General features: G+C 64.2%; 835 protein-coding genes, 12 tRNA genes, 3 other RNA genes, 3 pseudogenes and 2 riboswitches (2 of these 855 cut by a window edge). Of the genes and pseudogenes, 492 read left to right on the top strand and 361 right to left on the bottom strand.

Annotation, left to right across the window (positions count from 1 at the left end; translation table 11 throughout):
* Positions 1-401: the start of an exodeoxyribonuclease I gene (gene sbcB, locus AM586_RS21600; protein WP_197416529.1), read on the bottom strand. It extends 1054 nt beyond the left edge of the window; the window shows 401 of its 1455 coding nt (coding positions 1-401); its start codon is at positions 399-401; its stop codon lies beyond the left edge, outside the window.
* A gap of 85 nt (positions 402-486) precedes the next feature.
* Complete coding sequence (locus tag AM586_RS21605) at positions 487-1446, bottom strand: GGDEF domain-containing protein (protein WP_109370501.1); 960 nt, start codon at positions 1444-1446, stop codon at positions 487-489.
* Between the two features lie 114 nt (positions 1447-1560).
* Here AM586_RS21605 and AM586_RS21610 point away from each other — a divergent pair, with 114 nt between their 5' ends.
* On the top strand, positions 1561-2367 hold the full coding sequence (locus tag AM586_RS21610; protein WP_047827164.1) for a helical backbone metal receptor: 807 nt from the start codon (positions 1561-1563) through the stop codon (positions 2365-2367).
* Between the two features lie 3 nt (positions 2368-2370).
* Here AM586_RS21610 and AM586_RS21615 read toward each other — a convergent pair whose 3' ends face one another.
* From AM586_RS21615 to AM586_RS21635, 5 genes are all read right to left on the bottom strand, one after another.
* Positions 2371-2754: an HPF/RaiA family ribosome-associated protein gene (locus AM586_RS21615; protein ID WP_047827132.1), complete on the bottom strand. Its 384-nt coding sequence runs from the start codon at positions 2752-2754 to the stop codon at positions 2371-2373.
* 76 nt (positions 2755-2830) lie between these two features.
* Positions 2831-3514: a DUF1345 domain-containing protein gene (locus AM586_RS21620; RefSeq protein WP_082439436.1), complete on the bottom strand. Its 684-nt coding sequence runs from the start codon at positions 3512-3514 to the stop codon at positions 2831-2833.
* Positions 3511-4773 (bottom strand): MFS transporter, encoded by a 1263-nt coding sequence (locus AM586_RS21625; protein WP_047827131.1) that lies wholly within the window; start codon positions 4771-4773, stop codon positions 3511-3513. The genes AM586_RS21620 and AM586_RS21625 overlap by 4 nt, the downstream gene beginning before the upstream one ends.
* A 54-nt stretch (positions 4774-4827) precedes the next feature.
* Positions 4828-5565 carry a class I SAM-dependent methyltransferase gene (locus tag AM586_RS21630; RefSeq protein WP_047827130.1) on the bottom strand — a complete coding sequence of 246 codons (738 nt, stop codon included), beginning with the start codon at positions 5563-5565 and terminating at the stop codon, positions 4828-4830.
* 45 nt (positions 5566-5610) lie between these two features.
* Positions 5611-6639 (bottom strand): CDP-6-deoxy-delta-3,4-glucoseen reductase, encoded by a 1029-nt coding sequence (locus AM586_RS21635; RefSeq protein WP_047827129.1) that lies wholly within the window; start codon positions 6637-6639, stop codon positions 5611-5613.
* 11 nt (positions 6640-6650) lie between these two features.
* On the opposite strand from AM586_RS21635, the gene AM586_RS21640 reads away from it, so the two are divergent.
* Both AM586_RS21640 and AM586_RS21645 read left to right on the top strand, forming a co-directional pair.
* Complete coding sequence (locus AM586_RS21640) at positions 6651-7556, top strand: NAD-dependent epimerase/dehydratase family protein (RefSeq protein WP_047827128.1); 906 nt, start codon at positions 6651-6653, stop codon at positions 7554-7556.
* Between the two features lie 158 nt (positions 7557-7714).
* Positions 7715-7990, top strand: a complete 276-nt coding sequence (locus AM586_RS21645) for a hypothetical protein (RefSeq protein WP_047827127.1) — start codon at positions 7715-7717, stop codon at positions 7988-7990.
* A 12-nt stretch (positions 7991-8002) separates the two neighbouring features.
* On the opposite strand, the gene AM586_RS21650 is transcribed toward AM586_RS21645, so the two are convergent.
* From AM586_RS21650 to AM586_RS21665, 5 genes are all read right to left on the bottom strand, one after another.
* Positions 8003-8584, bottom strand: a complete 582-nt coding sequence (locus tag AM586_RS21650; protein WP_109370593.1) for a glycine-rich domain-containing protein-like — start codon at positions 8582-8584, stop codon at positions 8003-8005.
* A 196-nt stretch (positions 8585-8780) separates the two neighbouring features.
* Positions 8781-9296, bottom strand: coding sequence for a hypothetical protein (locus AM586_RS21655; protein ID WP_052234528.1), 516 nt, complete (start codon positions 9294-9296; stop codon positions 8781-8783).
* Between the two features lie 66 nt (positions 9297-9362).
* Entirely contained in the window at positions 9363-9521 is a 159-nt protein-coding gene (locus AM586_RS28945) for a hypothetical protein (RefSeq protein ID WP_229411312.1), read from the bottom strand.
* Between the two features lie 276 nt (positions 9522-9797).
* Positions 9798-11576, bottom strand: coding sequence for a CHASE domain-containing protein (locus tag AM586_RS21660; RefSeq protein WP_047827126.1), 1779 nt, complete (start codon positions 11574-11576; stop codon positions 9798-9800).
* 246 nt (positions 11577-11822) lie between these two features.
* Positions 11823-13580, bottom strand: coding sequence for a glutamine--tRNA ligase/YqeY domain fusion protein (locus tag AM586_RS21665; protein WP_047827125.1), 1758 nt, complete (start codon positions 13578-13580; stop codon positions 11823-11825).
* Positions 13581-13769: 189 nt separating this feature from the next.
* Here AM586_RS21665 and AM586_RS21670 point away from each other — a divergent pair, with 189 nt between their 5' ends.
* The 5 genes from AM586_RS21670 to AM586_RS21690 are packed head-to-tail and all read left to right on the top strand — an operon-like array spanning position 13770 to position 17504.
* Positions 13770-14060: a DnaJ domain-containing protein gene (locus tag AM586_RS21670; protein ID WP_047827124.1), complete on the top strand. Its 291-nt coding sequence runs from the start codon at positions 13770-13772 to the stop codon at positions 14058-14060.
* Between the two features lie 19 nt (positions 14061-14079).
* Positions 14080-14607: a hypothetical protein gene (locus AM586_RS21675; protein ID WP_047827123.1), complete on the top strand. Its 528-nt coding sequence runs from the start codon at positions 14080-14082 to the stop codon at positions 14605-14607.
* A complete protein-coding gene (locus tag AM586_RS21680) occupies positions 14604-15386 on the top strand; it encodes a hypothetical protein (RefSeq protein WP_047827122.1) in 783 nt (260 codons plus the stop codon). The genes AM586_RS21675 and AM586_RS21680 overlap by 4 nt, the downstream gene beginning before the upstream one ends.
* A gap of 17 nt (positions 15387-15403) precedes the next feature.
* A complete protein-coding gene (locus AM586_RS21685; protein ID WP_047827121.1) occupies positions 15404-16288 on the top strand; it encodes a hypothetical protein in 885 nt (294 codons plus the stop codon).
* A gap of 1 nt (position 16289) precedes the next feature.
* Positions 16290-17504, top strand: a complete 1215-nt coding sequence (locus AM586_RS21690) for an MFS transporter (RefSeq protein WP_047827120.1) — start codon at positions 16290-16292, stop codon at positions 17502-17504.
* A 105-nt stretch (positions 17505-17609) separates the two neighbouring features.
* Here AM586_RS21690 and AM586_RS29110 read toward each other — a convergent pair whose 3' ends face one another.
* The 3 genes from AM586_RS29110 to AM586_RS21700 form a co-directional block, all read right to left on the bottom strand.
* Entirely contained in the window at positions 17610-17732 is a 123-nt protein-coding gene (locus tag AM586_RS29110; RefSeq protein ID WP_257791526.1) for a hypothetical protein, read from the bottom strand.
* 630 nt (positions 17733-18362) lie between these two features.
* Positions 18363-18635, bottom strand: coding sequence for a hypothetical protein (locus AM586_RS21695; RefSeq protein ID WP_047827119.1), 273 nt, complete (start codon positions 18633-18635; stop codon positions 18363-18365).
* A gap of 260 nt (positions 18636-18895) precedes the next feature.
* Positions 18896-19501 (bottom strand): hypothetical protein, encoded by a 606-nt coding sequence (locus AM586_RS21700; RefSeq protein ID WP_052234526.1) that lies wholly within the window; start codon positions 19499-19501, stop codon positions 18896-18898.
* Between the two features lie 320 nt (positions 19502-19821).
* Here AM586_RS21700 and AM586_RS21705 point away from each other — a divergent pair, with 320 nt between their 5' ends.
* Entirely contained in the window at positions 19822-20145 is a 324-nt protein-coding gene (locus tag AM586_RS21705; RefSeq protein ID WP_047827118.1) for a hypothetical protein, read from the top strand.
* Between the two features lie 105 nt (positions 20146-20250).
* Here the strand turns inward: AM586_RS21705 and AM586_RS21710 are convergent, their stop codons facing one another.
* The 3 genes from AM586_RS21710 to AM586_RS21720 form a co-directional block, all read right to left on the bottom strand.
* Positions 20251-21471 (bottom strand): CaiB/BaiF CoA-transferase family protein, encoded by a 1221-nt coding sequence (locus tag AM586_RS21710; RefSeq protein ID WP_047827117.1) that lies wholly within the window; start codon positions 21469-21471, stop codon positions 20251-20253.
* A 46-nt stretch (positions 21472-21517) separates the two neighbouring features.
* The gene (locus AM586_RS21715; RefSeq protein ID WP_047827116.1) at positions 21518-23284 is read right to left on the bottom strand and encodes a cation:proton antiporter; all 1767 of its coding nucleotides are present in this window, start codon (positions 23282-23284) and stop codon (positions 21518-21520) included.
* Between the two features lie 148 nt (positions 23285-23432).
* Positions 23433-24887, bottom strand: a complete 1455-nt coding sequence (locus AM586_RS21720) for a PLP-dependent aminotransferase family protein (protein ID WP_047827115.1) — start codon at positions 24885-24887, stop codon at positions 23433-23435.
* An 86-nt stretch (positions 24888-24973) separates the two neighbouring features.
* On the opposite strand from AM586_RS21720, the gene AM586_RS21725 reads away from it, so the two are divergent.
* The 12 genes from AM586_RS21725 to AM586_RS21780 all read left to right on the top strand — a co-directional run bounded on the left by AM586_RS21725 (position 24974) and on the right by AM586_RS21780 (position 32938).
* Positions 24974-25786, top strand: a complete 813-nt coding sequence (locus AM586_RS21725; protein ID WP_082439439.1) for an NIPSNAP family protein — start codon at positions 24974-24976, stop codon at positions 25784-25786.
* A 98-nt stretch (positions 25787-25884) separates the two neighbouring features.
* Positions 25885-26469 (top strand): tetratricopeptide repeat protein, encoded by a 585-nt coding sequence (locus tag AM586_RS21730; protein ID WP_047827113.1) that lies wholly within the window; start codon positions 25885-25887, stop codon positions 26467-26469.
* Between the two features lie 42 nt (positions 26470-26511).
* Positions 26512-27924, top strand: coding sequence for an amino acid permease (locus AM586_RS21735; RefSeq protein ID WP_047827112.1), 1413 nt, complete (start codon positions 26512-26514; stop codon positions 27922-27924).
* A 7-nt stretch (positions 27925-27931) separates the two neighbouring features.
* Positions 27932-28327 (top strand): VOC family protein, encoded by a 396-nt coding sequence (locus AM586_RS21740; RefSeq protein ID WP_047827111.1) that lies wholly within the window; start codon positions 27932-27934, stop codon positions 28325-28327.
* Between the two features lie 13 nt (positions 28328-28340).
* On the top strand, positions 28341-28988 hold the full coding sequence (locus tag AM586_RS21745; RefSeq protein WP_047827110.1) for a dihydrofolate reductase family protein: 648 nt from the start codon (positions 28341-28343) through the stop codon (positions 28986-28988).
* Between the two features lie 55 nt (positions 28989-29043).
* Entirely contained in the window at positions 29044-29601 is a 558-nt protein-coding gene (locus tag AM586_RS21750; RefSeq protein ID WP_047827109.1) for a dihydrofolate reductase family protein, read from the top strand.
* Between the two features lie 403 nt (positions 29602-30004).
* Positions 30005-30529, top strand: coding sequence for a hypothetical protein (locus AM586_RS21755; protein WP_047827108.1), 525 nt, complete (start codon positions 30005-30007; stop codon positions 30527-30529).
* A gap of 191 nt (positions 30530-30720) precedes the next feature.
* On the top strand, positions 30721-31083 hold the full coding sequence (locus AM586_RS21760) for a DUF2489 domain-containing protein (protein ID WP_197416528.1): 363 nt from the start codon (positions 30721-30723) through the stop codon (positions 31081-31083).
* An 81-nt stretch (positions 31084-31164) separates the two neighbouring features.
* Positions 31165-31413 carry a hypothetical protein gene (locus tag AM586_RS21765; protein WP_060566712.1) on the top strand — a complete coding sequence of 83 codons (249 nt, stop codon included), beginning with the start codon at positions 31165-31167 and terminating at the stop codon, positions 31411-31413.
* A 100-nt stretch (positions 31414-31513) separates the two neighbouring features.
* Complete coding sequence (locus AM586_RS21770) at positions 31514-31786, top strand: hypothetical protein (RefSeq protein ID WP_162600571.1); 273 nt, start codon at positions 31514-31516, stop codon at positions 31784-31786.
* A gap of 218 nt (positions 31787-32004) precedes the next feature.
* Positions 32005-32277: a hypothetical protein gene (locus AM586_RS21775; RefSeq protein ID WP_047827106.1), complete on the top strand. Its 273-nt coding sequence runs from the start codon at positions 32005-32007 to the stop codon at positions 32275-32277.
* Positions 32278-32296: 19 nt separating this feature from the next.
* Entirely contained in the window at positions 32297-32938 is a 642-nt protein-coding gene (locus tag AM586_RS21780; RefSeq protein WP_047827105.1) for an alpha/beta fold hydrolase, read from the top strand.
* On the opposite strand, the gene AM586_RS21785 is transcribed toward AM586_RS21780, so the two are convergent.
* On the bottom strand, positions 32939-35263 hold the full coding sequence (locus AM586_RS21785; RefSeq protein ID WP_047827104.1) for a family 1 glycosylhydrolase: 2325 nt from the start codon (positions 35261-35263) through the stop codon (positions 32939-32941). It lies immediately after the preceding gene.
* Positions 35264-35302: 39 nt separating this feature from the next.
* On the opposite strand from AM586_RS21785, the gene AM586_RS28300 reads away from it, so the two are divergent.
* The 3 genes from AM586_RS28300 (at position 35303) to AM586_RS21795 (ending at position 37776) form a co-directional block, all read left to right on the top strand.
* A complete protein-coding gene (locus AM586_RS28300; protein ID WP_156328288.1) occupies positions 35303-35551 on the top strand; it encodes a hypothetical protein in 249 nt (82 codons plus the stop codon).
* Positions 35548-36588 carry a tryptophan--tRNA ligase gene (gene trpS, locus AM586_RS21790; RefSeq protein WP_047827103.1) on the top strand — a complete coding sequence of 347 codons (1041 nt, stop codon included), beginning with the start codon at positions 35548-35550 and terminating at the stop codon, positions 36586-36588. The genes AM586_RS28300 and trpS overlap by 4 nt, the downstream gene beginning before the upstream one ends.
* Positions 36589-36726: 138 nt before the next feature.
* Positions 36727-37776, top strand: coding sequence for a serine endopeptidase (locus tag AM586_RS21795; protein WP_047827102.1), 1050 nt, complete (start codon positions 36727-36729; stop codon positions 37774-37776).
* On the opposite strand, the gene AM586_RS21800 is transcribed toward AM586_RS21795, so the two are convergent.
* The 3 genes from AM586_RS21800 to AM586_RS21810 all read right to left on the bottom strand — a co-directional run bounded on the left by AM586_RS21800 (position 37760) and on the right by AM586_RS21810 (position 39967).
* Positions 37760-38881, bottom strand: coding sequence for a HAMP domain-containing sensor histidine kinase (locus AM586_RS21800; RefSeq protein ID WP_082439440.1), 1122 nt, complete (start codon positions 38879-38881; stop codon positions 37760-37762). The genes AM586_RS21795 and AM586_RS21800 overlap by 17 nt on opposite strands.
* Before the next feature lie 107 nt (positions 38882-38988).
* Positions 38989-39438, bottom strand: a complete 450-nt coding sequence (locus AM586_RS21805) for a DUF3597 domain-containing protein (protein WP_047827100.1) — start codon at positions 39436-39438, stop codon at positions 38989-38991.
* Positions 39439-39451: 13 nt separating this feature from the next.
* Positions 39452-39967 (bottom strand): hypothetical protein, encoded by a 516-nt coding sequence (locus tag AM586_RS21810; RefSeq protein ID WP_052234525.1) that lies wholly within the window; start codon positions 39965-39967, stop codon positions 39452-39454.
* A gap of 169 nt (positions 39968-40136) precedes the next feature.
* Between AM586_RS21810 and AM586_RS21815 the strand changes: the two genes are divergently transcribed.
* A complete protein-coding gene (locus AM586_RS21815) occupies positions 40137-41102 on the top strand; it encodes an alpha/beta fold hydrolase (RefSeq protein ID WP_052234524.1) in 966 nt (321 codons plus the stop codon).
* Here AM586_RS21815 and AM586_RS21820 read toward each other — a convergent pair.
* Positions 41062-41745, bottom strand: coding sequence for a cupin domain-containing protein (locus AM586_RS21820; protein WP_047827099.1), 684 nt, complete (start codon positions 41743-41745; stop codon positions 41062-41064). The two genes, AM586_RS21815 and AM586_RS21820, sit on opposite strands and share 41 nt — an antisense overlap.
* Positions 41746-41800: 55 nt before the next feature.
* Here AM586_RS21820 and AM586_RS21825 point away from each other — a divergent pair, with 55 nt between their 5' ends.
* The 9 genes from AM586_RS21825 (at position 41801) to AM586_RS28645 (ending at position 51178) form a co-directional block, all read left to right on the top strand.
* Entirely contained in the window at positions 41801-42148 is a 348-nt protein-coding gene (locus tag AM586_RS21825; RefSeq protein ID WP_109370503.1) for a DUF1294 domain-containing protein, read from the top strand.
* 13 nt (positions 42149-42161) lie between these two features.
* The gene (gene ugpQ, locus AM586_RS21830; RefSeq protein ID WP_047827098.1) at positions 42162-42923 is read left to right on the top strand and encodes a glycerophosphodiester phosphodiesterase; all 762 of its coding nucleotides are present in this window, start codon (positions 42162-42164) and stop codon (positions 42921-42923) included.
* 77 nt (positions 42924-43000) lie between these two features.
* Positions 43001-43231 (top strand): flagellin, encoded by a 231-nt coding sequence (locus AM586_RS28640; protein WP_047827097.1) that lies wholly within the window; start codon positions 43001-43003, stop codon positions 43229-43231.
* A gap of 80 nt (positions 43232-43311) precedes the next feature.
* Entirely contained in the window at positions 43312-45933 is a 2622-nt protein-coding gene (gene alaS, locus AM586_RS21840) for an alanine--tRNA ligase (RefSeq protein ID WP_047827096.1), read from the top strand.
* A 225-nt stretch (positions 45934-46158) separates the two neighbouring features.
* Positions 46159-46386 (top strand): sulfurtransferase TusA family protein, encoded by a 228-nt coding sequence (locus AM586_RS21845; RefSeq protein ID WP_047827157.1) that lies wholly within the window; start codon positions 46159-46161, stop codon positions 46384-46386.
* A gap of 206 nt (positions 46387-46592) precedes the next feature.
* A complete protein-coding gene (locus AM586_RS21850; protein WP_060566716.1) occupies positions 46593-47342 on the top strand; it encodes an electron transfer flavoprotein subunit beta/FixA family protein in 750 nt (249 codons plus the stop codon).
* 13 nt (positions 47343-47355) lie between these two features.
* Complete coding sequence (locus AM586_RS21855; RefSeq protein ID WP_060566718.1) at positions 47356-48294, top strand: electron transfer flavoprotein subunit alpha/FixB family protein; 939 nt, start codon at positions 47356-47358, stop codon at positions 48292-48294.
* Positions 48295-48410: 116 nt separating this feature from the next.
* Entirely contained in the window at positions 48411-50213 is a 1803-nt protein-coding gene (locus AM586_RS21860; protein WP_060566720.1) for an acyl-CoA dehydrogenase, read from the top strand.
* A 278-nt stretch (positions 50214-50491) separates the two neighbouring features.
* On the top strand, positions 50492-51178 hold the full coding sequence (locus AM586_RS28645; protein ID WP_052234013.1) for a hypothetical protein: 687 nt from the start codon (positions 50492-50494) through the stop codon (positions 51176-51178).
* A gap of 21 nt (positions 51179-51199) precedes the next feature.
* Here AM586_RS28645 and AM586_RS21875 read toward each other — a convergent pair whose 3' ends face one another.
* Positions 51200-51613, bottom strand: a complete 414-nt coding sequence (locus tag AM586_RS21875) for a TM2 domain-containing protein (RefSeq protein ID WP_047825702.1) — start codon at positions 51611-51613, stop codon at positions 51200-51202.
* 245 nt (positions 51614-51858) lie between these two features.
* Here AM586_RS21875 and rpsP point away from each other — a divergent pair, with 245 nt between their 5' ends.
* The 10 genes from rpsP to AM586_RS21925 all read left to right on the top strand — a co-directional run bounded on the left by rpsP (position 51859) and on the right by AM586_RS21925 (position 60692).
* A complete protein-coding gene (gene rpsP, locus AM586_RS21880) occupies positions 51859-52107 on the top strand; it encodes a 30S ribosomal protein S16 (protein WP_047825634.1) in 249 nt (82 codons plus the stop codon).
* 29 nt (positions 52108-52136) lie between these two features.
* On the top strand, positions 52137-52694 hold the full coding sequence (gene rimM / locus AM586_RS21885) for a ribosome maturation factor RimM (RefSeq protein WP_047825635.1): 558 nt from the start codon (positions 52137-52139) through the stop codon (positions 52692-52694).
* A gap of 26 nt (positions 52695-52720) precedes the next feature.
* Complete coding sequence (gene trmD, locus AM586_RS21890; RefSeq protein WP_047825636.1) at positions 52721-53482, top strand: tRNA (guanosine(37)-N1)-methyltransferase TrmD; 762 nt, start codon at positions 52721-52723, stop codon at positions 53480-53482.
* Between the two features lie 110 nt (positions 53483-53592).
* The gene (rplS, locus tag AM586_RS21895; protein ID WP_047825637.1) at positions 53593-53973 is read left to right on the top strand and encodes a 50S ribosomal protein L19; all 381 of its coding nucleotides are present in this window, start codon (positions 53593-53595) and stop codon (positions 53971-53973) included.
* A 34-nt stretch (positions 53974-54007) separates the two neighbouring features.
* Positions 54008-54700, top strand: coding sequence for a CoA pyrophosphatase (locus tag AM586_RS21900; protein WP_047825638.1), 693 nt, complete (start codon positions 54008-54010; stop codon positions 54698-54700).
* Between the two features lie 195 nt (positions 54701-54895).
* A complete protein-coding gene (locus AM586_RS21905; protein WP_047825639.1) occupies positions 54896-55855 on the top strand; it encodes a CobD/CbiB family protein in 960 nt (319 codons plus the stop codon).
* Positions 55856-55974: 119 nt separating this feature from the next.
* On the top strand, positions 55975-56325 hold the full coding sequence (locus AM586_RS21910) for a DUF3579 domain-containing protein (protein ID WP_047825640.1): 351 nt from the start codon (positions 55975-55977) through the stop codon (positions 56323-56325).
* Between the two features lie 53 nt (positions 56326-56378).
* Positions 56379-56828 carry a CBS domain-containing protein gene (locus AM586_RS21915; protein ID WP_047825703.1) on the top strand — a complete coding sequence of 150 codons (450 nt, stop codon included), beginning with the start codon at positions 56379-56381 and terminating at the stop codon, positions 56826-56828.
* 154 nt (positions 56829-56982) lie between these two features.
* Positions 56983-59760, top strand: coding sequence for a pitrilysin family protein (locus AM586_RS21920; protein ID WP_047825641.1), 2778 nt, complete (start codon positions 56983-56985; stop codon positions 59758-59760).
* Between the two features lie 140 nt (positions 59761-59900).
* Positions 59901-60692 carry an SDR family oxidoreductase gene (locus AM586_RS21925; protein WP_082439441.1) on the top strand — a complete coding sequence of 264 codons (792 nt, stop codon included), beginning with the start codon at positions 59901-59903 and terminating at the stop codon, positions 60690-60692.
* A 31-nt stretch (positions 60693-60723) separates the two neighbouring features.
* Here AM586_RS21925 and AM586_RS21930 read toward each other — a convergent pair whose 3' ends face one another.
* The 11 genes from AM586_RS21930 to AM586_RS21975 form a co-directional block, all read right to left on the bottom strand.
* The gene (locus AM586_RS21930) at positions 60724-61464 is read right to left on the bottom strand and encodes a GntR family transcriptional regulator (protein ID WP_047825642.1); all 741 of its coding nucleotides are present in this window, start codon (positions 61462-61464) and stop codon (positions 60724-60726) included.
* A gap of 74 nt (positions 61465-61538) precedes the next feature.
* Positions 61539-62606 carry a flavodoxin family protein gene (locus tag AM586_RS21935; protein ID WP_047825643.1) on the bottom strand — a complete coding sequence of 356 codons (1068 nt, stop codon included), beginning with the start codon at positions 62604-62606 and terminating at the stop codon, positions 61539-61541.
* 143 nt (positions 62607-62749) lie between these two features.
* Complete coding sequence (locus tag AM586_RS21940) at positions 62750-64054, bottom strand: tetratricopeptide repeat protein (RefSeq protein ID WP_047825644.1); 1305 nt, start codon at positions 64052-64054, stop codon at positions 62750-62752.
* 156 nt (positions 64055-64210) lie between these two features.
* Positions 64211-65689, bottom strand: a complete 1479-nt coding sequence (gene nagZ / locus AM586_RS21945) for a beta-N-acetylhexosaminidase (RefSeq protein WP_047825645.1) — start codon at positions 65687-65689, stop codon at positions 64211-64213.
* Positions 65690-65720: 31 nt separating this feature from the next.
* Complete coding sequence (locus tag AM586_RS21950) at positions 65721-66743, bottom strand: SIS domain-containing protein (protein ID WP_197416468.1); 1023 nt, start codon at positions 66741-66743, stop codon at positions 65721-65723.
* Positions 66744-66756: 13 nt separating this feature from the next.
* On the bottom strand, positions 66757-67860 hold the full coding sequence (nagA, locus tag AM586_RS21955; protein ID WP_047825646.1) for an N-acetylglucosamine-6-phosphate deacetylase: 1104 nt from the start codon (positions 67858-67860) through the stop codon (positions 66757-66759).
* Positions 67857-68771, bottom strand: a complete 915-nt coding sequence (locus tag AM586_RS21960) for a BadF/BadG/BcrA/BcrD ATPase family protein (protein WP_047825647.1) — start codon at positions 68769-68771, stop codon at positions 67857-67859. Before AM586_RS21960 ends, nagA begins: the two co-directional genes overlap by 4 nt.
* 177 nt (positions 68772-68948) lie before the next feature.
* Complete coding sequence (locus AM586_RS28310; protein ID WP_156328230.1) at positions 68949-69086, bottom strand: hypothetical protein; 138 nt, start codon at positions 69084-69086, stop codon at positions 68949-68951.
* 63 nt (positions 69087-69149) lie between these two features.
* Entirely contained in the window at positions 69150-70217 is a 1068-nt protein-coding gene (locus AM586_RS21965) for an AI-2E family transporter (protein ID WP_047825648.1), read from the bottom strand.
* Positions 70218-70247: 30 nt separating this feature from the next.
* Positions 70248-71117 carry a protease HtpX gene (gene htpX, locus AM586_RS21970; RefSeq protein ID WP_047825649.1) on the bottom strand — a complete coding sequence of 290 codons (870 nt, stop codon included), beginning with the start codon at positions 71115-71117 and terminating at the stop codon, positions 70248-70250.
* 113 nt (positions 71118-71230) lie between these two features.
* Positions 71231-71551 carry a Dabb family protein gene (locus tag AM586_RS21975; RefSeq protein ID WP_082439443.1) on the bottom strand — a complete coding sequence of 107 codons (321 nt, stop codon included), beginning with the start codon at positions 71549-71551 and terminating at the stop codon, positions 71231-71233.
* Between the two features lie 182 nt (positions 71552-71733).
* Here AM586_RS21975 and AM586_RS21980 point away from each other — a divergent pair, with 182 nt between their 5' ends.
* Positions 71734-73761, top strand: coding sequence for an acyltransferase family protein (locus AM586_RS21980; protein WP_047825650.1), 2028 nt, complete (start codon positions 71734-71736; stop codon positions 73759-73761).
* A 33-nt stretch (positions 73762-73794) separates the two neighbouring features.
* On the opposite strand, the gene AM586_RS21985 is transcribed toward AM586_RS21980, so the two are convergent.
* The 3 genes from AM586_RS21985 to AM586_RS21995 all read right to left on the bottom strand — a co-directional run bounded on the left by AM586_RS21985 (position 73795) and on the right by AM586_RS21995 (position 77580).
* Complete coding sequence (locus AM586_RS21985) at positions 73795-74178, bottom strand: GFA family protein (protein ID WP_047825651.1); 384 nt, start codon at positions 74176-74178, stop codon at positions 73795-73797.
* 2 nt (positions 74179-74180) lie between these two features.
* Positions 74181-76145: a CocE/NonD family hydrolase gene (locus AM586_RS21990; protein WP_047825652.1), complete on the bottom strand. Its 1965-nt coding sequence runs from the start codon at positions 76143-76145 to the stop codon at positions 74181-74183.
* A 67-nt stretch (positions 76146-76212) separates the two neighbouring features.
* Positions 76213-77580 carry a GIN domain-containing protein gene (locus AM586_RS21995; RefSeq protein WP_047825653.1) on the bottom strand — a complete coding sequence of 456 codons (1368 nt, stop codon included), beginning with the start codon at positions 77578-77580 and terminating at the stop codon, positions 76213-76215.
* A 151-nt stretch (positions 77581-77731) separates the two neighbouring features.
* Here AM586_RS21995 and AM586_RS22000 point away from each other — a divergent pair, with 151 nt between their 5' ends.
* From AM586_RS22000 to AM586_RS22040, 9 genes are all read left to right on the top strand, one after another.
* Positions 77732-78556, top strand: coding sequence for a metal-dependent hydrolase (locus tag AM586_RS22000; RefSeq protein WP_047825654.1), 825 nt, complete (start codon positions 77732-77734; stop codon positions 78554-78556).
* A gap of 38 nt (positions 78557-78594) precedes the next feature.
* Positions 78595-78780: a hypothetical protein gene (locus AM586_RS22005; protein ID WP_047825655.1), complete on the top strand. Its 186-nt coding sequence runs from the start codon at positions 78595-78597 to the stop codon at positions 78778-78780.
* The gene (locus AM586_RS22010; RefSeq protein WP_047825656.1) at positions 78762-79283 is read left to right on the top strand and encodes a hypothetical protein; all 522 of its coding nucleotides are present in this window, start codon (positions 78762-78764) and stop codon (positions 79281-79283) included. The genes AM586_RS22005 and AM586_RS22010 overlap by 19 nt, the downstream gene beginning before the upstream one ends.
* A 13-nt stretch (positions 79284-79296) precedes the next feature.
* A complete protein-coding gene (locus tag AM586_RS22015) occupies positions 79297-80928 on the top strand; it encodes an ExeA family protein (protein ID WP_047825657.1) in 1632 nt (543 codons plus the stop codon).
* The gene (locus AM586_RS22020; RefSeq protein ID WP_047825658.1) at positions 80929-81723 is read left to right on the top strand and encodes a general secretion pathway protein GspB; all 795 of its coding nucleotides are present in this window, start codon (positions 80929-80931) and stop codon (positions 81721-81723) included.
* Complete coding sequence (gene mobB, locus AM586_RS22025; protein WP_229411196.1) at positions 81710-82288, top strand: molybdopterin-guanine dinucleotide biosynthesis protein B; 579 nt, start codon at positions 81710-81712, stop codon at positions 82286-82288. Before AM586_RS22020 ends, mobB begins: the two co-directional genes overlap by 14 nt.
* 41 nt (positions 82289-82329) lie before the next feature.
* On the top strand, positions 82330-82521 hold the full coding sequence (locus tag AM586_RS22030; protein ID WP_047825659.1) for a YjfB family protein: 192 nt from the start codon (positions 82330-82332) through the stop codon (positions 82519-82521).
* 199 nt (positions 82522-82720) lie between these two features.
* Positions 82721-83053 carry a DUF2282 domain-containing protein gene (locus AM586_RS22035; RefSeq protein ID WP_047825660.1) on the top strand — a complete coding sequence of 111 codons (333 nt, stop codon included), beginning with the start codon at positions 82721-82723 and terminating at the stop codon, positions 83051-83053.
* Between the two features lie 4 nt (positions 83054-83057).
* Positions 83058-84731, top strand: a complete 1674-nt coding sequence (locus AM586_RS22040; RefSeq protein ID WP_047825661.1) for a DUF692 family multinuclear iron-containing protein — start codon at positions 83058-83060, stop codon at positions 84729-84731.
* A gap of 21 nt (positions 84732-84752) precedes the next feature.
* On the opposite strand, the gene AM586_RS22045 is transcribed toward AM586_RS22040, so the two are convergent.
* The 3 genes from AM586_RS22045 to fumC form a co-directional block, all read right to left on the bottom strand.
* Positions 84753-85043 carry a DUF883 domain-containing protein gene (locus AM586_RS22045; RefSeq protein WP_047825662.1) on the bottom strand — a complete coding sequence of 97 codons (291 nt, stop codon included), beginning with the start codon at positions 85041-85043 and terminating at the stop codon, positions 84753-84755.
* A gap of 166 nt (positions 85044-85209) precedes the next feature.
* Positions 85210-85422 (bottom strand): RNA-binding S4 domain-containing protein, encoded by a 213-nt coding sequence (locus AM586_RS22050; protein ID WP_047825663.1) that lies wholly within the window; start codon positions 85420-85422, stop codon positions 85210-85212.
* Positions 85423-85613: 191 nt separating this feature from the next.
* The gene (gene fumC, locus AM586_RS22055) at positions 85614-87008 is read right to left on the bottom strand and encodes a class II fumarate hydratase (RefSeq protein WP_047825664.1); all 1395 of its coding nucleotides are present in this window, start codon (positions 87006-87008) and stop codon (positions 85614-85616) included.
* Positions 87009-87207: 199 nt separating this feature from the next.
* On the opposite strand from fumC, the gene AM586_RS22060 reads away from it, so the two are divergent.
* The 3 genes from AM586_RS22060 to AM586_RS22070 all read left to right on the top strand — a co-directional run bounded on the left by AM586_RS22060 (position 87208) and on the right by AM586_RS22070 (position 89519).
* Positions 87208-88356, top strand: coding sequence for a hypothetical protein (locus tag AM586_RS22060; protein ID WP_060566722.1), 1149 nt, complete (start codon positions 87208-87210; stop codon positions 88354-88356).
* A gap of 366 nt (positions 88357-88722) precedes the next feature.
* Positions 88723-89103 (top strand): helix-turn-helix domain-containing protein, encoded by a 381-nt coding sequence (locus tag AM586_RS22065; RefSeq protein WP_047825666.1) that lies wholly within the window; start codon positions 88723-88725, stop codon positions 89101-89103.
* Between the two features lie 98 nt (positions 89104-89201).
* Complete coding sequence (locus tag AM586_RS22070; RefSeq protein WP_047825667.1) at positions 89202-89519, top strand: multidrug efflux SMR transporter; 318 nt, start codon at positions 89202-89204, stop codon at positions 89517-89519.
* Here AM586_RS22070 and AM586_RS22075 read toward each other — a convergent pair.
* A complete protein-coding gene (locus tag AM586_RS22075) occupies positions 89516-89956 on the bottom strand; it encodes a GNAT family N-acetyltransferase (protein WP_047825668.1) in 441 nt (146 codons plus the stop codon). The two genes, AM586_RS22070 and AM586_RS22075, sit on opposite strands and share 4 nt — an antisense overlap.
* Positions 89957-90026: 70 nt before the next feature.
* Positions 90027-90308 (bottom strand): flagellar protein FliT, encoded by a 282-nt coding sequence (locus tag AM586_RS22080; protein WP_047825669.1) that lies wholly within the window; start codon positions 90306-90308, stop codon positions 90027-90029.
* 324 nt (positions 90309-90632) lie between these two features.
* On the opposite strand from AM586_RS22080, the gene AM586_RS22085 reads away from it, so the two are divergent.
* The 5 genes from AM586_RS22085 to AM586_RS22105 all read left to right on the top strand — a co-directional run bounded on the left by AM586_RS22085 (position 90633) and on the right by AM586_RS22105 (position 97134).
* The gene (locus tag AM586_RS22085; protein ID WP_047825670.1) at positions 90633-93248 is read left to right on the top strand and encodes a M1 family metallopeptidase; all 2616 of its coding nucleotides are present in this window, start codon (positions 90633-90635) and stop codon (positions 93246-93248) included.
* Positions 93249-93294: 46 nt separating this feature from the next.
* Entirely contained in the window at positions 93295-95349 is a 2055-nt protein-coding gene (locus AM586_RS22090; protein WP_047825671.1) for a M13 family metallopeptidase, read from the top strand.
* A 148-nt stretch (positions 95350-95497) separates the two neighbouring features.
* Positions 95498-96118 carry a bifunctional 2-polyprenyl-6-hydroxyphenol methylase/3-demethylubiquinol 3-O-methyltransferase UbiG gene (locus tag AM586_RS22095; protein WP_047825708.1) on the top strand — a complete coding sequence of 207 codons (621 nt, stop codon included), beginning with the start codon at positions 95498-95500 and terminating at the stop codon, positions 96116-96118.
* Between the two features lie 177 nt (positions 96119-96295).
* Positions 96296-96475, top strand: coding sequence for a CsbD family protein (locus tag AM586_RS22100; protein ID WP_047825672.1), 180 nt, complete (start codon positions 96296-96298; stop codon positions 96473-96475).
* 110 nt (positions 96476-96585) lie between these two features.
* The gene (locus tag AM586_RS22105) at positions 96586-97134 is read left to right on the top strand and encodes a DUF2939 domain-containing protein (RefSeq protein WP_052234014.1); all 549 of its coding nucleotides are present in this window, start codon (positions 96586-96588) and stop codon (positions 97132-97134) included.
* A 21-nt stretch (positions 97135-97155) separates the two neighbouring features.
* Here AM586_RS22105 and AM586_RS22110 read toward each other — a convergent pair whose 3' ends face one another.
* The gene (locus tag AM586_RS22110; protein WP_047825673.1) at positions 97156-97623 is read right to left on the bottom strand and encodes a hypothetical protein; all 468 of its coding nucleotides are present in this window, start codon (positions 97621-97623) and stop codon (positions 97156-97158) included.
* 28 nt (positions 97624-97651) lie between these two features.
* On the bottom strand, positions 97652-98761 hold the full coding sequence (locus AM586_RS22115) for an AI-2E family transporter (RefSeq protein WP_052234015.1): 1110 nt from the start codon (positions 98759-98761) through the stop codon (positions 97652-97654).
* Between the two features lie 123 nt (positions 98762-98884).
* Between AM586_RS22115 and AM586_RS22120 the strand changes: the two genes are divergently transcribed.
* Positions 98885-99064, top strand: a complete 180-nt coding sequence (locus AM586_RS22120; protein WP_047825675.1) for a CsbD family protein — start codon at positions 98885-98887, stop codon at positions 99062-99064.
* 102 nt (positions 99065-99166) lie between these two features.
* On the opposite strand, the gene AM586_RS22125 is transcribed toward AM586_RS22120, so the two are convergent.
* Entirely contained in the window at positions 99167-101386 is a 2220-nt protein-coding gene (locus AM586_RS22125; protein ID WP_047825676.1) for a S9 family peptidase, read from the bottom strand.
* Positions 101387-101566: 180 nt separating this feature from the next.
* Here AM586_RS22125 and AM586_RS22130 point away from each other — a divergent pair, with 180 nt between their 5' ends.
* Together AM586_RS22130 and AM586_RS22135 are read left to right on the top strand one after the other, a co-directional pair.
* The gene (locus AM586_RS22130; RefSeq protein WP_047825677.1) at positions 101567-101839 is read left to right on the top strand and encodes a hypothetical protein; all 273 of its coding nucleotides are present in this window, start codon (positions 101567-101569) and stop codon (positions 101837-101839) included.
* Between the two features lie 7 nt (positions 101840-101846).
* On the top strand, positions 101847-102521 hold the full coding sequence (locus AM586_RS22135) for a hypothetical protein (RefSeq protein ID WP_047825678.1): 675 nt from the start codon (positions 101847-101849) through the stop codon (positions 102519-102521).
* Position 102522: 1 nt separating this feature from the next.
* On the opposite strand, the gene AM586_RS22140 is transcribed toward AM586_RS22135, so the two are convergent.
* Both AM586_RS22140 and AM586_RS22145 read right to left on the bottom strand, forming a co-directional pair.
* Entirely contained in the window at positions 102523-103932 is a 1410-nt protein-coding gene (locus tag AM586_RS22140; protein ID WP_047825679.1) for an MATE family efflux transporter, read from the bottom strand.
* Between the two features lie 68 nt (positions 103933-104000).
* Positions 104001-104909: a c-type cytochrome gene (locus AM586_RS22145; RefSeq protein WP_307164661.1), complete on the bottom strand. Its 909-nt coding sequence runs from the start codon at positions 104907-104909 to the stop codon at positions 104001-104003.
* 369 nt (positions 104910-105278) lie between these two features.
* Here AM586_RS22145 and AM586_RS22150 point away from each other — a divergent pair, with 369 nt between their 5' ends.
* From AM586_RS22150 to AM586_RS22175, 6 genes are all read left to right on the top strand, one after another.
* Positions 105279-105989: a PEP-CTERM sorting domain-containing protein gene (locus AM586_RS22150; protein WP_047825680.1), complete on the top strand. Its 711-nt coding sequence runs from the start codon at positions 105279-105281 to the stop codon at positions 105987-105989.
* A gap of 121 nt (positions 105990-106110) precedes the next feature.
* Positions 106111-107043, top strand: a complete 933-nt coding sequence (locus tag AM586_RS22155) for a DnaJ C-terminal domain-containing protein (RefSeq protein WP_047825681.1) — start codon at positions 106111-106113, stop codon at positions 107041-107043.
* 3 nt (positions 107044-107046) lie between these two features.
* Entirely contained in the window at positions 107047-107358 is a 312-nt protein-coding gene (locus AM586_RS22160; RefSeq protein WP_047825682.1) for a chaperone modulator CbpM, read from the top strand.
* 38 nt (positions 107359-107396) lie between these two features.
* The gene (locus AM586_RS22165; protein WP_047825683.1) at positions 107397-108698 is read left to right on the top strand and encodes an Nramp family divalent metal transporter; all 1302 of its coding nucleotides are present in this window, start codon (positions 107397-107399) and stop codon (positions 108696-108698) included.
* A 113-nt stretch (positions 108699-108811) separates the two neighbouring features.
* Positions 108812-109381: a type 1 glutamine amidotransferase domain-containing protein gene (locus AM586_RS22170; RefSeq protein ID WP_047825684.1), complete on the top strand. Its 570-nt coding sequence runs from the start codon at positions 108812-108814 to the stop codon at positions 109379-109381.
* Positions 109382-109399: 18 nt separating this feature from the next.
* Positions 109400-109993, top strand: coding sequence for a type 1 glutamine amidotransferase domain-containing protein (locus AM586_RS22175; protein WP_047825685.1), 594 nt, complete (start codon positions 109400-109402; stop codon positions 109991-109993).
* Between the two features lie 79 nt (positions 109994-110072).
* On the opposite strand, the gene AM586_RS22180 is transcribed toward AM586_RS22175, so the two are convergent.
* From AM586_RS22180 to AM586_RS22190, 4 genes are read right to left on the bottom strand one after another with little or no spacing between them, the layout of a single operon-like run.
* Complete coding sequence (locus tag AM586_RS22180) at positions 110073-111125, bottom strand: lysozyme inhibitor LprI family protein (protein WP_109370506.1); 1053 nt, start codon at positions 111123-111125, stop codon at positions 110073-110075.
* On the bottom strand, positions 111122-111436 hold the full coding sequence (locus AM586_RS22185; protein ID WP_082439446.1) for a lysozyme: 315 nt from the start codon (positions 111434-111436) through the stop codon (positions 111122-111124). The genes AM586_RS22180 and AM586_RS22185 overlap by 4 nt, the downstream gene beginning before the upstream one ends.
* Before the next feature lie 6 nt (positions 111437-111442).
* Positions 111443-111619 carry a hypothetical protein gene (locus AM586_RS28315; protein ID WP_156328232.1) on the bottom strand — a complete coding sequence of 59 codons (177 nt, stop codon included), beginning with the start codon at positions 111617-111619 and terminating at the stop codon, positions 111443-111445.
* 23 nt (positions 111620-111642) lie between these two features.
* Positions 111643-112137, bottom strand: coding sequence for a type VI secretion system tube protein Hcp (locus tag AM586_RS22190; protein ID WP_047825687.1), 495 nt, complete (start codon positions 112135-112137; stop codon positions 111643-111645).
* Between the two features lie 403 nt (positions 112138-112540).
* On the opposite strand from AM586_RS22190, the gene AM586_RS22195 reads away from it, so the two are divergent.
* Positions 112541-114583 carry a S9 family peptidase gene (locus AM586_RS22195; RefSeq protein ID WP_047825688.1) on the top strand — a complete coding sequence of 681 codons (2043 nt, stop codon included), beginning with the start codon at positions 112541-112543 and terminating at the stop codon, positions 114581-114583.
* Between the two features lie 2778 nt (positions 114584-117361).
* Entirely contained in the window at positions 117362-117715 is a 354-nt protein-coding gene (locus AM586_RS22215; RefSeq protein ID WP_047825691.1) for a helix-turn-helix domain-containing protein, read from the top strand.
* 360 nt (positions 117716-118075) lie between these two features.
* On the opposite strand, the gene AM586_RS22220 is transcribed toward AM586_RS22215, so the two are convergent.
* A complete protein-coding gene (locus AM586_RS22220) occupies positions 118076-118528 on the bottom strand; it encodes a response regulator (RefSeq protein WP_082439448.1) in 453 nt (150 codons plus the stop codon).
* Positions 118529-118725: 197 nt separating this feature from the next.
* On the opposite strand from AM586_RS22220, the gene AM586_RS22225 reads away from it, so the two are divergent.
* Positions 118726-119031 (top strand): hypothetical protein, encoded by a 306-nt coding sequence (locus AM586_RS22225; RefSeq protein WP_109370507.1) that lies wholly within the window; start codon positions 118726-118728, stop codon positions 119029-119031.
* Between the two features lie 269 nt (positions 119032-119300).
* Here AM586_RS22225 and AM586_RS22230 read toward each other — a convergent pair whose 3' ends face one another.
* On the bottom strand, positions 119301-120599 hold the full coding sequence (locus AM586_RS22230) for a type II toxin-antitoxin system HipA family toxin (protein ID WP_047825693.1): 1299 nt from the start codon (positions 120597-120599) through the stop codon (positions 119301-119303).
* Positions 120596-120940 carry a helix-turn-helix domain-containing protein gene (locus tag AM586_RS22235; RefSeq protein WP_082439449.1) on the bottom strand — a complete coding sequence of 115 codons (345 nt, stop codon included), beginning with the start codon at positions 120938-120940 and terminating at the stop codon, positions 120596-120598. The genes AM586_RS22230 and AM586_RS22235 overlap by 4 nt, the downstream gene beginning before the upstream one ends.
* A gap of 507 nt (positions 120941-121447) precedes the next feature.
* On the opposite strand from AM586_RS22235, the gene AM586_RS22240 reads away from it, so the two are divergent.
* Positions 121448-123034 (top strand): methyl-accepting chemotaxis protein, encoded by a 1587-nt coding sequence (locus AM586_RS22240; protein WP_082439835.1) that lies wholly within the window; start codon positions 121448-121450, stop codon positions 123032-123034.
* Between the two features lie 47 nt (positions 123035-123081).
* Here AM586_RS22240 and AM586_RS22245 read toward each other — a convergent pair whose 3' ends face one another.
* On the bottom strand, positions 123082-124251 hold the full coding sequence (locus tag AM586_RS22245; protein WP_082439450.1) for a sensor histidine kinase KdpD: 1170 nt from the start codon (positions 124249-124251) through the stop codon (positions 123082-123084).
* A gap of 326 nt (positions 124252-124577) precedes the next feature.
* Between AM586_RS22245 and AM586_RS22250 the strand changes: the two genes are divergently transcribed.
* A complete protein-coding gene (locus tag AM586_RS22250; RefSeq protein WP_162600572.1) occupies positions 124578-124934 on the top strand; it encodes a response regulator in 357 nt (118 codons plus the stop codon).
* Positions 124935-125428: 494 nt separating this feature from the next.
* On the opposite strand, the gene AM586_RS22255 is transcribed toward AM586_RS22250, so the two are convergent.
* From AM586_RS22255 to AM586_RS22275, 6 genes are read right to left on the bottom strand one after another with little or no spacing between them, the layout of a single operon-like run.
* The gene (locus AM586_RS22255; protein WP_082439452.1) at positions 125429-126238 is read right to left on the bottom strand and encodes a cytochrome c; all 810 of its coding nucleotides are present in this window, start codon (positions 126236-126238) and stop codon (positions 125429-125431) included.
* Positions 126238-127857 carry a cbb3-type cytochrome c oxidase subunit I gene (locus AM586_RS22260; protein WP_047825711.1) on the bottom strand — a complete coding sequence of 540 codons (1620 nt, stop codon included), beginning with the start codon at positions 127855-127857 and terminating at the stop codon, positions 126238-126240. Before AM586_RS22260 ends, AM586_RS22255 begins: the two co-directional genes overlap by 1 nt.
* Positions 127844-128431 carry a cytochrome c oxidase subunit II gene (locus AM586_RS22265; protein WP_047825712.1) on the bottom strand — a complete coding sequence of 196 codons (588 nt, stop codon included), beginning with the start codon at positions 128429-128431 and terminating at the stop codon, positions 127844-127846. Before AM586_RS22265 ends, AM586_RS22260 begins: the two co-directional genes overlap by 14 nt.
* A complete protein-coding gene (locus AM586_RS28650; RefSeq protein ID WP_197416472.1) occupies positions 128428-128598 on the bottom strand; it encodes a hypothetical protein in 171 nt (56 codons plus the stop codon). Before AM586_RS28650 ends, AM586_RS22265 begins: the two co-directional genes overlap by 4 nt.
* 3 nt (positions 128599-128601) lie before the next feature.
* Positions 128602-129885, bottom strand: coding sequence for a cytochrome c (locus AM586_RS22270; protein WP_082439453.1), 1284 nt, complete (start codon positions 129883-129885; stop codon positions 128602-128604).
* A 5-nt stretch (positions 129886-129890) separates the two neighbouring features.
* Positions 129891-130583, bottom strand: a complete 693-nt coding sequence (locus AM586_RS22275) for a c-type cytochrome (RefSeq protein ID WP_109370508.1) — start codon at positions 130581-130583, stop codon at positions 129891-129893.
* Positions 130584-131350: 767 nt separating this feature from the next.
* Here AM586_RS22275 and AM586_RS22280 point away from each other — a divergent pair.
* Positions 131351-134731 (top strand): PAS domain S-box protein, encoded by a 3381-nt coding sequence (locus tag AM586_RS22280; protein ID WP_162600573.1) that lies wholly within the window; start codon positions 131351-131353, stop codon positions 134729-134731.
* 126 nt (positions 134732-134857) lie between these two features.
* Here the strand turns inward: AM586_RS22280 and AM586_RS22285 are convergent, their stop codons facing one another.
* Complete coding sequence (locus tag AM586_RS22285) at positions 134858-136357, bottom strand: sensor domain-containing diguanylate cyclase (protein WP_082439455.1); 1500 nt, start codon at positions 136355-136357, stop codon at positions 134858-134860.
* Positions 136358-136866: 509 nt separating this feature from the next.
* Between AM586_RS22285 and AM586_RS22290 the strand changes: the two genes are divergently transcribed.
* The 4 genes from AM586_RS22290 to AM586_RS22305 all read left to right on the top strand — a co-directional run bounded on the left by AM586_RS22290 (position 136867) and on the right by AM586_RS22305 (position 141942).
* Complete coding sequence (locus AM586_RS22290) at positions 136867-137241, top strand: transposase (protein ID WP_047824938.1); 375 nt, start codon at positions 136867-136869, stop codon at positions 137239-137241.
* Positions 137238-137585: an IS66 family insertion sequence element accessory protein TnpB gene (gene tnpB, locus AM586_RS22295; RefSeq protein ID WP_047824939.1), complete on the top strand. Its 348-nt coding sequence runs from the start codon at positions 137238-137240 to the stop codon at positions 137583-137585. Before AM586_RS22290 ends, tnpB begins: the two co-directional genes overlap by 4 nt.
* Positions 137586-137614: 29 nt before the next feature.
* Complete coding sequence (locus AM586_RS22300) at positions 137615-139159, top strand: IS66 family transposase (RefSeq protein WP_047824940.1); 1545 nt, start codon at positions 137615-137617, stop codon at positions 139157-139159.
* Positions 139160-139272: 113 nt separating this feature from the next.
* Positions 139273-141942, top strand: coding sequence for a PAS domain S-box protein (locus AM586_RS22305; RefSeq protein ID WP_082439456.1), 2670 nt, complete (start codon positions 139273-139275; stop codon positions 141940-141942).
* Positions 141943-142032: 90 nt separating this feature from the next.
* Here the strand turns inward: AM586_RS22305 and AM586_RS29295 are convergent, their stop codons facing one another.
* From AM586_RS29295 to AM586_RS22335, 7 genes are all read right to left on the bottom strand, one after another.
* A complete protein-coding gene (locus AM586_RS29295) occupies positions 142033-142371 on the bottom strand; it encodes a GGDEF domain-containing protein (protein ID WP_082439457.1) in 339 nt (112 codons plus the stop codon).
* Between the two features lie 200 nt (positions 142372-142571).
* Positions 142572-142793 carry a hypothetical protein gene (locus AM586_RS22315; protein WP_060566725.1) on the bottom strand — a complete coding sequence of 74 codons (222 nt, stop codon included), beginning with the start codon at positions 142791-142793 and terminating at the stop codon, positions 142572-142574.
* A gap of 153 nt (positions 142794-142946) precedes the next feature.
* On the bottom strand, positions 142947-144146 hold the full coding sequence (locus AM586_RS22320) for a globin domain-containing protein (RefSeq protein WP_047824943.1): 1200 nt from the start codon (positions 144144-144146) through the stop codon (positions 142947-142949).
* A 66-nt stretch (positions 144147-144212) separates the two neighbouring features.
* Complete coding sequence (locus AM586_RS22325) at positions 144213-144686, bottom strand: Rrf2 family transcriptional regulator (RefSeq protein ID WP_047824944.1); 474 nt, start codon at positions 144684-144686, stop codon at positions 144213-144215.
* Between the two features lie 376 nt (positions 144687-145062).
* Positions 145063-145284 (bottom strand): hypothetical protein, encoded by a 222-nt coding sequence (locus tag AM586_RS22330; RefSeq protein ID WP_047824945.1) that lies wholly within the window; start codon positions 145282-145284, stop codon positions 145063-145065.
* A gap of 606 nt (positions 145285-145890) precedes the next feature.
* A complete protein-coding gene (locus AM586_RS29300; protein ID WP_373887936.1) occupies positions 145891-146271 on the bottom strand; it encodes a RepB family plasmid replication initiator protein in 381 nt (126 codons plus the stop codon).
* Between the two features lie 273 nt (positions 146272-146544).
* Positions 146545-146721 (bottom strand): hypothetical protein, encoded by a 177-nt coding sequence (locus tag AM586_RS22335; protein WP_156328200.1) that lies wholly within the window; start codon positions 146719-146721, stop codon positions 146545-146547.
* A 446-nt stretch (positions 146722-147167) separates the two neighbouring features.
* On the opposite strand from AM586_RS22335, the gene AM586_RS22340 reads away from it, so the two are divergent.
* Positions 147168-147458, top strand: a complete 291-nt coding sequence (locus AM586_RS22340; protein ID WP_082439458.1) for a helix-turn-helix domain-containing protein — start codon at positions 147168-147170, stop codon at positions 147456-147458.
* 956 nt (positions 147459-148414) lie between these two features.
* On the opposite strand, the gene AM586_RS22345 is transcribed toward AM586_RS22340, so the two are convergent.
* Positions 148415-148777: a hypothetical protein gene (locus tag AM586_RS22345; protein ID WP_082439459.1), complete on the bottom strand. Its 363-nt coding sequence runs from the start codon at positions 148775-148777 to the stop codon at positions 148415-148417.
* 1174 nt (positions 148778-149951) lie between these two features.
* On the opposite strand from AM586_RS22345, the gene AM586_RS22350 reads away from it, so the two are divergent.
* Positions 149952-153314, top strand: coding sequence for a PAS domain S-box protein (locus AM586_RS22350; protein ID WP_082439460.1), 3363 nt, complete (start codon positions 149952-149954; stop codon positions 153312-153314).
* A gap of 368 nt (positions 153315-153682) precedes the next feature.
* Here the strand turns inward: AM586_RS22350 and AM586_RS22355 are convergent, their stop codons facing one another.
* Positions 153683-155398 (bottom strand): diguanylate cyclase, encoded by a 1716-nt coding sequence (locus AM586_RS22355; RefSeq protein WP_082439461.1) that lies wholly within the window; start codon positions 155396-155398, stop codon positions 153683-153685.
* 446 nt (positions 155399-155844) lie between these two features.
* Between AM586_RS22355 and AM586_RS22360 the strand changes: the two genes are divergently transcribed.
* Positions 155845-158676: a PAS domain S-box protein gene (locus AM586_RS22360; RefSeq protein WP_257791527.1), complete on the top strand. Its 2832-nt coding sequence runs from the start codon at positions 155845-155847 to the stop codon at positions 158674-158676.
* Between the two features lie 221 nt (positions 158677-158897).
* On the opposite strand, the gene AM586_RS22365 is transcribed toward AM586_RS22360, so the two are convergent.
* Positions 158898-160190 (bottom strand): NRAMP family divalent metal transporter, encoded by a 1293-nt coding sequence (locus AM586_RS22365; protein ID WP_047824948.1) that lies wholly within the window; start codon positions 160188-160190, stop codon positions 158898-158900.
* A gap of 745 nt (positions 160191-160935) precedes the next feature.
* Here AM586_RS22365 and mscL point away from each other — a divergent pair.
* Entirely contained in the window at positions 160936-161343 is a 408-nt protein-coding gene (gene mscL, locus AM586_RS22370; RefSeq protein ID WP_060566731.1) for a large conductance mechanosensitive channel protein MscL, read from the top strand.
* Positions 161344-161931: 588 nt separating this feature from the next.
* Here mscL and AM586_RS22375 read toward each other — a convergent pair.
* The 7 genes from AM586_RS22375 to AM586_RS22400 form a co-directional block, all read right to left on the bottom strand.
* Positions 161932-162741 (bottom strand): c-type cytochrome, encoded by an 810-nt coding sequence (locus tag AM586_RS22375; protein WP_047824949.1) that lies wholly within the window; start codon positions 162739-162741, stop codon positions 161932-161934.
* A complete protein-coding gene (locus AM586_RS22380) occupies positions 162741-164360 on the bottom strand; it encodes a cbb3-type cytochrome c oxidase subunit I (RefSeq protein ID WP_047824950.1) in 1620 nt (539 codons plus the stop codon). The genes AM586_RS22375 and AM586_RS22380 overlap by 1 nt, the downstream gene beginning before the upstream one ends.
* Positions 164347-164934 carry a cytochrome c oxidase subunit II gene (locus AM586_RS22385; RefSeq protein ID WP_047824951.1) on the bottom strand — a complete coding sequence of 196 codons (588 nt, stop codon included), beginning with the start codon at positions 164932-164934 and terminating at the stop codon, positions 164347-164349. The genes AM586_RS22380 and AM586_RS22385 overlap by 14 nt, the downstream gene beginning before the upstream one ends.
* The gene (locus tag AM586_RS28655) at positions 164931-165104 is read right to left on the bottom strand and encodes a hypothetical protein (protein ID WP_197416438.1); all 174 of its coding nucleotides are present in this window, start codon (positions 165102-165104) and stop codon (positions 164931-164933) included. Before AM586_RS28655 ends, AM586_RS22385 begins: the two co-directional genes overlap by 4 nt.
* Before the next feature lie 4 nt (positions 165105-165108).
* Positions 165109-166392 (bottom strand): cytochrome c, encoded by a 1284-nt coding sequence (locus AM586_RS22390; protein WP_060566733.1) that lies wholly within the window; start codon positions 166390-166392, stop codon positions 165109-165111.
* 5 nt (positions 166393-166397) lie between these two features.
* On the bottom strand, positions 166398-167159 hold the full coding sequence (locus tag AM586_RS22395) for a c-type cytochrome (RefSeq protein ID WP_082439462.1): 762 nt from the start codon (positions 167157-167159) through the stop codon (positions 166398-166400).
* Between the two features lie 631 nt (positions 167160-167790).
* Positions 167791-168057: a DUF1971 domain-containing protein gene (locus tag AM586_RS22400; protein WP_229412961.1), complete on the bottom strand. Its 267-nt coding sequence runs from the start codon at positions 168055-168057 to the stop codon at positions 167791-167793.
* Between the two features lie 607 nt (positions 168058-168664).
* On the opposite strand from AM586_RS22400, the gene AM586_RS22405 reads away from it, so the two are divergent.
* A complete protein-coding gene (locus AM586_RS22405; protein ID WP_162600575.1) occupies positions 168665-170362 on the top strand; it encodes a diguanylate cyclase domain-containing protein in 1698 nt (565 codons plus the stop codon).
* A 139-nt stretch (positions 170363-170501) separates the two neighbouring features.
* On the opposite strand, the gene AM586_RS22410 is transcribed toward AM586_RS22405, so the two are convergent.
* From AM586_RS22410 to AM586_RS28325, 7 genes are all read right to left on the bottom strand, one after another.
* Positions 170502-170798, bottom strand: coding sequence for an H-NS family nucleoid-associated regulatory protein (locus AM586_RS22410; protein WP_082439465.1), 297 nt, complete (start codon positions 170796-170798; stop codon positions 170502-170504).
* Positions 170799-172363: 1565 nt separating this feature from the next.
* Positions 172364-172864 carry a Mov34/MPN/PAD-1 family protein gene (locus tag AM586_RS22420; protein WP_082439467.1) on the bottom strand — a complete coding sequence of 167 codons (501 nt, stop codon included), beginning with the start codon at positions 172862-172864 and terminating at the stop codon, positions 172364-172366.
* Entirely contained in the window at positions 172854-174638 is a 1785-nt protein-coding gene (locus AM586_RS22425) for a ThiF family adenylyltransferase (protein ID WP_307719644.1), read from the bottom strand. The genes AM586_RS22420 and AM586_RS22425 overlap by 11 nt, the downstream gene beginning before the upstream one ends.
* Before the next feature lie 6 nt (positions 174639-174644).
* Positions 174645-175850, bottom strand: coding sequence for a nucleotidyltransferase (locus AM586_RS22430; protein ID WP_047823406.1), 1206 nt, complete (start codon positions 175848-175850; stop codon positions 174645-174647).
* Between the two features lie 8 nt (positions 175851-175858).
* Entirely contained in the window at positions 175859-177490 is a 1632-nt protein-coding gene (locus AM586_RS22435; RefSeq protein ID WP_162600577.1) for an SAVED domain-containing protein, read from the bottom strand.
* A gap of 362 nt (positions 177491-177852) precedes the next feature.
* Positions 177853-178917, bottom strand: a complete 1065-nt coding sequence (locus tag AM586_RS28320; RefSeq protein WP_156328124.1) for a nucleotidyltransferase — start codon at positions 178915-178917, stop codon at positions 177853-177855.
* A 120-nt stretch (positions 178918-179037) separates the two neighbouring features.
* Positions 179038-179670 (bottom strand): hypothetical protein, encoded by a 633-nt coding sequence (locus AM586_RS28325; RefSeq protein WP_156328123.1) that lies wholly within the window; start codon positions 179668-179670, stop codon positions 179038-179040.
* 551 nt (positions 179671-180221) lie between these two features.
* Here AM586_RS28325 and zorA point away from each other — a divergent pair.
* The 9 genes from zorA to AM586_RS28335 all read left to right on the top strand — a co-directional run bounded on the left by zorA (position 180222) and on the right by AM586_RS28335 (position 195830).
* Positions 180222-182225 carry an anti-phage ZorAB system protein ZorA gene (zorA, locus tag AM586_RS22445; protein WP_047823403.1) on the top strand — a complete coding sequence of 668 codons (2004 nt, stop codon included), beginning with the start codon at positions 180222-180224 and terminating at the stop codon, positions 182223-182225.
* A 1-nt stretch (position 182226) separates the two neighbouring features.
* On the top strand, positions 182227-182931 hold the full coding sequence (locus AM586_RS22450) for an OmpA family protein (RefSeq protein ID WP_047823401.1): 705 nt from the start codon (positions 182227-182229) through the stop codon (positions 182929-182931).
* Positions 182925-184661 (top strand): EH signature domain-containing protein, encoded by a 1737-nt coding sequence (locus AM586_RS22455; protein ID WP_047823400.1) that lies wholly within the window; start codon positions 182925-182927, stop codon positions 184659-184661. The genes AM586_RS22450 and AM586_RS22455 overlap by 7 nt, the downstream gene beginning before the upstream one ends.
* The gene (locus AM586_RS22460; RefSeq protein ID WP_060566735.1) at positions 184661-188515 is read left to right on the top strand and encodes an SNF2-related protein; all 3855 of its coding nucleotides are present in this window, start codon (positions 184661-184663) and stop codon (positions 188513-188515) included. The genes AM586_RS22455 and AM586_RS22460 overlap by 1 nt, the downstream gene beginning before the upstream one ends.
* Before the next feature lie 395 nt (positions 188516-188910).
* A complete protein-coding gene (gene rmuC / locus AM586_RS22465; RefSeq protein ID WP_229411076.1) occupies positions 188911-191040 on the top strand; it encodes a DNA recombination protein RmuC in 2130 nt (709 codons plus the stop codon).
* A gap of 368 nt (positions 191041-191408) precedes the next feature.
* Positions 191409-192011 carry a hypothetical protein gene (locus AM586_RS22470; RefSeq protein WP_162600578.1) on the top strand — a complete coding sequence of 201 codons (603 nt, stop codon included), beginning with the start codon at positions 191409-191411 and terminating at the stop codon, positions 192009-192011.
* A 365-nt stretch (positions 192012-192376) separates the two neighbouring features.
* Positions 192377-192961 carry a hypothetical protein gene (locus AM586_RS22475; RefSeq protein WP_197416390.1) on the top strand — a complete coding sequence of 195 codons (585 nt, stop codon included), beginning with the start codon at positions 192377-192379 and terminating at the stop codon, positions 192959-192961.
* Positions 192962-193129: 168 nt separating this feature from the next.
* Positions 193130-194596: a hypothetical protein gene (locus AM586_RS28330; RefSeq protein ID WP_162600579.1), complete on the top strand. Its 1467-nt coding sequence runs from the start codon at positions 193130-193132 to the stop codon at positions 194594-194596.
* Positions 194597-195458: 862 nt separating this feature from the next.
* The gene (locus AM586_RS28335; RefSeq protein WP_156328119.1) at positions 195459-195830 is read left to right on the top strand and encodes a hypothetical protein; all 372 of its coding nucleotides are present in this window, start codon (positions 195459-195461) and stop codon (positions 195828-195830) included.
* 88 nt (positions 195831-195918) lie between these two features.
* Here AM586_RS28335 and ssrA (AM586_RS22490) read toward each other — a convergent pair.
* From ssrA (AM586_RS22490) to ssrA (AM586_RS22515), 7 genes are all read right to left on the bottom strand, one after another.
* Positions 195919-196277: a transfer-messenger RNA gene (gene ssrA / locus AM586_RS22490) on the bottom strand.
* A gap of 74 nt (positions 196278-196351) precedes the next feature.
* The gene (locus AM586_RS22495; protein WP_156328118.1) at positions 196352-198466 is read right to left on the bottom strand and encodes an AAA family ATPase; all 2115 of its coding nucleotides are present in this window, start codon (positions 198464-198466) and stop codon (positions 196352-196354) included.
* A 128-nt stretch (positions 198467-198594) separates the two neighbouring features.
* The gene (locus AM586_RS22500; RefSeq protein ID WP_052233372.1) at positions 198595-199047 is read right to left on the bottom strand and encodes a VPA1267 family protein; all 453 of its coding nucleotides are present in this window, start codon (positions 199045-199047) and stop codon (positions 198595-198597) included.
* A 3-nt stretch (positions 199048-199050) separates the two neighbouring features.
* Positions 199051-199524, bottom strand: coding sequence for a hypothetical protein (locus AM586_RS28340; RefSeq protein WP_156328117.1), 474 nt, complete (start codon positions 199522-199524; stop codon positions 199051-199053).
* Between the two features lie 145 nt (positions 199525-199669).
* Positions 199670-202405 carry a hypothetical protein gene (locus tag AM586_RS28955; RefSeq protein ID WP_229412938.1) on the bottom strand — a complete coding sequence of 912 codons (2736 nt, stop codon included), beginning with the start codon at positions 202403-202405 and terminating at the stop codon, positions 199670-199672.
* A gap of 601 nt (positions 202406-203006) precedes the next feature.
* Entirely contained in the window at positions 203007-204470 is a 1464-nt protein-coding gene (locus AM586_RS22510) for a tyrosine-type recombinase/integrase (RefSeq protein WP_082439470.1), read from the bottom strand.
* A gap of 1347 nt (positions 204471-205817) precedes the next feature.
* Positions 205818-206146: a transfer-messenger RNA gene (gene ssrA / locus AM586_RS22515) on the bottom strand.
* Between the two features lie 170 nt (positions 206147-206316).
* On the opposite strand from ssrA (AM586_RS22515), the gene AM586_RS22520 reads away from it, so the two are divergent.
* The gene (locus AM586_RS22520) at positions 206317-207168 is read left to right on the top strand and encodes a class I SAM-dependent methyltransferase (RefSeq protein WP_047823388.1); all 852 of its coding nucleotides are present in this window, start codon (positions 206317-206319) and stop codon (positions 207166-207168) included.
* A gap of 59 nt (positions 207169-207227) precedes the next feature.
* Here the strand turns inward: AM586_RS22520 and AM586_RS22525 are convergent, their stop codons facing one another.
* From AM586_RS22525 to ompA, 4 genes are all read right to left on the bottom strand, one after another.
* Positions 207228-207857 (bottom strand): glycine zipper 2TM domain-containing protein, encoded by a 630-nt coding sequence (locus AM586_RS22525; protein ID WP_047823387.1) that lies wholly within the window; start codon positions 207855-207857, stop codon positions 207228-207230.
* Positions 207858-207962: 105 nt separating this feature from the next.
* Entirely contained in the window at positions 207963-208661 is a 699-nt protein-coding gene (locus AM586_RS22530) for an HAD family hydrolase (RefSeq protein WP_047823384.1), read from the bottom strand.
* Positions 208662-208694: 33 nt separating this feature from the next.
* Positions 208695-209411 (bottom strand): bifunctional 2-polyprenyl-6-hydroxyphenol methylase/3-demethylubiquinol 3-O-methyltransferase UbiG, encoded by a 717-nt coding sequence (gene ubiG / locus AM586_RS22535; protein WP_047823382.1) that lies wholly within the window; start codon positions 209409-209411, stop codon positions 208695-208697.
* Positions 209412-209552: 141 nt separating this feature from the next.
* Positions 209553-210266 carry an outer membrane protein OmpA gene (gene ompA, locus AM586_RS22540; RefSeq protein WP_047823380.1) on the bottom strand — a complete coding sequence of 238 codons (714 nt, stop codon included), beginning with the start codon at positions 210264-210266 and terminating at the stop codon, positions 209553-209555.
* Positions 210267-210686: 420 nt separating this feature from the next.
* On the opposite strand from ompA, the gene gyrA reads away from it, so the two are divergent.
* The 16 genes from gyrA to cysM all read left to right on the top strand — a co-directional run bounded on the left by gyrA (position 210687) and on the right by cysM (position 228191).
* A complete protein-coding gene (gyrA, locus tag AM586_RS22545; RefSeq protein WP_047823378.1) occupies positions 210687-213302 on the top strand; it encodes a DNA gyrase subunit A in 2616 nt (871 codons plus the stop codon).
* A gap of 206 nt (positions 213303-213508) precedes the next feature.
* Positions 213509-214057, top strand: coding sequence for a DUF2059 domain-containing protein (locus AM586_RS22550; RefSeq protein ID WP_047823376.1), 549 nt, complete (start codon positions 213509-213511; stop codon positions 214055-214057).
* An 18-nt stretch (positions 214058-214075) separates the two neighbouring features.
* Positions 214076-215164 carry a 3-phosphoserine/phosphohydroxythreonine transaminase gene (serC, locus tag AM586_RS22555; RefSeq protein WP_047823437.1) on the top strand — a complete coding sequence of 363 codons (1089 nt, stop codon included), beginning with the start codon at positions 214076-214078 and terminating at the stop codon, positions 215162-215164.
* Positions 215165-215219: 55 nt separating this feature from the next.
* Positions 215220-216290, top strand: a complete 1071-nt coding sequence (pheA, locus tag AM586_RS22560) for a prephenate dehydratase (protein WP_047823374.1) — start codon at positions 215220-215222, stop codon at positions 216288-216290.
* Positions 216291-216320: 30 nt separating this feature from the next.
* A complete protein-coding gene (gene hisC / locus AM586_RS22565; protein WP_047823373.1) occupies positions 216321-217424 on the top strand; it encodes a histidinol-phosphate transaminase in 1104 nt (367 codons plus the stop codon).
* A complete protein-coding gene (locus AM586_RS22570; protein WP_047823371.1) occupies positions 217425-218333 on the top strand; it encodes a prephenate dehydrogenase/arogenate dehydrogenase family protein in 909 nt (302 codons plus the stop codon).
* Between the two features lie 3 nt (positions 218334-218336).
* Positions 218337-219668 (top strand): 3-phosphoshikimate 1-carboxyvinyltransferase, encoded by a 1332-nt coding sequence (gene aroA, locus AM586_RS22575; protein ID WP_047823369.1) that lies wholly within the window; start codon positions 218337-218339, stop codon positions 219666-219668.
* A gap of 4 nt (positions 219669-219672) precedes the next feature.
* Positions 219673-220335: a (d)CMP kinase gene (gene cmk / locus AM586_RS22580; RefSeq protein WP_047823367.1), complete on the top strand. Its 663-nt coding sequence runs from the start codon at positions 219673-219675 to the stop codon at positions 220333-220335.
* Between the two features lie 91 nt (positions 220336-220426).
* Positions 220427-222133: a 30S ribosomal protein S1 gene (gene rpsA, locus AM586_RS22585; RefSeq protein ID WP_082439472.1), complete on the top strand. Its 1707-nt coding sequence runs from the start codon at positions 220427-220429 to the stop codon at positions 222131-222133.
* Positions 222134-222162: 29 nt separating this feature from the next.
* Entirely contained in the window at positions 222163-222468 is a 306-nt protein-coding gene (locus tag AM586_RS22590) for an integration host factor subunit beta (RefSeq protein WP_008446215.1), read from the top strand.
* A gap of 228 nt (positions 222469-222696) precedes the next feature.
* On the top strand, positions 222697-222999 hold the full coding sequence (locus AM586_RS22595) for a lipopolysaccharide assembly LapA domain-containing protein (RefSeq protein ID WP_047823361.1): 303 nt from the start codon (positions 222697-222699) through the stop codon (positions 222997-222999).
* Between the two features lie 28 nt (positions 223000-223027).
* Positions 223028-224203 carry a lipopolysaccharide assembly protein LapB gene (gene lapB / locus AM586_RS22600; RefSeq protein ID WP_047823359.1) on the top strand — a complete coding sequence of 392 codons (1176 nt, stop codon included), beginning with the start codon at positions 223028-223030 and terminating at the stop codon, positions 224201-224203.
* 12 nt (positions 224204-224215) lie between these two features.
* Positions 224216-225598: a UDP-glucose/GDP-mannose dehydrogenase family protein gene (locus AM586_RS22605; RefSeq protein ID WP_047823357.1), complete on the top strand. Its 1383-nt coding sequence runs from the start codon at positions 224216-224218 to the stop codon at positions 225596-225598.
* 8 nt (positions 225599-225606) lie between these two features.
* Positions 225607-226611 carry a D-glycero-beta-D-manno-heptose-7-phosphate kinase gene (rfaE1, locus tag AM586_RS22610; protein ID WP_052233370.1) on the top strand — a complete coding sequence of 335 codons (1005 nt, stop codon included), beginning with the start codon at positions 225607-225609 and terminating at the stop codon, positions 226609-226611.
* Positions 226612-226716: 105 nt separating this feature from the next.
* Entirely contained in the window at positions 226717-227109 is a 393-nt protein-coding gene (locus tag AM586_RS22615) for a helix-hairpin-helix domain-containing protein (protein WP_047823355.1), read from the top strand.
* Between the two features lie 179 nt (positions 227110-227288).
* A complete protein-coding gene (gene cysM, locus AM586_RS22620; protein ID WP_047823353.1) occupies positions 227289-228191 on the top strand; it encodes a cysteine synthase CysM in 903 nt (300 codons plus the stop codon).
* A gap of 157 nt (positions 228192-228348) precedes the next feature.
* Here cysM and AM586_RS22625 read toward each other — a convergent pair whose 3' ends face one another.
* From AM586_RS22625 to AM586_RS22645, 5 genes are all read right to left on the bottom strand, one after another.
* On the bottom strand, positions 228349-228693 hold the full coding sequence (locus tag AM586_RS22625; RefSeq protein WP_082439473.1) for a hypothetical protein: 345 nt from the start codon (positions 228691-228693) through the stop codon (positions 228349-228351).
* A gap of 448 nt (positions 228694-229141) precedes the next feature.
* Positions 229142-230290, bottom strand: coding sequence for a lytic murein transglycosylase B (gene mltB, locus AM586_RS22630; RefSeq protein WP_047823351.1), 1149 nt, complete (start codon positions 230288-230290; stop codon positions 229142-229144).
* Positions 230287-232320, bottom strand: a complete 2034-nt coding sequence (locus AM586_RS22635) for a DUF3488 and transglutaminase-like domain-containing protein (RefSeq protein WP_047823349.1) — start codon at positions 232318-232320, stop codon at positions 230287-230289. Before AM586_RS22635 ends, mltB begins: the two co-directional genes overlap by 4 nt.
* Positions 232317-233345 (bottom strand): DUF58 domain-containing protein, encoded by a 1029-nt coding sequence (locus AM586_RS22640; RefSeq protein WP_052233369.1) that lies wholly within the window; start codon positions 233343-233345, stop codon positions 232317-232319. Before AM586_RS22640 ends, AM586_RS22635 begins: the two co-directional genes overlap by 4 nt.
* A gap of 16 nt (positions 233346-233361) precedes the next feature.
* The gene (locus AM586_RS22645; protein WP_047823428.1) at positions 233362-234282 is read right to left on the bottom strand and encodes a MoxR family ATPase; all 921 of its coding nucleotides are present in this window, start codon (positions 234280-234282) and stop codon (positions 233362-233364) included.
* Between the two features lie 118 nt (positions 234283-234400).
* On the opposite strand from AM586_RS22645, the gene AM586_RS22650 reads away from it, so the two are divergent.
* From AM586_RS22650 to ylqF, 5 genes are all read left to right on the top strand, one after another.
* Positions 234401-235330 carry a histone deacetylase family protein gene (locus tag AM586_RS22650; RefSeq protein WP_047823348.1) on the top strand — a complete coding sequence of 310 codons (930 nt, stop codon included), beginning with the start codon at positions 234401-234403 and terminating at the stop codon, positions 235328-235330.
* A gap of 68 nt (positions 235331-235398) precedes the next feature.
* Positions 235399-236283 (top strand): hypothetical protein, encoded by an 885-nt coding sequence (locus AM586_RS22655; RefSeq protein WP_109370512.1) that lies wholly within the window; start codon positions 235399-235401, stop codon positions 236281-236283.
* Positions 236258-237577: a hypothetical protein gene (locus AM586_RS22660; protein WP_047823346.1), complete on the top strand. Its 1320-nt coding sequence runs from the start codon at positions 236258-236260 to the stop codon at positions 237575-237577. Before AM586_RS22655 ends, AM586_RS22660 begins: the two co-directional genes overlap by 26 nt.
* Positions 237578-237586: 9 nt before the next feature.
* The gene (locus AM586_RS22665; protein ID WP_156328114.1) at positions 237587-238204 is read left to right on the top strand and encodes a hypothetical protein; all 618 of its coding nucleotides are present in this window, start codon (positions 237587-237589) and stop codon (positions 238202-238204) included.
* A gap of 30 nt (positions 238205-238234) precedes the next feature.
* Positions 238235-239182, top strand: coding sequence for a ribosome biogenesis GTPase YlqF (ylqF, locus tag AM586_RS22670; RefSeq protein WP_082439477.1), 948 nt, complete (start codon positions 238235-238237; stop codon positions 239180-239182).
* 140 nt (positions 239183-239322) lie between these two features.
* Here ylqF and AM586_RS22675 read toward each other — a convergent pair whose 3' ends face one another.
* The 3 genes from AM586_RS22675 to AM586_RS22685 all read right to left on the bottom strand — a co-directional run bounded on the left by AM586_RS22675 (position 239323) and on the right by AM586_RS22685 (position 243376).
* Complete coding sequence (locus tag AM586_RS22675) at positions 239323-240135, bottom strand: class III extradiol ring-cleavage dioxygenase (RefSeq protein ID WP_047823341.1); 813 nt, start codon at positions 240133-240135, stop codon at positions 239323-239325.
* An 86-nt stretch (positions 240136-240221) separates the two neighbouring features.
* Positions 240222-241154 (bottom strand): hypothetical protein, encoded by a 933-nt coding sequence (locus AM586_RS22680; protein ID WP_156328113.1) that lies wholly within the window; start codon positions 241152-241154, stop codon positions 240222-240224.
* The gene (locus AM586_RS22685; RefSeq protein ID WP_082439478.1) at positions 241151-243376 is read right to left on the bottom strand and encodes a M1 family metallopeptidase; all 2226 of its coding nucleotides are present in this window, start codon (positions 243374-243376) and stop codon (positions 241151-241153) included. The genes AM586_RS22680 and AM586_RS22685 overlap by 4 nt, the downstream gene beginning before the upstream one ends.
* A 127-nt stretch (positions 243377-243503) precedes the next feature.
* Positions 243504-243737, top strand: a riboswitch (cobalamin riboswitch).
* Between the two features lie 77 nt (positions 243738-243814).
* Here AM586_RS22685 and AM586_RS22690 point away from each other — a divergent pair.
* The 4 genes from AM586_RS22690 (at position 243815) to AM586_RS22705 (ending at position 247709) form a co-directional block, all read left to right on the top strand.
* A complete protein-coding gene (locus AM586_RS22690; protein ID WP_047823340.1) occupies positions 243815-245779 on the top strand; it encodes a TonB-dependent receptor in 1965 nt (654 codons plus the stop codon).
* 115 nt (positions 245780-245894) lie between these two features.
* A complete protein-coding gene (locus AM586_RS22695; protein ID WP_047823338.1) occupies positions 245895-246557 on the top strand; it encodes a thiol:disulfide interchange protein DsbA/DsbL in 663 nt (220 codons plus the stop codon).
* The gene (locus AM586_RS22700; protein WP_047823336.1) at positions 246554-246895 is read left to right on the top strand and encodes a hypothetical protein; all 342 of its coding nucleotides are present in this window, start codon (positions 246554-246556) and stop codon (positions 246893-246895) included. The genes AM586_RS22695 and AM586_RS22700 overlap by 4 nt, the downstream gene beginning before the upstream one ends.
* Positions 246896-247034: 139 nt before the next feature.
* Positions 247035-247709, top strand: coding sequence for a thiol:disulfide interchange protein DsbA/DsbL (locus tag AM586_RS22705; RefSeq protein ID WP_047823334.1), 675 nt, complete (start codon positions 247035-247037; stop codon positions 247707-247709).
* Positions 247710-247715: 6 nt separating this feature from the next.
* Here the strand turns inward: AM586_RS22705 and AM586_RS22710 are convergent, their stop codons facing one another.
* The gene (locus AM586_RS22710; RefSeq protein ID WP_047823332.1) at positions 247716-249032 is read right to left on the bottom strand and encodes an ATP-binding protein; all 1317 of its coding nucleotides are present in this window, start codon (positions 249030-249032) and stop codon (positions 247716-247718) included.
* 314 nt (positions 249033-249346) lie between these two features.
* On the opposite strand from AM586_RS22710, the gene AM586_RS22715 reads away from it, so the two are divergent.
* Genes AM586_RS22715 through AM586_RS22725 form a run of 3 tightly spaced genes read left to right on the top strand, consistent with a single transcriptional unit; the run spans position 249347 to position 251665 of the window.
* The gene (locus tag AM586_RS22715; protein ID WP_047823330.1) at positions 249347-250216 is read left to right on the top strand and encodes a MipA/OmpV family protein; all 870 of its coding nucleotides are present in this window, start codon (positions 249347-249349) and stop codon (positions 250214-250216) included.
* A gap of 2 nt (positions 250217-250218) precedes the next feature.
* Positions 250219-250899, top strand: a complete 681-nt coding sequence (locus tag AM586_RS22720; RefSeq protein WP_047823329.1) for a hypothetical protein — start codon at positions 250219-250221, stop codon at positions 250897-250899.
* Positions 250900-250918: 19 nt separating this feature from the next.
* Positions 250919-251665 (top strand): SDR family oxidoreductase, encoded by a 747-nt coding sequence (locus AM586_RS22725; protein WP_109370514.1) that lies wholly within the window; start codon positions 250919-250921, stop codon positions 251663-251665.
* A gap of 115 nt (positions 251666-251780) precedes the next feature.
* Here AM586_RS22725 and AM586_RS22730 read toward each other — a convergent pair whose 3' ends face one another.
* From AM586_RS22730 to AM586_RS22740, 3 genes are all read right to left on the bottom strand, one after another.
* Complete coding sequence (locus tag AM586_RS22730; protein ID WP_047823325.1) at positions 251781-252467, bottom strand: response regulator transcription factor; 687 nt, start codon at positions 252465-252467, stop codon at positions 251781-251783.
* Positions 252468-252576: 109 nt separating this feature from the next.
* Positions 252577-253989: an aminotransferase class V-fold PLP-dependent enzyme gene (locus AM586_RS22735; protein ID WP_229411073.1), complete on the bottom strand. Its 1413-nt coding sequence runs from the start codon at positions 253987-253989 to the stop codon at positions 252577-252579.
* A 107-nt stretch (positions 253990-254096) separates the two neighbouring features.
* A complete protein-coding gene (locus AM586_RS22740; RefSeq protein ID WP_047823418.1) occupies positions 254097-254537 on the bottom strand; it encodes a Rid family detoxifying hydrolase in 441 nt (146 codons plus the stop codon).
* 298 nt (positions 254538-254835) lie between these two features.
* Between AM586_RS22740 and AM586_RS22745 the strand changes: the two genes are divergently transcribed.
* The 3 genes from AM586_RS22745 to AM586_RS22755 all read left to right on the top strand — a co-directional run bounded on the left by AM586_RS22745 (position 254836) and on the right by AM586_RS22755 (position 258272).
* Positions 254836-255642 carry a DUF2092 domain-containing protein gene (locus AM586_RS22745; RefSeq protein ID WP_082439480.1) on the top strand — a complete coding sequence of 269 codons (807 nt, stop codon included), beginning with the start codon at positions 254836-254838 and terminating at the stop codon, positions 255640-255642.
* Positions 255639-255851 carry a hypothetical protein gene (locus AM586_RS22750; protein ID WP_047823322.1) on the top strand — a complete coding sequence of 71 codons (213 nt, stop codon included), beginning with the start codon at positions 255639-255641 and terminating at the stop codon, positions 255849-255851. Before AM586_RS22745 ends, AM586_RS22750 begins: the two co-directional genes overlap by 4 nt.
* Positions 255852-256040: 189 nt before the next feature.
* Positions 256041-258272: a heparinase II/III family protein gene (locus tag AM586_RS22755; RefSeq protein ID WP_047823320.1), complete on the top strand. Its 2232-nt coding sequence runs from the start codon at positions 256041-256043 to the stop codon at positions 258270-258272.
* A gap of 69 nt (positions 258273-258341) precedes the next feature.
* Here the strand turns inward: AM586_RS22755 and AM586_RS22760 are convergent, their stop codons facing one another.
* From AM586_RS22760 to AM586_RS28355, 3 genes are all read right to left on the bottom strand, one after another.
* Positions 258342-258920, bottom strand: a complete 579-nt coding sequence (locus AM586_RS22760; RefSeq protein ID WP_047823318.1) for a superoxide dismutase — start codon at positions 258918-258920, stop codon at positions 258342-258344.
* Between the two features lie 95 nt (positions 258921-259015).
* Positions 259016-260377 carry an exodeoxyribonuclease VII large subunit gene (gene xseA / locus AM586_RS22765; RefSeq protein ID WP_060566736.1) on the bottom strand — a complete coding sequence of 454 codons (1362 nt, stop codon included), beginning with the start codon at positions 260375-260377 and terminating at the stop codon, positions 259016-259018.
* Positions 260378-261165: 788 nt separating this feature from the next.
* Complete coding sequence (locus tag AM586_RS28355; RefSeq protein WP_162600582.1) at positions 261166-261444, bottom strand: hypothetical protein; 279 nt, start codon at positions 261442-261444, stop codon at positions 261166-261168.
* 188 nt (positions 261445-261632) lie between these two features.
* On the opposite strand from AM586_RS28355, the gene AM586_RS22770 reads away from it, so the two are divergent.
* From AM586_RS22770 to AM586_RS22800, 7 genes are all read left to right on the top strand, one after another.
* The gene (locus tag AM586_RS22770) at positions 261633-262238 is read left to right on the top strand and encodes a MotA/TolQ/ExbB proton channel family protein (RefSeq protein WP_047823316.1); all 606 of its coding nucleotides are present in this window, start codon (positions 261633-261635) and stop codon (positions 262236-262238) included.
* Complete coding sequence (locus tag AM586_RS22775; RefSeq protein WP_047823314.1) at positions 262238-262690, top strand: biopolymer transporter ExbD; 453 nt, start codon at positions 262238-262240, stop codon at positions 262688-262690. The genes AM586_RS22770 and AM586_RS22775 overlap by 1 nt, the downstream gene beginning before the upstream one ends.
* Positions 262691-262791: 101 nt before the next feature.
* Positions 262792-263838: a tetraacyldisaccharide 4'-kinase gene (gene lpxK / locus AM586_RS22780; protein ID WP_047823312.1), complete on the top strand. Its 1047-nt coding sequence runs from the start codon at positions 262792-262794 to the stop codon at positions 263836-263838.
* A complete protein-coding gene (locus AM586_RS22785) occupies positions 263819-263992 on the top strand; it encodes a Trm112 family protein (protein ID WP_082439481.1) in 174 nt (57 codons plus the stop codon). The genes lpxK and AM586_RS22785 overlap by 20 nt, the downstream gene beginning before the upstream one ends.
* A 7-nt stretch (positions 263993-263999) precedes the next feature.
* Positions 264000-264752, top strand: coding sequence for a 3-deoxy-manno-octulosonate cytidylyltransferase (kdsB, locus tag AM586_RS22790; RefSeq protein ID WP_047823311.1), 753 nt, complete (start codon positions 264000-264002; stop codon positions 264750-264752).
* A 148-nt stretch (positions 264753-264900) separates the two neighbouring features.
* Complete coding sequence (gene adk / locus AM586_RS22795; protein WP_047823308.1) at positions 264901-265557, top strand: adenylate kinase; 657 nt, start codon at positions 264901-264903, stop codon at positions 265555-265557.
* 159 nt (positions 265558-265716) lie between these two features.
* Positions 265717-267921, top strand: a complete 2205-nt coding sequence (locus AM586_RS22800; RefSeq protein ID WP_047823306.1) for a sodium-translocating pyrophosphatase — start codon at positions 265717-265719, stop codon at positions 267919-267921.
* Here AM586_RS22800 and AM586_RS22805 read toward each other — a convergent pair.
* Positions 267845-268351 carry a thioredoxin domain-containing protein gene (locus AM586_RS22805; protein ID WP_082439482.1) on the bottom strand — a complete coding sequence of 169 codons (507 nt, stop codon included), beginning with the start codon at positions 268349-268351 and terminating at the stop codon, positions 267845-267847. The two genes, AM586_RS22800 and AM586_RS22805, sit on opposite strands and share 77 nt — an antisense overlap.
* 196 nt (positions 268352-268547) lie before the next feature.
* Entirely contained in the window at positions 268548-269846 is a 1299-nt protein-coding gene (locus AM586_RS22810) for an acetyl-CoA hydrolase/transferase family protein (RefSeq protein ID WP_047823304.1), read from the bottom strand.
* Positions 269847-270039: 193 nt separating this feature from the next.
* Between AM586_RS22810 and AM586_RS22815 the strand changes: the two genes are divergently transcribed.
* From AM586_RS22815 to AM586_RS22840, 6 genes are all read left to right on the top strand, one after another.
* Complete coding sequence (locus AM586_RS22815) at positions 270040-270870, top strand: hypothetical protein (RefSeq protein ID WP_047823303.1); 831 nt, start codon at positions 270040-270042, stop codon at positions 270868-270870.
* Positions 270871-270968: 98 nt separating this feature from the next.
* A complete protein-coding gene (locus AM586_RS22820) occupies positions 270969-271736 on the top strand; it encodes a 3-hydroxyacyl-CoA dehydrogenase (protein ID WP_047823301.1) in 768 nt (255 codons plus the stop codon).
* Between the two features lie 118 nt (positions 271737-271854).
* Positions 271855-273642, top strand: a complete 1788-nt coding sequence (locus AM586_RS22825) for a gamma-glutamyltransferase family protein (RefSeq protein ID WP_047823299.1) — start codon at positions 271855-271857, stop codon at positions 273640-273642.
* 117 nt (positions 273643-273759) lie between these two features.
* The gene (locus tag AM586_RS22830) at positions 273760-278025 is read left to right on the top strand and encodes a two-component regulator propeller domain-containing protein (RefSeq protein WP_109370597.1); all 4266 of its coding nucleotides are present in this window, start codon (positions 273760-273762) and stop codon (positions 278023-278025) included.
* Positions 278026-278089: 64 nt separating this feature from the next.
* Positions 278090-278812 carry a response regulator gene (locus AM586_RS22835; protein WP_047823295.1) on the top strand — a complete coding sequence of 241 codons (723 nt, stop codon included), beginning with the start codon at positions 278090-278092 and terminating at the stop codon, positions 278810-278812.
* An 82-nt stretch (positions 278813-278894) separates the two neighbouring features.
* A complete protein-coding gene (locus tag AM586_RS22840; protein ID WP_162600583.1) occupies positions 278895-280991 on the top strand; it encodes a PAS domain-containing sensor histidine kinase in 2097 nt (698 codons plus the stop codon).
* Positions 280992-280998: 7 nt separating this feature from the next.
* On the opposite strand, the gene AM586_RS28360 is transcribed toward AM586_RS22840, so the two are convergent.
* Together AM586_RS28360 and AM586_RS28960 are read right to left on the bottom strand one after the other, a co-directional pair.
* Positions 280999-281199: a hypothetical protein gene (locus tag AM586_RS28360; protein WP_162600584.1), complete on the bottom strand. Its 201-nt coding sequence runs from the start codon at positions 281197-281199 to the stop codon at positions 280999-281001.
* Between the two features lie 64 nt (positions 281200-281263).
* Complete coding sequence (locus AM586_RS28960; RefSeq protein WP_047823291.1) at positions 281264-281512, bottom strand: hypothetical protein; 249 nt, start codon at positions 281510-281512, stop codon at positions 281264-281266.
* Positions 281513-281643: 131 nt separating this feature from the next.
* On the opposite strand from AM586_RS28960, the gene AM586_RS28965 reads away from it, so the two are divergent.
* Positions 281644-281856 carry a hypothetical protein gene (locus tag AM586_RS28965; RefSeq protein WP_229411069.1) on the top strand — a complete coding sequence of 71 codons (213 nt, stop codon included), beginning with the start codon at positions 281644-281646 and terminating at the stop codon, positions 281854-281856.
* Position 281857: 1 nt separating this feature from the next.
* Here AM586_RS28965 and AM586_RS22850 read toward each other — a convergent pair.
* Positions 281858-281932, bottom strand: a tRNA-Arg gene (locus AM586_RS22850).
* A 178-nt stretch (positions 281933-282110) separates the two neighbouring features.
* On the opposite strand from AM586_RS22850, the gene AM586_RS22855 reads away from it, so the two are divergent.
* The 37 genes from AM586_RS22855 to AM586_RS23035 all read left to right on the top strand — a co-directional run bounded on the left by AM586_RS22855 (position 282111) and on the right by AM586_RS23035 (position 329038).
* The gene (locus AM586_RS22855; protein ID WP_047823287.1) at positions 282111-284039 is read left to right on the top strand and encodes an ATP-binding cassette domain-containing protein; all 1929 of its coding nucleotides are present in this window, start codon (positions 282111-282113) and stop codon (positions 284037-284039) included.
* A 47-nt stretch (positions 284040-284086) separates the two neighbouring features.
* Positions 284087-284812 carry a CAAX prenyl protease-related protein gene (locus AM586_RS22860; protein WP_082439484.1) on the top strand — a complete coding sequence of 242 codons (726 nt, stop codon included), beginning with the start codon at positions 284087-284089 and terminating at the stop codon, positions 284810-284812.
* Between the two features lie 39 nt (positions 284813-284851).
* Positions 284852-286051: an XrtB/PEP-CTERM-associated polysaccharide biosynthesis outer membrane protein EpsL gene (gene epsL / locus AM586_RS22865; protein WP_047823285.1), complete on the top strand. Its 1200-nt coding sequence runs from the start codon at positions 284852-284854 to the stop codon at positions 286049-286051.
* A gap of 20 nt (positions 286052-286071) precedes the next feature.
* Positions 286072-287451, top strand: coding sequence for an undecaprenyl-phosphate glucose phosphotransferase (locus AM586_RS22870; RefSeq protein ID WP_047823282.1), 1380 nt, complete (start codon positions 286072-286074; stop codon positions 287449-287451).
* A 177-nt stretch (positions 287452-287628) separates the two neighbouring features.
* Positions 287629-288744 (top strand): GDP-mannose 4,6-dehydratase, encoded by a 1116-nt coding sequence (gene gmd / locus AM586_RS22875; protein WP_047823280.1) that lies wholly within the window; start codon positions 287629-287631, stop codon positions 288742-288744.
* 3 nt (positions 288745-288747) lie between these two features.
* Complete coding sequence (locus AM586_RS22880) at positions 288748-289728, top strand: GDP-L-fucose synthase (RefSeq protein ID WP_047823278.1); 981 nt, start codon at positions 288748-288750, stop codon at positions 289726-289728.
* Positions 289729-289891: 163 nt separating this feature from the next.
* A complete protein-coding gene (locus tag AM586_RS22885; RefSeq protein WP_229411068.1) occupies positions 289892-290944 on the top strand; it encodes an EpsD family peptidyl-prolyl cis-trans isomerase in 1053 nt (350 codons plus the stop codon).
* A 33-nt stretch (positions 290945-290977) separates the two neighbouring features.
* Positions 290978-291766 (top strand): polysaccharide export protein EpsE, encoded by a 789-nt coding sequence (epsE, locus tag AM586_RS22890; RefSeq protein ID WP_047823274.1) that lies wholly within the window; start codon positions 290978-290980, stop codon positions 291764-291766.
* A gap of 218 nt (positions 291767-291984) precedes the next feature.
* Positions 291985-293394, top strand: a complete 1410-nt coding sequence (gene epsF, locus AM586_RS22895) for a chain length determinant protein EpsF (protein WP_047823273.1) — start codon at positions 291985-291987, stop codon at positions 293392-293394.
* 40 nt (positions 293395-293434) lie between these two features.
* Complete coding sequence (gene epsG, locus AM586_RS22900) at positions 293435-294304, top strand: chain length determinant protein tyrosine kinase EpsG (RefSeq protein WP_047823270.1); 870 nt, start codon at positions 293435-293437, stop codon at positions 294302-294304.
* A 1-nt stretch (position 294305) separates the two neighbouring features.
* Positions 294306-295211: an exosortase B gene (gene xrtB / locus AM586_RS22905; protein WP_047823269.1), complete on the top strand. Its 906-nt coding sequence runs from the start codon at positions 294306-294308 to the stop codon at positions 295209-295211.
* Entirely contained in the window at positions 295208-295915 is a 708-nt protein-coding gene (epsI, locus tag AM586_RS22910) for an exosortase-associated protein EpsI, B-type (RefSeq protein ID WP_047823267.1), read from the top strand. Before xrtB ends, epsI begins: the two co-directional genes overlap by 4 nt.
* A 9-nt stretch (positions 295916-295924) precedes the next feature.
* Positions 295925-297391 (top strand): O-antigen ligase, encoded by a 1467-nt coding sequence (locus tag AM586_RS22915; RefSeq protein ID WP_047823265.1) that lies wholly within the window; start codon positions 295925-295927, stop codon positions 297389-297391.
* Entirely contained in the window at positions 297388-298917 is a 1530-nt protein-coding gene (locus AM586_RS22920) for an oligosaccharide flippase family protein (protein ID WP_047823261.1), read from the top strand. The genes AM586_RS22915 and AM586_RS22920 overlap by 4 nt, the downstream gene beginning before the upstream one ends.
* Entirely contained in the window at positions 298914-300125 is a 1212-nt protein-coding gene (locus AM586_RS22925; protein WP_082439485.1) for a glycosyltransferase family 4 protein, read from the top strand. Before AM586_RS22920 ends, AM586_RS22925 begins: the two co-directional genes overlap by 4 nt.
* Positions 300115-300885: a glycosyltransferase family 2 protein gene (locus AM586_RS22930; protein WP_082439486.1), complete on the top strand. Its 771-nt coding sequence runs from the start codon at positions 300115-300117 to the stop codon at positions 300883-300885. Before AM586_RS22925 ends, AM586_RS22930 begins: the two co-directional genes overlap by 11 nt.
* Before the next feature lie 349 nt (positions 300886-301234).
* Complete coding sequence (locus AM586_RS22935) at positions 301235-303466, top strand: heparinase II/III family protein (RefSeq protein WP_047823259.1); 2232 nt, start codon at positions 301235-301237, stop codon at positions 303464-303466.
* A gap of 134 nt (positions 303467-303600) precedes the next feature.
* Positions 303601-304455: a beta-1,6-N-acetylglucosaminyltransferase gene (locus tag AM586_RS22940; protein ID WP_047823257.1), complete on the top strand. Its 855-nt coding sequence runs from the start codon at positions 303601-303603 to the stop codon at positions 304453-304455.
* A gap of 59 nt (positions 304456-304514) precedes the next feature.
* Positions 304515-305756, top strand: a complete 1242-nt coding sequence (locus tag AM586_RS22945) for a glycosyltransferase (protein WP_047823255.1) — start codon at positions 304515-304517, stop codon at positions 305754-305756.
* A 9-nt stretch (positions 305757-305765) separates the two neighbouring features.
* On the top strand, positions 305766-307091 hold the full coding sequence (locus AM586_RS22950) for a phenylacetate--CoA ligase family protein (protein WP_047823253.1): 1326 nt from the start codon (positions 305766-305768) through the stop codon (positions 307089-307091).
* Positions 307092-307202: 111 nt separating this feature from the next.
* Complete coding sequence (locus AM586_RS22955) at positions 307203-308249, top strand: glycosyltransferase family 4 protein (protein ID WP_047823251.1); 1047 nt, start codon at positions 307203-307205, stop codon at positions 308247-308249.
* A complete protein-coding gene (locus AM586_RS22960) occupies positions 308249-310219 on the top strand; it encodes an alginate lyase family protein (protein WP_047823413.1) in 1971 nt (656 codons plus the stop codon). Before AM586_RS22955 ends, AM586_RS22960 begins: the two co-directional genes overlap by 1 nt.
* Before the next feature lie 53 nt (positions 310220-310272).
* A complete protein-coding gene (gene wecB / locus AM586_RS22965; protein ID WP_047823249.1) occupies positions 310273-311388 on the top strand; it encodes a non-hydrolyzing UDP-N-acetylglucosamine 2-epimerase in 1116 nt (371 codons plus the stop codon).
* A gap of 12 nt (positions 311389-311400) precedes the next feature.
* Positions 311401-312165 carry a WecB/TagA/CpsF family glycosyltransferase gene (locus AM586_RS22970; RefSeq protein ID WP_047823247.1) on the top strand — a complete coding sequence of 255 codons (765 nt, stop codon included), beginning with the start codon at positions 311401-311403 and terminating at the stop codon, positions 312163-312165.
* Between the two features lie 115 nt (positions 312166-312280).
* Positions 312281-313279, top strand: coding sequence for a UDP-glucose 4-epimerase GalE (gene galE, locus AM586_RS22975; RefSeq protein ID WP_047823246.1), 999 nt, complete (start codon positions 312281-312283; stop codon positions 313277-313279).
* A 16-nt stretch (positions 313280-313295) separates the two neighbouring features.
* Positions 313296-314462, top strand: coding sequence for a sugar phosphate nucleotidyltransferase (locus tag AM586_RS22980; RefSeq protein WP_047823243.1), 1167 nt, complete (start codon positions 313296-313298; stop codon positions 314460-314462).
* Complete coding sequence (locus tag AM586_RS22985; protein ID WP_047823239.1) at positions 314459-315877, top strand: mannose-1-phosphate guanylyltransferase/mannose-6-phosphate isomerase; 1419 nt, start codon at positions 314459-314461, stop codon at positions 315875-315877. Before AM586_RS22980 ends, AM586_RS22985 begins: the two co-directional genes overlap by 4 nt.
* 166 nt (positions 315878-316043) lie before the next feature.
* The gene (locus AM586_RS22990; RefSeq protein ID WP_047823238.1) at positions 316044-316757 is read left to right on the top strand and encodes a PEP_CTERM-anchored TLD domain-containing protein; all 714 of its coding nucleotides are present in this window, start codon (positions 316044-316046) and stop codon (positions 316755-316757) included.
* Positions 316758-316803: 46 nt separating this feature from the next.
* Positions 316804-317832: a TIGR03790 family protein gene (locus tag AM586_RS22995; RefSeq protein ID WP_082439487.1), complete on the top strand. Its 1029-nt coding sequence runs from the start codon at positions 316804-316806 to the stop codon at positions 317830-317832.
* 115 nt (positions 317833-317947) lie between these two features.
* Positions 317948-320944 (top strand): ExeM/NucH family extracellular endonuclease, encoded by a 2997-nt coding sequence (locus AM586_RS23000; protein WP_047823234.1) that lies wholly within the window; start codon positions 317948-317950, stop codon positions 320942-320944.
* A gap of 16 nt (positions 320945-320960) precedes the next feature.
* Positions 320961-321548, top strand: a complete 588-nt coding sequence (locus tag AM586_RS23005) for an NF038129 family PEP-CTERM protein (protein ID WP_047823232.1) — start codon at positions 320961-320963, stop codon at positions 321546-321548.
* A 195-nt stretch (positions 321549-321743) separates the two neighbouring features.
* Positions 321744-324005 (top strand): formate C-acetyltransferase, encoded by a 2262-nt coding sequence (gene pflB / locus AM586_RS23010; protein ID WP_047823230.1) that lies wholly within the window; start codon positions 321744-321746, stop codon positions 324003-324005.
* A 13-nt stretch (positions 324006-324018) separates the two neighbouring features.
* Complete coding sequence (pflA, locus tag AM586_RS23015; protein ID WP_082439488.1) at positions 324019-324891, top strand: pyruvate formate-lyase-activating protein; 873 nt, start codon at positions 324019-324021, stop codon at positions 324889-324891.
* Between the two features lie 17 nt (positions 324892-324908).
* On the top strand, positions 324909-326492 hold the full coding sequence (locus tag AM586_RS23020; protein ID WP_047823229.1) for an aspartate:alanine exchanger family transporter: 1584 nt from the start codon (positions 324909-324911) through the stop codon (positions 326490-326492).
* Positions 326493-326515: 23 nt separating this feature from the next.
* Complete coding sequence (locus AM586_RS23025; RefSeq protein ID WP_047823227.1) at positions 326516-327355, top strand: formate/nitrite transporter family protein; 840 nt, start codon at positions 326516-326518, stop codon at positions 327353-327355.
* Between the two features lie 211 nt (positions 327356-327566).
* Complete coding sequence (locus AM586_RS23030; protein WP_047823226.1) at positions 327567-328262, top strand: winged helix-turn-helix domain-containing protein; 696 nt, start codon at positions 327567-327569, stop codon at positions 328260-328262.
* Between the two features lie 8 nt (positions 328263-328270).
* The gene (locus AM586_RS23035) at positions 328271-329038 is read left to right on the top strand and encodes a LuxR C-terminal-related transcriptional regulator (protein WP_047823225.1); all 768 of its coding nucleotides are present in this window, start codon (positions 328271-328273) and stop codon (positions 329036-329038) included.
* A gap of 1 nt (position 329039) precedes the next feature.
* Here AM586_RS23035 and AM586_RS23040 read toward each other — a convergent pair whose 3' ends face one another.
* Both AM586_RS23040 and AM586_RS28660 read right to left on the bottom strand, forming a co-directional pair.
* Entirely contained in the window at positions 329040-329348 is a 309-nt protein-coding gene (locus tag AM586_RS23040; protein WP_047823224.1) for a hypothetical protein, read from the bottom strand.
* Between the two features lie 330 nt (positions 329349-329678).
* Complete coding sequence (locus tag AM586_RS28660) at positions 329679-330434, bottom strand: NF038120 family PEP-CTERM protein (RefSeq protein WP_197416389.1); 756 nt, start codon at positions 330432-330434, stop codon at positions 329679-329681.
* A gap of 288 nt (positions 330435-330722) precedes the next feature.
* On the opposite strand from AM586_RS28660, the gene AM586_RS23050 reads away from it, so the two are divergent.
* Positions 330723-331139, top strand: coding sequence for a hypothetical protein (locus tag AM586_RS23050; protein WP_156328111.1), 417 nt, complete (start codon positions 330723-330725; stop codon positions 331137-331139).
* An 85-nt stretch (positions 331140-331224) separates the two neighbouring features.
* Here the strand turns inward: AM586_RS23050 and AM586_RS23055 are convergent, their stop codons facing one another.
* Both AM586_RS23055 and AM586_RS23060 read right to left on the bottom strand, forming a co-directional pair.
* Positions 331225-334392, bottom strand: a complete 3168-nt coding sequence (locus AM586_RS23055; RefSeq protein WP_047823221.1) for a S8 family serine peptidase — start codon at positions 334390-334392, stop codon at positions 331225-331227.
* A 42-nt stretch (positions 334393-334434) separates the two neighbouring features.
* Positions 334435-335196: an NF038120 family PEP-CTERM protein gene (locus AM586_RS23060; RefSeq protein WP_082439490.1), complete on the bottom strand. Its 762-nt coding sequence runs from the start codon at positions 335194-335196 to the stop codon at positions 334435-334437.
* 395 nt (positions 335197-335591) lie between these two features.
* Here AM586_RS23060 and gspG point away from each other — a divergent pair, with 395 nt between their 5' ends.
* The 11 genes from gspG to AM586_RS23115 are packed head-to-tail and all read left to right on the top strand — an operon-like array spanning position 335592 to position 345114.
* Positions 335592-336044, top strand: coding sequence for a type II secretion system major pseudopilin GspG (gspG, locus tag AM586_RS23065; RefSeq protein ID WP_229412939.1), 453 nt, complete (start codon positions 335592-335594; stop codon positions 336042-336044).
* 12 nt (positions 336045-336056) lie between these two features.
* Positions 336057-337250, top strand: a complete 1194-nt coding sequence (locus tag AM586_RS23070) for a type II secretion system F family protein (protein ID WP_047823166.1) — start codon at positions 336057-336059, stop codon at positions 337248-337250.
* 17 nt (positions 337251-337267) lie between these two features.
* Complete coding sequence (locus AM586_RS23075) at positions 337268-338953, top strand: GspE/PulE family protein (protein WP_197416388.1); 1686 nt, start codon at positions 337268-337270, stop codon at positions 338951-338953.
* Positions 338946-339767 carry a hypothetical protein gene (locus tag AM586_RS23080; RefSeq protein WP_197416386.1) on the top strand — a complete coding sequence of 274 codons (822 nt, stop codon included), beginning with the start codon at positions 338946-338948 and terminating at the stop codon, positions 339765-339767. The genes AM586_RS23075 and AM586_RS23080 overlap by 8 nt, the downstream gene beginning before the upstream one ends.
* Positions 339764-340315 (top strand): PilN domain-containing protein, encoded by a 552-nt coding sequence (locus tag AM586_RS23085; protein ID WP_047823162.1) that lies wholly within the window; start codon positions 339764-339766, stop codon positions 340313-340315. The genes AM586_RS23080 and AM586_RS23085 overlap by 4 nt, the downstream gene beginning before the upstream one ends.
* Positions 340312-340914, top strand: a complete 603-nt coding sequence (locus AM586_RS23090) for a hypothetical protein (RefSeq protein ID WP_047823161.1) — start codon at positions 340312-340314, stop codon at positions 340912-340914. The genes AM586_RS23085 and AM586_RS23090 overlap by 4 nt, the downstream gene beginning before the upstream one ends.
* Positions 340911-341480 (top strand): hypothetical protein, encoded by a 570-nt coding sequence (locus AM586_RS23095; RefSeq protein ID WP_052233359.1) that lies wholly within the window; start codon positions 340911-340913, stop codon positions 341478-341480. The genes AM586_RS23090 and AM586_RS23095 overlap by 4 nt, the downstream gene beginning before the upstream one ends.
* Positions 341480-343510: a secretin N-terminal domain-containing protein gene (locus AM586_RS23100; protein WP_060566742.1), complete on the top strand. Its 2031-nt coding sequence runs from the start codon at positions 341480-341482 to the stop codon at positions 343508-343510. Before AM586_RS23095 ends, AM586_RS23100 begins: the two co-directional genes overlap by 1 nt.
* Positions 343507-343983, top strand: a complete 477-nt coding sequence (locus AM586_RS23105; RefSeq protein ID WP_047823212.1) for a type II secretion system protein — start codon at positions 343507-343509, stop codon at positions 343981-343983. The genes AM586_RS23100 and AM586_RS23105 overlap by 4 nt, the downstream gene beginning before the upstream one ends.
* Before the next feature lie 4 nt (positions 343984-343987).
* Positions 343988-344362 carry a type II secretion system protein gene (locus AM586_RS23110; protein ID WP_047823160.1) on the top strand — a complete coding sequence of 125 codons (375 nt, stop codon included), beginning with the start codon at positions 343988-343990 and terminating at the stop codon, positions 344360-344362.
* Positions 344356-345114, top strand: a complete 759-nt coding sequence (locus AM586_RS23115; RefSeq protein ID WP_047823159.1) for a type II secretion system protein — start codon at positions 344356-344358, stop codon at positions 345112-345114. Before AM586_RS23110 ends, AM586_RS23115 begins: the two co-directional genes overlap by 7 nt.
* 19 nt (positions 345115-345133) lie before the next feature.
* Here AM586_RS23115 and murJ read toward each other — a convergent pair whose 3' ends face one another.
* Positions 345134-346678, bottom strand: coding sequence for a murein biosynthesis integral membrane protein MurJ (murJ, locus tag AM586_RS23120; protein ID WP_047823158.1), 1545 nt, complete (start codon positions 346676-346678; stop codon positions 345134-345136).
* 200 nt (positions 346679-346878) lie between these two features.
* On the opposite strand from murJ, the gene rpsT reads away from it, so the two are divergent.
* Positions 346879-347145, top strand: a complete 267-nt coding sequence (gene rpsT, locus AM586_RS23125) for a 30S ribosomal protein S20 (RefSeq protein ID WP_047823157.1) — start codon at positions 346879-346881, stop codon at positions 347143-347145.
* A 128-nt stretch (positions 347146-347273) separates the two neighbouring features.
* Here the strand turns inward: rpsT and AM586_RS23130 are convergent, their stop codons facing one another.
* Both AM586_RS23130 and AM586_RS23135 read right to left on the bottom strand, forming a co-directional pair.
* Positions 347274-347432 (bottom strand): hypothetical protein, encoded by a 159-nt coding sequence (locus AM586_RS23130; RefSeq protein WP_373887921.1) that lies wholly within the window; start codon positions 347430-347432, stop codon positions 347274-347276.
* Positions 347433-347581: 149 nt separating this feature from the next.
* A complete protein-coding gene (locus tag AM586_RS23135; protein ID WP_047823155.1) occupies positions 347582-348160 on the bottom strand; it encodes a pseudouridine synthase in 579 nt (192 codons plus the stop codon).
* 95 nt (positions 348161-348255) lie between these two features.
* Between AM586_RS23135 and icd the strand changes: the two genes are divergently transcribed.
* On the top strand, positions 348256-349515 hold the full coding sequence (gene icd / locus AM586_RS23140) for an NADP-dependent isocitrate dehydrogenase (protein ID WP_047823154.1): 1260 nt from the start codon (positions 348256-348258) through the stop codon (positions 349513-349515).
* A 75-nt stretch (positions 349516-349590) separates the two neighbouring features.
* Here the strand turns inward: icd and AM586_RS23145 are convergent, their stop codons facing one another.
* On the bottom strand, positions 349591-349794 hold the full coding sequence (locus tag AM586_RS23145) for a cold-shock protein (protein ID WP_060566744.1): 204 nt from the start codon (positions 349792-349794) through the stop codon (positions 349591-349593).
* 341 nt (positions 349795-350135) lie between these two features.
* Between AM586_RS23145 and clpS the strand changes: the two genes are divergently transcribed.
* From clpS to AM586_RS23175, 6 genes are all read left to right on the top strand, one after another.
* Positions 350136-350438 carry an ATP-dependent Clp protease adapter ClpS gene (gene clpS, locus AM586_RS23150; protein WP_027864722.1) on the top strand — a complete coding sequence of 101 codons (303 nt, stop codon included), beginning with the start codon at positions 350136-350138 and terminating at the stop codon, positions 350436-350438.
* Positions 350435-352735 carry an ATP-dependent Clp protease ATP-binding subunit ClpA gene (gene clpA / locus AM586_RS23155; RefSeq protein ID WP_047823152.1) on the top strand — a complete coding sequence of 767 codons (2301 nt, stop codon included), beginning with the start codon at positions 350435-350437 and terminating at the stop codon, positions 352733-352735. Before clpS ends, clpA begins: the two co-directional genes overlap by 4 nt.
* A 190-nt stretch (positions 352736-352925) precedes the next feature.
* On the top strand, positions 352926-354350 hold the full coding sequence (locus AM586_RS23160) for a TolC family protein (protein ID WP_229411065.1): 1425 nt from the start codon (positions 352926-352928) through the stop codon (positions 354348-354350).
* A 5-nt stretch (positions 354351-354355) separates the two neighbouring features.
* Positions 354356-355345, top strand: coding sequence for an HlyD family secretion protein (locus AM586_RS23165; RefSeq protein WP_047823150.1), 990 nt, complete (start codon positions 354356-354358; stop codon positions 355343-355345).
* 4 nt (positions 355346-355349) lie between these two features.
* Positions 355350-356537 (top strand): ABC transporter permease, encoded by a 1188-nt coding sequence (locus tag AM586_RS23170; protein ID WP_052233355.1) that lies wholly within the window; start codon positions 355350-355352, stop codon positions 356535-356537.
* Positions 356534-357682, top strand: a complete 1149-nt coding sequence (locus AM586_RS23175) for an ABC transporter permease (RefSeq protein WP_047823148.1) — start codon at positions 356534-356536, stop codon at positions 357680-357682. Before AM586_RS23170 ends, AM586_RS23175 begins: the two co-directional genes overlap by 4 nt.
* Here the strand turns inward: AM586_RS23175 and AM586_RS23180 are convergent.
* From AM586_RS23180 to AM586_RS23190, 3 genes are all read right to left on the bottom strand, one after another.
* Positions 357671-358351: a type 1 glutamine amidotransferase domain-containing protein gene (locus AM586_RS23180; protein WP_047823146.1), complete on the bottom strand. Its 681-nt coding sequence runs from the start codon at positions 358349-358351 to the stop codon at positions 357671-357673. The genes AM586_RS23175 and AM586_RS23180 overlap by 12 nt on opposite strands.
* 37 nt (positions 358352-358388) lie before the next feature.
* Entirely contained in the window at positions 358389-359423 is a 1035-nt protein-coding gene (locus AM586_RS23185; RefSeq protein WP_047823145.1) for an NADP-dependent oxidoreductase, read from the bottom strand.
* Between the two features lie 90 nt (positions 359424-359513).
* Positions 359514-360104, bottom strand: coding sequence for a TetR/AcrR family transcriptional regulator (locus AM586_RS23190; RefSeq protein WP_047823143.1), 591 nt, complete (start codon positions 360102-360104; stop codon positions 359514-359516).
* A gap of 113 nt (positions 360105-360217) precedes the next feature.
* On the opposite strand from AM586_RS23190, the gene AM586_RS23195 reads away from it, so the two are divergent.
* The gene (locus AM586_RS23195) at positions 360218-361789 is read left to right on the top strand and encodes a methyl-accepting chemotaxis protein (protein ID WP_047823141.1); all 1572 of its coding nucleotides are present in this window, start codon (positions 360218-360220) and stop codon (positions 361787-361789) included.
* Positions 361790-361794: 5 nt separating this feature from the next.
* On the opposite strand, the gene AM586_RS23200 is transcribed toward AM586_RS23195, so the two are convergent.
* The 3 genes and pseudogenes from AM586_RS23200 to prpR form a co-directional block, all read right to left on the bottom strand.
* On the bottom strand, positions 361795-362970 hold the full coding sequence (locus AM586_RS23200; protein ID WP_047823206.1) for a PLP-dependent aspartate aminotransferase family protein: 1176 nt from the start codon (positions 362968-362970) through the stop codon (positions 361795-361797).
* A 10-nt stretch (positions 362971-362980) separates the two neighbouring features.
* A pseudogene (locus AM586_RS23205) lies at positions 362981-364365 on the bottom strand (pyridoxal-phosphate dependent enzyme).
* Between the two features lie 96 nt (positions 364366-364461).
* Positions 364462-366096 carry a propionate catabolism operon regulatory protein PrpR gene (gene prpR / locus AM586_RS23210; protein WP_060566746.1) on the bottom strand — a complete coding sequence of 545 codons (1635 nt, stop codon included), beginning with the start codon at positions 366094-366096 and terminating at the stop codon, positions 364462-364464.
* Positions 366097-366232: 136 nt separating this feature from the next.
* On the opposite strand from prpR, the gene AM586_RS23215 reads away from it, so the two are divergent.
* Both AM586_RS23215 and AM586_RS23220 read left to right on the top strand, forming a co-directional pair.
* Complete coding sequence (locus AM586_RS23215; RefSeq protein ID WP_047823138.1) at positions 366233-366589, top strand: DUF485 domain-containing protein; 357 nt, start codon at positions 366233-366235, stop codon at positions 366587-366589.
* Between the two features lie 5 nt (positions 366590-366594).
* Positions 366595-368247 (top strand): cation acetate symporter, encoded by a 1653-nt coding sequence (locus AM586_RS23220; RefSeq protein WP_373887922.1) that lies wholly within the window; start codon positions 366595-366597, stop codon positions 368245-368247.
* A 130-nt stretch (positions 368248-368377) separates the two neighbouring features.
* Here the strand turns inward: AM586_RS23220 and AM586_RS23225 are convergent, their stop codons facing one another.
* Positions 368378-369997 (bottom strand): M20/M25/M40 family metallo-hydrolase, encoded by a 1620-nt coding sequence (locus AM586_RS23225; protein ID WP_082439491.1) that lies wholly within the window; start codon positions 369995-369997, stop codon positions 368378-368380.
* 271 nt (positions 369998-370268) lie between these two features.
* Here AM586_RS23225 and prpB point away from each other — a divergent pair, with 271 nt between their 5' ends.
* From prpB to AM586_RS23260, 6 genes are all read left to right on the top strand, one after another.
* On the top strand, positions 370269-371159 hold the full coding sequence (gene prpB, locus AM586_RS23230) for a methylisocitrate lyase (RefSeq protein ID WP_047823135.1): 891 nt from the start codon (positions 370269-370271) through the stop codon (positions 371157-371159).
* 24 nt (positions 371160-371183) lie between these two features.
* Positions 371184-372350, top strand: a complete 1167-nt coding sequence (gene prpC, locus AM586_RS23235) for a 2-methylcitrate synthase (RefSeq protein WP_047823133.1) — start codon at positions 371184-371186, stop codon at positions 372348-372350.
* The gene (locus AM586_RS23240; RefSeq protein WP_047823131.1) at positions 372350-372895 is read left to right on the top strand and encodes a GNAT family N-acetyltransferase; all 546 of its coding nucleotides are present in this window, start codon (positions 372350-372352) and stop codon (positions 372893-372895) included. The genes prpC and AM586_RS23240 overlap by 1 nt, the downstream gene beginning before the upstream one ends.
* The gene (gene acnD / locus AM586_RS23245; RefSeq protein WP_047823129.1) at positions 372892-375492 is read left to right on the top strand and encodes a Fe/S-dependent 2-methylisocitrate dehydratase AcnD; all 2601 of its coding nucleotides are present in this window, start codon (positions 372892-372894) and stop codon (positions 375490-375492) included. The genes AM586_RS23240 and acnD overlap by 4 nt, the downstream gene beginning before the upstream one ends.
* A 109-nt stretch (positions 375493-375601) precedes the next feature.
* The gene (gene prpF / locus AM586_RS23255; RefSeq protein ID WP_047823128.1) at positions 375602-376798 is read left to right on the top strand and encodes a 2-methylaconitate cis-trans isomerase PrpF; all 1197 of its coding nucleotides are present in this window, start codon (positions 375602-375604) and stop codon (positions 376796-376798) included.
* 134 nt (positions 376799-376932) lie between these two features.
* Positions 376933-379821: an EAL domain-containing protein gene (locus tag AM586_RS23260; RefSeq protein ID WP_082439492.1), complete on the top strand. Its 2889-nt coding sequence runs from the start codon at positions 376933-376935 to the stop codon at positions 379819-379821.
* Here the strand turns inward: AM586_RS23260 and xth are convergent.
* Positions 379802-380566, bottom strand: a complete 765-nt coding sequence (gene xth / locus AM586_RS23265) for an exodeoxyribonuclease III (RefSeq protein ID WP_047823126.1) — start codon at positions 380564-380566, stop codon at positions 379802-379804. The genes AM586_RS23260 and xth overlap by 20 nt on opposite strands.
* A gap of 466 nt (positions 380567-381032) precedes the next feature.
* On the opposite strand from xth, the gene AM586_RS23270 reads away from it, so the two are divergent.
* From AM586_RS23270 to AM586_RS23280, 3 genes are read left to right on the top strand one after another with little or no spacing between them, the layout of a single operon-like run.
* Positions 381033-381398 carry a hypothetical protein gene (locus AM586_RS23270; protein ID WP_047823124.1) on the top strand — a complete coding sequence of 122 codons (366 nt, stop codon included), beginning with the start codon at positions 381033-381035 and terminating at the stop codon, positions 381396-381398.
* A complete protein-coding gene (locus AM586_RS23275; RefSeq protein ID WP_047823122.1) occupies positions 381398-381601 on the top strand; it encodes a DUF1653 domain-containing protein in 204 nt (67 codons plus the stop codon). The genes AM586_RS23270 and AM586_RS23275 overlap by 1 nt, the downstream gene beginning before the upstream one ends.
* 7 nt (positions 381602-381608) lie before the next feature.
* Positions 381609-382061 carry a hypothetical protein gene (locus AM586_RS23280; RefSeq protein ID WP_229411064.1) on the top strand — a complete coding sequence of 151 codons (453 nt, stop codon included), beginning with the start codon at positions 381609-381611 and terminating at the stop codon, positions 382059-382061.
* A gap of 88 nt (positions 382062-382149) precedes the next feature.
* On the opposite strand, the gene AM586_RS23285 is transcribed toward AM586_RS23280, so the two are convergent.
* Positions 382150-383646: a leucyl aminopeptidase gene (locus tag AM586_RS23285; RefSeq protein WP_047823120.1), complete on the bottom strand. Its 1497-nt coding sequence runs from the start codon at positions 383644-383646 to the stop codon at positions 382150-382152.
* A gap of 71 nt (positions 383647-383717) precedes the next feature.
* On the opposite strand from AM586_RS23285, the gene lptF reads away from it, so the two are divergent.
* The 4 genes from lptF to AM586_RS23305 all read left to right on the top strand — a co-directional run bounded on the left by lptF (position 383718) and on the right by AM586_RS23305 (position 389894).
* The gene (gene lptF / locus AM586_RS23290; protein WP_047823118.1) at positions 383718-384866 is read left to right on the top strand and encodes an LPS export ABC transporter permease LptF; all 1149 of its coding nucleotides are present in this window, start codon (positions 383718-383720) and stop codon (positions 384864-384866) included.
* A complete protein-coding gene (lptG, locus tag AM586_RS23295; protein WP_047823115.1) occupies positions 384863-386047 on the top strand; it encodes an LPS export ABC transporter permease LptG in 1185 nt (394 codons plus the stop codon). The genes lptF and lptG overlap by 4 nt, the downstream gene beginning before the upstream one ends.
* 10 nt (positions 386048-386057) lie before the next feature.
* A complete protein-coding gene (locus tag AM586_RS23300) occupies positions 386058-386429 on the top strand; it encodes a sirohydrochlorin chelatase (protein ID WP_047823114.1) in 372 nt (123 codons plus the stop codon).
* Positions 386430-386636: 207 nt separating this feature from the next.
* A complete protein-coding gene (locus AM586_RS23305) occupies positions 386637-389894 on the top strand; it encodes a DUF4214 domain-containing protein (protein ID WP_052233353.1) in 3258 nt (1085 codons plus the stop codon).
* Between the two features lie 10 nt (positions 389895-389904).
* Here AM586_RS23305 and cobA read toward each other — a convergent pair whose 3' ends face one another.
* The 6 genes from cobA to AM586_RS23335 form a co-directional block, all read right to left on the bottom strand.
* On the bottom strand, positions 389905-390630 hold the full coding sequence (gene cobA, locus AM586_RS23310) for a uroporphyrinogen-III C-methyltransferase (RefSeq protein ID WP_047823111.1): 726 nt from the start codon (positions 390628-390630) through the stop codon (positions 389905-389907).
* Positions 390631-390800: 170 nt separating this feature from the next.
* Entirely contained in the window at positions 390801-392135 is a 1335-nt protein-coding gene (locus tag AM586_RS23315; protein ID WP_047823109.1) for a sulfate adenylyltransferase subunit 1, read from the bottom strand.
* The gene (gene cysD, locus AM586_RS23320; RefSeq protein ID WP_047823107.1) at positions 392135-393085 is read right to left on the bottom strand and encodes a sulfate adenylyltransferase subunit CysD; all 951 of its coding nucleotides are present in this window, start codon (positions 393083-393085) and stop codon (positions 392135-392137) included. The genes AM586_RS23315 and cysD overlap by 1 nt, the downstream gene beginning before the upstream one ends.
* Positions 393086-393126: 41 nt before the next feature.
* Positions 393127-393843, bottom strand: coding sequence for a phosphoadenylyl-sulfate reductase (locus AM586_RS23325; RefSeq protein WP_047823105.1), 717 nt, complete (start codon positions 393841-393843; stop codon positions 393127-393129).
* A gap of 9 nt (positions 393844-393852) precedes the next feature.
* Entirely contained in the window at positions 393853-394419 is a 567-nt protein-coding gene (locus AM586_RS23330) for a DUF934 domain-containing protein (protein WP_047823104.1), read from the bottom strand.
* The gene (locus tag AM586_RS23335) at positions 394412-396115 is read right to left on the bottom strand and encodes a nitrite/sulfite reductase (protein WP_047823102.1); all 1704 of its coding nucleotides are present in this window, start codon (positions 396113-396115) and stop codon (positions 394412-394414) included. Before AM586_RS23335 ends, AM586_RS23330 begins: the two co-directional genes overlap by 8 nt.
* Before the next feature lie 181 nt (positions 396116-396296).
* Here AM586_RS23335 and AM586_RS23340 point away from each other — a divergent pair, with 181 nt between their 5' ends.
* From AM586_RS23340 to AM586_RS23350, 3 genes are all read left to right on the top strand, one after another.
* Positions 396297-397238 (top strand): CysB family HTH-type transcriptional regulator, encoded by a 942-nt coding sequence (locus AM586_RS23340; protein ID WP_047823100.1) that lies wholly within the window; start codon positions 396297-396299, stop codon positions 397236-397238.
* A gap of 16 nt (positions 397239-397254) precedes the next feature.
* Entirely contained in the window at positions 397255-397779 is a 525-nt protein-coding gene (locus tag AM586_RS23345) for a hypothetical protein (RefSeq protein WP_052233352.1), read from the top strand.
* Positions 397780-398046: 267 nt separating this feature from the next.
* Positions 398047-400485: a PAS domain-containing protein gene (locus AM586_RS23350; RefSeq protein WP_052233351.1), complete on the top strand. Its 2439-nt coding sequence runs from the start codon at positions 398047-398049 to the stop codon at positions 400483-400485.
* A 9-nt stretch (positions 400486-400494) separates the two neighbouring features.
* On the opposite strand, the gene AM586_RS23355 is transcribed toward AM586_RS23350, so the two are convergent.
* The 6 genes from AM586_RS23355 to AM586_RS23380 all read right to left on the bottom strand — a co-directional run bounded on the left by AM586_RS23355 (position 400495) and on the right by AM586_RS23380 (position 406408).
* Positions 400495-400779: a hypothetical protein gene (locus AM586_RS23355; protein ID WP_052233361.1), complete on the bottom strand. Its 285-nt coding sequence runs from the start codon at positions 400777-400779 to the stop codon at positions 400495-400497.
* Between the two features lie 97 nt (positions 400780-400876).
* Positions 400877-401749 (bottom strand): endonuclease/exonuclease/phosphatase family protein, encoded by an 873-nt coding sequence (locus AM586_RS23360; RefSeq protein WP_047823096.1) that lies wholly within the window; start codon positions 401747-401749, stop codon positions 400877-400879.
* A gap of 81 nt (positions 401750-401830) precedes the next feature.
* The gene (locus tag AM586_RS23365) at positions 401831-402865 is read right to left on the bottom strand and encodes a porin (protein WP_047823095.1); all 1035 of its coding nucleotides are present in this window, start codon (positions 402863-402865) and stop codon (positions 401831-401833) included.
* A gap of 87 nt (positions 402866-402952) precedes the next feature.
* Positions 402953-404107, bottom strand: a complete 1155-nt coding sequence (locus tag AM586_RS23370) for a PAS domain-containing sensor histidine kinase (RefSeq protein WP_082439494.1) — start codon at positions 404105-404107, stop codon at positions 402953-402955.
* A gap of 75 nt (positions 404108-404182) precedes the next feature.
* A complete protein-coding gene (locus AM586_RS23375; RefSeq protein ID WP_047823093.1) occupies positions 404183-404962 on the bottom strand; it encodes a LytTR family DNA-binding domain-containing protein in 780 nt (259 codons plus the stop codon).
* A gap of 57 nt (positions 404963-405019) precedes the next feature.
* Positions 405020-406408, bottom strand: coding sequence for a sensor histidine kinase (locus AM586_RS23380; RefSeq protein ID WP_047823192.1), 1389 nt, complete (start codon positions 406406-406408; stop codon positions 405020-405022).
* A gap of 273 nt (positions 406409-406681) precedes the next feature.
* On the opposite strand from AM586_RS23380, the gene AM586_RS23385 reads away from it, so the two are divergent.
* A complete protein-coding gene (locus AM586_RS23385) occupies positions 406682-407635 on the top strand; it encodes an exopolyphosphatase (protein ID WP_047823091.1) in 954 nt (317 codons plus the stop codon).
* 9 nt (positions 407636-407644) lie between these two features.
* On the opposite strand, the gene AM586_RS23390 is transcribed toward AM586_RS23385, so the two are convergent.
* The 3 genes from AM586_RS23390 to AM586_RS23400 all read right to left on the bottom strand — a co-directional run bounded on the left by AM586_RS23390 (position 407645) and on the right by AM586_RS23400 (position 411974).
* A complete protein-coding gene (locus tag AM586_RS23390; protein ID WP_047823089.1) occupies positions 407645-410038 on the bottom strand; it encodes a bifunctional diguanylate cyclase/phosphodiesterase in 2394 nt (797 codons plus the stop codon).
* A 64-nt stretch (positions 410039-410102) separates the two neighbouring features.
* Positions 410103-411368 (bottom strand): nitronate monooxygenase, encoded by a 1266-nt coding sequence (locus AM586_RS23395; RefSeq protein ID WP_047823087.1) that lies wholly within the window; start codon positions 411366-411368, stop codon positions 410103-410105.
* Between the two features lie 120 nt (positions 411369-411488).
* The gene (locus AM586_RS23400; RefSeq protein WP_047823084.1) at positions 411489-411974 is read right to left on the bottom strand and encodes a YajQ family cyclic di-GMP-binding protein; all 486 of its coding nucleotides are present in this window, start codon (positions 411972-411974) and stop codon (positions 411489-411491) included.
* 120 nt (positions 411975-412094) lie between these two features.
* Here AM586_RS23400 and murB point away from each other — a divergent pair, with 120 nt between their 5' ends.
* Positions 412095-413123 carry a UDP-N-acetylmuramate dehydrogenase gene (gene murB, locus AM586_RS23405; protein ID WP_047823082.1) on the top strand — a complete coding sequence of 343 codons (1029 nt, stop codon included), beginning with the start codon at positions 412095-412097 and terminating at the stop codon, positions 413121-413123.
* Between the two features lie 25 nt (positions 413124-413148).
* Here murB and udk read toward each other — a convergent pair whose 3' ends face one another.
* From udk to AM586_RS23470, 13 genes are all read right to left on the bottom strand, one after another.
* Positions 413149-413790 (bottom strand): uridine kinase, encoded by a 642-nt coding sequence (gene udk, locus AM586_RS23410; RefSeq protein WP_047823080.1) that lies wholly within the window; start codon positions 413788-413790, stop codon positions 413149-413151.
* 47 nt (positions 413791-413837) lie between these two features.
* The gene (locus tag AM586_RS23415) at positions 413838-414869 is read right to left on the bottom strand and encodes a diguanylate cyclase (protein ID WP_307163105.1); all 1032 of its coding nucleotides are present in this window, start codon (positions 414867-414869) and stop codon (positions 413838-413840) included.
* 12 nt (positions 414870-414881) lie between these two features.
* Entirely contained in the window at positions 414882-415874 is a 993-nt protein-coding gene (gene cheB, locus AM586_RS23420; protein ID WP_047823078.1) for a chemotaxis-specific protein-glutamate methyltransferase CheB, read from the bottom strand.
* The gene (locus tag AM586_RS23425) at positions 415871-418207 is read right to left on the bottom strand and encodes a hybrid sensor histidine kinase/response regulator (RefSeq protein ID WP_047823077.1); all 2337 of its coding nucleotides are present in this window, start codon (positions 418205-418207) and stop codon (positions 415871-415873) included. Before AM586_RS23425 ends, cheB begins: the two co-directional genes overlap by 4 nt.
* Positions 418204-418854 (bottom strand): chemotaxis protein CheW, encoded by a 651-nt coding sequence (locus AM586_RS23430; RefSeq protein WP_047823075.1) that lies wholly within the window; start codon positions 418852-418854, stop codon positions 418204-418206. Before AM586_RS23430 ends, AM586_RS23425 begins: the two co-directional genes overlap by 4 nt.
* Positions 418851-420065: a CheR family methyltransferase gene (locus AM586_RS23435; RefSeq protein ID WP_047823073.1), complete on the bottom strand. Its 1215-nt coding sequence runs from the start codon at positions 420063-420065 to the stop codon at positions 418851-418853. The genes AM586_RS23430 and AM586_RS23435 overlap by 4 nt, the downstream gene beginning before the upstream one ends.
* Positions 420062-420517, bottom strand: coding sequence for a chemotaxis protein CheW (locus tag AM586_RS23440; RefSeq protein WP_047823072.1), 456 nt, complete (start codon positions 420515-420517; stop codon positions 420062-420064). The genes AM586_RS23435 and AM586_RS23440 overlap by 4 nt, the downstream gene beginning before the upstream one ends.
* Before the next feature lie 8 nt (positions 420518-420525).
* Positions 420526-422334 carry a methyl-accepting chemotaxis protein gene (locus tag AM586_RS23445; protein WP_047823070.1) on the bottom strand — a complete coding sequence of 603 codons (1809 nt, stop codon included), beginning with the start codon at positions 422332-422334 and terminating at the stop codon, positions 420526-420528.
* Positions 422335-422592: 258 nt separating this feature from the next.
* The gene (locus AM586_RS23450; RefSeq protein WP_047823068.1) at positions 422593-423825 is read right to left on the bottom strand and encodes an argininosuccinate synthase; all 1233 of its coding nucleotides are present in this window, start codon (positions 423823-423825) and stop codon (positions 422593-422595) included.
* A gap of 94 nt (positions 423826-423919) precedes the next feature.
* Positions 423920-424846, bottom strand: coding sequence for an ornithine carbamoyltransferase (gene argF, locus AM586_RS23455; protein ID WP_047823065.1), 927 nt, complete (start codon positions 424844-424846; stop codon positions 423920-423922).
* A 40-nt stretch (positions 424847-424886) separates the two neighbouring features.
* A complete protein-coding gene (gene rsgA, locus AM586_RS23460; RefSeq protein ID WP_047823063.1) occupies positions 424887-425795 on the bottom strand; it encodes a ribosome small subunit-dependent GTPase A in 909 nt (302 codons plus the stop codon).
* Complete coding sequence (locus tag AM586_RS23465; RefSeq protein WP_047823062.1) at positions 425792-426136, bottom strand: 4a-hydroxytetrahydrobiopterin dehydratase; 345 nt, start codon at positions 426134-426136, stop codon at positions 425792-425794. The genes rsgA and AM586_RS23465 overlap by 4 nt, the downstream gene beginning before the upstream one ends.
* Positions 426133-427422: a M48 family metallopeptidase gene (locus AM586_RS23470; RefSeq protein ID WP_047823059.1), complete on the bottom strand. Its 1290-nt coding sequence runs from the start codon at positions 427420-427422 to the stop codon at positions 426133-426135. The genes AM586_RS23465 and AM586_RS23470 overlap by 4 nt, the downstream gene beginning before the upstream one ends.
* Before the next feature lie 146 nt (positions 427423-427568).
* On the opposite strand from AM586_RS23470, the gene orn reads away from it, so the two are divergent.
* Positions 427569-428147, top strand: coding sequence for an oligoribonuclease (gene orn / locus AM586_RS23475; protein WP_082439495.1), 579 nt, complete (start codon positions 427569-427571; stop codon positions 428145-428147).
* An 80-nt stretch (positions 428148-428227) separates the two neighbouring features.
* Positions 428228-430717, top strand: a complete 2490-nt coding sequence (locus AM586_RS23480) for an ATP-binding protein (protein WP_052233350.1) — start codon at positions 428228-428230, stop codon at positions 430715-430717.
* Here AM586_RS23480 and AM586_RS23485 read toward each other — a convergent pair.
* The 3 genes from AM586_RS23485 to AM586_RS23495 form a co-directional block, all read right to left on the bottom strand.
* Positions 430695-431657 (bottom strand): MBL fold metallo-hydrolase, encoded by a 963-nt coding sequence (locus tag AM586_RS23485; RefSeq protein WP_047823056.1) that lies wholly within the window; start codon positions 431655-431657, stop codon positions 430695-430697. The two genes, AM586_RS23480 and AM586_RS23485, sit on opposite strands and share 23 nt — an antisense overlap.
* Before the next feature lie 93 nt (positions 431658-431750).
* Entirely contained in the window at positions 431751-433511 is a 1761-nt protein-coding gene (locus AM586_RS23490; RefSeq protein WP_047823053.1) for a chloride channel protein, read from the bottom strand.
* An 8-nt stretch (positions 433512-433519) separates the two neighbouring features.
* Positions 433520-433864: a MarR family winged helix-turn-helix transcriptional regulator gene (locus AM586_RS23495; RefSeq protein ID WP_082439496.1), complete on the bottom strand. Its 345-nt coding sequence runs from the start codon at positions 433862-433864 to the stop codon at positions 433520-433522.
* Between the two features lie 126 nt (positions 433865-433990).
* On the opposite strand from AM586_RS23495, the gene AM586_RS23500 reads away from it, so the two are divergent.
* From AM586_RS23500 to AM586_RS23515, 4 genes are all read left to right on the top strand, one after another.
* The gene (locus AM586_RS23500) at positions 433991-435157 is read left to right on the top strand and encodes an HPP family protein (protein WP_307163093.1); all 1167 of its coding nucleotides are present in this window, start codon (positions 433991-433993) and stop codon (positions 435155-435157) included.
* A gap of 120 nt (positions 435158-435277) precedes the next feature.
* Positions 435278-435958, top strand: coding sequence for an RNA polymerase sigma factor (locus AM586_RS23505; RefSeq protein ID WP_047823049.1), 681 nt, complete (start codon positions 435278-435280; stop codon positions 435956-435958).
* A gap of 80 nt (positions 435959-436038) precedes the next feature.
* The gene (locus tag AM586_RS23510) at positions 436039-436560 is read left to right on the top strand and encodes a DUF4142 domain-containing protein (protein WP_047823189.1); all 522 of its coding nucleotides are present in this window, start codon (positions 436039-436041) and stop codon (positions 436558-436560) included.
* Positions 436557-436913, top strand: a complete 357-nt coding sequence (locus tag AM586_RS23515; RefSeq protein WP_047823047.1) for a cupredoxin family copper-binding protein — start codon at positions 436557-436559, stop codon at positions 436911-436913. Before AM586_RS23510 ends, AM586_RS23515 begins: the two co-directional genes overlap by 4 nt.
* On the opposite strand, the gene AM586_RS23520 is transcribed toward AM586_RS23515, so the two are convergent.
* Both AM586_RS23520 and AM586_RS23525 read right to left on the bottom strand, forming a co-directional pair.
* Positions 436882-437571, bottom strand: a complete 690-nt coding sequence (locus AM586_RS23520) for a UPF0149 family protein (protein ID WP_047823045.1) — start codon at positions 437569-437571, stop codon at positions 436882-436884. The two genes, AM586_RS23515 and AM586_RS23520, sit on opposite strands and share 32 nt — an antisense overlap.
* Before the next feature lie 168 nt (positions 437572-437739).
* A complete protein-coding gene (locus AM586_RS23525; RefSeq protein WP_197416385.1) occupies positions 437740-438777 on the bottom strand; it encodes an alpha/beta hydrolase in 1038 nt (345 codons plus the stop codon).
* 249 nt (positions 438778-439026) lie between these two features.
* On the opposite strand from AM586_RS23525, the gene AM586_RS23530 reads away from it, so the two are divergent.
* Both AM586_RS23530 and AM586_RS23535 read left to right on the top strand, forming a co-directional pair.
* A complete protein-coding gene (locus AM586_RS23530; protein ID WP_047823043.1) occupies positions 439027-440019 on the top strand; it encodes a serine/threonine protein kinase in 993 nt (330 codons plus the stop codon).
* Positions 440020-440126: 107 nt separating this feature from the next.
* Complete coding sequence (locus tag AM586_RS23535) at positions 440127-442445, top strand: hypothetical protein (RefSeq protein ID WP_047823041.1); 2319 nt, start codon at positions 440127-440129, stop codon at positions 442443-442445.
* A gap of 15 nt (positions 442446-442460) precedes the next feature.
* Here the strand turns inward: AM586_RS23535 and AM586_RS23540 are convergent, their stop codons facing one another.
* From AM586_RS23540 to AM586_RS23555, 4 genes are all read right to left on the bottom strand, one after another.
* Positions 442461-443435, bottom strand: coding sequence for a PHB depolymerase family esterase (locus AM586_RS23540; protein ID WP_052233348.1), 975 nt, complete (start codon positions 443433-443435; stop codon positions 442461-442463).
* A 31-nt stretch (positions 443436-443466) separates the two neighbouring features.
* The gene (locus tag AM586_RS23545) at positions 443467-443874 is read right to left on the bottom strand and encodes a hypothetical protein (protein WP_047823037.1); all 408 of its coding nucleotides are present in this window, start codon (positions 443872-443874) and stop codon (positions 443467-443469) included.
* A 74-nt stretch (positions 443875-443948) separates the two neighbouring features.
* The gene (locus AM586_RS23550; RefSeq protein WP_047823035.1) at positions 443949-444524 is read right to left on the bottom strand and encodes a TerD family protein; all 576 of its coding nucleotides are present in this window, start codon (positions 444522-444524) and stop codon (positions 443949-443951) included.
* Between the two features lie 23 nt (positions 444525-444547).
* Entirely contained in the window at positions 444548-445588 is a 1041-nt protein-coding gene (locus tag AM586_RS23555) for a DUF475 domain-containing protein (RefSeq protein ID WP_047823033.1), read from the bottom strand.
* Between the two features lie 124 nt (positions 445589-445712).
* On the opposite strand from AM586_RS23555, the gene AM586_RS23560 reads away from it, so the two are divergent.
* The 3 genes from AM586_RS23560 (at position 445713) to AM586_RS23570 (ending at position 450774) form a co-directional block, all read left to right on the top strand.
* Positions 445713-446132 carry a divergent PAP2 family protein gene (locus AM586_RS23560; RefSeq protein WP_047823031.1) on the top strand — a complete coding sequence of 140 codons (420 nt, stop codon included), beginning with the start codon at positions 445713-445715 and terminating at the stop codon, positions 446130-446132.
* Positions 446133-446400: 268 nt separating this feature from the next.
* Positions 446401-447561, top strand: coding sequence for an efflux RND transporter periplasmic adaptor subunit (locus tag AM586_RS23565; RefSeq protein ID WP_047823030.1), 1161 nt, complete (start codon positions 446401-446403; stop codon positions 447559-447561).
* 12 nt (positions 447562-447573) lie between these two features.
* Positions 447574-450774 carry an efflux RND transporter permease subunit gene (locus AM586_RS23570; protein ID WP_047823028.1) on the top strand — a complete coding sequence of 1067 codons (3201 nt, stop codon included), beginning with the start codon at positions 447574-447576 and terminating at the stop codon, positions 450772-450774.
* 156 nt (positions 450775-450930) lie between these two features.
* Here AM586_RS23570 and AM586_RS28365 read toward each other — a convergent pair whose 3' ends face one another.
* The 3 genes from AM586_RS28365 to AM586_RS23585 all read right to left on the bottom strand — a co-directional run bounded on the left by AM586_RS28365 (position 450931) and on the right by AM586_RS23585 (position 453323).
* A complete protein-coding gene (locus AM586_RS28365; RefSeq protein ID WP_047823026.1) occupies positions 450931-451335 on the bottom strand; it encodes a hypothetical protein in 405 nt (134 codons plus the stop codon).
* Between the two features lie 229 nt (positions 451336-451564).
* Positions 451565-452545, bottom strand: a complete 981-nt coding sequence (locus AM586_RS23580) for an NAD(P)H-hydrate dehydratase (protein ID WP_082439497.1) — start codon at positions 452543-452545, stop codon at positions 451565-451567.
* A 13-nt stretch (positions 452546-452558) separates the two neighbouring features.
* Complete coding sequence (locus tag AM586_RS23585) at positions 452559-453323, bottom strand: histidine phosphatase family protein (RefSeq protein WP_047823024.1); 765 nt, start codon at positions 453321-453323, stop codon at positions 452559-452561.
* Positions 453324-453556: 233 nt separating this feature from the next.
* On the opposite strand from AM586_RS23585, the gene AM586_RS28370 reads away from it, so the two are divergent.
* The gene (locus AM586_RS28370; protein ID WP_156328109.1) at positions 453557-453763 is read left to right on the top strand and encodes a hypothetical protein; all 207 of its coding nucleotides are present in this window, start codon (positions 453557-453559) and stop codon (positions 453761-453763) included.
* Here the strand turns inward: AM586_RS28370 and AM586_RS23590 are convergent.
* On the bottom strand, positions 453732-455132 hold the full coding sequence (locus tag AM586_RS23590; protein ID WP_047823022.1) for an L-cystine transporter: 1401 nt from the start codon (positions 455130-455132) through the stop codon (positions 453732-453734). The two genes, AM586_RS28370 and AM586_RS23590, sit on opposite strands and share 32 nt — an antisense overlap.
* A 185-nt stretch (positions 455133-455317) precedes the next feature.
* The gene (locus tag AM586_RS23595) at positions 455318-456331 is read right to left on the bottom strand and encodes a 5'-nucleotidase (RefSeq protein ID WP_047823020.1); all 1014 of its coding nucleotides are present in this window, start codon (positions 456329-456331) and stop codon (positions 455318-455320) included.
* Between the two features lie 244 nt (positions 456332-456575).
* Here AM586_RS23595 and AM586_RS23600 point away from each other — a divergent pair, with 244 nt between their 5' ends.
* Positions 456576-457154, top strand: a complete 579-nt coding sequence (locus AM586_RS23600; protein WP_052233347.1) for a hypothetical protein — start codon at positions 456576-456578, stop codon at positions 457152-457154.
* A 57-nt stretch (positions 457155-457211) separates the two neighbouring features.
* Here the strand turns inward: AM586_RS23600 and AM586_RS23605 are convergent.
* The 9 genes from AM586_RS23605 to AM586_RS23645 all read right to left on the bottom strand — a co-directional run bounded on the left by AM586_RS23605 (position 457212) and on the right by AM586_RS23645 (position 463714).
* Positions 457212-457287: transfer RNA gene (locus AM586_RS23605), tRNA-Lys, on the bottom strand.
* A 57-nt stretch (positions 457288-457344) separates the two neighbouring features.
* Positions 457345-458106 carry a tol-pal system protein YbgF gene (gene ybgF, locus AM586_RS23610; RefSeq protein WP_047823018.1) on the bottom strand — a complete coding sequence of 254 codons (762 nt, stop codon included), beginning with the start codon at positions 458104-458106 and terminating at the stop codon, positions 457345-457347.
* A gap of 116 nt (positions 458107-458222) precedes the next feature.
* Positions 458223-458747, bottom strand: a complete 525-nt coding sequence (gene pal, locus AM586_RS23615) for a peptidoglycan-associated lipoprotein Pal (RefSeq protein ID WP_047823016.1) — start codon at positions 458745-458747, stop codon at positions 458223-458225.
* A gap of 25 nt (positions 458748-458772) precedes the next feature.
* Positions 458773-460044, bottom strand: a complete 1272-nt coding sequence (tolB, locus tag AM586_RS23620) for a Tol-Pal system beta propeller repeat protein TolB (RefSeq protein WP_047823014.1) — start codon at positions 460042-460044, stop codon at positions 458773-458775.
* A gap of 32 nt (positions 460045-460076) precedes the next feature.
* Positions 460077-461096, bottom strand: coding sequence for a cell envelope integrity protein TolA (gene tolA, locus AM586_RS23625; RefSeq protein ID WP_047823179.1), 1020 nt, complete (start codon positions 461094-461096; stop codon positions 460077-460079).
* Between the two features lie 17 nt (positions 461097-461113).
* Complete coding sequence (locus AM586_RS23630) at positions 461114-461542, bottom strand: biopolymer transporter ExbD (protein ID WP_047823013.1); 429 nt, start codon at positions 461540-461542, stop codon at positions 461114-461116.
* 26 nt (positions 461543-461568) lie between these two features.
* Positions 461569-462252 (bottom strand): protein TolQ, encoded by a 684-nt coding sequence (tolQ, locus tag AM586_RS23635; protein WP_047823011.1) that lies wholly within the window; start codon positions 462250-462252, stop codon positions 461569-461571.
* 23 nt (positions 462253-462275) lie between these two features.
* Complete coding sequence (gene ybgC / locus AM586_RS23640; protein ID WP_047823009.1) at positions 462276-462680, bottom strand: tol-pal system-associated acyl-CoA thioesterase; 405 nt, start codon at positions 462678-462680, stop codon at positions 462276-462278.
* Positions 462681-462961: 281 nt separating this feature from the next.
* Positions 462962-463714 carry an SDR family oxidoreductase gene (locus tag AM586_RS23645; RefSeq protein ID WP_047823007.1) on the bottom strand — a complete coding sequence of 251 codons (753 nt, stop codon included), beginning with the start codon at positions 463712-463714 and terminating at the stop codon, positions 462962-462964.
* A gap of 152 nt (positions 463715-463866) precedes the next feature.
* Positions 463867-463966, top strand: a riboswitch (ZMP/ZTP riboswitch).
* 96 nt (positions 463967-464062) lie between these two features.
* On the opposite strand from AM586_RS23645, the gene glyA reads away from it, so the two are divergent.
* The 10 genes from glyA (at position 464063) to AM586_RS23695 (ending at position 473050) form a co-directional block, all read left to right on the top strand.
* The gene (gene glyA / locus AM586_RS23650) at positions 464063-465310 is read left to right on the top strand and encodes a serine hydroxymethyltransferase (RefSeq protein ID WP_047823005.1); all 1248 of its coding nucleotides are present in this window, start codon (positions 464063-464065) and stop codon (positions 465308-465310) included.
* 27 nt (positions 465311-465337) lie between these two features.
* Positions 465338-465808: a transcriptional regulator NrdR gene (gene nrdR, locus AM586_RS23655; RefSeq protein ID WP_047823003.1), complete on the top strand. Its 471-nt coding sequence runs from the start codon at positions 465338-465340 to the stop codon at positions 465806-465808.
* 90 nt (positions 465809-465898) lie between these two features.
* Positions 465899-466447 carry a type IV pilus modification protein PilV gene (pilV, locus tag AM586_RS23660; protein WP_047823001.1) on the top strand — a complete coding sequence of 183 codons (549 nt, stop codon included), beginning with the start codon at positions 465899-465901 and terminating at the stop codon, positions 466445-466447.
* On the top strand, positions 466444-467397 hold the full coding sequence (locus AM586_RS23665; protein ID WP_047823000.1) for a PilW family protein: 954 nt from the start codon (positions 466444-466446) through the stop codon (positions 467395-467397). Before pilV ends, AM586_RS23665 begins: the two co-directional genes overlap by 4 nt.
* A complete protein-coding gene (locus AM586_RS23670) occupies positions 467394-468101 on the top strand; it encodes a PilX N-terminal domain-containing pilus assembly protein (RefSeq protein WP_052233346.1) in 708 nt (235 codons plus the stop codon). The genes AM586_RS23665 and AM586_RS23670 overlap by 4 nt, the downstream gene beginning before the upstream one ends.
* 30 nt (positions 468102-468131) lie before the next feature.
* Positions 468132-468560, top strand: a complete 429-nt coding sequence (locus AM586_RS23675) for a type IV pilin protein (protein WP_229411062.1) — start codon at positions 468132-468134, stop codon at positions 468558-468560.
* Positions 468557-469156, top strand: a complete 600-nt coding sequence (locus AM586_RS23680; protein ID WP_047822995.1) for a GspH/FimT family pseudopilin — start codon at positions 468557-468559, stop codon at positions 469154-469156. Before AM586_RS23675 ends, AM586_RS23680 begins: the two co-directional genes overlap by 4 nt.
* Before the next feature lie 49 nt (positions 469157-469205).
* Positions 469206-470285 (top strand): bifunctional diaminohydroxyphosphoribosylaminopyrimidine deaminase/5-amino-6-(5-phosphoribosylamino)uracil reductase RibD, encoded by a 1080-nt coding sequence (ribD, locus tag AM586_RS23685; RefSeq protein WP_197416387.1) that lies wholly within the window; start codon positions 469206-469208, stop codon positions 470283-470285.
* A gap of 2 nt (positions 470286-470287) precedes the next feature.
* Complete coding sequence (locus AM586_RS23690; protein WP_047822991.1) at positions 470288-470917, top strand: riboflavin synthase; 630 nt, start codon at positions 470288-470290, stop codon at positions 470915-470917.
* A 168-nt stretch (positions 470918-471085) separates the two neighbouring features.
* On the top strand, positions 471086-473050 hold the full coding sequence (locus tag AM586_RS23695) for a S9 family peptidase (RefSeq protein ID WP_109370518.1): 1965 nt from the start codon (positions 471086-471088) through the stop codon (positions 473048-473050).
* A gap of 59 nt (positions 473051-473109) precedes the next feature.
* On the opposite strand, the gene AM586_RS23700 is transcribed toward AM586_RS23695, so the two are convergent.
* Positions 473110-475983, bottom strand: coding sequence for a pitrilysin family protein (locus AM586_RS23700; protein ID WP_052233345.1), 2874 nt, complete (start codon positions 475981-475983; stop codon positions 473110-473112).
* 243 nt (positions 475984-476226) lie between these two features.
* Between AM586_RS23700 and ribBA the strand changes: the two genes are divergently transcribed.
* The 3 genes from ribBA (at position 476227) to nusB (ending at position 478387) form a co-directional block, all read left to right on the top strand.
* On the top strand, positions 476227-477333 hold the full coding sequence (ribBA, locus tag AM586_RS23705) for a bifunctional 3,4-dihydroxy-2-butanone-4-phosphate synthase/GTP cyclohydrolase II (RefSeq protein ID WP_047822990.1): 1107 nt from the start codon (positions 476227-476229) through the stop codon (positions 477331-477333).
* A gap of 87 nt (positions 477334-477420) precedes the next feature.
* Positions 477421-477900, top strand: coding sequence for a 6,7-dimethyl-8-ribityllumazine synthase (gene ribH / locus AM586_RS23710; protein ID WP_047822987.1), 480 nt, complete (start codon positions 477421-477423; stop codon positions 477898-477900).
* 16 nt (positions 477901-477916) lie between these two features.
* Entirely contained in the window at positions 477917-478387 is a 471-nt protein-coding gene (nusB, locus tag AM586_RS23715; protein ID WP_047822986.1) for a transcription antitermination factor NusB, read from the top strand.
* A 178-nt stretch (positions 478388-478565) separates the two neighbouring features.
* Here the strand turns inward: nusB and AM586_RS23720 are convergent, their stop codons facing one another.
* Positions 478566-479423, bottom strand: a complete 858-nt coding sequence (locus AM586_RS23720) for a transglycosylase SLT domain-containing protein (protein ID WP_047823170.1) — start codon at positions 479421-479423, stop codon at positions 478566-478568.
* Between the two features lie 513 nt (positions 479424-479936).
* Between AM586_RS23720 and ubiD the strand changes: the two genes are divergently transcribed.
* From ubiD to AM586_RS23760, 8 genes are all read left to right on the top strand, one after another.
* The gene (gene ubiD / locus AM586_RS23725) at positions 479937-481421 is read left to right on the top strand and encodes a 4-hydroxy-3-polyprenylbenzoate decarboxylase (RefSeq protein ID WP_082439498.1); all 1485 of its coding nucleotides are present in this window, start codon (positions 479937-479939) and stop codon (positions 481419-481421) included.
* Positions 481422-481541: 120 nt separating this feature from the next.
* An RNA gene (gene ffs, locus AM586_RS23730) (signal recognition particle sRNA small type) lies at positions 481542-481640 on the top strand.
* A gap of 112 nt (positions 481641-481752) precedes the next feature.
* Positions 481753-483981 (top strand): DNA polymerase III subunit gamma/tau, encoded by a 2229-nt coding sequence (locus tag AM586_RS23735; RefSeq protein WP_060566749.1) that lies wholly within the window; start codon positions 481753-481755, stop codon positions 483979-483981.
* Positions 483982-484021: 40 nt separating this feature from the next.
* Positions 484022-484348 (top strand): YbaB/EbfC family nucleoid-associated protein, encoded by a 327-nt coding sequence (locus tag AM586_RS23740; RefSeq protein ID WP_047822982.1) that lies wholly within the window; start codon positions 484022-484024, stop codon positions 484346-484348.
* A complete protein-coding gene (locus tag AM586_RS23745; RefSeq protein WP_047822981.1) occupies positions 484348-484638 on the top strand; it encodes a YciI family protein in 291 nt (96 codons plus the stop codon). Before AM586_RS23740 ends, AM586_RS23745 begins: the two co-directional genes overlap by 1 nt.
* A 12-nt stretch (positions 484639-484650) precedes the next feature.
* A complete protein-coding gene (gene recR / locus AM586_RS23750; RefSeq protein WP_047822979.1) occupies positions 484651-485241 on the top strand; it encodes a recombination mediator RecR in 591 nt (196 codons plus the stop codon).
* A gap of 141 nt (positions 485242-485382) precedes the next feature.
* The gene (locus AM586_RS23755) at positions 485383-486552 is read left to right on the top strand and encodes a glycosyltransferase (RefSeq protein WP_047822977.1); all 1170 of its coding nucleotides are present in this window, start codon (positions 485383-485385) and stop codon (positions 486550-486552) included.
* Positions 486539-487417 carry a DUF2334 domain-containing protein gene (locus AM586_RS23760; RefSeq protein ID WP_229411060.1) on the top strand — a complete coding sequence of 293 codons (879 nt, stop codon included), beginning with the start codon at positions 486539-486541 and terminating at the stop codon, positions 487415-487417. Before AM586_RS23755 ends, AM586_RS23760 begins: the two co-directional genes overlap by 14 nt.
* On the opposite strand, the gene AM586_RS23765 is transcribed toward AM586_RS23760, so the two are convergent.
* Positions 487326-487628 (bottom strand): hypothetical protein, encoded by a 303-nt coding sequence (locus tag AM586_RS23765; RefSeq protein WP_082439499.1) that lies wholly within the window; start codon positions 487626-487628, stop codon positions 487326-487328. The two genes, AM586_RS23760 and AM586_RS23765, sit on opposite strands and share 92 nt — an antisense overlap.
* 173 nt (positions 487629-487801) lie before the next feature.
* Here AM586_RS23765 and AM586_RS23770 point away from each other — a divergent pair, with 173 nt between their 5' ends.
* Complete coding sequence (locus AM586_RS23770) at positions 487802-490252, top strand: penicillin acylase family protein (RefSeq protein ID WP_047822973.1); 2451 nt, start codon at positions 487802-487804, stop codon at positions 490250-490252.
* On the opposite strand, the gene AM586_RS23775 is transcribed toward AM586_RS23770, so the two are convergent.
* From AM586_RS23775 to AM586_RS23790, 4 genes are all read right to left on the bottom strand, one after another.
* Complete coding sequence (locus tag AM586_RS23775) at positions 490215-492389, bottom strand: bifunctional diguanylate cyclase/phosphodiesterase (RefSeq protein WP_047822970.1); 2175 nt, start codon at positions 492387-492389, stop codon at positions 490215-490217. The genes AM586_RS23770 and AM586_RS23775 overlap by 38 nt on opposite strands.
* 1 nt (position 492390) lies before the next feature.
* On the bottom strand, positions 492391-495222 hold the full coding sequence (locus AM586_RS23780; protein ID WP_047823168.1) for a response regulator: 2832 nt from the start codon (positions 495220-495222) through the stop codon (positions 492391-492393).
* A gap of 207 nt (positions 495223-495429) precedes the next feature.
* Complete coding sequence (locus tag AM586_RS23785; RefSeq protein WP_036165641.1) at positions 495430-495627, bottom strand: YbdD/YjiX family protein; 198 nt, start codon at positions 495625-495627, stop codon at positions 495430-495432.
* 2 nt (positions 495628-495629) lie between these two features.
* Positions 495630-497696 (bottom strand): carbon starvation CstA family protein, encoded by a 2067-nt coding sequence (locus AM586_RS23790; RefSeq protein ID WP_060566751.1) that lies wholly within the window; start codon positions 497694-497696, stop codon positions 495630-495632.
* A 197-nt stretch (positions 497697-497893) separates the two neighbouring features.
* Here AM586_RS23790 and AM586_RS23795 point away from each other — a divergent pair, with 197 nt between their 5' ends.
* The 8 genes from AM586_RS23795 to AM586_RS29305 all read left to right on the top strand — a co-directional run bounded on the left by AM586_RS23795 (position 497894) and on the right by AM586_RS29305 (position 504767).
* Positions 497894-499264 carry a cache domain-containing protein gene (locus AM586_RS23795; protein WP_047826354.1) on the top strand — a complete coding sequence of 457 codons (1371 nt, stop codon included), beginning with the start codon at positions 497894-497896 and terminating at the stop codon, positions 499262-499264.
* Positions 499257-499886, top strand: coding sequence for a response regulator transcription factor (locus AM586_RS23800; protein WP_047826355.1), 630 nt, complete (start codon positions 499257-499259; stop codon positions 499884-499886). Before AM586_RS23795 ends, AM586_RS23800 begins: the two co-directional genes overlap by 8 nt.
* Before the next feature lie 106 nt (positions 499887-499992).
* Positions 499993-501189: an HDOD domain-containing protein gene (locus tag AM586_RS23805; RefSeq protein WP_047826356.1), complete on the top strand. Its 1197-nt coding sequence runs from the start codon at positions 499993-499995 to the stop codon at positions 501187-501189.
* A complete protein-coding gene (locus tag AM586_RS23810) occupies positions 501182-503215 on the top strand; it encodes a bifunctional diguanylate cyclase/phosphodiesterase (RefSeq protein ID WP_047826357.1) in 2034 nt (677 codons plus the stop codon). The genes AM586_RS23805 and AM586_RS23810 overlap by 8 nt, the downstream gene beginning before the upstream one ends.
* 115 nt (positions 503216-503330) lie before the next feature.
* Positions 503331-503420: transfer RNA gene (locus tag AM586_RS23815), tRNA-Ser, on the top strand.
* A complete protein-coding gene (locus AM586_RS23820) occupies positions 503393-504058 on the top strand; it encodes a lysozyme (RefSeq protein WP_082439500.1) in 666 nt (221 codons plus the stop codon). Before AM586_RS23815 ends, AM586_RS23820 begins: the two co-directional genes overlap by 28 nt.
* Positions 504055-504495 (top strand): hypothetical protein, encoded by a 441-nt coding sequence (locus tag AM586_RS28970; protein ID WP_047826359.1) that lies wholly within the window; start codon positions 504055-504057, stop codon positions 504493-504495. The genes AM586_RS23820 and AM586_RS28970 overlap by 4 nt, the downstream gene beginning before the upstream one ends.
* 65 nt (positions 504496-504560) lie before the next feature.
* Positions 504561-504767 carry a PEP-CTERM sorting domain-containing protein gene (locus AM586_RS29305; protein WP_162600585.1) on the top strand — a complete coding sequence of 69 codons (207 nt, stop codon included), beginning with the start codon at positions 504561-504563 and terminating at the stop codon, positions 504765-504767.
* Here the strand turns inward: AM586_RS29305 and AM586_RS23830 are convergent.
* From AM586_RS23830 to AM586_RS23840, 3 genes are all read right to left on the bottom strand, one after another.
* Positions 504721-506232 carry an amidase gene (locus tag AM586_RS23830; protein ID WP_047826360.1) on the bottom strand — a complete coding sequence of 504 codons (1512 nt, stop codon included), beginning with the start codon at positions 506230-506232 and terminating at the stop codon, positions 504721-504723. The two genes, AM586_RS29305 and AM586_RS23830, sit on opposite strands and share 47 nt — an antisense overlap.
* A 71-nt stretch (positions 506233-506303) precedes the next feature.
* Positions 506304-508415 carry a TonB-dependent siderophore receptor gene (locus tag AM586_RS23835; protein ID WP_052234435.1) on the bottom strand — a complete coding sequence of 704 codons (2112 nt, stop codon included), beginning with the start codon at positions 508413-508415 and terminating at the stop codon, positions 506304-506306.
* Between the two features lie 121 nt (positions 508416-508536).
* Positions 508537-509877 (bottom strand): alpha-amylase family glycosyl hydrolase, encoded by a 1341-nt coding sequence (locus AM586_RS23840; RefSeq protein ID WP_047826361.1) that lies wholly within the window; start codon positions 509875-509877, stop codon positions 508537-508539.
* 208 nt (positions 509878-510085) lie between these two features.
* On the opposite strand from AM586_RS23840, the gene AM586_RS23845 reads away from it, so the two are divergent.
* Both AM586_RS23845 and AM586_RS23850 read left to right on the top strand, forming a co-directional pair.
* Complete coding sequence (locus tag AM586_RS23845; RefSeq protein ID WP_052234436.1) at positions 510086-511084, top strand: porin; 999 nt, start codon at positions 510086-510088, stop codon at positions 511082-511084.
* A 50-nt stretch (positions 511085-511134) separates the two neighbouring features.
* Complete coding sequence (locus tag AM586_RS23850) at positions 511135-511572, top strand: hypothetical protein (protein WP_047826362.1); 438 nt, start codon at positions 511135-511137, stop codon at positions 511570-511572.
* Between the two features lie 105 nt (positions 511573-511677).
* Here AM586_RS23850 and AM586_RS23855 read toward each other — a convergent pair whose 3' ends face one another.
* The 4 genes from AM586_RS23855 to AM586_RS23870 form a co-directional block, all read right to left on the bottom strand.
* Positions 511678-512718 carry an SDR family oxidoreductase gene (locus AM586_RS23855; protein WP_047826363.1) on the bottom strand — a complete coding sequence of 347 codons (1041 nt, stop codon included), beginning with the start codon at positions 512716-512718 and terminating at the stop codon, positions 511678-511680.
* Between the two features lie 17 nt (positions 512719-512735).
* Positions 512736-513788, bottom strand: coding sequence for an SDR family oxidoreductase (locus AM586_RS23860; protein ID WP_047826364.1), 1053 nt, complete (start codon positions 513786-513788; stop codon positions 512736-512738).
* 64 nt (positions 513789-513852) lie between these two features.
* Positions 513853-514857, bottom strand: coding sequence for a sulfate ABC transporter substrate-binding protein (locus AM586_RS23865; RefSeq protein ID WP_060566753.1), 1005 nt, complete (start codon positions 514855-514857; stop codon positions 513853-513855).
* Positions 514858-514961: 104 nt separating this feature from the next.
* A complete protein-coding gene (locus AM586_RS23870; protein ID WP_060566755.1) occupies positions 514962-515174 on the bottom strand; it encodes a hypothetical protein in 213 nt (70 codons plus the stop codon).
* 152 nt (positions 515175-515326) lie between these two features.
* Here AM586_RS23870 and AM586_RS23875 point away from each other — a divergent pair, with 152 nt between their 5' ends.
* The 3 genes from AM586_RS23875 to AM586_RS23885 are packed head-to-tail and all read left to right on the top strand — an operon-like array spanning position 515327 to position 517825.
* Positions 515327-516058, top strand: coding sequence for a phosphatase PAP2 family protein (locus AM586_RS23875; protein WP_047825564.1), 732 nt, complete (start codon positions 515327-515329; stop codon positions 516056-516058).
* On the top strand, positions 516055-517011 hold the full coding sequence (locus tag AM586_RS23880) for a diacylglycerol kinase family protein (RefSeq protein WP_047825563.1): 957 nt from the start codon (positions 516055-516057) through the stop codon (positions 517009-517011). Before AM586_RS23875 ends, AM586_RS23880 begins: the two co-directional genes overlap by 4 nt.
* Positions 516986-517825, top strand: a complete 840-nt coding sequence (locus tag AM586_RS23885) for a metallophosphoesterase (protein WP_047825562.1) — start codon at positions 516986-516988, stop codon at positions 517823-517825. Before AM586_RS23880 ends, AM586_RS23885 begins: the two co-directional genes overlap by 26 nt.
* Positions 517826-517895: 70 nt before the next feature.
* On the opposite strand, the gene cls is transcribed toward AM586_RS23885, so the two are convergent.
* Both cls and AM586_RS23895 read right to left on the bottom strand, forming a co-directional pair.
* The gene (gene cls / locus AM586_RS23890; protein WP_047825561.1) at positions 517896-519278 is read right to left on the bottom strand and encodes a cardiolipin synthase; all 1383 of its coding nucleotides are present in this window, start codon (positions 519276-519278) and stop codon (positions 517896-517898) included.
* A complete protein-coding gene (locus AM586_RS23895; RefSeq protein ID WP_047825560.1) occupies positions 519275-521377 on the bottom strand; it encodes a site-specific recombinase in 2103 nt (700 codons plus the stop codon). Before AM586_RS23895 ends, cls begins: the two co-directional genes overlap by 4 nt.
* A gap of 171 nt (positions 521378-521548) precedes the next feature.
* Between AM586_RS23895 and AM586_RS23900 the strand changes: the two genes are divergently transcribed.
* Complete coding sequence (locus tag AM586_RS23900) at positions 521549-522385, top strand: branched-chain amino acid aminotransferase (protein WP_047825559.1); 837 nt, start codon at positions 521549-521551, stop codon at positions 522383-522385.
* A 91-nt stretch (positions 522386-522476) separates the two neighbouring features.
* Here the strand turns inward: AM586_RS23900 and AM586_RS23905 are convergent, their stop codons facing one another.
* The 6 genes from AM586_RS23905 to AM586_RS23930 form a co-directional block, all read right to left on the bottom strand.
* On the bottom strand, positions 522477-523037 hold the full coding sequence (locus AM586_RS23905; protein WP_047825558.1) for a DUF3617 domain-containing protein: 561 nt from the start codon (positions 523035-523037) through the stop codon (positions 522477-522479).
* A 26-nt stretch (positions 523038-523063) separates the two neighbouring features.
* The gene (locus AM586_RS23910; protein ID WP_047825557.1) at positions 523064-523657 is read right to left on the bottom strand and encodes an NUDIX domain-containing protein; all 594 of its coding nucleotides are present in this window, start codon (positions 523655-523657) and stop codon (positions 523064-523066) included.
* A 99-nt stretch (positions 523658-523756) separates the two neighbouring features.
* A complete protein-coding gene (locus AM586_RS23915) occupies positions 523757-524428 on the bottom strand; it encodes an OmpA family protein (protein WP_047825556.1) in 672 nt (223 codons plus the stop codon).
* Positions 524429-524532: 104 nt separating this feature from the next.
* A complete protein-coding gene (locus AM586_RS23920; protein WP_109370519.1) occupies positions 524533-524679 on the bottom strand; it encodes a lmo0937 family membrane protein in 147 nt (48 codons plus the stop codon).
* Positions 524680-524769: 90 nt separating this feature from the next.
* Positions 524770-524997 carry a hypothetical protein gene (locus AM586_RS23925; protein ID WP_047825555.1) on the bottom strand — a complete coding sequence of 76 codons (228 nt, stop codon included), beginning with the start codon at positions 524995-524997 and terminating at the stop codon, positions 524770-524772.
* 187 nt (positions 524998-525184) lie between these two features.
* Complete coding sequence (locus AM586_RS23930; RefSeq protein ID WP_047825554.1) at positions 525185-525991, bottom strand: glycine zipper 2TM domain-containing protein; 807 nt, start codon at positions 525989-525991, stop codon at positions 525185-525187.
* A gap of 175 nt (positions 525992-526166) precedes the next feature.
* Here AM586_RS23930 and AM586_RS23935 point away from each other — a divergent pair, with 175 nt between their 5' ends.
* Positions 526167-526910 (top strand): Crp/Fnr family transcriptional regulator, encoded by a 744-nt coding sequence (locus AM586_RS23935; RefSeq protein WP_047825553.1) that lies wholly within the window; start codon positions 526167-526169, stop codon positions 526908-526910.
* 97 nt (positions 526911-527007) lie between these two features.
* Here the strand turns inward: AM586_RS23935 and AM586_RS23940 are convergent, their stop codons facing one another.
* The 3 genes from AM586_RS23940 to AM586_RS23950 all read right to left on the bottom strand — a co-directional run bounded on the left by AM586_RS23940 (position 527008) and on the right by AM586_RS23950 (position 529793).
* Complete coding sequence (locus AM586_RS23940; protein ID WP_047825552.1) at positions 527008-527229, bottom strand: glycine zipper 2TM domain-containing protein; 222 nt, start codon at positions 527227-527229, stop codon at positions 527008-527010.
* Positions 527230-527265: 36 nt separating this feature from the next.
* Entirely contained in the window at positions 527266-527577 is a 312-nt protein-coding gene (locus tag AM586_RS23945; protein ID WP_047825551.1) for a BON domain-containing protein, read from the bottom strand.
* A gap of 89 nt (positions 527578-527666) precedes the next feature.
* Positions 527667-529793, bottom strand: coding sequence for an AsmA family protein (locus AM586_RS23950; RefSeq protein WP_082439503.1), 2127 nt, complete (start codon positions 529791-529793; stop codon positions 527667-527669).
* 187 nt (positions 529794-529980) lie between these two features.
* Between AM586_RS23950 and AM586_RS23955 the strand changes: the two genes are divergently transcribed.
* The 6 genes from AM586_RS23955 to AM586_RS23980 all read left to right on the top strand — a co-directional run bounded on the left by AM586_RS23955 (position 529981) and on the right by AM586_RS23980 (position 533104).
* The gene (locus AM586_RS23955; protein WP_229411190.1) at positions 529981-530373 is read left to right on the top strand and encodes a DUF4398 domain-containing protein; all 393 of its coding nucleotides are present in this window, start codon (positions 529981-529983) and stop codon (positions 530371-530373) included.
* Positions 530374-530423: 50 nt separating this feature from the next.
* On the top strand, positions 530424-531347 hold the full coding sequence (locus AM586_RS23960; RefSeq protein WP_047825550.1) for an OmpA family protein: 924 nt from the start codon (positions 530424-530426) through the stop codon (positions 531345-531347).
* Positions 531348-531384: 37 nt separating this feature from the next.
* Positions 531385-531921 (top strand): bacterioferritin, encoded by a 537-nt coding sequence (locus tag AM586_RS23965; RefSeq protein ID WP_047825549.1) that lies wholly within the window; start codon positions 531385-531387, stop codon positions 531919-531921.
* Between the two features lie 99 nt (positions 531922-532020).
* A complete protein-coding gene (locus tag AM586_RS23970) occupies positions 532021-532320 on the top strand; it encodes a YqjD family protein (protein WP_047825590.1) in 300 nt (99 codons plus the stop codon).
* A gap of 17 nt (positions 532321-532337) precedes the next feature.
* A complete protein-coding gene (locus tag AM586_RS23975; protein ID WP_047825548.1) occupies positions 532338-532724 on the top strand; it encodes a phage holin family protein in 387 nt (128 codons plus the stop codon).
* Between the two features lie 26 nt (positions 532725-532750).
* Positions 532751-533104: a hypothetical protein gene (locus AM586_RS23980; protein WP_047825547.1), complete on the top strand. Its 354-nt coding sequence runs from the start codon at positions 532751-532753 to the stop codon at positions 533102-533104.
* Between the two features lie 165 nt (positions 533105-533269).
* Here AM586_RS23980 and AM586_RS23985 read toward each other — a convergent pair whose 3' ends face one another.
* Both AM586_RS23985 and AM586_RS23990 read right to left on the bottom strand, forming a co-directional pair.
* A complete protein-coding gene (locus AM586_RS23985) occupies positions 533270-533680 on the bottom strand; it encodes a hypothetical protein (protein WP_047825546.1) in 411 nt (136 codons plus the stop codon).
* A 79-nt stretch (positions 533681-533759) separates the two neighbouring features.
* Complete coding sequence (locus AM586_RS23990; protein WP_047825545.1) at positions 533760-534281, bottom strand: glycine zipper 2TM domain-containing protein; 522 nt, start codon at positions 534279-534281, stop codon at positions 533760-533762.
* Between the two features lie 194 nt (positions 534282-534475).
* Here AM586_RS23990 and AM586_RS23995 point away from each other — a divergent pair, with 194 nt between their 5' ends.
* The 3 genes from AM586_RS23995 (at position 534476) to AM586_RS24005 (ending at position 536851) form a co-directional block, all read left to right on the top strand.
* Positions 534476-535024, top strand: coding sequence for a hypothetical protein (locus AM586_RS23995; RefSeq protein ID WP_047825544.1), 549 nt, complete (start codon positions 534476-534478; stop codon positions 535022-535024).
* A gap of 76 nt (positions 535025-535100) precedes the next feature.
* A complete protein-coding gene (locus AM586_RS24000; RefSeq protein ID WP_060566757.1) occupies positions 535101-535415 on the top strand; it encodes a BON domain-containing protein in 315 nt (104 codons plus the stop codon).
* Positions 535416-535570: 155 nt separating this feature from the next.
* Positions 535571-536851 (top strand): AI-2E family transporter, encoded by a 1281-nt coding sequence (locus AM586_RS24005; RefSeq protein WP_082439506.1) that lies wholly within the window; start codon positions 535571-535573, stop codon positions 536849-536851.
* A gap of 21 nt (positions 536852-536872) precedes the next feature.
* On the opposite strand, the gene AM586_RS24010 is transcribed toward AM586_RS24005, so the two are convergent.
* Positions 536873-537895 carry a YihY/virulence factor BrkB family protein gene (locus tag AM586_RS24010; protein WP_082439507.1) on the bottom strand — a complete coding sequence of 341 codons (1023 nt, stop codon included), beginning with the start codon at positions 537893-537895 and terminating at the stop codon, positions 536873-536875.
* Between the two features lie 84 nt (positions 537896-537979).
* Complete coding sequence (locus AM586_RS24015; protein WP_047825543.1) at positions 537980-539008, bottom strand: OmpA family protein; 1029 nt, start codon at positions 539006-539008, stop codon at positions 537980-537982.
* 609 nt (positions 539009-539617) lie between these two features.
* Here AM586_RS24015 and AM586_RS24020 point away from each other — a divergent pair.
* From AM586_RS24020 to phbB, 5 genes are all read left to right on the top strand, one after another.
* The gene (locus AM586_RS24020) at positions 539618-540223 is read left to right on the top strand and encodes a winged helix-turn-helix domain-containing protein (protein ID WP_047825542.1); all 606 of its coding nucleotides are present in this window, start codon (positions 539618-539620) and stop codon (positions 540221-540223) included.
* Between the two features lie 197 nt (positions 540224-540420).
* A complete protein-coding gene (locus tag AM586_RS24025) occupies positions 540421-541182 on the top strand; it encodes a glutathione peroxidase (RefSeq protein ID WP_047825541.1) in 762 nt (253 codons plus the stop codon).
* Positions 541182-542057, top strand: a complete 876-nt coding sequence (locus tag AM586_RS24030; RefSeq protein WP_047825540.1) for a zinc-dependent peptidase — start codon at positions 541182-541184, stop codon at positions 542055-542057. The genes AM586_RS24025 and AM586_RS24030 overlap by 1 nt, the downstream gene beginning before the upstream one ends.
* Positions 542058-542148: 91 nt before the next feature.
* Positions 542149-542703 carry a glycine zipper domain-containing protein gene (locus AM586_RS24035; RefSeq protein WP_047825539.1) on the top strand — a complete coding sequence of 185 codons (555 nt, stop codon included), beginning with the start codon at positions 542149-542151 and terminating at the stop codon, positions 542701-542703.
* Between the two features lie 137 nt (positions 542704-542840).
* Positions 542841-543599: an acetoacetyl-CoA reductase gene (gene phbB, locus AM586_RS24040; RefSeq protein WP_082439508.1), complete on the top strand. Its 759-nt coding sequence runs from the start codon at positions 542841-542843 to the stop codon at positions 543597-543599.
* A 13-nt stretch (positions 543600-543612) separates the two neighbouring features.
* Here the strand turns inward: phbB and AM586_RS24045 are convergent, their stop codons facing one another.
* The 8 genes from AM586_RS24045 to AM586_RS24080 form a co-directional block, all read right to left on the bottom strand.
* Positions 543613-543996, bottom strand: a complete 384-nt coding sequence (locus tag AM586_RS24045) for a TraR/DksA C4-type zinc finger protein (RefSeq protein ID WP_047825537.1) — start codon at positions 543994-543996, stop codon at positions 543613-543615.
* Positions 543997-544067: 71 nt separating this feature from the next.
* A complete protein-coding gene (locus AM586_RS24050) occupies positions 544068-544568 on the bottom strand; it encodes a hypothetical protein (protein WP_047825536.1) in 501 nt (166 codons plus the stop codon).
* A gap of 21 nt (positions 544569-544589) precedes the next feature.
* A complete protein-coding gene (locus AM586_RS24055) occupies positions 544590-545453 on the bottom strand; it encodes a hypothetical protein (RefSeq protein ID WP_047825535.1) in 864 nt (287 codons plus the stop codon).
* A gap of 93 nt (positions 545454-545546) precedes the next feature.
* The gene (otnI, locus tag AM586_RS24060; RefSeq protein ID WP_047825534.1) at positions 545547-546323 is read right to left on the bottom strand and encodes a 2-oxo-tetronate isomerase; all 777 of its coding nucleotides are present in this window, start codon (positions 546321-546323) and stop codon (positions 545547-545549) included.
* 98 nt (positions 546324-546421) lie between these two features.
* The gene (locus AM586_RS24065; protein WP_047825533.1) at positions 546422-547753 is read right to left on the bottom strand and encodes an MFS transporter; all 1332 of its coding nucleotides are present in this window, start codon (positions 547751-547753) and stop codon (positions 546422-546424) included.
* Positions 547750-548184: a MarR family winged helix-turn-helix transcriptional regulator gene (locus AM586_RS24070; protein WP_047825532.1), complete on the bottom strand. Its 435-nt coding sequence runs from the start codon at positions 548182-548184 to the stop codon at positions 547750-547752. The genes AM586_RS24065 and AM586_RS24070 overlap by 4 nt, the downstream gene beginning before the upstream one ends.
* Positions 548185-548356: 172 nt before the next feature.
* Positions 548357-549838 (bottom strand): DEAD/DEAH box helicase, encoded by a 1482-nt coding sequence (locus tag AM586_RS24075; RefSeq protein WP_047825531.1) that lies wholly within the window; start codon positions 549836-549838, stop codon positions 548357-548359.
* Between the two features lie 317 nt (positions 549839-550155).
* Positions 550156-550935 (bottom strand): inositol monophosphatase family protein, encoded by a 780-nt coding sequence (locus tag AM586_RS24080; RefSeq protein WP_047825530.1) that lies wholly within the window; start codon positions 550933-550935, stop codon positions 550156-550158.
* Positions 550936-551117: 182 nt separating this feature from the next.
* Here AM586_RS24080 and AM586_RS24085 point away from each other — a divergent pair, with 182 nt between their 5' ends.
* From AM586_RS24085 to AM586_RS24115, 7 genes are all read left to right on the top strand, one after another.
* Positions 551118-551876: an RNA methyltransferase gene (locus tag AM586_RS24085; RefSeq protein ID WP_047825529.1), complete on the top strand. Its 759-nt coding sequence runs from the start codon at positions 551118-551120 to the stop codon at positions 551874-551876.
* A gap of 256 nt (positions 551877-552132) precedes the next feature.
* On the top strand, positions 552133-552654 hold the full coding sequence (locus AM586_RS24090) for a twin-arginine translocation signal domain-containing protein (RefSeq protein ID WP_047825528.1): 522 nt from the start codon (positions 552133-552135) through the stop codon (positions 552652-552654).
* A complete protein-coding gene (locus AM586_RS24095) occupies positions 552651-554303 on the top strand; it encodes a GMC family oxidoreductase (RefSeq protein WP_047825527.1) in 1653 nt (550 codons plus the stop codon). Before AM586_RS24090 ends, AM586_RS24095 begins: the two co-directional genes overlap by 4 nt.
* 7 nt (positions 554304-554310) lie before the next feature.
* Complete coding sequence (locus AM586_RS24100) at positions 554311-555240, top strand: triacylglycerol lipase (RefSeq protein ID WP_047825526.1); 930 nt, start codon at positions 554311-554313, stop codon at positions 555238-555240.
* Positions 555241-555289: 49 nt separating this feature from the next.
* The gene (locus tag AM586_RS24105; RefSeq protein ID WP_047825525.1) at positions 555290-556042 is read left to right on the top strand and encodes a response regulator; all 753 of its coding nucleotides are present in this window, start codon (positions 555290-555292) and stop codon (positions 556040-556042) included.
* Between the two features lie 84 nt (positions 556043-556126).
* Positions 556127-556807, top strand: coding sequence for a TetR/AcrR family transcriptional regulator (locus AM586_RS24110; RefSeq protein WP_047825524.1), 681 nt, complete (start codon positions 556127-556129; stop codon positions 556805-556807).
* Positions 556804-557370, top strand: coding sequence for a TIGR00730 family Rossman fold protein (locus AM586_RS24115; protein WP_047825523.1), 567 nt, complete (start codon positions 556804-556806; stop codon positions 557368-557370). Before AM586_RS24110 ends, AM586_RS24115 begins: the two co-directional genes overlap by 4 nt.
* A 3-nt stretch (positions 557371-557373) precedes the next feature.
* Here AM586_RS24115 and AM586_RS24120 read toward each other — a convergent pair whose 3' ends face one another.
* Both AM586_RS24120 and AM586_RS24125 read right to left on the bottom strand, forming a co-directional pair.
* Positions 557374-558495 (bottom strand): diguanylate cyclase, encoded by a 1122-nt coding sequence (locus AM586_RS24120; RefSeq protein WP_047825522.1) that lies wholly within the window; start codon positions 558493-558495, stop codon positions 557374-557376.
* Positions 558492-561209: an EAL domain-containing protein gene (locus AM586_RS24125; RefSeq protein WP_109370520.1), complete on the bottom strand. Its 2718-nt coding sequence runs from the start codon at positions 561207-561209 to the stop codon at positions 558492-558494. The genes AM586_RS24120 and AM586_RS24125 overlap by 4 nt, the downstream gene beginning before the upstream one ends.
* A 289-nt stretch (positions 561210-561498) precedes the next feature.
* Here AM586_RS24125 and AM586_RS24130 point away from each other — a divergent pair, with 289 nt between their 5' ends.
* Together AM586_RS24130 and AM586_RS24135 are read left to right on the top strand one after the other, a co-directional pair.
* The gene (locus AM586_RS24130; RefSeq protein WP_052234009.1) at positions 561499-561912 is read left to right on the top strand and encodes a DUF2946 family protein; all 414 of its coding nucleotides are present in this window, start codon (positions 561499-561501) and stop codon (positions 561910-561912) included.
* A 61-nt stretch (positions 561913-561973) separates the two neighbouring features.
* Positions 561974-564292 (top strand): TonB-dependent receptor, encoded by a 2319-nt coding sequence (locus tag AM586_RS24135; protein WP_109370521.1) that lies wholly within the window; start codon positions 561974-561976, stop codon positions 564290-564292.
* Positions 564293-564321: 29 nt separating this feature from the next.
* On the opposite strand, the gene AM586_RS24140 is transcribed toward AM586_RS24135, so the two are convergent.
* Positions 564322-567018: a PAS domain S-box protein gene (locus tag AM586_RS24140; protein WP_052234005.1), complete on the bottom strand. Its 2697-nt coding sequence runs from the start codon at positions 567016-567018 to the stop codon at positions 564322-564324.
* Positions 567019-567280: 262 nt separating this feature from the next.
* Between AM586_RS24140 and AM586_RS24145 the strand changes: the two genes are divergently transcribed.
* From AM586_RS24145 to AM586_RS24215, 15 genes are all read left to right on the top strand, one after another.
* The gene (locus AM586_RS24145) at positions 567281-569659 is read left to right on the top strand and encodes a DUF3141 domain-containing protein (RefSeq protein WP_047825520.1); all 2379 of its coding nucleotides are present in this window, start codon (positions 567281-567283) and stop codon (positions 569657-569659) included.
* Positions 569660-569678: 19 nt separating this feature from the next.
* Positions 569679-570614: a phosphate acetyltransferase gene (locus AM586_RS24150; protein WP_047825519.1), complete on the top strand. Its 936-nt coding sequence runs from the start codon at positions 569679-569681 to the stop codon at positions 570612-570614.
* A 4-nt stretch (positions 570615-570618) separates the two neighbouring features.
* Complete coding sequence (locus tag AM586_RS24155; RefSeq protein WP_047825518.1) at positions 570619-571824, top strand: acetate/propionate family kinase; 1206 nt, start codon at positions 570619-570621, stop codon at positions 571822-571824.
* Positions 571821-572465: a CoA transferase subunit A gene (locus AM586_RS24160; RefSeq protein ID WP_047825517.1), complete on the top strand. Its 645-nt coding sequence runs from the start codon at positions 571821-571823 to the stop codon at positions 572463-572465. Before AM586_RS24155 ends, AM586_RS24160 begins: the two co-directional genes overlap by 4 nt.
* Before the next feature lie 9 nt (positions 572466-572474).
* Positions 572475-573143 (top strand): 3-oxoacid CoA-transferase subunit B, encoded by a 669-nt coding sequence (locus AM586_RS24165; RefSeq protein ID WP_047825516.1) that lies wholly within the window; start codon positions 572475-572477, stop codon positions 573141-573143.
* Entirely contained in the window at positions 573140-573922 is a 783-nt protein-coding gene (gene fabI, locus AM586_RS24170; protein WP_047825515.1) for an enoyl-ACP reductase FabI, read from the top strand. Before AM586_RS24165 ends, fabI begins: the two co-directional genes overlap by 4 nt.
* Positions 573923-573935: 13 nt before the next feature.
* A complete protein-coding gene (locus AM586_RS24175; protein ID WP_047825514.1) occupies positions 573936-574208 on the top strand; it encodes a hypothetical protein in 273 nt (90 codons plus the stop codon).
* On the top strand, positions 574205-575266 hold the full coding sequence (locus AM586_RS24180; RefSeq protein ID WP_156328225.1) for a hypothetical protein: 1062 nt from the start codon (positions 574205-574207) through the stop codon (positions 575264-575266). Before AM586_RS24175 ends, AM586_RS24180 begins: the two co-directional genes overlap by 4 nt.
* A 9-nt stretch (positions 575267-575275) precedes the next feature.
* Positions 575276-576142 carry a F0F1 ATP synthase subunit gamma gene (gene atpG / locus AM586_RS24185; protein ID WP_047825512.1) on the top strand — a complete coding sequence of 289 codons (867 nt, stop codon included), beginning with the start codon at positions 575276-575278 and terminating at the stop codon, positions 576140-576142.
* 25 nt (positions 576143-576167) lie between these two features.
* Positions 576168-576587: a F0F1 ATP synthase subunit epsilon gene (locus tag AM586_RS24190; protein ID WP_373995238.1), complete on the top strand. Its 420-nt coding sequence runs from the start codon at positions 576168-576170 to the stop codon at positions 576585-576587.
* 37 nt (positions 576588-576624) lie between these two features.
* Entirely contained in the window at positions 576625-576987 is a 363-nt protein-coding gene (locus AM586_RS24195) for a hypothetical protein (RefSeq protein WP_109370522.1), read from the top strand.
* 126 nt (positions 576988-577113) lie between these two features.
* Positions 577114-578301, top strand: coding sequence for an efflux RND transporter periplasmic adaptor subunit (locus tag AM586_RS24200; RefSeq protein ID WP_047825509.1), 1188 nt, complete (start codon positions 577114-577116; stop codon positions 578299-578301).
* Entirely contained in the window at positions 578298-581525 is a 3228-nt protein-coding gene (locus tag AM586_RS24205) for an efflux RND transporter permease subunit (protein ID WP_047825508.1), read from the top strand. The genes AM586_RS24200 and AM586_RS24205 overlap by 4 nt, the downstream gene beginning before the upstream one ends.
* 3 nt (positions 581526-581528) lie before the next feature.
* The gene (locus AM586_RS24210; protein ID WP_047825507.1) at positions 581529-582950 is read left to right on the top strand and encodes an efflux transporter outer membrane subunit; all 1422 of its coding nucleotides are present in this window, start codon (positions 581529-581531) and stop codon (positions 582948-582950) included.
* A gap of 13 nt (positions 582951-582963) precedes the next feature.
* On the top strand, positions 582964-585312 hold the full coding sequence (locus tag AM586_RS24215) for a hypothetical protein (protein ID WP_156328224.1): 2349 nt from the start codon (positions 582964-582966) through the stop codon (positions 585310-585312).
* Here the strand turns inward: AM586_RS24215 and AM586_RS24220 are convergent.
* Positions 585309-586691: an MFS transporter gene (locus AM586_RS24220; protein ID WP_052234003.1), complete on the bottom strand. Its 1383-nt coding sequence runs from the start codon at positions 586689-586691 to the stop codon at positions 585309-585311. The two genes, AM586_RS24215 and AM586_RS24220, sit on opposite strands and share 4 nt — an antisense overlap.
* Before the next feature lie 98 nt (positions 586692-586789).
* On the bottom strand, positions 586790-587743 hold the full coding sequence (locus AM586_RS24225; RefSeq protein WP_047825505.1) for a 2-hydroxyacid dehydrogenase: 954 nt from the start codon (positions 587741-587743) through the stop codon (positions 586790-586792).
* Positions 587744-587966: 223 nt separating this feature from the next.
* On the opposite strand from AM586_RS24225, the gene AM586_RS24230 reads away from it, so the two are divergent.
* Entirely contained in the window at positions 587967-588860 is an 894-nt protein-coding gene (locus AM586_RS24230) for a LysR family transcriptional regulator (protein ID WP_047825504.1), read from the top strand.
* Positions 588861-588888: 28 nt separating this feature from the next.
* Here the strand turns inward: AM586_RS24230 and AM586_RS24235 are convergent, their stop codons facing one another.
* Positions 588889-589356, bottom strand: a complete 468-nt coding sequence (locus AM586_RS24235; protein WP_047825503.1) for a glycine zipper domain-containing protein — start codon at positions 589354-589356, stop codon at positions 588889-588891.
* Positions 589357-589570: 214 nt separating this feature from the next.
* Between AM586_RS24235 and AM586_RS28980 the strand changes: the two are divergent.
* The 3 genes and pseudogenes from AM586_RS28980 to AM586_RS24245 form a co-directional block, all read left to right on the top strand.
* Positions 589571-590203 (top strand): annotated as a pseudogene (locus AM586_RS28980) (patatin-like phospholipase family protein); the annotation flags it as partial.
* A gap of 754 nt (positions 590204-590957) precedes the next feature.
* Positions 590958-591776 carry a hypothetical protein gene (locus AM586_RS28985; RefSeq protein ID WP_229411193.1) on the top strand — a complete coding sequence of 273 codons (819 nt, stop codon included), beginning with the start codon at positions 590958-590960 and terminating at the stop codon, positions 591774-591776.
* A gap of 98 nt (positions 591777-591874) precedes the next feature.
* Positions 591875-593074, top strand: coding sequence for an AI-2E family transporter (locus AM586_RS24245; protein ID WP_156328223.1), 1200 nt, complete (start codon positions 591875-591877; stop codon positions 593072-593074).
* A gap of 4 nt (positions 593075-593078) precedes the next feature.
* Here the strand turns inward: AM586_RS24245 and AM586_RS24250 are convergent, their stop codons facing one another.
* Positions 593079-593774 carry a lipid-binding SYLF domain-containing protein gene (locus tag AM586_RS24250; protein ID WP_047825502.1) on the bottom strand — a complete coding sequence of 232 codons (696 nt, stop codon included), beginning with the start codon at positions 593772-593774 and terminating at the stop codon, positions 593079-593081.
* 252 nt (positions 593775-594026) lie between these two features.
* On the opposite strand from AM586_RS24250, the gene AM586_RS24255 reads away from it, so the two are divergent.
* A complete protein-coding gene (locus AM586_RS24255; RefSeq protein WP_082439510.1) occupies positions 594027-594881 on the top strand; it encodes a sensor histidine kinase in 855 nt (284 codons plus the stop codon).
* Positions 594874-595533: a response regulator transcription factor gene (locus tag AM586_RS24260; RefSeq protein WP_047825501.1), complete on the top strand. Its 660-nt coding sequence runs from the start codon at positions 594874-594876 to the stop codon at positions 595531-595533. The genes AM586_RS24255 and AM586_RS24260 overlap by 8 nt, the downstream gene beginning before the upstream one ends.
* A 154-nt stretch (positions 595534-595687) precedes the next feature.
* Here AM586_RS24260 and AM586_RS24265 read toward each other — a convergent pair whose 3' ends face one another.
* Positions 595688-596020, bottom strand: a complete 333-nt coding sequence (locus AM586_RS24265; RefSeq protein ID WP_047825500.1) for a KGG domain-containing protein — start codon at positions 596018-596020, stop codon at positions 595688-595690.
* A gap of 145 nt (positions 596021-596165) precedes the next feature.
* Positions 596166-597194 (bottom strand): NADP-dependent oxidoreductase, encoded by a 1029-nt coding sequence (locus AM586_RS24270; protein ID WP_047825499.1) that lies wholly within the window; start codon positions 597192-597194, stop codon positions 596166-596168.
* Positions 597195-597327: 133 nt separating this feature from the next.
* Here AM586_RS24270 and purU point away from each other — a divergent pair, with 133 nt between their 5' ends.
* The 3 genes from purU to AM586_RS24285 are packed head-to-tail and all read left to right on the top strand — an operon-like array spanning position 597328 to position 599234.
* A complete protein-coding gene (purU, locus tag AM586_RS24275; protein ID WP_047825498.1) occupies positions 597328-598197 on the top strand; it encodes a formyltetrahydrofolate deformylase in 870 nt (289 codons plus the stop codon).
* Positions 598198-598229: 32 nt separating this feature from the next.
* Entirely contained in the window at positions 598230-598778 is a 549-nt protein-coding gene (locus tag AM586_RS24280) for a YaeQ family protein (RefSeq protein ID WP_047825497.1), read from the top strand.
* A gap of 15 nt (positions 598779-598793) precedes the next feature.
* Positions 598794-599234, top strand: coding sequence for a copper chaperone PCu(A)C (locus tag AM586_RS24285; protein WP_047825496.1), 441 nt, complete (start codon positions 598794-598796; stop codon positions 599232-599234).
* 27 nt (positions 599235-599261) lie between these two features.
* Here AM586_RS24285 and AM586_RS24290 read toward each other — a convergent pair whose 3' ends face one another.
* Positions 599262-600041, bottom strand: coding sequence for a head GIN domain-containing protein (locus AM586_RS24290; RefSeq protein ID WP_047825495.1), 780 nt, complete (start codon positions 600039-600041; stop codon positions 599262-599264).
* A 256-nt stretch (positions 600042-600297) separates the two neighbouring features.
* On the opposite strand from AM586_RS24290, the gene AM586_RS24295 reads away from it, so the two are divergent.
* On the top strand, positions 600298-601419 hold the full coding sequence (locus AM586_RS24295) for a type IV pilus twitching motility protein PilT (protein ID WP_047825494.1): 1122 nt from the start codon (positions 600298-600300) through the stop codon (positions 601417-601419).
* Between the two features lie 105 nt (positions 601420-601524).
* Here the strand turns inward: AM586_RS24295 and AM586_RS24300 are convergent, their stop codons facing one another.
* The 6 genes from AM586_RS24300 to AM586_RS24325 all read right to left on the bottom strand — a co-directional run bounded on the left by AM586_RS24300 (position 601525) and on the right by AM586_RS24325 (position 606327).
* Positions 601525-602379 carry a PEP-CTERM sorting domain-containing protein gene (locus AM586_RS24300; protein WP_082439511.1) on the bottom strand — a complete coding sequence of 285 codons (855 nt, stop codon included), beginning with the start codon at positions 602377-602379 and terminating at the stop codon, positions 601525-601527.
* Positions 602380-602560: 181 nt separating this feature from the next.
* Positions 602561-603826 carry a c-type cytochrome gene (locus AM586_RS24305; protein WP_047825492.1) on the bottom strand — a complete coding sequence of 422 codons (1266 nt, stop codon included), beginning with the start codon at positions 603824-603826 and terminating at the stop codon, positions 602561-602563.
* Positions 603823-604563 (bottom strand): cytochrome C, encoded by a 741-nt coding sequence (locus AM586_RS24310; protein WP_082439840.1) that lies wholly within the window; start codon positions 604561-604563, stop codon positions 603823-603825. The genes AM586_RS24305 and AM586_RS24310 overlap by 4 nt, the downstream gene beginning before the upstream one ends.
* A 61-nt stretch (positions 604564-604624) precedes the next feature.
* Entirely contained in the window at positions 604625-605026 is a 402-nt protein-coding gene (locus AM586_RS24315; RefSeq protein ID WP_047825491.1) for a c-type cytochrome, read from the bottom strand.
* A 26-nt stretch (positions 605027-605052) separates the two neighbouring features.
* On the bottom strand, positions 605053-605748 hold the full coding sequence (locus AM586_RS24320) for a 3'-5' exonuclease (RefSeq protein ID WP_082439512.1): 696 nt from the start codon (positions 605746-605748) through the stop codon (positions 605053-605055).
* Between the two features lie 18 nt (positions 605749-605766).
* Entirely contained in the window at positions 605767-606327 is a 561-nt protein-coding gene (locus AM586_RS24325; protein WP_047825490.1) for a ProQ/FINO family protein, read from the bottom strand.
* 602 nt (positions 606328-606929) lie between these two features.
* Between AM586_RS24325 and rpoD the strand changes: the two genes are divergently transcribed.
* From rpoD to AM586_RS24345, 4 genes are all read left to right on the top strand, one after another.
* Entirely contained in the window at positions 606930-609674 is a 2745-nt protein-coding gene (rpoD, locus tag AM586_RS24330; RefSeq protein WP_047825489.1) for an RNA polymerase sigma factor RpoD, read from the top strand.
* 150 nt (positions 609675-609824) lie between these two features.
* Positions 609825-610637 carry a transporter gene (locus tag AM586_RS24335; RefSeq protein ID WP_082439513.1) on the top strand — a complete coding sequence of 271 codons (813 nt, stop codon included), beginning with the start codon at positions 609825-609827 and terminating at the stop codon, positions 610635-610637.
* 61 nt (positions 610638-610698) lie between these two features.
* Complete coding sequence (locus AM586_RS24340; protein ID WP_047825488.1) at positions 610699-611436, top strand: hypothetical protein; 738 nt, start codon at positions 610699-610701, stop codon at positions 611434-611436.
* 115 nt (positions 611437-611551) lie between these two features.
* Positions 611552-613054, top strand: a complete 1503-nt coding sequence (locus tag AM586_RS24345; protein WP_162600586.1) for an aryl-sulfate sulfotransferase — start codon at positions 611552-611554, stop codon at positions 613052-613054.
* Between the two features lie 4 nt (positions 613055-613058).
* On the opposite strand, the gene ppc is transcribed toward AM586_RS24345, so the two are convergent.
* A complete protein-coding gene (ppc, locus tag AM586_RS24350; protein WP_047825487.1) occupies positions 613059-615893 on the bottom strand; it encodes a phosphoenolpyruvate carboxylase in 2835 nt (944 codons plus the stop codon).
* Between the two features lie 168 nt (positions 615894-616061).
* On the opposite strand from ppc, the gene hemC reads away from it, so the two are divergent.
* From hemC to ppa, 5 genes are all read left to right on the top strand, one after another.
* Entirely contained in the window at positions 616062-617054 is a 993-nt protein-coding gene (gene hemC, locus AM586_RS24355; RefSeq protein WP_257791528.1) for a hydroxymethylbilane synthase, read from the top strand.
* Positions 617054-617836 (top strand): uroporphyrinogen-III synthase, encoded by a 783-nt coding sequence (locus AM586_RS24360; RefSeq protein ID WP_047825485.1) that lies wholly within the window; start codon positions 617054-617056, stop codon positions 617834-617836. Before hemC ends, AM586_RS24360 begins: the two co-directional genes overlap by 1 nt.
* Complete coding sequence (locus AM586_RS24365) at positions 617833-619023, top strand: uroporphyrinogen-III C-methyltransferase (RefSeq protein ID WP_047825484.1); 1191 nt, start codon at positions 617833-617835, stop codon at positions 619021-619023. Before AM586_RS24360 ends, AM586_RS24365 begins: the two co-directional genes overlap by 4 nt.
* 11 nt (positions 619024-619034) lie before the next feature.
* On the top strand, positions 619035-620231 hold the full coding sequence (locus AM586_RS24370; RefSeq protein WP_082439516.1) for a heme biosynthesis protein HemY: 1197 nt from the start codon (positions 619035-619037) through the stop codon (positions 620229-620231).
* Positions 620232-620312: 81 nt separating this feature from the next.
* Entirely contained in the window at positions 620313-620849 is a 537-nt protein-coding gene (gene ppa, locus AM586_RS24375) for an inorganic diphosphatase (RefSeq protein WP_047825483.1), read from the top strand.
* An 80-nt stretch (positions 620850-620929) separates the two neighbouring features.
* Here ppa and AM586_RS24380 read toward each other — a convergent pair whose 3' ends face one another.
* The 10 genes from AM586_RS24380 to AM586_RS24425 form a co-directional block, all read right to left on the bottom strand.
* Positions 620930-622417, bottom strand: a complete 1488-nt coding sequence (locus AM586_RS24380) for a PA domain-containing protein (RefSeq protein WP_082439517.1) — start codon at positions 622415-622417, stop codon at positions 620930-620932.
* Complete coding sequence (locus AM586_RS24385; protein WP_047825482.1) at positions 622404-622832, bottom strand: post-PEP-CTERM-1 domain-containing protein; 429 nt, start codon at positions 622830-622832, stop codon at positions 622404-622406. The genes AM586_RS24380 and AM586_RS24385 overlap by 14 nt, the downstream gene beginning before the upstream one ends.
* A 12-nt stretch (positions 622833-622844) precedes the next feature.
* Positions 622845-623507: a choice-of-anchor J family PEP-CTERM protein gene (locus tag AM586_RS24390; protein ID WP_197416465.1), complete on the bottom strand. Its 663-nt coding sequence runs from the start codon at positions 623505-623507 to the stop codon at positions 622845-622847.
* 227 nt (positions 623508-623734) lie between these two features.
* Positions 623735-624832: a branched-chain amino acid ABC transporter permease gene (locus tag AM586_RS24395; protein ID WP_047825481.1), complete on the bottom strand. Its 1098-nt coding sequence runs from the start codon at positions 624830-624832 to the stop codon at positions 623735-623737.
* 2 nt (positions 624833-624834) lie between these two features.
* Positions 624835-625857: a branched-chain amino acid ABC transporter permease gene (locus tag AM586_RS24400; RefSeq protein WP_047825480.1), complete on the bottom strand. Its 1023-nt coding sequence runs from the start codon at positions 625855-625857 to the stop codon at positions 624835-624837.
* Positions 625854-626588 (bottom strand): ABC transporter ATP-binding protein, encoded by a 735-nt coding sequence (locus tag AM586_RS24405; RefSeq protein ID WP_047825573.1) that lies wholly within the window; start codon positions 626586-626588, stop codon positions 625854-625856. Before AM586_RS24405 ends, AM586_RS24400 begins: the two co-directional genes overlap by 4 nt.
* A gap of 34 nt (positions 626589-626622) precedes the next feature.
* A complete protein-coding gene (locus AM586_RS24410; RefSeq protein ID WP_047825479.1) occupies positions 626623-627393 on the bottom strand; it encodes an ABC transporter ATP-binding protein in 771 nt (256 codons plus the stop codon).
* 1 nt (position 627394) lies between these two features.
* Positions 627395-628597: a substrate-binding domain-containing protein gene (locus AM586_RS24415; protein ID WP_047825478.1), complete on the bottom strand. Its 1203-nt coding sequence runs from the start codon at positions 628595-628597 to the stop codon at positions 627395-627397.
* Positions 628598-628629: 32 nt separating this feature from the next.
* A complete protein-coding gene (locus AM586_RS24420; protein ID WP_047825477.1) occupies positions 628630-629517 on the bottom strand; it encodes an alpha/beta fold hydrolase in 888 nt (295 codons plus the stop codon).
* A gap of 97 nt (positions 629518-629614) precedes the next feature.
* Entirely contained in the window at positions 629615-631981 is a 2367-nt protein-coding gene (locus AM586_RS24425) for a TonB-dependent receptor (protein WP_052234000.1), read from the bottom strand.
* A 270-nt stretch (positions 631982-632251) separates the two neighbouring features.
* Between AM586_RS24425 and AM586_RS24430 the strand changes: the two genes are divergently transcribed.
* From AM586_RS24430 to AM586_RS24500, 15 genes are all read left to right on the top strand, one after another.
* Complete coding sequence (locus tag AM586_RS24430) at positions 632252-633172, top strand: LysR family transcriptional regulator (RefSeq protein WP_047825476.1); 921 nt, start codon at positions 632252-632254, stop codon at positions 633170-633172.
* Positions 633172-633684, top strand: coding sequence for an N-acetyltransferase (locus tag AM586_RS24435; RefSeq protein ID WP_047825475.1), 513 nt, complete (start codon positions 633172-633174; stop codon positions 633682-633684). Before AM586_RS24430 ends, AM586_RS24435 begins: the two co-directional genes overlap by 1 nt.
* Positions 633685-633744: 60 nt before the next feature.
* Positions 633745-635988: a bifunctional diguanylate cyclase/phosphodiesterase gene (locus AM586_RS24440; protein ID WP_082439518.1), complete on the top strand. Its 2244-nt coding sequence runs from the start codon at positions 633745-633747 to the stop codon at positions 635986-635988.
* A 116-nt stretch (positions 635989-636104) separates the two neighbouring features.
* Complete coding sequence (locus AM586_RS24445) at positions 636105-636755, top strand: cytochrome c3 family protein (RefSeq protein ID WP_047825474.1); 651 nt, start codon at positions 636105-636107, stop codon at positions 636753-636755.
* Entirely contained in the window at positions 636752-639604 is a 2853-nt protein-coding gene (locus AM586_RS24450; protein ID WP_109370523.1) for a 4Fe-4S dicluster domain-containing protein, read from the top strand. The genes AM586_RS24445 and AM586_RS24450 overlap by 4 nt, the downstream gene beginning before the upstream one ends.
* Positions 639601-641001, top strand: a complete 1401-nt coding sequence (gene nrfD / locus AM586_RS24455; RefSeq protein WP_047825473.1) for an NrfD/PsrC family molybdoenzyme membrane anchor subunit — start codon at positions 639601-639603, stop codon at positions 640999-641001. The genes AM586_RS24450 and nrfD overlap by 4 nt, the downstream gene beginning before the upstream one ends.
* Positions 640998-641543, top strand: coding sequence for a DUF3341 domain-containing protein (locus AM586_RS24460; RefSeq protein WP_197416464.1), 546 nt, complete (start codon positions 640998-641000; stop codon positions 641541-641543). Before nrfD ends, AM586_RS24460 begins: the two co-directional genes overlap by 4 nt.
* Complete coding sequence (locus AM586_RS24465; RefSeq protein ID WP_047825472.1) at positions 641540-642163, top strand: cytochrome c; 624 nt, start codon at positions 641540-641542, stop codon at positions 642161-642163. Before AM586_RS24460 ends, AM586_RS24465 begins: the two co-directional genes overlap by 4 nt.
* Complete coding sequence (locus AM586_RS24470; protein ID WP_047825471.1) at positions 642160-643188, top strand: hypothetical protein; 1029 nt, start codon at positions 642160-642162, stop codon at positions 643186-643188. Before AM586_RS24465 ends, AM586_RS24470 begins: the two co-directional genes overlap by 4 nt.
* On the top strand, positions 643175-643507 hold the full coding sequence (locus AM586_RS24475; protein ID WP_052233998.1) for a hypothetical protein: 333 nt from the start codon (positions 643175-643177) through the stop codon (positions 643505-643507). Before AM586_RS24470 ends, AM586_RS24475 begins: the two co-directional genes overlap by 14 nt.
* On the top strand, positions 643504-644337 hold the full coding sequence (locus tag AM586_RS24480) for an SCO family protein (protein ID WP_047825470.1): 834 nt from the start codon (positions 643504-643506) through the stop codon (positions 644335-644337). Before AM586_RS24475 ends, AM586_RS24480 begins: the two co-directional genes overlap by 4 nt.
* On the top strand, positions 644334-645284 hold the full coding sequence (coxB, locus tag AM586_RS24485; RefSeq protein ID WP_047825469.1) for a cytochrome c oxidase subunit II: 951 nt from the start codon (positions 644334-644336) through the stop codon (positions 645282-645284). The genes AM586_RS24480 and coxB overlap by 4 nt, the downstream gene beginning before the upstream one ends.
* Entirely contained in the window at positions 645259-646884 is a 1626-nt protein-coding gene (ctaD, locus tag AM586_RS24490; protein ID WP_047825468.1) for a cytochrome c oxidase subunit I, read from the top strand. Before coxB ends, ctaD begins: the two co-directional genes overlap by 26 nt.
* Entirely contained in the window at positions 646881-647543 is a 663-nt protein-coding gene (locus tag AM586_RS24495; protein WP_047825467.1) for a cytochrome c oxidase subunit 3 family protein, read from the top strand. The genes ctaD and AM586_RS24495 overlap by 4 nt, the downstream gene beginning before the upstream one ends.
* A 1-nt stretch (position 647544) precedes the next feature.
* Positions 647545-647871 carry a cytochrome C oxidase subunit IV family protein gene (locus AM586_RS24500; RefSeq protein ID WP_047825466.1) on the top strand — a complete coding sequence of 109 codons (327 nt, stop codon included), beginning with the start codon at positions 647545-647547 and terminating at the stop codon, positions 647869-647871.
* On the opposite strand, the gene AM586_RS24505 is transcribed toward AM586_RS24500, so the two are convergent.
* From AM586_RS24505 to AM586_RS24540, 8 genes are all read right to left on the bottom strand, one after another.
* On the bottom strand, positions 647863-649062 hold the full coding sequence (locus AM586_RS24505) for a family 1 glycosylhydrolase (protein WP_052233997.1): 1200 nt from the start codon (positions 649060-649062) through the stop codon (positions 647863-647865). The two genes, AM586_RS24500 and AM586_RS24505, sit on opposite strands and share 9 nt — an antisense overlap.
* Positions 649059-650219: an alpha-hydroxy acid oxidase gene (locus AM586_RS24510; protein WP_047825465.1), complete on the bottom strand. Its 1161-nt coding sequence runs from the start codon at positions 650217-650219 to the stop codon at positions 649059-649061. The genes AM586_RS24505 and AM586_RS24510 overlap by 4 nt, the downstream gene beginning before the upstream one ends.
* A 12-nt stretch (positions 650220-650231) precedes the next feature.
* On the bottom strand, positions 650232-651863 hold the full coding sequence (locus AM586_RS24515; protein ID WP_047825464.1) for a GMC family oxidoreductase: 1632 nt from the start codon (positions 651861-651863) through the stop codon (positions 650232-650234).
* Positions 651863-652477, bottom strand: coding sequence for a gluconate 2-dehydrogenase subunit 3 family protein (locus AM586_RS24520; RefSeq protein WP_047825463.1), 615 nt, complete (start codon positions 652475-652477; stop codon positions 651863-651865). The genes AM586_RS24515 and AM586_RS24520 overlap by 1 nt, the downstream gene beginning before the upstream one ends.
* Entirely contained in the window at positions 652474-653220 is a 747-nt protein-coding gene (locus tag AM586_RS24525; protein WP_060567162.1) for a hypothetical protein, read from the bottom strand. The genes AM586_RS24520 and AM586_RS24525 overlap by 4 nt, the downstream gene beginning before the upstream one ends.
* A 197-nt stretch (positions 653221-653417) precedes the next feature.
* On the bottom strand, positions 653418-655202 hold the full coding sequence (locus AM586_RS24530) for a thiamine pyrophosphate-requiring protein (protein WP_047825462.1): 1785 nt from the start codon (positions 655200-655202) through the stop codon (positions 653418-653420).
* Entirely contained in the window at positions 655199-656200 is a 1002-nt protein-coding gene (locus tag AM586_RS24535) for an SDR family oxidoreductase (protein WP_047825461.1), read from the bottom strand. The genes AM586_RS24530 and AM586_RS24535 overlap by 4 nt, the downstream gene beginning before the upstream one ends.
* A gap of 66 nt (positions 656201-656266) precedes the next feature.
* A complete protein-coding gene (locus AM586_RS24540; protein WP_047825460.1) occupies positions 656267-657418 on the bottom strand; it encodes a GNAT family N-acetyltransferase in 1152 nt (383 codons plus the stop codon).
* A 32-nt stretch (positions 657419-657450) separates the two neighbouring features.
* Here AM586_RS24540 and AM586_RS24545 point away from each other — a divergent pair, with 32 nt between their 5' ends.
* From AM586_RS24545 to AM586_RS24555, 3 genes are all read left to right on the top strand, one after another.
* Positions 657451-659532: an NAD(+) synthase gene (locus AM586_RS24545; protein WP_047825459.1), complete on the top strand. Its 2082-nt coding sequence runs from the start codon at positions 657451-657453 to the stop codon at positions 659530-659532.
* A 31-nt stretch (positions 659533-659563) separates the two neighbouring features.
* Positions 659564-659902, top strand: coding sequence for a P-II family nitrogen regulator (locus AM586_RS24550; protein WP_060566761.1), 339 nt, complete (start codon positions 659564-659566; stop codon positions 659900-659902).
* 102 nt (positions 659903-660004) lie between these two features.
* Positions 660005-660358, top strand: a complete 354-nt coding sequence (locus tag AM586_RS24555; RefSeq protein ID WP_060566763.1) for a response regulator — start codon at positions 660005-660007, stop codon at positions 660356-660358.
* Here AM586_RS24555 and AM586_RS24560 read toward each other — a convergent pair.
* From AM586_RS24560 to trxB, 4 genes are all read right to left on the bottom strand, one after another.
* Positions 660355-660960, bottom strand: a complete 606-nt coding sequence (locus tag AM586_RS24560) for a trimeric intracellular cation channel family protein (RefSeq protein WP_047825455.1) — start codon at positions 660958-660960, stop codon at positions 660355-660357. The genes AM586_RS24555 and AM586_RS24560 overlap by 4 nt on opposite strands.
* Positions 660961-661022: 62 nt before the next feature.
* Positions 661023-663236: an ATP-binding protein gene (locus AM586_RS24565; RefSeq protein ID WP_229411189.1), complete on the bottom strand. Its 2214-nt coding sequence runs from the start codon at positions 663234-663236 to the stop codon at positions 661023-661025.
* Positions 663237-663390: 154 nt separating this feature from the next.
* Positions 663391-664062, bottom strand: a complete 672-nt coding sequence (locus tag AM586_RS24570) for a Smr/MutS family protein (RefSeq protein ID WP_047825453.1) — start codon at positions 664060-664062, stop codon at positions 663391-663393.
* A 105-nt stretch (positions 664063-664167) separates the two neighbouring features.
* Entirely contained in the window at positions 664168-665121 is a 954-nt protein-coding gene (gene trxB, locus AM586_RS24575; RefSeq protein WP_047825452.1) for a thioredoxin-disulfide reductase, read from the bottom strand.
* Positions 665122-665308: 187 nt separating this feature from the next.
* On the opposite strand from trxB, the gene AM586_RS24580 reads away from it, so the two are divergent.
* The 6 genes from AM586_RS24580 (at position 665309) to AM586_RS28385 (ending at position 672054) form a co-directional block, all read left to right on the top strand.
* The gene (locus AM586_RS24580) at positions 665309-667987 is read left to right on the top strand and encodes a DNA translocase FtsK (RefSeq protein ID WP_047825451.1); all 2679 of its coding nucleotides are present in this window, start codon (positions 665309-665311) and stop codon (positions 667985-667987) included.
* A gap of 10 nt (positions 667988-667997) precedes the next feature.
* Positions 667998-668636 (top strand): outer membrane lipoprotein chaperone LolA, encoded by a 639-nt coding sequence (lolA, locus tag AM586_RS24585; protein WP_047825450.1) that lies wholly within the window; start codon positions 667998-668000, stop codon positions 668634-668636.
* A gap of 13 nt (positions 668637-668649) precedes the next feature.
* Entirely contained in the window at positions 668650-669264 is a 615-nt protein-coding gene (locus tag AM586_RS24590; RefSeq protein WP_082439521.1) for an energy transducer TonB, read from the top strand.
* Between the two features lie 70 nt (positions 669265-669334).
* Positions 669335-669808 carry an AAA family ATPase gene (locus tag AM586_RS24595; protein ID WP_082439842.1) on the top strand — a complete coding sequence of 158 codons (474 nt, stop codon included), beginning with the start codon at positions 669335-669337 and terminating at the stop codon, positions 669806-669808.
* On the top strand, positions 669801-671108 hold the full coding sequence (locus tag AM586_RS24600; protein WP_082439522.1) for a replication-associated recombination protein A: 1308 nt from the start codon (positions 669801-669803) through the stop codon (positions 671106-671108). Before AM586_RS24595 ends, AM586_RS24600 begins: the two co-directional genes overlap by 8 nt.
* Positions 671109-671133: 25 nt before the next feature.
* Entirely contained in the window at positions 671134-672054 is a 921-nt protein-coding gene (locus tag AM586_RS28385) for a hypothetical protein (RefSeq protein WP_162600587.1), read from the top strand.
* A gap of 249 nt (positions 672055-672303) precedes the next feature.
* Here AM586_RS28385 and AM586_RS24605 read toward each other — a convergent pair whose 3' ends face one another.
* Positions 672304-673152 (bottom strand): hypothetical protein, encoded by an 849-nt coding sequence (locus tag AM586_RS24605; protein ID WP_060566765.1) that lies wholly within the window; start codon positions 673150-673152, stop codon positions 672304-672306.
* Between the two features lie 838 nt (positions 673153-673990).
* Here AM586_RS24605 and AM586_RS24615 point away from each other — a divergent pair.
* The 9 genes from AM586_RS24615 (at position 673991) to AM586_RS24645 (ending at position 686132) form a co-directional block, all read left to right on the top strand.
* Positions 673991-674812, top strand: coding sequence for a DUF4365 domain-containing protein (locus tag AM586_RS24615; RefSeq protein ID WP_060566767.1), 822 nt, complete (start codon positions 673991-673993; stop codon positions 674810-674812).
* A 133-nt stretch (positions 674813-674945) separates the two neighbouring features.
* Positions 674946-675689 carry a hypothetical protein gene (locus AM586_RS28390; RefSeq protein WP_162600588.1) on the top strand — a complete coding sequence of 248 codons (744 nt, stop codon included), beginning with the start codon at positions 674946-674948 and terminating at the stop codon, positions 675687-675689.
* A gap of 639 nt (positions 675690-676328) precedes the next feature.
* On the top strand, positions 676329-676532 hold the full coding sequence (locus tag AM586_RS28395; protein ID WP_162600589.1) for a hypothetical protein: 204 nt from the start codon (positions 676329-676331) through the stop codon (positions 676530-676532).
* 87 nt (positions 676533-676619) lie between these two features.
* A complete protein-coding gene (locus AM586_RS28400; protein ID WP_162600590.1) occupies positions 676620-678557 on the top strand; it encodes a primase-helicase family protein in 1938 nt (645 codons plus the stop codon).
* A gap of 242 nt (positions 678558-678799) precedes the next feature.
* Positions 678800-681451 carry a DNA methyltransferase gene (locus tag AM586_RS24625; protein WP_060566771.1) on the top strand — a complete coding sequence of 884 codons (2652 nt, stop codon included), beginning with the start codon at positions 678800-678802 and terminating at the stop codon, positions 681449-681451.
* Between the two features lies 1 nt (position 681452).
* Positions 681453-683372 (top strand): DEAD/DEAH box helicase, encoded by a 1920-nt coding sequence (locus AM586_RS24630; RefSeq protein ID WP_047825448.1) that lies wholly within the window; start codon positions 681453-681455, stop codon positions 683370-683372.
* Position 683373: 1 nt separating this feature from the next.
* Complete coding sequence (locus tag AM586_RS24635) at positions 683374-684639, top strand: GIY-YIG nuclease family protein (RefSeq protein ID WP_047825447.1); 1266 nt, start codon at positions 683374-683376, stop codon at positions 684637-684639.
* Positions 684640-684696: 57 nt separating this feature from the next.
* On the top strand, positions 684697-685278 hold the full coding sequence (locus AM586_RS24640) for a hypothetical protein (RefSeq protein ID WP_204116200.1): 582 nt from the start codon (positions 684697-684699) through the stop codon (positions 685276-685278).
* Positions 685278-686132: an abortive infection family protein gene (locus AM586_RS24645; protein ID WP_047825446.1), complete on the top strand. Its 855-nt coding sequence runs from the start codon at positions 685278-685280 to the stop codon at positions 686130-686132. Before AM586_RS24640 ends, AM586_RS24645 begins: the two co-directional genes overlap by 1 nt.
* A gap of 3 nt (positions 686133-686135) precedes the next feature.
* Here AM586_RS24645 and AM586_RS24650 read toward each other — a convergent pair whose 3' ends face one another.
* Positions 686136-687179 (bottom strand): ArdC family protein, encoded by a 1044-nt coding sequence (locus tag AM586_RS24650; protein WP_082439524.1) that lies wholly within the window; start codon positions 687177-687179, stop codon positions 686136-686138.
* A gap of 192 nt (positions 687180-687371) precedes the next feature.
* A complete protein-coding gene (locus AM586_RS28405; RefSeq protein WP_162600591.1) occupies positions 687372-687830 on the bottom strand; it encodes a hypothetical protein in 459 nt (152 codons plus the stop codon).
* 179 nt (positions 687831-688009) lie between these two features.
* Between AM586_RS28405 and AM586_RS24655 the strand changes: the two genes are divergently transcribed.
* The 10 genes from AM586_RS24655 to AM586_RS24675 all read left to right on the top strand — a co-directional run bounded on the left by AM586_RS24655 (position 688010) and on the right by AM586_RS24675 (position 696460).
* Positions 688010-688471: a hypothetical protein gene (locus AM586_RS24655; protein WP_060566775.1), complete on the top strand. Its 462-nt coding sequence runs from the start codon at positions 688010-688012 to the stop codon at positions 688469-688471.
* A 150-nt stretch (positions 688472-688621) separates the two neighbouring features.
* A complete protein-coding gene (locus AM586_RS28410; RefSeq protein WP_162600592.1) occupies positions 688622-688765 on the top strand; it encodes a hypothetical protein in 144 nt (47 codons plus the stop codon).
* A gap of 52 nt (positions 688766-688817) precedes the next feature.
* Positions 688818-691133 carry a DotA/TraY family protein gene (locus AM586_RS24660; protein WP_082439525.1) on the top strand — a complete coding sequence of 772 codons (2316 nt, stop codon included), beginning with the start codon at positions 688818-688820 and terminating at the stop codon, positions 691131-691133.
* A 111-nt stretch (positions 691134-691244) separates the two neighbouring features.
* A complete protein-coding gene (locus AM586_RS28415; protein ID WP_162600593.1) occupies positions 691245-691430 on the top strand; it encodes a hypothetical protein in 186 nt (61 codons plus the stop codon).
* A 132-nt stretch (positions 691431-691562) separates the two neighbouring features.
* Positions 691563-691715 carry a hypothetical protein gene (locus AM586_RS28420; RefSeq protein WP_162600594.1) on the top strand — a complete coding sequence of 51 codons (153 nt, stop codon included), beginning with the start codon at positions 691563-691565 and terminating at the stop codon, positions 691713-691715.
* Positions 691716-691880: 165 nt separating this feature from the next.
* Positions 691881-692063: a hypothetical protein gene (locus AM586_RS28425; RefSeq protein ID WP_162600595.1), complete on the top strand. Its 183-nt coding sequence runs from the start codon at positions 691881-691883 to the stop codon at positions 692061-692063.
* A gap of 139 nt (positions 692064-692202) precedes the next feature.
* Positions 692203-694566 (top strand): type IV secretion system DNA-binding domain-containing protein, encoded by a 2364-nt coding sequence (locus AM586_RS24665; protein ID WP_082439526.1) that lies wholly within the window; start codon positions 692203-692205, stop codon positions 694564-694566.
* 152 nt (positions 694567-694718) lie between these two features.
* Positions 694719-694904 carry a toxin-antitoxin system HicB family antitoxin gene (locus AM586_RS28430; RefSeq protein WP_162600596.1) on the top strand — a complete coding sequence of 62 codons (186 nt, stop codon included), beginning with the start codon at positions 694719-694721 and terminating at the stop codon, positions 694902-694904.
* A 276-nt stretch (positions 694905-695180) separates the two neighbouring features.
* On the top strand, positions 695181-696089 hold the full coding sequence (locus AM586_RS24670) for a hypothetical protein (protein ID WP_060566777.1): 909 nt from the start codon (positions 695181-695183) through the stop codon (positions 696087-696089).
* An 11-nt stretch (positions 696090-696100) separates the two neighbouring features.
* The gene (locus AM586_RS24675) at positions 696101-696460 is read left to right on the top strand and encodes a hypothetical protein (RefSeq protein WP_060566780.1); all 360 of its coding nucleotides are present in this window, start codon (positions 696101-696103) and stop codon (positions 696458-696460) included.
* Positions 696461-696577: 117 nt separating this feature from the next.
* Here AM586_RS24675 and AM586_RS24680 read toward each other — a convergent pair whose 3' ends face one another.
* Genes AM586_RS24680 through AM586_RS28435 form a run of 3 tightly spaced genes read right to left on the bottom strand, consistent with a single transcriptional unit; the run spans position 696578 to position 697799 of the window.
* On the bottom strand, positions 696578-697252 hold the full coding sequence (locus AM586_RS24680) for a hypothetical protein (RefSeq protein WP_060566782.1): 675 nt from the start codon (positions 697250-697252) through the stop codon (positions 696578-696580).
* Positions 697252-697503, bottom strand: coding sequence for a hypothetical protein (locus tag AM586_RS24685; RefSeq protein ID WP_060566784.1), 252 nt, complete (start codon positions 697501-697503; stop codon positions 697252-697254). Before AM586_RS24685 ends, AM586_RS24680 begins: the two co-directional genes overlap by 1 nt.
* On the bottom strand, positions 697500-697799 hold the full coding sequence (locus tag AM586_RS28435; protein WP_162600597.1) for a hypothetical protein: 300 nt from the start codon (positions 697797-697799) through the stop codon (positions 697500-697502). The genes AM586_RS24685 and AM586_RS28435 overlap by 4 nt, the downstream gene beginning before the upstream one ends.
* 405 nt (positions 697800-698204) lie before the next feature.
* Between AM586_RS28435 and AM586_RS24690 the strand changes: the two genes are divergently transcribed.
* The 7 genes from AM586_RS24690 to AM586_RS24710 all read left to right on the top strand — a co-directional run bounded on the left by AM586_RS24690 (position 698205) and on the right by AM586_RS24710 (position 704158).
* Positions 698205-698612, top strand: a complete 408-nt coding sequence (locus AM586_RS24690; protein ID WP_060566786.1) for a hypothetical protein — start codon at positions 698205-698207, stop codon at positions 698610-698612.
* Positions 698613-698616: 4 nt separating this feature from the next.
* Positions 698617-698931: a hypothetical protein gene (locus AM586_RS28440; RefSeq protein WP_162600598.1), complete on the top strand. Its 315-nt coding sequence runs from the start codon at positions 698617-698619 to the stop codon at positions 698929-698931.
* Positions 698928-699158 (top strand): hypothetical protein, encoded by a 231-nt coding sequence (locus tag AM586_RS24695; protein ID WP_060566788.1) that lies wholly within the window; start codon positions 698928-698930, stop codon positions 699156-699158. The genes AM586_RS28440 and AM586_RS24695 overlap by 4 nt, the downstream gene beginning before the upstream one ends.
* 1 nt (position 699159) lies before the next feature.
* Positions 699160-699336 (top strand): hypothetical protein, encoded by a 177-nt coding sequence (locus AM586_RS28445; protein WP_162600599.1) that lies wholly within the window; start codon positions 699160-699162, stop codon positions 699334-699336.
* Positions 699337-699386: 50 nt separating this feature from the next.
* Positions 699387-702716 (top strand): AAA family ATPase, encoded by a 3330-nt coding sequence (locus AM586_RS24700; protein ID WP_162600600.1) that lies wholly within the window; start codon positions 699387-699389, stop codon positions 702714-702716.
* Between the two features lie 111 nt (positions 702717-702827).
* Positions 702828-703163 (top strand): hypothetical protein, encoded by a 336-nt coding sequence (locus AM586_RS28450; protein WP_162600601.1) that lies wholly within the window; start codon positions 702828-702830, stop codon positions 703161-703163.
* 209 nt (positions 703164-703372) lie between these two features.
* Positions 703373-704158, top strand: a complete 786-nt coding sequence (locus AM586_RS24710; RefSeq protein WP_162600602.1) for a hypothetical protein — start codon at positions 703373-703375, stop codon at positions 704156-704158.
* Here AM586_RS24710 and AM586_RS28455 read toward each other — a convergent pair.
* A complete protein-coding gene (locus AM586_RS28455; protein ID WP_162600603.1) occupies positions 704155-705009 on the bottom strand; it encodes a hypothetical protein in 855 nt (284 codons plus the stop codon). The two genes, AM586_RS24710 and AM586_RS28455, sit on opposite strands and share 4 nt — an antisense overlap.
* 411 nt (positions 705010-705420) lie before the next feature.
* On the opposite strand from AM586_RS28455, the gene AM586_RS24715 reads away from it, so the two are divergent.
* Positions 705421-705969 (top strand): hypothetical protein, encoded by a 549-nt coding sequence (locus AM586_RS24715; RefSeq protein ID WP_109370525.1) that lies wholly within the window; start codon positions 705421-705423, stop codon positions 705967-705969.
* Positions 705970-705982: 13 nt separating this feature from the next.
* Positions 705983-706843, top strand: a complete 861-nt coding sequence (locus tag AM586_RS24720) for a hypothetical protein (RefSeq protein WP_162600604.1) — start codon at positions 705983-705985, stop codon at positions 706841-706843.
* Between the two features lie 185 nt (positions 706844-707028).
* Here the strand turns inward: AM586_RS24720 and AM586_RS28460 are convergent, their stop codons facing one another.
* On the bottom strand, positions 707029-707352 hold the full coding sequence (locus tag AM586_RS28460; protein ID WP_162600605.1) for a hypothetical protein: 324 nt from the start codon (positions 707350-707352) through the stop codon (positions 707029-707031).
* A 104-nt stretch (positions 707353-707456) separates the two neighbouring features.
* Positions 707457-708728 carry a site-specific integrase gene (locus tag AM586_RS24725; RefSeq protein WP_082439528.1) on the bottom strand — a complete coding sequence of 424 codons (1272 nt, stop codon included), beginning with the start codon at positions 708726-708728 and terminating at the stop codon, positions 707457-707459.
* Between the two features lie 153 nt (positions 708729-708881).
* Here AM586_RS24725 and AM586_RS24730 point away from each other — a divergent pair.
* The 7 genes and pseudogenes from AM586_RS24730 to AM586_RS24760 all read left to right on the top strand — a co-directional run.
* Positions 708882-709853, top strand: a pseudogene (locus AM586_RS24730) (replication-associated recombination protein A); the annotation flags it as partial.
* Positions 709854-710028: 175 nt separating this feature from the next.
* Positions 710029-710229, top strand: coding sequence for a hypothetical protein (locus tag AM586_RS24735; RefSeq protein WP_047826463.1), 201 nt, complete (start codon positions 710029-710031; stop codon positions 710227-710229).
* Positions 710230-710336: 107 nt separating this feature from the next.
* Complete coding sequence (gene serS / locus AM586_RS24740; RefSeq protein ID WP_047826464.1) at positions 710337-711632, top strand: serine--tRNA ligase; 1296 nt, start codon at positions 710337-710339, stop codon at positions 711630-711632.
* A gap of 80 nt (positions 711633-711712) precedes the next feature.
* Positions 711713-711802: transfer RNA gene (locus AM586_RS24745), tRNA-Ser, on the top strand.
* A gap of 166 nt (positions 711803-711968) precedes the next feature.
* The gene (locus tag AM586_RS24750; RefSeq protein WP_052234442.1) at positions 711969-717668 is read left to right on the top strand and encodes an AAA family ATPase; all 5700 of its coding nucleotides are present in this window, start codon (positions 711969-711971) and stop codon (positions 717666-717668) included.
* 25 nt (positions 717669-717693) lie between these two features.
* Complete coding sequence (locus AM586_RS24755; RefSeq protein WP_052234443.1) at positions 717694-718053, top strand: response regulator; 360 nt, start codon at positions 717694-717696, stop codon at positions 718051-718053.
* 65 nt (positions 718054-718118) lie between these two features.
* Positions 718119-718208: transfer RNA gene (locus AM586_RS24760), tRNA-Ser, on the top strand.
* Between the two features lie 143 nt (positions 718209-718351).
* On the opposite strand, the gene AM586_RS29200 is transcribed toward AM586_RS24760, so the two are convergent.
* Positions 718352-719965, bottom strand: coding sequence for a methyl-accepting chemotaxis protein (locus tag AM586_RS29200; protein ID WP_047826465.1), 1614 nt, complete (start codon positions 719963-719965; stop codon positions 718352-718354).
* A gap of 92 nt (positions 719966-720057) precedes the next feature.
* A complete protein-coding gene (locus AM586_RS24770) occupies positions 720058-721032 on the bottom strand; it encodes a class I SAM-dependent methyltransferase (protein ID WP_047826466.1) in 975 nt (324 codons plus the stop codon).
* A gap of 190 nt (positions 721033-721222) precedes the next feature.
* Between AM586_RS24770 and AM586_RS24775 the strand changes: the two genes are divergently transcribed.
* From AM586_RS24775 to AM586_RS24795, 5 genes are all read left to right on the top strand, one after another.
* Positions 721223-721408, top strand: coding sequence for a hypothetical protein (locus AM586_RS24775; RefSeq protein WP_047826467.1), 186 nt, complete (start codon positions 721223-721225; stop codon positions 721406-721408).
* 15 nt (positions 721409-721423) lie between these two features.
* Positions 721424-722293 carry a neutral zinc metallopeptidase gene (locus AM586_RS24780; RefSeq protein ID WP_047826468.1) on the top strand — a complete coding sequence of 290 codons (870 nt, stop codon included), beginning with the start codon at positions 721424-721426 and terminating at the stop codon, positions 722291-722293.
* Positions 722294-722633: 340 nt separating this feature from the next.
* Positions 722634-723818 carry a zinc-dependent alcohol dehydrogenase gene (locus AM586_RS24785; protein WP_047826469.1) on the top strand — a complete coding sequence of 395 codons (1185 nt, stop codon included), beginning with the start codon at positions 722634-722636 and terminating at the stop codon, positions 723816-723818.
* Between the two features lie 9 nt (positions 723819-723827).
* On the top strand, positions 723828-724403 hold the full coding sequence (locus AM586_RS24790; RefSeq protein WP_052234444.1) for a hypothetical protein: 576 nt from the start codon (positions 723828-723830) through the stop codon (positions 724401-724403).
* Between the two features lie 171 nt (positions 724404-724574).
* Positions 724575-726380 carry a M4 family metallopeptidase gene (locus AM586_RS24795; RefSeq protein ID WP_047826470.1) on the top strand — a complete coding sequence of 602 codons (1806 nt, stop codon included), beginning with the start codon at positions 724575-724577 and terminating at the stop codon, positions 726378-726380.
* Between the two features lie 9 nt (positions 726381-726389).
* Here the strand turns inward: AM586_RS24795 and AM586_RS24800 are convergent, their stop codons facing one another.
* Positions 726390-727133 carry a M23 family metallopeptidase gene (locus tag AM586_RS24800; RefSeq protein ID WP_047826471.1) on the bottom strand — a complete coding sequence of 248 codons (744 nt, stop codon included), beginning with the start codon at positions 727131-727133 and terminating at the stop codon, positions 726390-726392.
* A 27-nt stretch (positions 727134-727160) separates the two neighbouring features.
* A complete protein-coding gene (locus AM586_RS24805; protein WP_307165409.1) occupies positions 727161-728390 on the bottom strand; it encodes a L,D-transpeptidase family protein in 1230 nt (409 codons plus the stop codon).
* A gap of 125 nt (positions 728391-728515) precedes the next feature.
* Between AM586_RS24805 and AM586_RS24815 the strand changes: the two genes are divergently transcribed.
* On the top strand, positions 728516-728812 hold the full coding sequence (locus AM586_RS24815; protein WP_047826472.1) for a 2Fe-2S iron-sulfur cluster binding domain-containing protein: 297 nt from the start codon (positions 728516-728518) through the stop codon (positions 728810-728812).
* A gap of 15 nt (positions 728813-728827) precedes the next feature.
* On the opposite strand, the gene AM586_RS24820 is transcribed toward AM586_RS24815, so the two are convergent.
* On the bottom strand, positions 728828-729727 hold the full coding sequence (locus AM586_RS24820) for an alpha/beta hydrolase (protein ID WP_047826473.1): 900 nt from the start codon (positions 729725-729727) through the stop codon (positions 728828-728830).
* Positions 729728-729876: 149 nt separating this feature from the next.
* Here AM586_RS24820 and AM586_RS24825 point away from each other — a divergent pair, with 149 nt between their 5' ends.
* Together AM586_RS24825 and AM586_RS24830 are read left to right on the top strand one after the other, a co-directional pair.
* Positions 729877-730059, top strand: coding sequence for a hypothetical protein (locus tag AM586_RS24825; RefSeq protein ID WP_047826474.1), 183 nt, complete (start codon positions 729877-729879; stop codon positions 730057-730059).
* Positions 730056-730253, top strand: coding sequence for a hypothetical protein (locus tag AM586_RS24830; RefSeq protein ID WP_047826475.1), 198 nt, complete (start codon positions 730056-730058; stop codon positions 730251-730253). Before AM586_RS24825 ends, AM586_RS24830 begins: the two co-directional genes overlap by 4 nt.
* A gap of 21 nt (positions 730254-730274) precedes the next feature.
* Here the strand turns inward: AM586_RS24830 and AM586_RS24835 are convergent, their stop codons facing one another.
* Positions 730275-730481 carry a hypothetical protein gene (locus tag AM586_RS24835; protein ID WP_047826476.1) on the bottom strand — a complete coding sequence of 69 codons (207 nt, stop codon included), beginning with the start codon at positions 730479-730481 and terminating at the stop codon, positions 730275-730277.
* A 198-nt stretch (positions 730482-730679) separates the two neighbouring features.
* On the opposite strand from AM586_RS24835, the gene AM586_RS28675 reads away from it, so the two are divergent.
* The gene (locus tag AM586_RS28675) at positions 730680-730817 is read left to right on the top strand and encodes a hypothetical protein (RefSeq protein WP_197416509.1); all 138 of its coding nucleotides are present in this window, start codon (positions 730680-730682) and stop codon (positions 730815-730817) included.
* A gap of 59 nt (positions 730818-730876) precedes the next feature.
* On the top strand, positions 730877-731248 hold the full coding sequence (locus AM586_RS24840; RefSeq protein WP_047826477.1) for a hypothetical protein: 372 nt from the start codon (positions 730877-730879) through the stop codon (positions 731246-731248).
* On the opposite strand, the gene AM586_RS24845 is transcribed toward AM586_RS24840, so the two are convergent.
* The 3 genes from AM586_RS24845 to AM586_RS24855 form a co-directional block, all read right to left on the bottom strand.
* A complete protein-coding gene (locus tag AM586_RS24845; protein WP_047826478.1) occupies positions 731249-731464 on the bottom strand; it encodes a hypothetical protein in 216 nt (71 codons plus the stop codon).
* 140 nt (positions 731465-731604) lie between these two features.
* Positions 731605-734448 (bottom strand): EAL domain-containing protein, encoded by a 2844-nt coding sequence (locus tag AM586_RS24850; RefSeq protein ID WP_047826479.1) that lies wholly within the window; start codon positions 734446-734448, stop codon positions 731605-731607.
* 117 nt (positions 734449-734565) lie between these two features.
* Positions 734566-735300, bottom strand: a complete 735-nt coding sequence (locus tag AM586_RS24855) for a fused MFS/spermidine synthase (RefSeq protein WP_047826480.1) — start codon at positions 735298-735300, stop codon at positions 734566-734568.
* Positions 735301-735398: 98 nt separating this feature from the next.
* Here AM586_RS24855 and AM586_RS24860 point away from each other — a divergent pair, with 98 nt between their 5' ends.
* From AM586_RS24860 to AM586_RS29000, 4 genes are all read left to right on the top strand, one after another.
* Positions 735399-735674, top strand: coding sequence for a hypothetical protein (locus AM586_RS24860; RefSeq protein ID WP_047826481.1), 276 nt, complete (start codon positions 735399-735401; stop codon positions 735672-735674).
* Between the two features lie 7 nt (positions 735675-735681).
* Positions 735682-736854 (top strand): GGDEF domain-containing protein, encoded by a 1173-nt coding sequence (locus AM586_RS24865; RefSeq protein WP_047826482.1) that lies wholly within the window; start codon positions 735682-735684, stop codon positions 736852-736854.
* A gap of 75 nt (positions 736855-736929) precedes the next feature.
* Entirely contained in the window at positions 736930-737880 is a 951-nt protein-coding gene (locus AM586_RS24870; RefSeq protein WP_047826483.1) for a hypothetical protein, read from the top strand.
* A gap of 93 nt (positions 737881-737973) precedes the next feature.
* Complete coding sequence (locus AM586_RS29000) at positions 737974-738585, top strand: hypothetical protein (RefSeq protein WP_082439531.1); 612 nt, start codon at positions 737974-737976, stop codon at positions 738583-738585.
* A 20-nt stretch (positions 738586-738605) separates the two neighbouring features.
* On the opposite strand, the gene AM586_RS24880 is transcribed toward AM586_RS29000, so the two are convergent.
* The gene (locus AM586_RS24880) at positions 738606-738920 is read right to left on the bottom strand and encodes a hypothetical protein (protein ID WP_047826485.1); all 315 of its coding nucleotides are present in this window, start codon (positions 738918-738920) and stop codon (positions 738606-738608) included.
* A gap of 196 nt (positions 738921-739116) precedes the next feature.
* Entirely contained in the window at positions 739117-739764 is a 648-nt protein-coding gene (locus AM586_RS24885; RefSeq protein WP_047826486.1) for an ABC transporter ATP-binding protein, read from the bottom strand.
* Between the two features lie 89 nt (positions 739765-739853).
* Here AM586_RS24885 and egtD point away from each other — a divergent pair, with 89 nt between their 5' ends.
* Genes egtD through AM586_RS24900 form a run of 3 tightly spaced genes read left to right on the top strand, consistent with a single transcriptional unit; the run spans position 739854 to position 743036 of the window.
* On the top strand, positions 739854-740861 hold the full coding sequence (gene egtD / locus AM586_RS24890; RefSeq protein ID WP_082439532.1) for an L-histidine N(alpha)-methyltransferase: 1008 nt from the start codon (positions 739854-739856) through the stop codon (positions 740859-740861).
* Between the two features lie 19 nt (positions 740862-740880).
* Positions 740881-742104 (top strand): ergothioneine biosynthesis protein EgtB, encoded by a 1224-nt coding sequence (egtB, locus tag AM586_RS24895; RefSeq protein WP_047826487.1) that lies wholly within the window; start codon positions 740881-740883, stop codon positions 742102-742104.
* A complete protein-coding gene (locus AM586_RS24900) occupies positions 742101-743036 on the top strand; it encodes a YihY/virulence factor BrkB family protein (RefSeq protein WP_047826488.1) in 936 nt (311 codons plus the stop codon). The genes egtB and AM586_RS24900 overlap by 4 nt, the downstream gene beginning before the upstream one ends.
* Before the next feature lie 10 nt (positions 743037-743046).
* On the opposite strand, the gene AM586_RS24905 is transcribed toward AM586_RS24900, so the two are convergent.
* Together AM586_RS24905 and leuA are read right to left on the bottom strand one after the other, a co-directional pair.
* Entirely contained in the window at positions 743047-743925 is an 879-nt protein-coding gene (locus AM586_RS24905; RefSeq protein ID WP_082439533.1) for a cupin-like domain-containing protein, read from the bottom strand.
* Entirely contained in the window at positions 743925-745613 is a 1689-nt protein-coding gene (gene leuA / locus AM586_RS24910; protein ID WP_047826489.1) for a 2-isopropylmalate synthase, read from the bottom strand. Before leuA ends, AM586_RS24905 begins: the two co-directional genes overlap by 1 nt.
* Before the next feature lie 534 nt (positions 745614-746147).
* Between leuA and AM586_RS24915 the strand changes: the two genes are divergently transcribed.
* Both AM586_RS24915 and AM586_RS24920 read left to right on the top strand, forming a co-directional pair.
* A complete protein-coding gene (locus tag AM586_RS24915) occupies positions 746148-746330 on the top strand; it encodes a hypothetical protein (protein WP_047826490.1) in 183 nt (60 codons plus the stop codon).
* Between the two features lie 18 nt (positions 746331-746348).
* Positions 746349-746993 (top strand): DUF1906 domain-containing protein, encoded by a 645-nt coding sequence (locus AM586_RS24920; protein WP_047826491.1) that lies wholly within the window; start codon positions 746349-746351, stop codon positions 746991-746993.
* 4 nt (positions 746994-746997) lie between these two features.
* Here the strand turns inward: AM586_RS24920 and selD are convergent, their stop codons facing one another.
* Together selD and senB are read right to left on the bottom strand one after the other, a co-directional pair.
* The gene (gene selD / locus AM586_RS24925) at positions 746998-748050 is read right to left on the bottom strand and encodes a selenide, water dikinase SelD (RefSeq protein ID WP_047826492.1); all 1053 of its coding nucleotides are present in this window, start codon (positions 748048-748050) and stop codon (positions 746998-747000) included.
* 10 nt (positions 748051-748060) lie between these two features.
* Positions 748061-749029: a selenoneine biosynthesis selenosugar synthase SenB gene (gene senB / locus AM586_RS24930; protein ID WP_047826493.1), complete on the bottom strand. Its 969-nt coding sequence runs from the start codon at positions 749027-749029 to the stop codon at positions 748061-748063.
* Between the two features lie 21 nt (positions 749030-749050).
* Here senB and senA point away from each other — a divergent pair, with 21 nt between their 5' ends.
* On the top strand, positions 749051-750295 hold the full coding sequence (gene senA, locus AM586_RS24935) for a selenoneine synthase SenA (RefSeq protein WP_197416510.1): 1245 nt from the start codon (positions 749051-749053) through the stop codon (positions 750293-750295).
* 54 nt (positions 750296-750349) lie between these two features.
* Here senA and AM586_RS24940 read toward each other — a convergent pair whose 3' ends face one another.
* Positions 750350-751903, bottom strand: coding sequence for a DEAD/DEAH box helicase (locus AM586_RS24940; protein WP_060566799.1), 1554 nt, complete (start codon positions 751901-751903; stop codon positions 750350-750352).
* A 391-nt stretch (positions 751904-752294) separates the two neighbouring features.
* The gene (locus tag AM586_RS24945; RefSeq protein WP_047822152.1) at positions 752295-753659 is read right to left on the bottom strand and encodes a transglycosylase SLT domain-containing protein; all 1365 of its coding nucleotides are present in this window, start codon (positions 753657-753659) and stop codon (positions 752295-752297) included.
* 438 nt (positions 753660-754097) lie between these two features.
* Here AM586_RS24945 and AM586_RS24950 point away from each other — a divergent pair, with 438 nt between their 5' ends.
* Both AM586_RS24950 and AM586_RS24955 read left to right on the top strand, forming a co-directional pair.
* Positions 754098-754667, top strand: coding sequence for a DUF1415 domain-containing protein (locus AM586_RS24950; RefSeq protein ID WP_060566801.1), 570 nt, complete (start codon positions 754098-754100; stop codon positions 754665-754667).
* Entirely contained in the window at positions 754648-754884 is a 237-nt protein-coding gene (locus AM586_RS24955) for a DUF1289 domain-containing protein (RefSeq protein ID WP_047822154.1), read from the top strand. Before AM586_RS24950 ends, AM586_RS24955 begins: the two co-directional genes overlap by 20 nt.
* Before the next feature lie 90 nt (positions 754885-754974).
* Here AM586_RS24955 and AM586_RS24960 read toward each other — a convergent pair whose 3' ends face one another.
* Positions 754975-755484: a DUF1993 family protein gene (locus AM586_RS24960; protein WP_047822155.1), complete on the bottom strand. Its 510-nt coding sequence runs from the start codon at positions 755482-755484 to the stop codon at positions 754975-754977.
* Between the two features lie 236 nt (positions 755485-755720).
* On the opposite strand from AM586_RS24960, the gene AM586_RS24965 reads away from it, so the two are divergent.
* Together AM586_RS24965 and AM586_RS24970 are read left to right on the top strand one after the other, a co-directional pair.
* Positions 755721-758885, top strand: coding sequence for an EAL domain-containing protein (locus AM586_RS24965; RefSeq protein ID WP_109370527.1), 3165 nt, complete (start codon positions 755721-755723; stop codon positions 758883-758885).
* Positions 758886-758958: 73 nt separating this feature from the next.
* On the top strand, positions 758959-761160 hold the full coding sequence (locus AM586_RS24970) for a xanthine dehydrogenase family protein molybdopterin-binding subunit (protein ID WP_047822205.1): 2202 nt from the start codon (positions 758959-758961) through the stop codon (positions 761158-761160).
* Here the strand turns inward: AM586_RS24970 and AM586_RS24975 are convergent.
* On the bottom strand, positions 761157-761585 hold the full coding sequence (locus AM586_RS24975) for a thioredoxin family protein (protein WP_047822207.1): 429 nt from the start codon (positions 761583-761585) through the stop codon (positions 761157-761159). The two genes, AM586_RS24970 and AM586_RS24975, sit on opposite strands and share 4 nt — an antisense overlap.
* 52 nt (positions 761586-761637) lie before the next feature.
* Here AM586_RS24975 and tsaB point away from each other — a divergent pair, with 52 nt between their 5' ends.
* From tsaB to AM586_RS24995, 4 genes are read left to right on the top strand one after another with little or no spacing between them, the layout of a single operon-like run.
* On the top strand, positions 761638-762372 hold the full coding sequence (tsaB, locus tag AM586_RS24980) for a tRNA (adenosine(37)-N6)-threonylcarbamoyltransferase complex dimerization subunit type 1 TsaB (protein ID WP_047822159.1): 735 nt from the start codon (positions 761638-761640) through the stop codon (positions 762370-762372).
* On the top strand, positions 762372-762860 hold the full coding sequence (gene rimI, locus AM586_RS24985; RefSeq protein WP_047822161.1) for a ribosomal protein S18-alanine N-acetyltransferase: 489 nt from the start codon (positions 762372-762374) through the stop codon (positions 762858-762860). Before tsaB ends, rimI begins: the two co-directional genes overlap by 1 nt.
* On the top strand, positions 762857-763885 hold the full coding sequence (locus tag AM586_RS24990) for a uracil-DNA glycosylase (protein ID WP_060566802.1): 1029 nt from the start codon (positions 762857-762859) through the stop codon (positions 763883-763885). The genes rimI and AM586_RS24990 overlap by 4 nt, the downstream gene beginning before the upstream one ends.
* Complete coding sequence (locus AM586_RS24995) at positions 763857-764837, top strand: DUF1853 family protein (protein ID WP_047822163.1); 981 nt, start codon at positions 763857-763859, stop codon at positions 764835-764837. The genes AM586_RS24990 and AM586_RS24995 overlap by 29 nt, the downstream gene beginning before the upstream one ends.
* 93 nt (positions 764838-764930) lie before the next feature.
* Here the strand turns inward: AM586_RS24995 and lplT are convergent, their stop codons facing one another.
* Positions 764931-766193 (bottom strand): lysophospholipid transporter LplT, encoded by a 1263-nt coding sequence (gene lplT / locus AM586_RS25000; protein ID WP_047822165.1) that lies wholly within the window; start codon positions 766191-766193, stop codon positions 764931-764933.
* A gap of 151 nt (positions 766194-766344) precedes the next feature.
* Here lplT and alr point away from each other — a divergent pair, with 151 nt between their 5' ends.
* The 16 genes from alr (at position 766345) to AM586_RS25080 (ending at position 783447) form a co-directional block, all read left to right on the top strand.
* Positions 766345-767451, top strand: coding sequence for an alanine racemase (gene alr, locus AM586_RS25005; RefSeq protein WP_047822167.1), 1107 nt, complete (start codon positions 766345-766347; stop codon positions 767449-767451).
* 15 nt (positions 767452-767466) lie between these two features.
* Positions 767467-768846, top strand: a complete 1380-nt coding sequence (radA, locus tag AM586_RS25010; protein ID WP_047822169.1) for a DNA repair protein RadA — start codon at positions 767467-767469, stop codon at positions 768844-768846.
* A gap of 84 nt (positions 768847-768930) precedes the next feature.
* Entirely contained in the window at positions 768931-769248 is a 318-nt protein-coding gene (locus AM586_RS25015; RefSeq protein ID WP_082439535.1) for a PilZ domain-containing protein, read from the top strand.
* Positions 769249-769759: 511 nt separating this feature from the next.
* Positions 769760-770803, top strand: a complete 1044-nt coding sequence (gene pstS, locus AM586_RS25020) for a phosphate ABC transporter substrate-binding protein PstS (RefSeq protein WP_047822171.1) — start codon at positions 769760-769762, stop codon at positions 770801-770803.
* Positions 770804-770951: 148 nt separating this feature from the next.
* Complete coding sequence (gene pstC, locus AM586_RS25025; protein WP_229411040.1) at positions 770952-771884, top strand: phosphate ABC transporter permease subunit PstC; 933 nt, start codon at positions 770952-770954, stop codon at positions 771882-771884.
* Positions 771884-772738 carry a phosphate ABC transporter permease PstA gene (pstA, locus tag AM586_RS25030; RefSeq protein WP_047822173.1) on the top strand — a complete coding sequence of 285 codons (855 nt, stop codon included), beginning with the start codon at positions 771884-771886 and terminating at the stop codon, positions 772736-772738. The genes pstC and pstA overlap by 1 nt, the downstream gene beginning before the upstream one ends.
* A gap of 23 nt (positions 772739-772761) precedes the next feature.
* A complete protein-coding gene (pstB, locus tag AM586_RS25035) occupies positions 772762-773556 on the top strand; it encodes a phosphate ABC transporter ATP-binding protein PstB (protein WP_373887914.1) in 795 nt (264 codons plus the stop codon).
* Positions 773557-773593: 37 nt separating this feature from the next.
* Positions 773594-774295: a phosphate signaling complex protein PhoU gene (gene phoU / locus AM586_RS25040; RefSeq protein ID WP_047822177.1), complete on the top strand. Its 702-nt coding sequence runs from the start codon at positions 773594-773596 to the stop codon at positions 774293-774295.
* Between the two features lie 4 nt (positions 774296-774299).
* A complete protein-coding gene (locus tag AM586_RS25045; RefSeq protein ID WP_047822179.1) occupies positions 774300-774992 on the top strand; it encodes a response regulator in 693 nt (230 codons plus the stop codon).
* Between the two features lie 63 nt (positions 774993-775055).
* Positions 775056-776348, top strand: a complete 1293-nt coding sequence (gene phoR, locus AM586_RS25050; RefSeq protein WP_047822181.1) for a phosphate regulon sensor histidine kinase PhoR — start codon at positions 775056-775058, stop codon at positions 776346-776348.
* A gap of 66 nt (positions 776349-776414) precedes the next feature.
* The gene (locus AM586_RS25055) at positions 776415-777338 is read left to right on the top strand and encodes a patatin-like phospholipase family protein (RefSeq protein ID WP_047822215.1); all 924 of its coding nucleotides are present in this window, start codon (positions 776415-776417) and stop codon (positions 777336-777338) included.
* A 42-nt stretch (positions 777339-777380) separates the two neighbouring features.
* Positions 777381-777788 (top strand): heme-binding protein, encoded by a 408-nt coding sequence (locus AM586_RS25060; protein ID WP_047822183.1) that lies wholly within the window; start codon positions 777381-777383, stop codon positions 777786-777788.
* Positions 777789-777958: 170 nt separating this feature from the next.
* The gene (carA, locus tag AM586_RS25065; RefSeq protein ID WP_373887915.1) at positions 777959-779188 is read left to right on the top strand and encodes a glutamine-hydrolyzing carbamoyl-phosphate synthase small subunit; all 1230 of its coding nucleotides are present in this window, start codon (positions 777959-777961) and stop codon (positions 779186-779188) included.
* Positions 779189-782419: a carbamoyl-phosphate synthase large subunit gene (gene carB, locus AM586_RS25070; RefSeq protein WP_047822186.1), complete on the top strand. Its 3231-nt coding sequence runs from the start codon at positions 779189-779191 to the stop codon at positions 782417-782419.
* Between the two features lie 99 nt (positions 782420-782518).
* Positions 782519-782992, top strand: a complete 474-nt coding sequence (gene greA, locus AM586_RS25075) for a transcription elongation factor GreA (protein ID WP_047822188.1) — start codon at positions 782519-782521, stop codon at positions 782990-782992.
* Positions 782993-783006: 14 nt separating this feature from the next.
* Positions 783007-783447, top strand: a complete 441-nt coding sequence (locus AM586_RS25080) for a DUF4149 domain-containing protein (protein WP_047822190.1) — start codon at positions 783007-783009, stop codon at positions 783445-783447.
* Positions 783448-783532: 85 nt separating this feature from the next.
* On the opposite strand, the gene yhbY is transcribed toward AM586_RS25080, so the two are convergent.
* A complete protein-coding gene (gene yhbY / locus AM586_RS25085) occupies positions 783533-784000 on the bottom strand; it encodes a ribosome assembly RNA-binding protein YhbY (RefSeq protein WP_047822192.1) in 468 nt (155 codons plus the stop codon).
* Between the two features lie 46 nt (positions 784001-784046).
* Here yhbY and AM586_RS25090 point away from each other — a divergent pair, with 46 nt between their 5' ends.
* From AM586_RS25090 to AM586_RS25120, 7 genes are all read left to right on the top strand, one after another.
* Entirely contained in the window at positions 784047-784685 is a 639-nt protein-coding gene (locus AM586_RS25090) for an RlmE family RNA methyltransferase (RefSeq protein ID WP_060566804.1), read from the top strand.
* Positions 784686-784944: 259 nt separating this feature from the next.
* The gene (gene ftsH / locus AM586_RS25095; RefSeq protein WP_060566806.1) at positions 784945-786828 is read left to right on the top strand and encodes an ATP-dependent zinc metalloprotease FtsH; all 1884 of its coding nucleotides are present in this window, start codon (positions 784945-784947) and stop codon (positions 786826-786828) included.
* Between the two features lie 82 nt (positions 786829-786910).
* Entirely contained in the window at positions 786911-787750 is an 840-nt protein-coding gene (gene folP / locus AM586_RS25100; RefSeq protein WP_047822221.1) for a dihydropteroate synthase, read from the top strand.
* Positions 787751-787765: 15 nt separating this feature from the next.
* Positions 787766-789106: a phosphoglucosamine mutase gene (gene glmM / locus AM586_RS25105; RefSeq protein WP_047822223.1), complete on the top strand. Its 1341-nt coding sequence runs from the start codon at positions 787766-787768 to the stop codon at positions 789104-789106.
* A gap of 48 nt (positions 789107-789154) precedes the next feature.
* Positions 789155-789231: transfer RNA gene (locus tag AM586_RS25110), tRNA-Pro, on the top strand.
* 66 nt (positions 789232-789297) lie between these two features.
* A tRNA-Arg gene (locus AM586_RS25115) sits at positions 789298-789374 on the top strand.
* Positions 789375-789466: 92 nt separating this feature from the next.
* A complete protein-coding gene (locus tag AM586_RS25120) occupies positions 789467-790444 on the top strand; it encodes an MBL fold metallo-hydrolase (RefSeq protein ID WP_082439537.1) in 978 nt (325 codons plus the stop codon).
* A 3-nt stretch (positions 790445-790447) separates the two neighbouring features.
* On the opposite strand, the gene AM586_RS25125 is transcribed toward AM586_RS25120, so the two are convergent.
* A complete protein-coding gene (locus AM586_RS25125; RefSeq protein ID WP_047822225.1) occupies positions 790448-791749 on the bottom strand; it encodes a family 1 glycosylhydrolase in 1302 nt (433 codons plus the stop codon).
* 136 nt (positions 791750-791885) lie between these two features.
* Here AM586_RS25125 and AM586_RS25130 point away from each other — a divergent pair, with 136 nt between their 5' ends.
* From AM586_RS25130 to AM586_RS25140, 3 genes are all read left to right on the top strand, one after another.
* The gene (locus AM586_RS25130; protein ID WP_052233284.1) at positions 791886-793745 is read left to right on the top strand and encodes a TonB C-terminal domain-containing protein; all 1860 of its coding nucleotides are present in this window, start codon (positions 791886-791888) and stop codon (positions 793743-793745) included.
* A gap of 284 nt (positions 793746-794029) precedes the next feature.
* Positions 794030-795004 carry a polysaccharide biosynthesis/export family protein gene (locus AM586_RS25135; protein ID WP_229411041.1) on the top strand — a complete coding sequence of 325 codons (975 nt, stop codon included), beginning with the start codon at positions 794030-794032 and terminating at the stop codon, positions 795002-795004.
* Between the two features lie 23 nt (positions 795005-795027).
* The gene (locus AM586_RS25140; protein ID WP_047822232.1) at positions 795028-797313 is read left to right on the top strand and encodes a polysaccharide biosynthesis tyrosine autokinase; all 2286 of its coding nucleotides are present in this window, start codon (positions 795028-795030) and stop codon (positions 797311-797313) included.
* A 194-nt stretch (positions 797314-797507) separates the two neighbouring features.
* On the opposite strand, the gene AM586_RS25145 is transcribed toward AM586_RS25140, so the two are convergent.
* Entirely contained in the window at positions 797508-798779 is a 1272-nt protein-coding gene (locus AM586_RS25145) for an acyltransferase (RefSeq protein ID WP_162600606.1), read from the bottom strand.
* A gap of 308 nt (positions 798780-799087) precedes the next feature.
* On the opposite strand from AM586_RS25145, the gene AM586_RS25150 reads away from it, so the two are divergent.
* From AM586_RS25150 to AM586_RS25175, 6 genes are read left to right on the top strand one after another with little or no spacing between them, the layout of a single operon-like run.
* Entirely contained in the window at positions 799088-800638 is a 1551-nt protein-coding gene (locus AM586_RS25150; protein WP_229412941.1) for a lipopolysaccharide biosynthesis protein, read from the top strand.
* Between the two features lie 33 nt (positions 800639-800671).
* Positions 800672-801877 carry an O-antigen ligase family protein gene (locus AM586_RS25155; RefSeq protein ID WP_162600607.1) on the top strand — a complete coding sequence of 402 codons (1206 nt, stop codon included), beginning with the start codon at positions 800672-800674 and terminating at the stop codon, positions 801875-801877.
* Positions 801878-801892: 15 nt separating this feature from the next.
* The gene (locus AM586_RS25160; protein WP_047822237.1) at positions 801893-803122 is read left to right on the top strand and encodes a glycosyltransferase family 4 protein; all 1230 of its coding nucleotides are present in this window, start codon (positions 801893-801895) and stop codon (positions 803120-803122) included.
* Positions 803123-803144: 22 nt separating this feature from the next.
* The gene (locus tag AM586_RS25165; protein WP_047822239.1) at positions 803145-803741 is read left to right on the top strand and encodes a sugar transferase; all 597 of its coding nucleotides are present in this window, start codon (positions 803145-803147) and stop codon (positions 803739-803741) included.
* Positions 803742-803747: 6 nt separating this feature from the next.
* A complete protein-coding gene (locus AM586_RS25170; RefSeq protein ID WP_047822241.1) occupies positions 803748-804923 on the top strand; it encodes a DegT/DnrJ/EryC1/StrS aminotransferase family protein in 1176 nt (391 codons plus the stop codon).
* A gap of 21 nt (positions 804924-804944) precedes the next feature.
* Positions 804945-805586 (top strand): phosphatase PAP2 family protein, encoded by a 642-nt coding sequence (locus AM586_RS25175; RefSeq protein ID WP_156328088.1) that lies wholly within the window; start codon positions 804945-804947, stop codon positions 805584-805586.
* On the opposite strand, the gene AM586_RS25180 is transcribed toward AM586_RS25175, so the two are convergent.
* The 12 genes from AM586_RS25180 to AM586_RS25235 form a co-directional block, all read right to left on the bottom strand.
* Positions 805583-806713 (bottom strand): right-handed parallel beta-helix repeat-containing protein, encoded by a 1131-nt coding sequence (locus AM586_RS25180; RefSeq protein WP_052233287.1) that lies wholly within the window; start codon positions 806711-806713, stop codon positions 805583-805585. The genes AM586_RS25175 and AM586_RS25180 overlap by 4 nt on opposite strands.
* A 136-nt stretch (positions 806714-806849) precedes the next feature.
* Complete coding sequence (locus AM586_RS25185; RefSeq protein WP_052233288.1) at positions 806850-809084, bottom strand: right-handed parallel beta-helix repeat-containing protein; 2235 nt, start codon at positions 809082-809084, stop codon at positions 806850-806852.
* A gap of 382 nt (positions 809085-809466) precedes the next feature.
* The gene (locus AM586_RS25190; protein ID WP_156328089.1) at positions 809467-810576 is read right to left on the bottom strand and encodes a choice-of-anchor Q domain-containing protein; all 1110 of its coding nucleotides are present in this window, start codon (positions 810574-810576) and stop codon (positions 809467-809469) included.
* Between the two features lie 397 nt (positions 810577-810973).
* On the bottom strand, positions 810974-812083 hold the full coding sequence (gene wecB, locus AM586_RS25195; protein ID WP_047822243.1) for a non-hydrolyzing UDP-N-acetylglucosamine 2-epimerase: 1110 nt from the start codon (positions 812081-812083) through the stop codon (positions 810974-810976).
* A gap of 14 nt (positions 812084-812097) precedes the next feature.
* Positions 812098-812877 carry a hypothetical protein gene (locus tag AM586_RS25200; RefSeq protein WP_060566811.1) on the bottom strand — a complete coding sequence of 260 codons (780 nt, stop codon included), beginning with the start codon at positions 812875-812877 and terminating at the stop codon, positions 812098-812100.
* The gene (locus AM586_RS25205; RefSeq protein ID WP_060566813.1) at positions 812874-813569 is read right to left on the bottom strand and encodes a hypothetical protein; all 696 of its coding nucleotides are present in this window, start codon (positions 813567-813569) and stop codon (positions 812874-812876) included. The genes AM586_RS25200 and AM586_RS25205 overlap by 4 nt, the downstream gene beginning before the upstream one ends.
* A complete protein-coding gene (locus AM586_RS25210; RefSeq protein ID WP_047822245.1) occupies positions 813541-814671 on the bottom strand; it encodes a glycosyltransferase family 4 protein in 1131 nt (376 codons plus the stop codon). Before AM586_RS25210 ends, AM586_RS25205 begins: the two co-directional genes overlap by 29 nt.
* A gap of 92 nt (positions 814672-814763) precedes the next feature.
* Complete coding sequence (locus AM586_RS25215) at positions 814764-815894, bottom strand: DegT/DnrJ/EryC1/StrS aminotransferase family protein (protein WP_047822247.1); 1131 nt, start codon at positions 815892-815894, stop codon at positions 814764-814766.
* Between the two features lie 7 nt (positions 815895-815901).
* On the bottom strand, positions 815902-816504 hold the full coding sequence (locus tag AM586_RS25220; protein WP_047822250.1) for an acyltransferase: 603 nt from the start codon (positions 816502-816504) through the stop codon (positions 815902-815904).
* A gap of 1 nt (position 816505) precedes the next feature.
* Positions 816506-817567, bottom strand: coding sequence for a Gfo/Idh/MocA family protein (locus AM586_RS25225; protein ID WP_047822252.1), 1062 nt, complete (start codon positions 817565-817567; stop codon positions 816506-816508).
* Between the two features lie 11 nt (positions 817568-817578).
* On the bottom strand, positions 817579-818907 hold the full coding sequence (locus AM586_RS25230) for a nucleotide sugar dehydrogenase (protein ID WP_047822254.1): 1329 nt from the start codon (positions 818905-818907) through the stop codon (positions 817579-817581).
* Positions 818908-818967: 60 nt separating this feature from the next.
* Entirely contained in the window at positions 818968-820809 is a 1842-nt protein-coding gene (locus AM586_RS25235) for a nucleoside-diphosphate sugar epimerase/dehydratase (RefSeq protein ID WP_257791539.1), read from the bottom strand.
* On the opposite strand from AM586_RS25235, the gene AM586_RS29005 reads away from it, so the two are divergent.
* A complete protein-coding gene (locus tag AM586_RS29005; protein WP_229411044.1) occupies positions 820771-820929 on the top strand; it encodes a hypothetical protein in 159 nt (52 codons plus the stop codon). The two genes, AM586_RS25235 and AM586_RS29005, sit on opposite strands and share 39 nt — an antisense overlap.
* 482 nt (positions 820930-821411) lie before the next feature.
* On the opposite strand, the gene AM586_RS25240 is transcribed toward AM586_RS29005, so the two are convergent.
* Positions 821412-822359 (bottom strand): N-acetylmuramoyl-L-alanine amidase-like domain-containing protein, encoded by a 948-nt coding sequence (locus tag AM586_RS25240; RefSeq protein WP_047822258.1) that lies wholly within the window; start codon positions 822357-822359, stop codon positions 821412-821414.
* A 226-nt stretch (positions 822360-822585) separates the two neighbouring features.
* Here AM586_RS25240 and AM586_RS25245 point away from each other — a divergent pair, with 226 nt between their 5' ends.
* The 7 genes from AM586_RS25245 (at position 822586) to AM586_RS25265 (ending at position 829272) form a co-directional block, all read left to right on the top strand.
* On the top strand, positions 822586-825543 hold the full coding sequence (locus AM586_RS25245) for a TonB-dependent receptor (RefSeq protein WP_047822260.1): 2958 nt from the start codon (positions 822586-822588) through the stop codon (positions 825541-825543).
* Positions 825544-825790: 247 nt separating this feature from the next.
* The gene (locus tag AM586_RS28680; protein WP_204116201.1) at positions 825791-825952 is read left to right on the top strand and encodes a hypothetical protein; all 162 of its coding nucleotides are present in this window, start codon (positions 825791-825793) and stop codon (positions 825950-825952) included.
* A 33-nt stretch (positions 825953-825985) separates the two neighbouring features.
* Positions 825986-826162 carry a hypothetical protein gene (locus AM586_RS28685; RefSeq protein WP_197416372.1) on the top strand — a complete coding sequence of 59 codons (177 nt, stop codon included), beginning with the start codon at positions 825986-825988 and terminating at the stop codon, positions 826160-826162.
* Between the two features lie 167 nt (positions 826163-826329).
* Positions 826330-826701 carry a LiaI-LiaF-like domain-containing protein gene (locus tag AM586_RS25250; protein WP_047822262.1) on the top strand — a complete coding sequence of 124 codons (372 nt, stop codon included), beginning with the start codon at positions 826330-826332 and terminating at the stop codon, positions 826699-826701.
* Complete coding sequence (locus AM586_RS25255) at positions 826691-827416, top strand: LiaI-LiaF-like domain-containing protein (protein ID WP_047822264.1); 726 nt, start codon at positions 826691-826693, stop codon at positions 827414-827416. Before AM586_RS25250 ends, AM586_RS25255 begins: the two co-directional genes overlap by 11 nt.
* Before the next feature lie 13 nt (positions 827417-827429).
* Positions 827430-828509, top strand: coding sequence for a sensor histidine kinase (locus AM586_RS25260; protein WP_047822266.1), 1080 nt, complete (start codon positions 827430-827432; stop codon positions 828507-828509).
* A 4-nt stretch (positions 828510-828513) separates the two neighbouring features.
* Positions 828514-829272 (top strand): LytTR family DNA-binding domain-containing protein, encoded by a 759-nt coding sequence (locus tag AM586_RS25265; RefSeq protein WP_047822269.1) that lies wholly within the window; start codon positions 828514-828516, stop codon positions 829270-829272.
* Here AM586_RS25265 and AM586_RS25270 read toward each other — a convergent pair.
* The 3 genes from AM586_RS25270 to AM586_RS25280 form a co-directional block, all read right to left on the bottom strand.
* Entirely contained in the window at positions 829253-831514 is a 2262-nt protein-coding gene (locus tag AM586_RS25270; protein WP_047822271.1) for an ATP-dependent DNA helicase, read from the bottom strand. The two genes, AM586_RS25265 and AM586_RS25270, sit on opposite strands and share 20 nt — an antisense overlap.
* A complete protein-coding gene (locus AM586_RS25275; protein WP_047822272.1) occupies positions 831514-833184 on the bottom strand; it encodes a VRR-NUC domain-containing protein in 1671 nt (556 codons plus the stop codon). The genes AM586_RS25270 and AM586_RS25275 overlap by 1 nt, the downstream gene beginning before the upstream one ends.
* A 105-nt stretch (positions 833185-833289) precedes the next feature.
* Positions 833290-834012, bottom strand: a complete 723-nt coding sequence (locus AM586_RS25280; protein ID WP_156328094.1) for a hypothetical protein — start codon at positions 834010-834012, stop codon at positions 833290-833292.
* A 56-nt stretch (positions 834013-834068) separates the two neighbouring features.
* Between AM586_RS25280 and AM586_RS25285 the strand changes: the two genes are divergently transcribed.
* The 4 genes from AM586_RS25285 (at position 834069) to AM586_RS25300 (ending at position 840485) form a co-directional block, all read left to right on the top strand.
* Positions 834069-834920, top strand: a complete 852-nt coding sequence (locus AM586_RS25285) for a M15 family metallopeptidase (RefSeq protein ID WP_082439541.1) — start codon at positions 834069-834071, stop codon at positions 834918-834920.
* Between the two features lie 86 nt (positions 834921-835006).
* Entirely contained in the window at positions 835007-838744 is a 3738-nt protein-coding gene (gene tssM, locus AM586_RS25290; RefSeq protein ID WP_047822276.1) for a type VI secretion system membrane subunit TssM, read from the top strand.
* Positions 838741-839706 (top strand): type VI secretion system-associated protein TagF, encoded by a 966-nt coding sequence (tagF, locus tag AM586_RS25295; protein ID WP_047822278.1) that lies wholly within the window; start codon positions 838741-838743, stop codon positions 839704-839706. The genes tssM and tagF overlap by 4 nt, the downstream gene beginning before the upstream one ends.
* Before the next feature lie 14 nt (positions 839707-839720).
* Positions 839721-840485, top strand: coding sequence for an OmpA family protein (locus AM586_RS25300; RefSeq protein WP_052233294.1), 765 nt, complete (start codon positions 839721-839723; stop codon positions 840483-840485).
* Positions 840486-840515: 30 nt separating this feature from the next.
* Here AM586_RS25300 and icmH read toward each other — a convergent pair whose 3' ends face one another.
* From icmH to tssJ, 3 genes are read right to left on the bottom strand one after another with little or no spacing between them, the layout of a single operon-like run.
* Positions 840516-841286: a type IVB secretion system protein IcmH/DotU gene (icmH, locus tag AM586_RS25305; RefSeq protein ID WP_047822279.1), complete on the bottom strand. Its 771-nt coding sequence runs from the start codon at positions 841284-841286 to the stop codon at positions 840516-840518.
* Positions 841283-842629: a type VI secretion system baseplate subunit TssK gene (gene tssK / locus AM586_RS25310; protein WP_047822281.1), complete on the bottom strand. Its 1347-nt coding sequence runs from the start codon at positions 842627-842629 to the stop codon at positions 841283-841285. The genes icmH and tssK overlap by 4 nt, the downstream gene beginning before the upstream one ends.
* 54 nt (positions 842630-842683) lie before the next feature.
* Positions 842684-843268, bottom strand: a complete 585-nt coding sequence (gene tssJ, locus AM586_RS25315; RefSeq protein WP_047822283.1) for a type VI secretion system lipoprotein TssJ — start codon at positions 843266-843268, stop codon at positions 842684-842686.
* Between the two features lie 191 nt (positions 843269-843459).
* On the opposite strand from tssJ, the gene AM586_RS25320 reads away from it, so the two are divergent.
* The 6 genes from AM586_RS25320 to tssA all read left to right on the top strand — a co-directional run bounded on the left by AM586_RS25320 (position 843460) and on the right by tssA (position 850358).
* Positions 843460-844038 (top strand): M48 family metallopeptidase, encoded by a 579-nt coding sequence (locus AM586_RS25320; RefSeq protein WP_047822285.1) that lies wholly within the window; start codon positions 843460-843462, stop codon positions 844036-844038.
* A gap of 18 nt (positions 844039-844056) precedes the next feature.
* Complete coding sequence (tssB, locus tag AM586_RS25325) at positions 844057-844575, top strand: type VI secretion system contractile sheath small subunit (protein ID WP_047822287.1); 519 nt, start codon at positions 844057-844059, stop codon at positions 844573-844575.
* 1 nt (position 844576) lies between these two features.
* Positions 844577-846067, top strand: a complete 1491-nt coding sequence (gene tssC, locus AM586_RS25330; protein ID WP_047822289.1) for a type VI secretion system contractile sheath large subunit — start codon at positions 844577-844579, stop codon at positions 846065-846067.
* 32 nt (positions 846068-846099) lie between these two features.
* On the top strand, positions 846100-846591 hold the full coding sequence (locus tag AM586_RS25335; RefSeq protein ID WP_047822291.1) for a type VI secretion system tube protein Hcp: 492 nt from the start codon (positions 846100-846102) through the stop codon (positions 846589-846591).
* A gap of 94 nt (positions 846592-846685) precedes the next feature.
* On the top strand, positions 846686-849334 hold the full coding sequence (tssH, locus tag AM586_RS25340; protein ID WP_047822293.1) for a type VI secretion system ATPase TssH: 2649 nt from the start codon (positions 846686-846688) through the stop codon (positions 849332-849334).
* Between the two features lie 10 nt (positions 849335-849344).
* Positions 849345-850358: a type VI secretion system protein TssA gene (gene tssA, locus AM586_RS25345; RefSeq protein ID WP_047822295.1), complete on the top strand. Its 1014-nt coding sequence runs from the start codon at positions 849345-849347 to the stop codon at positions 850356-850358.
* A gap of 43 nt (positions 850359-850401) precedes the next feature.
* On the opposite strand, the gene AM586_RS25350 is transcribed toward tssA, so the two are convergent.
* Positions 850402-850956, bottom strand: coding sequence for a phasin family protein (locus AM586_RS25350; protein WP_047822296.1), 555 nt, complete (start codon positions 850954-850956; stop codon positions 850402-850404).
* A gap of 55 nt (positions 850957-851011) precedes the next feature.
* Positions 851012-851215 carry a hypothetical protein gene (locus AM586_RS25355; RefSeq protein WP_047822297.1) on the bottom strand — a complete coding sequence of 68 codons (204 nt, stop codon included), beginning with the start codon at positions 851213-851215 and terminating at the stop codon, positions 851012-851014.
* 121 nt (positions 851216-851336) lie between these two features.
* Here AM586_RS25355 and cueR point away from each other — a divergent pair, with 121 nt between their 5' ends.
* Entirely contained in the window at positions 851337-851729 is a 393-nt protein-coding gene (gene cueR, locus AM586_RS25360) for a Cu(I)-responsive transcriptional regulator (RefSeq protein WP_197416373.1), read from the top strand.
* A 165-nt stretch (positions 851730-851894) separates the two neighbouring features.
* On the opposite strand, the gene AM586_RS25365 is transcribed toward cueR, so the two are convergent.
* The 4 genes from AM586_RS25365 to AM586_RS25380 form a co-directional block, all read right to left on the bottom strand.
* A tRNA-Leu gene (locus tag AM586_RS25365) sits at positions 851895-851979 on the bottom strand.
* Between the two features lie 39 nt (positions 851980-852018).
* Positions 852019-852103 (bottom strand) — tRNA-Leu (locus tag AM586_RS25370).
* Between the two features lie 46 nt (positions 852104-852149).
* A tRNA-Leu gene (locus tag AM586_RS25375) sits at positions 852150-852234 on the bottom strand.
* A 36-nt stretch (positions 852235-852270) separates the two neighbouring features.
* Positions 852271-852355: transfer RNA gene (locus AM586_RS25380), tRNA-Leu, on the bottom strand.
* 375 nt (positions 852356-852730) lie between these two features.
* On the opposite strand from AM586_RS25380, the gene rnr reads away from it, so the two are divergent.
* The 4 genes from rnr to AM586_RS25400 all read left to right on the top strand — a co-directional run bounded on the left by rnr (position 852731) and on the right by AM586_RS25400 (position 857626).
* Positions 852731-855337 carry a ribonuclease R gene (gene rnr, locus AM586_RS25385; protein ID WP_047822299.1) on the top strand — a complete coding sequence of 869 codons (2607 nt, stop codon included), beginning with the start codon at positions 852731-852733 and terminating at the stop codon, positions 855335-855337.
* A 3-nt stretch (positions 855338-855340) separates the two neighbouring features.
* A complete protein-coding gene (gene rlmB / locus AM586_RS25390; protein ID WP_047822301.1) occupies positions 855341-856087 on the top strand; it encodes a 23S rRNA (guanosine(2251)-2'-O)-methyltransferase RlmB in 747 nt (248 codons plus the stop codon).
* Between the two features lie 78 nt (positions 856088-856165).
* A complete protein-coding gene (gene cysE / locus AM586_RS25395) occupies positions 856166-856906 on the top strand; it encodes a serine O-acetyltransferase (protein ID WP_047822303.1) in 741 nt (246 codons plus the stop codon).
* Between the two features lie 33 nt (positions 856907-856939).
* A complete protein-coding gene (locus AM586_RS25400) occupies positions 856940-857626 on the top strand; it encodes a YceH family protein (protein ID WP_047822305.1) in 687 nt (228 codons plus the stop codon).
* 6 nt (positions 857627-857632) lie between these two features.
* Here AM586_RS25400 and AM586_RS25405 read toward each other — a convergent pair whose 3' ends face one another.
* The 7 genes from AM586_RS25405 to AM586_RS25435 all read right to left on the bottom strand — a co-directional run bounded on the left by AM586_RS25405 (position 857633) and on the right by AM586_RS25435 (position 862811).
* Entirely contained in the window at positions 857633-858454 is an 822-nt protein-coding gene (locus AM586_RS25405; protein WP_052233295.1) for a hypothetical protein, read from the bottom strand.
* Between the two features lie 7 nt (positions 858455-858461).
* Positions 858462-859451 (bottom strand): hypothetical protein, encoded by a 990-nt coding sequence (locus AM586_RS25410; RefSeq protein WP_047822307.1) that lies wholly within the window; start codon positions 859449-859451, stop codon positions 858462-858464.
* Positions 859448-860320 carry an ABC transporter ATP-binding protein gene (locus AM586_RS25415; protein ID WP_047822309.1) on the bottom strand — a complete coding sequence of 291 codons (873 nt, stop codon included), beginning with the start codon at positions 860318-860320 and terminating at the stop codon, positions 859448-859450. The genes AM586_RS25410 and AM586_RS25415 overlap by 4 nt, the downstream gene beginning before the upstream one ends.
* Positions 860317-860694: a GntR family transcriptional regulator gene (locus tag AM586_RS25420; protein ID WP_047822311.1), complete on the bottom strand. Its 378-nt coding sequence runs from the start codon at positions 860692-860694 to the stop codon at positions 860317-860319. Before AM586_RS25420 ends, AM586_RS25415 begins: the two co-directional genes overlap by 4 nt.
* 170 nt (positions 860695-860864) lie before the next feature.
* A complete protein-coding gene (locus AM586_RS25425) occupies positions 860865-861632 on the bottom strand; it encodes a UDP-2,3-diacylglucosamine diphosphatase (protein WP_047822312.1) in 768 nt (255 codons plus the stop codon).
* A gap of 53 nt (positions 861633-861685) precedes the next feature.
* Positions 861686-862177 carry a peptidylprolyl isomerase gene (locus tag AM586_RS25430; RefSeq protein ID WP_047822314.1) on the bottom strand — a complete coding sequence of 164 codons (492 nt, stop codon included), beginning with the start codon at positions 862175-862177 and terminating at the stop codon, positions 861686-861688.
* Positions 862178-862214: 37 nt separating this feature from the next.
* Positions 862215-862811 carry a peptidylprolyl isomerase gene (locus AM586_RS25435; protein WP_109370603.1) on the bottom strand — a complete coding sequence of 199 codons (597 nt, stop codon included), beginning with the start codon at positions 862809-862811 and terminating at the stop codon, positions 862215-862217.
* A gap of 260 nt (positions 862812-863071) precedes the next feature.
* Here AM586_RS25435 and cysS point away from each other — a divergent pair, with 260 nt between their 5' ends.
* The 10 genes from cysS to AM586_RS25485 all read left to right on the top strand — a co-directional run bounded on the left by cysS (position 863072) and on the right by AM586_RS25485 (position 873280).
* A complete protein-coding gene (gene cysS, locus AM586_RS25440; RefSeq protein WP_047822316.1) occupies positions 863072-864469 on the top strand; it encodes a cysteine--tRNA ligase in 1398 nt (465 codons plus the stop codon).
* Positions 864470-864480: 11 nt separating this feature from the next.
* Complete coding sequence (locus AM586_RS25445) at positions 864481-865116, top strand: DNA-3-methyladenine glycosylase (RefSeq protein ID WP_047822317.1); 636 nt, start codon at positions 864481-864483, stop codon at positions 865114-865116.
* 73 nt (positions 865117-865189) lie between these two features.
* Positions 865190-866167, top strand: a complete 978-nt coding sequence (locus AM586_RS25450) for an acetyl-CoA carboxylase carboxyltransferase subunit alpha (protein ID WP_047822318.1) — start codon at positions 865190-865192, stop codon at positions 866165-866167.
* Positions 866164-867591: a tRNA lysidine(34) synthetase TilS gene (gene tilS, locus AM586_RS25455; RefSeq protein WP_047822319.1), complete on the top strand. Its 1428-nt coding sequence runs from the start codon at positions 866164-866166 to the stop codon at positions 867589-867591. Before AM586_RS25450 ends, tilS begins: the two co-directional genes overlap by 4 nt.
* Positions 867592-867741: 150 nt before the next feature.
* Positions 867742-868989, top strand: a complete 1248-nt coding sequence (locus AM586_RS25460) for an aspartate kinase (protein ID WP_047822321.1) — start codon at positions 867742-867744, stop codon at positions 868987-868989.
* 101 nt (positions 868990-869090) lie between these two features.
* Positions 869091-869184, top strand: a tRNA-Ser gene (locus tag AM586_RS25465).
* A 226-nt stretch (positions 869185-869410) separates the two neighbouring features.
* A complete protein-coding gene (locus AM586_RS25470; RefSeq protein ID WP_047822324.1) occupies positions 869411-869734 on the top strand; it encodes a zinc-binding dehydrogenase in 324 nt (107 codons plus the stop codon).
* A complete protein-coding gene (locus AM586_RS25475) occupies positions 869731-870750 on the top strand; it encodes an LLM class flavin-dependent oxidoreductase (protein ID WP_047822326.1) in 1020 nt (339 codons plus the stop codon). The genes AM586_RS25470 and AM586_RS25475 overlap by 4 nt, the downstream gene beginning before the upstream one ends.
* Before the next feature lie 186 nt (positions 870751-870936).
* Positions 870937-872367, top strand: a complete 1431-nt coding sequence (locus tag AM586_RS25480; protein WP_047822328.1) for an aldehyde dehydrogenase family protein — start codon at positions 870937-870939, stop codon at positions 872365-872367.
* Positions 872351-873280, top strand: a complete 930-nt coding sequence (locus AM586_RS25485; RefSeq protein ID WP_162600608.1) for an AraC family transcriptional regulator — start codon at positions 872351-872353, stop codon at positions 873278-873280. The genes AM586_RS25480 and AM586_RS25485 overlap by 17 nt, the downstream gene beginning before the upstream one ends.
* Positions 873281-873343: 63 nt before the next feature.
* On the opposite strand, the gene AM586_RS25490 is transcribed toward AM586_RS25485, so the two are convergent.
* The 6 genes from AM586_RS25490 to AM586_RS25515 form a co-directional block, all read right to left on the bottom strand.
* A complete protein-coding gene (locus AM586_RS25490) occupies positions 873344-874528 on the bottom strand; it encodes an EAL domain-containing protein (protein ID WP_052233297.1) in 1185 nt (394 codons plus the stop codon).
* Entirely contained in the window at positions 874512-874829 is a 318-nt protein-coding gene (locus AM586_RS25495) for a hypothetical protein (protein WP_047822657.1), read from the bottom strand. Before AM586_RS25495 ends, AM586_RS25490 begins: the two co-directional genes overlap by 17 nt.
* Before the next feature lie 4 nt (positions 874830-874833).
* A complete protein-coding gene (locus AM586_RS25500) occupies positions 874834-875577 on the bottom strand; it encodes an SDR family NAD(P)-dependent oxidoreductase (RefSeq protein ID WP_047822332.1) in 744 nt (247 codons plus the stop codon).
* 99 nt (positions 875578-875676) lie between these two features.
* Complete coding sequence (locus AM586_RS25505; RefSeq protein ID WP_047822334.1) at positions 875677-875877, bottom strand: DUF4148 domain-containing protein; 201 nt, start codon at positions 875875-875877, stop codon at positions 875677-875679.
* Positions 875878-875933: 56 nt separating this feature from the next.
* On the bottom strand, positions 875934-876419 hold the full coding sequence (locus AM586_RS25510; protein WP_047822336.1) for a nuclear transport factor 2 family protein: 486 nt from the start codon (positions 876417-876419) through the stop codon (positions 875934-875936).
* Positions 876420-876430: 11 nt separating this feature from the next.
* The gene (locus AM586_RS25515) at positions 876431-877432 is read right to left on the bottom strand and encodes a zinc-dependent alcohol dehydrogenase family protein (protein WP_047822338.1); all 1002 of its coding nucleotides are present in this window, start codon (positions 877430-877432) and stop codon (positions 876431-876433) included.
* A 143-nt stretch (positions 877433-877575) separates the two neighbouring features.
* Here AM586_RS25515 and AM586_RS25520 point away from each other — a divergent pair, with 143 nt between their 5' ends.
* Positions 877576-878502, top strand: coding sequence for a LysR family transcriptional regulator (locus tag AM586_RS25520; RefSeq protein WP_047822340.1), 927 nt, complete (start codon positions 877576-877578; stop codon positions 878500-878502).
* On the opposite strand, the gene AM586_RS25525 is transcribed toward AM586_RS25520, so the two are convergent.
* Entirely contained in the window at positions 878423-879715 is a 1293-nt protein-coding gene (locus AM586_RS25525) for an EAL domain-containing protein (RefSeq protein ID WP_052233299.1), read from the bottom strand. The genes AM586_RS25520 and AM586_RS25525 overlap by 80 nt on opposite strands.
* Positions 879716-879822: 107 nt before the next feature.
* A complete protein-coding gene (locus tag AM586_RS25530) occupies positions 879823-880359 on the bottom strand; it encodes a carboxymuconolactone decarboxylase family protein (RefSeq protein WP_047822342.1) in 537 nt (178 codons plus the stop codon).
* 139 nt (positions 880360-880498) lie between these two features.
* On the opposite strand from AM586_RS25530, the gene AM586_RS25535 reads away from it, so the two are divergent.
* Positions 880499-881443: an AraC family transcriptional regulator gene (locus tag AM586_RS25535; protein ID WP_047822344.1), complete on the top strand. Its 945-nt coding sequence runs from the start codon at positions 880499-880501 to the stop codon at positions 881441-881443.
* Between the two features lie 96 nt (positions 881444-881539).
* On the opposite strand, the gene AM586_RS25540 is transcribed toward AM586_RS25535, so the two are convergent.
* Entirely contained in the window at positions 881540-882481 is a 942-nt protein-coding gene (locus AM586_RS25540; RefSeq protein WP_047822660.1) for a pyridoxamine 5'-phosphate oxidase family protein, read from the bottom strand.
* Between the two features lie 128 nt (positions 882482-882609).
* On the opposite strand from AM586_RS25540, the gene AM586_RS25545 reads away from it, so the two are divergent.
* Positions 882610-883494, top strand: a complete 885-nt coding sequence (locus AM586_RS25545) for a LysR family transcriptional regulator (RefSeq protein WP_047822346.1) — start codon at positions 882610-882612, stop codon at positions 883492-883494.
* A gap of 7 nt (positions 883495-883501) precedes the next feature.
* Here the strand turns inward: AM586_RS25545 and AM586_RS25550 are convergent, their stop codons facing one another.
* Positions 883502-884299, bottom strand: coding sequence for an alpha/beta fold hydrolase (locus tag AM586_RS25550; RefSeq protein ID WP_047822348.1), 798 nt, complete (start codon positions 884297-884299; stop codon positions 883502-883504).
* 260 nt (positions 884300-884559) lie between these two features.
* On the opposite strand from AM586_RS25550, the gene AM586_RS25555 reads away from it, so the two are divergent.
* From AM586_RS25555 to AM586_RS25565, 3 genes are read left to right on the top strand one after another with little or no spacing between them, the layout of a single operon-like run.
* Entirely contained in the window at positions 884560-884934 is a 375-nt protein-coding gene (locus AM586_RS25555; protein WP_047822350.1) for a DsrE family protein, read from the top strand.
* Positions 884935-884941: 7 nt separating this feature from the next.
* Positions 884942-885421: a nuclear transport factor 2 family protein gene (locus AM586_RS25560; protein ID WP_047822352.1), complete on the top strand. Its 480-nt coding sequence runs from the start codon at positions 884942-884944 to the stop codon at positions 885419-885421.
* 12 nt (positions 885422-885433) lie between these two features.
* A complete protein-coding gene (locus AM586_RS25565) occupies positions 885434-886267 on the top strand; it encodes an SDR family NAD(P)-dependent oxidoreductase (protein ID WP_047822354.1) in 834 nt (277 codons plus the stop codon).
* A gap of 108 nt (positions 886268-886375) precedes the next feature.
* On the opposite strand, the gene AM586_RS25570 is transcribed toward AM586_RS25565, so the two are convergent.
* The 8 genes from AM586_RS25570 to AM586_RS25605 all read right to left on the bottom strand — a co-directional run bounded on the left by AM586_RS25570 (position 886376) and on the right by AM586_RS25605 (position 890753).
* Positions 886376-886966, bottom strand: coding sequence for a cytochrome b (locus AM586_RS25570; RefSeq protein ID WP_047822356.1), 591 nt, complete (start codon positions 886964-886966; stop codon positions 886376-886378).
* 28 nt (positions 886967-886994) lie between these two features.
* Positions 886995-887684 carry a VIT family protein gene (locus tag AM586_RS25575; protein WP_047822358.1) on the bottom strand — a complete coding sequence of 230 codons (690 nt, stop codon included), beginning with the start codon at positions 887682-887684 and terminating at the stop codon, positions 886995-886997.
* Between the two features lie 106 nt (positions 887685-887790).
* On the bottom strand, positions 887791-888540 hold the full coding sequence (locus AM586_RS25580) for an MBL fold metallo-hydrolase (protein WP_047822360.1): 750 nt from the start codon (positions 888538-888540) through the stop codon (positions 887791-887793).
* Between the two features lie 19 nt (positions 888541-888559).
* A complete protein-coding gene (locus AM586_RS25585) occupies positions 888560-888721 on the bottom strand; it encodes a hypothetical protein (protein ID WP_269467310.1) in 162 nt (53 codons plus the stop codon).
* A 40-nt stretch (positions 888722-888761) separates the two neighbouring features.
* The gene (locus tag AM586_RS25590) at positions 888762-889562 is read right to left on the bottom strand and encodes a sulfite exporter TauE/SafE family protein (protein ID WP_047822362.1); all 801 of its coding nucleotides are present in this window, start codon (positions 889560-889562) and stop codon (positions 888762-888764) included.
* 13 nt (positions 889563-889575) lie between these two features.
* Complete coding sequence (locus AM586_RS25595; RefSeq protein WP_047822364.1) at positions 889576-890013, bottom strand: DUF6691 family protein; 438 nt, start codon at positions 890011-890013, stop codon at positions 889576-889578.
* Between the two features lie 13 nt (positions 890014-890026).
* Positions 890027-890458 (bottom strand): YeeE/YedE family protein, encoded by a 432-nt coding sequence (locus AM586_RS25600; protein WP_047822366.1) that lies wholly within the window; start codon positions 890456-890458, stop codon positions 890027-890029.
* A gap of 10 nt (positions 890459-890468) precedes the next feature.
* Positions 890469-890753 carry a helix-turn-helix transcriptional regulator gene (locus AM586_RS25605; protein ID WP_052233316.1) on the bottom strand — a complete coding sequence of 95 codons (285 nt, stop codon included), beginning with the start codon at positions 890751-890753 and terminating at the stop codon, positions 890469-890471.
* 117 nt (positions 890754-890870) lie between these two features.
* On the opposite strand from AM586_RS25605, the gene AM586_RS25610 reads away from it, so the two are divergent.
* Both AM586_RS25610 and AM586_RS25615 read left to right on the top strand, forming a co-directional pair.
* On the top strand, positions 890871-891500 hold the full coding sequence (locus tag AM586_RS25610; protein WP_373887916.1) for a class I SAM-dependent methyltransferase: 630 nt from the start codon (positions 890871-890873) through the stop codon (positions 891498-891500).
* 37 nt (positions 891501-891537) lie between these two features.
* A complete protein-coding gene (locus tag AM586_RS25615; RefSeq protein ID WP_047822370.1) occupies positions 891538-891930 on the top strand; it encodes a DUF302 domain-containing protein in 393 nt (130 codons plus the stop codon).
* A gap of 56 nt (positions 891931-891986) precedes the next feature.
* Here AM586_RS25615 and AM586_RS25620 read toward each other — a convergent pair whose 3' ends face one another.
* From AM586_RS25620 to AM586_RS25635, 4 genes are read right to left on the bottom strand one after another with little or no spacing between them, the layout of a single operon-like run.
* Positions 891987-893204 carry a DUF1624 domain-containing protein gene (locus AM586_RS25620; RefSeq protein ID WP_082439545.1) on the bottom strand — a complete coding sequence of 406 codons (1218 nt, stop codon included), beginning with the start codon at positions 893202-893204 and terminating at the stop codon, positions 891987-891989.
* Between the two features lie 16 nt (positions 893205-893220).
* Positions 893221-894216: a M14 family metallopeptidase gene (locus AM586_RS25625; protein ID WP_047822372.1), complete on the bottom strand. Its 996-nt coding sequence runs from the start codon at positions 894214-894216 to the stop codon at positions 893221-893223.
* 10 nt (positions 894217-894226) lie between these two features.
* Complete coding sequence (locus tag AM586_RS25630) at positions 894227-894613, bottom strand: RidA family protein (RefSeq protein ID WP_047822374.1); 387 nt, start codon at positions 894611-894613, stop codon at positions 894227-894229.
* Positions 894613-895725, bottom strand: a complete 1113-nt coding sequence (locus AM586_RS25635) for a DSD1 family PLP-dependent enzyme (protein WP_229411045.1) — start codon at positions 895723-895725, stop codon at positions 894613-894615. Before AM586_RS25635 ends, AM586_RS25630 begins: the two co-directional genes overlap by 1 nt.
* Positions 895726-895843: 118 nt before the next feature.
* Between AM586_RS25635 and AM586_RS25640 the strand changes: the two genes are divergently transcribed.
* Positions 895844-896752, top strand: a complete 909-nt coding sequence (locus AM586_RS25640) for a LysR family transcriptional regulator (RefSeq protein ID WP_047822377.1) — start codon at positions 895844-895846, stop codon at positions 896750-896752.
* A gap of 25 nt (positions 896753-896777) precedes the next feature.
* On the opposite strand, the gene AM586_RS25645 is transcribed toward AM586_RS25640, so the two are convergent.
* The gene (locus AM586_RS25645; protein WP_047822379.1) at positions 896778-897446 is read right to left on the bottom strand and encodes a haloacid dehalogenase type II; all 669 of its coding nucleotides are present in this window, start codon (positions 897444-897446) and stop codon (positions 896778-896780) included.
* 330 nt (positions 897447-897776) lie between these two features.
* Here AM586_RS25645 and AM586_RS25650 point away from each other — a divergent pair, with 330 nt between their 5' ends.
* Together AM586_RS25650 and AM586_RS25655 are read left to right on the top strand one after the other, a co-directional pair.
* Positions 897777-899252 carry an aldehyde dehydrogenase gene (locus AM586_RS25650; RefSeq protein WP_047822381.1) on the top strand — a complete coding sequence of 492 codons (1476 nt, stop codon included), beginning with the start codon at positions 897777-897779 and terminating at the stop codon, positions 899250-899252.
* A 45-nt stretch (positions 899253-899297) separates the two neighbouring features.
* Positions 899298-899651, top strand: a complete 354-nt coding sequence (locus AM586_RS25655) for a cupin domain-containing protein (protein WP_047822383.1) — start codon at positions 899298-899300, stop codon at positions 899649-899651.
* 43 nt (positions 899652-899694) lie between these two features.
* On the opposite strand, the gene AM586_RS25660 is transcribed toward AM586_RS25655, so the two are convergent.
* Genes AM586_RS25660 through AM586_RS25695 form a run of 8 tightly spaced genes read right to left on the bottom strand, consistent with a single transcriptional unit; the run spans position 899695 to position 908135 of the window.
* On the bottom strand, positions 899695-900858 hold the full coding sequence (locus AM586_RS25660) for an FAD-binding oxidoreductase (protein WP_047822385.1): 1164 nt from the start codon (positions 900856-900858) through the stop codon (positions 899695-899697).
* Complete coding sequence (locus tag AM586_RS25665) at positions 900855-902231, bottom strand: NAD(P)/FAD-dependent oxidoreductase (protein WP_047822387.1); 1377 nt, start codon at positions 902229-902231, stop codon at positions 900855-900857. The genes AM586_RS25660 and AM586_RS25665 overlap by 4 nt, the downstream gene beginning before the upstream one ends.
* Positions 902225-902521: a (2Fe-2S)-binding protein gene (locus AM586_RS25670; protein WP_047822389.1), complete on the bottom strand. Its 297-nt coding sequence runs from the start codon at positions 902519-902521 to the stop codon at positions 902225-902227. The genes AM586_RS25665 and AM586_RS25670 overlap by 7 nt, the downstream gene beginning before the upstream one ends.
* Positions 902518-904353: an ABC transporter ATP-binding protein gene (locus tag AM586_RS25675; RefSeq protein ID WP_047822391.1), complete on the bottom strand. Its 1836-nt coding sequence runs from the start codon at positions 904351-904353 to the stop codon at positions 902518-902520. The genes AM586_RS25670 and AM586_RS25675 overlap by 4 nt, the downstream gene beginning before the upstream one ends.
* A 1-nt stretch (position 904354) precedes the next feature.
* Positions 904355-905194, bottom strand: coding sequence for an ABC transporter permease (locus AM586_RS25680; RefSeq protein WP_047822395.1), 840 nt, complete (start codon positions 905192-905194; stop codon positions 904355-904357).
* Positions 905191-906147, bottom strand: a complete 957-nt coding sequence (locus tag AM586_RS25685) for an ABC transporter permease (RefSeq protein WP_047822397.1) — start codon at positions 906145-906147, stop codon at positions 905191-905193. The genes AM586_RS25680 and AM586_RS25685 overlap by 4 nt, the downstream gene beginning before the upstream one ends.
* Before the next feature lie 10 nt (positions 906148-906157).
* Positions 906158-907432 carry an FAD-binding oxidoreductase gene (locus AM586_RS25690; RefSeq protein ID WP_047822399.1) on the bottom strand — a complete coding sequence of 425 codons (1275 nt, stop codon included), beginning with the start codon at positions 907430-907432 and terminating at the stop codon, positions 906158-906160.
* 34 nt (positions 907433-907466) lie between these two features.
* Positions 907467-908135: a haloacid dehalogenase type II gene (locus AM586_RS25695; protein WP_047822401.1), complete on the bottom strand. Its 669-nt coding sequence runs from the start codon at positions 908133-908135 to the stop codon at positions 907467-907469.
* A gap of 724 nt (positions 908136-908859) precedes the next feature.
* Here AM586_RS25695 and AM586_RS25700 point away from each other — a divergent pair.
* The 3 genes from AM586_RS25700 (at position 908860) to AM586_RS25710 (ending at position 912236) form a co-directional block, all read left to right on the top strand.
* A complete protein-coding gene (locus tag AM586_RS25700) occupies positions 908860-911016 on the top strand; it encodes a TonB-dependent siderophore receptor (protein WP_060566814.1) in 2157 nt (718 codons plus the stop codon).
* A gap of 34 nt (positions 911017-911050) precedes the next feature.
* A complete protein-coding gene (locus AM586_RS25705; protein ID WP_047822405.1) occupies positions 911051-911794 on the top strand; it encodes a DUF4198 domain-containing protein in 744 nt (247 codons plus the stop codon).
* 67 nt (positions 911795-911861) lie between these two features.
* Positions 911862-912236, top strand: coding sequence for a hypothetical protein (locus tag AM586_RS25710; RefSeq protein ID WP_047822407.1), 375 nt, complete (start codon positions 911862-911864; stop codon positions 912234-912236).
* Positions 912237-912300: 64 nt separating this feature from the next.
* Here the strand turns inward: AM586_RS25710 and AM586_RS29215 are convergent, their stop codons facing one another.
* The 4 genes in view from AM586_RS29215 to AM586_RS25730 are tightly spaced (at most 19 nt apart) and all read right to left on the bottom strand, a layout consistent with a single transcriptional unit that may run on beyond the window.
* Positions 912301-914301, bottom strand: a complete 2001-nt coding sequence (locus AM586_RS29215) for a PepSY domain-containing protein (RefSeq protein ID WP_082439546.1) — start codon at positions 914299-914301, stop codon at positions 912301-912303.
* Positions 914301-914882, bottom strand: a complete 582-nt coding sequence (locus tag AM586_RS25720) for a hypothetical protein (RefSeq protein ID WP_052233301.1) — start codon at positions 914880-914882, stop codon at positions 914301-914303. Before AM586_RS25720 ends, AM586_RS29215 begins: the two co-directional genes overlap by 1 nt.
* 10 nt (positions 914883-914892) lie before the next feature.
* Positions 914893-915594 (bottom strand): HupE/UreJ family protein, encoded by a 702-nt coding sequence (locus tag AM586_RS25725; RefSeq protein WP_047822409.1) that lies wholly within the window; start codon positions 915592-915594, stop codon positions 914893-914895.
* A gap of 19 nt (positions 915595-915613) precedes the next feature.
* Positions 915614-915824: the 3' end of an ABC transporter substrate-binding protein gene (locus AM586_RS25730; RefSeq protein WP_047822410.1), read on the bottom strand. It continues 1370 nt past the right edge of the window; only the last 211 of its 1581 coding nucleotides appear in the window; its start codon lies off the right edge, out of view — the gene reads right to left on this strand; it ends in the stop codon at positions 915614-915616.

Genomic DNA, 915824 nt, shown 5'->3' on the forward strand with positions numbered 1-915824 from the left:
TCCAGCAGATCCCAGCGGCCGCAGCCGTTCTGCCATTCGCGCGCGTACGGGTCGATCATGTTACGCCAGAACAGGAAGCGCGTGACCTCGTCGTCGAAGCGGATGGTGTTGTAGCCGACCCCGACCGTACCCGGCTCGCTGAAGGCTTCGCAGACGCGCTTCGCGAACTCGTGTTCCGGCACGCCGTGCGCCAGGCAATGCTGGGGCGTGATGCCGGTGATCAGGCAGGCCTGCGGGTCCGGCAGGTAGTCGGGCGCCGGCTGGCAGTACAGCATGACCGGCTCGCCGATCTCGTTCAGCTCGGCATCCGTGCGGATTGCCGCGAACTGGGCCGGGCGGTCGCGCCGCGGGACCGCGCCGAAGGTTTCGTAGTCGTGCCAGAGGAAGGTGTGGTTGCTCACGGGGTTACTCATGAATTGCGACGTGTCATTCTAACGTGCCGGTGTGTTCCTTCCCAGCCCGGCCGCAAGCGGCGGCAGGGAACCTTCAGGTGCAGATACGGTCCCGGCCGGCTTCCTTGGCGCGGTACAGGGCCGCGTCGGCGGCCGCGACCAGCGCGCGTTCGTCCTGGCCGCGCGCCAGGCTGGCGACGCCGAAGGAACCGGTAATGTGGGGCAGGGCGATGCGCAGGTCGTCGAAGACCACCGCCTCGCGCAGGCGCCCGCACAGGCGCTCGGCGACCATCACCGCCAGCAGGCGGTTGGTGTTCGGCAGGATCGCCATCAGCTCCTCGCCGCCGTAGCGCACCGCGAAGTCGGAGGGGCGCAGGGCGTTGCGGATCACGGCGGCGGCGGTGGCCAGGGCGGTGTCGCCGGCCATGTGGCCGTGGGTATCGTTGAAGCGCTTGAAGTGGTCGAGGTCGATCATCACCAGCGACAGCGGGCTGCCGTCCTGGCGGCTGCGCGCGACCAGCTTGGGCAGCATGTCGTTCAGCCAGGCTCGGTTGTAGAGCCCGGTCAGGCCGTCGTTCATCGACAGCTGGCGGTAGAACTCGCCCAGCTTCTGGCGCCGCCGCAGCAGGGCGTTGGCGGCGCGGATGCGAAAGGACAGCAGGCGCAGCAGGTTGCGCGCGACGCCGTTGGCTTCGTCGATCAGGCGCCACAGCACGTCGGGCTCGATCACCAGCAGCTCGCTCTCTTCGAGCGCCGTGATGGCGTCGAGGTTGGCGGCATCGTCCAGTACCGACTGCTCGCCCACGCTCTCGCCGGGCAGGATGCGCTGGATCTCGCCGGCGCCCGCCGCGGTGGCCGGCTGCACGCCGAGGGCGCCGGACAGCACGATGTAGAGGCGGGCCCGCAGGCCGTCCTCGACCGGCTCGCCTGCCGTCACCCGGACGATCGGACAGGCGGCCAGCAGCGCCGCCACGGCCGGGGTGTCGGCGTCGCGGAACAACTGCAGGTCGCGGATCGCGTAGCGGGAAGCGCCGAAGGCGCCGATCATGTTCAAGTGCTGCCTCGGGTGGTCGGTAAAGACAAGTCTGACAAGCTCGGAATCATAACCTATTGCAATTCCAACGCGAGACCTGGCGCTGGATAAACAACAATGTGTTTCAATAGCGGCATGAATCCTTCCGATCCCCTCATCGACGCGCTCGGACAGCGCCATGCGCCGGCCCCGGACGCCCGCATCGTCTGCCTGGTGCCCTCGATTACCGAACTGCTGTGCGAGCTCGGCCTGGCCGGCCAACTGGTCGGGCGCACCGGCTTCTGCATCCACCCGAAGGACGTGGTCGCCGCCATTCCCAAGGTGGGCGGCACCAAGGACGTCAACATCGAGAAGATCCGCAAGCTGGCGCCGACCCATGTGGTGCTCAACATCGACGAGAACGAAAAGCCGACCGCGGAGCGCCTGGCCGGGTTCGTGCCGAACGTGGTGGTCACGCATCCGAACACGCCGCGCGACAACCTGGCGCTGGCGCGCCTGATGGGCGGGATCTTCGGCGCCGAAGCCGCGGCCGAGCGCTGGTGCGAGGCCTTCGAAGCCGAGTATGCGGCCCTGCATGCGCTGGCCCGCGGACCGCAGCGCACCGTGCTGTACTGCATCTGGCAGGATCCGTGGATGACGGTGTCGAACGAGACCTATATCGCCAGCATGCTGGCCGAGCTGGGCTGGAAGCTGCCGGTGCTGGGGGAAGAGCGCTATCCGCGCTTCGAATGGTCGCAGGCGCTGGTGGACGGGCTCGATGCGGTATTGCTGTCGACCGAGCCCTACCGCTTCACGGAGGCGCATGCCGATGCGCTCGAAAAGCAGATCGGCATTCCCGTGTTCCTGGTCGACGGCGAAATGATGTCGTGGTACGGCAGCCGCGCCCTCGAGGGCCTGCGCTACCTGCGCAGGCTGAGAGCAATGCTCGAAGGCGGGGAATAAGCCCTACTGGTTGTCCGTCAGGCCCTTGTAGGACTCGGCGGGGACGTCTTCGTCCATCGGCAGCGGCTCGCGCTTGTTCTTGTCGTTGAGGCGGCCCAGGGCGCTGTCCAGTGCGCGCTTGAGCTTGCTGGCGGCGCCGTTGATCGACAGGTGCAGGTCGGCGGCATGGGCATGCACGACCACCGGCTCGTAGCCGGCCACGCGCGCTTCCATCATGCAGTAGTTGTCGCCGTCTTCGTGCTTCTGGCCGTTCTGGTTGCTCAGGTGGACGTCGACGCGGCGGACCTGCTCGAAACGGCCGATGCTCGATTCGACGACATCGCGCACGCGTTCGTCGAGGCCCTGGTGGCGGTCGATGGTGTTGTCGGTATTAACGTTAATTTCCATAAATTGCTCCAATAGTTGACACTGTTGAAACGATCTTACACCGTCCCGCGAATTCGCCGCGCCCAGATGAAAGCGTTCACGAGTTCACCAGGCTGGCCGCGATGTTCACCGACAGCCCCAGGATCAGCACGTTGAAGAAAAACGCCAGTACCGAATGGCCGACCACCAGCTTGCGCATCGTGCGCGAGGTCACGGACACGTCCGAGGTCTGGACCGCGACCGCGATCGTGAACGAGAAGTACAGGAAATCCCAGTAATCCGGTTCCAGCCCCTCGTCGGGGAAGCGCAGCGGTCGCTGCTTGTCGGACGCGCGGTAGTACAGGTGCGCATAGTGGAAGCAGAACAGCACGCCGACCAACAGCCAGGAGCCGATCACGGTCAGGCCGGTGAAGGCATAGTGCAGCGCGACCTGCTTGGCCGGCATATGGCCCATGCGCGCCAGTTCGGAAACGATGGCGTACAGGCTCAGCAGGGTGCCGACGATCAGGATGAACAGCACCACGCCGGCATTTTCGTCCTCCCTGCCGGCGATCGCCCGCACCTTGCGATGGTCGGCCCGCATCATCATCCAGCCCATGCCGATCAGGTAGCTCCAGACCCCCGCATTCCAGCCGACCAGGGCGCGCCGCATCCACGGGTGGGAATCCGGCCACAGCACGCCGACGGCGACGCCGAGCGCGATCGCCATCGTCAGGTGGGGACGGTTGCGGATGATGTGGTGCAGCATGCGCTTGTCCTGCCAGAAGGGTGTCTTGCTCATCGTCCGGCCTTTTGCGCGGCGACTTCCGCTTCGTGGTGCGGGAACCGGTCCATGCGCGACAGCACCGGGAACAGCTTCATCCAGGTGCCGGTGACGACCAGGGTGGCGGCGCCGCCGAAGACGATCGCGCGCACCAGGCCGAACCAGCTTGCGGTCAGGCCGGATTCGAATTCGCCCAGTTCGTTCGAAGCGCCGATGAAGACGGAGTTGACGGCGCTGACCCGGCCGCGGATCTCGTCCGGGGTCTCGTACTGCACCAGCAGGTGGCGGATGTAGACGCTGACCATGTCGCCGGTGCCGAGCAGGAACAGGGCGACCAGGGCGACGCCGAAGCTGTGGGACAGGCCCATGGTGACGGTGGCCGCGCCGAACAGCGCGACGCCGCCGAACATCCAGGCGCCGACATTGCGCGTGATCGGCCAGAACGCCAGTGCGATCGAGCACAGCGCCGCGCCCGCGCCCGGGGCCGTGCGCAGCAGGCCGAGGCTGGTCGGGCCGGCGGCAAGCACGTCGTGGGCGTAGGCGGGCAGCAGGGCGGTGGCGCCGCCGAACAGCACGGCGAACAGGTCGAGCGAGATCGCACCCAGCACGATCGGGCGGGTCCAGACGAAGCGCAGGCCCTCGAGCAGGGTATGCCAGCTCACCGGCGCTTTATTCATCGCCTGCGGCGCGCTCGTGGTGCCTTTCATCAGCAGCACGGACAGGGCCAGCAGCGTGCTCGACACGGCGTACACGACGTTCGGCCCGAACACGTACAGCAGGCCGCCCAGCACCGGGCCGAGGATGATCGCCACCTGCATGTTCGAGGAACTCAGCGCGACCGCCTGCGAGAACTCCTGGGTCGACACCAGGTTGCGCAGCACGGCCTGCTGGGCCGGCATCATGAAGGCGCGCGCGCTGCCGTACAGCACCAGGATGGCGTACACCGGCCACACGACCGTGCTGCCGGACAGGGTGAAGCCCACCAGCAGCAGGCTGCACAGCAGCTGCGTGCAGAGGCACAGCAGGACGATGGTGCGGCGGTTGTGGGTGTCGGCGACATGGCCGGCCCACAGGATCAGCACCAGGAAGGGCGCGAACTGGGCCAGGCCGATCAGGCCGAGGTCGAACAGGCTGTGGGTGATCTGGTAGACCTGCCAGCCGACCGCCACGCTCTGCATCTGGACGGCCAGGGTGCCCAGGAAGCGGGCGGACAAATAGAAGGAGAGATTACGGTTGCGCAGGACGCCAAGGCGGCCTGTGGGGGAAATCAGCGGCATAAGGTGGAAAGAGAAATTGCCGTCGTCCCCGCGCAGGCGGGGACGACGTCGATATTATTTTTTGAATCTCAAGGCGAACTTGTCGTCCGGCGTATCCATCTTGAAGAAGGGCTGCTCGCGCGGATCCGAGGCCACGTGCAGGTAGTCGCTGCGGGAATCGAGCTTGAAGCCGGCCTTCGTGACTTCCTGGACCACCGTGTCCTCGTCGATGCGGTGCAGGGTCTTGGTGGCCGACAGCCCGCTGCCCTTCTTGGCCGCGTTGTCGATGATGACCAGCAGGCCGCCGGGCTTGAGCGCGTCGTACAGGCGCTTGTTCATCGCCGCGCGGTCGGCCGGGGTGTTCGCGATGTCGTGGTAGGACATGTTGATGGTGATGAGGTCGAGCGGCGGCGTGCCTTTCGGGATCGGATCCGTGAAGTCGGCGACCACCGCGTGCAGGTTGGGTAGGGTGGCCCCGCCCACGCGCTCCTGCAGCTTGGGGTTCGGCTTCGGGTTCTGCGCCCACACTTCGCCCTTGCTGCCGACCGCCGCCGTCAGCAGCGACGCGGTGGCGCCGCCGCCGGACGCGATGTCGAAGGCCTTCATGCCGGGCCGCACTTCCGCAAAGGCGAGGAACTCGGCCGGCTTGCGCTTGGCGTCGGTCTTGCGGTCGTCGTCGGTGCGGATCGGGCTGGCGATCGCGGCCTGGTAGCCGGCGCCGGCCGGCTGGCCGGCGGCCTGCGCGAAGCCGCCGGCCAGCAGCGCGGCGGACAATGCGGAAAAGGCGAGGGCGGAGCGAAGCGAAGTACGCATGGTTGGACCCTTCATCGAAGTTGAGACATCATCGGAACGGCGCTCTCAGGACTGCGCCAGGTCGGCCTCCGTCGTGAATGCGTCGGCATAGAACTCATCGGGCGGCAGGCCGCATTGCGCCACGTAGTCGCGGCGCGCCGAGTCGACCATGACCGGCGCACCGCAAGCATACACCTGGTAGCCCGACAGGTCGGGAATATCCTGCATCACGGCCGCGTGCACGTAGCCGCTGCGGCCGCTCCAGTTGTCCTCCGGCAGGGCGTCCGAGATCACCGGCACGTAGCGGAAGTGCGGCAGCTCGCGCGCCCACTGTTCGCACAGTTCGTGCATGTACAGGTCCTGCGGACGGCGGCCGCCCCAGTACAGGTGGACCGGACGTTCCGACTTCAGGTGGATCATGTGCTCGACCAGGGCCTTGACCGGCGCGAAGCCGGTGCCCGAGGCCAGCAGGACGATCGGCTTGTTCGATTCTTCGCGCAGGAAGAAGGTGCCGAGCGGGCCTTCGAAGCGCAGGATGTCGCGTTCCTTCATGGTCGAGAACACGTGGTCGGTGAACAGGCCGCCCGGCAGGTGGCGGATGTGCAGTTCCAGCGGGCCGCTGAACGAAGGCGCGTTGGCGATGCTGTAGGCGCGGCGCTTGCCGTCCTTCAGCATGAACTCGACGTACTGGCCGGCGCGGTAGGCGAGGGCTTCGTTGGCGGGCAGCTGCAGGCTGAGGATGGCGACGTCCGGCGCGGCGCGGCGGATGCCGGTCACCCGGGTCGGCATCTTGCGCACCGGGTAGTCGGTGCTGCCGCCGACTTCACGCGCCTCGATCGTCAGGTCGCCCTCGGGGACGGCGCAGCACATCAGTGCATAGCCCTGCAGCTTTTCCTGCTCGGACAGGGCGCGCGGCTGGTGCGGCTTGTGCTGGTAGCTGCCCTCGACGACCTTGCCCTTGCAGGAGCCGCAGGCGCCGTTCTTGCAGCCGTAGGGCAGGCCGATGCCGGAGCGGATCGCCGCCGCGAGCACGGTTTCGTCCTGCTCGCATTCGTAGTGGTGGCCGCTGGGCTGGACAGTGATCTGGAACGTCATACAATCCTCGGATGAATACTCAAAATAATGTTAGGTTCAGCAAGCCGCGCCTCCTGATCGTGGGCTGCGGCGATGTCGGCATGCGCCTGCTGCCGCAGGTCACCAAGCGCTTTCGCGTGTTCGCGCTCACCAGCCAGCCGGCGCGCTGCGCGGAACTGCGGGCGGCCGGTGCGATTCCGGTCGTGGCCGATCTCGACCGGCCGGAGACGCTCCGGCGGCTGGGCCGCCTTGCGCCCCGGGTGCTACACCTGGCGCCGCCGCCGAAGGAGGGGGCACTCGATTTGCGCACGCGCAATTTGACCGCCATTCTACCCGAGGGGGCGCGTGTGGTTTATATCAGCACCACGGGCGTCTACGGCGACCGGCAGGGCGCCCTGATCGACGAGACCGCGCCGCGCGCGCCGCGCAATGCCCGCGCCCGGCGCCGCGTCGATGCCGAGCAGGTGCTGCGCGCCTGGGCGGTCGCCGCCGGCGGCAAGGTCGCGATCCTGCGCGCGCCCGGCATCTATGCGCAGGACCGCCTGCCGCTCGAGCGCCTGCGCCAGGGCACGCCCGCGCTGGCGCCGCAGGACGACGTCTACACCAACCACATCCACGCCGACGACCTGGCGCGCCTGGCGCTGCTGGCCCTGTTCCGCGCCCGGCCGGGACGCGCCTACAACGCCAGCGACGATACGCACATGAAGATGGGCGACTACTTCGACCTGGTGGCCGACGCCTTCGGCCTGCCGCGCGCCCCGCGCCTGCCGCGCGCCGAGCTGGCGCGGATCGTGTCGCCGGTCCAGCTGTCCTTCATGTCGGAATCGCGGCGGCTCGGCAACCGCCGCATCAAGGATGAGCTGCGCGCCAGACTGCGGCATCCGCGGGTCGAGGAGGCGGTGAGGGCGATGGCGCAGGCGCAGGCATCGGCGGAATAGAGGGGCTTGAGCAAACGATAACAGGTCCGTGTATGATTCGGGGTTGCTACTCTGCAGCCATATAAATACTACAAATACCCCAAAACTAGCCTTATTTTTCACGATCCCAAGAGGAATGTGAAGAATAAGTCACGGATTGTTAATTTCGAAGGAAGACCATGCCCATCAGAAGGATGCCGGAGGGTGCCGTCTATGACCCCAACCGGGTTCTCGACGCCATCATCAACAAACTCATGCTGAAAAACGACGCCGCCCTGTCGCGCGTGCTCGAAGTCGCGCCGCCGGTGATCAGCAAGATCCGCCACAACACGCTGCCGATCGGCGCCACCATCCTGCTGCGCATGCATGAGGTATCGGATTTCAGCATCCGCGAATTGCGGGCGCTGATGGTGCGGACCGATGCGCGGGAGGATGCGAGGGCCTTGACGGCCTGAGCTTGCCGCAGCTTAACAAGCCCTGACGGCGGCTTCCGGCGCGGCGCAGGACGGGGTCCGGAGCTCGATCGGCGCCTCGGGGCCGGCGCAATAGGCCGTGCGATTCTTGATGGCGGCCTTGGCGCCGCCGCAAAAGGCGGCCTGGGCCTTGACGGCCGCCTCGGGGCCGGCGCAATAGGCTGCCGGGGTCGCGCGCTCGGCCGCGCAATCGACGCAGGCTTCGCCGAAGCTTGCTTCGTACAGGATACGCGTGCGTTCGCCGCTGTCGAGGCGGACCTGCGCATCCTGTTCGCCGTCGCCCATGCCGACGTAGGGATAGTGATGCAGGAAATAGCCGAAAGCCCGCTCGCAGTCCTTGGCGTATTTCATCGTATCGAGAATGTGGTAATGCCAGAAGGTATCCACGTCGACCTGTGGCGCCAGGGTCTCGTTCGGGTACATCTTCATCAGGCACAGGAAGCGCCGGTATTCCAGTTCGACCGCATCCGCTTTTTGCTGGCTCCACCCTTCGCCGGACTCTACATGCATCAGCTTGTGCTTGATCCGGTCGAGATTCAGTTCGGTTTCTGTTATTTCTTTCAGCAAGCCTCTCATTTCTTGCGAATCCTCATCCATTTCATGATTCATTTGCACTGCTCATTGTTGTTGAGCAGCAAGTAAAACATTGACATAAAGCAATATAGGTGAATCAAGAGCAGACACGCACCTAGTCGAATAAATAGTTGTAATAAAAGTCCGTCCCGGGACGGGGACGGACCATGGGAAGGCTTGCCGCCGTGACGGCGCGTGCTCAGGCTGCCACAGCCTTGTCGCTGGCCAGGCCGTTGCGGTAGTCCCCATTCCGGCTTTCCGGGCCGGCGCAGTAGGCGGTGTTGGCGCTGATGCTGCCGGCACGGCCATGGACCTTGTTTTCCGGACCGGCGCAGTAGGCGACCTTGGCGCTGATGGTGCCGGCACGGGCGTAGGCCGGGCTCTCCGGACCGGCGCAGTAGGCGGTATTGGCGCTGAGGCCGCCGGCACGGGCGTAGAACTTGCTCTCAGGACCGGCACAATAAGCCATGTTGGGGCTGACAATGCCGGCACGGGCGAAGATCTTGCCCTCGGGGCCGGCGCAGTAGGCCACCTGGCCGGCAACTGCAGCTACCGTGACCGGGTAGGATTCGCCGAAGGTGTCCTCGTAAAGCGTGCGCATGCGCTCGCCGCTGTCGATCCGGAACTGTTCATCGTTCGCCCCGCGCAGGCCGACATAGGGGTAGTGATGCAGGAAGTAGCCGAACAGGCGGTGGCAATCCTCCGCGTACTTCACGGTATCGAGGATATGGTAGTGCCAGAAAGTGTCGACGTCTTCCAGCGGGGCGGTATTTTCGTTCGGCTAGAGTTTCATCAGGCAAAGGAAGCGGCGGTACTCCTTTTCGACCAGGTCCGCCTTTCCTTCACTCCAGCCTTCGCCGGACTCGACGTGCATCAGTTTCGTTTTGATGGGATCAAGATCAAGCTCGAATACTGCATTAAACAAGTCGTTCGCATTCATGGTAGTCCTCATCATGTAATAGTTTTGAACTGCTTCCCTAGTATTTGCATTCGGACAACTCGTGAGTCATGTGCGGCCACATCCGATTACCCGCTCTTCAGTGCTGGCGATATACCTCATTTCTCGGTTTTCCCTACAGGAGGTCGAGAATTTTTCGTTGATGTACATTGCCTGTACTCAATGTAGTTTAGGCATTGCGAGGAGGAGTTGCGATTGCTCAAAAAGTCGGAGCATATTGCAAAAAACGACACAAACTCTGCTTGCTAGACTTGATTTCTAGATAACAGCAGAATTGGATGGATGGTGGTGCTGGATGCCTGGCGGGTTTTCTGGCGTCGTATAGATCGGCGCCGACACCGTGACCTTGGTGCCGCCTTCCGGTTCGTTGACCACGGTGCAGGTGCCGCCGAGGATGATGATGCGTTCCTCGATGCCGACCAGGCCGAACGAGCCGTGTTTGTTGCGTCCGCCTGGAGGCAGGCCGCAGCCATTGTCCTTGACGGTGAGCGTCAGCCAGCCGTCGTTGAGCTGCAGATGGACCACCGCCCTGGTCGCGTCGGCATGGCGGACGATATTGGTCAGCGATTCCTGGAGGATGCGGAAGAAGGCAGTCGCAGTGCTGTCGGATACCGAGATATCGCCATGGTCGTCGTGTACCTCGCACTGGATGCCCGTGCGCTGCTGGAACTGGTTGACCTGCCATTCGACCGCGGCGGACAGGCCCAGGTCGAGCACGGTCGGGCGCAGGTCGTTGATGATCTGGCGTACGCTTTTTATCGTGGCATCGATTTGCTGCAGGGTGGCCTGGACGCGTTTGTGCAGGTGGCCGTGGGCGGGCCTGGTGCGCCCTGCAAGCAGTTCGGCGTCGATACGCAGCGCCAGCAGGCTCTGCCCAAGGTCGTCGTGGATCTCGCGCGCGATCCGTTTGCGTTCCAGTTCCTTGATCTGGTACGCATGGTCGGCCAGGCGGCGCAGCTTCTGGTGCGACAGCTGCAGCTTGTGCTGGCTTTCGCGCAGCTCGGTGGTCATTTCCTGGGCCAGCGCGAGCGCGGCGCGGCGGGACGACGTCAACATGTGCAGCAGGGCGTACAGCATCATCGAGCCGAGAAAGCCGAAGGCCAGCATCAGTCTCGGATAGTAGCGGTCGCCGCCCGTGTAGAGCTCGTCCTTGGGGACGCTGAATACCGTTTTCCAGGGACGGCCGTTGAAATCGAGCGGCAGGGTCGTGGTAAATATCTCGCTGCCCGCGGCGAGCGGTGGCGCAGGAATGCCGGCGCTGCCCTGGCTATCGAACAGGGTCACTCTCTTGGGCGGGGCCGGGCGTCCCGTGCCGTCGAAGCGTGGACCCATGTCGTACAGCGTCATGCGCATGCGCGACACCGGCAGCTCGTCCAGGACGCCGTGGAGCAGCCTCGGCAGGCTGAAGGCGATGCCCAGGGAGCCGACGTAGGCGGCGCGGCGCTGTTCGACCGTCTCGACTGGCGCACCTTTCCGATAGATCGGCATGCGCATTCCCAAATGCGCGTTGTTCGGCCCGGACAGCGCAGGAATCCGTGAGCCGGAAGCGGACAAGGATCCATCGTCGCGCGCAGCGGCCAACTGCTTCGTGAAATAGGGATTCGCCATCAGGTCGGTGCCGTAATGGCCGGGACTGGACAAGTCGGGCTCGATGTACGCGACGATCAGGTAGGACGGGCGCTCGCCCGGCGGCGAGATGTTGATCGGGGTTTGCGGACCAACATAGTCCAGCAACTCCTTTCGCAGCTTGTCGACAAAGACCTTGCTGTTGCTGTTCGGGACATACAGCGCCAGATTGATGGAATCGACTGCGGGATAGTTCTTGCTCAACTCCACGCCACTTACGAAGCCGTGAAGGTGGTCATGGGTAATTTCTGCGCTCTGCAACAAACTGCCGGTCGCCCGCAACAGGTCGGTATACGATTTGATCCGCACGCCGATGACGCTTTGTGCATATTTGGCGTGATTGAGGAAGCGTTCCTGCGCATCCGACTCGATCGTGCGCATCGTGTTCACATAGAGCAGGCCGCCCACCATGGCTGACGCCAGTGTGCCTGTCCAGAATGAAATCCGGGTAACCGAAAAAGCGTCTTTCAGTACCGTCACCATGCCAGCTCCCCGATGCTTTGCCCAGCCTCATGCCGGCTTTTGCGTTTTATCAGAGCAACTTACTTATTTCGCATCGACAGCGAACCTAGCAGGTTTGAGAGTTGTCTGTTTGGCTGGCATAAAAAAAGACCGGCAAAGGCGCCGGTCTTTCGATCGAGGAAGCGCTGCGAGCCCTTACTTGCCCCAGCTATCCTTCAGCGTGGTCACACGGTTGAACACCGGCTTGCCCGGCTGCGAATCGACGCGGTCGGCCACGAAATAGCCGTGGCGCTCGAACTGGAAGCGCTGGTCGGGCTCGGCCGCCTTCAGGCCCGGCTCGAGGAAGGCGGTGACGGTTTCCAGCGCGTTCGGATTCAGCAGTTCCTTGAAGTCGCGACCGCCGGCGTCCGGGTTCGGGTCGCTGAACAGGCGGTCGTACAGGCGCACCTCGGCGGCAAAGCCGTGCGAGGCGCTGACCCAGGTGATGTTGCCCTTGACCTTGTAGTTGTCGGCGCCCGGGGTGCCCGATTTCGAGTCTTCGAAATAGTTCACGTGGACCGCGGTCACCTTGCCGTCGGCGTCCTTGTCATAGCCCGTGCACTCGACCACGAAGCCGTACTTCAGGCGCACGCGCGCACCCGGCTTGCCGTCGACAGGCGGCGTGAAGCGGTGGTAGCCCTTGGTCGGGGTTTCCATGAAGTCTTCCTGCTCGATCCACAGTTCTTTCGTGAACGGGAAGGAGCGGGCGCCCATCTCCGGGTGGTGCGGATGGACCGGGGCGCTGCATTCCACCAGTCCGCCTTCCGGGAAATTGTCGACGATCAGCTTCAGCGGACGCAGCACCGCGATCGCGCGCGGGGCCTTCGGGTCGAGGTCGTCGCGCAGCGCGCCTTCCAGCGTGCTCATGTCGATCCAGCCGTCGGCCTTGCTGACGCCGATGCGTTCGCAGAACAGCTGGATCGATTCCGGCGTGTAGCCGCGGCGGCGCAGGCCGACGATGGTGGGCATGCGCGGGTCGTCCCAGCCGCTGACGATGTTCTCGTCGACCAGCTGGCGCAGCTTGCGCTTGGACATCACCACATAGGTCAGGTTCAGGCGCGAGAATTCGTACTGGCGCGGCACCGGACGCTGGAAGAAGCCGCCTTCGGCCAGGGTATCGACCAGCCAGTCGTAGAACGGGCGGTGATCCTGGAATTCCAGCGTGCACAGCGAATGGGTAATGTTTTCCAGCGCATCCGAGATCGGGTGCGTGTAGTCGTACATCGGGTAGATGCACCATGCGTCGCCGGTGCGGTGGTGGTGCGCGTGGCGGATGCGGTACAGGGCCGGGTCGCGGTTGGTCATGATGGGCGAGGACATCGCATCCTCGCTCATCTTGGCGCGCAGCACGTGTTCGCCGTCCTTGTACTTGCCGGCCTTCATGTCACGCAAGATTTGCAGCGATTCTTCGACCGGGCGGTTGCGGAACGGCGAGTTGGTGCCCGGCGTACCGAAGTTGCCGCGATTGCGCGACATGTCCTCGGCGCTCTGGCTGTCGACGTAGGCCTTGCCCTCCTTGATCAGGTACTCGGCCATCTCGTACAGCTTGTCGAAGTAGTCGCTGGCGTAGTGCAGGTGCTCCTGGCCGCCTTGCTCCCAGGAGAAGCCCAGCCACTTGACGCTGTCCATGATGGTGTCGACGTATTCCTGGTCTTCCTTTTCCGGATTGGTATCGTCGAAGCGCAGGTTGCAGCGGCCCTGGTAGTCGCGCGCCAGGCCGAAGTTCAGGCAGATCGACTTCGCATGGCCCACATGCAGGTAGCCGTTCGGCTCCGGCGGGAAGCGGGTGATCACCGAAGGCAGGCCTTCGCGCTGGTGGGCGCCCGATGCAAGGTCGGATTCGACGATCGCGCGCACAAAATTCGACGACGGCGCAGGCGTTGCTGCCGCCGCGGAGTTCTTTTCGTTGCTCATGAAGATGTGTTCTGGATGGGTAAGATTGCAGGCATTTTACCGTAGCTATGTGGTCAAGCGCACGGTTTGACGAGGAGGGCCTTGGGCATACTGGGAGATATTGCCTCGCTGGCCTGCCTGTCAAGATGGCGGTTTCTATAGGATAATCTCGGTTTGCATTTTTTCGGGCACCCGCCGGAGAGTTCCAAAGTGGAAAATTTATACGCGATCCTCGGCGTCGCGCCGAATGCGACGGACGACGACATCAAGAAAGTCTATCGCTCGCTGGCGATGCGCTACCACCCGGACCGCAACCAGGCTCCGGGCGCCGAAGCGCGCTTCAAGGCCGTCTCCAAGGCCTACGAGGTCCTGTCGGACCCGGTCAAGCGCGCCGAATATAACCAGAGCGTCAACCACCGCATCGTGCTGGATGCCGAAGGCGAGGCCTTCGAGCTGTGGCGCTCGGTGTTCGCGCTGAACGGCGTGAACTTGCCGCATTAATTTACAGATTGAAGCAACCATGAAAAAAGTACACCCGGAATTCGCCTTCCAGTCGCGCGAACTGGAAGGGCAGATCGAAGGCACGCTGGGCGATCCGCCGAATCGCAAGAATTACAACATGATGGTGCAGGCGCTGGTGTCGGAGTACGCCAACGGCGATGGCCTGGACGACGTCAACATGATGGCCTTCGCCCTGGTCGACCGCATCCGCTTCAGCGACCCGAAGGGCCTGATCCGCGAAGCCATGGATTATGAAAGCGACGACCCGGCCAAGGTCTTCGCGATGGCGAACTGCGACGGCGCCGATGGTAACGATGAGGAAGGCAAGGCGATGTACGCCGCGGTCTGCGAGAATCACCCGGAACTGGCGCGCCAGGCGATCGTCACCGCGTTCCTGTACAAGAACCAGGCGCGCTGGGAAGACGACGACCAGTCGCTCGACCAGCTGGCGCGCGACGACGAGGGCGACGACGATGAACTCGACGAAACCGCGGCCGGCGATGACTTCATGCAGATCTTCGACCAGGAAGGGGGTGACCGCGAATGAGCGACGATACCAAATCGAACCTGCCCGCACTGACCCGGCAGGTCAATGAACTCGTGCTGGCCGGCTCGCTGCAGCATGCCGAAGAGGCCCTGTCGAAAGCCGCCGACGAGCACGGCGACTATGCCGTGGCCGAGGTGCTGTCGACCCTGCCGCCGCAGGTGACGGCCCTGCACCTGGCCGGCTTCGACGGCGCCAAGACCTCGCTGGCGACGCTGCTGGTGCCGCCCAAGGCCTGGGCCGAAAGCCTGGCCTACCTGGCCGCCACTTGGCCGGACGACATGATCGAGGACGATCCCGAACGGATCGCCGAGAACCTGTTCAACCACATCCACGGCGTGGTCTACGCCACCGACGACGAAGACCGCCGCCACGAGCTGCTGAGCGAGGCGTCGAGCTCCGACTGGGGCGCGACCGCCTTCGCCATCGTCTGGTCGCTGGCGCCGAAGGAGATCCTCGAAGTGGCCGGCGAGATCGCCAGCAAGGGCCGCTACGTGACCGGCCAGACCACCTCCGACAGCGACATCGTGCCGCTGGCGATCGACCTGGCCAGGGCCAGCGAGGATGGCTGGGAGCGTTCGCTGCTGGAGCTGTTCCCGGAATTCCGCAACAGCGCCGACCTGGCCGACGTCCAGCTGCCGGAAGACGAGGACGAAGAAAGCGAGTTCCCGCACCGGACCACCCGCGAACTGCTGTACCGCCTGCGCAAGCAGGTGCCGTCGGTGCGCAGCACGCCCAAGCGCAGCAGCCGCCGCAGCATGGGCACGGACATCTTCTCGTGAGCGGGGGCGCCCCAGCGATGCTGCCTGCGATCGTCATCGAGAAGCTGCCGCGCCTGATCCGCGCGATCAGGCACCTGCCCGGCACGGCCACGCCGGACGAAGCGGTGGGCCTGGCCGACGAACTGGCCGGGATCACCGCGATGGTGGCCGAGAAGTTCACCAACGACCGCACCGCCGAAGGCATCCAGCGCGCGCAGTTGCTGACCATCGGCGGCGTGTCGCTGGGCCTGGAGTACCTGCTCGAGGACGAAACCGACGACGAGGTCGGCGACAAGGCCGCGGCCGGGATCCTGGTCTCGGAAGGTCCGGAACTCGTGTTCCAGCAGGGCTTCCGCCTGATCCGCGAACTGGCCGCGCTGCCGGAAGACACCCTGGTCGGCGAATACGACACCGACCCGGTGTACTCCCAGCGCCGCCTGAAGGAACTGTTCGTCGACATCTGCACCGCCGATCCGGGCGAGACCTGGTCGGGCTACGAACGCTACCTGGGCCAGCTCAAGCAGCGCCAGGGCGTGCAGGCGATCGTGCGCGCGGCCCAGTGGCTGCGCCGCCATCACGTCGAGGGCCCGGTCCAGGATCCGGACCTGAACGCCGAGGGCGTGATCGCGCTGGCGATCGTGTTCGCGATCGAAGGGGGAGGGCGGATCGTGGCGCGCACCGGCCACAAGGAGTTCGAGCGCTTCGTGAAGGCGGTGCGCAAGAACAAGCCGAACCATGAGACCGGCTGGGCCGAGCTGCTGGAGAACATCCCGGCGCCGCACCATGCCATCATCGCCGAGCGCATCGCCACCTATCGCAACAGCATGCTGCTGGAGCACATCGGCGGGAGCATGCCGCTCAAGCAGCTGTTCGTCGAGCTGGAAAACTTTGCGGGTTCGGAGATCGACGCCGAGTATCCGTAGCGTGGGCACGTCCCATCCCCCGATCGCCGCCGGCAGCCCCGAATTCAGGCGCATCAACCGCGCCATGGTGTTCGGCGGCTTCTCGACTTTCGCTCTCCTGTACTGCGTGCAGCCGCTGATGCCGCTGCTGGCCCGCGATTTCAGGCTCACGCCGGCGCAGAGCAGCCTGGCGGTGTCGATGGCCACCGGCGCGCTCGCGGTATCGCTGCTGGCGTCCAGCGTGTTGTCGGAGCGTTATGGCCGCAAGCCGCTGATGGCCGGCTCGATGTTCTGCGGCGGCGTGCTGACCCTGCTGGCGGCGTTCGCCCACGGCTATGGCCAGCTGCTGGTCCTGCGTGCGCTGCTCGGGCTGCTGCTGGGCGGGATGCCGGCGCTGGCCATGGCCTACCTGAGCGAGGAGATCGCCGCTCCCTCGCTGGGCCACTCGATGGGCCTGTACATCGGCGGCAGCGCCTTCGGCGGCATGAGCGGACGGGTGCTGGCCTCCGTGATCAGCGACTTCTACGACTGGCGCATCGCGCTCGGGATCATGGGCGCGGCGGGGCTGTACGCGGCCTGGGAGTTCAAGCGCAGCCTGCCGGCTTCCCGAAACTTCCGCGGCGGCCAAGGGGGCTGGCGCGCGCTGTTCAGCGGCACGGCCAGACACATGGGCGATGCCGGGCTGCCCTGGCTGTTCTCGCTCGCCTTCCTGCTGATGGGCGCCTTCATCAGCATGTACAACTACATCGGCTACCGCCTGCTGGCGCCAGCCTACGGCCTGAGCCAGAGCGCGGTCGGGGCGCTGTCGATCCTGTACCTGCTGGGCATCTTCAGCTCGGTCTGGGCCGGCAAGCTGGCCGACCGCCTGGGCCGGCGCAACGTCCTGTGGCTGGTCATGCTGGTGATGCTCGGCGGCCTGCTGCTGACCCTGGCCGGTCCGGTGCTGCTCATCGTGCTCGGCATGGGACTGTTCACCTTCGGCTTCTTCGCCTCGCATTCCGTGTGCAGCAGCTGGGTCGGACGGCGCGCGCGGCCGCCGCAGGCGCTGGCGTCGGCGCTCTACCTGTTCTTTTATTACCTGGGGTCGAGCGTGGTCGGCTGGCTGTCGGGCATCGTCCTCGCCCACGCCGGCTGGCCGGGCTTCGTCGGCACGCTCGGCGCGATCCTGCTGGCGGCGCTGGCGGTGGCCTTGAAGCTGCGCGGCCTGGCGCCGCTGGAACCGGCCCGCGCTGCCTGAGCTGCTCCGCTCGTTCGCAATCGGCCAGAAACAAAAAGCCCCGGGCCATTGCGGCGCCGGGGATCGGGGTCACCCGGCAGCGGCTGCCGGGAACGTCTTCAGGTTTTAACCGTGCACCGGGACAGGGGTGCCCACCACTGCGACGGTGGCAGCCGTCGCCAGCGTGATCGTTCCGGTGGTCGGATCGACATGCAGCACCGGCGCGGTCGTGCCAAAATTTTCCACCACGATGCTGTTGTTTGCGGCAATCTGGGCACGCCAAGCTATTGCTCGGTACTCGCGTATGGGTTCCCGATTCCATTCCTTGCCGATAGTCAGGCTACCTCGCCAGTCGGCTCAGTGGCCAGAGACCTTCTTTCGATAGCGATAGGTATGGATGAGCTCCTGTGGCCACGACTTGGTCTTGCGGTCTTGCTCTGGATGGTCGCGGTATCAATCAGCGCATCGGCGTGGCGGCGTTGGACGCGCGGACGAAAAAGCGCTACCAGTACGTCGTAGGGGAGATAAATAATGGGGCGGGCCACGCAGGACAGACTACGAGACAGCGTCTCGCTCAGCGCGATCCGACTGTCATCGACGCAGCGCTCATTGCATCGATGGGCAAGTCGATTCCAAAGATGGTACACGAGCGTCGAGGGCGGCGTCGCTCAAAGGCCCTGCTCGGGAGCGCTGCCAGCAGTGAGAGGAGGCCACACGATGACAACGAAGATGGCGCGCTGTCGTAAGCGAAGCCGCTCTTGCGCGACCTCTTCTCCGACAGCCCTAGCGCAAACAGGAAGATCAAAGCCGAGGCAGATCGTACCAGGTATTCGTGAATGCCGGTCTGCCGCGTGGCTTCGTCTTGCTGCGGATTCGGCGCTATTGCGCTGCCGTGAGCTTGAGTCCGGACCGCAGTGCCTGAGAAGCTTCCTGTTGGCGTTTGCGCTGGTCAGATACCTGCTCGATTCCCTTCTTTGTCACTTCTTCCAGGAAAGCGATACGAGCCCGGTAGTAATCTGCACGTAACTGCATTTCCATTAGATGTTGCTCGGACTGATACAACTCCATGCGCAGGTCGTTGAGCGACCGTTTTGCGTGTTTCTCAGGCGTAGGAGCGTTATGAGAAATCAAGTTTGCAACCCACCGTAGCATGATGAAGCCCTCCTGTCGTCAGGTGCTCTGCTGCTGGTATCAAACGGAAATCACGCCACTGCCACACAAGGGCACAATCCGATTTCCAGCTAGACACAGTCTATCAAACATATGTGCAACACCTCTGCACGGTTCGCAATATGTTGTTAAAAAGACACTCGAACCCTGTCCGCCCTCGATTTTTCACGGGCCACCGGCTTTAAGGAGGGGATGATGCGATTGCTGCGCAACGGCAGCATGCGGCCGGGCGCGGACCTGTCTTACTGCGTTTCGGTGCTGTCCCGGGAAGTCCAGCGACGGATCAGCTGCTCGGCAGGGCCGTAGCGGTCGGCAAGCGAAATAATGCCCTTTGCCAGCGACAAGACGATGAGAATGCCGGTCGTGTCGCCAACGATCATCGCCGTCAGTCCAGTCCAGTCCACACGCCCGGTCAACACCCACAGGAACGTGTGGTGAAAGACAGGACTCATGAACCCGCACAGCACGCCGGTGAAGAGCAGCCGGTGTGCGGTCAGGCCCTTGAGCCGCGGCTCCAGGACGAACCAGTGCTTGACCAGCAGGGATGCGAGATACGGCCCCAGTGAGCCCGACAAGGCTCCGCTCCATATGCGAAAGTCGCTATGGAACGCGAAGTGGAAGTTGTTGAGATAGATGCCTGCCAGGAGCAGGCCTTCGAAACCGGCGAGCCCGAAAAACATCGTTGAAAGCAGGCGGATACCGGCCGGAATAAACACCCAGGTGATCCCGACGCTCTGGTCGATCTGGGAAAATACCAGTTCATTGATCCAGTTGAGGCCAAGGAAAGCAAACAGTGTGATGCCGACTTTTCCAAGATGCCTTGCCGGCGCTGTTTCCAATATCTTCATCTTGCTGGGTGAACGGCTTATATTTCGTAATGACACCGATATTGTAACCGTGCGCCCGTCGCTCGCAGTCGGACGACAGCTGAAATGCCTTGCGATGACAACGGTATGGCGCTGCCGCGCGCTTGTTTTTCGTCCCTTTGCGAAGATGCCTGAATTCGGTAAATTTTTTCTTTGAAAACAGCGCCGTAGAGTCTATAAATACACAAATCCGTCATATTTCATGGCCGGGTTTGCCAACTCAGCCGTCCCGTTCGTGCGCCATGGCCCGGTCATCAGGGCTACCATGCAGGTCCTGTTCCAACAACTGCAAGGAGTACGTCATGTTGCAAGCACGCGAAATCCAGCAGCGCTTTTCCCACATCCAGCAAACCATTCAACAGGCCGAGCAGGCCTGCCGTTCGCATGACGCGCCGGACGACCTGAAGAACTGTATCGAGAAGATGGCCCGCGAATCCCAGCAGGCCCAGCAGGTCATGCAGTCGAGCGACCAGCAGCGCATGGTCGAATGCGTCGACAACCTGGAGTCGATGGGCGACGAAGCCAAGCGCATCAGCCGCTCGGCTTCGAGCATGTCGCCGGAGCTGGAAACGGCGGTGACCAAGGTCCACGCCGAACTCTCCAACCTGAAGCACCAGCTACACTGATAAGGGCCTCGTAAACCTACTGCGCGTTGCAGTGGCGGTCTGCGATGCTGCGCTTCTCGACCGCCACTGCGGCCGCTCGCTACGGTTTCCGAGACCCTCGATACGCTAAAGGATCTTCTTTACTTTCAAGGCGGCGATTTCTTCGCTGCTCTTGCCCAGGATCTCGGCCAGCACCTCGTCGGTATGCTGGCCGAGCAGCGGCGGCGCCTTGTCGCTCGTGGCCGGCGTCGCCGACATCCGCATCGGGCTGCGCACCAGCTTCACCTCGCCGGCGGTCGGGTGGGGCAGGGCGATCTCGATGCCGCGCGCCTTGACCTGCTCGTTCGCGAACACCTCGTCCAGGTTGTTGATCGGCCCGCAGGGCACGCCCACGTCTTCCAGCATCGCGATCCACTCGTCGCGTCCACGTTCCCGCACCATCCCGGCCAGCAGCGGCACCAGCACCTCGCGGTTCTTCACGCGCAGCGGGTTGGTGGCGAAGCGCTCGTCTTCCGCCAGCTCGGGACGGCCGCCCGCTTCCACGAATTTCCGGTACTGGCCGTCGTTGCCGGCGGCGACGATGATGTGGCCGTCCGCGCAGGCGAAGGTCTGGTAGGGCACGATGTTGGCGTGCGCATTGCCCCAGCGTTTAGGCCGCTTGCCGCTGTTCAGGTAGTTGCTGCCGACGTTCGCCAGCATCGCCACCTGGGTGTCGAGCAGGGACATGTCGATGTACTGGCCTTCGCCCGTACGGTCGCGGTGGGTCAGCGCGGCCAGCACGGCGATGCTCGCGTACATCCCGGTCATCAGGTCGGTCAGGGCCACGCCGGCCTTCTGCGGGCCGCCGCCCGGCAGCTCGTCGCGTTCGCCCGTGACCGACATCAGGCCGCCCATGCCCTGGATCAGGAAGTCGTAGCCGGCGCGGTGCGCATAAGGGCCGTCCTGGCCGAAGCCGGTGATCGAGCAGTACACGATGTCCGGCTTGACGGCCTTCAGGGACTCGTAATCCAGGCCGTAGCGTTTCAGCTGGCCAACCTTGAAGTTCTCCAGCACGACGTCGCAGTGGCGCGCCAGTTCGCGCAGCAGCGCCTGGCCGTCCGGGCTGGCGATATCGACCGTGACCGAGCGCTTGCCGCGGTTCGCCGACAGGTAATAGGCCGATTCGCCGGTCGCCTTGCCCTCGGCATCCGGCGCGTAGGGCGGACCCCAGGCGCGGGTATCGTCGCCGCTGTCGGGGCGCTCGATCTTGATCACGTCGGCGCCGAGGTCGGCCAGGTTCTGCGAGCACCAGGGCCCGGCCAGCACGCGCGAGAGGTCGAGCACGCGGATATGACTCAGTGATGCCATCTTGTCTCCATGGATGTTTGTTATCGACCGGATTATATCCAGCAAACTACGGGCTGACGCCCGGCGCCGTCAGCGCCTGCGCAAACTGGTCGCGCTCGCGGTCGACGATGTTGTCGACCAGGCGCTCGTCCAGGCCCATCGATTCCAGCACGAAGGCCGACAACTGCAGGCTGGCCTCCAGCGTCTCCGGCACCACCACGCTGGCGCCGGCCAGCTTCAGGGCGCGCGCATGCTTCTCGTCGCGCGAGCGCGCGAACAGGCGCGCGTGCGGGAACTCGCGCCGGATCCCGCGCACCGCCTGCAGGGCCGAGGACGGGTGGTCCATGGTCAGCACGATGACGGGGGCCTCGTCGGCGTGCACGCGGCGCAGCAGCTCCGGGCGCGAGGCATTGCCGAAGTAAACGGGGATACCCTCGGCATGCAGCTTCGACACCAGCTTGGCGTCGTTCTCGAAGGCGACGTAGGGGATGCCCTGGCTTGCGAGCAGCTTGGCCAGTTGCTGGCCGACGCGGCCGAAGCCGGCGATGATCACGCGTCCGCGCGCGTCTTCGAGCTCGGCCTGCGCCTGCTGCGTTTCCTGTTCGCGCGCCTGGCTTTCGGCACGCTCGCCGATCGTGCGCCCGATCCGCGCCAGCAGCGGCGTCAGGAACAGCGACAGGCCGACCGCCAGCATGACGCGTCCGCCCAGGCCAGGATCGAGCAGCTTCGAGCCGACCGCATAGCCGATCACGATGAAGGCGAATTCGCCGCCCTGGCCCAGCAGCAGCGCGCCCTCGACGGCGCGACCCCAGGGCAGGCCGCCCAGGCGCAGCACCGGCGCGATCACGAGCGCCTTGAGCAGCACCAGCAGGGCGACCGCGCAGGCCAGCCACAGCGGCGCGTGGACGATCTGCAGCGGGTCCATGCCCATCCCGACCGTCATGAAGAACAGGCCCATCAGCAGGCCCTTGAAGGGCTCGACCATCAGCTCGACCTCATGCTTGAACTCGGTCTCGGCCAGCAGCAGGCCGGCGATCAGGGCGCCCAGCGCCATCGACAATCCGGCCATTTGCGACAGGCTGGCGATGCCGAAGGTCGACAGCAGGATCAGGGCCATGAACACGTCCGGCTGGCGGTGCCGGGCGAAGGCGCGGAACAGCGGATGGACCACGCGTCCGCCGACCAGGTAGATCAGGGCGATCGCCAGCGCCGCCTTGCCCATCGCCAGCAGCGCGATGAGGGCCACGTTCCCGCCGCCGCCGCTTCCGTTCCCACCCAGGGCGCCGATCAGGATCAGGATCGGCACCACGGCCAGGTCTTGCAGCATCAGCACCGCGAACGCCGCCTGGCCCAGCGGCGTGCCGGTGGTCTGGCGCTCGCTCAGGAGCTGCATCACGACCGCGGTGGAAGACAGCGACAGCACCAGGCCCAGCACCATCGACGCCGCCATCGACTGCCCCAGCAGCAGGAACACCGCGCCGCCGATCAGCAGCGCGCACAGCGCCACCGACGCCGAGCCGGCGCCGAACACCCAGCGCCGCATCGCCCACAGGCGTGCCGCCGACAGCTCCAGGCCGATCATGAACATCAGGAACAGCACCCCGAGTTCGGCCAGCATGGCGACGTCTTCGTTGTTGGGGAAGGTCAGCCAGGCCAGTATCGGCACGTCCCGCGCCATGCGCCCCAGGCCGAAGGGCCCGAACAGCGTGCCGACCGCCAGGAAGCCCAGCACCTGGTTGATGCGCAGGCGCTGCAAGGTCGGAATCAGGATCCCGGCGAGGCTGAGGAACAGCAGGATTTCGCGCAGAAAGGGGAAGGGGTGTTGCTCTTGCACGGGATACGGCCTTTCATGGAAGACAATCCGGACGATTGTATAACGTGCATCGGCGTGACCGGAACAAGCCTTGCCTGCCGTGCTGGCGATGGTCGTCGGGCGCTGAACCGGGCAGTCGAAGGCAGCGGCTTGTGAACCGCTTCCAGCTTCAGCGTCGGTATGCGATTTCCGAGAGTCGTTTGACGGCGCCGTCGATGCTCTCGGCCGGCACCTGGCTGTAGCCAAGCAGAAGACCATTCCACCCGGTCTTTCGCAAGCCGGTTTCATGCCTGGTCATGCAATGCACGGCGATGCCGGCAGCATGGGCAGCGTCGCTGATCCGGTCGTCGCGCCAGTCCGGATCGGCAAACCGGAGCGACAAGTGCATGCCCGTGCCCGCGCCGTGGACGGTCGCCGCGTCGCCGAAGTGCCGGCCCAGCGCATCGACCAGGGCATCGCGCCGCTCGCGGTACAGGCGCCGCATCCGGCGCAGGTGCTGTACGAACTGCCCATCGCCCAGGAAGGCCGCCAGCGCGCGCTGTTCCGGGACACGCCCATGCATGGGCAGGCGGGCCAGCGCCGGACGCGCGGCCTCGGCCAGGCCGGGCGGCAGCACCATGAATCCGGTGCGCATGGCCGGGAACATGGTCTTGCTGAAGGTCCCGAGATAAATCACCGGCGCGGATGGGATGAGGCCTTGCATTGCCGGCAGCGGCGGGCCGTCGTGCCTGAACTCGCTGTCGTAATCGTCTTCGATGATCAGGGCGCCGGCGCGGACCGCACTGTCCAGGAGCGCAAGCCGGCGGCGCATGCCCAGCACCCCGCCGCTCGGGTACTGGTGCGACGGGCAGGCATAGATGAGCCGGGGCGGGGTGCGTCGCCAGTCGTCGGCGTTCGGGGCGATACCCTCGTCGTCCACCGCAATGCCCACCGTGCGCAACTGGCCGCCGCGGAACGCCGACAAGGCCCCGAGGTAGCCGGGATTCTCGATCCATGCCGTGTCGCCGGCATCGGTGAACAGCTGGACGCACAACTCCAGGCTCGCCTGGGTGCCATTCGTGACCACGACTTGCGCGGCGTCGCAGCGCACGCCGCGCGCAGCCTGCAGGTAGTCCGCGATCGCCTTGCGCAGGACCGGCAGGCCGGCAGGGTCGCAGTAATCGAACTCGAATGGACCGGTATCGCGCCAGGCGCGGTCCAGCGCGCGGCGCCAGGCCGCCATCGGAAAGGCGTCCAGCGCCGGCACGCCGAGGGCGAAGGCGCTGGCCAGCACGCCGGGCAGCGCCATGCCGCTCAGGGCCTGCGCGCGGCGGGACAGGATCGACGACCGCCGGTCGGCGCTGCTGTCATTGGGCGCGGCGACAGCCACCTGCGCCACCACCGTGCCGCCCCTGGACGTGAACAGGAAGCCTTCCGCCATCAGTTGTTCATAGGCGTACAGGACCGTGTTGCGGGCGATCCCCAGCTCGCGCGCCAAGGCCCTCGTGGACAGCAGGCGGTGGCCGGCCGCCAGGCGTCCACCGAGGATGGCCGCGCGGAGGCTGGCATGGACCGTGCGCTGGCGCGGCCAGCCACTGACGTCATGGTGGCGCTCGAAATCGGCGATCAGCAGACGATAGTCCACATGTAGTCCTATCAAATGAGCATCGGCTGGCTCTTACGTGGTGCCAGTACGCTGATTATAGTCTGCCAATACCACCTGGAGCAGACATGAAAATGAAACCTGGTCGCCGAGTCCTGGCACTATCCGCCATGCTGGCGGCACAAGCGCCGAATGCCGCGGCAGCGCCGCCGGCGTCCGCATGCTGCCCGGTGCTCGAGCTGCGCCAATACGTCACCTATCCCGGCACCCGCGACACGCTGATCCACCTGTTCGAAGAGCGCTTCATCGAGTCGCAGGAGGCGGTCGGCATCAAGGTGGTCGGCCAGTTCCGCGACGTGAACGATCCGGACCACTTCACGTGGGTGCGCGGTTTCACGGGAATGGAGGCGCGCAGGAAGGCCCTCGGCGACTTCTATTACGGCGCCTTGTGGGGCGCCAACCGCGATGCCGCGAATGCCACGCTGTATGACAACGACAATGTCCTGCTGTTGCGGCCGGCCGCGCCAGGCGCGGGTTTCGGCTACGACCCGGGCCGGCGGCCAGCCCTCGACGCCAGGGCGCCCGACAGTTTCATCGTCGCCCAGATCTACTATTTCAAGGACCAGGTCACGCCTGACTTCACGCGCTTCTTCGACCGCGATCTCATGCCGATGTTCGAGCGCCATGGCGCCCGGGTGCTGGCGCGACTGGTGTCGGAAAAGAGCGTCAACACCTTCGAGCGTCTGCCGGTGCGGGAAGATGTCAACGTATTCGTCTGGTTCGCCGGCTTTCCCGACCGCGCCGCCTACGACAGCTATCTCGGCAGCCTGGGCCAGGATGCGCGCTGGCGCGGCGAATGGTTCGCTCGGTTGCGCAAGTCCCTCGCGCGGCCGCCCGAGCTGCTGATGCTGGCGCCGACGAGCAGGTCCTTGCTGCGCTGAGGCGTACCTGATTTTTCATGGCATGTCGAAATCCGTTTCCTCGTTCGTCGATAAGGAATCGAGCCACTCACCGGCTTACCCCATCATCCGACAGGACTATGAAAACGCAGATTGCAGCAATATTGCTTGGGCTTGGCCTGCATGGGGCCGCGAACGCGGGTTTCGCCGAAGGTGCGCGGGCCTATCGCGACCACGATTACGCCTTGACCCTGAAGGAAATCACGCCGCTTGCCTCAGCCGGCAACGCGGAGGCGGAGCATTTGCTGGGCCTGATGTACTACATGGGCCGCGGCGTGCAGCGCGATGTCAAGCTGGCCTTCGAATGGCACCACAAGGCGGCGCTCCAGGGCTTGCCTGCCGCCGAGTACGTGATCGCTGCGATGTACTACACAGGCAATGCCGTGCCCCGGGACGAGAAGCTGGCGGTGTCGTGGTTCCGCAAGGCCGCCGGGCATGGCCAGCCGGATGCCCAGTACGCTCTTGGCCTCATGTATCGCTACCATGTCGCCGGGGTGCCGGAAGATGCGGTCATCGCTTACATGCTGTGGAATCTTGCCGCCGCCAGCGGCCAGCGCAACGCCGCCGAGCAGCGCGACGACCTGGCGCTGCGGATGAGCGGGCGGCAAATCCAGGAGGCACAAGAACTGTCCCGCAATTGGCGACCGGGCATGCCCTTGCCATGACGCGGCATTCCAACGCATTTCCCACTTCGCCAGCGAGCGCACATGAGCTTATTCAGAACTAAGAACCTCGACCATTTGATGGCCACGAGCCGCAAGCCGGGAGGCCTGAAGAAGGTGCTGGGTCCATTCGACCTGATACTGATGGGGATCGGCGCGGTGATCGGGACCGGCATCTTCGTCCTGACGGGAACCGGCGCCGTCACGGCCGGGCCCGCACTGACGCTGTCCTTCGTCATCGCCGGCATCTGTTGCGGACTGGCGGCCCTGTGCTATGCGGAGTTCGCCTCCACCGTCCCGGTGGCGGGATCGATCTATACCTACAGCTATGTCACGATGGGCGAACTGGTCGCCTGGATCATCGGCTGGGACCTGTTGCTCGAATACGGCCTGGCAACGTCCGCGGTGGCGGTGGGTTGGTCCGGCTATTTCCAGTCCCTCATGACGAGCTTCGGCTGGTCCTTGCCGGAAGCGCTGCGCGGCGCGCCCGGGGCGGTGCCGGGGCTGCAGACCTGGTTCAACCTGCCTGCCTTCTGCATCATGATGGTGCTCACGGCGATGCTGTCGCTGGGAGTGCGGGAATCTGCGCGCGTGAACAACATCATGGTGATCATCAAACTGGGCGTCGTCCTGCTGTTCATTGCCGTTGGCGCCCGCCATGTCCAGCCGTCGAACTGGCATCCCTTCATGCCCCATGGTGCGGGCGGCACCCTGAGCGCCGCCGCACTCATGTTTTTTGCCTTCATCGGCTTCGACTCGGTCACCTCGGCCGCCGAGGAGGTGAAGCGTCCCGAGCGGGACCTCCCGATTGGCCTCATCGGCACGCTGGCGACGTGCACGATCATGTATATCGTCGTGACCGCCATCATGACCGGCATCGTTCCTTACGCAAAATTCCTCGGTATCGACCACCCGGTATCGCTGGCGCTGCAATACGCGAACGAGACCTGGTTCGCGGCCTTCGTGGACCTCGGCGCCATCCTCGGCATGACGACCGTGATCCTGGTGATGGCCTACGGCCAGACCCGCATCCTGTTCGCCATGTCGCGCGACGGCTTGCTGCCGCATAAGCTGTCCGAGATCCACCCGCGATTCGGCACGCCTTTCTTCGCCACCTGGATCGTCGGGATCATTTTCGGTTTGTTGAGCGCAGTCGTACCGCTTGGCGTACTCGGCGAACTGGTCAACATGGGGACGCTTGCGGCATTCTGCCTGGTATCGGTGGCCGTCATCGTGCTGCGCAAAAAGCGCCCCGACCTGCACCGCGCCTTCCGCTGTCCTGGCGTGCCTCTGGTGCCGGTGCTCGCGATCGTATTCTGCGCCGTGCTGATGGCCTTCCTGAGCAAGACCACCTGGGCTGCATTCCTGGCCTGGCTGGCGCTTGGCCTGGTAGTGTATTTTACGTATGCGCGACCGCGCTCTTTGTTGAACCAACCCGGCAACCAGGCGAGAAATTGAAAACGATATGAAAGTCACCGTCTCGATCGACGTGCCGTCCATTGAAGAAGGCCTGAAGTTTTTCGGCGACGTTTTTGGCTTTGTCGAAACCTCCCGGCCCCATCCCGGCTATGCGATGCTCAACGCCGGCGAATCGACGCTCGGCCTCCTCGCCAAGCCGGCGGGAACCCATCCTGCGAAAGGAAGCAGCGAGGTGCGCAGATACGAGCGGCACTGGACACCGGTGCATATCGATTTTCGTGTCGAGGATTTCGAGGCAACGCTCGCCAAAGCCCTGGCCGCCGGCGCGATATCCGAACAGGTGCACCGCGTGCCCGGCTATCCGCCTGTCGCCTTCTGCAGCGACCCGTTCGGGCATGGTTTCTGTATCGTCGGGCTTCGAAAGCTGGATGTCCCTCAATAATCAAGGAGATAGAATGTCCGAATTAAAAGTAAGAAGCTTTGCCGTGTCGCTCGATGGCTTTGGCGCGGGTCCGAACCAGAGCCTGGAGAATCCCATGGGGGAGGGCGGCGGCGGGCTGCACCAGTGGTTTCGCGGCACCCGTACTTTCCAGCGAATGATAGGCAACGAAGGAAAAGGCGAGGATGGTCCGGACGACGACTTTGCCGCCCGCGGCTTCGAGAACGTCGGGGCCTGGATCCTGGGCAGGAACATGTTTGGCCCGGTTCGCGGGGCATGGCTGGACGACGAGTGGAAAGGCTGGTGGGGCGATGAGCCCCCGTACCACGTTCCGGTCTTCGTGTTGACCCACCATCCCCGTCCGCCATTGGAGATGAAGGGCGGCACGACCTTCCATTTCGTCACCGACGGCATCGAGTCCGCGTACGAGCAAGCGCACCACGCCGCCAAGGGCAAGGACATGCGCCTGGGCGGCGGCGTCGCAACCGTGCGCGAATACCTGCAGGCCGGCCTGGTCGACGAGATGCATCTGGCGATCGCACCGGTGCTGCTGGGATCCGGCGAAAACCTGTTCACGGGCCTCGACCTTCGGGCCCTGGGTTTCCGCTGTGTCGAGCATGTGCCGACGCAAGCCGCGACGCATATCGTGCTGCGCAAGGACTGAGCCTTCCGCCAGCGGCGCATGGCATATTCATGGCATAGACGAGGCGAAAGGTGTTATGGGACTCCTGACTTTCAGTATCAACGTCAGCTTGGACGGCTGTATCGACCATGAAGTGGGCATCGCCGACGACGAGACCCACGCCTTCTTTACCCACCTCATGGACGAAGCCGGGGCGATGCTATGGGGCCGCCTTACTTACGAAATGATGGAGCGTTACTGGCCAGCGGTCGCCTGCGGCGCCGTGGACGCGCCGCCGGCAATGCGGGAGTGGGCCGTCAAGCTGGAGGCCAAGCCAAAGTACGTGGTGTCGTCGACACGAACGGACTTCCCATGGACCAACAGCCACCACATCGCCGGCGATTTACGCTCGGGCGTCCAAAAGCTCAAGGACGCAACCCCGAACGGCGTGCTGCTCGGCAGCGGCAAACTGGCGACCGCATTGGAGCGGCTGGATTTGATTGACGAGTACCGGTTTCTCGTCCACCCCAGGCTTGCCGGCCACGGCCCGACCCTGTACGGGAGCGGACTGCCCGGCACGCGACGGCTCGCGTTGATCTCCGCGCAGCCGCTCCACAATGGCACGGTCGCCATGCACTACCGGCGCGCACCCTGAGGGCTGTTTTGATCGGAGCGCTTCCAACCCGGGCCGGTCATTAGCCTATGCCATCGCCTACAAGGATATCGTCGACTTGCTTGCTGCAAAGCTGTCGCAAGAACAGCTTGAATGGGCTAAGGCCTCTGCAGCCGCTATCGTTGCGGCGAGGGCGAAGAAAATGGCATCGAGCAGTCGATAAGAATAGGGCCCCGAACATGTTTTCCTGATCGGATCGGTGGCACTCGCTTAGGTAAGTCAGCAGCCCGCCAAGAGCATACGTTCGTGCTTCCGCTCGCCTACCAGGCGATCCACGCGCGGTTTGGCGTGGATGATGGGCGTGATAATCCACGTATTTTGACCGGGTTGCGTTGCTGTATTCTGGGCAGGATAAACTCGACTACGGCTTTGGAAAGGAAACGAAATGGGTGCTCGCGGCGCGGTGATCATGGCCTTCTTCGGTGCGGTGTTCGCTGCGCTGACAATGCGATTGCAGTGGCAGCTCGGGGCCACCATGCTGGCTTTGCCTTTCATCGTCTTCCTGACCATCGGGGCGGCCGCCATCCATGCAATGGGCCTTCAGGGCAATGGCATCGTCCTTTCCGAGCGAACCAAAAAGGCGCTGATGTGGAGCAGCATTGGTGAGGGAATCGGCATCTTTCTCGCATCGAACATCGTCACCAACATGCATCGTCCCGACCTGCTGCTGCCAGCCATTGCGCTTGTCGTCGGCCTGCATTTCCTCCCGATCGCCCACGCTGCATCGTTTCGCGCTTTTTATTTGCTCGGCGCATTCCTGCTGCTGTCCGCTGCCATCGGCTTCCTGGTGGCCGCGCCGGCGGGCGGCGGCATTGCCGGCATCGCGGCAGCCCTGGGCCTGTGGTTCGCGTCGACCGCAGCCATCAGTCGAGAACGGCAGGCGAAACGTGCGTCGGTGGTATGCGGTTAATGCACCGCAGTCGAAATTGAACTAGTTCGGCAGCTTGTTTACGGCCAGAAGAGCAGACGTTCGACCTAAACCGTTGCCGACATACTGTGCGGCTAACCTGAACAACGATCGTGACTCGAGTGACTCAATACGCTACTCATGAGGAATATGCTCGGTCAGTACGCCTACAGGTCGTTTCAACAGCACAGGCGATGCTCGACGGACAGTTGAGCTTTCTGATCGGTTCACGACGCCTGGCTGCTCTGCGTTATGAAGCTGATGCAGCTGCCGACGACGCAGACTTTATGATTTTCGTTGCTATCGACTCAGAAACCGATGCGTTACCGCTTGGTGCCGTTCGAGAGCACTGGGATCAAGATGCCTTAGCCCGGCTTGAGCCGGAGATTGAAGAGGCTGAACACTGGGCCGCTACTGCCGGTGCCGATGCGTGCAGATCGCTGATTACGAGGTTTGGCGAGCAAGACCCGAATTGGCGAGCAAGACCCGAACACATGAACGTCTGCTGCGAGTCGAGTCCTGACGTTCAGCAACCGGCGCCATCCAGGCAAGAATGATCATTGCTCCCACCATGTTTTCCTGATGGCGCTTCACGCGCCGTAGAATGCTGGTTTGCTCTACAAATATGGAGTTTTACCATGGAAACAATCGACCAGCGTTACCTCGTCCAGCAAAACAAGCGAACTGGCGATGGCAAGACGGCGCCCGTCTTTGCCAGAGTCATGCGCAGCAAGGAAGGGAAGTTCGAAGGCGTGTCATTTATTAAAAATAAAGAGAAAGCAACTGTCATGACCGCCGCTGAAGCTCAGGAAGTGGTCACGTGGGCCGCAAAGAAAAAAGAAAATGCCCACCAGTATGAAACTAAAGTTATTTGTGTGGGCCAGTAGTGGCATGTAGATTCTTGTTGGGTCTGAGCGTTCATGGTCGGCCGGGTTCGGCCAAAAGCAGACCTGAGCGCGAGTCCCTTTTCTACCTGGAATGCAAATCGTGAAGCAGATTCTCCCCTACATCAGCGTTGGGCTAGACGACGAAAACCGGTGCATTGTCGTTGTTGAAGACTACGAGCTTTTTGACTTCCTTGACGACTTTCTTGGCGATGAATGCGATTTGCAGTATGAGTTTCTAGGGAGAAAAGAACGACAAGGGGGCCAAATTATCACCATGTACTTCCCGCTTTCTGTCACACCTGAGGTCATTGAACGAAACTTGTTGAAGCTGTCCCCTGAAGAGATCGAGCGAATCTACAGGCTCAACAATTAAGACGCTCGCACAGCCGTGCCTACTGCCGCTTCGGTCAGTTGCAGCCGTTCGTAACACTGCTGACTTTCTCATCGTGACAAGCGGCTATTCTCAGCCGACCGAGCAGCAGGACGCTTCCCATAGAACCTTGTCCCATTGAACCGGCATTAACTAGGGAACATTTATTGTTCTCGGTAGCGCCATTGGCGGCGCGCCGGCAGCTGGGATGGAGGTTCAACATGCGTACGACAATGGCATTAACGCTGGTCCTGCTCGTGGGCGGCTGTACAACGCAAGCGGAGCGGGCGGCGCAGCAAGAGCGCGAAGTGGACGACATGATCGCAGTGTACGGCCCGGCATGCGAACGTTTGGGAAATACGCGGGACTCGGAACAGTGGCGCTCGTGTATCCTTTCCATGGACACCAAGAACGCGATCGAGCGCTATCGGACTTCGCCAACGACAACGACCTGCTTCGGCCATCGCGGTTTCTTCAACTGTTCTACCTTCTGAAGGCGGCTATATTCCATCGATGCAAAGCCCATCCCGACTTCTTTTCCTCCCTGGCGCCCTCGGCCGTACGGAATTCTGGCGCCCCGCTGCCGACCTGCTGAGCTGCCCGGCCCAGAAAGAGCATGTCGCCTGGCCCGGCTTCGGCGGCATCCCGCCCGATCCGGCCATCCAGAACCTCGACGACCTGGCCGAAAGGCTGGTGACCGCCATCGACCGGCCCGTCGCCCTGATCGCCCAGTCGATGGGCGGGGTGGTCGCCATGCTGGCGGCGCTGCGCAAGCCGGAGCTGGTCACGCACCTGGTGCTGTCGGCGACATCGGGCGGGATGCGCATGGACGACCTCGATGCGGAAGACTGGCGGCCGGCCGTCCGGGCGGAGCATCCCGGCTTGCCGGACTGGTTCATCCGGCATCGGGAAGACCTGACGCCGAAGTGTTCTGCGCTGCGCATCCCGACGCTGCTGCTGTGGGGCGACGCGGACCCGATCAGCCCCGTGAAGGCCGGCCGGCGCCTGGCGGCCGTGCTGCCGCGGGCGGCATTGCACGTCATCCCGGGCGGCGGGCACGATGTCGCCTGTGCTTTCGCGAGCCGGGTGGCGCCGCTCATCGATCGGCACCTCAGCGATCGGCACCTCAGCGACCGCCAGCTGTCCGCGCACTGATCAGAAGCGCTGTACCTGGAAGGCCTCCGCCGGCGTTTCTTCCATCTGGCGCTGTTCGCCGGCCAGCGGCTGGCGCGTTTCCATCGACTTGATCAGCTCTTCCATCTCCGGATCGCCCTGCTTGCGCAGCTCGAGGTAGCGGGCCAGGGCGTTGTCCAGCGCCGGCAGCAGGATGCTGCGCTCGCTGCTCAGGGCCGCGCAAGCCGGGCGCGCCGCCGTGAAGCCGCAGCCTGCTGCCGGTTTCGCCTCCAGGCGGCTGGCGTCGATGCCGGCTGCCTCGGCGGCCTTGCGCGCCAGCTCCGCCCAGCTCACGCTGCCGGCGTTGTTCAGGTGCCAGATGCCGGACTCGCCGTCGATGGCGAGGTCGAGGCAGGCGTGCACCAGGTCCGGCACATAGGTCGGCGAGACCCTCAGGTCGCTGGCCGCCGTGAACGCCTCGCCGCGTTCGAGCGCCTGCAGGGCGAGCGTCACGAAGTTGTGCTTGTCCCAGGGGCCGAAGAAGGCGCTGGTGCGCACTACCAGCGCACCGGGATGCTTGTCCAGCACGCGCTGCTCGGCTTCCGCCTTGCTGCGGCCGTACACGTTCAGCGGCGCGACGGCGCTGCTCTCGACATACGGGCTGTGCTGCGCGCCGTCGAACACCAGGTCGCTGGAGAAGGTCGTCAGGTGGACGCCGTGGCGGGCGCAGGCGGCGGCCAGGATCGCCGGGCCGATCGCGTTCTCGCGCATGCAGCGCTCGACGTCGTTCTCGGCCTCGTCCACGCGCACGTAGCCGGCGGTATTGATCACCGCCCAGGGCTTGTGCTGCGCCAGCGCGCGCTCGACCGAGTCGGCGTCGGTGATGTCCATCTCCCGGCGCGACAGCAGGCGGAAGGCCAGGTGGCGCTTGCGGCACAGGTGGGCGAAGGCGCGGCCCAGGGTGCCGCTGGCGCCCGTGATCAGGATCGGGCGGCTGGCGGTGCCGACCAGGGTGTGGCCGTCGGCCGTGATCGAGGTGACGGCGGCGGGCGTCGCCACCGGCGGGCACAGGAAGCGCCCCGGACGGCGCCACCAGCCCTGGCCGCGCAGCACCGGATGCGACAGCGGGCTGCCCGACGAGAGCTCGCGCATCATGCGCGCCAGCGCGGTCGGGCGCGGCTCGGGCGCACGCACGTCGAAGGGGCCGGGCTCGTAGTAGCCGCGGTTCTGGGTCACCAGGCTGTTCCAGTCGAAGGAGCCGAGCAGCGACCACACCGTGACCGCGCGCAGGTCGACCCCGTTGCTGCGCACTTCCTTGGCCGCTTCCCAGATCTCCAGCAGCCAGCGCAGCTGGTCTTCGCGGTTGGCGTCGATGTGGGCTTCGGTGACGGCCAGCGGAATGCGGTAGCGTTCCCAGACTTCGGACAGCAGCGGGGCGATGCCGGCGGTCGGCGTCGCCAGCGCGCGCGAGGCTTCGATGTCGGCGCAGGGAATGCCGTCGGCCGTGCCGCGATGGTGCGGCGGGTAGCGGTCCGGGCGGTGATCGAGCCAGCGCTCGCTGGTCACGTAGTAGTTGACGCCGATGATGTCGGGCGGGCAGGGGTTGTCGCGGAACCACAGGAACTCGTCGTCGGCGATGCCGGTGCCGGTCAGGTAGCTCCACAGCGGGTGCTCGGGGCCGACCATGCCGCACAGCAGGTCCCAGGCCAGCCAGCGGCGCTCGTTGTAGAACTCGGCGACATGGGCCAGTTCCGGCGTGCTGTAGGTCTTGCCGAGGTCGTCCGTCTGCACCAGCTTGGCGTCCGGGTTGACGGCGCGGATCGCGCGCATCGACAGCACCACCGCGCGGCACTGGTTCAGCAGGGCCTGGATGAAGGTGCGGTCGTCGCGTCCATGCGGATACCAGACGCCGTACAGGCCGGCGAAGCGGGCCGTGGTGCAGGGTTCGTTGACCGGCGTGTAGTACTCGAGCCAGGGGTAGCGGGCGGCCACGGCGCCGGCATACTCGGCCAGCTGGTCGGCAAAGGCCGGATCGACCAGGCTGGTGTGGCGCGGACCGCTGCCGTGGTGGATCAGGCCGGCGATCGGGGTGACGCCGGCCTCGCGCAGGGCGTTCAGGCGCTCGTCGGACCAGGTCCAGTCGGCGCGCTCGATGCCGTCCGGGGCGGTGCGCTCCCAGATCACGGGGTAGCGGATCGCGCGGATGCCGAGCGAAGCAAAACGGTCGATGTCGGCCGGGCGGGTCGCGTGGCCGTTGCGATCGAGCTGGTGGAAATAGTCATCGCGGACGCGATTGACGGTGCATTCGAGACCGCCCCAGAGTTCAAGTGGTCGGTGTTGGCTGTTCGTGCTCTTCGTAGAATCCATAATTCACCAATCTATTAATTTTATGACAACAAAAAATTCATGGCGGTCCCTGCCAGTCCATATGTCGGGGAGCATCGGCGTGTGTTCGCGGTTGACAGCGATGCGGCAACCTGCAACCATGCCATCCATGAATTTTTCGAATACACATTTCATCCTCGTTTCCTGGTGGCGCCGCTAGCAGCGCGCGGCCGGAGAGTTGAATGTGAATCACTAAGCGCCGCCTCGATTCAGGCGGCGTTTTTGTTGGCGCGGCAGGATCGGGGCAAGGATAAAAAAGGAATCCCATGAGCCTGCAAACCCCCGTCAGTACCGCTTCGCCTGCCAACGCCGTCATCCTGACCGGCGACCGTCCTACCGGACCGCTGCACCTCGGCCACTTCGTCGGTAGCCTGCGCAATCGGGTAACTTATCAGGATCAATATCGCCAGTTCATCATGCTCGCGGACGCCCAGGCGCTCACCGACAACATGGATGACATAGGTAAGGTACACCGGAACGTCATCGAGGTGGCGCTCGATTACCTTGCCGTAGGGATTGATCCGGCCAAGTCGACCATCCTGATCCAGTCGCAGATCCCGGAACTGGCCGAGCTGACCTTCTATTACCTGAACCTGGTGACGGTCGCGCGCCTGGAGCGCAACCCGACGGTGAAGGCGGAAATCGTGCAGCGCGGCTTTGAGCGCGACATCCCGGCCGGCTTCCTGACCTATCCCGCCAGCCAGGCCGCCGACATCACCGCCTTCAAGGCCGGCATCGTGCCGGTCGGCGACGACCAGATCCCGATGATCGAGCAGTGCAACGAGATCGTGCGCAAGTTCAACCGCACCTACGGCGGGGACAAGGACATCCTGGTCGAGTGCAAGGCGATCGTGCCGAAAGTGGGCCGCCTGCCGGGCATCGACGGCCGCGCCAAGATGAGCAAGTCGCTGGGCAACACCATCAACCTGGGCGCCAGCGCCGACGAGATCCGCGCCGCCGTCAAGCAGGTCTACACCGACCCGCTGCACCTGAAGGTGTCCGATCCCGGCCACCTGGAAGGCAACGTCGCCTTCATCTACCTCGACGCCTTCGACACCGACAAGGAAGGCCTGGCCGAGATGAAGGCCCACTACGTGCGCGGCGGCCTGGGCGACTCGGTCGTCAAGAAGCGCCTGGAAGGCATCCTGCAGGAGATGCTGGCGCCGATCCGCGCGCGCCGCGAGGAATTCGCCAAGGACCGCGGCCAGGTCCTGCAGATCCTGAAGGAAGGCACCGGCAAGGCGCGCGAAGTGGCGGCCCAGACGATGGACGAGGTGCGCAAGGCGCTGGGTCTCAGTTACTTCTGATCCGCTTCCGGGCGCCAGGCGGTAGCGCGATCCGCTACCCCCGGTAGCGCCGGGCGGTCGGCCCGGCTTTGTCCTGGCACACATTCTCCGCCGATGGCAATCTGCATTGGTCGCCATCAAGGCAAAGGAGATCCTGCCATGAACAAGGGTGTGCGCTTGACCGAAACCTGGATGCACCGCGCGCTGTGGCTGGTCGCGCTCATCTTCGCCGGTTTCTTGATCGGTCTCGGCGGAAAGGTGATCGACAGCCTCGGCGGACTCGATCCGGCGCCGACTGCACTGGCCATGATCGATCCGGACGCCGCCGCGCAATACCGCGCCGAGATGGCGCGCGCCAGCAAGGCGGCGCAGGAGGCCGACGAGGCGCTCGAACAGGCCCGGCACCGGCACGAGGCGGCCCAGGCCAACACGCGCAGCGCGCGCGCAAGTTTCGACAACTGGATCGCGACCCGCCAGGCCACCGTGCGTCCCGAGCAGGATGCCGAGCTGGTCGCGCGTACCCGCGCGCTCGACGGCCTGGCGCGCGAAGAACGCGCCGCGCTGGCCGCGGTGGAGGCGCAGCAGCAGGCCCGGCTGGATGCCGACCAGGCCGCGCAGAAGGCGCAGCGGGATCATGCGGCGCTGCTGGTGCCGGCGCAGGGCCAGGCCGAGGAGGCCGCGCGCCGCGCCGAACTGCACGTGTTCCTGTACCGGCTGGCGCTGACCCTGCCGCTGCTGGCAGGCGCGGGCTGCTTGTTCAAGTACAAGCGTAACGGCGCCTACTGGCCCTTCGCCTGGGGTTTCATCCTCTTTGCGCTGGTCGCCTTCTTCTTCGAGCTGCTGCCCTACCTGCCCAGCTACGGCGGCTATGTGCGCTACGTGGTCGGCATCGTGCTGACGGTGCTGTGCGGACGCTGGGCGATCCTGTGGCTGCAGGCTTACCTGGCGCGCCAGAAAACCATCGAGACGCTGCCGGAACCGCAGCGCAAGACCGGGATGCGCTACGACCTCGTGCTGGCGCGCATCGGCAAGGGCGTGTGTCCGTCCTGCGAGCGCGGCACCAACTACCAGGACGCGACCCTGTCCCATTGCCCGCACTGCGGCTTCTGCCTGTTCGACCGCTGTCCGGCCTGCTCGGTGCGCAAGAACGCGCTGATGCGCTTCTGCTTCTCCTGCGGCACGCCTGCCAACGTCAGCTTGGCGGATTGAATGCGCGCCCGTCGATCGGGATGTCGATGGTAAAGGTAGTGCCGGACTGGGCCGAGCTGTCGAGCACCACGGTGCCGCCGTGGCGCTTCGCGACTTCCTGAACGAAGGGCAGGCCGATGCCCCAGCCGATCTTGTCGGTGTGCTGGCCGCGGTTCAGGTATTCGAAGATGTTCTTGCGCTGCTCGTCCGGGATCGGATTGCCGCAGTTGTGGACCGATAGGATCACGCGGCCGTGGGTCTGGGCCACGTTCAGGCGGACCTGCTGTCCGTCGCCGTACTTGGCCGCGTTCGAGGCCAGGTTCTCGAGGGCGCGCCGCAGCGCGCTTTCGTCCCACCAGCCGACCACGGACTCGCCGCCGGCTTCGCAATGGGCCGGCGTCGTGTCGTTCACGTGCTCGGCGACTTCGCGCGCCAGCTGCAAGGCGTCCAGCGACACCATGGCCAGGGGCGGGCTCTGCGCCGCCGGCTTGCTGATGGCGTCGAGCTGTTCCTGGATCATCTGTTCCAGGCGCAGGCCGTTTTCCAGGATCTTCTGGAGGATCTTTGTCGACTTGCCCGGATCGGTCGCCAGCAGCAGTTCCGCCCCCGAAACGATCACCGACAGGGGACTGCGCATATCGTGCGTGAGCGAGGCGGCGACGCGTTGGCGGAAGGCCCGCTGCAGGGCGGTGAATTCTTCGATGGCGTCGCGGATCGCCTGGTCGAAGGACGAGCCGATGATGCCGGCTTCCTCGGCCGTGAAGCGGATGCCGTGGCGCCCGGCGACGTGCAGCAGGGCGTCGCGCAGCAACTGGTATTCGTAGACGATTTCGACGGCCTTGTATTCCGTCGTGCGCGCGCGTTCGCTGCCATGGCCGGTGGCGGCGGTCGAATCGCTGGCCGCGTTTTCCCTGTCGAATCCCGGGCTCAGCGCTTCCGCGATATTCCCGTAGAACAAGGGTAGGGTATCGAGCAGGACCGGATGGCTGACCTCATCCGCACCCGGAATCAGGCTGCGGACACGTTTTTCCCATTCTGCAAAAACTTCGTCGCGGATGGACAGCACTTTCCTGGATTGTTCGGATAGGTCCTTGGTGCTGGATTGTTGGTTTGTCGAAAGCATCATCACTTTGTGCGGCGGGCCGATGTCTCGATCTTAACAAAATTGCTTCATGCGGGGCGTGCCGTTGCCATCCCGGCGTGGCGACGCGCCCCCTAGCGCCCGGGCGCCGCTCAATCCTGCAGGTCGGCCGGCACCTTGCCGCCGTTCTGGGCCAGCTTGGTCATCACCTGCTTGTGCAGCCAGATGTTCATGCTGGCCGAATCGTTGGTGTCGCCGGTGTAGTGCAGCTCGGCCGCCAGGTCCTTGCGCGCCTGCAGGCTGCTGTCCAGGTTCAGCAGCTTCAGCAGGTCGACGATCGAGGTGCGCCAGTTCAGCTGCTGGCCCGACTGCTTCTGCATGTTCGTCAGGACCTCTTCGACGTCGACCTGCTGGTTCAGGGTGGCGGCGGGAGCGGCGGCGGCGCCGGCCGTGCCCGTCGTCCCGGCGGAGGGCGCCGGCGCCTGTGGGGCAGCAGCCGGCGCCTGGGCCGGGGCTTGCGGCGCGGGCGTGGCCTGCGCTTGCGTATTGGCCGGATGATGGCCTGGGAAGATCTTGTGGAAAATGTCGCCGAGGATACCCATATCGTTCTCCTTGTTAGTTGTTACGTTGCATGCCCTGCGCCATATGGCCCAGCGCGATCGCGAGCGCGGCGCCGCCCAGGGCTTTCACCAGGGTCGGATGCTGCGAATAGAAATTGCCCATCTGGTCGACGACGCCCGGGTTCTGCTGTTCCGCGTGGGCGGCGATCTCGCGCACCTGGTCGGGCGACACCTGCGATGCCTGTTCCGGCGTCACGCGGTTCTGGCCGCCGCCGAGGATGTTGCCGAGGGCGCCGCCGGCCACCGAGGACAGCAGTTGCGGGCCGAGGCTGGCGATCAGCTGGTTGAGCATGCCGGCGCGCTGGTCCGGGTTGCTGTTGCCGAACAGATTGGCTGCCATCTGCGGGAACGGCGGGGTCTGGTCCGAGCGCAGCGCCTGGGTCACGCCACGCGCCACCTCTTCACGCGGCGCCTGTTGCGCCACCCGGTCGAAGTCGTCCTCCGCCTGTGCATGGTTGGCGTTGGCGCCGCCCAGGTATTGCTGCAGCAGGTTGCCTAAATCGAAACCCATGATTTCCTCCGATGTTGGGACAGTCGAAGGACGAGCGTAGGCCCTTCGGCCGGATTCCTCCGTACGTTCATTAACGGACAGTGCGGACAGTCCGGACAGCAGGGGGGCTTCGCCGGCATGCTGATCCTCTCTATAATTACGTAATTACAACAACAAAGAGACCCGAGAGATGATGCGTTCCAGCCTGATCCTGGCAGCGGCCCTGATGGCCGGCGCCTGCCTTCCCGCCGCCCGTGCGGCTTCCCTGCAGCCCGGCGAGCACCAGGCCGTGGTCAACGGCGTGCGCCTCTGGTACAAGGTCGCCGGGCAGGCGCCCGCCGGCACGCCGCCGCTGCTGTTCCTGCATGGCGGGCCGGGCTACAACAGCTACAGCTTCGAGGCCCAGGCCGGCAAGGCGCTGGAAGGCAAGCTGCAGATGATCTACCTGGACCAGCGCGGCAGCGGTCGTTCCGAGCGTCCGTGGACCGGCGACTACTCGCTGCCGCTCATGGTCGAGGACATCGAAGCGCTGCGCAGGCAGCTCGGGGTGCCGAAGCTGGCGCTGATGGGCCATTCCTTCGGCGGCGCGCTGGCGCTCGAGTATGCCGCCGCCTATCCGCAGCACGTGGCGAAGCTGGTGCTGGTCAGCGCCGCCTCGAGTATCCCGGATGCCTGTGCGGCGCGCGTCGCCTTCCTCGCGCAGCGCTACCCGGCCGAGCTGGCGAAGGCGCGCGCCGCCGCCGTCGAGCGCAAGGAAACCCCCGACGAATGCTTCTTCGCTTTCAATGCCGTGCCCGACGAGATCCGCGAACGCGTCAACGACGAGACCATGTTCCCGGACATGAAGCGGGTCGCGGAACAGCGCGCCGTCGATGCGAAGAGCGGCCTGCGCAATACCGGCGAGCTGGGCGGGACCCTGTGGAACAATGGTTTCCTGTCTTACCGCTTCGGCCGCTTCGAGCGCCTGACGATGCCGGTCCTGGTGCTGGCCGGCGCCGAAGATCATGCGATCGGCCTGCCGGCCCAGCGCGCCCTGGGCCAGGCGCTGCCGAAGGCGAAGCTGGTCGAGTATGCCGGCGCCGGCCATTTTCCCTACCTGGACGCGCCGCAGCGCTTCAGCGCGGACGTGACGGACTTTGTGCGGTCTGCGCGCTGAGGTGCCCGGTCTTCAGATAGACGGTCGCGCCCTGCGGACCGGCGCGTAGGTCCGGACCGTCTCCGGGCGGCAGCCGGATCCAGGCGCCGCGCCCGCAAGCACGCTCGCCGGCGGCGATCCCGCCGTCCAGCACCAGCAGTTCGGCGCCGTCCGCAGCCCCGTCCGGGACGGCCTGGCCCGGGGACAGGCGCTGCAGGCAGACCTGCTCGGCAGGGCTCGAAAACAGCGGACACACCATGCGCTCGCCGCGGCGCTGCCAGGAAGCGGGATCGCGGGTGTCGATCCGCACGGTCCGGTCCTCTCCCTGCGCCATCTGGCGCAGCTTGACGAAGATCAGCGCGCCTTCCTCGCTGGACGGCTGGTGCGAGGAATCCGGCGGGTTGCGCAGATACCAGCCCGCCGGGAAGTCACCGTATTCGTCGGAAAAGGTGCCGGACAGGACCAGGATCTCTTCGCCGTCCGGATGCGCATGGCGCGGGAAGCGCGAATCCGGCGCGTAGCGCACGATGCTGGTCGCGCGCGCCTGCTCCTCGCCGATCCGGTCCAGCATCATCCGTTCGACGCCGCCCTGGGGCGAGGCGACCCAGCGGTACTGGTCGGGCGTGACGATGACGGGCTGCGAGAAATCCGCGTTGATGTGCATGGGCGCTCCTGTTTTCCAAGTGGACACGTATTGCGGCAGGACGTAAGCTGCCGCCATGCTCCCGTACCTGCCGATCCTCCTGTCTTCCATTTTATACGCCGGCGCCACCATCGCCCGGCAGCTGCCGCCGGCGGTCGGCGCAGTCTACCTGCTGCTGAGCGTGCTGTGCTTCGCCAGCTATGCGCTCGACAAATCGGCGGCGCGGCGCGGCGCCCGGCGCACGCCCGAGAGCCGGCTGCTGGTGCTGGGCCTGGTGGGCGGCTGGCCGGGCGCCGTGCTGGCCCAGCAGTGGCTGCGCCACAAGACCGTCAAGCAGCCGTTCAGGAAGCTGTTCTGGCTGACGGTGGCGGCGAACCTGGCGGCGCAGGTGGCGCTTGTCCTGTGGCTGTACCAAGGCAGATAGGAGAGAAGTCGATATGTGGCCCTACCCGAAAGTCCTGGCCCACCGCGGCGGCGGCACCCTGGCGCCGGAAAACACCATGGCCGGCCTGCGCTGCGGCATGCAGGCGGGCTTTCGCGCGATCGAGTACGACGTCATGCTGGCGCGCGACGGCGTGCCGGTCGTGATGCACGATCCCTTCCTGGGCCGCACCGTCGCCGGCTCCGGCCATGTCTACGACTACGACGCGCTGGAGCTGGCCGGAATGGACGCCGGCGGCTGGTTCGGCCGCGCCTTCGAGGGCGAGCCGGTGCCGCTGTTCGTCGAGTTCGCGCAGGTCTGCCGCGCGCATGGAATATGGATGAACATCGAGCTCAAGCCGGCGCCGGGCCATGAGAGCGAAACCGGCCGCGTGGTCGCGCGCATCGCCGCCGCCATGTTCGCCGACGAGATCGCGGCCGGGCGACGGGAAGCGGCGCCGCTGCTGTCCTCGTTCAGCCAGCAGGCGCTCGAAGCCGCGCGCGAGGCGGCGCCGCAACTGCCGCGCGCGTGCCTGATGAGCGAACTGCCGCCCGACTGGGAGCGCCGCGCGCGCGCGGTGGAGGCGGTCGCGATCCACGCCAACCACCGCCACCTGACGCCGCGCCTGGCGGCGCAGGTCAAGGCGGCCGGCTTCGGCCTGTTCTGCTACACCGTCAACGAGCCGGCCCGCGCCCGCGAACTGCTGGGCTGGGGCGTGGACGCTTTCTGCACGGACCGGATCGACCTGATCGGCCCGGATTTCAGCGCTGCCGCTTAAATAAACACCCATCGACCTTCAGATTCGTAAGAGCTTGTCGTTAAGGACAGACTACTGCCCTTCGGCCCACGAGCTCCATGTCCCTGTCGATCAATAACAATTCATTATCGCTGAACGCCCAGCGGCGGCTCGCCGAGCATACGGCCGACGTGTCGCAGGCGATCGCGAAGATGAATTCGGGCGCGCGCATCGACGGCACCAGTTCCACGGTCAAGCTCACGCGCGCCCAGATCCTGCAGCAGGCGGCATCGGCCATGCTGACGCAGGCGAACGGGCAGGCGAGTGCGGTGCTGGCCCTTTTACGCTAATTCGCAATCCCAATTCCTTGCGACAGCTACGCTATAATCATTTTTTTATATAGCATGCTGCCTTCACTCGCCCCTACGACATGAAATCCACCGAAATACGCGAAAAGTTCCTCAAGTTCTTTGAGTCCAAAGGCCACACGATCGTCCGCTCCAGCCCGCTCGTGCCGGGCAATGACCCGACGATGTTGTTGACCAACAGCGGCATGGTGCAGTTCAAGGACGTGTTCCTGGGGCTGGATACGCGCCCGTACAAGCGCGCCACCACCGTGCAGCGCTGCGTGCGCGCCGGCGGCAAGCACAACGACCTGGAAAACGTCGGCTACACCGCGCGCCACCATACCTTCTTCGAGATGCTGGGTAACTTCAGCTTCGGCGACTACTTCAAGCGCGACGCCATCCACTTCGCCTGGGAGCTGCTGACCAAGGTCTACGCGCTGCCCGCCGAGAAGCTGACCATCACCGTCTACTTCGAAGACGACGAAGCCTACGACATCTGGGCCAACGAGATCGGCGTGCCGAAAGAGCGCATCATCCGCATCGGCGACAACAAGGGCGCCCGCTACGCCTCCGACAACTTCTGGCAGATGGCCGACACCGGCCCCTGCGGCCCCTGCACCGAGATCTTCTACGACCACGGCGCCGACATCTGGGGCGGTCCTCCGGGATCGAAGGAAGAAGACGGCGACCGCTTCATCGAGATCTGGAACCTGGTGTTCATGCAGTTCAACCGCGATGAGAAGGGTGTCCTGACCCCGCTGCCGAAACCCTCGATCGACACCGGCATGGGCCTCGAGCGCCTGGCCGCGGTGCTGCAGCACGTGCATTCGAACTACGAGATCGACCTGTTCCAGGCACTGATCAAGGCGGCCGCACGCGAGACCGGCGCGACCGACCTCGAGTCGAAGTCGCTGCGCGTGATCGCCGACCACATCCGCGCCGCGTCCTTCCTGATCGTCGACGGCATCATCCCGAGCAGCGAAGGCCACGGCTACGTCCTGCGCCGCATCATCCGCCGCGCGCTGCGCCACGGTCACAAGCTGGGCCAGACCAAACCCTTCTTCTACAAGCTGGTCGAAGACCTCGACATCGAGATGGGCGGCGCCTATCCGGAACTGCGCGAAGCCAAGCAGCGCGTGATGCAGGTGCTGAAGGCCGAGGAAGAGCGTTTCGGCGAGACCCTGGAAAACGGCATGAAGATCCTGGAAGCCCAGCTGGCCAAGGATCCGCAGAACCTGGACGGCGCCACCGCCTTCACCCTGTACGACACCTACGGCTTCCCGCTGGACCTGACCGCGGACATCTGCCGCGAGCGCAACGTCACGCTGGACGAGGCAGGCTTCGCCGCCGCCATGGAGCAGCAGAAGAAGACGGCGCGCGCCGCCGGCAAGTTCAAGATGGCCGCCAACGTCGAGTACGCGGGCGAGAAGAACAAGTTCGTCGGCTACGATTCGCTGGTCCACAACACCCACGTGCTGGCGCTGTACGCCGACGGCGTCTCGGTCCAGGAGCTGAAGGCCGGCCAGGACGGCATCGTGGTGCTGGACACGACCCCGTTCTACGCCGAATCCGGCGGCCAGGTGGGCGACAAGGGCGTGATCAAGGCCGCAGGTGGTAACAAAGCGGGTCTGTTCGAAGTCGAAGACACGCTGAAGATCCAGGCCGACGTGTTCGGCCACCATGGCGTCCTGCAGTCGGGCTCCCTGAAGGTCGGCGACACGGTCGACGCGCAGGTCGACGAAGCCAAGCGCGCGCGCACCATCCGCAACCACTCGGCGACCCACCTGATGCACAAGGCCCTGCGCGAAGTGCTGGGCGGCCACGTGCAGCAGAAGGGCTCGCTGGTCGATCCGGACAAGACCCGCTTCGACTTCGCCCACAACGCGCCCCTGAGCGCCGAGGAAATCGCCCGCGTCGAGCAGATCGTCAACGCCGAGATCCTGCAGAACCACCCGACCAAGGCCCAGCACATGTCGATGGACGACGCCATCAAGCATGGCGCGATGGCCCTGTTCGGCGAGAAGTACGGCGACACCGTGCGCGTGCTGGACATCGGTTCGTCGAAGGAACTGTGCGGCGGCGTGCACGTCACCCGCACCGGCGACATCGGCCTGTTCAAGATCGTCGCGGAAGGCGGCGTCGCTGCCGGCATTCGCCGCATCGAGGCGGTGACGGGCGAGGGCGCGCTGGCATGGGTGCAGGCGACCGCTCGCCGCCTGCAGGAAGCCGCGGCCAGCCTGAAGACCGGCCCGGACGAACTGCCGTCGCGTATCGCCCAGGTCCAGGACCAGGTGAAATCGCTGGAGAAGGAAGTCAACGCCCTGAAATCGAAGCTGGCTGCGGGGCAGGGCGATGAGCTGGCCGGCCAGGCCGTCGACGTGAATGGCGTGAAGGTGCTGGCCGCCACCATGGACGGCGCCGATGTTGCTGCGCTGCGTGAGACGATGGACAAGCTGAAGGACAAGCTGAAGACTGCCGCCATCGTGCTGGCCTCGGTGGCTGACGGCAAGGTCAGCCTGATCGCTGGCGTCACCAAGGATGCCACCGGCAAGGTCAAGGCCGGCGAGCTGGTCAACTTTGTCGCCCAGCAGGTCGGCGGCAAGGGCGGCGGCCGCCCGGACATGGCCCAGGCCGGCGGTACCGATGCCGCCGCGCTGCCGCAGGCGCTGGCCGGTGTGGCTGGCTGGGTCGGCGAGCGCGTGTAAAGGCCTAGGGTAGGGCGGTAAATCAGTCTCCGGACTGATTTACCGTCTACCCGATTTGAGTAGGCATGAATTAATTGCTGTCAACATATTGCTGTTGTTACAACGCAACATGGATACCAAACTTTGGTGCGGCGCGTCATAATCCCGCAATTGGAGTACTATGCGGGCATCTGCCCCTACATCCGCAGGCAAATGATGAGCGAAACCATACTCGATACCGGCACGATCGAAATCCAGAAGGATCTCGATGCGCGAGGCTTGAACTGCCCTCTGCCGATTCTGAAGGCCAAGAAGGCCCTTGCCGAACTGGCGAGCGGCGAAGTGCTGCGCATCGTCGCGACCGACACCGGTTCGGTGCGCGACTTCCAGGCCTTCGCCAAGCAGACCGGCAATGCGCTGCTGGCGCATACCCACATCAACGGCGAATTCACCTTCTGGCTTCGCCGCAAGTAAGACCGACGACACCGATTGCCATGAACGGGGCAGGCAAGAGCAGCCCCGTTTTTTCTCAAGCCGACAAATCAAGCTTTCTTCAGAATTAGTAACTTCCCTCTAAGCTAAAAACGCACGATCGTGCTTTAATTCTGTGTTGAAGCAGTTTTGCTCTTATAATTCGGATCATTTTTAGTCAGTCTCATTCCATTTTCCAAAGGCCCACTATGAAAGTCCTGGTACCCGTCAAACGCGTGGTCGACTACAACGTCAAGGTCCGCGTCAAGTCCGACGGCAGCGGCGTCGATATCGCCAACGTCAAAATGTCGATGAACCCGTTCGATGAGATCGCGCTGGAAGAGGCGACCCGCCTGAAGGAAGCCGGCAAGGTTACCGAGATCGTGGCCGTGACCTGCGGCGTGACCCAGGCCCAGGAAACCCTGCGTACCGGCATGGCGATCGGCGCCGATCGCGGCATCCTGGTCGAGACCGGCGCCGAGATCGAGCCGCTGGGTGTGGCCAAGGTACTGAAGGCCCTGGCCGACAAGGAGCAGCCGCAGCTGATCATCCTGGGCAAGCAGGCGATCGACGACGATTCGAACCAGACCGGCCAGATGCTGGCGGCCCTGCTGGGCTGGCCGCAGGCGACCTTCGCCTCGAAGGTCGTGCTGGAAGACGGCAAGGTCACCGTGACCCGCGAAGTGGACGGCGGCCTGGAAACCGTGGCCCTGAGCCTGCCGGCCATCGTCACCACCGACCTGCGCCTGAACGAACCGCGCTACGTGACGCTGCCGAACATCATGAAGGCCAAGAAGAAGCCGCTCGAGACCATCAAGCCGGAAGAGCTGGGTGTGGACGTGACCCCGCGCCTGAAGACGCTGAAAGTGTCGGAGCCGGCCAAGCGTTCGGCCGGCATCATCGTGCCGGACGTGGCGACCCTGGTGTCGAAACTGCGCACCGAAGCCAAAGTCATCTAATTAAAGGATTATCATGGTCGCACTCGTTATTGCTGAACACGACAACGCCTCGCTGAAGGCCGTCACCCTGAACACCGTCACCGCCGCTTCGCAATGCGGTGGTGAAGTGCACATCCTGGTCGCCGGCGCCGGCGCCGGCTGCGGCGCCGTCGCGGAAGCGGCCGCCAAGGTCGCGGGCGTCTCGAAAGTGCTGGTCGCCGACGCGCCGCAGTTCGCCGATGGCCTGGCCGAGAACGTCGCCGAGCAGATCCTGGCAGTCGCCGCCCCGTACTCGCACATCCTGGCCCCGGCTTCGGCCTTCGGCAAGAACGTGCTGCCGCGCGTGGCCGCCAAGCTGGACGTGGCCCAGATCTCGGAAATCACCAGGGTCGATGCGCCGGACACCTTCGAGCGTCCGATCTACGCGGGTAACGCCATCGCCACCGTGCAGTCGGGCGACAAGGTCAAGGTCATCACCGTGCGCGGCACCGGTTTCGATGCCGCGGCTGCCGAAGGCGGTTCCGCTGCGGTCGAGAGCGTGGCGGCCGTCGCCGATTCGGGCAAGTCGAGCTTCGTGGGCCGCGAGCTGGCCAAGTCGGACCGTCCGGAACTGACCGGCGCCAAGATCGTCGTCTCCGGCGGCCGCGGCATGGGCTCGGGCGACAACTTCAAGATCCTGGAGCCGCTGGCCGACAAGCTGGGCGCCGCCATGGGCGCCTCGCGCGCGGCAGTCGACGCCGGCTACGTGCCGAACGATTGGCAGGTCGGCCAGACCGGCAAGATCGTCGCCCCGACCCTGTACATCGCGGTCGGCATCTCGGGCGCGATCCAGCATCTGGCCGGCATGAAGGACTCGAAGACCATCGTCGCTATCAACAAGGATCCGGAAGCGCCGATCTTCTCGGTGGCCGACTACGGCCTGGTCGGCGACCTGTTCGAAGTCGTGCCGGCGCTGGTGAAAGAGCTGGGCTAAATCTATCGCACCCGCACGGGCGGGAATCCATACCGGGCTTTACCGCCACATGGGTTCTCGCCTTTTTTGCAAGCGACGTTTGACGTTTACGTAAACGAAAGAACTAGGAGACTACGGTGAGCTATAACGCCCCCCTGAAAGACATGCTGTTCGTCGTGAACGAACTGGCCAACCTGGCCGAGATCAACCAGCTGCCCGGCTGCGAAGACGCGACCCCGGACACCGTCGAAGCGGTGCTGGAAGAGAGCGCGAAATTCTGCGGCGGCGTGGTCGCGCCGCTGAACCATGCGGGCGACAAGGAGCCCAGCTTCTGGAAGGACGGCAGCGTCACCACCTCGAAGGGTTTCCGCGAAGCCTTCAACGCCTTCGCCGAAGCCGGCTGGCAGGGCGTGCAGCACCCGGCGGAGTACGGCGGCCAGGGCCTGCCGAAGCTGGTCGCCACGCCCTGCGTGGAGATGCTGCACGGCGCCAACCTGGCGTTCGCGCTGGTCGCCCTGCTGACCGACGGCGCCATCGAGGCGCTGCTGACCGCCGGCACCGAGGAGCAGAAGGCCCGCTTCATCGAGCCGCTCATCAGCGGCAAGTGGACCGGCACCATGAACCTCACCGAGCCGCAGGCCGGCTCCGACCTGGCCGCCGTGCGCACCCGCGCCGTGCCGCAGGGCGACGGCACCTACAAGATCCACGGCACCAAGATCTTCATCACCTACGGCGAGCACGACATGGCCGAGAACATCGTCCACCTGGTCCTGGCGCGTACGCCGGACGCGCCCCCGGGCGTGAAGGGGATCTCGCTGTTCATCGTGCCGAAGTTCCTGGTCAACGCCGATGGCTCGCTGGGCGAGCGGAACGACGTGCACTGCGTCTCGATCGAGCACAAGCTGGGCATCAAGGCCAGCCCCACGGCGGTCCTGCAGTTCGGCGACCACGGCGGTGCGATCGGCACCCTGGTGGGCGAAGAGAACCGCGGCCTCGAATACATGTTCATCATGATGAACGCGGCCCGCTTCGGCGTCGGCATGCAGGGCGTCGGCCTGGCCGAGCATGCCTACCAGCAGGCGGTCGCGTTCGCGAAGGAGCGCGTCCAGTCGCGCGCCGTGGAAGGCTCGAGCGGCCCGGTCGCGATCATCAACCACCCGGACGTGCGCCGCATGCTGATGTCGATGCGTGCGCAGACCGAGGCGGCGCGCGCGCTGGCTTATGTGGGCGCGGCCCACAGCGACCTGGCCCACAGCCATCCCGACGAAGCCACCCGTAAAGCCCAGCTGGCGATCTACGAATACCTGGTCCCGATTATCAAGGGCTGGTCGACCGAGATGTCCGAGAACGTCGCGCGCGACGGCGTGCAGGTGCATGGCGGCATGGGCTTCATCGAGGAAACCGGCGCCGCCCAGCACTACCGCGACGCCAAGATCCTGACCATCTACGAGGGCACGACCGCGATCCAGGCCAACGACCTGGTCGGCCGCAAGACCGTGCGCGACGGCGGCGCGATCGCCAAATCGATCATCGCCCAGGTGCGTGCGACGGAAAGTGCGCTGGCCGAGCAGCAGAGTGCGGCCCATGGCGCCGATTTCGCGGCGATCCGTTCGCAGCTGGCGGCCGGCAGCACGGCGCTGGAGCAGGTGGTGGAGTTCGTGGTCGCCAACACCAGGAGCGATCCGCGCGCCGTGTTCGCCGGCAGCGTGCCCTACCTGAAGCTGGCCGGCATCGTGCTGGGCGGCTGGCAAATGGCGCGCGCGGCCCTGGTGGCGCAGCGCAAGCTGGATGCGGGCGAGGGCGACGCCGCCTTCTACCGCGCCAAGATCGCCACCTCGCGCTTCTTCGCCGACCATATCCTGTCGCAGGCTACCGGCCTGCGCCATGCGATCGTCGAAGGCAGCGCCGGCGTGCTGGCGCTGGAGATCGAGCAGTTCTGAACGCTGCGTCCGGCGCATGCGTTCACACGGGCGGCCCATCGGGCCGCTTTTTCATTTCCAGACGCCGCGCCGCGGCTTTCACCTATCGATTCTCGTCAAAATTGTTGTGCTGCGCAGACCCTCATGCGCGTATCCCGCAGCACTTGAGCCTTCTTAAACTTCCGGTTGATGCACGCCGCATAAAATCGTCCAGTCCGTACCGATTCTACGTTTCCCACGCATGGCCTAACAACGAAGGAGTGACCATGTTCACCATGAAGCCAGGAAGAGTGTTACAGATGACGATCAGCCTTGCGCTGCTGTCCGCGCTGGGCGCCTGCGGTGGCGGCAGCGGCGACACATCCCATTCGCCCCCGCCCGTGGCCCAGGATCCGCCGCCCACCACGACCCCCGCACCGCCGACCACACCGCCGGCCGATCCTTCGCCGCCGCCGCCGCCGCCGACCGACCCGGCGCCGCCCGAGCTGCGCCTGGCGGCGGGCTATACCGAGGTCCAGGCGGCCGAGGGACTGAGCACCCCCTACTGGCCGGACTGGAACTATACCGGGACCGATCCGATCGACGGCGTGACCTGCGCCACCAGCGAGGCCTATCACATCCATGCGATGATCTCGATCTACCGGAACGGCACGCGCCTGGCGCTGCCGAAGAACATCGGCCGCAGCGCCTGCAACTACGACCTCCACACCCACGACGGCACCGGCGTGATCCACGTCGAAACCGCCACCCCCAAGGCCTTCACGCTCGGGCAGTTCTTCTCCGTATGGGGGCAGACCCTGAACCCGGGCGAAGTGGCCGGGCTGGTCGGCGCGCCGACCTTCTACGTGGTCCAGAACGAGCAGATCACGAAAATCACGGAGAACCCCGACGACATTCCCCTCGAAGGCCACAAGGAGATCGTGATCGTGGTCGGCACGCCGCCCACCGAGATCCCGCGCTACAACTGGGGCGCCAGCGGGCTGTGACGGCGCCGGCGTGCCGGGTCTTCAGCCGTAGGCGCCGCCCGTGTAGAGCAGGTCGAACAGGCGCGAAATCGTCGCGATCACGGTGGTGGCGCCGACCAGCACGGTCAGCACCAGCAGCACCGCGAGCACCCAGTTCGAGCGCGACGGGCGGGCGGATGCCGGCTTGAACCTGGCATCCCATTGCTCGTCCGGCGTCAGGCCGATGACCAGCGCCTCGATGAAACCGGCGCTGCAGGAAATCAGGAGCGGCAGCAGCACCCAGAAGGGATTCGGCGCATGGCCCAGGCTGTAGACCAGGCCGGCTGCCGGCAGGCTGCAGACATGCAGCAGGCCGAGCCGGTCGACGCTGCCTTTCAGGTAGAAGCGGTGCACACCGAGGCCGCCGAGCAGGAAGGCGAGGGCGGTGGCGAGGGTCTTGTTCTTGTGGGGCGACATCGAGGCCAAGGCTTGCCGTTGTAAAAAGGAAAGATTGAAGTATCGTCCAAAACGGCTGGCAGCGCCACCAGCGCCTCGGCGGGGATCAGCCGATGGTAGCGCTGGCGGGAAAAATAAGCGATAATGCTGGATTCGGCCGGTCTGCGCGCCGGGTATTTGTTTTTTATACAAACGCTTGCTGAGGCACGGCGCGGCGCGCTATAATCGTCGGCTTTCTCCGTCCAGCACAATTTTTTGGAAATATTATGGTCGTTATTCGTTTAGCTCGTGGTGGTGCCAAGAAGCGCCCGTTCTACAACATCGTTGCAACCGATTCGCGCAACCGTCGCGATGGCCGTTTCATCGAGCGCATCGGCTTCTACAATCCGATGGCTTCGGGCAAAGAAGTCGGCCTGAACATCACCGCTGACCGTCTGGCCTACTGGCAAGGCGTTGGCGCGCAACTGTCGCCGACCGTTGCTCGTCTGGTCGCTGGCCAGCAAGTCGCTGCTTAAGTCTCGCGAGTAGCAAAGGTTTTACTGGTTTGACCGATTCGGCAGCAGCAGGGGACCAAGTTCCCGACGACCTGGTTCAGGTCGGACATATCACCGGCGCCTACGGGATCCGGGGCGGCATCCGTGTTTCGCCGTATTCGGCGGATGCCGATGCGCTGCTGAACGTGAAAACCTGGTGGCTCGACAAGCCGGCGCTGCGACCCGTCCAGGTGCGCAGCGCGAAGTACCATAGTGGCGATGTCACTGCCACGCTGGTCGATGTCTCCGACCGCAGCATGGCCGAGGCGCTCAAGGGCGCGGCGGTGCAGGTGTCGCGGGCGGACTTTCCGGAATTACCGGAAGATGAATATTACTGGTCGGACCTGATCGGCCTCGATACCGTGAACCTGCAGGGCGAAGCCCTCGGGAAGGTCGCCGACATGATGAGCAACGGTCCGCAATCGATCCTGCGCATCGTTCCTCCCCTTGACCCGAATGCGCCCGACGCCAAGCCTGACGAACGCCTGATCCCCTTCGTGGACCAGTACGTCAAGAGCGTCGACCTGAAGGCAAGACTGATTACCCTGGACTGGGGCCTGGATTATTGACCCCATCCTACTGAAGCGAGGTCCCGATGCAGTTTGACGTCGTGAGCTTGTTTCCCGAGATGTTTGCCGCACTCACGCAGTCGGGCGTGACCCGGCGTGCGCATGAGCAGGGCTTGTGGAATCTGTCGGTCTGGAATCCGCGCGATTTCACGCAGGACCGCCACCGCACCGTCGACGATCGCCCCTATGGCGGCGGTCCCGGCATGGTGATGCTGGCCAGGCCCCTCGAAGCGACGATCGCTGCGGCCAAGCAGCGCCAGGTGGACCTCGGTCTGCCGGCCCCGCGCGTGGTGTTCATGTCGCCGCAGGGCAAGCCGCTGACGCACGAACGCGTGATGGCGCTGAAGAACGAGCCTGGACTGGTCGTGTTGTGTGGACGCTACGAAGCGGTCGACCAGCGCCTGCTGGACCGCTGCGTCGACGAGGAGATTTCCCTCGGCGATTTCGTGCTGTCCGGCGGCGAGTTGCCGGCGATGGCGCTGATGGATGCCGTGGTGCGGCAGTTGCCGGGCGTGCTGGGCGACGATGCCTCGGCGGTCGAAGACAGCTTCGTCAACGGCTTGCTGGATTCGCCGCATTACACGCGTCCGGAAGTCTATGAAGGCGAGGCGGTGCCGTCGGTGCTGATGGGCGGGAACCACGCCGAGATCATGAAGTGGCGCCGCCAGCGCATGCTGGAAGCGACCGCGAAGAAACGGCCCGATCTGCTGGACAAGGCGCGCAGCGCCGGTCAGCTGAGCAAGGCCGATGAAAAGTTTCTGGCAAGCCTGGAGCGGGCGGCCGACTGAGATTTGCACCATGTTGGTGTAAAGGCGGGGGTAACAGCCCGCATGTTTTAATTCCATCCTCTACTGGGCAATAGTACAGCGCCAGCAAGATGGTCATTGGAGTGTTAAAAATGGATCTGATCCAGCAACTCGAGCAAGAAGAAATTGCGCGCCTCGGCCGCAATATCCCTGATTTCGCACCGGGCGACACCGTTGTCGTCAGCGTCAACGTCGTCGAAGGCAACCGCAAGCGCGCCCAGGCATACGAAGGCGTGGTCATCTCGCGTCGTAACCGCGGCCTGAACTCGAACTTCATCGTTCGTAAGATCTCGTCGGGCGAAGGCGTCGAGCGTACCTTCCAGCTGTACTCGCCGCTGATCGCTTCGATCGAAGTGAAGCGTCGTGGTGATGTGCGCCGTGCGAAGCTGTACTACCTGCGTGAGCGTTCGGGCAAATCGGCACGTATCAAAGAGAAACTGCCGACCCGCAAGACCGCCGCTGCCGCTAAGTAATAGCGCTAGTAGCATGGAAAAGGCATCCGCTTGGATGCCTTTTTCTTTTCTGGAGTCCGTTTTGGTAAAACTGCATCTCGATCCCCAGCGTTTGCCCGTCGATGCGATCGCCGGCGAAGCCGCCTTGCCGCCCGAGCGCCTGCAGGCCGCCTGGCTGCGCCGGCGCCTGGCCCATCCGCCCGCCTGGGAGCCCGAGCTGCCGCAAGACTTGCGCGAGCGCCTGCCAAAGCTGCGCCGCGCCGCGGTGCTGGTGCCGATCGTCCAGCGCCCCGAAGGCCTGACGATCCTGCTGACCCAGCGCACCGCCCACCTGAACAATCACGCCGGCCAGGTCAGCTTCCCCGGCGGCAGCGCCGAAGAGCTGGATTCCTCGGCGATCGAAACCGCCCTCCGTGAAACCGAGGAAGAGATCGGTCTGAACCGCCGCCACGTCGAGATCGTCGGCGTGCTGCCCGACCACATCACCGCATCGAGCTACCTGGTCACGCCGGTGGTCGGCCTGGTTACGCCGCCCTTCGACCTGGTGGCCGAATCGAACGAGGTCGCCGAGATCTTCGAAGTGCCGCTGGCCTTCCTGATGAACGGCTTGCACCACCAGCGCATGTCCTTCGACCTGCCGGAAGGGACAGGGCGGCGCAGCTTCTACGCCATGCCCTACGAGCGCTTCTTCATCTGGGGCGCGACGGCAGGGATGCTGCGAAACCTGTTTCACTTGTTGAGAGCCTAATAATTGAATAAAACGGTCCTCTGCGCTATCGTAGCGGGCAATGAACTGTGGCAACAACAAAGGGCTTCGCAAAACCGTAGCGAGCGGCAGCGATGTTGGCCGAGAAACGCAGCTGTACGGGTAGTACAGCGAGCGTCGCAGGCCGACAGTGCAACGCGCAGCAGGTTTGGCGAAGCCCTACGACAAGGACCGTGAATGACATTCTTTTCCATTCTGTGCGCACTGCTCATCGAGCAGTTGAAACCCCTGCGCGCAGATAACCAGATCTACGCCGAGATCAAGCGCTTCGCCATGCGCATCGAGTCCTGGTTCAATGCGGGCCAGGTGAGCCATGGCCGGCTGGGCTGGTTCCTGATGATGGGCAGCCTGATGCTGCCGACGGCGGTCGTGTACTGGGTGCTGATGTACTACGGTTTCGTGTTCGCGGCCTTTGCCTGGAACATCCTGATCGTCTACCTGACCCTCGGTTTCCGCCATTACAGTCATTACTTCACCTCGATCCAGTTCGCCCTGAACGCCGGCGACGAGGCGACCGCGCGCACCCTGCTGGCCGAGTGGACCAAAACCGACACGATCGGCATGGACGGCACCGAGATCGCCCGCCTGGCGGTCGAGAAATCGCTGATCACCACCCACCGCAACGTCTTCGGCGTGTTCTTCTGGTTCCTGATGCCGCTGGGTCCGGCCTGCGCCGTGATGTATCGCGTGTCCGAATACCTGGCGCGCGCCTGGAACGAGCCGGATCACATGCGCAACGAAGCCTTCGGCCAGTTCGCCGCGCGCGCCTTCTACTGGATCGACTGGATTCCGGTGCGCCTGACGGCGATCGCCTTCGCCGTGGTCGGCAATTTCGAGGATGCGATCTACGCCTGGCGCAACTTCGCCGGCCGCTGGGCCGACGAGTCGAAGGGCATCATCCTGGCGGCCGGCGGCGGCGCCATGGGCGTGCGTCTCGGTTCGCCGCTGGAAACCGCGCCGCGCGTCACGCCGCTGGATGCGGCCACCGCCGACCTTGCCGACAGCGAGGCCGACGTGCTGCCGGGCGAGGAGCCGAATGTGCGCGCACTCCAGAGCACCGTCGGCCTGGTCTGGCGCGCGCTGTTATTATGGATGCTGCTCCTGCTCCTGCTTTCCGGCGCGGTATTGCTGGGTTGATCACTCCCGGAGAAGGACGAGTCGCAGGCTGATCCAGTAAGGGCTCGTCCGCAGGTCTTCTATAAGATATAATACTGGGGTTGTTCTCATCCACGCCTCATGTTTCAGTAAGCAGCACTATGGCCGATTTACCGCAAACCGGGAAAGAACTCGCCGATGAATTCTTCATTCTCGGCCTTACGAGCAAGGGTCGGCAGTTCCGTCCAAGCGACTGGGCCGAGCGTCTGTGCGGAGTCATGTCCTGCTTCCGCCCGGCGGGCAGCGGCGGACCCAACGCCCACCTGAAGTTTTCCCCCTACGTCCACCCGACCGTCGTCAACGGCGTCAAGTCCGTGGTGGTCAACAATGCCCTCAAAAATGTCGAGCCCCTGGCTTACCACTTCGTGGTGAATTTCGCCAAGGACAACGACCTGCAAGTGGTCGACGCCTGCTACGTTCCGCCGCCGGGCGAAAAGAAACCGGTCCCCTGATCTTCCATCGCAGCTTGGCTTGTCTATACTGAAAGCTGCAAATGGAGGACGCCATGGAAGTTGGCAAGCTCAGCACCACGGATACCATCTGCTGCTCCCGCGATGAAAGCGTGCAGGGCGCAGCTTTTCTCATGCGCAAACACCATGTCGGTGACCTGATCGTGGTCGAAGAGCCGGACGGCGAACGCATTCCCGTCGGCATCGTCACCGACCGCGACATCGTGGTGTCCGTCATCGCGCTCGGCCTCGATCCGCTCGGCCTGCAGGTGGGCGACATCATGAGCGACGACCTGCTCACGGCGGGCGAGAACGACGACGTCTACGCCACCATCGAGCGCATGCGCCTGCGCGGCATCCGGCGCGTGCCGGTCGTGTCCGACAGCGGGGCACTGGTCGGCATCGTCAGCGCCGACGATCTCCTGACCTTCCTGGCCGAGGAGATGGAAGAGCTGTCGCGGATCAGTCCCTACCAGCAGAAGCACGAAAGGCGGGCCCGGCAGTAAATCCCGGCGCGGCCGCGCGCATTTCCTATTAATTGCAACTAACCGACATAAGCTTGCAGGTTGACAAGCGGTAAGCCAGCCCTAAGCCAGCCTCTGTTACCATGCTGCGCTATCGTGCAAGTTTGCACGGCAGATACGACAGAATTGGGGTGATATGAGCTCGAGCTTCCTGCAGCGCGGCGCGGCCGCATACGTGATCGTCGGCGGCCTCGCCGCAAGCATGGCCGTCCCGGCCTGGTCCCAGCGGGCGCCGGGCGCGCCGAATGCCCCGGCCGCCTTGCCCAAGGGCGTGGTGCAGGGTCCCGCGGTCGAGGGCATCACCGAATACCGCCTGCCGAACGGTCTCAAAGTGCTGCTGTTCCCGGATTCCTCGCGCCCGACCGTGACCGTCAACGTCACTTACCTGGTCGGCTCGCGCCACGAGAACTACGGCGAGACCGGCATGGCCCACCTGCTCGAACACCTGATGTTCAAGGGCACGCCGAAACATCGCGACATCACCGCCCAGTTCTCCAGCCGCGGCATGCAGTTCAACGGCACCACCGCGCTGGACCGCACCAACTACTACGAGGTGTTCCAGGCCTCGCCGGAAAACCTGCAGTGGGCGCTGGAAATGGAAGCCGACCGCATGACCCACTCCTTCATCGCCCAGAAGGACCTCGATTCCGAGATGACGGTCGTGCGCAACGAGTACGAGGAGGGCGAGAACTCGCCGTCCTCGGTGCTGATGAAGCGCATGCAGAGCGTCGCCTACGACTGGCACGCCTATGGCCGCGCCACGATCGGCAACAAGAGCGACATCGAGAACGTCCGCATCAAGAACCTGCAGGACTTCTATCACACCTACTACCAGCCGGATAATGCCGTGCTGCTGGTGGCCGGCAAGTTCGACCCGGCCCAGACCCTGCGCTCGATCGGCAAGCTGTTCGGCGCGATCCCGAAGCCGAAGCGCAGCCTGCCCGAGTTCTGGACCGTCGAGCCGACCCAGGACGGCGACCGCAGCTTCACGGTGCGGCGCCACGGCGACGTGCAGATCGTGGCGGTGGCCTACCACGTGCCTTCCGGCCTGCACGACGACAGCGACGTGCTGAGCTTTTCCTCGACCATCCTGGGCGACGTGCCGACCGGCCGCCTGCACAAGCTGCTGGTCGAGACCGGCAAGGCCAGCCAGGTCTTCTCCTTCGGCCAGACCGGCTATGCGCCCGGCCTGCAGTACTTCGGGGCGGTGGTCAAGAAGGGCCAGGACATCGAGCCGGTGCGCGCCGCCCTCACCGAGGCGGTCGAGAGCTTCGCCCAGCATCCGCCGACGGCCGAGGAAATGGAGCGCACCCGGCGCAGCTACCTGAACGGCTTCGAGCGCAGCCTGAACGATCCGCAGCAGGTCGGCGTTGCGCTGTCCGACACCATCGCGCTGGGCGACTGGCGCCTGTTCTTTGTCGGGCGCGACAAGGTCGCGAAGATCACGGCGGCGCAGGTTGCCGAAGCGTCGGCCCGCTACTTCAAGCGCGACAACCGCATCACCGGCGTCTTCCTTCCCGACGAGAATCCGCAGCGCGCCGTGGTCCCGCCGGCCCCCAGCGTGGAAAGCCTGCTGAAGGACTTCAAGCCGCAAGCCTCGAACCTGAGCGCCGAGGACTTCGAGCCGACCCAGGCCAACATCATGAAGCGCACCACGCTCACCACGGCGGGCGGCGTCAAGCTGGCCCTGCTGCCGAAGAAGAACCGCGGCCAGACTGTCACGGTCGACCTGCGCCAGCATTTCGGCGATGAGCAGAACCTGTTCGGCAAGGGCGCGGTGCCGGGTCTGACGGCGGCCATGCTGATGCGCGGCGCCGACGGCTACGACCGCGTGCAGCTCGCCGACGCCTTCGACAAGCTGAAGGTGGCCGGCGGCCTGACCCATTTCCAGACCACGCGCGAGAACCTGGCGGAAGCCCTGAAACTGGTCGCCCACGTGCTGAAGGCGCCGAGCTTCCCGGCCGCCGAGTTCGAGCAGCTGCGCCAGCAGTCGCTGGTGGCGCTCGAAGCCAGCCGCGGCGAACCGCCGAACATCGCCTCGCGCGCGCTGAACGAGCATTTCGACATTTATCCGAAAGGCGACATCCGCCACGAGACCACGCTGGACGAGGACATCGCCGACCTGAAGAGCGCGACCCTGGACCAGGTCAAGGCCTTCCACCACGACTACTACGGCAGCAACCCGGCCGAACTGTCCATCGTCGGCGACTTCGACGCCAAGGAAATCGTGCCCCTGGTCGACAATCTGTTCGGTGCTTGGCGCGCGCCGATGCACGTGTCGCCGGTGCTGCGCAAGCATGCGGAGATCGCGCCCATACATGAGATGTTGAACACGCCCGATAAAGAGAACGGGTTCTACACCGCGCGTATGAATCTGGACCTGAACATCGACGACCCGGACTATCCGGCGCTGATGCTGGCCGATTACATCTTCGGCGGCGGCGGCGGCCTGAAGTCGCGCCTGCTCGACCGCATCCGCCAGAAGGAGGGTCTGTCCTATGGCGGCGGCACCCAGCTGGTGGCGGGCGACATGGACCGCGCCGGCATGTTCGCGATCAGCGCCATTGCCGCGCCGCAGAACCTGGCCAAGGTCGACGTCGCCGTGCGCGAGGAACTGGCGCGCGCGCTGAAGGATGGATTCACGGCAGCGGAACTCGCCGGGGCCAAATCCGGTCTCATGCAGCAGAGGATCCAGAACCGCGCCGACGACGGTGCGCTGGCGGCCGGCTGGACCTCCTACCTGTACCGTGGCAAAACCTATGAATGGTCGGCCGAGTTCGAACAACGCCTGATGGCGGTCACGCTGCCGCAGCTGAACGCGGCCTTCCACAAGGCCATCGATCCGGCCAAATTGTCGGTCGTGATGGCCGGCGATCAAGCCAAGGCCAAGGCCCGGATGAAGCCTGCGCCTTGAATGCAACACTCAGCAGTTCATATTTGAAGAAATGGCTGAGAAACTTGGTTAATGCCCGGTGCGGGCGCTATGATGTTGCTTATCGGAAGTATTGCTAAGAAGCAGCAAACATTGCGCTTGGAACTTGTAAAGGAAGCATCATGAAGGGCATGACCAAACCGCAGCCGAGCGGGATTTCCTACGCCGGCAAGGTGGTGCTGGTAACGGGCGCCGCCAGCGGCATCGGGCGCGCGATCGCGTTGGCATTCGGGCGCGCGGGCGCATGCGTGGTCGTCGCCGACACCTCGGTCGACGGCGGGCACATGACGGCCGCGCTGATCGTCGAGGCGGGCGGCAAGGCTTTGTTTGTTAAAACAAATGTAACGGCCGCAAGCGAGGTCGAAGCGCTGATCGACAAGGCGGTCTCGCACTACGGCCGTATCGACGTCGCCGTGAACGGCGCCGGCATCGAGGAAGAATCGTTGCCGCTGGCCGAGGGTGAGGACACGCAGTTCGACCGCATCATGAACGTCAACGTCAAGGGCGTCTGGCTGTGCATGAAGAGCCAGCTGCGCCAGATGCTGAACCAGGAAGGCGGCGGCGTGATCTGCAACGTGGCCGATGCCGGCGGCCTGGTGGCGGCGCCGAACCGCGCCATCTACGCGGCCTCCAAGCATGCCGTGGTCGGCATGACCAAGACCGCGGCCGTGGAATACGCCAAGTCGGGCATCCGCGTGAACAGCCTGTGCCCGGGCGCCGTGAAGACCCCGATGCTGGCCCGCATGCTCGAGCGGGAGCCGGGGCGCGACAAGAAACTGAAGGCCGTCCACCCGATGGGCCGCATCGCCGAACCGGCCGAGGTCGCCAGCGCGGCCCTGTGGCTGTGCTCGGAGCACGCGTCCTTCGTCACCGGCCACCAGCTGGCCATCGACGGCGGCCTTACCGCCATGTAAAGCGCGTGGGCTCTCCGAGCCCACGCGGCATTTACGCCGCGCTGAGCTCGGCCACGAAGTCGTACATATCGCCGCGGAAGTAGGAGCGGCAGAATTCCACCGCCTGCCCATCCGGCAGGAAGCCCAGCCGCTCCACGCACAGCCCGGCATCTCCTTCCTTCGATTGCAGCAGCTTGGCCTGCTCGGCGTTCAGCAGCAGCGCCGACAGCCGCTGCAGCGCCCGCACCGGGCGCTTGCCGGCCGCTTCCAGCGCTTCGTACATCGAGGCGTCGACCGCATCCAGCGAGGGCAGGGCGGACGCCGCGATGGTCGCGTATTCCAGGCACATCGGCATGTCGTCGGCATAGCGGATGCGGTTGAAGCGGTACACCGCCGCGCCCGGCGACAGGCGCAGGCGCAGCGCCTCTTCCGGCGTCACCGTTCCTTCCGAACGCTTGAGCCAGACGCTGCGCGGCGTCCTGCCGCGCGAGCGCATGTCCTCGGAGAAGGAGGTCAGCTTGGCGAAATTCTTTTCGATGCGCCGGTTGATGAAGTTGCCCGAGCCCGGGCGGCGCACGAGGAGCCCTTCCTCGACCAGGCCGTCGATCGCCTTGCGTACCGTGATGCGCGAGATGTCCAGCTCGGACGCCAGCTGGCGCTCGGCCGGCAGGGCTTCGGCGGGGCCGTAGACGCCGCGGTCGATCGCTTCGCGCAGGGCGCGCTGCAACTGCTGGTAGAGCGGCAGGTTGCTGGTGGCGGAGAGGTGATGCATTAACTGCGCGAGAGAAGACATGCGGCGAAGCGCATAACGCTTTAAAGGTGAGTGACCCGCCGATAATACCAAAAAAAGACCGCTTGCCAGGCCGTCTATTTGGGCCGCGGATTGGACAGCCCGCGGTTCGGCTGGATCAGCTTGCCCGAGCGGATATCCCGCACCGCCGCTCCCACCGAGCGCGCCACGTTGCGCACCTCTTCCTGGAAGGCGGTGTCGCGGTCCAGGGTCTCGTGGCTCTGCGCATACGATTCGTAGTAGCCGACGAAGCGGTCGAGTTGCGACGTCGGGCTGGCCGAGATCAGGCCCATCCAGTCCAGCCAGTCGGACAGCGAACGGCGCGTCCCTTCGATGCCGGCCACGTCGCCATGCACCACCAGGCCGTAGGCGCGCCCGGCCAGGTGCTTCGGGTAGCTCCAGTCCTGTTCCAGCGCCTTGGCTTCTTCGGCTTGCTTGCCGTGGGTCGAGCTGGGGTCGGGGTTGCCGCCGTCGGCGCAGACCAGGCGGTCGATCATCAGCTTGAGCACGGCCGGCGCCTGGTACCAGTAGACCGGGGTGAGGATGATGACCGCGTGCGCCGACACCCACTTCTCGTAGATCTCGTTCATCCAATCATTGTTCTGGTGCAGCGAATGGTTCGGATAGCAGCTGCAGGGCCAGTGGCACAGCGGCATCGCGGTCGACACGCAAGCCTTGCAGGGGTGGATGTGGCGGTCGAAATCCGAAATGATGCGGGAGAGGTCGAGCAGGTCGGTGTCGAAGCCTTCTTCAAGCAGGACTTCCTCGCATAGCTTGCTCAGGCGCCAGGTCTTGGAAACCTCGCCGGGACAGCTGCCGTCGTTGCGGGCGGCGCCGTTGATCAGGAGGATGCGGCTGAGCGTGGCCGGATCCTTCTGCTTCGCTTCGGCGGCCAGCAGGCGGTCGCGCGCTTCCTTCCACTCGACGGACAGGTCGTAGTCCGGGTCGGCGAATCCGGGCCCGGCCTTCACCGTCACCGGCGCCTTGTGCGAGCCGACATAGGCCTGCCAGGCTATTTCCTCGACGGAAGCCAGTTCATGGCCGACGTTCTCGTAGAGCGGGTCGAAGAAATTGCGGGAGAAGCGCAGGCGGAATTCGTCGCGGTTGAGCTTGGCGGGCGCCTGGCCCTTGCGTACGGTAGTCATAGCGGCCTTTTCGGAGGATGTGCCGCCCGATTATGGAGCGGCAATCGCACGGGGCCGGTACGCCAGCTAACAAAGCCATGAAAAAGGCGGTGCGGCCCAGGGGACCGCACCGCCTTTGGCAATGCAATAGCGTCGCGACGCGCTTACTTGGCGCTGGAGCCGCCCGGATTCGGGTGGTTGGCCAGCACGATGAAGTACTTGGCGATGTCGGACAGGCCGCCGCCCGCTTTCACGGACTGGAAGGTGGCGATCGCCTTGTCCTTCTGGCCGGCGCGAAGGTAAGCCATGCCCAGGCGCAGCCTGGCTTCGTCGGGCGCCTTCAGGCCGCCCTTGGCGATACCCTGGTCGATGAAGCCGATGCCCTTGTCGAACTGGTCCATGGTCACGTAAGCCCAGCCCAGGTTGACCAGGCCGGCGCCGGTCTTCGACTTGGCGGCCGAGGCTTCGCCGGACGCGATGTTCTTGGCGTCGTTGGCGGCTTCCTTGGTGGCGCGGTCGCGCAGCTGGCGGTGCTGGGCGGCCGAGCTGCCGGTGCCCAGTGCGCCGGCGGCAAAGCCGGCGTCCACGACCTTCTTGGCTTCGGTCGGGAAGCCATCCTTCAGCGCCAGTTCGGCCAGCTCGGTGTACATCTCCGGGGTCATGACCTTCACGGCTGCGAATTCGAGGCGCAGCACGTCGTTGATGTTGGCTTCCTGGAAGCCCGGCTTGCGCACGATGCCGCGGTTGATCGTGTCCATCCAGTAATCGTCGTTCGGATAGTAGGTGATCAGCTGCTCGAGGCCGTACAGGTAGGCGTTGTCATCCTTGACGCGGTTGGCGGCCGAGGCGAACAGGCGCAGGTCTTCCAGCGCCGGGGTCTTGCCGGCCTTTTGCGCGGCTTCCAGTTGCGGACGCAGCAGCTTCAATGCGTTCGCGAAATCGTTGCTCAGGTAGTAGGAGCGCACCAGCGGGCCGTTGGCGGCGTCCGAATTCGGATTCTCGGCCTGGAAGCGCTTGAACCATTCGATCGCCTTCGGATAGTTCTTGGCGTTGTAGTACATGCCGGCCAGGGCCTGGGTGAATTGCGGCTTGTCGGCTTCCGGCAGCTTGCCCGAGGCCAGGATCGCTTCCAGGGCGGCGATCGAGTTCTGTTCGTTGCCGCTCGCGGTGGCCAGCGACAGCTTCATGCGGTTCAGCACATAGGTTTCATACGGGGTCTTGTCCGGGAAAGCTTCGGCCTGGGTGACGCGGTTCTGCACTTCCGTGTAGTTCTTCGCATCCATCAGCGGCTTGATCTGTGCAGGGTCGAGCAGCTTGAACAATTCCGGGCGGACCGTATCCGGCTTCGGCTGGGCGGCGGCCGGGGCATTCTTGTCTTGCGCGTAGGCGCTGTGCACCAGGGCCGGCGCAGCGTTCAGGCCGATGGCGGCCAGCATCAGGGCAAGGCGGGCAAAACGGAATTGGGACATGAATAATCCTTCTCTTTAATGATTGCTAACTCGGACAAAGCGTGCATTGTCCCACAAACTACAACATCGGGCCGGACAATTGTGCCGCAGTCGAGGCCGTGGGAAACGCGTCGTTACAATGCGTTACTGCACCTGCATTCCAGCAATTTCACGTGATCAAAATCCGGGTACCGGACACCGGCCTTCGGCCTCGATCTCGCCCGCCAGCCAGGCATTCACGGCGTCCAGCGCCGGCGGTGCGAAGCCATACGTCATCAGGGCAGGCGCGGCGAAGTCGAGCGCCTGGTAGGGGTTCCACAGCGCGAGGTGGAGATCGGGCTTCCAGGTGTCGCGCGCATGCGGGCCATAGCGGCGGCGCGAGGTCGAGGCCAGCACCGTGAAGCGGCCGTCCCGGGGCAGCGCGTTCCAGTCGAAGGTTTCGGGATCGGCAAAGGTCACCAGCTCGACCTCGTACAGCCTGCCGAGCGAGGCCGCGATGCGGGCCGCCGGCACGCCCGCTTCCGAGACGCCGTCGCTGACCACGTCCTGGCGCGCCAGCAGGCGGATCTTGCTGCCGGGCGCAGGGCGATGCGGATTGCCGCGCGCGGTGAGGGCGCGGCGCCAGGCGCGCGCCATCAGGGCGCGGTCTTCCTGTTCGGTGGCGTACGGGGTGCCGGCGGCCGGATGCGCCTGCGCCAGCTTGTCCAGGCGCTCGATGCGGGCGTGCACGCCGTCGAGCGGCAGGCTGCCGTCGGCGATCGCGGCGGCGATGGCGTCGAGCGTCGCTTCCTGCGTCTCGCGGCTGCCGATCGCCATCACCATGTCGGCGCCCGCCGCCAGGGCGTTGACGGCCGCTTCGCCCGCGCCGTAGCGGTGCGCGATCGCATGCATGTCCATGCCGTCGGTGATGATCACGCCCTGGTAGCCCATCCGCCCGCGCAGCAGGTCGGTCAGGATCGCGCGCGACATGGTCGCCGGCCTGTCCGGATCGAGCGCGGGGTAGACGATGTGGGCCGTCATCACGGCCGGCGCATGCGGGGCGCAAGCGCGGAAGGGCGCGAACTCGAAGCGTTCCAGCTCGGCCAGGTCTTTGTCGACGGTCGGCAGGTCGCGGTGCGAATCGACGTGGGTGTCGCCGTGGCCGGGGAAGTGCTTGACGCAGCAGGCCACGCCTTCCGCTTCGCTGCCTTCCATCCAGGCCATCGCCAGTTCGGCCGCGCGCACCGGGTCGGCGCCGAAGGAGCGCTCGGCGATGACGGGGTTGCGCGGATTGTTGTTCAGGTCCAGCACCGGCGCGAAGTTCCAGTTGAAGCCCATGGCCTTCACGGCGCGGGCGACGGCGGCGCCGACTTCCTTCGCCAATCCGGTATCGTCGGCCGCGCCCAGGGCCATCGCGGACGGCGGCGGCGGCACCCACAGCGAGCGCACCACGGCGCCGCCTTCCTGGTCGAGCGCGAGCAGCGCCTGCGGGCCCATGGCCTCTGCCAGAGCGTCGGTGAAGCGGGTCAGCTGGGCCGCATCCGTCATGTTCTGGCGGAACAGGCAGGCGCCACGGATGGCGTTCTCGCGGATGAAGGCGGCGGTGCCGGCGTCGAGTTCGGTGCCGAACAGCCGGATCATGATCAGCTGGCCGGCGAGTTTCCGGAATTCGTTCATATGATTTGTTCGCTCAGTTTGCTCGGTTTGCTCAGTTTGTTCTGGTGACCTTGCTGAGGTGGCGCGGCTGGTCCGGATTCAGGCCGCGCGCCTTCGACAGATGCGCGGCCATCACGTAGAAGGCCTGGATCGCGACGATCGGGTCGAGATCGGGCGTGCTTGCCGTCGGCAGGTCGAGGTCGCGGCCCGGCACGTCGCGCGGCGCGGCCAGCAGCACGCGTGCGCCGCGTCCGCGCATCTCGTCGGCCAGCGCCACCAGGCCGGCCTGGGCCGGGCCGCGGGTCGCGAAGATCAGCAGCGGATAGCCTTCCTCGATCAGGGCCATCGGGCCGTGCTTGATCTCGGCGCCGGAGAAGGCTTCCGCCTGCAGGGCCGAGGTCTCCTTGAATTTCAGGGCCGCTTCCAGCGCCACCGGAAAGCTGATGCCGCGCCCGACCACCATGATGTTGCGGGCCGGGGCCAGCACATCGATCGCCTTCGACCAGTCGCATTCGGCAGCGCCTTGCAGCGCATCGGGCAGGGCGCGCAGGCCGTCGCGCAGTTCGTCGCGCATCTTGCCCTCGTCCTGCCACTCGGCCACCAGGCGTGCGCCGGCGGTCAGGCTGGTGATGAAGCTCTTGGTCGCGGCCACGCTCTGCTCCTTGCCGGCGTGCAGGGGCATCGCCCATTCGGCCGCCTGCGCAAGAGGGGACGATACGTCGTTGACCAGCGCGACCGTGGTGGCGCCGCCGTCGCGGAAGTAGCGGATCGGCTCGACCACGTCGGGGCTCTGGCCCGACTGCGAGATCGACACGGCCAGCGTGTCCCGGGTCTGCAGCGGCGACTTGTACAGGGTCACCAGCGACATCGGCAGCGAGGTCACCAGGCGGCCGAGGCGCGCCATGGTCAGATAGGCGAAGTAGCTGGACGCGTGGTCCGAGCTGCCGCGCGCCACCGTCACCACGTTGTTGAAGCTGGCCGCGCGCAATTGGCGGCCGAGTTCCGCATAGCGTTCGACGTCGTTCGACAGTTGCAGCGCGACGCAATGGGCGGCGGACTTGGCTTCTTCCAGCATCAGCGAGGTGGATTCAGAGCTCACACAATTCTCCTTCGATATAGACAGCTTTAATGCATAGGTTGCGGTCGAGGACGACCAGGTCGGCAAAGCTGCCGGGCGCCAGGCGTCCGCGGCGGCTTTCGCCAAGATAATCGGCGGCATTCGTGGACACGCGGCGCGACGCGTCTTCGATCGACAGGCCGATCGAGACGAGATTGCGCAGCGCCTGGTCCATGGTCAGCGTGCTGCCGGCCAGGGTGCCGTCCGCCAGGCGCACGCCGCCCATGCATTTGTGGACCACCTGGCGCCCCAGCATGTACTGGCCGTCCGGCATGCCGGCGGCGGCGGTCGAATCGGTCACGCAGAACAGTTGCGGGATGCTGCGCAGCGCGACCTTGATGGCGCCGGGGTGCACATGCAGCAGGTCGGGGATGATCTCGGCGAACTGCGAGTGGGCCAGCGCGGCGCCGGCCATGCCGGGTTCGCGGTGGTGCAGGCCGGGCATGGCGTTGAACAGGTGGGTGAAGCCGGCCGCGCCGTGCTCCAGCGCCTTCACGCCGTCTTCGTAGGAGCCGTTGGTGTGGCCGATCTGCACGCGGATGCCGGCGTCGGCCATCTGGCGCACCAGGGCCAGGTGGCCGTCGAGTTCGGGCGCCACGGTAATCAAGCGCATCGGCGCCTGGGCATTGAAGCGATTCACTTCCGCCATCGAGGCTTCGCGCGCGAAGGGCGGCTGGGCGCCCAGCTTGCCCGCGTTGATGTAGGGGCCCTCGAGGTGCACGCCGAGGATGCGGGCTTCGTTCTTGCCGCGTTTGCGGCAAGCCGCGCCGATGGCGTCCAGGGCGCGCTCGATGTCCTCGACGGGGGCGGTCATGGTGGTGGCCAGCAGGCTGGTGGTGCCATGCTTCGCGTGCAGGCCCGCGATCACGTGCGGGGCGTCGCCGCCTTCCATCATGTCGCGTCCGGCGCCGCCGTGCACGTGCAGGTCGATGAAGCCGGGCAGGACGTAGTCGTCGCTGTTGGCGGACGGGTCGGCGGGCTGGCCGTCGATGGCGGCGATGGTGTTCGGCTCCGAGTCCGCGAGGCGGATGGCGCCGCGGATCCAGCCGCCGGGAGTGAGGATGTTGCCTTTCATTGGCTGTGGTTCCTTGCAGTGTGAAGCGCGATCATTTGGAGAGCGCCGGCCGCCGAATCGCCCTGCGGCGGCGTGATGCGGGCCAGCAGGCCGGCGGGCAGGAAGTCGCGCAGGGCGGCGCCCAGGCCGCCGCACAGGGCCAGCGGCAGTGCGCCGTCGGGGTCGAGGGCCCGGGCGATGCCGGCAACTTCGTCGCCCGCGTCGAGCAGGATGGCGCGCGCCACCGGATCGTCCGCCTCAGTGCTCCCATGTTGCAGCACCAGCGGCGCCAGGCTGGCGTAGGCGGTCTGGGTGGCGCGGCCGAGCCAGGCCTGGATCGCGTCGCGGCTGGCGTCCCGGTGGCCGCCGCAGGCCTCGATGATGGTATCGGCGAAGGCGCTGCGTTCGCGCCGGCCGTCCAGCACCTGTTCGATGTGCTTGACGGCGCGCAGGCCGATCCAGCCGCCGCTGGCTTCGTCGCCGGCCGGGAAGCCCCAGCCGCCGACTTCGCGCCGGCTGCCGTCCGCGCGCAGCACTTCGCCGACGCTGCCGGTGCCGATCGCGACGATGGCGCCGGGCGCGCCGCCGTGGGCGCCCATCAGGGTCGTGAAGCCGTCGGTTTCCAGCCGGAGCGCGGCATAGCCGGGATTGGCGGCCGTGAATTCCGCAGCCCACTGCTTGTTGTGCACGCCCGCCAGGCCGAGGCCGATGGCCATGCGGCCGAGGGGAGCCTGGGGCGCGCCGCAGGCCGCGAAGGCCGCGGCGACAGCCTGCTGGACGGCGTCCCAGGCGCGGGCGATGCCCAGGCCCAGGCCGGAGGGGCCGCCGGCGCCCTGGGCGATCTGGACGCCGTCGGCGCGCGCGAGACGCACGCGGGTGCCGCTGCCGCCGCCGTCGACGCCGATGAAATAGTCGATCAATGAATCAGTCATGTTGATGCCCGGACCGGAAAGTCAGGGCACTATAGGAGCGGCTGATAAGCCTGTCAACAGGTATTTAATTGGTATTTGAAAGTACCGGTGACGAATCGACTTGCATGTGGCTAAAAGTTCGCTAAGTGACTGATCCATAAGAAAGTCACTGGTATGGAAAGTGGTATTGTCGATGTCTCACTTTTCGTTCATCTTTTCGCTGATCGACTTCATGGACTTGCGCGCCGGTTCCGCATGGAAGAAGCGGCGGGCATCGCCATCCCGATCGCCGAAAAAGCGCATGCGCTGCCCGATGAACTTGCCGACCGCGGCCATGCCGCCCGGGAAGCACGGTCGCGGATGACGCGCCGGCGGCGCTTGAGAGAGCTTGAGAGTGCTCTAAACGTGCGGTACTGAATCCGGCGCCTTGACGGGCGCCGCATGCTCGCCCGCGCGCAGCCAGCCGAACAGGATCGCCATCATGAACGGGCCGACGAAGAGGCCGATCACGCCCATGGTGGAGACGCCGCCGAGCAGGCCGAACAGCACGGCCAGGAAAGGCAGGTTGACGCGGTGGCCGATCAGCTTGGGGCGGATGAACTTGTCGACCATGAACAGCTCGATCGCGCCCCAGCTGAACAGGCCGAGGGCGGCGCCCGAGTGGCCTTGTCCCAGCAGCAGCAGCGACACCAGCGTGAACGACAGCGGGGCGCCGCCCGGCACCAGGGCCATGTAGCCGGTGATCACGCCCAGCAGGGCCGGCGCCGGCGCTCCCGCCAGCGTGTAGGCGATGCCGAGCACCACGCCTTCGAGGACGGCGACCGAGCACAGGCCCAGCGCGGTGCCGCGCACCGACAGCGGGAACACCCAGCGCAGGGTGGGATAGTGGGCGGGCAGCAGGCGCTCGCCGGCGCGGTCGACGTAGCGCACGACGGACGGGCCGTGCACGTAGAGCATGAACAGGGTGAGGAGGGCCAGGAACAGGTACAGGGCATTCGCCAGGATGTTCGAGCCCCAGGTGCGCGCCGCGCCGGTCAGGTGCGGCATGATGTCGCCGACCGTGCTGCGCGCCAGGATGCTGATGCCGCCCGGCTGGGCCAGGTGCTCGTTCCACCACTTGGCCGCCGGCTCGGCGACCAGCGGCAGGCGCTCCAGCCAGGCCGGCACCGGCACGCCTTCCGCGTTCAGGTGGACCAGCAGGTGCTGCACGCCCGCCAGCTCGCTGCTGAGGGAATTGAACAGCAGGATCGACGGTCCGGCGAAAGCCCCCACCAGCAGCGCGACCAGGAAGGCGGCGCTGAGCGGCCGCGGCCAGCCGCGCCGCAGCAGGCGCTCGTGCAGCGGCCAGGTGATCACCGCCAGCAGGCCGGCCCAGGCGAGGGAGCCCAGGAAATGCTGGAGCACGAACGCGAGTCCGATCGCAAACAGCAGGGGCAGCGCGGACTGCGCGAAGGGCGAATACCGCATGTGGTTCCTGGTCTCCTTATCGAGCCCGTCTTACGCGCGCTGCAGGGCTGCGATACGCTCTTCGCAGGACGGGTGGGTGCTGAACAGGGACAGCATACCACCGCCGGCGATACCCGAGGCAGCCATGTTCCGCGGCAGTTCGCCCTGTTCGATGCCGCCGAGGCGGCGCAGGGCCGCGATCATCGGACGCGGGCTGCCCAGGATGCTGGCCGAGCCGCGGTCGGCGCGGAACTCGCGCTGGCGCGAGAACCAGGCCACGATGATGCTGGCCACCAGGCCGAACAGCAGGTCGCAGACCACCGAGGTGATGGTGAAGGCGATGCCCGGGCCGCTGCCCTGTTCGTCGCGGCGCAGGAAGCTGTCGACGAAGTAGGCGACCACGCGCGCCAGGAACACCACGAAGGTATTCACCACGCCCTGGATCAGGGTCAGCGTGACCATGTCGCCGTTGGCGATGTGGGCCACCTCGTGCGCCAGCACGCCTTCGACTTCTTCATGCGTCATCGATTGCAGCAGGCCGGTCGACACCGCCACCAGCGACGCGTTTTTGGTCGCGCCGGTGGCGAAGGCATTCGGCGCGCCCTCGTAGATGGCGACTTCCGGCATCGCGATGCCGGCGCGCTGCGCCTGCGAGGCGACGGTATTCATCAGCCAGGCCTCGGTCGAGTTGGACGGCTGCCGGATCACGCGCGCGCCGGTCGACCATTTGGCGATCGGCTTCGACATCCACAGCGAGATGAAGGCGCCGCCGAAGCCCATCAGGGCCGCGAAGCCGAGCAGGGCGCCCAGGTTCAGGCCATTGGCGCTCAGGTAGCGGTTGACGCCCAGCAGGCTGGCCGAGACGCCCAGCACCAGCATGATTGCCACGTTCGTGGCGAGAAAAAGGAAGATGCGTTTCATGATTGCTTACCCCATGGAGGTTATGTTTCCAGGGCGTAAGCATACGGCAGGCGGGTGCTCGAAAAAAGCGCAGTTTATGGAATGATGACTTCGAAAAAATCGAAGGAAATCGATTACTGCGCCCAGTAGTCCAGCACCAGCGAGCGCTCCAGGCAGGCGCCCAGGGTGTCGACGAAAGCCTGGTGCGCCGCATGCAGCAGGTAGGCGTTGCGGTCTTCTTCGCTGCTGAAGCTCAGCGTGAAGCAGTGCGTGAATCCCTGGTTCAGGCCTTCCGGACTCACGTTGGTGCCCCATTCGTAGCTGGTGATGCCGGGAATCAGGTGCTTCAGCCTGCCGAAGGCGGCGACGATGTCGTCGATCTGTTCGACGGTGGCATTTTCCTTGAACGCAAACAGGACGACGTGGCGCAGGGTGGTGGAGGTAGGCAGGCTCATGGTTCGGTCGTGGCAAGGGACAGTTATCTTATTTATCTTACACGCGCTGAAAAAATCCTGAGACACGTCATGCCTTTGTCGCGCCTGGCTTACAAAAAGTTGATGCGCACAATTGACAGTTTGTTTGACACATCATAATCGTTGAGCAAGACTGGCACGATGCGTCAAGTGGAGGTGAGTCGATGGATGTTCGCCGAGACAGCAATGGATTTCTCCAGACAAACGCCGCACACACGATTGCCTACCGACCGGATATCGACGGCCTGCGCGCCGTCGCCGTCGGCCTGGTGGTCCTGTTCCACGCCTGGCCCAAGTGGCTGCGCTCCGGCTTCATCGGGGTCGACGTCTTCTTCGTCATCTCCGGTTTCCTGATCACCTCGATCATCCTGAAGGACCTGCGGCAGCGCCAGTTCAGCATCCGCGGCTTCTACGTACGCCGGATCCGGCGGATCTTCCCGGCCCTGATCACCGTCGTGCTCGCGGTGCTGGCCTTCGGCTGGTACGTGCTGCTGCAGCAGGAGTTCGCCCAGCTCGGCAAGCACGTCGCGGCGGCGGCGGCCTTCCTGTCCAATCTGGTGCTGTGGAGCGAGGCCGGCTACTGGGACAACGAATCCGTCACCAAGCCGCTGCTGCATCTGTGGTCGCTGGGCGTCGAAGAGCAGTTCTACCTGGTCTGGCCGATCATGCTGGCGCTGTGCTTCCGCGTGCGCTTCGGCATCCTGGCCTTCCTGGCGCTGACCCTGGCCGGCTCCTTCCTGTATGGCCTCTACGCCACCTTCAACCATCCGGCCGAAGCCTATTTTTCGCCGGTGACGCGGTTCTGGGAACTGGCTTCCGGCGGCCTGGTGGCGTATGCGATGAGCAAGCGGAACCCGCTGCTTCCCAAGCCCTTATTGGTATCGGCGCTCGGCCTGGCGCTGCTGGTGCTGGGCGCGGTCCTGATCAAGGGGCAGGCCGATTTTCCCGGCGCCTGGGCCCTGCTGCCGGTACTGGGGACCTGCGCCCTGATCGCCGCCGGCAACGAGTCCTTCATCAACCGCCGCCTGCTCGGCAACCGGCTGATGGTGAAGATCGGCCTGGTGAGCTATCCCTTCTACCTGTGGCACTGGCCGATGCTGTCCTTCGGCTACATCATCGAAGGCGAGAAGCCGCAGCCGGCCATGAAGGCGGCGCTGGTGCTGGCGGCGCTGGCGCTGGCCTTCCTGACTTACCACCTGGTCGAACGGCCGGTGCAGAAGGCGCCCAACAAGCGCCGCGCGATCCAGGGCCTGGTGACGGCGATGGCCTGCTTCGGCGTGCTCGGCATCATGGTCCGGGGCGGCGTGCTGCACGAGCGCATGCAGTCCGACGGCGTGGCCCGCTACATGGCCGCGTTGAATGATCTCGGCTTTCCGGATCCGGCGATGAAGCCGCTGCGCTATAACGGTTCGCTGTTCCAGCAGCTCATCGGGCATGGCAGCGGCACCACGGTGCTGATCGGCGACTCGGTGATGGAGCAGTACGCGCCGCTGGTCTCGGAAGGCTTGCGCGAGGCCCGCTTCGACCGCAGGAAGGTGATCTTCGCCACCCAGGGCGGCTGCATGCCGGTCGAGGGCGCGGTGCGCCTGCCGCGCCTGCGCTATCCGACCTGCACCACCTCGGTCGGCGACGCCTACCGGCTGGCCGCCGCGAAGGAGGTCGACACGGTCGTGATCGCGGCCTCGTGGTACGGCTATTTCGCGGACTGGCAGATCGACGTCCAGATGCCGGTCGGCGGCCAGCTGCAGACCTTCCCCGCGAAATCCGCGCATGAAGCGGCCTACGTCACGCTGCAGCAGTCGATCGCGCGCCTGGCCGGCGCCGGCAAGCGCGTGTTCCTGATCCTGCAGCCGCCATCCGGCAACCTGTTCGACCCGCGCTCGATGATCAGCGGCTCGCGCTTCGGCGAGATGAAGCCGCGCACCGACATGGAGCCCTTCAGCGTCGAGCGCTTCTACCGCGACAACGCGGAACCGCGCCAGCGCCTGCTGGCGATCGCCCGGGCCACCGGCGCCACGCCCATCGACCCGGTCGACACCATCTGCAAGAACGGCATCTGCCCGACCGTGAACACGGCGGGCGAACCGATCTACACCGACCCGGTCCACATGCGGCCCTTCTATGTGCGGAGCAAGGTCCACTACCTGGATCCGGCGCTGAACGGCACGGAAAAGAGCATTGCGCTGCGCTAGGGCGTACGGATGTCCGCCGGCGGCGTGTCCCGGCTAATTGCCCCAGTTATCGTTGCGGCCGTCGAGATAACTGAGCGGCGCGGCCGCCAGCACCTCCGCCGCCACGTCGTCGAGGCAGGCCACGCTGACCGCCACGTAGGATCCCCAGCGCGGCGATGCGCCCTTGCCGAAAGTGCGCACGCCGCAGGTCGCGCAGAAGAAGTGCTGCTCCGTGCGCGTATTGCAGCGGTACTCGGACAGCGCGGCTTCGCCCTGCAGCAGGCGGAACGCGCTGCCCGGCACGATCGCCGCCCAGTTGCGCTGCTTGGTGCAGAGCGTGCAATTGCAGCGGATCGTGCCCTGCGACAGGTCGATGTCGGCCTCGAAGCGCACCGCGCCGCAATGGCAGCTGCCGTGGTAGCGCGCGGGGCCGGCCATGCTCAGCGCGCCGTCGCGGCAGGCGTTTCCACGACCGGCAGCTCGACGAAGCTGCTGTGGTACACCCGCTGCGTCGCCTTTTTGTAGTCTTCCGGTCTGGCGAAGAAGATGTTCTCGACGTAGGTCTGCGGATTGCGGTCGTACAGCGGGAACCAGCTCGACTGCACCTGCACCATGATGCGGTGGCCCGGCAGGAAGACGTGGTTGGCGGTCGGCAGGCCGAAGCGGTAGGACAGCGGCTTGTTGGCGGCCAGGGCTTTCGGCTTGTCGTAGCCTTCGCGGTAGCGGCCGCGGAAGATGTCGCCCGAGATCATCAGCTGGTAGCCGCCCATCGCCGGCTGGCTGCCGACCTGGTCAGGGTAGACGTCGATCAGCTTCACCACCCAGTCCGAATCGGTGCCGCTGGTCGAGGCGACCAGGTTGGCGACCGGCTCGCCGCTGATCCTGACCGGGGCGGTGAGCACATCCGAGACGAAGGTCGCGACGTCGGTGCGGCCCGAGGCTTCGCGCTGGTCGTCGACCATCCAGCGCGGCCAGCTCTGGCCCTTGGCTTCGTCGTAGCCGTAGGGCGGAATCGGGCGCTGGCGGAAGGGCACCGGTTTCGCGGGATCGGAGACGTATTCGTCGTAGGCCTTCGGCTCCGCGGCGCCGCCCAGCACGGCTTTCTGATTGGCCGCCAGGCGCAGCGCCACCGGCCGCGCCGCGCGCGGCCAGGCGTCGAGATTGCGCCACTGGTTGGTGCCGGTTTCAAACGCCGTCACGGTCGGGATGTCGGGCGTGGCTTCGTTGCCCTTCAGGTAGCGGTCGAGGAAGGGCCGCAGCACCGCCTGGCGCCAGTACAGGGCGGTGTCGCTGCCGAACTTCAGGGCGCCCAGGGAGCTGCCGTCGCCGATCGCGCCGCCGTGGTTCCAGGGGCCCAGCGACAGGTGCACCAGGTTGTTCCTGTCGTTCGGCTTGATCGCCTTGTAGACGGCGACCGGGCCGTAGATGTCCTCGGCGTCCCACAGGCTGTGCACCAGCAGGGTCGGCACCGTGACCGGCTGCTTCGCCAGGATCTTGTCCATCGCCTGTTCCTGCCAGAAGGCGTCGTAGGCCGGATGCTGCACCAGCTTGCGCCAGAAGCCGCTCTGTTCCAGGCCGCGCTGGCGCCCCAGTTCACCGGCGGAGCCCGCGCGCATGTACATGTCGTAGTCGTCGTAATTGGTGGAGTACCACTTGGCGGTGTTCCCGCGCGTGACCACCTGCTCCAGGATGTAGGAGAGATTGATTTGGCGGAACGCGCCGTGGTGGAACCAGTCGTCGCCCATCCAGCCGTCGACCATCGGGTTCATCGGCACCGCGGCCTTCAGCGCCGGATGCGGGTTCACCAGCGCCATCAGGGGCAGGAAGCCGTCATACGAGATGCCGATGATGCCAACCCGGCCGTTGGTCTCGGGGATGTTCTTGACCAGCCACTCGATGGTGTCCCAGGTGTCGGTCGAGTGGTCGACCGGGGTCGGGTTCAGCGGGCCGTGCAGCGGGCGGTTCATCACGTAGTCGCCTTCCGAGCCGTACTTGCCGCGCACGTCCTGGACCACGCGGATATAGCCGCCCTGGACGATCACGTCGGCGGCGTTGTCGTAGCCGGTCAGGATGGATTCCAGGTCCGAGCTCTCGGCGTGGCTGGTCAGGCTGGCCGCGTCGTAGGGCGTGCGGGTCAGCAGGATCGGCGCCTTGTTTCCTCCACTCGTCGCGCCTTTCGGCACGATGATGACGGTGTTCAGGCGGGTGCCGTCGCGCATCGGGATCATCACGCTGCGCTTGACGTAGTTGAACCCTGCGTTAGGGGCCGTGAATTCGGCCGGGGTCTCCGAAGGCAGGGCGGGATATTGCCGGGCCGGCGCCGGCGCCGGCGCGGTCTGGGCGTGCGCCAGGCCGGCGACGGCCAGCGCACAGGCGAGGGCGAGGCGGGTGCTTGGTGACTGCATGGCTATCCTTGTTCTTGTCATGACTTATCACATTAGCACAAGGATTTTGCTTCGCCCGCAGTTTGCTTCAGTTTGCTTTCTGGTACGAGCCGCTGCGGTCGACCAGCAACAGCTGGCCGCGCGCGATGGCGCCGTCCTTGCCGACCACGTTGACCGCCGCGCTGCCCGGTCCGTACACCGAGATGTCGGTCTGGTCCGCGCTCAGGCGGCGGCCTTCGAGGCTGCCGGAACCGCTGATGCGGGCGCTCACCTGGGCCACGCTGCCGTCGATGCGGGCGTTGCCGGGGCCGTCCAGCTTGAGCAGCAGGCGCTTGCCGGACATGCTGGCCTGCAACCCGCCGGAGCCGTGCAGTTCGGCGTCGAGGGTGTCGGCGACGTTCTGCAGCCTGACGCCGCCCGGGCCATGGCTGCGCACGACGGCCTTGTTCACTTTCAGGCTGCCGCCGTTCAGGTCGCCCGAACCGTTCACTTCCAGAGTCAGCTCGCCGATGCTGCCGGACAGGTCGGCGTTGCCGGGGCCGTCCAGGCGCAGCTGCGTGCTGGCCGTCTGCAGGCCGCGCGCGCTCAGGTCGCCGGAGCCGTGGACTTCGGCGTCGAACTTGCGCAGGTTCCCGGCAATGCAGGCATTGCCCGGCCCGCGCTGCACGCTGCGCGCGCCTTCGACCAGCAGGTCGCAGCCTTCGAAGTCGCCCGAGCCGCTGCTTTCCAGGTTCAGTTCGCGGCTGGTGCCGGACAGTTTCAGGTCGCCGGGGCCGCGCATCCGCACCGTCACGCGCGCCGTGCGCAGGCCGTCCGCGCTCAGGTCGCCCGAGCCGTCCATCTGCGCGGCCAGCTGGCCGGACAGGGCGGCCAGGCGGACGTCGCCGGGGCCGTGCATGTTGACGTCGGCGTCGGCGGACTGCAGACGGCGCAGGTCGAGGTCGCCGCTGCCGCTGCTTTCGATTGCCAGCTGGCGCACCGCGCCGCTTGCGTGCAGGTCGCCGGGACCGGTGCTGGACAGGGCCAGGCGCTCGCCGCCGGCCTGGTCGAGCTCGACGTCGCCGCTGCCGCTCATCCGCAGGCTCTTCAGGCCGGCGGCGCCGATGGTGACGGTGGGGAGCTCACGCTCCTTGTGAAAGTGGAAGCCGAAGCTGAAGCTGAAGCCGTTCCTCTGCCGCGGGCGCACGCTCAAGGTGCTGCCGCGCACCACGACTTCCAGCTCGTCGAGTTGCTTGCGCTCGCCCGAGACCTGCACCGCCTGCCGCGCCTGGGCGTCGATCACGACGTGGTAGGGGCCGGCCAGCTCGATCGCGTCGAAGGCGCCGACCTGGCGCTGTTCGGTGACGACATTCGCGCCCTGGGCCTGTTGTTGCGGCTGGGCGAAGCTGGCGCGGCTGGCGATCGTGGCGCAGGCGAGGGCGGCGGCGAGGGCGGTGAGCCTGATGGCGGTCTTCATGGTGTCCTTGTTCTCGTTGTTGTCGCTATGGAGCCTGAACGATAGGGCAAGCCCGGCGTGTCTGCATGCGGAAACCGACGGACATGCGAAAACGCGGGATCAAGTGCAAAAGACGGGGGGCGAACGGTCGAGGCGGGTGTATATTGACAGCATGTCCACGCTGACCGTCCGCAAGCCGAACGTCGACCTCTCCAGGGGCTTCGCGCGCCACTGGCTGGACGGCGACGTGTATCGCACCGCCTTCATGAACGCGCTGTCGATGAGCTTTCCGCTCGGCGAACAGATGTTCATCGACAGCGTGCGCGCGGCGCCGCCGGAAGCGATCCGCGACCCCCTGCTGAGCGCCGAGGTGAAGGACTTCGTCGGCCAGGAAGCCAGCCACCGCTTCGTCCACCAGCAATACAACGCCGAACTGGCGCGCCAGGGTTTCGACTACACGCTGGAGCCGGAGATCCGCGGCCGCATCGAACTGGTCGCGCGGCTGCCGGCGCTCGACCGCCTGGCCATCACCTGCGCCTTCGAGCACTATACGGCGATGCTGGCCGATTACCTGCTGCGCCACCCGGAATGGCTGGACGGCGCCGACCCGCAGATGCGCACCCTGTGGTCCTGGCACGCGGCCGAGGAAACCGAACACAAGGCGGTCGCCTTCGACGTCTACCGGGCCGCCGGCGGCGGCTACTGGAAGCGGGTGCTCTGGTACCTGCATGTCAGCCTGGTCTTTTTCTGGGACAGCGGCCGCCAGACCATCCACAACCTGCGGCGCGACCGCGCGCTCTGGCGCGGGCGCACCTGGGCCGGCGCGGCGCGCGCCTGGTTCGGACGCAGGGGCCTGGCCTGGCATCTCTTGAAGCCCGGCCTGGACTACCTGTCGCCGCGCTTCCACCCCTGGCAGCACGACAATCGCGCCCTCCTGCAGATGTGGCTGGAGCGCAATGGCGATGCCGTCCGCGAGATCGGCAGCACGCCGGCCTGAAAATGTCATAATGGACGGCTCGTGCAAGGAGAAAAATCGTGATTCGCTATCTGGGCACTCGCAAGAATGCGGAAGGTGCCGCCGTTTATGTATTCATCGTCAACGGCATGGAAAAGGAAGTGCGCGAGCACGCCCTCAAGCAGCATCCCGGCTGCTACGACGCGCTGCCGGCGTCGGTGAAGGCGAAGATCGCCGCCAACCGCGCATGGCTGTCGAAGCTGTGACGGCGCCGCGCAGGCGCGCGCCATTGCGCGCCTGGCTGCCGGCGCTGATCCTGGCATCCGCCTGCGGCGCGGCCTGCGCCCAGGCCCAGGACAAGCAGCCCTCCACCTTCGGCGCCGTGATCGGCAGCGCGCTGCTGTGCCGCGACCAGATCGACAACAAGTACTTCCATTCCTGGCTGTCGACCCATTTCGGCGCGCCCTACAAGCACGAGGGCGGGGCGTTCTGGTTCCGCACCGGCGAGGCCACGCTGTGGGGCGCGCCCGTCACCGAGGTGATGGTCAGCGACGACACCAGTGAACTCGTGTTCCTGGCCGCGGTGGCCGAGGTGCCGCCGGACCAGCTCGAGCAGTCGATCCGCAGTGCGGTGGGGGTGCGCTACCCGGCGGCCGACGCCTCGCCCTATCCATTGCGCATATCCGCACCCGGCAGCACGATCGCCTACTACAATAGCAAAAGCAAAATATACTGCGCGAAGTTCAAACCGCCGCCGCAGCGCCGCTAGGGTATCTCTTGGTATGTACACCGATTACTTCAACCTGAAGCAACAGCCGTTCTCGATCGCGCCCGACCCGCGCTACCTCTTCATGAGCGAGCGCCACCGCGAGGCGCTGGCCCACCTGCTGTACGGGATCGGCAGCGGCGGCGGCTTCGTGCTGCTGACCGGCGAGATCGGCGCCGGCAAGACCACCGTGTGCCGCTGCTTCATCGAACAGGTCCCCGACAACTGCCGCCTGGCCTATATCTTCAATCCCAAGCTGACCGTCGAGGAACTGCTGCTGACGATCTGCGACGAATTCCGCGTCAAGCTGCCGCCTGCCTCCGCCGGCACGCTGGGCGTCAAGGGCTATGTCGACGCCATCAACGGCTATCTGCTGGACAGCCACGCCCAGGGCAACAACAACGTGCTGGTGATCGACGAGGCGCAGAACCTGTCGCCCCAGGTGCTGGAGCAGCTGCGCCTGCTGACCAACCTGGAGACCAGCGAGCGCAAGCTGCTGCAGATCATCCTGATCGGCCAGCCCGAGCTGCGCGCCATGCTGGCCCAGCCCGAGCTGGAGCAGCTGGCCCAGCGCGTGATCGCGCGCTACCACCTGGGCCCACTGTCCGCATCCGAGACCGGCGCCTACGTCGCGCACCGCCTGACGGTGGCGGGCGCGCATCCGGGCAACCCGATCCCGGGTTCGCTGGCGCCGCTGATCCACCGTCTCACGAACGGGGTACCGCGCCGCATCAACCTGCTGTGCGACCGCGCGCTGCTCGGCGCCTATGTCGAGAACAGCCGCGAGGTGACGCCGAAGATCCTGCGCCGCGCGGCCCAGGAAGTGTTCGCCGGCGAGGGACCGGCGCCAGGCGGACGCGCCGCGGCGCCGCTGCGCTGGCCGCTGGTGGCGGGCGGCGTGCTGGCCGGGGCCGCGATCAGCGCCGCGGCCTGGCAGGTGGTGCCGCATGCATCGGCGCCAGGGCCTGCCGTCGCGGTGACCGCCGCCGGCCCCCGTACGCAGCCGGCGGCTGCGCCATCGAAGCCGGCCGCGCCCGCAGCGGCGCCCGCCAAACCCCTGCTGCTGGCAACCCAGACCGAAGCCCTGCGCGAGCTCGGCACGCTGTGGGGGCAGCAGTTGCCGACCCAGGAACCCTGCCAGGGTGCGCCGAAGCTTAATTTGCGCTGCTACCAGGGCCGTGGCGGCCTGTACGAACTGCGCCTGCTCGACCGTCCGGCCATCGTCGCCCTGCACGACGGCCAGAAGCTCGGCTACGCGGTGCTCACCGCGGTCGACGAGAACAGCGCGACGCTGAGCGTCAACGGCCAGCGCCAGAAGGTCAGCCTGGGCGCGCTGGCGGCCCGCTTCGACGGCGAATACACGACCCTGTGGAAGGTGCCGCGCGCCTTCCGCGAGGAAGTCCATCCCGGCGACACCGGCGCGGACGTCGACTGGATCGCCGGCCGCCTGGCGGAATTGAACAAGCGGGAGGCGCCGCCCATCGCACAGCCGCTCGACGACGCCACGCGCCGCCTGCTGCGCGCCTTCCAGTCGAACCAGAACCTGAAGGCGGACGGCGTGGCCGGACCGCGCACCTACATGCGCCTGAACCAGCTGAGCGGGGTCGACGAACCGCGCCTGCTCGCCGCCAACGGGACGGGAAAATAAATGTCATACATCCTCGAAGCCCTCAAGAAAGCGCAGGCCGAACGCCAGCTGGGCAACGCGCCCACCATCCACGCGCCGCAGCCGGCGCAGGCAGCCGCACCGGGCGTCGCCGCCAGCCGCAAGCCGCTGCTGATCGGCCTGGGCGCGGGCGCACTGGTGGTCGCGGCCGGCGCGTTGTTCGTGTGGCAGCGCGGGCCGTCGCCGGCCGCGCCGGCAAGCGCGCAGCCGGCCAATGCGGCGCTCGTACCGGCCGCGCCGGCCGCCGGTCCGGCCGGGGTGCCCGCGTCGCCGGCGCGCGCCACCTCGCCGGGCGCCACCTCGCCGGGCGCCGCAGGCGCCGCGTCGACGACGCTGGAAGTGAGCGCGCCGCCAGCCCCGCCGCCGCCAGCACCGCATCCTGCCCAGGTGGCCGGCGCGCCCGCGCATCCCGCAGCCGCCGCAACTGGCAGGGCAGGGGCCGATGCCCTCGCTTCCGCCGCGCCGCCGCGTGCGCCGGCCACCGCACCGGCAATGCCGGCAGCGCCCGCGGCGGCGCGCGCGCCGGTGGCTGCTCCGGCCCCGGAAGACAGCCTGCCTTTCCTGCAGCAACTGCCGGACGCGGTCCAGCGCGAAGTGCCGCGCGTCAGCTTCGGCGGCTATATGTATTCGGCCAACCCGGCCGACCGCCTGCTGCTGATCGACAAGGCGCTGCGCCACGAAGGCGAGGAGGTCGCGCCCGGACTGTTCCTGGAAAAGCTGCTGCCGAAGGCGGCCGTGATGAATTACCGCGGGGTGCGCTATCGTGTCGCCTACTGACGCGGGCGGCGCGGTGCGCAGGCCGGCGCAGGGCCAGGTGCTGGGCGTGATCGGCTGGTCCGGCAGCGGCAAGACCACGCTGCTGGAATACCTGGTCGGCCAGCTCGCGGCGGACGGACTGCGCGTCAACATCATCAAGCACAGTCACCACGACATCGTGCTCGAACCGCCCCACAAGGACAGCGCGCGCCTGCGCACGGCCGGCGCGGGCGAGGTCTTGATCGCCTCTCCCTACCGCTTCGCGATCCAGCACGAGCTGCGCGGCGCGCCGGAGCCGACGCTCGAGGAGCACCTGGCGCGCCTGGCGCCGGCGGACCTGACCCTGGTCGAGGGCTATAAATGGGCGGCGATTCCCAAGCTCGAAGTGTTCCGTCCGGAACTCGGGCGCGCGCCCTTGTATCCGGACGATGCCTACGTGGCCGCGGTGGCCTCCAGCGTTTCCACACCGCCCGGCCTGGCTGCCGGCCTGGCCTGGCTCGACCTGAACGAGCCGGCGGCGGTTTTGCGGTGGATCAAGCGTCGCCTGGCGGACACGTCCTCAAGTTCCGGCCAGGCTTGCCGTTAAAACGGGATAAGCCGCATCAGGCCCTCACACAGGAGATCGTCATGGACGTCATGGGAATTGCCAAACTCGCCACCAGCATCGCCGACACCGGAATCCGGCAAGACGTCGGCATCGCCATGCTCAAGAAGGCACAGGACCTCCAGGCCGCAACCGCCACCCAGCTGCTGGACGCGGTGCCGCCGGCCCAGAACCTGCCGGCGCACCTGGGCAAGAACGTCAACACCACCGCCTGACACCCGCCCGGCCAGGGCGCCGTCAAAAAAACTGGCGAGCACGTCAACAGAATCGCTGTGCGGCGCGTTATCAAGTCCACGTACCCGGCGCGAGGGCAGGCCCATACAAAAGACCCGCTCTTGCCGCCACCATCGCTGCCACGCGCAGCCGCACAAGGCCGTCCCCGCCGGCGTACGCATTTCGAAGGAGATCCCACCAATGAATAAACGACAGGCACTCGTTGCCGCCGCGCTCGCGAGCGTGTGCGCCGCAAATGCATCGGCCCATGGCCAGATGGACATGCAAGCCAAGGGCGAGCAGGAAAAATGCTATGGCGTGGCGAAAGCCGGCCAGAACGATTGCGGCACCGCCACCCACGGCTGCGCCGGCCAGGCTGCGGTCGACAACGACCCGGCCGAATGGCGCAATGTTGCCAAAGGCAGCTGCGAAAAAGCCGGCGGCAAGCTGGACGCGCGGCAGCAGCAGCAGCAGCAGCAGGACAAGCAGGCTCGGCAGACTCGGCAGACCCAGCAGGCCAAACAGGGCAAGTAAGACCGTGGCGCAGGCGCATCCGGCATATCCGGTGCAAGGCGTCGGCATCGGCCTGCGCGTACCCCACTACCGCCAGCTGCTGGAGCAGCGCCCCGCGCTCGGCTGGCTTGAAGTCCACACCGAAAATTACCTGGCCCGTTCGGGCTGGGACTGGCATGTGCTGACATCGCTGCGGCGCGACTATCCGCTCAGCCTGCACGGCGTCGGCCTGGGCCTGGGCTCGGTCCACGGCTTTTCGGAGGCGCACCTGGCGCGCGTGCGCGAGCTGGCCGCGGCGATCGAACCGGCGCTCGTGTCCGAGCACCTGAGCTGGGGTGCGCTGCGCGACCGCCAGCTGAGCGACCTGCTGCCGCTACAGCTGGACGCGGCCAGCCTCGGCCTGGTCGCGGCCCGCGTCGAGCGGGTGCAGGACGTGCTGAAGCGCCGCATCCTGGTCGAAAACGTCTCCACTTACCTGCGCTTTGCCAGCGACGCCATGAGCGAAGCCGAATTCCTGGCCGCGCTGGCGCGCCGCACCGGCTGCGGCATCCTGCTCGACGTCAACAATCTCTACGTCAACCAATGCAACCACGGCGAGGATGCGATCGCAGCCCTCGACGCGCTGGCGGGCCTGCCGCCGGGGACGGTCGGCGAGCTGCACCTGGGCGGCCATCTCGTCACCGATCTTGCCGTCATCGACCACCACGGCGACCGCATCGCACCGCCCGTGTGGGCGCTGTACCGCGAGGCGCTGGTGCGCTTCGGCGCGGTGCCGGCGCTGGTCGAGTGGGATACCGATGTGCCGGCGCTCGATGTGCTGCTGGGCGAGGCGAGGGAAGCGCAAGGCATCGCGGCGGCAGTGGCGCCGGTTGGCATGCCGGCGCCGCCGGCTGCCATGCCGGCCTTGCAGCCGCTGGACACCCGCGCGCTGGACGAGCTTCAGCAGGCTTTCGGCGCGGCCCTGGCGGACCCCGCCCGGGATGCGCTGCTGGCGCCCGGGCTCAGGGGCGATGCCGGCCGCCTTGGCATCTACCGCGGCAACCTCGCGAGCGCCTCGCGGCGCGCGCTGGCGTCGGCGTATCCGGTGCTGCGCGCTCTGCTGGGCGACAGCCTGTTCGATGCGCTGGCGCGCGCCTACGGACGCGCCCATCCGGCCCGGGATCCGGACCTGAACCGCTTCGGCGACGGCTTCGCGGACTTCCTCCCGGACGAGGCCGGGCGCCCATGGCTGCCGGATCTCGCGCGGCTCGAATGGGCTGTCCACACTGCCTGGTATGCACCCGATGCGCCGGCATCGCTGGACGGCGGCCTGCTGGCCGTGCTGGCCCGCCTGAGCCCGCAGCAGTTCGAGGCCAGCCGCGCCGTCCTGCATCCTTCGCTGCGCCTGCTGGCCTCAGGCTGGGCCGTGGCGGCGCTGTGGCTGTCGCGCCAGCCGGACGGGCCGGCGGCGCCGCCGGCGATGCGGCAGGATAGTCACGCCCTGGTGCTGCGTGCGCGCTGGCAGGCGAGCGTGCGCGAGATCGGCCCGGCGGAATACGCGGCGCTGCTGCGGCTGGGGCAGGGAGAAGGTTTCGGCGCCGCCTTCGATGCGGCTTTCGACGTGGATGAGGAGGCGCCGATCGCGGCCTGGCTGGACGACTGGCTGAAGCGTGGCGTGGTGACGGGAATAGTCGAGGACACCGGCCCGCCTGCAGCATGAGGCAGGGCCGGCGCGGACCCCTCAGTGATAGCGGAAGGCGCGCAGGAGGCGTTCTTCGCCGGTCTGGTCGTGGTGCAGTTCGTTGGCGGCCCGGGTCGCTTCGATCATCCGGGATAGTTGTTCCTCCTCGAAACGGGCCAGTTCTTCATTGGCCGCATTCAGCGCCATGGCCAGCTTGGCGCGTGCACTCTGGTACACCACACCGGTGTAATGGTCGGTGTTCTTGAGCAGTTCTTCCGCGTTTTCGATAACGAGACGCAGGTCGCCGATGAGCCGCTGCTGCGTCACGGAGCTTGGGTCTGGGGTATCCATCTTCCTCACCTTTAGCCGTAGTACGTCTTCAATATAGAGAAGGAGGACTGCCCAAGTTTGTCTGCGCGCAAACGTCACCCCTACAGCCGGGGACGGCTAATCCGGTGCGCCCGGCAGGCGCGCCCAGCAGGACGCGCCGTTTATTCATGAGCTGGCAGGAACTTTTTTAGCGGACATTGATCCGCACATCGCCCACGCTCACGACCTGGCCGGCACGGATCTTCGCAGTCTTGCGCAGTTCCTTCTTGCCGTCGACCGACACCGCACCGCTGGCGACCATGATCTTGCCGGCGCCGCCGCTGTCGACAAAGCCGACGAGCTTGAGCAGTTGGTTGAGTTCGATGAACTCCGATGTCAGTTCAAAAGTTGTTGTTTGCATTCTATCCTCGGTTAAAAATGGGCGGCGTACTGTTGAGCCCGCTCCCTGAATGTGTCGCCCCGCCCTAAAGCGTCGCCCCCGCCCTAAAGCGTCGTCCCCGCGCAGGCGGGGACCCAAGTGCTGCATGCGTCACGTCGGCGCCGGCAAACTTGGATCCCCGCCTGCGCGGGGACGACGGGTACTGCCTGGTCTCAGCCCGGATCCGGCCGCGTCATTTCGATCGGCACGATCCACTGGTCGAATTGTTCCTCGTTGACGAAGCCGGACTGCAGCGCCGCCTGGCGCAGGGTCAAGCCTTCGTGCTGGGCAGTCTTGGCGATCTGCGCGGCGCGATCATACCCGATATGCGGGGCCAGGGCGGTCACCAGCATCAGCGACTGTTCCATCAGCTCGCCGATGCGCTTGCGGTTCGGCTCGATGCCCCGGGCGCAGTGCTCGTCGAAGGAACGCATACCGTCGGCCAGCAGGCGCGCGCTCTGCAGGAAGTTATGGGCAATCATCGGCTTGAACACGTTCAGCTCGAAATTGCCCTGCGAGCCGCCGACGGTGAGGGCGACGTCGTTGCCGAACACCTGGCAGCACAGCATCGTCATCGCCTCGCACTGGGTCGGATTGACCTTGCCCGGCATGATCGAGCTGCCCGGCTCGTTCTCGGGAATGGTGATCTCGCCGAGGCCGGAGCGCGGGCCGGAGGCCATCCAGCGCACATCGTTGGCGATCTTCATCAGGGCCGTCGCCAGGGTCTTGAAGACGCCGTGCGCCAGCACCATGGCGTCGTGGCCGGCCAGGGCCATGAACTTGTTCGGCGCACTCTTGAACTGCAGTCCGGTACGTGAGGAAATCTCGGCCGCGATCCGGTTCGCGAATTCCGGGTGCGCATTCAGGCCGGTGCCGACCGCGGTGCCGCCGGCCGCCAGCAGCAGCAGGCCGGGCAGGGCGGCCTTGAGCGCCTGCTCGGCGAATTCGAGCTGGGCGACATAGCCGGAGAATTCCTGGCCGAGCGTCAGCGGGGTCGCGTCCTGCAGGTGGGTGCGGCCGATCTTGACGATGCCGGCGAAATCGCGCGACTTCAGCTCCAGCGTGCCGCGCAACTTGGCCAGCGCCGGCAGCACGTCCTTGGCGACGGCGATGGCGGCCGCCACGTGCATCGCGGTCGGGAACATGTCGTTCGAGGACTGGCCCATGTTGACGTGGTCGTTCGGGTGCAGCAGGCGGCCTTCGCCGCGCTCGCCGCCCATCAGCTCGGAACCGCGGTTGGCCAGCACCTCGTTCATGTTCATATTGCTTTGCGTGCCGGAACCGGTCTGCCAGACCGACAGCGGGAATTCGCCGGGATGCCGTCCCTCCAGCACCTCGTCGGCGGCGCGCATGATGGCGTCGGCCTTGTCCTGCGGCAGCTTGCCGAGCGAGCGGTTGACGGCGGCGGCGGCGCGCTTCACCTGGGCCAGCGCGGCAACCAGCTCCGGCGCCATCTTCTCGGTCGAAATGTGGAAGTGATGCAGCGAGCGCTGGGTCTGCGCGCCCCACAACTGGGCACTCGGCACGTCGATCGGGCCGAAGCTGTCCTTCTCGATCCTGTTTTCCATAGACAGTCCTGACTTTTTGTTAGTAGGGAAACATCAAAGAGCGGCTAACAAAAGTTCCAGGGCAAGGCGTACTGTCGAAGACAGTACGCTGCTACGGCGAGACGGTGCAACGCAGCCATGGGGCTTTTGTTAGGTGCTCTTCTAAAGAGTGTACCGCAATGGCCGTTAATGACGTTCAGGCTTCGAATTCCTCACGCTTATGCTCCGCTCCTCCCGCCATCTGCTGTCCATGCTGCTCCTTTCCAGTGCCCTTGGCGCCGTCCATGCCGCCGAACTGGGCGAGGCGCGGGTGGCGTCCCACATCGGGCAGCCGCTCGTGGCCGACATCGAGCTGGTGATGATCGACGACCCGGCAAGCAGGGTGTCCGCGCGCGTGGCCAGCCGCGAGGTCTACAATGGCGCCGGCATCGCCGTGCCGCCGGCGCTGGCGGGCGCGAACCTGTCGGTGATGCAGCGCGACGGCCGCCAGTTCCTGCACGTGACCTCGCTGCGGCCGGTCGACGCCGACCACCTGCACCTGTACCTGGAACTCATCGACAAGGGCCAGCGGACGGTACGCCTGGCAACCCTGTGGCTGACGCCGGATCCGAATCCGGCGCCGGCGCCTGTCCCGGCGCCGCCCCTGGTGACGCAGGCCGAGCCGCCACCGGCGCCTGTCCAGGCCGCAGCGCCCGTGCCGCCACCCAAGGCCATCGTCGTACCGGCGCCGCGGCCGCCCGCGGAACGCAAGGCCGAGGCTGTCCACGCGGAACCGCACACCACCAGGGCCGCGCCTGCGCCCCGGCCCCTGCCCATCCGCGCGCCACAAGCCGGCGCGCCGGCGGCCTGCGCGCTGCAGGCCGAGCAGGCCAAGGTCTGCGCCGCCCTCGACGGCAAGAACGCCGCGCTCAAGGCGCAGATCGGCGTGCTGGAATGGAAAGTCAAATCGCTGCAGACGGCCCTGGGCGCAGCGCCGGGCGTGCCTGCTCCCGCGCCTGGCCCGGCGGCCCAGGCGACCCAGGCGGCCCAGGCGACCCAGGCATCCCCGCTGGCCCCGGCTGCCGAGCCCGCCCACGAGCCGCCCAAGCCAAAACCCATCAGCGCCATCAAGCCGCTGGTGCCGCACAAGCCGAAGGCGCCGCCCGAGCCGGAGGCCGGTGCGCCCTGGGGCTGGATCGGCGCCGGGGCGGCAGTGCTGCTGGCGCTGTCGGGCGCCTTCCTGCTGCTGCGCCGCCGCGCGCGGACCGTGCGGAATGTCGACATCCCGCCCGCGCCGCGCCTGGTCGACAGTCTGCGCCGGCGCTTCGCCGCCCGCTCGAAACCGGCTGCCGCGGACGCGCCGGAAGCGGCCGAGCCGACGCTCGAATAGTCGCGCACAAACTCGTCTACACAAGTTCAGGAATTGCGTTATACTGACTCGCATGTGATCTAAATGATCACGAAAACGGCTCAGGATCCGGCGCAGCCACCACCGATAGCGTGGCGCGAAAACCGGATGATCGTTGAGGAAACGCCTGTACCCGGAAGCGGTTTTCCTGCCTGCAGTGGCAGGTGAACGCCGGATGCAACCGGCAAGAGGCGACGCCAGGGGATGCCTGGTGCTCGCTCTCTGCAATACCCCGAAACCCGCCCGGATTTTCCGTAGCGGGTTTTTTCTTGCCTGCGCACGCTTAGACAGGCGAACGGCCGGGTTCGTTCATATGGCTTAGGATGTCATTATTGGCAAGGAGAGATAATGAACAACGTCCCCCCAGGCCACGCGCTGCGTGGCGACGTGTTTTCCGAAAGCTGCCCTTCGCGCGAGGTGCTCAAGCATGTGACCAGCCGCTGGGGCATGTTGCTGCTGGTGGCCCTCGGCGACGGCGCCCAGCGCTTCGGCGAACTGCGCCGCAAGGTCGGCGGCATCAGCGAAAAGATGCTGGCCCAGACCCTGGTCTGGCTGGAGCAGGACGGCTTCGTACAGCGCATCGCCCACCCGATGGCGCCGCCACGGGTCGAGTACCGCTTGACGCCGCTGGGAGAAGAGATCAGCGGCAAGATGCGCGATCTGGCGGAGTGGCTCGAAGAAAACCTGGGGCCGGTGCTGGCAGCGCAGCGCAGGCCCCTGGCCGGCTGAGCGGCCGGTCGGGGTATCGGCTAGAATAGCCGCAGAAGGACGACCTTCCCCCTGTCGGGAACACATGCGGGACGGCCCGGCTTGTTGGAGAAGCCGCCATGGCCTGGATCCTGCTGATTGTTGCCGGTCTGTTCGAAATCGTGTGGGCGTATGCGATGAAGCGCTCGGACGGGTTCACCCATCTCACGTATTCCCTGATTACCATCGTCACGATGATGGCGAGCTTCGGCTTGCTGTCCCTGGCGATGCGATCCCTGCCTTTGGGCACCGCCTATACCATCTGGACCGGGATCGGCGCCGTTGGCGCCTTTGTCGTCGGCATCGCCTTCCTGGGCGAGCAGTTCAGCCTGCTTCGCCTGTGCGCCGCCGTCCTGATCGTCGGCGGGCTGGTGCTGATGAAGCTGTCGAGCCCTTAAGCCGGATGCGCGTCAAGGAATCTGATGAGTGCGTAACGTGCACCGCCAGGCGGGAAATCGGCGATCCGGCTCGCCACCGTATAGCCGAGTTTCTCGTAGAACGGAAGGGCCTGAAAACTCAGGGTTTCGAGAAACACCCTTGGGCATTGGCGACGCAATGCCTCTTCTTCGGCGCGGCGCATCAAGACGGTGCCGTAGCCTCGTCCCCGAAGCGCCTCGGCCATCCACAGGGCCTGCACCTGCAGCCAGCCAAGATAGGTGGCGCCGACCAGTCCCCCGACGACCTGCTGTTCCTTGTCGCGGACGATCAGGACGAGGTAGTTCGGCGTATCGCCATTTGCTTTCGACTCGTTGTACTCAGTCAGTCCCTTGATGACCGCGCCCATGTCGCCGTGCTTCAGTTCGGTCTGGAGTTCGATCGCGAATTCGTCGTGCATCACATGCTCCTTGGCAACAAAAAACCCCTGGAACGCGAGTTGCAGGGGTTTTCATGGGGAAGGGGAGGGCTCAGTGCGCGCTCATCGCCCGTTCGAGCTGGCCGTGCCACGGCTCGGTCACGTCGCGCACGGCGCGATCGTTGGCCATGATCTGCTTGAGCAGGTCGATCTTGCGCAGGCGCTGCGCGCCTTCCAGGGCCGGCACGCCCGACTTGGTGGCGCTTGCCTGCAGGGCGCATTGCGTTTCCAGGCGGGCCACACCATCGAAGTCGCCGTCACGGGCGGCAACCGCCATGCGGCCGCTGAGGGCGGCGATGTTTTCGTACATGGCGAGGACTTCGTTAGGCGTCATAGTGCACCAGCGCATATAAATTCCGGCCGAATTGCCGGGTATCTGGGTCGTTATCGGCGCCGCTTTTAGGAACTTTAGGGTTTTCAAAAGATTTTTTTCAAAATTTTTTCGATGACAAGATTCTGCCCGTTTCCTGTTTGACGCAGCGCACGGAGCAGATGGCCCAAACACGACCTATTCCCCGGATAGTGCAATCCAGCCCGGCTTTTTGCACCCTGTCGCAATCCTGTCATATTTGCCATCCCGGCCGCTTATAGTGCAGGCTGGATCGGTGCGCCACAGCAGCGCCGACGATAACAAGACAGAGAGAAGGGAGAAAAGTCCATGAGACGATTCCAGGCGCTCGGCGCAAGCGCGCTTGCCATTGCCGCCATCGGCGTTCATGCCGAGGCACCATATTCTTTTGACAAGACGCCGGGCAAGCTGCCCAAGGACGTCATTCCGGTCGAGTACCAGGCCCACCTGGCGCCGGACCTCGACGCGAATACCTTCCGCGGCGACGAGACGATCGAGATCGAGGTCCTAAAGCCGACCTCGACCATTATGCTGAACGCGGCCGCGCTCGAGATCGACAGCGCCAGCCTGACGGGGAAGGGCATCAAGGCGCTCAAGCTGGCGCCGGTCCTGGACGACCGGCAGGAAACCCTGCGCTTCACCCTGCCGACCCAGCTGGCGCCGGGCCGCTACCGTCTCGCGCTGGTTTTTCGCGGCCGGATCAACCGCGAAGGGCGCGGCCTGTTCTACGTAAACTACCAAGCGGGCAAGGCCGACAAGAAGCTGATCGCCACCACGATGGAGCCGACCGACGCCCGCCGCATGTTGCCGACCTGGGACGAGCCGTCCTTCCGCGCGAAGTTCCGCCTGTCGGTGGACCTGCCGGCCGGCCTCAAGGCTTACTCGAATACCCCGGTCGACAGCCTGGCGCTGCTTGCCGGCGGCAAGCAGCGCATCAGCTTCAAGCCGACCCCGAAGATGCCGAGCTACCTGGTGGTGCTGGCGGCCGGCGAGTTCGAGCGCATCAGCACGAAGCAGGACGGGGTCGAGATCGGCGTCGTCACCACCGAGGGCAAGAAGGAGAAGGGCGCCTTCGCCCTGAGCGCCAGCCGCGAGCTGCTGCACTTCTATAACAATTACTTCGGCGTTTCCTACCCGCTCGCCAAGCTCGACCAGATCGCGATCCCGAACGGCTTCAACGGCGCGATGGAGAACTGGGGCGGCATCGTCTACAACGAAACGGCCCTGCTGTACGATCCGAAGACCAGCCCGGAGCACGTCAGGCAGATGACCTTCTCGGTGAACGCCCACGAGATGGCGCACCAGTGGTTCGGCAACCTGGTGACCATGGCCTGGTGGGACAACCTGTGGCTGAACGAGGGTTTCGCTTCCTGGATGGCGTCCAAGGCCACCGACCACTTCCATCCGGAGTGGCGGCCCTACCTGGCCAACATCGGCGACCGCGAGCGCGTGATGAACCTCGACGCGCGCAAGACCACGCACCCGATCCAGACCCCGGTCGAGACCGAAGCCCAGGCCGCCGACGCCTTCGACGACATCACCTACGAAAAGGGCCAGGCCTTCCTGCGCATGCTCGAGGCCTACCTCGGCGAGGACGCCTTCCGCAAGGGCATCCGCGCCTACATGGCGAAGCACCAGTATTCGAACACCACATCGAGCGACCTGTGGACGGCGCTCGAGCAGGCGTCCGGCAAGCCGGTCGGCAAGCTGGCCTCGGACTGGACCACCCAGCCGGGCTTCCCGCTCATCAAGGTCGAGCAGGCCTGCGAGGACGGCAAGCGCCGGGTGACCCTCAGCCAGCAGCAGTTCCGCCTGGACGAGCCGGCCCTTGATAAGCGGCTGTGGAACGTGCCGCTGCAGGTCGGCATCGTGAACGGCAAGGCGCTGACCACGCTGCTGAGCGGCGCCTCTGCCCGCGTGACGCTGCCCGGCTGCGAAGGCACGCTGGTGGTCGACCCGCACAGCGTCGGCTACTTCCGCATCCAGTACGACCGCGCCAGCTTCGACGCCCTGGCCGGCCAGGCCGCGCGCCTGCCGGACGCCACCCGCCTGAAGCTGCTGAACGACACCTGGACCCTGGTCACGGCCGGCAGCATGCCGCTCGACGCCTGGCTGAAGCTGGCCGGCGGCCTGCGCGACGAGCCGCGCCTGGCGGTCTGGGAAGCGATCCTGTCCGACCTGAACTTCCTGGACTCGCTGGCGCGCGGCGAACCGGAGCGCCCGCAGCTGCGCCGCTTCATCGCCGGCTTCGCCAGGCCGAAACTTGCCAGCCTCGGCTGGGAGGAGAAAGCCGCTGAAAGCGCCGAGGACGCCCAGCTGCGTGCGCTGCTGGCCGGTTTCATGGCGCGCAATGGCGACGACGAGGCGATCGCCCAGGCGCGCCGCCGCTTCCAGCGCTGGATGACGGATCCTGCCGCGGTCAGTCCGGCGATGATCGGCTTCGTGACCTCGGCGGCCGGCCGCTACGCCGACGCCCCGACCTTCGCCGCCATCGCCCAGCGCCTGGCCGCGACCCAGGACAACGAGGAGCGCTCGCGCCTGACCGGCGCCCTGGTCCAGGTGCAGGATCCGGCGCTGGCCGGCAAGGTCCTGCAGATGGCGCTGGCGCCATCCACGCCGCCGACCATGGTCGCGCGCATCGTGCAGGGCGTGGGCCGCGAGCACCCCGACCAGGCCTGGAACTTCGCCGTCGCCAACCGCGAACAGCTGATGAAGACCCAGGATTCGGTCAACCGCAACCGCGCCTTCCCGGGCATCGTCGCCGCCTCGTCGAACGCCCAGGACGCCCAGCGCATGGAAGACTTCGTCCGCCAGAACTTCGAAGCCGACGCGCAGGTCGAAGCGCAGCGGGTCGCCAGCGGCATCCGTGTGCGCGCGGCCCAGAAGGCGCGCCTGCTGCCGCAGGTGCGCGAGGCGCTCAAATGAACACCAGGTACTACAATAAGACGATCACTCACCAAGAAGGGAAATCATGAAGACCAGCTGGACCCCAATAAAGACTGCGATCGTGCTCGCCCTGTGCGGCGCCACCCTCATGTCGATGCCGAGCCAGGCGCAGCAGGCGACCGCGCCGAAGGCAGAATCCCAGGCCGCGGCCAGCGCCGCCCTGCGCCCCGGCGACGATTTCTTCGCCTACGCCAACGGCGACTGGCTGTCGAAGACCGAGATCCCGGCCGACCGCAGCTCCTGGGGCGCAATGGGCGCGCTGGCGGAAGAGACCAACCAGCGCATCGTCAAGATGATCGAGGACCTGGCCGGCGAGAAGAACCTGAGCGTTGAAGCGCGCAAGGTGTCGGACTACTACCGTACCTACATGAACGAGGCCGCCATCGAAGGCAAGGGCGTCACCCCGATCAAGCCGATGCTGGCGAAGATCGACGCCATCAAGGACAAGGCCGGCCTCGTGCGCGCGCTGGGCGAATCGATCCGCGCCGACGTCGACCCGCTGAACAACACCAATTTCTTTACCGAGAACGTGTTCGGCCTGTGGGTCGCGCAGGGCCTGCACGACACCAGCCGCCACATGCCCTACCTCCTGCAGGGCGGCCTGGGCATGCCGGACCGCGCCTACTACCTGGACAGCAGCGAACGCATGGCCGGCCTGCGCACCAAGTACCAGCAGCACATCGCGACGATGCTGAAACTCGCCGGCTACAACGATGCCGAGGCGCGCGCCGCCAAGGTGTTCGCGCTCGAAGTCGACATCGCGAATACCCACGCTACCCGCGCCGACTCGGCCGACGTGCTGAAGGCCGACAATACCTGGACCGTGAAGGACTTCGCCAGCAAGGCCCCGGGCATGGACTGGAACGCCTTCTTCAAGGCCGCGCGCCTGGGCGACCAGCAGAAGTTCATTGTCTGGCATCCGTCGGCGGTGGTGGGCGAGGCGGCGCTGGTGCAGAAGACCGACCTGGCCACCTGGAAGGATTACCTGGCCTTCCACCGCATCAACCAGATGGCCAACGTGCTGCCGAAGGCCTTCGCCGACCAGCGCTTCGACTTCTACGGCAAGTCGCTGAGCGGCACCCCGCAGCAGTCGGTGCGCTGGAAGCGCGCGCTGGGCGCGACCAACGGGGCGATGGACGAGGCGGTCGGCAAGATCTACGTGGCCAAGTACTTCCCGGCCGAGAACAAGGCGCGCCTGCAGCAGATGGTCGGCAATATCGTGGACGCCTTCGGCAAGCGCGTCGACAAGCTGGACTGGATGGCGCCGGCCACCCGCGCCCAGGCCAAGGAAAAGCTGCGCACCCTGTACGTGGGCGTGGGCTATCCGGACAAGTGGAAGTCCTACGAGGGCCTGAAGGTCGTGCCTGATGATGCCTTCGGCAATGCCGTGCGCGCCGACGAGTTCCACACCGCCCAGCAGATCGCCAAGCTGCACCGCAAGCCGGACCGCACCGAATGGTCGATGCCGCCGCAGCTGGTCAACGCCGTCAACCTGCCGCTGCAGAACGCGCTGAACTTCCCGGCCGCGATCCTGCAGCCGCCGTTCTTCGATCCGAAGGCCTCGGACGCCACCAACTACGGCGCGATCGGCGCCATCATCGGCCACGAGATCAGCCACAGCTTCGACGACCAGGGCTCGCAGTTCGACGCCCAGGGCCGCCTGCGCGACTGGTGGACCAAGCAGGACATGGAGCACTTCAAGCAGGCGTCTGGCAAGCTGGTGGCGCAGTACAACGAGTACAAGCCTTTCCCGGATCTCGCCGTCAACGGCCAGCTGACCCTGTCGGAAAACCTGGCCGACCTGGCCGGCCTGGCCGCGTCCTACGATGCCTACAAGGCTGCCGGCGGCACCAAGGCGGGCGAGGAGGGCGACCGCCAGTTCTTCATGGGCTATGCGCACAGCTGGCGCAACAAGGCGCGCGAGGCGGCCGAACGCCGCGGCATCCTGACCGACGGCCACGCGCCGCCGCAGTACCGCACCGCCACCGTGCGCAACCTGGACGCCTGGTACAAGGCCTTCGATGTGCAGCCGGGCCAGAAGCTCTACCTGGCGCCGGAAGACCGTGTACGCGTGTGGTAAGGGCGTGGTAAAAGTTTGTAGAAGGTAAGGGACACCGGTGCTAAGGATGTCAGGCCTAGAATCAATGGCCTGGCATTACTTACCGCAGGTGCTCATGAAGCAGGAATATCTCGACATCAGGCGGCGCATCGTGCGCCGGCATCCGTATATGGGACAGGACTTCGAATTCCGCGAAATAGCGGAGCGTACGCTTCATCACTACGACGTTAACGCGCCGCGCTTCTTCGCCGGCACCATCGACCACGACGTCAGCCAGAACATCGCCGCGCTGCTGGAGGCGATCGAGGCCGAGCCGCCCTTCACCATCCTCGACCTCGGCTGCGGCCCCGGACGCGACCTGAAGACCTTCAGGAACATGGGCCACCGCGCCATCGGCCTGGACGGCAGCGCGAAATTCGTGGAAATGGCGGCCAGCTACAGCGGCTGCGAAGTGTGGCTGCAGAACTTCCTCGACCTCGAACTGCCGGACGGCCTGTTCGACGGTATCTACGCCAACGCCTCGCTGTTCCACGTGCCGCGCAGCCTGCTGCCCAAGGTGCTGGGCGAACTTCACGAGGCCCTCAAGCCGGGCGGCGTGCTGTTCAGTTCCAATCCGCGCGGCAACAACGAAGAGGGCTGGAATGGCCCGCGCTGGGGCAGCTTCCACGATTATCCGGCCTGGGAAGGCTTTCTGGTCGAGGCCGGTTTCATGCCGATCCGCCACTATTATCGCCCCGAGGGCCTGCCGCGCGAGCAACAGCCGTGGCTGGCCAGTGTTTGGCGAAAATGATTCCGCTACGTTAATCGGCGAACAGAGTGAGGCTCATAATCGGCCCAAGATGGAACTGTGCCGCTCGACAACCGAGTGGTATCGACGGGACCTCGACACCGCCACCAGTCTCGGCGGTCCACCGGATGGGATGCGCAGCGGGTCGAGGGTTCGTTAACCTATTGAAAGGAGGTGTCCATGAACGAGGACCAGATCAAAGGCAAGGCCAAAGACATTGGCGGCAAGATTCAAGAAGGTGTCGGCAAAGCCGTTGGCAGCAGCGAGCAACAAGCCAAAGGCCTGAACAAACAGGTTGAAGGCAAGGTGCAGGAAAAGGTCGGCGACGCGAAAGATATCGTCGGCAAGGGTAACCGCTGATCTGCATTGCCTAGGCGTTTATCCTCCAAAACAGCCGCCTCCGGGCGGCTGTTTTCTTTTGGCAGGCCAGGCGCTATATTGGTGTCGTTACTATGAAGAATGCTCGGTCAATGAACACATTACAAAAACGGATACTCGCCGCGGCGGCGCTTGTCGTCGCCGCAGGCGTCGCGGCCTATTGGTACTGGTCGCCGTATCTGGTCGTGCGCGAACTGCGCGATGCCGCGATGGCGGCCGACGCCGGGCGCTTCAACGCCCATGTCGATTTCCCGAAACTGCGCGAAAGCCTGAAAGGGCAATTCTCGGCGCGCATCGACAAGGGCGTCGGCGCCGAGGGCGCGGTGAATGCCTTCGGCGGCATGCTGGCGCATGTGCTGGTGGACAAGATGATCGATGTCGCGGTGCGTCCCGAAACCATCATGTTCGCCATGCGGGAAGGAAGGTTCAAGATCGAACGCAGCGGCGAGCAGGACGGCGAAGAGCGCCAGGAAGCGACGCATGAGAAGACCGTCTGGCGTACCGAGCGCAAGGGCGTCGACACCGTGCTCTTCCACGTCCAGGACGCGGACAGCGGCGCCGGCAAGGACAGGATGGCGCTAGTGATGCAGCGCCAGGGCTTCGCCAACTGGAAGCTCACCGATATCCGGCTGCCCGACTGAAGAGCGCCTGGCGCGCCTGTATCATTCCTGCTGCGTCGACAGCGCCACGATCGCCGCGCCCGCGGCGACGATCAGCGCATCTTCGATCAGTCCGCTGCGGGTCTGGCCGATCCGCGCCATGGCCTGCTTGCGGGCCGCCAGCGTCAGGTAGGCCAGCGGCACGGCGGTGGCGACCGCCACCGCTGCACCGGTCTTTTCCTGTCCGCGCGGCGCCAGCGCGGCGCCGGCGATCCCGGCGCTCATCACGCGCGCCAGCAGCCCCAGGAAGACGGTGCGGTCGGGCGCGCTCTTCATCTTGTCCCCGAACAGTTCTCCGGCCCCCATGGCGAGCGCGCCGTATTTGAACACCGGGCGATCCAGCAGGAAGAGCTCGCCCGGCGTATGGCGGTCCGCGAGGCGCGCCGTCGCGATGGTGGCCATGGGCGTCATCGATCGTGCGCTGGCGACGGCGCCGATCAGGGCGGAAGGGAGGAAGCTGCGAATATTCATTGGTCTGGTCCTTATCGAGATTGTCCTGCTAGCCGCTTGGCGCCGCGCCCTCTTTCTCCGTGGGACGGTCGCCGAGAATATCTTGCACGTACAGCATCTTCACCAGCAGGATCAGGCTCGCCGTCAGCGGCGTCGCCAGTGCGATGCCGGCGAAGCCGAAGATGGTGCCGAAGACGAGCTGCATCACGATGATCAGGGCCGGCGGCAGCGATACCGCCCAGGAATCGATCATCGGCTGCATGACGTAGCCGTGCACCATCTGGATGCCGAGGAAGAGCAGGATCGTGTACAGGCCGAGTTGCGGATCGACCGAGAAGGCGACCAGCACCGCCGGCACGCCTGCCATGATGGGGCCGAGGTAGGGAATGAAGTCGAGCAGGCCGGCGATGATGCCGAGGATCAGCGCCAGCGGCACGCCGAGCAGGCTCAGCCCGATCGAGGTCGCGACGCCGGCGATCAGCATCGAGCACGAGGTGCCGAGCAGCCAGCGCGCCAGCGTGCTGCCGATCTCGTGCAGCACCTGGCCGGCGCGTTCGCGCTTGCGCGGCGGCACCAGCGTGATGAAGCCGTCGATATAGCGGCGCGGCGACATCGCGAAATAGATGCCGACGAACAGGATGATGGCGACGTTGCCGATCGCACCGAGCACGCCGCCGAAGAACAGGCCGGCGTCCGGCACCATCCTGCCGAGGTAGTGCAAGAGTTGCTTGGGCTGCGGCAATTCGCTGGCGAGGCGCCTGAGCAGGGGATGCTGCGCCACCATCTGCTGCAGGCGCTGCAGCGAGGCCGGGATCTCCTTCGCCAGCTGGCTCGACTGTTCGGATATCTGCGGCGCCATCGCCCAGCCGCCCAGCCCGATCACGAGCAGCAGCACGACGACGACAATGGCCAGGCCCAGCTTGCGGTTGATGTGGAAGCGGCGGCACAGGATGGCGCTCAGCTCATACAGCAGGATGGAAAACAGTATGCAGGCGAACACCAGCAGCAGGGCATTGGCCGCATAGTAAATGCCGGCAAGCAGGGCAAGGAACAGGGCGGCGATCCCGTCGACCAGGGCGAAGCGGCGCATCAGGCGACGATGTGCGGGCGTCGGCGGGGCGGCGTCAACGGGCGGCGGGGCGGACTCTTTTTCGGTCATGGCAATGCTAGCCTAGCCGTGTCGCGTTCGGACCGGCGCGCGGCTGAGCTATGTGCGTGCGCGAACGGAGCCCCTAGTCAAGCTTTCTTATCATTGAGTCACAGTCAACGAAAGGAGAGCACCATGAACTCGAATCAAGTCGAAGGCAAACTGCAAGACATCGGTGGCAAGATCCAGGAAGAAGCTGGCAAGCTGGTCGGCAGCAATGAGCAGCAGGTCAAGGGCCTGAAGAACCAGGTCGAAGGCAAGACCCAGGAAAAGCTGGGCGATGCACAGCAAAAGCTGAACGACGCGACCGAATAAGTAGGGTGGGCACAAGCTGCCCACGCGAATGTTCACCAAACAAAAACAGCCGCTTTCGAGCGGCTGTTTTTGTTGAAGGTGGGCACGGAGTGCCCACCTACCTTACTTGGCGCTGGCCCCGCCGAGGTTCTTCTTGAAGAAGGCCTCGATCATCCCGTACACGTGGCGCTGGCCCGCGCGCGAGGAGATGCCGTGCTTGGCGCCCGGGTAGGTCATCAGTTCGAAGCGCACGTTGCGGTTCACCAGGGCGTCGATCAGGCGGGTCGAGTTGGTGAACAGGACGTTGTCGTCGGCCATGCCGTGCACCAGCAGCAGCGGCGACTTCAGGCCGTCCAGGTGGGCGAACACGCCGCTCTGCTGGTAGCCTTCCGGATTCTGCTTCGGACCGCCGCCCAGGAACTGCTCGGTGTAGTGGGTGTCGTACAGCGACCAGTCGGTCACCGGCGCCACCGACACGCCCATCGCGATCTTGTCCGAGCCAGCTTCCAGCAGGCGCAGGGTCATGTAGCCGCCGTAGCTCCAGCCGAACACGCCGACGCGCTTCGGATCGATGAACTTCTGCTTGGCCAGCCAGTCGATGCCGGTCAGCTGGTCTTCGACTTCGTGCTTGCCGAGTTCGCCGTAGATGACGTCAGTAAAGGCGCGCTCGCGGCGCGAGGAGCCGCGGTTATCCAGCGTGAACACGACGAAGCCCTGCTGCGCCATGTACTGCTTGAACAGGTTGCCCCAGCCGCGGGTGACCTGCTGCGAATGCGGGCCGCCGTACACGAACAGGAAGACCGGATAGCGCTTGGCCGGATTGAAATTGGCCGGCTTGATCATCGAATACGCCATCGTCTGGCCGTCGTGGGCCTTGATGCTGCCGAATTCGGTCGGCAGGTGGCTGCTGACGTACTTGGCGTACGGATGATCCTTGTTCAGCTCGTTATGCTCGAGCCACTCGACCATCGAACCGTCGGCATTGCGGATCGACACTTGCGGCGGGGTCTTCGGATCGGAGAACGTGTCGACGAAGATCTTGCCGTTCTTGGCGAAGGTGTCGTTGTGCCAGCCATCGGTCTTGGTGATGCGCACCGGCGTGTCGGCATTGCTGCCGTCCAGGTTCAGCGCGTAAGTCTGCTTGTCGATCACCGCATCCTTGTTCGAAGCGATGTAAACCTTGCCTGCGTCTTCGTCGACGGCCAGGATCTCGTCGACGCCCCATTCGCCCTTCGAGATCGGGTGCAACTCCTTGCCGTTCATGTCGAACAGGTAGAGGTGGTTGCGGCCGCTGCGCTCGGAGGCCCAGATGAAGGCCGGGCGGTTCTTCAGGAAGGTCAGGTCGTCGTGGATGCTGACCCAGGTCTTCGAGGTTTCGGTCAGCAGGGTGCGCTGCGCCAGGCTGGCGGCGTCGACGGCGACCAGGTCGAGGCGCTTCTGGTCGCGCGACTGGCGCTGGTAGACCAGGGTCTTGCCGTCCGCGGCCCAGTCGGCGCGGACCAGGTAGATGTCCTTGTCGGCGCCGAGGTCGACCTTCTTCTGCGCGCCCGAGGCCGGATCGACGATCATCAGGTCGACCAGCACGTTCGGGTCGCCGGCGGCCGGATAGCGCTGGTCGATGACTTCGGTACGGTCGGCGAAGATCTCGAAGCGGCGCGCGACCGGCACCGGGGCTTCGTCGTAGCGTTTGTAGGCGATCGCGGAATCGTCCGGCGCCCAGTAGTAACCGGTGCGCTGGCCCATTTCTTCCTGGGCGACGAATTCGGCTTCGCCGTTGTGGATGGTGCCCTTGCCGTCCGTGGTCAGCTGGCGCTCCTTGCCGGTCGACAGGTCGATGACAACCAGGTTCTGGTCGCGCACGAAGGAGACGTAGCGGCCCTTCGGCGAGATCTTCGGATCGCCGACGTTGCCCGAGGCGACCTTGCGCGCATTGTCCGGATTGGCGACGTCGACCAGGTACAGGTCGCCGGCGATCGGCACCAGGATCTGCTTGCCGCTGGGCGCCCAGCTGTAGCTGATGATGCCGGACAGGCTGGCGGTACGCGCACGTTCGCGGCGTGCCTTTTCTTCCAGCGACAGGTTCTCGGTGGGAACGAGCTTCTTGGAGTCGACCAGGCGGTGCGTGGTCTTGTCCTTCATATTGTATTCCCACAGGTCCAGCTGGAACTGGTTGTCGGCGCGGCCGCGCAGGAAGGTCACGCGTTCGCCATCGGGCGACACACGCACGTTGCGGACGCCAGGACCGGACAACGCCGGGTCGGCGTAGATGCGGTCCAGGGTCAGGCGTTCCGCGGATGCGGGAACGGCCGACAGGGCGGCCAGGAGGCAGAGAAGAAGGCGCATGGATTGTCTCGCGGGTAAAAATTAATTTTATGCAACGGCGAGACGATACCAGAGTCGGGGGTGAAAAGCTGTAATTACTGCTTGAATCCTCAAGAGAATTGGAGAGATTTGGGCGCATATTCCCACAGTAGAATCATCGGACTTGCCATCGGGAACTGGCATCCACTGCGAAGGAGTGATATGAGCAACGCATCGGGATTAAAGAACGAAATTGAAGCGGCGATCGAGGACTGGGAGGAAGAAGCCGACGCCGCTTTGGGAAGGACGACCCTCACCAAGGAACAGGAAATCGAACAGGCAGAGGAGATCTGGCGTAGTCACCGTCAGGACATCGAGGATTATCTCCGCCGCATCAGCCGCGAAACGGCGGACGTAAACGACGACCTGAGCCAGGAAGAAAAGGACGAAATCCTCGCCAAGGTGAAAGATCTACTCGAGCGCTATCGCCACTGAGCAAAGCATGAATTCACCGCACATTCCTATCGAATGGCTGTATATCGGCGCAGCCGGCGAACATTATGTGATGTCCGAATGCTTTCGCCACAATATGGAAGCGTTCAAGCTGCCGATCGACCGCGGCTTCGACCTCGTCGTTACCCATGCCTATCGGCACATGCGCGCGCAATCGACGCAGGCATCGGCCGAGGCAAGCCCTTCCGTCGATATGCCATTCTATATGCAGGTCAAGAGTCGCCAGGTCGTGCTGACGACGCCGGAAAAAGGCGATGCAAGGCCGGCCTGGGAGGGTACGTTCATCATCAAGACAACCGACCTCGAGCTGATCTGCAGAACGCCGAATGCGATGCTGGTGTGCGTACTGTTTATCGAAAATCGCGGCGAAATGCTTTTAAGCCGTACGGCCCTGGCGTGGTGGATGTCGAGTGCCTACGTAGAGACCCTGAAGAGGAAAAAGCATTTTATTCCGTCGAACGACGGTAATTGTGTCGAACTGCCGGTGCGGTATGTGGAACCGGCAGCCAATACCTCGTATAACCAGAACCCGTATGTCACCTTGCGCAGGCAGAACTACTCTACGGACGCGAAGGTCGGTGATCTGGCGAATGGCACCCTGCTCGACAAGGGATTTTTTGACTTGAGACTACTGGGCACGCCGCAGAGCTACGCGCCCTCGTAGCTCAACGCGGCGTCACCGCCTCGCGCACCCGCAGCTTCGCCAGCCTGTTGAGCGACCACGCCAGCAGCACCGCCGCCACGGTCAGCCCTAGCACCAGGCCGATCCAGAAACCGGTGGCCTGCATCGGCGCGCCCGGGGACCACGGGAACCAGCCGGGCGCCAGGCCCAGGATCCAGCCGACCGGCAAGGCCACGCCCCAGAAGGCGATCATCTGGATCACCATCGGCGAGCGCGTGACCTTGTAGCCGCGGATCGCCGAGGCGGCCGCGACCTGGGTCGAGTCGGACAGCTGGAACACCGCCGCGAACAGCAGCAGCATCGCGCAGGTCGCCTGCACCGCGGCGTCCGAGGTGTACATGGCCGCGACCTGCCAGCGGAACAGGGCGATGAAGGCGGCCGACAGCAGGCCGAAGGACATGCACAGGCCGGTGCCGGTCCAGGCCACGAAGCGCGCCCGCACGGGATTGCCTTCGCCGATCGCCTGGCCGACGCGGGTGAGGGTGCCGATCCCGAAGCTGAGCGGCACCATGAACACCAGCGAGATGAAATTCAGCGCGATCTGGTGCGCCGACACCTGCACCACGCCGAAGCGCGCCACCAGCAGGCTGACGACGCCGAAGGCGCTGACCTCGGCGAAATGGGTCACGCCGATCGGCAGGCCGAGGCGCAGCATGCTGCCGATCTCGCTCCAGTTCGGACCTTCCCAGCGCGTGAACGGGTAGGTCGCGCGGTAGGCGGCGGAAACCCTGATCCAGCCGACCATCGCCGCCAGCATCAGCCAGACGCCGCTGGCGGTCGAGACCGCGCAGCCCAGCGCGCCGAGCTTCGGAAAGCCGAACTGCCCGAACACCAGGATCCAGTTGAGCGCCACGTTGTAGGCCAGGCCGCAGATGGCGATGATCATGATCGGCTTGGTCTGGTTGATGCTGGTCGTGTAGCCGTACAGCGCGCGGTAGCAGCCGAAGGCCGGCATGCCCAGGCTGATGATGTGCAGGAAGGTCTTGGCGCGGTCGGCCACCGCCTGTTCCAGGCCGATGTGGTCGAACAGCAGCGCGCAGGCGTTCGCCGCCAGGCAGCCGGCCACGCCGACGATCAGGCCCATCCACAGCGATTCGCGCACCGAATGCGAGATCCTGTCGAAGCGCCCGGCGCCCATTTCGTGGGCGACCACCGAGTTCACCGCCATCATGATGCCCATCACGGTGACGAGGATGATCGACCAGACCGAGGTGCCGAGCGAGACCGCGGCCAGCTCGGCGGCGCTGACGTGGCCCGTCATCGCCACGTCGGCCACGCCCATGCCGACGGTCGCCAGCTGGCCCACCAGCATCGGCCACGACAGGCGCCAGAGGGTGGCGATCTCGGTGCGGATGGGGGTAGGGGAATGCGTGGCGGTAATAATGGACGTCATGACTCGGTGTGCGAACGAAACCGATCATTCTACTGTAGGGTGGGCTCTCCGAGCCCACCAGGCGCGTGTCAGTGCCGTCCCGCCTCGCGCGGCGGCACCGTCTTCAGGTAGGCGTACAGGGCCAGCACATCGGTATCGTTCATCTGCTTGAGCGAACCGAAGGGCATGACCGGGCTGATCGCCTTGCCGTCCGGGCGGTGACCACTGCGCAGCATGGCCATGAACAGTTCCGGGGTCGGGTAGCGGACCATGGCGCTGCCCTTGCCGGGCGTCAGGTTGGCGGCCGCGGGCCAGGACGAAGGCGTGCCGGGAATCCGTCCGCCGCTGAGGGCCGCGCCATGGCAGCCGACGCAGGCGTTCGCGACATAGGCGCCGTAAGCGGGCGTGACGGCGGCCGCGACCGGGCGCAGCGGCGCCTGCGCATGGTCGATCTTCTCGGATGCATCCTGGATCACGCCGAAGGCATACAGGGCTTTCACCTGGGCCGGCACGTCGATCACGGCCTTGTTGCCGGGCACGGGACGCATCTGCTGGAGGAAGGCGACCAGGGCCGCCATGTCTTCGTCGCTCAGGCGGCTGTAGTCCTCGCTGGGCATCATCATGACCGGGTTGCCGTTCGGCTTGACGCCGTGGCGCACGGTGCGCACCCAGTCGATGATCTGGTAGGCGGCCGTGGTGCCGTTCGGACCGGTGGTGATGTTGGGTGCGACCACGTACATGCTGCCGTCCCGGACGACGGTCTTGCCGGCGCCGTCGCCGCCATGGCATTCGGCGCAGCCGCGCGTGTTGTACAGGTAGCGTCCGTGTTCAATGCGCGTGGGATCGGGCGCCACATCCAGCGCCCGCACCTGCAGCACGACATTGCGCGCCATCTTGCGCTCGCCGAGCGCCTTGCCGACCACGGTCGCCGCCACGCCCAGCAGGGCGAGCGTCACCAAGCCGATACTGGTCCGTTTGACCCATTTGCTCATGCTCATGTGCCTTGACTCCCCGGTAAATACTCCTTGCATTGCCAATTTAGCACTGCTCAGCAGTATTGCCTAGCTGGTCGAACGACGGGGACCATGCGCTACCCATTCCGGGCAAGACGAAGCGGGGCGGGATGTGCGGGATCAGCAGTCGTACGCAGCGTGCCGGAACGCTGCGGCGATTGTGGCCTGTGCTTGTTAAAGATCCTGCGTGAATTTTCTCCGGTAACAATATTCACCGATTGTAACTATCGGTGTCGAAATAATTTACACGTGAAGTAGGGTTCGACAATACATCCCCATGTAATCAGTAACTTGCATTCAGGCATGTTTATTGCTTTACTGAAATGACAACATCGACTGAAAGGCTCACCCTACATGAAATTGAAACAGATTGTCTCGGCAACGCTTCTGGCAAGCGCTGCATTCGCGGGAGCTGCGCAGGCCTCGCCCACCTGGACGCTGACTGCCGAGGGCCGCATCGCGGAGGGACTGGATTACGCGGGGTATTTTGGCCAGGCCGGGCAGACCCTGAATGGCATTGCATATAAACAGACCATTACGGTCAGCGTCGACCCATCCGAATATGGCAGCGTCAGCAGCAGCGAATGGCAGACCACCCTGAGCGGAAGTTTTCCCGGATTCACGGAATCGGTAACGATCAATGGCAAGACGCTCAGCTATTCGATTACGCAAGCGATTAATGCCCAGGAGGTCATCGCCAACGCCGCGTCGGCGCATGGCGATTATTATGGCGATCAAATCTACAGCTTTCAATACGGTAACGACGACCAGAACAACCAGGTAACGGGCGTCATCCAGGCCTTTACTTATTATCGCCAGTGGGCTTTCGTACCGACGACCGACTTCGGGCAGAAGATCGTCGCCAATGGATCGATCGTGAATACGTATTCTTCGATGAATGTCGTTGCTGACGGGCACGCCGGTCTCTATTTCTATGCCTATCCCACCCTGGTCACGGTCAACGCCGACGACGCCTCCTCGAACGTCCCCGAGCCTGCCTCCATTGCGCTGTTCGGTGCAGGCTTGCTGGGCCTGGCCGCGCTGCGCCGCCGTAAAACGTGCTGAGCCAGCGCGTTTGTAGTAAAAAGGACCGGCAGCGATGCCGGTCTTTTTTTCGTGATTGAAAAGCAAGCGTTCGCCGCCACATGATGGGTAATTGAACATCACACCCTCGGGAGCTACGCTCGTGGAATACAAGGACTATTACCAAACCCTCGGTGTCGAACGGAGCGCGTCCGCCGGCGACATCAAGAAGGCTTACCGCAAGCTGGTCCGGCAATACCACCCGGACGTCAGCAAGCACAAGGACGCGACCGAGAAGACCAAGGAACTCAACGAGGCCTACGAGGTGCTGGGCGACGCCGAAAAACGCGCCGCCTACGATGCGCTCGGCCAGGCGCCGCGCCAGGGCCAGGGCTTCCAGCCGCCGCCCGACTGGGGCCGCCAGTACGGGCAGCACGACTTCGGCGATGGCCAGAGCGCGGAAGACATCTTCGCCGACCTGTTCGCCCACATGGGGCGGGGACGGCGTGGTGGCATGGGCGCCGGCGCCGGCGGGGGCATGGGCGGCGGCTTCCAGATGCGCGGCGAGGACATCCACGCCGCCATCGCGATCGACCTGCGCGACGCCTACCAAGGCGCTACGCGTACCATCAGCCTGCGCGCCGGCCAGCAGGAAAAGACCCTGAGCGTGAACATTCCGAAGGGCGTGACGCCGGGCCAGCAACTGCGCCTGACCGGCCAGGGCCATCCGGGCATGGGCGGCGCCGGACCGGGCGACCTGTATCTGGAAATCCAGTTCAACCAGGATCCGCGCTACCGCGTCGAAGGCAGCAGCGTGTACCAGAACGTGCCGGTGGCGCCGTGGGAAGCCGCGCTCGGCGCCAGCATCTCGGTGCCGACGCCGTCCGGCACGGTCGAGGTGGCGGTGCCGCCGGGTTCGCAGAGTGGGCGCAAGCTGCGTCTGAGGGGCAGGGGCATCCCGGCCTCGCAGCCTGGCGACCTGTACCTGATTTTGGACGTGGTGCTGCCGCCGGCCACCAGCGACCGTGCGCGCGAACTCTATGAGCAGATGGCGCGCGACCTTGCATTCAATCCACGCGAACGCATAGGAGCCTGAGCGATGCATGAGATGACGAGCCTGAGTGGGGTGCTGCTGGACGAAGCCGCCCTGACCCTCGAGGAACTGGCGCGCGCCTGCAATGTCGAACCGGACTGGGTCGTGCGGCGGGTGCAAGCGGGCATCCTCGGCGGCCAGCCCGCGGTGCAGATCACGGAATGGCGCTTCCGCAGCGGCGACCTGCTGCGCGCGCGCCGCCTGCTGCGCGTCGAACGCGATTTCGACGCCAACGAAGACGTGGCCGCGCTGGTGGTCGACCTCGGCGACGAGGTGCGCCGCCTGCGTGCCCGGCTGCACGTCCTGGGACTGGACTGAAGGAACTCTGGCCGGCGCGGCCGCTCATCAAAGAGCCCATGCTCAAACGCACAGACACCGCCACGGTCCCGCTCTTTCCCGACAACGCGCCCTTGTGGAAGAAGGTCCTGCGCTTTTCGGGGCCGGGCTTGCTGGTGTCGGTCGGCTACATGGACCCGGGCAACTGGGCGACCGCCATCCAGGGCGGCTCGCAGTTCGGCTATGGCCTGCTGTTCGTGGTGGTGCTGTCGAGCCTGGCCGCGATCGTGCTGCAATGCCTGAGCATGCGCCTGGGTATCGTCACCGGCAAGGACCTCGCCGTGCATTGCCGGGAACAATATTCCCCCGCCACCTCCAGGGCAATGTGGCTGTTCGCAGAACTGTCGATCGTCGCCTGCGACCTGGCCGAGGTGCTGGGCTGCGCGCTGGCCTTCAACCTGCTGCTCGGGGTGCCGCTGCCGGCCGGCGTCGCCCTGACGGCGCTCGATACCGTCATCGTCCTGTCGCTGAGAGGCAGGGGCTTTCGCCAGCTGGAGGCGATCGTGCTCGGGCTGATCGCCACGATTGCCGTCTGCCTGTTCTGGGAACTGGTGCTGGTCAAGCCGGACTGGCAAGCGGTGGCGGCAGGCGTCCTGCCTTCGCTGCATACGCTGGCCGAGCGCGATGCGCTGTACCTCGCTGTCGGCATCCTCGGCGCCACCGTGATGCCGCATAACCTGTACCTGCATTCCTCGGTCGTGCAGAGCAGCGTGCCGCAGCGCGATTTGCGCGAGGATCCGGAGAGGATGGCGGAAGCGATCGGTCTGTCGCGCATCGACACCATCGTCTCGCTGATGCTGGCCCTGTTCATCAACGGCGCCATCCTGGTGCTGGCCGCGGCCGCGTTCTACAGGCCGGGCGGCGGTGACGTGATGGAAATCGAGCAGGCCTACAAGCTGCTGGCGCCGGTTGCCGGCACGGCCCTGGCCGCCATCCTGTTCGGCCTGGCGCTGCTGGCCGCGGGCCAGAGCTCGACCTTTACTGGCACCATCGCCGGCCAGGTCATCCTCGAAGGTTTCCTCGAGCTCAGGATCCCGCAATGGCAGCGCCGCCTGATCACGCGTGCGCTGGCGCTCGGCCCGGCCATGGTCGGCGTGCTGACCCTGGGTGAGCATGCGATCGGCAGGATGCTGGTGGCCAGCCAGGTCGTGCTGAGCCTGCAACTGCCTTTTGCGATGTACCCGCTGATCCGCCTTACCGGCCGGCCGGACCTGATGGAACGATTCGCGAATCGCTGGTGGACTTCGTTGTTGTCCTGGTTCCTGTTTGCCGTGATCTCCGGCGCGAACCTGTGGATGGTATGGCAGGCCGTGTCTGGCTGAGGCCTCGGCTGGAGCCAGACATGCCGGCGGGCACGCGCGCGCCGCACCGTGGCGGGCAAAACTACAATCGTCCTCCTACAGCGATCGCTTTCTATCGATACCAAGGAGCTTACATGCAACAGAATTCCCAGCAACAAGGGGGCCGTGCCCTGCAGGGCAAACGCGTCGCCATCCTGATGACGGACGGTGTGGAGCAGGTCGAATACACCGGCCCGCGCAGCTTCCTCGAGGAGCAGGGCGCCCAGGTGACCCTGGTGTCGCCGAAGCCGAGCGGCGAGGAGATCCAGGGCTTCAATCACATGGACCTGGGCGACAAGTTCAAGGTCGAGATGAACGTGGTTGACGCGCGTCCGGGCGATTTCGACGCGCTGGTGCTGCCGGGCGGCGTCGCCAATCCCGACCAGCTGCGCCTGTCGACGGAAGCGATCAGCTTCATTCGCGAATTCGGCCGCGAGAACAAGCCGATTGCCGCCATCTGCCATGGTCCCTGGACCCTGATCGACGCCGACCTCGTCACCGGTAAGCGCATGACCAGCTGGCCGACGCTGCAGATCGACCTCCAGAACGCCGGCGCCGAGTGGACCGACGAGCAGGTGGTCGTCGACGGCAAACTCGTCACCAGCCGCAAGCCGGACGATATCCCCGCCTTCAACCAGGCCATCCTGAGCGAACTGGTGCATTGAAGCCGTACTGGAGGTCATATGGAACAAGTTGAGCAAGCCGGCAGGCCGCTGCAGGGCAAGCGCGTCGCCATGCTGATGACGGATGGCGTGGAGCAGATCGAATACACCAGCCCGCGCGCTTTCCTGGAAGAGCGCGGCGCGACCGTGGTGCTGCTGTCGCCGAAGAATGCCGGCGAAGAAGTGCAGGGTTTCAATCACCTGCAGCCGGGCGACAAATTCAGGGTCGAGATGAACGTGCGCGACGCCAACCCGACCGATTTCGATGCCCTGGTGCTGCCGGGCGGCGTGGCCAATCCGGACAATCTGCGCATGAGCCGCGAAGCGATCGACTTCATCCGCGGCTTCGACGTCGAGGACAAGCCGGTCGGCGCGATCTGCCACGGTCCCTGGACCCTGATCGACGCCGGCATCGCCACCGCCAAGCACCTGACCAGCTGGCCGAGCCTGAAGCGCGATCTGACCAATGCCGGGGCCGAGTGGACCGATGACGAGGTGGTGGTCGATGCGCGCCTGGTTACCAGTCGCAAGCCGGATGATTTACCGGCGTTTAACGATGCGCTGGCGAAGGAGTTGATGATGACGGCGGGGGAGGATCCGGGGCCGACGTCGTAGGGGAAGGCTAGGAGAGGCCAGGCTGCGGCCTGGTCTTTGGCTTCACATCGATATTCCGAGATCATGGCGTCTCGGAGATTTATTCCCTGTACGAAAGCAGCTCTTTTAGCATTCCAATGCGTTTTTTCGTAAAGTATGCCTTCCAAGCATACGCGGGAACAGAGGGATATTTCGTCGAGCCGAATCTCACCCAATCGTCTCGGTAAGCCAGCCAGGCTTGCTGGGTTCTTTGAATATCCTTCATTTTTACCGTATCGAACTCCGGATCTTTCGTCTGCTTCAGTTGCAGGTACACCCGGTTCAACTCGCGGTCCAGCTTTGTATAACCATCATTCGAAAACGCCGGAAGGTTTCCAGCTTCAAAATCCTGAAGTGACTTGAGTAAGTCTTCTTTCTGTGTTTCAGCTTCTTCCAGAACCTCGGCACTGCGCGCGGTTCCGCTTAGATCAACTTCCAATTCACTCCGCGCCGTAATGAAGGCTTCTGCTTGCTTTTTCAGCTTTTGAAAAGCGGCTCGTTCCTTAATATTCCAGTTTGACGTTAGTGATGCGAACTGCTGTGCACGCGTCTGATCGGCAAGGCCAGACTGTATCTTGGCGCAATAGCCTTGCATAAAACCGCTGGTGATGTCATCGCAGATATCGATTTTTGGGTTAGCCCCTTCCTTGCCGGATTCCATATTGGCCAGGTGCTGCATGCGGCCAACGGTTTCCATCACGGCAGCGTCGGTGTCGCAAGCAGCTTTCTTCGCAATCTTGTAATTCCGAGCGATACCTTGCCCGTTCGCGTACAACATCATCAAAACGCCATAGTTTGGAGATTTTTCCTGGCTTTGAGTGCTGTATGCACAATAACGGGCCTTTACGTAGTCTATTTTGGTCTCGATACCGTAATAGAAACGCTCCGCCTCGCAATTCTTGAGCCCCTTTTCTTGCGCGACGCTTGGCTTGTCCGACGCAGGAAAGTTAAATTTATCGAACCTACTGCATTGACCTTGAATTGCTGGGTCCCGGTTTATTACAGCATTTTTCTGATCGGCCAGATTGGGGTTTTCGTTTGCCTGGGCCGTCGCTAGAAAGCAGGACAGTGCGAACACCATGGAGCGCGAAAGGCATTTTGAAAAAAAACTCATTGTACTGCGCTCCTGAGTGGCTCGTTCGTCACGTTCCTGAACGGCGCACTTTCATCAGCCCTGCGCGCGAACAAGCCGTCAGCCTGTCCTTTTTTCGTCTGGCCGGATGCTGTGGTACGGCTCGAAATCTCCGCCGCCGCAGCTGAGAGATTTCCACTGTTGATTAGCTCGAAAGCTTTGTGAGCGCCACGTGGCCCGCGATTAAAGGTATAGCTGACCAGTGCGTCGAACTGCTCCTGAGTCAGCGGAACCTTCACATTTCTGTTTACCGCGTTCTCGGCAGTGTGAACGTCCGCATCGAAGTTGCGCATGATTTCTTACTCGGTCACTTTCCGAGCTGATTCTTCAGGCGTGCATGGCTTACTATGCACCTTGTGGCCATAGCCCATCGTACAGTTACCTTTTCCTTTTCCGAGATCGTCGTAATAGCGCACCATCTTTTTCTCGCGATTCATCAAGCGTAGCTTGCCGATGCTGCTCAAATACATGGGCATGATGTTCTCCTTTTCTGCGCTGATCAGACTGCGATTTTGTTCGATGCAAGATCCCAACCACCCATGGTATTGCCTGCCGCACCGCCGCCGATCTTTTGTTGGGTGTAAGTGCATTTAATCTTGGAATATTTCAGGCCGACGCTCTCGGCCAGAAGGTGGCCAGATTGGATCACGGCAGCTACATGGCCGATCAGAACGTTTTCAAGTTGTACGTCGAAGTACTTCACCCGTGTGCCTTGCCCATCTGCGCGGAAAAATTCGATTTTCACCTTACGAATAGTTTTGCCCATTGAGCAAGTCTGCATCAGGATCGGGGACGATAGGTCGGCATGCTTGAGAAAAGTAAGTTCCTCGAATTCGGCCCTCTCGGCAGTATGACCACCAGCTGACGAGGCCGTGGCACTCTTTGGCTGGACGACGCCCCAGTCCAGATGAAGAGCCTCGATCCACCCCGTGTGTTTGTCGTCGCTGGAGTCGCCTTTGATACCTTCGATTTGCACATATACGTCGATGGTCATAACTCGATTCTCCAATGATTGATTGAAGGAACTGCGAGAAGGAAGGGCTACTCAGTGGATGGCTTGGTCAGCACCTTTGCCAGCGTCACCGCGACGTTGAGTGCTACGGTATGCGATCCAAGCTCGCGGTACGATTCGCTTCTGCATGAAATGTGCTTGGGAAAATAAGGATGGGGCAACTTGCCATTGTTACGCGCTTGGGGGCGCTGCAAAATGGCATGGGTCAAGTCAACAAGTGTGTTTGGGTCAATAAAACGAGCAGAATGCGACTTGGTTTCGCAGTGTCATTTCTGCTGGCGGAGGAAAGCCGACGCCTCAAGAAGTTGTATGTATCAAATTTGACTATATTTCAAAACTGAAAGTAGTTACGATGGGCTTACTTCAACCACTCATGAGGTAAGCCATGCGCCGTTCCGCCTTCGCAGCACTGACCATCCTGAGCCTCTCCCACGCCGCCTTCGCGCAAACTGCGCCGGCGCCATCCACCGAAACGCCGCTGATCGAGCGCGCCAAACTGTTCGGCAATCCGAGCAAGATGGCGGGCAATGTCAGCCCGGACGGCAAGTGGCTGTCCTGGATCGCACCGCGTGACGGCGTGCTGAACGTCTGGGTGGCGCCGATCGACAGGCCGGGCAATGCGAAACCGCTCACAGCTGAAAAGACGCGTCCGATCCGCGCGGCCTTCTGGGCGCCCGATTCGAAATCGCTGCTGTTTATCAACGACAAGGGCGGCGACGAGAACTTCCTGCTGTACGGCGTCGACATTGCCAGCGGCAAGCAGACTTTGCTGACGCCGTTCGAGAAGACGCGCGTCAAGATCATCAACATCAGCCGGCATGTGAAGGACCGCATCCTGGTGGGCATCAATAACCGCGATCCGCGCTGGCACGACGTCTACAGCCTCGACCTGGCGAGCGGCAAGCTGAGCCTCGTGTACAAGAACGAGGACGACTATGCCGACTTTGTCTCGGACGAGCAGTTGAACCTGCGCGCAGGCGCCAAGTCGCGCCCCGACGGCGGTTCCGACTACTACCGCATGGTTGATGGCAAGGTCGAGGACAAGCCTTTCGTGCAGGTCGGCCTGGACGATTCGCTGACGACGTCGCCGCTGGGCTTCACCACCGACGGCAAGACCCTGTACTGGAACGACTCGCGCGGGCGCGACACGGCCGCGCTGGTGGCCCAGGATTTCGCGACCGGCGCGACCAAGGTCGTGGCCCAGGATCCGCGCGCCGACATCGCGTCCGGCCTGTTCGACGTGCGCACCGGCCGCATCCAGGCCTACGAAGTGGAGTACCTGAAGCACGAATACGTCCCGCTCGACGCCTCGATCGCGGCCGACCTGAAGCACCTGAAGCAGTCGCTCAAGGGCGACTTCCAGGTGCGCGCGCGCAGCGACCAGGACGACAAGTGGATCGTCGAGGACGATCCGGTATCAAGTCCGGTCTCGGACTGGCTGTACGACCGCAAGACCAAGAAGCTGACCCGGCTGTTCGTCGGCCGGCCCGAACTCGAAAGCGCGCCGCTGGTGCCGATGTTCGCCGAGGAGATCAGGTCGCGCGATGGCCTGAACCTGGTCTCTTACCTGTCGCTGCCGAAGAGCGCCGACCCGAAGGGCAGGGGCAAGCCGTCGCAGCCGGTGCCGATGGTGCTGTTCGTGCACGGCGGCCCGTGGGGGCGTGACAGCTTCGGTTCCAACCGCACGCACCAATGGCTGGCCAACCGCGGCTATGCGGTGCTGTCGGTGAACTACCGCGGCTCGACCGGCTTCGGCAAGAACTTCATCTCGAAGGGCGACCTGCAGTGGGGCCGCAAGATGCACGACGACCTGCTCGACGCGGTCGACTGGGCGGTCAAGAACGGCATCACCACGCGCGACAAGGTCGCCATCATGGGCGGCTCCTACGGCGGCTATGCGACGCTGGCCGGCATGACCTTCACACCCTCGACCTTCGCCTGCGGCGTGGACATCGTCGGCCCCTCGAACCTGTTCACGCTGCTGCAGACCATCCCGCCGTACTGGGAGGCGATGAAGCAGCAGTTCTACAAGCGCATGGGCGACCCGACCACCGAGGAGGGCCGCGCGCTGCTGAAGGAGCGTTCGCCGCTCAACTTCGCCGACAAGATCAGCAAGCCGCTGCTGATCGGCCAGGGCGCGAACGACCCGCGCGTGAACGTGCGCGAGTCCGACCAGATCGTCGCGGCGATGGACGCCAAGCACATTCCCGTGACCTACGTCGTGTTCCCGGACGAGGGCCACGGCTTCGCGCGGCCGGTCAACAACATCGCCTTCAATGCGGTCGCCGAGAACTTCCTGGCGCCCTGCCTGGGCGGGCGCGCGGAGCCGATCGGGGATGCGCTGCAGCCTTCGACGGCCCAGGTCAAGCAGGGCGCGGAATATGTGCCCGGGCTGAAGGAGGCGGTGGCAACAGTCAGCATGAAGTGATTGGGGAGGTAAGGCACAGTCGCTGCGCGACTGCTTGGTCGGGCGAATCGGGAGGCCTTGCGCTTGCAAGCGCAAGGCCGCTCGCGGGCTTGCCGCGGTGCGGCTCGAAATCCCCGCTCGCCCCGCGTCCGTGCCGGACGCGGATTCGATGCCCATCTGCTCGGGCAAGCATTCAAAACAAAAGCCCCACTGGCTTGCGCCAGCAGGGCTTTTGTTTTGAATACTGGTGGAGGCGAAAGGCAAAAAATCGCTATGCGATTTTCCTTAGTCAGGCGAATCGGAGAGCCCTTGCGCTTGCAAGCGCAAGGTCGCTACGCCGGCTCGCCGCAGTGCGGCCGCTCGCCACATGTGGCTCGCCCCCGGCTCCGCCCCGCGTCCGTGCCGGACGCGGATTCGATCCTGTCTGCTCATGCAAGTATTCAAAAACAAAGCCCCACCGGCTTGCGCCGGCAGGGCTTTATTTTTGAATACTGGTGGAGGCGGCGGGAATCGAACTCTTATCTCAGGATTTCCACTCTGATTATGCTGTGAGTGAGTGAGTTAGAGAATGAAACGCCAACATGCACACACGTGCGCCTTTATTCGTTACGCGTACATGAGGGATGCGGAGATAACACTGACGAAATTTCGTTGTCACAATAGTTATCGCCAGTTGCAAGTGGCAGTTGAAGTTGGCACATATCGCTATCCAGCCTACTCATGCGCTTGACTGCCTGTTGCTCTAACCAGTTCTCCACTTCATTCGCGCGCCATCTCAGCATCTTGCTCCCAGCGAAATGCATCTTCGGCGGAAGTTCGCATGGGGCGACACGTAACTTCTTCCTAATCGTCTCCGGCCGCTGCCCCAAGATTTCCCCAAGCTCATCAATATCGAGATATTTTGTCATCAAACTACTCCATGAGAGCCACCGGACATCCCGAAAGCATTGTGGAGCGCCGGTGAGCTACTGGTGTAGAGATGACAGTTATTCGTAGCGTCACTGCTCACATGGCGGCAGTGCCAGGTGCTTCAACAGGGCCTCTGTCTACCAACGAGGAGGTTGTTTAGCTGCACAGCCCTGACCTTTGGGGACGTCAAAAAAGCTGAAGAAACATATAAATTCGCTCGCTAGACAGGTTTCTGGCCAACCTCGGAGCACAGAATGCGGAATTTGACAGACCTCCCACTCGTCTCATGTCAAATCGAATTTTTAGACGGGCATGCCGACATTGCATCGTTCCTAGCTGGTGCGGTGCGTGCTAGCTGGAAGTACGAGGAGATGTTTGCTGCCGTCTTGAAAGCAATTGAGGAAAGTTATCAGTTCGAGGACGTTGGGGATGTGCTTTTAGACTACTGCACATATGAGAGCTGGGCATAAAGCTCCTTACAGCCGTAGAGATACCGATTCAGCGGCATCACCCGGTGCAGGGTAGTCTCGTTCTTGCGGCGGGTAACGGGTTACGTGCCAGCGACATTTACGTCGCGCGTTCCCGTTCTTATAGCGGAATTTGAAACTCCCGAGCAGTAGCGCTTTTCGCTACTGGAGACGACACCTTTGCCATCGTGCCGCTGCATTTGTGGTGACATCGGCGACGATGCCGCAGAAAGCTATCGGTACGGAGAGCACAGTAGGTATGGTTGAAATTAGGCCGTGTGTGACTGAAGCTTCCGTTGGCGCGGCATGAGCTCACTGTCGCCGCGACCGTAGCCACCATGGTCGGTATGGGCATAGATGGAGGAGCTGCCGGTGCGGCGTGGGTTGCTGCAATTGTCGTCCTGATGGGCTCGCTTATCGCTAACGAGCGCAGCCTGGCATGTGTCTTAGCCACCGCGAAGAAGCGAGACCTGAAGAGGGCTGGATATTAAGCTTTTCAGCGGTCGTGGAAGAACCAGTCGACATTTTATGGGGTAGGTACAGTCTCGCTCTAGCCTTCCCAATAGTCTTCGGGTAGCAGGATTAGATTGAGAGCGAATTGTGTGAGCATTCTTTGCTCATCCTTTGACATGCCCTGCGTGGCTTTTTCAAAGGCATCAGCGACTGTCCTTGCGTCTAGGCTGTCCTTCGGTAATAGAGAATACTCTCGGCGCGCTGTCACCGCAGCGGTAAAAAAGCAATATGACGCCAGAAATAGGTTTGAAAGCATAGTTGCTAGTAATGTGCATAATGGCAGCGCAGCACTTGAATATTTTGCACTTTAACGATTGACTGTCTGGATTTTGCCGCCATAGCGCATCGTATTTAGACGTGCGTTGTAAGGTCTTGCCACATGTAAGGGCAAACCTCGAACGTGATGCTTGTGCCTGTAATAAAAACCGAATTGAAGACTGCCCAAGAGCCAGTTAAGAGTTCCTTCTTCTTTCCCGTCGAGTCGTCAACTACACGTGTGGACGCCGTAGCCCTACGTGCCTTGGATACCAACGTCACAAGGTTTGTTCGCGGCGTTGTCGTCGGAAGTCCGACCAGGTCGCAGAACTCCGGTAGCGACATGCTCTGCTCACGCTGCGTCTGATTTTTTTCAGCATACGCAATTGCCGCTTTAACCGCACGGGCGGCCTTTGGAGCCAATCCCGCCAGGTGGAGGCGAACTTCAGTAGTTTTCATTGTCTAATCCGCTGTTTATGGGAGCGCAAGGGTGAGCATCGCGAGGCCGCGTTGAGAGACCACCTAAGCCCTTGTTTCGATAAGGCCTCATGTACCCACGCACGTGGGTCCAGTAGTGTGTTCGGGCGATGCTGGCGTAGAAGGATTCTACGTATTTCGTAGAGAGAGCTCAAGGCATAACTGCGAATATCGTAGGATGACAAGAAATAAAGAGCCCCAAAATCTCTTTGGAAGGCGGCTTAGGCACGTTCGTCAGGCTCGAGGGATGGCACAGGACCGACTTGGCGTGGCGATTGGCCTCGATGAAGCAGTAGCGAGTGCCCGGATGAGTCGTTACGAAACAGGCACGCACGACCCAGCCTACAACACGGCGGTGCGCATAGCGAAGGAGCTAGGCGTAGAAGTGGCATACTTTTACACCGATGATGATGACCTCGCTGAACTCATCTTCAAGTGGCAAGGGCTTACGCCATCAGAACAACAGGAATTACTCAAGATAGCCCGAAAGCACGGGCCGCAGTCGTCTGCAGAGCGAGACGTATTTTCCTAGATGTCGAGCTTTTCTAAACCTATTGCCGAGGACTGGCACTGGCCCGCGCGGCCCTCTACAGCGTGAGTCCGGCAGACATCCGATGAAGGAGCCTGGTCGACAGTCCGTTACGCATCTTGGTCTGCCCTCGACTAAATTTGAATCTTGGACGGTCGGCAGCTTGAGGACGGTGCGAGCTAGCTACGTCATGGAGTTCACGACGTAGCACTGCCTCTCAAATACTGCGGGAGAATTTTGACGGGGTCTGGCAGAGCAGGTGAGTCTTCAATCACGAACTCGACGTACCTGGACACACTGTTGGGCTGATGACTAGCGCACGACTGCAGGCTGGGGGTACGTCATAGCGAATAAGGTAGTGCTTTAGTGGCAGCTTCTGTTAGCACATACGTCACCGTATGCACGCTCAACATTCAAAGCTAGTAGCCTCCGCCCCTTCACGGCGGCAATTGGTTCAAGGACGCTGAGAACTCGTTCCATCCTCGCTGGCTTAAGCAGGTAAGAAGCAAAGCCTGCTTTGAGTGCTTCGATTTCCATACCTTTTCGGTAAGTAGCGGTGTGAGCTAGGAGCACGACGTTTTCAGCACCAGCATGCGAGCGAAGCTGACTAGCCAGTTTGAAACCATCGACATCTCCAAGGACGAGTTCAGTCAATACCACGTCAGGCATTGATACCTTTACGCCTGCCATTGCTTCCGCACCATTTCGCGCCGCCTCGACTGTGCAACCCATCAGCTCAAACAAGGTAGCCATGACTGAGCGCAGGTCGTCATCAGGGTCGACTATGAGTAGCCGTAACGCAATCTTCTGACTCATGATTGTTGATAATCTTGAATTATCGAAAACGCTTCATTGTACGTCTAAAACAGGCAACCTTTTTGTATATATATTGTAAATACAGACAAGGATGGGCGTGTGATTGTTCAGATGTGTCGCTCTACAGTACCAGTGTTGCCACTTTCATGTGTTACTGATACTGTATATATATACAGTATTTGAGATAAGGTGATGCAATGGCAGAAGACATAGGACACTCGTCCATCCCGAAGGACTTTCCCCGCGCCAACCTGATTGATGAAGTTCTCGTGAACTACCAACTTTGTGAGGAGCTCGTTCGCCACGTTGTAGATGAGGTACGTAAAGAGCAACTCCAGAGCCCGCTGTTGGCTACACCCGAAATCGTAGCCATGCATCTCGAGACAGCTCGCAACTTCGGATGGGAAGGTTTTCCAGGCGAAATCGAGTGGATATTCCGAAACGTGGTACGAGAGTTAGGCTGTGATATGCCTGAGCTTCTGGTTACGCAAGCAAGTACCTGATACAGTGTTTACAGGAGAGAGAGGAGCCGGCGTGGACATTATCTTCATCGTCATAGCAGCTGCTGTCTTGGGTTTCGCAGTCGGTCGCATCAAAGGCCTTGCACGATTCAACCGTCGGCGTGCGTGGAGAGACACCGAATACAGATGAGAAATTACGTCCAGGTGCTTCGTTTGTGTCGGAGCTACTTGGACGCCGGGGATGTGGTGTTACGAGCCTAAGCTGCCTCGTAGCGATGTCGACTAAAGGAGCGAAAATCTGGCTTCTCGAGCTAGGCCAGCGCGACTCCGCCCGCAAGTCGCTCGCTAACCGCACGCGCCATGTCGTCGGGTGCTCCCTTGAGGAGTTCAGGCCAGTCAGCCTTGGCGTTGGCCACCACGCCTTTGGCGACCTGGAGGACGCGTTGAGGGCGCTCGACCTTGGCTTTGGCAAGCAGAGCTTCAAGGTCACTCCAAGAGAAGGCCCGCACCGTCTTATCGATGGTGCGGTTGATTGCATAGTCCTGTGGCGGTACCCCCTCAAAGAAGGCGGTCACACAGACGGGGTCATAAAGCGGCGCTAGCACTGCTTGCCTACCGTCCGGATAGCACACTGCCCAGTTCTTGAGGTGTGCGTCGGTGTTACCCATCAGAATAAACGTCACGAAGCGGTTGATGAATTCCTGCACGTCTAACGTCGGCCGCGCGGAAAGGTTCTGGATAACGCGCAGCATGGCTGAGTAATCTGCTTCGAGGCCCTTGCCATATTTTTGGTTGGGGTCGTACCCTAGGACTTGGGCGAATTCTTCCATATGAACCCGCTGGCCACCGTGACTGCGGTCGAATCGCTCGACCGCCAAGATGTCGTGGAATGGTACGTTTTCCGGCAACTCAGCATCTTCCCGAGAAATTACGGAGGCATTGGCGCATGTCAGGCCGACCGCCTTGCAGAGCTGGAACCCCATGAATTCGTTCGCCACTAGGTCGGGATGTCGGGCGGTCGGCAGCTTGAGGATGTGCGAGCTGGCTCGGCCATGGCGGTTCACAACGTAGCGCTGCTGTTCGAGTACCGCAGAGAATTTGGTGACGATGCCTGGCAGAGCTGATGCGTCTTCGAGGGGAGGCTCGACGGACCCGAGTTCAAGCACGTCCAATCCGAATTCTGTGTGCCAGTCGCGTACGACGTCGGGAATGGTCTCGTTAGCAAGAACGGGTTCGACCTCAATCGCCCCCAGCAGGTCGCGCCCCGCAGCCGCTAACAATTCGAACTCATCGTCTGTAGTACAGCCGCGCTGCGCCGCCAGGCGGTCGCGGTTGCCTCCTTCGGGCAGCAGGTTCTGGAAGTAGGCCGGCCACTTGCCTCCACCGCGAGACAAGCGAACATCCCGAGCTGCAGTAAGGATTTCCTTGGTAGCCGATTCGTTTGCACCGATATAGCTCAACGACAGTATCTGGTGGTTCTCATCCTTGACATAGTTCTCGGTGAACGTCACTCGCAAGATATCGCCGTACTGGGACAAGTATCCGATGAGCTTTCTGCCGCTCGTTGGTGAGTGCAGAAATAGACGAAGGCACCGAATAGATGAGGTCACTGGTTTCGTTTAGACCGTCTTGATGTCGGCAGGAAGTCCTCTGGCTTCAGAAGCTCATCGACTATCGAAAGTGGCGCAGCAAGACCTGGCGGTTGGCCAAGAAACCGACCGCCGGAGCGTACGAAGCTTTCGAGTTCCGGGCGCAGCGCTTTCGGCACAAGCATCAAGTCCATCCCTAACGCACGTGCGAGCACCTGGACTGTGGAAAGGCGGGGGTCAATCCTGCCAGCTTCTGTGCGCTGAACCGTCATTCGCGTCACCGTGGCTCGCTCGGCCAAAGCCTCATGTGTCAAGCCAGCGGCTTTCCTCGCAAGCCGAAGTTCATTCAATACATTGCTCATTATAGTACTCATTTACGCCAAATTGAGTAGAGAGATTAGCACAAGGGGGCACGTTCAAAGTACACGCGATTTCGACTGTTTCTGCAGGATGTTTATGCTTCCATAAGGATGAAAACCCTGGCGGCAGGCCGGAAGATTCACTCGCATCGGCGCTGCAGAGTCTGCGACATTGACCCCGGTCACTGCCGGGTCACTAGCAGGCAAAGTTCCTTGGTCCCTGTTACAGCAACATGAGTCGCTGCACAGTGAGTCTCGACCCAAGAGTGGATGACAGAGATATCATGAAAAGGGCGACACGCACATGAGCCAGGAAGATGCGGACCGACGACTCCGCAGTCAGGTCAATGACAACGCAATGGGTGAAAAAATTGACAAATTTGGTGAACTTAACAGTTGCTTAGTTGAATTTTGCACATTGACGGCAATAAACCACACGGAAATTCAATTAAATTGACGACTGGCAACTTCAGTCTGATACTTGCGCTAGGAAAATTTTTGGGAGTGGTCGTGAGCTTTTTAGACTCGTTATCGTTGAGGAAGAAACTGAACCTCGGCTTCGGTATCATCGTCGTTTTACTTATAGTTTTAGCAAGTTTCTCAGTGACAAGAGTCGTCGGCATTGGCTCTGCGCTTCGGGCACAAAGGGACGTAGCAGAGAAGAAGCTCGTAGCTTTATATGTAGCGCGCGAAGCTCTTGACCAAACCGGTATTGCAGCGAGAAACGCTTATGTGTACAAGGCAGATGCAGATGCCAGTCGCGAGCTGACAATCCTCGACAGCCAAAAGCTTATCTATCTTGAACAGTTAACCAAACTGGATAAGGAATTTGGCGACGACGCGCAGTATGCGAAAGTTCGCAACGGTATGAAGACTATGGCAAGGGAGCTCGAGCGACCCCGGCAGTATCGGGAAAGTGGACAAATGGATGAATTTGCTCGTTTCCTTGTTGATGATTGTTCGCCACTTCGTCGTCGCATCGTCGCCGACATCGCTGTGCTTCTCAACTCGGTAGAGAAACAAAATAATGCTGCTAGCGACCTTGCGCTGGCGCATGAGCACTCAGCAATCATCTTGATTGGCACAGTTAGTGGCGCAACCCTTTTTATTGCTATCCTAGTAGCCTCAATGATTTCTCGCGCATTGTATCGGCAGCTCGGTGGAGACCCGGCCGGTGCAGTGAGGGCTGCTGTTAGTATTGCTCAGGGCGACCTGCAGGCCGATGTTGAGGCAGCGGGTGCTCATCCCAGGAGCCTCATGTCTGCAATGAAGACGATGCATGATAATTTGCACGTCATCGTGTCCAAAGTCCGTGGGGGCTCAGAGAACATCAACGTAGCCTCTTCCGAGATTGCGTCAGGCAACCTGGACCTTTCAAGCCGAACCGAAGCACAAGCCGCAGCTTTAGAGAATGTGTCAGCTTCGATGAAGGCGCTACTCAACTCTGTCAGTCAAAATGCTTCCGATGCGGATAGTGCATGCGCTATCGCTGCAAATGCCACTGCTGTGTCTGAAGAAGGCGGAAGAGTAGTCGCCAAAGTTGTTCAGACAATGGCTGAGATTAATGCATCATCACAAAACATCGCCGAAATCGTAAGTGTCATCGATAGCATTGCATTTCAAACGAATATTCTCGCATTGAATGCAGCTGTTGAGGCCGCTCGAGCTGGCGAGCAAGGGCGTGGGTTTGCGGTTGTAGCGTCTGAGGTTAGAAATCTTGCGCAGAGGTCAGCTGCTGCAGCCAGGGAAGTCAAAGTTCTCATCGCTGACTCTGTTCAAAAGGTCAGCGATGGAACTACCCTCGTTGAACTGGCCGGCTCGACGATGAACTCTGTAGTTGCTGAGATTCAACGTGTCTCGGGACTTATGTCACACATTAGTCTAGCTGCCAAGGAGCAGAACACCGATATCGCGAATATCGACAAAGCGATTTCCGGATTGGATGACATGACACAACAAAATGCAGCCCTAGTTGAGCAGGCTGCTGCTGCTGCTCAAGCACTGCAGCAACAGGCCACAGAGCTAAGCGCTACTGTTCGAGTATTCAAAGTCAGTCGCGCTGACAAGATTATCAGCACTAAAATACTGACAGCTTAACGGCACTGATAATATCGGCGTAGGGGTCATGTGCCTGGTCCAGTAGACTAATTCTGGACCATCTTTTCGCTATGAGGCTCCCGGAGATTACCTTTATCTTGAACGTTTTTTGCTGCGATATCTCGGCAGTCGATAGGGACGTCGATGGTAAACGTAGTACCTTTGTCTGTACTGCTATCGACAATTATTGAACCGCCGTGGCTTTCTACCACCGCCCGCGCCATCGAAAGCCCAAGGCCCCATCCTCTAACTTCGCCCTCATGCCAGCGCTGAAAAGTAGCAAAAATCTCTTTCTGATGCTCCTTCGGAATCGGCTCACCTTCGTTATGAACCGAAAGCGCCAGACGCGAATTCTTCACTTGAAAAGAAACTTCGATATCTCCGCCGGGAACCCCATACTTCTCAGCATTTGATAAAAGATTTTCTAACACTCGCTTCATCTGGTCGCGTGACCAGAACCCAGTTATAGAATTACCTTGAATCACTGCTCTATTGTGTGTTAAGTCTTCAGCAACCTCCTTAACTAACTCACACATATCGAACTTAGTTATTTTTAGGGTGTCGAAAACGCGATTATTGAATGCGGCTGTATCCAAAAGAGAATCGACCATTTTCCCGACCTCTATCAGCTTGCTGCACACCCGTCGATTCAGGTCTGCTGTTTCTTGCTCTGCCGTCCTCATCTGGATAACCTGCGCGGCACTTAGTGCAACCTGTATTGGGTTGCGAATGTCGTGAGAGATTCCGGCAACAAAAATCTCATAATTTTCACGCTGCTTATTAACATAACCATCGCTTGCTTCCGCAATACCTCTGTCAAATGACTCATCTAACGTTAGTATTTCCTGACGCGTCAGATGAATACCTTTGTGGAAGCTCATGTCAACAATTAAACGTTTTAGAATATACAATTCTTGCAAAACATTTGAAATAGTAAAGTTAGTTCCACCTGCTCGTTCACGGCCGTGTACATAAGATATGTTCGTACCTTCTGTCGCAAAAGAACGAGTGTTCGACCCAGATAACGACTCCATAACGTTATCATAAAAAACATGAACAGTGTCCTGTAGTGCTGAATCACTTAATTCAGTCGCAACGGAAATCCGTTTTCGGACCTGCACCTGCCACTCATTCATTATCTCTGCTTTAAGAGCTGAAAATGCCTTAGCAGGACTATTAAAGGCGCTTGCACCTTTATCACCGTAATTTCCGCTCATAACCTTTCCTTTTGGATGCGTCGCGAAAAACCCTGATTTTTATTCTAGGGATATGCGTAACGTAGTCCTTTTCCTACTGTAGCAGCAGTCGCGCACTTACCCTAGGAATAAATTTAAGAATCTTATTCTGATAAAATCCATACATTAACAATCTGATGATTCTTGGGCTCTTAGCTTATGGACGAGAAAACGAAGAAATTATTAAGAAAGGTTTTATTTTTTAAAATTACACTAACTCAGCGTTTTTAGATTGCTCAATGATAACGTACTCTTTAGATGCTATCGATTCTATACGTAAAGAAAATGCTTCCAAACATGTTCTAGTGGTGGATGATAATATCCCTTTGGCTGACACTATGAGTATGTTGCTGGAGAGCATGGGGTGTAATGTTGAGACGGCATATCATCCAGACGTTGCACTGTCGAAGTCTCAAGAAAAAACTTTTGATTTCTTTGTTCTCGATATTGGTCTGCCAGATATGAACGGTTATGAGTTAGTTGAAGCTTTGCGAAAAAACAAGAAAAATGAAACGGCAACATTTTTGGCTTTCTCAGCATATGGAGACAAAGCTTATTCTGAGAAATCACTAGCCTCGGGTTTCAAACACCACTTTGTCAAACCGGCAGATATCAACGAAGTCATAAAGGCCATTACGGCAGGCTCAAAAGTTTGCCTGAAGTAAGAAATTATTCCAAATTGCAATTTCATTGCAAAGCCGTACCTTCATTGCATATGAGAAAAAACAACTGCTGGTTCGGAATTGATGATTTTGCCGATAACCGGCTTTAGAAACGAGTGTACATCAGAAATTGGCAGAATTGATATGTGGGCAGCGTGACATATTCGGCATTTTAAAGATGGGATATGTCAGCTTTGCCATATAAAAAGCCTGACTTATGATTGTCCCGACACTTTCAATGAATAGACACGAGTGCCAAGGTAACCCAAGATTTTCCCGAGACTCAACTTGCCTTAGCACGTGGCATCGTGTCTGGGTGCAGGTATAGCAGTGACAGTAATGTCGTCAGAGGTGGGACGCTCTTCGTCAGCCGACGAGGGGGTGTCGCGTTTTGGTAAGGTGATGGCTTAAACGGTGACTAGTAACAATCGTATGTGCGCTTACCATCGAACCCTATGGCGAGGAGTGGTAAACGGTCTCTCATGCAGCTCTTAGCACTAGTCGCGACCTGGCGCAGCTTTGCGAGCATAGAAAGTCGCAACGGCGTCGATTTCCTGAGGTGTCATCGCTCGTGCAACGTTGCGCATTTGTAGCTCTCCGTCGTTTCTACGTTCGCCACGTTTAAAGAGTGCCAACTGCTGAATTAGATACTCTTTCGGCATACCTTCGAGCCACGGGGCGCCAAGCTTCTGGTCAACTCCACCGTGACAGGAAATACAAGGTGCGATGTTACGCATGGGGTCGCCATTGCGAACAAGAACTGGAAGAGCCTCATCGTAAGTCGTTGGAGCAGTCCTAGCCTTAGGGAGACTCGCGTAATAAGCAGAGAGGTCCTTAATGTTCTGGTCAGATAAGTTCTGTGCTAGAGCGGTCATGATGGGATTGGCACGCTTGCCGCTCTTATAGTCTACAAGCTGCTTACTGACCACTTCCGGGTACTGGCCAGCCAGGTTTGGTGCGTCCGACCGACTGAGACCCTGCGCACCATGACACATCGTGCAGTTGAGGGCTAACGTCGCGCCACGGCCGATGGAGTCTGATGGCGCCTGCTTAGCCATCTCAGGCAGTAGCACGACGTTTGTAGCGACAACTGGCCCAGCGCGCTCACCGCTAGAGTTCGTCCACGATGTCGGGACACCGGCAGCACGGCAAATGCTGTCCCAGATGCCAGCCGCGCGGTAGTCGCGTTGTGCGGAAGGAAGCAAAACAAATGCTATCAACAGCGAAAATAGAGTAAGTGCGATAAGCCCGAGAATGCTCACTCGAGCAAGCCGGTTGGTTTGTGCGGAAGTGTCATGTTCACGCATTAGCGTTCTCCAATCGGTATAACAGGCACATATGCGTTAGGCGTCGCAGCCAGCTGTGCGATTGGGTATCCATAGTTGACTACAGTAAGAGCAATCATCATTGCTACCCACAGACCAAAGCCGTTTAAAGCTCGAGGTGTCTTCGTGTGAGGATGCACTGCCTTACTAAACAAGAACGGAGAAACCGGTGCTGCCTGCTTCTTCGCGAAAGCCAAAATGTAGAGGAACAACGCAGCGGAAATTACAAGTAGTAATCCGCCAATGGTCGAAATGGTTACAGTGATTGCTTGTGGGTGGAGCGCCGGGTTCGTGTAGTCGTAGTAGGCCATGCGGCGAGGAGCGCCGAGCAAGCCGACCAGGTGCCACGGCATGGTCAATACCATCATGCCGACGAACCAAAGGGTCAGCTGCGTTCTAATGAGCGATACAGACAGCGGCGCGGAGTTGCGTAGTTGCGGCCATAGTTCATATGCAGCCATGAAATACATACTCACGATGGCGCCGGCGAAAATCAGGTGGAAGTGTCCTGTTACCCATTGGGTGTTATGAATGGTTTCGTTCAACTGGTAGCTCATGTTGATGAGCCCGCCAGCGCCACCGAAGCCAAGCATGATGAATGCGTAAGTCACCGCCAACATCATTGGGTTAGACCATGGTAGCGACTTTACCCAGCCAAATGGTCCAATCCCGCCACGCAGTCGTCCAACCACCTCCGCTGTCGCCACAATGGTGAAGACAGTCAGCAGAGTAGGAATCGAGACCATAGCGGTCATGGCGGCATGCACGAACTTAAAGCCTGAGCCAACCTGCGGGTCCGCAAAAAGATGGTGGATACCGATAGGCATTGAGAATACCAAGAAGAGTGCGAACGCCACACGGCCCATGGTGTCGCTGTACAACCGCCCGCCAATCGCACGTGGAAACATCGTGTAGAACACAATGTATGCCGGCATGAGCCAGAAGTAGACGATTGCGTGAAGAGTCCAGGAGAACAAAACCCGAGCTAGACCTGCGTTGATGGTGTCGGTCAGCCCTAGTGACGCTGGTAGGACGAGAATCAGGATTTCGCTTGCAGCTCCCACCGACGTCCAAGCCCAAAGATATGCCCCGGCGACGTTACCGTACATCGCCAGCGGTACTGTCTCGCCAGGGTTAGCCTTTTTCCAAGCCCGCAGATTTATGGACATAAGCGCGACCCAAATCCAGGAGCCGACGACAACGAGCACGATGCCGAGATAGTAGAAGGGACTTGCAATCATCGGCGGGTAGAAAGTGTAGAGTACTGACGACTTACCTGACGCAGTCGTTGCCGCAGCCATCAACGTACCTGATATAACGAGCCAGAAGCCAATCCAGGCCCACCGTAGCCCTATCAGTGGACGCTTCAACGTAATCTCAGTAATCGCGTAGCCAAACCCCATAGCCACTAGCGTTGGGAGCACATAGCCCATCACAGTGCCGTGTGCCGTCACGGACCTGTAATAGTGCTCAGGGTTGTTGACCCAAGCATGAAGAGGGCTGCGAATGTACATCTGCCATTCGCCTAGAACGATTGCAGCAAAAAACGCTACGAACGCGACCCAGAAGTGGGCTAAGACTAGTTTTCTAGCGTTGTACACAGTTCAGCCTTTCAGATGCTTTGACCTTAGCAAGAAACTCTTCTTGAGGGATAACTTGGACGCGAGCCCACATGGCCTCGTGTCCAATGCCGCAGTACTCATGGCACGGCATTAACTGTTCTCCCTCCTTGGGAAAGGTCGTTGTGAACGTCGAGACAAACCCAGGGATTAGCATAGTGTTCGCATTCGTGCGGCCAACGACAAACCCGTGAATTGCATCGGTGCTCGTGCCGCGGAAGGTAACCGGTTGGCCTGCCGGGACTACGATGCACTGCGGAGAGAATGAGTACTGTTGCGCGATGAGGCGCACAACCACACGACCATCATTTTCGAGGGATGTCCCCAGGTTACTTTCGACGAACTCGCCTTTGATATGCAGTGTTTTTACGTCGACGCTCTCCACGCGAGACGGCGGCATTGCTGCCCAGTGCAGCCCGGTGAAAATCATCATCGCCAAGAGTGAAGCAATGATGAGGACGACGATGATTGCCCATCGACGTTCTGCAGCATTTGCAACGCTCTCTGAAAGATGGTGTGTATCAGAGGACGGTCCAGGTTGAGTCGGTGGTGTCATTGCACTGCGCCTCTAGGCAAATAAACGAACACATAAAAGAGATAGAAAATCGCAGTGACGATGAACGTCGCGACGCCGGCTACGGCAAATGCTCCTGAAGGCCCGCGCGCAACAATCTCGTCTATTTTTCTTTGCTCAGTTTCGTCGTCTTCGTAAGGAGTTTGCATGGCTTATTCCGGTAGGAGTCTGCGCAAATCGTTCACTTGGCTTGGATTCACTGGAGTGCCGTTATTGCCCCAAGCAACGCGAATATAGGTGACCGCGGCAGCGACTTCGTTGTCATTGAGGATGTGCGAGAACGGGGGCATGCCATGCGGACGTGGGTTCTTACGCGTACCAGGCGGGTAGCCACCGTTCAGTACCATGCGAATCGAGTTAACCGGTGACTCCATGGTGATGGACTGGTTGCCGGATAACGGGGGATACGAGGGCGCCTGGCCTTGTCCTTCGGCACCGTGACATACCGCGCATTGGGCTGCATAGACACGTCGACCAACTTCCATAATCTCTGGAGATACGAGTCGCGCCTGGCTCGACGGCGGCGGCGTGCTGTCCTTTTGCGGTAAGGCCTTCAGGTAGACGGCCATTGCTTTAGCGTCTTCATCCGTCAGGTATTGGAGGCTGTTGTACACGACCTCAGCCATTGGTCCATAGACGGTCCCCCGGTGAGAAACACCAACTTGCAGGAGGTCCGCGATGTCCTGGATTTTCCAGTCTCCGAGGCCGGCTTCTCTGTTCGACGTCAGTGAGGGCGCGTACCAGTTCTGGTTTGGAATCATCCCGCCTTCGAACGCTTTAGATTCACTTGAGCCGCCAAGCGCGTTCACAGCCGTATGACACATCGCACAGTGGCCCAGACCTTTGACCAGATATGCGCCACGGTTCCACTCTGCGGATTGACTATGGTCAGGCTTGTACTCGCCCTCTTTGAAGTAAAGGGTTCGCCAACCTAGGAGAAGTTCACGGTTGTTGTAGGGGAATCGGAGCTCGTGTTCGCGGTTCTTCTGCTTAACCGGCGTAACCGACATCAGGTAGGCAAAAATCGCATCGGAATCTGTCCTGGTCACCTGTGTGTAAGAGGCGAAAGGCATCGCAGGATAAAGCAAAGTCCCATCCTTTGAAACGCCCGTATGCATCATTCGATAGAAGTCGTCTGGCGTCCATTGACCAATGCCCGTCTCATCGTCAGGTGTAATGTTCGGAACGTAGAGATTGCCAAAAGGCGTTGGCATTGCCCGCCCACCCGCAAACGCAGGACCATTTGGCATGGTATGGCATGCGACACAGTCGCCAGCCCGGGCCAAGTATTCGCCCCGACTGATGATGTCATTCGAGGCAGGATGTGGAGAATCCTTTCCATGGGGTAGCGCACCAGGACGAAGGAGGTATAGCGCTGCTATCACTAGCAGGCCGAGGACAATTGCGGCTATAGAAACACGGGCACTTGTACGCATACGATTTACCGTTGGCTACCGCAGGCGAGCGGCATTCGAACAAGGTTTGAGGGCTCAGGTGAAGCATCGCTAGGCGGCGTCTGATGAGCCAGCCAAGCGGCGACCGCGGTGATGTCGGTATCGGAAAGGCGTGATGCAATCCGCTTCATGCAATCAGGCTCTGCAGCACGACGCTCGCCGACTCGCCATCTTGTGAGCTGGCCAACAACATACGCCGGCCGCAGGCCAGCCAGACCTGGTATGCCTGGCTGCATGCCGGTCAGATTCTTACCGTGACACGCGATGCATGCCGGGATACCTTTTGACGAGTCCCCAGCTGTCGCAAGCGTTTGGCCGCGTTGGATGACCGCAGGGTCTACCGGAGTAGCTGCTTGGTTACTAAATGCTGGTCGCTGAGCCGCAAAGTGAGCAGCAATCTCCTTCAGGTACGAGTCTGGCAGGTAGGCCACCAGGTAGTTCATAGGGGGATAACTTCTAGTGCCATCGCGGAAAGCAACGAGTTGGTTGTAGAGGTATCCCGCCGGCTTACCGGCAATCCTCGGAAAATACCCGTTACCTGTACCTTGACCTTGCTGGCCATGACAAGTCACGCAACCTTGAACTCGAGCTTCGATTGATTCGAGCTTCTTAAACGCCGGGATAGCTTCATTACCTTGCGCAGCTTGTGCGTAAGCAGCAGCACTTCCAAAAACCATCATTATCCCAACTACTAAATTTCTCGCTTTCTGTAGCGTTAGAATGGTCCTGCTCAAATGTAAAGTCATAAAGATACCTTACGTTATAGCTCAAACTTTATTTAATATTTCGAAGCATAAAGCGGATTCTAATCAAGCTTTCCGTCGATAAAACCCCGATGACAAAAGCTATCCTAAGGACGACGTTCTCAAGCTAAAGACCGTTTTAAAGACTCTGTAGTCCTGTTTATAGGAAACTAAGTAGATATAAAATCGACATGACTTTAAGATACCATGAGTCTGAGACATACAGAGCACGATAGTAGAATCAAATCTGTCAAATAAATGCTCGGTTTTTGTTCGGTGGGTTCAAATATTCTTACTCTAATTTTGACTGTCACCACGACCCACATGGAAAAAGACGTGAATAAATTCGTCAAATTTGGGGCGGCGTTAAAAGGCTAAAACTCATTCGTATACCGCTTACCGGAGGAGGGGGCTCAACACCCCGCGGCCGAGAAGGTGCGAAGCGTCAAGCGGGATACCATGGACGCGCACTGGGCAGCTGCTAGAGGTGAGGTAGGGACAGGCAAATCCGTCCGAAGTCTGGCTGGGGTCCTGCCAGGCCCAGGCAGTAAGGCTTTGCAGGTGCCGACCTCTCGGCCTCAATCGAGGTTCGAACGACACAAATGAGGTGGAAGGCCGGAGGTACATACGGGCACAGCATGTTGCGTTGTATACTGTCCGGCCAGCGTGCCTCTGCGCTTATTTGTGCCGTCATAAAGCTCTCGATGATGAACGATTCGTCTTTGACCCGTCCTGTTTTCTCGGCGGATGTAGTTGACTTGCTTGGCTATCAACGCGAGGCATTCCAACAAGTTGACGCTGGTTCTACGGTTGTCCAAGTGTTGGGTGATTTTGCTCTGAAGTGCGAAGGACTAGCGGACGCCAAAGTACACCTCACTTTCCTTCTGCAAAGCGCTTCGTCTCAACGGCTACAGCATGTAGCTTTGCAGACGCTGCCGGCACAGTATCGTGGAGCTATCGAAGACAGTACTGGTCATGCAACGCCTGTGTTACCTGAGCCGTTTGGACAGGAGCGCGAGGAAAGGCATTTGGTTGATATCGCACAGGAGTCACAGTGGCCTGAATGGCGAGCAATCGCACTTACCAATGGCTTACGCGCCATCTGGTCAGCTCCCATCCTGCTTGGCACTGGCCAAGTTGCGGGCGGTGTAGTTTGCTACTTTGAGCAGCCAAGAGTCTTGGATGCCCATGACTACGGGATGCTTGCCCTGATTGCGCAAACTGCAGCGCTAGTACTAGACCGTCACACAGTCGCGCACTCAATGTTGGCCGCGCAGGACCGGCACCGCCAAATCTTCAATAGCGCGACTGACTTCGCTATTGTCGCGACAGACCTTCAGGGAGTGGTAACTGACTGGAACGAAGGTGCACATCGTATCTTGGGCTGGACCGAGGAGGAAGCATTAGGTTTTAGGCTGCATCGTATCTTCACTCCGGAGGACGTGGCGTGCGGTCGCCCGGAAATCGAGATGCAGACTACCTTGCAAGAGGGTTTCTCGCCTGACGAACGCTGGCATTTGCGTAAGTCGGGAGAGCGCTTCTGGGCGGTTGGTCAGATGACGCCGTTGAAAGCAGCTACTGGTGAGGTCGTCGGATTTCTGAAGGTGCTGCGTGACCGAACCGACCAAAAGCTCAACGAGACACGAAAAGAAATACATGCTGCTAGTCTTGAAACGCAAGTGGTTGAACGCACTCGCGAGCGCGACCTTATCTGGAAAAACTCTCTCGACTTGCTGTTAGAAATTCACTTCGATGGAGTCATCCACGCAATCAATCCTGCTTGGACAACAACGCTAGGCTATGGTGAGAGTGACCTTCTGGGACACTATTTTGAGCCCTTCGTTCATCCCGACGATGTTCAGGCAACAGTCGGTGCCATTGCTGCCGCAAGCAAAGGTCCGCTCGAAAGTTTTGAAGTTAGGTTGCGGCACCAGGACGGCTCATATCGTTGGTTTGCTTGGCATGCAGCTCCAGAGGCCGGGATGGTCTATGCAAACGGCCGCGACATCACTTACCTGAAGAAGCAAGAGGAGCAGCTTACCCAAGCTAATGAAGCTAGGCTCCAGCTTGCGCTAGACGCGGGCAGGATGGGTGTATGGGAATGGAACCTGGACTCTGACGAAATCATCTGGCTTCATGGCGCGGCAGGAGTGCATGGCTTGCCGGCATCCGAAGGACCTCTGCCAATGCCACTAGCTGGCTATCTGGATTACGTGCATCCAGAAGACCAGCTGGTACTTGCGGACATCATGACCAAAGCTTTGCAAACGGCCCAAAATGCGCATGCAGAGTACCGAGTAACTTGGCCTGACGGCAGCATTCACTGGCTTGAGGCACGAGGCTTCATGATAGTGAATGAACAGAGCGAAGCAGTTCACATGGTCGGCGTGAGCACGGATATTACCGAACGGAAGCGAACGGAAGCTGACCTTCAGTTCCTTGCCGATGCAAGCGCTGAATTAGCTGGGCTGATTGACCCGAACCAAACGCTGCAACGTCTGGCATACCTTGCAGTACCTCATTTTGCTGACTGGTGTACCGCGTTTCTGCTCCAGCAAGACGGGTCGATTAAGCAGGTCGCGCTGGCCCATGTGGACCCACAGAAGGTAGAGCTCGCAAAACGGCTTCACAAGCAGTTTCCTCCTGAGGTGCATGCACCACGTGGCGTATGGAACGTGATTCGGAACGGCCAAGTCGAGTACGCTCGAGAAATCACTACAGAGATGGTCGAGGCAAATACGCCTCAACCTGAAAAGCTAGCCTTACTGAAGTCGTTGGGCTTAAGGTCGTACGTTACGGCGCCGCTTCGTGTACACGGTAAGGTCATTGGCGCTGTATCTTTTATCGCCGCAGAGTCGGGTAGGCTATATGACGACAACGACATCAAGTTGGCGGAGGACCTGGCGCATCGGGCCGCTATTGCCATTGATAACGCACAGCTCTATCGCACCCTAGAGCAGTCTGATAAAGGTAAAAGCGTATTCCTGGCTACGCTGTCGCACGAGCTGCGTAACCCGTTGGCTGCTATCACTAACGGGTTGAGCTTGATGCGGCTCGTGATAGACGACAAAAAGCGTGTTGAGCAAACAATGACGTTAATGAATCGTCAGGCCACCCAGCTTACGCGACTAGTAGATGACCTGATGGACGTATCAAGAATTGCCACAGGCAAAGTTGTCCTACAAAAGCAAATCGTCAATCTGGCCAACGTTATAACTGACGCTGTTGAAAGTACTCGCCAAGAAGTAGAAGCGAACAGGCACACATTATCTCTGCATCTTCCAGGTGAGGCGTCAGAGCTGTTTGCTGACCCGGCACGACTGCTGCAGGTATTCGCTAATCTGCTGAGCAATGCAGCAAGATACACCAACGCCGGTGGGCAGATTGACGTTACGCTCGAGCGAAGCAACGGTGAGTACTTGGTACGAGTTCGCGATACAGGTATCGGCATCGAAGCTGAGATGCTCCCCAAAGTGTTCAATCTCTTCACTCAAGTAGTTCATCCCGCGCAGCGTAGCCAAGGCGGCTTGGGTATCGGATTGTCGCTGGTCGATGGCCTAGTCAAACTGCACGAAGGGAAAGTTGAAGCATTCAGTGCCGGCTTAGGTCAAGGTAGTGAGTTCGTAGTGCACTTACCTTGCGAAGCAAATAGCAGTACTGAGGCTGAATCTGTCGGTACTGAAACTCCGTCGCTTTCAACGCGAAAGAAGTTTCTGGTGGTAGATGATAACCAGGATGCCGCAGTCACCTTAGCTGAACTTCTACGCACGTTGGACCAAGATGTCGAGCTAGCGTATGACGGTTTGTCGGCCGTATCAACGGCAGAGGCTCTACAACCTGACATCGTCATCTTAGACATCGGTCTGCCTGGAATCGATGGCTATGAGGCAGCACGCAGAATTCTGGCGAACCCAGCAAATAACCGACCAATCCTGATAGCGCTGACTGGGTGGGGGGAAGAGGGTGATAAAAAGCAGGCGGCCGAAGCTGGATTCGACGCACACTTGCTGAAGCCAGTTGAGTTCACGAGACTAACTAAACTTTTACAGACATTTGAGAGCAACCAATCGGTCAAAGGTGCTTGAGCGTCCTCGAGGCAAAAAAAGCCCAGCGAGGACCACTGGGCTAATGTGCCAGTTAAGGGTGTCACCTAAGTGACGGCACATCTTCAGTATAGTAGAGGAACCTGCCGTACACGATTGGGACAGCAACTATATTGCGTTATCAGCATGAGATAGGGGATGCGCAGAAACTACTTTGTTCCTGCCACTTGCTTTGGCTGCGTAGAGCGCAGTGTCTGCTGATGTCACTAGTTCGTCTACACTTTGTACATGGACGCCTTCTGTGCTGCTCACACCAAAGCTAGCTGTGACGACCGAGCTAGCTTCGGAGTAGCCGTGAGGAATGTGGAGGGCTTCAACCTGGCGCCGCATCCTGTCTGCGATTGAGACAGCCGCCTCACGACCACAATCAAGCACGGCAACAAATTCTTCACCACCGTAGCGCGCTAACAAGTCCTCCCCACGCTGTAGACAACCCTGGATAGCTTGCGCAATCTGGCGCAAGCAATCGTCCCCAGCTTGATGTCCATAATGGTCGTTGAATTGCTTAAAGCAGTCGATGTCCATAAGCACAATTGATAGCGGTGCGCTAGTACGAAGGTGCTTACTCCAGTCACGTTTAAGGGTACTGTCAAACAGACGGCGGTTGCCTATGCCTGTCAACGAGTCTGTGAACGCTAGGTCATCCAGGTAACTGTTTTCAGCGCGGAGAACGGATTGTTCAGCGATAGGGCGATAGGCGGCAAACAGCGCGCTCCATATGAGCACTAAGACTCCCGCAATAATCGTAAGGTGGCGCAGCGTTCGTGCGCGCCATGGCGCAAATGCGGACTTCTTTTCAACACCTGCAAAAATCACTAGGTCAAGGTCTGGCAAGGCGCGGTACGCGGCTAGTCGCTGTTTTTTGTCCAGTGGGGACAAGGACTCAAAAGTTCCTGCAGGCGACTTCGGCAGGAGCGTTGTAAAGACCTTACTTGTAGAGTTCACCTTGCCGACGTGCTCAGCCATCCCTGGATGGCGCGCAACTAAGCCTGCATTGCTTTTATAAACCGCGACGGCCGGCTCAACCGAAAAGCCAAACAACGAAAAGAACGATGTCAGCTGAGTGGTTTCCATCCCAACCACCACCACTGCGAGAAAACTGCCTTCAGAGTCGTAGACTGGTTTTGACACACTAAAGAGGATAGGAGACCCGGGCAAACGTGACACCATCGCCATGTCGATATAGCGCTTTCGTGTATCACGAGCGCGCTGGAAAAGAGCCCGGTCCGAAACATCATAAGTTGCTTCTCTGTCGGTAGTTTGCGTTACGACTTTTCCGTCCGAGTCCACAATCCAAATGGCACGGCACCCAATCAAAGTAAGGCAGTAGCCGCGGAGTACCTTCCATACTTCTGGTTGACGAATACCTCCTACTGAGCGCGAAACCCGGAGCAAGTTCGATGCGGCATCGAGACTATGGTCCACATAGGTAACAGTGTCGCGGGTTTGCCGCTCGACCACTCGCGTAATGTCCGCAGCTGTCCCGTAGCTACGTTCCTCGGTATCACGGTAATCCAAAAAGATTTCGAGGGACGTGGCGAGGACGACCACGGCAGTAATTAGTAGCGCAAGGAACGTTGCCTTGAACTTAAGCGAGTGTCCTGTCATCGGATGTCACGTTGGTATGGCATGGTTTCGCTCCTACTTCAAATTCCAATCGAATGAGCCAGCTCTCCATTGTAGTAGCGGTATGCCAGGTCACGAAGCTACTGAGCCTATCAAGTCACAGAGCTGTGCAGTATTGAGGACATGACGTTGGTTTATCAATAAAGCTAAACAAGTGCGCACGAGGTATGAACAGTGGGTAGGCGGACAACATGGTTCACAGCACTCTTACCAGCGTAGAGATAAAAGCAAGGTAGGAAAATTGAGATTTTGCTATTCTCGTTGGCTGAGCACAACAAGAACTTTAGCAGCCTTCACAACAAATCAGTTGCCTGTCGGAACTGAATGATACGATGTCCTAGCGCCTTGTTCGCCCTATATTTGCGCAGATTGTATTGTTGGGAAGTGGCGACTATGCGGAAAGTGAAGAGTAAGCGCCCTCCCAGCACCGTCTGTACGTAGCTGATCCACTCTGCGAAAGTAGTTCCCGTTATTTTTTGACGGGAGCTACTATGGACACTGTTGGCGAGTCAGGCAACCGTAAAGGACGCCCAAATTATCCTGTCGACTTCAAGCGCCGGCTGGCGACGTCGGCGTGCGAGCCCGGTGTATCGGTATCGAAGCTGGCGCAGCAACATGGGCTCAACGTGAACATGTTGTTCAAGTGGCGCCGCGACCTGCGCGCTGGCCTGATGGCCGAAGCAGGCCCCCAGTCGACGCATTTGGTGCCCGTGGTGGTGCAGCGCACGCCGCTACTTCCCGTACTTCCGAGTGCCACGGCGCCGGCACGCCCTATCGAGATCGTCATCGCTGACGCCGTTGTCCGCGTCAGCGCCGGGACCGATGTCGCGCTGCTTCAGCTGGTCCTCCAGAGTCTACGCACATGATCGGCCTGCCCGCCGGTACCAAAATCTGGCTTGCCGCCGGCATTACCGACATGCGTGCCGGGATGAATGGGCTGGCAGCCAAAGTCGAAACGGCGTTATCCGAAGATCCATACTGCGGCCATGTATTCGTGTTTCGCGGTCGACGTGGCGACATGCTCAAGGTGTTATGGTGGTCCGGCGATGGCCTGTGTTTGCTGGCGAAGCGACTCGAGCGAGGCCGCTTCGTCTGGCCGCAGGCGAACAGTGGCAGTGTCTCTCTGAGCCAGGCCCAGTTGTCGATGCTGCTCGAAGGGATCGATTGGCGCCGGCCGGAACGCACCTGGCGGCCGACGTCAGCCTTGTAAACGTGCGCACCCTCGCGTAAACTCAGTCCATGCTGACCGCCGCTGAACTCCCCAACGACATCGATGCCCTGAAGGCGTTGCTGTTGGCACGCGACGAACAGATTATCGGCCTGCAAGCACAGCTGAACACGCGCGCCGCCGAAATCGAGCATCTGAAATTGTGGATCGCCAAGCTGCGGCGCATGCAGTTCGGACGCAAGTCGGAGAAGCTCGATCATCAGATCGAACAACTGGAATTGCAGCTTGAGGACTTGCAGGCAGACGATGCAGAGGCGGAACGGGAAATGCCGGCCGCCGATCGCGCACCGCGCCAGCGTGCGCCGCGCAAGCCGCTGCCTGAACATCTGCCGCGCGACGAAAAAGTGTATCTGCCGGCGACGACAGATTGCCCTGCCTGTGGCGGTAACCTCAACCAGCTTGGCGAGGACGTGGCCGAGCAGCTCGAATTCGTGCCGGCGAGTTTCCGCGTGATCCGCCATGTGCGCCCGAAGTTGGCCTGCAGCTGCTGCGATGCCATCGTCCAGGCCCCAGCGCCGAGCCGTCCGATCGAGCGCGGCATCGCGGGACCTGGTTTGCTGGCACATGTGCTGGTGGCCAAATTCGCCGACCACCTGCCGCTGTATCGCCAATCCGTGATCTATGCACGCGAAGGCGTCGATCTGGACCGCGCACTTCTGGCGAGCTGGGTCGGTGCCGCCAGCGCACTGCTGCGTCCACTGGTCAACGCGATCCGCAAGCATGTGCTGGCGACGCAGAAACTGCACGCTGACGATACGCCGGTGCCGGTGCTCGCGCCGGGCAACGGAAAAACCAAGACCGGGCGGCTATGGACTTATGTGCGGGACAACCGGCCAGCCGGTGACCTGACGCCACCGGCGGTCTGGTTCGCTTACTCACCAGACCGCAAAGGCATCCATCCGCAGACGCACTTGGCCGCCTTCGAGGGCGTACTGCAGGCCGACGCTTACGCCGGCTTCAACGCCTTGTACGAAAGCGGCGGAATCGACGAAGCGGCATGCTGGGCGCACGCGCGCCGCAAGTTCCACGATCTGCACGTGGCGCGCCCATCGCCGCTGACGACAGAGGCGTTGCGCCGGATCGCCGAACTGTATCTGATCGAGGCCGAGATCCGCGGCAAACCACCCGACGAGCGCCGGTCGGTGCGACAAACGCGCGCGCGCCCGTTACTTGACGACCTGGAACAATGGCTGCGCGCCTCGCTTGAAAAACTCTCGCGCAAATCCGATACGTCGGCAGCCATCCTGTACGCCCTGAACCTGTGGCCAGCACTGCTGCGTTATTGCGACAACGGCGCCATCGAAATCGACAACTCGGCTGCCGAACGCGCGCTGCGTGGCGTGGCTATCGGCCGACGAAACTACCTGTTCGCTGGCGCCGACAGCGGCGGCGAACGTGCTGCCGCCATCTACTCACTGATCGGCACGGCCAAGCTGAACGGAGTCGACCCCGAAGCCTGGTTGCGTCATGTGCTGACGCAGATCGCCGACCATCCCGTCAACCGTGTTGACGAACTACTGCCCTGGAATTGCCCTCAGCAGATCAGCCCTGCTTGAACAACACGTCGCTTCCCAGCGAGGTGAAGTCATCATCGATCAAATCGGTATGCTTCTCAAGACGGTGGTGGGGCGACGCTTACAGTGAAGATACTGTGACTCATCCTAGGTTCATGAACGAAGAGGCGCGCCTCACAGCTCTACAGGCACTGGATGTGCTTGATACGTCAGCTGAAGAAAGATTTGACAGATTTACGCGCCTTGCATCCAAGTGTTTTGATGTGCCAATTTCTTTGGTATCTCTGGTTGACGCAAACCGACAATGGTTCAAGTCGCGGCATGGCCTTGACGTAGAGGAAACTGCACGCTCGATTGCTTTTTGCAGTCATACAGTCGCGTCAGGCGATATGTTTGTTGTTGAAGATGCCACAGCAGACCCGAGGTTCACTAACAACGAGCTTGTGACTGGAGAGCCGCGTATCCGGTTTTACGCTGGCCAAGCTGTCTATAGCGACGGTCAGCCAGTCGGAACCTTATGTGTTATCGACCGGGTTGCAAGAACGTTCACAGATGAGGAGCGCACCCACCTACGTGACTTGGCTAAATTGGTCGAGGCCGAGCTCGTTCTTGCCAAAGCCAAGACAGCACGCCTGATTGCTGAGCAAGCACTGAAAGCACTTAACACGGACCTTGAGCGCCGTGTCAGCATGCGTACAGCCGAACTCGAAGACAAAGTTACTGAACTTTCGCGTGAAATTGCTCGTCGCCAAACAGTGGAGTGCACGCTGCGCCAAACCGAAGACTGGAATCGCACTATCGTAGCGACTTCATACAGTGGCTTCGTTGGAACCGACGAAGACGGATTTATTATCGAGTGGAACGATTCGGCAGAGCGCATCTTTGGTTGGAGTCGCGAAGACGCCATAGGCCAACGATTGTCACAATTGATTGTCCCGCCTCATCTCAGACGTGCCAAAGAAGAGGGCATCCAACGTTTGCTGGAGAGTGGCAAAGAAGTGGTCTTTGACCGAAAGATTGAGTTGCCAGCCTTGACGGCAAGTGGGAGGCAAATAACTGTCGAGATGACAATCAGCGCCTACAGTTGGCAAGGTAATCGTTGTTTCGGTGCGTTCTTGAATGACGTCTCCGAGCGTATTCGTACCCAACAGGAGCTTGAAGAAAAGCGAGAACTGCTTGACGCCGTGCTTGAGTCCATCGATGTTGGCGTGGTTGCTTGCGACGCCGTAGGTAATCTTACGGTATTCAACCGAACAGCACGTGTTTTCCATGGCCTCGACGTTAAGGCGATTTCGCCGGTGGAGTGGCCAAAATACTATTCTCTTTATCATGCGAACGGCAAAACGCCGTTGGATATGGATGAGGTACCTCTCGTTCGAGTACTAAGGGGGGAAGCAGTGCGCGATGATGCAATGGTTATCGCACCCCCTGGGCTCGAACGAAGGAACGTTTTAGCAAGCGGAAGACCTTTGCGTGGCGCGTCCGGTCGGATGCTAGGGGCGGTTGTCGCGATGAAGGACATCACTGAACTGAGCGCTTCGCGAGCACAGCTAGCAGATAGCGAACGTAGGTTGCGCGCTGTCACCGAGAACTTGCCAGTAATGTTGGGTAAACTTAACGCAGCGGGGAAATTCGTACTACTTAACCGGCATGCTTTGGAAGGTTTTGGCAAGCGTGCTGACGAGCTCATCGGGCAGGACATCGCGTGCGCGTACAGAGAAAACGATTTCGAGAAAATCAAACCTTACATCGCTCGCGTCCGAGCTGGAGAGCAGGTCAATTTTGAGCATGTAGCGCAAGTCAAAGGCCGTGACCGGTACTACGACTGCTGCTTTGTCCCGCAGCGCCTATCCAGTGGCAAGCACGATGGCTTCTTTGCCATGGCTTATGACGTTACAGCTCGCAGGTTAAGTGAGATTCGTCTAGCGGAAAGCGAAGAACGGTTACGAACCATTACTGACAACCTTCCTGTTTTAATCGCACATATCGATAGTGAGCGATGTTATCTCTTCGCCAATGCAATTCACTCTGCCTGGCTCGGCCAGGAACCTAAGACTATCTTGGGTAAAACCATGGAGGAGGCCTTCGGTAACGCTCACTATGAGCAGCAGAGGGAAGCATTTGAGCAAGCATGGCGCGGCAATGTTGCGCAGTGCGAACACGAAATCGTGCGTAACAAACGTACGCGTATCGTGCACTCCATCTTCCTGCCTCAAGTGCGAAATGGCGTCGTTATCGGGGTTTACGTGTTAACGAATGACGCTACCACATCGCGTTTGCATGAACGCAGCCTGCACGCATTAGCACATACCGATACGTTGACCAACCTGCCGAATCGCCGGCACTTCGAAAGTGCGCTTAGTGCTGCAACTGGGCAAAGAGAGCACTCAAATCGTTATGCGGCGGTGCTCTATCTGGACGTCGACGACTTCAAGCAAATCAACGACCATCATGGACATGCGATGGGCGATGCCGTCCTTGTCGAGTTCGCAAAGCGTTTGCAGTCTGCTGTACGAGGCTCAGACTTAGTTGCACGTCTAGCGGGTGATGAGTTCACTGTGCTGCTCACAGAGGTGAGTAATATCGTCGACGTTGAACAGGTCGCTCAAAAAATCCTGTCAGCAGTTCGCGAGCCGTTCGCGCTATTAGGACAAACCCTGAATTTGACGACGACAATTGGCGCAGCCGTAGGTGACATCGCTGCACCCACGCCTCGAAGCTTAGTTGAGGCAGCTGACTCTGCGCTGTACGCAGCTAAGAAGGCCGGCAAGGATAGATATTGCGTCAATAGCCTGGCCGGACACCTCGCCATGGTCAACAACTAGAAGGCACCTATCAATGCTCGGTCGGCCGCTTTAAGCAACTCGTTGCTTGCTGAGCCGTGGGAAGGCCAGCAGCAACGCCAAACGAAACACTCACACCTGTGATGCGTTTGCCAAAGTGATTAATTGTGATGTCGGAAAGGGCACGACGAATCGTGTCCGCACATTTGGCCGCGGCCGTCGCTGTGCATTCAGTAGAAGGAGCGCCAGTTCCTCGCCGCCATAGCGGCATGCGATGTCGCTAGTGCGAAGTCGGCTAAGCAGCTGCTTTGCAGTCGCCTTAAGAGCTAGGTCGCCTGCGTCGTGTTCATAAGTGTCATCGATGCGCTTGAAATGGTCCAGGTCGACCATGACGACAGCGCACGAGGTTTGGCTCCGCTTAATGCGAACTAACTCGCGTTTGAGCGGTTCGTCGAAGTACCGTCGGTGTATAGGCCCGTTAAGGCATCAACGGTAGATTGCTGCTTTAACGTTTCCCGTAGGGTTACGTTGCTAGCCGCCAGGGATAGCTGTTCTGCGAGCGCCACGACCGTAGTCCCTTCAAGCGCGGAGTTCTCTTGACCAGCTTCTGCTGTAATGACCTCAACCCGATGACGTCCCCTTGCTGAGAATCATTCATTACTACTGCAAAACTACATGCCAAGCTTATTCATAAGTGCAAAGGTGAAAAATACCAACCCTGAGAGGGATGCCAGAAAGATTGCAGTCAACTTGCTGGCCATCACGACCATTTCGCGCTTCTTTTTGCCTTTCTTAATCTCTTTATCGTAATGCCACTTAATTGCAAAGAACATACCTGTGCCCAATATGAGAGCCTTGATTAAGCCAAAAGCCCAAGGAAACCAATCTAACATTTTTAATATTCCAACTCAATGATAAAACATCTGTTGTGACGCATTGCCTCAATAACCTGCTATATCCAAACGATGCGGATAGCAAATGCAAGCACCACATCACACCAAAGTAAGACGCCAATAGCGCCACGCGAAAACGTGGCGCTTAGGACGTTAGCGCAGGTAATTCAGAAGTTCAGGCCCGAACACCTCGCGATGCAAGCGTGTAGGCGGTACTCCCATCTCAATAAGGGAACGCCACTGCTCTTGCATGAATTCGACGGGGCCGCAAAGGTACACGTTCGCTTCATCCAAAGGCCATTTCGGCAGCTTCGAGATGTCCATTCGACCTGGATAGTCCGTAGAGATGTCGTCGCTCGTTAAATTCTCGAGGAAATTCACTACGTGGAGATTAGGCATGACGCTTTGAGCTCGTGCAATGTCCGGACGATGCGCATAGTGTGCGGTCGAGCGAGCTGCATGAGCAAACACTACTTGACGATTTGGATGTACTTGCGAAATCCGGTTGAGGACCGAAATCATGGGCGTGATGCCGACGCCTGCCGACAAGAGAACAATAGGTGCCGTTGATTCGGCGTCTGGGGTAAAGTCGCCAAACGGGTGCGTCACCCGAACGACGCTGCCGACGACTACGTTGTCGTGCAACCAGTTCGATACTTGTCCGGCCGGATTGAGAGCGCTGCCTTGCTCCCGCTTGACGGAAATGCGTAGCGTGCGACCGGTAGGGGCGTCCGACAAGCTGTACTGGCGAAGCTGTGTTGGCCCGTTTTCAAAATTCACGGAGACGCTGACGTACTGTCCCGGTTTGAAAGGCGGAGCAGCTTCTCCTGGCATAGCTTCCAGAACAAACGCCTTGATATCGGCACTTTCGTCACAGATGTCGATGACCCGCATGTTCTGCAGTTGACCTGGTTCGATGCCGGCCTGGGCATACATTTCTTTCTCGGCGCTTATCAGGGCCAACGCAAGTTCACAGTAGGCCTCGTCCCAAGCGGAAATCAGTGGTGGCGTCGCTGCGTCGCCCAGAACCTCTTTGATTGCGCCCAGCAAGTGTCGCCCAACGATAGGGTAGTGTTCAGCCTTGATGCCGACAGAGACGTGTTTATGCACTATACGGCTGACTACAGGTCCTAGAGCTGCAGCGTTGTCAATATTGGCGGCGTACGCGAAAACCGCTGACGCGAGCGACTGTTGCTGCACGCCGCTAGCTTGGTTCCCCATGTTGAACAGGTTAGTCAACTCTGGGTGTTCTGCAAACATATTGCTGTAAAAAGTGCGGGTAATAGTGAGGCCATGCTCACGCAGCACAGGTACGCTGGCATCGATATAGGGACGAGCAACTGCAGAAACCATTCTTTTCTCCAAATGTGCATTTTAAATGCATAATAAAAAGCAGCAAAACGCTCTTGGTAAGCGTATTTACTTCACTACAAAGTCACCATGAGCCAGAGGCTCCAAGAACTTACGATGCATAACAATAATCTGTTCACCGACAACACCACCGCTTACATCTGCTAACACGTACTGGTCCATTGCATCGTAAAACGCGCGCAGTCCGGTTGCCAGCGCCCCTCTTAAGAAGCAGTGTTTGCTCAGTTGGCATTGTTGCGCTTCGCAGTCGACCAACTCGGCGTCGCCTTCAAGCTGCCGCAACACGCTCCCCAACCGGAGAGTCGTAGGGTCAGCAAGTAGCAGCAGTCCCCCATTGCGACCTCGAAGCGCCTGAATCCACCCACAACGCGCTAACTGACCAACCACCTTCACCATGTGATTGAGTGGAATGTCAAACTGCCTGGAGATTTCTGCGGCCGTGACCAAGGCCCGGTGTTTATCGGCGCCAGCAAGATAGATGAGGACACGTAAACCGATGTCGGAGAAGCGAGTGATACGCATGATGCTCTTTTGATGTTCAACAGCATCATTCTACCAAACAAGCATTTGAAATGCATATTAAAATTTTCGTTGTGCTGAACGTCCTTCGACTTCTTGCATAGAATCCCGATTCATCCATCTCCGGAGCGATGCCGTCAGGCCGCCTGTAGGGCGGCCGGGACCGCGATTCAAACGATGTTGTAGTGCGCCACCAAGCAGGTGGCGCTTTGCGCTAGGGACGGAAAGTGGCGTACGAGGTTGAGGAGACGGTGATGGGGCAGCGCGGCATGGCTTGTTGGATGAGGAAGGCCAACCAATAGATAACCGCTCATGGCCGGTTGCTGCCCTACCGCAGTCGGGGGCTGCCCCACCCGAGCATTCGTAGGTCGATGTTGGATTACGCCTTGCGGCATTTCAATGCATGAACAAAGCGCTCGTGGTTCGCTTGGAACTCATCGTCGCTATCGTGCTTAGCGAGAAACGCAGTGTAGAGAAGCTCGCGCTCGGGGAGCCGGTCACCACCACTTGGGAGCGCCACTCCAAGGTCATCAGCCATCCACTTGTAGACATCGGATGTATCTCCACCATGCTGGCACGCGGTGTAGATGAACTTGCCCATACGTAGGTACTCATTTTTTATTGTCATGCAAACCTCTCTCTCTGCGAGTCCTTAGATTGCTGTTCTTGGTCGATAGCAAACACCGAAGCGCTCAGTATGGGGATGGGGCGCGGTAAGAGCAACCAAGATAGTGTCGTTAGCTGTTATTGATGTCATCCAGCACCAGCGCCGTCTATTCTTGAGCTGCGGGCGGCACTGGCCAGCTAAGTACTGCGGCCACGCGTCGAATTACCCACCGCGCTTCTTCCTCAGAAGTCCACCTCGTAGCAATTAACCGAGGGAGGTACTGCTCGAGAATCTCGAGTTCTGACATATGTGCGCGTTTGCCAGCTTTTGATTCCAGGGACTTTGCACACAAATGCTTGACCAGGTCTTCACAAGTTTGCCAGCGCTCCCAAACCTCAGGCGGCGTACACCCCGGGCTGTAGAAGCGGCCGTTGTATTGCGTCATCAGTAATTTAGGCTGTGCTCCACCGACTGCGCCGTAGTGCACAGGGCGAGGGAAGTCTGATGGCACTTGCGCGTAGTCGTCTTCGCCTGGCGACGTCAGTTTTGTCGGCTCGTGGCTACTCATGGAAGATAGCCTTCGTTTGAAATCATTATGGTTTACCTAACCCACTCTGCTTCAAAACGCCGTTTGACGTTTTCCCACATGTTAGGTGACACCCGAAACGATATTCTTGTGTTGGTTATAAAGATTTCTTCGAAGACTGGCCAGCTACCGATGAGAAGCTCTTTCTTTGTTGGCCCGTCGTCGTCAATGGTACGTAACGACGATATCGTTCTGCGTACCTTTGACACCAATGACACGAGTTCCGCGCGTTCTGTTGTTGTCGGAAGTCCTGTCAGCTTATAGAACTCACGGAAAGACATCGTTAGTTGACGGCGCTCGCTATGCTCTTCGGCATAGGCGACCGCGGCCTCGAGCACCCTGACAGCGGTTGGCGACATTCCAGCTCGGTGATGGGTAATCTTTGTAATCATCATTTTTCTAGTCCACGGTTACGGCAGTGCAAGAAGCTGTGGCCACGCTCATTTCTATTCGTTTCCAGTGTATTGGTCGTAGCAACGGTTAAGTCACCATCGATAGGACTGGAATATCGTGGCAGGCTAGTTAGTTCAGTCGGCGCCCTGCGACTCCTTCGGTATGAGGCAGAGTATGTCGAGGTTCGGGACGCGAAGCTTTGGTGGACATCGCGGCCTGCAATAAAGCCTGCTCGACGTCCGCGTGAGGGGATGCGTTTTCCGACTTAGACGGCATCAAAAATTTTGCGCATCGCCTATGTTGTTCGTTAAGCGGCAGATGTCAGGAAGCGGCCACGACAACGTCTCAGCGACTTTGGTAAAAGACCACTTGAGCTGAAGTTCGGTCCCATAGCGGCCGGCGCCGGCAATGGCACGCTCGTAGTATTGGAGGATGATGTCGTGCTCCGTCATATGGGCGCGTTTGCCACTTTTCGACTCGCGGCACCTGTCTACCATGAAGTCCACCAAGCCCAGGCTGTACTGCCAGTCTCTCCAGCGAACATTAGGCGTGTTACCCGGGCTGTAGAACCTCCCTTCGAACGACGTTAGCCTTAGCTTTGGATGTACTCCGGGGAGAGCGCCAGGGGTTGGTGAGTACGGATAATCCGCGGGAACTTCGTCGTAGTTTGGCATGGGCAACAGGTGTGGAAAGGGCTCTGGCGGACAGTTCAGGCGTCAGTGGTTGTGATTTCTTGGACGTCGTTCTCGGTTAGTCTGGATGGCACAAAATTTGAAATCATGCCAGCACGGCCTAATTTTTACGAATCGTAAACAGTGTAATACTAAACAGTGTAATTTCAAACAGTGTCATGTATGGGATTGTAGACGTAAACCGTGCAGTGCCTGATGCTGAGCGGATGTCGAAAAATAAATCCACTAGCTCTTTGAGGGCGAGGTTTGCCCACAACATACGAGTATGCAGAGTCCAGAAAGGCCTCTCGCAAGAGCAGCTTGCAGCTTTGGCTGGGTTCAGCCGCACCTTCGTGAGTGACGTCGAGAGACAGGTGAGGAACTGCTCGATTGATAACATTGAGCGACTCGCAGAAGCTCTGGAGATTGATGTCTCCGAGTTCTTTCTGCCAGTTAGGGAAGACAGTGAGTCGCCAACGAACCTGCCGAAGGGGCCTCGCAACCGGCGCAGCGAGTAGACCGTTACCGCCGCGGCGACGTTGGCGTAACGGGCATTTTTCGCAGGCGCCTGGTGTAGGCGCAGCGCCAAAAATTCAAAATTTGCACACTGCCTTTATGCGGAAGGCTTAGAGTTTTTGCTCCCGGAGCTCGCACAGCGAGGTGGCAAATGAAGCAGGACGATAACAATGAAAAAGGGTAGCGCAACCCGGGCAACTGGACCTGTCGGGGCAGCTCGGTCTCTACTGTAGCAAGCGAGACTCCGGACTGATTGTCGCCAAAGCGGTATCGTTGATGGGGCTCACAATCAACTTTGCCCACACGGGCTGCTACTAAGCTTGTCCCGAGTCCTGATACCTTGGCTGCACGATGCCTCGCTTCTTGGTCGGCGTGCCGGGCTTCTTTGTCGGCTCAGCTAAATCTGCGGTCCCAGAATGTTCTGTCGCATTAGCTCGCGAATCGTAAGTCAGCCCTTTCCGATTTCATCCGAACGAACTTGTTCCCTCAGCGACTGAGAGTAGGTAGTGATGGCACTTGGTCACCACTGCTTAACGATGGTAACCCTGGCTACTCAGCAGGGGTCGACACGGAAGTGGTCAGGGTTGTCACGGAGTTGCAGGTGACGGTCCTTGGCCGCGTGCACTGGACGGTAGCCAGCCTTGCACGCAGCATCCTTTGTTTCCTTCTGCGTTTTTTACTCAGCGACATCCTTCCCATCGGCGACAACGGCATGATGGGTGGTCGAAGCGTACTTATCGGTACTCTTCGGGCGATGTTCGATGTAGGCAGCCGGCATTGGAGTTCTTCAAGAAGACCACGGATTGCGGCTAGCTCTACCTTGGGGTGCACGCCGAAACGATACAGCAAGCTGCTGAATTTTACGGATACCGGTGAGCAAGGCCACAAGTCGGCGTAACTGGAGCGAAGAGACGGCCGGCTCAACAGGCCGGCCGTTTACGGACTACCGTCAACCTTCTTATTTAGCGCAAGACTTCCCCTTCATGCCGTGGAAGCCCTTTGCTTTTGCATCGGCTTCTGCCATGTACTCGCCCTTCTTGGTCTTCCCATAGTACTTGTCGCCTTCGCAGTGATAAACCTTGCTCGATTCGTTGACCCAAACTTTACCGTTACCGCCACCAGGGGCTTGTTCCATCTGCGACGTGCTCGTCTTGCTGGCTTTGGCGGAATTCGCTTTTGTAGAGCTGGCTTTCGCAGAGCTAGTAGGCGCCGCAGTTGGAGTGGCAGTTGAAGGAGCAACCGGATTCGGGACAGTCGTCTGGGCGAACACTGCAGTTGTCATCGCGAGAGTTAGGACGACACTTAGCAAAGGCTTTTTCATGTTGATTCCAGTAGAAGTACACGAATATACGTGCCTGCCAGGTTAACGTTAGAAGTGTCATTTAGTTGACGCCGAAGGTAACGGCGAACGAAGCGGGGCGAACTCCTGTGGCTCTTTTGCGGGCTGCACGGAACGTTCTCGATTGCGGGCGGCATGGCCGAGAAGTCAGCTTCCGGCCCTTTGCCTTACTTGTGCTTGGGGTTACATCCGGCATCTGGGCGAATTCTTCCACGTCAGCCCGTTGGCCGCCTGAGTCTCGACTGCCAGGATATCGTCGAATGGAAAATTTTCCGGCAGCTCGGCATCTTCCTGTGAAGTCAAAGGGTTATTGGCGCAAGTCAGCCACCTGCTTTGGAGAGCTTGACCTCCTTCGATTCGTTGGCCACACGTATTGTCGTCAGGCGTGCTACCGAAGTCTCACGGGGTACCAGAGGGCCAGTGCCTAGAAGACGAGAACGCCCAGCCGCATCGTCGTGGCCACCAACCTTTATCGACCGGCCTGCAACCAGTAATAGGGGGTGGCTTCTCCAACTTAGCCACAAGATGTCGCTTTTCTATATCGTCACTTCAACGTGCACTCCGACCTGTCGAAGTGCAAACAAAGTATATGATTGGCAACTTATGTTATAATTATTTTACTTAAAAGGAAGGCCTAGCGCACATTGTCACGCGTGCGCGGCCATTGTCACCGCGATGTCATAATTGTACTTATGAGACAACTTTCGGAAGCCCGTCGCTCGCGCGGTTTGAAGCGTATGAGCATCGCCATTGACCGTGGGGTCGAAGGTCGTGCGGGCGTACAGGGAGACCGTGCGCTCCGCTGGGTTGCGCTTTGGGCCGTTGTCGCAGGAATACGCAACCCGTCATCGATTCGGCAACGTGGAAAAGCAATTGTCCAGGTTGACGAGGCTGAATTGGAGGATTGACGGCGTTCCTAACGTCTTCGCCGGCGGTATTGTCCGTCTCCTTTCGTTTTGGATTTCCCTGCCGTTCTGGCACCGTATGTCCTTCCGTCGCGACCATCGTCGGGCATGGTCACACCGACTTCCCCTGTTGGTCATCGCATATCGTCGCGCAATATCTCCATACCGTAACTACGCTGCTTGGTCGCGCCAGCTATACTGCATAGCATGGAATCGCCGCACGTAACCGCTGCAGGAACAGCATTTTTATCATGAGTAGCCAGTCTCCGGCAGACTCCGTTTTCCCGACGGACGTCACTGCGTTATTTGATTGCCAGCGTGAGGCGCTACGGCAGGTCGAAACTGGTGTCCAAATTGCCCAAGTACTCAGCACCTTCGCACGAACGTGTGAAGACCTGGCGCGTACGGAAGTACACATCTCATTCCTCCTACAGGACGTTGGGCGGCGACGTCTGAAACACTTGGCTGCACCGAGCGTGCCTGCGCCTTACCTAGCTGCTGCAGACGGCGTTGACGAGTGCACGATATCAGCTTTGCCTGAACCCATTGGACGCCAAAGTAAGCCATGGTATCTAAATGATATTGCGTCCGAATCTCGATGGCCAGAATGGCGCTCGATTGCGCTCTTCAATGGGATACGTGCCCTCTGGTCATGGCCTGTTCTCGGCACGGCTAACGAACTCGCTGGCGCGCTTGTTTGCTATCTCCCGAAACCGGCAGTTGCGAGCCGCGGCGATATTGCAATGCTTGCTCAGATGGCGCAAACCGCCGCCCTGATACTGGACCGGCAGGACGCCGCACACTCGAGGATGGCCGCGCAGCACCGCGGCCGCCAAATCTTCGACAGCGCAACTGATTTCGCCATCATCGCCACGGACCTTCACGGGACAGTCACAGACTGGAATGAAGGAGCACACCGCGTGCTTGGCTGGACTGAGTCAGAAGCCCTGGGATTCAGGCTACACCGAATCTTTACCCCCGAAGATGTCGCGTCGAGGCAGCCCGAATTCGAATTGCAGGCTGCACTTCTCAATGGATTTGCGCCCGACGAACGTTGGCATCTGCGCAAGTCAGGTGAGCGTTTCTGGGCCGTCGGCCAGATGACACCGCTCAAAACGGCGAGTGGTGAGGCGATTGGCTTCGTGAAGGTCATGCACGACAGAACCAAGCAGAAGCTTGCTGAAACGCGAAAGGAGGCGTTCACCACCGGCTTGGAAACCCAAGTCGCCGAGCGCACTCGTGAGCGTGACCGTATTTGGAAAAATTCTCTCGACCTGCTCCTCGAAATCGGGTCCGATGGCGTCATACATGCGGTCAACCCTGCCTGGACACCGACCCTTGGGTATGCGGAAGATGAACTGGTCACCCACTATTTTGAGCCATTCGTGCATCCGGACGACGTTGAAGCTACCGTCGATGCCCTTGCACGAGCAACCAAGGAGCCAGTTGACCATTTTGAGGTCAGGCTGCTTCATAAGAACGGTTCATATCGTTGGATTGCCTGGCGCGCTGCGCACGAGGACGGAGTCGTCTATGCGAACGGCCGCGATATCACTATCGAGAGAATACAGGAAGAGAAACTCAACCAGGCCAACGAAGCCAGGCTGCAGCTAGCCATGGACGCTGGAGGAATGGGCGTATGGGAATGGGACATGCGCTCGGACCAAATGATATGGTTACACGGCGCAGCGGCCGTGCACGGCCTAACACCATCGGAAGGTCCCGTGCCAATGCCTTTGGCTGGCTATTTGGCTTACGTACATACGGCCGACCAGCAAGCACTCGCAGACATCATGACCCAAGCTTTGCATGCCGGTCAAAATGCCCGAGCTGAGTACCGCGTTATCTGGCCGGATGGCAGTCTACATTGGATAGAAGCGCGCGGTTTCATGGTCCTTGACGAGGGTGGGGCGCCGATGCATATGGTCGGCATTAGTACGGACATCACGCAGCGCAAGCGCACTGAAGTCGACCTCAAGTTTCTAGCAGATGCGAGCGCTGAACTGGCGGAGCTAGTTGACCCTGAGCGGACATTAGAGCGTTTGGCATACTTAGCAGTACCCCATTTTGCTGATTGGTGTCAGGCTGATTTGCTGCAGGCAGATGGCACGTTAAAGCGAGTCGCGATAGCTCATGTGGACCCCAACAAAGTGGAGTTGGCACGGGAATTCAACAGGAAATTTGCCGCCGACCCAGATGCTTCGCGCGGGATATGGAATGCGATTCGCACAGGTAACTCAAGTTTTGCGCGTGAAATCACCGATGAGATGCTTGCGCAGAGTGTTCACGACCCCGAACGACGCGCCGCCATGAAAGCAGTCGGACTACGGTCCTATATCATTGCACCATTGCGTGTACATGGAAAGGTGCTTGGCGCGGTGTCTTTCATTACAGCAGAGTCAGGCAGACTGTACGATGCCGACGACGTCAAACTAGCTGAGGACTTAGCACATAGGGCGGCGGTCGCGATTGACAACGCGAATCTGTACCGGGCTCTGGACCATTCGGATAAAGCCAAGAGCGTGTTCCTCGCGACGCTATCGCACGAGCTGCGTAACCCGCTTGCCGCGATGACGAACGGGCTTAGCCTGATGCGCCTTGTTATTGACGACAAAAAACGCGTTGAGCAAACGATGAAGCTTGTTAATCGACAAGCTGTCCAACTCACGCGGCTGGTTGATGACTTAATAGACCTGTCCCGGATTGCTACGGGCAAAATCGAGCTGCAAAAGCAAACTGTCAACTTGGCTGCAGTCCTGGCTGATGCCGTTGACGCCACGCGACAGGAAGTCGAAGCGAACAAACACACGTTGTCGGTGCATGTTCCAGAGCAGCCTGCCGAGCTCGCGGCTGACTCAGCGCGACTCATACAGATATTTTCAAATCTGCTGACCAACGCAGCAAAATACACCGACGCTGGCGGGCGAATTGATGTGGTGCTCGAGGACACGCCAGACGAGTTTCTGGTGCGTATTCGCGATACCGGTATAGGCATCGCGGCCGATATGCTCCCGCAAGTGTTCAAAGTTTTTACGCAGGTCGTTCATCCGGTGCAGCGTGGCCAGGGCGGGCTGGGTATCGGCTTATCGCTGGTCGAAGGTCTGGTCAACTTGCACGGGGGACGCGTAGAAGCGTTTAGCGCTGGGTTGGGACAGGGCAGTGAATTTGTCGTTCACCTGCCGCGTACGCCTGTGAGCGGGGCTGAACAGAGTGAGAAGCCCGACACATCGGTCCCATCCGAAATGCCTGCCTTGGCTCGTCGGAAAATTCTCGTGGTGGATGACAATGAGGACGCGGCCGTTATGCTGGCGGACCTGTTGCGTACGCTAAACCAAGACGTTGACGTCGCGCACGACGGACTGTCCGCAGTGACGGCGGCAATTGCTATGCGGCCCGATGTCGTTCTGCTGGATATCGGTCTACCAGGGATTGACGGTTATGAGGCAGCACGCAGAATCCTGGGGCACTCTCCCGGTTACCGCCCAGTTGTGATTGCGCTAACCGGTTGGGGCGAGGAGAGTGATAGGCAACAGGCTCACGATGCGGGATTCGCTCACCACTTATTGAAGCCAATCGAGTTCACCAAGCTGACCGACATCCTACGTAAATCCTAAAATCGTTTGTAGTCAGCGACCTATGCGTAGGCAGCAAGACGACGCTATGTGCCTACGAAACGGTGGATGCGGCTTCCGATGCGCATTTGGCAGCAGTCGTCGCCAGCACGAAGTCGACATCGGTCAGCCCGCATGTTAATGCGTCCGTTCTCGAGCAACGTGGAAGCGGTAAGGGCGTTACCATACTTGAAGTGCAGGGTCATTCCGGAGCTGGTAGAGCCTTTCGTGCATAAAAAGTGGCGACCGCACAGTGTCCACACGAGTCATCGCATGGGCGATTTTCGGCATCCGTGGTTCGCTATCGTTCCTGCGCTCACCGCGTTTGAACATCGCGATGCCGTTGCAAACGTACAAATGCGCGGTTGTTCTCAGCCGTCCATCGAAATCGATTCTAATGTCTCGTTAGCGGAGCCAGCAATGGTGACACGGTTCCTTCCAGCTCTCTTGGCTGAATAAAGCGCCTTGTCCGCTGCTTTCACCAGCTCGCTACTGTCTGAGCCGTGCGTTGGCCAGGCTGCGACGCCGAAAGAGGCGGTGACTCCCGCAATGCGTTGGCCGAGATGGTCGAACTCGATGTCGCTTAGCGCTCGACGAATGCCTTCTGCGCACTTAGCTGCTGCTTCAGCTTCACATTCTGGCAAAAGGAGCACTAACTCTTCACCACCATATCGACATGCGACATCGCTGGCACGAAGTCGACTGAACAATTGTTTTGCTGCAGCTTTTAAGACCAGGTCGCCGGCGTCATGGCCGTACGAGTCATTGATGCGCTTGAAGTGGTCTAAGTCAACCATAATCACTGAACAAGAACTCCGAGTGCGCTTCGCGCGCGCCAGCTCTCGTTTCAGTGACTCGTCAAAGTATCTCCTGTTATAAAGCCCAGTCAATGCATCGACTGTAGACTGCTGCTTCAGTGTTTCGCGCAAACTAACGTTACTGATGGCCAAAGAGAGCTGCTCCGCTAGCGCTGTCATCAACTCATTGTCGAGCGGCAAACTATTATGGTCCGGTTCTGCTATCACCATAAGGCCGATGACGTCCCCCTGCGAAATCATCGGTATGCAAACTTGAGTACGTTGTGTACCTAGGTTAGCTTTATCATGCTCACAGCAGAGGTCGTCCCCGTGAGTCGCTCGGTGTACCTTGCCCAAACGAAGTCCCCAACAGTCATGTCGATATAAAGCATTGTCAGTACTACGAACGCTTCCCCAGTGGGTCTGGGCTTCTAGCAAGTCTCGAGAGTGTCGATACAGGTATATGGTTCCCGAACTCCCAGGCAAAAGTTTCTTGAGGAAAATTGGCAGCACTGTACCAAGCTCGGCTGGCGAGCCGACACTGTCGAGCGCTTGAAGTAGCTGCGCTGTGGTGGCGAGACGTTGGGCCCTCAGCGCGGATTGTTCTGCGTATAGGGCATTGCTATCAGCAAGTGTCCTAGCTTGTTCGGCCGCTTCCGAGCGCTTCTTGAGACTGTTCGCAGCAATCAGGATGGATGCACATACAAGAACGAGACTGAACAAACTGGCGCCAACGCTAAGCGCGGCGTTATACCCTAGGGATGCAGTGATATCTTCCTGCAGCACAGCTCTACGCTTTGAAAGTGAACTCAGTTGTCGACTTAAGAGTGCGCGCAGCTCGTCCATTAAGAGCTTGCCATGCCTGTTTTCGACAATATCAATGGCTTCCTTAGCTCGACCTGCGCGCTTGAGCGCGACGGTCTCGCCCAACTCTGCAAGTTTGGCCTTGCTAAGTTCTGAAATCTTGGTTGCTAGAACTTTTTCGCTGGAGGAGGAGGCTACCCGCTCTATCTCGTCCAGTGCCGCCGGAAGTCCTTCAACGCCTGTGTTGTAAGGCTCAAGAAAACTCTCATCGCTGCTAAGTAAGAAGCCGCGCTGTCCAGTCTCCGCATCCTTTAATAAGCTCAGAACCCTGTTGAACGCAAGTTCCTTCGCCGCGACTTCTCGCAGTATGCCCGTGGTTTTATTCGCATCGCGGCTACTCAAACAAGGCAATACTGCCAAGCAGATAAGGACGAAAATCGTTAAAGCCCCGGAAACCTTAAGGCTAGAGTCCAGTCGAGAAATCATGAGTTACGACGGCTGCGAAAAGGGAGCGAAGCATATCTCACTAAATGTAACGAAAGGTTGTCCGCGCGCAACATGGCAGCTTCATAGTCTCGCGGCCCCCTAGACATGACTGTTTTCATAACAAATGGCCGCTACTGCGGGGAGCTCGGCGCCGCGTTCGGCAACAGTCTGGCATTAATTTGTACAGATATCACGACAAAACCGAGCAATTTTTGCTAGACTTAATTGTAGTGTGGAAATTCACGCTTATTTGTGAAAACGGCAACGACAAATTTATAAAGTAGACGTCCGAGCCTGTGACACAATTTCTCGTTTAATAAGTCGCATTCCGTATTGTTTTCTCTGCAATTTCACCCGTATTGCCCGACGGTGGTCGGTAGAGGCCCCCCTACGGAATGTTGCTGGTATCGTACCTTTTCCGGTCGCCTTCTATGCCGCTCCACTCTATGGCGGGCCCTGTCCCGTGCACGACTTCTCCGACGTCTCACCACAATGAGGTTGTAGAGCAGCTATCTCAACTCGCGGACGAGAGTAAAGCCCTCGTCGAAAACTCCCTTGATATTATTGCATTGGTCGACGAGTTCGGAAATATCTTACGAATCAACTCAGCTGCCCAAGAAGTGCTTGGATACGCACCAAGTGATTTGATGGGCATGAAGTATTCGGCGTTGCTACATCCGAATGACCGAGAAACTGTCGCAGAAGTGGATGCTGGGTTGCGCGTCGGAGCCGATATTGTGCGCGAACTGGAGACTCGCTGGATACGGGCTGATGGCGAAACTATTTTCTTGTCGCTTTCCGTTCGATGGTCAGAACAAAAGCGCGTTATGTACGTAACTGCACGGGACATCACCGAGAAAATTAAAGTGCAGCAGGAGCTGCAGAAGTCGAAAGACCAGTTAAACGTAATGTTGGAAAGCGTCGGGGACGCGTTTTTTGCTGTCGATTATCAATGGACTGTTACCTACGCTAATCGAAAGGCAGCGGCATTGGTCAATACTATGCCCGAAGAAGCTATTGGACGAAATCTCCTAGAGGTTGCTCCCAGTCTTCAGCATTCTCCGGCGCTTGCCAATTACCAGCGCGCTATGTCAACTGGGAAGCCCGAATTTTTTGAGGTTTTCTGGGAGCCGACTTCATCCTGGTTCGACGCCCGCGCTTATCCGAGCGAAGACGGGCTTTCGGTGTATTTTTACGACATCACACCTTGGCGAGAAGCAGAAAAGGCGTTGCGAAAAAATGAGCAAAGGTTTAAAGGTCTGTTCGACCAAGCTGGCGATGCCATCATTATTACCGATGTCCACACAAAAATCGTGGACGCAAATCGTCGTGCCTGCGAGGGATTGGGGTACTCGCATGAAGAACTACTCCAGTTAAGTACCGTAGACATTGACGCCGACTTCCGCTCTTACAACGATGTAGTTAGCACGCTTCAAACTGACCAAACGCAGCTCATCCGTGGTCTTAAGCGTCGCAAAGACGGAAGCACGTTTTCGGCCGAGGTGCAAATCTCACGGTTCGAAGAGGACGAGAATGTATTTTTTCAAGCTATCGTCCGCGATGTTACAGAACGCGAAGAGGCGCAGCGGCGAAGCCAGGAAAGTGAACAACGCCTGCGGGACATCATTGAGATGACGCCCGCCAGCTATGTCCTCTCCGATGGCACCGGCCAGATTACGGATGTGAACCCTGCACTTTGCACGGCTTCCGGCTATGCCAGGGATGAACTTATAGGACGGCACTTGGCACAGCTTTTCGCCTTTTGTCCTTGGCACGGTGTCGCGTTTGAGCGAAACGGACCAGTGTCCGCGCATGGCATGGAAGTAGTCATTAAAAACAAGGCTGGTGACGACATACATGTTCTGTTCAATGGCAGCATCAAACGTGACGCAGAAGGCTACGCGCAGTCCCTAACGGGCTTTATGACCGATATCACTGCGCGCAAGCAAGTAGAGCAGCGCTTGGAGAAACTTGCGACGCGCGACACTCTCACCGATTTGCCAAACCGAGCATTCCTTGATGAGCGGCTTCAACAGCTGCTCGAGGTTAGCCCGCCAGGTGCGAGCGTTGCTGTGCTATTTATTGACCTTGACCGTTTCAAGGAGGTCAACGACTCTTTGGGGCATAACGCTGGTGATGTACTGATACGCGAGGTTTCCTGCAGGCTGCGCAACGTGCTCCGTCCAAGCGACATAGTAGCGCGCCTTGGCGGCGATGAGTTTGTTGTGGTCGCGCACTGCTCGCAAGGAAGGGCGTCTGCGGCCAGCATCGGGCAGAAGCTCTTGGGGACTCTTTCCAAGCCTCTCGATATCGGCGGACAGGAAATCTTTGCTAGTGCGTCTATTGGCATCAGTATGTTTCCCCAAGACGGGAATACGAAGGAGCTGTTGTTCCAGACTGCGGATATCGCGATGTATCAAGCGAAGGGAGCTGGCGGAAGCGCATGCCGATTCTTCGAACCGCAGATGAGCGTCGTGGCCAAGAAGAAAATGTCACTTGAGCTTTCGATGCGCGGCGCTATCGAGCGTAAGGAGTTTGAGGTTTATTTTCAACCGCGAGTTCATCTGGCCAGCATGTCCGTGGTTGGTATGGAGGCGTTGCTACGCTGGAATCACCCCGAACTAGGCTTGGTGTCTCCGGCAGAGTTCATACCGGTCGCCGAAGAAAGAGGTCATATCAACGAACTCGGGCGCTGGGTTCTTCAGGAAGCATGTGCCTACACAAGTTCGATGCGAGAAAAATTTGCGTACCCCTTGTGTGTCTCCGTCAACGTCTCAGCGCGCCAGCTGAGGTCTAGTGAATTTGTTGACCAAGTGGCCGATGTATTGGAACGTAGCGGTCTTCCACCCAGTCTTCTTGAACTAGAAATCACCGAGAGCTCGTTGATTGAGGACATCGAAGGCTCGGCTACCGTTCTGCGGGAGTTGAAAAATCTGGGACTTAAGCTGGCGGTGGATGACTTCGGAACTGGCTACTCGAGTTTGGCATACCTGCGCCGCTTCCCCATTGATGTCCTTAAACTCGACCGCTCGTTTGTTATGCAAAGCCAAGACGGTATGACAAGCTTTGACTTCATCAAGGCGTTCGTTGATATGGCCCATGCGCTTAAGCTCTCCGTCGTGGCGGAAGGCATCGAGACCTCTGATGCATTGGACTTCTTGCGTAGTGCTGCTTGCAACGAAGTGCAAGGTTACTTCATTGCACGGCCAATGCCTCTCGCTGCCTTCACGGAATATCTCAGCAGCCTGGAGGGCGCCGGGTGTGTTCGGAAAAATTGAGGTTGAGTCTCCTGATACATTTTATTACAACTGTTAGTTGTGCTACTGTGTCTGCTGCAGGATAATTGACTCTCTCCTCTAGTTTTCTCCAAATATTTAACCCGTCTTATTGACGGGTTTTTTTTGCCCAAATCTAGGCTGATGGATTTGGCTTACTGTCACCCGTTTTGTCGCGAACTCGGCATCTCCCCACTTATATCTGTCGCGACGTATTTTCGAGTCTATCCCGTAACAAACATTGCAATGACCGCGCTCGCCATTATTACGGTGCTGAGCCAGCCGAGTACTTTGAGGCGACGGTGCACCACTAAGTTACCCATAATGTCCGTCCGGGCTGCCATCAACATCATCACTGCCATAATCGGTACGGAGATGACACCGTTTATGACCGCGCTCCAGTACAGTGCCTTAATCGGGTCAAATGGGGCAAAGACGAGAGCAACGCCTATGAGCGTTGCCACGACAATGATGGCGTAAAATCGCGGTGCTATTGCTGGCTTGTGCTCCAGGCTGTTTTTCCAATTGAACGTACCCGCGATGGCATATGCGGCAGAGCCGGCCAAAACAGGTATCGCGAGTAATCCGGTGCCAATGATTCCAAGAGCAAAAAGTAAAAAGGCGAAATTTCCTGCGATAGGGCGTAATGCTAACGCAGCCTGAGACGAGGACTGTATATCCGAAATCCCATGCGTGTTCAACGTCACGGCCGTAGTCAGCATAATGAAAAACGCTACCAAGTTCGAAAATCCCATGCCGATGTAGGTGTCAACCTTAATGCGTCTGAAGCCTGCGCGTACTTCTGTAGGCGCATGTTTAAGGGCGTGCGCCTCGGGGTCGGCACGTAGGTCTTCCACTTCTTGCGAAGCCTGCCAAAAAAACAAATAAGGGCTTATTGTCGTGCCGAAGACGGCAACCACGGTAGTGATGTACTCAGGCTTCCACGGAAGTGCCGGGAATACTAAAATCTTTGTCAAGGACTGCGCCCACGGAACATGAACAACGAACACAGTTCCGACATACGCGAGCAACGCGAGCGTAAGCCATTTCAGAACCCGCACGTAACGAGTGTATGGGATGAACACCTGTAGCAGTACCGAGACCACACCGAATCCTATCGCATACAGGTGCGCGGGTCCGCCCAATACGAGCTTAACTGCATCGCCCATTGCCGCAACGTCAGCCGCAATATTAATGATATTTGCGACTAACAGTAAGCCGACAATCAGGTAGAGCAGTGGCGCAGGGTAGTGGCGCCGGATGTTCGTGGCCAGTCCATGCCCTGTAACGCGTCCGATTCTGGCACTCACGATTTGGATGCCAACCATCAAGGGGTACGTGAAAAGCACTGTCCAAAGCATCCCGAAGCCAAACTGGGCCCCGGCCTGAGAATACGTGGCGATTCCACTTGGGTCATCATCAGCTGCGCCCGTTATTAGCCCAGGCCCAAGCTTTTTCGCCCAAGATTTTTCGATATTTGTTGAGGAGACGGGCTCTTGAACCGGTGCGCTTTGCATAATCTAATTTTCCGAAGTCGCCTGCTGAACCTGTGCACGGCAGGATGCATCATTTAATGAGGAACTCGTCCTTGCTCTTCCTGTCAAGCCACTGCGGTGCAAGCCCTCATCCAGTCTATGGTTGAACGGAGTCGGGGCACGATTCGGGTTGCATGGTGCCTTGCTTCGTGCTCGGTTTGTCGGACTTCGTTGTTGGCTCCTCTAAGTCCGCAGCACTCAGATTGTACCGTTGCAGTAGCAGTTGCCAGCAGAAATCCTACCGGCCGGGCCAAGGATGTCCGTCAAGCACCGAGCCCGGTCCTAAGCATATCCCAGCGCCCCAAGGCAGCGTTAACGGTAGGAAGCCAACATGCGGACGCTTGCTCTTCGATTTTGGTCAGTGGCCTGGAATTAGTATCTCTAACAAAACCCCTACTTACCAGCAGAGCAACACGGCTGTAAACTGAGCCTTGCGAACGGCCGGGTTCGACCCAAAGGGACCTACCCGTTGTTGAGTTCCAGAACCTTCCCGTCGTGCCCATCATTAGGGCTTGAGAGTGTCTATGCTTGTCGTGGCGATTCAGCCTTGGCTTTCTTGCCAACCTTCATACCTTAGTCAGCCAATCTGCGCGGCTTGGGTGCACTGGATTCTCCTCGGTGGGGTCATCCTCGCTAGTGCTCAACTAGACGGCGGATTGGCAGAAAGATTTCTGCCAGCTTAAAATGTTTTTGAGGTATTCTTGAAATTTAGGCAACGGAGAAGAAAATGGGCATGCTGACTGAATTTAAAGAGTTTGCTACCAAGGGGAATGTGATGGACCTTGCGGTTGGGGTCATCATTGGGGCGGCATTCAGTAAAATCGTCGATTCGCTCGTGCAAGACATTATTATGCCTATCGTCGGCAAGATTTTTGGCGGCCTCGACTTCGGAAGTTATTATCTTCCGTTAAACGGTCAGGCATGGGGACTGCCTCTGACCGAAGCAAAAAAGGCAGGCGCAGTCTTGGCATATGGCAATTTTCTAACGGTTCTACTAAATTTTATCATCCTCGCATTTATCATCTTCCAGATGGTCCGTATGGTAAATCGACTGCGTAAGCCCGCTCCAGTTGTTGTTGCTACTACGGAAGACGTCATCCTACTGCGCGAAATCCGAGACGCGTTACGGCGATAAGTTAGCTGGAGTCGTTCATGATGCGATTAGTCTACTGGAGCTATTGTCGCTGGGGAATTTCGTTACATAGTGCGGCGGAATCAGACGTCTGCTTCTGGCCCGAACCCGGCCGTTCGCAATGTTCAGTGTACGGCCCATATTGCTCTGCTGGCAAGTTGGGGTTTTGATAGACGCACTTAGTCGCATTCCATAACTAGATGGGCCCTTTCGCTGGGCCGGGGACGTCTAGTTATCGTCTAATGATGAAAGCCGCTTTGATTGCATTGAGAAATTGCGGCGCAGAGCGACAACCAAGCCGCTCGTGATGCGGGAGTCGACCACATTGCAGATGCCAGTCGAGTTCGCCTGGCGGACCGGGCTTGCGTAAATGCGCGAAGCATTTGCGTTAGCAAATTGTAGCGTCAAGTACCAACGGCGACGCACGTGGCGCATCGGACGGTAGACGGCGCGTTCGAAGCCAAAGTTCTGAATCGATAGCAATTTCTGCCATCATGAAGCAGACACATTGGCATAGCCGGGGACTATGTCGGCCCATCCTCATCTCAGGGGCATGACCTATGGGCTAGAGGCTTATTTCAGGCTACTTCATCATTCCCGAGCCGGCAGCGCCTTACGTGCGTAAAACGTCGCGACCGCATCGATTTCCGCAGGAGTCATCGCATGGGCGATGTTGCGCATCTGTAATTCGCTGTCGTTGCGACGCTCACCGTCTTTGAACAACGTGAGTTCCTGAACGAGGTAGTCCTTCGGCATCCCTTCAAGCCACGGCGCGCCGAGTTTTTGGTCAACTCCGCCGTGGCATGAAATGCATGGAACGATGTTTCGCATAGGGTCACCGACTCGAACGAGGGCGGGCAATGACTCATCGTAGGTCGTAGGAGCAGTACGGGCCTTCGGAAGGCTGGCGTAATATGCGCCGAGGTCCCTGATGTTCTGTTCAGACAGGTTTTGCGATAGCGCCGCCATAATCGAGCTTGCCCGCTTCCCGCTCTTGTAGTCCATTAATTGCTTTTCGATAACCTCGGGGTACTGGCCCGCGAGATTCGGAGCGTTCGACCTGCTGAGGCCTTGAGCACCGTGACACATTGTGCAGTTTAGGGCCAGGGTGGCGCCGCGGCCGACGGACTCGGACGACGCCGTTTTCGCCATCTCGGGCGACAACACAACGTTTGTGGCCACAACCGGAGCGGGACCGCTGCTGCCCGAGCGCCCCCAGGAACTCGGAACGCCCGCAGCACGACATATGCTGTCCCAAATCCCCACCGTCCTGTAATCCTTCTGCGCAGACGGTAGCCAGATAAACGCAATCGCAACAGAAACCAGTGTCAACACGATGAGGCCGAGAATACTCATCCGTGCCAGACGATTTGTCGAGACATCCTTGCCGGTTTCGCGCATCACCGCTCTCCAATCGGAATGATAGGCACTGACGCGTTTGGCGTTGCCGCCAATTGTGCGATTGGGTATCCGTAGTTCACGACCGTCAGTGCAATCATCATCGCGACCCACAGGCCCAAGCTGTTCAAAGAAGCAGGCGTTTTGGTATGCGGGTGTACGGCTTTGCTGAACGAGTATGGGGCGACTGGCGCTGATTGCGTGCGTGCGGTCGCAAGAACGTAGATAAACAGGGCTGCAGAGATAACCAACAATAGGCCGCCGAATGTGGACATGGTTACCGTGATGGCTTGGGGATGCAGCGCTGGGTTCGTATAGTCATAATACGCCATGCGCCGGGGGGCGCCGAGCAGGCCGACGAGGTGCCATGGCATTGTGAGGACCATCATGCCGACAAACCAGAGTGTCAGCTGGGCGCGGATGAGGCCTGCGGACAATGGCGCCGAATTCTTCAGCTGGGGCCACATCTCGTACGCTGCCATGAAGTACATGATGACGATGGCACCCGCGAAAATCAGGTGGAAGTGTCCGGTGACCCACTGCGTGTTGTGGATGGTTTCGTTCAGCTGATAACTCATGTTAATGAGGCCGCCAGCGCCGCCGAAGCCGAGCATGATAAACGCGTAGGTCACTGCGAGCATCATCGGGTTTGACCAGGGCAGGGACTTGACCCAGCCAAACGGGCCGGTACCTCCGCGCAAGCGTCCAACTACCTCTGCAGAAGCTACGATGGTGAACACGGTCAGGAAGGTCGGAATCGACACCATGGCCGTCATAGCCGCGTGCACGAATTTGAAACCAGACCCGACCTGCGGGTCGGCGAAAAGGTGATGGATACCGATAGGCATGGAGAACACGAGGAACAGGGCAAAAGCGATGCGCCCCATCGTATCGCTGTAGAGCCGGCCACCAATCGCTTTCGGGAAGATGGTGTAGAACACAATGTACGCGGGCACCAGCCAGAAATACACGATGGCGTGAAGTGTCCAGGAGAACAGAACTCGCGCCAAGCCAGCATTGATAGTGTCTGTAAGCCCGAGCGAGGCCGGCAGGATGAGCACCAGGATTTCGCTGGCAGCGCCGACTGACGTCCAAGCCCAAAGATAGGCCCCGGCTACGTTGCCATACATCGCGAGCGGAACCGTTTCACCCGCGTTTGCTTTCTTCCAGGCGCGCAGGTTGATGGACATCAGGGCAACCCAAATCCAGGAACCGACCACCACCAGGACAATGCCGAGGTAATAGAAGGGGCTCGCTATCATCGGCGGATAGAACGTGTACAGTACTGACGACTTACCAGCTGCGGTGGTTGCCGCGGCCATCAGAGTCCCAACGATGACGAGCCAGAACCCTGCCCAAGCCCAGCGCAGTCCAATCAAAGGGCGCTTCAACGTAATCTCGGTAATCGCGTATCCGAACCCCATCGCCACGAGGGTAGGGAGCACGTAGCCCATGACGGTACCGTGCGCCGTCACAGACCGATAGTAGTGCTCCGGATTGTTCACCCAGGCATGCAACGGGCTGCGAATGTACATCTGCCATTCGCCCAGGAGAATTGCGACGAAAAACGCCACAAACGCGACCCAAAAGTGGGCCAAGACCAGTTTTCTAGCGTGGAACACAGTTCAGCCTTTCGGACGCTTTAGCTTTAGCGAAGAATTCTTCTGGGGAGATGACCTGGACATGCGCCCACATCGCTTCGTGGCCGATTCCGCAGTACTCATGGCAGGGCATCAGCTGTTCGCCAGTTTTTGGGAAGCTTGTCGTGAACGTCGAAACGAACCCAGGCACTAGCATCGTGTTCGCATTCGTGCGGCCGATAACAAACCCGTGAATTGCGTCGGTGCTCGTGCCTCGGAACGTAACCTGTGTCCCGGCGGGAACGACGATACACTGGGGCGAGAACGAGTACTGTTGCGCTATCAGGCGCACGACAACACGGCCATCTTTTTCGACAGTCGTGCCGAGATTGCTTTCAACAAATTCCCCCTTGATGTGCAGGGTTCGGACGTCGACGCTCTCTACTCGTGAGGGCGGCATTGCTGCCCAGTGGAGCCCGGTGAATATCATCATCGCCAACAGCGACAAAATGATGAGAATGACGATGATTGCCCACCTACGCTCCGCGGCATTCGCGACATCCTCAGAAATCTGATGATTATCAGCGGAGCTTCCTGGCTGAATTGGTGACGTCATTGCACCGCGCCTCTTGGTAAGTAGACAAAAACGTAAAACAGATAGAACATTGCGACGACAATGAATGTCGCCACGCCGGCAACTGCAAATGCTCCGGAGGGCCCGCCGGCCACTATCTCGTCGATGCGCCTTTGTTCCGCGTCCTCATCACTTTCATATGGTGTTTGCATGTTTTTATTCCGGTAAAATCTTCCGCAAATCGTTCACTTGAGTTGGTTTCACTGGCGTTCCGTTATTGCCCCAGGCGACACGAATGTAAGTCACCACTGCGGCTACGTCGTCGTCATTCAAAATGTGCGAAAAGGGCGGCATACCATATGGGCGCGGATTCTTTAGTGTGCCCGGCGCGTAGCCGCCGTTCAACACCATGCGTATAGAGTTGACAGGAGATTCCATCGTAATCGACTGATTCCCTGCCAGCGGCGGATACGAAGCTCCTTGGCCTTTGCCTTCGGCCCCGTGACATACAGCGCATTGGCCTGCATAGACTTTTCGGCCGGCTTCGATGACTTCGGGGCTGACAAGCCTCGCCTGACTGGTCGGCAGCGGGGCGCTGTCCCGTTGTGGTAAGGCCTTCAAATAGACAGCCATCGCTTTCGCGTCCTCGTCAGTCAGATATTGCAAGCTGTTATAGACAACCTCCGCCATCGGTCCGTAAGTGGTCCCGTGATGAGACGTACCCACTTGGAGTAAGTCAGCGATGTCTTGCTCTTTCCATTCGCCCAAGCCTGCTTCTCTGTTGGAGGTCAAAGAGGGCGCGTACCAGTTCTGGTTCGGAATCATGCCGCCTTCGAAGGCTTTCGATTCGCTCGACCCTCCTAGCGCATTCACAGCAGTGTGGCACATGGCGCAATGACCGAGCCCCTTAACGAGATACGCGCCACGGTTCCACTCGACGGACTGGCTTGGGTCTGCTTTGTACTCACCTTCCTTAAAGTACAGGGTCCGCCAACCGAGGAGAAGCTCCCGATTGTTGTACGGGAACCGCAGTTCATGCTCTCGGTTCTTCTGCTTTACGGGCGGAACCGACATGAGGTAAGCAAAAATTGCGTCGGAGTCCGCTCGGGTAACTTGGGTGTACGATGCAAAAGGCATTGCTGGATACAGGAGCGTACCGTCCCGGGAGATGCCTGTATGCATCATTCGATAGAATTCCGCAGCGTTCCAACGGCCGATGCCGGTGTCGTCGTCGGGCGTAATGTTGGGCACGTAGAGATTCCCGAACGGTGTTGGCATCGCCCTGCCGCCAGCGAACATTGGGCCGTTTGCGGCTGTATGGCATGCAACGCAGTCGCCGGCACGGGCGAGATATTCGCCTCGGCTGATGATGTCGTTGCCCACGGCGCGCGACGCGACCTTTTCCTTAGGGAGGAATCCAGGGTGAAGGAAATACAGCCCTCCTGCTGCAAGGAGGCCCAGGACTACTACTGCTGATGCGATTCGAGTTTTTGTCTGCATACAATTTACCGTTGGCTACCGCACGCGAGAGGCATCCGAACCAAGTTTGACGGCTCAGGCGAAGCCTCCTTTGGAGGAGTCTGCTGGGACAGCCAAGCGGCGACCGCCGTAATATCTGTATCCGAAAGACGCGATGCAATCCTCTTCATGCAATCGGGCTCGGCGGCACGCCGTTCGCCGACCCTCCACCTTGTCAGCTGGCCGACAACGTATGCAGGACGCAATCCGGCTAGACCAGGAATTCCGGGTTGCATACCGGTCAGCTGCGCACCATGGCAGGCGATGCAAGCTGGAACCCCCTTGGCTGCGTCTCCTGCAGTAGCGAGAGTCTGGCCACGAGCAGTGACTGCTGGGTCCACAGGCACAGTTGACCGAGGGCTGAAGGCAGGACGCTGCGCAGCAAAGTGAGCAGCGATTTCCTTTAGATAGGAATCAGGCAGATACGCAACCAAGTAATTCATCGGAGGGTAGCTTCTTGTCCCGTCACGGAACGCGACAAGCTGATTGTAGAGGTAACCCGCCGGTTTCCCGGCAATCCTAGGAAAATACCCGTTGCCTGTACCTTGGCCCTGTTGGCCATGGCAGGTGACACAACCTTGGACTCGTGCTTCGATGGAGTCCAGCTTCTTAAATGATGGGACGGCGGCCGGATTCGTTGACACTGTCTGTGCATAAGCCAAGGGGCCACTTAGCAATAGCGTAAGCCCGACAATTAGCGCGTTAGCCCGTCTTAAAATCGCGGTAACCCTACCCGAAGGTGAAATCATAAGTTGTGCCTTACGTATTCCAGTTTATGCTTCGTTAATCAGACAAAAATACTGCTTCGCGACGGCCTGCGTTCTGGTTATCAATGACATCGCGGGGGAGCGAGAGAATAATAGCAGATTACCCATGATGCCAGCAAGGTCAATAAATAAACGCCATATCAATGTTCTTCCATAACGCTGCTCAGCTTGTGGCTACAAGTTAAATGTGAAGGATTCAGAATTGAATATTTACAGTACGACCCAAGTACCATTCTTTTACATAGTCATGCTGATTTGTGAAATCGCAGTGAATTAAAGATACCATCCACGCCTTCAACACGGAGCACGATAGTAATCCTCAAATTCAACAAAAGGTGAAGGGTATGTTAAAGAAATGTGCGCTCAAATGCGTCAAATCGAAAGCGGTTGCGTTGTCCTGCGCTGAGTCAATGCGCGATGCGAGTTGCCCGAGTGAAGCCGCTTCGGGAGAAGTCCAGCTCGACTTGATTGCAAGCTTGGTGCCTGGACCTTGCGGCCAAGATGGCGGATGCGCCGCATAGAAATGCGCATTTGTCTGCATCCGGATGGATTGTCCGCGGCAGCCTAGGCGGTACCGAGACCCTGCTGCGAAGCATCAGTGCGGCCGCTCAGGTCACCGATAAAAGTCGACGCGGAACCTTACCGGGCCGGATACCTCAACAAAGTGTTTCATCTGGGGTTCAATTATTCCCTCGTCTCCAGCGCTCAGCAGACGCTGTTCGGGAGCAGGCTCGGTAATGTGGTACTCAAGTGAGCCTTCAAGAACCATAATCTTCGCCCAGACCCCTGCAGCCGTAGTGTGGTCACGCTGAAGCGCTGCCGGAACGCTTGTTTCGCTAAAGACAGGAGTACTTTTATAAAAAGCAACGGATGAGGGCATTGACTTCACGATACCTCCTTGAGTAAGTACATTTAGAACCCTAAAGAGGGTAGGATGCACGAGTGGTCGATGCGCACAAGCAAAGCTTTTCCGGGCACTCTTTGACGGTTAGCTCACGTTGTAGACTCGGCACCGTGTCGGCGCGCCGATGTCCCAGCGGCAGGATGACAGATTTCAGATGCCTTTTCATCAAACGTTGCATTGCTTGGTTACCAAATTCACACTCAGCAAGCTTCTTGTTTGGGCTCAACAACGACTGATTTCCCGAGTTTAGGGTGCCCACGAACTGACGACAATCGGAGATATTCTATGACCGACTTCACCATGTCGTATCCCAAAGCGTCCGCTGCCTTGCTCGCGGCGCCGAGGTCCGCTTTCCGAGCCGAACAGCACTGCCAGTCTGTATCGTTGCCTCCGACTTCCAGACAGGTAGTCTGGTAGCTCTGCCGGGCTTAAGCGTCGCATAATCGTCGACCTAAGCTTGGGCGAAGGGTATCGTTAAGAGGGCAATCAAAGCTTGGCAATTTTGTTTGGGCTTCTAAGTTCTTATGTGCGCACTTTTTTGGCGGCGCAAGGTTTCCACTGCCGGCTAGACTCTAACATCTGCTTGGACCACAAAACTACAGCGGTGGATTTCGCTGTGTTAAATTTGCCTAACAAGATGCCAGCATTCTTGAATACTAAATGTCTGAAATTTCGCATCACGCGACTTGTTGTCGTGGTCGCTTTTGCGGCCGCGAGTCTGGTCGCTCTTTTGTGTCTGTATCTTGTCGAATACAAGATGAAGTCGGTTGTAGGAGGCCAAGAATATAGCTTGGCCGAAAGCGCTGCGGCGCTTATTGGTCGCGACATCGGTGATAAACGTGCTCTGCTTCGCTCTATTGCTGAGGAGATTCAAGCTGGCGGACGGAGCAACGCACATTTGATTCGGCATATTTTAAAACTGCATCCTAGTTTGAAAGAAGAATTCTTCAACGTTGTTGTTTTCGACGCTCGAGGTAAGCTTATTGCTAACATCTCTGACGAGCGCACAATCGGTACCTTCACTGCGGCAAGTCAAGAATACTTTTCCAATACTGTCGCAAGTCGCAAAGGTATCGTCTCACGAGCATTTCGTAGTGCGCTTTCCGGTAAGCCAATTGTGTTGATTACTGAACCTATCGTCGACAGCACCGGTAGAGTCACCTTCGTGTTGGCAGGGGGCATAAACCTCCAGAGTCCGAGGCTGCTCGGCCAACTTAACACGTTTAGGCCAGGAAAAAGCGGTTACTTTTTTATTATTGACAAGGATGGGACCGTAATCCAGCATCCTAATCAAAACCGAATTCTCGTAAATGTGTTCAAAGAGCCAGGAGGCGCGATGCCTACCACAGCGGCGGCTTTGAAAGGATTCGAAGGCTGGATAGAAGCGCGTACAAAGGACGGGCGCCCAGCATTTTTAGCATACAAGCAGATACCAATTACCGGTTGGGTTTTCGGGGTCGCTTACCCGACGGACGAAGCGTTTGCTGCATTGTCAGACGCACGCGTGAGCGTCTGGATTGTGTCGAGCATTGTCGCAGCTTTGGCTGGACTCACCGGACTTCTGGCAACGATACGTCTGCTGCGCCCTCTTGGTCGATTGCAAGGTAGTGTTAACGCGATTGCCGAAGGAAAGGCAAAAATTGAGGTGCTTGACATTCAACGAAAAGACGAAGTTGGAGACCTCAGCAGAGCCTTTTTTTCGCTCTCCCAACAGCGGCAAAATGCTGAAGCAAAGCTTGCAAACCTAGCGCTCACTGATTCGCTCACGGGACTTGGTAACCGGCGAATGTTTGAGAACGTTCTGTCCTCAGCTTTAGAACGGGCCGAGCGCACGGGGCAACCTATGGCGCTGGCTTACTTGGACATTGACCACTTCAAGTCCATCAACGATTCCCTAGGCCACGCTATTGGGGACCAAGTCCTTGTCGAGTTTGCGCGACGGCTCAATTCGATAGTAAGAGCCTCTGATACGCCCGCCCGCTTAGCCGGAGACGAGTTCGTCATCCTCTTTGAGGCAATGTCTACCGACACACAGCCTGAAGAGCTTGGGAACCGAATACTTCAGTGCATGGAGCCGCAGTTTGAGTGCGACGGTCGTCATATAGCCGTAACCATCAGTATTGGAATCGCAGTCCGAGCTAATTGTAATGTGTCAGCAGCCGTCTTTTTGAGGGAGGCTGACGAGGCCTTATATACAGCAAAGAACGCAGGACGTAACCGGTATGCAGTAGCTCACACCACGTACGTCAGTGAGAGCCAGCCACTGACGTACGGCGGATGAGGCGTAGCCACTTCCGGACCGCCTGTCTGTAACCTGCAAAGCGACCCTCACGTAGTGAAGTCCCGCGTGAAGCGTGAAATTCCCGCTTTAGCGGACTGAGCTTTGTCGCATTGCGGCTTCTTGAAGGTAGCGAACTAAATCACTTGATGAGAAAGTCTTCCCGGTTTTTCCCGTCGAGCCACCGCGGAGCGCGACCCCGTCCGGTCCAGGTCTGTCCAGATGCAGGGTCGCGATACTTCGCTTCTACCGTGCCTGGCTTCTTGCTTGGATTGCCGGACTTCTTTGTTGACTCAGCTAAGTCGGTCGCACTGAGATTGTGCTGTTGCATCAATTCCCGCACTTGGCGACGGGCCTCTTCGATTTCATCTTTACGAGCTGTCTCGGCTAAAGCCTGCAGCTTCGCAATTTGCTCTTGGTATTCCTGATAAGTCGGCATAACGATATTCCCGTGATTAAGAAGAGCCGGCAATTTAACATACGCCGTGCAACGCTCAACAGGAAAGTCTCGCTGGGCGCCAAGGATTTGCCGAACTGTGCGCCGATGCAGCACTATGTCGCTGAAGAGGTCAAGTCTGTCGCAGTTCGAGGGGCAGAAGACGGTCGGTGAGTTAGCGCTGAATTCGTATGCGACGCGTGGAGGGGGTAGCGCAGTCTTGGTTCGACGTCCCGCCAGCCGTCTGTGCCGAACGGTTAAAGTTTCGCCCTGCCGCCGGTTCGGCACCCTGGCCGCATGCCAAGGGGACACTACTTCTGTGGTTTGTCCAGTCTCAGGAAGACTGAACCATCGCGTCCGGTACCTGGACGACGGGCAGCTCGGATTCCGGCCTGGGTAGAACAGCTTTTTAACGCCGGCCGCGCCAGCCCCGGCCGCCGCCATATCGGCCATAAAATCCAAAGTCCAGGGAGACCGGTGGTCCCACGTACGCCGGACCGGCATAGCCATACGGAGGGTAATAGGGAGCGACGGTTGGCCCGTAAGCCGCGTAAGGAGGGCTGTAGACTACGCAGCCCGACAACGCGCAACTTGCCACTGCCGAAAGTACGAGAAGTTTCGCCGCACGGTTTTTGCGAGTATTCATGTCGGCACCCCCGAATGCACTTCCTGCTTACATTTTAGGCCGGGCGCCGCCGTTTGCAACTTCCCTTTTCGTCGCGTCGCAGCCCTCGGCGTCCCGAAGTCAAACCCTCTCGTCGACCTCACCCATGTGCCCGGCGTGCTCAGCTGAGCGTGCGATTAAAATGGGTAGAAATTTAACATTAGGCTCGACTTCGGTCCGCAAAGTATCGCTCGCCGAGGTACGCCAAGTAGGCAGCGTTCGAGGAGTCGTGACTGTCCATAAGTCGTTCGAAGATTTCTTGGTAGCTTCCCCAGTGAAAACGAAAGTCATCTGCCACCAACTCAGCGAATCCTCTCACTTCAGCGAAATGCACTTCTGATTCGAGCCCTGGACAGTCAAAAAACAGATAGTAGAGTTCAAAAGAGCCGGGATGCTGTGTTGCTAGGCCTAGCGCGTGCTTAAGCAGTTGGGAGCGTCGAGGTATTGGAACTTAGTCCGCCCTGCATGTAGCTCCTGAGCTAAGTTCTGGCATGCAGGCAGTCCTTTGGTCGACCAGAGCCCGGCCCCGCCATCGAAGTATTGCGGCTTGAACAATTCCTTGTTCGGAGATTTCCGCGTGAGCCATTCGGTAAATTTGCTCTCAACGCCTATGACCAGACCGGAGTCAAATCGGAACACGATGTCCAGATTCGGCGGATTTCCGTCGAGGCCGGTCGACCGAGGCGCCTGAACTCGTAGTGAATCGACAGGTGCTTGTCAGACAATTCAACGACATCGTTGGTCTACGCGGGCCGGAAGACGCCGTATTTCAGGTCGCATTTATTTCCCGCAGGGTGCCATACAATGAGGCAGTTTCATTCATCCGGTTCGCATCTTTCATGGTCGCCACCGCAGCCAACTCAACAGCTAGGTGAAATAAAGAGCCCGTGCCGGTCATTTGGATTCAGCAGTCCATGTACCGAGAGCTCGTAGAGTTCGCAAGGTGTAGTTCTTCTCCATTGTCCACCCAGACTCTGAACGCGTTAGGCGGTAGCTGGGTGCCCACGATTACGAAAACGATTCCAGATAACGCGGGTCTTGCAGCGATTGCATAGTCGCGTGCGAGACGTCGGTCTTCTCCTGAGGGAGATGGGTAAGGTTCCGGGTGGGTGTGCCAGATGCCAACGCAATGCAGGCCGTGCCTGAACAGCTCAACACGCTCGGCGTATGCGGCTTTCGGGGCAAACTTTACTCGTCCGCGGCAAGTATGTCGTGGCTTCAATAGGGTCGCATGTTCAACAACGACTGATGAGCTAGTAAGGTCGCGAGTGTAGAGCTGCCCAACAGCCTCGCAAGACAGTAGTTTGGTCTGCGCATTCGCACACATCAACGCAGTCGCTTCTGGCGCAAATTCCAGGACCCAGTGTGCGCCCTCAAGTCGAAACCTCATGCCCTCATGCATCATGGAGCACTTCTATAAGTGGGCGTGTCAGCATGACGCCATCACGTGCACCACCGTCTTGTGGAACGATAGCTGTTGTCGTAATCGGGACGGCGAGTGAATCGAAGAATGCTTGAGAGCGCACTGAACTCCAAACCATGGACCTAGCCAAGCCCTTATCTAGGACATCCAGGATACGTTCTGCAGAGAAGCCAGCAGCCTGCAGGATGTCCGCGCTTCCATATGGGTGAAATCCCTCGCCACAGGCTGGAAGGTTCACACGCATCTGCGCCGCGGAGTAGTCTGCCACATTGACTCGGGTGCCTGCTGGGTCACTGGCCGGCCAAGGCTCACTCGCCACTGTCGCAACGACATGTGTCGCTGCACAATGGGGTTCGACCCATGCATGAATGACAGGGGTATTCCCGAGAAGCGCATTCCGTACATGAGCTAGGAAAATGCGCACTGACGACTCAGCTGTTACGTCAACGACGAGGTCGTATTTGCCTGGTCTGCAGTTCTCGGCACACCATGCGCGGGCGTCGCCAGGATATCCACGCACCTTAATTCCAGGTATCTCTTTCTTGATGCGGGCTGCTAATTCCGAGGCTTTGCCCTTGAGGATAGATGACATCCCAAGCAGGTGGCGAGAAACGTTTTCGGGCCCGAGGACCTGTGCGTCGACGATGTCGATTGTGCCTACACCTGCGCGCGCGAGCACATCGATAATGGGGCTACCAAGCGAGCCTACGCCAAGCACAAGAACACGCTTTTCCTGGCGCCTTGTGAACGTTGAAGTGCCATAGTCCCGTGTCAACGACCAGGTCGGGTCGACCCGAATGAGTTTGACAGGAGCTGCGTGCGGCAGCGTTACCAGCGAGACCATGGACGGCGAAATCTGGTAGCCGTACAGCTCGTTGCCATGGCATAGCACGACAAGCAGCGGTTTAGTTGCGACTGCAATCTTCCCGCCCTTTGAGCGCTTTAGTGTGTCTTCTGAATCAGTCACCCATCCTTTGTCGGAGAGCCAGTCTGCAATTGAATGCTGTGACGCCGTAACAGCGCGAACCAGCTGTTCCAAGTCGAGGAAGCTCTGCGGCCAAGTGAGCGGGCTCCAGCGGAAGTCCTCCGGAATCCTGACAAACACTGCGCTACCTTTGACAAGGGTTCCAGAGCTGAAGCCATGTCGATTCGCTAGTTCGACAGGGTCCAGGGCCCTTAGGGTGACTACCTGGGTTTGAATGCGCCGCTCACGACTTCCCTTCGGAACAAATGCCGCGATTGCGCCTTCGGCCCAGCTATCGACCTTGTCCATACTGACCAGGGTTGTGCGAGGACGTGGGCGTGCTCGAGGAGATTTTTGTCTTTGGTCGCAGAACCGGTTCCAGTACGACAGGCGTTCAGCGTGCAGCTCCTTTTCCCGCCACTCTGCGTTAGATGAGCGTTGAAGGAGTTCGGTCTTGAACCGTGTGATTGCCCTGACGACGGCTGCTATAGGCTGCTCGAAGTCTGCTGGCTGGCATTCCTCATCGAGACAAACTCTCCCGTCCTCTTCAACGTGCGGTAACTGCAAGCATAGCTCGGCCGCTACATGAAGTTCGCAAGGCACTGCCGGGAAGAGTGCACCTATACGCAGGCGAGCACGTTCGATAGGGTAACCCTGCTCTCGCAGGTCCAGCTCCCAGTCAAGCGTCTTCGAAGTGCTACTACGCTTGAGCTTTGTCGCGAACGAGCTTGCAGCGCCGTCGAGCCATGCCTCGACGGCATGCACTGCATCAGGAAAACGAAAGACCGACACCCAGACTTAACCCAGTGTGTCTGAAGAGCCAGGTTTGATAGGCGCCAACGGATTCGATAGGGGTCCGGCGCTGGCGAGCAATCCGTCCAGGACGTTAGCCTTCGGCCGGCTTGCTTTCCATGCTTCGACACCTACGTTGCCGAGGACTTCACGAATGTCGGCCTCAGGCGCGGTTTTAACACCGTTGTGAAGCAGCTTATCGAGGTCGCCTTCAAGCCGGGCATGCCAGCGTTTGAACTCAGCAGCCCGCGCACCTCCATCGCTATTCCAACGGTCTGCGAAGTTCTCGAGCGGCAGCATAGGGTTAGGTATCAGATACTTGCTGCCATCGTGACCAATATACTTAGGCATCATCTCGACAAGCTTGAGCACCACTTCAAGCGGCGAGCGGAAGCCTGCTCGCTGTGTGCGGATGAGCTCCCCATAGGCGCGCGTGACTAGGGTGACGACAATTATCGAGATAGGTTGGGCTGCTTTGCGCTTTTCGTCGGCGAACCAGTACATATTGTCCCGGTGGAGCTTCATCAGCTGGACTGTACGGCGCAGGATATCGTCGAGGCCAATAGGTTCATCAGGTAGAGGCTCAACGTTTGAACGTGCGACTACGCCTTCGCTCTTTTGAAGCGGCATCGCGAAGATAAAGCGCTGCTCAGCATGCTTGCAAAACCACTCGGCAAATTCGCCGGGGTTTGTAGGTGCCCAGCGGGTTTCAGGGTCGCGAACTCGCAAGGTGCCGCCAGCGTAGCTGATGCCTCGAACCGCAGGAGTCACGTCGAAGTAGAACGGCTTCCCAGGGTAGCCTAGACGCCAACAGCGGCGCTTTTCTTCACGCTTGCCCGTGACCTCTTCGTTGCCGTCGAGCGCTTCGCCAAACTTGTGAAACATCGTTTCTGGGGGCAGGGCGTTGTACCCGGGCCCAGCCAGCTCGACAAAGATGTCGATATCAAATTTGACTGGGTAGCGCGGGCTGATGGTGGTCTGCGTGCGCATGGACCCTTGTGCCGAGACGATGACGTCATGGCGCGGCAAGCTCAGCTTTTCAGCAATAGAGTCACCAAGGACTTCGTACTCCTCTTCTGCGTCAGCCCTATCTTTTGCATTAAGTTCGAGTCGTCGCAACAGTGAGCTGATGAGCAGCTCCCATTGTTGCTCTTCTTGGCGTGTAATGAGCGAATCGACGATTCGCTTCGACAAAGTTAGCGATGTAGTCATGATAGCTTTCAGGTTTGCAGGGACACCGACAGGTCTTGGCCTACCGTACGGACTGTTTGCGACGAAATTTCGATAGTTGGGGCAAAGGGGCCGTTACCTGGCAGAGCCTCATAGCAAACGAACGTCGCATGATGACGGGCCTGCATCTTCTGGCCAACAAGTACTACTGCAGCGGCTGGCGCACCAACGTAGAGATGGACTTTCTTGATATTCCAAACGTCCTGGACGCACCGTAACGCCTGGTCTACAGCGGCGCCGAACAACGTCAAATCTGAAGGGTGACGGATAGTCGAGTGGCCAAAGTTCTCGACCGAGATTTCGATAGTAGGCAGTATCAAGTTGCCGTTCTCTGCTGAGACGGGCGCGAGCCTAGCTGCTGCGACAGGGAAAGTAAGCGACACGATGAGGTTCGCTTCGTCTTCGCTACCGGTATGGCCCTTCAACGTCTTGACCTCGAACTTTTCCTGGGTCGGCACTACGGCATCCGTTGGCCATGCCCATCGTGTGCCGCTCGGCTCGCTCATCTTGTTCCGGTGGGGCTGGAATACGTAGGTGCCAGCCATGTCGCCGAGGAGTCGGCCCGCGAGCAGCATTACGGACGTGCCATGAAATGGGAACACAGCCAGACGAGGACGCGGAACCCCGCCAGTGCGCACTCCGTTGAGCTTGGCTTGCAGATTAGGGACATCGAATTTCAATGTCGCGAAGACTGCGCTCCAGTAGCTCAGCTTGTGTGGTGCATGATGCTGGCGCCCGAATTCGAAGTATGACTCGGGGTTCTTGCTTGACCGGCGCAAGCCACTCGCCCAGAGAGCCTCATCCATATCACGGTCGCTGATGTGCGCGACCTGACCAGTCACATTACCCAAGAAGTAGACAACGTCGACCTCCGGGTAACGGAGGGTTCCCAGCAGGCGCTTGACCTCACGGATGGACTCTGTGCGCATTTGGCGCAATTGCTCAACGGTGTATTTTTTCGGGTCAACTTTATCGATAAGGCGATGGCACTCATCGCACAAGAGAAGGAAATTCGACGGGTCATTGACGAGTCGCGGGGACTCTAAGAGGTCGCCACGAGGTCCATCAGCAGAGGCGGCAACGATGTGAGCAAAATAGCTGAAAGTGCCTTTCCCGCCAGTCGCTGCATGCTGACCAAGGTCTGTTCCGCAACCTGGAAATTGGCAGTGGTATGCAGCAAGGTACGCGACTTCCCTCTTTACATCAGAAGAGACATGCCCTAGACGGCCAGTGACCTGGTCGGCGGTTTTTGCCCAGCTAGCGATGAGCGCCTTTTTTACTAGAGCAGGGGCCGCAGTAGACAGGTCGACGAATTGCGGCTCAGCTAACGTAGTCGAGTCCCAGAAGACGCGTCTCGTACGGACGTTTGAACTTACGGCATTAATGCATTCTTCATCAAACTCGCCGGCGGCGACTGCACTCCACGAGGACGTGGCTGCAGCCCTTGCAAACATCGCCACCTTGAACTTGTTTGCAACAAACAGTATTTCACTACCGCCACTGAGCGTCTTACGAAACTCGGCGGCCAGCTCATCATCAGATATCGACGGGATAACTATATGTGCCGAAATCCCGGCGGTAGATGGCGTTGTCGCCACCAAAGCAATTTGCAAAGTTTCCATCGTTAGTCCTCGCCCCCTTATCAAATAAGCAGCGTCGTGACACATCCTTGTAAGACAATATCCTACAGCAATTCGAGTTTCCAGACAGCATGGGTGTCGACTTTTTCCTAGATGCAAGAAAAATAAGGTTCATGTATGGCCAGGCCAGCTCAGCTGGCTTATTCCGCGCTGACTACGGCGAGATTGCGAACGCTGTGGAACGAAGCAGCGACGCACGCTTAAGCAAGGGGTTGGGCTGGCGTACCACGGTATATCGGCCGTTTCGAAGGCCGATGCGGTGCAGCCAGACATCGCAATGATGGACATTCGGCCGCCTGGGATTGATGGCTATGAGGCTGCACACAGGATTTTGGCGAAATCTCCTAGGGGGCGCCATCCGGTATTGATTGCGCTGGCAGGTGCTCTGCGTCGAGGTCTATGAAATCCTTGTCAAAGTGGCCGCCTAGGATAGCTAGGCAGTCCTCAAGTTTTGTTTTGTTGTATGCATCTTTCAGCCCTTGGTGGAGTTCGCTTAGCATCGTATGAAAGTGAAGCATCTGCGCTTTCGTCAGACGCCCCATGACGTCCACCTTGGGCTCTACTGGTAGCTTCACCTGAAGGCGCTTGTGCCAACCTTCGGCTGTTTTCACAGTAGTGAAGCGGTCGAGCATCGCCCCTGTCCAGTTACGTAAGGCAAGCAGGTCACACGGCGCACCACTAAGCACATTATGGTAGGGCTCGAACCATCGATAAGCAGCGACCGTCAAAGCTATGCTCAAAGGCGCCCCAGTCGCAAACTTCAAGTCTCGCCATCGTTTGATATAACGTATGCAACGTCGATACTGACGAAGCTCAGCGCCGCTAAACCGCTTACACAAGGCCTTCGTCAGACCCTGAGGGTTAGACGTTTCCCAGAATCTGTACTCAACGGCTGAATGCTCCTTCCCTTTGGCGATGTCGAGCAGACCATCAGTTCGTTTGACATATACCGCTAGGTCGACGTGGTACTGAGGCTCGTTGCGAAGGGAATAGTGAACTGTAACGCACGCTCTCCGGATGCTGACCTTTCGTGCATTTTGCTTTAAGGCGTTTCGTACTGCAGTCTTTAAAGCAAGCGGGTCGCTGTATTGAGAGCGAGTGCAATCAAAAATAAGTCCGACATCAATATCATAATCGCCATCGGGCGGAATGGTGCCGGTATGCATGGCATAGCTGCCTTGCTGGAAGGTTTCGAATGAAGGGACGTCTGTGCCCAAATTCTTGCGCAACGCTTCTAGCACGACGTCCCGCTTCTCCCTTAAATTCGCCTTCTCATCGTCTTCGCTAAGGCGAACGCGGTCATGGAATGCTTCAAATCGAGTCTGCAGAGCAGGCAGCTTGGCGCGCCGGCCGTCAATGAGCCAAGCAGCGCTGAGCGCGAGCACTGCCGCTTGAATGAGTTCTTCCACGCTACGCTAAGCCCGACGTATTTCTGAGTGCTCTGGTTAGAACCTTGTAGCAATAATTGTGTTGGACCAGATGAGTAATAGTACGCTGGCAAATAACATAAGTCGACGGAATATGGAATTTCATTTTGGAAGTCCGAGTTCGCTCAAGGCAATTCGGTGCATCGGAGGGGTGTTAAATAATCCCAGATAATAGATTCCATCGGAGGTAAGTAAATTATTTCGGTCTTGAGCAATAGCCGGGTTGCGGCTTTTAATTATTTCTATTGTTCTTTTATTGCGCTCGACCAGCGCAGCCTGAACGATGTCCGTTTCCCAATCATCATCTGAAATATCTTCGTCAAATGGACCAGCGTCCCCGGGTTGGAGTAGCTCCTGCACAATTTCATTCAAGTTTGCATATTGATATATTTTTGCTAGGGTTTCACGCGAGCGATTTAGTGGCTCGTTGGTTACTCGTCTCAGAGCTTTCGCATATGTATAGAACCAATCTTTACTCACTGGACGGAAGCGTCCAAGAATTCTTGTCGCAATGTGCTCGAGCCGAATTTTCTCTACAGATAGAGAAACATTCTTAGCATCCGCCGATATGGAGGATGGAGCGACCGTAGTGATGGTAGGGGAGGGCGATGAGGTTGACGAAGCAGAAGTACCTGCGACGTGGCTTGGCATTAGCGGAGACGTCGGGGTATCGAGACCGGGTTTAGTATCGCGGTCGATTGACTTCTTAGGCAACTTCAGCTGTGGGCGTGACATGGCGAACCTCCAAAAGTAGGGAAGATTCGTCCGGTTTCGACAGCTAATTTCTCGGGTTCAGTTGCGAGAATTCGGTTGGGACGTAGAGCGCAAGAACGGATTTTTATTGACTTGTTTACCAGACCGATGGAATCGGTTGAACGGGAGGCGGCCGCCAAATTCTAGCGCTGGGAAGATTCTATCTTAGACGAAAATACAGAGCAAGGCGAGTCGGGGATGGAACAACCCATGTGTCATCGGTGACAGCTCCGCTTCGATTTTTGGTGACGCCACTGTGCTGTTGGGTGACGTCCGCCGTAAGTGCGTCATCGCCGACTCCTTGCCGCCTCAAGACGACTAATGCCAGTTTATACGTAAACACGTCATACCTCGCTGTGAACGTGTGCTACTAGGACGTCCATAGCACTGTTGTGTCGGGTACATCTCATGTAGGCATAAGTGTCAATTTGGCATAAGATGTTGAACTGTGCGCAATAAAATTACTTCAGGCCGTGTTCAATGGCGGTTGCGTCACTTTTGTCTAACAGTTGAGTTACAAGCAAGGAGAGAACGTGAACTCTATCAGCGCAGCTCTTGCGCATATCAATCCCTCGCTCGCTGCAGTGCACGGGTTCCCGTTATATATCTTCTTGATTGTGGTGTTCCTGACGTTGCTGTTCATCCTTGGCTACCTCGTCATGGGTATCAAGGTCTGGACGCAAATTCGCTCGGTTCTGCATGCGACGCAAGCTCTCCACAAAGCAAATCCTTCTCCTGACCCGAAGGCAGTCGGCAAGGCGTTCCGTTGGGAGCCCTTTAAGCACCTTTGGGCTGAGTATGATGACACCCTCCATGAGCTGCGCAAAGCCGGGTCTGGAGAGAATGCGCTTATAGAGGTCCGGGCTACGGTGCCGGCCGACTCGATTTTTACCCGCGACGTACTTGTCGACAGTCGGCTCTTTGACGAGTTCACCAGGCACTTACCGGGCGTCCTTACCGGACTTGGCATTATCGGTACTTTTGCTGGCCTTCTAGACGGTTTGCAGCAGTTCAGACCTACGCCTATCGAGGAGGCGGTGAAAGGGCTGGGGCCGCTGCTTATGGGCGTGCAGCACGCATTTGTCGCCTCGGGTACCGCTATTGCCTGCGCAATGCTCGTCGTCTTTGTAAGCCGACTGACACTCGCGTATTTCTATCGCTTGGTTGAGAAGCTTACGCACACCATCGACAGCATGTACTCGACTGGAGCAGGGGAGGAGTATCTCTCTCGCCTGGTCAAGTCTTCCGAGCAAAGTGCGGCAAGTACCGCTCAGTTGAAGGATGCGCTGGTAGAGGACTTCCGCTTGATGATGACAAACCTCGTCGAGCGGCAAATCCAAGCCCAGGAGGCTACTACGGTCGCCCTTGGTAATCACATTGGCGAAGCCATCTCTACCGCAATCGCAGAGCCGATGAAGCGTGTTTCGGAAGCGATGGAAACCACCTCCCGCGGTAACGGCGAACAGGTCAATTCCATGCTGGAGGCACTCTTGACGGGCTTCATGGCCAAGCTCGAGGACACTTTTGGCGGTCAGATGCGCGGCATCAACGAACAAATGCAGCGCTCGATGGACTCGATGACAGCCGTCCAGGCGTCCCTGCAGTCTCTGCTTTCCGATATCAAGCAAACTAACGAACAGGCGGCCACTCAGATGAGCGGCACGCTGGAAGACGCCATGCGCAAGGCAGCTGACAATCAACAGCTGATGACCGACCAAATGCGCGAGTTCGTGCAAGAGTTCAGGCGCCTCGTGACAGAGGAGCAGGCCAAATCCAAACAACTGATGGATGAGGCAGTAATGAAAGTGCTGTCGGAAGTAGCTGCTGCGATGGACAATATGGAGGGTGTCCGAAAGACTGCGGCGGCAGAGGAGGCTGGGCGCAGTGAACGCCTAGCCAGCCAGACAGACCACTTAGTAGGCGGTCTTGCATCTCAAGTTGAAGCACTTCTTGGCACGGTCTCTGAGCAGGTGACTAAGACGCAGAGGAACATTGATGTTCTCAGTGATGTTTCGCTTCGTGCTATCGACGGTATGAACAATGGCGCGCTAACTATGGGCGCAGCCGCTCAAAAGTTCGAAACCGCCGGTACGTCGGTAACGAACGTATTGGACCGTTCTACCAACATCGCCGAGTCGTTAGGTTCGGTAGCCCAAACACTACAGGTTGCCTCGACCGCCGTTCAGCGTGGTTTTGAGCAATATGACTCGACGAGGCGAACTGTCGATACACAAGTTGCTGCCCTGATGGGCCTCATCGAGTCCGTGAAAAAGGAAGCAGGCGTTTCTCAGCAGCTAGTTGAAAGTATCAAAACCAGTGCGGAAGCGATGCGCCGTTCAGAAGAGGAAGCCCGAGCGCACTTGGACCAGGTCAATCAAGCTCTTGTCAAAGCGTTCAGTGATTTTGGTAACTCGCTGGTTAGCCAAGTGAAGTCGACCATCGCCGAAACCGACCGTCACCTGGCACAAGGAACCGGACACCTGAACGGTGTCGTGCAGGAGCTTGCCAACGCAGTTCAGAGAATGAAGAGAGCGTGAAATGCTAGCCCGAGTTTTGCTCAGAAGGTCGGGAAAGCATGAGGGAGAGAGCCCATTTTGGATTTCGTTCTCCGACCTTATGTCTGCGCTGATGGTCTTGTTCCTTGTCGTGATGGCGGTAACTCTTGTTGCCGTCACACAGAGCATTGATGCATCTACGAAGGCGAACATTGAGCGCACAGCAGCAATCAGCAAAATCATGGCGATGATTGCTAATGACCCTAAGAGTGCGGGCGTTGGCGTTGACCAGCAAAACTACCGAATCGACCTCGGTAAGCAGGTTCGCTTCGACAGTGGCAGCTATACGATTAACCCTGAAGCTGGGCAGTTCCTTCGTAACTACATTCCCACGCTCTTGAAAGCGAAGGACACCCCAGAAGGGCAGCGGTGGATTAAGAGCATTGTCGTCGAAGGTTTTACGGACGAGGACGGTACCTACCTCTACAACCTTCAGCTTAGCCTGGACCGTAGCCGCGGAGTCGTTTGCTCTCTCTTCCAGAACACAGCTGGCGGCACGGCCCTCTCAGCAGAACAGCTCCGTAAGGTACAAGAGCTTTTCCTAGTCGGCGGCTATTCGTTCAACTCCATCAAGAAGGACAAAGCCGAGAGCCGCCGCGTCGAGTTCAAAGTTGATTTCTGGGGTATCGGAGAGAAGCCCCCATCTGCTCAGAGTGTCCTTATCACTAAGGGATTTGGGACATGCTAGCCAGCATTGCACTTGAGAGCCTATCTCGTGACTTAGCTAAAGCCATCGGGACATTAGGCCTCGCTGACGTAAAGTTTGGTGTTCCCGACTTGGTCGAGAAGCCAGCTAAGCAAGCTGAAGAGATATTCCAAGGCTACGCGAAGGCCAAGCCCAGCAAAGAGGATGCGTACGCAGCTGCTCTAGCATTCTTGCGAGGCACCAAGCTAGACGAATGGCAGCGCGACATGGTGGCGTCTGCTCTCTGTGTTCCTGTGCGCGAACAGTCAGGCGCTACAGTAGTCGGCGCTCAAGAGCGGTTCCTCAATCTCTTGGAGACCTACAGGGACGAAGCAAAATGCGGCGACTTGTGGCGGCTTACATGGCATGGGCTGCTTTACTCCTATTTCAATTTCGACCTTGACGCTGCGAAAAGCGCCTCGGTTCACACTGGCTGGGAAGCGTTGCGCGACTTCCTTGCAGAGACCTGGCCATTCGTTGATAAGCAAACTGAAGGAAACCTTGTCCCAGCCTGGGTTAGTGTGATACGTCAAGAGGTGGAACTGCTCAGTAAGCAGCCGGTTGATAAGTACGCGAATGCGTTCTTGCGAGGAGACACCAGCGGCATAGATAGGTTAGCGTCAGACCTTGGGATTCCACCATCCAGTTGGTTCTGGCACGCGCTGGTCCTTAGTGCGGTCAAACAGGCGACGACCGAGAGTGACACCAAGTTCCGTGAACGACTGCCTCAGTTGCTTGACCTCATTCGAAGCAAACCAGGCTTCCGTGATGAAGCGCTCGAATTCATTCTCAATCGCTATCACGCCTGTCAAGGCGCACCTGCCGACGAGCGCCTTCGCGACTTCGTTTGCCAGCCTACTGTTTGGAAGAATCCGAAACTCAAAGCTGCCGGCATCGCTACGGCTTGGAATCGAGTGCCTGAAGCCGTTTGGAAGATGGTACTTGCCTGGGTCAATGAGCAAAACCTCAAAGACTTCTTCGATATTTTGGCCGCACGTAACAAGGCCGATGAGGGGCGCCTAGCGTTCTGGTCCAAGTACCTTAAACAGATTTCGTGGACGCGCTTGCTGTTCGGTGCCGACACAATGGCGTTGCAAAAGGCGAATGCGGAGGTGAGGAATCTGATAGCCCGCGAAGAGGGCTCTTACGCACAACTGACTGGCAAGCCAGAGGTTGATGCATTCATGATGCAACTCGGGCCATACGTCGTGATTGAATTTAGCAAGAAGCCAAACGCTTGCTATGTGTATGAAGCTGACCAGCTTCCCTTCGAGCCGTATGACCGCTACTACGATGGTGGAACATCAGACCTCGCTGCAGGATACCGCTCCGACGTCAACTACGCTCTTCGAATCGTGCATCGCGTTGGTTGGGACGACCGAGCCGAGATTGACCTGCGCCAGCTTGGCATACAACCGGATGCCCGTAGTGGGACCAACACCTTTCGCACAACTGCTGCCAAGGCCGAGTCTACAAAAACTTCATATGACAAGCCTGGCCGGCCCTCGATATCGGCCGCTTCGAAAATGCATGGCGGGCCAGACCTCGCGATAGTGAAAGCGATTGTGAGCCGGTTCAATCGCGCCATTGTCGACGATAGACGAAACTTACCTAACGGCGGTCGCCTTTGGGTTGCTGACCCTCTTCAGCGCACACAACTCAGCGCAGAGCTCGAACGCATGGGCTTCAAGTGGTCTGACAGACGCCTAGCCTGGTACTTCCCTGAAAATTAATGAGCATCTTCAACATCTTTAAACGTGCAGCGTCGAATACATCGGCCGCTCCAGTTCTGAAAACACTTTGGTCAGCGGATGGCGTGCGAGTCGAGTTTTCGGACCCATTGCCCGAGCCGACTCAGGATGCCTTGTTAGACGCTTTGTCTGCTGCTAGCGCGGAGGAGTCTGTCCTAGGCGCTTATCTTGCTCAGCTTGTCTCCGATGAGCAATGTAAGCTGCAACGCGATGCTGCTATCGTACGTTGGGAAGACATCTACCAGCTTCAAACCTCGGCTGAGCACGTCGGCGCTCTCGCGTTACTCGACCTGCCTCCGGTAGGCCCTCTGCGACCAATCATCGATTCGACAGGAACGCTATCGGGTCGAGACTTCGAACTGGAGGTCACAGGCTGGACTGATGGGAGTAAGCAACTGCGCGTCACTGAGCTAATCGGTGGTATCGCGACGGTGGACGGCAGACCGCAGATGCTCACTCGAGCAGCTTGGCGAACAGCATCGGAAATCGCAACATTTAGAAGTCGGGATGACGGTGAGCGGTCACAGAATCATCATGAACTTGCTTGGGCCCGTATTCGAAGATTCGCAGACGAAGCCCAAGCGCTGTACGCGAACCCTTATCTCGAAACCACCCTTGTTCTAAGCCCCGAGACCTTGCGTCTTCCGCAGTCAAAAGCCGAGACGCCATTTGGGAAAGTGTTGACGGTCGCTCCAACTTTTGATGGTGCTCCCGACGGTTGGCTAACTGCGTTTGATGGCTTTAACTCTGTGCAACCTCACTACGACTTGACGCGAGGTGCGGGACGGGTGCGTGTAGTCATATCCGAACCGGTTCGCAAAGTCCTTGAGGTCATCAAGCGGGAGATGCCAGGGCGCCGGGTGGCCGGTTCAAAGGCAGAGAAGTTTGTACACAATCCTTTCGCCTTCTTGGGTGACGCCGCCCATGAGGTATTCAGAGAGGACGAATTCGAAGCCGATAGAGCTGAAGCTGGTGCGGTTGAAGCCATCTTTAGCCTGGTAACGCGTACTTCCAACGCCAGGGTCGATAGTGTTGACCTCTTGGTCACTGAGCACTATGCCAATGGAGCTGCTTCCACTGATTGCGAAGTTTTCAATACGCCTGAGGAGCTTGAAGAATTCCTCTCCGCGTTAAAGCGTGCGCTCGAAGACGATTTGCAAAAACTCAAGTGGGGCGAGTACGACCTGACCATCGACGGACATTGTACTGTCCAGTTAGAGCAAGGAGAGCAAGTTGCCCACGTCTGGCGCATGCAGCCGGCCGAGCGCATCGACTTCAATGATGTCTACGAAATGGAGGGGTATAGCTCGCGTATCGAAGGAATTGGGCCTGCCAGACCCATCTATGTGCCGGTCTTTCAGAAGGACAAAACGGAGGAGGAGAAGGAGGGTGTTTGGCTCCCTTCTGACTTGACTCCTATGGTTCGGGTTACGTTGCAGGACCATGAAGGTCAGGTAGTGATTCCTTTGACCAAAGAATGGGTCAAGACCTTTGACCAGCAAGTTGAGCGAGCAGAGCTAGATGGAAGCCCTAGTGTTAGCAATCCGAGCTTACCAACAGCGATTGCAACACCGCAGGCGCGCCAGCTCGTTGATAGCTTCAAGAGCATGGTCGATGCGCAGGAGCGTGTTCGAGGTGACGTCGCGGGTGCACCAAAAGACAAAAAAGGGCCGCGTCAGACGCTGCTGGTCAAGACAAATTTCTACGACGTCGATTACGTGGAAGAGCGGCGCACGTCCTTAGCCTTACCGGCGGGTTGGAGTGCCAAACTCCCGCGGTGCCTACGCCCGTCCATCAAGCTGAAGCAGCACCAGCTTTACGGCATTGCTTGGTTCCAGCATCTTGTTTCGAAAGCCCCTACTGAGTGTCGTGGCGCTCTTCTGGCGGACGATATGGGGTTGGGTAAGACAGTCCAACTTTTGTCAGTTCTGGCTTGGTATTACGAACACAATCCCAACGCTGCACCGTCCATCATTTTCGCCCCGAAGAGCCTCCTCGAGAACTGGGAAGGTGAGTCAAAGAAGTTCTTCAATGACTCGTTCCCAGAAGTTCTTGTTCTCTACGGAGACAAGTTAAAGGAGCGGAAGCAGCCACTTGGGCTAATCGACGAAGGGCTTCGTGATAAGGGAATCGTCGACCTGTTGAGGCCAGGTTGGGCCAGCACCGCCAAGGTCATCATCACAACGTATGAAATGTTGACCTCCTATGAGTTTTCGTTAGCCAAGCAGCCATTTGCTTTTCTCATCTGCGACGAGGCCCAACGTATTAAAACTCCGGGCACTTTAGTGACCTTGGCTGCCAAAAAGCTCAAGGCGGACTTTCGTATCGCATGTACAGGAACCCCCGTTGAGAACTCCCTTGCTGACCTATGGTGTCTCTTTGACCTGGTACAGCCTGGCTTGCTCGGGGCGCTCGAAGAGTTCGGGAAAAAGTACCGGAGGCCTATCGAATGTGATACGGAGGAGCAAAGAGATGCTCTTCAACGTCTACAGTCATTGATTGCGCCGCAAACCCTGAGGCGCACGAAAGCAGACATCGCGAGCGAGCTGAAGGCGAAGCTTTTCGCGTTCACATCAGTTAAAGAACAGGGACTCAGTTTCAAGGCGCTTCTGGAAGAGACCGAGCGGCTTGAGATTCCTATGACTGAGCACCAGCGGATACTGTACAAGGGCGGCCTCAAGAAGCTACAAGACGCAAACGCTGAATCGAACAGCAAAAAGCGAGCGCAACTGTCGTTTGGAGCACTGCACTTGATGAAGGCGGTATGCGCCGAGCCCTACTGTCTACCAGGTACGAAGTTCTTGATGGACAAGTCAGGGTTTGACGTCCACCTCAAGAACTCCCCTAAGATGAAGTGGCTTTTGGACCGGTTGGCTGCGGTTAAGGCTGCTGGCGAAAAGGCTATTGTGTTCACTGAACTTCGGGAAGTGCAGGCAGCCCTGTACTACTTCCTCAACAAGACATTCGGTATCAAACCTTCTATTATCAACGGCGACAAGCAGGGAAGGCAGGCTTACATTGATAAGTTCACTGCTTCGCAAGGGTTCGATGTCATCATTTTGTCGACTCTCGCAGCTGGCGCAGGACTCAATATCACGGCAGCTAACCACGTCTTCCACTTTACGCGTGCTTGGAATCCATCGAAAGAGGCGCAGGCTACTGACCGGGCTTTCCGCATCGGGCAGCAAAAAGACGTTTTTGTGTACTGCCCGACTATCGTTGCTGATGACTTCAACACTTTCGAAGTGCGCCTCGACCAAATCTTGAAACGCAAGGCTGGGCTCGCGGGAGCGACGCTTGACGACGGCGGGCTCTCGGCAATGCTCAATGGTTCCGGAGGCGACGTCGGCTTTGCAGACCTGGTAGACAACATCGGCATTGGCGAGCGGGTAGTAAAGCACTACTTGACGATGGACGACGTCGACCGTATGGATGGCGCTGGCTTTGAGGTGTTCTGTTGTCTCCTATGGCAGAAGCTTGGCTTCCAGGCCCGTATCACGGAAAAACGCCGAGGGGACGGGGGCGTTGATGTCGTCGCAATTAAAGGGCGCAAGGGCGAGCTACTTCAGTGCAAGAGCTCCAAGGCGTCTAGTATCGGCTGGGAGGCAATCAAGGATGTTACTGGTGGGGCTGCTGGTTACCAAGTCAGGTACCCCAACACCTTATTCACGCGCGTGGCCGTGACCAATCAGATGTTCACGCAGGGAGCCATGACGCACGCAGTCGAGAATAAGGTCCAGGTCGTGACGCGCGCAAGTTTAGAAGAGTTACTTGGCCTATATCCAACGACAAACCATGAGTTCGACGAAGCTCTTCAGGCTTGGGCGATGAACTAAGTTTCATCGTACACACCATCGGTGACAACTAACGGCAGAATTGCGGCTTTGAAGTGCCCGGTGGGCTCCGGATTAATCAACATGGCCTCGATGTTATGGACAAAGCGCAGCGCAATGGAGCATAGCTAGAGACACGGTAGTCGGTCGAGCCGCTACAACCCTGCCATGCTCACCACGGTTAAGCGCAGGCGAGAGCGCGACTGGTCTCGCGAGTCGAAACCGCTCTCACTCATGGCTCACTCGCGAACACTTAAGATGCTTTTTGTCGTGCGACAGAGGCCATGCCTCTGAAGCGTAACTGTCGCCTTGTAACCGTCTAAATATACATGTCCTAAACGAAATTTTCGCAGTAGAATGATTTCAAACAGACAACTCATTCATGTGGAAATATCGTGATGAATCTAACTTCTCAAGCATTCCCACTGGTGGCCTTATTACTCGGCGCTTGCCTGATGTGGCTATTGATGGCTAACCGAATTAAGTCTGCATGTCTGGCTGCTGTGGCGACAGCGACAACGGGACTGCAAGTTGAAATGGCACAGGCGGCCGAAAAAGCTCGTTCGGCAACGGCTGAACTAGAGGCAGCTAGACAAGATGCACGTCAGAAGACACAGTCATTGGCCGTCCTCCAAGGTACTCTCGATGAGCTGAGCGATGAGCAGGCGCGACTCACCGAACGGATTTCCCGGCTACCTGTAGTCGAGGCTGAGCTACGGTCGGCAGCGGAACAACTGAAGACAAGCCTTGATGAGAATCGTCGACTGTCAAGTAGCGAAGCGCAAAAGGCTCAATCTATCGAGTCATTGCGAGAGCGTTTTGAGGCACTTCAACTTGCCCATAGCTCACTGGAGCAGCAATGTCGCGAGGCAACAGCTCAGTTGCGGGAATCATTACAGCGTCGTGCTACGTTAGAAGAGCAGGTATTCCGTATTCCTGACCTAGAGGTTAAGTTGCAAGATGCGTCCAAACAGCTCGCCGAGCTCAATAGCGAACTCCGGACTTCTGTTGAACGCCGAGCCGCACTTGAAGAGCAAGCGGCTCGTTTGCCAGTTTTGGAATCCAAGCTTATTGAGGCAGAAAAGCAAGCTAGCCTTGTCAACACTCAGCTGCGAGATGCCGTGGAACGCCGTGCTGCACTCGAGGAGCAGACAACTCGACTACCAGGATTGGAAAACCAGCTGCAGGATGCAGTTCGGCAGCTCGGCGAAACCAATGCGCAGTTGACAGACCTTAGGGAAGCGAGTGCGCGCGACAACGGAAAGCTTCGAGCCGAGTTGGACGCTGAACGTACGACCTCTTCGCGGGTGGTGGACGAGTTAGGGGTAGCGAAAACATCGCTTACCGAGGCAGAGGCTAGGGTGAACGAGTTAACTGACCAGCTTACCCATCTTCGAACCCAGGCAGAGGCCGAACAAAGGAACTCTGCCGAGAAGCTTGAGCTTCTTCTACAGGCGAAGACTTCGCTCTCTGACCAGTTTAAGACCCTGGCCAACGATATTTTGGAAGAGAAGTCGAAGCGCTTCGCCGAGCAGAACCGAGAAGGTATAAGTCTACTGCTCGAGCCATTGAAAACAAAGCTGACAGAATTCCAGGGCAAAGTCGAAGAAGTCTACATCAATGAGGGTAAGGACCGTTCTGCTCTCTCGGCACAAGTACATCGCCTTGTCGAACTAAACCAGTCCCTGAGCCAAGATGCGAAGAATCTGACACTCGCATTGAAAGGCTCTGCCAAGACTCAGGGCAACTGGGGTGAGCTGATTCTGGAACGCGTCCTTGAAGCATCTGGACTGCGCAAGGGGCACGAATATCACGTGCAGGACAGTCAGCTGCGAGAGGACGGTTCCCGAGGGCAGGCCGATGTCATCATTGACCTTCCTGAGGAAAGAAAAATCGTTGTGGACGCGAAGGTCTCCTTGGTCGCTTACGAAAGGTTCACGACTGCAGACAATGACGAGGCGCGCACGTTAGCGCTGAAGCAGCATCTAGATTCCGTACGCTCGCACATTAAGGGACTGTCGGAAAAGCGCTACCACACGATGTATGGGTTGAAATCGCTCGATTTCGTTCTCGCGTTTGTCCCCGTAGAGCCTGCTTTCATGACGGCCGTGACGAACGACGATAGCCTTTTCATGGATGCTTGGAATCGCAACGTACTGCTTGTTAGTCCGTCGACGCTGCTGTTTGTGGTGCGGACGGTGGCTCACCTGTGGCGCCAAGAAGCGCAGAGTAAAAACGCTCAAGAAATTGCAAAACGTGGCGGGGACCTGTATGACAAGCTCTGCGGCTTTGTGGAGGACCTGGAGACGGTCGGCAATCGCTTGAGTCAAGCCCAGAAGGCGTATGACCTGGCACATGGGAAGCTCGCTGGCGGCCGGGGCAATGTCATCAGGCAGGCTGAGATGCTTCGTGACTTAGGAGTGAAGCCGACCAAGACGTTGCCAGCCACGACTTTAGCAATGTCTGCGGACGATACACAGCACCAAGGAAATAATGTGGTTTCGTTGCCTCCAGTTGTGGCAACCTAAGAATTTAGAAGCAAGTTCGCACCAGAGAGCACTCGTTTTTCTGAAGGTGATGTATCGGCCGGATTTCGCGGCCCTATATCGTCATGTCGAGCATAGTTCAAAAAGAGCTTTACGATGAAGTTCCATGATGTATGGCGGTCTATTCCGTCAGCTCTGTTCTCATTCGAGATTGATAGGAAGCAGATTACGAGCGGCTGTAAGCCCGTCATTAACCTTCCTTGCAAACAGCGCTGAGCGTCTTTAGATATTTTTTATTTAACCGCTTAATTTTGAGCATGCGAAATCACGGACGCTGCAGTAAATCGTTTCATGCTACCATTAAAAAATATAAAAAACTTATAGATTACATTGACCGAAATTGAGGATATATGAAAAATAGAATTGTTGTAGTGGCTGCAATGCTGTGTTCCCCGTTTATTGCCGGATGCGAGCATATGATGGAGACTATGGTCGCCCATTATAATATGGGTGATAAGACGCTTAATCACATTGCGCTAGGGAATGCGATGGTGAACGTGTGCTTAGCCAATAAAGCTGTCGATAAAAACATAGCCTATGCATATAGCAATGTGAGCGCTCAACTTCTCGATATTAGTGTTTTGGATAGAGACCAATACAAGCAGATTTACCAAACAAACTTTGACCGTTTGACCGCTGAAGGCGGAGACATAAAGACCAACTGTTCTCAGCTTGAACAATACCTTCCAAAGGTGACCCAGGACTATGCGAACTCGTATATGAACATCGCGAGCGACCTTTCCTTGGCGCGTGCCCAAGAGCGGCAACAGATGGCGGCAATGATGAGTAACTTCGGCACCAATTGGAGTAAACCAATAGCGCCTATTACTTACACATGGCCAAATATTTCTTACGCCAATACTCAGCCATCCGGCGAAAACTACTTGGTCAAAACCAGTAATGGGTTACTTAAATGTCGCGTAACAAACAAAAATTATGTTTTCTGCATCTAACTCGTTTTCACATATAGATGTGGACGCTGCCAAAAGTAGAGGCAGTTCAGAGAATTTCGAGGGCGGATTTCAAGTTTGCGCACAACAACTAGAGTGTGAATTGCGCAGGTCAAATAAAGCGCCCTGGCTTTGTCAAATTTACTCGCGCATCAAAATATACGATTAGCTTTTTGCGTCACATGACAGTCTGACGCTATCAGTAATAAGGGTGGCTCGGTAGTGAGAACAATGCCGACAACTGCACAAATGACGGTACTTAGTCTACTGTTCGCTGAATACGGATAACACGATTGACTTCAATCACACTACAAAACTGTATCGACCCATGGGGCAGACTGTGCGCGGTCCCTAACCGCGGGACGCTCATGGGAAACCGCGGCATCCTCCACAACGACGAAAACAGAATCGTCAGGCCATGGGCACATAAAGCTTGGGTGACTTGCCTTCTTAAGTTCAAAGGAATCAAGCGTTCAAAGCCGTTTTCTCAAGGGAACTACTCAGAGCTTTTCTTCCTAGACGAAGCGACCGCTTTCGCAGCGGGGCATCGGCCGTGCGCGTACTGCCAGCGGGCCCGTCACTTAGAGTTTAAGGACGCGTGGTTACGCGCGAACGTAGAGCCAGAACATCGCACCTCGACCTCGATGCCTGATATTGACAAAATCCTGCACGCTGAGCGCGCGATTTCTGGTGGTGGCAAAGAGACGTACGATGCGCCGCTGTCTGAGCTGCCTCAAGGCGCGATTTTCGAGCATGAGGAAGTCGCTTACCTCGTTTCATCTAGGGGCTGTTTGCCATGGTCGTTTAGTGGTTACGGCATGCCCAAAATCATTGACTCGGCTTCAGTCGTGAAAGTGCTTACACCACGTTCGATATTGCAAGCCTTCGCCATAGGGTTCGTGCCAGCTGCTCACCCGTCCGCGAGCGTCATAGTTGATAGCGAGCGCCGGTAGGCGGTCGACACCATGTTCATGATTGGTTTGGTAAAAAAGGAGCCGAGGAGTTCGAGGGGGACATCTGGCGGCACGGCTTGGAAGTGTTCTGTGAACAGGCCGACTTCATCATTACTTGGGCTCGTCGCTAATCACATCGCTGTGTTGGAGTAATAACGTAGAATAACCATGACGAAATCACCGCCAAAGTCAACAATAAAAATTAAGCCCTCTGTTGTGACGCCCGCTGGCAATAGCTTCACCTATTTTCTCCCTAAGTCATCTTCAAGCCAAACTGTACATGTGAAAACGGCCGGGAAAAACGGCGTATTGGAATATAGGAAACCACATTCGTTTATTAAGGCAAACTTCAATAAAGTAAATAAATTAAAGATACACGTTACGGGTTCGTTGCCTCCCCAGCGTATTCTCCGTGGTGTCGACATAATATGCGCAGCACTTGAGGGAGGATACGGGCGGCATAATCTGTGGACATCTGGTTTGGCAATGAAGCCAGCAGAGGCGAGTGATTTGGCCCGTTATCTGCTAAGTCGTCTTGCCCTAGTTACATCGTGCCTTTTAAGAAATGCAAATCACGCCTTAACTATTAAGCCCGTTTATGCCCATGTAGAGACTTCTGAAAAAGCGGCGTTATCATTTATCATTGGTGGTATTGGTTCGTACATTGCCGCTCAGAATTGGTTGAGAACAGGCGGAGACCGTTTAGACCTCTTTCTGCATGCCGGCATTTACACTAAAGCTGTCAACGGAATTGGCCCACTAGTAAATTACTCATCAACCTCTAAGAAATCGCCAGACTATTTAGTTTATTCAGAAAAAAAGGATTGGCATGTCTTCGAGAGTAAAGGCGGCTCAATAGATGACCGTTGGCTTAGGATTGTCCAGGGACTGGCGCAGTTAGCTAATTTGCCGCCGATTTTTTGGGTCGGCGATTCTCCAAAAGATGTTAAAACTGCAGTATGCGTCCATACTAGCGTTGACGCTAATAAGGCGCTACAGATTACTATAGTTGACCCGCCTTCTAAAAACGATGAGGAGAAGGAATCTGCCTCAATTGGATTAATCGAAAATGTTTGCAAACTTTTGCTAGTACTTGAAGCCATTGACCAGTTCCGGGGGCTTATAGATAATTCGCGCATCAGGCACGCCCAATTTGGGAGCCTTACTTGGATGCTGGGCGATAGTGTCGTATTTGAAGAGTTAGTCGTGGGCCTTCCTAACCGCTATTTTGATAACGAGCTGCGAATCCGAAGGGCGATTGGAATTTATCTTGCCGCCGCTGAAGTTTATTCCGGCTCAGAGAACGTAAACGAATTCGTAGAGAAATTTCGGGAGAAGCTTATTGCGATGCGCCGTTTAAGCGGCGATATCAGCTCCGTAAGAGTTGGTTGGTTAATATCATCATATGTATCCAGAATCCGTGAATTCTTCGATAAACCAAATTTTCTTCTGAAAACTTCGTTACTTCTTAGAATGGAGAGAATCTCCGAATCTTTGATAATTTCGAATGAAGAAAAATCCATGATTCCATCAAGGCCGACGCGTGCGACCTTGTTTACCTCTGGAGGAATGCTTATCTCTCAAAGAATTCCTCCCGATGCTCCAAAAGAAGATGTGTCTTATTCAAATAGATAGATTAGCCAGCCCATAGAGAGCTAGTTTAGCGCAAAGGCTATATAGGCTATGACAATGTGTACAGTGGTGGCGAATTGAAAATGTCGCGCGTTGAGATTTTAATGATATGTAGCAGTGGCGCCGTCGAAGCGTTTTGGCGACTCGACTGATGCGAGGATGACCTCGTAACGGGTATGGTGCAATGAGGCTAAAGCACAGAGTTCGCTACTCAATCATCTGATGGGTTCCTGGCTTTGCTGCGTATGGTTTCCCGAAGTCTCGCGCTGCCAGCTTTGCGCTACCGGCGTATGTGTCGAGTTGGCTCAAGCGCCACAAACCAGGGGCATTTCTGTGTGCTCTGCTGAACTAGCAGCCCATGAGGTTCTTTTCGGCCAGCGCCTTGGTCCAGGATGTAAGGCGTCTGGGTAGTGAAGTACGGCCGGTCGACAGGGGTAAGAAATTACAACTATGTTGCGGGAAATATCTGTACTACGTAGTTTTGGCAAAAAGTTTCAAAGCGCCTCGCGCTGAACGATAGGCCAAAAGCGGGACTGAACAGATGCCGGGACCGCGTATCCCTCTTTAAGGAACATTCAGTGACTTCAACCACTCTACAAAATCGAGTCGACCCATGGGGCAGTTTATGCTCGGTCCCAGTTAGGGGGCGCTGATGGGAAACCGCGGTATCCTTCACGACGAGGGAAACAGAATCGTCAGGCCATGGGCGCACAAGGCATGGGTAACGTGCCTCCTTGAATTCAAGGGCATCAAGCGGCCGAGACCATTTTCACCTGGAACGTACTCAGAGCTCTTTTTCATTGACGAGGCAACAGCCTTCGCAGCCGGCCACAGGCCATGTGCGTATTGTCAACGGGCTCGGCACTTGGCGTTCAAGGATGCATGGTTACGCGCGAACGTACCGCAAGACCTTCGCGCGTCCACAAAAATGCCCGACATTGACAACGTCCTTCATGCCGAGCGTGCGATTTATGGTGGCGGCAAAAAGACGTACGATGCGCCGCTGGCCGAGCTGCCTTGTGGCGTGATTTTCGAGCATGAGGAAGTCGCTTACCTTGTGTCCGCCCAAGGATTTCTGCCATGGTCGTTTGCTGGCTATGGTGAGCCGCAAAGTATTGACCCAGCTACCGTTGTGAAAGTGCTCACCCCACGTTCGATTATTCGGGCCTTTGCCGAAGGACTCATCCCGACTGTTCACTCGTCTGGCGGCATCGGAAGCGACACAAACCGCCAATAACCGCGGTCTGGCGGCTGAACGGGGAAATCTGCTACCGGAGTATCAGAAAAGGAAAAGCCCACACGAGGCGGGCTTTCAAAAATATGCGGAATGGAGGCGGAGGGAATCGAACCCTCGTCCGCAAGCACTCTACAGACAGTTCTACATACTTAGCACTATCTTTTAATTTAACCAGCACAACGGGGATGTGCACCCTTTGTACTAGCGAGTTACCTTAAATTTCGGAAGCAACCAAGTAACCCGGTTGAGTCCTAGCCTCTGTAAATGACTCTACTTGCCTTGCGGCCCACCCCAGAGGCGAGGTAGTGTAGAGCTAGCAGCAATTAAGCTGCGAGTGCGTACGAGTTATCGTTTGCAGTTATTGATTTCTGGATGTATTTACGAGGTAACCAGTCCTCGGTATGCCCTGCGCTGCTTTGCAACCCACGTCGAAGCCAGGTCGCCCCCACTGAACCTTCAGTATAGCACTCTTTGAGCGGCTTAGTGTGTCGGCCCATTTCCGCGCCGTGCCAAAGGCAACGTTAGGAGAGTGCGGCACAGACATGAGCGTCTAGCTCTACACGACGCAGCTGCGCCTGCGGCACGGCCGCAACCGCGGCCTTCACTGCCTCAACATTTCCAACAAGAATGACCTGCCGCTGCGCTCGCGTGACCGCTGTGTAGACAAGAGTTCGGTCAAGCGACCGGTGTCCCGTCAGTGCGACAACAACGCGAGGCCACTGCGAGCCCTGCGCCTTATGTACCGTAATTGCATACCCTAGTTGTAAGTCGTCAAGCATGTCTTCAACGATAGGTCTTCGTTCCCCGTCATCCCAGTCAATCCAGCCAATAACCAAGTCAGCGGCAAGTTGGGTGCCAACCTTGCCGTAGCTTATTTGCTCAATTTTTGCAATTACACCAAGTGACCCGTTCTGCAGGCCGCGGTCCCTAATGTTTCGGGTGCATAGCACCGGGTCGCTGAGACGGAAGCCAGTGTGGACGTATGTGCCGTGTTGCCTGCTCCAGACCATCAACGCGTCATCTGTCGAGGCAAGTGTGTTTTGGCAGAGTGTATTTAGCCATCCTGTGCCGGCCGGGCCATTTCGTTTAGTACATAAAACTTGGGTATTCGTAGGGTCATCGCGATACAAGCCGACAACTATCTCAGCAATGGAATCCTTGCCCTCATAAGCATCTGCCGAGCAAGGGATGAATGCAATTGGCTCGTCAGGATTCTCAGTGAGATTAGGCCAGTGTCCCTCACGGATAGCCGAGGCAGCTAGACCAATGTCCCCGCCATAGCGCTTAACTGTCTGTAATTGCACTTTCGGTATTGGTGGCATCTGTGCAAGAACGTGTAAAACGAGCCCGGGCCCAACGGGCATCAATTGGGCAGGGTCGCCTACTAATAGCAGTCGGGGTGCTGGACCGATAAGTTCGCATAAGCCGTTCATCGTAATAATGTCGACCATGCTTGCCTCATCGATAACGATAAGACTGCCACCGTCGAGCGACCCAGATTTCGGATTTCGAAGGAAGCTTGCAAGAGTCGTTGCGGAGCGACCTGTAGCTTCTTGCATACGCTTAGCAGCACGCCCAGCCAGTGCGAGTTGCACGACTTGCACGCCAACAGCGTCAAGGACATGATATAGAGCTCTAAGCGTGGTGGTTTTGCCAACGCCGGCGCCACCGATAATAAGGCCGAAACGTGAAGTCACCCCGAGGTGAACCGCCTCGTTTTGTTCTTTGTTAAGCACGATGCGTTCTACTCGCTCGTACGCCGCTATTAAGCGATTGATGTAAGCGCTACTAGGCAATTCGGGAGCAACTTCTTTGGCTGTGCGAACGCGCACGGCTACCGCACTCGCCACTTGTCGTTCCATTACCAGAGGGCCCAAGGCTTGAATCCCTTGGGGGCTTACTACAAAGCTTCCATTCGTCAATCCTTGAGACAGCGCTTCTGAAACCAACTTGCGCCATCGGAATGACGATGTCTGAGAACCTAGAATCGTCTTTAGGAAACCCATTACTGTAGTTATGGACCCGGCGGTATGGCCAGCTGTGAACATCCGGTAGCATGCTTCTTCAATGGCGCCTTGTAGCCGCCGAGGGTCATCGGCGTTGAGGCCAAAGTGGACGCGCGCGAGAGCATCGACACGCTCCCAACTAGCGCAAAAACTCAGGAGTCGGTAAGGGTCCTCGTCCAGTTTTTGAACGGTCTCCTCAGCATAAAACTCAAGCACCTTTCGACCTAACTTTAAGTCGAATCCTTTTGCCTGTAACCACTGCAATGTCTGGCTGTCTCCGTGCTGAGCCCAAGCCTTGACTGCCTGAGCGGCACTTTCTGATGTTAGAATAGTGGCCAGAGTAGAACTATCACGAGTATCGAGCAGGTGGTAAAGCTTGTCGCCAAACGTTTCCCAAAGTTTCCGCGCTTTTACGGGACCGATACCGGAAAAATCTGGGTTGTCAGCGATAAAATTAATTATGTGCTCGCCTGACGGCCGCAAAAGGGTGCAGCTTGTCGCCTCGAACTGGTACTCCAGAATTCGGTAGCCATTAACTTCCGTAATGCGTTCCTGTACACGTCCCGATATCGACCACCACTGTCCAGGATGGACCCGTATGTCGCGAATGGCACTTGAAGTAGCCTTCACGACATAGTACGAGGGCGCGTCTGAGACTTGGTCCGTCTCACTTATCGGTTTGGCGCTGAAAATACACCCGCCGAAACCGTTGGGGTTTTGGCTCCGAACAGCGGTGACCCTAAGGGTTCGCTCAACTTTCAACGGGGTAGCCTCCCGGCGTGAGCGAGCGCGTCCTGGAGCACGCTGAATTTGATGAGGGCCCGTTTAAGCTCGACAACTTCAGCTTTAAGCGTAGCATTCTCGTGCTCCAGCCGCCGGATATACTCTGCTTCATGTGTCTCGCGAACGCGCGTAGGCTGCCGCATTAAAGTGACCGCGGCGCCAACGGTATCAAGGCGGACGGCGGATGGCAGCACCCCGCGTAGGCGCAAAGTGCTCTCAAGCTCCCGTAGCGCAAGTTTGATACGGGGGTTTTGGTCAAGGGCTGACTTGGCGAAGTTGCACTGCGCTGCAATCTCCGTGCGTGACAACACACTACGGTTCGTCATGGCACGGAAATCGTCGTCCGTCTTACTCGCTATCCATGCAATAAATGAACGGAAATTTTGCTCGGCGACTTGTCGACCGTTAGCCATCAGCGCCACCTGCATTAATCATTTCTCCTGTTCCTTTAATGTGCGCAGTGCCGCAATGAACGGTCGTAAGCGTTGACCCGACACAACGGTACGGCGACCGGGCGCCGCTGCAAGGTCGCGAATTTCGCACCGCTCAAGGTCGACTTCGAACATTTCGCCGTCGGCATTGACCCGTTCGAGCACCTGGCGCATTGTCCAAACGGTGTCTGCAAACGCGGCATGTGCGGTTGATTCACTCATATGCACCTCTTGCAGCTTGGCTTGCTTTGCCTTGTGGATGTTGGCTCGACTCATCCTAGCAATCTCCTCGCGTAGCCGTCCCATTTCCATTTCCGCGTCAATAAGTTTAGCGCGCAATAACTCAGGGGGCGCATCAGCATCAGAAACGAAAGTCGAACCACCAGCTTGCGATGCAAGGAACTCTAACAACATGCGGTGATAAAAGGGATTCCGCAGTAGAGTGGTACGGTGAAGCTTTGTGCGGTCAGACATGTCAGATACGAGTGTTGACTTGTCAGGGTAGGGCATTTTTCGCCGACGGGCCCAGTCTAGCGCCGTACGAAGAATCTCCACCGCGCTCTGCTGCTTAGAGGCCCTAAAGGATTTAAAGTTGTCTGTGCCTTTAGGAACCCCCATGCTAACCTACCAGCAACGACAAATCGCGCGCCTCTGACAGGACAGCCGTGCTCGGCAGTGAATCGATTGCCTCTGCAAGTTCAGTAAGGGTGAGGTTTTTTGCTTTCGCGTATGGTTTGATAAGCGATGCAAAGACAGACAGCTCAGTATGCGGTCGTAAATCGAGAAAAGCAGCCTCTTCCAAACGGCCTTGGCGAGCTAGTATCAGTCGAGCGTATCGAGTTGCTTTCGCCCTGACTTCAGCTGATTCTAAGGATGGGTAGGCATTAGAGTCTGCGATTCGCTGCAGGAAGAATTCGCTTTCAGAGCTGCTGCGTGACACCAGCTGGAGCTGCTTGCGGACTAAGTCGGGCTTGTCAACGTGGTATTCAGCGCTTGGTAGGCCCAATTTATGCAGACGAACCCGAAGAATCTCGGCCGATAACCTCCAACCCAAGAGTTCCTTTGTATCCAGTTGCATCTCACGATGGAGGGCGTCTATTTCCTCTTGGGCCGCACCTTGTTTGATTAGCAGTTTTTGCCTTAGGGCGGCTGTTCGGATACGCTCAAGGAGCTCATTCTGCTTTGCTTCAATTGCCGTAAGGTTGTCTACACACTTTGCTGCTAATGGGCAGATACCACATCGATACAGGCCTCCCGCGTTCGCGACAACTTCCTTTGGACACTGATTGCCCACAGGACAAATGTGTGTCGAGTGCCACCGGATAACGCTTGCTGGGCTTTGCCTCAAAAGTTCCAAGGTCGAGGTATCTCCGTCAAGCTCGGAAAGTGACCAAAGGCAAACACCGGAAATGAAGCCGTAGTCCGACATCGCCTGCTCTCTACTCTTGTCAAATGCCTGTCGAACTGAACTATCTTGCTTTTCGGGATGAAGATAAACTTGCGAGTTCTTGTCCGGGTCGTATATGCCCACGCCCATCATCTCATTGTCAATCTCCTTCAGCTTGGAAGCCAACCGCTTTTGCTGAGGTATCTGGTAAGTACACGTTACGACTGTGCTACCGTGTCCTATTTGGTCGGCTATCTCGGATACTTCAAGGTCTCCGTCTCTCAGTGTAGCGTATGTGGCCCGGCAGGCATGAGGTGTATGTATCGCAGTGAAGCGGTCAAATGGAGAGCCCGTAGGGGCCGCGTTCTCTCGCTCGGCTAAGAGAACAAGCGCGTCCATTTCACCAGTCCTGTCGACCCCGTCTCTTGTGTTGTAGAACAGTTGAAACCCATGGAGAAATTCAACCCACCGCATGCTGTAATTGGTGTCGGAGACGGGCTTTGGGCTCCGGTCCGAGCGAAAGAGTGGCAGCATAGGCGCGAAGCGCGTGTGTTCACGGTCTTCGTATTGGATTTCACGATTCACGTAGCTATCGATAACAGAATCTTGAAAATACTTTTCACTCAGCATTGCACGGCGTACTCGCCATGATACGAGATTGTCCCATGGCTCATGTGTCTTATCTGTATTAATGTATAACGAATGATAATTTTGACTTAAGGGAGAGCCATATAGGCTAGTTAGGGAACTGACAGGCGAAGCAATGCTATCGAACGTCCTCCGGTCGAGCCACTGTATAGACTGCCCACGAAGACCGGTCTCAACCATCGCAATGAACAATCGAATTACTGTGAGATGAGGAAATTGTAACGTAACGTTGCGTTGCTTGCCGCTATTAATTCTGACGCCGCTCACATAAAGACCCGCGGTATCATCTGGATTTGCTTGAAGCGTGCGCCTGGTTATTAAGTAAATCCCCGGTAGCCAGTCGACGCGGTATTGGCGGCCGCGGTACCAAAAGATAGGAACGTAGCCCCAAGAACCCGTCTCGTAACCTTCACTTGTAGCGCGAGTTTTTTGAAAAATGTTTTTCTCATAAGCTTGTTGCTGAAGGTATTCGCCAAAAGCCTCAACCGCCTGAGCGTAATGGATTAGAAAAGGAAATACGTCCTCTGTGAAAGGCACCTTATTCGTTTTCCCGCGTCGAGAGGAAACCTCATTGTCGAAGTCGCTACGAATTGGGTTCTGCATCCTTGCGGTAACGAAGTCTTGGTTTTCCTCGAAGTAAGTGATAACAAAGTTAAAAAATTTCTGCAGGATTATGCGGACAATGTTGCGAGAATCCGGTGTGGGACGTCGCAATTTCATCAGGTCATTGAATGTTTTAGGCAGGATACCAAGTTGTTCTTCTTCCTCACTGTGAAACCGCGTGCGGTCGACAAAGTAGTATCGCAAGAAGTCTTTAGGGGACGCTGGAAAGCTGATGTTTGTTTCAGGATTCTTTTCAAGCCACCATGGTAGGTATAAAAGCAGATAGTCGGCAAACAAATGCAGGGTGGAACGGACCTGGCCGTCTGTCTCGTAGTCCAGTTTACGGCGCCCAAGGAAGGCTTGAAACGCAATAAACCAGCATTTCCCAAGCACAGCAACGTGAATTTTTTTACGTCCTGGATAGTTTACGGGCTTCTCTATCCACCGGTCTGGACGGAACCCCTTGACATTAGACCCTGCCGTTAGGGCCGCAAAGTAGGCTTCCGGTGCGCTGGCATCATCACGGTCCGCGATGTCCAACAGATTTTGAACAAATGGTGGAAATGGGCGATTCTCTTTCGACTTCGCCGCACGGACATTTTCGAGAACGCGCCGGCGCTCGACATGCGTGTGGAGCTCAATGCGTTCACGTTCATGTCCATGGACCCGCATTCCTTGCAGATTCTTTGGGTTGGACATAAACTCTGAAAAATCCATGGACTTATCCGATTCTGATACGCGCCAAATTAGATATCCATGGCGTACGTCTCGGCTAAGCGAGCTTCCTTCAGCTAGTTCAAGTCCCCTCAACATCATGTACTCCGGGCTACTGAACGTAAATTTAGCTTCACGCGACTTAGCGTTATTCAGCCAACTGTGCAGTCGCTCGAATGCATAGATATCGAACTGCCCAGCACTTCTGCAGTCCGTGGCAAGTAAAAGATGTAGATGGTGGTCTTTGCGTAGCCAGCGCGGCTTCAAACTCGATACATAGCCATCGACAGAGGCGAGCAGCCCAGGCACCGAAAATGGGTAGTCACATGGTGCAATCTGCCGTAGAGGAGGGCATATAGCGGGTAGCATAACCGCCCCCTCGTAGGCCAAGCTTAGGAGGACCGCTGCAGCCCCAGTTGCCTCATCATCTCGGTGTGACAGCGTAAGCTGAAAAAGGCTCGCAAGACAACCGTCGAGGGCCTCGTTAGTCCCGCTTCTAACTGGAGGGAGCACCGCATCAGTATACTGCCGAGCGTTGGCTAAGGCGCGGTTGAAGACGGACATGAGGTCCGGTCTGCTAATGACAGTTGGCGTAACGGAAAGGTTAATTTGCATTTTTTTCCGATTGGAGAGCGGGAGCAGGCAATTGGGGTGTCTGACCAGGCAACGAAACGATACCTTGGATGTATTGGTGGTCGTGCGCTAAAAGCTTTTCGCGGAGTCGGCTAGCATGCGGCTTCGCGTATTTGCGTGTTGAGCCAATATGCTTTTGGCCAAGCAGTGCTTGAACGTCTACCTCGGATAAACCAGGCCGCTCCTGACCTGGAACATTAAAATCGTTTAGCATGTGCCGTGCATAAGCGTGTCTTAGTGAATGCGCTGTCCACACATAATTCCTGTTGATTGCCGGGCCGGGAATGCGGGCACGCTTGACTGCCGATTTAAAGGAATCGTTGAGTGTTTCGTCCGTCGCTTTGTGAAGAGGGCGCCCATGGTAGGTGGCGAAGAGATATTGAAATACGAAGTCGTTGCCGTCCATTGGCAGCCGGTATTCTTCCCTCCGATATCGGCTAAGGTATTCGAAGAACCAGTTGCGATATGGTAGTCGCATATAGGTCTGCGAAACACTTCGACCCTTGAAGCGGAGTTGGCGCACGTCAGTCGGGACGAGTCGGCCGTAGCGCTGCTGGTTTGGGTCGAGCACGTAAACCTCTCGTGCAGCAAAATCGACGTCACACCACCGCAAGTTGAGTGCCTCCGAACGCCGAATGCCGCTCGCAAGCAATAGGGTCCAGAGCGCTCGGTCGCGCCATGAGGTTGTGCTCTGCAGTAGCGCAGGAAAGTAATCTTCAGGGAAATCAAGCGAATCGACGTCCACTTGGCTTTTCTGCCTACTGCTCTGTTTCAGACCTTTTGGACGTGTTAGCTTGTTGCCTCGAAAGCGGATGACACCCCCTAGCATTGTTGAATGCTTGAGGTGCCAGACTTCTTCAACACTAAATGCGCTTATCCCGTCAACTGCTTGCAACAGTGGTCGATAGTCCCACTCTGCCGCGTTAACGAGGCTTGCGTCAATGCCTCCTTTTAAAACAGCAATTTCCTTAGCCTCTTGCTCTAGCATTGCACAAACACGAAGGAACATATTTAGCGGTGCTAATGTGTTGTCCCAACTGCCTGATGATAAGGGCTCAATGCCGAGCCGCTTAGCCACGTTGCGCAGCGCCAGCTCGCTAGCTTGGTCGCCTTCCGCATAGCATGCGTTCGCTCCTTCGCCAACGGAAAGGGATATGTTCTCCCCGCTGCGAAGCAAAGCTAAATAATGGTCTATGGCTTTGTTAAGGACAGCGCGACTAACCGGCGGGCCACCTAGTACTTCAACTTCGTAAAGGTAGTCAATAAATCTTGCGACTACGGTGGTATAACGTAACTGAGTAGCGTAGGCAAGGCCCGTGAGCTTTCGGCAGAATTCGGAAAACACAGAAATCGGAACTCCCGCTCTGTCTTTTAGTTCCCAAGTAAGGGTGCCAGACCAAGTTACCTGCTTCTTCCGAACATTCTTCAGTGCCATAAATTCATCCTTTGATTCCTGTTGGCAGAGTCAAGCCGGTCGTTCTTCTTGACTAAGGCGACAATCCTGCTGCCCCGTTACGCAACGCGCTTGAGCTGTCAACCGATGTGTGCCCCAGCTATTTGTGCGCACTGGAGTGACTCTCGGGAACTAATTCCAATTCGGCAAAACTGCCCATTTAAGTTTCTCACTGTCAACTATCTCCTCTTAGCGTCGAGTGTATTGCAGACACAAGCAAAAATCAATATTTTCTTTTAAATTCAATGACTTACACTCATGCTGCACTAATCAACACTGTCAGTTATCGCTACACTAATCAACACTGTCAGTCATCAAATGGTTGCGGCCGCTTCTCAGTAAAGACAATGGGCAAAGAGATTCTCAGGTAGGCCGCCAAGGGGTGAGTGGCAAATGGCTAGCGCGGTCACCCTTGTGGTACGGGAACTCGCTTGAAAGGGGGCTGCGATGTACTGGTGTGGGGCGCTCGAATGCGGCAATAAAGCTGGGAAGGCAGGCTGATTCGCGGGATGGACCGCTGAGCTCGCAACACTGACGACGCTAGTCTTGCGGAGACTCCGCCAGACGAAAACTCGTTTTCCAAGCTATGCGACCGGCGGGATTAGGGACTTTTGCGTCGCTAGCGGGAGTACTAAGGAGGCAGAACCGTTAACGGCAAGTGCGTTATCGAGTGATGAGTACCGACGCCTTGCCGCTGCAGCGTCGGCAAATGCCACCAAGTGCAACCGCGGCGCGCTGGCAAAATCGCGGTTTTGGGAGCAGTCAGCGCCGGCGCCCGGATAGATTCGTATGCCTTGCGAGAACGGCGCGTCGCTGCGTCTAACATATGCGCCAGATTGCTGGGCAAGGACGCGCACCGTAGTGGATAGCGGAGCCGGAGGGCGTGATGAATAGAAGTCGTAAGAATAACGGGGCGGCAAAATGCTCGCGTTCCTCCACATGACGAGGCTGGGCGACAGGGCAGGAAGATTGGAATGTTCTTAGTGTCCTCGCTCAGATGTGGAACCCACGCAAGCCCATAGCGACCCAACAGCAGAGCGCGGCCGAACACGCGGAGTTTGCGACGAAGTCGGTTCGGGGCGTCTACAGTCGAGGGCTCACTCGCGCGGTTATTCTAGACCGATGATTCGGGATACATTTGCGAGGTTCGTCAGAGCGCAAAGACGCTTCCAACCAAAAGGTAAGCGAAGCAAGCCCACAAACTCTCAAGTACAGAACGCGGCAGATAACGATGCACACCTACACAAGTGACCGTGTGGCAGCTTTAAAGCAGGGAAAGATGAGGAAGGAGAGAAATAAGTATGCACACTTCTCGGTCCTGAGATAAGAACCCGCGTCCGCAAGCACTCTACAGACAGTTCTACATACTTAGCACTATCTTTTAATTTAACCAGCACAACGGGGATGTGCACCCTGTGTACTAGCGAGTCACCTTAAATTTCGGAAGCAACCAAGTGACCCAGTTGATTCCTAGCCTCTGTAAATGACTCTACTTGCCTTGCGGCTCACCCCAGAGGCGAGGTGATGTAGAGCTAGCAGCGATTAGGCTGCGAGTGCGTACGAGTTATCGTTTGCAGTTATTGATTTCTGGATGTATTTACGAGGTAACCAGTCCTCGGTATGCCCTGCGCTGCTTTGCAACCCACGTCGAAACCAGGTCGCCCCCCAACGAAGAAAGCTCATTGTACTGCAAACTGCGGCGGTGTGCAGCGATCCGCATCTCTCGAAATTGCAAGCGGATGTTAGCTTTCGATAGATTTCAGTTGTCAAACAAGGACTATCATGCAAAGTTGCTGGAGATATCCCAATGAAGACCAACGGAGATCATATGAGTTGTATCGTCTGCGGCACCGCTCAAACCGCCGGCCTGGCCGGATGGCATGCGTCCTGTCACGCATGTGGGTACGAAAGTGCTGCCCTGCAAGGTGCGATCAATGAGCAGCCGGAAGGTAGCCCGGTCGACGAGGATGAGCGCGAGCTGGGCCTGAAGGCGCTGCGCCAGGAGAATTTCCGGGATATCGTCGAGCTCGCGCGCGGGCTGGCCCGGCCGGGCGCGCGCCGCCTGCTCGACGTCGGCTGCGCCCATGGCTGGTTCCTGGAGACTGCCCGCGAGCGCTTCGAGGTGCTCGGCATCGAGCCGGATGCCGTGGTCGGCGGACGCACCGCGGCGCGTGGGCTGCCGGTGCGCCCGGGCTATTTCCCGGATGCGCTCGAAGCCGGCGAGACCTTCGACATCATCGTCTTCAACGACGTCATCGAACATATTCCCGACATCCGCTCCGCGCTCGACGCCTGTCATGCGCGCCTGGAGCAGGGCGGCCTGCTGATCCTGAACCTGCCGAACAGCGCCGGCTTCTTCTACCGGCTGTCGAAGGCGTTTGCCAAACTGGGCTGGCGCAGTCCCTTCGAACGCCTGTGGCAGAAGGACTTGCCTTCGCCCCACGTCCATTATTTCCGTCCCGCCAACCTCGAGCGCCTGGTGGGCAGGCATGGCTTCCAGCGCGTCCATTCGGGCGAGCTGCCGTCGCTGCGCGCCAAGGGCCTGCTGGAGCGGATCCGCTGCGCGGGCAATATTTCCGGTCCCTCGCTCTACCTGCAATATGCCGCCGTGTTGTGTGTGATTCCCTTGCTGCGCCTGTTCCCGAGCGACATCATCGTCAGCGTCTTCCGCAAGCCCTGAGAACGTAAAAAAGCCGCAGCGCCTGGGGCGGCTGCGGCTTCCGTATAAAGCAGAACGGCTTAGCGGTTGGTATTGATCATCTGGTTGCCCAGCATGCCGCCGCCGATGATGCCGGCCACGGTGGCCAGTTTCTTGCCGTTGCCGCCGCCGACCTGGTTACCGATCAGGCCGCCGATCACGGCGCCGGTGCCGATGCCGATGTAGTTCGGCTGCGGGGCCGGACGCGGCGCCGGTGCGTAGTAGGCCGGCTCTTCATGGCGGGCATAGCTCGTGTGCACGGTGCGCGGACGCGGCGTTGCCTGTTTCACCGGCACTTCCTTGATCACGGTTTCCTTGATGACCACCGGCGCCGGGGCAGGAGCGGCTGCCGGAGCCTGCGCATACATTGCCGCGGCCGGCTGGGCATAGGCGCCCTGGACCGGTTGACCGTAAGCGACCGGCTGCGCCTGCATAGGCTGGCCGTAAGCGTTGACCGGAGCGGCGACCGGGGCCGCGGCGCCCGGATAGGCGGGGGCGTAGCCGTTCTGCGAAGTCATCAGTGCCGCGGCTTGCGGCGACGGCGCGCTGTTCGAGCTCGGCAGGATGCCGGTGATCGCGGCGGCGCCGACCAGGCTGACGACGATGACCGATGCGGCGGCGGCTGCCATCAGCGGGTGGATGCGGTTGGTGGTGGTCTTGATGGCTTCCATGTTCTCTGCTCCTCAGGTGTTGCGTTGTCCGATGGGAGTAGATTACTGGGGAGCATTGTGTAGAGATAGACCGATCCCTGTATCAATCGTAAAGATGTGTAACGTTCAGGCCGAGGCCGCCGCTTTCTCGATCAGTCCGCGCAGCACCTGCAGCAGGTGCTGCGGCGTCTCCAGCAGATAATCGGCGCCCCAGGTGGCCGGCGGGATCTCGCCGCAATAACCCCAGCCGCAGGCCACCGTGACCATGCGGGCGGCGCGGCCGGCTTCGACGTCGCGCAGGTCGTCGCCGACGTACCAGCAATGCTCGGGCGCCAGGCCCAGCCGGCGCGCGCCTTCAAGCAGCGGGGCAGGGTGGGGCTTGGCGTGGGCAGTGGTGTCGCCGGACACCACGCAGCCGGCGTGCGCCAGGCCGATCTGCGGAATCAGCGGATCGGTAAAGCGCATCGGCTTGTTGGTGACCACGCCCCAGGCCATGCCGGCGTCCTCGATGCCCTTCAGCAGTTCGGGCACGCCGTCGAACAGCGTGCTGTGCACCGCCATCGCCGACTGGTAGCGGTCGAACCACTGCAGGCGCAGTTCTTCATAGCCGTCGTCGCCCGGCGCAAGGCCGAAGGCGGCGCCAATCATGCCGCGCGCGCCGGCCGAGGCGGTTGGGCGCAGCACCTCGTAGGGCGTCGGCGCAAGGCCGCGCTCGGTGCGCAGCCAGTTGACGGCGGCGGCGAGATCGGGGGCGGTGTCGGCCAGCGTGCCGTCGAGGTCGAACAGGACGGCGCGCGGCGCAGGCAGGCGGGAGGGAAAGCTCATGCGGTTTCTGTGGGTACGGGTTGCAGCGCGAACTTACAAGGGCCTGGTGCAGGCCACCATGTAGTTCACGTCGGTGTCCTGGTTCAGCGAGTAGATCTTGGTAAGCGGATTGTAGCTCAGGCCCTTCATGCCTTCGAGCTGCAGGCCGGCGGCGCGGATGAAGCCGGAGAGTTCGGCCGGGGTGATGAACTTGGCATAGTCATGGGTGCCGCGCGGCAGCATGCGCAGGACGTACTCCGCGCCGATCACCGCGAACAGATAGGACTTCGGATTGCGGTTCAGGGTCGAGAAGAATACATGGCCGCCCGGTTTCACGAGCGTCGCCGCGGCGCGCACGATGGCGGCCGGATCGGGAACGTGCTCGAGCATTTCCATGCAGGTGACGACGTCGAACTGGCCCGCTTCCTCGGCGGCCATGTCTTCAGCCGCGATGAGCTTGTAGCGGACCTCGACGCCGGATTCGAGGCTGTGCAGGTCGGCCACCTTCAGGGCCTTCTTCGACAGGTCGATGCCGGTCACCTTGGCGCCCTTGCGCGCCATCGATTCGGACAGCACGCCGCCGCCGCAGCCGATGTCGATCACGTTCTTGCCGGCCAGCGGCACGCGCGAGTTGATCCATTCCAGGCGCAGCGGATTGATTTCGTGCAGCGGGCGGAATTCGGACGTTGGATCCCACCAGCGGTGGGCCAGTTCGCTGAACTTCTGGATTTCCAGGGGGTCGGCGTTGGCCGTCTTTTCTTGCGTAGTCATAGGTCGGAATAATAGCGGAAATGCCGCAGCGCGACGGTTGGATGCTGAGAAAAAATTCGATCCCGCCTTCGCGGGGACGACGAATAAAAAAACCCCGCCGAAGCGGGGCTTTATCTGGCAATCAGCTCGCCCAGTGGCAGATTACTGCTGCTGGGTGCTGCGGGTACCGACCACTTCGATTTCCACGCGGCGGTTCTTGGCGCGGCCGGCGGCAGTCTTGTTGTCGGCCACAGGCTGCTTCTCGCCCTTGCCTTCGGTGTAGATGCGGTTCGATTCCACGCCCTTGCTCTGCAGGTAGGCCTTGACGGCTTCTGCGCGGCGGACCGACAGCTTCTGGTTGTAGGCATCGGTGCCGATCGAGTCGGTGTGGCCGACGGCGATGATGACTTCCAGGTTGATGTCCTTCAGCTTCGAGACCAGGTCGTCCAGCGATGCCTTGCCGGCCGGCTTCAGCACGGCTTTGTCGAAGTCGAAGAAGGCGTCAGCCGAGTAGCTCACTTTTTCCGAGGTCGGGACCGGAGCCGGAGCCGGTGCCGGGGCAGGCGCCGGAGCAGGCGCTTCGACCGGCGGCGGCGGCGGAGCGACGCACTTGCCGTTTTCCAGTTTCTCCGGCGGCACGCACAGCGGTGCGTCGCAACCCGGGACTGCATCGGCCGGGGTCCAGTAGCCGGTGCGCCAGCACAGGCCGAAAGGATTGCGCGCAATCACGCCGCGAGCATCCTGCACGTAAGCGCTGTAGGGCTTCGGAGCCTGGATGTCGGTCGTCAGCGGCGCATACGGCGGTGCGCTTTGTGCAAAAGCACTGCCGGCCATCGCTGCCGAAGCTGCGAGCATGAGGGTTGCTAATTTTTTCATATTTTTTTCTTCCTTTCGGTAAATTCTTTCGCGCTGCGAAATTGCGCCAACACAGATATAAGCCAGCGCATGGGCAGAATACTAACATTTCAAACTGACGCGCCCGTTTCGCATTGTGAAACAAGCAATTAACTTCTCGGCCATTTTGCCACATACGCTACATCTGCACGACCGCAGCAGGCCCCATTTGCAATGCATGGGATTTGTCGCGTTGTTTCTGCGCAACAACGTGTTGTGAGCGGCTCGCAAGCTTGACGAAAGTTTATGACAGGCATGTGTCAAATTACTAATCGTGCACATGTCAAGCGTGCTGGACTTGCTTTCAAAATGCACTGCTGATATAGCGCGCGTGGTAAAATCGAACGCTTGGAAACTTAAAACTGGTGGCCCGCACAGGCCCCGAAAACAGCCGACTCGCCAATGGATCAATTCGCAAAAGAAACAATTCCAATTTCTCTGGAAGAAGAAATGCGCAAGAGCTACCTCGATTACGCGATGAGCGTGATCGTGGGCCGTGCTCTGCCGGATGCGCGCGACGGTCTCAAGCCGGTGCACCGCCGCGTGCTGTTCGCGATGCATGAGATGAACAACGTGTGGAACCGTCCTTACCTGAAGTGCGCGCGTGTGGTCGGCGAAACCATGGGTAAATTCCACCCGCACGGCGACGCGTCGATCTACGACACCCTGGTGCGCATGGCGCAGGACTTCTCGCTGCGCTACACGCTGGTGGACGGGCAGGGCAACTTCGGTTCCATCGACGGCGACAGCGCCGCGGCGATGCGTTACACCGAGTGCCGCCTCGACAAGATCTCCCAGGAACTGCTGGCCGACATCGACAAGGACACGGTCGACTTCCAGCCGAACTATGACGGCAAGGAAAAAGAGCCGACGGTCCTGCCGACCCGCATCCCGAACCTGCTGGTGAACGGTTCCTCGGGCATCGCGGTCGGCATGGCCACCAATATCCCGCCGCACAACCTGTCCGAAGTCATCAACGGCGCGCTGCACGTGCTGCGCAACCCGGACTGCACGATCGACGAACTGATCGAGCTGATCCCGGCGCCGGACTTCCCGACCGCCGGCATCATCTACGGCGTGTCCGGCGTGCGCGACGGCTATCGCACCGGCCGCGGCCGCGTGGTGATGCGCGCCAAGACCCACTTCGAGGAATACGGCAAGGACGGCGGCCGCGTGGCCATCATCGTCGACGAGCTGCCCTACCAGGTGAACAAGAAGTCGCTGCTCGAGCGTATCGCCGAGAACGTGCGCGACAAGAAACTGGAAGGTATCTCCGACATCCGCGACGAGTCCGACAAGTCGGGCATGCGCGTGGTGATCGAGCTGAAGCGCGGCGAAGTGCCGGAAGTGGTGCTGAACAATCTGTACAAGCAGACCCAGCTGCAAGACACCTTCGGCATGAACATGGTGGCGCTGGTCAACGGCCAGCCCAAGCTGCTGAACCTGAAGCAGATGCTGGAGTGCTTCCTGTCGCACCGCCGCGAAGTGGTCACCCGCCGCACCGTGTTCGAACTGCGCAAGGCGCGCGAGCGCGGCCACATGCTGGAAGGCCTGGCCGTTGCACTGGCGAACATCGACGACTTCATCGCCATCATCAAGGCTGCGCCGACCCCGCCGGTCGCGAAGACCGAGCTGATGCAGCGCGCCTGGGATTCGTCCCTGGTGCGCGAGATGCTGATGCGTACCGAAACCGGCGCCGCCGGCGGCATCGACGCCTTCCGTCCGGAGCACCTGCCGAAGCACTACGGCATGCAGCAGGACGGCCTGTACAAGCTGTCCGACGAGCAGGCCCAGGAAATCCTGCAGATGCGCCTGCAGCGCCTGACCGGCCTCGAGCAGGACAAGATCGTCAACGAGTACAAGGACGTGATGGCGCAGATCGCCGACCTGCTCGACATCCTGGCCCGTCCGGAACGCGTCACCGCGATCATCGTCGACGAAATGGCGCAGATCAAGGCCGATTACACCGAGAACGGCAAGGACAGCCGCCGCTCGGCCATCGAGCACAATGCCAGCGACCTGGAAACCGAAGACCTGATCACCCCGCAGGACATGGTGGTGACCCTGTCGCACACCGGTTACATGAAGTCGCAGCCGATCTCGGAATACCGTGCCCAGAAGCGCGGCGGCCGCGGCAAGCAGGCGATGGCGACCAAGGACGAGGACTGGATCGACCAGCTGTTCATCGCCAACACCCACGACTACATGCTGTGCTTCAGCAACCGCGGCCGGATGTACTGGCTGAAGGTGTGGGAAGTGCCGCAGGGCTCGCGCAACTCGCGCGGCAAGCCGATCGTGAACATGTTCCCGCTGCAGGACGGCGAGAAGATCACGGTGATCCTGCCGCTGTCGGGCGAGAACTCGAGCTTCCCGGAAGATCACTACGTCTTCATGTCCACCAGCCTGGGCACCGTCAAGAAGACCCCGCTGCGCGACTTCAGCAATCCGCGCAAGGCCGGCATCATCGCGGTCGACCTGGACGACGGCGATTTCCTGATCGGCGCCGCGCTCACCGACGGCAAGCACGACGTGATGCTGTTCTCGGACGCCGGCAAGGCCGTGCGCTTCGACGAGAACGACGTGCGCCCGATGGGCCGTACCGCGCGCGGCGTGCGCGGCATGAACCTGGAAGAGGGCCAGAACGTGATCGCGCTGCTGGTCGCCGAGAACGAGCAGCAGTCGGTCCTGACGGCCACCGAGAACGGCTTCGGCAAGCGTACTCCGATCACCGAGTACACCCGCCACGGCCGCGGCACCAAGGGCATGATCGCGATCCAGACCACCGAGCGCAACGGCAAGGTGGTGGCTGCGACCCTGGTCGACGAGACCGACGAGATCATGCTGATCACGACCGGCGGCGTGCTGATCCGTACCCGCGTGTCCGAGATCCGCGAGATGGGCCGCGCGACCCAGGGCGTGACCCTGATCGCCGTCGAGGACGGCACCAAGCTGTCCGGCCTGCAGCGCGTGGTCGAGAGCGATGTCGACGAGGTCGAGCTGGAGCCGGCGCCGGAGTAATTCTCGCGGTTGCAACTGAAACCCTCCGGGACGGCCCGTGCAGCGATGCACGGGCCGTTTTTCTTTCGGTGGACATGCTGCATTGCGGCGAAAAATCGGGATGCATAAGGATTTTTTGCAAGTTTCGTGCGAAAATCGTGTTTGCCTGTCACCGATGTATGGGCGGCAACACTTGCGCCCGCGGTTCGACATCTTGGAATTTTTTCGTGAAAACACCTTTCGCCGCCATCGTTTCCGTCCTCCTGTTCTTCCCGGCCATCGGGGTCGTACAGGCGGCGCCTGCCGCTGCACCGGCCGCGGTCGAGGCGACCCGGCAGATGCTGGATGCGATGCACGTGCGCGCATTGATGGCCCAGTCCATGAAGCAGGCCGAGGAGCTGATGCCGGCCCAGATGCGGGAGACGGTGTCGCGCATGCTCCAGGCCGACGCCACCATGAACAACGAGCAGAAGACGCGGGCGCTGCAAAAATTCGACGCCGAACTGCCGGAACTGGTCGCCAAGATGCACGTGCTGTTCTCGGACCCGACGCTGGTCGACGACATGCTGGCCGAGATCGAGCCCCTGTATGCGAACAGCTTCACGGTCGACGAACTGCACCAGCTGACCGCTTTCTACCGGTCGCCGCTGGGCCGCAAGATGATGGCGAACATGCCCAAGCTGATGGCGCAAAGTACGGAAATCAGCAACCGCGTGATGATGCCGCGGATTCAGAAGCTCATGAGCCAGACCATGCAAGACGTGGTCGGTCAATAATCATTGGACGAGGTGCGCGTGACCCAGGTTTTTAATTTCTCCGCCGGCCCAGCCGTTCTCCCGAAAGAAGTCCTGCAGCAGGCCGCCAGCGAAATGCTCGACTGGCACGGCAGCGGCATGTCGGTCATGGAGATGAGCCACCGCGGCCCCGAATTCATCTCGATCTACAAGCAGGCCGAAGCCGACCTGCGCGAGCTGCTGCAGGTTCCCGCCAACTACAAGATCCTGTTCATGCAGGGCGGCGGGCTGGGCGAGAATTCGCTGGTGCCCCTGAACCTGGCGGGACGCAAGCCCCAGCCGGCCACCATCGACTTCGTGCAGACCGGTTCGTGGTCGAGCAAGTCGATCAAGGAAGCGCGCCGTTACGCCAAGGTGAACGTCGCCGCATCCGGCGAAGCGAGCGGCTTCACCACCGTGCCGCCGCAGGAAAGCTGGAAGCTGAGCGCTGACGCCGCCTACCTGCACGTCTGCACCAACGAAACCATCGACGGCGTCGAATTCAACTTCGTGCCGACGGTGCAGGGCAATACGCCGCTGGTCGCCGACATGTCCTCGCACATCCTGTCGCGGCAGATCGACGTCTCGAAGTATGGCGTGATCTTTGCCGGCGCCCAGAAGAACATCGGCCCGGCCGGCCTGACCCTGGTGATCGTGCGCGACGACCTGCTGGACAGCGCGCTGCCGATCTGCCCCGGCGTCTTCAACTGGCGCGCGGTGGCCGATGCCGACTCGATGCTGAACACGCCGCCGACCTACGCCATCTACATCGCCGGCCTGGTATTCGCGCACCTGAAAAAGCTGGGCGGGGTGGCCGAGATGGAGCGCCGCAATATCGAAAAAGCGCGCCTGCTGTACGAGACGCTGGATGCCGACGATTTCTACCGGAATCGCGTGGCGCCCGAATGCCGTTCGCGCATGAACATACCCTTCTACCTGCGCGACGAATCCCTGAACGACCAATTCCTGGCCGGCGCCAAGGCGCGCGGGCTGCTGCAACTGAAGGGCCACAAGTCCGTCGGCGGTATGCGGGCATCGATCTACAACGCGATGCCGATCGAGGGCGTGCAAGCCCTGGTCGATTATTTGAACGAGTTTGCGGGGCGGTAGGGCGGGCACGGGGTGCCCACCCTACGGGCGCGAACTCACCATTCATGAGCAGACAATGACAGACAAGTTGAAACCCCTGCGCGACCAGATCGATTCGATCGACGCGCAAATCCTCGAACTCCTGAGCCGCCGCGGCAAGGTGGCCCAGGAAGTCGGCCACGTGAAGGCCGAGACCAACGCGCCGGTGTTCCGCCCCGAGCGTGAGGCGCAGGTCCTGCGCAAGGTCGCCGACAACAATCCCGGCCCGCTGAAGGACAAGGACGTCCAGACCATCTTCCGCGAGATCATGTCGTCCTGCCGCGCGCTGGAGAAGCGCGTCACGGTCGCCTATCTCGGCCCCACCGGCACCTTCAGCGAGCAGGCCGTGTTCCAGCACTTCGGCAGCGCGGTGGAGGGCATGCCCTGCGTGTCGATCGACGAAGTGTTCCGCGCCACCGAGGCCGGTACCGCCGACTACGGCGTGGTGCCGGTCGAGAACTCGTCGGAAGGCGCGATCAACCGCACCCTCGACCTGATGCTCGCCACCACCGCCATCATCAGCGGCGAAGTCTCGATCCCGGTCCACCACAGCCTGATGTCGAAGACCGGCAGCATGGACGGCGTGACGGTGGTCTGCGCGCATTCGCAGGCGCTGGCCCAGTGCCAGGCCTGGCTGAACCTGCACCATCCGCACATCGAACGCCGCGCCGTCGCCTCCAACGCCGAAGCGGCGGTGCTGGCCAGCCAGGATCCGACCGTCGCCGCGATCGCCAGCGAGATGGCGGGCGAGCAGTACAAGCTGGGCGTGGTCCAGGCCCACATCCAGGACGACCCGCACAACCGCACGCGCTTCGCCGTGATCGGGCGCCAGGCCGCCGGCCCGTCCGGCCAGGACCGCACCTCGCTGGTGCTGGCGGTGCCGAACAAGGCCGGCGCCGTCTACAAGCTGCTGGCGCCGCTCGCAGTCCACGGCGTGTCGATGACGCGCTTCGAATCGCGCCCGGCGCGCATCGGCACCTGGGAGTACTACTTCTACGTCGACGTCGAAGGCCACCACCAGGATGCCGCGGTCGCGCGCGCGCTCGAGGAGCTGAAGGCGAACGCCGCCTTCTTCAAAGTTCTCGGCTCCTACCCGGTCGGCCTGTGATCCCTTATCTATTAGTTATCGAGAGTCTCCATGTCGCAATTCGGTCCTGAATACGTCCGCGCCATCGCCCCTTACCAGGCAGGCAAACCCATCTCCGAAGTCGCCCGCGAGTTCGGCCTGGATGAAGCCAGCATCGTCAAGCTGGCGTCCAACGAAAACCCGTTCGGCATGCCCGAATCGGCGAAGAAGGCGATGCTCGACGCCGCCGCGGAACTGGGCCGCTATCCGGACGCCAACGGCTTCGAGCTGAAAGCCGCGCTGGCCAAGCGCTACGATGTGCCGGCCGAGTGGATCACCCTCGGCAACGGCTCCAACGACATCCTCGAGATCGCCGCCCATGCCTTCGTCCAGCAGGGCCAGGCCGTGGTCTACTCGCAGTACTCCTTCGCCGTGTATGCGCTGGCAACCCAGGGCGTGGGCGCGCGCGGCATCGTGGTGCCGGCCAGGGATTACGGCCACGACCTCGACGCGATGGCGGCCGCGATCGACGCGGATACGAAACTCGTGTTCATCGCCAACCCGAACAACCCGACCGGCACCTTCATTCCGGCGGCCGAGATCGAGGCCTTCCTGGCCAAAGTGCCGGCCAGCGTGATCGTGGTGCTGGACGAGGCCTACAACGAATACCTGGAGCAGCAAGACCAGTTCGAGTCGACCCAGTGGGTGCGCAAGTTCCCGAACCTGATCGTCTCGCGCACCTTCTCGAAGGCCTACGGCCTGGCCGGCCTGCGCGTCGGCTTCGCGATCGCCCAGCCGGCGGTGACCGACCTGATGAACCGCATCCGCCAGCCCTTCAACGTGAATTCGCTGGCCCAGGCCGCGGCCATCGCGGCCCTGAACGACAAGGACTTCCTGCGGAAGGGCTTTGAAAACAACCGCGCCGGCTACCGGCAGCTGACCGCCGCCTTCGACGCGCTCAAGCTCCAGTACGTGCCCTCGCACGGCAACTTCGTGCTGGTCAAGGTCGGCGAGGACGACGGCGCGGGCAGCCGCGTCAACATCGCACTGCTGAAGCAGGGCGTGATCGTGCGCCCGGTCGGCGCCTACGGTCTGCCGCAGTGGCTGCGCATCTCGATCGGGCTGCCGGAGGAGAACGCCAGGTTCATCGAGGCGCTCGGTAAGGCGCTGGCCTGAATGTTCGATAAAGTCGTCATCGTCGGCGTCGGCCTGATCGGCGGCTCCTTCGCGCTCGGCCTGAAGGCGGCCGGCGCGGCGCGCGAGATCGTCGGGCTGGAGCGCTCGGCGCAGGCGCTGGCAAGGGCGCGCCAGCTCGGCATCGTCGATACCGTCAGCGAGCATCCGGAAGAAGCCCTGCGCGGCGCCGACCTGGTGCTGCTCGCGGCGCCGGTGGCGCAGACCGCCGGCATCCTCGCGGCGCTGCTGCCATGGCTGGAACCGCACACCATCGTCACCGACGCAGGCAGCACCAAGTCGGACGTGGTCGCCAGCGCGCGTGCGGTGCTGAAGGAGCGCATCCACCAGTTCGTGCCCGGCCATCCGATTGCCGGACGCGAATCGAACGGCCCGGACGCCGCCATCCCGGACCTCTACCGCGGCAAGAAGGCGGTGCTGACCCCGCTGCCGGAAAACCCGCCGGCCGCCGTCGACCGGGTGGCGGCCGCCTGGCGCCAGTGCGGCGCCATCATCCACCTCCTCACGCCGGGCGAGCACGACAAGGTCTTCGCCGCCGTCAGCCACCTGCCGCATCTGCTGGCCTATGCGCTGGTGGACGACATCGCCAACAAGCCGCATGCCGACCTGCTGTTCCAGTATGCGGCCAGCGGCTTTCGCGACTTCACCCGCATCGCCGGCTCCTCGCCCGAGATGTGGCGCGACATCAGCCTGGCGAACCGCGATGCGCTGCTCGGTGAGCTCGATGCCTATCTGGCACAATTGAATGGACTGCGCGAATGCCTGGCATGCTCCGACGCGGCCGGGCTCGAAGCCGTGTACGGCAACGCCCAGCGCGCCCGGCGCGCATGGATCGAAACGATCGAAACCGCCGAAAAACCGCCCAGTCCGGATCAGGAATCAGGAAAGTAATCTATGACGCTGTCCAAACACTACCCCGAACACCTCGACCTCGAGCCGGTCATGCACGTCGAAGGCACGGTTCGCCTGCCGGGCTCGAAGAGCATCTCGAATCGCACGCTGCTGCTGGCTGCGCTCAGCGAAGGCGCCACCACCATCCACGACCTGCTGGCCTCGGACGACACCCAGGTGATGCTGGAAGCGCTCAAGTCGCTCGGCATCCGCTGGGAACAGCGCGATGAGCGCACCCATGTCGTGCACGGCACCGGCGGCACGCTCCCCGTGCAGCAGGCCGACCTCTACATGGGCAATGCCGGCACCGCGATCCGTCCGCTGACCGCGGCCCTGGCCGTGATCGGCGGCGACTATACCCTGCACGGCGTGCAGCGCATGCACGAGCGCCCGATCGGCGACCTGGTCGACGCCCTGAACGCCGTCGGCGCCCGCATCGAGTACACCGGCAACCCGGGCTATCCGCCGCTGCGGATCGGCCGCGGCCAGCTGAGCGCGTCGCGCATGTCGGTGCGCGGCAACGTGTCGAGCCAGTTCCTGACCGCGCTCCTGATGGCCGCGCCCCTGATGGCCAGGGACCAGCCGGTGACGATCGAGGTGGAGGGTGAGCTGATCTCCAAGCCGTATATCGAGATCACGCTGAACCTGATGCGCCGCTTCGGCGTGACGGTCGAACAGGACGGCTGGTCGTCCTTCACCGTGCGGCCGGGCCAGCGTTATCGCAGCCCGGGCAGCATCCACGTCGAAGGCGACGCCTCGTCGGCGTCCTACTTCCTGGCGGCCGGCGCGATCGCCGGCGGGCCGGTGCGGGTCGAGGGCGTGGGCCGCGACAGCATCCAGGGCGACGTGCGCTTCGCCGACGCGCTGGAGCAGATGGGCGCCACCATCGTCAAGGGCGACAGCTGGATCGAAGCGCGTTCGAACGGCGTGCTGCGCGCCATCGACGCCGACTTCAACCACATCCCGGACGCCGCCATGACGATCGCCGTGGCCGCGCTGTACGCCGACGGCGTCAGCACGCTGCGCAATATCGCCAGCTGGCGCGTGAAGGAAACCGACCGCCTGGCCGCGATGGCGACCGAGTTGCGCAAGGTGGGCGCCATCGTGGAAGAGGGCGAGGATTACATCCGCATCACCCCGCCGGCGCAGCTGTCGCCGGCCACCATCGACACCTACGACGATCACCGGATGGCGATGTGCTTCTCGCTGGCCTCGCTGGACGGCAAGGCGCGGCGCGGCAACGCCATGCGCATCAACGACCCGAAATGCGTGGCCAAGACTTTCCCGGATTACTTCGAAACATTTGCAGGGATCGCCAAGAACGATTTATCCTGATTACATGCCACATTCCAATATTCCCGTCATCACCATCGACGGCCCGACCGCGTCCGGCAAGGGCACGGTGGCGCACCGTGTCGCCGACCACCTGGGCTTCCACCTGCTCGATTCCGGCGCGCTGTACCGGCTGACCGCGCTGTCGGCGCTGCGCCGCGGCACCATCCTGTCGGACGAGCATGCGGTGGCCAAGGTGGCCGAACACCTGCCGGCGCGCTTCAACGGCGGCCACATCTACCTGGGCACGGAAGACGTCAGCCACGCCATCCGCGCCGAGGAAGTCGGCAATATGGCGTCGAAGATCGCGGCGCTGCCGGCCGTGCGCCAGGCGCTTTTCGGGCTGCAGCTGGGCTTTCGGCAGACGCCGGGCCTGGTAGCCGACGGGCGCGATATGGGCACCGTGATCTTCCCCGCCGCCAAGTTAAAAGTCTTCCTGACTGCAAGCGTTGAGGCACGTGCGCAACGCCGGTATAAGCAATTGATTGACAAAGGGTTTTCTGCTAATATGGACGATCTGCTGGCGGATTTGCAGTCCCGCGATGCGCGCGATACACAGCGCGCCGTGGCGCCGCTGGTGCCGGCAGAGGGTGCGCATCTCCTCGATACCTCGCACATGACCGTGGATGACGCGGTCGCGCAGGTGCTCGCGTGGTGGTCGCACAGCTAGTGGTGCCCGCGGCGCAAGCGGCGGGTGTGTTTCAACCTGACCCAGTTCAGATGGCATATCGCCGTTCTGCTGGCTAACCTTTCAAAAACTCATGGCTACTGCAGCAAATCAAGATACCGGCATGGAAAGCTTCGCAGCACTCTTCGAAGAGTCGCTGTCGCGTCAAGACATGCGTTCGGGCGAAGTCATTTCGGCCGAAGTCGTTCGTCTGGATCACAACTTCGTGATCGTCAACGCCGGCCTGAAATCGGAAGCTTTCATCCCCGTCGAAGAATTCAAGAATGACCAGGGCGAACTGGAAGTCCAGATTGGCGACTTCGTTTCCGTGGCCATCGAATCGCTGGAAAACGGTTTCGGCGATACCATCCTGTCGCGCGACAAGGCCAAGCGCCTGGCATCGTGGCTGGCTCTGGAAAAAGCAATGGAGTCGGGCGAGATCGTCACCGGCACCGTCAATGGCAAAGTCAAGGGCGGCCTGACCGTCCTGACCAACGGCATCCGCGCATTCCTGCCGGGTTCGCTGGTCGACACCCGTCCGGTCAAGGACACCACCCCGTTCGAAGGCAAGACCCTCGAATTCAAGGTCATCAAGCTGGACCGCAAGCGTAACAACGTCGTGCTGTCGCGTCGCGCCGTCATCGAAGCATCGATGGGCGAAGAGCGTGCGAAGCTGATGGAAACGCTGAAGGAAGGCACCGTGGTCACCGGCGTCGTCAAGAACATCACCGACTACGGTGCGTTCGTCGACCTGGGCGGCATCGACGGCCTGCTGCACATCACCGACCTGGCATGGCGTCGTGTGCGTCACCCGTCGGAAGTCCTGACCGTCGGCCAGGAAATCACCGCCAAGGTCCTGAAGTACGATCAGGAAAAGAACCGCGTCTCGCTGGGCGTCAAGCAACTGGGCGACGATCCGTGGACCGGCCTGTCGCGTCGCTACCCGCAAGGCACCCGCCTGTTCGGCAAGGTCACCAACCTGACCGACTACGGTGCGTTCGTGGAAGTCGAGCAGGGCATCGAAGGCCTGGTGCACGTCTCCGAGATGGACTGGACCAACAAGAACGTGGCTCCGAACAAGGTTGTCCAGCTGGGCGACGAAGTCGAAGTCATGGTCCTGGAAATCGACGAAGAGCGTCGCCGTATCTCGCTGGGCATGAAGCAGTGCAAGGCGAATCCGTGGGACGACTTCGGCATGACCCACAAGAAGGGCGACAAGGTCAAGGGTTCGATCAAGTCGATCACCGACTTCGGCGTGTTCATCGGCCTGCCGGGCAACATCGACGGCCTGGTGCACCTGTCGGACCTGTCCTGGACCGAAGCCGGCGAAGAAGCCGTGCGCAAGTTCAAGAAGGGCGACGAGCTGGAAGCCGTGGTTCTGGCAATCGACGTCGAGCGCGAGCGTGTCTCGCTGGGCGTGAAGCAGCTGGAAGGCGACCCGTTCAACAACTACGCTTCGCTGAACGACAAGGGCACCCTGGTCACCGGCACCGTGAAATCGGTTGAGCCGAAAGGCGCCGTGATCGCGCTGAACGACGAAGTCGAAGGCTACCTGCGCGCTTCGGAAATCTCGCGTGACCGCGTGGAAGATGCCGGCACCCACCTGAAAGTGGGCGACAAGGTCGAAGCCCTGGTCATCAACATCGATCGCAAGGCTCGCAGCATCCAGCTGTCGATCAAGGCGAAAGACAATGCCGACACCCAGGAAGCCATGCAGAAGCTGGCTTCGGACAACAGCGCTGCTTCCGGCACCACCTCGCTGGGCGCACTGCTGAAGGCCAAGTTCGACAACAAGAACTAAGCAAGGGTTATTAACCTGGGACCACGCAGATGACCAAGTCCGAGCTGATCAACCGCCTGGCTGAGCGCTATTCGCAGCTGGTGGCAAAAGATGCGGAATATGCTGTCAAGACCATCCTCGATGCGATGACCAACGCCCTGGCGACCGGCCAGCGCATCGAGATCCGCGGTTTCGGCAGCTTCGCGCTGAACAGCCGGCCGCCCCGCATCGGACGCAATCCGAAGTCCGGCGACAAGGTGATGGTGCCCGAAAAACGGGTGCCCCACTTCAAGCCGGGCAAGCAGTTGCGCGAACGGGTCGACGCGATGGTCGGGCAACCGATCATCGAAGACTGAGTCGTCTGCCGTCCGGCAGGCAGAAACGGCGTCCTTCACGGGATGCCGTTTTTTTTCGCCGATACGTCGTCCCCGCGAAGGCGAGGACCCAGGTTTGTTCGCATTTCGATAACTTACGCAAAACTTGGGTTCGCGCCTGCGCGGGAACGACGGGGTCTGCCTTTTGAAAACTCCTCCCAAATATGCGACACTTCGCCTTTGACGTGTTTCCTGACAGGACCTAATGAGATGAAGATTGTTTCCACCATCCTCGGATGCATCCTGTTCGTCCTCTTTTTCGGCTTCGCCCTGAAGAACACCGATCCGGTGGACCTGCATTTTTTCCTGGGCTATGAATTGCGCGGCCCCCTGGTGCTGATGCTGCTGGCCTTTTTCATCGCCGGCGCCTTCCTCGGCATCCTGGCGGTGACGCCGACCGTGTTCCGCCACCGCCGCGAAAGTTCCCAGCACAAGAACACCATCCAGGCCCTGCAGAGCGCCGCCGGCACTGCCGCCAGCGCCCCGCAACCCGACAGCGTCACGCCCCGCTGAGCTGTCCTCATAACAGAACAAGAATCACATGGAATTTGAAATCTGGTGGCTGCTCGGCATCCCCGTCTTTTTTGCCCTCGGCTGGATCGCCGCCCGCGTCGACATCAAGCAACTCGTCTCCGAATCGCGCAGCCTGCCACGCGGCTACTTCAAGGGCCTGAACTTCCTCCTCAACGAGCAGCCCGACAAGGCGATCGACGCCTTCATCGAAATCGTCAAGCTCGACCCGGAAACGGCCGAGATGCACTTTGCGCTCGGTAACCTGTTCCGCCGCCGCGGCGAGACCGAACGCGCGATCCGCGTCCACCAGAACCTGCTGTCGCGCCCGGACCTGCCGATCGAGCAGCAGGTGCACGCCCAGTACGAACTCGGCATGGACTACCTGAAGGCCGGCCTGCTGGACCGCGCCGAGGAAACCTTCAACCTGCTGGTCGATACCCAATACGGCGTGCAGGCCCGGCGTGCGCTGCTGGAGATCTTCCAGCGCGAAAAGGAATGGCGCCGCGCGATCGCCGCCGCCGAAGGCCTGCAGGAATCCGGCGCCGGCGCCCAGCACAAGGAAATCGCCCAGTTCTATTGCGAGCTGGCCCAGGACGCCCTGGTCCACATGCAGCCGGCCGATGCGATGCAGCTGCTGGACAAGGCGCTGCAGGCCGACCGCAAGAGCGTGCGCGCCACCATGCTGTACGGCGACGCCCAGACCGCCCAGGGCGACATCGAAGGCGCCCTGAAGACCTGGCGCCGCGTCGAGCAGCAGAGCGTGCCCCACGTGGCGCTGGTCGCCGCACGGCTGATGGACGGCTACCGCAAGGTCGGCCGGCCGCAGGAAGGCGTGAACCTGCTGCGTTCCTACCTGCAGGAAGCGTCATCCATTGATCTGATCGAGGTGGTGTTCAAGGCCGTCATCGAACTGAACGGCGTCGACGCTGCCAAACAGCTGGTGGTCGAGGAATTGCGCCGCAACCCGACCTTGCTGGGCCTGGACAAGCTGCTCGAGGCGCGCCTGATGGATGCGCCAGCAAATGTCTGGGAAGAATTGTCCATGGTGAAAAACCTGGTCCACGGATACACGCAGAAGCTGGCGCGCTACCAGTGCAGCCACTGCGGTTTCAAGGCGCGCCAGTATTATTGGCAATGCCCGGGATGCAGCAAATGGGAAACCTATCCCCCGCGCCGTACCGAAGAACTGAATGTCATGAATTGATGAATTAAGCATATGAAAATTACGATTATCGGCACCGGCTACGTCGGTCTCGTCACCGGCGCCTGCCTCGCTGAACTCGGCAACGATGTGTTCTGCCTCGACGTCGACCAGCGCAAGATCGACCTGCTCAACAACGGCGGCATCCCGATCCACGAACCGGGCCTGGAAGAGATCGTCGCGCGCAACCGCGCCGCCGGCCGCCTGCATTTCTCGACCGACGTCGCCGCCAGTGTGGCCCACGGCCAGCTGCAGTTCATCGCGGTCGGCACCCCGCCGGACGAGGACGGCTCGGCCGACCTGCAGTACGTGCTGGCCGCCGCGCGCAGTATCGGCCGTCACATGGACGGCTTCAAGGTCATCATCGACAAGTCGACCGTGCCGGTCGGCACCGCCGACCGCGTGGCCGCCGCCATCAGGGAAGAGCTCGGCACGCGCGGCGCGCAGAGCGAGTTCACGGTGGTGTCGAATCCGGAATTCCTGAAGGAGGGCGCGGCGGTCGAGGACTTCATGCGTCCGGACCGCATCGTCATCGGCCATGACGACAGCCCAAGCGGCCAGCGCGCGCGCGAGCTCATGAAGCTGCTGTACGCGCCGTTCAACCGCAACCACGAGCGCACCTACTGGATGGACGTGCGCTCGGCCGAGTTCACCAAGTACGCGGCCAACGCCATGCTGGCGACCCGTATCTCGTTCATGAACGAGCTGGCCAACCTGGCGGACAAGGTGGGCGCCGACATCGAGGCGGTGCGCCACGGCATCGGTTCCGACCCGCGCATCGGCCACAGCTTCCTGTATGCCGGCGCCGGCTATGGCGGCTCCTGCTTCCCCAAGGACGTGCAGGCGATCGAACGCACCGCGCGCCAGTACGGCCAGGACCTGCTGATCCTGAGTGCCGTGGAGGCCGTCAACGAGCGCCAGAAGCATGTGCTGGGCCGTAAGGTCGTGGCGCGCTTCGGCGAAGACCTGTCCGGCAAGCGTTTCGCGGTCTGGGGCCTGGCCTTCAAGCCGAACACCGACGACATGCGCGAAGCGCCGTCGCGCGTGCTGCTGGCCGAGCTGATCGGGCGCGGCGCCACCGTCGCCGTGCACGATCCGGTGGCGATGGAGGAAGCGCGCCGGGTGCTGGCGCTCGATTTCGGCGGTGATGCGCTGGGCGAAGAGAAGCTGGCGCGCATCGAATTCAAGGATGCGCCGATGGACGCGCTCGACGGCGCCGAGGCGCTGGTGATCGTCACCGAGTGGAAGGCCTTCCGGAGCCCCGACTTCGAGCAGATCAAGTCGCTCCTGCGCAACCCGGTCATCATCGACGGCCGCAACCTCTATGAACCGGCCCTGATGACCGGCCTGGGCGTCGAATACCACGGGATCGGCCGTTCGGTCCTGACCAGCAAGTGAGGTCGACGATGCACCAGGACATCCCAAGCCGCCTGCTGCCGACCGACAGCTACCGCCAGGCCGAAGCACCGGCCCTGGAGACCGTCCGCCTGCTGGTGGTCGGCGACGTCATGCTCGACCGCTACTGGTTCGGCGACGTCGCGCGCATCTCGCCGGAAGCCCCGGTCCCGGTGGTGCGCATCGAGCGCCGCGAAGCCCGCCTGGGCGGCGCCGCCAACGTGGCGCGCAACGCCGCCGCGCTGGGCGCCCACTGCGGCCTGCTGGGCGTGGTCGGCAACGACGAGGCCGGCGACGAGGTCGAGCAGATCCTGCGCGAATCCAGCATCGACAGCTACCTGAAGCGGGACGAGCAGATCTCCACCATCGTCAAGCTGCGCGTGATCGGCCGCCAGCAGCAGATGGTGCGCATCGACTTCGAGGAAGCGCCCAGCGAGACCACGCTGCGCGACAAGCTGACCCAGTTCAAGGCCGTGCTGCCGGACTACGACGTCATCATCTTCTCCGACTACAACAAGGGCAGCCTGGTCAACGTGGCGGAGATGATCCGCATGGCGCGCGACGCCGGCAAGACCGTCATGGTCGACCCGAAAGGCGACGACTTCACGCCTTACCGCGGCGCCACCATCCTGACCCCGAACAAGTCGGAACTCAAGCGCATCGTCGGCGCCTGGAAGACCGAGGAGCAGCTCACCGAAAAGGCCCAGAACCTGCGCGAAGAGCTGGGCCTGACGGCGCTGCTGCTGACCCGTTCGGAAGAGGGCATGAGCCTGTACACGGCCGACGAGGTGCTGCACGTGCACGCGGACGCGCGCGAGGTGTTCGACGTTTCCGGCGCGGGCGATACCGTGATCGCGACCATGGCCGCGATGCTGGGCGCGGGCGCACCGCTGGCCGAAGCGCTGGCCACCGCCAACCGGGCCGGCGGCATCGTTGTCGGCAAGCTGGGCACCGCCACCGTCACCCGCGACGAGCTGTTCGCGCAGCGCCGCCGCACCGACGACTCTCATTCTTGAGCTTGATCTTTTGTAAGCGCCCGGCGTCAACGCCGGGCGTGCTGGTCCGTTAATACATACGGGCGGCGCCTGCCGCCTCATAAGTCAACCAACGGAGATTACAAAATGATCAAGAAACTGTTTCTCGCAATCGCTGCGCTGGCGGCGTCGATGAGCATGGCCTTCGCCCAGGTCGACGTCAACAAGGCCGATGCCGCGGCGCTGGATTCGGTGAAGGGCGTCGGTCCCGCCATGTCGAAGACCATCCTCGACGAACGCAAGAAAGGCGAGTTCAAGGACTGGGCCGACTTCCAGAAGCGCGTGAAGGGCGTGGGCGAGAAGCGCGCCGCCAAGCTGTCCGAAGCCGGCCTGCAGGTGAACGGCAAATCGATGGAAGGTGCGCCGATGGCTGCCGCTTCCGGCGCCGCCAAGGCCAAGACCGACGAGAAGGCCGCCAAGCCGGCCAAGGCCTCGAAGACGGCTGCGAAGCCTGAGGCAGGCGCTAAAGCCGCCAGCTGACAGCTAGGGTGGGCTCTCCGGGCCCACGCGAAGGCAGGCTCGGCTGAACGTCTGCGTGGGCACGTGGTGCCCACCCTACATTGCTTCGAATCATGGCTTCTGCGGCCTCCTCAATACGCCACTCTTGATCTCGGATTAGAATGGCATTTTTGAGATCGCAAGAAAGCAGAAGCAAACCCATGGCATACAAGACCATCCAGGACACGATCGGCAACACTCCGCTGGTACAGCTGGTCCGCATTCCGGGCGCGGACGCCGCGGCCCGCAACAACGTCATCCTCGGCAAGCTCGAAGGCAACAACCCGGCCGGTTCGGTGAAGGACCGCGCTGCCATGTCGATGCTGCGCGGGGCCGAGGAGCGCGGCCAGATCAAGCCGGGCGATACCCTGATCGAAGCGACCAGCGGCAACACCGGCATTGCGCTGGCGATGGCGGCCGCCATTCGCGGCTACAAGATGCTCCTGATCATGCCGGACAATCTGTCGATCGAACGCCGCCAGAGCATGGCCGCCTACGGCGCCCAGATCATCCTGACCCCGAAGACCGGCGGCATGGAATATGCGCGCGATCTCGCCGAGTCGATGCAGAAGGACGGCAAGGGCATCATCCTGGACCAGTTCGCCAACGAGGACAATCCGCGCGCCCACTACGAGACCACCGGTCCCGAGATCTGGCGCGATACCGAAGGCCGCGTCACCCACTTCGTCAGCGCCATGGGCACCACCGGCACCATCATGGGCGTGTCGCACTACCTGAAGGAAAAGAACGAAGCGATCCGCATCGTCGGCGCCCAGCCGGAAGAGGGCTCGTCGATCCCGGGCATCCGCAAATGGCCGGAAGCCTATATGCCGAAAATCTTCGACAAGGCGCGCGTCGACCAGGTCGAAAGCGTGAGCCAGGCTGCGGCGGAACAGATGGCGCGCCGACTGGCGGCCGAAGAGGGAATTTTCTGCGGTATTTCCGCGGCCGGGGCCTGCGAAATCGCGTTGCGCATTTCGCAGACCGTGGAGAATGCGACGATTGTGTTCGTCGTCTGCGACCGCGGCGATCGTTATCTGTCGACGGGCGTGTTCCCCGCCTGAATGTCACGCTTCAAAGCGTGTTTCTCCTGCTCCCGGCGCGAAGGCTTGGCGCTGGGTGTCTCCCCTCACGAGGAAGAATCGGTACTGCTGCTGTCGGTGTAGCTGATGCTCACGGTGCGGCGGCAGGTTCTGCCGCCGTCCGACCTTGCGCCCACGGTTATTCCGCGCCGGCGCCGGCGTTGTTGTCCTTGTCTTTCGGCTTGAACTGCTTGTCGCTGATGCGGAATTTCGCACGGCGGTCGCCCATCAGGTAGCGCAGGTCGCGGATCGACAGGTCGCTGACTTCGTGCATGCGGATCAGCAGCGAAGCGCCGACCGGCAGGCGGTGGTGGCGGATCTTCGAAATGACCGGCGGCGCCACTTCCAGAGCGCGCGACAGGGCGGCGTCGTTCTTCAGGCGCAGGTTCTCGATCAGGGTGTCGAGCAGGCGGTTCGGGTTGTACTGCAGCAGTTCGTCATTCTCCGAATCGCTGTTCATATCAATGCCGACTTGGTTCGTCATGATGTCACTATTCCTATTTTTGGGTTGAAGGAGCTCGCTGGCGACTTTGTTTCCCAACAAGGTTTCGAAAATTTCTACTAAATTATACAACTAATTTCCAATTTAGTACTTAAGAGCAATAAGTATCAGTCGTGCTTGCTCAGTTCGTTGTCCTGTCGCAACAATAGCCCCAATGCAATTCTCTCACAAACTCACTGAAAAATTAATTGCTTTTTATTTAAACTTAAGTGTAAAGCAATTCTCGATGCGCTGCCGCACGTTTCCAAAAAGAATAATAAAAGACCAAGAATGGTGGGGGTATCGAGATGAAATGCCTGTTTCCTCGAAGAACTAACATGAGGAAATGAAGATACCCTGGGGGAGTATCCGCTTATCAGTACTGCATTAACTCAGCAGTAATATTTCCGCAGCGTTACAAAGAGATACAAAGTTTCTACCCTGGCAAGGCTCAGGATTCCCGTGCGAGGCGCACCGCGCGTCCCAGCTCGACCACTGACATGGCATAGAAATAACTTCGATTGTATTTAGTAATAGCAAAGAAGTTAGTGTTTGCCACCCAGTACTCGGTCGGGTCGGCGCCGTTCTGCAGGTCGATCAAGCCGTAAAGACGCTGTTCCGGCAGGGGCGTGCGGGTGACGACACCGGCATTCTGCAGCTCGGCCGGTTGCCAGCGCGCCTCGAGGCCGCCCAGCAGCGCTTGCCAGGCCAGGCTGGGCGCGACGTCGGCCGGGAACACCGAGGGGCCGGTGGCATTGCGGTCCCAGCCGTGCGCGACCAGGAAGTTGGCCACGCTGGCGATCGCGTCGGCAGCCGAGTTGCGCAGGTCGACGATGCCGTCGCCGTCGAAGTCGACGCCGTATTTCAGGACATTGCCGGGCATGAACTGGGTCATGCCGACCGCGCCGGCAAAGGAGCCCTGCAGCGAGAACGGATCGATGTTTTCCTTGCGCGCCAGCAGCAGGGTATGTTCCAGCTCGCCGCGGAAGAAGGCCATGCGGTCGAGGCGGTTCGGCGCTTCCGGATAGGCGAAGGCAAGGGTGGTCAGCACGTCCATCACGCGGAAGCGCCCGGTGTCGCGGCCATAGATGGTCTCGACGCCGATGATGCCGACCAGGATTTCGGCCGGCACGCCGTACAGCGCCTCGGCGCGCGCCAGTTCGGCCGCGTTCTCGTTCCAGAAGCGGACCCCGGCATTGATGCGGATCGGTTCGATGAAGCGTGCGCTGTAGGCCTGCCAGTTCTTCGGCTTGCCCGGCGGCGCCGGCTTCACCAGCTGGACGGCGGAATCGATGAAGCGGGTTTTGACCACCATCTCGTCCAGTGCGGCGCGGTCGAAGCCGTTCCGGCTCACCATCTCGTCTTCGAAATCGCGCACCGCCTGCCATTCGCCGAAATTGACCTGTTCGCCGTCGTAGTCGATGCGCGGGCGCGCAGGCGCCGCCGCGGCCAGCACAGGCTTGGTCCTGGCTTTTTTGGCAAGTCTGGACGTCTTGGCGGATTTGGCGCTGGCGTGGTGGGTCGAGCTGGCGGCAATGGCGTGGGAGGCTTGCCCAGCGCCGAGGGCGAAGGCAAGCAGCAGCGGTACAAAGGATTTCATCGAACTCGGGACAGCAACTCTTTCAGGATGGTCGGCAGGCCGGCCGCGTAGGACTGCGGCTGCGCCGGCGGTGCATAGCGCCAGGCACTGTAGCGGCGCAGGAATTCGGCCGCGGCGGCCTTCGGTTCGGGGGCAAGGGCGGCGCCGGTGACACGCGCGGCGTAGGCCGTCGGTCCTTCGTCCGGTGCACGCGGCAAGCCCAGTTGGCCGAGGCGCTGGCACAAGGCCGAGTATAGCCTATCGACCGGGTCGACCCGCCGTTGCCGCGACAATTTTCCTGCCAGCAGCAACACCGCGCAGGCCAGCGCGAACAGGCCCGCGCTGCGCCAGCTGAACACATGGTCCTGCAGGGTTTCCATCAATGCATGCTGGCGCTGCGGGGTGTAGTTCAGCACCCACTGGTTCCAGCCGTTGTTGGCGGCGCCGATCGCATAGCGGACCCTGGCCAGCAGCGAACCCGGATCCGGCTGCATCAGGCGGCCCAGGCCTTCGAGGCCGAAGGGCGCCGGGGCCGGCAGCGCGCGCGCCAGGCTGCGCTGCACGCGGTCGGGCGCCACCGCGGCGGTCGGATCGACCCGCACCCAGCCCAGCCGCGCCAGCCAGACTTCGCTCCACGCGTGGGCGTCGGACTGGCGCACCGTGAAGTAGCCGTCGATCGGATTCAGTTCGCCGCCCTGGTAGCCGGTCACCACGCGCGCCGGGATCCCGGCCGCCCGCATCAGGAACACGAAGGCGCCGGCATAGTGCTCGCAGAAGCCGGCGCGGGTGGTGTACAGGAATTCGTCGACCGCGTCCTCCCCCAGCAGCGGCGGCTCCAGCGTGTAGGCGTAGCCGCCGGTGGAGAACTGGCGCAGTACCGCCCGCACGCGCTGCAGCGGGTCCGGATAGTCGCGGCGCAGTTGCTGGCCGGCCGCCAGCGCCTTCGGATTGCGGCCGTAGGGCAGCAGCAGCCACTGGTAGGCGTCCTCCAGGCTGTCGCCGGCCTGCAGCCGGAAGTCGACGTAGGAAGCGAGCTCGTAGCGGATCCGCTCGCGCACCGGACTGGAGGCCTGCAGTTCGAGCTCGTGGCTGATGCCGGCCGCGCCGCCCGACAATTGCGGCAGGGCGCGCGGCATCTCGAGCGCGAACAGCCAGCGCGTGTTGGACGGCTCCATCGTGATCTGGTAGCGCAGCGGCTCGCCCTGCACCGACAGCGAGACCGGCTGCACGGCCCGGTGGCCCCGGTAAGGGTGCGGGCCCAGGCGGGTCCAGGTGCGGCCGTCGTAGGCGCCCAGCACCGGGCCGCGCCAGTACAGCTGCGGCTGGGCCGGCGGCGCACCGATGAACTTCACGCGGAAGGCCGGATCGTCGGATTGCGCCAGGTTCGAGAACTGGCCCGGCGCCATGCTGTCGGACAGGCCGGTGCGGGCGCCGTGGGCATCGTCGGGCATGCCCCACAGTGGCCCGTCCACGCGCGGGAACAGCACGAAGCCCAGGGCCGCCAGCGGCGCCGCCAGCGCCAGGATCTTCGCGCCCATCAGCAGGCGCGTGCGTAGCGGCGGCACGGCGCCGGTCAGCTGGAAGGACAGCTGGGTGGTCAGCAGGGCCACGATCGAGACCAGCATCAGGAGCGCGGTGCCGATGCCCTGCGAGTAGAAGAAATTCGTCAGCACCAGGAAGAAGCACAGGAACACCACCACGAACAGGTCGCGCCGCGCGTGCATCTCCAGCATCTTGAAGGCCACCAGCAGCACCAGCATGGCGACCCCGGCGTCGCGCCCGAGCACCGTGTGGTAGGTCTGCAGCACGCCCGCCATCGCGGCCACCGCCAGCGGCACCAGCACCAGGTTGGCCGGCATGCGCCGTCCCAGCAGGGTCAGGGCGGCGCGCCAGACCAGGGTCGCGCTGCACAGCAGCGTCACCCACAGCGGCAGGTGGGCGGTATGCGGCAGCAGCACCAGCACGGTACTGGCGAGCAGCAGCAGGGTGTCCTGCTTGTCGCGCGACAGCGGCATGCTGGAGCGCGGCCCGGATGTCGCGGCGGCGCTCATCGACGCTCGTCCGCGCTGCCGTACAGCGCCAGGGCTTCGAGGCAGGCCGCCTGGTGGGCCGGGCCGAGCGCGGCGTCGATCCTGCGCGCACCGACACGCAGCGCATAGGGCAGGGCGCGCAGCTCCGCTTCCAGTACCCAGCGCGCCAGGCGCGACAGCTTCAGCTCGAGGTCGAGCCGCGGCGGCAGCGCGTCCAGGTCGAGCACCAGCTCGTCGAGCGCGCCGCCTTCGAACTGCTTGGTCACCAGCTGGCCGCCGAGCGAGGGATCGAGGCGCGCGATGTGGCGCCAGGCCAGCTGGCGCAGCGGGTCGCCGGGCTGGTAGCTGCGCACGCCGGCGAAATCGTCGTTGCCGGCGCTGCCGAAGCCGTCCGGGCTCGGATAGCCGCTGACCGGCAGCGGCGGCGCGTCCTGTTCGGGGAAGGGATAGACCAGCGCGCGGCTGTCCGGCTGCCAGTAGCTCCAGGCATTGAACAGGCCGAGCGGAAAGCGGGTCGCCAGGCGCACGCGCGGCGCCTTCATCCAGCCGCGCCTGGTGCTGGCGCCCGACAGGACCACGGTGGCGTTCGCGCCCGCCGCCACGTCGACCGCATGGCGCGGGTCCTTCGCCGTATCGACGTCGACCCAGACCGCGAACCGGTCGAGCCGGGTGCGGTTGGCCAGCAGCAGTTCGAACGGCGCTTCCTCGCCCGCGAACACGGCGCCGGCGCGGCCCGGGCGCAGGTGCAGGTGGGCCAGGTTGCGGTAGGTGGCCAGCATGTCGACCACGCCGCAGGCGGCGGCCACGAAGGTCAGGCCGAAGCCCAGGCCCAGGCTGTAGTTGACCGAGCCGACCAGCAGCGCCAGCAGCAGGGCCGCGAAGCCGAGGCCGGCGCGGGTCGGCAGGATGTAGACGCGGCGCTGGTTCAGTTCCACTTCGCCGCGGTCGCGCGCGGTGGTGCGCTCGCGCCAGGTGCTGCGCCGGCCGCGCAGCCAGCCGAACACGCGGACGCCGAGCGGGAGCCTGGTCACGGCTGCGGTCGTCATCGCCAGACGCGCCGACTCATACCGGCACCGACTTCTGCAGCTGCAGCACCAGGTCGCGGCTGGCGCCGCCGCCGCCGATCGCCGACTTCAGCGGCCGCAGGCGGTGCGCGCAGACCGGCACCAGCAGGGTCTGGATGTCTTCCGGGATCACGTGGTCGCGGCCCTCCAGCGCGGCCCAGGCGCGCGCCGCCTGCAGCAGCGCCAGGGTGGCGCGCGGCGACAGCCCTTCGGCGAACAGCTTGCCGGAGCGCGATTCCTGGGCGAGCGCCTGCAGGTAGTCGATCAGCGCGCCCGAAGCGTGGATCGCGCGCAGCGAGCGCTGCGCATCCAGCAGTTCTTCCGGGCGCATCACCGGCTGCAGGGTCTTCAGCATGGCGCGCCGGTCCTCGCCCATCAGCAGCGCGCGCTCGGCGCTGGCGTCGGGATAGCCGAGCGACAGGCACATCAGGAAGCGGTCGAGCTGGGATTCGGGCAGCGGGAAGGTGCCGATCTGGTGCGCCGGGTTCTGGGTCGCGATCACGAAGAAGGGTTCGGGAAGCAGCCGCGTGACGCCGTCGGCCGTGACCTGGCGCTCCTCCATCGCTTCCAGCAGCCCGGACTGGGTCTTGGGCGTGGCGCGGTTGATCTCGTCGGCCAGCAGCACCTGGGTGAAGATGGGGCCGGGATGGAACACGAAGCCGTTCTTCTCGCGCTCGTACACCGAGATGCCGGCGACATCGGCCGGCAGCAGGTCGCTGGTGAACTGCACGCGGTTGAACTGCAGGCCCAGGGTCAGGGCCAGCGCATGCGCCAGCGTGGTCTTGCCGACCCCGGGCACGTCGTCGATCAGCAGGTGGCCGCCGGCCAGCAGGCAGGTGAGGGCGAGCCGGACCTGCTGGTCCTTGCCCACCACGATCTGGCCGACCTGGCGTGCGGCGGAGTGTAATTGTTTGAACATGGATGGCTTCTTCTCGTCGGCCCAAGGCGCATGGTAGATTAGCGCCATCGGCAATCTATTCGGCATTTCGATTCTATGCGAGAACGCCGATCCATGTGATACGGATGAGCGCAGCATAATGAGCACAGCAATCTACAGCCACCCTGACTGTTCCATGCACGAGATGGGAGACTGGCATCCCGAGACGCCGGCGCGCCTGCAGGCGATCGAGGACCAGCTGATCCTGGCGCGCCTGGACGGCCTGGTCGAGCGCCGCGACGGCGCACCGGCCGGCGAGGCGGCGATCCTGCGCAACCACAGCCAGGGTGCCATCGACCTGGTGCGCGGCAACCTGCCCGGCGCCGGCGAGCACTACCCGCTCGACGGCGACACCCTGCTGTGCCAGCACAGCTACCGCGCCGCCTTGCGCGCCGCCGGCCTGGCGCTCGCCGCCACCGACGACGTGATCGCGGGGGCCGTCGACAATGCCTTCTGCGCGATCCGCCCGCCGGGCCACCATGCGCTCCCCGGCGAGCCGATGGGCTTCTGCCTGTTCAACAACGTCGCCATCGCCGCCCGCCACGCGCTCGAGGTGCACGGCCTGGAGCGGGTCGCCATCGTCGACTTCGACGTCCACCACGGCAACGGCACCGACGAATCCTTCCGCGGCGACCCGCGCGTGCTGATGGCCAGCTTCTTCCAGCATCCCTTTTATCCGTACACCGAACCGACCCCGGTCACGGCCACCAGCGTCAACATTCCGGTGCCGGCCTACAGCGGCGGCGACGTGGTGCGCAAGCTGGTGCTGGAGCAGTGGCTGCCGGCCCTGCATGCGCACCGCCCGCAGATGATCTTCATCTCGGCCGGCTTCGACGCCCACAAGGAAGACGACCTGGGCGGCATGGCCCTGGTCGAAGCCGATTACGCCTGGATTACCCACCGGCTGGTCGAGGTCGCGCGCCAGCATGCCAAGGGGCGCATCGTCAGCTGCCTGGAAGGCGGCTACAACCTGTCGGCCCTGGGCCGCAGCGTCGCCGTGCACGTGAAGGCGCTCGCTGAGCTGGATTAAGTCCGGCGCAGGAACCCTGCATAACGCGGCCATATCTAACCTCCACGACAAACAGGACTGGAGGGGATATGAGACTGCTGCGCACCGTCGTTGCGCTGTGCCTGCTCGCGTTCACCGGACTGGCATCGGCCGCCAACTACACCCTGTGGATCAACGGCCGCAACGGCGGCGGCACGATTGGCAACTACGACAGTTTCACCTACTGGGGCCCGGCCTCGGCGCCGGCGGGCGTCAACAAGAAGGCCGTCAACTGGGACGGCCGCAGCAGCATCGCCAGCCAGAGCTACCTGGTCCGCAACGCCCTCGACTGCTTCTGCACCGGCAACAACTGGTGCTATATCGCGACCCACAGCGCCGGCGACCTGCTGCTCGGCTACACCCTGGCCAACTACGGCGGCTCGGCGCGCATGAAGAAGAATGCCGTGCCGAGCCCGGTCGGCATGTGCGGCGACCTGGCCGGCAGCGCGGGCGGGGCCCAGACCGGCTGGAACATCAAGTGGGTGCGCGCCGCCGCCAGCTCCAGCGGCGGTTCGGAACTGGCCGACATCGGCGCCTGGACCACCTCGGAGGCGCTGGTGCAGGACGTGCGGGTGGCGACCGCGCGCGCCATGTACAACCACAACGACACCCGCAACATCTGGTTCTACATGTATGCCGGCGCCAACGGCACGCTGTATTCCTTCATCCTGCCGGGCCAGGACGACGAGGTCGAGGCCTATCACAGCGCGGGCGGCGTCGCCGGCAATTCGGGTCGGACCCTGTGCAACCCGGGCGACTGGTTCTGCAACGACCTGACCCTGGGCGCCGGACCGAACCATGGCGGCAGCACCAAATGGGCCTTCCATGCGGTCGCCTTCCGCGACGACGGCGAGAACTACCGCCACTACACGAATGGGAACTGGAGCGGCATCGTATCGGTGGTCCGAAATGCGATGGTGGACAGTGCGCGCTAAAAAACCACCGCAACAGCGGCGCCAGCCCGGCAAGCCCAGGTCCGCGCCGCGGCCCTGGTTGCGCCTTCCTGTGATCCGGCTGGCGCTGCCGGCTTTTACGCTCGCCGGGCTGGCCGCCCTGGTCTGGAGCCTGGTGGAGCACGGCGGCCCGGCGCCCGTCGCCAGCGCGGCCCCGGCCCCGGCGCCGCCGGGCCAGCCCTTCTTCCACCCGGTGAACGAGCAGGGCCTGCCGGCGGTCGACGAGCGCAAGGAGCGCCGCCGCCAGCTGGTCAGCAACTACCAGCTGGCCGACCATACCTACTGCAGTTACCGCGACGGCAGCCAGTACCCGACCGGATCGCGGCCGATGTCGGAAAACGCCGACCAGAACACCCCGAACGCCCCGGTCACCGAGATGAACCCGATGCGCCTGCAGGGCGGTGGCGCCGACCGCAGCGTGCAGCTGCAGACCTCGCAGTCGCGCGTCTACATGGCCGCCAGCGAGGCGGTGGCCTTCTCGCTGCGCGCGGTCGATGCCGCCGGCCAGGTGCGGCCGCTGGTGATCACGCGCGCCGTCGCGCAGGGCATCACCTACAAGGGCACGCGCCAGACGCCGCAGGTGAGCATTGCCTTCGCCGACGACGGCGGTGGCGCCGATCCGGTGCCGAACGACGGCGCCTTCGCCGGCGTGCTGGCGCCCGCCCAGACCGGCCTGGCCGGCTTCAAGGGCACCATCCGCACCCAGGTCAGCTACAACGTGAACGGCAAGAACGGCGTGGTTGCCTTCGACGTGATCTACACGCCCGAGCTGCCGGCAGTCTGGACCGGCCAGATCCGCGAAGCGGTCGAGAACGGCTCGCTGGACTTCTACCTGAAAGCCGAGGTGCGCATGCCGGGGCGCTACATCGTCAGCGGCCGGGTCGACGATACGCGCGGCAGGCCCTTCGCCCTGCTGACGTTCAACGACGTGCTCGGTCCCGGTCCCAACGAGCTCAGGCTGACCATGTTCGGCAAGCTGATGCGCGACCAGGACGCGGCCCTGCCGCTGACCCTGCGCGACGTCGACGGCTACCTGCTGAAGGAAAACACGGATCCCGACCGCGCCCTGATGCCTCGCCTGGAAGGCAAGGTATTCACGAGCAAGAAGCACCCGCTGGAGGGCTTTTCGGACGCCGAATGGCAGAGCGAGGAAAGGACGCGCTACCTCACCGAATTCGCCAGGGATCTGAAACTGGCGAGCGGCGAGCTGCAGGCTTTCGACCCCGGCCAGCCGCTGCCGCCGAGCGAGTGCGGGCAAAAGCCGCTTGCGCGTTAGAATGTGCGAATGGCAGATTCGATGTATAGCTACGACAAGCAGGCCCTGTTGGCCGCCCTGGCGGCATTCCCGCAGGCGGAGCGGCTGGCCTGCGCCACGGCGGCCGCGACCCGCCTGATGCCCGCATCCGAGCGCTTCGCCAGCCTCCTGGCCCCGCAGACCCAGGGCCGGGCGCGCGAGATCGTCGCCGAACTGTGGCAATGCATCCTGGCGAACGATCCGGACCAGCAGCCTTGGCCGGCGGTGCTGGACGAAGTCATGGGCATGATCCCCAGGGAAGACGTGGAGGGCGGCCTGCTGACCCTCATGGCCGAGGACGCGCTGGCTTCGCTGGCCTACGCGATCCGCTGCCTGCTGGTGGACGATGCCGGCCAGGCCGAAGCGGCGGTGGGGCGCGAATACGACGCGACCGACCAGGCCGCCATCCAGCTCACCGGGGTGGTGCCGAATACCCCGAAAAAGGAAGCCCGGCTGCTGGCCCACCCGCTGATCCAGCGCGCACTCGGGCGCCAGCGCCAGGACCTGATCCTGCTGCGGCGCGGCGACATTGCGGAGCTGCTGCGCCAGGCTGTGGCGAACCCGACCTTTACCGAACAGGAGCTGACGGCCTTCTCCAGCGTAAAATAGCGGCTTGTACGCACAATATTGAGAGTAAGCATGTCGATTCAATGGTTCCCGGGCCACATGGCCGCAGCCCGCAAGCAGGCCGCGGAGCAGATGGAAAACACCGATGTGGTCATCGAGGTCCTGGACGCGCGCCTGCCGCAGGCGAGCAGCAACCCGATGGTCGAGGAGCTGCGCAAGTTCCGCAACAAACCCTGCCTGAAGGTCCTGAACAAGACCGACCTGGCCGACCCCGTCGCGACCGCCGCCTGGGCCGCCTGGTATGACGCCCAGGACGGCGTGACGGCCTATCCGATGACGACCAAGAAACCGTCCGACGTGGCCCGCATCCCGGAACTGTGCAAGACCCTGGCCCCGCACCGCGGGGTGCCGACCAAGCCGCTGCGCATCATGATCATGGGTATCCCGAACGTCGGCAAGTCGACCCTGATGAATGCGCTGCTGAAGAAGCGCGTGGCGAAAGTCGGCGACGAGCCGGCCGTCACCAAGGCCCAGCAGAAGATCTACCTGGACAAGTTCACGGTGCTGGTCGACACCCCCGGCATGCTGTGGCCGAAGATCGCGATGGAAAGCGACGGCCTGATGCTGGCCGCCAGCCACGCGGTCGGCACCAACGCCGTGATCGAGGAAGAAGTGGCCGAGTTCCTGGGGACGCTGCTGCTGGAGCGCTACCCGCAGCTCCTCACGGCCCGCTACGGTTTCAAGACCGAGGGCATGGACGGCTTCGGCGTGATCGAGGGCGTGGCCGCGCGCCGTGGCTTCCGCGTGCGCGGCGGCGACTACGACTACGAAAAAGCCTCCCACGTGTTCCTGCAGGACTACCGCCAGGGCGCGCTGGGCCGCATCAGCCTGGAGACCCCGGCCACGCGCGCCGAGGCGCTGGAAAAGCACCGCATCGACATGGAAGAAAAGGCGCGCATCGCCGCCGAGAAGGCGGCGAAAAAAGCCGAAGAGGCCGCGCGCGGCAAGCGCGGTACCTGAAGGGACCTCGAGCAAGCTACTGCGTGTTGCATTTCCGGTCTGCGATGCTCGCTGTACCGTAAGTACAGCTGCGCTTCCCGACCGGAACTGCCGCCGCTCGCTACGCTTGCTCGAGGCCCCGTTACTTGGGCGGATTGCCCTTAGGCGGCTTGTCCGAACCGGAAGCTCGATACCGTCAAGGCGCCGAAGAAGCTCTCCTCGTGGTACACGCAGGCCGCCGGTTCCTGCTCGGCCGCCCCCAGCGCCACCCACAGCGGCACCAGGTGGTCCTCGCGCGGATGCGCGTGGCGCGCGAAGGGCGCTTCGCTCCAGTGCAGCAGCGCCTGTTCGCGGTCGGGCGGCGACAGTTCCAGCAGCACGTGCTGCAGCCAGGTGTCGAAGGCGTGCGAAGCGAGCGCGCCGCCGGGGCCGAACTGGCGCAGGTTGTGGAAGGACAGGCCGCTGCCGACGATCAGCACGCCTTCGTCGCGCAGCGGCGCCAGTGCGCGGCCGGCGGCCAGGTGCACGGCCGGGTCATAGCCCTGGCGGATCGACAATTGCACCACCGGCATGTCGGCTTCCGGATAGACCGGGTAGAGCATCGAGAAGGTGCCGTGGTCGAGACCGCGCTCGGGGTCCAGGCCGGCCGGCCGGCCGGCGGCGTTCAGCAGTTGCGCCACGCGGGCGGCCAGTTCCGGCTCGCCCGGGGCCGGATAGTTGATCTGGTAGGTGTGCGGCGGGAAGCCGCCGTAGTCGTAGATCATGCCGGGCGCCGCGCCGCTCGAGACCATGAACTGCCCGGTCTCCCAATGGCTGGTCACCACCAGCACGGCCTTCGGCCTTGCCCCCACCTGGCGTTTGATGTCGACCAGCGAGGCTTCCAGCCTGTCGTAGGTGGCGCCGTACTGGTCCTTCATCCATGGCCACGGGCCGCCGCCGTGCGAGACGAAATAGGTGGGCAGGCGGGTGGACATGGCGGCTCCTTGGCGGGACAGTGAAAAAGCCATGGTAACCCAGTCGTCGTTCCCGCGCAGGCGGAAACGACGGTGCCGGCGTTCGCTTACTGCGGCCTTGCCCTCACCAGCGCCATCATCGCAAACAGCCGCGCGCTGCGCATCCAGCCCAGCACCAGTACCGCCGCCTGGGTCAGCAGGAAGGCGGCCGCGGTGCCGCCTGCGCCCAGCGCCGGGACGTGCAGGCGCGCCAGCGCCAGCAGGGCCGCCAGCAGCAGGCCGATCCCGGTCACCGCCACGTACACGCCCAGCAGCGAGAACGGACGGCGCAGCATCAGGCGCACGCCGCCCCACCAGGCCACGATGGCCGAGCGGCGCCGGCGTTCGTTGGCGAGCAGGGCGCGGCCGGCGTCGATGGTGGCGTGTACCAGCGCGAACACCACCGCCGAGACGATCAACGCCAGGTGCGAGGCGCGGTCGGCATCGCTTTCCAGGATCGCGGCATCGACCGTCTTGCCGGCCAGCTTGAAGGCGACGCCGGCCACGACACCCACGACCACCAGCGGCACCGCGCTCCACACCAGCATGCGGAACATGCGCGCATATTCCTGGGCGCCGCCGGCCAGCAGGTCGATGAAGCCGGGGCGGCGGGTGGCGCGCGCGGCGTGGATGCTCATCCCGGCCAGCAGCGGCGACAGCAGCAGCGTCAGCGCCAGCGCGACCATGCCGCCGGCGCCGATGGCGGGCGAGAAGCGCTCGCGGACGCTGCCCGCCAGGTCGGCGATGGCGAGCATGTCGAGCTTGTCCGCCAGCTGGGCCGCGTGGGCCGAGTGGTCGAGGTTCACGCTCAGCATCTGCCATACCGGCAGGCTGGCGACGAGGGTCGGCAGCAGCAGCAGCACGGCCCACCACAGCATCAGGCGCCACTGCAGCGCGGCGCGCATGGCGCCCAGCAGGGGGCGCAGGCCGTGGCGGCGGCGCGCGCTGGTGTTCTGCGGCGCCAGGGAAGGAGGGGCGAGGGTCTGGTCGGTGCTCATCATACGGTCGCGATCAGGGTGAGGAGGTATTCGATGAAGGCCGCGGCGTCCATGGTCCAGCGGCGCGAGGCGCTGGCGTCCGGCTCGATGGTGCGGCTGTCGTCCAGCTTGCTGACGTCGAGGTAGTGCAGGCGCTGCGGGTCGAGCTCGGCCGAGACGGCGCGCGCCGGCCTGGTCCAGCTGAACTTGCGCCAGCTTTCACTGGCGTCCCAGCGCACCGTTTCCGTGCTGCCGTCGGCGAATTTCACGACCAGGGTCTGCGGCACCGCGGCGCCGTAGCGGCGCAGCAGGACTTCGGTGCGGAAGGGGTAGGGGCCCGTGCCTTCCTTCGCCTTCGGATGCGCCTTCTTCCAGGCCTCGCGCTCCTTCTCGACGCGCTTGTCGAGGTCGGCCTGCTTGTCCTCGACCCAGTTGCTGCCGACCTGGCGCGTGCCCGGCAGCGGCAGCTGTTCGCGGCTGGTGAAGTCGGCGACGCGGTCGTCGACCTTGGTGGCCGCATACACCTGCTGGGCGAACACGGCTTCGACCGCGGCGCGCTGGCCGCTGACCTCGGCCAGGGTCTCGCGCAGGTCGGCGGTGCTCGGATGGCGGAACTTCCAGCGCCGGTAGTATTCCTTGAAGGCGCGCTCGATCGGCTCCTTGCCGATGCGCGCTTCGAGGTCGCGCATCAGGATCGCGGTGCGGCTGTAGACCGGGCCGATGCCCTGCAGGCGGTCGTAGGCGTTCTGGCCCGGCGCGTCGGCGGCGTCGCCGCGCGGTGTGCCGCTGCGCTCGGCGGCGAAGGGCTGGAAGCCCGGCGCGAAGCCGAGCCGGCGGGTAAGCGGCGTGCCGGCGAACACCTGCTGGCCGCGGTCGCGCAGCATGCGCAGGTCCCAGTATTCGTTCAGGCCCTCGTCCAGCATCGGCTCTTCGAACTCGTTATTCGCCAGCAGGCCGTAGAAGTAGCCGTGCCCGAATTCGTGGATGGTGACGAAGTCCAGCAGGTACTGGTTCGCGGTGCCCGGCTCGACCTGCGCATAGCCTTCGGCGGTGAAGAAGGTCGGGTATTCCATGCCGCCGGCTTCTTCCGCGTTGTGCGGCGGGATCACGACCGTCAGCGTTTTATACGGGTAGGGGCCGAGCGTGTTCGAAAAATAGGTCAGCGAATCCTTGGCCGCCTTCATCGCCGGCGCGGCGCTGGCCGCATACTCGGGCGGATACAGCACGGTGACGGTGACGGTCGGGCTGCCCGGGCCGGTCCACGTCTCGACCATCGGCTTGGCGGAGCGCTTGTCGGCGGTCCAGGCGAAGTCGTGGACGTCGCCCTGCACGTAGCGGTGGGTCAGCATGCCGTCCTTCTCGGCGGGCGGGCCCTGCGGCTCGCCGGTGGCGCCGACCGTGTACGCTTTCGGCGCCGTGATGCGCACGTCGTAGCTGCCGAAGTCGGCGTAGAACTCGGAGTTCAGGTGCATCTCGTGCGCGTTCCAGCGAGGCGCGGCGGCGCCGCGTTCGCCCGGCAGTTCCAGCACGCCGATCTTCGGGAACCACTGGCCGACCAGGTGGAAGCTGCCGAAGTAGCCGGTGCGCGCCATCACCCGCGGCAGCTGGGTGTGGAAGTCGATGTCGAAGGTGGTCGAGGCGCCCGGCGCGACCGCGGCCGGCAGGTCGAAGCGCACCACCGTGTGGTCGGTGGCCGGGCCGTTGTCGGGATGGACGAAGCTCCAGGGCACGGTGGCGTCGCCCTGGGTGACGCTGCGCAGGGCGATATGGCCCCATTCGCCTTGCTTGATGTCGACGCCGGAACGGAATGCGCTGTCGCGCAGCCGCTTCTCGGTGAAGAAGGTGCTGCCCGTGCCCTCGAAGGCGTTCATGTAGAGGTGCAGGTAGACGCTCCTGACCGGCACGCTGCTGCGGTTGCGCCAGGTGAGTTTTTCGCGGCCCGTCACCGTGTGCTTGACCGGGTCGAGGGTGGCGTCGATGTCGTAGTGGACCACGCGGTCCGACAGGGTCGCTTCCGACCCGGTGCGGGCCCCGCCCCAGGCGCCGGGGCTGCTCGGCACGCTGACCGCCGCCGCGTCGGCAGCCGCCAGCGCAATGCCGTCGAGGGAAGGCGCCGGCTTGCCGGCTGCGGTCGCGCCGGCTGGCGCCGGAGCCGGTTCGGCGAGCAGGTCGGCGGTGAGCGCCGCTCCCGCCGCCAGCAGGGCGGCGAGGGCGCCCGTTCGCAATACGGTGGAACCCAATCTCATGCAAACACCCCCCGGAAGTCAGAGTTGAATTTTGTTAAGTTGTATTTGTGGTCACACTATATTCGAAAACACTGTCATAAAGTTCACATATCGCCACAAAATCGGCAAGGAATGTTGCTTGATGGGTTTATAATTTGCCGGTTCTGGTGCCCGCACGCGCTTCTTCGCGTGCAGTTAAACGGGAAACACGGAGCGCAGGTGCCTACGGCGCCGCGCCAACGTGTGCTGCCCCCGCAACGGTAAACAAGCGCCGCCTTCATGGCGGCTGGCCACCCCGATAACCACTTCGCGCTCGCGCCCAGGAAGGTGGGGAAGGTCGGTCTTGTTAGCCCGGATACCGGCCAGGACAGGGGGAAGACGGCTTCGTGCCGCGCTTCCGTAACGAGAGCCGGCATGCGGGGACGCGCGCCGGCCTAACGATCGAACAATGAATAATCGATGAATTCCAAAGAGACGACCGCGCTCGCGCTGTCCTGCGCCATTGCCTTATCCATTCCTTTTGCCGCCCACGCCGACGAGGCGCCAAGCACCGTCGTCATCACCGGCTCGCGCTTCCCCAGCGTCGAGTCGCTGGAGCCGATCGGCGCCACCGTCATCACCCGCGACGAGATCCGCCAGGCCGGCGTCAACGACGTCAACCAGGCGATCCGCAAGATCGGCGGCGTGTTCGGCCGCCAGAGCCTGGATGCCTCGCCCGACTTCGCGCTCGACCTGCGCGGTTTCGGCACGAATGGCGCGCAGAACATGGTGGTCATGGTCGACGGCGTGCGCCTGAACGAAAACGAACTGTCCGGCCCGCTGCTGTCGACCATCCCGATCGACACGGTCGAGCGCATCGAGATCATCCGCGGCGGCAGCAGCGTGCTGTACGGCGAGGGCGCGACCGGCGGCGTGATCCAGATCGTCACCCGCAAGGAAGCGCTGCGCAGCCAGGCGGCGACCCTCTCGGCTCGCCCACACGGCTCGGTGTTCGGCGAGGCCGGCCAGTTCCGCGAGCGCGACCTGCGGGCTTCGCTCTCCCACGTGGCCGGCGCCCTCAGCTTCGATGCCGCCGTGGCGCGCCAGGACAATGGCAACTACCGCGACAACAGCGACTTCACGCAGAACAGCGTGACGGCCGGCCTGCAGCTGGCCTACACGGGCGGCCGCGCCGGCGTGCGCGTGGAAAGCGCGCGCCAGGATTCGCGCCTGCCGGGTTCGCTGACCCTGGCCCAGTTCCGCGCCGATCCGACCCAGACCCAGACCCCGAACGATTTCGGCTCGCTCGACACCGACCGCGTGAACGCCTTCGCCGAATACCGCCTGGGCGCGGTCGACCTGGCCGCCGAGCTGTCGCACCGCGAGCGCGACGCCGAGTCGAACTATTATTTCGGTTCCAGCGCTTCGGTGACGAAGTACAAGGGCCGCCAGAACCAGTTCTCGCCGCGCGCGCGCTGGCTGAGCGACGCCGGCGCGGGCATGCTCAACGAGCTGGTCGCCGGTATCGACGTGATCGACTGGAAGCGCAAGACCACCGCCGATTACTCGCTGGCCGACGCCAGCCAGAAATCCAGGGCCATCTACGTGCGCGACGAGCTGCGCTTCGACCCGGCCCACGACGGCCGCGTGGCGCTGGGTGCGCGCCGCGAGCTCTTCGACAAGGACTATGTCGACGCCATCATGGGCGGTACGCCGGACAATGGTTCGCAGGGCCAGAACGCCTGGGAGGCGCAGGGCAGCTACCGCGTGCTGCCGCAGCTGACCCTGACCGGGCGCGCGGGGCAGAGCTACCGCGTGGCGAACGTCGACGAGAACAGCTTCCGCACCAGCCTGAGCCTGCTGAAGGTGCAGACCTCGCACGACCTCGAACTCGGCGCCAGCTGGGGCAGTGAAGGGCGCAAGCTGACGGCGCGCGTGTTCCGCCACAAGCTGGACAACGAGATCTTCTACGACCCGACGGCTTTTGCCAACACCAACCTCGACCCGACCCGCCGGCAGGGCTTCGAAATCGATGCCGAGGCCATGCTGGCCCCAGGCTGGCGCGTCACCGCCCATCTGCAGCACGTGAACGCGAGCTTTACGGACGGCCCGAACGCCGGCCGCGAGATGGTGCTGGTGCCGAAGAACGTGCTGACGGCGCGCCTGGCCTGGCTGCCGGGCAATGGCCAGAGCGCCGACTTGGGCGCGCAGTGGGTCGACCGCCAGCGCAATGGCAGCGACTTCGACAACAGCTGCGCCGCGCGCATGCCGTCCTATGCGAGCTTCGACGCGCGCTACGCCGTGAAGCTGGGCGCGTGGGAAGTCGCCGTGAACGGCCTGAACCTGGCCGACCGCCACTACTACAGCTACGCCTACGGCTGCCAGTCGGGCATCTACCCGAGCGACGGCCGCCAGCTGAAGCTGTCGGCACGCTACGATTTCTGATCCCGGTGCTGTAACAAGCGGTAAGCATTGCAAAAAATAAGCCGGGCCTAAGGCTCGCGGCTGAAAAAGTGGTAATCTCGCGGTCGTTTGCACAACCAATTCGAGAAGGATTCTTATGCGTTCCCTGCGTTTTGCCCTGCTTGCCGCCAGCCTCGTCGTCAGCACCGCCTTTGCTTCGCCGGCCGATCCGAAGAACGGCGTCGACTACGTGACGCTCGCTCAGCCGCAGCCTGTGCAGGCTACCGGCAAGAAGGTCGAGGTGATCGAGTTCTTCATGTACCACTGCCCGCACTGCAACGCGCTGGAACCGCAGTTTGAACAGTGGGTCAAAAAGCAGGGCGACAACATCGTCCTGAAGCGCATCCACCTGACCTTCAGCGGCCCCAACGATCCGGAAGCCCATCTGTACCTGACGCTGGAAGCGCTGGGCAAGGTCGATGAGATGCATGCGAAAGTGTTCAAGGCTATTCACGTGGACCGTATCCGCATGAAGGACGACGCCACCGTCATCGACTGGGTCTCGAAGAACGGCATCGACCGCACCACCTTCGTCAACGCCTGGAATTCCTTCGGCGTGATGACCAAGCTGCGCCGCCTGCCGCAAATCATCGACGCCTACAAGGTCGACGGTGCGCCGACCATCGTCATCGACGGCAAGTACCAGACCTCGCCGGCGACGGTTTACAATTCGGTCAAGACGAATAACGAACCCCAGCTGTTCCAGGCAACCCTGCAGGTGATGGACGCGCTGGTCGCAAAGGCTGCCAAAACGAAATGAGTGATGCCGAAGGCAAGATCCTGAAGATCTATGACAAGTCCAAGCCGGAAGACGAGGACTTGCACGACACCAGCTTTTACCTCCACTGGGCCTGGGCCATCGTGGCGGTGCTGGTCGGCATGGTCTTCTGGCTCTGTATCGCGCTGGTCAATGCTGAAAACCAGCGCAATGCCCTGATGACGAACAAGTGCGCGGACCCGCTGTTCAAGGGCGAGGTCGACCGGCGTTGCCTGCTGACCGTCCACTCGCGCGACCACTGGTGGGAACACCTGTGGTACGGCGTATCGCACATCAAGCCGGAGGCACCGCCAGCCCCGGCCGCCGTGCGCCGCCACTGAAAATCATACACTCTGGTATCGACTCGTATCCCGCCACCCCGGCGGGATTTTTTTTGCGCCTAAGTTTCCTATAAGGCAATCTTTTCCTCAAAGAATGTTAAGCTTGGGATTATCGTTCGACATCCACGAGGAATTGCCCATGCGTCTACTGCGCCTTGCCGCCGCTGCCTGCCTGCTCGCCGGCGCCGCGACCGCCATCCCTGCCTTCGCTTCGCCAACCAGTCCGCAAGCCGGCGTCGACTACACGGTCCTTGCCCAGCCCCAGCCGGTACAGGCGGCCGGCAAGAAGGTCGAGGTGATCGAGTTCTTCATGTACCACTGCCCGGTGTGCAACGGGCTGGAGCCCGGCTTCGAGGAGTGGGTCAAGAAGCAGGGCGACCGCATCCAGGTGCGCCGCGTCCACATGCCCTACACCGGCGCCAACGATCCGGAAGCGCACCTGTTCCTGACCCTGGAAGCGCTGGGCAAGCTCGACGAGATGCACGGCAAGGTCTTCGACGCCGTGCACAAGCAGCACATCCGCCTGAACAAGGACGAGGCGATCATCGACTGGGTCTCGAAAAACGGCATCGACCGCACGAGCTTCCTGAATGCCTGGAACTCCTTCGGCGTGCAGACCCGCATGCGCCAGCTGGGCAAGCTGATCGAGGCCTACCGGATCGACTCGGTGCCGACCCTGGTCATCGATGGCCGCTTCGTGACCTCGCCGGGGCTGGCCCACGACAGCATCAAGACCAACAATCCGCAGGAAATGTTCCAGGCGACGCTGCAGATCGCCGACGCCCTGGTCGCCAAGGCGGCGGCGTCGAAGTAAGCCGGTTCAGCCCGCGATCACGCCATCCGGCAGGCTGATCGCGAAGCGTGCCCCGCCCAGCGGCGAGCGCTCCACGCGCAGGATGCCGCCATGCAGCATGACCGCCTTGCGCGCGATCGACAGCCCGAGCCCGAAACCGCCGGTGGCGCGGTCGCGGCTGCGGTCGAGCCGGTAGAAGGGTTCGAAGATGCGCTCGCGCTCTTCTTCGGGGATGCCGGGGCCGTCGTCGTCGACCAGGATTTCGAGCAGGCCGCCGTCGCGGTAGGCGCTCAGCGCCACCGTCCCGGCCGCGTATTTCTGGGCATTGCGCAGCAGGTTGCCGACCGCGCGCGCGAGCAGGCGGCGGTCGCCGTCGACGCTGCCCAGCATGGTCCCGAGTTCGACGTGCAGCGCGGCCGGGCGCGGATGCAGTCCGTCGGCGCATTCGCGCAGCACCGGCTCGACCTCGAACAGGGCGCGCTGCGGCTCGCTGGCGTTGTCCAGCTTGCTCATCGACAGCAGTTCGTTGACCAGCTCGTTCAGCTCGGCCAGATCGCCATCCATTGCCGCGATCCGCTTCGAGAGGGCCGGGTCGTTGGCCCGTTCGCTTAGCAGTTCCAGCGCGAATTCGAGCCGCGCGATCGGCGTGCGCAGTTCGTGCGAGACCGAATGCAGCAGGTTCTTCTGCGATTCCAGCAAGCCCTGGATGCGTTCGGCCATCGCATTGATGCGCTGGGCCAGCGGGTAGGCCGCGTCGGACGGTTTCATGACGGCGCGCGCCGACAGCTTGCCCGCGCCGAATTCGTCGGTTACCCGGGCCAGCATCTGCAGACCTTGCCAGTGCGAGCGCGACCACAGCGCGATCGGCACCAGCAGCGCCAGCGCCACCACCACATAGCGCACCACTTCCATCAGCAGCGCCTGGCCGAGGTCGACCGGCAGGCGGGAGGCGCGGATCGCGTCTTCATTGCTGCCGATATAGCGCTCGCCGCCGAGGTCGACGCGCCGGAAAAAGGTCTTGCGGCCGGGATCGAGCACGATCTCGCCGCGCTCGAAGGCCGCCTGGGCGCCGCGCGGCAGGGCGCTGCGGGCTTCGTCGAGCGGGATCAGGTCGAAGTGGACCGTCGAGACCTCGCGCACCTTGTTCAGGCGCCCCAGCCACTCGTCGGCCGGGGCCTGGTCCACGTAGTGTTCGAGCAGGAAGATCTGGGCCGATGCCTGGCGCCGCGCGATATCGTCCAGCGGGTCGCCGAACAGGCGCGCGAAGACGAAATACACGACGAAGGTCGCTGCCGTGATCGACAGCATGACCAGGATGAAGAAGCGGAAGAACAGGCGGTTCACGCCGCCGCTCCGGCGGGATCGTGGTGACTGCCGGTTACGTAAAGAATATTCAACTTGCTCATCATTCGAATTGTATAGGAGCAACCATCTTAAAGTTCGTGTTTTACAAATTGACGACAAAAGCGGTACATGTCGAGGAGGAATCTCTTGCCAAGCCTGCGTACGATGGGTACTCATCAGGTTTTTCCGTTTGGCCCACCTGATGCGCGAGTGAGGGTGGGCCTTTTTTATTCGCAGCAGAGAGGGAGAGAGAGTTAGGAAGTGAGAAGACAAGCACGTAGAATATTGTCTTCCCGAATCTTTTTACTCAGCATATGAAGAAGCTTCTTCCCCTCGTCCTGAGCACCGGCGCACTGGCCGCTTCGCTGGCCGGCGCCCTGGCGCAGGCCCAGACGCCGGCTGTCAATCCGATGCCGGACGGCAGCCGCGACATGTACGTGGGCCTGGGCGTGCAGTCGGCGCCGCGCTACGAGGGAACGGGAAGCCGCAAGCTGACGGCATTGCCGGTGCTTCAGGTTGAATGGAGCAACGGCATGTTCATTTCCGGGATGAGCGCGGGCATGCACCTGTCGAATTCGCCGACCGTCGAGTACGGACCGCTGCTGGCGGTCCAGCCTGGCCGCGACGGGTCCGGCACCGGCCCGATCATCGGCGGTATCAATGGTTTCGCAGGAATGGGGCCGATCATCGGCGAGAAGACGATGCTGGCCGCCCAGGGCCTGACAGGCATCGATGAGATCGGTGCCCGCCTGCAGGCCGGCGCCTTCTACAATGCCTACCTGAATCCGCAATGGCGCCTGACCTCGAGCCTGCTGTTCGGCGCGGGCCGGGACCATGACGGCGCGCGCCTCGAGCTGGGCGTGCAGCGCCTGGCGCTGGCCGCGGGCGAGCGCCACCGGGTGTCGCTGATGGCCGGCCTGGGCATCGTCAACCACCAGTACAACGCATCGTATTTCGGCGTCAGCGCGGCGGAAGCCGGGCGCAGCCGCTTTGCCGCCTACGCGCCGGGCCGCGGCCTGCAGGACGTGCATCTTGGCGCCCGCTGGAACTGGAGCCTGACGCCGTCCTGGATGCTGACGTCGAGCCTGCAGGCCAAGCGCCTGCTGGGCGACGCCAGCCATAGCCCGCTGACCGAGCGGTCCACCAACCTGACGGTTTCGACCGCCATCGCTTATCGATTCTGACGATGCGTCCTGTCCGACAATTCATCGCATCCCTTGCCCTGCTGCTGACGGCCGCTTCGGCCGGCGCGCAGGTGCGCAGCGGGGACGCCGTGAGTTACCGGGACGCCTACCGGGCCATGGTCGTGTTCGAGAAATACGGCGGTCCGAAGAACCTGCTGGTCAGCGAGCTGCAGGTGCTGCCCAGCGAGCGCGGCGCCCTGGCCGACGGACTGCAACTGGCCTTGACCGGCAAGTCGACCCAGCTGAACCTGCCGCTCGATCCGCTGGGCCGCACCGTGTTCCCGCTGCAGAAGGCCGCCTACGACGAGAACGCGACCCTGTCGCTGAGCAGCAGGAGCGGATTCACGCTGCGTCCGCAGGTCTCGATCGCCGTGCGCGCCGATGGCGTGTACGAGCTGGCCGAGCTGCGCGCCGCCTGTGCCCAGGCGCTGGCCTTCCTGCGCTACGTCGACGCCTCCCAGCGCGCGCGCCAGTGCGCCGCGGTGCGCTTCGTATTCCTGAAGCGCACCGAGGGCGGGGCGCGCCTGCGCCGGCCGGACGTCCCCGAGCAGGTGCTGCCCTTCACCGCCGGCGACGCCGACGAAGGCCTCCCCGCCGTCGTCTGGCGCTTCGGGACCGGCGCCGAGCGCGGCCAGGTCGTCACCATCCACCCGGCGCTGGCGATTCTTCCCATCTTCGACTAGCCGCGCTATTCTTGAGCGCATGACGAAGACCATCCTGATTACCGGCGCCGGCCGCGGCATCGGCGCCGCCTGCGCCATGCTGGCCGCCGAGCGCGGCTACGCAGTCTGCATCAACTACCGCAGCGACGCGGCGGCCGCGAACGCCGTCGTGCGCGCGATCCTTGACGCCGGCGGCGCCGCCTTCGCGCTGCAGGCCGACGTCGCCCGCGAAGAAGAGGTGCTGCGCATGTTCGCCGAAGTCGACGCGCGCTGCGGCCGCCTGGACGCGCTGGTCAACAACGCCGGCATCCTGGCGCGCCAGATGCGCGTCGAGCAGATGGATGCGGCCCGCATCGAGCGCATCCTCGCCACCAACGTCACCGGCAGCTTCCTGTGCGCGCGCGAAGCCGTGCTGCGCATGTCGACCAGGCGTGGCGGCAGCGGCGGCGCGATCGTCAACGTCTCCTCGCGCGCCGCGGTGCTGGGATCGGCCGGGGAGTACGTCGACTACGCGGCATCCAAGGCCGCGCTGGACGTGCTGACGATCGGGCTGGCGAAAGAGGTGGCGGACGAGGGCATCCGCGTGAACGGCGTGCGGCCCGGCCTGATCGACACGGACATGCACGCCAGCGGCGGCGAGCCGGGGCGCGTCGGGCGTCTGAAAACCTCCGTGCCGATGGCGCGGGGCGGCGAAGCGGAGGAGGTCGCGCGGGCGGTGCTGTGGCTGCTGTCCGATGAAGCGTCCTATACGACCGGCAGCTTCATCGATGTGTCGGGCGGGCGCTGAAGAAAGCTTCCATGGCGGCGTTGCACCGTCTCGCCGTACTAGCGTACTGTCTTCGACGGTGCGTCGGGTGGCCGCATCCCTTGCCCTGGAACTTTCTTCAACGCCCGGGCGCTGATCAATTCCAGGCCGAAGGCGAGAACAGGTAACCCTCGCCCCACACCGTCTTGATCTTTTCCGACAGGTTGTCGTCGAACTTCTTGCGCAGCTTGGAGATGCAGTTGTCGATGCTGCGGTCGAGGCCGTCGAACTCGATGCCGCGCATCTTCTTGAGCAGTTCGTCGCGCGACAGCACCCGGCCGGCCGCCTCGGCCAGCACCAGCAGCAGCTTGTATTCGGTATTGCTGAGGACGCAGGGCTGGCCGCGCCAGCTGACGCTGCGGTCGCTGGTCATGATGCGCAAGGCGCCGAATTCCAGCGCGCGGCTGTCCGACGCCGCCTTGGCCTGGGTGCGGCGCAGCAGGGCGCGCAGGCGGGCCAGCAGCACACGCGGCTGGACCGGCTTGTTGACGAAGTCGTCGGCGCCCTGTTCGAGGCCCGAGACTTCGTCGTAGGTGTCTTCGCGCGCGGTCAGGATCAGGATCGGCACTCCGGACTGCTCGCGGATCTGGCGGCAGACCACCATGCCGTCCATGCCGGGCAGCATCAGGTCGAGCACGACGATGTCGGGCTGCTTCTCCTTGAAATGCTCGAGCGCGGTGTCGCCGCGAGTAGCGAGCTCGACCGAGAATTCATAGCCGGACAGGTATTCCGTGACCAGTTCCGCCAGGCGCGGATCGTCTTCGACCAACAGTACGCGATACATGATAGATGTGCTCCTTCGCCCGACATTGTATAAGAGTAAATATCGAAGGAGCACATTTGCCGACGACGGCTGACAAACTGATACAGATTTAAGACAAATCCGCCGTGGCTCAGCCCATCTTCCGGCTCAAGTCCCACATGGCGTCGACCAGGCGGTCGATGTCGGTGGCGCTGGTCCACAGGTGGGTCGAGATCCGGATGACGTAGTGGTCGCTGGGCGCGCCGATCACCGGCACGTTCACGTTGCGGATCACGAAGCCGGGGCTGTAGTCGCTCAGCATGCGGCTGACGAACTGGCCCGACTTGACGCTGTCGAGCACGTCGGTCTCCTTGATGAAGGGGTTGAACGAGCTCACCGCGGACACCAGCTTCGGATCGTCCTTCGGCGAATACAGGCGCTCGACGCCCCACTTCTCGGCGATCTTTTCCTTCAGGTAGGCCGACAGTGCCAGGTCGTAGGTTTCGATCTTCTTGCGGCCGATCTGGTCCCACATCTGGCAGCTCGAGACCAGCGAGTGGAACATCGGCGTGTGCAGGCTGCCGCACGAGGTGATGGTCGAGCCGATGTCGTAGGCCGGCGTGCGGGTCGCGCCGCGCTGGTGCGCCGTCCAGCTGCTGGTATGGATCGGGAACCAGTTCGGCAGCGGCAGCGGGTTCGACGGACGCAGCTTGTTGCGCACGATCAGGATGCCGGTCGAGCCGGGGCCGCATTGCCATTTGTGGCCGGCGCCCGACATGAAGTCCATGCCGAGCTGGGCGTAGTCGTAGGCCATCATGCCGGGCAGGTGGGCGCCGTCGACGATGCTGATCAGCTCGTGCTGCCTGACCACGTTCATCAGGTCGGCGATCGGCAGCATGGTGCCGGTCTTGTAGGTCGGGGCCGAGAACATCATCGCGCGCACGCGCTTGCCCTGCGCCTTCAATTCCTTGATGCGGGTGTCGAACAGCGTGACATAGGTGGCGGCGTTCTGGTTGTTTCCGACTGGCAGCGGGATGCGCGAGACTTCGATCCCGTAGCGCGCGGTCGCGATCGCCAGCGGGGTCTCGCCGCCGCCATGCTCGTGGTTGGTGGTGACGATCACGTCGCCCGGGTTCCAGTCGATGCCGAGGACCGCGTGGCACATGCCGGACGAGGTGTTGGCCGAGAACGCCAGCTCGTCCGGATCGACGCCGAAGCCCGGCGCCACCTGCGTGCGTTCGGCCAGCAGGTTGCTGTAGCCGTTGCCGGATTCGGCCGCCTTGGCACGGTTTTCGGTGTCGAACAGGTCGAGCGCCACTTTCGGCATCGACCCTGCCGTGCCGACGTTCATGAAGCGCTTGGCCGGGTTCAGGATGAACATGTCCCTGACGTTGGTCCAGAAGGCCTCGTCGGCCAGCAATTGCGCCCGCAGTTCGTCGATCGGGCTGCTGGCGTGGCTGTGGCTGCACGCGGCGAGCGGGCCGAGGGCGGCCAGCGCCGCGCCCGAGCCGATGATCCGCATGAAGTCGCGCCTGCTCGGGCTCCAGTGCTTCGGAATATCCATCACGTCGTTCGACGACGGGGTGTCGATGTCTGCCGTGCTGCGATTCTGCATCCTGGTCTCCTCATCGATGGGGTGGCTTACTTGCGCTTACTTGCGCTGACTGGCGCTTACTTGCGTCCGGCGATGATCGCGATCTCGATCTTAGCGTCGCGTGGAATGCGGGCGACCTCGAGCGTCGCGCGGGCCGGCGGATCCTTCTTGAAGTACTGGCCATACACGGCGTTCATCGCCGCGAACTCGTTCAGGTCCTTCATGTAGACGGTGCTCGACAGGACGTCGTCATAGCTCAGGCCCTGCGAGGCCAGCCCCGCGCCGACGTAGTCGAGCACATGCCTGGTCTGCTCCTCGATGGTGGCGCCCTCGATCGCGCTGCCTTCCTTGTTCAGGGAAATGAGGCCGGAAAAATAGATGAGATTGCCGTACCCGATCATCTGGGAATATGGACCGATTGCCGGGTAGATCTTGTCGGTCGAAAGCGCCATCTTGTGCGGCGGCGGGGACGCACAGCCGCCCAGCACGATTGCACTGGCGCCAATGCACAAAGCCATCAATAAGCGTTTCTTGTCCACGGGTTCTCCTCGGTAAAGGGAAAGCGCTTCATTAAACGCTTTCTTGAAGGCAGCAAAAGGGGGGATCCATCGTTTATTGGCGGGTGTCAATTTTTACGGCGGAGGAAGTTGCTATTCGCCCCGATTTAGTGCGCCGAGCGGTTCCGTCCAAGGAGAGGGCATTTGAGACGCATCAGCAGGCATCCGTGTTGTTTCCGTACTCGCCTTGGCCTGTGTTCCTGCTGAACTACGCTGCAAGGACTGCGAGACCGCAGCGTGGCAGCAATGGGAGGCTGGTATGACTTTCCCGCATCAAATGAAGGCTCGCCGCGCCGCGGCCGGGGCGGTGCTGCTGGGCGCCGCGCTGGCGCAGACGGCGGCCCATGCCGACGAAGCCGATGCCAGGCGGCTGCTGAAGACGATGTCCGACTACCTGGCCGCGCAAAAAGCGATTTCCTTCGAGTTCGACTCGCGTCTCGACATCGTCAGTACCGAGCAGCAGAAGATCACCCTGGCCGCTTCGGGGAGCGTGATCCTGAACCGGCCGGACAAGCTGCACGTCACCCGGCGCGGCGGCTTTGCGAACATGGAGATGAGTTTCGACGGCAAGACCGCGACCCTGCTCGGCAAGAATTCGAAGCTGTACGCGCAGGTCGAGGCGGCCGGCACGATCGACCAGCTGGTGGACGTGCTGCGCGACAAATACCATCGCCCGGTGCCGGGCGCGGACCTGCTGATGTCCGATCCGTACAAGGAGTGGATGCCCGAGGTCACCGAGGTCAAGGATCTCGGCAGCGGCGTGATCCGCGGCGTGGAATGCGACCATCTCGCCTTCCGCACGCGCGAGGTCGACTGGCAGATCTGGATTGCCCAGGGGCCGAATCCCTATCCCTGTCGCTACAGCATCAACAGCAGGAAAGTCGTCGGGGCGCCGGAATACAGCCTCGACATCCGGGACTGGAAGACCGGCGCCCAGGTTGCCGCCGACCCCTTCAAGCTGAGCATCCCGGCCGGGGCCCAGAAACTCACGCCGGAAAAAGTCCAGGAGCTGAGCGACATTCCGAGCGTCTTCAAGGCCGCCGGCGCGGCGAAAGGCAAGCCATGAAGATCCTGAAACGCATCGGTCCGGCCCTGGCGGCCGTGGTGGCCCTGGGGCTGGCCTTCGAGGCGGCCGAGCGCGCCGGCATCCGGCATGTGCCGAGCTTCGTGGCCCCGGCCAAGGCTGTGGTAGGTCGCCCGCTGACCCCGGTCAGCTATGCGGGCGTGGCCCGGCGGACGGCACGGCGCTGCGCCGCCGGCGTCTATTATTGTTGAGAGCCGGACCAGGCCGGCAAACCCGGGATTGCCATCGTCACCGCTGATGCACGGGTCATGGACCAGGCGGGAAGGGCTGCGTGCGCTGCCCGCTTGTGATCCCGCTTTATTACCGTTTAGTCAGCGAGCGCGGAGCCGATGCGTGAATGCAGTACCATTTGCTTCGACCGGCATCCGCGGAGCATCGGCATGACATTGCATCGGAAAGGAATCCTTGTCGCGGCGGCCTTCTCGTCGCTGCTGTGGCCACTCGGGGCGCACGCCGACTGGGCGCAGTCAAGCGACCCGCTCGTCGTGCGGGCGAACCCGTCCAGCGGCGAGGCCCAGCTGCAGAACCCGCCCACCTTCACCTGGGCCCGTCACCCGGGCGGGGCGGCCCATTACGACATCGAGATAACGCGGGAGGGCGGGGCGCCGGTCACGGCGACCGTCGACCGCAACTGGTACCTGCCGACCAGGTCCCTGGTGCAGGGCAGGTACACATGGCGCGTGCGTCCGGCCGGTTCGAACGACTGGTCGACCCCGCGTGCGTTCTCGATCACCGGCAAGTCGACCGTGTTCGAGGTGCCGGACAATGCCACGCTGCGTGCGCGCATCCTGGCCAGGGCGCGGCCGCGTTCGCTGTCGCCCTCGTTCGCGCCGTATGCCGGATGGGGCGCCGCGAAGAAGAAGGACCTGGACCCGTACGTGAGCCGCCTGGCCAACGAAGTCAAGCTGCAGATCGGGGCCTTGCCCGACCTCGACGACCAACGCTGGCCGCTCGTGATGTCCAGGCCGATGACGGCGGCGATGGCCGCCCAGCAGCGGGATGTAGCGCACCGTACCGACGAAGCGTCGCGCCAGCTGGAAGCGGCAGCCCTCCTGTGGCGCCTGAAGAAGGATCCGGTGTACCTGAAGGAGGCCTTCAGGCGTGGCGACCAGCTGGCTGCGCTGAGTGCTTCCGGCGCGACCAGCTACACCAACCAGGACCAGGCCACGCGCCAGATCGCGCTGTCGCTGCTGAAGGCGGTCGACCTGCTGGCCGGCGACCTGGACGCCGGCCGCAAGGAACGGTGGCTGAACATCGCGAACGTGCGCGCCAGGGAAATGTTCAAGGACCTGTCCGCCGACCGGGGGCGCCTGGACCAGAACCCCCTGGATTCGCACGGCGTGACGCTGCAGGGCTACATGGCGCTGATCTCGACGCTGGCGCTGGGCGAACTGCCGGATGCGCAGAAGTGGTTCGACTTCAGCTTCCGCGCCCACGCCAGTACGCCGGAGCCCTGGTCGGGGCAGGAAGGCGGCTATGCCAACGGCACCGCCTACGCCGAATACACGGCCGGCTACATGATCGCGCTCTGGGATCCGATCCTGCAGGCGACCGGCGTGAACCTGTATGCCAAGCCGTGGACGGTCGGCTTCATGGACTTCATCATCGACTTCGTCCCGCCGGGCGCGTCGGTGCATGCCTTCGGCGACGGTTCCGAGACCAGGCCCGACTTCCGCGTGCTGCGCGCGCTGGCGAACCGCATGGTGTCGCCGCGCGCGGCCTGGTATGCGGGCAAGCTGACGGCGAACGAGGATGCGCTGTCCACCCTCGAAGGGCCGTACCCGATGCCGGTGACCGGCACCAGGCGCAAGATCCAGCCGGCCAACGCGGCCTGGTTCCCGGGCATCGGCTGGGTGGCGATGCACAAGAACATCGGCTCGCGCGGGGACGCGTCCTTCTACTTCAAGTCCAGCCCCTACGGCTCCTTCAACCACAGCCACGGCGACCAGAACGGCCTGCTGCTGTCGGTGGGCGGCCAGCCGCTGCTGGTCAAGGCCGGCTGGTACGACTGGTACGGCTCGCCGCGCTGGACCGACTGGTACCACCAGACCAGGTCGCAGAACGCGATCACCTTCGACGGCGGCAAGGGCCAGCTGGTGGACGGCTACCGCGAACAGCTGCTGCGCAATGGCCGGATCACCGAATTCGCGGTGCGGCCGGCGTATGACTATGCGGAGGGCGACGCCACCCCGGCCTACGGCGGCCAGCTGACCCAGGCCCGCCGCCAGATCGTGTACCTGCACCGGGCGAACGCGATGGTGGTGCACGACAAGCTGTCGGCAACCATACCGCACACCTACGAGTTCAATGTGCACGCCCCGAGCGTGATGAAGGTCGAGAGCCCCTCGAGCGTGAAGATTGCGGCGGGCGGCCAGTCGGTCTGCCTGCGCGACCTGAACGGCAATGCCCCCTTCGCGAAATGGGACGGCCCGGCGCCGAAGAAGGGCGTGACGGAAGACCACGGCGCGTTCTACCTGAAGAACGGCGGCCGGTCGATGGCGGAATTCCTGGTGCTGCTGGATGTCGGCTGCAAGCGGCCGCGCGTGAGCGTCGACAATGCGGGAGGGCGGCGCACGGTGACGGTCGGGGGACAGACCTTCGAGTTCGATTGAATTGCGCGCCTGAATGGAAACGGCCCGCACGAGGCGGGCCGTCGAATGCTCAAGCGTGTTCCGGGAAGATTACGCGAAGTTCTGGTTCACGAAGTCCCAGTTGACGATGTTCCACCACGACTCGACGAACTTCGGACGGGCGTTGCGGTAGTCGATGTAGTAGGCGTGCTCCCAGACGTCGACGGTCAGCAGGGCCTTGTTCTCGGTGGTCAGCGGGGTGCCGGCGTTCGAGGTGTTGACGATGTCGACGCTGCCGTCGGTCTTCTTCACCAGCCAGGTCCAGCCCGAACCGAAGTTGCCCACGGCCGACTTCTGGAACTCTTCCTTGAACTTGTCGAACGAGCCCCACTTGGCGTTGATGGCGTCGGCCACCGGACCGGTCGGCGCGCCGCCGCCGTTCGGCTTCATGCAGTTCCAGAAGAAGGTGTGGTTCCACACCTGGGCGGAATTGTTGAACACGCCGCCCTGCGATTTCTTGATGATTTCTTCCAGGGGCATGTTTTCGAACTCGGTGCCCTTGATCAGGTTGTTCAGGTTCGTGACGTAAGCCTGGTGATGCTTACCGTAGTGGAATTCCAGCGTTTCAGCCGACATGGTCGGCTGGAGGGCATCCTTGGCGTACGGCAGCGGCGGCAGAGTATGTTCCATGTCTTATTCCTTGATTGGTTGGAAACGGGTCGTTCTTCCGAAACGGTCGTGTATTTTAATCCGGATGCGTAAAGCTTGCATGTTTGGCTTTCGTTTCATTCAAGCAAATCCTGTACGCTCGCCACGCCGACTTCGGCGCTGCCCTGGGCCAGCCGCACCACGATGGTATCGCGCGGCTTGATCTGGCCGGGCGCGTGCAGCACCTTGCCCTTGGTATTGCTGACGATCGCATAGCCGCGCTCGAGCGTGCGCTGCGGGTTCAGCAGCTCCAGTTGGGCGCCCAGGGCGGCGAGCGCCTCGCGCTGCTGGCGCAGCTTGCCGGTCATGCTGGCCGCCAGCTGGCGGCGCTCGGAGGCCAGCAGGGTGCGCAGCGAACGCACATCCGGCAGGTGGCGCGCCCAGCGCTGCTGCAGCTGGGCCAGCAGCACGCCGTTGCGGTTGACCGGCGCGCGCACCGCATGCGTCAGACTGCTGGCCATGGCCAGGAGTTTCACGCGCTGGTGGGCGATCCGGTCCGAAGGGCTGATCATCCGGCGGCTGAAGCTGTCGAGGCTCTGGTTGGCCTCGGACAGGATGCGTTCCATCGCGCGGCGCAGGTCGTCGGCATCCGCTTCGAGTGAGCTCATCCAATCGTCGCGGGCGGTGGCGGCCAGCTCGGCGGCGGCGGTCGGGGTGGCGGCGCGCAGGTCGGCGGCAAAGTCGGCGATCGTGAAGTCGGTCTCGTGGCCCACGCCCGAGATCACCGGCATCGACGCGGCATTGATCGCGCGCGCCACCACCTCTTCGTTAAAGCTCCACAAGTCCTCGATCGACCCGCCGCCGCGGCAGACCAGCAGCACGTCGACTTCGCGCCGCCGCGATGCGGTGGCGATGGCCTCGGCGATCTTCTCGGCCGCGCCCTGGCCCTGCACCGGGGCCGGATAGAGCACCACGCGCACGTGCGGGGCGCGGCGCCGCAGCGCGGTAAGCACGTCGCGCAGGGCCGCCGCCTGCAGGCTGGTGACGATGCCGATGGCGCGCGTGAACAGCGGCAGCGGGCGCTTGCGCTCCTGGTCGAACAGGCCTTCATTGCCGAGCCGTTCCTTGAGGCGCATGAAGGCTTCGTACAGGGCGCCGACGCCGGCCCGGCGGATCGCCTCGACGTTGATCTGGTAGTCGCCGCGCGCGCCGTACAGGGTGACCAGGGCGCGCACCTCGACCTTGTCGCCCTCGCGCGGCGTGAAGCCGGCGTACTGGGCGCGGCCGCGGAACATCACGGCGCGCACCTGGGCGGCATCGTCCTTCAGCGTGAAGTACCAGTGGCCGGACGCGGCGCGGGTGAAGTTCGAGATCTCGCCGCCGATCCACACCAGCGGAAACGAGCGTTCCAGCAGGCGCGCGACCTGCTGGTTGAGCGCGGTGACGGTAAGGACGGGCGGGGCGGCGTAGGCCGGATCGGTGTCGGGCGGGGTCAGCATATGGATGAGCTAAATTGAACTGTCCACAAAAGCATGGCACCGCTTGGGTACCAAAAAATCTGCGGTAATACAACAAATAATTTTTGTAAACGATTGATTTTTAATGATTATTCTTGCTGCCTGATTTCGATGCAGAAACAAAATTTCCTTATGGATCAAAGGCTTGTCGCTGCCCGGCGGTACTTGGCCACAATCTTATCCACAGAATCTGTGAGGAAGTGGACAAGTGGGCGGGCTATCCAGGCTGCGCAATAAACAGGCATGCACTTGTTTTCTTAAGGCAATCAAGCACTTAGGCGAGAGTTCCGGGCCTTGCTCACATCGTTTTCCACAGTTTATGTGCAGAGATGGGATAAGCCGGGCTTACTGGGCGCTGCCTAAAAATGCTGCAGAGGTAATTTTTCCTTTAAATTCAAATACTTTGATGCCGATCAAGGGCCTTGCTCACAATCTTTTCCACAAAATTTGTGAAGAAGAGCCTGCTTATCCTTTCCGGCCGGCGTCCACTCGTCCAGCACCGGCAGCCGAGAGCGTAGGAGAGGGTAAGGTCCCGGAAGACAGGGATGCGACTATACCAGCCTCGCGCACGCTTACGCCCCTGCGCGCGGCGGACAATCCGAAGAGGGTTTGCTTAAATAATGGGCGTGCACGCCTTTTTCTTTTGAATTCAATGGTTTAGCGTTTTCCCGCCGGCTTTGCGCACATTGTTTTCCACAGTTTGTGTGCAAAGCCGGACTGAACTGGGGGTAACTCCCCCTGCCTAAAAAACGGGCGTGGTGAATTTTCCCTTATGAATCAAAGGCTTTGACCTTGCCGCATGCGCTTGCGCACAATTTTGTCCACAAAAAATGTGCAGAAGCGAACTGGGCCGAAGCAGTAGAAACCACCCGCATGGCTGCTAAAATTTTCATCGGGAAAATTTCCCTGATTAGAATCAATGGCTTACCTTGTGGAAAGGGTATTTCGCACAAATTTATCCACAGAAATTGTGGGCAAGTATGGCCCGCGAGGACTTGGTTTGTTGCGTTCAGGAAAACCGTTCTTGGACCTGCTTCGTTTTTACGCATGGCAAAATATCCCTTAAGAATCAATGAGCTTTCCTACAGTCAAGGCTCTTGCGCACACTTTTATCCACAGAAAGTGTGCAGAACTCTACTTGCCGCAACGACGGCAACAAGTTACATTGCGCAATTCGTTCACGTATAGTTTTTCTATACACACACGTATTGTTTTTTCTTTCCTTCAGGAGTTCCTTTTGCTCGCCATTCTTCAAGCCGCCGGCTGGCCCATCTGGCTGTTGCTGATTGCCTCGATCATCGCCCTGGCACTGATCGTCGAACGCCTGATCTACCTGCGCCGGGAAAAAATCCTGCCGCGCCAGTTGCTCAACGAGGTCATCCAGGTCTACCGCAGCGGTAAGGTCACGCCGGACATCATCGACAAGCTGGAGACCAACTCGCCGCTGGGCGCCGTGCTGGCTGCGGCCCTGCGCAATGTCGACGCCCCGCGCGACGTGATGAAGGAATCGATCGAAGAGGCGGGCAGGGGCGTGGCCCACGTGCTGGAACGTTTCCTGACCACGCTGGGCACGATCGCCTCGCTGGCGCCGCTGATGGGCCTGTTCGGCACCGTGGTCGGCATGATCGAGATCTTCGGCGCCCAGAACGCCAGCGGCACCAATCCGGCCCAGCTGGCGCACGGCATCTCGGTGGCCCTGTATAACACCGGCTTCGGCCTGGCGATCGCGATGCCGGCCCTGGTGTTCTACCGCCACTTCCGCGCCCTGGTCGACAGCTTCATCATGGACATGGAGCTGCAGGCCGTGAAATTCGTCGACGTCGTCCACGGTGCGCGCAAATGATGGACTTTCGCCGCGGCCGCAAGCGCGAGGATCCGGAAATCAACCTGATCCCGTTCATCGACGTGCTGCTGGTGGTGCTGATCTTCCTGATGGTAACCACCACCTACAGCAAGTTCACCGAGCTGCAGATCACCCTGCCGACCGCCGACGCCGAGAAGGCGATCGACAAGCCTTTCGAGATCAATGTCACCGTCGACGCCAAGGGCAACTACACGGTGAATAATGTGCCGGTGTCCTTCCACGGTGTGGCCGGCCTGGCCGACGACCTGAAGCGCGCGGCCGCCACCGGCCCGGACGGCAAGCCGCTGGCGACGCCGGCCAAGGACCCGGTGATCATCGTCAACGCCGACCAGTTCGCCATGCACCAGATGGTGATCAATGTGCTGGAAGCGGCGCGTCTGGCCGGGTATGAGAAGCTGACGTTTGCGGCGCAGAGCGGCGGGCAGAAGTAAGTAATGACGCGTCGTTCCCGGCACTGCCGGAAACGACTTCCCGCGTTCGCGGGAACGACGTTTACGAGCCAACGCTTCTTTTACGCGCTAACGCTTTTCACATGGCATCCTCCCTCGAATCGACCCTCACCCGCGCCTGGCTGCGCCGCGGCCCCCTGGCCGTGGCCCTGTGGCCCTTGTCGCTGCCCTTCCGCGGCCTGGCGGCGCTGCGCCGGCTGCTGTTCCGCGCCGGTGTGCTGAAGTCGGAGCGGCTGCCGGTGCCCGTCATCGTGGTCGGCAATATCTTCATCGGCGGTACGGGCAAGACCCCGCTGACGATCTGGCTGGTCGAGCAGCTGCGCGCCGCCGGCTTGCGGCCGGGCGTGATTTCGCGCGGCCATGGCGGCGATGCCGATGCCGATGCCGGCCCGCGCGAAGTGCTGCCCGGATCGGGCGCGCGCGAGGTCGGCGACGAGCCGCTGCTGATCGCCGCCCGCACCGGCTGCCCGGTGGTGGTCGGCCGCCGCCGTGCGCAAGCGGGGCGCTGCCTGCTCGAACGCCATCCCGAGGTCGACGTGCTGGTGACCGACGACGGCCTCCAGCATTACGCGCTGCAGCGCGACGTCGAGCTGGTGCTGTTCGACGGCCGCGGGGTCGGCAACGGCTGGACCCTGCCGGCCGGGCCGCTGCGCGAAGCGCCTTCGCGCCGGCGCGATTTCACGGTCGTGAACACGCCCGCGCTGACGCCGCTGCTGGCCGCGGCGGTCGGCGGCCGCCCTTACCAGATGACGCTGGCCGGCGGCGTCGCCGAGCAGCTGTGCGATCCGGCGCGCCGCCTGCCGCTGGCCGAGCTGGCCGGCATGCCCGGCAAGCGCATCGTGGCCGCCGCCGGCATCGGCAATCCGGGACGCTTCTTCGCCATGCTGAAGGCGGCCGGACTCGGGATCCGCGAGCTGGCGCTGCCGGACCACCATGACTTCCTGGACGACCCTTTCCGGGGCCTGGACGCCGACCTCATCCTGATTACCGAGAAGGATGCAGTAAAATGTCGGCAACTTGAACATCTGAACAACGACCCGCGCCTGTGGGTCGTCCCGGTCACCGCGCAAATCGACCCTGCGCTGGCCGCTCAAATCGTGGAGAAATGTCGTGGACGCCCGACTGCTTGATATCCTGGTCTGCCCCCTGTGCAAGGGACCGCTCGAATATGACAAGAAAGCGCAGGAACTGATCTGCCGCCCGGACCGCCTGGCCTATCCGATCCGCGACGGAATCCCGATCATGTGGGCCGACCAGGCCCGCAAGGTCGAGCCGGCGCTCTGATCCTGTCATGAGCTTTACCGTCATCATCCCGGCGCGCCTGGCCTCGACCCGGCTGCCGAACAAGCCGCTGGCCGACCTCGGCGGCAAGCCCATGGTGGTGCGCGTGGCCGAGCGGGCGCAAGAGTCCGGCGCGGCCCGCATCGTGGTCGCCACCGACCACGCCGACATCCTCGCCGCCTGCGCCGCCCACGGCATCGAAGCCTGCATGACCCGTGCCGACCATCCGTCCGGCACCGACCGCATCGCCGAAGTGGCGCGCACCCTCGCCCTGCCCGACGACGCCGTGGTGGTCAACCTGCAGGGCGACGAGCCGCTGATCGACCCGGCCCTGCTGTCCGCCTGCGCGGCCCGCATCGGCCGGGACGTGCCGATGGCCACCTGCGCCCATCCGCTGCACGATGCGCTCGATGCCTTCAACCCGAACGTGGTCAAGGTCGTGCTGGACAAGCTCGGGCGCGCCCTGTACTTCTCGCGCGCCACCATTCCCTGGCACCGCGACGCCTTCGCGCAGAGCCGCGACCAGTTGCCGGCCGGCTATGTGCCGCTGCGCCACATCGGTTTGTATGCTTACAGCAACGTTTTCTTGCAGAAATATCCTGCACTGGAAGCGTCGCCGCTGGAGACGATCGAAGCGCTGGAACAGCTTCGCGTGCTCTGGCATGGCGTCCCGATCGCGGTGCACGTCACCGACAGCGCCCCAGCCGCCGGGGTCGATACGCCGGAAGACCTCGAACGGGTGCGCTCTTACTTCGCATCTTGATCCTGGTGGAAACACCGTTGTGGCTGCTCTGCGCCACCTCAAGCAAGCCCTTCGATCGCTCCCTCCCAGTGGCGTTTAGTGCTGCTTTTGTGGTAACTTCCGGATATAGCTAGTTAAATATGCATCAACACCTTTTAGGAAACCCTTCATGCGTCTCATTCTGTTAGGAGCCCCCGGAGCCGGCAAAGGCACTCAGGCAAATTTCATTAAAGAAAAATACAACATTCCCCAGATCTCTACCGGCGACATGCTGCGTGCGGCCATCAAGGCCGGCACCGAGCTGGGCCTGGCGGCGAAGAAGGTGATGGACGCGGGCCAGCTGGTGTCGGACGACATCATCATCGGCCTGGTGAAGGAGCGCCTGAAGGAAGCGGATTGCGCCAACGGCTACCTGTTCGACGGCTTCCCGCGCACGATCGCGCAGGCCGACGCCATGAAGGAAAGCGGCGTCAACATCGACTACGTGCTGGAAATCGACGTGCCGGACGAGATGATCGTCGAGCGCATGACCGGCCGCCGCACCCACCAGCCGTCGGGCCGCGTCTACCACGTCAAGTTCAACCCGCCGAAGACCGAGGGTCTCGACGACGTCACCGGCGAGCCGCTGGTGCAGCGCGACGACGACCAGGAAGAGACCGTCAAGAAGCGCCTGGCCGTGTACCACAACCAGACCGAAGTACTGCTCGGCTACTACAACAAGTGGGCGCAGTCCGGCCTGCCGGGCGCGCCGAAGTACCGCAAGATCTCGGGCGTGGGCCCGGTGGATCAGGTACGCGAAGCCGCGTTCGCCGCATTGGCTGGCTGAGCCGGCCGGGTAATCGAGTTTGCCGGGCGCGCGCCCATCGCGCCGCCCGATGGCTCCGGATGACATGTCGCCATCCGTCCAGTTTTCAGGATCAAAGTTTCGCAGTACGCAGCACCATGTGCAGCTTGTTACTTGATCGAAGGACGAGGAGGGGACGATATGGCATCCACACAGCTGGGCTTCGCCGTCGCATGCGGCGTCATCGCGGTACTTTACGGGCTGTGGTCGCGCAGCTGGGTCCTGCAGCAGGATCCCGGCAACGGCCGCATGCAGGAAATCTCGCTGGCCATCCAGCAGGGCGCGTCGGCCTACCTGGCGCGCCAGTACCGCACCATCGGCATCGTCGGCGTGATCCTGCTGATCGCCATTTTCTTTCTTCTCGGCGGACTGACCGCGGCCGGCTTCCTGGCCGGGGCGGTGCTGTCCGGCGCCTGCGGCTTCATCGGCATGAACGTCTCGGTGCGCGCCAACGTCCGCACCGCGCAGGCCGCCTCCCGCGGGCTGGATGCGGCCCTGCACGTGGCCTTCCGCGGCGGCGCCATCACCGGCATGCTGGTGGTCGGGCTGGGGCTGCTCGGCGTGTCGCTGTTCTACTGGTTCCTGGTGGGGCGCGCGGACGCCGCGCTGTCGCTGCATGACACCATCCAGCCACTGGTCGGCCTGGCCTTCGGCGCCTCCCTGATCTCGATCTTCGCGCGCCTGGGCGGCGGCATCTTCACCAAGGGCGCCGACGTCGGCGCCGACCTGGTCGGCAAGGTCGAGGCCGGCATCCCCGAGGACGACCCGCGCAATCCCGCCGTCATCGCCGACAACGTGGGCGACAACGTCGGCGACTGCGCCGGCATGGCGGCCGACCTGTTCGAGACCTATGTCGTGACCCTGGTCGCCACCATGCTGCTGGGCGCCCTGATGGCGCCCGGCGTTGCCGGGGCCGTCACGGACAGCACCGCCGTCGTCTACCCGATGCTGCTGGGCGCGGTGTCGATCATCGCCTCGATCGTCGGCTGCTCGCTGGTCAAGAACCGTCCCGGGCACAAGATCATGTCGGCCCTGTACACGGGGCTGTGGTGGTCGGCCGGGCTGTCGCTGATCGGCTTCGCCCTGGTCACCTGGCTGGTCTGGGCCGACGATCCCATGCGCTGGCGCATGCTGGGCTGCGCCGTGGTCGGGATCGTGCTGACCGGCTCGATGGTCTACATCACCGAGTACTACACCGGCACCGAGTTCCGTCCGGTGCAGCACATCGCCCAGGCCTCGACCACCGGCCACGGCACCAACATCATCGCCGGCCTGGGGGTGTCGATGAAGGCGACCGCGTATCCGGTGCTGGCGGTCTGCGCCGCGATCCTGCTGGCCTTTGCGATGGCCGGGCTGTACGGCATCGCGATCGCGGCCACCGCCATGCTGTCGATGGCCGGCATCATCGTCGCGCTGGATGCCTACGGGCCGATCACCGACAACGCCGGCGGCATCGCCGAGATGAGCGGCCTGCCGGACAGCGTGCGCGCCGTCACCGACCCCCTGGACGCGGTCGGCAACACCACCAAGGCCGTGACCAAGGGCTATGCGATCGGCTCGGCCGGCCTCGCCGCGCTGGTGCTGTTCGCCGACTACACGCATGCGCTGGAGGCGGGCGGCACCCGCATCAGCTTCGATCTCTCGAACCCGATGGTGATCGTCGGCCTGTTCATCGGCGGCCTGGTGCCCTACCTGTTCGGGGCGCTGGCGATGGAAGCGGTGGGACGGGCGGCCGGCGCGGTGGTGATCGAGGTGCGGCGCCAGTTCCGCGACATCGTCGGCATCATGGACGGCAGCGGCAAGCCGGAATACGACAAGGCCGTCGACATGCTGACCGCCTCGGCGATCCGCGAGATGGTGGTGCCTTCCCTGCTGCCGGTGGTGGTGCCGGTCGCGGTCGGTATGCTGCTGGGCCCGGTGGCGCTGGGCGGCATGCTGATGGGGACCATCGTGACCGGCCTGTTCGTGGCGATCTCGATGACCACCGGCGGCGGCGCCTGGGACAACGCCAAGAAATACATCGAGGACAGCCACTACGGCGGCAAGGGCTCGGATGCGCACAAGGCGGCCGTCACCGGCGACACGGTCGGCGACCCCTACAAGGACACGGCCGGGCCGGCGGTAAACCCGCTGATCAAGATCATCAACATCGTCGCGCTGCTGCTGGTGCCCCTGCTGCCGGCGGGCGGCGGCTGGCTCGCGGTGACCGCGCCGCAGATGACGGGAACGGAGATGATGCGGCCGGCCGCCACCGTGGCCGCGCGGAGCCTCAGCGCCCCAACGCCTCCGTCAGTGCCTGCCGCAGCGACTCCCGGTCCGAATCTCCCCGGTAGCGTACGCCATTGATGAAGAAGGTCGGCGTCCTGGTGGCGCCGTCGTGGCGGGCGCGCTCGCGGTCCTGCTGCACGCGCGGGCGGTGGCGCCGCTCCATGAGCTCGGCGCGGAAGCGTTCGAGGTCGAGATCCACGCTTTCGGCCAGCACGGCCAGGTCCGGCTCGTCCATGACCTGGCGCTGCTGTTCGTACAGCATGTCGTGCATGTCCCAGAACTTGCCTTCGCCGGCGGCGGCCTCGGCCGCTTCCGCCGCCGGCTCGGCCAGCGGGTGAAGCTCCGCCAGCGGCAGGTGGCGGAAGACCAGGCGAATCCCACCCAGCTCGTCCGCCAACTCCGTCAGCGCGCTGTGGGCCCGCGCGCAATAGGGGCACTGGAAGTCGCCATACTCGATCAGGGTCAGCGCCGCATCCTGCGGGCCGCGTACGTGTTCATCGGGGCCGATCTAGTCCACACGATCCATGAAATTCTCCTGTGTTCGCGAAGGGGGCCATCATGGCATGTGGCCGGGATCGCCGCCGCGAGTTTCGGAGAGGAATCAATGAGCTTATAAAAACCGCTCAGGGTAAGGCGCATCGGCGAAGACAGTACGTTAGTACGACGAGACGATGCAACGCCGCCATGAGCGGTTTTTAGGAGCTCTAAAATACGCACATCTTGTCGGCTTCCTCGCGCAGCCAGGGCCGGAAGTCCGGGTGTGCGATCGCAATCAGCGCCTGGGCGCGCTGCTTGGCCGACTTGCCGCGCAACTGGGCCACGCCCCATTCCGTCACCACGTAGTTGACGTCGTTCTTGCTGGTGGTCGCGTGGGTGCCGGGCGAGAGCGTCGGGACGATGCGCGAGACCGTGCCGTCCTTGGCGGTCGACGGCAGCACGATGAAGGACTTGCCGCCGCGCGAACGGTTGGCCGCGCGCACGAAGTCGACCTGGCCGCCGGTGCCGGAATAGGGCAGGTGGCCGATGCTCTCGCTGCCGCACTGGCCCAGCAGGTCGACCTGCAGGCTGGCGTTGATCGACACCAGCCTGTCGTTCTGGCCGGCCACGTAGGGGTCGTTGGTGAAATTCGACGGGTGCATCTCCAGCATCGGGTTCTGGTGCATGAATTCGTACAGCTTGCGCGAGCCGAGCGCGAAGGTGGCGACCATCTTTCCCGGCAGCAGCGTCTTCCTGCTGTTGTTGACCGCGCCGGATTCGACCAGCTTCAGGATGCCGTCGCCGATCATCTCGGTATGGATGCCGAGGTCGCGCTTGCCGGTCAGTTGCATCACCACCGCATCCGGGATGCCGCCGTAGCCGATCTGCAGGGTCGAGCCGTCCTCGATGTGCTCGGCCACCAGGGCGCCGATGGCTTCCTGCACCGGGCCGATCTTCGGCAGGCCGACTTCCATGATCGGCTCCTCGCTTTCGATCAGGGCCGTCACCTGCGACAGGTGGACGTGGCACTGACCGTGGGTGAAGGGCACGTTCGGGTTCACCTCCAGCACCACCACGCGCGCCTTGGCGACCGCGGCCATCGTGTAGTCGGTGCCGAGGCTGAGGGCGAACCAGCCGTGCGGGCTCATCGGCGAAGCCATGGCGAACACGACGTCGGCCGGCATCAGGCCGCGCTCGATCAGCGCCGGGATCTCGGAAAAGTAATTCGGGATGAAGTCGCACCAGCCGCCCTGGCCACCCGGGCGGGAGGCGCCGCCGAAGAACAATGAGGCATGGCGTACGTGTTCGTGGCATGCGCGCTCGAAGTAGCCGTACTTGCGCATCGCCAGGATCTGCGCGACCTTGATATCGGAAAAGCGCTGGTGCTGCTCCGACAGCGCGTGCAGCAGGCCAGGGGGCTCGCCGACCCCGGTCGGGACGATGATCATGTCACCGTCGAGCAAGTGATCGAGGGCGTCGAGGGCGCTGCCGCGTTTCGACTGGTACATCTGCTGCAGGTTCTGCATTGCCGTCTCCTGTCGTTATCGTCGTCTTGATGCGGTACTCTTGTTCAGCATAGCAAACTACGCGCAAAAGCTGACAGGGAGTTGACGCCCTTTCGACCAGGGCGCCGGACAGGGCTGGCGAATGGTGACAGGCGCGCGCCGGTCCCGATAAGCGCAGCCGATAATGGGCTCATCATGTCAGACGAGGTGGGCCATGAACACGATCGGATCATTCGGCGCCCTGGCGCTGTCGGCGCTGCTCGCCGGCACGGTTTCGGCAGCCCAGGCGCGGCAGGCGCCAATGCAGCCGCAAGCCCAGCCGCAGGTGCAGACGCCGGAGCAGACCCGGCAGGCGCAGGAAGCGCGCGAGCAGGCTGAATCCTTCCTGCGCAGGGAGGAGGGCGCCGCCACCGGGCGCCAGAACCGGAGCACCGACCGGGCCAACCAGGATGCCGGCGTGGCCGACGAAGCGGCCGGCCACAGCGATGCCGCCCGGCCCGCGCGCAGCACCGACCCGAACGCGGGCGCCGCGCCAAACACCATGCGCCCCGCCGGCGGCACCCCGGCGCCCAGCTACGGCCCGGTGCTGAACCCGCGCCAGCGCCAGGCCGGCGACCCGGCGCGCAAGGACCCGGCCGAAGTCCGCGACGAAACCGACACCCTGACGCGCGAAGCCCAGCCGCGCTCGCAACAATCGTCGCCGCCGCAGCAGCCGCCACCGCAGCAGCAGCCACAGCAAAAGCAGCAGAAGCAGGCGAAGCAGGCCCGGCGCCGGCATGAAGCCTGGCAGGCGAGCGGACCGCTGGCGCCGCGTCCGCCGGGCGGCGGCGAGCCGGCGGCCATCGGCTACGGCGCGGTGCCGGTCCCGGCGCCGGCCCAGGCGCCGCAGCCGGTGGTGCCGAGTTCGGCGCCCCTGAATTCCTGCGTCGGCGGCGCCTGCCGCGACGCTGCCGGCGGCACCTACAACCTGGGCCCGAGCGGCAGCGGCGTCAACCGCAGCGGCCGCCCCTGCACCCGCGTCGGCACGACCGTCCAGTGTTTATAAACATGGTGTTTGGCGCCGAAGCTCGCTACAATCCGGGAGTTGACGTTTACGTAAACGTTACCTGAGGTCGATTGAGAATTCCTGGAGGAGAGACAGCAATGCAAATTCAGAACAATGTATTCATCGTGACGGGCGGCGCGTCCGGCCTGGGCGCGGCCACCGCGCGCATGATCGTGGACGCCGGCGGCATGGCCGTGCTGGCCGACGTGCAGGTAGAGGCTGGCGAGAAACTGGCCGCCGAGCTGGGCGCCGGCAAGGCGCGTTTCGTGAAATGCGACGTCACCTCAGAGGCAGACGGCCTGGCGGTGGTCGATGCCGCCGCCTCGATGGGCGCCATCCGCGGCCTGATCAACTGCGCCGGCGTGGCGCCGGCCATCAAGACCGTCGGCAAGGACGGCCCGCACCCGCTCGACGCCTTCCAGCGCGCGATCAACATCAACCTGGTCGGCACCTTCAACATGTGCCGCCTGGCGGCCGACGCGATGGGCAAGCTCGACGCGCTGGAGTATGGCGAGCGCGGCGTCATCATCAATACCGCCTCGGTCGCGGCCTTCGACGGCCAGATCGGCCAGGCCGCCTACGGCGCGTCGAAGGCCGGCGTGGCCGGCATGACCCTGCCGATGGCGCGCGACCTGTCGCGCAGCGGTGTGCGCGTGATGACCATCGCGCCGGGCATCTTCGAAACCCCGATGCTGATGGGCATGCCCCAGGAAGTGCGCGATGCGCTGGGCAAGATGGTGCCGTTCCCGCCGCGCCTCGGCATGCCGTCCGAATACGCGCACCTGGCCAAAACCATCATCGAAAACACCATGCTCAACGGCGAGACGATCCGCCTGGATGGCGCGATCCGCATGCAGCCAAAATAATGGGCTGAAATCAGGTTTCGTGAGCAACTTGCTCATTTGATGTAGGATGCTCCGTGATATCGGGCGTGCAGGTCGGTAACAACGATGGCTGCACGCCCTGTTTTTTTCCGGAGATCCGATGAAGTTGACACTGCCGTTTTCCCTTTCCCTGCTTGCGGCCGTCCTGGCCGCCGCACAAGTCCCCGTCTTCGCCCAGGATGTCCTCCAGAAGGCGCCCGAAGCCGCCACCGGCTACACGGAAAAGGCCGGCTGGGCCGCCCGCAAGTACATGGTGGCGGCCGCCAATCCGCTGGCGGTCGAAGCGGGTTACGAGATGCTGAAGCAGGGCGGCACTGCGATCGACGCCGGCATCGCGACCCAGCTGGTGCTGACCCTGGTCGAGCCGCAATCGTCCGGCATCGGCGGCGGCGCCTTCCTGATGTACTACGACGGCAAGAAGGTGCAGGCCTTCGACGGCCGCGAGACCGCGCCCTCGAAAGCCGACGAGCACCTGTTCCAGCACCCGGACGGCAGCCCGCTGTCGCGCACCGAGGGCATCGTCGGCGGCCGTTCGACCGGCGCGCCGGGCGTGCTGCGCATGCTGGAACTGGCGCACCGCCAGCACGGCAAGCTGCCCTGGAAGACCCTGTTCGGGCCGGCGATCCGCCTGTCCGAGAACGGCTTCGCGGTCAGCCCGCGCCTGAACGGCCTGCTGGCCTGGGACCCCTACATCCGCAGGGACCCGACCGCACGCGCCTACTTCTATGGACCGGACGGCAAGCCCTGGCCGGTCGGCCACATCCTGAAGAACCCGGCGCTGGCGCGCACCCTGCGCGAAATCGCCGAGGGCGGCGCCGACGTCTTCTACACCGGCCACATCGCGCGCGACATCGAAGCCAAGGTCAAGGGCCACCCGACCAATCCGGGCCTCCTGAGCGCCGCCGACATCGCCGCCTACCAGGCCAAGCAGCGCGATCCGGTCTGCAACGATTACCGTGCCTGGACCGTGTGCGGAATGCCGCCGCCGTCCTCGGGCGGCATCGCGGTGGCCCAGATGCTGGGCATGTTCGAGACCCGCGACATGAAGGCGCTGGCGCCGACCAACGGCATCCCGAATGCGGATGCGGTGCACGTGTTCTCGGAAGTCGGGCGCCTGGCCTATGCCGACCGCGACCGCTACGCCGCCGACACCGACTTCGTGCCGCTGCCCGGCCGCGGCATCCCGGCCCTGCTGGACAAGGACTACCTCGGCAAGCGCGCCGGCCTGATCGGGCCGCGCTCGATGGGCAAGGCCGAGGCCGGTCACCCGCCGGGCGTCGAGACCGCCTGGAACTGGGGCCAGGACAATTCGATCGAAGCCCATTCGACCTCGCACATCGTGGCCGTCGACGGCTACGGCGCCGGCCTGTCGATGACCACCAGCGTCGAAGATGCCTTCGGCTCGCGCCAGATGGTCGACGGTTTCATCCTGAACAACCAGCTGACCGACTTCTCCTTCGATTCGCGCGACGCCAATGGCCCGGTCGCCAACCGCGTCGAGGCAGGCAAGCGTCCGCGCAGCGCGATGAGCCCGACCATCGTGTTCGACAAGAAGAGCGGCCGCTTCGTCGAGGCGATCGGTTCGCCGGGCGGCCCCTTGATCATCAACTACGTGGCAAAAGTCCTGGTCGGCACCCTCGACTGGGGCTTGAACATGCAGCAGGCGATCGCGCTGCCGAACTTCGGCAGCCGCAACGGACCGACCGAGCTGGAAGCGGGGCGTTTCCCGCAATCGGAAATCGAGCAACTGAAGGCGCGCGGCCACGCGATCCGCATCGGCGAGCAGAATTCCGGCCTGCACGGCATCGAGCGCATGGACATCCACGGCGTGCCGCTGTGGTTCGGCGGCGCCGATCCGCGTCGCGAAGGTGTGGCAAAAGGCGACTAAAACGATAGCAAAAGTGTATTTATTCCACATGGGAAGGGCAGACTTTGCTACCCTTGCCTTGTGGATATTAAACATGACTTAGCCAGGCGCCCAATGCGGCGCCTGTGGGCGTTTCTGATGCTGTCGCTGTTGCTGGCGCTGGCCTGCCTGCCCGGCGGGCCGGCGGCGGCGGCGCCGACCCCGACCCTGCGCTTCGAACACCTGTCGGTGGAGGACGGCCTGGCCCAGGAGTCGGTGCTGGCGATCGTCCAGGACCTCGACGGCTTCATGTGGTTCGGCACCCAGTCGGGCCTGTCGCGCTACGACGGTTACCGCTTCACCAATTACCGCAACGTGGTCGGCGATCCGCAGTCGCTGGTCAACAACTGGGTGCGCGTGCTCCACGTCGACCGCAAGGGCCGGCTGTGGATCGGCACCGACGGCGGCCTCGCCCTCTACCATCCGGAGAGCGGCAGCTTCTCGAATTTCCAGCCCGACGAGCCGGCCAAGCGCGGCAACGGCAACCGCCACATCAGCGCCATCGCCGACGACGGCAAGGAAGGCCTGTGGCTGGCCACCGGCGACGGCCTGCAGCACTTCGACATTGCCAGTGGACGCTTCGCCACCTGGCACCACGTGCCGGGCGTGGCGGACAGCCTGGCCTCCGACAAGCTGTCCTCGCTGGCGCTGGACGCCAGGGGCCGGCTGTGGATCGGCACCTGGAACGGCCTGGACAGCCTCGACGCCGACCTGATGCGCTTCACCCACCACCGTTCTCCCCAGGGCGGCAAGTTCGATGTGATCCAGAGCCTGCTGCTCGACGCCAGCCAGCGCCTGTGGATCGGCAGCATGGGCGGGCTGGAGCGCCGCGACCACGGCGGCGCCGACGCCCCGGTCTCCTTCGACGCGGCGGACGGCATGCCGCCGGGCGAGATCGGCACGCTGTACCAGGACGCCCAGCGCCAGGTCTGGGTCGGCACCCACGACCGCGGCCTGTACCGCTGGATGCCGGCGGCCGGGCGCTTCGAGCACCATCCGCACCGCATCACCGACAATTTCAGTCTCGGCGACAACCAGGTCTCGGCGCTGTACGGCGACCGCGTCGGCACCTTCTGGGCCGGCACCTGGTACGGCGGCGTGTCGCGCGCCGATCTCGGCGGCGGCGGCTTCGCGCGCATCGTGCGCGGCCCCGACCTGCCGATCACCCTGAACGACAACAAGGTGCGCGGCATCGCCTGGGATGGCGCCGGCAAGCTGTGGCTGGCCACTAACGGCGGCCTGCACCATTTCGATCCGTCGACCCGGGAGGAAAAAACCTGGCGCCTGGCCGCGGGCGATGCCGCGACCTCGGGCGATGCGATGGCGACCGCGGTCGCGACGGATCACGACGGCTCCCTGTGGATCGGGGTCCGCAACGGCCTGCTCCACCTGGATCCGAAGAGCGGACGCCTGACGCGGCGGGTGCTGGTGCAGGGCGACGTCGATGCGAATTTCGTGCGCAACCTGATGGTGGCGCGCGACGGCAATCTGTGGATCGCCAGCCGCGGCGGCCTGCACCAGCTGGACCCGAAGACCGGCAAGCTGACCACTTACCAGCACGACCCGGCGGTGGGCGCCAGCCTGGCCGACAACGTGGTGCGGCCGATGCTGGAAGACCGCCAGGGCCGGCTGTGGATCGGCACCTTCGACGGCCTCGACCTGCTCGACCGCGCGACCGGCAGGTTCCGCCACTTCCGCCACGACCCGAACGACGCCACCAGCCTCAGCCACGACGAAGTCCACTACCTGATGGAAGACCGGCGCGGTGTCCTGTGGGTCGGCACCGCGGTCGGCCTGAACAAGATGATGGTGGGCAGCGACGGCACCCCGCGCTTCCAGCGCTACACCAGCCACGACGGCATGAGCGACGACGCGGTGGCGGCGATGCTGGAAGACCAGGACGGCCAGATCTGGGTCAGCACCTCCAGCAATATCGCGCGCCTCGACCCCGTCAGCGGCAGCTGGCGCAACTACGACGCCGCCGACGGCACCATCGAGGGTGCGTATTTCGACGCCTCGGCGCTGCGCGCGCCCGACGGCACCCTTTACTTCGGCGGCAACAACGGCATCACCGCCTTCCACCCGCGCGCGCTGCACGACAACCTGATCGCGCCGCGCGCCGTGATCACCGGCCTGCAGATCTTCGGCGAGCCGGTGCAGAAGCGCCATCCGGGCCTGGTGAGCTGGCCGATCGAGCGCGCCGGCGGGATCACGCTGCCGGCCTCGGATTCCGTGTTCTCGCTGGAGTTCTCGGCGCTGCACTTCGCGGCGCCGCTGCGCAACCGCTTCGCCTACCGCCTGGCCGGCTTCGACCAGGACTGGATCTCCGCCGACGCCAACAAGCGCTTCGCCACCTACACCAACCTCGATCCGGGCACCTATGTGTTCCAGGTGCGCGCCGCCAACAAGGACGGGGTCTGGAGCGACGCCCCGGCCAGCTTCGAGATCACGGTGCTGCCGCCGTACTGGAAGACCTGGTGGTTCCGCGGCCTGGTCGTACTGCTGGTGGCCGGGATCGGCTACGGAACCTTCCGCATCCGCGTCGGCGGGCTGCGGCGCCAGAAGGAACTGCTCGAACACCAGGTCAGTGCGCGCACCGAGCGCATCGAGCAGCAGAACCGCCTGCTCGAGCACCAGACCGCCGAGCTGCGCGAGCAGCAGCGCCAGGTGCGCCGCCGTACCGACGAGCTGGCGCGCGCCAACGGCGCCCTGCAGGAAAACGAAGAGCGCCTGTACCTGGCCAAGCAGCGCGCCGAGGACGCCACGCGCCAGAAGTCCGAGTTCCTGGCGAACATGAGCCACGAGATGCGCACGCCGCTGGCCGGCGTGATCGGCATGCTCGGCTTCGCCCTGCGCGACGCCCAGCTGCGCGACTCGACCCGCGAGCAGATCCTGCGCGGCCAGGCCAACGCCCAGTCGCTGCTGGCGATCATCAACGACCTGCTGGACTTCTCGAAGATCGAGGCCGGCAAGCTGACCATCGAGAACATCGACTTCGCCCTCGACGAAGCCATCGGCCACGTGGTGACGCTGTTCGAGGAGCAGGCCGGTGCGCACAGCGTCGGCTTCGCGGTCCACCTGGACCCGGACCTGCCGCGCTTCGTGGTGGGCGACCCGACCCGCCTGCGCCAGATCCTGGTCAACCTGGTCGGCAACGCCTTCAAGTTCACCGAGACCGGCACCGTCAGTGTGCGCGTCGAACGCCGGCCCGACGACCAGGTCGACGTCCAGAAGCGCAATATGATCCGCTTCTCGGTCGAGGACACCGGCATCGGCATCGAGCCGGACGCGCTGCCGCGCCTGTTCCAGAAATTCGAGCAGGCCGACGCCAGCACCACGCGGCGCTACGGCGGCACCGGGCTGGGACTGGCGATCTGCCGCCAGCTGGTCGAGCTGATGGGCGGCGCGATCGGCGCGGCCAGCACGCCGGGGCAGGGGTCGACCTTCAGTTTCCTGCTGCCGCTGGCCGACGGCGTGCAGCCGCCGGTGGTGGCGCAGGTGCCGCGCGAGCCGCACACCCACCGCCTGCGCGTGCTGTGCGCCGAAGACTACCCGACCAACCAGATCATCGTGCGCATGATGCTGGAAGACCTGGGCCACCAGGTCGACGTGGTCGAGAACGGCCAGCTCGCGGTGGCCGCCTGCGCGCGCGCCCGCTACGACCTGATCCTGATGGACGGCCGCATGCCGGAGATGGACGGCGCCACCGCCACCCGCCTGATCCGCGCCGGCGGGCCGCTCGAGGCGCCGGTGCTGGACCAGCACCTGATGATCGTTGCGCTCACGGCCAACGCCAGCGAGGAAGACCGCTCGCGCTACCTGGCCTGCGGCATGGACGCCTTCCTCACCAAGCCGATCGAAGAGGTCCAGCTGCACTTCCACCTGAGCCGCGCGATCGAGCGCCAGCTGCAGCGCGGCGTCGAACTGCAGCCGATGGCGCCGCTCGCGCCGCACGACCCGGCCGCCACCCCCAGCACGGCGGAGCTGGACGCCATGTTCGGCGTGTCCACGGGCGCGCAGGGCGAGCCGCAGACGCAGCCGCAGCCGGTGCAGGCGCCAGGCTACGGCCCGAAATACGGCCGCCGCGCCAGCGACCTGCAGGGCAAGATGCGCGCCGCCTTCGCCGCCGACCTGCCGCGCCGCCGCAGCGAGCTCGACGCGGCCCTGGAAGCCGGCGATCCGGAAGCCTGCGGCCGCCTGCTGCACGGCATGCGCGGCAGCGCCGGCTACCTGGGCGAGGCCGAACTGCACCAGCTGTGCACCGAGCTCGAGCGCGATGCCGACGGCGGCCGCCTGGAGCGCGTGCGGGCCCGCCTGCCGGACCTGCTGGGCCTGCTGGCACGTTTCGAAGAAACCACGGCTTGAATCGTGCGCCCTCCAGCCATATGTATAATTTGCTTCACAACAACACTGTGAAGGCGGAGGCGCGATGAAGGTCCTGGTGGTCGACGACGACGTGGTGTCGCGCATGATGCTGATGCACATGATCGACAGCACCGGCAGCTACGACGTGCTGGAAGCCGAGGACGGCGAGGACGCCTGGCGCCAGCTCGATGCCGGCGCCCGTCCGGCGATGCTGTTCTGCGACCTGCGCATGCCGCGCCTGTCCGGCATGGAGCTGCTGGCGCGGGCCAAGGCCGACGAACGCTTCGCCGGCCTGCCTTTCGTGCTGGTCTCGGCGGCCGCCGACGGCGCCACCATGGAACAGGCGCTCGGCCTGGGCGCGGCCGGCTACATCGTCAAGCCTTTCGACTGCGGCAAGGTGCGCGATTACCTGTTCAGCCTGGCCAGGGGTGGCGACGGGTCGAACGAGGGCCGGGACGAGAGCCCGGACGCGACCATGCGCCGGCTCGGCATCGACGCCGCCCGCCTGCTGCTCTACCTGGGCGGTCTGCAGCGCCAGCTGGCGGGCGCCGGCGCCGATATCGAGCGCCTGCTGGGCGCCGGCCAGATGGAGGCCGCCCGCGCCCAGCTCGAACGCCTGGCCGAAGGCTGCCGCACGCTCGGCCTGATGCAGGCTGCCGCGGCGCTCGAGACCCGGGCCGCCCTGCCGCTGGCGGCTGTCGGCGCCGAGCTTGAGCTCGAGCTCGAGGCCGCCTGCGCTGCGGTCCTGCGCCGGACCGACGCGGCGCGCCGGCTGGCGCCCCTGTAAGGCGCGTCACCGCACAGAGTGGGCCGACGGGCTGTGCCAATTGCGCGCCGCCCGGCAAATGTTTCTCATTACAATAATGTCGATGAGTGCAATTTTTTTACGGACGGGCGGCCAGATGGGAGAGCGCATCGCGGCGCACGACTGGTCCGCTACGCCCCTCGGACCGATCGACGGCTGGCCTGCGGCCTTGCGTACGGCGCTGGGCATCGTCCTGAATTCCAAGTTCCCGAACTTCCTGTGCTGGGGGCTGGAATTCATCAGCTTCCATAACGACGCCTATACGCCGCTGCTCGGCGCGAAGACCGCGCTCGGCCGTCCGTTCCGCGAAGTCTGGAGCGAGGCCTGGGACACGGTCGGGCCGATTGCCGAGCGCGCCTGGGCCGGCGAAGCGAGCTATTTCGAAGACCTGCCGGTGACGACCGAGCGCTACGGCTATCCGGAGCAGCAGAACTACAGTTTCTCGTACAGCCCGGTGCGCGACGAGCACGGCGTCGTGGCCGGCATCCTGTGCACGGTCTTCGAGACCACCGGCAAGGTCCAGGCGATCGACAGGATGCGGCACCTGAACCAAAGCCTGAGCCACCAGGTCGCCTCGCACGCGCTCGACCGCGACCGGCTGTGGCGTATCTCGCCGGACGTGATGGCGGCCGCCTCGCTGGTGACCGGACGCTTCCTGACCGTCAACCCGGCCTTCACCGAGCACTTCGGCTGGAGCGCCGAGGAAGCGACCATCCGTCCCTTCATGGAAATGGTGCATCCGGACGACCGCGACGACGTGGCGCGTCACCTGCTGATCCTGGCCGAAGGCACGCCGCTGGTCGGCTACGAGACCCGGGTGCTGCACAAGGACGGCTCGCATCGGTGGGTGCAGTGGACGATCTCGCCGGAAGGGGAGCTGCTGTACGGCGTGGCGCGCGACATCACCGCCGAGAAGCACCAGGCCGACGCCCTGCGCCAGGCCGAGGATGCGCTGCGCCAGTCGCAGAAGATGGAAGCGGTGGGCCAGCTGACCGGCGGCCTGGCGCACGACTTCAACAATATGCTGGCCGGCGTCGCCGGTCACCTCGAATTGATGAAGCTGCGCCTGCGCATGGGCCAGACTGGCGACCTGCCGGCGCGCATCGACGCCGCGCTCGGCGTGACCCAGCGCGCGGCGGCGCTGACGCACCGCCTGCTGGCCTTCTCGCGGCGCCAGGCGCTCGACCCGAAGCCGACCAGCGTGAACGCCCTGGTGATGTCGATGAGCGACCTGGTCAAGCGTTCGGCCGGGCCGTCGATCACCCTGCGCACGCGCCTGCAGGCGGCGCTGTGGACCACGCTGTGCGACCCCAACCAGCTCGAGAGCGCGCTGCTGAACCTGGCCAACAATGCGCGCGACGCCATGCCGGAAGGCGGCGTGATCGTCATCGAAACCGAGAACGCCGTCATTGCACCGCTGCAGGCCGGCCGCTACGGCGACCTCAAACCCGGCGAGTACGTGCTGGTGACGGTGCGCGACAGCGGCGCCGGCATGCCGCCGGACGTGCTGGCGCGCGCCTTCGATCCCTTCTTCACGACCAAGCCGATGGGGCAGGGCACGGGCCTCGGCCTGTCGATGGTGTACGGCTTCGCGCGCCAGTCGGGCGGCCAGGTGCGGATCGATTCGGCGCCGGGACAGGGCACCGAGGTGCGCATGCTGCTGCCGCGCCTGGTCGCCGAAGCGCCGCAAGCGCAGCTCGCCGACGGCGAAGCGCCGCTGCCGGCCTTGAGCCGCAAGGGCATGGTGCTGGTGGTCGACGACGAGGCCGACATCCGCACCGTGATGGCCGAGGTCCTGCGCCTGCAGGGCTATACGGTGCTGGAAGCGGCCGATGCGCCGCAGGCCTTGCGCCAGTTGCAGGAGCGCGGCCGCGTCGGCCGCCCGGACATGCTGGTCACCGACGTCGGCCTGCCGAACGGCATGAACGGCCGCCAACTGGCCGACCAGGTCAGGATGCTGTGGCCGCAGATCCCGGTGCTGCTGGTGACCGGCTACGCGGAAAGCACGGTAATGCGCAACGAAACCCTGCCGGCGCAGATGGAGCTGCTGACCAAGCCCTTCGCCATGGCCGCGCTGGTCGACAAGGTCGGCATGATGCTGGCGCCGGCGCCGGCCGGCGCGGGCGCGAACAGCGGTGCGGCCGACGAAGTGCCGGCCTGATCGGTGCTTACTGCTGCTTTGGCGGCGGGGCCGGATCGAGTTTCCTGCGACCAGATGACGCCGGCGATCTTCCAGCCGGCTTCGGTGCGCACGTTGGAAAAGGTTTCTTCCCGGATTGGTCCGCCGGTATGCCGGTCCAGGTGACGTCCGGCTTCAGGAACAGTTTCAGGAAGGCGTCCTTGTCCTTCGTGATGGCTGCTCTTTTCATCACGACTCCTGAGGCGGAAACAGATGAGTAGAGGAAAACATACTCCCGGCATGTTCACCGAAACTCACCCCGCGCCGGCCGGGCGCAGCATCTTGTTCTCGGGGCCGATGGTGCGCGCGCTGCTGGACGGGACCAAGACCCAGACGCGGCGGGCGCTGCGCCCTTCGGAGGATGCGGCGCTGGATGTGGCGCATAAGCGCTTCGGCCAGCCCGGCGACAGGCTGTGGGTACGCGAGACCTTCTTTGCCTTCGGCCGCTGGGAGACCCGCTTCAATGCGGCCAGGGAACGCGACGAACGGTATTTCGTCGACATGACGCTCGCCGCCGGCCTGCGCTGGCGCTACGAAGCGGACCAGGGCCCGGGCGCAGATCCGCACGCCCGGCGCGAAGCCGGCCTGGCACAAGCGGCCAGCGCTGTTCATGCCGCGCGCGGCGAGCCGGCTCGTGCTGCAGATCGTCGCGCTGCGGGTCGAGCGGCTGCAGGACATCAGCGCCGCGGACGCGCTGGCGGAAGGAATCGCGCCCGGGACGGTGGACGATCCGGTGCTGGCTTATCGCGGCGTGTGGGAGCGGATCAACGGGGCGGGCAGCTGGGAGGAGAATCCGCTGGTGTGGGTGCTGCAGTTCGCTGCACCGGTCTGCGGCAAAATCGGCTGATTGGTCCCCCCGACAGGAATCGAACCTGTATCCCACGCTTAGGAGGCATGTGTACTATCCATTGTACTACGGGGAGGACTCAGCGGTTCGGCGAGCAGTCCCTGCAAAGCAGGCCGGGATCGTGAACCGACCGCAATTATAGCTGATGATTAGGACAATATTGGAAGTCTTGGCGCGCCAGTCGGTACAATGCGCCTTTCTTTCACTGTTTACTCACCCGCGCGCCTTGATGGGCGGCGGGCACGCACACGATCATGGCTGTCATTTCCCTCTCCTCCGCGCAACTGGCTTTCGGCCACGTGGCGCTGCTCGACCATGCGGATTTTTCCTTCGAAGCCGGCGAGCGCGTCGGCCTCATCGGCCGTAACGGCACCGGCAAGTCCTCGCTGCTGAAGATCATCTCCGGCCGCTCGAAACTCGACGATGGCCTGCTGGTCATGCAGCAGGGCCTGAAGATCGCCTATGTCGAGCAGGAGCCGACCTTCGATCCGGCCATGACCGTGTTCGACGCGGTCGCCGGCGGCATGGGCGAGCAGAAGGCCATGCTGGCCGAGTACGAGGCGCTGACCGGACAGTTCGGGCAGGGCGATGACGACGCGCTCATGGAGCGCATGCATGAGCTGCAGGTCAAGCTCGACGCGACCGACGCCTGGAGCCTCGATAACAAGGTCGAGACCACGCTCGGCCGCCTCGGCCTGAACGGCGATGCGCAGATGGGCACGCTGTCGGGCGGGATGCAGAAGCGCGTCGCGCTGGCGGTGGCGCTGGTGTCGGGGCCGGACGTGCTGCTGCTCGACGAACCGACCAACCACCTCGACTTCAGCTCGATCCAGTGGCTGGAAGGCCTGCTGCGCGAATTCCGCGGCTCGGTGCTGTTCATCACCCACGACCGCCGCTTCCTCGACAACGTCGCCACCCGCATCGTCGAACTCGACCGCGGACGCCTGCTGTCCTTCCCGGGCAACTTCAGCAAATACCAGGAGCGCAAGAAGGAGCTGCTGGCGATCGAGGAAATCGAGAACGCCAAGTTCGACAAGGTGCTGGCCCAGGAAGAGGTCTGGATCCGCAAGGGCGTGCAGGCGCGCCGTACCCGCGACGAAGGCCGGGTGCGCCGACTCGAAGCGCTGCGCCTGGAGCGCGCCGCGCGCCGCGACCAGCAGGGCCAGGTCAGGCTCGACGTCGGGTCCGGCGAGCGCTCGGGCAAGATCGTGGCGGAACTGGAGAACGTGTCCAAGTCCTACGGCGACAAGCTCATCATCGAAGACTTCAGCGGCATCGTGCTGCGCGGCGACAAGGTCGGCCTGATCGGCCCGAACGGCGCCGGCAAGACGACCTTGCTGAGGATCATCCTCGGCGAGGAGACGGCCGACAGCGGCATGGTCAAGCTCGGCACGAAACTGAACGTCGCCTACTTCGACCAGATGCGCGCCCAGCTGAACGAAGAGGCGTCGCTGGCCGACACGATTTCCCCGGGCAGCGACTGGGTCGAGGTCAACGGCCAGCGCAAGCACGTGATGAGCTACCTGGGCGACTTCCTGTTCGCGCCGGAGCGCGCCCGCTCGCCGGTCAAGTCGCTGTCCGGCGGCGAACGTAACCGCCTGCTGCTGGCGCGCCTGTTCGCCAAGCCGGCCAATTGCCTGGTGCTGGACGAGCCGACCAACGACCTCGACATCGACACGCTGGAACTGCTGGAAGAACTGCTGGCCGAATACAGCGGCACGGTGTTCCTGGTCAGCCACGACCGTACCTTCCTCGACAACGTCGTCACCGAGGTGATCGTTTCCGAAGGGCAGGGGATGTGGCGCGAATACGTCGGTGGCTACAGCGACTGGGAGCGCGTGAAAAACGAGGCGGCCAAGGCGCCGGCGGCCGCGCCGGCCCAGCCTGTAAAAGCGAACTCGGCCAAAGCGACCGAAATGTCATCCAGCGCACAGAACGCGTCTGGCAAGAAGGTAAAGTTGAGCTACAAGGAACAGCGAGAGCTGGAGGAGCTTCCTCAACTCATTGCCAGCCTTGAAGACGAGCAGTCGGCGATCACGGCCCAGCTGAACGCGCCAGACTTTTACAAGACCAATCCCGCAGATGCGCGCAGAATAAACGCACGACATGCGGAGATCGAGGAATTGCTGCTTGATACCCTGGAACGCTGGGAACGCCTCGAGGCCCGCGCCAGGGGGGAGTAGCATGGCTCGCTAGAGAGTGCAGGCCAGGCGCCTGCTGATGGAGAGACATGACCGAACATGACGAACGCATCGCTTCACCCGCCGCGGCAACGCTACCGGCCGATGCGCCAATGTTCAACCATGCGGCCTGGGTGCGCATCCTGCCGTTTGCGGCCTACCTGTTCTTCATCGTCCTCGGCGACGTCCTCGAACGCGTGGGCGTCGCCCCCTCCATCCTGCTCTGGCTGTATCCCGCCAAGATCGCAGCCGTCGCGCTGCTGCTGGCGCTGTTCTGGCGCCACTACACCGAACTCAGGCCTTTCCGCCTTTCCTCCTCGCAAGCCGTAATCGCGCTCGCCACCGGCGTGCTGGTGCTGGTCCTGTGGGTCAGCCTGAACGCCGACTGGATGATCTTCGGCAACCCTTCCGGCTTCGACCCGCGCAACCAGGGCCAGATCGACTGGCTGCTGGTGGCGATCCGCATCGCCGGTGCGGCCCTGGTCGTGCCCGTAATGGAAGAATTGTTCTGGCGCTCCTTCCTGATGCGCTGGATAGTCGCACCCGATTTCGAGTCCGTTGAGCCATCTCAATTGGGTCTCAAAAGCTTCATCATCACCGTCCTGCTGTTTGGCGTCGAGCATAACCAGTGGTTGGCCGGCATCGTCGCGGGTGCGGCTTATGCCCTGCTGTACATGCGCCACCGCACGCTGTGGTCGCCGATCCTCGCGCATGCCGTCACCAACGGCCTGCTCGGGATCTGGGTTGTCCGGACAGGCAACTGGTCGTACTGGTAAATCCGCCAAGCGCGTTTAACTTTAAGAAGACGAATAATCATGTTGAATTCCCGCGTGCGTCCCCTTGCCCTTCTGATACTCTCCGCCTTCGCCGCCATGCCGGCCGGCGCCGGGCCCTCCGATGCGCTGCACGTGTACGGCGGCGTCGCCTACGGCCACGACGACAACCTGCTGCGCATCCCCGACGGCCAGCCCGCCTTCGACAACACGCGCGCCGATTCCTGGTGGACGCGCGAAGCCGGCCTGCTCTTCGATAAGACCTACAGCCGCCAGCGCATCACGCTCGTCGCCAAACTGTCGAAGACGAACTTCGACCACTTCAAGCAGCTCGACTACGACGGCAAGGATCTGCAGGCAAACTGGGGCTGGCAGCTGGGCAATCATCTGGAGGGCAGGATCGGTACCTCCTATCAGCAGGTGCTGGCGCCGTACACCGATTTCCAGAGCAGCGAGCGCAACCTGCGGAAGACCCGCAGCGAATATGCGGAAGGCGCGTGGCGCTTCCATTCGGCCTGGCGCGCGCGCGCGGGCTTCCAGCGCGACAAGTACACCTACGAAGCGCTCAGCAACCGCTTCAACAACCGCACCGAGGATGCTTCCGAGCTCGAGCTCGACTACCTGGCCCGCAGCGGCAGCACGGTCGGCCTGGTGGCGCGGCACGTGAAGGGGAGCTATCCCTACCCGCGCCCGATCGGTCCGTTCAACGTCAACTCCGGCTTCAACCAGGACGAGCTGAAGGCGCGCGTGAAATGGCTGGCCACCGGCTCGACCACGATCGACGCCCTGGTCGGTTACACGCGCCGCGAGCAGCCTTCGTTCGGCACGGGCAAGACCAGCGGTGCGGCCGGCAAGATCAACGCCACCTACCAGCCGCGCGGCAAGATGACCTATACGGCCTCGGTCTGGCGCGACTTCGCTCCGCTCGAGAGCACCACGGTGAGCTATACCCTGAACAAGGGCGCCAGCGTCGGCGCCCAGTGGGATGCGACGGCCAAGATCAAGGTCAACGCCGACGCCGTTTATGAACGACGCAGCTACAGCGCGCGCCAGGACTTCGCCGGTTCCGACGACCTGCGCGATTCGATCCGCACGGCGACCCTGCGCGCCACCTGGCAGGTGCGCCCGACGGTCCAGGTGCAGGGCGGGGTAGCGCACCAGCAGCGCAGCGGTTCTGTGAGCCTCGGGACGGGCAGCTTCAAGTCGAACAGCGTGACGCTGACGGCCAACGCCCAGTTCTGAGGCCGTACTTTCAGGTTCCTATGACGGTCAATGACATACCACTGATATCGTTTTTCCAGCGGGTGCTCGATCCCCTGATCATCATGGGAACGCTGTACCTGTCCGCACTGCTGTATCACGAACCCTTCTCGGGCTACATGCTGGTGCTGATGATCCTGGCCTTCTTCATCTCGTCGGCCGTGTACCAGCACATCGACCCCTACCGCACCTGGCGCAGCGGGCGCATGTGGGCGTATGCGCGCGACACCATCTTCGGCTGGGGCGTGACGCTCGCGGTGCTGTGGTTCCTCGGCTCATCCAGCGGCCTGAAGTACTACTACGACGGCCGCGTGCTGATGGGCTGGGCGATCGCCACGCCGGCCATCCTGCTGAGCAGCCACATCGCGGCGCGCCTGGCCAATTCGCCCGGCAGGAGCAAGGAGGTGCGCTCGGTGGTGGTGGTCGGCGTGAACGACGTCGGACTGAAGTTCGCGCGCGTGGTCGAAAAGCACCCGAACCTGTTCATGGCGGTGCGCGGCTTCTTCGATGACCGCACCGACGACCGCATTCCGGCAAGCATGCATTACCCGATGCTCGGCAAGACCGAGGAGCTGGCCCAGTACGTGCGCCAGCACGGCATCAAGATGATCTTCATCAGCCAGCCGATCTCGGCCCAGCCACGCATCCGCAAGCTGATCGACGAACTGCAGGACACCACGGCCTCGGTCTATTTCCTGCCCGATGTCTATATCTTCGACCTGATGCAGGCACGCTTCGACAACGTCGGCGGCATGCCGGTGATTGCCATCTGCGAGACCCCGTTCATGGGCCTGAACAGCACCATCAAGCGCGCCTCCGACATCGTGCTGGCCTCGCTGATCCTGCTGATGCTGGCGCCGCTGATGCTGGTGGTGGCGGCCGCCGTGAAGGTGAGTTCGCCAGGCCCGGTGATCTTCCGCCAGCGCCGCTACGGCCTGTATGGCGACGAAATCATCGTCTACAAATTCCGTTCGATGTCGGTGATGGAAAACGGCGCCACCGTCACCCAGGCGCAGAAGAACGACGGCCGCGTGACCAGGATCGGCGGCTTCCTGCGCCGCACCTCGCTCGACGAATTGCCGCAGTTCATCAACGTGCTGCAGGGGCGCATGAGCATCGTCGGTCCGCGCCCGCATGCGGTGGCGCACAACGAGCAATACCGCAAGGTCATCAAGGGATACATGCTGCGCCATAAGGTCAAGCCGGGGATCACCGGCTGGGCGCAGGTCAATGGCCTGCGTGGTGAAACCGCCACGCTGGACAAGATGGAAGCGCGGGTCCAGTACGACCTCGATTACCTGCGCAACTGGTCGCTGTGGCTTGACCTCTGGATCGTGCTCAAGACTGTGAAGGTGGTGCTGACGCGGGAGAACGCATTTTAAAAGGGAAACAGTCTTGAGATCCCTCTGGGGATTTCATCTTAAGGACGACTTAAAGGGGCGCATTCAATCGGATCGGCGCTTGCGGGGCTGGTTGGGCTGCGTAGAATAATTGATGAGATTGCAATATTTTAAGGGGCAGGCCATGATCGGCCTGCTACCTGAAAGGCAAGCAAGAACATGAAAAAAGCGCTGATCACAGGAGTGACCGGACAGGACGGCTCGTATCTTGCCGAACTGCTGCTCTCGAAAGGCTATGAGGTACATGGGATCAAGCGGCGCGCTTCGCTGTTCAACACCGGGCGCATCGATCACATCTACCAGGATCCCCACGTCGAGAACAAGAATTTCTTCCTGCATTACGGCGACCTTTCCGATACCTCGAACCTGAATCGCATCATGGGCGAAGTCAGGCCGGACGAGGTCTACAACCTGGGCGCCATGAGCCATGTGGCGGTGTCCTTCGAGTCGCCGGAATACACGGCCGACGTCGACGGCCTCGGCACGCTGCGCCTGCTGGAGGCGATCCGCTTCCTGGGCCTGGAAAAGACGACCCGCTTCTACCAGGCCTCGACGTCCGAGCTGTACGGGCTGGTGCAGGAGAGCCCGCAGCGCGAGACCACGCCTTTCTATCCGCGCAGCCCGTATGCGGTCGCCAAGCTGTACGCCTACTGGATCACGGTGAATTACCGCGAAGCCTACGGCATGTACGCCTGCAACGGCATCCTGTTCAACCACGAATCGCCGCGCCGCGGCGAGACCTTTGTCACGCGCAAGATCACGCGCGGCCTGGCCAACATCGCCCAGGGCCTGGAGCAGCAACTATTCCTCGGCAACCTGGATGCGCTGCGCGACTGGGGCCATGCGCGCGACTACGTCGAGATGCAATGGCTGATGCTGCAGCAGGACAAGCCGGAAGATTATGTGATCGCTACCGGCCGCCAGTACTCGGTGCGCACCTTCGTCGAGCTTGCCGCGCGCGAGCTGGGCATGGAGATCGCCTGGCAGGGCGAGGGCGTCTACGAGCGCGGCGTGATCGCTTCCGTGACGGGCGATAAGGCACCCGGGGTTGTGATAGGGCAACCGATCGTCGCGATCGATCCCCAATACTTCCGCCCGACGGAGGTCGATACGCTGCTGGGGGATCCGGGCAAGGCGCGCGAGCGCCTGGGCTGGGAGCCCCGCACCCCTTTCGAAGCGATGGTGCAGGAAATGGTGGCATGCGACCTGGACACGGCGCGCCGCCACAAGCTGCTGGCATCGCATGGTTACAACGTTGCAATTTCAATGGAGTAAGCGTTGAATACTCAGCCTCGCATCTACGTCGCCGGCCATAACGGTCTGGTCGGCTCGGCCATCGTGCGCATCCTGCGCGCCCAGGGCCATACCAATATCGTCACCCGCAGCCACCAGGAACTGGAGCTCACCGACCAGGCGCAGGTGCGCGAATTCTTCCGCGCCGAACACATCGACCAGGTCTACCTGGCGGCCGCCAAGGTGGGCGGCATCCACGCCAACAACACCTATCCGGCGGACTTCATCTACGACAACATGATGGTCCAGGCCAACGTCGTGCACGAGGCAAGGGCCAATGGCGTGCAGAAGCTGCTGTTCCTGGGCTCGTCCTGCATCTATCCGCGCATGGCGCCGCAGCCGATCAAGGAAGAGTACCTGATGAGCGGCATGCTGGAGCCGACCAACGAGCCCTATGCCATGGCCAAGATCGCCGGCATCAAGCTGTGCGAAAGCTACAACCGCCAGTACGGGACCGACTACCGCAGCGTGATGCCGACCAATCTCTACGGTCCCGGCGACAACTATCACCCGGAAAACAGCCACGTGATCCCGGCCCTGATGCGGCGCTTCCACGAGGCAAAGCTGGCGAATGCGCCGGAAGTCGTGATCTGGGGCAGCGGCAAGCCGATGCGCGAGTTCCTGTACGTCGACGACATGGCCGCCGCCTGCGTCCACGTGATGAACCTCGACCACGATACCTACGCCAGGTACACCGACCCGATGCATTCGCACATCAACGTCGGCACCGGCGAGGACGTCACCATCGCCGAGCTGGCGCGCCTGGTCGGCGAGACCGTCGGCTACCGCGGACGCATCGGTTTCGACACCAGCAAGCCGGACGGTACGCCGCGCAAGCTGCTGGACGTCTCGAAGCTGAAGCAGCTCGGCTGGCAGGCCAGCACGCCGCTGCAGGAAGGCTTGCAGCGGGCCTACGCCGCCTTCGTCGAGCTGGTGGAAGCCGGCCAGAACAGGGCGGCGGCGTGAGCCGGGCTCCAGGCGGGGACGCACGCAAGGCTAAGGCTGAGTGTTAGCCGACGTACAGAATCCCAAGCGTGCGGCACCCAGAATGCATCAGTAGCAGACTGAACCTTAGGAGGTTTCGATCTCCCGGCATAAAAAGAGTTCCCACTAACCCAAGGAAACTATCTTGAACACATACCACCTGGCTGCCATGAAAACGACATCTTCTCCCTCTACCCCGAAGCGCGTGCTGTGCGCCGCGCTGATCCTGGTTGCGGCAACCTTGAGCGCGTGCGGCGACAAGGCGAAGGAAAAAAAACCGGGGCAGGCGCTGGCCAGCGTCAACGGCGAAGAAGTCACGGTGCTGCAGTTGAACGAGGAACTGCAGCGCGCCGGCGTCACGGCGGCCCAGCAGGACACGGCCAGCAAGCAGCTGCTCCAAGTCCTGATCGACCGCCAACTGCTGCAAGAGGCGGCGGCCAAGGAAAACCTCGACCGTGACCCCAAGGTCATGCAGGCGATCGACCGCGCCAAGTCGCTGATCATCGCCCAGGCCTACCTGCAAAAGCGTATGGGCAACCCGGGCAAGCCGACCTCGGCGGAGGTGGAAGATTACTTCAACAAGCATCCGGAATTCTTTTCGAACCGTAAGCAGTTCAGCATGAGCGAAATCGTGATCGGCGCCAACGATCTCACGCCGGAAGTGCGCAGCGCGGCCGACAGCGCGAAGTCGCTGGAAGAGGTTGCGGTCTGGCTGGACGCCCACAAGGTCAAGTATGGCCGTACCCAGATCACCCGCAGCACCGCGGACGTGCCGCCGCAGCTCTCGTCCAAGCTGCTGGGCATGCCGAAAGGCCAGTTGTTCGTGGTCAAGGAGGGACCGCGCGCGATGTTCATCGCCGTGAACGAAGTCAAGGATGCGCCGGTGACGCTGGCGGTCGCTTCCCCGCAGATCGAGCAGTTCCTGATGAACAAGAAAAACAAGGAGATGGCTGCGGCAGAACTGCAGCGCCTGCGCGCCAGCGCCAAGATCGAGTACCTGAACAAGTCGATGATGCCCGATCCGAAATCCGCACCGACGCTGCCGGCCGGCGGCGCCCCGACCAGTGCGGTGGCGGGCGCCGAGGCGCCGGTCGCCGGAACGCCGAACGCGGCCGGCGCCACCCAGGCGCCTGCGGCCGCTGCCGACGGCAGCACCGACAAGGCAGCGCTCGACCGTGGCGTCGCCGGGCTGAAGTGACACGTTCAACATTGATAAAAAGAGGGAACAGAAATGAAACGACTCGTACACTGGATGATCGCAGCAACCCTGGCGCTGGCCGCCGGATTCACCAGCGCCGCCGAGGTGGTGCTCGGCCCGGGCGATGTGGTCAAGGCCTCGGTTTACGGCAGCCCGGACCTGGCCACCGAAACCCGCGTTTCGGAAGCCGGCAGCATGACTTTCCCGTTGCTGGGCGAGGTCCAGGTGGGCGGCCTGACCACGCAGCAGGCCGAAAAGAAGATCGGCGGCCTGCTGGAGAAGGGCGGTTACCTGAAGAAGGCCCAGGTCAACCTCCTGATCACCACGCTGGCCAGCCAGCAGGTGTCGGTGCTGGGCCAGGTTAACCGGCCGGGCCGCTATCCGGTGGAAGGCAAGCGCAAGGTGCTCGATTTGCTGGCCATTGCCGGCGGCGTCAATGCAGACGGAAGCGACATGGTCAGCCTGGTGCGCACCCGCAACGGCCAGACCACCCGCGAAACCATCGATATCGTCGACATGGTGCGCAAGGGCGAGCTGAACCGCGATTATGAAGTCGCCGGCGGCGACATCATCTTCGTCGAACGCGCCCCGCGCGCCTACATCACGGGCGAAGTCAACCGTCCGGGTCCGTTCCGCGTCGAGCGTGCGATGACCGTGCAGCAGGCCGTGTCGGCCGGTGGCGGCCTGACCCAGCGCGGCACCCAGCGTGGCCTGCGCGTTACCCGCAAGGATGCGAACGGCGTCGCCCATACGATCGACGTGAAGAACGACGACCTCGTGCAGATGGACGATGTCATCACCGTCAAGGAATCCTGGTTCTGAGGGGGCGTCGATAAACCTACTGCGCGGGCACATTTTGGGTCTGCGATGCTCGCCGTACCGTAAGTACGGCTGCGCTTCTCGACCCAAACTGAGCCCGCTCGCTACGGTTTCTCGAAGCCCCGATACGCTGGTGGTGTGCGGATAGTTTTTTGTTTCTAAGTTTTTGGGTAATTGTTTAGCTGGGTTTTTTGTTCCACCCGTTTTGAAAAAGGTTCAACATGAACGTCCATCAATTCCTGCTGATCTTGCTTGCACGGAAGAAGATCATCCTGTCGACCCTCCTGGTGACGGTCGCACTGGCCCTGGGTTGGAGTCTGATCCAGAGCAAGACCTACAAGGCGACGGCCTCCGTTCTGTTGAACTACAAGGGTGTGGATCCGCTCACCGGCCTGACCATGCCGGGCCAGCTGCTGCCGGGCTACATGGCTACCCAGATCGACATCATCAGCAGCAAGAACGTGGCGCTGCGCGTGGTCGATGCGCTGCACCTGGCCAGCAGCCCGGCCGTGATCCAGCAGTTCAACGAGGCCAATGAAGGGCGCGGCTCGGTTCGCGACTGGCTGGCCGACCTGCTGCTGAAGAAGCTCGAGATCGTGCCGTCGCGCGAATCCTCGGTGGTCGAGATCAGTTTCAAAGGCGCCGATCCGGCATTCTCGGCGGCGGTCGCCAACGCCTTCGCCGACGAGTACGAAAAGATCACCGTGCAGCTGAAAACCCAGCCGGCCAAGAAGGCATCGTCGTATTTCAATGAACAGACGAAGCAGCTGCGCGACAACCTCGAAGCGGCCCAGGCCCGCCTGTCCAAGTACCAGCAGGAAAAAGGCATCGTCAGCCTCGACAACAACCGCGTGGACGTCGAACTGCAGCGCCTGAACGAGCTGTCGGCCCAGCTGGTCCAGGCCCAGGCCGCCGCGATGGAAGGCAATTCGCGCCAGGCCGCGGCCGGCTCCGCCCTGAGCTCGCCTGACGTCGCCAACAACGCCCTGATCCAGCAGATGCGCGCCAACCTGGCGACCGCCGAAGGCAAGTTCGCCGATACCTCGCAGCGCTACGGCAAGAATCACCCGCAATACATGGCCGCCAAGGCCGAGCTGGACAAGGTGCGCGGCGAGCTGAACGCCGCCCTCGGCACCGTCTCGCGCAGCGTCGGCGCGAATGCCCAGGTGATGCGCCAGCGCGAATCCGAGCTGCGCGAAGCCGTGGCCCAGCAAAAGGCCAAGGTACTGGAGCTGAACCGCGCCCGCGACGAACTCGGCGTCCTGCTGAAGGACCTCGACAGCGCCCAGCGCGCCTTCGACGCCGCCTCGCAGCGCTTCTCGCAGACCCGCATCGAAGCCCAGTCCGAGCAGTCCGACATCTCGCTGCTGAACCCGGCCGTGCCGCCGACCCAGCCGTCCGGTCCGCGCGTGCTGCTCAATACCCTGGTCGGCATTCTGGCCGGCACCGTGCTGGGCGTTGGCCTGGCCCTGCTGCTGGAACTGCTGAACCGTCCGGTGCGCTCGCCGAGCGACGTCAAGGACATGCTGGGCATCCCGGTGCTCGGCACCATCGAATGGAAGCCGGCGCGCGCGCGCGCGGGCGGCATCCGTTCCCTGATGACGCCACGCCGCCTGTTGCGCCTGAACTGATGCGCTGAATCGAAGCCCCAGAATTGATCGAGGACCGACCATGAATTCACCGATGCTATCCGCCGTTCCCGCCGACCATGCCGCCGAAATGAGCATGGGCGCGCTCCTGCTCGATTCCGGCAAGCTCAATCCGGAAGATGCCGAACGCGTGCTGCGCATGCAGAAGGAAACCGGGATCCGCTTCGGCGAAGCGGCCGTACGCCTCGGCCTGGTGAGCGAGGACGATATCCAGCAGGTGCTCGCGCGCCAGTTCTCGTATCCCTACCTGCAGAAAGGGCAGGCCGGCCTGTCGCCCAAGCTGATCGCCGCCTACGAGCCGTTCTCGCCGCAGGTCGAATCGCTGCGCGCGATCCGCAGCCAGCTGATGCTGCGCTGGTTCGCGCGCGGCCGCCGCGCCCTGGCGATCGTCGGCGTCGACCAGGACGATGGCGCCGCGCTGTTCGCCGCCAACCTGGCGATCGTGTTCTCCCAGCTCGGCGAGCAGACCCTGCTGGTGGACGCCAACCTGCGCGCCCCGCGCCAGCAGGATGCGTTCGCGATCAAGCCGCGCCAGGGCCTGTCCGACCTGCTGGCCGGGCGCGCCGACCTCGACGTGATCGCGCGCGTGCCGGCCTTCGTCGACCTGTCGGTCATGCCGTCCGGGACCCTGCCGCCGAATCCGCAGGAGCTGCTGGCGCGCGAAGGCTTCCGCAACCTCAACACCATGCTCGAGAGCCGCTACGACGTCGTGCTGTACGACGTGCCGCCGTTCCAGGCCGGGGTCGATGCGATCGCGGTCGCCAGCCGCGCCGGCGGCGCGCTGCTGGTCACGCGCAAGAACTACACCCGTATCTCGCACATCGGCCGCACCGCCGAGCACCTCGTCGATGCCGGCTGCGAGATCCTCGGTTCGGTGGTGATGGAGTTCTGAGATGAACACGCTGGCCATGCGTTCGATGCGATCGATCCGCGCCGCGCTGCCCGAATGGTGGCCGGTGCTGGCGGGACTGGCCGTGCTGTTCGCGCCGACCTTCTACGACCTGTTCACCGGCCCCTGGGTCGGCGAAGAGCAGGGCCATGGCCCGATCATCTTCGGCCTGGCGCTGTGGCTGATCTACCGCAAGTGGCCCGAGATGCTGGACGCGACCACGCCGCCGCGCACGAACTGGCTCGGCTGGCCCATCTTCGTCATCGGCCTGCTGGCCCACATGCTGGGCCGCTCGCAGAAAATCCTGATGCTGGAAGTCCTGTCGATCATCCTGGTGATGATGGCGGTGCTGCTGGTCAAGCGCGGCGGACGCTCGCTGCGGGTGCTGTGGTTTCCCTTCTTCTTCATGATTTTCATGGTGCCGCTGCCCAGCGAATTCGTGGCCGCGGTGACGATGCCGATGAAGATGGCCGTGTCCTGGGCCACCGAACACGTCCTGTTCGCCTTCGGCTACCCGATCAGCCGTTCCGGCGTGATCCTGCAGATCGGCCAGTACCAGCTGCTGGTGGCGGACGCCTGCGCCGGCCTGCAGACCCTGCTGACGCTGGAAGCGCTGGGCCTGTTCTACCTGAACCTGATGCGCCATCCTTCGGCCTTCCGCAACATCGGCCTGGCCCTGTTCATCGTCCCGATCTCGTTCTCGGCCAACGTGATCCGCGTGGTTGTGCTGACCCTGATCACCTATTACTTCGGCGACGCGGCGGGGCAGGGCTTCCTGCACGGTTTCGCCGGCATGGTGCTGTTCGTCACCGCGCTGACGCTGATCCTGGCGATCGACTCGGCCCTGCAGTGGTATATCCGCCGCAGGGAAGCCGCCGGCGCGCCGCTGCGGACCAAGGAGGCCGCATGAACCGCAGCCTGTTCACCCCCCGGTTCATGGCCAGCGTGGTGCTGGGCGTGGCGATGGCCGGCACCACGGCCCTGACCGGCGCCCTGACGCCGACCCAGAAGGTGTCCGATGCCAGGTCGAATTTCAGCCTCGAGACGATGATCCCGAAGAGCTTCGCCGGCTGGACCGTCGACACCAGCGTGGTGCCGCTGACGCCGGACCCGACCCAGAAGGAGCTGATCGCGGCGCTCTATGACCAGACCCTGTCGCGCACCTACGTGAACGCCCAGGGACAGCGCGTGATGCTGTCGATCGCCTACGGCGGCGACCAGAGCAAGCAGCTGCAACTGCACCTGCCCGAGGTCTGCTACGTGGCGCAGGGCTTCGACATGGTCAAGGACCACCGTGACGAGCTGGCGACCGGCTTCGGCAAGCTGCCGGTCAAGCGCCTGGTGGCGCGCCAGAACGCGCGCAACGAACCGATCACCTACTGGATCACGATCGGCGACAAGGCCGTGATGTCGGGACTCGACCAGAAACTGCAGCGCTTCATGTACGGCCTGTCGGGCCGGATTCCGGACGGCATGCTGGTGCGCGTCTCCACCATCGAGGCGGACGAGACGAGCGCCTATAAAGTCCAGGACCGCTTCGTCAAGCAGATGCTCTCCGCCGTCGACCCGCAGGCCAGGAGCCGGCTGCTGGGCGCGGCCACCAGCCACGGATAAGGCGCGCCGATGCAGAACCTCATCCTCTACGTCTATACCTCGCTGCCCTTCATCGTCGTCGCGCTGCTGTGCGTGCTGGCGGTGATCGGCGCCGGCGTCGGCATGGTGCGCCCGCGCTGGCTGGCCTATGCCTACATGCTGGTGTACTTCTTCAAGAACTCGACCAACTACGGCTCGCTGGCGACCATGGGCACGCCCGGCATCTACACCCGCGGCTCGGGCGTGCTGCTGTTCTGGATGATGTTCGCATTCTGGTGCTGCGCCCGCGTGTCGGCCAACTTCCAGCGCTACCCGACTCCGGCCTGCAACCTGCGGCCCTGGTTCCTGGGCTGGATGCTGCTGCTGGGCGGCCACGTCGCGGTCGGCCTGTTCATGGACATCAAGCTGGCCGATATCCTGGCCGTGTCCGGCTTCTCCAACATCGTCTGGATGGCGCCGCTGGTCTCGCTGATGGTGCTGTCCTTCCGCACCCGCGAGGATGCGATCGAGCTGTCGCGCTTCATCATGCTGGCCGGCCTCGGACGGGCAATGTTCGGCCTGGTGCGCTGGGCCGTGTTCAAGGGCGACCCGAACAATGTATACGCCAACATGAATGCGATCAAGATCAAGCTGACCTTCTTCGACATCAACGACAGCCTGCTGTGCACCATCGCCTTCGCGATCGCCGCCGTCCACCTGTTCCAGGTCGTGAAGGCCCAGCGCTCGAGCTTCTGGCGCCTGGTCGAATGGGCAACCCTGGGCGCGACCGCGATATGCGTGGTGCTGTCCTACCGCCGCAGCGCCTGGATCGGCTTCGTGCTGGCGGGTCTGATCATCATGATGCGCTTCCCGATGCAGCGCCGCATCCAGTTGCTGGTGCTCGGCACCCCGGTGGTCGGCGCCGGCCTGCTGGTCGCGGCCTTCCGGCGCCTGGGCCAGACCAAGGGCGCCGGCCACGGCCTGTCCAGCCTGTTCTTCGACATGCAGTCGAAGCGCTTCGGCAGCGAGAGCGAGCGCGTGATGGAGCTGAAGTTCGCGCTGGCCGACTTCTTCTCGCATCCGCTGACCGGCATCGGCACCTGGGGCCGCTACTCGGGCTACCAGCAGATTTCCTGGCAGGCCGGCCAGGACGGCGGCCTGTTCCTGCATAGCGGGGTGCTGCACATCGCCCTGAAGGCCGGCCTGCCGGGCCTGATCCTGCTGGGCGGGACGATCTGGGCCTTCTGCGCCTTCACGCGCCGGGCCCTGCGCTCGGTGCCGCCGGAGCTGCTCGGCCTGGCGACCGCCGGTGCGGCCGGGCTGGCCTTCATGCTGCCCGACCTGCTGGTCGGCACGCCTTTCCCGCAGGTGCGCACGACCCAGATGCTGGCGATCTGCCTGGCCCTGCCTTACGTGGCGATGGCGGTATGCCGCGAGCAGTCGTCGGCCGAGGCGATCGTGGAGAAGAGAAAGCGCGGCCACGTCAACCTGGTGCCGGCGCACGCCTCGCTTTCATGAACCTGAGCCTGCTCCGCAACGCCTTCTCCAACCTGCTCGGCGCCGTCATCCCCGCGCTGGTGGCGCTGGGCACCGTGCCGCTGGTGGTCAAGGGCCTGGGCGACGCAAGCTACGGCGTGTATTCGCTGGTCACCGCCATCGTCGGCTATTTCGCCGTCATCGACATCAACGTCACCGCCGGCTCGGTCAAGTACATCGCCGGCTTCAACGCAAATCGGGAGAACTGCGAGGCCCAGGACCGCATCAACGAGACCGTGTTCTTCGGCCTGTCGGTGTACGCGCTGCTGGGCGTACTGGGCGGCCTGGGCCTGTTCTTCGGCGCGCGGCTGCTCGTGACCCGCGTGTTCTCGGTGCCGCCGCAGCTGGTGGGGGAGGCGGTCGCCACCCTCAAGCTGGCGGCGCTCGGCTTCTTCCTCGGCCAGCTGCAGAGTTATCTGAACAGCATCCCGCAATCGCTGATGCGCTACGACATCGCCAGCCGCATCGAGATGGTGTTCGGGACTGGCGTGCCGCTGCTGACGGTGGCGGTGCTGATGATGGGCTACGGCCTGTTCGAAGTGATCCTGCTGCGCGTAATCACGAGCGCCGTCAACTGCGTGGTGCTGTGGCGCTGCATCCGGCGCCTGCTGCCCGGGCTGGCCTGGCGCAAGCCGGGCGCGACGATCCGGCGCGAGCTGCTGGGCTTTTCCGCCTATTCTTTCCTGTCCCGCTTCGCCACGCTCTCGTATGCCTATGCCGACAAGCTGATCATTGGCGCCCTGGTCGGCGTGACCGGCCTGGCCTATTTTACGGTCGCCTCGACCCTGGCGAACCGGATCCTGAGCCTGACCTACCGCCTGTCCGGGGTGTTCTTCCCGGCCGCCAGCGCACTGGCCGCGCGCGGCGAGCTGGAACGCTTGCGCACGCTGTACCTGAAGGCCAGCCGCTATGTCGTGTTCATCAACGCCTCGGTGCTGGTACTGGTGGCCGTGTTCTCCTACCAGATCCTGTACTACTGGATGAACCCGCAATTCGCGCGCGCCGGCCAGGTGGTGCTGGCGGTGATGGCGCTGTCGCAGTTCATCGATTCGCTCACCAGCCTGCCGTCCCTGGTGAACGACGGCATGGGCCATCCGCGCTTTTCCGGCATGTTCGCGCTGGCGCGGGCCGCCTTCGGCCTGGTCGTGGTCTACCTGGGCGTGGACGGCTGGGGCATCGCCGGCGCGGCCTGGGCCCACCTGATCGCCTCGGTGCTGCTGACCTGCGCCTTCCTGGTCGCCGTGCACGGCCGCACGGTGCCGGCGCGGCTCGGCGACCTGGCGCGCCAGGCTTATCTGCCGAGCGTGTTCGGGGTCGGCCTGGTGGCCGTCGTCGCCAACGCGGGCAACCGCCTGTTCGACGGCGGTCCGCTCGACCTGGTGCTGCTGGTGCTGCTGACGATGGCGCTGCTGTTCGCCTGGGGCATGCTGTTCGTGATCGAGAAGGGCGACAAGGATCTGGCCTGGTCCCGCGTGAAAGGTCTATTGTCGATGAGGAAAACGGTTTGAAGATTCTGATGGTTTCGGAGGATTTGCCGGGCACGCAGATCGGCGGCCTAGGCAAGCATGTGGTCACCCTGTCGAACGCCTTGCTGGAGCAGGGCCACGAGGTCGACATCATGGGGCGCAGCGACCGCTTGCATGCGGACAGCGCCTCCGAGATCGGCTTTCGCGGGCGCCTGCTGCCCGGCTTCGGCTTCGAGCGTCCGGGCTGGAAGGAATCCCAGCTCGGCTTTTTCAACCCGGTCAAGCGTCCCTGGTTCGCGCGCCGCGTGGCGCGCGCCCTCCTGCGCGTGGCCGGCAAGTACGACGTGGTGCACTATCACGGCCACCTGCCGATGGCGGGACGCTATGTGCCGGACGGCGTGAACTTCGTGCAGAGCCGCCACGACCAGGGCAGCGAATGCGTGACCCACCTGCGCTTCAGGCAGGAGCACGTGTGCGAGACGCGCGACGTGCGCGACTGCGCGGCCTGTATCCATCCGGCGCCGAACGGACTGCGCCGCACGGTGTCGGGGCTCGCGGTGCGGCGCTACCGTTCCGAAACCGCCGAGTCCTTCGCGCGCCACAAGACGGTGTTCGTGTCCGATTTCCTGCGCCGCGCCTTCCTGCGCGCGGTGCCGGATGCCGACCTGTCGCGCGCGCGCGTGATCCACAACTTCATCCGGTATTCCCACCTGCGCGAGCATGCGGCGGCGCCGCACGAGGTGCGCACGGGGGAGGTGATGCTGGTCGGGCGCATCGATTCCGGCAAGGGCTTCGGCGAATTCCTGGCCCAGGTCCAGGGCTGGCTGCCGCAGCATGCGCGCGTGACCATCATCGGCGACGGCCCGCTGCGCCCCGCGCTGGAGGCGAAATATGCCGGACCGCAGGTGCGCTTCCTCGGCTGGCAGCCCTACGACGAGGTGATCCGCCTGTCGGCGCGCAGCCACGTGCTGGTCGTGCCCTCGGTCTGCGAGGAAGCCTGTTCCACCACGGTGCTGGAAGCACTGGCGCTGGGCAAGCCCTGCCTGGCGCTGGCGCGCGGCGGCACGCCGGAACTGGCGACCTACCAATACTACGACGGCCAGCTTGGGCTGGCCCAAACCATGCCGCGCCTGGTGGAGCGGCTGGTCGAGCTGCTGGGACGTGCGCCAGTGACGGTGCCGCTCCCGGCTTCCTTCCCGATGGACGTGTCGAGCGCCATTCCACGCATACTGGACTTCTATGCAGAATAATACGAGCACCAAGCCTACCTTCTCGATCGTCACCTGCACCTGGAACAGCGCCGCCACCCTGGCCGACACCCTGGCCTCGGTGCAGCGCCAGACCTGCCAGGATGTCGAACACATTTTCGTCGACGGCGGCTCCACCGACGGCACCCTCGAGATGATCGCCGCCTACCCGGGCCGCAAGCGCGTCCTGCGCGACGTCGGCGGCGGCATCAGCCGCGCCATGAACCAGGGCATCGAAGCGGCCACCGGCGAATATGTGGCGCACCTGCATTCGGACGATTACTATGCCAGCGACGACGTGCTGGCCACCGTCGCCGAACGCTTCGCCAGCGAGCGCGTGGACTGGGTGTTCGGCAGCGTGCAGGTGCTGAAGGACGGCGAACTGATTCCGCCTTATCCGGTGCTGCCCTTCACTTACCGCTCCTTCGCCGCCGGACATGCCTCGGTGCCGCATCCGGCCGTGTTTATCCGCCGCAGCGCCTTTGGCCGGGTCGGGATGTTCGACGAAAAGCTGAAATATGCGATGGACATCGATCTCTGGCTGCGGCTGGGCCAGATCGCCCGCCCGGCGACCGTCGACCGTCCGCTGACCATCTTCCGCGACCATGCGGGCAGCGTGTCCTCGGCCAACAAGATCAAGGCGCGCCAGGAAGAATTCGAAGTGCGCAAACGCTATATGAGCCGGGCGCCGCTGGCCTTCGGGATCTACTGCCTGCGCTACATGAAGCGGATGCGGGCCTTGCGCGCAGAAGCGGCACACTGAGCGTCGCATTGACTGAAACTGTTGGTGACAAGTTGTGGTCGATCCGGCAAGTTTGCCGGATTGCTCTCTGAGTTTCCAAACTATCTTTTCAGTTAAAAAACAAACTTTGTATTCTTGTAAATATTGGCATTGAGGAGACGTCCTTACACGCGTTGGATTTTCGCGATGCACGGGAAAAAATCTTTGATTTCTAAGGGAAATTTTCCGCAAATCAATTGATGTGCGGTACTATTATTCGGAACAGATCAGCGCTTCTCACTCACAAAAAGCGCGCTTTACCGAATTCGCCTGGCGCCATGCCGACGGGTCACCCCTTGTAAGTCTTGGTTAATATTCTCGGAGCTCCCACATGAAATTTCATCGGAAAGGAATCGTCCTCGCGGTCGCCCTGACGTCGCTGTTTTGTTCGTTCAGCGCGCGCGCCGACTGGGCGCAATCCACCGATCCCCTGGTTGTCCAGCCCGCCCCGGCCAATGGCCAGGTGCAGGCGCAAAACCCGCCCGGCTTCGCCTGGGCACGCTACCCCAGCGGTCCCGCCAGCTACGTGATCGAGATCACGCCCGCCGGCGGTGCACCGGTGACGGCGACCGTCGACCGTAACTGGTACCTGCCGACCAAGGCCCTGGCCCTCGGCAATTACACCTGGCGCGTGCGCCCGGCCGGCGGATCCGACTGGTCGACCCCGCGTTCGTTCTCGATCACCAGCAAGTCGACCGTGTTCGAGGTGCCGGACAACGCCACCCTGCGTGCGCGTATCTCGGCCAAGCCGCGTCCGCGCTCGCTGCCGTCGTCGACCACGCCGTACTCGACCTGGAACACGGCCAAGAAGACCGAACTCGAGCCCTACCTGAGCCGGCTGACCAACGAGGTCAAGCTGCAGATGGGCGTGCTGCCCAACCTCAGCGATGCGCGCTGGCCGATCGCGATCTCCGCGCCGCTGACCGCGCAGATGGCCGCGCAGCAGACCGACGTGCGCAACAAGATCAACGAAGCCACCCGCCAGATGGAAGCCGCGGCCCTGCTGTGGCGCATCCGCAAGGATCCGGTCTTCCTGAACGAAGCGATCAAGCGCGGCGACCAGCTCGCTTCGCTGACCCCGACCGGCCCGACCAGCTACGCCAACCAGGACCAGGCCACCCGCCAGATCGCGCTGTCGCTGATCAAGACCATCGACATGCTGCCGGGCGACCTCGACGCGACGCGCCGTAACCGCTGGCTCGACATCGTGCGCGTGCGCACCAACGAGATGTTCAGCAACCTGGCCGGCGACAACGGCCGTCTCGATCAGTACCCGTTCGATTCGCACGGCAACACCCTGATGATCTTCATGTCGCTGATCTCGAGCCTGGCGCTGGACGACATTCCGGATGCCCAGAAGTGGTTCGACTTCTGCTTCCGCGCCTACGTCAACACCCCGTCGCCGTGGGCCGGACCGGAAGGCGGCTACGCCAACGGCACCGCCTATGCCGAGTACGCGGCCGGCTACATGGTCGCGCTGTGGGATTCGATCAACCAGGCGAGCGGCGTGAACATGTACGCCAAGCCCTGGACCCTGGGCTTCCTCGACTTCGCCATGATGCTGACCCCGCCGGGCGCGAAGGTCCATGCCTTCGGCGACGGCTCCGACACCAAGCCGGACCCGCGCGTGTTCCACGCCTTCGCCCAGCGCATGGTCAATCCGCGCGCGAACTGGTACCAGTCCCAGCTGCCGGGCATCGAGGACGGCATGTCCGTGCTCGAGGCGCCGTACCCGATGCCGATCGCCGGCAACACGGTGTTCACCCCGCCGTCGAATGAAGCGTATTACCCGAGCACGGGCTGGGTCGCGATCCACAGCGACATCGGCAACCCCAACCGCACCTCGTTCTACTTCAAGTCGAGCCCCTACGGTTCCTTCAACCACAGCCATGGCGACCAGAACGGCTTCCTGCTGTCGTCCGGCGGCCAGCCGCTGCTGGTCAAGGCCGGCTGGTACGACTGGTACGGTTCGCCGTACTGGACCGACTGGTACCACCAGACCAAGTCGCAGAACGCAGTCACCTTCGACGGCGGCAAGGGCCAGCTGGTCGACGGCTACCGTGAGCAGCTGCAGCGCAACGGCAAGATCACCGGCTGGGCGGTGAATGCGAACTACGACTACGCGGAAGGCGATGCGACCCCGTCCTACGGCGGTCAGCTGACGATGGCCAAGCGCCAGACCTGGTACCTGAAGGCCCAGAATGCGATCCTGGTGCGCGACAAGCTGTCGGCCGTGGTCCCGCACACCTACGAGTTCAACGTCCACGCCCCGGTGGCGTTCACGGTGGAGAGCCCGTCGAGCGTGAAGGTCGCGATCAACGGCCAGTCGGTCTGCCTGCGCGACCTGAACGGCAATGCGCCTTTCGCGACCTGGACCGGTCCGGCCCCGAAGGCCGGCGTGACCGAAGCCCATGGCGCCTTCTACCTGAAGAACGACGGCAAGTCGGTCGGCGAGTTCCTGGTGCTGATGGACGTCGGCTGCAAGCGTCCGACCGTCAAGGTCGCGGCAAGCGGCACCGGCCGCACCGTTACCATCGGCAGCCAGAGCATCACGATCAACTAAGTCAACTAAGCATCGGCTCAGCCTGGCGTCAGCCGGGCAGTCCGCCCGCCGTGCTACACTCGGCGCGCGGCCGAAGTCCTTCGCAGGCAGGCGCCGCGAAGGACTTTTTTTTCGCTGCGCACCAACAGGCATGCATGAAACAGGTATTCCTCATCGCCGCCCACAAGGATCCCGCCCAGCTGAACGCGCTGGTCGAGCAGCTGCGCGATGACGATTTCCTGATCTACGTGCACCTCGACGCCAAGGGCGCCATCGATCCCGCCGAGGTGCATCCCGCCGCGCGCCTGATTCATGAGCGCGTCGCCGTGCACTGGGGCTGCTTCAGCCAGGTGCAGGCGACCCTCAACTCGCTCGCGCAGATCGTGGTCGAGGCGCCCGAATTCGACAAGGTGCTGTTCCTCAGCGCCCAGGACTTCCCGCTGCTGTCCAACAGCGCGCTGAAGGCGGCGCTGGCGGAACTGCGCGAAAACGAACTGCTGGATACCGTGGCGATCGGCCGCGAAGCCGGCCAGTGGGCGGCCGACTACCGCTACCAGTACTTCTACCGCGATGAAGCGGGCAGGCCGGCGCGCCTGGCCTGCTCGCTGGCGAACCGCGCGATGCGCGCCTGCGGCCTCAGGCGCCGCCTGCCGGCCGGCCTGCAGCCCTACGGCGGTTCCTCGTGGTGGGCGCTGTCGCGCGACTGCGTGCGCGAGCTCCTGGCGCGCGTCCGGCGCGAGCCCGGCATCCTGCGTTTCTTCCGCAGCGTGTCCTGCCCGGACGAGATGTTCTTCCAGACCCTGGTGATGAATTCCCGCTTCAGGGACCGGGTGCTGTCCGAGAACTTCCGCTACATCCAGTGGCCGGAGCAGGGCGCGCGCAACCCCAAGATCCTCGACGAGCACGACTTCGAACGCATCGCCGCCTCGACCGCGCATTTCTGCCGCAAGATCGACAGCCGGGCGAGCGCGGGGCTGCTGCCGCGGCTGCTGGCATTGCGCGGTTCCTGATCGCGTACTGTTGGCTTTTGCGTGGGCATGGTATGCCCACCCTACGTTATCATCGGCCCATGCCAAGCCAAGCCCCTGTACCGAAGCTGTCGATCGCCTTCATCGTCCGCGATCCCCTGCCACCCATCCGCGCCGACGTGCTGACCCTGTTCGGCGCCGAGATGCCGCGCTACGGCGTGTACACGGAACTGGTGGGGCAGGGCGGGGCCGATGCGCCCGGTTCGCCCTGGGCGGCCGGCGGCATGCATGTGGTGGGCAGCCTGCGCTCGCGTTTCGCCAGCGTCTGCTCGCCGCTGTGGGATTTCCTCGGCCTGTGCCGCGCGCTGCGCGAACAGCGGCCGGACTGCCTGCAGGTGCGCGACAAGATCGCCAGCGGCGTCCTCGGCCGCATCATGGCCGCGCTGCTGCGCGTGCCCTTCGTTTACTGGATGTCCTTCCCCATCGTCGAAGGTTTCGAAGTCCGCCGCGACGACATCGCGCGCCAGGAGCGCAGCCTGAAGGGCCGCCTGAAGTGGGCCGCGCACGCGCTGCGCGCCCGGGCCTCGCGCCTGGCGATCTACAAGCTGGTGCTGCCGGGCGCACGCCACATCTTCGTGCAAAGCGATGCGATGGCCGACTGGCTGGCCGCCAAGGGCTTCGACCGCGCGCGCATGACGGCGGTGCCGATGGGCGTCGACGCCGCGCTGTTCGACCGCGCGAGCGTGGCCCCGGTCGATGACGCGCGCCTGGACGGCAGAAGGGTGGTGCTCTACCTGGGGCGCATCGCGCAGTCGCGCAAGTCCGACTTCCTGCTGGACGTGGCCGCCGAACTGCGCCAGGCCGTGCCGGACGTGCTGCTGGTGATCGCCGGCGATGCGCCGTCCGACGACGAGATGGCCTGGATGCGGCGCGAGATCCGCGCCCGCGGGCTCGACGCACACGTGCTGCTGACCGGCTGGCTGCCCCAGCGCACCGCGCTCGGCTATGCGGTGCGGGCCGAGGTCGGGCTGTCGCCGATCCCGCGCGGCACCCTGTTCGACGTCTCCTCGCCGACCAAGCTGGTCGAATACCTGGCGCTGAGCATTCCCAGCGTGGCCAACGACATCCCCGACCAGCGCCTCGTCATCGAAGAGAGCGGCGCGGGCCTGTGCGTGCCGATGGAAGCCCGCGCTTTCGCCGACGCCACGCTGGCTTTGCTGAACGATACGGAACTGGCCCGGCAGTTTGCGATGCGTGGCCCAACGTACGTAAAAACCCATCGGACATATGATATTCTGGGTCGAAATGTTGCAAGAATTTACAAAAAAATCCTGACGGAGTAGCTCTTAACGATGTGGACCCGCTCGCTCAAGTTTTCCCTGCGTTCGCTCGGGCGTGAGCTGGTCCGTAACCTCTGGGGGCGCCTCTTCGTCTACCCCGCCCTGGCCGGCAACGAGTACTCGCGCCACAAGCTGGCGCGCTACGTCGAGCGGCGCGCCGCAAAAGTCGGCGTAGCGCTCGACGGCGATCCCTTCAGCCTGCCGCACCTGGCGCCCGGCACGCCGCTGCTCACGAAACAGGAGCTGCGCCAGCATCCCGAGCGCCTGCTGCGTCCGCGCCGCTTCGGTTCCCTGATCCGCACCACCATCAAGACCAGCGGCACCTCGGGCACGCCGCTGAGCATCGTCCAGTCGCTCGGCAATATGGTGCGGGAAGAGGGCTTCGTCTACCGGCAATTGCGCTGGATCGGCTGGCAGCATGGCCAGCCGCGCGCCTGGATCCGCGGCGACATCGTCTGCGCCGACCATCCGCCGGACGGCCGTTACTGGTGTCGCGACTGGGTCGGCAATATGCTGATGATGTCCTCGTACCACTTGTCCAATGAAAGCATCGGCGCCTATATCGCCGCGCTGGAAGCCTTCGAGCCGGTCGTGATCCACGCCTACCCGTCCTCGATCGCGGCGCTGGCGGCCTGGCTGAACGCGCGCGGACGGCGCTACGGCGGCCGTGCGCTGAAGGGCGTGATGACCTCGTCCGAAACGATGGAGCCGGAAGTGCGCGCGGCGGTCGAGCAGGCGTTCGGCGTGCGCGTGTTCGACTGGTACGGCCAGTCCGAGCGGGTGGCCGCGATCGGCACCTGCGAACACGGCAGCTACCACGTGCTGACCGACTACAGCGGCGTCGCGCTGCTCGAAACGGAGAACGCCAAGGCCTGGGAACTGGTCGGCACCGGCCTGAACAACCTGGCGATGCCGCTGGTGCATTACCGCACCGGTGATACGGTGGAGCCCGGCGACGGCGCGCCCTGCGCCTGCGGCCGCGTGTTCCCGACCATCAAGGCCGTGCTGGGACGCCAGGAAAAAGTCATCACCTTGCCGGACGGCCGCATGATCGGGCGCCTGGACCGCATCTTCCAGGGCCATGACAAGCACCTGGTCGAGGGCCAGGTGTCGTACCGCGGCAACGGTCGTTTCGTGCTGCGGGTGGTGACCGCCGAGGGCTGGAGCGAGGCCGACAGCCGCGCCATGGTCGACAAATTCCTGCTGCGCGTCCCCGGCGTCGAGGTAAGGGTGGAGCAGGTCGGCGCGATTCCGCGCGGCCCGCGGGGCAAATTCGAGTTCGTCGTTGTCGAAAAGGAAGGCGAACTGTGCGCACCACCGGAAATTCATGATGTATGATCGAAACATTGCCCGTTTAATAAGAGCGTGTATTTTGTTACAACAGCAGGCGACAAAACAGGGAACGGCGATGGAGAACGGCGAGTGAAAGCGCGGGCGCCACGGATTCTCATGGTCGGCACCGCACTCGAAGGCAAGGGCGGGGTGGCGGCAGTGGTTTCCGGGTTGCGCCAGCATGGTTTGTTCGAACGCGAGCGGGTGCGCTATGTCGCCACCCACCGCGAAGGCCCGGCCGCCGTCAAGGCGAAGGGCGCGCTGTCCGGCTTCTGGCACACCCTGCTGGCCTGCTTCGGCCAGCATCCGGCCGTGGTGCACGTGCATGCGGCCTCGCGCGCCAGCTTCGTGCGCAAGTCGATCGTGCTGCTGATCGCCCGCCTGGCGGGCTGCAAGACGATTTTTCACCTGCATGGCGGCGGTTTCCGCCAGTTTGCGACCGTCGAGGCCGGCAGCCTGATGCGGCGCTGGATCCGCCACACACTGGAAGCCAGCTCGGTCGTGATCACGCTGTCGAACGGCTGGGCCGATTTCGTGCACGGCTTTGCGCCGAAGGCGAAGGTGGCGGTGGTGCCGAATTCGGTGCCGCTGCCGGCGCCGTCCGGCGTTCCGGAAGAGCCGCAGCGCATCCTGTTCCTCGGCCGGCTGGAAGCGGCCAAGGGCGTGTTCGAGCTGCTCGGCGCGGGCGCCCGGCTGGCGCCGCGTTTCCCGGCGCTGCGGCTGGTGTTCGGCGGCGAGGGCGACGCCGGCGCGGTGCGCGCGCGGGCGGCCGAGCTGGGCATCGCCGACCGCATCGAATTGCCCGGCTGGCTCGGCCCCGGGGAGCGCGATGCGCAACTGGCGCGCGCCGCCGTGTTCTGCCTGCCCTCGCATGCCGAGGGCTTGCCGATGTCGATGCTGGAAGCGATGGCGGCGGGCAGGGCGGTGGTCGCCAGCAGCGTGGGCGGGATTCCGGAAACCATCGTCGACGGCGACAACGGCCTGCTGGCGCCGCCGCGCGACGAACGGGCTTTGGCAGCAAAGCTGGAACAGGTACTGGGCGATGGCGCCCTGCGCACACGGCTGGCGTGCCGTGCGCGTGCAACGATTGAGCAACATTACTCAACCGAGGTGGTGTGCGGGCAGTTGTCCGCGCTCTACCGTGAATTGGCGGGGACACAATGATGAGCGAAGCGACAGGCGTGACGTGGCTGGTGAACCGTTTGCGCTGCATGTCGGTGGCCGAGGTCGGCTACCGGATCCAGCAGGCGGCGGCGAAGGGGGTGGCGAAACGGGTCAGGCCGCGCGCCGCGCCGCCCTTGCCGCGCGCCCGCACCTTCAACGTGCCCGGCGCGCCCGCCCTGTCCAGCGCCGAACGCGAACTGCTCCTGGCCGATGCCGACAGCATCTGCGCCGGCCACGTGGTCCTGTTCGCCGAACGCCGCTTCGACGTCGGCATGCCGCCGCTCTGGAACCGCGATCCGGAAAGCGGCGTCACCGGTCCCTCGGTGTATGCCGGCGACATCGCCATCACCAACCGCGAGCTGGTCGGCGACATCAAGCACGTCTGGGAGCTGAACCGCCACCTGCACCTGGTGCGCCTGGCCCAGGCCTGGTCCATCACCAACGACGTCGCCTGGCTGCACGCACTGCACCAGCAGCTGCGCAGCTGGCTCGACCAGTGCCCGCCGCTGACCGGCCCCAACTGGAGCAGCTCGCTGGAGCTGGGCATCCGCCTGATCAACTGGAGCCTGGTCTGGCAGATGATCGGCGGCGAAAACAGCGGCCTGTTCGCCGGCGAGGACGGCGAGCGCCTGCGCGCCGACTGGCTCGATTCGATCCACGCCCACTGCAGTGCGATCGCGCGGCATCTTTCGCGGCACTCCTCGGCCAACAACCACCTGATCGGCGAACTGGCCGGCCTGTATGTCGGCGCCTCGGTCTGGCCCTGCTGGAAGTCGTCCGGCGCCTGGCTCGAACAGGCCCGGCGCGAACTCGAACACGAGGTCCAGGCCCAGTTCTCGCGCGATGGCGTGAACCGCGAGCAGGCCTTTGCCTACCACATCTTCTCGAGCGAATTCCTGTTCGTCGCCGGCCTGGTCGGGCAGGCTTGCGGCCATCCGTTCTCGCGCGCCTACTGGACCAGCCTGCAGCGCGCATTGCGATTCCTGCGCTCGCTGCGCGACGTCGGCGGCAACGTGCCGATGGTGGGCGACGCCGACGACGGCATCGTGTTCCGCCTGGATGCGCCGGGCAGCGACCGCGCGGCCCAGCTGCTGGCCCTGGGCGACGCCGTGCTGCGGCGCCACGAGAGCAGCTATGTGCCCGAACATCCCGGCGTGCGCTGGCTGCTGCACGCGTTGCCGGGCAAGCGCCCGGAAGCCGATCCGCACGAATCCGAGACCGGCTGGGCCTTCCCGGACGGCGGCTACCTGCTGTTCGGCTCCCACTTCGGCGAAGCCAACGAGATCAAGGGCATGGTCGATTGCGGCCCGCTCGGCTATCTCGGGATCGCCGCCCACGGCCATGCGGACGCGCTGGCGCTGAACCTCTCGCTCGGCGGCGAGGAATGCCTGGTCGACCCCGGCACCTATTCCTACTGGCAGGAGCACAAGTGGCGCGACTATTTCCGCGGCACCTCGGCCCACAACACGGTGCGTATCGACGGCCTCGACCAGTCGGTCTCGGGCGGGCGCTTCATGTGGCTGAAAAAGGCCCGGGCCAGCATCGAGCGCATGCCGCAGTCGCCGCACGAATTCGATTTCCGCGGTTCGCACGACGGCTACGAGCGCCTGGCCGATCCGGTACGCCACATGCGCAGTGTGCGCTTCGACGCCGCCACCTCGAGCCTGGTGGTGCGTGATGAGTTTGCTGCCAAGAAACATCATCAGGTCGAGCTGTTCTGGCATTTCGCGCCCGGCCTGTCGGTGCGCCTGGACAGCTCGGGCCTGCATGTGCGCGGCAAGCGCTTCGCCCTGCAGATGCACGCCCACGGCGCCGACCTCAAGCTGGAACTGGTGCGCGCCAACGAGAATCCGCCGCTCGGCTGGTACTCGCGCTGCTATGAATCGAAGCAGCCTTGCGACGTGCTGAAGATCAGCACCGTATCGTCCGCCGTCCCAGTCGAGTGCAGGTTTACAATAACGTTTTTTTAATACCCCGCTGTTCAAATTGTTGTTTGCATACTAATTACTAGGGAACTTGTTTCATGCTTATTTATCTGGTTGCAGGTGCTCGGCCCAACTTCATGAAGATCGCGCCGATCGTGCGCGCGCTGCAGGCGCAAACGCCTAAAACCCTGTCGTACAAGATCATCCACACCGGCCAGCACTACGACCGCGAAATGAACGATGTGTTCTTCGAAGAACTCGGCATTCCGCAACCCGACGTCTTCATGGCCGCCGGCGGCGGCAGCCATGCCCAGCAGACCGCCAAGATCATGGTCGGCTTCGAGGAGCTGTGCATGAACGAGCGCCCGGCCGCCGTGCTGGTGGTGGGCGACGTGAATTCCACGCTGGCCTGCTCGATCGTCGCCAAGAAGCTGAACATCCCGGTCGCCCACGTCGAGGCCGGCCTGCGCTCGGGCGACATGAGCATGCCGGAGGAAATCAACCGCCTCGTCACCGACAGCATCTCGGACTGGTTCTTCGTCACCGAACCGGCCGCACTGGAACACCTGCGCCGCGAAGGCAAGCCGGAATCCGCGGTCCACTACGTCGGCCACGTGATGGTCGACAACGTGCTGTACCAGGCCGACAAGCTGGCCCACGCCGATACCTCGGGCTTCGAGACCAGCGCTTTCAAGCAGGCGCGCCAGGATGCGGGCCAGCGCTACGGCGTGGTCACGCTGCACCGCCCCAGCAACGTCGACGATGCCGAGGCCTTCACCCGCATCGCCGGCGCGCTCAAGGAGATCTCGAACGAGCTGCCGCTGATCTTCCCGGTGCACCCGCGCACCCGCGCCAACCTCGACAAGTTCGGCATCGAACTCGGCCCGAACATCACGCTGGCCGGCCCGCAGGCCTACATGGCTTTCCTGAACCTGTGGAAGGACGCCGCCGTGGTGCTGACCGACAGCGGCGGCCTGCAGGAAGAGACCACCGCGCTGGGCGTGCCCTGCGTGACGATCCGCGAAAACACCGAGCGCCCCGTCACCGTCGACGAGGGCTCGAACGTGCTGGCCGGCACCGATCCGGCCGCCATCATGCTGGAGGCGCGCAAGGTCCTGCGCGGCGAAGGCAAGCAGGGCCGCCGGCCGCACCTGTGGGACGGCAAGGCGGCCGAACGTATCGTCGAGATCCTGGCGAAGGAACTCATGGAATAAAAGGATGAAAAGATGAACCAGCGGGCGAATGAGCGCATCACACTGATGGGGTGCTCCATCGACAACCTGTCGATGGAGGAAACATTGCAGACCATCGAGGGTTTCATCCATACAGGGAGGCCCCATCAGCATGTGGTGGTGAACGTCGACAAGCTGGTCAAGGCCAGCCGCGATCCGGAACTGCGCCGGATCATCAACGACTGTGCGCTCATCAACGTCGACGGCATGCCGGTCGTGTGGGCGTCGCGCCTGCTCGGCAAGCCGCTGAAGGAACGCGTCGCCGGCGTCGACCTGTTCGAGGCGCTGATGCGCCGGGCAGGAGAGAAGGGCTGGCGCGTGTTCCTGCTGGGAGCGAAGGAAGAAGTGGTCAGCCAGGTGGCCTCCACCTACCAGCGCAAGTATCCGCGGCTGGTGCTGGCGGGCTACCGCAACGGCTACTGGAAAGGCGAGGCGGAAGAAGCGCAGGTCGTGGAACAGATCCGCGAGGCGCGGCCCGACCTGCTGTTCGTGGCGATCAGTTCGCCGAAAAAAGAGCAGTTCCTCGGCCGCTACCAGGCCGAGATGCAGATTCCGTTCGCGATGGGCGTGGGCGGCACCTTCGACGTGGCGATCGGTCATGTGAAGCGTGCGCCGGTGTGGATGCAGAAGTCGGGCCTGGAATGGTTCTACCGTTTCCTGCAGGAGCCGCGCCGTATGTTCAGAAGGTATTTTATTGAAGACATGGCGTTCGTCTGGCTCTTCATCAAGGAAGCTGCTGGCGGACGCCGCAAGGCTTGACCAGGACAGGGATCACGGCGGCCACAGAAGCCGCCGCACGAATAAAACGAAGGCGCCGGCCGGGCAGCAGAGCTCGGCATGGCGACAGGCATAACTTTTACGAAAGCACAAATCAATGAAGATTCTGGTTACCGGCGGTATGGGTTACATCGGTTCGCACACCGTGGTCGAGCTGCAGAACGCCGGCCATGACGTGGTCGTGGTCGACAACCTGTCCAACGCCAACCGTTCCGTGCAGGAGCGGGTGACTCGCATCACGGGGAAGGCTTTCGATTTCGTCGAGGCCGACATCCGCGACCGTGCGGCGATGGAAGCCGCGTTCGGCGCGCACAAGGTCGACGCCGTGATCCACTTTGCCGGCCTGAAGGCGGTCGGCGAATCGGTGGCGCAGCCGCTGCGCTACTACGACAACAACGTCTCCGGCAGCGTGGTGCTGTTCGAGACCATGGCCAAGTTCGGCTGCAAGACGCTGGTGTTCTCGTCGTCCGCCACCGTGTACGGCGACCCGGCCTCGGTGCCGATCCGCGAGGACTTCCCGCTGTCGGCCACCAATCCCTACGGCCGCAGCAAGCTGATGATCGAAGACATCCTGCGCGACCTGTTCAAGGCCGAGCCGGACTGGCGCATCGCGCTGCTGCGCTATTTCAACCCGGTCGGCGCCCATGAAAGCGGGCTGATCGGCGAGGAGCCGAACGGCATCCCGAACAACCTGGTGCCCTACATCGCCCAGGTGGCCAACGGCCAGCGCGAGAAGCTGTCCGTGTATGGCGGCGACTACCCGACCCCGGACGGCACCGGCATGCGCGACTACATCCACGTGGTCGACCTGTCGGTCGGCCACGTCAAGACCCTCGACAAGCTGGTCCAGGGTCCGGGACTGCATACCTATAACCTCGGCACCGGCAATGGCAACAGCGTGCTGGAAATGGTCCATGCCTTCGAAAAGGCCTGCGGCAAGCCGATTCCCTACCAGATCGTAGACCGTCGCCCCGGCGACATTGCGAAGTGCTACGCCGATCCGACCCGCGCGCGCGAGGAACTCGGTTGGACGGCGCAGCGTGACATCGCGCAAATGTGCGCCGACTCCTGGCGCTACCAAACTACCCCAAAATAAGCATGAGGACCGAACCATGAAAGCGATGATTCTTGCAGCAGGCAAAGGCACCCGCGTACGTCCGCTGACCTATGACCTGCCGAAACCCATGATCCCCGTGCTGGGCAAGCCTGTAATGGCTTACCTGATCGAGCACCTGCGCAAGCACGGTATTACCGAGATCATGGTCAACGTCAGCCACCTGCATGAAAAGATCGAGGAGTACTTCGGCGAGGGCGAGCAGTTCGGCGTCCAGATCGGCTACTCCTTCGAGGGCTATACCAAGGAAGACGGCGAAGTCGTGGCCGTGCCGATCGGCTCGGCCGGCGGCATGAAGAAGATCCAGGAATTCGGCGGCTTCTTCGACGACACCACCATCGTCCTGTGCGGCGACGCCCTGATCGACCTCGACCTGAAAGCCGCGCTGATGGAGCACCGCCGCAAGGGCGCGATGGCGACCGTGATCACCAAGGAAGTGCCGTGGGACAAAGTGTCGAGCTATGGCGTGGTGGTGACCGACCAGGAAGGCCGCATCACCCAGTTCCAGGAAAAACCGAAGCAGGAAGAGGCGCTGTCGAACTTCATCAGCACCGGCATCTACATCTTCGAGCCGGAAGTCATCGACCTGATCCCGTCGGGCGTGGAGTTCGACATCGGCTCGCAACTGTTCCCGCTGCTGGCCGAGAAGGGCATGCCCTTCTACGCCCAGGGCCGGCCGTTCAACTGGCTGGACATCGGCAGCGTGTCGGACTACTGGGAAGTGCTGCAGAACGTGCTGACCGGTGAAGTCAACCACATGGACGTGCCGGGCATCCAGATCGAGCCGGGCCTGTGGGTCGGCCTGAACACCAGCATCGACTGGAACGGCACCACGATCAAGGGCCCGGTCTACATCGGCTCGGGCGTCAAGATCGAGGCCGGCGCCACCATCGTCGGCCCGACCTGGATCGGGCATGGCAGCCACATCTGCGAAGGGGCCGAAGTCGTCCGCAGCGTGCTTTTCGAATATACTCGTGTTCTTAACGATGTGACATTGCACGAAACAATTGTGTTCAAGGACTACAGCATCGACCGTGCCGGAGAAATGAAGCATTCCTCCGAATACAGCTCGGACGAATGGCTGAATGCCCGCGACCGCCGCCGCAGCCGCCGCAAGGACGGCGCGGAAGAGACAGATCCCACATTAGAGAAAATTAGCGCATGAAAATTTATCCAGTCATCCTCTCCGGCGGCGCCGGTACCCGCCTGTGGCCGCTCTCGCGCGCCCTGATGCCCAAGCAGCTCTTGCCGCTGGTCACTGACAAGACCATGCTGCAGGAGACCGCCCTGCGGGTCCGCGGCTGGCCGGGGTTGATGGCGCCGCTGGTCGTCTGCGGCAACGAGCACCGTTTCCTGGTCGCCGAACAGATGCGCGAGGTGGGCATCACCCCGAGCGGCATCCTGCTCGAGCCGGTCGGCCGCAACACGGCCCCGGCCGTAGCGGCGGCGGCCCGCCACCTGCTGGCCGAGGATCCCGACGCCATCATGCTGGTGCTGCCGGCCGACCATGTGATCGAAAAGAACGAAGCCTTCCGCCTGGCGGTCGAGCGCGCGTTCCGCCTGGTGCAGGAAGGTTCGCTGGCCACCTTCGGCATCGTGCCAAGCGCGCCGGAAACCGGCTACGGCTACATCCGCCGCGGCGAGCCGCTGCCGGGCTGCGACGATTGCTACAAGATCGAGCGCTTCGTCGAGAAGCCCGACCGCAACACCGCCGAAGGCTTCGTCGCCGACGGTGGCTTCTACTGGAACAGCGGCATGTTCATGTTCCGCGCCGACCGCTTCCTGGCCGAGATCGGGCAGCATGCGCCCGAGATCGCGCAGGCCGCGGAAAAGGCGATGCACAACGCCTACCGCGACCTCGACTTCTGCCGCCTGGACGAAGCCGCGTTCACGGCCTGCCCGTCGGACTCGATCGACTACGCGGTCATGGAACACACCCGTGACGGCGTGGTCGTGTCGGCGGACATCGGCTGGAGCGACGTCGGTTCCTGGTCGGCCCTGGCCGACGTGCAGCAGGCCGACGCCCACGGCAACGTGCAGCGCGGCGACGTCTACCTCGACGGCGTCAGCAACTCGCTGGTGCGCGCCGAGAGCCGCATCGTGGCCGTGGTCGGGGTCAAGGACCTGGTCGTGGTCGAAACCGCGGATGCGGTGCTGGTGGCGCACAAGGACCAGGTCCAGCGCGTCAAGAACATCGTCGACCACCTGAAGGTCCAGGAGCGCACCGAGCACCTGTACCACACCCGGGTCTATCGTCCGTGGGGCTTCTACGAAGGCATCGATGCGGGCGACCGTTTCCAGGTCAAGCGCATCTGCGTCAAGCCGGGCGAGAAGCTGTCGCTGCAGATGCACCACCACCGCGCCGAGCACTGGGTGGTGGTATCGGGCACCGCGCGCGTGACCTGCGGCGACAGCGTCAAGCTGCTGGCGGAGAACGAGTCGACCTATATCCCGATCGGCATGACCCACCGCCTGGAAAACCCGGGCAAGCTGCCGCTGCACCTGATCGAAGTGCAGTCGGGTAGTTACCTGGGCGAAGACGACATCGTGCGCTTCGAGGACGTCTATCAGCGTGCCTGAGGGCGCCTGACCGGCAGGATCGTTCGCGTCACTTGGCAGGACTGAGTGGCACTTCACGCCGCCCGCGCGCCAGCGCCGGCGGCGTTCTCTTTTCCTCAGGCCTACCGTGCGTTCCTCATCATGCAACGGGCATACAATCAGCGTCTCGAATCGATGGGGGGCTCCCATGAAGACGGTCGTTGCAGCAGGCAGCATCCTACTCGTCCTTGCCGGCGGAGCGGCCCGCGCCGGCGATATCATCGGCGGCTCCAGCCTGCTGGACGACAGTCGCCAGGCCCAGCTCGAGCGCTGGCTCGGCCAGGGCGAGTTCAACCTCAACAACGTGTACACGCTGCGTCCGGGCGATACCTCGGTCAGCTTCCACAAGGGGGCGGACGGCAAGGGCGCCACCTTCACCATCCTGGAAGTCACCAACACGGCCGGCCAGTCCTTCCTGGTGGGCGGCTACAACCCGCAGAGCTGGTCGTCGACCGATGGCTGGCACGAGACCCAGCGCGACTTCCAGCGCACCGCCTTCCTGTTCAACTTCACCACGCCGGCGGTCTACCGCCAGGTGCTGAGCGACTTCGAGCTGCCCAGCCAGGGCCAGCGCCAGACCTTCAACGACATCCTGTTCGGCCCCGTGTTCGGTTCCGGCCCCGACCTGCTGGTCAATGACGACCTCAGCAAGGCACTGTCCTGGCAACTGAGCTATGGCAACCCGGCCAACGAAGGCATGAGCATCATCGACGGCAGCCTGGGCGGCCAGGCCGTGACCGTGAACGCGATGGAAATCTTCGCGATCGCACCTGTGCCCGAGCCCGCTTCCTGGGCGATGCTGCTGGCCGGGGCAGGAATGCTCGGCGGCCTCCAGCGCTGGCGCTCGCGCAAGCGCGGCTAAGCCAAACGTAAGTTGTCCGCATTACAAGTTGTGGCATCATGAGGGGATGAGATCGATCCGACGCTGCCTCCTGACCCTCCTGATGCTGGCCGCCGCCAGCGCCCATGCCCAGTTCAGCACCGCCCCCAGCCTGCAGCCGGCACAGCTGGCCATCGTCATCAATGACGCCGAACCGAACAGCGTCAAGATCGGCGAGTACTACCGCAAGCGGCGCGGCATTCCCGCCGCCAATGTGGTGCATGTCAGCATCCCCGACAAACCGCATGAGATCAGCTTCGAGCGCTTCCAGGAGCTGAGGGAAGCGATCGACAAGAAGCTCGGACCGGACATCCAGGCCGTGCTGATGATCTGGACCGCGCCCTACAAGGTCGAGTGCAATTCGATCACCGCGGCCTACACCCTGGGCTTCGACCCCTCCCAGTGCATCAAGACCTGCGCCAGCGGACGCTCCAGTCCCTATTTCAACTCGAGTTCCTCGCGCCCCTATACCGATCTCAAGCTGCGCCTGTCGATGCTGCTGCCGACCGAGTCGGTGGCGGAGGCCAAGGCCCTGATCGACCGCGGCGCATCAAGCGGTTTCCGTACCGTACCGGCCACCGCCTACTACCTGGTGACCTCGGAAAAGGCGCGCAACTCGCGCGCGCTGTTCTTCCCGCCGCCGGGCCGCATCGAGGCCAGGAAGCTCAGCACCAGGACCATGCAGGCCGACGCGCTGGAAGGGGCGAAGGACATCATCATCTACGAGACCGGCATGGCCCAGGTCGACAAGCTGGACACCCTGCATTTCCTGCCCGGCGCCCTGGCCGACCATCTGACCTCGCTCGGCGGCGACCTGCTGGGGGAAGGGCAGATGAGCAGCCTGCGCTGGCTGGAAGCGGGCGCGACCGCCAGCTACGGCTCGGTCAGCGAACCCTGTAATTACTGGCAGAAATTCCCGAACCCGACCGTGCTGCTCAAGCATTACGTGCAGGGCAACAGCGCGATCGAAGCTTACTGGAAGAGCGTGGCCTGGCCCACCCAGGGCCTGTTCATCGGCGAACCGCTGGCGGCGCCTTATCGCAAACGGCCGCGCTAATTCATCATTGGTCCGTACGGACTAATCCGTGGTCATGATGTTGTCAATTTGTGCATTTAATATGCTTTTGTTAAATGCACCATTGACACTTTTTAGTTCCCTTCCAGGACCTTCCATGACCCATCGTGATTCCCATTCCATTCCCGTGCGCCTGACGGTGCTGGCCGCATTGATGGCCGGCCTGTGCGCCCCGGCGCTGGCCGCCGACACCGGCACCGCCGTCGTGATCAGCCAGCTGTATGGCGGCGGCGGCAACACCGGCGCAACGCACAAGAACGACTTCATCGAGCTGTTCAACCGCAGCAATGCCGCGGTCGACCTCGGCAGCTGGAGCGTGCAGTACGCCTCGGCGACCGGCACCAGCTGGCAGGTCACGCGCCTGACCGGCGTCATCCAGCCGGGCCAGTATTACCTGGTGCAGGAAGCCGCCGGCAGCGGCGCCGGCGCGGACATGCCCCAGGCGGACGCCAGCGGCAGCATCTCGATGAGCGCCACGAACGGCAAGGTGGCCCTGGTGAGCAGCCAGACCGCGCTGTCCGGCAGCAGCCCGACCTCGACCACCCTGGTCGACCTGGTCGGTTTCGGCACCGCCAACGGTTTCGAGGGCAGCGCCCCGACCGCGGTCCTGTCCAACGGCACCGGTGCGGTGCGCAAGGAAAGCGGCTGCACCGACAACAACGACAATGCCGGCGACTTCACCGTCGGCACCGTAAGCCCGCGCACCAGCGCCAGCCCCCTGCATTCGTGCAGCGGCGCCCCGATAGCCCAGCCGATCGTGCTGAACTGCCCGGCCAGCATCGCGGGCAAGGCCGGCGCGGCGTTCTCGGGCCTGCTCCAGGCCAGCGACCAGGACAGTATCGTCGACAGCGCCCGCATCACCAGCGGCGCCATCGCCGGCATCGACCTGACCGGCTTCGCCGCCGCCGGCGGCGTGGGCGCCAGCGCCTCGGTCAGCCTGTCCGTCGATGCCGGCGTGGCAAGCGGGAATTATCCGGTCGTGGTCACCTTCGGCAACGGCGATGGCCAGAGCGCCAGCTGCACGGTCAACGTCGCCGTCGCCGGCGAGCGCAGCATTGCGCAGATCCAGGGCAGCGGCGCCACCAGCCCGTACGCCGGCACGGTGCAGACCACCACCGGCGTCATCACCAAGAAGCTCGGCAACGGCTTCTATATCCAGGATCCGGACGGCGACAACGATCCGAGCACCCCGGAAGCCATCTACGTGTTCGGCGCCAGCACCAGCGCCAACGTGGGCGACCTGGTGCGCGTGACCGGTACCGTGACCGAATACACCCCGAGCGGCGCCCCGCGTTCCTTCACCGAACTGACCAACGTCGGCAACGTCACCGGGCTCGGCGCCGGCCGCGCCGTCCAGGTCACCAACATCGTGCTGGGCGCCGAAGACCTGCGCCGCTACGAAGGCATGCTGGTGCGCTTCGGCGGTACCCTGACCGTGAACGGCAACGCCTACCTGGGCGACCGCGGCGAACTGGTGCTGGGCAACGGCCGCCTCGAGACCCCGACCAACCGCTATCGCGCGGGCAGTCCTGAGGCGATCGCCCTGGCGGCCGCCAACCGGCAGAACATGGTGGTGCTGGACGATAACGGCTTCACCACCCCGGCCCACATCCCCTACCTGTTCCAGGACAGCACCGTGCGCGCCGGCGACAGCGTCAACGACCTGGTCGGCGTGCTCGACTTCGGCGCGATCGGCGGCAGCAGCGGCTGGTACAAGCTGCAGCCGACCGAGGAGCCGGTCTTCAGCCGCACCAACCCGCGCGAAGAGGCGCCGACCGTCGCGCCGGGCAACGTGCGCGTCGCCAGCGCCAACGTGCTGAACTTCTTCACCACCTTCACCAACGGCACCGACGCCTGGGGCCGCAGCGGCCGCGGCTGCACGATCGGCAGCAGCACCAGCGCCGGCAACTGCCGCGGCGCCGACAACATGACCGAGTTCGTGCGCCAGCGCGACAAGATCGTGGCCGAGCTGAAGGCGATGGATGCCGACGCCGTCGGCCTGATGGAGATCGAGAACAACGGCGACACCACGGTGTCCTACCTGGTCGACGCATTGAATGCGGCCACGGCCCCGGGCACCTACGCCTACGTGCCGAAGCCGCCCGCAACCGGCACCGACGCGATCCGCGTGGCGATGATCTACAAACCGGCCGTCCTGACCCCGATCGGCGGCGCGCTGTCCGACGGCGATGCGATCAACAACCGTCCGCCGATGGCGCAGGTGTTCAAGGCCAACGCCAACGGCGCCAGGTTCTCGCTGATCGTGAACCACCTGAAATCGAAGGGCAGCTGTGGCGGCGGCGCCGGCAATACCGACAGCGGCGACGGCCAGGGCTGCTGGAACGCGACCCGCATCCAGCAGGCCCAACGCCTGGCCACTTACTTCATCCCGGCGGTGGTGCAGGCGGCCGGCGGCGACACCGACGTGCTGGCGGTGGGCGACTTCAATTCCTACGGCCATGAAGACCCGATCGCCTACCTGACCAGCGAGACCGGCCCGAACCTGGTCAACGAACTGGAGCGTTTCGTGCGCCCGAACGGCATCCCGTATTCCTACCAGTTCGACGGCATGAGCGGCTACCTCGACCATGCGCTGGCCAGCCAGTCGCTGAATGCGCAGGTGGCCGGGGTGACCGAATGGCATAACAACGCCGACGAACCGGATGCGATCGACTACAACCTGGGCGACACCGCCGACGACCCCTACGTGAAGAACGCCTTCCGCGCCTCGGACCACGACCCGGTGGTGGTCAGCCTGAACCTGGCGCCGGCCTTCGCCGACGTGAGCGGCAGCGTGAAGGCGACGCTGTCGGCCCTGACGCTCAACCGTATCACCGGCAAGTCCACCGGCAGCGTGTCGTTCACGAATACCAGCGGCGCCACGATCAGCGGTCCGCTGCAGGCTGTCCTGGAAGGCTTGCCCGCGGCGGTCACGGTCGACAACAAGAGCGGCAGCTTTGCCGGTTCGCCCTACATCACGCTGCCGGCGACCTCGCTGGCGCCGGGCGCGACCGTCACCGTGTCGGCGACGTTCAGCAATCCGAACAAGCTCAACATCACCTTTACGCCGAAGCTCTACACCGGCACTTTTTGATTAAGAGATATCCATCATGAAGAATCTGACATCCCTGTTCTCGCACGCCTTCCTGGCCGCGGCGCTGCTGACCGGCGCCGGCATGGCCAGCGCCGCCGCGGTCTACCACGTCGACATCAAGACTTCCGGTTTCGACACCACCGGCAGCGATACCGGCTACCTGGACATGTATTTCGCGCCCTTCGGCAGCGTCGATCCCGTGACCGCGACCGTGACCGGGCTGAAGGGCGACTTCACCGGCGGCCCGATGTCGTCGGGGGTCACGATCGGGTCGAACGGCGCGCTGAGCTTTGCCAATGACTTCAGCACCGACTACCTGCGGACGTTCAAGCTGGGCAGCGACATCAGCTTCGACATCAGCTTCGACGGCCTGCCGTCGGCGACCGGTACGGCCGGCTTCTCCGCCGACATCATCAATGCCGACTATTCGGCTTACCTGTCGAACGCCGTCACGTTCACGCTGACCTCGGACGGGGTCGGCGTGGCGTCCGACGCGGCGATCACCAGCGTCGGGCAAGCCGCCGCCGTCCCGGAACCCTCGGCCGCGGCCCTGGTCCTGATCGGCCTTGCCATGGCCGGCGCCGTCGCCCGCCGCCGCGCATGATCCGCTTGCGCTAAGTTTCAAGGCTCGACGCGAGCCGCCTGTCCGCAAGGGCAGGCGGCTTTTTTCTTTCCGACTCTTCCGCATCGGCCATTGACTGGATAGGTCCAAGGTCCAATTGGATTGCCCGGTGCAATTTCTATCCTTAATTGGATGACGATCGCCCGCAGGCGATCGAAACGAACGGAAGAGGCAATCATGAACATCAGACTGGACCACGAGCTGTTGGGGCAGGAGAGCTCCGGAGCATGGCGCGCCTTCCTGCCCGGCATCTGGCAGGGCCGGGTCAACCTGCGCGACTTCATTCAACACAACTACACGCCCTACGAGGGGGATGGCGCTTTTCTGTCCGGTCCCACGGAACGCACCAGCGCCCTGTGGCGAAGCCTGGCGCCGCTGCTCGCCGAAGAGCGCGAGAAGGGCGTGCTCGACGTGTCGCAGGTGCCGTCCGCCATCCTCGCGCACGGGCCCGGCTACATCGACCGCGACCAGGAGATCATCGTCGGCCTGCAGACCGAAGCGCCGCTCAAGCGCGCCATCATGCCCTTCGGCGGCTGGCGCGTGGTCGAGAACAGCCTGAAGGCCTATGGCTACACGCCCGACCCGCGGCTGGGCGAGATCTTTACCAAATACCGCAAGACCCACAACGACGGCGTGTTCGACGCCTATACGCCGGCGATCCGCAGGGCGCGCGCATCGAGCATCGTGACCGGCCTGCCGGACGCCTATGGCCGCGGGCGCATCATCGGCGACTACCGCCGCGTGGCGCTGTACGGCGTCGACTTCCTGATCGAAGACAAGATTCAGGAAAAGGCCGAGCTGGACGAGCGCCACTCGACCGAGGAGGTGATCCGGCTGCGCGAGGAACTCTCCGAGCAGATCCGCTCGCTGCAGGAACTGAAGGAGATGGCGGCGCGCTACGGCAGCGACATCGCGCAGCCGGCCAATGACGCGCGCGAGGCGGTGCAGTGGACCTATTTCGCCTACCTGGCGGCGATCAAGCAGCAGAACGGCGCGGCGATGTCGGCCGGGCGCCTCTCTTCGTTCTGGGACATCTACTTCGAGCGCGACCTGCGCGAAGGGAAGCTGCGCGAGGAACAGGCCCAGGAGATCATCGACGACCTCGTCATCAAGTGGCGGCTGGTGCGCTTCCTGCGCGCGCCGGAATACAACGCGCTGTTCTCGGGCGATCCGGTATGGGTCACCGAGGCGCTGGGCGGCATGGGCGAGGATGGGCGCACGCTGGTGACCAAAACCGCCTTCCGCATGCTGAACACCCTGTACAACCTGGGGCCGGCGCCGGAACCGAACCTGACCGTGTTCTGGTCGCCGCGCCTGCCCGATGGCTTCAAGCGCTTCGCCATCAAGACCTCGATCGACACCAGTTCGATCCAGTACGAGTCGGACGACCTGATGCGGCCCAAGTGGGGCGACGATTGCGCGATCGCCTGCTGCGTCTCGGCCATGCGGATCGGCAAGCAGATGCAGTTCTTCGGCGCCCGCGTCAACCTGCCCAAGACCCTTCTGTACGCGCTCAATGGCGGCCGTGACGAGATCAGCGGCGAGCAGGTCGGGCCGCCGCTGGCGCCGATCATGGGCGAGGTGCTGCGCTACGACGAGGTGGTCGAGCGCCTCGACACGATGATGGAATGGCTGGCCGAGACCTACGTCAACGCCCTGAACATCATCCACTACATGCACGACAAGTACTGCTACGAAGCGATCGAGATGGCCCTGCACGACCGCGACGTGCTGCGCACCCTGGCCTGCGGCATCGCCGGCCTGTCGCATGCCGCCGACAGCCTGTCCGCCATCAGGTACGCGCAGGCGAAGCCGGTGCGCGACGAGCGCGGCATCATCGTCGACTTCGAGACGAACGGCGACTTTCCCTGCTTCGGCAACAACGACGAGCGCGCGGATGCGCTGGCCAAGATGCTGGTCTCGAGCATGATGAACAAGATCCGCAGCTACCCGAGCTACCGCAGCGCGGTGCACACCCAGTCGGTGCTGACGATCACCTCGAACGTCGTGTACGGCAAGAGCACCGGCAGCACGCCGGACGGCCGCAAGCGCGGCGAACCGTTTGCGCCGGGCGCCAACCCCTCCAACGGCCGCGACACGCACGGCATCCTGGCCGCGCTGCTGTCGGTGGCGAAGATTCCCTACGACGATGCCGAAGACGGCATTTCGCTGACCCTGTCCGTGGTGCCGTCGGCGCTGGGCAGCGAGAACGAGCGGATCGACCGCGGCATCGGCGCGCTCGACGCCTACTTCACGAGCGGCGGCTTCCACGTGAACGTGAACGTGCTCAGCCGCGAAACGCTGCAGGACGCGATGGAACACCCGGAAAAGTATCCGCAGCTGACGGTACGGGTGTCCGGCTATGCGGTCAACTTCATCAAGCTGACCCGCGAGCAGCAGCTCGACGTGATCAACCGCACCTTCCACGGCAAGATGTGAAGAGGGGACCGTCATGAGCCACTCCCTCTCCGGCAGCCGCTACGAACTGCACGTCACCCACCAGGGGGCGAGCGAGCAGAAGATGCATGCGTATTACGAGGTGCTGCCGGGCGATACCGAAGAAGCCGCGCCGGCCGCCGGCGCCGACCTGGCGACCGGGCTGACCGGCTACGTGCACTCCTGGGAAGTCGGCAGCACGGTCGACGGCCCCGGCCTGCGCTTTGTCGCCTTCCTGACCGGTTGCCTGCTGCGCTGCCAGTACTGCCACAACCCGGACACCTGGCACAAGCTGAACGGCCGGCCGGTCACGGTCGGCCGGCTCATGCACGAAATCGCCAAGTATGCGCAGGTGCTGAAGATCAGCCACGGCGGCGTGACCCTGTCCGGCGGCGAACCGATGGTGCAGTACGCCTTCATGATGGAAATCTTCAGGCGCTGCAAGACGCTCGGCCTGCACACCTGCGTCGATACCGCGGGGCGCCTGGGCGCGCGCCTGACGGACGAGGACCTGATGCAGATCGACCTGAACCTCCTCGACATCAAGTCCGGCGATCCGGACGTGTACCGGACCGTCACCGGCCACCCGCTGCAGCCGACGCTGGACTATGCGCGGCGCCTGTCCGACCTGCGCCGGCCGATGTGGATCCGCTTCGTGCTCGCGCCCGGACTCACGGACGGCTGGGACAACGTCGAAAAGCTGGCCGACATCTGCGCCGGCCTGGCAAGCGTGGAGCGGATCGAGATCCTGCGCTTTCACCAGATGGGCAAGGAGAAATGGCACCGTCTCGGCATTCCTTATCCGCTCGAGAACATGGAGCCGCCCGAGCCCGAGCTCGCCGAGCGCGTGCGCGGGCAGTTCCGCAGCCGTGGCTTGACCGTGTACTGAGCGGGGGAGGAGGCATCATGGAATTCGTCAAGGGTTTGCTGGAACAGCAGCCGCTGATGGCGCTGTTCCTGACGATCGCGATCGGCTACCTGGTCGGCGAGATCAACATCAGGGGCTTTTCGCTGGGCGCGGGCGCGGTGCTGTTCGTCGCCCTCGCGGTAGGCTGGTTCGCGCCCAGGTCGGCGCCGGCGCCGATGGTCGGCACCTTCGGCCTGGCGGTCTTCCTGTACGCCGTCGGCATCCAGTACGGCAAGCAGTTCTTCGCCGGGCTGACCAGTCCGGACGGCATCAAGGCCAACATCATGTCGCTGGTCGGGGTGCTGCTGTCCGGCGTAGTGAGCCTGCTGTACATCCGCCTGTTCACGCTGCCGCCGGGGCACGCGCTCGGGCTGTTCGCCGGCGCCGGCACCAGCACCGCCACGATGCAGGCGGCGATCCTCACGCTGGGCAACAATGACGCGGCAGTCGGCTATTCGGTCGCCTATCCCTTCGGCGTGGCCGGCCCGATCCTGGCGCTGTACCTCACCTTCATCATCATGAAACCGACGATCGAGGTGGCCAGCACCAGCATGGAACTGCTCGAGATCGCACTGCGCAATCCGGAATTCGTCGGCAAGCGCCTGGGCGAGGTGATGGACACGCTGCCGGCCGGCGTGAAGATCGTGGCGCTGCGCCACGAGCACCATAACTTCGCCGCCTCGCGCGACATGTTCATCGCCGAGGACGACGTGGTGCTGGCGGTCGGGCCGGACCGCGACGCCCTCGACAAGCTGCGCCACGACCTGGGCGAGGCCGCGCCGGGCCGCATCGCGAAGGACCGCAGCGACATCGATTACCTGCGCGTGTTCGCCTCGAAGCCGAGCGTGGTGGGGCGTGCGCTGGGCGACCTCGACATGCCGGGCGGGAAGGGGCTGGTGGTGCAGGTGCGGCGCGGCGACGTCGACCTGCTGCCCCAGCCCGACCTGGTGCTGGAGTACGGCGACCGGGTCGGCGTGTTCGCGAATCGCGGCGAGTTCACGGCCCTGCGCAAGTACTTCGGCGACTCGATCAAGGCGACCGCGGAATTCAGCTATATCTCGATCGGCCTCGGCATGGCGCTGGGCTTCCTGCTCGGCGCGATCAGCGTCACGCTGCCGGGCATCGGCAAACTGAGCTTCGGGCTGGCGGGCGTGCTGATCGTCGGACTGGTGCTTGGCAAGCTGCGCCGCACCGGCAAGGTGCACTGGACCATGCCGCTGTCGGCCAACGTCGTACTGCGCAACCTCGGCCTGACCCTGTTCCTGGCGCAGGTCGGGATGTCCTCGGGGCCGAAGTTCGCCGCGACCGTGTCGGCCACCGGCTTCCTGATGCTGGGCCTGGCCTGCGTCACGGTGGCGACGCTGGTGCTGCCGGTGCTCCTGATCGGCTTGTTCCTGTTCAAGATGCCCTACGACCAGGTCGCGGGCATCGTCGCCGGGGCGACCGGCAATCCGGCCATCCTGGCCTATGCGGGCAAGCTGGCGCCGACCGAGAAGCCGGACGTCGGCTACGCAATGATCTTCCCGGGCATGACGATCGTGAAGATCCTGTTCGTGAACATCGTGCCGGCCCTGCTGTTATGACGGCCGCCGGCAAGGAGGCAGGCATGGGAAGCTTCGGGAAGGCGACGCTGGGCGAGACCGACGTGTTCGGCTCCAACGCCTTCGCGCCGCAGGAGATCGCGGAGCGCGTGCAGGGCGTCGGCGTCAAGAAGGCGCGCCTGCCGCTGTTGTCGCAGCTGATCCTGTCCGTGCTGGGCGGCGCCTTCATCGGGATGGGCGCGCTGTGCTACGTGCTGATCCATTCCGACCCCGGCCTCGGCTTCGCCGCCAGGCAGGCGGGGGCGGCGCTGTCCTTCTGCCTCGGCATGCTGCTGGTCGTGGTCGCCGGCGCCGAGCTGTTCACGGGGAATAACCTGATCGTGATGGCGCGCGCCCAGGGTTCCATCGGCAGCGGCGAGGTGGTGCGCAACTGGCTCATCGTGTTTGCCGGGAACCTGGTCGGCACGGTGGGGCTCGCGCTGCTGGTGGTGCTGTCGCGGCATCCCGACATGAATGGCGGCGCGATCGGGCGGGATTACCTGCAGATCGCCGCGGCCAAGGCCGCGCTGCCCTTCATGCCGGCCCTGTGGCGCGGCGTCCTGTGCAATGCCCTGGTCTGCCTGGCGATCTGGATGAGCTATGCGGGGCGCAGCGTCATCGACAAGGCGGTGGCGATCGTCTTCCCGATCGCTGCCTTCGTCGCCGCCGGTTTCGAGCACAGCATCGCCAACCTGTACTACTTTGCGATGGCCCTGCTGCTGGCGCCCGAGAGCGCGATGCCGCTGCTCGGCGGCATGCTGCGGAATATCGTGGCGGTGGTGATCGGGAATGTGATCGGTGGCAGCGTGCTGGTCGGGCTGGTTTACTACCTCATCTACATCCGCCCTCCAGGCCGCCTTAAATAGCTTTTTTGTATCCTTTTCACCACTCCTGCATAGACCGCAAAGGCCTGCCCGATTCGCATGGGGGCCGCTTCCCTCTGGCGTTCCCGCGGTTTTTCCATTTATTCGGCAAAGCTATCAATCCCCAAGGCAAATCATATTGTTCAGTCGGTCTTGCATGGTGCATATTAAAATTATCGTTGTCCCGCAGATATAAGCACTCCATACCAAGCCCATGGCTGCACACATTCTCGTGGTCGACCCCGATCCCGCCGTCCGTGAATTGCTCGCGCTGAACCTGAGCAGCGCCGGCCACGCGGCCGCCAGTTGCCTGGATGCCGAATCGGCCCTGGTCATGATCGACGACCGCCTGCCCGAGATGCTGCTGCTGGAATGGGACCTGCCCGGACAATCCGGCGAGGCCCTGATCCGCCGCCTGCGCGCTTCTGCACGCACGCGCGAGCTGCCGATCATCATGGTGTCCGGCCGGGCAGGGGAGCACGACAAGATCCTGGCGCTGGAATCGGGCGCCGACGACTACCTCACCAAGCCCTTCAACCCGCGCGAACTGCTGGCGCGCATGAACGCGGTGCTGCGCCGGCGCATTCCGCAGGTCTCCAGCGACACCGTGCAGATGGCCGGCCTGCGCCTCGATCCCGGCACCCAGCGCGTGATCGCCGGCTCGCGCCAGCTGGCGCTGGGGCCGGTCGAATTCCGCTTGCTGAATTTCCTGATGCAGCATCCCGAGCGCGTGCATACCCGTTCCCAGTTGCTGGACAAGGTCTGGGGCCGCCACGCCGTGCTCGACGAGCGTACCGTCGACACCCACGTTGGCCGCCTGCGCAGCGCCCTGCAGCCCAGCGGCCACCAGGAACACATCGAAACCGTGCGCGGCACCGGCTACCGCTTCGTGGCCTGCCACTCCATGTGAGCCTCTGCATGGACGCGGTCGTCATCCTCAGTCGCCAGGAGCAGGAATACCTGTTGCGCGCGGTCGAATCGGGATTGCGGGTGGACAGCATGCGCCAGTTCTTTCTGTGGACCCAGGGCCAGGTGCAGGCGCTGCTGCCGCACCAGGTCATGGCGGCGCTGCATTTCTCTCCCGCCGGCGCCCTGCGCAGGCTGGAATGCCTGCACGCGACCGTGCTGCCGCCGCATGCCGAAATCCTGCTGACCGACCGCCGCGACGGCCTGGCCCTGCGGATTGCCCGCCACTGCATGCGCGCCGGACGGCTGCCGGCGCTGGCCGAACTCGGGACGGACGGGGCGGGAGGACAAGGCGGGGCGCTGGCCGGTTTCGACGCGGATCTGCGCGCGGCCGGCTTCGACAGCGTGCTGGTGCATGGCACCGGGCCCTTGGCCGAGGGAGCGAGCGTATTCGTGCTGTTCGGGCTACCGATACGGCCCGGACCGCGGCATGCCTATTTTCTGGAATTGCTGCTGGCGCATCTGCACCTGGCCTTGCTGCGCCTGCCGGCGGCCGAGACTGGTGCGGCAAGCCTGCCGCCGCGGCCGCTGAGCGCGCGCGAAACCGAGATCGTCGGCTGCTTGCGCGAAGGGAAGAACAATGAAGAGATGGCGCAGATCCTGGGGATCAGCGCGCTGACCGTCAAGAATCACCTGCAGCGGATCTACCGCCTGCTCGGCGTCGGCAATCGCGCACACGCATTGGCGCGCTGCCTGGAGTTGCGCCTGCTGGAGGGCTGAATCAGGAATTGGTGGTGCCGGCTGCCTGGTCGGCGGCGGCGCGGCGCATTGCATCGTAGCGATAGGCTTCGGCGTTGGCGTCGATGACGCGCAGGCCCTTGCAGCCATCGGCGGCGCAATCCGGCGCCGGCATCGAGGCGGACACCTGAGCCGACACCTGGGCAGGCGCCTGAGCGACCACCTGGGCAGCGCTGCTCGACTGTATCGCCGACGCGGTCAGGGTCGGCTGGTCGGCCTGGCCACCGCCACAGGCAGCGAGGACGGCAGCGAGGGCGAGGGCGGAGACGGAGCGGATGGCGTGAAGTTTCATGGGGCGGAAAGGGGCGCGTTCAACAGATGAGCTATTGTAGGCAGGAAATTTTCCGCAACTCAACAGTTTTTTAGTTTATTTAGTGCAAATATTGAAAAAATGAAATAGTTTTGTTTGGAAATAAGCGGAGTTGAACGATGATCGTAGGAAATATCCTGAGGGAAATTATTGATGCGTCTGTGCAACGTCGTGCTTGTGCTACGTTTGCGTAAGGACATCTATATAAATTGCATAAACAATTTCACATGCGCGGGAAGATGTGTTAGCGCATCTGCATGCAAAAACGGCGCAGTCCGCAGACTGCGCCGTTCTTTTTTGCCTGAACGATATTCAGGCGCGCTTGCGCTTGCGGGCGCCCAGGCCCAGCAGGCCCAGTCCGAGCAGCGATGCAGTCGCGGGCTCGGGCACGTTGCTTGGCGGCGGCACGTCGGACAGCGCGATATTGTCCAGCCCGATCTGGCCATTGCCGTTGTCCAGGCCCGTGCAGTTGCCGCCGGCATCGCAGCGCAAACTGGCGATGGCGATCTCGACAAAGCTTTCCTGCGCAAATGCGGCGCCATCGCCCAGGTTGGCATTCAAAACGTCGAAGTGCTGAAAGTCCGTGTTGTTCGACAGGTTGAACTGGATGCTCGTGAACGTTCCGTCGGCACGGAAACCGAACACCTGGACGGCGGCGGGGGTGGCGGGGTACTCGGTGCCGGCCATGGCGATGAAGCTGGCGTCGAGGCCGCTGAAGCTGAAGGCCGCGCCCGTGTTCGCGGTGATGTCGACGAAGCCGGTATTGAACAGGTCCAGGTAGGTGGTCGGATCATTGGTCGGGCAGATGTTGCCGGCGCCGCAGCTGGCGGGGTCGCTGCCGTTGATGAAGCGGCCAATCAGGACCGTACCTTGGGGCAATGGGTCGTCCGGACTGAGGAAGGTGGCGGTATAGCCGGCTTCCTGGATGGCGTCCTGGTTGAATACCTGGCCGCTATTGCCGTCGAAAGTGATGACAGCTGCCTGGGCCGCGCCGGCCGTCGCCAGTGCAAGCGTGGCAGCGCCCAGCATACGCCTGAGTGCACCGCCGCGAAGTGTGGTCCTGATCATATGGGTTGCCTTTTCGTTGGAAGATGCGCGGGATGCGCGAATTGCGGGATACTGCTGTGCTGCCGGTGCTGCTAAAAAGTTATCATGGAGTATATCAATTAAGATAATGTTTGTGCGGAAACGCACACACAGGGGGACATCCGGCAGGGCATTGGTTTCGGCAAATGATATTTGCAGAAATTTCAAATTATTCATTGATTATTTGATATTGTACACACGCGGCCTGAGCTTCCACTGCCCATCCGTGCACGCTTGACGCTGCCATGCGCCAGGGCGCATGATGGACCGATGCGAACACTTCTCCTTTTATTGCTGGCCGCTTGCGCCGCCTGCACCACCAGCGCCGCGCCGCAGGCCGGCAAGGCGTCGGCCGTGCCGGCGGTCTCCCGGGACGCGCAGGGCGGCGACACGCTGGCGCGCATCCGCGCCCTGGTCGGCACGCCAGGCTGCTCTTCGGATGATCAGTGCCATACGCTGGCGATCGGCCACCGCGCCTGCGGTGGTCCGGAGAGCTACCTGGCCTGGTCTTCGGAAAAGACCCCGCAGGCTGAACTCCAGGCCCTGGGTGAACGCTACAAGGAAGAGCGGCGCGCCGCCGATGCGGCTTCGGGCATGGCGTCGACCTGCCAGTTCATGGCGGATCCCGGCGCGGTCTGCCGCGCCGGCACTTGCCAGCTGGGCGCGGGCGGGCCGCAGGCGCGCTGAGCTCGACACATCAATAAAAAAGCCGCGGCCCGAAGGCACGCGGCTTTTTTTGCGCCCGGCGGGTTCGCCGGGCCGGTCCTGAGTATTAAATACCCGAGTCTTGCTGGACCACGGCGCGCTGCACCGGCTCGCCCAGCGGGATCGGGTTGTTGGTCTCGACCTGGAACACGGTGGTCGCACCGACGACGCCGGTCGCGTCCTGCTGCAGCTGGACGGCGCCCAGGAAGCGCTTGCCGGTCGCCAGGCCCGACCAGCCAGCGGCGACGGTGGCGGCGCTGCCCTGGTAGACCTTGGCCGGCACGCCGACGCGGAAGCTGCCGGCCTTGTCGGCGGTGGTCACGACGGCCGACGACAGCTTGTAGCTCGACGACACCTTGTTCGGCGTCGTGAAGCCGACCACGCACACCTTGTAGGTGCCTGCTGCCGGTGCGTTCAGCGCCACCAGTTCGTTGGCGCCTTCGTTGCCCGAGTAGGCGACCAGGTTGCCGGCCGGGTTCAGCACGGCGAGGTCGAGGTCGGTCGCGCCGGTGCCGGCGTCGGTGTCACGGTCGAACAATTCCCACTGCGCCAGCAAGGTGCCGGCGGGGACGGTCACCGAGGTCACCTTCACGCCGGCGATGGCGTTGCGGCAGGCGGTCTGTACGGCGGCAGTGCTGTTCACCGTGCTGAGGACTGCCTGGGCGACGACGTCGTCGCTGCGGGTGATTTCCTTCATGCCGGACAGCGCCTTGACGGTGCCGGTGAAGCCGGTCTGGATCGAGTACGACTTGCTGGCCGCGGTCTTCGGCACCGAGATCAGGCCCGGCGCGATGAACGGCGTGCCGGAACGCGCCACCACCGGGATGCGGACGGTGTGCTTGCTGCCGGCCAGCGTCAGCGAGCCGAACTGCCAGGTGTTGAAGGCCGAGTTGGTGCGGGTCAGGGTCACCGTGAAGGTGGCGCTGGCGCCCGGTGCGACCGTCAGCGAGGCCGGCGACACGGCGACCGAGAAGCCCGGCACCGTCGACGTCGCGGCGTAGGTTTCGGCTTCGGCGCCGACGTTGGTCACCTTGCGGGTCACGACGGTGCTGCCCAGCACGTTACCGACCGAGATCGACGGCAGGTTCAGGTTGTAGCCGGCGATCTGGCCGCCCGCGCAGTTTGCGCCCGACACGCCCAGGCCGCACAGGTAGCGCTGGTAGTCTGCCGCTGCGATATCGAACACCAGGCCCGGATCCATCGCGCCGTTCGGGTTGATGTGGCCGGCGCCCTGGCCGAACGGCAGGATGCCGCGGGTGTCGCCGGCCGGGATGGTATCGGCGAAGGTGTCGGTGGCGCTGGTCATCAGCGCCGATTTGATCATCGCCGGGGTCCAGGTCGGGTTCAGCTGGTGCAGCAGGGCGGCGATGCCGGCCACGTGTGGCGCGGCCATCGAGGTGCCCTGGTAGGAAGCCCAGGCGCTGACCGGGGCGGCGGTGCCGTTGACGACATCGGCGCGCTGGGCCGCGGTCATTTCCGGGGTCACGGCGGCGATGATGTCGACGCCGGGCGCAGCCAGGTCGGGCTTGAGCTGGTTGCCGTCGTAGCGGTTCGGGCCGCGCGAGGAGAACGAGGCCACCACCGGCGCCTTCACGGCCGAGGTGCCGGTGACGAACTTGGTCATCGAGGCGCTTGCGCCCTGGCTGGCGGCGTAGGTCTTGATGATGGCGCCGTCGGCCGCGCTCACGTGCACGGTCGGGACCGCGTGCACTTCGGCGATCAGGCCCGCGCCGTTGTCGATCTCGACCATGCCGACGCCGCCGGCTTCCTTGACGGCCTTGCTCTTGTCGAGGCGGTCGTTGGTGCCGCGGGTGCAGGTCACGATCTTGCCGGCGACCTTGGCCGGATCCAGCGAGGGCTTGGCGACCGGCCAGTCGGCGCTGGTCCAGGTCGAGCTGTAGCACAGCGAGGACGAGTTCGCGCTGGCGGTGGCCAGGGCCGCCTGCTCCGAGGTGATCATCGGCGCCGCCGGCAGCGGGGTGGTGATCATCGAGGCGCCGGTGAACTTGCGGCCGTCGCCCAGCAGGACGTCGGACTGCAGCTCGCGGTTGTGGGTCGAGGCGGCGATGGTGGCTTCCCATGGGCTGATGTGGGCCACGCTGTTGGACGGGCCGTCATTGCCGGCCGATGCCGAAACGAACACGCCGGCGTTCGAGGCGTGCAGGAAGGCCTGCTCGACCAGGTCGGTGACCGCGGTGCCGCCGCTGATCGAGTAGTTGATGACGTTCACGCCGTCGACCACGGCCTTTTCGATTGCCGCGACGCTGTCGCCGGTGAAGCAGCTGTTCTTGCCGCCGGTCGGGTCGGTGGCGTCGTTGTAGGTCCAGCACACCTTGTACATGGCGATGCGGGCGCGCGGCGCCATGCCCGACACCGGGCCGAGGCTGACGCCGCTGACGATCGATTCCGCCCCGGCGTTGCCGGCCGCGGTGCTCGAGGTGTGGGTGCCGTGGCCGCCATGGCCGACGGTGCCGCCGATCGAATCGCGCGGCGAGCGGAATTCGGTCCAGTGGGTGGTGTATTGCGGCAGGCTCTTGAAGGTGGCGTCGAAATACTGCGCGCCGATCAGCTTGTTGTTGCAGTTGGCGGCGGTGAAGCCTTCGCCGGTCTGGCAGCTGCCTTTCCAGGTCGAGGGCGGCGCGTCATACGCCAGGCTGCCGTTGTTGTCGAAGGTCGGTTTGCCGTTGGCGTCGACGCGGTCGGCATAGGCCGGATTTTCCGGCCACACGCCACCGTCGACGATGCCGACCACGATGCCTTCGCCGGCAGCGCTGCGGCCGCCCAGCTTGGCCCACAGGCCGTCGTCCTTGTCCAGGCCCAGGAAATGCGAGGTGTAGGTCGTGTCCATCTTGCGCGGGGTGTCCGGGGTCACCGAGGCGACGTCGGTGCGGGCCTGCAGGGCGCGCACTTCGTCGTCGGTCAGCATCGCGGCAAAGCCGTTCAGCACCACGCTGTAGGTGTAGGTCACCGGCGCGTTGGCGACCACGGCCTGCACGCTCGACTGCTTCCCGGCCAGGTAGTCGCTGTACTGGACCACGGCGTTCGAGCTCAGTTCGAGGCGCTGGCCCGGCTCGGGCTTGGTGGCGGCGAGGCCGTCGATACCGCCTTCGTAGGATGCTACCGGCTTGTCGGCCAGCTGCACGATGTAGGGACGGCGCAGGTCATCTGCCTGGGCGCTGGCCAGCATGCCGGCCAGCAGCAGCGCGACGGCTGCGGAAAGGGGACGCATCTTCATTCGGTTTTTCCTCTCTTTATCGTTGTTCTTGTGGAGCGCGGTTCAGGACTTGCGGCGGCGTGCGGCGGCCAGGCCCAGCAGGCCCAGGGCGGCGAGGGCGGCGGTGGCCGGTTCCGGCACGTCGGTGGTGGTGATGTTGTCGATGCCGAACTGGCCGCGGTCGGTGGCGAAGGCCTGGCAGCTGCCCCCGGTATTGCAGGCGAAGCCGTAGAACAGGGCTTCCTTCAGCACGGTGTTGGCGAACACGCCGCTGGTGTTGAAGGTGTTCAGCTGGAAGTTCTTGGCCTGGACCGCGTTGTCGAACCAGAAGTCCTGGGTAATGCTGGTGCCGGCGGTGGTGATGCCGAGGATGCGCACCAGGCCGACCGGGTTGGGGTAGCTGCCCATGGCGGCGTTGGTGCCGATGAAACCGGCGTCGAAGGACTTGATCTTGAAGCCCGCGCCCGCCGTGAACATCATGTCGAGGTAGGTGTCGTTCAGGGCGCCGAAATAGGCGCCGGACTTGTTGCCCGGGCAGATCTGCGACGAGGTATCGCAGCTCGATCCGTCGCCGTCGTACACCATGCCGACCAGGCTGCCGTATCCGTCGCCCGGCAGGTTCGCGAAGAAGCCGATGTCGTAGCCGGCCTCCTGCCACAGGTCGCCGCCGAATACCATGCCCGGGCCGAAGTTCTGCGGGTCGTCGAAGGTGATGACGCCGGCCTGCGCGGGGGCCGCGGCCGCGACGGCGAGCACGGCCGCACCGAGGAATTTCTGAAGGCCGCGAGGTGCGGCGGGAACGACGGAATGTGTGGTCCGATTCATGAGATCTGCCTTTTTCGTTATGGTTGAATCGCGTCCCGCCCGGCGGCTGGACGCAGGCTTTGATACACCGTGTTTATTTACCCGGTTGCAATTAAATATAGCAACGGAAACAATTTTTGTGACAAAAAAATCAACGATTTAAACATGGTTTTTTTGGTGCACTGTGGAATTTAATTCGGTTTCCCCTAGTAAATCCTTGTCCAGGAACGAAATGACATTTGTTCAAAATCCGCTACAGATTTGCGACATGTCGATCGCTTTCTAATGAATGGGAACACACTCATCTGTTCGTCTATCGCTGGCTTGTTTTAATTCAAAAAAAGAAATTGTCTATGCGCTAATGGGCGTGGTAGCCTAGCAGCGCTATGCTTTCCAAAAGGCACAAAGGAGTGGGAATGGTTTCAGAGCTGTACCGGGGCATGACAGGTGGTGCACGCAGCGTTCGCAGCGCGGGTTTCACCCTGCTCGAACTGCTGGTGGTGATCGTCATCATCGGTCTGCTGGCGGCCTATGTCGGTCCCAAGTATTTCTCGCAGCTCGGCAAGTCCGAAGTCACCGTCGCGCGCGCCCAGATCGAAGCCTTCGAGAAGTCGCTCGACACCTTCCGCCTCGACGTGGGCCGCTATCCGACCACGGAAGAAGGCCTGAATGCCCTGATGACGGCGCCGCCCACGGCCGCCGGCAAATGGAACGGCCCCTACCTGAAGAAGGGCGTGCCGCTCGACCCCTGGGGGCATGCTTACCAATACCGCGCCCCCGGCAGCAAGGGCGAGTATGAGATTCTCTCGCTGGGCAAGGACGGCCAGCCCGGCGGCGCCGGCGAAGCCGCCGACATCAGCTCGCAGTAAAGCGCTTCCACCGTGCAGTTCGCGGTTCGCACCCTCGCTCCCGACATGAGCATCGCCCGTGTGGTGGTCGACGCCTCGGATGAGGCGGATGCGCGGCGCCAGGTCGAGGCGCGCGGACTCTATGTCAGCGCGGTCGAACCGGTGCGCGGCGCAGGGCTGCGCTTCCATGGGCGTCGCGGCGGCAAGCTGTCGCTGGTGCTGTTCAGCCAGGAGCTGCTGGCGCTGCTGACCGCGGGCCTCGGCATCGTCGAAGGCCTGGAGGCCCTGCTCGAAAAGGAAGCCAGCCCCGCCACCCGCGCCGTGCTGGAGCGCCTGCTGGCCGGCCTGCGCGAAGGCAAGCGCTTCTCCGGCGTGCTGGCCGAGCAGCCGGGCCTGTTCCCGCCGCTCTACGTCGGCATCGTGCGCGCCGCCGAAGGCACCAGCGACCTGCCGCGCGCGCTCGAACGCTATATCGAATACCAGCAGCGCATCGACACCGTGCGCGCCAAGATCGTCAGCGCCTCGATCTATCCTTCGATCCTGCTGGTGGTCGGCGGCGGCGTCTCGATCTTCCTGATCTCCTATGTGGTGCCGCGCTTCGCCGAGGTGTACCAGGGGGCAGGGCGCAACCTGCCGTGGATGTCGCGCGTGATGCTCGAATGGGGCCAGTTCGCGGGCCGCCACGCGGGCGGCCTGCTGCTGTCCTTCGCCGCCGCGATCTTGCTGGCCGGCTGGGGCATCCGCCGCGTGCTGCGCCGGGGCGGGGCGGCGCGCCTGCTGGCGAAGCTGCCCGGCATCGGCGAACGCGCCCGCGTCTACGAGCTGTCGCGCCTGTACCTGACCCTTGGCATGCTCAACGAAGGCGGCATCACCCTGGTGAGCGCGATCGGGACCGTGCAGGGCATGGTCTCGCCCGGCCTCGCCGCCGGCCTGCGCGCGGCCAAGGGCGCGATCGAATCCGGGCGCCCGCTGTCCGACGCCTTCGAGGCCAACGGCCTGACCACGCCGATCTCGTTGCGCATGCTGCGAGTGGGCGAGCGCACCGGCGACATGGGCCCGATGCTGACCCGCTCGGCCGCCTTCTACGACGGCGAGATCGGGCGCTGGATCGACCGCTTCACGCGCACCTTCGAGCCGCTGCTGATGGCCGCGATTGGCCTGGTGGTCGGCGCCATCGTCGTGCTGCTGTACATGCCGATCTTCGACCTTGCCGGAGACATGTCGTGAGCGCGCCGCTGTACGACATGCTGGATCCTGCGCTGCTGGCGCGCGCACGCGCGCAGAGCCGCCAGTCGCAACGCTCGCTGGTCGAGGAACTGCAGGCCCTGTCCGGCCAGGAACCGCGCCAGATCGTGCGCCAGCTGGCCGAGCCCTTCGGCCTGACGGTGATGGAGACGGTCGAGATGTTCGGCCAGCAGCCGGCCTTCGACCTGCTGCCGCTGGCGCTGGCGCTGGCCCGCCATTGCGTGCTGCTGCGCGACCCCCAGGGACTGCTGACCGGCGTGATCGCCGACCCCTTCGACCTGGATCTGCAAACCTGGCTGGCGGCGCAGGCCGGCGCTACCTCCGCGCGGCCGCTGCACCTGCGCCTGGCGCTGGCCGGCGACATCCAGGCCTATCTGGGCAAGCAGGAGGAGTCGGCGCGCGCGGTCGACAGCCTGGTCGGCGACGGCGGCGCAGCCGGACTCGATCCGCGGCGCGACGGCAGGACCGCGTCGGTGCTGTCCTTCGCCTCCGTTTCGGAAGGCGCCAGCCCGGCCGTCAAGCTGGTCAACTCGACTTTGTACGATGCGCTGAAGGCGGGCGCCTCCGACATCCACCTGGAGAGTACGGCCGGCGGCCTGGCGGTCAAGTACCGCGTCGACGGCGTGCTGGATCACGCGGCCTCGGTCGGCGGCATCGAACTGGCGGAGCACATCATCTCGCGCCTGAAGGTGCTGGCGGAGCTCGATATCGCCGAGCGCCGCGTGCCGCAGGACGGCAGCTTCCGGGTCGAATCGGGCGGGCGCGAGATCGACCTGCGCGTCTCGATCATGCCCAGCATCCACGGCGAGGATGCGGTCATCCGTATCCTCGACAAGCGCGCCATGATCGAAGCCTACGGCTCCTTGAGCCTGGAGGCGCTGGGCTTCGACGCGCCCTCGCTGGCGACCCTGCGTTCGCTGGCCCAGGAAGCCTACGGCATGCTGCTGGTGACGGGGCCGACCGGTTCCGGCAAGACCACCACGCTGTACGCGGCGCTGACCGAGATCCACAACGGGCGCGAGAAGATCATCACCATCGAGGACCCGGTCGAATACCAGCTGCCCGGCATCCTGCAGATTCCGGTCAACGAAAAGAAGGGGCTGACCTTCGCCAAGGGCCTGCGTTCCATCCTGCGCCACGACCCGGACAAGATCATGGTCGGCGAGATCCGCGACCGCGAGACCGCCGAGATCGCGGTGCAGTCGGCGTTGACGGGGCACCTGGTGCTGACGACCGTCCACGCCAACAATGTATTCGACGTGTTCGGCCGCTTCACCCACATGGGCATCGATCCGTATGCCTTCGTCTCGGCCCTGAACGGAATCTGGGCCCAGCGCCTGATCCGCATGAACTGCCCGCACTGCGCCACGTCCTACGAGCCGGACCAGGCCGAGCTGGCCTCGGCGCACCTCCATCCGGAAGAGGTGGGCGACTACCTGTTCATGCGCGGCAAGGGCTGCGGGGACTGCCGCGGCACCGGCTACAAGGGGCGCCGCTCGATCGCCGAGATCCTGACCCTGAACGACGAGATCCGCGAACTGATCGTCGACAAGCAGCCGATCCGCCGCATCAAGGCCGCGGCCGCCGCCAACGGCACCCGCAGCCTGCGCCTGGCGGCGCTCGACCTGGTGAAGCGCGGCGCCACCACCATCGAAGAAATCAAACGGGTGACCCTGCATGCGTAGATGGATCCGTCCGCTGCTGGGACAGTCGCTGCGCCTCGGGGTCGCGCCCGACGCGCTGGCGCTGGTGCGCACCAGCATCTGGCCGCATGCGCGCACCCAGCTGCTGGGCGAGGCGCGCTTCGCCGCCAACGGCTTCCCGGCCATCGGGCGCGAACTGGAGACGCTGCTGGCGGAGCACCGGAGCGCCGGCTGGCCCTTGCGCGTGGTGCTGTCCGACGAACTGGTGCGGCTGTGGCAGGTAACGCCGCCCGCCTTTGCTACCCGCATGGCCGACCTCGAAGCCGCCGCGGCGCTGCGCTTCCAGTCGCTGTTCGGCGCCAGTCCGGCCGGATGGCGCATCCACGCCGACTGGAGCGCGACCCAGCCTTTCCTGGCCGCCGCCATGCCCGAAGCCCTGCTGGCGCAGCTGCAGCAGGCTGCCGGCGGCCAGGGCTTCCGCCTGGTCGAAGTGACGCCGCAACTGGTCGCCGCGCTGAACCGGCACCGTTCGCTGCGCCGCCCCGGCGCCTGGTTCGGGCTGGTGCATGGCGGGGTGCTGAGCGCGGCCGCCTTCGATGGCGCCAGGCTGGCCGCGGTGCGCACCGCGCCGATTCCCGACGGCGCCGACCGCGACTGGCTGGAAGGCCACATCGCACGCGAGGCCCTGCGCGTGGGCCTGGGCCGGCCCGAGCGCCTGCAGGTCAGCGGTCCCGCGCCGCAAAGCTGGGCCAGCAGCGCCGGGCGCCTGAAGTTCGCCTGCACGCTGTTCGAGGATGACACCGATCCGCTGTGGCCGGACAGTGCGCGGCTGGCATTGGCGGGGAGGGCGGCATGAGGAAGATGAACATCGATTTCGCCCCGCCGGGCCTGGCGCGCACCGTGTTCCGTACGCCGCGCCAGAGCTGGGGCGTGGTGTCGGTCCTGGTCTTCCTGGCCATGGCGCTGCTCGGCGCCAGCGCCGCGCTGCGGCGCCGCCAGGGCGAGGTCGAGCTGCTGCGCGCGCAGACGCAGGTGCAGGCGCGGGCGGCTGCCCGGGCGCAGGCGCCCGCACCCGTGCGTCCGCCCGTGCCCGAAGCCCAGGCGGCGGCCGTGAACGCCGCCGTGCTGCAGCTGAACCTGCCCTGGCGCGCGCTGCACGATGCGGTGCAGGCCGGCACGCCGGCGCATATCGCGCTGCTGGCGCTGGAGCCGGACGCGAAGAAGAATACGGTGCGCATCACCGCCGAGGCGAAAAGCAGCGACGACATGATCGCCTACGTCGAGCAGCTGCAGAAAGTCGACTGGTTCAGCGCCGTCACGCTGGCGCGCCACGAGATCAACGAGCAGGACCCGAACCGGCCGATCCGCTTCCAGCTCGACGCGCAGTGGAAGGCGGCGCCATGAAGTCACCGGCCTTCGGCAGCCTGTTCCTGCGCCTGCAGCTGGCCTTGCGCGCCTGGCCGGTGATGGCCGTGGCCGGGCTGCTGTGCGTGGCCTGCGCCGCCGCGCTGGCCTGGACCGTGCACGCGACCACGCAGCTCGAGGGCGAACGCGACGCCCTGGCCGCCGCCCGTGCCGCGCGCCAGGCCGCGCTTGCGGCCGGCGCCGCGGCACCAGCGAGGCCGCTGGCGCCGCCTGCGCTCCCGGCCCAGGCGGTCGATGAGCTGGATGCCTTCTATGCCGCCCTGGGGTCGCGCCGCTACGCCGAACAGCAGGTCAGGACCCTGTTCGCGCTGGCCGCGAAGAACGGCCTGTCGCTGAGCCAGGGCGAATACAAGACCGGCTACGACCGCAACGCGCGCGTCGCCACCTACCAGGTCAACCTGCCGGTGAAGGGCAGCTACGGCGCGATCTGGCAGTTCGCGATGGGCGCGCTGCGCGCGATTCCCTTCGCCTCGCTGGACGACATCGGCTTCCGCCGCGACACCATCGGCGACCCGGTGGTGGAGGCGCGCCTGCGCCTGACCCTGTATCTGAAGGACGTGCCCGGAGGGGAGCGATGAAGCCGCGCCACCTGGTGCTGGGTGCGGCCCTCGCGGGCGCCGCGCTGCTGGCCATCTTCGGCGACAGGGCGCCCGGCGCCGAGGTGGCCGAGGCGGTGGAACGTGCGCCCGCGGCGCGCGTGGTGGTGCAGGCTGCACCGTCCGCAGCGGCTGACGCGCGTGCGCCTGCGTCCGCAGCGCCCGATGCCAGGGCCGCCGGCCGGTCGCCGATCCTGGCCCTGGTGCCGCGCGAGATCCTGATCGGCGACAGCGACGAGCAGTTCCGGCAGGGCGACAATGCGGTGTTCGGGCGCCAGGACTGGACACCACCTCCGCCGCCGCCCGCACCGGCGCCGCCGCCGCCTCCGCCGAGCGCGCCGCCGCTTCCCTTCACCTTCATCGGCAAGTCGGTGGCCGACGGGACCTGGGAGGTCTACCTGGCGCGCGGCGACCGCACCTATGTCGTGCGCGACAAGGCCGTGATCGACGGCACCTACCGCGTCGACGCGATCGCGCCGCCGTTGCTGACCCTGACCTATCTGCCGCTGAACAAGGTTCAGCAGATCAATATTGGAGTGTTCGACTGATGCTTCGTCTGTCCCGTACCCTGTCGGTCCCTCTGGCGGCCAGCTTGCTGCTGGCCGGTTGTGCCGGCCAGATGGCCTACCGCGAGGGCAATGCGCTCGTGGCCCAGGACAAGGTCGAAGCCGGCCTCGTGAAATACCAGGAAGCGGTGGCCGCCGATCCGGCGAATGCCGCCTACAAGTCGGCCTACCTGCGCGTGCGCGACGACGCCACCAACCGCCTGCTGACCCAGGCCGACCGCGAGATCGCCGACGGACGGGTGGCGCTGGCCCTGCAGGATTACCAGCGCGTGCTGGCCATCGACCCGGTCAACGATCGTGCCCGCGCCGGCCTGCGCCAGGTCGAGGCCGACCGCCGCCACGGCGTGCTGCTGGCCGAGGCGCGCGCCGCGGTCGAACGCAAGGACTTCGACGCCGCGCGCCAGAAGCTGGGCGCGATCCTGAGCGAGCGTCCGACCCACGAGCCGGCGCGCCAGCTGCTGGCCGAAGTGAACGAGCAGGACTCGTCGGCGCCGGCCGAGGCGGCCCTGGCGCAAGCCTTCAGGAAGCCGATCAGCCTGGAATTCCGCGATGCGCCGCTCAGGCAGATCTTCGAAGTCATCTCGCGCCACTCGGGCCTGAACTTTTTGTTCGACAAGGACGTGAAGGGCGACCAGCGCGCTTCGGTCTTCCTGAAGAACAGCACGGTCGAATCGGCGGTCTACTACCTCCTGATGACCAACCAGCTCGAGCGCCAGGTCATGGACGGCAACACCATCCTGATCTACCCGAACGTGGCGGCCAAGCAGAAGGAATACCAGGAGATGACGGTCAAGACCTTCTTCCTGGCGAACGCGGAGGCGAAGAGCATCGCCAACACGCTCAAGACCATCCTCAAGTCGCGCGACGTGGTGGTCGACGAAAAGCTCAACCTGGTGATCCTGCGCGACACCCCGGAGGCGGTCAAGCTGGCCACCCAGCTGGTGCAGCTGCAGGACGTGCCGGAGCCCGAGGTCGTGCTCGACGTCGAGGTGCTCGAAGTGCAGCGCAACCGCCTGCTCGACCTGGGCGTCGACTTGCCGACCACGCTCTCCTTCGCGCCGATCACGACCGCCGGCGCCGGGCCGCTCACCATCGACCAGTTGCGCGGCCTCGGGGTCAGGAGCATCGGCGTTTCGCCGGTATCGGCCTCGGTCACCGCCAAGAAGACCGACGGCGACGCCAACACCCTGGCCGCGCCGCGCATCCGCGTGCGCAACAAGGAAAAGGCCAAGGTCGTCATCGGCGACAAGCTGCCGACCATCACCACGACCATTTCGTCGGGCGTGGGCGGCTTCGCCTCGGAGTCGGTCAACTACGTCGACGTCGGCCTGACCCTGAACGTCGAGCCGACCATCTACCTGAACAACGAGATCGGAATCCGCATCTCGCTCGAGGCCAGCACCCTGGTCGATACCATCGAGACCAAGAGCGGCACCACCGCCTACCGCATCGGCACCCGTTCGGCCGCCACCATGCTGCAGCTGAAGGACGGCGAGAACCAGGTGCTGGCGGGCCTGATCAAGAACGACGAGCGCAGCAGCGCGACCCACCTGCCGGGCCTGGGCGACCTGCCGCTGGTCGGGCGCCTGTTCGGCAGCCGCCAGGACACCCGCGACAAGACCGAGGTGGTGCTGTCGATCACGCCGCACCTGGTGCGCAATATCCAGCGCCCGGCCGCCAACGTCGCCGAGTTCAACGCCGGCACGGAGGCGAGCTTCCGGCGCCGTCCGGACGGCGCGGCGCGTGCGCCGGCCCAGTTGCCGGCCCCGGCCGGGGGCCGTGCGGGCGCGCCGTCCGCGCCGCCCGCAGCCGCACCGCCCGCAGCCACAGCCGCACCGGCCGCGGCGGCGCCGGCCCAGGGCGGGATGGTGCCGGCCACCAGCGTCAGCATGGGCGGACCGCCGCCGGCCGCGCCGGCATCGAGCCCGGCGAGCGCGCTGCCGCCCACGCCGGGCGTGCAGGCCGTGCCGATCGCAACACCCGACGTGACGCCGCTGCCGGCCCAGCGATGATGCGTCGCGCGCGCGGCTTCACGCTGATCGAGCTGCTGGTCACGCTCGCCATCCTGGCCCTGCTCGGGACCCTGGTGGCGCCGGCCGCCAGCATGGCCGTGCAGCGCCGCCACGAGCAGGACCTGCGCCTGGCGCTGCGCGAGATCCGCCAGGCCATCGACGCCTACAAGAAGGCCAGCGACGACGGCCGCATCGCCAAGGCCGCGGGCGCCACCGGCTATCCGCCGAAGCTGGAGCTGCTGGTGGAGGGCGTGGTGGACCAGCGCAGCCCGAAGAAGACGAAGATCTACTTCCTGCGGCGCCTGCCGCGCGACCCGTTCGGCGCCGACCCCGCGCTGGAAGACGCCCAGACCTGGGGCAGGCGCAGCTACGCCAGCGAGGCATCGGCGCCGAAGGAGGGCGACGACGTGTACGACGTGTATTCGCTGTCGGGCCGGGTGGGCCTGAACGGCATTCCGTACAGTAGGTGGTGACGAGATGAAGCGGACCCGCGGATTCACCCTGATCGAATTGCTGGTGGTGCTGGGCATCGTGGCCCTGCTGCTGACCCTGGCCGTGCCGCGCTTCTTCCCGAGCGTGGACAAGACCAGGGAGACCATCCTCGCCGAAAACCTGCGCACCGCGCGCGCCGTGATCGACCAGTTCCATGCCGACACCGGGCGCTATCCGGAATCGCTGGAGCAGCTGGTCGAGAAAAAATACCTGCCGCGCCTGCCCTACGATCCGGTGCTCGAGAGCGACGCCGGCTGGGTCGTCGTGCCGCCCGAGGAGCCGGGGCGCGGCAACGTCTACGACCTCCACAGCGGCGCCGAAGGCAAGGGCCGCAACGGCAAGCCCTACGCAGAATGGTAGCGTGCAGGCGCCGCGAGGCCGGCTTTACCTATGTCGGGCTGATCGTGCTGGTCACCATCATCGGCCTGGTGGGCGCGGCCACGCTGAAGGCGGACGCCCTGCTGCGGCGCGCCGCCGCCGAGCAGGAGCTGCTGGAGATCGGGGCCGCCTTCAGCGCCGCCCTGACCAGCTATGCGGAAGCGACCCCGCGCGGCCAGCCGCCGCAGCCGCCTTCGCTGCAAGAACTGCTGAAGGACCCGCGCTTTCCCGGCACCCGCCGTCACCTGCGCAAGATCTTCGTCGATCCGATCACCGGCAAGGCCGAGTGGGGCATCGTCTGGCTGAACAAGGGGAATGCCATCGGGGGCGGTAACGGCGGCACCGGCATCGTTGCCGTATACAGCCTGTCGGAAGCGAAGCCGCTGAAGCAGGCGAATTTCGACGCGCGCTTCCAGAACCTGGAGAACCGCGAGCATCTCTCGGCGTGGAAGTTTGCCGCGACCGGGCAGGGCGTGGCGCAGGGGCAGGCCGGGCAGCCGGGGCAGGCGCAGATACCCCCCAGGCAGCCGCCGCAGAATCCGGCTGCGCCGCTGCCCTCGCTGTTCCCGGAGAAGAGCAATCCGGCCAATCCGGGCAATCAGCCGCCGGCCGAGCCGCCGTCGCGGCCCGAACCCGCGCCGGAGTCGGCGCCGCCGCAGAACCTGGCCGTGCCGGAACCCCAGGAGCCGCCGCCCGCCGAAGAGTCGGGCGAGGGCGAGGCCAGCCGCCGTTAGCCGGTGCGGGGGACGCGCCTCACTTGGCGCGGCGCGTGAAATCGCGCGGACGGAAGCCCAGCGCGAACAGCACGGCGAAGTAGACCACGGCGCTGAGCGCGATGATCAGGAGCAGGGCGCCGACGCGCAGGAAGGGGTGGGAGCGCAGCGCCGCCCAGTCGAGCTGCGCCTGGCTGAACCAGGCAGCCGCGCCCATCACGCCGGTCGCCAGGGCCACCTTGAGGAAAAAGACCAGCCAGCCGGCATGCGGCGTGTAGATGCGGCGGCGGCGCAGGCCCATGTACAGGAACAGCGCATTCAGGCAGGCCCCCAGGCCGATCGACAGCGCCAGGCCGGCCACGCCCAGCACGGGCACGAACACCAGGTTCATGGCCTGGGTCGCGACCAGCACGCCGATCGCGATCCGCACCGGGGTGCGGATGTCCTGGCGCGCGTAGAAGGCCGGGGCCAGGATCTTCACCAGGATGATGCCCAGCAGGCCGGCCGCATAGGCCATCAGCGGCGCGGTGGCGGCGGCCACGTTGGCGGCGTTGAATTCGCCGTAGTTGAACAGGGCGGCGATCAGCGGCGTCGACAGCGCCGCCAGGCCGACCGCGGCCGGCAGGGCCAGCAGCAGGGTCAGGCGCAGGCCCCAGTCGAGCAGGGCCGAGTATTCGGCGATGTCGCCGTCGGAATTGGCCTTGGACAGGCTGGGCAGCAGGATGGTGCCGAGCGCGACGCCCAGGATCCCGGTCGGGAATTCCATCAGGCGGTCGGCATACTGCAGCACCGAGACGGCGCCGCCGCCCATGTTCGAGGCGTAGTTGGTGTTGATGAGCAGGCTGATCTGGGCCGCGGAGACGGCGAACACCGCCGGGCCCATCTTCTTGAGGATGCGGCGCACGCCGGGGTCGCTCAGGCCGGCCACGGGATTCAGGGACAGGCGCGGCAGCATGCCGATGCGCTTCAGGGCCGGGATCTGGATCGCGACCTGGGCCACGCCGCCGACCATCACCGCCACCGCCATCGAATAGATCGGCACCTCGAAGTACTTCACCAGGAACAGCGAGAAGAAGATCGAGGACAGGTTCCACAGCACCGGCGTGAAGGCCGGGACCTTGAATTCGCGCCAGGTGTTCAGCACGGCCCCGGCCAGCACCACGAAGGACATGCAGGCGATGTAGGGGAACATCAGGCGGGTCATGACCACGCCCTTGTCGAAGCCGTCGCCGTCCAGGCCGCTGGCGATGCCCATCAGGATCAGCGGGGCGCCGACGATGCCGAGCGCGCTGACCAGCACGGTTGCCCAGACCAGGGTATTCGCCACATGGTCGACCAGGCTGTGGGTGGCGGCCTCGCCTTTCTGGGTCTTGTATTCGGCCAGGATCGGCACGAAGGCCTGCGAGAAGGCGCCTTCGCCGAACAGGCGGCGCAGCAGGTTGGGCAGGCGGAACGCGATGTAGAAGGCGTCGGTGTAGGGCGAGGCGCCGAAGGCACGGGCAAACAGGGTGTCGCGCAGCAGGCCGGTGATGCGGGAGACCATCGTCATGCTCGAGATGGCCGCCAGGGTTCGAAGTAGGTTCATAGCCCGCGATTATAGCTGGGCAATAGCCCACGAAAACTTTCGAACGTCGCTTTTTGCGGGGTAAAGCGAGCGCAAGCGTAAATTTGGAATTGCCCTGCGATGAAACCTTCGCTATAATCGAGGGCTGTATTGAATTCAGTTGGCAGACACTAATCGTTTGAGGTGTTTGCGGACGCAACTTACACCGATTAGGAATTTCCATGGCAAATACCGCACAGGCGCGCAAGCGCGCTCGTCAAGCAGTTAAGCAAAACGCTCACAACTCGGCTCAGCGCTCGACCCTGCGCACCGCAATCAAGGCTGTCAAGAAGGCCATCCAGGCTGGCGACAAGGCCGCGGCAACCACCATCTTCCAGCAATCCGTGTCGACCATCGACAGCATCGCTGACAAGAAGATCATCCACAAGAACAAGGCCGCTCGCCACAAGAGCCGCCTGGCTGCCGCCATCAAGGCCCTGTCGGCTTAATAGACCGACGGCTTTGCGAGCGCGGCCTCTGCCGCGCCGGCAACAGTGGAATGAAAAACCCGCCCTGGCTTCGGCCCGGCGGGTTTTTCCGTTTGGGAAATTGCCAAAAACCGGAGTCTGACCCCGGTTTACTTGCTGGCGGGCTCGGCCGGGGTTTCGGCGGCCGCGGCGGCCTTCCTGGCTTTCTTCATCTTCTTCGTCTTCTTCGGCGCGACGGCCGCCGGTTCGGTGGCGGCGACAGCCGGTGCGGCAGCGGGGGCGGCAGCCGGGGCGGCGAAGACGGACACAGCGAACAGCGACGCTACCAGACCGGCGATGAGTTTGGATATTTCGGGTTCCTTTTCGTTAAGAAATCGATCCGCGACGCGAATCTGGCTCGTTAACGGCAGGCATGCCTGTTCGGATGAGCTTTTTTACTTGATGCAACTCAAGCCCATCAAGCTTTCCGGCTCTTGCCGGCGCCGATCGCCTCCGCCGGCACTTCCATCCAGTCGCCCGGCATCAAGGGATGGCTGGCCAGTGAAAACGGCCCGATGCTGGTGCGCACCAGGCGCAGGGTCGGCAGGCCGACCGCGGCCGTCATGCGGCGCACCTGGCGGTTCTTGCCTTCTTCCAGCGTGATGGCGATCCAGCTGGTCGGCTTGTCCTGGCGCGTCCGGATCGGCGGATTGCGCGGCCACAGCCAGTCCGGCGCGGCGATCTGTACTGCGCGGCAGGGTTTGGTGACGAAGTCGCCCAGGTCGAGCGGTGCCTGCAGGCGGGCCAGCAGCGCCGCGTCGGCCACGCCGTCGACCTGCACGATATAGGTCTTCGCTTCTTTCTGGTCCGGATGGGCGATGCGGTGCTGCAGGCGGCCGTCGTCGGTGAGCAGCATCAGGCCTTCGCTGTCGGCGTCGAGGCGGCCGGCCGGGTAGATATTCGGGATGTCGATATAGTCCGCGAGCGAAGCGCGGCCAGGCTCGGCGCTGAACTGGCAAAGCACCTGGAATGGCTTGTTGAATAAGATGAGGGACATGAGGGAAGGTTTTGGAGCAAAATAGCAATCGTCATCAATAATATGATTATCGCAGCTCAGTGCGTCCACTCAGTGCGTTCAATTCGGAGAACACGATGTACCAACATATCAACGTACCTACCGAGGGTCAAAAGATCACCGTCAATCCCGATTTTTCCCTGAATGTCCCGGACCAGCCCGTTATTCCGTATATCGAAGGCGACGGCACTGGTGTGGACATCACCCCGGTAATGCGCAAGGTGGTCGATGCGGCGGTGGCGAAGGCGTATGACGGCAAGCGCAGGATCAGCTGGATGGAGATCTTCGCCGGCGAGAAGTCGACCCGGATCTACGGTCCGGACGTCTGGCTGCCGGCCGAGACGCTGGACGCGGTGAGGGACTATGTGGTGTCGATCAAGGGCCCGCTCACGACCCCGGTCGGCGGCGGCATCCGTTCCCTGAACGTGGCGCTGCGCCAGGAGCTCGACCTCTACGTCTGCCTGCGCCCGGTGCGCTACTTTGCGGGCGTGCCGTCGCCGCTGAAGGAGCCGCAGAAGACCGATATGGTGATCTTCCGCGAGAACTCGGAAGACATCTACGCCGGCATCGAGTGGGCCGCGGAATCGGACGGCGCGAAGAAGATCATCGACTTCCTGGTGAAGGAGATGGGCGTGAAGAAGATCCGCTTCCCGGAGACCTCGGGCATCGGCGTCAAGCCGGTCTCGCGCGAAGGCACCGAGCGGCTGGTGCGCAAGGCGCTCCAGTACGCGATCGACAACGACAAGCCCTCGGTCACGCTGGTCCACAAGGGCAATATCATGAAATACACGGAAGGCGGCTTCCGCGACTGGGGCTATGCGCTGGCGCAGCGCGAGTTCGGCGCCGAGCTGGTGGACGGCGGCCCGTGGTGCAAGTTCAGGAATCCGAAGACCGGCCGCGACATCGTCGTCAAGGATTCGATCGCCGACGCCTTCCTGCAGCAGATCCTGCTGCGTCCGGCCGAGTACAGCGTGATCGCGACCCTCAACCTGAACGGCGACTACATCTCGGATGCGCTGGCGGCCCAGGTGGGCGGCATCGGCATCGCGCCGGGTGCGAACATGTCCGATTCGGTGGCGATGTTCGAGGCCACCCACGGCACCGCGCCCAAGTACGCGGGCAAGGACTATGTGAATCCGGGTTCGCTGATCCTGTCGGCCGAGATGATGCTGCGCCACATGGGCTGGACGGAAGCGGCCAACCTCCTGATCAGTTCGATGGAAAAGGCGATCGTCTCGAAGCGCGTTACCTATGACTTCGCGCGCCTGATGGAAGGGGCGACCCAAGTGTCATGCTCGGGCTTCGGCGAGGTCATGATCGAGAATATGGAACACTGAGTGGACGCCCGAGGCGGGGCAGGGCAGGCATAAAAAAAGCCCCGCCGAAGCGGGGCTTTTGCTTCCCGGGGTGGATTACACGCCCTGGATGTTGGAAGCTTGCTTGCCTTTAGGGCCTTGCGTGACTTCGAATTGGACTTTCTGACCTTCTTTGAGGGTCTTGAAACCGGCCATATTGATTGCGGAGAAGTGCGCGAACAGATCCTCGCCGCCGTCATCAGGAGTGATGAAGCCAAAGCCTTTGGAATCATTGAACCATTTAACAGTACCAGTTGCCATAAAAAACTTTCAAATAAAAACAAATCACACGAGCCATAAAAGCAAGAAGCTTCTTGCCCCCTCCTCAGCCTGCTCACTTCTTATCAACAAGTACATAAGTACATGTCAATGTTTGCATTGTTGGTGCAATAATCTTGTAAGTCAAGCGGTTTTGAGCGTGTGTTGTAAAAAGCTTCACACTGCTTTGCAACAAGCTCTTGATTTTCGCAATCGGGGCGCCATCTGCGCGCAGTTGGGAAAACGCGTAAGATGAAAGCACATGGGATTGCACAGGAAAGTACCTTGATTGTCCCTGATTGTTAACGTACGCACGAACAGCGAAAGCATCTTAGAATACTCTTATGGCAACCAAGCACGATACCGAACAGCTGCTGGAGCGGCAGACCGTAAAGCCACCCCCCCTGTACCAGGTGGCGCTGCTGAATGACGACTACACGCCGATGGAGTTCGTGGTCGCCATCATCCAGGAGTACTTCAATAAGGATCGCGAAACGGCGACGCAGATCATGCTTTCCGTACATCGCCATGGTAAAGGGGTGTGCGGCGTGTTTTCCAAAGATATAGCGTGTACCAAAGTGGAGTTTGTATTAACGCATGCGCGTAAGGCAGGTCATCCCCTGCAGTGCGTGATGGAGGAAGTATGATTGCGCAGGAATTAGAAGTCTCTTTACATATGGCCTTTGTCGAAGCGCGGCAGGCTCGGCACGAGTTCATCACGGTCGAGCACCTGCTGCTGGCACTGCTCGACAATCCGTCGGCCGCTGAGGTCCTGCGTGCGTGCGCGGTCAACATCGAAGACTTGCGTAAGACCTTGACGAATTTCATCGGCGATAACACTCCGACCGTACCAGGCACCGGCGAGGTTGACACCCAGCCGACCCTGGGCTTTCAGCGTGTGATCCAGCGGGCGATCATGCACGTGCAGTCGGCGTCGAACGGCAAGAAGGAAGTGACCGGCGCGAATGTGCTGGTGGCGATCTTCGGCGAGAAGGATTCGCATGCCGTCTACTACCTGCACCAGCAGGGCGTGACCCGTCTCGACGTGGTGAACTTTATCTCGCACGGCGTGCGCAAGGACCAGCAGATCGACAGCCAGAAGGCGTCGGAAGGCGTGGAAGAAGCGCAGGTCGAAGGCCAGGCCAAGGAAAGCCCGCTCGACCAGTTCACGCAGAACCTGAACAAGGCTGCCGCCGACGGCCGCATCGATCCGCTGATCGGTCGCGAGGAAGAAGTCGACCGCGTGATCCAGATCCTGTGCCGCCGCCGCAAGAACAACCCGCTGCTGGTGGGCGAGGCCGGCGTCGGCAAGACCGCGATCGCCGAAGGCCTGGCATGGCGCATCGTCCAGGAAGACGTCCCGGAAATCCTGCAGAATGCCGTCGTGTATTCGCTGGACATGGGCGCGCTGCTGGCCGGCACCAAGTACCGCGGCGACTTCGAGCAGCGTCTCAAGGCGGTGCTGAAGCAGCTGAAGGATACCCCGAACGGCATCCTGTTCATCGACGAGATCCACACGATCATCGGCGCCGGTTCGGCATCGGGCGGCACGCTCGACGCCTCGAACCTGCTGAAGCCGGCCCTGGCGAACGGCCAGCTCAAGTGCATCGGCGCGACCACGTTCACGGAATTCCGCGGCGTGTTCGAGAAGGACCATGCGCTGAGCCGCCGCTTCCAGAAGGTCGACGTCAACGAGCCGTCGGTCGAGCAGACCGTGCAGATCCTGCGCGGCCTGAAGTCGCGCTTCGAAGAGCACCACGGCGTGAAGTACTCGTCGTCGGCGCTCTCCACCGCGGCGGAACTCGCGGCGCGCTTCATCAATGACCGTCATCTGCCGGACAAGGCGATCGACGTGATCGACGAAGCGGGCGCGGCCCAGCGCATCCTGCCGAAGTCGAAGCAGAAGAAGACCATCGGCAAGACGGAAATCGAGGACATCATCGCGAAGATCGCGCGGATTCCCCCGCAGACCGTCAACCAGGACGACCGCAGCAAGCTGCAGACCATCGACCGCGACCTGCGCAACGTCGTGTTCGGGCAAGACCCGGCGATCGAGGCGCTGTCGGCCGCGATCAAGATGGCCCGCGCCGGCCTGGGCAAGCAGGACAAGCCGATCGGCTCCTTCCTGTTCTCCGGTCCGACCGGCGTCGGCAAGACCGAGGTGGCCAAGCAGCTGGCCTTCATCCTCGGCATCGAGCTGGTGCGCTTCGACATGTCGGAGTACATGGAACGCCATGCGGTGTCGCGCCTGATCGGTGCGCCTCCGGGCTACGTCGGCTTCGACCAGGGCGGCCTGCTGACCGAGGCCATCACCAAGAAGCCGCACGCGGTGCTGCTGCTGGACGAGATCGAGAAGGCCCATCCGGACATCTTCAACATCCTGCTGCAGGTGATGGACCATGGCACGCTGACCGACAACAACGGCCGCAAGGCGGACTTCCGCAACGTGATCATCATCATGACCACGAACGCGGGCGCCGAAAGCCTGACCAAGCGTTCGGTGGGCTTCGTGGATTCGAAGGCGGCAGGCGACGAGATGGCCGACATCAAGCGCATGTTCACGCCGGAGTTCCGCAACCGCCTGGATGCGATCATCAGCTTCCGCGCGCTGGACGAGGAAATCATCCTGCGCGTCGTGGACAAGTTCCTGATGCAGCTGGAAGAGCAGTTGCACGAGAAGAAGGTGGAAGCGATCTTCACCGAGAAGCTGCGCAAGTTCCTGGCGAAGAAGGGTTTCGATCCGCAGATGGGCGCCCGTCCGATGTCGCGCCTGATCCAGGACATGATCCGCAAGGCGCTGGCCGACGAGCTGCTGTTCGGCCGCCTGGTCAACGGTGGCCGCGTGACGGTGGACCTGAACGAGAAGGACGATGTGTTCCTCGAGTTCCCGGAAGGCGACGTCCCGCCGCCGCCGGAGCCGGTCGAGACGGTCGAGATCGAGTAAGAACCACAGCCGGGCAGGCGGCCACGCAAGTGCGCCGCCTCCCACGGGCTGCAGCGAAAACGGATACACGTGCAAGCGTGTATCCGTTTTTTTATGCCCGCCGCCCTGTGTGTGGTCGAGCTCGATAAAACAGCGTTATGATTTCGCTTGATAAATACAAAAATGGCAACTACAGGAAAGGGTGAAATCGATGATGGCTCGCGCTTTCATGTTTGCCGGTATGACGGCGGCGCTGCTCGGGGCGGCGGCGGCGCGGGCCGAGGAGAATATCGCCCTTGACTACGGTGCGGCCCTGCACCAGCTCAGGACCCGCTCGGGCGCGGTCCAGGCGGCCAATCTCGAGTTCCGCGCCAGGCAGCTGCAGGCGGCCGCCCTGCGCCGCATCGACGGTCCCGACCTGCGCCTGAACGGTTTTGCCGGCCGCATTTCGACGACCCTCAGCATCGACACCAGCCGGCTCACGCAAGCGCTGGAACCAACGCTGGCGCCGGTGCTGGAGCTGCTGCCGCCCTTGCCGGGCCTGGCCCTGCCGGAACTGCCGGACAGCGTCGAGGCGGATCGCGTGTTCAACATCCGGTCGCTGGGCGTGGGCTCGGTCTGGCCACTGTACACCGGCGGGCGCCTGCAGGCGCTCAAGGATCTCGCCGCCGGCCGCGCCGGCGAGGCCGGCGCCGCCTTGCAGAGCGCGCAGGACGACGCCGCGCTGCAGCTGGCGCAGCGCTATTTCGGCGTGCAGCTGGCGCGCCGGGCCAGCCGCTTGCGCGCCGCGGCGGTGACGGTGGCGCAGGAGCACCAGCAGATGGCGCGCAAGCTCGAGCGTACCGGGCTGATCGCGCGGGTCGAGCGCCTGAAGGCCGACGTCGCCGTCGACAGCGCCGTGCGCGAAGCGGCCAAGGCCGCCAGCGACCTGGAAGTGGCCGAACTGGCCCTGCGTCGCATGCTGGGCGAAGACCGGGCCGTGGCGCCCGCCACGCCCTTGTTCGTGCACGAGCGCGCGGTCGGTTCGCTGGCTTCTTTCGTCGACGCCGCGCTGGCGTCGAACCCGGCATGGAAGCAGATCGACAGCAAGCGCGCGCAAGCGGCCGCCAGCCTGAAGCTGCAGGGCGAGGCCTTCAGCCCGACGGTGATCGGGGTCGCCAACTACAACCTGAACCGCGGCAGCACCGCGCGCGCCAACTGGCTGGTGGGCGTGGCGCTCAGCGTGCCGCTGGTCGACCGGGTCGATCGCGCGAAGCTGGGCGCCGCCGCCCGCCTCGAGCAGCAGCGCGTCGAGGTGAGCGCCGAGCAGGCCGGGCGCGACATCGCGACGCTGGCGGAGAGCCAGTGGCGCGCCATGGAGGACGCGCGCCAGCACTACCTGTCGATGGCCTCGGCGATCGAGCTGGCGCGGGAAACCCTGCGCCTCGCGCAGGTGTCGTTCAAGAACGGGCAGGCGACCACGGCCGACGTGGCGGACGCATCGCTCAATCTCACCAAGAGCTCGATCGAGCAGGCCCAGGCCGCCTATGACTATGTGCTGGCGCTGGCGCACCTGCTCGGCACCGCCGGCAGTCCCGAGCGCCTGGCCGAGCATGCGCGCAGCGCCGGCTACGTGGTCGGCCTGGACAAGGAGTGAAGAACATGGCAAGCCGCAACCCGAATCCCCGCCGCCAGCGCGCGCTGGCCGGCGTGGCCGGCATCCTGTTCCTCGGCCTGCTGGCCTGGGGTTTGTTTCGCTCGCTGCGGCCGGTGCCCGATGCGCTGCAGGGCCAGATCGAGGCCCAGGAGATCAACGTCTCGTCCAAGGTGCCGGGCCGCGTCGGTCGGGTCGATGTGCAACTGGGCCAGGCAGTAAGCCGTGGCCAGCTGCTGTTTGAACTCGACAGCCCCGAAGTGCGTGCCAAGGTGGCGCAGGCACAGGCGGCGCGCGAGGCCGCCGGCGCGGTCGCGCAGAAGGCGCAGGCTGGCGCGCGGCCCGAGGAGATCGCCGCGGCGCGCGCCAACTGGGAGCGCGCCGAGGCCGGCGCCCGGCTGGCCGAGCTGACCTACCGGCGTGTCGGCGCGATGGTGGCCGAGGGCGTGCTGGCGCGCCAGAAGGGCGACGACGCCCGGGCCCAGGCGCGTTCGGCGCGCGAGCTGGCGATCGCCGCCCGCGCCCAGTACGAACTGGCGCGCCAGGGTGCGCGCAAGGAAGACAAGGAAGCCGCCCAAGCCCAGGCGCGCCAGGTCGACGGCGCGGTGGCCGAGGCGAATGCGGCCCTGGCCGAAACCCGTATCCTGGCACCGGCCGCCGGCGAGGTGACGAAGCTGGCGATCCAGGCCGGCGAACTGGCGCCGCAGGGCTTTCCGGTAGTGACCCTGGTCGACCTGGACGACATCTGGGCGGTGCTGGCGGTACGCGAGGACATGTTTCAGCCCTTCGCCAAGGACAGCGTGCATGAGGCCAGCATTCCGGCGCTGAAGACGCGCGCCCGCTTCAAGGTGACAACCGTGTCGGCGCTGCCGGCCTTCGCCACCTGGCGCGCCGCGCGGCCTGGCGGGACCGACCTGCGCACCTTCGAGATCAGGCTGCGGCCGACCGCGGCGGTGCCGGGCCTGCGCCCGGGCATGACGGTGGTGTTCGAGCGCTGAGCGCATGACGATGCCAGGCTCCGCATCCTCGCCCTGGTCGGCCTCGCTCGCCCGCGAGTGGGCGCGCCTGCGCGCCGACCGCTGGGACCTGGCGATGCTGGGCTGGATTCCGCTGGCGCTGTACCTGCTGACCTGGTGGATCTTTTCGGCCGGCCTGGCCCGCGACTTGCCGCTGGTGGTGCGCGACCTCGACCATTCGGCCGAATCGCGCAGCCTGGTGCGCATGCTGGACCAGTCGCCGGGGTTGAAGCCGGTGCTGGCCGCCAGCGACGCCGAAGCACTGGCGCAACTGCGCGCAGGGCGTGCCTTCGGCATCGTCTCGATTCCGGCGCGGATGGGGGAGCGCCTTGCGCGTGGCGAACACGTCACCGTGGGCTGGGCCTACAACGCCCAGTACCCCTCGCACACGGGCGCCATGACGCGCGACGTGCGCGCGGTGGTGGCGACCATGTCGGCCGGCGCCGAGCTGCAGGGACGCGCGCGGCGCGGCGCCGCCGGCGTGCAGGCCATGCAGCAGGTCGAGCCGGTCGCTACCCGCCCGATGGCGCTGTTCAACGAAAGCGGCAGCATCCTGCCTTCGCTGGCGCTGCCGGCGCTGTGGAGCCTGCTGCACATCTTCGTGACCCTGGCGGCGCTGACCGCGGTCGGGCGCGAGCTGCGCAACGCCACGGTGCCGGACTGGCTGCACGCCGCCGACGACCGGCTGGGGGTGGCCCTGCTGGCCAAGCTGGCGATCCCGTTCGGGGTGTTCCTGCTGCAGGGGGCGCTGCTGGTGCTGGTGTTTGGCGCGCTGCTCGGCTGGCCCATCCTCGGCAGCGCGCTGGCGATGATGCTGGGAAGCGTGCTGCTGGTGACGGCCTACCTTGCGCTGGGCGCCTGCCTGGTGGCCTGGAGCGGTTCGCTGCGCTCGGCGCTGTCGGCCTGCGCCTTCATCACCGCGCCGGCCTTCGCCTTTTCCGGCCAGGGCTTCCCGATGCTGGCGATGCCGGGCGCGGCGCGCGCCTGGGCCGAGGTGCTGCCGCTGACCCACTTCCTGGGCCTGCTGAACAACACCTGGCTGGGCGGCGCGCCGCTACGCTACGGCCTGGGCGCGCTGGCGGCGCTGGCGCTGTTCACGGCCGGCTTCGGCGCTGCCGCCTACCTGCGCCTGCGCGCACGGGTGCGCCAGCCCGACAGCTGGGGCGGCACATGAAGCGCCTCGACGCCGCCCTGCAGGCATGGGGCCAGACCTGGCGCGCGATCCTGGGCGACAAGGCGGCGCTGCTGCTGTTCTTCATTTCCGGCATCGTGTATTCGTTCTTCTACCCGCTGCCCTATAGTGGCGAGACGGTGCGCCGGGTGCCGGTGGCGATCGTCGACCAGGACAATTCGACGTTGTCGCGCCAGCTGATCCGCTGGACCGGCGCGCATCCGGGCCTGACGGTGGCGGGCGTTACCACGCGTCCCGAACAGGCGCAGGACTGGATCTGGCGCGGCGAGGCGGCCGGCGTCATGTTCATTCCCGCGGATTTCAGCAGCAAGATCCTGGCCGGCAGGCAACCGGAAGTGGAAGTGGGCGGGATCGGCACCTATCCGCTGCTGAACAAGGTGGCCCTGAACGGCCTGGCCGAGGTGGTCGGCACGGTATCGGCCGGGATCGAGCTCAAGCGCCTGGGAGCGGCCACGCCCTCGGCGCTCCAGGCCGATGCCCAGCGCCAGCCGCTGTCGGTCGAGGCGCTGCCGATGTTCAATGTGCGTGAGGGCTATGCCTCGTATATCGTGCCGGGGGTGGTGGTGCTGTTGATGCAGCAGACCTTCCTGCTCGGGATCGGCCTGCTGTTCGGCAGCTGGACCAGCGAGCGGCGCTTTCCATATGCGGCCGGCGGCGCAGCCTATGCGGGCGCGCTGGCTGCGTTTTCGCTGGTAGTGGTCCTGAACGCGGCCTGGTTCTTCGGCTTCGTGTTCTGGTGGCAGGATTATCCGCGGGGCGGCAATCCGGGCGCGAGCCTGGCGCTGACCCTGTTGTACAGCGTCTGCGTGGCCGCCCTCGGCATCTACATGGGCCTGTTCTTCCGCACGCGCGAGCGCAGCGTCCAGCTGCTGGTGGCCAGCTCCATGCCGGTGCTGTTCCTGGCCGGGCTGGCCTGGCCGGCGCAAGCCTTGCCGCTGCCGCTGCAGGCGCTGCGCTGGCTGTTGCCCTCGACCGCCGCGATCCAGGGCTTCATCGCCACCAACCAGATGGGCGCCTCGCTGGCCGAGGTGCGCCAGGAGGTGCTGGTGCTGGCGGCGCTGACCCTCGCCCTCATCGGGCTGGGCCTGCGCAAGTGGCGACGCAGACCGGCGGACTCAGGCGAGTAACTTCAGCAGGGCTTCCGCACCCGCCTCCGACGAGGCCGGATTCTGGCCCGTCACCAGCTTGCCGTCGGTGACGACGTAGGACTGCCAGTCCGCACCCTTCGAATACTGACCGCCGTTGGCCTTCAGCATGTCCTCGACCAGGAAGGGCACGACCTTGGTCAGGCCGACCGCCTCTTCTTCCGTGTTCGTGAAGCCGGTCACCTTCCGGCCCTCGACCAGGGCCTTGCCGTCCGCGCCTTTCACGTGGCGCAGCACGCCAGGCGCGTGGCAGACCGCGGCCACCGGCTTGTCGGCGGCGGCCATCGCTTCGATCAGGGCGATCGAGTGGCGGTCTTCGGCCAGGTCCCACAGCGGACCGTGGCCGCCAGGATAGAACACGGCGTCGAAGTCTTCCGCTTTGACCTCGGACAGCTTGCCGGTCGAGGCCAGCACGGCCTGGGCCGCCGGATCCGCCTTGAAGCGGCGGGTGGCGTCGGTTTGCGCATCCGGCGCATCGCTTTTCGGATCCAGCGGCGGCTGGCCGCCGGCCGGCGAGACCACGGTGATGCTGGCGCCCGCATCCTTCAGTACATAGTAGGGCGCGGCGAATTCCTCCAGCCAGAAGCCGGTTTTCTTGCCGGTGTCGCCGAGCTGGTCGTGGGAAGTCAGTACCATCAGAATCTTTTTCATGTCGCTTTCCTTCAGTAGTGGTGAGAGTTAAAACGCGTCAGTCTTGCGCCACGCGAACGACGAGCTTGCCGAAGTTCTTGCCTTCGAGGAGGCCGCGGAATGCTTGCGGGGCGTTTTCCAGGCCGTCGACGATGTCTTCGCGGAATTTGATTTTTCCTTGCTGGAGCCACTCGTTCATCTGCGCGAAGAATTCGCCGTAGCGGTGGCCATAGTCGTCGAAGATGATGAAGCCCTGCATCCTGATCCGCTTGGTGAGGATGGTGCGCGCCAGCAAACCGAGGCGGTCCGGACCGGCGGGCAGGGCGGTGGCGTTGTAATCGGCGATCAGGCCGCATACGGGGATGCGGGCCTTGGTATTCAGCAGGGGCAGAACGGCATCGAATACGGCGCCGCCCACGTTCTCGAAGTAGACGTCGATGCCGTCCGGGCAAGCCGCCTTCAGCTGCTGGGCGAAATCCGGCGCGCGGTGGTCGATGCAGGCGTCGAAACCGAGTTCGTCGACCACGTAGCGGCATTTGTCGGCGCCGCCGGCGATGCCGACCGTGCGTGCGCCCTTGATTTTTGCGATCTGCCCGACCAGCGAACCGACCGCGCCGCTGGCGGCGGCCACCACCACGGTCTCGCCGGCTTTCGGCTGGCCGATGTCGAGCAAGCCCATGTAGGCCGTGAAGCCGGGCATGCCCAGCACGCCAAGCGCGCGCGAGGACTGGGCCACGTCGCCGCCCAGCTTGTTGAGGCCCGCGCCGTCGGACAGCGCATAGTCTTGCCAGCCACTATAGCCGAGCACCAGTTGACCGACCGGGAAATCCGGGTTGCGCGAGGCCTCGACCCGTGAAACGGTGCCACCCACCATCACGGCGCCGATCTCGACCGGCGCGGCATACGACGGCGCATCGCTGATGCGGCCGCGCATATAGGGATCGAGCGACAGGAAGAGCGTGCGCAGCAGCACCTGCCCGTCCTGAGGCTGCGGCACCGCCTCTTCGACCATGCGGAATGTGTTGTCATCGGGGGCGCCGTGCGGTCGCTGCTGCAGCACGATGCGCCGGTTACGGTTGCGATCCTGGCTCATGTCGATTCCTTTGCAATAATTGCCATGCGTCTATTAGACTGGTCGTCTAGAATGTTTTCAAAAAAATGGCGGCGCGCAGGCCGCCATGCCTCAGTTTGCCGGCTCCAGCATGGACCGGGTGGCGCGCATCGCGTTCTCCAGTGCGCTCGGTTCGCGTCGCAGCTTGCTCAGCAGGGCAGCGCCCAGCCACATTTCATACAGGGCCAGGGCGGTCTGCGTCGGCGCCATGCCAGGACGAACCGAGCCGTCCGCGATGCCTTCTTCGACGCAGCCGGCCAACCGGTCCACGATCCGGTTGGTGCCGTGCAGTAAGACTTCGCGCATCGCTTCCGACATGTCGGCGACCTCGCCGCTCAATTTAACCACCAGGCATTTGCTGCCGGCGCAGGCATCGTCGCCCAGCACCAGCCAGCTGTCCCAGTAGCGCATCAGGCGCGCAAAGCCGGTGCCGTCGGCGCCAAGCATACCGTCGAGCTCGGCCAGGTAGTTCTCGACATAATCCTCGAGCATGGCCTTGCCGAACAGTTCCTTCGACTTGAAGTAATGATAAAACGAGCCCTTGGGCACCCCGGCGTTGCCCAGGATCTCGTTCAGGCCGACGGCCGAGTAGCCCTTGCGGACAATGATCTCGCGGCCGGTGCGCAGGATATGCTGGCGCACGCTTTGCTGTTCGGTGTTCATGAGACTTATCTTAGCACCAATTAGACCAGTCGTCTTGAAACGTGCTGTCATCTACTTGTCACATTGCAAATCTATACTCCCCGCATCCCAATCCCGATCCCGACCGCTTCTTCATGCGCCTCGCCAAGCTCCAGACCGGTACCAAGATCTTCGGCGCTTTCGCCGTGGTCTCTCTTTCCATCGTCCTGATCGCCGGCGTCGCGCTGTGGCGCATGCAGTCCGCCGACGCCATCACGCGCGACCTGGTCGACAACAAGCTCGCGCGGCAGCAACTGACTTCCGAACTGCTGGGCCTGGCCCGCCTGAACGGCGTGCGCACCGTCTCGATCGCGCGCAGCGACAGCCTGGAGCTTGGCGATTATTTCCAGGCCCAGCTCGCGCAAGGCGAAAAGGAGGCGGCCGCGCTCGAGGCGCGCCTCGGCAAACTGGCGCCGAACCCGGCCGAACAGCAGCTTGCGCTGGAGGCTGCCCAGCGCAAGGCCGCCTGGCTGGCCGTGCGCGGACAGGTCTTCCAGGCCAAGGAGCTGGGCAAGACCCAGGAAGTCGAGCAGCTGGCCGGCACCACGCTGGCCGCTGCCTTCGATGCCTACACCAAGGCGCTCGAGGCGCTGCTGGCTTCCCAGACCCGCCAGGCGCACGAGATCGCCACCGCGTCCGCCGCGGCCTCCGTGTCCAGCCGCGCACTGCTGCTCGGTGCGGGCGGCATCGCATTGCTGCTCGGCGCCGCCGCCGGCTGGCTGCTGACCCGCGGCATCGTCGGCCCGCTGCAGGATGCGGTGCGCCTGGCCGAGCGGGTCGCGCAGGGCGACCTCAGCGCCAGCATCGCGCACGCGCGCGGCGACGAAATCGGCCGCCTGTTCGACGCCCTCAACCACATGACGGGCGGCGTCTCCGCCACCGTCGTGAAAGTGCTGGACAGCGCACGCATGATCGATCGCGCCTCGGCCGAGATCGCCGAGGGCAACCGCGACCTGTCGCGCCGCACCGAGCACCAGGCCGGCAGCCTGCATGCGACCGTGCGCTCGATGGTCGAGCTGACCGAGGCGGTCAAGCAGAACCACGTCAACGCCCACGACGCCAACGAACTGGCGCTGGCGGCATCCGGCGTCGCCAGGGAAGGGGCGAGCGCGGTTGGCCAGATGGTCGAGCGCATGGAGACGATCCGCCTGTCGGCAGCGAAGATCGGCGACATCACGGCCATGATCGACGGCATCGCCTTCCAGACGAATATCCTGGCCTTGAACGCGGCGGTGGAGGCGGCGCGCGCCGGCGCCGAAGGCCGCGGCTTCGCGGTGGTGGCGAACGAGGTACGCAACCTGGCCCAGCATTCGGCCGCGGCGGCCCGCGAGATCAAGACCCTGGTCGAAGAATCGACCGGCGCCATCGAATCCGGCGCCGGCATCGCCGGCGCGGCCGGCGGCACGATGCGCCAGATCCTGGACCGCGTGCAGCAGGTGGCCGACCTGCTGGCTGCGATCGACAGCGCCAGCTCGGAACAGGCCGACGGCATCGCCCAGGTGCGCCGCGCGATCGCCGAGATGGACCAGGCGACCCAGCAGAACGCCGCCATGGTCGAGCAGGCCGCCGCCGCCGCCGAAACCATGCGGACGCAGGCCGAACAGCTGACCGGCGTGGTCGCGACGTTCAAGGTGCGCGAGCAGGGCAGGCTGGCGCTGCCGGCCTGAGACCCTCAGACCGCGGCCAGCGCCCGCGCCAGGTCGGCGCGCTGGTCGTCGATGTGCTCGATGCCGACCGACAGCCGGATCAGCCCGTCGCCGATGCCCAGCGCCGCCCGTTGTTCGGGCGGGATGGTGGCATGGGTCATGATGGCCGGGTGCTCGATCAGGCTCTCCACGCCGCCCAGGCTCTCGGCCAGGGTGAAGATCTCGCAGTGCTCCAGGAAGCGGCGCGCGCCGGCAAGGTCGGTGTCGAGGTCGACCGAGATGATGCCGCCGTAGCCGTGCATCTGGCGCCGCGCCAGCTCGTGCTGCGGGTGCGAAGCCAGGCCGGGGTAGAACACCCTGCTGACCTTGCGCTGCCCCTCCAGCCAGTGCGCCAGTTCCATGGCGTTGGACGAGCTGCGTTCGACGCGCAGCGCCAGGGTCTTGATCCCGCGTAGCACCAGGAAGCTGTCGAAGGGCCCCTGGATCGCGCCGACCGCGTTCTGGATGAAAGCGAGGCGCTCGCGCAAGGACTGGTGGCGCGGCTCGGTGCCGACCACCGCCACCCCGCCGATCACGTCCGAATGGCCGTTCATGTACTTGGTGGTCGAGTGCACCACGATGTCGATGCCTTGCTCCAGCGGGCGCTGGACGATCGGGCTGGCGAAGGTGTTGTCGCACACGCTGAGGACGTGCCGCTGCCGGCACAGTGCGGCGATGGCGTGCAGGTCGGCCAGCTTCAGCATCGGATTGGTCGGCGTCTCGACCCACACCATCTTCGTGTCCGGGCGCAGGGCATTGGCCAGCGCCAGCGGGTCGGCCAGGTCGACATAGCTGAACTCGAGTCCGGCGCTGTGGCGCCGCACGCGCTCGAACAGGCGGTAGGTGCCGCCGTACATGTCGTCGCCGGCAACGATGTGCGAGCCGGCCGGCAGCAGTTCCAGCACTGCCGAAATCGCCGCCAGGCCGGAGGCGAAGGCGAAGGCCGCGCTGCCGCTTTCGATGTCGGCCACGCAGCGCTCCAGCGCCCAGCGGGTCGGGTTGTGCGAGCGGCCGTAGTCCAGGCCCTTGTGCACCCCCGGGCTCTCCTGGGCAAAGGTCGAGGTCGCGTAAATCGGCGGCATCACGGCGCCGGTCGCGGGGTCGGGCGCCTGGCCGCCGTGGATCACGCGGGTGGCCAGGTGGCGCTTGGTGTCGTCGTTCATGTCACTCATCTCAGCTCAAGGTGCGGCGCAGGTGGTTGAGGAGGTCGAAGCGGGTGATCAGGCCGTAGAAATGGCCGCCTTCCATGATCACGGCGGTCAGGCCGCGATCGAGGATGTCACGCAGTTGCTGCATGCCGGCCGAAGGCGGCAGGGTCTGCAGCTCGGAGGTCATGGTGCCTGATACCGGCGCCTGGAAGTGCGCGCGTTCGCCGGTGACGTGCAGGAGCAGGTCGGACTCGTCGATCAGGCCGACCAGCCGGCCCTCGTCGATCACCGGCAGCTGGGCCAGGTCGCTGCTCCGCATGCGGTTGAAGGCGGTCAGCAGGGTGTCGGTCGGGGACACGGTGACGACTTCGCCATCGTCGAAGCGGCGGCCGATCAGGTCGCGCAGGTCGCCCGTACGCGGCCGGTGCAGCAGGCCCTGGTCGACCATCCAGCCGTCGCTGTAGACCTTGGTGAGGTAGCGGGTGCCGGTGTCGCAGACGAAGGTGAGCACGCGCTTCGGACTGCTCTGTTCGCGGCAGTAGCGCAGGGCGGCGGCCAGCAGGGTGCCGGTCGAGGAGCCGGCCAGCAGGCCCTCCTGGCGCAGCAGGGCGCGCGCGGTGGTGAAGCTTTCCTCGTCGCCGATGGAATAGGCGCGGCGCACCCGCGACAGGTCCGCGATCGCCGGGATGAAATCCTCGCCGATGCCTTCGACCGCCCACGAGCCCGACACCTTGGCCACGTGGCCGGTGCGTACGTACTCGGCCAGGATCGAGCCGACCGGATCGGCCAGCACGAATTCCAGCCCCGGCTGCACCTTCTCGAAATAGCGCGACAGGCGGTCAGGGTGCCGGACGAGCCGACCCCGACCACGATCGCATCCACTTCGTGCTTCATCTGCTCCCAGATCTCGGGGCCGGTGGTGGTCTCGTGGGCCAGGGGGTTGGCCGGGTTGTTGAACTGGTCGGCGAACCAGGCGCCGGGAATGTCGCGGGCCAGGCGCGCCGCATAGTCCTGGTAATACTCGGGGTGGCCCTTGCCGACGTCGGAGCGGGTCAGGTGGATCTCGGCGCCGAGGGCCTTCAGGTGCAGCACCTTCTCGGCCGCCATCTTGTCCGGCACCACCAGCACCACCCGGTAGCCCTTGATGCGGGCCACCAGGGCCAGGCCCAGGCCGGTATTCCCGGCGGTCGCCTCCACCACCGTGCCGCCGGGCTGCAGGCGGCCGTCCTTCTCGGCGGCTTCGATCATGGCGCGGCCGATGCGGTCCTTGATGGAGCCGCCGGGATTCTGGGATTCGAGCTTGAGGAAGAGCTGGCAGGGACCGGTGTCCATGCGGGTGACCTCGACCAGCGGGGTATTGCCGATCAGCGAAAACAGGGCAGCTTGCGACGCGGGTTGCGCGGTTTCCATATTGCCTCCAGGGGCGGCCAGGCCGTCGAAAAAAAGACGAGCATAGGACGCTTCGCGGCGTCCCGGCTTGGGGCAGATTAACTCTTTTGGGGAAAGTCAGGCGCCGGATTTCAGGCGCCGCCACAGCGTCGTGCGGCTGATGCCGAGGTGGCGCGCGGCGGCCTCGCGCTGGCCCTCGAAGCGGGCCAGCACCTCGGCCACGCTCTCCGTCGGCGCCGCCGGCGAGGGCAGGGCGGCTGCCGGGGCGGGGGCGGCGACGGGCGCGCCCCGGCCCAGCTCCGGCGCCACCGCCAGCAGGAAGGCCGGGGTCAGGGCCTGCAGCGGCTCGGCGGCCAGGAACAGCGCCAGCCGTTCCATCAGGTTGCGCAGCTCGCGCACATTGCCGGGCCAGGCATAGGCTTGCAGGAGCGGCGCGCAGGCCGCGATCTCGGCGGCGAGATTCGGGTGCGGACGGGCGTCGAGCGCCGCCATCGCATTCTTCAGTGACCATTCGGCCAGCGGGGCGATGTCCTCGCGCCGTTCGGCCAGCCTCGGCAGCACCAGGCGCAGCACCGCCAGGCGATAGAACAGGTCGGCGCGGAAGCGTCCCTCGCGCACGCGGGCGTCGAGGTCGCAGTGGGTGGCGCTGATCACGCGCACCTCGATCGGCACCGGACGCGTGCCGCCGACCCGCATCACCTCGCGCTCTTCCAGCACGCGCAGCAGGCGGGTCTGCAGGGCCAGCGGCATTTCGCCGATCTCGTCCAGGAACAGGGTGCCGCCGTTGGCCGCCTCGAACAGGCCGGCGTGGCCGCCGCGGCGTGCGCCTGTGAAGGCGCCTTCCTCGTGGCCGAACAGTTCGGATTCCAGCAGCGACTCGGCGATCGCGCCGCAGTTCACGGCGATGAAGGGCCGCAGGGCGGAGCGCCGCGGACCTTCGCGGTGGATGGCCTGGGCCACCAGTTCCTTGCCGCTGCCGGTCTCGCCCTGGATCAGGACGGTGGCCGGCGAACGCGCATACAGCACCACGGTCTGGCGCAGCCTTTCCATCGCCGCGGACTCGCCGCGCAGGTCGTTCAGGCCGCGCCGCGCCCGGCGGCTGTCGGCAGCGGCCGGGCGCTTCAGGCGGGCGTTTTCCAGGCGCGTCAGGCGCGCCATCTCGAGCGCGTCGTCGAAGGCCTGGCGGATCGAGGCGGCCGAATACACGAACACCGCCTTCAGCCCGGCCTCCTCGGCCAGGTCGGTGATCAGGCCGGCGCCGACGATCACCTCGATGCCGGCCGCCTTCAGCTCCTCGATGGCGTCGCGCGCATCCTCCTCGGTCACGTAGGTGCGCTGGGCGATCGCCAGGCCGAAGGTGGCGGTGAAGTCGGCCAGTTCCGGCATCGGCTGCTGGTAGCTGATCACGGCGATCTTCGGCGACAACCGGCGCGCCCGCGCCAGCGCCTGCATCAGGTCGGAGCCGCTGGCCTTCGCCACCACCACCGGCGCCGCCACGCGGCCCTTCAGGTAGGCGGCGTTGGAACCGGCCGAGATCACGACGTCGCAGTGTTCCGTCGCCATGCGTTCGCGGATGTGGCGCGCGGCGTCGTCGAAGCCCAGGTGCAGCGGCTCGATCTGGGCCAGGTGGTCGTATTCGAGGGTGATGTCGCGGAACAGGTCCGACAGGCGCGACACCGAAACGGTCCAGATCACGGGCTTGTCAACGCCGTCGTGGGCGCTGCTGCCTGGCATGCGGGTGGGATGACTCATGTTGCAAGTGTAACGCAATGTGCGGCCCTTGTTTCAGCCTGAAACATCGAGGGCCGTAAGAATCGGGTAAGGACCGGCCCGTAGGATCGCCATCAGCCTGATTAAAAGGCATGACTAAAAAGTATTGGAGACAAAAGTGGACCAAGACGTTGTTCAACGGGTCAAGAGCGACCCGAATTACCAGAAGCTGGTCAGGACCCGCTCCCGCTACGGCTGGATGCTGACCTGGGCCATGATGATCGTGTATTACGGCTTCACGCTGCTGAATTCCTTCGATAAGGAATTCATGGGTTCCCGGATCGGCGCCGGCGTGATGTCCTGGGGCGTGCCCCTGGGCCTGTTCGTGATCCTGTTCACGGTCGTGGTCACCGGCATCTACGTGCGCCGCGCCAACAGCGAATTCGACGCGCTGACCGACGCCATCCAGCGTAACGCCGCCGCCGGCGACAACGGTTCCGGCGCCGCCCCGACCAAGCAAAAGGTGCGCGCATGAAAACCATGATCCGACACGCTTCCGCGCTGGCCCTGCTGGCAGCAAGCAGCGCCGCCATGGCCGCGCCCGACCTGGGCCAGGCCACCAAGCAGGCCACCAACTGGACCGCGATCACGATGTTCGCCGTCTTCGTCATCTTCACCCTGTTCATCACCAAGTGGGCCGCCAAGCGCACCCGCTCGGCGTCCGACTTCTACACCGCGGGTGGCGGCATCACCGGTTTCCAGAACGGTCTCGCCATCGCCGGCGACTACATGTCGGCAGCAAGCTTCCTGGGCATCTCGGCCGCCGTGTTCGCCAACGGCTTCGACGGCCTGATCTACGCGATCGGCTTCCTGGTCGGCTGGCCGGTCATCACCTTCCTGATGGCCGAGCGCCTGCGCAACCTGGGCCGCTTCACCTTCGCCGACGTCGCAGCCTACCGTTTCGCCCAGAAGCCGGTGCGCATGTTCGCCGCTTCCGGCACCCTGGTGACCGTGCTGTTCTACCTGATCGCGCAGATGGTCGGCGCCGGCCAGCTGATCAAGCTGCTGTTTGGCCTGGACTACAGCATCGCCGTGGTGCTGGTCGGTATCCTGATGATGGTCTACGTGCTGTTCGGCGGCATGACCGCCACCACCTGGGTGCAGATCATCAAGGCCGTGATGCTGCTGGCGGGCGCCTCCTTCATGGCGTTCTCGGTGCTGGCGATGTACAACTTCAGCCCGGAGCAGCTGTTCGCCAAGGCCGTCGAAGTGCACAGCAAGGGCTTCTCGATCATGGGCCCGGGTAACTTCATCAAGGACCCGATCTCCGGAATCTCCTTCGGCATGGCGCTGATGTTCGGCACCGCCGGCCTGCCGCACATCCTGATGCGCTTCTTCACCGTCCCGAGCGCCAAGGAAGCGCGCAAGTCGGTGCTGTGGGCAACCACCTGGATCGGCTACTTCTACATCCTGACCTTCATCATCGGCTTCGGCGCGATCGTGCTGGTCGGTACCAACCCGGGCTTCAAGGACGCGGCCGGCAAGCTGCTGGGCGGTAACAACATGGCGGCCGTGCACCTGGCCAAGGCCGTCGGCGGCGACGTCTTCCTCGGCTTCATCTCGGCCGTGGCCTTCGCGACCATCCTGGCGGTGGTGGCCGGCCTGACCCTGTCGGGCGCCTCGGCCGTCTCGCACGACCTGTACGCCACCGTCATCAAGAAGGGCCAGCCGGCCCCGGGCAGCGAACTGCGCGTCTCTCGGATCACCACCATCGTCCTCGGCATCATCGCCGTGGGCCTGGGCTATGTGTTCGAGACTGTCAACGTGGCCTTCATGGTGTCGCTGGCCTTCGCGATCGCCGCCTCGGCCAATTTCCCGGTGCTGTTCATGTCCGTCCTGTGGAGCAAGTGCACCACCCGCGGCGCGACCATCGGCGGCTTCCTGGGCCTGGCCACCGCCGTGATCCTGACCGTGCTGTCGAAGTCGGTGTGGGTCGACGTCTTCCACAACAAGACCGAGATCTTCCCGTACACCTCGCCGGCCCTGTTCTCGATGATCGTCGGCTTCGTCGGCGTGTGGCTGTTCTCGGTCACCGACAAGAGCCCGCGCGCTGCGATCGACAAGGCTGGCTTCGAGGCGCAGGAAGTGCGTTCGGAGACGGGGATTGGTGCGGCGGCGGCTTCGGCGCACTGAGTAAGCAGCATCGTCGTTCCCGCGTTAAGCACCGTCGTCCCCGCGCAGGCGGGGACCCAAGTTCTGCATGCGTTACCTTAGCGCCGGCAACCTTGGGTCCCCGCCTTCGCGGGGACGACGGCGTTTACGCTCAGTCCTTCGCCGGATCCCGATAATGGAAAGGATCCGTCGCCGTCGGCTGCTTCGGCAACACGTTGCGCGGCATCGGGGTGTCGCTTTCGGCGGCCTGCAGCAGCACGGTGGCCATGATCACCGCGGCCTGGCGCAGGTCTTCGGTGCGCAGGTGGTCGAAGGTGTCGAGGTTCGAGTGGTGCACGCGCGAACCGTAGTCCAGCGGGTCCTGGATGAACTGGAAGGCGGGCAGGCCCATGCCGGCCATGACTTGGTGGTCGGTGCCACCGGTCTTCTTGGCCACGACCTTGTTCGCGCCCAGGCTGTCGAACGGCGCGAGCCAGCTGCGCAGCACCGGCATCGCCGCGAAATTCCCTTCCGCGTAGATGCCGCGGATCTTGCCGGAGCCGTTGTCGAGGTTGAAGTAGGCCGCCATCTCCTGGTAGCCCGGCAGCGGCGTGATCGGATAGGTCTCCCACATGAACTCGGGCAGCTTCGCCATCTCCGGATTGCTCGGGCGTGCGCGCGTGGCGATGTGCTGGCGGATGTAGGCCAGGGAGCCCAGCAGGCCCTGTTCCTCGCCCGACCACAGGGCGAAGCGGATCGTGCGCTTCGGCTTCACGCCCAGCTGCGACAGGATGCGCGCCGCTTCCATCACCACCACCGAACCCGCGCCGTTGTCGGCGGCGCCGTCGCCGGCCACCCAGCTGTCGAGATGGGCGCCGGCCATCACGTAGCCGGCCTGCGGGTCCTGGCCCGGGATCTCGGCGAGGATGTTATAGGCTTTGCTGTCGCGGTCGTCGAAGTGCACATTGCTGTTCAGTTCCAGCTTCACTTCGCCGACCTTGGCCAGGCGCGCCAGGCGGCGGTAGTCCTCGGCCGCCATCTCGACTTCCGGCAGCGAGACGGTCTCGCCCTTGCGGTGGAAGTAGCCTTCGCCCTGCACCAGGCCGCCGCTGCGGTAGGACATCTTCACCAGCGCCTGCGCGCCTTCAAGCGCCATGAAGCGGTCGATGTCGCGCGCCAGCTCGAAGTATTTTTTATACAGGTCGAACGACTGGTCCGGATCGTAGTGCGGCTGGTCGTAGGTCGACAGCTTGCCCAGTTCCGCCTCGTCGAAGCGCTTGAAGGTGGCGGTGGTGTCGTCCTTCGGATCGTCCGGATAGCTGACCAGCACGATCTTCCCGCGCAGCTTGCCCTTGTACTGGGCCAGGTCGCGCGCATGGCGGATCGGCGCGACCACGATCGGGGCGCTGATCGTGCCGCGGGTGGGCGGCGTCCAGGCCACCGGGATGGCGGTCAAGGCCAGCGGACGGGGCGCGACCATGCGCACGCTCGAGGATTCGATCCACCAGCCGCGGCCGAACTCGTAGCCTTCGGCGTGGACATTCTTCAGGCCCCAGCTGCCGAACATCTGCTGGGTCCAGTTCTCGGCCTGGCGCATCGCCGGCGAATTGGTCATGCGGCCGCCGATGCGGTCGCTCAGGTAGGCCGCGAGGCTCACGACCTGGCCGCGGTTGTAGCCTTCATCGGCGATGCGGTTGATGGTGTTGGCGTCGACCGGTTCGGCGCGGGCGCCGACGCAGGCCGCCAGCATGCCGGCCAGCGCGAGATGGCGGGCCTTGGGAATGTGGACCATAAATCCTCTTGGGTTTGTTATTGTCAAAAGAGAACTGCGTCGGCGATTCTACGCTTGTGCGAGCCCGGCCGTACCAGAAAGATTGCGGCTTGCCTGTTGCAGCAGGGTGTTTCACAATGAAACGTTCATGAAACGCAGTGCCCCGGATGCATGCCCGGGGCAGGCATAAGTGCTTGAAAACACGGGGCAGGGCGGGCGTGGGGGGCTTGGCACGCTGCTTGCATTAGCTTGACCGTATTCCCGTCAACGCATCATTGAAAGGTAAGAGGACATGAGCCAACTCTCCGCAGGCGCCACATTCCGCCTGGCCGTCCAGGAAGAACATCCGCTGCAGGTGATCGGCGCGATCAACGCCAACCACGCGCTGCTGGCCAAGCGCGCGGGCTACCGCGCGATCTACCTGTCGGGCGGCGGCGTGGCCGCCGGCTCGCTGGGCCTGCCCGACCTCGGCATCTCGGGCCTGGAAGACGTGCTGATCGACGTGCGCCGCATCACCGACGTGTGCGACCTGCCGCTGCTGGTCGACATCGACACCGGCTTCGGCTCGTCGGCCTTCAACGTCGCCCGCACCGTGCGTTCGCTGATCAAGGCCGGCGCCGGCGCCTGCCATATCGAAGACCAGGTCGGCGCCAAGCGCTGCGGCCACCGTCCGGGCAAGGAGATCGTCAGCCAGGGCGAGATGGTCGACCGCATCAAGGCCGCCGTCGACGCCCGCACCGACGATCAGTTCGTGATCATGGCGCGCACCGACGCGCTGGCCGTCGAGGGCCTGGACAAGGCCGTCGAGCGCGCCGTCGCCTGCGTCGAGGCCGGCGCCGACATGATCTTCCCGGAAGCGATCACCAGCCTCGAGATGTATGCCCAGTTCAAGAAGGCGGTCAAGGTGCCGATCCTGGCCAACATCACCGAGTTCGGCGCGACCCCGCTGTTCACAGTCGAGGAGCTGAAGGGCGCCGACGTCGACATCGTGCTGTACCCGCTGTCGGCCTTCCGCGCCATGAACAAGGCTGCCGAGAACGTGTACGAAGCGATCCGCCGCGACGGCACCCAGAAGAACGTGGTCGACACCATGCAGACCCGCGCCGAGCTGTACGACCGCATCGACTACCATAGCTTCGAGCAGAAGCTGGATGCGCTGTTTGCCCAGAACAAAGCCAAATAAATCACCGCATACGGAGACTTTCACATGATTGATCAGACCACGCAAACCGATACCCCGACCTTCAAGCCGAAGAAATCCGTGGCCCTGTCCGGCGTCACCGCCGGCAACACCGCGCTGTGCTCGGTGGGCCGTTCCGGTAACGACCTGCACTACCGCGGCTACGACATCCTGGACGTGGCCGACACCTCCGAATTCGAAGAGATCGCCTACCTGCTGGTGCACGGCAAGCTGCCGACCGTGGCCGAGCTGAAGGGCTACAAGGCCAAGCTCAAGATGCTGCGCGGCCTGCCGCAATCGGTCAAGGCCGCGCTGGAAGCGCTGCCGGCCGCCTCGCATCCGATGGACGTGATGCGCACGGCCGTCTCGGTGCTGGGCTGCACGCTGCCGGAAAAGGACGACCACAACATCCCGGGCGCGCGCGACATCGCCGACCGCCTGATGGCCTCGCTCGGTTCGGCGCTGCTGTACTGGTACCACTTCAGCCATAACGGCAAGCGCATCGAGGTCGAGACCGACGACGATTCGATCGGCGGCCACTTCCTGCACCTGCTGCACGGCCACAAGCCGAACGAGGAGTGGGTCAAGGCCATGCATACCTCGCTGATCCTGTACGCCGAGCACGAGTTCAACGCCTCGACCTTCACCGGCCGCGTGATCGCCGGCACCGGTTCCGACATCTACTCGGCCATCACCGGCGCGATCGGCGCGCTGCGCGGTCCGAAGCACGGCGGCGCCAACGAAGTCGCCTTCGAAGTCCAGAAGCGCTACGAGAACCCGGACGAAGCCGAAGCCGACATCCGCAACCGCGTCGCCAACAAGGAGGTCGTGATCGGCTTCGGCCACCCGGTGTACACGATCGCGGACCCGCGCAACAAGGTGATCAAGGAAGTGGCGCGCAAGCTGTCGTCGGATGCCGGCTCGATGAAGATGTTCGAGATCGCCGAGCGCCTGGAATCGGTCATGTGGGAAGTCAAGAAGATGTTCCCGAACCTGGACTGGTTCTCGGCCGTCTCGTACCACATGATGGGCGTGCCGACCGCGATGTTCACGCCGCTGTTCGTGATCGCGCGTACCTCGGGCTGGTCGGCCCACATCATCGAGCAGCGTATCGACAACAAGATCATCCGTCCGAGCGCCAACTACGTCGGTCCGGAAGACCTGCAGTTCGTGCCGCTGGCGGAGCGCAAGTGATGAACGGGACCGATGCCATGCTGGTGCGCCCCCTGGTCCCGGCCGACGCGGAGCAGTACCGCGCGTTGCGCCTGGCGAGCCTGCGCGATTTCCAGTGTGCCCACGGTCCCGACTACGAAGAGGCGCTCGCCCAGCCCTTGTCCTGGAGCGAAAAGCGCCTCGCCAGGCCGGATTATTTCTGGTTCGGCGCCTTCGACGGCGCGCTGGAGAATGCACCCCTGGCGGGCGCGATCTGCCTGCGCACCACGGAAGGCAGGCGCCTGCGCCATTCGGCCAGCCTGAACAGCCTCATGGTCCGCCAGGACTACCAGGGCCGCGGCATCGCGCGCCTGCTGACCTCGCACCTGATCCGTTTTGCCCGCTCGCTCGGCCATCTCCGCCAGCTCACGCTCGAGGTGAACGAACAGAACTTCCCGGCACGGCGGCTGTACGACAGCGTCGGCTTCCGGCAATTCGGCGTCGAGCCGGATGCCATCCTCCATGCAGGCAGGTACTACGCCAAGCAGCACCTGCAGCTCTCTCTCGTTTCACAAGATCCAACATGAACAGCCAATACCGCAAACCCCTGCACGGCACCAACCTGCATTACTTCGACGCGAAAAGCGCGGTCGAAGAGATCCAGCCGGGCGCCTGGGACGGCCTGCCTTACACCTCGCGTGTGCTGGCAGAAAACCTGGTGCGCCGCTGCGAACCGCAGGCGCTGGTGCCCTCGCTGAAGCAGCTCATCGAGCGCAAGCGCGATCTCGATTTCCCCTGGTTCCCCGCGCGCGTGGTCTGCCACGACATCCTCGGCCAGACCGCCCTGGTCGACCTGGCCGGCCTGCGCGACGCCATCGCCCTGCAGGGCGGGAACCCGGCCCTGGTCAATCCGGTGGTGCCGACCCAGCTGGTGGTCGACCACTCGCTGGCCGTCGAGTGCGGCGGCTTCGACCCGGACGCCTTCGACAAGAACCGCGCGATCGAAGACCGCCGCAACGAAGACCGCTTCGACTTCATCAACTGGACCAAGAAGGCTTTCCAGAACGTCGACGTGATCCCGCCGGGGAACGGCATCCTGCACCAGATTAACCTCGAGCGCATGAGCCCCGTGGTCCAGGTGAAGGATGGCGTAGCCTTCCCGGACACCCTGGTCGGCACCGACTCGCACACCCCGATGGTCGACGCGCTGGGCGTGATCGCGATCGGCGTGGGCGGCCTGGAAGCGGAAAGCGTGATGCTCGGCCGCGCGTCGTACATGCGCCTGCCCGACATCGTCGGCGTCGAGCTGACGGGTGCACCGCAGCCGGGCATCACCGCCACCGACATCGTGCTGGCGCTGACCGAGTTCCTGCGCAAGTCGAAAGTCGTCTCCGCCTACCTCGAATTCTTCGGCGAAGGTTCGGCCAGGCTGACCCTGGGCGACCGCGCCACGATCTCGAACATGGCCCCCGAATACGGCGCCACCGCCGCCATGTTCGCGATCGACGAGCAGACCATCAAGTACCTGAAGCTCACCGGCCGCGACGACGAGCTGGTCAAGCTGGTCGAGATCTATGCGAGAGAGACCGGGCTGTGGGCCGATACCCTGGCCAGGGCCGAGTACGAGCGCACGCTGCAGTTCGACCTGTCGACCGTGGTGCGCAACATCGCCGGTCCGTCGAACCCGCACAAGCGCGTGCCGACCTCGGAACTGGCGGCGCAGGGCATCGCTGGCAAGGTCGAGAACGAGCCGGGGCTGATGCCGGACGGCGCCGTGATCATCGCCGCCATCACCAGCTGCACCAACACCAACAACCCGCGCAACATGATCGCCGCCGGCCTCATCGCCCGCAACGCCAACAAGCTCGGCCTGCTGCGCAAGCCCTGGGTCAAGAGCTCGCTGGCGCCGGGGTCGAAAGCCGTCGCGCTGTATCTCGAAGAAGCCGGCCTGCTGCCGGAACTGGAAAAGCTGGGCTTCGGCATCGTCGCCTTTGCCTGCACCACCTGCAACGGCATGTCGGGCGCGCTCGATCCGGTCATCCAGAAGGAAGTCGTGGAGCGCGACCTGTACGCGACCGCCGTCCTGTCCGGCAACCGCAACTTCGACGGCCGCATCCACCCGTATGCGAAGCAGGCCTTCCTGGCCTCGCCGGCGCTGGTGGTGGCCTATGCGATCGCCGGCACGATCCGCTTCGACATCGAGAAGGATGTGCTGGGCGTCGATGCCGCCGGCCGCGAGATCAGGCTGGCCGACATCTGGCCGAGCGACGCCGAGATCGACGCCGTGGTCGAGCAATCCGTCAAGCCGCAGCAGTTCCGCAACGTCTACGACGTGATGTTCGCGCGCCAGGAAACCAGCGAAGAGGCCGTGTCGCCGCTGTACGACTGGCGCCCGATGAGCACCTACATCCGCCGTCCGCCGTACTGGGAAGGCGCGCTGGCCGGCGAGCGCACCATGAAGGGCATGCGCGCGCTGGCGGTCCTGGGCGACAACATCACCACCGACCACCTGTCGCCCTCCAACGCGATCATGATGAACTCGGCCGCCGGCGAGTACCTGCACAAGATGGGCCTGCCGGAAGAGGACTTCAACTCCTACGCGACTCACCGCGGCGACCACCTGACGGCGCAGCGCGCGACCTTCGCGAATCCGACGCTGAAGAACGAGATGGTGCGCAACCCGGACGGCAGCGTGCGCGCGGGCTCGCTGGCCCGCATCGAACCGGAAGGGCAGGTGACGCGCATGTGGGAAGCGATCGAGACCTACATGGAGCGCAAGCAGCCCCTGATCGTGATCGCCGGCGCCGACTACGGCCAGGGCTCCTCGCGCGACTGGGCGGCCAAGGGCGTGCGCCTGGCCGGCGTGGAAGCCATCGTGGCCGAAGGCTTCGAGCGCATCCACCGCACGAACCTGGTCGGCATGGGCGTGCTGCCGCTCGAGTTCATGCCGGGGACGACCCGCCTGACCCTGGGCCTGGACGGTACCGAGACCTATGACGTGGTGGGCGAGCGCACGCCGCGCGCCGTGCTGACCCTGGTCATCCATCGCAGGAACGGCGAGACGGTCGAGGTGCCGGTGACCTGCCGCCTGGATACTGCGGAAGAAGTGTCGATCTACGAGGCCGGCGGCGTGCTGCAGCGCTTTGCGCAGGACTTCCTGGCGACGTCGAAGGTCGCTGCCTGAAACCCCGTCGTTCCCGCGCAGGCGGGAACCCAAGTTCTGCTTGAGCTGACGAAACGCATGCAAGCTTGGGTCCCCGCCTTCGCGGGGACGACGATTACGAGCTGACAATATGGCATACACTCCCCAAATCAAGATCCCCGCCACCTACATGCGTGGCGGCACCAGCAAAGGCGTGTTCTTTCGCCTCCAGGACCTGCCCGCCGCCGCGCAAGTCCCCGGCGAGGCGCGCGACAGGCTCCTGCTGCGCGTGATCGGCAGTCCCGACCCCTACGGCAAGCAGATCGACGGCATGGGCGGCGCCACCTCCAGCACCAGCAAGACCGTGATCGTGGCGCCCAGCACGAGGCCGGAGCACGACGTCGACTACCTGTTCGGCCAGGTCTCGATCGACAAGCCCTTCGTCGACTGGAGCGGCAACTGCGGCAACCTGTCGGCGGCGATCGGTCCCTTCGCCATCGTCAACGGCTTCATCCCGGCCGAGCGCATTCCCGCGAACGGCACGGTCACGGTGCGCATCTGGCAGGCCAACATCGGCAAGACCATCGTCGCCCATGTGCCCGTCACGAACGGCCAGGTCCAGGAAACCGGCGACTTCGAGCTCGATGGCGTGACCTTCCCGGCGGCCGAAGTCCAGCTCGAGTTCATGGACCCGGCGGCCGAAGCCGAAGGAGGCGAGGGCGGCGGTGCGATGTTCCCGACCGGGAACCTGGTCGACGAGCTGGAAGTGCCGGGCGTCGGCACGCTGAAAGCCACGATGATCAATGCCGGCATCCCGACCATCTTCGTGAACGCGGCCGACATCGGCTACAAGGGCACCGAACTGCAGGACGACATCAACGGCGACCCGAAGGCGCTGGCGATGTTCGAACTGATTCGTGCCTACGGCGCGATGCGCATGGGCCTGATCTCGCACGTGGACGAAGCGGCGCGCCGCCAGCACACGCCGAAGGTCGCCTTCGTCGCCCCGCCCGCCGACTATCTCGCATCGAGCGGGAAGCAGGTGGAGGCGGACGGCATCGACCTGCTGGTGCGTGCGCTCTCGATGGGCAAGCTGCACCACGCGATGATGGGCACCGCGGCGGTCGCGATCGGCACCGCCGCGGCGATCCCCGGGACCCTGGTGAGCCTGGCCGCCGGCGGCCGCGCGCACGAGGCCGTGCGCTTCGGCCACCCGTCCGGCACCCTCCGCGTAGGGGCCCAGGCGCAGGTACATGATGGCGACTGGGTCGTCACCAAGGCGGTGATGAGCAGGAGCGCGCGGGTGCTGATGGAAGGCTGGATACGCATTCCGGGCGACGCTTTCTAAGCCCGCGCCATCCCGCTCGCCCGCCGCGCAACACGGCGGGCTTTTTTTTGTCTGTTCGATATTTACTGTGATTTGTGGTTTATGATCCTTCTGTGAAAGGAGGTCCCCGGACGGACCCGGAAAATGGAACAGGGATGGATCGTGTAACGAGCAAACCGGCCATGGTGGCCGAGGCGCTGGCGCTGATCGCAGCGCCGGCCTGCGCCTGCGATGCGCAAGGAATGGTATGGGCGGCCAACGCGGCGCTGGAAGAGCTGCTCGGCGCCGCGCCGGAAGGACGCATGCTCGCGGGCCTGTTCTGCGAACCCAGCATGCCACAGGCGGCGCATGAGTCCAGGCTGGCGCCGGCTTCCGAGCGCCGCTGGAACGGCCTGCTCGCGGCCGGCGACAGGAACGTGCCGGTCGAGGTACGGGCGCGGCCGCTGCCGCCGGACGCCGGCATCCCCGGCGCCACCTTCGTGTTCGGCGAGCTGCCCGGCGCCGGCCTGGCGCCGGACGCGCAGCGCAGCGTCCAGCTGGAACAGGCCGCCGTGATCGAGCACGCCCCGGTCGGCATCGTCGTCACCTTGCCGCACCTGGTCAAGTCCTGCAATCCGCGCATGGCCCACATGCTCGGCTACGAGCCGGACGAACTGGTCGGACGCAATCCGGCCGAGTTCTTCATGTCGCGGGAGCAGTACGAAGCGTTCATGGAGGAGGCTATCCGGATCCTGACCGCCGGTGAGCTGTTCGAGCGCGCCGAGATCCAGCTGCGCCGCCGCGACGGCTCGCCGATCTGGTGCCGCATCCGCGCCAAGGCGGTCGACATGAGCTCGCGCGAGGCCGGCACGATCTGGATCCTGGAAGACGTCACCGAGGCGCGCCAGGCCCTGACCGAGGTGCAGGCGATCATGACCAACGCCTCGATCGGCATCTTCTTCACGCGCGGACGCGTCATCACCCGCTGCAACAGTTGCCTCGAACGGATGTTCGGCTACGAGGAAGGCGAAATGGCGGGCGTGTCGACCCGCATCCTGTTCGCCGACGAGCAGGCCTATCAAGAGCTGGGCGCGATGGCCTACGGCGTGATCGAGCAGGGCAAGCCCTTCCACGGCGAGGACATCATGGTGCGCAAGGACGGCACGCCGATGTGGGTCAAGGTGATCGGCTATGCCGTCAACCGCGGGGCGCCGTGGCAGGGCATGATCTGGATGTTCGAGGACCGCACGCGCCAGAAGCGCGACGAGGAGTCGCTGCGCAACGCCCTGCTGGAGAACCAGGCCATCCTCGACAACGCGGTGCTGGGCATCGCCGTGGTCGAGAACGGCCGCACGCTGCGCTGCAACCGCAAGATGGAGGAGCTGTTCGGCTACCCGGTCGGCGCGGTCGACGGCGCCAGCGTGCGCGAGCTGTATCCGGACACCGCCAGCTGGGAGGAGGCGCGCAGCCAGACCGGCAGCGACTTCGCCGCCGGCCGCGTGCACATGGCGGAGCACCTCTTGCGGCGGCGCGACGGCTCGCGCTTCTGGGCGCGCCTGTCGGGCCGCCCGTTCGACCTGGCCCAGCGCGGCGGCAGGAGCGTCTGGCTGATCGACGACGTCACCGCCCAGCGCGAAGCGGCCGACGCCCTGCGCCGCGCGCGCGACGAACTCGAGGTGCGGGTGCAGGAGCGCACCGCCGAACTGGCAGGCGCGAACCGCCTGCTGCAGGCCGAGATCGTCGAGCGCCGCCAGGCCGAGGCGCGGGTCCACCACATGGCCTACCACGACGCCCTGACCGGGCTGCCGAACCGCGCCTTACTGTCCGAGCGCCTGGACCGGGCGATGCTGGCCGCGCGCCGCGACGGCCGCAAGCTGGCCGTGATGTTCATCGACCTGGACCGCTTCAAGACCATCAACGACTCGCTCGGCCACCTGACCGGCGACCACCTGTTGAAGGAAGTCGCGAACCGCCTGTGCCGCGTGGTGCGCGCGCTCGATACCGTGGCGCGCCTGGGCGGCGACGAGTTCGTGGTGCTGGTGCCGGGCGTGCGTGCGGCCGAGGAGTGCGGCCTGATCGGCGAGAAGATCATCGCGGCGCTGGCCGAACCGGTGCGCTTCGAGGGCCGCAACCTGCATATCTCGCCCTCGATCGGCATCTGCCTGTGTCCGGACGACGGCGATGACGTGGAAACCCTGATGCGCAAGGCCGACAGCGCGATGTACCACGCCAAGGCATCCGGCCGCAACAATTACCAGTTCTTTGCCGAGCGCATGAACGTGGCGGCGGCGCGCCGTTTCGAGCTCGAGACGAGCCTGCGGGGCGCGCTCGAACGCCAGGAGTTCACGCTGTTCTACCAGCCGATCGTCTCCGCCCGTGACTGCACGGTGCAGGGCATGGAAGTGCTGCTGCGCTGGCGCCGCCCCGGCCACGGCCTGGTCGCGCCGGACGACTTCATCCCGATGCTGGAGGAGAACGGCCTGATCGTGGCGGTCGGCGAATGGGTGATCCGCACCGCCTGCGAACAGGCGGTGGCATGGCGCGCGGCCGGCTTGCGGCCGGTACCGCTGGCAGTCAACCTGTCGGCGCGGCAGTTCGTGCACCGCGGCCTGATCGAGGCGATCCAGCGCATCGTCGCCGATACCGGGATCGATCCGGCAATGCTCGAATTCGAGATCACCGAGACCGCCCTGATGCAGCACGGCGGCCAGACCATGGAGACGCTGGAACAGATTGCCAAGATGGGCATCCGCCTGTCGATCGACGACTTCGGCACCGGCTACTCGAGCCTGGCGTACCTGAAGCGCTTCCCGGTCCACAAGATCAAGATCGACCGCGCGTTCGTGCGCGACCTGGAGAGCAGCGGCGAGGACCGGGCCATCGTCGCCGCGATCATGGCGCTGGCCGGCAGCCTGCAATTGTCGGTGGTGGCGGAAGGCGTGGAAACCGAGGCCCAGCTGGCGCGGCTGCGCGGGCAGGGCTGCGACCTGGCGCAGGGCTATCTGTTCGCCAAGCCGCTCGCCGCCGACGCGATGCCGGCGCTGCTCAGCCGATCGTTGCGATGACCGGGGTGTGGTCGGACGGCTGCTCCCACTTGCGCGGTTCGCGGTCGATGGTGCAGGCGGTACAGCGCTGCGCCAGGCTGGCGGACAGCAGGATATGGTCGATGCGCAGGCCGCGGTTGCGGCGGAAAGCCATCTGGCGGTAGTCCCACCAGCTGTACTGTTTGTCCGGCTGCTCGAACAGGCGGAAGGCGTCCGTCAGGCCCAGGCCGAACAGCGCGCGCAGGGCATCGCGCTCCGGCTCCGAGCAGTGGATCTGGCCGGCCCATGCCTCCGGGTCGTGCACGTCGCGGTCTTCCGGGGCGATGTTGTAGTCGCCCAGGATCGCAAAGTCCGGATGCGCCGCCATCTCTTCCTTCACCCACTCGCGCAGGGAAGACAGCCAGGCCATCTTGTAAGTGTACTTGTCGGAGCCGACCGCCTGTCCGTTCACCACATAGGCGCAGATGATGCGCACGCCGTTCACGGTGGCGGCGATCAGGCGCTGCTGCTCGTCCGGGAAATGCGGATTGTTGCGCACCACATCGACCAGCGGATGGCGCGCCAGGATGGCCACGCCGTTATAGGTCTTCTGGCCGGTGAACGCGACTTCGTAGCCGGCCGCGTTGATCTCGGCGACGGGGAATTTGTCGTCGGTAAGCTTGGTCTCCTGGATGCAGAGCACGTCGACGGGATTGGCGGCGAGCCACTGCAGCAGGTGCGGCAGGCGCACTTTCAGGGAGTTGACGTTCCAGGTTGCTATCTTCATGAATCGTGAGGGGCTGGTATGGCAAGGCCGCCATTATTGCATGCCCGTAGGGTCGTCTCATCTGCTCCTATGCGTTGTTTTCTTGCAATTGCATTGTATTTACACGCGAAATGGCGACACGATTGCAAATATTTGTGCAAATTACAACGTTGATGCCGTAGAATTATTGCTTGATAAGAAAAACATATTTCCAGTGCTGGCAAACCCGGCCAAACTGTGACAAGATGTAACAATCGCGGCAAGAGAGGGAACGATTACGTATCTTTTTCCCTCTTGGAAAGAAAATGTTGCAGTACGCCAATTTCACTTGTAGTATTTGCATATTTCTTTGAAGTCAAGTATCTCTTGGCATTTCATTGCTTTGATAGGGTTGCCTGGGTCGGACTTCAACGTCGGCCGGTGGCAGGTGTGTAACGATCGCGGATCCGCAAGCAGGATTTGCACACAGCTTTTATAAAGGACAGCAATGCGTCAAGCATTCGAAGCATGGGCCCAACGCGATGGCCACATTGTCCGGCGCCGTGAGGACAAGCCGGAAGAGTACCTGGTGTACGAAACCCAGCGCCGCTGGCTGATCTGGCAGGCCGCACTGGCGCATGGCGCCAAGACCGTCGAGGTGCAGCAGGTCCAGCAGGCGCAGAAGTTCGCGCCGAGCGAGGACAAGGTTCCGGTCATGCTGGCCGACGAGGCCGCGGTGCGCAACCGCGTGCTGAACGAGGTGCTGGACGCCTTCAGCGAGCTCGACGAGAACGCCGGTGTCGAAGGCATCGTCCGGGTCATCCAGAACCTGAAGAAAAAGAGCCAGAGCCGGCAGGTCGAAGAACAGGCCTGATGCGCTACCGCCACTACAAGGGCGGGGTGTACGAGCTGGTCTGCGAGGCCGTGATCGAGGCGGACCACACCCCGGTGATCGTCTACCGGGGCGAGGACGGCAGGACCTGGGTCCGGCCGAAGGACGCCTTTTTCGAAACGGTCGAGGTCGACGGCGCGTGTGTGCCGCGCTTTGCGCTCATGTCCGCGCCTGCGCTGCCGTAAACAGCGCATGAACCGATTCTTTTCTCTATCTGCACTGATGCTGTGCCTTGGCCTGGCCGGCTGCGTCGGCAGCGGCGGCATCGACGGCATCAACAGCGCCAGGGCCGCCGAGCAGCAGGTCGAAGTGCATGCCATTCTCGACCACCGCGAAGTCGCCGGCGTCGGCTGCCTGCTGGAGAACGATGCCGGACGCTGGTTCGTGCTCGCGCCCGGACGCGTGACGGTCACCCGTAGCAGCCAGCCGCTGGCCGTCAGCTGCAAGCGCGAGGGCGTCGGCAGCGCCGACGAATCATGGAACGCGCACCACCAGTCCGGCCCCCTGGTCGGCAAGATCCTGTTCAGCGCGGGCTTGCGCAACTACCTCCAGGACGGCTACGCCTACGCGACTGTCCTGACCGTGGACATGCGCCCGGCCAGGACGGGCGAGGGCGGCGCCGACCCCGGCACGCCGGTCTATTGATAACGGTCCAACGAAATAAACACCGATAAAAAAAGGACGCTTCGTGAAGCGTCCTTTTTTGCATCAGGCTAGGTTCGCACGCGCCGGTTTAAACCCGGTTCAACAGGAAGGTCGTCAGCAGCGGCACCGGACGGCCGGTCGCGCCCTTGGACGCGCCCGACTTCCAGGCGGTGCCGGCGATGTCCAGGTGGGCCCAGGCGTAGTTGCGGGTGAAGTTTTCCAGGAATGCGGCCGCGGTGCACGACGCGCCGCCCGGGCTGCCGATGTTGGCCAGGTCGGCGAAGTTCGACTTCAGCTGCTCGTTGTACTGCTCGCCGATCGGCAGGCGCCACGCGGTGTCGCCGGTCTGCTTGCCGGCGTCCATCAGTTCGTCGGCCAGGGCGTTGTGCTGGTCGTCGTGGCGGGTGAACAGGCCCGAATTATGGTGGCCCAGCGCGACGATGCAGGCGCCGGTCAGGGTCGCGATGTCGACCACGGCGGCCGGCTTGAAGCGCTCGGCGTAGGTCAGGGCGTCGGCCAGCACCAGGCGGCCTTCGGCATCGGTATTCAGGATCTCGATGGTGGTGCCGTTCATCGCGGTGACGATGTCGCCCGGCTTGGTGGCGCGGCCAGAGGGCATGTTCTCGCAGGCGGCGACGATGCCGACCACGTTCAGCTTGATGCCCATCTCGCCGATCGCGCGGAAGGTGCCGAGCACCGAGCCGGCGCCGCACATGTCGTACTTCATCTCGTCCATGCCGGGGCCCGGCTTCAGCGAGATGCCGCCGGTGTCGAAGGTGATGCCCTTGCCGACCAGGACCACCGGCGCCTCGTTCTTCCTGCCGCCGTTGTGCTTCAGGACGATGAACTTCGGCGCTTCCTCGCTGCCGCGGGTGACGGACAGGAAGCTGCCCATCTTCAGGGCTTCGAGCTGCTTGCGCTCCAGGACTTCGATGTCGAAGCCGTAGTCGGCGGCCAGCCGCTTCGCGGTGTTCGCCAAGTACGTTGGAGTGCAGACATTCGGGGACAGGTTGCCCAGTTCCTTGGTCAGGTTCATGCCGTTGGCGATCGCCTGGGCCTGGGCCAGCACGGCCTTGAGCTGCGGGGTCGCTTGCGGGACGGCGAGGGCCAGCTTGCGCACGCCGGCCGGCGCCGGGTCCTTCTTGCTCTTTTGCCCGTCGGTGCGGAATTCGGCTTCGTTGGCCGCTACCACGATGCTGCGGATGGCCCATGCCAGGTCGCGCTCTTTCACATTCTCCAGCGGGAATGCGATAATGGCATCCTGTGCACCCAGGGTGGAGAAGGTCTTCAGGGCTGCCGTGACGGCGCCGGTGAAGCTCTTCTCGCTCACGGCTTCCTCGGCGCCCATGCCCACCAGCAGCACGCGGGCGGCGTTCACGCCGGCCACGCCGCGCAGCAGGAGGGTGGTGCCGGCCTTGCCGGAGATATCACCCGACTTGACGGCGGCAGCGATCTCGCCGTTCAGGTCGAGGGCTTTGGCCGCCTCCGACAGTTTCTTGTTTTCGAACACTGCGACTGCGATGCAGCCCGATTTGGCTGCAGTCAGCGTGTTTTTTGTGTCGAATGCTTTTATGCTAAAGTCCATTGGGTTCTCCGTTTGTCTATTCGAGGCCGTGACATCGGTGTTACTGCCTAACCTGCAATTATAACTATCGAATGATTTTCCGACGCGCCCTACAGCGTGAATTGGCCAGCGTCGCCGGCGCAACCTTCACCGTCCTGTTTTCCATTCTCGTCACCTGGACCCTGATCACCATCCTCGGCCGGGCCGCAGGAGGCAAGGTCGCGTCCAGCGATGTGCTTGCCCTGATCGCTTTTGCGGTGCTGAATTATCTGCCAACTATCCTGATCCTCACCAGCTTTATTTCCGTCCTGGTGGTCATCACGCGCAGCTACCGCGATTCCGAGATGGTGGTCTGGTTCGCCTCCGGCCAGTCGCTCACGCGCTGGATCGCGCCGGTGCTGATCTTCGGATTGCCGGTCGTGACCCTGGTGGGGATCATTTCGCTGGTCGGCATCCCCTGGGCCCAGCTCAAGAGCAACGAGTTCACCGAGCGCTTCGAGAAGCGCGAAGACCTTCAGCGCGTGGCGCCGGGCCAGTTCCGCGAATCGGCGGCCGCCGACCGCGTGTTCTTCGTCGAGAGTTCGGCCGCGCGCTCCACCACCGTGGTGCAGAACGTGTTCGTGAATACCATCGACAATGGCGTGAACACCACCGTGGTTGCCAAGGAAGGCCAGATCGAACCTGACGGCAAGGGCGGGCAATACCTGGTGCTGAAAAATGGCCGGCGCTACCAGGGCACGCCCGGCAAGCCGGATTTCCAGTCGATGGAATTCGAGCGCTACCGGATGCGGGTCGCGACCCAGGCCCCGGTGATGGGCGAGTTCAAGGTCGAAGGCCTGTCCACGGCGGCCCTGCTGGCCATGCCCAAGAACCAGTATGCGGACGCCGAACTGCAGTACCGCATCACCTGGCCGATCATGTGCGTGGTGCTGATGCTGCTGGCGATTCCGCTCGGCTTCGTGAATCCGCGCGCCGGCGCCTCGTCCAACCTGATCCTGGCGCTGCTGATCTTCTTCACCTACCTGAACCTGACCAAGGCCGCCGAAGCGGCCGTCAAGCAGGCCAAGATCGGCTTCGGCGTCGCCTGGTGGCCGCTGCATGCGCTGGTGCTGCTGGCCGCGCTGCTGCTGTTCGCCTGGCGCCTGAACATCCACCACCGCTGGCACCCGGTGCTGCTGGCGAACGCCTGGAAGCGCCGCCGCCTGCTGCAAAGCGCCAGCGTGAAGGAGGGCGCGAAATGAAGATCCTGCAGCGCTACTTCTTCGTCAACATCGCCCAGGCGGTGGCCTTCGTGCTGGTCGCCTTCCTGGCCCTGGCCGCCTTCATGGACCTGACCGGCGAGCTGCCCTCGGTGGGCAAGGGCGGCTACATGATCCAGCACGCGCTGCTCTACGTGCTGATGCTGGTGCCCGGTAACATGTACCGCGTGATGCCGATCGCCGCGCTGATCGGCACCATCTACACCATGGCGCAGTTCGCCCAGACCTCGGAATTCACGATCATGCGCGCATCCTCGATGTCGACACGCATGGTGGCCTGGATGCTGTTCAAGATCGGCATCGTGTTCGTCATCATCACCTTCATCTTCGGCGAACTGATCACGCCGCGCACGGCGCCGCTGGCCGAGCGCCTGCGCCTGTCCGCCAAGGGCGCGACGGTGTCGGCCGAATTCCGCTCCGGGATGTGGACCAAGGACACCATCCACGCCGGCGGCCAGAAAGGCCCGGTGACCGGGTCGCGCTTCTTCAACGCGCGCCAGATCCTCCCGGACGGCCAGCTGGCCGACGTGCGCCTGTACGAGTTCGACAACAGCATGCGCATGCGCTCCTTGATCACGGCCGCCAGCGCCGTCTTCGGCGGCAACCACACCTGGCGCCTGCAGAACGTCACCGAGACCCAGTTCACCAACAGCCGCAGCCTGCCGGCGCCCGGCGCGCCGCTGCCGAACGGCCGGAGCATCCAGAACAGCTTCGGCCAGGAGACCTCCGCCGTCAGCACCCGCAAGCTGCCGACCCTCGACCTGGAGTCGGAGATCACGCCGAAGATCCTGGCGGTGTCGCGCTCGGATCCGGAGCGCATGTCGGCCAACGAGCTGGCGGTCTACACGCGTCACCTGGCCGAGAACCGCCAGGAGACGGAGCGCTTCAAGATCGCGTTCTGGCGCAAGCTGATCGGCCCGCTGTCGATCTTCGTGCTGATGGCGCTGGCGCTGCCCTTCGGCTACCTGCAGGTACGCAGCGGCGGGGTCAGCTTCAAGCTCTTCATCGGCATCATGATCGGCGTGAGCTTCCTGCTTATCGATAACCTGTTCTCGCACATCGGCATGCTGTCGACCTGGCCGCCTTTCATGACGGCGGCCGCACCCAGCGTGCTGTTCCTGCTGCTTGCACTCGGCGCCCTGCGCTGGGTCGAGCGGCATTGAGGAGCTGATCATGCACCGCGCCCTGATCCTGTTCGCCCACGGCGCCCGCGCAGCGACCTGGGCGCTGCCTTTCCAGCGCCTGCGCGAAGTCACCGCGCAGCAGCGGCCCGACGTCGCCGTCTCGCTGGCCTTCCTCGAGCTGATGACGCCCAGCCTGCCGGACGAAGTGGCGGCGCTGGCCGCGCGCGGCGTGCGTGAGGTTACCGTCGTCCCGATCTTCCTGGGGCAGGGCGGCCACCTGCTGCGCGACCTGCCGAAACTGGTCGACGAGGTGCGTGCCGCCCATCCGGATATCGCCTTCTCGACCGTGCCGGCGGTAGGCGAAGACCCGGGCGTGCTGGCGGCGATGGCGGCCTATTGCGTGGCCGCGCTGCCTGCTTGAATCGGCTATTCTGTTTGTTAACTCAGTTGTTGCCGATGTAATTATTTTTGCCAACTGGGTTATTTGCTGGCCAAGATTTTGTTGCTTCCAGGCGATATTCTCGCAGGGTAATCAATTTCCTGGTTGCATTTATATTTTCCGTAGGGAATCATAGTCCTTGTCGGCCCGCCACCCGCGCGCGCGGCCGTTCCTCGACGATCGATTCCCATGACTACCCCCTCGAACACCATCTACGTCCGCCCGAACTGGGGCAGCACCACCTGGACCTATGCCGGCACGAGCATGCCGACGGGCGCATCGTCGGCGGCGGTGACCGCGGTCGCCTTCGACGTCGACAGCACCCTCGGCCAGCAGCTGGCGCGCGGCCAGCTGCAGTACAGTTTCGATAACGGGAAGACCTGGAACGGCTATACGGCGCCGGTCGACGGCCAGGGCGCCTATGTGCAGGCGACCGGCACGCTGTGGCGCTTCCTCGACCGCAGCGCCGACGTGATGACGCCGAACGTGTTCAGCGCCCACTACAAGCTGGCGGACGGCAGCGTGGTCTCGCAGGACAACACCGTCATCGTCGACAATCCGCCGGCCGGCCTGAGCGGCGAGAACGACACCATGTTCTCGACCATGCAGGCGGGCGCCGTGGTCGATCTGCTGTCCCCGATCGACAGCGGCGCGATGACGGGCGGACGCTGGGTGATCGACAGCCAGTCGCAGCCCGGCCTGTTCTCGATCGCCTACAACCCGGCGACCGACACTGCCGCGCGCCTGGTGCTGAAGGACGCCGCCCAGCTGCCGGCGCTCGGCCTGTCGGCGGTGGTGACCGTGCACTATTACGACCGCTACCAGCTCGACACCAACGGCAATCCGATCGCGGGCCAGGGCGTCGCCCGCACCCTGGGCTATACCGTGCAGGACGGCCTCACCCACGACCTGCCTGGCTTCGGCGACGACCTGAAGCTCGGCGCCGCCGGCAATGCCTGGACCGCCAATCCCTCGCTGGCCGCGCTGTCGAACGGCGGCTTCGTCGCCGCCTGGCAGGGCAGCGACACGATTGCGGGCGGTGCGGGCGCCGGTCTGTGGGCCCAGCTGCGCGACGCCAGCGGCGCCGCGACCGGCGCAGCCTTTGCGCTGACCCCGGATGGCGACGCCGGCATCGAGGGCGAGCCGGCGGTGGCGGCGCTGTCGGGCGGCCGCTTCGTGGTCGCTTATTCGGTCAACGACGGCGCCGCGCATCGCATCGCCTACCGCGTGGTGGAAGCGAACGGCCGCGCCGGGGCCGAACACCTGCTCGACGGCGGCGCCAGCGGCGATGCCGCCATGCCCACCGTGGCCACCCTGGCCGACGGCAGCTTCGCCATCGGCTGGCGCAGCGGCGGCGCGGTCCACGTGCAGCAGGCGGCCGCCGACGGCACGGTCCTCGGCTCGCAGCAGGTCTACGGCGTGCTGTCCTCGGCCTTCAGCCCGAGCCTCGCGGCGCTGAAGCAGGGCGGCTATCTGGTGTCCTGGGGCGAGATCAACGACGGCAACGTCTATGCCGCCACCAGTGCCGGCGGCCAGGCCTTTGTCGTCAACGGCGACGGCTACGCGGCCAGCCTGGCGACCGCGGCCCCGTTGCCGCACGTCGCCACGCTCGCGAACGGCAACGTCGTGGTCGCCTGGGACAGCTACGTCAACGCGCCTTTCGGCTTCTCGATGTCCGACATTTTCTTCCGGGTCTACGACAGCGCGGGCCACGCGCTGGGCGGCCCGATGCAGGCCAACCTGGAGTCCGGCGGCGGGCACTACGACGCCGCGGTGACGGCCCTGTCCGACGGCAGCTTCGTCGTCGCCTGGCAGTCGGACACCGGCGACTACGACGGCAGCGGCATCTTCGGCCGCCGCTTCGGCGCGGACGGCAGCGCAGTCGACCAGCAAGAATTCGAGATCAACCAGATGCGCGCCGGCGACCAAACCAGCCCGGACGTGGTGGCGCTGGCGAATGGCGGTTTCGCCGCGGCCTGGGTCGACAGCCAGGCGGCCGGGGTGGCGGTCGAAGCGCGGGTGTTTGCCTCGGCCAGCGCCTCGGCGTCCGGCATCGGTACTACGCCAGTGCGGGACGGCTCCCAAGGCAGCAGTTCAGGTAACAGCACTACGCCACCGCTGCCGATCGTGACCGCACCGGTGGCGACCGCCCCTGTGGTGACGACGCCGGTGGTCACAGCACCCAGTGTATCCGTCACGCCGGTCGTGATGGCCCCGGGTACACCGGCATCGACGGGCGGCGCGATCGCGGCGCAAGCACTGGCAACGGCAGGCAACAACGTGCTGGCGGCCAGCAGCGGCGGCGGTGTCCTTGATGGCAAGGATGGCATGGACACGGTCGTTTTCGGCAAGCTGCGCGCCAACTACACAATCACCAGCGACGGCGTCGGCGTATCGCTAGTCGACCTCGCCAGCGGCAGCAAGACCGTGCTGGCCAATGTCGAGCGCCTGCAGTTCGGCGACCAGAGCATCGCCCTGGATATCCACGGCAACGCCGGCGAAACCTTTCGTCTCTACCAGGCGGCCTTCAATCGCACCCCGGACAAATCCGGTCTGGGCTTCTGGATCAATGCGATGGATGACGGTCATTCCCTGCTGGACGTGGCGACCAGCTTCGTCAACAGCAGCGAATTCGCGCAGAAGTACGGTACTACGAGCGACGCCCAGTTTGTCGACGCCTTGTACCAGAACGTGCTGCACCGCGCCCCGGATGCGGCCGGCTACGGTTTCTGGCTGCAGGCCCTGCACGGAACCTCGCGCGCCCAGGTCCTGGTCAATTTCAGCGAAAGCACGGAGAACCAGACCCAGGTCCTTGGCGCAATCAGCAACGGCATCAGCTACACGCCGGCCAGGACGGGCACCGGCGGCAATGACGTGATGGCCGCCATCGGCGGCGCCCAGATGGATGGCGGCAGCGGCGTCGACACAGTGGTCTTCGGCGGGGCCAAGGACGGCTACACGGTCACCAGCGACGGCGTCGGCGTGTCGGTGGTCGACCTCGGCAGCGGCAGCAAGACCGTGCTGGCCAATGTCGAGCGCCTGCAGTTCGGCGACCGTAGCATCGCCCTGGATATCCACGGCAACGCCGGCGAAACCTTTCGTCTCTACCAGGCGGCCTTCAACCGCACCCCGGACAAATCCGGTCTGGGCTTCTGGATGAATGCGATGGATGACGGCCATTCGCTGCTGGACGTGGCGACCAGCTTCGTCAACAGCAGCGAATTCGCGCAGAAGTACGGCACTACGAGCGACGCCCAGTTTGTCGACGCCTTGTACCAGAACGTGCTGCACCGCGCCCCGGATGCGGCCGGCTACGATTTCTGGCTGCAGGCCCTGCACGGAACCTCGCGCGCCCAGCTCTTGGTCGATTTCAGCGAAAGCACGGAAAACCAGGCCCAGATCATCGGCATGATCCAGAACGGTATCGAGTACACGCCGGTGGCCTGAGACCGCCGGTTCAGGCGTCGGGCGCCTGGTGGGTGCGGCGCTGCAGGGCTTCGCCGATCATCACCAGCACCGGGCCGCTGGCCGTGCCGAGCCCGTGCGCCAGGTCGGCCAGGGTCAGGCGCAGGATGCGCTGGTCGGGGCGGCTGCAGTTTTCGATCACGACCACCGGCAGCCCGGGCCGGCGTCCCAGCGCCAGCAGGCGCTCGGCGGTGGCGGCTGCTTCGCGTCCGCCCATGTACTGCACCATGGTGTCGGTTGCGGGCAGGGCTGCGTGCTCTGGCTCGTCCGGAGCAGTGCTGGAGGTGAAGAAGGCGACGCTGCGCGCCACGCCGCGCTTGGTGAGCGGCTGCTTCGTCGCGGCGGCGGCGGCCACGGCGGTGGTGATGCCGGGGACGATGTCGACCTCGATGCCGGCTTCTTCGAGCGCGCGCAATTCCTCGTCGGCGCGCCCGAACAGCATCGGGTCGCCGCCCTTCAGGCGCACCACCACCTGATAGCGCCGGGCGCAATCGACCAGTTGTTCGTTGATGAGGGTTTGCGCGGTGGAGCGCTGGCCGGAACGCTTGCCGACCGAGATCTTCTCGGCCCGCGCGCACAGCGCCAGCATCTCGGGCGTGACGAGAGCGTCGTAGAGCACGACGTCGGCCTGCGCCAGCAGGCGCGCGCCGCGCACGGTGATGAGGTCAGCCGCGCCGGGACCGGCTCCGATTAAATACACTTTTCCCAGCCCAGCCATACTTTCCTTCATTTCTTAGCACAGACGCGACGTATCGGGGCATCGAGAAACCGTCGCGAGCGGCCGCAGATTTGGCCGAGAAGCGCAGCCGTACTTCGGTACGGCCGGTCCGCCGTAGCGGAGCATCGCAGGCCGAATCTGCAACGCGCAGCAGGTTTATCGAGCCCCCCTCAGATGCGAATCATACCGGCTGCTACGGTCTGATGGGTGACTTCATCGATCAGGATGAAAGCACCGGTCGCGCGAATGTCCTCGTAGGCGTCGGCGGCCAGCGGCTGCTGCACGGCGATTTCGATGCGGGCGATGTCGTTCAGCTTCAGGCCTTCCGCAGCATGGCGCTGCTGGGTGTTCACGTCCAGGATCGAATCGATCGCCTTCACCTTGGCCATGGTCTGGCGGGTGCCGTGCTTGATCCAGTACTTGCGGCGCACGTCGAGCGGCTCGTCGGCCATCCAGCAGACGTCGGCCTTGACCTGTTTGAGCAGGGTGGCCGGCTGCGAGGCGCCGGCCAGCACGTCGCCGCGCGAGATGTCGACGTACTCGTTCAGCAGCAGGGTGACCGACTGGCCGGCCACCGCGCTCTGCAGGGAACCGTCGAAAGTCTGGATTTCCTTGACCGTGGTCTCGACGCCGGAAGGCTGCACCACCAGCTTGTCGCCGACCGACACCTTGCCCGACTCGATGCGGCCCATGTAGCCGCGGAAGTCGTTGGCCTCGTGGCCGTTGTGGCGCGCCACCAGCTGCACCGGGAAGCGGAACGGGGCGTCGTGCGCTTCGTCGTAGACGCTGATCGATTCCAGCAGCTCGATCAGGGTCGGGCCTTCGTACCACGCCATGTTGTCGGTCTTCTCGACGACGTTGTCGCCGGCCAGGGCCGACAGCGGGATCGCGGTGATGTCCTGCAGGCCGAGGCTCTTCGCGAACTCGGTGTAGGCGCCGACGATGCGGTCGTAGACGCTGCGGTCGTAGTTCACCAGGTCCATCTTGTTGACGGCGACGATCACATGCTCGATCTGCAGCAGCTTGGCGATGGTCGAGTGGCGCTTCGTTTGCGTCAGCAGCTCCACGCTGCCGTCGTCGTTCAGCTTCACCTTCGAGACGTCCACCAGGATGATCACGGCGTCCGCGGTCGAGGCGCCGGTCACCATGTTACGGGTGTACTGCTCGTGGCCGGGCGTGTCGGCGATGATGAACTTGCGCTTCGGCGTGGCGAAGTAACGGTAGGCGACGTCGATCGTGATGCCCTGTTCGCGCTCGGCTTCGAGGCCGTCGGTCAGCAGGGACAGGTCGATGGTGTCGCCCACGGTGCGCTTGTGCTTCGAGCGCGACACGGCTGCCAGCTGGTCGGCGAAGATGCCCTTGCTGTCGTACAGCAGGCGGCCGATCAGGGTGCTCTTGCCGTCGTCGACGGAGCCGGCGGTGATGAAGCGCAGCAGCGAAGCCTGGCCGGACTGGTCGGCCTGGTGATTGAGGTCGGTGCTGGTGGTGACGGTGCGGGCGTTCATCAGAAATATCCTTGTTTCTTGCGTTTTTCCATCGACGCTTCCGAGGTCTGGTCGTCCATGCGGGTCGCGCCGCGCTCGGTGATCTGGGTGATCGCGGTTTCGGCGATGATGTCGTCCGGCGTCGAGGCGGTCGAGGCCACCGGGCAGGTGCAGGAGATGTCGCCGACGGTGCGGAAGCGCACGACCTGGGTCTCGACCTGCTCGCCTTCGCGGGCCGGGGTCAGCGGGGTCAGCGGCACCAGCAGGCCGTTGCGCGGGATCACCTGGCGCTCGTGCGCATAGTAGATCGGGGGCAGGGCCAGCTTCTCGCGGGCGATGTACTGCCAGACGTCGAGCTCGGTCCAGTTCGAGATCGGGAACACGCGCATGTTCTCGCCCGGGTGCACGCGGGTGTTATACAGGTCCCACAGTTCGGGGCGCTGGGCCTTCGGGTCCCACTGGCCGAATTCGTCGCGGAAGGAGAAGATGCGCTCCTTGGCGCGCGCCTTTTCCTCGTCGCGGCGGGCGCCGCCGATGCAGGCGTCGAAGCCGTATTCGGCGATGGTTTCCAGCAGCGTGACGGCCTGGGCCGCGTTGCGCGAATCGGTTTGCGGGTTACGCAGGCGCACCGTGCCCTTCCTGATCGATTCCTCGACCGAGCCGACGATCAGGCGTTCGCCCAGTTCGGCGGCGCGCGCGTCGCGGAAGGCGATCACTTCGTCGAAGTTGTGGCCGGTGTCGATGTGCACCAGCGGGAAGGGGAATTTGCCGGGGCGGAAAGCCTTCTCGGCCAGGCGCAGCAGCACCACGGAGTCCTTGCCGCCCGAGAACAGCAGGGCCGGATTCGCGCACTCGGCCGCGACTTCGCGCAGGATGTGGATCGCTTCCGATTCGAGGGCGTCGAGGTGGCGCGAGTTCACGTCAAAATTCGCGTCGCCGAGCGCGCCTGGGGTATCAGTAAAAGTCGTCATGATGGCTGTGCCTGTCAATGTCTTGTGTTCGTCCGCGCCGTTCAGGCGGCCACGGATTTGATGCGGATAAGTTTGCCGTCGACCAGGTGCAGGCCGCATTCCTTGGATTCCGGGTTTTCCCACCACCAGCGGCCGGCGCGGATGTCCTCGCCCGGCTGGATCGCCCGGGTGCAGGGCTCGCAGCCGATCGAGGGATAGCCGCGCTCGTGCAGGCTGTTGTAGGGCACGTCGTTGGCGCGGATGTATTCCCAGACGTCCTGCTCGGACCAGTCGGCCAGCGGATTGAACTTGGCCATGCCGTGCGCGGCGTCGTCTTCCTGCACGGCCAGTTCGGCGCGGGTGGTCGACTGGGCGCGGCGCTGGCCGGTGATCCAGGCCTTCTTGCCGGACAGGGCGCGGCCGAGCGGCTCGACCTTGCGCACGCGGCAGCATTCCTTGCGCATCTCGACGCTGTCGTAGAAGGCATTCAGGCCGTTCTGCGTCACGTACTGCTCGACCAGTTCCGGTTGCGGCCGGAACAGTGCGATCTCGGTGCCGTAGTGGGCCTTGACCTTGTCCAGCACGTCCAGCGTTTCCTTGTGCAGGCGGCCGGTTTCCAGCGAAAAGATGCCGATCGGCAGGGCAGCCTTCAGGATCAGGTCGGTCAGGACCATGTCCTCGGCCGCCAGGCTGGAAGCGAACACGGCCGGCGAATGATCGCGCGCGATGCGCTCCAGGATGCCGCGGGTTTCTTCTGTCCGCAGGTGCAGGTCGCTCATGATCTTTCCTTAGATACCCGCGCCGACGTCGCTGTGTTCCAGCGGCACGTCGCGCTTTACGCGGCGGAACAGCGGCAGCGGTTGATCGCTTGACGCCTGGTAGGTTTCCGAGAAGACGGTCAGGCCCTTCAGTGCGTCCTGGATCGAACGGTCCTGGCGCGTCGCATAGGCGTCGAAGCCGCAGCGATGCATCTGGAACAACTGGTCGCGCAGCACGTCGCCGATCGCGCGCAGCTCGCCGGTGTAGCCCAGGCGCTTGCGCAGGTTGAAGGCGATCGAATAGCCGCGGCCATCCGTGAACTTCGGGAAGTCGACGGCGATCACGCCGAACTTGTCCAGCTCGTCCTGGACGGCCGATGCCAGTTCGTCGGGGGCGAACCACAGGCCGATCTCGCCGGCGCGCTGCACCAGTTCGTCGCGCCGGGCCTGCCAGACCTTCAGCGGGACGATGACTTTGCCGGCCGGGATCTCGACCGTTTCCGGGGTCTCCCCCTCGTCGAGGCGCAGGACGCGCCAGTCGTCGGCGACGACCGCGCGGCCCTTGATGATCTGTTCGTGGTGCTGCAGCTTAGGCATATTGGTCTTCTCCGACTGCCAGTTCGCCCGCCGGGATCGGCGTGGCATACACATGTTCCTTGAACGGGTTGACCCCGAGGCGCTGGGTGACGTCGACGAAGCGCTCGCCGTCGACGCGCTCGCGCAGGTAGACGTCGAGCAGGCGCTGCACGACTTCCGGCATCTGCGAGGCCGAGAACGAGGGGCCGATGATCTTGCCGAGGGCGGCTTCATTGCCCTGGGCGCCGCCGATCGACACCTGGTACCACTCGGAACCGTCCTTGTCGACGCCCAGGATGCCGATATGGCCGACGTGGTGGTGGCCGCAGGCATTGATGCAGCCGGAGATGTTCAGTTCGATGTCGCCGATGTCGTGCTGGAAGTCGATGTCATCGAAGCGCTGGGCGATGGCGGCGGCGATCGGGATCGATTTCGCGTTCGCCAGCGAGCAGTAGTCGCCGCCCGGGCAGGCGATGATGTCGGTCAGCAGGCCGATGTTCGGCGTCGCCAGGCCCTTGGCCTTGGCCAGCTGCCAGATCTCGAACAGCTTCGACTGCTCGACGTCGGCCAGCACCAGGTTCTGCTCGTGGGTCACGCGCAGTTCGCCGAAGCTGTACTTGTCGGCCAGGTCGGCCACGAAATCCATCTGCTCGGCGGTGGCGTCGCCCGGCGGCACGCCGGTCTTCTTCAGCGACAGCACGACCGAGGCGTAGCCCGCCATCTTGTGCGGCTTGACGTTGCGCTGCAGCCAGTTGCCGAAGGCCTTGTTGTCTTCCGCATCTTTCCCGCCAGCGGCGCGCGGATCGATATTTTCCAGCGCGGCATACGGCGGCGGCGTGAAGTAGGCGGCGACGCGGTCCAGTTCTTCGCGGGTCAGGGTTTCCGGGCCGTCCTTCAGGTCGGCGAATTCCTGTTCGACCAGGCGCGCGAATTCTTCCGCGCCCACGGCTTTCACCAGGATCTTGATGCGGGCCTTGTACTTGTTGTCGCGGCGGCCGAACTGGTTGTACACGCGCATGACCGCCTCGAGGTAGGTCAGCAGGTCCTGCCAGGGCACGAACTCGTTGATCGTGCTGCCGATGATCGGGGTACGGCCGAGGCCGCCGCCAACCATGAACTTGAAGCCGACGTCGCCGGCCGCGTTGCGCACGGCGGTCAGGCCGATGTCGTGCACGGCGATCGCGGCGCGGTCCTGGACGGCACCGTTGACCGCGATCTTGAACTTACGGGGCAGGGCGATGAATTCCGGGTGGAAGGTACTCCACTGGCGGATGAGCTCGCAGAACGGGCGCGGATCGATGATCTCGTCCGCGGCCACGCCGGCGAACTGGTCGGTCGTGGTGTTGCGGATGCAGTTGCCCGAGGTCTGGATCGCGTGCATTTCCACCGAAGCCAGGTCGGTCAGGATGTCCGGGGTCTGCTCCAGCTCGATCCAGTTGAACTGGATGTTCTGGCGCGTCGTGAAGTGGCCGTAGCCGCGGTCGTAGGTGCGGGCGATGTGCGCGAACATGCGCAGCTGCTTGGTCGAGAGCAGGCCGTAGGGCACCGCGATGCGCAGCATGTAGGCATGGCGCTGCATGTACAGGCCGTTCTGCAGGCGCAGCGGCAGGAATTCTTCTTCGGTCAGCTCGTCGTTGAGGCGGCGCTGCACCTGGTCGCGGTACTGGGCGATGCGCTCACGTACGATGAGATGGTCGTATTGGTCGTAACGGTACATTTTTTCCGATCCTCGAATGGCCATCGACGCTGGGTGCGCGGACAGGCCCGGTAGACTATGCGCAATCTTAATAAAACGGCGTCTTATTCCAAACTACTGAGAATTTATTTGCTTATATGAGCCAGTGGCATAAGCATGCTTGTAAAATGCGTATCAGGCTTCTATCAATACAAAAAGGGCAATGAACCTACATCAATTACGCTTTGTGCGCGAAGCGGTCCGCCAGAACTTCAACCTGACCGACGCCGCCAAGGCGCTGTTTACGTCCCAGCCCGGCGTCTCGAAGGCCATCATCGAGCTCGAGGACGAGCTCGGGGTCGACATCTTTACCCGTCACGGCAAGCGCATCCGCGGCCTGACCGAGCCGGGCCGGCTGGTGCTGGAGTCCGTCGAGCTGATCATGCAGGAGATCGAGAGCCTGAAGCGGATCGGCAAGGAATACGCGGCCCAGGACAGCGGCAGCTTCATCATCGCCACAACCCATACCCAGGCCCGCTACATGCTGCCGAAGGTGGTGCAGGCTTTCATGCTGAAGTTCCCCAAGGTGCGGCTGTCGCTGCTGCAGGGCAATCCGCGCCAGATCGCGGAAATGGTCAAGAACGACCAGGCGGATCTCGCCATCGCCACCGAATCGATCGCCGCCGTCGACGGCCTGATCACGCTGCCGTGCTACCAGTGGGAACACGTGCTGGTGGTGCCGCACGAACATGCGCTGACGCGCTCGAAGGCGATTTCGCTGGAAGAGATCGCCGGCTATCCCCTGATCACGTATGATGCCGCCTTCGCCGGCCGCAGCAAGATCGACCACGCCTTCGAACTGCGCAACCTGAAGCCCGACGTGCTGCTGGAAGCGATCGATGCCGACGTCATCAAGACCTATGTCGAGTTGGGCATGGGCGTGGGCATCATCGCCGGCATGGCCTTCGATCCGGAACGCGACCGCAATCTGCGTGCGATTCCCGTGGGCCAGCTGTTCGGGATGAATGTCTCGCGCGTGGCGGTGAAGCAGGGCGCTTACCTGCGCAGCTACATTTATACTTTCATCGAGCTGCTCGCGCCGACGCTCAACCGCAAGATGGTCGAGTCGGCGATGCGCGGGACGGCCGACAATTACGAGTTGTAAACCCGAGTTGCAAATCATGAATCACGACCATCAAGACGATTACGAAGACTACGAGGACGAGGACCTCGACGGCGACGACATCTCCGACCGCGACGCGGACCTGGAGGACGTGCGCGAGCAGGTCGCCCAACTGACCGCCGGGCACGAGGTGCTGACGCTGACCGCCGCAGACGGCGTGGTGCCCGCGATTCCCGACGGCGCCGCCGGCTATGGCGCGGTGGTGGCGGAATTCTGCTGGTCGCGCCTGAAGCGCGAGGAGCAGGATGCCTTCCTGGCCAGCGTGAAGAAGGCCGCGGCGAAGAATGCGCTGCTGGTGCTGCTGGACGAGGTGTACGTCGAAGGCACCAGCAATCCGGTCGCGCGCACCGATGCGCAGGGCAATACCTACGAGATGGTGACGACCGACGAAGGCAAGCGCGTCGAGCGCCCCATGAGCTATCCGACCGACAGCGCGCTGCGCAAGCGCCTGGCGAATGCGGCGAAGGAGATCCGGGTCGCGCGCTGGGAGTATTTCTGGGTGCTGACCTGCAGGCTGAAATAAGCGCCGGCCTGTCGGGATAAACCGTCGATTCGTCGGCGGTTTTTTATTGCGCTATCTGTTGGGTGCAAGGGCCGGGCAAGGCCAGGAGATGTGCGAGCCGGTTTCCCTGGGATCGGGCAGCGTGACGTCTTCCACACTTATCTGTCAGTAAGTACAATATCCTTATAACTGGTGCAGTCCTTGGACGTGTTGGCATTTGTATCGAATCTCCTGACCCAGCAACCTGTGCGAATCGCTCCTGCGCCGTCGCTATATTGAGCCATACCGATGATCGACCTTCCCGACCAGCCGCACCTGCGCGGTGGTGGCGCTATGGGCGCACTGATCCGTTGCCACGACTGGTCGACCACGCCGCTTGGCGCAGTGGAATCATGGCCTCTGTCCCTGAAGACGGCCGTGAGCCTGATCCTGCGCGCGCAGCAGCCCATGTTCATCGGCTGGGGACCACGCTACATCTCGCTCTACAACGACGGTTACATTCCGATCCTCGGCGACAAGCATCCCGATGCGCTCGGCCATCCGATGGCCGAGGTATGGAGCGAGATCTGGGACGAATTACGGCCGCTGAACGAGGCCGTCATGCGCGGCGAGGCGCTGTCATTCGACAACAAGCCGTTCCAGTTGGCCGGCCGCGAAACCTCCGGACCGCACTATTTCAGCTTCACCTACACGCCCTTGCTGGATGACGGCGGGCAGGTCGCGGGCATCTTCTGCGTGGCGATCGAAACCACCTCGACGGTGACGCTCGCGGACAAGGCACGCGCCGCGAGCGCGGCGCAGCAGGCCCTGGCCGAGAGCGAAGAACGCCTGCGCCTGGCCACCGCCGCTTCCGAGATCGCGTTCTGGGACGTGAACGTTCTCGATGGCAGCCTGATCTGGCAACCGGGGCTGCGCACCATGTTCGGCATCTCGACCGATGAAGCGCTGTCGCTGGACGACTTCTTCGCGGGCCTGCATCCGGACGACCGGGCGACAGTGGCCCGCGCATTCGCGGCGGCCTGCGATCCGCAGCGGCGCGAGCTGTACAACGTCGAGTACCGCACCGTGGGACGCGACGACGGCCGGGTTCGCTGGATTGCGGCCAAGGGACGCGGACTATTCGACGACGCCGGCCGCTGTGTGCGCGCCAACGGCACGGCCATGGACATCACCAGCCGCAAGACCGCCGAACTGGCGATGGAGATGGCGCTGGAGGCCAGCCACACCGGCACCTTCCACTGGGATATCCAGGACAACCGGCTCACCTGGGACGACGCGCTCGACCGCCTGTTCGGCCTGCGCCCAGGGGAGGCAGTGCGTAGCCTCGACCAATTCATCGCCCTGGTTCATCCGGACGACCGTGCCGAGGTTATTCGCCGCTGCGAGCGCTGCCGCGATGCCGGTGACGATTTCGAGATGGAATTCCGGGTGGTGTACCCGGATGGTTCGGTGCACTGGCTGTACGATCGCGGCCGGACCCTCCTTGACCAGGCGGGCCGTGCGAAGACAATGACCGGCGCTTGTGTCGACATTACCAACTACGTACGCACACGCGAGGCGCTCAAGCTTGCCGATCGCCAGAAGGACGACTTCCTGGCCACGCTCGCGCACGAGTTGCGCAACCCGCTCGCACCTTTGCGCACCGGGCTGCACCTGCTGCAGAACATCAAAAGCGAGCTGCCGAGCCAGGCGAAGCTGGTGCTGAACATCATGCAACGCCAGCTCGATCACATGGTGCACCTGGTCGACGACCTGCTCGACATCGCCCGCATCCGGCAGGGCAAGATCCTGCTGCGGCAGGATCCGCTTTCGCTGCAATCGGTACTCGAACAGGCGCTGGAGGGCACGCAGGCCCTGCTCGACGCGCAGGGCCATGAAGTCATTCTGGACCATGTGGATCCGGCGCTGCGGGTCACCGGCGACCCGACACGGCTGGTACAGGTGGTGGGTAACCTGCTTAACAACGCGGCGAAGTACACGCCACGCGGAGGACGCGTGTCGCTGCGGGGTGGCGAGGCCACGCAGCCGGACATGCTGCTCATCGAGGTGGCGGACACGGGCATCGGCATCCCGCCCGACATGCTCGAGCACGTTTTCAACCGGTTCACGCAGGTGCCGCAGCACCTGGACCACGCGCAGGGCGGACTGGGCATCGGCCTGAGCGTCGTCAAGAGCCTGGTCGAGATGCACGGTGGCCGCGTCGCCGCCGAGAGCGCCGGCCCGGGCGCCGGCAGCCTGTTCCGCATCTGGCTGCCGCGTGCGGACGCACCGGAGCCGGTCGAGGTCGCATCGCCTTCGAGTCCGGGCAGCACCGGGCGCCACCGCGTGCTGGTCGTCGACGACAACCGCGATGCGGCCGAGACCATGGCCATGGTGCTGGACATGAGCGGCCACGAGGTATTCCTCGCGCACGACGGGCAGACGGCGGTCGAGATGGTAAAGCGGCATGATCCAGAGGTGGTGTTCCTCGACATCGGCATGCCGGGCATGAATGGCTACGAGACAGCCTCCCTGTTACGGACCTTGCCGGGCGCGCAGGCCCGCATGCTGGTGGCGCTCACCGGCTGGGGCAGCGAGGCCGATCAGGCGCGCAGCCTCGCGGCGGGTTTCGACATCCACCTGACCAAGCCAGTCGACATCGACAAAGTCCACCGCGTGCTGTCGGCGAAGTTCAGCCAGGAGCCTCGCGCTTCGACTGCGAGTGCTTTGCTTCAGGCGTCCATCTGACTGTGCCGCTCAAGCCCGGCGCCGCGGGCGCCCGGCATACGCGCGCCCAAAACCGTCGAGGACCTGCGCGGGCAGCATTTTTACCATGCCGTGCAGAAGCAGCGGCACGAGCACGAGCTCATCGACGGCGCCGAGCACGGGCAGGGCGAAATTCGCCGGCTCGACGGCAAACAGTCCCAGGACAGCCAGCCCCGGCAACAACCAGGCCGGACGGCTTTCATGCCGGATAGCGAACCATAGCAGGCGCAGGTCCTGGCCGGCGACCATGCGCCACAATGCAAAGATGCGTTTCAAGGCGTTCTCCTCCATGGTTCGAGATGTATCGTGACCCTACATGGGTCACTCAAGCCCGAACTCAATAGAGAAATGAACAACCAGCGCAAATCGCCGTCTACTTGAACACGACGCGTGCCACGACCGGAAAATGGTCCGAGGGATAGCGCTGGTCGAGCGAGTCGCTCAAGGCCGCATACTTGAGCACATCGAAATGCCGGTCGACGAACACATAGTCGATCCGCTCGCTCGGCGCCTGATCGAAACGGAAGCCGTTGAACGTGCCATCCGGCCCATACGGCGGCGCCTTGCTGAGACGGCGGCTATCCCCCATCGCCTTCGCTATCGTCTGCATCTGCACCGTCTCCGGGGTCGAATTGAAGTCGCCCACGCAAATGGCCGGTTCGCCGCGGGCGATCTCGGTGATCTTCCTCAGCATCAGATCGGCCGAGGCGCGCCGCGCGACTTCCCCTTCGTGGTCAAAATGCACCGAGAAGACGAACAGCACGCGCGAACTGCCGCGCTCGCGCAGGCGCGCCCATGACGCGAGACGGTGGCAGCAGCGGGCATCCCAGCCGAAGGAGGGGCGGTCGGGCGTTTCGCTGAGCCAGAAATCGCCCTTGCCCAGCAGCGCGAAGCGGCTCCTGCGAAAGAAGATCGCGGAATGCTCGCCGGCGTCCTTGCCGTCGTCGCGGCCGACGCCGACATGTTCGAATTCTTCCATCTGCGCCAGGTCGGCGATCTGGTCGGCATAGCCTTCCTGCGTGCCGAAGATATCGAAGCCGTGATAGCGGATCAGCGCCTTGACCATGTCCTTGCGGGCGGGCCAGGCGTTGGGGCCATCGTCGGCGTGGCTATTGCGCAGGTTATAGGTGGCGACGTTGATCGGCGCCGGCGATGGGGGCGCCGCCGATGCGGCCGGCGTCCACGTCGTGCACAGCAGGATCGCACACGCAAGCAGGAGCGCGAGAGGTGAAAGGATTGTTCGCATATGGCGAGTTAATCACATTCACCTGTCCTTGTTGCGAAATCGGCGCGAAAAGCGCCGCAGTTTACGGTGTTTTGTAAACGCTTAGAAGGTGTGGCGCAGACCCAGCGAGAACACATCCGGATCCGCGCCCAGGCTGGTCGCGGCCGGGGCGATCGTGATCGAGGACGAGCTCAGGCCGAACACGGCGTTGCTGTTGTTGTCCAGGCTGGCGTAGCTGGCGTACAGGTTGGTGCGCTTCGACAGCGAGTAGGTGTAGGCCAGCGCCCAGCTGTTGCCCTTGGCGACGCCCTGTTTCTGCTGCTGGTAGTTGGCGTACACGCGGTGCTGGCCGAAGGGCATCGAGCCGCCCAGATTGACTTGCTTGTACTTGGCGGCCGTGCCTTCGCGGTCGGCTTCCATCCAGTTGCCCTTGATCTCGAAGCCGCCCAGCTGGTCGAACTTGTAGGCGGCGCCGATCGCCGATTCCTTGTCCTTGCCGGCCGCCACGCGGTTGATCTCGTGGTAAGCCGCGCCCGCGTACAGGTTGCCCAGTGCATATTCGACGCCGACGCCCTTCAGGTCGCCCGACGGGGTGTTGGCGGTGGTGACTTCGCCAGCCGAGTAAGCGGCCAGCACCTTCAGGCCATACCACGACGGCGACTTGTAGTTGACCGAGTTGGCCAGGCGGCGGGTCAGGCGGTTGCTGGTGAAGGCCGACAGGTTGCTGCCGTAGAAGCCCTGGCCGAAGGCGTCGGTGGCGCCGGCGATGGCGGCGATCGGCGAGTATTCGCGGCCCAGGGTCAGGCTGCCGAAGCCGCCTTCCAGACCGACCACGGCGCGGCGGCCGAACAGGGCGGAGTCGCCGGCGCCGGTGTCGATCGAGGTGCCTGCTTCGAGGTTGAAGATCGCTTTCAGGCCATTGCCCAGGTCTTCGGTGCCGCGGAAGCCGAAGCGGCTGCTCGACTGGTTACCCGAGTTGACCACGGTGGTGCGGCCGTCCGGACCGCCCACGTCCTGGGACGAGATGGCGGCGTCGAGGACACCGTACAGTTGCACGTTGGTCTGGGCGCTGGCTACCAGCGGGGTGACGGCGATGGCGGAAACAGCGGCGGCGGCGGCCAGGCGTTTGACTTGCATTCGAAACTCTCCAATAAGATGTGAAACAGATCATGAAACGAGCTGCATCTTATTGAAGAGATATGTCCTCTTCATGACAAAGAGAAACTACACCAGGTGCGCGTGCACCGGCAGAACGATGTCGATCCGGGTGCCGGGCGGCTCGTCGGCGCTGACGCTGATTTCGCCGTGCATGGCCCAGACCCGCTCGCGCATGCCGATCAGGCCCAGCGACTCGGCCTTTTCCATGTCTTCTGGACGGATGCCGCGGCCGTCGTCGCGGATCGTGACCAGCAGCTCGCTGTTCGAGCGGAACAGGGTCATGGTCACGCTGCTGGCCTGGGCATGGCGGGCGATATTCGTCAGCGCCTCCTGCACGATGCGGAAGATCGCGGTGCTGGCCGCATCGTCCAGGCGCAGCTCGGCCTCGTCGGCCAGCAGGGTGCAGGGGATGTTGTAGCGCTCGACGAAATCGTCGCACAGGCCTTTCAGGGCGAAATACAGGCCGCCCTCGTCGAGGGCGCGCGGGCGCAGGTTGGTGGCGATGCGGCGCAGCGAGGTGATTGCCGTCAGCAGGTTCTGCTCCATGCCGCGCATCAGGTGCAGGCTGTCGTCCGGAATGCCGTCGGTCTGTTGCAGCAGGGTCAGGTCCATGCGCAGCGAGGCCAGGATCTGCCCGAGGTCGTCGTGCAGCTCGCGCGCGATGTGGGTGCGCTCTTCTTCGCGGATGGTCTGCAGGGCGGCCGACAGCTGGCGCAACTGGTCATGCGAGCGGGTCAGCTTGTCCTGCACCCGCTGGCGCTCCGAGACGTCGCGCATGATGATGGTGTAGAAGGACGCGCCGTCGTTGCCGCGCGAGATCGAACCCTCGACGGGAAAGCGCTGGCCGTCGGCGCGCAGGCCGGTCACGGCATAGTCGGTGGCGCGGCGCCCGGCGCGGCCGCTGCCGGCGCGGAAGTAGTCGAGCGGCTCCTCGGCATCGGCGGCGCCCTCGGCCGACTCGACCCAGCGCGTCAGCGGGCTGCCGACCATCGCCTCGACGGTGGTGCCGAACAGCACGGCGGCGGCCGGGTTGGCCATGACGATCCGGTAGTCGCCGTCGGCGGAGACGATGGCGTCGTTGGCGTCGTTGACGATCTTGCGGCTGGCCGGCACGGTGTCGGAATCTCCGGGGGACTGGCGGCCCAGCCGGCGGCCGGCCGCGAGCCCGATCAGGAAGCAGGTCGCGGCCCTGGCAGTCGAGCGAAGGCGCTGTCGTTTCATGGATGCCTATGAAAAACGGCCCGCAGGGCGGGCTCGGCATCTACCTTACGCGGCAGGGCTCGGGTGTGGCTTGATTTACATCTGTTTGAACAAATGCAGGAAGCTGCGGCTGACTTCGAGCTTGTCCGGACGGCCCTTGATGAGCACAAGGTGACGGCCGCGGATGTCGCGCGTCACGCCTTCGATCGCGTTGACGTTGACCAGGGTCGCGCGGTGGATCTGCCAGAACAGCGAGGGGTCGAGCTCATCGGCCAGGTCGCGCACCGGCTTCCTGATGAGGGCTTCGAACTTCTCGGTCTGCACGCAGGTGTACTTTTCGTCGGAGCGGAAGAACAGGATCTCCTCGACCGGGATCATGCGCAGGTCCTGGCCGATGCTGGCCTGGATCCATTGCAGGTACTTCGGCTTCGGCGCGGCGATCTTCTCGGCCAGCTGCGACAGCATGGCGGTGACGGTATCGCTGACGTTGGCGCTGGCGGATGCCTGGCCGCCCGGCGTCGACAGGCGCTCCTTCAGGCGTTCGACCGTGATCTGCAGGCGCTCCGGCTCGGGCGGTTTCAGCACGTAGTCGACCGCGCCGCGCTCGAACGCCTCGACCGCGTACTGGTCGTAGGCGGTGACGAACACGATCTGGCTGGCGCCGCCGATGTCGCGCGCCGCTTCCATCCCGGTCTTGCCAGGCATGCGGATGTCGAGGAAGGTCAGGTCCGGCTTCAGCGCGGACACCAGTTGCACGGCTTCGTCGCCGTTCTTGGCCTCGCCGACGATCTCGAGTTCCGGCCATACCTGGGACAGGCGGGTACGGAGCAGATCGCGCATCAGTCTTTCGTCATCGGCAATGATTGCGGTAGGCATGGCAAAAAGGATAAGTGGAAGAGTGACGATTATTCAACGAAATCGGCCGCAGGGCAATCATTTAGACGCCAGTTGATAAGGCACCTCGATGGTCGCGATCACGCCGCTCGGGATGTTGGCGGCGATGTGCAGCTGCCCGGCTTCGCCGTGCAGCAGCTTGAGGCGTTCGCGGATGTTCGACAGCCCCAGGCCCGTGCCCTTGCTCGGCATCACGCCGAAGCCGACGCCATTGTCGGCCACGGTGACGCGCAGCTTGCTGTCGGCGATCTCGGCCTTCACTGCCAGGTGGCCGCCCTCGGGCTTGCACTCCAGGCCGTGCTTGATCGCGTTCTCGACCATCGACTGCAGCATCATCGGCGGGAAGGCCGCGCTGCGCAGGCCTTCCGGCACCTGCAGGTCGACCGTCAGGCGTTCCTCCATGCGCATCTTCAGCAGATCGAGGTAGGAGGTGACCATGTCGACTTCGCGGCCGAGGCTGGTGGTGAGATTGGCGTCGCGCATCTGCGGGATCACGGCGCGCAGGTACTGGATCAGGGTGCGCTGCATGGCCGAGGCGCGCGGCGGGTCGGTCTCGATCAGGTGTTCGACCGAGGCCAGGGTGTTGAACAGGAAGTGCGGCTCGACCTGGGCCTGCATGGCCGCCATCCGGGCTTCCGACAGCTGGCGCTGCATCGATTCGCGTTCGGCGACCGCGGTGGCGCTCTGCATCTCCGCTTCGGCGCGCTTCTTTCCACCCATCAGGGCCTTGGTGCCGAACAGCGCCATCACCAGTAGCCAGACGAAGCTGGTGAACCAGGTCGAGGCCTGCTTGTGGTAGCTGCGGGCCTTGGCTTCGGCGGCGTCGTCGACGGCCGCCTCGATCGCATCGGACAATTCTTCGCCGATCTGCGGCGGCAGGTCGATGTGGACTTCATCGCCGTTCCCGCGGATCAGCTTGGAACCCGGATGGGCGGCGTTGCCCTTGCCGCGCAGCGCCGGCGGCTGCGGCGGCAGGGGCGGGACAGCCGCGCCGGCGGCCTTGCCGGCTTCCTCCGCGTTGGCGCCGGCTTCCTCGGCATTCTTGCCGGCCTCGACAGCAGCCTTGCTGGCGTCTTCGGCATGCTTGAGCGCGTTCTCGGCGATCCTGCCGGCGGCATCGGCCGCCTTGTCCTGCTTTTCGTCGTTGCCGCGGCGCTTGACGCGCGGGTTGATGTGGATGCCGCTGTCGTCGATCATGATGGCCGGCTCGGCCTTGCGCGTATTGCGTTCCGTGCGCGTGATTTCTTCCTCGCCGCCGGAGAACAGCTCGTCCTGCAGGATCTTCCCGGCAACCAGCATCAGCGCGGCAAACAGGAAAAACTTCCACCACGACAGTTGCGTCACCCAGGTCGCAACCGCGTCGAACGCGTGAACCAGCCACGACAGGGTATTGGAAAAATATTGCTGGGTCGAACGCCGGGTCTGCATGGAGCTCTTCTTGTTCAAACGGTAATCGAATCGACGAGTGTAACTGCTGGCTCGATAAGCCAGCGGAAAAACCCGTTCTGCCTCCCAGCGTGACTGTTGGGATGTTGCAACTTTAATTCCCGGCCGCCGGGAATGCCAGGGGAATGCGACAGTCTGCAATATGGAGGGAATGGGCTGCAAGGCAGTTGCAATTGCACTTTGAAAGATGCAAATTTGCAATGTATGATGGACGACCGCCTTGGCCGCGCCAGCCCGTTATTCGTTCCTCATGAAATGAAAGGGAAAGCCGTGTCGACCGTTCCCCAACGCTACCGCCTCGTTACCCGCAGCGACTTCGACGGCCTGGTCTGCGCCGTCCTGCTCAAGCACCTCGACCTGATCGACGACATCCTGTTTGTCCATCCGAAAGACATGCAGGATGGGAAGATCGCGATCGGCCCGCAGGACATCACTACCAATCTGCCCTACGTGGCCGGCGCCCACCTGGCTTTCGACCACCACCTGTCGGAAACCATCCGCAACATCGGCCGCCGCGAGAACCATGTGATCGATCCCCGGGCGCCATCGGCGGCGCGGGTGGTGTACGACTACTATGGCGGCGCACGCGCCTTCCCGGCCGCCTGGCAGGGCATGATGGAGGCGGTCGACAAGGCCGACGCCGCCCGCTTTTCGCGCGAGGAGGTACTCGATCCCTCCGGCTGGAGCCTGCTGAACTTCCTGATGGATGCGCGTACCGGCCTGGGCCGCTTCCACGATTTCCGGATCTCGAACTACCAGCTCATGATGGCGCTGATCGACCATTGCCGCACGCTCGGCATCGAACAGATCATGAAGCTGCCCGACGTGCAGGAGCGCACCGCGCTGTACATGGAGCACAACGAACTGTGCAAGCAGCAGATCCGCCGCCGCGCCAGGGTCCACCAGAACCTGGTCGTGCTCGACCTGCGCGAGGAACAGACCATCTTCGCCGGCAACCGCTTCCTCATCTACGCCCTGTTCCCGGAGACGAATATCTGGATCCACGTGCTGTGGGGCCTGAAGAACCAGAACACGGTCTTCGCTACCGGCAAGTCGATCCTGAACCGCAGTTCGAACACCAATATCGGCGCGCTGATGCTGGAATACGGCGGCGGCGGGCACGAGAATGCGGGAACCTGCCAGGTGTCGAACGAGATGGCGGAGGAGGTGCTGGGGGCGCTGGTCCAGCGGATCACGAGCGAAGGCTGAGCGGTCGGCTTACGCTGGCTGGCGAGACCGCAACAGCTCCTTCGCCGCCTCCGCCGCCAGCGGCTCGCTGAACCATACCCCCTGCATCTGGTCGCAGCCGTAGGACTTCAGGAAAGCCGCCTGCGAGCCGGTCTCCACGGCTTCGCCGACCACTTCCATGTTCAGGTTGTGGCCGATGTCGATCAGGCTCTTCACCAGGGCGCTGCTGCCGTCCCCGATGTCTTGCACCGAGGTGTGCGACAGCTTGAGCTGGCCGGCTTCGAGCTGCTGCAGGTAGGCGAGGTCGCACTGGCCGGCGCCGAAGCCGTCCACCGACAGGCTCACGCCGAGCGCGCGCAGCTGGCGCGACAGGTCGCGCCCCAACCCGGGATTGCGCAGCAGGCCGTCGATCGACAGGTCGAGCTGCAGGCTGTCGGCGGGCAGCGCGTGGCGCGCCAGCAGCGCCGACAGGCTTTCGACGAAGTCGCCCTGGCTGTATTCACGATAGGAGACGTTGACGGTGACCGGCACATCCTGCACGCCAAGCTGGCGAAGCTGGGCGGCGAAGGCGCAGGCCTGGTCCAGCACACGCTGGCCGATCGGCACGATCACGCCGTTCTCTTCCGCCTCCGACAGGAAGCGGCTTGGCGCCAACACCCCGTGCTCCGGATGGCGCCAGCGCAGCAGGGCCTCGAAGCCCATCACCCTGCCGCTGCGCAGCGAGACGCGCGGCTGGTACAGCAGGAACAGCTCGTCGTTCTCGAGCGCATGGTGCAGGCCCTCCTCGATCTTGCGCTTGGCGTCGCTGCTCGAGCGCATGTCGGCCGAGAAGAAATGCACGTCGTTGTGAGCGTTGCCCTTGCCGTGGTACATCGCGACGTCGGCCGCGCGCACCAGTTCGGCGGCGGTGCTGCCGTCGTGCGGGTAGAGCGCCACGCCGACGCTGGCGCCGACCGCGATCTCGCGGCCGTTGAAGGAGACCGGAATCGCGAAGCTCTGGCGCAGCCGCTCCACCATGCGCAGCGTGAAGCGCAGCGAAGGCTGGTTGGCCAGCACCAGCACGAATTCGTCGCCCGACATGCGCGCCACCGTGTCGCTGTCGCGCACCGAGGCCTGCAGGCGCCGCGCCACCACTTTCAGCACCACGTCGCCGGCTTCGTGGCCCAGGGTATCGTTGATGGATTTGAAGTTGTTCAGGTCCATCAGCACGGTCGCGACCAGCGATTTCTGGCGCTGCGCCACGTGCAGAGCCTGCTCCAGCCGATCCCACAGCAGGTTGCGGTTGGCCAGTCCGGTCAAGGGGTCGTGGTTGACCTCGTGCTCGAGGTGGGCGGTGCGCTGCATGGCCGCGGTGACGTCGTTGATGACGCCGATGAAATGGGTCACGACCCCGTGCTCGTCGTGGACCGGCGTGATGCTCAGGTCGTTCCAGAACAGGTCGCCATCCTTGCGCAGGTTGCGCAGCACCACGTTGACCGGGCGCTTGGCCAGGATCGCCTCGCGCAGCTCGATACGCTCGCCGCTGTCCATGTTCGGCGCGGCCATGAAGCGGGGGTCGCGTCCGATCGATTCCGCCGCGCTGTAGCCGCTGATGCGCTCGAAGGCCGGGTTGACGTATTCGATCGGATTGTCCGGCCCGTCGTTGCGGGCGATCACGATGCCGTTGCTGGCCGCGTGCAGGGCGCGCTCGCGCAGGCGCAGCTGCTCTTCGCGCTGGCGCCGCTCGCCGATGTCGATGCCGACGCCAAACACGTAGTCGCCGCCGTTGCAGTGGACCCGCGCGCCGCACAACAGGACCGGAATCTCCCGGCCGTTCCTGGCCATGTAGTCGACTTCGAGCTTCATCTCGGCGCCGTCGTCGAACACGCGGCGGATCGCGTCGTTCAGCAGGGGACGCTGGGCCAGGTCGAGCAGGTCGGAGGCGCGCGCGGCCGCCAGCTCTTCGGGCGCCATCCCGCTCAGGCGCTCGACATTGTGGTTCCACAGCACGAAGCGGCCCTCGCGGTTGAGGGCGTAGAAGGTGCCGGGGAAGAGGTCGACCACGGCCGACAGCGGGGTGCGCGCCACGTGCTCGGATTCCGGCACGCCGCGTTCGAATTCGGTGGTCACGGAGACCGCACAGCCGAGCAGCTTGCCGCCGGCGCTGAATTGCGGGGCCAGCGCCAGGGCGGTGGCGAAGATGCGGTTGTCGCTGCAGTGCAGGTCGGCGTTGAGCTGGGCGCCTTCGGGGCGCTGGGCGAGGGCGGCCCATCCGGCGGTCCAGGCGTCACGCGCGCTGGCGACGAACAGGCTGGTGACGGGACGGCCGAGGACACGCTCGGCAGGCATGCCGAACAGGGATTCGCAACCGCTGTTCCAGGTGGTGATGCTGCCCGCGTCGTCGGTCAGGAAGACGGCGTGGGCGGGCGGGTCGGTATCGAACATGCGGTTCCCCTGTGCAAGGCCAACCGCTTTTGGACAGCAGTTCCGAAGAACTGTTCCGCCTGGATCAGGCGGCTGCTTCCGCGCGCGGCGGCAGGGCGATCTGGTTGTCTACGCTGAACTGGTAGTCCTTGAACACGTGCTCTGCGGACAGGATCTGGTAGCTGCCGTCGGCCAGCTTGTGGGTCGTGTCCTTCAGGCGGTAAGTGGTCGAGCCGCAAGTCCAGCAGTTGAAGTTGCGCATGTGAGTGCACAGGCAAGTCTTGTCGAAGACCTTGATGTCCTTCGAGCCCGGATTCGCCTGCACCTCGCGGTTGTACGAGTTAATGTAGGCGCAGTTGCCGGTCGCGTCCAGCAGGTAGCCATAGGACTCGCAGCCCGGACGGATGCCGGAGCCGATCGCCGGGGTCTGCTTCAGCATCCGCATCGGATAGCCGGTCGGCGAGACGCCGTTGACGATGATGTCTTCCTCGCTGGCGCGGTAGTACTCCTGCTTGACGTCGTCGGGCAGGCCGCACTCGTGGGTCACGGTGAAGCGGGTCGCCACCTGCACGCCGCCGGCGCCTTTTTCCAGGAAGCCGACGGCGTCGCTGCCGGTGAAGATGCCGCCCGCGGCGATCAGCGGAATGTCCAGCTGTTCGGCGCGCATGAAGGCGTGGATCTCGTCCATGATGGTGTGCAGGTCGTACTGCTGCCAGTCGTCGATGCCGAAGCCGAGGTGGCCGCCGGCCAGCGGGCCTTCGACGATGAGGTAGTCGGGCAGGCGGTCCAGGCGCGAGACCTTGCGCAGGAACAGTTGCAACGCGCGCACGGAGGAGACGATGGTGCCCAGCTTGGCGTCGCGGAAGCGCGGGTGATCCTTGATCAGCTCGAAGGAACCGAGGTGCAGGCCGGCCGACATGGTGATGCCGTCGATGCCGGCGTCCAGCGCGGCCGACAGGCGGGTGCGCAGCGTTTCCTTCGGCGCGTTCATGGTGAGCTTTTCCATGCAGTTCACGAAGATCAGGCCATCGCCTTTCTTCGCCTGCATGGTCGCGCCCACGTGCAGGCGCGTCGCCTCGGCCAGGCGCTCGAGGTCGAACTGGACCACCGACTTGTCCATGTTGTTGATGTTGAACTTGTAGAGCTTGGTCTTTTCCTTGACGAAGCTCGTGTCGAACTTGCGGTCCGACACGTCCGGGACCATTGCGTCGGAAATATGGCCAATGCCGCCCAGACGCGCCGCTTCCAGCGCCAGTTCGGAGGTCGAGATATCGACCCCCATTCCGCCGATCATGATGGGCACGTATTCCTTGTTGCCCATACGCAGGCGGAAATCATCAACACGTTTCATTGCATTCCTTAACAGCCATAGACTAATCGCCCGCCATTTTACAGCAGGAGAGTGCAGTTACAGAGCGCCATTTAGCGCACGATCGTGCGTTAAATGGCGGGGCCGGCAACCCCTGTTTTGTCAGTCGCGGAAGTTGTTGAACGCGAGCGGCAGGTCGGTGACATCCTTGCGCAGCAAGGCGATCGCTTCCTGCAGGATATCGCGGTCCTTGCCGGTGACGCGCACGGATTCGCCCTGGATCGAGGCTTGCACCTTCATCTTGCTCTCCTTGATCAGCTTGGTGATCTTCTTGGCGTCTTCGGACTCGATGCCGTTGCGCACCTTCAGCACCTGCTTCACCTTGTCGCCGCCGATCTTCTCGATCTTGCCTTCGTCCAGGAAACGGACGTCGACTTTGCGCTTGGTCATCTTGTTCAACAGGACGTCCTTGACCTGGCTGATCTGGAAGTCGGAGTCGCCGAACAGGGTGATTTCCTTGTCTTTCTGCTCGACTTTGGCCGAGGTGCCCTTGAAATCGAAACGGGTTTCGATTTCTTTGCTCGAGTTTTCGACGGCGTTCTTGACTTCAACCATGTCTGCTTCGCAGACCACATCAAACGATGGCATCTTGTGTTTTCCTTTTGTTTTGCATGGGATGGATGGCGATATTGTAACGGACGACACAGAGGCTTGGCGTCCGGTCGCCTGTTTCCCACTATAATCAGCGGGCCAACTTCGGACCCAGCCATGCAAGCACTGCCCATCGAACAAGACATTCCCCTCCAGCAGTTCAACACCTTCGGCATCCCGGCGCGCGCGCGGCGCTATCTGCGCGTGACCGAGCCCGCGCAGCTGGCGCTGCTCGCCGCCGACCCCGCGCTCGCCGCGCTGCCGCGCCTGGTGCTGGGCGGCGGCAGCAACCTGCTGATCACGCGGGAAGACATCGACCTCCTGGTCCTGCACATGGCCCTGATGGGCAAGGACATCGTCGGCGAGACGCCGGACAGCATCCTCGTGCGCGCCCGCGCCGGCGAGAACTGGCACGGCTTCGTGCAGTGGACGCTCGAGCAGGGCCTGGGCGGGCTGGAAAACATGTCGCTGATCCCCGGCACGGTCGGCGCCTCGCCGATCCAGAACATCGGCGCCTACGGGGCCGAGGTCAAGGACCTGTTCCACTCGCTGACCGCCTTCGATTTCGCCACCGGCCTGACCCGCAGCATGGACGCCGCGGCCTGCCGCTTCGCCTACCGCGACAGCGTGTTCAAGCACGAAGAGGGACGCGGCCTGGCGGTGCTGGACGTGACGTTCGCGCTGCCGAAAGCCTGGACCGCGAACCTGCGCTATGCCGAACTGGCCCAGGCGCTGCAGGCCGAGGGGCTTGCCGGGCCGACGCCGCGCCAGGTGTCCGCGGCGGTGGTCGCGATCCGGCGCCGCAAGCTGCCGGACCCGCTTGAAATCGGCAATGCGGGCAGCTTCTTCAAGAACCCGGTGGTATCGAGCGAGCACTGCGCCCGCCTGCTGGAACGCTGGCCGGCCCTGGTCCACCATCGCCAGCCCGACGGCAGCGAAAAACTGGCGGCCGGCTGGCTGATCGACCAGTGCGGCTGGAAAGGCAAGAACAGGGGCCGCGCGGGCGTCTACCCGAAGCAGGCGCTGGTGCTGGTGAACAATGGCGGCGCCAGCGGCGAAGAGGTGCTGGCGCTGGCGCGTGCGATCCAGGCGGATGTGCGCGAGCGTTTCGGGGTGGAGCTGGAACCGGAACCGGTGATGATCTGAAGGCCTGGACTCAGGGCCGTGTCAATCAGCCGCGCTTCAACTCGCTGATCACGCTCGCCACCTTGGTGGTAATGACATCGACTGCCGGGCCATTCGCGCCGTGGGGCAGGATGACATCGGCGTGGCGCTTGGTCGGCTCGATGAATTGCTTGTGCATCGGGCGCACCGTTTCCATGTACTGGCTGACGATGCTCTCCATCGTGCGGCCGCGTTCGGCAATATCCCTCTGCATGCGGCGGATGAAGCGGACGTCCGGGGCGGTGTCGACAAAGATTTTCAGCGACATCATCTTGCGCAGGTCCGCGTCATACAAGGCAAACAGGCCTTCGATCACGATGACCGGGGCCGGTTTGACCGGAATGGTCTTGGTGGAACGGTTGTCGATCGTGAAATCGTATTCCGGCATCGCGATCGCTTCGCCATTGCGCAAGGCGCGGACGTGCTCCACCAGCAGCGGCCAGTCGAAGGCCTGCGGATGGTCGTAATTCTGCTTGCGGCGCACTTCGGGGCTCAGATCGGACTGGTCGCGGTAGTAATCGTCCTGCATCACGACCGAGACCATCTCCGCGCCGAACGAAGCCAGCACCTGCTGGGTCACCGTTGACTTGCCGCTGCCGCTGCCGCCAGCGACACCAATCACAAACGGAAGGTAAGAAATCTCATTCATCCCCGAATGATACCGGAGCGGCGGACGGACTGACAGGGCCGCCTGATTCAGGCCGCAGCCACTGCCCGGTTGCGCCCGCCGCGCTTGGCCTCGTACAGGGCGGTATCGGCGGCCGCCACCAGCGCATCGACCTCGCCGGCCTCGGCCGGCAGCGCGCTCGCCACGCCAATCGACATCGTGACCACGCCGCCGGCGGCGGTCGGATGCGGCAGCGCCAGCTGCTCGAGCTGGCGGCGGCAATCCTCGGCCAGCTTGAGGGCGCCGGCCAGGTCCGTGTCCGGCAGCAGGATCGCGAATTCCTCGCCGCCGTAGCGCGCCGCCAGGTCGGCCGGGCGCTTCAGCTGCCCGGTCAGCACGGCCGCGACCTTTTTCAGGCACAGGTCGCCGGCCGGATGGCCGAGGCCGTCGTTGTAATCCTTGAAGCGGTCGACGTCGCACAGCAGCAGCGACAGCGGGCCCGGCTGGCGGCGCGCGCGCTGCCATTCGACGCCGATGGCCTCGTCGAAGCGGCGGCGGTTGGCGATGCCCGTCAGGCCGTCGAGCGCGGCCAGCTTCTGCAGTTCGAGGTTGGCGCGCGCCAGTTCGTCCTGGCTGGCGCGCAGCGAACGGTAGGCGGCATCGCGCTGCAGCCGGCTGATGTAGCCCCGGGAGTGGTGGCGGATGCGCGCCACCAGCTCCAGCTGGTCGGGCAGCTTGACCAGGTAGTCGCTGGCGCCGACCGCGAAGCCGTGCGCCTTCAGCCGCGCTTCTTCCTTGGCCGACAACACCACCACCGGCACCTCGCGCAAGGCGTCGTCGGCGCGGTAGCCGGCCAGCAGCTGGAAACCGTCGGCGCCCGGCATCACCAGGTCCTGCAGGATCACGGTCGGGCGCAGGGCCAGCGCGGCCGCGTGCGCGGACCTGGCGTCCGTGACGTAATGGAAGGCGATATCGCGATGCCCGGCGAGCATGCGCCGCACGGCTTCGACGATGATGAGCTGGTCGTCGATCAGCAGCACGCGTACCTGGTCGCTGACGCCGTCCTGCTCGGTTTGAAAGGGGCTGACTTCGGACATCGGAGGAAGAATATGAATGGGCAAGATGTTTCGTCTTTACGCCAAGCCGCCGATTTTACCTGACAAGGCCTTGCTGATGTTGTCCAGTGGCAAAATGTGCTGGGCGGCGCCGAGCTCGGCGGCGGCGCGCGGCATGCCGTACACGGCGCTGCTGGCCTCGTCCTGTGCGATGGTCGACTGGCCGGCCTCGCGCATCGCCAGCAGGCCGGCGGCGCCGTCGCGCCCCATGCCGGTCAGCAGGACACCGACGCCGCCGCGTTCCCAGTAACGCGCCACCGAACGGAAAAACACGTCGATCGAGGGGCGGTGGAGCTCGTCGCGGGGATGGGCGTCGTAGCGCAGGCGGTGGCCGGGCGCCAGGCGCAGGTGGTCGGCCGTGGTCGCCACCTGCACCACGCCGCCGGCCAGGTGGTCGCCGTCGGCGATCGCCGCTACCTTCGCCGAGGTCTGCTCGCCCAGCCATTTGACCAGCCGGGCCGCGAAGCTGCTGTCGATGTGCTGGATCACCACCGCCGCCGTGTCGGGCGGCGGCTGCCAGCCGGCGAACAGGCGCGCCAGCGCCACCGGCCCGCCGGTCGAGGCGCCGATCGCGACCAGCCGGGCCACATGGGGCGCGCCGACCGGCACCGGGGCGGGCCGCCCGGCGACCAGCTTGCCGATGGTGCGGATCTTGGCCAGCAGGGCCGCATCGAAGCCGGGCTGGCCGGGCAGCACCGGCGTCCCCACCACGTCGAGGGCGCCGGCGCCGAGCGCGCGGAAGACCTGGCCCACATTCTCCTGCGGCCTGGCGGTCACGATCAGGATCGCGCACGGCGCGTTCGCCATGATGCGCCGGGTCGCTTCGACGCCGTCGAGCAGCGGCATGTCGAGGTCCATCAGCACCAGGTCGGGCCGCAGGTCGGCGCACAGCCGCACCGCGTCGACCCCGGTGCGCGCGACCCAGGCCAGGCGGTGCTCGCCGCTGGCAAGCAGCACTTCGCGCAGCGCGTCGGCCGCCACCGGCATGTTGCTGGCGATGCCGATTCTCATGGCGACTTTCCGGGCAAAGGCGCACCGATCAGGTCGCGCACGGCGTCGAGCAGGGTGGCGTCGTGGAAGGCGCCCTTGGCCAGGTAATAGTCGGCCCCGGCCTCGAGACCGCGCGCGCGGTCTTCCGGGCGGTCCTTGTACGACACGATCATCACCGGCAGCCGCTGCAGGCGCGGATCCTGGCGGATGCGGCCGAGCAGGCCGATGCCGTCCAGGCGCGGCATGTCGATGTCGGTGATCACCAGGTCATAGGCGCCGGCGCGCACGCTGTTCCAGCCGTCGACGCCGTCGAGGGCGACATCGACCCGGTAGCCGTGCGCGGCCAGCAGCTTGCGCTGCATCTCGCGCACGGTGAGCGAATCGTCGACCACCAGGATGCGGCGCGCGGCCTGCTGCGTGGCCCGGTTTGCGGCATCCTGCGCGCCGTGGCCGGCCGCCGGCTGCAGCGACTCGCCGGCGTCGAGCAGGCGCGCGATCGACAGCAGCATGTCGGGCACGTCCAGGATCAGCACCGGGCCGCCGTCGTCGAGCAGGGCGCAGGAGGCGACGTCGCGCAGCTTGCCGAACACCGGTTCGAGCGGCTGCACGGTCAGGCTCTGCTCGCCGCGCACCTCGTCGACCACCAGGCCGTAGCGCTCGCGCGGGCCGCCGATCACCACCACCGCCAGCTCGGCGCGCGGGGCCGATTCGCCCAGCTCCAGCACGCGGCCGGCCGCCACCAGGCCGAGGTGGCCGGCTCCACTGTCCCGCGGGTAGTCGATATGCTGGCGCCCCGCCAGGGTCTGCACCGTGCCGGCCGGCACGCGCAGCACGCGCTCGACGCGCGCGATCGGCAGCGCGTAGGCTTCGCCCAGCACGTCGACCACCAGCGCGCGCACGATCGACTGGGTGATCGGCAGCACGATCGAGGTGCGGAAGCCCCGGCCCGGCGTGGAGTCCACGCGCACCGTGCCGTTCTGGGCCTGCACCGCCTCGTGCACCACGTCCAGCCCGACTCCGCGGCCGGAGATCTCGTTGGCGTCCTCCTTCAGCGAAAAGCCGGGCAGGAACAGGAATTCCATCAGTTCCGGGTTCGACAGCGCCTGCGCGAAGCCGGGCGCCGCCAGGCCGCGCGCGAGCGCGGCGCGGCGGATCCGTTCGGGGTCGACGCCGCGGCCGTCGTCGCTGACCTCGATCGACAGCATGCCGCCGCGGTGGCGCGCCTCCAGCCGTATGACGCCGCTGGCCGGCTTGCCGGCGGCCGCGCGCTCGGCCGGCGTTTCCATGCCGTGGTCGACGGCGTTGCGCAGCAACTGGCCGAGCGGCGCCTCGAGGCGCACCAGCACGGCGCGGTCGACCATGGTGCCGGCGCCATCGATGACCAGGCGCACGTCCTTGCCGAGGCTGCGCCCGAGGTCGCGCACCATGCGCGGCAGGTTGTGCATGCCATCGCCGAAGCGGCACATGTGCAGGTCGAGCGCCTCGTCGACCAGGCGCGTGGCGACGCCCATGGCCTGGCGCTCGTAGTGCTCGGCGTCGAGGATGCTGCGCTGCAGGCTGTCGCGCAGCGGGCGGGCGCGCTGGCCGACCAGCCGGACCAGTTCCAGCAGGCGCGGGTCGCCATTCTCCGTAATCGCTTCCTGCAGCTGTTCGAGGGCTTTGAGGACGCCGTGCTGCTGGCGCTTGTGACGCTGCAGCCCATCGATCCAGGGACGCAGCTGGCCGGCATGCAGGCGCGCCTGGCCGGCCAGGGTCAGCAGCTCCTTGCCGGCGTCGGGCGCGGGGGGCAGCGTGGCCGCGGCGGCGGCGGGCGGCGGCGCTTGCGGGGCGGCTGCAGCGGTCGAGGCCACCGAGGCCACCGAGGCGGCGGGCAGGATGGGTGTGAGCGGCGCCAGCACCGGCGCCGCGTCCGCGCCGGCGTGCAGCGACGCCAGCGCGGCCAGCGTGCGCTCGAGCTGCGCGGCGTGCGGCCCGGCGTCCGGCAGCTCGGCTTCCGGCAGGCCGGCCAGCTGCCGCATCAGGTCGACCGCGCCCAGCAGGATGTCGACGCCGGCGGGATCGAGCGTCAGCCGGCCCTGCTGGGCGGCGACGAACACGTCTTCCATCGCGTGCGCCAGGCTCACCATCGGCTCCATCCCGACGATCGCGGCCGCGCCCTTGGTCGAGTGGGCGGCGCGCATCATCGCTTCCAGCGTCGCGGCGTCCGCTGCGCGCTCGCTGCGCAGGAGGCCGTCGGTGAGCACGCGCGCCTGGGCCTGCGCCTCCATGCGGAACAGGTCGAGCATCGAGAAGCTGCTCAGGTCATCGCCGGATGCGTGGCCGAAGTCGCCGCCGAAATCGTCGTCGATGCTCATCGCAGCAGTCCCAGTACCTGTCGTTCCAGCATGGCGGCGTCCAGCAGGCCGGCTTCGATGCTGCCGTCGGCCACCACGCCGGCCACCAGCGGCGCCGGCAGGTGGCCGAGCGTGGCGGACGGTGCGCGCACGGCGTCCGTGGCGTAGCGCAGGATGCCGTGCATTTCCGCGACCGGCACGGCGATGCGCTGGCCCTTCAGGACCAGCACCAGCAGGCGCTCGAAGGCATGGCGGCCGGACGGCGCCGGGGCGCTGGCGGCGTCGATGCCGAGCAGCGCGGCCAGCGAGACCGCCGGCAGCACGCGCCCGCCGACGTTGACCACGCCGAGCAGGGCGCCGCCGCCGCGGTGCGGCAGGCGGTGCACGGCGCCAGGGGGCGCCACCGTGGCGGCCAGCGCCATCGGCACCGCCAGCCATTCGGCGCCGATGCGGAAGGCCATGGCGGCGGCATCCGTGGGGCTCGGGAGCGGTTCGGGTTGCGCCAGTTCGCGCGCCCAGGCGTCGCGGTAATCCGGCTCGACCGGGCGCTGCAGGTTGCGCTGGGCGGCGTCCGCGTACACGGCGCAGTTGCGGCAGTGGACGTGGTGTTCCAGCTCGGCGCAACTGCGGTCGCCCGCCACGCCGATGCGGCGCCAGCAGTCGTTCATCGCTGCGCTCCCGCTTCCAGGCGGCGCGCGTGCACGCGCGCGGCGCGCTGGCGCAGCAGGGCCGCTTCAGGCGCGTCGCCGAGCTGTTCATGCAGCAGGGCCAGGCTGCACAGCGCCTCATAGTGGTCGGGCTGCAGGTAGAGGCAGCGGCGCAGGTGGCGCTCGGCCGCGCGCGGTTGGCCGGCGCAGTCGCTGACCACGCCGAGCAGGAACCAGGCGTGCGCCAGGTCGGGCTGCAGGGCCAGGGCTTCCTGGCAGAACTGGTGGGCCTCGGCGAGGCGGCCGGCATCGGCATGGCGCTGCGCATCCTTCAACAGCGCGGCGACCGCCGGCGTTTCGGGTGCGGGCGCCGCGGGCGGTTTGGCGGCGCCGGCGCGCGGCCGCTCCGGCTGCGCTTCCAGGGCAGGCGGCCGCGGGCGCCTGCGCACCGTCGCCACGGTTTCCTTCTGCAGGGCATACGCCGTGTGCAGCGACTGCGGCGCGAAGCCCGCGCCGCAGAACGCCGGCGCCTCGGCGAAGCCGGACACCAGCAGGCCGTCGTCGCGCAGCAGGGCATGGATGGCGGCCGCCGCCGCGGCGCGCCCGGCATCGTCGAAATAGATCAGCAGGTTACGGCAGAACACCAGGTCGTAGGGACCGCCGGCGGCCAGTTGCGCGGCCTTCAGGAGGTTGCCCTGGCTGAAGCAGACGTAGCGGCGCAGCGACTCGTCGATCACGTAGTTGTCGCCGTCCTGGCGGAACCAGTGTTCGCGGAAGGCCAGGTCGGCGCCGCGGAAGGCGTTGCGGGTGTAGCGGCCGAGGCGCGCGCGCTCGAGCGCGGCGCGCGACAGGTCGACCGCGTCGATCCGGCACAGCGAAGGCGGGATGCCGGCGCGCGCCAGCGCCATCGCCATCGAATACGGCTCTTCGCCGCCGGCGCAGGGCAGGGACAGCACGCGTACCGGCCGGCCCGGGTGGCTCAGCAGGCGGCGCTGGACGAAGCGCAGCGCGGTCTCGAACACGTCGGGATCGCGGAACATCCAGGACTCGGGCACGATCACGAGGTCGACCAGGGCCTCGAACTCCGGCGTGCCGGTCAGCGGCGCATAGTCCTCGTGCGCGTCCACGCGCAGGTGCAGCCGGCGCTCGCGCACGGCGCGCTCGACGGTGTCCGCAGACAGCATCAGGCCGGTGCTGGCCTTCAGCAGTTCGAGCAGTTTCAGCAGGTTCATGCCGCGGCCTCGCCGAACAGCAGCGCCGCCACCTCGGGCGCCAGCAGGCGCGCCGGTTCGATCAGCTGCAGCATGCCGGCGCCGGCGTCCGCATCGGGCGCGACCCGGCCCAGCCAGGGGGCGGCCCGCACGCCGCCATCGCGCAGCGCGGCCGCGATGGCGCTTACGCCGCTCACGCGTTCGGCCTTCAGGCCCAGGCGCCGGATGCGGCCGGCCGCGGGCACCTCCACCAGCAGGATGCGGGTGTCGTAGCGCACCGCCTCGGGCGGCGTGCCGGCCAGGCGCGACAGGTCGATCACCGGAATCGCCTCGCCGTGCAGGTCGAGCAGGCCGGGCACGTAATGCGGCGCGCCCGGCAGCGGCTTCAGGCGCGCCACCGGCAGCACCCGCAGCACCGCGGTAAGGGGCAGGGCATAGCGTTCGCGCCCGATGTGAAACACCAGCACTTTCATGGAGCGTCTTACTCGTCGACGGCGAAGGTGGCGACCGACTGCTGCAGGTCGCCGGCCGCGTACTGCAGCTGGTGCACCGCTTCGCTGGTGGCCTTCAGCGACTCGACGGTCTGCTGGCTGGCGTCGGACAGCTGCATCATGGTGCCCGAGATCTGCGAGGCGCCGACGGCCTGCGACTGCATCCCCTGCAACACGAGGTCGAAGCGCGGCGCCAGCTTGCGCACCTGGTCCATCATGCCGGACAGCTGCTCGGCCACGTGGCGGGCTTCGCCGACGTTGCGGCGGATCTCCTCTGCAAACTTGTCCATGCCCATCACGCTGGCCGACACCGCCGACTGCATCTCCTTCAGCATCTGTTCGATGTCCCAGGTCGAGACCGAGGTCTGGTCGGCCAGGCGCCGGATTTCGGTGGCGACCACCGAGAAGCCGCGGCCCGCCTCGCCCGCCTTCTCGGCCTCGATCGCGGCGTTCAGCGACAGGATGTTGGTCTGGTCGGCCACCTTGGTGATGGTGGTCAGCACGCTGTTGATGTTGCTGGCTTTCTCGGACAGCGCGGCCAGCTTGGCGCCGATCGAATCGGTGGCATTGACCATCTGCTGCATGGTGTGGTCCATGTGCTTGAGCTTGTCCTGGGCGTCGGCGGTGGCGCTGGTGGTGTAGTCGGCCACCTCGGTCGCTTCCTCCATGGTCCGCAGCAGCTGGGCGGTATTCGCCGAGATCTCCTTGGTGGTGGCCAGCACTTCGACGCTGGTCTGGGCCTGTTCGATGCCGGTCGCTTCCTGCTGGCGCGCGGAAGCCGCGATCTGGGTCGCCGAGCTGGCGACCTGGATGCCGGCGCGCTGCACATTGTTCAGCAGGCTGCGCAGGTTGCCCAGCATGGTCGCTAGGCCTTCGCCGAGCCGGCCGACGGCATCCTCGCCGCGGATCGCGACGGCGCCGGTGAGGTCGCCGCGCGCGGCCTTCGAGACCACGCCGAGCAGCGAGTCGACCTTCGCGCGCAACTCGTTGGTGGCGGCCAGCTCCTTGGCCTGGCTGTCCTCGATGGCCTGGGCCATGCGGTTGAATTCGAGCGCGACCGCACCCAGTTCGTCGCGCGAGCGGACCTCGGCGCGCGCGCCCTGCATGCCGCTGCCGAGCCGGCGCGCAGCCTCGCTCAGGCTGGCGAGCGGATGCGATACGGCGCGCACCAGGATGGTGCTGATCAGGACCGCCAGCAGCACGCTGATCACCGCGCCCACGCTCAGCAGCATGTTCATCGACTGGCGCAATGCGTTGGTCTCTTCCCTGCGCCGGTCGAGCAGGCGGTTTTCCTCGGACTCGATCTCCCCGAGCAGCTGGCGCATGGTGGCGACGCTGCCGGTGCCGGCCAGCACCGCGGCTTCGACCTGCATCGACGCCGGCGCAAGGCCGGGCTTGCCGTCGCGTTGCGGGGCGATCTGGGGCGCGATCGCCTTGTCCATCCAGGTAATCAGCATCGGTTCGAGCTGGTGCAGGCGCTCCTGCTGGGACGCATTATCGGTGGTCAGCGCGAGTGCGCGGCGCAGGTGATTGCGGGCGCCCTGGTATTCGTTGCGGATCGGCGCGACCAGGGTCTCGTTGCGGGTCAGCAGATAGCCGCGGGTCGCGCTCTGGACCTGCAGCACCGAAGTCGCGATGTGATTCGTCTCCAGCAGCACCTCGAGGGTATGGCGGTCCCACCGGTTGGCCTGCTGCAGGCGCCCGAAATTATCATTCGCCAGGATGAGCAGGAACAGGATGATGGCGACGATCGCGCCAAAGCCGATCGTGAGTTTGTTCTTGATGCTGAGGTTTCGCATGGCAAGGGGGCAGAGCCCGGTTTTCTCGGGTGGGCTCTGACCCGAAGTCCTTGACGCCGGCGTCTCCCGAAATGAAAGCCCATCCTGAAATGTAACATTTCGGCGGGCGTTAGTGGAAACAATGATGCGCTAGCGCAACAAAATGCCGGCAAACGCATCTTCTTTTGCTCGGCAAGCAGCAAGAACGGCAAGGCCGGCAGGCCATGAAAAAAGCCGCCGCCCTTGCGGACCGGCGGCTTTCATATCGGGTCGGCCAGCTTATTGACCGCGCTTGGCCTTTGCCTTGGCCGCGATACGCATGCGCAGCGCGTTCAGCTTGATGAAGCCGCCCGCATCCGCCTGGTTGTAGGCGCCGCCGTCCTCGTCGAAGGTGGCGATGTTCATGTCGAACAGCGAATCGGTCTTCGAGTCGCGCGACACCACGATCACGTTGCCCTTGTAGAGCTTGACGCGGACCCAGCCGTTGACGCTTTGCTGGGTGTGGTCGATCAGGGTCTGCAGCGCGACGCGCTCCGGGGCCCACCAGTAGCCGTTATAGATCAGCGAAGCGTAGCGCGGCATCAGGTCGTCCTTCAGGTGCGCCACTTCGCGGTCCAGGGTGATCGATTCGATCGCACGGTGGGCGCGCAGCATGATGGTGCCGCCCGGGGTTTCGTAGCAGCCGCGCGACTTCATGCCGACGTAGCGATTTTCCACGAGGTCGAGCCGGCCGATGCCGTGCTTGCCGCCGAGGCGATTCAGCTCGGTCAGCACCTGGGCCGGGGTCATGCGGGTGCCGTTCAGGCCGACGATGTCGCCGCGCTCGTATTCGATGTCGAGGTACTCGGCCTGGTCCGGCGCCGCTTCCGGCGACACGGTCCAGCGCCACATCGATTCCTCGGCTTCGGCGCTTGGGTTTTCCAGGTGGCGGCCTTCGAACGAGATATGCAGCAGGTTGGCGTCCATCGAGTAGGGCGCGCCGCCGTTCTTGTGCTTCATGTCGATGTCGATGCCGGCGTCTTCCGCGTACTTCAGCAGCTTTTCGCGCGACAGCAGGTCCCATTCGCGCCACGGGGCGATGATCTTGACGTCGGGCTTGAGCGCATAGGCGCCCAGCTCGAAGCGGACCTGGTCGTTGCCCTTGCCGGTCGCGCCGTGCGAGACGGCGTCGGCACCGGTTTCGTTCGCGATCTCGATCAGGCGCTTGGCGATCAGCGGACGCGCGATCGAGGTGCCCAACAGGTATTCGCCTTCGTAGACGGTGTTCGCGCGGAACATCGGGAACACGAAGTCGCGCACGAACTCTTCGCGCACGTCGTCGATGTAGATGTTTTCCGGCTTGATGCCGAACTTGATGGCCTTGGCGCGCGCCGGTTCCAGCTCTTCACCTTGTCCCAGGTCGGCGGTGAAGGTAACGATTTCGCACTTGTAGTTATCCTGCAGCCATTTCAGGATGACCGAGGTGTCGAGGCCGCCGGAGTAGGCGAGGACTACTTTTTTAATGTCGCTCATGGGAGTTCCAGTGAATGAGAGATGGAGGGGAATGATGGTCAGCCGGTCCGGGTGCCCGGACCGACGATCGGACTGAATTTGTGGTGGCGAGGCCTTATTTGTCCTCGATGCGGCCCAGCAGCAGGTACTCGATCAGCGCCTTCTGCACGTGCAGCCGGTTCTCGGCTTCGTCCCACACCACCGATTGCGGGCCGTCGATGACTTCGGCCGCCACTTCCTCGCCGCGATGCGCGGGCAGGCAGTGCATGAACAGCGCGTCGGGTGCGGCACGCGCCATCTTGGCGCCGTCGACCATGAAGCCATCGAAGGCTTTCAGGCGTTCGGCATTTTCTTTTTCGTAGCCCATGCTGGTCCACACGTCGGTGTTGACCAGGTGCGCGCCCTGGCAGGCGTCCGACGGGTTCTCGAAGAAGGTGTAGTTCTTAGTCGCGACCAGCGCCGGATCGATGTCGTAGCCTTTCGGGGTCGACACGTTCAGGTGGAAGCCGAATACCTCGGCCGCCTGCAGCCACGAGTACAGCATGTTGTTGGCGTCGCCGATCCAGGCCACGGTCTTGCCGGTGATCGAACCGCGGTGTTCGAAGAAGGTGAACACGTCGGCCAGCACCTGGCAGGGGTGGTGTTCGTTGGTCAGGCCGTTGATCACCGGGACGCGCGAATGCGCGGCGAAGCGCTCGATGATGTCCTGGCCGAAGGTGCGGACCATGATGATGTCGCACATGCGGCTCATGACCTGGCCGGCGTCTTCGACCGGCTCGCCGCGGCCCAGCTGGCTGTCGCGCGTGTTCAGGTAGATCGCGGCGCCGCCCAGCTGGTGCATGCCGGCCTCGAAACTCAGGCGGGTCCGGGTCGAGCTCTTCTCGAACACCATCACCAGGGTGCGGTCGACCAGCGGGTGGTAGACCTCATAGGCCTTGAACTTGCGCTTGATGACGGCCGCGCGCTCGATCACGTACTCGAACTCGTCGCGGGTGAAATCGGAGAATTGCAGGAAGTGCTTGATAGGAGTCTGGACAGCCATAGTATGTCGGGGATGCGGGGATCTTCTGAATTATATTCGATCAATACAGCGTCTGTTCGGACTCGTGCAGCAGCTGTGCATAAAGTTCGTGCCGGATCCTGGCGATCTTGCCCTCTTCGACCGCCCCCAGGATCGCGCATTGCGGCTCGGCCAGGTGGCGGCAGTTATAATATTTGCAGCCGCCCAGGAAGGGCTTGAACTCGACGAAGGCGCGTTCCAGCATACCCTCCGTGAGATGGTAGAGGCCGAATTCCTGGAAGCCCGGCGAGTCGATGATGTTGCCGCCGCCAGTCGCTTCGGGCAGCCGGTACAGGCGCGTGAAGGTCGTGGTGTGCTTGCCGGTATCCAGCGCTTCCGAGATCTCGCGCACCGCGATGTCGGCGTCCGGCACCAGCAGGTTGATCATCGAGGACTTGCCCATGCCGGACTGGCCGATGAAGATCGAGGACTGGCCGGCCAGCAGCGGCGTCAGGGTCGCCACGGTGCCTTCCGGATCGGCCTTGGCCGAGACCTCGTGCAGCGGATAGCCGAGGCTCGCGTACAGGCCGGCGCGCTCGCGCGCCCGCGCCAGCGGTTCGAGCACGTCGACCTTGTTGAGGATCAGGTGGGCCTCGACGCCGGCCGCCTCGCAGGCCACCAGGGCGCGCGAGACCAGGTCGTCGGCGAAGCTCGGTTCGGTGGCGACGACGATGAACAGGCGCGTGATGTTCGCCGCCAGCAGCTTCGACTTGTACTGGTCGGAGCGGTACAGCAGGGTGCTGCGCTCGGCGATCTTCTCGATCACGGCCTGGTCGTTCGAGGTGCGCTTCAGGTGCACGATGTCGCCCACCGCGACGTTGGTCTTCTTGCCGCGCGTGACGCACTGCAGGAATTCGCCGTCGACGTCGGCCAGGTAATGGCGGCCGTGGGCCGCGACGATAATGCCTTTCAGTTCGAGGTCTTTGCTCATGCGCCTGCCCGTCCCGCGTAGAGTGCGTCGGCTTTCGCAGCGCAGATGAAGTCGTTTTCGCTCAACCGGTTGCCGGCCGAGTGGGTGGTCCAGGACGCGGTGCAGCGGCGGTAGCCGACCTGCAGGTCCGGGTGGTGGTCTTCGCGGTGGACCATGAAGGCCAGCGCGTTCACGAATTCGATGGTCTCGTGGTAGTCGCGGAACAGGAATTCGCGCACCAGGCTGGCGCCATCGATACGCCAGCCAGGCAGTTGCGCCAGCAGCGCGGCGACGGCCGCATCGTCCAGCGCCGCGGCGCCGTGGGTGCAATGACGCTGGGTCAGGGGCAGCGCGGTGCTCATGCCGGCTCCATGCCGGCACCGGCCAGCGTGCCCGCCTCGTGCAGGCGGCTGATCCGGATCGAGGCCGGCGGGTGCGAATCGTAGAAGGCCGAGTGCAGCGGATCCGGGGTCAGGGTCGAGGCATTGTCCTCGTACATCTTGACCAGGGCCGAGACCAGGTCGCGCGCGTCGCTGTGGGCGGCGGCGAAGGCGTCCGCCTCGAACTCGTGCTTGCGCGAGGTGATCGACGTCAGCGGCGCGAACGGGAAGGTAAACACCGGCAGCACCAGCATGAACAGCAGCAGCGCCATCGCGTCGTTGTTCTGGCCCAGCAGCGGCAACACGCCCAGGCCGGTATAGAACCAGACCTGGTTCTTCAGCCAGCCCAGCAGGGCCAGGAAGACCAGCGACAGCGCGAACGCGACCACGATGCGCTTGACGATGTGCTTGAGCTTGAAGTGGCCCAGTTCGTGCGCCAGCACGGCCTCGATCTCGGGCGGCGCCAAGCGTTCCAGCAGGGTGTCGAAGAAGACGATGCGCTTGTTGGCGCCGAAGCCCGAGAAATAGGCGTTGCCGTGGCTGGACCTCTTGCTGCCGTCCATCACGAACAGGCCTTTCGAGGCGAAGCCGACGCGCGCCATCAGGCCTTCGATGCGGTTCTTCAGGCTGTCGTCGGCGAGCGGCGTGAACTTGTTGAACAGCGGCGCGATGAGGGTCGGGTAGATCACCATCAGCAGCAGCTGGAAGGCGCTGAAGGCCAGCCAGGCATACAGCCACCACAGGGCGCCGCTGCGTTCCATCAGGATCAGGACCACCCACAGCAGCGGCAGGCCGATCACGGCGCCGAGCAGCGTGCCCTTGAGGGTGTCGGCCAGCCACAGCTTGAGCGTCATCTTGTTGAAGCCGAAGCGCTGCTCCAGCACGAACTGGAACCAGTACGTGAACGGCAGGTCGAGCACCCCGGCGATCGCCGCATAGGCCACGACCAGGGCGATCTGGTGCGTCATGCCGGGACCGGTCAGGTGCAGCAGCGCGGTCGACAGCGCCTGCAGGCCACCCAGCAGGGTGAAGCCGATCAGCACCAGGCCGCTGTAGATTGCATGGACCAGGCCGAAGCGGGTCTTGGCGATCGTGTAGTCGGCGGCCTTGCGATGGGCCTCGAGCGGAATCCTGCCGGCGAATTCGGGCGGCACCTGTTCACGGTGACGCGCGACGTGGCGGATGTGCCGGCTCGCCAGCCAGTACCGCAATACGAGGGTCAGCATGAAAAAAATGACGAACAAAACCGAAAACGCGAATGAAAGCATTCTATGCCTGTGAGAAAATGCTGCTTTTAGCTGATTAAAACGAGTTTAGCTAACGTATCAAGGGCCCGCAAAACCGTAGCGAGCGGCCGCAGATCGAATCTGCAACGCGCAGCAGGTTTGGCGAGCCCTCCACCAAAGAGCGAATTATGTCACAAGAAACCCAAGCAGCCGCCGTTACCCCACGTCCCAACGACATGAACCTGGTCTGGCTCGACATGGAAATGACCGGCCTCGATCCGGACAGCGACCGCATCATCGAAGTGGCCGTGGTCGTCACCGACGCCGACCTGAACGTCCTGGCCGAAGGTCCGGTGTTCGCGATCCACCAGAGCGACGAGACGCTGGACAAGATGGATGCCTGGAACAAGGGCACGCACGGCAAGTCGGGCCTGATCGACCGCGTGAAAGCCTCGACCGTGAACGAAGCCCAGGCCGAAGAGCAGCTGATCGCCTTCCTGAAGCAGTGGGTGCCGGCCAACAAGTCGCCGATGTGCGGCAACTCGATCTGCCAGGACCGCCGCTTCATGGCGCGCGGCATGCCGAAGCTGGAAGCCTTCTTCCACTACCGCAACCTGGACGTGTCGACCCTGAAGGAACTGTGCCGCCGCTGGAAGCCGGAACTGGCGTCGGGTTTCAAGAAAGCCCAGAAGCACACCGCGCTGGCCGACATCGTCGAGTCGATCGAGGAGCTGCGCTACTACCGCGAGCACTTCATCAAGCTGTGATGCGCAAGCCCTGATCCCCTCATCGCAGTGCAGCACGGAAATTGTGAATTATTTTCAATGAATTGTGGAATAATTCACGCATGGCTGACATTCTGCGCATAACCGCCGGGCTCGGCGACAGCGAGACGCGGCGCCTGCTCGGCGCACGCGACTGGCAAAGTTCGCCGCTCGGCCCCGCCGATTCCTGGCCGCCCGAACTGGCGACGGCCGTGTCGATGGTCCTCAGCTCGACCTTCCCGATGTTCCTGGCCTGGGGCCCGGAACAGGTCTTCCTCTACAACGACGCCTACATCCCCGTCCTCGGCGACAAGCACCCGTCCGCCTTCGGCGACCTGTTCCCCCGGGTCTGGTGGGAGATCTGGCAGGACCTCGGCCCGATCGCCGCGCGCGCCATGGGCGGCCGGTCCTTCTTCGTCGAGGACATGCCGCTCACCATGGAGCGCAAGGGCTATACCGAACAGACCTATTTCACCTTCTCGTATTCACCGCTGCACGACGGCGAGGGCAGGGTGATGGGCATGTACTGCACCTGCATCGAGACCACCGCGCGGGTCGAGTCCGAACGCCGCGCCGCCTTCGAGCTGGCGCTGGCGGACGCGCTGCGCCCGATCGCCTCCAGCGGCGAGGCGATCGCCACCGCCTGCGACCTGCTGGGCCGGGAGCTGGGCGTCGAGCGCGTGATGTACGGCGAGGTCGACGACACGCGCAACACCTTCTACGTGCCGGGCGACTGGAAGCGGCAGGGCAGCTCGAACCTGGCCGGGAACACCTTCGCGATCGAGGCCTTCGGCGCGGAAGTGGCGGCCACCGGGCGCGCCGGCGTCGTCATCGCCATCGCCGACGTGCGGGTCGACCCGCGCACGGTCGCCCACCAGCAGGCCTACCTGATGGCGATGGGCGTGACCGCCAGCCTGCTGGTGCCGCTGGTGAAGTCGGGGCGCCTGGTGTCCTTCCTGGCGCTCGGGCACGAGCATCCGCACCGCTGGGGCGACGTCGAGATCGCGCTGGCGCGCAGCATGTCCGAGCGCCTCTGGACCGCGGTCGACCTCGCGCGCGCCCACGAGGCCCTGCGCCAGGAGCGCGACCGCAGCCAGATCATCCTCGACTCGATCGCCGAAGGCTATGCGCTGATCGCAGCCGACTGGACCGTGCTGCAAATGAACGCGGAAGGTCTGCGTCTCGGCAGCCGCACGGCCGGGCAGGTACTCGGACGCAATCACTGGGCGGTCTGGCCGGAAGCGCTCGAAACCGACATGGGCCGCATGTACCACCGGGTCATGCAGACCCGCTGCGCCGGACGTTCCGAATACCTGCATCGCCTCCCGGACGGCAACGAGCGCAACTACGAGGTGCGCGCCTATCCGACCAGCGATGGCGGCCTGGTCAGCTTCTTCCTCGACATTACCGAGCGCAAGCAGGCCGAGGAAAAGCTGCGCGCCGCCGACCAGCGCAAGGACGAGTTCCTGGCGATGCTGGCGCATGAGCTGCGCAATCCGCTGGCGCCGATCAGCGCCGCCGCCGACCTCTTGAAAATTGGCCGCCTCGACGAGGCGCGGGTGCGCCAGAGCAGCGCCATCATCGGACGCCAGGTCAAGCACATGACCAGCCTGGTCGACGACCTGCTGGACGTCTCGCGCGTCACGCGCGGGCTGGTGACGCTGGCGCGCGCGCCGGTGGCGGCGCGCACCATCGCCGACGAGGCGATCGAGCAGGTGCGCCCGCTGTTCGAGGCGCGCCGCCAGCACCTGCAGGTGCGGCTGGTGGATCCCGACGCCACCGTGCTGGGTGACAAGGCGCGCCTGGTGCAGGTGCTGGCCAACCTGCTCAACAACGCCTCCAAGTACACGCCCGAGGAGCGCAGCATCGGGATCGAGGCGGCCGCCTCCGGCCAGCAGCTGGTGCTGGCGGTGCGCGACGAGGGCATCGGCATGGAGCCGGAACTGTCGGCCCACGTGTTCGAGCTGTTCGCCCAGGCCAAGCGTTCCTCCGATCGCTCGCAGGGCGGACTGGGACTGGGCCTGGCGCTGGTCAAGAACCTGGTCGAGCTGCACGGCGGCGGCGTGGCGTGCGAGAGCCCCGGGCTGGGACAGGGCAGCAGCTTCATCGTGACCCTGCCGCTGATGCAGGCGGCAGCGCAGCACGCCGCCGAAACGCCGGCGGCCGCGCAGGCCGGCCAAGCGCGCCCGCTGCGCCTGCTGGTGGTGGACGACAACGTCGACGCCGCGGCGACCCTGGCGATGCTGCTGGAAGTCTGCGGTTACGAGGTAATGGTGGAGAACGATTCGCTGCGCGCCCTGGAGCGGGCGCTGCGCGAGTGTCCGGACGCCTGCCTGCTGGACATCGGCCTCCCTGAAATGGACGGCAACGAACTGGCGCGCCGGCTGCGCGCGGATCAGCGTACCCGGCCGGCGCTGCTGGTGGCGATCACCGGCTACGGCCAGGAACAGGACCGTCGCGCCGCCCTTGAAGCCGGCTTCGACCACCACATGGTCAAGCCGGTCGACCTGGACAGGCTGGCGGCGATCCTGGCCGGCATCGAGGGCCGGGTCAGCGCATCTGGGTGTAGTTGACCGGCACCCAGCGATAAGCCTTGCCCTGGCTCACCAGGTGACCCAGGCCGGGGAACTGCAGGTGGGCGCCGCCGACCAGGTAGCCCTTCTTTGCGGCGTCGTCGAACACCTTCTTGCGGGCGGCATACGCGGCCTTTTCGTCGCTGTCGAAGCCGATCGTCACCTGCGGATTATCCATCTGCACGGCGGCAACGTGGACCAGGTCGCCGATCAGCACCAGCTTCTGGCCGCGGCTTTCCACCACATAGCTGGTGTGGCCCGGGGTGTGGCCGTGTTCCGCCATGGCGGACACGCCCGGCACCAGTTCGCCGTCATGGTCGATGACCTGGAACTTGCCGGCCTGAACATACGGGTTGATCGAGGCCATCGCGCCCTGGAAGGAGCCTTTCTTGTCGGCGGGGGCCTTGTCCAGGTTCGCCTTGCTCAGCCAGAAGTCGGCGTCCGCCTTGCTGGCGCGCACCACCGCATTCGGGAACACGCGCTGGCCGTCGTGGACCAGGCCGCCCACGTGGTCGCCGTGCATGTGGGTGATGTAGATTTCGTCGATCTGTTCGGGCTGGTAGCCGGCCGCCTTCAGGTTCTGCACGAATTTACCCAGGGTCGGGCCGAACAGGGCGCCGGCGCCGGTGTCGACCAGCACCAGCTTGGCGCCGGTATTGATCAGGAAGGTATTGTCCGAGGTTTCCAGCGGCGTCTTCAGGAAGTTCTTTTCGAGCGTGGCGCGGGTCTGTTCCGGCTTCTGGTGCAGCAGCTGGTCGACCGGCAGGTCGACGGTGCCGTCGTTGATCGGGGTGACCTCGAAGTCGCCGACCATCAGGCGGAAGAAGCCGGGCGCCGGGGTCTTGACCATCGGCACGGCGGCCTGGGCGGGGACGATGGCGGCGGCCAGCGCGAGGGCGGACAGCAGGGCGGGCAGGGTGCGCTTGAGCGGTTTCATCATGTTCTTGTCCTCAAGAGAAATAGGCAATGGCGCGAATGCGCGGATTGCCTATCGTACATGATTGTTCAATAAAAAGCTGGAGCCGGCGCAGGCTCAGGCACCCCTGCGCGCCAGTGGATGGCGGCGCAGGGTGCGGCGCTCGTGCTCCTCGGCGTGCAGCCCGGCGGTGGCCTTGATCAGGTCGCTGCGGCTGACGATGCCGAGCAGCCGCGGCTCGCCGGCGCTGGCAACCACCGGCAGGCGCTCGATGCCGTGCACGGCGAGGCGGGTGGCGACGATGCGGCAGGTCTCGCCGGCCAGGGCGACCGGCGGGCGGTTGATGCCGAATAGCCTGCCCACCGGAAGATCCGGGGCCTGCCCGGTGAGGGCATCCCTGTCGAGCATGCCGACCAGCAGGCCGCCGCGCGTCACCGGGAAGCCGCGGTGTTTCTGCTGCGGGCCGAAGTGCGAGGCCAGCACGGACGCCACGGTGGCGTCGGCGTCGACGCTCTGGACCTCATGCGTCATCACTTCGGCCACGCTGTGGCGCTCGAGCGGATCGATGCCGTATTCGCGGTAGATATGGTGGCCGCGGCGCGCGATCTTCTCGGTCAGGATCGAGCGGCCCATGGTCAGCACCGTGAAGCCGTAGGCGCCGGCGGCGGCGGCCAGCAGCGGCAGCAGGGCGTTCGAATCGTGGGTCAGCTCGAAGGCGAATACCACCGCCATCACCGGCGCCCGCATCATGCCGCCCAGGGTGGCGGCCATGAACACCAGCGGCCACAGGGCCGGTTCGGCGCCCGGCAGCCAGGGCGAGAGCAGCGAGCCGAGGCCGGCGCCGAGCATCAGCAGCGGCGCCAGCACGCCGCCCGAGGTGCCCGAAGCGAGCGCGATCAGCCAGATCACGAATTTGACCGCGAGCAGGGCCAGCACCGCGCCCATGGCCAGGTGGTTATGCAGCAGGTCGCCGATCACGTCGTAGCCCACGCCCAGCGCGCGCGGCTGGAAGTAGCCGCCGATGCCGACCGCCAGCGCGCCCAGCGCCGGCCACCACATCCAGTGGATCGGCAGGCGGTGAAACCAGTCTTCCACGCGGTACAGCATGGTCGACATGGTCCAGGAGAGCGCGCCGCACAGCAGGCCGGCCACCAGGCAGGACAGCAGGGCCAGCGGCGCCACCGGCGCGGTCTGCAGCGGGAACAGCGGACCCGCTTCCATCGCCAGCGGACGCAGGAAGCCGGCCACCGCGCAGGCGACCGCCACCGGCAGCAGGCTGCGCGGACGCAGTTCGAACAGCAGCAGCTCGACCGCCATCAGCACCGCCGCCACCGGCGTGCCGAACACCGCCGTCATGCCGGAGACCGCGCCGGCCACCAGCAGCGACTTGCGCTCGCCGCCGGTCAGGTGGAAGTGCTGGGCGATCAGGGAGCCGATCGCGCCGCCGGTCATGATGATCGGCCCCTCGGCGCCGAACGGGCCGCCGCTGCCGATCGCGATGCCGGAAGCAAGCGGCTTGAGCACCGCGACCTTCGGCGACATCGCGCTGTCCTTGAACAGGATCGCCTCGATCGCTTCGGGAATGCCGTGGCCGCGGATCTGCTCGGTGCCGTAGCGGGCGATCAGGCCGATCACCACGCCGCCGATCACCGGCACCGCGATCACCCAGGCGCCCAGCGTGTGGTTGGCGGGCGACAGGTCGGCCATCGAGAAGCGCTGGTAGAAGAACAGGTCGGTGAAAAAGCGGATCAGAAGCAGCAGGACGTGGGCGGCGAGCACGGCCAGGCCGCCGATGACGGCGGCGATCGCCGCGATCAGCAACAGCCGCAGGTCGCCGGAAAAGTCGCGGCGTTCGGGGACATGATGGGAAACGGACATGGTGAAGTTCAGGGGAGGTTGGGAATCGTGAATACGCCTTGCAGGGCGCGCAGCTCGGCGCGGTGGATCTCGGCCAGGCGCGTCAGGATCGCTTCGCCGGGCGGCAGCAGGTGGACCTCGACGCGGCGGCGGTCGTCGACATTCGCGCGCCGCTCGACCAGGCCGCTCGCTTCGCAGCGCGTGACCAGCGCCACCACGCCGTGCTGCTTGGCCTGCAGGCGCTCGGCCAGTTCGCCGATGGTGGCCCATTCGCGGCCCCTGAAGCCCTTGATGTGAAGGAGCAGCAGGTACTGCAGGGGCGTGATGCCCTCGGCCTGCACGGCGTTTTCGGAAAAGTGTTCGTAGCGCCGCATTTGGTAGCGGAATTCGGAGAGGGCGGAGAAATCGGACTTGGCTATCGGCTTCACGGACGGAGGTAGTGGCAGAGACGAGCCGAATAATATATCATATTGTGATGTTTTTTTCGTAGAAGTTTTATCTTGGACCAGACCTTGCAATGGATGCGCGCCTTTGTGCCGCAACGTAATACCGTCCCGCGCCACGAGCGCATGCGCTCCGTCGCCGGGGCGCTTCTCGGCCTGCTGCTGACCGCCGGCCTCAGCATGCTGATGCTCGGCACCGCCACGCTGCCGCTGGCGCTGGTGGCGCCGATGGGCGCCTCGGCCGTGCTGCTGTTCTGCGTGCCGGCCAGTCCGCTGGCCCAGCCGTGGTCCGTCATCGGCGGCAATACCATCTCCGCCCTGGTGGGCGTGGCCTGCGCCAAGGCGATCGGCAATCCGCTGCTGGCGGCGCCGCTGGCCGGTTCGCTGGCGATCCTGGTAATGTTCCTGCTGCGCTGCCTACATCCGCCCAGCGGCGCCGTGGCGCTGACCACGGTGCTCGGCGGCCCGGCGGTGCATGCGGCCGGCTTCGGCTTCGCCTTCGTGCCGGTGTGCCTGAACTCGACCCTGATCGTGCTGGTCGCGCTGCTGTTCAATAACCTGACCGGGCGCCGCTATCCGCACACCCAGCAATCGATGCTGCAGAACGTGCACGCGACCCGCGATCCGGTGCCGACCGCGCGCCTCGGCTTCACCAAGGAAGACCTGGACGCCGCGCTGGCGCGCTACGGCCAGGTGCTCGACATCAGCCGCGACGACCTCGAAGCGATCCTGCTCGAAACCGAAGTCCAGGCCTACGGGCGCCGCTTCGGCGTGATCACCTGCGGCGCGATCATGTCGAAGGATGCGGTGACGGTGCGGGCGGGGATGCCGCTGGCGGAGGCCTGGCGCCTGCTGCGCCGGCATGGCCTGCATGCGCTGCCGGTGCTGGACAAGGCCGGGCGCGTGGTGGGCATGGTCGGCCAGAACGATTTCCTGCACCATGCGGGACTGGACGATTACCAGACGCTCGGCGAGCGCCTGCGCGGACTGTTCGTCCACCTGCTGGGGATGCGCGGCGACCGTCCGGGCAAGGTGGTGGAGATCATGCAGCGCCACGTGGAGACGGTCGGCGTGGACGAGCCGATCGCCGAGCTCGTGCCGCTGATGAGCAACCAGGGCCTGCACCACATTCCGGTGGTGGACCGGCACGGCGTGTTCGCCGGCGTCGTCAGCCAGTCCGACATGCTGGCAGCCATGTACGAAAGCCGCTTGACGGCGGCATGAGCCGGGAACGCGCGGCGGCTGCGCTGCATCAAACCGGGGTCAGACTCCGATTTTTGGAAATATTCTCGGGGATCTTGCCAAAATGGGGAGTCTGACCCCGGTTCATCACAGGAGAGCACCATGCAGCTTGCAGTCGACGATGATTCGGACGCCGCCCTCCGGCAGCGCGTGGTGGACGGCGAGCAGGCTGCCTTCGCCGGCCTGATGCGGCGCTACAACCGCCGGCTCTACCGTGTCGCGCGCAGCATCCTGCGCGACGATGCCGAGGCCGAGGATGCGCTGCAGGACGCCTACATCCAGGCCTACCGCGCCTTGCCGGACTTCCGCGGCGAGTCCTCGCTCGCCACCTGGCTGACCCGTATCGTGATGAATGCCGCCCTGATGCGTCGCCGTTCGTCCGGGCGCATGGCCGAAGTCATCGAACTGGGCGCCGAGGCGGCGATGGAGCAGCCGGGGGAAGCGGGCGACTGCGATGCGGCCGGGCAGCCCGAGCAGGCGGCAATGCATGCCCAGGCCCGCGGCCTGATCGAAGCGAAGATCGACCGCCTGCCGGAAGTCTTCCGCACCGTGTTCATCCTGCGCGCGGTCGAGGAGCTCAGCGTCGAAGAAACCGGAAAGCTGCTCGATATTCCCGAAGCCACGGTACGCAGCCGCTACTTCCGCGCGCGCGCGATGCTGCGCGAGGCGCTGGCGCGCGAACTCGACTTCGCGCTCGACCATGCCTTCGGCTTCGACGGCGCGCGCTGCGACCGCATCGTCGCCAAGGTCATGCGCCGCCTGAGCGAGGAAGCGCCGGGCTGAAGATGCCGGGAACGCGGCGCGGGGCCGCTGCATCGAATGGCATGTTTCACTTCCTATAATCAATGGAGACTGCCATGAGCATGAAAAAGACCCTCGCGCCGATCCTGTTCGCCCTGCTGGCCGCCGGCCCGCTGGGCGCCGTCCACGCCGCCAGTCCCAACGATGCGCAGATCGCCGCCATTGTCGTTGCCGCCAACACGGTCGACATCGATGCCGGCAAGCTGGCCGAAGCGAAAACCAGGAACAAGGAAGTGCGCGACTTTGCCAAACAGATGGTGCACGACCATTCGGCCGTGAACAGGCAGGCGGTCGCGCTGGTGAAGAAGCTCCACGTCACGCCGGAAGAGAACGACACCAGCAAGTCGCTCACCCAGGGCGGCGAATCGAACCGCGAGCACCTCAAGAGCCTGTCGGGCGCCGCATTCGACAAGGCCTATGTCGACAACGAGGTGAGCTACCACCAGACCGTCCTCGATGCGCTCGACAAGACCTTGAGCCCGAGCGCCTCGAACGCCGAGCTGAAGGCGCTGCTGAACAAGGTGAGGCCGAACATCGCGGCCCACCTCGAGCATGCGAAGCATATCCAGGCGCAGATGAAATGAAGCCCGCGTTATGGATGGCGGCCGCCTTGCTGAACGCGGCCGCCGCCGCGAGCGCCGGGGCGGCCGATCACCGCGTGCTCATCGACGGCATGACGTTCACGCCGAAAGTGGTGGCGGTGCGGCCCGGCGATACCGTCACCTGGGTGAACAAGGACATGTTCGTCCACAACGTCACCGCGGCGGCGGCCGGCATCAGCTCGGGCGACCTGAAGCCGGGGCAGAGCTGGCGCCACACGGTGCGCCAGGGGGAAGGCTTCGATTACCTCTGCACCCTGCATCCCGTGATGACGGGGAGGGTGGAGGTCGACGCAAGGGAAGCGCTCAGGCCTGCTCGGCGCCGCAGCACTTCTTGAACTTCTTGCCGCTGCCGCAGGGGCAGTCGTCGTTGCGGCCGACCTTTGGCTCGTCGCGGCGCACGGTCTCGACCGCGGCCTTGCGGCGCGGCAGCCAGAAGCGGTGGATCGCGGGCAGGTTGGCTTCGATGTCGAGCGCCAGCTTGTGCGCCAGGCGCGGGTCTTCGACCTCGGGCAGCTCGCTTTCCTCGATCTCGTCGGCGCCCAGCAGGTAGATCGGGCGCATCATCGGGCCGGCTTCCGAATCCCAGATCTCGTCCCAGGAGCCGGGACGCAGGTCCATGCCTTCCCAGAAGCCCCAGCACCAGGCTTCGGCGTCGATCAGGGTCTCGCCGTCGACTTCGTGCTCGACGTAGAGCGGCTCGAATTCCTTGGGCGCGACCTCGAAGGTGATCAGGACTTCGTTCATGAAGCGCATGATCAGGTTGACGATGCGCTGCTCTTCCTTCGGGTTCTTCCATTTCGGCGCGGCGCCGTCTTCGCCCCAGACGCGCGGCAGCCACTCGGCCGGCATGATCGATTCCGGGCCGATCGCGATCGCGGTCAGGTAGCCGTGCAGGGTATCCATCGTCATCGCGCCTTCCGGGCTGCGTTCGGACAGCAGGAAGTTGTCGAGATCGTCGAATTCTTTGTCGGTGAGGGGCTGTTCGAGTTGCATGTTGTACCAGGTGATTCCGTTCGTTGAAGGCGCAAGTGTACCGCCTGCGCCGCCGTACCGGCGAAAAAAAACGCCGGACAGCCTGCTCTGGCGGTCCGGCGCAAACGGAAAACATGCCAATCTTGCCTCGTATTGCCGAGCACAGGCTTAATGCCCGCTTAGCGCTCGTCAGTGCTTCTCTGCGAACGCCTTCTTCAGCCCATCCGCGGCGAACTGCTCGGCATCCCTGGCCTTCGGCACCACCGCGCCCATGCCGAAGAATTCATGGGTGACGCCGCTGTATTCCTTGTAGTCGACCTTGACGCCATCCTTCTTCAGCTTGTCGGCATAGGCCTTGCCCTCGCCGAGCAGCGGGTCGATCTCGGCGGCGACGATGGTGGCGGGCGGCAGGTCCTTCAGCGAGCCGGCCTTCATCGGCAGGGCATAGGGGTTCTTCGGATCGCCGCCGTAGTACTTGAAGAACCAGGCCATCATCGCCTTGTTGAGCGGCTTGGCATTGGCGTTGCGCTGGTAGGAGGCGTTGTTCATGTCATTGTCGACCACCGGGTAGACCAGCAGCTGGTGCACCGGCATCTGCGCCTTCTTGTCGCGCGCCATCATCGACACCACGGTGGCCAGGTTGCCGCCCGCGGATTCGCCCCCGACCGCCACGCGCATCGGGTCGCCGTTGAACTCCTTCGCGTGCTGGGTGGTCCAGATATAGGCCGCGAAGGCGTCGTTCGGCGCCGTCGGGAACTTGTGCTCGGGGGCCTGGCGGTAGTCGACCGCGACCATGATCGCCTTGGCCATCTTCGCCAGCGCGCGCGGCGAGGCCTCGTAGACCTTGGTGTCGGCGATCACGAAGCCGCCGCCGTGGTAGTAGACCATCACCGGGAACGGGCCCTTGCCCTCCGGCGTATAGATGTGCACGGGGACGCTGCCGCCATCGACCGGTACCGTCATGTCCTTGACCGTGACGCCGGGTTCCGGCTCGCTGCTCTTCTTCTCGTCGGCCAGCACCTTCTTGACCGCGTCGGCGGGCGTCGGCTGCTTGCGCGCCTCTTCCGGGGTCAGGTTCTCGATCGGTTTGCCGTTCAGCGACTTCAGTGCGTCCAGCACCTTTTGCATATGCGGCTCGGCCTTTGGCGGCTGGGCGGCGTCCGCGGCGGCGGCCCAGTGACAGGCGAGGGCCGCGGCAAGCGCGGTCAGCGTCAGCGTCTTTTTCATTGTCGTTCTCTCGATAGGCAGCATGTCGCGCGGTCGCGCTCAGGTGCTGAGCTGCCATCAGACCCTGTGCCGTGAGGCCGCTCGGTGCGGCCACACACCTAAGGCCGTCCTCTTCATCAAAATTGTAATATTTTCAGGAAAAAAATTCCTTGAACGCATGAATTTCAGCCATTCGCTCACCGATTTTCCCAAATTCGTCAAAAAAGAGCAGGGGTGCGCAGCCCCGTCGCGGGCCTATACAATGGCGGCATGAATACTCCATCGGAATCCCATCCTTTCTCGCGCCTCGATCCACTGATGGTGCTGGACGCGCTCGACAGCGTCGGCCTGCACGGCGACGGCCGCCTGCTGGCGCTGAACAGTTATGAAAACCGGGTCTACCGCGTCGGCCGCGAGGAGGGCCAGCCGGTGGTGCTCAAGTTCTACCGCCCGGGGCGCTGGAGCGACGCCGCCATCCTCGAGGAACATGCCTTCACCCAGGAGCTCGCCGACGCCGAAGTGCCGGTGGTCCCGGCGCGCGAGATCGAAGGACGCACGCTGCACGAATTCGGCGGCTTCCGCTTCGCCGTCTTCCCCAGCCGCGGCGGGCGCGCGCCCGAGCTGTCCGATCCCAAGGTCCTCGAATGGATCGGCCGCTTCATCGGCCGCATCCACGCGGTCGGCGCCACCCGGGAATTCCTGGAACGTCCGGCGCTGAACCTCGACACCTTCGGCCACGAGCCGCGCGCCTGGCTGATCGGTCACGGCTTCATTCCGCACGAGCTGCTGACCGCCTACACCAGCGTGCTCGACCAGGCCCTGGACGGCGTCGCGCGCTGCTTCGACCGGGCCGGCGCATTGCCGCTGCTGCGCCTGCACGGCGATTGCCACGCCGGCAACGTGCTGTGGACCGGCGACGGCCCGCACTTCGTCGACTTCGACGACAGCCGCATGGGCCCGGCCGTGCAGGATTTGTGGATGCTGCTGTCGGGCGAGCGCCAGGAGATGGTGCACCAGCTCGGCGACGTGCTGGCCGGCTACGAGGACTTCTGCGAGTTCGACCCGCGCCAGCTCTACCTCGTTGAAGCCCTGCGCACCCTGCGCCTGATCCATTATTCGGCCTGGCTGGCGATGCGCTGGGACGATCCGGCCTTTCCGGCCGCCTTCCCCTGGTTTAACACCCAGCGCTACTGGCAGGACCGCATTCTCGAGCTGCGCGAGCAGGTGGCGCTGATGGACGAGCCGCCGCTCTGGCCCGTGTAATCCGGAGAATTGACCGGGATTCATGCCTCAGTTCGGCGTGCCGCGTTTTTCAGCTCTGGCGCATAATCAGCCTGAGCCCCAGTCCGTCCGCAGCCAGCGAGTAGCCCATGACCGATCGCCCCGACCACCACGATGATGCCCACTTCACGATCGACCTGACTTCCGCGTCCGGCGAGGATCCGGCGTCCGGCGCCGAGCCGCAGCGCGAACAGCTCGAAAAGCGCGCGATCAAGGAAGGTATCGCCCGGGTCGAGGCGGAAGCCAAGGCGGCGATGGCGGCCGAGAACCGCGCCCATGCCGAAGCCCGTGCACGCAGCCTGGCCGAGGAACGCGCCGCGATCGACGCCGAAGCGGCAGCCGCCGCGCTGGCCAATGTCCAGGCCTCGGAAGAGGCGATCGAAGCCAACCGCGACCGCATCGACACCCTGCGCGCCGCCGCCAGGGCCGCCGCCGAGCGCCTCGAGGCGATGCGCCAGGAAACCGCCGAGCTGCGCGCCCGAGTCGAAGCCGATACCCAGATCCGCCTGGCCGCCGAGGCGCGCGCCCGCGCCCAGGAGGAAGCCCGCCGCCGCGCCGAAGAACAGGCGAAAGCCGACGCCGAGATCGCCGAGCGGGCCGCACGCCAGGCCGAGGAGCTGGCGCAGCAGGCCGAACAGGCCCGCCTGCAGGCCGCCGAGCGGGTCGCCGCCGTGCACGCGGCGCGCGAGGAAGTCAGCCACAGCGCCGGCGCCGACGCGCGGGTCGCGATCCTCGCGCGCGAGCGCGAGCGCGCCGAAAAGGCCGCGCGCCTGACCGCCGAGAAGCTGGCCGAGGCCGAAGCCGAAGCCCTCGAACTGGCGCTGCAGCGCGAGCGCGCCGACCAGGTCGCGCTGGCGTCGAGCTTCGCCCGCGCCGCCGCCGAGGCGAGGGCGCTGGAAGAAGCGCGCGCCCTGGCCCGCATCGAGCAGGAGCGCGAGGCGATCGCCGTAGCCCAGGCCGAGTACGAACGCACCGCCGCCCAGTCGCTGCGCCTGCGCCTGCAGACCGAGAAGGAATTGCGCGACGCCGCCGTGCACCGCGAGCGCCAGGAAGAGATGGCCGTGGCCGCACTGGAAGCGCGGCGCGATGCCGAAGGCCGGATCCTGGCTGCGACCGAGGCCCGCATCGAGGCCGACCGCAAGCTGCGCGAGGTAGCGCTGGAGCGCGCCCAGGCCGAGGAAGCGGAAACCGCGCAAGTGCGGTCCCGGCTGGACGCCGAGCGCGCCGCCGCCGAGCAGGCGCGCAGGCGCGCCGAGGCCGAGCAGGAAGCGACGGAAGCGGCGGCCCTGGAAGCCGTACAGCACGAGCGCGAGCGCGCCCTGGCCGAAGAGCGTGCCGCCCTGGCGCGCTCTACGGCGGAGGCCCGTGCGGCCGAAAGCGCGGCCGAGCAGGCGCGCATCGCGCATGAAGCCGAGCAGGCGGAGCTGCAGCGCGAAGCGGTGCGCCTGGCCGCGCGCCGCGCCCAGGAAGCCGAGGCGCTGGCCGCCGCCGAGCGCGAACGGGTGCGCGTCGAGCAGGAAGCGCTGGCCGCACTGGATGCGCGCCAGGACGCCGAACGCGCACTGGCGGCCGCCGCCGAGGCGCGCATCGCCGCGGAACAGGAACAGGCGGCCTTGCTGCGCGCCCAGCTCGAAGCCGAACAGCGCGCGCTGTCGGCGCAGCAGGCCGCGCTGGAAGCCCAGCGCCAGGCGACGGCCGAAGCCGAACGCCAGGCCGCGCACGAGGAAGCGGCCGCCGCCGCGCAGCAGGCGCACCTGGAGCGCGCCGCCGAACTGGCGCGCGCCCAGGCCGGGCGCGCCGAACACGAACGCCGCCAGCAGCAGCTGGCCGAGGAATTGCTGGCCGCCGAACAGGCTGGCGCCGACGCCGCCCGCGAAACCCTGCTGCTGCTCGAACAGAAGCTGTCGGCCCAGCGCCAGCAGACGGCGGCCGACGCCCGCGCCAACGAGGCGGCCGCGGCGCGGCTGGCGTCCGAGCAGGGCGCCATCGAGGCCGCCGAGGCGCGCGCCAAGGCCGAGGAAGAAAAGGCGCAGCTGGCGAAGACGCGCGAACTGGCGGAGCAGGCTGCGGCCCAGGCCGCACTCGACAAGCGCGACGCCCAGCGCATCCTGCTGGAGCGCGCCCAGCAGGCGGCCGACATGCAGCGGAAAACCCTGCAGGCAACCGAGGAAATGGCGGACGCCAAACGGCGCCTGATCGAACTCGAATCGGCGCGCCAGGAAGAGCAGGTGGCGGAACTGGGCCTGCTGCGCGAACGGATCGATGCGGCCCAGGCCGAGGCCAAGCAGCGCGCCGAATCGGCCGACCTGGCGCGCGAACTGCTGGGACGTTTTTCGCAGTTGCCCTCGGCGCAGCAGGCGGCCGCGCGTTTGTCCGACGTCGTCGCCAAGCAGCGCGGCGACAGCTGAACCCGGGTCCGGGCGTCAATGCGCGCCCGTCGCCCTCTTATCCTTGAAGAAGTTCCACGCTTCTTCCGCCGTATCGACATCGTGGTTCATATTCCCCACGATCTTGCGCAGTATCCACGGCAATTCCTCGAGCTTGGATGAGCCCACGTGGCCGCCGCCGTCGATGCGCATGAACTGGACTTGCACCTGGGCCGGGTCCTTGCCCCAGACATAGCGCGTGGCCGAGGTCGGATCGGAGGATTGCAGGTGCGGCATGCGGAAGCGCATCGGTGTCTCCGGCAAGCCGGCCGCGCGGCGCCATACGGCCACCGATTCCTCGGCGCTGACGCCGCTGCCGCGGTCGCGCAGCAGCCAGTGTCCGACCTTGCCGCCGTTGTAGGGCGCGATCTCGTCGGCGGTGCCGTGCGAGACGAAGACCGAGATCGGGTGGTTCGGCGGCTTGCAGCGGCTCTGCATCGGCATCAGCGCGCCCTGCACGCCGATCGCCGCCAGCTTCGGCGCGAGTTCGATGCCGAGCCGGTACGCCATGCCGCCGCCGTTCGAGCTGCCGTACACGTAGATGCGCTCGGGATCGGCGCCGAGTTCGGACACCGCGGTATCGATCAGGGCGGCGATGAAGCCGACGTCATCGCTGGTGGCATTGCTGGCGGCGTCGAGCCGGCAATCGTTCCAGGCCTGCTTGCCGTCGCTGCCCTTGATGCCGTCCGGCGCGATCAGCATCACGCGCTCGCGCTCGGCGAGCCGGATCCAGTCCTGGGCCGTATAGGTGCCGAAAGAAGCGAGCCCGACCATGAAGGGGGCCGAGGCGCCATGGCCATGCAGCAGGATCACGGTGGGGCGCTTGCTGCGCGCCAGCCGGTCCGGCTCGACCACGAGGTAGTGGCGCCGCCCCTCGGGCCGCAGCAGCGTGTAGTCGACGATGGTGGACGCCTGCGCCGCGCCCAGCGCGCCGGCTGCCGCCAGCAGGATCCCCGCAAGCCGCCTTCTCATAGTGCCACCCATTCAATTGTTTTAAGGATGACTAGGGGCCGGGATTCGGTGCGACCGGGTTGCTGCCGCCGACGGCGGCCTTCTCGACGAAATAGCTGGTCTCGCCGAAGCAGGTGGTCGGGATGCCGACGTGCTGGGAATAGCTGAGCTGGACGCGCTGGCCCATCGCAGCCTGCAGTTGCTTGACCACGTTTGGGTCGCGCACGGTGAAGGCGAAGCGCTCGGGAATGGCGCCCGGCATGCTCGACAGCAGAATCTCGCCTTCCCAGGTCTTGCACAGCCAGCCCTTGCGCGACAGTTTCTGCAGGTAGCCGGCGCGTTCGCCTTCCGAATACGACCAGTGCAGCACCACCGTGATGTACAGGGCAAACAGCACGATCGCCGCGACGATGACGGAGGCAAGGATGGCGCTGGCGCGCCGCGGGAAGGTCGAGGGCATGGTGGATGAGCGTTGAGTGAAGTCGCGCCCATTCTGCCGATGAGCGCGCGGATTGTCAAAAGCTCATGAACGCGTCAGACGTTGACACCGAAGGAACGCGCCAGCGGACCCAGGCCGCCGTTGTAGCCCTGGCCGACGGCGCGGAATTTCCACTCACTGCCGTAGCGGTAGAGTTCACCGAAGATCATCGCCGTCTCGGTCGAGCTGTCCTCGGACAGGTCGTAGCGTGCGATCTCGCGTTCGCCATCCGCGTTCAGGCAGCGGATGAAGGCGCGCCCCACCTGGCCGAAGTTCTGGCGGCGCTGGTCGGCCTCGTGGATGGTGACGGCGAAGGCGATCTTCTCGACCTCCGGCGGCACCCGGCCCAGCTCGACCAGCAGGCGCTCGTCGTCGCCTTCGCCCTGGCCGGTGCGGTTGTCGCCGGTGTGCTTGACCGAGCCGTCCGCGGACTGCAGGTTGTTGTAGAAGATGAAGTCGTTATCGCCGCGCACCTTGCCGTCGCCGCGCAGCAGGAAGGCGCTGCCGTCGAGGTCGAAGGTCGCGCCGTCGGATGCGCGCGGATCCCAGCCGAGGCCGATGATGACGCGCTTGAGGGTCGGGTCTTCCTTGGACAGGTTGACGTTGCCGCCTTTTTGCAGACTGATCGCCATTGTTCTTCCTTTCGTAAAAAAAATTAAGCTGCCGGCTTGAGCTCTTCGCGGCGCTTGTAGCGTATCGACGACCACAGCGACACCAGGATGAAGGCGATGCCGGACAGGCCGGTGAACCATTCGGGAATCTCGTACTGGACGCTGGCGAACATGATCAGGGCCAGGATGCCGATCGCATAGTGGGCGCCGTGCTCGAGGTAGACGAATTCTTCCAGCGTGCCCTTGTGCACCAGGAACACGGTCAGGGAACGCACGAACATCGCGCCGATGGCCAGGCCCAGCATGATGATGACGACGTCGTTGGTGATGGCGAAGGCGCCGATCACGCCGTCGAAGCTGAACGAGGCGTCCAGGACTTCGAGGTACAGGAAGCCGCCGATGCTGCCCTGCGAGATCAGCTTGCCGACCGCCGGATCCGATTCCTCTTCCTCGAGCAGGCCGCTGAGCCAGTCCACGCCCACGTAGACGATCACGCCGACGATGCCGGCCACCAGCACCGACAGCTTGCGCTGCTCGGGCATCAGGCTCATGCAGCCGAACACGGCCAGCAGGGTCAGCAGGATGGCCAGGCCTTCGCTCCCGAACTGCCCGACCTTTTCTTCGATCCAGCCCAGCCAATGGAGTTCCTTCTCTTCGTCGAACAGGAAGTTGAGGAAGACCAGCAGCAGGAAGGCGCCGCCGAAGGCCGCCACCTCGGCGTGCTTCGACACCAGATTGCGCGCATACTCGTCCGGCGTGTTGATCGCCATGTGCCAGACGTCGATCAGGCCCAGCCCGGTGGCGATCGAAACGATCAGCAGCGGGAACACCAGGCGCATGCCGAACACGGCCACGACGATGCCGACCGTCAGGAACAGCTTTTGCCAGAACGCGTTCCAGTTGCGCAGGACGGTCGCGTTGACGACCGCGTTGTCGAAGGAGAGCGAGACTTCAAGCACACCCAGCACTGCCGCGATCCACAAGGCCTGGACCAGGCCGCCGGTGCCGCCGTGGCTGAAGCCCCACCAGGCGGCAAGGCCCAGCAGGACGATCGTCACCACGAAGGACAGCTTGAAATATTGCATCGACTTCTCCGTTGTCTGATAAACCACACTGGACAGCATATTACTGGTTTCTGGCTGTGGCGGGCGCATCGCTTCTGCGATAATGCTGGCCGGCATTACTTTGTACTAACACATCGGAACTCACATGGACTTCACTTATCTGCTGACCCCGCTGCTGACCTGGCTGGTGGTCGGACCGATCAAATTCCTGATCAATAGTGCGCGCCAGCGGCGCTGGGCCTTCAACCTGGTCGGCAATGGCGGCTTCCCGAGCAACCACAGCGCCACCGTGACCAGCATGGCGACCCTGATCGCCCTGCGCGAAGGCATCGGCCATCCGGCCTTCGGCGTGGCCGTGACGCTGTGCTTCATCGTGATGATCGACGCCAACAGCCTGCGCCAGCACGTCGGCCGCCAGGCCGCTGCCATCAACCGCCTGGGCGCCGGCGCGGCCGATCACCGTCCGCTGCGCGAGCGCATGGGGCACACGCTGGTCGAGATCGGCGGCGGGATCGTGACGGGTATCCTGATGGGTAACCTGGTGTATCACCTGTTCGTGAAGTAAAACGCAAGAGCGACCCGGGTCCCCGCCAGCGCGGGGCCGACGTTTGCGCCTGCGCGTGGACCCTGTCCGCCACTGTCCGTCCACTGTCCATTTCCGGACGCATTTCATCTCCATCAACTGCAGTTCATCCCCGAAAAACGCAGTTCATCCCTCGAAAACCACGCTCTGCCTATCCTCGATTGACTGGGCTGGCGGCCTCATTGATACTGCGCGCTGGTTTTTACTATTCCTATACTTACAAATAACGAGTCCACCGGGAGATCCACGAATGCTGCGCAAAACCCTACTCGTCCTTGCCATTGCCTCGGCGCTTGCTGCCTGTGGTAAATCCAAGGAACCCGCCAAGCCGGCGACTGCCACCGCGCAGGCCGGCGCCGCAAAGGATGGCAAGGCCGTCCAGCTGCTGGTGTCGTCGGAAGACGTGCTGACGGTGCAGAGCAATGCGCTGGCGTCGGGACCCGTGATCACCGGCTCGATCCAGCCCGAACGCAAGGCCGACCTGCGCGCCGAAGTCTCGGCCGTCGTCCTGCAGGTGCTGAAGGAGAACGGCGAGCCGGTCAAGCGCGGCGACGTGCTGGTCAAGCTCGACGAGACCTCGATCCGCGACAGCCTGATGTCGGCCGAAGCCTCGGCGCGCGCCGCCGACCAGGCCTTCGACCAGTCGACCCGCGCGCTGGAGCGCCTGAAGACCCTGCGCGCTTCCGGCATGGCCTCGGCCCAGGCCCTCGACGACGCCGAGGTGCGCCGCAACAGCGCCCAGAGCGAAGTCTCGGCCGCCAGGGCGCGCCTGGTGGCGGCGCGCCAGCAGGTCGGCCGCACCGTGGTCCGCGCTCCCTTCGACGGCATCGTTTCCGACCGCAAGGTTTCGGCCGGCGACACCGCCGCCATCGGCAAGGAATTGCTGAAAGTGATCGACCCGACCAGCATGCGCTTCGAAGGCCGCGTCTCGGCCGACAAGATCGCTGCCGTGAAGGTCGGCCAGCCGGTCATGTTCCGCATCAACGGCTATGGCGAGCAGCAGTTCGCCGGCATCGTCCGCCGCATCGATCCGGCCGCCAACGACGTCACCCGCCAGGTCGAGGTGCTGGTCGGCTTCCAGGGCGCGGCCCAGCCGCGCGTGGCCGGCCTGTATGCCGAGGGCCGCATCGATGCCGAGGTGAGCGACGCCCTGACCCTGCCGGAAGCGGCGCTGGTCAAGGCCGGCGACAAGACCTTTGCCTGGAAGGTCAAGGGCAACGCCCTGGCCAAGGCCGACCTGGCGGTGGGCGCGCGCGATCCGCGCACCGGCAACTTCGAGATCAAGGGCGGCCTGGCGGTCGGCGACACCGTGCTGCGCCACCCGAGCGCCAACCTGAAGGACGGCCAGAAGGTCGAGCTGGCGGCCGCCAGGGTGGCGAGCGCCGGCAACGGCGAAGCCCAGGGCAAATAAGGATACCCGGCCATGTTCCTTTCCAATTTCAGCGTCAAGAAGCCGGTCGCCACGATCGTGCTGATCATCGCGATGATGGCCATGGGCCTGTATGCCCTGTCCAAGCTGCGCGTGAACAACGAGCCGGACGTGCAGATCCCGATCCTGGTGGTGACGGTTCCGTATCCCGGCGCCTCGCCCGAGACCAGCGAGCGGGAGATCGTCAACCGCCTCGAAAAGCAGATGCAGGCGATCAGCGGCGTGACCGAGGCGCGCGCCTACGCCAACGAGGGCAGCGCGACCATCGTGCTGCAGTTCGACTTCAAGCGTAACCTCATCGAAGCATCGGACGACGTGCGCAACGCGATCGCCGCGGTGCGCTACAAGCTGCCGATCGAGATGCGCGAGCCGGTGCTGCGGCGGGTCGATCCGTCGGCGCAGCCGATCATGAACCTGTCGCTGAACTCGACCACCCAGAGCCACGCCGAGCTGTCGCGCCTGGCCGAGGACGTGCTGGCCGACCGCTTCCGCGGCATCGACGGCGTGGCCGACGTGCAGGTCGGCGGTTCGCTCAAGCGCGAACTGTCGGTGCTGCTGCACGCGGAGAAGCTGCGCGAATACAACGTGTCCGTCAGCGACGTGACCAACGCGCTGTCGCGCCAGAACACCAACGCCCCGGTGGGCAAGGTGCGCGGCCCGCTGGAAGAGAAGGGCATCCGCCTGGTCGGCCGCATCGAACGGCCCGATGACTTCTCGCAGGTGGTGGTCAAGCGCAACGGCGACACCGTGGTGCGCCTGAACCAGGTGGCCGACATCAAGGACGGCTTCGCCGACATCGACAGCATGTCGGTACGCAGCGGCAAGCCCGACGTCGGCATCTCGATCGTGCGCTCACGCGAAGCCTCCACCGTGGCGATCGCCAAGCGGGTCAACGAGATGATCGCCGAGGTCCGCAAGGAACTACCGGCCGGCACCAAGCTGGAAGTGACCTGGGACGGCGGCGAGTCGGCCCAGGACAGCCTGAACAACGTGATCGAATCGCTGGTGTTCGGCGCGGTGCTGACCATCTTCGTGGTGTACGCCTTCCTGAACTCGTGGCGCTCGACCCTGATCACCGCGTTGTCGCTGCCGACCTCGGTGCTGGCGGCCTTCATCGCAGTCTGGCTGTGCGGCTTCACGCTCAACTTCATGACCCTGCTCGGGCTCTCGCTGGCGATCGGTGTACTGATCGACGATGCCATCGTGGTGCGCGAAAACATCGTACGCCATATGGAGAGCGGCGAGGACCGCCGCACCGCGGCCCTGAACGGCACCGCCGAGATCGGCATGGCCGTCGCCTCGACGACCTTCTCGATCATGGCCGTGTTCATCCCGGTCGCCTTCATGGGCGGCATCGCCGGCGAATGGTTCCGTCCGTTCGCGCTGACCGTGACCTGCTCGGTCGCGGTGTCGCTGCTGATCTCGTTCACGCTCGACCCGATGATGTCGGCCTTCTGGGGCGACCCACCGGGCCACCACCATGCGCCGAAAAAAGGCCTGGAAAAATACCTGGCGAAGTTCAACACCTGGTTCGACCACCAGGCCGACCGCTACGGCAACGTCATCGCCTGGGCCCTGCATCACCGCCGCTGGATGGCATTCATCGCGCTGCTGGCGCTGGCCGGCGCCATCGGCCTGCACATGTGGAAGGGCGGCGTGGCCTTCCAGCCGAAGATGGACCAGGGCCAGATCAAGATCGAAGTCCGTACCCCGGCCTCGTCCTCGGTCGACTATGCGCGCCTGAAGATGGAAGAGGCGGCGGCGATCGCGCGCACCTTGCCGGAGACCAAGGATACCAACAGCTCGATCAACGTGAACGGCGGCTCGATCTACGTCGACATCGGCAAGCGCCGCGAACGCAAGCGCAGCGCGGCCGAGGTTGCGATCGCCCTGCGTGAAAAGATCAGCCGCCTGGTGGGCGCCGAATATGTCGTGATGGATGACCTGAGCGGCAACGGCAAGCCGGTGTCGATCGACTTCACCGGCCCCGACTCGCGCAAGCTGATGGAAATGACCTCGCGCTACATGGAAAAGCTGCGCCAGGTGCCGGGCGCGGTCGACGTCACCCTGTCGCAGCAGGATCCGAAGGACGAGCTGCAGATCGAGATGGACCGCGGCCTGGCCAACTCGATGGGCATCGCGGTGGGCGACGCCGCCAGCGCGCTGCGCGTGGCCTTCGCCGGCATCGAGGTGGGCGACTGGGTCGACCCGACCGGCCAGAGCCGCGATGTGGCGGTGCGCCTGCACCCGAGCGACCGGGTCGGCACCGACAACATCGAGCGCCTGCCGATTCCGGTCGCGGGTACGAACATGATGGTGCCGCTCGACCAGATCGCGAAGATCACGATGGGCAAGGGACCGGCAGCTATTTCGCACCGTGACGGCAAGCGCGTGGTCACCGTCACCGCCAACGCCCAGGGCCGCTCGAACGGCGAAGTGATGGCGGACGCGATGAAGCTGGCCAAGTCGATGGACTTCCCGCCGGGCTACGGCCTGGCGGTGGGCGGCCAGAGCAAGGTCATGAACGAGGTGTTCACCAACCTGGGCATCGGCCTGATCTCCGGCATCGGTCTGATGTACCTGATCCTGGTGATGCAGTTCGGCTCCTTCACCGCGCCGCTGGGCGTGATGATGTCGCTGCCGCTGTCGCTGATCGGCGTGGTGCTGGCGCTGATCCTGACCGGGGGCACCCTGAACATGATGAGCTTCATCGGCATCATCATGCTGATGGGCCTGGTAGCCAAGAACGCGATCCTGCTGCTGGATGCGGCGCGTTCGCGGGAAGCCGAGGGCATGGACCGCGAAGAGGCGCTGATGGCCGCCGGCCGCGCGCGCCTGCGTCCGATCCTGATGACGACCTTCGCGCTGATCGCCGGCATGCTGCCGGTGGCGCTGGCCCTGGGAGACTCGGGCGAGTTCTATCAGCCGCTGGCCATCTCCATCATCGGCGGCACGATCACTTCGACGATGCTGACCCTGCTGGTCGTGCCGACCTTCTACGACAGCATCGAGATCGCCCGTGACCGCATGGCCGCCAAGTTCCACCGCCGCGTGGCGCGCTTCTCGGTGCTGCCGGCTTTCGTGATGACCTTCGTGGAAGCGATCCTCACCATCGTGCTGGTGCGCTTCGTGTTCCGCATGATCGTCAAGGCGGGCCGCTTCGCGACCGGCCGCCGGGGCCCCGTGACTGCCTGAGCGGCGCCGCCGCCCAATGAGAAAGGCCTGCTCGCGCAGGCCTTTTTTTTCGCATAAAAACCATGCCAGCCGGGAAGGGCTGGCAGAGCCGGTGCAAAGGGCCCATCCGGACCCCTTGCCGATGCATCATGGCGGCGCGTGGCCGCTGGTGGCCGATCAATGGCCGCTGGTACCGCCGCTGGTGCCGGTGCCGCCGCTGGTGGTGCCGGTACCCGTGGTGCCGGTGCCGGTCGCGCCGGTGCCGGTATCGCCGGTGGTGCCGGTGCCGGTTGCGCCCGTGCCGGTAGTGCCGGTGCCCATGCTGCCGGTGCCCGTGGTGCCGGTGCCGGTGGCGCCAGTGCCGGTATCGCCGGTGGTGCCGGTTGCGCCGGTGCCGGTGGCGGTGCTACCTGCTGCGCCAGTGCTGCCGGTGCCGCTGGTGCCCGAAGTGCTGCTCGGCGCGGTGGCCGACGTGTCGCCGGTGCCGGTCGTGCTGGTGGTGTCGTTTTTCTTGCAAGCCGCCAGGCTTGCCATCAGGGCTGCGGCAAACAAAATTTTCGATGCGTTGTTAAGAGCTTTCATTTTTTTACTCCTCGTTCACGTCTATTTTTTGCCGCCGTCTCCAGGTGAGGCGCTGGAGGGTCGACGACGCCAGGTTAGTTCCTACAGGACCTGTCGGCCCAGTCATGGAACCATCAGGGAACCGACGCAATACGCGGCCCCGTGTGGTGTACGAATTCGACTCCGGCAGTCCTGCATGGTTCTAGCCAGTTCGCCGAATTGCACACTTCTTTCAGATAAGAGCCGAACACTAAGGTTCAGCCCTTAGTCCCCCGGCGAAGTTGCCGGATGGTCGTTGCGCCGCGTCGGCCGGTTCGGCGGCGGCTTGTTCCAGCAGCGAGGGGACTTCGTCCGACAGTTCCCGCGCCAGATATCCGATTTTTCCGAGACGCAGCGCGAGGCGCTCGCCCGCCTGCGCATGCAGCACCACGCCCCAGGCCACGGCCTGGGCCAGGTCGGCGCCGCGCGCCGCCAGTCCGGCGACGATGCCCGCCAGTACGTCGCCCGAGCCCGAGGTTGCCAGCCCGACGTTGCCGCCTTCATGCTGCCAGCGCTCGCCCTGCGGCGTGGCGATCACGGTGCGCGCGCCCTTCAGTGCGACCACCGCATTCCAGCGCTGCGCCGCCTCGAGCGCGATGCGGTCGGCGCCGCCTGCGATGTCTTCCTTGGCGATGCCGGTCAGGTGCGCCATCTCGCCCGCGTGCGGCGTTACCAGTACCGGAACGCCGAAGCGGAAGGGTGGGTTGACGCCGCCCGGCGGATGCAGGATCGCGCCCATCGCATTCGCGTCCAGCATGACGCGGGTATCGGTGCCGAGCAGGCGCGGCAGCAGTGCGTGCACCAGGCGCGCGGTCGCTTCCTCGTCCTGCATGCCGGGGCCGATCAGGATGGCGTTGATGCGGTCGGCCAGCGGATCGAGCGCGGCCACGGCCTCGTCGGTGAAGCCGCCGGCCTCGTTTTCGGCCAGGCCGAGCACGCGCGATTCGGGAATCGCCAGCGCGACCAGCTGGGCCACGCTGTTGCCGGTGGCGACCGTGAGCTTGCCGGCGCCGGCGCGCAGGGCGGCGACGGCGGCCAGGATCACGGCGCCCGGCATCTCGCGCGAACCGCCGAGGACCAGTACGTGGCCGCGTTCTTCCTTGTCGGCTTCGCCCGACGGCATCGGCAGCGGCCAGGTCCGCAGCAGGGGTGCATCGAGATCGCGCGGACGGGCGTGGGTGTGCAGCGTCATGGTGAATTGGGCCTCAGGCCTTGGCCGCCGTCGGCACATCCTTGCCGGTGGTAACGGGTGTGCCGGTGTCTTCGAGTGGTGCGACGAAATTGACCAGCCGCACTGCAAGCTTGCCGCGCTTGCCTAGCGACGGATCGAAGGAATAGGAGGTGACCGAGCAGTTCGGCACATCGCCCAGGCGATCCTGCTCCAGGATGGTGGCCTCGTCCATGCGCTCCAGCAGGTAGCGGAAGCAGTTGACGATGACCTGGTGGCCGACGATCAGCACGCGCTCGCGGCAGTACTCGCGGGTCAGGGTGTCGAGTACGCTGCGCAGGCGCAGGATGACGTCGCACCAGCTCTCGCCGCCGGGCGGACGGAAATAGAACTTGCCAACGTGGCGGCGCTGTTCGTACAGGTCGGGAAACTGTTCGGCGATGCCGCGCACGGTCAGGCGGTCGAGGATGCCGAATTCCTTTTCACGCAGGCGTTCGTCGGCATGCACGGCGACCAGTTCCTCGCGCTCGAGGCGCTGCATCAGGAGCTGTGCGGTCTGGACTGCGCGCACATACGGCGAGTACAGCACCACGTTCGGCTGCTCGTGCGCGGGCAGGGCCGCGAACCAGGCGCCCAGCGCCTGCGACTGCTGCCTGCCGAGATCGGAAAGGGGCACGTCGACATCGCGCTCGGCGATATCGATATGCAAGCCGGCCGCTGCCTCGGCGGCATCGCGCGCCACGTTGCCCGCGCTCTGTCCATGCCTGACTAGCCAGATTTCCTGAGGCCACTTTTGGTCCATCACCTGCCTGTTTGTGATTTTGACATGAGGGCATCATAGACGGATTCTTCGGGACGTTCGCGCACGATACTTTTCGATAACGGAGCGCGCCGGGGCTTGCTGGCAGGGTGTTTTTCGCAGTCAAGAGAAGAGGGCGGACCGGCGTGTCATCCTTAGGTAAGCTGAGCACGCTCATGTCGGGCGCATCGGAGCCGCCTCATACTCCGGCTTTTCCTTCACCGGCTGAGGCCCGCATGCGTCGTTCCCGATATTGGCTGTCCTTGTTTGCGCTTGCGGCGCTGGCCGTGCCGATCGATGCGGCGCCCGGCCAGGCGATCGGGCCGCCAGCGGCGCCCGCAGCGCCGCCGCCGCTGGCCGCGCTGCTGGCGGCCGGGCTGGCCCTGGGACTGGCGCGCGGGAGCGGGAGTGTCAGGCGACCTGTTCGTCGCCGTCCAGGTTGATGGCGGCGTCGCTGTTGAAGACGCGCATGTCGGTCTGGCCGAGCACGCGGCTGGCCACGGTGCCGGCGGTGATGGAGCCGCTGACGTTGAGGGCGGTGCGGCCCATGTCGATCAGCGGTTCGATCGAGATCAGCAGGCCGGCCAGCGCCACCGGCAGGTTCAGCGCCGACAGCACGATCAGGGCGGCGAAGGTGGCGCCGCCGCCGACCCCGGCCACGCCCACCGAACCGATGGTGACGATGCCGATCAGCGGCAGCAGGAAGGCGCTGGTGTACGGGTCGATGCCGACGGTCGGGGCGATCATCACCGCCAGCATGGCCGGGTAGATGCCGGCGCAGCCGTTCTGGCCCATCATCGAACCGAAGGAGGCGGCGAAATTGGCGATGCCCTCGGGCGTGCCGAGGCGCGCGGTCTGGGTCTGCACGTTCATCGGAATGCTGCCGGCCGAGGTGCGCGAAGTGAAGGCGAACACCAGCACCGGGAAGATCTTCTTCACGTAGCGCGCCGGATTCAGGCCGAGGCCGGACACGATCGCCAGGTGCACGACGAACATCACGATCAACGCGCTGTACGAGGCCATCACGAAGCCGATCAGGTTCAGGATGTCCTGCAGGCTGGACTTGGCGAGCACCTGGGTGATCAGGGCGAACACACCGAACGGCGTCAGGCGCAGCACCATGGTCACCATGCGCATCACGATCACGTGGGCGACGTGCACGAAATGGCTGAAGGATTCGAACACGTCCGGCTTCTTGCCGGCGATCCCGGTGGCGGCGACGCCGATGAAGATCGAGAACAGCACCACGGCGATGGTCGAGGTGTTGCGCGCCCCGGTCATGTCGAGGAAGGGATTTTCCGGGATGAAGGAGAGGATGGTATTCGGCAGCGAGAGCTGCTGGGCGGTCGCCAGCTTGCCTTCGAGGTAGGCGCCGCGCGCGACTTCGGCCGCGCTCGAGGTCAGGCCGACCGCGGACAGGCCGTACAGCTTGGCCATCAGGATGCCGATGCTGGCGGCGATGGCCGTGGTAAGCATCAGGGTGCCGATCGTGAGCGCGCTGATCTTGCCCAGCGAAGAGGCGTCGCGCAGCTTCAGGATGGCCTGGATGATCGAGACCATGATCAGCGGGATGATGATCATCTGCAGCAGCTTCACGTAGCCGCTGCCGATCACGTCGAGCCAGGCGTTGGTGTCGGCGATGACCGGGGAGCCAAGGCCGTAGACCGCCTGGAAGCCGGCGCCCAGCAGCACGCCCAGACCCAGGCCGGTGAAGACCCGCTTGGTGAAGGAGACATGGCGCTGCTGGAAGACAAACAGCAGGGCGCAGACGGCAAGGGCGATGGCCAGGTTCAGGATCAGTTGGATGCTCATGGTTTTATCCGTGCGGTGCCTGAGGTCGCATATGCGTTCAGGAAATATAACAGACGCATTTTATAGGCTTTCATGCATACCGTGCACGACGGCGGCGTCTTTTCATGGGCGCTTCCGGCAGGGAGTGGTGCGGCGGGGAGGGCGGGCGCCCGGTGGCGGCGCCCGTTGCGGCTTGCGCGGCGGGATCAGTTGGTTTCGAGCTTTTCGACCAGCAGCGGCGGCTCGTCGGCCAGTTCGATGCCCAGCGGCGGGGTGAACAGCGGGGAGTCCGAGCGGTAGGGCACGCGGCCGGACGGCACATGCTTGGCGACCGGATCGAGGTGCAGGTCCTGGTCGTCGAAGAAGATATGGGCGCGGAAAGCCTTCACCACCTTCGACTTGGGCACGCCGCCGAGGAAGAAGATCTCGTTCACATAGACCCCCCAGTGGCGCAGGGTATTGATGACCCGCATCTCGGCCGGCGCGCTGCGTGCGGTGACGATGGCGATGCGCACCGGTGAGGTATCCGCGCCGAAGGGCAGGCTTTGCTGCAGCCTGGCCAGCTTGCGCAGCAGGATCGCATACGGCCCGTCCTTCATCGGTTCGTTCTGCTTTTCGTCCTCGACCGTGTGGAAGCGGCCCAGGCCCTCGGTCTTGTAGACCAGTTCGCTTGAATCGTCGAACAGCACGGCGTCGCCGTCGAAGGCGATGCGCACCTGGTCTTCGAGCGGCGCCTCGCCCGTGCTCGGCGGCGGCTTCAGCACGGCGGCGGCGCAGGCCTGGGCGTCGATGATGCGCTGGGCGTCTTCGACGTTGGTGGTCAGGAACAGGTCGACCGCGAAGGCGTCCAGGTAATCGACCACCGACTGCCCGCCGGTAAAGGCATGGCGCGAGATGGCCAGGCCGCGCGAGCGGATGTTGTTGAAGACCCGCACCCCGGTCTCGGGGCTGTTGCGCGACATGACCACGACTTCGACCAGCGGCCTGGATTCGGACGGCGCGAAGCGGTTCAGGCCGAGCAGGGCGCGCACCAGCGGCATGCCGGTGCCATCGCGCAAGGGCTCGTTTTCGCGTTCCAGCATGTAGGCGCGGTACTCCTCGAGCGCGCTTTGCGGGTTCTTCGCGTACTTGGCTTTAAAGACGGCGTCCGCTTCGGCCAGGTCGAACAGGGCGGTGGCGGAGATGCCGACGACGAGGGTGTCTGAGAGGTCGAGGGGCATGGCGGCTGAATGGTTGAGTGGAGCACTGATCGGATCTTACCCGACAGGAAGGTCGAACACGGTGTGAGCTTGCTAAGAATATTCCTTTAGGAAATGAACGGATGGGAATTCTTGGGTCTGTTGACGTTGAGCAATTCTGCTTGTGCACGCGCCGCCTACCCATCGTGCATGCGCCTGAGCGAACTCAAGGGCCGCCCGGCCGAGCGGCAGGAAGATGAGGCTGCCAAGTGTGCAAGGAGCCGACATGGACAAGCAGGCTGTCCCCAGCGCGGAGCGGGGCTCGGCCCCGGGAGCGGGCCCAGGAACGGGCCCGGCCGCGTCGCCGGATGAGCAGCGCGCGCGCCTGCGCGCGATCCGCAAGCTGGTCGAAGAGAACAACCAGTCCTGCCTGAGCACCGACATGATCGTCTGCCAGATCTATATGGAATCGCGCTTCGACAAGGCTGCCGAAGCGGAGGGCAGCAGCGCACGCGGCCTGATGCAGCTGCTGAAGATCGCGAACCGCGAGCTGTTCCGCCTCGACGAGCTGGCCAGGCCGCCGGCCGCGCGCCGCCCCGAGGCCGAACTGTACCGTGAAGCGGACGCCTTCCACGCCAGCCCCGCCTTCATCGACGAGGCGACCAATATCCGCAGCGGCACCCGCTACCTGCAGGCGCTGATCGACAAGGCCAGGCGCGAAGGCTGCGCCGATCCGGTCGCGGAAGCGTACAAGGATTATCGCGGTGTCCGGAACGGCATCTATTACCAGAAGATCCGGCGTGCGGCGGCCATGCTGAAGCGCGATCCGGATGGGATCGGGGCTTTGAAGATGCTGGTGAGCTAGCGCCAACAAAAAAGGCGTCACGATCGCTCGTAACGCCTTCATTGCTGCTGCTAATTCTGGTAGGCCGTGCTGGGCTCGAACCAGCGACCAACGGATTAAAAGTCCGCTGCTCTACCAACTGAGCTAACGACCCGAAAGAAGCAAGATTATAAGTTCAATCTGCCGGGCTGTCAAACGCACATGAGCGAGCTTACTTCAGCGCGGCCAGGCGGTCCTTGGCGGTGGCGGCGGCCGAGGTGTCCGGGAACTTCGAGACCAGCTGCTGCAGCACCTTCTTGGCGTTCTTCTTGTCCTTCAGCTCGATGTAGTTGCTGGCGATGTTGAGCATCGCGTCCGGCGCCTTGCTGCTGGTGCCGTAGTTCGAGACCACCGCTTCCTGGGCTGCGATCGCGTTCTTGTAGTCGCGCTGGGCGTAGTAGGCGTTGCCGAGCCAGTACTGGGCGTTGGCGGCGTAGGCCGAGGTCGGGAAGCGGCGCACGAAATCCTGCAGCGCGCCGGCGGCGGCCTTGTAGTCGCCCGACTTGAACAGTTCCATCGCGGTGTCGTAAGACTTTTTCTCGCCCGGCATCACCTCGGCGGTCTGGCCGTCGATGGTTTCCTGGTGCGGCTCGAGCTTGCGGATGCGGGCATCGAGGTCGGCGTACAGGTCCTTCTGGCTCTTCTGCGCAGTCGCGATCTGGTTCGCCAGCACTTCGAGCTGGCCGCGCAGGCGGGCGATTTCCTGCATCGTCTGCTCTTGCTGGTTCAGCATTTCGAGGGTGGCGTTCTTGTCCGATTTGGTGTCGAGGCGCGTGTTGACGTCGCGCGACAGCGCATCGAATTTGGCGCGCAGGTCGAGGATGGCGCGGCGCGCTTCATCGTCGTCGAGCAGGCCGGCGCTCGCGTGCAGGGGCAGCCAGGCGGCGAAGGCGAGGGCGATGGCCGCAAGGCGGGACTGGGACGGTTTGATCATTTTGTCTGACTCTTTCTAAGCAAAACGGGGCGGGAAGCAGTCTGCACTGCATCCCGCCCCGCTGTCAATCAGCCGGGGGCGCCGAGCTGTTCGCGACAGCTCCTACAGCGTCCGGATTATTGATAGACGATGTCGGCGCGGCGGTTTTCAGCCCAAGCCGCTTCGTTGCTGCCGGTTGCCTTCGGCTTTTCTTCGCCCAGCGACACGGCTTCCATCTGGTTGTCCGACACGCCCAGGGCGGCCATCGACTTGCGCACGGCTTCGGCGCGCTTCTGGCCCAGGGCCAGGTTGTACTCGGTGCCGCCGCGCTCGTCGGTGTTACCTTGGATCAGCACTTTACGCTCTTTGTGCTTGGTCAGGTAAGCCGAGTGGTTCTCGACGACCGGCTTGCCGTCGTCGCGCACGACGTAGCTGTCGAAGTCGAAGTAGACGCTGCGGTTTGCCAGAACGCCTTTCGGGTCGTTCAGCGGATCGACGGTGCCGGTCTCGACCGGACGGATGTCACGGCTGGTGTCGGCCGGGGCTGCCTGGGCAACCGGGGTCTTTTCGACGACCGGGGTTTCTTGCAGTTTGGTCGACGAGCAGGCCGACAGCAGGGCGGCGGCCGAAGCGATGAAGGCTACAGTTTTAATGTTGCGCATGGGTTTTCTCCTGGTCAAAAAATATTTACTTCATAAAGGGGCCCCAGCTGGGCTCCTTGATGTTTCCCGCCTGGGTCGACAAACGCTGTTTAACGCGCCCATCAACTGACACGACGGCCAGCGAGGCACGCCCGCCGCCCTTGGTGGCATACATAATGTATTTGCCGTTCGGCGAAAAACTCGGTTCAGTGGCCCCATCGGCCAGGCGCTGTTCCTGGCCGCTGGCCAGGTCCATCGCATACAGGAGAAAACCTCCGTCGCGCTGCGAGATCCACGCCAGCGTCTTGCCGTCCGGGGATACGCGAGGAGAGATGTTATAGCTGCCTTTGAACGTGACGCGGGTGGCCGGGCCACCGTTCACGCTCATCTTGTAGATTTGCGGGCCGCCGCTGCGGTCGCTGACGAAATAAATGCTCTGGCCATCTGCCGAGAACTGCGCCTCGGTATCGATGCCATTGCTGTTCGACACGCGGCGCAGGCCGCTGCCGTCGGCATTCACGATATAGATCTGGGTATTGCCGGTCTTCGACAGCGACACGGCCACCTTGGTCCCGTCCGGCGACCACGAGGGCGCCGAATTGCTGCCTTTTTCATTCGAAATGACGGCGCGCTGGCCGGTCACCAAATTCTGGATGTAGACGATCGGCTTGCGCTTCTCGAACGAGACATAGGCGACCTTGGTGCCGTCCGGCGACCAGGCCGGCGAAATGATCGCTTCGCGGCCATAGGCGGCGACCTGTTCGTTCTCGCCGTCGGCATCGGCCACCACCAGCTCGTAAGCGTGGTTGCCGCCGCTGTTGTTGACCTTCACGTAGGAGATGCGGGTCGAGAAGATGCCGCGCACGCCGGTCAGCTTTTCGTAGATGTCGTCGGCGATGCGGTGGGCTTCCAGGCGGGTGTTGCGCGCGCCGACGGCGTCCGACAGCTGCGAGAGCTGGGTCTGCTTGACGGTGTCGAGCAGCTTGTAGCGGACCTGCAGGCGGCCGTCGGGCATGCGGCTGACCGAGCCGACCACCAGCGCGTCGGCGCCGCTGGCCTTGAAGGCGCCGAGGTCGACGCCGGCGCTGTCGGAGATGGTCTGGCGCGCATCGATCACCTTGAACACGCCGCTACGCTCGAGGTCGGCGCGAATGATGCTCGAAACCTGTTCCGGCGCCACCGATTCGTCCGCGAAGGCGGCCACGGCGACGGGGATCTGGGTGCCGCTCACGCCGGCGATTTCGACACGCACCTGGGCGTGCGCGGCCACACCCATCAGCAGGGTGGCCGAAAACAGCAGGGAATGTAGTTTCTTCATAAATGTCTCAGCTAAGGTTGTGGTCGAGCCGATCAGTTCAGGTCTTTCAGCTTGAAACTGACAGGAAGAGATCGCTCTACCGTACCATCTTTCTTCTTCGGAAGCGGTGACGATTTGTTAATACCCCGTTCCACGGCATCGTCGAAAGCCGGAATGCCGCTGCTCTTGGTCTTGCGTACCGAAAGGATCTCGCCGGTCGGCAGCTGCTCGACCTGGAAGACGACTTCCGGATTGCCGGGCACGTCGGTGCTGCCCGGGTAGGTCGTATTGCCCTTGATCTTCGCCGCGATGCTGGCGGCGTAACCCTTGTCGATGCGCGGCGCGGTCGATTTCTCGGCGCTGCCGCTGCTGGACGGGTTGCCGGCGCCGGACATCAGGCGCTTCATTTCCTGGTCGCGCGACTGCTTGGCCAGCTTGTCGGCCTTTTCTTTTTCAGCCTTTTCCTTGGCGAGCTTCTCAGCCTTTTCCTTGGCGGCCTTTTCCTTTTCCGCCTTCTTCTTCTCGAGCTCTTCTTTCTTCGCCAGCTCTTTCTTTTCGGCTTCTTCGCGCGCTTTTTCCTCGCGCGCCTGCTCTTCACGCGCCTTCTTGTCGGCCAGCGCCTTGTCTTTCTTTTCCTGTGCGCGTTGCTGGGCGAGCTCCTGCTCGTGCTCGATCCGCTGTTCTTCCTTGCGCTTCAGTTCTTCCTTGCGCTTCCTCTCGCGTTCCAGTGCGATGTCGGGCTGCTTCGGCGGCGCCGGCTGTTCAACCGGCGGCGGCGGCTCGGCCACGCGCGGCGTCGGCGGCGGCGTTTCCGGCTGCGGTTGCGGCTCCGGTTCGGGCGCGGGCGGCGGCGTCGGCGCGGGCGGGGCGGCGGTCTGCACGGTCGTGTCCCAGACTTCGGCCTCGACCGCCACCGGCTGGTTGTTGGTCCAGTTAATGCCGATCACCAGGAAGGCCAGCAGCAGGGCGTGCACGCCCACCGCCAGGCCGATCGCGGGCCAGCGGTTCGGTTCGGGCGGCACCCGGTAGCGCGTGCCATCCATGCCATTGCTGTTGTTCTTCGTGGCCGACATCAACTCTTCTTCGTTCTTTACTTGGTGGCCAGGCCGACCCGGTTGATGCCCATCTTCTTGGCTTCCGAGATCATCTGGATCACATCGTCATACTTGCTTTCGCGGTCGCCCGAGATCATCACCGGGTAGTCCGGATGCTCGGCGTGGATCGCGCGCAGGCGCTCGATCAGGGCCGAGCGGCTGGACACATCCTCGAGGGCGCGCGCCTGCTTGCCGGTGACGCCGATCTGCAGCTGGGCGTTCTGCTTCACCGCGATCTGGATGTAGTCGTCCGGCGGCTGGGTCGAACGCTCGGCGCTGGGCAGCTTGATCTCGCTGGGGTTCTGCGTCGGCGGCACCGCCATGAAGATGATGAGCAGCACCAGCATCACGTCGATGTACGGCACGACGTTGATCTCGGATTTCAGCTTGCGGCGGCTGCTCCGCATATTGCTGTTGAATGCCATGAGCTTTCCTCAATATCCCGAAGCAATCAGCGCGACTGGCGCTGCAGGATGTTCGAGAACTCCTCGACGAAGCTTTCGAAGCGGATCGCGAGACGGTCGATATCGTGGGTGAAGCGGTTGTACGCGACCACGGCCGGGATCGCAGCGAACAGGCCGATCGCGGTGGCGATCAGCGCTTCGGCGATGCCGGGAGCGACGGTGGCCAGCGTTGCCTGCTGCACGTTGGCGAGGCCGCGGAAGGCGTTCATGATGCCCCACACGGTGCCGAGCAGGCCGATATAGGGCGAGACCGAACCGACCGAGGCCAGGAAGTTCAGGTGCGTGTCGAGCGAATCGAGTTCGCGGTGGAAGGCGGCGCGCATCGCGCGGCGGGCGCCGTCCAGCACGGCGCCGACGTCGAGCGCGTCGCGCGAAGCCTGCTTGCCCTTGATGAACTCGCCCATGCCGGCTTCGAAGATGCGGGCCAGCGGACCGCTCTGGTCGCGCTGGGCGCTGGCGCTCTGGTGCAGGGTGTGCAGGTTGCCGCCGGCCCAGAAGCTGCGTTCGAACTGCTCGGTCTGGCGGCGCGCCGCGCGGATCGCGAACAGTTTGCGGAAGATGTAGGTCCAGCTCATCAGCGAGACCGCGAACAGCAGCGCCATGATCAGCTTGACGAGGACGTGCGCGTTGGCGATCAGTTCAATGAAGGAGAGGTCTTGGACTGCGTTCATCAGTAGATTTGGTCAAATGTTTTCTAGGCGGCACGCATTTTAACAGCGGCGGCGTCGGGAAGGGGGCGTGGGCGCATTGTTTTCGCATCAACGCAGCCAACTTTCACGTTGGCGGTCGACAGCAGGGTGTCGCCGTGGAAGGCCTGCTGCGCAAACTGGACCGAAGCGCGGCCCAGCTTTTCAACGCTGAGGCGCAGCGTCAATTCATCGTCCAGGCGCGCGGACGACAGGTACTCGACGGTGGCACTGCGCACCACGAAGGCGGCGCTTTCCTGGTCGAGCAGGGCTTGCTGCTGAATGCCGAGCGAACGCAGCCATTCGGTGCGGGCGCGTTCGAAGAACTTCAGGTAATTGGCGTAGTACACGATGCCGCCGGCGTCGGTGTCTTCGTAATAGACCCGTACCGTCCAGGTGAAAACTGAAGGCATTTCAGCTGCCATAAATGAAAATGGGAAACATTCTACGCGATTTTCATCCTCCATATGTACGGTGCCGAACATATGCAGTCGAAACGCATTCCGGCCTAATGGCAGGGCCGTTAACAAATGGGCATTAGTAGACTTGAGGCATGCATACTTAGCCAATAACTGTAACACTTTCTCACAACCCGCGTCGCTACGGATACATTCGTGATGCAACGCAAACCGGGGTCAGACTCCTGATTTGGGCAATTTCCCAAATCGGGAGTCTGACCCCGGTTTGAGAATTGTCAATTCTGGCCCCGCTTGATCGTGAAGGGCGCGAAGCCCTGGCAGGTCGGCATCATCTCGATCAGGTTGACGTTGACGTGCGGCGGCAGGGTGGCGATCCAGTAGGCGGTCGCGGCGATGTCTTCGGCCGTCAGCGGCTGCGTACCTTCGTAGACCTTGGCGGCGGCCGCGTCGTCGCCCTTGAAGCGCACGTTCGAGAACTCGGTGCCGCCGCACAGGCCGGGCGCCAGGTTGGTGGCGCGCACGCCGGTGCCGACCAGGTCGGCGCGCAGGTTCAGCGTGAACTGCTCGACGAAAGCCTTGGTGGCGCCGTACACATTGCCGCCCGGGTAGGGGTAGTGGCCGGCGACCGAGCCGAGGTTGATGACCAGGCCGCTGCCGCGCTGGACCATCGAGGGCAGCAGGGCGTGGGTCATGGTGACCAGGCCCTTGACGTTGGTGTCGATCATCGTGTCCCAGTCTTCCAGCGGGACTTCGTGGGCCGGCTTGGTATTCAGGGCCAGGCCGGCGTTGTTGATCAGGACGTCGATCTGGCGCCAGGATTGCGGCAGCATCGACAGCGCTTCCTCGATCGAGGCCTTGTCGGTCACGTCCATCGCGACCGGCAGCGCGGATTCGCCCAGCTCGCGCGCCAGGGATTCCAGGCGCTCCTTGCGGCGCGCGGCCAGCACCACCTGGTGGCCGTTCTTGACGAAAGTGCGCGCCATCGCGGCGCCGAAGCCGGCCGATGCGCCGGTAATGAATACGATCATGTTGGATCCCGGGTTGGTGGATGATTGAACTGCGAGATTGTAGCCGAAATGATCATGCCGGGATGGCTTGCCCCCCGGCGGCCGCCTTGCAAGACGGTCATCGGCTTTCTTGCAAGCGAGGCGTGACTTCACTTACAATCGGGAGTTCCATTTACGTCTCACGTAACTGGCGAAAACCGCCTGCCGGCGGTGAAGGTGGAGATCCACCGTGGAGCGTGAGATGTCGTTTTGCCGTTCGCCTGGGCAGCCTCCGACTGGTACGGTTCGTATCGCGGCTGCCTATGTCCCGGCTCCCGCCTTATTCAGCGCTGCCTGTTGCCTGGTACTCTTATCGATTGGAGTTTTTTCATGTTTGCAAAAGATCACACGCTCGCCAACGTCGACCCGGAACTGTGGGATGCGATCCAGAAGGAAAACACCCGCCAGCAAGACCACATCGAGCTGATCGCGTCGGAGAACTATACGTCGCCGGCCGTGATGCAGGCGCAGGGCTCCCAGCTGACCAACAAGTATGCCGAAGGCTACCCGGGCAAGCGCTATTACGGCGGCTGCGAATACGTCGATATCGCCGAGCAGCTGGCGATCGACCGCGTCAAGCAGCTGTTCGGCGCCGAAGCCGCCAACGTGCAGCCGAACTCGGGCTCGCAGGCCAACCAGGGCGTGTTCTTCGCCATGCTGAAGCCGGGCGACACCATCATGGGCATGTCGCTGGCCGAAGGCGGCCACTTGACCCACGGCATGGCCCTGAACATGTCGGGTAAATGGTTCAACGTCATCTCCTATGGCCTGACCGAGCAGGAAGACATCGACTACGAGCAGATGGAACGCCTGGCGCGCGAGCACAAGCCGAAGCTGATCATCGCCGGCGCCTCCGCCTTCGCGCTGCGCATCGACTTCGAGCGCTTCGCCCGCATCGCCAAGGAAATCGGCGCCTACTTCATGGTCGACATGGCCCACTACGCCGGCCTGATCGCCGCGGGCGAGTACCCGAATCCGGTGCCGTACGCCGACTTCGTCACCTCGACCACCCACAAGTCGCTGCGCGGCCCGCGCGGCGGCATCATCCTGATGAAGGCCGAGCACGAGAAGGCCATCAACTCGGCGATCTTCCCGGGCATCCAGGGCGGTCCGCTGATGCACGTGATCGCCGGCAAGGCGGTCGCCTTCAAGGAAGCGCTGTCGCCGGAATTCAAGGACTACCAGCAGCAGGTGGTGAAGAACGCCAAGGCCCTGGCCGAGACCCTGATCGCGCGCGGCCTGCGCATCGTATCCGGCCGTACCGAGTCGCACGTGATGCTGGTCGACCTGCGTTCGAAAGGACTGACCGGCAAGGAAGCGGAAGCCATCCTGGGCCAGGCACACATGACCTGCAACAAGAACGGCATCCCGAACGACCCGCAGAAGCCCTTCGTGACTTCCGGCATCCGCCTCGGCAGCCCGGCCTTCACCACCCGCGGCTTCAAGGAAGAGGACGCGACCAAGGTCGGCCACCTGATCGCCGACGTGCTGGACAACCCGCATGACGCCGCGACCATCGAGCGCGTCAAGGCGGAAGTCAAGAAGCTGACCGACAAGTACCCGGTCTACGCAGCATAAAGCGACACGCGCAGCAGCCCGGCAGCCATGAAATGTCCCTTCTGTCAGCATGAAGACACCCAGGTCCTCGATACCCGCGTATCCGAGGAGGGGGACGCTATCCGCCGCCGGCGCCGCTGCGCCCAGTGCGACAAGCGCTTCACGACCTACGAACGGGTCGAACTGTCGATGCCGATCATCGTCAAGAAGAACGGCAGCCGCACCGAATTCGAGTCGAGCAAGCTGCGCGGCAGCCTGATGCTGGCCCTGCGCAAGCGTCCCGTGGCCGCCGGCGCCATCGACGCCGCCATTTCCTCGATCGAGGAAAAGCTGCTCACCAGCGGCCGCCGCGAGGTCGACAGCGTCTACGTCGGCGAACTCGTGATGCAGGAACTCAAGCGTCTCGACAAGATCGCCTACATCCGCTTCGCCTCGGTCTACAAGAACTTCGAAGACCTGGCCGAGTTCCAGGAAGCGATCGCCGAAGTCGGGCCGGGCGCGAAAACCCCCTCCAATTAAAGTTCCGTTTGCAAGCTTGAGCGGCCGCCACGGCCGGCCTGAGCTCGCCTGATAACTTCTGGTCTCCTGAACCGAGACTGGAGGTGCCGTATGCGCGGCCGCCGTGCCCATCCCGCCGTTGCCGGCTTCACCTTGCCGGAGGTGCTGGTGGCCCTGTTCATTGTCGCGCTCGGCGTTGCCGGGGCCGCGGCCGTGCAGGCGGTGGCCGTGCGTGTCGCGAGCGAGACGGCGCACCTGTCCGACGGCATGCGGCTGGCCGCTTCGCTGGCCCAGCGCATGCGCGCGAATCCGGCCGCGATGGCGCTGCCCGATGCCGCCAATCCCTATCTCCAGTTCGATGCCGGGGCCGGCGCACCCGTCGCCGCGGCCGATCCCTGCTACGGCGACGCCGACTGCGCGCCGGCCCAGCTGGCGGGCTTCGACCTGGCCGAAACCGCGGCCCTGCTGGCCAGCCGCTTTCCGCGCGGACGCATGCGGGTCTGCCGCGACGCCCAGCAGACGGACGCGGCGGGCGTGCTGGCCTGGACCTGCAGCGACGACCCTGGCGCCCCGGTCACGATCAAGCTGGGCTGGCGCACCAGGCCGGACGATCCGGATGCGCCGGCCGTGTTCCTGACGCTCGGGGCGGGGGCGCCATGAGCCGTCCGCCGCATCTGCATCCAAGGCTGCACCCACGGCTGCGCCAGGCCGGCCTGACCCTGCCCGAGATGATGGTGGCGATCGCCATCGGCCTGGCGGTCGTGCTGGCCGCGGTCCGGCTGCTGGGGCTGGCCAATGCCGCCTACGCCGCCCAGGCCGAGAGCGCCGCCCTCGAGGAAGCCGGCCGCGAGGCCCTGGACATCGTCGGCCGCGCGGTGCGCCAGGCCGCCCACGCCGACCCCATGCAGCTCGACCTGTCGGCGCCGCCTGGCGTGCTGCCGGCCCGGCTGGCGGGGCTCGACGCGCATTCGCTCGGCGGCGCGACGGCCGGCATCGCCGTGCCGCTGGCGGCCGTCGCCAACGGCAGCGACGTGCTGGCGGTGCGCTTTCCCGGCGCCGGCGCCGGATCGGGCGACGGCAGCGTGACCGACTGCGCCGGCTTTTCCGTCGCGGCCGGCGAGGAGGGCTGGAGCATTTTTTATGTGGCGAAGAATGCTGCCGGCGAGGCCGAACTGCGCTGCAAGTACCGCGGCGCCGCCAACTGGAGCGCGGACGCGGTGGTGGCTGGCGTCGACAGCTTCCAGGTGCTGTACGGCATCGATACCGACACCCCGCGCGACGGCGCCGCCAACCGCTACGTGAACGCCGACGCGATCCGGGCGCTGGATGCGGCCCTCGGCGCCGGCCTGGCGCCCGCGGAGTTCAATCGCCGTACGTGGTGGAAGCGCGTGGTCAGCGTGCGCGTCGGCCTGCTGCTGCACGGCGCGCGGCCGACCCGGCGCGACAGCGCAAGCCAGGAATTCCAGCTGTTCGGCGCGCTGCACGCGGCCGGCGCCGCCGCCGCCGACCAGGGCACGGTGCTGCGCGAAGACGCCTTGCCGGACAGCCTGCGGCGGCGCGAGCGGCGGCTGTTCTCGGCCACGGTGGCGCTGCCGGCGGAGGCCCCGTGAGGGCGCGCCAGCGCGGCGCGGCCCTGGTCTGCGCGCTGGTGATCATGCTGGTGACGATGCTGCTCGGCGTCTCGATCTGCAATGCGGTGTTCGCCTCGATCGCCTCGGCAGGCGCGGAGCGCGAGCGCAGCCTTGCCCTCGAGGCGGCCGAGGCGGGCCTGCGTGATGCCGAGCGCGATATCGCCGCCAGCGCGGTGGGGGTCGATCCTGCCCGCGCTGCCCGGTTCACGGCTGCAGGGGCCGGGGGCTTTGTCGACGCTTGCGGGCGCGGCGGCACCGCGCGCGGCCTGTGCAGCGCGACCTCGCCGCCGGCCTGGCAGGCGCTCGACCTGGCGGAGGTCGGCCATCCGGCCCTGGTGCCTTACGGATACTTTACCGGCGCCGCTTTCGGCGTCGGCAAGGGCCTGCTGCCGGCGCATCCGCCCGCCTACCTGATCGAAAAGATCGCACCGCCGGGCGCAGGGGAGTCGCTCGGCAGCTTCTACCGGGTCACCGCGATCGGCTTCGGCAGCATCGAAACGAGTCGGGTCGTGCTGCAGTCCGTGTACCGCAAGCCGAAGCCGGCGCCGCCCGATCCGCCGGCGCCCGATCCGCCGGCGCCGGGAGCGCAAGCCGCCCCCTCGCCGGCCCAGCTGCCGGCCGGACGGATCGGCTGGCGCGAGATCGCCAACTGGTCGCGGCTGCATGCCGAGGCCGTGAAGTGAAGGACATCCTGAAACGACGAGGAGATGCGAATGCAACGCGGCTTTACCCTGATCGAAATGCTGGTGGTGATGGTCATCCTGGCGATCCTGGCGGCGACGGCCTACCCGAGCTATGCCGGACATGTGGTGCGCACCAGGCGCACCGAGGCGCAGATCGCCCTGATCGAAGCGATTCACCAGCAGGAGCGCTACCGCCTGCAGCACAACAGCTATGCCGAGTTCTCGTCCGAGGATGCCCAGGGCTTTCGCTGGTGGTCGGCGGCCACCGCGGGCGCCAGCGCCTACGAGCTCGACGCCCATGCCTGCACCGGGCAGGACATCGCCGACTGCGTCGTGGTGCGCGCCCGTCCCGGCACGGTCAAGGTGGACAGCCGCTTCCGCGATCCGGACTGCGGCGCCCTGAGCCTCGACAGCTATGGGGTGCACGCGGCCGAGGGATCCGGCCGCTGCTGGCCATGAGCGTCCCGCCTTGCCGGATTCCGCCCCTGCGGCCGCGGCGCGCCGGTTTTTCGCTGGTCGAGCTGCTGATCGTGCTGGCGGTGCTTGGCGTGCTGCTGGCGGCGGGCGGCCACGGATTGGCCGGGCTGGTCCGCACCCAGCAGCTGAAGACCGCCACCGGCGACCTGTTCGCCGCCGTCGGCCTGGCGCGCGCGCAGGCGCTGGCGCGCGGCGACGTCGTCACGCTGCTGCCGAAGGGCGAGGGCGGGGCCGACTGGCGCCGCGGCTGGACCGTGTTCCTCGACCGCGACGGCGACCGCCGGCCGGGCCCGGGCGACACCATCCTGGCCGAGCACGGCCCGCTGGCGCAGGGCATGACGGTCGGCTTTTCCTTCACCGGCCAGGCGCCGCCTTACTATATCGCCTACAATGGCGCCGGGCGCAGCTGCCGCGACAGCAATCCCGCGGCGGCGCGCTACGGCACGCTGTCGCTGTTCCACGGCGGCGGCATCCGCCGTATTAAAATCAATATGCTTGGCCGCGCACGCAGCTGCGACCCGGCGCGCGACGCGAGCTGCGACGGTCCTGCTGTGCCGCCAGCGAATGCGCCGCCATGAACGAACGAAGCGATAATCGATTGTGCTGATACTGAGCGATACCGAAGGCATGGCGCTGGCCCTGGAGTGGGCAGCCAAGGGCATGTACATCACGGCGCCGAACCCGCGCATCGGCTGCGTGATCGTGCGCGACGGCGAAGTGATCGGCGCCGGCCACACCCAGCCGGCCGGGCAGGCGCATGCCGAAATCCAGGCCCTGCGCGATGCCCAGGCGCGCGGCAACGATGTCCACGGCGCCACCGCCTACGTCACGCTGGAACCCTGCAGCCACCATGGCCGCACGCCGCCGTGCTCGAACGCCCTGATCCAGGCTGGCCTGGGCCGCGTGGTGGCGTCGATGACGGACCCGAACCCGCTGGTGGCCGGGCGTGGCCTGGCGCAGCTGGAAGCGGCCGGCATCGCGGTCAGCGCCGGCTTGATGGCCGACCAGGCCTACGAACTGAATATCGGCTTCTTCAATCGCATGCGCTTCGGCAAGCCTTGGGTGCGCCTCAAGACGGCCGCCAGCCTGGACGGCGTCACCGCGCTGGAATCCGGCGAGAGCCAGTGGATTACCGGTCCGGAGGCGCGCGCCGACGGCCATGCGTGGCGCGCCCGCGCGAGCGCGATCCTGACCGGCATCGGCACCGTCAAGGCCGACGATCCGCAGCTGAGCGTTCGCGGCATCGACACCCCGCTGCAGCCGCGCCGCGTGATCGTCGACAGCCGGCTCGAGATCGACCCCGGCGCCCGCATCCTGCAGGGCGAGCCGTGCTGGATCGTCGCGGCCCGGGCCGACGAAGGCAAGGCGGCGCAGCTGCGCGCAGCCGGCCACGAAGTCATCCTGCTGCCGAACGACGCCGGCAAGGTCGACCTGCCGGCCCTGATGCTGGAACTGGGCAAACGCGAGATCAACGAGCTGCACGTCGAGGCGGGCAGCAAGCTGAATGCCTCGCTGGTGCGCGAAGCCTGCGTCGACGAGCTGCTGGTCTACCTGGCGCCCAGCCTGATCGGGCCGGGGCAGGGCATGTTCGCGCTGCCGCCGCTGGACAGGCTGCAGGACAAGTTTGCATTGCGCTTCCATGGCGTGCAGCAGGTCGGCCCCGACTTGCGCATCCTGGCGCGCTTCCATCATCAAGAAAAGGAATAGGGATGTTTACTGGAATCGTCGCTGCCGTGGGCAGCATCAAGTCGGTCACGCCGCTCGAAGGCGGCTCGTTCGCGGGCGTGCGCCTGCAGATCGATGCCGGCGGCCTGCCGATGGCCGACGTCGCGCTGGGCGACTCGATCGCCATCAACGGCGCCTGCATGACCGTGGTCGAGAAGAGCGCCAGCGACTTCGCGGTGGACGTCTCGCGCGAGAGCCTGAACCGCACCGCGGGTCTCGACCAGCCGGGCGAAGTCAACCTGGAAAAGGCGCTGACCCTGGCCGAGCGCCTCGGCGGCCACCTGGTCTCGGGCCACGTCGACGGCCTCGGCGCCGTGCACAGCTTCGAGCCGGTCGGCGAATCCTACAAGCTGGTCATCGACGCGCCCGTGGAGCTGGGCAAATACCTGGCCTACAAAGGCTCGATCGTGGTGAACGGCGTCTCGCTCACCGTCAACAGCGTCGAGGACCTCGAGGCGAATGGCGCGAAAGTCTGCCGCTTCTCGATCAACCTGATCCCGCACACGATCGCCGTCACCACCCTCAAGCACCTGCATGCCGGCGCCAGGGTCAACCTCGAGATCGACCTGATCGCGCGCTACGTCGAGCGCATGCTGACCGCCGCCAAGGCCTGATCGGCGTCTTCCGACATCGGCCGGCGCCTGCGCAACGCGGGCGCGGCCGAACAAATTTCCTCCCTGTCTCAGCCATTTGTCGTAGACTTCCCGCTGGTAAAACGATCAGTAGGTTGGGCATTCGCTCGCCCGTATTTACCGCAGAATAAAATAGATAAAGGGACCAGGATGAAGCAGGTGGAAACCATCGAATTGAAGACCGTCCTCCGTGGCGCCGCCCTCGTGGCGCTGCTGGGCGCCGCCGGACTGAGCTCGGCGGAAGGCATGCGCAGCTACCGCTCGCTGGCGATTTCCGGCAACGGCGAACGCCTCGCCGCGCTCGAGGCGGTGGAGGGCGAATCGAAGCAGGCGCCGCGCGTGGTGGTGCGCGAGACCGCGACCGGCAAGGTGTTGTCGACCTTCGAGCAGTCCGACTGCAGCGGTTGCCGCATCGAGGCGCCGGTCTGGTCGCCGGACGGCAGTGCGATGGCCCTCATCCGCACCGACGCCAAGGCCGGCACCGCCACCGTCAGCGTCTTGCGCGCCGGCAAGCTGCAGCCGGTAACCACCGTCAAGGGCGTGGCGAGCACCGTGCGCTGGTCGCCGGACGGCCGCCAGTTGGCCTTCCTCGCCACCGTCGGCGCCAGGAAGCTGACCGGCGCGGTGGAAGCGGGCGCACGCCAGATCGGCGAGATCGGCGTGGCCGAGCAGGAAGACGAGCAGCGCATCGCCGTGGTTTCAAGCGCGGGCGGCGACTACAAACTGGTATCGCCCGCCGACACCTTCGTCTACGAATACGACTGGACCCCGGACGGCAAGGGCTTCGTCGTCACCAGCGCCAAGGGCAATGGCGACAACAACTGGTGGATCGCCACCCTCGGCCACGTCGAGCTCGCGACCGGCAAGCTGCGCGTGCTGGCGGCGCCGAAGATGCAGATGAACATGCCGCACGTCTCGCCGGACGGCAGGACGATCGCCTTCATCGGTGGCCTGATGAGCGACTTCGGCTCGGTCGGCGGCGACGTCTACACAGTGTCGATCGACGGCGGCACGCCCGTCGACGTGACCCCGAATTTTGCCGGCACCTTCAACGGCATCGCCTGGCGCGGCAAGCAGATCATGGCATCAAGCCTGGCCGGCGCCGATGCCGAAGTGGTGGCGGTCGACCCGCAGGCCCGCAGCAGCCGCGTGCTGTGGAAGGGGCCGGTCACGGCATCCGCCGCGCGCGACGGCCGCTTCGTGTTCAGCGCCGACGGCAAGGTGGCGGCCTCGGTGCACGAGGATTACGAGCACGCGCCGCGCATCGTCGCCGGCCGCCTGCCGGAGCTGCATGCGATTACCCGCGACAACGAATCCTTCGCGCCGGTGGTCTCGGCCCAGAGCGTGAGCTGGACCAATGACGGCTACAAGGTGCAGGGCTGGCTGGTCGGCCCGCGCCAGGTCGACGCCGGCAAAAAATATCCGATGATCGTGCAGGTCCATGGCGGCCCGGCGGCGGCGGCCACCCCGCGCTACGTGTCCGGGGGCGAAGGCGGCAATTCGCTGGTGCGCGACCTGGTCAAGCAGGGCTATTTCGTGTTCATGCCGAATCCGCGCGGCAGCTACGGCCAGGGTACGGCCTTTTCGAGCGCCAACAAGAAGGACTTCGGCGGCGGCGACTGGCGCGACATCCTGGCCGGCGTCGACGCCGCCATCAAGCAGGCGCCGGTCGACGGCGAGCGCCTGGGCCTGATGGGCCACTCCTACGGCGGCTACATGACGATGTGGGGCGTGACCCACAGCCAGCGCTTCAAGGCCGCGGTGGCCGGCGCCGGCATCGCCAACTGGATCAGCTACTACGGCCAGAACGGCATCGACCAGTGGATGGTCCCGTTCTTCGGCGCCACCATGTACGACGACCCGGCCGTGTACCGTGCGGCCTCGCCGATCGAGGCGATCAAGGCGGCGAAGACGCCGACCCTGATCTACGTCGGCGAACGCGACGTCGAGTGCCCGCCGGCGCAGTCGCTGGAGTTCTGGCACGGCCTGAAGGCGATGGGTGTGCCGACCACGCTGGTGATCTACGAAGGGGAGGGGCATGCGTTTCGCAAGCCGGAGCACCAGAAGGACCTGCGCAGCCGGGAGATCGGCTGGTTTAACAAGTACCTGAAGTAAGCAAGGCCAATCAACGTCGTCCCCGCCTGCGCGGGGACGACGAATCTCAGGCTGGCGATTTACTGCGGCGCCTTCTGCGCCACCTGTACCGGCGCCGGCGCCGCCGGCTTCTCCGGATTCAACACCACCTGCACGTAGTTATCCGGCTTCAGGTAGCGCTGCGCCGCCGCCTTCAGGTCCGCCACGCTCAGTTTCTGCACTTCCTTGTCGAAGGTGAGGATGGTGGCCGGGTCGGTGCCCTCGGTCAGGGAGGTCTGCAGCGCCGCCAGCCAGTAGCCGTTTTCCTTCAATGACTTGCGGTAGGTCTGCAGCCAGTTGGTCTTGACCTTGTCGAGGTCGGCCTGGTCCGGGCCCTGGGTACGCATGCGCTCGATCTCGGCGAAGGTCGCGCTGACGACCTTGTCGACGTTTTCCGGCCCGGTCGGCAGGGTCACGCCCACCGTGTAGTGGCTGTAGGGGATGCGCGTCATCGAAGCTTCCATGCCGCCGCCGTAGATCAGTCCCATCTTCTCGCGCAGCAGGTCGATGATGCGGATGTTCATCACCTCGGTCAGGGCCGACAGGCGCAGCTCTTCCAGTTCGTTGACCTCGGCGGCGCCGGTGAAGGTCAGCGAGACCGTGCTCTTGTCTTCGGAGCCGCTGTTCACCTCTTTCTTGACCACGCCTTTCACGGGACGCAGGCCGAGGTCGCGGAAGGCCACCGGGATGTCGGGCGCCGGCAGGCTGGCGAGGTAGGTCGCCAGCAGCGGCTTGATGGCGGCGACGTCGAAGCTGCCGACGAAGATGAAGGTCAGGTCCTTCGCGCTGGAGAAGCGCTGGCGGTAGATGTCGATCGCACGGTCCAGGTCGATGCCGGCGAAGTCCTCGGGACGCGGGGCGCGCGGCGCGCGGGGATTGTCGCCGTACAGGGTCGACACCAGCACGTCGCCGAAGTGGGCGCCCGGCTGGGCGGCGCGGTTGCGCGCCAGTTCGATCTGCTTGCCGATGAACGATTTATACAGATTCTCGTCGCGGCGCACGCCGGCGAACTTCAACCACACCATCTGCAGCATGGTCTCGATATCGGTGGCGCCTGCGGTGCCGGCGACGACGTCGGTGTTGTTGCCCAGGCCGGCGCTGACGGCGGCCGCCTTGCCGGCCAGGATCTTGCGCATGTCGAGCGGCGAAAAATCCTTCAGGCCCATCGCGGCGACGATGATGTCGGCGTAGCGGGCGTTGACCATGTCCTTGGTGTCGAACAGGCTCTGGCCGCCGAAACGCGTGGCGCTCATCAGGACCTGGTCGTTGCGGAAGCTGGTCGGCTTCAGGATCACCTTGACGCCGTTCGACAGCAGCAGGTGCGTGGTGCCGAGGCGCTCGTCGCGGCTCTCGCCGACGATCTTGCCCGGGCTGGGCGGGTGGTCCATCAGCTGCGCCGCCACCGCCTTCTCGTCGTGCGCTTTCACGTCGCGCCGTTCGGCGGCGTCGACCGCGGCCAGCAGCTCGGCGCCGGTCGGAATCGGCGCGTCCTGCTTGGCCGGACCGGTGTAGATCACCAGCTTGCCGGAATCAGCGGGAATGGTGCGGCGCGCATAGGCGTTGATTTCGTCGACGCCGATGCCGGGCAGGAGTTCGCTGACGTAGCGGTATTCGTTCTCGATGCCGGGGATCGATTCGCCTTCCAGGAAGTTGCGGATGTATTCGGCGGCCATGCCGGCCGAGTCGGTCTTGTCGCGTTCGTTCCAGGCGCGTTCGTAGGTGCGCATCACGTTCTTCTTCATGCGCTCCAGTTCGGCGCCGCTGAAGCCGAAGCGGCGCGCGCGTTCGTTTTCCTGCACCAGCGCGTCGATCGCCGGGGTCGCGCCGCCATCGCCCAGCGCGGCCGCCGCGTTATAGGAGCGGTAGCGCGGGGTCAGCCGGCCGAGTGCGCTGCTGGCGCCCATGAAGGGCGGCGAGGGCAGCTGCGACAGTTCCTGCAGGCGCTGGTTCAGCATGCCCGCGAACAGGGCTTCGACCAGCTGTTCGCGGTAGCCGCCGATGGTGGCGCGCTCGCTGAAGGGCAGCACCGGATAGCGGATCAGCACCGAGGCCGGTCCCGCTTCCTTGTCGGTGACCACCAGCGCCTCGGTATCGGTGCGCGCGGGAATCGGCGCGTAGCTGCGCGGACGTTCCGCCGCCGGGTTCTTCAGGCCTGCGAAGTGGCGCTTGACCAGCTGCTCGGCCTGGGCCAGGTCGATGTCGCCGACCGCCACCACCGCCATCAGGTCAGGACGGTACCAGTCGCGGTAGAAGCGGCGCAGCGCGTCAGGCCGGAAATTGCGCAGGATGTCTTCCTTGCCGATCGGGAGGCGCTCGGCGTAGCGCGAGCCGTTGTACATCTTCGGCATCAGCACTTTCTGCATGCGGTTGCCGGCGCCTTTGCCGAGACGGAGTTCCTCGAGCACGATGTCGCGTTCCTTGTCGATGTCGGCATCGTTCAGGGTCAGGCCCTGGGCCCAGTCCTGCAGCACCTGGAAGGCCTTGTCCAGGTCCTGCCTGCGTTCGGCCGGCACCGGCAGCACGTAGACGGTTTCGTCGAAGGAGGTATAGGCGTTCAGGTCGGCGCCGAACTTCACGCCGATCGACTGCAGGTAGGACACCAGTTCGTGCTTCTTGAAATGGGTCGAGCCGTTGAAGGCCATGTGCTCGGTGAAGTGGGCCAGGCCCTGCTGGTCCTCGTCTTCGAGGATGGAGCCGGCCTTCACCACCAGGCGCAGCTCCACCTTGTGTTCGGGCTTGCGGTTCCGCTGGATGTAGTAGGTGAGGCCGTTGGGCAGCTTGCCGACCTTGAGCTGGGGCGCGACCGGCAGCGGCGCATTCAGGTCGAGCGCTGCGGCGTTCGCCAGGGACGGGGCCAGCGGCAGGGTGGCCAGAATGGCGGCGAGCAGGGTGGTGCGGACGAGGCGGACGGTCATGCGAAGGTGCTCCGGTTGAGCAATAAAAATCCATTCTACCGCGCGCTTCAGGCTGCACAGTTGTTGCTAACCGCCATTCTTGCACTGGAACAGTGCGGATCGACGAAGGTGTCGTTGTCATTATGCAACAACCTCATCGGCCTGGCGCCGGCGTAGCGGGCGCGGGACAAGGATTGCCGCCATCCGGCCCGGTGAAACACTGGCAAATCCATTAAAATAACGGGTTTCAGCACAGGACTGCGCATGCCTATCTCCACCACCCAGGAAATCGTCGACGAACTGCGCGCCGGGCGCATGGTCATTCTGGTCGACGAGGAAGACCGCGAGAACGAGGGCGACCTGGTGCTCGCCGCCGAACACGTCACGCCGGAAGCGATCAACTTCATGATCCGCCACGCGCGCGGCCTGGTCTGCCTGACCCTGTCGGAAGAGATCTGCGACCGCCTCGAGCTGCCGATGATGACGACCCGCAACGGTACCTCCTTCGGCACCAACTTCACGGTCTCGATCGAGGCGGCCGAAGGCGTCACCACCGGCATCTCGGCGGCCGACCGCGCCCGCACCATCCAGGTGGCGGTGGCGAAGAACGCGAAGCCGGAAGACCTGGTCCAGCCGGGCCACATCTTCCCGCTGCGCGCGGTGAAGGGCGGGGTCCTGATGCGCGCCGGCCATACCGAAGCGGGCTGCGACCTGACCGAGATGGCGGGCCTGACCCCGGCCTCGGTGATCTGCGAGATCATCAAGGAAGACGGCACCATGGCGCGCCTGCCGGACCTGCTCGAGTTCGCCGAAGAGCACAAGCTGAAGATCGGCACCATCGCCGACCTGATCCATTACCGCAGCCAGACCGAGTCGCTGGTCGAGCGCGTGGCCGAGCGCCAGCTGTCGACCGTGCACGGCGACTTCCGCCTGGTCGCCTTCCGCGACAAGCCGAGCGGCTCGGCCCACCTGGCCCTGGTGCACGGCGAGCCGGATGGCGACAAGGAAACCCTGGTGCGCGTGCACCAGCCGGTATCGGTCGTCGACCTGCTCGACAACCGCGCGACCACGCACTCGTGGAACCTGTCGTCGGCGATGCAGGCGATCCAGGCCGCGGAATCCGGCGTGATCGTGCTGCTGAACTGCGGCGAGACCGCGGACGAGCTGTTCAGCCAGTTCGCGGACAAGTCGGCGCCGCGCCCGGCGAGCCGCGCCGCCAACCTCGACCTGCGCACCTACGGCATCGGCGCCCAGATCCTGAAGCTGGTCGGCGTGCGCCGGATGAAGCTGCTGGCGAACCCGCGCAAGATGCCTTCCATGGTCGGTTTCGACCTGGAAGTGACGGGCTACCTGCCGAAGCCGGAAGCGTAAGCATTCAAGCGTATCAGGCGCGAGCGACGCGCCCGACGCGCTACCATTCAACTATTCTATTTACAGTACACAGAAAAAGAGGCAGCCATGACGGTAGGAACTTTTGAAAGCAATATGCAGGGTGAAGGCCTGCGCATCGGGATCGTGCAGGCACGATTCAATGCCGACGTCGGCCATGGCCTGCTGTCGGCTTGCCTGGCGGAACTGAAGCACCTGGGCGTGGCCGACGAGGACATCCTGCACGTGACCGTGCCGGGCGCCCTGGAAATCCCGCTGGCCCTGCAGAAGATGGCTGAAACCCAGCAGTTCGACGCCCTGGTCGCCCTGGGCGCCGTGATCCGCGGCGAGACCTACCACTTCGAGCTGGTCTCGAACGAGTCGGGTGCCGGCATCACCCGCATCGGCCTGGACTACGGCATGCCGATCGCCAACGCCGTGCTGACCACCGAGAACGACGAGCAGGCCGAAGCGCGCATGGCCGAGAAGGGCACGGACGCTGCCCGTGTTGCCGTCGAGATGGCCAACCTGCTGCTCGGTCTCGAAGAGCTGCAGGCCGAAGACGAATAAGTATCAAGGTAAGAACATGACTGACAAGAGCATTCACGCCAACCCGAACAAGAACCGCACGCCGCGGCACCGCGCGCGCGAGTTCGCGCTGCAGGGCCTGTACCAGTGGCTGCTGAACAATGAGCCGGCCTCGACGGTCGCCAAGCACATCCGCGCGGCCCACGGCTTCGACAAGGCCGACAGCGAATACTTCACCGAGCTGCTGAACGGCACGATCGCGCAATCGGTCGAACTGCGCGAGACCCTGTCCTCGACCGTCGACCGCCCGATCGCCGAGCTGTCGCCGATCGAGCACGCGGCGCTGCTGCTGGGCGCCTGGGAGCTGAAGAACAAGATCGAGATTCCCTACCGCGTCGTGATCAACGAAGCGGTCGAGCTGACCAAGTCCTTCGGCGGCATCGACGGCCACAAGTACGTGAACGGCGTGCTGGACCGCCTTGCGGGCAAGCTGCGCCAGGACGAGGTGGCGGCGGACGCCAAGCGCTGATCGCTGCGCTCTATATATAGATGTGTAAAAACCGCCCCGGGAGACCGGGGCGGTTTTTTTTATGTGTTGGCGCTTGAACGTCGTCCCCGCGAAGGCGGGGATCCAGGTAGCTTGCGTGTCTGCTAAAAAAAGAAGGCCGCCGCGGCTCCCGCCAACGACGGCCTTCGACCAGGGATCGTTACAGACCGGCGACCGTTTCGCCAGCCTGGCTCGCGCCGTGCGCGACCTCGGCGGCGACGCTGTCGGCCTTGGACGGCGCCGGTGCGGACTTCTGCACCAGTTGCGGCGCCGGCGTGGACGGCGGGGTATAGATCGGCACGTTCTTGCCGCTCGCGACCTGCTTCAGGCGGCGGTACTCGGCCAGCACCTTGTTGCCGTAGCCGGAATCGTTCTCGAAGGCGGCGGCGCCGACATAGGTCTTCAGGCCGCCTTCGACGGAACCGGTGCGGGTCACGTAATCCTTCAGGATCTGGGCGCCGACACGGATGTTGGCGACCGGATTCAGGGCAGCTTCCTTGCCGCCGACTTCCTCGAACTTGTCGCTGTGGACCTTCGACATGACCTGCATCAGGCCCTGCGCGCCCATCGGGCTTTCCGCGAAGGGATTCAGGCCCGATTCGATCGCCATCACGGCCAGGATCAGCAGCGGGTCGAGCTTGATCTCGTGGGCGGTGCTGTAGGCGGTGGAGACCAGCATGTTGGCGGCGTCGCCGGCAACCCGGTAACGGCGCGACAGCCATTCTGTCACGTACTTCTGCTGGCGCGTGGCGCGTACGGCCTGCTTGTCGTCGCTGTTGGCGATCTCGACGGCTTCGGCGCGGGCAGCCTGGGCTTGCACCGGGGCGACTGCAACCTGGGCGGTTTGTTGCGGGCTCAAGAAATCCGACACCCGTTTTGCCAGATCGGGGCGGTAGTAAAGCAGGGCAAGTACTGCGACTGCGGAAAGACCGAATACGGTCAGCGTATGTTGTGCTGTGGTTAATACACCACGTGCCGCTTTGGTCACGGAAGACCACGTGACTGGCTGGCTGGCCATGTTTTGGACGAGCCTTGCGCTCGTACCGATGAAGCGATGAATCATCGTCTCTCCTTTGTCGCGGAAAAAGCGGCCCCGTGCGGCGCAAAAAGCGCTGCTGTTAAGGGTACTAATGCCGTGCATCAGAAACCGTCCGTCGCCGCCTGTCGCGGTCGAGGAACGCCGTCATTGCTTGCTACAGCTGGGCCGCGCTGCAGTGGAGGCGCCCAGTGGCTAACAACTGTCTCGGGGTTGGTAGGGCAGACGCCCTGTGAAAACACTCCTACAATGTCGTTGGGGCCCCGACCCCGTGAAAGTATGAGACCGGCTAAAATCACGTCTTGGACGGGCCTGCCTCACTTAGTACGCCGGATTGTAGAAGCTGGTTTATATCAAGTCAATACTAGCTCAATCGTGCGTTATTACTTTTAAATCTAACTTTTCTTGCCTAGCTCATCAATTCCGTGGCAAATCAACCACTTGCCGCCGATTGTTAGCCCAGCTCAAAAGATGTAAAAAAGAATTAAAAACTAGATGAACTATTCGGATTTACGAGATTTTATTGCCAAGTTGCAAGATATTGGTGAATTAAAACATGTTTCAGTGCCGGTTTCGCCGAATCTTGAGATGACAGAAGTCTGCGACCGCACGCTGCGGGCTGGTGGGCCAGCTCTTCTGTTCGATAACCCGACCGGCTATAAAGTTCCCGTGCTCGCCAATCTGTTCGGTACGCCGCGCCGGGTGGCGCTGGGCATGGGCGCCGACGATATTGGCGAGCTCAGGAAGATCGGCCACGTGCTGGCGCGCCTGAAGGAGCCGGAGCCGCCCAAGGGCTTCAGGGACATCATGAACCTGGGCTCGCTCGTCAAGTCGGTCTGGGACATGTCGCCCAAAGAAGTGAAGGGCGCCCCCTGCCAGGAGATCGTCTGGGAAGGCAAGGACGTCGACTTGGCGCGCCTGCCGATCCAGCACTGCTGGCCCGGCGACATCGCGCCCCTGATCACCTGGGGCCTGGTGATTACCAAGGGCCCGCACAAGAAGCGCCAGAATCTTGGCATCTACCGCCAGCAGGTGCTGGGGCCGAACAAGGTCATCATGCGCTGGCTGGCGCACCGCGGCGGCGCCCTCGATTTCCGCGAGCACTGCATCGCCAACCCGGGCCAGCCCTATCCGGTGGCGGTGGCGCTGGGCGCCGACCCGGCCACCATCCTGGGCGCGGTGACCCCGGTGCCGGACACCCTGTCCGAATACCAGTTCGCCGGCCTGCTGCGCGGCCAGCGCACGGTGCTGACCAAGGCCATCGGCAGCGAGTTGCGGGTGCCGGCCTCCGCCGAGATCGTGCTGGAAGGGCATATCTACCCGGATGAAAACCACCCGTCCGGCTTCGAGCATGCGCTGGAAGGCCCGTACGGCGACCATACCGGCTATTACAACGAACAGGACTGGTTCCCGGTGTTCACCATCGACCGCATCACCATGCGGCGCGACCCGATCTACCACTCGACCTACACCGGCAAGCCGCCCGACGAGCCGGCCGTGCTGGGCGTGGCCCTGAACGAAGTCTTCATCCCGCTGCTGCAGAAGCAGTTCAGCGAGATCACCGACTTCTACCTGCCGCCGGAAGGTTGCAGCTACCGGATGGCGGTGGTGCAGATGAAGAAGCAGTACGCCGGCCACGCCAAGCGCGTGATGTTCGGGGTCTGGAGCTTCCTGCGCCAGTTCATGTACACCAAGTTCATCGTGGTGGTGGACGAGGACGTCGACGTGCGCGACTGGAAGGAAGTGATCTGGGCCATCACGACCCGCGTCGATCCGACCCGCGACACGGTCCTGGTCGACAACACGCCGATCGACTACCTCGACTTCGCTTCGCCGATCAGCGGCCTGGGCAGCAAGATGGGCATCGACGCCACCAACAAGTGGCCGGGCGAGACCAACCGCGAATGGGGTACGCCGATCGTCATGGCGCCGGAAGTGAAGGCGCGCGTGGACGAGATCTGGCAGCAGCTGGGCCTGTAAGGGCAGGGGATTCCATTCGCGCCGTGTACGCGCACTATATATAGTAGTGCCATGTACTTGGCGCGGATCATCGTTTATTGCGGTTTGCCGCCGGCCGCATGCTAGGTTATAATGAGCGCTGGCGGGCCCCTGCGCATTGCGGCATGGTTTACCTGGTCAGGTCGGGAACGAAGCAGCCAAAGCCGTTCACCGCAAGTGCCGCAGATCAGGCTCGCCTCTTGAATTCATTAAAAACAGCTGCCGCGTGCAGCTGTTTTTGTTTCTGCATACCAAATCCCCGGCGAGCGTCCAAAGTTGCCGCTCCAGGCCCGGTCTACGGTAAAATCGCGGTATGTCCTATCAAGTCCTCGCCCGCAAATACCGTCCCAGGAACTTCGAAACGCTGGTTGGCCAGGAGCACGTGGTCCGTGCCCTGACCCATGCGTTGCGTACCGGACGCCTGCACCATGCTTACCTGTTCACCGGCACCCGCGGGGTGGGCAAGACGACACTGTCGCGCATCCTGGCCAAGTCGCTCAACTGCATCGGCCCGGACGGGCAGGGCGGCATCACGGCCGAGCCGTGCGGGGTCTGCGAACCCTGCCGCGCGATCGACGCCGGCCGCTTCGTCGACTACGTCGAGATGGACGCGGCCTCGAACCGCGGCGTCGACGAGATGGCGCAGCTGCTGGAACAGGCGGTGTACGCGCCGAGCAATGCACGCTTCAAGGTCTACATGATCGACGAGGTGCACATGCTCACCAACCACGCCTTCAACGCGATGCTGAAGACGCTCGAGGAACCGCCCGAGCACGTGAAATTCATCCTCGCGACCACCGACCCGCAGAAGATCCCGGTGACCGTGCTGTCGCGCTGCCTGCAGTTCAACCTGAAGCAGATGCCGCCCGGCCACATCGTCGGCCACCTGGAAAACATCCTGGGCCAGGAAGGCGTGAGTTTCGAACAGCCGGCCCTGCGCCTGCTGGCGCAAGGCGCCCACGGCTCGATGCGCGACGCGCTGTCGCTGACCGACCAGGCGATCGCCTACGCCGCCGGCGCCGTCACGCTCGACGCGGTGCAGGGCATGCTGGGTGCGCTCGACCAGTCCTACCTGGTGCGCCTGCTGGATGCACTGGCGCGCCAGGACGGCGCCGACCTGATGGCGGTGGCCGACGAGATGGCCAGCCGCAGCCTGTCCTACAACGGCGCGCTGCAGGACCTCGGCACGCTGCTGCACCGCATCGCCCTGGCCCAGACCGTGCCGACCGCGGTGCCGGAAGACCTGCCGGAACTGGCCGATATCCAGCGCCTGGCAAGCGTATTCGATCCGCAGGAAGTGCAGTTGTATTACCAGATCGCCGTGCACGGCCGTAACGAGATCGGCCTGGCGCCGGACGAGTACGCCGGCTTCACGATGACCCTGCTTCGCATGCTGGCCTTCCGCCCGGGACAGGGCGGGGCCGAGCAGGCCGCCGGCCCGGCGCCGGCCGCGCTGGCGCGTCCGCTGCCGCAGGCCCAGCCCGCGCGTCCGGCCGCTGCCGCCGCCGCTGCTGCCCCCGCTGCTGCCCCCGCACGTCCGATGGCGCCGCCGCCTGCCGCCAGCGCCCCTGCCGCGCCTGCCGCACAGCAAGCCGTACAGGCGGCCGCGCCCCAGGCTTCCGGCGCTGCAGCCGCGCTGAGCCCGGCCCGCGCCGCCATCAATGCGGCGCTGGAAGCGGCGCGCGCCGCGGCGCGCATGACGACCGGCGGTGGCGGCCGCCGTCCGCCTGGACCGTCCGAAGCGCCGGCTGCCGCCGCACCGCAGCCGGCCGCGGTGGCGCCTGCTCCGGCGGCGCCACCGCCCGCGCCCGGCCCGGCGCCGGCTGCCAGCGCCGCACCGGCGCCCGCGCCGTCCGCGCGCCCGTCCGCGCCGGCCCCCTGGGACCAGCCGGCCGCGCGTCCGCAGCCGCAGGCAGCCGTCCAGCAGCCGCCGGCGATGGCCCGCGCCGCCCAGCAGGCGCAGGCACAGGGCCAGGCCCATGACCAGGCGGTGGCCGATGACGAGCCGCCCTCCTGGGTGACCGAATTTTCCGACGACACCGCGGTCGCCGCCGAGGCTCCGGCCGCGGTGAGCCCGCCGCCGACCGCGCGCGTGCAGGCGCCGAGCGCGGCGCCGCATGCCTACACGATCACGCCGGTGCCGGCGATCGGCTGGGACGGCAACTGGCCGGCGCTGGCCGCCTCGCTGCCGCTGCGCGGCGTGGCCCAGCAGCTCGCCTTCCAGACCGAGCTGGTCGACTGCAGCTCGGACGGCGCCTCCGCCACCTTCCGCCTGCGCGTGCCGGTCGATACCCTGCGCGCCAGCGGCAACAGCGAAAAGCTGTGCGCCGCCCTGCAGGAACGGTTTCCGGCGGTACGCATCAATGTCGATACCGAGATCGGACCGGTCTGGTACACCGCCAGCGCCGAAGCCCGGGCGCGCCGAGAGCAGCTGCAGCGCGAAGCCGAGGAAACGGTCGCCGCCGATCCCTTCATCCAGGCGCTGGAGCAGACCTTCGACGCCTTCGTGGTGCCCGGTTCGGTGCGCCCGATCGGCACCTGATATCTTTTCGTTTCACCCGACTTTATTGGAGAACAGCACCATGATGAAAAACCAGCTCGCAGGCATGATGAAGCAGGTCCAGGCCATGCAGGACAACATGAAGAAGGCGCAGGATCAGCTGGCTCTGATCGAGGTCGAAGGCCAGTCGGGCGCCGGCCTGGTCAAGGTCGTCATGACCTGCAAGAACGACGTCAAGCGCGTCTCGATCGACCCCTCGCTGCTGGGCGACGACCGCGACATGCTGGAAGACCTGGTCGCGGCCGCCTTCAACGACGCGATCCGCAAGGCCGAAGCCACCAGCCAGGAAAAGATGAGCGGCCTGACCGCCGGCCTGCCGATCCCGCCGGGCTTCAAGATGCCGTTCTGATGTTCATCGTCTCCCTGACCTACACGGCGCCGCTGGCGCGCATCGACGCTTTCCTGGAAGCGCACCGCGCCTTCCTCGCCGAGCAGTATGCGCGCGGGCTGTTCCTGATGTCGGGGCGCAAGGAGCCGCGCGACGGCGGCATAATCATCGCCCATGCGGCCAGCCGCGCGGAGCTCGAAGCCGTGCTGCGCGACGATCCCTTCCACCAGGCCGGCGTGGCGCGCTACGAGATCACCGAATTCGTTCCCACCATGACGGCCGAGGCGCTGGCCGCCTTTCGTGCCGAATAAGTCCACACCATCATGTCCAAATCGCTCGACTTCCTGACCGAGGCCCTGCGCCGCCTGCCGGGCGTCGGACCGAAGTCGGCGCAGCGCATGGCCTTCCACCTGCTGCAGCATGACCGCGAGGGCGCCGCGATGCTGTCGCGCGCGCTCTACCAGGCGGTCGAGGCGGTGCACCACTGTGCCATGTGCAATACCTTCTCGGAGCTCGACGTCTGCGAACTGTGCGCGGACCCCGAGCGCGACCATGCGCTGCTGTGCGTGGTCGAGACCCCGGCCGACCAGCTGATGATCGAGCAGACCCTGACCTACAAGGGCCTGTACTTCGTGCTGATGGGCAGGCTGTCGCCGCTGGACGGCATCGGCCCGCGCGATTTGCACCTCGAGAAGCTGGTCAACCGCGCCGCGGACGGCCTCGTCAATGAAGTCGTGCTGGCCACCAATTTCACCAACGAGGGCGAAGCGACCGCCCATTACATCAGCGAAATGTTGAAGGCGCGCGGGCTGAAGGTGAGCCGCCTGGCGCGCGGTGTTCCCGTCGGGGGCGAGCTCGAGTATGTGGACGCGGGCACGATTGCGCGCGCCATGCTCGACAGGCGAAGTGCATAATGGACCTCCCCACAAGGGTTCGCTGGCCAATGCTGAGCATGAGGCCGCACGAGCCTTGAGGCAGCGGGTTCTGGTTGACGGTACGCAAACAGCGTACCGGGTCCGCTGCTATCGTGGGCCACACTTTGACCGGATCCGAGCATGCACCTTGTCGACATCACGATGTTTTACGCGGCCGAAGGCGGCGGCGTCAGCACCTACCTGAACGCCAAGGCGCAGTGGCTGGCGCATCGCAGCCATTTCTCGAGCACCAGCTTTCGCCACACCATCCTGAGTTCCAACGTCGAGACCTGCGACGATGCCGTGCCGGCGCTGGTGCGCATTCCCGCCGCCAACCTGCCGGGCTTCCACGGTTTCCGCATGCCGCTCTCGGTGTCGGCCCCGGCGCGCCTGCTGGAGTCGGTCGGCCCCGACCTGGTCGAGGCGGGCGACGCCGGCCACTGCGCCTGGGCCGCGCTGCACATGCGCAAGCGCTACGACGTTCCCGTGGTCGCTTTCTACCATTCCGACCTGCCGCGCCTGGTGCGCCCGCGCCTGGGCAGCTGGATCGCGCACGGCACCTGCCGCTACCTCGCCAACCTGTACCGCCAGTTCGACCTGGTGCTGGCGCCCAGCCGCGTGATGGTCGAGCACCTGGAAGAGATCGGCGTGCACGGCGCCGTGCACCAACCGCTGGGCATCGACTCGCGCGTGTTCCGGCCGGAGCGCGACGGCGAGCGCCTCGGCGAAACCCTGCGTGAACACCTCGGGCTCGATCCCGATACCCGCCTGCTGGTCTACGCCGGCCGCTTCACGCCGGAAAAGAAGCTGCACGTGCTGATCGAGGCGGTGCAGAAGCTTGGCGAGCGCTACCACCTGATCCTGGTCGGCGGCGGCGATGCCCTGCCGCGCGCGGCCAACCTCACCATCGTGCCCTTCGAGCGCGACCAGCGCCAGCTCGCGCGCCTGCTGGCCAGTTGCGACGTGCTGGTCCATCCGGGCGATTGCGAGACCTTCGGCCTGATCGTGCTCGAAGCCATGGCCTGTGGCCTGCCCATCGTCGGCACCGACCGTGGCGGCGTGGCCGAGCTGGTCGACCGCGAGACCGGCATCCTGGCCAAGCCGGACAGCGTCGACAGCCTGGCCGGGGCGATCGAGGCGATCTACTTCCGCGACATGGCGCGCATGGGCCAGGCCGCGCGCCGCAAGGCGGCCGAGCGCTACGACTGGGACGAGATCCTGCCCCAGGTGCTGGGCCGCTACGGCGTCCTGCTGGGCGCCGCCTACCAGCCCATCCGCCGCGAACCGGAGCGTATCTGTGTTACCGACTGAGCCTTCCCATGACGCCGCGTCCGGCATGCTGTGCGTGTCGATCCACGACGTCGCGCCGGCTACCTGGCCCGACTGCCTGCGCCTGGTGGAGGCGATCCGCGCGGTGGCCGACATCCCGCTGACCTGGCTGGTGGTGCCGCATTATCACTTCCGGCCCGAGCGCTCGCCGGCGATGGAGGCGGGCCTGGACGCGGCGCTGGCGCGCGGCGACGAGCTGGCGCTGCACGGCTACAGCCACCTCGACACGGAAGCGAACCGCGGCGGTTTGCGCGCGCGCTTCCTGCGCAATGTGTACACCCGGCGCGAAGGCGAGTTCGCCGCGCTCGACCATGACGAAGCGCGGCGCCGGCTCGACCTGGGCCTGGCCTGGTTCGCCGAGCGCGGCTGGACCCCGAGCGGCTTCGTGCCGCCGGCCTGGCTGCTGGGCGAGGGTGCCTGGCAGGCGCTGCGCGAATCGTCCTTCGCCTACACGACCACCTTCAGCCATTTCCACGTCCTGCGCGGCGGCCGGGGACCTGTCGAGCCCGTCAAATCGCCGTCGATGGTCTACGCGGCGCGCAACCGCGGCGGCCGCTGGCTGTCGCCGCGGGTGGCGGACGCCACCGCCGCGTTGCTGGCGGACGCGCCGCTGGTGCGTTTCAGCCTGCATCCGCCGGACGCGCGCTATCCCGAGCTGGTACGGCATACCCAGCGCGCGCTGGAGCGCCTGCTGGCGCGTCGCACCGCCGTCACCAAGGCCGAGTGCGCGCGCAGGCTGGCCGGCGAGGCCGCGCTCACCAGTAATGGCCCCAGTAGCCGCCGCGCCAGTAGCCCGGATAGTAGCCAGGAGACGAGCCATAGCGCACCAGCTCGTCCTTTGCGCTGAGGCTCAGGATACAGTTGCGCCACTGGTCCGAATCGACGGCATAGCCCAGCCGTGAGCAGGCGGGACCGTAGATGGTCATCATGTTGGCCATCTCGGCCTGCTTTTGCGCGGCGCGCTCCTGCGGCGTGCTGCAGGCGGAAGCCGCCAGCGACAGCAACAGCAGGGCGCCGGTAGCGGCAGGGGATGGCAATCGAAGTGAAAGGAAGGACATAAAGCCTCCATGTGCAACGGCGCCGTGCGCCTGGATTCAGCATAGCGCAGGCTGGCGGCGGGCGTCCAGCATCGCCCAATCGGGCACGAGGGTGGATGCGCCGGACGGCGTCAAGGCTCGCTGACGAGTGGGTTTTCTGGCAAGATGCCCGTTTTTCAAGATCGGAGACGAGGATGGCACGACGGGCATGGCTGGTATGGGGCCGGCGCATTCTGCTGTTGCTGGCGGCGCTGCTGGCGCTGGCCGTGCTGGGCGCCTGGCTGTTCCTGCGCGCCAGCCTGGCGCAGCTCGACGGCAAGCGCAGCTCGCCGCTGCTCGGCAGCTCGGTGACGGTAACGCGCGACGCGATTGGCGTGCCCACCATCAGCGGTGCGAGCCGGATCGACCTGGCGTATGCGACCGGTTTCGTGCATGCGCAGGAGCGCTTCTTCCAGATGGACCTGCTGCGCCGCAGCGCCGCCGGCGAACTCGCCGAGCTGTTCGGACCGAAAGCCCTGCCGCTCGACCGCGCGCATCGCATGCACCGCTTCCGCGCCTACGCCGGCGAGGCCCTGGCGCGCCTGAGCCCTGAGCAGCGCCTGTTCGTCGAACGCTACGCGGCCGGCGTCAACGACGGCCTGAACGCGCTGGGCGCGCGACCCTTCGAATACGCGCTGACCGGCGCCGCGCCGCGGCCCTGGACGCCGGCCGACTCGCTGCTGGCCGTGTGGGCGATGTACCTCGACCTGCAGGGCAACCAGGAACCGCGCGAGCTGGCGCGCGGCTGGCTGGCGCGTCACCTCGACCCGGCCCAGCGCGCCTTCCTGCTGCCGGAAGCGAGCCGCTGGGATGCGCCGCTGGATGTGCCACTGAATGCGCCCGCGCTGGCTGCCGCCGCGCCGATCCCGGCCAGCGCCCCCGCCTGGTGGGGCCGCAAGGAGGCGGTGCCGCCGCGCCAGGTGGCGGGCCTCCACTTCGCCGATTCGGTCGGCAGCAACAACTACGCGGTGGCCGGCACGCGCAGCAGCAGCGGGGCGGCGATCGTCTCGGACGACATGCACCTCGGCCTGCAGCTGCCGAACACCTGGTACCGGATGGCGCTGCGCTTCCCGGACGCGAAAGGCGCGCAGCGGCGCGTGGTCGGCGTCAGCCTGCCGGGCGCGCCGCCGCTGGTCATCGTCGGCAGCAACGGCCACGTGGCCTGGGCCTTCACCAACAGCTATGCCGATACGCTCGACCTGGTGCGCCTGGGAACCGACCCGGCGCGCGCCGGCCAGGTGAAGCTGCCGTCCGGCTGGGAGACGCCGCGCGAGGTCGTCGAGACCATCCTGGTCAAGGGCCAGGCGCCGGCGCGCCTGCGCGTGCGCGAGACCAGCCTCGGTCCGATCCGCGAGGCCGGCGGCGAGCTGTATGCGGTGCACTGGGTCGCGCATTCGCCGCAGGCGGTCGGCCTGGAGCACCTGAAGCTGGAAACCGCCGGCACGCTGGACGAAGCGCTGGCCGCGGCTGCGGTCGACGGCATCCCGGCGCAGAACATCGTGGCCGGCGACGACCGCGGCAATATCGGCTGGACCGTGGCCGGCGTGCTGCCGCGCCGCGACGCCGCCGGCCGCGGCCTGGCCGTGACCTTCCCGCTGGGCGCGGAGGGCGACGCCCCGACCTGGAACGGCCTGCTGGCGCCCGACGAGTATCCGCGCGTGGTGAATCCGGCGGGCGGCCAGCTGGTCACCGCCAACAACCGCCAGCTCGCGGGTCCCGACGCCCAGCTGATCGGCGACGGCGGCTTCGACCTCGGCGCGCGCGCGCACCAGCTGAGCGACGGCGTGCGCCAGCTCGGCGACAAGGCCGACGTGCCGGCGGTGTTCCGCGTCGCCCTCGACGACCGCGCCCTGTACGTGCAGGGCTGGCGCGACCGCCTGCTGGCGCTGCTCGACGAGCATGCCGTGGCCGGCCATCCCGAGCGCGCCGAAGTCCGCCGCTTGCTGAAGGACAGCTGGGACGGCCATGCCAGCACGGGCTCGAGCGGCTACCGCCTGGCGCAGCAGTTCCGCTGGTCGCTGTACGAGCTGGTGTTCGCCGGCGCCAACGCCGAGATGGAAAAGCTCGACCCGAAGGCGAACATGGCGGTCGCCACCTCGCGTTGGCCGGTCGTGCTGGTGCGCCTGCTGGACGAGCGTCCCGCGGCCTGGCTGCCGCCGGCCTATGCCAGCTGGCAGGACCTGCAGCTGGCCGCGGTGGACCGCACGATCGCCGACGTCACCAAGGACGGCAAGACGCTGGCGCAGGCCACCTGGGGCGTGCGCAATACCGCCGAGATCGCGCATCCGATCAGCATGGCCCTGCCGTTCCTGAAGCGCTGGCTGGGCGCGCCGCCCGACCAGCTGCCGGGCGACGCCAACATGCCGCGCGTGGCGGGGCCGAAGTTCGGGCAGTCGGAGCGGCTGACGGTGTCGCCGGGAAGGGAAGAGGAGGGCTTGTACGACATGCCGGGCGGGCAGAGCGGGCATCCGCTGTCGCCCTGGTTCCTGGGCGGACACGAGGACTGGGTACACGGCAAGCCGACCCCGTTGCTGCCGGGGCCGGTGGAGCATACGCTGATCTTCGCGCCTAGGTCGGCACCCAGAGCGTCTGCAGCATTCCGGTGACGGTGTCGGCCGGGGCCGGACGGCCCAGGTAGAAGCCCTGCACCAGGTCGCAGCCGTATTCCTCCAGCAGCACCAGCTGCTCGCCGGTCTCGACGCCCTCGGCCACCACCATCATTTTCAGGCCGTGCGCCATCGCGATGATGGCGCGGGTGATGGCCGCGTTCTCGGAATCCTGCGGCAGGCCGCTGATGAAGCTGCGGTCGATCTTCAGGGCGCGCACGTCGAAGCGCTTCAGGTAGTTCATCGACGAGTAGCCGGTGCCGAAATCGTCGATCGACAGGTAGACGCCGATCGCGCGCAACTGCTCCAGGGTGGCCATGGTCGCCTTGGCGTCGTCCATCAGCGTGCCTTCGGTCAGTTCGAGCTCCAGCAGGCGCGGATCGAGCCCGGTGTCGTGCAGGGCCGACAGCACGATCTGGCTCAGGTTCTCGTCCTTGAACTGCTTGGCCGACAGGTTCACCGCCATGCGCACCGGACGGCGGGTCAGCTTCTGCCAGGCGCGCGCCTGGCTGCAGGCGGTGCGCAGGACCCATTCGCCGATCGGCACGATCAGGCCGGTCTCCTCGGCCAGCGGGATGAACTCGGTGGGCGAGACCACACCGCGCTCGGCATGGCGCCAGCGCACCAGCGCCTCGACCCCGACGATCTCGGACGAGCGCACGTCGAGCTGCGGCTGGTACAGCAGGTACAGCTCGTCGTTCTGCAGCGCCTTGCGCAGGCCGACCTCGAGCTTCACATGGCTCATGATCTGCATGGTCAGCGAGGACGAGTACAGCTTGGCGTTGTTCTTGCCGCAGTTCTTCGCGTGGTACATCGCGGTGTCGGCGTACTTCAGGAGCGAGGTGCAGTCGTCGCCGTCCTCCGGAAACAGCGAGATGCCGATGCTGGCGGTGACGAAGATCTCGTTGCCCTCGATGAGGAAGGGGCGGCGCATCGCATCCTTCACGCGGTGCGCCACGGCCAGCGCGTGTTCGACGCGTTCCAGGTCCGGGATCAGGATCGTGAATTCATCGCCGCCCAGGCGCGCCAGGTTGGTGCCCTCGTGCGGCTCGCCGTCGCGCGTGAGCGAGTCGCCGCGCGACAGCAGGTCGCTCGGCCGGATGGTCTCGCGCAGGCGGTCCGAGACCTGCTGCAGCAGCTGGTCGCCGACGTTGTGGCCGAGCGTGTCGTTGATGCGCTTGAAGGCGTCCAGGTCCATGAACAGCACGGCGAACTTCTTGTTGCCGATCTTCGAGCGCTGCAGTTCGCGCTCCAGCGTCTCCAGGAAGGCCTGGCGGTTCGGGATGCCGGTCAGGCTGTCGCAGTAGGCCAGGCGCCGGATCTGGTCCTCGGCGCGCTTGCGCTCGCTGATGTCGCGAACCAGGCCCAGCACCTCCGAGGGACCGGTGGCGACCAGGCGCGCCTCGAAGTGCTGGGCCTGGCCGAAGCGGATCAGTTCGTACTCGACCGAGCGCACCTGCTGGATGCGCAGGGCCACCTCGACCTGCTCCAGCATGCGCTCCGCGATATCGCGCGGCAGCACTTCGCTGACGTGCTTGCCCACGCATTCGTCGGCCGGGAAGGCGTCGCGCGCGCCGTGGCCTTCGCGGCCGGCAGGTTCGCGCCGGTTGCCCGTGCGCCCGGGCTCGTAGTCGAGGTAGACGCCGCCGCCGTTCATGCGGAAGAAGGTGTCCGGGATCGCCGCCAGCACCGCGCGGTTCTGGGCGTCGGCAATGCGCAGGCGCACGATGGCGTCGCTGGCGCGCAGCACGTACAGCACCCGATGCCCGAGGATCGGCCAGTTGATCGGCTTCGACACGAAGTCGGTGGCGCCGGCCTCGTAGGCATTGGTGACCGCTTCCAGGTCGTCGCCGCCGGTGACCATCACGATCGGCACGCTGGCGCCGTTTTCCGAATCGCGGATCGCGCGGCAGGCGCTGAAGCCGTCCATGCGCGGCATCTCGACGTCCATCAGGATCAGGTCGGGCGAACACTCGCGCGCGAACTTGACGGCCTGGACGCCGTCCTCGGCTTCGATGGCGTCGAGGTTCACGCCTTCGAGCATCTCGAGCATCAGGAGGCGCATCACCGGATCGTCGTCGGCGACCAGAACCACGCCACGGGAATTCGCGCGTTTGTTCGAGCTGGGGGCTGGCATGTCAGGTTTCCTTCTCAAGGATGGCGGCGAGCGAGTGGCGGACGGCCTCGAACTCTTGTTCCATGTTGTTCAGGAGCGAATCGGCCCCTTCGGTGGTATCGGCGCGGCCGAGGTGCTCCATTTCCTTGCACAGGGCGGCGAGGGCCTCGGCGCCGACGTTGGCGCTGGCGGATTTCAGGGTATGGGCGATGCGGCGCACGTTGCCGGTGTCCATGCCGTCGATCGCGCGGCGCAGGATGCTGAGCTGCTGCGGGGTGTCATCGACATAGGCATTGATCACCTTCTGCACCAGGGCGTCGCCGCGCTCGCGCGACAGCATGCGGATCTTTTCCAGCGCCGTGCGGTTGATGACGTCGCGCTGGATCACCTCGACGGATTCGGGCGGCAGGCGCGGCGGCTCGTCCTCGTGGTGCACGGTGGCCGCCAGAGGCAGCGCCATCCAGCGCCCGATCACGGCCGCCAGTTCCTGCTGGGCGAAGGGCTTCGACAGGTAGTCGTCCATGCCGGCGGCGAGACAGGCTTCGCGGTCGCCCTGCAGCGCGTTGGCGGTGATCGCAATGATCGGCAGCACCCGTCCGTGTCCGGCCTCGCGCTCATCGCGGCGGATCGCGGCGGTGGCGGCGAAGCCGTCCATCACCGGCATCTGGCAATCCATCAGCACGCAGTCGTAGCCGCCCGCATTTCCTCCTGCTTGTACGGCATGCAGGGCCTCCAGGCCGTTGCGGGCGCAGTCAACCTTCAGGTCCAGGCTTTCCAGCATGGCCCGCGCGACTTCGACGTTGACCGGATTGTCCTCGGCCAGCAGCACGCGGCGGCAGCGCACCTTGCCGGCTTCGTGGCGCAGCGGCTGGAGCGGTACGAAGCGCGCCGCCGGCGCCACCTGGCCGCGCGGGCGCGTCGCCAGGCAGGCGAACAGGTCGGCGGCGCGCGCCGGCTTGATCAGTTGGTAGGCCACCCCGGCTTCGCGGCGCTGCACCGGATCTGCCGCCAGCTTCTCGGGCGACAGCAGGATCACGCGGGTGGCGCGCGTGGCGGCGTCAAGCTTGATGCTGGCCGCCAGCAGCAGGCCGCTGCCCTGTTCCAGCTCCATGTCGAGGACGGCGGCATCGTAGGCTTGGCCCGTGCGCGCGGCCTCGTGCAGGCGTTCCAGGGCTTCGTCGGCGCTGTCGGCGCCATCGCACTCGACGCGCCAGGCGCCCAGGTGGCGCTCCAGGCCCACGCGGCTGCTGCCGTTCTCGTCGACCACCAGCACGCGCAGGCCGTCGATGGTGTGTTGGTGGTCGCCGGGCGCGTCCGGATCGACGCGGCGCTTGTCGAAGGCCACCGTGAACCAGAACACCGAGCCTTGCGTGCGGGCGTTGTCGACCCCGATCGAGCCGCCCATCAGCTCGACCAGCTGCTTCGAGATCGCCAGTCCGAGGCCGGTGCCGCCGAACTTGCGGGTGGTCGAGTCGTCGGCCTGCGAGAAGGCTTCGAAGATGCGCCCGCGCGCTTCGCGCGAGATGCCGATGCCGGTGTCGTGCACCTCGAAGCGCAGCATCACGGCCTGGTTGTCCTCGCTGGCGATGCGCACCCGGGCCAGGATCCGGCCCTCGTTGGTGAACTTGATCGCATTGCCCAGCAGGTTGGCCATGATCTGGCGCAGGCGGTTCGGGTCGCCGCAGATCGCCACCGGGATGTCGTTGGCGATGTCGAAGTGCATCTCGATGCCCTTGGCCTCGGCCTGGGGTGTGTAGACGGTGTGGATGTCGTCCAGCAGGTCCCACAGGTTGAAATTGATGTACTCGACGGTGAGCTTGCCGGCCTCGATCTTCGAAAAATCCAGGATGTCGTTGATGATCACCAGCAGGTGCTCGCCCGACTGCTTGACCAGCTGGGTGTAGTTGCGCTGGGTCTCGGTGAGCTCGGTCCCGAGCAGCATCTCGGCCATGCCCAGCACGCCGTTCATCGGGGTGCGGATCTCGTGGCTCATGGTGGCCAGGAAGGCGCTCTTCGCACGGCTGGCCGCTTCGGCCGCGTTCTTGGCCTTTTCCAGCTGCTCGGTGCGCACGCTGACCTGGCGTTCCAGCTCGTCGCGGTGGTGGGTCAGGGCCTGGCCGCGGCCCTCGACCTGGGCCAGCATATTGTTGAAGCTGTCGATCAGCGTGCCCAGCTCGTCGTTGCGCTGGTGGGCGATGCGCAGCGTGTAGTTCTGGCTGGCCGCGACCTTCTGCGCCGTGTTGATCAGCTTGGCGATCGGGTCGGCGATGTTGCGCCTGACCCGGCGCGCCAGCAGCCAGGCCACCAGCATCGCGCTGGCCAGCGCCGCCGCCATCACGCCCATCCCGCGGCCCAGGCGCAGCCAGACCGGGCGCTGGTCGGCCTCGACCATGACCACGCCGGCCGGATGGTCGCCGGCCTCGGGCGCGACCTGGCGGTAGATGCGCATGCTCGGCAGCCAGGGGCGGCTGGCGGCCAGCGTGGCGTCTTCCAGCGCCTGCCGGCCCGGGTCGGGCAGGGCGGCCAGTTGATTTCCTTCCTTGCCTTCGGCGCGCCAGGCGGCGAAAGGACGGCCCTTGCGGTCGTACAGGACGGCCGCAAGCAGCGCCGGCCTTTCCTGGGCCGCCGACAGGATCTGGGCCGCCAGCTTGCGGTCGTTGAACTGCAGGGCATCCTGGCTGCTGCGCGCCAGCACCTGGGCCAGCGCGCTCAGTTCGGCGCTCTCGTTGCGCCGGTGCTCGACCACCGATGACAGCACGAAGGCGGCATAGGCGACCAGCAGTGCGCTGGCCGCCGACAGCAGGCACATGATCGTCAGTTTCTGGCTCAGGCTGGAACGCTCGAATGTCGGCATAGTCGGGACAAATCCGGCTGCGATCAGGCCGTCAGGCATGGCCCACCTTGCAGGAAATAACTTTCCTGCAAGAAGGGACTATAGGGGAGCGGATGTGCGCCCTATTTGTCGTGGATCAAGGTCGTGGGGCAAGAGGAGGGAAGGACAACGAAAAAGGGACGCGCAATGGCGTCCCTTGGGTAGCGATACGGCCTCCGGCCGGCAGCGTCAGCAGCAGCCGCCGCGCTTGCCGTTGCCGTAGCGCGCCTGCTGGCGCTCGCGGAAGAACTCCTCGTAGCTCATCACAGGCTGATCCGGGTGGGTCTTTTCCATGTGCGCCACATAGGTGTCGTATTCCGGCAGGCCGACCATCAGGCGCATGCTTTGCCCGAGGTAGCGGCCCGCCTGTGCCAGCGTGCTGAACATGATCAGGCCTCGACTGCTGGCTCGACCGGCACGTATGGGGTTTCCTTGGCGCTCGGACGGGTTTCCCTGTTCGCCTGCATGGCGGTACGGATACCGTAGAACAGCACGGCGACGACCACGAACATGAAGAAGCCGCACAGGGTGGCGTCGACATAGTCGTTGAAGATCACGCGGCTCATCTGGTCCAGGCTCTTGGCCGGGGCCAGCACCTGGCCCTGGTCGAGGGCGGCCTGGAATTTATGGGCGTGCGACAGGAAGCCGATCTTGACGTTCTCATGGAAGATCTTCTGCCAGCCGGCGGTCAGGGTGCAGATCAGCAGCCAGACGGTCGGCACGATGGTGACCCAGGCGTACTGGCCGCGCTTCATCTTGAACAGCACGGCGGTGCCCAGGGACAGCGCGATACCGGCCAGCATCTGGTTGGCGATGCCGAACAGCGGCCACAGGGTGTTGATGCCGCCCAGCGGATCGACCACGCCCTGGTACAGGAAGTAACCCCAGGCCGCCACGCACAGGCCGGTGGCGATCAGGTTGGCCGGCAGGGAGTCGGTGCGCTTGAAGGCCGGGGCGAAGGCGCCCAGCAGGTCCTGCAGCATGAAGCGGCCGGCGCGGGTGCCCGCGTCCACCGCGGTCAGGATGAACAGGGCTTCGAACAGGATCGCGAAGTGGTACCAGAAGGCCATCATCGCCTTGCCGCCGATCACGTTCGACAGGATGTGGGCCATGCCGACCGCCAGGGTCGGGGCGCCGCCGGCGCGCGAGATGATGGTGTTCTCGCCGACGTCCTTGGCGAGCTGGGTCAGCTGGTCGGGGGTGATCACGAAGCCGAGATTCGACACCGCGGCGGCGGCGCTCTGCGCGGTGGTGCCGAGCAGGGCGGCCGGGCTGTTCATCGCGAAGTAGACGCCCGGCTCGATGGTCGAGGCGGCCACCAGGGCCATGATGGCGACGAAGGATTCCATCAGCATGCCGCCGTAGCCGATGAAGCGGGCGTGGGTCTCGTTCTCGATCATCTTCGGCGTGGTGCCGGAGGAGATCAGCGCGTGGAAGCCGGACACGGCGCCGCAGGCGATGGTGATGAACAGGAAGGGGAACAGGCTGCCCGACCAGGCCGGGCCGGTGCCGTCGATGAAGCGGGTGACCGACGGCATCTGCATGTGCGGAGCGACGAACACGATGCCCAGCGCCAGCGCGGCGATGGTGCCGATCTTCAGGAAGGTCGACAGGTAGTCGCGCGGGGCCAGCAGCAGCCACACCGGGATCACCGAGGCGATGAAGCCGTAGCCGATCAGCATCCAGGTCAGCTGCACGCCGGTGAAGGTGAACATCGGGCCCCAGGTCGGCGAATCGTGCACTGCCTGGCCGCCGATAATCGCCAGCATCAGCAGCACGAAACCGATCAGCGAGACTTCGCCGATGCGGCCGACGCGGATGTAGCGCGAGTAGATGCCCATGAACAGGGCGATCGGGATGGTCGCCATCACGGTGAAGGAGCCCCACGGCGAGTTGGTGAGCGCCTTCACGACGATCAGCGCCAGCACGGCCAGGATGATCACCATGATCATGAAGGTGCCGAACAGGGCGATGACGCCCGGGATCTCGCCCATTTCGGACTTGATCAGGTCGCCCAGCGAGCGGCCGTCGCGGCGCATCGACAGGAACAGCACCATGAAGTCCTGCACGGCGCCGGCGAACACGACGCCGGCCAGGATCCACAGCATGCCCGGCAGGTAGCCCATCTGCGCCGCCAGGACCGGACCGACCAGCGGGCCGGCGCCGGCGATCGCGGCGAAGTGGTGGCCGAACAGCACGTAGCGGTTGGTCGGCACGAAGTCGAGGCCGTCGTTGAACTTGTAGGCCGGGGTCTGGCGGCGGGCGTCCAGGCCCATCACCTTGTCGGAGATGTACAGGCTGTAGAAGCGGTAGGCGATGAGGTAGACGCACACGGCGGCGACCACGATCCACACGGCATTGATGGATTCGCCCCGGTTCAGGGCGACATAGGCGAGCGAGATGGCGCCCGCCAGCGAAAGCGCGGCCCAACCGAGCCGGCTCGTAAGACGATTCATGGTGACTCCTCCAAGCAGTAATTACTTATTCTGAAAGCTAATCTTGCTTACATTACTGGCAAGCTACCAATCAGTATCTTGCACCGCTCCGCAATCAACAAGCGCATGATTACGGAGTCGTATGCGTAGTAATACGTAGGACCACCCCTGCATTCGAGCGTACAATTTCATGTTACGACGAAATCCATGCGCACGGAATGAAGTTACGGCAGAAGTTTATTTTTCTCGCGATCGCCCCGCTGATCCTTGCCCTGTGCGCGATTGCTTTATTCATCCGGCAGCAGGCCGTCACCCTTGCGCAGCAGCAGCGCGCCACCATCCAGCAGGCGTATCTGGCCACCAAGCAGGCCGAGCTCGCGCATTATGTGGAGCTGGCCTCGCATGCCATCGCCCACCTGACCGCATCCGGCCGCACCGACCCGGCCACGCTGGAAGAAGCCAAGCAGGTGCTGGCCTCGCTCAGCTTCGGCAACGACGGCTACTTCTTCGTGTATGACCTGAATGGCCGCAACCTGATGCATCCACGTCAGCCTGAACTGATCGGGCGCAATCTGTGGAACCTGCACGATCAGTTCGGCGCGCCGACCATCCAGAACCTGATCGCGGTGGCGAAGCAGGGCGGCGGCATGGTGCGCTACAACTGGGCCAAGCCCTCGACCGGGGTGTCCGCACCCAAGCTCGGCTACGTGGTCCTGATCCCCGCCTGGGGCTGGATGATGGGCAGCGGCCTCTACCTGGACGATGTCGACGCCGCCCTCGCCAAGGTCGACGCCCAGCAGTCGCGGAATATCCAGACCACGATGTGGTGGATCGCCGGCCTGGCGATCCTGTCGGCGCTGGTGATCGGCGTCTCAGGGCTGGCGCTGAACGTCAGCGAATCGCGGGTCGCCGACGCCAAGCTGAAGGTGCTGGCGCAGCGCGTGGTCGATTCGCAGGAGGCCGAGCGCGCACGGCTGTCGCGCGACCTGCACGACGGCATCAGCCAGTGGCTGGTGTCGATCAAGCTGCAGATCGAGGCCGGCGTGATCCGCCTGGCCGGCAGCCCCGAACAGCAGACGCAGGCGCGCGCCAGCTTCGAACGCACCGCCGAGGAACTCAACAAGGTGCTGGGCGAAGTGCGGCGCATCTCGCACGACCTGCGCCCGACCCTGCTGGACGACCTCGGCCTGGCCGCCGCGCTCGAGCACCTGGCGCAGGAATTCAGCCAGCACAGCGGCATGCCGGTCGCGTTTTCCTCGGCCGGCAAGGTGGCGCGCCTGCCGCAGGTGGTGGGCACGGTGCTGTTCCGCATCGCCCAGGAAGCGCTGACGAATATCGAGCGCCATGCCGGCGCGAATAACATCGCGCTGTCGCTGGAGCGGCGCCGCGGCGTGCTGACGCTCGCCATTCTGGATGACGGGGCCGGCTTCGACCTTGATCACGTGGCCGTGCACCCGCAGCGCGGCATCGGCCTGCGCAATATGATGGAGCGCCTGGACGCGATCGGCGGCACGCTCCGGATCGATTCCTCGGCGGCGGGCACCACGGTGCGCGCGATCGTCGACCTGAGCCACTGGAACCATGACTGAAACGAAGCAAGAACCCATCCGCATTATGCTGGTCGACGACCACCCGCTGGTGCGCGACGGCCTGCGCGCGCGCCTGGAAGCGGTGCCGCATTTCCGCGTCGTGGCCGAGGCCGGATCCGGCCTCGAGGCCCTGCAGCTGGCGGGCGGCGCCCCGATCGACCTGGTGCTGATGGACATTACGATGCGCGACGGCAGCGGCATCGACGCCACCGCCCAGCTCACGCGCAGCCACCCGGACATCGCCGTGCTGATCCTGTCCATGCACGACAAGCTCGAGTACGTGAGCCAGGCCATGCAGGCCGGCGCGCGCGGCTATGTGCTGAAGGACGCGCCCGGCAAGGACATCGTGCTGGCGATCGACACCGTGATGGCCGGCGGCATCTATTACAGCGCGCCAGTGGCGCGCCAGCTGGTCAGGCCGGCCGCGCAGGACAACCAGCTGACCTCGCGCGAGCAGGAAGTGCTGCGCCATATCGCCAAGGGTGAGTCGAACAAGCAGATCGCACGGGCGCTCGACCTGTCGGTGCGTACCGTCGAAACCCATCGCCTGAACATCAAGCGCAAGCTCGGCATCGAAGGACAGGCCGAGCTCATCAAATTCGCGGTCCAGCACGCGTCCTGAAAAAGTGTATCCACGCGGAAACAAATTCAGTTGCTTTCCGATAATGGCTGCACTACTATTAACGAATTGACCAATCATGCATAATCACTAACCCGTCCACCCAGACATGGCCGCTGCCTCGTTTCCGTTGGTTGAGATCCGTTCCGTCGCCAACGCGCAGAACGAGTGGGTTGCGCTGCTGCTGCGCGCGGCCGAAGGCGTTCTCGACGACGTCACCCTGCAAGCCATGTTCGGCGCGCCGGATTTGCTGGCGGCGCTGGCGCCGCTGGATTGCATCGTGCTGCTGGATTCCCCGGCGGCGCTCACCCCGCCCGTACTGAAACTGCTGCCGCCGAACCGCATGGTGCTGGCGGTGCGTGCGCAAGCGCTTGAAGAAGAGGGCGCGCCGCGCCGCCTGGCCGACCTGCAGATCGAGGGCTACCGCGTGCTGCTGGACGGTCCGCTGCCCGAGGGCATGAAGCAGCCGGCCGCGCTGCGCGGCGTGTCGCGCGATGTCGGCGGAGATTGCGAAGGCGGCGCCGGCGGGCTGGCCCCGGGCTCGCTGCCGGCCCTGTTCGGCCCGCACCTGGCGCGCCGCGTCGACAGCCTCGCCTGCATGCGCGCCTGCGAGAACGCCGGTTTCGGCTGGTTTTCGGGCAGCTATGCGCTCGACCTGGCCGAGACCGAAGCCAGGGAACCGTCCCGGCAGGACGACGGCACCCGGCGCCGGCGGCTCCTGACCATGCTGGCGCTGCTGGCCCGCGACGCCGATTCCTGCGAACTCGAAGCCCAGCTGAAACAGGACCCGGGCCTGTCCTACCACCTGCTCAAGCTGGTGAATTCCGCCGCGTTCTCGAGCGGCACCCATATCGCCAGCTTCGGCCAGGCCATCAGCCGCATCGGCCGGCGCCAGCTGCAGCGCTGGCTGCAATTGCTGCTGTACGCGCGCCAGCATCCGGACGGCCCGCCGAACCTGCTGTTGCCGATCGCCGCGCGCCGCGGCGCCTTGCTGGAAGCGCTGTGCAAGCGCGACGGCGGCGACCGCGACCAGCAGGATCTCGCTTTCATGACCGGCGTGTTCTCGCTGCTCGACCGCCTGTTCGGCATGCCGATGGCGACCCTGCTGCGCGACCTGAACCTGCCGATCGAGGTCGAAGCGGCCCTGCTGGCGCGCGAAGGCCAGCTGGGCCAGCGCCTGCGCCTGTGCGAGATGCCGGGGCCGGACAGCGTGGTCCTGGCCCGCGCCGGCATCGACAGCCTGGCATGGTGGCAGGGCCAGCTCCATGCCTATCACTGGGCCATACAGGTGGCGCGCAATGTCTGAGCCGACCGTCGCTTTGCCAGGCGATATCCCGGGCAGCAGCGCTGCCGTGTGCCAGGCCGTGCTCAGGCTGCGCGGCGAGGCCCTGCATGCCGAACTGGGACGCATCGCCGGCGGCCTGCTGGGCTGCCCGGAGGCCGTCTTCGTGGCCGGCGCGGGGCTCGGTGATGTGCCAGGTGAGGTGCTGAGCGCGCAGGTCGGACCCGACAGCGACGGCCTGGGCCGCTACGAACTGCGCGGCCGGACTTTCGCCAGCGAAGACCGGCGCCAGCTCGAATCCCTGGCCACGCTCACCGCAACCCTGCTGCAGATGCACGGCCTGGCCCAGCGCACCACCCACGCCTATGCCCAGGTCGAGGCCCAGCTGGCGCACCAGTCGCAGATCCTGGACCAGATCCACGAATCGGTGCTGACCACCGACCGCATGGGCTACATCACCAGCTGGAACCGCGGCGCCGAGCAGCTGTTCGGCTACAGCGCGATCGAAGCGGTGGGCCGGCACATCCTTTTCCTGTACGTCGATGAAGAGGCGGATTTCCCGGACGCCTTCGCCGAGCAGGGCGGGCGCTTGATGGAAGTCCGGCGCCGCAAGAAGTCGGGCGAGATCTTCTGGGCCAGCCTGTCGCTGTCGCCGCTGCGCGACCTCGACGACCACCCGATCGGCCTGATCGCCTACCTGACCGACATCACCGAGCGCAAGCTGGCCGAAGAGCGCCTGCACCACCTGGCCTATTACCAGGAGCTGACCGGCCTGCCGAACCGCACGCTGTTCGCGCGCCTGGTCGACCAGGGGCTGATGTCCGCCCAGCGCAACGAAGGCACGGCCTGCGTGCTGTACATCGACCTGAACCGCTTCAAGCTGATCAACGGCACCCTCGGCCGCACGGTCGGCGACGAACTGCTGCGCCAGGTCGCGCAGCGCTTCCGCGGCGCGCTGCGCGACGAGGACGTGGTCTCGCACGTGGCCGCCGACGAATTCGCGATCGGCCTGTTCGACGTGCGCCAGCACTTCGAGGCGACCACGGTGGCGCAGAAGCTGCAGGCGGTGCTGGAAGCGCCGTTCCTGATCGGCGGCCACGACCTGCGCGTTGGCGCCAGCGTCGGCATCAGCGTGTATCCGCAGGACGGCGCGGACGCCGAGACCCTGCTGCGCATGGCCGACATCGCGATGCAGCGCGCCAAGGAGCGCGTCGACAACCCCGACCAGGGCGTGGCCTTCTACCGTCTCGACATGAACGAAGGCATGCAGCAGCGCATGCAGATCGAATCCGGCCTGCGCCACGCGCTCGGCCACGGCGAACTGCTGCTGCACTACCAGCCGAAATTCGAGATCGGGAGCGGCCGCCTGGTCGGCGCCGAAGCCCTGGTGCGCTGGATGCACCCGCAGCGCGGCATGGTGCCGCCGAGCGACTTCATTCCGCTGGCCGAGACCACGGGCCTGATCGTGCAGGTGGGGGAGTGGGTGCTGGAACAGGCCTGCGCCCAGGCCGCGATCTGGCAGCGCGCCGGCTTGCCGCCGTTCCGCCTGGCGGTGAACGTCTCGGCGCGCGAGTTCACGTCTTCGCTGCCGGGCCGGGTGGCCGACACCCTGAAGCGCTACCGCATCGACGCCTCGTGGCTGGAACTGGAGATCACCGAGAGCACGCTGATGCACGACATCGACTACGTGATCGGCATCATGGACCGCATCAGCGCGCTGGGCGTGGCGCTGTCGCTGGACGACTTCGGCACCGGCTATTCATCGCTCAGTTACCTGAAGCGCTTCCCGATCGATACCCTGAAGATCGACCGTTCCTTCACCACCGGCATCCCCGCGGATACGAGCGACTGCGCGATCGCCAGCACCATCATCAGCATGGGCCGCAAGCTGGGGCACCGCGTGATCGCCGAGGGCGTCGAGACCCTGGAGCAGATGGAGTTCCTGCGCCAGGCGGGCTGCGACGAGGTGCAGGGGTATTTGTATGGGAAGCCGCTGCCGGAGTATGAGTTCGAGAAGGCCTTGCGGGAGAATTGGTTGCTGGTGGCGTGAGCCTGCGCACTTTGCGCCGTCGTTCCCGCGAAGGCGGGAATCCAGGTTTGTACGCGCAGCCGACGACGCTAAGCCTGCCTGTCGAGCAACGAATTATGTATAATGTGGTTCCCCAGGAAGCGTGGCCGAGTGGTTGAAGGCAGCAGTCTTGAAAACTGCCGACGGGGGAACCCGTTCGTGAGTTCGAATCTCACCGCTTCCGCCAAAATGCCGAAAACTGCCCCATTATTCGGGGCTTTTTTTCGTCTTCCAACATCACCTCTCCTGATCTTTCCCAACCTAAACTTCGAAATCCAGCGCAACACTTCCAGCTTGTCCTCAATCTGGACACCAAGCATGCGCATGAGTACTGACGGCCGCGCCTCATTGCAACGGTGCGAAAAGTTGATGATGAGGTTCTACGACGATGGCGGTCGTCCAGGCGTAGGGAACTGCAGCTTTGGTTTCGGCACCAAGGTGCACCAGGGACCGTGCACGCCTGAAGAACTGAAGACCGAAGTAACGACCGATATGGTGAAAGCATCGTTCGAAAGTCGTTTGCTCGAAGCGGAGCGGGCTGTCGAGCGCAATATCAAGGTTAGGCTCAGCCAGCAGCAGTTCGATGCGCTGGTGAGCCTTACCTATAACGCTGGCGCTTACGGAACCCGGGATGTCTACAAGTTGATCAATGCAGGAAAAATGAAGCAAGCCGCCGACCTCATTTCCAGCATGGTCTATTCCACGCAAAAGAAGCGGGGAAGGAGAGCACTTGTCCTAATGAGTGGACTGGTCGCCCGCCGCCAACAGGAGAGCGCGCCGTTCGGCGACGCAAGCGCGAATGAATCCAGGAGCGCCGCCAAATGAAAATCCTGCTCAGCCAGCTCCAGCTTGCGACAATGATGTTCATCCTGTCCCTGCCCGCATACGCCAAGGATCCGCTCGCCGATCTTTACGGCGCCTGGAAAATCCAATCCATCCTCGGCAGCGGCGCCACCGGCAGTCTGTCCGACCGGGAAGCCCGGCGAATGCTCGGCAAGACCCTGCTGATCGAAGCCAGGCGCTTCACTTTCAATGGCCAGCCTTGCGCCGACACCAGCTATGAAGAAACCATCGAGGATACCGTCGGCCACTTCGAACCGGAATGGAACACCGAGGTCAAGGATATTCCGCTGCCCGATCCCGTAAGGGTCATCGATACCGGCTGCAATATCCTGTATCCGCTCAAGAACGGCAAACTGATGGTAGCGGAAAAGGGCGTGTTTTTCGAAGCCATAAGAATGAAGCGCCCACGGTCTCCCTAAATCAAGCGGCTACCGCCGAGTTGCCCCCGCACGACAAGAGCCCCATCCGTGCACACGGCCCCTACATGCTCGGCGAGACCTATGTATCGGTCCATCCCCAGGACGGGGGAGGAAACGGATTCGTGCTCAGGGGTACGGAACTGGCGAGCGTGGCATGGACCGTCAGTCCGGTACCGGAACCGGCCGAATACGCGATGCTCGCCGGGGGCCTCATCTTTGCCGGTTTTACGCGGCGCCGGCGCCGGCGCGGGCGAGCGCCGGCAGCCTGTTGAACCACGGCTGCGCCTCTTCGAGCTGCCGCGCCACCTGCAGCAGCCTGTCCTCGCTCCCGAACGGCCCCACGAACTGCACGCCCAGCGGCAGCCCGTCCGGCGTCCAGTACAGCGGCACGCTCATCGAAGGCGTTCCGGTCAGGTTCGACAGCTGCGTGAACGGCACGTAGCGCAGGTTATCGGTCGCGATCTTTTGCACCGTGGCGTCGAGCATGCCCAGCCGCGCCAGCACGCCAAGGATGCCGGTCCCGTGCAGGAAGCCGAGCAAGCCCTTTTCGAAGCCCGATGGGTCGCCGGTACCATGCGTGATCGGCGGCGCAGCCAGGGTCGGCGTCAGCAGCAGGTCATACTGCGCGTGGAACGCCGCCAAAGAACGTGAAAACGCGTTCCAGCGGTTCAGCTGCGTCGTCAGTTCCACTGCCGACACGCTGGACCCCAGCGTCACCAGGATCCGGTTCATCAACTCCAGGTCGCGTTCCCGCGCACCCAGCGCCTTCGCGCGCACCACCGCGGCCGGGATCTGTCCGAAGTACATGTGCAGGTAACTCTGCGCCAGCGCCGCCCCGTCGATCTGCGGCGCCGCTTCCTCGACGTGATGACCAAGCGACGCCAGCAAGCGCGCAGCCTGCTCGACCGCGCGCACCGCCTCCGGATGCACTTCCGTCCCGATCGGCGACACTGACGTGAAGCCGATCCGCAGGCGCCCCGGCGCCTTGCGCATGGCCTGCGCATACGGTTCCGAAGGCGGCGCAATCACGAAGGGATCGCCCGGCTCCGCGCCCTGCAGCAGGTCGAGCGCCTGCGCCGAATCGCGCACGCTGCGCGAGATCACGCCTTCGCTGGAGGCGCCGAACCAGACTTCGCCGATGCCCGGCCCGGACGATACCCGCCCGCGCGACGGCCGCAGGGAGAACAGGCCGCAGCAGGCCGCCGGGATGCGCAGCGAGCCGCCGCCGTCGTTCCCGGCCGCCATCGGCACGATGCCCGCGGCGACCGCCGCCGCCGCGCCGCCGCTCGATCCGCCGGGCGTGCGCGCCAGGTCCCAGGGATTGTTCGTGCGGCCGAACAGCTCGGGGTCGGTGACGGCGCGGATCGCGAACTCGGGCAGGTTGGTCTTGCCGAAGATAACCAGGCCGGCCTTCAGGTAGCGTTCGACCACGTGCGCATGCTGCGCAGGGACGAAGCCCTTCATCGCGCGGCTGCCGTAGCTGGTAGGATGGCCGGCGTAGTCCTGCACGCCGTCCTTGATCAGGAAGGGCACGCCGGCAAAGGGGCCGGACAGCGGGCGGGACGCCTGCGCGCGCGCCTCGGGCTCCATCAGCCGCACGATCGCGTTCACGTCGCCGTGCACGCGCCGGTGCTGGGCCAGCGCCAGGTCCAGCAGTTCGCCGGCGCGGACCTCGCCGCGCGCCACGTGGTCGGCGAGGGCGGTGGCGTCGCTGGCAAGGTAGTCGGCAAGCTGCATTCGGATTCCTTCCAAATAGGCGATGTGATTTGACATCGCATATTGTCACAAAAGAAATCTTGCCGCAATGCTTAAAGGTTCTGCTCCCAGACCAGGCGCCAGACGGTCCGCGTACGATGCACGAGGCTCGTGGTGAGGTCGGGTTCGCCCGCATAGACGCTGCGCTCGGTGTAGTTCCGATGCAGCAGGTCGGACACCGACAGGCGCAACCTGGCGCGGGCGTCGCGCTTCCACAGCGCATACAGGTCGAGCTGGCGCTTGGCGCCGCCGTAGTCGGCCTGCAGCGGACCCTGGCGCGAGGCATAGCCGCTGCGGTGGGTATAGGTGCCGCCGAGTTCCAGCGACTGGCCTGGCGCCGCGTAATCCAGTCCGAGGTTGCCGTTCCAGTCGGGCTGGCCGGCGATGCGGTTGTCCGGCCCCGCCACCGCTTCCAGTCGCGACCAGTTGCGCGCCAGGTTCACGCGTCCGGCCAGCGCGCCGCGCCGCGTCCTGGCTTCGAACTCCAGCCCGCGCACGCTCGCGTTGCCGACATTGTCCGGCATGACGATCCACACGCCGTTCTGCTGGAACACGCGGTCCAGCGTGATGTCGCGGATGCGCTTGGCGAAGGCGCTGATGCTGAGCATGTCGTCCTTTCCCGCATAGTGTTCCCAGGCCAGGTCGGCGCCCAGCGCCAGTTCGGGGCGCAGGTTCGGATTGCCCTGCTGGTCGGGGTTGTTGGCGCTGTTATTGTTGTCGACCGTGTAGCGGCGCGGCATGAGCTGCGTGATCTGCGGCGCCTTGTAGGTGCGGCTGAGGGCGAAGCGGAACTGGTCGCCCTTGCCTGGCTTGAACAGGGTTTGGAAGATCGGACTCCAGACGCCGGAGTCGACGTCGACCGCGGCGTGGGCATTGCCTTCGCCGGTCGTGTGCAGGCTTTCCCGGCGCAGGCCCAGGTAGGCCGACCAGGCCTCGTCCAGGTCCCACTCGTCCTGAATCCAGAAGGCGCCGCGCTGGACCCTCGCCTGGTAGGCCTCGTCGCTGTCGAGGAGCAGCCGGCCGGCAGCGTCGAACTGGTGCTCGCGCCGGTATTCGTCGCGCCGCGTGCGGCCCAGTTCCCAGCCCAGGGCCAGCGCGTGCGTCTTCAGGATCGGCTGGCGGTAGCTGCCGTTGAAGGTCAGCCCGCGTTCGGACGGGCCGGACGCCACGCGATGGGTCTCGAGCAGGGTGTCGCCGGCGTCCATGCCGCGGTAGAGGAAGTCGGCGTCGAGCCTCCTGGTGTAGCCGGACAGCTTGGCATTCAAGCGCGCGCCGCCGTCCAGCTTGCGGGTCCAGGACAGGTCGGCATAGCCCTGCGGCGGCGAGTCGGCGCGGTAGCTGCTGGCGCCATGCGCGAAGCCGCCCGGCATGCCGATCGGCGTGTCCGCGAGCTCGGTCTTGCTGTTATCGATGCGCTTCCAGCGCACATAGCTTTGCGAGCTGAAGCTGTCCCGCGCGTTCGGCTGCCAGTCCAGGCGCGGCGTGAATTCGAGCAGGTCGTTGCGCTGGCGGTCCGACCAGGCGGTATGGCGCAGCAGGGCAGGTGCGCGGCTCTCGTCGGTCGCGACGCCGGCATAGGTGTCCTGCCTGCGGCTGAGGATGGCCGTGAGGGTCCAGGCCAGGGTGCCGGCGCGGCCGGAATGCTGGAGGTTCAGGCTGGGCGCCGGACGGCCGGCGGCAAGCGAGCTGCCGGCCTTGATCTCGGTCTGCGGCGTGCCCGGCCGGGCCGCCTTGCCGGCCTTGCGCAGGATGATGTTGATGGCGCCGGCCACGGCCTGTCCGCTGGTCTCGGCCGTGGGCGCGCGCAGGATCTCGATGCGCTCGACCAGCTCGGGATCGATCGTTTCCAGCGAAAAGCCGGCGGGGGCCGCCAGGCCGCCCAGCAGGATGGCGACATAGCCTGCGCCCAGCCCGCGCATGCGGATCGCCGGCTTGCCCGGTGCGCCGTCGATACTGATGCCGGGCTGGCGCTTGAGGACCTCGATGAGGCTGGTGTCGCCCTGGCGCACGATCTCGTCGCGGCCCACGACGATGGCGGCGGTGGTCGATTGCGCGCGCTGTTCGAGGCCGCCGGCGCTGATCGTCACCTGCTGCATGGGCTGGGTTTGCGCGCTGGCGACGGCATGCATCGCCAGCAGCAGGGCGCCGGTTCGTGAAGTCTTCATCGGATCACATAATTGCTAAAGTGCAAAAAGTATGCGATCCGCCCCGCACCGCTTCAAGCGCGCTGGGACGAATCCCCGGCGCCCTGTGACTAAGTACTCGCCCGGTCAAGTACTTGGAGCATCAGCGTTTCGGCGCCTCGATCCGGTAATCCCAGGCCGCCAGCGTCTGCCGCTTGCCGCCCGGCAAGGCGTACTGCTGGGCAGCGTTCGACAGGTTTACGCTGACTTGCACCGCGTTGCCGTCGCGCTTGCGCTGGAAGGCGAAGACTTTGTCGTTTCCGGTCTCCAGCACCTCGGCGGGGCCGCCGTACTGGCCGTTCCACAGCGCCGGGTTGTCGTGCTTCAGCTTGAGCAGGCCGGCGTAGAAGGGCGCGTACTGGTAGTTCTTCCACTGGATCGGGTCCTTCTCGAAGAACTCGATGCGCTTGTCCAGCCCCGCTTCCTGGCCGCCGTAGATCAGCGGCATGCCGGGCAGGGTGGCGGCCAGCACCGCCATCGCCTTGAAGGCCGGACCGTAGAGTTCGACGTCGCTGCCGGCCCAGGAATTCTCGTCGTGGTTCGAGGTGAAGCGCATGCGGTAGGCGCCCGGCGGGAAGGCCTTCGGCGGATGCGCCAGGAAGTCCTTCAGCGCGCGTGCATCCTTCTTGCCCTTGGCGATGTCCTTGAACAGGTCCTTGGTGTCCCAGCCATAGGTCATGTCGAAGGCGTGCTCGTGCAGCTCCGGCTTGTCGGCTTCGGCCAGCATGAAGACCGGCTTGATGCGGTCGAGTGCATCGCGCGCCTGGTTCCAGAACGGCGTCGGCACCTTGCCGGCGACGTCGCAGCGGAAGCCATCGATATCGGTCTCGCGCACCCAGTAGCTCATCGCATCCGTCATGCCTTTCCACAGGCCGGACCCGGGCTTGCTCCAGTCGAGGCCGGTCACGTCGGTCCAGTATTCCGGCTCGCCGCCGTCGGTATAAGTGACCGGGAAGATCTCGCCCTTCTCGTTCAGCAGGTACCAGTCCTTGTGCTCGGCCGTCCACCGGTTGTCGAAGGCCGTGTGGTTGGCGACCCAGTCGATGATGACTTTCATGCCCAGCCCGTGCGCCTGTTTCACCAGGGCCTTGAAATCGGCCAGGTTGCCGAACTCCGGATTCACCGCCGTATAGTCGCGCACCGCGTAGTAGCTGCCCAGCGTGCCCTTGCGGTTCTTTTCGCCGATCGGCTGGATCGGCATCAGCCACAGGATGTCGACGCCCATCTTCTTCAGGCGCGGCAGGTGGGCGGCGAAGGCCTTGAAGGTCCCCTCCGGCGTGTACTGGCGAATATTGACTTCATAGATGTTGGCGTTCTTCGACCAGGCCACATGGCTCATCGGCGCCGATGCGGGCGCGGCGTCCGCGGCAAGAGCAGGGAAGAAGGCGAAGGCGCCGCTGACGGCCAGGGTGGCTGTAGCAAGGGTACGGGCAAGCTGTCTCATTATGGTGTTCTTCCTGTAGTTTAGTTACAGATGGTTCCTGGATTCTAAACCGGAAAGCGGGCTGTGGCCTAGACAAGATGAGCCTGCTGACTTGCCGCGTCGGAATACGCTGACAAAAATGCGAGCCAAGAAGTTCGCCGCTTTGTGCGATATTGGACAGAGCTGGGGTGTAAAGACGGGCTACTGTAGGCATACAGAGGAACACGCCATGAAGACGCCGCCCATTATTGCCATCGTATTCTGTGGAGCCGCCCGGCTCGCGTTCGCACAGGACGCGGCCGCCGGCGCACCACCCGCCGCCCCCGCCGACGCCACGGCGAAGGCAGCGGCCGCGCACGACATCGCCGTCTTTACCGGCGTGCCCACCCGCAATCCCGGCGCGGACTGGGCGTCGCCGCCGCGGCGCCGCTACGGCCAGCCCGATTTCCGGTCCCCGCACGGCGACATCGAAGGTTTCACGCTGGGCCGCCAGTACAACCTGGAATACCTGTCGCTGGCCGACGTCGGCGATCCCTTCCACAGCGGCACCGCCGGCAGGGCCAGCAACCTGGTCGGGCCGAACGGCCTGCGCGCGAACGACAACGTGCGCTACTACAGCAACCGCAGCGAGCACCTGTCGTCCGGCGCCTCCTGGACCGTCGACACCCTGGGCGGCGATCCCCTGGCGGACCGCGCCTGGGGCATGACGGTGGGCGTCGACATGGGCATGTTCTCGCTGCGCGCCGCGCACCAGAACCGGCACGTGGCCCAGGTCCACCTGTACGACCTGGCCGGCGCAAACATGGATGCGAAGAATTCGCTGATCGCCGCCAACCTGCGCATGCGCTGGGGCACGGCCTATGCGGCTTATGCGGCAAATCGCGGCTGGGGCAGCTCGCCGCTGTACAACCCGGACAATCCCTACGGCGCCGGCGTGGCCAGCACGTCCTCGACCGACAGCCGCGACACCCTGGTGGGCGTGGCCGTGCCGATGACGAACTCGACCACCTTCCTGGCGTCCTTCATCCACAAAAACGACCGCGACCTCGCCAATCGCGACGCCAACCAGTTCGCGGTGGGCGCCAGCTATGTGGTGTCGCGCAAGACCGACTTCTACACGGCGGTCTCGCGCACCATCACCACGAACGGCAATGGCCTGCTGGTCGGCGGGGCTGCGCATCCCAGCGGCAGCCTGGCAGTGAATATCGGCATGCGCCATGCGTTTTGAATTTGGGGTAGCCTGACCTCATGACTTTATTGCATTGAATTGGAGGACATATGACTGGCTCGAGCACACTAGACCCGGATAACTTTCCCGGAGCACCAGACCGCAGCCTTGGCAAAGGCCATGGCGTCGACGCCCTTGGCCCGAGCGACGTGACCGACAGCGGCAGCGACGTCGTCGGCGGTCCCGGCTTCGCGGCCAACCTGGACGACGACCAGATACTCGACCTGGACAGGGGCACGACCTCGGACAACGAGGAAGGCTATGCCCACGATACCGCCGGCGCCGACATGGGCGATCCCAACCTGGAAAGCGACAGCGACTTCGGCGGCACCGGCGAGCGCGCCGCGGCCGGCCGCGACCTGCGCGTCAGGGACGGCAACGACATCGACACCGACCACATCGAGACGATCCCGAACCTGCCGCTGACGGACGAGGATGTGGATTTCCTCGGCAGCGAGCCGCCGAAGGGGCCGGCGCCGGGCAAGTAAGACGGATGCGGACGCAAAAGAAACCGGGCGCTTGAAAGACCGCCCGGTTTTTTTGTAGGGTGTTTTGAGGCCGGGGGCCTCAAAACGAACGCCCACGCGACCGCATCACGCCTGCCAGACGTTCCGCTGCCCCGGCCGCCGCATCAGGCCCCACGCAGCCAGCAGCGCCCCGCCCACCAGCACCGTCTTCACCGGCGCCGACTGCATCTGGAAAGCCGTATAGACGCTGGTTTCGGAAGTCCTGTGCGGCAGGTTATTCCGCTGCCGCAGTTCGCGCGCCGGATCGGGCGCGTGCAGGGCGTCGCGGCGGTCCGGATTGTTCGGCTGGTCGGGCTGCTGTTCCTGACGGAACACCGTGGCCCGCATCAGGCGGTCGACCGAACGCGGCATCAGCCCGCTGAGCGTGGACAGCAGCCTTGCCCGGCCGCCCACGAACAGATCGCGTTCCGGCGTCTCGGCGGCGTGCAGGATGGTCTTCGCCACCAGTTCCGGCGCATAGACCGGCGGCGGCAGGTCGGGCTCGTGCGGCATGTAGTTCTTCGCGTGCGCGGTGAACGGGGTATCGATGCCGGCGGGCTTGATCAGCGTGAGCGAAATCGGCGCCTCGTCCTTTTCCAGTTCCATGCGCAGCGATTCGGTAAACGCCTTCACCGCGTGCTTGGAGGCGGCATAGGTGCCCATCAGCGGTACCGAGCGGTCCGAGGCTTCGCTGCCGACATTGATGATCGCGCCGCCGCCGTGTGCCTTCATCAGCTTCACGGCGGTCAGGCTGCCGTGCACCACGCCCCAGAAATTCGTCTGCATGACGCGGTGCATGTCTTCCAGCGACACCTGTTCCTGGCTGCCGTAGACGCCGATCCCGGCATTGTTGACCCAGGTGTCGATGCGGCCGAAATGCTCGATCGCCGCCTGGCCGATGCGTTCGACGTCGTCCATCCTGCCGACGTCGGCCGCCACCGTGACCGCTTCCACGCCGCGCTGGCGCATCTCGTGCGCCAGGGTATCGAGCGCATCGCCGTCGCGCGCCGCCAGCACCAGTTTCGCGCCGGCCTCGGCCGCGGTGCGCGCTGTCACCAGGCCGATGCCGCTGGTGGCGCCGGTGAGGACCATCACCTGGTCGTTCAGCTTCTTGAGTTTGACTGTCATGGCTGTTCTCCTCGCGTTCAGAAGACGCTGCGCAGATGGGGGCGGCGCAAGGTGGCGCTGTTGATGAGTTTCCAGGCGGCGAACAGGGCGCCGGCGCCCAGCAGGGCGGGTATGATCTTGTTCGCACGCAGCGAGACGGCCGTGTAGGCGCTGGATTCGGCCACGTGGCGGTCCGTCATGCCATGGCGCTGGCGCAGCTCGTTGCGCGGATCGGGTTCGTGCAGGGCGTCGCGCCGGTCCGGCGCACTCGGCAGGTCGGATTGCTGCTGCTTGAACATCGATGCGTTCATGAACTTGTCGAGCGCGCGCGGCATCCCGAAGGCGCCGGCCGACACCGCCTTCGAGGCGCCGCCGACGAACACGTCGCGCTTCGGATGCCGGGCCGCGTAGAGGATCGACCTGGCGACGACTTCGGGAGCGTAGATCGGCGGCGGCAGGGTCGGTTCCTTGTCCATGTAGTTCTTCGCATGCACGGTGAACATGGTGTCGATCCCGGCCGGCTTGATCAGGGTAAGCGACAGCGGGGCACCTTCCTTCTCGAGCTCCATGCGCAGCGCGTCGGTAAAGGCCTTCACGGCGTGCTTGGACGCCGAATACAGGCCCTGCAGCGGGATCGCGCGTTCCGACAGTTCGCTGCCGAGGTTGATGATGGCGCCGCCGCCGCGCGTCTTCATGTGCTTGACCGCTTCGAGCGAGCCATGCACGACGCCCCAGTAGTTGGTCTGGAACAGGCGCTGCATGTCTTCCAGCGGGACGTCTTCGTTGCGCCCGTAGATCGAGATGCCGGCGTTATTGATCCAGGTGTCGATGCGGCCGAAGCGCTCCATCGCCGTGCTGCCGATGCGTTCGACGTCTTCCGGCTTGCCGACGTCGGCCGCCACGGTGGCGACCTTGCAGCCCTTGAGGCGCAGTTCGCTGGCCAGCTGGTCCAGCGCCTCGCCGTTGCGCGCCGCCAGCACCAGCTTCGCGCCTTGCTCGGCGGCCATGCGCGCGGTGGTCAGGCCGATGCCGCTGGTGGCGCCGGTGATGACCATGACCTGCTCGTCGATCTTGCGTAATTTTACGGACATGATGACTTGCTCCTCTTGTTTGGCTTGTGAACACGACAATCGTGCCCATGCCGGGGATTTCAAGTCATTTCTTTAGATAGATCTGGTCGAACACGCCCCCATCCGCGAAGTGCGCCTTCTGCGCCTTGGTCCAGCCGCCGGCGACCTCGTCGATGGTGAACAGCTTGATGGCCGGGAATTGCGCCGCGTACTGCTTGGCGTAAGGCTCGACCACCGGACGGTAGTAGTGCCTGGCGGCGATCTGCTGGCCTTCGGCGCTGTACAGGTATTGCAGGTAGGCTTCGGCCACGGCGCGGGTGCCGCGCTTGTCGACCACCTTGTCGACCACGGCGACCGGCGGCTCGGCCAGGATGCTGCTCGAGGGGGCCACGATCTCGAACTTGTCCGGGCCCAGCTCCTTCACCGCCAGCAGGGCTTCGTTTTCCCAGGCCAGCAGCACGTCGCCGATGCCGCGTTCGGTGAAGGTGGTGGTGGCGCCGCGGGCGCCGGAGTCGAGCACCGGCACGTTCCTGTACAGCCTGGCCAGGTAGTCGCGCGCCGATGCCTCGGTCGCGCCGGGCAGGCGCAGGGCGTAGCCGTAGGCGGCCAGGTGGTTCCAGCGCGCGCCGCCGGAGGTCTTCGGATTCGGCGTGATCACGGACACGCCCGGCCTGACCAGGTCGGCCCAGTCGCGGATCTGCTTCGGATTGCCCTTGCGGACCAGGAACACGATGGTCGAGGCGTAGGGCGCGCTGCGGTGGGCGAGCCGCTGCTGCCAGTTGTGCGCGATAAGGCCGCGTTCACTGATAGCATCGATATCATAGGCCAGGGCCAGCGTGACGACGTCCGCGGACAGGCCGTCGATCACCGAGCGCGCCTGCTTGCCGGAGCCGCCATGCGACTGCTTGACGGTCACCTTGTCGCCCGTTTTCGCCTTCCACTGGCGCGCGAAAGCCTGGTTGAAATCCTGGTACAGCTCACGCGTCGGGTCGTAGGACACGTTCAGCAGGGTGATGTCGGCGGCGAAGGCGGCGGACTGGCCCAGCAGCGCAGCAAGGGCCAGGGCGGCGGCGATTTTTTTATGAAGCATCGTTTTCTTTCGGGCAGATGAGGAAGCCTTAGAGTAGGTTCCAGCTCAGCGAAAGAAAACGAATTTAAACGATGAACCTTATGCGCTTTTTAATGCCCGGCTTCTCACTTGGCCTTCGACAGGATCAGCAGCCAGCGGCGGAACAGCAGGATCTCAAGGTGGCCCGGGACGACGCCGGTATCGAATTCGATGATCGGGTTGACTGCATAGAAGCGCTTGCGGAAATCACGGGTGACGAGGATCTCGCGGCGGCCAAAGCGGGCCAGGAACGGAGTCGGTGCGTATTCCATGCCGAAAGAGCTGTTCAGAGTAGTCATGACGATCCCTTAATCGAGTTGGTTGTTCAGTGTTGTCTTGCTCAAGTGCATTCAGAATATCACAACTACTGTATAAATCCACAGTTACTGTATAAAAATCCAGTTCTATTTCGCAACTGTAGTTTTTTCGCCAAGACCTCATCTGGAGCCGCATGCTGAATACACCGTCGAGCCGCCTGCACCGCTTCCTCGCAAGACGCTTCTCTCCCGAAGGGGAGATGGGCATTCACTTCACCATCGGCGTCGCCCTGATCGTGTGCGCGGCCCTGGCCTTCGGCGAAATCGCCGAGGACGTGGTCAAGGGCGCCAGGATCACCCAGGTCGACGTCCAGCTGGCCCACTGGTTCCGCATGCATGCCAGCGCCGGCTTCACCGAAGCCATGCTGTTCGTCACGCACTGCAACGGCATCCTCGGTTCCAGCATCATGGGGGCGCTGCTGGCGCTCTGGTTCTGGCGCCGCAAGGTGCATTACTGGCTGGTCGTGGTACTGGTGTCGGTGCCGGGCGGCATGCTGCTGAACGTAGTCCTGAAACACGTATTCCGGCGCGCCCGGCCCAGCCTGGAGGATCCCTTGCTTACCTTGACGACGTATAGTTTCCCGAGCGGCCACACGGCGGCCGCAACCGTGTTCTACGGCCTGCTGGCCTGCTACCTGGTGCGCCGGGTGCAGGGCTGGCCGAAACGCATTGCCGTCGTCGCGGCCTGCGTGCTGATGGTGATGCTGGTGGCGCTGTCGCGCATGTACCTGGGCGTGCACTATCTGTCCGACGTGCTGGCCGCCACCGCGGAGAGCGCGGCCTGGCTGACGGTCTGCATCACGGCCGTGTCGACCCTGCAGCGGCGCCGCATCGCGCGCACGCGCGGGCGGGAGGTGGCGGCATGAAGCCCGTCACCGTGATCGTCAACGGCGGCGCCGGCCATGGCCACGACGAGCGCGCCGCCGCCGAGCTGCGCGAGAAGCTGGCGCAGGCGGGCCTGGACGCCGAACTGGTGCTGGCAAAGGACGGCGAGGAGATGATCGCCAGCGCCCGCCGCGCACTCGACCAGGGCGCCCGGCTGGTGGCGGCCGGCGGAGGCGACGGCACCATCAATGCCGTCGCCTCCGTGATGGCGGGCAGCGGCGTGCGCTTCGGCGTGCTGCCGCTCGGCACGCTGAACCATTTCGCGAAAGACCTCGGCATTCCGCTCGATCTCGACGAGGCCGTGCGCAACCTGGCCACCGGCGTGCCGCGCGAGGTCGACGTCGGCGAAGTCAACGGCCGCATCTTCCTCAACAATTCCAGCCTGGGCCTGTACCCGGACATCGTGCGCGACCGCGAGAAGCAGCAGCGCCGCCTGGGCCGCGGCAAGTGGCCGGCGGCCCTGTGGGCGACGCTGGCGGCCCTGCGCCGCTATCCCTTCCTGTCGGTGCGCCTGACGGTGGACGGCGAAACGCTGCCGCGCCGCACGCCCTTCGTCTTCATCGGCAACAACCGCTACACCATGGAAGGCCTGTCGATCGGCGAGCGCGACCGTCTCGACGATGGCCTGCTCAGCCTGTACGTGGCCCAGCGTCCGACCCGGCTCGGCCTGCTGCGCTTCGCCTTCGACGCCCTGCGCGGCAAGCTCGGCAGCGAGCGTGACTTCGACGTGGTGGAAGCGGCCGGCTTCGAGATCGACACCCATCATCCGCGCCTGCACGTCGCCACCGACGGCGAAGTCACGGTGATGAACCCGCCGCTGCGCTACCGGGTGAGACCTGGCGCACTGACGGTCCTGGCGCCGGCGGCGACAATGGACTCCAAGCAAACAAAGACGGAAGCAGAAGATCATGCGCACACTCGTTCACCTCTCTGACCTGCATTTCGGTCGCGTCGATCCCGAGCTGCTCGACCCGCTGCGCGACCTCGTCCACAAGATCGCCCCGACCGCGGTGGTGGTGTCGGGCGACCTGACGCAACGCGCGAAGAGCGAACAGTTCGAGGAAGCGCGGGCCTGGCTCGACACCTTGCCCGGCCCGCAAATCATCGTCCCTGGCAACCACGACATCTCGCTGTACAACGTGTTCCGCCGCTTCGTGCTGCCGCTCGAACGCTACAAGCGCTACATCACCGAAGACCTCGATCCGGTCTATATCGACGATGAAATCGCGGTGCTCGGCGTGAACACGGCCCGCTCGCTCACCTGGAAGGACGGGCGCGTCAACAAGGAGCAGGTGGAGAAAATCCGCGAGACCCTGGCCAGCCTGCCGCCGGAGGTGCTGCGGGTGGTTGTCACGCACCATCCCTTCGACCTGCCGGAAGGCTGCACCGACGACGACGACCTGGTCGACCGCGCCCACATGGCGATGGATGCCTTCGCCGATGTCGGCGTCGACCTCCTGATGGCCGGCCATCTGCACAAGAGCCACGCCGGCAACACCCAGGCGCGCTACAAGATCAGCGAGTACGCCGCGCTGGTGGTGCAGGCCGGCACCGCGACCTCCACGCGCGGCCGCGGCGAAGTCAATTCCTTCAACGTGATCCGTACCGAGTCCCGCAAGATCGAGGTCGACCGCTACGGCTGGGACGCCGTGCACAAGCAGTTCCAGATCCTGGCGACCGAGAAGTTCATGCGCAGCGGGAATGTGTGGGCGGAGGTGAACGAGGGCTTGCTGGCGGCGGGGATTTAAACGCTTGCTTGTCGTCCCCGCGGAGGCGGGGACGACGTTTAAGGAACGCGGGACGACGGTCAAAGTATGCTCAGATCCAGTATTCCCCCAACCTCGCCATCCACTCCCGGATCCGGTCCATCCAGGGCCGGTGCCGCCACTGCTCCAGCGTGACTTCCTTCGAGGTGCGCAGGTCGTCGCTGAAGGCGCTCTCCATGTCGCGCCCGAAGGCCGGGTCCATCACCACCACGTTCAGCTCGTAGTTGTGCAGGAAGCTGCGGCGGTCGATGTTGGCCGAGCCGATCGTCGACCAGCCGCTGTCGATCACTGCCGTCTTCGCATGCAGCACCGCGACCTGCAGCTCGAAGATCTTCACGCCGGCCTTCAAGAGCTGGTCGTAGAAGCCCTGGCCGGCGTAGCGGATCAGGCTGTGATCCGACACGCCCGGCAGCACCAGCCGCACGTCCACCCCGCGCCCGGCGGCATCGGCGAGGGCGTCGACGATCTGCTGGTCGGGCACGAAATAGGCCGAGGTGATGTGGATGCTCTTCTTCGCTTCCGTGATCGCCACCACCAGCGCCTTGTAGATGTCGGAATCGCCTTCCGGATTGCCGGCCAGCACGCGGATCAGCTTGTCGCCGGCCGGGGTGAGGGTGGGGAAGTACTCGGCTTTCGGCAGCTCGCCGCCTTCCTGCTGCACCCACAGGTCGACGAAGGACCACTGCAGCGGGGCGACCGCCGGGCCCTCGATCTTGACGTGGGTGTCGCGCCAGCCGACCTTCGAGCCGTCCACGTTGTCCGGCTTGTGGTGCGAGCGGAACAGCGAGCTGTTGGCATAGGTCGAGCTGATGTTGATGCCGCCGGTGAAGGCGATGCGGCCGTCGACCACCATCAGCTTGCGGTGGTTGCGGTTGTTCAGGTCCCAGTTGCCCTTGGCCTTGGCGGGATTGACCGGGTTGAAGATCAGCACGCGGATGCCGGCCGCGCGCATGCGATCGAAGAAGGCGGCCGGGGTCGCGATCGCGCCGACGGCGTCGACCATGATGTTGACCTGCACGCCCTGGCGCTGCTTCTCGATCAGCACGTCGGCGAACTCGTTGCCGACCTGGTCCTGGTCGAAGATATAGGTTTCGAGGTTGATCGAGTTGGTGGCGGCGCGCGCCGCGGCCATCATCTCGCGCATGGTGGCGGGGCCATCGAACAGCAGCATCACCTTGTTGCCGGCGATCAGCGGTACGCCGGTCGCCTGTTCTTCCAGCACGGCCAGGGACTTCAGGTCGGCGGTGGCGTTGCTCCAGCGTTTCGACACCAGGGCCGACACCTGTTTCGGCGCCAGCCTGCCTTTGCTGCCGGCGACGGTGGGGTTGGCCTTGGCGGGGGCGGCCGGGTCGACGTCCGGCAGGGTCTTGCAGGCGGTCAGGACCAGGCCCAGGCACAGGGCGGCAAGCCAGGCTTGCAGGCGCGGGAAATTCATTCGTATCCTCTCATGTGCTCGCTTAATTCCCCATATTCCTTGGGGCCGATGAAAAAGTCCAGCGGCGCGGCGCGCAGCCGGCGTCCCAGCGCGTACAGCAGCCGGAAACCGTGGTAGAAGCGGATCTTGCGGGCGCGCAGGGCGACCCACAGCGCCAGGCCGAAGCTGACCAGCAGGTTGACCATGCCGATCAGGGCGATGCCCAGGAAGCTGACGCCGACCGTGTCCCAGCTGACCTGGTAGTCCAGCCCGACGAAGCCGATCGCGAAATTGGCTGCCGAGAAGGTCACATGGCGGATGTCGAGCGGCAGGCCGAGCAGGAAGCCGACGGTCGCCGTCACGCCCATCAGGACGCCGAACACGACATTGCCCATCAGGCCGCCCAGGTTGTCTTCGAGGTAGAGGCCGAAGCGCTCCAGGCGCTCGCGCCCCAGCAGGCGCCGCAGGCCGTGCAGCTGCTGCACGCGCAGGGCCATGCGCGTGTACAGGGCCTTGTTGTCGTAGTAGCCCGAGACCAGGCCGGACACGAACAGCCAGACTCCGGCGATCGCCGCATGCAGCAGCGCCAGCGATTCCCAGGGGTGGCTGTCGTGGATCAGGTGGCGCGCCTTGTCCGGGTTGACCAGGTGGTGGCCGAACAGGTACCAGTAGCCGAGCGCGATCAGGAAGGAGAAGGGAATCACGGTCGCCAGGTTGCCCAGCACCGCCACGACCTGGGTGCGGAACACCTTGTTGACCAGCGCCGCCATGCTGTCGGCGTCGGCCTGGCGGTGGCCGCGGCCTTTTTGGTCGCTTTCGTGCAACGCGGCGGCGATGCGCGCGGCCGTCATTGCCGGCTGCTTGGTGGCGATGGTGAAGTGCAGCACGTGCACGAGCATGAAGCCGAGCGAATAGTTCATGCTGAACAGGGCGGCTTCGATCAGGGGCGCCCGGTGCAGGTAGGACAGCAGGATCTTGATCATCGCCATGAAGCTGATGATGATGCCGGCACCGGCCGCGGCATTGAACATCTGGCGCAGGTCGGTGCGGCGTTCGGCGATGTAATGCTCGCCGGTGCGGCTGGCGTTTTCCGTCACGTTGCGCGCCAGCAGGTCGATGTTGTCGCGCACCAGGCCGCGCACCTGGTACTTGGTGTTGTGGGCTTCGGCCAGTTCCTGGGCCAGGGCGATCGCGGCGGCGCGGCGCGGCGAGATCGTCGGCTCGGCCGGCGCGGTGGCCTCGATGGCCAGCGCAAGCAGGTCCATGCTCGGGGCGCCCGGCAGCTCGCCGCTGACGTCGACCAGGAACAGCAGCTTCCTCAGGCGGTCGATGCTCTGCGTGACCGCGACCAGCAGGTAGGTCAGGGACACGCTGGTGCCGGCCGCCAGCGCACGCCGCCTGACCTTCAGCACCACCTCTTCGCACTGGTCGAGCATCACCAGCAGGTGGCGCGCATCTTCCATGTGCTCGATCTCGCCGGCCATCAGGCGCCCGTATTCGTCGAGGTAGTTGTTGGCTTCGATGTTCTGCATCAGGAAGGGCGAATCGACTTCCTCGATCTCCATGTGGGCGTGGATCAGGCGCGGCTCCAGGCCCAGCGCGCAGACGCGGCAGGACAGGGTGCGGATCGCGTCAAGCAGGCCCAGCAGGGTGACGTGGCGCGCGCGGTCGGGCGCGGCGTCGAGCGGCGGCGGTGCGTTCGAAACCGTGTCGAAGAGTTCCAGCCAGTCGGCGTTCGGGACCGCGCGGATCCACAGGTAATCGTCCTCGCGGCACAGCAGGCGGTCGAGGGTGTCCGACAGATAATGTTCGTCGAGGGCGGGCGGCAGGATGCGGTAGGCGATGCGCTTCTTCAGCTCGGTGAAGAAGCCGTCGTTCGACAGGATGCCGACGTCCGAATACAGGCTCGTGTGGCGGCGCGTCTCGAGCAGGTTCGTGATGTAGCGGCGCAAGGACCAGGCCTGCTCTGGATTTCCTTTGAGCAGTTGAGTGAGAGTACGTACCTGGGCCCGTGCATAGGCGTGGTCGGACGAGCGGCGCGGGCGCAGCTTGTCGACCAGGTCGACCAGCAGGTCGATGCGGTCGCTGTTCGGGTCAAGGCGATCGAGGATGGCGAGCATGAACACTTACAAGGCTGGGCGGATCCACCACCCGGAAATGGTAGTGTACCTGCGGACACGTGCGTGCTGTGTACGCCACCGAACTGAGCGGACCCGGGCACTGCACCGGCTGGGCTGCTGCGGTACACTTTATCCGTTACGTCACCGGATTTTCAAAACTAGGGAAAAGCAATGTACCTGACTTACTACAACGGCGAGTGGGCCGAAGGAAATACGCCGCTGTTCGGCGCAATGGACCATAGCGTGTGGCTGGGTTCTTCGGTCTTCGATGGCGCACGCGCCCTGGGCGGCCACCTGCCGGACCTGCGCCCGCACCTGCAGCGCGTGATCGACTCGGCCGAGAAACTGGGCCTGACCTGTCCGCTGTCGGTGGACCAGATGGAAGCACTGGTGCGCGAAGGCGTGGGCAAGTTTCCGCCGAACGCCGAGCTGTACATTCGTCCGCTGGTGTTCGCGTCCGAAGGCTTCCTGATCCCGGTGCCGGAAAAGGCCGGCTTCGCCCTGACCCTGTTCGACGCGCCGCTGCCGCCCTTCGCCGGTTTCTCTGCCTGCCTGTCCGAGCTGCACCGCCCGCAGCCGACCATGGCCCCGACCGACGCCAAGGCATCGGCCCTGTACGCCAACACCGCGCGCGCCCTGCGCGACGCACGCGCACGCGGCTTCGACAACGCCGTGCTGCTCGACCTGGCCGGCAACGTGGCCGAGTTCGCCTCTTCGAACCTGTTCCTGGTCACCGCAGACGGCGCGGTGGTGACGCCCGCCCTGAACGGCACCTTTTTGGCCGGCATCACCCGCGCCCGCGTGATCGCACTGCTGAAGGATGCCGGCGTGAGGGTCGAAGAGCGCACCGTCAAGCCGGAAGAACTGGAGACGGCCCGCGAAATCTTCAGCACCGGCAACTACGGCAAGGTCACCCCCTGCGTGCGCTACGAGTCGCGCGAACTGCCGGCAGGGCCGGTGGCGAAGCAGGCGCGGGATTTGTACATGGCGTTCACCGAGACCACCTGAGCTTGAGTTACCCCAAACCGGGGTCAGACTCCGGTTTGGGGTAACTTCCCGGAAGTTATTTCCAAAATTCGGAGTCTGACCCCGGTTTGCGCTATTTTGCCTGCGGCATCGGCCGCAACTTCCCGCAATCGGCCCCCAGCCATTTGCCGGTCACATCCATATCCACGGCCTGTTTCTGGCCATGTTCCTTGCCCGTGATGTGCATCCGGGCGCGGTAGCTGGTGTCGCTGTCCAGCGTCATCTCGCCTTCGCCGCTGACGGGCGGCCTGCTGCACTGGAACGTGACCCGCATCCGGCTGGAGGATAAGGGCGTCACGTTCTGCTTGCAGTCGCCTTCCTGGACCGGGAATTCCTTCCGCTGGATCATCGCTTTCGTCATGCAGATGCGCGAGTCGAGGACGCCGCCCTCGCCGATGTTCATCTGCACGCCGTTGCGCTCCATCATCTGCTGCATCGACTTGCGCTGCTCCGGCGACATATTCGCCAGATGCTGCTGCATGCCGTCCATGATGGCCTGCATCTGGCCGTCGGGCGAACTGACTTTGTTGTTCAGCTCCCAGAGTCCCGGTTTGATATGTACGTCCTGCGCACCGGCCGGCAGGGCCAGCGCACAGCCGAGGGCGCAGGCAATCGCCGCGAAGTGTTTCTTCATTTAAATTCTCCAAAGGGAAGTGTGGATCAGGACGCTTCGTGCCGTCCCAGCACCTTGCGTTCCAGGTGCAGCAGGAGCAGCACCGTCTTGGCGTCATTGATGCCGCCGGTCTCGACCAGGGCCAGGGCATCGTCGAAATCCATCTCGATCACGTCGATATCCTCGCCTTCCTCGGCCTTGCCGCCGCCGGGGCCGGCGCGCCGCGCCGGATCGTATTCGGCCACGAACAGGTGGTTCCGTTCGGTCAGCGAGCCCGGGCTGACGAACAGCTGCATCACCGGCTCGACCTGGGCGATCTCGTAGCCGGTCTCCTCGCGGGCTTCGGCCTTGACTCTTTCTTCCGGCGCGGCGCCGTCCAGCACCCCGGCCGCGGCCTCCAGCAGGAAACCGTCGCTCCCGTTCAGGCGCGCGCCGAGCCGGAACTGGCGGGTCAGCACCACAGTGCGGCGTTCGCGGTTGTACAGCAGCACCGATGCGCCGGAAGCGGCGTCGTAGACTTCGCGCTCCTGCTCCTGCCAGCTGCCGTCGCGGCGGCGCTGTTCGTACGTGACTTTCTTCAGCGTGTAATAGTCGTCCGAGAGGATCTTCTCGCCGACGATGCGGATCTTGTCTTCAGCCATGGCCTCTCCTGGTCAGCATGCGGCCGAGCATACACCGCGGCCATGAAAAAAGCCGCCCGGCTTGCGCGGGGCGGCTTTCGCTCACGGCGCCGTCGGGGTTCAGCCAGGGCGTCCCGGCTCGTTCACGTAGATCTCGACGCGGCGGTTGCGGGCGCGGCCGGCCGGGTCGTCGTTCGAGGCGACCGGTTCGCGCGCGGCGCGGCCCTCGACCGTGATGCGGTTCGGATTCACGCCGTGCGCCGCCAGGTAGTCGCGCGCATGGGCGGCGCGGTCGAGCGAGAGCGGCTGGTTGATCGCGTCGCCGCCGGTGCTGTCGGTATGGCCGATGATGGTCACATAGGTGGCCGGATTGTCGTTCAGCGTGCTGGCGAAGCGGTCGAGGATGGGCCGGAAGTTCGGCTTGATGTCGGCGCGGTTGGTGTCGAACGAGATGTCGCTCGGGATTTCGAGCTTGAGGCGGTTGTCGGCGGTCTGCGAGACCTGCACGCCGGTGCCGCGGGTGGCCTGTTCCATCGCCTGGCGCTGCTGCTCCATGTGCTTGGACCAGACGTTGCCGGCCACTGCGCCGGCCAGGCCGCCGAGTACCGCGCCGCGGGTCGCTCGCCCGCTGCCGCCGCCGCCCGTGCTGGCGCCGAGAATGGCGCCGAGGCCCGCGCCGACGCCGGCGCCGGTCGCGGTGCCGCGCTGGGTGGCGTTCATGTCGGCGCAGCCGCTGGCGGCCAGCGCGAGGACTGTCGCTCCCAGGGTCGATCGAATGAAAGCTGCATGCATGGGATTCTCCTCAAAAAAAATATCCGTTTCGAAGGCGCACCCGCCAGTGCGGGCACGCCCGCGAAACGGATCGGGCGGGTAATGCGGGTGTTAAGTGGCGGGCTTTATATGCCGCGTCCACTGATCAGGCGAACCAGGATCATGATGACGGCAACGACCAGCAGGATGTGGATGAAGCCGCCGACGGTGTAGGAAGTGACCAGACCAAGCAGCCACAGAAGGATGAGTACAACAGCGATAGTGTAGAGCATGACAATGTCCTTTCCGTTTTAACCGGCGATGTCTTTGCCGTGAGTTCAGTATCCCGGGATCCGTGGCTGTGCTCCGTACGCTGACGTACATTATGCCGCGGATTTTTGTTCTTTTCGCAAGCCTGGAATCCAGCCGATGAAACCCATCAGGCCCACGAAGCCGATCATGCAGGTCAGCAGGCCGCCGCTGATCACGAAGAACACGTCGTGCGCGGCGATCTCGCCGCTGCCCGGCTGCACCGGACCGGCACTGACGAGGCCGAAGCCGGTGAGAAGTACACCCCAGAGAATGATCCCGACCCAAGCAATGCTGTTCATTGGACGTCCTTTCGAGTTTTGTTCTCCGCCATCTTTTCCGGCGTGGATTGATTCTTGATCGCTATACGGTCGAGTTCCGTGCGCTGGCGCACATTGCGAAAAAGAAAACAAAAACGGGGCTGCAGCCCCGTCTTCACTTCACCCGCCACGCATGGCCGGGCACCATTCCGGTGCATCAGCCAGTGCTTCAGGCCGAACGCAGCGACCCTTTCACGATGCGGACGCGGTCGCCGGTACGCCACTGCGGCACGCTCTGCTGGTGGAAGGTACGCAGGGTGCCGTCGTCCAGCCGGACCCGGATCTCGTAGCTGTGATTGGCCTTCATATTGCCTTCGACCTGGTTGCCCATCACGGCGCCGCCGACCGCGCCGGCCACCGTCGCCAGCTGGCGGCCGTGGCCGCTGCCGACCTGGTTGCCAAGCAGGCCGCCGAGGATGGCGCCGCCGGCCGCGCCGACGCCGCTGCCCTGGGCGCGGGTCGTGATCTGGCGGATCGATTCGACATTGCCGCAGCTGCCGCACCAGCGGCTCGACGACTCTTCCTGGGCCACGCGGGTGCTGGCCTTGGCTTTCGGATGGCTCTCGCGCAGCGGCGCCGGCTCGGCGTAGCCGGAAGCGGCCGCACCCTGGACGCTGCTGCCGTAGGCCGCGCCGCTCTCGGCGGCATAGCCCGGCGCGGCGGCCGGGGCGTAGGTGCTGGCGGTGGCGGGCGCAGGCGGGAGCGGCGCCGGGGCGGGGACGGCGGGCGCATACGCGCCGGCTACCGGCTGGGCCGGATACGCCGGCGCCATCGCGTTCGGCTGCTGCAGGCTGGCCGACAGCGCGGCGCGGTCCGCTTCATTCAGTCCGCCGTTCGTGGTGCGGCCCTTCGAGGACGGCAGCCAGCCCATGATGGCGGCGGTGCCGACCGCGCAGAACAGGATCACGGCGAGCGCCGCGAGGATCAGGAGGGGATGCTGTCCGCGGCGTGCCGGCGGTGTCGGATGTGTGTTCATGGCTGGTCCTTGTTTTCTTCAGTTCGGTCCATTCATTGTCCATTCCAACAACATGATATTCCGTGCGTCACCGTACATACTTCCCCTTACCGCGCCGGTACGCTGACCTGAAGTTGTTAGCAAATGATACTGCGGCGCCGGGCTTATCCGGGCGGCGCCCAACCGCGAGGGTCCGATGAATTATCCTGCTGCACCAATGGTCGCCGAGCATAACGCCAACCTGCTGCTGAATGCGCTTCCACCGGAAGACCTGGCACGCATGCTGCCGGCGCTCGACCAGGTCCAGGTGGAGGTCGGCGCCGTGTTGTGCGAACCGGGCGACCCCATCCGCCAGATCTATTTTCCGCACGATTGCCTGGTCTCGATGATGGCCGTGGCCGAAGTCCGCATGACGCTCGAGGTCGGCCTGGTCGGCCGCGAAGGCATGATCGGCGCCACCGTCGCCCTTGGCCACGACACCACCCAGGTGCGCGCCGTGGTGCAGCGCGCCGGCAGCGCCAGCCGCATCGACGCCGACCTGTTCCGCGCCGAGTTCGCGCGCAGCCCGGCCCTGCAGCGCGTGCTGTACCGCTACACCGACTCGCTGCTCGGCCAGGCCATCCAGATCGCCGTCTGCAGCCGCTACCACGTGCTGGAGGCGCGCCTGGCGCGTTCGCTGCTGGTCACGCGCGACCGCCTGCAGTCCGACCGCTTCCACCTGACCCACGAGTTCCTCGCGCATGCGCTGGGCGTGCGGCGGGTCGGCGTCACCAAGGCCGCCAGCGCCCTGCAGCAGCAGGGGCTGATCAACTACAGCCGCGGCAATATCGAGATCCTCGATCCCGAAGGCCTGGCCCAGGCCGCCTGCACCTGCTACGAGATCGTGCGCGAGGCAGGAGCGGGCGCCGGTGTCTCGGCATCCGCACCGCTGTTCGTATAAATCTTTCCGGTAAACCGGTCCCCGAAAAACAGAACGCCCCGTCGAAACGGGGCGTTCTTGTTTGCGGACCGGCTCGCGCCGGCCTGCCTGGCACGACTTAGTGGGTCTTGCCGGTCTGGTTGCCGATCACGCCGCCGACGGCTGCGCCGCCGACTGCGCCGACAGCGCTGCCGCCGGTCAGGACGGAACCGGCCACGGCGCCGACGCCGGCGCCGACGGCGGTATTACGGTCCTGGCGGTTCATGTCGGCGCAGCCGGTCAGTGCCAGGGCGGCGGTTGCCAGGGAAGCGGTCACAACGATTTGTTTGATGGTTTTCATGATGGATCTCCTTACGGTGGGTTTTTGCTTTACTTCTTACCTGAGACGCAGGTCGTTTCTGACCGATTTCACGCCCCTTACGGTGCGCACAGCCGCTGCGGCTGCCGCCACATCGTCCGCCGAGCGGACGAATCCGCTAAGCTGGACGATTCCCTGTTCGGTTTCCACATGCAGATCGGAAACCGACAGGTTCGGATCCCCGCCGATGGCTGCCTTGACTCCGGTCGTGATGGTGGCGTCATCGATGGCCTGGCCGGCTGCTTCGCCGGTTGCCGCACATCCCGTGACGGTCGCCAATCCCAGCACCAAGGCGGCCAGCAGCGTCGCGGTACATCCGAATTGCTTCATCTATCTTCCTTGCCGTGTTGCGTGTTTCAGTGCTTCCAGATTAAGTGCGCACGATAGATGGGTCTGTACGACAACTCACACTATCGTGCTCAGCGTTTCTGCCGGCCCGGCGGCGGCGCCTGCGGCTTGGCCCCGGCCTGGGCCAGCAGGGCGGCGCAGGGGCTGTCCTTGCCCGGTCCGGTGTTGATCAGCGGGAGCAGGGCGGCGGCCGGCGCGGCCACGATCGCCAGCGCGGCGGCGGCGCCGCCTTTCAGCGCCAGTACTTTCTTGTCGAGCTGCAGGTCGGGCTGCTTGAAGGTGCCGCGCACGTAGAAGGGCGTGCGCAGGGTGAACAGGCGCAGCCCCTTGGTCTCGGGCTTGACGCGCAGGTCGATCTTCTCGTTGCCGAGGTTGATCCAGCCGTTGATGTCGACGATCGCCTCGTCGGTGTCGAGCACGAAGGTATTCGTCGTCGCCACGCCGTTCTTGACGTCGAGGTCGGACGCCAGGCAGTTCAGCTGCACCTGCTTGTCGCCGAACAGCTTGGTGATGATGACGTTGCCGACGTTCAGGCCGGCTTCCTCGAGCAGCAGCTTGCTGACCACCCCCTGGCTCACCAGGGCCTTCACTTCGCCGTTCGACTTGGCCAGCATCTCGCCGACCGAATCGCCGGTGGCGGTCAGCTTGGTCTGGGCAAAGACGGCGCCGGCGGTGGCCTGCTGGATCTTCTGGATCTGCGGGAACAGCTGCTTGACCTCGATGTGGCGTCCGGTGGCGTCGAGCGTGGCCTTGATCGCATCCTTGCCCGCGCCGCCGCTGCCGTCGAGGGTGACGGTCGAGGTCACGGTGCCGCCGGCCAGGCCGAAGTCCAGCGGATTCAGGCGCAGCACGCCGTTCTCCATGGTCAGGTGGGTCTTCAGTTTGTTGAGCGGCAGCTCCGCGGTCTTGACGATGCGATCGGCCGAGAAGTGCACGTCGGCGTCCAGCACTTTCCACTTTTCGGTGTGGAATTTTTCCACTGGCAGGGCCTTGTTCGCCGGCTGGACCGCCGCCACGCCGCGTTCGCGCTTGCTGGCGTTGGAATCGGCGCCGATCAGCGGGCCGAGGTCGGCGAAGCGCAACTGGTTCGAGTGGATGGTGGCGCTGAGCTTGTTGCGCGGCTTGCGGCTCTCGAAGCTCAGGCTGCCGGCGATGTCGGATTCGCCGACCTTGCCCTTGAACTTGTCGTAGGTCCAGCTGCTGCCCTTGCCGTTCGCGCCTTCGCCCAGCGCGCCGGTCAGGTGGCCCTCGGTCGAGAAGGCCGGGGTCTCCGGCAGCACCACGCCGGTGAAGGCGTACAGGCGCGCCATGCTGGGGCCGGCCAGCTTCAGGCGCAGGTCGAGCCCGGCCAGTTTCGCCGGCCGCGTGACCGTGCCCTCGACCGCCAGGCGGTAGGGGCCGGAATGCACGTCGGCCTGGATCGGGAAGGGCGCGTCCTGGTCCTTCAGGGTCAGCACGCCACCCAGCTTGCCGCCGCCCGTCACCGGCGCATCGTTATAGGTTCCGTGCACCGTGAAGCCGATGCCGTAGGTCGGGTCCTTGGCGAGCGTGTCGACGTCGGCGGTGATGTCGGCGTCGGTGACCGCATCCTTGATATGAATGACGCCCTTCGACAGCACCAGCCGCTCGAGGTCCAGCTTCCACTTCGACTGCTTTTCTTCGTGCTTGTAGACCCAGTTGTAGTGGCTGGCGTCGGTGCGCAGCAGGTCGACGCGCGGGCCGTCGACGCGCAGCACCGGAATGTCGATGGTGTGGCTGAGCAGGGGGAAAGGATTCAGCGAAAACGAGAACTGGCGCACGCTGGCGGTGTCGCCCTTCGGCATGTTCGCCGGATTGCCGACGTGCACGTCATTGGCGTACAGGTGCGGCCAGGGGATATGGTCGCGCCAGGTCCGCTGGCCCGGCACGATCGTGTCCGATGGCCGTTCCCATTTCACGGAGAGGTCGCCGACGATGGCGAAGGGGCGCTCGATCGCCTCGCTGACCTTCGCGTTCAGCCAGGGCTTGACCCGGTTCCAGTCGAAAGTGAGCAGGATGATGATGGCGATGACGGGAACGGCGATCAGGATGCCGAGGATCCAGAACGTGATCTTCAGCGGGCGCGAGATGGTGTGCGAGCCGTGCCGCCTGCCGCCGCCGGCGCTGCCGCGGTCTTCCTTGTCCGCGGACTTGTTCTCCTCATGCTGTTGGGTTGTCATGGGCAGTCCTTCTGGTGGGAGTGTGTTGAAGCCAGATTAACGTAAAGGTCTGCAGATCAATGTGCGGTGTCGCACCCAACCTGGGTGTGCCTTGCGCCAGATCGCCCCTATGTGCGGCAGCGAACCGATCTCTTCGGGCAAGGGGCTTATAACGTTACCAACACATTTCCTTCAAGCGGAGAAAACGATGGACATGAAATCGATGAACCTGCTGCTGCGGGTTGGCGCGGCTGCCGCGGTCCTGAGCCTGGCCGCCTGCGCCAGCCCGGAGAAGACGCCGGCCACGGCTGCCGTCGCGGTGTCGCACAACGCCGTCGATAACGCCGTATCGGCCGGCGCGCCCGAACTGGCGCCCGAAGAGATCAGCGCCGCCCGCGCCAAGATGATGCAGGCCAACCAGGCGCTGGCAGCCAAGGACTACAAGCGGGCGCGCGAGCTGGCGGTGCAGGCCCAGGCGGACGCCAAGCTGGCCCAGGCCAAGGCGAATTCGGCCAAGGCCACCGCGGCATCGAACGCGCTCAACGAAGACCTGCGCGTGCTGCGCCAGGAAGTGGACCGCGCCAATTCCGATCAGCAATAAGCTAGGCAATACCCGCGCCGGCAGGCGCCCATAAGAAGAAAGGACTCACCATGAAAGCGCATTTTTTGAAGTCGGCGATGTTCGCCGGCGCCGTGCTGCTGGCTGGCTGCAGCACCGTCCCGACCACCACCGCGACCCTCGACGAGGCGCGCGCCGACTACGTGGCCGCCAGCAATAATCCTCAGGTCGCGAGCAATGCGCCGCTCGAATTCCGCCAGGCCAGCGAAGCCCTCGACCGCGCCAACCAGGCCGCCGCCAAGCGCGAGAGCCTGGACACGATCGACCGCCTGGCCTATGTGGCCAAGCAGCGCATCGCCACCGCCCAGGAAGTGGCGAAGGCCAAGACGGCCGAGGCCGAGATCGCCGACGCCAGCCGCCAGCGCGACCGCGTGCAGCTCGAAGCCCGCACCGCCGAGGCCGAGCGCGCCAAGCGCGAAGCCGCCGCCGCCAACGCCCAGGTGGCCACCGCCCAGCAGCAGGCCCAGGATGCCCAGGCCCAGGCCGCCGCCGCCCAGCAGCAGGCAGCCCAGCTGGCCGAGCGTTCCGCGCGCCTGGAAGCGATCCTGGTCGAGCTGCATGCGCAGAAGACCGAGCGCGGCATGGTGGTGACGATCGGCGACGTGCTGTTCGGCACCGACCGCGCCGAGCTGAACGCGAACGGCATGGCGACCGTGCGCAAACTGGCCGAGGTCATGATGCAGAACCCCGACCGCACCGTGCTGGTCGAAGGATTTACCGACAGCACCGGCAGCCACGCCCACAACCAGGAGCTGTCGGAGCGCCGCGCGCAATCCGTGGCCCAGGCCCTGACCAGCCTCGGCGTGGAACGGCAGCGCGTGGCGATGCGCGGCTACGGCGAAGCGTATCCGGTGGCGTCGAACGACACCGCCTCGAACCGCCAGCTGAACCGCCGCGTCGAGATCGTGCTGTCGAACGAGAACGCGCCCATCCCGCCGCGAGCGACGGCGCGCTGATTTGCTCCAGATTTTTTTATAGAAGGATAGATTACCCATGAACGAGACGAACTCCAAACTGGCCCACGGCTTCGACATCGAAGAAATCCGCCGCGCGGCCGCCAACCTCGAGGACGGCGCCGTCACCGAGGGTTATGCCGCCGACCGCGAAGCCGTGATCGCCATGCTCAACGCCGCGCTGGCCACCGAGCTGCTGTGCGTGCTGCGCTACAAGCGCCACTACTACACCGTCAGCGGCCCGAACACCGGACACATCAAGGCCGAATTCCTCGAGCACGCCCAGCAGGAGCAGGACCACGCCGACCGCATCGCCGAGCGCATCGTGCAGCTGAACGGTTCGCCGAACTTCAACCCGGCCACGCTGACCCAGCGCAGCCATGCCGAGTACGACGATTCCGAAGACGTGCAGGCGATGATCCGCGCCGACCTGATCGCCGAGCGCGTGGCGATCGAGTCCTACCGCCAGATGATCCAGGCAATCGGCGACAAGGACCCGACCACCAAGAACATGCTGATCGAGATCCTGGCGACCGAAGAGGAACACGCTGACGACATGCGCGACCTGTTGGCATAACAAAGCTTTATCAACCCACCAAGAACAAAGGAGTACAACATGCTCGATTCCATCCGCGCCAACACCGACGCCGCCCGCGCCAGGGCCAACGCCGCCTCCATGAACGGCAGCCTGGACGATGCCGGCACCGACATGCAGTCGCTGGTCAAGGACGCCCAGTCGCTGCTGACCGCCGCCGCTTCGCTGACCGGCACCAAGGCCGACGAGCTGCGCGCGCGCGGCATGCGCATGCTGGATGCGGCGCTGGGCAAGAGTGGCGAGTACAAGGATCAAGCCGTGGTCAAGGGTAAGGAACTGGCGCGCGCCACCGATGTCTACGTTAAAGACAACCCGTGGCGCACCGTGGCCGCGGCAGCTGGTGTCGGCCTGCTGGTCGGTGTCCTGCTGGGCCGCAAATAAAAGAGCCGGGGGCAGCCATGGAAACCAAGGAAACAGTCGTACATGGCCCCGGCCTCATGGGTGGGATCACGGGCCTGGCAAAAAACCTGTTCGGCCTGGTGGTGTCGCGCGTGGAGCTTGCCGCGCTCGAACTGACCGAGGTGCGCAACCATGTGATCGAGCTCGTCGCCATCTTCGCGATGGCCGTGCTCGCCACCTGGTTCGCCCTCGCTTACGGCACCGCGACCATCGTCGCGCTGGCGTGGGACGAGATGGGCTGGAAGATCCTGCTCGTCATGTTCTTCGTCTTCCTCATCATCACCGGCATCCTGGTGGCCAAGGGCCTTTCCATGCTGAAGGCGGGCAAGCTCGCATTCCCGGAGACGATGAAGGAACTGCGCAACGACCGCGACATGCTGATGTGAGCAAGCAAGCTGAAAGGGGAGGAAATATGCAAAAGAACGATCATCGCAGCCACGAGGAACAGAAGCGGGCGCTGCTGCGCGACGGCGAGTTCTACCGCGCCGGCGTCGCCCATGCGCGTGCCCAGATCAAGCACGCGGCGCGTCCCGAAGTCATGTTTCACACGGTCATCGATCACGCCACTTGGGCACTGCGCACGCGTGCCGATGCACTGCTGAAACCTACCGGTACAAGTGTATCTGTGCTGGCTCCTTATGCCCTAACCGTGCTAGGCTTCATCCGTAGGCGCAAGCTCGTAAAACCTGCATTGGGCATCACGGCATTGGCAGGTATTGCCGCTTGGTACGTACAGCGCAAACGCGCGCAGCAAATGGCATACTGAGAGCGCATTCGCGGCCGGCCGGCAATGCAATACCGGGCCGGTCCGCATGACAGGATATGGTGGGGCTTGAGCGGCGTCGCAATCCTCGGATTGGACGCCGTCTTTTTGTCAGCCGTCCAGCTCTCGGCTCCGGGTTCTCAGCTCTCAGCTCTCAGCTCTCAGCTCTCAGCGCGAGGCCGGCGTCGAGGTCTGCACCGTGGACTGTACCGAGCCTTCCGGCGCAGCGTCGAGCTGGGCCGGGGCATTCTTCATCTCCTGCTCGTAGTTCGCGCGCGCTTCCTTCAGGCAGGCACTGCGTCCGCCCGAGCTGCCCTTGTGGCAGGCATTCTTCGCTTCTTCATAGGCGGCGCCGATTTCCTTCTGGAGCGTGCGCAGTCGCGCCTGGCGCGACATGTCCTCGCGGTCCCAGCGCCCCGGACCGCCTTGCCTGACTTCGCCTGCCTGCTTGGCCGCGACGGCCTTGTCGACGGTGCTGTCGTCATGGGTCTGCGCCTGGGCGTACGCGCCGGCGGCGCACAAGGCGGCAAGTGCGCCGGCCAGCACGCGCGCGCGCAAGCCTGTTTGTAGCTGTCTCATGGAATCCTCCGTGTTCTCGGCAAACAAAAGCCGGCGCGAGGCGCCGGCATGCTTCGATTCACATCATCCGATAGATTTCTTAGTAACGGTAGACGCGGCCGTCGACGATGCGCACGCGGTTGCCCACGCGCAGGTCGTTGACACTGTCCTGCATGACGGTGCGGTACTCGCCATTGTCCAGGCGGATATTCACGGCATACATCTGCTGGCCAGCCGCCGCGTCGCGGTTGCGCTCGACATTGTTGCCGATCGCTGCGCCGGCCACGCCGCCGGCCACGGTGGCTGCGGTACGGCCGCCGCCGCTGCCGACCTGGTTGCCGGCCAGTGCGCCGACCAGGCCGCCGACGATCGCGCCGGCGCCGCTGGTGCGGGCTTCCGCATTCGTCACCTGGATCGATTCGATGGTGCCGTAGCCGGCCGAGGCATTGTCGCGGTAGCCGCCGTTGTTGTAGCCACCGTTGTTGTAGCCGCCATTGTTATAGCCGGTGTTGTAACCGTCGCGGTAGCCACTGTTGTTGCCATAGTAGGGGTCGCTGCTGGCGCAACCGCCGAGGATTGCGCCGGCCGCTACCAGAGCGGCAAGAGTACGAATTGCTTTCATGATTTGTTCTCCTGGCAAAGATGTAAGGCCAGATTAAGCAGCCACATGCCTGAGGTCTGTGCGATGACGCACCCTGTCGTCCTGCCATTTGTTTGCTTTTTGCACACAATTTTTCGCTGTGTACGGCACCGAACAGAACTTGTGCTTACGGCAGAGTAAAACGTCACCTGAGTGTTGAAAAAAGGAGAAAAAGAATGCGAACACCTCACGTGATTCTGCTGCTGGGTGCTGCGATGCTGTGGGCCGCGAGCCATGCCCATGGGGCGACGCCGGCCAGCAAGCTGGCGTACGAACAGGCGCGCGAACTGGCGGCTGCCAATTACAAGAATGCGCGCGCCCAGTGCGATGCCGTGACCGGCAATCCGAAGGATGTGTGCGTGGCCGAAGCCAAGGCGGCGCGCGTGCGCACCGAAGAGGAAGCGCGCGCGAAGTACGAAGACACGCTGAAAGCCTATACCCGGGCCCGCCTGCGTATTGCCGACGCCGAGTACGAGCGCGACAAGGCCAAATGCGCCGGCCTGGCCGGCAACCCGAAGGATGTCTGCCAGGCCCAGGCCAAGGCGGCGCTGGTCGCGGCGCGCGCCGACGCCAAGGCCGACCAGAAAACCATCGAAGCGCGCAACGAAGCGCGCGACGACAAGCTGGAGGCGGCCTGGAAGGTTGCCATGGAACGCTGCGACGCCTTTGCCGGCGCCGCTCGCGACCAGTGCGTTTCGAACGCCAAGACCCAGTTCGGAAAATGATTTAAACGATTTATAACCGGCCTTCAAGGCCATTCCGTATCACCCGTGTGATGCATTGACAACAAAGGAGCTCATCATGACCATGACCAAACGTATCGCCACCGCCATCCTGACCGCTTCCGTCGCCTTCGCCGTCGTCGGCTGCGCGCAGACCGCCAGCCACGAAAGCACCGGCCAGTACCTCGACGACGCCGGCATCACCACCAAGGTGAAGGCTGCTTTCGCCGCTGATCCGAACGTCAAGGCGACCGAGATCAACGTCGAAACCTACCAGGGCACCGTTCAGCTGTCGGGCTTCGTGGCACAGCCGCAGGATGCGCAGCGCGCCGCCGACATCGCGCGTGGCGTGAAGGGCGTGACCGCCGTGAAGAACGACATTCGCGTCAAGTAAGGTACGTGGGGCAATCCGCGTAGAATAAGCTGACGCCGGATGAAGCTGTCCGGCCGCCGCGGGCGATCCGCCTGGTGATCCGCCCGGGCGCGTCGGCTGGACAGGACCATATCGGCCAGCCCTGGGGTTGGCCTTTTCTTTTTGCAGGTACCGCTATGCAGCTCGCTCCATCCGGCAACACATCCGTCGAGTCATCCGAATCCCACGCCGCGGCGCATCCGCCGGCGAGCGTACGTACGCCCGAGGACGCGGCGCGCGAAGCCGGCCTGCTGCACGAGGAGGGCGCGCCCACCGGCGAAGAGCTGGGCGCCATGCACGGCGGCCTGCGCCTGCCGGTGCACGTGAACGCGCGCGGGATGTCCCTGGGTATCCTGGCCACCGTCGCCTTCGTGTTCGCCCTCCAGGCGGCCAAGAATTTCCTCGTTCCCCTGCTGCTCGGCATTTTCCTTGCCTATACCCTCAGCCCGGTGGTGCGCTGGCTGGAGCGCTGGCACGTCAAGCGCGCGATCGGCGCGACCCTGGTCACGGCCGCGATCCTGGCCGGCATGGCCGTGACCATGCAGCGCCTGCAGGGCGAGTTCTTCAACATCGTCGACGGCCTGCCGACGCTGACCCACAAGGTCACCAGGCTGCTCACCGAGGCCTCCGACGGCCAGCCCTCGACCATCCAGCAGGTGCAGGCAGCCGCGGCCGAGATCGAACAGGCGGCCGCCAACGCCGGCTCGGATGCGCGCCGCGCCATCCAGCAAAAGCACGCGGCGCCGTCCAGCGCGCCGGGCGCGAGCAATTTCCGCGTGATGGACTGGCTGCTGGCCGGCTCGATGGGCCTGGCCAGCTTCATCTCGCAGGCGACCATGGTGGTGTTCCTGGTGTTCTTCCTGCTGCTGGCGGGCGACACCTTCAAGCGCAAGCTGGTCAAGCTGACCGGCCCTTCGCTGACACGCAAGAAGGTCACGGTACACATCCTGGAAGACATCAACACCTCGATCCAGAACTATATGTTCATGCTGCTCGTCACCAACACGCTGCTGGCCCTGCTGATGTGGGGCGTGCTGCGCATGATCGGACTGGAGAACGCGGGCGCCTGGGCCATCTTCGCGGGCGTGGCCCACATCATGCCGTACTTCGGGCCGCTCCTGATCACCTCGGCCACCGGCCTGGTCGCCTTCCTGCAGTTCGAGTCGCTGCGCATGGTGATCCTGGTAGCGGGCGCCTCGCTGGCGATCGCCACCCTGGTCGGCATGGTCGTCACCACCTGGATGACCGGCAAGATCGCCAAGATGAACCCGGCCGCGGTGTTCGTCAGCCTGCTGTTCTGGGGCTGGCTATGGGGGATGTGGGGCCTGCTGCTCGGCGTGCCCGTGGTGGTGGTGGTGAAGGTGGTGGCCGAGCGGGTGGAAGGAATGGAAGTGGTGGCCGAGCTGCTGGGCGAGTGAGCTGGCAGCCCGGCCGGGCGATCACGCAGTGTGATTGATCGCCACTCCCAGCCGCCGGTCCGGCGCGCTGCCGGTGCGGCGGTCGCGCGAGCCCGAGGTGCGGCGTTCGCGGATGCGGCGTTCCGGCCTGCCGTCGGGCAGGTCGCCCAGCGGTGATACTTCCTTCTTCCTGGCGTCCTTGCTCAGGCTGCCCAACTGGACCGCATACTGGCGGGCGAATTCGGCGCCCAGGAAGAAGATCTGCGCCGAGTAGTACACCCACAGCAGCAGGGCGATCAGCGAGCCGGCCGCGCCGAAGCTGCTGGCAGTGCCGCTGTTGCCGATGTACAGGCCAATCGCGTACTTCCCGAGGGTCCACATGATGGCCGTGCCGAGCGCGCCGATGGTCACGTCGTGCCAGGACAGCTTGACGCGCGGCAGCAGCTTGTAGATGGCCGCGAACATGGTGGCGATCACCAGGAAGCTGAAGGCCCAGGCGACCCAGCCGAGGATGATGGTGGCGTCATGCCACATCCCGCCGATGAATTTCTCTGCCACGGTCAGTGCGGCCGACACCACCAGCGAGGTCATCAGGAGCAGGGCAAGAGTCAGGATCAGGCCGAAAGACAGCAGGCGGGTGCGGATCGTGATCCACCAGCTCGCGTCCTTTGGCGGCGGTGCGTCCCAGATCTCGTCCAGGCTGTCCTTCAGCTCGGCAAACGCGCTGGTGGCGCCGACCACCAGCAGCACCGAAGCGACGATGGTGGCGAACAGGCCGCTGTCCTTGTTGCGGGCGCCGGCCAGGATGGCCTGGATCGTTTCCGCGCCCTGCGGGCCGACCAGGCCGCGCAACTGGCCGAGCAATTGGCCCTGGGCCGCATCGGTGCCGTAGAAAAAGCCGGCGACGGCAATCACCAGCACCAGGATCGGAGCAAGCGAGAACAGGGAATAGAAGGCCAGGGCCGCGCCCTTGCTCGCGGCACGATGGTCTATCCATTCCGTCACCGCGCAGCGCATCACGTGCATGAGCTTGCGCGAAAACGGCAGCAGGTTTTTTACATCCATATTGCTTCCTCCAAATAAATAACGCGCCCGAAGGCGCGTTGTTCGGGCGCGGAAGCGGGAGTGCGAACACTCCCGCAAGCCGCATTACTGCACGCGGCGTTCGACGGTGATCTGCTCCACCTCGACGCGACGGTTCGGCGCCAGGCACTCGATCAGCTCCGACTTCTTCTTCTGCTTGCAGTCGGTGACGACCGGGTTCGATTCGCCCTTGCCGTGAGCCTGCAGGCGGTTGGCGGCGACGCCCTTGCCGACCAGGTACTCGCGCACGGCGTCGGCGCGGCGCTGCGACAGCTTCTGGTTGTACTTGGTCGAGCCCAGGCGGTCGGTGTAGCCGACGATGTCGACGTCGGTGATCGACGGATCGGCCTGCAGGGCAGCGGCGATGTCGTCCAGCTTAGGCTGCGGCATCGACAGGGTGGCGCTGTCGAAGGCGAACAGCTCGGTCGCCGACAGGGTCACCTTCTCGAAGCGGGCCGGCGGCGGCGGAGCGACCGGAGCCGGTGCCGGTGCCGGGGCTTCGACCACCGGGGTCGGTTCGACCACCGGTGCCGGTGCCGGCGGAGCCGGCGGCGGGTTGAAGGCGTAGATCAGGCTGAAGCTGACGTACTTGGTGAGGGCTTTCGAGAAGCCGAAATCGTCGTCGTGGCGAAGATTGCTCTTGAGCGCGCGGGCGTCCAGCTGCATCGACCATTGGTCGTTCAGGCTTGCCTGGAGACCCAGGCCGGCGGTGACATACGGCGACCAGCCGGACGTGTTGTTGCCCGGGCGGCTGATCTTGTCGCGCTCGCCGCCGAGGCCAACCAGCAGGAAGGGACGGATCTGCTTACGCGACAGCATCAGCAGCGCGTCGGCGCCGACCACGGTCTGGTGGTAGTCGGTGAGGCTGTTGTCGGAACGCGAATGAGTTGCGCCGATCTGGATGTCCCACAGCGGGTGCACCGCCCTACCGAACTTCAACCCGCCGCCCCAGTCACTTCCGCCGACGCCGAAGTCATGATCGGGCTTGATACGGACGACGGTCGGCGCCACATACCAGGACGGATTGATGACTTCTTGAGCCAGCGTCGACGCAGCCGAGCAGAGCAGAGCGGCAGCCAGAGCGATCTTCTTCATATTATTCACAGGTAACTCCTATTGGTTGTAAATGTGCATACATCGCATGCCTAGACAGTGATGTTGTGATCAAGAATACAAGCCCATGTTTCCAAGGGTCCGTGCGGTAGCGCACCTAGCTACTCGTGTTTGTGACAATTACGCAACGCGACAGTTCCAATTTTTGTCTGGACATCCACAGCACATCCGTTAAGATGCGGACATCTTCGCGCAATGTCGCGGATATATTCCTCATATGCAAGTATCTTGCAGGAAACTAAGGAATTAACTGTTTCAATTTGTAATACTTCTTAGGTCGTCATGTCACGATCTCTTATCGTTACTTCCGGACATCGAGCGTTACCCGAGGCAGTTTGTTGTCGTGCCCGCCATAAAAGCCGCCGTCTTTCTCCACTTCCAGCAATTCGATGCCTGCGCAGCGTCAATACGCTGAACAGGTTAATAACTTTGAGAAATTTTCGGCAATGTTGGCTGGCGCACAGAACTCCGGGTCTGACGCAGGCAATCTTGTATCCAGTTAAGCGGAACCGGCGTGTTGACCAAGGGTCATAGAAGTACGACGCCGCTCCGGGCCACAGAACACAGTCTTATTACATGGAGTAAACCAACATGCATGCAGCGACTCATCACAATGCGGTGCAAGGCGACATCGGCGCAGTGCACACTTCCAGCAACTCTGCACTGATCGAACGAGTCCCCCCGCAGCCGACCGAGCGCGCCCCGATTTCACTGGCGCCGATCGAGCGTGTGCGGTCGACCTCGGCCACCCAGCGCCGTATCGAGAACATGCAGAAGCTGATTGGCGAGCTGCAAACGCATGAAATGCTGGCCGACGAGATCGCCTGGTTCCTGAAGTTCTCGCCGTCGGGCGCCCGCAAGTACATCCGCGACCTGCGCGAAGCCGGCGTGATCGAACTGGCGCGCTACATCGAGGGCACCGCCACCTACCTGGGCAAGGCCGTGTACCGCATCTCGCCGGATCCGGAGCGCGTCAAGGCCTTCCTGGCCGCGATCTGCCAGCCGAAGCGCGAAGGCGCCGCCCCGCGCAAGGAGCGTCCGGGCCTGCGCGAGCAGAGCATGGCAGGCACCGGCCGTCATTTCCACATCCTGGCCGACGACACCCACTACGCGATCCGCGTGAACCGCAGCCCGGTCAGCCGCGATCCGCTGGTCGCCGCCCTGTTTGGTCCGGCTCCGAGCCAGGTCGCCAAATAAGCCAGCCCCGAATCTGCCCTGAGCCTCCGGGCGACCGCCGATGGCGGCTGCCACGCGAGTAAACGGCACGATGCGCGCCACCGCCTCCCGGCGGTGGCTTTTTTTTTACTGCCCACTTTCCAATTGAAAAGCTGATAAGGACTCCCATATGCGGCGGGAAGCGGTAATGCGCCGCGCCGTCAACCACAGGAGATTCCATGTTACCGAGTGCAGATTCGCTGGAAGGAAAGCCCGTCCCCCAGGTCACGTTCAAGGCCCGTCCCGACGACCAGTGGCGCGACATCACGACCGACGAGTTGTTCAAGGGCAAGACCGTGGTCGTCTTTGCCTTGCCGGGCGCCTATACGCCCACCTGTTCGTCCGCACACCTGCCGCGCTATAACGAACTGGCGCCGGTCTTGCGCGAGAATGGCGTCGACGATATCGTCTGCATCACCGTCAACGATCCTTTCGTCGTCAACGAGTGGCAGCGTAGCCAGGAAGCGGACAACATCACCATGATTCCGGACGGCAACGGCGACTTCAGCGAAGGCATGGGCCTGCTCGTGGACAAGCGCGAGCTCGGCTTCGGCAAGCGGTCCTGGCGCTACTCGATGCTGGTGAAGGATGGCATCATCGACAAGATCTTCATCGAGCCGGACAAGGAGGGCGACCCGTTCGAGGTGTCGGACGCCGACACCATGCTGCGCCACATCAATCCGGAAGCGAAGCCGAGCGAGCCGGTGGTCATGTTCTCCAAGCCCGGCTGCCCCTTCTGCGCGCGCGCCAAGGCCGTGCTGAAGGCGCGCGGCGTTCCCTTCACCGATATCCCGCAGGACCAGAAGATCACCACCAGCGTGCTGCGCGCCGTCTCGGGCGAGATGACCTGGCCCCAGGTCTTCATCGGCGGCACGCGGATCGGCGGCGCCGACGCCGTCGAGGCGCATTTCGGATCGTCCGGCGCCCCGGCGGCAGCGTGATGGAGACCAGCGCCGCCGTCGCCTGCGCCGCCATCGCCGGCGGCTTGCTGCTGGCCTGGGGCCTGCCGCGCTGGCGCCTGCGGCGGGCGCTGGGGCGTCCGCTCGACGTCCGCCAGCTGGCCTTCATCGAAAGCAATGTCGTCCAGTACCGCGGCATGCCGGCGCCGCTGCGCGCGCAGCTGCAGGACCTGGTCAAGCGCTTCCTGCACGAGAAGACCTTCGTCGGCTGCGCCGGGCTCGAGGTGACCGAGGAGATGCGGGTGACGATCGCGGCCCAGGCCTGCCTGCTGCTGCTGAACCGCAGCACCGAGGTGTATCCCGGCCTGCATGCGGTGCTGGTATATCCGGGCGCCTTCCTGGTGCCGCGCAAGCAGGTCGACGCCGGCGGCGTGGTCACCGAAACGCGCCAGGACCTGCTCGGCGAATCCTGGGGCGACGGGCGCGTGATCCTGTCCTGGGATCACGTTCGCCGCGCCGCTCACGCGCCGGAGGGCGCGCAGAACGTGGTGCTGCACGAATTCGCGCACCAGCTCGACAGCGAATCCGGCAGCACCAACGGCGCGCCCCTGCTCGGCAGCGCCGAACGCTACAAGCGCTGGTCGGAGACCCTGGCGCGCGACTTCGAACTATTGCGCCGCGAGACCTACTGGGGCTACCGCGACGTGCTCGATCCCTACGGCGCCAGCAGCCCGGCCGAGTTCTTCGCGGTGGCCACCGAAAGCTTCTTCGAGCAGCCGCATGCGCTGGCGGCGCGCCATGCCGAGCTGTATGCCGAGTTCCAGCGCTATTTCCGCGTCGACCCGCGCGAGTGGTTCCCGCTGCCGCAGTGGCAGGAACCGGAACTGCATCATGCGGCCTACGGCCAATGGCAATAGATGCAGAAATAAGCAGCGTGCGTTTGCGAACAGAGGAGTCGCCGCCGGGCGCGCATGCTCTGCAGTACTGACGAGTCCAGGAGGAATTCTCATGTCCATGATCATTGCAGGGCACTTCGAGCTTCAGGAGGAAGTCGAGCGGGCGCGCCGCGCGCTGCTCGACGCCGGCTTCGCGGGCGAACGCATCAGCGGCTTCTACCTGAGCCAGCCCGGCCAGCACGACCAGACCCCGATCGGCGGCGACCACATGCAGTCGCCGGGGGCCAAGGAAACGCCCGAGGGCGTGGCGCAGGGCGCCGGCGCCGGCGCCGCGGTCGGCGTGGTGGCGGGCGCCGCAACGTCGCCGCTCACGGGGCCGCTGGGGCCGGTGGTCGGCGGCCTGGTCGGCGCCCACGTCGGCTCGCTGTTCAGCTTTTCGAAGATGAAGGAAGCCGGCGAGAAGGAAGCGGGCGGCCGTGCACCGGTCGAGAACCGCCATGCCGGCATGCTGGTCGCGGTGGCCTTCGACGATACCGGCCTCGAGGGCAAGGCGGTGGATGTGCTGCGCGGCCTCGGCGCCACCCAGATCGAGCGCGCCAGGGGCAATATCGTCGACGGCGACTGGGCCGACTTCGATCCGGGCAGCGCCCCCGACATCATCCGCTGAGCGCGCGCGCCGGCGTCGCAAGCGGTCTGAGCATTAACACTCTTGAGCTTTATCAAAGCTGGGCTTGTTGGCGCTCCTAGACTCGGTATTTCAAGCCGCGCAAGGCGCGCGGCCTTACCGACGACAGGACGACCGCCATGCACGATGATAAAGCAGCGAGCAAAGTAGCCTTGGTAACAGGTGGAATGGGTGGACTGGGCACGGCGATCTGCCGGCGCCTGCACGACGAAGGGTTTCAGGTGGCAACGACGTACTCGCCGGCCAACCCGACCCCGGAAGCCTGGCTGGCGGCCCAGCGCGACGACGCTTACCGCTTCAAGGCCTACAAGCTCGACGTCACCGATTATGGCGACTGCGAGTGGATGATGCAGAAGCTGCTGGCCGAGATGGGCCGGCTCGATGTGCTCGTCAACAATGCCGGCATCACGCGCGACCGCAGCCTGCGCAGGATGGGCGTCGACGACTGGCAGGCGGTGCTGCGCGCCGACCTCGACAGCGTATTCAACCTGAGCAAGCAGGCGATCGAGCCGATGATGGCGCGGCGCTGGGGCCGGATCGTGAATATCTCCTCGGTGAATGGCCAGCAGGGCGCCTTCGGCCAGGCCAACTATGCCGCCGCCAAGGCCGGTATGCACGGCTTCACCAAGGCGCTGGCGCTGGAGATGGCGCGCCATGGCGTTACCGTCAACACGGTCTCGCCGGGCTACCTGCGCACCAAAATGGTGGAGGCCGTGCCGCAGGACGTCCTGAAGGACAAGATCCTGCCGCAAATCCCGATGGGCCGCCTGGGCGAGCCGGACGAGGTGGCGGGGCTGGTGGCCTATCTGGTGTCCGACGTGGCGGCCTTCATGACCGGGGCGAACCTGGCCATCAACGGCGGCCAGCACATGTACTAGAGTACCCTAGGAATTAATGTCTTTGCTCGGCGCGCGTCTGGCAGCCTATGCAGAGGCGCGCTTCCGGCCGCGCCAGCAGGCGCGAAGCGCCGATCGGCTGGCCGCATTCCTCGCACAGGCCGTAGCTCCCGTCCTCGAACTTGGCCAGCGCATGGCGCAGCACCTGCACCTCGGCCGCATGGTGGCCGGCGGCCTCGCGCGAGAGGTCGTTCAGCAGGCGCACGGTGGCGCGGTCGAGGGGGGAACTTTCGACTTCGGCCACCGGCAGTTCGGCGTCGGAGGCTTGCGTCGCCTCCATGCTCTCCAGCGCATGCAGGCGCTGTTCCAGCATCGACTTCAGGAGCGCGAGCCGGTCAGGGTCCGCGCCGTCGGGCTGGACGCTTGGATTGACGGTCATTGGAAGGCCCTCCGGTTGGATGCTGCGGAAGGCCCAGTGTAGCGCAACTGCGAGCGTCTTTGGGCGCGATCCTAAGCCGGCGGCGCTTCGTGCAGCGCGACCACGTCGAGCTGGGTCTTCAACTGGTCGACCGCCGCCAGGATCGGCAGCACCTGTCCGGTGGAGGCCGCCGCCGCCAGGCCCAGCAGGCGGGCGACCAGGGTGATGCCGTCGCCGATGCGGGTGATCTTCTTGATCTTGTCGGCGGCATCGATGGTGAGCGCGACCAGGTGCTGCTGCGACTGGCCGAGCGAACCGACGATGCAGGTGGCGGCGTCGGCATACAGGCGGTTGGCGCGCTGGCGCAGCTCGACCTCGGCGTCGAGCAGGGTGCGCGCGACCGCCTGCTCCGACTCCGGCACCTCGCCATGGTGCTGCGCCTGGCTGCGGTGGACGTCGCGCATCACCCGCTCGTGGATGCTGTCGGCGCAGGCGGACAGGCGGTCGGCCAGTTCTTCGACTTGCTTTGCGGTGGCGAGGGCGTCGGCCGGGGTCGGCGGCGCCTTTGCCGGGTTGGGGTTGTCGTTTGCCATGGAGCCTCCTCGGGCCTCTGATCAGGGGGAATCGGACAGCGCGTCGCGCAGGGCGATCAGCTCGCGCCCATAAGCGGCCAGGATGGTGCGCACCTCCGGGGCCGACAGGTTGTGCAGGTTCTCGCGCATCTTCTGGTGCCCCAGCGCGACCTTGGTCAGGCCCTGCATGGCGGCCTCGTAGCGCTTGTCGATCAGCTTGTATTCGTTCGCCTTGCTCAGGTAATGCACCTTGGCCAGGGTCACCAGCATGCGGTCCGAATTTCTGGTCGAGAACGGGATCTCGACGTCGAAGATGCCGAGGATGGTCTTCTTCTCGTTCTCGTTGGTCTTCGCGTACAGGCGGGTCAGGTTGATCATCGCCTCCAGCAGCAGCTGCACGTCGGCGTCGCCGTCGCGCACCATGGTCTCGACGCTGCGGTTCTGGTAGCCGGAGGCGATCACCCGCGTCAGCAGCCGGGTCAGGCCCGTGTAGGCGGCGATGTGGCGTTGCTGCAGGCCCGAATCGGCATTCGCCTTCAGGCCGTTGCCGAGGTCGTCGAGCTGGGCGGACAGGTCATAGCGGGTGTCGCCGGCCAGCAGGCTCAGGGTCTGCATATACAGCACCAGGCTTTTCTGGATGCTGATGAAGTCCTCGTAGACCGCCTTGCGGCGCGCATCGTTTTCCCTGGCGATGCGGTCGGCGGCCGGTGACAGGTAGGGCTGCTCGCGCTCGTAGGTGTCGCGGTAGCGCTTCGACAGCTCGGCATAGCCGCCGATACGGGCCGAAGCATCGGCGAATTGCCTTACTTCCGCGAGGCTGACCTGCCCGGTACCGGCGCAGCCGCCCAGCAGCAGGCCGGCGAGAAGGATGAGCAGGCAGCGACGCCAATGCGATCGAATGTCCATGGTTCCTTTCCAGCCGGCGGAGTGCCGACCTCGAAAAGTCCCATTCTTTCAAAGTTGCCCAACGGCTACCTTGCCGATGGTCAAGTCATGCGTTCATCGGCATGCATCGCGCCAGCCCAGTCCCGCCACCGTGTCGCCGAGCGGGTTGTACTCGCAGCCGACCCAGCCCTCGTAGCCAAGCTCGTCCAGGAGCTTGAACAGGAAGGGAAAATTGATCTCGCCGGTACCAGGCTCGTGGCGGCCGGGCACGTCGGCCAGCTGGATGTGGTGGATCAGCGGCAGGCGCTCGCGCAGGGTGTTGGCGAGCTCGCCTTCCATGCGCTGCATATGATAGATGTCGTACTGCATGAAGAGGTTGGGGGCGCCGCATTCGGCGATGATGCCGGCGGCCTGGGCGCTGTGGGTCAGGAAGTAGCCCGGGATGTCGCGGTCGTTGATCGGTTCGATCAGCACTTCGATGCCGTGGCGGGCGCAGGCCTCGGCGGCGAAGCGCAGGTTCGATACGAAGGTGGCGTGGGCGCGCTCTGGCGCGACGTTCGGCGGGAGCTTGCCGGCCATGCAGTGCAGGCGCGGCACGCCGAGGTCGACCGCGTAGTCGAGGGCCAGTTCGACGCTGTCCTGGAATTCGCCGGCGCGGCGCGGATCGCAGGCAAAGCCGCGCTCGCCGGCGGCCCAGTCGCCGGGCGGGAAATTGTGCAGTACGAGTTGCAGCTTGTAGCGCTGCAGGCGGCCGACGATCTGTTCCGTCTCGAAGGCATAGGGGAACAGGAACTCGACCGCGTCGAAGCCGGCCGCGCGCGCCGCGGCAAAGCGTTCGAGGAAACCGAGTTCGTTGAACATCAGGCTCAGGTTGGCGGCGAATTTCGGCATGTGGACGGCTTGTTGGTGGTCGATAGTGCCTTATCGTAGCCGATTGTGCGCCGCGCCGTTGGTGGGCGCGGCGCGGGCGGCTGTCGGACGCCAGCTCGTCAGTTTGTCGGCGCCCGCGAAGCCGCGGGCGCCGCTGCCGCCGCGGCATCGCTCAAGCGCGCCATCGGCGTGAACAGCCAGGCCGCCAGGGCCGTCACGCCCAGGCACAGGCCGCCGCCGACGAACAGGGTGGGCAGGGCGACGTGGCTGGCCACCCATCCGGCGACCGTCGCGCTCAGCGGCGCCAAGCCCATGAAGACGAACATGAAGATGCTCATCATGCGGCCCAGCATCTGCGGGGCGACGCGCTGCTGGATCCAGGTGAACACGGCCACCTGGATATAGCCGCTCAGCACACCGACCGCGCCCATCAGCAGCATGCCCTGCCAGCTGCTCGTGACCAGGCCCATCGGCATCAGCAGGATGCCGGCCAGGCCGTCCACCAGCAGCAGGGTGAGGCCGAGATTGCCCAGGCGGCGCCGGCCGAGCACGCCGGACAACGCCATCCCGGCCAGCGCACCGGCGCCGTGCGCGCCCATCAGCAGGCCGAGGGCGGAAGCGCCGTGCAGGCGCTCGCTGGCCAGCAGCGGCATCGCCACCTGCATCACGCCGCCGCCGACGCAGGCGCACAAGCCCCAGTACAGGAAGGCGGTGCGCATGCTCGTGTCGCGCCACAGTGCGGCCAGGCCGGCGCCGACCGCGCGCAGCACCGGCTCGTGTGCTGGCGCCTGCGCCTGCACGGGCGCGGCGGCCGGCAGCGGCCTGACCTTGGCCAGGGTCCAGGCCGACAGCGCGAAACTGAAGGCATCGAAGGCAAAAGCCAGGCCCAGGCCGCGCGCGCCGCCGTTCGCCATGCCGGTGCTGCCGTCGCCGCCCAGCGCAAACAGCAGGCCGGCCAGCAGCGGTCCGGCCAGCATGGTCACCTGGCGCACCGCCATCATCATTGCGTTTGCCTGCGGCAACTGTTCGCGGGACACGGCCTGCGGCAGCATCGAGGTGCCGGCCGGGATGCTGAAGGCCGAGGCCAGGCTGAGGACCGTGGCCAGCAGCGTGACCAGCGGCAGGGTCGCGCGGCCGCTCAGCACCAGGGCGGCCAGCAGGCCCAGCAGCACGGTGTTGACGTGCTTGGTCAGCATCAGGATCCGCTTGGGCGAATGGCGGTCGACCAGGGCGCCGCCGAACAGGATCAGGACCGCGCGCGGCACGCCCAGCAGGGCCACCATCATGCCGAGCGCGAGCGGGTCGCGGGTCAGCTGCAGCACCAGCCAGGGCAGGGCGATCATGGTGAACTGGTCGCCGAGGGCGGAAATCACGCCGCCGCCCATCAGCCAGGCATAGTTGGGGTCGCGCAGCAGGGCGGCGCGCGGGCCCGGCGCGGCGGCGGGCTTCATTGGTCGGTTCCGGCCAGCTGGGCCAGCAGGGTTGACGTCGCTTCGAGCTGGGCCCGCGACGGCGCGCCCAGCATGGCGCGGCTGACGTTGTCGACCACGGTCGTGGCGTTCGTCACCAGCTCGCTGCCGGTGGCGGTGATGATGGCGTAGCCGACGCGGGCGTCGCGCGGATCGCTTTGGCGGTCGACCAGGCCGATCTTTTCCAGCGGCAGCAGCGAGCGGGTCACGCCGGAGGCGGTCAGGCCCAGTTTTTCGGCCAGGTCGACCCGGCGCAGGCGGCCGCCGGGGGCGCGCTGCAACTGCAGCAGCAGCTGGTAGTCGGCAAAGCTGATGCCGTGGTGGCCGCCGAGGGCGCTGTCCAGGCGGCGCGAGAGGGCGGCCCAGGCGCGTCCCATGCGCAGGCAGAATTCGGTGCTCAATGTGTCGCTCATGACGATCTCCTGATAATTGAAAAGTACTTGACCGCTCAAGTATCTTCCAATTCTCGACACTTGGCAAGTACTTGAGTAATCAACTATCACGCATGGGCGAAAAAAAGCCGGGGCCGCGCAAGCATGACGATTGCGCGACCCCGGCTTATGCAGCTTCTATATCAGCGGCCGATCAGCGATCGCCGCCGCCGCTGCGTGCCGATGCCGGGCGCGGACCGCGGTTCTGGCCGCTGCGTCCACCGCCGCCGTTGCCGCCATTCCCGCCGTTGCCGCGTCCGCCGGCATTCGCGCCGCTACGGTTGCCGCCTGGCTGGCCGCCGTTGCGCGGTGCGCCGCCTGCCGGGGCGCTGCTGCGCTGGCCGGCCGGAGCAGGGCTGCGGCCCGCTGCGGGCGCCGCGCCGCGCGGTGCGTTACCCGGGCGGCCGCCGCCCGGACGACCGCCACGGTTGCCGTGGCCTGGTGCGCCGCTGCGCAGCTGGATCGGCTGGGCCTTGGCGTTCGGGTCCGGCTCGAAGCCCGGGATGACCTGGCGCGGCAGGGTTTGCTTGATCAGCTTCTCGATGTCCTTGAGCATCTGGTGTTCGTCGACGCAGACCAGGGACACCGCTTCGCCGGTGGCGCCGGCGCGGCCGGTGCGGCCGATCCGGTGCACGTAGTCTTCCGGTACGTTCGGCAGGTCGTAGTTGACCACGTGCGGCAGCTGGTCGATGTCGATGCCGCGCGCCGCGATGTCGGTGGCGACCAGGGCGGTCAGGCTGCCGTCCTTGAACTCGGCCAGCGCCTTGGTGCGTGCCGACTGGCTCTTGTTGCCGTGGATCGCCATCGCGCCGATGCCGTCCTTGCCGAGCTGTTCGACCAGCTTGTTGGCGCCGTGCTTGGTGCGGGTGAACACCAGCACCTGCTTCCAGTTGTTGGTCTTGATCAGGTGGGCCAGCATCGGGTGCTTCTTGTCGCGGTCGACCGGGTGGATCATCTGCTCGATGACTTCCACGGTCGAGTTGCGGCGCGCCACTTCGATCAGTGCCGGGTTGTTCAGCAGCTTGTCGGCCAGGGCCTTGATCTCGTCCGAGAAAGTGGCCGAGAACAGCAGGTTCTGGCGCTTCGGCGGCAGCACCGCCAGCACCTTCTTGATGTCGTGGATGAAGCCCATGTCGAGCATGCGGTCGGCTTCGTCCAGCACCAGGATCTCGATCTTGTCGAGCTTGATGGTGCCCTGGCCGACGTGGTCGAGCAGGCGGCCGGGGGTCGCGACCAGGATGTCGACGCCGTTGGCCAGCAGCTTGATCTGCGGATGGATGCCGACGCCGCCGAAGATCACGGCCGAATTCAGGTTGGTGTACTTGGCGTAGGTGCGGATGTTTTCCTCGACCTGGGCCGCGAGTTCGCGGGTCGGGGCCAGCACCAGCGCGCGGATCGGGCGCTTCGAGGTCTTGTTGGTCAGGGCCGCGCCGTTCTTGTCGGTCGACAGGCGGTGCAGCACGGGCAGCGTGAAGCCGGCAGTCTTGCCGGTGCCGGTCTGGGCGCCGGCCAGCAGGTCGCCGCCGCCCAGCACGGCCGGAATGGCCTGCGCCTGGATCGGGGTCGGAGCGGTATAGCCCGCTTCGGTAACGGCACGTACGATGGCGTCGGTCAGACCGAGAGTAGTGAATGACATAGTTTTTCTGTAGGGATCGGCCCGTCGCCTTCAGGTCGAAGGCGCCAGTCCAGTCGATCGGATTACACAAGGCAGGGCGGCCGGTACTGGTGCCGGTACGCCAAGACGAGGCCAAGGAAGGCCACGCGGTATTATATTCTAAATGTTTCGCTAGGGAAATTTTAGCGGTGAAGCGGAGGCGCGGCGCCGGGGTAAGACGCCGGAAGCGGTCAGCAGGCCTGCAGCCCCGTCAGGCGCCTGGGCGCACTGGCTGGGGCACCAGAATCACAGTCTGCTATTGTACGTGAAAGCGGGGAGGGACGTATTCACGCGCTCGTTTACGCAAACGGCTTCAGGACGGCAACCATGCCGGCGAAGACTTTCGGGCCGGCGGCGATCACGTCGCCCTTGTTCAGGTATTCGGATTCACCGCTGAACTCGCCGACGATGCCGCCGGCCTCGGTGACCAGCAGGGAGCCTGCGGCGATATCCCAGATCTTCAGGCCTTTCTCGAAGAAGCCGTCGACACGGCCGGCGGCCACGTTGGCCAGTTCCAGCGCTGCCGAGCCGCTCGAGCGCACGCCCTGGCAGCGGGGCGCCATCACTTCGTACATGCGCAGGTATTCGGCCAGGTCGCGCGGCTCGACGCCGTGGCCGGAGCCGATCAGGGCCTTGCTGATGCGGTCGGGATTGCGCACGCGGATGCGCTTTTCGTTCAAGTAGGAGCCGGCGCCCTTGGTGGCGGTGAACAGGTCGTTGCGGACCGGGTCGTAGATCACGGCCTGGGTGATCACGCCGCGTTGCTGCAGCGCGATCGAGACGCAGTAGTTCGGGTAGCCGTGCAGGAAGTTGGTGGTGCCGTCGATCGGATCGATGATCCAGACGTATTCGCTCTCGTCGTTCAGGTTGGCGGTCGGGCCGGACTCTTCGCCCAGGATGGCGTGGTCGGGGTAGGCTTTCAGCAGGGTCTCGACGATCGCCTGTTCCGCCGCCTGGTCGACGTCGGTGACGAAGTTGTTATGGCTTTTTTCGCTGACGGTAATGCGGTCGAGATCGAAAGACGCGCGGTTGATGACCGTGGCGGCGCGGCGGGCGGCCTTGATGGCCGTGTTGAGCATTGGGTGCATGAGAGCTTCCTGAAAAATGCTGACGCCCACCGCGCAAGCAGCGCCGTGAACGATCGTTGAACGAGAATGACAAAGAGCAAAGCGGTGCCGAAACCGTTAAAATCGCGGCCGGATCGCAAGACCTCCAGGCCACATTTCAACCGCTCGTCACCGCGCGATGGCGCTATTTTACAATGAACCCGACCGAAACTGACACATCTCTTTTCCAACGCCTCCGTTTTGTGCTAGTTGAAACCAGCCGGGCAGGCAATGTCGGCTCGGTGGCGCGGGCGATGAAGACCATGGGCTTTGCCGACCTGGTGCTGGTGGCGCCGCGCTGCGCCGATCCGCTGCACGATCCGGAAGCGGTCGCCTTCGCCAGCGGCGCGCTCGACGTGCTGGATGGTGCGCGCATCGTCGGCACTGTGGCGGAGGCGCTGGAAGGCTGCAATTTCGCCGCCGCGGTGTCGGCCCGGCTGCGCGAATTCTCGCCGCCGGTCTGGACCCCGCGCGCCTTTTCCGCACATGTGGCTTCGACGCCGGACCTGCGCCCGGCGCTGATTCTCGGCAACGAGCGCGTCGGCCTGCCGAACGAGATCGTCGCCGGCTGCAATGTGCTGATCAACATCCCGGCGAATCCATCGTACTCCTCGCTGAACCTGTCGCAGGCGGCCCAGGTGCTGGCCTATGAGTGCCGGCTGGCGGCGGAAGGAGAAAATCGCACCCAGACCGGGGTCGGTTTCCAGGGCGAGGCCGCCAGCATGGCCCAGATCGAGGGCATGTACGCCCACCTCGAAGAAGCGCTGGTGGCGATCGGCTTTTTAAATGCCGACAACCCGAAAAAACTGATGCCGCGCCTGAAGCGCCTGTTCGCCCGCACCCAGCTGGAAACCGAAGAAGTCAACATCCTGCGCGGCATCGCCCGCCAGATGCTGAATCACCGCCAGGACTGAAGATTCGGGGTCAGAGTCCTTTTTTGGGCAATGGCCATCAAGCACAACATGCAAGCTTGCTTCGCCAATGGCGCTGCTTCTGCAAACGCGATTCGGCCTTTCTTCCGCCGATCCGAATGGCGTTTGGCTGCCCGGGCGGACGCAAAATGTGCTCTGACCCCGAATTCGCAAGCTAGACGCGGGGCTCTAGTTTTTCGCGGCTTTCCATGCGATTCTTTCGCTTACACTAAATAAAAAAGCAAGTTAAAGGTCCAGCATGGAGACAAGCCGCAGATCCTTCCTCAAGGCCGGCGCCCTGGCCGCGCTCGTGCTCGCCGCCGGGGGCGGCGTCTACCGTTATACGCATCCTCCCGCGCCAAAGGGCTTCGTCATCGACGGCGAGGCGCGCGCGGCCTTGCACGCGATCGTCCCGGCGATCCTGGCCGGCATGCTGCCGGCCGAGCCGACGGCGCGCACCCGGGCCATCCAGGCGACGACCGAGCGCGTCAACCAGACCATCCTCGGCCTGCCGCTGGCCACCCAGCAGGAAGTGCAGGACCTGTTCGGCCTGCTCGCGCTGGCGCCGGCGCGCCGGCTCCTGACCGGCATCCCGCATGGCTGGGCCGAAGCGAACGACGCCGAGGTGAGCGCCTGGCTGCAGGACTGGCGCATCCACCGGCTGGCCCTGCTGCGCACCGCCTACCAGGCCCTGCACGACCTGGTGCTGGGCAGCTGGTACAGCGACGCCGCCAACTGGGCGGCGATCGGCTACCCTGGCCCCATCAAGGAACTGGCATGAGCAACACGAACACCATCCCCGATCCCATCGAAGCCGGCCTGGCGCGCGGCTGGAAGATCGTCGACGGCGCCCGCGCGGACAGCGACGGCAGCCTCGACGCCGACGTCGTGATCGTCGGCAGCGGCGCCGGCGGCGGCGTCACCGCCGAGATCCTGGCGCTCAGCGGCCTGTCCGTCGTGATCGTCGAGGAGGGCGCGCTGAAATCCTCGCGCGACTTCAACATGCGCGAAGCCGAGGCCTATCCCGCGCTGTACCAGGAGTCCGCCGCGCGCAAGACCAGGGACAAGGCGATCACGATCCTGCAGGGCCGCACCGTCGGCGGTTCGACCACGGTCAACTGGACCTCCAGCTTCCGCACCCCGCCCGACACCCTGGCTTTCTGGCAGCAGCGCCACGGCCTGCGCGACTACAGCGTGGAAGCGCTGGCGCCCTGGTTCGAGACCATGGAGGCGCGCCTGCACATCGCCGACTGGCCGGCCGCGCCGAACGAGAACAACGACCTGCTGCGGCGCGGCGCCGCGAAGCTCGGCATCCCGACCGGCTTCATCCGCCGCAACGTCAACGGCTGCTGGAACCTCGGCTACTGCGGCATGGGCTGCCCGACCAACGCCAAGCAGTCGATGCTGGTGACCACCATCCCGTCCGCGCTCGACCATGGCGCGACCCTGGTCACCCGCGCGCGCGCCGAACGCTTCCTCATCCAGGGCGAGCGCATCGAGTCGCTGGAGTGCACGCTGCTGGACGCCGACGGCATCCACCCGAACGGGCGCCGCCTGCGCCTGCGCGCGAAACACTATGTGCTGGCCGGCGGCGCGATCAATTCGCCGGCGCTGCTGCTGCGCTCGAACGCGCCCGATCCCAACCGCCTGCTGGGCAAGCGCACCTTCCTGCACCCGACACTGATCGCGGCCGCGGTATTCCCGCAGCGCGTCGACGCTTATGCCGGCGCCCCGCAGACCGTATATTCGGACCACTTCCTGCACACCCAGGCGATCGACGGCCCGCTCGGCTTCAAGCTGGAAGCGCCGCCGCTGCACCCGGTGCTGCTGTCGACCACCATGACCGGCTTCGGCGTCCAGCATGCAGACATGATGCGCCAGTTCCCGCACCTGCAGGGCATGCTGGCGCTGCTGCGCGACGGCTTCCATCCGGATTCGCAGGGCGGGACCGTGTCCCTGGCCGCGGGTGGCGCGCCGCTGCTCGACTATCCGCTCAACGATCCGCTGTGGGACGGCGCCCGCCGCGCACTCCTGACCATGGCCGAGATCCAGTTCGCGGCCGGCGCCGGCGCGGTCCAGGTGGCGCACGAGACGGCGCCGCGCTACACCTCCTGGCAGCAGGCAAAGGAGGGCATCGCCGCGCTGCCTTACCGTCCCCACCTGACGCGGGTGGCCTCGGCGCACGTGATGGGCGGCTGCATGATGGCCGGCGACCCGCGCGCCGGCGTGACCGGACCGGACGGGCGCTACTACGGCCTGGCCAACCTGTCGGTGCATGACGGCTCGCTGTTCCCGACCTCGATCGGGGCCAATCCGCAACTGTCGATCTACGGCATCTCCGCGCGCCTGGCGAGCCGGCTGGCGCAGTCGATGACCGGGCGGCCGGCGGCGCGTCCGGTGCCGAACAGCGCCACGCCCAAGGCTGCGTGAGGAGGAGATGAAAAGCGCGCGCCGCCTGCTGCGGGCGCTGCTGCTGGTGCAGCTGGCGGCGGCCCTGCTGATCGGCTGGGCCGCGCTGGCCTGGCTGAAGGCGGCGCCGTGGCAGGCGGCGCTGCTCGGCATCGGCGGCGTGGTGCTGGTGCGCCTGCTCATCAACATGAACAACTTCATGCTGGCCGCGCACTTCGCCAGCGCCACCCCGCGCGCCTTCCGCCTCGGCCCGCGCGCGCGCCTGCGCCTGCTGGCCGAGGAATTCCGCGCCAGCATGCTGGTCACGTCCTGGTTCGTGCCGCGCGCCAGCGCCACCACCCGCATCTACCCCGGCAGTGCACATCCGCCGGTGCTGCTGCTGCACGGCTACGGCTGCAACAGCGGCTACTGGGCCCACCTGACGCGGCTGCTGGACGCGGCCCGCATCGGCCACGCGAGCGTCGACCTGGAACCGGTCGCCGGCGACATCGACGGCTACGTGCCGCTGGTCGAGCGCGCGGTCCGCGACCTGTGCGCCGCGGCCGGGGAGAAGCAGGTGGCGATCGTCGCGCACAGCATGGGCGGGCTGGTGGCGCGCGCCTGGATGCGCGTCCACGGCACGGACCGGGTGGCGCGTGTGATCACGCTCGGCACGCCGCACCACGGCACCGCGCTGGCGCGCTTCGGCCTGGGCGAGAACGCCTTCCAGATGCGGCCCGGCAGTCCCTGGCTGCGCGCGCTGGCCGCCAGCGAGGAGGCGGCCACCCGCGCCCTCGTCACCTCGCTCTACACCCACCACGACAACATCGTGTCGCCGCAGGAATCGAGCCGCCTGGAGGGCGCGCGCAACCTGGAATTCGGCGGCATCGGCCACGTCGCCCTCGGCAGCAATCCGCGCGTGCTGGCGGCGGTCATGCAGGAACTGGCGGCACTTCCTTCCCGGACCGTGGGGTGTTAGAGTAAATACAAAAGTGGTCAATACAAAAAACACTCCTGGGAGACAGGCCATGTCTGCGCGTATCCTCATCGTCGAAGACGACTCTTCCACCCGCGAGCTGATGGCCTGTCTGCTGCAGGAAGCCGGCCACGCCGTGAGCGGCGCCGGCGACGGCGCAGACGGCTTGCGCCTGGCCCTCGACGGCCGCCCCGACCTGGTGGTGTGCGACCTGTGTCTGCCCTCGCTGGACGGCCATGCGGTGGCGCGCGCCCTGCGGGCCGATCCCGGCTGCGCGCACATCCCGCTGCTGGCCGTCAGCGCGCTGGCGCGGGCGGGCGACCGCGAACGGGTGCTGGCGGCCGGCTTCGACGGCTACCTGTGCAAGCCGATCGAGCCAGCCAGCTTCGTCGCCGAGGTCGAGGCCTTCCTGCCGGCGCCGGCGCGGGCGCCGACCCTGATGGTGGTCGACGACGACGCCTTCATGCGCGAAGTGCTGGTCGACGCCCTCGAGGACGAACCGTGGCGCATCCTCAGCGCCGGCTCGGCCGAGGAGGCGCTGGCGCTGCTCGAACAGCATACGGTCGACGTGATCCTGTCCGACCAGTGCATGCCGGGGATGCAGGGAACCGAGCTGATGGCCCGCGTCAGCCGCGAGCATCCGCGCACCGTGCGCCTGATCCTGTCCGGCCTGTCCGAGCTGGAGCCGATCGAGCGCGCCTGCGCCGCCGGCCTGGTCGACCGCCGCCTTTCCAAGCCCTGGGCGGCCGGCGCGCTGCGCGAGGACCTGCGCGCCGCATTCGCCCTGCAGCGCGAACGAATTTGAGGAGGCGGGCGCCTGCCCGGTCGATATGGCCGCCGCCGGCGTCCGGTGTTATCCTTGCGGGTGAGTTCAACCATGCCGTCTTCCATGCAACAAAAAGCGCCGCGCCGGACCCGCGAACGGATTCTCGAATTGTCGCTCAGGCTGTTCAACGAATTCGGCGAGCCGAACATCACGACCACCGTGATCGCCGAAGAGATGAACATCTCTCCGGGGAACCTGTATTACCACTTCCGGAACAAGGACGACATTGTCAATTCGATCTTCGCCCAGTTCGAGACCGAGATCGGGCGCATGCTGACCGTGCCGGCCGGGCGCCGCTCGAACCTCGAGGACGTCTGGCTTTACCTGCGCATGATGTTCGAGCTGATCTGGCGCTACCGCTTCTTCTACCGCGACCTGAACGACCTGCTGTCGCGTAACCGCAAGCTGGAGCTGCACTTCAAGGCCATCCTGGCGCACAAGATCAAGGTCGCGCGCCAGCTCTGCGAAGACCTGCGCAGCGAAGGTTCGCTGGAAGCCGGCGACAGCCAGATTGGCGCGATGGCGACCAATATGGTGGTGGTGGCGACCTACTGGCTGTCCTACGAGTACGTGCGCAACCCGCGCAAGTACAGCGAGCAGCAGGCGATCGCCGACGCCCTCGCGCGCGGCTGTTACCAGGTGCTGTCGATGCTCGGTCCCTACCTGCGCGGCGAGACCCGGGAGCTGTTCCAGCGCCTCGCCGACGACTACTTGAAGCAGTTGCCCCCCGAAGGAAAAGAATGAAAGCCATCGCCGTCTACTGCGGCGCCTCGCCCGGCGCCGATCCCCTTTTCGCCGAAGCCGCGCGCGGCCTGGCGCGCGTGCTGGTCGCGCGCAACATCGGCCTGGTCTACGGCGGCGGCAAGGTCGGCCTGATGGGCGTGATCGCCGACGAGGTGCTGCGCCTCGGCGGCGAAGCCACCGGCGTGATCCCGCGCGCCCTGCTGGAGCGCGAAGTCGGCCACACCGGGCTGACCCGCCAGTTCGTGGTCAAGGACATGCACGAACGGAAGGCGATGATGTCGAACCTGGCCGACGGCTTCATCGCGATGCCGGGCGGGATGGGGACGCTGGAAGAGCTGTTCGAGATGGTGACCTGGGCCCAGCTGGGCATCCACGCCAAGCCGATCGGCCTCCTGAGCCCGAACGGCTTCTGGGACCGCCTGGTCGCCTTCGTCGGCCACATGGTGGAGCAGGGCTTCGTACGCCCTGCGCATGCGGAGCTGATGATGCTGGAGGCCGATCCGGATGCGCTGGTGGCGCGCCTGCAGGCGGCCGCGCCGCCGCGCGGAGAGTCTCTGGTCTGATGCCTATGCCGTGACGACGCGGTCGCGTCCCGCCGACTTGGCCTGGTACAGGGCCTTGTCGGCGCGGTTGACGGTGTCGGCCAGCGCTTCCGCGGCGCGCCGCGCCGTCAGGCCGGCCGAGAAGCTGATGCGGCGCCCGTCCAGCATGTCGGCGCCGTCCGCGCCGGCGATGCACAAGGCGCCCACCCGGCTGCGGATGCGCTCCACTACCGTGCGCGATTCCGGCTCGCCGGTATCGGGCAGCAGCAGCAGGAATTCCTCGCCGCCCCAGCGCGCCAGCACGTCGCCCGCGCGCAGCTCGGCGCGCGCGCAGGCGGCGAAGCGGCGCAGCACCTCGTCGCCGGCGGCATGGCCGTGGCGGTCGTTGATCTGCTTGAAGAAGTCGATGTCGAGCAGGGCGATGCAGGTGGCGGTAGCGGGGGCGCCGGCCGGGGCGCGGCGCCGTTCTTCCTGCGCCAGCACCTCGTTCATGTGGCGCCGGTTGGCCAGCGCGGTCAGCTCGTCCACCGTGGCCAGGGTGCGGATCGTGTCCACCGCCTTCACCAGCTCTTCCTTCTGCGCCTTCAGGCGCGCGCGCAGCTTCGACATCTCGCCGGTCAGGAAGGTCACGGTCAGCGAGCAGGCCGCCATGATCGTGAAGGTCACCGCTTCCACCTGCGGCGGATAGTGGAGCGGGTCGTGCGCCTGCAGCCACCACATCGTCGCCCCCATGCCGGCCAGGCCGACGCCCGCCAGCGCCAGGGTCTGGCGCGGACGCAGGGCGAAGGTGCAGAACACGACCACCACCATCAGCGCCATCAGCGTGGAGCCGCGCAGCGGCCCGGAGATCGAATACAGCCACATGTTGCAGCTGATCGCGAACAGGCCCTGCAGCGTCGCCAGCCCGGTCGGAGCCAGGAAGCGGCCGCCGAAACGCACCAGCAGGTAGAACAGGGCGTTGCCGCCGAGGGCATACGACGCCAGGTCGAGCGCCGGGCCGCGGCCGATCAGGTTGCGCGTCGCGATCAGGACCACCAGGACGAAGAAGATCGAATACAGGGCGGCGGTGGCGCCCCAGTAGACCGTCATCCGGCGCAGCTTGGGATCTGCGCCGAGCATGAAGCGGGACAGGCGCGACGGCGTCATGCCCGCCTCCGGCTGCGCGTTTGCGCCAGCAGCATCCCGGCGATGCCTTCGGCCGGCACCGGCGGCGAGAACAGGTAGCCCTGCATCTCGTCGCACTCGTTGGCGGCCAGGAATTCGCGCTGCTCCTCGGTCTCGACGCCTTCGGCGATCACGCGCAGGTGCAGGCGGTGGCCGAGCGAGATCACGGCCAGCGCGATCGCCTGGTCGTCCTCGCTGGTGGCCAGGTCGCGCACGAAGGACTTGTCGATCTTGAGGGTGCTGATCGGGAAGGACTTCAGCGCCGACAGGCTGGAATAGCCGGTGCCGAAGTCGTCGATCGACAGCGATACGCCCATCTCCTTCAGCTCGCGCATCCGCTCCACCGCCTGGTTCAGGTCGCGCATCAGCAGGCTCTCGGTGACCTCCAGCTCCAGCGCGCAGGGCGGCAGGCCGGCGTCGCGCAGGGCCGCCGCAATGCGCTCGACCAGGTGCTTTTCCTCGAACTGGCGGGCCGACACGTTGACCGACACCGTCAGCGGATCGAGGCCGGCGTCGCGCCAGAGCCGGGCCTGGCGGCAGGCGGTGCGCAGCACCCATTCGCCGATCGCGACGATCAGGCCGGATTCCTCGGCCAGGCCGATGAAGCGCGGCGGCGGCACCATGCCGTGCTCGGGGTGGCGCCAGCGGATCAGGGCTTCGACGCCGAAGATGCGGCCGGTGCGCAGGTCGACCTTCGGCTGGTACATCAGGAAGAAGGTGCCGGCCGGGGCGTCGGCGGCCGGGGCGCCTCCCTGGGTCGAATCGAAAGCCTTGCGCAGGCCTTCCAGCAGCTTCAGCTTTTCCTCGACGCTGGCGTTCATCTCGCGGGTATAGAACTGGAAGTTGTTGCTGCCCAGGTCCTTGGCGCGGTACATCGCCGCGTCGGCGTTCATCATCAGGGTCTTCGGATCTTCGCCGTCGCGCGGGTACAGCACCACGCCCATGCTGCAGGTGACCTGCACCGCCTGGTCGCCGATCGGCACCGGCTCGGTGACGGCATGGCGGATCTTTTCCAGCGCCGGCGTGAGCGCCAGCGCGTCTTCCGGCACGTCCGGCAGCAGGATCACGAACTCGTCGCCGCCGAGGCGGCCCAGGGTGTCGTTGCGGCGCAGGCAGGCCTGCATGCGGCGCCCGACCACCTTCAGCAGCTCGTCGCCGGCGTTGTGGCCGAGGCCGTCGTTGACCAGCTTGAAGCCGTCCAGGTCGACGAAGGCCAGCGCCAGGCGGTGGCCGTTGCGCTGGGCATTCAGCACGGCCTGGTCGAGGCGGTCGCGGATCAGGCTGCGGTTCGGCAGGCCGGTCAGCTCGTCATGGTGGGCCAGGTGGCGGATCCTTTCCTCGGCCTGCTTGCGCTCGGTGATGTCGCGCACGGTGGCGACCGCGCCGCCTTCGACCGGCACGATCTGGCGCTGCAGCCAGCGCCCGGTGGCCGGCGCGGTCGCGGCCTGCCATTCGGTTTCGAGCGGCTGGCCGAGCGTCACCACCCGCAGCAGGTCGTCGAACATGCCGTTGATGCGGTAGAAGGGCATCAGCTCGCCCATCAGGCGGCCGCGCAGCTGTTCCTTGGGGATGCCGCTGACCTGCTCGGCGCGCGAATTGGTTTCCTCGACCAGGAAGTCGATCACGTGGCCGTCGCCGTCGAACACGCTGCGCAGCACGAAGAAGGCGTCCAGGCTGGCCTCCGAGGCCGCGGCATACGTTTCCTGGGCGCGCCGTTCGCGCCGGCGCGCCTTGGTCAGCTGCCAGGACCAGGCGCTGATCATGCCGACCACGGCGAGCAGCAGGGCGCTGCCGGCGAAGGCCGCCACCAGGTAGTGGCCGCGATGCTGCTGGTACTGCGCCATCTGCTCGTTCTCGGCCAGGCCGACCACGACCGATAGCGGGAAGCCCTGCACGCGGCGCACGCTGGCGTAGCGCGGCACGCCGTCGGGCGCCGTGAAGTGCGGATCGAGGGCGTCGCCGGCCAGGCCGCCGAATCCGAGCTGCTGGCCCCAGGACAGCCGGTCGCCGATGCGCAGCGCGCGCGCCATGCCGTCGTCGCCGATCAGGCCGATCAGTCCCAGCCCGCCTTCGCGCGAACGCTCGTAGGCGCTGGTGAAGTAGGCCGGGTCGACTTCGACGATGGCGACCCCGGCGAAGTTGCCGGCGGCATCATCGATGCGGCGCGTGAAATGCAGGTGCGGTTCGAGCTTGCCCCGGTCGCGGATGGCCTGGCTGACGAAGGGCATCGGCGTTTCGGCGTCGCGGTGCGCCGTGAAATAGGCTTCGCGGCCGACATCCTGCGGCGGCGTCGCCGGGTTGCTGGCGACGATATGGCCGTCGCGGTCGGCGATGCTCACCACGAACACCAGCGAGGGTGGCAGCAGGCTCTGGCGGCGCAGCTTGTCGAGCGCGGCGTCGGGACCGTGCTGCTCGACCGCGTACTTGAGCACTTTCAGGGTCTGGTCGATCGCGTTCAGGTTGCGCGCCATCTGCGCTTCGTAGGTGTCGACCTGCTCGCGGGTGGCGCCGCGCGCATCGGCGATGGCGGCATCGTGTTCGGCGGCGATGAAGTGAAAGGTCGCGATCCAGATCGCGACCAGCGGCAGTAGCGCGAACAGCGGCAGCGCGAAATGGGTCTCGAGCGCGCGTCCGAGCCAGCGCGAAAGGCGCGGCGTGCGGGCGGCGGGGGCGCGATGTACGGCGTTTTCCATCATCGCACCGGGCTCTTGCCAGTCACGCGCAGGTAAAACTCGTCGCGCAGCGGGCGGCCGAGCGGCTGGAACAGGGAAAAACGCAGGACTGGACCAGGGGTGGGTTGCAGCATCGCTTGGTTTTAGAGGATGGGCAGGCGCAGAAGCAGGGGACTCACCGCGGCGGCACTGACTGTATACGTAGGGAAACTCAAAGTCGATAGCGAATTTTTTTTGGCCCTGGGAATAAGCTGTTTTCGTTGCGCAGTGGCAACGTAGCACGGACTGCCCGGCCGTGATCTATAATCCGGCCATGCATACCCCGACACGGCTTTGGCGCATGCGCGCGCGGATCGCCTGGATCGCCTGCCTGGCCATCCTGTTGAACGCGTTCGCTCCCTTCGTGTCGCATGCGATGGAGGCCGCGGCGCCCGCCCAGGCCCTCATGGAGGTGGAAATCTGCACGGCGATGGGCATGGCGACCATGCCGGTCGCGCTGCCCGCCGACGATGGCGGCCAGTCTTCCGGCGGCAAGCTGCACAAGGCCATGAGCCACTGCGCCTGGTGTGCGGCGCACGCCGCCGCCCACGGCCTGCCGCCGCCAATGGAAGCCTCCTTCGTCCCGGCCGCCGGCCGCGATGTCTATCCCCCGCTGTACTACCATGCGTCGCGTCCCCTGTTCCCGTGGTCGCTGGCGCAGCCGCGCGCCCCGCCACACCTGTCCTGATCGCCGTTGCGCAGGTCCGTCATCCGGCCTGCGCCGTATCCCCATCATTACAGGAACAAGCATGAACAACCCACGCATGTTGTCGGCGCCGGTATGGGCGCCGACAGTGTTGGCGGCCGCCATGTCCGGCGCCTTCGCCCAGACCGCGCCCGCAGCCACGGCGGACGCACCCGCCGGCCAGACCCGCCAGCTCGGCACCGTGATCGTCACGGGCACCCGTCCGACCTCGCTGCCGACCCAGATCCCGACCACGATCGAGACCATCACCGGGGAGGAAATCGCGCGCGGCGTCAACGCCAGCGATGCCGAAGACGCCCTGAAGTACATGCCCAGCCTGCTGGTGCGCAAGCGCTACATCGGCGACTACAACCACGCGGTGCTGTCGACCCGCGCTTCCGGCACCGGCAACAGCGCGCGCTCGGCGGTCTACGCGGACGGCATCCTGCTGTCCAACTACCTCGGCAACGGCGCCAGCTTCGCGCCGCGCTGGGGCATGGTCAACCCGGAAGAGATCGAGCGCGTCGACGTGCTGTACGGACCGTTCTCGGCGGCCTACGGCGGCAACTCGGTCGGCGCCGTGGTCGACTACGTCACCCGCATGCCATCGCGCTTCGAGGCGCACGCCAGGTTCTCCACCTCCTGGCAGCCCTTCAGGCTGTACGGCACCGACGACACTTACCATGGCCGCCAGGGCAGCTTCTCGCTCGGCAACCGCGCCGGCGCCTGGTCCTGGTACCTCGGCCTCGGCCGGCTCGACAGCGACGGCCAGCCCTTGACCTTCCCGACCCGCTACCCGGGCGCCACCGCGTCGAGCGCGGGCACGCCCGTGACGGGCGCCGTGGCCGGCCAGGACCGTACCGGGCGCGACTGGCTGCTGCTCGGCGCGGGGACGCAATACCACACCGGGCAGACGCAGATGAAGGCCAGGCTGGCCTACGATTTCTCGCCGCAGCTGCGCGCCACTTACGTGTTCGGGCTATGGGACAACGACGCGCAGGGCCGCCCGCAATCGTATCTGCGCGACGGCGCCGGCCGGCCCGTCTACAGCGGCGCGGTGAACATCGGCGGCCGCGCCTACACGCTGGCGCCGAACGACTTCAACCAGTCGAACGAAAGCCTGCGCCACTTCATGCACGGCCTGACCCTGAAGAGCAGCACCCACGGCACATTCGACTGGGAAGTCGCGGCCAGCCGGTATGACTATGACCAGGACATCCTGCGCGCGCCGACCATCGCGCTGCCGGCGGCGAGCAATGGCGGCGCGGGGCGCATCGTCGACCAGCACGGCACCGGCTGGCATACCTACGCGGCCAAGGGCGTGTGGCGGCCCGAGGGCCCGGCCGGCGAGCATGTCGCCGAATTCGGCTGGCAGCGCGAAGCCTACCGGCTGCGCAGCATCGAGAACGCGACCGCCGACTGGCTGAACGGGGCGCCCGGCGTGCGCAACCAGGCCTTCAGCGGCCGCACCGGCATCGATGCCCTGTACGCCCAGGACACCTGGAAGTTCGCGCCGCGCTGGAAGACGGTGCTGGGCCTGCGCTACGAGCGATGGGAAGCGCGCGACGGTCGGACGTCGAACGCGGCCACCACCGTCAGCCATGGCGGCCGCGATGAGAACCACGTCTCGCCGAAGGCCGCGCTGGCCTTCCAGGCAAGCGAAGACTGGCTGCTGAAGGCCTCGCTCGGACGGGCCGTGCGCATGCCGACCGTGTCCGAGCTGTACCAGGGCGGCATCAATGCGGCCGGCACCCTGATCAACAACGACCCGGGCTTGAGACCGGAAAAATCCTGGACCGGCGAGCTGACGGCCGAGCGCAAGCTCGACACGGGCCTGCTGCGCCTCACGGCCTTTGGCGAGCGCACCCATGACGCCCTGTACTCGCAGACCAATGTGCTGGTGACGCCGAACGTCACCAACGTCCAGAACGTCGACCGCATCGACACCAGGGGGCTCGAAGCGGCCTACGCGGCCAGCGACGCCGGGCTGCGCGGGCTGGACCTGAACGCCAGCCTGACCTGGCTAGAATCGAAGATCGAGCGCAACGACAGGTTCCCGGCCAGCGTCGGCAAGTGGCAGCCGCGCATTCCGCAGTGGCGCGCCACCGGCCAGGCGACCTGGCGCGTCGACGACCGCCTGGCGGCCTCGCTGGCGGCGCGCTACAGCGGCCGCCAGTATTCGACCCTGGACAACTCGGATCCGAACGGCTTCGCCTACCAGGGGGCCAGCCGCTACTTCACGACCGACCTGCGCCTGAGCTACAGGATCGACAGGCACTGGACGGCCGCGCTCGGGATCGACAACCTGAACAATTATAAATACTGGAATTTCCACCCTTATCCCCAGCGCACCTGGGTGGCGGAGCTGAAATGGGATCTGTGAGCCCGCGCCTGGCCACCGCCTGACTTGCGTCAGCCGTGCGCCAGGGCCAGGCTGTGCGTCTGGCTGCGGCCCAGGCGCAGCATCGCGTAGGTGTTGCGTCCGCCTTCCTTGGCCGCGTACAGGGCGCGATCGGCGGCGTCGAGCAGGCGTTCCGGCGCCGGATCGGGCTGGTCCGCCAGTGCGGCCCCGATCGAGGTCCCGACCTGCAGCACCACCGCCGCCAGCTCGAAGGGCTCGCGCATCGCGGCGAGGATCTTGCGCGCCACCAGCTCGACGTCGGCCTCGCCGCTAACCTCGTGCAGCAGCACCGTGAATTCGTCGCCGGCCCTGCGCGAGACCAGGTCCGAACTGCGCACCGAGCCGCGCAGGCGGCGCGCGAACTCGACCAGCACCGCATCGCCGACGGCGTGGCCGTAGCGGTCGTTGATCTGCTTGAAGTGGTCGACGTCCAGGTACAGCAGGGCGGCGCCGCGCCCCGGGCGTTGCGCGGGCCGGGCGCCCCGCAGGACGTTTTCGAAGTGGCGCCGGTTCGGCAGGCCGGTCAGGCTGTCGGTGTGGGCCAGCGCGTGCAGGCTGCGCTCGTGCATGCGCGAGGCGGTGGCGTCCAGGGTCAGTACGTACACGCCGACCACCTGGCCGTCGCGCAGCTGCGGCAGGAAGGTCGTGTGCGCGATGCGGGTGTGCTTCTTGCGCACGATCTCGTGCTCGCACTGCGACGCGTGGCCGCGCCAGGCCTGTTCCAGCGCTGCCGCCTGCGGCGCCAGGTAGTCGGCGCCGAAGGCTTCTTCCATCGTCTTGCCGAGGATTTGCTGCGCCGGCTTGCCCAGCCACGACTGGTGCACGGCGTTGGCGAACACGTAGCGGCGCTCGCCGTCGAGGTGGGCGATCAGCACCGGCACGTTGTCGGTGATGGTGCGCAGCCTTTCCTCACTCTCGGCCAGGCGCAGTTCGCCCTCCTTGCGCTCGGTGATGTCGAAGGCCATCGCGAAGAAGCCGTCCGGCTGGCCGTCGCGGGTGCGCTGCGGGACCAGGCAGCACTGGTAATGCTGCTCGCGCCCCCTGGTGCGGGCGACGTATTCGAAGAAGGCCGGCTCGCCGGCCACCACCCTGGCGATGTGCGGAACCAGCCGCGCATAGTCCTTGGGGCGGTAGGCGCGGGCGATGTCGCGGCCGAGCAGCTCGTCGGCGCGCTTGCCGTAGGACTGCAGGGCGCGGCCGTTCAGGAACACGAATTCGTTGGCCGCATTCACCTTGCCGATCAGCGCCGGCAGGTTCTCGGTGATGGCGCGCAGGCGACGTTCGCTGACTTCGAGCCGGGCGCGCGACGCGTTGATCTCGGTGATGTCCTTCATCGCCACCATCGCCCCGAGCGGACGGCCGGAGGCGCCGCGCAGGGGGCGGCCGCAAACCAGCAGGGTGCGCGGCGCGCCGCCGTCCTGCGCGACCACCATCGCCTCGTCGCGGATGGTCTCGCCCTTCAGCGCGCGCACCAGCGGCACCTCGTCCATCGCCAGCGGCGTGCGGCCGTCGACGTGGTACATCGCGTAATACTGCGACCACTCGGCCGGCACGATGGTCTTCATCTCGCGTCCGAGGATGGTCCGGGCCGCGGGATTGAACAGCGACAGGTTGCCGACCGCGTCGCAGGCGACGATCGCGACGTCGGTCGATTCCAGCATGGTGTCCAGCAGCTCCTGTTTCTCTTCCAGCTGCTGGCGGGTGCGGATGCGCTCGGAGATGTCGTTCAGGAAGGCGCCGAAGCAGCGCCGGCCCTTCCATCCGTAGCTGCTGATGGTCATTTCGACCATGATCTGGCGTCCGCTCGCGGTCAGCGCCGGCAGCTCGAGCTTGCGGTTCTGCATCGTCCCGTCGCCGGCTTCCAGGTAGCGCCGCATGCCGGCCTCGTGGGCGGTGCGGTAGGCCGGCGGCACGATCAGCTCGGACAGGCTGCGCCCCAGCGCCTGCGCGCGCGGCCAGCCGAAGATGCGCTCGGCCGAGGCATTCCATTCGACCACGCGGCCGTCGGCATCGGCGCCGATGAAGCCGCTCCAGGAAGAGGAGACGATGGTGCGGTTCCACTCCACGCTGTGCTGCAGCGAGACCTCGACTTCCTTGCGCAGCGCGATTTCCTGCGACAGCTCGCCGACCTTGCGTTCGAGTTCGGCGGTGCGCTCGGCGACGCGCTGTTCGAGTTCGGTGTTCAGGGACTTCAGGGCCTGCTCGGCAATCAGGCGGGCGGTGGCGACCCTCACGTGGTTCAGTTCGACCTCGGCCAGGTCGGCCAGGTCGCGCAGGGCCTGCCGTTCGGCGTCGCTCAGGGTGCGCGGTGCGCGGTCGATGATGCACAGCGTGCCGACCGGCTGGCCGTCGCAGAACAACGGCTGGCCGGCATAGAAGCGGATGTGCGGCGCCCCGGTCACCAGCGGATTGTCGGCGAAGCGCGGATCCCGGCTGGCGTCTTCGACCACCAGCATCCCGCCCAGCGCCACCGCATGGCTGCAGAAGGCGAGCGAGCGCGGCATTTCCGACACGTCGAGGCCGCAGCGCGACTTGAACCACTGGCGGTTTTCGTCGACCAGCGAGACCAGCGCGATCGGCACGCGGAAGCTCAGCGCGGCCAGGCGCGTGAAGCGGTCGAAACGCTGCTCCGCCGGCGTGTCGAGGACATCCAGCGAGTCGAGTGCGGCAAGGCGGGCAGGTTCGGAAGAAAATTTGGGATGGTGCATGGCCACTCCGGCAGTCGAGGCGGGAAACGGCAGGGTCAGGGCCGGGGTCGGTCGTCGGCGCCGGGGGCGGGGGCAGCCGATGGACACATCCTACCATGCGTTCTGCATGGAAACTATTTCCCCGTGGATACTCTTCCAGGACTGTTGCGCCAGCGCCTTGACAGTTCATTATCCACCCCGGCGGGATACGGCTTTGGTCGCATTGTGCGGCTGCGCAAAGCTGGCGAACATGAGGCCAAAGTCAATGATTGCGAGGTCATCCATGGATGCCGGAACCCAGATCGCGCGCAGCGCGGACATCGGCACGAAAGTCAGCCTGTTGCTGCGCAGGCGGGGCGAGACAGCGGTCACGCAATTCAAGGAGCGGGTGACGGGGGTGCTGGACGGGGACGCCGAGCCCGGCCACGGCAAGGTCCCGGCGCTGCTGGCCACGGCGGCGAATCCCTGGAATGCCTGGAACTACTCGGTCGATGCGGCGCAGCGCGCGATCCTGTTCTGGGACACGCTGCGCCGGCGCGGCAACGAGTTCGTCGAAAGCGCCGTGCACGGCCTGCAGCCGGCGCTGCACTTCGATTCCGAGACGGTGCTCGACGGACGCGGTTTCGAACGACCCGTCAATTACGCGCTGTTGCGGATCGAGCCGCCCGAAGGCGTGACGGTCGACGCGAAGCGGCGGCCCTATCTGATCATCGACCCGCGCGCCGGCCACGGCCCCGGCATCGGCGGCTTCAAGGACGACTCGCAGGTGGGGGTGGCGCTGCGCGCCGGGCATCCGGTGTATTTCGTGATCTTCTTCCGCGATCCCGAGCCCGGCCAGACCATGCTGGACGTGTGCGCGGCGGAACAGCGCTTCGTGCGCAAGGTGCGCGAACTGCATCCGGACAGCCCGAAGCCCGCCATCATCGGCAACTGCCAGGGCGGCTGGGCCGCCATGATGCTCAGCTCCTCCTCGCCGGAAGACACCGGCCCGATCGTGATCAACGGCGCGCCCATGTCCTACTGGGGCGGTGCCTGGAGCGAAGGGGAGGGCGACAACCCGATGCGCTACAGCGGCGGCCTGCTCGGCGGCACCTGGCTGTCGTCGATGACGGCGGACCTCGGCAACGGCAAGTTCGACGGCGCCTGGCTGGTGCACAACTTCGAGCGCCTGAACCCCGCCAATTCGCTGTGGGGCAAGTATTACAACCTCTACGCCAACATCGATACGGAGCCGGCGCGCTTCCTCGAGTTCGAGCGCTGGTGGGGCGGCTTCTACCTGATGAACCGCGAAGAGATCGAATGGATCACGCAGAATCTCTTCGTCGGCAACAAGCTGTGGAGCGGCGACGTCAAGTCGGCCAGCGGCCAGGCCTTCGACCTGCGCGACATCCGCTCGCCGATCATCCTGTTCGCCTCGATGGGCGACAACATCACCCCGCCGCAGCAGGCCTTCAACTGGGTGGCCGACCTGTACGGCAGCACCGAGGAGATCAAGGCGCGCGGCCAGGTGATCGTCGGCCTGGTGCACCAGGATATCGGCCACCTCGGCATCTTCGTCTCGGGCAAGGTGGCGAAGAAGGAGCATGCCCAGATCGTCTCGGTGCTGCAGACCATCGAGCGCCTGCCGCCCGGGCTGTACGCGATGGATATCAACCGGAAGCCCGGCGCGGACACCCAGCCGGAATACGAAGTGGAGTTCCGCGAACGCCAGCTCGAGGACGTGGTGCAGCGGCTCAACCGCTTCGAGCGCGAGGACGAGAAGCCCTTCGAAGCGGTCGAGACGATCTCGGCGTTCAACCAGCGCGCCTACGAACTGTTCGCCCGGCCGCTGGTGCAGGCGATGTCGAACGAATTCACGGCGGAGATGCTGCGCCGCTTCCATCCCTTGCGGATGCAGCACTGGATGCTGTCGGACCTGAACCCGTGGCTGGCCTGGCTGCGGCCGGCCGCCGATGCCGTGCGCGCGCAGCGCCGCGGCGTCGAACCCGACCACCCGCTGCGCGGGCTGGAGCACATCGGCGCCGAGATCCTGAGCGCCACGCTCGACCTCTACCGCGGACTGCGCGACGCCGGCACCGAAGCCGCCTTCTTCGGCGTGTACGCGAACATGTACAACGTCTACCTGGCCGGCCGCCAGCAACCCGAACTGCCGGCGCCGCCCGAGCCGCGCGACCTGCCTTTCGTGAAGGAGGCGCTGGCGTCGATTGCCGAAGGCGGCTACCCGGAAGCGGTGGCCCGCATCGGCTACCTGCTGATGCGCAAGGACGAACCCTTGCCGCTGGCCCGCCTGCAGACCACGGACGAGCTGGCGCACGACTACGCGGCGCTGCTGCCCCAGGTCGCGCCGGACCAGTTCCGCCGCATCCGCGGCGAACAGGAGATCATCGCGCGCTACGAGCCGGAACAGGCGATCGCCACGCTGGCGCAGTTGCTGGCCGATCCCGGCGACCGCGTGAAACTGCTGACCCTCCTCGACAAGCTGATGGCGGACCAGCGGGTGCAGGCGGCGCAGCCGACCGGGCAGCAGCTGGACATGCTGGGCCGCATTCGCGGCGTGCTGGCGCCGCGGCAGCCCAGCGAGCGCCGTCACACGCCCGCGGCCACGCGTCCCAGCGGCGAGCGCCGCCGCCTTGCGGCAGGGGCGCAGGCCGTGACCAGGTAAGACAGACCGGGAGAGCAGCATGGAAAACAAGCACGAGAAGTACCAGCGCCTGATCGATTACTGCCGCGCGCTGCCGCCGCTGCCGACCGCCGTCGTGCATCCTTGCGACCAGAGTTCGCTGGCGGGCGCGGCCGAAGCGGCGCAATTGGGCCTGATCGCGCCGATCCTGTGCGGCCCGGCCGAGCGCATCCGCGCGGTGGCGCAGCAGTACGGTATCCCGATCGGCGATTACCCGATCGTCGACGCGCCCTACAGCGAGGCCGCGGCCGAGGCGGCGGTCAGGCTGGTCCGCGAAGGCAAGGCCGAAGCCCTGATGAAGGGCAGCCTGCATACCGACGAACTGATGGGCGCCGTGGTCAGGCGCGATGCCGGCCTGCGCACCGGGCGCCGCGTCAGCCATTGCTTCGTGATGGCGGTGCCGGACCATGAGGATCCGCTGATCATCACCGACGCCGCGGTGAACATCGCCCCGACGCTCGAGGAAAAGCGCGACATCCTGCAGAACGCGATCGACCTCGCGCATGCCATGCTGTTCAAGGAGGTGCGGGTCGCGATCCTGTCGGCGATGGAGAACGTCAATCCCAAGGTGCCGTCGACGATCGAAGCGGCGGCCCTGTGCAAGATGGTCGACCGCAAGCAGGTGACCGGCGCGCTGGTCGACGGCCCGCTGGCCCTGGACAACGCGATCGACCCGGAAGCCGCCCGGATCAAGGGCATCGAATCGCCGGTGGCCGGGCGCGCCAACGTGCTGCTGGTGCCGGACCTGGAAGCGGGGAACATGCTGGCCAAGAGCCTGTCCTTCCTGGCCGGGGCCGACGCGGCCGGCATCGTGCTGGGCGCGCGCGTGCCGATCATCCTGACCAGCCGCGCCGATTCGGTCATGACCCGGCAGGCCTCCTGTGCGGTGGCGGTGCTGGTGGCCAAGGCGCGGCGCGAGCAGCAGCCGATCGGGTGATGCCATGGCCGACCTGATCCTGGTGCTGAACGCCGGCTCCTCGAGCCTGAAGTTCCGCGCCTATGATGCAAAGATGAACGGCGGCGGCAGCGCGCCCCAGCCGCTCCTGCGCGGCCAGATCGAGGGCCTGTATACCGAGCCGCACTTCTCGGTGTCCAACGCGGCCGGCGACCGCCGCGACCAACACAGCTGGACGCCGGGCACCCAGCTGGGACATGAGGGCGCGATCGGCTACATCGGCGACTTCCTGCGCAGCCACCGCGAAGGCCACCGCCTGGTCGCGGTCGGCCACAGGGTGGTGCATGGCGGGCTGCGCTTCACCCGGCCGACCCCGATCACCCCCGAGGTGGTCGACGAGCTGGCGGCCCTGGTGCCGCTGGCGCCGCTGCACCAGCCGCACAACCTGGCGCCGATCCGCGTGCTGGCGCGGCAGCGGCCGGACGTGCCGCAGGTGGCCTGCTTCGACACCGCCTTCCATCACACCCAGCCGGAAGAGGCGGCCGCCTTCGCGCTGCCGCTCGAAATCACCGCGCGCGGCGTGCGCCGCTATGGTTTCCATGGCCTGTCCTACGAGTACGTCGCCAGCCGCCTGCCGGACCTGGCGCCGGCGGCGGCGCAGGGCCGCACCGTCGTCGCCCACCTGGGCAATGGCGCCAGCATGTGCGCGCTGCGCGCCGGGCGCAGCATCGCCAGCACGATGGGCTTCACCGCCGTCGACGGGCTGGTGATGGGCACCCGCTGCGGCAGCGTCGACGCCGGCGTGATCCTGTACCTCATGGACGAACTGAAGATGGACACCCGCGCGGTCGAGGACCTGATCTACAAGCGCTCCGGCCTGCTGGGCGTGTCCGGCATCTCGAGCGACATGCGGACCCTGCTGGCTAGCGACGATCCGCGCGCCCGCTTCGCCGTCGAGCTGTTCACCTACCGCATCGGGCGCGAGCTCGGTTCGCTGGCGGCGGCCCTGGGCGGTCTCGATGCGTTGGTGTTCACCGGCGGCATCGGCGAGCGCGCCGCATCGATCCGCGATCGGGTCTGCCGCCAGGCGGCCTGGCTCGGCGTCGGGCTCGACCCGGCCGCCAACGAGGCGAACGGGCCGCGCATCGGCAGCGACGGCAGCCGGGTCCAGGCCTGGGTGATCCCGACCGATGAAGAGCAGATGATCGCGCGGCATACCTTCGCCACCGTGCTGCAGGGAGGCCGATCGTGAAAACCGTGTCCCTGGACAAGGCGGTCGAACTGATCCCCGATGGCGCCAGCGTCATGGTCGGCGGCTTCATGGGCGTGGGCACGCCCGAGCGCGTGATGGACGAGCTGGTGCGCCAGGGCCGGCGCGGACTGACCGTGATCGCCAACGACACCGCGCGCCCCGGCCGCGGGATCGGCAAGCTGATCTCGGGCGGGGTGGCCAGCCGCGCCATCGTCAGCCACATCGGCCTGAACCCGGAAACCCAGAAGAAGATGATCGCCGGCGAACTCGAGGTCGAACTGGTGCCGCAGGGGACGCTGATCGAGCGCATCCGCGCCGGCGGCTTCGGCCTGGGGGGCGTGCTGACCCCGACCGGGGTCGGCACCCTGGTCGAGGAGGGCAAGCGCAAGCTCGACATCGACGGCGCCCAGTACCTGGTCGAGCCGGCCTTGAGAGCCGATTTCGCCCTGGTCGAATCCTTCCTGGCCGACTACTACGGCAACCTGACCTATGCGCTCACGGCGCGCAACTTCAATCCGGTGATCGCGATGGCGGCGCGCACCCTGATCGTCGACGCCTGCCACATCGTGCCGGTCGGGATGATCCCGCCCGACCAGGTGGTGACGCCGGCGGTGCTGGTCGACTACGTGGTCGCCCACTAGGAAACCATCATGGATCCGCAAACCCTGATCGCCAGGCGCATCGCGCAGGAACTCAAGCCGGGCATGCTGGTGAACCTCGGCGTCGGCATTCCGACCCTGGTCGCCAACTACGTCCCGGCCGGCATGCGCATCTATTTCCAGTCCGAGAACGGCCTGATCGGCACCGGCCCGATCCCCGAGGAGGGGATGACCGAAGCCCTGCTGACCGACGCCGCCGGCCAGCCGGTCAGCGCCCTGCCGGGCGCCTGCACCTTCGATACCGCGATGTCCTTCGGCCTGATCCGCGGCGGCCACCTGGACGTGACCGTGCTCGGCGGCCTGCAGGTCGACCAGCGCGGCCTGCTGGCCAACTGGACGATCCCCGGCAAGATGGTGCCCGGCATGGGCGGCGCGATGGACCTGGTCACCGGCGCCAGGCGCGTGATCGTGGCCATGCAGCATACCGCCAAGGGCGCCTCGAAGATCGTCAAGGAATGCACGCTGCCGCTGACCTCGATCCGGCCGGTCGACCTGGTGGTGACCGAAATGGCCGTGATCGCGTTCGAGAACGGCGCGGCGCTGTTGCGCGAGACCGCCCCCGGGGTATCGGTGCAGCAGGTACTGGACGCCACCGGCGCCGCGCTCGTGATTCCCGGCGAAGTCCCGCAAATGCCAATTGACGAAGGAGCGAACACATGACTATCGACATCCCGCGTCCGATCCTGAAGGGCGCGAAGGCACTGGTGACCGGTATCGCCAACGAGCATTCGATCGCCTGGGGCTGCGCCAAGGCCTTCCGCGAGATGGGCGCCGAGCTGGCCATCACCTACCTCAACGACAAGGCGCGCGCCTATGTCGAGCCGCTCGCCAGGGAGCTGGACGCGCCCGTGTTCATGCCGCTCGACGTGGGCAGGCCGGAACAGGTCGAGGCCCTGTTCGAGCGGATCGGCAAGGAGTGGGGCGCACTCGACATCCTGGTGCACTCGATGGCCTTCGCCCCCAAGCAAGACCTGCAGGGCGGGTTGCTGAACTGCTCAGCGGAGGGCTTCGCGCAGGCGATGGACATCTCCTGCCACTCCTTCATCCGGCTCGCGCGCGCCGGCGCGCCGCTGATGAAAAATGGCGGCACCATGTTCACGATGTCCTACTACGGCGCCAACAAGGTCGTCCCCAACTACAACGTGATGGGGCCGGTGAAGGCGGCGCTGGAGGCGAGCGCGCGCTACCTCGCCTACGAGCTCGGTCCACAGCACATCCGCGTGCATGCGATCTCGCCGGGGCCGCTGCTGACCCGGGCCGGCGCCGGCCTGAAGGACTTCGACCGCATGCTGGCCGAGGCGGCCCAGCGCGCGCCGCTCGGCGAGCTGGTGGACATCATGGACGTCGGCTATACCTGCGCCTTCCTGGCCACGCCGCTGGCGCGCCGGCTGTCCGGCGAGACGCTGTATATCGACGGCGGCGTCAACATCATGGCATAGGAGGAGCATCACCATGGCCAGTCTGTTGATCGGCAATGTGGACAGCAGCGCCTCGGACCAGGACATCCGCGACCTGCTGGCGCGCTACGGCTTTCCGCCCTGCGACTCGATCGAGCACATGCCCGGCGACGGCAGCCGGCCGGCGGTGCTGCTGCGCTACGGCGGCGCGCCGGCGGAGGCGCTGCGCAGCCTGCAGCCGCGCCTGCAGGACCTGTTCTGGAAGAACCGCAAGATCCAGGTGTCGGTGGTGGACCAGCGCTACGACGAGGGAGCGGCCCAGGGATGAACGTTGCGATGAAGCTGGCGCAGCTGCTGAACCGGTGGCGGCCGGGCAGGGATACGAACGGCGGGGATCCGGCCGGCGAACCGGACCGGGTCCGCGTCGCCGAGGCGGTCGAACGCATCATCGCGCTCAGCCCGCACCTGCGCATGGCGCGCCGCTACGAAGCCCGGCTGGCGCCGGCGGTCACGACCACGCTGCGCTACGTGGGCGGCATCGTCGCCGCGATCCCGCCGGCGCGCGAGGCGAGCGCCGCCGCCTGGTCGCTCGACCCCTACATCCACGCCTTCTTCGGCAGCGCCGACGAGGTCGCGCCGGTGCTGTCGCGCTCACGCGACCTGCGTACCTTCTTCGAGCAGAACCCGGGGCAGCGCGAAGCCTGGGCCGTGCTCGGGATGGCGATGCTCGAAAAGCGCGTGCTCGGCACGACGCTGGAAGGGGAGACCATGCGCCGCGAGGAGATCCAGGAAACGATCGGCTTCAGCGACCACCAGGTGCGCATGTGCGGGCGCACCGAACCGGAGCTGCGCGAAGAGATCGTGCGCCGCCTGGTCGTGCAGCTCGGGCTGCAGGGCATCGCGCGCTATGCAGCGCAGCAGACCCGGCGCGGCCTGCTCGAGAGCGAACGGGCGCTGCTGCATACGCGCCTGCAGCTGCTGGAGCGCAAGGGCATCGGGATGGGCGCGATAATCGGCGGCGACGCGCAGGCGGCCGGCACCGAGGAACTGGCGCGGCTGCAGGAAGCGATCAACGAGAACGAGAGCGCGATCGAGCGGCTGGGGCTGCGTTCGGAGGCGCTGGACCGCGAGCTGGCCGAGGTGTGCGCGGTGCTGGCCGATCCGGCCGCCCACCTGTTCGTGCATACCCGCCGCTGCGTGCTGAACAGGATGAACGTGGTGCAGCCGCCGGACAGCCGGGCGGCCGGCGACGAGGTGGTGTTCGAGGTGGCCCGGGTCCCGACCGTGCCGCCGGAGGCGCGCGCCTTCACGCTGGTGCGATTCGCGCGCGCCGACCTGTGCTCGGCCACCGCCCTGCTGGACGATGCGGCGCGCTTGTTGGGTTAGGAGGACATCATGGCCGGCTTCAAGGAAATTCGTACCAAGATCAAAAGCGTCGAGAGCACGCGCAAGATCACCAAGGCGATGGAAATGGTGGCGGTATCGAAGATGCGCAAGGCGCAGGACAGGATGCGCGCCTCGCGCCCCTACGCCGAGCGGGTGCGCAATATCGCGGGCCACCTGGCGGAAGCCAACCCGGACTACACCCACCCCTTCCTGGTCCGGCATGAAGCCCTGCGGCGCGCGGGCCTGATCGTGGTCACTACCGACAAGGGCCTGTGCGGCGGCATGAACGTCAACGTGCTGCGCCTGGTGACCAACCGCATGCGCCAGTACGCGGACCAGCGCGTCGCGGTGGACGTGGTGGCGGTGGGCGGCAAGGGCTTCGGCTTCCTCAACCGCTTCGGCGCGCACGTCGTCTCGCAGGTGGTGCAGCTGGGCGACGTGCCGCACCTGGAGCGCCTGATCGGGCCGGTCAAGGTACTGACCGACGCCTACCAGCAGGGCGAGCTCGACGAGATCAGGATGTGCTATACCCGCTTCGTCAACACCATGGCCCAGGAGCCGGCGGAGGAAGTCCTGATCCCGATGGGGAGCGAAGCGCTGCGCCCGGACAGTGCGCTGCGCCTGGACTACATCACCGAACCGGACGCCCAGACCGTCATCGACGAGCTGGTCGGGCACTATGTCGAGGCGCTGATCTACCGCGCCGTGGCCGAGAACATGGCCTCCGAACAGGCGGCGCGGCGGATGGCCATGAAGGCCGCCACCGACAATGCCGGCAATGTGATCGGCGAGCTGACGCTCAAGTACAACAAGTCGCGCCAGGCCTCGATCACGCAGGAGATCACCGAGATCGTCTCCGGCGCGGCCGCCGTTTGAACATCGCGAGGATGAAATGGCAGACGTGAAGACATTGAAGGTCGAGGTGGTCTCGCCCGAGGAAGAGATCTTTTCGGGCCTGGCCGAGTTCGTGGCGCTGCCGGGCGAGGTCGGCGAGCTCGGGATCTTTCCGCAGCATACGCCGCTGCTGACGCGGATCCGGCCCGGCGCGGTGCGCATCAAGCTGGCCGGGCGCAACGAGGAAGAACTGGTGTTCGTCGCCGGCGGCATCGTCGACGTGCACCCGGATGCGGTGACCGTGCTGGCCGATACCGCGATCCGTGGCCGCGACCTGGACGAGGCCAGGGCCATCGACGCCAGGAAGCGTGCCCAGGAAGCGCTGGCCAACAGCACCGCCCAGTTCGACCATGCCAAGGCCCAGGCCGAGCTGGCGGTGGCGATCGCGCAGTTGCAGGCCATCACCCGCCTGCGCGAACGGAAGTAGGGTGCGCCACTTTACGTTCATCCAGGGGAGGTACGAAATGATCACCGTCGTCGGCATCTTCGACAAGTTCGGGCCGGCGCAGAGCGCCAAGAATGAATTGCTGGTCGCCGGTTTCTCGTGGCGGCAGGTGCAGCTCAATCCCGACCACGAGCTTGCGCCCAGGACGCATGCGCCGAACCCGCAGCCGGGCGACCAGTCGGTCCAGACCACCATGGGCAACCTGGTGCGCGGCCTGTTCGGGGTCGGCGTCCGCAGCGCGCACGGCGACCTGTTCGGCGCGCCGGTGCGGCATGGCGACTATGCGCTGATGGTCGACAGCGACAGCGAGCAGCAGCGCGTCCAGGCGGAGGACATCATGCGGCGCCATCAGCCGGTCGAGCTGAACCGCCACGAGACCTGAGCGCGAGGTACGACCAAAGGCCAATTCCTGCACTGCTCCGTTTGGATTTAACTTGGTGTCAACTTCGGCTGCGCATATGTGGACTCCGTTCGTGCGGCCCAACACCGATGAGAGAGGGGTGCCCCCATGAATCGTCCGTTTCTGCCGCTCGCGCTTGGCGCCTCGATGACCTGCCTGAGCGCCGGACTGGCCGGCTGCTCGCGCGAAGTCCAGGCGCCGCCCGCCCAGCCCCTGCAGGTCACGGCGGTCAGCATGACGCCGCACGACACGCCGGTGTCCTTCGAATTCGTGGCCCAGACCCAGAGTTCGCGCGAGGTCGAGATCCGGGCGCGGGTCGACGGCTTCCTCGACAAGCGGCTCTACACCGAAGGCACGATGGTGCGCGCCGGACAGCCGCTGTTCCAGATGGACCCGAAACCCTTCGAGGCGGCGCTGCAGTCGGCACAGGGCCAGCTGGAACAGCAGCGCGCCCGGCTCGAGGTGGCGGAAGCGAACCTGCGCCGGGTGCGCCCGCTGGCGGCCCGGAATGCCGTCAGCAAGAAAGAGCTGGACGACGCGATCGGCATGGAACGCTCGTCGCGCGCGGCGGTGCTGGCCGCCGAAGGGCAGGTGCGCACCGCGCGCCTGAATCTCGGCTATACGACGATCGCCTCGCCGCTGCTGGGGCTGACGAGCTTCGCCAAGAAGCAGGAAGGCAGTTACCTGACGGTCGGCGAGCAGGGCCTGCTGACCACCGTGTCCCAGGTCGATCCGATCTGGGTCAACTTCAGTATCTCGGAAAACGAGCTGCTCAGCTACCGCGACCAGATCGCCAAGGGCCGCCTGAAGTTTCCGCAGAATCAGAATTTCGAGGTCGAAGTCGTCCCGGCCGACGGCACGGTATTTCCGAAGCGCGGCCACATCAACTTCGCCGCACCGTCCTTCGACGCCGGCACCGGCACCTTCCTGGTGCGCACCGAACTGCCGAACCCGGAAGGCAAGCTGCGCCCGGGCCAGTTCGTGCGCGCCCGGGTATTCGGCGCGACCCGGCCGGCGGCCATGCAACTGCCGCAGCGCGCGGTGCAGCAGGGCTCGAAGGGACATTACGTCTGGGTGATCGGGAATGACGGCAAGGCCAGGCAGCGCGTCGTCGAGGTGGGCGACTGGATCGGCGACGACTGGTTCATCAGCGACGGCCTGAAGCCGGGCGAGCGCGTGGTGGTCGACGGCGCCGGCCGGGTCACGCCCACCGCGCCGCTGCGGGTCGCCGCGCTGACGCCGCAGCCGGCGCTGGCGCAGGCCGGCACGGCCGCGCGGGCGGAGGCGCGGCCATGAATATTTCGCGCTTCTGCATCGACCATCCGATCTTTGCCTCGGTGATCTCGATCGTCATCACGCTGGCCGGCGCGGTGGCGATGTTCAAGTCGCCGGTCGCGCAGTACCCCGACATTACACCGCCGCAGATCACGGTCAGCGCCACCTATCCGGGCGCCGACGCCAACGTGGTGGCCAACAACGTGGCCGCGCCGATCGAGCAGCAGGTCAACGGTGCCGACAACATGATCTACATGAACTCGTCGAGTTCGTCGACCGGCAACATGACCCTGAACGTGTTCTTCGAGATCGGCACCGATCCGCAGCTGGCGCAGGTCGACGTGCAGAACCGCGTCAACCTGGCGCTGCCGCAACTGCCGTCGGCGGTCACGGCCCAGGGCGTGCAGGTGCAGAAGAAGTCCTCGGCCTTCATGATGGTGATCGCGGTGTATTCGCCGAGCGAGCGCTACGACCCGGTGTATGTGGCCAACTACACCAATATCTACATCCTGGACGCGCTCAAGCGCATCCCCGGCGCCAACCAGACCAGCATCTTCGGCACGCCCGACTACGCCATGCGGATCTGGCTCAAGCCCGACCGCATGGCGCAGCTGGGCGTGACCGCCAGCGAGGTCCAGCAGGCGGTGGCGGCGCAGAACCAGCAGTACGCGGTCGGGCGCCTCGGGCAGTCGCCGACCGGCAAGGCGGTCGAGCAGTCCTTCCCGGTCACCACCGCCGGCCGCATGACCGAGGCGTCCGAGTTCGACAACATCATCATCCGCGCGGCCAGCGGCGGCGCCGCCATCGTGCGCCTGAAGGATATCGGCCGCGCCGAGCTGGGGCAGAAGGACTACTCGATCCGCGGCACCTACCAGGGCCGGCCGGCGACCATGCTGGCGGTGTACCAGCAGCCGGGCGCGAATGCGCTGGACGTGTCCAACCAGGTCAAGGCGACGCTGGCGCAGATGCAGAAGGAGTTCCCGGAAGGGATCGAATACAAGATCGTGATGGACACCACCAACTTCACGCGGGCCTCGATTTCGGACGTGGTGAAGACCTTCTTCGAGGCGGTGGTGCTGGTGGTGCTGGTGGTCTACCTGTTCCTGCAGAGCCTGCGCGCGACCCTGATCCCGGTGCTGGCGGTGCCGGTGTCGATCGTCGGTACTTTCATCGGCATGCAGGCGCTCGGCTTCTCGATCAATATGCTGACCCTGTTCGGCATGGTGCTGGCGATCGGCATCGTGGTCGACGACGCCATCGTGGTGATCGAAAACGTCGAACGCAACATGACCGTGCACCACCTGCCGCCGAAGGAAGCGGCCAAGCGTGCGATGGACGAGGTGGCCGGTCCCGTGGTCGCGATCGTGCTGGTGCTGTGTGCGGTGTTTGTGCCGGTCGCCTTTCTCGGCGGGATCACGGGGCAGCTGTACAAGCAGTTCGCGATCACCATCGCGATCTCGGTGGTGATTTCCGGGATCGTCGCGCTCACGCTGTCGCCGGCGCTGGCGGCGATCCTGCTGAAACCCGTGCATGGCAAGAAGAACCGCTTCTTCCGCTGGTTCGAACGGAGCTTCGAACGGATGACGGCCAGCTACGGGCGCGCCGTGGCGCTCACGATCAAGCGCGCCGGGATCGCGCTGCTGCTGTTCGCCGGCATGATCGGGCTGTCGGTGTTCATGCTGAACCGGGTGCCGAAGGCCTTCCTGCCGCCCGAAGACCAGGGCTACCTGCTGGGCGCGGTCATCATGCCCGATGCCGCGAGCCTGGACCGCACGGGCGCGGTCGGCAAGCGCGTCACCGATTACTTCACCAGGAACCCGGCGGTCGAAGGGGTGGCCGTGATCGACGGCTACAGCCTGCTGGACAACCAGAACAAGAACAATGCGGGCACCTTCTTCGTCGGCTTCAAGGACTTCGATGAGCGCTACAGCGGCGACAACATCCGCACGCAGAACGCGCGCGCCGTGCTGCAGGACGCCGGCGCGAAGCTGGGCGGCGATGCGCGCGGGATGGTCGTGCCGGTCAATCCGCCGTCGATCCCGGGGCTGGGCACGACCGGCGGCCTCGAAGTCTGGATCCAGAGCAAGGGCGACAAGAACGTGCAGCAGCTCGGCGCCGCCGTCGGCGAGTACATGGCGAAGCTGAAGAATGCGCCGGAGATCGGACGCGCCACCGCCACCTTCAACGCCAGCAGCCAGCAGCTGCTGGTCGACGTCGACCGCGACAAGGCCGAGACGCTCGGGGTGCCGGTCGAGGATGTCTACGGCACGCTGCAGACCATGTTCGGCTCGCTCTACATTTCGCAGTTCATCAAGTCGAGCCGGCTGTGGCAGGTGATCCTGCAGGCCGAACCGGAGTACCGCCTGCGGCCGGAGGACCTGGAACGGCTGTATGTGCGCAGCCGCGACAAGGCGATGGTGCCGCTGTCGGCCGTTGTCACCAGCAAGTACGTGACCGGGCCAGACCTGATGACGCGCTTTAACAACTTCCCGGCGGTGAAGGTGACGGCGACGACGGCGCCCGGCTACAGCTCCGGCCAGGCGATCGCGGCCCTGCAACGGGTCGGCGCCGAGGTCCTCCCTTCCGACTTCGGCCTGGCCTGGAGCGGCGAAGCCTTCGAGGAGCAGAAGGCCGGCGCCGCGTCGGCATCGGTGTTCGTGTTCGGCCTGGTGATGGTGTTCCTGATCCTGGCGGCGCAATACGAGAAGTGGTCGCTGCCTTTCGGCGTGCTGCTGGCGGTGCCCTTCGCCCTGTTCGGCGCGCTGCTGGCGGTGACGATGCGCAAGCTGTCGAACGATATCTATTTCCAGATCGGCCTGACCATGCTGGTGGCGCTGGCGGCGAAGAATGCGATCCTGATCTTCGAATTCGCGGTGCTCAACCGCGAGCAGGGCGCATCCTTCCGCGACGCGGCCCTGACCGCGGCGCGCGAGCGCCTGCGCCCGATCGTCATGACCTCGGTCGCCTTCATCCTCGGCTGCGTGCCGCTGGCGTTGGCCAAGGGCGCATCGGCCAACAGCCGGATCTCGATCGGCACCGGGGTGATCGGCGGGATGCTGGCGGCCACCGTCATCGCCGTGTTCTGGATTCCGATGTTCTACTACGTGATCGAAACGCTGGCCGAGCGCATGGGACGCCGCAAGGCGAAGGCGGCGCCGCCGCCGGAAGTGGCCGGCCCGCAGCTGCCGGGCGGCGGAGCCGGCGCCGGCCACGTGCCGCATGCGCCGCGCCCGCCGGGAGAATAAAAAATGTCGAATCCGCGAAGATGGCTGCTGCTCGGCGCCGGCCTACTAGCCGGCTGCGCGGTCGGCCCCGACTACAAGCGCCCCGCGGTCGATGCGCCGCAGGCCTTCCGCTTCCACGACAAGGAGGCGGGCGCGATCGCCAACACCGCCTGGTGGCGCCAGTTCCAGGATCCGGTCCTGGACCAGCTGATCGCCGAGGCGCTGCGCGAGAACAAGGACGTCAAGATCGCGGCCGCCCGCATCGACCTGTTCCTCGGCCAGTACGCCAGCACCCGTTCGCTGCTGCTGCCGCAGGTGGGCGCGAACCTGAACGGCAGCCGCGGGCGCGTGCCGGCGGGCACGGCCGGCAGCGTGATCGCGCCGGTCCAGGACCAGTACGAAGCCTCGCTGTCGGCCAACTGGGAGCTGGACCTGTTCGGCCGGCGCCGGCGCGAGACCGAGGCCGCGCGCGCCCAGGTGCTGGCCAGCGAGGAGGGCCGCCGCGCCACCGTGCTGACCCTGGTGTCCTCGGTGGCCTCGTCCTACATCACGCTGCGCGAGCTGGAGCGCGAGCTGCAGATCGCGAAGGACACGGCCACCAGCCGGGAAAATTCCTTCAAGCTGTTCACGGACAGGTTCGAGGGCGGCACCGTGTCGGAGCTGGAACTGGCCCAGACCCAGTCCCTGTACGAGGCCTCGCTGGTCGAGATCCCGCGCCTGGAAGCCCTGATCGGCCAGCAGGAAGACGCCTTGTCGATCCTGCTCGGCCGGAACCCGGGGCCGATCCGCGCCAGCCACCCGCTGGCGGGGCTGGCGCTGCCGCCGGTGCCGGCCGGCCTCCCGTCCGAACTGCTGGAGCGCCGGCCCGACCTGCGCCAGGCGGAGCAGCAGCTGGTCGCCGCGAATGCCCTGATCGGGGCGGCGCGCGCCCAGTACTTCCCGACGATTTCGCTGACCGGCCTGCTCGGCTACATCAGCAAGGATTTCTCCCAGCTGTTCCAGGGCTCCACCAAGGTCTGGTCCTATGGCGTGGCGGCGTCGATGCCGATCTTCACCGGCGGCGGCATCGCCGGCCAGGTCCAGCAGGCCGAGGCCCAGCAGCAGGAAGCGCTGCTGAACTACCAGAAGGCGATCCAGGTGTCGTTCCAGGAAGTGTCGGATGCGCTGGTGAGCCATGCGAAGTCGCGCGACCAGCTGGGCTTCCTGGACCGCGAAGTGCGCACGCTGCGCAACTACCTCGAGCTGGCGCGCCTGCGCTACGACGAGGGCTACACCAGCTATATCGAGGTGCTCGACGCCGAACGCAGCCTGTTCGCGGCCGAGGTGGCCTACACCCAGACCCAGTCGCAGGTCTACACCTCGCTGGTGAACCTGTACAAGGCGATGGGCGGCGGCTGGGTGCTCGAGGCGGAAGGCATGACGGCAGCGCCGGTCGCGGCCCGTTAGCGGGGAAAAGCACATGAGACCGAAAGCATTGTTGGTGCTGGCGCTGGCCGCTCAGCCGCTCTTGCCGGCGCTGGCGGACGACCCCGGCTGGCCGCGCGAGCTCACGGCGGAGCGCGCGAAACTGGTGTTCTACGAACCGCAGGTGGACGCCTGGAAGAACTATCGCGAGCTCGACTTCCGGCTCGCCTTCGAGCTGTCGCCGGCGAACGGCAAGCCGGCGGTCGGCATCGGCGAAATCCACGCCCGCACCGATGTGGATGTCGACAAGCGGCAGGCGGTGATCCGCGACCTGCGGGTGACGGAGACCAGGTTTCCCTCGGCGCCGCCGGATGAGCAGCGGCGCCTGGATGCGCTGTTCCGCAAGTTCGTCACGAACCGCGGCGACATCCCGATCTCGCTCGACCGCCTGGTCGCGCTCGCCGACAAGCCGCAGGCCGCGCCGCGGGGCGTGGCGGTGCGCAACGACCCGCCCACGATCTTCGTCAGCTACCAGCCCTCGATGCTGTTGCAGACCGACGGCAAGCCGGTCAGCGCCGCCACCGGCAGGGGCGGGGTGGAATTCATCGTCAACGCCAACTGGCCGGTGCTGCGCGCGCCTGGCGAGAACCGCTACTACCTGTTCAACGACGCCACGTGGCTGAGCGGCGCGCGGCTGGAGGGACCGTGGACGCCGGCCGGACCGCTGCCCGGCGCGATCAGCCGGGTGCTGGACGATCCGCAATGGGCCGACCTGAAGAAGGCCGCGGCGTCGAGCGCAGGCGCCCGCAAGGCGCCGTCGACCCCGGCCGTGTTCTTCAGCAGTACGCCGGCCGAGGTCATCGTCTTCGACGGCAAGCCGGTGTACGCGCCGATCCCGGGCACCGAACTGGTCTACGCGAAGAACACCGACGCCGACCTGTTCGTCGACCAGCGCAGCAAGAGCTATTACTTCCTGGCGGCCGGGCGCTGGTTCCGCGCCGCCAGCCTGGACGGCCCGTGGACCTTCGCCTCCGCCGAGCTGCCGCCGGACTTCGCCCGCATCCCGCCCGACAGCCCGGCCTCGCGCGTGCTGGTGTCGGTACCCGGTACCGAGGCCGCCAAGGATGCGGTGCTGCTGGCCCAGGTGCCGACCCGCGTCACGCTCGACCCGAAGCAGGCTGCCGCGATGGTGGACGTGTCGTATGACGGCCAGCCCGAGTTCAAGCCGATCGAAGGCACCCAGCTTTCCTACGCGGTGAACACGCCGGACCGGGTGATCAAGGTGGACCGGCAGTACTACCTGTGCGAGAACGGGGTCTGGTTCTATTCCAGCGCGCCGACCGGCCCCTGGACCACGGCGCCCTCGGTGCCGAGCCAGATCTACACGATTCCGCCCAGCTCCCCGGTCTATAACGTCACCTACGTGACCCAGACCACGGCGCCCAACGGCTACGTCGACGCCAGCTACACGGCCGGCTATTTCGGCACCTTCGTGATGGGCATGGCGGTCGGCGCCATCATCGCGGACGGCTCCGGCTACTGGTATCCGCCGTACTATCACTACCCGGCGTATGGCGGCTACCCGGTGTACCGGCCGTATGCGGCCACCTACGGCGTCGGCTCCTTCTACAACCCCTATACCGGGGCCTACGGGGCCTCGCGCGGCGTCTACGGGCCTTACCGCGGCACCACCGGCAGCGCCAGCTACAACCCCTATACCGGCACCTATGCGCGCGCCGGCTCGGCCTACGGCCCCTACGGCAGCCGGGCGGCGGCCGGCGCCTACAACCCCTATACCAGGGCCTCGGCGCGCGCCGGCGCCGTCGCCGGACCCGGCGGCAGCGCCGCCTTCGCCGGCGGGCGCAACCCCGCGACCGGCAACGCGGCCGCCACCCGCCAGGCCAGCAGCGTGTACGGCAGCTGGGGCAGTTCGGTAGTGCAGCGCGGCGGCGTCACCACGGCGACGCGGCATGCCACCACCGCCAGCGGCTCGGTCGGCGCCGCGCGTTCCTCCACGGGCGCGGGAGTGGTGGCCGGCACCGGCGCGCGCGGCAGCGGCGGCGTGGCCCGGAGCGCGGGCGGCGACCTGTACGCCGGCCGCGACGGCAACGTCTACCGGCGCAGCGAAGGCAGCTGGCAGCGCTACGACAACGGCGGCTGGAGCAATACCGCGGCGCAGCCGCGCGAATCGGCGCGCTCGTCGGCCGCTGCGCAAGCGCGTGCGACGGCGCGGCCGGCGGCGCAGACCTCCTCGCTGCCGCAGAACCTGAACCGCGACTTCCAGGACCGCCAGCGCGGCGCGATGCAGAGCCAGCGCTTTTCGAACTTCAGCAGCAGCGGGAGCCCTGGCGGGCGCGGCAGCGGGTTCGGCGGACGGGGCGGCGGCGGCCGGCGCGGTCGCTAGGCGGCGTTGTCGGTGACGACCGGTTCGACGATGGTGAACAGGATCAGCAGGCAGACGAGCGCGCTGCAGCCCATGTAGGTGAAGACGGCCGCCCAGCTGTAGGCGTCGAGCAGCATCCCCACGGCCAGCGGCGCGCAGGCGCCGCCAACCTGGCCGACGGCGTTGATGATGCCGAACGAAACGGGATAGACGCTCTTGTCGGCCAGCCCCATCGGATAAACGGCATAGCCGCCGAAGCCCATGCTGGCCATCAGCCCTGCCAGGAACAGCATGAAGCCCAGGTAGAAGGAGTTATCCGGCGCATAGACCAGCGCCAGCATCGTGAAGATGGTGCCGAAGGCGCTCAGCATCATCAATGGCTTGCGGCGCTTGCCCAGCATCCGGTCGGACAGCAGGCCCCCCAGCAGGTTGCCGATCACCGCACCCAGGAAGGGCGCCGAGGCGATGAAGCCCATCTTGATGGAGGCATAGCCTTTCACCGTGACCAGGTAGGTCGGGATCCACGACATGAAGATGTTCGTAATGCCGATCATGCAGCCGTAGCCGATGGCGGCGCCCACGATGTTCCAGGAGCTGAAGACTTGGCGCAGCGTGCGCAGTTGCGGCACGTTCCTGGTCCGGATCAGCTTGTCGAGCCACGCAAGCTCGTAGGTGCGCCGCAGCGGCGACGCTTCCGCTTCCGCGACCGCCACGCCCGCTTCGCTGCGGATATAGTCGCATTCCGTCTTCGAGCAGTACTTGCTCTCTTCCGGCGTATTGCTGACGGTGAAAATCCAGAGCACGGACAGCAGCACCCCCGGGATGGCGAACACGTAGAAGATCTCGCGCCAGCCCCACAGCTCGATCACGAGCACGCACAGCGAGGGCACGATCAGGGGGCCGAGCTTCGACGCCGTCAGCCACAGGCCGGTTGCCGTGCCCTTTTCCCGCGCCGGAAACCAACGGTTGATAATATTGGTGCAGCCGATGCCCAGTGGGCCCTCGGAGATGCCCAGGCCCACGCGGAACAGCTTCAGCAGGAAGACCGAGGAGGTGGTCCCCATCAAGCCCGTGAAAACGGAGGTGAGGATCATGAACACCGGGAACAGCCTGCCCGTCAGCCTGGCGCTCAGGCGCTTGTACAGCAGGCCGGTCGGAATCTGCACGATGCCATAAGCAAACGAAAACAGGCTGATGATCATGCCGGCTTCGGTATTGCTGATGCCGTACTCTTTCTTCATGTAGGGCAGGGCGATGCCCAGGTTGGCGCGGTCGGCGCAGGCAATGGCCCAGATCACGAAGATCAGTCCCATGACCACCCAGCGGAAACTGCCCGTTTTGGCAGGCACCGCAGCCGCTGCCTTGCCCATATCGTCACGAACGGTTTTGACCTGATTCATTGGTGTATTCCTTATTATGTGTTTAGAGCGCAGCCTGTCTCCTGCCGCGCTTGTTGCTGCTTTTTCTGGAACCCGAATCTGCTGCCCGCAAACCGCGTTCAGGTGGTGAGGCTCATTTCCGGACGTTGCCCGGCCAGCGCCTGCGCCAGGCTGGCCAGCACCATCTCGCCCATCGCGGTACGGGTCTCGATCGTGGCGCTGGCGCGGTGGGCCTGCAGCACCACGTTGTCCATGCCACGCAGCGGTGCCGGCACATGCGGTTCGTCGACGAACACGTCCAGGCCGGCCCCGGCGATCCGGCCTTCCTGCAAGGCGGCGACCAGGTCCGGCTCGTTGACCAGCCTGCCGCGTGCGATATTCACCAGGAAGCCGTCCTTGCCGAGCGCATCGAGCACGCTCGCATCGATGATGCCTTCGGCCTTGTCGGCCGCGGCGGCCAGCACCAGCGCGTCGCTGTCGCGGGCCAGGGCCACCGGGTCGGCAAAGAAGGGGTAGGGCAGGTCGTCCATCGCCTGCAGGTCGGTGTAGGCGATCGGGCAGCCGAACGCGGCGGCGCGCTGCGCGACGGCGCGGCCGACGCGACCCATGCCGACGATGCCGACGCGCATGCCGCTGAAACGGCGCGACAGCGGAATCGCGCCCGGATGCGGATTCTTTGCCCACAGGCCCTCGCGCACGATGCGGTCGCCGGCGGCGATGCCGCGGCAGGTCGAAATCAGGAGACCGATGGCCAGGTCGGCGACATCCTCGGTCAGGGCGCCGAAGGTGGCCGTCACGGCAATGCCGCGCCGGCGGGCGTAGGCCAGATCGACGGCGTCGGTCCCTACGCCGTTGATCGCCACCACCTGCAGATTGGGCAGCTGCGCCATCAGCTCGTTGCTGATGCCCGTATGGCCCCCGGAGATGACGCCGCGGATCGAGGCGCCGATCTCGCGGATGAAGGTCTGCTTGTCTTCCTGTTCGAACAGCCGGTGCACCGTGTAGAGCTGGTTCAGGCGTTCGCTGATCGAAGGAATCAGGATGGGATTCAGTTGCAAAATTCCGGGCTTCATAATGTGTCCTTGGTTACCGCCAGCAAGGGCGTGGGAATCGTCGACGCAGGCCAGCGCTGGGCGCTCGAAGAGAGCTCGACTTCGGAACGATGATAGAAGCGTATGGTGATGCCAGTCCAATCCGGATCGGCAATTATGTGATACCTTAATTGGATTACAACCGAGGTGGCCGGGAAGCTGCGACGGCGAAACCGGATAGCCGTAAGCTCAGGTCGATCACTAAATGTTCGATTTAAAACAATTGCGCTGTTTTGTCACGGTCGCAACCGAACTGAACTTTCGGCGCGCGGCCGAACGCCTGCACATGACGCAGCCGCCGCTGACGCGGCAAATCCAGCTGCTCGAGCACGAACTCGGTGTGCAATTGCTTGAGCGCACGAAGCATTCGGTGAGCCCGACCGCCGCCGGCAAGGTCTTCCTGGTCGACGCCACCCGCCTGCTGAACCTGGCCGAGCAGGCCGCCACCACGGTGCGGCGGGTCAGCAAGGGAGAGACCGGCCGCGTACGCGTCGGCTTCACCGGCGCCGCCGGCTATGAGATCGTGCCGCGCCTGCTGGCGGCGGCGAAGCGGGCCCTGCCGGATATCGACGTCGTCGTGCACGAGCTCGTATCGGCGGCACAGGTCGATGCCTTCGCGGCCGATACGATCGACCTCGGCATCATGCGTCCGCTGAGCGCAAGACAGAAGCTGGATTCTTTCCTGATCGACGTCGAGCCGCTGGTCGTCGTGCTGCCGGCAGCGCATGCACTGGCCGGCCACGACAGCATCGACCTCGCCGCCCTCGATCGCCAGCCATTCATCATGCACTCGCCCCATGACGGCAAATATTTCCATGAACGGACGATGAGTTTGTTCTGGTCCGCGAAAGTGATGCCCGAGTTTGTCCAGTACATCGACCAGACGCCAACCATCATTTCCATGGTCCGGGCCGGCCTGGGCGCGGCCATCGTCCCGGCATCCGCGCAGCGCTTCAAGTTCGACAATGTGGTATTCCGGCCGATCCGGCGCCACGAGGTGGTCGCCGAAATGATCATGGCGTGGCGTCCGGACCAATGCATCCCCGCGGTATCCGCGCTCAGGACGATGGCTCAGGCGCATTTCTCGATCCCGCAGTAAGCCCTCGGGCTCGCTCGATCATCGGTCCTCAGTTCATCGTGTAGCCCCGGCCGCTCATGCAGGCGGACCAGGCGCGGTAATAGCTGTCGATCTGCTGGGCCTGTCCCTGCTGCGCGGACTCGTTGCGGGCGGCCTGGTTCTGGCGCGCACGGTGGCCGCCGGCCATGGTGCCCGCCACCGCACCGACGCCCGCGCCCTTGCCGGTATCGCCGGCGATCGCGCCGATCGCGGCCCCGCCCAGCGCACCGCGCGCCGCGCCGCGCATGCGCTCGCCGCCGCCCACCGCCGGTCCGGTTTCCTGCGGCGGCGTGGATGCCGCGGCCGCCGGGTCGACCCCCGTCTTGTTCCTGGCCCAGACATGGCATTCGCCGTCGTCCTTGTCCTGCTTCGCCTGGCTCTGACCCTTGGCCGGGTAGGCGATCGGACGCTGCTGGGCCGCGCCCACGGAGAGTGCCGCCAGCATCGCGCCGAGGGCGATGGTTTTCATGGTACGCATTGCCGACCTCCCTGATCGTGGGGCGTGCGCCGACGGACGGCGCCTCACCAATACTCTGGGACGGTACGGGCGCGCCGGCTATTGTCCTTTGGTCCCACGAATTTGCAAGTTGCGGGGCCGATTGATATGGCTCAGCCGGACCGGAAGCTGAATCGTGCGAGCGGCGAGCGGCCATTACATTAGCGCTGTCGATCAAGCTCACCCGATGAAACCGATGTCACCACTCCGAGGTCCGCTGGCGCTCTTGTTTGCGCTCTTGCTCGCCGCCGCATCTGCCGCAGCGCCTGCGCAGCCCGCTTCGCCCGCGCCGGCAAGCCGTCCCCGCATCGGCCTGGTGCTGGGCGGCGGCGGCGCGCGCGGCACCGCCCACATCGGCGTGCTCGAGGTGCTGGAACGCCTGCGCGTGCCGGTCGATTGCGTGGCCGGCACCAGCATGGGGGCGCTGATTGCCGGGGCCTGGGCCAGCGGCGTCGGCCCCGCCGCCATGCGCCAGCGCCTGGCCGGGGTCGACTGGCGCGACCTGTTCGACGACAATCCCTCGCACGCGGAAACGAATTACCGCGAGCGCCTGCTGTCGCAAAGCTATTACCCGGGCCTGGAATTCGGCGTCACCAACGACGGCATCCGCGCGGCCCACGGCGTGGTCGGCGGACAGAAGATCAAGCTGTTCTTCAACACCCTGGTCGGCGCCGACCGCGGCGCGCGCGCGATCGAAGACCTGCCGCTGCCGCTGGCCATCGTGGCGACCGACATCGGCACCGGCGAGAAGCTCGTGTTCCGCCGCGGCGAACTGTCGGCCGCGATGCGGGCCAGCATGTCGGTGCCGGCGCTGCTGGCGCCGGTACCTTACCGGGGCCGCTTCCTGGTCGATGGCGGGCTGGTCGACAACTTGCCGGTCGACGAGGTCATCGCCGCCTGCCATCCCGATGTCGTGATCGCGGTCGACGTCGGCTCGCCGCTCGCGAAACCGGAAGACGTGACGACCCTGCGCGCGATCACCGGCCAGACCATCGGCGTGCTGACCGAGCAGAACGCCGAGCGCTCGCGCGCCATGCTCAAGCCCGGCGACATCTACATCAAGCCCGCGCTGGCGGGCGTCACGGCGGCCGATTTCAACGAATTCCGCGCCGGCGCCGAAAGCGGGCGCCAGGCCGCCGAGGCGCAGGCGGCGGCGCTGGCGCGCTATTCGCTGCCGCCGGACCGGTACGCGGCCTGGGCGGACAGGCTGAGGACGCCGTCGTCGCCGAATCCGCGCGTGGACGAGGTGCGGATCAGCGGCCTGAAGCGGGTCAATCCGGCATTCGTCATGCGCCATATCCGCATCCGTCCCGGCCAGCGCTTCGATCCGCTCCGGCTCCAGCGCGACCTGGCGCGGATCTACGGCGACGGCGACGTCGAGAACGTCGACTACCGGCTGGAGGAGGAGGGGGGGGCGCACCATCCTGCGCATCCTCGTCACCGAGAAAAGCTGGGGGCCGGACTACATCCGCTCGGGCGTCTTCATCGAGGCCGACGACAAGGAGACCGAGTTCGCCTTCCGCGCCGCCTATCACCGCAAATGGCTGAACTCGCTCGGCGCCGAATGGCTGTCCGGCTTCCAGGTGGGCGAGCGCTCGGACCTGTACACCGAGTTCTACCAGCCGCTGGAGGCGCGCCAGCGGTGGTTCGTCGAGCCGGCGCTCGGCATCAGCCGCGAGCGCCTCAACCTCTACCAGAACGACCACCGGATCGCCGAGTACCTGGTCCGGCAGAAGCGGGCCTTCGTCAATCTCGGCGCGAATGTCGGCGTGCTCGGCGCGCTGCGCCTCGGCTGGCTGGTCCGCAAGCTCGATACCTCGGTCGAAACGGGCGCGCCCACGCTGCCGACCGGCGAGGCCACGCTGAAGGGCTGGCAGGCACTGCTCGAGTTCGACCAGTTCGACCAGCCCTTCTTTCCCACCACCGGCTGGTACGGCAACATCGCCTGGTTCGATCCCAAGGACAGGGATTACACCCGGCTGAGCGCCGACCTGCGCGCCGCCAGGTCGTGGGGACCCTATGTGATCAACGGACGCTTTAGCTACCTGGGCTCGCCGAAAGGGCGGCTGCCGCTCGGCGACGCCGGCGCCCTCGGCGGTTTCCTGCGCCTGTCCGGTTTTACGCGCGACCAGATCCTGGCCGGCGACATCCGCTTCGCCAGCGTCCGCGGCGAGCGGGTGATCGGACGCATGCCGCTGGGCCTGCGCGGCGACCTGCGGCTCGGCGCGTCGCTGGAGACGGGCAGGGTGCGCGACCGCTTCACCGAGACCGGCCTGGAGGGCTGGCAACAGGCCGGCGCCGTCTACCTCGGCGGCGAAACCCCGCTCGGCCCGCTCTACCTGGGCGCCGGCTATGCAAAGGGCGGGCATCGCAGTCTCTACCTGTTCCTGGGCCTTCCGTAATCAAGCTTGCCCTTGGTCTTAGGTCCAATTTGCATCGGTGCTGGCCCCCACGACAATGTTCCGCGTGTGCCAAGACGCCGGTGGACGAGGGGAGGCCCGTGAAATTCGATCGACTGATGGAACAGCTGACCGGCGTGCTGGCGCTGGTGGTGCTGGTAGGCGGGGCCCTGATCGTGGTCGCGCCCTTCGTGACCGCCCTGTTGTGGGGGGCGATCCTCGCCTTTTCGACCTATCGCCCCTACCTGCGGCTGGCCGGCGCGCTCGGCGGGCGGCGCGCGATCGCGGCGGTGCTGATCATGCTGGCGATCCTGGTCCTGCTGATCGGACCGGTCGTGTACGCGGGCACCGCCTTCGCAACCCGGGTGCCCGAGCTGGTCCTCGCCGTGCAGGCCAGGCTGGGTTCCGGCATGCCGACCTTGCCGAACTGGGTCATCCAGCTGCCGCTGGTCGGGCCGCGCCTGGAAGACGCCTGGGAAGCGGTCGCCACACGCAATCCGGAGGTGTTGGTGCGGATCCGGCAACTGGCCGCGCCCTTCTTCGGCGCAGTGCTCGGCGCCGCGCTGTCGGTGGTGCAGGGCATCGGACTGCTGATCCTGTCGGTGCTGTTCGCGGCCTTCTTCTACCTGAGCGGCGAGAGCCTCGGCGGCGCCCTGCAGGGTGCGATGCGGCGCATCGCCGGCACCCAGGCGCCGGTGCTGCTGGCCCTGATCGGCGGCACCGTCAAGGGCGTGGTCTACGGCATCCTCGGCACCTCGCTGGCCCAGGCGGTGCTGTGCGCGGTCGGGTACTGGATCGCCGGCCTGCCTTCGCCGGTGCTGCTCGGTCTGCTCACCTTCTTCCTCGCGGTGATCCCGGGCGGCCCCCTGCTGGTCATCATCCCGGGCGCCATCTGGCTGGTGCAGCAGGGCGCAGGCGGATGGGCGGTGTTCCTGGTCGTGTGGACGCTGGCGGTCGGCCTGTCGATCGACAATGTGCTCAAGCCCATCATCATCGGCAGGAGCAGCCATGTGCCCTTCATCCTGATCATGCTCGGCGTGCTGGGCGGGGCGGCGGCCTTCGGCCTGCTCGGGGTGTTCGTCGGGCCGACCCTGCTCGCCGTGGCGCACGCGGTGCTGCGCGACTGGGTCAGCGTGAAGAGCGGCATGCCGTCCGCGGCGATGCCGGGCCCGGCCCCGCCCTCCACGGTGGCCGGCGGCACGCCCCAGCGCCCTGGCGCCGATCCGGGACCGGCGCTGCGCATCCAGCCGCCGCCGGACGCCGGGTCTTCGCCCGGCCGCAAGACGACTCCCCCTGGCTGAGCGCCTAGCGCCCGGCGCCCGCGGCCGTGCGCGCCAGCTCGTGGGCGAGCGCTTCGCCGCTCGCATTGTTCGCCGAGTGCTTGACCAGGATGTCGACCGGCGTGACCTGGCGGCCGTAGAACGCCTGGTTGGCCTTGTCGTCGATCGAGACCACGGTGCCGCTCATGTTCAGGCCGGCATACAGGCCCTTGGTACGCACGAACACCACCATGTCGGCGGTGATCGGGGCCCCGGTGCCGGCGCCGACCGGACCGGCGGCCACGCTGACGTCGCCGCCCAGCTTGAAGCCGGAGGACAGGAAGGAGTTCATCGCCTTTTCGGTCATCACCAGCGCGACCATCTCGGCGGACTCGGCGCCGATCTGCAGGCCGATGCTGCCGGTGCCGAGCTTGTAGAAGGCGGGGCCGGTCCAGCCCGGGCCGCCCGTCGAGCGCGCCTGCAGGACGGCATTGCCGCCGGAGCCGCCGACGATGAAGCCGGCCTGCAGGATGCGCGGACTGACCAGGATGGCCTTGGCGCGCGGCAGGTTCTGGTGCAGCCAGCCCATGTCCGGGTCCTGCGCGAAGCGCTTGAGCGTGGCTTGCGAGGCGTCGGCGGTGGAACGCGCCTCGTCGGGCGTGCCGGTGGACGCGCAGCCGCCGAGCATCAGGCCCAGGCAGGTAAGGAGCAGGCCGGCCGGGCGGGCAGTCGTTGTCAGCATGGTGAACCTCCTGGGCAAGAAAGGGATCGGTGCCGGCCGGGGCGTGCGCCGACGGCCGCGCTGTCAGTCTTCAGTCTATAGAACTTGAACGCCGGCCCCCATTGGCCTTTCGGGGTACACGATCTCGGGCCTTGTAGTGCCATCAACGTGCATAGTCTTTGTGAAATCTCAAATCGCCCCGATGTCCCGGTCATCGCGACGACGACCCAGCCTAGAATGGCCCGATGATGACGTCCCGCGAGGAGCTATCGTATGGCGCTCGGTTCGATCCCGACCAGGGCACGGATTCGCTGGGTGCGCTTGCGGGGCAGGCGCCGCGGCCGTCTGGTCATGGTCCAGGGCATCGCTTCCGGGCGCCGCCGCGAGCGCGAATTGCGGGTGCAGCGGGAGCAGTTGATCCACCTGGCGCGGGTCGGCCTGCTGGGCGAACTGAATGCCGCGCTGGTGCACGAACTGAACCAGCCGCTGGCCGCGATCCTGGCCAACGCCCAGGCCGGCCGGCGCCGCCTCAGGGGCCAGGCCGCCGCGCCGGGACGGCTGGACGACGTCTTCGGCGACATTGTCGAGGCGAGCCAGCGCGCCATCAGCGTCATCCAGCGCATGCGCGCGCTGTTCCTGCGGCGCGACACCCAGCGCCTGCCGGTCGACCTGAATGCGGTGGCGCGCGAGGCCCTGGCGCTGGCGCGCTCCAGCCTGGCCGCGCATGGGGTGCGGCTGGCGCTGGCGCTCGATCCGCACACGGTGCCGCTGCGCGGCGATGCCATCCAGTTGCAGCAGGTGCTGCTGAACCTGATCCTCAACGCCTGCGACGCGATGGATGCCAACCCGCCCGGCGCGCGCCGGCTGGCCGTCGCCACCGCCGCGGGACCGGGGGCACAGGCCAGCCTGACGGTCACCGACAACGGTTCCGGCATCGCACACGGGCTGCTGGAACGCATCTTCGATTCCTTTTTCACGACAAAACAGCAAGGCCTCGGCGTCGGCCTGTCGGTCTCGCGCGAGATCGTGGCGGCGCATGGCGGCCGCATCGAAGCCATCAACCGGGCCGAGGGCGGCGCGGTGTTCCGTATCACGCTGCCGATGTGTGGGGAGACGCAACATGAATGAGCAAGCGATGGTGTACCTGATCGACGACGAACCCTGCCTGCTGCGCGCGCTGCAGCGGCTCCTGGAAGCGGAAGGCCTTATGGTGCAGGCTTTTCCCTCGGCCGAGGAGTTCCTGCGCGCGCACGACCCGGGCAGGACCGGCTGCGTGGTCGCCGACCTGTGCCTGCCCGGCCTGGACGGGCTGACGCTGCAGCGGACCCTGTGCGCGCTCGGGAACGTGCGTGCGGTCGTGCTGATGACGGCGTATGGCGACATCGCCACCAGCGTGCATGCGATGAAGGCCGGGGCGGTCGACTTCCTGGTCAAGCCCTTCGATGACGAAAGCTTCCTGGCGGCGGTGCGCAGCGCGCTGGCCAAGGACGAATACGACCGGAAGGTGCTGCAGGAGCTGCAGATGGTGCGCGGGCGCCTGGCCTCGCTGACGCCGCGCGAGCATGAGGTGCTCGACCACGTGGTGACGGGCCGCCTGAACAAGCAGATCGCCGCCGATCTCGGGATCACCGAAAAGACCATCAAGGTGCACCGGGCGCGGGCGATGGAGAAGATGGGCGTCAGCACGCTGGCCGAACTGGTGCGCAAGACGCTCGAGGTCCAACTGGGGACGGTAATCGATGGCCGGGGCGTCGACCGCGGAGATCCTCCTGCCCATTGAGTGGGGGGCGGTGAGGATGCGCACTCCGGCACAGGATGCGTTCTGGCGGAGTGCGCAACGGGTGAGGGAGCCGGCAGCGAGTCGCCGGTATTGGAATGATGGCGGCCATCATTCCTGGTCAGGTAAGGAGCCTGGCGAAGCCGCGTTCCTTATCTTATTCCGGCTTGCCGCCCTGGCGGTTGCCCCCCTTGGCGGCAGCCGCGGCGCGGTTGGCCGATTGCCGGCTTTCCCCGCCTTTGCGACCGATGTCTGCCATGTGGGCGCGGTTGCGGCTGACCACTTCCCCGCCTTTCTGGCCTGCGCGGCGCGCTTCCTCCGAATCGAATTCGTGCGCCGTTCCCTTCTGGTGGGCGGCCTGGCCGCCCTTGCTGGCGATTTGACGCTGCTGGTTCTGGTCCATCGCAGCGAAACCGCGCTTGGCAGGCTGGCTTTTCTGCTCGTTGCCGCCCGAGCTCGCGCTCTTGCCGCCTTCCTTGCTTGTCGCCATATCGATCTCCTTGTGCCTGTCGGTGAACAATCAAACCCGAGAGCGTCATGGATGCGCTCGTGCGATTAGAGACGCAGGGGATGCGATAGTTCCGGCTGACGTGAAACTCGATTGCGCTGGCCGCCCGCGCGGCGCGGCCCACCGCTCAGTCGTCGGCGATTTTCAGCACCAGCTTGCCGAAGTTCTTCCCTTCGAACAGCATCAGCAGCGCGGCAGGGAAGTTCTCGAAACCCTCGACCACGTGCTCGCGGTGCTTGATGCTGCCCTCGCGCAGCCACTGCGCCAGTCGCGCCACGCCTTCCGGATAGCGGTGTGCGAAATCGAACACCACCATGCCCTCCATGCGCGCACGGTTCACCAGCAGGGACAGGTAGTTGGCCGGGCCGGCTACCTTCGTCGTGTTGTTGTACTGCGAGATCGCGCCGCAGATCACGATGCGCGCCTTCATGTTGATGCGGGTGAGGACGGCGTCCAGGATCTCGCCGCCGACGTTGTCGAAATAGACGTCGACGCCGTCCGGGCAGTGCTGCTTCAGGCCCGGCCCGATGGGGCCTTCCTTGTAGTCGATGCAGGCGTCGAAGCCGAATTCCTCGACCACGAAGCGGCATTTGTCGGCGCCGCCCGCGATGCCCACCACGCGGCAGCCAAGGTGTTTGGCGATCTGGCCGACCGTCGCCCCGACCGCGCCGGCGGCGGCCGACACCAGCACCGTCTCGCCGGCCTTCGGCTGGCCGATGTCGAGCAGGCCGAAATACGCGGTCATGCCCGGCATGCCGAGTACGTTCAGCCAGGCGGGCAGGGGCGCCAGCGCCGGGTCGATCTTCACCAGGCCGCCCTTGTCGTCGGCCGGACCGGTCCAGAAGCGCTGCACGCCGAAGGCGCCGCTGACGTGCTCGCCCACGGCAAAGCGCTTTGATCTCGATTCCACCACCCGGCCGACCGCGCCGGCGCGCATCGTCTCGCCGATCGCCACCGGACGGATATACGACTTCCCTTCGTTCATCCAGCCGCGCATGGCGGGGTCGAGCGACAGGTACAGCAGCTTCACGCGCACCTGGCCTTCCTCCAGCGGCGCAAGCGGTTCCTCGGCGAGCTGCCAGTTGTCCTTCGTCGGCAGGCCGACGGGGCGGGAAGCGAGGCGGAATTGCTGGTTGGTCTGGACGGCGTCGGTCATGGCATTCCTTTCATAAAAGTGAACGATCGTTCAACTATAGCGGAAGGCGGAAAAGCTGTTGCGGACGTGCTGAAGATGCAAGGCGTGCGACAATGCCCATGGCATCCTCATCCATTCATCATCGGCGATTCCCATGACGCACCCCGAATACATCCTGACCCTGTCCTGCCTGGACCAGCGCGGCATCGTCCTGCGCGTTTCCGGCTTCCTGGCCGAGCACGGCTGCAACATCATCGACTCCGACCAGTTCGGCGACGCGGAATCGAAGCTGTTCTTCATGCGCATCCACTTTGCGCTGGAAGAGCCGAACGTGTCGGACGCCACCCTGCGCGCCGGCTTCGACGTCCTCTGCGCCCACCTGGGCGCGTCCGGCCAGCTGCACGACGCGGCGCGCAAGCCGCGCGTGCTGATCATGGTCTCGAAGATCGGCCACTGCCTGAACGACCTGCTGTTCCGCTACCGCAGCGGCCTGCTGCCGGTGGAAATTCCGGCCATCGTTTCGAACCACATGGAGTTCTACCAGCTCGCGGCCAGTTACAATATCCCCTTTCACCACTTGCCGCTCGAAGCCGGCGCCAGCGACGCCGACAAGCTGGCGCAGGAAAGCCGCATCATCGAGCTGCTGGACCGGCACCAGATCGACCTGGTCGTGCTGGCGCGCTACATGCAGATCCTGTCGCCGGGATTGTGCGAGGCCTTGAAGGGCAGGGCGATCAATATTCACCACTCCTTCCTGCCGAGCTTCAAGGGCGCGCGTCCGTATGCCCAGGCGCACCGGCGCGGCGTCAAGCTGATCGGCGCCACCGCCCACTTCGTCACCGGCGACCTGGACGAAGGCCCGATCATCGAGCAGGACGTCGAGCGGGTCGACCACGCCATGGGCGTCGAGGCGCTGACGGCGATCGGACGCGACGTCGAAAGCGTGGTGCTGGCGCGCGCGGTCAAGTGGTTCGTGGAACACCGCATCCTGCTGAACGGCGACAAGACCGTCGTGTTCAGCTGAAGCACCGGACAATCAGAAAGCAGAAGAACCAGATGGCCCTGAAAGCAACGATCTACAAGGCAGACCTGAACATCGCGGACATGGACCGCAATTACTACCAGGAGCACGCGCTCACCATCGCGCGCCATCCTTCCGAAACCGACGAGCGCTTGATGATCCGCCTGCTCGCCTTCGCCCTGCACGCCGACGAGGCGCTGGCCTTCGGCAAGGACCTGTTCGACGTCGAGGAGCCGGCCCTGTGGCTGAAGGACCTGACCGGGGCCATCGACACCTGGATCGAGGTCGGCCAGCCCGACGAACGCCGCCTGATGAAGGCCAGCGGCCGTTCCGAGCACGTGGTGGTCTACAGCTACAGCGCGGTCAGCCACATCTGGTTCAAGCAGATCGCCAAGCAGATCGACCGCGCCCGCAACATCACGATCGTGAACGTCGCGGCCGAGTCCAGCGCCGCGCTCGAACGCATGTGCAAGCGCAACATGCAGATCCAGTGCACGATCCAGGACGGCCAGGTCTGGCTGACCGACGGCACGGACACGGTGCAGGTCGAACGCGAGACGCTGCTGGCCGAACGCTCGTATTAACCAGAAGGGGGAATCATGAACCGTCATCTTCTCGCGCTGGCGCTGGCCGGCCTCGTTGCCGTCCCGGCGCTGGCCCAGGTCAGCGTCAGCGATCCGTGGATCCGCGCCACCGTGCCCCAGGCAAAGGTGGCCGGCGCCTTCATGCAGCTGAAGTCCGCGAAGCCGGCGAAACTGGTCGACGTGAAGAGCCCGGTCGCCGGCCGGGTCGAACTGCACCAGATGGCGATGGAAGGCCAGACCATGCGCATGCGCGCCGTCGACGCCATCGACCTGCCTGCCGGCCAGACCGTCAACCTGGCCTCGGGCGGCTATCACGTGATGCTGTTCGAACTGAAGCACCAGCTGAAGGAGGGCGAGCAGGTGCCGCTGACCCTGGTGGTGCAGGACGCCGACGGCAAGCGCGAGAACGTCGCGCTGACGGTCCCGGTCAAGCCGCTGACCTACACCGCGCGGTAGGGTGGGCACGCCGAGCCCACCCGACGCTCAGCGCGGGGCGGCGCCCAGGCGCTTGGCGTTGCCGGAGCCGACCACCGACTTGCTGACCTGCGGATCGCCGTAGTAATTGACGTCGCCGGAGCCGGCCACCGTCATGCTCAGGCTGTCGCGTACCCACAGGGTCGCGTCGCCCGAGCCGGCCACCGTCACGCTGGCCTTCTCCAGGCGCACGCGCGCCATGTCGACGGTGCCCGAGCCGCCGATCGAGGCCGACAGGCTGCGCGCCGCGCCTTCCTCTACCTTCAGGTCGCCGCTGCCGCCCAGGTTCACGCTGATCGATTCGCCCTCGGCCTTGCGCACCTTGATGTTGCCGGAACCGCCGACATCGAACTTCAGGCGCGAACCGGCGACGCGGTCGGCATCGATGCTGCCGGAGCCGGCCAGCGCCAGGCGGTCCACTTCGCGCGCCTGCACCACGATCTTCAGGGTCCGGGTCTTGATGTTGACCTTGTTCTTGTTGCGGATCTTCAGGGTGCCGTCCTCGACCACGGTCTCGATCAGCGGCAGCAGGTTGTCGTCGGTCTCGATGGTGAGGCCTTCGCTGTTGCCGGTGCGGATCTCGACCTGGCCCGGCAGCGAGAAGGCCACGCCGTTGAAGTGGCCGACCTCGCGCGCCTGGCGCTTGATGTTGCCGTTGCCCTGCACCTGTTCGCTGCGGCCGACGCTCCAGTCGAAGGCCATGGCCGGGGCCGTCATGGCCGCGGCCGCGCAGGCGAGGGTGCAGGCGGCCAGCAGGCGGCGGCGCGGGTTCGGGGTCGTCGTGCTCATGGTGCGTTCTCCTTGATTCTTGTTGTCGATGATCGATGAGTGCATTGTAGGCAGGCCGGCCCGGGCGTGCGGGGGCTTTGCGACGAACTGCAGGGGCGGCGCGCCAGAATGCAGATAGGCGGAGCGGTCGGCGCTGCAGCGCTGAGATGTTGCAAGTTTTTCACAAGAAAAAATATCTTTCCAAGTGGAACTTTAGAGCGCCGCTGGTTTTATAATTAATGCATCGCAAGTTTCCACTTTTATCATCGATCGCCCGATGGAATACCACCAGTCCTCGCAGATTCCCACCCTCTCGTATATCGAAAACGAAGACCATCCGGTGTTCGGCACCCTGGTCGAGCAGATCCTGCACCTGCTGAACTCGAAGCTGGTGTTTTCGGACATCATCATTCACCAGAACAGCCCGCTGATGCTGCGCCAGCCGAAGGGCCTGGTGGCGGTGACGGATTCGCCGATCACGAAGGAGGAACTGGAAGAGTTCTTCGACGTCATCGAACCGAACTGGTCCGAGCGCATCCAGGAACGCGCGTTCGACCGTTCGATCGACCTGCACACGGCGCGGATCCGCGCCAACTGTTTCAGCTTCCAGGGCAAGAAGCGCCTGGGCTGCGTGATCCGCCGCTTCCCCAAGGAGCCGCTGGCGCTCGACAGCCTCGGCCTCCATCCGGACGAGCAGGAATTCGCGCGCATGACCAGCGGCCTGGTATTGATCATCGGCGACACCTGCCAGGGCAAGTCGACCACCATCGCCTCGATCCTGGACGAGATCAACCGCCAGCGCTCGGGCCACATCATCACCATCGAAGACCCGGTCGAGACCCTGATCCCCCAGCGCAAGTGCATCATCACCCAGCGCGAAGTGGGCGTCGACGGCGACGTCGACAGCTATTACCTCGGCGCGCTGGATGCGCTGCGCGAGCGTCCGGACGTGATCGTGATCGGCGAGATCCGCGACGCCCAGACTGCCCAGGAAGCGCTGGCGCTGGCCGAATCGGGCCCGCTGGTGCTGGCGTCCCTGCATGCGCGTTCGACCGAGCTGGGCCTGCAGAAGATGCTGCGCCTGCTGGGGAATTCGGAAGCCCAGGGCCAGGCCCTGGCGCATGCCCTGCGCGGCGTGCTGTGCCAGGCCCTGCTGCCGTCGAAGCAGGGCAACCGCTACCACCTCGCCACCGAATGCCTGAGCATCAGCCCGGCGGTGGCCGGCATGATCGAGCAGGGCGACCTGGGCGCCATCCGCGCGCACATGAACGCCGGCCGCGAACCGGGCTGCCATACGATGAACAGCGTGCTGGAAGGGCTGCTGGCCTCGCACAAGGTCGGCGTCGACGATGCGCGCGCGGCGACCACCGACCGGATCGGCTTCGCGGAGATGGTGTAACTGCTCCAAGGAAAGCCGGCGCCGGGAGGCGCCGATAAAAAAATCGCCGGCATCTGCCGGCGATTTTCTTTTGGACGCGCAGTTCTTGCGCGCCGTAGTTGCCGATTACTTGCGCGAGCGGCGGCGCAGTGCAGCGCCCATGCCGACCAGCGCCAGGCCCATCAGCGACAGTGCGCCCGGTTCCGGCAGGGCGTAGGTCTGGCCGGCGCCGGAAGTGACCTGCGCGCCCAGGATGCCCGCACCGCCATTCCAGTTAGCATTGTTCGAATAGACGTTGTCGATGCGAAGATCGGCATTGCCGGTACCGGTCGTGAACCAGTTCGCGTTCAATTGCTCGCTCCACAGGCCTTCCTGGGTCATGTCAACCGACAGATAGGAGCTGGCGAAACCCTTGAAGCCTTTTTGGGTGGTCGGCACCGAGCTGCCTACGACAGTGTTCTTGTCGTTGGAGTCATCCATGCCGGTATCGAAATACAGGTGGGCGAGGAGAACGCTATCGGTGGTAAAGCCGTTCGCGCAGCTGTAACCGCAACGAACGCCGGCCACAGGCATGCTTTTATCGATGGCGGTTGCAGCCACTTTGCTCGTGTCGCGCCAGTACAGGTCAAGGTAGCCGCTCGTTGCAGGAAACGCATTGCTGTCCGAAACGCCGCCTTTTTCGATCCCATAGAACATGCCGGTGATCTGGCCGCCAACCTGGTTCGTGAAGAAGGCGCTGTTGAGCGTGTTCTGGTCAATGGAATCGTTCGGCGTGCCTACTTTGCCGGCCGCCATGGTGTTCACAACGAACACGCCCCAGTTGATTTCGCTGCTGCCATAGGTGTGAGCACCACCGACGGCAATTTGTTCCTGGCCGACGAACTGCAGGTAAATCGGGCCAGCCGGCAATACCGGCGCCGGTGCGGCGGAAGCGCCGAAGCTGGCGAAGGCGGTTGCCAAGGTAATAAGAATTTTTTTCATGGTGTGGCTGTTAGTTAATATCAAGAACCCAAGCTAGACTATGAGCAAGTTTTATGCCAGAAGAATGTGAGTTGGCGTAAGTGTCTGTATTTGCAGTCTTTTTCCTTATTTTTGAGTAACTGCGCTCTCCGTTTCCAGCAATACACTTGCACAAGTGTAAAAATTCCCGACAGTATTATTCTTAGTCCAGCGGCACCGCACGCAAGCCATTGACCTCTGCCGGCGTCACCATCCGCGCCGCATTGCCCCAGCTGGCGCGGACATAGCTGAGCACCGCCGCTACCTCGGCGTCGTTCAGCACCGGACTGTAGGGCGGCATGCCGTAGGGGCGGGGATTGCCCGCGGTGGCCGGCGCGAAACCGCCGTTCAGGACGATGCGGATCGCATTCACCGCTTCCGGCTGCTGCAGGGTCCGGTTGCCGGCCAGCGGCGGCCAGGCCGGGCCGCCATCCTTGTCGGCGGCGCCGCGCCCGTCCTTGCCGTGGCAGTCGGCGCAGTGCTGGCCATACAGCCGTTCGCCGAGCTTCATCAGGGCTTCCGGCGGCGCCTCCGCCGGCGCGCGCCCGGCGCCATCGGTGGGCAGGGATGTCAAATACACCGACATCGCGCCGACGTCGCCCTCCGACAGGTACTGCAGGCTTTGCCCGACCACCTCCGCCATCGGCCCGAACACCGCGCCCTGCGGCGAGACGCCGGTGTGCAGCAGCTGCGCAAGATGCGGGTCCTGCGATGCCAGCGAAGGCGCGTACCAGCCCAGCACCGGAATCAGGCCGCCGTGCAGTCCCTGGCCGCTCGCCCCGAGGCCGTTGCGCGGACTGTGGCAGGCGCTGCAGTGGCCAAGGCCCTCGACCAGGTAAGCGCCGCGGTTCCAGTCCGCGCCGCGCGCCGGCGCCTGGCTGTAGACGCCCGGCTTGAAATACAGCAGGCGCCAGGCCGCCAGCGCCGCCTGGCTGTCGTAGGGGAAGCGCAGCTGGTGCGGCTGGCGTGGCTGGCGCGCCGGCGGCAGGCTGCGCAGCCAGGCGAACAGGGCGTCGGCGTCCTCGCGCGTCACCTTCGTGTAATTCGGATAGGGGAAGGCAGGGTAGAGCAGGCGGCCGTCCTTGCCGACGCCGTTGTGCAGGGCGTTCCAGAAATCGTCGGCGGTCCAGGCGCCGAGGCCGGTTTCATGGTCCGGCGTGAGGTTCGGCGCCACCACCCGGCCGAAAGGCGTGTCGACCGCGCGTCCGCCGGCGTAGGCGATGCCGCCGCGCGCCGTATGGCAGGCGGCGCAATCGCCGGCGCGCGCGAGGTAGGCGCCGCGCGCGATGTTCTGCGCGCTCGGCGCCCAGGCCTGCGGCGAGCGGGAGGGGATGAATTCGGCGCGCGGCCAGGCCAGCAGCACGGCGGTCAGGGCGAGGACGAGCAGGGCCCCGAGCGCCATCAGGACGCGACGCGGGACGGGCGTCATGGCCGCTGCTCCGGTGCGCTGCCGCAAGCCAGCGGCAGGGGCCGCGCGACGGCTTGCGCCGGGGCGGCGCCGGCCGGCAGCGGTTCGCTGGCGAGCCAGGCGGACACTGCCGACACGTCGGCCAGGCTGAGGCGTGAGGCGATGGTTCCCATGCAGTCGGGCGCGAGCGCATGCCGGCTGCCGTTGCGCCAGGCGCCGAACTGGGCGTTGATGTAGTCGCGCGGCAGGCCGACCAGGCCGGGGATGGCCGGCAGCGCGCCGCCCAGGCGCTCGCCGTGGCAGGCGATGCAGGCCGGCACGTTCAGGGCCTTGTCGCCATGCAGGACCAGCTGGCGCCCGCGCTCCAGCTCGGCGGCCGGCAGGGCCGCGCGGTCGAGCACGGGCGCCGGCAGGTGCTGGGCCGAAAAATAGTCCGCGATCTCGTGCAGGTAATCGTCCGACAGGTGCTGCACCATCCAGGTCATCAGCGGATACTGGCGCCGGCCGTCACGGAAATTGATCAGCTGGTTGTAGAGATAGCCTGCCGGTTTGCCGGCGATGCGCGGGAAATACTGGCGCTCGCTGCCGGGCTTGAGGGCGGCAGGGGGCGCCGAAGCGCTGCCGTGGCAGGCGATGCAGGGGGCCAGGCGCGCTTCCAGGCTGCCGGGAACGCGCTGCGGCTGGGTCGGCTGGGCCGCGGCGCAGGTGAGCCATGCCCAGCCGCAGAGGACACCCAGGGAAGAGGATATGCTTCGCATGATGGATTCCATCTCCACATCATACCCTGCCTGGCCGACAATATTTTTATTTGGGCAAGATTCAGCGGGCCGCGGGCGGCGCCGCCTGCTGGAAGGTGCGCAGATAGGCTTGCAGGGCCTTGATCTCGTTGTCGTCGCCGAGGCCCCAGAAGCGCATCTTCGTGCCCGGCACCAGCTTGCCGGGATCGCGCAGGAAGGCGGCCAGGGTGCGCTCGTCCCAGACGATGCCGGAGGCTTTCATGGCCTCCGAATAGGCGAAGTCGGGCGTGGAGCCGGCGCGGCGCCCGAACAGGCCGTTCAGCTGCGGGCCGAAACTTGCGCGGGCGTTGACGCCCACCTGGTGGCAGGAGGCGCATTGCTTGAACACGCGTTCGCCGGTGGCGGCATCGGTGCCGGAAGGGGTGCAGCCTGGGAGGACCAGCAGGGAGCCGGGCAGGAGGATGGACAGGAAAAAACGCTTCATGCCGCCATTATAGGCGGCCGGTGCATTCAGGCCGATGGCTGGGCCAGGGCCCTGGACTGGGCGGCGGCGCGTGCGGCAAGCCGGGCGGCATTGGCGGCGGCGGCCGGGAAGTGCTGGTGCCAGTGGCGGTAGATGCGCAGGGCCACGTGGGCGTCGTCGGCCGCGTACTGGATCTGCTGTTCGGACAGGCGCGGCAGCGCCCAGTTGGTGGTCGTGATGCGGCGCGATTTCTGCAGGCGCTGGCCGAAGAAGCGCGCCACGGCCGTCTTCGCGCCCCAGGCATTGCGTTCGCGCCTCTCGACATCGCGCAGGGCGGTGGCGAGGTCGATCACGTTGCGGGTCTCGATGCCGAGCTTGGCGCGCAGGCGGCGCAGGTCGTCGCCGAGGCCGAAGCCGACCTTCACGATCGTCGGCGCTTCGAGCACCGCACGCAATACCTCGACCAGGTGCGCCGCGCCGGGCGCAGCGGCCGCGCCGGCGCCGACCTGGAACAGATAGGCGTGGCTGTCGGTGGCGAGCTGCACCAGATGCGGCCCGGTCGACACTTCGCCTTTCTGGAACGTCGGCTTCGACTCGGTGTCGAAGCCGATGCTGTCCGCCGCCAGCAGCGCCGCGAGGGCGCTGTCGGCATCCGCACCGGAACGCACCAGGCGCACGTCGGACAGGGCGATGCCGTGGTAAGGCGGCAGGGTTTCCTCGGCGACTGGTGCGGTCTCGCTCATATGATCAGTATCGGCTGCTCACTTGCGCGAAAACTTGGAGGCGAGCTGTTCCAGCTTCTCCTGGCGCTTGCGGTCGGCCTCGAGTTGGGCGGCGGCGTCGCGCTCGGCTTTCTTCCGCTCGGCTTCTTTTTTGAAGCGCTGCTGCAACAATTCCTTGGCGTGCTGGCGATGGGTGTCGGTCACTTCGGCGCCCGGCTTGCCGTCCAGGTCGTAGCGGACGGTGGCTTTTTCCATGGCGCGCAGATAACGCATCGAACCCGTATGGATGCCCAGCGCGGCGCGCATCAGCTTGCGGTTCAGGCTCGGCATGCGCGATAGCAATTGCTTATCGACACCGATCTCGAGCGGCAGGCAGTTGCGGAAGGCCACAAACTGCTGCTGCAGCTGCTTGAGCAGGGCGCGCGGCGATTCCGCGGCCGGCGTGCCGGCAGCCGGAGCGCCTGCAGCCTCCGCGGTGTCATCGGCGGACGCCGGCACAGCGTGGTCGCCGCCCGGGGTAGCCGCGGGTTCCGGCGTGGCGTTGGCGGCGTTGGTTTCGTTGGCCTCGGAGGATTCGGCGACAGAACTAATCGTATTCATTGACTTCATGGTAAGAACAGGAAGCGGAAGGATAGCATGCAAGACGGCTCGTGTGCCGCTGAGCTGTGTAAGGGTTCGTCGTCCGCGCCGGTCGACCGTGATTTCCTTGGTGTGCGGCGGGCGCGGCGGCAAGAAATCGTGTATGATCCGCCCCTTTCCTTGCGTAGGGCTTGCGCCGACGCAGACCGGCCAGGGGGTCGGAGAACGCAGCGCCACTATGCGGATTCGTTATATCCCTTATCGGATATTTCAATTATCGCTAGATGTTTCCGTGGTGCATAATATGCCTGTCTCCTCTATTTCTCTCTTGGGAAAATAGCTCAAGCCCGTTCCTTGACGGGCTTTTTTTCGTTCCGACATGCTAATCCGCGATTTCAACCAGATTCCGAGCTGCTCCTGCCACCCGTCCGCGCGTCCCGATGCCGCCTCTCCAGGCCGCCTCGACCGTCTCCCGGCAGGCGCAGTCGTTTGTGCTTGATTTCCGGCCCTTCTGCCCTTAGTTAGGGCCATCCCGTTATTCCTTGCCCGCAGGTCCGCAAGCGGACCAGGTGGCTTATTGACTTCGCAGGCGCGCATCCCGCCTCGACTGGAGAATGCTTATTATGAAAAACACCGCCAAGACATTGACACTGACAGCGAAGAAGGCGCCGGCGAAGAGCACGGCGCAGCTGTCGGTGCCGAAAACCGCGACCTCCTACTTCCTCGAAACGGAAGCGGCGGCCAAGGTGACGGTGGTGAAGACGCGTTCCCGCCTGGCTTCGCTGAAAGCGGTCCAGGCCGAGCAAGCCGCCGCGGCCGATACCGCCGCGCACGCCCAGGTCGCGCAACTTCAGCCGGAGCAGTTCGATGAGGCCGTCGCCGCGGGCGAGGCCGCCGCGGAAGTGGTGGCCGACAGCGTGCACGAGGCCGCGCCGGCGCTCGACGCCGCCCCGGTCGCCGATGCGGCCCCGATGATCACCCCGGTCGCCGCGGTCGCCACCGACGAAGCCGATCCGATGCCGATGCCGACCGCGCCCGCAGCGCCGCCGGTGATCGTGCGCAAGCGCACCTCGAAGCTGGCCGCCCTGAAAGCCGCCGCCGAGACCGCCATTGAAACCCCGGCCCCTGCCGCCGCGCCGGCGCCGGCCGCCATGGTCGAGGAAGCCCCGCGCGTGGTCCGCACCCGCACCCGCCGCATCGGCGACGCCACCGGCACCCCCCGCACCCTCACGCCGGCCGCGACCAGCGGCGTCAGCACCACCACCGACGCCGCCGTGCTGGCCTCGATCGACACCTCGGGCTACACCCTGCCGGGCGTGAAGGTGCCGGGCCGCCGCGGCCGCAAGCCGAGCGAATTCATGCCGGAGAACGACGAGATCGCCGCGCTGAACGCGGTCGAGCGCGCCGAAATGAAGGCCGCATCGAAGCTGCGCGAGCGCAAGGCCAAGGGTGTCCCCGGCATGCTGGGCGCCGAGCAGGGCTTCTCGGGCGAGGAACTGGAAAAGCGCCGCACCCAACTGAAGAACCTGATCAATATGGGCAAGGAGCGCGGCTACCTGACCCATGCCGAGATCAACGACCACCTGCCGGAAAACATCATCGATCCGGAAGCGATCGAAGGCATCATCGCGACCTTCAACGACATGGGCATCGCCGTCTACGAGCGCGCCCCGGAAGCGGAAATGATGCTGCTGTCGGACGCGGTCGTGACCCCGACCAGCGAAGACGAAGTCGAAGCCGCCGCCGCGACCGCGCTGTCGACCGTCGATTCCGACTTCGGCCGCACCACCGATCCGGTCCGCATGTACATGCGCGAAATGGGCGCCGTGTCGCTGCTGACCCGCGAAGGCGAGATCGCGATCGCCAAGCGCATCGAAGAAGGCCTGAAGGACATGGTGCAGGCGATTTCCGCCTGCCCGGTGACGATCTCCGAAATCATCGCGCTGTCGCACAAGATCGCCAGCGACGAGCTGAAGATCGATGACGTGGTCGACGGCCTGATGAGCCCGGACGAGGGCGGCGCCGCGCCGGTGGCGACTGCTGCTGCCGCCGCCTCCCCGGACGACGAGGAAGAGGAAGAGATCGAGGACGAGGAAGAGGAAGAAGGCGGTGCCGGCGGCAGCGCCGCCGCCGGCTACTCGGCCGAGCAGCTGGCCGCGCTGAAGAAGACCGCGCTGGAAAAGTTCGCCATCATCGAGAAGCAGTTCGACAAGATGGGTCATGCCTTCAAGACCCACGGCTACGGCTCGCTGCAGTACGTCGCGGCCCAGGATGTGATCTCGACCCAGCTGCTGGGCATCCGCTTCACCGCCAAGATCGTCGAAAAGCTGTGCGACACCCTGCGCGGCCAGATGGACGAAGTGCGTTCGATCGAGCGCGCCGTGCTGGACATCTGCGTGAACCGCTGCGGCATGCCGCGCGCCCACTTCATCAAGGTTTTCCCGGGCAACGAGACGGACCTCGAATGGGTGCAGCGCGAAGTCGACTGCGCGTATCCGTACAGCGCGGTGCTGTCGCGTAACGCCCCGGCGATCATGGAACTGCAGCGCCGCATGATCGACCTGCAGGCGCGCGTGGCGCTGCCGCTGGCCGATCTCCGCAAGATCAACAAGCAGATGGCGGCCGGCGAGAAGCGCGCCCGCACCGCGAAGCGCGAAATGACGGTGGCCAACCTGCGCCTGGTGATCTCGATCGCGAAGAAGTACATCAACCGCGGCCTGCAGTTCCTCGACCTGATCCAGGAAGGCAATATCGGCCTGCTGAAGGCGGTCGACAAGTTCGAATACCGCCGCGGTTATAAGTTCTCGACCTACGCGACCTGGTGGATCCGCCAGGCGATCACCCGCTCGATCGCCGACATGGCCCGCACCATCCGCGTGCCGGTGCACATGATCGAGACGATCAACAAGATGAACCGCATCTCGCGCCAGATCATGCAGGAAACCGGCACCGAGCCGGACATGGCGACCCTGGCGGCCAAGATGGAGATGCCGGAATCGAAGGTGCGCGAGATCATGAAGATCGCGAAAGAGCCGATTTCGATGGAAACCCCGATGGGCGAGGACGGCGATTCGCAGCTGGGCGACTTCATCGAGGACAACGCCACCCTGGCGCCGCTGGAAGCCGCGATGCACGCCTCGATGCGCGGCGTGATCAAGGAAGTGCTGGACTCGCTGACCCCGCGCGAAGCCAAGGTCCTGCGCATGCGCTACGGCGTCGAGATGTCGAACGACCACACGCTGGAAGAAGTGGGCAAGCAGTTCGACGTCACCCGCGAACGTATCCGCCAGATCGAAGCCAAGGCGATGAGCAAGCTGCGCCAGCCCTCGCGTTCGGACAAGCTGAAAACTTTCCTGCAGAATCAGTAAGCGTCAGGCGCTATCAATACTAAAAAATCCCCGAGCCAGCAATGGCCGGGGATTTTTTTTGCGAGATGGGTGTGGTTCCGCACAGAATTGTCGTGCCTGGATCGAAGGGCTCGGCGATACTGGTGTTTCCGATTCCCCTGTAGATGAAACATGACGAGAAAGCGCATTCTTCCCCTGGCCGCGGCCGTCCTTTGCACGCTTGCCGCCGCAGGCGCCCACGCCGGCGATGAGGAGCCGATTTCCCCCGACCGTCCCGGCGTCGCCGAAACCGGCGAGGTGGTCGGCAAGGGCCGGGTCCAGCTCGAAACCAGCGTCCAATGGGAGCGCCAGCGCGACGACGCGCTGCACACCCGGACCCTGAGCACGCCGACGCTGCTGCGCATCGGCCTGGGCGAGCGCACCGAGCTGCGCGTCGAGACCGATGGCCGCAACGTGATCCACGCCAGCGATCCCGCCACCGGCGAGCGCAGTACCGTGGCCGGCTATGCCGACACCTCGCTCGGCCTCAAGTGGCATGTCGCCGACCAGCAGGGCACCGGCTTCGGCACGCCCTCGCTGGGCGTGCTGCTGCAGGCCGACCTGCCGAGCGGCAGCCGCGAACTGCGCGGGAAGGGCGTGCGTCCCTCGCTGAGCCTGCCGGCCGAGTGGGAGCTGCCCGGCGGCTATTCCCTCGGCGTGATGCCGGGCCTGGGCGTCGACAGCGACGACCAGGACAAGCGCTACGGCTACGGGCTCCTGGCTGCCGAGCTGGGCAAGAAATTCAGCGAGCGCCTGGGCGGCTTCGTCGAGCTGGCCGCGCCGCAGATCGCCGGCGCCAGCCACGGCGGCATCCAGGCCATCGTCGATGCCGGCTTCACCTGGCTGGTGAACAAGGATTGCCAGCTCGATGTGGCGGTGGTGCATGGCCTGAACCGCCGCAGCCCGGACCTGGGCCTGGCCTTCGGCATCTCGCTGCGGAGGTAATTGCTTTTTTGCAATCTTGCATGTTAGGATATTTTTAACTTAACCTCCGAGCAGGCAAGATATGGCAGAGCTGGAAGTCGCCAAGCACGGCAAGAACGTCATCCACCTGATGACGAAAAAGGAACACACGGTCTCGCACCGGCTTCGCGAGATCGCCATCGAGATCGCGATCATCGTGTTCGCGGTCAGCATGAGCATCTGGCTGCACGGGCTCAGCGAGCACCATCACCAGCAGAAGGAGGTGCGCAGCTTCCTGGTCGGCCTGAAGAGCGACCTGGCGGCCGACGTCCAGCAGCTCAACAACATCAAGGAAGGCTACCGGGGTTTCGACGCCAATTACGCCTACCTCGCCAGCCTCGACCCCGGCAAGCAGCCGGACTGGACGAAGTTCAAGGCCGCGTACGACATGCTCGAAGCGAACTGGTTCTTCCTCCCGACCCGGAGCCGTTACGACGGCTTCCTGATGAGCGGCCGGCTGGCCAATATCGAAGACGAGAAGCTGCTGACCGCGATCCTGTCCCTGTACCAGATGCACCTGCCGCAGATACAGACCTCGGAAGGCGGCTGGTCGAACCGCCAGCACAAGCTGCGCGACTATCGCGACGACAAGCTCGACACCGACGACGACCTGTCGCATTTCCGCTGGGTGACGTCGCCGAAAGCCAGGCGCCTGCTGGCGCAGATGCAGTCCAGTCCACAACTGTACGAGCGCTACCAGAACTACATCGACCAGAGCCGGCAGATCATCAAGGCGATCGACGCCGCCTATCCGGACCAGGCGGGCAAGAAAGCGGACTGAGCGGCCGCCTCCACGTCAGCTGCGCGTCCGGACAGGGATGAGCGACACGGGTGAACCTCAAGGTCCCCGCCTTGTCCAAGTTTCTTGTCGAGTAGCGCCAGCCCCGGAGGTGGCCTTGCAAACCTTACGCTATGCCGGCCCGTGCCTGGCCCTGGCGCTGGCGGCATCCTGCGGTGGCTCCGATCCGCCGCCGGATGCCTTGCTGGGCCAGGTCAGCGTCGCCAGCCAGGCACCGGGGCCGACGCCCTTCATCGTCCATGTCGGCCTCGTGATCGAGCGTCCCGATCTCGTGCGTTCGGTGTCGTACACGATCGCACCCAAGCCCGGCACGGTATCGCGGCCGGTGTCGGTGAGCTACGGCAGCGCCTACCTGGCCCGGCGCCAATTGCTCGACATGGCCGGCAAGCGCCTGGACCTGCCGGTGTTCGGCCTGTACGCGGCTTACCCGAACCAGGTGGCCGTGCGCATCGGCTTTGCCGACGGATCGACGCGCCTGGAAAGCCTGCTCATCAACACGGCGTCCTACGACGCGCTGCCGTACTACAACGCGCCCGACGTCAGGACCCCGCGCCAGCCCGGCATCGCGCTGGGCTTCGATTTCATGCTTCTCAAGAACATCCTGGTCACGCCGGTCGTCATCGACACGGACGGGAATCTGCGTTGGGTCGGCAGCGGGGTCACCGATGCCGTGGCCTCGGCCTTCGACGGCGGGCGCTTCCTGGCCGGCGACGGCAAGTCGCCGACGCTCTACCGGATCGAACTGGACGGCACGGTCAGCAGCGTCGGCCTGTCCGACCCCAGCTTCGCCGACTTCCACCACGACCTGGCGCCCGGCAAGACCGGCCTGCTGGCGGAAGTGGACAGGCGGATCGACGGCGTGCTGTATCCGGGCACGGTGCTGGCCGAAATCGACGCCGACGGGCGCGTGCTCAAGCAATGGGACTTGTCGGCGATCTTTCGCGCGGCGATGCTGGCGGGCGGCGACGACCCGTCCGGCCTGGTGCGCGACCAGGCCGACTGGTTCCACATGAACTCGGCCATCCATGACCGGGCCGACGACGCGCTGCTGGTCTCGAGCCGCGAAAACTTCGTGGTCAAGCTCGACTACGAGAGCGGACGCATCCGCTGGCTGCTGGGCGACCCGGAAAAATACTGGTACCAGGCGTATCCGTCGCTGCGCGCGCTGGCCTTGAAGCTCAGCTCGGGCAAGCCGCCGGTCGGCCAGCACGCGCTGTCGATCGCACCGGATGGCACGCTCATGCTCTTCAATAACGGGACCGCCAGCATGAACCAGCCGCCCGGCGCCCCGGCCGGCAGCAATCCGGGCTTCAGTGCGGTATCCAGATATGCCATCGACGAGGCCGCGGGCACGGCCGCCGAAGTCTGGACGTACGAGCACGGCCGCGATACCTGGGCCGACGTCTGCTCGAGCGCCTACCAGGTGAGGGAAGGCGGCAGCCTGATCGACTACGCCAGCGCGTACGGGCGTACGCGCGCCAGGCTGGTCGGGCTCGACGCGAACGGCAGGCTGGCGTTCGACTACGAGTACCCGACCATGCGTTGCGACACGATCTTCAACGCGGCGCCGATCGATTTCGGCGCACTGGTGCTGGACTAGCTTGTCAGCCGGTGTTGCGCAAGCCCGCCGCCACGCCGTTGATCGACAGGTGAATCCCCCGATGCACGCGCACGTCGATCTGCTCCGGATCCTGCGACAGCGCCCGGTGCCGTTCGATCAGCTCGACCTGGAGGTGATTCAGCGGATCCAGGTAGGCGAAGCGGTTCTGGATCGAACGCGCCAGCAGCGGGTTCGCCGCCAGGCGCTCGGCCTTGCCGGTGACCTGCTCCAGGCAGCGCAGGGTTTCGCCGTACTCGGCCGCGATGCGCTTGAAGATGCGTTCGCGCAGCTCCGCGTCCGGCACCAGTTCGGCGTAACGGCGCGCGATCGGCAGGTCGGTCTTGGCCAGCACCATGTCCATGTTCGACAGCAGGGTGGCGAAGAAGGGCCACTGCTCGAACATCTCCTTCAGCAGCACCAGGCGTTGATCCCGGTCGCCGCCCGTTTCCCCATCCTTCAGCCAGCCCGAGACCGCCGCGCCGAAGCCGTACCAGCCCGGCAGCAGCAGGCGGCACTGGCCCCAGGAGAAGCCCCAGGGAATCGCGCGCAGGTCTTCGATGCGGCGGGTTGACTTGCGCGAGGCCGGGCGCGAGCCGAGGTTCAGCTCGGCGATCTCGGCGATCGGCGTGGCGGCGAAGAAGTAGTCGGTAAAGCCCGGGGTCTCGTACACCAGGTTGCGATAGGCTTTATAGGCGCGCTCGGACAGTTCGGCCATCACCTTCTCGTAGCCGGCCAGGCGCGCGACCTGGGCCGGATCGACGCCGTGCGGCATCAGGCCCGCTTCGAGCGTGGCCGCCACCAGCAGTTCGAGGTTGCGGCGCCCGATCTCCGGGTTCGAGAACTTCGAGGAGATGATCTCGCCCTGTTCGGTCAGGCGGATCTGGCCGTTCACGGTGCCCGGCGGCTGGGCCAGGATCGCGTCGTAGCTGGGGCCGCCGCCGCGGCCGACCGTGCCGCCGCGGCCGTGGAACAGGCGCAGCTTGACGCCGGCCTCGCCGAACACCTTCACCAGCTTCAGCTCGGCCTGGTACAGCTCCCAGTTCGAGGTCAGGAAGCCGCCGTCCTTGTTCGAGTCCGAATAGCCCAGCATGACTTCCTGCAGGCTGCCCTGGCGTTCGATCAGGGCCTTCACGACCGGGATCGCCATCCACTCGCCCATGATGTCGCCGGCGCGCTGCAGGTCGGGGATGGTCTCGAACAGCGGGATCACCATCACGTCGCACTGCTGTTCCTTGCCGGTCGAGCGCAGCAGGCCGGTTTCCTTCTGCAGCAGCAGGACTTCCAGCAGGTCGGAGACGGTCTCGGTGTGCGAGATGATGTAGTTGCGGATCGCGCGCTTGCCGTAGCGCTTGCGGATCTCGCGCGCCGTGCGCAGGATCTGCAGCTCCGATTTGGTCTCGTCCGAATAGTCCTGGTAGGGCGAGTACAGCAGGCGCGGCTGGGCGATCTCGGCCAGCAGCAGTTTGACCTTGGCCGCCTCGTCGAGTTTCGCGTAGTCGGCTTCGACCGAGGCGGCGGCGAACAGTTCGGCCAGCACGCGCTCGTGGACGTCCGAGCTCTGGCGCATGTCGAGCGAGGCCAGGTGGAAGCCGAAGATGCCGGCGGCGCGCAGCAGGCCGGCCAGGCGCGGCTTGACCAGGATCGCGCCGTGGTTGGCGTTCAGGGAATCGACCAGCACCTGCAGCTCGGCCTGGAACTCGGCCGCATCCGCATAGGCTTCGGCGTGACCGACTTCCTTGCGCAGCGGGTTGGTGGCGCCCAGTTCGCGCGCGGTCGCGGCCAGGCGCGCGTAGATGCCGATCAGGGCGCGCCGGTAGGGCTCGTCGGCGCGGTGCGGCGAGGTGTCGGGCGAGGCCGCCGCCAGCGCGTCGAGTGCGGCGCTGGCCTGCACCAGCAGGGTCGAGGTCGACAGTTCGGCGCCCAGTGCGTGCACCTCGTCGAGGTAGTAGTCGAAGATGGTGGTGGCGTGGCGCACCAGGGCGCGCTGCATGGTGCCGGCGTTGACGTTCGGGTTGCCGTCGCGGTCGCCGCCGATCCAGCTGCCCATCTGCAGGTAGACGGCATCGTCCAGCTTTGCCTGCAGCTCTTCCTCGATGTCGTCGTACACGGCCGGCAGTTCGCGCAGGAAAGTCGTGCGGTAGTAGGACAGGGCGTTTTCGATCTCGTCGGCCACGGTCAGCTTCTCGTAGCGCAGCATGCGGGTCTGCCACAGCGTCGCCACGCGCGCCTGCAGCAGCATCATGTTGTGCGCGCGCTCCTTCGGCGTCAGCGGCAGGTCGCGCTCGGCCAGCAGGCGTGCGATGTCGTGCTCGGCGTCCAGGATGGACTTGCGCTGGACCTCGGTCGGGTGGGCGGTCAGCACCGGCGAAATCAGGGCTTCGCGGAGAAAACGCTCGATCTGTCCGCGCTCGACACCGGCTTCCTGCAGGCGCGTGAGGGCGTAGGCCACGCTGGACGGCTGCGGCGTCGAGCCGGCGAGCTGGTGGGCGCGGCGGCGGCGCACATGATGCTGGTCTTCGGCGATGTTGGCCAGGTGCGAGAAATAGGAAAACGCGCGGACCACCGAGTTGGTCTCTTCGCGCGAGAGTTTCTTCAGCAGGCCCGTGAGCTCTTCGCCGGCCTGCGGGTCGTCCTCGCGACGGAAACGCACCGCGGTCTGGCGGATGGTCTCGACCACGTCGAACACGGCCTCGCCCTCCTGGTTGCGCAGCACGTCGCCCAGCAGGCGGCCGAGCAGGCGGATGTCTTCTTTCAGCGGCGCGTCCTTGTCGCCGGGCGCGGGCGCCGGGTCCGCGACTTGCGGATCGGCTTGGTGATCGGGGTTTGCAGCTTTGTTCATGTTCGGGCACAGGTTGATTTAACGGGAGTACAACGGGGCACACGGGGACAAACTGCCATGGCGCTTGCCACGGTCCTGCAAGGGGCCGCATGCTAGAATTTGTGGTTACAGGCATGCCGCCCACCGGCGTCGGCCGATCCAGGCACAACGACAGTGAAAGAAATCGTCTTGAACACTACTGACACGACTCAGCGCGGGCCGACGCGGCTTATTATCGCATCGCGCGAGAGCAGGCTGGCCATGTGGCAGGCCACGTACGTACGCGACCGGCTCGCGGCATTATATCCGCATTGCCAGGTCGATATTCTCGGAATGACCACCCGCGGCGACCAGATCCTCGACCGCACCCTGTCCAAGGTCGGCGGCAAGGGCCTGTTCGTGAAGGAGCTCGAAGTCGCGATGGCCGAGGGCCGCGCCGACCTCGCCGTGCACTCGCTCAAGGACGTGCCGATGGAGCTGCCGGAAGGCTTCGAGCTGGCCGCCGTGCTCGAGCGCGAAGACCCGCGCGACGCCTTCGTCTCCAGCCAGTACGCCAGCCTGGCCGAGCTGCCGCCCGGCAGCGTGGTCGGCACCAGCAGCCTGCGCCGCCAGGCCCTGGTGGCGGCGCGCTATCCGCAGCTGGTGATCAAGCCGCTGCGCGGCAACCTCGACACCCGCCTGGGCAAGCTGGACCGCGGCGACTATGCCGCCATCATCCTGGCCGCCGCCGGCCTCAAGCGCCTTGGACTGGAAAACCGCATCCGCGCCTTCCTGCCGATCGAGGAAAGCCTGCCGGCCGCCGGCCAGGGCGCGATGGCGATCGAGATCCTGGCAGGAGGTGAGGGCGGCAATGAGCGCCGCGACGGCCTCGACCTGCGCGCGCTGCTGGCGCCGCTGAACCACGAGGACACGTCCCGCGCCGTCGCCGCCGAGCGCAAGGTCTCGCGCGTGTTCGGGGCCAGCTGCCAGATCCCGCTGGCCGCCCATGCCATCGTCGAGGGCGGCGCACTGCACCTGCGCGCCATGGTCGCCACCCCGGATGGCCGCCGCAGCGCCTTTGCCGAAGGCAGCGGCCCGGCCGACGCCCCGGAGCTGCTCGGCGAAACCGTCTCGGGACGCCTGCGCGAACAGGACGCCGACGCCATCCTGGCCGAGTGCAAGGCCGAGTCGGCTGCGCCCTGATGACGGCGGCGGTCGTCATCACCCGACCCCGCCAGCAGGCCGAGCCGCTGGCGCGCGCCGTGGCGGCCCTCGGCCGCACGCCGGTGCTGCTGCCCTTGCTGGAGATCTCGCCGCTGCCGGCCGACAGCGAAGCGGGCGCCGCGCTGCGGCGGGTGTTGAGCGATCTGGCCTCGTATGCGCTGGTGGCCTTCGTGTCGCCGAATGCGATCGAGGCCGCGTTTGCCCATATCGCGCGCTGGCCCGCCGGCGTCGACATCGCCGTGGTGGGCGAGGGCAGCCGCGCGGCGCTGTCGCAGCACGGCATCGGCGAGGGCGTGCGCATCCATTGTCCGAAGGATCCCGCCCACAGCGATTCCGAACACCTGCTGCAGGCGCTCGACCTGCAACAGCTGGCCGGACGCCGGGTCCTGGTGGTGCGCGGCGACGGCGGGCGCGAGCTGATGCCGGACGCGCTGCGCGGCGCCGGCGCCCTGGTGGACACGGTGACGGCCTACCGCCGCGCGGTGCCGGCCCTGAACCCGGCACTCGCCGGGCAACTGGCCGGCTTGCTGGCGCGGCCGAACGACTGGATAATCACGAGCTCGGAAGCGCTGCGCGGCCTGGTATCCCTGGTGGAAGGGCTGGCCGGCCCCGACGAATTGCAGTACCGCCTGCGGCAGCAGCACCTGATCGTGCCGCATGCGCGCATCCATGAAACGGCGCGCGCGCTCGGCTTCACCCGGCTGACGCTGAGCGGTTCCGGCGACGAGCGTCTCCTTGCCGCGTTACAATCACAAGCATGAACGAATTGCCCAACAATCCAGAAAATCCGAGCAAGGGCGGCCAGGTCGTCCCGCCGGAGACGTATGCTGCGCCTCCGGCCGAGCCGCGCGTGCCCGAAGGCGCCCGCGTGGGCGGGCTGCTGAACAAGCCGCAGAACGTCGCGATCATCGCGCTGGCCGTGCTGCTGGCGCTGCAGACCTGGTCGACCCATACCCGCTTCACCCGCCTGCGCGAGGACGTGGCGAAGACGCTGCAGAAGGACAACGCGTCGAATGCCGAAACCGCCCAGCTGGTCCGCGAGACCCAGGAGACGGCCAAGGAACTGCAGGTCAAGGTCGGGGTGCTGGAAAGCCGCCAGTCCGAGTCGCAGAGCCAGCAGGCCGCGCTCGAGCAGATGTACCAGGACATCTCGAAGAACCGCGACGAATGGGCGCTGTCCGAGATCGAGCAGGTGCTGTCGACCGCCAGCCAGCAGCTGCAGCTGGCCGGCAACGTGCAGGGCGCGCTGATCGCGCTGCAGAACGCCGATCGCTCGCTGTCGCGTTCCGACAAGCCGCAATTCATCACGATCCGGCGCGCCATCGCACGCGACATCGACAAATTGAAGGCGCTGCCCCAGGTCGACCAGGCCGGCATCGCCCTGCGCCTGGACAACGTCATCGGCCAGATCGACAACCTGCCGCTGCTGGCCGACGAGAAGCCGGCCGAGCCGATCTCGGCGGCGCGCGCGCCGGCGGCCGTGCAGGTGTCCGCGAATACGCCGGTTCGGGCCGCCAAGCCCGCCAAGGGCGCGGCCGTCGTCCCGGCGCCGGCCCCGGAGCTGTCGCTGGGCCAGCGCATGCTTGACACCTGGCGCAACTGGAGCCACGAGATGTGGGACGACATGCGCCAGCTGATCCGGGTGCGCACGGTGGACACCCCGGACGCGCTGATGCTGTCGCCGGGCGAAGCCTATTTCGTGCGCGAGAACCTCAAGCTGCGCCTGCTGAACGCGCGCCTGGCCCTGTTGTCGCGCAACGAAGGCACTTTCCGCGACGACCTCGGCAGCGCCCAGCAGACCCTGGCCCGCTACTTCGACACCAAGGCGCGCTCGACCCAGGCGGCGCTGGCGCTGCTGCGCCAGGTCCAGGCCAACAACGTCACCATCGAGGTGCCGGACCTGTCGGAGAGCCTGAACGCCGTGCGCAACTACAAATCGAAACCGTGAGGAGCTGACCGATGCGCCTGCTTCTCTGGTTAGTCGCCCTGATGGCGGCGGCGATCGGCATCGCCGTGACCGCCCGTTTCAACCCCGGCAACGTGGTGTTCTTCTACCCGCCGCACCGGATCGACCTGTCGCTGAACCTGTTCGTGGTGCTCACGACCCTGCTGTTCGTGGTCGTGTACGTGCTGGCCCGCGCGGTGCGCGCCACCCTCGACATGCCGGCGCGGGTGGCCGAGTACCGCCTGCGCAAGCGCGAGCGCGAAGCCAACCGCGGCCTGCGCGAGGCCCTGAAAGCCCTGTTCGAGGGCCGTTTCGGCCACGCCGAGAAGGCCGCGATGCGCGCCGCCGAGCTGCCCGAGAATGCCGGCCTGGCGGCCCTGATCGGCGCCCGCGCCGCGCATCGCATGCGCGAGCCGGCCCGGCGCGAGGCCTGGCTGGCCGGCATCGCGCACGACCAGTCGCTGAAGACCGCGCGCCTGATGACGGTCACCGAGCTGTCGGTCGACGAGCACAAGCCGGAAGGCGCGCTGGAAGCCGTGGCCGAGCTGAACGCCAGCGGCCAGCGCCACATCCACGCCCTGCAGTGGGCGATGAAGGCCAACCAGCAGGCGCGCAACTGGCCCGAGGTGCTGCGCCTGGTGCGCACCCTGGACAAGCGCAACGCCCTGCATCCGGCGCTGTCGAGCCGCCTGCGCGAGATGGCCTACGAGGCCATGCTGGCGGAGGGCGGCCACGATGCGGAGTCGCTGCGCCGGCTGTGGTCGACGGTGCCGAACGCGGACCGCTGCAAGCCCTATATCGCGGCCCGTGCGGCGGCCGCCTTGAATGCCCGCGGCCTGCACGAAGAGGCCCGCGTGATCGTCGAGGACGCCCTGAAGGCCGAATGGGACGAACGCGTGGTGCGTGCCTACCGCGAAGCCGCCGGCCCCGAGGGCTCGGCCACGCTGCTGGCCCAGATCGAGAAATGCGAGGGCTGGCTGCGCGAGCATCCGGGCGACGCCGAGCTGGCCCTGACCCTAGGCGCCTTGTGCCTGCGCCAGAAGCTGTGGGGCAAGTCCCAGCGCTACCTGGAACAGGCGCTGTCGGACGCGGGCAATCCGGACCAGGTGCGCGAAGCCCATTTGAAGCTGGCCCAGCTGCACGAAGCCCTCGGCCAGCAGGACGAAGCGAACCGCCATTTCCGCCAGTGCGCGCTGGCAACCGTACTCTGAAAGTGAACAGGGCGCCGCGTCTTGTGCGGCGCACAAGCTCAGACCGATTCGCTATAATTACGTTTTAACCAAGGACAAGCCATGAGCCTGAACAACGTCAACGCCGGCCGCGATGTGCCGAACGATTTCAACGTCGTCATCGAGATCCCGATGAACGGCGATCCGGTCAAATATGAAGTGGACAAGGAATCCGGTGCGATCTTCGTCGACCGCTTCATGGGCACCGCGATGCACTATCCGTGCAACTACGGCTACGTCCCGAACACCATCGCCGACGACGGCGACCCGTGCGACGTGCTGGTGATCACCCCGTTCCCGCTGATCCCGGGCGTGGTGGTGCGTTGCCGCGCGCTGGGCGTGCTGAAGATGACCGACGAAGCCGGCGGCGATGCGAAGATCCTGGCCGTGCCGGTCGAGAAGCTGGCCCCGGTGTACGCGAACATCAAGACCGTGGACGACGTGCAGGAACTGACCCTGCGCCAGATCCAGCACTTCTTCGAGCACTACAAGGACCTGGAAAAGGGCAAGTGGGTCAAGGTCGAGGGCTGGGCTGGCGTCGACGCCGCCAAGGAAGAAATCGTCAATGGCGTGAAAGCCTACGAAGCCCAGGCGAAGTAAGCGCCCGGCGCTGACGCCCGACAGGCAGGAAGGGCCGGCACCCGCGAGGGGCCGGCCCTTTTACTTTTCGGCTGATCCGCTTACCAGCCGATATCCTGCAGCAGCGGATAGGTGAGGTCGCGCGGCGGCGTCACCTGGTGCGTCAGGTCGTCGTTGATGGACGGTTCCATCAGCTGGTTCGGCTTGGCCTCGGTGCTGTAGTGCGAGACCGTCGAACCCGGCGAGTAGATGCTCGGCGTGTACATCAGGATCCGTCCCTGCGGGTCGGTGCCGGCCAGCTGGTTCTGGTTCACGCCGAGGCTGGCGACCACGCCCGACTGGGAGCGCGAGCGGCGCTGCAGGCTGGCCTTCAGCGTCACGCCGTTCGCCTGGGTCACGCGCACCGAAGGAATCGCGATGCCCGGATCGCTGCCGCTCATGCCGGCCGCGTCGCCGGGCTGGTTGTCCGCCACCACCATGGCGATCGCGCCGGCGGCCTGCACGTTGCGGGCCTTGGTGACGAAGTCGCAGGTGCCGCGGTCGACCAGGGCGACGTTGCCGCGCACGGCCAGCGCGTTGGCGGCGTTCAGCGGATCGCAGGCCAGGCCGGTGCCGTCGGCCTGGTCGACCACCGGCATCAGCTGGCCGCTGACCGGCGGGTTCGCCAGCGGCGGGCCGAAAGAGGCGTCGCCAACTTCGTAGTTGCCGGCAGCCTGGCCGGCTGCGCCGCCCGAGATCGCCAGGTTCGACATCGGCGCCAGCACCTGCGGCACGGCGGCGCTCACGCGTGCGCCGTTCCAGGACAGGCCGCGCCAGGTCACGGCCGACTGGGCGCGCTCGGCGGCGGTGCTTTCGACCCAGGTGCGCTTGGTACGGTTGTCCAGCAGGTAGTAGTCCCAGATCGAGGGGTAGCCGAGGATTTCCTCGCCGGTCTCGTCGTCGGTGAAGGTCTGGAAGCCGAGGCCGTGCGCGAACTCGTGCAGCAGTACGGTGACGAGGTCGATCTGGTCGCCGAAGTTGCGGTCCAGGCCGAGGTAGAAGCCGTTGCCGGGCAGGCAGTCCGGGAACAGGCCCAGCCGCGAGTTGAAGCGCGCGACGATGTGCGGCTCGCCGGGGCTGGCGATGTCCTCGCCGGCCAGCTTGCTGGCGAGGGCGCTCGGATACCAGGTGCCGGCGCGCGGCGCGTTCGGGAAGTCGCGCCAGATTTCGTCGGCGCCGGCCGAGCCCAGCACGGCGCTGTTGGCGGTGCAGGACAGCGGCACGAAGGAGGCGCCGATGCGGATCGTGACCTTGCTGGTCAGGGTGGCGCCCCAGATGTCGGCGGCGGCCTGGAAGGCGTTCAGGCGCTGCTGGCCGAGCGTGGTGCCGGGGTTGCCGCCGGTAGGTGCGGCCGGGGTCGGGTCGTTGAAGCCGACCCCGGGATCGTTCTGGTTGACGATCACGATGGTGGCGGCGGCGTGCGCGCTGGTCATCGCGCCGACCGCCATCGCCAGGGCAAGGGCGACGGTGGCGACGCCGGCGGCGGCGGCCTGCTGCAGGCGCGCGTGATTACGCTCTTGATGCCGGGACTCCTGATCAGCGGGCTTCATGGCGGTGCTCCTTGTGCTCGGCGTTGGGGGCTTGCTTGAGGGCGGCGGCGGCGGCGGCTTCGCCGTCCACGCAACTGCGGCTCAGCTTGCCGTCCGAGCCGCGGGTGACGAGGTCGTAGACCAGGGTCTTCTCGCCCAGGCGCACGCCGCTGGCGCCGTCGCGGCGCGACAGGACCTTGTTCTCCTGCGGGGCGCCGGCCACCGCGGCGGCCGATGGGGGCGCCTTGGCGCGCAGTTCGCGCAGTTCCTGCGGCGTCGGCGCGCGGAACTTGCCGGTTGCCGGATCGCGCACCACCGTCATGCCTTCCTGGCCCTGTTGCGATTTCCTTTCCTGGGCCTTCGCGTGCATGCTCAGCGAGGCCATCACGCACAGCACGGCCAGCATGCTCAGGGTCATCATCTTCTGTTTGGACATGGCTTCTTCCGATCAGGCTTGCGGTTTGCGGCGGCGCAGGCCGAGCAGGCCGAGGCCCATCCCCAGCATCGCCCAGGTGGACGGCTCCGGCACCGCTGTTACGACGCTGACCGTATCCAGGCCGACATAGTTCAGGGTATCGGCGGGGCCGAAGTAGCGGAAGGCGAAGCGGCCGCTGCCGCTTGCCTCGACCGTGGCGCTGAACTGCGCCCAGTCGGTCGGGTAGGCGCCGGCGCCGCCCACGGTCGTGAGTACGGTGGTGAACCCGGCCGGATCCAGGCCGGCGCCGGACGAGAAGCGCACTTCGAGGACATCGTTGAAGCCGGGGTCGGCGGCGTGGCGGCTGAAGAAGCTCAGCACCGTGGTGCCGGACAGGTCCAGGGTCGGGGTGACCAGCCAGGTGTCGACCGTGCCGCTGCCGTTGGCGGCGCCGAGGAAGTTGGCGGCGGCATAGGCATCGGCGGCGCCGGACTGGGCGGGGAACAGGTCGGGATTGCCCTGGAACCAGCCGGAGCCCGGCGGTACGCTGTTGTTGAGCTGCGCCCATCCGTTCAGGCCGCTGATATTGTCGAATCCTTCGTTCAGTACCTCGACGCCGGCGGCATGCGCGGCCGGGGCGCCGAGTGCGGCCAGCGAGAACGCCGCGGCCGCACACATCTTGTTGACGGGTTTCATGGAAAGCCCTTTCTTGGAAGCCAGTAGGATGGTCAACCGCTCGCGCTGGCTGATCGACGAGGCCATGCTGAGCTCATCTTATGGTTGAGATGACAACGGGCATTGATCTTCAGCTAATGGGCGGACTGGACTTCCGAAGTACCGCCGCGCGGGCCGGCCGGGGGCTTGGCGCGCACCCGGCGGAGAGGAAAGGGGAGAAAAACGGCGCCCGGAGGCGCCGTCGACGATCAGCCGGCAGCCCGGCGCGCGAGCAGGCGCCGCAGCCTCAGCTTGCCGACGATGCCAATCGGAAAAAAGTAGATCGAGAGGACGAACAGCACGCCCAGCCACAGCATCCAGCGGTCCGGATGCAGGGCGGCGGCCAGCATCGGCACGCCGGACAGCAGCTCCGAGGCCTGGCCCATCAGGCTCTTGAGGTAGTTCTGCGCCAGGATGAACAGGGTGGCGCCGATCACCGCGCCGTACATCGTGCCCATGCCGCCGATCACGACGATCAGCAGGATGTCGGTCATCACCTCGAAGCCGAGCGAGGTCTTGGGGCCGACGTAGCGCAGCCACAGGGCCATCAGGGCGCCGGCCAGGGCCGCCACGACGGCCGCCAGCACATTCGCCCAGATGCGGTAGACCACGGTGCGGTAGCCCAGCGCCTCGGCGCGGAACTCGTTCTCGCGGATCGCCTGCAGCACCCGGCCGAAGGGCGAGTTCACCAGGCGCAGCAGGAACAGGAACAGCAGCAGGCAGCCCAGGAACACGATGTAATAGGTGATCAGCTTGCCGTCGATCGCGCGCCCGAACACCTCGTTCTCGACCAGGGTGAAACCGGGCGACAGCAGTTCCGGCACGCTGAAGGTGCGGCCATCCTCGCCGCCCGTGAAGTCGGACAGCTGGGAGGCCAGCACCGCGAACGAGGACGCCACGGCAAGGGTGATCATGGCGTAGAAGATGGCGCGCACGCGCAGTGCGAACAGGCCGATCACGAAGGCCAGCGCGACCGTCAGCAGCAGGGCCAGGGCCAGGCCGATGAAGACCACGCCCCAGCTCGGTTCCTCGACGCTGGCCAGGGCGATGCCGATGCCGTAGGCGCCGATACCGTAGAACATGGTGTGGGCGAAGGAGACGATCCCGGTATAGCCCAGCAGCAGGTCGTAGGACGCCACCAGCACGATGTAGACGCAGATGGTGGCCGCGGTGTTCAGGGGCCGCGCGCCGGCAAACAGGAAGGGCGCCAGCAGCAGCCCGGCCAGGATCAGCAGAAGGAGGGCGCTCAGCGCGCGGCTGCGCGGCAGGTCGCCGGAGAATAAGGAATTGAGGAGTTTGATCAGCATGCTCAGCCTCGCGACTTCGAATACAGGCCGGCCGGACGCCACAGCAGGATGGCGATCATCAGCACGATGTTGGACACCAGGTTCAGCTTGGGCGCCAGGAAGCCGGCGTAGTTGTGCAGCAGGGCCATCAGGATGGCGCCGATGAAGCAGCCGCCCACCGAGCCCAGGCCGCCGATGATGACCACGATGAAGACCATGATCATGACTTCGCTGCCCATGCTGGCGACCAGGGTTTCCTTGTACAGGCCCCACATCACGCCGCCCAGGCCGGCCAGGCTTGATCCGGCCGCGAACACGCCGACGAACAGGCGGCGGATCCGGTAGCCGAGCGCTTCGACCATCTCGCCGTTCTCGACGCCGGCGCGGATCAGGAGGCCGATCTTGGTGCGGTTCAGGGTCAGGAACATGACGGCAAAGACGACCAGCCCGACCGCGACCGCCAGCAGCCGGTATTTCTCGATCGCGGCGTCGCCCAGGAAGATCGCCCCGCGCAGCGTGGCGGGCAGCGGCAGCGGAATCTGCTCGGCGCCCCAGATCACGTTGATCAGCTGTTCGGACACGATCATGCCGCCCATGGTGATCAGGATCTGCTTCAGGTGCTGGCCATACACCGGCATGATGATGATGCGCTCGAATGCCCAGCCCAGCAGGGCGGTGACCAGCATCGCCACCAGCACCGCCAGCCCCAGCACGCCGAGGTTGGCCGTCAGCGAATCGGCTTCCAGCCAGCCGCGCATCGGCAGCAGCACCATCGTGGCGGAGAAGGCGCCGACCGAGACGAAGGCGCCGTGGCCGAAGTTCAGCACGCTCATCAGGCCGAACACCAGGGTCAGGCCGCTGGCCATGATGAAGATCATCATGCCCATGGCGAGGCCGGCGACGCTCAGGGTGATCCAGGTCGGCAGCGAGACGAAAGGCAGCACCGCCAGGGCCAGGGCCGGCGCCAGCAGCAGCGGCAGCAGGTCGCGCTTCGCGGCCGGCAGCGGCGTGTCGGCCTGTTGAGTGATGGGTAAGGTTGCGCTCATTGGTGGGAATCCAGGGAAAGTCCGAGCAGGCGCTGCTGCAGCGCCTCGTCGTTGGCGAGGTCGTGCATCAGGCCGGCGTGGGCGACGCGGCCGTCGTCCATCACGCCGACGCTGTCGCCGAGCGAACGGACGAAATTGAAGTTCTGCTCGACCAGCAGGATGGTGGTGTCGGTGTCCTTCAGTTCGCGGAAGGCCATCATCAGGCTCTGCACGATGGCCGGGGCCAGGCCCTTGGTCGGCTCGTCCACCAGCAGCAGCCGGCGCGGCTCGACGATCGCGCGGGCGATCGCCACCATCTGCTTCTGGCCGCCGGACAGGTTGCCGGCCGGGTAGTTCCAGAATTTCTTCAGGGCGGGGAAGAAGCCGCAGATCCAGTCGACGCGCGCCTGGTCCAGCGGGCCGTTGCGCGCCGCCAGGACCAGGTTCTCGCGCACCGTCAGTTCCGAGAACACGGCCATGCTTTCCGGTACATAGGCGATGCCGGCGCGCGCGATGTCGGGCGTGCTCATCTTCGTGATGTCGCGGCCGTCGAACACGATGCTGCCGGCGCTGGCCTTCCACAGGCCCATGATGGTGCGCAGGGTGGTGGTCTTGCCGGCGCCGTTGCGGCCCAGCAGGACCGCCAGGCCGCCGCGCGGCACCACCAGGTCGACGCCCTGCAGGATGTGGTACTGGCCGATGTGGGTATGCACGCCGGACAGGGACAATATCGGGTCGCTGCCTCGCGGAATGCTGCTGAGCGCGTGGGCGGAGGGACCGCCCACCCTACGCGTGTTCGGGTGTTCCAAGATAGGCTTCCTGTACAATTTTCGATTGCATGACCTCGCGCGGCTCGCCGTCCGCGACCAGGGCGCCGTTGTGCAGCACGATGATGCGGTCGGCCAGCGAGCGCACCACGTCCATCTTGTGCTCGACCAGCAGCACCGTCTTGTTGGCTTCGAGCTTGACCTGGTGGATCAGGTCCAGCACCACCGGCACCTCGTCCACGCTCATGCCGGCGGTCGGCTCGTCGAACATCAGGATGTCGGGTTCGAGGGCCAGCAGGATCGCCACCTCGAGCTTGCGCTGGTCGCCGTGCGGCAGGGTGCCGACCAGCACGCCGCGCTTGGCCACCATCGATACCCGCTCCAGGTAGTGCTCGGCGCGCGCGATGAGCTCCTTGTGGCCGAACCAGACCGAGAACATGTTCAGGCCGATGCCGGCCCGGCTCTGCACCGCCAGGCGCACGTTCTCCAGTACCGTCAGATGCGGGAACAGATTCGTCAGCTGGAACGCGCGCCCCACGCCCAGGCGGGTGCGCTGCGCCGCCTTGTAGCGGGTGACATCCCGGCCTGCTACGTGCACGCTGCCGGAAGTCGCCGCCAGCTGGCCCGAGACCAGGTTGAAATAGGTGGTCTTGCCGGCGCCGTTGGGACCGACGATCACGGTCAGGGTGCCGGGATAGAACTCCGCCGTCACCCCGTTCACCGCGACATGGCCGCCGAAGCGGACAGTCAGGCCGCGGGTCGCGAGGGAAGGCTGCTGCTGCGGCGCCATGTCAGCGCTTGTTCCGCACCGGCAGCGGCAGTTCGCTGGCCGGGATCTCGCGCACCAGGTCCAGCAGGTCCCATTCGTTCTTCTGGTCCTTCTTGATGCGGAAGTGGTACATCGGCTGCAGGGCCTGGTGGTCCTCCTTGCGGAAGCTCATGGTGCCCTTCGGAGTCTCGAAGGACATGCCCTCCATCGCCGCCGCCAGCTGGTCGCCGTTCCCGTTCGGCACCTTGGACAGCGCCGCGTAGACCGCGCCGGCCGCCGCCATGCCGCCCGCCGTGAACATGTCGGGCGGTGCCTTGAAGCGTTTGGTATGCTCGGCCACCAGCCAGTCGTTCATCTTGTTCTTCGGGAAGGCGTAGTAATAATAGATGGTGCCCTCGGTGCCGGCGTAGGCCTTCCATGTCTTCATCACCGGCAGGATGTTGCCGCCCGGGGCCAGGTTGATGCCGTAGCGCTCCGGTTTCATGTCGGCGATCTTGTTCAGCGGATTCGGGCCAGCCCAGACGATTGCCAGCACGCGCGGCTGCGGCTTGTCCTTCAGGGCGTCGAAGATGCGCTGGGTGGGGGCGGTGAAGTCGGAGGTGGCGGCCGGCGCATATTCCTCGTGCACCACCTTTGCATGGCTGCCGGTGGCGGCCAGCGCTTCCTTGCCGGCCTTGACGGCGTCGCGGCCGAAGGCGTAGTCCTGGGCCAGGAAAGCCACGCTGCCGCTCTTCAGGGTCGAGGCGGCGGCGAGGGCGTCCTGCATCGAGCTGCGCGCGGTGCGGAAGATGTACTTGTTCCACTTGGCGCCGGTGATCTCGTCGGCCACGGCCGGCTCGACGATCAGCACCTTTTTATATTCCTTCGCCACCGGCAGCATCGCCAGCGCCGAGCCGGACGAGGTGGTGCCGACCGCGAGCTCGACCTTGTCGTCGCCGTAGGCCTCGGCCAGCAGGGTGCGCCCGAGGTCCGGCTTGCCCTGGTCGTCCTTGACGATCACCTTGATCTTGCGGCCGTTGATTTCCATCTTCCCGCCGGTCAGGTACTCCAGACCCATCATGAAGCCGGTCTCGGTCTCCTTGGCATAGGATTCCAGGATGCCGGTCTTGCCGGCGATGAGGGCCACTTTCAGGTCCGGGCCGGGTGCGGCGAATGCGGCGCTGCCGCCGGCGGTGGCGATGAAGGCTGCCAGCAGGGCGGCGGGCAGGGGGCGAATGGCTTTCATTGGGTCTCCTCGTTTTTCTTGCTGCTTGTTGTTCAGGGCGCGGTGGCCAGGAAGCGCATGATCGCCTCGAGCGCCGCCGGTTCGGTCAGCATCGGCGCATGGCCGATCTTGGGCACCTCGACGTACTGCATGGCGGGCGCCGCGCGCCGCATCCAGGCGGCCTGGCGCGCTTCCAGCAGGTCGGACAGCTCGCCGCGCACCAGCAGGGTGGGGCGCTCGTTCGCCAGCTTGCGGAAGGCCATGCGGGCCGCCAGGGACGTCGGACGCAGCTTACCTGTCTGTAATGCTATCGCAATGCTGGGATCGTAGCGCGGCGACAGCTTTCCCTCGCCGTCCTGCTCGAAGGCGCGGCGCGCCCACCGGTCCCAGTCCTCGTCGGCGTTGTCGGGGAAGGCGCACAGGTTGATGTCCTTGACGAAGCCGGCGGCTTCGTCCCAGGAACCCAGCGCCGCCGCCTTGCCGGCGTAGCCCGCGATGCGCGCCAGGCCTTTTTCGGACAGCACCGGGCCGATGTCGTTGAGGACCGCGGCGGCGACCAGTTCGAGGTGCTGGACCGCCAGGGTCATGGTGATCAGGCCGCCCATCGAGGTGCCGATGAAGACCGCGCGGGCGATGCCGAGGTCGGCCATCAGCCTTGCCACGTCGGCGGCGTAGACGGAGGGATTGTAATTGTCGGGATTCGGATCGCGCTCGGAACGGCCGCGGCCGCGGACGTCGAGCGCCAGCACGCGCCGGCCCAGGCCGGCGACGATCGGCGCCAGTTCGTCGAAGTCGGACGAATTGCGCGTCAGCCCGTGGATGCAGATGACCGGCAGGCGGGCGGGTACCGGCGTACCCGCCGGCGCGGCGGCCGCGTAGTCGCGCGCGTACAGGTGCAGGCCGTCGTCGCTTGTAAAGCTGAGTTCAATGTAGTTGGACATGTCGCCCCGTTTTGATTGCGTTTATTCGCCAGGCATGGCGCGCGCGAAAAGGCGCCCGGCAGGCGCCCACCGGGCGCCTTTGGCCATCGGACCAGGGTCAGAACTTCACATCGAGCGTCGCCCGGACGGTGCGCGGATCGCCGTAGAAGGTGGTGACCGAGTTGAAGAAGGTCGAGAAGTTGTAGCCCGCCACCTTGTAGCGCTTGTCGAGCAGGTTGCGGCCATGCAGGCCGACCTGGTATTTGCGGTCGGCGCTGGTCCACACGAGGCCCGCATCCCACAGGCCGTAGCCGCCCTGGGACAGCATCAGGTTGCCCGGGATCGTGATGTCGAGGGCCGGGACGCCGGTCGGTCGCGCGATCTCGGTCTGGTAGACCTTGCTCTTGTAGGCGACGCCGTTGGTGAGGCTCAGCGTGCCGGCGCGGCCCGCCAGCGCGAGCGGCCAGTCGTAGTTCACGCTCAGGTTGGCCGCGTTCTTCGGCGTGTTCTGGAACTCGGTGCTGCCGGCGATGTTCACCAGGCCGGTGCCGGTGGCGTTCGAGACCATCCACTCCTTGTACTTGGCGTCGATGTGGCTGTACATGGCGCTCACGCTGAGCGCATTGGTCAGGTAGGCGATCGCTTCCAGCTCCAGGCCGGAGATCCTGGCCTTGCCGGCGTTCGTCAGGGTGCCGGCAAAGCCGTTCACGTTGCCGGCCGCGTCATAGGTGGCGATCGATCCGGGAATCTGGACGTTCTTGTAGTCGGTATAGAAGACCGCGGCGTTGGTCTGCAGGCGGCCGCCGTTCATCGAGGACTTCAGGCCCAGCTCGATGGAGCTGACTTCTTCCGGCGCCACGCCCTTGCGCTTGGCCAGCGAAGTGGTGGAGTCCGGCTTGCCGCCCAAATCCATGCGCGGGTCGAACATGCCGCCCTTGAAGCCCTTGGACCAGGTGGCGTAGACGTTGTGTTCCGGCGCGATCTTCCAGCCCAGCCCGACCTTCGGCGTGAACTTCTTGTCGGTGCGGTCCAGGTCGTCCTTGCCGAGGTCGGTGTTCGGGACGCCGGCCCTGATCGCGTTCGGGTTGCCCATGACCGTCGACCCGGCCAGGCCGAGGTAGGTCGCCTTGTAGATGCGCGCGCGCCGTTCGTCATCGGTGTAGCGGCCGCCGACGCTGATGTTGAAGGTGTCGGTCAGGCTGTAGCTGGCGTCGGCGTAGGCGGCCCAGGTCGTGGTGTCGATGTCGTCGTAGGTCAGCAGCGACAGGCCGCCGGCCGCGTTGTACAGCACGTCGAACTTGTTGAAGGCATTGGCCTTCATGTAGTACACACCGGCCACGCCCTGGAGCTTCGAGCCGGTATAGGTCAGCTGGAATTCCTGGCTTTTCTGGTTGTCGGCATAGATGCTGGGCGCCTCGAACAGCGGCGTTTCCAGCGAGTCGAAGTCGATCGGCGCATACGAGTGCGACTTGCGGATGGCGCTGATCGACTTGAACGACAGGGTCGGATCGACGGTGTACTCCAGCAGCAGCGAACTGCCCTGGTTGATCACCTCCTGCTTGTGGCCGCTGACCGCGTACAGGTTGGCGCGCGTATCGTAGTCGCCGGACAGCGGCTGGACATTGGCCGGCGCCGGGCCCGGGGTCAGGCGGTAGCCGGCGCGCGGTTCCGAGTTGTCGACCGTGCGGTCGGCGGCGAAGCGCACGAACAGGTCGCTGTTCGGCGTCAGTTCGACGCTGACGCGGGCCGCCTGCACATCCTTGTTGTAGTTGTCCTTGCCGTTGAGGACATTGCGGCCGAAGCCGTCGCGGTTGAAAGTGGCGACCGTTCCGCCGATGCGCAGGATGTCGGAAACCGGTGTGCTGGCCTTCAGGACCAGGTCCTTCTCGCCGTAGTTGCCCAGGGTGGCCTTGGCGTTGAACATGGTGGTCGGCGCCAGCTTGCGGGTCACGTACTTGACCGCGCCGCCGATCGTGTTGCGGCCGTACAGGGTGCCCTGCGGTCCGCGCAGCACTTCGATGCGCTCGAGGTCGTAGATGTCGGTGAGCGCGCCTTGCGGGCGGGCCAGGTAGACGTCGTCGAGGTAGATGCCGACGCCCTGCTCGTAGCCGGCGACCGGATCCTGCTGGCCGATGCCGCGGATGAAGGCCGTCAGGGTGGTGTTCGTGCCGCGCGAGGTCTTCAGCGTGGTGTTCGGGACTTTATCGGTCAGGACGGTGATGTCGGGGATGGCCTGCTTCTCGAGCTCGGCGCCCGAGAGCGCGGTCACTGCGCCCGGAACGTCCTGGATCAGCTCCGCGCGGCGGCGCGCGGTGACGACCACCTTGTTGATGTCGCCGGCGGCGGGGGCGGCGGCGGTGGACGCCGTGTCCGCGCCTTCCTGGGAATGGGCCACACCCATCGGCCCGCCATACATCGCCAGCAGGACGGCGGTGGAGATTGCGGAACGGTTCAGTAGCGTTGCTTTCTTTTTGGTAAGACGCATTGTAAGTCTCCTAATATTTATCGATCGCAGCATGCGTTCAGGTCTCGCACGCCGTGGAGTGTGCCCTGCTTGACTCTGGCTGAATAGATAACAAATAGCTCAACTATTGTGCAAAAATGCACAGCTTATGCACCGCCATGGTGCAAATGCCGCTATCGGGGGGCTTTATTTGCGCTAATTCATGCTTGATTCAGTTTCACGCACGAAAAAATTGCAGAAGGAATGTGCACCGGTGCACAATATCTGTTGCTGATATCAGACAATCAATCCATGAATACCTTGCCTGAGTGGACCGACCTGCGTTTCTTCCTCGAACTGGCGCGCGCCGGAACACTGTCGGGCGCCTCGCGCCGGCTGGAAGTCGAGCACACCACCGTGGCGCGGCGCATCGACCGCCTCGAAAACCAGCTCGGGACCACGCTGTTCGACCGATCGCGCGAAGGCTACGAGCTGACCGAGATGGGCCACGCGCTGCTGCCGCATGCGGAAGCGATGGAAGGGGCCTCGCTGGCCGCGGTCGAGCAGCTGGGCGGGACCGAGGTCGGGGCCCAGGGCGTGGTGCGGCTCGGCGTACCGGACGTGTTCGGGATCAGGGTGGTGGCGCCGCTGCTGGTCGGGCTGCTCGACACGCATCCGGACCTGTCGATCGAGATGCTGTCGCTGGCGCGCTTCGCCAACCTGGCCAACCGCGAGGCCGACCTCGGCGTGATGCTCGATCCGCCCGCGACCGGCCGCTACGTGGTCACACGCCTGGCCTCCTTCCGCTTCTACCTGTACGGCTCGCCCGCCTACCTGGACCGGCATCCGCCGATCCGCAGCCATGCCGACCTGGAGCGCCACGACTTCGTCGACTACGTGCAGGACCGCCTGGCCAGCCGCGAGCTGTCCTACCTGAACGAACTCGGCTTCACGCCGCGCCGGCGCTTCTGCTCGCTCGGCATGGGTGCGCAGGTCGAGGCGGCGGCGCTGGGCATGGGCCTGATGATGGCGCCGCCGTACGCGATCCCCGAGGACGGCCGGCTGGTGCCGGTGCTGCCCGGCTTCTACGCCGAGCGCTCGTTCTGGCTGGCCGCCCCGACCGACCTGTACCGCCTGCGCCGGGTGAAAGTGGTGTGGGACCTGCTGCGCGACCTGGCCGACAACAATCCCTCGCTGTGGTGGATCAAGGGCGACATCGGGCGGGCGGCGTGATGCTGGTCCGTCCCTACGATGCGCGCGATCGCGAGGCCGTCAATGCGGTGGCGCGCGCGGCCTTTGCGCAGTACGCCGGCGATTACGAAGACTGGCCGGGCTTCATCGAAGGCATCGGCCGGATGGCCGCGCTGGCGGCCGATGCCGATCTGCTGGTGGCGGAACAGGAGGGCGTCGTGGTCGGCGCGGTGGCGCATGTCGGCCCGGGCCGGCCGCGCGCTCCGTTCTTTCCTGCCGAGTGGTCGGTGATCCGCATGCTGGTCGTCGATCCGGCGCGGCGCGGCCAGGGCGCCGGGCGGGCGCTGGTGGCGGGCTGCCTGCGGCTGGCGTACGAGGCCGGCGCGCCCGCCGTCGGCCTGCACACGAGCCCGATCATGGCCTCGGCGCTGCGCATGTACGAGGCGCTCGGTTTCGTGCGCGACCGCGACCTGCCGCCGATCCGCGGCGTAGCCTATGGCCGCTATGTGCTGGCGGCGGCGCTGATTCCGGCGGCCGCCAGCGGCCCCGGTTGAATCGCCGCCGGCCGTTCCTCGCGAGCGGTTGCGGCGCGCGGCCGCACGTTATACTCGGGCATGGATTCTTTTCCTCCCGCCCCCTTGCCGGGCAACCGGCGTGTCTCCCGCGCGCTTGGCGTGGCGGCGGCGCTGATTGTCGTCATCACGCTGGCGCTGGCGGGCGTGCTGTTTTCCAGCTACCGCAGCACGATCGAGCGCGAACAGACCAACTTGCGCAACCTGGCGGCGGCGTATGCGGCGCAGGCCTACTATGCGATGCTGGCGCTGGACACGGCGCTGGCGCACGGCGCCGGCGGCGCGGCCGTTCCGGCCTTCGGCGCCGCGGTCGACCATCACGCAGCCAGGATCTACCTGCGCGGGCCGGGCGGGGTGCGTCGCCCCGCCCACGCCGCACGCCCGGGGCAGGAAACGCCGATGCCGGCGCCGGAAGGACCGGCGGTGGTCGCCCTCGGCGAACCCGGCCGGCCGGGCGGGCGCACGACGATCACGCTGGCGCGCGCACTGCATGCGCGCGGTCCGGACGGCGCCGAGGCGGCCGTCATCGAGACCGACGTCACCTATTTCCAGCGTATTTTCGCCTCGTCCGACCTCGGCGAGGGCGGCTCGGTCACCCTGCTGCGGCGTGACGGCATCATGCTGGTGCGCAGCCCGACGCTGCCGGCCGCGATCGGCCGCTCCTTCCTGAACACGCCGCTGTTCCAGATCCATCTGCCGCGCGCGCCCGCCGGCGCCTTCGAGACCGACAGCCCGATCGACGGCAAGCGCCGCCTGTACGGCTACAGCGCGGTCGCCGGCTATCCGCTGGTGATCGTTACCGGCCGCGACCAGGCCGATACCCTGGCGGTCTGGCGCCGCTGGCTGTGGGTGGGCGTGCTGGCGTGGGCGCTGCTGTCGGCGACGCTGGCCTTGCTGGCCTGGCGGATCGGACGCGAATCGGCGCGCCAGGCGGCGCTCATCGCGCGCCTGAAGGACAGCGAAAACCGGCTCACCTGGCTGTCCGACTTCGACCAGCCGAGCGGCTTGCCGAACCAGAACCAGCTGCGCCGCAGGCTGGGCGAGGCGATCCGGGCTGCCGCCGCGGACAGCGGACAGGTGGTGCTGCTGCTGGTCGCGCTCGAACGCCTGCAGGAAGTGGCCGACCTGCTGGGACACGAGGCCGGCGAGGAGGCGGTGCGCCAGGTCGCCGCGCGCCTGGACCGGCTGGCGCCGCGCGCCCTGTGCCCGGCGCGCGTCAAGCCGAACGAGTTCGGCCTGCTGTTGACGGCCGCCTCGGGGCGCATCGCGGCCGACCGCTTCGCGTTCGAGCTGCAGGCGCTGCTGTCGGCGCCGGTCCACGTGCGCGAGCGCGAGTTCTATCTCGAGCCCGTGGTCGGCGTCGCGGTGTATCCGCAGGATGCCGGCTCGGCCAACGAATTGATGCGCCTGGCCGACATCGCCAAGCACCGTGCGCGCGGCGAAAGCGGCGAGCCGGTGCAGTTCCATTCCGAGGCCACCCATATCCAGCTCGACGAGCGGCTGTCGATCGAGGAGCAGCTGCGCCGCGCCCTCGAGCGCGACGAACTGCGTCTGGCGTACCAGCCGAAGGTCGAGATCGCGAGCGGCCGCATCACCGGATTCGAGGTGCTGCTGCGCTGGCATAACCCGCTGCTCGGCGAAGTCTCGCCGGCGCGTTTCATCCCGATCGCCGAACAGACCGGACTGATTCTCCCGATCGGCAACTGGGTCTTGCGCAGCGCTTGTCAGCGCGCCAGCGCGTGGCAGCGCGAATACGGCATCCAGTCCAGGATCGCCGTCAACCTGTCGATCCGCCAGTTCTACCAGAAGGACCTGCTGCGCTCGATCGAGGAAGCGCTGTCCGGCGCCGGCCTGGCGGCGGACGCGCTGCAGCTGGAGATCACGGAAAGCATCGCCATGAGCCGTATCGATGTCGTCGAGCGCCTGCTGGCGGGCATCCGCGCGCTGGGCGTCGAGCTGTCGATCGACGACTTCGGCACGGGCCATTCGAGCCTGGCCTACCTGAAGCGTTTCCCGGTCCAGTGCCTGAAGATCGACCGCGCCTTCGTCCACGACCTGGGGCAGGATGCCGACAGCGAGGCGATCGTGCGCGCCATCGTGGCGCTTGGCCATGGCCTGAAGATGCGCATCGTTGCCGAAGGCGTGGAGACCGAGGTCCAGCTGGCGATGCTCCGCGAACTCGGCTGCGACGAGTTCCAGGGCTACCTGTTCGCGCGTCCGCTCGACGCCGCGGCGGTGGCGCCGCTGCTGGCCGCCGAGGCAGCCCGGCAAACCGCAGCCCGCTGAGGGCGGCGTTTTCAAGCGTGCGGGCCGTATTCCGGCACTCGCCTATACTATGAATGGTGGTAAAAACAACAACTATATAACAACAAATCCTTTTTCGGACCTGATCCGTATTAGCAATGGCCGCGCCATTTTCCAAGACCGCCGTCCTCGTCATCAAGCTCGCCCTGCTGGCGATCGTGGGCGTGGTCGTGGCGGCGGTGGCGGCGGCGCGCTGGGAGATGACGCCGCGTAACGGCGTGATGCAGCCGGTCAACCAGCCGATCCCCTTCAGCCACAAGCACCATGTCGGCGACGACGGCATCGACTGCCGTTACTGCCATACCTCGGTCGAAAAGTCGGGCTTTGCCGGCATGCCCTCGACCGGCATCTGCCTGAGCTGCCATTCGCAGCTCTTCCTCGATTCTCCCTTGCTGGCGCCCCTGCACGAGAGCGCGCGCACCGGCAAGCCGATCGAGTGGGTGCGGGTGCACGACCTGCCGGACTTCGTCTACTTCCAGCACGATATCCACATCAACAAAGGCGTGGCCTGCGTCGAATGCCATGGCCGCGTCGACCAGATGCCGCTGACCTGGCGCACCGCCTCGCTCGAGATGCAATGGTGCCTGGGCTGCCACCGCAATGCGCCGCAGCATATCCGGCCCCTGTCCAAGGTGCTGTCGATGGCGCCGCAGCGGCCCCTGAGCCCCGAGGAAGTGCGCCAGTTGACCCGGCTCTACCACCTGCGCGACCGGAACGCGCTGACCAACTGTTCGACCTGCCACCGATGAAAGCTCCCGGCCACCCTGTCATTCCGATCCACGGCCAGGATGAGCCGTCGCGGCGCCGCTTCCTGAAGCTGATGGCGGCCTCCGCGGCCCTCGCCGGCGCCGGCTGCAGCGGGCCGCCGGCCGAGACCATCGTGCCCTATGTGCGCATGCCGGAGCAGGACGTGCCCGGGCTGCCGCTGTTCTACGCCAGCGCCTTCGTGCGGCGCGGCTTCGCCCACGGGGTGCTGGTCGAAACGAATATGGGGCGCCCGACCAAGGTCGAGGGCAATCCCGAGCACCCGGTCTCGGCCGGCACCACCGACGTCTTCACCCAGGCCTCGATCCTGCAGATGTGGGACCCGGACCGGTCGCAGACCGTGCAGCAGAGGGTGGAGAAGGACAGCGAACTGTCGACCTGGGCGGCCTTCGAGGCGGCCCTGGAGGCGCGCCGTCCGCATTTTGCGCGCGACGGCGGCGCCGGGCTGCGCATCCTGACCGGCGCCGTCACCTCGCCGACGCTGGCGGCCCAGCTGGCGGCGCTGCAGCAGAAGTATCCGGCGATGCGCTGGCATGCCTGGGATCCGCTGCACGACGACGGCGCGGCGGCGGCGGCCGACCTGGCTTTCGGCCGTCCGCTGGATGCGCTGTACAGGCTGGATCGCGTCGCGGTGCTGCTGACCCTGGACGCCGACCTGTTCGGCGCGGAAGGCTCGCACGGCGCCAGCCTGGCGCATGCGCGCGCCTTCACCGCGCCGCGCCGGCTCGGCGCCAATGTGGCCGCGAACCGCCTGTATGCGATGGAATCGACCCCGACCCTCACCGGCGCCTATGCCGATGAGCGCCTGGCGCGCGCGCCGCACGAGATCGAGGCGGCACTGTGGCGCATCGCCGGCATGCTGGGCGCGGCCCCGGGCGGGAGCACGGCGGCCGATGCGGCCGGGACCCGTTGGGAAGCGGCGGTGGCGAAGGCCTTACGCGATGCCCGCGGGCGTGCGCTGGTGGTTGCCGGCCCGACCCTGAGTCCGGCCAGCCGCGCCCTGGTCCACCTGCTCAACCAGCGCCTGGGCGCGCAGGACGGCGCGCTCGCGTATATCGAACCGGTGGCGCTGGGCGCGCCGGCGCACGGCGCCGCGTTGGCGGAGCTGAGCGCCGACATGCAGGCCGGCAGGGTCGACACCCTGCTGATGCTGGACGCGAATCCGGTCTACGCCGCGCCGCCCGCGCTCGGGTTCGCGCAGGCCCTGCGGCGCGTGCCGCTGAGCGCGCATCTCGGCCTGTACCGCGACGAGACCGCACGCGAAGCCGGCTGGCACCTGCCGCTGGCGCACTGCTACGAAGCCTGGAGCGACGCCCGCGCCTCTGACGGCACCGCCAGCATCGTGCAGCCGATGATCGCGCCCCTGTACGGCGGACGCTCGGCGCATGCGCTGCTGGCGATCGCGCTGGGGGAGGGCAGCCGCGACGGCCACGCGCTGGTGCGCGCCACATGGCAGGCGGCGCGCCCGGGGCAGGAAACGGATGCCTTCGACGCGGCCTGGCGCGAGGCGCTGCGCCGCGGCCTGGTGCCGGACAGCGCCGCGCCGCCGGTCGCGGTGCGCACGGCCACGGCGCCAGCGCAGCCGGCGCCGGTCGCCCCGCCGCTGGTGGCGCGCTTCGCGCCCGACCCGGCCGTCGACGGCGGCGAATTTTCGAACAACGCTTGGCTGCAGGAGCTGCCGCGGCCACTGAGCTCGCTCACCTGGGACAACGCGGCCCTGGTCGGCCCGGCCACCGCCAAGCGCGCCGGCCTCGCCGACGGCGACATCGTGCGCCTGGAACTCGACGGGCGCACACTGGAGGCGCCGGTGCTGGTGCTGGCGGAGCAGGCCGAGGGCGCGGTCACCCTGCCGCTCGGCTACGGCCGCAGCGGCGCCGGTTCGGTCGGCAATGGCGTCGGCTTCAACGCCTACCGCCTGCGGGCCGAGGCGGCGATGGGCGCGCAGGACGCGTCGGCGCCGCTGGGGATGGTGCGTACCGGGCGCAGCCATGAATTCGCGCTGCGCCAGCGCGAAGTCGACATGCACGGACGCGATCCGGTGAAGGTGACCGAAGTCAGCCGCCCGGTGCCGCGCAAAAAGCCGGAAGAAGAGGAGGGCGGCAAGACCTCGCTGTACCCGGAGCGCAGCTACGATGAGTACAAATGGGGCATGGCGATCGACCTGAACGCGTGCATCGGCTGCGCGTCCTGCACCGTCGCCTGCCAGGCCGAGAACAATATCCCGGTGGTCGGCAAGGAAGAGGTGATCCGCGGCCGCAGCATGCACTGGATCCGCGTCGACCGCTACCGCACCGGGCGGCGCACCCTGTTCCAGCCGGTTCCCTGCATGCATTGCGAGCACGCGCCCTGCGAGGAGGTATGCCCGGTCGGCGCCACCGTGCACGACGACGAAGGCTTGAACGTCCAGGTCTACAACCGCTGCATCGGCACCCGCTTCTGCTCGAACAACTGCCCTTATAAAGTCCGGCGCTTCAACTTCCTGCAGTATTCGAACGAGAAGCTGGAGAGCCTGAAGGCGCTGCAGAATCCGGAAGTGACGGTGCGTAAGCGCGGCGTGATGGAAAAGTGCAGCTACTGCCTGCAGCGCATCACGCGCGCCCGCATCGACGCCGAAAAGCAGGGCCGCCCCATCGCCGACGGCGAGGTCGTGACGGCCTGCCAGGCGGCCTGCCCGACGGCGGCGATCCACTTCGGCGACCTGAACGATCCGCGCAGCGCCGTGGTCGCGGCCAAGGCCTCGAAGCTCGACTATGTGCTGCTCGAGGAACTGAACACCCGGCCGCGCACCAGTTATGCGGCGCGCGTCGTCAACCCCGATCCGGAGCTGGGATGAGCGCGCCACCGTCCCTCGACCCCGGAACGGATTCGCCGCGCTCGCGAAACAGCGAGGTGCTGCGCGCCGGCTGGGGCTATGCCGACGTCAGCGACAAGATCGCCGGCATCGTCCTGTCCGGCCATTTCGGCTGGAAGTGGTGGACCGCCTTCCTGCTAACATCCGGCGGCGTGCTGGCGATGCTGGTCGCGGTCAGCTGGCTGCTGGTGAAGGGCATCGGGATCTGGGGCGTCGACATCCCGGTGGCCTGGGGCTTCGCCATCGGGAACTTCGTGTGGTGGATCGGGATCGGCCACGCCGGCACCTTCATCTCGGCGGTGCTGCTCCTGCTGCGCCAGAAATGGCGCACCTCGATCAACCGCTTCGCCGAGGCGATGACCCTATTCGCGGCCGGCATCGCCGGCATCTTCCCGATCCTGCACCTGGGCCGGCCCTGGTTCTTCTACTGGCTGGTGCCGTATCCGAACGTGATGAACGTCTGGCCGCAGTGGCGCAGCCCGCTGGTCTGGGACTTCTTCGCGATCGCCACCTATCTGTCGGTGTCGCTGCTGTTCTGGTACGTGGGCCTGATCCCCGACCTGGGCACGCTGCGCGACCGCGCCGGCGCGCGCGGGCAACGCGGCGCCCAGGTCGTCTACGGCATGCTGGCGCTGGGCTGGCGCGGCGAGGCGCGGCACTGGGCGCGCTTCGAGAAGGCCTACCTGCTGCTGGCAGGGCTGGCCACGCCGCTGGTGGTGTCGGTGCACACCATCGTCTCGCTCGACTTCGCGGTCGGGAACACGCCCGGCTACCATTCGACGATCTTCCCGCCGTACTTCGTGGCCGGCGCGCTGTTCTCGGGCTTCGCGATGGTGCTGACCCTGGCGATCCCGCTGCGCGCGGCCTTCGGGCTGCAGGACTTCATCACCGGCAAGCACCTGGCGAATGCCGCCAAGGTGCTGCTGGCGACCAGCTGCATGGTCGGCTACGGCTACCTGGCCGAGATCTTCACCGCCTTCTACAGCGGCGACAAGTACGAGATCTACATGACCGTCAACCGCTGGACCGGGCCTTACGCGCCGGTCTACTGGAGCATGCTGACCTGTAACATCCTCGTTCCGCAGCTGCTGTGGTGGCGCCGCATGCGCCACAGCGTGCTGGCGCTGTTCGTGCTGAGCCTCGTCATCAACGCCGGCATGTGGATGGAGCGCTTCCTGATCGTGGTGTCCTCGCTGCACCGCGATTATCTGCCCTCGGCATGGGGCATGTTCTATCCGACCCGCTGGGACTGGATCACGCTGTTCGGTTCGATCGCGCTGTTCGTCTGGCTGTTCCTGCTGTTCGTGCGCTTCCTGCCGCTGATCTCGATGGCCGAGATGCGGGAGCTGGTGCGCGAGAGCGCAAAGGGGAAGACATGAGCAGGCAGCGAGGCGCGCGCCTCTACGGCCTGCTGGCCGAGTTCCCCAACGCCGACGCCCTCTGCGCCGCCGCGAAGCAGGCGCGCGAACACGGCTACACCCACGCCGAAGCCTACAGCCCCTTCTTCATCGAAGGCCTGGACGAGACGCTCGGCAGCGGCCCCAGCCTGGTGGCGCCGGCGACGCTGGCCGGCGGCCTGCTGGGCGGCGCCGGGACCTACTTCCTGCAGTGGTATGCGGCGGTGGTCGACTATCCGATCAACGTCGGCGGCCGGCCCCTGCACAGCTGGCCGGCCTTCATCCCGGCCACCTTCGAGATCACCATCCTCGGCGCGGCGCTGGCGGCGGTGCTGACGATGCTGATCCAGAACGGCCTGCCGCGCCTGCACCACCCGCTGTTCGAGGTCGAGGAATTCGAGCTGGCCAGCCGCAACCGCTTCTTCCTGTGCCTGCCGGCCCGCGATCCGGTGTTCGCGCCCGGCCCGGCGCGCGCGCTGCTGGAAGGGCTGCAGCCGATGCTGCTGCGCGAGGTGCCGGCATGAAGACGAGCGTCTGCCTCCTGCCGCTGCTCGGATTGCTGAGCAGCCTCCTGAGCGGCTGCGAACGGGCCAAACAGGACATGTACGACCAGCCGCGCTATAAAACTTTTTCCGCCGCCAAGCTGTTCCCGGACGGCGCCAGCGCGCGCACGCCGCCGCCCGGCACCCAGCCGCGCGCGCGGGGCGCCTTCGCCGACAGCACCGGCGGCCGCGCGGGCGCGCAGGCGGTGCAGGCCGACCTCGCGGCCGAGCGCGCGCAGACGAATCCGTATCCGGTCGACCTGCGCCTGCTGGAGCGGGGCCGTGACCGCTACATGATCTACTGCATGCCCTGCCACAGCCCGGTGGGCGACGGCGACGGACTGGTGGTGCGGCGCGGCTTTCCGGCGCCGCCCAGCTATCACCAGGAACGGCTGCGCAAGGCGCCGGACCGCCACCTCTACGACGTGATCACGCAGGGCTACGGCGTGATGGTGCCCTATGCCGACCGGGTCGAGCCGGCCGACCGCTGGGCCATCGTGGCCTTCATCCGCGCCCTGCAGCTGAGCCAGAACGCGCCGGCCGACAGCCTGCCGCCGGCGCTGAAGGCGCGCCTGGATGCACAGCCCGGAGGCGCCCCATGAGGCCGGCCATCCAACGCAGCGTGCTCCTTGCCGCCGCGGTGGTGCTCGCGGTCCTGTGCTGGTTCGGCTGGCGCGCCGATGGGCGCGCGCTGCTGGCCGGCTACCTGGCGGTGTGGTGGTTCGCCACCGGCGCGCTGCTGGGCGGGCTGGCCAACCTCTGGCTGCACCAGTTGACCGGCGGCGCCTGGGGCGAGACCATCCGCCCGCCGCTGCTGCGCGCGGCACGCTGGCTGCCGCTGGCCTGCCTGCTGTTCATTCCGGTGCTGCTGGGGATGCACCTGCTCTACCCGTGGGCCGGCGCGCAGCCGCTCGCGCCGGACACGCCGTTCCGCCGCTGGTGGCTGACGCCCGGCGGCTTCATGCTGCGCAGCGTGGCCTACCTGGCCCTGTGGAGCCTGCTGGCCTGGATCGAGACGCGCGCCCGCCATCGCTCGGCGGGCCGGGCCGCCGTCTGCCTGCTGCTGTACGGCTTTTCGAGCGGCCTGGCGTCCATCGACTGGATCATGTCGCTGCAGCCGGAATGGTATTCGAGCGTGTTCGGCTGGCTGACCGGCACCGGCCAGATGCTGACCGGGCTGGCGCTGGCGGTGCTGCTGATCGACAGGACAGCGGCGCGCCAGCGCCTGCCGGACCTCGGCAACCTCCTGATGATGTACGTGATGACCTGGGCCTACCTGGCCTACGTGCAGTTCCTGATCATCTGGGCGGCCGACCTGCCGCGCGAGATTTCCTGGTACCTGCGGCGCGACTCGGCCGGCTGGCACGCCGTCGCCTGGAGCCTGCTGGCCCTGCACGGCGCCGGACCGATCCTGATCCTGCTGTCGCGCCATGCCAAGCAGGCGCCGCGCCTGATGGGGGCGCTGGCGGCGGTGCTGCTGGCGGCGCACCTGCTCGACTGCTGGTGGCTGGTGCTGCCCTCGGTGCACGGCCTGATTGCCGACTGGGCCTGGCCGGCGCTGCTGCCGGTACTGGCTGTCGTGGTGCTGGCCACGCTGGGAAAGGAGAAAGTCCATGTCCGGGCATGACGAAGACGGCATCCACGTGCGCGCGATCCGGCGCGGGGCGCTGGCGATCGCGGGCGGAATCGTGTTCGCGGTGGGCGGCTCGTGGTGGCTGCTGGATCGCCTGGGGCCGGCCGTGAACACCGCGTCGCCGCCCGCCGCGATCCCGGCGCCGCGCCTGCAGCCCGCGCCGCAGGAGGAGCGCGCCGCCTACTTCGCCGAAAAGGAAAGGCGCCTGTCCGGCTACGGCTGGGTCGACCGGAACGCCGGCATCGCCCATATTCCGCTGGAAGAGGCGATGCGGCTGGCGGCGGCGCGCGCCCGACAGGAGCCGAAGCCATGATCCGCGTGCTGCTTGCCATCCTTTGCTTCTTGCTGGTCCAGGCGCCGGCCGGCGCGCAGGCGCTGCGTCTGCCGCCGCAGCCGGCCGCCGGCTTCGCTCCCGCCCCCGGCGCGCACCTGCCGCTCGACGCCGTGCTGCGCGACGAAGACGGCGCCGCGCTGCGGCTCGGGGCGCTGTTCGGCGCCGCGCCGGTGGTGCTGGTGCCGGGCTACTACACCTGCCCGAACCTGTGCAGCACCCTGTTCGAAGGCGTGCTGCAGGCGCTGGCCCTGAGCGGCATGGCGCCCGGCAGCTACCGCCTGGTCGGCTTCTCGATCGATCCGCGCGACGGCGCCGCGGCCGCGGCCGGCAAGCGCCGCGCCTACGCCGCGCTGCTGCCGGGCGGCGCGCATGACCTGCGGATGCTGACCGGCGACCCCGCGGCGCTGGCGCGGATCGAAGCCGCGCTGGGCTACCGCGCGCCGCGCGACCCGCAATCGGGCGAATACGCCCACGCCGCCGGCTTCGTGGTGGCCGATGGCGCGGGACGGATCACGCGCTACTTCCCCGGCGTGCGCTTCGATCCGGCGGCGCTGCGGACGGCCATCGACGCGGCACGGGACGGCCGCGGCGACGACAGCCGCGGCGGCGCCGGCCAGGAGAAATCGCTGGGCGAACGCCTGCTGCTGCTCTGTACCCATTACGACCCGGCCGTCGGCCGGCACAGCGGCGCGGCGATGGCGGCGGTGCGCGCCGGCGTGCTGCTGGTCCTGCTGGTCCTGGGTGGCTCGATGTGGCGCGTCGCGCGGCGCCGGCGCCCGGCGCCCCTATCGAAGGAGGCCAGGCCATGAGCGTTCCCTTCCGCCTGCTGCCGCTCGATGGCGCCCAGTCCGCGACCCGCCTGGACAGCCTGGCGCTGTGCCTGCTGCTCCTGACCGGCGTGGTGGCGCTGGGCGTGCTGCTCCTGATGATCGTGTTCTGCGTGCGCTACCGGGCCGCGTCGACCGCCTCGCGCGAGCATCCGCCTGCCAAGGGACGCCTCGTCGAAATCTCCTGGACCGTGATCCCGATGCTGCTGTTCCTGGTCCTGTATGCCTGGGGCGCGGTGGACTACGTCTCGCTGTACCGGCCCGACCCGGCCGCCACGCCCGTGTTCGTGGTGGCCAAGCAGTGGATGTGGAAGGCCGAGCACCGCAACGGCCGACGCGAGGTCGGCCAGCTGCACCTGCCGCTGGGACGCCCGGTGCGCGTGGTGCTGACCGCGCAGGACGTGATCCACAGCTTCTTCGTGCCGGCCTTCCGCATCAAGCAGGATGCGGTGCCGGGCCGCTACACCTCGATCAACTTCACGCCCAGCCGGGCCGGCGAATACCAGCTGTTCTGCGCCGAGTTCTGCGGCACCGAGCATTCGACGATGACGGGGAAGATCGTGGTGATGCCGCCCGCCGAGTACGCGCAGTGGCTGGCCGCGGGGCCGCGCCAGCCCGGCATGGCGGCGCGCGGCTTCGCACTGTTCCGCAGCTACGGCTGCAGCGGCTGCCACGCCGCCGGCTCCAGCGTGCACGCGCCGGACCTGAGCAATCTGCTGGGGCGGCGCGTCCACCTGCAGGACGGCCGGGTACTGACCGCCGACGAAGCCTATGTGCGCGACTCCATCCTGGTGCCGCGCAAGGACATCGTGGCCGGCTACGAACCCATCATGCCTTCCTTCGCCGGCCAGATCGGCGAGGAAGACCTGCTGGCGATTATCGAATACATCAGGGAGAGCGGACATGATCAGCCCACAGAGCGACCTTGAGCTCGAAGAACGGGGCACCACAGCGGGCACCAGCTACCTGGCCGAGGGTTTCACCATCTGGTCCTGGCTCAGCACGCGCGACCACAAGCGCATCGCGCTGCTGTACGGCGTGTCGATCACGCTGTTCTTCTTCCTCGGCGGGATCGCGGCCGCCCTGATCCGGCTGGAGCTGGCCACCCCGCAGGGCGACCTCGTCACCGCCGACACCTACAACAAGCTGTTCACCGCGCACGGCGTGATCATGGTGTGGCTGTTCCTGATCCCCTCGATCCCCTCGGTGCTGGGCAACTTCCTGATGCCGCTGATGATCGGCGCGCGCGACCTGGCCTTCCCGCGCCTGAACCTGGCCAGCTGGTACCTGTACCTGCTGGGGGGCGCGATCGTCCTGTGGGCGCTGCTGGTGGGCGGCGTCGACACCGGCTGGACCTTCTACACCCCGTTCTCGACCATGTTCTCGAACTCGCACGTGGTGCTGTGCCTGGTCGGGGTGCTGGTGGTCGGCTTCTCGTCGATCCTGACCGGCCTGAATTTCATCGTCACCGTGCACACCATGCGCGCGCCGGGGATGGGCTGGTTCCGCCTGCCGCTGTTCGTCTGGGCCAACTACGCGACCTCGCTGATCCTGGTGCTGGCCACGCCGGTGCTGGCCATGACCCTGCTGCTGGTCGGGATCGAGCGCCTGTTCCAGGTCGGGATCTTCGACCCCGCGCTGGGCGGCGATCCGCTGCTGTTCCAGCACCTGTTCTGGTTCTATTCGCACCCGGCGGTCTACATCATGGTGCTGCCGGCGATGGGCGTGGCCAGCGAGATCATTCCCTGCTTCGCGCGCCGCCCCGTGTTCGGCTACCGCTTCATGACCTATGCGATCCTCGCCATCGCCGTGATCGGCTTCCTGGTGTGGGGCCACCACATGTTCGTCAGCGGCCAGTCGGTGTACGCGGGCATGGTGTTCTCGCTGCTGTCCTTCATGGTCGCGGTGCCGTCCGCGATCAAGGTCTTCAACTGGACCGCCACCCTGTACAAGGGCCGCATCACCTTCGACGCGCCGATGCTGTACGCGCTCGGCTTTGTCGGCCTGTTCACGATCGGCGGCCTGACCGGCCTGTTCCTGGCGGCGCTGGCGCTGGACGTGCACCTGTCGGATACCTATTTCGTGGTCGCCCACTTCCACTACATCATGGTGGGCGGCTCGGTGATGGCCTACCTGGGCGGCATCCACTTCTGGTGGCCGAAGATCACCGGGCGCATGTACTCGGAGGCCTGGGGCAGGCTGGCCGCGGTGATCATTTTCGCCGGCTTCAACCTGACCTTCTTCCCGCAGTACCTGCTGGGCTATGCCGGCATGCCGCGCCGCTACCATAGCTATCCGGAGGAATTCCAGATGCTGCACGTGCTGTCCTCGGCCGGCGCGGTGACGCTGGCGGTCGGCTACCTGCTGCCGCTGGGCTACCTGGCCTGGTCGCTGCGCTACGGCCGTCCGGCGCCGCGCAACCCCTGGCAGGCGACCGGGCTCGAATGGCAGGCCGCCTCGCCGCCGCCGATCCACAACTTCGCCCAGCCGCCGGTGGTGGTGCGCGGCCCATACGCCTACAAGCCATGAGCGCGGTCCAGCCTCCTCACGCCGAGCAGTTCAGCAGCCGCGAACAGCAGGATTTCGCCGGCAGCTTCGGCATGTGGGTCTTCATCGCCAGCGAATTCCTGTTCTTCGGACCGCTGCTGTTCGGCTACTTCTACCTGCGTACCCATTATCCGCAAGCCTGCGCCGCCGCCAGCCGCCATACCGACTTCCTGCTCGGCACCGCCAACACCGCCGTGCTGCTGACCAGCAGCTTCCTGATGGCGCTGGCCGGCCATGCGGCCAAGGCCGGGCAGCGTCCGCAGGCGGCGCGCCTGCTGGTGGCGGTGGCGGCGCTGGGCCTCGCCTTCCTGGCCATCAAGGGCTTCGAATACCACAGCGAGTTCCAGGAAGGCCTGTTCCCCGGGGCGGGTTTCCGGCCGGAGAAGGGCGGGCAGCCGCAGGACATGCCCGGCATGGAGCTGTTCTTCCTGCTGTATTTCGCGATGACCGGGCTGCATGCGCTGCACCTGACGATCGGCATCCTGGCCTGCCTGGCGATGGCCTTCCTGCTGCGCCGCCCGGCGCCGGCCGCGCCGTCCGGCGAAGCGGTCGAACTTGCCGGCCTGTACTGGCACTTCGTCGACCTGGTCTGGATCTTCCTGTATCCGCTGCTGTACCTGGTCGGCAGGGCGGGAGGCTGACATGGAGCGCCGCACCCGTCCCCTGGTGCTCACCTGGCTGGCCCTGCTGGCCCTGCTGGCGCTGACCGCCGCCATGGCCTGGATCCCGCTGGGCTGGATCAATACCGCGATCAGCATGGCGGTGGCGGTCGCAAAGGCGCTGCTGGTGGCCATCGTCTTCATGCGCCTGCGCGCCAGCCATCCGCTGCTGCGGCTGACGGCGCTGGCCGGCCTGGTCACGCTGGCCCTGCTGTTCGCCCTGTCCGGCGCCGACTACGCCACCCGCAGCGAGGTGCCGGCGGCGTGGCAACAGCCTTCTACCGTACCCCCGCGCATGGGCTCACAATGAAACAGGGCAGGCAAGACGCCCGCTCCAGTCTGCAATTAATTTTCCGTAGGCCCTGCCGACCGGCCGGATCTTGCGGTCCAGGTCGAACAGCCCGCGCGGGTTGACCTTGCCGCGCTGTTCGCGCAGTTCGATGTCCCAGTCGACCTGGTCGGTGATCGAATACCAGGTAAAGCCGGTCACCGCGACGCCGGCGCGCATCAGGCCGCGCAGCAGCGCCCATTGCCGCTCCAGCCAGGCGCAGGCATCAAGGCCCTGCGGGCCGTCGTCGCGGTTGGTCTCGGTGTGCATCAGGGGCAGGCGGTAGCGTTCCGCATACTCCCGCGCGATCACCGCATAGCCGAGCAGCTCGTCGACCGGACGCATGCTGCCGTCGGCGTCCACATGGTGCTCGTTCGAGCGGTAGTAGTCGGTGCCGAGGATGCAGTGCCGGCGCAGGGCGTGGGCCTCGAAGAAGCGCAGCTCGTCCTCGCTCATGCCGTTGTCGAGTACAAAAGTGCGCAAGGCGGGTTCCAGCGCGCGTCCATAGTTGAGATCGAGCGTCAGGAAGCGCCGCAGGTTGCGCGTTTCCGCGATCGGCTCGGCGCCGGGGGCGCTGGCGTGGAAGTATTCGCTCGATTCGCTCTGGATGAACAGGGCGTCCGGCTGCATGCTGCGAATCGCATGCATGGCCAGCTGGTTGGCCTTGACCAGGTGCTTGATGGCGGTAACGTAGGCGCGCTCGTCGCTCAACTGCTCGTTCCAAAAGCCGTACAGGGCGGAAAAGCGGGCGCAGACGTACATCTCGTTGACCGGGGTGAACAGGCGGATCCAGGCATAGCGCCGCGTGAATTCCATGGCATAGCGCGCGAACAGTTCCGGAAAGTCCGGATTCTGGAAGTTGCCGATCCAGTCCGGCACGCCGAAGTGGCAGAGGTCGGCGATCGGCGCGATACCGAGTTTCCGCAGTTCGGCGAAGGCCTGGTCGGCGAAGGTCCAGTCGTAGCGGTCCGGTCCCAGCCAGCTGCGGTGCAGAGGGATGCCGTAGCGCAGGGTGCGGATGCCGAGATCGGCCGCCAGCGCGAAGTCGGTGCGGAAGTAGCGGTAATGGCCGCATTCCTCCATCTGGTCGCGGCGGATCTTGCCGTGGCCGATGGTCGGGCTGCTGTTCTCGATCCCGCTGGCGAACATGAACGGGGGCGGCTGCAGCGTCATCGCCGGCCTCCCAGGGGCGGCTGGGCGGTGACCACGCCGGGCGGCACCGCGGACACGCTGGACAGGCCGGCCAGCATCATGCAGTCCTGCAGCTCCTGCTCGAACAGCTCGAGCGCGCAGTGCACGCCGTCGCGGCCTTTCGCCGCCAGGCCGTACAGGCAGGCGCGCCCGCTCAGGCAGGCGTGCGCCCCGAGGCCGAGCGCCTTGACGATGTCGCCGCCGGTCCGGATGCCGCCGTCGAACAGGACTTCGATGCGCTTGCCGACGCTTTCCGCGATCTGCGGCAGCACCGAGATCGAGGACGGCGAGCTGTCGAGCTGGCGCCCGCCGTGGTTCGAGACGATGATGGCGTCGGCGCCGATGTCGACGGCGCTGCTGGCGTCGTCCGGGTGCATCACGCCCTTCAGGATCAGCTTGCGCGGCCACGCCGACCGCACCCAGCGCACGGTCTCGAGGTCGAAGCTCGGATCGAACTGCGCTTCGATCCACTTCGACAGCGATCCCACCGAGCCGCCCTCCTTGATTTCGTGCTCGAGGTTGCCGAATGTATGACGCTTGCTACCTGCCATGCCGGCCAGCCAGCGCGGGTGGGTCAGCATCTCGAGCACGTTCCTCGGCGTCAGCCGCGGCGGTACGCCCAGGCCTTCCTTCTCGTCGGCCCAGCGCTTGCCCTGGGTGTGCAGGTCGATGGTCAGCACCAGCGCCGAACAGTTGGCGTCCAGCGCGCGGCGGATCAGGCTTTCGTTGACCCTCCTGTCCTTCATGAGGTAGAGCTGGAACCAGAAGGGCTTGCCGGTCGCCTCGGCGACGTCCTCGATCGAGTTGATCGAGCAGGTCGACAGGCAGTAGGGCACGCCGTAGTCGGCCGCCGCGCGCGCCGCCTCGCACTCGCCGTTCGGCCACATCAGGCCGGCCAGGCCGGTCGGCCCGACCGCCAGCGGGATCCGCGCCGGATCGCCGGCCATGGTGGTGACGGTGTCGCGCCGGGCGACGTTGCGCAGGCTGTGCTGGCGCAGCGCCAGGGCGCGCAGGTCGTCCAGGTTGCGCTGCAGGGTGAGCTGCTGCTCGCTGCCGCCATGGATGTAGTCGAACAGCACCGAGGGCAGGCGCTCGCGGGCCAGGGTTTCGAGGTCGAAGATGCTGGCGATCTTGCTCATGGCTTGCTCATGTCAGAGTTCTCCGCGTGCGGAAAGACGCCGGATGCGCTCGCCGATGCGGCAAGCCAGCGCCTGGATCGTGAGGGAGGGATTGACCCCGCCGCAGGTCGGGAACAGCGAGCCGTCACAGATCCAGAGGTTGCGCACGTCCCAGCTGCGCCCGTCGGCATCGACCACGCTGCTGTCCGGGCTGGCGCCCATGCGGCAGGTGCCGAGGATATGGCTGGTGTCCTCGCTGCTCCACAGGTCCCGGCCGCCGGCCGCCTCCAACATCCGGCCCATGAAGCGGCGCGCGTGCTCCTGCATGCGGCGGTCGTTGTCGGAGTAGGCGAAGTCCACGCGGGCAACCGGCAGGCCATGGCGGTCGCGCTTCGCCGCCAGGGTGACCCGGTTCTGGATACGCGGCTCGGTCTCGGCCACCGCCACCAGCCCGCTCATGTGGTTATAGTCGAGCATGGCCTCGCGCAGCGCCATGCCCCACAGGTTCTGCGAGGTCGCCACCAGCTGGGCCCAGGCGCGCGGCAGCGGGCCCTGGCTCATGAAGGCGTAGCCGCCGTCGAAGTCCTTGCCCTCGTCGGCATAGTTCCAGTGCTCGCAGACGGCCATGTTGGGCGGCCCCTTGTTCCAGCGGATTTCCTCGTCGAAGCGCGCCCACACGCCGGGACCGGCGTGGGTGGTCAGGTGCGTGCCGACCAGGCCGGAACTGTTGGCCAGGCCCTGGGGGAAGCGCGCGCATGCGGAATTCAGCAGCAGGCGCGGGGTCTCGATCGCATAGCCGGCCACCACCACATTGCGCGCGCGCTGGAAGCGCCATTCTTCGTCGCGGCGGTAATGCACGCCGCTGGCCAGGCCGGCCGCATCCAGCTCGATGCGGCCGGCCATCGCCAGGTCGCGCACCTCGGCGCCGGCACGCAGGGCGCGCGGGATCCACACCACCAGGGCGCTCTGCTTGGCGTTCGTCGAGCAGCCGAAATTGCAGAAGCCGCGGTAGACGCAGGGCGGCGACTTGCCGCGCGGCGCGGAGACGGTCGCCAGCGGCACCGGCGACCACGCCACACCCATGCGCTCGGCGCCGCGCGCCAGCACCAGGCCGGCCGCGTTCATCTCATGCTCGCGGTAGGGATAGCGGCGGTGCGGCGGCCCCCAGGGATAGCGCAAGGGACCGGAAATCGCCAGCGCGCGCTCGGCTTCCTCGTAGTAGGGCGCCAGTTCGTCGTAGCCGATCGGCCAGTCGACGCCGTAGCCGAGCAGGCTGCGGGCGCGGAACCATTCGGGCCGGAAGCGCAGCGAGATCATGCTGAAGTGGACGGTCGAGCCCCCTACGCCCCAGCCGGAGTTGTTGCCGCCGAGGGCGATCGGGTCCAGGCCGCCGGTCAGGCGCTCCTCCAGCCAGTACAGTTCCTGCTGGGCTTCCTCGTCGGAGGCGAAGTCCTCGAGCGGACGCCAGAACGGCCCGGCTTCCAGCACGACCACGGAAAAGCCGGCTTCGGCCAGCTTGCAGGCGAGGGTGGCGCCGCCGGCCCCGGCGCCGACGATCGCGAAGTCGACCTCGTCGCTGTCGGGGTATTCGCGCATCGGCACCCAGCCGCCGCGCGCGAACACGTCCGGTGCGCGGCCTCCTCCGGTGCGTGGCCGGCGCGCCATCAGCGCACCTCGCGCAGCTGTCGGGCTTCGCGGGCCTCCCAGGGATCGCGCCGGTCGAGGCCGAGGCGCACATAGCCGCGCGGGCTGGCCGGGCCGCCGAAGCCGATCTCGTTCCAGGCCCGGGGGTGGGCGTAATAGATGCCGGCCGCGGTCTTCAGCAGCATGTGGGTGAAGAAGCGCTGCGCGTGCAGCGCCTGCCATCGGGGCGAGCGGACATCGTTGTCGGCCAGCGCCTGCAGCACGGCGTCCTGGCCTGCCGGTTCGAGTTGCGCGAAGTCGCGGTCGTGGCGGCGGTGCGCCTCGTCGGCGAGGGCGGCCAGGCCCAGGCGCCAGGCCTCGCGCATGGGCGGATCGTCGGGATGGCGGAAGCCTTCGCCGCGCTGATCGAACAGCATGGCGTCGATCCAGGGCGTGATCGGAATCGGATCAAGGCGATCCGGCTGCGGCAGCAGGCGCCGGTTGACGGCTTCCAGCAGTTCCCACTCGTCCGGATCGAGGAAGCGGCGCGGCGGTACGGCGTCCAGGCGCTGCGCCAGCACCTGCCGGGTGGTGTCGTCGAAGGACGGGCTGTCCCATTTGGCCAGCACGTCGTAGCCGGGGTAGCGCGTGCTCATGGGAGCTCCAGCGCGGCGCCTCCGGCCAGCGCCAGCGCGGAAAAGCTGGGCGGCGCGGGCAGCGGCGGACCGCTCAGCACGTTCTGGCTCCAGTTGCGCCAGCCACCCATCTGGCGCGCGACGCCGCGCGCGTGCAGGGCGACCCCGGCCACGCCCAGCCAGGCGGTGGCGTTCAAGCAGGCCCGCGCCAGGCGCGTGAGCCGCGGCGCGGCCTCGGGCGGATGCGCGGCGGCGCCCGCCAGCAGCGCGGCGGCCACCGGCGGCAGGCTGACCGGCAGCCACATCGCCGGGTTGTGGAAGGCGCCGCGGAAATGCAGCAGGGCCGCTTCCAGACTGGTGCCGGCCAGGCCGGCGGCCGTCAGCAGGCCGAGGGCGCGGCGGCGCGGCAGGCGCGCCAGCGTCGGTGCGCCGCGTCCAAGCTCGCGCGCGGCCAGCCCCAGCAGGCCGGCCAGCGACAGGGCCACCGGCGCCCCCAGCGGCGCGGCGTAGAACAAGTTACCCCAGGAAAGGCCGCCGGGCCGGCGCAGCAGGTTGTAGGTGTGGAAGCCGAGCCCCGCCGCGCCGACCGCGCAGGCGGCGCCGAAGGGCAGGGCGGGCGCCGGACGGGCCGGCCGGCGCGATGCCCGGGCTGCGCCCGCCAGCGCCAGCGCGGCGCTGGCCAGCGGGGCGAACATGCCGGGATTCTCGAAGCCGCCGCGGTAGTGTTCCAGGGCGCTGTCGCTCAGGACGGAGGCGGCCAGCATCGCGGACGACAGGTAGAGCCGGCCGGCGGCGCCGGCTTCGGGACCGGCGGGGCGCGGCGGCGGCAAGGGCGCCGGCGCGCGGCGCGGTCGTGCACGTGTGGACACGGCCGCCGCCAGCACGGTGGCAAGCGAGAGCCCGAGGGCGGCGGCGCCGAGGGTGCGCGCCGCCTGGCCCGCCTCCGTCTGCGCCGCCGGGATCACGATTTGTCCTTCGGCAGGATGCCGCTCAGCACCTGGCGCGCGACCCCGGCCAGCATCGAGCCTTCCTTCGGGTCGCCCTTGACGACGGTTTCCATGAAGGACTTGGCCTGCTCCAGCGTGATGTGCGAGGGCAGCGGCGGCACCTCCGGGTCGGTCTTGAACTCCAGCACCACCGGGCGGTCGGCGGCCAGCGCCTCGCGCCAGGCGATCGCGACCTCTTCCGGGTTGTCGCAGTAGATGCCCTTCAGGCCGATCAGCTCGCCGAACTTGTGATAGGGGACATCGGGGATCTTCTGCGTGGCCTCGAACTTCGGGTCGCCTTCCATCACGCGCTGCTCCCAGGTCACCTGGTTCAGGTCGCCGTTGTTGAAGACGCAGACGATCCAGCGCGGATCCTTCCACAGGCGCCAGTATTTCGAGACGGTGATCAGCTCGGCCATGTTATTCATCTGCATGGCGCCGTCGCCGACCATGGCGATGACCGGGCGCTCGGAGTGGGCGAACTTGGCCGCGATCGCATACGGCACCGCCGCGCCCATCGAGGCCAGCCCGCCGGACAGCGAATACATCTGGCCGCGCCGCACCCGCAGGTCGCGCGCATACCAGTTGGCGCAGGAGCCCGAGTCGCTGGTGACGATGGCGTCGACCGGCAGCTGCGGCGACAGTTCCCAGGCCACGCGCTGCGGATTGATCGGGTTGGCCCGCACCAGTGCGCGGTTCTCCAGCAGCTTCCAGGAATCCTGCACCTCGCTTTCGACCTGGCGGCGCCAGTCGCCGCTTTTCTGTTCGAGCAGCGGCAGCAGCAGGCGCAGGGTCTCGGCGCTGTCGCCGTGCAGGTTGACCTCGGCCGGGTAGCGGATGCTGAGCATGGTCGGATCGATGTCGATCTGCACCGCGCGCGCCTTGCCTTCCTCGGGCAGGAATTCCGCATACGGGAAGCCGGAGCCGATCATCAGGAGGGTGTCGCAGTGGGTCATCAGCTCCCAGCTGGCCTTGGTGCCGAGGATGCCGATCGAACCCGTGACCCAGGGCAGGTCGTCGGGCAGGGCGGCCTTGCCCAGCAGGGCCTTCGCGGCGCCGGCCTGCAGGCGGTCGGCCACGGCGATCACTTCGTCGGTGGCGTGCAGGGCGCCGGCGCCGACCAGGATCGCCACCTTCTTGCCGGCGTTCAGGACCTCGGCCGCGCGCCGCAGGTCGATATCGTGCGGGACCACGCGCGGCTTGGCATAGCCGATGCCGGACTGGACCGAACCATGCTTGCGCGGCGGCTCCTCGTAGGGCAGTTCCTGCAGGTCGCCGGGGAGGATCAGCACGCCGATGCCATTGCGCCCGAGCACGGTGCGCATGGCGCGGTCGACCAGGTGGCGCACCTGCGACGGCGCTTCCGCCTCGTACACGTAGTCGGCCACGTCCTGGAACAGCCGGTCCAGGTTCAGCTCCTGGGTGTAATGGGCGCCGCGCGCGGTGCGCGGGGCCTGGCCGCAGATCGCCAGCACCGGCATGTGGTCCATCTTCGCATCGTACAGGCCGGTCACCATGTGGGACGCGCCGGGCCCGCCGGTCGACAGGCAGACGCCCGGCTGGCCGGTGAACTTGGCGTGGGCGGAGGCCATGAAGGCCGCCATCTCTTCATGCCGCACCTGGATGAATTCGATCTTCTTCTTCGAGCGCTGGAGGGCGCCCAGCACCCCGTTGATGCCGTCGCCGGGGTAGCCGAAGATGGTGCGCACGCCCCAGTCGTACAGGCGTTCGACGAAGAAATCACCGACGGTCTTGCTCATCCTCTTCTCCTTTTTGTCAGTCCAATCAGGCCCAGGCCGAGCGCGGCCCCGGTCCACAGCCAGCCGCGGTGCTTTGCCGCCCAGAACGCCGGGCTGACTTTCCAGGCCCCGCGGTCGAAGCTGCCGTGGGCGGCGAAGGGCCCCGGCACCGGTTTCCACAGGTTGTCCGGGCGGTCGGCCGGGATCGGTTCCGGGCTTTGCTGGCCGGCGATGCCGGTGCGCGCCAGGTAGCGGTCGAGCAGGTGCGGGACGAATTTCTCGGCCAGCACCGCGCCCAGGGTCGGGTAGCCGACGCAGATCTCGGCGCGGCGCGAATGCGCGGCCCAGTAGATGGCGCGCCCGGCAACCTCGGGCTGGTAGCAGGTGCCGGTCGGCTTCGGGTGGTGGCTCAGGGTGGTCTTGCACCATTCGAACTGGGGCGTGTTCACGCCCGGCATGTCGACGATGACCAGGTGGATCCTGCTGTGCTCGTGTTCGAGTTCGGTGCGCAGCGATTGGGTAAAGCCCTTGATCGCGTGCTTGGCGCCGCAGTAGGGCGACTGCAGGGGGATCGAGCGGTAGGCCAGGGCCGAGCCGACCTGCAGGATGGTGCCGCGGTCGCGCGGGCGCATGCGCTTGAGCGCCGCCATCGTGCCCCACACGAAGCCGTGGTAGGTCACGTCGGTGACGCGGCGGTAATCCTCGGGGGCGATCTCGGCGAAGGGGGCGAACATGGTCGCCATCGCATTGTTCACCCAGATGTCGATCGGGCCGAGTTCCTGTTCGGCGCGCTCGGCGGCGGCTTCGACCTGGGCATGGTCGGCGGTGTCGGCGACGAGCGCGATGGCTTGCGGCGAGCCCATGCGTTCCGCTTCGGCCCGGGCCGCTTCCAGGCGTTCCGGCTCGCGCGCGATCAGGGCGATCCGCGCGCGATGGCGGGCAAATTCACGAACCGCTGCGCGCCCGATACCCGCGCTCGCACCGGTGATGACGACCACTTCCCCCGTTCGATCCGGCATGGCTTCCCTCCCGCGTTGGCCAGGACGGGAAAAGCTTAGCACCAAGCGGCCCGGGGGCTCGCTTCATTATGTTTGTGCAAATGTATTTGGCTTGAATGGATTCCTGTCGTTCAACTCGTCGATATAGTCGTCGATCCCGCCGCTTTCCCTTTCCAGGAAGCGCTCGACCGCATCCGCGAAGGACGGGTGGGCCAGCCAGTGCGCCGACCAGGTGCGGGTCGGCAGGAAGCCGCGCGCCATCTTGTGCTCGCCCTGGGCGCCGCCCTCGAACACCTGGATGCCCTGCTCGATGCAGAACTCGAGCGGCTGGTAGTAGGCGGTCTCGAAGTGCAGGCAGGGCACGTGCTCGAGCGCGCCCCAGTAGCGGCCGTAGAGCGTGGTCTCGTCGTGCACCACCAGCGAGGACGCGATCGCCTCGCCGCCGCGCTCGGCGATGACGAGCAGCAGGTTGTGCGGCATCTCGCGCCCGATGCGGCGGAAGAAATCGAGGTTCAGGTAGGGCTTCGAATAATGCTCGGCATAGGTGTGCCGGTAGCAGCGCGTGAAGAAGCGCCAGTCCTCGTCCGTGGCGTCGGCGCCGCGCACCCGGCGCAGCGTCACGCCCGCCTCGCGCACCTTGCGCCGCTCGGCGCGGATGTTCTTGCGCTTCTTCTGCTCCAGCGTGGCCAGGAACTCGTCGAACGATGCGTAGCCCGCGTTCATCCAGTGGAACTGCACGCCGCTGCGCAGCAGGTAGCCGGCCGCGGCCAGTTGCTGCGCCTGCTCGTCGGGCGGGAACAGGATATGGGTCGACGAGACGTCGGAGGCCTGCTGGGTGCCGCGCAATACCTCGATCAGCGCCGCGCGCGCGGTCGCGTCGCGGGCCAGCAGGCGCGGCCCCGTCACCGGCGTGAACGGGATCGCGCACAGCAGCTTCGGGTAGTAATCGAGGCCGTTGCGCTGGTAGGCGTCGGCCCAGGCCCAGTCGAACACGTATTCGCCGTAGGAATGGCCCTTCACGTACAGGGGCAGGGCGGCTGCCAGCTCCTCGCCGTCGTACAGGGCGATGAACTGCGGCTGCCAGCCGGTCTCCGGCGTGGCGCTGCCGGATTCGTGCAGGGCGTGCAGGAAAGCGTAGGAGACGAAAGGATTGGGTTTGTGCTGGCGGGCCAGCAGCCCGTCCCAGGCCGCTTGCCCGATCTCGGAGAGAGAGGAAGCGATATGCGTGCGATAATTCAAGATGACTTCCGAATAATGAAAAGCTGACTCATATGGATAAGCGATTCTTCAACCTCTACTCGCACGACTTCGCGCGGGTGGCAGTCGCCAGTCCGCGCTGCCGTGTGGCCGACCCGGCCTTCAATGTCCAGGAAACGCTCAAGCTGGCCCGTGAAGCGGCCGACCGGGGCGCTGTACTGGTGGCTTTCCCCGAACTCGGCCTGTCCGCCTATTCCTGCGACGACCTGTTCCACCAGCGCGCGCTGCTCGACGCCGTGCTCGACGGGCTGGCGCTGATCGTCGAGGCGTCGCGCGGCTTGCCGCTGGCGATGGTGGTCGGTGCGCCGCTGCGCCTGAACCACGTGCTGTTCAACTGCGCGGTGGTGGTGGCCGGCGGCCGCATCCTGGGCGTGGTGCCGAAAAGCTACCTGCCCAATTATGGCGAATTTTACGAAAGCCGGCAGTTCAGTGCGGCGGACAACGCGCCAACGGACCGGATCACCCTGCTGGGCCAGGACGTGCCCTTCGGTCCGGAGCAGATTTTCGAGCTCGGGATTCCCGAAAAAGATGCGCCCCTGTTCCGCTTCCACGTCGAGATCTGCGAGGACGTCTGGGTGCCGGTCCCGCCCTCGTCCTTCGCGGCCCTTGCCGGCGCCACGGTGCTGGTCAACCTGTCCGCCTCGAACGTGGTGGTGGGCAAGAGCGGCTATCGTCACCAGCTGGTCAGCCAGCAGTCGGCGCGCTGCCTGGCGGCCTATCTGTACACCTCGGCCGGGCTGGGCGAATCGACCACCGACATGGCCTGGGACGGCCAGTCCCTGATCTATGAAAAGGGCGACCTGCTGGCCCAGTCCGAACGCTTCCTGCAGGACTCGCACATCATCTGCGCGGACGTCGACCTCGAGCGCCTGTCGGTCGACCGCATGCACACGACCACCTTCGCGCAGTCGGTGCGCCGCCATGCCGCCGAGGTGGCGCGTTTCCGTATCCAGCGCTTCGCCGTCGAACTGCCGCTCGACAGGGACATGCCGCTGGCGCGCACCATCGAGCGCTTCCCCTACGTGCCGGCGGACGGCAAACGGCGCGACGAGCGCTGCACCGAGGTCTACAACATCCAGGTCCAGGCCCTGCTGCAGCGCCTGCAGTCCTCCGGCCACCAGAAGGTCGTGATCGGCGTCTCGGGCGGCCTGGACTCGACCCATGCGCTGCTGGTCTGCGCCAAGGCCATGGACCGCCTCGGCCTGCCGCGTTCGAACATCCTGGCCTACACCATGCCCGGCTTCGCCACCAGCGAGCGCACGCTGCGCCAGGCGCGCGCGCTGATGGAGGCGGTGGGCTGCACCGCCAGCGAGATCGACATCCGCCCGAGCTGCATCCAGATGCTGAAGGACCTCGGCCACCCCTACGCCGAGGGCAGGGAAGAATACGACGTCACCTTCGAGAACGTGCAGGCGGGCGAGCGCACCAGCCATCTGTTCCGGCTGGCGAATCACCACCATGCGATCGTGATCGGCACCGGCGACCTGTCGGAGCTGGCGCTGGGCTGGTGCACCTACGGCGTGGGCGACCACATGTCGCACTACAATGTGAACGCCAGCGTGCCGAAGACCCTGATCTCGCACCTGGTGCGCTGGGTCGCCGACACCCACCAGATCGGCGACACGGGCTCGGACGTCCTCATCAACGTGCTGGAAACGGAAATCAGTCCGGAACTGGTGCCCGCCAAGGCCGGTACGGGAAAAGCGGAGGGCAAGCCGGCCCAGGTGACCGAAGACTTCATCGGCCCCTACGAGCTGCAGGACTTCAACCTCTACTACACGCTGCGCTACGGCTTCGAGCCGACCAAGGTGGCTTTCCTGTCCTACAGCGCCTGGAAGGACCGCAGCGTGGGCCCGTGGCCGGAAGGCGGCAGCCCGGCGCGCAACGAGTACGGGCTGGCGGCGATCAAGAAGAACCTGGGCATCTTCCTGTGGCGCTTCTTCAAGACCAGCCAGTTCAAGCGCTCCTGCGTGCCGAACGGGCCGAAGGTCGGCAACGGCGGTTCGCTGTCGCCGCGCGGCGACTGGCGCGCCCCGAGCGATTCGGAAGCCACGGTGTGGATGGAGCAGCTGGCGTCCATCCCGGACCATGAATAATCAATAAATAAATGACTGAACGGAGAAAACCATGAAACAAATTACCTGCGTGATCAAACCTTTCAAGCTGGACGAGGTGCGCGAGGCGCTGGCCGAAGTGAACGTGACCGGCCTGACCGTGACCGAAGTGAAGGGCTTCGGCCGCCAGAAGGGCCACACCGAGCTGTACCGCGGCGCCGAATACGTGGTCGATTTCCTGCCCAAGGTGAAGATCGAAGTAGTGGTCGACGACACGATGACCGAGCAGGTGGTGGACGCCATCATCAAGGCCGCGCGCACCGGCAAGATCGGCGACGGCAAGATCTTCGTGCAGGAAGTCGAACAGGTGATCCGCATCCGCACCGGCGAGACCGGCCCGGACGCCGTCTGATCGCAGGCGGGCGCGCAATCAATTCGATCAAATTCGCTTGTCGTTTCAGCCAGGCCCATGTTACATTTCCGCCTTTGAAATGTCACATCGGCCGAGATAACGTTGAAACACATCCTGATAGTCGACGATGAAGAAGCGGTAGGGTACGTTTTCGAGCGCTACCTGGCTATCAAGGGCTACCGCGTGTCGGTGGCCTATGACGGCGAACAGGCCCTGCAGGCCTTCCGCGCCGACCGGCCGGACCTCGTCATCACCGACTACAAGATGCCCGGCATGAACGGCGACGAGCTGCTGCGCCGCCTGCACGCCATCGCGCCGGCGCTGCCGGCGGTCATGATTTCGGCGAATCCGATCGAGGTCGGCCCGATCCTGGCCGGCGTGAAGTTCTTCCCGAAACCAGTCTCGCTCGAGACCCTGGTCGACTACCTCGACACGATTCTCCGGGGGCCGGACTAGCGGCCCAGCTGCAGGTTGAACTTCCAGGTCAGCAGGCGCAGGCCGCTGATGAAGAAGGCGCTCGACCACAGCGCGAATTCCCGCGGCACGCCGTACATCCCCATCAGCAGGAACAGCCAGCAGCCGACGAAGGCGCAGATCGCATAGGGTTTGCCGTCGCGGAAGACCATCGGGACCTCGTTGCAGACGATGTCGCGCAGCACCCCGCCGAAGATCCCGGTGATCACGCCCATCATCGAGGCGATGAAGATCGGCATCTGGGCATCCCGGGCGGCCACCACCCCGGCCACCGAAAACAGCCCCAGGCCGATGGCATCGGCGATCACGATCAGGCGCTCGGAGACGATGTGGCGCAGGGTGCGCATCAGCGGCGAGGCCACCAGGGCCAGCACGAAGATCAGGATCGCGTATTCCTGGTGCTGGACCCAGAACAGCGGGCGCCGGTCGAGCAGGATGTCGCGCAGGGTGCCGCCGCCGAACGCGGCGATGAAAGCGACGGTGAACACGCCCACCAGGTCCATGCGCTTGCGCCGCGCCTCGATAAAGCCGGAAAACGCGGCGACCAGGACTGCGGTGATTTCGATGACGGTGACCAGTCTCATGCAATGTCGGCGAATGGCGATGTTGCTAGCCTAACATGCCAAGCCCGACAGTGCCGACCGGATCACGCCTCGCGTGCCAGCGGCATGCGCACGGTAAAGATCACGCGTCCGCCGCCGGCGCCGCCGCTTTCATGGCGGTAGACGATCTCGCCCCGGTGCTCGCGCACGATCTGCTGGGCGATGTACAGGCCGAGGCCCATGCCGGTGCGGTTGCGCGGGTTGTTCATCGAACTGCGCTTGAAGGGATTGAACAGGCTGGACTCGATCTCGTGCGGGATCGGCGCGCTGGCATTGGCGATGGCGATCTCGACCTGGCCGTCTTCGCAGTGCACGCGAACCTCGATCGGCTGGTTCGGCTCGCCGTGGTGGCGCGCATTGCTCAGCAGGTTGGACAGGACCTGGCCCAGGCGGCCGCTGTCGGCCATCACCACGGCCGGGCACGCGAACTGCAGGTCGTACACGATGGTCGGGTAGGCCAGCTGCGCTTCCTCGACCATGTCCTGGACCAGCGCCGTCAGGTCGACCGGCTCCAGCGCCACGCCGAGATCCAGGCCGCGGTCGATGCGGCTCATGTCCAGCACCTGGCCGATCATGCGCTGCATGCGGTTGCTGGACGACTGGATGCGCTTTCCGAGCGTGCCGCTCTTGTTGCCGGCGTCCGTCTTTTCCAGCACCATGCCGGCCATGTTGATCGAGTGGAGCGGGTCGCGCAGGTCGTGGCCCAGCATCGCCAGCAGCTGGGCGCGGGTCGCTTCGAGCTGGGCGCGGCGCGCATTCGAGACGCGCGCCAGCTCGCCCAGGGTCATGCGGGCATGGGTCAGAACCCCGTCTTCCCATTCGTGGGCGGAGCCGCGCACAGTCTCGTACCAGGCGTCGAAGGAGCCGCGCGGGGTCAGGCGTTCGCCCATCGGGCCGAACTGTTCGCTCTTGTCGGGCTTGCCGCCCCAGGCGACCTGCTCGATCTGCTCGGGACGCAGCAGCACGCACCAGCCCTGGCTGGGCGGGTCGAAGGGCAGGGCGAGCATGCCGACCCACTTTCCCAGGTGTTCGCGCGACGCTTCCGGCCAGTCGTCCAGGCACTGGCGCACCAGCAGGTCGTGCGCGGCTTCCGGCAGCGTGGCGACGATCGCCTCGCCGCAGGCCGGATCGATGCCGCGGCACACGACCCGCCCGTACTGGGTGGCGATCAGGGCCCGCGCATCGGTCGAGGCCATCAGGCCGTCCGCGTGCTGGACCAGGGTTTCGAGCGGATCCTCTTCGAGCAGCAGCGATTCGACCAGGCTGGTGCGCACCGCGGCGGCGCGTCCGACCAGGTCGGTTTCCTCGCGCGATTCCAGGCCCTGGAGCGTCGAGGCGATCACCTGGGCCAGCACGTCGGCCGCCATCCGGATCGCGTAGGGCACGCGCTTCGGGCCCATGTGATGGCAGGCGATCAGGCCCCACAGGCGGCCGTTGATGACGATCGACACGCTCATCGAGGCGCCGACGCGCATGTTCTGCAGGTATTCGACGTGGATCGGCGAGACGCTGCGCAGCACCGCGTGGCTCATGTCCAGCGGCGCGCCGCCTTCCGCGCCGAGCAGCGGCACGGCGTGGTAGGTGACGTCGGCGATCATGCGCAGGGTGTTCAGCACGTACAGGCGGCGCGCCTGCGGCGGGATGTCGCCGGCCGGATAGCGCTGGCCCAGGTAGGGCGTCAGGTCGTCGCGGCGCGCCTCGGCCACGACGTCGCCGCTGTCGTCGGCGCGGAAGCGGTAGGCCATCACGCGGTCGAAGCCGGTGAATTCGCGCACCTGGCGCACGGCGGTGTCGAGCAGGGCCTCGACGGTCTTCTGGCGGCGCAGGCGGTCGATCGAACCGTGCGCCTTGATCGCGAACTGGGCGACGGTGTCGATGGCGACTTCGCGCGCCTCGAACTCGGCGATCACGCGGCCCTGGTTGGCGTGCACCACGCAGTCGTATTCGACCTCGCCGACGGCGGTCGCGGCAACCATCGGCGCGGCTTCGCCCTCGCTGATGGCGTCCAGGCATTCGCGGACCAGTTCGGCGACGCCCTCGGGCAGGCCGAGTCCGGCGAACGGGCGGCCGGGTTCGAGCGGGAGGGCGAGCATGGCGGGGGCGTTTTCGCTCCAGCCTTCGAGCTCCCCGGCGGCGGTGAAGAAGATCAGCGCTCCGTGCGGCTGGATCGAACCTGGGACGTGGATCGGTTCATCTGCACAGTTCTGCAGGTCGACACGCCGGGGGGCGCCCATCGGCACTGGAGGTGTGGACTTCAATTCGTATCATCCCTTCTCATGCAGGACCCCGGCGGCACTGCTTAGGCAGGATTTTACAACTTTCACACAGTCGCCGTCCTGCGTTTCACAAATAAACGCAACAATAAGAGATTTTCGGGTCGTATTGGCCGGGAAGAGTGAATAAATGTAAAAGTCAGTCGTCGGCCTCGAGGGCGGGGCGCAGCAGCACGATCAGGGCGCCGTTGCCGCCGTCGCTGCGGTTGGCCACGCAGAAGGCGACCGTCTCGGCGGTCTGCACCAGCCAGCTGTGCACCATCCCGCGCAGCACCGGTTCGCCGCCCGCCGAGCCGTAGCCGACGCCGTGGATGATGCGCACGCAGCGCACCCCACGCTTGCTGGAGCGGCGCAGGAAGGCGTCCACCATGCGCCGCGCCAGGTCGCGGGTATAGCCGTGCAGGTCCAGTTCGTCCTCGACCTGCCAGTGGCGCTTGCGGAGTTTTTTCACGACGTCGGGGCCGACGCCGGGCGCCGACCAGCTCAGGGTCGGATCTTCGTCGAGCAGGCCGTCGACGTCGAACTGGTCGGACAGCATCGATTCGCGCAGCACCGCCGCGACTTCGTCCTCGGGCAGGCGGGGGCGCTGGCCGGTCGACGAGGCGCGCAGCTCGGCTTCCCTGGCGGGACGCCATACATAGCGGTCCGATTCCGGTATCGGCGTGACGTCCTTGACGGCCGAGCGGAACTCGACCGCGTTCTCGCGTTCGATGCGTTCGCGCCGCTCGCGCACCGCCTTTTCGATGGCGCGCTGGCGCTCGTCTTCCTTCAGCTTCTCGCGGAAGGATTTGAGATCACTGAAGTCTTTCATTCCTGCCGTCTTGCATTGTTAGCCTTACGGGGGGATCGAAGAACCGTAGCGAGCATCGCAGGCCGACAAGGCAACGCGCAGTAGGTTCGTCGATTCCCCCTCAGATTACTCCAAAGCTTCGAGGTAGCGCTGCGCGTCCAGCGCCGCCATGCAGCCCGTACCCGAGGAGGTGATCGCCTGGCGGTACACGTGGTCCTGCACGTCGCCGGCGGCGAACACGCCCTCGACGCTGGTGGCCGTGGCCATGCCCTCGGTGCCGCTGCGGGTCTTGATGTAGCCGTTGTGCATCTCGAGCTGGCCGTCGAAGATGCCGGTGTTCGGCTTGTGGCCGATCGCCACGAACAGGCCGTGCACCTTGAGATCCTTCGTGTCTGTGCCGGCGGCCGACTTCAGGCGCAGGCCGGTAACGCCGCTGGCGTCGCCCAGCACCTCGTCCAGGGTCTGGTTCAGTTCCAGCACGATCTTGCCTTCCTCGACCTTGTGCATCAGGCGATCGACCAGGATCGGCTCGGCGCGGAACTTGTCGCGGCGGTGGATCAAAGTCACCTTGCTGGCGATGTTGGACAAATACAGGGCCTCTTCGACCGCGGTATTGCCGCCGCCGATCACCGCCACTTCCTGGTTACGGTAGAAGAAGCCGTCGCAGGTGGCGCAGGCCGACACGCCTTTGCCCATGAATTCCTGTTCGCTCGGCAGACCCAGGTACTGGGCCGAGGCGCCGGTCGCGATGATCAGGGCGTCGCAGGTGAACTCGTGCGAATCGCCGACCAGGCGGATCGGCTTCTCATCTAGGTGCGTCGTGTGGATGTGGTCGAACACGATCTCGGTATTGAAGCGCTCCGCGTGCTGCAGCAGGCGCTGCATCAGTTCGGGACCCTGGACACCCAGCGGGTCGCCGGGCCAGTTCTCGACATCGGTCGTGGTCATCAGCTGGCCACCCTGCTCGACGCCGGTCACCAGCATCGGGCTCAGGTTGGCGCGCGCGGCGTAAACGGCGGCGCTGTAACCGGCCGGGCCGGAACCGAGAATCAGGACTTTGGCGTGTTTGCGAGTGGTCATTGCAGGAATTCGTCTTATTGGTGGGGAAAGGGAACTGGGGCTGAAAACCCACTTTATCAAGGGGATATGTGGCGCACATTATAGTCGATGATGCACGCGAGCATGAATCATGGGCCCACCGGGCTATCTATCGCGTAGAATGGTCGATCTTTGGGGAAACTACCCCGCAGCATCCGTTTCAATCAGCATGAGCAAGAATAGTCAATCGACAACTTCGACCTATACCCGCAAGCCTGCGCCGCCCCGGCAGCCGATGCCAAACCGGCTGGTGCGCTTGCTGTCGGAAGCGCGCTGGCTGGCGACCGCCGTGGCGCTGCTGTATTTCGTGCTCATCCTGCTCAGCTATAACAAGGCCGATCCGGGCTGGTCGCACGAGAACGCCGTCGCCCACGTCGCCAACCTGGGCGGCCGCGCCGGCGCCTGGCTGGCCGACCTGCTGCTGTTCATCTTCGGCTTTTCCGCCTGGTGGCTGTGCGTCTGCTTCGGCCGCGCCGTGTGGAAGGGCTACCGGCGCCTGCACAACCGCTTCGTGATCCAGGGCGCCGAGCCCGAACCCGAACACCAGGGCGAGGCCGTGATCCGCTGGGTCGGCTTCGCGCTGATGTTCGCGGGCAGCGTCGGCCTCGAATACCTGCGCATGTGGTCGCTGAAGGTGGAGCTGCCGCGCAAGCCCGGCGGCGTACTCGGCCAGCTGATCGGCCATGCCGCCGACGGCGCCTTCGGCTTCACCGGCGCGACCCTGTTGCTGCTGCTCCTGTTCGGACTGGGCTTTTCCTGGTACTTCCAGGTGTCCTGGCTGGCGGTGGCCGAGCGCATCGGCGAATCGGTCGAGGCGAGCTTCGACTGGTTCCGCCTGCGCATCGAGGACCGCGAAGACCGCCGCCACGGCGAAGCGGCCGCCAGCCGCCGCGACGAGGTGGTGGTGAACGAGCGCGCCAAGTACGTCGAGAAGCACGCCCCGGCCCCGAAGGCCGCGCCGCAGCCGCAGTTGCAGCCGCAGCCGGACGCGGACGATCCCGCCCCGGCGCCGGGCTTCCTGGCCAAGGTCATGTCGAAGGTCGGCAAGGGCAAGGCCGACAAGGCCGAGCCGCAGGCGGACACCAGGCTGGAGCCGCGCGCCGAGCCGGTGCTGGACGGGCAGCCGGGCGCGCAGCTGGAGGACGTGGACGAAGACGGCGTGGTGACGCCACGCATGCCGGCGCCTGCGCCTGCGCCGCGCGAGCCTGCGTTCGCGCCGCCGCCGTCGCCGGCATCGTCCGCCTCGGCTGCCGCATCCGCGCCGGCGCCGATCAAGATCGAGCCCCAGGTGGTCAGCGTGCCGCGCTCCGAGCGCGCGGAGAAGGAAAGGCAGAACAAACTGTTCGACGGCATGCCGGGCGACTCGCTGCTCCCGCCGCTTGGGTTGCTGGACGACGCGCCGCCGGCCCAGGAATCGGTCGCCATCGAGACCCTGGAGTTCACCAGCCGCCTGATCGAGAAAAAGCTGTCCGACTTCGGCGTCGAAGCCAAGGTGGTCGCCGCCTATCCGGGCCCGGTCGTGACCCGCTACGAGATCGAGCCGGCCACCGGCGTGAAGGGCAGCCAGATCGTCAACCTGGCGCGCGACCTGGCGCGTTCGCTGTCGCTGACCTCGATCCGCGTGGTCGAGACCATCCCCGGCAAGAACTACATGGCGCTGGAGCTGCCGAACCCGAAACGCCAGATCGTGCGCCTGACGGAAATCGTCGGTTCGAAGGTGTACGGCGACAGCCCGTCCAGCCTGACCGTCGCGCTGGGCAAGGACATCGCCGGCAAGCCGGTGGTCGCCGACCTCGCCAAGATGCCGCACCTGCTGGTGGCGGGCACCACCGGTTCGGGTAAATCGGTGGGCATCAACGCCACCATCCTGTCGCTGCTCTATAAATCCGACCCGGACGACGTGCGCCTGATCCTGATCGACCCGAAGATGCTGGAGATGTCGGTGTACGAAGGCATCCCGCACCTGCTGGCGCCGGTCGTGACCGACATGCGCCAGGCAGGGCACGCGCTGAACTGGGCGGTGAACGAGATGGAGCGCCGCTACAAGCTGATGTCGAAGCTGGGCGTGCGTAACCTGGCCGGCTACAACGCCAAGATCCTGGAAGCGGCCAAGCGCGAAGAGCACATCCCGAACCCGTTCTCGATCGTGCCGGACAATCCCGAGCCGCTGGAAAAGCTGCCGACCATCGTCATCATCATCGACGAGCTGGCCGACCTGATGATGGTGGTCGGCAAGAAGGTCGAGGAGCTGATCGCCCGTATCGCGCAGAAGGCGCGCGCGGCCGGCATCCACTTGATCCTTGCTACCCAGCGGCCGTCGGTGGACGTGATCACGGGCCTGATCAAGGCCAACATCCCGACCCGCATCGCGTTCCAGGTGAGCTCGAAGATCGACTCGCGCACCATTCTCGACCAGATGGGCGCGGAAACGCTGCTGGGCATGGGCGACATGCTGTACATGCCGCCGGGTACCGGCCTGCCGGTGCGCGTGCACGGCGCCTTCGTCTCGGACGACGAAGTGCATCGAGTTGTAAAACATCTGCAATCGACGGGCGAACCGAATTACATTGAGGGCATTCTCGAAGGCGGCGTGCTGGAAGAGGGCGGCGGCGCCGAGGGCGCAGCGGCCGGCGAGGGCGGCGGCGAATCCGACGCCCTGTACGACCAGGCCGTGCAGGTCGTGCTGAAGAACCGCAAGGCCTCGATCTCGCTGGTGCAGCGTCACCTGCGCATCGGCTACAACCGCGCTGCCCGACTGATCGAACAGATGGAGCAGAGCGGGCTGGTGTCGCCGATGCAGTCGAACGGCAACCGCGACATCCTGGTGCCCGCGACCAGCGCCGAATAAAAGGAAAAACATGAACATCAAGCTGAAACTCGCCCTGAACACACTGCTGGCGGCCGGCGCCCTGGCCCTGGCCGGCTCGGCCTCCGCCAATGCCCTCGACCAGTTCAAGTCCTTCGTCTCCGGTACCAAGGCCGCGCGCGGCGAGTTCACCCAGACCCAGGTGCGCAAGTCGACCACCGGCAAGACCCCGCCGGCGGCGTCCGGCACCTTCGTGTTCGCCCGCCCCGGCAAGTTCATCTGGACCTACCAGAAGCCCTACGAGCAGGTGCTGCAGGCCGATGGCGACACCCTCTACGTCTACGACAAGGACCTGAACCAGGTCACCACCCGCAAGCTGGGCAATGCGCTGGGCAGCTCGCCGGCCGCGATCCTGTTCGGCAGCAACGACCTCGAAAAGAACTTCACCCTGGCGGACGCCGGCACGCGCGACGGCCTGGAATGGCTGACCGCGACCCCGAAGGCCAAGGACACGACCTTCGAACACATCGGCATCGGCCTGAAGGACGGCGTGCCGCAGGCGATGGAGCTGAAGGATTCCTTCGGCCAGACCTCGGTGCTGAAGTTCACCAACTTCCAGCGCAACCCGCAGCTGGGCGCCCAGCAGTTCAAGTTCGACGTCCCGAAAGGGGCGGACGTGGTCAACCAGTAAGGCGCGGCGCGCAGTGTTGCCGACACTGCTGACGGCGGCGCTGGCCGCCTTGCCCGCACTGCCGGCCGCCGCCCAGGCGCCGCTGCCGCTCGCCTCCTGCGCCGGGCCGGCGTATCCGCGCGAGGCGCTGCGCTACGAGCTCCAGGGCATCACGTCTCTGCGCTTCCATCTCGCCCCGGACGGCCGCGTCATCGGCGTGCAGGTCGCCAGGTCGAGCGGCTGGGCGATGCTCGACGATGCCGCCATCCACACCATCCAGGCCTGCAAGTTCACGCCGGCGCAGGCCGCGCGCGCCGGAGGCGCTGCGCTGCCCGTGCAATACGTCTGGGACCTGAGCGGCGGCGCCGTCCTGCGCCCGCACCTGGTGCCCGGCAGTTGCGCCGCGCACGGCCGCTTCGCCGCCTTCCAGCCCTACGAAAACGCGCCCAGCGGACCCGATGGAATCAAGGTGCGCCTGCTGGTCGACGCCGCCGGCAAGCCGCATGGCGTGAAGCCGGAAGCGGCGGGCCTGGCGCCTGCGATGGCCGCCGCGCTGGTGAAGTACGTGGAAAGCTGCCGCTTCGGCTTCGACCCGGGGCTGAAGGGCGAGCGCACCGACACCGCCTACGGCCGCGTGCTGCTCAGGTAAGCTCAAGTAAGCTCAAGTAAGCTCAGTCAAGCATCCTGCCGTCTTGCCCGCCATCGGCTACACTGGCGGCATGGACAACCACGATCTTTTCAAGGCCGAGCCTTCGCCGCCGCTGGCCGAGGCCCTGCGCCCCAAGACCATCGCCGAAGTCATCGGCCAGAGCCACCTGCTGGGGCCGGGCAAGCCGCTCAACCTGGTGTTCCAGTCGGGCCGCCCGCATTCGATGATCCTGTGGGGCCCGCCGGGCGTCGGCAAGACCACGCTCGCGCGCCTGACCGCGAACGCCTTCGACTGCGAGTTCATCGCGCTGTCGGCGGTGCTGTCCGGCGTGAAGGACATCCGCGCGTCCATCGAACAGGCCGAGCATTACCTGGCCGGCGGCAAGCACACCATCCTCTTCATCGACGAGATCCACCGCTTCAACAAGGCAGTGAAAATCATTATAAATCAATGGTTTAAACTGGTCAATTGTGCTTGTTTTGTGCTTGAAGCACAGCTCCAACTGCTGAAGATGGCTCCCCAAGGGAGGCCGCAACATGGCTGATCTGTTCGGAAGGGAGCCTAACCCACCGTTGGCCGAAGCTCTACGACCGCGGACTTTGGACGAAGTGATAGGACAGTCGCACCTACTAGGAGAAGGGAAGCCATTAAGGCTTGCGTTTCAGTCGGGTAAGCCTCACTCCATGATTTTTTGGGGACCGCCGGGTGTCGGTAAAACGACATTGGCACGGCTCACCGCATCAGCTTTTGATTGCAAATTTATTGCCCTGTCTGCTGTGTTCGCTGGAGTGAAGGACATCCGAGCTTCAATGGAACAAGCAGAGCAAAACCTTGCTCAAGGCTCGCACACTATTCTTTTTGTGGATGAGATTCACCGATTTAATAAGTCACAACAAGATGCCCTCTTGCCCTATGTAGAGAGTGGGCTAGTGACCTTCATCGGTGCGACCACTGAAAATCCTTCGTTTGAAGTAAATTCAGCTTTGCTGTCCCGTGCTCAGGTGTATGTCCTGAAGTCACTCACTGAACAAGAGTTGAAACAACTGCTGACACGAGCCCAAGAGAAAGTTCTTGGACACCTTCAGTTTGACGAGATCGCTGTTGACACCATCGTTGGCTATGCAGATGGAGATGCACGAAGGTTCTTAAACCTACTAGAACAATGCGACACTTCGGCAAGTGCTTCAGGTGTGACGAAGATTGATGCTAACTTCGTTCAAAATGCACTGTCCCTGAACAGTAGAAGGTTTGATAAAGGTGGGGACAACTTCTACGACCAAATCTCTGCATTGCACAAGTCTGTTCGCGGCTCTCATCCTGATGCTGCCCTCTACTGGCTGACAAGAATGTTGGACGGTGGTGCTGATCCCCGGTATCTTGCACGGCGCATTGTTCGTATGGCTTGGGAAGACATCGGTTTGGCCGATCCAAGAGCCATGCAGATTGCGAACGATGCTGCCTTAACCTATGAGCGTCTAGGTAGTCCTGAAGGAGAGTTGGCACTAGGCCAGGCAGTGATCTATCTGGCTGTCGCTGCCAAGAGCAATGCGGGTTACAACGCCTACAACCAGGCACGAGCGTTCGTAAAGAAGGACAAGAGCCGTGAAGTTCCTGTTCATCTTCGCAACGCACCTACCAAACTGATGAAAGAACTTGGATATGGGCATGAATACCGATATGCTCATGATGAACCCAACGCGTATGCTGCTGGCGAGACTTACCTTCCTGAAGGCATAGAAGAACCTCATTGGTATCAGCCGGTGCCAAGGGGATTGGAGATCAAGATAGGTGAGAAGCTGGCTCTGTTGAAGAAGTGGGATGCAGAAGCTGGGGAACAAGAATAAATCTTTGATTGAGGTAGGAGCGCTTATGGCCGATCAAAAACTGATGATCGCAGCACGAAACAAAAAGGGGCAGATCGGCTATCTATCTGAAGGACTTTCTCTTCCAGAGTTTGCTGAACTCTTCAGATCCAAGGGTGATCTGCGGATTTTGATGGATTATTCGCCAGTCATTGAAGAACTGCATAGGTTGCATAAAGTGGCGGGCAGTGAGGGCATCCTAAAAAAATACAATTCCTTATTCAATTTTTGGCAGGATGCAAAGACCTATACTAAAGAGTCGGTAAAGATATCAAAGAGTGAAGAATTGAGCACGCAAGCAAATTCTTTGATCAATGACCTTCACATCGAGCTTCAGAAAAGCGGAACGATATTGAGTTCAAAGTGGGGTTCGCAACTGTCCGAATCTCGCGATGTCGTCAATAACATTCAAAGAGATTCGAATATCTACATTGATACACTGCTGTGCTTCATACATTCGAAGGCTTCATTGGAAATTGCCTCGTTTAAGAACGATGTAACGCTATCTGGTTACGGTCAATTCCTTGAAGAATTCATTGATGGCATCTACAGGCGACTTTTGAGAGATAGTCGGCCACAAGATTCTTTCTTAAAATTTATAGCCTTTGAACAGCCAAAAAACTTGCAAAGCTACCTTGATCTTGAGCATGGCAACGAAACTCCTGATCAGTTCCTTCTGCGAACTTTGAATTCAAGGAGCACTTCTAATGGATATGACGAACACGATGGGTACTATCGTGAAGTATCTATCCGTTATCCGAGCTTTACAAACGAATTCGTTTCGATAGTAGAGTTGTTCAGAGACCTACTTCATAAAATATCGTCGGTCAACGCTTTACTAGCTAAGCTGAAGGAGGGTGGCTATCAATGGGACGATAATTCTCACTTCGTAGATGAGCTAAGAGAAAATATTCATCTGCTGAGGTAAAACTACATAAGGAAAATCAAGCGAGAGGGCTGGATGCTAAGAACAAAATCCTATGCCATCGGCACAACGACGCAAAATTGCCAAAGCATCTTTGATGCAGATTTCGTCGCTAGTCAATCTCATTGATTTGACGAAAAAAGAAAAGAACAGCTAAACAAAAAGGCCCAGGAATGAGGGCCTTTTTTTCGTCTTGTAATCTTAGGGCTCAAGAATCTATGTGATAGCCCCAACGAGGATCATAGACCTCGCTCATCCAGCCCCGTTTCCGCCTATCAACTGAACAGAATTTGCCAAGCGTTTTTCTTTTCCAAATGGGGTGGTGTAGAAACGCTGTTCAACTCCATATAATAAAAATTTTAGTTCTTCGTCGCTGGAAACCTGGACCGCCTGCAAATCCTGATCAAATTTTAACCTCGCAGAACAATAACTCTCAACATAACCGAGCATTAGACCGCGATCTTCCTCTGACATGCTGGCTAGGGTATCCAAAGCAAGAGCAACACGCTTTCTGTTTGGCTTAGATACCTTTGATTTATCGAAGCCGTTTTGGGCTTCGACGAACGGCATCTCAAGAAACTTTACAACTTCTTCGTCCGTCGCTTCCTTATAAAGCTCATCAATTCCCTTAAAGATGCTAGAAATGGTCGCCAGGTTTTTGAACACCAATGTATCCGACTGTTTCAGGTAGACGGCATCTGGTTGCGAGTTTACGACCAAGCGATTATCGGTCTGCTCAAGTTGAGCCACCTCGCCAAATGCGATCATCTTTCTAGAAAGGAATAAGGATGGGGTCACTTTTTGAAAGTAATAGTCGCCGTCCTGGATGGCACACAGATAGGATATCTTGGTGAATTGGCTTCTTGTCAGCTCATCATATTCAGCAGGCACAAAATCGACTTTGAGTAGATCTATACAAAACTGCTTGCTACTGAACTGTTCAATTTTGAACCAAGAATCCTCATCTAGGTTGTGATCGGTGCTGTAGTCAACGCACATTCCTGGAGCAATAACTTCAATGTCGAAAAGGGTTTTATCCGATAGAAGTTTGAAGATCTTCTTTTTGCCATTTCCCTTGATTTTTGCCAACACATAATGCATTCGTCAACCCCTCTCTATAAATGTGTAATCGTTTATTCTATTGACTGTAGGAATATCAATTTCATTTGGTGTTTTATAACGGTGTCGGCTTATTAAGAAGATTGACGCACCGTTCTTTGTCGTAATGTTGTAAAACTCGAAGCCGAAAAGCAGAAACAGAGGATTAAAATACAGAGCCTGAGACAAAAATGTGAAGACGAAAAGAAGTCCGTAGACAAACACTAGAGTTTCTTCGTTTGACACACTTAGCGCAACAAAGAAGTAGCCCAGGTAGCTGGGTAAGAAGCTATTGTTCGCATGCTCAATACTGACTATGTCGCCTGCTACAAATCGATCCTTGCCTAACTTTGAACTGAGAACAATGCTTAGCAGAGTAAGGGTTATAGGGACCGATAAATAGACTCCATATGAGACTGCATTGGGAAGTTTATTTAGATAAATAAGGCATTTGAAGAAATGTGCTAAGGTATGGCCCTTTTGCACAAGGAAGATAATTACCAATAGCGATGTAGCATTGAAGGTTAGTAAAACCCGAAACAAAAAATTCATAATTGCGCTATCACCCTTTTGTTTGCATGATCTGTCGGCACGATCCCTAGCCCTACATGCGGGAAACCTTCATTTTTACTACCATAAGATACATTAGAAGGGCAATTTCCGCAACGCAAGGGACTAAACCCTAGCTATTGTGGTAGTCGCTCTTTGCCTTGACGCCATTCTCGTGAAAGCTAAGTGGAAGCCAAGCGCTCAAGATCATTAGGAATTTGTTGATGATTAGGAATAGTTGTATATAATCAACACATCTTCTATCCTTCACTTACAGAACTGAACAAGCATCATGCCAAAAAGAATCGAGACACATCGTATTGACACAAAAGCCGTAAGACACATCTTCACTCACTTGAACGAGCATTGGCTGGTTCGTAGCCTGGACGAGAGGGACTACGGCATTGATCTCCAGCTTGAGCGTTATGACATGGACGATGCAACGGGTGACTTCATCTTTGTTCAGGTGAAGGGAACAGACGCGGAGTTTAAAGATAGCGTCAAGCTGGGAGGCTTCCCGGTGGACACGATCAACTATGCTCTCATGTTTGATGTTCCGTTCTTCCTTTTCCATACATCAAACGCATCAAAGCAGACCAAGTTTGTGTGGCTACAGAAGTATGTGGAATTGAAGCTAGACAGGGACACGCCAAATTGGAAGAGTCAGGATAGCGTGACCATCTACTTCCCTGATGAGAACGACCTTCAGAGCAATGACGACAAGATTGCTGACATCATCAGGAGAGAGAAGTTAAGGAAGGTCGGAGTCAAGTTTCTTGCAGATTATGAAGCCCTTGCACTGCACGGCAGGTCGGTCATCGCAGACGGCCAAATAGGCGTTGCACAAGGCTGTGCTTCACTCGCCCGAAGGCTTCTAAAGCTATCTTCTTTCATTGAAGAGTATAGATACCTGGTGCAGGAAGGCGATTACGCCGATTTCAGCACTTTACCAAGCGCATTTGACAACATAAACACCGTGGGCAAGGTGGACTCTGCCGACCGAGATACAGTGATCTCAGCCATGAAGTTCCTCAAAGGGGTGAAGGACGCCTTTCTGAGTCAAGATGAACATGATGAGCTTAGGGAGATCTTAAGAATAGACTCAGCCTACTAAAACATGCACAAAAACCTAAGAAGAACCATATTTTTAAACAAAAATAGCTGGACGCTTAAAATCTAATCTATATAATTATCCTTGTGGTTATGTTTTAATCCTTCTTTTAATTTCACTTTTCAGGGAGTTCACGATGCTTCGCTACCAGGAACAAGAGCAAAAAAAACAAAATATTCTTACTGCATTGAAGGACTGCACTGATGAGCAGGAATTTCAGCAGCTTCAACAAGACCTCTTCAACCTGAATAAGCAGATGAAGCAGGACAAGGAAGAATATGAGGGCAAGGTAAGCACTGCATTGAAGAGCCTGAGCGAACTTGAAATTGACTTCGCAAAGCTCATGGCTTCGCATGTCTACAACCCCGACGATGTAAAGGCTTACGCCGAGCAACAAGGATGGATCAAACCTTCCCATGTAGTCAGCAAGGAAGGCGATCAACTTGCCAACAAGCAGAGCAAGCGTAAAGATGAGCCTAAAGAAGCGCTGATTATCGGCACCTTCAACTTTGCCGACTATGGCTTTGAAATGCCAAAAAACGCAAAAGGTGAACCGATGAGTAACGATACTTCCTTTGAATGGGATTGGAACAAGAATTATATCGGCCGTGGTTGGCAGCCTCAGTTTATCAAAGCTATTACTGCTAAAGGCTATGAACATGTTGTTGCGAATGCTTCGCCACAGTTCAAAGATTGGCTTGCCCAATTTAAGGAAGGACAAAAAGCCAAAGCCGGACAAAAGATTTACGAGAACAAGCGCGATTTTCTTAATCGCTTCGGGATCAAGCCCGCCGATGCCGACAAGATTGATTTTAATTTTGGAAGTGAAGAAAGCAAAGGCGAAGCCCAAGCAGCTTCACACGCCAAGCGCAGGAAATAAAATCGGCACGATCAACGAAAGCCACCCTTCGGGGTGGTTTTTTTTCGTCCCTACGATTGCGAATTCAAATTTCTGTTAAGAGCATACGGACTGCGACAGCAGAAACGAAGGCTTCAGCCTTTAAAGGGGAGGGGCGAAGACCTGGAACTTATTCCATGAGTAGACTTTGAATTTCACTACACTTGTTCTCTCCATTAAGGAGGTTGCTACCCGCAACCTTTAACCCTTCCTAACGGATTCTGCCTTCGGAAAAATTCTACCTTTCTTTCTGAAAATTCTACCTTTCGGAAAATTTCAAGTTGATCAGAAAAATTTTTAAAACCAAAAAGCAGCCGAATTCAGCCGTTTTCATCCTAAGTATTCTACCTTTTCTACCTTTTTAAAGCAGAAAATAAGAAAGGTAGAATTTAGAAAGCCTGTATTTATCTAGGCTCCAGCCGAATTTCTACCTTTTCTAACTTTTCTACCTTTTTACCAAAGACTTTTAAAATCGCATTTTTCTAAGGCTCTTTTTCAGGACCCCAAGAAGGTAGAAAGTAGAATCTTTCAAAATATTTTAAGAAAAACGATTGAAAAGTATTGACAATATTTTTTAATTTAATATAAGTATATGCATGAACAAGAACTTAGGAGAAGATTATGCAAGCAGTTAAGCAAAAAAAACCAAAGAAAGAATATAGATTTCTGAATACTGTAATGAATGACGAGTTGATGGATGATGCGGACTTCATAAGGGCCGAAGGCTATAACCTACAGCAGTTAATAAGAAACTTCGTCAAGAACACCGCTCAACAAGTCCGAGAGGCAAAGGAGCAAGGAACTATGGTTTATATCGGTAAATAAAAAAGCGACCTTCGCCAAGATCGCTTTCACAAATACCCATAACTAATAAACGAGGAAATGGTAGACAGATAATTTAAAGGTATCTCTATGAATAATAATAAAAATAATGAAAATGTCAATAACGACGGCAGCAGTTTAAAATCCCTATTGCAAAAAGTCATTGATGGCACAGCTACAGAAGAAGAGAAAAAAACGGTTTTAAATCTTGCATCCAATGACCAAGCTAAGCCCGAAGCTGAGCCACTAACGGACGCTTTTGGGGGCGTCTATAATTCTGATTTGATGTTTGATGGAATGCTTTTTTCCACCAAATACGACCTTCAAGAATACCTCAAATACAAAGAACAGTTTAAACACTCATGCATCGTTGATGTCAACGGCAAGCCAGCCTTCGTCACCAAGAAGAAACTAAAAGACGGTACGATTCATGAGAAATTTATGACCTTTCAGAATGCGAAAGATTTCTATCTTCAGGAACACTTCAATGTCGTTGACTTGTCAAAAGGGCTTCCGAAGAAAACTACAAAACACTTCTTCCCTATGTGGTTAATGGATAAGTCAACAAAAAAATATGATCGCATTGTATTTGAGCCAAATTCGGAGAAAGTAGAAGATAGCGATTACAACCTTTGGGAAGGCTATATTGAGCCAAAGGCAGGTTCAATCAAACCTTTCATGAGATATGTAAAGAATCTGATTGTTGGCACTAAACAAGACAGGAAACACTTGATACAGCTGCTTGCCTGGACGGTTCAGAACCCTGGAAAGATTGCCGAGAACTGCATTGCTGTCAGAGGACCGCAAGGAGTCGGTAAAACAAGTTTAGGAATGCATGTAAAGGCAATCTGCCCAAGGCACACCAAGACATTCAAAAATTTTGATTTCATGACTGGATGGAATGACCACACCAAAGAAGTCAAATATTTTTTAATGGAAGAATCTGTTTGGGGCGGCGAAGTCAGCAAAGAAGGCGTTATCAAAGACTTCTTAACAGGCGGAACGAGAGAAATAAATACCAAATATTTTTCTGCTTACACCATTCCAAACTACTCTTTTTGCATTTTCACCTCCAACGAAGATTGGCTTGCCCCTGTCGGAAAGGGTGACAGAAGGTTTAATGTCTTCGATTGCAGAGATGCCAAAAAGGGCGATCACGAATATTGGAACAAATACTACGAATGGCTTTATGGAGAGGGAAAGCACTACATCATGCATCTTCTCTTGAACCTAGACTTATCTAAGTTCAAGATCAAAGAGACTGTGATGAACGAAGCAAAAGCTGATACGCAAGCTCTAAGCTTCCGTGGAATAGATAGATTCATCCATGCTCTTCTAAGCAATGATTTAGAACTATTCGAAGCGGACGGAACCCACATTGATCTTAGTCCTTGGGATGATGGCGAATTCAAGATTGACAAGCATCTAATTATTACAGCAGTCAATGCGCTTCTAGGGAAGAATTCCATCTCACCGCACGCCGTATCCTCCGGGCTCAACAAAATCTTCAAGTTTGAAGACAACTGGAAGACTAGGTGGAAGCGCAGCAATGGCATGTATTTCTACAAACTTCCTTCCAAGAGGGAATGCATGGAACTGTTTTCTAAACATGTAGAAATTCCGATTGACAAGCTATTCACTGACTGCACAGTAGCGGCACCGAAACCAAAGGCAGAGCAGCCCAACCAGGTGCATGCCCAGGTCAAGCTAGAAGCACCTCAGAAGCCGCTCCGTGCGCCTGTAGTCACATCTGTAAAGCCAACCACCGCAAAGACGCCTGAACCCGTTAAAGAGCCGATGTCTCACACTTCTTGGACTCTTGATGGCAAGGAATACCATCTCAAGTTCGCTTACGACAAAGCATTGAAGGACAAAGGGATAGAACAGCCACAGCCGAGCTTCGGTGCAGGACCAAGAATGGATGAACTACTTGCTGTGTTGCGCAACGAGAGTTCCACTGAGGACGAGCGAAGCCAGGCACAAGAGGAAATACTGTCCATTGCCTATGAAAAGCATTCGTTCGGCTGAAGAGATTAGCTACTGTAGGGAGAAGTGCCGGGACTAGTAGCATTGTCTAGCGTGGCCGGTCACCTACCTGATACCTTGTTACCTTGTCAATAGAAGAAGTCGGTCTAAGGCAACACGCCGAGACCGATTTTTTCGTCTTTTCGGCTGCTTGTGGTATGGCCGTTAACTAGTCTTCCTGTTACCATTAATCAACACAACGGTCTGTAAGACTCGGCAAATTATTGCATAACTGACAATAACACATGAACATCGCTCAGATTGAAGAAAATGTCCAGAACCTCCTGAAGACATCAAGCCAAGCAAATTTTATCTACGACCTGTTGGGTGCATACGGAAAACCCAAAGCGTCAATCAAGAGGCTTCAGACAACAGGGACAGGCAGCTACAACCTAGCCAAGAGCGAACACGAGGTTCTATGGAAGAAGAACCTCTACTTCAAGGCTGTCCCAGACGACAGTATTCATAGCATTATTGACAACATCAGAAAAGACCAAGCCATCGCGAAGCACGAGCCGCGCTTCTTGACGGTCACGAATTTCAGCACGCTTCTTGCCGTGGACACAAGAACGGGTGAGACTTTGGACATCCCCTTCGTGGACCTCGGAAAAAACTTTGACTTCTTCCTGCCGTGGGCCGGCCTAGAAAAGACACGGTACATTCCGGAGAACCCGGCGGATGTCAAAGCAGCCGAGAAGATGGCGAAGCTGTTTGATCTCCTCAAGCAGGACAACCCTGCTCAGGACGAGAAATCAGTTCACGCACTAAATGTCTTCCTCTCTCGACTTTTATTTTGTTTCTTCGCAGAAGATACTGAAATCTTCTCTAAAAGCCTTTTCACAAACAGCATTGGCTCGCATACCGCAGAGGATGGCAGTGATCTCAGCATCTATCTGGAAAAGCTCTTCGATGTCCTGAACACTAAGGATCGTACTAAGTACGCCCAATATCTTCAAGCTTTCCCATATGTGAACGGAGGACTGTTCGCAACGAGATATGCGATTCCGCGTTTCTCGCGCAAGTCAAGAGCCATGTTGATTGAATGCGGATCGGAGCTTAACTGGTCGCAAATAAATCCCGACATTTTCGGCTCAATGTTCCAAGCGGTTATCCATCCTGACCGCCGCGGAAACATGGGGCAGCACTACACCTCAGTCCCGAACATTATGAAGGTGATAGAGCCGCTTTTCCTTAACGACCTGTACGAAGAATTCCGCCGCAGCGAAGATAGCCCGAAAAAGCTTGATGCACTCCTACGCCGTATCGAAAAGATTAAAGTATTTGACCCAGCATGCGGCTCCGGCAATTTTCTGATTATTGCTTACAAGGAACTGCGTAAGCTCGAAATGGAAATCTTCAATCGGTTGAAGATCATTTCTCCACAGATGGGGCTTGCCTTATCCGGCATTCAATTGTCCAACTTTCATGGCATTGAATTGGATGATTTTGCTCACGAAGTTGCGATCCTTTCGCTATGGTTGGCTGAGCACCAGATGAATGTTGCTTTTAAATCGAAATTTGGTAGCGCAAACCCATCCCTTCCCTTGAAACAAGGAGGGAATGTCGTTTGCGCTAATGCGGCTTCAGTGGACTGGAGTTCTGTTTGTAAAAATAGCGGGGAAGACGAGATTTATGTCTTAGGAAACCCTCCATATCTCGGCGCACGCCAACAAAGTAAGCAGCAAAAAATTGATATGGATCATACCCTGGGTGATATAAAAGGGTTCAGCGATCTTGATTACATTTCAATCTGGTTTGTGAAAGCTGCCAAATATATTAGAAAAACGAAGGCAGAGTATGCGTTCGTATCAACTAACTCGATAGCTCAGGGTGTGCAGGTATCTCTGCTGTGGCCTCAAATCTTTGCTTTAGGGCTTGAAATTTCATTTGCCCATCTATCCTTTAAGTGGACGAATAGCGCAAAAAACAACGCTGGAGTTACTTGCGTAATTATCGGCATTAGACAGGTATCCGCTAAGCCTAAATATCTTTTCAACGGAAGCCATCGCCTGGTGGCTAATAATATTAACGGCTATTTGGCGAATGCCGATAACGTACTTGTCGAAAGCCGAAAGCGCGCACTTTCCGATCTGCCGCCCATAAATTACGGAAGCTTCGCCCTTGATGATGGGAATTTTACGCTAACAGTCCAAGAGCGAGATGAAATTGTGAATGCGGCACCGGAGGCTAAACAGTATCTGAGACCATTCATCGGAGCAAAAGAACTTCTTCAAGGAGCTGAGCGCTACTGTGTATGGCTCGCGGATTCGCCCGATAAAGCGATGAAGATCGCAGCTATCGCGGAACGGGTCGCAAAAGTTAGGAAGTGGAGAATTGAAAGCGAACGAGAGGCAACAAGAAAGCTTGCGCAGACGCCTCACCTCTTTGCCGAAATCCGCCAACCTTCAGCGTCCTATCTCGCGTTGCCGACAATTTCTTCAGAACGCAGAAATTACTTGCCCGTAGCATTCCTTGAAAAGGAAGTTATCGCATCGAACCAGATTTATGTCGTTCCGAACGCCCAACCTTTTCATTTCGGACTGCTTTCTTCCAAAATGCATATCGTTTGGGTTAAAGCGGTATGTGGCCAGCTCGAAACGCGCGTTCGTTACTCGGCAGCTATTGGATATAACAGTTTCCCGGTCCCATCCATCAGCGATTTGAAAAAGCGTGAAATTGCCGCCTGCGCTTTAGAAGTGTTGGCTATTCGAGAAAATTACTCCGAAAAGTCACTTGCTGACTTATACGATCCCGACGACATGCCTGCCGATCTTGCTGAAGCACATCAAAAGCTAGATAGAACTGTTGACGATTGCTACAGCAAAGCTGCAATGCAGTCGGACGAAGATCGGCTCAACTGCCTTTTCAAGCTGTACGAAAAAATGACACGGAGCTAAGATGCCAAATATCGTCGATGTCACATATGCTCAAACTGGTGAGAGCACCAAGACTAATAACATGGGCATGCGACACATGCAGCAGCGTGCCTATGAAGCTAGAAACAGCCAATACATTCTGCTGAAAGCACCCCCAGCTTCTGGTAAGTCTAGAGCGCTTATGTACCTTGCGTTGGCAAAGCTCAATGAGCAAGGAATACGCAAGGCAATCGTCGCGGTTCCGGAGCGCTCTATTGGTGCATCTTTTGATAGCACCAAATTGTCCGAAAGCGGATTCTTTGCTGATTGGACAGTGAAGCCAGAAAACAACCTTTGCACCCCCGGAGGTGAGAACGGAAAGGTTAAGGCATTCGTTAGGTTTATGCAGAGCAATGATCGGATATTGGTATGCACTCATGCGACTCTTCGTTTCGCATTTGAGGCTTTGGAAGAATCTGATTTTAACGATACCCTGCTTGCGATAGATGAGTTTCATCATGTATCGGCAGATGCGGACAACAAGCTAGGCATCCTGCTTGAAAGCGTGATGAACAAGTCAAATGTGCATATCGTTGCAATGACCGGTTCCTACTTCCGCGGCGATAGCGTTCCTGTTCTTCTGCCCGAAGACGAAGAGAAGTTCACGAAAGTTACATACAACTACTATGAGCAGTTAAACGGTTACACTTTTCTAAAGTCGCTTGGCATCGGATATCACTTCTATCAAGGAAAGTACACCTCTGCCGTTGGGGAAGTGTTAGACACGGATAAGAAAACCATACTTCATATCCCAAGTGTGCAGTCCGGTGAGTCGACCAAGAAGAAGCACGAGGAAGTAGATACCATCCTGGACACCATCGGGGTAGTCGTCAAGCAGGACCACGAAACCGGCGTAATTTCCGTGAAGCGTCACGGTGACGGAAAGATTATCAAGGTTGCTGATTTAGTTCACGACGAACAGAAAGATCGTGACCGTATAGTTTCATACCTAAGAAATATTAAGGCGCCAGAAGACATAGACTTGATTATCGCGCTCGGCATGGCGAAAGAAGGATTTGACTGGCCGTATTGTGAACATGCTCTAACGGTCGGTTATCGTGGCTCACTTACTGAGATTATCCAAATTATCGGACGCTGCACGCGCGACAGCAGTAACAAAACCCATGCACAGTTCACCAATTTGATCGCTCAGCCAGACGCGGCAGACGATTTGGTTAAAGTTTCGGTGAACAACATGTTGAAGGCGATTACCTGTTCGTTGCTCATGGAGCAGGTATTGGCCCCTAACTTTAAATTCAAGACTAAGCAAACCGACGACGACACCAACGGTCCGGGTGAAATCAAGATTAAGGGCTTTAAAGAACCGAGCACCGCCCGCGTTAAGGAGATTATTGAATCCGACTTAAACGATCTGAAGGCTATCATTCTTCAAGACGATCAAATCATCAAGGCTCTTCCTGGCAATGTGGACCCAGAAGTGCTCAATAAGGTGATGATCCCTAAGATCATCAAGATTAAGTATCCTGATCTGAGCGACGCAGAAATTGAAGAAGTTCGCCAGCATGTCGTGGTTGATTCTGTTATCAAGAATGGAGAGATCAAGGAAGAAGGCGATAAACGATTTATCCGTATGGCTGGTAAGTTCGTTAACATTGACGACCTGCACATTGACCTGATTGATTCAATTAATCCGTTCCAAGCCGCATTTGAGATTTTATCCAAATCAGTAACTTCACAAGTCCTAAAGCTGATTCAAGAGACTATAGAAGCTACTCGGATTGTCATGACCGAAGAAGAAGCCATTCTTCTTTGGCCGAAGGTTAAGGTTTTCGTCAAAACCTATGGTCGTGAGCCAAACCTGAATGCGGTTGACCCATTGGAACGGCGCCTTGCCGATGCCGTGGTTTACATCAAGAATCAGCGTAGGCAGCAAGGGGTCTAAGGTGGACAAGGACAAGCTGCTCAAGCTCTTAGAAGATGACGACCTTGGGATACTTTCTGTGAAAGCAAAGGGCTCGGCAGCTCTGAGTGCTGACGACCGCCTCGTGTCTTCGTTTAAGGAAGTCACCGACTTTGTTAAACAGCACGGTCGAAATCCCGAAGCGAACAAGAGCAACATGTTAGAATTCAGGTTGCATAGCCGCTTGGCAGGCTTACGCAACAATCGAGCAAAGGCCGAATTACTGCAACCCTATGATGAGTTCGGCTTACTTCCGCTGACAAACATCTCGCAGGACGCGAGTGCACCGGCTCCTTGCCCCGAAGAAGCTACAAGTGCTGATGATCAAGCTCAGCGCTATGGCGAGTCTGAAGTGGCACAGGATAAAGTCTATCAGTCCCTTAAGGACATCTTCGCGGACGACGATCTAGGCATCCTAGATGACGGGCCTGAAAGCATCTTTAGGCTTAAGAATGTTCCGACCAACATAGAGATGCCTGAGAAGATCGCTCAGCGCAAGCCGTGCAAAGATTTCGCCAATTTTGAGCATCTTTTTAAGCAATGCCATGCTGAGCTAGCCGAAGGCATACGAGAGGTCAGATCCTTTACAGGGGAACAGCAGATCAAGGAGGGGCACTTTTTCGTCCTCCACGGCGTCATGGTCTATGTGGCTGAGGTAGGGGAGAAGGAAACCAAGAACGGGAAGGTCAACGCTCGGCTTCGTTGCATTTTTGAAAATGAGACGGAATCCAATATGTTGCTTCGGTCCCTAGCAACTGAGCTATACAAGGATGAGACCGGACGCCGTATCTTGGATCACCATGACAAGGCGCTTGAGGACCTGGAACTGATCAAGGAAGACGACAAGCAGACCGGCTACATCTACATCCTTCGGTCTCTCAGCAAGCAACCAGAGATTGCGTCCATTGCCAATCTATACAAAATCGGGTATTCCACGACTCCGGTTGAGGAACGGGTGAAAAACGCTGCGAAAGAGCCGACTTACCTGATGGCTCCTGTGAAGATCGTTACCGCATTTCAGTGTTACAACCTCAACCCGCAGAAGCTGGAGCATCTTCTCCATACTTTCTTCGGCACCGCGTGCTTGGCTGTGGAAGTAGTTGACACCGAAGGGAAGAAATCAATGCCGCGGGAGTGGTTCATCGCACCGCTGCATGTGATTGAAACTACCGTTGAATTGCTGATCAATGGCGAAATTGTCCATTACAAATATGACCAGCAAACGCGAACGATCACGCCAAGAAAATAGTTAAGCATGCGGAAACCTAGATCAGTTGACACCTTGGAGACGCTTGGGCGGGTAAGGTTGTCCAAGTCCTTCTATATGCGAGAGTTCCTGTATAGCGAAATAGCGAACTTTTATGGCGTCCAAAACATACCTGATGATCCTGACTTAGCGATTGAAGTAGGCAGAAGGCTATGTGAAGAGCTTTTGGAGCCGCTGAACGCAACATTCGGCAGAGTAGCGATCCGTTCCTCTTTCCGATCCTGCTCGGTGAATGAGCTCGGCATCGGTAAGCACAACTGCGCAAAGAACGAGAGCAACTATGCAGGCCATATTTGGGACCGCAGGGATGCCGAAGGGCTGGCCGGCGCAACCGCGTGCATCGCTATTCCTTGGTTCACGGATAAATATGAGGACGGCGCCGACTGGCGCTCTCTCGCATATTGGATACACGACCACCTTCCGTATAGCGACATGGAATTCTTTGATGGTAGCGGAATGTGCACCTTCAATCTCTCTTGGCATGAGAAGCCAAAGAAGAATGTGACCAGCTGGATGAGCCCTCGTGTGCTCCTAAAAAACGCACATAACGAAAGAGGGTTCGCGGACTGGTATCAAGATTTTCCACCACTGAAGACATCTTTCAAGAGAATCTCTGACTGATGAAGCTGGCTCCGTTCACCATCAAGCACCTGGCCAAGATGATCGCGGGCGACACAGAAGGTTGGCCGTACCGAAGTGGGCCCGACCTTGTGAAGCTCTTCAATGAGTATGGCTTCCGCGATGTATATGAGCAAGGCTTCCCTACCCGATACATCTTCGTTGAAGAAAAGTTGAGGGCTCTGAACGGAAAGGATGTCCTCAGGGAGCTCATCAAGGATCTGCTAGACTCGCGTAACTGGATGAACACGCAGAAGGAGTTGAAGCCCGTAGAGGAATGCGCAGCCCAGGTGAGTGACCTTCTGAAGTATGACAACTATGAGGTCATCCGTGACAGGATGTTCTTCAAGGTCAGAAGCCTCAGCGGTTCGCTGATCAGTGTGGAGGTTCCTTTCAAGAAGCCTTCCGACATCACCGAGATCGCCATTGAGGAGCAGATCAACAAATGCCGGGACAAGATCGCATCCGAGGACTATGACGGTGCGATTACCAACGCACGCTCCCTTGTGGAGACACTGTTGATATCCATTGAAAGGGAGCTTGACAGCAATGCTCCTGACCCGGATGGCGATTTGGTGAGGTCTTACAACCGTGTGCGCATCCTGCTGAACCTTGATCCGAGCCGCAAAGATGTCTCTGATGCGCTGAAGCAGGTATTGTCCGGTCTGTCGTCCGTCGTGCATGGACTAGCTACTATGCGCAACAAGATGTCGGACGCTCACGCCACATCCTACAGGCCAGCTAAACATCACGCCAAGCTTGCAGTGAACGCCGCTAAAACAGTCGCAGACTTTCTCTTTGAAACGATGGCATACCAAAAGACTAAGGGACTTTTACCTTCCAAAAATAGAAGTTGAAGCCTAAGCCCTTATAGCGGAGCTTTTTTTCTTCTGTTCGGTTCTAGATAGTTCTAGTTGAACTTTCTCAGATCGTTCTTGCTTCAACTTCAACTCTTCTTTGTAAGCGTTCAGATGTTCCATCTGATAATCAACGGCCTTGCCGGCCTGAGTAGCAGCCTTTGAAATGAATGTCTTATCGTTCTTTAAGACTTGCAGCCACGACTTGAGATAGGCGGCAATGTTCTCATGCATCGCTGGATTATGCTGGACGCCCAATTCAACAGCCATGAAACTTGAAGTCAACTCCGCAACAAGTTCTTCCTTAGCATAGCTTTCCGAGCCGAAGCCACCATCCATTTTTCTACCCAATGCCGGCCCTGTGCTATGTCCTAGTTCATGACCTAGAACGGCGGCATACATCTCACTGCTTTTGAAGTGATGGCGATGGGGCATGTTGACCAGGTGCTTACCAGGTGCATAGTAGGGCATCATTTGGTCAGTGTGTTCCACCGTCAAACCTGTTCTGTCCTGAAGCGCCTCAGAAAGCAACTCCACCTCTTCAATCGGCGCAATCTGTCTTGTAGGCGTCACATAGGGTTCTATACCTTCAATCTGTGAGCAGTTAAAGATCGGATAGTATCTGAAGCTTATCTTCTCTTTGCCATTTTCATCACGAACCGGAATAGCTACACCATTCGCATCCTTCTTGATATTCCCTTCCTCATCTTTTTCGTAGGCCGGAATAACTTTTTGGATGTAACTCGCCTTACTTCCCTTCGTTAGCTTTAAAGGCGTTTTCGTTTGCTTAGACAGCGTTTGCATTTGGTTAAAGGTAATCCATCTAGGATCGGCAAATTCCTCAGTCATGAGAATGGCTACATTGGAGCCACGATACCTCTCACCCGTAAAAGAGTTTCTAGGCCATTCGGGACTGAAGACAAACGGCTTATCCCACTTCAAACCCTTTTCTTCGCTTGCTAACGCTTCTTCAATACGAGCAATGAACTTGTCAGTAAGTTCTTGCTGATAGTCGCGCTCAGGCTTCTTTCCATTATTATTCGCCATAGTGTTCCTCTTCTTATTGTTGTTCTATCTATCATAGCGAAATAAAAAATAAAATCAAAAAAAGCCCCGATCCGTTAAGGAAAGGGGCTGCTATGTTTGCCATCTTGTGATGGCTATCTTCTCTTACTAATGACTTCTCGTTTTAGCAATTACATGCTTGACCTTTTCGCTTGGCGCCATCGCTATTCAACATCATCCTCCGCAGACAGTCGTATAGACTGGAACCCTGTAGGCATCTACCTGACACACATTACTTTGTGCATCATTCCTCAATGTCCCTGCATAAAAAGGGTAAGAAGGCGGAGTAAAACCACCACCGCAATTTGTTCCGTAAAATGTTCTAGACCAATATTGCACTTCACCCACTGACGCATCTCTCCAACCTGATTGAACGGTTTTATATGACGAACATTCGACTGTGCCATTTTGGGTAATATAAGTCGTTTGGGTAGGCTGAACAATATAAATAGTTTGGGTGGGGATGGACACGGCTCTAGATTGCCCATCATATGCACCCGTGCTTGGTCGCTGTTGCATGGCTTGTCTGTATCCACCAATGTTTAAGCTAGTGCTATCTCCTGCCTGTGCGAATGAATTATTTGATAGTGCTATCGCCGCGAGCGCCACAACTCCTATTAAGCTCTTCTTCATAACATCTCCTTATTAAATTGTTATATATAATATGTAAGAAATAAAAAAGGCAAAGTCAATATTGTTTGCTTAAAAATCGGATCCCTTTTAACATTTTAGATTTTTTAAGCAGATACTATTGACTTTGAATTTAAAATCAATATAACTATTAATATAGCTAAAATAACAAGGAGATTGCTATGTTTAATTTAAATTTAAAAGAGCGCATCAAGAATGTTGGAAGAAAAAATGTTGAGTATGCGGGAAAAATCGTTGGAGTTCAGGCGATTAAAGAGACTACAGGTTGGGTCGTTCAGTTGGCAAAGGTTGCCTTCATCCCTAAGAAATCTACAAGAGTGGAGAGTTTCAACCAGGCACAAGCCAGGCTGATGGTGACAAACGAGGACATTGCCCACACCAAAAATATGTTCACTCTGAGCTTCTATGTCTCGCTCCTATTCGCGTTGTTCTGCTTTGGGGGAGCTATTCATTACTTCATTGATGGCGCGACAATCGGAATATTCACAATGATCGCCATCATGCTTGTATGCCTTTCTAACAGCTTCAAGTTCTCTTTCAGAGTCTACCAAATCAATCATAGAAGCTTGTGCTCAGCAAGAGAATGGTTCGCAGCTAAAAAAGAATGGTTTCCTAAAATATGAAGTAGGTCTAGGAAAACCGCAAACCCCTGAAGCCAGCATAACAAGCTGGCTTTTTTATTTTTCAAATATATAAAATATTTAAGCAAATAATATTGACTTTGATTTTTAAGATGATATATGTATAAGTATAACAACAATACGAGGAATATCATGACTTACCTTTTAATCGTAGCTGCAATTATCACAGCTTTCTTTATGTTTAATACTAATGCTCTTTATAATGTCGTCTATGACCTACTGGATGCATTGATTGAAACTTCCAAGAAAGTGATTGCTAAGGTTTCAGGAAATTAAGGTTTGAACTCAGTAGAAAAAAACACATAAAAACAATAATAAGGAGAAAAATATGAGATTTTTATTTTATTTGCTAGCTATGTTGCCGGGTTTGGCACAAGCACAAGGCACCTTTGAACCTGCATCAGGTTCAAAGGCAATGGTTTTACTAGCAAGCCTGTTCGGTGGTTTGGAGGTCTTCGGCTCTTCAGGCGTTGATCCATTCAAGGAGGTTGTGTCTGTCTTCAATGGCGCCGTGCTGATGATTGGTGGCCTCCTGGTCGGCTACAACATCGTAGCGGGCACTCTGAACACCGCTCATGATGGCGAGCTACTAGGCAAGAAGTTCTCATCCGTATGGCTACCAATCAGAACTTCCTTGGGAACCGCCCTGGTTCTTCCTGTGTTCGGTGGCTACTGTGTGATGCAGAAAATGGTCGCAATGGTTATTGTCATGTCCATTGGACTTGCAGACCAAGCATGGATTACCTATGTCTCAAAAGACAACCTACAAAAGAACATTCAAATTGGTTTGGTCAGACTAGATGCTAAGCAGCTTGGCTATACCATCCTGAAGTCAGAAGTCTGTATGGCAGCGTTGAGTAAGGTAGTGACAAACAATCCTGATGCTGCAATTTTAGGAGGTGGCAACAGCATCTTTGGACCTACTACAAAGACCCTTGCCGATAGCACTACACGCATTGAGTTCGGAGATAAAAACCAATACAACGGCTTCGCCACTGACACATGCGGATCTATTGAGGTCCCAAACAGCCAAGAGGTAATCACATTCCCTGTGCAAACCGGCATTTGGAGTTCTTCAACAGCATTTGCTGACAGCCAAGCGAGAATGGAACGCATCGTAGCAGAGCAGAAGAACCAGCTGAACACAATGATTACTGCTATGCAGTCTCAAGCACAAACCCTGGTTTCATCAGGCACAAAACTAGACGCTAAGGCTATTGACAAAATCATCAATAACTACGAGTTGGCAATAAGGGATAAGGCTGCTTCCGAAATCTTAGGAATTGATGTGTTTAAAGAAGTATCTTCCAATGCATCAAACGATGGATTTATAGGTGCAGCTACTTTCTACAACAAGATGATTTTCTTGACTGACCTTGTTCAGAGAAGCATGGCAAAAGTCCCGACCGCAAAAGGACCGTCTACCGCGAACATTGCGAATACATTTTACGACACATATGAGCAGAGCTTTCAACCGTTGCTTGCTACTTTAGACGAGACAGCAAAAGGGCGCCAATATGGTATCTCTTACGAAGCCGGAGGCAGCAATAACCAAGCAAAATGCGATGGCATGATTGACTGCTTTTCTAAAAAAATTGATATCAATGCAGTTGTGAAGTCCACCTTCACCGAAGGCAGAAGAAGCTTCGTGTTCCAACAAGGTGAACATCCTGTGATGGCACTTAAGAGAATCGGCAACAGCTTCTTAATGTGGGCATCCGGGTTGTTCATTGCTTCGCTCGCTCTATGGGGAACAATCGCACAAGCACCTGGTTGGGCAGTAGGACTAGCCGCGGCATTTTTCACCTTCGTTCCGATGTTAGCTGTAGCTGGCTTCACCTTGAGTTTCGTCATTCCGTTCATGCCAACAATCATCATCGTATCCGCTATCTTGGGATGGTTAGTGATGTGTGTAGAGGCAATCTTTATAGCACCATGTTGGGCAGTCATGCACTTAACAGCTAATGGCGATGATATGGTTGGTTCAGGAGCACAAGGCTATCGCCTGGTCTTGAGTCTGATGCTAAAGCCTGTTTTATTAGTATTCGGAATCATCGCTTCAATTGTGTTGCTTCAAGTGATGGGTGACTTCATTGCTTCAATCTTCCAAGATACTTTCTTGTCTCTCAACGAAGACTCACCACTACTGATCTTGGTTCTATCATCTGTGTTTTACGGTTTAGTCTACGGTTCACTAATTCATACAGTGATCAAGCGAATCTTCAATCTGATTACAGAGGTTCCTGATTCTGTTCTTAAGTGGATTACCAACAGCGATAATCAGCTAGGACAGTCAGCAAGCCAAATTGCAGGTGGAAATGGGGCATTCGTTGCTGCTGCTGCTGTGGTAAGTAAAGGTGGCGAATCAACTGCGAGCTTAGGCAAAGACTTAAAAGAACAAAAGAAGGCGCTTGATAAAGAAGAAGCAGCTTCCAAATTTGAGTCAATGGATAACAAGGTTGTTGGGCAGCATGGCAATGAAGTAGGTTCAGGAAATGATAGTTCTTCTGAATCGGGTTCAAAGGGTGGAAATTCATCACAATCTTATGTTGACCTTGCGAAAAGCATGAACACAGCAAGCAACCAGGGAGGGGGAGGTAAGCCTGACGCTGCACCTGAAGCACCTAAAGATGGCAAAGATTAATAAAGCAGCTTTTAAAAGAAGTCACCGCAAGGTGGCTTTTTTATTTCGTGTAGCGCTTGACGGTGGTAAATAAATAAGTAATAATATAGGCAATAATAAAAGGAGGAAGCAATGAAATCAAAAATTTGGATGACCGTTAAGTTGATCGCGATCTTTGTTGTTGCTTCTCCGCTTATTTTAACTTTAGTTGATAGTGCGGTTTCTCGTTACAACAACCACAGAATTCAAGCAGCAGTAGCAAAATCATTCTATGATCAAGATAATCAACAGGATAAGATAGCAAGAAATTCTAAGTAAGCTCTACCTCTTTTTTTTAAGACCACTCTTCGGGGTGGTTTTTTTTCGTCTAAATTTTTGGAGTCTTTTAAGCAAATACTATTGACTTTTGATTTTAGTTTAATAGGATTTGTAGAAAAGGTAGGGTGAGCTATGTTTGACGAAAAAGAAGAATTGAAGCAAATGAAAGAAGATTTGGAAGAGGTATCCAAAACATACAAGGCAATTAAAGAGATATTGGTTCTTCTGTTGCTTCTCGCAGTTGTGATGGTGGTTCATTCCGACAAGTTAGGAATCTTAAAGTGAGAAACATATGAATAACCTAGAAATATTTAAAATGAAGCAGCAGATAGAAGGGCTCAAGAAGCATATTGATTACATGTATGCCCTAATCTTCATCATTATTCTAATGATTTGGCCTACTGCAAGCTACTTACTAAATCACGGAATCTTTAGATAAAGGAGAAGAAGATGAGCAGAGAAGAATACTTTAATTCGCTATATAAACAGCTTGGAAGATGGAGGTTGGTGCAGCTAGAGGCTGCAAGGCATCCTTCTCTCTATCCCGACAAGTATCAAATCATGGTGTTTAGAAAAATCCAAACATTGGAAGAGGCCATTGATAGACAATTAAGGATGAGGGGATTCGAATAATGCACCATACATCTCATGAAGCCGGCGTAACAAGCTGGCTTTTTTATTTTGGTTAAAAATATTTAAGCAAACAATATTGACTTTGAAATGCCTTTTGCTAGGCTTGGAGAAACATCTAATAATAATAAGGAGAAAATAGATGGAAAAAGAAAAGGTAAAAATTCTCTTGCCTGGTGAATCACTACCGCAGGACACGACACTTAAAACAAAGCATCCGGTCTCTTCAATAGTTGTCGGTTTGCTTGTCACATTCATTTTAACAAGCATTTTGTTTCCAATTTTGTGCAAGGACTATCCATTCCATAATCCCGACAAGACAACGCTTGAGCTACTAGGCCATTATTGGAATTTAATCTTTGGACTGATCTCAACATCGTTCGTAAGCACAGGATTTAAATACAACGCCTGGTTGTTCTCCGAGGCAAACAAGATGGGAGTCGCATACGGGCTATTGTTCAGATGGCTAGGCTGCATCGGGATTGGTTCGGCGTGCGGTATCTACATCGGCTTGAAAACCTATGTCGCAAGAGGTGGAGTGATCCACAAACGAGGCATGCAGGTTCTAGAAGGTCTACAAGCCTATTTTGAGCTAAAGGGGCTGTTCAATACAGAGTGTATCAATCCGAAGACCAAGAAAAAGGATAACGGTTCTGGTCTACTTCTCGCTGTAGATCCTGGTGTTAAGTTTGATCCGAGGAAGCAAACTTTGGACGACCTGAAGCCGGGAACCTTCATTGAAAAGCCGCAGACCGTGGAGACACAGCACTCAGTTGTTGTAGCACCGCCGGGCTCAGGTAAGACCCAAAGCACTCTCTACAGAGTCGCCCAAAGCTACAACCGAATCAAGAGGAAGGAGCGCAAGGTAAGGATGCTGATCTGTGACACCCCGAAGGATGATTACAGCCGTTTCATTCATCCCGAAATGTGCCACACGGTTGCCCCACACCTGGCCGGAAGTGTTCCTTGGTGGGTTGGTAAGGACATTTGCACAAGAACCACTGCAACAGACTTTTGGGCCGGAATTATTCAAATCAAAGAAGGCGAGGTTTGGGGACCAGCTAGTATCACGACCGCAACAGGCTTAACTTTCTTCTTGCAGGCAATGGCAGGTATGCATTGGAACTTTGGGATGCTCGGTCACTTAATGACAAAGACACCGCAAGAAGTTGAGCCAATTCTAGCCCAATACCATCCTGAAGCCCTTCAGATCATTAGAAGTGGCGAGGACACAGTAGGAAGCGTTTTAATGAACCTTGCAAGCTATACAGGCTTCTTGATTGAGCTTGGAAGGATATGGGATGGATTCGACACTAAAAAGGTCATTTGCCAAGCGACAGCAGGAGCACTTAAGAACTCAAAATATGTAGACTTCGTTAAAAGAGATATGCAGCAAACCATGTTTTTAGACATGGAAGAAAAAGCAAATTTTCTATTACAGAGCAATGATGGAATAGAAAACGATTCCATCGTCAACGGCGTCATGTTCAAGGCAGCTTGCATGCATTTGAATAACATAAACAAAAGCTGGTCATGGAAAGATTTTTCCAGCCTGGTAGAGATGAACTTTGAAGAGCAGAAAGCTATCCTTCTCCGTGCCCCAAATCTAAATGATATTGAACGAAATTACATAGAAGTAGCGAAGACTGCACCAACACAGTGGCTAAAACTTTGTTCCTATGTCTATCACTATCATAGGGAATGGGATCGCTTGGAAGGAGCGGAAAAACTATCTATCGGGGATTGGCTTCAAGATGACAGCAGCGAGAAGCGAATTCTCATACTGAAGCCATCTTCATTGAACAAGACTCTGACCAAGAGCCTTATTCGTGCAATCCTTTCATACTCCAACAAGGTGATTTTAGATAAGTTACCCGACGATTCAAGCAGGCGATTCAGTCTCATCATTGATGAATTCAACAGCTATGGCAACATCAAAGACTTCATCGGTGATGCCTTGGAAATGTATCGTTCAAAGGGTGTTTCCATTACCTTTTGTTTCCAAGATTTTTCTCAGCCTAAAGAAACCTATGGTGAAGCCTTCGCTGACTTCTTGAAGTCCATTCCTGGAAGTCTCGCTATCGTCGGTGCAAACTTAGGCAAGATGGCTGAAGAGGTCAGTCAAATTATAGGGGAGAGGACAATCGCAAAAAGCCACCGAAGCACGAGTTATTCCGATGGTGGAAAGTCTACAAGTGAGGATCTACAGGAGCATCAAGAGGTGGTCATTACGGCCGATGAGGTCAGCAGTAAGCTAGGCGCCAAGAAATCTAGAGGAACGCTGAGATACCTGTATATAACAAAAGGAGCTCCAAAGAATGCTTATATCATTGAACAGCCTCTTATGAACTATTACGATGGCAAAGGGAAAAATAACAATGGATATGACCCTATGCCCGCTGAGTGGGTAGGTAAGCCATACGAAGAACCAGAGATTGAAGACATTCACCAAATTTGGAACAGAATAGATATATACAAAAGTCTTGACGAAGCAAACGAATCTTAAGCTGAGCACTAAACGAACCACCGAAAGGTGGTTTTTTTTATGCCTAACGATCTTCTTAAAACAAATTAAAAATATTTTAAGCAAATGCTATTGACTTTGAAAAATCTATTTCTTATAACTTATTTAGACAATAAAAACAATAAGGAGATGAAATGTCTAACCATAAAAATCCTGCGGAGGTGCGAAGCCAACAAATCAATCTTCGCGTCACTCCCATAACAGATCAAGCATTAAAAGAAAAAGCTAAAAAGACCGGTTTGTCCGTGAACTCAATCATTTGCTTATGTCTTGACCTCCAACTTGACAATGTTCATGGGAAGGGTAAGGACAAACAATGAGCAAAATTTTTCAGATTATTCCGATTGCCTACCTTCCGAAGAATCCTGACTGTAACGCTTGCATAACTTGCACAAATGCAGAATGGCTATTAAATGAGGTTCATACAAAAGGCTCAGACATGGAGCTAGATGCAAAATGTTATTGTCATAAACTGTTCACCTATACATGGGGGAACGGAGCGAAAGAGAATGTATATGTTTGCACTGGCAATCCCGAATTTGTTCCAAACTTGGAAAAACTTAAATTAAACAACAACAACTAAAAAAGGAAATTATATGAAAAAGGAAATTAACACTGAGATTCAAAATGAAGTTTTTGAAGAGCTTGACCAAAGCATTGACATCGTTATCCAAGAATTAGGTGGAACCGGGAAGTCATACATTGCCTCAACCTTGGGGGATATGTATAGATTCTACGGTCAGGAATGTGCGATGTTCTGCCTAGATGTGGAGCAAAATATTTCGCTCACCCGTTTGGGAGAAAGAAACTCAAGTGGGGTTCTACTGCCAATCCAATCTGATGCACGAAAAGGAGTTGTCACGATTGACATCTTGAACCAGCAGAACAAAGAAGCAGGCATTGCAGAGAGGGAGGCTAAGAAGCTACTTGACTCATTCATGACCGATGCAAAGCGTTCTGTATATGACTTCCCTGGACAAGGTAGAAGCCAATTCCAAAAGATTTTTAAAGAAAACGAGCTCGGCTACGCCCTAGAAATGGCGAACAAAAATGTGAGGGTCATCATTCCGGTCAGCGAACAAAAGAGCCTGGTCAGTGTGAGCAAAATTAGAGAGATGTTCACCTTCAGCGGGGATCTCGCGCACCTAAACAATAGAATCAAATTCTTCGTGTTCTTCAACCCGATCAGAACAACCAATGTTGACTTGACCTATGATGAATTCTTGACCACTAAGGAACACCAAGAATTGTCCAAGTTAGGGAATAGATATGTTCCGTTCTGTCTCCAAAATGTTGATAGCAATGTGTTGAAAGCCATCAAGGATAAGCCTCTTTCTTACCACTACGATTTTGAAAAGAAGAGACCAAAGAACTTAGAGGAAAATGCAGAGCTTCAATCAATTGGAATGATGAATACGGGGATCGCAATGCGAAGAGTCTTCCTGGACCCAACACCTGGTAAAGATTCCGGCTTCTATCACATCGTTCCTAAATACTTTATTTGAAGAGGCATGAGATGAGAAAAGAGACTAAACACAACACTCTCATTGGCGCCACGACCGCAGACAGAGAAAGGCTCTCAAAGTTGGCTCACAATCTGAACATTCCGGCATACAAGGTCTTATCTGTCCTGCTGGTCATGGTGGAGAACAGCGAAATTGACATCAAACGAGTTAGGCAGCTTCTAGTTGAGTTGAAGACCAAAGTAGAGACTAGGATCGGCTCAAACCGTAACGATGTGGAGAAGCTTGCAAAGTTGTCTAGCGAACTGAGAAAGCCGGCCTACAGGATTGCGTCCGTTCTGATTTCTATGCTTGAGAACAAAGAGGTTGATGAAACAAGGATCAAAGAACTCTCGCTAACGCTCAACACTTGAATAACAAAGCCCCGCAAGGGGCTTTTTCACGAACAGAAATTTGGACAAAGAAAAATTGAAGTCTACTCAAAGGGGAAGCCACCGTTAGATATAGTGGTTTCTCTGCTTATGTGGGGTTTAGATTTTTTTGTGGGTCTTCAGGAATTCATACAGATCGCCGTATTTGATTTTTTCTCCAAACGGATAGTGAGCAGCTTCATATAAGTTGTGGAGATTCCCTTCAAGGTAAGCCGCTTTCAAGAAGCAGGTAGCATCTTCCAAGTCCTGTGTCCACGGCTGAACCTTTTTACCGAACCTGTAGCGGTCATATGCTTCTTCAAAGGCAGCTTCCACCTTCTTGTTGTTCCAACCAAGAGCCTTCAGCTCTTCAAGGCTTCGCTGAACAAGCCCACCTGGTAGCACAGCCCTGGAAAGCTCCGCAGCATGAGCAGAAGCCACAGGAGAGGGACTTGATACCGCACCAGTCCGATCGGCGCCTAGCACGGCATGAACACGGCTAGAAGGCTTCCTGGTCCCCTTAGAACGGTTCACACCTCGTTCCTCGCGAACCAAGTTCAGATACAGCCCGATCATGCTTTCGCTCACCTCATGCCCATCCTTCTCGCACATGGCAGAGATGCGCTTGTAAGCAGACTGACCAACCTGCTTACGAATCTTCGGATTTCTCAGCATGACTACCACTTCCATCATGGAATCATAGTTCTCACGAAAATAATCAATTTTGGAATCGCACGAACCATGTCCGCCGTGATCTTCCTTGAATTGTTCCAACTGTTCTTTGAAGCTCATCATTAACCTCTCAAAGCCGTAACTCTTTTATACAAAGCGGTTATTTTCGATTCAATTCCAGCAATCGCACGGTCGTATTCTTCATGGCTCGCATACTTGATTAAGGCATTTGAATACTTCTCATGCTTTAACTGAAGATGGTCTTGCATCAGTAAATCTAAGTCCACATCAAGCGTGTAGGCAAGCCAAGAATCATCAGCCTCTTCGTTGATACCCTCAATCTCTTCGTGTTCGTAAATCACATCATCGTTCATTTTGTTCTCCTTTTATTATTGTGTGTTTCCTTTCTTAGCCTGGCAAAGATTGTTGTTAGCTGTTCGCAGCTAATTTTTTCGCCATCTTTCTGATAGATACCACGATACGCCAAGGCTTCAGAAATGTATCTGTAGATACTTCTTCCTCCACCGTCGTTGTAGCGATTCGCGTTGAATTGCTCAACCAACCCAAGCAAGTAAAGATGATTTTTGCGAACCGTATCAGTTAAATTCTTTCCAAGAATTTCTAAGGCGTCGCCAATACATTTAATCTTAAGTTGCTCAAATTCGTTCATCTATCAATTTCCGTTGCTTGCAACTACATATATCAAAATAAATTTCAATTGCAAGAGCTTAAAGTATAAATTCTTTATAAATAGAGTATAAATATCCACTAAATCCCTAATAAGCGAATATAAGAGAATTATAAAAGATCTATAAATTCAGCGATAAGTTACTATAAGAAAACCTAAGCGACTATAAAACCATATAAAAGCAACACCTTAAAAGCGAGTTTCTTTTTCTCAGCACCCTACTCAATATACCTTCGGTATCTTGTTTTTGGTGCCCCTTTTCTTTATTTGGAGGGGCTTCAGAGCATCTTTTTTAAAATTGTTTAGGTATATACCAGAAAAAAACTTGATTTTTATTTTCAAACCGGTATTACTTTAATAAGAAGAATAAATTTAAGGAGCAGAAAAATGGGTGCTTGGAATGGTAGTGGTAATTGGGTTTGGAGCTACGAGGAAAAGAGGGCATACAAAGAGAAGAAGAGACAACAATCTCTTGCAGACCTGGCGGAAAGAAGAAAAGAGACTAAGAAGCTTTTTTTGAACTTGACAGAACTGAAGAGCTTCCTGAATAGCAAAGACATTGATAAATATTTCAGCAAGCCGAGCAAGGAAATTAAAATTAAGTTCGGAGTGATGAAGCTATACAAGATAGAGAAGGTTCTTTCTGTTATTAGGAAGCGCAGCCTTCAAATCAAAACAAAGAAGTGTTTTGAGCAGATAGAAAACGAAGAAGTTAAGCGAGAGGTTAGATGTTTGGAGTTAGATCAAAAGCTCTCTACTAAAGAAGCAGCAACCAGAAAAATAATTAAAATATAAGGGGATGGAAGTGAACGAATTGATACAACAGCGAATTGCTCAGGTTAAGAAAACAATAGAAACCATTGATAAGGTTTTCGCGGATAGAGAGTATTCTGGAAAAGAAGTCCGCGACTTCTTAAGAATCGCACAGAGACTAATGGAATGTGGTGAGTTGCGATTCGGAAGTGAGGGAGAAATCACATACTTCCCTGAAACCATGCCCCTTATCGTAGAAATAATCTTGTCCTATACAAGAGCAGTAAGAAAGATTGAGCTAAACAACTTAGAGAGTTGGCTTGCAAACTCACAAGTGCGAATGAGTGGGGAGCAGGTATGAAAGAACAAAACTACCGTGGCTTCTACATGAAGATGTTTGAAGCAGATGATAAGAACCTGGACTTCCTCATGAAGACTGAAAAAATTGCGAACCAATCTGAAGGAATTCGTAAGGCATTGGCGCACTACAAGGAAACCCACGAAATGCTTTCTACCTTGAAGCATCTATTGGCAGAACAGCAGAAGACCAATCAAGTTGTATCAGCACTTTTGTTGAAAGGAGCTTGATATGAAGAAATTCAACATAGACGAATTTAATAGATTGACATACATGAAGGCTTTGGAAAGAAACAGCAAGGTGGGCAAGCCTCTCTCAGCTTTCCAATTCATACATGCGGAAATAAAGCAGGATGAGCATTTCCCTTGTCAGCATATTCACCTTACTCTTAAAGGATGGGACAAATAATGTGCGGAACTATACAAGGCTATCAGAATATAGGTTCAGGCCAATACTTCATGAATGACATCACCTACTACCAAAAACAGTTCATTGCCGACGCTAGAAGAAACTTTCCTCAGTTCGCAAGTTTGACCGACGAAGAGCTAATGAAGAACGAACAGGTAAAAAAGGAAGTGAAGAATAATCCTCTTGCTCCGGTTTGGATTGGCAAGATTGCATCACATCTCGGCATTGAAGGACACATTGCAGACCTGGAAGGCTTCACCAAGGCATGCGCAGGATACACACCTACAAGCGATCTCAATAACAACCCTGTGAAGCTCAACAGTGAAGCGTTTGATGTCATTGACGGACAGATCCAGCTACCCACCACCAAGGAAGAGGAACGCAGGGTTGGCATGGAGATCATCTTCACGACAGCAAGCCAATGGAACGACATTTGGGCCATAGGTAGCGCTGAACTGCAAGACGAGATGACACAGATAAAGAACGAGGCTCTTGCCTTTGCCTTCGCTGAGATGGAGAGGGACGCCATCATCAGGAAAGGTGAGAACGGCCAAGTCTATGAAGAGAGAGCAGCCGGTTTGCTCGCCGTTCCCAACAATCATATTGAGAACCGCGGCCCAGCTGGTGGAACACCTGAGCCCTTTGGACACACCCACCTAGTCATCATGAACACAGCAATGGACCAGGAAGGCAACTTCTATGCACTTCTGAATGATTCCATCGCCAAGAATAAGGCCCATTACAACGCTTTGTATTCAATGAAAATGGCAGAGTTGGCAAGGGAAAGACTAGGCTTTGAACTTGAAGCGAAATACATCAAGGCTGATGAAAGAGAGCGCAACCCGTTCAAGCAAGATTCTGCTAGAGGTGTTCTAACCCTTGTCCCAAAGCTTGATGACAGGATGAAGAAGCTTGCTGAGATTTTTGGAAGACGCTCCAAAGAAATCAGTCAAACAGCAAAGGAAGAAGTGATTGCATTCTTGGATGGTCAGGAAGAGGTTCACGACGATCCATCATCAAGAGGTGATGAATTCGGCGCCGGTGTTGAGGCAAAAAGAATAGCGCAGCTAACCACTAAGAACAAAAAAACCGATATACCAATCAGTGAACTTAGAGCCATGTGGAAGCAGATGGCTAGAGAGCTTGACCCCATGCTTGATGAAAACTACATCAAGAGCTTCCAAAATTTTTCGCAAGCCAAACGCACAAGGGCAGACCTATTAAAGTCTATTGAGGCATCAGGTAAGACAATGGATCAGTTTGAGAGAGAACTGATTGAAAGCTACCACGATTATTCTAAGGAAGTGCTCACAAGAGAACCCCGCATCAAATCATTCTTTGCAATGAAGATGATTGAATACACCGACATGGCGACCGCTCAACAGGAAGCAGAAAGAATCTTCAGCAAGCACTTCGCAGCGAAAGCTGATGAAAGAACCTTAAGATTACATGATGCTATTGTGTCCAATAAGGACAATCTAACCATGCGTGAACAAGAGGACAAGCAGCTAAAGTTTAGTAGGGAAGTTGTATTCATTGACCGCAAAATGGAACACGATGAAAAGGAATGTGTTGCCGACTACAACGCACGCAGAACCGAAACAAACTTCGTTATATCTCACGATGTCGTCGCTTCGTATGTCCGCGAGATTGAAATTGATATGAACAAGAAAATCAAGGACGGAGAGAAAAGAAAAGGATTCACACCTGAACAACTTATCGCGATCTACAACAGCACAACAAAGACTGGTGGTCTAGTCATTGTAGAAGGTATTGCCGGAGGTGGTAAAAGCTTCCAAGCTAAGGCGACCAAAAAAGTATATGAGAAGGCCGGGTTCAAAGTTATCGCAGTTGGCACAAGTGCCAAGAACACCAAGAACCTTGCTGAGAGCATTGAGACTCAGGAATCTATGAACACTTCTAAGCTTCTATCAATGCTTGACAGCGGAAAGCTTCAGTTGGACAGCAAGACAGTCATCATTGCCGATGAAATGGGCATGCTTGACCAACGAGGCTGGACAAGGCTTTCTAAGCACATCAACAAGGCAGGAGCGAAGTTGATAGCAATGGGTCAGTCTAGTCAGCTCAAGGCCGTGGGAGCAGGCGACACCTTCAAGGTTCTAAGTGGCTTTGACTTCAACACCACAACATTGAAGGAGGTCTTCAGACAGAAGGAAGATTGGCAGAAGCAAGCTACGCAGCAGTTCTCTAATGGAAGCGGGAACCTTGCACTCAGAGCCTACTACGACAATGGCATGGTGGACATCGGCGCCAAGAACCTTCAGGAAGCAAGAGAGCGAGCAGTCAATAGCTACTTTGAAGCCAAAACAGATAGCAAGGTAATCATCACTGACAGCAATGAATCCGCTGACTTGCTCAACCAAGAAATTAGGAAGGTCCTGATTGAGAAGAATGCACTCTCTCAAGAGGCTATCACTATCAACACCGCTGATTTTGGAGAGAAAGAATTCAGAGTAAGAGATAAGGTGATGTTCTTGGGCAGCGGCACAACCCAATTCACTAATGAAGGAAAGGTCTACAAGAGGAAGCCTGGTAAGAAAGAAGAACCTGCTTTTGGTTTGCTCAACGGCGAGGAATTCACTGTAGTTGCGATTGATGCCAAGAGGAATACCATCACTCTTCAGAATGAAAATGGAACACATACAGTCAAAGCCGATCAGACTTTGACCATGACCCACGGCTACGCGTATTCAGTCCACAAGAGCCAAGGTCAGTCACTAGAATTTGTCATCCCCGTTCCGACAAAGGCTCAGGATTTGAACATGATGTATGTGGCGATGAGCCGACATCAGAAGGCGGTTAATCTCATCTTGAATGAGGAATTAAAGGGAGAAGCTACCGTAGCTGTTCAGAAAGGGAAGCCACTTCCTGAAGATGTAGCATTTGCCAAGGATCTCATCAAGTCCAAAGGTATCAAGTTGAAAGAAGGTGAGGATGTCGGGCTTTGGACCTATGGCAAAGTAAAGAAATTCATTGAAGCCAATTCCATTCAGAAGAAGCATCCAATGGATGACTATGAGAATGTCTTAATGGCTGCAACAGTTCAGGCCGAGAAAAAGACTACATACGACTACGAAATGATTGGGACAAGAGCCGCAGCACGACAGCAAGAACTTGTTCAGCGTGAAGCCCAGGCAGTCCACCAAGCTGACCAGGTGAAGAAGCATAAGGCAGTAGCTCTTTCTAGAGATGGTAGGGTCGTTAAAAATCTTAACGAAGCACACAGAACCGTCATCAATATCAATACACCGATTGACATGGCAAGAATCCGGGAACAAAAGCAAAGACAAATCTATGCTGAGCAGGTGCTTAACGAGCAGACTCAAAGAAGAAAGCAAACACGAAAGCAAAAGCAATGATGCAAAGCCACCTTCGGGTGGTTTTTTTTCTCTTATTATTTAAGCAAATAATATTGACTTCATGTTTAAATTAAGTAAGATAAATTAGAACCTCATTTTTAGGAGAATCAAATGCATGACGAAACCCAAATAACAACAGAAGAAAAGGCGAAGAAGCTGGTTGATACTATCCACAATCTAAATGATCAGTTTGATTTGCTAAGTGATCCGACCGAAGCAAAGATACATGGCGTAAACATATCTGATCATATAAAGCAGGGATTGAATCCGTATATTGACGCAACAGGACTGAATGATGGAAAGACCCTTTTGGAAGCTTCCAAGAAGATTCCTGACCTTCAAGATTATCTGTCTAAGGAAAATAGGGCAAAGCTTGACATGGAACGGCTCAAAAAAGAGCTTTATCCCAAGCAGGAAAAGCATCAAGCAGCAAAGTGCAAGATATAAATAAATAACCCCCAAATTCGGGGGTTATCGTTTTAACACACAACAAGGAATTTATTTATAAAGGACGAGATTTGACAGCGATATTAAGACTGACTTGGTTAAGATGCAAAAATAAAATCAAAAGTCAACTGCAACCGATATTTTTAAGCGTTTAATATTGACTTTGAAAATCCGTTTTAGTATATGTTTTAAAAATAATAGGAAAACATATGCTAACAGAAGAACAAATAAGAGAAGCAGGTAAGCAATACGCAAAAATCAACCCACAGCACGAAGAAGGCGAAAGCGAGGTTGATCCAACAGCACAGGACAGCCAAGGATATTCAGGTTCGGTGCTTTCTGCAATGGCGGCCAATCTAGAGGAAAACAAGCGGAAGGCTATGGATTTGATGGAAGACCTTGCGAACCAAGGCTATACGGCGATCAATTCCGACAGTTTGAAACATATGAAGGATGTTCTAGGAGAGGATGTGATTGAAGAGTTTTGGAAGAACAAAACTTCCATGCTTCCTGAGCACTTTGACCTCATCAACATCAGCAACAAGTCTAGAGCTCATACGATTGCCCAACTTATCGTCTATGCCGAGTTGATGAAGTCCATCCAGGCAAGCAACCAGGCTTCTTACGAAAAGGCGCTTGAAATAATGGTTGAGCAGTCCGACCTAATACGAAAAGCCATGTATCAAGATGGAAGACAAATACAAGAGGAAATTACGAAAGAGAGAAAAAATCTTGAGTCCGTCATATTGCAGAGTGCAAAGATACAGAATGAGATTGCAGCAACCCAAGCGAAGACCTTGAAACTCATTGAAGGGAGGATTGACACCTACATGGAAGAGAACATGGAAAGCTTGGCTACCACGATGGCAGGTAAAATTGCTAACGGTGTTTACAAAGCCAAGCTTAAAGATATTCAGCTTAAATCTAAATTATGCTTCTCTATCTTGGCCGGGGCATTTTTAGCTGTCGGCTTTGTCCTCGGAAAACTGATTTAGAAATATGGTGAAGCTACATAGGCAGCAACATCACCACCAAAATTGTCAGTAAGGGCTTGCTGTAGTCCTTCCTTTATATAGGAATGGACTTGACCGAGCCCTTTACTATTACCGCACAAAACGATGAGTGCAACCAAGGCAAGGATGCGTTTTTTATCTAGGATTTTGTAATCACCGATCCCGAAACCGTATTGAAGGTAGTGAGTCCCTTCAGCGTAGACGGCTGCTAAAGCATTCGGATGCATGCCCACTAGCTCTTTTAGAGTAAGAAAATAGTTGTCCCGTTCCTCACGGAGATCAACACAAGGGAGTTCTTGCCCATCTGCTTCAGCGTGTAACTCTTCCTTGTGTCTTAGCCAATGTTCGCTAGGAATGCTTGCCTCAAGCATAGCCTGAACTTTTTCCTCAACACTTAGCGAGCTAACCGGCTTCCAATCGTTAGCAAGCAGCCACCACGCAGACCGTTGAATTTGCTCAGCAAACTCTGTGTTCAAAAGATCATTGCAGAAGCCTTCATCCCTTTGAAGGACAGCCCATAGCGGCAATCCTGCCGGCCCTTTGTCCCAAGTTAACGCCGTGCCAGGTAGAGCCAGGTCAACGGCAAGGATGGCCTCTGACTTTGGGTTTACCGTCGCAGCCTTCCATTTAGACCAAGTGTCTTTGTTGGATAGTGCGTTAAGCACTTTATCAAACCTGTCTTGGTTCTTCGATTCAGAGCCCATCACCTTGAGACAGTATGAATACCAATCTAATTTTGCCAACTCAGCTTGGTGTCCACCCACCACCTTCATGCAGTGTTCCACCCAAGCTTGATTCTTGATCTCACTGACGGATTTTACTTTAATTGCCATAGTGGTTGTTTTAACAATCAGAAGCCGAAATTTTACCAGAGTTGATGCAAAAAAGGGCCCGCAAACTGCATCGAATTAGAAATCAACAAACAGCATAATAGCAACACTTAAACAAAAAAAAGGAAAATATGAAACAAATTAACCCATTCAACTATATGGACAAAGTAACTCGCGCAAACATCTACGCGAAATTTCTTATGGAAGGCGTCACAAAAGATGCATTGCTTGAGTGTTTTGGTGATGATTTTTGTGAGGCAATGAGCGGCTTGATAAGTTTTAGTTTGTTTGAGACTAAGAGGAGTCTGTCTGATGTCTCAAGCATTAGGTTTTACGATTGTGACAGCGGAAGGGGTAAGAAAACCATGATCACGCGAATTAAATTCAAATAACGAGAAAGGGAGACATAGAACAATGGAGAAGCTGGTAAAAACAATGAGGAAAAGAATTTACGACGCGATCAATCGACTTTTTTATAATTGCCACGATGCCGGAGGAATTGTAATAAGAAAGGTTGGCAACTCCTTCAGGGTGGCTTTCACTGAAGAGCATGACAACGGATTTGTCTACGATGTCGAAATAACCCCTGAAGCAGTTGCGGTTTTTCTCGGAGAGCTAGAAGTGTTGGCTGAGAGGCTATGGTGCCATTATCAGAAGATTGAAGATGAATTATACGAAGGGAAAGGATCGCATATGAATGTTAAAAACTATAGTTTTTATTACAAGCTTGAAGAGGAAGAGTATGAAGAGGATGGTACTGGGAACTATGGGTTAGTCTCAACTATTAATGACGCATATGTTTCATTGGTTGAGCCCTCCGAACTTCTATCATATTTGGCGCAATATAAAAATATTTTGGAGAACATGATCGGGAAGAAGGTAATTGTTCTGGAAGGTATGGACTCGGAATATAGGGTTCTCGTGGAGTTTGATAAACATGCAGGAAATATAATCGAAGTTTAAAAAGGGGGTGATAATGAAAAACAAACACAAAGCACTAGGTGAAAAAGTTCAGGCCGTATTTAATGCTATGAGCCGCAGGAATACAGGCGCAAGGCAGGTGATTGATGATTTGATGCAGTTGGCTTGCAACCTGATCACTGAGCCGGCCTTTATTCCGAGGGCATTCAAAAACACTTTGTATTGCTATAGAGATGGCTTTCGTAACGAGCTAAGCCACTACAAAGAAGAACCCAAAGCTTGGGCGCTATTGCAAGAGCTCTATTTTGACTACCAGCGAGCAATCCTGGACAACGAGCCTTTCACGGATATTGTTGGAATGATGTATGACGAGAACATTGGGAAGAACGACATGGGGCAGTTCCTGACACCACCGGATCTTGCGAACAACCTCATGCCGTTTTTGATTGGTGCTGTAGCGCCCAAGATTACGGAGCCAACCAGGATTGGTGATATCTGTGGGTGCGGCGCCGGTTCACTGATCCTTGGACAAATCAAAGGATTTATCCAAGGGCAGGGTGAAGAAGTAGCAAAACATCTTCATGTTGTTGGCGTTGATTTGGATGTGCGAATGGTTCGGATGACGACAGCCCAAGTAGTTCTGTCTTCAATCTTTCATCGTATTCCTTTGGGAAGCTTCACTTCATACCGTGCAAATGCGATTACCGAGTTTGGTTATACGGCTGAAGAAGATGAAAAAAACTTGGCGTATTTCTGGCGGCCCGAAGTTCCGAATGATGAATATTTCAAGGCGATCTTTGCCAAAGAACTTCATGCATTAGAACAAATCACCGACCGTTGGAAGTCTGAGAGGAAGGAGGAAGTGACAACAGTTCAGATCAATGGGGTAGTAAAGGACACTGAGATTGTAATCTAAGGAGCAATCATGATCCAAGAAAACAAAGCCAGCGTGAAAGCTGGCTTTCTTATTTTAAAGGTATGCGATTCCGATGCCCACGACTTACCCACATTATCCACAGCTTCCCAAGTCCCTTTGCCTATTTTTTAGGATAGGCCAGACTTGGCAAATCTTCGATTTGGCTGTGGATAATATGGATAAGTCTATTTAGGTATGTAAGGGGGGATCGCACTTACTTCTGTAAGTATATCTTTAACATTTTCTTTGTAAAACCATACTTCAGCATAACCGCCGTTGTTTTGTGCTACTAGCCTAGAGTCCTCAATAGAATCAAAGGATTTGTACTTGGCGAGATAAGCTTCATATTCTACTTTGCTGAAGTCTCCCGCGCTTAACACTTGAACAGATATGGTAGAAGGCTTTTTCGAAAGATCGATAAAAAGAGTTTCGGTTATTTTTCCTTGACGAAGAAGCTTTGCATGAGTCGCGCCTTTGCAAATGTTAGTTTCTATAAAATCAAGCATCATCCCTCCCTTAAGTTTCTTTTATGCTGCTCTTAAATTCTTCTTTGGTCGGAAGAAGAATGGCATGTTTCCCGCTCAGGTATCCTAGCGACAAAATCAGTGATCCTCTATCTGTCGGCATTATAGGTTTGGTGTGTAATATCGCTATTCTGATGGCCACTCAGCAAGGAAATCTCTTTTGGTGTCAGCGGCTCACCATTTTGTAGCTTCTTAATGATATCTTGAATGTCGCTACCTATCTTTTTTTGTTCTTTCTCGATTTCGCTTGGCTTAACACCAAATACTTTTGCTAGCTGAAAGGTGTTGCCTTCACTTCTGCGAAGATTCGTCGTGATAGCCGTTCTCCTTGTATCGTTCCAAATTGGCCTAGTTCTGGGATTGTCATAAAGATCGTTCTGCTTCAAGGCATCAACCCAATAAGCCCTCATATTATAATAGGTAAGTTTGAAAATCTTGCCGGAAGCTTTCCTATGTTCCTTTAGGTAGTTGAAGAACTCATCATGAAGTGGGACTTCTCTTGCCCTGCCGTTCTTTGTCTGCTTTTCGGTAAGGTGAACAAGTTGCTTTTTCCAATCAATGTTTTCCCACTCCATTCTCAGGCATTCGACACGGCGAACACCTGAATAGATGCATTGTATGAAGCACCAATAAGGCTCAAGATTGGTCTTCAATGAAAGAAATTGGGCTATCTTTCCAATGTCATCATCTGAAAGAACAGTTTTCCTATCATTTTGTGGCTTTGGTTTGATGCCTTTGGGTAGGAGCTTGACCGGATTTTGAATGCCATTTTCAAACTGCTTAAAATAGTCGTAAGCATTGGTAAAGGCGCCAGAGATCGTGGTCAGTTCACGAAGTAGTGTGTTGTTGGCAATGCCGTGGTCTTTCCGGACTTCTATGTAGGCTTTAATAATATAGAAGTCTACGGTGCTAGCGAAGAAGTCCCCGAACCTGATCCCATCATTGACATAATCAAATTCACAGTCGAGCATTGCTTTAACGATGGTCTTTGAATATTTATAGTTATTGATCCGGTGCTGTATTGCTTTGTAAGGAATTTTTACACTTGGGATTTGTTTAAGGCATCGGTTTTCATTCGATTTTCTTGAAGTTTCAGACTGCTTGGACAGCTTTTTGCTGTAGTGCGCCTGTAGTAGCTGCCTCATATCTACTTGATTTGTTTCCTCAATAAGTGCTGTAATGGCACTTACACCACTAAGTTCTTTAGATTTTTGTTCTTCCCAATCAAGTGCCAAGCTTTCGGTTTCGAAAAGTTTGCTGTAAGTTTTACCGTTGTAGCGTAGCTGACCCCGAAACTTCACAACGGTTTGCTCGCGCTTGGTCCTTGGGTTTGTTCGTGTGTATTCAATACGATAGGGCATCGCATGGCTCCTGTAGACTGTGACACTTCGACAAAAGCACAATGACCGAAACTTGTGCTTTCCTTGTGCTTCAAGTGCCTATTTTTGTGCTGTTTCCAAATCATAACACGCTGTAAGTACTTAATCTATAACGACTTACTTTGCTTTTTTGGGCGCTTCAACAAGTCGCAGCAGGATGCCTTGCTGCCGTTCGTGGAATCGGGCCTGGTGACCCTGATCGGCGCCACCACCGAGAACCCGTCCTTCGAAGTCAACTCGGCGCTGCTGTCGCGCTCCCAGGTCTATGTGCTGAAGGCCCTGAACGACGACGAGATGCGCCAGCTGCTCAAGCGCGCCCAGGAGCGCGTGCTGCAGGACCTGCAGTTCGACGAGGTGGCCGTGCAGACCCTGGTCGGCTATGCGGACGGCGACGCGCGCCGCTTCCTCAACCTGCTGGAGCAGACCAAGACCTCGGCCGACACCTCCGGCATCACGCACATCACCGGCGAGTTCGTCGAGAACGCGCTGACCCTGAACGCGCGCCGCTTCGACAAGGGCGGCGACAATTTCTACGACCAGATATCCGCGCTGCATAAATCGGTGCGCGGCTCGCATCCGGACGCCGCGCTGTACTGGCTGTGCCGCATGCTGGACGGCGGCGCCGACCCCAAATACCTGTCGCGCCGCATCGTGCGCATGGCCTGGGAAGACATCGGCATCGCCGACCCGCGCGCGATCCAGCTCGCCAACGACGCCGCCGAGACCTTCGAGCGGCTCGGTTCGCCCGAGGGCGAGCTGGCGCTGGGCCAGGCCGTGATCTACCTGGCGATCGCGGCCAAGAGCAATGCCGGCTACAACGCCTTCAACGCCGCCATGGCCTTCGTCAGGAAAGACAAATCGCGCGAGGTGCCGGTCCACCTGCGCAATGCGCCGACCAAGCTGATGAAGGAACTCGGCTACGGCCACGCCTACCGCTACGCCCACGACGAGCCGCATGCCTACGCGGCCGGCGAGACCTACCTGCCGGACGGGATGCCGGAGCCGGGCTGGTACCAGCCGGTGCCGCGCGGGATCGAGGCCAAGATCGCCGACAAGCTGGCCTGGCTGCGCAGCCTCGATGATGGGGCGCGCGACGGCGGCGGCTGAGCGTTGCAGGGCGCCCGGCGACGCTTGCCGCGCGCCGGAAAAGAGCGGCTTTTTCGCGTTTCATCCCGCCTTTCGTGCGCTTCGTCGCAAGCCGATGGAGCCGGGGGAGGGGAATGGCTACAGTAGCACCATACCGAAGCGATTCTTCATCTCACCGAACCCAAAGGAGCACATCATGAAACTGCGTAAAAACCTCGAAGGCCTGTTCATCGTCGCCGCCGTCGTGACCAACTTCGCCAGCTACGCCGTGGCCTCGGCCCAGGCGCCGGACGCGGTCCGCGCCGCCCCGGCTGCGGCCGCCGTGAACCCGAAAGTGCCGGTGGTCGTGGTCAAGGCCCACCGCCTGAGCGCCGCCGAGAAAGCCGCGCTGAACTGAAGCACCAATCGATCGGCGAACCGATCGACGAAACTCGCGGACCAGTGGCTGTCGGCTTGGTACAATTGCGCATTCGATAAAACCCATCGCAACGCAACGACCCCGACATGATTGACATCCAACTTCTCCGCAAAGACATCGACAACGTCGCAGCGCGCCTCGCGACCCGCAAGTTCCAGCTCGACGTCGCCGGCTTCAATGCCCTCGAAGCCGAGCGCAAGGCGATCCAGACGCGCACCGAGGAACTGCAGGGCAAGCGCAACAGCCTGTCCAAGCAGATCGGCATGCTGAAGGGCAAAGGCGAAGACACCAGCGCCGTGATGGCGGAAGTGGCCGGCATCGGCGACGAGCTGAAGGCCAACGAAGTCGCCCTGGCCCAGGTGCAGGAAAAGATGGCGCACTTCATGCAGAACATCCCGAACCTGCCGCACGAGTCCGTGCCGGTCGGCCAGGACGAATCGGGCAATGTCGAAGTGCGCAAGGTCGGCACGCCGCGCGTGTTCGATTTCGAAGTGAAGGACCATGTCGACGTCGGCGCCCCGCTGGGCCTGGACTTCGACACCGCGACCAAGCTGACCGGCTCGCGCTTCTCGGTCATGAAGGGCGGCATCGCCCGTCTGCACCGCGCGCTGGCCCAGTACATGCTGGACACCCATACCGACCGGCACGGCTACACCGAGTGCTACACCCCGTACATGGTGAACGCGGATTCGCTGTACGGCACCGGCCAGCTGCCGAAGTTCGGCGAAGACCTGTTCGCCGTGAAGAAGGGCGGCATCGAAGGCGAGGGCGAGAACTTCTACCTGATCCCGACCTCGGAAGTCACGCTGACGAACACGGTGCGCGACGAGATCGTGGCGCTGGACAGCCTGCCGATCAAGATCACCGCCCACACCCCATGCTTCCGCTCGGAAGCCGGCAGCTACGGCCGCGACACCCGCGGCATGATCCGCCAGCACCAGTTCGACAAGGTCGAGCTCGTGCAGATCGCGCATCCGGAAAAGTCGTACGAAGCGCTGGACGAAATGGTCGGCCAGGCCGAGACCATCCTGAGGAACCTGGGCCTGCCGTACCGCGTGATGGCGCTGTGCACCGGCGACATGGGCTTCGGCGCCGCCAAGACCTACGACCTGGAAGTCTGGCTGCCGGCGCAGAACACCTACCGCGAGATCTCCTCGCTGTCGAACATGGAAGCCTTCCAGGCCCGCCGCATGCAGGCCCGCTTCCGCAACGCCCAGAACAAGCCGGAATTGCTGCACACCCTGAACGGCTCCGGCCTGGCGGTCGGCCGCACCCTGGTCGCCGTGCTGGAGAACTACCAGCAGGCCGACGGCAGCGTGCTGATCCCGGAAGCGCTGCGTCCGTACATGGGCGGCCTCGAGCGTCTGGTTCCGGCTGCCTGAGCGGCCGCGTAAATTGCTCTTCCGTTTTCGCCTGGGGCTGCTATAATGTGGCCTCTCGCGAATACAGCGACCGGTTACCAGGAGAGGTGGCAGAGTGGTCGAATGTACCTGACTCGAAATCAGGCGTACGGGTGACCGTACCGTGGGTTCGAATCCCACCCTCTCCGCCAAGATGTAAAACAAAAAGGCTCCTCCGGGAGCCTTTTTGTTTTTGTGGCGCAGGCGAACGCGTCCGCCAGGCCCTGTCTCTTTCGCAATTACAAGTCATCAACTTCGCCAAAGGTGTTATTCTGGCGCACCATGAATTAACAATCTGATTTATGCGCTGGAGTGCCTGTGTCCAAGTCCGATAACCGCGTCGCCCCAGCCGCTCACCGCAAGTCCAGGTCCTTCCATACGAACCGCCGCTACACCTTCCGCCGTACGCAATACCGGGGCCAGTCCTGCGTCGTCAAGTCGACGCAAACCTCGCCCGGCGATGCCGGCCTCATCGCTTCCCTGCGCCACGAATACGAGCTCCTCCACGGCCTCGACCTGCCCGGCATCGTGACGGTGCGCGCCCTGGTCGAGGAAAGCCAGGCGCTGGAGATGGTGATGGACGATGCCGGCCCGGAAAACCTCGCTGCGCGCATCGCCGCCGGCCCGCTGCCGACCGCCGCTCTGCTGGACCTCGGCTGCCAGCTCGCGCTGGCAGTATCCGGACTGCATGAAGCGGGCATTGTCCACCGCAACATCAACCCGGCCAACATCGCCTGGGATCCGGCCTCCGGCAAGGCCAGCCTGCTCGACTTCCAGATCGCCATGTCGCTGTCGGCGCTGGCGGTCGACAGCGTCAGCCCGGCCCATCTCGAAGGAAACCTGGCCTATATTTCCCCCGAACAGACGGGGCGCACCGGCCGGTCCGTCGACTCGCGCGCCGATCTGTATTCGCTCGGCGCGACCTTGTACGAGCTGGCGACCGGCGTGCGGCCGTTCACCGCGCAGGATCCGGTCGAGCTGGTCCATGCCCAGCTGGCGCGCATCCCGAAACCGCCGCACGGCGTCCATCCCGGTGTCCCGCCGCTTGTCTCCGCCATCATCCTGAAACTGCTCGAGAAGGAGCCGGAGCGCCGCTACCTGAGCGCACAATCGCTGCTGGCCGACCTGCAGGAAGCACGCCGGCAGTGGACGGCGACCGGTGCGCTGGCGTCCTTCGCCCTGGCCAGCGGCGATGTGCCGCGCCAGCTGTCCATCCCGGAAAAGCTGTACGGACGGATGGGCGAGAGCGCGCTGCTGCGCCAGGCCTTCGACCGGATGGGCGCGGGACAGCGCGAGCTGGTGCTGGTCACCGGCACGCCCGGCATCGGCAAATCGGCGCTGGTCCAGCAACTGCAGCACGCCGTCATCGAGCAGCGCGGACACTTCATTAGCGGCAAGTTCGACCAGCTCCAGAGCAATCTCCCGTACGCCGGGCTCGGCGAGGCATTCCGCAAGCTGGTGCGGCACCTGCTCACCGAACCGGAAGCCGCGCTTGCGGCGTGGCGTGCTCGGATACAGGAAGCGGTCGCGCCGAACGGGCAGGTGCTGACCAGCGTGATCCCGGAGATCGAAAGCATACTCGGTCCCCAGCCGCCGCTCGCGGAACTCGGGCCGCTCGAAGCAAGGAACCGCTTCGCCCAGGTATTCACCTCGTTCCTCGACGTGTTCGCACAATCCGGGCGTCCGTTCGTCTTCTTCCTCGACGACTTGCAGTGGATGGACGCGGCCTCGCTGCAACTGGTCGAGCAATGGCTCGCCGGCAGCGGCGCTGACAAGCTGCTGATCATCGGCGCCTACCGCGACAGGGAAGTCAGCCCGGCCCATCCTCTGGCGCTGTTCCTGGGGCAACTGCGCGAAGCGAAGGTGCGCCTGCTGGAGATCCATCTGGACGGGCTCGACGCGCGCGACGTGACGGCGATGCTCGCCGACGCCCTGAACCAGGAACCCGGCCATTGCGCGGAACTGGCCGGACTGGTGCTGGGCAAGACCGCGGGCAACCCCTTCTTCATCAGGCGCCTGCTGCATTCCCTGTACCACGACGGCCTGCTCCGTTTCGATGTCCAGGCCCGGGCCTGGCACTGGGACGTCGATGACATCAGGCGCGCGCCGGTCGGCGACAACGTCCTCGAACTGATGGTGCAGAGCATCGGGCGCCTGCCCGAGGCGACCCGCTGCCTGCTGCGGGTCGCGGCCTGCATCGGCCACCAGTTCGACGTGGGCAGGCTGGCGGAGGCCACCGGGCGCTCGCGCGCGGCGGCCATCGAAGCGCTCTGGCCGGCGCTCGACGACGGCCTGTTGCTGCCGCTGCGGGATGCCTACAAGGCCTTGCGCCATGCAGGACCGCTCGACCGCGAGCTGGCCGGCCTGCCGGTCCTGATGCGCTTCGTCCACGACCGGGTGCAGCAGGCCGCCTATTCCTTGTTGAGCGAGGAGGGGCGCCAGGCGATCCATCTGGACATCGGACGGCGTGCGCTGGCGAATATCGCGCCGGGCCAGCTCGACGCCCAGCTGTTCGCGGTGGTCGACCAGCTCGATTTCGGCGCGGCGCTGGTCACCGACCTGGCCGAACGCCTGCAGCTGGCCGAACTGAACCTGGCGGCGGGACGCAAGGCAAAAGCGTCGGCCGCCTACCAGTCGGCCTTCGACTACCTGGGCGTCGGCGTGCGCCAGTTGCCGCCAGGGGCCTGGCAGGACCATCCGGCGCTGAGCTTCGCGCTCCACCGCGAGCTGGCCGAGAGCGCCTACCTGAGCGGCCGTCATGCGCAGGCCGAACAGCTCATCGAGACCGCGCTCGCGCATGCGCCGTCGAGCGTGGCCAGGGCCGACCTGTACAGCCTGCGCGTGCTGGCCGCCACCGTGGCGAGCGACTGGGGCGGGGCGCTGCGCTGGGGGCGCGAGGGATTGGCCGTGTTCGGCCACGCCTGGCCGCTCGAGGGCTTGCCCGAGGCTAACGAAGCGGAAGCGCAGGCGGTGATGCGGAACGTCGGCGCGCGGCGCTTCGAGGACCTGGTCGGGCAGCCCGAAGTCGACGACGAAGAAACGCGCGCCGCGATGCGCCTGCTGTCGCTGCTGGGGCCGCCGGCTTACTTCAGCGGCTCCGAGGTGCTGACCTTCCTGGTCACCCGCAGCACCAACCTGTCGCTGCTGCACGGACCTTCGCTGTTCTCGGCCTACGCCTATGTGTTCTACGGCGCCATCCATAACGCGCGCACCGGTGAATACGACGTCGGCCATGCCTTCGGCAAGCTGGCGCTGGCGCTGGCGCAACGCTTCGGCAACCGGGCCGAGGAGAGCCGCACGCTCGAGGTCTTCGGGCTGGTGGTGCAGGTCTGGCGCGAGCGCCTGCACCACAGCCTGCCCCTGATGCGGGAAGGACACCGGGCCGGCGTCGAGTCCGGCGAACTCGCGTATGCGGCCTTCAACCTGTGCGGGATACTCATCAATGGCTTGCCGGCGGGCGTGCCGCTTGCGAGCCTGCTGGCGGACTCGGCTGTGGCGATCGATTTCGCCGCGCGCCACCAGAATCGGACCGCCATCGAAATTGCGCTCCCGTTCCGCCAGTTCGCGCGCGCGCTCACCGGCATGACGGCCGGCGCCGGCAGCTTCGACGACGCCGATTTCGACGAGGCCCGCTTTCTCGAGGACGCCGCCGGCAACCAGACCGCGATCGGCCAGCTCCACGTCGCCAGGCTGCAGGCGGCCTTCCTGTTCGGCGACCTCGATGCCGCGCGCCGCAACGCACGCCAGGGCGCGGCCTGCCTGCAGTCCGGCATCCTGGGCATGGTGAGCTCGGCCGAGCACAGCTTCTACAGCGCCTTGACGCTGGCGGCAATATACGCGGCCGCGCCGCAGGAGGAGCACGGGGCGCTGCTCGGGGAAATCCGCAGCCTGCATGCGCAGCTCGCCGCCTGGGCGCGCCATTGTCCTGAAAATTTCCTGCACAAGCAGCGCCTGGTCGAAGCAGAGCTCGAGCGGCTCGCCGGCTCGCCCTGGCAGGCCATGACCCTGTACGGCGAGGCCGTCGAGGGGGCGCAGCGGTCCGGCTTCGTGCAGGATGCGGCGCTGGCGAACGAACTGGCGCACCGCCTGTTCCTCGCTCACGGCCAGGCGCGCGTGGCGGCGGTCTACCTGCAGGCGGCGCTGGCGAGCTATCGGCAGTGGGGCGCCACGGCCAAGCTGCGGGCCCTCGAGGAAACCCACGCCGGCCTGCCGGGCAAGCAGGCGCAGGCGTCGCTGCCGGAGCCGCGAACCGCGTTCGCGCTCGACGCGCTGGGCCTGATCAAGGCGTCGCAGGCGATTGCCGCCGAGACTGTCCTCGAACGCCTGTTCGAACGGATATTGCAGATCGTCGTCGAAGTGGCGGGCGCGCAGAAGGGGATGCTGCTGCTCGGCGAGCCGGCCGCGCTCAGGCTGCGGGCCCGGACCGACGCCGAAGGCAGCGCCAGCGTGCTCGAAGACTTGCCCCTGGCCGATTGCGCCATGCTGCCGCGTGCGATCATCCGCTACGTCGCCCGCATGCAGGTGCCGCTGGTGCTGGACGATGCCACGGCGCGCGGCCAGTTTGCCGACGATCCCGAAGTAAAGCGCCTGGGGCTGCGCTCCGTGCTGTGCGTGCCGCTCAGGATGCAGGTGCGGGTGGTCGGCCTGCTGTACCTGGAAAACCATGCAATGGCCGGGGCCTTTGCCGCCGCGCGGGTCGACGTGGTGCAGGCGCTGGCGGCGCAGGCCGCGATTTCGCTGGAAAACAGCACGCTGCTGGCGGCGCGCGTGCGCGCGGAAGCCGCGGCGCGCTTCCTGGCCAGCGCCGGCGCGGCGCTGGCGGAGTCGCTCGACTATGGCAAGACGCTGGCGCGCGTGGTGGCGCTGGCCGTGCCGGCTTTCGCGGACTGGTGCGTCCTCGACCTGGTCCGCAGCGACGGCCGCGCAGTGCGCGCCGAGATCGCCTTCGCCGATCCGGCGGATGCCGCCCTGGCAGAGGCGCTCAAGCGCTTCACCGCGGCCGACGGCCATGGTGGCCACCCACCGACGCAGGTCCTGGGAAGCGGGCAGGCGGTGCTGCTGGCCAGCATCTCGGATGGACAGCGGCGCGGCATGGCCCAGGACGACGAGCATGGCCGCCTGATCGGCCAGCTGGCGCCGCGCTCGATGATGGCCGTGCCGCTGGCGGCGCGCGGCCGCATGCTCGGCGTGCTGACTTTCATCCTGACGCGCGCAAACCGCCAGTACGACCAGGCCGAGCTGGCGGTGGCGCGCCAGCTTGCCGACCGCTGTGCGCTGGCGATCGACAACGCCGGCCTGTACGAGGCGGCCCAGAACGCGATCCAGGTCCGCGAAGATTTCCTTGCAGTGGCCTCGCACGAGCTGAAGACGCCGCTCACGCCGCTGCAGCTGCAGATCCACCTGATCGAGCGGCGGCTGCCCAAGCTGATCGAGAATCCGGAAAGCGCGGCCTGGCTGCTCAAGAGCCTGGCGACCCTGCAGCGTCAGGGCAAGCGCCTGGACCGGCTGGTCAATGAACTGCTGGATATCTCGCGGATCGCCGGCGGCCAGCTCACGCTCGCCCCCGAACCGGTCGACCTGGCCGAGATCGCGCGCCATGTCGTGGAGCGGCTCGAGGAAAGCGGCGAGCTGGCGCAGTCGGGCTCGCGCCTGAGCCTGCAATGCGGCGAGGGCATCACCGGCTACTGGGACCGGCTGCGTCTGGAACAGGTGCTCACCAACCTGGTATCGAACGCGATCAAGTATGGCGAAGGCAGGCCGGTCGCCTTGCTGGTGAGGGTGGACGCGGCGGAGGCGGTGGTCGAGGTGTCCGACCGCGGCCTGGGCATCGAGCCGGAGCACCTGCAAAGGATCTTCGGCCGCTTCGAGCGGGCGGTCTCCGCAAGGCAGTACGGCGGATTGGGGCTGGGCCTGTACATCGCCAGCCAGATCGTCGCCGCGATGGGCGGCTCGATCGGGGTTGCCTCGACCCTGGGCGAGGGATCGACCTTCACCGTCAGGCTGCCGCTGCCGGTTTGAATCAATTGCGTTTAAAATAATAGCCATGCACCGAACCATACTGATCGTCGACGATGACGCCGACATCCGCGACGTGCTCTCGGATTTCCTGGAAGACGAGGGCTACGCCGTCGCCACCGCCGCCAACGGCCGCGAAGCGCTTGCCCATCTGCAAGCACATCCGCAGACCTCGGTGGTCTTGCTCGATTTAATGATGCCCATCATGAACGGCTTCCAGTTCCGGACCGAGCAAAAGGCCGATCCGGCGATCGCAGCGGTGCCGGTGGTGGTGATGACGGCCAGCGGCGCGCTCGGGTCGGGAACGATCGACGCCAGGGAGGTGCTGGCCAAGCCGCTCGACCTGGAACGCCTGCTGGCCGCGCTTGGCGGCGCGAGCCCGCAATAGACCTTGTCACATTCCAATCCCTTGACTATAATGCGTGCTCTCGCGAATACAGCGACCGGTTACCAGGAGAGGTGGCAGAGTGGTCGAATGTACCTGACTCGAAATCAGGCGTACGGGTGACCGTACCGTGGGTTCGAATCCCACCCTCTCCGCCAGAAAAAGAAAAAGGCTCCCCTCGGGGAGCCTTTTTTCGTTTCGGGCCCTTCGAATCGGGCCGACTGCTGTTGATTTGTGCGCCCGGCGCACAAATCAACAGCGCCGCGCGCCGAGGGCGCGCGTTTTCTCCTCTGATATCCCCTCAGCGGGCCGCCAGCGCCACCCGCCGCCCCGGCGCCGCCAATGCCGGCGTCTCGGCCTGCCCCCCCACCTTGAACACGCTCACCAGCTTCGCCAGCTCCCCCGCCTGCTGCTGCATCGCCGCCGCCGCCGCCGCCGCTTCCTCGACCAGGGCCGCGTTCTGCTGGGTCACGCCGTCCATGTCCATGATGGCGCGGTTGGCCTGTTCGATGCCGTGGGTCTGCTCCAGCGTGGCCGCGCTGATGTCGGCCATGATGTTGGCCACCTTGCCGATGCTGTCGACCACTTCGCTCATGGTCAGGCCGGCCTGGTCGACCAGCCTGGCGCCGGTGTCGACCTTGCCGACCGAGTCGTCGATCAGGGCCTTGATCTCCTTGGCCGCCGCGGCCGAGCGCTGGGCCAGGTTGCGCACTTCCGAGGCCACGACCGCGAAGCCGCGGCCCTGTTCGCCGGCGCGGGCCGCTTCCACGGCCGCGTTCAGCGCCAGGATATTGGTCTGGAAGGCGATGCCGTCGATGACGGAGATGATATCGACGATCTTCTTCGAGGACGCGTTGATCGAGCCCATGGTGTCCACCACCTGGGCCACGACCTCGCCGCCGCGCGCCGCCACGCTCGATGCGGTGCGCGCCAGTTCGTTGGCGGTCTGGGCGTGACCGGCGTTCTGTTTCACGGTCGAGGTCAGCTCTTCCATCGTCGACGCGGTTTCTTCCAGCGAACCGGCCTGGACTTCGGTGCGGCTCGACAGGTCGGCGTTGCCGCTCGCGATCTCGCTCGAGGCGTGGGCGATGTGGTGGGTGGCCTGGCGCACGTGGCCGACCAGGTCGGCCAGCTTGCCGCGCATGGCCTCCATGGCGAACAGCAGGCTGCCGCGGTCGCCGGCCTGCAGTTCGACCTTCAGGTCCAGCTCGCCGTCGGCGATGCGGCCGGCGATCTCGGCCGCGTAGGCCGGCTCGCCGCCCAGCTGGCGCAGCAGGCTGCGCGTGATCAGCCAGGCCATGAAGCCGCCGAGCAGGAGGGCGGCGAGGGTGATGATCAGGGTCTGGCGCCGCGCCGCCTGGTGCGCGGCCGCGGCCTGGTCGGCGGCAGCGTTCAACTGCTGGTCGAGGTGTTGCACCATATCGTCCATCGCGATGATGGTCCTGGTCTGCAGGGGCTGCAGTTCGTCCAGCAGCACGCGGTTCGACTGCTCGCGCTGGCCGGCCTTGACCAGCGCCGTCATCCTGGTCACCACGTCGACCGCGGCGGCGCGGGTGGCGGCGATCCGGTCGAGGTCGGCCTTTTCGGCGGCGGTGGAAATCATGGCGGCGAGCTTGTCGGACAGCGTCTTGTACTCGGCGCGGTTGGCCGCCAGGCGCTTGTTTTCGGCGTCGATCTCGGCCTGCTCGCTCATCAGGGCAATGTTGCGGCCGTTGATGATGGCGTTCATCACCGACTGGCGCAGACCCGTCACCAGGCGCACCTTGACGTTGTCGCTGTCGACGATCCGGGTCATCTCTTCCTGCATGGTCGCCATGTTGGCGATGCCGTTGATGGCCAGGGCCACCATCAGGACGAGAACGAGAGAAAATGCGAGCGCGAGCCGCGCCCAGACCTTGAGCTGGGTGATCTTCATATGCAAGTGGGGTGATATTGGCGGGAGAGCCGATTATATGGCTCAACAATAATTGCCAACCAGAAATTCAAACCTTCATTACAAGGCAGTAATCATTCTGTGGCTTTTTGCCGACTCACCGCGTGCAGCCAGACCGCGGCGATGCGTTCCACCTGCTCGTAGCCCTCGCAGTCGAGCTGGCCGCCGAAGATGTCCGGATCCAGCTCCTCGTAGCGCCATTCCTCGCAGGCGGCGTCGAGCAGCGGACGGATCGCGGCGAGAAAGCGGTCTTCGCCGTCGACGATGGCGACCCCGGTGTAGAGCAGCAGGCTGCCGCCCGGCTGCAGGCGCGCCAGGGCGGTCTTGACGATCCGGATCGACAGCTCGGCGCCGTGTTCGCCGCCGCCGTGGCGGTAGGCCAGCTCGTCCGGATCGAGGATGTAGGGCGGGTTCGACATCACGAGGTCGAAGCGGCCGTCGACGCCGTCCAGCAGGTTGCTGCGGCAGGGGATGAATTGCGCGGCGCCGTTCAGCTCGGCGTTGATCCCGGCAAGCGCCAGTGCGTCCTCGTTGATGTCGGCGCCATAGACGGTGGCGTCGGGGCAGCACAGGGCCAGTTCGATCGCGCCCGGCCCGGCGCCGCAGCCGATATCGACCGCACGCCGGACCGGACGCCGCAGCAGGGGCGAGGACAGCGCGCGCCGCAGCGCCGCGACATAGCGGTAGGTATCGGGACCGAAGAACACGGCGTCCTCGTCGTCGGTCGGCCAGGCCGAGTGGAAGTAGAGATTGCGGCCGATGGTCGAGGCCCGTACGCGCGCGCGGCGGCCGGCCGCGCCGTCCTGTTCGACGTCGTCGACCAGCCCGGCTTCAAGCAGCCCTGACGCGATCTCCGACGGCAGCACGCCGTCGCGCCAGGGCCGGCTCCAGCCGAGCGCGCCGCGCAGGTCCTGCGCCCAGGCGTTTTCCGGGCGCCGGTTGACGCGGCGGTGGGTGGCCGGGGTGACCGTGGTGAAGCGGTAATCGCGCTCGAGCAGCCGGCGGCCGAGGGCGGAAAGGGCGGTTGGCGAGCGCAGGTTCAGGGGCATGGCGCCAGCATGCAGGCGGCGCGCGCGCGTCTCCGTGCGCCAGCGTACATAGCGCGATCTTCGGCTACAATCCGAGCGCACCGAAAAGCCGATGCACTATGTGAAGGGTCGTACATACCCCGCAGGCATGCCCGCGCATACTGCGGGAACAGGCTGGGCGATGGCGCCCGGCCGCACTTCAAGGATCATCATGAGCACGAAATTGCCGAATGCCGCCCTCAATACCCGTCTCGAGCGCGAAGTTGAACGCGAACGCCACGAACGTCACCTGCACGATGAATGGCGCGCCGGGATCGCGGCCGACGAGGAATTCCGCAACAAGGATGTGCGCGAGCAGACAGGCTCGGTGAGCCTGAAGCGCCCCACGGGACGATAAAGCAAGGAGAACACTATGCGTTGGCAAGGCGATGAGCAGAGCAATAATGTGGAGGACCGCCGCGGCGGAGGCGGCGGTGGTGGTTTCGGCATCGGCGGCGGCACGGTCGGCATCGGCACGATCGTCATCGCGCTGATCGGCTCCTGGTTCTTCGGGGTCTCGCCCAGCACCATCCTCAGCCTGCTGTCCGGCGGTTCGCCGGCCCAGGTGCAGCAGGCGCCGTCGCACCCGCCCGCGAACGACCAGGAGACCCAGTTCGTGCGCACGGTGCTGCGCTACACCGAAACCACCTGGACCCAGATCTTCAAGGCGAATGGCGCCACCTACACGCCGCCGATCCTGGTACTGTACGACGGCCGCACGCCGACCCAGGGCTGCGGCACCGGCCAGGCCGCCGTCGGTCCCTTCTACTGCCCGGCCGACCGCAAGGTCTACATCGACCTGACCTTCTTCCGCATGATGCAGCAGCGCTTCCACGTCGGCGGCGAATTCACCCAGGCCTACGTGATCGCGCACGAGGTCGGCCACCACGTGCAGAACCTGCTGGGCATTTCCGGCAAGGTCGACAGCATGCGCCAGCGCCTGTCCGAGACCGAGGCCAACGCGCTGTCGGTGCGGGTCGAACTGCAGGCCGACTGCTTCGCCGGTGTCTGGGCCTACCACACCAACGAAGCCAAGCAGATCATCGAACAGGGCGACGTCGAGTCGGCCCTGAAGGCCGCCAGCGCGATCGGCGACGACGCCCTGCAGCGCCAGTCGCGCGGCGAGGTGGTGCCGGATTCCTTCACCCACGGCACCTCGGCGCAGCGCGTGCGCTGGTTCACGAAGGGTCTGCAGACGGGTTCGGTGGAGCAGTGCAATACCTTCGAAGCCCGCCAGCTGTAGTGGGAGCCTCGCAAACCTACTGCGCGTCGCATTGGCGGCCTGCGATGCTCGCCGTACCGGATGTACGGCTGCGCTTCTCGGCCACCACTGCTTCCGCTCGCTACGGTTTTCGAGGCCCCTGTTGAGCTGCGTGTCAGTCCCGATGAACCGGCCGCTTTTGCGGCCGTTGTTGTTTCTGGAGGATAAGAAATTTCCTTTTAAAAACAAACACATAAGAATTTGATGAGAAAATCCGTGTACGTTTCCGTGCGCGTATCGCCTTCCTTATCGTTTTGACATAAGGTCTTGTCCAAGAGCCCGTTCATGAGCTGCGGGCCGTCAACCAAGCCGAGGAGGACATATGCTGGCAATGAATTACCGGGGGCCATATCGCGTTCGCGCCGACCACAAGCCCGATCCCATGATCGAGCATCCTGGCGACGCCATCGTGCGCGTGACGCGTACCTGCATCTGCGGTTCCGACCTGCACCTGTACCATGGCATGGTGCCTGATACCCGTGTCGGCCATACCTTCGGCCACGAGTTCATCGGCGTGGTCGAGGACGTGGGATCGGAAGTGCAGACGCTGAAACCCGGCGACAGGGTCATGGTGCCGTTCAACCTGTTCTGCGGCTCCTGCTTCTACTGCCAGCACGAGCTGTTCGGCAACTGCCACAACACGAATCCGGAAGCGACCGCCGTCGGCGCCATCTACGGTTACTCGCACACCGCCGGCGGCTACGACGGCGGCCAGGCCGAGTACGTGCGCGTGCCGATGGCGGACGTCGGCCCGATGCTGATCCCGGACGACATCCACGATGACGACGCGGTGCTGCTCACCGACGTCACGCCGACCGGCTACCAGGCCGCCGAGATGGGCGACATCAGCGAAGGCGATACCGTGGTGATCTTCGGCGCCGGTCCGATCGGCCTGCTGGCCGCCAAATCGTCCTGGCTGATGGGCGCGGGACGCGTGATCGTGGTCGACGAGCTCGAGTACCGCCTCGAATTCGCCAAGCGCTGGGCCCAGTGCGAGACGGTCAACTTCCGCGAAGTCAACGACATGGCCGAGCACATCAAGAAGATGACGGACTGGATGGGCGCCGACGTCTGCATCGACTGCGTGGGCGGCGACGCCGCCGGCTCGATCGCCCAGACCCTGACCGGACGCCTGATGAAGATGCAGGCCGGTTCCTCGACCGTGCTGCATTGGGCCATCAACTCGGTGCGCAAGGGCGGCAACGTCTCGATCGTGGGCGTGTACGGTCCGACCTTCAATATGGTCCCGATGGGCAACGTGCTGAACAAGGGCCTGACGATCCGCGCCAACCAGGCCAGCGTGAAGCGCCACCTGCCGCGCCTGATCGAGCACATCCGCGAAGGCCGCCTGAGCCCGAAGGACATCATCACGCACCGCGTGCCGCTGGAAGAGGTGGCCGACGCTTACCACATCTTCTCGAGCAAACTCGATGAGTGCATCAAGACCGTCCTGATCCCGCCGCGCGCCCATGAGGTCCGCGCCGTCCAGGCCAGCGCAATGCATTAAGGAGCCAGCATGCAAACCCATGAGCAAGTCAACGACGATTCGCACCAGCACCACCACAGCGGCCACGCCGACGAGCACCAGAACGACTACCCGATGGTGCCGCAGCGGCCCACGCGCGAACAGCTGTCCCACATCAAGGGCTGGGGCGCCGACCTGGACCGCAAGAACCGGCCCGCCGTGCCGATGGAACGCACGCCGCCGCGCTTCATCCATGCCCACGAAGGCAAGCTGCCGCAGCAGCCGGAAAACGTCGAGGTGCTGGTTTCCACCGAGCGCCCCGGCATCACGCCGATCTTCGGCACCGCCCAGCCGCCGAAGGGCCTGTCCGGCGTGCTCCGCCGGATGGCCTTCCGCTGGTCCGAGAACGACATGCGCCACTGGCTGATCCTGCTGGCGGCCGACCGCGTCAACGTGGTCGAGGGCATTGGCGAAGACCTGGCGCGTGGCAAGGTGCCGAACGTGCTGTCCGAGATGGGCATCAAGGCAGAGTGGCAGCACAACAAGGCCGGGCTGGTGAAGAAGGCGGCCATCGCCTCGGCGGTGGTCGGTACGGCCCTCTACCTGATGCGCCGCCGCGAACGCTGAGGCAGTACCGGTAGTACCGCTTCATGCTACGCCCCACGGCGGTTCCCGCCGCCGTGGGGCTTTTTGTTTTGCAGCAAATCCCTTGGCGGAAGCTCGTCCACACTCTGATGGTGCCCAAGGCTGAGTTCGCCCGAACCGGTTCTTGCGGCAGTCCAACCGAATGGAGGCGAGATGAACCAGCGTTCCCACACCCTTCTGACGGCGTCGATCGGCGCCGTTTTTTCATTCACGGTTTTTGCCGGCGCCGCGCAGAGCGCCGCGCCGCTGCCCCAGACGATGATGAGCGCGCCGGTGGCGGCCACGCCGCAGACGCAGGCCGCCATCGTCGCCCAGCTCGAAGCGCACCGGGCCGAACGCGGGCTGGATGCGCGCCACGGCTTCAAGGTCCTGGTCCAGCATCCGGGCATGCAAGGCACCCAGGTGGCGCGTGTCGCCCATACCTGGAAGGGGGTGCCGATCTTCGGTTCGGAGTCGGTCGTGGTGCTCGACGCGAACGGGCGCATCCAGTCGGAGTCGGCCTCGGAACGGCGCGCCGGCCTCGGCAAAGGGGCGGGCGCCGCTTCCGCCGCCGCGGGACCGGGCAGCGGGGCGCCGGCCGGCGATTTCAGCGTCGTCCCGGCGATCTCGCCCAGGCAGGCGATCGACGCGGCCCTGGCTTCGCTCGGCACGAACGCGAGCCACGCGACCCCGCCGAGCGCCGAGCTGATCGTCTACCCGGTCCTGCGCACCGAGCGCACCGCGGCCGCGCAGGACAAGCCGGAGTACGAGCTGAACGCCCTCGACGTGCAGGACGTGGTCGACCACTACGAGCTGGCCTACCTGGTGCACACCCGCATGCACGCCGGCGACAAGCCGGTCTACCACGACACCGTGGTGAGCGCGCGCGACGGCGCCATCCTCGACCAGTGGAGCATGCTGCAGACCGTGGTCGGCGTCGGCAAGAGCCAGTACAACGGCGAGGTGCCGATCAACACCACCTTCGTCGACGGCAAGTACAAGATGATCGACGACACCCGCGGCACCGGCGGCATGTTCGGCGCGATGGCGATCACCAATGCCAACCACGGCGCCAGCGCCGGCAACGTCTACGTCAACGACACCAACACCTGGGGCGACGGCAAGAACTACATTCCCAAGGGCTCGACCACGGACGCCAACGGCCAGACCGCGGCGGTGAACGCGATGTGGGGCCTGATGAACACCTACGACGCCCTGAAGAACATCTTCGGCTGGCAGTCGCTGGACGGCCACAACACGGCGACCTATATCGCGGCGCACGTCAACACCGCCTACGACAACGCCTACTACAGCGACACCTGCCGCTGCATGTTCATCGGCGACGGCTCCAGCTTCACCAGCCTTGGCTCGATCGACGTGATCGGCCACGAGATGGGCCATGGCATTACCGCGGCGACCTCGAACCTGACCTACTCGGGCGAATCGGGCGGCCTGAACGAATCGGCGTCCGACATCAACGGCGAAGTGGTCGAAGCCTACGCGCGCGCCGGCGGCAAGGGCGAGACGATTCCGGCCCTAGGGAACGACTGGATGCTGGGCAAGGAGATCAGCAAGAGCGGCACGCCGCTGCGCTGGATGACCAAGCCGAGCAAGGACGGCAGCAGCCCGGACGCCTGGAGCAGCTCGCTCAAGCGCATCGACGTCCACTACAGCAGCGGACCGAACAACCGCATGTTCTATTTCCTGTCGCAGGGATCGAGCGAGGACAAGGCCAGCGACTATTACAGCAAATACCTGGTGAAAGCGCCGGCCGCGATGAGCGGCATCGGCCTCGACAAGGCTTACCGCATCTGGTTCAGGGCGAACACCACCAAGTTCACCTCGAGCACCAACTACGCCGATGCGCGCGCCAAGATGATCGAGGCGGCCCAGGAGCTGTACGGCAAGACCAGCAGGGAAGCCACCGCCGTGATGCGCGCGTATGCGGCGATCAACGTCGGAGCGGACGTCGACGAGTAAGGGCAGGCCTCACCTGGCTGGCGCTGCGGGCGCTGCCCCGCCGTCAGCCACGCTGAGCGCACCCGGGTCGGCCAGCAGCGGATAGGGATTCACCGGCGTTCCCTGCCACCATTGCTTCTCGGGCGTCAGTTCGAACACCGCGAAATGCAGGTGCGGCGCGTTCGGGTCGGCGTTCCCGGTCGAGCCCACATACCCGATCGGGTCGCCGCGCCTGATGGTCTGGCCTTCCTGCAGGCCGTCGGCATAGCGGTCGAGGTGGGCGTAGTAGTAGGCATATTTTTCGGTGGGGTCGAACTGGTAGACCGTCAGGCCGCCCGGCTTGCTGGTGAACAGCTTGACGATCTTGCCGTCGGCCGTGGCCAGTACCTTGGTGCCCTTGGGCGCCATGATGTCGAGCGCTTCATGGTGGCGCTCGGCGCCGCGCGGCTGGTCGAAGTTGTCCTTGATGCTCGCCAGGCTCATGCCCTCGACCGGCACCATCAGTTTGCCGGAGGGGAGGGCAGGCACGCCGGTTCCCGCCGGCAGCGCCGTGGTGGACGGGCGCAGCGGCAGGTCGAGTTCGGTGAGATCGGGCGTGACCTTCGGCGCGGGCGGCAGCTTGCCCTCGATGTCGGGCCCGGCCGGCGCCGGCAGCGATCCGGTGTTTGCGGCCTGGACCGGGGCCGGCGGCTCGTGGGGCATCTGGCGCAGCCAGGCAAACAGGCCGCCGGCGCCGACCAGCACGCCGAGCAGGAAGGTCAACAGCCATCTCATCGCGATCTCCTTGTGGTTATGGGTTCTTTACTCCTGCAGCACGACCTCGGTCCCGGCCTTGACCAGCCCGGCGACTTCGGCCGCGCTCCAGTTGGTCAGCCGGATACAGCCGTGAGACTCGGTTTTGCCGATCAGGTTCGGCACCGGCGTGCCGTGGATGCCGTAATGGGGAATCGACAGGTCGATCCAGACCACGCCCACCGGGTTGTTGGGGCCGGCCGCGATCTTCGCCTTGCCGTCGCCCGGCTTGGCGTCCCAGAACAGTTTCGGGTTGTAGTTGTAGGTCGGGTTGCGCGCCACGCCATCGACTTTCCAGCTGCCGATCGGCAGCGGGTCGTGCTCGCTGCCGGTCGAGGCCGGATACTGCGCCAGTGGCCGGCCGCCGGCGTCTTCCAGCGTCAGGACATGGGCGTCGCGCGAGACCACGATGCGCGCCGCCGGCGGCAGCGCCGGGGTGCCGCTCACGTTCGGCACCATGATCTGTTCGCCGGCGTGGGTCAGGTCCTTGCCCCGGTTGAGCTTCTGCAGCAGGCCCGGGCTGGCGTGGAATTTTTCTCCCAGGCCTTCCTGCGCGCTGGCATAGCCGAGCGCCGGCAGCTTGGCCTTTTCCATCATGTCCTCGGGGACCGGACGGAACGGGCCGGCGACGTCGGCGTCCGCCACGTTATAGGGGACGAGCGTCGGCGCGGTGTCCGCGTTCAGGGCGTTCCAGGTGGCTTCGTCGAGCTTGCCGGTGACCGGCAGCTGGCGCGCCTTCTGGAAGCCCGACAGCGCCTGGCGCATGTTCGAGCCGAAGGCGCCGTCGATCTCGCCCGGCGAGAAATGGGCGCGATCGAGCAGGACCTGGGCGCGCAGCAGGCGCTCGGCTTCGCTGCCGGCCTCGGGTGGGGCGCCGGCCATGGCGGGCGCTTGCGGGGCTGGCATCTGCGCCGCGGCCGACTGCTCGCCTGGCGCCGGTACGGGCGCCGGCGCCGGCGTTTGCCCCGGCATCGGCGTGGGCGTCGCGACCGTGGCCGGCGCCGGCGCCTCGGCCGCCTGGATGGTGCTGGTCTGCATGCGGGCCGCGGCGGCGGTCTGGGCGTTGGCGCTCGATGCCGCGGCAACGCGCGCCTGCGGGGTCGGCTGCGTGGATTGCTGGGGAGCCTGCTGTGCGGCAGTGGCTTGCTTGTTCTTGACGAGATAGGCCTGCTGGGCGCCGGCGGCAGCGCAGGCGCTGCCGAGGAGTACGGCCAGGGCGGGGGCGGCGATCTGTTTCATTGGCTTCCTGCATTGCTTACATATGGAAACCTCAGCGTAGTGCTGCGCCAGGCAAGGGTCTGTGCGCAAACGAACCCATCACCAGGCTCGCGTAAGGACGCCGGCAGGGCGGTAAAATCGACATCATGAGCGACTTCACGATCACTTTCCAGCCCTCCGGCTGGACCGTCCCCGCGCCCGCGGACACGACGATCCTGCATGCTGCCGAGCAGGCCGGCATCGACCTGCCCAGCTCCTGTCGCAACGGCACCTGCCGCGCCTGCATCTGCCGGCTGGCGAGCGGCAGCGTACGCTACCTGGTCGAGTGGCCGGGCCTGTCCTTCGACGAAAAGCGGGAAGGGTATGTGTTGCCCTGCGTCGCCGTGCCGCAGGGCGATGTCGTGGTGGACCAGCGCCTTGCGAAGCGCATCGTCTTCGACTAGGCGCGTGCGAAAGCCTCAGCGCTTCAGCGCCGACTCGATCGCCTGCAATACCAGCGGCCAGGAACGCGAGCTGGCCGCGACCTCGTCATAGTGGCTGGCGGCGGGCAGGATCACGACCTCGGCTGCGTCGCCGGCCGCGCGTGCGCGCACCGCGAAATCGCGGGCCACGCGCGGCGGCGAGATGCGGTCCAGCTCGCCCGTCACGAGGATGGTGCGGCTGCCGTTCGGTAGCAGGTCGCCGGCATTCGTGTCGGAGAACACGTCGGGGCGCGTGTCGCTGGGGGCGCCGGTCAGCTGGCCGACCTCGATATCGCAGCTCGACTTGATCAAGGCCTGCTCGCGGCGCAGGTCGGCCAGGCCGCCCAGGCTGACCACGTTCCTGATCGGCAGCGGATCGGGCAGGTACAGCGGACTGGTGGCCGGGATGCGCGCGCGGCCGGCCATCCATTGCACCAGCTGGCCGCCGGCCGAGTGCCCGACCGCCACCACGCGGTCCAGGTCGAGCGGGTAGCGCTGCGCCTGCTGGGCCAGCATGCTCAGCGCCGCATTCATGTCCTGGTAGGTGCCGGGATAGCCGCCGCCCGGCTCGTCGGCGCGGCGGTACTCGACGTTCCACGAAGCGATGCCGCGCTCCGCCAGGGCCCCGGCCAGGTTGCGCAGCTGCGTGATGCCGCCGAATTCCCTGGTCCAGCAGCCGCCGTGCACCAGCACCGCCACCGGGAAGGGCCCGGGGCCACCGGGCAGGAACAGTTCCGCGAACTGCGAGGGCGCACTGCCGTAGTCGAAGCTGGCGTTCGGGACCGGGCCTTTCAGGGCCATGTAGTTGGCCAGCGTCATGGGCTTCGGCGGGGCGGCGCCGGCAGTGGCGCAGCCGAGGGCGCAGGCGAGGGCGAAGGGAAGCAGGCGGCGCAGCATGGGTGATCATCCAGTGTGAAAATGGCAAGAACGCCATCATAGCAAGCCTGCGCACGATTGAAAGCCGGCCCCGCTCCAACATGCTAGTCTGCGCGAAAACGTCATCCGTTTGTCACGTTTTCCACGCTTTCCATTTCAGGAGAATTGCTATGACTCAATCGAAATCCAGCGGCAACCAGAACAAACAGTCGGCCAACGATTCGGAAGAGGATCTGGCCAAGCGCCGTGCCGGTGTGAATCCGGACAAGAGCAGCCACAACGAAAAGACGACCGTCAAGGCCGGCAAGGGCAAGGGCGCCGGCGGCGGGGCGAAACAGAAGGAAGGGCGATGATGGAAGCCCTTCCGGTCGCTGACATGTTCGACCGGGACCTGACGCCGGATCTGCGCGCCCATACGACGCCGGATCCGACCGATCCGTCGCAGCCGCCACCGCGGCCGGGCCCGGATCCGGACGATGTGCCGGCGCCGGCGCGCGCGCCGGTCGAAGAGCCCCGGGCGCCCCAGCCGCCGATCAAGGCGGACTGAAGAAGCCCGGGCGCGGGGTGCTCAGGACTTGCCTGGGCCGCCCTGCTGATTGCCGGTCTCGCCGGCATCCTGCCGACTGCCGCCGCCGCGCGGCAGCGGCGGAATTTCCTTGATCATTTCGTTCGTCTCGTGCTGGCCCGGCGTGATTTCGCCGCTGCCGATATCGCCTTCGTGCATCATCGGCGGACCTTTGGCCGCGGGGTCCGGTTTCGGGGTCGAAGTGTTCATCGTGCTCTCCTTGCGTTGTCGATTGGGTTGACGTGTTGAGATGATCCTAACAGCCAGCCTGTGCTCCCGGCGCATGATAGGCGAAGGCGGTTATGTTGCTTTATGGATACAATTTTGCGCTTATGTTTGTTGGCGCACATTGCTTCCTGAGAAGCTTTCTATAATGAAACATCGCCAGCCACTCTCAGGGAGGACAGCATGGGCAGCACCTTACACAACAGGATCTATCTCGGACGTAGTTCTCGGCTGGCGTCGCGGCGCATGCGGATAGCGCTGGCGCTGGGGGCGCTGGCCGGGGCCTTCCTGCTCTGGGCGGCGCTGCGCGCCCTGAAGTAGGTTGCGGTGAAGGCCGGGCCGCCTTACCATGGCGACCTTTGCTTCCAATGAAAGTCTGAATGAAGAACGAGAAACTGACGGGCGATGAATACGACGCCCTCGAACTCATCCGGCGCGGCGCCCGCACCGACCGCGTCAACGCCTGCGTCGGCCGCAACGCCAAGCGCCTGTCCGGTCTGAAGCTGGTGCAGTATGCGAAGAACGGCAGCCTGGCGCTGACCGAGAAGGGGCAGGAAGTGCTGTTCCTGCGGCGCTGCGTCGAAGCGCTGCGCGCGCTCGAGCGGGATGCCGCGAGCGCGCTCGATGAGGATGTGCTGCAGTTCCTGAGCCGGAAGTCCCATATCGCCGTGCGCGAAGGCGGCGGCTACGAACTCACCGAACGCGGCCGCGAATCGCTGGCCGACATCAGCGCCCAGGAACCGAAACGCTGATCAGTTCGCCCGGCGGCGGTTCGGATACACCAGCGTGCGGACCGCAACCTCGGCCGGCACGTTCATCGCCGCCAGGAATTCCGCGGCGCGCTGCAGGCCCAGCGTCGGGATCGATGCCACTGCCTGGTTGACCAGGTCGCGGGTACGCATGTCGGTGCGCTGCTTGCGTTCCGCCGAGCTCCGGGTGTCGCTCATCAAGGCGGCATCATGGTTCATATCATCCCTCTTTTATTATCCGAAAATCACTGTTGCAAAAGATTTACGGCTATTGTAGGGGAACCATTTCCTTTCTGCCACAAAAAAATCGGATTAAAGCAAAGAATACAAGGCCTTATAGGCCTTTCTTCACAAAAAGCTTAGGCAACGGCCACTTGCGGTTCGTCTTCGAATGCCGCCAAGCCGCGGCGCTGGCGCAACAGTTGTTCAAATTCCTGGGCCGGCAGCGGGCGCGAGAAGTAATACCCCTGCATTTCATCGCAGCCCTGATGGCGCAGGTAGTCGAGCTGTTCGGCCGTTTCCACGCCCTCGGCGATCACCGACAGGCGCAGGTTGTGCGCCAGCGCGATGATCGAGGCGACGATCGCGGCGTCGTTGGCGTCATGCGTGATGTCGTTCACGAAGGAACGGTCGATCTTCAGGACGTCGATCGGGAAGCGCGACAGGTAGGAGAAGCTCGAATAGCCGGTGCCGAAGTCGTCGATGGAAAGCTTCACCCCGAGTGATTTCATGCGGTGCAGGAGGTCGACCGCCGGCGTGACGTCGCTCATGAACAGGCTTTCGGTCAGTTCCAGTTCCAGGCAGGACGGATCGAGCCCGGTATCGAGCAGTACCTGTTCGATGCCCGGCAACAGCTCGGTGGCGCTGAACTGGCGCGCCGACAGGTTCACGGCCACCCGCAGCTGTCCCAGTCCCGCGTCCTGCCAGGCCTTGTTCTGGGCGCAGGCGGTGCGCATCACCCAGGCGCCGATCGGCACGATCAGGCCGGTATCCTCGGCCACGCCGACAAAGCGCGAGGGCGGTACCATGCCCAGTTCCGGATGCTTCCAGCGGATCAGCGCCTCCATGCCGACGATCTGGCCGCTCTTCAGGTCGACCTGCGGCTGGTAGTGCAGCACGAATTCATTGCGTTCCAGCGCATTGCGCAGCGCGCTTTCGATGCGCACCCGCTCCAGCGACTCTTCGTTCATGGCCGGGGTGTAGAACTGGAAGTTGTTGCGGCCCAGCTTCTTGGCGCGGTACATCGCGATATCCGCGTGTTCGATCAGGCTCTCGGCCGGGGTGCCGTCGCTCGGATAGGCCGCCACGCCGATGCTGCAGGTGACGAAGAATTCCTTGGGCCCCAGCATCACCGGCTGGGCCACCGAATCCATCACCCGCTGCACGATGTCCGCGGACAGCGGCTGGTCCTCGTGCTGCGACAGGATCACCACGAATTCGTCGCCCGACAGGCGCGCCACGGTGTCGGTGTCGCGCAGGCTCGAACGCAGGCGCGCCGCGACCGTCATCAGGAGCACGTCGCCGGCCTTGTGGCCCATGCTGTCGTTGACGAACTTGAAGCGGTCCAGGTCGATCAGCATCACCCACACCGGATGGCCGCTGCGGTTCGCGTAAGCGACCGCCTGGCCGAGGCGGTCCTGCAGCAGCGAACGGTTGGGCAGGCCGGTCAGCACGTCGTGCTGGGCCACATGGTGCACGCGCTGCTCGGTGATCTTGCGCGCCGTGATGTCGCTGCCGGTGCCGCGGTAGCCGGTGAAACGGCCGGCATCGTCGAATATCGGCTGGCCGCTGACGCAGTACCAGCGCTCCTCGCCATTGTCATCGAGCGAGCGGTATTCCATGTTGCGGAAGGGCTCGCGCGCCTCGATGGCGGCAAGGTGCTCGCGGCCGGCATCGCTGTCGGCCAGGCTGCCCACCAGCTCCGCACGGGTCCTGCCGAGGATGCGCTCGACGGCGATCCCGGATTTTTCCGTGAAGTGGCCGGTCAGGGCGACGAATCGCAGCTGCGCGTCCTGCTCCCAGTACCAGTCGGACGACATCGCGACCAGCTGGCGGAAGCGCTGCTCACTTTCCTGCAGCGCCTTTTCGGTGCGCTTCCTGGCCAGCACGTCGTCGATCAGGCGCTGGTTGCTCAGCTTCAGGTCGGCGGTGCGTTCGCGCACCAGTTCCTGCACCTTGCGTGCGCGCTGGCCGGCGGCCTGCACGAAGGCGGCCAGCAGCAGGGTCGACAGCAGGCCGCCGGCCGCCAGCAGGGTCGAGGCCAGGTGGTCGGCCAGGTAGGGCCGGGGCGCCGCGGCGGCTTCCACGGTCCAGGTCTGGCCCGCGGCCACGAAACGGTCGAGCATGCGCGCTGCCGGACGGGCCAGCCAGCTTAGCGGCGGCAGTTCCGGCGCGCCGGCTTCGCCCGGCTCGTGGTTGGCGTACACCATGGCGCCCGCTGCGGACTGGGGGCCGAGGTAGAGTTTGAGCAGGATGCTGCGGTCTTCCAGCAGGCCGGCGCGCGCCAGCGTGGAACGTGCCAGGGTCTGGATCTCGATCACGGCGGCGGTGTCGCCCAGCAGGCGGCCGGCCGGGCCGTAGACCGGCATCACCACTTCGAAGCTGGGCTGGCCGTCAGGGGCCTGGGCCAGGCGCAGCAGGCCGGTCGCGGAGGCGCGCCCGCTGGCGTGGGCGCGCGCCAGGGCCCGCGCCACTTCGCCGTTTTCGCCCACGTTCAGGCCGAAGGCCGGCTCGTTGCCCTGTATTGGTTCGAGGTAGTCGACGACGTTGTAGTGCGGCCGGCGCGGCGCCTGCACCAGCCGGCCGTCGACCATTTCGCGCAGCACGGTGCCGGGGCGGATCCGCTGCAGCTCGGCTTCAAACGCGGCGCGATCGGCGTCCTGCACCGCGCGGTGGAAGTTGAAGGCCTTGATATAGGGATTGCGCAGCAGCAGCGGGATGGTGAAATCGTGGAACTGCGAGCGCGTCACCGGCTGCACGGTGGTGAACAGCTGGTTGGTGACGTTCAGGACCTCGATCGCCTCGTCCATGCCCTGCCGCAGGGCGGCCACGCGCACGTTCGCGCCTTGTTCGAAGGCCAGCGTCTGGTTGTCGATCTCGAGCCGCTTCACCGCCAGCGTCAGCACGGCGGTGGTGGCCAGGCCGCCACCAAGCGTGAGGGCCGCCGCAAGCGTGAGCGAAAGCTGGAGTCGGCGACGCGGCATCCGGGATCCTATAAAAAGTACTTGCCTGAGGGAATTAGACCGGCCAAGTTTGTCACACAAACGGTTGTTTCCGCAAACAAATTGTCACGCGCAAGCCTGTGCTGCGGGCAGGTGTGGCTAGGCAAAAACAGACCGCGATGCCAGACGCATAAGAATCAGGCGCACGCATAGACGGTTCACTATCTCCAGCCGCCGGGTGGGCAGCCAGGGCATGGGGCGTTTCTGCGTGGCGGCGCCGGCGAACACGATGCGGTTGTTGCCGGCCGCCTTGTCGAGCCGGCAAAGGCGGCCGTCGAAGACCCGGTCCAGGGCATCCAGCACGGCGTCGTGGCGCGGGTCGTAGCTGAACACATTCGCTGCCAGCACGCCGTCGGAGGCCAGCAGGCGCCGGCAGTCTTCGTAGAAGCCGCGGCTGGACAGGGCCGGGGGCAGGCCGGCGGCGTCGAAGCCGTCGGCCACGATCACGTCGAAACAGGCGCCGCCTGCGCGGGCCGCACCCGCGATCCACTCGGCGGCGTCGGCATGGATGACCTGGAAGCGGGCGTCGTCGGGCGGCAGCAGGAACTGGTCGCGCAGGGCGATCACGTCGGCACTCAGCTCGAGCACGGTGATGCGGCTGGCGGGGAAGTGGCGGTGGCAGAAGCGGGCCATCGAGCCGCCGCCCAGTCCGATCATGAGAATGTGGCGGGGGCGGGGCACGAACAGGGCGAAGCACATCATGGCGCGTGTATAGGCCAGCAGCAGCGCGCTCGGCCGGGACAGCCGCATCGCGCTCTGGATGTCGCCGGGCGTGAACTCCAGGGTGCGGCAGTCGCCCCGGGTACGGACCAGCGGCTTCGGTAGGTTCGGCATGGCCCCAGTATACGATGAGCGGCGCGGCGAGACCGGTTCGGCTTGTTGCAGAGGATAAGTTTCTGATAAGCTGGCCGCCGCAGCCTGACGGAGACCCCATGTTCCTGGACCATCCCACCATCACCGCCACCAACAGCCAGACCGAGCCCGACCGCATCGAGCGGCTCGACCGCGTCTATGGCTATGCGATGGCGCTGGCCGACGTGGATGGCGACGGCGGCTTCGTCGACCGGCTGACCCAGATCCACGACCACAAGGGCACCCTGATCGTGTTCTGGCGGGAAGCGCCGAGCGCCACGCAGATCGCGTACTGGGCGCGGGCCTGGTCCAGCAAGGTCGGCGACGGCAGCACCGCCGTGGTCCACGAGTTCTGAGGCGGCCATGGATTCCACCACCATCGTCCTCGCGCTGGCCCTGGGTAACCTGGCGATCTGCGCCGCATTATTCTTCTTCGAACATGGCGATGGACGCCCGGCGGCCCTGTCGACCTGGGGCTGGTCGCGCCAGATGCAGGCGGCCGGCTGGCTGCTGCTGGCGATCGGCGGCGTCAACGTGGTCCCCGAGCGGCTGGCGCTGCCGGTGGCCTACGGCCTGGTGATCGCCGGCGTGGCCTGGGAGGCGGGCGCGTTGTGGGAGCGTGCCGGCGGACGGCGCTGGCGCAGGTTCACGACCCCGGCGCTGGCGGTGGCGGTGGCCGCCTTCCTGCTGTGCTATTGGGTCGACGAGATCGGCCTGCGCGCGCTGGCCGCTTCGCTGATCCTCGCCGCCTTTTATCTTTCGGCCGCCATCGCCCTCGCGCGCGGCTGGGCCCGGGCCTCGATGCTGCGCCGCTTCCTGGCGCTGGCGACCGCGCTGCTGGCGCTGGTGGTCGGCGCGCGCGGCGCGCTGGTGCTGCTGGCGCCGTCCGGCTGGGGCTGGATGAGCAACGAGCTGCTGCGCCAGCTGTATTCCGGCGCCCTGTACCTGCTGATGCTGCTGGGGGCCTTCGGCTGGCTGCTGCTGGGCCGCGAAAGCCTGCAGGACGAGCTGGCGCGCCTGGAAGTGGTGGACCCGCTGCTGGACGTGACCAACCGCCGCGGCTTCTTCCAGATGCTGGCGCCGTGGATGGCGCTGGCGCGCCGCCCCGGTCCGCCGACCGCGCTGGTGCTGTTCGACCTCGACCAGTTCAAGCGCGTCAACGACAGCTACGGCCACCCGGCCGGCGACGTCGTGCTGCGCACCCTGCTCGACGCCTGCAAGCGCCAGCTGCGCGACAGCGACCAGCTGGCGCGCCTGGTCGGCGTCGAGTTCGCGATCCTGCTGCCGCGCACCGGCCTCGACGACGCCGTCATGGTCGCCGAGCGCATGCGCGCCGCGATCGCCGCAACCCCGGTCAAGACCGAACGGGCCCTGATCACGCTGAGCGCGAGCTTCGGCGTCACCACCATCCGCGCCGACGACAGCAGCGTGACCCTGCTGGGGCGCGCCGACGACGCCCTGCGCGCCGCCAAGGACGGCGGACGCAACCGGGTCGAGCTGGCGCCGCCGGCGCCGGCCGTTCCCGCCGAGGCCTGACATGGCCAGCGGCGCTGTCATCGAAGCGTCATGCGGTTCCGCTATCGTGGCGCCGTCTACCCCGCCGGAGCTTTCATGAACGAGCATCTTCCCGATCCGTCCGCGCCGACCTACGCCGCCCTGGTGCTCGGCTCGGACAGCTTCCGCCTGCTGGTGGCCAGCTACCGCGAAGGCGTCCCGGTGGCGCTGGACGGCGAACACGTGCCGCTGCGCCTGGCCGCCAGCCTCGACGCCAGCGGCTGCCTGAGCCAGGACGCCATGCGCGACGCACTGGCCTGCGTGGCTCGCCTGCGCGAGCGCCTGTGCGCGCGGCCGCTCGCCGCCGTGCGCACGGTCGCCACCTCGACGCTGCGGATGGCCCGCAATGCCCACCTGTTCCTGCCGGCGGCCCAGCAGGCCCTCGGCCATGAGGTGCGGGTGCTGTCCGGCGAAGAGGAAGCCGCGCTGACCTGGATGGGCGTGGCCGGCGCCGCCCCGGGCGGCACGCGTGCGCTGGTGCTGAGCATCGGCGGCGGCTCGACCCAGTTCGCGCTGGGGCAGGACATGCGCATCGAACGGGCCGGTTCGGTGGCGCTGGGCACGGTGCGCCAGGCCCTGACCTTCTTCGGCAACGGCCGCATCGACGCGGTCTCCTTCGCGGCCGCGGTGGCCTCGGCGCGCGTGCGCCTGGCCGATCATGCGGCCTACTACGGGCCGGAGGCGCGCGACTGCGCATACGGCGCGTCCGGCACGGTCCGTACCTTGGCCCGGCTGGCGCGCGAGAACGGCGCCGACTGCGGCGCGAACGGCGCCATCGACCGCGCCGGCCTCGAACTGCTCGGCGCCCGGGTGCTGGAGCAGGCCGGGGGCGGACGCCCGCTGGCCGGGCTCGGGCGCCTGCTGCTGCGCGATGTCGCCGCTGCGCTGGCGATCCTGATCGCGCTGATGGAAGAGCTGGACATCGACCGCCTGCTGGAAACCGATGCCGGGCTGCGGCATGGGCTGGTGCACGACCTGCACCGGCGGCGGCAGGCGCTGCCGGCCTGAGATCGGGCGAAAGCGGGCGGCGCGCGCGCTCCGGCTTCCGGATCGGCGTCAAATCGACTATATTGTTTGGTTTGTTTGACGATGGAGCACGGGATGGCGAAGACAACAGCCGCCGGCGCCGGCGCGAAAGCGGCGCGCGCGCAAGCAGCAGAGGCTTCCACGCGGCCAGCCAGGGCGGCCGGTACGACGGCCGCAAGGAAAACCGCGGCCGTGAAGACCGCCAGGACCGCCAGGAGCACCGGCACTGCCGTAGCCAAGGCCGCGCCGGCCGCGCGCAAGCCGGCCGCGCCGCAACCGGCGGCGTCCAGGCCGGTGAAGCCGCCGGCCAAGGCGGCGGCGAAGAAGCCGGCTGCAAGGAATCCGTCCCCGTCGAAGCCGGCGTCCAGGGTCGCCAGGGCGGCCGCAAAGGCCGTCGCCGGGCCGGCCCCGAAAGGGCGCGCGAGCCGGGCAGGGGAGCTTGCCCGTCCCGATGCGGCGGCCCAGGCGCGGCCCACGCTGGTGCGCGACAGCTTTACCATGCCGGAGCAGGAATATGCCGTGCTCGGCGCGGTCAAGCAGGCTTGCCTGAAAGCCGGCTTCGAAGTCAAGAAGAGCGAACTGCTGCGCATCGGCGTGGCCCTGCTCGGCCAGCTCGACGTGGCCAGCCTGCGCGCGGTGCTGGGCGGATTGCCCCAGCTGAAGACCGGACGTCCCCCCGTCGAATAAGCGCGCTGGCCTTCAGGTGCTCAGTGCGTGGTTCGTCCCGCCGGGGTGTTCGCCCGCGCCTCGGCCGTCAGCTCCTTCAGTTCGCGGATCGGGATATTCGATTTCTCGTGCATCCTCAGCAGGATGGTGGCGCCCACGTTCAGCTTGCGGTGCCGGATCTTGCTGATGATGGGCGGCTGCACTTCGAGGACGCGGCACAATTCGGCATCGTTCTTCAACTGCATGCGCTGGATCAAGGTGTCGAGCAAGGGATTGGGAACGAAGCTCGACGGCTCCATGGCCCGGGCCCGGTGCATCGCCTCGAGCAGCTCCTGTTTTTTCTGTCGTACGCTCATGAACTTCCTCCGTAATTGGATGGACATTCAAGACACACACCGACTGTTTTGGAGGTGGAGCATGCAGCGCTCCTTGCCCGACCGTATTTGAGTGGCTTATGCTGGGTGGGTTTGTTGGAATGCTACTACGAATTTGACAAGGTTGACGCACTGTTCATGAATAAAAGCTTATAACGTGCGTCTTTCTTCGCGGAATTTACGTTAATTCCAGTCCGGAGCGCGTCAGGACGAGGACCCGGTCCGCCATCGCGGCGGCGGCGTGCGAGTGGGTGACCATGATGGCGCCGGCGCCGCTCTGGCGGATCTCGTCGCGCAGCAGGTGCAGGATGCCGTCGGCGGTCTCGGGATCGAGGTTGCCGGTCGGCTCGTCGGCCAGCAGCAGGGCGGGGCGGTGCACCAGGGCGCGCGCGATCGCCACGCGCTGCAGCTCGCCGCCGGACAGCTGGCGCGGGAAGTCGGCGCCGCGTCCCTGCAGGCCGACGGCATCCAGCATGGCGCGCGCGCGGCCGGTGTCGACGGCGCCGTTCAGCAGCAGCGGCAGCGCCACGTTCTGTTCCAGCGTCAGGTGCGGCAGCACGTGGAAGGCCTGGAAGATGAAGCCCATGCGGCTGCGCCGGAGCCGCGTGGCGGCATCGTCGTCGAGCGCCGACATCGGCACGCCGTCGACCACCACCTGGCCGCTGTCGGGCGCATCGAGCCCGGCGATCAAGTTGAGCAGGGTCGATTTGCCGACCCCGGATTCCCCCATCACGGCAACGAATTCGCCGGGCGCGAAGCGGTGCGAGAGCTGCGCCAGCACGGTGCGGCCGCCGTAGGATTTGGAGAGGTCGACGAGTTCGAGCATAGGCCGCTACTCTAGCATGCATGGCTGGCGTCAGCCGGGACCCGATTCGCGTATGATGGAAAGAACGTCAACATCCTGGGGACTCACCGATGCTGAACCATCACAAGGAAGCGCCTGACCCGGCGGCCCTCGACAACACCCTCGACACCTCGGCCGAAACCCTGCGGCTGCGGGCCGAGCTGGAGGCGGGCCTGCGCGCACGCGATGCCTGTATCTCGCCGAAGTTCCTGTACGACGCCCTTGGCTCGAAGCTGTTCGAGGCGATCTGCGAAGTGCCCGAGTACTATCCGACCCGCACCGAAGCGGCCATCTTCGAGCGCCACGGCGCCGAGATCGCGCGCGCCGTCGGCACCGGCTCGACCCTGATCGACCTCGGCGCCGGCAACTGCGCCAAGGCGGCGCGCCTGTTCCCGCTGCTGCACCCGGCCCAGTACGTGCCGGTCGATATCTCGGCCGACTTCCTGCAGGACGCCGTCGAGCGCCTGCAGCAGCGCTTCCGCCACATCGAGATGAATGCCCTCGGCATGGACTTTTCCGGCGGCGACTGGCGCCTGCCGGACGTGGTGCGCCATGAGCGCCGCCTGTTCTTCTATCCCGGCTCCTCGATCGGCAACTTCACGCCGGACGATGCGCTGGCCTTCCTGCGCCGCGTGCGCGCGCAGTGCGGCGCCGACGGCGGCATCCTGATCGGCATCGACCTGGCCAAGGAACACGCGGTGCTGGACGCCGCCTACGACGACGCGCTGGGCGTCACGGCCGCATTCAACCTGAACGTGCTGCGCCACGCCAACCGCCTGCTGGGCGCCGACTTCGACATCCGCGCCTGGCGCCACCACGGCTTCTACAACGAGCGCATGGGGCGGGTCGAGATGCACCTCGAATCGAGGAGCAGCCAGCAGGTCAGCTGGCAGGGCGGCGCGCGCCGCTTCGAGGCCGGCGAATGCATCCACACCGAGAACAGCTACAAGTACCGCCCGAGCGCCGCCGTCGGACTGCTGGAGCAGGCCGGCTTCGCCGCCGCCGGCGTCTGGACCGACGAACGCGGATGGTTCGCCGTGATCCACGCGCGCGCGATCCCGCCGGGCGCCATGCACTGACAGGCAGGCAGAGGACATCATGGGAGCGAACGAACACCGCCAGGCCCGCGAATTCGAGCAGGTGCGCCAGCGCTCGGTGCACCTGGCCGAGCCGCTGTCGCCGGAGGACTGCTGCGCGCAGTCGATGCCGGACGCCAGCCCGGTCAAATGGCACCTGGCCCACACCACCTGGTTCTTCGAGACCTTCATCCTGGAGCCGCGCGAGCACGACTGGCGGCCCTTCCATCCGGCCTTCCGGGTGCTGTTCAACTCCTACTACAACGGCGTCGGCGACAAGCACCCGCGCCCGCAGCGCGGCCTGCTCACGCGTCCGGCCTTCGACGAGGTGCTGGCCTGGCGCCGCGATGTCGACGCCCGCATCGCGCGCCTGCTGCACGAGAGGCCCGAGGACGGCGAGCTGGCCGCGCTGGTGGAACTCGGCATGCAGCACGAGCAGCAGCACCAGGAGCTGATCCTCACCGACCTGAAGCACCTGCTGGCGCAGAACCCGCTGTATCCGGCCTATCTCGCTTCGGCGCTGCCGGAGTCCTGTCCGGCGGGCGCGCTGGCCTGGCTGGACTTCGAAGGCGGCCTGGCCGAGATCGGCCACCGCGGCCCCGGATTCTGCTTCGACAACGAGCTGCCGCGCCACCGCCAGTATCTCGCGCCCTTCCAGCTGGCCTCGCGCCTGGCGACCAACGGCGAGTACCTGGAATTCGTCGAGGCCGGCGGCTACCGCGACCCGAGCCTGTGGCTGTCCGAGGGCTGGGACCGGGTCTGCAGCGGCGAGATCGGCCAGCCCTTCTACTGGCGCAAGGAGAACGGCCAGTGGCTGGAGTTCACGCTGCACGGACTGCAGCCGCTCGATCCCGCGCGTCCGGTCACCCATGTGTCGCTGTACGAGGCCGACGCCTACGCGCGCTGGCGCGGCGCGCGCCTGCCGACCGAGGCGGAATGGGAATTCGCGGCGCGCGACGTCGCCATCGCCTGCGGCGACCTGCACCCGCGCGCGGCCGGCAGCGATGGCCTGGCGCAGATGTTCGGCGAATGCTGGCAGTGGACCAGCAGCAGCTATGCGCCCTATCCGGGCTATGCGCCGGCGGCCGGCGCGCTGGGCGAGTACAACGGCAAATTCATGATCAACCAGTACGTGCTGCGCGGTTCGTCCTGCGCGACCCCGCACGGCCACGCGCGCGCCAGCTACCGCAACTTCTTCCCGGCAGGCAGCCGCTGGCAGTTTACCGGCATCAGGCTGGCCCGATGAAATTCACGCGGGGCCAGCGCCTGCGGCTGCTGAACCGGCGCGCGAACGCCTACATCGTGGGCCATCCGCTCGCCTTCACGCTGGGCGTCCTGAAATGCTTCCGCGCCAACCAGGGCCTGCTGCTGGCGGGCGCGGTCGCCTATTACGCGCTGCTGTCGATCGTGCCTTTCCTGATGCTGGCGGTGGTGGTGCTGTCGCACTTCCTCGACGAGGCCGAACTGCTGCTGACCCTGCGCCGCTACCTGGAACTGCTGGTGCCCGGCCAGTCGGCGTCCATCGTGGCCGAGGTCGCGCACTTCCTCGACGCCCGCGACGTGATCACCTGGGTGCTGGCCGCCACCATGCTGTTCTTCAGCTCCTTCGCCTTCACGGTGCTGGAAAACGCGATGAGCGTGATCTTCGTGCACCGCGTCGCCGTGCGGCGGCGCCACTTCCTGGTGTCGGCGCTGCTCCCGTACTGTTACATCCTGGCGCTGGGCTTCGGCGTGATGATCGTGACCCTGGTGGCCGGCAGCCTGCAGGTGATCGGCACCGAGAGCGTCGACCTGTTCGGTTACAAATGGTCGCTGCACGGCGTGTCCGGGGCCCTCCTGTACCTGCTCGGCCTGGCCGGCGAGATCCTGGTGCTGACCTCGATCTACATGGTGATGCCGGTGGGCCGGCTGTCGCTGTCGCACGCGCTGGTCGGCGGCGTGACCGCGACGCTTCTGTGGGAAGTCGCGCGCCACGTGCTGGTGTGGTACTTCTCGACCCTGTCCAAGGTGAACGTGGTGTACGGCTCGATGAGCACCGCCATCGTGGTCATGTTCAGCCTCGAGATCGGCGCCGCGCTGCTGCTGTTCGGGGCGCAGGTGATCGCCGAGTACGAGCGCGTGGGGCAGGGCGGGACCAGCGGCGAAGCGAAGAAGATGGAGACCCGGCCAGAGGCCTGAGCGGGTGGCGCTAGACGCCGCCCTTCAGGGCCAGCGGCAGCGCCCGCGCCCAGCGGTTCGAGGACAGCGAAAAGCTCAGCGCCCGCACCTGGTGATACCAGCCGGCCGGCACGTACAGCATGTCGCCCGGCTCGACCACGACCTCGACGATGGCCGCCTGGCGCGCCAGCGGAAAGGCCTCGAAGTCCGGCGCTTCCGGATCGAAGGCGGAGCCGAACAGCACCGGATTGGCTTCCCGTGTGTACAGGAATTCGTCGTGGTGCGGCGGCGCCAGGAAGATCCGCTTGCTGCCCCAGATCTGCGCGAAGATGTTGTCGTCGTAGTCGCAGTGCAGCGGCGTCACCGTGCGCGCGGGGCCGAGCCAGAAGCGCGGCGGGCCCATCTTGTCGAACCAGGCCGGCCAGTGGCACATGGCGTTCAGCTCGCGCAGTTCCAGGTTGCCGACGTAGGGCGGCAGATCGTCGGAAGGAGTCCTGCCCGGGTCGAGGCTCAGGTCGAGATACGCGCGCAGCGACATGTCGCGCATCGCGCGGTCCGGCGCGAAGGCGGTCGCCACGTAGTCGCCGACCCGCGCCCGCACCGGCACCTCGCCGAAGCGTTCGCGCAGTTCCTGCGGGGTCAGGTGGCAGAGGGGCCAGCGCCCGACCACGCCGGTAACCAGGAAGGGCAGGCCCTCGGCGGCGCGGGCGCGGAAGGCGGCGCTGTCGAGCCGGCCCAGGCGCGGCACCTCGGAGATGGCCGGCAGCGCACGCGCGGCCTGCCGGATCGCCTCGCGCATCGCCTGGATCGAGGAAACGCCGCGCACCTGCGCGGCCTTCTGTTCGCGCCCCGCCCCCGGCTGCAGGTCGAGCCGCGGCGGCAGGCGCTTCGGGGTACTGCCTCCCTGCATCAGGCCGCGCGCGCCACCGGCTGCTCGCCGGCCATGGCGATCTGGCGGTTCACCGCCGACAGCACGGCCTTGAAGGAGGCGGTCAGGATGTTGCTGTCGATCGCGGCGCCGAACAGGGTCGGGCCGTTACCGAGGCGCAGCTCGACGTAGCAGGCCGCCTTCGCATCGGCGCCCGAACCGATCGCATGCTCGTGGTAGTCCATCAGGCGGATGTCCAGGCCGAGCGCGCTGACGAAGGCGTCGATCGGACCGTTGCCCTGGCCGGCATGATGCTTCGTGACGCGCTCGTGCTCGACCGCGACGTCGATCTGCACGCGCTGTTCGCCTTCGCTGTCCTCGGCCATGCGGTGCGAGACATAGCGGTAGGCCGGGTTCTCCTGGTCGAAGTATTCGCGGGCGAACAGGGCGTGGATGCTCGATGCCGCGACCTCGGTGCCGGTGGCGTCGGCATGGCGCTGCACGACGCGCGAGAATTCGATCTGCAGGCGGCGCGGCAGCTCCAGGCCGTATTCCTGCTCGAGCAGGTAGGCCATGCCGCCCTTGCCCGACTGGCTGTTGACGCGGATGACGGCGTCGTAGCTGCGGCCCAGGTCGGCCGGGTCGATCGGCAGGTAGGGCACTTCCCAGATCGCGTCGGCCTTCTGCGCCGCGAAGCCTTTCTTGATCGCGTCCTGGTGCGAGCCGGAGAAGGCCGTGAACACCAGGTCGCCGACATACGGGTGGCGCGGGTGGACCGGGATCTGGTTGCACTCTTCGACCAGCTGGCGCACGCTGTCGATGTCCGAGAAGTCCAGGCCCGGGTGCACGCCCTGGGTGTAGAGGTTCAGCGCCAGGGTCACCAGGTCGACGTTGCCGGTGCGTTCGCCGTTGCCGAACAGGCAGCCTTCGACGCGGTCGGCGCCGGCCATCACGGCCAGCTCGGCGGCGGCGACGGCGGTGCCGCGGTCATTGTGCGGGTGGACGCTGATTACGAGGCTGTCGCGGCGCTCCAGGTGGCGCGACATCCATTCGATCTGGTCGGCATAGACGTTCGGGGTGCTGGCCTCGACGGTCGAGGGCAGGTTGACGATCAGCTTGTTTTCCGGGGTCGGCTGCCAGGTTTCGCTGACGGCGTCGACGATGCGCTTGGAAAATTCCAGCTCGGTGGTCGAGAACGACTCCGGCGAATACTCCAGGCTCCAGCGGGTCTCCGGATGCTGCGCCACCAGTTCCTTGATCAGGCGGGTGCCGTTCACGGCGATCTGCACGATCTCGTCCTGGCCCATGCCGAATACCACGCGGCGGAACACCGGCGCCACCGAGTTGTAGACGTGGACGATGGCGCGCTTGGCGCCGACGCAGGATTCCACCGTGCGGCGGATCAGTTCCTCGCGCGCCTGGGTCAGCACGATGATGCTGACGTCATCCGGAATGCGGTTTTCCTCGACCAGCATGCGCACGAAGTCGAAATCGGTCTGCGAGGCGGACGGGAAGCCGACTTCGATCTCCTTGATCCCGATCTGCACCAGCTTTTCGAAGAAACGCAGCTTCTTCTCCGGGCTCATCGGCTCGATCAGCGCCTGGTTGCCGTCGCGCAAGTCGGTGCTCATCCAGACCGGCGGCTGGGTGATGACGCGGCTCGGCCACTGGCGGTCGGCCAGCTGGACGGCGGGGAAGGGACGGTATTTGGCGGCGGGATTGGTCAACATGGCGGAGCTCCTAATGTGTGCTGTATCTGGTGCTGCTGGATCTGGGACGAAAACTGTGCCGGGGCACGGTGTGGCGCGGGCTGCCGGACGGGCCACGGAACGCTAGGCCCGGCAACCGATCGGTAGCGATAGCGATAGCGATGCGCGGGACGGCAGGGCGCGTTCGCCGGCAGTCAGCCCGGAGGCTCCGGCGATGGTGAAAACGGATGTGAAGACAGTGGTAAACATCGGTACAACTTTCCTTGGGCTACGGGTTCCGGCGGGGAGCCGGGTCCTTGCTGGCAATGCGCAACGGCGATTTACGCGCGTAGTAGCAGGCCTGCCGGCGATAGTGCGCCGGTCAGCGGTAGGAGAGTCGATGGATGCAGTTGGGAGAACATTTCTTCACTCTATGTGAATTTTGTTTGGCCTGTCAAGCGTTTATTGGCTTGTCGTTTGGTTACCACGCAAAACTTTCACAAAAGATTGTTGAGCAGGCTCAAAGCCAGACTTTGCCATGCTGGCACATTACACGCTTCATATCGAGGGGATGCCATGAGCGGGGACGTGTTCCCGGGTTTGCCGATTCCTGTCGCGCTGGCCCTGGCGGCGCTGGTGCTGATCCTGCTGGGCCTGGCGCGCGTGCTGGCCTCGCTGGGCAAGCCGGTGACGCTGCGCTTCCCCTGCGACGAGCGCGATCCTGCCGGCCCCGACGATCTCGAAAGCCAGCCGAACTGAACCAACTTGGGAGACAGCATGCCCGTACTGAACGGCCTGGACACCAATATCGAACTGACCCGCCACGCCCTGGCGCTGAAGGCCCAGGGCTACGATTTCGCGTTGCGCTACTACAGCAACAATGCGTCCAAGAACCTGTCGTTGGGGGAGGCAAGGGCGCTCTCCAGCGCCGGGCTGAAGATCGGCGTGGTGTGGGAAACCGCCGGCACCCATGCCGGCTTCTTCAGCCGCGCCCAGGGCCTGGCGGACGGCGCCCAGGCCTATCGGATGGCGAAGGACGCGATCGGCCAGCCCTTCGGCTCGGCGATCTATTTTGCGGTCGACTATGACCCGACCCAGGCCGATCTCGACGGGGCCATCAGCAATTACTTCACCGGCGTGCAGGCGGCGCTGTACGTCGCCAACGAGGGCGAGCCGTCCTACCGGGTCGGCGTCTACGGTTCCGGGCTGTGCTGCGGCACCCTGGTCGAGCGCGGGCAGGCGCACCTGAGCTGGCTGTCGCACTCGACCGCCTTCGCCGGCTCGCGCCAGTATGCCGAGCAGAAACGCTATGACCTGATCCAGATGCTGCCGGCACGCATCCTGGGGGCGGACGGGATCGTGCTGGGCATCGATCCCGACGCGACCCATCCGGAGAAGGATGCCGGGCTGTTCGGCGTCTAGCCGCTCAGTCGACTTTCACCCGCGGCGCACCCGCTTCCATCCGTCCGATCACGGCGGCGTGGCCGAAGCCTTCGCGCGCGAACAGGGCCAGCACCTCGTCGACGCTGCCCGGGTCGCAGGACACCAGCAGGCCGCCCGAGGTCTGCGGGTCGGTCAGCAGCACGCGCCCGGTGTCGCCGACGCCATCGCCGAGGTCGACATCCATGCCGTAGGCGTCCCAGTTACGGCCGGATGCGCCCGTGAAGAAGCCCTCGCGGGCCAGCTGTTCGACGCCCGGCAGCAGCGGGATCTTCGCCATCTCGAGCTGTGCGCTCAAGCCGGCGCCGCGCGCCAGTTCCAGCAGGTGGCCCAGCAGGCCGAAGCCGGTGACGTCGGTCAGCGCATGCACGCCGGCCAGCTCGGCCAGCGCCTTGCCCGGCTTGTTCAGCTTGGTGGTATTGGCGATCATCGCCGCATAGCCCTCGGCATCCAGCTTGTCCTTCTTCAGCGCGGCCGACAGCACGCCCACGCCCAGCGGCTTGCCGAGGATGAGGACGTCGCCCGCGCGCGCGTCGGCATTGCGCTTGACCTTGGACGGATGGACCAGGCCCATCACCACCAGGCCGTAGATCGGCTCGACCGAGTCGATGGTGTGGCCGCCGGCGATCGGGATGCCGGCCTCGGCGCAGATCGATTCGCCGCCCTGGATGATCTTGCCGATGGTGTCCAGCGGCAGCTTGTTGACCGGCATGCCGACCAGGGCCAGCGCCATGATCGGGGTGCCGCCCATTGCGTACACGTCGGAGATCGCATTGGTGGCGGCGATGCGGCCGAAGTCGAAGGGGTCGTCGACGATCGGCATGAAGAAGTCGGTGGTGGCGATCAGGGCCTGCTCGTCGTTCAGCTTGTAGACGGCGGCGTCGTCGGCCGTCTCGATCCCGACCATCAGCTCTTTCGGCACCGGAAAGCCGGTCGAGTTCTTGAGGATCTCGGACAGCACGCCGGGTGCGATCTTGCAGCCGCAGCCGCCGCCGTGCGAGAAGGAGGTGAGTTTGATGGCTTGGTCAGGAGTGGTCATGGAAGGCTCGTCAAGGATTGCGTAAAAGGAGATTATCCACCAGGTCGAGCAGCGCCGCTCGTTCCCGGCCGGGAGCGAACAGGCGGCGCCGAGCCGCGCACTGGCGCAGCAGCCTGTTACGGAAGGCTGCGTCGACGGCGAGGCGGTCGATCAGGCGCGCCAGCGCGGCGGCGTCGCCCGGCGGGAAGAAGCCGGCGTAGTCCGTGCCCAGCATGCCGCGGTTCCCGCCGATATCGGAGGCAAGCACCGGTACATTGCTGGTCACCGCCTCGATGATCACGTTGGCGCCGCCCTCCATGCGCGAGCAGATCGCCATCGCGCGGCAGCGGGCCAGCTGCCGCCGGGCGGCCATGTGGGGCAGGGCGCCCAGCCAACGGTAGCGCGGGTTGGCGGCCTGGGTGGCCCGCGCGGCGTCGCCAAGGGCCGGATCGAGCGCGCCGCCCACGTGCAGCAGGCGCACGCCGGGCGCGCTCACCAGCGCGGCCGAGCGCATGAAGGTGAGCGGATCCTTTTCGGCGCGCAGGTGGCCGATCATGGCGATGTCGAAGCTGCCGGCGCGCGGGCGCGCCGCTTGCGGCGCGGGGGCCGACTGGTAGATCACGCGGGCCCTGGCGCGCTCCGGTGGCGGCAGTTCGTCCAGCCCCTGCGCCTGCAGCAGCACCAGCGCCGTCGCGCGGGCCAGCGAGGCGCGCGCGGACGCGTCCTCGTGGATGTCGCGGTACAGGTCGGTGCCGGTCAGGACCAGCACGCTGGGCCGCCCGGGATGGGCTTGCGCGAAGGCGGCCAGGCTGCTTGCCGAGCGGCGCGCGTGCAGGGCGATCAGCAGGTCGGGCGCCGCCTGGCCACTGTTCCAGTCCTGCGCGACCGTCACCCGGCCGCGCGCGGACAGATGTCGCATCCAGCGGCTGGCGGTCTGCCAGTTGCCGTTGTTCTCGCGGGCGGAGGCGGGGCTGACGATGAGGATGTGGGGGCGCGCCATAGAAAATCGTAGAATGTCCGCATGAACCATGACGATCCATCGTTCCGGCACGCCGGACCCGACAAGATAGCAGGCATGCTGCGGGATGCGCGGCATTATACGCTGGCCCTGTTCGGCGCCCTCGAGGAGGCCGGCTATGCCGACGCCGCGCGCCTGCCGCGCCTGCCCATCATCAATCCGCCCCTGTGGGAACTGGGCCACACGGCCTGGTTCGCCGAGTGGTTCGTGCTGCGCGCGGCGAGCAGCAGCCGGCCCGGCGATGCGGAGGGCCACAGCCTGCTGGCGCGCGGCGACGACTGGTTCGACTCGAACCTGGTGGCGCACCGCACGCGCTGGGCGCTCGACCTGCCCGGGACCGGTGCGATCGAGACCTATTGCCAGGAGGTGCTGGAGCGCGTCCTGGAGCGGCTGGCCGGCGAACCGGTCGACGACGCCGCACTGTACGCCTATCGCCTGGCGCTGGCGCACGAGGACATGCACGGCGAAGCCCTGCTGTACACGATGCAGACGCTGGGCGTGGCGGTGCCCGGCGAGATGGCCGGGACCCTGCCGGCGCCGGCCCCCGCAGCGGCAGGGGAGATCGCCTTCGAGGGCGGCGTTTTCCTGCGCGGCGGCGACCAGTCGCGCGGCTTCGTGTTCGACAACGAGAAGGCGGCGGTCAGCTGCCGCGTGGCGCCTTTCGCGATCGACGCCAGGCTGGTCTCGAATGCGCACTACCTGTCCTTCGTGGAGGACGGCGGCTACCAGGATGGGCGCTACTGGAGCGAGGCGGGCCGCGCATGGCTGATGGAGACGGCGCGCACGGCGCCGCGTTACTGGCGGCGCGACGGCGACGGCGACGGCGACGGTCATGGCGGTGGCGGTGGCGATGGCGGTCAGTGGCGGCAGCTGCGCTTCGGCCGCCGCGTGGCGCTGGCGCCGGATGCGCCGGTGCGTCACCTGAGCCTGCACGAAGCCCAGGCCTTCTGCCGCTGGGCAGGGCGCCGCCTTCCGCTCGAAGCCGAGTGGGAGTTCGCGGCCCTGTCCGGCCATCCCGGCTTCGAATGGGGCGGGCTGTGGGAATGGACGGCTTCTCCATTCCTGCCCTACGCCGGCTTTGCGCCGGACCGCTATCTCGAGTATTCGGCGCCCTGGTTCGGCTCGCGCCAGGTGCTGCGCGGCGCGTCCTTCGCGACCCCGGCGCGCTTCCGGAGTCCACATTTCCGCAATTTCTTCACGCCCGGCCGCGACGACATCTTCAGCGGCTTCCGCACCTGCGCCTTGTAAGCGCAGGCGAAAAAAAAGGCTGCCGAAGCAGCCTTTTTTCATACCTTCTACCGATTAACGGTCGCCGAAGGTGCGGCGGGCGTTGTCCGCCGAACGCGGGTGCGAGGAACGATAGCCGCCTTCGCGCGGTGCGCTGTCGCGAGGTGCGCCATCGCGGCGCGGTGCGTCGCCACGGTAGCCGCCGCCGGCCGGACGGCCGCCTTCACGGTTGAAGCCAGCTTCACGGTTGTAACCGCCTTCGCGCGGTGCGGACTCGCTGCGATAGCCGCCTTCGCTGCGGAAGCCGCCTTCACGCGGACCCGAGCCCGGCTTGTGGAAGCTGCGCTGGCCAGGTTTGCCCGCAGCGTTGCGGCCGTCGCCCGGCTTCCAGCCCGGACGGTTGCCCGAACGCGCCGGCGCCGAACGCTTCGGCTCGAAACCTTCGACCACATCGACCGGGATGATCTGCTTGGTGAAGCGTTCGATGCGCTTGACGTTGATGCCTTCGGCGTGGTTCACCAGCGAGACGGCGATGCCGTTGCGGCCGGCGCGGCCGGTGCGGCCGATACGGTGCACGTAGTCTTCCGGGAACTTCGGCAGGTCATAGTTCACCACGTGGGTGATGGTCGGCACGTCGATGCCGCGCGCGGCGACGTCGGTGGCGACCAGCACCTTCACCTGGCCGCGGCGCATGCTGTCCAGGGTGCGGTTGCGCGCGCCCTGGTGCATGTCGCCGTGCAGGGCGGCAGCCGCGAAGCCGGCGATGTTCAGACGGTCGGCGATCATGTCGGCGTCGCGCTTGGTGGCGGTGAACACCACGGCCTGGTCCAGCGTGTCGTCGCGCAGCAGGTGATCCAGCAGGCGGTTCTTGTGCGACAGGTCATCGACGAAGTGCACCTTCTGCACGATGTTCTCGTGGCGCTTGGTGCCGCTGGCGATCTGGATAACCATCGGGTCCTTGGTGATGCGGCGCGCCATGTTGCCGACGACGCCGTCCAGGGTTGCCGAGAACAGCATGGTCTGGCGGGTGTCCGGGGTCGCGGCGACGATCTTCTCGATGTCTTCGATGAAGCCCATGTCGAGCATGCGGTCGGCTTCGTCCAGCACCAGGATCTCGAGCTGGGAGAAGTCGATCTTGCCGGACTCCATGTGGTCGATCAGGCGGCCCGGGGTCGCCACCAGGATCTCCGGATTCTTGGACAGCAGTTGCATCTGCTTCGGATACGGCATGCCGCCCAGGATCGAGACGGCGCGGATGCGGCGCATGAAAGCGGTGTACTGCTCGGTGGCGCTGGTCACCTGCAGGGCCAGTTCGCGGGTCGGGGTCAGGACCAGCATTTTCGGCTGGGCCGGCTTGAAACGGACGCGGTCGCCACGAGCCTTGGCCGCCTGCGCTTCCTGCGCCGGCGTACGGCCGATGGGGGCAGCTTCCTGGTTGGCGAACTTGTTCAGGGCCGGCAGCATGAATGCCGCGGTCTTGCCCGAACCGGTTTGCGACGAGACCAGCAGGTCGCGGCCAGCGATACCTGCAGGCACAGCCTGCTCCTGCACCGGGGTCGGCTTTTCATAGCCGGCAACCGACACTGCTTTGACGATGGACGTGTGTAAGCCTAGTGCTTCAAAACTCATTGTATTCTTTACTCTCGGTATAAATCGGTGAGCGCTACGCTATTCAACAGCGGAACGCAAAATAGCAACGCCAGCCAACAATACGAAATGACTCGGAAACGAAAGAAATTTCGGCACAAAAGCTTTGCGCCGGGACGGTGCCTTTACTGAATGGCACACAGGGCGGGAGGGCTTTATGGATGGGTATCTATCTACGATACCTGGGCTTGCGAAGCTTGCTTTTTACTACTGCTCTACTACTGGTGCATTGCCGCAGCGATGTTCGCGAACGCGTTTTTTTGCAGCGCACAAACCACACTATACCGTAGTTTCGAAAAGTCTGCAGGATGCACGCGAAAATGCGGCCAGCCTATCGGCCTGGCCGCCTCCGGGGAGCGCCCGGACCCGGCAATCAGCGGTGCTTGCGGCCGTTGGCGCGCACCGACGGCTTGCTGCCGCCCGAGACACGGCTCTTGATCTCGGCCACGGCGTGCGCCGCGCTTGCCTTGATGCGCTGGACGCCGCTCAGCTTGTGGCCCTTGTGCCGGCTTTCGCCGCGGTCGGCCTCGAGCGCGATCTGGGCGTTATCGATGATGTTTTCCGTGATGTCGCCGGCGCTGGCGCTGGTCTTCGGCACCAGGATGGTCGAGCCGGCCTTCAGGCGCATCTGCGGCGGGATGTTGTTGGCCTGGCGGATGACTTCCGGCGTGGTGCCGAACTTCGACGCCAGCGAGGCGATGCTCTCTTTCGCGCCGGTGATCTTGTGCGTGGTCCAGGACGACAGTGCGTGGCCCCACTGCGCCAGGTTCAGATGGAACTTTTCGGCGTTTTCCTTCGGCAGCAGGATCTTGGAGTCGCCGGCGATCACCGGCTTCTTGAATTGCGGATTCAGCGCCTTGAATTCGTCGACCGACATCTCGGCCAGCTGGGCGGCCACCGCCAGGTCGATGTCCGAGGTCTTGTCGATGGTGGTGAAGTAGGGCTGGTTGTCGATGGCCGGCAGGGTCACGCCGTACTGGGCCGGATTCGCGATGATGTTCTTGACCGCCTGCAGCTTCGGCACGTAGTTGCGGGTCTCGGCCGGCATCAGTTCGGCCAGGCTCTCGAAGTCGGTCGGCTTGCCGGCCGCGCGGTTCTTCTGGATCGCCTTCTGGACGTTGCCTTCCCCCCAGTTGTACGCCGCCAGGGCCAGTTGCCAGTCGCCGAACATGGTGTACAGGCGCTGCAGGTAGGTGAGGGCGGCGTCGGTCGAGGCCAGCACGCCGCGGCGCTCGTCCTTGAACATGTTCTGCTTCAGGTTGAAGTCGCGGCCGGTGCCCGGCACGAATTGCCACAGGCCGGACGCATCCGCGGTCGACAGGGCCTGCGGATTGAACGCCGATTCGATTACCGGCAGCAGCGCCAGTTCGGTCGGCATGCCGCGCTTTTCCAGTTCCTGCACCACGTGGTACAGGTAGAGCGAGGCGCGGCCCGAGGTGCGCGCCAGGTAGTCCGGACGGCTGGCGTACCATTGGATGTGCTTGGCGACCAGGGCATTGTCGACGTCCGGGATCGCGTAGCCGCTGCGGATGCGGCCCCACAGATCGGGATCCTTGTAGTCGTCGGCCTTGAGCGCCGTCAGGGATGCTGGCTGGGCCGGTTTGACGGCGGCCATCGCATTGATGCCGGGGGCGCTTTGCGTGATCGTGCTCGGGGCACTGTCAGCGGCATGGCTGATCGCGGGGGCCAACAGGATCGCGAGGGCCAGGGCTTGGGTGGTGCGAGTCGTTTCGTACATAGCTTTCCAGTGTTGCGTCCAGGAACGGTTAGGACTGACGAGTAAGGGAGCAGTGTAAGGACCAGTTAGCACGGCAGTCAAGAAGTATGTCGGCGCGGTTACAATTTTCTTTAACTAATTATTTTGCTAACAATCGCTTTTATATTGACAACTTTAATGAGGGTATAAACGATTTTTACGAAGATTTCATAGGCAGATTTCTTTGCGAAGAATATATACCCCCGGGTGTATGAGGAAATTGGGCGCGAACAGTTTAGGTGAAAAACGGGTTTCGTGATCATCCGGGCAGGCCCGGAATCGTCCCGAACAGGCTGATACCAGTTGCCATGGCCGTGCTTGCCAAGTTACCCCGGCTTGCCAGTCGATCTATGAGGGCACGCAAAGTGCGCGTACAATGCGGTCTCTGCGCGCCCGCGCTTTTGTAACTCTGGAAAGATCATGAGCACTGCCAACCTCAATGCCGACGATGACGAAATCATCGCCGCCACCCGCCGCTGGCTGGAACGCGCCGTCATCGGCCTGAACCTGTGTCCTTTCGCCAAGGCGGTGTATGTGAAGGAGCAGGTGCGCTACGTGGTCTCGCCGGCACGCACGCCGGAGGAGCTGCTGGAAACCCTGATGAACGAGCTGCAGGACCTGGCCGACACCGATCCGGAAAAGATCGACACGACTCTGCTGATCCACCCCTTCGTGCTGAACGATTTCCTGGACTTCAACGAATTCCTGGACGTGGCCGACGCCGCGGTGGAAGACATGTCGCTCGACGGCGAACTGCAGGTGGCGAGCTTCCATCCGGACTACCAGTTCGCGGACACCGACCCGAACGACATTTCGAACTACACCAACCGCGCGCCGTACCCGATCCTTCAACTGCTGCGCGAGGAGAGCATCGACCGCGCCGTGGAAGCCTTCCCGGAAGCGGAGGCGATCTTCGAGAAGAATATCGAGACCATGGAACAGCTCGGCCATGAAGGCTGGGACAAGCTCGATGTCGGCCCGGCCCGCTGATCAATCCCTGCCGCTGCCGGAACGGCCTGTCGGGGAGCTCCCGCAGCGCCCCGACACACCCTGTGTCGCGGTCTGCTCGACCACTTTCGACGAGATCTGCCGCGGCTGCGGCCGCACCGTGATCGAGGTGGCGCACTGGGTCTCGATGACGGCCGAGCAGAAGGAAACGGTGTGGCAGCGCATCCTGGCGCAGGGCTACCCGCGCCGCAACACCTGACCCAAATCAAACCGGGGTCAGACTCCGATTTTTGGCAATGTTCACTGGGATATTGCCGAAATCGGGAGTCTGACCCCGGTTTGCTTTTAGTTAAAAAGTACCGATAAAGTCCTTCTTGCCGATTTCCAGCCCGTTATGGCGCAGGATGTCGTACGCCGTCGTGGCGTGGAAATAGAAGTGGGGCAGGGAATAGTGCAGCAGGTAGGTCTGGCCGCCCTGGAACTGGCGCTGGTTGGCGCCGGTGCCGACTGTGATGTCGCGGCTCTCGCCGTCCTCGATCGCTTCGCGCGGCACGCTGTCGATGAAGGCGAGCGTCTTCGCGATCCGCGCCTGCAGGCCGGCGAAATCGGTTTCGACATCCTCATAGCGCGGCACCTCGACGCCGCCCAGGCGCGCCACCGTGCCCTTGGCGAAATCGGCCGCCACCTGCACCTGGCGCAGCAGCGGGAACATGTCCGGGAACAGGCGCGCCTGCAGCAGGGCCTGCGGCTCGATCTTCTTCAGGTCGGCATGCGACTCGGCCTTTTCCAGGATCGCCGCCAGGCTGCCCAGCACTTGCCGGAACACCGGTACGGATGCGGCATACATCGATAGGCTCATCGTATTTCCTCCTCTATATATAGTAGACCGACATCATAGCAAGGCCGAAACGTGGCTGCACAGTCACGCTTGCCGCGCCAAATGCTTGCTGCACAAGACAATTTGCTGACTTGTGGAAACTTTGTGTGCATAATCTGCCAACACATACCGAGAATTTTCACAAAAAGTCGTCGTCTCCCGGGTACCCCCCGTCTGTCATGTCTGCTTCAGGATTCACGTCGAAAGTTGCCAAACGCATGTTGACCCTGCGCCTGCCGCGCTTGTACGGTCATTCGCTGTACGGCGCGCTGCTGCTGCTGGTGTTTGGCGGGCTGGCGGTGCCGGCCCTGGTGGGCAGCTGGTTCCTGGTCGGCGTGCAGGAGCGCCAGGCCGCGCGCACGGTGCTGGACGAGACCCTTCAGCGCAACGCCGACATCCTCGCCCTCGGCATGCAGGAATCGCTGTGGAACATGAACGCCGAGGCCGCGCGTTCGCTGGTCGACTCCGTGATGCGCGACCCGGCCGTGCTGCACGTGCGGGTGCGCGCCCAGGGGGATGACGCCTTCATCGACGAGCGCGCCGCCCTGGCGCCGGAGGGCCGCATGTTCCGCGCCGAGCGGACCGTGGTGGTGCACGGCCAGCCGATCGGCCGCGTGCTGGTCGAGATGGACGACAGCCGCAGCCAGCATGAACTGCGCGCCAAGCAGTGGCGCTATGCCGGCGTGCTGGCGGCGCAGCTGGCGGTCTCGCTGCTGCTGATCGTGCTGCTGCTCAAGCGCCGCCTGCTGGCGCCGCTGCGCAGCCTGACGCGCTTTTCCGACACCCTGTCGCGCGGCGACTTCGACACCCCGCTGGTGCTGGCGTCGCGCGACGAACTGGGCCTGCTGGGCGCGCAGATGGAGCGCATGCGGATCGCGATCCGCGAACTGTTCGCCGACATCGGGCGCCGCGAAGAGCGCTTCCGCACCATCGTGACCCAGGTGCCGGGCGCCGTGTTCCGCGCCCGCCCAGGCGGCAGCATCGACTTCGTCAGCGACGCCATCGAGGAGATCTCCGGCTACCCGGCGCGTCTGTTCATGAGCGTGAATACCGACCGCTGGTCCGACATCATCTGCCCCGAAGACCGCCGCATGCACCGGCGCCTGGTCAAGGAGGCGATGCTGGCCGCGCGGCCCTACGAGGTCGAGTACCGGATCGTCGATGCCGACGGGATCGAGCGCTGGGTGCTGGAGGTCGGCCAGCCAGCGGCCCAGGGCGGCGACGCCGCGTTCTGGATCGACGGGCTGATCTCCGACATCAGCGAGCGCAAGCACAACGAGATGCGCATCGAGGCCCTGCTGGCCGAACAGGGGGTGGTGCTCGACTCGGTCATGTTCGGCATCCTGCACGTGCGCGAGCGGCGCGTGGTCTCGAGCAACCGCCAGTTCGACGAGATGTTCGGCTATGCCGAGGGCGAGCTGGCCGGCGAGTCGGTGATCGCGCTGTTCCCCACGCCGGAGGATTGCGACGAGGCCCTGCGCGTCAGTGTCCCGGTGCTGGCCGGCGGCGCCGAATTCAACGACGAGCGCCAGTTCCGGCGCCGCGACGGCAGCCTGTTCTGGTGCATGACGAGCGGGCGCGCGCTCGACCCCGAGCGCCCTGACGAAGGCGCGATCTGGGTGTTCGCCGACGTCAGCGAGCGCCGCCAGGCCGAGGAAAAGCTGCGCCTGTCGGCCACCGTGCTCGAACATATCGCCGACGGCGTGATGGTGATCGACGTGCATGGCCGCATCGTCGCCGTGAATCCGGCTTATACCCAGATCACCGGCTATACCGAGATCGAAGCGGTCGGCCGGGAGTCGGGCCTGACCCGCGCCAGCCTGGCCAGCAGCGCGGGTCACGAGCCGGCGTTCTACGACAGCCTGTGGCGCGACCTCGCGGAAACCGGTTTCTGGCGCGGCGAGATCTGGAGCACTCGCAAGAACGGCGAAGGCTATCTCGAGTGGCTGACGGTGTCCGCGGTGCGCGACGATGACGACACGGTCAGCCATTACGTCTGCGTGTTCAGCGACATCACCAAGCTCAAGGAATCGCAGGATAAGCTCGATCACCTGGCCCACCACGACCCGCTCACCGGCCTGCCGAACCGCCTGCTGTTCCATGACCGCCTGCAGCACGCGATGGCGTGCGCCGCCCGCGCCAGCCGGCAGCTGGCCGTAATCTTCATCGACCTGGACCGCTTCAAGAACGTCAACGACACCCTCGGTCACCACGTCGGCGACGAGCTGCTGAAGCAGGTCGCCACCTCGCTGTCCGGCTGCCTGCGCGACGGCGACACCCTGGCGCGCCTGGGCGGCGACGAATTCATCGTGCTGCTGGAAGACGTCGACGGTGAGCGCGGCGCGCGCATGGTGGCGGAAAAACTGATGCATCTGTTCGAGCAGCCGGCGCTGGTGTCGGAGTACGAGCTGTTCGTCACCGGCAGCGTCGGCATCAGCCTGTTCCCGCAGGACGGGACCGACCTGAATGTCCTGATCCGCAATGCGGACATCGCGATGTACCAGGCAAAGGCGCGCGGCCGCAACGGCTATGCCTTCTACGCGCCGTCGATGGACGGCGAGGGCGTCGAGCGCCTGCGACTGGAAGCGCTGCTGCGCCGCGCGATCGAGAAGAACGAGATCTGGCTGGCGTACCAGCCGCAGGTCGAGATCGACAGCGGACGCCTGATCGGGGTCGAGGCCCTGGTGCGCTGGAACAGTGCGGAGCTGGGCCCGGTGGGGCCGGACCGCTTCATCCCGCTGGCCGAGGACATCGGCTTCATCAACCAGCTCGGGGGCTGGGTGCTGGAAAAGGCCTCTCGCCAGATGGTGGAATGGGATCGCGCCGGCCTGTCCGTGCCGAAGATCGCGGTCAACCTGTCGGCCCGCCAGTTCGACCGCGGCGGCATCGCCGGCCAGGTCGAAAAGGTGCTGCGCGAGACCGGTCTGCCGCCGCAGCGCCTGCAGCTCGAGGTAACCGAATCGGTGATCATGAACACCGGCGACGCCATGCAGTATATTAACGACTTGCACGCGATCGGCGTCGGGCTCGCGATCGACGATTTCGGCACCGGCTATTCCTCGCTGGCCTACCTGAAGCGGCTGCCGGTGCAGACGCTGAAGATCGACCGCAGCTTCATCAAGGACATCTCGACCGATCCGAACGACGAAGCGATCGCGATCGCCATCATCCAGCTCGGCAAGAGCATGAACCTGGCGGTGATCGCGGAGGGCGTCGAGACGGTCGAGCAGGCGGCCTTCCTGCTGCGGCACGGCTGCCGGCGCGCGCAGGGATACCTGTATGCCCGGCCCTTGCCGCCGGAGCAGCTGTTTGCACAATGGGGACAATATGATAATGCGCGATATGGATACGCCGGAGCAGGGCAAGAGCAAGAGCAAGCCTAGGGGCACGGCGCGAACTCCCTCCGCTGGCAGGCGCCGCTTTCTGCTGGGCGGCCTGGCCGCCGGCGGCGCGCTGATGGTCGGCTGGGGCTTGATGCCGCCGCGCCAGCGCCTGCGCACCGCCAGCCCGCTGGCCGTGGAGGCGGGCGCGGTCGCCCTCAACGGCTGGGTCGCGATCGCGGCCGACGGCACCGTCTCGGTGGTGGTGCCGCGCAGCGAGATGGGGCAGGGCGTGAACACCGCGCTGCCGATGCTGCTGGCCGAGGAGCTCGACGCCCCCCTGGCGAGCGTCCGCATCTCCCAGGCGCCGATCGACAAGATCTTCGGCAACCTCACCGTGCTGCGCGAGAACCTGCCTTTCCACCCCGACGACCGCGGCAGCCTCAAGCAGGGCGTGCAATGGGTGATGTCCAAGGTCGGCCGCGAGCTGGGCCTGATGTTCACGGGCGGCTCGACCAGCGTGAAGGACGCATGGATGCCGATGCGCGAAGCGGGCGCGGTGGCGCGCGCGATGCTGCTGCGCGCCGCCGCCGAACAGTGGAAGATCGAGGCGGCGCGCCTGGCGACGCGCGACGGCTTCGTCCTGCATCCCGACGGCCGCCGTCTCGGCTACGGCGAACTGGCCGCACGCGCAGCGAGCGTCGGCGCCGATATCGAACCGGGCGACGTGCGCCTGAAGACGCCGGCCGAATTCCGCCTGATCGGCCAGCCGGTGCCGCGCCGCGACAGCCCGGCCAAGGTGAACGGCACGGCGCTGTTCGGCATCGACGCGCGCGTGCCCGGCATGCTGTACGCCGCCGTCAGGATGGCGCCGGTAGTCGGCGCGGGTGTCGCGTCCTTCGACGCGGCGAAGGCACTGGCGATGCCGGGCGTGGTGAAGGTGGTCGAGGTGTCGTCGGCGCTGCCGCGGTTTTCCGGCGCCGGCGCCGGCGTGGCGGTGGTGGCGAAGACCTGGTGGCAGGCGAAGCAGGCGGCCGGCGCGCTGTCCGTCACATGGAGCGCCAGCCCGCACGCCGGGCTGTCCAGCGAGGCGATCTTCGCCGACTTCGCGAAGCTGCTCGACAGCGAATCCGGCTTCACCTATTTCGAGAGCGGCAGCCAGGACGTGCAGGGCGCCAGGACCCTGCAGGCCGAATACCGCGCGCCCTTCCTGGCGCACGCCACCATGGAGCCGATCAACTGCACCGCCCAGCTCAAGGACGGCAAGCTGAAGCTGTGGACCTCGACCCAGGTGCCGAGCGTGGCGGTCGAGGTGGCGGCCAGGGTCGCCGGCGTCGACCGCGCCGACGTCGCGCTCGACGTGATGCTGCTGGGCGGCGGTTTCGGGCGGCGCCTGGAAACCGATATGGTGGCGCAGGCGGTCGCCATCGCCAGGGCAGTCCCGGGCCAGGCGGTGCAGCTGGTCTGGACCCGCGAGGACGATATCGGGCACGACGTCTACCGCCCCCAGGCGCTGGAGCGCTTTGCCGCGAAGCTGGACGCCCAGGGCAACGTGATCGCCTGGGATAACAAATCGGTCAGCGGCGCGATCGGCCACCAGTACTTCCCGCGCAACCTGGGCCTGCCCGGCATCGGCCCGGACAAGACCACGGCCGAGGGCGAGTACGACATGCAGTATGCGATCCCGAACCGCCGCATCGCCCACGTGATCGCCGACAGCGCGGTATCGATCGGCTACTGGCGCTCGGTCGGCCACTCGCACAACGCCTTCTTCAAGGAAGGCTTCCTGGACGAGGTCGCGCATGCGGCCGGCAAGGACCCGGTGCTGCTGCGGCGCGAACTGCTGCGCGGGCATCCGCGCCACCTGGCGGTGCTGGACGCGGCCCTGGCCAAGGCCGGCAGCGCGCCGGAGGGCCGGGCGCATGGCGTGGCGGTGCACCAGTCCTTCGGCAGCATCGTGGCCCAGGTGGCCGAGGTGTCCGTGCTCGACAAGCAGATCCGCGTGCACCGCGTGGTATGCGCGGTCGATTGCGGGATCGTCGTGAACCCGAACATCCTGGCCCAGCAGGTCGAGTCGGCGGTGGTGTTCGGCCTGTCGGCGGCGCTCGCCGGCGAGATCACGCTGAAGGACGGACAGGTCCAGCAGACCAACTTCGGCGATTATCCGGTGTTGCGGATGAACGAGGCGCCGCTGGTCGAGACCGTGATCGTCCCCAGCATCGAGCCGCCCGAGGGCATGGGCGAGCCCGCCACGCCGCCGGTGGCGCCGGCGGTGGCGAGCGCGGTATTCAAGTTGACGGGGCAGCGGCTGCGCAGCCTGCCGCTGCGGCTGGCTTAAGAATCGGCGTTTGCCAACAGAGTGCGCAAATTGCACTCCCGCTGCCACGCGCGCCGCTCCTCGCTGGACGTCGCCAGGCGCGCCAGTTCGTCGTCCGGAAGGGCGGCCTGCGACTGCACCAGGCGGTCGGCCACGTTCGCATCCGGCAGCATGGCGCCGAAGAAGGCGACCCGGTCGCCGCGTTGCAGCAGCAGGGTAGGGAAGTTGTCGACGTCGAGGTCGCCGACCACGTCGGCCTGGTCTTCGATGTCGATCCAGACGAAGGTCTTGTCCGGGTGGCGCGCGGCCAGGGACTCGAAGCCGGCGCGGTAGGTCGAGCAGGTGCCGCACCAGGCGGCGCACAGGCAGGCGACGACCCATCCCTCGCCATCCAGGGCGGCGGCGAGCTGGTCTCGGTTGTCGGACTCAAGTAACAGGCTAGGCATGGGCCGGATTTTACGGCTTTTGGCCGACAGGCGCCACGGGTTAAAATACGGCATGCCTATCATCCTTGCCATCGAAACCTCGTCCGAGCTGGCGTCCTGCGCGCTGTTCAACAGCGACGCCACCGCGCCGGCCGCCTCTTCCACCGTCTTCGCCCGCGAATCCGAAGGGGTGCGCACCCATTCGCAATCGGTGCTGCCGATGGTGCAGGAGCTGCTGCGCGAGGCCGGCGTCAAGCTGGCCGACTGCGACGCCATCGCCTTCGGCGCCGGCCCAGGTTCCTTCACCGGCGTGCGCACCGCCTGCGGCGTGGCCCAGGGCCTGGCTTTCGGCGCCGGCCTGCCGGTGCTGCCGATGGTGACCCTGGAAGCGATGGCCGAAGCCTGCCGCGCTGCGAGCTCCGCGACCGAGGTGCTGGCCGTGCTGGACGCGCGCATGGGCGAGGTCTACTGGGCGCAGTACCGCTATGAAAACGGCAACTGGCGCGAAGTCTCGGCGCCTGCGCTGTGCGCGCCGCAGGACGTCGCGCCGCTGCCCGCGAACGGCCTGGCCGCCTGCGGCAACGGTTTCGCGGCCTACCCGGAAGCGTTTGCCGGCAAGGACTTCGCCGCGAATGCCCTCGGCGGCGTGCTGCCGCATGCGCGCGAGCTGGCCTTGCTGGGCGTGCATGCGCTGGCCGCCGGCCAGGCGGTGCCGGCCGACCAGGCCCAGCCGCTCTACCTGCGCAACAAGGTGGCCTACACCAGCGCCGAGCGCCAGGCGATCAATGCGGCGAAGGCGGCCGGCTGATGAGCGCATCGCCGGAACTGGGCGCCACCGCGCGGGATGGGCTGGCGCTGCGCCCGATGGTGGTGGCCGACATCGACGAGGTGCATGCGCTGGAATGCAGCGTGTTTCCGCATCCCTGGAGCCGCGCCAACTTCGTCGATTCGCTGGCCAGCGGCTATGACGCCTGGGTGCTGCGCGAGCCGGACGAAGGGCAACTGGCCGGCTACTTCCTGCTGATGTATGCGGTGGACGAAGCCCACCTGCTGGACGTCGCCGTCAGCGGCGAGCGTCAGGGCAGCGGCCTGGGCCGCTATCTGCTGGACCGGATCGTCGCACGTGCGCGCGCGATGGGCATGGGCTCGATCCTGCTGGAAGTGCGGCCCTCGAACGGGCGCGCGCTGCAGGTGTACGAGCGCTACGGTTACACGCAGATCGGGCGCCGCAAGGGGTATTATCCAGCCCATGAGGGAAAGCGCGAGGACGCGATCGTGATGAGGTTTGTACTATGAACGGGTTTGCCGAACGCGACGCCATCTTCCTGGCGGAGATGGGGATTGCGCCGCTCTGGCATCTGCGGAATGCAGCAAGCGAGGCGCCGCTTGCCGAAGCTGCGCGGGCTGAAGAAGCGGCCTTGGCAAGCGCGCCGGCGGTGGCCGAAGCGCTGCCGGCCGCGCGCCAGGATGCGGCCGAAGACGCTTTCGGCGCGGTCGTGTCCCCACCTGCGCCCGCCCAGGCCGCGCCGCCTGCGCCGCCGGCCGCACCTGCGCCTGCACCTGCGCCTGCGCCTGCGCCGCGACCGGTGCAGCCGGGCCCGCGTCCGCTGCAGCCGGTCGCCCAGTCGGTGTCGGCGCTGGCGCCGGTCGCGCCCGAAGACCTGGCCTGGGACGACGCCGCTTTGCCGGCCGATGCCACGCCGGAAGAGATCGCGCAGATGGACTGGGACCAACTGGGGCTGGCGATCGCCTCCTGCCGCCGCTGCAGCGCCTGCCGCGAGGGCCGCGCGCCGGTGCCGGGCACGGGCGCCAGGAAGGCGCGCTGGCTGGTGGCGGTCGGCGCCTCGACCGCGGCCGACGAGAAGGCCCGCGTGCCGCTGGCCGGCGAGCCCGGCAAGCTGCTCGACAATATGCTGGCGGCGGTGGAGCTGTCGCGCGAGCGCGAGGTCTACATCACCAACCTGATCAAGTGCCGCCCGACCACCCCGGCCGGTGGCGACCGCGCGCCGACGCCCGAGGAAGCGATGGCCTGTCGACCCTACCTGGAGCGCGAGCTGGCGCTGACCGGCGCCGGCACCGTGCTGACCCTGGGCCAGATCGCGGCCAATACCCTGCTCGGACGCCCGCTGGCGGAGCCGCTGGCCGGCGTGCGTGGAGGTCCGTATCCCTTGCCAGGCGCCGGGGCGACCCTGGTGGCGACCCTCCATCCGGGCGAGCTGCTGCGGCGCGGCGGCGACAAGGCCCTGGCCTGGGCCGACCTGTGCCGGGCGCGCGCCGCCAGCGCTGCGGCCGATGGAAGCGCCGGTGCGCGGCGCGGCTGACAATTACCAGTCGTATTTCGAGCGCCGCTGGGGCCATCTGCGGCGCGCCCGGGTGCGGGCCCTGGCCTGGCTGCTGGACGCGCCCGACCTGCTCGACATCCACGATCCGCACTGGGAAGGCCGGATCGCCACCCTCGGCCCGGTCCTGCCTGCGACCGAGCGCTGGCTGGCGGCGCTGGACGAGGATCCGTCGGCGCTCGACGCCGCCCTCGGCGCCAAGCCGAGTACCCGCCTCGGCCTGTACGCGGAAAAGCTGATGGCCTTCTATTTCGCCGAGCAGGGCAGGCTGGTCGCCCATGGGGTGCAGGTGCGGGCCGGGCGCGACGCCACCATCGGCGAATTCGACTTCCTGCTCGATGCCGGGCCGGATGGCGTCGAGCACATCGAGTTCGCCACCAAGTTCTACCTGCTGCAGGGCGAAGTCCACGGCGATATCGTGTCGAGCTTCGACAACTTCGTCGGTCCCAACCTGGCCGACAGCCTGGGCCGCAAGATGCGCAAGGTCTTCGACCGCCAGCTCCAGCTCGGCGCGCATCCGGCGGCGCAGGAGCTGCTGCCGCGTCCGGTGGTGAGTGCGAAGGCGCTGGTGAAGGGCTGGCTGTTCTATCCGGCCGGGACCTATTTTGCGATGGGCGGCATCACCGCCGGCCACTGCCGCGGCTTCTGGTGCGCGCTGTCGGAACTCGAGCAGATGGATGCCGACCGCTTCCTGGTCCTGCCGCGCCTGCAGTGGCTGCCGCCGTTCCGGGCCTCGTCCGCGACCTGGATGCTGGACCGCGCCCAATTGGTCGCCGAGCTGGCCGATCATTTCGAGAACGCGGGCAATCCCGTGCTGGTGGCGGTGGTCCGCGACGACCGCAGCAATGGCGAAGGCAGCATCGTCGAGATCGAGCGCGGCTTCATCGTCCCCGACGACTGGCGCGAACGCGCCGGCGCCCGCCCATATCCCTGACAAACATCAAACCGGGGTCAGACTCCAAATTTTGGAAAGAGTGCAGAAGAAATTGCCAAAAACCGGAGTCTGACCCCGGTTTTTGGCAACAAATCAGTGCTTGTGCTCGCCAATCAGCGCCAGCGAGTCGTGCTCGCGCTGGTTGGCGGCGTGGCGGCGGCCGATCAGGAACATCAGGCCGGCGAGGGCGAAGCCGAACAGGACGATGATGACGTTCAGGTCCAGGTTCAGCGTGATCATGATGGCGTACACGGCCAGCATGGTCAGGATCGACAGGTTCTCGTTGAAGTTCTGCACGGCGATCGAATGGCCGGCGCTCATCAGCACGTGGCCGCGGTGCTGCAGCAGGGCGTTCATCGGCACCACGAAGAAGCCGGACAGCAGGCCGATGATCAGGAGCAGCGGCACGGCGACGGTCACCGAATACACCAGGGTCATGGCCATCACCACGATGCCCATGATGATGCCGAGCGGGATCACGGTCAGCGATTTCTTCAGCGGGATCATCTTGGCCGCCATCGCGGCGCCGACCGCCACCCCGATCGCGACCACGCCGATCAGGGTCGAGGCCTTGTCCAGCTTCATATGCAGCGAACGCTCGGCCCACTTCAGCACGATGAACTGCAGGGTCGCGCCGGCGCCCCAGAACAGGGTCGTCACAGCCAGCGAGATCTGGCCCAGCTTGTCTTTCCACAGCGTGGCCGAGCATTCGGCGAAGTCGGCGATCAGCTTGATCGGATTGCGCTCCTGGTGTTCATAGTGGGCGCCGGTGTCGGGGATGCGCAGGTTGAACAGGGCGGCCAGCGCGTACACGGCGATCAGCACCGCCAGCGAAGCCTTGACCGGGGTGTCGATGCCGGTATCGATGACGGGGAAGTCCAGCGTCATCAGCCAGGCGCCGCCATGGGTGCTGACCAGCGCGCCGCCCATCACGGTGCCGAGGATGATCGACATCACGGTCAGGCCTTCGATCCAGCCATTGGCCGCGACCAGTTTTTCGGGCGGCAGCAGCTCGGTCAGGATGCCGTACTTGGCCGGCGAATACACGGCGGCGCCGAAACCGACCACGGCGCAGGCGATCAGCGGATGGACGCCGAAGAAGATGAGGCAGCAGCCGAACACCTTGATCAGGTTGGCGATGAACATGACCCGCCCCTTGGGCATCGAATCGGCGAACGCGCCGACGAACGCGGCCAGCAGGACGTAGAACAGCACGAAGGACAGCTTCAGCAGGGGCGTCAGCGAGGGTGGGGCTTTCATCGCCGTCAGCAGACCGATCGCAACGAAGATCAATGCGTTATCTGCCAGCGACGAAAAAAACTGCGCCGCCATGATGGTGTAAAAACCACGATTCATTCGAGACGTTCTAAAAACTAGTGTGGGTTGCTTTATACCATGAAAGACCGCCAGCCCAAAGAAATCGACAATTCGCCATTTCAACAGCAGGACGCCCGGTTGGCGCTAAAATGGCACTTCCGTTCGCCAGATTCGCCCCCATCTTCCGCCCATGCCACGTCCCCTCCACGCCATCATCCATCTCGATGCAATGCAGCACAACCTCGCCCGCGCGCGCGCCTGCGCGCCCACGGCGCGGGTATGGGCGGTGGTCAAGGCGAACGCCTACGGCCACGGCCTGGAGTGCGGCATGCGCGGCTTTGCCGAGGCCGACGGCCTGGCCCTGATCGAGACCGAGAACGCGCTGCGCCTGCGCGAGCTGGGCTGGGTCAAGCCGATCCTGCTGCTGGAAGGGATTTTCGACGACGCTGACGTGCCCTTGCTGGCCGAGCACAATATCAATAGCGCGGTGCACTGCATCGAGCAGGTGAAAATGTTGGAATACACCCAGCTCTACCGCCCGATCGATGTGCACCTGAAGATGAATACCGGAATGAATCGGCTCGGCTTCCGTCCCGAGGAGTATGCGGCGGCCTACCGGCGCCTGCGCGCGATCCCCGGCATCCGCAACATCACCCTGATGACCCACTTCGCCAACGCCGACGAGCTGGAGCACCCGCGCCTGTCGATTGCCGAACAGGTGCGCCGCTTCCGCGAAGGCGCGGCCGGGCTGGAAGGGCAGCGCAGCCTGTCGAATTCCGGCGGCGTGCTGCACCAGGCTGCGCTGGCCAAGGAATTGCACAATGACTGGGTCCGCCCCGGCGTGATGCTGTACGGCGGCACCCCGGGCGGCGGCGTCTCGGCCGGCGCCTACGGCCTGCTGCCGACCATGACCCTGAAATCCGAGGTCATCGGCATCCAGCAGCTGGCGGCGGGCGACACCGTCGGCTACGGCAGCCGCTTTGTCGCGGAGGCGCCGATGACGATCGGCGTGGTGGCCTGCGGCTATGCGGACGGCTACCCGCGCCATGCCGAGCACGGCACGCCGGTGATCGTCGACGGCGTCAAGACGCGCCTGATCGGCCGGGTCTCGATGGACATGATGACGGTCGACCTGACGCCGGTCGCCAATGCGCGCGTCGGCAGCAAGGTGACCCTGTGGGGCGACGGCCTGCCGATCGACGAGGTGGCGCAGGGCGCCGGCACGATCGGCTATGAACTGATGTGCGCCCTGGCGCCGCGCGTGCGGGTCGCCGAGGGCCGACTTGGAACCGACTAATACATATATATAGCAATGGCAAAAGCACGTACCAGTTTCGTCTGTAACGATTGCGGCAGCGTGGCCAGCCGCTGGACCGGCCAGTGCGGCGACTGCAAGGCATGGAATACCATGAGCGAGCAGGTCGAGACCGCCGGCCTGAACCGGATGTCGCAGACTCCCGGCATGCATAAAAGCCTGGCGCAGACCGCGCCGGTGCTGTCGCTGGCCGACATCGACGCGATCGACGTGCCGCGTTTCGGCACCGGCATCGAGGAATTCGACCGCGTGCTGGGCGGCGGCCTGGTGGCCGGCGGCGTGGTGCTGATCGGCGGCGACCCCGGCATCGGCAAGTCGACCCTGCTGCTGCAGGCGCTGGCCAACCTGGCCGCCACCCGCAATACTTTATATGTCTCGGGCGAGGAATCCGGCGCCCAGATCGCCCTGCGCGCGCGCCGCCTGCAGGTCGAGGCGAAAGAGCTCAAGCTGCAGGCCGAGATCCAGCTCGAGAAGATCCTCGGCACCATCGCCGACATCAAGCCGGACGTGTGCGTGATCGACTCGATCCAGACCCTGTACTCGGATGCGCTGACTTCGGCGCCGGGCTCGGTGTCCCAGGTGCGCGAGTGCGCGGCCCAGCTGACCCGGGTGGCCAAGCAGACCGGCGTGACCATCATCCTGGTCGGCCACGTCACGAAAGAGGGTTCGCTGGCCGGTCCTCGCGTGCTCGAGCACATCGTCGACACCGTGCTGTACTTCGAGGGCGACACCCAGAGCAGCTTCCGCCTGGTGCGGGCGATCAAGAACCGCTTCGGCGCGGTCAACGAGCTGGGCGTGTTCGCGATGACGGAAAAGGGCCTGAAAGGGGTGTCGAACCCATCGGCCCTGTTCCTGTCGCAACACGACAGCCAGGTGCCGGGCTCCTGCGTGATGGTGACCCAGGAGGGGACGCGGCCGCTGCTGGTCGAGATCCAGGCCCTGGTCGACACCAGCCACCTGCCGAACGCGCGCCGCCTGTCGGTCGGCCTGGAGCAGAACCGCCTGGCGATGCTGCTGGCGGTGCTGCACCGGCATGCCGGCATCGCCGCCTTCGACCAGGACGTGTTCATCAACGCAGTGGGCGGCGTGAAGATCACCGAGCCGGCGGCCGACCTGGCCGTCCTGCTGGCCATTAATTCATCGATGCGCAGCAAGCCGCTGCCGCGCGGCCTGGTGGTGTTCGGCGAGGTCGGCCTGGCCGGCGAAATCCGCCCGGCCCCGCGCGGCCAGGAGCGCCTGCGCGAAGCCGCCAAGCTGGGCTTTTCGGTGGCCGTGATCCCGAAGTCGAATGTGCCGAAGCAGCCGATCGAGGGGATGACCATCGTGGCGGTCGAACGTATCGACGAGGCTTTCAACAAACTGCGCGAACTCGACTGAAAGTGCCCCTGAAGCTGTTGTCGAGCGCTTTGAAGCTTTATAATCCCTGGCTGGTTTGATAACAGCAAGGCAAGGTAAGGCGTAATGACAGATCAAAGGCAATCGGCACGCAAGATCGTGAAAGTGAAGGCGGTCATCGCGATGGAGGGCCAGGCGCCGATGCCGGGGCGGACCTCGGATATCGGTTCCAACGGCGTCAGCATCGCGGTAGCGCATCCGCTGCAGGTGGGGCAGACAGGGCAGGTGGGCTTCGACCTGCTGGTCGAGGGCAAGCTGGCGTCCATCATGGCGCGCGCGAAAGTCATCTATTGTATTTTCAGCGGGGGCGAGTTCAAGGCCGGCTTCCAGTTCCTGAACCTGGACCTGAGCGCCATGGCCCAGCTTTCGCGCTTCCTGCGTTAACTTTCTGCGTTAAATATGACAAGCGGCGAGCGCCCCAAGGGCCTCGCCGCTTCGTTTATCAGGCTATCTAGCCATATACGCTATTCGTGATAGCGGTCCCGCAATTTCCCCGAGCAACCGTGGCCTTCGCAGATGGCCTCGAACACCACCAGTCCTGCGATCCCGGCCATTACTACGCCTGTAACAATCATGCTCAACATGGACCTACAACGCCGTTTGGCGAGTCCTCCCCGATGATTCCGCATGTTTTACGTGCGTGCCATGCTCACGCTGTGCAAGCCCTCCAATCAAGGTCTACACTCTCACGGTAGCAGACCGCGACGTATTTACAAGCGCCCAATTCATTGTTCCGAAACAATAGTTGTATAGACGAGTTTTGCGGGCGAAACCGTCGGCCCGGGCAAATATGACATGCATGACAGCCGTGTCATAAAGCCGTCATATTTGCTCACTACACTGCGCAGCATTAATACCGCATCACCACCCTTAACCAAGTTACCAAGGACTTGATATGCGCATGAAGCAACTGCTGGCAACCATCATCATCGGCACCTCGGCCACCTTCGCGAGCACCGCGGTGCTGGCGGCGGATATCACCGGTGCAGGCGCTACCTTCCCGTACCCGATCTACGCCAAGTGGGCCGAGATGTACAAGAAGGCCACCGGCAATGGCCTCAACTACCAGTCGGTCGGCTCGGGCGCCGGCATCAAGCAGATCAAGGCCAGGACCGTCGACTTCGGCGCGTCCGACATGCCGCTGCCGGCCGACGAGCTGAACAAGTCGGGCCTGTTCCAGTTCCCGGCCATCATGGGCGGCGTGGTGACGGTGGTGAACCTGGACGGCATCGCCCCGGGCCAGCTGAAGCTGACCGGCCCGGTCGTCGCCGACATCTACCTCGGCAAGATCACCAAGTGGAACGACCAGGCGATCGCGGCCCTGAACCCGGGCGTGAAGCTGCCGGCCGAAGACATCACCGTCGTGCACCGCGCCGACGGCTCCGGCACCTCCTTCCTGTTCACCGACTACCTGTCGAAATCCAGCCCGGCATTCAAGTCGAAGATCGGCGCCGGCACCGCCGTGAAATGGGCGACGGGCGTGGGCGGCAAGGGCAATGACGGCGTCGCCGCCAACGTCCAGCGCATCAAGGGCGCGATCGGCTACGTCGAGTGGGCCTACGCGAAGAAGAACAAGATGGGCCACACCCAGCTGAAGAACCACGACGGCGCCTTCGTGCAGCCGGATGACGACGCCTTCAAGGCCGCCGCCGCCAACGCCGACTGGGCCAAGGCCCCGGGCATGGCCGTGGTCCTGACCGACCAGCCGGGCAAGGCCGCCTGGCCGATCACCGGCGCCTCCTACATCCTGGTGTACAAGGCGCAGCTCGATGCCGCCAAGGGCAAGGAAGTGCTGAAATTCTTCGACTACGCCTTCAAGAACGGCGGCGCCGCCGCGGCCGACCTCGACTACGTGCCGATGCCGGCTTCGGTCACCAAGCTGGTCGAAGATGCCTGGAAGGCGAATCTGAAGGATGCTTCGGGCAAGGCGATCTGGTAAGCATGGTCGTCGTTCCCGCCTTCGCGGGAACGACGACCAAGGCAACAAACTGAACGATTACATGAACCAACAAACCGCGATCGCCGCCAGCCAGGCGGACCAGCAGGCAGCCCTGGACGAAGCCAGCGCTGCCCGCCTGCGCAGCACCATGCGCACCCAGCGCATCCAGGATTTTTTCTTCCATAAGATCACGCTGCTGTTCGCTGGCTCCGTGCTGGTGGTGCTGCTCGGGATCATCGTTTCGCTGGCGGTCGGCGCGGCGCCCGCGTTCCGCGAGTTCGGCGCCCACTTCATCGCGCGCAACGAGTGGGATCCCGTCAACGACCAGTTCGGCGCCCTGATCGCCATCACCGGCACCCTGGCGACCTCGCTGATCGCGCTGCTGGTGGCGGTGCCGATCAGCTTCGGCATCGCCCTGTTCCTGACCGAGATCTGCCCGGCCTGGCTGCGCCGCCCGATGGGCACCGCGGTCGAGCTGCTGGCCGGCGTCCCCTCCATCATCTACGGCATGTGGGGCCTGTTCGTGTTCGCGCCGATGTTCGGCGACCACATCCAGCCGCTGCTGAAGAAGACCCTCGGCGTACTGCCCCTGATCGGCCCGCTGTTCCAGGGGCCGACCATGGGTCTCGGCATCCTGACCGCCGGCCTGATCCTGGCCGTGATGATCATCCCCTTCATCGCTTCCGTGATGCGCGACGTGTTCGAGATCGTCCCCGCGGTGCTGAAGGAATCGGCGTACGGCCTCGGCTGCACCAAGTGGGAAGTGGTGCGCAAGATCGTGCTGCCTTACACCCGTACCGGCGTGGTCGGCGGCGTGATGCTGGGCCTGGGCCGCGCGCTCGGCGAGACCATGGCCGTCACCTTCGTCATCGGCAATGCGAACGAGCTTTCGTGGTCGCTGTTCGCCGCCGGTAACTCGATCTCGTCGACGCTGGCCAACGAATTCGCCGAGGCCAGCTCGCCGCTGCACGTGTCCTCGCTGTTCGCGCTGGGCCTGATCCTGTTCGCGATCACCTTCGTGGTGCTGTCGGCCGCCAAACTGATGCTGCTGGGGATGTCCCGCAAAGAAGGAGTGAAGTAATGGAAGGCGCTATGAATCCTGTCTACCGCCGCCGCCTGCTCGGCCACCGCGTCGGCATCGCGCTGTCGGTGCTGGCCATGGCCATCGGCCTGGGCTTCCTGGCCTGGATCCTGTTCACCCTGCTGGTGCACGGCTTCGGCGCGCTCTCGCACACCCTGTTCTCGCTGGACACGCCGGCGCCGGGCAGTGAAGGCGGCATCCGCAACGCCATCGTCGGCAGCCTGCTGATGGTGGGCCTGTCGACCGCGGTCTCGACGCCGATCGGCATCCTGGCCGGCATCTACCTGGCCGAGTACGGCCAGAACAACAAGTTCGCCGCCGTCACGCGCTTCGTCACCGACATCATGCTGTCGGCGCCCTCGATCGTGATCGGCCTGTTCGTGTACGCGCTGCTGGTGCCGCGCATGGGCCACTTCTCGGGCTATGCCGGCACGCTGGCGCTGTCGCTGATCGCGATTCCGGTGGTGGTGCGCACCACCGACAACATGCTGCACCTGGTTCCGAACAGCCTGCTCGAGGCGGCTTTCGCCCTCGGCGCGCCGCGCTGGAAGGTGGCGACCACGGTGCGCCTGCGCGCGGTGAAGGCCGGCGTCGTGACCGGCGTGCTGCTGGCCGTGGCCCGCATCTCGGGCGAGACCGCGCCGCTGCTGTTCACGGCCCTGAACAACCAGTTCTTCACGGCCGACATGAACCAGCCGATGGCCAACCTGCCGGTGGTGATCTACCGCTTCGCCATGAGCCCCTACGAAGACTGGCAGTCGATCGCCTGGGGCGCGGCCCTGCTGGTGACCTTCAGCGTGCTGCTCCTGAATATCCTGTCGCGGACCCTGTTCCGCCAAAAGAGCCCGCAATAATGCGCTTTGACCCGAAACCCATGATGACCCAAGCCGCCGTGAACGCACCCCTGAACAAGCCGAAGACCAAGACCATCGAGATCTCCGGCCTGGACTTCTACTATGGGAAGACCCAGAGCCTGAAGAACGTCAGCCTCGACATCCACGACAAGCAGGTCACGGCCTTCATCGGCCCCTCGGGCTGCGGCAAGTCGACCCTGCTGCGCACCTTGAACCGCATGTACGATCTGTACCCGGGCCAGCGCGCCGAAGGCTCGATCCTCTACCGCGGCCGCAACATCCTGGAGCCGGGCGTGGACGTGAACATGCTGCGCGCCAAGGTCGGCATGGTGTTCCAGAAGCCGACCCCGTTCCCGATGTCGGTCTACGACAACATCGCCTTCGGGGTGCGCCTGTACGAGAACCTGTCGAAGGGCGAGATGGACGAGCGGGTCGAATGGGCGCTGAAGAAGGCGGCCCTGTGGCTCGAGGTCAAGGACAAGCTGAACAAGAGCGGCCTGTCGCTGTCGGGCGGCCAGCAGCAGCGCCTGTGCATCGCGCGCGGCGTCGCGGTCAAGCCGGACGTGCTGCTGCTCGACGAGCCGACTTCGGCGCTGGATCCGATCTCGACCGCCAAGATCGAGGAACTGATCAGCGAACTGAAGGGCGACTACACGATCGCCATCGTGACCCACAACATGCAGCAGGCCGCGCGCTGCTCGGACTACACGGCCTACATGTACCTGGGCGAGCTGGTCGAGTTCGGCGAGACGGACCAGCTGTTCATGAATCCGACCCGCAAAGAAACGCAAGACTACATCACCGGCCGCTTCGGCTGATACGGTAAGATAACCATATAGAACAGGAAACACAGACATGGTAGGCGAGCATTCTTCCAAGCAGTACGACCAGGAACTGGAAGCCATCCGTTCCAAGGTGCTGCTCATGGGCGGCATGGTGGAAACCCAGTTCGACGAGTCGCTCGAGGCTTTCCGGGTCGGTAACGCCGAGCAGGCCGACAAGGTCATGGCCGACGACCAGGCCGTCAACCAGCTCGAAGTCCAGCTGGACGATGCCTGCAGCCACCTGATCGTGCGCCGCCAGCCGGCCGCGAACGACCTGCGCACCGTGATGGCGACCATCAAGGTGATCACCGACCTCGAACGCATCGGCGACGAGGCCAGCAAGATCGCGCGCACCGCCAGGAGCATGCACGAGCGCGGGCTGATCGGCTTCAACCACTACGACATCGTGCGCACGATCTCGCGCAACACCGCCGACATGCTGCATGACTCGCTCGACGCCTTCGCCCGGCTGGACGGCAAGCAGGCCTTGCAGATCATCGCCCGCGACGACGAGATCGATTTCGAGTTCCGCACCATCCTGCGCAACATGATCACCTTCATGATGGAAGATCCGCGCACCATCTCCTCGGCCCTCGACACGCTGTGGGTGGCCAAGGCGATCGAACGCATCGGCGACCACGCCAAGAACATCGCGGAATACGTGATCTACGTGGCCGAGGGGCGCGATATCCGCCACTCGAAGGCGGCCCTGGCCGGCCACGCGGAAGGCTGAGCGGATGGCGTCCAACACGAGTGTCCTGATCGTCGAAGACGAGCCGGCGATCGTCGAGCTGGTGAGCTATTCGCTGCGCGAGACCGGCTGGGAGATCCGTACGGCCGCCAACGTGGCCGCGGCCTGGGATTCGATCGTGCAGGGGCGTCCCGACCTGCTGCTGCTGGACTGGATGCTGCCCGACCAGAGCGGCCTGCGGCTGCTGTCGCGCCTGCGCGGCGACCGCGACTTCCAGGAGATCCCGGTGATCATGCTGACCGCGAAGAGCATGGAAGAGGACAAGATCGCCGGCCTCAACACGGGCGCCGACGACTACATCACCAAGCCCTTCTCGCCGCGCGAGCTGGTGGCGCGCGCCAAGGCCCTGTTGCGGCGCAAGAGCCCGCACCTGGCCGAGGCGCCGCTGTCCGCCGGGCCGGTGACCCTGGACCCGGGCAGCTGTACCGTTAGCCTGGACGGCCGCCAGCTCGAGATGGGAAATGCGGAATACCGCCTGCTGAAGTTCCTGATGGCGCACCGCGAGCGCGTGTTCTCGCGCAGCCAGCTGCTGGACAAGGTCTGGGGCGACGCCTCGGCCGTCGAGGAACGCACCGTCGACGTCCACGTGCTGCGGCTGCGCAAGGCGCTGAAGGAAGCCGAAAAACTGATCAAGACCGTGCGCAGCGTCGGCTACATGCTGACCGAGAAAGAGATGTGAGCCGTGCAAGCCGCTCCCGACGCCAAGCCTGAAGCAAGCCCACCCCAGCCGGCGCCGGCCGGCGTGCATCCGCATTTGCTGTTCTGGGTACCGGCGCTGCTGCGCCTGGGTCTCGTGTTCGCGGCCGCCGGCGTCGCCTGGTGGCTGTTCGGCCTGGTGGCCGGCCTGGCGCTGGCGCTGGCGATCACGCTGGCCCTGCTGGTGGTCCAGCTGGCCTACCTGCACCAGCTCGGCGAATGGCTGGACCATCCGCACAGCAGCCGGCTTCCGGACGGCTGGGGCTCCTGGACCGACGTGTTCGCCCGCCTGTACCGCCTGCGCCGCGACGACGAGCGCCACCAGGACGAGCTGGCGGAATGGCTGGCACGGTTCCGCCAGGCGATGCATTTGCTGCCGGAAGGCGTGGCGATCATGGACGACGTGCTGTTCCTCGAATGGTGCAATCCGGCCGCCGAGCGCCACCTGGGCCTGACCCTGGAGAAGGACAAGGGCCGGCGCGTGACGAACCTGATCCGCCATCCGGACTTCATCGACTACATCATCCTCGGCCGCTACGAGCAGCCGCTGACGCTCGCCTTCCGCGGCCGCAAGCTGGTGGTGCAGGTGATCCCCTTCGAGAACCGCCGGCAGATCCTGGTGACCCATGACGCCACCGAGACCGAACGCATCGAGGCGATGCGCCGCGACTTCATCGCCAACGCCTCGCACGAGCTGCGCACGCCGCTGACGGTGATCGTCGGCTTCCTCGAGATCGCGATGGCCGACCCCGGGCTGGACGAGCGTACCCGCACCGCCCACCTGAAGCTGATGACGGAACAGGCGCAGCGCATGCAGCGCCTGATCGCCGACATGCTGACCCTGTCGCGCCTGGAGTCGGACGAGTATCCGCTCAAGCGCGAGCGGGTCGACATCAAGAACCTGGTGGAGCAGGTGGCGCTGGAGGCGCGCGCGCTGTCCGGCGGCCGCCACACGATCGACTTCACGGTCGACGGCCCGGACGTGATGGGCAGCCTCGACGAACTGCGCAGCGCCTTCGGCAACCTGGCCACCAATGCGGTGCGGTATACGCCGGAAGGCGGCAGCATCAAGCTGGCCTGGGAGCGCGGTGCGAACGACCTGCGCTTCTCGGTCGCGGACACCGGCATCGGCATCGACGAGCAGCACCTTTCGCGCCTGACCGAACGCTTCTACCGCGTCGACAAGAGCCGCTCGCGCGAGACCCAGGGCACCGGCCTGGGCCTGGCGATCGTCAAGCACGTGCTGCTGCGGCATGGCGGCAAGCTCACCATCGCTTCGCAGGCGGGGAAGGGGAGTGTGTTTACGGCTTCGCTGCCGAATACCTCCTTGCCGGGCTAGTCGGCAACAAGCTTGTCCGGACTCGGGTTACAATCGTTTTTTTACCCGATCCAACTACCCCGGATGATGTTGTCCCGACGTTCCATCTTGTTCGCCACGGCCGCTGCCGCGCTGCTCGCCGGCTGCGGCAGCACGCCCACCCAGCCCGCCGCCTCCGTCGCCGCCGCCCCCGCCCCGCAGCCCACGCCCCGCAAGCTCAGGATCGGCCTGGCCCTCGGCGGCGGCGCCGCGCGCGGCTTTGCCCACATCGGCGTGATCAAGGCCCTCGAAGCCCAGGGCATCGTGCCCGACATCGTGGTCGGCACCAGCGCCGGCTCGGTGGTCGGCGCGATGTACGCTTACGGCTACAACGGTTTCACGCTGCAGAAGATGGCCCTGGAGATGGACGAGGCCTCGATTTCCGACTGGGCCCTGCCTTTCTTCAGCAAGTCCCCGGGCGTGCTGAAGGGCGAGGCCCTGCAGGCGTATGTAAACAAGGCCGTCCACAACCAGCCCATCGAAAAACTGAAGATCCCCTTCGGCGCGGTCGCGACCGACCTGAAGACCGGCCAGCCGATCCTGTTCAGGCGCGGCAATACCGGCATGGCGGTGCGCGCCTCGTCGGCGGTGCCGAGCGTATTCCAGCCGGTGAGCATCGCCGGCCACACCTACGTCGATGGCGGCCTGGTGGCGCCGGTGCCGGTGCGCTTCGCCAGGGAGATGGGCGCCGAATTCATCATCGCCGTGAATATTTCGAGCGCGACCGAGGCCCAGGCCACGGCCAGCTCGCTTGACGTGCTGATGCAGACCTTTACCATCATGGGCCAGCGCCTGAACCAGCACGAACTGAAGGACGCCGACGTCGTCATCACCCCGGCCCTCGGGGCAATGGGCAGCGCCGACTTCAATGGCCGCAACCTGGCGGTGCTGGCCGGCGAACAGGCCGCAGCGTCGGTCATGTCGCAGCTGAAGGCCAGGCTCAAGGCCAAGGCTTTGAGCCCGGCTCCCTGAGTCCTTGCCGAGAATTACAACCACCACATAGGAAGACAAGAGATGCAAACCAAGCCTTTTCTGACCCTCGAAGACGCCAAGAAGATGGCCGCCGCCGCGGAAGCGGAAGCCGTCGCCAACAAGTGGAACGTCGTGATCACCATCGTCGATGACGGCGGCCACCTGCTGTGGCTGCAGCGCATGGATGGCGCGGCCCCGATCTCCTCGCAGATCGCCGCGCAGAAAGCCAAGACCGCCGCGCTGGGCCGCCGCGAATCGAAAGTCTATGAAGACATGATCAACAACGGCCGCGTGTCCTTCCTGAGCGCACCGGAACTGCAGGGCATGCTGGAAGGCGGCGTGCCGGTCGTGGTCGATGGCCACACCATCGGCGCGGTGGGCGTCTCGGGCGTGAAGTCGACCGAAGATGCGCAGATCGCCAAGGCCGGCATCGCCGCGCTGAGCGCTTAATTTCTCGGTGGAACGGCAGGTGAATGTAAGGATGTCCGATTGCCGCGTAGGACGATTCGCGCTATAATTCGGAAGTTTATCCATCACTCACCTGCCGTAGCGCTTACCCACTCACTCCTTCATCATAACGACCCGAGCGCGAGCGCAGCAGTACGGCTTTGCCGCTCATGATGGTCGGTCTGACGTGGCGCGGCTACGGCAACCTTCTTGGAGAGTTGCCCTTGCCGCCATTTTTTTCTGGCCCAGCCGTTCCAGCCATCCTGGCCCTCGCAGACGGAACCATTTTCAAAGGATATTCAATCGGAGCCATCGGTCACACGACCGGTGAAGTGGTGTTCAACACCGCGATCACGGGCTACCAGGAGATCCTTACCGACCCCAGCTATTCGCGTCAGATCGTTACCCTGACGTATCCGCACATCGGCAACCAGGGCGTGAACCCGGCCGACGTGGAGGCCTCGAAGGTGCATGCTGCCGGCCTCATCATTCGCGACCTGCCGCTGCTGGCATCGAACTTCCGCTCGACCCAATCGCTGTCGGACTACCTGAAGCAGGAAAACGTGGTTGCCATCGCCGGCATCGACACGCGCAAGCTGACCCGCATCCTGCGCGAGAAGGGCGCCCAGAACGGCGCCATCCTGACCGCCCAGCAGGGCGTGGAGCCGTCGGAAGCGCAGGCGCTCGAACTGGCGCGCTCCTTCCCGGGCCTGAACGGCATGGACCTGGCCAAGGTCGTGTCGGTGAAAGAGCCCTACGTCTTCACCGAGACCGAATGGAAGCTGGGCGAAGGCTTCGGCAAGCAGGACAACCCGCAATTCCACGTGGTCGCCTTCGACTACGGCGTCAAGCGCAACATCCTGCGCATGCTGGCCGAGCGCGGCTGCAAGGTGACCGTGCTGCCGGCCCAGGCCACCGCCGCCGAGGCGCTGGCCCTGAACCCGGACGGCATCTTCCTGGCCAACGGCCCCGGCGACCCGGCCGCCTGCGACTACGCGATCGAAGCGACCAAACAGGTGATCGATTCGGGCATCCCGACCTTCGGCATCTGCCTCGGCCACCAGATCATGGCCCTGGCCTCGGGCGCCAAGACGCTCAAGATGAAGTTCGGCCACCACGGCGCCAACCACCCGGTGCAGGACCTGGATTCGAAGAAGGTCCTGATCACCTCGCAGAACCACGGTTTCGCGGTGGACCAGGAGACCCTGCCGGCCAACTGCCGCGTGACCCACGTCTCGCTGTTCGACGGCTCGCTGCAGGGCTTCGAACGCACGGACAAGCCGGCATTCTGCTTCCAGGGCCACCCGGAAGCCTCGCCCGGCCCGACCGACGTCTCGTATCTGTTCGACCGTTTCATCAGCCTCATGCAACAAGCCAAAGCCAAGACTCAGGAGAAGAAATAAATGCCAAAGCGTTCTGACATTAAATCCATCCTGATCATTGGCGCAGGCCCGATCGTCATCGGCCAGGCGGTGGAATTCGACTACTCCGGCGCCCAGGCCTGCAAGGCCCTGCGCGAAGAGGGCTACAAGGTCATCCTGGTCAACTCGAACCCGGCGACCATCATGACCGACCCGGAAACGGCCGACGTCACCTACATCGAACCGATCACCTGGAAGGCGGTCGAGCGCATCATCGAGAAGGAGCGCCCGGACGCGATCCTGCCGACCATGGGCGGCCAGACCGCGCTGAACTGCGCGCTCGACCTGCACCGCAACGGCGTGCTGGACAAGTACAAGGTCGAGCTGATCGGCGCCTCGCCGGAAGCGATCGACAAGGCAGAGGACCGCGCCAAGTTCAAGGACGCGATGACCAAGATCGGCCTCGGTTCGGCGCGCTCCTTCATCGCCCATTCGATGGACGAGTCGCGCGACGCGCAGCGCCAGCTGGGCTTCCCGGTCATCATCCGTCCGTCGTTCACGATGGGCGGCTCGGGCGGCGGCATCGCTTACAACGAAGAAGAATTCGAAGCGATCTGCAAGCGCGGCCTGGAAGCCTCGCCGACCTCCGAGCTGCTGATCGAGGAATCGCTGCTGGGCTGGAAAGAGTACGAGATGGAAGTGGTGCGCGACAAGGCGGACAACTGCATCATCGTCTGCTCGATCGAGAACCTGGATCCGATGGGCGTGCACACCGGCGACTCGATCACCGTCGCGCCGGCGCAGACGCTGACCGACAAGGAATACCAGATCATGCGCAACGCGTCGATCAACGTGCTGCGCGAGATCGGCGTCGACACCGGCGGCTCGAACGTGCAGTTCTCGATCAACCCGGCCGACGGCCGCATGATCGTGATCGAGATGAACCCGCGCGTGTCGCGTTCCTCGGCGCTGGCCTCGAAGGCGACCGGCTTCCCGATCGCGAAGATCGCGGCCAAGCTGGCTGTCGGCTTCACGCTTGACGAGCTGCGCAACGACATCACCGGCGGCGCGACCCCGGCCTCGTTCGAACCGTCGATCGACTACGTGGTCACCAAGATCCCGCGCTTCACCTTCGAAAAATTCCCGGCCGCCGACAAGCACCTGACCACCCAGATGAAATCGGTGGGCGAGGTGATGGCGATCGGCCGCACCTTCCAGGAATCCTTCCAGAAGGCCCTGCGCGGCCTGGAAGTCGGCGTGGACGGCCTGAACGAGAAGACCCGTGACCGCGAGAAGATCGAGGAAGAGCTGGGCGAGCCGGGTCCGGAACGCATCTGGTACGTCGGCGACGCCTTCGCCCAGGGCTTCACGCTGGAAGAGGTGCACGCGCTGACCAAGATCGATCCGTGGTTCCTCATCCAGATCAAGGAAATCGTCGACATCGAGCTGTGGCTGGATCACCAGAAGCTGGACAGCCTGGACAAGAACGTGCTGTACAAGCTGAAGCAGAAGGGCTTCTCGGACCGCCGCCTGGCCTTCCTGATGCAGACCACCCCGCAGGCGGTGCGCGAGAAGCGCCATGCGCTGGGCATCCGTCCGGTCTACAAGCGCGTCGACACCTGCGCCGGCGAGTTCGCGACCAACACCGCCTACATGTACTCGACCTATGACGAAGAGTGCGAGTCCAACCCGACCGACAAGAAGAAGATCATGGTGCTGGGCGGCGGTCCGAACCGCATCGGCCAGGGCATCGAGTTCGACTACTGCTGCGTGCACGCGGCCCTCGCGATGCGCGAAGACGGCTACGAGACCATCATGGTCAACTGCAATCCGGAGACCGTGTCGACCGACTACGATACCTCGGACCGCCTGTACTTCGAATCGCTGACCCTCGAAGACGTGCTGGAAATCGTCGACCTCGAGAAGCCGGAAGGCGTGATCGTCCAGTACGGCGGCCAGACCCCGCTGAAGCTGGCGCTGGACCTGGAAGCCAACGGCGTGCCCATCATCGGCACCTCGCCGGACATGATCGACGCCGCCGAAGACCGCGAGCGCTTCCAGCAGCTGCTGCAGAAGCTGGGCCTGCGCCAGCCGCCGAACCGCACCGCGCGCACCGAAGAAGAAGCGCTGGCGCTGGCGACCGAGATCGGCTACCCGCTGGTGGTGCGCCCGTCCTACGTGCTGGGCGGCCGCGCGATGGAAATCGTCCACGAGCAGCGCGACCTCGAGCGCTACATGCGCGAAGCGGTCAAGGTCTCGAACGATTCGCCGGTGCTGCTGGACCGCTTCCTGAACGACGCCATCGAGTGCGACGTCGACTGCATCTCGGACGGCCAGACCACCTTCATCGGCGGCGTGATGGAGCACATCGAACAGGCCGGCGTGCACTCGGGCGACTCGGCCTGCTCGCTGCCGCCGTACTCGCTGTCGCAGGAGACCATCGATGAGCTGAAGCGCCAGACCTCGCTGATGGCCAAGGCCCTGAACGTGGTCGGCCTGATGAACGTGCAGTTCGCGATCCAGCAGACCGAAGTCGAGGGCAAGAAGCAGGACACTGTGTACGTGCTGGAAGTGAACCCGCGCGCGTCGCGCACCGTGCCTTTCGTGTCGAAGGCGACCGGCCTGCAGCTGGCCAAGATCGCGGCGCGCTGCATGGTCGGCCAGACCCTGGAACAGCAGGGCGTGACGAAGGAAATCGTGCCGCCGTTCTACAGCGTCAAGGAAGCCGTGTTCCCGTTCGTGAAATTCCCGGGCGTCGACACCATCCTCGGCCCCGAGATGAAGTCGACCGGCGAAGTGATGGGCGTCGGCATGACCTTCGGCGAAGCCTTCGTCAAGTCGCAGCTGGCGGCCGGCATCAGCCTGCCGTCCTCGGGCCGCGTGTTCCTGTCGGTGAAGGGTTCCGACAAGCCGCGCACCGTGACCGTCGCCCGCGACCTGGTGGCGCTGGGCTTCTCGCTGGTGGCGACCAAGGGCACCGCGGCGGTGATCTCCGCCGCAGGCATCCCGGTCACCCCAGTCAACAAGGTGCTGGAAGGCCGTCCGCACATCGTCGACATGATCAAGAACCACGAGATCGCGATGGTGGTGAACACGGTCGAGGAAAAGCGCAGCGCGATCAACGACTCGCGCACCATCCGTACCTCGGCCCTGCAGGCGCGCGTCGTGACCTACACGACCATCGCCGGCGCCGAAGCGGCGGTGCAGGGCATGCGCCAGCTGGACGAGTTGCGGGTCTATGATTTACAAGGCCTGCATAAAACACTAAACTAAGCACCAGGGCAGTACAGTAGCAGCAAGTAATTTAGACCACACAGCTCGCGCGGCGCGCCGCGAGGGCTGTGTGGTTTTCACTTTTCTATACAGATAACCATGAACACTCCATTGACCAAACATGGCGCCGAACTCCTGAAGGAAGAACTGCACCAGCTCAAGACCAAGGAGCGCCGCAACGTGATCGATGCGATCGCCGAAGCGCGTTCGCATGGTGACCTGTCCGAAAACGCCGAATACGATGCCGCCAAGGAGCGCCAGGCCTTCGTCGAGGGCCGCATCGCCGAGCTCGAACAGAAGCTGTCGACCGCCCAGGTCATCGATCCGTCCACCCTCGACGCCGAAGGCCGCGTGGTGTTCGCCTCGACCGTCGACCTCGAAGACATCGAAGGCGGCCAGAAAGTGACCTACCAGATCGTCGGCATCGACGAAGCCGACCTGAAGCAGAACAAGGTGTCCGTCACCTCGCCGATCGCGCGCGCCCTGATCGGCAAGTACGCCGGCGACGTGGTCGAAGTGCAGGCCCCGTCGGGCCCGCGCGAATACGAGATCCTCGAAGTCCGCTACGTCTGAGGCGGGACGGGGCCATGCTGGCGAATGCGCGCCTGGTGCTGGCTGCCCTGTGGGCGGGCAGCGTGTGGGCGCTCAGTTACCTGGCCGCGCCGAGCGCCTTCGCGGTCCTCGACAGCACCCAGGCCGGCAATGTGGTCGGCGTGATGCTGACCCGCCTGGCCTGGCTGTCGATGGTACTGGCGCCGCTGCTGGCGGTGCTGGTGTCGCGCGCCGGCGATCTGGAGCCGAAGCGCCGCCGCCGGCTGTACTGGCTGATCGGCGGCATGCTGGCCTGCAGCCTGGTCGTCTACCTGGGGCTGCAGCCGATGATGGCGGCGATCCGCGAGGCGGCCGGACCGGCCGGGGTGCGGGCGTCGCCGCAGTGGGGCACCTTCGCCGCCCTGCATGGCGCGTCGCAGGTGCTGTACCTCGTCGAGTCCGTGCTGGGAGTCTTCCTGGTCGTGAAAGCACGGTAGGGTGGGCTCTCCGAGCCCACGTTGATGGCGGCAAGGCGAAAAAAAACCGGGAAGGCCCCGGTTGTTTTTCAAGCCGCTCGCCTTTTTACTTGAGCGCGGTTTTCTTGCTGCTGGCCTGGCGCGGCTTGGCGCGCTTGACGTTGCCGCCCTGGGTCACGCGTTCGTTCCCCTTCAGCAGGACCTTGGTGACGCTGGGCTTCTTGGTGCCGCTCGGGCTCGGCTTGACGATGGTGACTTCGCGCATGCCCTTGCCGGCCTTGACCGAACGTTCCTTGACGGCTTCCTTCTTCGGGCGATACAGGACCAGCAGTTTGCCGATATGCTGTACGGGCGCCGCTTCCAGTTCTTCGCAGACCTGCTCGTAGATGGCGATGCGCGCTTCGCGGTCGTCGCCGAACACGCGGACCTTGATGAGGCCGTGTGCGTCCAGGCTGGACGAGATTTCTTTCATGACGGCCTCGGTCAGGCCGGCTTCGCCGATCATGACGACGGGGCTGAGCCCGTGAGCTTCCGCACGAAGGGCCGCGCGCTCGGCCGGTGTAAGTTTGATCATAATGGTTCTTTTTTGATGTACCTAATAAAAGCAGTATTTTACGCGAATGGCCAAGAACAAATTCAATAAAAACTGGATACACGACCACATTAACGACCCGTATGTCAAATTGGCACAGAAAGAGGGTTATCGTGCGCGTGCAGCCTACAAGCTGAAAGAGATCGACGAGGCCGAAAAGCTGATCAAGCCGGGCCAGGTCATCGTCGACCTCGGCTGCACGCCCGGCAGCTGGGGCCAGTACACCCGTCGCAAGCTGGCCGGCGGCGAGGATGGCGGCATCAAGGGCACGATCATCGGCCTGGATATGCTGCCGATGGAGCCGATCGCCGACATGCATTTCATCCAGGGTGACTTCCGCGAGGAAGAAGTGCTCGATCAACTGGCGGCTGTGCTGGAAGGCCGGCAAGCCGACCTGGTGCTGTCGGACATGGCGCCTAACCTGTCCGGGATCCCATCGGCGGATGCGGCGCGCATGGAGCATTTGATCGAAATCGCTATTGAGTTTTCTCAAGCGCACCTAAAGCCCTCCGGCGCATTGTTAGTAAAATGCTTTAAGGACATGGGTTTTACGCAAATACTTGAACTGTTTCGCAAGGAATTCAAGGTGGTCAAACAGATCAAGCCGAAGGCCAGCCGCGATAAATCGTCCGAAATTTTCCTGCTGGGGCGTGGTCTCAAGAATTAATTGGAGATCCAGCCTTGATATTCGTGGGGAGGACCGCACATCAGCAACGGGTGGTGAGTCTGGCGAAGCCGCCTGGCGCTATCCGGTCGGGGCCTGCGATACTTATTCGTGCGCATCGGAAATAAAAAACCGTTATAGTGACGGGATAAAGCTTCAAGAGCGGGCTTCAGGGCGGCTGTGCGTGGCACCGCTTGCTTATTGCGGTAAAATCCGTGTTTGAAACAATGGGAAAAGATGCGTCCGCATCAGAGGAGTTTTCGTGAATAATATGTTTTCCAAATCCGCCATCTGGGTGGTGGTCGCGCTGCTGTTGTTCATGCTGTTCAAGCAGTTCGATAACCACAGCGTAGCGGGCGGCAGCAAGACGATTGCTTATTCCGAGCTGCTCGATGACGTGAAGGCGCATAAGATCAAGGATGTCGTGATCGAGGGTTCCAGCATCACGGCAACCCGCCAGGACGACACCAAGGTGCGCACCACCGCGACCATGCTGGACCGCGGCCTGATCGGCGACCTGCGCGACAACAACGTGCGCTTCGACGTCAAGCCGCCGGAAGAGCCGTCCTTCCTGCAGCAAGTCTTCATTTCCTGGTTCCCGATGCTGCTGCTGATCGGCGTCTGGGTCTTCTTCATGCGCCAGATGCAAGGCGGCGGCAAGGGCGGGGCTTTCTCGTTCGGCAAGTCGAAGGCGCGCATGATGGATGAAACCAACAATACCGTCACCTTCGCCGACGTCGCCGGCTGCGACGAAGCCAAGGAAGAGGTCGCCGAGATCGTCGACTTCCTGAAGGATCCGACCAAGTTCCAGAAGCTGGGCGGCCGTATCCCGCGCGGCGTGCTGATGGTCGGTCCTCCGGGTACCGGCAAGACCCTGCTGGCGCGCGCGATCGCCGGCGAAGCGAAAGTGCCGTTCTTCTCGATCTCCGGTTCCGACTTCGTCGAGATGTTCGTCGGCGTGGGCGCGTCCCGCGTCCGCGACATGTTCGAGAACGCGAAGAAGCACTCGCCCTGCATCATCTTCATCGACGAGATCGACGCCGTCGGCCGCCATCGTGGCGCCGGCATGGGCGGCGGCAACGACGAGCGCGAACAGACCCTGAACCAGCTGCTGGTCGAGATGGACGGCTTCGAAGCCTCCTCGGGTGTGATCGTGATCGCCGCGACCAACCGCGCCGACGTGCTGGACAAGGCGCTGCTGCGTCCGGGCCGTTTCGACCGCCAGGTGATGGTCGGCCTGCCGGATATCCGCGGCCGCGAGCAGATCCTGAACGTGCACATGCGTAAAGTGCCGATCGGCACCGACGTGAAGGCCGACATCCTGGCCCGCGGCACCCCGGGTTTCTCCGGCGCCGACCTGGCCAACCTGGTCAACGAGGCCGCCCTGTTCGCCGCGCGCCGCAGCAAGCGCCTGGTCGAGATGAGCGACTTCGAAGACGCGAAGGACAAGATCTTCATGGGGCCGGAGCGCAAGTCGATGGTCATGCGCGAGGAAGAGCGCCGCAACACGGCCTACCACGAGTCGGGCCACGCGGTGATCGCCAAGCTGCTGCCGAAGGCCGATCCGGTGCACAAGGTCACGATCATGCCGCGCGGTTACGCGCTGGGCCTGACCTGGCAGCTGCCGGAGCACGACAGCCTGTCCGGCTACAAGGACAAGATGCTGGAAGAGATCTCGATCCTGTTCGGCGGCCGCATTGCCGAAGAGATCTTCGTAGGCCAGATGTCGACCGGCGCTTCGAACGACTTCGCCCGCGCGACCAAGCTGGCGCGCTCGATGGTCACCCGCTTCGGCATGTCCGAGAGCATGGGCGTGATGGTCTACGAGGACGATGCCAACGAGGGCTTCTTCGGCGGCTCCGTGAAGACCATCTCCGAGGCCACCCAGCAGAAGGTCGACGCCGAGATCCGTTCGATCCTCGACACGCAGTACGCGCTGGCGCGCCGCCTGCTGGAAGAGAACCGCGACAAGGTCGAAGTCATGACCAAGGCCCTGCTCGAATGGGAAACCATCGACGCCGACCAGATCAACGACATCATGGCCGGCCGCCAGCCGACCCCGCCGAAGTCGGTCCAGCTGACCAAGCGTCCGAGCGGCGGCGACGGTTCGGGCGGCGTGGCCACCAACGCCCCGGCACCGGCCTGATCGCTGGAGTACCTGCCTGAAGGCATTCACGAAAGACACCCTGCGGGGTGTCTTTTTTTCTGCACCAAATTGTTCTTTTACTATGCGTCAGTACTTACAATGCGGCCGTTTCGGCTTCGATCTTGCCCAGTGCCCCTTGGTCATGGGTATCCTCAACGTCACCCCCGATTCCTTCTCCGACGGCGGCCGCTACCAGGGCCTGGAATTCGCCATGGAGCGGGCCGAGCAGATGATCAAGGACGGGGTCGACATCATCGACATCGGCGGCGAATCGACCCGCCCGGGCTCGCCCAGCGTTTCCGTCCCGGAAGAGCTCGCGCGCGTGATGCCCGTCATCTACGCCCTGCGCGAACTCGGCTATGCACTGTCGATCGACACCTGCAAGCCGGAAGTGATGCGCGAAGCGATCATCGCCGGGGCCGACATGATCAACGACATCAATGCCTTCCGCGCGCCCGGTGCGATCGAGGCGGTGGCGGACAGCGATGTCGGCCTGTGCATCATGCATATGCAGGGCACGCCCCAGGATATGCAGTCCCAGCCTGTCTATCAGGATGTGGTGGAAGAGGTGATCGCTTTCCTGCGCGAGCGGGTCGAGGCCTTGCTGGCAGCCGGGGTCGCGCGGGACCGCGTCACGATTGACCCGGGATTTGGCTTTGGCAAGACTGTCGAGCATAATGTCACTTTGCTACGCAGCATTAGTCATATGCAGCGCGAACTGGGCCTGCCGGTATTGGCCGGGCTGTCGCGCAAGTCGATGATCGGCGCCCTGACCGGGCGCCCCGTCGAGCAGCGCCTGGGCGGCAGCCTGGGCGGCGCGTTGGCTGCGGTAGCGCAGGGCGCCCGCATCGTGCGGGTCCATGATGTCGCAGAGACGGCCGACGCACTCAAGGTGTGGAACGCAGCCGTCAATCCTAATTGAATAGAAGAGAACAACATGGCACGCAAATATTTTGGTACGGACGGCATACGTGGACTGGTGGGCGAGGCGCCCATCACCCCTGATTTCGTGATGCGTCTCGGCTACGCCGCCGGCAAGGTGCTGGCCAAAGGGCGTACCGGCGCCAGCGGCCGTCCCAACGTGCTGATCGGCAAGGACACCCGCATCTCCGGCTACATGCTGGAGGCTGCGCTCGAAGCCGGCTTCTCGGCCGCCGGCGTCGACGTGATGCTGGCCGGTCCGATGCCGACCCCGGCCATCGCCTACCTGACCCGCGCCCTGCGCCTGCAGGCCGGCGTCGTGATCTCGGCGTCCCACAATCCCTTCCAGGACAACGGCATCAAGTTCTTCTCCGAGCACGGCACCAAGCTGCCGGACGCCGTCGAACTGGAAATCGAGGAAGCGATCGACCAGCCGATGGGCTGCGTCTCGTCCGAAAAACTGGGCCGCGCGACCCGCCTGCGCGATGCCCAGGGCCGCTACATCGAATTCTGCAAGAGCACCTTCCCGAACGAACTGGACCTGCGCGGCCTGAAGATCGTGGTCGACTGCGCCCACGGCGCCGCCTACGCCACTGCGCCGCACGTGTTCCATGAGCTGGGCGCCGAAGTGATCGAGCTGGGCACCAAGCCGGACGGCTTCAACATCAACGACGGCGTCGGCGCCACCGCGCCCAAGGCGATGGCCCAAGCCGTCGTCGAGCACAAGGCCGACCTCGGCATCGCGCTGGACGGCGACGCCGACCGCCTGATCATGTGCGACGCCAAGGGCCGCGTGTACAACGGCGACGAGCTGCTGTACGTGATGGTGCGCGCGCGCATGGCCACCGGCAAGGTGGCCGGCGCGGTCGGCACGCTGATGACGAATATGGCGCTCGAGGTCGCGTTCAAGGAAATGGACGTCGGCTTCGCGCGCGCCAAGGTCGGTGACCGCTACGTGCTGGAAATGATGCAGGAGAAAGGCTGGCTGTTCGGCGGCGAAGGCTCGGGCCACCTGCTGGCCCTCGACAAGCACAGCACCGGCGACGGCATCGTCTCGTCCCTGCAGGTGCTGGAAGCGCTCCGGCGCGGCAACCAGAGCCTGGCCGATTGCTGCAAGGACCTGGTGCTGTTCCCCCAGACCCTCATCAACGTGCGCGTGCAGCCGGGCTTCGACTGGACCAGGAACAATGCCATCGTTGGCGAGAAGGAGCTGGTGGAGCGCGAGCTGGGCGAGCGCGGCCGTGTGCTGATCCGCCCGTCGGGCACCGAACCGCTGGTGCGCGTGATGGTCGAGGCCAAGGAAGCCGGACTGGCGGAATCGATGGCCAGGCGCATCGCCGCGCGTTTCGAGGTCTGACGGCCTTACATTGACGCCTCAAGGCCGGCGGGGTATGATCGTCTCAATCGGAGTGTAGCGCAGCCCGGTAGCGCACCTGCTTTGGGAGCAGGGGGTCCAAGGTTCGAATCCTTGTACTCCGACCACCGTTTCGAACGCGGGCTGTCCTCGACGGCCCGTTTTCATTTCTCGGACAAACTCTTGTCCGTCTTCTGCCCATAGCTCAGTTGGATAGAGCATCAGCCTTCTAAGCTGAGGGTCGCTGGTTCGAACCCAGCTGGGCAGGCCACCACATTTCCTCCTTGCTAGCGGACGCCGCCACGGCAGCGATCATGTTAGTGTCCATTCCGACAACAACATCGATGGAACACAGGAGGAAACATGCCGTTTTGCCGATCGCCGTGGCCCGCCACCGCAGCGCGCAGCGCCGGCCTCGTGCTGGCGCTGGCCGTCTCGCTGGCCGCCCCCGTACAGGCCCAGGAACAGGCCGCATCCACGACGGGCGGCGAGGTGTTCACGCTCAAGCTGCCGACGACCGCCGTCGCGCCTTCGGAAGCGAACGGCAGCGTGCAGTTCATCGGCACCGCCACGGTCCTGATCCGTTACCAGGGCTTTACCATCCTGACCGACCCGAACTTCCTGCACAAGGGCGACCACGTGCACCTCGGCTATGGCCTCACCGCTGAACGCCTGACCAATCCCGCCATCGAGCTGGACAAGCTGCCGCCGATCGACCTGGTGGTGCTGTCGCACATGCACGAAGACCACTTCGACAAGCTGGTGCAGGAAAAGCTGGCCAAGGACACGCCGATCGTCACCACCAGGGAAGCCGCAGCCGCGCTCAAGAAGCTCGGCTTCACGCGTACCACCGGACTCGGGAAATGGGACCAGGTCGAGGTCGAGAAGGGCGAGGCGCGCCTTCGCATCACGGCTGCGCCCGGTCGCCACGGCAAGGCCGGCATGCAAGCCCTGCTGCCCAGCGTGATGGGCTCGGTGCTCGACTTCGGCCCGGTCAAGGGCGTGCCGAACTACCGCATCTACATCAGCGGCGACACCCTCGTGTACGACGACCTGAAGAACATTCCGCAGCGCTTCCCCGGCATCGACCTCGCCCTGCTGCACCTGGGCGGGACCCGTATCCTGGGTGTGTTCAAGGTCACCATGGACGGCAAGGATGGCGTCCAGCTGCTGCAGATCGTCCGCCCGCAGCATGCGATCCCGATCCACTACAACGACTACGACGTGTTCAAGTCGCCGCTGGCGGATTTCGCGCGCGAGGTCAAGGCGGCGGGACTGGAAGAGCAGGTGAGCTATCTCGCGCACGGCGAGACCTACCATTTCACGCCGAGGGCGCACTGAGGGCTATTCGCGCTCCTGGTTGCGCGGCGCCAGTGTGGCGTCGTCGTCGAAGGGCCAGCCGGTATAGGGCGGCACCACGCGCTGGAACTCGTGCGGCATCGAGATCGGCACCTGCAGGCACACGCTCTGGGTCGGCAGGACTTCCATCCAGTCGCGCACCAGCTCCTTGTAGGCGATCCCGACCGGGCGAATCTTGCGGTCCAGGTCGAACAGGCCGAGCTCGTTCACATTGCCGTTGTTCTCACGCAGGGCGGTGTCCCAGTCGACCTGGTCGGTGAGCGAAAACCAGGTAAAACCCACCAGCGGTACGCCGTTGTTGCGCACGCGGAGCACATTGGCCCATTCCTTGCGCAACCACTGCACCGCCTCGTCGCCGCGCGGACCCTGGCAGAGGTTGGTCTCGGTATGCATTACCGGCAGGCGGTAGCGGTTGTAGTACTGGTGGGTGATGACGGCGTAGCCGAAGATCTCGCCCGCCGAGCGCGTCAGGCCGTCGGCCGAGACATAGTGCTCGTTGGTCTGGTAATAATCGTTGCCCATGATGCAGTGGTGCTTCAGATTATTATTCAGGAAAAAGTGGTACTCATCGCGCGTCATGCCGTTGTCGAGCATGTATTCATACATCTCGGAATCGACGCGCCGGCCATAGTTGAGGTCGAGCGACAGGAAGCGCCGCGAATTGTAGAGCTCGGCCGGCCCGATGGCCGCCGGGCTTTCGGCGTGGAAATACTCGGTCGATTCGCTCTGCACGAACAGGGCGTCCGGACGCACCTTCAGGATCGCATGCATGGCCAGGATATTCGCCTTGACCAGATGCTTCATGGCGGTGATGAAGCTGCGGTCGGTGGTCATCTGCTCGTTCCACCAGCCGTACAGGGCCGAGAACAGGGCGCAGATCGACATCTCGTTGATCGGCGTGTACAGCTGCAGCCAGGGATAGCGCCGTGCGAAGGCGCCCGCGTAGTCGGCGAACAGCGCGGGGAAATCGGGATTCTGGAAGTTCCCGATCCAGTCCGGCACGCCGAAGTGGCACAGGTCGACGATCGACGCGACATTGCGCTGGCGCAGGTCGTTAAAGACGAGGTCGGAAAACTCCCAGTCGTAGCGATTCGGACCGAGCCAGGTCCGGTGCAGCGGCGGACCGTAGCGCAGCACCTTCAGGCCAAGTTCCTGCACCAGCTCAAAGTCGGTGCGCCAATGCTTGTAATGACCGCATTTTTCCAGCTCGTCCATGCGGACGCGTCCATTCTCGATGGTCGGATTGCTGTTTTCGATACCGGTAGCGAAGATAAATCCTGGAGACATCGGCCCGCCTCTCATCCTGAACGCGTCGTTTCATTGTAGCCGGGATCGGATTTGCCGTTCCGAACCGTGCGCGCCAGGCATACTGCTGAGTGATAAGCTATGTAATACTTAGACAATATTTCCTGCTGCCATCAGCATGTCCACGCTTACCGCGATCCCGGCCGACGCCCTGCGCGCGCCATCGAAGCTGGCGCCGTCCAACCGCCGGCTGGCCGGAGGCTTGCTGGTATCGCTGCTGCTGCATGCTCTCCTCCTGTCGCTGCAGTTTGGCATACCGGGGCTGCGGGCCGGCTCGGGCGGCCCCTTGCAAGTGGTGCTGGCGCCGCCGCCCGTGACCTTGCCGGCGGCTGTGTCGGCGCCTGTGTCCATGCCTGCCGTGACGCCGGCGCCGCCATTGCCCGGCGCCGCCATCGCGCCACCGGCGGACGTCGCTCCTGCCTCGAAGACCGAGCCGCCGGCGCCACGCAGCGACCGGCCGCAGCCCCACCGCGGATTCAGCTTGCGTGATCCGGCCCCGGCCTTGCCCGCACCGCCGGCGCCCAAGCCAGTTGCGCCGGCCCGGCGTGTGCTGCGGCGCAGGCCTCGTCCACGTGTTCAGCCGCCGAGGGAAGCGCTGCATACCGAAGTCATCGCCCGCCAGATGAGCGAAGACCCCGGCTTCGTCCTGCCGCAGCCGGAACTCCCCGCATTGACGGACGCACAGGAAGCGCCGACGGAGCCCGAGGACAAGGCCTCGCCCGCGCCGCAGCTCGCGCGCCAGGCAGACGAAGAACGCGCTGCTGCGGAGCGCGAGCGCGAACTCGCCCAGCAGCGGGCGGCAGAGGAAGAGAAGCGGGTGGCCGCGCAGCGGGAAGCCGAGCAGGAACGTGCGGACGAAGTGGCGCGGCAGCAGCTGGCCGGGCAGCGCAGGGCGGACGAGCTCGCGCAGCAGCAGGCGGCCGAGCAGCGCCGCAACGAAGCGCTGGCGCGCCAGCAACAGCAGGAACAGCAGCGCGCGCAGCAACTGGCCGAACAGCGCCGGGCGGAAGAATCGGCCCGTCAGCAGCTGGCCGAACAGCAGCGTACACAGCAAGTTGCCGAGCAGCGCCGCGTCGAGGAGCAGGCCCGTCAGGAGTTGGCTGAGAAGCAGCGCGCCCAACAACTGGCCGAGCAGCGCCGTACGGAAGAATTGGCGCGTCAGCAGCTGGCTGAGCAGCAGCGTGCACAGCAGCTCGCCGAGCAACGCCGCGTCGAGGAGCAGGCGCGTCAGCAGTTGGCTGAGCAGCAGCGTGCACAGCAACTGGCCGAGCAGCGCCAGGCCGAAGAACGTGCCCAACAGGCAGCAGCGCGCCAGCGTGCCGAGGAGCTGGTGCGCCAGCAAGCGGCGCAAGCCGAGGCGGCGCAGCGCCTGGCCCGGCAGGAAACAGCGCCCGCCCAGCCCGCCGCCGGCCTGGGCGGCCCGGCGCGCGCCGACAGCGGCGCAGGTTCCGATCTCGGCGCGAGAACGGGCACGGGCAGCGGACTGGGCGCCAGCGCCGGCTCGCGCGGCCTGCCTGGCAGGGATTTCGGTTCGCGCGCCCGCGAACTGCTGCGCGGTATCGACGTCGCGAAAGCCGTGCCGCCAGTCATGCAGGCCGCCGAGCAGGCCCGGCAGGCCGTCCGGCGCGCCCTGGCCGATGCCGCACGGCGCGACGTACCGCTGCGCCTCTACCTAGACAGCGTGCGCCAGAAGATCGAACGCAACGCCATCGTGGGCCGGATGCAGCTGTCCAGCGGTGCGGTGCACACCGATCCCGTGGTCAGCATCGCCATCCGCAGCGATGGCAGCATCGAGGACGTGACCATCCTCCGCTCCAGTGGACGGCCTGACATCGACGAGGTCGTGCGCCGCATCGTCAACCTGAATGCGCGCTACTCGGCCTTTCCGCCCAACGTTGCCGCCAATTACGACGTAATCGAACTGCGCCGGATCTGGACCTTCACCGAGGTCCTGCGCCTGGTGGAAGAGGTACGCTGACCGTCCGGGGCAGCGCAAAGCGTGCTCACTGCTGACCTGAGCCTGCCGTTTGACGTGCATTAAAGCCATTCCGGGTAGGGGGCTTACCCTGACTCTGATCGCCAGAGGCTGGCAGCACATTCAACGGGCAACAAATGAACGCTTCCACTACGCAATTTCTGGCACGCGCCTGCACCGCCGTGCTGGCGCCTGCATTTGCACTCGTTCTGGCAGGCTGCACATCTTCCATTCATTTCCGCTCACAGGACAAGGCCGACGCGGACGAGCCTGCGCCACCGACGGAAATGATCACCGAAAAGCTGATCGCCGCCGAGCGCCAGCAGCACCACGAACAGGCCAACACCGACCTCGAAAAGCTGCTGGTGCCGGACCCGCCGCCGTATGCCATCGGCAGCGGCGACGTGCTGTCGATCGTCGTATGGGACCATCCCGAGCTGGCCGGCAACGCCATGAGCGCAGGCGCGCTCCCGCCCGATCCGAGCGGCGCCAACGCCGCGGCGCCCGGCTTCGTGGTCGACCACCAGGGCCGCATCCAGTTTCCGCTGATCGGGATGGTTGCCGTCGACGGCATGACCGAGGAGCAGGCGCGGGCGCTGCTGACGACGAAGCTGGCGAAATACCTGGCCAACCCGAACCTCACGCTGCGGGTGCAGGCGTACCGGAGCAAGCGCGTGTACGTCGATGGCGAGGTCAAGTCGCCCGGCCTGCAGGCCATCAACGACATTCCGATGACCCTGGTCGAAGCGATCAACCGTTCGGGCGGCCTGCTGCCCAGCGCCGACCAGAGCCGCATCGTGCTGGAGCGCGGCAAGCAGCGCTACCGCGTGAACCTGCGCGACCTCGTGCAGAAGGGCATCAACCCCGGCCTCGTCATGCTGGCGCCGGGAGACGTGGTGCGCGTGCACTCGCGCGACGAGAGCAAGGTCTTCGTTTCCGGCGAAGTCCTGACGCCGAAAGCCCTGACGATGCACGACGGCCGCCTGACCCTCAACGAGGCGCTCGGCGAGAGCGGCGGCATCAGCCCGCTGAGCGGTGACGCTCGCCAGGTCTACGTGGTGCGCAAGAACGCCGACCGCACCCGCGTGTTCCAACTCGACGCCCGCGTCGCCGGCTCGCTCGCGATGGCCGAGTCCTTCGAACTGCAGCCGAAAGACATCGTCTACGTGGCCGCTACACCGCTGGCCAACTGGAACCGCAACCTGAGCCTGCTGATTCCGGGCGCGCTGACGTCGGCGGTGAGCGCGACCACCAGGCCTTGATCAAATGCACGGAGCATGACTTCATGAATATCCATGGCGAACCGAATTCCCTGAGCCGCGTCGTCCACCCCAGCCCCATCGCCGGCATTCCCTTCGATGCCCGTACCGTCGAGGGCTCGCCCGACGAGCCGGCGTTCGACCTCAAGGGCTATTTCCACACGCTCTACGACAACCGCTGGCTGATCGGCGGGATCACTGCCTTCATCACCCTGGTCGCGGTGCTCTACGCCCTCGTCGCCAAGCCGGTCTACGAGTCCAACCTGATGATCCACGTCGAGGAGGAAAGTCCGAACGCATCGAAGAACATCCTGAGCGAGGCCTCCTCCCTGTTCGAAACCAAGAAGGCCGCCATCGCCGAGATGGAGCTGCTGCGCTCGCGCATGGTGGTCTCGCGCGCCGTGGACAACCTCCAGCTCTACATCGACGTCCAGCCGAAATACTTTCCGATCGCCGGGTTCTGGTTCGCCAACCAGAACAACAACGGGCTCTCCGATCCCGGCCTGTTCGGCTACGGCGGCTATGTCTGGGGAGCGGAGAAGGCCGAGGTGTCCGTGTTCGAGGTACCCGAATCCTGGCTGGGCCGCGAATTCAACCTGACCGCACTCGGCAATGGCCGCTACCGCTTTTCCGGCGGCGGCCAGCGCATCGTGTTCGACGGCGCCGTCGGTCTGGGTTACCGGGTGCCGACGCCGGAAGGGATGGTGGAGCTGAAGGTCGACCGCATGGCGGCGAATCCCGGCGCACGCTTCCGCCTCCGCCGCATCTCGCGGGTGGCGATGATCCAGGCAATCCAGAGCGCACTCGTCATCACCGAGCAGGGCAAGCAATCCGGCATCATCGAGGTCAAGCTGCAGGGAGAGAATGCACGCCGTACCCATACCCTGCTGAGCGAGATCGGTCGCGAATACATGCGCCAGAACCTGGCGCGCAAGACCGAGGAAGCGGAAAAGTCGCTGGCCTTCCTGAACCAGCAGCTGCCCATCCTCAAGCGCCAGCTCGAGCAGGCCGAAGACCGCTACAACCAGTTCCGTAATGCGAACGGGACCGTGGACCTGCAGGAAGAGGCACGGATGAGCCTGGCTCAGGCTGCCGCGGCCCGTGCGCGCCGCATCGACCTGATCCAGAAGAAGACCGAATTGCTGTCGCGCTTCACCGAAGACCATCCGGTGGTGGCCGCCATCAACCGCCAGCGCAAGGAAGTCGACGCCGAGATCGAGGAAGTCAATGCACGCATCAAGGCCTTGCCGGTGCTGGAGCAGGACGAAGCGCGCCTGACCCGTGACATCAAGGTCAACACCGACCTCTACACTGCACTGTCGAACACGGCCCAGCAGCTGCGCCTGATTTCCGTCGGACGCGTCAGCAATGTGCGCATGGTCGATGCGCCGGTGCCGCCGGAGAAGCCGATCAAGCCGAACCGTCCGCTGATCGTCGCCCTCGCCGTGGTCACCGGTCTCTTCCTTGGCACCCTAGTGGCGTTCGCACGCAAGGCGATGAAGGGCGGGATCGACGATCCGCAGAGGATCGAACGGCTGCTGCGCGCGCGGGTGGTCTACGCGACCATTCCGCACAGCAGCAACCAGGACAAGCTGACGCGCAAGACAAGGGACGACGCCGAGCCCTTGCCCCTGCTGGCGAACATCATTCCCGAGGACGCCGCGGTGGAAAGCCTGCGCAGCTTCAGGGCGGCGCTGCAGTTTTCCATGCCCCACTTCAAGAACAATGTCGTGATGTTTGCCGGGCCCACCCATGGCCTGGGCAAATCCTTTGTGTCGGCGAACTTCGCAGCCGTGATGGCGGCGGCCGGCAAGCGCGTGCTGCTGATCGATGCGGACTTCCGCAGCGGCCGCCTGCACCGCTATTTCGGCGTCAATCCCGACCAGGGCTTGTCCAAGGCAATCAGCGGCGCGGCCAGCGCCACGGAAATCATCCACCACAACGTGGTCGAAAACCTGGACTTCATTCCGACCGGTCCGCTGCCGCCGAACCGCTCCGAATTCCTGCTGGACGTGAACCTCAGTGCGCTGCTCGATACCCTGAGCGCCGATTACGACCTGGTCCTGATCGACACCCCGCCGATCCTGGCTGCAGCGGATGCGCTGATCATCGGCGCCCAAGCCGGCGCCGTCTTCCTCCTTGCGCGCGCAAGCGTGACGACCGAGGCTGAAATCACCGAGTCGATCAAGCGGCTGAACTATGCCGGCATGTCTCCGCAAGGGGTGCTGTTCAACGATATGACTTATGGCATCGCCCGTTACAGCACCTTGCACCAGGCCAGCCCGGCCAACCAGCTGGCATTCACCGGTTAAGACTGCATCAGCGGGGGGGCGCACAAGCCCCCCGCAATCCCGTACTCACTCCTCTTACGCCGTTGGCGTGTCGCATCCTGCATCCGCGTGTTCCCGTTTCAGCCATCGATTTGTCTCCAAAGACGACGCCCATAAAGAAGCGGCCAGATCTCATCGATCTGGCCGCGCGATGCATTTGCCTCGCGCAGCTCAACTTACCGTTCGGTCGATACCGCGCTCCTGTCCCCTTGCGAGGCCGGCCGTTGCAGGAACAGGCGCTTGGCAGCGCTGCGGATACGGTAGGTCCTCGACTCGAACAGCAGATAGGACAGATAGGCCGAGAACATGATGGTTACCACCATGCCGAGGTAGATCACGGCGTGGATGGGCACAGCCGGCGAAAGCTGGCGGAGGCCGAGCTGCGTCGTGCTCAAGTGATGCAGCAGACCGATCAGGGGCACATGCAACACGTACAGGCTGAACGAAAAATTAGCGAAGAAGGTGCCGGCCCGCTGCATCGGCCGCTTTAGCCTCGAAGCCGGCGACGCCTCGAACTGGAAGCTCGACAGCAGCACCAGGTACAGCAGACTGCATACGAGATCCTGTCCCAAGGTTCCGATCTCGAATGCATCGAGCTCTCCGGTCAGCCGGAAATAGCCTGCACCCGCGATGGTGAGCAGTCCCCAGCCCCAGCGGGCCAGGTTGCTGCATTCGATCCGGATGCGCGAGAACAGCACGCCTAGCAGCCAGATCAGGAAGTAGCCGACGATCGCGGTCGGCAGCTTCACGCACAGCAGAACGAGCGTGGCAGTACAAGCGATGCGCACCGCCCGCCTGCGCGTCGTGAACGCCACCGTCAGCACAGGAAACAGCAGGTAGTACCAGGTCTCGTTGGCCAGGCTCCACAGTGGGAAATTGCCGCCGAAATCAAGCAACAGTACACGCTGGAGCCCGACGAGGCTGCCAAGGAAATTCACTGCCGAGTATTGGTTGTCCGGAGAGAAGTCGATGCCATCGGTGCTGACGACGCCGGCGGCGGCGGCAAAGAGCAGCGTCAGCAGGAAGGTGGGAATCAACACGGTCCACAGGCGCGTGACGCGGTCGATCGCATAGCTGGCGATCGCATGCGGCTGCTTGATACGGTTCAGGAGGCTGCCTCCAACCAGCCAGCCGCTGATGACGAAAAACACCAGCACTGCCTGATGGGCAAAGCCGCTGAAAAACGCCAAGCCCTTGAACCAGAGCGGCGCATGCGCGACCGCATGCAGACTTGGGTACATTGCTGCGCGCAAGTGAGCGACGACAACGATAAAGGCTGCCAGACCCCGCAACAGCGAAATCAATATCGAGTGCCAGCTCTCATCGTCGAGCTGACTATGGTGCTGGAAGGCCAGACGGACCATCTTTCCAGATTGCATTCGAATCTCCTTGGCGTTGATGAGGCAGGCAATTTTCGTCGGCATTTCGAAAGCAATGAACTTCTGCAAATGCCTATTCCACATGCGTGGTCACACACATTTCCCGACAATATCAATCCAATAAGTCGACGCTTTTGAAAAGACGCAAATCCGCGATAGGTAGAGAAGACGGAGAAATTCCGCCTGCACCGTGATCATCCGCCATCTTGGCGGCTCACAAATCAAGCGACATATTTCGACGGCTTATTCAGCAATGTATTTACGTTGCTGAACTGCTCCTTTCAAAGTTTCACAAAATCGGTTCCAGGAAACAATGATTTATTCAGCGCCGTCGTCGATCTCAACATTTCGTATTGAAAACAAGGAAATGCTGGTTGATGGTCATCAATCCCGCGGATCTCAGCGATACGATAATTCCACAAGAGGATATCGAAGACGTCGAGCGTTCAAAAGAAGCCGCTCCGAGTAACTTTCAGGAAATAGATTGGTCGCCCTTAGCCCGCCGGCCTATTCGCATTGGCCAAGCTGACTGCAAGTGCGCCAAGGATTTTTCAAAAAAAGCCCGTTTGCTGCCCAGATCGCATACGTCCTACTCACTGATGTCATGTATCCGCTTGGGTATGTGGTACAAAGCCATAATTGCCAATATGAATTTACCTGTTTTTTGGAAGCATGCGACCACAGTCCTGACGGGGACTGTCCTCGCGCAAGCATTGCCAATTCTGGTTTCGCCCCTTATCACTCGCCTATGCACCCCTGCTGATCTGGGGGAATTCAGTGTCTGGCTGGGCATCATCGCCATCACCGCGACGGTCGCCACCTTGCGTCTCGAGGCGGCGATGATTCTCGACCATGATTCGGACGAACAGCAGACCTGTTTCAGCGTCATTGCCTATTTTTCGACCCTGTTCGCCGTCGGCATCACCGTCCTTGCCATATTCGGCCATCTGGCAGGTATCCCACAGGTGCAGCAAATGTCCTGGCTTGGATTGATGACGGTGGGTCTCGGCGCATGGCTGATGGCGTATAACTCGGCACTGGTCGCTTATGCGACTTCATACAATGCGTTTTCGAAGACGGCAATGGCCAAGATCTGCAGCGCGGGGACGATCGCGCTCGGCCAACTGGTGCTGTTATTTGTCGGCGTAGGAAGCGGCGCACTTCTGGCAGGGCAGATATTGGGAATGACGATTGGCATAGTGGCCGCCATGTTCCTGTTGTCTCCGCCGCGGCCGAGCCTCGCGCTCGTGCCCACGCGTTCCCAGTTGAATTACCTCAAGAAACACCAGTCTTTCTGGCGCTTCTCCTTGCCGGCTGGCTTGCTCAACACGGCGGCGGGCAAGTTCCCGCTTTTCCTGGTCGGTGCGAAATACGGCCTGTTCGCGGCGGGCCTGTTTGCGCTGACCGAACGCATCCTCACCGCCCCGATTTCGCTGCTGGCGGCTTCGGTTCTCGAAGTGTTCAAACGCCAATCCGTCCATGAATACCAGACTTTGGGGAATTGCCGGGATGCGTTTCGCAGCACTTTCAAGGCTTTGGTGCTGCTCGGTTCCGGACCTGCGCTATTCATCTTTCTGTTTGCACCGGATCTCTGTGCCTGGGTGTTTGGCAAGCCATGGCGCGAAGCGGGTGAATTTGCCCGCATATTGGCTCCGCTTTATTTCCTGAACTTCGTCGCCAGTCCCTTGAGCTATGTGTTCTTTGTGGCCGGCAAGCAGAAGACCGAACTCATGTGGCAGGTGGCATTGTTCATCACCACCATATCCGTTTTTCTTGCACCGCTTTCTTTGAAGCAGGTCCTCGTGAACTATACGCTTGCCTATTCGATTCTCTACCTTGTCTATCTCTACCTGTCCTATCGATTTTCCAAAAATGCTCCGCTAGGGCCCGCCCGCCTTGGAAATTCTCAATCGATAAACGGCGGGTGAGAAAGCTCAGAAGAATATCGGGGATGGGAGATCATGCAAGCTATTGGTATAGCGACGAACCGGCCGGTGATCGGTATCAGCCAGAAGTTCACGGTCCATGCAGCTTTCCTGCTGCTGTATCCAGGTTTTTTTTTCTATCAAACCCTGCTTGGGCTCGGGATCATCGGTGCCTACCTCGGCGGCTATTTCACGCTTGTTGCGCTGCTGCTGCTGCCTCCCTTGGCCCTCACGTTCATCGCGGCGGTCAAACGGAACAAAGACTATCTTTCCGGCATGGACGTGTGGATTGCCATTTTTGTTTTCTATTATTTCTCGATCCTTGCCGTAAACCTGTTCGCCGGAGCAGATCCGATCATCGTGGAGCGCTACACCCAGAGCATGATCTTCTGTTTCGAAACCTACGTGATATTCAGAATCATCGATCTCGAGAACAAGCGACTCATCTGGATCACCGCCTTGTCCCTGCTGGTCATGTCGGTGATCACCTATTATTTTTCCATCGGCGGCTTTTTCTTTCTGCAGGCGCTGGGAGAGGCGAAGGACCCGGATAATCTCGCAACTTACCAGGGCTTTGCCCGTTCTTATATCTATACCTATATCGTCATGATTGCGGTGACGCGCCGCATGGCGACGCGGTATCTGTCTTACGCGATCGGCGCTTGCGCGCTGTTCCTGAACGGCGCCCGTAGCGAGTTTTCGGCAGTGCTGTTTCTGATTCCCGTTGTCGAACTGTATTACGCAAAACACAGGTTATATGCCATCTCGGTTCTCGTGTTTATCGTCGGCCTGGCTGCAGGCGGCATCGAGCAGATCACGAGTATGTTGCCGGACAATCGGATATTGCAACTGCTCGACCTGTCGCACTCCACCTCGGCCGTCGCGCGGGAGCATCTTTCGCAGAACGCCATTCGCACCATTTCGGAGAACCCCATCTTTGGCGATTTTGCCAGCTATCCGGATGGCCATTACGCGCACAACGTACTGTGCGCCTGGGTCGATTTCGGTCTGTTCGGCGTCGTTTTCTTCCTGTCCCTATTGCTGGCGCATGCGGCGTGGCTGTTCTTTAACGGCTTCTTTGCGAAAGCGAGGTCTCCTTACTTCGTTCTGGCCTGGTCATTCATCTGCATCACGATTCTCTGGGCGCTTACCGCGAAAAATATGCCCGACATGAGCGTCGGCGCTGCCATGGGAGCCTTTGCACGATACGGGTATCGGAAGAAGTGCCGCCTCGAACGTTGATGAAAGCGCGACACCATGCGTATTCTCTACATCAATCACTATGCGGGATCGCCCCGCCATGGCATGGAGTACCGCCCTTATTATCTGGCGCGGGAATGGGTATTGGCAGGGCACGAGGTAACGATGGTCGCTGCGGACCAGTCGCATATCCGCGCCCGCCAGCCCTGGATGGCGGGCTGCATGAGGGTTGAGGAGCTCATCGACGGCATCCAGTACATCTGGCTCAAGACACATCCCTATCGTGGAAACGGTATCGGACGGGTGCGCAACATGGCTTCCTTCGTACGCGCCCTGTACCGTGAGAGCAAGCGGCTGTCGACCGCGTACCGGCCCGATGTCGTGATCGCGTCGAGCACCTATCCGATGGATATCTGGCCAGCGCATCGCATCGCGTCACTGTCGGGAGCCCGGCTGGTATTCGAGCTGCACGACTTGTGGCCGCTTACGCCCATGGAACTGGGCGGGATGTCGAAATGGCACCCCTTCATCATGCTCATCAAGGCGGCCGAGGATTATGTGTACCGGCATGCCGATGCGGTGGTGTCCGTGCTTCCGAAAGTGCATGCGCATGTGGAATCGCATGGCATGCCACTCGACCGCCTGCATATCGTTCCAAACGGGATCGACCCGCGGGAGTGGGGCGCCGCCATTCCCGCCCTGGACCCTGCCGTGGAAGACAGGCTGGCCGCGATCTCGGAAGCAGGAAAAGCCATTGTCGGCTATGCAGGCACACATGGCATCTCGAATTCCCTGGATACCTTTCTCGATGCCGCAGGCCTGATGCGTAGCGAACCGCTGACGTTTGTGCTGGTGGGCGGCGGGCCTGAAAAGGCCGGCCTGGCGCAACGGGCGCAGGCGGCGCGGCTGGACAACGTCTGTTTTATCGACCCCGTCATCAAGGAACAGGTCCCGGCGCTGCTGCAGCGCTTCGACCTGGCCTATATCGGCTGGCGCCGCCAATCGCTGTACCGCTTCGGGATCGCTCCCAACAAGCTCATGGATTACATGATGGCGGCGCGGCCCGTACTGCACGCTGTCGAGGCGGGTAATGACCCGGTGGGAGAGGCCGGATGCGGATTGACCGTGGCGCCGGAAAGTCCGGACGCGACGGCGCAAGGCATACGAAGCCTGCTCTCCCTCGAGGCGGCCGAACGCCAGGCCATGGGGCAGCGCGGCCGCGATTTTGTCCTGGAAAACCTGACGTATCCAATCCTGAGCAAGCGCTTCCTGGCCGCATGTGCTTGAACTTTTCGAGAACGGTGTCTGCATGTCCAAAACCGATATTTTCCTGAAGAGAGCCTTCGATATCGCCGCCTCGCTCAGCGGCCTGATCTTGCTGTCGCCCCTCATCGTCCTGTGCTGGATCGTCGCGGCATGGGAGACGCGTAGCAACGGGTTTTTCATCCAGCGCCGTATCGGACGCCACGGACGGACCATCCATGTCTGCAAGATCAAGACCATGTATCCGGCCGACGGCAAGCGCAGTCCCATCGCTTCCAGAAACCTTGCTTCGATCACCCGTTCCGGAAGAATTTTCAGGAAATACAAACTGGACGAATTGCCGCAATTGTTCAATGTGCTCATCGGCAGCATGAGTATCGTGGGTCCCAGGCCCGACGTGCCCGGCTATGCGGACCGCCTGCAGGGAAAGGACAAGGTGATCCTGCAGCTGCGGCCCGGGATCACGGGCCCGGCCTCCATCAAATACAAGGATGAAGAGTCCATATTGGCGGCGGTCGACGATCCGGAATCGTACAACGACCGGATCATCTGGCCCGACAAGGTAAGGATCAACAGGGAGTATTTCGTTCATTACTCATTGCTGCGCGACGTGAAGTACATCGTTCACACTATTCTTGGGTGAGGTCACATGAATGCTTTATCCGCCACTTGGCCGAGTTTCTCCGTCGAAGAAGCCACCGCTGTCAAAGATGTCATCCTGTCGAATAAAGTGAATTACTGGACAGGCACCGAATGCCGCGAGTTCGAAAAGGAATTCGCGGCATGGGTGGGAACGGAATATGCTGTCGCGCTGTCGAATGGCACGCTGGCGCTGGACGTGGCGCTCAAGGCGCTGCGCATAGGAGCGGGCGACGAAGTGATCGTCACGCCGCGAACCTTCCTGGCCTCGGCGAGCTGCATCGTGAATGCCGGTGCGACGCCCGTGTTCGCGGACGTCGACCGTGACAGCCAGAACATCACGGCGGAGACGATCCGCGCGGTGCTGACGCCCCGTACGAAGGCGATCATCTGCGTGCACCTGGCGGGGTGGCCCTGCGATATGGATCCCATCATGGCGCTGGCCGAAGCGCAGGGGCTGTTCGTGATCGAGGATTGCGCGCAGGCCCACGGCGCGCGCTACAAAGGGCGCATGGTCGGCAGCATCGGACATATCGGCGCCTGGTCCTTTTGCCAGGACAAGATCATGACGACCGGCGGCGAGGGCGGCATGGTGACCACCAATTCCCGCAAGTGGTGGCGCGACATGTGGTCCTACAAGGATCACGGCAAATCCTGGGAAGCGATGTACGAACGCGAGCATCCGCCGGGCTATCGCTGGGTCCACGATTCCTTCGGCACCAACTGGCGGATGCTGGAGACCCAGGCCGTCATCGGCCGTATCCAGCTGCAGCGCATGGCTGCCTGGACGGCGCGGCGCCGGGCGAATGCGGCGCGGATCGCGGCGACGTGCAGGGAGTTCGGCGCATTGCGCGTGCCGGAGGTACCGGCCGATGTGGAGCACGCCTGCTACAAATTCTATGCCTTCGTCGAGCCGGACCGGCTGGCGGACAGCTGGACCCGGGACCGGATCGCCGATGAAATCTCCGCGCGCGGCGTACCGTGCATGCAGGGCACCTGCTCGGAGCTGTACCTGGAGCGGGCCTTCGATGACACCGCCTACCGTCCGAAGGAGCGCCTGGCGGTGGCGAAGGAGCTGGGCGAAACCAGCCTGATGTTCCTCGTGCACCCGACGCTGAAGGAGGACGACATCGCCAGGACCTGCCAGGCGCTCCGGGATGTCGTTTCAATGGCGGAAAGAACCTGAGCGGTCGCGATGACGTCGTGGATGCCCATTATCGATATCGGCCATACCGCGGTGATGCTGCCGGCGGCGGGGGCGATCGCCGTCTGGTTGGTCTCCGGACGGGCCTGGAAGCTGGCGATGTGGTGGTGCCTGATTTTCAGCGCGGGCCTGGGCCTGGTGGCCTTGTCGAAGATCGGCTTTCTCGGATGGGGACTCGAAATCCCTGCGCTCCGTTTCAAGGCCCTCAGCGGCCACGCATGGCGCGCCACGGCGGTGATCCCGGTGCTGTTTTTCGTGTTGCTGCAGCGCGCGCCCCTGCGTTGGCGCAGGGTAGGGGTGGTGCTCGGCATGGCGCTCAGTCTCGGCATCTGCGCCTTGCTCGTAATCTTCCGCTTCCACACGGTGTCCGAGGTCGTCGCCAGCGCGGTGCTGGGCTTCGCTGCCGGCTTCACCTTCATCCGGATCTCGGCGATACTGCCGGCGCTGCAGATCCGTTCCTGGGCGGCGCCGGCGAGCGTGCTCGCATTTGCTCTCATCTGCGGCCTGAAACCCTCGTCGATCAATCACCGGCTCGTCGACGTGGCGCTGTTTCTTTCCGGCCGCGATCATCCTTATCGGTGGAGCCGGCAGGTGCAGGTGACTATGTGCGCCGCGCATCCCCCAGCTGCGCCCGCCCTTCCTTAAGGAAGCGGCTGCGCGGCATTGTAGGCGCCGAGTTCGACCGGTTCAGCCTGCATGACGCGGAAGGATTCTCCCGATTCCTTTGCCGGTACGGCCGCCTTGACACGTCTTCTGATACCCGGCGAGGTCTGCCGCAGGCGATAGTTGCCGGAGCCATCTTTCTGGTAGTCGATGAATTGCGGGTCGGCGGCGATGGTGCCGCTGACCTCGCCCTCGACCGAGATGCCGGCGCCGCTCGAGTGCACAAGATTATCGATGTAGCGGTTATTGCCGCCGACTTTGCCGCCTTCGACGATGCCATAGGTCAGATGGTCGTAAAGGATGTTGTTGGCTACATAGTTGTTCTTTGACCCGTCCGGCAAGACGCCATCGTCGCCGCCACCGATCAGGATTCCGATCTTGCAGTGGAAGACGGTATTGTTCATGATCGTGGAATCCGTCGCGCCATGCCATTGCTGAATGCCGGCGGCGGCAACGCCCGAGACAATGTTGTTGACCACCGTGTTGTTCGGGTTCGCGATATAAATGCCCTGCACGGTATTGCACTTGCCGATCATGGCAGAGCCGATATTCCTGACCACATTGCTCTTGATAAGCACGTGGCCGGGGCCGCCATTGGTATCGATGGCGGCGCCACCGCTGCCGCTGCAGCCGCCGCTGATGCGCAGGTCGTGGATGAAGTTGTAAGTGATGGTGAGGTGTGCGCCATTGGCCACGATACCGTGGCGCCCGGATCCGGTGATGTCGAAACCTTCGATGTCGACGTAGTTGCCCTTGGAACGCCAGGCGATGCCGGTGCCGGAGACGATGATTTTCGCCCCCCATTTCACCTCGGAGACGAACTTGAGCCGCGCCGCGGCGGTGCCGCTGCGCCTGGTCGTGATGCCGGCGCTGTGCGGCCCCGGTGCGGAAACCTCGTATCTGCCGGGCGCCACGTGGACGGTATAGCCGGGTTCGGCGGCGGCATCCGCCCGCGCGATCGTCAGGAAGGGCGCTTCCCGCGTGCCGGGATTGGAGTCGGCGCCGTCCGGCGCCACGTACAGGTGTTTGGTGCCGGCGCAGGAGGCGAGCAACATGGCCAGGGCGATGCGCGCTGCGATCGCGCGGACCGCCGGAAGCTTCGTTTTCATCCTTTCGTCCCATGATGAGGTACAACATTGAAAATGTTGAACTCATCGATGGCGATGTCACTTGCGTTCAATCAGCAGCGGGGGCGATGTGCCGTCGCCACATCGCCCCCGCAAGCTCACGCTGCTAGAACACCGATCAATAGGCGCCGATATTCGGCGTGGCGTCGCGAACGCTGCCGTCGAAATCGGTCGGCGGCGCGTAGGCTGCCGAACCCTTGTTGAGAGCAGGCGAGCCGTTCAGGAGGTGGTAGTCGCCGCTGCCATCCGCCTTGTAGCTCTTGAACTGCGGGTTGGCGGCGATGGTGCCGCTGACGCTTCCTGCTGCACGAATCCCGGTCCCGCTGGCATACACCAGGTTGTTGACGTAGCGGTTATTGCTGCCGACCGTGCCGCCTTCCACGATGCCGTAGGTAACCGTATCGTAGATGAGGTTATTGGCGACGATGTTGTTTTCCGAACCGCGCGGCAGTGCGCCCGCATCGCCATCACCGATCAGCACGCCGATCTTGGCATGGAAGACAGTGTTGTTCACGATCTTCGAGTTGGTCGCATCCTGCCATTGCTGGATGCCGACCGCGGCGACGCCCGAGACGATGTTGTTGCGGACCAGGGTGCCGGTACTCGCGATGTAGATGCCCTGCACCGAATTGCAGGAGCCGAGCATCGACACGCCGATATTCCGGACGACGTTGTTGGCGATATCGGCCTGGCCCACGCTGCCGTCCACCTGGATGGCGGCGCCGACCTTGCCGTTGCAGCCGCCGCTGATCGTCAGATCGTGAATGGCATTGCCCGTGATCGCGGTATGCGCGCCGCTGGCGAACAGGCCGATCCGGCCGCTGCCGGTGATGTCGAAGCCGGCGATGTCGACATAATTGCCTTTCGAATTCCATGCGGTGCCGGAACCGTTGACGACGATCTTCGCGCCCCATTTCACTTGCGAGACGAACTTGATGTGCGCCGCGGCCGTGCCGCTCTTCGCCGTCACGATGCCGGCGGCGGTGTCGTTCGGTGCGGAGACCGTGTAGGTGCCCGGCGCGACACTGACCGTATCGCCGGCGGTGGCGGCGGCGTCGGCACGGCCGATGGTCGCGAACGGTTGCGCTTCGGTGCCCGGATTGCTGTCGGAACCGTTGCTTGCCACGTAGAGCGTGCGGCCGGTGGCCGGGGATGGCTCCGGGCTCGGCGTCGGGGTCGGTTCCGGAGACGGGGCAGGGGCCGGGGCGCCGGCCGTGTACTGGTAGGCGCCGAGATCGACCTTGCCGCCCAGCCGCGAGGCGCCGTCGATGTCGCTTGCCAGCGTGTAGCTCGTGGTGCCCTTGCCGATGGCCGGCGAGGTGCTCTGCAGGTGGTAGTCGCCGCTGCCGTTGGCCGCATACTTGACGAATTTCGGGTCGGCCGTGATGGTGCCGCTGACCGCGCCCTTCATCATCTTCACGTTGGTGCCGCTCGAGTAGACGAGATTGTTGATGTAGCGGTTGTTGCTGCCGACCTTGCCCGCCTCGATGATGCCGTAGGTCGTGTTGTCATGCACGATGTTGTTGGCGACAAGATTGTTGGCGGAGCCACCCGGCAGCGCACCGGCGTCGCCCTGGCCGATCAGGATGCCTTCCTTGTTGTGGAAGACGGTATTGTTGACGATGGTCGAGGCGGTCGCGCCATGCCATTGCTGGATGCCGACCGCAGCCACGCCGGACACGATGTTGTTGGTGACCGTATTGTTCGGGTTGGCGATGTAGATGCCCTGGACCGTGTTGCACTTGCCGATCAGCGAGTAGCCGATGTTGCGGACGATATTGCCACTGATCAGAACGCCGCCGGCGCCGCCATTGGTATCGATCGCCGCGCCGCCGCTGCCGTTGCAACCGCCGCTGATGCTCAGGTCGTGGATGAAGTTGTTGGTGATGGTCAGGTTGCTGCCGTCGGCCAGGATGCCGTGGCGGCCGCTGCCGCTGATGTCGAAGCCGTCGATGTCGACGTAGTTGCCCTTCGAGTTCCAGGTGATGCCGGTGCCTGAGACGACGATCTTCGCGCCGCGCTTGACCTCCGAGACAAACTTGATGCGGGCGCTGGCGGTGCCGCTGCGACTGGTCCTGATGCCGACGCTGCCCAGCGAAGGGGCAGCAACCTTGTAGGTGCCTGGCGCGACGTGGATGGTGTAGCCGGGACCGGCCAGCGCATCGGCGCGCGCGATCGTCAGCAGCGGCGCGGCTTGGGTGCCGGGGTTGGAGTCTTTGCCGCTTGGCGAGACATACAGGTCTTTACCGTTTGCCGCCGAAGCCGAGCCTGCGGCGGAAGCAAGAAGTAAAGCAGGAATAATGCTAGAAAGTAAGAAACGGGTGATTGGTGCGAGCGTTTTCGTAGTCTTCAAAATCAATTCCTCAAACTGATGAGCTAGTTATGACTTGGGGAAATTGCTTAAGTTCACAAAATTTCCGAAAAAAATTTTTAAATAGGAAAATTTGTGAATAAGGTATTGCAGGGATGAAATGGTTCTGGCGGATCTGCCAATGCTTATTGCAAACCAAACACAGCAAATGAATAGAAAACGATTGACCGTCTATCGCAGATAGTGCGAAGACGAATAAGCCGAGGGAAGCGAGGAGAAGGAGAGAGAAGCTTGCGAGGACCGGGTTGGTGCCGGAGAGGCGCCGGCGGGATGCGCCCGGCCCTGGCTGGCTGCGACGATGACGCTGCGCAGTATCACGCAGCGTCGTATCGCAGGAGGGCGGTATTGCTTGGTAAGACTTGAATTATTTGTAGGCGCCGATGCTGCGCGACAGGCCGACACGCGAGGCGCCGTCGACATCGGTGCTCAGAGCATAGGTGGTCGAACCCTTGCCGATGGCCGGCGAAGTGCTCTGCAGGTGGTAATCGCCGGTGCCGTTGGCCACGTAGCTCACGAACTTCGGATCGGCCGAGATCGTGCCGCTGACCGCGCCCTTCATCATCTTCACGTTGGTGCCACTCTTGTAGACCAGGTTGTTGACATAGCGGTTGTTAGTGCCGACAACGCCTGCCTCGATGATGCCGTAGGTCGTGTTGTCGTACACGATATTGTTGGCAACATAGTTATTGGCCGAACCGCCCGGCAGGGTGCCCGCGTCGCCCTGGCCGATCAGGATGCCTTCCTTGCTGTGGAAGACGGTGTTGTTGACGATGGTCGAGGCAGTCGCACCATGCCACTGCTGGATTGCCACTGCGGCCACGCCGGACACGATGTTGTTGGTCACGACATTGTTCGGGTTGGCGATGTAGATGCCCTGCACGGTCGCGCACTTGCCGATCATCGAATAACCGATGTTGCGGATCTTGTTGGCGTTGATCAGGACGCCGCCGGCGCCGCCGTTGGTGTCGATGGCCGCGCCGCCGCTGCCGTTGCAGCCGCCGCTGATGCTCAGGTCGTGGATGAAGTTATCGGTGATGCTCAGGTGGTTGCCATCGGCCAGGATGCCATGGCGGCCGCTGCCGCTGATGTCGAAGCCGACGATGTCGACGTAGCTGCCCTTCGAGTTCCAGGTGATGCCGGTGCCCGAGACGACGATCTTCGCTGCGCCCTTGACGTCCGAGACGAACTTGATGCGGGCGGTCGCGGTGCCGCTGCGGATGGTCTTGATGCCGATGCTGCCCAGCGAGGGCGCCGACACTTTATAGGTGCCCGGGGCCACGTGGATGGTGTAGCCGGCGGACGCCAGCGCGTCGGCGCGGGCGATCGTCAGGACCGGCGCGGCCTGGGTGCCCGGGTTGGAATCTTTGCCGGTCGGCGAGACGTACAGGTCTTTGCCAATGGCTGCCGAAGCGGCGCCGGCGGCGGAGATAGCGAGGATGGCGGACAGGACGATCTTGGAATTGCGGAAGGACATGTAGAAGCTCACAAAAAATCAGAAAAATCGGGGAAAGAACATCAAACGATGTGCAGCTTATGACCGGGGGAAATTTCCTAAGTTCACTTTCTAAGTGAAAAAATTTTCGGATGGCAAAACTGTTATTGCCTGCTTGCCTGAAGAAGTCTGTTTGTCAATTGCGCGAAATATTTACAGCTTTTCAAGCTTATTCAGTGACGAGCCTGATTCGAGGGGACGGGAAATAAAGCGCAGCTATGCCAACGCCATGCAGGCAGGGGCGCTCAGGGTAGGTAGGTGAGCGATCGGATAAGCGATCGGAAAGCAGCGGCCATGCGAGGCAAGCTTGCCGTGGCCTGAATGTGGCGGGACCGCACCGGCGCGGATCGGCCGGTGCGCTTGATGAGAAGGGTGGAACTCAGCTCAGCTCAGCGGCGAGCTGCCTGACGATCTTCGCCGCGGCGTCACCGGACCCGTAGGGGGCGATGTCTTCGCCAGTACTGCCGAGGCCTGCGCGCAGCGATTCCAGCACGGATGCCGCGTCGAGCGGAGGGGCGAGGCGGTTCCAGCCGGCCTTGACCAGCTCCACCCATTCCGTTTCGTCGCGCAAGGTCACGCAGGGCACCCGGTGAAAGAAGGCCTCTTTCTGGACCCCGCCCGAGTCGGTGGCGATGATCGCGGCATACTTCTCAAGCTGCACCATCGCCAGATAACCCAAGGGCTCGACAAGTACGACAGCTGCTTCCAGTGCCGCCAGCTTGCCCTGCCTGGCCAGCATGCCGCGGGTCCGGGGATGCAGAGGCAGGATGACTGGAGTGTCTTTGGAGAAGCGTGAGAGCGCGTCGACGATCCTTGCCAGCCGGGCGGGATCGTCGGTGTTCTCCGCACGGTGGATCGTCGCCAGGCAGTAGCCGCCGGCCCGCAGGCCGGCCTGTTCCCGCAGCCTGCCCAGTACGCCGCCGTTGTCGTCGACCCGTGCGCCATGGCGCAGCGCCACGTCGAACATCACGTCGCCCACCTGGTGGATCCGGTCCGGCGCAGCGCCTTCGCGCAGGAGATGCGCGCCGGCGTCCGCGCTGGGCGTGAACAGCCAGCGCGACACGCGGTCGGTCAGGATGCGGTTGACCTCTTCGGGCGAGCGCATATTAAAGGAGCGCAGTCCCGCTTCGACGTGCGCGACCGGAATATGCAGCTTGATGGCCGCGACGGACCCGGCGAGCGTGGAATTGGTGTCGCCATAGACCATCACGGCATCGGGCCGCTCGGCCAACAGGATCTTCTCGATCTCCATCAGCATGCGCCCGGTCATCTCGCCGTGATTGCCGCCATGGATGGCGCAGTGGTAGGCGGGCCGTTCCATGCCCAGCTCGGCAAAGAAAACGTCGGACATATTGGCGTCGAAGTGCTGGCCCGTATGCACGACGATTTCACGCAGGTGCGCTGATTCGGCCAGCGCGGCCGATACCACGCTGGCCTTGATGAACTGTGGACGGGCGCCGATGACGGTGACGATTTTCTTTGGATTCATGAAGTAGTTCCTTGTTACCAGGTCACGGATTCATAAACGCGGAAAAGATTGTCCTTGGTATTTTCTTTCCAATTCGTCTCCACCTGCCGTGGATGGGTGACCAGGCAGATTCGGCTGTGTACGCCCATCACGTTCAGCGGCGAGGTCGGCCAGTAATATTGTGGAGGCGGGCGGTCCGCGATATACATGTCGATATGGTCCAGCAGATCGCGGTCGTAGGCTTCGCATTCGATGCCGCAGTCCTCGCGCAATTGGCGATCCGCGAGGATTTCCGTGTTGTTCAACTTGAGCCGGCGATTCGCAAAATCCCCATGGCCGGCCACGGTCCTGAGCTTTTTTCCGAGGTGCTGTTCGAGCCAATGGAAATTCTTGCGGAAGGCCTCGCGGATTTCGGGCAGGCGATTGCGCACCAGCGCGGGATCCTTTATCTTGTTTCTCTTGGCAAAAGAAGCCAGTTCTTCGTAGTGATAGATGGCCTCGCTGCCATATTCCTCGATTTCCCGCATCAGGCCGAAATCGAGCGTCGACAGCCTGAAATAATAGCTGGCCCTGATCCCATACTTCTTTTCGATCTCGAACAGTTTTCTCGTCGTGCGCAGGTCGGTGTCGATGTCGTGCCTGTGCACGATCACCTTCGAGGTCGCGGCCTCGCCGCGCCGCACGGTGTCGAAATAGTCCCGTACCGAAGTCTGGGTGAAGCCGGCATCGACCGCGGCACGAATTAACTTCTCGTGCATGCACAAGCGGGAGGGCATGCCGTAATCGCTGTATATACGCCTGAGTAAGCCGATCATTGGAGTGAGTACTTCGCGCGATAGGGTTCAAAACCAAGCATCTTCTTGAATGCTTGCAGTCCGGGGCTGGCACCAAAGAAGGTGTCATACATGAGATAAGCGTAGGTCCGGCTCTCGATCAGCTGGCCGACGATGTCGGTGACCATCAGGTGCATCACGCCATCGTTATTCCGCAAACCGAGCAGGCGGTCGAATGCGACGAAATTGCCGAAAAAACCGACGTCGCTGTACGCCATCAATTTTCCGGCAGGGTTCAACACACCGAAATGCTTGTAATTCTTTGCCCGCGCATAGTGGGTGATTTTTTCGCGGTAGCTGTCGTCCATGGGCCGGCCCTGGCGCGAATCGAGCGAGGTGTTGATCTCGTGGAGTTCGTCGATAAACGCGTTCTTGTCGATCTCGACCACGACATAACCGCGCGACCGGGCTTTTCGCGCATGGTGCTCGCCCGAGTTACGGCCCTTGATACTCTCCAGGTACTGGTCGCGGCTGGCGAAGCGGGTCAGGTCGACCAGTGCGGCGCCCAGGGACTTGTTCTGGACCATCTTGAGTTTTGGGTGGCGCTTGGTGAAATGGGCGTGCATGCGGCGCACCTCGTCCGGGTTCACGTCGAGGCGAAACTCGAGGTGGGCGACAGGAAGCTTGCCGATGTCGAGGGCCAGCTTAAGCAGCTGCGGCAGTTTGCTTGACATGCGAAATCGCTCCGTAGAAATCCGTCAGTCTTTTTGCCTGGACAGTCCAGTTGTATTTCTCCAGCACGGCTTTGCGGCCGTTTTCTCCCATCGATTTCGCGATATCCGGATGGGCAACGAGATAATCTATCGCGGCAGCGAGCGCCCTGGGATCGAGCGGATCAACGCACATGCCGCATCGGTTGCCTTCGATGATCTCGCGCCATAGGGGGAAGTCGGAGGCAATCACGGGTATGCCGGAGGACATGTACTCGAACATCTTGGTCGGCAGCGAGTCCAGGTGGTTCGGCAGCGGGAGAAAAGTCACGACACCGGCCAGCGAACGCTGCAGTACGTCGCGCACGCCCTGGCGGTCGAGGAAACCACAGGCATTCACGCGCGCCCAGCCGGGACCCGCCTTCACTTCCGCCTCGACGGCCGCTTCGGAGAAGGTCCCGACCAGGTTCAGCCGCGCGTCCGATTGCAGGAATTCGCCCGCCCGGACAACCTCGCGGATCCCCCGGACGGCGCCGATGCCGCCCACGTAACAGACTTCGTGCCGCTTGTTTTCCCACGGGGCGGCGCTGTCGAGCTCACCGGCCATCGGGAAGTTGTTGACGTCGACCGTATTCCGGTTGATCTTCAGGAACTTATTCCGGATAAATGGCGTCGCTGCGATGATGCCGTCGAACCTGGCGCAGGCATATCGTTCGAACATGGCGAAGGCATTCGACAGGACCCTGCCGGACACCGGGCCGAGGTAGGGCTTGCTCAGCAGCTGGCGCGGGACGTCCTCATGCGAATCGAAGATGACTTTCTTGCCCATGCGCTTGAGGCGCAGGCCGGCGGGGATCAGCTCGGGGTCGTGCAGGTGGTAGAGGTCGGCGTCCAGCGCGGCCGCCTTGTCGGCGACGCGGCGCGTGGTCGTGAAGATGCGCCTGAAACGGCCGGGCAGGCGGCCGACGTCGGCGATCGTCACGCCCTCCCGGACTTCATCCCCCTTGTCGTCGGCCACGACCAGCGTGACATCGTAGCCATGCGCCGCCAGGGACCGGCACTGCTTGATGAAAATGCGTGTGTCGTTGCGGGGATGGGCCGAGGTGAGATGGACGATTCTGCTCATTGCTGGAAACCCCTCAAAGGAAGACGCGTTCGCTCCGGGCGGAGCCCATGAGCCCGGCGACGCGGCCGCCGGGCCCGGCTTGACCGCCGCCCTCAGCCCGGCAGATCCGCGGTCTGCGCGACCCTGCTGCGCACGGCGTCGACCGTCCGCAGCAGGGTCGCCGCCACCTGTTGCGCATCGGCGGCCGACAGGTAGGGCCCCATCGGCAGGCTCAGCACCTTGCCGGCCATCTCGACCGCGACCGGGCAGGCATCCGGCGAGCTCAGGCACGCATAGGCGGGCTGGCGATGGATCGGCACCGGGTAGTGCACCGCCGTCGGGATGCCGGCCTCGTTCAGGGCCGAACGGATGCGCTCGCGGTCGTTGACCACGACCGTGTATTGCGCATACACGCTGCTGTGCCCCGGCAGCAGGCCGATCAGGCCGACCTGGCCGGACAGGAGGTTGTCGTAGCGGGCCCCGGCTTCGGCGCGCAGCGCGACTTCCCGTTCGAACTGGTCGAGCTTGGCCAGCACGACCGCGCACTGGAGCGTGTCCATGCGGCCGCCGACGCCGATTCGGGTGTGCACGTAGCGCTGCGACTGGCCGTGCACGCGGATTTCGCGCGCCGCCGCCGCCAGCGCATCGTCGCTGGTGAACAGCGCACCGCCGTCGCCGTAGCAGCCGAGCGGCTTGCTCGGGAAGAAGCTGGTGCAGCCGATCGTCGACAGGTTGCAGCTCTTCCTGCCATGCGCGGTGGCGCCGAAGCTCTGGGCCGCGTCCTCGATGACCGGCAGGCCGTGGCGCTGGGCGATCCGGTTAATGCGCTCCATGTCGGCCGGCTGGCCGTACAGCGAGACCGGCATGATCGCGCGGGTGCGGGGCGTGATCCGGGCCTCGATCAGGGCCGGGTCGATGTTGCAGGTGGCTGGATCGATGTCGACGAAGACGGGTTTGGCGCCGACCAGGACGATGGCCTCGGCGGTGGCAATGAAGGAGAAGGGCGTGGTGATGACTTCATCGCCCGGGCCGATGCCGAGCGCCATCAGGGCGATGATCAGCGCCTCCGTTCCGGACGACACCGTGACGCAGTGGCGCGCGCCGGTGTAGGCGGCCAGCTGCGCTTCGAGCTCCGCCACCTCCGGGCCCATGATGTACTGGCCGTGGTCGAGCACGGTCTGGATGCGGCCGTTGATCAGGTCGCGGGATTGCTGGTATTGCGTCTTGAGGTCGATGAATTCCATGTTCGCTTCACTTTGCCGGTTCGTGGGTGGTCTGGCGTGCGAGGGTGCAGACGCCGTCCTGCAGTACGTAGACATCCTGGGTGTGGATGCAGCGCGCCTCGGCCTGGCCGTACAGGGGCAGCGGCAGGCGTTCGCCGAAGCGGCTGATCCAGCCGATCTGGCGCGCCGGCACGCCGGCCATCAGCGCGAACGCCGGGACATCGCGGTTGACGACGGCGCCGGCGCCGATGAAGGCGTGCTCGCCGACCGTCACGCCGCAGACGATGGTCGCGTTGGCGCCGATGGTGGCGCCGCGGCGTACCAGCGTGCGCCGGTATTCGTGCTTGCGCGTTACCGCGGACCGCGGGTTGTAGACGTTGGTGAACACCATGCTCGGGCCGCAGAATACGTCGTCTTCCAGCGTAACGGCGTCGTAGACCGACACATTGTTCTGGATCTTGACGTTATTTCCGATCACGACGTCGTCGCCGACGAACACGTTCTGGCCCAGGGAGCAGGCGGCGCCGATGCGCGCCCCGGCGCAGACGTGGGAAAAATGCCAGACCCGGGTGCCCGCGCCGAGCACCGCGCCGGCATCGACGATGGCGCTGAAATGGATGGTGGCGCTCATGTCAGTATTCCAGCGGCAGGGCGACGCGCTGGCCGTCGCGCGCGGACTTGTAGGCGGCGATCAGGACTTCGAGCGATTTCAGTCCCTCGCGGCCGTCGGTTTCCGGCTCGGCTTCGCCGCGCAGGACCTTGATCACGTTGTCGTAGTACAGCGGATGGCCGAAGCCGTAGACCGAGGTGGTCTCGTAGCTGGCGTCGCGCACCTTGTCGTCGTCCGGGTCGGGCGTGGCGAACTCCCATTGCTGGATCTCGTTCACGGCCACGCCGCCGATGCGCACCGTGCCGTGCTCGCCCAGCACCGTGATCGAACCTTCCATGTTGCGCGGGTAGGTGAGCATGGTGACGTTCATCGAGCCCAGCGCCCCATTGCGCCAGCGCAGGCTGAGCACGCCGGTGTCCTCGACCTCGATGTCGCGCGCCAGCGTGGCGGTATAGGCCTGCAGGCTCTCGACCGGGCCGACGATCCAGTCGATCAGGTCGACGTAGTGGCTGGCCTGGTTCATGAAGGCGCCGCCGTCGAATTCCCAGGTGCCGCGCCACTTGGCGCTGTCGTAGTACTCGGGCGGGCGGGTCCAGAACACGTTCAGGTTGACCATGTAGATGCGGCCGAAGCGCTTCTTGTCGACGGCGCGCTTGAGCAGCTGGAGGGTGGCGTTGCGGCGGTTCTGCTTGACCACGAACAGGCGCACGCCGGCCGCGTCGGCCGCGGCCACCATGCGCTTGCCGTCTTCCCAGCGGGTGGCCATCGGCTTCTCGGTCATGACGTGGCGGCCGCTGCGGGCGATCTGGATCGCCTGCTCGGGGTGCAGGCCGGACGGGGTGGTGACGACGACGATGTCGGCATCGACCTGGCGCAGCATCTCGTCCAGGCTGGCATAGCCCTCGGCGCTGGTCAGGCCGACCGCGCGGTCGAGGGCGCGCGGGTCGACGTCGCAGACACCGACGAGCTGGGCGCGCTCCTGGTGCTGGCGCAGGGCGTCGAAGTGGTTGTTGGCGATGCGGCCGCAGCCGACCAGCGCGAAGCGGATCTTGCGGTCCTGGATGGGGGCGGGATAGTGGCGCATGATGGCGGTCCTCAGGCTTTCACGACGTTCGGCAGCGGGGCCAGGTAGACCCCACGGGTATCGACCACCAGCGCGGCGTACTGGCGGATCAGCTCGTAGTCGAAGGCGCTGTGGGCGGTGGCCAGCAGCACCACGTCGTAGGAGGCGATGGTCTGCGGGTTCAGTTCCACGCTGCGCAGGTCGAAGTAGTGCTCGCGCATGCGCGGGAACGCCGGCACGTGCGGGTCTGAATAATCCACCACGGCGCCCTTGTCGCGCAGGATCTCCATCAGCTCGACCGAGGGCGACTCGCGCATGTCCTCGACGTCCTTCTTGTAGGCGATGCCCAGCACTAGCACGCGGCTGCCCATCACCGACTTGCCGCGCAGGTTCAGGGCGTCGGTCACCTTGCCCACCACCCAGTGCGGCATGTCGCTGTTGATCTCGCCGGCCAGTTCGATGAAGCGGGTGTGCAGGCCGTATTCGCGCGCCTTCCAGGTCAGGTAGAAGGGGTCGATCGGGATGCAGTGCCCGCCGAGGCCGGGGCCCGGGTAGTAGGGCGTGAAGCCGAAGGGCTTGGTGGCGGCCGCGCGGATCACCTCGTGGATGTCGATGTTCATGCGGTCGGCGATGATCTTCATCTCGTTGACCAGGCCGATGTTGACGGCGCGGTGGATGTTTTCCAGCAGCTTGGTCAGCTCGGCGGCGCGGGTCGAACTGACCGGCACCACCTTGTCGATCGCCGGCGTGTAGAGCGCCAGCCCGGCTTCCAGGCAAGCCGGGGTGACGCCGCCGCAGACCTTCGGGATGGTGCGGGTGTGGAAGTTCGGGTTGCCCGGGTCTTCGCGCTCGGGCGAGAACACCAGGAACACGTCCTTCCCGAGCGTGAAGCCGCGCGACTCCAGGCGCGGCTTGAGCTCTTCGTCGGTGGTGCCGGGGTAGGTGGTGCTTTCCAGCGACAGCACCTGGCCGGGACGCATGAAGGGCAGCAGGGCGTCGGCGGTGTCGAGCACGAAGGACAGGTCCGGCTCGCGGTAGGCGTTCAGCGGGGTCGGCACGCAGATGATCAAGGCGTCCGGCTCGCCGGCGCGGGTGAAGTCGCTGCTCGCCTCGAAGCCGCGCTCGCGGGCGCGGGCGATGTCGGCCGACTTGATGTGGTTGATATAGCTTTCCCCGCGGTTCAGGCGCTCGATCTTGGCGCCGTCGATGTCGATGCCGAGGACGCGGAAGCCCGCCTCGGAATAACGCAGGGTCAGCGGCAGGCCGACATAGCCCAGGCCGATAATGCCGATCACGGCGCTGCGCTTGTCCAGCCGCTCGGTCAGCTGTTCGAGATATGCCGGTTTGCTTTCGTCACGCATGAGTGTCCTCGCCAAACGGGATGGTGGAGTGGGTGAATGGGCGTGCCGCTACGCCTGGAGCTAGATGCGGAAAGGCACGAATTTTCTGATCAGGCCCAGCCGCGGCGCCTCGGGCACCGGGGCCGGCGCCGGTGCAGCCGGGGCCAGTTGCGGGGTGTATTCGGTGACGATGGCCTTGACCATCGACTCGATCATGGCGCGCTCGTGGGTTTCGCAGGCCATCATCAGGCAGGTGATGAAGGTCTCGAGCACGCTGGGGTGGAGGGCGTTTTCCTTCATGCGCATGATGCGCGGGTGGTCGCTGGGGAAGACCACGCCGTCCGTCAACAGCTCCTCGTGCAGCTTCTCGCCCGGGAACAGGCCGACGTAGCGGATCTCGATGTCGCCGCCCGGGTTCTGGGTGCTCTTCTCGGTCAGGCCGTGCAGGGCGATCATGGTGCGCGCCAGGTCGACGATGCGCACCGGTTCGCCCATGTCGAGCACGAACACGTCGCCGCCCTTGGCCATGGCGCCGGCCTGGATCACGAGCTGCGCGGCCTCGGGGATCAGCATGAAGTAGCGCGACACCTCGGGATGGGTGATCGTCAGCGGGCCGCCGCGGGCGATCTGGCGCTGGAACAGCGGGATCACCGAGCCGGACGAACCGAGTACGTTGCCGAAGCGGACCATGCAGAAGGTGGTGTGGGCGCCATGGCGCACCGCCGCGGCCTGGAAGATCAGTTCGGCGATGCGCTTGCTGGCGCCCATGACATTGGTCGGGCGCACCGCCTTGTCGCTGGAGATCAGGACGCAGGTCTCGACCCGGTGCTTGGCGGCCTGGGAGGCGATCACCTGGGCGCCGACCACGTTGTTGCGCAGGCCTTCGACGATGTTGGTCTCGACCAGCGGCACGTGCTTGTAGGCGGCGGCATGGTAGATGGTGTCGACCTTGCCGTCGCGCAGCAGGCGCTCGACCAGGTCGGCGTTGCATACCGAGCCGAGGTGGGCTTCGATCGGGATGTCCGGGAAGCGCGTGCTCAGTTCCTGACGGATCGTGTACAGGGCGAACTCGGAGTGGTCGAGCAGATGCAGGCGGCTCGGCGAGACCGTGACGATCTGGCGACACAGTTCGCTGCCGATGGAGCCTCCGGCGCCGGTGACGAGCACGGTCTTGCCGCGGACGCAGCGGGCGAACAGATCGACGCGCGGCGGCACCGGCGGACGGCCCAGCAGGTCTTCGAACTTCAGCTCGCGGATGGTCTCGCGCGGCGTGAGCTTGTCGTCGGCGAGCTCGACCAGGCGGCTCAGGATCTTGGTGCTGACGCCGGCCTGGGCCAGGCGCTGCATGATGTCGCGCAGGCGTTCCGGGGCTACCCCCGGCAGGGCCAGCACGATCGAGCGGATCGACATCGCGTCCACGATCTCGCCCAGTCGGTCGGTATGGAAGACCCGCAGGCCGGCGACGTTGCGCTCGCTGAGGGCATGCTTGTCGTCGAAGAAGCAGACCGCCCGGTATTCGTCGCTGCCGCGCATGGCCTGGGCCAGGCGGGCGCCGGCCTCGCCGGCGCCGTAGATGGCGACCACTTCGGCTGAGCAGCGCTCCCTGGCATTCTGATTACGCAGGAAATTACGCATGCCGACACGGGATGCGACCACATAGGAAAACACGATAAACCAGTAAATTGCCAGTGCGCTGCGCGGAAAGCGCTCTTCGTTTATCGCGAACATCACGATATAGGCGCATAAAATCGCGACGGCCAGGGCGAGTCCGGTGACGCTCAATAGACGCTGATCAATAAAGCGAATGACAGCTCGATAAAGATCGGAGATGGAAAATGCCGCAATCGTCACCACCGCAACCAATACATAAGAAGCGGGGCCGAAATGGGAAGCCAGTTTCAAATCGCCGCCGCGCAGCAGCATTGCCACGAGAAAGCAGAATGGCAGCGCGACCAGATCGGCAGTGATCATCAATGCGATTTTGGTCCTGCGGTGCAGGGATACCATGTTGGCGCAAAACTGGCTGACAAAGCCTTGATTTAGCTTGGGCATGATCTCGAAGAGGCTGCGTGGTTGCGGGTTATCTTTTGTCTCGGGGATATCGCCAGGCTAAATCGGCGTCTTCATTTTTTATTTGGCGGAAACGATTTAGAAAGGAATAAAATAGGCCGCTGTTTAGATTGCTTATTGCTGAGTAAGTTTATTATCCGGTTCGCTAAGATTAGTGTGTTTGACCATGCTCAACCGCGATAAGGGAATTAAATCTTTCTCCGTTTATTTGAAAGTAGGAAATTAATTTCCTGAATTAATTAATTTCTTATTTTCACGAAAAGAAAGTGCGCACGGCTAATGCGCCGAAGAAAAGGCGACGCAAGGAAGGGAATTAAAAGCCACTGACAAAACGTCCGGAGCAAGGCGCGGCGCCGCATCGGCGAGGGCTGCAACGCCGCTATGGACGTTTTGTCAGGGGCGCAGAAAAGACAGCGGGCCGCACGAAGCGGCCCGCGACGGGAAGGGGGAAGGGATCAGGCGCCGGGGCGCGGTTGCGGCGCCATCGGCGGCACCACGATGTTGTCGTTCAGGCGCAGGAACTTGAAGCCGGCCAGCACCTGGCCGTTCTTGCCTGCCTGGCGGTTGCGCTCCTCGCGCGCCGCCGCCCGCGCGATGAAGGATTCGAAGCTCTCCTCGCGCACCTGGGGTTCGGACGAATGCAGGAAGTGGCGTTCGCCGTTCGCGCCCAGCACCACCAGGCCCACGTGCGAGGCCCAGTACTCGCCATCGCGGGTCGAGATCACGTTCACGAAATCGCCTTCGCGCAGATCGCCGGCGATGGCCGCCACCTGGTCCTTGCCCACATAGGCCTGGCGGCTGCTCTCGACCGGGATGCTGCGCTCGGTATGGTGGCGGGTCTTCAGGAAGCGGGCGCGGTCGATCGTCATCGGATACGACGGTCCGGCGGGACCGGCCAGCGCGGCGCTGATGTCGGTGACCAGCCAGCGGTTGGCCACGTTCCAGTCCATCTCGGTGTAGTGGTTGCGCGTGGCGACGCCGATCACGCCGTCGCGGTAGCGGATCCGCTGCAGCATCCAGAAGAATTCCTCCCAGGACTGCGACAGCGCCATCGCATAGGTGTGTTCCGCGAATACGACACAGTCGCTGTGATCGAGGCTGAACATCGGCAGGTCGTCATGCACTTCATAAGGGAATTCACCGAGCAGGTTCAGGCGGTAGGGCTGGCCGATGTTCTTGCGGCCGATCGCCGCGATGCGCTTGCGCAGGTCCGGCTCGGCCTGGTGCTGCCAGGCGATATAGCGTCCCGCCTCGACCGGCGTCATCTGATAGACCTGTTTCTGCAGGATGGTCTCGAGTGATACGGGGGCCTGCGGCTGGGCGCCGGCGGCGGGCGGCGGGGCAGCGGGCGGGGAGGCGCAGCCGCCGAGGGCAGCGGCAAGCAACAGGCAGGCGTAACGCATGGGTGTCTCCAGTGGCGGATGCAAAGTTGCACGCTACCCCGGCAGCAGCGTGTTTGCAAAATGAAAATTATGCAGGAGGGTATAACCCGTTGTTTTTGCCGTTGGAAACATTCCATACGGTTATGGATTCTTCAATACTTGGCATTATTCAAGGGTTTCCCTATCGTCAATACTATACGCGCGGCAGGGAAACACCTGCCCTCAGGATAACTACAGGAGAGTGAGAATGTTGAAACAGAAGCCGCTCGCGGCCGCCGTGGCGATGGCCCTGGGTGTGGCAGCACTGCCCGCGCTGGCCCAGGATGGCGCCACCGTCGGCGCCAATGGCATGCAGACCATCGAAGTGACCGGTATCCGCGCCTCGATGGCCAAGTCGCTGGCCGTCAAGCGTGACGCCACCGCCAACGTCGAAGTGATCACGGCCGAGGACGTCGGCAAGATGCCGGACAAGAACCTGGCCGACTCGCTGCAGCGCCTGCCCGGCGTGGCGGTGCGCACCGACTACGACGAGGCGGAAAAAGTGTCGATGCGCGGCACCAACCCCGACATGTCGCTCATCATCTTCAACGGCCACACGGTCTCCGGCGGCGACTGGTACGTCGGCGACCAGGCTTCGAGCAGCCGCTCGACCAGCCTGTCGCTGATGCCGTCCTCGGTCCTGAACCAGGCCATCGTCTACAAGACTTCGCAGGCCAACATCGTCGACGGCGGCCTGGCCGGCACCATCAACGTCACCACCCGCAAGCCGCTGGCGCAGAAGGAGCGCCTGGGCGGCGTGGTCAGCGTCGGCGAGAGCTACGCCACGCTGCCGGGCAAGAGCGCGCCCGACCTGAATGCGACCGTCAACTGGAAGAACGAAGCCGGCACCTTCGGTTTCATCGTCCAGGGCTTCGCCGAGAAACGCTATGTGCGCCGCGACTCCGCCTCGCGCCTGGCCTACGGCACCAGCAGCGGCTGGGACGTGATCAACACCGCCACCATGAAGGGCATCACCGATGAATCCCTGGCCGGCACCGGCCTCAAGGCGGCCGACCTGAATGGCGTGCGCCTGCCGGGCTCGATGTCGACCGAATTCGTGGAAGGCGTGCGCGACCGCAAGGGCGGCGTGCTGTCGCTGGAATTCAAGCCGAACCAGGACATGGATTTCACGGTGACGGGCTTCCATTCGTCGATGAACGCGAACAACTACGGCCGCCTGAAGGCCGGCGCGTTCTACTCGATGTTGCTGGGCAAGGCATCGCTGCCGGACGGCGCGACCGGCGCCAGCGCCCCCAACACGAATTCGAACGGCCAGCAGGTGTTCGCCTCGATCCGCAATCCGGTGATCGTCACCGAAACCACGATGTACGGCGACCAGCTGAAGGTGCTGAAGAGCGCCGACATCATGTTCCCGAACGGGACCACGCCCCAGTACATCGGCAACTCGGAAGGCTTCTACCGCGACGGCGCCAACGCCACCAGTTCCTTCCTGGACCTGAACGGCAGCTGGCGCGTGAACCAGGACCTGACCGTCAAGACCCTGCTGTCGACCACCCGCGGCGTCGGCAAGACCGATGCCGACCAGGGCCTGACCTACGCCAGCTTCGGCACCGGCGCTTCCTATGCGCTGGGCGACGTCCATGACGCACCCTACATCAAGTACTACGGCACCGGCATCGTGCCGGACCAGCTGGTGGTGCGCACCATCTCCGGTCTGAAGACCGTCGACCGCGAGAAGAGCGCCCAGATCGATACCGAGTACAAGCTCGACAAAGGCTGGGTACAGTCGCTCGAAAGCGGCCTGCGCTTCTCCGACCACCACCGCGACAGCGAACGCCGCTACCCGGTCTACCATTCGCCGTTCTCGGCGAACGGCGGTCCGACCAGCACCGTTCCGTGGCCGGCGGACTTCGGCAAGGACCTCGATGGTCCGGCGGGCTGGGACAACACCGGCTACACCTTCTCCCCGGACGTCCTGAAGCAGTACTTCTCGACCAACACGAAGGAAACCACCGACCAGTTCGAGCGCCGCATCTTCTCCGAGCTGCACATGCGCGAGCGCCAGACCGCCGCCTATGTGATGGCGAACCTGGAAGGCGAGCGCTGGTCCGGCAACCTCGGCCTGCGCTTCGTCCAGACCCGCATCAACGCCGACATCCCGACCCCGATCCCGGCCGGCGCCTGCCTGCGCGCGGCCCCGGGCCAGCCGGCGATCCCGTGCGCCGCCTATCCGGGCGCGATCACCGACGCGGGCGACCTGCAGCAGTACTACGACGACCAGGCCGCCTTCCCGTTCAATCCGAAGGGTGGCAATACCTATTACTTCGCGAAGACCGACAAGAAGTTCAACAACTGGCTGCCGAGCCTGAACCTCCGCTACGAGCTGACCAAGGAAATGATCGCCCGTTTCGGCGCCAGCCGCACCATCGGCCGCCAGAACTACAACATCCTCGGCGCGGGCCTCGGCACCCCGACCTGCGATGCGAGCGGCTGCCACGTGACCGGCCCGAACCCGGACCTGAAGCCGCTCACCGCGGATAACCTGGACGCATCCTGGGCCTGGTACTTCGCGCGCCGCTCGATGGTGGGCGTGGACCTGTTCTACTCGCGCATCCAGGGCTATGTGAAGACCGGCACCACCGGCGGCGCCACCATCGACCTGTACGATGCGGCGTCGGGCGGCTCGAAGACCTATGCGATCAACACCTCGAGCCAGCAGGGGGCCCACATCGCCGGCGTCGAACTGTCGTACGAGCAGCCGTTCGGGAATACCGGCTTCGGCTTCACCAGCAACGTCAGCCGCGCCAAGACGAAGGTCGACGACGGCCGTCCGATGGTCGGCGCTTCCGAATGGGCCGGCAACCTGGGCGGCTACTTCGAGAACGACAAGGTCTCGCTGCGCCTGGTGGCGAACTACCGCAGCGAGTACGTGAACAGCAGCACTGCGCCGTCGCCGACCGCGAACAGCCAGGGGCTGTCCGTCATCAACGGCGTTGCGATGCCGTCCGCGCCGACCATGGCCGCACCGGTGACCACGCTGGCGTTCAACGCGAGCTACAACTTCACGCCGAACCTGTTGCTGACCTTCGACGCCACCAACCTGACCAACGTGAAGCGCGCCTACTACCGCTACAGCGAGCAGGAACAGCAGAAGCTGGATGTGATCGGCCGCCAGTTCTACCTGAACCTGAAATACAAGTTCTGAGTAGCCTGACAGCGTGACGAAAGGGGAGCCGCGGCTCCCCTTTTTTCTTGTAGGAGCAGGCGCCGTGCACAGTGTGCGTCACCTAACGGTGCATACCCGGCCGCTTCGATATGATGGAGGCGTTGAGTGAGGACGCCAGCGATCGAACGCAAGCCTCCAACCATCTCAACAGGTCAGCCGGTCGCCTCGAGGATCGGCACCAGATTCCACGCCAATTGGGAAGCGGAGGTAGTTCATGTCGACGCCAATGACGAGCCATCCACCGAAGCACCTCGTGCGCGAGTACCTCGAGCGCCGCACGAAGGAAAGCGCACCGCCGCCGACACCGGAAGAAATCCGGCGCCAGCTCGGTTGGGGCATGCTGATGCACTCGGCCGATGACGACAAGATGGGCTCGTCCCGCTCCTGACCCAGGCACCAACCCCAGCATCAGGAGAACGCCATGACCAAGAAAATCGGCAGCAAGCACATCGCCCAGCACCGCGGCAAGAAGGAACGCGCGGAGATCCGCAAGACCAATATCGCCCGCGAAGCGGTCAAGCAGGCCATTGCCAAGGCCAAGTACCGCAACCAGCAGAAGGGCCAGCCGACCATGGTGATGGCATCGCCGACTCCCTGATCCCGGTGCAGTCCACCTGAGTTCGCCTCATGCAGGCCCGCCCCGGCAACGCGGCGGGCCTTTTCACGTCCGCCGTTCACCGGCCTGGCGCCGCCGTTCGCCGAAAAGCGCTTCCTCCTCCCGGCCGTCCTCGTATATCTTGTCGTCATTCCAACGAGGAGGACTCAATGAACAGCGAAGCATCCTATCACCTGAGGCGCCAGGTCCTGTGGGGCCTGCTGCTGATCGGGATCGGCGTGGCGTTCCTGCTGGACCAGTTCGGCATCTACGAGGTCGACCGCCTGTGGCACTATGCGCCGCTGCTGCTGGTCGTGGCCGGCATCAACCAGACCATCGGCTATCCGAGCGCGCGCGAGTTCGTGAATGGTCTGTGGACCGTCTTCATCGGCCTGTGGCTGTTCGCCGTGTTCGAGGGCTTGTGGGGACTGAACTGGTTCAACAGCTGGCCGCTGTTCATCATCGTCGGCGGCATCGGCATGGCGGTGAAGCCGATCGCCGAACGCCGCTTCGGCAGCAAGGGTGACCGCCATGGCCAATGAAGACACCCGCGCGGATTGCCGCACCGGCGCGCGCGCAGGCAGCCAGATCGTGATCGGCCTGCTGGTGGTGGCCTTCGGCGTACTGTTCCTGCTCGATAACCTGAACATCATCTACCTGCGCCACGTGATCTTCTTCTGGCCGCTGGCCTTCGTCGCCTCGGGCCTGGTGGCCCTGTGCAGCGACGGGCCGCGCAGCGGGCGCATCACCGGCATCGTGCTGATCGCGATCGGCCTGTCGATGACCATGAACCGGCTCGGCTACCACTTCATCAGCTGGCGCACCTTCTGGCCGCTGGTGATGATCGGCCTGGGCGGATTGATCCTGTACCGCACGCTCGGCGGCGCACGCGTGGCCCGTCCGTCGCTGGCCAAGGACGGCGTGAGCGCGGAGAACCTGGTCGACATCACCGCCATCCTGGGGGGCTTCGAGCGCCGCGTCAGCGCGCCCGACTTCCGCGGCGGCGAGATCACCGCGATCATGGGTGGCTGCGCGCTCGACCTGCGCGAAGCATCGCTCACGACCGAGGCCGTGATCAACGTCTTCGCGATCTGGGGCGGGATCACGATCAAGGTGCCGCCCGACTGGACCGTCATCCTGAACGGCAGCCCGGTGATGGGCGGCTTCACGGAGAAGACCGCGCGCCCACCCGACAACCGCAAGCGCCTGGTGGTCACCGGCTACGCCATCATGGGCGGCGTCGAAGTGCGCAACTGAAGGCGGGCGGCCGATGCAAGGCGTGTCGAGGTGGTATGCGGCGTTGCTCTACCTGCTCGCCTGGCTGATGCTGGGCCTGGCGACCGCCGCGCTGCTGGCGGCCGGCGGCGCGGGCTGGGGCGCCAGCCTGCTGTTCGCGGTGCCGCTGGCGATCGTGTACGCGAACGCCACCGCGTTCTCGGCCTATTACGTGTGCCGCGCCTACCCGATCCGGCAGAAGCATCCGGCCGCGATCGTCGGCGGGGTTGGCATCACGGCGGCCTGCGCGGCGGCGCTGTGGTGCGCGATCGGCTCGGCCTGGGCCAGCCTGCTGCGCGCGCTTGCGCCCGAAGGGGAAGTGTTCGAGCTGGACGCGGCGCGGCTGGCGACCATGTTCGCGCTGGGCGTGATCCTGTACGGGCTGGCGGCCGCGGTCAACTACCTGCTGATCGAAGCCGAGCGCGTGCGCCAGCTCGAAACCCGCGAGCTGGAGACCCGATTGATGGCCCAGGACGCCGAACTGCGCATGCTGCGCACCCAGGTCGATCCGCACTTCCTGTTCAACAGCCTGAATTCGATCAGCGCCCTGACCTCGATCGACCCCGGCGCGGCGCGCGCGATGACCCTGCGCCTGGCCGGCTTCTTCCGCCAGAGCCTGGGCCTGCATGCCGACCGCAAGGTCACCCTCGGCCGGGAGCTGGACCTGGTGCGGGACTTCCTCGCCATCGAGCAGGTGCGCTTCGGCGAGCGCCTGCGTTTCGAGGCCGAGGTGGGGCCCGGGGCGGCCGCCTGCCTGCTGCCGCCGATGCTGCTGCAGCCCCTGGTCGAGAACGCCGTCAAGCATGGGGTCGGCCAGATGATCGGGCCGGGCCTGGTGCGCCTGTCAGCGCTGCGCGCCGGCTCGCTGCTGCGCATCCGCGTCGAGAACGACGTCGATCCGGACACGCCGCCTGCCGGGGGCGCGGGTGCGGGACTCGGCCTGGAGAACGTGCGCCGGCGCCTGGCGGCAGCCTACGGCCACGAGGCCAGCGCGCACTGGGGCAGGGAAGGCGCAAAATTCCGGGTCGAGCTGGCGCTGCCGGCCGAACCAACCGACGTCGAACTGGAGGCTTGAGAACATGCGGGTGATCATCGTGGATGACGAAGCATTGGCGCGGGCAGTGCTGCGCGAGTACCTGGAAGCGCATCCGGGTGTCGAGATCGTCGGCGAATGCGCGAACGGCTTCGAGGCCGTCAAGGCGATCGCCGAGCTGGCGCCGGACCTGGTATTCCTCGACATCCAGATGCCGAAACTGGACGGCTTCGAGGTGGTCGAGCTGGCCGGGGCAGGTGGAAGCAAAGGCATCCAGTACGTGTTCGTGACCGCCTACGACCAGTTCGCGCTGCGCGCCTTCGAGGTGCATGCGCTCGACTACCTGCTCAAGCCCTTCTCGCGCGAGCGCCTCGAGCAGGCGCTGGCGCACGCGCGCGAGCGCATCGGGCGTCCGCAGCCAGGGACCGCCGTCTCGCCGGCGCTGGCGGCGGCGCAGGAGGCCGCGCAGCGCCGCGCGCCGCTGACCCGCATCCTGATCCGCGACGGCGCGCGCGTGCAGGTGATCCCGGCCGCCGGCATCGACTACATCGAAGCCCAGGACGATTACGTGCAGGTGGTCGCCGACGGAAAAGCATGGCTGAAGAGCCAGCGCCTGTCGGAACTCGAGGAGCAGCTCGACCCCGGCACCTTCCTGCGCGTGCACCGCTCCTACATCGTCAGCCTGGCGGCGATCGAACGCATCGAGCCGGCCGGCAGGGACAGCCATTGCGCGGTACTGCGCGGCGGTGCTCGGATTCCGGTCAGCCGCAGCGGCTACCAGAAGCTCAGGGAGCTGATGAAGTAGGACGTGCTTCGACGTGCCACCAGCGCGGCAGCAGTCCCAGCACCTCGGGCCGCGCGAAGCGGTCGTCGATCAGCCAGACCGTGCCCTGGTCCTGCTCGGTGCGGATCACGCGCCCGGCCGCCTGCACGACCTTCTGCAGGCCGGGATACAGATAGGCGTAGTCGTAGCCGGCGCCGAACATGACCTGCAGGCGTTCGCGCAGCTGCTCGTTGACCGGATTCACCTGCGGCAGGCCGAGGGTGGCGACGAAGGCGCCGATCAGGCGCGCACCGGGCAGGTCGATGCCTTCGCCGAAAGCCCCGCCCAGCACGGCAAAGCCGATTCCTTTACTGTCGGCGGCAAACCGGTCGAGGAACGCGGACCGTTCGGCCTCGCTCATGCGGCGCGACTGGCGCCAGGCCGGGATCTCCGGATGGCGCTGGGCCATGGTGTCAGCCACTTTTTCCAGATAGTCGAAACTGCTGAAGAAGGCCAGGTAGTTGCCGGGCGCGTCTGCGTACTGCTGCGCCATCAGGTCGGCGATCGGCGCCAGCGAAGCCTGCCGGTGCTGGTAGCGCGTCGAAATCCCGCGCGCGACTTCGACCTTCAACTGGCTGGCGACGAAAGGCGAGTCGACGTCGATCCAGGCCGTGTCCTCGGGCATGCCGAGCAGGTCGGCGAAATAATGCCAGGGGCTGAGCGTGGCCGAGAACAGCGTGGTCGAATGCGCGAGTGCGAAGCGCGGCTTCAGGAACGGCGCGGGAACCAGGTTGCGGATCGCCAGGATCGTGTCCCTTTCGTCCGCACGCGTGAGGTCGAACATCGAATGCTCGCCGAAGGATTCCGCCAGGCGCTGGAACTGCAGGGCGTCGAAATAGAACTCCTGCAGGGCCGGGTCCATCCCTTCGGGGACGGCCGCCATGTGCTCGGTGATGGCGCTGGTGGCGTTCTGCAGGCTGTCGAGCAGTTTTTGCGGAATCGCGTCCAGTACCTGGTAGGGAAGAGGCGCGGTCTTGCCGGCGTCGGTCCATGCGCGACCGACCTTTTCCAGCGGCTTCTGGACGGCGGGCGGGGCCACCGCGCGGGCGGCGCGCAGGCTCGCCCTTGCCAGCGTCGCGCTGTACATGCCGCGTGCGCGCGACACCAGGTTGTGGGCCTCGTCGGCCAGCACGCTGACGCGCCAGCCGCGTTCCAGCGCCAGCGCGTACAGCATCGCGCCGCTGTCGAACCAGTAGTTGTAGTCGCCCACCACCATGTCGCTCCAGCGCGCCATCTCGCTGCCCAGGTAGTAGGGGCAGACATCGTGGGCCAGGCCGATCGTGCGCAGGGTGTCGCGGTCCAGCAGCGGGGCGTCCAGCGCTGCGGCGCGCGCGGCCGGCAGGCGGTCGTAGAAGCCGCGCGCCAGCGGGCAGGACTCGCCGTGGCAGGCCTTGTCGGGATGCTCGCAGGCCTTGTCGCGCGCGGTCAGTTCCAGTACCCGCAAGGGAATCGTGCCGCCGGCCTTCAGGGTCGCCGCGGCATCCAGCGCGAGCTGGCGTCCCGGGGTCTTCGCGGCCAGGAACACCAGCTTGTCGAGGTTTTCCTTCGGCGCCGCCTTCAGCGCCGGGAACATCGTGCCGAGCGTTTTGCCGATGCCGGTCGGGGCCTGGGCCAGCAGGCAGCGCTTGCCGGCATTGGCGCGGAACACGGCTTCGGCGAGCTGGCGCTGGCCCGGGCGGAAGTCGGCGTGCGGAAAGCGCATGCCGGTCAGGGCCTGGTTGCGGGTTTCGCGGTGGCGCATCTCCTGTTCGGCCCAGGCGATGAAGCGGCCGCAGTGGTCTTCGAAGATCGCCTTCAGCTCGGCGCGCGAACGGGTCTCGCGCAGCACCGTCTCCTGCTGGCTGCCGATGTCGAAGTAGACCAGGGCCAGGTTGACCTCCTGCACGTCGAGCTGCTCGCACATCAGGTGGCCATAGATGCGCAACTGGGCCCAGTGCAGGTGGCGGTGGTTGTCGGGGATGCTGGAGAACTGGCCGCGGAAGGTCTTCACTTCCTCGATCAGGTTCTGGTCCGGGTCGTAGCCGTCGGCGCGGCCGCGCACGTGCAGCAGGCCGTAGTCGCCTTCGAGCGTGACTTCGGAGCGGTAATGCTCGCCGCGCCGCGCCGCCACCACGGCATGGCCGGCGATGCCTTCCAGTGCGGTGGGCGAGGGCGTGAAGCGCAGGTCGAGGTCGCCCTGCTTGGCGGTGAACTCGCACAGCGCCCTGACGGCGACGGTGTACATCAGGCGGCCTGCTCCCACTGCAGGTAGCACACCGTCACCGGCATGCCGTGCTCGGCGCAGTAGTCGATCCAGCGCAGCTGGTTGTCCTGCAGGCGGTCGCCGGGGCCCTTCACCTCGATCATGTCGTAGCGCTTTTCAAGCGGGAAGAACTGGATCAGGTCGGGGAAGCCGGTGCGGTTGTCCTTCACGTCCTGCAGGATGCGCAGGAACCACAGCTTCAGGTGGTCGGCCGGGATGCAGGCAAGGGCCAGTTCGAGGATGCCGCGGTCCAGCCAGTCCCAGGCCACGAAGGGCGACTGGATCCCGGCCTTTTTGTCCCAGATCCCCAGGATTGCCTCGACGTGGCTGCCGTCGTCCAGGCGCGCGAGGCAGGCCTCGAACTCGCGCGCGCGGCGCTGCTGGAAGTCGGGACTGTACAGGTCCGCCGGGCCGCGGTGGAAGGGGTGGAAGAAGGCGCCGGGAATGGCCGCGAACACGGCCGGCCAGCACAGCAGGCCGAACAGGGTGTTGGCGAGGGCATTCTCGACGTAGTAGACCGGGGCCTCGTCGCGATGCAGGTGGCCGAGCACGACGCCTTCGACGCGCCATTCGCCGCCTGGTATGGGCAGGTTCAGGTCGAGCCGCGCGGCCGGCGCGGCGCGCTTCGCCTTCGTCTTCGCGTGGCCAAGCTTGCGCGCCAGGCGCGGACCGATGCGCAGCAGGTGCTGACGTTCGGCTTCGCTTTCCGGCGCCTGTTCGGCTTCGCAGAACAGGGCATAAGCCTGGTCGAATTTCTCGTCCTTTTCGAGCACCCGCATGGCGCGCGAGCGCGCGCCGGGGAAGCGGCACCCGGCATACACGGCATGCGCGGCTTCCCAGTGCTTGTCCTTCTCGAGCCGCTGGCCGATGCGGAACAGGAGCTTTTCGCGGCGGCTGTCCAGCCAGTCGTTGCCGAAGCTGTGGCGCGGCAGATCGCCCAGCACCGCCTGTATTTCCTCGTGCAGTTCCTCCGACCCCGGCTCCAGCGCATCGAAACGTTCGCGGCAGGCGTGCAGCTGCAGGTAGTGCTCGATGTCCTGGCGCGAACGGAAACCGCGCGAGGCTTCCGAGAATTCGACCTGCTCGTAGCGGAACAGGCCCAGGTCGGACAGCACGAATTCGGTCCAGTCCTGGTGCAGGTTACCGAAGAAGATCAGGCGCAGGCGGTCGCACAAGGGCTTGCTCCGAATCGCAAACACGGTGTCGGCGCAGCCCTCGTACCACTGCGAGAAGGGGCGTGGCTCGCGGTGCTGCTCGCGCAGCGCTTCCAGCTGATCGGGCTTGCGCGCAGATTTCAGCGGTCCCGACAGGGCAAACGCCTCGAGAATCTCGGGCTTGACCAACAGGTCGAACAATTCGTCGATCGCGAGCGTCGGGTCGGACACGATCCAGCCGGTCGGCAGCAGTTCCTGCGCCGCGGCCAGCGGGCAGCCGATCTCGGGATAATTCAGTTTGCTGGCGCGGAACAAGCTGCCCTTGCGCATCACCATGCGAACGAACAGGGCTTGCGAAGGACGGGACAGGCGGGCGAAAGCGTCGATGAAGGACCGCTCCTCGTCGTCGAGCAGGTCGGCGTAGCGCTGGGCAATCCAGTCCAGGACGCGCTGGAAATTATCCAGATAATAAAACTCGTTTTCCAGAACCCTGATCATCTTGCACCATACTGTGTCTATATACAGTATAGCGGCGCGGCATCACTTTACCCAGCGGTTCCGAGGCTTTTTTACGACGGCGTGGCTTTTTGCCAAGAACCCGTCTCAAGGCTTGCGCGCCGCTTCTTCCGCTTCCTGGCGGGCGTTGGCGTGCTGGATGATGGCCGAGATCAGGGCGACGTCGGTGTCGACCGCTTCCGGCCCCGTCTTCGGCGCCGCCTTCGAAGACGCGGCCGCGCGCCGGTTGCGCGCCTCTGCATGGGCCAGCGGCTTTGCGCGGGCCGCTGCGGCCGGCGGGACGTCTTTGGGCGTGACGGCATGCGCGGCCAGGCGCTGCGGTTCGTGCGCTGCCTCGTGCGGCGTGATGCGGCCGGTGCGCTGCTGCGGGAGCGGAGGTGGCGGCGCAGCCGGTCGGGCAGCCGGCGCGGGCGCGACGTCGACGATGGTGGCGCCGGCGGCCGGTAGCGCATCGGGCGCGGCATCGGTCGCCGCTTCCGGCTGGGCAAGGGAAGCGGAAGCGGCCGCGGTCCCGGCCGTGCGCTTGTCGGCAGGCGCCCCGGCCAGCGCGGTGTTGCCCGAGCCGGCGGCGCCGGAATCGCGCGCCAGCCAGGCCAGCGCGCCTACCATGGCGCAGACCAGCACACCGGCGGCCCCGTACCACGGCGCGCGCGGTTTGCGCCGCAATCCGCGCAGCAGGCGCTGCGCTAGTCCTCCGGCCTCGTGGCGGTCGAGCATGGCGAGGATATGGATCTCGTTCGCGGTCCGGCGCGTCGAGGACATCAAGTTCGGACGCCGCGAGCTGGATTGATCTTCGTCTGAAGGGCGCACCGTGTACCTCCTAAGATTGGACATTCGTTCCAATTAGAAACAAACCGGAGAAACGGATGCTGATCTTCCTCGCCCTTTTGTACTTTTGCCTGGCTTGCAGCCTCATCTGGCTAGCCTGTTTTCCCGCCGGCCGGGTGACGGTCCTGCAACTCCTGGGTGGCCTGCAGCGGCGCCTGCAGCTGCGCGCGGACGGCTGGCGGGAAGCCGTCGGGGCGAGGCTGCGCGGGGCGGGGCCGGATCTGCGCTGGCGCTGGCGGCTGCAGTGGCAGGAACGGCGTGCCTGGCTGCGCAAGCGCCGCGCCTACCTCGCCGTCTGCCTGCCGCTGGTGCTGGCGCCGCCCCTGATCGCGCTGCTGCTGCGGCGGCCCGATATGCTCCCCGGCTACGAGCCGAGCGACACCGTGGTCGACGCCCAGGTCGCGGCCCTGCTCAAGGGCGAGCAACTGGTGCCGCCGGCCTCGCTGCCGCCGGTCGCCTTCACCAGCCGCGAAGTGGAGCTGGTGCGGCCGATGCTGGTCGACGCCAGCCGCAACTGGGGCCTGATGCACCCCGATTTCTCCCAGCGCCTGCTGCTGGCCTTCCGCATCATGAAGGAGAAATATGGCTACGAGATGGCGCTGCTGGAAGGCTACCGCAGTCCGGCGCGCCAGGACATGCTGGCGAAGATGGGCTCGGCGGTGACGAATGCGCGCGCCTTCCAGAGCTGGCACCAGTACGGGCTGGCGGCCGATTGCGCGTTCTTGCGCGACGGCAAACTGGTGATCTCCGAAAAAGACCCGTGGGCGATGCGCGGCTACCAGCTGTACGGCGAAGTCGCGGAATCGTTGGGTCTGACCTGGGGCGGGCGCTGGGCCATGATGGACCTCGGCCATACCGAGCTGCGCCTGCGCGGGGTGATGCGGCGCTGAGGAGATTGTTCAAACTCAACAATCTGCGCGGAAATAGTGCCAACATTCCCTGTGGCATTCATTCAACCCTCTGAACCGAACCCACTATGGCCCGACTCTGGCAGTTCCTCACCAACCGCCGCGTAATGGCCGTGATCGGCATCCTTGCGCTCGCCGGCTTCCTGTTCCTCGGCGCGGAATCGCTCGAGGTGGCGGCCATCTGGGCCGTGCTGGCGGGCCTGCTCCTGCTGGCCGCCTGGGGCGCGTGGTGGCTGGCGCGCAGCTGGCTGCGCAAGCGTGCGGCGGCCCGCCTCACCGAGGCCATCGTCGCCGAGGCCGACACGCCCCAGCGCAACGATGCGCAAGTCCTGCGCAAGGGCATGCTCGAAGCGATCAACACCATCAAGACCTCGAAGCTGGGACTGACGCGCGGCGCCCAGGCCCTCTACGAGCTGCCTTGGTACATGATCATCGGGAACCCCGCGGCGGGCAAGAGCAGCGCCATCAAGCACTCGGGCCTGACCTTTCCCATCCCCGGCAGCAAGGCCGTGCAGGGCGTGGGCGGCACCCGTAACTGCGACTGGTTCTTCACCACCGACGGCATCCTGCTCGACACGGCCGGCCGCTACTCGGTGTACGAGGCCGACCGCGCCGAGTGGTTCAGCTTCCTCGACCTCCTGAGGCGGCACCGCCGGCGCGCGCCGATCAACGGCATCATCATCGCGGTCAGCGTGGCCGAGCTGGCGGGCGGCTCGCCGGACGCCTCGATCGAGCTGGCCAAGAGCCTGCGCACGCGGGTCCAGGAACTGACCGAGCGCCTCGGCGTGCACGCGCCGGTCTACGTGGTGTTTACCAAGGCCGACCTGATCGCCGGCTTTTCCGACTTCTTCCACGATTGCGACCGCGGCGAGCGCGAACGGGTCTGGGGTGCGACCCAGCGCTACAACCGGCGCAGCAGCCCGCAGGACGTGCTGACCTTCTTCGACCAGCATTTCGACGAACTGTACGACGGCCTGAAGGAGATGAGCCTGGCGACCATGGCCGGCAACCGCAGCGCCGCGATGCGCCCCGGCGTGTTCACCTTCCCGCTCGAATTCGCCTCGCTCAAGCCGCAGCTGCGCGCCTTCCTCGCCACCCTGTTCGAAGAGAACACCTGGCAGTTCAAGCCGGTGATGCGCGGCTTCTACTTCACCAGCGCGCTGCAGGAAGGCCTGGTCGAGAACCTGTCCTCGCGCCGCGTCGCCAGCCGCTTCGACCTGGAGCTGAAGGCCGGAGAGCAGAAAGGCGGCCAGCAGGAAGAGCAGTCCGGCTTCTTCCTGCTCGAGCTGTTCCGCAAGGTGATCTTCGCTGACAAGGACCTGGTCAAGCGCTACACCAGCCCGGCCGCGACGCGCCTGAAATACGCAGCCTTCTTCGCCGCCACCGTGCTGCTCGGCTGCGCGCTGGGCGGCTGGAGCTGGTCGACCATGGGCAACCGCCAGTTGGTGGCCAGGGTCCAGGCCGACCTCGACAAGGTGATGAAGCTGCAGGCCCGCGCCAACGGCCTGCAGTCGCGCCTGGAGGCGCTGGACATCCTGCAGGACCGTATCGAACAGCTCGACAAATACCGCGAGGACCGGCCCTGGGCGCTGTCCTTCGGCCTGTACCAGGGCGAGGCGCTGGAACGCAAGCTGCGCGACGAGTACTTCGGCGGGGTGCGCGAGGTGATGGTGCTGCCGGTTGCGGCCGCCCTGGAGTCGCTGCTGGCGGAGATGAACGCCAATGCCTCCCAGCTCGACCCGAACGCGCAGGCGGCGCCTGGCGCCAAGCCGGGCCAGCCCTACCAGGACGTCTCGGCCACCAATGTCGGCGACGCCTACAACGCGCTGAAGACCTATCTCATGCTGGCCGATAAAAGCCATGCCGAGCCCGGTCACCTGAACGACCAGTTGACCCGCTACTGGCGCGTGTGGCTGCAGGCTAACCGCGGGAGCATGCCGAAGGAACAGATGATCCGCAGCGCCGAGCGCCTGATGACTTTCCACCTGGCCCACATCCAGGACCAGGCCTGGCCGCAGATCACGCCCAAGCTCAGCCTGCTGGACACCGCGCGCGAAAACCTGCGCCGCGTGGTGCGCGGCACGCCGGCGCGCGAGCGCGTCTACGCCGATATCCGCACCCGCGCCGCGACACGCTTCCCGGCAGTGACGGTGGCGCGCATCGTCGGCGAGCAGGACCAGGCGCTGGTGGTCGGCAGCCATGCGGTGCCCGGCGCCTTCACCCGCGACGCCTGGGAAAAGTTCGTGATCGGCGCTATCCGCGAAGCCTCGAACCGCGAGCTGCAGAGCACCGACTGGGTGCTGAAGACGGTGGCGAAGGACGACCTGACCCTCGAAGGCAGCCCGGAACAGATCCAGAAAACCCTGATCGACCTGTATAAAGCCGACTATGCGAAGGAGTGGGCCAAGTTCGTGCAGGGCGTGACGATCGCCGACCTGAACGGCTTCGAAGCCAGTGTGCAGGCCATGAACCGCCTCGGCGATCCACAGACCTCGCCGCTGGCCAAGGTGCTCAAGACCGTCTACGACGAGACCTCCTGGGACGACCCCGGCCGGGCGCGCGTGAACCAGGCGAAGCTCAAGCGCGGGGTGCTGGCCTGGTTCCGCGAAGTCGTGCTGCGCCAGGCGCCCAGCGATGCGCGCCAGCTGGCGGACGCCATGGGCCCCTCGCTTGCACCGGCGGCCGGCGCGGGACCCGCCGGCAGCGTCGCCGCCGGTCCGGTCGGCCGCGAATTCGCCGGTGTGGCGCGCCTGGTCGGCGTGAAGGAGAAGGACGCGTCGCTGATGACCGGCTACCTGGACGCGCTGTCGAAGCTGCGTTCGCGCCTGAACCAGCTGAAGAACCAGGGCGACCCTGGCCCCGGCGCCAAGCAGCTGATGCAGCAGACCCTGGAAGGCAACGGCTCGGAACTGGCCGACGCCCTCAAGTATGTCGACGAGCAGATGCTGACCGGGATGACGGACGCCCAGAAGCAGATGCTGCGGCCGCTGCTGGTGCGGCCGCTGGTGCAGACCTTCGCGATGATCGTGCTGCCGTCCGAATCCGAGATCAACAAGACCTGGCAGGCCCAGGTCGTCGAACCCTTCCAGAAGACCCTGGCCGGCAAGTATCCGTTCTCGCCGGGCGCCCAGATGCAGGCGGCGCCGGGCGAGATCGGCCAGGTGTTCGGGCCCGAGGGCGCGGTCGCCAAGTTCGTGTCCACCACCATGGGGCCGCTGGTGGTGCGGCGCGGCGACGTGCTGTCCAGCCGCACCTGGGCCGACATCGGCGTGACCCTGGCGCCGCAGGTGGTGAGCGGCTTCCCCGGCTGGGTGGCGCCGCTCTCCAGCAACGGCGTGGCCACCGGCAGCGGTCCGCAGACCGTGTTCCAGCTGCTGCCGATGACCGCGCCCGGCATCACCGAATACACGATCGAGATCGATGGCCAGCAGCTGCGCTACCGGAATACGCCCCCTAGCTGGGTGAACATGGTACATCCCGGGCCACAGGGCGCCAACGGGGCCAGGGTCAGCGCTGTTACCTTTGATGGCCGCACCGTCGAACTGTTCAACGAACCGGGCGAGCAAGGTCTGGCCAGGCTGATCGCCGTTGCTACCAGGAAGAAACTGGAGCCTGGCGTGGCCGAGCTGCGCTGGACCTCTGGCAGCACGACGGTGGGAGTCACGCTGAAGCTGGTCAGCAGCCCCAGCAGCACCGGCGACGCCCAGGCCGGCCGCGGATTCAATGGCCTGCGCCTGCCCGATACCGTGGTCGGCCATGGCGCGCCCGCGACGGGCGGCCCGCAGCTGGCGGGAGCCGCGCAATGACGCGCGCACCCGTCTCGAACCGGATCGGCTACTTCGGCAAGATCCCGGCGCGCAGCGACTTCGTCAAGGTCGCCGACGACCAGCCGGTGCTGGGCATGCTGGACGACTGGCTGGCCCAGGTCATGACCCGGCTGCCTAACGACGCCCGCTGGAAGCTGTACTACGACGCCTCGCCGCCGGTCAGCTTCGCCTTCGTCGGGCCGAGCCGCCGGCATGCGGTCGCCGGTCACCTGGTGGCCAGCCACGACCGCTCCGGACGCCGCTTCCCCTTCCTGATGATGCGCACCGTCGAGGTGCCCGATCCGGCCGCCTTCGTCTCGCGCTGTCCGCTGGCCTTCGGCCCGCTGTGGGATTTCCTGGCCTCGATGGCGCCGCGAGTGCTGGAGACCGGCGACCCCGGCCCGCACCTGCATGCGATCGCCGATGCGGCGGTCGGCCTCGGCGAATACGAGGCCCAGCTCGACGACTACCTCGCCGTATCGACCGTCAGTTCGCTGTCGGAGGACCTGGCGCTGGCGGCGAACCGCCTGATCCTCGGCCTCGGGCTGCTGCTGCAGCCGGTCATGCACAGCCGCCCGGCGTCCCTGCACAAAAGCCTGGTGCTGCCGCTGCCGCAGGACGCGGCCGCGCGCTGCCGGGTGGCCGCGTTCTGGCTGGAGCTGGTCACGCCCTTCATCCGCCGCACTGCCTTCGACCTGGTGCTGTTCGTGACCACGGTGGCCGAGCGGCCGGTGCTGGTGATCGGCTTCGGCGGCGCCGCCGCCGAGACCCTGCACGGGATCGTCGACCCGCTGGCCGGCCGCGAGCAGCAGGTACAGATGGTCGACGACGGCTGGATCGACGAGCAGCTCGGCATCGACATCGACGTGCGCGCGCTGGCCAGCTACCTCGAGCAGCCGATGCTGCCGCTGCGCCTGGCGCGCGAACTGTTCCTCAAGACTTTCATCGGAGCCGCCACGTGAACCCGAGATCGAAAATGCTGATTGCCGTCGCCTGCCTGGTTGCGGCGCCCGCCCTGGCCGATGGCGGTTCTGCCGTTGCCACGTCTGCCGCGCCGATCGTGGTGTCCGGCACCGTCGCCGACGACGCCAGCAAGACGGCCCTGCTGGCGCGGCTGCGCGCCGTGTATGGCGCCGAGCGCGTGGTCGACCAGCTCGCGGTGGGTCGGGTATCGGCGCCGCCGAACTGGAACGAGCATGTCGCCCGGCTGATCGGGCCGAACCTGAAGCTGGTGAGCCGCGGCCAGCTGCAGGTCGACGGCACCAGCGTCAGCCTGCGCGGGGATGTCGCCAGCGACGCACAGAAGCAGCAGATCGCCAGCGAGCTGGCCCTGAACCTGGATGCCAGCTACACCATCAACAACGGCCTGCGGGTGGCGGTGTCGGAGCAGGGCATGCTGGACGCCGCGCTGGCCGACCGCATCATCGAGTTCGAATCGGGCAAGGCCACGCTGGCCGATTCCGGCAAGGCCATCCTCGACCAGATGAGCGTGGCCCTGCTGCGCCTGAAGGACAAGAAGGTCGAGGTGATCGGCCACACCGACAACGCCGGCTCGCGCGCCGGCAACCTCTCGCTGAGCCAGGCCCGCGCCGAGGCGGTCAAGGCCTATGTGGTCGGGCACGGCGTGCATCCGGACATGGTGTCGGTATCCGGCGAGGGACCGGATCGGCCGGTCGCCGACAACCGCACGCCGGAAGGGCGGGCGCGCAACCGGCGGATCGAGTTCAAGGTGGTGCAGTAGCCCGTCGTCCCCGCCTTCGCGGGGCGACGATTACGGCAGCGTGATCGTCACATTCGCCGACCGCGGCGGCAGCTTTACCAGGTCGTTGTAGCCGGCCATCGCCAGGTCCGTTTCGTGCGCCAGCGCCGTACGAAAGCCCAGGTAGCCGCCCAGGGTCACCACCGCGAACACCATCGACAGCGCCCATAGCGACAGGTCGCTGCCCAGCTTGTGCACGATCTGGTCGGGACGCCCGGCGTGCGGCGCAAAGCTGCGGCTTTTGCCGCGCATGCGCGCGATCTCGTCGCCCAGGCGCGCGGTCAGGTAGTTCAGCTTGTCGCGGCCGTCGAGCGCGAAGCGACCCTCGAAGCCCAGCAGCAGGCAGACGTGGAACACCTCCAGCGCCTGCAGGTGCACGCTGCCCTTGGCGCGCAGGTCCTCCAGGCGCTGGAAGAAGTGCTCGCCGGCGAGCTGGTCGCCGAACAGGCGCAGCTGCAGCGGGCGGGTCTCCCAGGCTTCGCGGATATCGTAGTCGGAGCGCAGGATGATCTCGTCGACCGCCGCGCAGAAGGCGTACTTGGCGGCGGTGACGTCGTCGGCCGGGATGCCGAGCGCCTTGGCGTTGCGGTCGACGTCGCCGAGGAAGCGCGTCATGTGCTCGGCGAAGGCGGTCTTGTCGTGCGGGCCGCAGCCGTTCTTCAGCAGGAACAGCGCATAGAAGCCCTCGTACATGATGTCGACGAGGGAGGTGGGAGTGCTGCCCGAGGCATTGCGGCTGCCGGGCGGGGGCGGGGCGGCGCGGCGTTCGACGTGGTGGCTCATGCTGCGATTCCGATGAGTTCGAGTTTGAGGTCGCGGATCCCGTTCGGGACATAGATCGAGATCGCCTGGGCTTTCAGCATGCTTTCGTACAGCACGCCGCGGTTTTCCAGCACAAAGTAATAGGTGTCGGGCCGCACCGGCACCGCGCTCGGCACCTGCGGCGCGTGCACCAGGCGCACGCCGGGCATGGCCGACAGCACCAGCTTGTCGACGTCCTCCGGCGCGCCGATCTTGAAGCGCAGCGGCACGATCTCGACCAGCTGCAGGGCTGCCATGTCGGCCGACACGCCCAGGAACAGCGTGGTCTGGGCGTTGATCTTGCCGGAGTCGAGCGCGCCCAGGTGATAGGACGGGCGCTCGTTCGACAGCGCGATCGAGAAGTACTTCGCCGAGATCACCGTGTCCAGCAGCTCGCGCAGGATGGCGTCCAGGCGGGCGAAGGCCGGGCCCGGATCCTGGTGCACATAGGCCGGCAGGTCTTCCAGCCTGCTGCTGCGCGAGAAGGTCATCAGGCCGCCGGCAAGCCCGAGCAGCTCCTGGAACAGGCGCTCGGGATGCAGGTCGCGGTGAGCCAGGAAGTGGGTCAGGGTGGCATAAGCGCTGCTGACCGTGTGCAGCAGCCAGAACGAGGCGACGTCGCCGCCGCGCAGCTCGACCACGTTCTTGCTCGGCTCGCGATAGTGGCCGTACAGCGCGTTCACCTTGGCCAGCAGCTTTTCCATCATGCGCGCCAGTTGCGCGTGCAGCCCGGGCGCGCCCTCGATCGACAGGCTGGGCGGGACGAAGGCATGGTCGACTTCGAAACCGCCGGTAGCGACGCGGCGCAGGCGCACCAGCGGGATGGTCTCGTAGACTTCGAGCGGCTCCAGTTCCGACACCAGCCGCAGGTTCCTGGTGAGATAGGCGACCGGCGCGCTGGCGGCGTCGGTGAACAGGTCGAAGGTGTCGTGTTCAACCTGGCCGAAGCGGGCGTCGGCGCGCGCCTCGCCGCGCACGGCGCAGTTCTCGCCGTGGTCCTTGAAAGCCGGCAGGGCGGCGTGGAAGGTGAGCGTCTGCACCGAGGAGGGCAGTTCGCCGAGGCGCACCTGGGACGGCAGGGCGTCGCGGTCGGGTGCGTGCACGATGTCGCCGTCGGGGAAGATCAGCGAGAGTTCGGTGATGCGCAGGGTGTCGGCCTTGAGCGCGTCCAGGTCGAGTTCGAGCTTGCGTACGCCCCAGGAGTAGGGATGCAGGGCGGTCGCGGTGTCGTTCAGGCGTGCTTCGTGGTAGCGGTCCTGCTGTTGGAAATGCTGGGGACGCAGGAACAGTCCTTCGCCCCACAAGACCTTCGATGGTGGTTTCACGGATGCCTCGCGCAGATGTCACAAAACTCTAGCTTGGGGGAAACCACACAGGCTTCATTGACATCGGACAAGGCGGCCGCCTGCGGACGCGGGACCGGCTCCGGCGCTTGCACGCATCACGCAGGCGTGCAGGCCGATGGTCACGCCGGCCTGTTCCGCCTCGGGCGCGGCGAAGGCCAGGCGCCAGCCCTGCGGCAGCGGCGAATGGAACAGCGCGACGACGCCCAGCCAGCCGGCCTCGCGCGGCAGCTTTTCGTTCAGTTCCAGCCGTTGGCCCGGCACCAGGGTCAGCTCGCGCACCTCGACCAGGTCTGCGCCCAGCGCTTCGCGCTCGCTCTGCGGCGACAGGAAAGCAGAGTAGGGCGTCTGCTCGAAAGCGGCGCGCTGGCGCAGCTTGTACACGCGCACCACCAGGGCCAGCGGCTGGCCGCGCGCATCCAGGTTCAGGCGCTTGGCGGCGTGCAGGCGCAGCGCCACCTGGCGTGGCGCAAGCTGGGCCTCGGGCACGGGCGGGGGCTTGCGCAGGCCGGCGGCTTCCAGCAGGCCGCCCGCCGATGGCCCGGCGGCGCCGGCGCAGCCGCCAAGGGTCAGGGCCAGAAACAGTCCGGGCAGGGAAAGAGGGAGGCGGACAGGAGCCATGGCGCGCAGTTTCCTTTGGTAAATGAGCCGACAGCGACATTCAACAGGATCGCAACTTGCGCACGCTGAGCACGCGCAAGCCGGCGCTTCGACGAGGCGCAATTGCCTAAAAAACTTCAGTTGAGGTCACGCAATTCTTCGTGGAAACCACGCGCCAATAATGGCGCTTGATTTCACCTAGGGAGAGCCAGATGAAGTTCCAACGCTTGATGCCGAGTCTAGTCTGTGTCGCGTTCCTGTCGGCCTGCGCCAGCACCGGGCAGGTCGCCGGCGGCGGCAGGCCGGCGACCACCATGGCTGCCGCGATGGCCGAGGTCGACGCCGCCGTGATGGCGAATCAGAACGACAAGGCCTATGCCTTGCTGAAGAGCGCCGGCAATGCCTTCCCCACCGACAAGACCCCGTGGGTCAGGATGGCGCAGATGCGCTTCGACAGCACCGATTACGGCGAAGCCATCGTCAACGCCCTGGAAGCGCTGGAGCGCGACCCGGACGACACCCTGGCCAACAGCATCGTTGCCGTCAGCGGCCTGCGCGTGACCAGCAAGGCGCTGGCCGACCTGAGCCAGAAGAACAACCTGAGCGGCAATGTGCGCACCGAGGCCCAGGAACTGGCCAAGCTGCTGCGCAGCAGCCTGGGCGAAGAGGTGCTGGTCGCGAATGGCGCCCGTTCCGCCGCCGTGCGGCCCAAGGATGCGCCGTCCCGCAAGGTGATCGCGACCCCGCCGGCCCGCGCCGCCAGCAACGATCCCTTCGGGGCCCTGAAGTAAACCCAGCCTGGAGCCGACATGCCCAAGAATGAAAGCGTGCAGAAACGCCTGCAGAAGGTCCGCGCCCCGCGCGTGCAGATGACCTACGACGTCGAGATCGGCGACGCCATCGAGAACAAGGAGCTGCCCTTCGTGGTCGGCGTGCTGGGCGACTTCGGCAGCGATCCGGAGGCGGTCAGGAAGCGCCTGAAGGACCGCAACTTCGTCAGCATCGACGCCGACAACTTCGACGAGGTGATGAACGGCGTGGCCCCGGTCGCCAACTTCCGCGTCGAGAACCACCTGTCGCCGGAGGGCGGCGAATTCGCGCTCAGCCTGCAGTTCCGCGAGATGGCCGATTTTCGTCCCGAGTCGGTGGTGCAGCAGGTGGCGCCCCTGAAAGGCCTGCTGGACGCGCGCAGCAAGCTGGCCGACCTGCGCAACAAGCTGGCCGGAAACGACAAGCTGGAAGACATCCTGAACGACGTGCTGACCAATACCGAAAAGCTGGACAGCCTGCGCAAGACCAGGGAGGACGCACATGACGGCGATGAATGAAATGAGCGCCAGCCCCTCGGCCGGGCATGACGCGGCCGGCGCGCTCGAACTCGACACCGGTCTGCTCGACCAGATCGTCGAGCAGAGCCGGGTGGCGAAGTCCAGCAGCGAACACGAACGGGCGCGCGACATCATCTCCGAACTGGTGACCCAGGTGATGGCGGGCACCATGGTCATCTCCAGCAACCTGTCGGCGGCGATCGATGCGCGCCTGGCGGAGCTGGACCGCATGATCTCGAGCCAGCTCTCGAGCATCATGCATGCGCCCGAGTTCCAGAAGCTCGAGCGCAGCTGGACCGGCCTGCACTACCTGGTGAAGAACACCGCGACCTCCAGTTCCCTGCAGATCCGCATGCTCAACGCCACCAAGCGCGAGCTGGTGAAGGACTTCCAGTCGGCGCTGGAATTCGACCAGAGCAGCCTGTTCAAGAAGATCTACGAAGAGGAATTCGGCACCTTCGGCGGTGCGCCCTACGGCGCCCTGATCGGCGACTTCGAGGTCAGCCGCCAGCCCGAGGACGTGTATTTCCTGGAGCAGATGTCGCACGTGGCCGCGGCCAGCCACGCGCCTTTCATCACCTCGTCGGCGCCGGAACTGTTCGGCGTCGAGAGTTTCGGCGACCTCGGCAAGCCGCGCGACCTGGCCAAGGTCTTCGACACCGTCGAATACGCGAAGTGGAAGGCGTTCCGCGAGTCGGAGGATTCGCGCTACGTCGGCCTGACCCTGCCGCGCTTCCTCGGGCGCCTGCCGTACAACCCGATGGACGGCATGGCCACCGAAGGCTTCAACTTCGTCGAGGATGTCGACGGCAGCGACCACCAGAAGTACCTGTGGTGTAACGCCGCCTATGCTTTCGCCACCAAGCTCACCAAGGCCTTCGAGGACTACGGCTGGTGTGCGGCGATCCGCGGCGTCGAGGGCGGCGGCCTGGTCGAGAACCTGCCGACCCACACCTTCAAGACCGACGACGGCGAAGTGGCGCTGAAGTGCCCGACCGAGCTGGCGATCACCGACCGCCGCGAAAAGGAGCTGTCCGACCTCGGCTTCATCTCGCTGGTCCACTGCAAGAACACCTCGTACGCGGCCTTCTTCGGCGCCCAGTCGGCGCAGAAGCCGCGCAAGTACGCGAACGACGCCGCCAACGCCAACGCGCTGCTGTCCTCGCAGCTGCAATACATCTTCGCGGTCTCGCGCATCGCCCACTACATGAAGGCCATGATGCGGGACAAGATCGGCAGCTTCGCCGCCGCCTCGAATGTCGAGGATTACCTCAATCGCTGGTTAACCCAATATGTGCTGCTGGACGATAACGCGAGCCAGGAACAGAAGGCCCAGTTCCCGCTGCGCGAGGCCAGCGTGCAGGTGGCGGAAGTGCCGGGCCGTCCCGGCGTCTACCGCGCGGTGTCCTTCCTGCGCCCGCATTTCCAGCTCGACGAGCTGTCCGTTTCGCTCCGACTGGTCGCGGAGTTGCCGCAATCGACCAAATCCTGATTCTTCATTCAAACACAACACTGGAGTACGACATGGCAATTGACGTGTACCTGCAAATCGACGGCATCAAGGGCGAATCGATGGACGACAGGCACAAGGACTGGATCGAATGCAAATCGGTGGGCTGGGGCGTGACCCAGCCGAAGTCGGCGACCTCGTCGACCGGCGGCGGCCACACCGCCGAGCGCTGCGAGTACACCGAGCTGATGGTCACCAAGCTGGCCGACCTGTCCTCGCCGGTGCTGCTGCAGACCTGCTCGTCCGGCAAGACGATCCCCAAGGCCAAGCTCGAATTCATGCGCGCCGATGGCCAGGGCGAGCGCGTCAAGTACTTCGAGGTCGAACTCGAGAACGTGCTGATCGGTTCGGTCCAGTCGGCCGTGTCGGAAGGCGATTTCATGTCCGAGAACGTGGGCCTGAAGTTCTCGAAGGTGAAGTTCAAGTACACCCAGCAGAAGATCGGCGGCGGCGCCGGCGGCAATACCTCGGGCGGCTGGGACCTGGCGTCGAACAAGGTGGCCTGATCCGATTGCCTCAGTGCGTGCTGGATGCGCTCTGTCGCCAGCGCGCTTGCCGCGGCCTCGTGCCGCGGTCTTTTTTTGAAGGATGAGATCGACGATGGACATCAACCTGAAGACCCTGATCGGCAAGCTGAACGACACCACCCGGGCCGCGGCGACGCGTGCGGCCGGCATCTGCGTCGGCTTCGGGCAATTCGAAGTCGACATCGAACACCTGTTCCTGGCCCTGCTGGAGCAGCCGGCCAGCGATGTCGTGGTGGCCGCGCGCGCCGCCGGGATCAGCCTGACCGCCTTCGAGACCGACCTGCGCAGGGAAGTCGAGCGCCTGCCTGCCGGCAGCAGCCGCACCCCGGTCTTTTCGCGCCACCTGCCGCTGCTGTTCGAGCACGCCTGGCTGATCGCCTCGCTGGGCCAGCCGGCGCCCGGCCAGGAACAGCGGATCCGCAGCGGCCACCTGCTGCTCGCGCTGCTGGCCGAACCGGGCTTGGCCCAGCTGGCCCAGCGCGCGTCAAGCTGCTTCATGACCTTTCCGCTCGACCGCCTGAAGCATGACTTCGACAAGCTGACCCGCGGCTCCTGCGAGGCGTCGCCCGTGGCCGACGGCGCCGTGCCGGCGGCGGCCGGCGACCCGGTCGGCGAACTGCGCTCAGGCGCGCCGGGCAGGACGCCCGCGCTCGACCAGTACACCACCTGCCTGACCGCGCGCGCGCGCGACGGCAAGGTCGACCCGGTGATCGGGCGTGATGCCGAGATCCGCCAGGTGATCGATATCCTGATGCGGCGGCGCCAGAACAATCCGATCCTGACCGGCGAGGCCGGCGTCGGCAAGACCGCCGTGGTCGAGGGACTGGCGCTGCGCATCGCCCTGGGGGATGTGCCGGATGTCCTGCGCGGCGTCGAGATCCATACGTTGGACATGGGCCTGCTCCAGGCCGGCGCCAGCGTCAAGGGCGAGTTCGAGAACCGCCTCAAGAACGTGATCGACGAGGTGGGCAAGAGCCTGCACCCGGTCATCCTCTTCATCGACGAGGCCCATACCATGATCGGCGCCGGCGGGGCGGCGGGCCAGAACGACGCCGCCAACCTGCTGAAACCGGCCCTCGCGCGCGGCGAGCTGCGCACCATCGCGGCCACCACCTGGGGCGAGTACAAGAAGTATTTCGAGAAGGACGCCGCGCTGGCGCGCCGCTTCCAGGTCGTCAAGGTCGACGAGCCGGACGAGGACACCGCCTGCGCCATGCTGCGCGCGATGGCGCCGCTGATGGAAAAGCACTTCGGCGTGCGCATCTTCGACGAGGCGATCCGCGAGGCCGTGCGCCTGTCGCACCGCTACATCAGCGGGCGCCAGCTGCCGGACAAGGCGGTCAGCGTGCTGGACACCGCCTGCGCCAAGGTGGCGCTCGGGCAGAGGGCGACGCCGGCGACGCTGGAAGAGGCGACGCGCGGCCTGGAGCGGCTCGATGTCCGGATCAGCGCCCTGGTGCGCGAGCAGAGCGGCGGCGCCGACCACGCGGACGCGCTGCAGCGGCTGCATGCCGAACGCGTAGCCGGGCTGAAGGAACAGGAACGCCTGCGTGCGCAATGGGATCGCGAGCAGGCCTTGTCCGCCGAGATCCACGCGACCCGCGCCCGCCTCGAAGCCGGCGACGGCAGCAGCAGCGCATTGCAGGCCCTGATCGGTGAATTGCGCACGCTGCAGGGCGACGCCCCGCTGGTGCCGCTGCAGGTCGACGGGCACACGGTGGCCGGCATCGTCGCCAGCTGGACCGGGATCCCGCTGGGGCGCATGGTGAAGGACGAGATCCGCACCGTGATGAACCTGCGGGGAATGCTGGACGAGCGCATCCTCGGCCAGGGCCACGCCATCGGCATCGTGGCCCAGCGCGTGCGCACCGCGCGCGCCAACCTGGAGGATCCGGACAAGCCGAAGGGCGTGTTCCTGTTCGTCGGCAGCTCCGGGGTCGGCAAGACCGAGACCGCGCTGGCCCTGGCCGACCTGCTGTACGGCGGCGAGCGCAAGCTGGTCACCATCAATATGAGCGAATACCAGGAAGCGCACAGCGTCTCCGGGCTGAAGGGCTCGCCGCCCGGCTATGTCGGCTATGGCGAGGGCGGGGTGCTGACCGAGGCGGTACGGCGCAACCCCTACAGCGTGGTGCTGCTCGACGAGGTGGAAAAGGCGCACAGCGACGTCCTCGAGCTGTTCTTCCAGGTGTTCGACAAGGGCGTGCTGGACGATGCCGAAGGGCGCCAGATCGACTTCCGCAACACGGTCATCATCCTGACCTCGAACGTGGCCTCCAGCCAGATCATGCAGGCCTGCCTGAACAAGCCGGCGGCCGAGCGCCCCTCTCCGGAGCAGCTGGCGGAGCTGATCCGGCCCGCCCTGATGAAGCACTTCAAGCCGGCCTTCCTCGGACGCCTGACGGTGGTGCCCTTCTATCCGATCGACGACGAGGTGCTGGCCAACATCATCCGCCTCAAGCTCGAGCGCATCAAGGCGCGGGTGGCGGCCAACCACAATGCGGCTTTCCTGTACGACGACGCGCTGGTGAACGCCGTGCTGGCGCGCTGCACCGAGGTCGATTCGGGCGCGCGCAACGTCGACACCATCCTGAACGGCACGCTGCTGCCCGAGATTGCCGACAACGTGCTGGCGGCGATGGCGGCGGGCGGCGGCGTCAGGCAGATCAAGGTCAGCGCGACCAGGGGCGGCAAGATCAAGTACGCCGTCGAGCCGGCATGAGGAGGGCGCCATGCTGAACCTGGAAAAGCTGCTGGCGCCGATCGGCGGTGCGCGGCCCTGCGGCGAAGACCTCGCATTCTCGAGCGAAATCGACGCCATCGTGCGCGCCCGCCAGGCCGACGATCCCTCGCTGGAGCAGGGCGCCTGGGTCACCGAGCTGAAGGAGGCCGACTGGAAGTTCGTGGCGAAGCAGTGCGCCCAGCTGATCGAGCAGCGCAGCAAGGACCTGCAGCTGGCCGTGTGGCTGGCCGAGGCCGAGGCCAGGACCGGCGGCCTGCGCGGCCTGGCCGACAGCCTGCTGCTGGTCGCCGCGCTGTGCGAGCGCTGGTGGGACGGCCTGTATCCGCTGCCGGACGAGGATGGCCACGAGCGCCGCATCGGCAACCTGGCCTGGCTGGCCGCGCGCATCGCACCGCTGTTGCGCGAAGTGCCGCTGACGGAAAGCCAGGCTGGCCATCCCGGGCATGCGCTGCGCGACTTCGACGTCGCCCGCATGCATGGCGGCGACGAGCTGGCGAAGCTGGAAACGGCCAGGGCGCGCAGCTCGCCCGCCTTTTACGCGGGACTGCTGCGCGACTGCGAGCACTGCACCGGCGCCCTCGAACGCATCGAGCACAGCGTCGACGAACGCCTGGGCGTGGACGGACCGAGCTTCAGCGCCGCCAAGTCCGGCCTGCAAAGCCTGCTGCTGTTCGTGAAGCCGATGGTGAAAGAGGGCGGCGCCACCGCCGCGGCTGCGCCTGCGGCGCCAAGCGCCGCTGCGCCTTCATCGGTAGCGGCGGCGCCGGCAGGGGTGGCGGGCGGACCGCTGGTGTCGCGCACCGAGGCCCTGGCCCAGCTGCGGGAAGTCGCCGCGTTCTTCCGCCGCACCGAGCCGCACAGCCCGGTGGCCTATCTCGCGGAAAAAGCCGCGCACTGGGGCGAACAGCCCCTGCACGTGTGGCTGCGTTCGGTGGTGAAGGACGATGCCTCGTTCGCCCACATCGAAGAGATGCTGGGCGTCGCGCAGCAGTCCGCGGAATGAGGCCGCGCACTGCCGCGTGCAGGTGCGTAAAGGCGCGCGCCGGTCAGGACTTCGGCGCCTGGCCGGCCGCCGTGTTCAGCTGCGAGCTGGCGCGCGCGACCTGTTCCTCGACGCGGCGCATGGCGTCGCGGGTGGACTGGGTCACCTGTTCGTAGCCCTTGAAGGCGTTGTCGATCGCCGCCTTGATGATCTCGACCGCGTTTTCCTGGCCCGGCTTGACGTTCTGGGTGACGTCGTAGATCAGGGCCGACAGGGTGTTCTTCGCTTCCACCAGGTGGGTGTCGGCGGCCTGCTGGAAATCCTTCTGGATGTCGGCGACGATCTGGCGCAGCTGCTCGCCGTAGGCCTGGGCGTCCTGCACGCCCGGCTGCAGGCGCGCGGACAGGCTGTCGAGCGCCGCCTTCGCATCAGCCGCCTGGCTCATCTGGCGGCTGGCGGCGAGCGCGTTGTCCATCGAATTCTTCGCGGTTGCCATGTTCAGGGCCACCACCTGCTCGACGCCCTGCACGGCCTTGCTGGCCAGGGCATTGAAGGTCTCTACCTGCAGGTCGAACAGGGTCTTGGTGGCGTTGGCGAATTGCTCGGGATTGGTAAACATCGTATCTCCTCGGTTGGTTTTCCTGCGGCGGTACTGAATGTTTTGTCTTTCTACATTATTTCTCGGGCTTGCGTATTTCGCAACGGGCATCACGATAGGGGCCGGAAAACCTGGCCCAGCCCGGGCCGAGCGGCGTCTGCGAGCAGACCAGGTCGCCGGTGGCCTTGCTGCGCCACTGATACCAGGGCGCCGGCGCGGCGTTCAGGACGACGGGGCTGGCCAGGGCCAGGCCCAGCGCGATGACGGCGATCTTGCTCATGTTCGTACTCATGTGCCGAGCTTGACGCCAGCGGAGCGCCAAGTCAAGCTCGGTGCCCGTCTTGACCTTACCACGATGGGAAGGTGTATCCTGTCCCGGATGGTCGAATGGAGGAAGGGAAATGTTGAATATCGGCGAGGCGGCGCAGGCATCGGGCGTGTCGGCCAAGATGATCCGGCACTACGAATCGATCGGGCTGCTGCCGGCGGCGCAGCGCACGGCGGCCGGCTACCGGGTCTACGGCGAGCAGGACGTGCGCCTGCTGCAGTTCATCCACCGCGGCCGCGCGCTCGGCTTCCCGCTCGAAAAGATCGCCGGGCTGCTGGCCCTGTGGCAGGACCAGGACCGCGCCAGCGCCGACGTGCGCCGCCTGGCCGAACAGCATATCGCGGAGCTGGACCGCAAGATCGGCGAACTGCAGGCCATGAAGCGCACTCTGGAATCGCTGGCCAGCTCCTGCCACGGCGACCAGCGTTCCGATTGCCCGATCCTGGACGACCTGGCGACGCACTAAATCGGAGCGGCCAGTACGGAGAGACGAATGCAACGCCGCCACGCGGGCTTTATTAGCCGCGACAAAAACGCAAAACGCCGCAATCCTTGAGCAAAGATTGCGGCGTTTTGCGCCGATGGTTCATCTTGTGATGAGTCCGGAGGCTTTTGCAAGCCGGGTAGCATTTGGTGCCCACGGAGGGACTCGAACCCCCACACCTCGCGGCACATGGACCTGAACCATGCGCGTCTACCAATTCCGCCACGTGGGCATATCAAACAACAGGTACAGCAATTACTACGGTAGCATTTGGTGCCCACGGAGGGACTCGAACCCCCACACCTCGCGGCACATGGACCTGAACCATGCGCGTCTACCAATTCCGCCACGTGGGCATATCAAACAACCGGTACAACCGAACTACAACAAGCAGGTAGCTTTTGGTGCCCACGGAGGGACTCGAACCCCCACACCTCGCGGCACATGGACCTGAACCATGCGCGTCTACCAATTCCGCCACGTGGGCATATCAAACTGCTTTCAATGTCTGCAAGACCGGCTTTGGTGCCCACGGAGGGACTCGAACCCCCACACCTCGCGGCACATGGACCTGAACCATGCGCGTCTACCAATTCCGCCACGTGGGCCGGGTCTTGCAATCATCGCTCGACGTTGCCGTCGAATTCCGCTACGATATCAGGCTTTGCCGATTTGCGCTAGACCAACTTTCGTTCGTCCAAAACGCCGGCTGCAGCTTCGCAACATCCCCGCATTCGGCTGTGCCGTTTGCGAAGAGACCGAAAGTATAGCGGATGATTGGCAAATGTCAAAGGCCCTGCGAAACACTACTGACGGGTGACCGCGTCACGCTTGGACGGTTCGCGTTAGGCGAATACGCCAGTCCTCCGTTACACTACGCCTGTCAAGGTGTCAATCCAACCAACATTGCGCTACCGGCCAAACGTGCGAAGCACGGGCAGGCGGCGCGTCACTGGCTCAACAAGAATAGAACAGAACACGATTTGAAGCACCCAACCTATACCATTCCAAGCCGCGAGGAGATTCTCGGCATTTTCCGCGATGCCAAGGGGCCGCTCGATAGCGGCGCACTGGCACGCGCCCTGCAGGTCGATCCCGAAGCGGAGGGCGTGCTCACGCGCCGCCTGAATGCGATGGAGCGTGACGGTCAGATCCGCTCGAACCCCGCCGGCCAGTATGCGTTGACGGACCATTCGAGCTTCATCTCGGGCCGCGTCAGCGCGCACCGCGACGGCTTCGGCTTCGTGATCCCGGACGAACCCGGCGAAGACCTGTTCCTGCCCGATAAGGAAATGCAGAAGGTCCTGAATGGCGACCGCGTGCTGGCGCGCGTGGTCGGCACCGACCGCCGCGGCCGTCCGGAAGGCACGATCGTCGAAGTCACCGAGCGCGCCAACACCCATGTGATCGGCCGCCTGCTGCAGGAAAACGGCGTCTGGATCGTCGCGCCCGAAGACAAGCGTATCGCCCAGGACATCCTGGTGGACGGATCGCCGGGCAAGGCGAAGGCCGGGCAGGTGGTCAGCGTCGAGCTGGTCGAACAGCCCTCGCGCTTCCGCCAGCCGACCGGCAGGGTGGTCGAGGTGCTGGGCGAGCTGGACGACCCCGGCATGGAAATCGAGATCGCGGTGCGCAAGTTCGGCGTGCCGCACGTGTTCTCGCAGGCTGCGCAGAAGCAGGCCGGCAAGCTGCCGAACGAAGTCCGCGACGGCGACCTGGGCAACCGTGTCGACCTGCGCGACGTGCCGCTGGTGACCATCGACGGCGAGGACGCGCGCGACTTCGACGACGCGGTCTACTGCGAACCCGTCAAGATCGGCCGCACCAGGGGCTACCGCCTGCTGGTGGCGATCGCCGACGTCAGCCATTACGTGAAGCCGGGCGATGGCCTCGACGGCGATGCGATCGAGCGCTCGACCTCGGTCTACTTCCCGCGCCGCGTGATCCCGATGCTGCCGGAGAAGCTGTCGAACGGCCTGTGCTCGCTGAACCCGGCGGTCGACCGCCTGTGCCTGGTGTGCGACATGGTCGTCACGGCAAGCGGCGAAGTCTCGGCCTACCAGTTCTACCCGGCCGTGATGCACTCGGCGGCGCGCCTGACCTATAACGAGGTCGCCGCCATCCTCGGCAACACCAAGGGGCCGGAAGCGGGCCGCCGTCCCGGCATCGTGCCGCACCTGCTGAACCTGAACGAGGTGTTCCGCGCGCTGTTGCAGCAACGCCAGAAGCGCGGCGCGATCGACTTCGAGACCACCGAGACCTACATTGTCTGCAATCCGATGGGCAAGATCGAGAAGATCATCCCGCGCACCCGCAACGACGCGCACCGCCTGATCGAAGAGTGCATGCTGGCGGCGAACGTCTGCGCGGCCGACTTCCTGATCCGCCACGACCAGCCGAGCACCTTCCGCATCCACGCGGTGCCGACCGAGGAAAAGCTGAACCAGCTGCGCACCTTCCTGAAGCAGGTCGGCCTGAACCTGGGCGGCGGCAACAAGCCGGAAGCGCGCGACTACGCCGAGCTGATGCACAAGATCAAGGAACGCCCGGATGCGACCCTGCTGCAGACCATGCTGCTGCGTTCGATGCAGCAGGCGGTCTACAGCCCGGACAACGTCGGCCACTTCGGCCTGGCCTACGAGCACTACGCCCACTTCACCAGCCCGATCCGCCGCTATCCGGACCTGCTGACCCACCGTGCGATCAAGGCGGTCCTGCTCGGCAAGAAGTACGAGCCGACCAATATCGACCTGTCGAAGCTGAACACCACGGTGTCGAACGCGACCCGCAAGCAGCAGGCCAAGGACAAGGCGGCCGGCAAGCAGAAGGATCCGAAGGACCTGACGATCTGGGATGCGTTGGGCGTGCACTGCTCGGCCAACGAGCGCCGCGCCGACGAAGCTTCGCGCGACGTCGAGAACTGGCTCAAGTGCTACTACATGAAGGACCGCCTGGGCGAGGAGTTCACCGGCGTGATCTCGGGCGTAACCCCGTTCGGCATCTTCGTGCAGCTCGACGAGCTGTTCGTCGAGGGCCTGGTGCACGTCACCGGCCTGGGACAGGATTATTTCGAGTACGACGAAGCGCGCCATGAGCTGCGCGGCAAGAACAGCGGCCAGGTGTATGCCTTGACCGGCCGCGTGACGGTGCAGGTGGCGCGCGTCGACCTCGAGGCGCGCAAGATCGACCTGGTGCTGGCGCAGCCGAGCGAACAGAAGGCCGTGCCGGCCCCGCTCGAGCGCGCCCGCGCCGCCGCGCTGGACGCGCTGGAGCCGAAGCCGCCGCGCCGCCGCAAGGCCAAGGGCGGGCTGAACGGCGGCGCCGTTGCGCCGGTCCCGGCTTCGCCGCAGCAGGTGCATGGCATGAAGGGCGAGCCGCCGGTGCCGCCCGACTTCAGCACCAGCGACGAGAGCGAGGACGACATCGTCTTCGTGCCGCCGACGCGCCGCGGCGCCAAGCCGGCCGCGAAGAAAGACGCGCCGACCGGGAACGCGGGCAAGAAAACCGCAGCAAAACAGAGCGCTCCCAAAAAGAGCGCCGCGAAGGCCCCCAAGGCCGCCTCCAAAACCAGTAGAAAGAGCAGTAAGTAATACATGAAAAATAAAATGATTTTCGGCTTCCATGCGGTGACCTCGCGGCTGCGCCACGAGGCCCAATCGGTGGAAGAGATCTTCGTCGACGCCGGCCGCCAGGACCGCCGCATGCAGGACCTGATCGCCAACGCCAAGCAGGCCGGCGTGCGCGTGATGCCGGTCGATGCCGAGCGTCTCGACAAGATCGTCGGCACCCGCCGCCACCAGGGCGTGATCGCCTTCGCCAGCCAGCTGACCCTGGCGCGCAACCTGGACGAGCTGCTGGATGCGGTGGAAGGCCCGCCGCTGCTGCTGATCCTGGACGGCATCACCGATCCGCACAACCTGGGCGCCTGCCTGCGCGTGGCCGACGGCGTCGGCGCGCATGCCGTGATCGCGCCGAAGGACCGCTCGGTCGGCCTGAACGCCACCGCCGCCAAGGTCGCCAGCGGCGCCGCCGAGACCGTCCCCTACATCACCGTGACCAATCTGGCGCGCACCATGCGCGACCTGAAGGACCGCGGCATCTGGCTGATCGGCACCTCCGACGACGCCGACAAGGGCCTGTACGAAGGCGATTTCACGGGCCCGACCGCGCTGGTGATGGGCTCGGAAGGCGAGGGCATGCGCCGCCTGACCAGGGAGACCTGCGACCTGCTGGTCAGTATCCCGATGTTCGGCTCGGTCGAGAGCCTGAACGTGTCGGTGGCCTCGGGCGTCTGCCTGTACGAGGCGCGCCGCCAGCGCCTGGCGCTGGAGCCCAAATAAGGTCGCTCCCGCGAAGGCGGGGGCAAGTTATCTTTGCCTGTCAAGCAGGGGCGGCGCGGATACGTTACCATCTCGCCTATGTTTTTTTCCAAGCTGCGCGAAGATATCCAGAGCATCATCGAACGCGACCCGGCCGCACGCAACGGCTGGGAGGTGCTCACCTGCTACCCCGGACTGCATGCGGTCGTCATGCACGGCTGGGCGCATGCCTGCTGGCGGGCCGGCCTCAAGTGGCCCGGACGCTTCATTTCCTACCTGGCCCGCATCCTGACCGGGATCGAGATCCACCCCGGCGCGACGATCGGCCGGCGGGTGTTCATCGACCACGGCTTCGGGGTGGTGATCGGCGAGACCGCCGTGGTCGGCGACGACTGCACCATCTACCAGGGCGTGACCCTGGGCGGCACCACCCTGGTGGCCGGCACCAAGCGCCACCCGACGCTCGAGCGCGGCGTGATCGTCGGTGCCGGCGCCCAGGTGCTGGGCGCCTTCACGGTGGGCGAGTATGCGAAGGTCGGCTCGAATGCGGTGGTGGTCAAGCCGGTGCCTGCCGGCGCCACCGCGGTCGGCAATCCGGCCCACATCGTGCGCAAGGAAGACCAGGTGCGCAGCGCCCAGATGTTCGCGGCCTACGGCGTCACGCCGAACGGCGACGATCCGCTGTCGAAGGCCCTGCGCAACCTGATCAACCACGTGGCCTGCCAGGACGAGCAGATCGAGCGCCTGTGCTCGACCATCAAGGCGGCCGGCATCTCCTGCGCCGGACTGGGCGAGACCGACAGGCTCGATCAGGACCAGCTCAACCGGCTGGTCGACTGAGCAATTCAACCAATCAAATGAGCAGATAAGCCGATGAGCGAAAACAGCGACATCCCCGCCAGCTTCGACCCGGCGTCAAGCCTGGACCCCAACGAGATCCGCGTGCTGGCCGTGCTGGCCGAAAAAGAAGCGCTCACGCCCGACAATTATCCGATGTCGCTGAATGCGGTCATGAACGGCTGCAACCAGCTGTCCAGCCGCGATCCGGTGATGCAGCTGTCCGAGGACGTGGTCCACGACACCCTGCAGCGCCTCATGCAGCGCAAGCTGGTGGGCAGCATGTCGCAGGCCGGCGCGCGCGTCATCAAGTACGAGCACCGCATGCGCATCAAATGGTCGCTCGAGCAGGACAAGGTGGCGGTGCTGACCGTGCTGATGCTGCGCGGCCTGCAGACCGCCGGCGAGATCCGCTCGCGCAGCGGACGCCTGCATGACTTCAAGTCGGTGGCCGAGGCGGAGAGCGCGCTGCAGTTCCTGATCGATAAATACCCGCCGCTGGTGGCCCGCCTCGAGCGTGCGCCCGGCACCAAGGAGCCGCGCTACGGCCAGCTGCTGGGCGGCGAGATCGACCTCGCGCGCGCCGATGCCGCGCCGTCCTCCGCCGGGGGCGGCGCTGTGGGCGGACGAACCGCCCAGCTCGAGCAGGAAGTGGCCGCGCTGCGCGCCGAGGTCGACGAACTCAAGGCGCAGTTCGCGGCCTTCCGCCAGCAGTTCGAGTAAGCCCGCTCATGGCCTGACGTGCTCCACCAGGTCCATGGTATCGGCCCGGGGAGCGACGGCCGGCGCGGCGGCCGGCGCGTAGTCCAGCTCGACGATGGCGTCGTTGCTCCAGCTGGCGTCGCCGATCGGCAGGCGGAAGCGTTTGCCCTCGACCTCCAGCGCCTTGTTGCGATCGCCCTCGCGCAGCGTCGCCGCGCGCAGCTCGGCGGCGGCGCCGTGCGACCAGTTGCGGTCGCCGCCGTTCGGCGTCTCGCCCTTGAACCACGAGCACCAGTCGGTGGTCAGCAGCAGGCTGTTGACCAGGGCGTTCGCCCAGAACGGAATCTCTTCCTTGGCGATCGCGATCTTGACCTGGCAATCGAGGCGTACGTCGCCCATCCGGTACCGGTTGTCGGGCAGGCCCGGCGTGCGGACATAGGTGTCGAAACGGGCCTCGCGCTTCTTGCGGTTCAGGACCAGTTCGGCCCTGGCGTCGTACGCCGCCTGGCTGCGCGGCACCGAAAAGCGCAGGTCCTGGTCGAGCACCAGGGGAATCGAGAAGTCGTCCGCGGCGATGCGCGCGGCCAGCGGCTCGCCGCCCAGCGTCTTGCCGTCCGGCGGGCGCACCAGGAAGCGCAGCTGCGGCACGCCAGGGGCGAGCGCGTGCAGCTCGTCGAACTTGTCGAGGCCGGCGACGACCGCGCGGTAGGTGTACAGCTCCGGGTTCTTGATGGCGTTGATGTGGACGGTGCCGGGTTCGTCCTTGTCCGGCGCCGCCGCGCCGGCGGGAAGCGCCAGCACGCTTCCCGCGGCCAGGACGAGATACAGGCTGGCGTGTATCTTGCGCATGCTGGCCTCAGCCTTCGTCGCGCCAGCGGCGCAGGCGGATCGCGGCGAAGATCATGGCGCCGCCGAGCAGCGCGCCGATCCAGGCCTTGGCGGTGGCGAGGGTCATCCAGGAAGCCAGGAACAGGCCCTGCACGTCGACACCGTTCTCGTTCGGATGCAGCCCGGCCGGCACGCCGCCGGTGAAGGAGAACCAGATGCCCGGCACCAGGCCGCCGAGGGCGCGGCCGACGACTTCATTGGCGAACCACTGCACGTCCAGCGCGTCGTGCTCGAAGCCGCCCAGCGCCATGCTGATCCATTTCGCCAGCAGCAGCACCATCAGCGGCGCCCCGACCGCCCACAGGAAGGGCTTGGTCCTGGCCCAGCTCGACACCAGCAGCAGCCAGCCGACGGTCGGCAGCGCCCAGACGGCGTACACCGGCAGCAGGGCGACCAGGCGCAGCGGCTGCAGGTAGAGGTTCGGCGAAGCGAGCAGGGCGCCGAACATGTTCACGCCGGCGAAGGACAGGATCGCGCAGCCGATCAGCAGCAGGCCGAGCGAGGCCGCGAAGGCGAAGGCGATCGCGATCAGGGGCGCCACGCAGACCGCGGTCAGCACCTTCGACAGCACGGTCATGCCGTCCGAGACCGGCAGCGACTTCCAGAACAGGATGCTGCGGTCGCGGCGCTCGTCGTACAGCGCGCCGAGGCAGTAGAAGAAGATGACCACCGCCATCAGCAGCATCAGCGGCGAGCCGGCGGCCACGTACATGCCGCTGGCGACATCGACCACCTTGTCCTTCATCTCGAGCGGCATCGCCGAGGCCAGGCCCGTGTGGGTGACCGTGCGGCCGTTGATGGTCATGTGCGAGGGGCCGTGCATGCCCAGGCCGTACACCAGCGAGCCGCCGACGAACAGCACCAGCACGGCGGCGACGATCACCTGGGCCCAGAACATCGATCCCTTGTGCTCCCAGAACTCGCGGCGGAGCAGCCATTTCATGGTCAGGGTGTTCATGCGTAGCTTCCTTTCATGGTCGCCACGAACAGGTCGGCGACGCTGGGGTTGCGGGTTTCGCCGAGGGCGGCGAGCTGCTGGCGCGAGGCGCTGCCCGGCGCGGCCGAATCGAACAGCATCACGGCCTTGCCGAACACGGTGCGGCGGTCGATCGGCGAGAGCGCATTGGCGGCGCTGATCTTGTCCTGCGAGACCATCACCTCGACATAGCGCTCGCCGATCTCTTCCATCGACGCGGCCAGCACGATCTTGCCGTCGCGGATGAACATCAGGTCGGTCAGGATGTGCTCGACTTCCTCGACCTGGTGGGTGGTGATGACGATGGTCTTGTGCTCGTCAAAATAGTCTTCCAGCAGGTTCTGGTAGAACTGCTTGCGGTAGATGATGTCGAGCCCAAGGGTCGGCTCGTCGAGCACGAGGAGCTTGGCCTCGATCGCCATCACCAGGGCCAGGTGCAGTTGCACGATCATGCCCTTCGACATTTCCTTGACCTTCATGGTCGGCTTCAGCTTGGTGTTCGCGATGTAGCGCTCGGCGCGCTCGCGGTTGAAGCGCGGGTGCACGCCCTGCACGAAGTCGACCGCATCCTTGACGCGCAGCCAGCGCGGCAGGATCGCGACGTCGGCGATGAAGCAGACGTCCTGCATCAGGTCGTCGCGCTGGGTGCGCGGGTCGAAGCCCAGCACCGACAGCTGGCCGTCGAAGGGGATCAGGCCGAGGGCGGCCTTCAGGGTGGTGGTCTTGCCCGAGCCGTTCGGGCCGATCAGCCCGACGATGCGGCCGGCCGGGATCTCGAAGTCGATGCCGTCGACGGCGACGCGCTTGCCGTAGCGCTTGGCCAGGCCTTTGGCGGAGAGGACGGTGCTCATGCCTGGCCTCCGTGTTCGCCCAGCGCCTGGTCGCGCATCAGGAGGTCGACGTTCAGGCCGAGGCGGCGGATGCGTTCCAGCATCGCCGGCCATTCCTCGCGCAGGAAGCGTTCGCGTTCGCTTGCCAGCAGTTTTTCGCTGGCGCCTTCAGTGACATACATACCGATCCCCCTTCTTTTTTCTACTAAGTTGTCGTCGACCAGTTCCTGGTAAGCCTTCGAGACCGTGATCGGGTTCAGCTGGTACTCGGCGGCCACCTGGCGCACCGAGGGCAGCGGGTCGCCGGCCTTGAGCGCGCCGTCGAGCATCATGCCGATCACCTTCTCCTTCAATTGCCGATAAATCGGCGCGTTATCGTTCCAGCCGATTGTCATTGCCGGCTCCTCGTGGTTGCGGTGCAGATGGGTGGAACCATGCCTGCCTCCTCGTTGGTGGGTGTTGCGTTGGTGCTGTATTGCGGTGGTGTTGTAGTGAAGTATAACACTAGGCCCGAAACGTTCAACAAGTTTTCAATGCATACGTCAGAGGTGGCGGGCGCGCTGCTTCAGGAGAGGATGCGGCCGTCCAGGCCGTGGCGGGTGATCGCGCCATCCGCGTCGATCGCGATCCAGCCGCCGCGCGCCGGTTCGGCATCGAGTTCCCAGTCCGGCAGCACATAGCGGCGGCGGCCGGTCGCCGGGTCCTGGTGCAGGGCGGGGCGGTGGGTGTGGCCGTGGATGATCACGTCGGCCTGCGTCGCCTCGTGCAGGGCGTTCACCGCGTCGCCGGTCACGTCCATGATCTCGCAGGTCTTTTCGCCCTGCGCCTTGCGGCTGCCTTCGCGCAGGCCGGCGATGATGGCCTTGCGCTGCGCCAGCGGCATGCCCAGGAACTGCTGCTGCCAGCCTGGCTCGCGCACCTGGGCGCGGAAGGCCATGTAGTTGAGGTCGCCGGTGCACTGGGCGTCGCCGTGGGCCAGGGCGATGGCCTGGCCCTTGACCCTGACGACGTGCGGATCGGCCAGCAGGGTCAGGCCGGCGGCGCGGGCGAAGTCCTGGCCGACCAGGAAGTCGCGGTTGCCGGCCATCCAGTACACGGCCACCCCGGCGTCGGCGAGCGCGCGCAGGGCGCTGACGATGCGCTGGTGGAAGGGCGTGTCGAGGTCGTCGTCGCCGGCCCAGTATTCGAAGATATCGCCGAGCAGGTAGAGCGCTTCGGCATGGGAGGCATGCTCGGCCAGGAAGCGGAAGAAGGCTTCGGCCGTCTGCGGATGCGATTCCTGCAGGTGCAGGTCGGAAATGAAGAGCGCAAGCGTGCGCGCGGGACTGTTCATCGGTATTCGGTGGACGGTCCCACGCGTTACTTGGATAAAAACTTACTGCCTGATCAGACGATCTCGGCCTTTTCGATGATCACGGCCTCGGCCGGCACGTCCGAGTGCATGCCCGAGCGGCCGGTCTTGACGGCGTTGATCTGGTCGACCACGTCCTGGCCTTCGACAACCTTGCCGAACACGGCATAGCCCCAGCCGTCCTGGCCCGGGTAGTTCAGGAAGTCGTTGTTCTTGGTGTTGATGAAGAACTGGGCCGAGGCCGAGTGCGGGGCCATGGTGCGGGCCATCGCGATGGTGTACTTGTCGTTCTTCAGGCCATTCTTGGCTTCGTTCTCGACGGTCTTGTCGGCCGGCTTCTGCGACATGTTCGGCTCGAAGCCGCCGCCCTGGATCATGAAGTCCTTGATGACGCGGTGGAAGATCGTGTTGCTGAAGTGACCTTGATTGACGTATTCAACGAAGTTGGCAACGGTCTTCGGCGCTTTCGCGTCGTCGAGTTCGATCTTGATGTTGCCCTTGTTGGTGGTCATGAGTACGGTGGTCATGGTTTGTCCTGTGCCTTATTGTTAAGAGTTCGGTATTTTACTTCGCTTTGACGATGGTCGCGGACTTGATCACGACTGGCGTGACCGGCACGTTCTCCATGCCGTGCACGTCGTCCACCAGCACGCCCTTGATCTTGTCGACCACTTCCTGGCCTTTCACGACCTTGCCGAACACGGCGTAGCCCGAGCCGTTCATGTTCGGGAAGTCCAGGCCCGGATTGTCGACTACATTGATGAAGAACTGCGAGGTGGCGGTGTCCGGATTCGACTCGCGCGCCATCGCGACGGTATAGGCAGCGTTCGACAAGCCGTTGTCCGATTCGTTCTTGATCGGCGGACGGGTCTTGCGCCCGTGCAGTTGGGCGTCCATGCCGCCGGCCTGGATCATGAAGCCATCGATGACGCGGTGGAACACCGTGCCCTTGTAGAATCCCGCTTTCACGTACTGGAGGAAGTTCTCGACCGTCTTCGGCGCCTTTTCCTGGTTCAGTTCCAGCACGATCTCGCCCATCGATGTTTTCAGCGAGACCTGCGGATCTGCTGCCCAGGCCGCCGTCGACAGCAGGATGGCGCCGGCAGCGACCGCGATACGGGGCAACAGCTGGGTCAAAACGCGGGTGCGGGGCGGTTTCATGATGTGCATCGTGGCTTCCTCTCTGTGGATACAACGCAAAGTGATGTCAAGGGTTTTGCAGAAAAATAAACCTGTGGCATATGCGGCCAGTCAGGATTTTATCAATGCTATACTTTGCGACGGACTGTTGATTTTATCAAAGCAACATGATTTGGTATTGTAAACAGCCCTGACGGTCGCGACGGAAGCCACTTCCCGGCACGCTGCCCAGCAGCAAGTGCGTCCGAGCGTCAAGCTCCAACCATCCAGAACACCATCCGATGAGCCAACTAAAGATCTACAACACGCTCGCGCGTGACAAGCAGGTATTCGTTCCCCTCCAGCCCGGCAAGATCAATATGTACGTGTGCGGGATGACGGTCTACGATTTCTGCCACGTCGGTCACGCCCGGATGATGATGGCATTCGACGTCATCTACCGCTGGTTCAAGGCTTCGGGCTACGAGGTCAAGTATGTCCGTAACATCACTGACATCGATGACAAGATCATCCGGCGCGCCGTCGAGAACGGCGAGACCATGTCGCAGCTGACCACCCGCTTCATCAAGGCGATGGACGAGGACACCGCTGCGCTGGGCATCCTGCCGCCCGATTTCGCGCCGCGCGCCACCGAGCACGTGCCGCACATGCTGTCGATTATCGAGAAGCTGGAACAGAAGGGCCTCGCCTACAAGGGCGAGGACGGCGACGTCAACTACGCCGTGCGCGAATTCGAAGGCTACGGCAAGCTGTCCGGCAAGTCGCTGGACGACCTGCGCGCCGGCGAGCGCGTCGACGTCAATACCGGCAAGCGCGACCCGCTCGACTTCGTGCTGTGGAAGGCCGGCAAGGAATCCGAACCGGCGGAAGCCAAATGGGATTCGAAATGGGGCATCGGCCGTCCGGGCTGGCACATCGAATGCTCGGCCATGTCCTGCGCGCTGCTGGGCGAACACTTCGACATCCACGGCGGCGGCGCCGACCTGCAGTTCCCGCACCACGAGAACGAGATCGCGCAGTCGGAAGGCGCCTTCGGTCCGCCGATGGCGAACTACTGGATCCACAACGGCTTCGTGCGCGTCGATAACGAGAAGATGTCCAAATCGCTGGGCAATTTCTTCACGATCCGCGACGTGCTGAAGAAATACGATGCCGAAGTGATCCGCTTCTTCATCCTGCGCGCCCACTACCGCAGCCCGCTGAATTACTCGGACGCCCACATCGACGATGCCAAGGGCGCGCTGACCCGCCTGTACACGGCCCTGGCCGACGTCGAACTCGGCATCGAGGCGCCGGCGGTCGACTGGGACGAAGCGCATGCGGTGCGCTTCCGCGAAGCGATGGACGACGACTTCAACACCCCGCTGGCGGTGGCCGAGCTGTTCGACCTGGCCAGCGAAGTCAACCGGACCAAATCGGCGGACACCGCGCGCCAGTTGAAGGCCCTGGCCGGCGTGCTGGGCCTGCTCGAGCGCGCGCCCCAGCAATTCCTGCAGGCCGGTACGCCGGGTGAGGGCGGCATGACTGAGGCCGCCATCGACGACGCCATCGCCCGCCGCGCCGCCGCCAAGAAGGCGCGCAACTTCGCCGAGGCCGACGCCATCCGCGCCGAACTGACGGCCGCCGGCATCGTGCTCGAAGACAAGCCCGACGGCACCACCAACTGGCGCCGCGCGTGACCAGGGAACCCATGGGCGCGGCCCCGGCATTGCCTGACGTCCCCCCTTACTGGGCGGAGGCGAAGGCCGAGCTCATGAAGCGGGACCGCATCATGAACAAGCTGATCCCGCAGTTCGGCGACATGCACCTGCGCGGCCATCCGGACCCGTTCACGACCCTGGCGCGCTCGATCGTCGGCCAGCAGGTCACGGTCAAGGCCGCGGAAAGCGCCTGGGGCAAGCTGCGCGAGCTGTGCCCGAAGATGCTGCCTTCCCAGGTGATCAAGGCCGGCGCCGAGGAACTGTCCGCCTGCGGCCTTTCCAAGCGCAAGACCGAATATATCCTCGACCTGGCCGACCACTTCAAGGCCAGGCGCGTGCATGCCGACCAATGGTCGGAAATGGATGACGAAGCGGTGATCGCCGAGCTGGTGCGGATCCGCGGCATCACCCGCTGGACAGCGGAGATGTTTTTGATATTTAATCTACTCAGGCCGAATGTGCTGCCGCTCGACGACGCCGGCCTGATCCAGGGCATCAGCCAGAATTATTTCTCGGGCGAGCCGGTCTCGCGCAGCGATGCACGCGAGGTGGCGGCGAACTGGGAACCCTGGCGAACCGTTGCCACATGGTATTTATGGCGTAGTCTGGACCCGATTCCGGTATAAAATAGCGCCCTTGCCGCCGCGGCACCCGGTTGATCCGATCCTGGGCGCGGCCACGAACAATTCCGGAGGTACAATGAGTAAAACAACTTTCCTCAGTTTTGAACAGCCGATCGCCGAGCTCGATTCGAAAATTGAAGAACTTCGCTTCGTGCAGGACGACTCGGCGGTCGACATCTCGGAAGAGATCGACCGCCTGGCCAAGAAGAGCCAGCAACTGACGAAAGACATCTATGCCAAGCTGACGCCATGGCAGGTTTCCCAGATCGCGCGCCACCCGCAACGTCCCTACACGATGGACTACGTGAACGCGATCTTCACCGATTTCCATGAGCTGCACGGCGACCGCAGCTTCGCGGACGACCAGTCGATCATCGGCGGCCTGGCGCGCTTCAACGGCCAGTCCTGCATGGTGATCGGCCACCAGAAGGGCCGCGACACCAAGGAACGCGCGATGCGCAACTTCGGCATGCCGAAGCCCGAAGGCTATCGCAAGGCGATGCGCCTGATGAAGCTGGCCGAGAAGTTCAACCTGCCGGTCTTCACCTTCGTGGACACGCCCGGCGCCTTCCCCGGCATCGACGCCGAAGAGCGCGGCCAGTCGGAGGCGATCGGCCATAACCTGTACGTCATGGCCGAACTCAAGGTGCCGCTGATCGCCACCATCATCGGCGAAGGCGGTTCGGGCGGCGCGCTGGCGATCGCCGTCGGCGACGCCGTGCTGATGCTGCAGTACGCGACCTATTCGGTGATCTCGCCGGAAGGCTGCGCCTCGATCCTGTGGAAGACCTCGGAGCGCGCCGCCGAAGCGGCCGACGCACTGGGCCTGACCGCGCACCGCCTGAAGGCCGTCGGCCTGATCGACAAGATCGTCAGCGAACCGCTGGGCGGCGCCCACCGCGACCCGGCCGCCATGGCCCAGGGCCTGAAGCGCGCGCTGGCCGACACCCTGCGCCAGTTCCAGGGCATGAAGACCAAGGATCTGCTCGAGGCCCGTCACGCCAAGCTGATGGCCTACGGCAAATTCAAGGAAACCACGCCGCGCGAAGAGTGAGTCACCGCAAGAACGGACCGGACGCCGCTGCCGGTCCGGTCGCCGCCACGGCGGCCTCCTTTGCGCAGGCGCTTGCCGCCCTGCGCGCAGAATACGCTCCATCCCGACTCGCGGTCGCCCTCAGCGGCGGCCTCGATTCCATGGTCCTGCTGCACCTGGCCGAGGGCGCTGCGCGCGCCGCCGGCCTGCCGCTGTTCGCCTTCCACGTCCACCACGGCCTGAGCCCGAACGCCGATGCCTGGCGCGCGCATTGCGCAGCCAGCGCGGCCGCGCTCGGCGTGCCCTTCGACCATCGTGACGTCACGGTGGAGAAGGGCAGAAGCGGGGTGGAGGCGGCGGCCCGCAAGCAGCGCTACGCGGCGCTCGGCGAGATGTGCCGCGCGCACCGCGTGGACCTGCTGCTGACCGCCCATCACCTCGACGACCAGGCCGAAACCGTGCTGCTGCAGTTGCTGCGCGGTTCCGGCCCGGCCGGCCTGTCCGGCATGGACGCGGCCAACCGCGCGCCCGGCCTGCTCGGCGACGAGCGGCTGGTGATGGCGCGGCCGCTCCTCGGCGCCGCCCGTGCCGAGCTGGAAGCGCTGGCGCTGGAGAAGGGCGTGTCCTGGGTCGAGGACGAATCGAACAGCGACCCGCGCTACGCCCGCAACGCCCTGCGCAGCCAGGTGATGCCGGCGCTGGCCCAGGCCTTCCCGGGCTTCCAGCGCCGCGTCGCACGCAGCGGCGCGCACGCGCAGTCGGCCCAGCGCCTGCTGGACGAACTGGCCGCGCAGGACCTGGCCGCCTGCCTGGTCGACGATGGCATCGACTTGGCGCGCCTGCGTTTGCTGAGCGCGGACCGCATCAACAACCTGATGCGCCACTGGTTCTCGGTACGGCGCCTCGGCATGCCGTCGACCGCCTGGATGGAACAAATGGTGGCGCAGCTGCTGTCGGCGCGCGAGGATGCGCAGCCGCTGGTGTCGCACCCGGAAGTCGACGCCCGCCGCCACCGCGACCGCCTCTACCTGGTGCCGAAGCAGCCGGAGCTTGCCGGCCTGCGCGACCCGGACGACGAAGGCGTCATCGTCAAGCATGCCCAGGCCTTCAGCTGGCGCGGCGAAACCAGCATCGCCTTCCCCGACTACGGCGGGGTGCTGCATTTCGACATCGCCGAGCGCGGGCTCGATCCGGCCTGGCTGCGCGGCAGGGAACTGGCGATCGACTTCCGCAAGGGGGGCGAGCGCCTGAAACTGGCGCCGAACCGCCCGACCCGCGGCCTCAAGCAGCTGTTCCAGGCGGCCAACGTGCCGGTCTGGGAACGCTCGCGTCTGCCGATCGTCAGCAGCGGCTTCGACCTGCTGTTCGCGGCCGGGCTGGGGATGGACTGCCGGCACGTGCTCGACGGGGAAGGGCGCATCGCCCTGCGCTGGCAGGCCAGCTGAAAGCGCGCGTAAAGCGCATAATATGTGCTTTACGCATTACCATATTCCGATTAGGTATAGCTTTCGCATCCCAACGGCTTGTGATTTTGCACCGCAGCATGTAGAGTTTAAGACCCCTTCTAATTTTTACAAGCGGAAATCCCCACTGTCATGGCTTTAATAGTCCACAAATACGGCGGCACGTCGATGGGATCGACGGACCGCATCAAGAACGTCGCGGCCCGCGTCGCCAAATGGCACGATGCCGGCCACCAGATCGTCGTCGTCCCCTCGGCAATGTCCGGCGAAACCAACCGCCTGATCGGCCTGGCGAAAGAGATTATGGCGCAGCCGGACCCGCGCGAACTGGACATGATCGCCTCGACCGGCGAGCAGGTCTCGGTCGGCCTGCTGGCGATGGCGCTGCTGGCGCGCGGCAAGGACGCCGTGTCCTACACCGGCTGGCAAGTGGGCATCCGCACCGACTCCGCCTTCACCAAGGCGCGCATCCAGTCGATCGACGACACGCGCGTGCGCGCCGACCTCGACGCCGGCAGGATCGTGATCATCACCGGCTTCCAGGGCATGGACGAAGAGGGCAACATCTCGACCCTGGGTCGCGGCGGTTCGGACACCTCGGCGGTCGCGATCGCGGCGGCGATGAAGGCCGACGAATGCCTGATCTACACCGACGTCGACGGCGTCTACACGACCGACCCGCGCGTGGTCGACGAGGCGCGCCGCCTGTCGAAGATCACGTTCGAGGAAATGCTGGAACTGGCATCGCTGGGTTCGAAGGTGCTGCAGACCCGCTCCGTCGAATTTGCCGGCAACTACCGCGTTCCGACGCGCGTGCTGTCGTCGCTGACCGATCCCCTGATGCCGCTCGAGGAAGAAGCCGTGTCGGGTACCCTGATTTCGTTTGAGGAAGAAAGCAATATGGAACAAGCCGTCATCTCCGGCATCGCCTTCCACCGCGATGAAGCCAAAATCACCGTCCTCGGCGTGCCCGACAAGCCGGGCGTCGCCTACCACATCCTCGGCCCGGTCTCGGACGCGAACATCGAGGTCGACATGATCATACAGAATGTGTCGGTCGACGGTAAAACGGACTTCACCTTCACCGTCTCGCGCAACGACTACCAGCGCGCGCTGAACGTGCTGGAAGCGAACAAGGCGGAGCTGGGCTTCGACCGCCTGCTGGGCGACGCCAAGGTGTCGAAGGTGTCGGCGGTCGGCGTCGGCATGCGCAGCCACGTCGGCGTGGCCTCGCAGATGTTCCGCACCCTGGCGGAAGAGGGCATCAACATCATGATGATCTCGACCTCCGAAATCAAGATTTCTGTCCTGATCGACGAAAAATACATGGAGCTGGCAGTACGCGCCCTGCATAAAGCGTTTGATCTGGAGAAAGCTTAACTTTATCGCATATTTTTGGCTGCGCTTCCTTGACGAAATGGGGTGCGGCCATTAAGATGCTTGCACTCAGCGACAACGAGCAACACTGTTAAGAGCTGACTGGAGGCGTGGCCGAGTGGCCGAAGGCACTTCCCTGCTAAGGAAGCATACGGGCTTAAACCTGTATCGTGGGTTCGAATCCCACCGCCTCCGCCAGGAACAACTGTTTTAGAGAAATCTTAAACATTCAAAGAACCCGCAAGCACCATGAGGCTTGCGGGTTTTTTGTTTTCCGGCGTCAAGCATGCGACGCCAATGCGAATCCGATCTGGTTTCGCATACCTTATTCAGGATTCCTGAAAACTGCATCCCTTATTGCCTCGTTGTACTGCCGCGGTCTGCTCATTAGACTGATTTCATTCCAAACCTACCGGAATAGATCATGAAGCAGACGATGAAAGCGCTTGTGCTGAACGCATTCGAGGTACCAATGAACCTGAGTAAGGTGGAACGCCCCGTTGCCGGACCAGGACAGGTTCTGGTGCGCATCAAGGCCAGCGTCGTCGAAGTCGTCGGCGAAGGCGTCCAAGGATGTGCTTCAGGGAACGAAGTATGGGACATGACCGAGGCTGCCAAGCTGGTGGATGCCGGCAAGATCAAGGTCCTGCTGGACGAACGCCACTATTCCATGGACGAGGCCGGCCGGGCTCACGCGGCCATGCAGGATGGCAGCGCACGCGGCAAGATCGTCGTGGAGGTCGAGTGAATCTGCTCGCGCGCACGCCGCTGTCGGCGCTGGATGTCGTTCCCCTGCGGGTCGGCGGCTCGACCGCCGACGCCTTGAGCGAGGCGCTGGCGTACGGACGGGATCTCGAACGCCTCGGCTTTCACCGGATGTGGCTGGCGGAGCATCACAACATCTCCGGCGTTGCCAGTTCGGCCACCGCGGTCCTGATCGGCCGGATCGCCGCCGCGACCCGCAGCTTGCGGGTCGGCGCCGGCGGCATCATGTTGCCGAACCATGCGCCGCTGGTGGTCGCCGAGAATTTCGGTACGCTGGAGACCCTGTTTCCAGGGCGGATAGATCTGGGCCTCGGCCGCGCGCCCGGCGCGGATGGAGAAACCATGCGTGCGCTGCGGCGCAGCGTGGCCGACGGCGGTGGCTTTCCCGATCAGGTAGCGGAAATCCAGATGCTGCTGGGGCCGGAAACCCCCGGCCAACGCGTGCGCGCGGTTCCTGGCGTCGGAACCAGGGTTCCTGTCTGGATTCTGGGATCCGGCACCTTCGGCGCTGCGCTGGCGGCCGAGCGCGGGTTGCCCTTTGCCTTCGCGGCCCATATTGCGCCCCAGGCACTGCATGCGGCGGCAGACTTGTACCGTTCGACATTCCAGCCATCGCGCGCCTGTGCGCAACCCTACCTCATGGTTTGCCTTCCGCTGGTCGCAGCGGACTCGGACAAGATGGCGCAATTCCTCGCCACCACAATGTTCCAACGGGGACTGGCCCTGATTCGTGGCGAAGGACTGACGATGCTGCCGCCCGTTGCCGACATGGGCCGGCGCTGGAACCCGGGCGAGGAGCAGGCGGTGCGCGGCATGCTGGGCGCGGCAGTGATTGGCGGTCCCGCGACCATCGCACGGGAGCTGGAACGGGTCCTGTCCGCCACCCGGGCCGACGAACTGATGTTCAGCTCCAACTTCTATCGCTCTGCCGACCGGCTTCGCTCGGCTGAAATCGTCGCACGACTGCGCGGTGAGGCGATGGCGGCATCAAGCCGATAAACACGGCGCCGGAAAGGGGCCGGCCGGGACGGTCGAGGGTGCCGCATCGATCTTCAAGGCTTGCTGTACCGGTCCTGCCGGACCCGGCCTCCGCGGCAGGATCAGGCAATCCTTCGCCAGTTTTCTGCTACCGCTGCGCATCGCTGCTCCTCTAGCATGGCTGGATCATTCAATGAGGAGCCTGCCGTGAAAACTATCGACACCATTTACATCGACGGCGAATTTGTCGTCCCCCATGGACGCGAATCGCTGGTACTCCTCGATCCGGCCACCGAGTGCGAGCGTACGACCGTGATCCTCGCCGACGAGGTCGACGCCCGGCGCGCCATCGCCGCCGCGAAGGCCGCCTACCCATCATTCTCGCGCACGACGCGTGCACAGCGCATGGACTGGCTGCAGCGCCTGCACGATCTGGTCGCCGCGGCCGAGCAGGACATCGTCGACATCATGGTCTCGGAATACGGGGGCACGCTGGCGATGGCGCGCGGCACGGCGCGTCGCGCGGCGGCATCGTTTGCGATCGCGCGCCGCATCCTGGCCGACTACAGGTTCGAGCGCGAGGTCGGCGGCGCGCGCGTTGTCATGGTTCCGCATGGCGTGGTCGGCATGATTACGCCGTGGAATGCAAACATCGGTTTCATCGCCAGCAAACTGTCGATGGCGATCGCGGCCGGCAGCAGCGCGGTGATCAAGCCGAGCGAGCTCAGTGCCGCGCAAACCGCGCTTTTCACGCGCCTTCTGCACCAGGCCGGGCTGCCGCCGGGCGTGGTCAACATCGTTACCGGGCGCGGCGATACCGTCGGTGCCGAGATTACCCGCCATCCGGATATCGCCAAGATCTCGTTCACCGGATCGACCGCGGTCGGCAAGGCGATCGCGCGCGGCGCGGTCGACACGCTCAAGCGCGTTACCCTGGAACTGGGCGGCAAGTCGCCGACGGTCTTGCTCGACGACGCCGACTTCGCCAGGGTAATGCCGCTCGCGGCGTCGGCCGCCGTGATGAACAACGGCCAGGCCTGCATCGCCGGCACGCGCCTGCTGGTGCCCGACAGCCGCATCGACGAGGCGCATGCGCTGGCGGTGGCCGCCTTCAGCGACCTGGTCGTCGGCCCGACAGGCGACCCTCGCGTGAACGTCGGGCCGCTGGTGACGCGCAAGCAGTACGAGCGCGTGCAAGCGTATATCCGTACCGGCATCGAAGAGGGCGCGACTCTGCTGGCCGGAGGTCCCGGGCGGCCCGAGGACCTCGCGCGCGGCTACTTCGTGCGGCCCACCGTGTTCGGCCATGTCCGCAACGACATGGTCATCGCCCGCGAGGAAATCTTCGGTCCCGTGCTGTGCATCATCGGCTACCGTGACGACGACGAGGCGATCGCCATCGCCAACGACACGCCCTATGGCTTGCAGGCCTACGTGTTCGGGGCAGACCTGGCGCGCGCCAACCGGGTGGCCGCTGACATCGTTGCCGGCCGCGTATTCGTGAATGGGATGTATGATGCGCCGGAAGCGCCGTTCGGCGGCTTCAAACAATCGGGGCTCGGACGAGAATTCGGCGTCCATGGGTTCGAAGCCTACCTGGAACCGAAAGCGATCATGGGCCATGACAAGCTGCTCTGACAAGGACATCGCCGGCACGCTGTGCGCAATGGTCGACCGGCGCATGCGCAGCGCACCGACGGAAGCCTTCGACCTGCCGACCGCGCTGCCGTGGTTGTGGCTGTTGCGTCGCACAGCGCCCACGCCCGTCGGGCATGGCATGTTGTCGCCATCGGTCTGCCTGCTGGTGCAGGGCGAAAAGGAGATGCTGGTCGGCCATCAGGTCCTGCGCTACGGCGCCGGCTGCTACGTGCAGGCGGGGATGGCGGTGCCGGTGTCCGGCCAGGTGATCCGCGCCAGTACGGCTGCCCCTTACTACGGGATCCGCGTCGAGCTCGATCCCAGGGAAATCTCGGCCGCCGCGCTCGAGATGGGGCTGCAGTTGCCCGCCATGCAGGGCGGCTCGGCGGTCGTGACGGTCGAGCGAGCCGACGAGGTGCTGCTCGAGGTCTTCGTGCGCCTGCTGCGCATGCTCGACAGGCCGCGCGACCTCCCGGTCCTGGGGCGCCTGCTGAAGCAGGAGCTGATCTACCACCTGATCAGCGGACCAGGCGGGGCGAGTCTCGCCAGCGGCGCTGCCGGGGGCCAGCGCGAACGTGCCGTCGGCGAAGCGATCAACTGGATCCGCACGCATTACAACCGGCCGCTGAGCATCGATGCGCTGGCGCGCGCAGTGCACATGAGCCCCTCGGTCCTGCATCGCCGCTTCAAGGCCGCCACCGTGATGAGCCCCCTGCAATACCAGAAGCAGGTGCGGCTGCTCGAGGCGCGCAAGATCTTGATGAGCGGGAAGGCCGAGGCGGCAAACGTCGCTTACGAGGTCGGCTATGAAAGCCCATCCCAGTTCAGCCGGGAGTACCGGCGGCTCTTCGGGGCGCCGCCGCTGAAGGATATCGAGCAGTTGCGCTTGCAGTCGACCGTGCCGCAACCCTAGTTCCAGCCTTCGGAACCAGCCCCCTGGGCGACGAGGGCGGCATGGCGGCGATGGCCGGCCGGATCAGCTGAATGCGGTATCGGTACCGTAAAGGACGTGCAGGCCGGCGTCCTCCAGGTCTTCCAGCAGGCGAACGAGCTCGTTCGATACCTGCTTCAGATCGAATAATATGGGAGCAATGTCCTCGAACGTGGCGTCCCTGCGCACGCGGTCGACGATTTGCTTGCCGAGACGGTGCAGGTCTGCATGCGGCGCCGCGAGTTCCCGGTAACTTGCAGTGACGACAGCGCTGTCGCCTGCGTCCACGTACCATCGCCCGAACGCACAGCTGTTCTCGCACAGGATCGGGTGGGTTTCCGACTGGCGGATCGGGTGCGAGGGCGGCAGGGACGCCGCGCGGATCGCATAACGAAGCATTTGCCGGCGCCACTGGACGTGGTCGATCAGCGCCATATGTGCCAGCCCGGGTGAAATTCGATGGCACCTGTGATTGTGATGGCGAAAAAGCTGGAATTCATCCAGTGGCAGCGGGCTGCTGACCAGGTAGCCCTGCACCAGCCGGCATCCTGCTTCGGCCAGGAAGTCCTGCTGCACCAAAGCCTCGACGCCCTCGGCGACGACGGTCACGCCGAGCTCATGCCCCAGCCGGATCGACGAGCGGACGATGGTCGCGTCCTTGCTCGATGCGAGCATGCGTCCGATGATGCCCTGGTCCAGCTTGATCGTGGTGAAGGGCCATTGGCTCAGCGTGTCGATACTCGAGTAACCGATCCCGTAGTCGTCCATCGCCAGGCCGATGCCGGTATCGGTGAGCAGGCGAAGCTGTTCCTGGACGCGCGTGCCGCCCGACAGCGCCTGAGTCTCGGTAATCTCGAGCTCGAGCGAGCACGGCCGAAGGGCGCCGGCGGCGATGGCGTCGAGAAGCGCATTGGTAAGCATGTCGTCCTCGAAGTCCTGGGCCGTGACATTGAGCGATACGCAGAGGCTCTGGTCCAGCCCGGCGGAATCCAGGTCGTGCACGAGACGGGCCAGGAGTTGCAGCGTCAGCTCCTTGATCGCGCCCGTTCGCTCCGCGAGCGGAATGAAGGCCGACGGCGGCAACAGCATGCCATCGGGACGGCGCCAGCGGGCAAGTGCCTCGGCGCCGACGATCTCGTTCGTGACCAACGAAAACTTCGGCTGGTAGTGCAAGAGGAATTCCCGGTTCCGTAATCCCTCGGCGAGGTCGACCTCAGTGATCGATTGCATGCTTGTGCCTGATCTCGGCAACAGTCCAGGTAACCGTCGCGTGGTCGATGAGCGCATGCACCGGTGAACCGGCCAGCTCACTCATCAGCTTGTGCATCGCGCTACGGGCTGCGGCCCCGGAATCCCACAGCAGGACATCGACAATACGGGCGTCTCGCTCTTCGGCGATCCGGCGGGACCGGAATCCCGGCTGCAGCTTCAGCCAGGCGTCCACATCGCGGTTCGCCTCGACGAAGTCGGCAAAGGAAACGCCGCGCACCAGCCGGAACGTGACGATCTCGATCGCTTCGCTGTCGAGCATGGCGTCAGACCACATAGCCACCGGCCACCTCGACCGACTGTCCGTTGATCCAGCCGCCGTGGTCGGACAGCAGCGTCGCGATGACGCGGCCGACGTCTTCCGGCTCGCCGATCCGTCCCAGGGCGGTCTGGGATGCCAACAGTGCTTCGAACTCGGGCGTCAGGCCGCCGCCCAGTTCGGTACGGACCGGGCCCGGGGACACGGCGTTCACACGGATGCGCCTGTCACCGAATTCCTTCGCCATGTACCGGGTCAGTACGTCGAGGCCGCCCTTGAAAGCGGCGTATGGGGCAACGCCGGCAGTGGCGACGCGCGTCGTTGCGCTGGTGACGTTCACGATACTGGCGCCGTCTTCCAGGACGGGCAGGAGTGCCTGTGTCAGGAAGAACGGTCCCTTCAGGTGCACATCCATCAGGCCGTCGAACTGGGCTTCCGTGACCTTCGCGATAGGCTCGAACAAGCCGTAGCCGGCATTGTTGACCAGGCCGCCGAGCTGCCGTTTGCCCCAACAGACCTCCAGTGTCTCCTGCACTGCGGTGCGGAAGGCGGTGAAGCCGGCGGTCTCGCCCAGGTCCAGTGACAGGGTGGCGGCCTTGCCGCCCTCCTGCTGGATGCGGCCGACCACATCGAGTGCGGCTGCCATGTCCTGCCGGTAGGTCAGGATGACGCCAAAGCCCTGGCGGGCACACTGGATCGCGGTGCTGGCGCCGATGCCGCGGCTGCCGCCGGTGATAAGAATGACACGCATGTTTCGAATCCTTGAATAAAGTCGGTATGGTTTGATGACGTGGCGGGAACCCGGGGAAGGCCATCGGTACGTCGAGACAGAGCCGATGAAGGCCGATTTTCAGGGAGTCTTGTGCAGTTCAGGCCAGTTCGGATACACGTATTGCGCTTCGGTCAGTGGATAGGTGCCGTCGGCCCTGGCTCGTGCCAGCTCGGCCCGGACGCGGGCGCCGACCGGATCGCCGGCAGCGCCATCGGTGGTGGAAGCGCAGCCGGCCAGGGCGGCGACGAGGACGACGGGGACCAGGGGTAGCAGGTTCATGACATTAAGGAAATGGTGTTGTTGTGCCGATTGCGCCCGGACAGGTGGCAGACGGCTCAGGTGCCGGCGTCGGGGAAGGCCATCGGCAGATCGAGATAGATACGATGAAGATCGATCTTCCATTGCCCGTCCTCGCGGACCAGGCGCGAGCGGTAATAGCCCGCTTCGATCGGTACGACGCGCCCTTGGGCGCCGAACGCACTGCCGGGCCAGCCCGCCGCCGGCTTGGTCGCGCCGATCGTATCGTAGACGATGAACTGGGCATCGATGGTCGCGACATCCCCATCGATATCGATGATCGGATCGTGGGTCGTATGATGGCTCCAGCCACCGGCAGGGTGCGGTTTCATCATGCCCGCGACCGCTGCGCCGATGGCGCCCGAGCCCTGGATCAGGCCAATTTGCCGGGGCGCCTGCTGGCCCTCATGGATTTCGACGCGGGCCTCCGCGATGAACAGGCTGCTCATCGCCGCTCCGTCGCGCCGGTCCGCCGCCCGCACATAGCGTGCGAGCACCTCTTGTACTTGTCGTTGGTCGCTCATTCTTCTCTCCTTCATGCGACCGAGATCACGAGCTTGCCGTCGGCCTTGCCGTCGATGAGGTCGCGGTGGGCGGTATTCGCATCGGCCAGGGTATAGGTGGTCGGATCAAGCCGCACCTCGATCTTGCCGGCCTCGACGAGGCGGGTGGCTTCGCGCATGATGGCGCCATGGGCGGCGCGTCCCTTGCCGCGGATGAGCGGCAGCAGGGTGAACACACCGGAATAGGTCGCCGCGCGGAACGAAAGCGGGGCCAGCGCATGCGTGCCCCAGCCCAGGCAGCTGACGACGTGTCCGCCATACAGGCGTACCGCGCGGAACGACGCGTCGAGGGTTGCGCCGCCGACAGTGTCGTACACGATATCGAAGCCTTCGCCGCCGGTGTGGCGATCGACATAGTCTTCCACGGTGCTGGTCCTGAAATCGATGGCGGTCGCGCCATATCCCTCGATGGCCGCGCGCTGGCTGGCTTCGCCGGTCGCATAGACCTCGGCGCCGAATGCGCGCGCAATCTGCACCGCGATGTGGCCGACGCCGCCGGCGCCGCCATGCACCAGCACCTTGGCGCCTGGCCCGACCCGGGCACGGTCGACCAGGCCTTCCCAGGCAGTGATGAAGACCAGGGGCAGGGCGGCGGCTTCGCGCATCGACATGTTCTTCGGCTTGTGGGCCAGCAATTCGGCATCGACGGCGGCGTACTGGGCCAGGGAGCCCTGCACGCCGGCGATGCCGCCGGTCATGCCGTAGACCTCGTCGCCCGGCTGGAATGCAGCGACGCCATCGCCGACCGCTTCGACCACGCCGGCCATGTCGATACCGAGGATGGCGGGCAGGACGGGACGGGCGTGGTCGGCCTTGCCGGCCGCGATCTTGGTGTCCAGCGGGTTCGCGCCGCTCGCTTCGATCCGGACCAGCACCTGGCCGGGACCGGCCGTGGGGCGGGCGACTTCGGTCAGGACCATCGGCTCGCCGAAGGCTTGCAGAACGACTGCTTTCATGGTGGCTGGGGTATTCATGATCACTCCTTTTGAACGGTATGAGCCAGTGTAGGAGCGGCTCCTGTGCGGATAAACAGGGTGGTGATCAATGCAGTATTTCGATTCCTTGCACAATCGGAGGGGTACAATGCTGTCCTTGCGGGACGTGGAGAAGGAAGAGCATGGATCGTTTGGAGGCCTTGAAAGTGTTCTGCAGTGTCGTGGATACGGGAGGGTTCAGGCGTGCGGCCGACCGCCTCGGGATCTCCACCTCATCGGTCACCAACCACGTGGCGGCGCTCGAGGCACGCTTTCGCGTCAAGCTGCTCCACCGGACCACGCGCAGCATGTCCGTCACCGACGAGGGGCGCCAGTGCTACGAGAACGCCATGCGCCTGCTGGCGGACATGAACGAGCTCGAAGACGTCCTGCGTCATTCCACCACCGCACCGAGCGGCCTGTTGCGGGTCGATATGCCGGGCATCTTCGGCACGCAGATCGTTTCCCCGGCGCTGCCGCGCTTCCTCCAGAGCTATCCCGAAGTCACAGTGCGCATGAGCGCCAACGACCGGCTGGTCGACATGGTGGACGAGGGCATCGATGTGCTGGTCAGGATCGGCAACCTGCTCGACTCGCGCCTGGTGGCGCAGACCCTGGCGGGCACGCACTACGTCTGCTGCGCCGCGCCGGATTACCTGGCCCGGCGCGGCAGCCCGGCGTCGCCGGAGGACCTGGATGGTTTCGAATGTCTGAACTTCGTCTATCCGAAGTCGCGCCGGATCCGTCCCTGGTACTTCCAGCGCGATGGCCAGGCCAGCTCGCTCGTGCCGCGCGGTGTCTTCGTCACCGATCATGTCGAAAGCCTGATCGGCGCGGCAATCGCCGGCGGCGGCATCATCCAGGTGCTGTCGATCTCGGTGCAGAACAGGATCCAGAGCGGCGCCCTGGTGCCGTTATTGACGGACTGGACGGCGCCGGGGCCGGACGTGGCGGTGCTGTTCCAGCAGAGGCAGGGACGCGCCGCCAAGGTCAAGGTGTTCGTCGAGTTCCTCCATGAGATCTTCCGGGCGGGTGGTCATGGGCTCCGCCCGGGGCCCGGCGCCCGCTGAATGTCACGCATTCGGGCATTCGGGCATTCGGGCATTCCGGCGCCGGCGCGGTGTACAGGGCTTCCAGTCCGGCGTCCTCCAGATCTTCCAGCAGGCGGAGCAGGATCGCCGACACCTGCTTGAGCTCGTACAGCAGCGGCACCATGTCCCGAAAGCCGGCGCCAGCGCGCACTCGGCCGACGATCGCGGCGCCGGCATCGTGCAGCGCCCGGTGCGGCGCGTCGATCGCCTGGTACATTGGGTTGCCGGCAAAGTAGCTGCCTTCGCCGACATACCACTTGCCGAGCGCGCACTGGGTCACGCACAGCGCGGGAAAGCCGTCGAGCTGGCGAATCGGCGAATCCGGCGGCAAAGCGGCGCGCTGGATCGCGTAGCTGACCATCTGGCGGCGCCACTGGACGTGGTCGACGATCGCCATGTGCACCAGCCCGATCGGCATCCCGCGGCACTTGCTGATGTTGTGGCGGAACACTTCGAATTCGTCCATCGGCAGCGGCGGACTGACCAGGTAGCCTTGGGCCACCCGGCAGCCGGCCTCGACCAGGAAATCGTACTGGTCCGGCGTTTCCACCCCTTCCGCGACCACGTTCAGGCCGAGCTCATGGCCGAGCCGGATCGAGGAGCGGACGATGGTCGCGTTCTTGGGCGAGCCGAGCATGCGCCCGACGATGCCCTGGTCCAGCTTGATGGTGGTGAACGGCCACTGGCTGAGCGTATCCATGCTGGAGTAGCCGATGCCGTAATCGTCCATCGCCAGGCCGACCCCGGCCTCCCCCAGCTCCTGCACGTGCGCAAGCATGCGTTCGCCGCCTTCCAGGGCTTGTGTCTCGGTGATCTCGAGTTCGAGGGCGCCCGGCGACAGGCGCTGGTGCGCCATGGCGTGCAGGATGGCATGCGTCAGGGGGCCGTCCTCGAGATCGCGGGCGGAGACGTTGAAGGATACGGACAACTCCTTGCCGAGACCCTTGTCGCCGAGGTCTTCCAGCAGCCTGGTCAGAAGCCGGAGCGTGAGTTCCTTGATCAGGGGACTGCGTTCGGCCACCGGGATGAAGACCCCCGGCGGCACCAGCTTGCCGTCCGGACGGCGCCACCGCGCCAGCGCCTCGGCGCCGACGATGCGGTTGGTGAGGAGAGATGCCTTCGGCTGGTAGTGGAGGATGAACTCGCCGCGGCGCAGGCCCTGCACAATCTCGCTTTTGGTGACGGTAGCCATGGCGTGCCTCCTCGCCGATGCCGATCACACCCTTATCCGCCGATATGTCCGGAGCGTCAAGCTCGTTCCGATGCGCCTGCAAGGACCGGGCATTCGCCCCGGTTCGGTCAGGCGATCGCCGGGAAGTCGATCACGGTGTCGTTCACCCGGTTTACCAGGTTCGTGAACGTGATGGCGGCGATCACCAGCAGGGTGTCGACGATCTGGGCGTCGCTGTAGCCGGCCGCCTTGACCGCCGCCACCTGCTCGGCCGCCACGGTGCCCGAACTGCCGACCAGCAGCCGTGCGAAGCCGGTCAGGGCGTCGATCGCCGCGTCCCCGGTCGGATTTCCGCTCCGGATCGCGATCATCGTGTCACGGCTCAGGCCGGCGTGCTTGCCCATCAGCGTGTGCGCCGCCAGGCAGTAGTCGCATGCGGCGACGGCGCTGACTGCCAATTTGACGGCTTCGATCTGCCTGGCGGACAGGCTGCTCTTGCCCAGCGTGCGATCCAGGTCGAGTGCGGCTTGCAGGGCGGACGGGCTGTTGGAGCCGATCACGGCATAGGCATTCGGCAGCATGCCGACCGCCTTTTTGATGCCGGCGAAGAGTTCGGCGGCGTGGCCGGTCGCTTGTGCGGGGGTGACAGTGTGAAGACGGGTCATGATATTTCCTTTGGCTGGTTAAGTACGCGGTGCCGGTTCTCTTGTGTTCCGGCATGTAGAACAGTGTAGGCCCGCCCCCTGTTATGTTGAATGCTCGAAACTGACTATAATTTGCTCATTCGTCTCAATTGGAGTTTCCATGGGTAGCCTGAGCCAGCTTTTATCGCTGTATCCGGTGCGGACCGCGCTCGACATCCGCTGTCGCTTCGGCGCTGCCTGGGTGCTGGACCATGGCGGCAGCGGCGCCGGGGTGGCGCCATACCACCTGGTCGTGCGCGGTGGCGGCCGCCTCGAGGTCGGCGGGCAAAAGGACATCCGGCTGGAGCCCGGCGACATCGTTTTATTCCCGACCGGCAGCCCGCACCGCCTGTATTCGGAGGGGGGACTGGAAGCGCCGGTAGCGGCACGGGAACAGGACGGCGGTCCATTGCGCCTGCTGTACAACGAGGGAGATGCGCCCGAGACCGGCATCCTGTGCGGGCAATTCGAGTTCAGCCATGGCAAGGCCAACGCGTTGCTGGCGGCCTTGCCCGACGTGGTGCACATCCGGACGCGCGAGCGTGGCGACCTGGTGATGCTGCGCAGCCTGCTCGAGATGTTGCGAGTCGAGACCGAGAGCGAGCGTCCCGGTGCGCGCGCCGTGATCTCGCAGCTGGCTTCGGCCTTGTTCGCGCTGTTGATGCGTGCCTGGATGGAGCAGACTGCCTCGACGCCGGGCCTGTTCGCCCTGCTGGCCGAACCGCGCCTGCGGTCTGCCCTGCAGGGCATGCTCGCAGCGCCGGAACACCCGTGGCAGCTGGCGGAGCTGGCTGCCGCCTGCAACATGTCGCGCGCGACTTTCGCCAGGGTGTTCCAGAAGGCGGCCAACGCGACGCCTGCCGAGATCCTGACCCGGACGCGCATGGCCAGGGCCGCCGTGCTGCTCGGCGAGGGGCGGCTGCAAATGGGAGAGGTCGCCGAACGGGTCGGTTACCAGTCCGAAGCGGCGTTCAACCGGGTCTTCAAACGCTATTACGGGATTGCTCCCGGCAGCTACCGGCGCGGCATCGCGGCCGGCCTCAGGGTGGAGCCGGGGAAGGGATGAACGGCCTGCATCACCCGGCCGAGCTCCGGGAACATGCCTCGGTCGCGGCGGCGTTCGGGAGGACGGAACCTACGGCATCCAGCGATGGCGCTTGGCTCAGGCGCCCTGGACGGGCGGATTGAAGGGCGAGGCGTCCAGGTATTCCCACTCGAGGCGCCGGGCCGCCTGGCGCAGGATCCAGCGTTCCACCTCGATTTCCAGGAAGCGCCCGGTGCCGCCGCTGGCCTGGGTGGCATCGTCCTGGTCCCATAGCAGGCGCGCCCGCCCGCTCAGCTGCAGCAGGCGCCCGCCCTCGAAGTCAGGAATGCACAGACCCACGTGCGGATCGAGTTCCAGGTTGCCGAAGGTATTGAAGATGCTGTTGCCACGGTAGTCCGGAATGCGCAGGGTGGAGGGGCCCACGACCTGCACGAAACCGCGCGGACCGCCGCGATGCGAGGCGTCGGCGCCGCTGTCGGGATGGGAGCTGGCGATGAACAGGGTGTCCGCGGCGTGCACCAGCGTCGCGACGCTGCCGGCGATGGCGGCGCCCGTCGCCACGCCGCCGGCCGTGCCGTCGGCCGCAAGGTCGATGTCCAGCGCGCGCAGCTCGCGTTTCTGGATGTACTTCGGGCAGTTCGGATAGGCTTCCCGCACCGCGATCTCGAGGCCGTCCGCGTCGTAGCGGCCTAGCTGGCCGTTCACGCGGTAGCGGCGCCGCGTGCCCAGTTCGATGAACAGCATGCCCAGCACCGGCTTGGCCTCGAGGTTGGCCCAGAGCGGATCGGCGGGGTCGCGCCGTCCGGCCGGGACATCGAGCACGATCGCGGCATCGCCCTCGGCGCGGACGAAGCCGGGCTGCCCGTACACGACCGACGACCACGCGCGTCCGTGCGCGTCGACGCTGGCCAGCACGACCATGAACTGCTTCTGGATGAAGGGGCGGGCGCTGCCCAGGATGGTGGCCGCGATCAAGCCGCCGTTGCGGTCCGCGATAGCGGCTTCGCCGGCGCGCAGCTGGACGGCGCGCTCGCCTGGATGGAATGGGGATGTCGGCAAGGGATGCTCCTCGCTGGCGTGCTGATTGTCGATGGGAGCATTTTCGGAAATAATGCCCGGGAGCGGAATCGGCGCCGCCCGCAATTCATTGTTTCGCAGGGAGAAAGCATATCGACCAGATCCACCTGATGCAGGTCTTCGTAACGGTCGGTGAAGAGGGCGGTTTCGCCTCTGCCGCGCGGCGGCTCGACATCTCGCCGGCGGCGGTGACGCGCGCCATCGTCGCACTCGAGGACCAGCTCGGCGCGCGCCTGCTGCTGCGCACCACGCGCAACGTACGCCTGACGGACGCCGGGCGCCAGTATTTCGACGACAGCCGCGCCATCCTGGCCAGCATCGCCGAGGCCAACGACGCCGTCGGCGGCATCAACGCCGAGCCTCGCGGGCAGTTGTCGCTCACTGCGCCGGTGCTGTTCGGAAGGGCCTTCATCATGCCATGCATTACCGAGTACATGCGTCGCTATCCCCAGGTCGAGGTCAGCGCGCAGTTCGTCGACCGTGTGGTCAATGTGGTGGAGGAAGGGCTGGATGTGGCGGTGCGCATCGGCCACTTGCCGGATTCGAGCTTGCGCGCACTGCGGGTCGGGCAGATCCGCCGCGTGCTGTGCGCGGCGCCGGCCTATCTGGAAACATACGGCATTCCCCGCCACCCGTCCGACCTGCTGCAGCATACGGTCTTGTCCTCGAGCGCGGTATCGCCGCGGGTCGAATGGCACTTCGGGCACGGCGGGGAAGCCCTCAGCGTGCGCATGAGGCCGCGCCTGGTCGTCACCAGCAACGATGCCGCGCTCGATGCCGCCGTCAGCGGTCTCGGCGTGACACGCCTGCTGTCCTACCAGGTTGCGGAGGCGGTCGAGCGGGGTACGCTGTGCCTGCTGTTGCAAGAGTTCGAGGAAGAACCCTGGCCGGTGCACCTCGTCCACCGCGAGGGGCGGCACGGCTCGGCCAAGGTCAGGGCTTTCATCGACATCGCTGCAGAGCGCCTGCGCGCCCATCCTCATCTGCAGGGCTGAGCCTGAATTATTCAGCCGTCGCCGCTTCCTCGATCAGCCTGGCGACCGCTGCCGGATGCGACGTCATCACCACATGCGAAGCCCCGTCGATCGCGAGCGTATGGCGGGAGTGCGCCCGTTCGGCCATGAACGCCAGGGCCGCCGGCGGGATATTCTTGTCGAGCTTGCCGTACACGAAGTAGGACGGGAGATGTTTCCAGGCGGGCGTGCCGGACGCTTCCTTCAAGGCCGCGTCAAGGATGGGGCGCTGCCCCGCGGCCATCAACCTTGCCCTGGCGCGTGGAAGATCCGCGGCAAACTGCTGCGGAAACTTGTCCTGCTGGATGTAGAGATCAGCGCCGCCGTTCGCCAGGGGCACTGGCGCAGCGAGCGCCGGCGCCAGCGTCGATCCCGGGAACCTGCCGCTCAATCCGAGTGCGGTTTCGCCGGCATCCGGTGCGAAGGCCGCGACGAATACCAGGCTCCTGACCTTGTCGTTACCGTTCGCGGCTGCCGAGATCACGGACCCGCCATATGAATGCCCGACCAGCACGACCGGACCGGCAATGCTCTTGACGATGCCTGCTACGGCTGCGGCATCGCTGCTGACGCCGCGCAACGGATTGGCGACCTCGATGACCGGGTAGCCGTCGGCCAGGAGCTTCGCGGCGACGCCATCCCAGCTCGACGTATCGGCGAAGGCGCCATGCACCAGCACGATGCTGGGCCTGGCCAGGCGGTCCCGCGCCGCTTGCGCGCCGGACGGCAGGGCCAGGATGGAAAGGGAGGCGAGGGTGGCAAGCAGGGCGCGCCTTTGGAATGTCATGCTGTGGGCTTTCAGGTTGGTAGGAGAACCCGGCATTGTCCGAACCGGCGGAACGAAGCACAAGGGCGCAGATTGGAATTCAGATTTTCGTGATTCGCAAGAATGAACCGGACCCGGTGCGCTGTTCCGCTGGCCGAAATAATGAATTTCCCTCTGCGCCATTTTTCCAGCAGAAAGGCGTCCCTAGAATGGGTCCATGCCGACATCAAAGCGGCATACCCGACCAGGCCGCCGGCCGCCCACTTCTACAAGGACGCATCATGAAAGCAGCCATCATCATTCTCTCGGACCCGAAACACGGCGGCGAGGAGGCCCTCGGACGCCTGTTCAATGGCCTGGCGGCCGCCTACGACTTCAAGCAACGCGGTACCGAGGTCGCGGTCTACTTCCAGGGCGCCGGCACGCGCTGGGCCGGCGTGGTGGGCGACGCTTCCCATCCCGTGCATGCCCTGTACCAGGCCGTCGCCGATACCGTGGCCGGTGTGTCCTGTGCGTGCGCCGACGTGTTCGGCGCGCGCGAGGAGGCCGAGAAGAACGGCTTCGATCTGGTAAGCGACAATGGCGTGCCCGGCACCTCGGGCCTGCCCAGCATCGCCCAGCTGGCCGGCCAGGGCTATGCCATTTACAGCTTCTGAGGCCGCCATGTCATCGACTACCGAACTCCGTCCTCCGCTGCCGCCATTCACGCGCGAATCCGCGATCGAGAAAATCCGCCTGGCCGAGGATGGCTGGAACAGCCGCGACCCGGCCAGGGTGGCCCTTGCGTACAGCCTGGATACACGCTGGCGCAACCGCGCCGAATTCGCCAACGGTCGCGATGAGGCGCGCCGCTTCCTGGACCGGAAATGGAAAAAGGAGCTGGAATACCGGCTCATCAAGGAGCTCTGGGCCTTCACCGACGAGCGCATCGCCGTGCGCTACGCCTACGAGTGGCATGACGACTCGGGCAACTGGTTCCGCTCCTACGGTAACGAGAACTGGGAGTTTGGTCCCGATGGCTTGATGGTAAACCGTTACGCGTGCATCAACGACATGCCGATCCAGGAACAGGACCGCAAGTTCCATTGGCCCCTGGGGCGCCGTCCGGACGACCATCCGGGCTTGTCCGAACTCGGACTCTGAAAGGAATAGAACATGTCAAAAGTATGGATGGTCACCGGCAGCTCTGCCGGTCTGGGCCGCGCGATCGTGGAGGTGGCGCTTGCCGCGGGCCACCGTGTCGTCGCGACGGCGCGCAAGGTCTCGACACTTGATGACCTTGTCTTGCGGTATCCCGGAAACCTGCTCGCGCTTGCCCTGGATGTCGGCCGCCGGCAGGACTGGGATGCGGCGGCCGTGGCGGCGATCGAGCGCTACGGCGTCATCGACGTGCTGGTAAACAACGCCGGCTTCGGCGCCGTAGGGGCGGTCGAGAGCACGCCGATTGAGCTCGTGCGCCGCCTTGTCGATACCAACCTGGTCGGGGCCGTGCACGGATGCCAGGCCATCATCCCGACAATGCGCAGGCAGGGCCATGGTCACATCATATTGACCTCGTCGATCGGCGCACGGATCGCGACGCCGGGCGCCGCGTTCTATTACGCCTCGAAGGCCGCGGTGTCGGCACTCGCCGAAAGCCTTGCGCTTGAGGTGGCGCCGCTTGGCATCAAGGTGACGGCCATCGAGCCCGGCGGAATGCGAACGCGCTTCGCCGAGCCTTCTTCACTCGAAGTGATTCAACCGGATCCGGTCTACCTCGATACGGTTGGCGCGACCATCGCCATGATGCAATCGGCGGAATACAAGTCCTACCTCGGCGATCCGGCAGGGCATGCCGCCATGGTGCTGGCGCTCGCCGAGCTGGAAACGCCGCCGGTTCGCATCCTCGCCGGCGCGGATGCGGTCGTGTATGGGGCCGAGGCTGGTGAGCATCGCTCGATCTCCGATGCGCAATGGAAGGCACTCGGGCAGTCCGCCACCCTTCAGTAGCCGCCACAGGGGAATGCCGGGATCCTGGCTGGAGCGCGCAAGCCGGCGGATGCTGGTAAGCAGCATCAGTGGCGTGGCGAACGCCGTGCGCCCGACGCGCTCGTAAGCCTAGCGCTCGCGCACCGACGGCAGCATCCGCGACAGTACGCGGTCGCGCAGCACGTAGTGGTGGTACAGCGCGGCGGCGGCGTGGCCGGCGGCGAGGATGATGATGGCCCAGCCGTTCAGTTCATGCAGTTCGCCGACCAGGTGGTGCGCCGATTTCGAGAAGGGCGCGAACGGCGGCGGGATCAGCAGCCCGAAAAAGCTCATCGATTCGTCGCCGGCCCAGCGCAGCACGAAGCCCAGCACGGCTTCTGCGGCAAGCATCGCGTACAGCAGGTAGTGCACGGCCTTGGACGCCAGTTCGAGCCTGCCGGAGACGGCCGGCGGAACCTGGTGGCCCGGCAGCAGGCGCCAGACGAGCCGGATGACAATCACGGCCGACAGGATGATCCCGAACGACATATGGGCGACGATCATCAGGTGGCGGGTCGGGCGCGCGAACCATTCCCAGGTCTCGGCAAGGGCAAACTGGCTCAGGACGAGCAGCACCGTCAACCAGTGCAGGAATACCGAGAAGTTGTCGTAGACCGTGCGGTCGTCGCCCGCCGCGATGCGGGTGATCTTGTCGATGCTCGAAGTGGGATCGGACTTCATCGTGTCTTCCTGTGCCTGTGAGTGGGTGTCATATGCCGACATTGAAGATGCTGCCGATGGCAATGGTCGAGCCCATCGCCAGGGCGCTCCAGCAGGTGACGCGGAGCGCTGCCGGCAGGGCCGGGGCGCCGCCGGTTTTCGCGGCAAGCGCCCCGAGTGCAGCCAGCCCGACCAGGGTGGCGGCAACCAGCACGCCGATCAGGAGATCGGCGCGGGTGAACGCCGTGATCGCCAGCGGAAGCGCGGCGCCGACGGCGAAGCTCAGCGCCGAGGCGAGCGCCGCCTGCAGCGGCCGCGCCTGGCTGGCTTCGTGGATGCCGAGCTCGTCGCGGGAATGGGCGCCGAGGGCGTCGTGCGCCATGAGCTGGGTCGCAACCTGCGCCGCCAGGCCCTGGTCCAGGCCCCGCTTCACATAGATGGCGCTCAGCTCGCGGTGTTCGGCCTCGCCGTCGTGCGCCAACTCGGCCGTTTCCTGCTTGATGGCCGCCTTTTCGGTATCGGCCTGCGAGGCAACCGAGACATATTCGCCGGTCGCCATCGACATGCTTCCGGCGACCAGGCTGGCGAAGCCGGTCAGCATCATATTGTGATGCGACGCGTGGGCGGCGGCAATGCCGACCAGCAGGCTGGCGGTCGAGATCATGCCGTCGTTGGCGCCGAGAACAGCGGCGCGCAACCAACCCAGGTGTTCGATGCGATGCGTTTCCTGGTGCCTCATGCGGTTTGGCTCCCGTCTCCTTGATGTGAATATTTTAACACCAGCCTGTTCCACAACTCCGCAGCCTACGGTCGCGCGGGTACCGAGCGGCGGGCCGGATTGCAACTCAGCCTTGCGGGCTCGCGCTCATGTGCCGGCAATAAGCGGCGAGCCTGTCCGGCAGGTCCGAGGGACAGACCCCGCATTGGCGGTTGCCGGGGACGGCGTAGTCGATGAAGGTCGGGTAGGGCAGGTTCAGGTTCGCCATGATCTCCCTGAATTCTTCCAGCGTCTTGCCCTTGCCCAGGCGCGGGTTGCGCAGCTTCTCCTGTGCGATCGACGAGACGAAACGTTCCTTGTAGTCGTGCGCCGGATAGACCAGGGTCTCGTCCGGCAAGGTGAACAGCTTCCCGGTCACGCTGCGGTACAGGGCGTCGGCATCGCCGCTCTGGAAGTCGGTGCGGCCGCAGCCCTCGATCAGCAGGGCGTCGCCGGTGAATACGCGGTCGCCGAGCAGGTAGGCGAAGTGCCCGTCCGTGTGGCCCGGCGTATGCAATGGCTGCAGCGCGATGCCGGCCACGGCAAAGGGCCTGCCTTCCTCGATGCCGGCGTCCACGCACGGCAGGCGGTCGAAGGCGGGCGCCGCGATCCGGCTGCCGGTGGCGTGTTTCAGTTCCAGCGCGGCGGTGATGTGGTCGGCGTGGATGTGGGTGTCGAGGGTCCAGGCCAGCTTCAGGCCCAGCCGGTGCAGCTCGGCCAGGTCGCGTTCCATGCTCGAGATGACCGGGTCGATCAGGATCGCCTCGCCGGTGTGCTCGTCGCCCAGCAGGTAGGTATAGGTGCTGGACAGCGGTTCAAAGAGTTGTCGGAAGATCATATTGCCTCCTTGCTTCGTTTCAGCCGCCGTGAGGCAGCCCGAGGTTCTGCTTGGCCGGAACCGCGACGTCGGTCAATTTCGGCTTGGGCAGGTTCAGTTCGCCCATCAGCCCGACGAAGGCCTCGCGGCTGCGCCTCGCCAGACGGGCATTGTGGCGCTTTTCCCAGCCGATCGTCGACACCGATTGATGCTCATCGTGGTCTCCCGAATGCGAGTGGGGCTTACAGCAAGGCCTTGGCGATCATGCCGAGGGCCACGAGGGCGGACACGGCACCGAATGCCGTCTGCAGGTGGATGCCGGACAGGCGTGCCGACAGCCTGCGGCCACCCAGCATGCCGGCCAGCGCGCCGGCCGAGAAGGGCAGGGCGATGCCCCACGCGAGCGCGCCGGCCGCCGCGCTGCTGGCGACGCCGGCCATCGAGATCAGCGCGATCACGGCCAGCGAGGTCGCCACCGCGGATTGCATCGCCAGGTCGGTGTAGCGCTGCAGCGCCGGCACCATCACGAAGCCGCCGCCCACGCCCAGCAGGCCGGACAGCAGGCCGGCAGCCGAGCCGGACAGGGTGAGCGCCCGGGCGCACGGACGGGTCCAGATGAAGCGGCCGGTACCGGGGGAGCGCACGCATACCGGCCGCCGCAGCTGGCCTTCCGCCGCGGCGGACTTGCGGCCGCGCGCCTTGCGGAAGGTGTTGAACGCAACGTACAGCAGCACCAGCGCGAACAGCACGCTGAGCCAGCGGTTGTCGATCCGGTGTGCGATCCACAGGCCGGCGGGCGAGAGCAGCATGCCGGTCAGCGCAATCAGCGCCGCCGCGCGGTAGCGCACCAGCCCTGCGCGCAGGCCGAGGATGGCGCCGAGCGCGGCGGCCATGCCGACCGCCATCAGGCCGATCGGGCCGGCTTGCGCGACCCCGATATGCGTGCCGAACACCAGCAGCGGCACGGCGAGGATGCCGCCGCCGGCGCCGGTGAGCGCCAGGATCAGGCCGACCGCGAGGCCGAGCATCAGCGAAGTCAGCATGGCATCGCTTCCCTCAGGCGGTACGGGCCCTGGACGCGACGACGCGGCGCTCCAGGAGTTCGAAGACGAGCATGCCGGCCAGCATGGCGCCGGTGAAGATCAGCGCCTTCGGACTGCCCGTGGCCAGCGAGGCCAGGGCCGGACCGGGACAGAAGCCCCCGATGCCCCAGCCGGCGCCGAATGCGAGGCTGCCCAGCACCAGGCGGCGGTCGATCGCGGTGGCGGTCGGCAGGCGCATGGCTTCGCCCAGCAGCGAGCGTTCGCGCTTGCCGGCAAGGCGGAAGGCGAACAGCCCGACCAGGATGGCGCCGCCCATGACGAAGGCCAGCGAGGGATCCCAGTTGCCGGCCAAATCGAGGAAGCCCTGGACCTTGGCAGGATTCGTCATCCCCGAGACGGTCAGGCCGATCCCGAAGACCAGCCCGACGATCAGTGCGCTTACGATGTTCATTGTCTATTCCTCCTCAAGCGATCAGGTGCCGCAGCACGAAGACCGTCACGAAACCGGCAAGCATGAAAGAGGCCGTCGCCACCAGCGAGCGCGGCGACAGGCGCGACAGGCCGCACACACCGTGGCCGCTGGTGCAGCCGGAACCGTAGCGGGTGCCGAGTCCGACCAGCAGGCCGGCCGCGACCAGTGCGCCGTCGCCGGCCTCGATGCGGGCCTCGGGCAAGGCCGAGAACAGGGCGTAGACCAGCGGCGCCCCGACCAGGCCGGCCAGGAAGGCGACGCGCCAGGCGACCTCGCCGGGCGCGGGGCGAAACAGGCCGCCAAGGATGCCGCTGATACCGGCGATCCTGCCGTTGAGCAGGACCAAGCCCGATGCGGCAAGGCCGATCAGCAGGCCGCCGGCCAGCGCTGTCCATGGCGTGAAGTGAATCCAGTCGATGCTCATGATCGCTACCTCAGGTGTTGACACAGAATTGTTGATAAAGGACGTCCATCACGGCGATCGCTTCCTTGCTGGCCAGGCTGTAGTAGATCTGCTTTCCCTCGCGCCGGGTGTTCACCAGTTTTTCCTCGCGCAGCACACCGAGTTGCTGGGACAGCGTCGGCTGCTGGATCCCGAGGATGGTCTCGAGGTCGCTGACGCAGAATTCGCCTTGCGTCAGCTGGCACAGCAACAGCAGGCGGTCGGCGTTGCCGAGGGCCTTCAACAGTGCGCAGGCGCGCGCGGCGGCAGCCTGCATTTCCTGCAAGTCAAACTTCTTTTGATCGTGCGCCACCCTGTGGTCTCCTTCGAATACAATCAATGCAAACATATTATATGTTTTTACGATATATCGTTCAATAGAATGTTGGGGAGCATGATGGCGAGTGGGAACTTCGACGACGCAGCCAGGATCTGGAACGAACGCTTCAGTGGACCGGAATTCGTGTTCGGCATCCAGCCCAACACCTACCTCGCCAGGCAGGCGCACCTGCTCGGGCCGGGCCGGCGCGCGCTGGCGGTGGCCGACGGCGAAGGGCGCAACAGCGTCTGGCTCGCCAGGCAAGGCCTGCAGGTGGACGCATTCGATATTTCTTCCGTCGGTGTGGACAAGGCCCGCAGGCTCGCGCAGGAGGCCGGCGTCGACGTCAACTACCAGGTGAGCGATTGCGAGGCCTGGCAGTGGGAAGAAGGCGCCTACGACCTCGTGGCCGCCATCTTCATCCAGTTCGCCGGCCCCTCGATGCGCAGCCGCCTGTTTGCGCGGATGCGCGAAGCGCTCAGGCCGGGCGGCCTGCTGATCCTGCAGGGCTATACGCCGAAACAGCTTGAATTCGGCACCGGCGGTCCCGGAATCCTCGACAACCTGTACACGGAAGAACTGCTGCGCACGGAGTTCGCGTCGCTGGAACTGCTCGAATTGCGGGCGTATGAAGCGGTCTTGCAGGAAGGCGCCCGCCACGCCGGCCCTTCGGCGCTCATCGGCATGGTGGCGCGCCGGCCATAGGAAGCAAGATGCATTGCAAGCACATCCGGGAGGAACCATGAACCAGCAATACGGCTATGGCAAGACAGTGCAGCGCGGCTTCGACGAGGCAATCGCCGACGTCACCGCTGCCCTGCAGCAGGAAGGCTTCGGCGTCCTCAGCGACATCGACGTCGCCGCGACCCTGAAGAAAAAGATCGGCGCCGACATGCCGCCTTACCGGATACTGGGCGCCTGCAACCCGCCGCTGGCGCAGCGGGCGATCGCGGCCGAGCCCGCGATCGGCCTGCTCCTGCCCTGCAATGTCGTGGTCCGGCAGGATGCCTCCGGTGCGGTGCACGTCGAGGTCATGAATACGGAGACCATCCTGCAACTGGTCGACAAGCCGGAAATCACAGCGCTGGCCACGGAGGTTCGCGAACGGCTCGACCGGGTGCTGGCGGCGCTCTGAGCCGCGCACTGGCAACCGCAGAAGCTGACGGCGAGGCGCCGCCCGCCTCGGCCATGCTAGAAGTAACGTACCCAGGCCCGTGTCGAGCGCCGTTTGTAGGACGAGAAGGCGCGGCATGGCAGGTAGAGCAGCGGCATCAGTGCGAACGACATCAGCCACACATACCAGTAATGGTCGACGCCGAAGCGGCTGCCATGGTTCGCCCCGAGGAGCCATACCAGCGCGTTTTGCAGCGCCAGCAAGAGATAGAGGTGAAACAGGTAATAGAACATGGGCACGCTGCCGAAGGTGGCGCAGACGCGGGTAAACCAGTTGTCGACCGACTCCAGCCTGCTCATGACCAGCATGCCGATACCCAGCGTGAACAGCAAGAAATCCAGCGATGGCGGGTATTTGGTGAAATTCACGAAGGACATCAGGGTTTGCAATGCGGTCTCGGCATGCACCCACGGCAGCGCCTCGCCGTAGATATTGAAGCCGCGCAGTACGCCAAGCGCGGCGAGCGAACCGATACCGATGACCGTCATCAGCTGCTTGCGACGCGCCGGGTCCATCGCGCGGGCGTACAGCGGGCCGGCCGCGTAACCCAGCAGGATGACACCGATCCATGGCAGGAGCGGATAGGTTACCTTGACCTGGAAGCTGCCGAAGCTCCACAGCGGGCCCCGGTGCAGCAGTAGTGTCCAGGCCGAGTAAGCGACAGTCCCGGGCTCGAAGCGGATCCAAGTCAGCGCGTTGTGCCCGCAGACGATCACCAGTCCCGCCGTCAACAGCCATTTCATCGGGAGTCGATGCACCAGTCCGAGGACGACCATCGCCAGGCCGGTCACCCAGATGACCTGCAGGTAGAGCGCCGGCGGCGGGAAACCGGACCAGGCGGTATCGACCACCGTCAGCTCGAGCAGCACCAGCAACAGCCCGCGTTTTACCAGGAAGCCGGTGGCGTCGCGCGGCCCGGCCGCGGGATGCGCGTACAGCCAGGCCGACAGCCCGCTCAGGAACACGAACAGGGGCGCGCAGAAATGCGCCGATACGCGGGTAAAGAATAACATCGGCTCGGTGGACGTGACCGTCAAGGGGTCCGTCAGCGCCACATGGAGGTAGATCGCCTCGCGCACATGGTCGAACAACATGATCAACATGATCAGGCCACGCATCACGTCGATCGTCGCGATACGGGTCCGCACGGCCTTTGCGGCCGGGGCCTGTTCGGTGGCTGTCGCGGCCTGCCCGCCGTGTCCGATGATGGCCTGCCGGGGATTCGAAATGCGCATGCTGCCTCCTGTGATCTCAGCTGGTTTTGTATTCGCGCCCGAAGCGCACGACGGTGACGCCGGGGCGCACCTGGCGCAGGGACGGCATCACCAGCACGCAGTCGGCATACGGGGTATGCACCGGTATTCCCTGGTCCCAGCCGATCAGGCTGCCGGCCTCGGCAAAGGTCTCCAGTCCGGTGTAGGGGCCGGTGAAACGGAAATCCGCGCCATGCGCCACCACGGGCGCCGTCACTTCGATTACCTGTTGCCGCTTCGGCAGCGGCTGGAGCCAGCCGTCCGGCACCTGCCCGGCGTCGATCGCGCCGCACAACAGCAGGAAGCGCATGCAGTAATCCCTGGCCACCGCCAGCGCGCCGTATTCCCAATGCTGGCCGGTTTCGATCAGGAGCGCGTTCTTCGGACTGGCCGGATCGCCGAAGGCGCCGTAATCGCGCAGACGGCAGCCCTCCGGATGACCCGCATCGCTGATGATATGCGCGGGCGTACCCAATTCCAGCGCCATCCGGATGCCTTTGTCCAGTGGACCGCAGACCGTCAGCGGCGCGCTGCGCTCGTGCATCGAATGCAGGTCGAGCAGGTAGTCGACGCTGTCGACCACCGGCCGCAAGGCGCGCGCGCGGCGCAGTTCGGATGAATCGAGAGCGGGATCGTCCAGCGTGGCGGCCTGCCATACGCGATTCATGTCCTGGTCGACGAAGCGCGATGCATCCGGCCTGGCCGGATCGAAGCTGTGATAGGCGTCGACATTGCCGAAGGCCAGCGTGAGGCGGCCGCGGCGGGGCCGCAAGCCGGCATCGAGCATGGCCTTGACGGCGATCGCACCCGACACTTCGTTACCGTGCGTGAGCGAAGTGATCATCACGTGCTTGCCCGGCACGCCGCTGTCGAAAGTGAACACATACGGGATGCCCGTGTTCCCTTCCGCATAGGGACGGATATCGGGAAAGTCGAATTCGACCGGGTAGGCGTCCAGTTCGGCGCGTCCGGCTGCGGTTCGGGTAGTCGTCATTCGAACTCCTTCATTGAGCGTGATCCGCGATTTCGGCGATCGCGTTGATTTCGACCAGGGCCCCGTAATGGAGAGGCCCCACTGGAACGATGGTGCGCGCCGGCCTGCTCGAGCCCATGAATTGCGAGTAGACGCGGTTGACCTCGGGCCACAGGCCGACGTCCGTGATGAACAGCTGAACGCTGACCAGCTTTTCCAACGAGGAGCCGGCGGCAAGCAGGATCTGCTCGACGTTGTTCAGGGCCTGGACCAGTTGCGCCTCGATACCCTCCGGGATCTCCTTCGACGCAGGGTGCAGAGGCAACTGGCCCGATACGAATACCAGCCCGGCCGCGATGGTCGCTTGCGAATAATGCCCGGCGGGGGCGGGTGCATGGGGGGACGAGACCGTCTTCATCACCAGCCTCCGAAGCGTGGCCAATACGCTTCCGGCCCCTCGCCACCGGTCACATGGTAACCGGCGTGCTGTGCGGCCGTGGCGCAGGCATGGTTGGGAAGGATGCGCAGCTGGGTGCCGATCGGCAGCGCCGCGCCGGAAACGCCGCCGTCACGCGCCGCCACGATGCCATGCTCCTGGTTGGCGGCGACCACGATCATGTCCGGCGAGGGCACGCCATGGACGTCGCACACGACACCATAGCCCTGGTCGACCGCCTGCGAGGCAGTGCCGCGGTCGCGCGACAGCGCCATCCAGCCGGCGTCGACGATGGTCCAGCCTTTCTCCGCCTGGTGTCCGATCACCGTGGTCAATACCGAGACGGCGATATCGTCCAACTCGCATACGCCTAGGCCCGCCATCACCAGGTCGAAGAAGACGAAGACGCCGGCCCTGACTTCGGTCACGCCGCTCAAGTCCTCGGCGAACAACGCAGTCGGCGTCGAGCCGACGCTGACCACCGGTGCGGCGAAGCCGGTTTCCCGCAGGGTCTTCGCCGCCAGCAGCACCGCATCGCGTTCCTGGCGGGCGCAGGCCTTGATCTCGGCGACGCTCTTGCTGTTGTAGGACTTCCCGGCATGCGTCATCACCCCCTTGAGCTCGATCCCGCCGCGGCGCAGCTCCATGGCGATCGCCACGATCAGCGGGGAGTCCGGCGCCAGGCCGGAACGGTGGCCGTCGCAGTCGATCTCCAGGAGCACGTCGAAGCCCAGTCCTTCCGCGATCGCATGGTCGGCCAGTTGCGTGGCGGTCTCCATCGAGTCGAGAATCAGCGTCAGCGACGCCCCCATCCGCATGAGCCGGGCAGCCTGCGCAAATTTGTTCGGCGCGATCGCCACCGCGTACAGGATGTCGGTGAAGCCATGCTGGAGGAAGAACTGCGCCTCGCGCAGGGTCGACACCGTGATCGGACCGCTTTCCGCGCCGGCGATGCGGCGCGCCACCTCCAGGCATTTGTTGGTCTTGACGTGTGGCCGCATCCGTACGCCGAGCGCGGACAGGTGGCCGCGCATCCTTGCGATATTGCGCTCCATCCGCTGACGATCCAGCAACAGCACGGGTGTCTCGGCCATTGCGTCCAACCCGGACATTTCCATAACCAGCTCCAATCTATTGGTGAAGTCCTTATCTTAGTCGAGTAGAATCGAAGAAAAATTTAGATTTTTTAACTTCTGAATGTAGGAGAACTAAATGAAAGAATCCGGCGACCTGCGCTTCCTGTTGGTCCTCCGCGAGCATTCGAGCCTGTTGGCGGCAGCCCGCAGCCTGGGCTTGACGCCTTCCGCCGTGAGCCAGCGCCTGCAGCAGATCGAACGCGGGCTGGATGTGCACCTGGTCGACCGGAGTTCGCGCAAGCTGCGCTTCACGGAGGAGGGCGAGCTGCTGTGCAATCAGGGCGTGGGGGTCATCGAACAGTTCGACACCCTGCTCGAGGAAGTGCGCTCGCGGCGTGGCGGCATGGCCGGAACATTGAAGATCAATGCCCCGCTGGGATTCGGCCGCCGCTATATCGCCGCGGCCGCGGCCGAGTACCAGCAACTGCATCCGGAGGTGGACGTCGTGCTGACCCTGTCGGACCAGCCGCTGACGGAGATCGGTGACCGCTTCGATGTCGGCATCCATATCGGCGAACTGGCGCTATCGAACCTGATCGCCTACAAGATCGCGCCGAACAGCCGCCTGGTGTGCGCCGCACCGGCGCTGTTGCGCCGGGTTGGCATTCCCGACGAGCCCGAGCAGCTGGCGCATCTGCCCTGCCTGGCGCTGCGCGAGAACAACGAGGACGGCACCCTGTGGCATTTCAGGCGGGGCCGGGTCGCCCGCAGCGTGCGCATCCAGCCCAAGCTGGTCTGCAACGACGGCGATGTGGTCCATCAATGGGCGCGCGAAGGGCGCGGCATCATCGTGCGTTCGGAATGGGATGTCGCGGCGGATATCGCGAGCGGCAGCCTGGTCCGCCTGCTGCCCGCATTCAAGCTGTCGGATGCGAACGTGATCGCCTTGACGCACGCCAGGAAGGGTTTGCCCCTGCGCACCCGGAGCTTCATGAAGTTTTTGCAGGAACGCTTCCAGCCGCTGCCGCCCTGGCGCAGCGCTTGACCAGGGAGGCAGCGGCGGGCGCCGGCTACAGGCCGACCAGTCCGGGCAGGCCCGACAGGTCGGGGATCTCGGCGTAGCCGTAGTCGCCCCGCGCGAGGTCGTGGCCGCGGTTGACGAATACCTTGTTCTTGATACCCAGGCTGCGCGCCGGCATCAGGTCGTAGCGCAGGCTGGAGGACACGTGCAGGATGTCGTCCGGATTGCAGTCCAGGTTGTCGATCATGTATTCGAAGGCGGCCAGGCGCGGCTTGTAGATCTTGGCGGTTTCCGCAGTAAACACCTTGTGGAATGGCGCACCCAGCAATTCGACATTGCGCATGATCTGCGCGTTGGCCGCGTTCGAATAGATCACCAGCGGGAATTCCTTGGCGACTTTGGCCAGCGGCTCCGGCACGTCCGGGTGCGGGCCCCAGGTCGGTACCGCGTCATAGTAGCTTTGCGCTTCCGCGTCGCTGACGGGCACGCCCCAGCGGGCGCAGGCGCGGCGAATCGCGTTCTTGACCACGTCCTCGTAGGGCTTCCACTGGTCGAGCACTTCGTCGAAGCGGTAGGACGCGAACAACATCACGAATTCGTCCATCTGGTCGGCCGGGATACGGTCGGCGAAAATGGCGCGCGTCATGTCTGCCATGCGGAAGCGCGTCAGCGTGCCATAGCAGTCGAAGGTGATGTACTTGGGGCGGAAGAGGCTCATTTCGTGTTCCTTTGTTCTGGTATCGGACTATTGGACCATCGGGTCGATCAGGTGGGCGTGCGTTCACATCATAGTCGAGCAAAACGGCGTGGACATTTAGGAAAACTGATTCGTACATTTAGAGAAACTGCATGGATTTCGCCCCGGCTGCGGACTGCAAGGGCGAGATCGGCCCGGCGCAGCACGATCTACGGCTGACGTCGAAATTACGCAATCGGACCCGCTTGCGGCACGATAAGCCCACATTTCATGCTGCGGCTCCGGCATTAAGATTGGCATCGGCCAGAACCAGGCCCTCTTCAATCACCGTCCTTGCAGCGGAGCGCTCACATGTATGATTTCGACCCCAGTGCAGTTCGAGTCCCCAACGGCCATTTCATCGATGGCCGCTTGGTCCCGGGATACGGGAACACCATCGTCGTGCGGCGCCCGACCGACAATGCCGTCTGTGCGGAATTGCCGCTTGCAGATGCCGACACCGTCGACCAGGCGGTCCAGAATGCCGCGCAGGCGTATGCGACGACGGACTGGAGTACCGGCGCTCCCAGGAGCCGCGCCCGCCTGCTGCGGCGCTGGGCCGACCTGATCGAAGCCAACAGGGTGGCGCTCGGCCAGCTGGAGGCCCTGAGCTCGACCCGTCCCGTCAAGGACGCGATCGAGATCGACATCCCCTATGCGGCCGACTGCATCCGTTTCTTTGCCGAGTTCGCGGACAAGCTCGGCGGCGAGATCGCCGCCACGCGCGCCGACCACCTCGGGATGGTGACCTCCGAGCCCTACGGCGTCGTGGCGGCCATCTCGCCGTGGAACTTCCCGATCACCCAGGCCATCACCAAGATCGCGCCGGCGCTTGCCGCGGGCAATGCCGTCGTCCTGAAACCGTCGGAGATGACCCCGTTCAGCGCACTCGCCCTGGCGGAGCTGGCTATCGAAGCGGGAATCCCGAGGGGCATCTTCAATATTGTCCAGGGCACCGGCGCGGTGACGGGCGACCTGCTTTGCCGGCATCCGGCGATCGGAAAGATTTCGTTCACGGGATCGACCCGTACGGGCGAGGCGATCATGACGGCCAGCGCCCAGAGCGGCATCAAGCCGGTCACGCTGGAACTTGGCGGCAAGAGTCCGCAGCTGGTGTTTGCCGACGTGCCGGACATCGACCGGGTCGCGCGCGCGGTGGCCGGCTCGATCCTGAACAACGCCGGCCAGGTCTGCGTGGCCGGATCCCGGCTCATCGTCCAGCGCAGCGTCGAAGTGCAGCTGCTCGAACGGATCATCGACCTGACCAGGGCGATCCGTCCCGGCCCGACCTGGGCGTCGGGCACCACCTATTCGCCCGTGATTTCCCACCCGCAGATGGCGCGTATCGACGGCATCGTCAAGCGCGCCATCGCGGGCGGCGCCGGCGCCCTGATCGGCGGCGCGCCGCTGAGCACCGGGGAAGAGGGCGCCTATTACCAGCCGACGATCCTGTCGGGCCTGGAGGCAGGGGCCGAGGCCATACGCGAAGAAATCTTCGGCCCGGTGCTGACGGTGCAGAGTTTCGACGACGAGGAAGAGGGCCTGGCGCTCACGGACCACGACTACGGCCTGGCCGCGGGCGTCTACACCGGCGACATCAGCCGCGCCCTGCGCGCGCGCCGGCGCATCCAGGCCGGAACGATCTGGGTGAACAGGTATGGCCGCAGCGCCGACTTCATCGTCCCGACCGGAGGCTTCAATCACTCCGGGATCGGCAAGGACCTGGGCCGCCAGGCCGTGGAAGCCAACCTGCGTCACAAGAGCACGCTCATCGCCTTCGATGCATGAGCCGCCCCCCATCACGATTTCCCTTGACTGAAAGGCAGGACCGACATGACCAAGCTGCTCGTACCCTTCGAACTCGAAAAACTGGGAGCCCCGCGCGAATTCCGGCCGCCGGCCGAGCGTGTCATCGAAGGCGACATCCTGTGCCGCAACTGGGACGTCGACAGCGCCAAGGATGGCCTGGTGCGCGCGGGCGTGTTCGAGTCGACTCCCGGGACCAACCGCTCGATCAAGGGCGAGACCTGGGAATTTTGCGCGATCCTGTCCGGCGTCGCCGAGATCACCGAAGACGGTCAGCCGCCGATGATCGTGAAGGCGGGCGACCATTTCATCATGAAGCCGGGCTATAAAGGCACCTGGCGCACGATCGAAACCGTCCGGAAAATCTGGGTCGTCGCGTAGATCGCGCCGGGCCGCCGGTGCAAGGCCGGCGGCCGGCGCCGGCTCAGCCGGCCGCCGCCAGCGCTGCCGCGTCGTTCTGCGAAGTGGCGAAACGGCCGATGCCGAACGGCGCGATCGGGGTCGAGGTGCCGCCGGTGGCGATCAGTTCGGCCATGAGATCGCCGACGCCGGGGCCGAGCTGGAAGCCGTGGCCGCTGAAGCCGAAGGCGTAATACAGTCCGCTCACCTTCGGGCTCGGGCCCAGCACGGGCAGGTTGTCGTCCAGGTAGCCCTCGATGCCGCTCCAGACCCGGATGATGTTCAGGCGCGCCACCGGCGGCGCCAGGCGTTTGAGCTGGCCGAACTGGGTCAGCGTATGTTCCGGCAGCACATAGGCGCGGCGCAGGTCGGGATAGGCCGGGCCACGGCCGCAGCCGCCGAAGATGATGTTGCCGCGCTTGATCTGGCGGAAGTAGAGGGTTTCGTGCAGGTGCGGGGTCGCCACGCCGACCGACGGACCGATGCGATAGGGCACCGGTTCGGTCACGGCCATCTGCGGCCCGCGTGCGGTCAGGGGCACGGGCTCGCCGAACGCCGCGCTCATCCGGTTGCCCCAGGCGCCGCTGGCGATCAGCAGCACCGGCGCGCGGAACACGCGCCCGTCGGCACAGGCGGCCCGGAACTCGCCGCCTTCCTTGGCGATCTCCAGCACCTCGGTGTTTTCCACGATCTGCGCACCGGTGCGCACGGCCGCGCGCGCGAAGGCCGGCGCGGCCAGGCGCGGGTTCGCATGCCCGTCCTGCGGCGACAGCGAAGCCGCCCGCACTTCCGGCCCGAGGAAGGGATAGCGCGCACGCATCGCCGCGCCGTCGACGAGTTCCAGGTCGAGCCCGTACTCGCGGGCGTCGCGCGCATACTTTTCCAGCACGCCCACCTGGTCCTGGGTATAGGCCACGCGAATGTGACCCGAGGGCAGGAACTCGATGTCGTCCCCGATCAGCTCGGGCAGGCGCTGCCAGATGCCATGCGCCCGGTTGGCCAGCGGCAGCTGGGCCAGGTAGCGGGCCTGGCGCCGCACGTTGCCGAAATTGACCCCGCTGGCCTGCTGGCCAACCAGGCCGCGTTCCAGCAAGGTCACCGACACGCCGCGGCGGCGCAGGAAAAATGCGGTGGCCGTGCCCATCAGGCCGCCGCCAACGATCAGTACGTCCGAGGTCGCTTGGTTCATTCGGTTTCCTCCAGGGTGGCGATGGCGAGCGGCTTGACCGGCGCCTGGCCGCGCAAGCGCCCGACCTGTTCGATGGGAATGCCGGCCGCGTGCGCGACGATCTCGGCGCCCGCCTGGCCGCAATAACGTCCCTGGCAGCGGCCCATGCCGACCCGGCTGAAGGCCTTGGCGCGGTTCGCTTCGAGCGCGCCCTTGTCGTGCACGGTGGCGCGCAGCTCGCCCGCGGTAATCGATTCGCAGCGGCACACGATCGCATCGTCGGGCAGGCTGGCGGCCTGGCCGGCCGGCCAGGGGAAGGCGCGCACGAGGCCCTGGCGGAAGCGTTCCATCACGGCCTGCTCGCGCAGCAGGGCGGCGACCCGGGCGGCGTCGACCCGTAAGCCGAGATCGGCCAGCGCCGACATGGCGGCCAGGCGGCCCGCGTTCTCGGCACCGTCGGCGCCCAGGATGCGCGCGCCGTCGCCGGCCAGGTACACACCCTTGACGGAGCTGCGCCCTTCCAGGCTCACCTCGGGAAACCACTGGCGCGCTTCCGGGTCGAAGCGGAACGCGCAGCGCGCCAGGTCGGCCAGCTGGGTCTCGGGGCGCAGGTGATAACCCATCGCCACGGCATCGCATTCGAAGCTGCGCTGCCGGCCGGCGCCGTCGCGCAGCAGGATGCCGCTCACCCCCTGTACGGCGTCGCCGGTGATTTCGATCGGGACGATGCCGGACAGGAGCGGGACACGCGCGCGGCGCAGCGCGGCGATGTAGCCCAGCCCGTTGCGCAGCACGGATGGCCGGGCCAGCAGGCGCGGCAGCGCCGCGACCCGGTCGCGCAGGCGGGACGTGTCGAGCACGGCGGCGATTTCCGCGCCGGCCTTCAGGTATTGGGCGGCCACCAGGTACAGCAAAGGACCGCTGCCCATGAACACCACGCGCCGGCCGACCGAGCAGGCTTGCGACTTCAGCGCCACCTGGGCCGCGCCGAGGCTGTAGGCGCCGGCCTGGTGCCAGCCCTTCACGGGCATCAGGCGGTCGGTGGCGCCGGCGCAGATGATCAACGCGTCGTAGGGCTCGCGCCAGGCCGTCCCTTCACGCATCAGGTGCAGCTCGCCCTCGGTCACGTTCCAGGCCAGGGCGCCCGCGTGGTAGTCGATCTTGCCGCGCAGGGCGTCGAAACTGCGGTGCAGGGACTCGGCCTTGGCCGCCTCGCTGCCATACAGGTCGGCATAGCCGCGCCGGAAATTGGGCGGCTGGCGGCGGTAGATCTGCCCGCCGTCGCGCCGGCCTTCGTCGATCACCAGCGGCCGCAGCCCGGAGGCCACCAGCTGCTCGGCGCAACGCACGCCGGCCGGACCGGCGCCGATCACGATGACGCGCGGGCTTACCATACGGCCTCCGTGGCCTCGGTCAGGATCGCCATGCCTTGCTCGACCGGCGTGGAGCAGGCGCGCAGCCGCTCGCCGCGCGCGGTCCAGACCCAGCAATCCTGGCAGGCGCCCATCAGGCAGAAGCCGGCGCGCCGGCCGTCGCCGAATTCGGAGCTGCGCACGCTGCGCACATTCGAAAGCAGGGCCATCAGCAGGGTGTCGCCTTCGAGAGCGGTGGCCGGCTGGCCGTCGATGGTCAGCTGGATCGGGGAACGGCCGGTCTCGGCCAGCCGTATGAAGCGCGCAGTCATGCAATCTCCTCTACAGGATGGATGCCGCCCTGCAGCCGGGACAGGCTGTCGGGCGTGTGGTGACACAGGATCTCGACGCTGTTGTCGAGGCGGCGGCGCGGCGGCGCCAGGTGATTGCACAGCCCTTCCACGCGCACGCTGCAGCGCGCCAGGAACGGGCACAGGCCGGCCGCGGCGGCCGGCTGGCCGACGACGGGCAGGGCCTCGTGGCCGCGCAGCTCGACCTCGTCCAGCCAGCCCTGGCGCAGTTGCGGGACCGACGAGACCAGCAGCTCGGCGTAAGGGTGGCGCGGCGGAGCGCTCAGGGCCGCGTGCGGCCGTGCCTCGACCTTGCGTCCCGCGTACAGCACGACGATCTCGTCGCAGACCGCGCGCACGGTGTTGATGTCGTGGCTGATGAACAGGGTCGACACGCCCAGCTCGCGGCGCAGCTCGGCCATCAGGTCGAGGATCGCGGCGGCGACCACCGTGTCCAGCGCCGAGGTGATTTCGTCGCACAGCAGCAGGTCCGGCCCGGCGGCCAGCGCGCGCGCCAGGTTGACGCGCTGCTTCTGGCCGCCGGACAGCTCGCCCGGCCGGCGCCCGGCGAGCTCCTGCGGCAGGCGCACCAGGTCGAGCAGCTCGAGGACGCGGCGCTGCCGGGCGTCGCCGCGCATGCCGTGGTAGAACTCGAGCGGGCGCGCCAGGATCCGGTCGATCGTGTGAGCCGGGTTGAGGGCGGTGTCCGCATTCTGGAACACGAACTGCACGCGGCGGCACTGCTCGCGCGTGCGGCCCTGCGCCTGCAGCGGTGCGCCGTCCAGCAGTACCTCGCCACGTGCGGCGGGCACCATGCCGGCGATCACGCGCGCCAGTGTGGTCTTGCCCGAGCCGGACTCGCCGATCACGCCGACGCTGGTGCCGCGTTCGATGCGCAGGTCGATCTCGTCCAGGATGCGCTTGGCCGGCAATCCCTGGGCGTCGGGCGCGCCGTAGCCGGCGCAGAGTCCGCGCACCTCCAGCAGCGGGACAGGGGACGGCGCCGCGGGCGGCGCCAGCGGACGCAGCGCCGGCTCGGCCGCCGCCAGCAGGCTGGCGCTGTAGGCGTCGCGCGGCGCCGACAGCAGGCCCCCGATGCTGTTGTTCTCGCGTACCTCGCCGTTACGCAGCACCACCACGCGGTCCGCCATCTGGGCCACCACCGCCAGGTCGTGCGAGACGTACACCGCGGTGATGCCGAGCTGGCGCACCACGTCGCGGAAGGCGCGCAGCACGTCGATCTGGGTGGTGACGTCGAGCGCGGTGGTCGGCTCGTCGAGGATCACGAGTTCCGGATCGGTGATCAGCGCCATCGCCGCCATCACGCGCTGCAGCTGGCCGCCCGACACCTGGTGCGGGAAGCGCGCGCCGATGTGCTCCGGATCGGGCAGCGCCAGCGCGCGGAACAGCTCGACCGCCTTGCTGCGCGCGGCCGCGCGGCTCATCACGCCGTGGATCATGGCGCTTTCGATCACCTGGTCCATCAGGCAGCGGGACGGGTTGAAGCTCAGCGCCGCGCTCTGCGCGATATAGGCTACGCTGCGCCCCCGCAGGCGCGCCAGGCCGCGCGCGTCCAGCGCCAGCACCTGCCGGCCGCCGATCTCGACCTCGCCGCCGGCGATGCGGCAGCCGCGCCGCGCATAGCCCATCAGCGACAGGGCGATGGTGGTCTTGCCGGAACCGGACTCGCCGATCAGGGCCAGCACCTCGCCCCTGGCGATGGAAAAGTCGACGCCCTTGACGATCATGGCCTCGCTGCCGTCGTCCTTGCGCGCGACCACGCGCAGGTCCTTCACTCGCACCAGTGTGTCCATGTCATGCATCCTTGGGGCCGCGCAGGTTGTCGATCCACAGGTTGACGCCGATGGTCAGCGAGGCGATCGCCAGCGCCGGCACCAGCACCGCCGGCGCGCCTTCGCTCAGGCCGGCGATGTTCTCGCGCACCAGCGAACCCCAGTCCGCGTCCGGCGGCTGCACCCCCAGGCTGAGGAAGGACAGGCCGGACAGCAGCAGCACGATGAAGACGAAGCGCAGGCCGAAGTCGGCCAGCACCGGCCGGATCATGTTCGGCAGGATCTCGACGCAGGTGATGTAGGCCATGCCTTCGCCGCGTGCCCGCGCCGCCTGCACGAAATCCATCGCCTGCACGTTCACCGCCAGGGCGCGCGCGATGCGGTAGGCGCCGGGCAGGTAGCCGATCGCCGCGGTGGCGATCAGCACCGGCGCCGAGGAGCCGAACGAGGCCACCATCATCAGCGCGAACATCTTGCCGGGGATCGAGATCAGGGTGTCCAGCACGCGGCTGAGGGCATTGTCGATCCAGCCGCCGGCGGTGGCGGCGACCAGGCCGAGCAGGGTGCCGCCGGTGCTGGCCAGAACGGCCGCGCTCAGCGCCAGCGCCACGGTGAAGCGCGCGCCGACCAGGATGCGGCTCAGCATGTCGCGGCCCAGGTAGTCGGAGCCCAGCGGGAAGCGGGCGCTGATCGGCCCGAACACTTCGTCGTCCACCAGCGCGGCCGCATCGTGCGGCGCCAGCCAGGGGCCGGCCAGGGTCATCAGCAGCCAGAACACCGTGATGCCCAGTCCGAGGAGGGCCAGCGGCTGCATGCGGCGGCCGCGCCGGCCGGTGAAGGTGAAAGCGGCAAAGCGGTTCATTGATTCCTCAGCCTCGGGTTGGCGACGATTGCGCAGACATCGGCCAGCACCACCAGCAGCAGGTAGGCGCCGCAGAAGATCATGGCGCAGGCCTGGACCAGCGGGATGTCGCGGGTCGTCACGGCGTCGACCATCAGGTTGGCGATGCCGGGATAGTTGAAGACCGTCTCGACGATCAGGACGCCGCCGAGCAGGTAGGAGAGGCTGAGCGCGACCGCGTTGGCGATCGGGCCGATGGCGTTCGGCAGGGCGTGCAGCAGGACCACGCGTACCGGGCCGGCGCCCTTCAGGCGCGCCATCTCCACGTAGGCGGCGTCGAGCTGGTCGAGCAGGGCGGCGCGGGTCATGCGCGCCATCTGGGCCACGATCACGCAGCAGAGGGTGAAGACCGGCATCGCGTAGGCGCGCACGAAGCCGCCGAAGCTGGCGATATCGTCGGTGTGCGAGAGCGCCGACAGCCAGCGCAGCTTGACCGCGAACAGCAGCACCGCCAGCGTGGCGATCAGGAACTCCGGCACCGACACCAGCGCCACCGTGCCGACGTTGACGGCGCGGTCGAACAGGGTGCCGCTCAGCATGGCGGACAGGATGCCCAACACCAGCGCCAGCGGCACCGAGACCGCCGCCGTGACGCCCGCCAGCACCAGTGAACTCGGCAGGCGCTGGCCGATCAGGGCGGTGACCGGCTTGCCGTTGAGGAGGGAGCTGCCGGGATCCCCCTGCAGCAGATGGCCAAGCCAGCGCACGTAGCGTTGCGGCGCCGGCTGGTCCAGGCCGAACTGGGCGCGCAGCGCCGCCACCGCTTCCGGGGTCGCCGACTGCCCCAGCGATTCCTCGGCGGCGTCGCCGGGCAGCAGGTTGGTGATCGCGAACACCACCACCGATACCATCAGCAGGGTCAGGAGGGCCAGGGCGAAGCGCTGCAGCAGCAGGCGTACGATGGTCGCGTTCATGTCGCCTCCGTCAGTGCAGGTGGTCCTGCAGTTTGTAGTAGGCCCCCACCAGCGGCAGGAACCACGCTTTTCCCCGGTAGCCGGGGATCGCCGGCCATTCCAGGCTGCGCCACGGGTTGCGCTCGGGCTGGCCGGCCATGACCTCGGCCATCATCTGTCCCATGTGGACCGACATCTGGACCCCGTGGCCACTGTAGCCGAGCGAGTAGAACATGCCCTCGTGCTGGCCTGCACGCGGCAGGCGGTCGGCGGTCATGTCCACCAGTCCGCCCCAGCAGTAGTCGACGCGGGTGCGTCCCAGCTCGGGGAACACCTCGGCCATGGTGGCTGCCAGGATATGCCCGCTCTTGGCGTCGGACTTCGGATTCGACAGCGCGAAGCGCGCGCGGCCACCGAACAGCAGGCGACGGTCGGGCGTCACGCGGAAGTAGTTGCCGATGTTCTTGGTGGTGACGTAGTTGCGGCGATGCGGCATCAGGCGGTCGAGCAGCGCGTCCTCGAGCGGTTCGGTGACGATGATGAAGCTGCCCACCGATACCAGGCGGCGGCGGAAGTGCGCGAACGGACCGCGGCTGGAATTGCCGGTTGCCAGCAGCACCTGGCCGACCTCGATCGTCCCGCGCGAGCAGCTCACGCGAAAGCCGCCGGTCTTGCGCTCGATCGCACCCACGGCCGCGTTCTCGTACACGCGGGCGCCGGCGCGCACCGCGGCCTGCGCCAGCCCGACGCCGAAGCGCCCCATGTGCATCTGGGCGCCGCCCCGCTGCAGCAGTCCGCCATGGAAGCTGTCCGAGCCCAGCTCATCGCGCATGCGCTCGGGCGGCACCAGTTCCACCGTCGGGTCGACCGATTCACGCAGCTGGGCATGGATGCGTTCCAGCTTGGCGTAGTGCTCGGGCTTGGCCGCCACCTTCAGCTTGCCGCAGCGGCGGAAGTCGCAGTCGATGCCTTCCTCGCGCACCAGGTTCTCCACGGTGTCGACCGCGGCGTCGTAGGCCTTGTAGAACTCCCGTACCCGTTCGGCGCCGATCTTGCGGCTCAGGTCCGCGACATCGTGGAACAGGCCGGTATTGCACTGGCCGCCATTCCGTCCGGAGGCCTCGCCGGCGATGCGCCCCGCCTCCAGCAGCACGACCGAGGCGCCGCGCCGCGCCAGCGCGAGCGCCGCCGACAGGCCGGTGAATCCGCCGCCGACCACGACGACGTCGGCGCGCCCTTCCACCGGCCCCTGGGCGGCTTGCTGGAAAGTGGGGGCGGTGTCCAGCCAGTACGAATCGAGCTTCATGCGATGTCCTGGAAAGTGAGCGGGGCGCGGGAGATCACAGGCCGAGCAGGGCCGGCAGGCCCGACAGGTCCTTGATCTCGTGGTAGCCGTAGTGCGGGGTCGAGGGCTCGTGGCCACGCGCGACGAAGACCTTGTTCGTGATGCTCATGTCGTGCGCCGGCATCAGGTCGTAGCGCAGGCTCGAGGACACGTGCAGGATGTCTTCCGGACCGCAGTTCAGGTTGTCGAGCAGGTACTGGAAGGCCGCCAGGCGCGGCTTGTACACCCTGGCCGTCTCGGCGGTGAACACCTTGTGGAAGGACGCGCCCAGCTTCTCGACGTTGTGCATGATCTGGGCATTGGCCGCGTTCGAGTAAATCACCAGCGGGAACTCCTTGGCTACCTTCGCCAGGGCGTCCGGCACGTCGGCGTGCGGGCCCCAGGTCGGGACCGCGTCGTAGATCGCCTGCGCTTCCGCCTCGACGTAGGGAATGCCCCACTTGTTGCAGACACGCTCGACCGAGTTCTTGATCACCTGTTCGTACGGCTTCCAGGGATCCAGCACCTCGTCCAGCCGGAAGGCGGCGAAGTGCAGCACGAATTCTTCCATGCGCTCGGCAGGCACGCGATCCGCGAACATGGCGCGCGCCATGTCGGCCATGCGGAAACGGGTCAGGGTCCCGTAGCAATCGAAGGTGATGTATTTCGGCCGGAGAGTACTCATCTGTTATTCCTATCGTCGACGGTTGTGCGCACACGGGGGCATGCGGCATGGAGTGTTCGGTGTTTCTGAGAACCATTACACCATGCCGGTCCCGTCGCATTATCGCGTTTTCATTGATGCTTGAAACAGAAACCACGGTTTTGGCGGCATTCGACAGCATGGATTGCTGCACCCGGGCGACACCTGGCGGCATGCGCCCGTCCCCGGCCAACACCCGTCCTCCAGAGAGAAAACGCGGCCTTCCCGGTCGCCCCGATCTCCCAGGTCAGCACGAACCGGGCCAGCCGGACGCCATCGACGCGTTTTCGGCCGCATGAAATGCTGCGCCTCCGGGCGTGGCGGCCCGGGAGGACCGGCGCACGATTCACTCGCATATAAGATAGCCTGCGCGCGCCGCGTCGCCGGGGCCTTCAGGCACATTCCGGTGCGTGCGCGTGCGCCATCGCGGCACATCGGCGCGCGGCCTGCACTGCCGGTGTGCGGCGCGATGACGGGCAGCAAGCTGTGCTGATTACGGCCTCGAAAACGACGGTTTCTGTTTTGTGACGGCGCGATTACACGATAACCGGGCGGTATCCGCATGTTGTAATCAACTCATCGACGCCACGGACCAAACTGCGCAGGACGCAGGGGAGCTCGCGGCACGCACGGTCGGCAGGATTGGCCGGGAATCAGAAGAGACTTCGCAAAGTTCAACAGCACACCTCAAAAACCAGGAGTTCGCATGTATCCGTCCCGGCACCACACTCTGGCCCTGTTCCTGGCCGCCACTTATCCGATCGCGGCGCTGGCCGCCGCACCCGAAGCGACGGCCAGCGCCCCCGAGGCATCGCCCGCTGCCGACGACGCGGCCGCCGCTGCCGAAGGTGAACCCGTCAAGAAGGTGGTGGTGGCTGGCCAGCGCCAGAACTATCGCAGCCTGTCGGCTACCGGCGCCACCAAGACCGACACCCCGCTGCAGGACCTGCCGCAGAGCGTGCGCGTGATCACCGGGGACCTGCTGAAGGACGTCGGCGTGACCGACCTGGCCGGTGCGCTCGACCTCTCCAGCGGGATCTCGCGGGCCAGCAACTTCGGCGGCCTGTGGGACAGCTATGCCATGCGCGGCTTTACCGGCGATCCGAATTTCGGTTCCGACTACATGGTCAACGGCTTCAGCTCCAGCCGCGGCTACAACGGCCTGCGCGATGGCGTGAACACGCAGTCGGTGGAAATCCTCAAGGGCCCGGCGGCCGCGCTGTACGGCCGCGGCGAGCCGGGCGGCACCGTCAACATCACCACCAAGAAGCCGCGCTTCCAGCCCGAATACACGGTCGAAGGCACGCTCTCCAGCTTCCGGACGCGGCGCGGCGCGGTCGATTTCACCGGTCCGATCAGCGAGACGCTGGCCTACCGCCTGAACGCCGCCTGGGAAAAGGGCGACAGTTTCCGCGACCGCCTGACGCACGACCGCAAGTTCGTCTCGCCATCCTTCGTCTGGCTGGTCGGCGAAGCCACCACGGTGTCGTACGAGGTCGAGGCGGTGGAACAGCGCGCGCCCTTCGACCGCGGTGTCGTGGCCGTCAACGGGGTGCTCGGCCTCATTCCGGTGTCGCGCTTCCTGGGCGAGCCGGCCGACGGCCCGGTGACCATCCGTTCGCTCGGCCAGCAGTTCTTCGTCCAGCATCCGTTCAACGACGACTGGTCGCTGCAGACGGGCGTGGCCTACCGCAGCAGCTCGCTGTACGGCGCCTCGACCCAGGCCAACAACCTGCTGGCCGACGGCCGCACCCTGCGCCGCCAGCATCGCCTGAACGACAACAAGGCGATCGACCGCTCCGGGCGCCTGGAAATCCTGGGCAAGGTCGCCACCGGCCCGATCCGCCACAACCTGCTGTTCGGGGTGGACGCCTTCAAGTTCGACGACCGCCGCATCCAGTTCCGCCGCAATCCAAACGCCAACAATCCGTACGCGATCGACATCTACAATCCGGTCTACGGCGGCGTCGCCGATCCGATGACGCTGTCGATCGACACCAAGTCCGAGCAGCGGGCGCACGGCTTCTACGTCCAGGACCAGGTCGACCTGAGCGAACAGTGGAAGATGCTGCTGGGCCTGCGCCGCGACAGCGCCGACCAGGCGGTCACCAACTACCGCGTGAACGTCACCAGCAAGCAAAGCCCGGACGCCAACAGCCCGCGCGCCGGCCTGGTGTACCAGCCGGACAAGCACTTGTCGCTGTATGCCACCGCCGGGCGCGCGTTCCGCCCGAACGACGGCGTCAGCATCGAGAACCAGGCCTTCGCGCCCGAGACGAGCAAGTCGTACGAGGTCGGCGCCAAGTATGACAACGACCGCCTCAGCGGCACGCTGGCGGTGTACCGCATCACCAAGCAGAACGTCCTGACCACCAATCCGATCAACACCGACTTCTCGCTGCCGGCCGGCGAAGTCGCCAGCAAAGGCGTGGAACTCGACGTCTCCGGCGAGCTTGCGCGCAACCTCAAGCTGTCGGCGTCCTATGCCTACACCGATGCCCGCGTCACCAAGGGCGATACCACCATCGTCACCGGCAGCCGCTTCCCCAACGTTCCTCAAAACAGCGCGTCGGTCGTGCTGACGCAGATGTTCAAGCTCGGTCCGGGGATGGCCTCGCTCGGCGGCGCCGTGAACTATGTCGGCGCGCGCCTGGGCGACGTCGCGGCCTCCAGCAATTTCGAATTGCCGGCCTATACCGTCTTCCGGCTGATCTCATCCTATGCCCCGACCAAAAAGACGCGCGTGTCCCTGAACGTCGACAACCTGTTCAACAGGCGCTATTACGCCAGCTCGTACAGCCAGGTATGGGTCATGCCGGGCGCCGAGCGCAGCGTGTCGCTGAACCTGCGCCATACCTTCTAATCCCTTTTTGTCACGTCAAGGAAGAGGCAAGATCATGAAACGTCTGAACAAAACTTTCACACTCATGGCGCTCGTCGCCGGCCTGGCCGCGAGCAGCGCGGCGCAGTCGCACGGCATCTGGTTCGCGCAGCGCGCCACCCAGCTCGCGCTGTTGTACGGCGTCGGCGCGGACGATCTCGACATCGTCAAGCGCTTCTCGATGGTGACCAGCATGAAGGGCTACGACGCCGACGGCAAGCCGGTTCCCACCGCGCTGCACGTCGACGGCCGCCTGGTGCTGGTCGACATGGAGAACCAGCCCGCGATCGTCAGCGCGGTGCTGGACAACGGCACCTGGAGCCACACGCCGGACGGCAAGTGGCACAAGCAGGGGCGCGACGAGCAGCCCAGCGCCACCGTCAGCGAGAAGAACACCAAGTACGCCGTGCATATCATCGGACCGCTCACCAAGCCGCTGCCGCTGCTGCCGGACCAGACCCTGCAGATCGTTCCGGTCGACGGCAAGCTGCCCGCGCTGCTGGGCCAGCCGATCAAGCTGCGCGTGTACTACAAGGGCAAACCGGTGGCCGGCGCCAAGCTCATGCACGACTGGATCAACGACCCCGACGGCAAGCCGGTGCTGACCGGCGCCGACGGCACGGTCACGATCCCGGTGCGCAACCAGGGCCTGAACGTGATCGTGGCGATCCTGAACTCGCCTTCGGACGAACCGAAGAAGTACGATCACATGGAGCACCTGGCCTCGCTTTCCTTCGTGCTGCCGCACGCACCCGAATAAGCCGGCTCCACCAGGCATCGCGGCGCCGCCTGCAGCCAAGCGCGCCCAGTTTTTCCGGAGACCGATCATGAAGAAATCCATTTCCCTGTTGCTGGCCGCATCCGCCGCGCTGGTCCTGTCGAGCGCCCACGGTCATGGCACGCCGACCCCGAACCACGGCGGCATCGTGCAGGCCGTGGGCGACACCTGGCTTGAACTGGTGCCGGCCAGCGGCAAGATCGAACTGTACGTCGAGGACGACGGCGACCCGATGCCGAGTGCGGGCCTGAGCGGCCACCTGAGCGTCCAGAACGGCGGCGCCAAGGCCGACTACGTCCTCAAGCCGGCCGGCGGCAACAGGCTGGAAGCCGCCGGCGCGCAGGCTCCCAAGGGCGCCAAGGTGATCGCCGTGCTGGTCCTGGCCGACAAGACCAAGGTGCCGGCGACCTTCGTCGTGAAGTAGGCGGGACCGGGCACGAAGCGGAACGGGAAGGCTGCGGCCTTCCTTTTTTTCATGCGGACCTTCTCTACAGGTCGAGGGTCAGCGATGGCCCGCGCGCGCGCGAACAGCAGGGCGCCATGCAGTCCATGCGCGCGCGCCGGGCCTCGTCGAGGAACAGGTCGCGGTGCTCGGGTTCGCCGGCCAGCACGGGGGTCAGGCAGCTGCCGCACAGGCCCTGGCGGCAGGCGCTCGGCACGTGGATGCCATGGCAGGCCAGCGCGTCCAGCGCGCTCTGGTGCGCCGGCACGTGCACCACCCGGCCGCTGCTGGCGATACGGATATCGAACGGGCGGGCCGGCGGCAGGTCGGCGGCCACGGCGAAATATTCGCGCCGGATGCGGGACGGGTCCCAGCCCTGCGCCAGCGCGGCGTCGCGTACCGCGTCCATGAAGCCGGCCGGGCCGCACACGTACAGGCAGGCATGCGGATCCGGATCGGCCAGCACCGCCGGCAGGTCGAGGCGCTTTCCGCCCGCCGCCTCGCTCTCATGGAAATGCACGCGCCGGGCGTAGCCCGATTGCGTCAGACGCTGCGCGAACGCCGCCCGCCGCCGTGTGCGCACGCAGTAGTGCAGTTCGAACTCGGCGCCACGGCGCGCGAGCGCGTCGGCCATGGCGATGATCGGCGTGATCCCGATGCCGCCCGCGAACAGAAGGGTGCGCCGGGCGCCGGCCTTGAGCTCGAAGTGGTTCTTCGGCGCGCTGATGCCGATCCGGTCGCCGACCTTCACGTCTTCGTGCAGCGCGCGCGAGCCGCCGCGCGAAGGCGCCGTCTTCAGCACCGCGATACGGTAGCGGCGCCGCTCGCGCGGATCGCCGCACAGCGAATACTGGCGCACCAGGCCGTTCGGCAGGTGCAGGTCGATGTGGGCGCCGGCGCGGAAGGCCGGCAGCCGCCGTCCATCCTCGGCCGCCAGCTCGAACACGCAGACGTCCTCGGCCTCGGCGCGCTTCCCGGCCACCACCGCCGCAAGGCGCAGCGGGCGCTGGCGGCGGCCGCGCAGCCAGGCAGCCGTGCCGGTCCAGGCCAGCAGAGGCACCGACAGCGCGCCCAGGAACAGCAGCAACTGCCCGGCGATGCCGCCGACCCAGCCGTAGTGCAGCGCGGTCCCGAACAGGTAGGCGCGGTGCGCCAGCGGGTTGGCGGCGTAGGGAATGAAGGCGGGCGCCCGGGCGCCGTACGGGTCGATCCGTACGTAGCTGAGGGCGTTCGCATGCGGCGCGTCGGCGCCGACCATCTCGAAGCTGACCGGCAGGCCCGGCGCCGCCGGCAGGCGGATCTGGACCCGGCGCGGGTGCGGCAGCAGGGCTTGCGCCTGTTCCCACATGCGCTGCAGCGGCGCCCGTGCGGCGGCGGCATCGGGCGCATGAGGCGCCGGTAGAGGCGCCCCGTCGCCCAGGTGGAAGGCCTGGGGCAGCGCGGTCAAGGCCGAGCTCAGCAGCATCGGCAGCGCGTACAGGGCCGCCGTGCGGTGGAGGCCGAGCCAGCGCGCCTGTCCGCGCACGCCGCGCGGAGGACGCAGGCCGGCCTTCAGGCTGCGCCGGGTAGGACGCCACAGCACGATGCCAGCCCCTGCCGCCGCCGCCAGGAACAGCAGCGCGAAGCTGCCCGCCACGCCTTCCTGCGCGGGCAGGAAACCGAAGATGTGGATCCGGGCGATGGCGCCGAAGGTGCCGCCGTACACGGCCTCGCTGCCCAGCACGCGGCCGCTGCAGGCGTCGACGTCGATCCAGCGGCCATCGTCGAAGCGCACGCGCCACCCCGCGTCCGGCGAATCGGACGAGCGCAGGAAGCGCAAGGGGCCGCTCCGGGGGCTGAAGGCGCGCGCGCTGTCGACGATCCGGTCGAGCGGCAGCGGGACGGCGCATGCCGGCGCGGGGATGGGGGCGGGCGGGGCGCGCAGCGCCAGGATCGCACCGCTCAAGGCCACCATGACGAAGGCCGGACCGGCCACGAGTCCGGTCCAGCGGTGCACGCAGGCGAGGAGCGGCCGCGGGCGGCCGGCGCGCGCGCGGGGCATCGGCATCAGACCTTCGGATCGGGGCGGAACAGCCTGTCGTGGAAGCCGCTGACCTGGACGTGGATCGTCACCGGCGCCGCGCCCTTGTTGCGCCAGTACCAGCCGTGGATCCCGTCGAAGGGCGCGGTGAAGCTGCCGCTGCCGGATTCCTGCTGCGCCACCTTCCAGTAGGTGCTGAAATCGCGCGGGCCGGCATTGTGCGGTTCGCCGTGCATGTCCGACTTGACCGGACCGCCTGTCGAGGACCAGCTGAACACGAACTGCTCGCCCTTGTTGATGGCGGCCTTGATCTCGGCGCCTTCACCCGGCTGCAGGGTGATGCTCATCTGGTCGCTGCGGAACGCGTGCCTGGTCTGGACGACGGTCGCGGCGGCGCCGCCGGCGGCCGGCGCCACGTCCGCGGCCGGGCGGGCGCCGCGATTCAGCTGCGTCAGCCCGAGCGCCTTGCCGACGCCGCTGGGATCGATGCCGTATTCGGCCGGCAGCACGGCGCCGACCAGGATCGCGCCGGCGACCGCCAGCGCGACCGCGGTGGCCTTGCCCAGCTGGGGCAGGGTGGGGAGCAGCTTGGTATCGAAAGTGGTCATGTTTTCCTCGTCAAGCGACGGCATAGCCGGTAAGTTGGTAACCCATGAGGACGAAGCCGGCGATCATCAGCACGACGTTCGCGTTGAAGGCCTGGCGGCCGAAGGTGGCGCTGCGGCGCCAGTAGCCCATCGCGATCAGGATCGCGGACAGCGCCAGCATCTGGCCGATCTCGACGCCGACGTTGAACGACAGGATGTTCGGCACCAGCCCGTCCTTCGACAGCGCCAGCTCCTGCAGCTTGGTGGCGAGGCCGAAGCCATGGAACAGGCCGAACACCAGCACCGCGGCCTTGGTGTTGGGCTGGAAGCCGAGCACGCGCTGCAGCGCCCCCATGTTGTCGAGCGCCTTGTAGACGACCGAAAACCCGATGATGGCGTCGATGAGGTAGGGATTGATCCGGGTCTCGCTCAGCACCCCGCTCAGCAGGGTGACGCTGTGGCCGAGCGCGAACAGCGTCACGTAGGCGCCGACGTCCTTCAGCCGGTACAGGAAGAAGATCACGCCGAACAGGAACAGCAGGTGATCGTAGCCGATCACCATGTGCTTGGCGCCCAGGTAGATGAAGGGCAGGATGTGCGCGCCGCTGGCCTGTTCGAAGTAGGCCTTGTCGTCCTCGGCCACGCCGTGGGCGCCGGCCGCGCCGGCGGCCAGGACGAGCAGCAGCGGCAGCAGCGCGCGGGCGAACCGAAGAGGTGATGAAGTGCTTCGCATGGGGTCTCCGTGGTGGGGGTCAGGCGGCGAGCCAGGCGTATTCGCCGAACGCGTAGCCCATGAATGAGCCGAGCGGATGGGGAGCGATCCCCTTGACCCGGCTGCTGCAGGCCTCGATGTTGGTAATGAAGACCGGGATGGCGACGCCGCACTTGTCGTGCACCAGCACCTGCATGTCGGCATACATCTGCTTGCGCCGTTCGAGGTCGGTCTCGCCGCGCGCCTGGACC

Source organism: Massilia sp. WG5 (assembly GCF_001412595.2).
GTDB lineage: Bacteria > Pseudomonadota > Gammaproteobacteria > Burkholderiales > Burkholderiaceae_D > Telluria.

Bases quoted from the DNA above. Each gene is read 5' to 3' on its own strand.
- AM586_RS25545 (WP_047822346.1), top strand. From the start codon at position 882,610: ATGCAGGTCTTCGTAACGGTCGGTGAAGAGGGCGGTTTCGCCTCTGCC.
- AM586_RS23595 (WP_047823020.1), bottom strand. From the start codon at position 456,331: ATGCCCCTCGACCTCTCAGACACCCTCGTCGTCGGCATCTCCGCCACC.
- AM586_RS24595 (WP_082439842.1), top strand. From the start codon at position 669,335: ATGGACAACCACGATCTTTTCAAGGCCGAGCCTTCGCCGCCGCTGGCC.
- AM586_RS24650 (WP_082439524.1), bottom strand. From the start codon at position 687,179: ATGGCGAATAATAATGGAAAGAAGCCTGAGCGCGACTATCAGCAAGAA.
- lolA (WP_047825450.1), top strand. From the start codon at position 667,998: ATGAACATCAAGCTGAAACTCGCCCTGAACACACTGCTGGCGGCCGGC.
- AM586_RS28430 (WP_162600596.1), top strand. From the start codon at position 694,719: ATGTCTAACCATAAAAATCCTGCGGAGGTGCGAAGCCAACAAATCAAT.
- murB (WP_047823082.1), top strand. From the start codon at position 412,095: ATGCAAGCACTGCCCATCGAACAAGACATTCCCCTCCAGCAGTTCAAC.
- AM586_RS23675 (WP_229411062.1), top strand. From the start codon at position 468,132: ATGCAACGCGGCTTTACCCTGATCGAAATGCTGGTGGTGATGGTCATC.
- AM586_RS25300 (WP_052233294.1), top strand. From the start codon at position 839,721: ATGCTGATTGCCGTCGCCTGCCTGGTTGCGGCGCCCGCCCTGGCCGAT.
- AM586_RS24835 (WP_047826476.1), bottom strand. From the start codon at position 730,481: ATGAACACTTCGACCCCGAAACCGGACCCCGCGGCCAAAGGTCCGCCG.
- AM586_RS22070 (WP_047825667.1), top strand. From the start codon at position 89,202: ATGGCCTGGATCCTGCTGATTGTTGCCGGTCTGTTCGAAATCGTGTGG.
- AM586_RS25645 (WP_047822379.1), bottom strand. From the start codon at position 897,446: ATGAGCCTCTTCCGCCCCAAGTACATCACCTTCGACTGCTATGGCACG.
- AM586_RS25270 (WP_047822271.1), bottom strand. From the start codon at position 831,514: ATGTACACCGTCGCCGTCAGGGCGCTGTGCGAGTTCACCGCCAAGCAG.
- AM586_RS22130 (WP_047825677.1), top strand. From the start codon at position 101,567: ATGAGCAACGCATCGGGATTAAAGAACGAAATTGAAGCGGCGATCGAG.
- AM586_RS24230 (WP_047825504.1), top strand. From the start codon at position 587,967: ATGTTCGATTTAAAACAATTGCGCTGTTTTGTCACGGTCGCAACCGAA.
- AM586_RS22980 (WP_047823243.1), top strand. From the start codon at position 313,296: ATGAAAGCGATGATTCTTGCAGCAGGCAAAGGCACCCGCGTACGTCCG.
- AM586_RS28655 (WP_197416438.1), bottom strand. From the start codon at position 165,104: ATGCAAACACCATATGAAAGTGATGAGGACGCGGAACAAAGGCGCATC.
- AM586_RS23330 (WP_047823104.1), bottom strand. From the start codon at position 394,419: ATGCCTAAGCTGCAGCACCACGAACAGATCATCAAGGGCCGCGCGGTC.
- AM586_RS21625 (WP_047827131.1), bottom strand. From the start codon at position 4,773: ATGCCGCTGATTTCCCCCACAGGCCGCCTTGGCGTCCTGCGCAACCGT.
- AM586_RS25420 (WP_047822311.1), bottom strand. From the start codon at position 860,694: ATGACAATCGGCTGGAACGATAACGCGCCGATTTATCGGCAATTGAAG.
- AM586_RS22145 (WP_307164661.1), bottom strand. From the start codon at position 104,909: ATGAGCATGAGCAAATGGGTCAAACGGACCAGTATCGGCTTGGTGACG.
- AM586_RS22745 (WP_082439480.1), top strand. From the start codon at position 254,836: ATGACTTTCCCGCATCAAATGAAGGCTCGCCGCGCCGCGGCCGGGGCG.
- AM586_RS24660 (WP_082439525.1), top strand. From the start codon at position 688,818: ATGAGATTTTTATTTTATTTGCTAGCTATGTTGCCGGGTTTGGCACAA.
- AM586_RS23875 (WP_047825564.1), top strand. From the start codon at position 515,327: ATGCTGAATACACCGTCGAGCCGCCTGCACCGCTTCCTCGCAAGACGC.
- AM586_RS23075 (WP_197416388.1), top strand. From the start codon at position 337,268: ATGCTGGATCCTGCGCTGCTGGCGCGCGCACGCGCGCAGAGCCGCCAG.
- AM586_RS22800 (WP_047823306.1), top strand. From the start codon at position 265,717: ATGGCATCCACACAGCTGGGCTTCGCCGTCGCATGCGGCGTCATCGCG.
- AM586_RS23190 (WP_047823143.1), bottom strand. From the start codon at position 360,104: ATGAACACCGAACAGCAAAGCGTGCGCCAGCATATCCTGCGCACCGGC.
- AM586_RS21940 (WP_047825644.1), bottom strand. From the start codon at position 64,054: ATGTCCCAATTCCGTTTTGCCCGCCTTGCCCTGATGCTGGCCGCCATC.
- AM586_RS22530 (WP_047823384.1), bottom strand. From the start codon at position 208,661: ATGAGCTTTCCCTCCCGCCTGCCTGCGCCGCGCGCCGTCCTGTTCGAC.
- AM586_RS23565 (WP_047823030.1), top strand. From the start codon at position 446,401: ATGCTGCGCAAAACCCTACTCGTCCTTGCCATTGCCTCGGCGCTTGCT.
- AM586_RS24260 (WP_047825501.1), top strand. From the start codon at position 594,874: ATGAATGAGCAAGCGATGGTGTACCTGATCGACGACGAACCCTGCCTG.
- AM586_RS22315 (WP_060566725.1), bottom strand. From the start codon at position 142,793: ATGTTAGATTGGTTTCCTTGGGCTTTTGGCTTAATCAAGGCTCTCATA.
- AM586_RS23220 (WP_373887922.1), top strand. From the start codon at position 366,595: ATGATCCGACACGCTTCCGCGCTGGCCCTGCTGGCAGCAAGCAGCGCC.
- AM586_RS22095 (WP_047825708.1), top strand. From the start codon at position 95,498: ATGGGACAGGACTTCGAATTCCGCGAAATAGCGGAGCGTACGCTTCAT.
- AM586_RS23790 (WP_060566751.1), bottom strand. From the start codon at position 497,696: ATGAATCGTCTTACGAGCCGGCTCGGTTGGGCCGCGCTTTCGCTGGCG.
- epsG (WP_047823270.1), top strand. From the start codon at position 293,435: ATGAATTCACCGATGCTATCCGCCGTTCCCGCCGACCATGCCGCCGAA.
- AM586_RS25405 (WP_052233295.1), bottom strand. From the start codon at position 858,454: ATGCGCAAGATACACGCCAGCCTGTATCTCGTCCTGGCCGCGGGAAGC.
- AM586_RS23965 (WP_047825549.1), top strand. From the start codon at position 531,385: ATGAACGAGACGAACTCCAAACTGGCCCACGGCTTCGACATCGAAGAA.
- argF (WP_047823065.1), bottom strand. From the start codon at position 424,846: ATGGCTGTCCAGACTCCTATCAAGCACTTCCTGCAATTCTCCGATTTC.
- AM586_RS24820 (WP_047826473.1), bottom strand. From the start codon at position 729,727: ATGCTGCGCCGCCTGCTTCCCTTCGCCCTCGCCTGCGCCCTCGGCTGC.
- AM586_RS23370 (WP_082439494.1), bottom strand. From the start codon at position 404,107: ATGAAACGACAGCGCCTTCGCTCGACTGCCAGGGCCGCGACCTGCTTC.
- AM586_RS24085 (WP_047825529.1), top strand. From the start codon at position 551,118: ATGAACCCGACCGAAACTGACACATCTCTTTTCCAACGCCTCCGTTTT.
- AM586_RS23925 (WP_047825555.1), bottom strand. From the start codon at position 524,997: ATGAACAGCATTGCTTGGGTCGGGATCATTCTCTGGGGTGTACTTCTC.
- AM586_RS25490 (WP_052233297.1), bottom strand. From the start codon at position 874,528: ATGCAATCGATCACTGAGGTCGACCTCGCCGAGGGATTACGGAACCGG.
- xrtB (WP_047823269.1), top strand. From the start codon at position 294,306: ATGAACACGCTGGCCATGCGTTCGATGCGATCGATCCGCGCCGCGCTG.
- AM586_RS29005 (WP_229411044.1), top strand. From the start codon at position 820,771: ATGGGAAGCCAGTTTCAAATCGCCGCCGCGCAGCAGCATTGCCACGAG.
- AM586_RS22220 (WP_082439448.1), bottom strand. From the start codon at position 118,528: ATGAGTCAGAAGATTGCGTTACGGCTACTCATAGTCGACCCTGATGAC.
- AM586_RS28970 (WP_047826359.1), top strand. From the start codon at position 504,055: ATGAAAATCCTGCTCAGCCAGCTCCAGCTTGCGACAATGATGTTCATC.
- AM586_RS22950 (WP_047823253.1), top strand. From the start codon at position 305,766: ATGTGGACCCGCTCGCTCAAGTTTTCCCTGCGTTCGCTCGGGCGTGAG.
- AM586_RS23855 (WP_047826363.1), bottom strand. From the start codon at position 512,718: ATGACAGTCAAACTCAAGAAGCTGAACGACCAGGTGATGGTCCTCACC.
- AM586_RS23395 (WP_047823087.1), bottom strand. From the start codon at position 411,368: ATGAAACGTGTTGATGATTTCCGCCTGCGTATGGGCAACAAGGAATAC.
- AM586_RS23860 (WP_047826364.1), bottom strand. From the start codon at position 513,788: ATGTCCGTAAAATTACGCAAGATCGACGAGCAGGTCATGGTCATCACC.
- AM586_RS22510 (WP_082439470.1), bottom strand. From the start codon at position 204,470: ATGGCACTGAAGAATGTTCGGAAGAAGCAGGTAACTTGGTCTGGCACC.
- AM586_RS28330 (WP_162600579.1), top strand. From the start codon at position 193,130: ATGACGAAATCACCGCCAAAGTCAACAATAAAAATTAAGCCCTCTGTT.
- AM586_RS28405 (WP_162600591.1), bottom strand. From the start codon at position 687,830: ATGAAGAAGAGCTTAATAGGAGTTGTGGCGCTCGCGGCGATAGCACTA.
- senA (WP_197416510.1), top strand. From the start codon at position 749,051: ATGAACCATGACGATCCATCGTTCCGGCACGCCGGACCCGACAAGATA.
- AM586_RS24770 (WP_047826466.1), bottom strand. From the start codon at position 721,032: ATGCCCCTGAACCTGCGCTCGCCAACCGCCCTTTCCGCCCTCGGCCGC.
- AM586_RS22180 (WP_109370506.1), bottom strand. From the start codon at position 111,125: ATGAGTTTTTTTTCAAAATGCCTTTCGCGCTCCATGGTGTTCGCACTG.
- AM586_RS23920 (WP_109370519.1), bottom strand. From the start codon at position 524,679: ATGCTCTACACTATCGCTGTTGTACTCATCCTTCTGTGGCTGCTTGGT.
- AM586_RS22115 (WP_052234015.1), bottom strand. From the start codon at position 98,761: ATGACCGAAAAAGAGTCCGCCCCGCCGCCCGTTGACGCCGCCCCGCCG.
- AM586_RS25600 (WP_047822366.1), bottom strand. From the start codon at position 890,458: ATGAGCATCGACTGGATTCACTTCACGCCATGGACAGCGCTGGCCGGC.
- AM586_RS24175 (WP_047825514.1), top strand. From the start codon at position 573,936: ATGGCCAGTCTGTTGATCGGCAATGTGGACAGCAGCGCCTCGGACCAG.
- AM586_RS22455 (WP_047823400.1), top strand. From the start codon at position 182,925: ATGCTAGCCAGCATTGCACTTGAGAGCCTATCTCGTGACTTAGCTAAA.
- AM586_RS23430 (WP_047823075.1), bottom strand. From the start codon at position 418,854: ATGAACGACTGCTGGCGCCGCATCGGCGTGGCGGGCGACCGCAGTTGC.
- carB (WP_047822186.1), top strand. From the start codon at position 779,189: ATGCCAAAGCGTTCTGACATTAAATCCATCCTGATCATTGGCGCAGGC.
- AM586_RS22080 (WP_047825669.1), bottom strand. From the start codon at position 90,308: ATGACGCCTAACGAAGTCCTCGCCATGTACGAAAACATCGCCGCCCTC.
- cysS (WP_047822316.1), top strand. From the start codon at position 863,072: ATGAGCCAACTAAAGATCTACAACACGCTCGCGCGTGACAAGCAGGTA.
- tnpB (WP_047824939.1), top strand. From the start codon at position 137,238: ATGATCGGCCTGCCCGCCGGTACCAAAATCTGGCTTGCCGCCGGCATT.
- AM586_RS22840 (WP_162600583.1), top strand. From the start codon at position 278,895: ATGAGTGCAATTTTTTTACGGACGGGCGGCCAGATGGGAGAGCGCATC.
- AM586_RS24035 (WP_047825539.1), top strand. From the start codon at position 542,149: ATGTCCATGATCATTGCAGGGCACTTCGAGCTTCAGGAGGAAGTCGAG.
- AM586_RS23175 (WP_047823148.1), top strand. From the start codon at position 356,534: ATGAAGCGCCTCGACGCCGCCCTGCAGGCATGGGGCCAGACCTGGCGC.
- AM586_RS23990 (WP_047825545.1), bottom strand. From the start codon at position 534,281: ATGAAAGCAATTCGTACTCTTGCCGCTCTGGTAGCGGCCGGCGCAATC.
- AM586_RS22750 (WP_047823322.1), top strand. From the start codon at position 255,639: ATGAAGATCCTGAAACGCATCGGTCCGGCCCTGGCGGCCGTGGTGGCC.
- AM586_RS28395 (WP_162600589.1), top strand. From the start codon at position 676,329: ATGCAAGCAGTTAAGCAAAAAAAACCAAAGAAAGAATATAGATTTCTG.
- ctaD (WP_047825468.1), top strand. From the start codon at position 645,259: ATGATCAGCCCACAGAGCGACCTTGAGCTCGAAGAACGGGGCACCACA.
- AM586_RS23185 (WP_047823145.1), bottom strand. From the start codon at position 359,423: ATGAGCCAGGATCGCAACCGTAACCGGCGCATCGTGCTGCAGCAGCGA.
- rfaE1 (WP_052233370.1), top strand. From the start codon at position 225,607: ATGCACCAGGACATCCCAAGCCGCCTGCTGCCGACCGACAGCTACCGC.
- AM586_RS23360 (WP_047823096.1), bottom strand. From the start codon at position 401,749: ATGCGAACAATCCTTTCACCTCTCGCGCTCCTGCTTGCGTGTGCGATC.
- AM586_RS28680 (WP_204116201.1), top strand. From the start codon at position 825,791: ATGACGAGCCATCCACCGAAGCACCTCGTGCGCGAGTACCTCGAGCGC.
- epsI (WP_047823267.1), top strand. From the start codon at position 295,208: ATGAACCGCAGCCTGTTCACCCCCCGGTTCATGGCCAGCGTGGTGCTG.
- AM586_RS24975 (WP_047822207.1), bottom strand. From the start codon at position 761,585: ATGCCTAGCCTGTTACTTGAGTCCGACAACCGAGACCAGCTCGCCGCC.
- AM586_RS22045 (WP_047825662.1), bottom strand. From the start codon at position 85,043: ATGGATACCCCAGACCCAAGCTCCGTGACGCAGCAGCGGCTCATCGGC.
- AM586_RS23110 (WP_047823160.1), top strand. From the start codon at position 343,988: ATGAAGCGGACCCGCGGATTCACCCTGATCGAATTGCTGGTGGTGCTG.
- AM586_RS25595 (WP_047822364.1), bottom strand. From the start codon at position 890,013: ATGAACATCGTAAGCGCACTGATCGTCGGGCTGGTCTTCGGGATCGGC.
- AM586_RS22930 (WP_082439486.1), top strand. From the start codon at position 300,115: ATGCAGAATAATACGAGCACCAAGCCTACCTTCTCGATCGTCACCTGC.
- AM586_RS23525 (WP_197416385.1), bottom strand. From the start codon at position 438,777: ATGAAAAAGACGCTGACGCTGACCGCGCTTGCCGCGGCCCTCGCCTGT.
- AM586_RS23380 (WP_047823192.1), bottom strand. From the start codon at position 406,408: ATGCAGACCCGGCGTTCGACCCAGCAATATTTTTCCAATACCCTGTCG.
- AM586_RS29215 (WP_082439546.1), bottom strand. From the start codon at position 914,301: ATGCCGATGCCCCGCGCGCGCGCCGGCCGCCCGCGGCCGCTCCTCGCC.
- AM586_RS25705 (WP_047822405.1), top strand. From the start codon at position 911,051: ATGAAACGTCTGAACAAAACTTTCACACTCATGGCGCTCGTCGCCGGC.
- AM586_RS25550 (WP_047822348.1), bottom strand. From the start codon at position 884,299: ATGACATTCCAAAGGCGCGCCCTGCTTGCCACCCTCGCCTCCCTTTCC.
- ribD (WP_197416387.1), top strand. From the start codon at position 469,206: ATGGCGCTGGCCCTGGAGTGGGCAGCCAAGGGCATGTACATCACGGCG.
- AM586_RS24690 (WP_060566786.1), top strand. From the start codon at position 698,205: ATGGGTGCTTGGAATGGTAGTGGTAATTGGGTTTGGAGCTACGAGGAA.
- AM586_RS24090 (WP_047825528.1), top strand. From the start codon at position 552,133: ATGGAGACAAGCCGCAGATCCTTCCTCAAGGCCGGCGCCCTGGCCGCG.
- trpS (WP_047827103.1), top strand. From the start codon at position 35,548: ATGAGCCTGCAAACCCCCGTCAGTACCGCTTCGCCTGCCAACGCCGTC.
- AM586_RS22305 (WP_082439456.1), top strand. From the start codon at position 139,273: ATGAACGAAGAGGCGCGCCTCACAGCTCTACAGGCACTGGATGTGCTT.
- AM586_RS25685 (WP_047822397.1), bottom strand. From the start codon at position 906,147: ATGAACGCGACCATCGTACGCCTGCTGCTGCAGCGCTTCGCCCTGGCC.
- AM586_RS25445 (WP_047822317.1), top strand. From the start codon at position 864,481: ATGGGCGCGGCCCCGGCATTGCCTGACGTCCCCCCTTACTGGGCGGAG.
- AM586_RS23400 (WP_047823084.1), bottom strand. From the start codon at position 411,974: ATGCCATCGTTTGATGTGGTCTGCGAAGCAGACATGGTTGAAGTCAAG.
- AM586_RS25655 (WP_047822383.1), top strand. From the start codon at position 899,298: ATGACCAAGCTGCTCGTACCCTTCGAACTCGAAAAACTGGGAGCCCCG.
- AM586_RS25220 (WP_047822250.1), bottom strand. From the start codon at position 816,504: ATGAGCGCCACCATCCATTTCAGCGCCATCGTCGATGCCGGCGCGGTG.
- AM586_RS24685 (WP_060566784.1), bottom strand. From the start codon at position 697,503: ATGAACGATGATGTGATTTACGAACACGAAGAGATTGAGGGTATCAAC.
- AM586_RS24860 (WP_047826481.1), top strand. From the start codon at position 735,399: ATGTTCCTGGACCATCCCACCATCACCGCCACCAACAGCCAGACCGAG.
- AM586_RS25180 (WP_052233287.1), bottom strand. From the start codon at position 806,713: ATGAAAACGAAGCTTCCGGCGGTCCGCGCGATCGCAGCGCGCATCGCC.
- prpR (WP_060566746.1), bottom strand. From the start codon at position 366,096: ATGAGTCATCCCACCCGCATGCCAGGCAGCAGCGCCCACGACGGCGTT.
- AM586_RS25250 (WP_047822262.1), top strand. From the start codon at position 826,330: ATGAACAGCGAAGCATCCTATCACCTGAGGCGCCAGGTCCTGTGGGGC.
- AM586_RS23835 (WP_052234435.1), bottom strand. From the start codon at position 508,415: ATGAAGACTTCACGAACCGGCGCCCTGCTGCTGGCGATGCATGCCGTC.
- AM586_RS25015 (WP_082439535.1), top strand. From the start codon at position 768,931: ATGACAGATCAAAGGCAATCGGCACGCAAGATCGTGAAAGTGAAGGCG.
- AM586_RS25160 (WP_047822237.1), top strand. From the start codon at position 801,893: ATGCGTATTCTCTACATCAATCACTATGCGGGATCGCCCCGCCATGGC.
- AM586_RS22125 (WP_047825676.1), bottom strand. From the start codon at position 101,386: ATGCGCCTTCTTCTCTGCCTCCTGGCCGCCCTGTCGGCCGTTCCCGCA.
- AM586_RS24880 (WP_047826485.1), bottom strand. From the start codon at position 738,920: ATGAGCGTACGACAGAAAAAACAGGAGCTGCTCGAGGCGATGCACCGG.
- AM586_RS24960 (WP_047822155.1), bottom strand. From the start codon at position 755,484: ATGAGCCTATCGATGTATGCCGCATCCGTACCGGTGTTCCGGCAAGTG.
- AM586_RS25580 (WP_047822360.1), bottom strand. From the start codon at position 888,540: ATGATCTTCCGACAACTCTTTGAACCGCTGTCCAGCACCTATACCTAC.
- AM586_RS23555 (WP_047823033.1), bottom strand. From the start codon at position 445,588: ATGCAATATTTCAAGCTGTCCTTCGTGGTGACGATCGTCCTGCTGGGC.
- AM586_RS21990 (WP_047825652.1), bottom strand. From the start codon at position 76,145: ATGCAGTCACCAAGCACCCGCCTCGCCCTCGCCTGTGCGCTGGCCGTC.
- tssJ (WP_047822283.1), bottom strand. From the start codon at position 843,268: ATGGCTCCTGTCCGCCTCCCTCTTTCCCTGCCCGGACTGTTTCTGGCC.
- AM586_RS23795 (WP_047826354.1), top strand. From the start codon at position 497,894: ATGAAGTTACGGCAGAAGTTTATTTTTCTCGCGATCGCCCCGCTGATC.
- AM586_RS24295 (WP_047825494.1), top strand. From the start codon at position 600,298: ATGGAATACCACCAGTCCTCGCAGATTCCCACCCTCTCGTATATCGAA.
- AM586_RS21615 (WP_047827132.1), bottom strand. From the start codon at position 2,754: ATGGAAATTAACGTTAATACCGACAACACCATCGACCGCCACCAGGGC.
- rpsA (WP_082439472.1), top strand. From the start codon at position 220,427: ATGGCTACTGCAGCAAATCAAGATACCGGCATGGAAAGCTTCGCAGCA.
- AM586_RS24560 (WP_047825455.1), bottom strand. From the start codon at position 660,960: ATGAGACTGGTCACCGTCATCGAAATCACCGCAGTCCTGGTCGCCGCG.
- AM586_RS24915 (WP_047826490.1), top strand. From the start codon at position 746,148: ATGAGCGGGGACGTGTTCCCGGGTTTGCCGATTCCTGTCGCGCTGGCC.
- AM586_RS24465 (WP_047825472.1), top strand. From the start codon at position 641,540: ATGAAGACGAGCGTCTGCCTCCTGCCGCTGCTCGGATTGCTGAGCAGC.
- AM586_RS24030 (WP_047825540.1), top strand. From the start codon at position 541,182: ATGGAGACCAGCGCCGCCGTCGCCTGCGCCGCCATCGCCGGCGGCTTG.
- AM586_RS24095 (WP_047825527.1), top strand. From the start codon at position 552,651: ATGAGCAACACGAACACCATCCCCGATCCCATCGAAGCCGGCCTGGCG.
- AM586_RS22140 (WP_047825679.1), bottom strand. From the start codon at position 103,932: ATGACGTCCATTATTACCGCCACGCATTCCCCTACCCCCATCCGCACC.
- AM586_RS22650 (WP_047823348.1), top strand. From the start codon at position 234,401: ATGAGCACAGCAATCTACAGCCACCCTGACTGTTCCATGCACGAGATG.
- AM586_RS21675 (WP_047827123.1), top strand. From the start codon at position 14,080: ATGAAAAAAGTACACCCGGAATTCGCCTTCCAGTCGCGCGAACTGGAA.
- AM586_RS24005 (WP_082439506.1), top strand. From the start codon at position 535,571: ATGCAGCTCGCTCCATCCGGCAACACATCCGTCGAGTCATCCGAATCC.
- AM586_RS23930 (WP_047825554.1), bottom strand. From the start codon at position 525,991: ATGAACACACATCCGACACCGCCGGCACGCCGCGGACAGCATCCCCTC.
- AM586_RS22760 (WP_047823318.1), bottom strand. From the start codon at position 258,920: ATGGAACATACTCTGCCGCCGCTGCCGTACGCCAAGGATGCCCTCCAG.
- AM586_RS28675 (WP_197416509.1), top strand. From the start codon at position 730,680: ATGGGCAGCACCTTACACAACAGGATCTATCTCGGACGTAGTTCTCGG.
- AM586_RS28945 (WP_229411312.1), bottom strand. From the start codon at position 9,521: ATGAATGCGAACGACTTGTTTAATGCAGTATTCGAGCTTGATCTTGAT.
- AM586_RS23170 (WP_052233355.1), top strand. From the start codon at position 355,350: ATGACGATGCCAGGCTCCGCATCCTCGCCCTGGTCGGCCTCGCTCGCC.
- AM586_RS22935 (WP_047823259.1), top strand. From the start codon at position 301,235: ATGAAATTTCATCGGAAAGGAATCGTCCTCGCGGTCGCCCTGACGTCG.
- lpxK (WP_047823312.1), top strand. From the start codon at position 262,792: ATGGCATCCTCCCTCGAATCGACCCTCACCCGCGCCTGGCTGCGCCGC.
- AM586_RS23315 (WP_047823109.1), bottom strand. From the start codon at position 392,135: ATGAACGCCCGCACCGTCACCACCAGCACCGACCTCAATCACCAGGCC.
- AM586_RS24900 (WP_047826488.1), top strand. From the start codon at position 742,101: ATGAAATTCACGCGGGGCCAGCGCCTGCGGCTGCTGAACCGGCGCGCG.
- AM586_RS24280 (WP_047825497.1), top strand. From the start codon at position 598,230: ATGGCCCTGAAAGCAACGATCTACAAGGCAGACCTGAACATCGCGGAC.
- AM586_RS24025 (WP_047825541.1), top strand. From the start codon at position 540,421: ATGTTACCGAGTGCAGATTCGCTGGAAGGAAAGCCCGTCCCCCAGGTC.
- rplS (WP_047825637.1), top strand. From the start codon at position 53,593: ATGGATCTGATCCAGCAACTCGAGCAAGAAGAAATTGCGCGCCTCGGC.
- AM586_RS29200 (WP_047826465.1), bottom strand. From the start codon at position 719,965: ATGAAGATCACCCAGCTCAAGGTCTGGGCGCGGCTCGCGCTCGCATTT.
- AM586_RS28420 (WP_162600594.1), top strand. From the start codon at position 691,563: ATGTTTGACGAAAAAGAAGAATTGAAGCAAATGAAAGAAGATTTGGAA.
- AM586_RS22605 (WP_047823357.1), top strand. From the start codon at position 224,216: ATGAAAATTACGATTATCGGCACCGGCTACGTCGGTCTCGTCACCGGC.
- AM586_RS28385 (WP_162600587.1), top strand. From the start codon at position 671,134: ATGGCCGATCAAAAACTGATGATCGCAGCACGAAACAAAAAGGGGCAG.
- AM586_RS21750 (WP_047827109.1), top strand. From the start codon at position 29,044: ATGGGACTCCTGACTTTCAGTATCAACGTCAGCTTGGACGGCTGTATC.
- radA (WP_047822169.1), top strand. From the start codon at position 767,467: ATGGCAAAAGCACGTACCAGTTTCGTCTGTAACGATTGCGGCAGCGTG.
- AM586_RS25720 (WP_052233301.1), bottom strand. From the start codon at position 914,882: ATGACCACTTTCGATACCAAGCTGCTCCCCACCCTGCCCCAGCTGGGC.
- AM586_RS24415 (WP_047825478.1), bottom strand. From the start codon at position 628,597: ATGAAAGCCATTCGCCCCCTGCCCGCCGCCCTGCTGGCAGCCTTCATC.
- AM586_RS23055 (WP_047823221.1), bottom strand. From the start codon at position 334,392: ATGAAGATGCGTCCCCTTTCCGCAGCCGTCGCGCTGCTGCTGGCCGGC.
- AM586_RS23390 (WP_047823089.1), bottom strand. From the start codon at position 410,038: ATGTTCGATACCGACCCGCCCGCCCACGCCGTCTTCCTGACCGACGAC.
- AM586_RS24955 (WP_047822154.1), top strand. From the start codon at position 754,648: ATGTCGGCCCGGCCCGCTGATCAATCCCTGCCGCTGCCGGAACGGCCT.
- AM586_RS22365 (WP_047824948.1), bottom strand. From the start codon at position 160,190: ATGCAAAGCGCACCGGTTCAAGAGCCCGTCTCCTCAACAAATATCGAA.
- AM586_RS24440 (WP_082439518.1), top strand. From the start codon at position 633,745: ATGGATTCTTTTCCTCCCGCCCCCTTGCCGGGCAACCGGCGTGTCTCC.
- AM586_RS24800 (WP_047826471.1), bottom strand. From the start codon at position 727,133: ATGAGATGGCTGTTGACCTTCCTGCTCGGCGTGCTGGTCGGCGCCGGC.
- AM586_RS24050 (WP_047825536.1), bottom strand. From the start codon at position 544,568: ATGGCAAACGACAACCCCAACCCGGCAAAGGCGCCGCCGACCCCGGCC.
- AM586_RS25265 (WP_047822269.1), top strand. From the start codon at position 828,514: ATGCGGGTGATCATCGTGGATGACGAAGCATTGGCGCGGGCAGTGCTG.
- AM586_RS24100 (WP_047825526.1), top strand. From the start codon at position 554,311: ATGAAAAGCGCGCGCCGCCTGCTGCGGGCGCTGCTGCTGGTGCAGCTG.
- AM586_RS25225 (WP_047822252.1), bottom strand. From the start codon at position 817,567: ATGCGCCACTATCCCGCCCCCATCCAGGACCGCAAGATCCGCTTCGCG.
- AM586_RS23135 (WP_047823155.1), bottom strand. From the start codon at position 348,160: ATGTCCCTCATCTTATTCAACAAGCCATTCCAGGTGCTTTGCCAGTTC.
- tssC (WP_047822289.1), top strand. From the start codon at position 844,577: ATGAGCGCCAGCCCCTCGGCCGGGCATGACGCGGCCGGCGCGCTCGAA.
- AM586_RS28660 (WP_197416389.1), bottom strand. From the start codon at position 330,434: ATGATCAGGACCACACTTCGCGGCGGTGCACTCAGGCGTATGCTGGGC.
- AM586_RS24395 (WP_047825481.1), bottom strand. From the start codon at position 624,832: ATGCTGATCAAACTCCTCAATTCCTTATTCTCCGGCGACCTGCCGCGC.
- AM586_RS28640 (WP_047827097.1), top strand. From the start codon at position 43,001: ATGTCCCTGTCGATCAATAACAATTCATTATCGCTGAACGCCCAGCGG.
- AM586_RS24655 (WP_060566775.1), top strand. From the start codon at position 688,010: ATGTTTAATTTAAATTTAAAAGAGCGCATCAAGAATGTTGGAAGAAAA.
- AM586_RS24470 (WP_047825471.1), top strand. From the start codon at position 642,160: ATGAGGCCGGCCATCCAACGCAGCGTGCTCCTTGCCGCCGCGGTGGTG.
- AM586_RS24450 (WP_109370523.1), top strand. From the start codon at position 636,752: ATGAAAGCTCCCGGCCACCCTGTCATTCCGATCCACGGCCAGGATGAG.
- epsL (WP_047823285.1), top strand. From the start codon at position 284,852: ATGTTGAATTCCCGCGTGCGTCCCCTTGCCCTTCTGATACTCTCCGCC.
- AM586_RS22300 (WP_047824940.1), top strand. From the start codon at position 137,615: ATGCTGACCGCCGCTGAACTCCCCAACGACATCGATGCCCTGAAGGCG.
- AM586_RS22035 (WP_047825660.1), top strand. From the start codon at position 82,721: ATGAATAAACGACAGGCACTCGTTGCCGCCGCGCTCGCGAGCGTGTGC.
- pstC (WP_229411040.1), top strand. From the start codon at position 770,952: ATGCGCACCCAGCGCATCCAGGATTTTTTCTTCCATAAGATCACGCTG.
- AM586_RS24360 (WP_047825485.1), top strand. From the start codon at position 617,054: ATGACGGCGGCGGTCGTCATCACCCGACCCCGCCAGCAGGCCGAGCCG.
- AM586_RS22340 (WP_082439458.1), top strand. From the start codon at position 147,168: ATGTCGAAAAATAAATCCACTAGCTCTTTGAGGGCGAGGTTTGCCCAC.
- AM586_RS25140 (WP_047822232.1), top strand. From the start codon at position 795,028: ATGAATATCCATGGCGAACCGAATTCCCTGAGCCGCGTCGTCCACCCC.
- AM586_RS23325 (WP_047823105.1), bottom strand. From the start codon at position 393,843: ATGAGCGACCTGCACCTGCGGACAGAAGAAACCCGCGGCATCCTGGAG.
- AM586_RS23450 (WP_047823068.1), bottom strand. From the start codon at position 423,825: ATGAGCGACATTAAAAAAGTAGTCCTCGCCTACTCCGGCGGCCTCGAC.
- AM586_RS24825 (WP_047826474.1), top strand. From the start codon at position 729,877: ATGACTCAATCGAAATCCAGCGGCAACCAGAACAAACAGTCGGCCAAC.
- AM586_RS24680 (WP_060566782.1), bottom strand. From the start codon at position 697,252: ATGATGAGCTTCAAAGAACAGTTGGAACAATTCAAGGAAGATCACGGC.
- AM586_RS25200 (WP_060566811.1), bottom strand. From the start codon at position 812,877: ATGATCGGCTTACTCAGGCGTATATACAGCGATTACGGCATGCCCTCC.
- AM586_RS25120 (WP_082439537.1), top strand. From the start codon at position 789,467: ATGCCGTTTTGCCGATCGCCGTGGCCCGCCACCGCAGCGCGCAGCGCC.
- orn (WP_082439495.1), top strand. From the start codon at position 427,569: ATGTCACAAGAAACCCAAGCAGCCGCCGTTACCCCACGTCCCAACGAC.
- AM586_RS24130 (WP_052234009.1), top strand. From the start codon at position 561,499: ATGCATACCCCGACACGGCTTTGGCGCATGCGCGCGCGGATCGCCTGG.
- ppc (WP_047825487.1), bottom strand. From the start codon at position 615,893: ATGAACAAAGCTGCAAACCCCGATCACCAAGCCGATCCGCAAGTCGCG.
- AM586_RS23880 (WP_047825563.1), top strand. From the start codon at position 516,055: ATGAAGCCCGTCACCGTGATCGTCAACGGCGGCGCCGGCCATGGCCAC.
- AM586_RS25215 (WP_047822247.1), bottom strand. From the start codon at position 815,894: ATGGAATTCATCGACCTCAAGACGCAATACCAGCAATCCCGCGACCTG.
- AM586_RS22190 (WP_047825687.1), bottom strand. From the start codon at position 112,137: ATGACCATCGACGTATATGTGCAAATCGAAGGTATCAAAGGCGACTCC.
- AM586_RS23570 (WP_047823028.1), top strand. From the start codon at position 447,574: ATGTTCCTTTCCAATTTCAGCGTCAAGAAGCCGGTCGCCACGATCGTG.
- AM586_RS22100 (WP_047825672.1), top strand. From the start codon at position 96,296: ATGAACGAGGACCAGATCAAAGGCAAGGCCAAAGACATTGGCGGCAAG.
- serS (WP_047826464.1), top strand. From the start codon at position 710,337: ATGATTGACATCCAACTTCTCCGCAAAGACATCGACAACGTCGCAGCG.
- AM586_RS21980 (WP_047825650.1), top strand. From the start codon at position 71,734: ATGGATGTTCGCCGAGACAGCAATGGATTTCTCCAGACAAACGCCGCA.
- AM586_RS23720 (WP_047823170.1), bottom strand. From the start codon at position 479,423: ATGGCCAGCCAGCCAGTCACGTGGTCTTCCGTGACCAAAGCGGCACGT.
- AM586_RS25570 (WP_047822356.1), bottom strand. From the start codon at position 886,966: ATGAAGTCCGATCCCACTTCGAGCATCGACAAGATCACCCGCATCGCG.
- AM586_RS22450 (WP_047823401.1), top strand. From the start codon at position 182,227: ATGCTAGCCCGAGTTTTGCTCAGAAGGTCGGGAAAGCATGAGGGAGAG.
- AM586_RS22470 (WP_162600578.1), top strand. From the start codon at position 191,409: ATGAAAAATAGAATTGTTGTAGTGGCTGCAATGCTGTGTTCCCCGTTT.
- tolQ (WP_047823011.1), bottom strand. From the start codon at position 462,252: ATGAACGCAGTCCAAGACCTCTCCTTCATTGAACTGATCGCCAACGCG.
- AM586_RS22330 (WP_047824945.1), bottom strand. From the start codon at position 145,284: ATGGGCAAGTTCATCTACACCGCGTGCCAGCATGGTGGAGATACATCC.
- rpsP (WP_047825634.1), top strand. From the start codon at position 51,859: ATGGTCGTTATTCGTTTAGCTCGTGGTGGTGCCAAGAAGCGCCCGTTC.
- AM586_RS25235 (WP_257791539.1), bottom strand. From the start codon at position 820,809: ATGCTGCTGCGCGGCGGCGATTTGAAACTGGCTTCCCATTTCGGCCCC.
- carA (WP_373887915.1), top strand. From the start codon at position 777,959: ATGGTCGGTCTGACGTGGCGCGGCTACGGCAACCTTCTTGGAGAGTTG.
- AM586_RS25700 (WP_060566814.1), top strand. From the start codon at position 908,860: ATGTATCCGTCCCGGCACCACACTCTGGCCCTGTTCCTGGCCGCCACT.
- AM586_RS25620 (WP_082439545.1), bottom strand. From the start codon at position 893,204: ATGCGCATTTCGAATCCCCGGCAGGCCATCATCGGACACGGCGGGCAG.
- AM586_RS21710 (WP_047827117.1), bottom strand. From the start codon at position 21,471: ATGGCATCACTGAGTCATATCCGCGTGCTCGACCTCTCGCGCGTGCTG.
- AM586_RS24570 (WP_047825453.1), bottom strand. From the start codon at position 664,062: ATGAAAGACTTCAGTGATCTCAAATCCTTCCGCGAGAAGCTGAAGGAA.
- AM586_RS24735 (WP_047826463.1), top strand. From the start codon at position 710,029: ATGAAACTGCGTAAAAACCTCGAAGGCCTGTTCATCGTCGCCGCCGTC.
- AM586_RS24500 (WP_047825466.1), top strand. From the start codon at position 647,545: ATGGAGCGCCGCACCCGTCCCCTGGTGCTCACCTGGCTGGCCCTGCTG.
- AM586_RS23850 (WP_047826362.1), top strand. From the start codon at position 511,135: ATGACTGGCTCGAGCACACTAGACCCGGATAACTTTCCCGGAGCACCA.
- AM586_RS23365 (WP_047823095.1), bottom strand. From the start codon at position 402,865: ATGCAAGTCAAACGCCTGGCCGCCGCCGCCGCTGTTTCCGCCATCGCC.
- AM586_RS23765 (WP_082439499.1), bottom strand. From the start codon at position 487,628: ATGTCCTTCCTTTCACTTCGATTGCCATCCCCTGCCGCTACCGGCGCC.
- cheB (WP_047823078.1), bottom strand. From the start codon at position 415,874: ATGAGAATCGGCATCGCCAGCAACATGCCGGTGGCGGCCGACGCGCTG.
- AM586_RS22060 (WP_060566722.1), top strand. From the start codon at position 87,208: ATGCTCCGCTCCTCCCGCCATCTGCTGTCCATGCTGCTCCTTTCCAGT.
- AM586_RS23520 (WP_047823045.1), bottom strand. From the start codon at position 437,571: ATGCAACTCGAACAGCCCCTCACCGACAAAGAATTCGACGATCTCGAC.
- wecB (WP_047823249.1), top strand. From the start codon at position 310,273: ATGCTTATTTATCTGGTTGCAGGTGCTCGGCCCAACTTCATGAAGATC.
- AM586_RS24365 (WP_047825484.1), top strand. From the start codon at position 617,833: ATGAACGAATTGCCCAACAATCCAGAAAATCCGAGCAAGGGCGGCCAG.
- AM586_RS21800 (WP_082439440.1), bottom strand. From the start codon at position 38,881: ATGATGCTTTCGACAAACCAACAATCCAGCACCAAGGACCTATCCGAA.
- AM586_RS22420 (WP_082439467.1), bottom strand. From the start codon at position 172,864: ATGATGCATGAGGGCATGAGGTTTCGACTTGAGGGCGCACACTGGGTC.
- AM586_RS28315 (WP_156328232.1), bottom strand. From the start codon at position 111,619: ATGCCCATGTATTTGAGCAGCATCGGCAAGCTACGCTTGATGAATCGC.
- AM586_RS23050 (WP_156328111.1), top strand. From the start codon at position 330,723: ATGCGAACACTTCTCCTTTTATTGCTGGCCGCTTGCGCCGCCTGCACC.
- lptG (WP_047823115.1), top strand. From the start codon at position 384,863: ATGAAGATCCTGCAGCGCTACTTCTTCGTCAACATCGCCCAGGCGGTG.
- AM586_RS28955 (WP_229412938.1), bottom strand. From the start codon at position 202,405: ATGGATTTTTCAGAGTTTATGTCCAACCCAAAGAATCTGCAAGGAATG.
- AM586_RS21760 (WP_197416528.1), top strand. From the start codon at position 30,721: ATGCTCGACGGACAGTTGAGCTTTCTGATCGGTTCACGACGCCTGGCT.
- AM586_RS22615 (WP_047823355.1), top strand. From the start codon at position 226,717: ATGATCAAGAAACTGTTTCTCGCAATCGCTGCGCTGGCGGCGTCGATG.
- AM586_RS25500 (WP_047822332.1), bottom strand. From the start codon at position 875,577: ATGCGTGTCATTCTTATCACCGGCGGCAGCCGCGGCATCGGCGCCAGC.
- AM586_RS22705 (WP_047823334.1), top strand. From the start codon at position 247,035: ATGCGTCTACTGCGCCTTGCCGCCGCTGCCTGCCTGCTCGCCGGCGCC.
- AM586_RS23490 (WP_047823053.1), bottom strand. From the start codon at position 433,511: ATGTCCGTTTCCCATCATGTCCCCGAACGCCGCGACTTTTCCGGCGAC.
- clpS (WP_027864722.1), top strand. From the start codon at position 350,136: ATGGCAACCAAGCACGATACCGAACAGCTGCTGGAGCGGCAGACCGTA.
- AM586_RS22400 (WP_229412961.1), bottom strand. From the start codon at position 168,057: ATGCCCTCATCCGTTGCTTTTTATAAAAGTACTCCTGTCTTTAGCGAA.
- AM586_RS21680 (WP_047827122.1), top strand. From the start codon at position 14,604: ATGAGCGACGATACCAAATCGAACCTGCCCGCACTGACCCGGCAGGTC.
- AM586_RS25605 (WP_052233316.1), bottom strand. From the start codon at position 890,753: ATGCAGGCTGCCGCCGCGCGCGCCTGCGCACTGTTGAAGGCCCTCGGC.
- AM586_RS24105 (WP_047825525.1), top strand. From the start codon at position 555,290: ATGTCTGCGCGTATCCTCATCGTCGAAGACGACTCTTCCACCCGCGAG.
- lptF (WP_047823118.1), top strand. From the start codon at position 383,718: ATGATTTTCCGACGCGCCCTACAGCGTGAATTGGCCAGCGTCGCCGGC.
- AM586_RS28370 (WP_156328109.1), top strand. From the start codon at position 453,557: ATGCGTCGTTCCCGATATTGGCTGTCCTTGTTTGCGCTTGCGGCGCTG.
- cobA (WP_047823111.1), bottom strand. From the start codon at position 390,630: ATGGCTGGGCTGGGAAAAGTGTATTTAATCGGAGCCGGTCCCGGCGCG.
- AM586_RS25485 (WP_162600608.1), top strand. From the start codon at position 872,351: ATGACAAGCTGCTCTGACAAGGACATCGCCGGCACGCTGTGCGCAATG.
- AM586_RS22955 (WP_047823251.1), top strand. From the start codon at position 307,203: ATGGTCGGCACCGCACTCGAAGGCAAGGGCGGGGTGGCGGCAGTGGTT.
- AM586_RS22820 (WP_047823301.1), top strand. From the start codon at position 270,969: ATGCAAATTCAGAACAATGTATTCATCGTGACGGGCGGCGCGTCCGGC.
- AM586_RS25425 (WP_047822312.1), bottom strand. From the start codon at position 861,632: ATGAACAGTCCCGCGCGCACGCTTGCGCTCTTCATTTCCGACCTGCAC.
- AM586_RS23580 (WP_082439497.1), bottom strand. From the start codon at position 452,545: ATGACGCTGCACACCCACGCCCGTCCGCGCGATCTCGATGCACCCCTG.
- AM586_RS23160 (WP_229411065.1), top strand. From the start codon at position 352,926: ATGATGGCTCGCGCTTTCATGTTTGCCGGTATGACGGCGGCGCTGCTC.
- AM586_RS24315 (WP_047825491.1), bottom strand. From the start codon at position 605,026: ATGAAGCGTTTTTTCCTGTCCATCCTCCTGCCCGGCTCCCTGCTGGTC.
- ompA (WP_047823380.1), bottom strand. From the start codon at position 210,266: ATGAAAAAATTAGCAACCCTCATGCTCGCAGCTTCGGCAGCGATGGCC.
- AM586_RS22175 (WP_047825685.1), top strand. From the start codon at position 109,400: ATGGAACAAGTTGAGCAAGCCGGCAGGCCGCTGCAGGGCAAGCGCGTC.
- AM586_RS23495 (WP_082439496.1), bottom strand. From the start codon at position 433,864: ATGCGGCGCTACGAACACTTTTCCGAAAACGCCGTGCAGGCCGAGGGC.
- fumC (WP_047825664.1), bottom strand. From the start codon at position 87,008: ATGGAAAACAGGATCGAGAAGGACAGCTTCGGCCCGATCGACGTGCCG.
- AM586_RS24220 (WP_052234003.1), bottom strand. From the start codon at position 586,691: ATGAATCAGGTCAAAACCGTTCGTGACGATATGGGCAAGGCAGCGGCT.
- AM586_RS25590 (WP_047822362.1), bottom strand. From the start codon at position 889,562: ATGCTGACTTCGCTGATGCTCGGCCTCGCGGTCGGCCTGATCCTGGCG.
- AM586_RS22195 (WP_047825688.1), top strand. From the start codon at position 112,541: ATGCGCCGTTCCGCCTTCGCAGCACTGACCATCCTGAGCCTCTCCCAC.
- tagF (WP_047822278.1), top strand. From the start codon at position 838,741: ATGACGCGCGCACCCGTCTCGAACCGGATCGGCTACTTCGGCAAGATC.
- AM586_RS22525 (WP_047823387.1), bottom strand. From the start codon at position 207,857: ATGGAAGCCATCAAGACCACCACCAACCGCATCCACCCGCTGATGGCA.
- AM586_RS25725 (WP_047822409.1), bottom strand. From the start codon at position 915,594: ATGCGAAGCACTTCATCACCTCTTCGGTTCGCCCGCGCGCTGCTGCCG.
- AM586_RS25285 (WP_082439541.1), top strand. From the start codon at position 834,069: ATGCTGATCTTCCTCGCCCTTTTGTACTTTTGCCTGGCTTGCAGCCTC.
- AM586_RS24010 (WP_082439507.1), bottom strand. From the start codon at position 537,895: ATGGATGTAAAAAACCTGCTGCCGTTTTCGCGCAAGCTCATGCACGTG.
- AM586_RS24420 (WP_047825477.1), bottom strand. From the start codon at position 629,517: ATGTCCAACTACATTGAACTCAGCTTTACAAGCGACGACGGCCTGCAC.
- AM586_RS28415 (WP_162600593.1), top strand. From the start codon at position 691,245: ATGAAATCAAAAATTTGGATGACCGTTAAGTTGATCGCGATCTTTGTT.
- AM586_RS23980 (WP_047825547.1), top strand. From the start codon at position 532,751: ATGCAAAAGAACGATCATCGCAGCCACGAGGAACAGAAGCGGGCGCTG.
- pstA (WP_047822173.1), top strand. From the start codon at position 771,884: ATGGAAGGCGCTATGAATCCTGTCTACCGCCGCCGCCTGCTCGGCCAC.
- AM586_RS23645 (WP_047823007.1), bottom strand. From the start codon at position 463,714: ATGATCGTATTCATTACCGGCGCATCGGCCGGCTTCGGCGCCGCGATG.
- AM586_RS24790 (WP_052234444.1), top strand. From the start codon at position 723,828: ATGCAAACCCATGAGCAAGTCAACGACGATTCGCACCAGCACCACCAC.
- AM586_RS24695 (WP_060566788.1), top strand. From the start codon at position 698,928: ATGAAAGAACAAAACTACCGTGGCTTCTACATGAAGATGTTTGAAGCA.
- AM586_RS22355 (WP_082439461.1), bottom strand. From the start codon at position 155,398: ATGATTTCTCGACTGGACTCTAGCCTTAAGGTTTCCGGGGCTTTAACG.
- tssH (WP_047822293.1), top strand. From the start codon at position 846,686: ATGGACATCAACCTGAAGACCCTGATCGGCAAGCTGAACGACACCACC.
- AM586_RS23695 (WP_109370518.1), top strand. From the start codon at position 471,086: ATGAAGCAGGTGGAAACCATCGAATTGAAGACCGTCCTCCGTGGCGCC.
- AM586_RS23165 (WP_047823150.1), top strand. From the start codon at position 354,356: ATGGCAAGCCGCAACCCGAATCCCCGCCGCCAGCGCGCGCTGGCCGGC.
- AM586_RS23985 (WP_047825546.1), bottom strand. From the start codon at position 533,680: ATGAGACAGCTACAAACAGGCTTGCGCGCGCGCGTGCTGGCCGGCGCA.
- AM586_RS21695 (WP_047827119.1), bottom strand. From the start codon at position 18,635: ATGCTACGGTGGGTTGCAAACTTGATTTCTCATAACGCTCCTACGCCT.
- nusB (WP_047822986.1), top strand. From the start codon at position 477,917: ATGACTGACAAGAGCATTCACGCCAACCCGAACAAGAACCGCACGCCG.
- AM586_RS23435 (WP_047823073.1), bottom strand. From the start codon at position 420,065: ATGAACCTGCTGAAACTGCTCGAACTGCTGAAGGCCAGCACCGGCCTG.
- AM586_RS22350 (WP_082439460.1), top strand. From the start codon at position 149,952: ATGAGTAGCCAGTCTCCGGCAGACTCCGTTTTCCCGACGGACGTCACT.
- AM586_RS23260 (WP_082439492.1), top strand. From the start codon at position 376,933: ATGGATCGTGTAACGAGCAAACCGGCCATGGTGGCCGAGGCGCTGGCG.
- AM586_RS25525 (WP_052233299.1), bottom strand. From the start codon at position 879,715: ATGGCTACCGTCACCAAAAGCGAGATTGTGCAGGGCCTGCGCCGCGGC.
- gspG (WP_229412939.1), top strand. From the start codon at position 335,592: ATGGTTTCAGAGCTGTACCGGGGCATGACAGGTGGTGCACGCAGCGTT.
- AM586_RS25610 (WP_373887916.1), top strand. From the start codon at position 890,871: ATGATGGCGAGTGGGAACTTCGACGACGCAGCCAGGATCTGGAACGAA.
- AM586_RS28365 (WP_047823026.1), bottom strand. From the start codon at position 451,335: ATGAAAGCTCTTAACAACGCATCGAAAATTTTGTTTGCCGCAGCCCTG.
- cysD (WP_047823107.1), bottom strand. From the start codon at position 393,085: ATGACGACTTTTACTGATACCCCAGGCGCGCTCGGCGACGCGAATTTT.
- greA (WP_047822188.1), top strand. From the start codon at position 782,519: ATGAACACTCCATTGACCAAACATGGCGCCGAACTCCTGAAGGAAGAA.
- AM586_RS24270 (WP_047825499.1), bottom strand. From the start codon at position 597,194: ATGACCGACGCCGTCCAGACCAACCAGCAATTCCGCCTCGCTTCCCGC.
- AM586_RS28450 (WP_162600601.1), top strand. From the start codon at position 702,828: ATGCATGACGAAACCCAAATAACAACAGAAGAAAAGGCGAAGAAGCTG.
- AM586_RS21855 (WP_060566718.1), top strand. From the start codon at position 47,356: ATGGTCGCACTCGTTATTGCTGAACACGACAACGCCTCGCTGAAGGCC.
- AM586_RS25630 (WP_047822374.1), bottom strand. From the start codon at position 894,613: ATGAAGACGGTCTCGTCCCCCCATGCACCCGCCCCCGCCGGGCATTAT.
- AM586_RS25055 (WP_047822215.1), top strand. From the start codon at position 776,415: ATGTTGTCCCGACGTTCCATCTTGTTCGCCACGGCCGCTGCCGCGCTG.
- AM586_RS25470 (WP_047822324.1), top strand. From the start codon at position 869,411: ATGAAGCAGACGATGAAAGCGCTTGTGCTGAACGCATTCGAGGTACCA.
- AM586_RS22255 (WP_082439452.1), bottom strand. From the start codon at position 126,238: ATGCGTGAACATGACACTTCCGCACAAACCAACCGGCTTGCTCGAGTG.
- AM586_RS22810 (WP_047823304.1), bottom strand. From the start codon at position 269,846: ATGCAGAACCTGCAGCAGATGTACCAGTCGAAACGCGGCAGCGCCCTC.
- AM586_RS24815 (WP_047826472.1), top strand. From the start codon at position 728,516: ATGAGCGACTTCACGATCACTTTCCAGCCCTCCGGCTGGACCGTCCCC.
- AM586_RS25175 (WP_156328088.1), top strand. From the start codon at position 804,945: ATGCCCATTATCGATATCGGCCATACCGCGGTGATGCTGCCGGCGGCG.
- AM586_RS23000 (WP_047823234.1), top strand. From the start codon at position 317,948: ATGACCCATCGTGATTCCCATTCCATTCCCGTGCGCCTGACGGTGCTG.
- AM586_RS24700 (WP_162600600.1), top strand. From the start codon at position 699,387: ATGAATGACATCACCTACTACCAAAAACAGTTCATTGCCGACGCTAGA.
- AM586_RS23935 (WP_047825553.1), top strand. From the start codon at position 526,167: ATGAATTATCCTGCTGCACCAATGGTCGCCGAGCATAACGCCAACCTG.
- AM586_RS24670 (WP_060566777.1), top strand. From the start codon at position 695,181: ATGAAAAAGGAAATTAACACTGAGATTCAAAATGAAGTTTTTGAAGAG.
- AM586_RS28310 (WP_156328230.1), bottom strand. From the start codon at position 69,086: ATGGCCGCGGTCGGCAAGTTCATCGGGCAGCGCATGCGCTTTTTCGGC.
- AM586_RS28355 (WP_162600582.1), bottom strand. From the start codon at position 261,444: ATGCGTAAAAACGAAGCAGGTCCAAGAACGGTTTTCCTGAACGCAACA.
- AM586_RS23275 (WP_047823122.1), top strand. From the start codon at position 381,398: ATGCGCTACCGCCACTACAAGGGCGGGGTGTACGAGCTGGTCTGCGAG.
- AM586_RS24995 (WP_047822163.1), top strand. From the start codon at position 763,857: ATGGAAGCGCCGGTGCGCGGCGCGGCTGACAATTACCAGTCGTATTTC.
- AM586_RS24110 (WP_047825524.1), top strand. From the start codon at position 556,127: ATGCAACAAAAAGCGCCGCGCCGGACCCGCGAACGGATTCTCGAATTG.
- ubiG (WP_047823382.1), bottom strand. From the start codon at position 209,411: ATGACTACGCAAGAAAAGACGGCCAACGCCGACCCCCTGGAAATCCAG.
- AM586_RS25460 (WP_047822321.1), top strand. From the start codon at position 867,742: ATGGCTTTAATAGTCCACAAATACGGCGGCACGTCGATGGGATCGACG.
- AM586_RS24215 (WP_156328224.1), top strand. From the start codon at position 582,964: ATGAGACCGAAAGCATTGTTGGTGCTGGCGCTGGCCGCTCAGCCGCTC.
- AM586_RS22325 (WP_047824944.1), bottom strand. From the start codon at position 144,686: ATGCGTATCACTCGCTTCTCCGACATCGGTTTACGTGTCCTCATCTAT.
- AM586_RS24830 (WP_047826475.1), top strand. From the start codon at position 730,056: ATGATGGAAGCCCTTCCGGTCGCTGACATGTTCGACCGGGACCTGACG.
- AM586_RS24965 (WP_109370527.1), top strand. From the start codon at position 755,721: ATGTTGACCCTGCGCCTGCCGCGCTTGTACGGTCATTCGCTGTACGGC.
- AM586_RS25090 (WP_060566804.1), top strand. From the start codon at position 784,047: ATGGCCAAGAACAAATTCAATAAAAACTGGATACACGACCACATTAAC.
- AM586_RS25680 (WP_047822395.1), bottom strand. From the start codon at position 905,194: ATGAACCGCTTTGCCGCTTTCACCTTCACCGGCCGGCGCGGCCGCCGC.
- AM586_RS24615 (WP_060566767.1), top strand. From the start codon at position 673,991: ATGCCAAAAAGAATCGAGACACATCGTATTGACACAAAAGCCGTAAGA.
- AM586_RS23665 (WP_047823000.1), top strand. From the start codon at position 466,444: ATGAGCCGTCCGCCGCATCTGCATCCAAGGCTGCACCCACGGCTGCGC.
- AM586_RS24065 (WP_047825533.1), bottom strand. From the start codon at position 547,753: ATGAAGCCCGCCGCCGCGCCGGGCCCGCGCGCCGCCCTGCTGCGCGAC.
- phbB (WP_082439508.1), top strand. From the start codon at position 542,841: ATGCACGATGATAAAGCAGCGAGCAAAGTAGCCTTGGTAACAGGTGGA.
- AM586_RS21735 (WP_047827112.1), top strand. From the start codon at position 26,512: ATGAGCTTATTCAGAACTAAGAACCTCGACCATTTGATGGCCACGAGC.
- AM586_RS24400 (WP_047825480.1), bottom strand. From the start codon at position 625,857: ATGAGCGCAACCTTACCCATCACTCAACAGGCCGACACGCCGCTGCCG.
- AM586_RS23780 (WP_047823168.1), bottom strand. From the start codon at position 495,222: ATGCCGACATTCGAGCGTTCCAGCCTGAGCCAGAAACTGACGATCATG.
- AM586_RS24285 (WP_047825496.1), top strand. From the start codon at position 598,794: ATGAACCGTCATCTTCTCGCGCTGGCGCTGGCCGGCCTCGTTGCCGTC.
- AM586_RS25665 (WP_047822387.1), bottom strand. From the start codon at position 902,231: ATGGTAAGCCCGCGCGTCATCGTGATCGGCGCCGGTCCGGCCGGCGTG.
- AM586_RS22970 (WP_047823247.1), top strand. From the start codon at position 311,401: ATGAACCAGCGGGCGAATGAGCGCATCACACTGATGGGGTGCTCCATC.
- AM586_RS28425 (WP_162600595.1), top strand. From the start codon at position 691,881: ATGAGCAGAGAAGAATACTTTAATTCGCTATATAAACAGCTTGGAAGA.
- AM586_RS23770 (WP_047822973.1), top strand. From the start codon at position 487,802: ATGGCACGACGGGCATGGCTGGTATGGGGCCGGCGCATTCTGCTGTTG.
- AM586_RS22595 (WP_047823361.1), top strand. From the start codon at position 222,697: ATGAAGATTGTTTCCACCATCCTCGGATGCATCCTGTTCGTCCTCTTT.
- AM586_RS24165 (WP_047825516.1), top strand. From the start codon at position 572,475: ATGGATCCGCAAACCCTGATCGCCAGGCGCATCGCGCAGGAACTCAAG.
- AM586_RS24665 (WP_082439526.1), top strand. From the start codon at position 692,203: ATGGAAAAAGAAAAGGTAAAAATTCTCTTGCCTGGTGAATCACTACCG.
- AM586_RS21705 (WP_047827118.1), top strand. From the start codon at position 19,822: ATGTTGCAAGCACGCGAAATCCAGCAGCGCTTTTCCCACATCCAGCAA.
- rpsT (WP_047823157.1), top strand. From the start codon at position 346,879: ATGGCAAATACCGCACAGGCGCGCAAGCGCGCTCGTCAAGCAGTTAAG.
- atpG (WP_047825512.1), top strand. From the start codon at position 575,276: ATGGCCGGCTTCAAGGAAATTCGTACCAAGATCAAAAGCGTCGAGAGC.
- AM586_RS23840 (WP_047826361.1), bottom strand. From the start codon at position 509,877: ATGAGACAGCTTGCCCGTACCCTTGCTACAGCCACCCTGGCCGTCAGC.
- AM586_RS24605 (WP_060566765.1), bottom strand. From the start codon at position 673,152: ATGCATTATGTGTTGGCAAAAATCAAGGGAAATGGCAAAAAGAAGATC.
- AM586_RS22740 (WP_047823418.1), bottom strand. From the start codon at position 254,537: ATGGCTTTGTGCATTGGCGCCAGTGCAATCGTGCTGGGCGGCTGTGCG.
- AM586_RS25505 (WP_047822334.1), bottom strand. From the start codon at position 875,877: ATGAACCTGCTACCCCTGGTCCCCGTCGTCCTCGTCGCCGCCCTGGCC.
- ybgF (WP_047823018.1), bottom strand. From the start codon at position 458,106: ATGATCAAACCGTCCCAGTCCCGCCTTGCGGCCATCGCCCTCGCCTTC.
- AM586_RS22680 (WP_156328113.1), bottom strand. From the start codon at position 241,154: ATGATGAGCACCGACCAGACCCTCGCCCCTCCTTCCCTGGCGCCGCAG.
- AM586_RS22715 (WP_047823330.1), top strand. From the start codon at position 249,347: ATGAAGAAGCTTCTTCCCCTCGTCCTGAGCACCGGCGCACTGGCCGCT.
- AM586_RS24370 (WP_082439516.1), top strand. From the start codon at position 619,035: ATGCGCCTGCTTCTCTGGTTAGTCGCCCTGATGGCGGCGGCGATCGGC.
- pal (WP_047823016.1), bottom strand. From the start codon at position 458,747: ATGCGCAACATTAAAACTGTAGCCTTCATCGCTTCGGCCGCCGCCCTG.
- AM586_RS21785 (WP_047827104.1), bottom strand. From the start codon at position 35,263: ATGGATTCTACGAAGAGCACGAACAGCCAACACCGACCACTTGAACTC.
- AM586_RS24430 (WP_047825476.1), top strand. From the start codon at position 632,252: ATGAATACCTTGCCTGAGTGGACCGACCTGCGTTTCTTCCTCGAACTG.
- AM586_RS22960 (WP_047823413.1), top strand. From the start codon at position 308,249: ATGAGCGAAGCGACAGGCGTGACGTGGCTGGTGAACCGTTTGCGCTGC.
- AM586_RS25240 (WP_047822258.1), bottom strand. From the start codon at position 822,359: ATGCGTTACGCCTGCCTGTTGCTTGCCGCTGCCCTCGGCGGCTGCGCC.
- pflA (WP_082439488.1), top strand. From the start codon at position 324,019: ATGAGCCACTCCCTCTCCGGCAGCCGCTACGAACTGCACGTCACCCAC.
- AM586_RS21915 (WP_047825703.1), top strand. From the start codon at position 56,379: ATGGAAGTTGGCAAGCTCAGCACCACGGATACCATCTGCTGCTCCCGC.
- pilV (WP_047823001.1), top strand. From the start codon at position 465,899: ATGCGCGGCCGCCGTGCCCATCCCGCCGTTGCCGGCTTCACCTTGCCG.
- AM586_RS25135 (WP_229411041.1), top strand. From the start codon at position 794,030: ATGATCACCGAAAAGCTGATCGCCGCCGAGCGCCAGCAGCACCACGAA.
- AM586_RS24950 (WP_060566801.1), top strand. From the start codon at position 754,098: ATGAGCACTGCCAACCTCAATGCCGACGATGACGAAATCATCGCCGCC.
- AM586_RS22050 (WP_047825663.1), bottom strand. From the start codon at position 85,422: ATGCAAACAACAACTTTTGAACTGACATCGGAGTTCATCGAACTCAAC.
- AM586_RS23540 (WP_052233348.1), bottom strand. From the start codon at position 443,435: ATGAGAAGGCGGCTTGCGGGGATCCTGCTGGCGGCAGCCGGCGCGCTG.
- AM586_RS21775 (WP_047827106.1), top strand. From the start codon at position 32,005: ATGCGTACGACAATGGCATTAACGCTGGTCCTGCTCGTGGGCGGCTGT.
- AM586_RS22825 (WP_047823299.1), top strand. From the start codon at position 271,855: ATGAAGTTGACACTGCCGTTTTCCCTTTCCCTGCTTGCGGCCGTCCTG.
- AM586_RS25255 (WP_047822264.1), top strand. From the start codon at position 826,691: ATGGCCAATGAAGACACCCGCGCGGATTGCCGCACCGGCGCGCGCGCA.
- AM586_RS25530 (WP_047822342.1), bottom strand. From the start codon at position 880,359: ATGACCCGTCTTCACACTGTCACCCCCGCACAAGCGACCGGCCACGCC.
- AM586_RS23745 (WP_047822981.1), top strand. From the start codon at position 484,348: ATGTTCATCGTCTCCCTGACCTACACGGCGCCGCTGGCGCGCATCGAC.
- nrdR (WP_047823003.1), top strand. From the start codon at position 465,338: ATGAAATGTCCCTTCTGTCAGCATGAAGACACCCAGGTCCTCGATACC.
- AM586_RS25635 (WP_229411045.1), bottom strand. From the start codon at position 895,725: ATGGCCGAGACACCCGTGCTGTTGCTGGATCGTCAGCGGATGGAGCGC.
- tssM (WP_047822276.1), top strand. From the start codon at position 835,007: ATGGCCCGACTCTGGCAGTTCCTCACCAACCGCCGCGTAATGGCCGTG.
- AM586_RS28685 (WP_197416372.1), top strand. From the start codon at position 825,986: ATGACCAAGAAAATCGGCAGCAAGCACATCGCCCAGCACCGCGGCAAG.
- AM586_RS22160 (WP_047825682.1), top strand. From the start codon at position 107,047: ATGCATGAGATGACGAGCCTGAGTGGGGTGCTGCTGGACGAAGCCGCC.
- AM586_RS24720 (WP_162600604.1), top strand. From the start codon at position 705,983: ATGAAAAACAAACACAAAGCACTAGGTGAAAAAGTTCAGGCCGTATTT.
- AM586_RS23940 (WP_047825552.1), bottom strand. From the start codon at position 527,229: ATGAAAACCATCAAACAAATCGTTGTGACCGCTTCCCTGGCAACCGCC.
- AM586_RS21875 (WP_047825702.1), bottom strand. From the start codon at position 51,613: ATGTCGCCCCACAAGAACAAGACCCTCGCCACCGCCCTCGCCTTCCTG.
- AM586_RS25650 (WP_047822381.1), top strand. From the start codon at position 897,777: ATGTATGATTTCGACCCCAGTGCAGTTCGAGTCCCCAACGGCCATTTC.
- AM586_RS24505 (WP_052233997.1), bottom strand. From the start codon at position 649,062: ATGACGCTGCAGCCGCCCCCGTTCATGTTCGCCAGCGGGATCGAGAAC.
- AM586_RS22690 (WP_047823340.1), top strand. From the start codon at position 243,815: ATGAATTCCAAAGAGACGACCGCGCTCGCGCTGTCCTGCGCCATTGCC.
- AM586_RS21975 (WP_082439443.1), bottom strand. From the start codon at position 71,551: ATGAGCCTGCCTACCTCCACCACCCTGCGCCACGTCGTCCTGTTTGCG.
- AM586_RS23285 (WP_047823120.1), bottom strand. From the start codon at position 383,646: ATGGACTTTAGCATAAAAGCATTCGACACAAAAAACACGCTGACTGCA.
- AM586_RS21825 (WP_109370503.1), top strand. From the start codon at position 41,801: ATGCTCCCGTACCTGCCGATCCTCCTGTCTTCCATTTTATACGCCGGC.
- AM586_RS24475 (WP_052233998.1), top strand. From the start codon at position 643,175: ATGTCCGGGCATGACGAAGACGGCATCCACGTGCGCGCGATCCGGCGC.
- AM586_RS24320 (WP_082439512.1), bottom strand. From the start codon at position 605,748: ATGAGCGAGACCGCACCAGTCGCCGAGGAAACCCTGCCGCCTTACCAC.
- AM586_RS22090 (WP_047825671.1), top strand. From the start codon at position 93,295: ATGAAGACCAGCTGGACCCCAATAAAGACTGCGATCGTGCTCGCCCTG.
- AM586_RS25400 (WP_047822305.1), top strand. From the start codon at position 856,940: ATGAGCGAAAACAGCGACATCCCCGCCAGCTTCGACCCGGCGTCAAGC.
- icmH (WP_047822279.1), bottom strand. From the start codon at position 841,286: ATGAGCCACCACGTCGAACGCCGCGCCGCCCCGCCCCCGCCCGGCAGC.
- AM586_RS21925 (WP_082439441.1), top strand. From the start codon at position 59,901: ATGAAGGGCATGACCAAACCGCAGCCGAGCGGGATTTCCTACGCCGGC.
- AM586_RS24080 (WP_047825530.1), bottom strand. From the start codon at position 550,935: ATGCTCAACACGGCCATCAAGGCCGCCCGCCGCGCCGCCACGGTCATC.
- AM586_RS24715 (WP_109370525.1), top strand. From the start codon at position 705,421: ATGGAGAAGCTGGTAAAAACAATGAGGAAAAGAATTTACGACGCGATC.
- AM586_RS25640 (WP_047822377.1), top strand. From the start codon at position 895,844: ATGAAAGAATCCGGCGACCTGCGCTTCCTGTTGGTCCTCCGCGAGCAT.
- AM586_RS22410 (WP_082439465.1), bottom strand. From the start codon at position 170,798: ATGCCGACTTATCAGGAATACCAAGAGCAAATTGCGAAGCTGCAGGCT.
- AM586_RS24630 (WP_047825448.1), top strand. From the start codon at position 681,453: ATGCCAAATATCGTCGATGTCACATATGCTCAAACTGGTGAGAGCACC.
- mltB (WP_047823351.1), bottom strand. From the start codon at position 230,290: ATGAAATCCTTTGTACCGCTGCTGCTTGCCTTCGCCCTCGGCGCTGGG.
- AM586_RS29000 (WP_082439531.1), top strand. From the start codon at position 737,974: ATGGCGAAGACAACAGCCGCCGGCGCCGGCGCGAAAGCGGCGCGCGCG.
- AM586_RS22275 (WP_109370508.1), bottom strand. From the start codon at position 130,583: ATGATGGTTTTTGGAAGTGCTGCTGCTTACGCACAAGCTGCGCAAGGT.
- AM586_RS28440 (WP_162600598.1), top strand. From the start codon at position 698,617: ATGGAAGTGAACGAATTGATACAACAGCGAATTGCTCAGGTTAAGAAA.
- AM586_RS24305 (WP_047825492.1), bottom strand. From the start codon at position 603,826: ATGACGCCCGTCCCGCGTCGCGTCCTGATGGCGCTCGGGGCCCTGCTC.
- AM586_RS24000 (WP_060566757.1), top strand. From the start codon at position 535,101: ATGACCATGACCAAACGTATCGCCACCGCCATCCTGACCGCTTCCGTC.
- purU (WP_047825498.1), top strand. From the start codon at position 597,328: ATGACGCACCCCGAATACATCCTGACCCTGTCCTGCCTGGACCAGCGC.
- AM586_RS22290 (WP_047824938.1), top strand. From the start codon at position 136,867: ATGGACACTGTTGGCGAGTCAGGCAACCGTAAAGGACGCCCAAATTAT.
- AM586_RS23425 (WP_047823077.1), bottom strand. From the start codon at position 418,207: ATGAGCATCGACGACGATTTCGGCGGCGACTTCGGCCACGCATCCGGC.
- AM586_RS25190 (WP_156328089.1), bottom strand. From the start codon at position 810,576: ATGTCCTTCCGCAATTCCAAGATCGTCCTGTCCGCCATCCTCGCTATC.
- AM586_RS25575 (WP_047822358.1), bottom strand. From the start codon at position 887,684: ATGAGGCACCAGGAAACGCATCGCATCGAACACCTGGGTTGGTTGCGC.
- AM586_RS22460 (WP_060566735.1), top strand. From the start codon at position 184,661: ATGAGCATCTTCAACATCTTTAAACGTGCAGCGTCGAATACATCGGCC.
- AM586_RS22830 (WP_109370597.1), top strand. From the start codon at position 273,760: ATGCTGTCGCTGTTGCTGGCGCTGGCCTGCCTGCCCGGCGGGCCGGCG.
- AM586_RS24125 (WP_109370520.1), bottom strand. From the start codon at position 561,209: ATGATGGAAAACGCCGTACATCGCGCCCCCGCCGCCCGCACGCCGCGC.
- AM586_RS23630 (WP_047823013.1), bottom strand. From the start codon at position 461,542: ATGGCATTCAACAGCAATATGCGGAGCAGCCGCCGCAAGCTGAAATCC.
- AM586_RS22105 (WP_052234014.1), top strand. From the start codon at position 96,586: ATGAACACATTACAAAAACGGATACTCGCCGCGGCGGCGCTTGTCGTC.
- AM586_RS22660 (WP_047823346.1), top strand. From the start codon at position 236,258: ATGCGATGGTGGACAGTGCGCGCTAAAAAACCACCGCAACAGCGGCGC.
- AM586_RS24075 (WP_047825531.1), bottom strand. From the start codon at position 549,838: ATGTCATTCACTACTCTCGGTCTGACCGACGCCATCGTACGTGCCGTT.
- AM586_RS22320 (WP_047824943.1), bottom strand. From the start codon at position 144,146: ATGGTTTCTGCAGTTGCTCGTCCCTATATCGATGCCAGCGTACCTGTG.
- AM586_RS23590 (WP_047823022.1), bottom strand. From the start codon at position 455,132: ATGAGCATCCAACTGATCCTGAACCTGGCCATCGCCCTTGCCGTCTGC.
- AM586_RS24290 (WP_047825495.1), bottom strand. From the start codon at position 600,041: ATGAGCACGACGACCCCGAACCCGCGCCGCCGCCTGCTGGCCGCCTGC.
- AM586_RS24135 (WP_109370521.1), top strand. From the start codon at position 561,974: ATGAACAACCCACGCATGTTGTCGGCGCCGGTATGGGCGCCGACAGTG.
- AM586_RS22640 (WP_052233369.1), bottom strand. From the start codon at position 233,345: ATGACGACCGCAGCCGTGACCAGGCTCCCGCTCGGCGTCCGCGTGTTC.
- AM586_RS23240 (WP_047823131.1), top strand. From the start codon at position 372,350: ATGAACGGGACCGATGCCATGCTGGTGCGCCCCCTGGTCCCGGCCGAC.
- AM586_RS22520 (WP_047823388.1), top strand. From the start codon at position 206,317: ATGAGTTGTATCGTCTGCGGCACCGCTCAAACCGCCGGCCTGGCCGGA.
- AM586_RS24850 (WP_047826479.1), bottom strand. From the start codon at position 734,448: ATGCCGCGTCGCCGACTCCAGCTTTCGCTCACGCTTGCGGCGGCCCTC.
- AM586_RS23025 (WP_047823227.1), top strand. From the start codon at position 326,516: ATGGGAAGCTTCGGGAAGGCGACGCTGGGCGAGACCGACGTGTTCGGC.
- AM586_RS24675 (WP_060566780.1), top strand. From the start codon at position 696,101: ATGAGAAAAGAGACTAAACACAACACTCTCATTGGCGCCACGACCGCA.
- AM586_RS24970 (WP_047822205.1), top strand. From the start codon at position 758,959: ATGGTCGGCTGGGGCTTGATGCCGCCGCGCCAGCGCCTGCGCACCGCC.
- AM586_RS23180 (WP_047823146.1), bottom strand. From the start codon at position 358,351: ATGAAAAAGATTCTGATGGTACTGACTTCCCACGACCAGCTCGGCGAC.
- AM586_RS21795 (WP_047827102.1), top strand. From the start codon at position 36,727: ATGAACAAGGGTGTGCGCTTGACCGAAACCTGGATGCACCGCGCGCTG.
- AM586_RS23535 (WP_047823041.1), top strand. From the start codon at position 440,127: ATGACCGATCGCCCCGACCACCACGATGATGCCCACTTCACGATCGAC.
- AM586_RS24510 (WP_047825465.1), bottom strand. From the start codon at position 650,219: ATGAGCAAGATCGCCAGCATCTTCGACCTCGAAACCCTGGCCCGCGAG.
- AM586_RS24250 (WP_047825502.1), bottom strand. From the start codon at position 593,774: ATGCTGACAACGACTGCCCGCCCGGCCGGCCTGCTCCTTACCTGCCTG.
- AM586_RS22120 (WP_047825675.1), top strand. From the start codon at position 98,885: ATGAACTCGAATCAAGTCGAAGGCAAACTGCAAGACATCGGTGGCAAG.
- AM586_RS23755 (WP_047822977.1), top strand. From the start codon at position 485,383: ATGCACCTTGTCGACATCACGATGTTTTACGCGGCCGAAGGCGGCGGC.
- AM586_RS23085 (WP_047823162.1), top strand. From the start codon at position 339,764: ATGAGGAAGATGAACATCGATTTCGCCCCGCCGGGCCTGGCGCGCACC.
- fabI (WP_047825515.1), top strand. From the start codon at position 573,140: ATGACTATCGACATCCCGCGTCCGATCCTGAAGGGCGCGAAGGCACTG.
- AM586_RS21960 (WP_047825647.1), bottom strand. From the start codon at position 68,771: ATGACTGATTCATTGATCGACTATTTCATCGGCGTCGACGGCGGCGGC.
- AM586_RS25410 (WP_047822307.1), bottom strand. From the start codon at position 859,451: ATGAACACCCTGACCATGAAATGGCTGCTCCGCCGCGAGTTCTGGGAG.
- glyA (WP_047823005.1), top strand. From the start codon at position 464,063: ATGTTTGCAAAAGATCACACGCTCGCCAACGTCGACCCGGAACTGTGG.
- AM586_RS25690 (WP_047822399.1), bottom strand. From the start codon at position 907,432: ATGAAGCTCGATTCGTACTGGCTGGACACCGCCCCCACTTTCCAGCAA.
- epsF (WP_047823273.1), top strand. From the start codon at position 291,985: ATGAACGTCCATCAATTCCTGCTGATCTTGCTTGCACGGAAGAAGATC.
- AM586_RS23830 (WP_047826360.1), bottom strand. From the start codon at position 506,232: ATGCAGCTTGCCGACTACCTTGCCAGCGACGCCACCGCCCTCGCCGAC.
- AM586_RS24710 (WP_162600602.1), top strand. From the start codon at position 703,373: ATGCTAACAGAAGAACAAATAAGAGAAGCAGGTAAGCAATACGCAAAA.
- lplT (WP_047822165.1), bottom strand. From the start codon at position 766,193: ATGAATCGTGGTTTTTACACCATCATGGCGGCGCAGTTTTTTTCGTCG.
- cls (WP_047825561.1), bottom strand. From the start codon at position 519,278: ATGAATTTCCCGCGCCTGCAAGCCTGGCTTGCCGCCCTGTGCCTGGGC.
- AM586_RS24725 (WP_082439528.1), bottom strand. From the start codon at position 708,728: ATGCCCTATCGTATTGAATACACACGAACAAACCCAAGGACCAAGCGC.
- prpB (WP_047823135.1), top strand. From the start codon at position 370,269: ATGAGCCAACTCTCCGCAGGCGCCACATTCCGCCTGGCCGTCCAGGAA.
- AM586_RS23530 (WP_047823043.1), top strand. From the start codon at position 439,027: ATGAATACTCCATCGGAATCCCATCCTTTCTCGCGCCTCGATCCACTG.
- AM586_RS25260 (WP_047822266.1), top strand. From the start codon at position 827,430: ATGCAAGGCGTGTCGAGGTGGTATGCGGCGTTGCTCTACCTGCTCGCC.
- ubiD (WP_082439498.1), top strand. From the start codon at position 479,937: ATGAACTATTCGGATTTACGAGATTTTATTGCCAAGTTGCAAGATATT.
- AM586_RS23505 (WP_047823049.1), top strand. From the start codon at position 435,278: ATGCAGCTTGCAGTCGACGATGATTCGGACGCCGCCCTCCGGCAGCGC.
- AM586_RS22020 (WP_047825658.1), top strand. From the start codon at position 80,929: ATGTCATACATCCTCGAAGCCCTCAAGAAAGCGCAGGCCGAACGCCAG.
- AM586_RS25495 (WP_047822657.1), bottom strand. From the start codon at position 874,829: ATGCTCGACAGCGAAGCGATCGAGATCGTCACGTTCCGGCTGGTGCGC.
- AM586_RS21930 (WP_047825642.1), bottom strand. From the start codon at position 61,464: ATGTCTTCTCTCGCGCAGTTAATGCATCACCTCTCCGCCACCAGCAAC.
- AM586_RS23735 (WP_060566749.1), top strand. From the start codon at position 481,753: ATGTCCTATCAAGTCCTCGCCCGCAAATACCGTCCCAGGAACTTCGAA.
- cysM (WP_047823353.1), top strand. From the start codon at position 227,289: ATGGCATACAAGACCATCCAGGACACGATCGGCAACACTCCGCTGGTA.
- AM586_RS24115 (WP_047825523.1), top strand. From the start codon at position 556,804: ATGAAAGCCATCGCCGTCTACTGCGGCGCCTCGCCCGGCGCCGATCCC.
- rlmB (WP_047822301.1), top strand. From the start codon at position 855,341: ATGAAAAATAAAATGATTTTCGGCTTCCATGCGGTGACCTCGCGGCTG.
- AM586_RS24265 (WP_047825500.1), bottom strand. From the start codon at position 596,020: ATGGCGACAAGCAAGGAAGGCGGCAAGAGCGCGAGCTCGGGCGGCAAC.
- AM586_RS24545 (WP_047825459.1), top strand. From the start codon at position 657,451: ATGGATAAGCGATTCTTCAACCTCTACTCGCACGACTTCGCGCGGGTG.
- AM586_RS24120 (WP_047825522.1), bottom strand. From the start codon at position 558,495: ATGACGCCGTCGCGCCTGTCCCGCTTCATGCTCGGCGCAGATCCCAAG.
- alr (WP_047822167.1), top strand. From the start codon at position 766,345: ATGCCACGTCCCCTCCACGCCATCATCCATCTCGATGCAATGCAGCAC.
- AM586_RS22135 (WP_047825678.1), top strand. From the start codon at position 101,847: ATGAATTCACCGCACATTCCTATCGAATGGCTGTATATCGGCGCAGCC.
- AM586_RS25080 (WP_047822190.1), top strand. From the start codon at position 783,007: ATGCTGGCGAATGCGCGCCTGGTGCTGGCTGCCCTGTGGGCGGGCAGC.
- AM586_RS23810 (WP_047826357.1), top strand. From the start codon at position 501,182: ATGTCTGAGCCGACCGTCGCTTTGCCAGGCGATATCCCGGGCAGCAGC.
- AM586_RS23950 (WP_082439503.1), bottom strand. From the start codon at position 529,793: ATGACAACCCAACAGCATGAGGAGAACAAGTCCGCGGACAAGGAAGAC.
- AM586_RS22665 (WP_156328114.1), top strand. From the start codon at position 237,587: ATGGCAGATTCGATGTATAGCTACGACAAGCAGGCCCTGTTGGCCGCC.
- AM586_RS22685 (WP_082439478.1), bottom strand. From the start codon at position 243,376: ATGAGATTGGGTTCCACCGTATTGCGAACGGGCGCCCTCGCCGCCCTG.
- AM586_RS22815 (WP_047823303.1), top strand. From the start codon at position 270,040: ATGAACACGATCGGATCATTCGGCGCCCTGGCGCTGTCGGCGCTGCTC.
- AM586_RS23480 (WP_052233350.1), top strand. From the start codon at position 428,228: ATGGCTGACATTCTGCGCATAACCGCCGGGCTCGGCGACAGCGAGACG.
- AM586_RS23345 (WP_052233352.1), top strand. From the start codon at position 397,255: ATGAATCACGACCATCAAGACGATTACGAAGACTACGAGGACGAGGAC.
- AM586_RS22570 (WP_047823371.1), top strand. From the start codon at position 217,425: ATGTTCGATAAAGTCGTCATCGTCGGCGTCGGCCTGATCGGCGGCTCC.
- AM586_RS21950 (WP_197416468.1), bottom strand. From the start codon at position 66,743: ATGCTGGAAGAAGCCAAGTCCGCCGCCCATTGCGTCGCGCTGCAACTG.
- AM586_RS21635 (WP_047827129.1), bottom strand. From the start codon at position 6,639: ATGACGTTCCAGATCACTGTCCAGCCCAGCGGCCACCACTACGAATGC.
- AM586_RS22335 (WP_156328200.1), bottom strand. From the start codon at position 146,721: ATGACGGAGCACGACATCATCCTCCAATACTACGAGCGTGCCATTGCC.
- tolB (WP_047823014.1), bottom strand. From the start codon at position 460,044: ATGAAGAAACTACATTCCCTGCTGTTTTCGGCCACCCTGCTGATGGGT.
- AM586_RS23550 (WP_047823035.1), bottom strand. From the start codon at position 444,524: ATGGCGATCAGTCTGCAAAAAGGCGGCAACGTCAACCTGTCCAAGGAA.
- AM586_RS24785 (WP_047826469.1), top strand. From the start codon at position 722,634: ATGCTGGCAATGAATTACCGGGGGCCATATCGCGTTCGCGCCGACCAC.
- AM586_RS22235 (WP_082439449.1), bottom strand. From the start codon at position 120,940: ATGAGCAATGTATTGAATGAACTTCGGCTTGCGAGGAAAGCCGCTGGC.
- AM586_RS24495 (WP_047825467.1), top strand. From the start codon at position 646,881: ATGAGCGCGGTCCAGCCTCCTCACGCCGAGCAGTTCAGCAGCCGCGAA.
- AM586_RS23915 (WP_047825556.1), bottom strand. From the start codon at position 524,428: ATGCATGCAGCTTTCATTCGATCGACCCTGGGAGCGACAGTCCTCGCG.
- udk (WP_047823080.1), bottom strand. From the start codon at position 413,790: ATGAATGAGATTTCTTACCTTCCGTTTGTGATTGGTGTCGCTGGCGGC.
- rimI (WP_047822161.1), top strand. From the start codon at position 762,372: ATGAGCGCATCGCCGGAACTGGGCGCCACCGCGCGGGATGGGCTGGCG.
- AM586_RS21765 (WP_060566712.1), top strand. From the start codon at position 31,165: ATGGAAACAATCGACCAGCGTTACCTCGTCCAGCAAAACAAGCGAACT.
- AM586_RS25275 (WP_047822272.1), bottom strand. From the start codon at position 833,184: ATGATCAGGGTTCTGGAAAACGAGTTTTATTATCTGGATAATTTCCAG.
- aroA (WP_047823369.1), top strand. From the start codon at position 218,337: ATGACGCTGTCCAAACACTACCCCGAACACCTCGACCTCGAGCCGGTC.
- AM586_RS22010 (WP_047825656.1), top strand. From the start codon at position 78,762: ATGGCTGTCGAAGCTGTGACGGCGCCGCGCAGGCGCGCGCCATTGCGC.
- nrfD (WP_047825473.1), top strand. From the start codon at position 639,601: ATGAGCGCGCCACCGTCCCTCGACCCCGGAACGGATTCGCCGCGCTCG.
- coxB (WP_047825469.1), top strand. From the start codon at position 644,334: ATGAGCGTTCCCTTCCGCCTGCTGCCGCTCGATGGCGCCCAGTCCGCG.
- AM586_RS21910 (WP_047825640.1), top strand. From the start codon at position 55,975: ATGGCCGATTTACCGCAAACCGGGAAAGAACTCGCCGATGAATTCTTC.
- AM586_RS24340 (WP_047825488.1), top strand. From the start codon at position 610,699: ATGGCAGAGCTGGAAGTCGCCAAGCACGGCAAGAACGTCATCCACCTG.
- AM586_RS24780 (WP_047826468.1), top strand. From the start codon at position 721,424: ATGCGTTGGCAAGGCGATGAGCAGAGCAATAATGTGGAGGACCGCCGC.
- ugpQ (WP_047827098.1), top strand. From the start codon at position 42,162: ATGTGGCCCTACCCGAAAGTCCTGGCCCACCGCGGCGGCGGCACCCTG.
- AM586_RS21905 (WP_047825639.1), top strand. From the start codon at position 54,896: ATGACATTCTTTTCCATTCTGTGCGCACTGCTCATCGAGCAGTTGAAA.
- AM586_RS22755 (WP_047823320.1), top strand. From the start codon at position 256,041: ATGACATTGCATCGGAAAGGAATCCTTGTCGCGGCGGCCTTCTCGTCG.
- AM586_RS23800 (WP_047826355.1), top strand. From the start codon at position 499,257: ATGACTGAAACGAAGCAAGAACCCATCCGCATTATGCTGGTCGACGAC.
- AM586_RS23970 (WP_047825590.1), top strand. From the start codon at position 532,021: ATGAACGGCAGCCTGGACGATGCCGGCACCGACATGCAGTCGCTGGTC.
- egtB (WP_047826487.1), top strand. From the start codon at position 740,881: ATGGGAGCGAACGAACACCGCCAGGCCCGCGAATTCGAGCAGGTGCGC.
- AM586_RS23900 (WP_047825559.1), top strand. From the start codon at position 521,549: ATGTACCTGACTTACTACAACGGCGAGTGGGCCGAAGGAAATACGCCG.
- epsE (WP_047823274.1), top strand. From the start codon at position 290,978: ATGAAACGACTCGTACACTGGATGATCGCAGCAACCCTGGCGCTGGCC.
- AM586_RS22395 (WP_082439462.1), bottom strand. From the start codon at position 167,159: ATGATTTCACCTTCGGGTAGGGTTACCGCGATTTTAAGACGGGCTAAC.
- AM586_RS25320 (WP_047822285.1), top strand. From the start codon at position 843,460: ATGAAGTTCCAACGCTTGATGCCGAGTCTAGTCTGTGTCGCGTTCCTG.
- AM586_RS22475 (WP_197416390.1), top strand. From the start codon at position 192,377: ATGGGAAACCGCGGCATCCTCCACAACGACGAAAACAGAATCGTCAGG.
- AM586_RS24805 (WP_307165409.1), bottom strand. From the start codon at position 728,390: ATGAAACAGATCGCCGCCCCCGCCCTGGCCGTACTCCTCGGCAGCGCC.
- AM586_RS24550 (WP_060566761.1), top strand. From the start codon at position 659,564: ATGAAACAAATTACCTGCGTGATCAAACCTTTCAAGCTGGACGAGGTG.
- AM586_RS22430 (WP_047823406.1), bottom strand. From the start codon at position 175,850: ATGACTACATCGCTAACTTTGTCGAAGCGAATCGTCGATTCGCTCATT.
- AM586_RS23510 (WP_047823189.1), top strand. From the start codon at position 436,039: ATGAAAAAGACCCTCGCGCCGATCCTGTTCGCCCTGCTGGCCGCCGGC.
- AM586_RS23515 (WP_047823047.1), top strand. From the start codon at position 436,557: ATGAAGCCCGCGTTATGGATGGCGGCCGCCTTGCTGAACGCGGCCGCC.
- AM586_RS25435 (WP_109370603.1), bottom strand. From the start codon at position 862,811: ATGAAACCGCCCCGCACCCGCGTTTTGACCCAGCTGTTGCCCCGTATC.
- AM586_RS25415 (WP_047822309.1), bottom strand. From the start codon at position 860,320: ATGAGCACCGTCCTCTCCGCCAAAGGCCTGGCCAAGCGCTACGGCAAG.
- AM586_RS23895 (WP_047825560.1), bottom strand. From the start codon at position 521,377: ATGCTCGCCATCCTCGATCGCCTTGACCCGAACAGCGACCGCATCGAC.
- pstB (WP_373887914.1), top strand. From the start codon at position 772,762: ATGACCCAAGCCGCCGTGAACGCACCCCTGAACAAGCCGAAGACCAAG.
- AM586_RS22655 (WP_109370512.1), top strand. From the start codon at position 235,399: ATGAGACTGCTGCGCACCGTCGTTGCGCTGTGCCTGCTCGCGTTCACC.
- AM586_RS23020 (WP_047823229.1), top strand. From the start codon at position 324,909: ATGGAATTCGTCAAGGGTTTGCTGGAACAGCAGCCGCTGATGGCGCTG.
- kdsB (WP_047823311.1), top strand. From the start codon at position 264,000: ATGAGCTTTACCGTCATCATCCCGGCGCGCCTGGCCTCGACCCGGCTG.
- ybgC (WP_047823009.1), bottom strand. From the start codon at position 462,680: ATGCCTTCAGTTTTCACCTGGACGGTACGGGTCTATTACGAAGACACC.
- AM586_RS23680 (WP_047822995.1), top strand. From the start codon at position 468,557: ATGAGCGTCCCGCCTTGCCGGATTCCGCCCCTGCGGCCGCGGCGCGCC.
- adk (WP_047823308.1), top strand. From the start codon at position 264,901: ATGCGTCTCATTCTGTTAGGAGCCCCCGGAGCCGGCAAAGGCACTCAG.
- AM586_RS22645 (WP_047823428.1), bottom strand. From the start codon at position 234,282: ATGTTCAAACAATTACACTCCGCCGCACGCCAGGTCGGCCAGATCGTG.
- AM586_RS23035 (WP_047823225.1), top strand. From the start codon at position 328,271: ATGGACGCGGTCGTCATCCTCAGTCGCCAGGAGCAGGAATACCTGTTG.
- AM586_RS22280 (WP_162600573.1), top strand. From the start codon at position 131,351: ATGATGAACGATTCGTCTTTGACCCGTCCTGTTTTCTCGGCGGATGTA.
- AM586_RS21820 (WP_047827099.1), bottom strand. From the start codon at position 41,745: ATGCACATCAACGCGGATTTCTCGCAGCCCGTCATCGTCACGCCCGAC.
- AM586_RS22625 (WP_082439473.1), bottom strand. From the start codon at position 228,693: ATGACGAACCAAGTCGGCATTGATATGAACAGCGATTCGGAGAATGAC.
- AM586_RS22360 (WP_257791527.1), top strand. From the start codon at position 155,845: ATGGCGGGCCCTGTCCCGTGCACGACTTCTCCGACGTCTCACCACAAT.
- AM586_RS23300 (WP_047823114.1), top strand. From the start codon at position 386,058: ATGCACCGCGCCCTGATCCTGTTCGCCCACGGCGCCCGCGCAGCGACC.
- AM586_RS28455 (WP_162600603.1), bottom strand. From the start codon at position 705,009: ATGGCAATTAAAGTAAAATCCGTCAGTGAGATCAAGAATCAAGCTTGG.
- AM586_RS24325 (WP_047825490.1), bottom strand. From the start codon at position 606,327: ATGAATACGATTAGTTCTGTCGCCGAATCCTCCGAGGCCAACGAAACC.
- yhbY (WP_047822192.1), bottom strand. From the start codon at position 784,000: ATGATCAAACTTACACCGGCCGAGCGCGCGGCCCTTCGTGCGGAAGCT.
- AM586_RS28645 (WP_052234013.1), top strand. From the start codon at position 50,492: ATGACGATCAGCCTTGCGCTGCTGTCCGCGCTGGGCGCCTGCGGTGGC.
- AM586_RS23440 (WP_047823072.1), bottom strand. From the start codon at position 420,517: ATGAAAGTGCTGGTGTTTCACATCGGGCGCGAACGCTATGCCCTGCCC.
- AM586_RS22075 (WP_047825668.1), bottom strand. From the start codon at position 89,956: ATGCACGACGAATTCGCGATCGAACTCCAGACCGAACTGAAGCACGGC.
- acnD (WP_047823129.1), top strand. From the start codon at position 372,892: ATGAACAGCCAATACCGCAAACCCCTGCACGGCACCAACCTGCATTAC.
- AM586_RS24645 (WP_047825446.1), top strand. From the start codon at position 685,278: ATGAAGCTGGCTCCGTTCACCATCAAGCACCTGGCCAAGATGATCGCG.
- AM586_RS23465 (WP_047823062.1), bottom strand. From the start codon at position 426,136: ATGAGCACCGCGCTGCCCCTGACCCAGCGTCATTGCACCCACGGCGCC.
- AM586_RS28340 (WP_156328117.1), bottom strand. From the start codon at position 199,524: ATGTCTGACCGCACAAAGCTTCACCGTACCACTCTACTGCGGAATCCC.
- AM586_RS24885 (WP_047826486.1), bottom strand. From the start codon at position 739,764: ATGCTCGAACTCGTCGACCTCTCCAAATCCTACGGCGGCCGCACCGTG.
- htpX (WP_047825649.1), bottom strand. From the start codon at position 71,117: ATGAAACGCATCTTCCTTTTTCTCGCCACGAACGTGGCAATCATGCTG.
- AM586_RS23305 (WP_052233353.1), top strand. From the start codon at position 386,637: ATGACTACCCCCTCGAACACCATCTACGTCCGCCCGAACTGGGGCAGC.
- wecB (WP_047822243.1), bottom strand. From the start codon at position 812,083: ATGAATCCAAAGAAAATCGTCACCGTCATCGGCGCCCGTCCACAGTTC.
- AM586_RS23030 (WP_047823226.1), top strand. From the start codon at position 327,567: ATGGCTGCACACATTCTCGTGGTCGACCCCGATCCCGCCGTCCGTGAA.
- AM586_RS22860 (WP_082439484.1), top strand. From the start codon at position 284,087: ATGACCGAACATGACGAACGCATCGCTTCACCCGCCGCGGCAACGCTA.
- AM586_RS22725 (WP_109370514.1), top strand. From the start codon at position 250,919: ATGACGAAGACCATCCTGATTACCGGCGCCGGCCGCGGCATCGGCGCC.
- AM586_RS23385 (WP_047823091.1), top strand. From the start codon at position 406,682: ATGAAAGGGAAAGCCGTGTCGACCGTTCCCCAACGCTACCGCCTCGTT.
- AM586_RS23225 (WP_082439491.1), bottom strand. From the start codon at position 369,997: ATGGTCCACATTCCCAAGGCCCGCCATCTCGCGCTGGCCGGCATGCTG.
- AM586_RS22085 (WP_047825670.1), top strand. From the start codon at position 90,633: ATGAGACGATTCCAGGCGCTCGGCGCAAGCGCGCTTGCCATTGCCGCC.
- AM586_RS25170 (WP_047822241.1), top strand. From the start codon at position 803,748: ATGAATGCTTTATCCGCCACTTGGCCGAGTTTCTCCGTCGAAGAAGCC.
- AM586_RS24530 (WP_047825462.1), bottom strand. From the start codon at position 655,202: ATGAGCAAGACCGTCGGTGATTTCTTCGTCGAACGCCTGTACGACTGG.
- AM586_RS23960 (WP_047825550.1), top strand. From the start codon at position 530,424: ATGAAAGCGCATTTTTTGAAGTCGGCGATGTTCGCCGGCGCCGTGCTG.
- AM586_RS24840 (WP_047826477.1), top strand. From the start codon at position 730,877: ATGAAGAACGAGAAACTGACGGGCGATGAATACGACGCCCTCGAACTC.
- AM586_RS22920 (WP_047823261.1), top strand. From the start codon at position 297,388: ATGAACCTGAGCCTGCTCCGCAACGCCTTCTCCAACCTGCTCGGCGCC.
- AM586_RS23060 (WP_082439490.1), bottom strand. From the start codon at position 335,196: ATGAATCGGACCACACATTCCGTCGTTCCCGCCGCACCTCGCGGCCTT.
- AM586_RS21815 (WP_052234524.1), top strand. From the start codon at position 40,137: ATGATGCGTTCCAGCCTGATCCTGGCAGCGGCCCTGATGGCCGGCGCC.
- AM586_RS21780 (WP_047827105.1), top strand. From the start codon at position 32,297: ATGCAAAGCCCATCCCGACTTCTTTTCCTCCCTGGCGCCCTCGGCCGT.
- nagZ (WP_047825645.1), bottom strand. From the start codon at position 65,689: ATGAACGAATTCCGGAAACTCGCCGGCCAGCTGATCATGATCCGGCTG.
- AM586_RS23485 (WP_047823056.1), bottom strand. From the start codon at position 431,657: ATGATGAAACCGCTCAAGCGCACCCTGCCCGCCCTGCTGTCCGCCCTC.
- AM586_RS25155 (WP_162600607.1), top strand. From the start codon at position 800,672: ATGCAAGCTATTGGTATAGCGACGAACCGGCCGGTGATCGGTATCAGC.
- AM586_RS24435 (WP_047825475.1), top strand. From the start codon at position 633,172: ATGCTGGTCCGTCCCTACGATGCGCGCGATCGCGAGGCCGTCAATGCG.
- alaS (WP_047827096.1), top strand. From the start codon at position 43,312: ATGAAATCCACCGAAATACGCGAAAAGTTCCTCAAGTTCTTTGAGTCC.
- AM586_RS24535 (WP_047825461.1), bottom strand. From the start codon at position 656,200: ATGCCGGATCGAACGGGGGAAGTGGTCGTCATCACCGGTGCGAGCGCG.
- AM586_RS22245 (WP_082439450.1), bottom strand. From the start codon at position 124,251: ATGAGCGGAAATTACGGTGATAAAGGTGCAAGCGCCTTTAATAGTCCT.
- AM586_RS24390 (WP_197416465.1), bottom strand. From the start codon at position 623,507: ATGAAACCCGTCAACAAGATGTGTGCGGCCGCGGCGTTCTCGCTGGCC.
- rmuC (WP_229411076.1), top strand. From the start codon at position 188,911: ATGAATCTAACTTCTCAAGCATTCCCACTGGTGGCCTTATTACTCGGC.
- AM586_RS24140 (WP_052234005.1), bottom strand. From the start codon at position 567,018: ATGCACCATCCCAAATTTTCTTCCGAACCTGCCCGCCTTGCCGCACTC.
- AM586_RS24055 (WP_047825535.1), bottom strand. From the start codon at position 545,453: ATGGACATTCGATCGCATTGGCGTCGCTGCCTGCTCATCCTTCTCGCC.
- AM586_RS22285 (WP_082439455.1), bottom strand. From the start codon at position 136,357: ATGACAGGACACTCGCTTAAGTTCAAGGCAACGTTCCTTGCGCTACTA.
- AM586_RS24380 (WP_082439517.1), bottom strand. From the start codon at position 622,417: ATGAAGCCCGCTGATCAGGAGTCCCGGCATCAAGAGCGTAATCACGCG.
- AM586_RS24310 (WP_082439840.1), bottom strand. From the start codon at position 604,563: ATGCGAAGCATATCCTCTTCCCTGGGTGTCCTCTGCGGCTGGGCATGG.
- AM586_RS22730 (WP_047823325.1), bottom strand. From the start codon at position 252,467: ATGTATCGCGTACTGTTGGTCGAAGACGATCCGCGCCTGGCGGAACTG.
- AM586_RS21685 (WP_047827121.1), top strand. From the start codon at position 15,404: ATGCTGCCTGCGATCGTCATCGAGAAGCTGCCGCGCCTGATCCGCGCG.
- prpF (WP_047823128.1), top strand. From the start codon at position 375,602: ATGGCATACACTCCCCAAATCAAGATCCCCGCCACCTACATGCGTGGC.
- AM586_RS22165 (WP_047825683.1), top strand. From the start codon at position 107,397: ATGCTCAAACGCACAGACACCGCCACGGTCCCGCTCTTTCCCGACAAC.
- AM586_RS23585 (WP_047823024.1), bottom strand. From the start codon at position 453,323: ATGGACCAAAAGTGGCCTCAGGAAATCTGGCTAGTCAGGCATGGACAG.
- AM586_RS22110 (WP_047825673.1), bottom strand. From the start codon at position 97,623: ATGAATATTCGCAGCTTCCTCCCTTCCGCCCTGATCGGCGCCGTCGCC.
- galE (WP_047823246.1), top strand. From the start codon at position 312,281: ATGAAGATTCTGGTTACCGGCGGTATGGGTTACATCGGTTCGCACACC.
- hisC (WP_047823373.1), top strand. From the start codon at position 216,321: ATGTCGCAATTCGGTCCTGAATACGTCCGCGCCATCGCCCCTTACCAG.
- AM586_RS25450 (WP_047822318.1), top strand. From the start codon at position 865,190: ATGAGTAAAACAACTTTCCTCAGTTTTGAACAGCCGATCGCCGAGCTC.
- AM586_RS25510 (WP_047822336.1), bottom strand. From the start codon at position 876,419: ATGAGCGACCAACGACAAGTACAAGAGGTGCTCGCACGCTATGTGCGG.
- AM586_RS25205 (WP_060566813.1), bottom strand. From the start codon at position 813,569: ATGTCAAGCAAACTGCCGCAGCTGCTTAAGCTGGCCCTCGACATCGGC.
- AM586_RS21650 (WP_109370593.1), bottom strand. From the start codon at position 8,584: ATGAGAGGCTTGCTGAAAGAAATAACAGAAACCGAACTGAATCTCGAC.
- AM586_RS23690 (WP_047822991.1), top strand. From the start codon at position 470,288: ATGTTTACTGGAATCGTCGCTGCCGTGGGCAGCATCAAGTCGGTCACG.
- AM586_RS23865 (WP_060566753.1), bottom strand. From the start codon at position 514,857: ATGCTTCATAAAAAAATCGCCGCCGCCCTGGCCCTTGCTGCGCTGCTG.
- AM586_RS28960 (WP_047823291.1), bottom strand. From the start codon at position 281,512: ATGTCGACGAAATACCGTTCGTCGCGTTCCCTGGCCGCATTGAAGCGG.
- AM586_RS22675 (WP_047823341.1), bottom strand. From the start codon at position 240,135: ATGTCCACCCGCCTGCCCACCTATTTCGTCTCGCACGGCGGCGGCCCG.
- otnI (WP_047825534.1), bottom strand. From the start codon at position 546,323: ATGCCGAAATTCGCCGCCAACCTGAGCCTGATGTTCAACGAACTCGGT.
- AM586_RS24200 (WP_047825509.1), top strand. From the start codon at position 577,114: ATGAATCGTCCGTTTCTGCCGCTCGCGCTTGGCGCCTCGATGACCTGC.
- AM586_RS25165 (WP_047822239.1), top strand. From the start codon at position 803,145: ATGTCCAAAACCGATATTTTCCTGAAGAGAGCCTTCGATATCGCCGCC.
- AM586_RS22870 (WP_047823282.1), top strand. From the start codon at position 286,072: ATGACGGTCAATGACATACCACTGATATCGTTTTTCCAGCGGGTGCTC.
- AM586_RS24020 (WP_047825542.1), top strand. From the start codon at position 539,618: ATGCATGCAGCGACTCATCACAATGCGGTGCAAGGCGACATCGGCGCA.
- murJ (WP_047823158.1), bottom strand. From the start codon at position 346,678: ATGAACCTACTTCGAACCCTGGCGGCCATCTCGAGCATGACGATGGTC.
- AM586_RS23445 (WP_047823070.1), bottom strand. From the start codon at position 422,334: ATGCGAAACCTCAGCATCAAGAACAAACTCACGATCGGCTTTGGCGCG.
- AM586_RS23080 (WP_197416386.1), top strand. From the start codon at position 338,946: ATGCGTAGATGGATCCGTCCGCTGCTGGGACAGTCGCTGCGCCTCGGG.
- AM586_RS23975 (WP_047825548.1), top strand. From the start codon at position 532,338: ATGGAAACCAAGGAAACAGTCGTACATGGCCCCGGCCTCATGGGTGGG.
- AM586_RS23280 (WP_229411064.1), top strand. From the start codon at position 381,609: ATGAACCGATTCTTTTCTCTATCTGCACTGATGCTGTGCCTTGGCCTG.
- AM586_RS21640 (WP_047827128.1), top strand. From the start codon at position 6,651: ATGAATACTCAAAATAATGTTAGGTTCAGCAAGCCGCGCCTCCTGATC.
- AM586_RS23095 (WP_052233359.1), top strand. From the start codon at position 340,911: ATGAAGCCGCGCCACCTGGTGCTGGGTGCGGCCCTCGCGGGCGCCGCG.
- AM586_RS24855 (WP_047826480.1), bottom strand. From the start codon at position 735,300: ATGCCGAACCTACCGAAGCCGCTGGTCCGTACCCGGGGCGACTGCCGC.
- selD (WP_047826492.1), bottom strand. From the start codon at position 748,050: ATGACCACTCCTGACCAAGCCATCAAACTCACCTCCTTCTCGCACGGC.
- AM586_RS22030 (WP_047825659.1), top strand. From the start codon at position 82,330: ATGGACGTCATGGGAATTGCCAAACTCGCCACCAGCATCGCCGACACC.
- AM586_RS25335 (WP_047822291.1), top strand. From the start codon at position 846,100: ATGGCAATTGACGTGTACCTGCAAATCGACGGCATCAAGGGCGAATCG.
- mscL (WP_060566731.1), top strand. From the start codon at position 160,936: ATGGGCATGCTGACTGAATTTAAAGAGTTTGCTACCAAGGGGAATGTG.
- cmk (WP_047823367.1), top strand. From the start codon at position 219,673: ATGCCACATTCCAATATTCCCGTCATCACCATCGACGGCCCGACCGCG.
- tssA (WP_047822295.1), top strand. From the start codon at position 849,345: ATGCTGAACCTGGAAAAGCTGCTGGCGCCGATCGGCGGTGCGCGGCCC.
- AM586_RS22345 (WP_082439459.1), bottom strand. From the start codon at position 148,777: ATGAAAAAGCCTTTGCTAAGTGTCGTCCTAACTCTCGCGATGACAACT.
- AM586_RS21620 (WP_082439436.1), bottom strand. From the start codon at position 3,514: ATGAGCAAGACACCCTTCTGGCAGGACAAGCGCATGCTGCACCACATC.
- AM586_RS23350 (WP_052233351.1), top strand. From the start codon at position 398,047: ATGATCGACCTTCCCGACCAGCCGCACCTGCGCGGTGGTGGCGCTATG.
- AM586_RS22270 (WP_082439453.1), bottom strand. From the start codon at position 129,885: ATGCGTACAAGTGCCCGTGTTTCTATAGCCGCAATTGTCCTCGGCCTG.
- AM586_RS25130 (WP_052233284.1), top strand. From the start codon at position 791,886: ATGTCCACGCTTACCGCGATCCCGGCCGACGCCCTGCGCGCGCCATCG.
- AM586_RS22015 (WP_047825657.1), top strand. From the start codon at position 79,297: ATGTACACCGATTACTTCAACCTGAAGCAACAGCCGTTCTCGATCGCG.
- AM586_RS23340 (WP_047823100.1), top strand. From the start codon at position 396,297: ATGAACCTACATCAATTACGCTTTGTGCGCGAAGCGGTCCGCCAGAAC.
- AM586_RS29300 (WP_373887936.1), bottom strand. From the start codon at position 146,271: ATGATGATTACAAAGATTACCCATCACCGAGCTGGAATGTCGCCAACC.
- AM586_RS28445 (WP_162600599.1), top strand. From the start codon at position 699,160: ATGAAGAAATTCAACATAGACGAATTTAATAGATTGACATACATGAAG.
- AM586_RS21645 (WP_047827127.1), top strand. From the start codon at position 7,715: ATGCCCATCAGAAGGATGCCGGAGGGTGCCGTCTATGACCCCAACCGG.
- icd (WP_047823154.1), top strand. From the start codon at position 348,256: ATGTACCAACATATCAACGTACCTACCGAGGGTCAAAAGATCACCGTC.
- AM586_RS22385 (WP_047824951.1), bottom strand. From the start codon at position 164,934: ATGACGTCACCAATTCAGCCAGGAAGCTCCGCTGATAATCATCAGATT.
- AM586_RS28650 (WP_197416472.1), bottom strand. From the start codon at position 128,598: ATGCAAACTCCTTACGAAGACGACGAAACTGAGCAAAGAAAAATAGAC.
- gyrA (WP_047823378.1), top strand. From the start codon at position 210,687: ATGGATCAATTCGCAAAAGAAACAATTCCAATTTCTCTGGAAGAAGAA.
- folP (WP_047822221.1), top strand. From the start codon at position 786,911: ATGCGTCAGTACTTACAATGCGGCCGTTTCGGCTTCGATCTTGCCCAG.
- AM586_RS22720 (WP_047823329.1), top strand. From the start codon at position 250,219: ATGCGTCCTGTCCGACAATTCATCGCATCCCTTGCCCTGCTGCTGACG.
- AM586_RS23845 (WP_052234436.1), top strand. From the start codon at position 510,086: ATGAAGACGCCGCCCATTATTGCCATCGTATTCTGTGGAGCCGCCCGG.
- AM586_RS23470 (WP_047823059.1), bottom strand. From the start codon at position 427,422: ATGCTTTCATTCGCGTTTTCGGTTTTGTTCGTCATTTTTTTCATGCTG.
- AM586_RS22375 (WP_047824949.1), bottom strand. From the start codon at position 162,741: ATGCGCGAAACCGGCAAGGATGTCTCGACAAATCGTCTGGCACGGATG.
- leuA (WP_047826489.1), bottom strand. From the start codon at position 745,613: ATGTTGACCAATCCCGCCGCCAAATACCGTCCCTTCCCCGCCGTCCAG.
- AM586_RS25625 (WP_047822372.1), bottom strand. From the start codon at position 894,216: ATGACGACTACCCGAACCGCAGCCGGACGCGCCGAACTGGACGCCTAC.
- AM586_RS25670 (WP_047822389.1), bottom strand. From the start codon at position 902,521: ATGACTGCGCGCTTCATACGGCTGGCCGAGACCGGCCGTTCCCCGATC.
- cysE (WP_047822303.1), top strand. From the start codon at position 856,166: ATGTTTTTTTCCAAGCTGCGCGAAGATATCCAGAGCATCATCGAACGC.
- ppa (WP_047825483.1), top strand. From the start codon at position 620,313: ATGAGCCTGAACAACGTCAACGCCGGCCGCGATGTGCCGAACGATTTC.
- ribBA (WP_047822990.1), top strand. From the start codon at position 476,227: ATGCCTATCTCCACCACCCAGGAAATCGTCGACGAACTGCGCGCCGGG.
- AM586_RS24255 (WP_082439510.1), top strand. From the start codon at position 594,027: ATGGCGCTCGGTTCGATCCCGACCAGGGCACGGATTCGCTGGGTGCGC.
- AM586_RS24235 (WP_047825503.1), bottom strand. From the start codon at position 589,356: ATGCGTACCATGAAAACCATCGCCCTCGGCGCGATGCTGGCGGCACTC.
- AM586_RS24990 (WP_060566802.1), top strand. From the start codon at position 762,857: ATGAACGGGTTTGCCGAACGCGACGCCATCTTCCTGGCGGAGATGGGG.
- AM586_RS21935 (WP_047825643.1), bottom strand. From the start codon at position 62,606: ATGACTACCGTACGCAAGGGCCAGGCGCCCGCCAAGCTCAACCGCGAC.
- AM586_RS22185 (WP_082439446.1), bottom strand. From the start codon at position 111,436: ATGCGCAACTTCGATGCGGACGTTCACACTGCCGAGAACGCGGTAAAC.
- tsaB (WP_047822159.1), top strand. From the start codon at position 761,638: ATGCCTATCATCCTTGCCATCGAAACCTCGTCCGAGCTGGCGTCCTGC.
- AM586_RS22915 (WP_047823265.1), top strand. From the start codon at position 295,925: ATGCAGAACCTCATCCTCTACGTCTATACCTCGCTGCCCTTCATCGTC.
- AM586_RS22700 (WP_047823336.1), top strand. From the start codon at position 246,554: ATGAGTGATGCCGAAGGCAAGATCCTGAAGATCTATGACAAGTCCAAG.
- AM586_RS21700 (WP_052234526.1), bottom strand. From the start codon at position 19,501: ATGAAGATATTGGAAACAGCGCCGGCAAGGCATCTTGGAAAAGTCGGC.
- AM586_RS24580 (WP_047825451.1), top strand. From the start codon at position 665,309: ATGAGCAAGAATAGTCAATCGACAACTTCGACCTATACCCGCAAGCCT.
- AM586_RS23195 (WP_047823141.1), top strand. From the start codon at position 360,218: ATGCGCCTCGCCAAGCTCCAGACCGGTACCAAGATCTTCGGCGCTTTC.
- AM586_RS28400 (WP_162600590.1), top strand. From the start codon at position 676,620: ATGAATAATAATAAAAATAATGAAAATGTCAATAACGACGGCAGCAGT.
- AM586_RS28360 (WP_162600584.1), bottom strand. From the start codon at position 281,199: ATGAAAAGAGCAGCCATCACGAAGGACAAGGACGCCTTCCTGAAACTG.
- AM586_RS25515 (WP_047822338.1), bottom strand. From the start codon at position 877,432: ATGAATACCCCAGCCACCATGAAAGCAGTCGTTCTGCAAGCCTTCGGC.
- AM586_RS23885 (WP_047825562.1), top strand. From the start codon at position 516,986: ATGCGCACACTCGTTCACCTCTCTGACCTGCATTTCGGTCGCGTCGAT.
- AM586_RS24410 (WP_047825479.1), bottom strand. From the start codon at position 627,393: ATGGCGCCGCAGCAGCAGCCTTCCCTCGCGACCCGCGGCCTGACTGTC.
- AM586_RS24520 (WP_047825463.1), bottom strand. From the start codon at position 652,477: ATGAGCACGCGCTACCCCGGCTACGACGTGCTGGCCAAATGGGACAGC.
- AM586_RS23775 (WP_047822970.1), bottom strand. From the start codon at position 492,389: ATGCCAGCCCCCAGCTCGAACAAACGCGCGAATTCCCGTGGCGTGGTT.
- pflB (WP_047823230.1), top strand. From the start codon at position 321,744: ATGAACATCAGACTGGACCACGAGCTGTTGGGGCAGGAGAGCTCCGGA.
- AM586_RS22435 (WP_162600577.1), bottom strand. From the start codon at position 177,490: ATGGAAACTTTGCAAATTGCTTTGGTGGCGACAACGCCATCTACCGCC.
- recR (WP_047822979.1), top strand. From the start codon at position 484,651: ATGTCCAAATCGCTCGACTTCCTGACCGAGGCCCTGCGCCGCCTGCCG.
- AM586_RS28410 (WP_162600592.1), top strand. From the start codon at position 688,622: ATGACTTACCTTTTAATCGTAGCTGCAATTATCACAGCTTTCTTTATG.
- AM586_RS21745 (WP_047827110.1), top strand. From the start codon at position 28,341: ATGTCCGAATTAAAAGTAAGAAGCTTTGCCGTGTCGCTCGATGGCTTT.
- cueR (WP_197416373.1), top strand. From the start codon at position 851,337: ATGTTGAATATCGGCGAGGCGGCGCAGGCATCGGGCGTGTCGGCCAAG.
- prpC (WP_047823133.1), top strand. From the start codon at position 371,184: ATGATTGATCAGACCACGCAAACCGATACCCCGACCTTCAAGCCGAAG.
- AM586_RS21630 (WP_047827130.1), bottom strand. From the start codon at position 5,565: ATGCGTACTTCGCTTCGCTCCGCCCTCGCCTTTTCCGCATTGTCCGCC.
- AM586_RS24480 (WP_047825470.1), top strand. From the start codon at position 643,504: ATGATCCGCGTGCTGCTTGCCATCCTTTGCTTCTTGCTGGTCCAGGCG.
- AM586_RS24195 (WP_109370522.1), top strand. From the start codon at position 576,625: ATGATCACCGTCGTCGGCATCTTCGACAAGTTCGGGCCGGCGCAGAGC.
- AM586_RS21995 (WP_047825653.1), bottom strand. From the start codon at position 77,580: ATGAAGACCGCCATCAGGCTCACCGCCCTCGCCGCCGCCCTCGCCTGC.
- AM586_RS23995 (WP_047825544.1), top strand. From the start codon at position 534,476: ATGCGAACACCTCACGTGATTCTGCTGCTGGGTGCTGCGATGCTGTGG.
- AM586_RS22000 (WP_047825654.1), top strand. From the start codon at position 77,732: ATGTCCACGCTGACCGTCCGCAAGCCGAACGTCGACCTCTCCAGGGGC.
- AM586_RS25535 (WP_047822344.1), top strand. From the start codon at position 880,499: ATGGGTAGCCTGAGCCAGCTTTTATCGCTGTATCCGGTGCGGACCGCG.
- tolA (WP_047823179.1), bottom strand. From the start codon at position 461,096: ATGTCGGCCACGAAGAACAACAGCAATGGCATGGATGGCACGCGCTAC.
- rpoD (WP_047825489.1), top strand. From the start codon at position 606,930: ATGAAAAACACCGCCAAGACATTGACACTGACAGCGAAGAAGGCGCCG.
- AM586_RS24145 (WP_047825520.1), top strand. From the start codon at position 567,281: ATGGATGCCGGAACCCAGATCGCGCGCAGCGCGGACATCGGCACGAAA.
- AM586_RS24525 (WP_060567162.1), bottom strand. From the start codon at position 653,220: ATGCTGGCCGCCTCCGTCCTGAGCGACAGCGCCCTGGAACACTACCGC.
- AM586_RS29305 (WP_162600585.1), top strand. From the start codon at position 504,561: ATGCTCGGCGAGACCTATGTATCGGTCCATCCCCAGGACGGGGGAGGA.
- AM586_RS25520 (WP_047822340.1), top strand. From the start codon at position 877,576: ATGGATCGTTTGGAGGCCTTGAAAGTGTTCTGCAGTGTCGTGGATACG.
- AM586_RS24300 (WP_082439511.1), bottom strand. From the start codon at position 602,379: ATGAAAAAAATTCTTATTACCTTGGCAACCGCCTTCGCCAGCTTCGGC.
- AM586_RS23805 (WP_047826356.1), top strand. From the start codon at position 499,993: ATGGCCGCTGCCTCGTTTCCGTTGGTTGAGATCCGTTCCGTCGCCAAC.
- phoU (WP_047822177.1), top strand. From the start codon at position 773,594: ATGGTAGGCGAGCATTCTTCCAAGCAGTACGACCAGGAACTGGAAGCC.
- AM586_RS23090 (WP_047823161.1), top strand. From the start codon at position 340,312: ATGAAGTCACCGGCCTTCGGCAGCCTGTTCCTGCGCCTGCAGCTGGCC.
- AM586_RS25430 (WP_047822314.1), bottom strand. From the start codon at position 862,177: ATGACCACCGTACTCATGACCACCAACAAGGGCAACATCAAGATCGAA.
- AM586_RS24460 (WP_197416464.1), top strand. From the start codon at position 640,998: ATGAGCAGGCAGCGAGGCGCGCGCCTCTACGGCCTGCTGGCCGAGTTC.
- AM586_RS22500 (WP_052233372.1), bottom strand. From the start codon at position 199,047: ATGCAGGTGGCGCTGATGGCTAACGGTCGACAAGTCGCCGAGCAAAAT.
- AM586_RS25230 (WP_047822254.1), bottom strand. From the start codon at position 818,907: ATGCGTGACGAAAGCAAACCGGCATATCTCGAACAGCTGACCGAGCGG.
- AM586_RS23375 (WP_047823093.1), bottom strand. From the start codon at position 404,962: ATGCCTACCGCAATCATTGCCGATGACGAAAGACTGATGCGCGATCTG.
- AM586_RS21755 (WP_047827108.1), top strand. From the start codon at position 30,005: ATGGGTGCTCGCGGCGCGGTGATCATGGCCTTCTTCGGTGCGGTGTTC.
- AM586_RS21985 (WP_047825651.1), bottom strand. From the start codon at position 74,178: ATGGCCGGCCCCGCGCGCTACCACGGCAGCTGCCATTGCGGCGCGGTG.
- AM586_RS21610 (WP_047827164.1), top strand. From the start codon at position 1,561: ATGAATCCTTCCGATCCCCTCATCGACGCGCTCGGACAGCGCCATGCG.
- AM586_RS22990 (WP_047823238.1), top strand. From the start codon at position 316,044: ATGAAGACGGTCGTTGCAGCAGGCAGCATCCTACTCGTCCTTGCCGGC.
- AM586_RS25045 (WP_047822179.1), top strand. From the start codon at position 774,300: ATGGCGTCCAACACGAGTGTCCTGATCGTCGAAGACGAGCCGGCGATC.
- AM586_RS24600 (WP_082439522.1), top strand. From the start codon at position 669,801: ATGGCTGATCTGTTCGGAAGGGAGCCTAACCCACCGTTGGCCGAAGCT.
- glmM (WP_047822223.1), top strand. From the start codon at position 787,766: ATGGCACGCAAATATTTTGGTACGGACGGCATACGTGGACTGGTGGGC.
- AM586_RS21730 (WP_047827113.1), top strand. From the start codon at position 25,885: ATGAAAACGCAGATTGCAGCAATATTGCTTGGGCTTGGCCTGCATGGG.
- ribH (WP_047822987.1), top strand. From the start codon at position 477,421: ATGACGGTAGGAACTTTTGAAAGCAATATGCAGGGTGAAGGCCTGCGC.
- AM586_RS23945 (WP_047825551.1), bottom strand. From the start codon at position 527,577: ATGAAGCAATTCGGATGTACCGCGACGCTGCTGGCCGCCTTGGTGCTG.
- AM586_RS25615 (WP_047822370.1), top strand. From the start codon at position 891,538: ATGAACCAGCAATACGGCTATGGCAAGACAGTGCAGCGCGGCTTCGAC.
- AM586_RS24905 (WP_082439533.1), bottom strand. From the start codon at position 743,925: ATGCAGGGAGGCAGTACCCCGAAGCGCCTGCCGCCGCGGCTCGACCTG.
- AM586_RS21900 (WP_047825638.1), top strand. From the start codon at position 54,008: ATGCCTTTTTCTTTTCTGGAGTCCGTTTTGGTAAAACTGCATCTCGAT.
- AM586_RS25150 (WP_229412941.1), top strand. From the start codon at position 799,088: ATGGTCATCAATCCCGCGGATCTCAGCGATACGATAATTCCACAAGAG.
- AM586_RS24755 (WP_052234443.1), top strand. From the start codon at position 717,694: ATGCACCGAACCATACTGATCGTCGACGATGACGCCGACATCCGCGAC.
- clpA (WP_047823152.1), top strand. From the start codon at position 350,435: ATGATTGCGCAGGAATTAGAAGTCTCTTTACATATGGCCTTTGTCGAA.
- AM586_RS25660 (WP_047822385.1), bottom strand. From the start codon at position 900,858: ATGAACCAAGCGACCTCGGACGTACTGATCGTTGGCGGCGGCCTGATG.
- gmd (WP_047823280.1), top strand. From the start codon at position 287,629: ATGAAAAAAGCGCTGATCACAGGAGTGACCGGACAGGACGGCTCGTAT.
- AM586_RS23910 (WP_047825557.1), bottom strand. From the start codon at position 523,657: ATGGCTGAAGACAAGATCCGCATCGTCGGCGAGAAGATCCTCTCGGAC.
- pstS (WP_047822171.1), top strand. From the start codon at position 769,760: ATGCGCATGAAGCAACTGCTGGCAACCATCATCATCGGCACCTCGGCC.
- AM586_RS21665 (WP_047827125.1), bottom strand. From the start codon at position 13,580: ATGAGCAACGAAAAGAACTCCGCGGCGGCAGCAACGCCTGCGCCGTCG.
- AM586_RS24150 (WP_047825519.1), top strand. From the start codon at position 569,679: ATGGAAAACAAGCACGAGAAGTACCAGCGCCTGATCGATTACTGCCGC.
- AM586_RS24335 (WP_082439513.1), top strand. From the start codon at position 609,825: ATGACGAGAAAGCGCATTCTTCCCCTGGCCGCGGCCGTCCTTTGCACG.
- AM586_RS21850 (WP_060566716.1), top strand. From the start codon at position 46,593: ATGAAAGTCCTGGTACCCGTCAAACGCGTGGTCGACTACAACGTCAAG.
- pheA (WP_047823374.1), top strand. From the start codon at position 215,220: ATGACAGACAAGTTGAAACCCCTGCGCGACCAGATCGATTCGATCGAC.
- AM586_RS23905 (WP_047825558.1), bottom strand. From the start codon at position 523,037: ATGAAGAAACACTTCGCGGCGATTGCCTGCGCCCTCGGCTGTGCGCTG.
- AM586_RS24870 (WP_047826483.1), top strand. From the start codon at position 736,930: ATGAACGAGCATCTTCCCGATCCGTCCGCGCCGACCTACGCCGCCCTG.
- AM586_RS25710 (WP_047822407.1), top strand. From the start codon at position 911,862: ATGAAGAAATCCATTTCCCTGTTGCTGGCCGCATCCGCCGCGCTGGTC.
- senB (WP_047826493.1), bottom strand. From the start codon at position 749,029: ATGGCGCGCCCCCACATCCTCATCGTCAGCCCCGCCTCCGCCCGCGAG.
- AM586_RS23870 (WP_060566755.1), bottom strand. From the start codon at position 515,174: ATGACTACTCTGAACAGCTCTTTCGGCATGGAATACGCACCGACTCCG.
- AM586_RS22735 (WP_229411073.1), bottom strand. From the start codon at position 253,989: ATGGATATTCCGAAGCACTGGAGCCCGAGCAGGCGCGACTTCATGCGG.
- AM586_RS24625 (WP_060566771.1), top strand. From the start codon at position 678,800: ATGAACATCGCTCAGATTGAAGAAAATGTCCAGAACCTCCTGAAGACA.
- AM586_RS25565 (WP_047822354.1), top strand. From the start codon at position 885,434: ATGTCAAAAGTATGGATGGTCACCGGCAGCTCTGCCGGTCTGGGCCGC.
- AM586_RS24920 (WP_047826491.1), top strand. From the start codon at position 746,349: ATGCCCGTACTGAACGGCCTGGACACCAATATCGAACTGACCCGCCAC.
- AM586_RS25210 (WP_047822245.1), bottom strand. From the start codon at position 814,671: ATGAGCAGAATCGTCCATCTCACCTCGGCCCATCCCCGCAACGACACA.
- AM586_RS22855 (WP_047823287.1), top strand. From the start codon at position 282,111: ATGGCTGTCATTTCCCTCTCCTCCGCGCAACTGGCTTTCGGCCACGTG.
- AM586_RS21740 (WP_047827111.1), top strand. From the start codon at position 27,932: ATGAAAGTCACCGTCTCGATCGACGTGCCGTCCATTGAAGAAGGCCTG.
- AM586_RS24225 (WP_047825505.1), bottom strand. From the start codon at position 587,743: ATGAAGCCCGGAATTTTGCAACTGAATCCCATCCTGATTCCTTCGATC.
- AM586_RS23115 (WP_047823159.1), top strand. From the start codon at position 344,356: ATGGTAGCGTGCAGGCGCCGCGAGGCCGGCTTTACCTATGTCGGGCTG.
- AM586_RS22065 (WP_047825666.1), top strand. From the start codon at position 88,723: ATGAACAACGTCCCCCCAGGCCACGCGCTGCGTGGCGACGTGTTTTCC.
- AM586_RS21725 (WP_082439439.1), top strand. From the start codon at position 24,974: ATGAAAATGAAACCTGGTCGCCGAGTCCTGGCACTATCCGCCATGCTG.
- AM586_RS23270 (WP_047823124.1), top strand. From the start codon at position 381,033: ATGCGTCAAGCATTCGAAGCATGGGCCCAACGCGATGGCCACATTGTC.
- AM586_RS28460 (WP_162600605.1), bottom strand. From the start codon at position 707,352: ATGATGCTTGATTTTATAGAAACTAACATTTGCAAAGGCGCGACTCAT.
- AM586_RS24045 (WP_047825537.1), bottom strand. From the start codon at position 543,996: ATGACCGTCAATCCAAGCGTCCAGCCCGACGGCGCGGACCCTGACCGG.
- AM586_RS25355 (WP_047822297.1), bottom strand. From the start codon at position 851,215: ATGAGCAAGATCGCCGTCATCGCGCTGGGCCTGGCCCTGGCCAGCCCC.
- AM586_RS24385 (WP_047825482.1), bottom strand. From the start codon at position 622,832: ATGTCCAAACAGAAGATGATGACCCTGAGCATGCTGGCCGTGCTGTGC.
- AM586_RS23700 (WP_052233345.1), bottom strand. From the start codon at position 475,983: ATGACCGTCCGCCTCGTCCGCACCACCCTGCTCGCCGCCATTCTGGCC.
- AM586_RS21805 (WP_047827100.1), bottom strand. From the start codon at position 39,438: ATGGGTATCCTCGGCGACATTTTCCACAAGATCTTCCCAGGCCATCAT.
- AM586_RS22215 (WP_047825691.1), top strand. From the start codon at position 117,362: ATGACAAGAAATAAAGAGCCCCAAAATCTCTTTGGAAGGCGGCTTAGG.
- AM586_RS28390 (WP_162600588.1), top strand. From the start codon at position 674,946: ATGCTTCGCTACCAGGAACAAGAGCAAAAAAAACAAAATATTCTTACT.
- trmD (WP_047825636.1), top strand. From the start codon at position 52,721: ATGCAGTTTGACGTCGTGAGCTTGTTTCCCGAGATGTTTGCCGCACTC.
- AM586_RS23335 (WP_047823102.1), bottom strand. From the start codon at position 396,115: ATGTACCGTTACGACCAATACGACCATCTCATCGTACGTGAGCGCATC.
- AM586_RS25350 (WP_047822296.1), bottom strand. From the start codon at position 850,956: ATGTTTACCAATCCCGAGCAATTCGCCAACGCCACCAAGACCCTGTTC.
- AM586_RS24425 (WP_052234000.1), bottom strand. From the start codon at position 631,981: ATGCGTCTTACCAAAAAGAAAGCAACGCTACTGAACCGTTCCGCAATC.
- AM586_RS22150 (WP_047825680.1), top strand. From the start codon at position 105,279: ATGAAATTGAAACAGATTGTCTCGGCAACGCTTCTGGCAAGCGCTGCA.
- AM586_RS22985 (WP_047823239.1), top strand. From the start codon at position 314,459: ATGAAAATTTATCCAGTCATCCTCTCCGGCGGCGCCGGTACCCGCCTG.
- AM586_RS24155 (WP_047825518.1), top strand. From the start codon at position 570,619: ATGGCCGACCTGATCCTGGTGCTGAACGCCGGCTCCTCGAGCCTGAAG.
- AM586_RS24210 (WP_047825507.1), top strand. From the start codon at position 581,529: ATGTCGAATCCGCGAAGATGGCTGCTGCTCGGCGCCGGCCTACTAGCC.
- AM586_RS24795 (WP_047826470.1), top strand. From the start codon at position 724,575: ATGAACCAGCGTTCCCACACCCTTCTGACGGCGTCGATCGGCGCCGTT.
- AM586_RS24445 (WP_047825474.1), top strand. From the start codon at position 636,105: ATGGCCGCGCCATTTTCCAAGACCGCCGTCCTCGTCATCAAGCTCGCC.
- AM586_RS25060 (WP_047822183.1), top strand. From the start codon at position 777,381: ATGCAAACCAAGCCTTTTCTGACCCTCGAAGACGCCAAGAAGATGGCC.
- nagA (WP_047825646.1), bottom strand. From the start codon at position 67,860: ATGAAAGGCAACATCCTCACTCCCGGCGGCTGGATCCGCGGCGCCATC.
- AM586_RS24845 (WP_047826478.1), bottom strand. From the start codon at position 731,464: ATGAACCATGATGCCGCCTTGATGAGCGACACCCGGAGCTCGGCGGAA.
- AM586_RS22775 (WP_047823314.1), top strand. From the start codon at position 262,238: ATGGACTTTCGCCGCGGCCGCAAGCGCGAGGATCCGGAAATCAACCTG.
- egtD (WP_082439532.1), top strand. From the start codon at position 739,854: ATGCTGAACCATCACAAGGAAGCGCCTGACCCGGCGGCCCTCGACAAC.
- AM586_RS21965 (WP_047825648.1), bottom strand. From the start codon at position 70,217: ATGCGGTATTCGCCCTTCGCGCAGTCCGCGCTGCCCCTGCTGTTTGCG.
- AM586_RS22170 (WP_047825684.1), top strand. From the start codon at position 108,812: ATGCAACAGAATTCCCAGCAACAAGGGGGCCGTGCCCTGCAGGGCAAA.
- AM586_RS24205 (WP_047825508.1), top strand. From the start codon at position 578,298: ATGAATATTTCGCGCTTCTGCATCGACCATCCGATCTTTGCCTCGGTG.
- AM586_RS23600 (WP_052233347.1), top strand. From the start codon at position 456,576: ATGGACAAGCAGGCTGTCCCCAGCGCGGAGCGGGGCTCGGCCCCGGGA.
- AM586_RS24015 (WP_047825543.1), bottom strand. From the start codon at position 539,008: ATGAAGAAGATCGCTCTGGCTGCCGCTCTGCTCTGCTCGGCTGCGTCG.
- AM586_RS25675 (WP_047822391.1), bottom strand. From the start codon at position 904,353: ATGGACACACTGGTGCGAGTGAAGGACCTGCGCGTGGTCGCGCGCAAG.
- AM586_RS23145 (WP_060566744.1), bottom strand. From the start codon at position 349,794: ATGGCAACTGGTACTGTTAAATGGTTCAATGATTCCAAAGGCTTTGGC.
- ylqF (WP_082439477.1), top strand. From the start codon at position 238,235: ATGTCGATTCAATGGTTCCCGGGCCACATGGCCGCAGCCCGCAAGCAG.
- AM586_RS22940 (WP_047823257.1), top strand. From the start codon at position 303,601: ATGAAACAGGTATTCCTCATCGCCGCCCACAAGGATCCCGCCCAGCTG.
- tssB (WP_047822287.1), top strand. From the start codon at position 844,057: ATGCCCAAGAATGAAAGCGTGCAGAAACGCCTGCAGAAGGTCCGCGCC.
- AM586_RS28300 (WP_156328288.1), top strand. From the start codon at position 35,303: ATGGCGGTCCCTGCCAGTCCATATGTCGGGGAGCATCGGCGTGTGTTC.
- AM586_RS25695 (WP_047822401.1), bottom strand. From the start codon at position 908,135: ATGAGTACTCTCCGGCCGAAATACATCACCTTCGATTGCTACGGGACC.
- AM586_RS21810 (WP_052234525.1), bottom strand. From the start codon at position 39,967: ATGGGTTTCGATTTAGGCAACCTGCTGCAGCAATACCTGGGCGGCGCC.
- AM586_RS23955 (WP_229411190.1), top strand. From the start codon at position 529,981: ATGGACATGAAATCGATGAACCTGCTGCTGCGGGTTGGCGCGGCTGCC.
- AM586_RS22695 (WP_047823338.1), top strand. From the start codon at position 245,895: ATGCGTTCCCTGCGTTTTGCCCTGCTTGCCGCCAGCCTCGTCGTCAGC.
- xth (WP_047823126.1), bottom strand. From the start codon at position 380,566: ATGAAGATAGCAACCTGGAACGTCAACTCCCTGAAAGTGCGCCTGCCG.
- AM586_RS28325 (WP_156328123.1), bottom strand. From the start codon at position 179,670: ATGTCACGCCCACAGCTGAAGTTGCCTAAGAAGTCAATCGACCGCGAT.
- AM586_RS24775 (WP_047826467.1), top strand. From the start codon at position 721,223: ATGAGCACGAAATTGCCGAATGCCGCCCTCAATACCCGTCTCGAGCGC.
- AM586_RS22390 (WP_060566733.1), bottom strand. From the start codon at position 166,392: ATGCAGACAAAAACTCGAATCGCATCAGCAGTAGTAGTCCTGGGCCTC.
- AM586_RS23785 (WP_036165641.1), bottom strand. From the start codon at position 495,627: ATGTTCAGCACGCTGGCACAGGCGGGCCGCTACCTCGGGCAAAGCATG.
- AM586_RS24070 (WP_047825532.1), bottom strand. From the start codon at position 548,184: ATGAGCGACACATTGAGCACCGAATTCTGCCTGCGCATGGGACGCGCC.
- AM586_RS24865 (WP_047826482.1), top strand. From the start codon at position 735,682: ATGGATTCCACCACCATCGTCCTCGCGCTGGCCCTGGGTAACCTGGCG.
- xseA (WP_060566736.1), bottom strand. From the start codon at position 260,377: ATGCTGACCCCGCCCGACACCGATCCGGCCTACGCCGCCCCGCCCGTC.
- rsgA (WP_047823063.1), bottom strand. From the start codon at position 425,795: ATGAGCAAAGACCTCGAACTGAAAGGCATTATCGTCGCGGCCCACGGC.
- AM586_RS25245 (WP_047822260.1), top strand. From the start codon at position 822,586: ATGTTGAAACAGAAGCCGCTCGCGGCCGCCGTGGCGATGGCCCTGGGT.
- AM586_RS24515 (WP_047825464.1), bottom strand. From the start codon at position 651,863: ATGGCGCGCCGGCCACGCACCGGAGGAGGCCGCGCACCGGACGTGTTC.
- AM586_RS24945 (WP_047822152.1), bottom strand. From the start codon at position 753,659: ATGTACGAAACGACTCGCACCACCCAAGCCCTGGCCCTCGCGATCCTG.
- AM586_RS22635 (WP_047823349.1), bottom strand. From the start codon at position 232,320: ATGAGCGCCGCCGCGACATCCGGGCCGCGCTCCAGCATGCCGCTGTCG.
- AM586_RS21660 (WP_047827126.1), bottom strand. From the start codon at position 11,576: ATGGTGGGCGGCCTGCTCTATGTGAACACGATGCGCACGATCGAGTCG.
- AM586_RS21920 (WP_047825641.1), top strand. From the start codon at position 56,983: ATGAGCTCGAGCTTCCTGCAGCGCGGCGCGGCCGCATACGTGATCGTC.
- AM586_RS22225 (WP_109370507.1), top strand. From the start codon at position 118,726: ATGGCAGAAGACATAGGACACTCGTCCATCCCGAAGGACTTTCCCCGC.
- AM586_RS23200 (WP_047823206.1), bottom strand. From the start codon at position 362,970: ATGAACGACGACACCAAGCGCCACCTGGCCACCCGCGTGATCCACGGC.
- AM586_RS23040 (WP_047823224.1), bottom strand. From the start codon at position 329,348: ATGAAACTTCACGCCATCCGCTCCGTCTCCGCCCTCGCCCTCGCTGCC.
- AM586_RS25125 (WP_047822225.1), bottom strand. From the start codon at position 791,749: ATGTCTCCAGGATTTATCTTCGCTACCGGTATCGAAAACAGCAATCCG.
- AM586_RS23100 (WP_060566742.1), top strand. From the start codon at position 341,480: ATGCTTCGTCTGTCCCGTACCCTGTCGGTCCCTCTGGCGGCCAGCTTG.
- AM586_RS24940 (WP_060566799.1), bottom strand. From the start codon at position 751,903: ATGAGTTTTGAAGCACTAGGCTTACACACGTCCATCGTCAAAGCAGTG.
- AM586_RS25560 (WP_047822352.1), top strand. From the start codon at position 884,942: ATGTCATCGACTACCGAACTCCGTCCTCCGCTGCCGCCATTCACGCGC.
- AM586_RS22265 (WP_047825712.1), bottom strand. From the start codon at position 128,431: ATGACACCACCGACTCAACCTGGACCGTCCTCTGATACACACCATCTT.
- AM586_RS22945 (WP_047823255.1), top strand. From the start codon at position 304,515: ATGCCAAGCCAAGCCCCTGTACCGAAGCTGTCGATCGCCTTCATCGTC.
- lapB (WP_047823359.1), top strand. From the start codon at position 223,028: ATGGAATTTGAAATCTGGTGGCTGCTCGGCATCCCCGTCTTTTTTGCC.
- AM586_RS23740 (WP_047822982.1), top strand. From the start codon at position 484,022: ATGATGAAAAACCAGCTCGCAGGCATGATGAAGCAGGTCCAGGCCATG.
- AM586_RS23105 (WP_047823212.1), top strand. From the start codon at position 343,507: ATGATGCGTCGCGCGCGCGGCTTCACGCTGATCGAGCTGCTGGTCACG.
- AM586_RS23005 (WP_047823232.1), top strand. From the start codon at position 320,961: ATGAAGAATCTGACATCCCTGTTCTCGCACGCCTTCCTGGCCGCGGCG.
- trxB (WP_047825452.1), bottom strand. From the start codon at position 665,121: ATGACCACTCGCAAACACGCCAAAGTCCTGATTCTCGGTTCCGGCCCG.
- AM586_RS23560 (WP_047823031.1), top strand. From the start codon at position 445,713: ATGGACTTCACTTATCTGCTGACCCCGCTGCTGACCTGGCTGGTGGTC.
- AM586_RS22995 (WP_082439487.1), top strand. From the start codon at position 316,804: ATGAGATCGATCCGACGCTGCCTCCTGACCCTCCTGATGCTGGCCGCC.
- AM586_RS22590 (WP_008446215.1), top strand. From the start codon at position 222,163: ATGACCAAGTCCGAGCTGATCAACCGCCTGGCTGAGCGCTATTCGCAG.
- AM586_RS22835 (WP_047823295.1), top strand. From the start codon at position 278,090: ATGAAGGTCCTGGTGGTCGACGACGACGTGGTGTCGCGCATGATGCTG.
- AM586_RS25555 (WP_047822350.1), top strand. From the start codon at position 884,560: ATGAAAGCAGCCATCATCATTCTCTCGGACCCGAAACACGGCGGCGAG.
- AM586_RS24180 (WP_156328225.1), top strand. From the start codon at position 574,205: ATGAACGTTGCGATGAAGCTGGCGCAGCTGCTGAACCGGTGGCGGCCG.
- AM586_RS23545 (WP_047823037.1), bottom strand. From the start codon at position 443,874: ATGCCCTCGACCTTCCCGCGGCGCGCCAGCGCCATCCTTGCCTCCGTC.
- AM586_RS28435 (WP_162600597.1), bottom strand. From the start codon at position 697,799: ATGAACGAATTTGAGCAACTTAAGATTAAATGTATTGGCGACGCCTTA.